The 919,452-nt window shown below is 61.8% G+C and carries 790 protein-coding genes, 23 tRNA genes, 5 rRNA genes, 1 other RNA gene, 14 pseudogenes and 1 riboswitch (2 of these 834 running past the window's edge); of the genes and pseudogenes, 478 read left to right on the forward strand and 355 right to left on the reverse strand.

From position 1 onward, the window contains the following. From VXM67_RS05830 to VXM67_RS05865, 8 genes are all read left to right on the forward strand, one after another. A 23S ribosomal RNA gene (locus VXM67_RS05830) occupies window positions 1-1,979 on the forward strand; it begins 912 nt to the left of the window's first position. A gap of 130 nt (window positions 1,980-2,109) precedes the next feature. Then, a 5S ribosomal RNA gene (rrf, locus tag VXM67_RS05835) occupies window positions 2,110-2,225 on the forward strand. Window positions 2,226-2,413: 188 nt separating this feature from the next. Next, window positions 2,414-5,893 (forward strand): exodeoxyribonuclease V subunit gamma, encoded by a 3,480-nt coding sequence (gene recC, locus VXM67_RS05840; protein WP_367237555.1) that lies wholly within the window; start codon window positions 2,414-2,416, stop codon window positions 5,891-5,893. Continuing rightward, window positions 5,890-9,564, forward strand: coding sequence for an exodeoxyribonuclease V subunit beta (gene recB / locus VXM67_RS05845; RefSeq protein ID WP_104882175.1), 3,675 nt, complete (start codon window positions 5,890-5,892; stop codon window positions 9,562-9,564). Before recC ends, recB begins: the two co-directional genes overlap by 4 nt. Continuing rightward, window positions 9,561-11,636 carry an exodeoxyribonuclease V subunit alpha gene (gene recD, locus VXM67_RS05850; protein WP_023378668.1) on the forward strand — a complete coding sequence of 692 codons (2,076 nt, stop codon included), beginning with the start codon at window positions 9,561-9,563 and terminating at the stop codon, window positions 11,634-11,636. The genes recB and recD overlap by 4 nt, the downstream gene beginning before the upstream one ends. A gap of 67 nt (window positions 11,637-11,703) precedes the next feature. Next, the gene (locus tag VXM67_RS05855; RefSeq protein ID WP_027907831.1) at window positions 11,704-12,270 is read left to right on the forward strand and encodes a YfiR family protein; all 567 of its coding nucleotides are present in this window, start codon (window positions 11,704-11,706) and stop codon (window positions 12,268-12,270) included. Further along, window positions 12,267-13,508: a diguanylate cyclase gene (locus VXM67_RS05860; protein ID WP_023378670.1), complete on the forward strand. Its 1,242-nt coding sequence runs from the start codon at window positions 12,267-12,269 to the stop codon at window positions 13,506-13,508. Before VXM67_RS05855 ends, VXM67_RS05860 begins: the two co-directional genes overlap by 4 nt. 33 nt (window positions 13,509-13,541) lie before the next feature. Beyond that, complete coding sequence (locus VXM67_RS05865; RefSeq protein WP_186599200.1) at window positions 13,542-14,033, forward strand: OmpA family protein; 492 nt, start codon at window positions 13,542-13,544, stop codon at window positions 14,031-14,033. Between the two features lie 59 nt (window positions 14,034-14,092). On the opposite strand, the gene VXM67_RS05870 is transcribed toward VXM67_RS05865, so the two are convergent. Continuing rightward, entirely contained in the window at window positions 14,093-15,043 is a 951-nt protein-coding gene (locus VXM67_RS05870; protein WP_027907828.1) for a LysR family transcriptional regulator, read from the reverse strand. A gap of 140 nt (window positions 15,044-15,183) precedes the next feature. Between VXM67_RS05870 and VXM67_RS05875 the strand changes: the two genes are divergently transcribed. Together VXM67_RS05875 and mmsB are read left to right on the forward strand one after the other, a co-directional pair. Then, complete coding sequence (locus VXM67_RS05875; RefSeq protein WP_023378674.1) at window positions 15,184-16,710, forward strand: CoA-acylating methylmalonate-semialdehyde dehydrogenase; 1,527 nt, start codon at window positions 15,184-15,186, stop codon at window positions 16,708-16,710. Window positions 16,711-16,720: 10 nt separating this feature from the next. Beyond that, the gene (gene mmsB / locus VXM67_RS05880; RefSeq protein ID WP_023378675.1) at window positions 16,721-17,611 is read left to right on the forward strand and encodes a 3-hydroxyisobutyrate dehydrogenase; all 891 of its coding nucleotides are present in this window, start codon (window positions 16,721-16,723) and stop codon (window positions 17,609-17,611) included. A 1,161-nt stretch (window positions 17,612-18,772) separates the two neighbouring features. Here mmsB and VXM67_RS05885 read toward each other — a convergent pair. From VXM67_RS05885 to VXM67_RS05920, 8 genes are all read right to left on the reverse strand, one after another. Further along, the gene (locus VXM67_RS05885) at window positions 18,773-19,117 is read right to left on the reverse strand and encodes a cupin domain-containing protein (RefSeq protein ID WP_003258412.1); all 345 of its coding nucleotides are present in this window, start codon (window positions 19,115-19,117) and stop codon (window positions 18,773-18,775) included. Between the two features lie 126 nt (window positions 19,118-19,243). Then, complete coding sequence (locus VXM67_RS05890; protein WP_367237556.1) at window positions 19,244-20,176, reverse strand: phosphatidate cytidylyltransferase; 933 nt, start codon at window positions 20,174-20,176, stop codon at window positions 19,244-19,246. 1 nt (window position 20,177) lies between these two features. Beyond that, window positions 20,178-20,801, reverse strand: a complete 624-nt coding sequence (locus VXM67_RS05895; protein ID WP_027908032.1) for a lysophospholipid acyltransferase family protein — start codon at window positions 20,799-20,801, stop codon at window positions 20,178-20,180. 10 nt (window positions 20,802-20,811) lie between these two features. Beyond that, the gene (locus VXM67_RS05900; protein ID WP_023378679.1) at window positions 20,812-21,243 is read right to left on the reverse strand and encodes a hypothetical protein; all 432 of its coding nucleotides are present in this window, start codon (window positions 21,241-21,243) and stop codon (window positions 20,812-20,814) included. Next, a complete protein-coding gene (locus VXM67_RS05905; RefSeq protein ID WP_287169559.1) occupies window positions 21,240-22,553 on the reverse strand; it encodes a phosphatase PAP2/dual specificity phosphatase family protein in 1,314 nt (437 codons plus the stop codon). Before VXM67_RS05905 ends, VXM67_RS05900 begins: the two co-directional genes overlap by 4 nt. After that, entirely contained in the window at window positions 22,550-24,307 is a 1,758-nt protein-coding gene (locus VXM67_RS05910; protein ID WP_367237557.1) for a bifunctional alpha/beta hydrolase/class I SAM-dependent methyltransferase, read from the reverse strand. The genes VXM67_RS05905 and VXM67_RS05910 overlap by 4 nt, the downstream gene beginning before the upstream one ends. Window positions 24,308-24,337: 30 nt before the next feature. Further along, window positions 24,338-24,943, reverse strand: a complete 606-nt coding sequence (locus VXM67_RS05915; protein ID WP_027908035.1) for a CDP-alcohol phosphatidyltransferase family protein — start codon at window positions 24,941-24,943, stop codon at window positions 24,338-24,340. Between the two features lie 195 nt (window positions 24,944-25,138). Next, window positions 25,139-26,056 (reverse strand): LysR family transcriptional regulator, encoded by a 918-nt coding sequence (locus VXM67_RS05920; protein WP_367237558.1) that lies wholly within the window; start codon window positions 26,054-26,056, stop codon window positions 25,139-25,141. 77 nt (window positions 26,057-26,133) lie between these two features. Between VXM67_RS05920 and VXM67_RS05925 the strand changes: the two genes are divergently transcribed. Then, the gene (locus tag VXM67_RS05925) at window positions 26,134-26,898 is read left to right on the forward strand and encodes a sulfite exporter TauE/SafE family protein (protein ID WP_023378685.1); all 765 of its coding nucleotides are present in this window, start codon (window positions 26,134-26,136) and stop codon (window positions 26,896-26,898) included. Here the strand turns inward: VXM67_RS05925 and VXM67_RS05930 are convergent. Both VXM67_RS05930 and VXM67_RS05935 read right to left on the reverse strand, forming a co-directional pair. Continuing rightward, window positions 26,888-27,202 carry a putative quinol monooxygenase gene (locus VXM67_RS05930; protein ID WP_023378686.1) on the reverse strand — a complete coding sequence of 105 codons (315 nt, stop codon included), beginning with the start codon at window positions 27,200-27,202 and terminating at the stop codon, window positions 26,888-26,890. The genes VXM67_RS05925 and VXM67_RS05930 overlap by 11 nt on opposite strands. Continuing rightward, on the reverse strand, window positions 27,156-27,401 hold the full coding sequence (locus VXM67_RS05935) for a hypothetical protein (protein WP_158491094.1): 246 nt from the start codon (window positions 27,399-27,401) through the stop codon (window positions 27,156-27,158). The genes VXM67_RS05930 and VXM67_RS05935 overlap by 47 nt, the downstream gene beginning before the upstream one ends. Between VXM67_RS05935 and VXM67_RS05940 the strand changes: the two genes are divergently transcribed. The 3 genes from VXM67_RS05940 to ggt all read left to right on the forward strand — a co-directional run bounded on the left by VXM67_RS05940 (window position 27,400) and on the right by ggt (window position 30,883). Then, window positions 27,400-27,990, forward strand: coding sequence for an NAD(P)H-dependent oxidoreductase (locus tag VXM67_RS05940; protein ID WP_287169565.1), 591 nt, complete (start codon window positions 27,400-27,402; stop codon window positions 27,988-27,990). The two genes, VXM67_RS05935 and VXM67_RS05940, sit on opposite strands and share 2 nt — an antisense overlap. 125 nt (window positions 27,991-28,115) lie before the next feature. Further along, window positions 28,116-29,012, forward strand: a complete 897-nt coding sequence (locus tag VXM67_RS05945) for a LysR family transcriptional regulator (protein WP_104882167.1) — start codon at window positions 28,116-28,118, stop codon at window positions 29,010-29,012. A gap of 203 nt (window positions 29,013-29,215) precedes the next feature. Continuing rightward, entirely contained in the window at window positions 29,216-30,883 is a 1,668-nt protein-coding gene (gene ggt, locus VXM67_RS05950; protein ID WP_023378689.1) for a gamma-glutamyltransferase, read from the forward strand. A 108-nt stretch (window positions 30,884-30,991) separates the two neighbouring features. Here the strand turns inward: ggt and VXM67_RS05955 are convergent, their stop codons facing one another. Further along, window positions 30,992-32,911, reverse strand: coding sequence for a methyl-accepting chemotaxis protein (locus VXM67_RS05955; protein WP_023378690.1), 1,920 nt, complete (start codon window positions 32,909-32,911; stop codon window positions 30,992-30,994). 192 nt (window positions 32,912-33,103) lie between these two features. Beyond that, complete coding sequence (locus VXM67_RS05960) at window positions 33,104-33,988, reverse strand: neutral zinc metallopeptidase (RefSeq protein ID WP_023378691.1); 885 nt, start codon at window positions 33,986-33,988, stop codon at window positions 33,104-33,106. Window positions 33,989-34,189: 201 nt separating this feature from the next. Here VXM67_RS05960 and pcaH point away from each other — a divergent pair, with 201 nt between their 5' ends. Continuing rightward, window positions 34,190-34,909, forward strand: coding sequence for a protocatechuate 3,4-dioxygenase subunit beta (gene pcaH, locus VXM67_RS05965; protein ID WP_023378692.1), 720 nt, complete (start codon window positions 34,190-34,192; stop codon window positions 34,907-34,909). A gap of 10 nt (window positions 34,910-34,919) precedes the next feature. Then, the gene (pcaG, locus tag VXM67_RS05970; RefSeq protein ID WP_023378693.1) at window positions 34,920-35,525 is read left to right on the forward strand and encodes a protocatechuate 3,4-dioxygenase subunit alpha; all 606 of its coding nucleotides are present in this window, start codon (window positions 34,920-34,922) and stop codon (window positions 35,523-35,525) included. A gap of 102 nt (window positions 35,526-35,627) precedes the next feature. Here pcaG and trmA read toward each other — a convergent pair whose 3' ends face one another. From trmA to VXM67_RS05985, 3 genes are all read right to left on the reverse strand, one after another. After that, complete coding sequence (gene trmA / locus VXM67_RS05975; RefSeq protein ID WP_023378694.1) at window positions 35,628-36,713, reverse strand: tRNA (uridine(54)-C5)-methyltransferase TrmA; 1,086 nt, start codon at window positions 36,711-36,713, stop codon at window positions 35,628-35,630. After that, entirely contained in the window at window positions 36,710-38,005 is a 1,296-nt protein-coding gene (locus tag VXM67_RS05980; RefSeq protein ID WP_023378695.1) for an NCS2 family permease, read from the reverse strand. Before VXM67_RS05980 ends, trmA begins: the two co-directional genes overlap by 4 nt. A gap of 213 nt (window positions 38,006-38,218) precedes the next feature. After that, window positions 38,219-39,439 (reverse strand): MFS transporter, encoded by a 1,221-nt coding sequence (locus VXM67_RS05985; RefSeq protein WP_023378696.1) that lies wholly within the window; start codon window positions 39,437-39,439, stop codon window positions 38,219-38,221. Between the two features lie 358 nt (window positions 39,440-39,797). Between VXM67_RS05985 and VXM67_RS05990 the strand changes: the two genes are divergently transcribed. Genes VXM67_RS05990 through VXM67_RS06000 form a run of 3 tightly spaced genes read left to right on the forward strand, consistent with a single transcriptional unit; the run spans window position 39,798 to window position 42,410 of the window. Then, complete coding sequence (locus VXM67_RS05990; protein ID WP_023378697.1) at window positions 39,798-41,234, forward strand: cytochrome ubiquinol oxidase subunit I; 1,437 nt, start codon at window positions 39,798-39,800, stop codon at window positions 41,232-41,234. Window positions 41,235-41,237: 3 nt separating this feature from the next. Continuing rightward, entirely contained in the window at window positions 41,238-42,245 is a 1,008-nt protein-coding gene (gene cydB / locus VXM67_RS05995; protein ID WP_023378698.1) for a cytochrome d ubiquinol oxidase subunit II, read from the forward strand. Between the two features lie 12 nt (window positions 42,246-42,257). After that, window positions 42,258-42,410: a DUF2474 domain-containing protein gene (locus tag VXM67_RS06000; protein ID WP_023378699.1), complete on the forward strand. Its 153-nt coding sequence runs from the start codon at window positions 42,258-42,260 to the stop codon at window positions 42,408-42,410. Window positions 42,411-42,472: 62 nt separating this feature from the next. Here VXM67_RS06000 and VXM67_RS06005 read toward each other — a convergent pair whose 3' ends face one another. Both VXM67_RS06005 and VXM67_RS06010 read right to left on the reverse strand, forming a co-directional pair. Beyond that, the gene (locus tag VXM67_RS06005; RefSeq protein WP_023378700.1) at window positions 42,473-43,597 is read right to left on the reverse strand and encodes a methyltransferase; all 1,125 of its coding nucleotides are present in this window, start codon (window positions 43,595-43,597) and stop codon (window positions 42,473-42,475) included. A 95-nt stretch (window positions 43,598-43,692) separates the two neighbouring features. Continuing rightward, complete coding sequence (locus tag VXM67_RS06010; protein WP_027908037.1) at window positions 43,693-44,400, reverse strand: autoinducer binding domain-containing protein; 708 nt, start codon at window positions 44,398-44,400, stop codon at window positions 43,693-43,695. Between the two features lie 220 nt (window positions 44,401-44,620). Between VXM67_RS06010 and VXM67_RS06015 the strand changes: the two genes are divergently transcribed. Further along, a complete protein-coding gene (locus VXM67_RS06015) occupies window positions 44,621-45,397 on the forward strand; it encodes a ferredoxin--NADP reductase (protein ID WP_023378702.1) in 777 nt (258 codons plus the stop codon). A 73-nt stretch (window positions 45,398-45,470) separates the two neighbouring features. Here the strand turns inward: VXM67_RS06015 and mscL are convergent, their stop codons facing one another. Beyond that, complete coding sequence (gene mscL, locus VXM67_RS06020) at window positions 45,471-45,890, reverse strand: large-conductance mechanosensitive channel protein MscL (protein ID WP_023378703.1); 420 nt, start codon at window positions 45,888-45,890, stop codon at window positions 45,471-45,473. Window positions 45,891-46,066: 176 nt separating this feature from the next. Between mscL and radA the strand changes: the two genes are divergently transcribed. Beyond that, a complete protein-coding gene (gene radA, locus VXM67_RS06025) occupies window positions 46,067-47,434 on the forward strand; it encodes a DNA repair protein RadA (RefSeq protein WP_023378705.1) in 1,368 nt (455 codons plus the stop codon). Between the two features lie 131 nt (window positions 47,435-47,565). Here the strand turns inward: radA and VXM67_RS06030 are convergent, their stop codons facing one another. Next, the gene (locus VXM67_RS06030) at window positions 47,566-49,086 is read right to left on the reverse strand and encodes a nucleobase:cation symporter-2 family protein (protein ID WP_367237559.1); all 1,521 of its coding nucleotides are present in this window, start codon (window positions 49,084-49,086) and stop codon (window positions 47,566-47,568) included. A gap of 260 nt (window positions 49,087-49,346) precedes the next feature. Continuing rightward, on the reverse strand, window positions 49,347-49,712 hold the full coding sequence (locus tag VXM67_RS06035; protein ID WP_023378708.1) for a PilZ domain-containing protein: 366 nt from the start codon (window positions 49,710-49,712) through the stop codon (window positions 49,347-49,349). A 166-nt stretch (window positions 49,713-49,878) separates the two neighbouring features. On the opposite strand from VXM67_RS06035, the gene VXM67_RS06040 reads away from it, so the two are divergent. The 3 genes from VXM67_RS06040 (at window position 49,879) to yjiA (ending at window position 53,288) form a co-directional block, all read left to right on the forward strand. Further along, on the forward strand, window positions 49,879-51,945 hold the full coding sequence (locus tag VXM67_RS06040) for a carbon starvation CstA family protein (RefSeq protein WP_023378709.1): 2,067 nt from the start codon (window positions 49,879-49,881) through the stop codon (window positions 51,943-51,945). A gap of 18 nt (window positions 51,946-51,963) precedes the next feature. Then, window positions 51,964-52,161 (forward strand): YbdD/YjiX family protein, encoded by a 198-nt coding sequence (locus VXM67_RS06045; protein ID WP_013974210.1) that lies wholly within the window; start codon window positions 51,964-51,966, stop codon window positions 52,159-52,161. 149 nt (window positions 52,162-52,310) lie between these two features. Then, a complete protein-coding gene (yjiA, locus tag VXM67_RS06050; protein WP_027908039.1) occupies window positions 52,311-53,288 on the forward strand; it encodes a GTPase in 978 nt (325 codons plus the stop codon). Here the strand turns inward: yjiA and VXM67_RS06055 are convergent. Next, window positions 53,248-54,735 carry a methylenetetrahydrofolate reductase C-terminal domain-containing protein gene (locus tag VXM67_RS06055; RefSeq protein ID WP_367237560.1) on the reverse strand — a complete coding sequence of 496 codons (1,488 nt, stop codon included), beginning with the start codon at window positions 54,733-54,735 and terminating at the stop codon, window positions 53,248-53,250. The genes yjiA and VXM67_RS06055 overlap by 41 nt on opposite strands. Window positions 54,736-54,990: 255 nt before the next feature. Here VXM67_RS06055 and metE point away from each other — a divergent pair, with 255 nt between their 5' ends. Further along, window positions 54,991-57,279, forward strand: a complete 2,289-nt coding sequence (gene metE, locus VXM67_RS06060; RefSeq protein ID WP_023378712.1) for a 5-methyltetrahydropteroyltriglutamate--homocysteine S-methyltransferase — start codon at window positions 54,991-54,993, stop codon at window positions 57,277-57,279. Between the two features lie 73 nt (window positions 57,280-57,352). Here the strand turns inward: metE and VXM67_RS06065 are convergent, their stop codons facing one another. Then, complete coding sequence (locus tag VXM67_RS06065; RefSeq protein WP_023378713.1) at window positions 57,353-58,531, reverse strand: acetyl-CoA C-acetyltransferase; 1,179 nt, start codon at window positions 58,529-58,531, stop codon at window positions 57,353-57,355. Window positions 58,532-58,845: 314 nt separating this feature from the next. On the opposite strand from VXM67_RS06065, the gene fabV reads away from it, so the two are divergent. Next, window positions 58,846-60,057, forward strand: a complete 1,212-nt coding sequence (gene fabV, locus VXM67_RS06070) for an enoyl-ACP reductase FabV (RefSeq protein WP_023378714.1) — start codon at window positions 58,846-58,848, stop codon at window positions 60,055-60,057. 139 nt (window positions 60,058-60,196) lie between these two features. Then, on the forward strand, window positions 60,197-61,108 hold the full coding sequence (locus VXM67_RS06075; protein ID WP_023378715.1) for an alpha/beta fold hydrolase: 912 nt from the start codon (window positions 60,197-60,199) through the stop codon (window positions 61,106-61,108). 68 nt (window positions 61,109-61,176) lie between these two features. On the opposite strand, the gene VXM67_RS06080 is transcribed toward VXM67_RS06075, so the two are convergent. The 4 genes from VXM67_RS06080 to VXM67_RS06095 all read right to left on the reverse strand — a co-directional run bounded on the left by VXM67_RS06080 (window position 61,177) and on the right by VXM67_RS06095 (window position 63,147). Then, entirely contained in the window at window positions 61,177-61,518 is a 342-nt protein-coding gene (locus VXM67_RS06080; protein WP_027908042.1) for a HopJ type III effector protein, read from the reverse strand. Continuing rightward, the gene (locus VXM67_RS06085; protein WP_023378717.1) at window positions 61,511-61,807 is read right to left on the reverse strand and encodes a DUF1244 domain-containing protein; all 297 of its coding nucleotides are present in this window, start codon (window positions 61,805-61,807) and stop codon (window positions 61,511-61,513) included. The genes VXM67_RS06080 and VXM67_RS06085 overlap by 8 nt, the downstream gene beginning before the upstream one ends. A 9-nt stretch (window positions 61,808-61,816) precedes the next feature. Beyond that, window positions 61,817-62,509, reverse strand: coding sequence for a dihydromonapterin reductase (folM, locus tag VXM67_RS06090; protein WP_027908043.1), 693 nt, complete (start codon window positions 62,507-62,509; stop codon window positions 61,817-61,819). A 77-nt stretch (window positions 62,510-62,586) separates the two neighbouring features. Then, window positions 62,587-63,147 carry a hypothetical protein gene (locus tag VXM67_RS06095; RefSeq protein ID WP_023378719.1) on the reverse strand — a complete coding sequence of 187 codons (561 nt, stop codon included), beginning with the start codon at window positions 63,145-63,147 and terminating at the stop codon, window positions 62,587-62,589. Between the two features lie 218 nt (window positions 63,148-63,365). On the opposite strand from VXM67_RS06095, the gene VXM67_RS06100 reads away from it, so the two are divergent. Further along, on the forward strand, window positions 63,366-64,295 hold the full coding sequence (locus VXM67_RS06100; RefSeq protein WP_041925436.1) for a MerR family transcriptional regulator: 930 nt from the start codon (window positions 63,366-63,368) through the stop codon (window positions 64,293-64,295). Here VXM67_RS06100 and VXM67_RS06105 read toward each other — a convergent pair. After that, on the reverse strand, window positions 64,280-64,897 hold the full coding sequence (locus VXM67_RS06105; protein WP_023378721.1) for a hypothetical protein: 618 nt from the start codon (window positions 64,895-64,897) through the stop codon (window positions 64,280-64,282). The two genes, VXM67_RS06100 and VXM67_RS06105, sit on opposite strands and share 16 nt — an antisense overlap. A gap of 56 nt (window positions 64,898-64,953) precedes the next feature. Further along, window positions 64,954-65,382, reverse strand: coding sequence for a PAS domain S-box protein (locus VXM67_RS06110; RefSeq protein WP_023378722.1), 429 nt, complete (start codon window positions 65,380-65,382; stop codon window positions 64,954-64,956). Window positions 65,383-65,487: 105 nt separating this feature from the next. Between VXM67_RS06110 and VXM67_RS06115 the strand changes: the two genes are divergently transcribed. Further along, the gene (locus VXM67_RS06115) at window positions 65,488-65,943 is read left to right on the forward strand and encodes a flavodoxin (RefSeq protein WP_023378723.1); all 456 of its coding nucleotides are present in this window, start codon (window positions 65,488-65,490) and stop codon (window positions 65,941-65,943) included. Between the two features lie 75 nt (window positions 65,944-66,018). On the opposite strand, the gene VXM67_RS06120 is transcribed toward VXM67_RS06115, so the two are convergent. Then, on the reverse strand, window positions 66,019-66,897 hold the full coding sequence (locus VXM67_RS06120) for a LysR family transcriptional regulator (protein WP_023378724.1): 879 nt from the start codon (window positions 66,895-66,897) through the stop codon (window positions 66,019-66,021). 96 nt (window positions 66,898-66,993) lie between these two features. On the opposite strand from VXM67_RS06120, the gene VXM67_RS06125 reads away from it, so the two are divergent. From VXM67_RS06125 to VXM67_RS06140, 4 genes are all read left to right on the forward strand, one after another. Next, a complete protein-coding gene (locus VXM67_RS06125) occupies window positions 66,994-67,380 on the forward strand; it encodes a CidA/LrgA family protein (RefSeq protein WP_023378725.1) in 387 nt (128 codons plus the stop codon). Next, window positions 67,370-68,056, forward strand: coding sequence for an LrgB family protein (locus VXM67_RS06130; protein ID WP_027908047.1), 687 nt, complete (start codon window positions 67,370-67,372; stop codon window positions 68,054-68,056). The genes VXM67_RS06125 and VXM67_RS06130 overlap by 11 nt, the downstream gene beginning before the upstream one ends. Window positions 68,057-68,232: 176 nt before the next feature. Beyond that, window positions 68,233-69,138, forward strand: a complete 906-nt coding sequence (locus tag VXM67_RS06135) for an alpha/beta hydrolase (protein ID WP_104882160.1) — start codon at window positions 68,233-68,235, stop codon at window positions 69,136-69,138. A gap of 115 nt (window positions 69,139-69,253) precedes the next feature. Beyond that, entirely contained in the window at window positions 69,254-70,168 is a 915-nt protein-coding gene (locus tag VXM67_RS06140; RefSeq protein ID WP_104882159.1) for an SDR family oxidoreductase, read from the forward strand. Window positions 70,169-70,434: 266 nt separating this feature from the next. Here the strand turns inward: VXM67_RS06140 and VXM67_RS06145 are convergent, their stop codons facing one another. After that, window positions 70,435-71,220, reverse strand: a complete 786-nt coding sequence (locus VXM67_RS06145) for an IclR family transcriptional regulator (protein ID WP_023378730.1) — start codon at window positions 71,218-71,220, stop codon at window positions 70,435-70,437. 165 nt (window positions 71,221-71,385) lie between these two features. Here VXM67_RS06145 and hmgA point away from each other — a divergent pair, with 165 nt between their 5' ends. From hmgA to maiA, 3 genes are read left to right on the forward strand one after another with little or no spacing between them, the layout of a single operon-like run. After that, window positions 71,386-72,687: a homogentisate 1,2-dioxygenase gene (gene hmgA / locus VXM67_RS06150; protein WP_104882938.1), complete on the forward strand. Its 1,302-nt coding sequence runs from the start codon at window positions 71,386-71,388 to the stop codon at window positions 72,685-72,687. 3 nt (window positions 72,688-72,690) lie between these two features. After that, window positions 72,691-73,983, forward strand: a complete 1,293-nt coding sequence (gene fahA, locus VXM67_RS06155; protein ID WP_023378732.1) for a fumarylacetoacetase — start codon at window positions 72,691-72,693, stop codon at window positions 73,981-73,983. Between the two features lie 14 nt (window positions 73,984-73,997). Then, window positions 73,998-74,630 carry a maleylacetoacetate isomerase gene (gene maiA, locus VXM67_RS06160; protein WP_367237561.1) on the forward strand — a complete coding sequence of 211 codons (633 nt, stop codon included), beginning with the start codon at window positions 73,998-74,000 and terminating at the stop codon, window positions 74,628-74,630. On the opposite strand, the gene VXM67_RS06165 is transcribed toward maiA, so the two are convergent. Further along, window positions 74,624-75,430, reverse strand: coding sequence for a tetratricopeptide repeat protein (locus tag VXM67_RS06165; RefSeq protein ID WP_104882935.1), 807 nt, complete (start codon window positions 75,428-75,430; stop codon window positions 74,624-74,626). The two genes, maiA and VXM67_RS06165, sit on opposite strands and share 7 nt — an antisense overlap. 124 nt (window positions 75,431-75,554) lie before the next feature. Here VXM67_RS06165 and VXM67_RS06170 point away from each other — a divergent pair, with 124 nt between their 5' ends. Continuing rightward, window positions 75,555-76,574: a Glu/Leu/Phe/Val dehydrogenase dimerization domain-containing protein gene (locus tag VXM67_RS06170; RefSeq protein WP_023378735.1), complete on the forward strand. Its 1,020-nt coding sequence runs from the start codon at window positions 75,555-75,557 to the stop codon at window positions 76,572-76,574. Between the two features lie 42 nt (window positions 76,575-76,616). On the opposite strand, the gene VXM67_RS06175 is transcribed toward VXM67_RS06170, so the two are convergent. Beyond that, window positions 76,617-76,874 carry a YebG family protein gene (locus tag VXM67_RS06175; RefSeq protein WP_023378736.1) on the reverse strand — a complete coding sequence of 86 codons (258 nt, stop codon included), beginning with the start codon at window positions 76,872-76,874 and terminating at the stop codon, window positions 76,617-76,619. 257 nt (window positions 76,875-77,131) lie between these two features. On the opposite strand from VXM67_RS06175, the gene VXM67_RS06180 reads away from it, so the two are divergent. Next, complete coding sequence (locus VXM67_RS06180) at window positions 77,132-77,602, forward strand: phosphate-starvation-inducible PsiE family protein (protein WP_023378737.1); 471 nt, start codon at window positions 77,132-77,134, stop codon at window positions 77,600-77,602. Window positions 77,603-77,716: 114 nt separating this feature from the next. Continuing rightward, on the forward strand, window positions 77,717-78,019 hold the full coding sequence (locus VXM67_RS06185; protein WP_023378738.1) for a hypothetical protein: 303 nt from the start codon (window positions 77,717-77,719) through the stop codon (window positions 78,017-78,019). A 15-nt stretch (window positions 78,020-78,034) separates the two neighbouring features. Here the strand turns inward: VXM67_RS06185 and VXM67_RS06190 are convergent, their stop codons facing one another. Next, window positions 78,035-78,337 carry a DUF3509 domain-containing protein gene (locus VXM67_RS06190; protein ID WP_027908054.1) on the reverse strand — a complete coding sequence of 101 codons (303 nt, stop codon included), beginning with the start codon at window positions 78,335-78,337 and terminating at the stop codon, window positions 78,035-78,037. A gap of 125 nt (window positions 78,338-78,462) precedes the next feature. Beyond that, window positions 78,463-78,810 carry an HPF/RaiA family ribosome-associated protein gene (locus VXM67_RS06195; RefSeq protein WP_023378740.1) on the reverse strand — a complete coding sequence of 116 codons (348 nt, stop codon included), beginning with the start codon at window positions 78,808-78,810 and terminating at the stop codon, window positions 78,463-78,465. Between the two features lie 335 nt (window positions 78,811-79,145). Here VXM67_RS06195 and VXM67_RS06200 point away from each other — a divergent pair, with 335 nt between their 5' ends. The 3 genes from VXM67_RS06200 to VXM67_RS06210 all read left to right on the forward strand — a co-directional run bounded on the left by VXM67_RS06200 (window position 79,146) and on the right by VXM67_RS06210 (window position 83,231). After that, entirely contained in the window at window positions 79,146-79,703 is a 558-nt protein-coding gene (locus VXM67_RS06200; RefSeq protein ID WP_023378741.1) for an RNA polymerase sigma factor, read from the forward strand. Further along, window positions 79,700-80,686 carry a FecR domain-containing protein gene (locus VXM67_RS06205; RefSeq protein ID WP_367237562.1) on the forward strand — a complete coding sequence of 329 codons (987 nt, stop codon included), beginning with the start codon at window positions 79,700-79,702 and terminating at the stop codon, window positions 80,684-80,686. Before VXM67_RS06200 ends, VXM67_RS06205 begins: the two co-directional genes overlap by 4 nt. A gap of 154 nt (window positions 80,687-80,840) precedes the next feature. Further along, on the forward strand, window positions 80,841-83,231 hold the full coding sequence (locus VXM67_RS06210; protein WP_367237563.1) for a TonB-dependent siderophore receptor: 2,391 nt from the start codon (window positions 80,841-80,843) through the stop codon (window positions 83,229-83,231). Between the two features lie 29 nt (window positions 83,232-83,260). On the opposite strand, the gene VXM67_RS06215 is transcribed toward VXM67_RS06210, so the two are convergent. Further along, window positions 83,261-84,136: an AraC family transcriptional regulator gene (locus tag VXM67_RS06215; RefSeq protein ID WP_027908057.1), complete on the reverse strand. Its 876-nt coding sequence runs from the start codon at window positions 84,134-84,136 to the stop codon at window positions 83,261-83,263. A gap of 214 nt (window positions 84,137-84,350) precedes the next feature. On the opposite strand from VXM67_RS06215, the gene VXM67_RS06220 reads away from it, so the two are divergent. Next, on the forward strand, window positions 84,351-85,253 hold the full coding sequence (locus tag VXM67_RS06220) for a DMT family transporter (protein WP_287169596.1): 903 nt from the start codon (window positions 84,351-84,353) through the stop codon (window positions 85,251-85,253). 92 nt (window positions 85,254-85,345) lie between these two features. On the opposite strand, the gene VXM67_RS06225 is transcribed toward VXM67_RS06220, so the two are convergent. Next, window positions 85,346-86,320 carry a D-glycerate dehydrogenase gene (locus VXM67_RS06225; protein WP_023378746.1) on the reverse strand — a complete coding sequence of 325 codons (975 nt, stop codon included), beginning with the start codon at window positions 86,318-86,320 and terminating at the stop codon, window positions 85,346-85,348. A gap of 125 nt (window positions 86,321-86,445) precedes the next feature. Next, entirely contained in the window at window positions 86,446-87,393 is a 948-nt protein-coding gene (locus tag VXM67_RS06230) for a LysR family transcriptional regulator (RefSeq protein WP_023378747.1), read from the reverse strand. Between the two features lie 180 nt (window positions 87,394-87,573). On the opposite strand from VXM67_RS06230, the gene VXM67_RS06235 reads away from it, so the two are divergent. The 4 genes from VXM67_RS06235 to VXM67_RS06250 are packed head-to-tail and all read left to right on the forward strand — an operon-like array spanning window position 87,574 to window position 92,335. Continuing rightward, the gene (locus tag VXM67_RS06235) at window positions 87,574-89,100 is read left to right on the forward strand and encodes an efflux transporter outer membrane subunit (RefSeq protein WP_023378748.1); all 1,527 of its coding nucleotides are present in this window, start codon (window positions 87,574-87,576) and stop codon (window positions 89,098-89,100) included. After that, window positions 89,097-91,274 (forward strand): FUSC family protein, encoded by a 2,178-nt coding sequence (locus tag VXM67_RS06240; protein WP_186598923.1) that lies wholly within the window; start codon window positions 89,097-89,099, stop codon window positions 91,272-91,274. The genes VXM67_RS06235 and VXM67_RS06240 overlap by 4 nt, the downstream gene beginning before the upstream one ends. Further along, window positions 91,264-91,464, forward strand: a complete 201-nt coding sequence (locus VXM67_RS06245; RefSeq protein ID WP_023378750.1) for a DUF1656 domain-containing protein — start codon at window positions 91,264-91,266, stop codon at window positions 91,462-91,464. The genes VXM67_RS06240 and VXM67_RS06245 overlap by 11 nt, the downstream gene beginning before the upstream one ends. Window positions 91,465-91,474: 10 nt before the next feature. Further along, window positions 91,475-92,335 (forward strand): HlyD family secretion protein, encoded by an 861-nt coding sequence (locus VXM67_RS06250; protein WP_023378752.1) that lies wholly within the window; start codon window positions 91,475-91,477, stop codon window positions 92,333-92,335. Between the two features lie 258 nt (window positions 92,336-92,593). Here VXM67_RS06250 and VXM67_RS06255 read toward each other — a convergent pair whose 3' ends face one another. Beyond that, window positions 92,594-93,052 (reverse strand): universal stress protein, encoded by a 459-nt coding sequence (locus VXM67_RS06255; RefSeq protein ID WP_027908058.1) that lies wholly within the window; start codon window positions 93,050-93,052, stop codon window positions 92,594-92,596. Window positions 93,053-93,229: 177 nt separating this feature from the next. Between VXM67_RS06255 and VXM67_RS06260 the strand changes: the two genes are divergently transcribed. The 4 genes from VXM67_RS06260 (at window position 93,230) to VXM67_RS06275 (ending at window position 98,374) form a co-directional block, all read left to right on the forward strand. Next, on the forward strand, window positions 93,230-94,138 hold the full coding sequence (locus tag VXM67_RS06260) for a LysR family transcriptional regulator (protein ID WP_023378754.1): 909 nt from the start codon (window positions 93,230-93,232) through the stop codon (window positions 94,136-94,138). 159 nt (window positions 94,139-94,297) lie between these two features. After that, window positions 94,298-95,839, forward strand: a complete 1,542-nt coding sequence (locus VXM67_RS06265; protein ID WP_023378755.1) for an MFS transporter — start codon at window positions 94,298-94,300, stop codon at window positions 95,837-95,839. 28 nt (window positions 95,840-95,867) lie between these two features. Continuing rightward, window positions 95,868-96,929 carry an HlyD family secretion protein gene (locus tag VXM67_RS06270; protein ID WP_367237564.1) on the forward strand — a complete coding sequence of 354 codons (1,062 nt, stop codon included), beginning with the start codon at window positions 95,868-95,870 and terminating at the stop codon, window positions 96,927-96,929. Next, window positions 96,926-98,374, forward strand: a complete 1,449-nt coding sequence (locus VXM67_RS06275) for an efflux transporter outer membrane subunit (RefSeq protein WP_023378757.1) — start codon at window positions 96,926-96,928, stop codon at window positions 98,372-98,374. The genes VXM67_RS06270 and VXM67_RS06275 overlap by 4 nt, the downstream gene beginning before the upstream one ends. A gap of 81 nt (window positions 98,375-98,455) precedes the next feature. On the opposite strand, the gene VXM67_RS06280 is transcribed toward VXM67_RS06275, so the two are convergent. Together VXM67_RS06280 and VXM67_RS06285 are read right to left on the reverse strand one after the other, a co-directional pair. Then, a complete protein-coding gene (locus tag VXM67_RS06280; RefSeq protein WP_027908061.1) occupies window positions 98,456-99,280 on the reverse strand; it encodes an SDR family oxidoreductase in 825 nt (274 codons plus the stop codon). An 87-nt stretch (window positions 99,281-99,367) separates the two neighbouring features. Next, window positions 99,368-99,832 carry a hypothetical protein gene (locus VXM67_RS06285; RefSeq protein WP_023378759.1) on the reverse strand — a complete coding sequence of 155 codons (465 nt, stop codon included), beginning with the start codon at window positions 99,830-99,832 and terminating at the stop codon, window positions 99,368-99,370. A 203-nt stretch (window positions 99,833-100,035) separates the two neighbouring features. On the opposite strand from VXM67_RS06285, the gene VXM67_RS06290 reads away from it, so the two are divergent. Beyond that, window positions 100,036-100,827, forward strand: a complete 792-nt coding sequence (locus VXM67_RS06290) for a hypothetical protein (protein ID WP_155950815.1) — start codon at window positions 100,036-100,038, stop codon at window positions 100,825-100,827. Between the two features lie 61 nt (window positions 100,828-100,888). Here the strand turns inward: VXM67_RS06290 and VXM67_RS06295 are convergent, their stop codons facing one another. The 12 genes from VXM67_RS06295 to VXM67_RS06350 form a co-directional block, all read right to left on the reverse strand. Continuing rightward, window positions 100,889-102,343 (reverse strand): mannose-1-phosphate guanylyltransferase/mannose-6-phosphate isomerase, encoded by a 1,455-nt coding sequence (locus VXM67_RS06295; RefSeq protein WP_027908063.1) that lies wholly within the window; start codon window positions 102,341-102,343, stop codon window positions 100,889-100,891. 35 nt (window positions 102,344-102,378) lie between these two features. Next, the gene (locus tag VXM67_RS06300; protein WP_027908064.1) at window positions 102,379-103,026 is read right to left on the reverse strand and encodes an alginate O-acetyltransferase AlgF; all 648 of its coding nucleotides are present in this window, start codon (window positions 103,024-103,026) and stop codon (window positions 102,379-102,381) included. A 17-nt stretch (window positions 103,027-103,043) separates the two neighbouring features. Then, entirely contained in the window at window positions 103,044-104,201 is a 1,158-nt protein-coding gene (locus tag VXM67_RS06305; RefSeq protein ID WP_367237565.1) for an alginate O-acetyltransferase, read from the reverse strand. A gap of 11 nt (window positions 104,202-104,212) precedes the next feature. Further along, entirely contained in the window at window positions 104,213-105,670 is a 1,458-nt protein-coding gene (locus tag VXM67_RS06310) for an MBOAT family protein (RefSeq protein WP_023378764.1), read from the reverse strand. A gap of 182 nt (window positions 105,671-105,852) precedes the next feature. Continuing rightward, window positions 105,853-106,956: a mannuronate-specific alginate lyase gene (locus VXM67_RS06315; protein WP_186598921.1), complete on the reverse strand. Its 1,104-nt coding sequence runs from the start codon at window positions 106,954-106,956 to the stop codon at window positions 105,853-105,855. A gap of 7 nt (window positions 106,957-106,963) precedes the next feature. Further along, entirely contained in the window at window positions 106,964-108,403 is a 1,440-nt protein-coding gene (locus VXM67_RS06320; protein ID WP_023378766.1) for an alginate O-acetyltransferase, read from the reverse strand. Window positions 108,404-108,415: 12 nt separating this feature from the next. Then, window positions 108,416-109,975: a mannuronan 5-epimerase AlgG gene (gene algG / locus VXM67_RS06325; RefSeq protein ID WP_023378767.1), complete on the reverse strand. Its 1,560-nt coding sequence runs from the start codon at window positions 109,973-109,975 to the stop codon at window positions 108,416-108,418. Between the two features lie 17 nt (window positions 109,976-109,992). Then, window positions 109,993-111,471, reverse strand: coding sequence for an alginate export family protein (locus VXM67_RS06330; RefSeq protein WP_023378768.1), 1,479 nt, complete (start codon window positions 111,469-111,471; stop codon window positions 109,993-109,995). Next, window positions 111,468-112,970, reverse strand: coding sequence for an alginate biosynthesis TPR repeat lipoprotein AlgK (algK, locus tag VXM67_RS06335; protein ID WP_023378770.1), 1,503 nt, complete (start codon window positions 112,968-112,970; stop codon window positions 111,468-111,470). Before algK ends, VXM67_RS06330 begins: the two co-directional genes overlap by 4 nt. Window positions 112,971-112,983: 13 nt before the next feature. Beyond that, a complete protein-coding gene (locus VXM67_RS06340; protein ID WP_027908067.1) occupies window positions 112,984-114,150 on the reverse strand; it encodes an alginate biosynthesis protein Alg44 in 1,167 nt (388 codons plus the stop codon). A 36-nt stretch (window positions 114,151-114,186) separates the two neighbouring features. Continuing rightward, window positions 114,187-115,668, reverse strand: coding sequence for a mannuronan synthase (alg8, locus tag VXM67_RS06345; RefSeq protein ID WP_023378773.1), 1,482 nt, complete (start codon window positions 115,666-115,668; stop codon window positions 114,187-114,189). A gap of 75 nt (window positions 115,669-115,743) precedes the next feature. Next, entirely contained in the window at window positions 115,744-117,060 is a 1,317-nt protein-coding gene (locus VXM67_RS06350) for a nucleotide sugar dehydrogenase (protein WP_023378775.1), read from the reverse strand. A 920-nt stretch (window positions 117,061-117,980) separates the two neighbouring features. Here VXM67_RS06350 and VXM67_RS06355 point away from each other — a divergent pair. The 6 genes from VXM67_RS06355 (at window position 117,981) to VXM67_RS06380 (ending at window position 123,797) form a co-directional block, all read left to right on the forward strand. Continuing rightward, window positions 117,981-118,421 (forward strand): hypothetical protein, encoded by a 441-nt coding sequence (locus VXM67_RS06355; protein WP_027908069.1) that lies wholly within the window; start codon window positions 117,981-117,983, stop codon window positions 118,419-118,421. Between the two features lie 94 nt (window positions 118,422-118,515). Then, on the forward strand, window positions 118,516-119,316 hold the full coding sequence (locus VXM67_RS06360; RefSeq protein ID WP_023378778.1) for a hypothetical protein: 801 nt from the start codon (window positions 118,516-118,518) through the stop codon (window positions 119,314-119,316). Next, the gene (locus VXM67_RS06365) at window positions 119,313-119,978 is read left to right on the forward strand and encodes an ABC transporter ATP-binding protein (protein ID WP_023378780.1); all 666 of its coding nucleotides are present in this window, start codon (window positions 119,313-119,315) and stop codon (window positions 119,976-119,978) included. Before VXM67_RS06360 ends, VXM67_RS06365 begins: the two co-directional genes overlap by 4 nt. Beyond that, window positions 119,971-121,125, forward strand: coding sequence for an ABC transporter permease (locus VXM67_RS06370; RefSeq protein WP_202962684.1), 1,155 nt, complete (start codon window positions 119,971-119,973; stop codon window positions 121,123-121,125). The genes VXM67_RS06365 and VXM67_RS06370 overlap by 8 nt, the downstream gene beginning before the upstream one ends. Further along, complete coding sequence (locus VXM67_RS06375; RefSeq protein WP_027908072.1) at window positions 121,118-122,581, forward strand: TolC family protein; 1,464 nt, start codon at window positions 121,118-121,120, stop codon at window positions 122,579-122,581. The genes VXM67_RS06370 and VXM67_RS06375 overlap by 8 nt, the downstream gene beginning before the upstream one ends. A gap of 46 nt (window positions 122,582-122,627) precedes the next feature. Further along, complete coding sequence (locus VXM67_RS06380) at window positions 122,628-123,797, forward strand: HlyD family secretion protein (protein WP_367237566.1); 1,170 nt, start codon at window positions 122,628-122,630, stop codon at window positions 123,795-123,797. A gap of 239 nt (window positions 123,798-124,036) precedes the next feature. Here VXM67_RS06380 and yaaA read toward each other — a convergent pair whose 3' ends face one another. Continuing rightward, window positions 124,037-124,816, reverse strand: a complete 780-nt coding sequence (gene yaaA, locus VXM67_RS06385) for a peroxide stress protein YaaA (RefSeq protein ID WP_023378784.1) — start codon at window positions 124,814-124,816, stop codon at window positions 124,037-124,039. A gap of 136 nt (window positions 124,817-124,952) precedes the next feature. On the opposite strand from yaaA, the gene VXM67_RS06390 reads away from it, so the two are divergent. The 5 genes from VXM67_RS06390 (at window position 124,953) to moaE (ending at window position 129,108) form a co-directional block, all read left to right on the forward strand. Then, on the forward strand, window positions 124,953-126,089 hold the full coding sequence (locus VXM67_RS06390) for a polysaccharide deacetylase family protein (protein WP_027908073.1): 1,137 nt from the start codon (window positions 124,953-124,955) through the stop codon (window positions 126,087-126,089). A 272-nt stretch (window positions 126,090-126,361) separates the two neighbouring features. Beyond that, window positions 126,362-127,756: a PhoH family protein gene (locus VXM67_RS06395; RefSeq protein WP_023378786.1), complete on the forward strand. Its 1,395-nt coding sequence runs from the start codon at window positions 126,362-126,364 to the stop codon at window positions 127,754-127,756. Between the two features lie 187 nt (window positions 127,757-127,943). Further along, entirely contained in the window at window positions 127,944-128,414 is a 471-nt protein-coding gene (gene moaC, locus VXM67_RS06400) for a cyclic pyranopterin monophosphate synthase MoaC (protein WP_023378787.1), read from the forward strand. Next, window positions 128,414-128,659 carry a molybdopterin converting factor subunit 1 gene (moaD, locus tag VXM67_RS06405; protein WP_023378788.1) on the forward strand — a complete coding sequence of 82 codons (246 nt, stop codon included), beginning with the start codon at window positions 128,414-128,416 and terminating at the stop codon, window positions 128,657-128,659. Before moaC ends, moaD begins: the two co-directional genes overlap by 1 nt. A 2-nt stretch (window positions 128,660-128,661) precedes the next feature. Beyond that, on the forward strand, window positions 128,662-129,108 hold the full coding sequence (gene moaE / locus VXM67_RS06410) for a molybdopterin synthase catalytic subunit MoaE (RefSeq protein WP_023378789.1): 447 nt from the start codon (window positions 128,662-128,664) through the stop codon (window positions 129,106-129,108). Between the two features lie 108 nt (window positions 129,109-129,216). Here moaE and rhlB read toward each other — a convergent pair whose 3' ends face one another. Together rhlB and VXM67_RS06420 are read right to left on the reverse strand one after the other, a co-directional pair. Beyond that, window positions 129,217-130,650: an ATP-dependent RNA helicase RhlB gene (rhlB, locus tag VXM67_RS06415; RefSeq protein ID WP_023378790.1), complete on the reverse strand. Its 1,434-nt coding sequence runs from the start codon at window positions 130,648-130,650 to the stop codon at window positions 129,217-129,219. 97 nt (window positions 130,651-130,747) lie between these two features. Continuing rightward, entirely contained in the window at window positions 130,748-131,404 is a 657-nt protein-coding gene (locus tag VXM67_RS06420) for an alpha/beta fold hydrolase (protein ID WP_023378792.1), read from the reverse strand. A 333-nt stretch (window positions 131,405-131,737) separates the two neighbouring features. On the opposite strand from VXM67_RS06420, the gene VXM67_RS06425 reads away from it, so the two are divergent. From VXM67_RS06425 to VXM67_RS06440, 4 genes are all read left to right on the forward strand, one after another. Then, window positions 131,738-132,766 carry an amino acid ABC transporter substrate-binding protein gene (locus tag VXM67_RS06425; RefSeq protein ID WP_023378793.1) on the forward strand — a complete coding sequence of 343 codons (1,029 nt, stop codon included), beginning with the start codon at window positions 131,738-131,740 and terminating at the stop codon, window positions 132,764-132,766. Between the two features lie 67 nt (window positions 132,767-132,833). Then, window positions 132,834-134,012 carry an amino acid ABC transporter permease gene (locus tag VXM67_RS06430; protein ID WP_023378795.1) on the forward strand — a complete coding sequence of 393 codons (1,179 nt, stop codon included), beginning with the start codon at window positions 132,834-132,836 and terminating at the stop codon, window positions 134,010-134,012. 10 nt (window positions 134,013-134,022) lie between these two features. Continuing rightward, entirely contained in the window at window positions 134,023-135,120 is a 1,098-nt protein-coding gene (locus VXM67_RS06435; RefSeq protein ID WP_027908075.1) for an amino acid ABC transporter permease, read from the forward strand. Between the two features lie 10 nt (window positions 135,121-135,130). Then, a complete protein-coding gene (locus tag VXM67_RS06440; RefSeq protein WP_003251792.1) occupies window positions 135,131-135,895 on the forward strand; it encodes an amino acid ABC transporter ATP-binding protein in 765 nt (254 codons plus the stop codon). A gap of 56 nt (window positions 135,896-135,951) precedes the next feature. On the opposite strand, the gene algW is transcribed toward VXM67_RS06440, so the two are convergent. Then, window positions 135,952-137,112 carry a Do family serine endopeptidase AlgW gene (gene algW, locus VXM67_RS06445; RefSeq protein WP_023378797.1) on the reverse strand — a complete coding sequence of 387 codons (1,161 nt, stop codon included), beginning with the start codon at window positions 137,110-137,112 and terminating at the stop codon, window positions 135,952-135,954. Window positions 137,113-137,417: 305 nt separating this feature from the next. Here algW and VXM67_RS06450 point away from each other — a divergent pair, with 305 nt between their 5' ends. The 3 genes from VXM67_RS06450 to cysN all read left to right on the forward strand — a co-directional run bounded on the left by VXM67_RS06450 (window position 137,418) and on the right by cysN (window position 141,229). Beyond that, window positions 137,418-138,176 carry a Nif3-like dinuclear metal center hexameric protein gene (locus VXM67_RS06450; protein ID WP_367237567.1) on the forward strand — a complete coding sequence of 253 codons (759 nt, stop codon included), beginning with the start codon at window positions 137,418-137,420 and terminating at the stop codon, window positions 138,174-138,176. A gap of 218 nt (window positions 138,177-138,394) precedes the next feature. Beyond that, window positions 138,395-139,312 (forward strand): sulfate adenylyltransferase subunit CysD, encoded by a 918-nt coding sequence (gene cysD, locus VXM67_RS06455; RefSeq protein ID WP_023378799.1) that lies wholly within the window; start codon window positions 138,395-138,397, stop codon window positions 139,310-139,312. 15 nt (window positions 139,313-139,327) lie between these two features. Then, entirely contained in the window at window positions 139,328-141,229 is a 1,902-nt protein-coding gene (gene cysN, locus VXM67_RS06460; protein WP_023378800.1) for a sulfate adenylyltransferase subunit CysN, read from the forward strand. Window positions 141,230-141,664: 435 nt separating this feature from the next. On the opposite strand, the gene VXM67_RS06465 is transcribed toward cysN, so the two are convergent. Beyond that, window positions 141,665-142,144 (reverse strand): Lrp/AsnC family transcriptional regulator, encoded by a 480-nt coding sequence (locus VXM67_RS06465; protein ID WP_023378801.1) that lies wholly within the window; start codon window positions 142,142-142,144, stop codon window positions 141,665-141,667. A gap of 127 nt (window positions 142,145-142,271) precedes the next feature. Here VXM67_RS06465 and VXM67_RS06470 point away from each other — a divergent pair, with 127 nt between their 5' ends. After that, window positions 142,272-143,468: a methionine gamma-lyase gene (locus tag VXM67_RS06470; RefSeq protein ID WP_023378802.1), complete on the forward strand. Its 1,197-nt coding sequence runs from the start codon at window positions 142,272-142,274 to the stop codon at window positions 143,466-143,468. Between the two features lie 150 nt (window positions 143,469-143,618). Beyond that, window positions 143,619-144,002: a tail fiber domain-containing protein gene (locus VXM67_RS06475; RefSeq protein ID WP_023378803.1), complete on the forward strand. Its 384-nt coding sequence runs from the start codon at window positions 143,619-143,621 to the stop codon at window positions 144,000-144,002. Window positions 144,003-144,072: 70 nt separating this feature from the next. Here VXM67_RS06475 and VXM67_RS06480 read toward each other — a convergent pair whose 3' ends face one another. After that, complete coding sequence (locus VXM67_RS06480; protein ID WP_023378804.1) at window positions 144,073-144,510, reverse strand: DUF1043 family protein; 438 nt, start codon at window positions 144,508-144,510, stop codon at window positions 144,073-144,075. A 135-nt stretch (window positions 144,511-144,645) separates the two neighbouring features. Here VXM67_RS06480 and VXM67_RS06485 point away from each other — a divergent pair, with 135 nt between their 5' ends. The 3 genes from VXM67_RS06485 to zapE all read left to right on the forward strand — a co-directional run bounded on the left by VXM67_RS06485 (window position 144,646) and on the right by zapE (window position 147,927). Then, window positions 144,646-145,281 (forward strand): alpha/beta fold hydrolase, encoded by a 636-nt coding sequence (locus VXM67_RS06485; protein WP_023378805.1) that lies wholly within the window; start codon window positions 144,646-144,648, stop codon window positions 145,279-145,281. A gap of 25 nt (window positions 145,282-145,306) precedes the next feature. Further along, window positions 145,307-146,650 carry a tryptophan--tRNA ligase gene (locus VXM67_RS06490; RefSeq protein WP_023378806.1) on the forward strand — a complete coding sequence of 448 codons (1,344 nt, stop codon included), beginning with the start codon at window positions 145,307-145,309 and terminating at the stop codon, window positions 146,648-146,650. 182 nt (window positions 146,651-146,832) lie between these two features. After that, complete coding sequence (gene zapE / locus VXM67_RS06495; protein WP_023378807.1) at window positions 146,833-147,927, forward strand: cell division protein ZapE; 1,095 nt, start codon at window positions 146,833-146,835, stop codon at window positions 147,925-147,927. A gap of 38 nt (window positions 147,928-147,965) precedes the next feature. Here the strand turns inward: zapE and VXM67_RS06500 are convergent, their stop codons facing one another. Together VXM67_RS06500 and VXM67_RS06505 are read right to left on the reverse strand one after the other, a co-directional pair. After that, a complete protein-coding gene (locus tag VXM67_RS06500; RefSeq protein WP_167332805.1) occupies window positions 147,966-148,862 on the reverse strand; it encodes a GlxA family transcriptional regulator in 897 nt (298 codons plus the stop codon). Window positions 148,863-149,143: 281 nt separating this feature from the next. Next, window positions 149,144-150,184 (reverse strand): NADP(H)-dependent aldo-keto reductase, encoded by a 1,041-nt coding sequence (locus VXM67_RS06505; protein WP_027908078.1) that lies wholly within the window; start codon window positions 150,182-150,184, stop codon window positions 149,144-149,146. Between the two features lie 257 nt (window positions 150,185-150,441). On the opposite strand from VXM67_RS06505, the gene rplM reads away from it, so the two are divergent. The 7 genes from rplM to VXM67_RS06540 all read left to right on the forward strand — a co-directional run bounded on the left by rplM (window position 150,442) and on the right by VXM67_RS06540 (window position 155,314). Then, complete coding sequence (rplM, locus tag VXM67_RS06510) at window positions 150,442-150,870, forward strand: 50S ribosomal protein L13 (protein WP_023378810.1); 429 nt, start codon at window positions 150,442-150,444, stop codon at window positions 150,868-150,870. A 15-nt stretch (window positions 150,871-150,885) separates the two neighbouring features. Then, window positions 150,886-151,278, forward strand: coding sequence for a 30S ribosomal protein S9 (gene rpsI, locus VXM67_RS06515; RefSeq protein ID WP_003260797.1), 393 nt, complete (start codon window positions 150,886-150,888; stop codon window positions 151,276-151,278). Between the two features lie 263 nt (window positions 151,279-151,541). Next, entirely contained in the window at window positions 151,542-152,135 is a 594-nt protein-coding gene (gene petA, locus VXM67_RS06520; protein ID WP_023378811.1) for a ubiquinol-cytochrome c reductase iron-sulfur subunit, read from the forward strand. After that, a complete protein-coding gene (locus VXM67_RS06525) occupies window positions 152,135-153,346 on the forward strand; it encodes a cytochrome bc complex cytochrome b subunit (protein WP_023378812.1) in 1,212 nt (403 codons plus the stop codon). Before petA ends, VXM67_RS06525 begins: the two co-directional genes overlap by 1 nt. Further along, window positions 153,346-154,125: a cytochrome c1 gene (locus VXM67_RS06530; protein WP_023378814.1), complete on the forward strand. Its 780-nt coding sequence runs from the start codon at window positions 153,346-153,348 to the stop codon at window positions 154,123-154,125. The genes VXM67_RS06525 and VXM67_RS06530 overlap by 1 nt, the downstream gene beginning before the upstream one ends. A 120-nt stretch (window positions 154,126-154,245) precedes the next feature. Beyond that, entirely contained in the window at window positions 154,246-154,869 is a 624-nt protein-coding gene (locus tag VXM67_RS06535; RefSeq protein WP_027908079.1) for a glutathione S-transferase N-terminal domain-containing protein, read from the forward strand. A 10-nt stretch (window positions 154,870-154,879) separates the two neighbouring features. Further along, window positions 154,880-155,314 (forward strand): ClpXP protease specificity-enhancing factor, encoded by a 435-nt coding sequence (locus tag VXM67_RS06540; protein WP_023378817.1) that lies wholly within the window; start codon window positions 154,880-154,882, stop codon window positions 155,312-155,314. 53 nt (window positions 155,315-155,367) lie between these two features. Here VXM67_RS06540 and VXM67_RS06545 read toward each other — a convergent pair whose 3' ends face one another. From VXM67_RS06545 to VXM67_RS06565, 5 genes are all read right to left on the reverse strand, one after another. Further along, window positions 155,368-155,586, reverse strand: a complete 219-nt coding sequence (locus VXM67_RS06545) for a YgdI/YgdR family lipoprotein (RefSeq protein WP_023378819.1) — start codon at window positions 155,584-155,586, stop codon at window positions 155,368-155,370. Between the two features lie 122 nt (window positions 155,587-155,708). Further along, window positions 155,709-156,287, reverse strand: coding sequence for a BON domain-containing protein (locus tag VXM67_RS06550; protein WP_023378820.1), 579 nt, complete (start codon window positions 156,285-156,287; stop codon window positions 155,709-155,711). Beyond that, on the reverse strand, window positions 156,284-156,877 hold the full coding sequence (locus VXM67_RS06555) for a phosphoheptose isomerase (protein WP_012274070.1): 594 nt from the start codon (window positions 156,875-156,877) through the stop codon (window positions 156,284-156,286). The genes VXM67_RS06550 and VXM67_RS06555 overlap by 4 nt, the downstream gene beginning before the upstream one ends. Before the next feature lie 86 nt (window positions 156,878-156,963). After that, entirely contained in the window at window positions 156,964-157,335 is a 372-nt protein-coding gene (locus VXM67_RS06560) for a YraN family protein (RefSeq protein WP_023378821.1), read from the reverse strand. Next, window positions 157,335-159,152: a penicillin-binding protein activator gene (locus tag VXM67_RS06565; protein ID WP_186598810.1), complete on the reverse strand. Its 1,818-nt coding sequence runs from the start codon at window positions 159,150-159,152 to the stop codon at window positions 157,335-157,337. Before VXM67_RS06565 ends, VXM67_RS06560 begins: the two co-directional genes overlap by 1 nt. Window positions 159,153-159,339: 187 nt before the next feature. Between VXM67_RS06565 and rsmI the strand changes: the two genes are divergently transcribed. The 18 genes and pseudogenes from rsmI (at window position 159,340) to lpxC (ending at window position 178,769) form a co-directional block, all read left to right on the forward strand. After that, the gene (rsmI, locus tag VXM67_RS06570) at window positions 159,340-160,215 is read left to right on the forward strand and encodes a 16S rRNA (cytidine(1402)-2'-O)-methyltransferase (RefSeq protein WP_027908082.1); all 876 of its coding nucleotides are present in this window, start codon (window positions 159,340-159,342) and stop codon (window positions 160,213-160,215) included. Window positions 160,216-160,282: 67 nt separating this feature from the next. Next, window positions 160,283-160,656, forward strand: an RNA gene (gene rnpB, locus VXM67_RS06575) — RNase P RNA component class A. Window positions 160,657-160,963: 307 nt separating this feature from the next. After that, window positions 160,964-161,419 (forward strand): division/cell wall cluster transcriptional repressor MraZ, encoded by a 456-nt coding sequence (gene mraZ / locus VXM67_RS06580; protein ID WP_016395508.1) that lies wholly within the window; start codon window positions 160,964-160,966, stop codon window positions 161,417-161,419. Between the two features lie 2 nt (window positions 161,420-161,421). After that, window positions 161,422-162,363: a 16S rRNA (cytosine(1402)-N(4))-methyltransferase RsmH gene (gene rsmH / locus VXM67_RS06585; RefSeq protein WP_177325256.1), complete on the forward strand. Its 942-nt coding sequence runs from the start codon at window positions 161,422-161,424 to the stop codon at window positions 162,361-162,363. After that, window positions 162,360-162,653: a cell division protein FtsL gene (ftsL, locus tag VXM67_RS06590; RefSeq protein ID WP_023378826.1), complete on the forward strand. Its 294-nt coding sequence runs from the start codon at window positions 162,360-162,362 to the stop codon at window positions 162,651-162,653. The genes rsmH and ftsL overlap by 4 nt, the downstream gene beginning before the upstream one ends. Next, window positions 162,653-164,392 (forward strand): penicillin-binding protein 2, encoded by a 1,740-nt coding sequence (locus VXM67_RS06595; RefSeq protein WP_162144468.1) that lies wholly within the window; start codon window positions 162,653-162,655, stop codon window positions 164,390-164,392. The genes ftsL and VXM67_RS06595 overlap by 1 nt, the downstream gene beginning before the upstream one ends. After that, entirely contained in the window at window positions 164,389-165,879 is a 1,491-nt protein-coding gene (locus VXM67_RS06600; RefSeq protein WP_027908083.1) for a UDP-N-acetylmuramoyl-L-alanyl-D-glutamate--2,6-diaminopimelate ligase, read from the forward strand. Before VXM67_RS06595 ends, VXM67_RS06600 begins: the two co-directional genes overlap by 4 nt. Then, a complete protein-coding gene (gene murF, locus VXM67_RS06605) occupies window positions 165,872-167,239 on the forward strand; it encodes a UDP-N-acetylmuramoyl-tripeptide--D-alanyl-D-alanine ligase (protein ID WP_023378829.1) in 1,368 nt (455 codons plus the stop codon). The genes VXM67_RS06600 and murF overlap by 8 nt, the downstream gene beginning before the upstream one ends. Next, on the forward strand, window positions 167,239-168,321 hold the full coding sequence (mraY, locus tag VXM67_RS06610) for a phospho-N-acetylmuramoyl-pentapeptide-transferase (protein ID WP_023378830.1): 1,083 nt from the start codon (window positions 167,239-167,241) through the stop codon (window positions 168,319-168,321). The genes murF and mraY overlap by 1 nt, the downstream gene beginning before the upstream one ends. A 6-nt stretch (window positions 168,322-168,327) precedes the next feature. Continuing rightward, a complete protein-coding gene (murD, locus tag VXM67_RS06615; RefSeq protein ID WP_023378831.1) occupies window positions 168,328-169,674 on the forward strand; it encodes a UDP-N-acetylmuramoyl-L-alanine--D-glutamate ligase in 1,347 nt (448 codons plus the stop codon). Next, on the forward strand, window positions 169,674-170,885 hold the full coding sequence (gene ftsW / locus VXM67_RS06620; RefSeq protein WP_177325257.1) for a putative lipid II flippase FtsW: 1,212 nt from the start codon (window positions 169,674-169,676) through the stop codon (window positions 170,883-170,885). The genes murD and ftsW overlap by 1 nt, the downstream gene beginning before the upstream one ends. Then, window positions 170,875-171,953, forward strand: a pseudogene (murG, locus tag VXM67_RS06625) (undecaprenyldiphospho-muramoylpentapeptide beta-N-acetylglucosaminyltransferase). The gene ftsW and the pseudogene murG overlap by 11 nt, the downstream one beginning before the upstream one ends. Continuing rightward, window positions 171,946-173,394: a UDP-N-acetylmuramate--L-alanine ligase gene (murC, locus tag VXM67_RS06630; protein WP_023378834.1), complete on the forward strand. Its 1,449-nt coding sequence runs from the start codon at window positions 171,946-171,948 to the stop codon at window positions 173,392-173,394. Before murG ends, murC begins: the two are co-directional and overlap by 8 nt. Next, entirely contained in the window at window positions 173,391-174,347 is a 957-nt protein-coding gene (locus VXM67_RS06635) for a D-alanine--D-alanine ligase (protein ID WP_023378835.1), read from the forward strand. Before murC ends, VXM67_RS06635 begins: the two co-directional genes overlap by 4 nt. Before the next feature lie 5 nt (window positions 174,348-174,352). Next, a complete protein-coding gene (locus tag VXM67_RS06640; protein WP_023378836.1) occupies window positions 174,353-175,222 on the forward strand; it encodes a cell division protein FtsQ/DivIB in 870 nt (289 codons plus the stop codon). Window positions 175,223-175,236: 14 nt separating this feature from the next. Further along, window positions 175,237-176,493 (forward strand): cell division protein FtsA, encoded by a 1,257-nt coding sequence (gene ftsA / locus VXM67_RS06645; protein ID WP_023378837.1) that lies wholly within the window; start codon window positions 175,237-175,239, stop codon window positions 176,491-176,493. Window positions 176,494-176,548: 55 nt separating this feature from the next. Beyond that, the gene (gene ftsZ, locus VXM67_RS06650) at window positions 176,549-177,745 is read left to right on the forward strand and encodes a cell division protein FtsZ (protein WP_023378838.1); all 1,197 of its coding nucleotides are present in this window, start codon (window positions 176,549-176,551) and stop codon (window positions 177,743-177,745) included. Between the two features lie 112 nt (window positions 177,746-177,857). Then, the gene (gene lpxC / locus VXM67_RS06655; RefSeq protein WP_023378839.1) at window positions 177,858-178,769 is read left to right on the forward strand and encodes a UDP-3-O-acyl-N-acetylglucosamine deacetylase; all 912 of its coding nucleotides are present in this window, start codon (window positions 177,858-177,860) and stop codon (window positions 178,767-178,769) included. A 199-nt stretch (window positions 178,770-178,968) separates the two neighbouring features. On the opposite strand, the gene VXM67_RS06660 is transcribed toward lpxC, so the two are convergent. Continuing rightward, entirely contained in the window at window positions 178,969-179,421 is a 453-nt protein-coding gene (locus tag VXM67_RS06660) for a DUF721 domain-containing protein (RefSeq protein ID WP_023378840.1), read from the reverse strand. Window positions 179,422-179,748: 327 nt separating this feature from the next. Here VXM67_RS06660 and secA point away from each other — a divergent pair, with 327 nt between their 5' ends. From secA to VXM67_RS06680, 4 genes and pseudogenes are all read left to right on the forward strand, one after another. After that, a complete protein-coding gene (gene secA / locus VXM67_RS06665; protein WP_027908084.1) occupies window positions 179,749-182,484 on the forward strand; it encodes a preprotein translocase subunit SecA in 2,736 nt (911 codons plus the stop codon). Window positions 182,485-182,660: 176 nt separating this feature from the next. After that, window positions 182,661-183,877 (forward strand): annotated as a pseudogene (argJ, locus tag VXM67_RS06670) (bifunctional glutamate N-acetyltransferase/amino-acid acetyltransferase ArgJ). A gap of 133 nt (window positions 183,878-184,010) precedes the next feature. Further along, the gene (locus tag VXM67_RS06675) at window positions 184,011-184,643 is read left to right on the forward strand and encodes a glutathione S-transferase family protein (protein ID WP_023378843.1); all 633 of its coding nucleotides are present in this window, start codon (window positions 184,011-184,013) and stop codon (window positions 184,641-184,643) included. Further along, window positions 184,640-185,584: a Nudix family hydrolase gene (locus tag VXM67_RS06680; protein WP_023378844.1), complete on the forward strand. Its 945-nt coding sequence runs from the start codon at window positions 184,640-184,642 to the stop codon at window positions 185,582-185,584. The genes VXM67_RS06675 and VXM67_RS06680 overlap by 4 nt, the downstream gene beginning before the upstream one ends. A gap of 45 nt (window positions 185,585-185,629) precedes the next feature. On the opposite strand, the gene VXM67_RS06685 is transcribed toward VXM67_RS06680, so the two are convergent. Genes VXM67_RS06685 through VXM67_RS06695 form a run of 3 tightly spaced genes read right to left on the reverse strand, consistent with a single transcriptional unit; the run spans window position 185,630 to window position 189,184 of the window. Then, window positions 185,630-186,196, reverse strand: coding sequence for a cob(I)yrinic acid a,c-diamide adenosyltransferase (locus tag VXM67_RS06685; protein ID WP_027908086.1), 567 nt, complete (start codon window positions 186,194-186,196; stop codon window positions 185,630-185,632). 1 nt (window position 186,197) lies between these two features. Further along, complete coding sequence (locus tag VXM67_RS06690; RefSeq protein ID WP_367237703.1) at window positions 186,198-188,228, reverse strand: ATP-binding protein; 2,031 nt, start codon at window positions 188,226-188,228, stop codon at window positions 186,198-186,200. A 38-nt stretch (window positions 188,229-188,266) separates the two neighbouring features. Next, entirely contained in the window at window positions 188,267-189,184 is a 918-nt protein-coding gene (locus tag VXM67_RS06695) for a putative 2-dehydropantoate 2-reductase (protein WP_023378847.1), read from the reverse strand. Between the two features lie 98 nt (window positions 189,185-189,282). Between VXM67_RS06695 and VXM67_RS06700 the strand changes: the two genes are divergently transcribed. The 3 genes from VXM67_RS06700 (at window position 189,283) to VXM67_RS06710 (ending at window position 192,149) form a co-directional block, all read left to right on the forward strand. Beyond that, entirely contained in the window at window positions 189,283-189,768 is a 486-nt protein-coding gene (locus VXM67_RS06700) for a YajQ family cyclic di-GMP-binding protein (protein WP_023378848.1), read from the forward strand. A 114-nt stretch (window positions 189,769-189,882) separates the two neighbouring features. Further along, entirely contained in the window at window positions 189,883-190,722 is an 840-nt protein-coding gene (locus tag VXM67_RS06705) for a mechanosensitive ion channel family protein (RefSeq protein ID WP_023378849.1), read from the forward strand. A 182-nt stretch (window positions 190,723-190,904) separates the two neighbouring features. After that, window positions 190,905-192,149 (forward strand): MFS transporter, encoded by a 1,245-nt coding sequence (locus VXM67_RS06710; RefSeq protein WP_367237568.1) that lies wholly within the window; start codon window positions 190,905-190,907, stop codon window positions 192,147-192,149. 83 nt (window positions 192,150-192,232) lie between these two features. Here the strand turns inward: VXM67_RS06710 and VXM67_RS06715 are convergent, their stop codons facing one another. Both VXM67_RS06715 and VXM67_RS06720 read right to left on the reverse strand, forming a co-directional pair. Beyond that, a complete protein-coding gene (locus VXM67_RS06715; protein WP_023378851.1) occupies window positions 192,233-193,780 on the reverse strand; it encodes an AmpG family muropeptide MFS transporter in 1,548 nt (515 codons plus the stop codon). 43 nt (window positions 193,781-193,823) lie between these two features. Beyond that, a complete protein-coding gene (locus tag VXM67_RS06720; protein WP_367237569.1) occupies window positions 193,824-194,177 on the reverse strand; it encodes an MGMT family protein in 354 nt (117 codons plus the stop codon). Window positions 194,178-194,330: 153 nt separating this feature from the next. Between VXM67_RS06720 and VXM67_RS06725 the strand changes: the two genes are divergently transcribed. The 5 genes from VXM67_RS06725 to groL all read left to right on the forward strand — a co-directional run bounded on the left by VXM67_RS06725 (window position 194,331) and on the right by groL (window position 198,998). Next, window positions 194,331-195,341, forward strand: a complete 1,011-nt coding sequence (locus VXM67_RS06725) for a DUF481 domain-containing protein (protein WP_202675896.1) — start codon at window positions 194,331-194,333, stop codon at window positions 195,339-195,341. 89 nt (window positions 195,342-195,430) lie between these two features. Further along, the gene (locus VXM67_RS06730; RefSeq protein WP_023378854.1) at window positions 195,431-196,162 is read left to right on the forward strand and encodes a DUF2470 domain-containing protein; all 732 of its coding nucleotides are present in this window, start codon (window positions 195,431-195,433) and stop codon (window positions 196,160-196,162) included. Window positions 196,163-196,228: 66 nt separating this feature from the next. After that, window positions 196,229-196,690 (forward strand): FxsA family protein, encoded by a 462-nt coding sequence (locus VXM67_RS06735; protein WP_023378855.1) that lies wholly within the window; start codon window positions 196,229-196,231, stop codon window positions 196,688-196,690. Between the two features lie 325 nt (window positions 196,691-197,015). Beyond that, window positions 197,016-197,309 carry a co-chaperone GroES gene (locus tag VXM67_RS06740; protein ID WP_009395550.1) on the forward strand — a complete coding sequence of 98 codons (294 nt, stop codon included), beginning with the start codon at window positions 197,016-197,018 and terminating at the stop codon, window positions 197,307-197,309. Window positions 197,310-197,357: 48 nt separating this feature from the next. After that, window positions 197,358-198,998, forward strand: a complete 1,641-nt coding sequence (gene groL / locus VXM67_RS06745) for a chaperonin GroEL (RefSeq protein WP_023378856.1) — start codon at window positions 197,358-197,360, stop codon at window positions 198,996-198,998. A gap of 107 nt (window positions 198,999-199,105) precedes the next feature. On the opposite strand, the gene VXM67_RS06750 is transcribed toward groL, so the two are convergent. Next, complete coding sequence (locus tag VXM67_RS06750) at window positions 199,106-199,834, reverse strand: phosphatase PAP2 family protein (RefSeq protein ID WP_023378857.1); 729 nt, start codon at window positions 199,832-199,834, stop codon at window positions 199,106-199,108. 178 nt (window positions 199,835-200,012) lie between these two features. Between VXM67_RS06750 and colR the strand changes: the two genes are divergently transcribed. From colR to VXM67_RS06775, 5 genes are all read left to right on the forward strand, one after another. Then, window positions 200,013-200,696 carry a two-component system response regulator ColR gene (gene colR, locus VXM67_RS06755; RefSeq protein ID WP_003255215.1) on the forward strand — a complete coding sequence of 228 codons (684 nt, stop codon included), beginning with the start codon at window positions 200,013-200,015 and terminating at the stop codon, window positions 200,694-200,696. Further along, window positions 200,686-201,996, forward strand: a complete 1,311-nt coding sequence (locus VXM67_RS06760) for a HAMP domain-containing sensor histidine kinase (protein ID WP_023378858.1) — start codon at window positions 200,686-200,688, stop codon at window positions 201,994-201,996. The genes colR and VXM67_RS06760 overlap by 11 nt, the downstream gene beginning before the upstream one ends. 107 nt (window positions 201,997-202,103) lie before the next feature. Continuing rightward, window positions 202,104-202,784: a class I SAM-dependent methyltransferase gene (locus tag VXM67_RS06765; RefSeq protein WP_023378859.1), complete on the forward strand. Its 681-nt coding sequence runs from the start codon at window positions 202,104-202,106 to the stop codon at window positions 202,782-202,784. 6 nt (window positions 202,785-202,790) lie between these two features. Then, a complete protein-coding gene (locus VXM67_RS06770) occupies window positions 202,791-203,492 on the forward strand; it encodes a lipopolysaccharide kinase InaA family protein (RefSeq protein ID WP_023378860.1) in 702 nt (233 codons plus the stop codon). Beyond that, a complete protein-coding gene (locus tag VXM67_RS06775; RefSeq protein ID WP_023378861.1) occupies window positions 203,489-203,722 on the forward strand; it encodes a hypothetical protein in 234 nt (77 codons plus the stop codon). The genes VXM67_RS06770 and VXM67_RS06775 overlap by 4 nt, the downstream gene beginning before the upstream one ends. An 80-nt stretch (window positions 203,723-203,802) precedes the next feature. Here VXM67_RS06775 and VXM67_RS06780 read toward each other — a convergent pair whose 3' ends face one another. The 12 genes from VXM67_RS06780 to VXM67_RS06835 all read right to left on the reverse strand — a co-directional run bounded on the left by VXM67_RS06780 (window position 203,803) and on the right by VXM67_RS06835 (window position 221,141). Next, window positions 203,803-204,990, reverse strand: a complete 1,188-nt coding sequence (locus VXM67_RS06780) for a Bcr/CflA family efflux MFS transporter (protein WP_023378862.1) — start codon at window positions 204,988-204,990, stop codon at window positions 203,803-203,805. 232 nt (window positions 204,991-205,222) lie between these two features. Then, window positions 205,223-205,912: a diiron oxygenase gene (locus VXM67_RS06785; RefSeq protein WP_081669749.1), complete on the reverse strand. Its 690-nt coding sequence runs from the start codon at window positions 205,910-205,912 to the stop codon at window positions 205,223-205,225. 22 nt (window positions 205,913-205,934) lie between these two features. Then, a complete protein-coding gene (locus VXM67_RS06790) occupies window positions 205,935-206,741 on the reverse strand; it encodes a SagB family peptide dehydrogenase (protein ID WP_209439670.1) in 807 nt (268 codons plus the stop codon). Window positions 206,742-207,497: 756 nt separating this feature from the next. Next, window positions 207,498-210,542, reverse strand: a complete 3,045-nt coding sequence (locus VXM67_RS06795; RefSeq protein WP_023378865.1) for a multidrug efflux RND transporter permease subunit — start codon at window positions 210,540-210,542, stop codon at window positions 207,498-207,500. Between the two features lie 13 nt (window positions 210,543-210,555). Further along, window positions 210,556-211,704: an efflux RND transporter periplasmic adaptor subunit gene (locus VXM67_RS06800; protein WP_186598805.1), complete on the reverse strand. Its 1,149-nt coding sequence runs from the start codon at window positions 211,702-211,704 to the stop codon at window positions 210,556-210,558. Between the two features lie 187 nt (window positions 211,705-211,891). Continuing rightward, window positions 211,892-212,989, reverse strand: a complete 1,098-nt coding sequence (locus tag VXM67_RS06805) for a DUF1513 domain-containing protein (RefSeq protein ID WP_104882134.1) — start codon at window positions 212,987-212,989, stop codon at window positions 211,892-211,894. Between the two features lie 2 nt (window positions 212,990-212,991). Further along, on the reverse strand, window positions 212,992-214,056 hold the full coding sequence (locus tag VXM67_RS06810) for an imelysin family protein (RefSeq protein ID WP_023378868.1): 1,065 nt from the start codon (window positions 214,054-214,056) through the stop codon (window positions 212,992-212,994). 16 nt (window positions 214,057-214,072) lie between these two features. Beyond that, window positions 214,073-215,500, reverse strand: a complete 1,428-nt coding sequence (locus VXM67_RS06815; RefSeq protein WP_104882133.1) for a di-heme oxidoredictase family protein — start codon at window positions 215,498-215,500, stop codon at window positions 214,073-214,075. 150 nt (window positions 215,501-215,650) lie between these two features. Next, window positions 215,651-216,988 (reverse strand): imelysin family protein, encoded by a 1,338-nt coding sequence (locus VXM67_RS06820; RefSeq protein WP_104882132.1) that lies wholly within the window; start codon window positions 216,986-216,988, stop codon window positions 215,651-215,653. A gap of 159 nt (window positions 216,989-217,147) precedes the next feature. Beyond that, window positions 217,148-219,199 (reverse strand): bifunctional diguanylate cyclase/phosphodiesterase, encoded by a 2,052-nt coding sequence (locus tag VXM67_RS06825; RefSeq protein ID WP_023378871.1) that lies wholly within the window; start codon window positions 219,197-219,199, stop codon window positions 217,148-217,150. A gap of 526 nt (window positions 219,200-219,725) precedes the next feature. Further along, window positions 219,726-220,322 carry a superoxide dismutase gene (locus VXM67_RS06830; protein ID WP_367237570.1) on the reverse strand — a complete coding sequence of 199 codons (597 nt, stop codon included), beginning with the start codon at window positions 220,320-220,322 and terminating at the stop codon, window positions 219,726-219,728. A gap of 219 nt (window positions 220,323-220,541) precedes the next feature. Further along, window positions 220,542-221,141 carry a LysE/ArgO family amino acid transporter gene (locus VXM67_RS06835; protein WP_367237571.1) on the reverse strand — a complete coding sequence of 200 codons (600 nt, stop codon included), beginning with the start codon at window positions 221,139-221,141 and terminating at the stop codon, window positions 220,542-220,544. 127 nt (window positions 221,142-221,268) lie between these two features. On the opposite strand from VXM67_RS06835, the gene VXM67_RS06840 reads away from it, so the two are divergent. From VXM67_RS06840 to VXM67_RS06850, 3 genes are all read left to right on the forward strand, one after another. Then, a complete protein-coding gene (locus VXM67_RS06840) occupies window positions 221,269-222,159 on the forward strand; it encodes a LysR family transcriptional regulator ArgP (protein ID WP_367237572.1) in 891 nt (296 codons plus the stop codon). A gap of 49 nt (window positions 222,160-222,208) precedes the next feature. Continuing rightward, window positions 222,209-223,204, forward strand: coding sequence for an NAD(P)-dependent oxidoreductase (locus VXM67_RS06845; RefSeq protein ID WP_023378874.1), 996 nt, complete (start codon window positions 222,209-222,211; stop codon window positions 223,202-223,204). Between the two features lie 87 nt (window positions 223,205-223,291). Beyond that, window positions 223,292-224,116, forward strand: coding sequence for an ATPase (locus VXM67_RS06850; protein ID WP_104882916.1), 825 nt, complete (start codon window positions 223,292-223,294; stop codon window positions 224,114-224,116). A gap of 48 nt (window positions 224,117-224,164) precedes the next feature. Here the strand turns inward: VXM67_RS06850 and VXM67_RS06855 are convergent, their stop codons facing one another. Then, complete coding sequence (locus tag VXM67_RS06855; protein WP_027908094.1) at window positions 224,165-225,214, reverse strand: alkene reductase; 1,050 nt, start codon at window positions 225,212-225,214, stop codon at window positions 224,165-224,167. A gap of 13 nt (window positions 225,215-225,227) precedes the next feature. Then, window positions 225,228-225,530 (reverse strand): helix-turn-helix transcriptional regulator, encoded by a 303-nt coding sequence (locus VXM67_RS06860; RefSeq protein WP_023378877.1) that lies wholly within the window; start codon window positions 225,528-225,530, stop codon window positions 225,228-225,230. A 150-nt stretch (window positions 225,531-225,680) separates the two neighbouring features. On the opposite strand from VXM67_RS06860, the gene VXM67_RS06865 reads away from it, so the two are divergent. Continuing rightward, entirely contained in the window at window positions 225,681-226,256 is a 576-nt protein-coding gene (locus VXM67_RS06865; protein ID WP_023378878.1) for an ACP phosphodiesterase, read from the forward strand. A 23-nt stretch (window positions 226,257-226,279) separates the two neighbouring features. On the opposite strand, the gene VXM67_RS06870 is transcribed toward VXM67_RS06865, so the two are convergent. Further along, window positions 226,280-227,068, reverse strand: coding sequence for a lysophospholipid acyltransferase family protein (locus VXM67_RS06870; protein ID WP_367237573.1), 789 nt, complete (start codon window positions 227,066-227,068; stop codon window positions 226,280-226,282). Then, window positions 227,068-227,823 (reverse strand): L-ornithine N(alpha)-acyltransferase, encoded by a 756-nt coding sequence (olsB, locus tag VXM67_RS06875; RefSeq protein WP_023378880.1) that lies wholly within the window; start codon window positions 227,821-227,823, stop codon window positions 227,068-227,070. The genes VXM67_RS06870 and olsB overlap by 1 nt, the downstream gene beginning before the upstream one ends. Before the next feature lie 135 nt (window positions 227,824-227,958). On the opposite strand from olsB, the gene VXM67_RS06880 reads away from it, so the two are divergent. The 6 genes from VXM67_RS06880 (at window position 227,959) to VXM67_RS06905 (ending at window position 232,775) form a co-directional block, all read left to right on the forward strand. Beyond that, window positions 227,959-228,846, forward strand: coding sequence for a hypothetical protein (locus VXM67_RS06880; RefSeq protein ID WP_023378881.1), 888 nt, complete (start codon window positions 227,959-227,961; stop codon window positions 228,844-228,846). A 103-nt stretch (window positions 228,847-228,949) separates the two neighbouring features. Beyond that, window positions 228,950-230,038 carry a serine hydrolase gene (locus VXM67_RS06885; protein WP_023378882.1) on the forward strand — a complete coding sequence of 363 codons (1,089 nt, stop codon included), beginning with the start codon at window positions 228,950-228,952 and terminating at the stop codon, window positions 230,036-230,038. Continuing rightward, on the forward strand, window positions 230,035-230,331 hold the full coding sequence (locus tag VXM67_RS06890) for a hypothetical protein (RefSeq protein WP_023378883.1): 297 nt from the start codon (window positions 230,035-230,037) through the stop codon (window positions 230,329-230,331). Before VXM67_RS06885 ends, VXM67_RS06890 begins: the two co-directional genes overlap by 4 nt. Before the next feature lie 44 nt (window positions 230,332-230,375). Next, on the forward strand, window positions 230,376-230,957 hold the full coding sequence (locus tag VXM67_RS06895) for a YceI family protein (protein WP_023378884.1): 582 nt from the start codon (window positions 230,376-230,378) through the stop codon (window positions 230,955-230,957). A gap of 1 nt (window position 230,958) precedes the next feature. Continuing rightward, complete coding sequence (locus tag VXM67_RS06900) at window positions 230,959-232,116, forward strand: phosphatidylserine/phosphatidylglycerophosphate/cardiolipin synthase family protein (protein ID WP_027908096.1); 1,158 nt, start codon at window positions 230,959-230,961, stop codon at window positions 232,114-232,116. 80 nt (window positions 232,117-232,196) lie between these two features. Beyond that, complete coding sequence (locus tag VXM67_RS06905; protein ID WP_023378886.1) at window positions 232,197-232,775, forward strand: DJ-1/PfpI family protein; 579 nt, start codon at window positions 232,197-232,199, stop codon at window positions 232,773-232,775. A gap of 78 nt (window positions 232,776-232,853) precedes the next feature. Here VXM67_RS06905 and VXM67_RS06910 read toward each other — a convergent pair whose 3' ends face one another. Continuing rightward, on the reverse strand, window positions 232,854-233,252 hold the full coding sequence (locus tag VXM67_RS06910) for a nuclear transport factor 2 family protein (protein ID WP_023378887.1): 399 nt from the start codon (window positions 233,250-233,252) through the stop codon (window positions 232,854-232,856). Window positions 233,253-233,367: 115 nt separating this feature from the next. On the opposite strand from VXM67_RS06910, the gene VXM67_RS06915 reads away from it, so the two are divergent. Beyond that, entirely contained in the window at window positions 233,368-233,958 is a 591-nt protein-coding gene (locus VXM67_RS06915; RefSeq protein ID WP_023378888.1) for a GNAT family N-acetyltransferase, read from the forward strand. Next, window positions 233,955-234,827, forward strand: coding sequence for a carbon-nitrogen hydrolase family protein (locus tag VXM67_RS06920; protein ID WP_277686870.1), 873 nt, complete (start codon window positions 233,955-233,957; stop codon window positions 234,825-234,827). The genes VXM67_RS06915 and VXM67_RS06920 overlap by 4 nt, the downstream gene beginning before the upstream one ends. Window positions 234,828-234,899: 72 nt before the next feature. Here the strand turns inward: VXM67_RS06920 and VXM67_RS06925 are convergent, their stop codons facing one another. Continuing rightward, window positions 234,900-236,423 carry a fumarate hydratase gene (locus VXM67_RS06925; protein ID WP_023378890.1) on the reverse strand — a complete coding sequence of 508 codons (1,524 nt, stop codon included), beginning with the start codon at window positions 236,421-236,423 and terminating at the stop codon, window positions 234,900-234,902. Between the two features lie 249 nt (window positions 236,424-236,672). On the opposite strand from VXM67_RS06925, the gene VXM67_RS06930 reads away from it, so the two are divergent. Then, entirely contained in the window at window positions 236,673-237,593 is a 921-nt protein-coding gene (locus VXM67_RS06930) for an iron-sulfur-binding ferredoxin reductase (RefSeq protein WP_104882125.1), read from the forward strand. Window positions 237,594-237,673: 80 nt separating this feature from the next. On the opposite strand, the gene pyk is transcribed toward VXM67_RS06930, so the two are convergent. Continuing rightward, the gene (gene pyk, locus VXM67_RS06935; protein WP_023378892.1) at window positions 237,674-239,128 is read right to left on the reverse strand and encodes a pyruvate kinase; all 1,455 of its coding nucleotides are present in this window, start codon (window positions 239,126-239,128) and stop codon (window positions 237,674-237,676) included. Window positions 239,129-239,308: 180 nt separating this feature from the next. Here pyk and VXM67_RS06940 point away from each other — a divergent pair, with 180 nt between their 5' ends. The 3 genes from VXM67_RS06940 to sbcB all read left to right on the forward strand — a co-directional run bounded on the left by VXM67_RS06940 (window position 239,309) and on the right by sbcB (window position 241,662). Beyond that, a complete protein-coding gene (locus VXM67_RS06940; protein ID WP_023378893.1) occupies window positions 239,309-239,695 on the forward strand; it encodes a hypothetical protein in 387 nt (128 codons plus the stop codon). A 124-nt stretch (window positions 239,696-239,819) separates the two neighbouring features. Further along, on the forward strand, window positions 239,820-240,179 hold the full coding sequence (locus tag VXM67_RS06945; RefSeq protein WP_027908098.1) for a PilZ domain-containing protein: 360 nt from the start codon (window positions 239,820-239,822) through the stop codon (window positions 240,177-240,179). Window positions 240,180-240,225: 46 nt separating this feature from the next. After that, entirely contained in the window at window positions 240,226-241,662 is a 1,437-nt protein-coding gene (gene sbcB / locus VXM67_RS06950) for an exodeoxyribonuclease I (RefSeq protein WP_023378895.1), read from the forward strand. A gap of 70 nt (window positions 241,663-241,732) precedes the next feature. Here sbcB and mvaT read toward each other — a convergent pair whose 3' ends face one another. Next, window positions 241,733-242,110 carry a histone-like nucleoid-structuring protein MvaT gene (gene mvaT, locus VXM67_RS06955; protein ID WP_023378896.1) on the reverse strand — a complete coding sequence of 126 codons (378 nt, stop codon included), beginning with the start codon at window positions 242,108-242,110 and terminating at the stop codon, window positions 241,733-241,735. 278 nt (window positions 242,111-242,388) lie between these two features. Between mvaT and purU the strand changes: the two genes are divergently transcribed. Together purU and VXM67_RS06965 are read left to right on the forward strand one after the other, a co-directional pair. After that, window positions 242,389-243,240: a formyltetrahydrofolate deformylase gene (gene purU / locus VXM67_RS06960; protein WP_023378897.1), complete on the forward strand. Its 852-nt coding sequence runs from the start codon at window positions 242,389-242,391 to the stop codon at window positions 243,238-243,240. Between the two features lie 14 nt (window positions 243,241-243,254). Further along, entirely contained in the window at window positions 243,255-243,488 is a 234-nt protein-coding gene (locus VXM67_RS06965; protein ID WP_081669750.1) for a hypothetical protein, read from the forward strand. Here VXM67_RS06965 and VXM67_RS06970 read toward each other — a convergent pair. From VXM67_RS06970 to VXM67_RS06985, 4 genes are all read right to left on the reverse strand, one after another. Next, the gene (locus VXM67_RS06970) at window positions 243,394-244,386 is read right to left on the reverse strand and encodes a lysylphosphatidylglycerol synthase transmembrane domain-containing protein (protein WP_186598803.1); all 993 of its coding nucleotides are present in this window, start codon (window positions 244,384-244,386) and stop codon (window positions 243,394-243,396) included. The two genes, VXM67_RS06965 and VXM67_RS06970, sit on opposite strands and share 95 nt — an antisense overlap. Then, entirely contained in the window at window positions 244,383-245,147 is a 765-nt protein-coding gene (locus VXM67_RS06975) for a DUF2334 domain-containing protein (RefSeq protein ID WP_023378900.1), read from the reverse strand. Before VXM67_RS06975 ends, VXM67_RS06970 begins: the two co-directional genes overlap by 4 nt. Then, window positions 245,140-246,261 carry a glycosyltransferase family 1 protein gene (locus VXM67_RS06980; protein WP_023378901.1) on the reverse strand — a complete coding sequence of 374 codons (1,122 nt, stop codon included), beginning with the start codon at window positions 246,259-246,261 and terminating at the stop codon, window positions 245,140-245,142. The genes VXM67_RS06975 and VXM67_RS06980 overlap by 8 nt, the downstream gene beginning before the upstream one ends. 171 nt (window positions 246,262-246,432) lie before the next feature. Beyond that, window positions 246,433-248,307 (reverse strand): methyl-accepting chemotaxis protein, encoded by a 1,875-nt coding sequence (locus VXM67_RS06985; RefSeq protein WP_023378902.1) that lies wholly within the window; start codon window positions 248,305-248,307, stop codon window positions 246,433-246,435. A 168-nt stretch (window positions 248,308-248,475) separates the two neighbouring features. On the opposite strand from VXM67_RS06985, the gene VXM67_RS06990 reads away from it, so the two are divergent. Then, window positions 248,476-249,951 (forward strand): helicase HerA-like domain-containing protein, encoded by a 1,476-nt coding sequence (locus VXM67_RS06990; RefSeq protein ID WP_023378903.1) that lies wholly within the window; start codon window positions 248,476-248,478, stop codon window positions 249,949-249,951. A gap of 109 nt (window positions 249,952-250,060) precedes the next feature. Here the strand turns inward: VXM67_RS06990 and VXM67_RS06995 are convergent, their stop codons facing one another. Together VXM67_RS06995 and VXM67_RS07000 are read right to left on the reverse strand one after the other, a co-directional pair. After that, window positions 250,061-251,533, reverse strand: coding sequence for an inorganic phosphate transporter (locus tag VXM67_RS06995; RefSeq protein WP_023378904.1), 1,473 nt, complete (start codon window positions 251,531-251,533; stop codon window positions 250,061-250,063). A gap of 313 nt (window positions 251,534-251,846) precedes the next feature. Continuing rightward, window positions 251,847-252,047 (reverse strand): hypothetical protein, encoded by a 201-nt coding sequence (locus tag VXM67_RS07000; RefSeq protein ID WP_023378905.1) that lies wholly within the window; start codon window positions 252,045-252,047, stop codon window positions 251,847-251,849. A gap of 536 nt (window positions 252,048-252,583) precedes the next feature. Between VXM67_RS07000 and pcaR the strand changes: the two genes are divergently transcribed. The 9 genes from pcaR to pcaC all read left to right on the forward strand — a co-directional run bounded on the left by pcaR (window position 252,584) and on the right by pcaC (window position 262,183). Further along, window positions 252,584-253,459, forward strand: coding sequence for a pca regulon transcriptional regulator PcaR (gene pcaR / locus VXM67_RS07005; protein ID WP_023378907.1), 876 nt, complete (start codon window positions 252,584-252,586; stop codon window positions 253,457-253,459). A 294-nt stretch (window positions 253,460-253,753) separates the two neighbouring features. Further along, a complete protein-coding gene (locus VXM67_RS07010; RefSeq protein WP_023378908.1) occupies window positions 253,754-255,097 on the forward strand; it encodes an MFS transporter in 1,344 nt (447 codons plus the stop codon). Window positions 255,098-255,299: 202 nt separating this feature from the next. After that, complete coding sequence (locus tag VXM67_RS07015) at window positions 255,300-256,160, forward strand: CoA transferase subunit A (protein WP_027908101.1); 861 nt, start codon at window positions 255,300-255,302, stop codon at window positions 256,158-256,160. Further along, window positions 256,157-256,936: a CoA-transferase subunit beta gene (locus tag VXM67_RS07020; protein WP_023378910.1), complete on the forward strand. Its 780-nt coding sequence runs from the start codon at window positions 256,157-256,159 to the stop codon at window positions 256,934-256,936. Before VXM67_RS07015 ends, VXM67_RS07020 begins: the two co-directional genes overlap by 4 nt. Next, window positions 256,933-258,138, forward strand: coding sequence for a 3-oxoadipyl-CoA thiolase (pcaF, locus tag VXM67_RS07025; RefSeq protein ID WP_177325259.1), 1,206 nt, complete (start codon window positions 256,933-256,935; stop codon window positions 258,136-258,138). The genes VXM67_RS07020 and pcaF overlap by 4 nt, the downstream gene beginning before the upstream one ends. Before the next feature lie 184 nt (window positions 258,139-258,322). Beyond that, window positions 258,323-259,612, forward strand: a complete 1,290-nt coding sequence (locus VXM67_RS07030; protein WP_023378912.1) for an MFS family transporter — start codon at window positions 258,323-258,325, stop codon at window positions 259,610-259,612. A gap of 9 nt (window positions 259,613-259,621) precedes the next feature. Beyond that, window positions 259,622-260,974 (forward strand): 3-carboxy-cis,cis-muconate cycloisomerase, encoded by a 1,353-nt coding sequence (locus VXM67_RS07035; protein WP_023378913.1) that lies wholly within the window; start codon window positions 259,622-259,624, stop codon window positions 260,972-260,974. A gap of 11 nt (window positions 260,975-260,985) precedes the next feature. Then, the gene (gene pcaD / locus VXM67_RS07040) at window positions 260,986-261,777 is read left to right on the forward strand and encodes a 3-oxoadipate enol-lactonase (RefSeq protein WP_023378914.1); all 792 of its coding nucleotides are present in this window, start codon (window positions 260,986-260,988) and stop codon (window positions 261,775-261,777) included. Between the two features lie 10 nt (window positions 261,778-261,787). After that, the gene (gene pcaC, locus VXM67_RS07045; RefSeq protein ID WP_027908103.1) at window positions 261,788-262,183 is read left to right on the forward strand and encodes a 4-carboxymuconolactone decarboxylase; all 396 of its coding nucleotides are present in this window, start codon (window positions 261,788-261,790) and stop codon (window positions 262,181-262,183) included. 78 nt (window positions 262,184-262,261) lie between these two features. On the opposite strand, the gene VXM67_RS07050 is transcribed toward pcaC, so the two are convergent. From VXM67_RS07050 to ttgA, 5 genes are all read right to left on the reverse strand, one after another. Further along, entirely contained in the window at window positions 262,262-262,786 is a 525-nt protein-coding gene (locus VXM67_RS07050) for a DUF962 domain-containing protein (RefSeq protein ID WP_023378916.1), read from the reverse strand. A 211-nt stretch (window positions 262,787-262,997) separates the two neighbouring features. After that, window positions 262,998-264,251: an OprD family porin gene (locus VXM67_RS07055; RefSeq protein ID WP_023378917.1), complete on the reverse strand. Its 1,254-nt coding sequence runs from the start codon at window positions 264,249-264,251 to the stop codon at window positions 262,998-263,000. Window positions 264,252-264,523: 272 nt separating this feature from the next. Further along, a complete protein-coding gene (locus VXM67_RS07060; RefSeq protein ID WP_027908105.1) occupies window positions 264,524-265,978 on the reverse strand; it encodes an AdeC/AdeK/OprM family multidrug efflux complex outer membrane factor in 1,455 nt (484 codons plus the stop codon). After that, complete coding sequence (ttgB, locus tag VXM67_RS07065; protein WP_023378920.1) at window positions 265,975-269,127, reverse strand: multidrug efflux RND transporter permease subunit TtgB; 3,153 nt, start codon at window positions 269,125-269,127, stop codon at window positions 265,975-265,977. The genes VXM67_RS07060 and ttgB overlap by 4 nt, the downstream gene beginning before the upstream one ends. A 3-nt stretch (window positions 269,128-269,130) precedes the next feature. Then, window positions 269,131-270,285, reverse strand: coding sequence for a toluene efflux RND transporter periplasmic adaptor subunit TtgA (ttgA, locus tag VXM67_RS07070; protein ID WP_023378921.1), 1,155 nt, complete (start codon window positions 270,283-270,285; stop codon window positions 269,131-269,133). A gap of 256 nt (window positions 270,286-270,541) precedes the next feature. On the opposite strand from ttgA, the gene ttgR reads away from it, so the two are divergent. Beyond that, window positions 270,542-271,174 carry an efflux transport transcriptional regulator TtgR gene (ttgR, locus tag VXM67_RS07075; RefSeq protein WP_023378922.1) on the forward strand — a complete coding sequence of 211 codons (633 nt, stop codon included), beginning with the start codon at window positions 270,542-270,544 and terminating at the stop codon, window positions 271,172-271,174. Between the two features lie 70 nt (window positions 271,175-271,244). Here ttgR and VXM67_RS07080 read toward each other — a convergent pair whose 3' ends face one another. Further along, entirely contained in the window at window positions 271,245-272,696 is a 1,452-nt protein-coding gene (locus tag VXM67_RS07080) for an MDR family MFS transporter (RefSeq protein ID WP_023378923.1), read from the reverse strand. Between the two features lie 438 nt (window positions 272,697-273,134). Between VXM67_RS07080 and VXM67_RS07085 the strand changes: the two genes are divergently transcribed. After that, a complete protein-coding gene (locus VXM67_RS07085) occupies window positions 273,135-274,004 on the forward strand; it encodes an oxaloacetate decarboxylase (protein WP_023378924.1) in 870 nt (289 codons plus the stop codon). 257 nt (window positions 274,005-274,261) lie between these two features. Here VXM67_RS07085 and VXM67_RS07090 read toward each other — a convergent pair whose 3' ends face one another. Continuing rightward, window positions 274,262-275,170, reverse strand: a complete 909-nt coding sequence (locus VXM67_RS07090; protein ID WP_027908106.1) for a LysR family transcriptional regulator — start codon at window positions 275,168-275,170, stop codon at window positions 274,262-274,264. Window positions 275,171-275,310: 140 nt separating this feature from the next. Between VXM67_RS07090 and VXM67_RS07095 the strand changes: the two genes are divergently transcribed. Then, window positions 275,311-275,925 (forward strand): NAD(P)-dependent oxidoreductase, encoded by a 615-nt coding sequence (locus VXM67_RS07095; RefSeq protein WP_023378926.1) that lies wholly within the window; start codon window positions 275,311-275,313, stop codon window positions 275,923-275,925. 45 nt (window positions 275,926-275,970) lie between these two features. On the opposite strand, the gene VXM67_RS07100 is transcribed toward VXM67_RS07095, so the two are convergent. Further along, the gene (locus VXM67_RS07100; RefSeq protein ID WP_367237574.1) at window positions 275,971-276,846 is read right to left on the reverse strand and encodes a LysR substrate-binding domain-containing protein; all 876 of its coding nucleotides are present in this window, start codon (window positions 276,844-276,846) and stop codon (window positions 275,971-275,973) included. A gap of 114 nt (window positions 276,847-276,960) precedes the next feature. Between VXM67_RS07100 and VXM67_RS07105 the strand changes: the two genes are divergently transcribed. After that, a complete protein-coding gene (locus tag VXM67_RS07105) occupies window positions 276,961-278,598 on the forward strand; it encodes a 5-guanidino-2-oxopentanoate decarboxylase (RefSeq protein WP_023378928.1) in 1,638 nt (545 codons plus the stop codon). A gap of 34 nt (window positions 278,599-278,632) precedes the next feature. Here VXM67_RS07105 and VXM67_RS07110 read toward each other — a convergent pair whose 3' ends face one another. Then, window positions 278,633-279,553, reverse strand: a complete 921-nt coding sequence (locus VXM67_RS07110) for an AraC family transcriptional regulator (RefSeq protein WP_023378929.1) — start codon at window positions 279,551-279,553, stop codon at window positions 278,633-278,635. 202 nt (window positions 279,554-279,755) lie between these two features. Between VXM67_RS07110 and VXM67_RS07115 the strand changes: the two genes are divergently transcribed. Next, window positions 279,756-280,049: an antibiotic biosynthesis monooxygenase family protein gene (locus VXM67_RS07115; RefSeq protein ID WP_023378930.1), complete on the forward strand. Its 294-nt coding sequence runs from the start codon at window positions 279,756-279,758 to the stop codon at window positions 280,047-280,049. 128 nt (window positions 280,050-280,177) lie between these two features. Further along, a complete protein-coding gene (locus VXM67_RS07120; protein WP_027908108.1) occupies window positions 280,178-280,411 on the forward strand; it encodes a hypothetical protein in 234 nt (77 codons plus the stop codon). On the opposite strand, the gene VXM67_RS07125 is transcribed toward VXM67_RS07120, so the two are convergent. Further along, window positions 280,412-281,023 (reverse strand): flavin reductase family protein, encoded by a 612-nt coding sequence (locus VXM67_RS07125; RefSeq protein WP_023378932.1) that lies wholly within the window; start codon window positions 281,021-281,023, stop codon window positions 280,412-280,414. Window positions 281,024-281,142: 119 nt separating this feature from the next. Continuing rightward, the gene (locus VXM67_RS07130) at window positions 281,143-281,508 is read right to left on the reverse strand and encodes a heme utilization protein (RefSeq protein WP_186617348.1); all 366 of its coding nucleotides are present in this window, start codon (window positions 281,506-281,508) and stop codon (window positions 281,143-281,145) included. A gap of 352 nt (window positions 281,509-281,860) precedes the next feature. Between VXM67_RS07130 and VXM67_RS07135 the strand changes: the two genes are divergently transcribed. Then, a complete protein-coding gene (locus VXM67_RS07135) occupies window positions 281,861-282,613 on the forward strand; it encodes a hypothetical protein (RefSeq protein ID WP_023378934.1) in 753 nt (250 codons plus the stop codon). A gap of 95 nt (window positions 282,614-282,708) precedes the next feature. On the opposite strand, the gene VXM67_RS07140 is transcribed toward VXM67_RS07135, so the two are convergent. From VXM67_RS07140 to bglX, 4 genes and pseudogenes are all read right to left on the reverse strand, one after another. Further along, the gene (locus tag VXM67_RS07140; RefSeq protein WP_023378935.1) at window positions 282,709-284,028 is read right to left on the reverse strand and encodes an MFS transporter; all 1,320 of its coding nucleotides are present in this window, start codon (window positions 284,026-284,028) and stop codon (window positions 282,709-282,711) included. A gap of 266 nt (window positions 284,029-284,294) precedes the next feature. Continuing rightward, window positions 284,295-285,623, reverse strand: coding sequence for a sigma-54 dependent transcriptional regulator (locus tag VXM67_RS07145; protein ID WP_023378936.1), 1,329 nt, complete (start codon window positions 285,621-285,623; stop codon window positions 284,295-284,297). Then, window positions 285,617-287,374, reverse strand: a complete 1,758-nt coding sequence (locus VXM67_RS07150) for an ATP-binding protein (RefSeq protein WP_023378937.1) — start codon at window positions 287,372-287,374, stop codon at window positions 285,617-285,619. Before VXM67_RS07150 ends, VXM67_RS07145 begins: the two co-directional genes overlap by 7 nt. Before the next feature lie 109 nt (window positions 287,375-287,483). Beyond that, a pseudogene (bglX, locus tag VXM67_RS07155) lies at window positions 287,484-289,774 on the reverse strand (beta-glucosidase BglX). Between the two features lie 189 nt (window positions 289,775-289,963). Between bglX and VXM67_RS07160 the strand changes: the two are divergent. After that, window positions 289,964-290,581 carry a TPM domain-containing protein gene (locus tag VXM67_RS07160; RefSeq protein ID WP_367237575.1) on the forward strand — a complete coding sequence of 206 codons (618 nt, stop codon included), beginning with the start codon at window positions 289,964-289,966 and terminating at the stop codon, window positions 290,579-290,581. An 83-nt stretch (window positions 290,582-290,664) separates the two neighbouring features. Then, entirely contained in the window at window positions 290,665-291,885 is a 1,221-nt protein-coding gene (locus VXM67_RS07165) for an SAM-dependent methyltransferase (RefSeq protein ID WP_023378940.1), read from the forward strand. A 4-nt stretch (window positions 291,886-291,889) separates the two neighbouring features. On the opposite strand, the gene VXM67_RS07170 is transcribed toward VXM67_RS07165, so the two are convergent. The 7 genes from VXM67_RS07170 to VXM67_RS07200 all read right to left on the reverse strand — a co-directional run bounded on the left by VXM67_RS07170 (window position 291,890) and on the right by VXM67_RS07200 (window position 298,882). Beyond that, window positions 291,890-292,900 carry a DUF4917 family protein gene (locus VXM67_RS07170; RefSeq protein WP_023378941.1) on the reverse strand — a complete coding sequence of 337 codons (1,011 nt, stop codon included), beginning with the start codon at window positions 292,898-292,900 and terminating at the stop codon, window positions 291,890-291,892. 159 nt (window positions 292,901-293,059) lie between these two features. Further along, window positions 293,060-294,769 (reverse strand): SulP family inorganic anion transporter, encoded by a 1,710-nt coding sequence (locus VXM67_RS07175; RefSeq protein ID WP_202675911.1) that lies wholly within the window; start codon window positions 294,767-294,769, stop codon window positions 293,060-293,062. A gap of 210 nt (window positions 294,770-294,979) precedes the next feature. Continuing rightward, window positions 294,980-295,053 (reverse strand) — tRNA-Gly (locus VXM67_RS07180). A gap of 111 nt (window positions 295,054-295,164) precedes the next feature. Then, a complete protein-coding gene (locus VXM67_RS07185; RefSeq protein WP_023378943.1) occupies window positions 295,165-296,049 on the reverse strand; it encodes an alpha/beta fold hydrolase in 885 nt (294 codons plus the stop codon). 402 nt (window positions 296,050-296,451) lie between these two features. After that, complete coding sequence (locus tag VXM67_RS07190; protein ID WP_023378944.1) at window positions 296,452-297,144, reverse strand: pseudouridine synthase; 693 nt, start codon at window positions 297,142-297,144, stop codon at window positions 296,452-296,454. A gap of 33 nt (window positions 297,145-297,177) precedes the next feature. Then, the gene (locus VXM67_RS07195; protein ID WP_023378945.1) at window positions 297,178-297,399 is read right to left on the reverse strand and encodes a cysteine-rich CWC family protein; all 222 of its coding nucleotides are present in this window, start codon (window positions 297,397-297,399) and stop codon (window positions 297,178-297,180) included. Continuing rightward, window positions 297,392-298,882, reverse strand: a complete 1,491-nt coding sequence (locus VXM67_RS07200) for a sensor domain-containing diguanylate cyclase (RefSeq protein ID WP_023378946.1) — start codon at window positions 298,880-298,882, stop codon at window positions 297,392-297,394. Before VXM67_RS07200 ends, VXM67_RS07195 begins: the two co-directional genes overlap by 8 nt. Window positions 298,883-299,093: 211 nt before the next feature. Between VXM67_RS07200 and VXM67_RS07205 the strand changes: the two genes are divergently transcribed. Continuing rightward, on the forward strand, window positions 299,094-299,534 hold the full coding sequence (locus VXM67_RS07205) for a hypothetical protein (protein ID WP_023378947.1): 441 nt from the start codon (window positions 299,094-299,096) through the stop codon (window positions 299,532-299,534). A 54-nt stretch (window positions 299,535-299,588) separates the two neighbouring features. On the opposite strand, the gene VXM67_RS07210 is transcribed toward VXM67_RS07205, so the two are convergent. Then, window positions 299,589-300,695, reverse strand: coding sequence for an enoyl-CoA hydratase/isomerase family protein (locus VXM67_RS07210; RefSeq protein WP_023378948.1), 1,107 nt, complete (start codon window positions 300,693-300,695; stop codon window positions 299,589-299,591). Between the two features lie 126 nt (window positions 300,696-300,821). Here VXM67_RS07210 and ung point away from each other — a divergent pair, with 126 nt between their 5' ends. Beyond that, the gene (gene ung, locus VXM67_RS07215) at window positions 300,822-301,514 is read left to right on the forward strand and encodes a uracil-DNA glycosylase (RefSeq protein WP_023378949.1); all 693 of its coding nucleotides are present in this window, start codon (window positions 300,822-300,824) and stop codon (window positions 301,512-301,514) included. 79 nt (window positions 301,515-301,593) lie between these two features. Here ung and VXM67_RS07220 read toward each other — a convergent pair whose 3' ends face one another. The 5 genes from VXM67_RS07220 to VXM67_RS07240 all read right to left on the reverse strand — a co-directional run bounded on the left by VXM67_RS07220 (window position 301,594) and on the right by VXM67_RS07240 (window position 306,967). Next, the gene (locus tag VXM67_RS07220; protein ID WP_023378950.1) at window positions 301,594-302,616 is read right to left on the reverse strand and encodes an AbrB family transcriptional regulator; all 1,023 of its coding nucleotides are present in this window, start codon (window positions 302,614-302,616) and stop codon (window positions 301,594-301,596) included. Next, window positions 302,609-304,123: a tripartite tricarboxylate transporter permease gene (locus VXM67_RS07225; RefSeq protein WP_023378951.1), complete on the reverse strand. Its 1,515-nt coding sequence runs from the start codon at window positions 304,121-304,123 to the stop codon at window positions 302,609-302,611. The genes VXM67_RS07220 and VXM67_RS07225 overlap by 8 nt, the downstream gene beginning before the upstream one ends. Before the next feature lie 3 nt (window positions 304,124-304,126). Then, window positions 304,127-304,585, reverse strand: a complete 459-nt coding sequence (locus tag VXM67_RS07230) for a tripartite tricarboxylate transporter TctB family protein (protein WP_023378952.1) — start codon at window positions 304,583-304,585, stop codon at window positions 304,127-304,129. Between the two features lie 80 nt (window positions 304,586-304,665). Next, on the reverse strand, window positions 304,666-305,646 hold the full coding sequence (locus VXM67_RS07235; RefSeq protein ID WP_023378953.1) for a tripartite tricarboxylate transporter substrate binding protein: 981 nt from the start codon (window positions 305,644-305,646) through the stop codon (window positions 304,666-304,668). Window positions 305,647-305,677: 31 nt separating this feature from the next. Beyond that, a complete protein-coding gene (locus VXM67_RS07240; RefSeq protein ID WP_023378954.1) occupies window positions 305,678-306,967 on the reverse strand; it encodes an OprD family porin in 1,290 nt (429 codons plus the stop codon). Between the two features lie 200 nt (window positions 306,968-307,167). Between VXM67_RS07240 and VXM67_RS07245 the strand changes: the two genes are divergently transcribed. Continuing rightward, window positions 307,168-307,839: a response regulator gene (locus VXM67_RS07245; RefSeq protein ID WP_027908113.1), complete on the forward strand. Its 672-nt coding sequence runs from the start codon at window positions 307,168-307,170 to the stop codon at window positions 307,837-307,839. Continuing rightward, window positions 307,832-309,211, forward strand: coding sequence for a sensor histidine kinase (locus VXM67_RS07250; protein ID WP_023378958.1), 1,380 nt, complete (start codon window positions 307,832-307,834; stop codon window positions 309,209-309,211). Before VXM67_RS07245 ends, VXM67_RS07250 begins: the two co-directional genes overlap by 8 nt. 153 nt (window positions 309,212-309,364) lie before the next feature. Here the strand turns inward: VXM67_RS07250 and VXM67_RS07255 are convergent, their stop codons facing one another. Both VXM67_RS07255 and VXM67_RS07260 read right to left on the reverse strand, forming a co-directional pair. After that, complete coding sequence (locus VXM67_RS07255) at window positions 309,365-310,171, reverse strand: HDOD domain-containing protein (RefSeq protein WP_023378959.1); 807 nt, start codon at window positions 310,169-310,171, stop codon at window positions 309,365-309,367. 55 nt (window positions 310,172-310,226) lie between these two features. Continuing rightward, window positions 310,227-311,168 carry a folate-binding protein YgfZ gene (locus VXM67_RS07260; protein WP_027908114.1) on the reverse strand — a complete coding sequence of 314 codons (942 nt, stop codon included), beginning with the start codon at window positions 311,166-311,168 and terminating at the stop codon, window positions 310,227-310,229. A gap of 133 nt (window positions 311,169-311,301) precedes the next feature. On the opposite strand from VXM67_RS07260, the gene VXM67_RS07265 reads away from it, so the two are divergent. Together VXM67_RS07265 and VXM67_RS07270 are read left to right on the forward strand one after the other, a co-directional pair. After that, window positions 311,302-311,556, forward strand: a complete 255-nt coding sequence (locus VXM67_RS07265) for a succinate dehydrogenase assembly factor 2 (RefSeq protein WP_008094993.1) — start codon at window positions 311,302-311,304, stop codon at window positions 311,554-311,556. Next, window positions 311,540-311,998 (forward strand): protein YgfX, encoded by a 459-nt coding sequence (locus VXM67_RS07270; RefSeq protein WP_023378962.1) that lies wholly within the window; start codon window positions 311,540-311,542, stop codon window positions 311,996-311,998. Before VXM67_RS07265 ends, VXM67_RS07270 begins: the two co-directional genes overlap by 17 nt. An 83-nt stretch (window positions 311,999-312,081) precedes the next feature. On the opposite strand, the gene nadB is transcribed toward VXM67_RS07270, so the two are convergent. Next, window positions 312,082-313,704 (reverse strand): L-aspartate oxidase, encoded by a 1,623-nt coding sequence (gene nadB, locus VXM67_RS07275; RefSeq protein ID WP_023378964.1) that lies wholly within the window; start codon window positions 313,702-313,704, stop codon window positions 312,082-312,084. Between the two features lie 435 nt (window positions 313,705-314,139). Here nadB and rpoE point away from each other — a divergent pair, with 435 nt between their 5' ends. The 13 genes from rpoE to VXM67_RS07340 all read left to right on the forward strand — a co-directional run bounded on the left by rpoE (window position 314,140) and on the right by VXM67_RS07340 (window position 327,776). Beyond that, complete coding sequence (gene rpoE, locus VXM67_RS07280; RefSeq protein ID WP_003252049.1) at window positions 314,140-314,721, forward strand: RNA polymerase sigma factor RpoE; 582 nt, start codon at window positions 314,140-314,142, stop codon at window positions 314,719-314,721. Window positions 314,722-314,752: 31 nt separating this feature from the next. Further along, entirely contained in the window at window positions 314,753-315,343 is a 591-nt protein-coding gene (locus VXM67_RS07285; protein WP_023378965.1) for an RseA family anti-sigma factor, read from the forward strand. 12 nt (window positions 315,344-315,355) lie between these two features. Next, window positions 315,356-316,306: a MucB/RseB C-terminal domain-containing protein gene (locus VXM67_RS07290; RefSeq protein ID WP_023378967.1), complete on the forward strand. Its 951-nt coding sequence runs from the start codon at window positions 315,356-315,358 to the stop codon at window positions 316,304-316,306. A 178-nt stretch (window positions 316,307-316,484) separates the two neighbouring features. Then, a complete protein-coding gene (locus tag VXM67_RS07295; protein ID WP_023378969.1) occupies window positions 316,485-317,918 on the forward strand; it encodes a DegQ family serine endoprotease in 1,434 nt (477 codons plus the stop codon). A 226-nt stretch (window positions 317,919-318,144) separates the two neighbouring features. Next, a complete protein-coding gene (lepA, locus tag VXM67_RS07300; protein WP_027908115.1) occupies window positions 318,145-319,944 on the forward strand; it encodes a translation elongation factor 4 in 1,800 nt (599 codons plus the stop codon). Window positions 319,945-319,949: 5 nt separating this feature from the next. Beyond that, complete coding sequence (gene lepB, locus VXM67_RS07305; RefSeq protein WP_023378972.1) at window positions 319,950-320,804, forward strand: signal peptidase I; 855 nt, start codon at window positions 319,950-319,952, stop codon at window positions 320,802-320,804. 161 nt (window positions 320,805-320,965) lie between these two features. Then, on the forward strand, window positions 320,966-321,655 hold the full coding sequence (gene rnc, locus VXM67_RS07310) for a ribonuclease III (protein WP_023378974.1): 690 nt from the start codon (window positions 320,966-320,968) through the stop codon (window positions 321,653-321,655). After that, complete coding sequence (gene era / locus VXM67_RS07315) at window positions 321,648-322,550, forward strand: GTPase Era (RefSeq protein WP_023378976.1); 903 nt, start codon at window positions 321,648-321,650, stop codon at window positions 322,548-322,550. The genes rnc and era overlap by 8 nt, the downstream gene beginning before the upstream one ends. Before the next feature lie 124 nt (window positions 322,551-322,674). After that, window positions 322,675-323,358 (forward strand): DNA repair protein RecO, encoded by a 684-nt coding sequence (gene recO / locus VXM67_RS07320; protein ID WP_023378978.1) that lies wholly within the window; start codon window positions 322,675-322,677, stop codon window positions 323,356-323,358. Between the two features lie 43 nt (window positions 323,359-323,401). Next, the gene (pdxJ, locus tag VXM67_RS07325) at window positions 323,402-324,142 is read left to right on the forward strand and encodes a pyridoxine 5'-phosphate synthase (RefSeq protein WP_023378980.1); all 741 of its coding nucleotides are present in this window, start codon (window positions 323,402-323,404) and stop codon (window positions 324,140-324,142) included. Between the two features lie 260 nt (window positions 324,143-324,402). Beyond that, window positions 324,403-325,557, forward strand: coding sequence for an alpha-xenorhabdolysin family binary toxin subunit A (locus VXM67_RS07330; protein WP_023378981.1), 1,155 nt, complete (start codon window positions 324,403-324,405; stop codon window positions 325,555-325,557). 12 nt (window positions 325,558-325,569) lie between these two features. Then, window positions 325,570-326,565: an alpha-xenorhabdolysin family binary toxin subunit B gene (locus VXM67_RS07335; protein ID WP_023378982.1), complete on the forward strand. Its 996-nt coding sequence runs from the start codon at window positions 325,570-325,572 to the stop codon at window positions 326,563-326,565. Window positions 326,566-326,666: 101 nt separating this feature from the next. Continuing rightward, window positions 326,667-327,776 (forward strand): alpha-xenorhabdolysin family binary toxin subunit A, encoded by a 1,110-nt coding sequence (locus VXM67_RS07340; protein WP_049818847.1) that lies wholly within the window; start codon window positions 326,667-326,669, stop codon window positions 327,774-327,776. Window positions 327,777-327,811: 35 nt separating this feature from the next. On the opposite strand, the gene cmoB is transcribed toward VXM67_RS07340, so the two are convergent. The 7 genes from cmoB to VXM67_RS07375 all read right to left on the reverse strand — a co-directional run bounded on the left by cmoB (window position 327,812) and on the right by VXM67_RS07375 (window position 338,794). Then, window positions 327,812-328,768, reverse strand: a complete 957-nt coding sequence (gene cmoB, locus VXM67_RS07345; protein WP_023378984.1) for a tRNA 5-methoxyuridine(34)/uridine 5-oxyacetic acid(34) synthase CmoB — start codon at window positions 328,766-328,768, stop codon at window positions 327,812-327,814. Next, a complete protein-coding gene (cmoA, locus tag VXM67_RS07350) occupies window positions 328,765-329,508 on the reverse strand; it encodes a carboxy-S-adenosyl-L-methionine synthase CmoA (protein WP_023378985.1) in 744 nt (247 codons plus the stop codon). The genes cmoB and cmoA overlap by 4 nt, the downstream gene beginning before the upstream one ends. A gap of 88 nt (window positions 329,509-329,596) precedes the next feature. Further along, a complete protein-coding gene (locus tag VXM67_RS07355; protein WP_023378986.1) occupies window positions 329,597-329,989 on the reverse strand; it encodes a protease inhibitor I42 family protein in 393 nt (130 codons plus the stop codon). Between the two features lie 109 nt (window positions 329,990-330,098). Further along, window positions 330,099-332,519, reverse strand: a complete 2,421-nt coding sequence (lon, locus tag VXM67_RS07360) for an endopeptidase La (RefSeq protein WP_027908117.1) — start codon at window positions 332,517-332,519, stop codon at window positions 330,099-330,101. A 202-nt stretch (window positions 332,520-332,721) separates the two neighbouring features. Next, window positions 332,722-335,133, reverse strand: a complete 2,412-nt coding sequence (locus VXM67_RS07365) for a glucose/quinate/shikimate family membrane-bound PQQ-dependent dehydrogenase (RefSeq protein ID WP_023378988.1) — start codon at window positions 335,131-335,133, stop codon at window positions 332,722-332,724. Between the two features lie 43 nt (window positions 335,134-335,176). Further along, window positions 335,177-336,511: a carbohydrate porin gene (locus tag VXM67_RS07370; RefSeq protein WP_027908118.1), complete on the reverse strand. Its 1,335-nt coding sequence runs from the start codon at window positions 336,509-336,511 to the stop codon at window positions 335,177-335,179. Between the two features lie 240 nt (window positions 336,512-336,751). Continuing rightward, complete coding sequence (locus VXM67_RS07375; protein ID WP_367237576.1) at window positions 336,752-338,794, reverse strand: TonB-dependent receptor; 2,043 nt, start codon at window positions 338,792-338,794, stop codon at window positions 336,752-336,754. A gap of 155 nt (window positions 338,795-338,949) precedes the next feature. Here VXM67_RS07375 and VXM67_RS07380 point away from each other — a divergent pair, with 155 nt between their 5' ends. Both VXM67_RS07380 and VXM67_RS07385 read left to right on the forward strand, forming a co-directional pair. Then, the gene (locus VXM67_RS07380; protein WP_023378991.1) at window positions 338,950-339,171 is read left to right on the forward strand and encodes a VF530 family DNA-binding protein; all 222 of its coding nucleotides are present in this window, start codon (window positions 338,950-338,952) and stop codon (window positions 339,169-339,171) included. Between the two features lies 1 nt (window position 339,172). Then, complete coding sequence (locus VXM67_RS07385) at window positions 339,173-339,814, forward strand: Pr6Pr family membrane protein (RefSeq protein WP_186598794.1); 642 nt, start codon at window positions 339,173-339,175, stop codon at window positions 339,812-339,814. Between the two features lie 69 nt (window positions 339,815-339,883). Here VXM67_RS07385 and VXM67_RS07390 read toward each other — a convergent pair whose 3' ends face one another. From VXM67_RS07390 to VXM67_RS07400, 3 genes are all read right to left on the reverse strand, one after another. Then, window positions 339,884-340,642, reverse strand: coding sequence for a siderophore-interacting protein (locus VXM67_RS07390; RefSeq protein ID WP_023378993.1), 759 nt, complete (start codon window positions 340,640-340,642; stop codon window positions 339,884-339,886). Next, window positions 340,639-341,181, reverse strand: coding sequence for a PadR family transcriptional regulator (locus VXM67_RS07395; RefSeq protein WP_023378994.1), 543 nt, complete (start codon window positions 341,179-341,181; stop codon window positions 340,639-340,641). The genes VXM67_RS07390 and VXM67_RS07395 overlap by 4 nt, the downstream gene beginning before the upstream one ends. Window positions 341,182-341,300: 119 nt before the next feature. Continuing rightward, entirely contained in the window at window positions 341,301-344,426 is a 3,126-nt protein-coding gene (locus VXM67_RS07400; RefSeq protein WP_367237577.1) for a transglycosylase domain-containing protein, read from the reverse strand. A gap of 392 nt (window positions 344,427-344,818) precedes the next feature. Here VXM67_RS07400 and VXM67_RS07405 point away from each other — a divergent pair, with 392 nt between their 5' ends. Then, the gene (locus tag VXM67_RS07405; RefSeq protein WP_023378996.1) at window positions 344,819-346,237 is read left to right on the forward strand and encodes an amino acid permease; all 1,419 of its coding nucleotides are present in this window, start codon (window positions 344,819-344,821) and stop codon (window positions 346,235-346,237) included. A gap of 52 nt (window positions 346,238-346,289) precedes the next feature. On the opposite strand, the pseudogene VXM67_RS07410 reads toward VXM67_RS07405, so the two are convergent. From VXM67_RS07410 to VXM67_RS07430, 5 genes and pseudogenes are all read right to left on the reverse strand, one after another. Beyond that, window positions 346,290-346,624: pseudogene (locus VXM67_RS07410) on the reverse strand (FMN-binding glutamate synthase family protein); the annotation flags it as partial. A gap of 48 nt (window positions 346,625-346,672) precedes the next feature. After that, window positions 346,673-346,762: pseudogene (locus VXM67_RS07415) on the reverse strand (RHS domain-containing protein); the annotation flags it as partial. Window positions 346,763-347,329: 567 nt separating this feature from the next. Beyond that, a complete protein-coding gene (locus VXM67_RS07420) occupies window positions 347,330-347,590 on the reverse strand; it encodes a hypothetical protein (RefSeq protein ID WP_023378997.1) in 261 nt (86 codons plus the stop codon). Window positions 347,591-347,937: 347 nt separating this feature from the next. Next, window positions 347,938-348,540, reverse strand: a pseudogene (locus tag VXM67_RS07425) (RHS repeat-associated core domain-containing protein); the annotation flags it as partial. A 1,123-nt stretch (window positions 348,541-349,663) separates the two neighbouring features. Beyond that, window positions 349,664-353,949 (reverse strand): annotated as a pseudogene (locus tag VXM67_RS07430) (DEAD/DEAH box helicase). A gap of 160 nt (window positions 353,950-354,109) precedes the next feature. Between VXM67_RS07430 and VXM67_RS07435 the strand changes: the two are divergent. Next, window positions 354,110-354,523, forward strand: coding sequence for an NUDIX domain-containing protein (locus tag VXM67_RS07435; RefSeq protein WP_023379001.1), 414 nt, complete (start codon window positions 354,110-354,112; stop codon window positions 354,521-354,523). Here the strand turns inward: VXM67_RS07435 and metR are convergent. After that, complete coding sequence (metR, locus tag VXM67_RS07440) at window positions 354,507-355,424, reverse strand: transcriptional regulator MetR (protein WP_023379002.1); 918 nt, start codon at window positions 355,422-355,424, stop codon at window positions 354,507-354,509. The two genes, VXM67_RS07435 and metR, sit on opposite strands and share 17 nt — an antisense overlap. A gap of 197 nt (window positions 355,425-355,621) precedes the next feature. Here metR and VXM67_RS07445 point away from each other — a divergent pair, with 197 nt between their 5' ends. Further along, window positions 355,622-356,617 carry an alpha/beta hydrolase gene (locus tag VXM67_RS07445; RefSeq protein WP_023379003.1) on the forward strand — a complete coding sequence of 332 codons (996 nt, stop codon included), beginning with the start codon at window positions 355,622-355,624 and terminating at the stop codon, window positions 356,615-356,617. A gap of 21 nt (window positions 356,618-356,638) precedes the next feature. Here the strand turns inward: VXM67_RS07445 and VXM67_RS07450 are convergent, their stop codons facing one another. From VXM67_RS07450 to VXM67_RS07480, 7 genes are all read right to left on the reverse strand, one after another. Beyond that, window positions 356,639-356,974, reverse strand: a complete 336-nt coding sequence (locus VXM67_RS07450) for a GlpM family protein (RefSeq protein ID WP_023379004.1) — start codon at window positions 356,972-356,974, stop codon at window positions 356,639-356,641. A 25-nt stretch (window positions 356,975-356,999) separates the two neighbouring features. Then, entirely contained in the window at window positions 357,000-358,328 is a 1,329-nt protein-coding gene (locus tag VXM67_RS07455; RefSeq protein WP_023379005.1) for a sigma-54 dependent transcriptional regulator, read from the reverse strand. Further along, window positions 358,325-360,229, reverse strand: a complete 1,905-nt coding sequence (locus VXM67_RS07460; RefSeq protein ID WP_023379006.1) for an ATP-binding protein — start codon at window positions 360,227-360,229, stop codon at window positions 358,325-358,327. The genes VXM67_RS07455 and VXM67_RS07460 overlap by 4 nt, the downstream gene beginning before the upstream one ends. 72 nt (window positions 360,230-360,301) lie before the next feature. Further along, on the reverse strand, window positions 360,302-361,036 hold the full coding sequence (locus VXM67_RS07465; protein WP_023379007.1) for an amino acid ABC transporter ATP-binding protein: 735 nt from the start codon (window positions 361,034-361,036) through the stop codon (window positions 360,302-360,304). Beyond that, complete coding sequence (locus VXM67_RS07470; RefSeq protein WP_023379008.1) at window positions 361,033-361,704, reverse strand: ABC transporter permease subunit; 672 nt, start codon at window positions 361,702-361,704, stop codon at window positions 361,033-361,035. The genes VXM67_RS07465 and VXM67_RS07470 overlap by 4 nt, the downstream gene beginning before the upstream one ends. Beyond that, window positions 361,705-362,451, reverse strand: a complete 747-nt coding sequence (locus VXM67_RS07475) for an amino acid ABC transporter permease (RefSeq protein ID WP_023379010.1) — start codon at window positions 362,449-362,451, stop codon at window positions 361,705-361,707. Between the two features lie 132 nt (window positions 362,452-362,583). Then, window positions 362,584-363,501 carry a glutamate/aspartate ABC transporter substrate-binding protein gene (locus VXM67_RS07480; protein ID WP_023379012.1) on the reverse strand — a complete coding sequence of 306 codons (918 nt, stop codon included), beginning with the start codon at window positions 363,499-363,501 and terminating at the stop codon, window positions 362,584-362,586. 335 nt (window positions 363,502-363,836) lie between these two features. Between VXM67_RS07480 and VXM67_RS07485 the strand changes: the two genes are divergently transcribed. Beyond that, complete coding sequence (locus VXM67_RS07485; RefSeq protein WP_367237578.1) at window positions 363,837-368,228, forward strand: NEL-type E3 ubiquitin ligase domain-containing protein; 4,392 nt, start codon at window positions 363,837-363,839, stop codon at window positions 368,226-368,228. 54 nt (window positions 368,229-368,282) lie between these two features. Here the strand turns inward: VXM67_RS07485 and glpD are convergent, their stop codons facing one another. The 4 genes from glpD to VXM67_RS07505 form a co-directional block, all read right to left on the reverse strand. Beyond that, window positions 368,283-369,818: a glycerol-3-phosphate dehydrogenase gene (gene glpD / locus VXM67_RS07490; protein WP_367237579.1), complete on the reverse strand. Its 1,536-nt coding sequence runs from the start codon at window positions 369,816-369,818 to the stop codon at window positions 368,283-368,285. A 172-nt stretch (window positions 369,819-369,990) separates the two neighbouring features. Next, complete coding sequence (gene glpR, locus VXM67_RS07495) at window positions 369,991-370,746, reverse strand: DNA-binding transcriptional repressor GlpR (protein WP_023379017.1); 756 nt, start codon at window positions 370,744-370,746, stop codon at window positions 369,991-369,993. 177 nt (window positions 370,747-370,923) lie between these two features. Continuing rightward, window positions 370,924-372,423: a glycerol kinase GlpK gene (gene glpK, locus VXM67_RS07500; RefSeq protein ID WP_023379018.1), complete on the reverse strand. Its 1,500-nt coding sequence runs from the start codon at window positions 372,421-372,423 to the stop codon at window positions 370,924-370,926. A 64-nt stretch (window positions 372,424-372,487) separates the two neighbouring features. Continuing rightward, window positions 372,488-373,339 (reverse strand): MIP/aquaporin family protein, encoded by an 852-nt coding sequence (locus VXM67_RS07505; RefSeq protein WP_023379019.1) that lies wholly within the window; start codon window positions 373,337-373,339, stop codon window positions 372,488-372,490. A 303-nt stretch (window positions 373,340-373,642) separates the two neighbouring features. On the opposite strand from VXM67_RS07505, the gene ybaK reads away from it, so the two are divergent. Next, window positions 373,643-374,113: a Cys-tRNA(Pro) deacylase gene (ybaK, locus tag VXM67_RS07510; protein WP_023379020.1), complete on the forward strand. Its 471-nt coding sequence runs from the start codon at window positions 373,643-373,645 to the stop codon at window positions 374,111-374,113. A gap of 96 nt (window positions 374,114-374,209) precedes the next feature. Here the strand turns inward: ybaK and VXM67_RS07515 are convergent, their stop codons facing one another. Both VXM67_RS07515 and argF read right to left on the reverse strand, forming a co-directional pair. Beyond that, window positions 374,210-375,319, reverse strand: a complete 1,110-nt coding sequence (locus VXM67_RS07515; RefSeq protein WP_104882106.1) for an ABC transporter ATP-binding protein — start codon at window positions 375,317-375,319, stop codon at window positions 374,210-374,212. Beyond that, a complete protein-coding gene (gene argF / locus VXM67_RS07520) occupies window positions 375,316-376,236 on the reverse strand; it encodes an ornithine carbamoyltransferase (protein ID WP_023379022.1) in 921 nt (306 codons plus the stop codon). The genes VXM67_RS07515 and argF overlap by 4 nt, the downstream gene beginning before the upstream one ends. A 362-nt stretch (window positions 376,237-376,598) precedes the next feature. On the opposite strand from argF, the pseudogene VXM67_RS07525 reads away from it, so the two are divergent. Then, window positions 376,599-378,705: pseudogene (locus VXM67_RS07525) on the forward strand (molybdopterin oxidoreductase family protein). 91 nt (window positions 378,706-378,796) lie between these two features. Beyond that, on the forward strand, window positions 378,797-379,132 hold the full coding sequence (gene grxD, locus VXM67_RS07530) for a Grx4 family monothiol glutaredoxin (RefSeq protein WP_010952251.1): 336 nt from the start codon (window positions 378,797-378,799) through the stop codon (window positions 379,130-379,132). A 57-nt stretch (window positions 379,133-379,189) separates the two neighbouring features. On the opposite strand, the gene bfr is transcribed toward grxD, so the two are convergent. Together bfr and VXM67_RS07540 are read right to left on the reverse strand one after the other, a co-directional pair. Then, window positions 379,190-379,663 (reverse strand): bacterioferritin, encoded by a 474-nt coding sequence (bfr, locus tag VXM67_RS07535; RefSeq protein ID WP_023379024.1) that lies wholly within the window; start codon window positions 379,661-379,663, stop codon window positions 379,190-379,192. A gap of 201 nt (window positions 379,664-379,864) precedes the next feature. Beyond that, window positions 379,865-380,086, reverse strand: a complete 222-nt coding sequence (locus VXM67_RS07540; RefSeq protein ID WP_023379025.1) for a bacterioferritin-associated ferredoxin — start codon at window positions 380,084-380,086, stop codon at window positions 379,865-379,867. A gap of 213 nt (window positions 380,087-380,299) precedes the next feature. Here VXM67_RS07540 and VXM67_RS07545 point away from each other — a divergent pair, with 213 nt between their 5' ends. Next, complete coding sequence (locus VXM67_RS07545) at window positions 380,300-380,902, forward strand: peroxiredoxin (RefSeq protein ID WP_023379026.1); 603 nt, start codon at window positions 380,300-380,302, stop codon at window positions 380,900-380,902. Between the two features lie 126 nt (window positions 380,903-381,028). Here the strand turns inward: VXM67_RS07545 and rnt are convergent, their stop codons facing one another. Both rnt and pyrC read right to left on the reverse strand, forming a co-directional pair. Continuing rightward, a complete protein-coding gene (gene rnt, locus VXM67_RS07550; protein WP_027907471.1) occupies window positions 381,029-381,703 on the reverse strand; it encodes a ribonuclease T in 675 nt (224 codons plus the stop codon). Next, window positions 381,700-382,746: a dihydroorotase gene (gene pyrC / locus VXM67_RS07555; protein WP_027907472.1), complete on the reverse strand. Its 1,047-nt coding sequence runs from the start codon at window positions 382,744-382,746 to the stop codon at window positions 381,700-381,702. Before pyrC ends, rnt begins: the two co-directional genes overlap by 4 nt. A gap of 130 nt (window positions 382,747-382,876) precedes the next feature. Between pyrC and VXM67_RS07560 the strand changes: the two genes are divergently transcribed. Both VXM67_RS07560 and VXM67_RS07565 read left to right on the forward strand, forming a co-directional pair. Continuing rightward, the gene (locus tag VXM67_RS07560; protein ID WP_027907473.1) at window positions 382,877-383,842 is read left to right on the forward strand and encodes an OmpA family protein; all 966 of its coding nucleotides are present in this window, start codon (window positions 382,877-382,879) and stop codon (window positions 383,840-383,842) included. A gap of 132 nt (window positions 383,843-383,974) precedes the next feature. Further along, the gene (locus VXM67_RS07565; protein WP_023379030.1) at window positions 383,975-385,192 is read left to right on the forward strand and encodes an argininosuccinate synthase; all 1,218 of its coding nucleotides are present in this window, start codon (window positions 383,975-383,977) and stop codon (window positions 385,190-385,192) included. Window positions 385,193-385,265: 73 nt separating this feature from the next. Here VXM67_RS07565 and VXM67_RS07570 read toward each other — a convergent pair whose 3' ends face one another. After that, window positions 385,266-385,724: a hypothetical protein gene (locus VXM67_RS07570; RefSeq protein ID WP_186599066.1), complete on the reverse strand. Its 459-nt coding sequence runs from the start codon at window positions 385,722-385,724 to the stop codon at window positions 385,266-385,268. A 356-nt stretch (window positions 385,725-386,080) separates the two neighbouring features. On the opposite strand from VXM67_RS07570, the gene VXM67_RS07575 reads away from it, so the two are divergent. Then, on the forward strand, window positions 386,081-386,707 hold the full coding sequence (locus VXM67_RS07575; protein ID WP_023379032.1) for a response regulator transcription factor: 627 nt from the start codon (window positions 386,081-386,083) through the stop codon (window positions 386,705-386,707). 45 nt (window positions 386,708-386,752) lie between these two features. On the opposite strand, the gene VXM67_RS07580 is transcribed toward VXM67_RS07575, so the two are convergent. The 8 genes and pseudogenes from VXM67_RS07580 to metG all read right to left on the reverse strand — a co-directional run bounded on the left by VXM67_RS07580 (window position 386,753) and on the right by metG (window position 393,247). Further along, on the reverse strand, window positions 386,753-386,932 hold the full coding sequence (locus VXM67_RS07580) for a PA3496 family putative envelope integrity protein (protein WP_023379033.1): 180 nt from the start codon (window positions 386,930-386,932) through the stop codon (window positions 386,753-386,755). Between the two features lie 105 nt (window positions 386,933-387,037). After that, on the reverse strand, window positions 387,038-387,676 hold the full coding sequence (nth, locus tag VXM67_RS07585; protein WP_023379034.1) for an endonuclease III: 639 nt from the start codon (window positions 387,674-387,676) through the stop codon (window positions 387,038-387,040). After that, complete coding sequence (locus tag VXM67_RS07590; RefSeq protein ID WP_023379035.1) at window positions 387,673-388,200, reverse strand: Rnf-Nqr domain containing protein; 528 nt, start codon at window positions 388,198-388,200, stop codon at window positions 387,673-387,675. Before VXM67_RS07590 ends, nth begins: the two co-directional genes overlap by 4 nt. After that, on the reverse strand, window positions 388,193-388,795 hold the full coding sequence (locus VXM67_RS07595) for an RnfABCDGE type electron transport complex subunit G (RefSeq protein WP_367237580.1): 603 nt from the start codon (window positions 388,793-388,795) through the stop codon (window positions 388,193-388,195). Before VXM67_RS07595 ends, VXM67_RS07590 begins: the two co-directional genes overlap by 8 nt. After that, window positions 388,792-389,760 carry an RnfABCDGE type electron transport complex subunit D gene (locus VXM67_RS07600; RefSeq protein ID WP_367237704.1) on the reverse strand — a complete coding sequence of 323 codons (969 nt, stop codon included), beginning with the start codon at window positions 389,758-389,760 and terminating at the stop codon, window positions 388,792-388,794. The genes VXM67_RS07595 and VXM67_RS07600 overlap by 4 nt, the downstream gene beginning before the upstream one ends. Before the next feature lie 10 nt (window positions 389,761-389,770). Next, window positions 389,771-390,592, reverse strand: a pseudogene (gene rsxB, locus VXM67_RS07605) (electron transport complex subunit RsxB); the annotation flags it as partial. Next, window positions 390,589-391,137 carry an Rnf-Nqr domain containing protein gene (locus VXM67_RS07610; protein ID WP_027907477.1) on the reverse strand — a complete coding sequence of 183 codons (549 nt, stop codon included), beginning with the start codon at window positions 391,135-391,137 and terminating at the stop codon, window positions 390,589-390,591. The gene VXM67_RS07610 and the pseudogene rsxB, both read right to left, overlap by 4 nt. Window positions 391,138-391,207: 70 nt before the next feature. Then, on the reverse strand, window positions 391,208-393,247 hold the full coding sequence (gene metG / locus VXM67_RS07615) for a methionine--tRNA ligase (RefSeq protein ID WP_027907478.1): 2,040 nt from the start codon (window positions 393,245-393,247) through the stop codon (window positions 391,208-391,210). A 155-nt stretch (window positions 393,248-393,402) separates the two neighbouring features. On the opposite strand from metG, the gene apbC reads away from it, so the two are divergent. Beyond that, window positions 393,403-394,497 carry an iron-sulfur cluster carrier protein ApbC gene (gene apbC / locus VXM67_RS07620; protein WP_023379041.1) on the forward strand — a complete coding sequence of 365 codons (1,095 nt, stop codon included), beginning with the start codon at window positions 393,403-393,405 and terminating at the stop codon, window positions 394,495-394,497. 189 nt (window positions 394,498-394,686) lie between these two features. Here apbC and VXM67_RS07625 read toward each other — a convergent pair whose 3' ends face one another. After that, the gene (locus VXM67_RS07625; RefSeq protein ID WP_003254922.1) at window positions 394,687-394,896 is read right to left on the reverse strand and encodes a cold-shock protein; all 210 of its coding nucleotides are present in this window, start codon (window positions 394,894-394,896) and stop codon (window positions 394,687-394,689) included. Window positions 394,897-395,225: 329 nt separating this feature from the next. On the opposite strand from VXM67_RS07625, the gene dcd reads away from it, so the two are divergent. Beyond that, complete coding sequence (dcd, locus tag VXM67_RS07630) at window positions 395,226-395,792, forward strand: dCTP deaminase (protein WP_008096785.1); 567 nt, start codon at window positions 395,226-395,228, stop codon at window positions 395,790-395,792. A gap of 97 nt (window positions 395,793-395,889) precedes the next feature. Continuing rightward, complete coding sequence (locus VXM67_RS07635) at window positions 395,890-396,117, forward strand: hypothetical protein (protein WP_023379042.1); 228 nt, start codon at window positions 395,890-395,892, stop codon at window positions 396,115-396,117. Window positions 396,118-396,138: 21 nt separating this feature from the next. Here the strand turns inward: VXM67_RS07635 and VXM67_RS07640 are convergent, their stop codons facing one another. From VXM67_RS07640 to VXM67_RS07665, 6 genes are all read right to left on the reverse strand, one after another. Then, window positions 396,139-397,254, reverse strand: a complete 1,116-nt coding sequence (locus VXM67_RS07640; protein WP_367237581.1) for a succinylglutamate desuccinylase/aspartoacylase family protein — start codon at window positions 397,252-397,254, stop codon at window positions 396,139-396,141. A 107-nt stretch (window positions 397,255-397,361) separates the two neighbouring features. Continuing rightward, window positions 397,362-399,803 (reverse strand): penicillin acylase family protein, encoded by a 2,442-nt coding sequence (locus VXM67_RS07645; RefSeq protein WP_367237582.1) that lies wholly within the window; start codon window positions 399,801-399,803, stop codon window positions 397,362-397,364. 231 nt (window positions 399,804-400,034) lie between these two features. Then, complete coding sequence (locus VXM67_RS07650) at window positions 400,035-400,235, reverse strand: SEC-C metal-binding domain-containing protein (protein ID WP_023379046.1); 201 nt, start codon at window positions 400,233-400,235, stop codon at window positions 400,035-400,037. Between the two features lie 7 nt (window positions 400,236-400,242). After that, entirely contained in the window at window positions 400,243-400,719 is a 477-nt protein-coding gene (locus VXM67_RS07655) for an LEA type 2 family protein (protein WP_023379047.1), read from the reverse strand. A 2-nt stretch (window positions 400,720-400,721) separates the two neighbouring features. Next, on the reverse strand, window positions 400,722-401,198 hold the full coding sequence (locus VXM67_RS07660) for a YchJ family protein (RefSeq protein ID WP_027907481.1): 477 nt from the start codon (window positions 401,196-401,198) through the stop codon (window positions 400,722-400,724). Between the two features lie 2 nt (window positions 401,199-401,200). Then, window positions 401,201-401,695 (reverse strand): DUF6231 family protein, encoded by a 495-nt coding sequence (locus VXM67_RS07665; RefSeq protein ID WP_027907482.1) that lies wholly within the window; start codon window positions 401,693-401,695, stop codon window positions 401,201-401,203. 159 nt (window positions 401,696-401,854) lie between these two features. On the opposite strand from VXM67_RS07665, the gene VXM67_RS07670 reads away from it, so the two are divergent. The 4 genes from VXM67_RS07670 (at window position 401,855) to VXM67_RS07685 (ending at window position 404,485) form a co-directional block, all read left to right on the forward strand. After that, window positions 401,855-402,547: an OmpA family protein gene (locus VXM67_RS07670; protein WP_023379059.1), complete on the forward strand. Its 693-nt coding sequence runs from the start codon at window positions 401,855-401,857 to the stop codon at window positions 402,545-402,547. An 88-nt stretch (window positions 402,548-402,635) separates the two neighbouring features. Next, window positions 402,636-403,355: an OmpA family protein gene (locus VXM67_RS07675; RefSeq protein ID WP_027907483.1), complete on the forward strand. Its 720-nt coding sequence runs from the start codon at window positions 402,636-402,638 to the stop codon at window positions 403,353-403,355. Window positions 403,356-403,452: 97 nt separating this feature from the next. Further along, window positions 403,453-403,728, forward strand: a complete 276-nt coding sequence (locus VXM67_RS07680; RefSeq protein ID WP_023379061.1) for a DUF1145 domain-containing protein — start codon at window positions 403,453-403,455, stop codon at window positions 403,726-403,728. After that, window positions 403,721-404,485: a collagen-like protein gene (locus VXM67_RS07685; protein ID WP_186599062.1), complete on the forward strand. Its 765-nt coding sequence runs from the start codon at window positions 403,721-403,723 to the stop codon at window positions 404,483-404,485. The genes VXM67_RS07680 and VXM67_RS07685 overlap by 8 nt, the downstream gene beginning before the upstream one ends. 59 nt (window positions 404,486-404,544) lie before the next feature. On the opposite strand, the gene VXM67_RS07690 is transcribed toward VXM67_RS07685, so the two are convergent. Then, the gene (locus tag VXM67_RS07690; RefSeq protein WP_027907484.1) at window positions 404,545-405,009 is read right to left on the reverse strand and encodes a CopD family protein; all 465 of its coding nucleotides are present in this window, start codon (window positions 405,007-405,009) and stop codon (window positions 404,545-404,547) included. Window positions 405,010-405,107: 98 nt separating this feature from the next. On the opposite strand from VXM67_RS07690, the gene dinG reads away from it, so the two are divergent. From dinG to pdxH, 5 genes are all read left to right on the forward strand, one after another. Further along, a complete protein-coding gene (gene dinG / locus VXM67_RS07695) occupies window positions 405,108-407,252 on the forward strand; it encodes an ATP-dependent DNA helicase DinG (RefSeq protein ID WP_023379064.1) in 2,145 nt (714 codons plus the stop codon). Between the two features lie 81 nt (window positions 407,253-407,333). After that, window positions 407,334-409,586 (forward strand): beta-galactosidase, encoded by a 2,253-nt coding sequence (locus VXM67_RS07700; protein ID WP_027907485.1) that lies wholly within the window; start codon window positions 407,334-407,336, stop codon window positions 409,584-409,586. A 72-nt stretch (window positions 409,587-409,658) separates the two neighbouring features. Then, on the forward strand, window positions 409,659-410,804 hold the full coding sequence (locus tag VXM67_RS07705; RefSeq protein ID WP_023379067.1) for an EstA family serine hydrolase: 1,146 nt from the start codon (window positions 409,659-409,661) through the stop codon (window positions 410,802-410,804). Between the two features lie 99 nt (window positions 410,805-410,903). Beyond that, the gene (locus VXM67_RS07710; RefSeq protein ID WP_023379069.1) at window positions 410,904-411,893 is read left to right on the forward strand and encodes an OmpA family protein; all 990 of its coding nucleotides are present in this window, start codon (window positions 410,904-410,906) and stop codon (window positions 411,891-411,893) included. Window positions 411,894-411,912: 19 nt separating this feature from the next. Beyond that, window positions 411,913-412,560: a pyridoxamine 5'-phosphate oxidase gene (gene pdxH, locus VXM67_RS07715; protein ID WP_023379070.1), complete on the forward strand. Its 648-nt coding sequence runs from the start codon at window positions 411,913-411,915 to the stop codon at window positions 412,558-412,560. A gap of 99 nt (window positions 412,561-412,659) precedes the next feature. Here pdxH and VXM67_RS07720 read toward each other — a convergent pair whose 3' ends face one another. After that, the gene (locus VXM67_RS07720) at window positions 412,660-412,896 is read right to left on the reverse strand and encodes a hypothetical protein (RefSeq protein ID WP_023379072.1); all 237 of its coding nucleotides are present in this window, start codon (window positions 412,894-412,896) and stop codon (window positions 412,660-412,662) included. Between the two features lie 148 nt (window positions 412,897-413,044). On the opposite strand from VXM67_RS07720, the gene VXM67_RS07725 reads away from it, so the two are divergent. Then, window positions 413,045-413,509 (forward strand): glycine zipper 2TM domain-containing protein, encoded by a 465-nt coding sequence (locus VXM67_RS07725; RefSeq protein WP_023379073.1) that lies wholly within the window; start codon window positions 413,045-413,047, stop codon window positions 413,507-413,509. 92 nt (window positions 413,510-413,601) lie between these two features. On the opposite strand, the gene VXM67_RS07730 is transcribed toward VXM67_RS07725, so the two are convergent. The 7 genes from VXM67_RS07730 to VXM67_RS07760 form a co-directional block, all read right to left on the reverse strand. Further along, window positions 413,602-415,209: an NAD(P)/FAD-dependent oxidoreductase gene (locus tag VXM67_RS07730; RefSeq protein WP_023379075.1), complete on the reverse strand. Its 1,608-nt coding sequence runs from the start codon at window positions 415,207-415,209 to the stop codon at window positions 413,602-413,604. A gap of 102 nt (window positions 415,210-415,311) precedes the next feature. Then, window positions 415,312-415,986 (reverse strand): COG3650 family protein, encoded by a 675-nt coding sequence (locus VXM67_RS07735; protein WP_023379077.1) that lies wholly within the window; start codon window positions 415,984-415,986, stop codon window positions 415,312-415,314. 189 nt (window positions 415,987-416,175) lie between these two features. After that, entirely contained in the window at window positions 416,176-416,877 is a 702-nt protein-coding gene (locus VXM67_RS07740) for an ABC transporter ATP-binding protein (protein WP_023379078.1), read from the reverse strand. Continuing rightward, complete coding sequence (livG, locus tag VXM67_RS07745; RefSeq protein WP_013973920.1) at window positions 416,878-417,645, reverse strand: high-affinity branched-chain amino acid ABC transporter ATP-binding protein LivG; 768 nt, start codon at window positions 417,643-417,645, stop codon at window positions 416,878-416,880. Then, window positions 417,642-418,898 carry a high-affinity branched-chain amino acid ABC transporter permease LivM gene (locus VXM67_RS07750; protein ID WP_023379079.1) on the reverse strand — a complete coding sequence of 419 codons (1,257 nt, stop codon included), beginning with the start codon at window positions 418,896-418,898 and terminating at the stop codon, window positions 417,642-417,644. The genes livG and VXM67_RS07750 overlap by 4 nt, the downstream gene beginning before the upstream one ends. Beyond that, entirely contained in the window at window positions 418,895-419,818 is a 924-nt protein-coding gene (livH, locus tag VXM67_RS07755) for a high-affinity branched-chain amino acid ABC transporter permease LivH (protein WP_023379080.1), read from the reverse strand. The genes VXM67_RS07750 and livH overlap by 4 nt, the downstream gene beginning before the upstream one ends. Before the next feature lie 186 nt (window positions 419,819-420,004). After that, window positions 420,005-421,120 (reverse strand): branched-chain amino acid ABC transporter substrate-binding protein, encoded by a 1,116-nt coding sequence (locus tag VXM67_RS07760; protein WP_023379081.1) that lies wholly within the window; start codon window positions 421,118-421,120, stop codon window positions 420,005-420,007. Between the two features lie 360 nt (window positions 421,121-421,480). On the opposite strand from VXM67_RS07760, the gene VXM67_RS07765 reads away from it, so the two are divergent. Continuing rightward, window positions 421,481-421,786 carry a DUF2288 domain-containing protein gene (locus tag VXM67_RS07765; protein ID WP_023379083.1) on the forward strand — a complete coding sequence of 102 codons (306 nt, stop codon included), beginning with the start codon at window positions 421,481-421,483 and terminating at the stop codon, window positions 421,784-421,786. 191 nt (window positions 421,787-421,977) lie between these two features. Here VXM67_RS07765 and VXM67_RS07770 read toward each other — a convergent pair whose 3' ends face one another. Next, a complete protein-coding gene (locus VXM67_RS07770) occupies window positions 421,978-424,161 on the reverse strand; it encodes a hypothetical protein (RefSeq protein WP_027907487.1) in 2,184 nt (727 codons plus the stop codon). Between the two features lie 199 nt (window positions 424,162-424,360). On the opposite strand from VXM67_RS07770, the gene VXM67_RS07775 reads away from it, so the two are divergent. Then, window positions 424,361-425,248 carry an NAD(P)-dependent oxidoreductase gene (locus VXM67_RS07775; protein WP_023379085.1) on the forward strand — a complete coding sequence of 296 codons (888 nt, stop codon included), beginning with the start codon at window positions 424,361-424,363 and terminating at the stop codon, window positions 425,246-425,248. Here the strand turns inward: VXM67_RS07775 and VXM67_RS07780 are convergent. Continuing rightward, window positions 425,148-427,412, reverse strand: a complete 2,265-nt coding sequence (locus VXM67_RS07780; protein WP_027907488.1) for an EAL domain-containing protein — start codon at window positions 427,410-427,412, stop codon at window positions 425,148-425,150. The two genes, VXM67_RS07775 and VXM67_RS07780, sit on opposite strands and share 101 nt — an antisense overlap. A 316-nt stretch (window positions 427,413-427,728) precedes the next feature. Next, window positions 427,729-430,575, reverse strand: a complete 2,847-nt coding sequence (rapA, locus tag VXM67_RS07785; protein ID WP_023379087.1) for an RNA polymerase-associated protein RapA — start codon at window positions 430,573-430,575, stop codon at window positions 427,729-427,731. Between the two features lie 129 nt (window positions 430,576-430,704). Here rapA and VXM67_RS07790 point away from each other — a divergent pair, with 129 nt between their 5' ends. From VXM67_RS07790 to VXM67_RS07820, 7 genes are all read left to right on the forward strand, one after another. Further along, a complete protein-coding gene (locus VXM67_RS07790) occupies window positions 430,705-431,400 on the forward strand; it encodes a M949_RS01915 family surface polysaccharide biosynthesis protein (protein ID WP_023379088.1) in 696 nt (231 codons plus the stop codon). Window positions 431,401-431,508: 108 nt separating this feature from the next. After that, window positions 431,509-431,835, forward strand: coding sequence for a hypothetical protein (locus VXM67_RS07795; protein ID WP_023379089.1), 327 nt, complete (start codon window positions 431,509-431,511; stop codon window positions 431,833-431,835). Window positions 431,836-431,902: 67 nt separating this feature from the next. Next, window positions 431,903-432,064 carry a hypothetical protein gene (locus VXM67_RS07800; RefSeq protein ID WP_023379090.1) on the forward strand — a complete coding sequence of 54 codons (162 nt, stop codon included), beginning with the start codon at window positions 431,903-431,905 and terminating at the stop codon, window positions 432,062-432,064. A gap of 134 nt (window positions 432,065-432,198) precedes the next feature. Then, on the forward strand, window positions 432,199-432,315 hold the full coding sequence (gene ccoM, locus VXM67_RS07805; protein WP_023379091.1) for a cytochrome c oxidase subunit CcoM: 117 nt from the start codon (window positions 432,199-432,201) through the stop codon (window positions 432,313-432,315). Between the two features lie 192 nt (window positions 432,316-432,507). After that, on the forward strand, window positions 432,508-434,496 hold the full coding sequence (locus VXM67_RS07810; protein WP_027907489.1) for an FUSC family protein: 1,989 nt from the start codon (window positions 432,508-432,510) through the stop codon (window positions 434,494-434,496). After that, complete coding sequence (locus VXM67_RS07815; RefSeq protein ID WP_023379093.1) at window positions 434,483-434,689, forward strand: DUF1656 domain-containing protein; 207 nt, start codon at window positions 434,483-434,485, stop codon at window positions 434,687-434,689. Before VXM67_RS07810 ends, VXM67_RS07815 begins: the two co-directional genes overlap by 14 nt. A 12-nt stretch (window positions 434,690-434,701) precedes the next feature. Continuing rightward, window positions 434,702-435,568 (forward strand): HlyD family secretion protein, encoded by an 867-nt coding sequence (locus VXM67_RS07820; protein ID WP_023379094.1) that lies wholly within the window; start codon window positions 434,702-434,704, stop codon window positions 435,566-435,568. Between the two features lie 27 nt (window positions 435,569-435,595). On the opposite strand, the gene VXM67_RS07825 is transcribed toward VXM67_RS07820, so the two are convergent. Beyond that, complete coding sequence (locus VXM67_RS07825; RefSeq protein ID WP_023379095.1) at window positions 435,596-436,354, reverse strand: SDR family oxidoreductase; 759 nt, start codon at window positions 436,352-436,354, stop codon at window positions 435,596-435,598. Between the two features lie 113 nt (window positions 436,355-436,467). On the opposite strand from VXM67_RS07825, the gene VXM67_RS07830 reads away from it, so the two are divergent. After that, entirely contained in the window at window positions 436,468-437,379 is a 912-nt protein-coding gene (locus VXM67_RS07830) for a LysR family transcriptional regulator (RefSeq protein WP_023379096.1), read from the forward strand. Between the two features lie 117 nt (window positions 437,380-437,496). After that, window positions 437,497-437,817, forward strand: a complete 321-nt coding sequence (locus VXM67_RS07835) for a DUF2025 family protein (protein WP_023379097.1) — start codon at window positions 437,497-437,499, stop codon at window positions 437,815-437,817. Between the two features lie 5 nt (window positions 437,818-437,822). Here VXM67_RS07835 and VXM67_RS07840 read toward each other — a convergent pair whose 3' ends face one another. Then, window positions 437,823-440,408, reverse strand: a complete 2,586-nt coding sequence (locus VXM67_RS07840) for an EAL domain-containing protein (RefSeq protein WP_023379098.1) — start codon at window positions 440,406-440,408, stop codon at window positions 437,823-437,825. A gap of 221 nt (window positions 440,409-440,629) precedes the next feature. On the opposite strand from VXM67_RS07840, the gene VXM67_RS07845 reads away from it, so the two are divergent. Next, the gene (locus VXM67_RS07845; RefSeq protein ID WP_027907491.1) at window positions 440,630-441,724 is read left to right on the forward strand and encodes an MBL fold metallo-hydrolase; all 1,095 of its coding nucleotides are present in this window, start codon (window positions 440,630-440,632) and stop codon (window positions 441,722-441,724) included. A gap of 3 nt (window positions 441,725-441,727) precedes the next feature. Here VXM67_RS07845 and VXM67_RS07850 read toward each other — a convergent pair whose 3' ends face one another. Further along, window positions 441,728-442,618 carry a formate/nitrite transporter family protein gene (locus tag VXM67_RS07850; protein ID WP_027907492.1) on the reverse strand — a complete coding sequence of 297 codons (891 nt, stop codon included), beginning with the start codon at window positions 442,616-442,618 and terminating at the stop codon, window positions 441,728-441,730. Window positions 442,619-443,076: 458 nt separating this feature from the next. Here VXM67_RS07850 and VXM67_RS07855 point away from each other — a divergent pair. From VXM67_RS07855 to VXM67_RS07900, 10 genes are all read left to right on the forward strand, one after another. Next, window positions 443,077-444,613: ribosomal RNA gene (locus tag VXM67_RS07855) — 16S ribosomal RNA — on the forward strand. An 86-nt stretch (window positions 444,614-444,699) separates the two neighbouring features. Continuing rightward, window positions 444,700-444,776: transfer RNA gene (locus tag VXM67_RS07860), tRNA-Ile, on the forward strand. Window positions 444,777-444,802: 26 nt separating this feature from the next. After that, a tRNA-Ala gene (locus tag VXM67_RS07865) sits at window positions 444,803-444,878 on the forward strand. Window positions 444,879-445,120: 242 nt separating this feature from the next. Then, window positions 445,121-448,012, forward strand: a 23S ribosomal RNA gene (locus VXM67_RS07870). A 130-nt stretch (window positions 448,013-448,142) separates the two neighbouring features. Next, a 5S ribosomal RNA gene (gene rrf, locus VXM67_RS07875) occupies window positions 448,143-448,258 on the forward strand. Together the 16S, 23S and 5S rRNA genes with 2 tRNA genes alongside form the textbook arrangement of a ribosomal RNA operon. 300 nt (window positions 448,259-448,558) lie before the next feature. Continuing rightward, on the forward strand, window positions 448,559-450,202 hold the full coding sequence (locus tag VXM67_RS07880) for an acetolactate synthase large subunit (protein ID WP_023379102.1): 1,644 nt from the start codon (window positions 448,559-448,561) through the stop codon (window positions 450,200-450,202). Between the two features lie 143 nt (window positions 450,203-450,345). After that, on the forward strand, window positions 450,346-450,900 hold the full coding sequence (locus VXM67_RS07885; protein WP_023379103.1) for a UPF0149 family protein: 555 nt from the start codon (window positions 450,346-450,348) through the stop codon (window positions 450,898-450,900). A gap of 167 nt (window positions 450,901-451,067) precedes the next feature. Next, window positions 451,068-451,697, forward strand: a complete 630-nt coding sequence (locus tag VXM67_RS07890; RefSeq protein ID WP_104882096.1) for a glutathione S-transferase family protein — start codon at window positions 451,068-451,070, stop codon at window positions 451,695-451,697. 19 nt (window positions 451,698-451,716) lie between these two features. Next, entirely contained in the window at window positions 451,717-453,732 is a 2,016-nt protein-coding gene (locus tag VXM67_RS07895) for a pyridoxamine 5'-phosphate oxidase family protein (protein ID WP_023379105.1), read from the forward strand. Window positions 453,733-453,821: 89 nt separating this feature from the next. After that, window positions 453,822-454,718, forward strand: a complete 897-nt coding sequence (locus VXM67_RS07900) for a LysR family transcriptional regulator (protein WP_023379106.1) — start codon at window positions 453,822-453,824, stop codon at window positions 454,716-454,718. Between the two features lie 25 nt (window positions 454,719-454,743). On the opposite strand, the gene VXM67_RS07905 is transcribed toward VXM67_RS07900, so the two are convergent. The 11 genes from VXM67_RS07905 to VXM67_RS07955 all read right to left on the reverse strand — a co-directional run bounded on the left by VXM67_RS07905 (window position 454,744) and on the right by VXM67_RS07955 (window position 468,331). Continuing rightward, window positions 454,744-455,613, reverse strand: coding sequence for an aldose 1-epimerase (locus VXM67_RS07905; RefSeq protein WP_367237583.1), 870 nt, complete (start codon window positions 455,611-455,613; stop codon window positions 454,744-454,746). Window positions 455,614-455,637: 24 nt separating this feature from the next. Next, window positions 455,638-456,561: an EamA family transporter gene (locus VXM67_RS07910; protein WP_027906911.1), complete on the reverse strand. Its 924-nt coding sequence runs from the start codon at window positions 456,559-456,561 to the stop codon at window positions 455,638-455,640. A gap of 134 nt (window positions 456,562-456,695) precedes the next feature. Further along, entirely contained in the window at window positions 456,696-457,976 is a 1,281-nt protein-coding gene (locus VXM67_RS07915; protein WP_023379109.1) for a TRAP transporter large permease, read from the reverse strand. Further along, a complete protein-coding gene (locus VXM67_RS07920) occupies window positions 457,977-458,504 on the reverse strand; it encodes a TRAP transporter small permease (RefSeq protein WP_023379110.1) in 528 nt (175 codons plus the stop codon). It lies immediately after the preceding gene. 67 nt (window positions 458,505-458,571) lie between these two features. After that, the gene (locus tag VXM67_RS07925; RefSeq protein ID WP_023379111.1) at window positions 458,572-459,543 is read right to left on the reverse strand and encodes a TRAP transporter substrate-binding protein; all 972 of its coding nucleotides are present in this window, start codon (window positions 459,541-459,543) and stop codon (window positions 458,572-458,574) included. A gap of 66 nt (window positions 459,544-459,609) precedes the next feature. Continuing rightward, window positions 459,610-460,488 (reverse strand): SMP-30/gluconolactonase/LRE family protein, encoded by an 879-nt coding sequence (locus VXM67_RS07930; protein ID WP_367237584.1) that lies wholly within the window; start codon window positions 460,486-460,488, stop codon window positions 459,610-459,612. Between the two features lie 26 nt (window positions 460,489-460,514). After that, on the reverse strand, window positions 460,515-461,321 hold the full coding sequence (locus VXM67_RS07935; protein ID WP_023379113.1) for an NAD(P)-dependent oxidoreductase: 807 nt from the start codon (window positions 461,319-461,321) through the stop codon (window positions 460,515-460,517). Window positions 461,322-461,429: 108 nt separating this feature from the next. After that, window positions 461,430-462,671: an OprD family porin gene (locus VXM67_RS07940; RefSeq protein ID WP_023379114.1), complete on the reverse strand. Its 1,242-nt coding sequence runs from the start codon at window positions 462,669-462,671 to the stop codon at window positions 461,430-461,432. A gap of 740 nt (window positions 462,672-463,411) precedes the next feature. Beyond that, window positions 463,412-464,659, reverse strand: a complete 1,248-nt coding sequence (locus VXM67_RS07945; RefSeq protein WP_023379115.1) for a ribonucleotide-diphosphate reductase subunit beta — start codon at window positions 464,657-464,659, stop codon at window positions 463,412-463,414. A gap of 523 nt (window positions 464,660-465,182) precedes the next feature. Continuing rightward, entirely contained in the window at window positions 465,183-465,314 is a 132-nt protein-coding gene (locus VXM67_RS07950) for a hypothetical protein (protein WP_256583383.1), read from the reverse strand. A 137-nt stretch (window positions 465,315-465,451) separates the two neighbouring features. Next, on the reverse strand, window positions 465,452-468,331 hold the full coding sequence (locus VXM67_RS07955; RefSeq protein WP_023379116.1) for a ribonucleoside-diphosphate reductase subunit alpha: 2,880 nt from the start codon (window positions 468,329-468,331) through the stop codon (window positions 465,452-465,454). 754 nt (window positions 468,332-469,085) lie between these two features. Here VXM67_RS07955 and VXM67_RS07960 point away from each other — a divergent pair. After that, window positions 469,086-469,784, forward strand: coding sequence for a response regulator transcription factor (locus VXM67_RS07960; RefSeq protein WP_023379117.1), 699 nt, complete (start codon window positions 469,086-469,088; stop codon window positions 469,782-469,784). Continuing rightward, complete coding sequence (locus tag VXM67_RS07965) at window positions 469,781-471,388, forward strand: ATP-binding protein (RefSeq protein WP_027906909.1); 1,608 nt, start codon at window positions 469,781-469,783, stop codon at window positions 471,386-471,388. The genes VXM67_RS07960 and VXM67_RS07965 overlap by 4 nt, the downstream gene beginning before the upstream one ends. Before the next feature lie 3 nt (window positions 471,389-471,391). On the opposite strand, the gene VXM67_RS07970 is transcribed toward VXM67_RS07965, so the two are convergent. Continuing rightward, entirely contained in the window at window positions 471,392-472,093 is a 702-nt protein-coding gene (locus VXM67_RS07970) for a 4'-phosphopantetheinyl transferase (protein ID WP_023379119.1), read from the reverse strand. Between the two features lie 232 nt (window positions 472,094-472,325). Between VXM67_RS07970 and VXM67_RS07975 the strand changes: the two genes are divergently transcribed. After that, the gene (locus tag VXM67_RS07975) at window positions 472,326-472,811 is read left to right on the forward strand and encodes an Hcp family type VI secretion system effector (protein ID WP_104882091.1); all 486 of its coding nucleotides are present in this window, start codon (window positions 472,326-472,328) and stop codon (window positions 472,809-472,811) included. Beyond that, the gene (locus tag VXM67_RS07980) at window positions 472,808-473,521 is read left to right on the forward strand and encodes a DUF4225 domain-containing protein (protein WP_023379121.1); all 714 of its coding nucleotides are present in this window, start codon (window positions 472,808-472,810) and stop codon (window positions 473,519-473,521) included. The genes VXM67_RS07975 and VXM67_RS07980 overlap by 4 nt, the downstream gene beginning before the upstream one ends. A gap of 319 nt (window positions 473,522-473,840) precedes the next feature. Here the strand turns inward: VXM67_RS07980 and VXM67_RS07985 are convergent, their stop codons facing one another. Next, complete coding sequence (locus VXM67_RS07985) at window positions 473,841-474,632, reverse strand: dienelactone hydrolase family protein (protein ID WP_023379123.1); 792 nt, start codon at window positions 474,630-474,632, stop codon at window positions 473,841-473,843. A 129-nt stretch (window positions 474,633-474,761) separates the two neighbouring features. On the opposite strand from VXM67_RS07985, the gene VXM67_RS07990 reads away from it, so the two are divergent. From VXM67_RS07990 to VXM67_RS08010, 5 genes are all read left to right on the forward strand, one after another. Further along, window positions 474,762-475,367 carry an outer membrane beta-barrel protein gene (locus VXM67_RS07990; protein WP_023379125.1) on the forward strand — a complete coding sequence of 202 codons (606 nt, stop codon included), beginning with the start codon at window positions 474,762-474,764 and terminating at the stop codon, window positions 475,365-475,367. A gap of 144 nt (window positions 475,368-475,511) precedes the next feature. Further along, on the forward strand, window positions 475,512-476,189 hold the full coding sequence (locus VXM67_RS07995) for a response regulator (protein ID WP_023379127.1): 678 nt from the start codon (window positions 475,512-475,514) through the stop codon (window positions 476,187-476,189). Further along, a complete protein-coding gene (locus VXM67_RS08000) occupies window positions 476,186-477,532 on the forward strand; it encodes an ATP-binding protein (protein ID WP_023379129.1) in 1,347 nt (448 codons plus the stop codon). Before VXM67_RS07995 ends, VXM67_RS08000 begins: the two co-directional genes overlap by 4 nt. Before the next feature lie 316 nt (window positions 477,533-477,848). Continuing rightward, complete coding sequence (locus VXM67_RS08005) at window positions 477,849-479,171, forward strand: dicarboxylate/amino acid:cation symporter (RefSeq protein WP_023379130.1); 1,323 nt, start codon at window positions 477,849-477,851, stop codon at window positions 479,169-479,171. Between the two features lie 229 nt (window positions 479,172-479,400). Beyond that, a complete protein-coding gene (locus VXM67_RS08010; RefSeq protein WP_023379131.1) occupies window positions 479,401-480,018 on the forward strand; it encodes a calcium-binding protein in 618 nt (205 codons plus the stop codon). Window positions 480,019-480,065: 47 nt separating this feature from the next. Here the strand turns inward: VXM67_RS08010 and VXM67_RS08015 are convergent, their stop codons facing one another. Together VXM67_RS08015 and VXM67_RS08020 are read right to left on the reverse strand one after the other, a co-directional pair. Further along, window positions 480,066-480,560 carry a SprT family zinc-dependent metalloprotease gene (locus VXM67_RS08015; protein WP_023379132.1) on the reverse strand — a complete coding sequence of 165 codons (495 nt, stop codon included), beginning with the start codon at window positions 480,558-480,560 and terminating at the stop codon, window positions 480,066-480,068. Window positions 480,561-480,687: 127 nt separating this feature from the next. Then, entirely contained in the window at window positions 480,688-481,287 is a 600-nt protein-coding gene (locus tag VXM67_RS08020) for a Yip1 family protein (protein ID WP_023379133.1), read from the reverse strand. Between the two features lie 284 nt (window positions 481,288-481,571). Between VXM67_RS08020 and ttcA the strand changes: the two genes are divergently transcribed. Together ttcA and VXM67_RS08030 are read left to right on the forward strand one after the other, a co-directional pair. Further along, window positions 481,572-482,396, forward strand: a complete 825-nt coding sequence (gene ttcA, locus VXM67_RS08025) for a tRNA 2-thiocytidine(32) synthetase TtcA (protein ID WP_023379134.1) — start codon at window positions 481,572-481,574, stop codon at window positions 482,394-482,396. 4 nt (window positions 482,397-482,400) lie between these two features. Further along, window positions 482,401-483,072 carry a DNA-3-methyladenine glycosylase I gene (locus VXM67_RS08030; RefSeq protein WP_023379136.1) on the forward strand — a complete coding sequence of 224 codons (672 nt, stop codon included), beginning with the start codon at window positions 482,401-482,403 and terminating at the stop codon, window positions 483,070-483,072. Between the two features lie 32 nt (window positions 483,073-483,104). Here the strand turns inward: VXM67_RS08030 and VXM67_RS08035 are convergent, their stop codons facing one another. From VXM67_RS08035 to arsC, 3 genes are read right to left on the reverse strand one after another with little or no spacing between them, the layout of a single operon-like run. Beyond that, on the reverse strand, window positions 483,105-483,518 hold the full coding sequence (locus VXM67_RS08035; protein ID WP_023379138.1) for a DUF2069 domain-containing protein: 414 nt from the start codon (window positions 483,516-483,518) through the stop codon (window positions 483,105-483,107). Next, the gene (wrbA, locus tag VXM67_RS08040) at window positions 483,511-484,116 is read right to left on the reverse strand and encodes an NAD(P)H:quinone oxidoreductase (RefSeq protein ID WP_023379139.1); all 606 of its coding nucleotides are present in this window, start codon (window positions 484,114-484,116) and stop codon (window positions 483,511-483,513) included. The genes VXM67_RS08035 and wrbA overlap by 8 nt, the downstream gene beginning before the upstream one ends. Beyond that, window positions 484,113-484,466, reverse strand: coding sequence for an arsenate reductase (glutaredoxin) (gene arsC / locus VXM67_RS08045; protein WP_023379141.1), 354 nt, complete (start codon window positions 484,464-484,466; stop codon window positions 484,113-484,115). Before arsC ends, wrbA begins: the two co-directional genes overlap by 4 nt. Before the next feature lie 85 nt (window positions 484,467-484,551). Here arsC and VXM67_RS08050 point away from each other — a divergent pair, with 85 nt between their 5' ends. Next, window positions 484,552-485,016, forward strand: a complete 465-nt coding sequence (locus VXM67_RS08050; RefSeq protein WP_023379143.1) for a TlpA disulfide reductase family protein — start codon at window positions 484,552-484,554, stop codon at window positions 485,014-485,016. Between the two features lie 56 nt (window positions 485,017-485,072). Here VXM67_RS08050 and VXM67_RS08055 read toward each other — a convergent pair whose 3' ends face one another. The 4 genes from VXM67_RS08055 to VXM67_RS08070 form a co-directional block, all read right to left on the reverse strand. After that, window positions 485,073-485,477, reverse strand: a complete 405-nt coding sequence (locus tag VXM67_RS08055; protein ID WP_023379145.1) for an META domain-containing protein — start codon at window positions 485,475-485,477, stop codon at window positions 485,073-485,075. Continuing rightward, window positions 485,474-485,911 (reverse strand): hypothetical protein, encoded by a 438-nt coding sequence (locus VXM67_RS08060; RefSeq protein WP_023379147.1) that lies wholly within the window; start codon window positions 485,909-485,911, stop codon window positions 485,474-485,476. The genes VXM67_RS08055 and VXM67_RS08060 overlap by 4 nt, the downstream gene beginning before the upstream one ends. A 31-nt stretch (window positions 485,912-485,942) precedes the next feature. Further along, complete coding sequence (locus VXM67_RS08065; protein WP_367237585.1) at window positions 485,943-486,932, reverse strand: 2-hydroxyacid dehydrogenase; 990 nt, start codon at window positions 486,930-486,932, stop codon at window positions 485,943-485,945. Between the two features lie 299 nt (window positions 486,933-487,231). Further along, the gene (locus tag VXM67_RS08070; protein WP_041925442.1) at window positions 487,232-489,988 is read right to left on the reverse strand and encodes a response regulator; all 2,757 of its coding nucleotides are present in this window, start codon (window positions 489,986-489,988) and stop codon (window positions 487,232-487,234) included. Between the two features lie 196 nt (window positions 489,989-490,184). Here VXM67_RS08070 and VXM67_RS08075 point away from each other — a divergent pair, with 196 nt between their 5' ends. From VXM67_RS08075 to VXM67_RS08105, 7 genes are all read left to right on the forward strand, one after another. Further along, the gene (locus tag VXM67_RS08075) at window positions 490,185-490,901 is read left to right on the forward strand and encodes a response regulator transcription factor (RefSeq protein ID WP_023379152.1); all 717 of its coding nucleotides are present in this window, start codon (window positions 490,185-490,187) and stop codon (window positions 490,899-490,901) included. Between the two features lie 3 nt (window positions 490,902-490,904). Next, a complete protein-coding gene (locus tag VXM67_RS08080) occupies window positions 490,905-492,281 on the forward strand; it encodes a histidine kinase sensor domain-containing protein (RefSeq protein ID WP_367237586.1) in 1,377 nt (458 codons plus the stop codon). Window positions 492,282-492,520: 239 nt separating this feature from the next. Then, on the forward strand, window positions 492,521-493,420 hold the full coding sequence (cysM, locus tag VXM67_RS08085; protein ID WP_027906902.1) for a cysteine synthase CysM: 900 nt from the start codon (window positions 492,521-492,523) through the stop codon (window positions 493,418-493,420). Next, the gene (gene rlmD / locus VXM67_RS08090; RefSeq protein WP_027906901.1) at window positions 493,420-494,778 is read left to right on the forward strand and encodes a 23S rRNA (uracil(1939)-C(5))-methyltransferase RlmD; all 1,359 of its coding nucleotides are present in this window, start codon (window positions 493,420-493,422) and stop codon (window positions 494,776-494,778) included. Before cysM ends, rlmD begins: the two co-directional genes overlap by 1 nt. Before the next feature lie 97 nt (window positions 494,779-494,875). Beyond that, window positions 494,876-497,113 carry a GTP diphosphokinase gene (gene relA, locus VXM67_RS08095; protein WP_023379156.1) on the forward strand — a complete coding sequence of 746 codons (2,238 nt, stop codon included), beginning with the start codon at window positions 494,876-494,878 and terminating at the stop codon, window positions 497,111-497,113. Between the two features lie 124 nt (window positions 497,114-497,237). Then, entirely contained in the window at window positions 497,238-498,071 is an 834-nt protein-coding gene (gene mazG, locus VXM67_RS08100) for a nucleoside triphosphate pyrophosphohydrolase (protein WP_023379157.1), read from the forward strand. 26 nt (window positions 498,072-498,097) lie between these two features. Further along, the gene (locus VXM67_RS08105; RefSeq protein WP_023379158.1) at window positions 498,098-498,637 is read left to right on the forward strand and encodes a DUF2058 domain-containing protein; all 540 of its coding nucleotides are present in this window, start codon (window positions 498,098-498,100) and stop codon (window positions 498,635-498,637) included. Window positions 498,638-498,680: 43 nt separating this feature from the next. Here the strand turns inward: VXM67_RS08105 and VXM67_RS08110 are convergent, their stop codons facing one another. The 4 genes from VXM67_RS08110 to purM all read right to left on the reverse strand — a co-directional run bounded on the left by VXM67_RS08110 (window position 498,681) and on the right by purM (window position 501,476). Beyond that, window positions 498,681-498,863 carry a hypothetical protein gene (locus VXM67_RS08110; protein WP_023379159.1) on the reverse strand — a complete coding sequence of 61 codons (183 nt, stop codon included), beginning with the start codon at window positions 498,861-498,863 and terminating at the stop codon, window positions 498,681-498,683. Window positions 498,864-499,045: 182 nt separating this feature from the next. Beyond that, the gene (locus VXM67_RS08115; RefSeq protein ID WP_023379160.1) at window positions 499,046-499,756 is read right to left on the reverse strand and encodes a DUF3108 domain-containing protein; all 711 of its coding nucleotides are present in this window, start codon (window positions 499,754-499,756) and stop codon (window positions 499,046-499,048) included. Between the two features lie 8 nt (window positions 499,757-499,764). Then, window positions 499,765-500,418 carry a phosphoribosylglycinamide formyltransferase gene (purN, locus tag VXM67_RS08120; protein ID WP_027906900.1) on the reverse strand — a complete coding sequence of 218 codons (654 nt, stop codon included), beginning with the start codon at window positions 500,416-500,418 and terminating at the stop codon, window positions 499,765-499,767. Further along, a complete protein-coding gene (gene purM, locus VXM67_RS08125; protein WP_023379162.1) occupies window positions 500,418-501,476 on the reverse strand; it encodes a phosphoribosylformylglycinamidine cyclo-ligase in 1,059 nt (352 codons plus the stop codon). Before purM ends, purN begins: the two co-directional genes overlap by 1 nt. A 349-nt stretch (window positions 501,477-501,825) precedes the next feature. Between purM and VXM67_RS08130 the strand changes: the two genes are divergently transcribed. The 19 genes from VXM67_RS08130 (at window position 501,826) to VXM67_RS08220 (ending at window position 518,025) form a co-directional block, all read left to right on the forward strand. Then, window positions 501,826-502,881 (forward strand): DUF2066 domain-containing protein, encoded by a 1,056-nt coding sequence (locus VXM67_RS08130; RefSeq protein WP_367237587.1) that lies wholly within the window; start codon window positions 501,826-501,828, stop codon window positions 502,879-502,881. A gap of 12 nt (window positions 502,882-502,893) precedes the next feature. Then, a complete protein-coding gene (locus VXM67_RS08135) occupies window positions 502,894-503,967 on the forward strand; it encodes an AI-2E family transporter (protein WP_023379164.1) in 1,074 nt (357 codons plus the stop codon). Window positions 503,968-504,163: 196 nt separating this feature from the next. Further along, window positions 504,164-504,868 (forward strand): DnaA regulatory inactivator Hda, encoded by a 705-nt coding sequence (gene hda / locus VXM67_RS08140; RefSeq protein WP_023379165.1) that lies wholly within the window; start codon window positions 504,164-504,166, stop codon window positions 504,866-504,868. A gap of 126 nt (window positions 504,869-504,994) precedes the next feature. Further along, window positions 504,995-505,630, forward strand: coding sequence for an NlpC/P60 family protein (locus tag VXM67_RS08145; protein WP_023379166.1), 636 nt, complete (start codon window positions 504,995-504,997; stop codon window positions 505,628-505,630). Window positions 505,631-505,765: 135 nt separating this feature from the next. Further along, window positions 505,766-506,299 (forward strand): C40 family peptidase, encoded by a 534-nt coding sequence (locus VXM67_RS08150; RefSeq protein ID WP_023379167.1) that lies wholly within the window; start codon window positions 505,766-505,768, stop codon window positions 506,297-506,299. Between the two features lie 143 nt (window positions 506,300-506,442). Continuing rightward, a riboswitch (cobalamin riboswitch) is annotated at window positions 506,443-506,661 on the forward strand. A gap of 122 nt (window positions 506,662-506,783) precedes the next feature. Further along, on the forward strand, window positions 506,784-507,395 hold the full coding sequence (gene cobO / locus VXM67_RS08155; RefSeq protein WP_023379168.1) for a cob(I)yrinic acid a,c-diamide adenosyltransferase: 612 nt from the start codon (window positions 506,784-506,786) through the stop codon (window positions 507,393-507,395). After that, on the forward strand, window positions 507,392-508,687 hold the full coding sequence (locus VXM67_RS08160) for a cobyrinate a,c-diamide synthase (protein ID WP_367237588.1): 1,296 nt from the start codon (window positions 507,392-507,394) through the stop codon (window positions 508,685-508,687). Before cobO ends, VXM67_RS08160 begins: the two co-directional genes overlap by 4 nt. Continuing rightward, window positions 508,684-509,331 carry a 5,6-dimethylbenzimidazole synthase gene (gene bluB / locus VXM67_RS08165; RefSeq protein WP_023379170.1) on the forward strand — a complete coding sequence of 216 codons (648 nt, stop codon included), beginning with the start codon at window positions 508,684-508,686 and terminating at the stop codon, window positions 509,329-509,331. The genes VXM67_RS08160 and bluB overlap by 4 nt, the downstream gene beginning before the upstream one ends. Next, entirely contained in the window at window positions 509,331-510,239 is a 909-nt protein-coding gene (gene cbiB / locus VXM67_RS08170) for an adenosylcobinamide-phosphate synthase CbiB (RefSeq protein ID WP_023379171.1), read from the forward strand. Before bluB ends, cbiB begins: the two co-directional genes overlap by 1 nt. Further along, a complete protein-coding gene (gene cobD, locus VXM67_RS08175; RefSeq protein ID WP_023379172.1) occupies window positions 510,232-511,224 on the forward strand; it encodes a threonine-phosphate decarboxylase CobD in 993 nt (330 codons plus the stop codon). Before cbiB ends, cobD begins: the two co-directional genes overlap by 8 nt. Continuing rightward, complete coding sequence (locus tag VXM67_RS08180; RefSeq protein WP_023379173.1) at window positions 511,221-512,675, forward strand: cobyric acid synthase; 1,455 nt, start codon at window positions 511,221-511,223, stop codon at window positions 512,673-512,675. The genes cobD and VXM67_RS08180 overlap by 4 nt, the downstream gene beginning before the upstream one ends. 1 nt (window position 512,676) lies before the next feature. Then, the gene (gene cobU / locus VXM67_RS08185) at window positions 512,677-513,198 is read left to right on the forward strand and encodes a bifunctional adenosylcobinamide kinase/adenosylcobinamide-phosphate guanylyltransferase (RefSeq protein WP_104882868.1); all 522 of its coding nucleotides are present in this window, start codon (window positions 512,677-512,679) and stop codon (window positions 513,196-513,198) included. Further along, a complete protein-coding gene (gene cobT, locus VXM67_RS08190) occupies window positions 513,195-514,250 on the forward strand; it encodes a nicotinate-nucleotide--dimethylbenzimidazole phosphoribosyltransferase (RefSeq protein WP_023379175.1) in 1,056 nt (351 codons plus the stop codon). The genes cobU and cobT overlap by 4 nt, the downstream gene beginning before the upstream one ends. Further along, entirely contained in the window at window positions 514,247-514,813 is a 567-nt protein-coding gene (locus VXM67_RS08195) for a histidine phosphatase family protein (protein ID WP_023379176.1), read from the forward strand. Before cobT ends, VXM67_RS08195 begins: the two co-directional genes overlap by 4 nt. 1 nt (window position 514,814) lies before the next feature. Further along, the gene (locus VXM67_RS08200; protein WP_023379177.1) at window positions 514,815-515,549 is read left to right on the forward strand and encodes an adenosylcobinamide-GDP ribazoletransferase; all 735 of its coding nucleotides are present in this window, start codon (window positions 514,815-514,817) and stop codon (window positions 515,547-515,549) included. An 88-nt stretch (window positions 515,550-515,637) separates the two neighbouring features. Beyond that, window positions 515,638-516,042 carry a MarR family transcriptional regulator gene (locus tag VXM67_RS08205; protein ID WP_023379178.1) on the forward strand — a complete coding sequence of 135 codons (405 nt, stop codon included), beginning with the start codon at window positions 515,638-515,640 and terminating at the stop codon, window positions 516,040-516,042. Window positions 516,043-516,114: 72 nt separating this feature from the next. Continuing rightward, complete coding sequence (locus VXM67_RS08210; protein ID WP_162144438.1) at window positions 516,115-517,308, forward strand: MFS transporter; 1,194 nt, start codon at window positions 516,115-516,117, stop codon at window positions 517,306-517,308. Next, window positions 517,305-517,427 carry a hypothetical protein gene (locus tag VXM67_RS08215; RefSeq protein WP_023379182.1) on the forward strand — a complete coding sequence of 41 codons (123 nt, stop codon included), beginning with the start codon at window positions 517,305-517,307 and terminating at the stop codon, window positions 517,425-517,427. Before VXM67_RS08210 ends, VXM67_RS08215 begins: the two co-directional genes overlap by 4 nt. A 46-nt stretch (window positions 517,428-517,473) precedes the next feature. After that, the gene (locus VXM67_RS08220; RefSeq protein ID WP_023379183.1) at window positions 517,474-518,025 is read left to right on the forward strand and encodes a glutathione peroxidase; all 552 of its coding nucleotides are present in this window, start codon (window positions 517,474-517,476) and stop codon (window positions 518,023-518,025) included. Window positions 518,026-518,177: 152 nt separating this feature from the next. Here the strand turns inward: VXM67_RS08220 and VXM67_RS08225 are convergent, their stop codons facing one another. Continuing rightward, entirely contained in the window at window positions 518,178-518,438 is a 261-nt protein-coding gene (locus VXM67_RS08225) for a DUF2798 domain-containing protein (RefSeq protein ID WP_027906895.1), read from the reverse strand. Window positions 518,439-518,555: 117 nt separating this feature from the next. Here VXM67_RS08225 and VXM67_RS08230 point away from each other — a divergent pair, with 117 nt between their 5' ends. Then, on the forward strand, window positions 518,556-519,485 hold the full coding sequence (locus VXM67_RS08230; protein WP_023379187.1) for a LysR family transcriptional regulator: 930 nt from the start codon (window positions 518,556-518,558) through the stop codon (window positions 519,483-519,485). Between the two features lie 45 nt (window positions 519,486-519,530). Here the strand turns inward: VXM67_RS08230 and VXM67_RS08235 are convergent, their stop codons facing one another. From VXM67_RS08235 to VXM67_RS08245, 3 genes are all read right to left on the reverse strand, one after another. Beyond that, the gene (locus tag VXM67_RS08235; RefSeq protein WP_023379188.1) at window positions 519,531-520,811 is read right to left on the reverse strand and encodes an OmpP1/FadL family transporter; all 1,281 of its coding nucleotides are present in this window, start codon (window positions 520,809-520,811) and stop codon (window positions 519,531-519,533) included. A 146-nt stretch (window positions 520,812-520,957) separates the two neighbouring features. After that, a complete protein-coding gene (locus VXM67_RS08240; protein WP_023379189.1) occupies window positions 520,958-521,440 on the reverse strand; it encodes a hypothetical protein in 483 nt (160 codons plus the stop codon). Between the two features lie 248 nt (window positions 521,441-521,688). Beyond that, entirely contained in the window at window positions 521,689-521,913 is a 225-nt protein-coding gene (locus tag VXM67_RS08245) for a hypothetical protein (protein ID WP_023379190.1), read from the reverse strand. 948 nt (window positions 521,914-522,861) lie between these two features. On the opposite strand from VXM67_RS08245, the gene VXM67_RS08250 reads away from it, so the two are divergent. Both VXM67_RS08250 and rmuC read left to right on the forward strand, forming a co-directional pair. Then, on the forward strand, window positions 522,862-523,281 hold the full coding sequence (locus VXM67_RS08250; protein ID WP_023379191.1) for a tetratricopeptide repeat protein: 420 nt from the start codon (window positions 522,862-522,864) through the stop codon (window positions 523,279-523,281). 184 nt (window positions 523,282-523,465) lie between these two features. After that, window positions 523,466-524,851 carry a DNA recombination protein RmuC gene (rmuC, locus tag VXM67_RS08255; RefSeq protein ID WP_162144437.1) on the forward strand — a complete coding sequence of 462 codons (1,386 nt, stop codon included), beginning with the start codon at window positions 523,466-523,468 and terminating at the stop codon, window positions 524,849-524,851. On the opposite strand, the gene VXM67_RS08260 is transcribed toward rmuC, so the two are convergent. After that, window positions 524,823-528,299, reverse strand: a complete 3,477-nt coding sequence (locus VXM67_RS08260) for a PAS domain-containing hybrid sensor histidine kinase/response regulator (RefSeq protein ID WP_023379193.1) — start codon at window positions 528,297-528,299, stop codon at window positions 524,823-524,825. The genes rmuC and VXM67_RS08260 overlap by 29 nt on opposite strands. Window positions 528,300-528,447: 148 nt before the next feature. Further along, window positions 528,448-529,626, reverse strand: coding sequence for an MFS transporter (locus VXM67_RS08265; protein ID WP_367237589.1), 1,179 nt, complete (start codon window positions 529,624-529,626; stop codon window positions 528,448-528,450). 222 nt (window positions 529,627-529,848) lie between these two features. On the opposite strand from VXM67_RS08265, the gene VXM67_RS08270 reads away from it, so the two are divergent. From VXM67_RS08270 to VXM67_RS08280, 3 genes are all read left to right on the forward strand, one after another. Continuing rightward, entirely contained in the window at window positions 529,849-530,580 is a 732-nt protein-coding gene (locus VXM67_RS08270) for a GntR family transcriptional regulator (RefSeq protein WP_023379195.1), read from the forward strand. Window positions 530,581-530,708: 128 nt separating this feature from the next. Then, window positions 530,709-531,983, forward strand: coding sequence for an MFS transporter (locus VXM67_RS08275; RefSeq protein ID WP_367237590.1), 1,275 nt, complete (start codon window positions 530,709-530,711; stop codon window positions 531,981-531,983). Between the two features lie 28 nt (window positions 531,984-532,011). Further along, entirely contained in the window at window positions 532,012-532,845 is an 834-nt protein-coding gene (locus VXM67_RS08280) for an amidohydrolase (protein ID WP_367237591.1), read from the forward strand. Between the two features lie 63 nt (window positions 532,846-532,908). Here VXM67_RS08280 and VXM67_RS08285 read toward each other — a convergent pair whose 3' ends face one another. Beyond that, the gene (locus VXM67_RS08285; protein WP_023379198.1) at window positions 532,909-534,828 is read right to left on the reverse strand and encodes a methyl-accepting chemotaxis protein; all 1,920 of its coding nucleotides are present in this window, start codon (window positions 534,826-534,828) and stop codon (window positions 532,909-532,911) included. Window positions 534,829-535,094: 266 nt separating this feature from the next. Between VXM67_RS08285 and VXM67_RS08290 the strand changes: the two genes are divergently transcribed. Then, the gene (locus VXM67_RS08290) at window positions 535,095-536,972 is read left to right on the forward strand and encodes a 1-acyl-sn-glycerol-3-phosphate acyltransferase (RefSeq protein WP_367237592.1); all 1,878 of its coding nucleotides are present in this window, start codon (window positions 535,095-535,097) and stop codon (window positions 536,970-536,972) included. Between the two features lie 15 nt (window positions 536,973-536,987). Here VXM67_RS08290 and sugE read toward each other — a convergent pair whose 3' ends face one another. The 3 genes from sugE to rdgC form a co-directional block, all read right to left on the reverse strand. Beyond that, the gene (gene sugE, locus VXM67_RS08295; RefSeq protein WP_023379200.1) at window positions 536,988-537,305 is read right to left on the reverse strand and encodes a quaternary ammonium compound efflux SMR transporter SugE; all 318 of its coding nucleotides are present in this window, start codon (window positions 537,303-537,305) and stop codon (window positions 536,988-536,990) included. 205 nt (window positions 537,306-537,510) lie between these two features. Further along, a complete protein-coding gene (locus VXM67_RS08300) occupies window positions 537,511-538,476 on the reverse strand; it encodes a bile acid:sodium symporter family protein (RefSeq protein ID WP_023379201.1) in 966 nt (321 codons plus the stop codon). A gap of 161 nt (window positions 538,477-538,637) precedes the next feature. After that, a complete protein-coding gene (rdgC, locus tag VXM67_RS08305) occupies window positions 538,638-539,558 on the reverse strand; it encodes a recombination-associated protein RdgC (protein ID WP_027906891.1) in 921 nt (306 codons plus the stop codon). A gap of 217 nt (window positions 539,559-539,775) precedes the next feature. Here rdgC and VXM67_RS08310 point away from each other — a divergent pair. Both VXM67_RS08310 and VXM67_RS08315 read left to right on the forward strand, forming a co-directional pair. Continuing rightward, window positions 539,776-539,851 (forward strand) — tRNA-Val (locus VXM67_RS08310). 13 nt (window positions 539,852-539,864) lie between these two features. Then, window positions 539,865-539,941 (forward strand) — tRNA-Asp (locus VXM67_RS08315). A gap of 156 nt (window positions 539,942-540,097) precedes the next feature. On the opposite strand, the gene map is transcribed toward VXM67_RS08315, so the two are convergent. Further along, window positions 540,098-540,874: a type I methionyl aminopeptidase gene (map, locus tag VXM67_RS08320; RefSeq protein WP_104882077.1), complete on the reverse strand. Its 777-nt coding sequence runs from the start codon at window positions 540,872-540,874 to the stop codon at window positions 540,098-540,100. A 316-nt stretch (window positions 540,875-541,190) separates the two neighbouring features. On the opposite strand from map, the pseudogene VXM67_RS08325 reads away from it, so the two are divergent. The 8 genes and pseudogenes from VXM67_RS08325 to VXM67_RS08360 all read left to right on the forward strand — a co-directional run. Then, window positions 541,191-545,174 (forward strand): annotated as a pseudogene (locus VXM67_RS08325) (molybdopterin-dependent oxidoreductase); the annotation flags it as partial. Window positions 545,175-545,476: 302 nt separating this feature from the next. Beyond that, the gene (gene nirB, locus VXM67_RS08330) at window positions 545,477-548,029 is read left to right on the forward strand and encodes a nitrite reductase large subunit NirB (protein WP_367237593.1); all 2,553 of its coding nucleotides are present in this window, start codon (window positions 545,477-545,479) and stop codon (window positions 548,027-548,029) included. Then, window positions 548,029-548,391 (forward strand): nitrite reductase small subunit NirD, encoded by a 363-nt coding sequence (nirD, locus tag VXM67_RS08335; protein WP_104882863.1) that lies wholly within the window; start codon window positions 548,029-548,031, stop codon window positions 548,389-548,391. The genes nirB and nirD overlap by 1 nt, the downstream gene beginning before the upstream one ends. Window positions 548,392-548,460: 69 nt before the next feature. After that, window positions 548,461-549,393 (forward strand): pca operon transcription factor PcaQ, encoded by a 933-nt coding sequence (gene pcaQ, locus VXM67_RS08340; protein ID WP_104882075.1) that lies wholly within the window; start codon window positions 548,461-548,463, stop codon window positions 549,391-549,393. A 344-nt stretch (window positions 549,394-549,737) separates the two neighbouring features. Beyond that, entirely contained in the window at window positions 549,738-550,484 is a 747-nt protein-coding gene (locus VXM67_RS08345; RefSeq protein ID WP_023379209.1) for an FKBP-type peptidyl-prolyl cis-trans isomerase, read from the forward strand. A gap of 273 nt (window positions 550,485-550,757) precedes the next feature. After that, a complete protein-coding gene (locus VXM67_RS08350) occupies window positions 550,758-551,198 on the forward strand; it encodes a YkvA family protein (protein WP_023379210.1) in 441 nt (146 codons plus the stop codon). Window positions 551,199-551,298: 100 nt separating this feature from the next. Then, window positions 551,299-551,637: a helix-turn-helix transcriptional regulator gene (locus tag VXM67_RS08355; protein WP_023379211.1), complete on the forward strand. Its 339-nt coding sequence runs from the start codon at window positions 551,299-551,301 to the stop codon at window positions 551,635-551,637. Beyond that, on the forward strand, window positions 551,634-552,002 hold the full coding sequence (locus VXM67_RS08360) for a hypothetical protein (protein ID WP_023379212.1): 369 nt from the start codon (window positions 551,634-551,636) through the stop codon (window positions 552,000-552,002). The genes VXM67_RS08355 and VXM67_RS08360 overlap by 4 nt, the downstream gene beginning before the upstream one ends. Here the strand turns inward: VXM67_RS08360 and VXM67_RS08365 are convergent. Together VXM67_RS08365 and VXM67_RS08370 are read right to left on the reverse strand one after the other, a co-directional pair. Then, entirely contained in the window at window positions 551,984-552,940 is a 957-nt protein-coding gene (locus tag VXM67_RS08365) for an EAL domain-containing protein (RefSeq protein WP_027906888.1), read from the reverse strand. The genes VXM67_RS08360 and VXM67_RS08365 overlap by 19 nt on opposite strands. A 118-nt stretch (window positions 552,941-553,058) precedes the next feature. Then, window positions 553,059-555,140 (reverse strand): carboxy terminal-processing peptidase, encoded by a 2,082-nt coding sequence (locus VXM67_RS08370; RefSeq protein WP_023379217.1) that lies wholly within the window; start codon window positions 555,138-555,140, stop codon window positions 553,059-553,061. Window positions 555,141-555,283: 143 nt separating this feature from the next. Here VXM67_RS08370 and VXM67_RS08375 point away from each other — a divergent pair, with 143 nt between their 5' ends. Then, on the forward strand, window positions 555,284-556,246 hold the full coding sequence (locus VXM67_RS08375; RefSeq protein ID WP_023379218.1) for an NAD(P)H-quinone oxidoreductase: 963 nt from the start codon (window positions 555,284-555,286) through the stop codon (window positions 556,244-556,246). 105 nt (window positions 556,247-556,351) lie between these two features. Here the strand turns inward: VXM67_RS08375 and VXM67_RS08380 are convergent, their stop codons facing one another. From VXM67_RS08380 to VXM67_RS08405, 6 genes are all read right to left on the reverse strand, one after another. Continuing rightward, complete coding sequence (locus tag VXM67_RS08380) at window positions 556,352-557,005, reverse strand: HAD family phosphatase (RefSeq protein WP_023379219.1); 654 nt, start codon at window positions 557,003-557,005, stop codon at window positions 556,352-556,354. Between the two features lie 12 nt (window positions 557,006-557,017). Next, window positions 557,018-558,007 carry an ABC transporter ATP-binding protein gene (locus tag VXM67_RS08385; RefSeq protein WP_023379220.1) on the reverse strand — a complete coding sequence of 330 codons (990 nt, stop codon included), beginning with the start codon at window positions 558,005-558,007 and terminating at the stop codon, window positions 557,018-557,020. 1 nt (window position 558,008) lies between these two features. Further along, window positions 558,009-558,803, reverse strand: a complete 795-nt coding sequence (locus VXM67_RS08390) for an ABC transporter permease (RefSeq protein WP_367237594.1) — start codon at window positions 558,801-558,803, stop codon at window positions 558,009-558,011. Next, a complete protein-coding gene (locus VXM67_RS08395; RefSeq protein ID WP_277686917.1) occupies window positions 558,793-559,632 on the reverse strand; it encodes an ABC transporter permease subunit in 840 nt (279 codons plus the stop codon). Before VXM67_RS08395 ends, VXM67_RS08390 begins: the two co-directional genes overlap by 11 nt. After that, the gene (locus VXM67_RS08400) at window positions 559,629-560,435 is read right to left on the reverse strand and encodes an alkaline phosphatase family protein (RefSeq protein WP_023379224.1); all 807 of its coding nucleotides are present in this window, start codon (window positions 560,433-560,435) and stop codon (window positions 559,629-559,631) included. The genes VXM67_RS08395 and VXM67_RS08400 overlap by 4 nt, the downstream gene beginning before the upstream one ends. A gap of 149 nt (window positions 560,436-560,584) precedes the next feature. Beyond that, a complete protein-coding gene (locus VXM67_RS08405) occupies window positions 560,585-561,643 on the reverse strand; it encodes an ABC transporter substrate-binding protein (RefSeq protein ID WP_367237595.1) in 1,059 nt (352 codons plus the stop codon). 328 nt (window positions 561,644-561,971) lie between these two features. Between VXM67_RS08405 and VXM67_RS08410 the strand changes: the two genes are divergently transcribed. Next, window positions 561,972-562,685 carry a UTRA domain-containing protein gene (locus VXM67_RS08410; protein WP_202675940.1) on the forward strand — a complete coding sequence of 238 codons (714 nt, stop codon included), beginning with the start codon at window positions 561,972-561,974 and terminating at the stop codon, window positions 562,683-562,685. Window positions 562,686-562,722: 37 nt separating this feature from the next. Here the strand turns inward: VXM67_RS08410 and VXM67_RS08415 are convergent, their stop codons facing one another. The 7 genes from VXM67_RS08415 to minC all read right to left on the reverse strand — a co-directional run bounded on the left by VXM67_RS08415 (window position 562,723) and on the right by minC (window position 569,386). Then, window positions 562,723-564,876, reverse strand: a complete 2,154-nt coding sequence (locus tag VXM67_RS08415; protein ID WP_023379227.1) for a mechanosensitive ion channel domain-containing protein — start codon at window positions 564,874-564,876, stop codon at window positions 562,723-562,725. A 44-nt stretch (window positions 564,877-564,920) separates the two neighbouring features. Continuing rightward, a complete protein-coding gene (locus VXM67_RS08420) occupies window positions 564,921-565,088 on the reverse strand; it encodes a hypothetical protein (RefSeq protein ID WP_023379228.1) in 168 nt (55 codons plus the stop codon). 138 nt (window positions 565,089-565,226) lie between these two features. Further along, complete coding sequence (locus tag VXM67_RS08425; RefSeq protein ID WP_023379229.1) at window positions 565,227-566,516, reverse strand: M18 family aminopeptidase; 1,290 nt, start codon at window positions 566,514-566,516, stop codon at window positions 565,227-565,229. A gap of 159 nt (window positions 566,517-566,675) precedes the next feature. Then, on the reverse strand, window positions 566,676-567,311 hold the full coding sequence (locus VXM67_RS08430; protein ID WP_019472567.1) for an RluA family pseudouridine synthase: 636 nt from the start codon (window positions 567,309-567,311) through the stop codon (window positions 566,676-566,678). Window positions 567,312-567,458: 147 nt separating this feature from the next. Further along, a complete protein-coding gene (gene minE, locus VXM67_RS08435; RefSeq protein ID WP_003252572.1) occupies window positions 567,459-567,713 on the reverse strand; it encodes a cell division topological specificity factor MinE in 255 nt (84 codons plus the stop codon). A gap of 3 nt (window positions 567,714-567,716) precedes the next feature. Then, window positions 567,717-568,529 (reverse strand): septum site-determining protein MinD, encoded by an 813-nt coding sequence (gene minD / locus VXM67_RS08440; RefSeq protein WP_023379230.1) that lies wholly within the window; start codon window positions 568,527-568,529, stop codon window positions 567,717-567,719. Between the two features lie 98 nt (window positions 568,530-568,627). Beyond that, window positions 568,628-569,386: a septum site-determining protein MinC gene (minC, locus tag VXM67_RS08445; protein WP_027906883.1), complete on the reverse strand. Its 759-nt coding sequence runs from the start codon at window positions 569,384-569,386 to the stop codon at window positions 568,628-568,630. A 111-nt stretch (window positions 569,387-569,497) separates the two neighbouring features. On the opposite strand from minC, the gene VXM67_RS08450 reads away from it, so the two are divergent. Both VXM67_RS08450 and VXM67_RS08455 read left to right on the forward strand, forming a co-directional pair. Next, window positions 569,498-570,433: a lipid A biosynthesis lauroyl acyltransferase gene (locus tag VXM67_RS08450; protein ID WP_023379232.1), complete on the forward strand. Its 936-nt coding sequence runs from the start codon at window positions 569,498-569,500 to the stop codon at window positions 570,431-570,433. A 53-nt stretch (window positions 570,434-570,486) separates the two neighbouring features. Continuing rightward, window positions 570,487-571,629 (forward strand): patatin-like phospholipase family protein, encoded by a 1,143-nt coding sequence (locus tag VXM67_RS08455; protein ID WP_023379233.1) that lies wholly within the window; start codon window positions 570,487-570,489, stop codon window positions 571,627-571,629. A 51-nt stretch (window positions 571,630-571,680) separates the two neighbouring features. On the opposite strand, the gene VXM67_RS08460 is transcribed toward VXM67_RS08455, so the two are convergent. Further along, the gene (locus tag VXM67_RS08460) at window positions 571,681-572,490 is read right to left on the reverse strand and encodes a VacJ family lipoprotein (protein ID WP_023379234.1); all 810 of its coding nucleotides are present in this window, start codon (window positions 572,488-572,490) and stop codon (window positions 571,681-571,683) included. Next, window positions 572,483-573,781, reverse strand: coding sequence for a serine protein kinase PrkA (locus VXM67_RS08465; RefSeq protein ID WP_023379235.1), 1,299 nt, complete (start codon window positions 573,779-573,781; stop codon window positions 572,483-572,485). Before VXM67_RS08465 ends, VXM67_RS08460 begins: the two co-directional genes overlap by 8 nt. A 208-nt stretch (window positions 573,782-573,989) precedes the next feature. Between VXM67_RS08465 and VXM67_RS08470 the strand changes: the two genes are divergently transcribed. Then, a complete protein-coding gene (locus tag VXM67_RS08470; RefSeq protein ID WP_023379236.1) occupies window positions 573,990-574,355 on the forward strand; it encodes a hypothetical protein in 366 nt (121 codons plus the stop codon). 37 nt (window positions 574,356-574,392) lie between these two features. Here the strand turns inward: VXM67_RS08470 and VXM67_RS08475 are convergent, their stop codons facing one another. Then, entirely contained in the window at window positions 574,393-575,958 is a 1,566-nt protein-coding gene (locus VXM67_RS08475) for a glycoside hydrolase (protein ID WP_023379237.1), read from the reverse strand. A 197-nt stretch (window positions 575,959-576,155) separates the two neighbouring features. On the opposite strand from VXM67_RS08475, the gene VXM67_RS08480 reads away from it, so the two are divergent. From VXM67_RS08480 to VXM67_RS08490, 3 genes are all read left to right on the forward strand, one after another. Then, complete coding sequence (locus VXM67_RS08480) at window positions 576,156-577,016, forward strand: glycine betaine ABC transporter substrate-binding protein (protein WP_027906882.1); 861 nt, start codon at window positions 576,156-576,158, stop codon at window positions 577,014-577,016. Window positions 577,017-577,384: 368 nt separating this feature from the next. Next, on the forward strand, window positions 577,385-577,696 hold the full coding sequence (locus VXM67_RS08485; protein ID WP_023379239.1) for a DUF485 domain-containing protein: 312 nt from the start codon (window positions 577,385-577,387) through the stop codon (window positions 577,694-577,696). Continuing rightward, window positions 577,693-579,357: a cation acetate symporter gene (locus VXM67_RS08490; RefSeq protein ID WP_023379240.1), complete on the forward strand. Its 1,665-nt coding sequence runs from the start codon at window positions 577,693-577,695 to the stop codon at window positions 579,355-579,357. The genes VXM67_RS08485 and VXM67_RS08490 overlap by 4 nt, the downstream gene beginning before the upstream one ends. 67 nt (window positions 579,358-579,424) lie before the next feature. On the opposite strand, the gene VXM67_RS08495 is transcribed toward VXM67_RS08490, so the two are convergent. After that, window positions 579,425-579,577, reverse strand: a complete 153-nt coding sequence (locus tag VXM67_RS08495; RefSeq protein WP_003252624.1) for a DUF3309 family protein — start codon at window positions 579,575-579,577, stop codon at window positions 579,425-579,427. Window positions 579,578-579,813: 236 nt separating this feature from the next. Here VXM67_RS08495 and VXM67_RS08500 point away from each other — a divergent pair, with 236 nt between their 5' ends. After that, entirely contained in the window at window positions 579,814-580,623 is an 810-nt protein-coding gene (locus VXM67_RS08500; protein WP_367237596.1) for an SDR family oxidoreductase, read from the forward strand. A 128-nt stretch (window positions 580,624-580,751) separates the two neighbouring features. Next, a complete protein-coding gene (gene csrA / locus VXM67_RS08505; RefSeq protein WP_023379242.1) occupies window positions 580,752-580,940 on the forward strand; it encodes a carbon storage regulator CsrA in 189 nt (62 codons plus the stop codon). Window positions 580,941-580,943: 3 nt separating this feature from the next. Here the strand turns inward: csrA and VXM67_RS08510 are convergent, their stop codons facing one another. The 5 genes from VXM67_RS08510 to mnmC form a co-directional block, all read right to left on the reverse strand. Then, on the reverse strand, window positions 580,944-581,171 hold the full coding sequence (locus VXM67_RS08510; protein WP_023379243.1) for a YheU family protein: 228 nt from the start codon (window positions 581,169-581,171) through the stop codon (window positions 580,944-580,946). A gap of 100 nt (window positions 581,172-581,271) precedes the next feature. After that, window positions 581,272-582,444 carry an osmoprotectant NAGGN system M42 family peptidase gene (locus VXM67_RS08515; RefSeq protein ID WP_023379244.1) on the reverse strand — a complete coding sequence of 391 codons (1,173 nt, stop codon included), beginning with the start codon at window positions 582,442-582,444 and terminating at the stop codon, window positions 581,272-581,274. A 250-nt stretch (window positions 582,445-582,694) separates the two neighbouring features. Beyond that, window positions 582,695-584,446 carry an N-acetylglutaminylglutamine synthetase gene (gene ngg, locus VXM67_RS08520; RefSeq protein WP_104882069.1) on the reverse strand — a complete coding sequence of 584 codons (1,752 nt, stop codon included), beginning with the start codon at window positions 584,444-584,446 and terminating at the stop codon, window positions 582,695-582,697. Between the two features lie 3 nt (window positions 584,447-584,449). Next, window positions 584,450-586,237, reverse strand: coding sequence for an N-acetylglutaminylglutamine amidotransferase (locus tag VXM67_RS08525; RefSeq protein WP_023379246.1), 1,788 nt, complete (start codon window positions 586,235-586,237; stop codon window positions 584,450-584,452). Between the two features lie 213 nt (window positions 586,238-586,450). Then, window positions 586,451-588,418, reverse strand: coding sequence for a bifunctional tRNA (5-methylaminomethyl-2-thiouridine)(34)-methyltransferase MnmD/FAD-dependent 5-carboxymethylaminomethyl-2-thiouridine(34) oxidoreductase MnmC (gene mnmC / locus VXM67_RS08530; protein WP_023379247.1), 1,968 nt, complete (start codon window positions 588,416-588,418; stop codon window positions 586,451-586,453). Between the two features lie 147 nt (window positions 588,419-588,565). Here mnmC and pap point away from each other — a divergent pair, with 147 nt between their 5' ends. Continuing rightward, entirely contained in the window at window positions 588,566-590,059 is a 1,494-nt protein-coding gene (gene pap / locus VXM67_RS08535) for a polyphosphate:AMP phosphotransferase (protein ID WP_023379249.1), read from the forward strand. A gap of 199 nt (window positions 590,060-590,258) precedes the next feature. Beyond that, a complete protein-coding gene (locus VXM67_RS08540; RefSeq protein ID WP_023379250.1) occupies window positions 590,259-591,221 on the forward strand; it encodes a DMT family transporter in 963 nt (320 codons plus the stop codon). A gap of 123 nt (window positions 591,222-591,344) precedes the next feature. Here the strand turns inward: VXM67_RS08540 and VXM67_RS08545 are convergent, their stop codons facing one another. Beyond that, window positions 591,345-592,739 (reverse strand): class II fumarate hydratase, encoded by a 1,395-nt coding sequence (locus VXM67_RS08545; protein ID WP_023379251.1) that lies wholly within the window; start codon window positions 592,737-592,739, stop codon window positions 591,345-591,347. Window positions 592,740-592,892: 153 nt separating this feature from the next. Between VXM67_RS08545 and VXM67_RS08550 the strand changes: the two genes are divergently transcribed. From VXM67_RS08550 to VXM67_RS08580, 7 genes are all read left to right on the forward strand, one after another. Then, window positions 592,893-593,417, forward strand: coding sequence for a DUF2059 domain-containing protein (locus VXM67_RS08550; protein ID WP_023379252.1), 525 nt, complete (start codon window positions 592,893-592,895; stop codon window positions 593,415-593,417). A gap of 10 nt (window positions 593,418-593,427) precedes the next feature. Beyond that, complete coding sequence (locus VXM67_RS08555) at window positions 593,428-593,727, forward strand: BolA family transcriptional regulator (RefSeq protein ID WP_023379253.1); 300 nt, start codon at window positions 593,428-593,430, stop codon at window positions 593,725-593,727. Window positions 593,728-593,914: 187 nt separating this feature from the next. After that, complete coding sequence (locus VXM67_RS08560; RefSeq protein WP_023379254.1) at window positions 593,915-594,847, forward strand: rhodanese-related sulfurtransferase; 933 nt, start codon at window positions 593,915-593,917, stop codon at window positions 594,845-594,847. A gap of 3 nt (window positions 594,848-594,850) precedes the next feature. Next, entirely contained in the window at window positions 594,851-595,483 is a 633-nt protein-coding gene (locus VXM67_RS08565; RefSeq protein WP_023379255.1) for a DsbA family protein, read from the forward strand. Continuing rightward, window positions 595,476-597,308 (forward strand): ABC transporter ATP-binding protein, encoded by a 1,833-nt coding sequence (locus VXM67_RS08570; protein ID WP_027906878.1) that lies wholly within the window; start codon window positions 595,476-595,478, stop codon window positions 597,306-597,308. The genes VXM67_RS08565 and VXM67_RS08570 overlap by 8 nt, the downstream gene beginning before the upstream one ends. 149 nt (window positions 597,309-597,457) lie before the next feature. Beyond that, the gene (locus tag VXM67_RS08575) at window positions 597,458-599,914 is read left to right on the forward strand and encodes an EAL domain-containing protein (protein WP_027906877.1); all 2,457 of its coding nucleotides are present in this window, start codon (window positions 597,458-597,460) and stop codon (window positions 599,912-599,914) included. 36 nt (window positions 599,915-599,950) lie between these two features. After that, the gene (locus tag VXM67_RS08580; protein ID WP_023379258.1) at window positions 599,951-600,736 is read left to right on the forward strand and encodes a TenA family transcriptional regulator; all 786 of its coding nucleotides are present in this window, start codon (window positions 599,951-599,953) and stop codon (window positions 600,734-600,736) included. A 47-nt stretch (window positions 600,737-600,783) separates the two neighbouring features. Here VXM67_RS08580 and VXM67_RS08585 read toward each other — a convergent pair whose 3' ends face one another. The 3 genes from VXM67_RS08585 to ubiG form a co-directional block, all read right to left on the reverse strand. Then, window positions 600,784-601,524, reverse strand: coding sequence for a YciK family oxidoreductase (locus VXM67_RS08585; RefSeq protein ID WP_023379259.1), 741 nt, complete (start codon window positions 601,522-601,524; stop codon window positions 600,784-600,786). Between the two features lie 156 nt (window positions 601,525-601,680). Next, window positions 601,681-602,352, reverse strand: a complete 672-nt coding sequence (gene mupP, locus VXM67_RS08590; protein WP_023379260.1) for an N-acetylmuramic acid 6-phosphate phosphatase MupP — start codon at window positions 602,350-602,352, stop codon at window positions 601,681-601,683. Window positions 602,353-602,354: 2 nt separating this feature from the next. Continuing rightward, window positions 602,355-603,053: a bifunctional 2-polyprenyl-6-hydroxyphenol methylase/3-demethylubiquinol 3-O-methyltransferase UbiG gene (gene ubiG / locus VXM67_RS08595; protein ID WP_027906876.1), complete on the reverse strand. Its 699-nt coding sequence runs from the start codon at window positions 603,051-603,053 to the stop codon at window positions 602,355-602,357. A gap of 111 nt (window positions 603,054-603,164) precedes the next feature. On the opposite strand from ubiG, the gene mtnA reads away from it, so the two are divergent. The 7 genes from mtnA to rpsA all read left to right on the forward strand — a co-directional run bounded on the left by mtnA (window position 603,165) and on the right by rpsA (window position 614,557). Further along, window positions 603,165-604,241, forward strand: a complete 1,077-nt coding sequence (gene mtnA / locus VXM67_RS08600; protein ID WP_027906875.1) for an S-methyl-5-thioribose-1-phosphate isomerase — start codon at window positions 603,165-603,167, stop codon at window positions 604,239-604,241. Window positions 604,242-604,645: 404 nt separating this feature from the next. Then, a complete protein-coding gene (gene gyrA, locus VXM67_RS08605) occupies window positions 604,646-607,417 on the forward strand; it encodes a DNA gyrase subunit A (protein ID WP_023379263.1) in 2,772 nt (923 codons plus the stop codon). Between the two features lie 156 nt (window positions 607,418-607,573). Further along, window positions 607,574-608,659: a 3-phosphoserine/phosphohydroxythreonine transaminase gene (serC, locus tag VXM67_RS08610; RefSeq protein ID WP_186598671.1), complete on the forward strand. Its 1,086-nt coding sequence runs from the start codon at window positions 607,574-607,576 to the stop codon at window positions 608,657-608,659. Further along, the gene (pheA, locus tag VXM67_RS08615) at window positions 608,659-609,753 is read left to right on the forward strand and encodes a prephenate dehydratase (protein WP_023379266.1); all 1,095 of its coding nucleotides are present in this window, start codon (window positions 608,659-608,661) and stop codon (window positions 609,751-609,753) included. Before serC ends, pheA begins: the two co-directional genes overlap by 1 nt. Before the next feature lie 76 nt (window positions 609,754-609,829). Further along, window positions 609,830-612,070 carry a bifunctional prephenate dehydrogenase/3-phosphoshikimate 1-carboxyvinyltransferase gene (locus tag VXM67_RS08620; protein ID WP_027906874.1) on the forward strand — a complete coding sequence of 747 codons (2,241 nt, stop codon included), beginning with the start codon at window positions 609,830-609,832 and terminating at the stop codon, window positions 612,068-612,070. Then, window positions 612,067-612,753 (forward strand): (d)CMP kinase, encoded by a 687-nt coding sequence (gene cmk, locus VXM67_RS08625; RefSeq protein WP_023379270.1) that lies wholly within the window; start codon window positions 612,067-612,069, stop codon window positions 612,751-612,753. The genes VXM67_RS08620 and cmk overlap by 4 nt, the downstream gene beginning before the upstream one ends. Window positions 612,754-612,877: 124 nt before the next feature. Further along, window positions 612,878-614,557: a 30S ribosomal protein S1 gene (gene rpsA, locus VXM67_RS08630; protein ID WP_023379271.1), complete on the forward strand. Its 1,680-nt coding sequence runs from the start codon at window positions 612,878-612,880 to the stop codon at window positions 614,555-614,557. Between the two features lie 330 nt (window positions 614,558-614,887). On the opposite strand, the gene VXM67_RS08635 is transcribed toward rpsA, so the two are convergent. After that, a complete protein-coding gene (locus tag VXM67_RS08635) occupies window positions 614,888-615,322 on the reverse strand; it encodes a transposase (protein WP_081669640.1) in 435 nt (144 codons plus the stop codon). Between the two features lie 800 nt (window positions 615,323-616,122). Between VXM67_RS08635 and ihfB the strand changes: the two genes are divergently transcribed. The 21 genes from ihfB (at window position 616,123) to VXM67_RS08740 (ending at window position 639,383) form a co-directional block, all read left to right on the forward strand. Further along, window positions 616,123-616,419 carry an integration host factor subunit beta gene (ihfB, locus tag VXM67_RS08640; protein WP_023379273.1) on the forward strand — a complete coding sequence of 99 codons (297 nt, stop codon included), beginning with the start codon at window positions 616,123-616,125 and terminating at the stop codon, window positions 616,417-616,419. Between the two features lie 19 nt (window positions 616,420-616,438). Then, a complete protein-coding gene (locus VXM67_RS08645) occupies window positions 616,439-616,702 on the forward strand; it encodes a lipopolysaccharide assembly protein LapA domain-containing protein (protein WP_023379274.1) in 264 nt (87 codons plus the stop codon). A 102-nt stretch (window positions 616,703-616,804) separates the two neighbouring features. After that, complete coding sequence (locus tag VXM67_RS08650; protein ID WP_367237597.1) at window positions 616,805-618,232, forward strand: MBL fold metallo-hydrolase RNA specificity domain-containing protein; 1,428 nt, start codon at window positions 616,805-616,807, stop codon at window positions 618,230-618,232. A 223-nt stretch (window positions 618,233-618,455) separates the two neighbouring features. Next, window positions 618,456-619,505, forward strand: coding sequence for an LPS O-antigen chain length determinant protein WzzB (locus VXM67_RS08655; protein ID WP_367237598.1), 1,050 nt, complete (start codon window positions 618,456-618,458; stop codon window positions 619,503-619,505). Between the two features lie 168 nt (window positions 619,506-619,673). Continuing rightward, window positions 619,674-621,026 carry a Wzz/FepE/Etk N-terminal domain-containing protein gene (locus VXM67_RS08660; protein ID WP_367237599.1) on the forward strand — a complete coding sequence of 451 codons (1,353 nt, stop codon included), beginning with the start codon at window positions 619,674-619,676 and terminating at the stop codon, window positions 621,024-621,026. A 798-nt stretch (window positions 621,027-621,824) separates the two neighbouring features. Continuing rightward, window positions 621,825-623,075 (forward strand): lipopolysaccharide biosynthesis protein, encoded by a 1,251-nt coding sequence (locus VXM67_RS08665; protein ID WP_367237600.1) that lies wholly within the window; start codon window positions 621,825-621,827, stop codon window positions 623,073-623,075. Window positions 623,076-623,092: 17 nt separating this feature from the next. Then, window positions 623,093-624,073 (forward strand): NAD-dependent 4,6-dehydratase LegB, encoded by a 981-nt coding sequence (locus VXM67_RS08670; protein WP_367237601.1) that lies wholly within the window; start codon window positions 623,093-623,095, stop codon window positions 624,071-624,073. A 9-nt stretch (window positions 624,074-624,082) separates the two neighbouring features. Continuing rightward, window positions 624,083-625,228 carry a LegC family aminotransferase gene (locus VXM67_RS08675; RefSeq protein ID WP_367237602.1) on the forward strand — a complete coding sequence of 382 codons (1,146 nt, stop codon included), beginning with the start codon at window positions 624,083-624,085 and terminating at the stop codon, window positions 625,226-625,228. Then, window positions 625,228-626,382: a UDP-N-acetylglucosamine 2-epimerase gene (neuC, locus tag VXM67_RS08680; protein WP_367237603.1), complete on the forward strand. Its 1,155-nt coding sequence runs from the start codon at window positions 625,228-625,230 to the stop codon at window positions 626,380-626,382. Before VXM67_RS08675 ends, neuC begins: the two co-directional genes overlap by 1 nt. Window positions 626,383-626,385: 3 nt before the next feature. Further along, window positions 626,386-627,471: an N-acetylneuraminate synthase gene (gene neuB / locus VXM67_RS08685; RefSeq protein ID WP_367237604.1), complete on the forward strand. Its 1,086-nt coding sequence runs from the start codon at window positions 626,386-626,388 to the stop codon at window positions 627,469-627,471. Then, complete coding sequence (locus tag VXM67_RS08690) at window positions 627,468-628,124, forward strand: acetyltransferase (protein ID WP_367237605.1); 657 nt, start codon at window positions 627,468-627,470, stop codon at window positions 628,122-628,124. Before neuB ends, VXM67_RS08690 begins: the two co-directional genes overlap by 4 nt. Before the next feature lie 23 nt (window positions 628,125-628,147). Then, window positions 628,148-629,194: a nucleotidyltransferase family protein gene (locus tag VXM67_RS08695; protein ID WP_367237606.1), complete on the forward strand. Its 1,047-nt coding sequence runs from the start codon at window positions 628,148-628,150 to the stop codon at window positions 629,192-629,194. Next, window positions 629,191-630,204, forward strand: a complete 1,014-nt coding sequence (locus VXM67_RS08700) for a Gfo/Idh/MocA family protein (RefSeq protein WP_367237607.1) — start codon at window positions 629,191-629,193, stop codon at window positions 630,202-630,204. The genes VXM67_RS08695 and VXM67_RS08700 overlap by 4 nt, the downstream gene beginning before the upstream one ends. After that, the gene (locus VXM67_RS08705; RefSeq protein ID WP_367237608.1) at window positions 630,201-630,884 is read left to right on the forward strand and encodes an acylneuraminate cytidylyltransferase family protein; all 684 of its coding nucleotides are present in this window, start codon (window positions 630,201-630,203) and stop codon (window positions 630,882-630,884) included. The genes VXM67_RS08700 and VXM67_RS08705 overlap by 4 nt, the downstream gene beginning before the upstream one ends. Further along, window positions 630,884-631,648, forward strand: coding sequence for an oxidoreductase (locus VXM67_RS08710; protein ID WP_367237609.1), 765 nt, complete (start codon window positions 630,884-630,886; stop codon window positions 631,646-631,648). Before VXM67_RS08705 ends, VXM67_RS08710 begins: the two co-directional genes overlap by 1 nt. Window positions 631,649-631,729: 81 nt before the next feature. Then, window positions 631,730-632,995 (forward strand): hypothetical protein, encoded by a 1,266-nt coding sequence (locus VXM67_RS08715; RefSeq protein ID WP_367237610.1) that lies wholly within the window; start codon window positions 631,730-631,732, stop codon window positions 632,993-632,995. Between the two features lie 65 nt (window positions 632,996-633,060). Further along, on the forward strand, window positions 633,061-634,557 hold the full coding sequence (locus VXM67_RS08720; protein WP_367237611.1) for a hypothetical protein: 1,497 nt from the start codon (window positions 633,061-633,063) through the stop codon (window positions 634,555-634,557). Between the two features lie 31 nt (window positions 634,558-634,588). Continuing rightward, on the forward strand, window positions 634,589-635,344 hold the full coding sequence (locus VXM67_RS08725; RefSeq protein ID WP_367237612.1) for a glycosyltransferase family 2 protein: 756 nt from the start codon (window positions 634,589-634,591) through the stop codon (window positions 635,342-635,344). A 36-nt stretch (window positions 635,345-635,380) separates the two neighbouring features. Beyond that, entirely contained in the window at window positions 635,381-636,331 is a 951-nt protein-coding gene (locus VXM67_RS08730) for a UDP-glucose 4-epimerase family protein (protein WP_367237613.1), read from the forward strand. 24 nt (window positions 636,332-636,355) lie between these two features. After that, window positions 636,356-636,907: a sugar transferase gene (locus VXM67_RS08735; protein ID WP_367237614.1), complete on the forward strand. Its 552-nt coding sequence runs from the start codon at window positions 636,356-636,358 to the stop codon at window positions 636,905-636,907. Window positions 636,908-637,388: 481 nt separating this feature from the next. Then, complete coding sequence (locus tag VXM67_RS08740) at window positions 637,389-639,383, forward strand: polysaccharide biosynthesis protein (protein WP_367237615.1); 1,995 nt, start codon at window positions 637,389-637,391, stop codon at window positions 639,381-639,383. A gap of 65 nt (window positions 639,384-639,448) precedes the next feature. On the opposite strand, the gene VXM67_RS08745 is transcribed toward VXM67_RS08740, so the two are convergent. Then, the gene (locus tag VXM67_RS08745; RefSeq protein WP_367237705.1) at window positions 639,449-640,168 is read right to left on the reverse strand and encodes a metallophosphoesterase; all 720 of its coding nucleotides are present in this window, start codon (window positions 640,166-640,168) and stop codon (window positions 639,449-639,451) included. A gap of 493 nt (window positions 640,169-640,661) precedes the next feature. On the opposite strand from VXM67_RS08745, the gene rfbB reads away from it, so the two are divergent. From rfbB to VXM67_RS08770, 5 genes are all read left to right on the forward strand, one after another. Then, window positions 640,662-641,765: a dTDP-glucose 4,6-dehydratase gene (gene rfbB / locus VXM67_RS08750; protein WP_367237616.1), complete on the forward strand. Its 1,104-nt coding sequence runs from the start codon at window positions 640,662-640,664 to the stop codon at window positions 641,763-641,765. Then, window positions 641,762-642,664, forward strand: coding sequence for a dTDP-4-dehydrorhamnose reductase (gene rfbD / locus VXM67_RS08755; RefSeq protein WP_367237617.1), 903 nt, complete (start codon window positions 641,762-641,764; stop codon window positions 642,662-642,664). The genes rfbB and rfbD overlap by 4 nt, the downstream gene beginning before the upstream one ends. Window positions 642,665-642,675: 11 nt before the next feature. Then, window positions 642,676-643,557 carry a glucose-1-phosphate thymidylyltransferase RfbA gene (gene rfbA, locus VXM67_RS08760; protein WP_367237618.1) on the forward strand — a complete coding sequence of 294 codons (882 nt, stop codon included), beginning with the start codon at window positions 642,676-642,678 and terminating at the stop codon, window positions 643,555-643,557. Further along, on the forward strand, window positions 643,557-644,105 hold the full coding sequence (gene rfbC, locus VXM67_RS08765) for a dTDP-4-dehydrorhamnose 3,5-epimerase (RefSeq protein WP_027907237.1): 549 nt from the start codon (window positions 643,557-643,559) through the stop codon (window positions 644,103-644,105). Before rfbA ends, rfbC begins: the two co-directional genes overlap by 1 nt. 231 nt (window positions 644,106-644,336) lie before the next feature. Continuing rightward, a complete protein-coding gene (locus VXM67_RS08770) occupies window positions 644,337-644,669 on the forward strand; it encodes a helix-hairpin-helix domain-containing protein (RefSeq protein ID WP_186598682.1) in 333 nt (110 codons plus the stop codon). A 145-nt stretch (window positions 644,670-644,814) separates the two neighbouring features. Here the strand turns inward: VXM67_RS08770 and VXM67_RS08775 are convergent, their stop codons facing one another. After that, window positions 644,815-644,982 carry a DUF2897 family protein gene (locus tag VXM67_RS08775; protein WP_010952850.1) on the reverse strand — a complete coding sequence of 56 codons (168 nt, stop codon included), beginning with the start codon at window positions 644,980-644,982 and terminating at the stop codon, window positions 644,815-644,817. A gap of 183 nt (window positions 644,983-645,165) precedes the next feature. On the opposite strand from VXM67_RS08775, the gene pyrF reads away from it, so the two are divergent. Both pyrF and VXM67_RS08785 read left to right on the forward strand, forming a co-directional pair. Further along, window positions 645,166-645,867, forward strand: coding sequence for an orotidine-5'-phosphate decarboxylase (gene pyrF, locus VXM67_RS08780; RefSeq protein ID WP_023379299.1), 702 nt, complete (start codon window positions 645,166-645,168; stop codon window positions 645,865-645,867). A gap of 83 nt (window positions 645,868-645,950) precedes the next feature. Further along, complete coding sequence (locus tag VXM67_RS08785; protein ID WP_104882835.1) at window positions 645,951-647,147, forward strand: O-antigen ligase; 1,197 nt, start codon at window positions 645,951-645,953, stop codon at window positions 647,145-647,147. Here the strand turns inward: VXM67_RS08785 and VXM67_RS08790 are convergent. Both VXM67_RS08790 and VXM67_RS08795 read right to left on the reverse strand, forming a co-directional pair. Beyond that, complete coding sequence (locus VXM67_RS08790) at window positions 647,144-648,034, reverse strand: glycosyltransferase (RefSeq protein WP_367237619.1); 891 nt, start codon at window positions 648,032-648,034, stop codon at window positions 647,144-647,146. The two genes, VXM67_RS08785 and VXM67_RS08790, sit on opposite strands and share 4 nt — an antisense overlap. A 298-nt stretch (window positions 648,035-648,332) precedes the next feature. After that, the gene (locus VXM67_RS08795) at window positions 648,333-649,334 is read right to left on the reverse strand and encodes an NADP-dependent oxidoreductase (RefSeq protein ID WP_367237620.1); all 1,002 of its coding nucleotides are present in this window, start codon (window positions 649,332-649,334) and stop codon (window positions 648,333-648,335) included. A gap of 243 nt (window positions 649,335-649,577) precedes the next feature. Between VXM67_RS08795 and VXM67_RS08800 the strand changes: the two genes are divergently transcribed. Beyond that, window positions 649,578-650,339 carry an SDR family oxidoreductase gene (locus VXM67_RS08800; protein ID WP_202675965.1) on the forward strand — a complete coding sequence of 254 codons (762 nt, stop codon included), beginning with the start codon at window positions 649,578-649,580 and terminating at the stop codon, window positions 650,337-650,339. Here VXM67_RS08800 and VXM67_RS08805 read toward each other — a convergent pair. After that, a complete protein-coding gene (locus VXM67_RS08805; protein WP_023379310.1) occupies window positions 650,336-651,502 on the reverse strand; it encodes an MFS transporter in 1,167 nt (388 codons plus the stop codon). The two genes, VXM67_RS08800 and VXM67_RS08805, sit on opposite strands and share 4 nt — an antisense overlap. Window positions 651,503-651,915: 413 nt before the next feature. Between VXM67_RS08805 and VXM67_RS08810 the strand changes: the two genes are divergently transcribed. Continuing rightward, window positions 651,916-653,313: a PLP-dependent aminotransferase family protein gene (locus VXM67_RS08810; protein ID WP_023379312.1), complete on the forward strand. Its 1,398-nt coding sequence runs from the start codon at window positions 651,916-651,918 to the stop codon at window positions 653,311-653,313. Between the two features lie 117 nt (window positions 653,314-653,430). Then, on the forward strand, window positions 653,431-655,371 hold the full coding sequence (locus VXM67_RS08815; protein WP_027907243.1) for a methyl-accepting chemotaxis protein: 1,941 nt from the start codon (window positions 653,431-653,433) through the stop codon (window positions 655,369-655,371). Between the two features lie 314 nt (window positions 655,372-655,685). On the opposite strand, the gene VXM67_RS08820 is transcribed toward VXM67_RS08815, so the two are convergent. Further along, complete coding sequence (locus tag VXM67_RS08820) at window positions 655,686-656,882, reverse strand: benzoate/H(+) symporter BenE family transporter (protein ID WP_027907244.1); 1,197 nt, start codon at window positions 656,880-656,882, stop codon at window positions 655,686-655,688. A gap of 144 nt (window positions 656,883-657,026) precedes the next feature. Between VXM67_RS08820 and VXM67_RS08825 the strand changes: the two genes are divergently transcribed. Beyond that, on the forward strand, window positions 657,027-657,629 hold the full coding sequence (locus VXM67_RS08825; RefSeq protein ID WP_023379317.1) for a glutathione S-transferase family protein: 603 nt from the start codon (window positions 657,027-657,029) through the stop codon (window positions 657,627-657,629). Window positions 657,630-657,689: 60 nt separating this feature from the next. Here VXM67_RS08825 and VXM67_RS08830 read toward each other — a convergent pair whose 3' ends face one another. The 5 genes from VXM67_RS08830 to VXM67_RS08850 form a co-directional block, all read right to left on the reverse strand. Then, window positions 657,690-658,055: a glutaredoxin gene (locus tag VXM67_RS08830; protein WP_023379319.1), complete on the reverse strand. Its 366-nt coding sequence runs from the start codon at window positions 658,053-658,055 to the stop codon at window positions 657,690-657,692. A 59-nt stretch (window positions 658,056-658,114) separates the two neighbouring features. Then, window positions 658,115-658,660 (reverse strand): GTP cyclohydrolase I FolE, encoded by a 546-nt coding sequence (gene folE / locus VXM67_RS08835; protein ID WP_023379320.1) that lies wholly within the window; start codon window positions 658,658-658,660, stop codon window positions 658,115-658,117. A 71-nt stretch (window positions 658,661-658,731) separates the two neighbouring features. Continuing rightward, window positions 658,732-659,292 (reverse strand): Smr/MutS family protein, encoded by a 561-nt coding sequence (locus VXM67_RS08840; protein WP_367237621.1) that lies wholly within the window; start codon window positions 659,290-659,292, stop codon window positions 658,732-658,734. Window positions 659,293-659,384: 92 nt separating this feature from the next. Continuing rightward, window positions 659,385-659,705: a hypothetical protein gene (locus tag VXM67_RS08845; protein ID WP_367237622.1), complete on the reverse strand. Its 321-nt coding sequence runs from the start codon at window positions 659,703-659,705 to the stop codon at window positions 659,385-659,387. Between the two features lie 87 nt (window positions 659,706-659,792). Beyond that, on the reverse strand, window positions 659,793-660,383 hold the full coding sequence (locus VXM67_RS08850; RefSeq protein ID WP_023379325.1) for a cysteine hydrolase family protein: 591 nt from the start codon (window positions 660,381-660,383) through the stop codon (window positions 659,793-659,795). 179 nt (window positions 660,384-660,562) lie between these two features. Here VXM67_RS08850 and prmB point away from each other — a divergent pair, with 179 nt between their 5' ends. Then, window positions 660,563-661,471, forward strand: a complete 909-nt coding sequence (gene prmB / locus VXM67_RS08855; protein ID WP_367237623.1) for a 50S ribosomal protein L3 N(5)-glutamine methyltransferase — start codon at window positions 660,563-660,565, stop codon at window positions 661,469-661,471. 125 nt (window positions 661,472-661,596) lie between these two features. Here the strand turns inward: prmB and VXM67_RS08860 are convergent, their stop codons facing one another. Both VXM67_RS08860 and VXM67_RS08865 read right to left on the reverse strand, forming a co-directional pair. Then, window positions 661,597-662,385: a hypothetical protein gene (locus VXM67_RS08860; RefSeq protein WP_023379329.1), complete on the reverse strand. Its 789-nt coding sequence runs from the start codon at window positions 662,383-662,385 to the stop codon at window positions 661,597-661,599. 105 nt (window positions 662,386-662,490) lie between these two features. Beyond that, window positions 662,491-663,453: an alpha/beta hydrolase gene (locus VXM67_RS08865; RefSeq protein ID WP_367237624.1), complete on the reverse strand. Its 963-nt coding sequence runs from the start codon at window positions 663,451-663,453 to the stop codon at window positions 662,491-662,493. 140 nt (window positions 663,454-663,593) lie between these two features. On the opposite strand from VXM67_RS08865, the gene aroC reads away from it, so the two are divergent. The 3 genes from aroC (at window position 663,594) to VXM67_RS08880 (ending at window position 666,493) form a co-directional block, all read left to right on the forward strand. Next, window positions 663,594-664,685 (forward strand): chorismate synthase, encoded by a 1,092-nt coding sequence (gene aroC, locus VXM67_RS08870; RefSeq protein WP_023379332.1) that lies wholly within the window; start codon window positions 663,594-663,596, stop codon window positions 664,683-664,685. Window positions 664,686-664,802: 117 nt separating this feature from the next. Continuing rightward, window positions 664,803-665,957: an MFS transporter gene (locus VXM67_RS08875; protein WP_023379334.1), complete on the forward strand. Its 1,155-nt coding sequence runs from the start codon at window positions 664,803-664,805 to the stop codon at window positions 665,955-665,957. Next, entirely contained in the window at window positions 665,957-666,493 is a 537-nt protein-coding gene (locus VXM67_RS08880; protein ID WP_023379335.1) for an oxidase, read from the forward strand. The genes VXM67_RS08875 and VXM67_RS08880 overlap by 1 nt, the downstream gene beginning before the upstream one ends. A 75-nt stretch (window positions 666,494-666,568) precedes the next feature. Here VXM67_RS08880 and VXM67_RS08885 read toward each other — a convergent pair whose 3' ends face one another. Next, a complete protein-coding gene (locus VXM67_RS08885) occupies window positions 666,569-666,841 on the reverse strand; it encodes a DUF3509 domain-containing protein (RefSeq protein WP_023379336.1) in 273 nt (90 codons plus the stop codon). Between the two features lie 247 nt (window positions 666,842-667,088). Between VXM67_RS08885 and VXM67_RS08890 the strand changes: the two genes are divergently transcribed. Further along, complete coding sequence (locus VXM67_RS08890; protein ID WP_023379337.1) at window positions 667,089-667,619, forward strand: hypothetical protein; 531 nt, start codon at window positions 667,089-667,091, stop codon at window positions 667,617-667,619. A 116-nt stretch (window positions 667,620-667,735) separates the two neighbouring features. Here VXM67_RS08890 and VXM67_RS08895 read toward each other — a convergent pair whose 3' ends face one another. Next, window positions 667,736-668,674, reverse strand: a complete 939-nt coding sequence (locus VXM67_RS08895; RefSeq protein WP_027907247.1) for a ZIP family metal transporter — start codon at window positions 668,672-668,674, stop codon at window positions 667,736-667,738. Between the two features lie 127 nt (window positions 668,675-668,801). On the opposite strand from VXM67_RS08895, the gene VXM67_RS08900 reads away from it, so the two are divergent. The 4 genes from VXM67_RS08900 to VXM67_RS08915 all read left to right on the forward strand — a co-directional run bounded on the left by VXM67_RS08900 (window position 668,802) and on the right by VXM67_RS08915 (window position 672,128). Then, a complete protein-coding gene (locus VXM67_RS08900) occupies window positions 668,802-668,993 on the forward strand; it encodes a PLDc N-terminal domain-containing protein (protein ID WP_023379339.1) in 192 nt (63 codons plus the stop codon). 167 nt (window positions 668,994-669,160) lie between these two features. Next, complete coding sequence (locus VXM67_RS08905; RefSeq protein ID WP_023379340.1) at window positions 669,161-671,236, forward strand: LTA synthase family protein; 2,076 nt, start codon at window positions 669,161-669,163, stop codon at window positions 671,234-671,236. Between the two features lie 148 nt (window positions 671,237-671,384). Further along, window positions 671,385-671,621: a hypothetical protein gene (locus VXM67_RS08910; RefSeq protein WP_023379341.1), complete on the forward strand. Its 237-nt coding sequence runs from the start codon at window positions 671,385-671,387 to the stop codon at window positions 671,619-671,621. 174 nt (window positions 671,622-671,795) lie between these two features. Further along, a complete protein-coding gene (locus VXM67_RS08915; protein WP_023379342.1) occupies window positions 671,796-672,128 on the forward strand; it encodes a ribonuclease E inhibitor RraB in 333 nt (110 codons plus the stop codon). A gap of 27 nt (window positions 672,129-672,155) precedes the next feature. Here the strand turns inward: VXM67_RS08915 and VXM67_RS08920 are convergent, their stop codons facing one another. Further along, entirely contained in the window at window positions 672,156-672,956 is an 801-nt protein-coding gene (locus VXM67_RS08920; RefSeq protein ID WP_367237625.1) for a cytochrome c, read from the reverse strand. Between the two features lie 527 nt (window positions 672,957-673,483). Between VXM67_RS08920 and VXM67_RS08925 the strand changes: the two genes are divergently transcribed. After that, on the forward strand, window positions 673,484-674,218 hold the full coding sequence (locus tag VXM67_RS08925) for an amidotransferase (protein WP_023379344.1): 735 nt from the start codon (window positions 673,484-673,486) through the stop codon (window positions 674,216-674,218). Between the two features lie 64 nt (window positions 674,219-674,282). On the opposite strand, the gene VXM67_RS08930 is transcribed toward VXM67_RS08925, so the two are convergent. From VXM67_RS08930 to VXM67_RS08940, 3 genes are all read right to left on the reverse strand, one after another. Then, entirely contained in the window at window positions 674,283-675,254 is a 972-nt protein-coding gene (locus VXM67_RS08930; protein ID WP_023379345.1) for a magnesium and cobalt transport protein CorA, read from the reverse strand. An 81-nt stretch (window positions 675,255-675,335) separates the two neighbouring features. Further along, window positions 675,336-676,055, reverse strand: coding sequence for a lysophospholipid acyltransferase family protein (locus tag VXM67_RS08935; protein ID WP_367237626.1), 720 nt, complete (start codon window positions 676,053-676,055; stop codon window positions 675,336-675,338). 153 nt (window positions 676,056-676,208) lie between these two features. After that, window positions 676,209-676,898 (reverse strand): crotonase/enoyl-CoA hydratase family protein, encoded by a 690-nt coding sequence (locus VXM67_RS08940; protein ID WP_023379347.1) that lies wholly within the window; start codon window positions 676,896-676,898, stop codon window positions 676,209-676,211. A 290-nt stretch (window positions 676,899-677,188) separates the two neighbouring features. Between VXM67_RS08940 and VXM67_RS08945 the strand changes: the two genes are divergently transcribed. Continuing rightward, window positions 677,189-677,278: transfer RNA gene (locus tag VXM67_RS08945), tRNA-Ser, on the forward strand. Between the two features lie 241 nt (window positions 677,279-677,519). On the opposite strand, the gene VXM67_RS08950 is transcribed toward VXM67_RS08945, so the two are convergent. Together VXM67_RS08950 and VXM67_RS08955 are read right to left on the reverse strand one after the other, a co-directional pair. After that, window positions 677,520-677,900 (reverse strand): hypothetical protein, encoded by a 381-nt coding sequence (locus VXM67_RS08950; protein WP_023379348.1) that lies wholly within the window; start codon window positions 677,898-677,900, stop codon window positions 677,520-677,522. 123 nt (window positions 677,901-678,023) lie between these two features. Then, entirely contained in the window at window positions 678,024-679,211 is a 1,188-nt protein-coding gene (locus VXM67_RS08955; RefSeq protein ID WP_023379349.1) for an MFS transporter, read from the reverse strand. A gap of 108 nt (window positions 679,212-679,319) precedes the next feature. Between VXM67_RS08955 and VXM67_RS08960 the strand changes: the two genes are divergently transcribed. Continuing rightward, window positions 679,320-680,204: a LysR family transcriptional regulator gene (locus VXM67_RS08960; protein ID WP_023379350.1), complete on the forward strand. Its 885-nt coding sequence runs from the start codon at window positions 679,320-679,322 to the stop codon at window positions 680,202-680,204. A 75-nt stretch (window positions 680,205-680,279) separates the two neighbouring features. On the opposite strand, the gene VXM67_RS08965 is transcribed toward VXM67_RS08960, so the two are convergent. Next, window positions 680,280-681,029, reverse strand: a complete 750-nt coding sequence (locus VXM67_RS08965) for a 3-oxoacyl-ACP reductase family protein (protein ID WP_023379351.1) — start codon at window positions 681,027-681,029, stop codon at window positions 680,280-680,282. A gap of 117 nt (window positions 681,030-681,146) precedes the next feature. Here VXM67_RS08965 and VXM67_RS08970 point away from each other — a divergent pair, with 117 nt between their 5' ends. Next, a complete protein-coding gene (locus VXM67_RS08970; RefSeq protein ID WP_027907249.1) occupies window positions 681,147-682,085 on the forward strand; it encodes a LysR family transcriptional regulator in 939 nt (312 codons plus the stop codon). Window positions 682,086-682,117: 32 nt separating this feature from the next. On the opposite strand, the gene VXM67_RS08975 is transcribed toward VXM67_RS08970, so the two are convergent. Both VXM67_RS08975 and VXM67_RS08980 read right to left on the reverse strand, forming a co-directional pair. Next, window positions 682,118-682,588 (reverse strand): GreA/GreB family elongation factor, encoded by a 471-nt coding sequence (locus VXM67_RS08975; protein WP_023379353.1) that lies wholly within the window; start codon window positions 682,586-682,588, stop codon window positions 682,118-682,120. 2 nt (window positions 682,589-682,590) lie between these two features. After that, entirely contained in the window at window positions 682,591-682,983 is a 393-nt protein-coding gene (locus tag VXM67_RS08980) for a hypothetical protein (RefSeq protein WP_023379354.1), read from the reverse strand. A gap of 133 nt (window positions 682,984-683,116) precedes the next feature. Between VXM67_RS08980 and earP the strand changes: the two genes are divergently transcribed. Next, window positions 683,117-684,244: an elongation factor P maturation arginine rhamnosyltransferase EarP gene (gene earP / locus VXM67_RS08985; protein ID WP_023379355.1), complete on the forward strand. Its 1,128-nt coding sequence runs from the start codon at window positions 683,117-683,119 to the stop codon at window positions 684,242-684,244. A gap of 48 nt (window positions 684,245-684,292) precedes the next feature. Then, window positions 684,293-684,862 (forward strand): elongation factor P, encoded by a 570-nt coding sequence (efp, locus tag VXM67_RS08990; protein ID WP_023379356.1) that lies wholly within the window; start codon window positions 684,293-684,295, stop codon window positions 684,860-684,862. A gap of 133 nt (window positions 684,863-684,995) precedes the next feature. On the opposite strand, the gene VXM67_RS08995 is transcribed toward efp, so the two are convergent. The 3 genes from VXM67_RS08995 to VXM67_RS09005 all read right to left on the reverse strand — a co-directional run bounded on the left by VXM67_RS08995 (window position 684,996) and on the right by VXM67_RS09005 (window position 687,022). After that, entirely contained in the window at window positions 684,996-685,424 is a 429-nt protein-coding gene (locus VXM67_RS08995; protein WP_023379357.1) for an organic hydroperoxide resistance protein, read from the reverse strand. Window positions 685,425-685,554: 130 nt separating this feature from the next. Then, window positions 685,555-686,010 (reverse strand): MarR family winged helix-turn-helix transcriptional regulator, encoded by a 456-nt coding sequence (locus VXM67_RS09000; RefSeq protein WP_023379358.1) that lies wholly within the window; start codon window positions 686,008-686,010, stop codon window positions 685,555-685,557. A gap of 58 nt (window positions 686,011-686,068) precedes the next feature. Continuing rightward, entirely contained in the window at window positions 686,069-687,022 is a 954-nt protein-coding gene (locus VXM67_RS09005; RefSeq protein WP_027907250.1) for a LysR family transcriptional regulator, read from the reverse strand. Between the two features lie 112 nt (window positions 687,023-687,134). On the opposite strand from VXM67_RS09005, the gene VXM67_RS09010 reads away from it, so the two are divergent. Further along, window positions 687,135-687,884: a sulfite exporter TauE/SafE family protein gene (locus tag VXM67_RS09010; protein WP_027907251.1), complete on the forward strand. Its 750-nt coding sequence runs from the start codon at window positions 687,135-687,137 to the stop codon at window positions 687,882-687,884. A gap of 20 nt (window positions 687,885-687,904) precedes the next feature. On the opposite strand, the gene VXM67_RS09015 is transcribed toward VXM67_RS09010, so the two are convergent. Then, entirely contained in the window at window positions 687,905-688,756 is an 852-nt protein-coding gene (locus tag VXM67_RS09015) for a LysR substrate-binding domain-containing protein (RefSeq protein WP_023379361.1), read from the reverse strand. A gap of 96 nt (window positions 688,757-688,852) precedes the next feature. Here VXM67_RS09015 and VXM67_RS09020 point away from each other — a divergent pair, with 96 nt between their 5' ends. Next, on the forward strand, window positions 688,853-689,071 hold the full coding sequence (locus VXM67_RS09020) for a DUF1127 domain-containing protein (RefSeq protein ID WP_023379362.1): 219 nt from the start codon (window positions 688,853-688,855) through the stop codon (window positions 689,069-689,071). A 115-nt stretch (window positions 689,072-689,186) separates the two neighbouring features. On the opposite strand, the gene VXM67_RS09025 is transcribed toward VXM67_RS09020, so the two are convergent. Next, complete coding sequence (locus VXM67_RS09025; protein ID WP_023379363.1) at window positions 689,187-690,533, reverse strand: class II 3-deoxy-7-phosphoheptulonate synthase; 1,347 nt, start codon at window positions 690,531-690,533, stop codon at window positions 689,187-689,189. A 116-nt stretch (window positions 690,534-690,649) separates the two neighbouring features. Between VXM67_RS09025 and VXM67_RS09030 the strand changes: the two genes are divergently transcribed. Next, window positions 690,650-691,405: a spermidine synthase gene (locus VXM67_RS09030; protein WP_027907252.1), complete on the forward strand. Its 756-nt coding sequence runs from the start codon at window positions 690,650-690,652 to the stop codon at window positions 691,403-691,405. Between the two features lie 377 nt (window positions 691,406-691,782). Next, window positions 691,783-693,505, forward strand: a pseudogene (locus tag VXM67_RS09035) (DEAD/DEAH box helicase). A 99-nt stretch (window positions 693,506-693,604) separates the two neighbouring features. Here VXM67_RS09035 and VXM67_RS09040 read toward each other — a convergent pair. After that, complete coding sequence (locus VXM67_RS09040; protein WP_367237627.1) at window positions 693,605-694,372, reverse strand: class III extradiol ring-cleavage dioxygenase; 768 nt, start codon at window positions 694,370-694,372, stop codon at window positions 693,605-693,607. 101 nt (window positions 694,373-694,473) lie between these two features. Here VXM67_RS09040 and VXM67_RS09045 point away from each other — a divergent pair, with 101 nt between their 5' ends. Beyond that, window positions 694,474-695,124: a thiopurine S-methyltransferase gene (locus tag VXM67_RS09045; protein ID WP_023379367.1), complete on the forward strand. Its 651-nt coding sequence runs from the start codon at window positions 694,474-694,476 to the stop codon at window positions 695,122-695,124. A 117-nt stretch (window positions 695,125-695,241) separates the two neighbouring features. On the opposite strand, the gene htpX is transcribed toward VXM67_RS09045, so the two are convergent. Together htpX and VXM67_RS09055 are read right to left on the reverse strand one after the other, a co-directional pair. Beyond that, window positions 695,242-696,129, reverse strand: coding sequence for a protease HtpX (gene htpX, locus VXM67_RS09050; RefSeq protein WP_023379368.1), 888 nt, complete (start codon window positions 696,127-696,129; stop codon window positions 695,242-695,244). 285 nt (window positions 696,130-696,414) lie between these two features. Further along, entirely contained in the window at window positions 696,415-697,626 is a 1,212-nt protein-coding gene (locus VXM67_RS09055; protein WP_023379369.1) for a pyridoxal phosphate-dependent aminotransferase, read from the reverse strand. 167 nt (window positions 697,627-697,793) lie between these two features. Between VXM67_RS09055 and msrB the strand changes: the two genes are divergently transcribed. Beyond that, window positions 697,794-698,189: a peptide-methionine (R)-S-oxide reductase MsrB gene (gene msrB, locus VXM67_RS09060; protein WP_023379370.1), complete on the forward strand. Its 396-nt coding sequence runs from the start codon at window positions 697,794-697,796 to the stop codon at window positions 698,187-698,189. A gap of 12 nt (window positions 698,190-698,201) precedes the next feature. Then, window positions 698,202-698,690: a glutathione peroxidase gene (locus VXM67_RS09065; protein ID WP_027907254.1), complete on the forward strand. Its 489-nt coding sequence runs from the start codon at window positions 698,202-698,204 to the stop codon at window positions 698,688-698,690. Here the strand turns inward: VXM67_RS09065 and VXM67_RS09070 are convergent. After that, the gene (locus VXM67_RS09070) at window positions 698,680-701,034 is read right to left on the reverse strand and encodes a response regulator (protein WP_277686940.1); all 2,355 of its coding nucleotides are present in this window, start codon (window positions 701,032-701,034) and stop codon (window positions 698,680-698,682) included. The genes VXM67_RS09065 and VXM67_RS09070 overlap by 11 nt on opposite strands. A gap of 182 nt (window positions 701,035-701,216) precedes the next feature. Between VXM67_RS09070 and VXM67_RS09075 the strand changes: the two genes are divergently transcribed. After that, window positions 701,217-702,104, forward strand: coding sequence for an ATP-binding protein (locus tag VXM67_RS09075; protein ID WP_023379373.1), 888 nt, complete (start codon window positions 701,217-701,219; stop codon window positions 702,102-702,104). Beyond that, the gene (locus VXM67_RS09080; RefSeq protein WP_023379374.1) at window positions 702,105-702,587 is read left to right on the forward strand and encodes a GAF domain-containing protein; all 483 of its coding nucleotides are present in this window, start codon (window positions 702,105-702,107) and stop codon (window positions 702,585-702,587) included. Between the two features lie 86 nt (window positions 702,588-702,673). Here the strand turns inward: VXM67_RS09080 and VXM67_RS09085 are convergent, their stop codons facing one another. Continuing rightward, window positions 702,674-703,441: a hypothetical protein gene (locus VXM67_RS09085; RefSeq protein WP_023379375.1), complete on the reverse strand. Its 768-nt coding sequence runs from the start codon at window positions 703,439-703,441 to the stop codon at window positions 702,674-702,676. Between the two features lie 334 nt (window positions 703,442-703,775). Here VXM67_RS09085 and VXM67_RS09090 point away from each other — a divergent pair. From VXM67_RS09090 to VXM67_RS09110, 5 genes are all read left to right on the forward strand, one after another. Beyond that, window positions 703,776-703,851, forward strand: a tRNA-Glu gene (locus VXM67_RS09090). A 2-nt stretch (window positions 703,852-703,853) separates the two neighbouring features. Beyond that, window positions 703,854-703,929: transfer RNA gene (locus VXM67_RS09095), tRNA-Gly, on the forward strand. Window positions 703,930-704,019: 90 nt separating this feature from the next. Further along, window positions 704,020-704,095, forward strand: a tRNA-Glu gene (locus VXM67_RS09100). Window positions 704,096-704,098: 3 nt separating this feature from the next. Then, window positions 704,099-704,174, forward strand: a tRNA-Gly gene (locus VXM67_RS09105). A gap of 86 nt (window positions 704,175-704,260) precedes the next feature. Next, window positions 704,261-704,336: transfer RNA gene (locus VXM67_RS09110), tRNA-Gly, on the forward strand. A 138-nt stretch (window positions 704,337-704,474) separates the two neighbouring features. Here VXM67_RS09110 and VXM67_RS09115 read toward each other — a convergent pair. From VXM67_RS09115 to VXM67_RS09125, 3 genes are all read right to left on the reverse strand, one after another. Next, on the reverse strand, window positions 704,475-705,557 hold the full coding sequence (locus VXM67_RS09115; protein ID WP_023379376.1) for a fimbrial protein: 1,083 nt from the start codon (window positions 705,555-705,557) through the stop codon (window positions 704,475-704,477). After that, window positions 705,557-708,130: a fimbria/pilus outer membrane usher protein gene (locus tag VXM67_RS09120; protein ID WP_027907255.1), complete on the reverse strand. Its 2,574-nt coding sequence runs from the start codon at window positions 708,128-708,130 to the stop codon at window positions 705,557-705,559. The genes VXM67_RS09115 and VXM67_RS09120 overlap by 1 nt, the downstream gene beginning before the upstream one ends. A gap of 307 nt (window positions 708,131-708,437) precedes the next feature. Beyond that, complete coding sequence (locus VXM67_RS09125) at window positions 708,438-713,540, reverse strand: RHS repeat-associated core domain-containing protein (RefSeq protein ID WP_049818752.1); 5,103 nt, start codon at window positions 713,538-713,540, stop codon at window positions 708,438-708,440. 413 nt (window positions 713,541-713,953) lie between these two features. Between VXM67_RS09125 and VXM67_RS09130 the strand changes: the two genes are divergently transcribed. From VXM67_RS09130 to VXM67_RS09165, 8 genes are all read left to right on the forward strand, one after another. Continuing rightward, window positions 713,954-715,765: a hypothetical protein gene (locus VXM67_RS09130; protein ID WP_367237628.1), complete on the forward strand. Its 1,812-nt coding sequence runs from the start codon at window positions 713,954-713,956 to the stop codon at window positions 715,763-715,765. A 72-nt stretch (window positions 715,766-715,837) separates the two neighbouring features. Then, window positions 715,838-718,330, forward strand: a complete 2,493-nt coding sequence (locus tag VXM67_RS09135; RefSeq protein WP_367237629.1) for a hypothetical protein — start codon at window positions 715,838-715,840, stop codon at window positions 718,328-718,330. 2 nt (window positions 718,331-718,332) lie between these two features. Then, on the forward strand, window positions 718,333-719,985 hold the full coding sequence (locus VXM67_RS09140; protein WP_367237630.1) for a hypothetical protein: 1,653 nt from the start codon (window positions 718,333-718,335) through the stop codon (window positions 719,983-719,985). Between the two features lie 97 nt (window positions 719,986-720,082). After that, window positions 720,083-721,285, forward strand: a complete 1,203-nt coding sequence (locus tag VXM67_RS09145; RefSeq protein WP_367237631.1) for a hypothetical protein — start codon at window positions 720,083-720,085, stop codon at window positions 721,283-721,285. A gap of 51 nt (window positions 721,286-721,336) precedes the next feature. Continuing rightward, window positions 721,337-725,167, forward strand: coding sequence for an RHS repeat domain-containing protein (locus VXM67_RS09150; protein ID WP_367237632.1), 3,831 nt, complete (start codon window positions 721,337-721,339; stop codon window positions 725,165-725,167). 199 nt (window positions 725,168-725,366) lie between these two features. After that, entirely contained in the window at window positions 725,367-727,373 is a 2,007-nt protein-coding gene (locus VXM67_RS09155) for a hypothetical protein (RefSeq protein ID WP_367237633.1), read from the forward strand. A gap of 199 nt (window positions 727,374-727,572) precedes the next feature. Continuing rightward, window positions 727,573-729,711 carry an autotransporter outer membrane beta-barrel domain-containing protein gene (locus tag VXM67_RS09160; RefSeq protein WP_252189431.1) on the forward strand — a complete coding sequence of 713 codons (2,139 nt, stop codon included), beginning with the start codon at window positions 727,573-727,575 and terminating at the stop codon, window positions 729,709-729,711. A 63-nt stretch (window positions 729,712-729,774) separates the two neighbouring features. Further along, entirely contained in the window at window positions 729,775-731,271 is a 1,497-nt protein-coding gene (locus VXM67_RS09165; protein ID WP_049818807.1) for a hypothetical protein, read from the forward strand. 6 nt (window positions 731,272-731,277) lie between these two features. Here VXM67_RS09165 and VXM67_RS09170 read toward each other — a convergent pair whose 3' ends face one another. The 3 genes from VXM67_RS09170 to VXM67_RS09180 form a co-directional block, all read right to left on the reverse strand. After that, complete coding sequence (locus tag VXM67_RS09170) at window positions 731,278-732,018, reverse strand: molecular chaperone (protein ID WP_186598692.1); 741 nt, start codon at window positions 732,016-732,018, stop codon at window positions 731,278-731,280. Between the two features lie 71 nt (window positions 732,019-732,089). Next, on the reverse strand, window positions 732,090-732,623 hold the full coding sequence (locus VXM67_RS09175) for a fimbrial protein (RefSeq protein WP_023379384.1): 534 nt from the start codon (window positions 732,621-732,623) through the stop codon (window positions 732,090-732,092). 181 nt (window positions 732,624-732,804) lie between these two features. Beyond that, window positions 732,805-733,215: a PA2817 family protein gene (locus tag VXM67_RS09180; RefSeq protein WP_027907738.1), complete on the reverse strand. Its 411-nt coding sequence runs from the start codon at window positions 733,213-733,215 to the stop codon at window positions 732,805-732,807. Window positions 733,216-733,452: 237 nt separating this feature from the next. Between VXM67_RS09180 and VXM67_RS09185 the strand changes: the two genes are divergently transcribed. Further along, the gene (locus tag VXM67_RS09185) at window positions 733,453-733,887 is read left to right on the forward strand and encodes a hypothetical protein (RefSeq protein ID WP_049818810.1); all 435 of its coding nucleotides are present in this window, start codon (window positions 733,453-733,455) and stop codon (window positions 733,885-733,887) included. A gap of 122 nt (window positions 733,888-734,009) precedes the next feature. On the opposite strand, the gene VXM67_RS09190 is transcribed toward VXM67_RS09185, so the two are convergent. Then, entirely contained in the window at window positions 734,010-736,457 is a 2,448-nt protein-coding gene (locus VXM67_RS09190; RefSeq protein WP_027907740.1) for an acyl-CoA dehydrogenase, read from the reverse strand. Window positions 736,458-736,739: 282 nt separating this feature from the next. Here VXM67_RS09190 and VXM67_RS09195 point away from each other — a divergent pair, with 282 nt between their 5' ends. The 3 genes from VXM67_RS09195 to VXM67_RS09205 all read left to right on the forward strand — a co-directional run bounded on the left by VXM67_RS09195 (window position 736,740) and on the right by VXM67_RS09205 (window position 739,204). After that, the gene (locus VXM67_RS09195; RefSeq protein WP_027907741.1) at window positions 736,740-737,363 is read left to right on the forward strand and encodes a glutathione S-transferase; all 624 of its coding nucleotides are present in this window, start codon (window positions 736,740-736,742) and stop codon (window positions 737,361-737,363) included. Window positions 737,364-737,495: 132 nt separating this feature from the next. Continuing rightward, a complete protein-coding gene (locus VXM67_RS09200) occupies window positions 737,496-738,428 on the forward strand; it encodes an ABC transporter ATP-binding protein (protein ID WP_023379389.1) in 933 nt (310 codons plus the stop codon). Beyond that, window positions 738,425-739,204 carry an ABC transporter permease gene (locus tag VXM67_RS09205; protein WP_027907742.1) on the forward strand — a complete coding sequence of 260 codons (780 nt, stop codon included), beginning with the start codon at window positions 738,425-738,427 and terminating at the stop codon, window positions 739,202-739,204. Before VXM67_RS09200 ends, VXM67_RS09205 begins: the two co-directional genes overlap by 4 nt. Here VXM67_RS09205 and VXM67_RS09210 read toward each other — a convergent pair. Continuing rightward, a complete protein-coding gene (locus VXM67_RS09210; RefSeq protein WP_155950794.1) occupies window positions 739,088-739,720 on the reverse strand; it encodes a DUF2062 domain-containing protein in 633 nt (210 codons plus the stop codon). The genes VXM67_RS09205 and VXM67_RS09210 overlap by 117 nt on opposite strands. Window positions 739,721-739,862: 142 nt before the next feature. On the opposite strand from VXM67_RS09210, the gene VXM67_RS09215 reads away from it, so the two are divergent. From VXM67_RS09215 to murB, 8 genes are all read left to right on the forward strand, one after another. After that, window positions 739,863-742,100, forward strand: a complete 2,238-nt coding sequence (locus VXM67_RS09215) for a DNA internalization-related competence protein ComEC/Rec2 (RefSeq protein WP_367237634.1) — start codon at window positions 739,863-739,865, stop codon at window positions 742,098-742,100. Between the two features lie 126 nt (window positions 742,101-742,226). After that, window positions 742,227-742,862 (forward strand): MotA/TolQ/ExbB proton channel family protein, encoded by a 636-nt coding sequence (locus VXM67_RS09220; RefSeq protein WP_023379394.1) that lies wholly within the window; start codon window positions 742,227-742,229, stop codon window positions 742,860-742,862. Then, entirely contained in the window at window positions 742,859-743,293 is a 435-nt protein-coding gene (locus tag VXM67_RS09225) for a biopolymer transporter ExbD (RefSeq protein ID WP_023379395.1), read from the forward strand. Before VXM67_RS09220 ends, VXM67_RS09225 begins: the two co-directional genes overlap by 4 nt. Beyond that, a complete protein-coding gene (lpxK, locus tag VXM67_RS09230) occupies window positions 743,293-744,294 on the forward strand; it encodes a tetraacyldisaccharide 4'-kinase (RefSeq protein ID WP_023379396.1) in 1,002 nt (333 codons plus the stop codon). Before VXM67_RS09225 ends, lpxK begins: the two co-directional genes overlap by 1 nt. Window positions 744,295-744,338: 44 nt before the next feature. Then, window positions 744,339-744,524: a Trm112 family protein gene (locus tag VXM67_RS09235; protein ID WP_003247142.1), complete on the forward strand. Its 186-nt coding sequence runs from the start codon at window positions 744,339-744,341 to the stop codon at window positions 744,522-744,524. Beyond that, window positions 744,521-745,285 (forward strand): 3-deoxy-manno-octulosonate cytidylyltransferase, encoded by a 765-nt coding sequence (kdsB, locus tag VXM67_RS09240; protein WP_027907743.1) that lies wholly within the window; start codon window positions 744,521-744,523, stop codon window positions 745,283-745,285. The genes VXM67_RS09235 and kdsB overlap by 4 nt, the downstream gene beginning before the upstream one ends. Continuing rightward, on the forward strand, window positions 745,285-745,749 hold the full coding sequence (locus VXM67_RS09245) for a low molecular weight protein-tyrosine-phosphatase (RefSeq protein WP_023379398.1): 465 nt from the start codon (window positions 745,285-745,287) through the stop codon (window positions 745,747-745,749). The genes kdsB and VXM67_RS09245 overlap by 1 nt, the downstream gene beginning before the upstream one ends. Then, window positions 745,746-746,765 carry a UDP-N-acetylmuramate dehydrogenase gene (gene murB / locus VXM67_RS09250; RefSeq protein WP_027907744.1) on the forward strand — a complete coding sequence of 340 codons (1,020 nt, stop codon included), beginning with the start codon at window positions 745,746-745,748 and terminating at the stop codon, window positions 746,763-746,765. Before VXM67_RS09245 ends, murB begins: the two co-directional genes overlap by 4 nt. A 368-nt stretch (window positions 746,766-747,133) precedes the next feature. On the opposite strand, the gene rne is transcribed toward murB, so the two are convergent. Further along, window positions 747,134-750,316 (reverse strand): ribonuclease E, encoded by a 3,183-nt coding sequence (rne, locus tag VXM67_RS09255; RefSeq protein WP_027907745.1) that lies wholly within the window; start codon window positions 750,314-750,316, stop codon window positions 747,134-747,136. A 782-nt stretch (window positions 750,317-751,098) separates the two neighbouring features. Here rne and rluC point away from each other — a divergent pair. The 3 genes from rluC to VXM67_RS09270 are packed head-to-tail and all read left to right on the forward strand — an operon-like array spanning window position 751,099 to window position 753,728. Then, complete coding sequence (gene rluC, locus VXM67_RS09260; RefSeq protein WP_023379401.1) at window positions 751,099-752,055, forward strand: 23S rRNA pseudouridine(955/2504/2580) synthase RluC; 957 nt, start codon at window positions 751,099-751,101, stop codon at window positions 752,053-752,055. 3 nt (window positions 752,056-752,058) lie between these two features. After that, a complete protein-coding gene (locus VXM67_RS09265) occupies window positions 752,059-752,739 on the forward strand; it encodes an HAD family hydrolase (protein WP_186617775.1) in 681 nt (226 codons plus the stop codon). 2 nt (window positions 752,740-752,741) lie between these two features. Then, window positions 752,742-753,728 carry a S49 family peptidase gene (locus tag VXM67_RS09270; RefSeq protein ID WP_023379403.1) on the forward strand — a complete coding sequence of 329 codons (987 nt, stop codon included), beginning with the start codon at window positions 752,742-752,744 and terminating at the stop codon, window positions 753,726-753,728. A 282-nt stretch (window positions 753,729-754,010) separates the two neighbouring features. Here VXM67_RS09270 and VXM67_RS09275 read toward each other — a convergent pair whose 3' ends face one another. After that, window positions 754,011-754,589, reverse strand: coding sequence for a nucleoside triphosphate pyrophosphatase (locus tag VXM67_RS09275; protein WP_027907749.1), 579 nt, complete (start codon window positions 754,587-754,589; stop codon window positions 754,011-754,013). Window positions 754,590-754,685: 96 nt separating this feature from the next. Between VXM67_RS09275 and VXM67_RS09280 the strand changes: the two genes are divergently transcribed. The 12 genes and pseudogenes from VXM67_RS09280 (at window position 754,686) to VXM67_RS09335 (ending at window position 764,648) form a co-directional block, all read left to right on the forward strand. Next, window positions 754,686-755,213 carry a YceD family protein gene (locus tag VXM67_RS09280; RefSeq protein ID WP_023379405.1) on the forward strand — a complete coding sequence of 176 codons (528 nt, stop codon included), beginning with the start codon at window positions 754,686-754,688 and terminating at the stop codon, window positions 755,211-755,213. Window positions 755,214-755,226: 13 nt separating this feature from the next. Then, window positions 755,227-755,409, forward strand: a complete 183-nt coding sequence (gene rpmF / locus VXM67_RS09285) for a 50S ribosomal protein L32 (protein WP_010223221.1) — start codon at window positions 755,227-755,229, stop codon at window positions 755,407-755,409. Window positions 755,410-755,412: 3 nt separating this feature from the next. After that, window positions 755,413-756,423 carry a phosphate acyltransferase PlsX gene (plsX, locus tag VXM67_RS09290; RefSeq protein ID WP_081669717.1) on the forward strand — a complete coding sequence of 337 codons (1,011 nt, stop codon included), beginning with the start codon at window positions 755,413-755,415 and terminating at the stop codon, window positions 756,421-756,423. Window positions 756,424-756,663: 240 nt separating this feature from the next. Beyond that, entirely contained in the window at window positions 756,664-757,602 is a 939-nt protein-coding gene (fabD, locus tag VXM67_RS09295; RefSeq protein ID WP_367237635.1) for an ACP S-malonyltransferase, read from the forward strand. Window positions 757,603-757,617: 15 nt separating this feature from the next. Further along, on the forward strand, window positions 757,618-758,358 hold the full coding sequence (fabG, locus tag VXM67_RS09300; protein ID WP_023379408.1) for a 3-oxoacyl-ACP reductase FabG: 741 nt from the start codon (window positions 757,618-757,620) through the stop codon (window positions 758,356-758,358). 202 nt (window positions 758,359-758,560) lie between these two features. After that, the gene (gene acpP / locus VXM67_RS09305; protein WP_009685065.1) at window positions 758,561-758,797 is read left to right on the forward strand and encodes an acyl carrier protein; all 237 of its coding nucleotides are present in this window, start codon (window positions 758,561-758,563) and stop codon (window positions 758,795-758,797) included. A gap of 174 nt (window positions 758,798-758,971) precedes the next feature. Continuing rightward, window positions 758,972-760,216, forward strand: coding sequence for a beta-ketoacyl-ACP synthase II (gene fabF / locus VXM67_RS09310; protein ID WP_023379409.1), 1,245 nt, complete (start codon window positions 758,972-758,974; stop codon window positions 760,214-760,216). After that, window positions 760,216-761,031 carry an aminodeoxychorismate lyase gene (gene pabC / locus VXM67_RS09315; RefSeq protein WP_023379410.1) on the forward strand — a complete coding sequence of 272 codons (816 nt, stop codon included), beginning with the start codon at window positions 760,216-760,218 and terminating at the stop codon, window positions 761,029-761,031. The genes fabF and pabC overlap by 1 nt, the downstream gene beginning before the upstream one ends. Window positions 761,032-761,035: 4 nt before the next feature. Next, window positions 761,036-762,211 (forward strand): endolytic transglycosylase MltG, encoded by a 1,176-nt coding sequence (gene mltG / locus VXM67_RS09320; protein ID WP_023379411.1) that lies wholly within the window; start codon window positions 761,036-761,038, stop codon window positions 762,209-762,211. Between the two features lie 9 nt (window positions 762,212-762,220). Then, window positions 762,221-762,852: pseudogene (gene tmk / locus VXM67_RS09325) on the forward strand (dTMP kinase). Then, complete coding sequence (locus tag VXM67_RS09330; protein WP_367237636.1) at window positions 762,845-763,831, forward strand: DNA polymerase III subunit delta'; 987 nt, start codon at window positions 762,845-762,847, stop codon at window positions 763,829-763,831. The pseudogene tmk and the gene VXM67_RS09330 overlap by 8 nt, the downstream one beginning before the upstream one ends. A 34-nt stretch (window positions 763,832-763,865) precedes the next feature. Next, window positions 763,866-764,648 (forward strand): TatD family hydrolase, encoded by a 783-nt coding sequence (locus tag VXM67_RS09335; RefSeq protein WP_027907751.1) that lies wholly within the window; start codon window positions 763,866-763,868, stop codon window positions 764,646-764,648. Window positions 764,649-764,904: 256 nt separating this feature from the next. Here the strand turns inward: VXM67_RS09335 and VXM67_RS09340 are convergent, their stop codons facing one another. Further along, window positions 764,905-766,038, reverse strand: coding sequence for an aminotransferase class V-fold PLP-dependent enzyme (locus tag VXM67_RS09340; protein WP_027907752.1), 1,134 nt, complete (start codon window positions 766,036-766,038; stop codon window positions 764,905-764,907). 72 nt (window positions 766,039-766,110) lie between these two features. Here VXM67_RS09340 and VXM67_RS09345 point away from each other — a divergent pair, with 72 nt between their 5' ends. From VXM67_RS09345 to VXM67_RS09365, 5 genes are all read left to right on the forward strand, one after another. Next, a complete protein-coding gene (locus VXM67_RS09345) occupies window positions 766,111-766,746 on the forward strand; it encodes a TetR/AcrR family transcriptional regulator (RefSeq protein ID WP_023379417.1) in 636 nt (211 codons plus the stop codon). A 185-nt stretch (window positions 766,747-766,931) separates the two neighbouring features. After that, window positions 766,932-767,900, forward strand: a complete 969-nt coding sequence (locus VXM67_RS09350) for a GTP 3',8-cyclase MoaA (RefSeq protein WP_367237637.1) — start codon at window positions 766,932-766,934, stop codon at window positions 767,898-767,900. A 66-nt stretch (window positions 767,901-767,966) separates the two neighbouring features. Next, a complete protein-coding gene (locus VXM67_RS09355; protein WP_023379421.1) occupies window positions 767,967-768,572 on the forward strand; it encodes a DUF4823 domain-containing protein in 606 nt (201 codons plus the stop codon). Window positions 768,573-768,582: 10 nt separating this feature from the next. Next, window positions 768,583-769,143, forward strand: coding sequence for a DUF1285 domain-containing protein (locus VXM67_RS09360; RefSeq protein WP_023379422.1), 561 nt, complete (start codon window positions 768,583-768,585; stop codon window positions 769,141-769,143). Between the two features lie 151 nt (window positions 769,144-769,294). Beyond that, window positions 769,295-769,711 carry a cupin domain-containing protein gene (locus tag VXM67_RS09365; RefSeq protein ID WP_023379423.1) on the forward strand — a complete coding sequence of 139 codons (417 nt, stop codon included), beginning with the start codon at window positions 769,295-769,297 and terminating at the stop codon, window positions 769,709-769,711. Between the two features lie 58 nt (window positions 769,712-769,769). Here the strand turns inward: VXM67_RS09365 and VXM67_RS09370 are convergent. Together VXM67_RS09370 and VXM67_RS09375 are read right to left on the reverse strand one after the other, a co-directional pair. Further along, a tRNA-Asn gene (locus tag VXM67_RS09370) sits at window positions 769,770-769,845 on the reverse strand. Between the two features lie 62 nt (window positions 769,846-769,907). Continuing rightward, window positions 769,908-771,104, reverse strand: a complete 1,197-nt coding sequence (locus tag VXM67_RS09375; RefSeq protein ID WP_023379424.1) for an amino acid aminotransferase — start codon at window positions 771,102-771,104, stop codon at window positions 769,908-769,910. A gap of 286 nt (window positions 771,105-771,390) precedes the next feature. Between VXM67_RS09375 and uvrB the strand changes: the two genes are divergently transcribed. Beyond that, window positions 771,391-773,406, forward strand: a complete 2,016-nt coding sequence (gene uvrB / locus VXM67_RS09380; RefSeq protein WP_023379425.1) for an excinuclease ABC subunit UvrB — start codon at window positions 771,391-771,393, stop codon at window positions 773,404-773,406. A 1,548-nt stretch (window positions 773,407-774,954) separates the two neighbouring features. On the opposite strand, the gene VXM67_RS09385 is transcribed toward uvrB, so the two are convergent. Both VXM67_RS09385 and VXM67_RS09390 read right to left on the reverse strand, forming a co-directional pair. Next, the gene (locus VXM67_RS09385) at window positions 774,955-776,445 is read right to left on the reverse strand and encodes an MDR family MFS transporter (protein ID WP_177325260.1); all 1,491 of its coding nucleotides are present in this window, start codon (window positions 776,443-776,445) and stop codon (window positions 774,955-774,957) included. Window positions 776,446-776,494: 49 nt separating this feature from the next. After that, window positions 776,495-777,550, reverse strand: a complete 1,056-nt coding sequence (locus VXM67_RS09390) for an HlyD family secretion protein (RefSeq protein ID WP_023379428.1) — start codon at window positions 777,548-777,550, stop codon at window positions 776,495-776,497. A gap of 143 nt (window positions 777,551-777,693) precedes the next feature. On the opposite strand from VXM67_RS09390, the gene gltX reads away from it, so the two are divergent. The 12 genes from gltX (at window position 777,694) to VXM67_RS09450 (ending at window position 783,981) form a co-directional block, all read left to right on the forward strand. After that, a complete protein-coding gene (gene gltX / locus VXM67_RS09395; RefSeq protein WP_023379429.1) occupies window positions 777,694-779,175 on the forward strand; it encodes a glutamate--tRNA ligase in 1,482 nt (493 codons plus the stop codon). Between the two features lie 341 nt (window positions 779,176-779,516). Beyond that, window positions 779,517-779,592 (forward strand) — tRNA-Ala (locus tag VXM67_RS09400). A 72-nt stretch (window positions 779,593-779,664) separates the two neighbouring features. After that, window positions 779,665-779,740 (forward strand) — tRNA-Glu (locus VXM67_RS09405). Window positions 779,741-779,793: 53 nt separating this feature from the next. After that, window positions 779,794-779,869, forward strand: a tRNA-Ala gene (locus tag VXM67_RS09410). A gap of 41 nt (window positions 779,870-779,910) precedes the next feature. Then, window positions 779,911-779,986, forward strand: a tRNA-Glu gene (locus VXM67_RS09415). Between the two features lie 66 nt (window positions 779,987-780,052). Continuing rightward, window positions 780,053-780,128 (forward strand) — tRNA-Ala (locus VXM67_RS09420). 42 nt (window positions 780,129-780,170) lie between these two features. Then, window positions 780,171-780,246, forward strand: a tRNA-Glu gene (locus tag VXM67_RS09425). A 168-nt stretch (window positions 780,247-780,414) separates the two neighbouring features. Then, entirely contained in the window at window positions 780,415-780,954 is a 540-nt protein-coding gene (locus VXM67_RS09430) for a TetR/AcrR family transcriptional regulator (protein ID WP_023379430.1), read from the forward strand. A 24-nt stretch (window positions 780,955-780,978) separates the two neighbouring features. After that, window positions 780,979-781,812: an alpha/beta hydrolase gene (locus tag VXM67_RS09435; protein WP_367237638.1), complete on the forward strand. Its 834-nt coding sequence runs from the start codon at window positions 780,979-780,981 to the stop codon at window positions 781,810-781,812. A gap of 103 nt (window positions 781,813-781,915) precedes the next feature. Further along, window positions 781,916-782,350, forward strand: coding sequence for a thioesterase family protein (locus VXM67_RS09440; protein WP_023379432.1), 435 nt, complete (start codon window positions 781,916-781,918; stop codon window positions 782,348-782,350). A gap of 51 nt (window positions 782,351-782,401) precedes the next feature. Next, complete coding sequence (locus tag VXM67_RS09445) at window positions 782,402-783,373, forward strand: tRNA-dihydrouridine synthase (RefSeq protein WP_023379433.1); 972 nt, start codon at window positions 782,402-782,404, stop codon at window positions 783,371-783,373. Between the two features lie 164 nt (window positions 783,374-783,537). After that, the gene (locus VXM67_RS09450) at window positions 783,538-783,981 is read left to right on the forward strand and encodes an Hsp20 family protein (RefSeq protein WP_023379434.1); all 444 of its coding nucleotides are present in this window, start codon (window positions 783,538-783,540) and stop codon (window positions 783,979-783,981) included. A gap of 51 nt (window positions 783,982-784,032) precedes the next feature. Here the strand turns inward: VXM67_RS09450 and VXM67_RS09455 are convergent, their stop codons facing one another. Beyond that, on the reverse strand, window positions 784,033-787,329 hold the full coding sequence (locus tag VXM67_RS09455; RefSeq protein WP_023379435.1) for a PAS domain S-box protein: 3,297 nt from the start codon (window positions 787,327-787,329) through the stop codon (window positions 784,033-784,035). A gap of 62 nt (window positions 787,330-787,391) precedes the next feature. After that, complete coding sequence (locus VXM67_RS09460) at window positions 787,392-788,270, reverse strand: LysR family transcriptional regulator (RefSeq protein WP_023379436.1); 879 nt, start codon at window positions 788,268-788,270, stop codon at window positions 787,392-787,394. A gap of 127 nt (window positions 788,271-788,397) precedes the next feature. Between VXM67_RS09460 and leuC the strand changes: the two genes are divergently transcribed. From leuC to VXM67_RS09565, 21 genes are all read left to right on the forward strand, one after another. After that, window positions 788,398-789,831, forward strand: a complete 1,434-nt coding sequence (gene leuC / locus VXM67_RS09465) for a 3-isopropylmalate dehydratase large subunit (RefSeq protein WP_023379437.1) — start codon at window positions 788,398-788,400, stop codon at window positions 789,829-789,831. Then, a complete protein-coding gene (gene leuD / locus VXM67_RS09470; protein ID WP_104882809.1) occupies window positions 789,828-790,472 on the forward strand; it encodes a 3-isopropylmalate dehydratase small subunit in 645 nt (214 codons plus the stop codon). The genes leuC and leuD overlap by 4 nt, the downstream gene beginning before the upstream one ends. An 87-nt stretch (window positions 790,473-790,559) precedes the next feature. Further along, window positions 790,560-791,324, forward strand: coding sequence for a class I SAM-dependent methyltransferase (locus tag VXM67_RS09475; RefSeq protein ID WP_027907532.1), 765 nt, complete (start codon window positions 790,560-790,562; stop codon window positions 791,322-791,324). A 54-nt stretch (window positions 791,325-791,378) separates the two neighbouring features. After that, window positions 791,379-792,461, forward strand: a complete 1,083-nt coding sequence (gene leuB / locus VXM67_RS09480) for a 3-isopropylmalate dehydrogenase (protein ID WP_023379440.1) — start codon at window positions 791,379-791,381, stop codon at window positions 792,459-792,461. A 63-nt stretch (window positions 792,462-792,524) separates the two neighbouring features. Further along, window positions 792,525-793,637 (forward strand): aspartate-semialdehyde dehydrogenase, encoded by a 1,113-nt coding sequence (gene asd, locus VXM67_RS09485; protein ID WP_023379441.1) that lies wholly within the window; start codon window positions 792,525-792,527, stop codon window positions 793,635-793,637. A gap of 164 nt (window positions 793,638-793,801) precedes the next feature. Continuing rightward, window positions 793,802-794,806: an aspartate-semialdehyde dehydrogenase gene (locus VXM67_RS09490; protein ID WP_023379442.1), complete on the forward strand. Its 1,005-nt coding sequence runs from the start codon at window positions 793,802-793,804 to the stop codon at window positions 794,804-794,806. 70 nt (window positions 794,807-794,876) lie between these two features. Continuing rightward, entirely contained in the window at window positions 794,877-797,588 is a 2,712-nt protein-coding gene (locus VXM67_RS09495) for a FimV/HubP family polar landmark protein (RefSeq protein WP_367237639.1), read from the forward strand. 151 nt (window positions 797,589-797,739) lie between these two features. After that, a complete protein-coding gene (gene truA, locus VXM67_RS09500; RefSeq protein WP_202675988.1) occupies window positions 797,740-798,594 on the forward strand; it encodes a tRNA pseudouridine(38-40) synthase TruA in 855 nt (284 codons plus the stop codon). Between the two features lie 60 nt (window positions 798,595-798,654). Continuing rightward, the gene (locus VXM67_RS09505; RefSeq protein ID WP_023379445.1) at window positions 798,655-799,275 is read left to right on the forward strand and encodes a phosphoribosylanthranilate isomerase; all 621 of its coding nucleotides are present in this window, start codon (window positions 798,655-798,657) and stop codon (window positions 799,273-799,275) included. A gap of 220 nt (window positions 799,276-799,495) precedes the next feature. Next, a complete protein-coding gene (gene accD, locus VXM67_RS09510) occupies window positions 799,496-800,389 on the forward strand; it encodes an acetyl-CoA carboxylase, carboxyltransferase subunit beta (RefSeq protein ID WP_023379447.1) in 894 nt (297 codons plus the stop codon). Then, a complete protein-coding gene (gene folC / locus VXM67_RS09515; RefSeq protein ID WP_027907529.1) occupies window positions 800,389-801,675 on the forward strand; it encodes a bifunctional tetrahydrofolate synthase/dihydrofolate synthase in 1,287 nt (428 codons plus the stop codon). The genes accD and folC overlap by 1 nt, the downstream gene beginning before the upstream one ends. Before the next feature lie 4 nt (window positions 801,676-801,679). Continuing rightward, entirely contained in the window at window positions 801,680-802,351 is a 672-nt protein-coding gene (locus VXM67_RS09520) for an SPOR domain-containing protein (protein WP_023379450.1), read from the forward strand. 127 nt (window positions 802,352-802,478) lie between these two features. After that, complete coding sequence (locus VXM67_RS09525) at window positions 802,479-803,036, forward strand: CvpA family protein (protein WP_023379452.1); 558 nt, start codon at window positions 802,479-802,481, stop codon at window positions 803,034-803,036. Window positions 803,037-803,078: 42 nt separating this feature from the next. Further along, window positions 803,079-804,584: an amidophosphoribosyltransferase gene (gene purF / locus VXM67_RS09530; protein WP_023379454.1), complete on the forward strand. Its 1,506-nt coding sequence runs from the start codon at window positions 803,079-803,081 to the stop codon at window positions 804,582-804,584. 15 nt (window positions 804,585-804,599) lie between these two features. Next, window positions 804,600-805,811: an O-succinylhomoserine sulfhydrylase gene (locus VXM67_RS09535; RefSeq protein ID WP_023379456.1), complete on the forward strand. Its 1,212-nt coding sequence runs from the start codon at window positions 804,600-804,602 to the stop codon at window positions 805,809-805,811. Beyond that, on the forward strand, window positions 805,808-806,581 hold the full coding sequence (locus tag VXM67_RS09540) for an SDR family oxidoreductase (protein WP_023379457.1): 774 nt from the start codon (window positions 805,808-805,810) through the stop codon (window positions 806,579-806,581). The genes VXM67_RS09535 and VXM67_RS09540 overlap by 4 nt, the downstream gene beginning before the upstream one ends. 235 nt (window positions 806,582-806,816) lie before the next feature. Continuing rightward, window positions 806,817-806,892: transfer RNA gene (locus VXM67_RS09545), tRNA-Val, on the forward strand. Between the two features lie 80 nt (window positions 806,893-806,972). Beyond that, window positions 806,973-807,049, forward strand: a tRNA-Asp gene (locus VXM67_RS09550). Between the two features lie 99 nt (window positions 807,050-807,148). Next, window positions 807,149-807,225 (forward strand) — tRNA-Asp (locus VXM67_RS09555). A 137-nt stretch (window positions 807,226-807,362) separates the two neighbouring features. After that, window positions 807,363-807,439 (forward strand) — tRNA-Asp (locus VXM67_RS09560). 205 nt (window positions 807,440-807,644) lie between these two features. Next, window positions 807,645-808,529 (forward strand): DUF2242 domain-containing protein, encoded by an 885-nt coding sequence (locus tag VXM67_RS09565; protein ID WP_023379469.1) that lies wholly within the window; start codon window positions 807,645-807,647, stop codon window positions 808,527-808,529. 200 nt (window positions 808,530-808,729) lie between these two features. On the opposite strand, the gene VXM67_RS09570 is transcribed toward VXM67_RS09565, so the two are convergent. The 12 genes from VXM67_RS09570 to VXM67_RS09625 form a co-directional block, all read right to left on the reverse strand. Beyond that, window positions 808,730-809,770, reverse strand: a complete 1,041-nt coding sequence (locus VXM67_RS09570; RefSeq protein WP_023379470.1) for an AraC family transcriptional regulator — start codon at window positions 809,768-809,770, stop codon at window positions 808,730-808,732. A gap of 4 nt (window positions 809,771-809,774) precedes the next feature. After that, entirely contained in the window at window positions 809,775-810,893 is a 1,119-nt protein-coding gene (locus VXM67_RS09575; RefSeq protein ID WP_023379471.1) for a nitrilase-related carbon-nitrogen hydrolase, read from the reverse strand. A gap of 190 nt (window positions 810,894-811,083) precedes the next feature. Continuing rightward, on the reverse strand, window positions 811,084-812,442 hold the full coding sequence (nhaA, locus tag VXM67_RS09580) for a Na+/H+ antiporter NhaA (protein ID WP_104882020.1): 1,359 nt from the start codon (window positions 812,440-812,442) through the stop codon (window positions 811,084-811,086). A gap of 260 nt (window positions 812,443-812,702) precedes the next feature. Beyond that, complete coding sequence (locus tag VXM67_RS09585) at window positions 812,703-815,258, reverse strand: fimbria/pilus outer membrane usher protein (RefSeq protein ID WP_023379473.1); 2,556 nt, start codon at window positions 815,256-815,258, stop codon at window positions 812,703-812,705. Window positions 815,259-815,344: 86 nt separating this feature from the next. Continuing rightward, window positions 815,345-816,097, reverse strand: coding sequence for a molecular chaperone (locus tag VXM67_RS09590; RefSeq protein ID WP_023379474.1), 753 nt, complete (start codon window positions 816,095-816,097; stop codon window positions 815,345-815,347). A 70-nt stretch (window positions 816,098-816,167) separates the two neighbouring features. Further along, complete coding sequence (locus VXM67_RS09595) at window positions 816,168-816,767, reverse strand: fimbrial protein (protein ID WP_023379475.1); 600 nt, start codon at window positions 816,765-816,767, stop codon at window positions 816,168-816,170. Window positions 816,768-816,884: 117 nt separating this feature from the next. After that, window positions 816,885-817,532, reverse strand: coding sequence for a response regulator (locus tag VXM67_RS09600; RefSeq protein WP_023379477.1), 648 nt, complete (start codon window positions 817,530-817,532; stop codon window positions 816,885-816,887). A gap of 69 nt (window positions 817,533-817,601) precedes the next feature. Then, the gene (locus VXM67_RS09605) at window positions 817,602-820,814 is read right to left on the reverse strand and encodes a hybrid sensor histidine kinase/response regulator (protein WP_186599116.1); all 3,213 of its coding nucleotides are present in this window, start codon (window positions 820,812-820,814) and stop codon (window positions 817,602-817,604) included. An 84-nt stretch (window positions 820,815-820,898) separates the two neighbouring features. Continuing rightward, on the reverse strand, window positions 820,899-822,092 hold the full coding sequence (locus tag VXM67_RS09610) for an EAL domain-containing protein (protein ID WP_287167697.1): 1,194 nt from the start codon (window positions 822,090-822,092) through the stop codon (window positions 820,899-820,901). Then, on the reverse strand, window positions 822,079-824,895 hold the full coding sequence (locus VXM67_RS09615) for an ATP-binding protein (RefSeq protein WP_104882018.1): 2,817 nt from the start codon (window positions 824,893-824,895) through the stop codon (window positions 822,079-822,081). The genes VXM67_RS09610 and VXM67_RS09615 overlap by 14 nt, the downstream gene beginning before the upstream one ends. 68 nt (window positions 824,896-824,963) lie before the next feature. After that, window positions 824,964-825,953 carry a fimbrial protein gene (locus tag VXM67_RS09620; protein ID WP_104882803.1) on the reverse strand — a complete coding sequence of 330 codons (990 nt, stop codon included), beginning with the start codon at window positions 825,951-825,953 and terminating at the stop codon, window positions 824,964-824,966. Between the two features lie 26 nt (window positions 825,954-825,979). Continuing rightward, window positions 825,980-826,687 (reverse strand): molecular chaperone, encoded by a 708-nt coding sequence (locus VXM67_RS09625; RefSeq protein WP_023379482.1) that lies wholly within the window; start codon window positions 826,685-826,687, stop codon window positions 825,980-825,982. A 188-nt stretch (window positions 826,688-826,875) separates the two neighbouring features. On the opposite strand from VXM67_RS09625, the gene VXM67_RS09630 reads away from it, so the two are divergent. From VXM67_RS09630 to VXM67_RS09640, 3 genes are all read left to right on the forward strand, one after another. Then, window positions 826,876-827,220, forward strand: a complete 345-nt coding sequence (locus VXM67_RS09630) for a hypothetical protein (protein WP_023379483.1) — start codon at window positions 826,876-826,878, stop codon at window positions 827,218-827,220. A gap of 245 nt (window positions 827,221-827,465) precedes the next feature. Further along, the gene (locus VXM67_RS09635) at window positions 827,466-829,502 is read left to right on the forward strand and encodes an NADPH-dependent 2,4-dienoyl-CoA reductase (RefSeq protein WP_023379484.1); all 2,037 of its coding nucleotides are present in this window, start codon (window positions 827,466-827,468) and stop codon (window positions 829,500-829,502) included. A gap of 672 nt (window positions 829,503-830,174) precedes the next feature. Next, a complete protein-coding gene (locus tag VXM67_RS09640) occupies window positions 830,175-831,074 on the forward strand; it encodes a 1-aminocyclopropane-1-carboxylate deaminase/D-cysteine desulfhydrase (RefSeq protein ID WP_023379485.1) in 900 nt (299 codons plus the stop codon). On the opposite strand, the gene VXM67_RS09645 is transcribed toward VXM67_RS09640, so the two are convergent. Continuing rightward, on the reverse strand, window positions 831,065-831,610 hold the full coding sequence (locus VXM67_RS09645; RefSeq protein ID WP_023379486.1) for a cytochrome b: 546 nt from the start codon (window positions 831,608-831,610) through the stop codon (window positions 831,065-831,067). The two genes, VXM67_RS09640 and VXM67_RS09645, sit on opposite strands and share 10 nt — an antisense overlap. Before the next feature lie 197 nt (window positions 831,611-831,807). Here VXM67_RS09645 and VXM67_RS09650 point away from each other — a divergent pair, with 197 nt between their 5' ends. After that, a complete protein-coding gene (locus tag VXM67_RS09650) occupies window positions 831,808-833,415 on the forward strand; it encodes a WG repeat-containing protein (protein ID WP_041925450.1) in 1,608 nt (535 codons plus the stop codon). Window positions 833,416-833,427: 12 nt separating this feature from the next. Here the strand turns inward: VXM67_RS09650 and VXM67_RS09655 are convergent, their stop codons facing one another. Further along, window positions 833,428-834,405, reverse strand: a complete 978-nt coding sequence (locus VXM67_RS09655) for a DUF1853 family protein (protein WP_367237640.1) — start codon at window positions 834,403-834,405, stop codon at window positions 833,428-833,430. Between the two features lie 43 nt (window positions 834,406-834,448). Here VXM67_RS09655 and VXM67_RS09660 point away from each other — a divergent pair, with 43 nt between their 5' ends. The 11 genes and pseudogenes from VXM67_RS09660 to VXM67_RS09710 all read left to right on the forward strand — a co-directional run bounded on the left by VXM67_RS09660 (window position 834,449) and on the right by VXM67_RS09710 (window position 846,594). Beyond that, complete coding sequence (locus VXM67_RS09660; RefSeq protein WP_023379489.1) at window positions 834,449-835,339, forward strand: NAD(+) kinase; 891 nt, start codon at window positions 834,449-834,451, stop codon at window positions 835,337-835,339. After that, window positions 835,339-836,310, forward strand: coding sequence for a metallophosphoesterase (locus tag VXM67_RS09665; protein ID WP_023379490.1), 972 nt, complete (start codon window positions 835,339-835,341; stop codon window positions 836,308-836,310). The genes VXM67_RS09660 and VXM67_RS09665 overlap by 1 nt, the downstream gene beginning before the upstream one ends. Then, the gene (locus tag VXM67_RS09670) at window positions 836,307-837,194 is read left to right on the forward strand and encodes a rhomboid family intramembrane serine protease (protein ID WP_023379491.1); all 888 of its coding nucleotides are present in this window, start codon (window positions 836,307-836,309) and stop codon (window positions 837,192-837,194) included. Before VXM67_RS09665 ends, VXM67_RS09670 begins: the two co-directional genes overlap by 4 nt. Before the next feature lie 156 nt (window positions 837,195-837,350). Next, the gene (locus VXM67_RS09675) at window positions 837,351-837,611 is read left to right on the forward strand and encodes a DUF1315 family protein (RefSeq protein WP_023379492.1); all 261 of its coding nucleotides are present in this window, start codon (window positions 837,351-837,353) and stop codon (window positions 837,609-837,611) included. Continuing rightward, the gene (locus tag VXM67_RS09680; protein WP_023379493.1) at window positions 837,608-838,438 is read left to right on the forward strand and encodes a DUF2797 domain-containing protein; all 831 of its coding nucleotides are present in this window, start codon (window positions 837,608-837,610) and stop codon (window positions 838,436-838,438) included. Before VXM67_RS09675 ends, VXM67_RS09680 begins: the two co-directional genes overlap by 4 nt. 12 nt (window positions 838,439-838,450) lie before the next feature. Then, window positions 838,451-841,107: pseudogene (gene pepN, locus VXM67_RS09685) on the forward strand (aminopeptidase N). Window positions 841,108-841,362: 255 nt separating this feature from the next. Beyond that, complete coding sequence (locus VXM67_RS09690) at window positions 841,363-842,403, forward strand: YCF48-related protein (RefSeq protein WP_027907517.1); 1,041 nt, start codon at window positions 841,363-841,365, stop codon at window positions 842,401-842,403. Between the two features lie 20 nt (window positions 842,404-842,423). Then, complete coding sequence (locus VXM67_RS09695; protein ID WP_041925608.1) at window positions 842,424-844,799, forward strand: RND family transporter; 2,376 nt, start codon at window positions 842,424-842,426, stop codon at window positions 844,797-844,799. A gap of 105 nt (window positions 844,800-844,904) precedes the next feature. After that, window positions 844,905-845,195, forward strand: a complete 291-nt coding sequence (locus VXM67_RS09700; RefSeq protein ID WP_027907515.1) for a DUF5629 family protein — start codon at window positions 844,905-844,907, stop codon at window positions 845,193-845,195. Next, entirely contained in the window at window positions 845,149-846,291 is a 1,143-nt protein-coding gene (locus VXM67_RS09705; protein ID WP_367237641.1) for a lactonase family protein, read from the forward strand. The genes VXM67_RS09700 and VXM67_RS09705 overlap by 47 nt, the downstream gene beginning before the upstream one ends. Window positions 846,292-846,414: 123 nt before the next feature. Continuing rightward, a complete protein-coding gene (locus tag VXM67_RS09710) occupies window positions 846,415-846,594 on the forward strand; it encodes a hypothetical protein (protein ID WP_023379501.1) in 180 nt (59 codons plus the stop codon). Window positions 846,595-846,689: 95 nt separating this feature from the next. On the opposite strand, the gene VXM67_RS09715 is transcribed toward VXM67_RS09710, so the two are convergent. The 9 genes from VXM67_RS09715 to VXM67_RS09755 all read right to left on the reverse strand — a co-directional run bounded on the left by VXM67_RS09715 (window position 846,690) and on the right by VXM67_RS09755 (window position 859,131). Then, window positions 846,690-847,283: a glutathione S-transferase gene (locus VXM67_RS09715; protein ID WP_027907513.1), complete on the reverse strand. Its 594-nt coding sequence runs from the start codon at window positions 847,281-847,283 to the stop codon at window positions 846,690-846,692. Further along, window positions 847,280-850,924: an AAA family ATPase gene (locus tag VXM67_RS09720; RefSeq protein ID WP_367237642.1), complete on the reverse strand. Its 3,645-nt coding sequence runs from the start codon at window positions 850,922-850,924 to the stop codon at window positions 847,280-847,282. The genes VXM67_RS09715 and VXM67_RS09720 overlap by 4 nt, the downstream gene beginning before the upstream one ends. Further along, a complete protein-coding gene (locus VXM67_RS09725; protein WP_023379504.1) occupies window positions 850,921-852,159 on the reverse strand; it encodes an exonuclease SbcCD subunit D C-terminal domain-containing protein in 1,239 nt (412 codons plus the stop codon). Before VXM67_RS09725 ends, VXM67_RS09720 begins: the two co-directional genes overlap by 4 nt. Before the next feature lie 169 nt (window positions 852,160-852,328). Continuing rightward, window positions 852,329-853,954: a BatD family protein gene (locus tag VXM67_RS09730; RefSeq protein ID WP_023379506.1), complete on the reverse strand. Its 1,626-nt coding sequence runs from the start codon at window positions 853,952-853,954 to the stop codon at window positions 852,329-852,331. Then, a complete protein-coding gene (locus VXM67_RS09735; protein ID WP_023379507.1) occupies window positions 853,951-855,666 on the reverse strand; it encodes a tetratricopeptide repeat protein in 1,716 nt (571 codons plus the stop codon). The genes VXM67_RS09730 and VXM67_RS09735 overlap by 4 nt, the downstream gene beginning before the upstream one ends. Beyond that, window positions 855,663-856,739 carry a VWA domain-containing protein gene (locus VXM67_RS09740; protein WP_023379508.1) on the reverse strand — a complete coding sequence of 359 codons (1,077 nt, stop codon included), beginning with the start codon at window positions 856,737-856,739 and terminating at the stop codon, window positions 855,663-855,665. The genes VXM67_RS09735 and VXM67_RS09740 overlap by 4 nt, the downstream gene beginning before the upstream one ends. Next, window positions 856,732-857,226, reverse strand: a complete 495-nt coding sequence (locus VXM67_RS09745; RefSeq protein WP_023379509.1) for a DUF4381 domain-containing protein — start codon at window positions 857,224-857,226, stop codon at window positions 856,732-856,734. Before VXM67_RS09745 ends, VXM67_RS09740 begins: the two co-directional genes overlap by 8 nt. Then, window positions 857,223-858,167 carry a DUF58 domain-containing protein gene (locus VXM67_RS09750; RefSeq protein WP_023379510.1) on the reverse strand — a complete coding sequence of 315 codons (945 nt, stop codon included), beginning with the start codon at window positions 858,165-858,167 and terminating at the stop codon, window positions 857,223-857,225. The genes VXM67_RS09745 and VXM67_RS09750 overlap by 4 nt, the downstream gene beginning before the upstream one ends. A 4-nt stretch (window positions 858,168-858,171) precedes the next feature. Continuing rightward, window positions 858,172-859,131 (reverse strand): MoxR family ATPase, encoded by a 960-nt coding sequence (locus VXM67_RS09755; protein WP_023379511.1) that lies wholly within the window; start codon window positions 859,129-859,131, stop codon window positions 858,172-858,174. A 2,110-nt stretch (window positions 859,132-861,241) separates the two neighbouring features. Here VXM67_RS09755 and VXM67_RS09760 point away from each other — a divergent pair. Further along, a complete protein-coding gene (locus tag VXM67_RS09760; RefSeq protein ID WP_049818816.1) occupies window positions 861,242-862,567 on the forward strand; it encodes a DUF2235 domain-containing protein in 1,326 nt (441 codons plus the stop codon). Here VXM67_RS09760 and VXM67_RS09765 read toward each other — a convergent pair. Further along, a pseudogene (locus VXM67_RS09765) lies at window positions 862,542-862,841 on the reverse strand (L-2-hydroxyglutarate oxidase); the annotation flags it as partial. The gene VXM67_RS09760 and the pseudogene VXM67_RS09765 sit on opposite strands and share 26 nt — an antisense overlap. A 46-nt stretch (window positions 862,842-862,887) precedes the next feature. After that, complete coding sequence (locus VXM67_RS09770) at window positions 862,888-863,241, reverse strand: hypothetical protein (protein WP_023379514.1); 354 nt, start codon at window positions 863,239-863,241, stop codon at window positions 862,888-862,890. Between the two features lie 274 nt (window positions 863,242-863,515). On the opposite strand from VXM67_RS09770, the gene VXM67_RS09775 reads away from it, so the two are divergent. Next, the gene (locus tag VXM67_RS09775) at window positions 863,516-868,381 is read left to right on the forward strand and encodes an NAD-glutamate dehydrogenase (RefSeq protein WP_023379515.1); all 4,866 of its coding nucleotides are present in this window, start codon (window positions 863,516-863,518) and stop codon (window positions 868,379-868,381) included. A 273-nt stretch (window positions 868,382-868,654) separates the two neighbouring features. Here VXM67_RS09775 and VXM67_RS09780 read toward each other — a convergent pair whose 3' ends face one another. Beyond that, window positions 868,655-869,479 carry a pyruvate, water dikinase regulatory protein gene (locus VXM67_RS09780; RefSeq protein ID WP_177325243.1) on the reverse strand — a complete coding sequence of 275 codons (825 nt, stop codon included), beginning with the start codon at window positions 869,477-869,479 and terminating at the stop codon, window positions 868,655-868,657. Between the two features lie 171 nt (window positions 869,480-869,650). Between VXM67_RS09780 and ppsA the strand changes: the two genes are divergently transcribed. From ppsA to VXM67_RS09820, 8 genes are all read left to right on the forward strand, one after another. After that, window positions 869,651-872,026, forward strand: a complete 2,376-nt coding sequence (gene ppsA, locus VXM67_RS09785) for a phosphoenolpyruvate synthase (protein ID WP_023379517.1) — start codon at window positions 869,651-869,653, stop codon at window positions 872,024-872,026. 102 nt (window positions 872,027-872,128) lie between these two features. Beyond that, window positions 872,129-873,121 (forward strand): alpha/beta fold hydrolase, encoded by a 993-nt coding sequence (locus tag VXM67_RS09790; RefSeq protein WP_023379518.1) that lies wholly within the window; start codon window positions 872,129-872,131, stop codon window positions 873,119-873,121. Window positions 873,122-873,305: 184 nt separating this feature from the next. Next, a complete protein-coding gene (gene rraA, locus VXM67_RS09795) occupies window positions 873,306-873,797 on the forward strand; it encodes a ribonuclease E activity regulator RraA (RefSeq protein WP_023379519.1) in 492 nt (163 codons plus the stop codon). A gap of 27 nt (window positions 873,798-873,824) precedes the next feature. Then, on the forward strand, window positions 873,825-874,820 hold the full coding sequence (locus VXM67_RS09800) for a CorA family divalent cation transporter (RefSeq protein ID WP_367237643.1): 996 nt from the start codon (window positions 873,825-873,827) through the stop codon (window positions 874,818-874,820). A 141-nt stretch (window positions 874,821-874,961) separates the two neighbouring features. Beyond that, window positions 874,962-875,225 carry a hypothetical protein gene (locus VXM67_RS09805; RefSeq protein WP_023379521.1) on the forward strand — a complete coding sequence of 88 codons (264 nt, stop codon included), beginning with the start codon at window positions 874,962-874,964 and terminating at the stop codon, window positions 875,223-875,225. A 2-nt stretch (window positions 875,226-875,227) separates the two neighbouring features. After that, window positions 875,228-876,052 carry a mechanosensitive ion channel domain-containing protein gene (locus tag VXM67_RS09810; protein WP_023379522.1) on the forward strand — a complete coding sequence of 275 codons (825 nt, stop codon included), beginning with the start codon at window positions 875,228-875,230 and terminating at the stop codon, window positions 876,050-876,052. Between the two features lie 113 nt (window positions 876,053-876,165). Further along, window positions 876,166-876,732: an RNA polymerase sigma factor SigX gene (gene sigX, locus VXM67_RS09815; protein WP_023379523.1), complete on the forward strand. Its 567-nt coding sequence runs from the start codon at window positions 876,166-876,168 to the stop codon at window positions 876,730-876,732. 110 nt (window positions 876,733-876,842) lie between these two features. Continuing rightward, window positions 876,843-877,880: an OmpA family protein gene (locus VXM67_RS09820; protein ID WP_023379524.1), complete on the forward strand. Its 1,038-nt coding sequence runs from the start codon at window positions 876,843-876,845 to the stop codon at window positions 877,878-877,880. Between the two features lie 88 nt (window positions 877,881-877,968). Here the strand turns inward: VXM67_RS09820 and cobA are convergent, their stop codons facing one another. The 5 genes from cobA to VXM67_RS09845 all read right to left on the reverse strand — a co-directional run bounded on the left by cobA (window position 877,969) and on the right by VXM67_RS09845 (window position 883,643). Further along, complete coding sequence (gene cobA, locus VXM67_RS09825) at window positions 877,969-878,709, reverse strand: uroporphyrinogen-III C-methyltransferase (protein ID WP_023379525.1); 741 nt, start codon at window positions 878,707-878,709, stop codon at window positions 877,969-877,971. Between the two features lie 25 nt (window positions 878,710-878,734). After that, window positions 878,735-880,405 carry a bifunctional protein-serine/threonine kinase/phosphatase gene (locus VXM67_RS09830; protein ID WP_027907806.1) on the reverse strand — a complete coding sequence of 557 codons (1,671 nt, stop codon included), beginning with the start codon at window positions 880,403-880,405 and terminating at the stop codon, window positions 878,735-878,737. Window positions 880,406-880,412: 7 nt separating this feature from the next. Beyond that, entirely contained in the window at window positions 880,413-881,624 is a 1,212-nt protein-coding gene (locus VXM67_RS09835; protein WP_023379527.1) for a NarK/NasA family nitrate transporter, read from the reverse strand. A 217-nt stretch (window positions 881,625-881,841) separates the two neighbouring features. Further along, entirely contained in the window at window positions 881,842-882,417 is a 576-nt protein-coding gene (locus VXM67_RS09840) for an ANTAR domain-containing response regulator (protein WP_023379528.1), read from the reverse strand. A gap of 11 nt (window positions 882,418-882,428) precedes the next feature. Continuing rightward, window positions 882,429-883,643: a CmpA/NrtA family ABC transporter substrate-binding protein gene (locus VXM67_RS09845; RefSeq protein ID WP_186599183.1), complete on the reverse strand. Its 1,215-nt coding sequence runs from the start codon at window positions 883,641-883,643 to the stop codon at window positions 882,429-882,431. Window positions 883,644-883,770: 127 nt separating this feature from the next. Here VXM67_RS09845 and VXM67_RS09850 point away from each other — a divergent pair, with 127 nt between their 5' ends. Continuing rightward, window positions 883,771-884,796 (forward strand): quinone-dependent dihydroorotate dehydrogenase, encoded by a 1,026-nt coding sequence (locus tag VXM67_RS09850; RefSeq protein WP_023379530.1) that lies wholly within the window; start codon window positions 883,771-883,773, stop codon window positions 884,794-884,796. Window positions 884,797-884,896: 100 nt separating this feature from the next. Here the strand turns inward: VXM67_RS09850 and VXM67_RS09855 are convergent, their stop codons facing one another. Continuing rightward, window positions 884,897-885,112: a ribosome modulation factor gene (locus VXM67_RS09855; RefSeq protein ID WP_003248687.1), complete on the reverse strand. Its 216-nt coding sequence runs from the start codon at window positions 885,110-885,112 to the stop codon at window positions 884,897-884,899. A 560-nt stretch (window positions 885,113-885,672) separates the two neighbouring features. Between VXM67_RS09855 and rlmKL the strand changes: the two genes are divergently transcribed. Next, entirely contained in the window at window positions 885,673-887,865 is a 2,193-nt protein-coding gene (rlmKL, locus tag VXM67_RS09860) for a bifunctional 23S rRNA (guanine(2069)-N(7))-methyltransferase RlmK/23S rRNA (guanine(2445)-N(2))-methyltransferase RlmL (RefSeq protein WP_367237644.1), read from the forward strand. Window positions 887,866-887,959: 94 nt separating this feature from the next. Next, window positions 887,960-890,353, forward strand: coding sequence for a diguanylate cyclase (locus VXM67_RS09865; protein WP_367237645.1), 2,394 nt, complete (start codon window positions 887,960-887,962; stop codon window positions 890,351-890,353). Window positions 890,354-890,520: 167 nt separating this feature from the next. Here the strand turns inward: VXM67_RS09865 and dacB are convergent, their stop codons facing one another. Then, window positions 890,521-891,984, reverse strand: coding sequence for a D-alanyl-D-alanine carboxypeptidase/D-alanyl-D-alanine-endopeptidase (gene dacB / locus VXM67_RS09870; protein ID WP_023379533.1), 1,464 nt, complete (start codon window positions 891,982-891,984; stop codon window positions 890,521-890,523). Window positions 891,985-892,172: 188 nt separating this feature from the next. On the opposite strand from dacB, the gene VXM67_RS09875 reads away from it, so the two are divergent. Then, window positions 892,173-892,517, forward strand: a complete 345-nt coding sequence (locus tag VXM67_RS09875) for a YggL family protein (RefSeq protein ID WP_023379534.1) — start codon at window positions 892,173-892,175, stop codon at window positions 892,515-892,517. Between the two features lie 36 nt (window positions 892,518-892,553). Here VXM67_RS09875 and VXM67_RS09880 read toward each other — a convergent pair whose 3' ends face one another. The 6 genes from VXM67_RS09880 to VXM67_RS09905 form a co-directional block, all read right to left on the reverse strand. Next, window positions 892,554-896,168, reverse strand: a complete 3,615-nt coding sequence (locus VXM67_RS09880; RefSeq protein WP_104882005.1) for a transporter substrate-binding domain-containing protein — start codon at window positions 896,166-896,168, stop codon at window positions 892,554-892,556. Window positions 896,169-896,176: 8 nt separating this feature from the next. Then, entirely contained in the window at window positions 896,177-896,797 is a 621-nt protein-coding gene (locus tag VXM67_RS09885; protein WP_023379536.1) for a response regulator transcription factor, read from the reverse strand. Window positions 896,798-897,074: 277 nt separating this feature from the next. Next, window positions 897,075-898,406 (reverse strand): deoxyguanosinetriphosphate triphosphohydrolase, encoded by a 1,332-nt coding sequence (locus VXM67_RS09890; protein WP_023379537.1) that lies wholly within the window; start codon window positions 898,404-898,406, stop codon window positions 897,075-897,077. Between the two features lie 81 nt (window positions 898,407-898,487). Next, complete coding sequence (locus tag VXM67_RS09895) at window positions 898,488-898,814, reverse strand: hypothetical protein (RefSeq protein ID WP_023379538.1); 327 nt, start codon at window positions 898,812-898,814, stop codon at window positions 898,488-898,490. After that, window positions 898,811-899,185, reverse strand: coding sequence for a phage holin family protein (locus tag VXM67_RS09900; protein ID WP_023379540.1), 375 nt, complete (start codon window positions 899,183-899,185; stop codon window positions 898,811-898,813). The genes VXM67_RS09895 and VXM67_RS09900 overlap by 4 nt, the downstream gene beginning before the upstream one ends. A 9-nt stretch (window positions 899,186-899,194) precedes the next feature. Beyond that, window positions 899,195-899,509 (reverse strand): YqjD family protein, encoded by a 315-nt coding sequence (locus VXM67_RS09905; RefSeq protein ID WP_023379542.1) that lies wholly within the window; start codon window positions 899,507-899,509, stop codon window positions 899,195-899,197. Between the two features lie 313 nt (window positions 899,510-899,822). On the opposite strand from VXM67_RS09905, the gene VXM67_RS09910 reads away from it, so the two are divergent. The 4 genes from VXM67_RS09910 (at window position 899,823) to VXM67_RS09925 (ending at window position 902,665) form a co-directional block, all read left to right on the forward strand. Further along, window positions 899,823-901,031 carry an ammonium transporter gene (locus VXM67_RS09910; protein WP_023379544.1) on the forward strand — a complete coding sequence of 403 codons (1,209 nt, stop codon included), beginning with the start codon at window positions 899,823-899,825 and terminating at the stop codon, window positions 901,029-901,031. A gap of 72 nt (window positions 901,032-901,103) precedes the next feature. Further along, complete coding sequence (locus VXM67_RS09915; RefSeq protein WP_023379545.1) at window positions 901,104-901,340, forward strand: glutaredoxin family protein; 237 nt, start codon at window positions 901,104-901,106, stop codon at window positions 901,338-901,340. Window positions 901,341-901,420: 80 nt separating this feature from the next. Then, the gene (locus VXM67_RS09920; protein ID WP_023379546.1) at window positions 901,421-901,729 is read left to right on the forward strand and encodes a hypothetical protein; all 309 of its coding nucleotides are present in this window, start codon (window positions 901,421-901,423) and stop codon (window positions 901,727-901,729) included. Between the two features lie 51 nt (window positions 901,730-901,780). Next, window positions 901,781-902,665, forward strand: coding sequence for a pseudouridine synthase (locus VXM67_RS09925; protein ID WP_367237646.1), 885 nt, complete (start codon window positions 901,781-901,783; stop codon window positions 902,663-902,665). 134 nt (window positions 902,666-902,799) lie between these two features. Here VXM67_RS09925 and VXM67_RS09930 read toward each other — a convergent pair whose 3' ends face one another. Further along, on the reverse strand, window positions 902,800-904,365 hold the full coding sequence (locus VXM67_RS09930) for a PAS domain-containing methyl-accepting chemotaxis protein (RefSeq protein ID WP_023379548.1): 1,566 nt from the start codon (window positions 904,363-904,365) through the stop codon (window positions 902,800-902,802). A gap of 2,085 nt (window positions 904,366-906,450) precedes the next feature. After that, window positions 906,451-909,192, reverse strand: coding sequence for an aconitate hydratase AcnA (acnA, locus tag VXM67_RS09935; RefSeq protein ID WP_367237647.1), 2,742 nt, complete (start codon window positions 909,190-909,192; stop codon window positions 906,451-906,453). Between the two features lie 223 nt (window positions 909,193-909,415). Between acnA and rlmM the strand changes: the two genes are divergently transcribed. The 3 genes from rlmM (at window position 909,416) to pdxB (ending at window position 912,003) form a co-directional block, all read left to right on the forward strand. Continuing rightward, window positions 909,416-910,480 carry a 23S rRNA (cytidine(2498)-2'-O)-methyltransferase RlmM gene (gene rlmM, locus VXM67_RS09940; RefSeq protein WP_023379550.1) on the forward strand — a complete coding sequence of 355 codons (1,065 nt, stop codon included), beginning with the start codon at window positions 909,416-909,418 and terminating at the stop codon, window positions 910,478-910,480. 77 nt (window positions 910,481-910,557) lie between these two features. After that, window positions 910,558-910,800: a sulfurtransferase TusA gene (tusA, locus tag VXM67_RS09945; RefSeq protein WP_023379551.1), complete on the forward strand. Its 243-nt coding sequence runs from the start codon at window positions 910,558-910,560 to the stop codon at window positions 910,798-910,800. A 60-nt stretch (window positions 910,801-910,860) separates the two neighbouring features. Then, entirely contained in the window at window positions 910,861-912,003 is a 1,143-nt protein-coding gene (pdxB, locus tag VXM67_RS09950) for a 4-phosphoerythronate dehydrogenase PdxB (protein ID WP_023379552.1), read from the forward strand. A 102-nt stretch (window positions 912,004-912,105) separates the two neighbouring features. On the opposite strand, the gene VXM67_RS09955 is transcribed toward pdxB, so the two are convergent. Next, complete coding sequence (locus VXM67_RS09955; protein ID WP_023379553.1) at window positions 912,106-912,279, reverse strand: PA1571 family protein; 174 nt, start codon at window positions 912,277-912,279, stop codon at window positions 912,106-912,108. Window positions 912,280-912,547: 268 nt separating this feature from the next. On the opposite strand from VXM67_RS09955, the gene VXM67_RS09960 reads away from it, so the two are divergent. The 3 genes from VXM67_RS09960 (at window position 912,548) to mqo (ending at window position 917,899) form a co-directional block, all read left to right on the forward strand. Beyond that, entirely contained in the window at window positions 912,548-914,311 is a 1,764-nt protein-coding gene (locus VXM67_RS09960; protein WP_023379554.1) for an ABC transporter transmembrane domain-containing protein, read from the forward strand. Between the two features lie 188 nt (window positions 914,312-914,499). Further along, on the forward strand, window positions 914,500-916,116 hold the full coding sequence (locus VXM67_RS09965; protein ID WP_023379555.1) for a methyl-accepting chemotaxis protein: 1,617 nt from the start codon (window positions 914,500-914,502) through the stop codon (window positions 916,114-916,116). 196 nt (window positions 916,117-916,312) lie between these two features. Then, on the forward strand, window positions 916,313-917,899 hold the full coding sequence (mqo, locus tag VXM67_RS09970; protein WP_023379556.1) for a malate dehydrogenase (quinone): 1,587 nt from the start codon (window positions 916,313-916,315) through the stop codon (window positions 917,897-917,899). A gap of 99 nt (window positions 917,900-917,998) precedes the next feature. Here the strand turns inward: mqo and VXM67_RS09975 are convergent. Next, a tRNA-Pro gene (locus VXM67_RS09975) sits at window positions 917,999-918,075 on the reverse strand. A gap of 80 nt (window positions 918,076-918,155) precedes the next feature. Further along, complete coding sequence (locus VXM67_RS09980) at window positions 918,156-918,377, reverse strand: YgdI/YgdR family lipoprotein (protein ID WP_023379557.1); 222 nt, start codon at window positions 918,375-918,377, stop codon at window positions 918,156-918,158. Window positions 918,378-918,554: 177 nt separating this feature from the next. Here VXM67_RS09980 and moaB point away from each other — a divergent pair, with 177 nt between their 5' ends. Next, complete coding sequence (moaB, locus tag VXM67_RS09985) at window positions 918,555-919,094, forward strand: molybdenum cofactor biosynthesis protein B (RefSeq protein ID WP_023379558.1); 540 nt, start codon at window positions 918,555-918,557, stop codon at window positions 919,092-919,094. After that, window positions 919,078-919,452, forward strand: partial view of a gephyrin-like molybdotransferase Glp gene (gene glp / locus VXM67_RS09990; protein ID WP_023379559.1) — the 5' portion only. 852 nt of this gene lie beyond the right edge of the window; 375 of the gene's 1,227 nt are visible here — the first part of the coding sequence; it begins with the start codon at window positions 919,078-919,080; the stop codon falls past the right edge of the window. Before moaB ends, glp begins: the two co-directional genes overlap by 17 nt.

Consider the following 919,452-nt stretch of genomic DNA (forward strand, 5'->3'; position numbering starts at 1 on the left):
GGAAGTGCCGAGCATGGGAGACACACGGCGGGTGCTAACGTCCGTCGTGAAAAGGGAAACAACCCAGACCGTCAGCTAAGGTCCCAAAGTCATGGTTAAGTGGGAAACGATGTGGGAAGGCTTAGACAGCTAGGAGGTTGGCTTAGAAGCAGCCATCCTTTAAAGAAAGCGTAATAGCTCACTAGTCGAGTCGGCCTGCGCGGAAGATGTAACGGGGCTCAAACCATGCACCGAAGCTACGGGTGTCATCTTTGATGACGCGGTAGAGGAGCGTTCTGTAAGCCTGTGAAGGTGAGTTGAGAAGCTTGCTGGAGGTATCAGAAGTGCGAATGCTGACATGAGTAACGACAATGGGAGTGAAAAACTCCCACGCCGAAAGACCAAGGTTTCCTGCGCAACGTTAATCGACGCAGGGTTAGTCGGTCCCTAAGGCGAGGCTGAAAAGCGTAGTCGATGGAAAACAGGTTAATATTCCTGTACTTCCAGTTATTGCGATGGAGGGACGGAGAAGGCTAGGCCAGCTTGGCGTTGGTTGTCCAAGTTTAAGGTGGTAGGCTGAGATCTTAGGCAAATCCGGGATCTCAAGGCCGAGAGCTGATGACGAGTTGCCTTTAGGCGACGAAGTGGTTGATGCCATGCTTCCAAGAAAAGCTCCTAAGCTTCAGATAACTGGGAACCGTACCCCAAACCGACACAGGTGGTCGGGTAGAGAATACCAAGGCGCTTGAGAGAACTCGGGTGAAGGAACTAGGCAAAATGGCACCGTAACTTCGGGAGAAGGTGCGCCGACGAGGGTGAAGGACTTGCTCCGTAAGCCCATGTCGGTCGAAGATACCAGGCCGCTGCGACTGTTTATTAAAAACACAGCACTCTGCAAACACGAAAGTGGACGTATAGGGTGTGACGCCTGCCCGGTGCCGGAAGGTTAATTGATGGGGTTAGCGCAAGCGAAGCTCTTGATCGAAGCCCCGGTAAACGGCGGCCGTAACTATAACGGTCCTAAGGTAGCGAAATTCCTTGTCGGGTAAGTTCCGACCTGCACGAATGGCGTAACGATGGCGGCGCTGTCTCCACCCGAGACTCAGTGAAATTGAAATCGCTGTGAAGATGCAGTGTATCCGCGGCTAGACGGAAAGACCCCGTGAACCTTTACTATAGCTTTGCACTGGACTTTGAATTTGCTTGTGTAGGATAGGTGGGAGGCTTTGAAGTGGGGACGCCAGTTCTCATGGAGCCATTCTTGAAATACCACCCTGGCAACTTTGAGGTTCTAACTCAGGTCCGTTATCCGGATCGAGGACAGTGTATGGTGGGTAGTTTGACTGGGGCGGTCTCCTCCCAAAGAGTAACGGAGGAGTACGAAGGTGCGCTCAGACCGGTCGGAAATCGGTCGCAGAGTATAAAGGCAAAAGCGCGCTTGACTGCGAGACAAACACGTCGAGCAGGTACGAAAGTAGGTCTTAGTGATCCGGTGGTTCTGTATGGAAGGGCCATCGCTCAACGGATAAAAGGTACTCCGGGGATAACAGGCTGATACCGCCCAAGAGTTCATATCGACGGCGGTGTTTGGCACCTCGATGTCGGCTCATCACATCCTGGGGCTGAAGCCGGTCCCAAGGGTATGGCTGTTCGCCATTTAAAGTGGTACGCGAGCTGGGTTTAGAACGTCGTGAGACAGTTCGGTCCCTATCTGCCGTGGACGTTTGAGATTTGAGAGGGGCTGCTCCTAGTACGAGAGGACCGGAGTGGACGAACCTCTGGTGTTCCGGTTGTCACGCCAGTGGCATTGCCGGGTAGCTATGTTCGGAAGAGATAACCGCTGAAAGCATCTAAGCGGGAAACTTGCCTCAAGATGAGATCTCACTGGAACCTTGAGTTCCCTAAAGGGCCGTCGAAGACTACGACGTTGATAGGTTGGGTGTGTAAGCGCTGTGAGGCGTTGAGCTAACCAATACTAATTGCCCGTGAGGCTTGACCATATAACACCCAAGCAATTTGCTGACGCAGATTGCGGTGGTGAAGACGAAACGACCGAAAGTTCGCAAGACCACAAATTCACATATCCGAATTGGCCAAGAGTGTTTACACGACATTCTGGCAACAGAATTTCTTGACGACCATAGAGCATTGGAACCACCTGATCCCATCCCGAACTCAGTAGTGAAACGATGCATCGCCGATGGTAGTGTGGGGTTTCCCCATGTGAGAGTAGGTCATCGTCAAGATTCATTTCGCAAAACCCCTATCTGCGCGAGCAGGTAGGGGTTTTGTCTTTCTGGCGCAGAACACTACTGCTCTGGCGCACCGCGCCCCCCAGTTCAAGGGCTGTCGCACAACCGACTGCGACACATTTCGGTGTCTGCCCCGTGATATGGTTCCGCACCAGAACCGACCAGTTACCAGAGAACGCTCAATGGCTAACAGCACCCCACTTCATCCCGGCTTCATGATCGTCCACGGCAACCGACTGGATGACCTGCGAAGCCTGGTGGTGAGCTGGATGCGGCGCTACCCGCTGGCGCCACTGGAAAACGAAATCGCCCTCGTGCAAAGCAACGGCATCGCGCAGTGGCTCAAGCTGGCCCTGGCTGAGGACCCGCAGGACGACGATCAAGGAGGTTGTGGCATCGCGGCCGCCATTGACGTGCAACTACCTGGCAGTTTCATGTGGCAGTTGTACCGGGCCATACTGGGGCGCGAAGAAATCCCCGAGGTATCCCTGCTCGACAAGGCCCCGCTGACCTGGCGCCTGATGCGCTTGCTTCCCGCCTTGATCGAACGTCCCCATTTCGAGCCGCTGCGCCGTTTCCTCACCGACGACAGCGACCTGCGTAAGCGTTATCAGTTGGCGGAACGCCTTGCCGACCTGTTCGACCAATACCAGGTCTACCGCGCCGATTGGCTGAAGGACTGGGCTGCCGGTGAGCATGTACTCAACACCGCCCGTGGCGAACGCAAACCGTTGGCCCCCGGTAATCGTTGGCAAGCCGAGCTGTGGCGAGCGCTGTTGGAAGATGTCGGCGAGCAAGGCATGGCCCAGAGCCGTGCCGGAGTGCACCAACGCTTCATCGAGCGTATCAACCAACTTCAAGACGCACCGGCGGGCCTGCCTTCACGGGTAATCGTGTTCGGTATCTCGTCCTTGCCTGCCCAGGCACTGGAGGCGTTGGCCGGCCTGGCCCGTTTCAGTCAGGTCTTGCTTTGTGTGCACAACCCATGTCGTCACCACTGGGCCGATATCGTCGCCGACAAGGACCTGCTGCGTCATCAGTACAAGCGCCAGCAGCGCAAGCAGGGCATGCCCTTGCAACTGGATGATGAATCGCTGCATCAGCATGCCCATCCCCTGCTTGCCGCTTGGGGCAAGCAGGGCCGCGACTACATCAACCTGCTCGACAGCTACGACGACCCTGGCAGCTACCGGGGCGTGTTCAGCGATGGGCGTATCGACCTGTTCAGCGACGGCGCGCCCACTACATTGCTCAACCAGTTGCAGGACGACATTCTCGAACTTCGTCCGCTCGCGGAAACCCGCGAGCGGTGGCCACAAGTCGACCCTGGCAAGGATCGTTCGGTGCGTTTCCACGTGGCCCATAGCCCCCAGCGTGAGGTCGAGATCCTCCATGACCAGTTGCTTGCCCGGTTCAGCGCCGACCCTACCCTGAGGCCACGTGACGTCATCGTCATGCTCCCGGCAATCGACACCTATGCCCCGCACATTCGCGCTGTGTTCGGTCAACTGCAGCGTAACGATCCCCGCTACATCCCCTACAGCCTCACCGATCAGGGGCAGCGTGGTCGTGACCCACTGCTGATCGCCCTCGAATACCTGCTCAAGCTCCCCGACAGCCGCTTCGCCGTCAGTGAAGTACTCGATCTGTTGGATGTCCCGACCGTGCGCGCCCGTTTCGGCATCCGTGAGAGCGACCTGCCGACACTGCATCGCTGGATCGAGGGTGCCGGTATTCGTTGGGGTTTGAGTGCCGAGCAAAGGGCCTCGCTGGGGTTGCCGGAAGGCCTGGAGCAGAACAGCTGGCGATTTGGTTTGCGCCGCATGCTGCTGGGCTATGCCGTCGGCGTGGGTGAGAGCTGCGACGGCATCGAGCCCTACGATGAGATCGGCGGCCTCGACGCTGCCTTGATCGGCCCATTGGTGGCGCTGCTGGAGGCCTTGGACGTGGCCTGCGAAGCCTTGCGCCAACCCGCTACCGCCGCGCAGTGGGGCGAGCGTCTGCACGCGCTGTTGCAGGTATTCTTCCTGGCAGAGGAAGAACACGATGAATTCCTCTTGATGCAATTGCAGGAGCTGCGCGACAGCTGGCTCGAAGTCTGCGAAACCGTGGGGCTGCAGGATTTGCTGCCGCTTACCGTCGTGCGCGAGGCCTGGCTGTCCGGTCTCGACCAGGGCAAGCTGTCTCAGCGTTTTCTCGCCGGGTCGGTGAACTTCTGCACCTTGATGCCCATGCGCGCCATTCCTTTCCGTGTAGTCTGTCTGCTGGGCATGAACGATGGCGATTACCCGCGCGCCCAGCCACCCCTGGACTTCGACCTGATGGCCAGCGATTACCGTCCAGGTGACCGCTCCCGCCGTGAAGACGACCGCTACCTACTGCTCGAAGCCGTGCTTTCGGCTCAGGACCAGCTGTATGTCAGTTGGGTCGGTCGCAGCATTCGCGACAACAGCGAGCGGCCAGCCTCGGTGTTGATTGGCCAGTTGCGTGACCACCTTGCGGCCGGTTGGCGCCTGCTCGGTGCCCAGGATGGCGAACAGCAAGACCCCGGCCAGCAACTGTTGCATGCCCTGACCCAGGAGCATCCATTGCAGCCGTTCAGCTGGCGTTATTTCCAGAAGGGCAGTGCATTGTTCAGCTATGCCCATGAGTGGCAGGTGCTGCATCAGGCAGTCGAACAGGTGCCACTCAGCGACGCACTGGCGCCCTATGACAATGAGGAGGCCCTGACGCTGATGCAACTGCAGGACTTCTTGCGTCACCCGGTCCGGCATTTCTTCAGCCAACGGTTGAAAGTGTTTTTCGAGGCGTTGGAAGCACCAACCCCAGATGAGGAACCGTTCGTGCTCGACACCCTGCAACGCTACAGCGCCAGCGAAAGCTTGCTGGGCGCCGCGCTGGCCGATCCCGACCACGCCGAGCAGGCCTTGCACGCCCAGGCCCGTCGTCTGCAGGCCTGTGGGGCGCTGCCTCTGGCGGGCTTCGGTGAACTGCTGCAGGCCGACTTGGTCGAGCCCTTGCCTGATCTTTTGCAACGTCACCGACAACTGTTGCAACGCTGGCCAACCTTGGTTGAGGGGGCGCTACCAATTCATTTCGAGCAGGGTAAGCATCGCCTCGAGGGTTGGTTGGGACGCGTCTACCAGGCCGATGACCAGAGCCTACTTAGCGTCACCACGGTACCCAATACCATCAGTGCCGGGCGCAACAACTTCAAGTGGCACCGCCTCACGGCAAGCTGGGTGATGCACCTGGCAGCCTGCGCTGCCGGTTATCCGCTCAACAGTGCCGTGGTGGCCAGTGACCTGACCCTGCTGCTGCCGCCCCTGCCACAGGCGGATGCCGCCAATCTGCTTGGCCACCTGCTCGTGGCACGCCAGGCGGCGATGAACTCACCGCTGCCGGTGGCCGCTAAGACAGCGTTCGCCTGGCTCGCCCAGGAAGACCCGGAGAAGGCCCTGGCCGCCGCTGAGCGTGCCTATGAAGGGGATGGCCGAACCAGCTTTGGCGAACGCAGCGAAAGCCTCGCCCTGGCGCGCCAGTTCCGCGACTTTGCCGCACTCATGGCCGACGAGACCTTCGAGGGCTGGTGCGAGACCCTGTACCGACCGTTATTTACCGCACCCTGGCAAACCCTGGGTAACCCGGAGAGTGGCGCATGACCCAGGTTCGACCTCTGGCATTGAGTTTTCCCCTGCATGGCAGCCAGCTGATCGAGGCCAGTGCCGGTACGGGCAAGACGTTCACCATTTCCGCACTGTACCTGCGCCTGATCCTCGGCCACGGCGGCGAACAAGGCTTTGGTCGCGAACTGCTGCCACCGCAAATTCTCGTGGTGACCTTCACCGATGCCGCCACCAAGGAGTTGCGCGAGCGCATTCGTGCCCGCCTGGCCGAGGCTGCACGCTTCTTCCGGGGCGAACTGGCCGCCGCCGATCCGCTGCTGCAGCAGCTGCGTGACGACTACCCCGAGCACGACTGGCCGCGCTGCGCCAGCCGTCTGGAAATCGCCGTTCAGTGGATGGATGAAGCCGCGGTATCGACCATTCACGGCTGGTGCCAGCGCATGTTGCGCGAGCATGCCTTCGACAGTGGAAGCTTGTTCACGCAGAGCCTGGAGACCGACCACAGCGAGCTGCTGGGCCAAGTGATGCGCGACTACTGGCGACGCTTCTGCTACGCCATGCAGGGCGAAGCACTGGCCTGGGTGCGCGACCACTGGGGCAGCCCGGACGCGCTGCTTCCCCGTATTCGTCCGCTGTTCGGGCGAGTGGCCATCGACCTGGACGGGCCAGAGCCACAAGCGTTGATCGAGGCTGCGCTGCGCCAGCGCGGTGAACAGCTGCGCCAACTCAAGGCGCCCTGGGCGCAATGGGCCGACGAACTACAGCAGCTCTGCCAGGATGCCGTCGCTGCCAAGCAGGTCGACGGACGTAAACTACAGGCGCGTTTTTTCGTCCCATGGTTCGACAAGCTGCGTGCCTGGGCCAGCGACGATCAGCTCGCGGAGCTGGAACTGGGCACCGGTTTCACACGCCTCACCCCAGACGGCATGGCCGAGATCTGGAAGTCGGGCGCGCCTCCGGCGCATCCCGGACTGGATGCCATGCAGTCGCTTGAGCAGCAATTGCAGGCCCTGGCCAGTCCCGACGCACGCTTGCTGGAACAGGCTGCGGGCTGGGTATCGGCACGCTTTGAAGTGGAGAAGCGCCGCCGTGCGGAGATGGGCTTCGACGACATGCTGACGCGATTGCAGCAGGCATTGACGAGCGAGGCTGGTGAGCGCTTGGCGGGACTGATACGCGAGCAGTTCCCCGTGGCGCTGATCGACGAGTTCCAGGACACCGACCCGGTGCAGTACGGCATCTTCGAGTGCATCTACCGGATTACCGAGAATCGCCGGGAAACCGGTCTATTCATGATCGGCGACCCCAAGCAGGCGATCTACGCTTTCCGCGGCGCCGACATCCATACCTACCTGACTGCCCGACGTGCCACCGCCGACCGACTGCATAGCCTGGACACCAACTACCGGTCCAGCCAGGCCATGGTCGCGGCAGTCAACCAAGTGTTCCTCCAGGCAGAAGGCCGGACGCAGGGGCGAGGGGCGTTCCTGTTCCGCGAGGCGCATGACAACCCATTGCCCTTCGTAGAGGTGAAGGCCAAAGGTCGAAGCGAGCAATTGCTCGTCGATGGCCAGCCATGCGCGGCACTGCATTGCTGGCGACTGGAGCGTGACGAACCGATCTCCAGTACGCTCTACCGGCAGCAACTTGCGGCCAGCTGCGCCAGCCACATCGTGACCCTGCTCAACGGCGGCCAGCAGGGCACGATCGGCTTCGGTAAGGGGGATGGCGACTGGCGTCCCTGCCTGCCTTCGGATATCGCCATCCTCGTGCGCGACGGCAACGAAGCGCAGTTGATTCGCAGCGAACTGGCGGCGCGCAGCGTGCGCAGTGTGTACCTGTCCGACAAGGACTCGGTGTTCGCCGCCCAGGAAGCCCATGACCTGCTGGCCTGGCTCAAGGCCTGCGCCGAGCCGGACTCCGAGCGCCTGCTCAAGGCTGCCCTGGCCAGCCTCACCCTCGACCTGCCGCTGGCCAGGCTGGACCAGCTCAACCAGGATGAGCGGGTCTGGGAAGACTGGGTGATGCGTTTTCGTCACTACCGCGAACTCTGGCAGCGCCAGGGCGTGCTGCCGATGCTGCGCCACTTGTTGCACGACTTCGAGCTGCCCCGAACCTTGCTTGGCCGCACCGACGGCGAGCGTGTACTGACCAACCTGCTGCACCTGGCCGAGCTGCTGCAACAGGCCGCCACCGAACTGGATGGCGAGCAGGCGCTGATCCGTCACCTGGCCGAGCACCTGGCCAACTCGGGCCAGGCCGGCGAGGAGCAAATTCTGCGTCTGGAAAGCGATGAGCAGTTGGTCAAGGTAGTCACGATTCACAAGTCCAAGGGCCTGGAGTATCCGCTTGTCTATCTGCCGTTCATCTGCACCAGCAAACCGGTGGATGGCTCACGACTGCCGCTGGCCTGGCACGACGGCGCGGGCAACGCCCACCTGACCTTGACGCCCACCCCAGAACAGATAGCTCAGGCCGACGACGAACGCCTCGCCGAGGACCTGCGTCTGCTCTACGTGGCCCTCACCCGCGCCCAGCATGCCTGCTGGCTGGGTATTGCCGATCTCAAGCGTGGCAACCAGAAAAGCTCGCAGTTGCACCGTTCGGCGCTGGGTTACTTGCTCGGCGGCGGGCTGGCGCTTCCCACCTCTGAACTGTTGGCGGACTGGTTACAGGCATTGGCGTCGGCTTGCCGCCATATCGTCTGCTCCAGCCCTCCTGAAGTCGATGAAACGCTGTACAGCGCACCGCGCAGCGAGCAAGAAATGGTGCCGGCGCGCAAACCGCGTCGGGCCGCGGCCGAGCATTGGTGGATAGCTTCCTACAGTGCGCTGCGGGTTGGCGAACAAACCCTGGGGGCAGATAGCTCCCTGGCTCAGCAACTGCTCGATGATGAAGCCGTCGATGCCCAACGGGTGCGTGAAGTGCCAGCCGAAGGGGGGGATATCCACCGCTTCCCCCGCGGACCGAACCCCGGCACCTTCCTCCATGGCCTACTCGAATGGGCCGGTCGCGAGGGCTTTGCCGAGGTCAGCGCCAACCCCAGGTTGCTCGAACGCACGGTGGGCCAACGCTGCAATCGGCGAGACTGGACCGGCTGGATTCCGGCCTTGAGCCAGTGGTTGCAGCGGCTGCTGACCGAGCCGCTGTCGATCGACGGTGGCGATGCGACGCTGTCACTCGCCCAGTTGCGGCACTACCAGATCGAGATGGAGTTCTGGTTCGCGAGCCACCAGGTCGACGCCGAGCAGCTTGACCGCCTGGTGGCACGCTACACGCACCCCGGTGCTGGCCGTCCGGCTGCCCAGCCGACGCTGCTCAATGGCATGTTCAAAGGATTCATCGACCTGGCCTTCGAGCTCGATGGCCGCTATTACGTGGCGGACTACAAGTCCAATTGGCTCGGTCCCGACATCCAGGCCTATGACGGCATGGCCATGGAAAAAGCCATCCTGGAGCACCGTTATGACCTGCAATACGTGCTGTACCTGCTGGCCCTGCATCGCCAGTTGCGCGCACGACTGCCTGACTACGACTACGACCGCGATGTCGGCGGTGCACTGTTCATTTTCCTGCGGGGAGCCAGCAGCGGCCACGGCGTGTACTTCGCCAAACCTCCCCGAGTGCTGATCGACGCGCTGGATGCCCTGTTCCGTGGCGTTCACCAACCCGAACAGCAGGACCTGTTTGCCGGAGTCGCGCCATGAGCCGAAGCCTTGACGATCTTTTGCCCACGCCGCTGGATGCCGAGCACCTGCAGGCACTGGCGCCGCAACGTGACAGCAACGACCTGTTGCAATTGCTCGACCGTTGGGTAGAGCGGGGCTGGCTACGCGCCCTGGACCGCGCGTTCGTGTCGTTTCTCGAAGAGCGGGCGCCGGGCAGTGATCCTTTGTTGCTGCTGGCGGCGGCGCTGGCCAGTCATCAGCTGGGCCATGGCCATGTCTGTCTGGACTTGCAGCAGACCTTGGCCGAACCGGACTTCGCCCTGTCACTGCCGCCCGAAGGCGATGCCTTGGCCGGTCCGCTGATGCTACCCTCGCAACTGCTGGCGAATCTGGACCTCTCTACCTGGCGCCAACGTATCGCCGCCAGCCTACTGGTGGCCGCCGGCGATAGTCATGAGCAGCGTTCGCGTCCATTGGTACTCAGTGGCGAGCGCCTTTACCTGCGCCGGTACTGGAGCTACGAACGGCAGATCGACCAGACGCTGCGCCAACGCCTGGGCCGCGGCGAGGTACCGCCCGATGAACTGCCCGAACGTCTGGCCCAGTTGTTCGATGGTGGCTCACCGGCAGGCCAGGTGGACTGGCAGAAGCTCGCGTGTGCCCTGGCCACGCGGGCAGGCTTCAGCATCATCACTGGCGGCCCCGGCACCGGCAAGACCACCACGGTGGTGCGCCTGCTGGCGCTGCTGCAGGCTCCGGCGGTCGAGCAGGGCCGGCCTCTGCGCATCCGCCTGGCCGCGCCGACCGGCAAAGCCGCTGCTCGCCTGACCGAGTCCATTGGCCAGCAGGTCGAGCGGCTGCAGGTCAGCGCCGAGGTACGCGGGCAGATTCCCACCGACGTGAGTACGGTGCACCGCTTGCTGGGCAGTCGCCCAGGGTCTCGGCATTTCCGTCATCACAGCGCCAATCCGTTGCCGTTGGATGTACTGGTGGTCGATGAAGCCTCGATGATCGACCTGGAGATGATGGCTAACCTGCTCGATGCCCTGCCGCCAAGGGCCCGCCTGATTCTGCTGGGCGACAAGGACCAGCTGGCCTCGGTCGAGGCCGGTGCCGTGCTGGGTGACCTGTGCCGGGACGCGGAGGAGGGCTGCTATTCGCCTGAAACCCGAGCCTGGCTTGAGCAGGTGGGCGGCCAATCGCTGGCCAACAGCGGTCTCAAGGCCGGTGATGCACAGCGCAACCCACTCGCCCAGCAGGTGGTGATGCTGCGTTTCTCCCGCCGCTTCGGCGAGGGCAGTGGTATCGGCCAACTGGCTCGTCTGGTCAACCGCCAGGAGGCGCAAGCTGCGCGCGACTTGTTGACCTTGCCACCGGCGGACGTGTTTGGCCTTGCCCTGCGCGGTGAACAGGATCGTGCCTTCGACCGCCTGTTGCTCGATGGACTGAACCGGGGCGAGGAGGGGCCACACGGTTACCGTCACTACCTGCGTGCCATCGGGCGTTTTCGCCCCGCGCCAGGCACCGCCTTCGACGACCCACGCTGGCAGCAATGGGCGAGCAAGGTGCTGCAGCATTTCGAGGACTTCCAGCTGCTGTGCGCGGTGCGCAAGGGCGCCTGGGGGGTGGAAGGGCTGAACGAGCGGGTGACTCGCGTGCTGCACAATGCAGGCCTGATCAATAGCCAGCAGCCCTGGTACGAGGGGCGTCCAGTCCTGGTGACGCGAAACGACTACGGCCTGGGGCTGATGAATGGCGACATCGGGATCGCCCTGTACCTGCCGGATGAACAGGGCCAGCCCCTGTTGCGCGTGGCCTTCCCACGTAACGACGGCAGTGGCGGTGTGCGTTTCGTCCTGCCCAGCCGCCTTAACGAAGTGGAGACGGTGTTCGCCATGACGGTGCACAAGTCCCAGGGCTCGGAGTTCAGCCATACCGCCCTGGTACTGCCCGATGCCCTGAACCCGGTGCTGACCAAGGAGCTGGTGTACACCGGCATCACGCGCGCCAAGCACTGCTTCAGCCTGATCGAGCCGCGCCAGGGTATTTTCGAAGAGGCGGTGATGCGTAAGGTCCGGCGTATCTCGGGGTTGATGCTGGAGCAGGTCTAGCCGCCTGTGGGGCGGCGTTATGCTATCGTTGCGAAATAATTTGAAAGGGATGTGAGAGATTTCCCACATGACAGGGGCTGGGGGACGGTTGTCGCGCTGCGCGCTTTCGCTGCTTCTGGCTGCTCTGTCGCTATTGGCAGGCCCTGTGCGCGCCGACGCCACGGCGACGGCCGAGCAGGCGCAACAGCGGGCCAAGGCCGTCACTCAGGTAGTGCTGGGGATCTTCAGCTATGCCCGTTGGCCGGTGCCACCTTCGCCGTTGCGCTTGTGCCTGGTCGGGCCTACCGAATATGCCGACGACCTGATCAAAGGCAATGTCCAGAACGCCGGCCAGCCGCTTCAGGTGCGCCGCCTGTTGGCCGACGATGCCCAGCTCGCCCAGTCCTGCGATGCGCTGTACATCGGCAGGCTTGACCCCGGCCAGCGTGACCGCCTCTTCCAGTCGGTCAGCGGCCACCCGGTGTTGAGCATCAGCGAGGCTGACGACCCCTGCACGGTGGGCAGCCTGTTTTGCCTGCGGGTCACTGACCAGCAGGTCGCCTTCGAGGTGAACCTCGACTCCGTGGCGCGCTCAGGCGTTCGTATTCACCCTAGCGTGCTGCAATTGTCGCGGCGTCGAGCGGTGCAGCCATGAAGCCTGGCAAGCAGCGTAATGCACGCCCGACCCTGCGCTCGGTGCTGAGCCGTGGCCACCTCAGCGTGGCGTTGCTGGCAGTGGGGCTGGCCGGTATATCCCTGACCCTGCTCGGGGTGCTTGCCCTGCAAGCTTATGCCAATCACAACCTGCACTTGATTGCCCGCTCGATCAACTACACCGTCGAAGCCGCCGTGGTGTTCGACGACAGTGCCGCGGCCAATGAGGCGTTGGCGCTGATCGCCAGCACCGAAGAGGTGGCCGAGGCCAAAGTCTTCAACAACGATGGCGATCAGCTTGCGCACTGGCAACGCCGCGATGACAGCATGCTTGCCCATCTGGAAGCCCGGGTGGCAACTGCCTTGCTGGACGAACCGATCAACCTGCCGATTTTTCATCAGCAGCAGAAGGTGGGGCATATGGAGCTGGTTGGCCAGGGCCGCAGCCTGTTGTTATTCCTGCTCAGCGGATTGGGCGGCATTCTGTGCTGCACTCTGTTGAGCGCGGTGGTTGCCCTTTACCTGTCGCAACGCATGCTGGGCGACATTGTCCGCCCGCTGCGCGGCCTGGCCAGCGTCGCCCATGCCGCGCGCCGTGAGCGCAGTTTCGACCGTCGCGTGCCGGAAGCACCCATTGCCGAGCTCAACGAACTGGGTAACGACTTCAATGCCTTGCTCGATGAACTGGAGGTCTGGCACAGCCACCTGCAGAACGAGAACCAGACCCTGGCCCATCAAGCCAGCCACGACAGCCTCACCGGCTTGCCCAACCGCGCGTTCTTCGAAGGCCGTCTGAACCGCACGGTGCGCAATGCGGCCCGTCAGGGCGATCACCTGGCACTGTTGTTCCTCGATAGCGACCATTTCAAGCAGATCAACGACAGCCTCGGCCATGCCGTGGGCGACGAAGTGCTGATCTGTGTTGCCGAGCGCGTTCGCGCCCAGTTGCGCGAACACGACTTGGTGGCGCGCCTTGGCGGTGATGAATTCGCCGTGATCCTGACACCGATGCAGTCGCGCGAAGATGCCGAGCGCATTGCCGAGAAGATCGTTGCCAGCATGAAGCTGCCCATCCAACTGGACAGCGGCAGCAGCATCAGCACGTCGGTGAGCGTGGGCATCGCTTACTACCCGCAAGATGGCACCGACCCTGCCAGCCTCCTCAATGCCGCCGATGCGGCGATGTACCAGGCCAAGCGCAGGCGTCGGGGTCATTGGCAAGCGGCGCAGACGGAGTAGTCCGCCGTAGAAATAAAAAACAGGAGTTGAACCGTGATACTGCGTTTACGTTTTCCCTTCGTTGCGTTGTTGCTGGCCCTGCTGGCGCTGGGTGGTTGCCAGAGTGCGCCACCCAAAGGACTGAGTGCCGAACAGATCGCTGTCCTCAAGCGTGAAGGGTTTGCTCCGACTGAGGAGGGTTGGGCTTATGACCTGTCGGGCAAGGTGCTGTTCGGCAGCGACCTGGACAGCCTCAACGGCCAGAGCGAGGCGATAGTCGAGCGGATCGGCAAGGCGTTGTTGAGCGTGGGTATCCAAGGTGTGCGGGTCGACGGCCATGCCGATGCCTCGGGCAAGGCTGCCTACAACCAACAGCTTTCCGAGCGCCGGGCACAGAGTGTGGCCAGGGCTCTGATTGGCATCGGCATGCCGGCACAGAACATTCAGACCCGAGGTCTGGGCAGCAGTCAGCCGGTTGCAGACAACCGCAGCAGCGCTGGGCGCATGGAAAATCGCCGTGTGTCGATCGTGGTGGCGTCGTACTGAATCTTGCGCGATCACGGTAGAAGCCAACACGCCGGCTCCTACCGTGGCCTTGTGGCCTCTCAGGTCTGAACGAACCGCATCTTGCGCGTTTCACCCATCAACAGCGGTGCATTCGCCTCGGTCACCTCACGTATGTAATCCCACAGCAAGGTAATCCGCTTCAACTTGCGCAAGTCCTCCCGGCAATACATCCAGAACTGCCGCGTCACTTCGATCTCCTCCGGCAGCACCGTCACCAGCCGCGGATCCTGCGCCGCCAGGAAGCACGGCAGAATCGCCAGTCCTCGACCCTGCAGCGCGGCGGTGAACTGGGCGATCACGCTGGTGCTGCGCAGGTGCGCACTGGCATTGGGAATCAGGTTGGCCAGGTACAGCAGCTCCGAGCTGAACGCCAGGTCATCCACATAGCTGATGAACGGATGCTCGACCAGATCGCTCACCTGGCGAATCGGCGCGTGGCTGTCCAGGTACTCCTGGGTGGCATACAACCGCAGGCGGTAGTCGCACAGCTTGCAGCACACGTACGGCCCATGCTCCGGACGTTCCAGGGCAATCACGATATCCGCCTCGCGCTTGGACAGGCTGATGAAGTGCGGCAGCGGCAGGATATCCACCGAAATGGCCGGCCAGGCATCGACGAAATGGCTCAATTGCGGGGTGACGAAGAAGCTGCCGAAACCCTCGGTGCAGCCCATGCGTACATGCCCCGACAACGCTACCCCAGAACCGGAAACCTGTTCGCAGGCCATGTGCAGGGTGCTTTCGATCGACTCGGCATAGCCCAGCAAGCGCTGGCCCTCGGCCGTGAGCACGAAGCCGTTGGTGCGTGATTTTTCGAATAGTAAGGTGCCCAGGGCGCCCTCCAGCGAGCTGATGCGCCGCGATACCGTGGTGTAGTCGACGCTCAGACGCTTGGCGGCGCTGCTGGCCTTGCGGGTGCGTGCCACTTCGAGGAAGAACTTGAGATCGTCCCAGTTCAGCGCGCTCAATGAGGTGAGGTCTTTTTGCATGATGATCCGGTTTTTTTGTGCGTTCTTGTTGGATGTTTGCACATCTATACTCGAAAAAAGCCCCAAGACCCAAGCGCCACCTCGCGTTTGCCCCCGGCGCTGGCGATCTCGTCCTGACAATAATTCCAAGGAGAACGCAGATGAACGCACCGCAATCCCCCGACCAGACCAAGGTCGAACAGGTCAAGCTGCTGATCGATGGCCAATGGGTCGAATCGAAGACCAGCGAATGGCGTGACATCGTCAACCCGGCCACCCAGCAGGTGTTGGCGCGAGTTCCCTTCGCCACTGTCGAGGAAGTGGATGCTGCTGTGGCCGCCGCCCAGCGCGCCTTCCTGACCTGGCGCGACACCCCGATCGGCGCACGCATGCGCATCATGCTCAAGCTGCAGGCGTTGATCCGCGAGCACACCAAGCGCATCGCCCAGACCCTCAGCGCCGAGCAGGGCAAGACCCTGGCCGATGCCGAAGGCGATATCTTCCGTGGCCTTGAAGTGGTCGAGCACGCAGCGTCCATCGGTACCCTGCAGATGGGCGAGTTCGCAGAGAACGTCGCCGGTGGTGTCGACACCTACACCCTGCGCCAGCCCATCGGCGTGTGTGCAGGCATCACCCCGTTCAACTTCCCGGCGATGATCCCGCTGTGGATGTTCCCCATGGCCATCGTTTGCGGCAACACCTTCGTTCTCAAGCCATCCGAGCAGGACCCGCTGTCGACCATGATGCTGGTCGAGCTGGCGCTGGAAGCCGGCGTGCCGGCGGGTGTTCTGAACGTGGTGCATGGTGGCAAGCAAGTGGTCGATGCGATCTGTACCCACAAGGACATCAAGGCCATCTCCTTCGTCGGCTCCACCGAAGTCGGCACCCACGTCTACAACCTGGGCAGCCAGCACGGTAAGCGCGTGCAGTCGATGATGGGCGCCAAGAACCATGCCGTGGTACTGCCCGATGCCAACCGCACGCAAACCGTCAATGCTCTGGTCGGCGCCGCTTTCGGCGCAGCCGGCCAGCGCTGCATGGCCACGTCGGTGGCGGTGCTGGTGGGCAAGGCCCGTGAGTGGCTGCCGGACATCAAGGCGGCGGCGAGCAAGCTCAAGGTCAATGCTGGTTGTGAACCAGGCACCGATGTGGGCCCGGTGGTATCCAAGCGCGCCAAGGAGCGTGTTCTGGGCTTGATCGAAAGCGGTATCAAGGAAGGCGCCAAGCTTGAACTGGATGGGCGCGATGTGAAGGTCCCAGGCTACGAGCAGGGCAACTTCGTTGGCCCGACCCTGTTCTCTGGGGTGAAAACCGACATGCAGATCTACACCCAGGAGATCTTCGGCCCGGTGCTGGTGACCCTGGAAGTCGACACCCTCGATGAAGCCATCGCCCTGGTCAACGCCAACCCGTTCGGCAACGGCACCGGCCTGTTCACCCAGAGTGGCGCGGCGGCGCGCAAGTTCCAGAGCGAGATCGACATCGGCCAGGTCGGTATCAACATCCCGATCCCAGTGCCGGTTCCGTTCTTCAGCTTCACCGGTTCGCGCGGCTCGAAGCTGGGCGACCTGGGCCCGTACGGCAAGCAAGTGGTGCAGTTCTACACTCAGACCAAGACCGTCACCGCCCGCTGGTTCGATGACGACAGCGTCAATGACGGCGTGAACACCACCATCAGCCTGCGCTAAGGAGATCGCCATGCGTATCGCATTCATCGGCCTGGGCAACATGGGTGCCCCCATGGCCCGCAACTTGATCAAGGCCGGGCACTCGTTGAACCTGTTCGACCTGAACAAGACCGTGTTGGCCGAGCTTGCCGAGCTCGGGGGGCAGGTCAGCGCCTCGCCCAAGGACGCGGCTGCTGGCAGCGAACTGGTCATCACCATGTTGCCGGCTGCGGCCCATGTGCGCGCCGTGTACCTCAACGAAGAAGATGGCGTACTGGCGGGCATCCGCCCCGGTACGCCGACGGTGGATTGCAGCACCATCGACCCGCAGACCGCCCGCGATGTATCCAAGGCCGCCGCGGCCAAGGGGGTGGACATGGGCGATGCTCCGGTGTCTGGCGGCACCGGCGGCGCGGCGGCTGGCACATTGACGTTCATGGTCGGCGCCAGTGCCGAGCTGTTCGCCACCCTCAAGCCAGTGCTGGAGCAGATGGGCCGCAACATCGTGCATTGCGGTGAGGTCGGGACCGGGCAGATCGCCAAGATCTGCAACAACCTGCTGCTGGGCATCTCCATGATCGGAGTGTCCGAAGCCATGGCCCTGGGCAATGCGCTGGGCATCGATACCAAGGTGCTGGCCGGCATCATCAATAGCTCGACCGGGCGTTGCTGGAGTTCCGACACCTACAACCCATGGCCGGGCGTCATCGAGACCGCCCCGGCGTCACGGGGCTACACCGGAGGTTTTGGTGCCGAGTTGATGCTCAAGGACCTGGGGTTGGCCACTGAGGCTGCGCGGCAGGCGCACCAACCGGTGATTCTCGGCGCCGTCGCCCAGCAGTTGTACCAGGCGATGAGCCTGCGGGGGGACGGTGGCAAGGACTTCTCGGCGATTGTCGAGGGGTATCGCAAGAAGGATTGACGAGCGAGGCTTGATCGCGGGTTGGGTGCTTTTCCCTCTGTAACTGCGCACCAGAAGGAGGGACACCTGGCCCGCGATTTTTTTTGCCTGTCGTAAGGTTTTTGGCGTTTGCAAGATTGAGCGCCGCCCGCGCGGCGCATCGCGAGCAAGGCTCGCTCCTACGCGTGGCGAGGGGTATCGCAAGAAGGATTGACGAGCGAGGCTTGATCGCGGGTTGGGTGCTTTTCCCTCTGTAACTGCGCACCAGAAGGAGGGACACCTGGCCCGCGATTTTTTTTGCCTGTCGTAAGGTTTTGGCGTTTGCAAGATCGAGCGCCGCCCGCGCGGTGCATCGCGAGCAAGGCTCGCTCCTACGCGTGGCGAGGGGTATCGCAAGAAGGATTGACGAGCGAGGCTTGATCGCGGGTTGGGTGCTTCTCCCTCTGTAACTGCGCACCAGAGGGAGGGGCACCTGGCCCGCGATTTTTTTTGCCTGTTGTAAGGTTTTTGCGTTTGCAAGATCGAGCGCCGTCCGCGCGGCGCATCGCGAGCAAGGCTCGCTCCTACGCGTGGCGAGGGGTATCGCAAGAAGGATTGACGAGCGAGGCTTGATCGCGGGTTGGGTGCTTCTCCCTCTGTAACTGCGCACCAGAGGGAGGGGCACCTGGCCCGCGATTTTTTTTGCCTGTCGTAAGGTTTTGGCGTTTGCAAGATCGAGCGCCGTCCGCGCGGCGCATCGCGAGCAAGGCTCGCTCCTACGCGTGGCGAGGGGTATCGCAAGAAGGATTGACGAGCGAGGCTTGATCGCGGGTTGGGTGCTTCTCCCTCTGTAACTGCGCACCAGAGGGAGGGGCACCTGGCCCGCGATTTTTTTTGCCTGTCGTAAGGTTTTGGCGTTTGCAAGATCGAGCGCCGCCCGCGCGGCGCATCGCGAGCAAGGCTCGCTCCTACGTTTGTTTACGGCCAATAACGCCTGTGACAGACGCGCGCGACCGCCTTGTTTGTACGGCGCGATATCGAGCCATGCGCCAACGCGTTCGCGCACGAATCTCGCAGGAATAATTGGCCCGAAACAAACGTGGGAGCGAGCCTTGCTCGCGATGCGCCGCGCGGGCGGCGCTCGATATACGCATCACCGCTAAACCATGACTGCCACCTAGCATCCCCAACCCATATCAAGAATCAGGCGAAGACGAAATACTTGCGCACGGTCTCGACCACTTCCCAGGTGCCCTTCATTCCCGGTTCGATCACGAACACATCACCGGCTTTGAGGTGCTTGGGCTCTTCACCTTCCGGGGTGATGATGCAATAGCCATCGAGGAAGTGGCAGAACTCCCACTTTTCGTAATTCACCTCGAACTTGCCTGGCGTGCAGATCCAGGTACCCATGATCTTGCTGCCGTCGGCAGACAAGTAGGCGTTGAGGTTGACGGTGTGCGGATCGCCGCCGATGCGCTTCCACTTGGTGGCGTCCACGACCGGCGTCGGGCAGGTCTCGCGCAGGACGGTGATGAAATCGGACATGGCACAACTCCTGGTGACTGGCTGAATGACGTATCACCATAGGGCCATTGGCCGAGCGCCAGTTGCCTGGGCTCGACGTCCAGCTGCCTGACCGCGCTATGCCGTCGACCCGTGCAGCGCCACGGCTCACGCCCACCAGTAGCGCACAAAGTGAAAGAACACCGGCGCAGCGAAGCACACTGAATCCATCCGATCGAGCATGCCTCCGTGGCCCTCGATCATGTGCCCCCAGTCCTTGACCCCACGGTCGCGTTTGATCGCCGACATCACCAGCCCACCGAAAAAGCCCATGGCATTGACCGTCAAGGCCATCAATGCAGCCTGCCAGAAGCTGAACGGGGTGATCCAGCACAGTAGGGCGCCGACCAAGGTCGCCAGTGCCACACCGCCGGCCAGGCCTTCGATGGTCTTCGACGGTGACAGGTTGGGCGCCACCTTGTGCTTGCCGAACAACTTGCCGCACACGTACTGCAGCACGTCGCTGATCTGCACCACCAGAATCAGCCAGGCGATCAACAACAGGTTGCGGCCTTCGTAACCGGGTATATCGAGGGTCAGCAGGGCGGGTACCGAAGACAGGCAGTAAACCGCGATCATCAGGCCCCACTGTACCTTCGAGGCCCGTTCCAGAAAGCGCGTGGTGTCACCGCCGAAGCTGGCCAGAATCGGCAACAGCAGGAACAGGTACACCGGGATGAAGATGCTGAACAACCCGTACCAGTCCATGGCAATCAGCAAATATTGCACCGGCAGCGCCACGTAGAAGGCGGCCACGAGCGCCGGGTAGTCGCTGCGTCGGGTCGGGGTGAGGGTCATGAACTCGCGCAAGGCGTAGAACGAAACGCCGTAGAACAACACGATCACACCGTACTTGCCTAACAGGAAGGCGATGCCGATCACCAGTACCATCACCCACCAGGCATTGATGCGGGCGTTGAGGTTGTCGATTACCGCATGAGGGGCAGGGCCTGCACGCCATTTGAGCAAGCGACCGATCACACTGGCGAGCAATAGGAGCGCGCCAATACCGGCGAACAGCAGAAGGGTGTTGTCGTCCATGTCAGGCATCCTTTGGTGCCAGATTCAGCAGGGCCTGACTGGCCCGCTCTAGAAAGTCCTGCTTGCCCTCGTCGGCCTGCAGGTGAATGGGCTCACCAAAACTCAAGGTGCACAACAGCGGCAGCGGTAGGGCCCGGCCCTTGGGCATCACACGGTTGAGGTTGGCGATCCAGACGGGCACCAATTGCATGCCGGGATTGGCGGCGGCCAAATGGAACAATCCACTTTTGAAGGGCATCAGCGGCTCATCGCCCAGGTTGCGGGTGCCCTCCGGGAAGAAGATCAGGGAATCGCCCTGGGCCAGGGCGTCGAAGATCGGTTGCAGTGGGTTGCCCTGGCCTTCGACCCGGTGCCGGTCGATCAGCACCCCGTTGAACACTTTGCGGATCAGAAAGTCGCGCAGCCCAGGCTTGGCCCAGTAATCGGCGCCTGCCACGGGCCGGGTATGCCTGCGCAGCGGCGCAGGCAGTGAGGCCCAGATCAGCACGAAATCGCCGTGGCTGCTGTGGTTGGCGAAATACAGGCGTTGCACCGGTTGCGGTGCGCAGCCTAGCCACAGGGCGCGGGCGCCGGTGATCAGGCGCGCTGCGCTGGTGATGATGAAGGCAGTCAGGGCGGCAAGCATGGCTCGGTGATCATCCAATGAAAGGCACTGTCAGCAGGGTAGCCAACGTCAGCAGCGCCTGCAGGCCAAGGCACAGGGTCTGACGGCGCAACAGCGCCAGTGCCGCCTGGCTTCGGGCAGACCAGTCGCGGGCGTCTTCGGGCTGGGTTTTCAAATGCAGGTCGAACAGGGCATGGTCCAGAGCCTGGGTATCGGCCGCCAAATCGGTGCTGGCGCCAAGTCGGGCGAACAGGTCGGCGTCCAGCGCGACACGTACCGCCCAGTATTTGTGCAACACACCGAGGGCGAGCAGGGCAGCGCACAGCAGGCTGGCTGATGGCGTCAGCGCTGCACCCAGCAGCGGCGCCAGGCCATAGGCCAAGGCCAGCAGGCTGATGCCATCGGACAGACGCTCCAGCTGCGCGCCACGACCGAGCAGGCTGGCGACCACCATCAGCTTCATGGCGGGCTGCCCAGCCGTTGCAGCGCCAGGCGATGGGCGGGCGACAGCACCACGCCCTGGCGAGCCTTGCGGATCAGTACCTGTGCCTGGGCGATGTCGCTGCATCGACCAGTCAATAGCAGCCAGGCGGCGACCGCGCTGGCACTGCGCGAGTAGCCCAACGCGCAGCAGACCAGCAAAGGGCCTTGGTGGCGCGACCGCTCGATCGCCGAGGCGGCTTGCTGCAGCAACTGGCTGTTCGGCGCGATCAGGTCGAGCGTGGCCAGCACGTGGTAATCGACCCCCTGGGTCATCGGGCAAGGCAGTTCCGCACAGAGGTCGACGATTGCGGCATAGCTCGAAGCTTCAACTTGGCCTGGAATACGCCCCAGGAAAACCCCGTCGCAGACTGCGTCGGCATTGGGGTGACGCCATGTCCACAGTCGCGAATTGATCCATGCCGCCAGCGTGTAGGGGGCAAGCAGCGCGCTGGCGGCAATCGACAAGCGTCCGTCATCACCTTTCTGAAAACCCTGTGCGCCCAACGCCGCGTAGTTCAGCGCTACCAGCAGCAGCGCCACGGCCGGCCAAAGCAGCCATAACCCGGCACCACCCACCAGCAGCGCAATTACCACGCTGCCCATCGCCCCGGCCCCATAGCGCAGCGCCAGGCGCCAGCGATACGGTTCGCGAGCCAGGTGGGCATGCTGCCAGGGCAACTGGCCCTTAGGCGGCCAGAGCCAGAGGCAGGCGAATCCGGACAATGCTCCGGTGGGCAGGTCGATGAAGTGATGCTGCCAAGTGGTGAGCACGGACACCCCGATCAGCGCCATCCACCCATGCATGACCCAACGCCAGAGCGGGCGGTGCAGATGCCGGGCGAACATCGTCCAGATGATGACCAAGAGTGCGATGTGCAGCGAGGGGGCCTGGTTGAATGGCTTGTCGAACCCCATCAGCACCTCGAACAGCCAGCCGAACAGACCATCCATTGCCGGCCGTTCGAAGGTGAAACGCAGGGGCCAGAGCAGAAAGCAGCTGACACTGATCACCTGCGCGGTGAGCAGGGCCAGGGCATGGCGGTCCATTTCGCGGCGTGTACGCGGCAGCAGGAAGGACAGGCCATAAAGGAGGTCGATCGACCAGTACGGCAGGATGGTCCAGGGCCAGAGCGGTATGTGCCGTTCCCAGGCGAACACCAGGCTGCCGACATCGTCGCGGCCCTCGGTGTGACTGTTGGCCAGGCCATAGCTGAGGAAGAAGACTGGCCCGAGCAGCAACAGCCACAGCACGCCTCGCCGGATAAGCCCAGGCTCACGCATCGGCTTCACTCACGAACTCGCTGCGCCAGGCTCACGCTGAAGATGCCCCATTCATCGATGCGCTGGGCCAGCTTGCGAAAACCCGCGGCTTCCACCAGTTGGTCCATCTCTGCCTGGCTGCGTCGCCGCATCACCCAGGCCTCGCCACCACGATGGCTGGTAAGGGCGCGGGCGATCATCTCAAGCTGCGGGTGCCAGGGTTGGCCGGTGTAGACCAGGTAACCGCCACTCTCCACGGCCTCGGCAAGGCCAGCCAGCGAGTTGCCAACCAGGGTGTTGCTGGCGAACAGTTCATACAGGCCGGACACCACGGCCAGGGTCGGGCGTGGCTCCAGCGCAGCCAGGCCCTGTCGGTCGAATGCATCGGCCTGTACGAAGCGAGCGATGTTGGCCAAACCCTTTTCTTCGATCAGGGCACTGCCCTGTTGCACGTTCAGTTCGCTGTAGTCGCGCAGCAAAATCGAGTCCGGCTGCCGATCATGTGCCTGCAAAGCTTCGAGAATGTAGCGGCCATGGCCTGCCGCGATATCGACGATATGCACGGGTCGCTGTTGCTCGCGCAGGCGATCGATGGCCAGTCGCAGCAATTCCTCGACGTGCAGCTTGCGTTGGCGGATGCCTCGCCAGCCTATGGCGTTCAGGTAGTTCTGGTCGATCAGACGGCCCAGTGACCCCTTGCCCGAGGGCTGGTTGCGGTAGACGTAGTCGAGTGTGCTGCCAGAGTCGAAGCCGGTGTCGAAGCCCAGCCTCACGCCTTCGGAGAAGCCCCTGCCCAGGCGCAGCCCTGCGCGGGTGGCGCGCCAGTAAAGCTCGCGGGGCGAGTTGCGGGGTAGCGGCGCGGCGAGGCTTTCGGCTTCGGCGCAGCTGGCGCCGGTCTTGTCCGCATCGAGCAAGCTGGGCGCTGCCACGGGGTTGTCGAAGCTGTGCTCGACGAAGCGCTCGATGCGCCTGAGTACATGGCCGCGGTCGCGTTCGCCCAGGGTGTCGTGGAAGAAGCCGGGAAGCACATGCATTTCCTTGCGCAGGCACCCAAGGCGCTCGAAGAAGCGCTCCTGCGGTGCGCGCTCGACCACCAGGTCGGCCCCCGACACCAGCAGTTGGGTCGGCACCTGGATCGCCTGGGCATCGGCGACCACGCGGTCGGCTGCCTCGTACAAGCCCAGCAGCATGGTTACCGAAATGGGCCGGCTGATCAGCGGGTCGGCGATATACGACATGACCCGCTCCGGGTCGTGGGTCAGCAGGCGCGGCTTGACATAGCTGTTGACGAAGAAGTTGCCGCGCAGGGCCTTGAGCAACTTCAGGCCTGGGCGGGCGAAGGGCACGTACAGCTTCACCTTGAAGGCCGGCGAGGCAAGCACCAGGCAGCGCACCTTGGGGGCGTAGTCATGGGCCCAGGTGGCGATCAGAACCGCGCCGACGCTCTGGGCAAGCACCACGATGTCTGGCTCGGCAATACCGTGGCGCGCCTGGATGTGCTCGATGAAGGTCTGCACATCACGCACGCTGGTGGCAAACCCTGGGCTATCGCCGCGAGCACCGGGCGACTGGCCATGGCCACGCGCATCCCAGGCGAAGAAGTCGTAGCCAGGCATGTCCAGCTCGTCGGCCAGATGAGCCATGCGCCCGCCGTGCTCATGGCCTCGGTGGAACATCACCACCGCCCGTCGTGGCTGATGTTCGTTTCGGGTGGCGGGCCAATGACGGTAATGCAGTTCGACACCATCATGGGTAGGGAAATACAGCGATTGCGCTTGGCGCATGGCGAAGGTCCTTGTCCGGCGACACTAGGCTCAGCGGGTTTCTACCAGACCCTGGCGAACCCGGTTGTAGAGGGTATAGAGCGAGAGGGCGAGGATGACCAGCAGCAGGCCGTCGATCCACGCCGGGCTCAGGAGGTGGAACGCCACGCCCGCGCCCAGCAGGCCGAAGGCGAAGGCCCGGTCGCTTTTGCCCATGGGGCCGTCATAGCGCCGCGAAGCACCCACCAGCGGCCCCATGACCCCGGCGTATTCGCTGATCAGCGCACTGATCACCACCAGTACCACCAGCAGTGGCGTCACCCCAGGCAAGCATGCGAATGGCAGGTAGAGCGCGGTGTCCGCGATCACGTCGCACAGCTCGTTCAGGTAAGCCCCCAGTTTCGATTGCTGGCCGAATTCACGGGCCAGCATGCCATCGACCGCATTGAGCGCCATGCGCAGCAACATCCATATGGGGATCAGGATGAACAGCCATGTGACAGGGCTCAACCACGCCAACAGCAAACCCAGCAATACCGACACCAGTGCCGCTGCGACCGTGACCTGGTTGGCCGTGACGCCACGGCCGTGGAGACGGTCTACCGCAGGGCGCAACAGGGCCTGGAAGTGTGGTTTCAATTGGTAGATCGATAGCACATCAGGCTCCCATTGCAGTTCGGTATTGCAGGACGACTGGAGCAAGTGGCCTCGAGCCTGAGGGCTACGGCTCGATGAGCTGCCTCAGGTAGCCTCTTGCCAGAGCAATGGTAGTCAATGGTTGGAGGATCGCGGGTGGGTTCGTTGTGAAACGGCGCACTATGTGATCTTTCTGACGTATGAAGCAGACGAGTCCTACATCGGCTGCGTGAGGGGCCGCTTGTCACCTTTGGCGTGTAGCAAGCTGCTGACCAAGCCAGCCGTATAACCTGGCAGCGCGGCGAAGTCCCGCGCACAGAGCAGCAGTTGCCGCTTGGCCCAATCCTCCTGCAGTCTTCGCCAATGCAACGCGAGTGTCGCTTCCCAACGGCGTACCGAGGCCAGCGGCACGATGCCGATACCGGCGCCCCCGGCCACCATACGGATCAACCCATCGAAACCCTCCGCCCGTACCCGCACCTGCATGCGTCGCCCCTGTCGCAGCGCTTGTTCTTCAAGGTGCAGCGCCAATGCACTGCTCGCATCCAGGCCCACATGGCCATGGGCGAGGCTGGCGTTGAAACTGACATCTTCAAGGCTTGCCAGCGGGTGGTCAGGGGACATCACCAGCACCAATGGATCTTCGCGAAACGGGAGAGTCTGCAAATGATCACTGGGCACGGCGGTGGAGATGATGCCAAGGTCGGCCATGCCCTGGGTGATCGACTGGACGATGCGCAGGCTCGGCAGCTCTTGTACATCGATGCTGACGCCCGGTTGCTCGGCCAGGTAACGGGCCAGCAGCTCCGGCAGGTATTCGGTCAGTGCCGCCGTGTTGCACAGCAGGCGTACCTGGCCTTGCTGCCCCTGGGCATATTGCGCCAGGTCGAACTGCAACCGCTCGACCTGCTGCCCGATCATCCGGGCATGCTGCAACAGCGCCTGGCCAGCAGGCGTCGGCTGCACGCCCCGGCGATTACGGGCCAGCAGCGCAATCCCGAGCGAGCCCTCCATCGCACGGATACGCGCACTGGCCGCGGGCAGGGACAGGTGGCTGCGCTGGGCACCTGCCGTGATACTGCCGCACTCCAGCACATGCTGGAACAGGTTCAGGTCGATCAAGTCGAAGTGCATGTGCCTCTGTCCTGGCAAGAGTCAGGCTGAGTATATGGCAGATGTTCAAACCAGCGGATACTGCCCATCATGGGCGCATGAACACACTGATCGCTTTCTATCAAGACATAGGACCGGCGCTGTCGTTGCTGGTGGTGATGACCTTCCTGCTGGCCGGTACGGTCAAGGGTGTCATCGGCCTGGGCCTGCCGACCATCGCCATGGGGCTGTTGGGTCTGGCTATGACGCCGGCACAGGCTGCGGCGTTGTTGATCGTTCCGTCGACGTTGACCAACCTGTGGCAATTGGGTGCTGGCGGGCACCTGCTGGCGTTGTTGCGCCGTCTGGGCCCCCTGTTGCTGATGATCGTCGTTGGCACCCTGCTTGGCAGCGCCTGGTTGGGTATCGACAGCGGACCGTGGGCCGTTCATGCGCTGGGCGCAGCGTTGCTCGCCTACGCGCTGTACGGCCTGGTCGGCCGTGGTTTTCAGCTATCGCCAGCGCAGGAAAGATGGCTAGGCCCCCTGTGCGGACTGGTGACCGGCGTGGTGACGGCGGGAACCGGCGTGTTCGTGATGCCGGCGGTACCTTTTCTGCAGGGCCTTGGGCTGAACCGTGACGAAATGATCCAGGCCTTGGGCCTATCGTTCACGGTGTCTACGCTGGCCCTGGCCATTGGCCTGGCCAGGCAGGATGCCCTTGGCGGTCAAGCCTTGGGCGCATCGCTGCTGATGCTGGCGCCAGCATTGCTGGGCATGCTGGCCGGCCAGTGGTTGCGCCAACGCATCAGCGCGGTAGGGTTCAAGCGTTGCTTCTTCGTGGGCCTGGCCGCGTTGGGCGGCCACCTGCTGGTCAACGGCTAGCGGATGAAGGGCTGAGCATCTCGATGAGCTGGATATCGAAATCGCGCTCCAGGTAGTCCATGCGCTTTTCAAAGAATTCGCGCATGTGCGGCAAGGCCGAGTGCTCATCCAGGGCGGCCTTGCTGGCCCAGACTTCGTAGAACACGAACAGGGTCGGGTCTTGCTTGTCGCGCAGCATGTGGTATTCGACGCAGCCCGGTTCCTGGCGGCTCGGTTCTACGTACGCCCGGAACAGGGTTTCAAAGGCTTCGGACTTTTCAGGACGGGTTTTGGCCTTGAGGATGAAGGCGTGCTGCTCGCTCATGGGGGGTGCCTCTAAGGTTGAATGACTGAAACGATTCTAAGGCAACAATGGCCGAACCATTGATGATTTCAAGGCAAAAGTATTTTGCCCCAAGGCCGCTTTTTCTCAGCTTGCCCGCTCCGTAACCTGCCGCCATCCCATTCGGCTCGATCGGCAGGCGCAGCGCCTCGGATCGACACCCACGTTCGAGGTTACCCATGAAAAAGATCCTGTTGCTCAACGGCGGCAAGCAGTTCGCCCATTCCGACGGTCGTCTGAACCAGACCCTGCACGATGCGGCGGTTGCCTACCTGGACCGCGCCGGTTTCGATGTGCGGGAAACGTTCATCGATGGCGGCTACGACGTCGCTGAAGAAGTGCAGAAGTACCTGTGGGCCGATGTGGTCATCTACCAGATGCCAGGTTGGTGGATGGGCGCGCCGTGGACCGTGAAGAAGTACATCGACGAAGTCTTTACCGCAGGCCATGGCAGCCTCTACGCCAACGATGGTCGCACCCGGTCGGATGCCTCGCAGAAGTACGGCAGCGGCGGACTCGTGCAGGGCAAGCAGTACATGATTTCGGCGACCTGGAATGCTCCTGAGCAAGCCTTCGACGACCCGACCGACTTCTTCGAAGGTAAAGGTGTGGATGCGGTGTACTTCCCGTTCCACAAGGCCAATCAGTTCCTCGGCATGACTGGTTTGCCGACGTTCCTGGCGGTGGATGTGATGAAGCGGCCTGACGTACCGGCGGCGGTGGCAGCGTATGAGGCGCACCTGGGAGAGGTGTTCGGCAAGCAAGGGTAACGGTTTCGCGGTGCCTGTGCCGGCCTCATCGTCGGCGAGCCGGCGCCTGCAGGCACTGTGCTTGACTTGCGCAGTGCCCGGCGACCCGCTATCAATCACAGCACTTTTCGATACAGGCCTGCCACGTGAAAACCCGATCCGAAGAACTCCAGGTTTTCGTCGCCGTTATCGACAGCGGCTCCATTTCCGCCGCTGCCGAGCAACTGGGCCAGACGCCGTCTGCTGTCAGCCGCACCCTGTCGCGTCTGGAGGCCAAACTCGATACCACGCTGGTCAACCGTACCACCCGACGCATGGACCTGACCGAAGAAGGCCGCTTCTTCCTTGAGCGCTCGCGGCTCGTCCTCGAACAGATGGATGAAATGGAAGAGCGTCTGTCGATGAACCGCCAGACCCCCTCCGGCCGCCTGCGTATCAACGCCGCTGCCCCGTTCATGCTCCATGCCATCCTGCCGTGGATTGGCGAGTTCCGGCGCCTGTACCCCGGCATCGAGCTGGAGCTGAACACCGACGACCTGATCATCGACCTTCTGGAGCAAAGCACCGACGTGGCCATTCGCATCGGTGAACTGGCCGATTCGAGCCTGCATGCGCGTTCGCTGGGGTGCAGCCCCGTGCAGGTGCTGGCCAGCCCGGCCTACCTGGAGCGGCACGGCGCGCCGCAGCGAGTGGAAGACCTCGACGACCACTGCTTGCTCGGCTTCAGCCAACCCGAGGTGCTCAATCAATGGCCGCTGCGCCATGCGCACGGCGATCGCTGGACGATTCGTCCGGCACTCATCGCTTCGAGCGGCGAAACCCTGCGCCAGTTGGCCTTGGCGGGAGAGGGCATCGTCAGCCTCTCGCACTTCATGACCCACGAGGACATTCGTACCGGTCGTCTTCAGGTCGTGCTGGGCGATGCCCACAATGGCTACCGGCAGCCGATCAACGCGGTGTACTACCGCAACACGCAATTGGCCCTGCGTATCCAGTGCTTCCTGGATTTCATCCAGAACAAATTGGCGATGTACGCCTGCTGAGTTGCCTGGGGGCGACAATTGCTGTCCAAGGGCGGCGAAAGCTCCTAGGCTCTGTACGAAAAGCGTTGATACTCGGTGATGCTGCGTTGAAAACAGCCTGACCTTCGTCTCAAGACTTTTCACACAGAGTCTAAGGTTGTTTGCACGGTCGGTAAGTTCCGGTATTACTGACCGATCAACAAAAACAACACCAAGGAAGTGTTATGCGTAACGTCCTGTTCACGTCCATGGCTCTCGGAGCCGCGATTCTGAGCTGTTCTTCGGCTTACGCCGTAACCCTTGAGGGCGCAGCGGTGGCTGCACCTGATCAATATGGTGCGCAGGTGGCCGCCGATATCCTGAAGAAAGGCGGCAACGCAGTGGACGCCGCAGTGGCCACTGCCTTCACCCTGGCGGTGACCTACCCTGAGGCAGGCAACATCGGCGGTGGTGGTTTCATGACCCTGTTCGTCGACGGCAAGCCCTATTTCCTCGACTACCGCGAAGTGGCGCCCAAAGCTGCAACGCGCAACATGTACCTGGACGAAAAAGGCGAGGTGATCGAGAACCTCAGCCTGGTCGGCGCCCGCGCAGCAGGCGTGCCTGGCACTGTCATGGGCTTGTGGGAAGCGCACCAGAAGTTCGGCAAGTTGCCCTGGAGCGAACTGCTGACCCCCGCCATCGGCTATGCCAAGAATGGCTTCAAGGTCGCGCAGAAACAGTACCAGTACCGTGACGACGCCCAGGGCCTGTTCAAGGCGGGCACCAACTTCAACGACTACTTTTCCAGCATGAAGGTCGGCGAGCTGTTCAAGCAGCCGGAAATGGCGCAAACCCTCGAGCGCATCGCCGACAAAGGTGCCAGCGAGTTTTACCAGGGCAAGACCGCCGATTTGCTGGTGGCGCAGATGCAAGCCGACAAAGGCCTGATCACCAAGGAAGACCTCAAGGACTACAAGGCCATCTGGCGCCAACCGATGGCAATCGACTGGCGTGGCAATGTGGTCTACACCGCTCCGCCGCCCAGCTCGGGAGGCGTTGCCCTGGCGCAATTGCTGGGCATCAAGGCCAACCGCGAAGCTGACTTCAAGGGCGTGGAGCACAACTCGGCGCGCTACATCCACTTGTTGGCCGAAATCGAAAAGCGGGTGTTCGCCGACCGTGCCGACTACCTGGGCGACCCGGCCTTCACCCAGGTGCCGGTGGACAAGCTGATTGCCAAGGACTATCTGGCCAAGCGCGCAGCCCAGGTCAACCCGAATGCCATCTCCGATACCGATGGCGTCAAGCCGGGGCTGGAGTCGCACCAGACCACGCACTTCTCCATCGTCGACAAGCAGGGCAACGCCGTCAGTAACACCTACACCCTGAACCTCGACTACGGCAGCGGCGTAGTGGTCAAGGGGGCGGGCTTCCTGCTCAACGATGAGATGGACGACTTCAGTGCCAAGCCTGGCGCAGCCAATGCCTTCGGTGTGGTGGGAGGCGCGGCCAATGCCATCGAACCTGGCAAACGCATGCTCTCGTCCATGAGCCCGAGCCTGATGACGCGCGATGGCAAGGTGGTGCTGGTGATCGGTACGCCAGGCGGCTCGCGGATCTTCACCTCGATCTTCCAGGTGATGAACAACTTGTACGACTATGGCATGCCGCTTGAGAAGGCAGTCGCGGCCCAGCGCGTGCACCATCAGTTGTTGCCCAAGGACACCCTCTACTATGACAGTTATGCACCGCTCACCGGGCCAGTGGCGGATGAGCTGAGGAAGATGGGTTATGTGCTGGAAGACCAGGGCTGGGAGATGGGTGATATCCAGGCGATCCGGGTGACGGGAGAAAAGCTTGAGACGGCCTCTGACCCGCGTGGACGTGGGGTAGGGATGATCGTCAAGTGATACTGGACTGACCGTGCTGACGCATTCGCGGGTGAACCCGCCCCCACCGGTACGGCGCCTTGCGCCGATTCCGTGGGAGCGGTTCTACCCGCCAAGGCCATCTCTCGGTCAAACGCGGAACTGACTGACCAGCATCTGCAGGTGCCCACCCAGGCGAGCCAGCTCCACGCTGGAGGCCGCCGTCTCGTCACTGGCCGCCGCGGTCTGCTCCGACACATCCCGGACATTGAGGATGCTACGGCTGATTTCCTCGGCCACGGCGCTCTGCTGCTCGGCCGCTGCCGCGATCTGCTGGTTCATCGACTGGATGTTCGACACCGTACTGGTGATGCTTTCCAGCGATGCACCGGCCTTGCGCGCCAGCTCGACGCTGCTGTCGGTCAGGGTGCGGCTACCTTGCATGGCGTTGGCCACCTGCTGGGTGCCACTTTGCAGGCTGGCCACCAGCTCTTCGATCTCTTCGGTGGATTTCTGCGTACGCTGGGCCAAACCGCGCACCTCGTCGGCGACCACCGCGAAACCACGGCCGGCCTCGCCAGCACGGGCCGCTTCGATGGCGGCGTTCAGGGCCAGCAGGTTGGTCTGCTCGGCGACCGACTTGATCACGTCCATGACGCTGCCTATCTTCTGGCTCTCCTGCTGCAGCAGGTTCATGGCCTCGGTAGAACGGTGTACTTCCTCGGCCAGGCGCTCGATCTGGCTGATCGCTTCACCGACCACGCGATCACCGGCCCGGGCTTCGCCGTCGGCACCGGTGGCGGCATGGGAAGCGTGTTCGGCATTGCGCGCCACTTCCTGAACCGTGGCGGCCATTTCATGCATGGCCGTGGCGACCTGGTCGGTTTCGACTTTCTGGCTGTTGGCGCCGGCGCTGGTCTGCTCGGTGACGGCCGAAAGCTCCTCGGCGGCGCTGGCGATTTGGGTAACCCCGTCGCGAATGCCGGAGATCAGTTCGCGCAGGGTGGTGCCCATGCGGGCGATGCCCTGCTGCAGCACACCGATTTCGTCGCGGCGGGTCACCCGCAGATCGTGGGTGAGGTCGCCGCCAGCGATCCGTTCCACCGCGTGCAAGGTTTCGCGCAGCGGGCGGGTGATCTGGCGGGTGATGATGACCGCCGCCAGCACACCTACCAGCAGTGCCAGCAGGGTGGCGATGGTCTGCAGGCTGCGGGCCTGGGTGCTTTCCGCGTCACGACGCTCAAGTTGGATCTTGTACAGCGCATCGCTGCGCTTGACGATGTCCGCGCCCTGTACGGTCATTTCCGCGCGTGCAGTGGTGATACCGGCGACGGCATCGCGGAACTGACGCACGGCATCCCGGTAGGCCTGCACCGACTGCTCGAACTGCTGCAGGCGGTTGGCGTCGCCAGGCAGTTGGCGCTTGAGGGTTTCGACTTCAGCCAGCGCCGCGTCGAGCTGGCGCAATGCGGCCTGTTCGTTGGCAGCAGTGTTGTCGGCAATGTAGCCGCGTACATCGATGCGCACCTGCAACAATTGCTGGCGGGTCTTGCTGATCAGTTGGTACTGGGCCAGACGCACGCTGTCGGTCTCTGGGCGGGCCATGACCTCCTCGCTGAGGGTGTCCATGGCTTGGTCAGCCTTGATGGCCGAGCTGTTCATGGCTTCGCGGGCCGCCAGGGAGTTCTTGTAACCGGCGCGCATCTTGTTCAGCGACACCTTGTACTCGCTGATGGTCTGGCCCAGTTCATTGAGCAGCTTGACGTTCTCTGGGCTCTTGAAGGTATTGGCCAGGTATTGCTGCTGCTTGCTGAAGGCATCGAGCTTGGCCTGGGTATTGGCTGCCGCTGCGTCATCGCCGTTGGCGATCATGTATTGCAGGCGCGCGACCCGAAGGTCGGTCAGGTCTTTGTTGAGCTGACCGATGTCGCCCATCCAATTGCTACGGTCGATCAGGCTGCCCAGACTGGTCCAGCCAGTCAGGGCCAGCAGGCCGGTCAGGACAAGGACCAGGCCAAAGCCCAGGCCCAGCTTGAGGTTTACGCTGATGTTGGCGAACCAGCTGTTCATGCACGCTCTCCAGAAAAATGATTTCGCTCGCTTGATCTTCGATCGCTAGGCGTTGTTCTTCTGGGTGCCTGCTGATTCGTGCAGCAGTTATCGGCAAGAAAAACGGAAGCTGAAACGCTTTTTCAGCTGATTTGTAACCTTATGAAAACGTTTGCGTTTTCATAAGGCCGTGGGTGGACTTACCCGTGAATCTCAAAGATTCCGCGCACTGAAGGTATCGCAGCTGTTCACATCCCCCTGGGCGAAACCGGTCTTGAACCAACGCACCCGTTGTTGCGAAGTGCCATGGGTGAACGAATCGGGCACCACGCGCCCTTGGCCCTGCTGTTGCAGGCGGTCGTCACCGATGGCATTGGCGGCATTGAGCGCTTCTTCGACATCACCCGGCTCAAGCCAGTTGAGCCGCTGCTGCGCCTGATAAGCCCAGACGCCGGCCAGGCAGTCGGCCTGCAGTTCCTGGCGTACCAGCAGGCCATTGTCGCCCTCCATGCGCTGGCCGTTGCGCCGCGCGGCATCGACCTTGGCCGACACGCCGAGCAGGGTCTGCACGTGGTGACCGATCTCATGGGCGATGACATAGGCTTGGGCGAAGTCGCCTGCGGCAGCGAAACGGGTTTCCATTTCACGGAAGAAGGTCATGTCCAGGTACACCCGTTGGTCCGCCGGGCAGTAGAACGGGCCCACCGCCGCCGAGGCAAAGCCGCAGGCCGAGTTGACCTGGCCGCTGAACAGCACGAGCTTGGGGTCGCGGTATTGCTTGCCGGCCTGGGAGAACAGAGCCTTCCAGGTATCTTCGGTGTCGCCGAGGATCGAGGCGACGAACTCGGCCTGCTCGTCGTTGGCCGGCGGCGCCTTGCCGCCAGCCCCACTGGGGACTTGTTGCTGCTGTTCCATCTGCCCGGCGAGCTGGCCAAGGATCTGCAGAGGGTCCTGTCCGGTGAGCCAGCCAATGCCGACGATCAGTAGGATTGCACCCAGCCCCAGCCCCTTGCCGCCGCCAAAGCGCATGCCGCCGCCACCACCTTCGCCTCGGGCATCGACCACATTGTCGCTGCGTCGGCCTTTTCGCCATTCCATGAAGTGCGCTCCAGAGCGTGAAACATGAAGACATAGGTTAGTTCAGTGCAGCGCAACCTGTTAGCCCTGGGTAGAGATGCATAACCATTTGGTTATGTAATTGGCGCGTGTTTTCAATATTCATCCCGCGCGACTTATCTGAAACTGCAAGTCCGCCTGTCATCCACAGGCGTTCTGATAATTCCAAGAGAGGAAATCGGCATGCCCGCTCAGGACAACAGCCGCTTCGTGATCCGTGATCGCAACTGGCACCCCAAGGCCCTCACGCCCGACTACAAGACGTCCGTTGCCCGCTCTCCGCGCCAGGCTCTGGTCAGTATTCCGCAGTCGATCAGCGAAACCACCGGTCCGGACTTTTCCCACCTGGGCTTTGGCCCGCACGACCATGACCTGCTGCTGAACTTCAACAATGGTGGCCTGCCGATCGGCGAGCGCATCATCGTGTCCGGCCGCGTCGTCGACCAGTACGGCAAGCCTGTGCCGAACACCCTGGTCGAGATGTGGCAAGCCAACGCCGGTGGTCGCTACCGGCACAAGAACGACCGTTACCTGGCGCCGCTGGACCCGAACTTCGGTGGTGTCGGCCGCTGCCTGACCGACCGTGACGGCTACTACAGCTTCCGCACCATCAAGCCCGGTCCGTACCCATGGCGCAACGGCCCGAACGACTGGCGTCCGGCGCACATCCACTTCTCCATCAGCGGCCCGTCGATTGCCACCAAACTGATCACCCAGCTGTACTTCGAAGGTGATCCGTTGATTCCGATGTGCCCGATCGTCAAGTCGATCGCCAACCCCGAAGCCGTGCAGCAGTTGATCGCCAAGCTCGACATGAGCAACGCCAACCCCATGGACTGCCTGGCGTACCGCTTCGACATCGTGCTGCGTGGCCAGCGCAAGACCCACTTCGAGAACTGCTGAGGACCCCGACATGCCCATCGAACTGCTGCCGGAAACCCCTTCGCAAACCGCCGGCCCATACGTACACATCGGCCTGGCCCTGGAAGCGGCCGGCAACCCGACCCGTGCTCAGGAAATCTGGAACTGCCTGGCCAAGCCAGACGCCCCAGGCGAACACATCCTGTTGATCGGCCATGTATATGACGGCAACGGCCACCTGGTGCGGGATTCGTTCCTGGAAGTGTGGCAGGCGGATGCCAACGGCCAGTACCAGGATGCCTTCAACCTGGAAAATGCCTTCAACAGCTTCGGTCGCACCGCCACCACCTTCGATGCGGGTGAGTGGACCTTGCAGACGGTCAAGCCGGGTGTCGTGAAGAACGCTGCGGGCGTGCCCATGGCGCCGCACATCAACATCAGCCTGTTTGCCCGAGGCATCAACATTCATCTGCACACGCGGGTGTATTTCGATGACGAGGCAGATGCCAACGCCAAGTGCCCGGTGCTCAACCTGATCGAGCAGCCGCAGCGCCGCGAGACGCTGATTGCCAAGCGTTGCGAGGTGGATGGGAAGACGGCGTACCGTTTCGATATCCGTATTCAGGGGGAAGGGGAGACAGTCTTCTTCGACTTCTGATTCAAGCCTGGGGCTGCCTTGCAGCCCCTTCGCGACCCAAGGCCGCTGCCACGGATATTGCGATAGCGCGATATTCGTGGCAGCGGCTTCGTCGTTGAGCCGTCAGCGCCGGACCAGCAACACCCCACTCTCCATGTGGTGGGTATAGGGGAACTGGTCGAACAACGCACAGCGCTCGATCTGGTGCGTGTCCTGCAACTGGGCAATGTTGGCCGCCAATGTTTCCGGATTGCACGAGATGTACAGGATCCGCTCGAAACGCCGGGTCAGCTCGCAGGTGTCCGGGTCCATGCCGGCCCGTGGCGGGTCGACGAACACCGTGCCGAACTCATAGCGCTTGAGGTCGATGCCTTCCAGGCGGCGGAACGGGCGAACGTCGTTCAAGGCCTGGGTCAGTTCCTCGGCCGACAGGCGCACCAAGCGCACGTTATCCACCGCGTTCTCGTCGAGGTTGCTCAGTGCGGCATTGACCGAGGTCTTGCTGATTTCGGTGGCCAGCACCTTGCGCACGCGGGTGGCCAGCGGCAGGGTGAAGTTGCCGTTGCCGCAATACAGCTCCAGCAGGTCGTCGTCGCGCTCGCCAATGGCGTCGTAGGCCCAGTTCAGCATCTTCTGGTTCACCGCGCCATTGGGCTGGGTGAACGCACCTTCCGGCTGGCGGTAGCTGAACACGCGGCCCGCCACGTCGAGCTTTTCCACTGCATAGTCACGCCCGACCACCAGCCGCTTGCCCTTGGAACGACCGATGACGCTCACCCCAAGGTCGCTGGCCAGTTGGCGCGCAGCCACTTCCCACGCCTCGTCCAGCGGGCGGTGGTAGCACATCGTGACCATCGCATCGCCGGCCAGGGTGGTGAGGAACTCCACCTGGAACAGGCGGTTTCCCAGTGCCTCGCTGGCCTGCCAGGCCGCTTTCAGGCGCGGCATCAGCGCGTTGATGCGCTCGCTGGCGATGGGGAAATCGTCGATCAGGATCGCCTTGTGTTTCTCCCCGGGGGCGAACATCGCATAGTGACGCTGGCCGTCCTCGCGCCACAGGCGGAACTCGGCCCGCAGGCGGTAGTGTTCGCGGGGCGACTCGAAAACAACCGGCTCCGGCGCGCCGAAGGGCGCCAGCAGCTCTCGCAGCCGGGCTACCTTGGCGTCCAGCTGCGTGGCGTAGGAGGAGGGGTCGAAGACAGCACTCATGCGTTGAACCAGCCCAACTTGATGACGAACAGGATGGAGAGGATCACCAGTGCCGGGTTCAGGTCGCGGTGGCGGCCGGAGATCAGCTTGACGGCGGTCCAGGCGATGAAGCCGAAGGCAATGCCGTTGGCGATCGAGTAGGTCAGCGGCATGGCCAGGGCAGTGACCACCACGGGGGCCGCTTCGGTGACATCGTCCCAGTTTATTTCCGCCAGGCCCGAGGCCATCAGCACCGCGACGAACAGCAGCGCCGGGGCAGTGGCGAAGGCCGGTACGCTACCGGCCAGCGGGGCGAAGAACAGCGCCAGCAGGAACAGCACGGCAACCACGATGGCGGTCAGGCCTGTGCGGCCACCGGCACTCACGCCCGCAGCCGATTCGATGTAGCTGGTGGTGGTCGAGGTGCCCAACAGCGAGCCGGCCATGGCCGCGGTGCTGTCGGCGATCAGGGCGCGGCCCATCTTCGGCATGTGGCCGTCCTTGCCCATCAGGCCGGCGCGCTTGGCCACACCGATCAGGGTACCGGAGTTGTCGAACAGGTCGACGAACAGGAAGGCGAAGATCACGCTGACCAGGCCAATGTCCAGGGCGCCTTTGATGTCCAGCTGCAGGAAGGTCGGTGCCAGCGATGGCGGCATCGAGACCACACCACCGAACGGGGTCACACCCATCAGGATGGAGGCAAGCGTGACCGCCAGGATACCGATCAGGACCGCACCGCGGACCTTGAGCGACTCAAGGCCAACGATCAGGAAGAAGCCCAGGGTGGCGAGAATCGGAGCGGGTTGCTTGAGGTCCCCCAAACCCACCAGGGTGGCAGGGTTATCGACGACGATGCCGGCATTGTGCAAGGCGATCAGCGCCAGGAACAGGCCGATGCCGGCGGCGATCGCCGAGCGCAGCGGCAGCGGGATGCTGTTCACGATCCATTCGCGGATGCGGAAGATCGACAGCAGGAAGAAGCACACCGCCGAGATGAACACTGCACCCAGCGCCACCTGCCAGGTGTGCCCCATATGCAGGACCACGGTGTAGGTGAAGAACGCGTTCAGGCCCATGCCCGGTGCCAGGGCGATCGGGTAGTTGGCGATCAGGCCCATGGTCGTCGAGCCGATGGCCGCGGCCAGGCAGGTGGCGACGAAGATCGCCCCTTTGTCCATGCCGGTCTCGCCGAGGATACTCGGGTTGACGAACAGGATGTAGGCCATGGCCAGGAAGGTGGTGACGCCCGCGAGAATCTCGGTGCGCACATTGGTGTTGTGTGCTCTTAGTTGAAACAGCCTTTCCAGCATGCCCGCTCCCCAAGGCGCCCCCGGCGCCGTGAATGTATCGACCCCATCAGCAAAGCACACGTCGTGGCGAACGGTGGTTTATGTGGGGCGGAAAAAAGCCGCGCATCATACCAGCATGGGGGGCCGGGGAGTATGGCCGTCGGGAGGGCTGTTCGGCCCTATCGCCGGCCAAAGGTACCTCGGCGACGTGCAGGCACCGGTGCAGGCCACGCTTCAGCTGTTGTGAAGCCGATCCCGCTTGGCCAACGTCGGGAACAGTTTTATCCACACCCCAGTCACCACCAGCGTCCCCACGCCACCCAGCACGACCGCCGGCACCGTGCCGAACCAGTGCGCCGTGACTCCGGATTCGAACTCTCCGAGTTGGTTCGAGGCACCGATGAACAACCCGTTCACCGCGCTCACCCGCCCGCGCATTTCGTCCGGTGTCTCCAGCTGTACGAAGGCGCCACGGATCACCATGCTGATCATGTCGGCCGCGCCCAGCACCACCAGTACCGCCAGCGAGAACCAGAAAGAGGTGGACAAGCCAAAGGCGATGGTCGCCACGCCGAACACGCCGACAGCGGTGAACATGGTCCGGCCCACTTTGCGCTCCACCGGGAAGCGTGCAAGCCATAGCGACATGAGCAGCGCTCCCACTGCAGGCGCCGAGCGCAGCAGACCAAGGCCCCAGGGGCCGGTGAGCAGGATGTCCTTGGCGAACACTGGCAGCAGCGCGGTGGCTCCGCCCAGCAGCACCGCGAACAAGTCGAGCGATATCGCCCCGAGAATATCGGGGCGGCTGCGGATGAAGCGGATCCCAGCCATCAGCGATTCCAGGCTGGCGCGGCCACGCTGAGTCACCTGCTGGCGGGATTCGAGGCTGAGCATTAGCAGGCAGGCGGTGGCATACAGGGCCACGGTTGGGCCGTATACCCAGATGCTGCCGAAGGCGTACAGGAACCCCCCCACGGCTGGAGCGATGATGGTCGCCGCCTGAGTCGCCGAGGCCGAGGCCGCCACCGCCCGCGGGAACAGTCCAGGCGGCACGACATTGGGCAGCAGGGCCTGGGTGGCCGGCATCTCGAACGAGCGGGTCGCCCCCAGGAGGAAGGCCAGCGCGAAGATTAGCTCGCGGGTGACGTTGTCGGTCAGGCTGCCCACGGCCAAGGCCAGTGCGATCAGCCCCTGGAGGCTTTGGCAGAGCGCGGCGACCTTGCGCCGGTCATAGCGGTCGGCGACATGCCCGGTGTGCAGCATGAACAGCACGCGGGGAGCGAACTCCACCAGACCGACCAGGCCCAGGTCGAGGACATTTCCGGTGAGCTGGTAGAGGTGCCAGCCGATGGCCACGGTGAGCATCTGGAAGCCGCTGGCGGTGAACACCCGGGCGAGCCAGAAGGCCAGGAACGGACGGTGGTGACGCAACAACTGCGGTGCGGAATCGGACATCGGAAACCTGTGGGCCTCGGCGCAGTAGAGGGGGCGGCAGGTTATCATCTGTTTGTAACAAGCGGTTACTGTTTGCCCAAATCGGCACTTTTTCACACCCTGGTAAAGTGGGTGGGGCAACCGGTCACGCGGCAATCCACCACACCGCCCAACGGTCCAATCGGGACTATGCTTCCAGAAAATTGTTGACTTGGATCAATCGTTGCGGTTGCAACGATACCGTCAGCGATTTTGGCCTTTTGGCCGGATTCCCTGCAGTCGAACAGAACAATTCCAACGCGCCGCACTCGACTACCGTGGGGGCAGTGGGTGATTGGGCCACACGCCCGGTCGCCGGATTATCTGAAGAGGAAGCACCATGTTCGGCTTAGAAGCCCTTGAGCTCGCCCGAATCCAGTTTGCCTTTACCGTGTCCTTTCACATCTTGTTCCCAGCCATCACCATCGGGCTGGCGAGCTACCTCGCGGTCCTCGAAGGCCTTTGGCTCAAGACCCACAACGATGTCTACCGCGACCTCTACCACTTCTGGTCGAAGATCTTCGCCGTCAACTTCGGCATGGGTGTGGTGTCCGGCCTGGTCATGGCCTATCAGTTCGGCACCAACTGGAGTCGATTCTCCGATTTTGCCGGTGCCGTTACCGGGCCATTGCTGACCTACGAGGTGCTCACGGCGTTCTTCCTCGAAGCCGGTTTCCTGGGTGTCATGCTGTTTGGCTGGAACCGTGTCGGTCGCGGCCTGCACTTCTTCGCCACGGTCATGGTGGCGCTCGGGACCCTGGTCTCGACCTTCTGGATCCTGGCGTCCAACAGCTGGATGCAAACACCCCAGGGCCACGAAATCATCGATGGCCGGGTGGTACCGGTGGACTGGCTGGCGGTGGTGTTCAACCCATCGTTCCCCTACCGCCTGATGCACATGGCCACCGCCGCCTTCGTCGCCACCGCCTTCTTCGTTGGCGCCTCGGCGGCCTGGCACCTGCTGCGCGGCCGGGATAACCCGGCGGTGCGCAAGATGCTGTCGATGGCCATGTGGATGGCCTTGATCGTGGCACCGGTGCAGGCAGTGATCGGTGACTTCCACGGCCTGAACACCCTCAAGCACCAGCCAGTGAAGATCGCCGCCATCGAAGGGCATTGGGAGAACGTGCCCGGCGAGCCGACCCCGCTGATTCTGTTCGGCATCCCTGACATGAAAGCCGAGACCACCCGCTTCAAGATCGAGATTCCCGCACTCGGCAGCCTGATCCTGACCCATAGCCTGGACAAGCAGGTTCCGGCGATGAAAGAGTTCCCGCCTGAGGACCGCCCCAACTCGACCATCGTGTTCTGGTCGTTCCGGGTCATGGTGGGCCTGGGCTTGCTGATGATCTTCGTCGGCCTGTGGAGCCTGTGGCTGCGCAAGCGCGGCACGCTGTACAGCAACCGCCCCTTCCTTTACCTCACCTTGTGGATGGGGCCATCCGGGCTGATCGCCATCCTTGCCGGTTGGTTCACCACTGAAATCGGCCGTCAGCCGTGGGTGGTGTATGGCTTGATGCGCACCTCCGAAGGGGTTTCCAACCATAGCTACTCCCAGCTTGGCTTCACCCTGGTGGCGTTCGTGGTGGTGTACTTCGCCCTGTTCGGTACCGGTCTTGGCTACATGATGCGCCTGGTACGCAAAGGGCCTAAGACAGGTGAGGGCGACGAGCACACGCCCGGGGGGCCTGGCCAGAAACGCACACCGGCGCGGCCGTTGTCCGCCGCCGATGATGGCAAAGAAGCCAACACCGTCAGCCTGAGCAAGGGGAACTGAGCCATGGGTATCGACCTTCCGCTGATCTGGGCGGTGATCATCATCTTCGGCGTCATGATGTATGTCGTGATGGATGGTTTCGACCTGGGAATCGGCATGCTCTTCCCCTTCGTCAAGGGCGAGCGTGACCGCGATGTGATGATGAATACCGTTGCGCCCGTATGGGACGGCAACGAGACTTGGCTGGTCCTGGGCGGGGCAGGACTGTTCGGTGCCTTCCCGATGGCCTATTCGGTGGTGCTCGAAGCGCTGTACCTGCCGCTGATCCTCATGCTGATCGGCCTGATCTTCCGGGGAGTGGCGTTCGAGTTTCGCTTCAAGGCCAAGGCCGACAAGCGCCACATCTGGGACAAGGCCTTCATCTGGGGTTCGCTGGTCGCGACGTTCTTCCAGGGCGTTGCGTTGGGCGCTTTCATCGAGGGCTTCAAGGTCGTCGATCGGCATTTTGCCGGTGGCACCCTCGACTGGTTGACCCCGTTCAGCCTGTTCAGCGGTCTGGGCCTGATCGTCGCCTACACACTGCTCGGCTGCACGTGGTTGATCATGAAGACCGAAGGGGCGCTGCAGCAGCAGATGCATGACCTGGCCAAGCCCTTGGCGCTGGTGCTGCTGGTGGTGATCGGTATCGTCAGCCTGTGGACGCCGATTGCCTATCCGCAAATCGCCGACCGCTGGTTCAGCATGCCCAACCTGGTCTGGTTCATGCCGGTGCCGATCCTGGTGCTGGTGACCTTCTACGGGTTGCTCAAGGCGGTGGCGCGCAATGCCCACTACACCCCGTTCCTGTTGACCCTGGTGCTGATTTTCCTCGGCTACAGCGGATTGGGTATCAGCCTGTGGCCGAACATCATCCCGCCGTCGATCTCGATCTGGGATGCCGCGGCACCGCCGCAGAGCCAGGGCTTCATGCTGGTGGGCACCTTGTTCATCCTGCCGTTCATCCTGGGGTATACCTTCTGGAGCTACTACGTGTTCCGCGGCAAGGTGACCCCTGACGACGGCTATCACTAGGAGGGCCGCACGATGACCGGTAAACATGGCCTGGAAGAGAAAAAGCCACTGTGGCAGCGACTGGGTTGGCTGGTGTTGATCTGGGCGTTGAGTGTCGCGGCACTGGGCGTGGCGGCTTACGTGATGCGCCTGTTCATGGGGGCGGCGGGTTTGACCACCCACTGAGCCTTTTGGCCTGATCGCCGGCAAGCCGGCTTGCCGGCGATCAAGCCCTGGACCTTAGCGACTCACTTGCGGGCTTTGAGAATCACGAACTTCGGTGTCGCCGCCACTTGCTCCACACCCCGGAACAGCCGCGACAGCTTGCTGTGGTAACCCAGGTGCCGGTTACCGACGATGTACAGCGCGCCGCCCACCACCAATGCCTCACGGGCCTGCTGGAACATGCGCCAGGCAAGAAAGTCGCCTACTACTTGCTGTTGGTGGAACGGCGGGTTGCACAGCACGACGTCCAGCGATTGTCTTTCCTGTCCTGCCAGCCCGTCGCCCGGCATGACGGTCACCGCGCGGTCGCCCAGCGCGGCTTGCCAGTTTTCCCGGGCCGATTGCACGGCCATGTATGATTCATCGACCAGCGTGTAAAGGGCGTCCGGGTTTTCCAGAGCGCTGGCGATCGCCAGCACGCCATTGCCGCAACCCAGGTCCGCCACGCGGGCCTGGCCCAGATGACGCGGCAGATGTGGGAGGAAGGCGCGGGTGCCGATATCCAGCCCTTCGCGGCAGAACACGTTGGCATGGTTGACCAGTTCGAGCGTCGGGGAGTCCAGGCGGTAGCGTGTCGGGTAGGGCGAGGTGGCGACTGTGCGCTCGGCGACCGTGGCCGTCAGCAGCCGTGCTTTTTTCTGAGCCAGTGACGCCTGTACCGGGCCGATGTACTTTTCCATCAGGTCGCCCGCAGCGCGCGGCAGGTGCTTGATCATGGCGCCGGCAATCACCTGGGCCCCGGGCGTCAGGTGACCTTGCAGACGGATCAGCTGCTCTTCGAGCAGGGCCAGGGTCTTGGGTACGCGCACCAGCACACGGTCGAAGGGGCCTTGCCAGTGTTCGCTGGCCGGGACGAAGGGCACGCTGTCATAGGCCTGGCCATTACGCGCAAGGTTCTTTTCCAGGGCCAGGCGGGCCAGGTGCGAGTCGCCGCTGCTGACCACCTGGAAGTGGCCGGCCAGACTGACGGCCAGGGCGCCGAAACTGTCATTGAGCACCAGTACTCGGCAGCCTGCGTCGTTCGCCTGAGCGTGCAAGTGCTCGAGCAGATACTCATCGGCGGCATCGAAAGCCTGCAGCGGGTCGTTGGCCTGCTCCGGCTGGCGGATCAGGTCGAGTTCGGCGTAGGGGGTGTTCAACAGGGGCATGGCGTCTGGCTCGGGTACGGATCTGCCCAAGGCGGATCGCCTCGGACTTTGCTGCGGATTCTACAGGGCTTTGCCGAAGGTCGCAGGAAAGGCTGTCAGATCCACCCGCGCAATGCGGCAATGGCAATGGCGCCTGCCTTGTTGGCGGCATTGGTCTTGGTGATGACGCTGCGGATGTGAAAGTTCACCGTGCTTTGCGACAGGGACAGGATGCAGGCAACGTCGGCGGCGGTCTTGCCGGCGGCCGACCACTTCAGCACTTCCAGTTCTCGCTCGCTCATCTTCGGTTGCGGGGGGCACAGTTCACTCAGGTGGTATTCGCCAATCACCGCGTGCAACGTTTGGCACAGCCACAGGACGCTCGCGCCTTTCTCATAGAGCTCTTGAATAACTATCGGGTTGCACGGTCTGGACACACTCAACTGGCTTTCGTTGTGCTGTAAATCGTGCACCGATTGGGTCCAGCCGTGACGCAGGCCGTGCAGGCAGGCGGCTTCACGAAACTGCGGCGCTTCACGATACAGCTCGTCCGACCAGAGCACCGGCATGGTTGAGTGGTGACTCATTTGCGCGGCCGCGTCTTGCTTGTGAAAGTCATCGCACTGACAGCGTGTGATCCATTCGTTCGGGTAGTTGCTATAGAGATAAAGCTTGGGCGTCTGCGTGGCGATCTGGATGCGAAGCTTCAGGCCGACGTATTCCATGCCGAGGTCCTGGGCCAGATGCACCGCCAGGTCGAACAAGCGAGAGGGGTCGCGCTCGGTGGCAAGCTCATGTAGATGCTCGGGCTTCCAGTGAAGCATCGGGTCACACTCCCTTAAGGCTCTTGAAGAATCCAATTCATTTGCACACAGCGATTGATTGTAGGAAAAGTCCGACTATTAAGTTGGGATTTTTTTGTTATAGCGATCAAGTTTTTCTGTGAATTTGACGTGATAATCCGACTTTGGCCCTACAATCCGACGGTTTTTATCCAGGCTGCTTTGCGCGACACTGGGGGCACGCCCACCATGGAAGCCCGTCATGACCGCCAGCGCCGAGAAGTTCACCCGTCAGACCCTGCTCGATGTTCAGCCGCTGACCCCCAGCCTGTTCAGCTTGCGCGTCACCCGTGACCCGGGCTTCCGTTTCCGCGCGGGTCAGTTCGCGCGGCTGGGCGTGACCAAGGCTGATGGCAGTGTGGTATGGCGTGCCTACTCCATGGTCAGCGCACCCCATGACGAATTTCTCGACTTCTTCTCCATCGTGGTACCCGGCGGCGAATTCACTAGTGAGCTGAGCCGGCTGAAAGAGGGCGATTCACTGCTGATCGATCGCCAGGCTTTCGGCTATCTGACCCTGGACCGCTTCGTCGGTGGGCGTGATCTGTGGCTGTTGGCAACCGGCACAGGTATCGCGCCATTCATGTCGATCTTGCAGGACTTCGAGGCCTGGGAGCGCTTCGACAACATCAAGCTGGTGTATTCCGTGCGCGAGGCCAGGGAGCTGGCGTATGTGGATGAGATCGCCGGGTTGGAGCTGCGTGACTACCTGGCGGAGTACGCGGGCAAATTGCAGTTCATGCCAGTGGTCACCCGCGAAAGGCACCCAGGCGCGTTGAATGCGCGTATCACCACGCTGATCGAAAACGGCGAGCTGGAAAAAGCGGCGGGGCTGGAACTGTCGCCTGAACATTCGCGGATCATGCTGTGCGGTAACCCGCAAATGATCGACGAGACACGCAAGGTGCTCAAGGCACGGGATCTGCACTTGAGCCTGAGTAAGCGCCCGGGCCAGGTGGCGGTGGAAAACTACTGGTAAGCGTCTGAAACGGTGCCGGTTCCGTAGCGGCCGGCTGGTCGGCGATGGGGGGCGCAAGGCGCCCCCAGCCATGTCACGGCAAGCGATTCTGGTTCTGCGTCTTGAGTAGATCGCGAATCTCGGTGAGCAGCGTTTCCTCGGCGCTCGGCACTGGTGGAGCGGAGGGCGCCACGGCTTCTTCACGCTTCAGGCGGTTGATCGCCTTCACGCCCATGAAGATGGCGAAGGCAACGATCAGGAAGTCGATGACGGTCTGGATGAACTTGCCGTAGGCCAGCACCACCGCCGGGACATCGCCCTCTGCGGCCTTCAGGGTCACGGCGAGGTCGCTGAAGTCGACACCACCGATGATAAGGCCCAGTGGCGGCATGATCACATCGCCCACGAAGGACGAGACGATCTTGCCGAAGGCGGCGCCGATGATGATACCTACCGCCATATCGACGACATTTCCCTTGACCGCGAAGGCCTTGAACTCACTGAGCATGCCCATGCTGGACTCCTTGTAACAAATGGTTAGGTAAACGCAGTGTAAGCCAACAAATCGCTTTATGCGTTGCATTCAGGCTTACCGACTGCGGCTGCAACGAATAGTTTTGTCGCATCCCGGGGCGTTCGAGACACGTCCCGCTCGGCTATCATGGCGGTTTTTTCCAGGAGACCGAGTCCATGGCCAAGGCCAAGCGCTTGTATGGCTGCACCGAGTGCGGCGCGACCTTCCCCAAATGGGCCGGCCAGTGCGGTGAGTGTGGGGCCTGGAACACCCTGGTCGAAACCATGATCGAAAGCGGCGGTGCAGCTGCACCGAGTGGCCGTACGGGATGGGCTGGGCAGCAGGCTCAGATCAAGACCCTGGCCGAAGTCAGCGTCGAGGAAATCCCGCGTTTCACCACCAGCAGCGCTGAGCTTGACCGCGTACTGGGTGGCGGTCTGGTGGACGGCTCGGTGGTGCTGATCGGGGGCGATCCGGGTATCGGCAAGTCGACCATCCTGCTGCAGACCCTGTGCAACATTGCCACGTCCATGCCTGCTCTATACGTCACGGGCGAAGAGTCCCAGCAACAGGTGGCCATGCGCTCGCGACGCCTGGGCTTGCCGCAGGACCAGCTCAAGGTGATGACCGAGACGTGCATCGAGACCATCATCGCCACTGCGCGCGTGGAAAAGCCTCGGGTGATGGTGATCGACTCGATCCAGACCATTTTCACCGAGCAATTGCAGTCGGCCCCCGGTGGCGTGGCTCAGGTGCGCGAGAGTGCGGCGTTGCTGGTGCGCTATGCCAAGCAGAGTGGAACCGCGATTTTCCTGGTCGGGCACGTCACCAAGGAAGGTTCGCTGGCTGGCCCACGGGTACTGGAGCACATGGTCGACACCGTGCTGTATTTCGAGGGTGAGTCCGATGGCCGACTGCGTTTGTTGCGGGCGGTGAAGAATCGCTTCGGCGCGGTCAACGAACTGGGCGTGTTCGGCATGACCGACCGTGGCCTGAAGGAAGTCTCCAACCCGTCGGCGATTTTCCTCAACCGCGCCCAGGAAGAAGTGCCGGGCAGTGTGGTCATGGCTACCTGGGAAGGCACCCGGCCGATGCTGGTGGAAGTGCAGGCATTGGTCGACGACAGCCACCTGGCCAACCCGCGCCGGGTCACCCTGGGCCTGGACCAGAACCGCCTGGCGATGTTGCTGGCAGTGTTGCATCGTCATGGCGGTATCCCTACGCACGATCAGGATGTGTTCCTTAACGTGGTGGGTGGGGTCAAGGTGCTGGAGACAGCCTCCGACCTGGCCTTGTTGGCGGCGGTGATGTCCAGCTTGCGCAATCGCCCGCTTGCCCATGGCTTGCTGGTATTCGGTGAAATCGGCCTGTCCGGCGAGGTTCGCCCGGTGCCCAGTGGCCAGGAACGCCTGAAAGAGGCGGCCAAGCATGGCTTCAAGCGCGCCATCGTGCCCAAGGGCAATGCGCCGAAGGAGGCGCCGGCAGGATTGCAGATAATTGCAGTGACACGCCTGGAACAGGCACTGGACGCACTTTTCGAGTAGCGTTTAACCCGTTGCGGCCCTTTGGCGGGTACTGCGCTGCGTTGAGCACCTACGGCGAGGGGGCCAAGGCAGGCCAATGAAAAAGGGGCCGACGATGCGCATCGGCCCCCACCTTACCGCTCAGTCAGCGGTCAATGCTCGGCAACCGGCGTTCGTCTGGGAGCTGCGTTGCCATGCTCGTCGAGCTCCATCACGGGCACTTCAGTCCCCTCGGCATCGAATAGCTTGCCGTCCTTGAAGTAGTCGCCATCACGCAACGCCGAGATATCCGAGTACTGGATGGTGCGCTCATAGGCTACGGCAAACACCGACTGCTGGTCCGAGTTACCCGCAGTGAAGTGGTTGAAGATCAGGTTGAGCAGAATCGCCATGATCGCCGCCGAGCTGATGCCCGAGTGGAAGATGGTCTCGAACCAGTTCGGGAAGTGATGGTAGAAGGTCGGTGCCGCGATCGGGATCATGCCAAAGCCCAGCGAAGCGGCGACGATGATCAGGTTCACGTTGTTCTTGTAATTGACCTTCGACAGGGTACGAATCCCGCTGGCCGCCACGGTGCCGAACAGCACGATGCCGGCACCGCCCAGTACAGGCGTGGGTACCGCGGCAATCACGCGTCCCATGATCGGCAGCAGCCCGAGTACCACCAGGATCACGCCACCGGTGGCCACCACATAACGGCTCTTGACCCCGGTCACCGCGACCAGGCCGACGTTCTGGGCGAAGGCGCTCTGGGTGAACGAGCCGAAGATCGGTGCCAGGATGCTCGATGCCATATCGGCGCGCAGGCCGTTACCCAGGCGCTTGGAATCGACCTTGGTGTCGATGATCTCGCCGACGGCGAGGATATCGGCCGAGGTTTCCACCAGGGTCACCATGATCACGATGCACATCGACAGGATCGCGGCGATGTGGAAGGTCGGCATGCCGAAGTGGAACGGGCTTGGGAAGGCGAACAGCGGGCCTTCGGTGACCTTGCTGAAATCGGTCATGCCCAGCGCCCAGGCAATCAGGGTACCGACCACCATGGCCAGCAGGATCGACAGGCGCGAGATGGTCGCGCTGCCCAGCTTGCTCAGCAGCAGGACGATGGCGAAGGTCAGCGCCGCCAGGCCAATGTTGGCCACACTGCCGAATTCCGGTGAGGCGCTGTTGCCCCCCATTACCCAGCGTGCGGCCACGGGCATCAGGGTCAGGCCGATGGTGGTGATGACGATACCGGTGACCAGTGGTGGAAAGAACTTGGTGATGCGCGAGAACACCGGGGTGATCAGGAAGCCGATGAACGACGCCGCCATGACCGCGCCTAGCACGCCTGGCAAACCGCCGCCTCCCTCACTGCTGAGAATCGCGCCCATGGTCGCCACGCCGGCGAACGACACCCCTTGCACCAGTGGCAACTGGCAACCGAAGAACGGCAGGCCAAGGGTTTGCAATAACGTGGCCAGCCCCCCGGCGAACAGCGACGCTGCGATCAGCAGGCCGATCTCGGCGGGGTTCAGGCCGGCAGCCTGCCCGAGGATCAGGGGGACCGCGACGATCCCGCCATACATGGTCAACACATGTTGCAGACCATAGGCCAGGTTGGCACCAAGACCGAGGTTTTCGTCCTCGGGGCGCTTGGCGGGAGACGTGCTAGGGGACGACGTAGTCATGGAGCAGGCTCTCTGTTTATTGTTGTGCGACTACTGTAGACATTTCCTACAAATCATTGCCACAACAATTGTATACAATATTTTGATTAGAGCAGGAACACAGATGCCCGCAAGGGGCGTTTTGCGTGAATGCAGAATGCGTTCCAACTTGTGAAAAGCTGTATCAGAGGGGTGTGTACAAAGCGCCGGTAACCCGGAAGAAAGCTGTCTGGGTAGACAAGAAACGTGATGTGGGAACTACGTTAGCTAGCTAAGAGATTTCATTCTTCGATGAGTTGGCGCAGTTCGCGCATCATTTCGGTGCTGTCGGCCACGTTCAATTCCACAAGACGGTGCAAATGCGTCATGGACTCGATGTCGATGTATAGGCAAGTGAAGCCGAGGCGGTGAGGTTCCTCATGGCGCAGTTCCACCTGCATCTTCACGCGGTTCTGTGGGTCGAGTTCGATGATCGCGTCGAAATCCTGGGTCAGGTCGGCATCCCAGGGTTGAGGGCATTCGACCAGCAAGCCCTTGAGCGACAGATCGAGCAGTTTCACCGGCCAGCGGCGATTGCCCTGGCGCAGTTCGGTGGGGGCATCGAAGGGGATGCGCTGAAAGCGGCGGCGTTCGTCGTGTGCGCTCATGTGAAAGCCCTCGTGGGTTCTTCCTGACTATAGTTATTGCTGTAGATGAATCAGGTACTCGAATCTGGCCGCAGAGGCTCTAGGCCAAAGCAGGTATGGCAATGCGCGATGACACGCCCTAGACTCGATGGGCGGTCTTTTCCAATCCACCAGCTGGAAGCAAACCATGAACAACAATAATAGCCTGCTACGCCACATTCCGTGGTTGGCGCTGGCAGTCATAGGCGCCTGTGCGCTGGGTGTGGTCGCCCTGCGCCGCGGCGAGGCGATCAACGCCTTGTGGATCGTGGTCGCGGCAGTGGCCATCTACCTGGTCGCCTATCGTTACTACAGCCTTTTCATCGCCACCAAGGTGATGCAGCTCGACCCTCGGCGGGCAACCCCGGCGGTACTCAACAATGATGGTCTGGACTATGTCCCGACCAACAAGCACATCCTCTTCGGTCACCACTTCGCTGCCATCGCAGGCGCTGGCCCCTTGGTCGGTCCGGTTCTGGCCGCGCAGATGGGCTACCTGCCCGGCACGCTCTGGCTGATTGCCGGTGTGGTGCTGGCCGGTGCTGTGCAGGACTTCATGGTCCTGTTCCTGTCTACCCGCCGCAATGGCCGCTCGCTGGGCGACATGGTGCGCGAGGAAATGGGGCGTATCCCAGGGACCATCGCCCTGTTCGGCTGCTTCCTGATCATGATCATCATCCTGGCGGTGTTGGCGCTGATCGTGGTCAAGGCCCTGGCCGAGAGCCCATGGGGTATGTTCACGGTCATGGCGACGATCCCGATCGCGATGTTCATGGGCATCTACATGCGCTACATCCGTCCGGGCCACATCGGCGAGATTTCGGTCATCGGCGTGGTCTTGCTGCTGGCGTCGATCTGGCTGGGGGGCCAGATCGCCGCGGATCCAGTCTGGGGCCCGGCGTTCACCTTTACCGGCGTGCAGATCACCTGGATGCTGGTGGGCTACGGCTTCGTCGCTGCCGTGCTGCCGGTATGGCTGGTGCTGGCGCCGCGTGACTACCTGTCGACCTTCCTCAAGATCGGTACCATCGTTGGCCTGGCCATCGGTATCCTGATCATCGCCCCTGAGCTGAAGATGCCGGCGCTGACCCAGTTCACCGACGGCACTGGCCCGGTGTGGAAGGGCACCCTGTTCCCGTTCCTGTTCATCACCATCGCCTGCGGTGCGGTGTCCGGCTTCCACGCGCTGATCTCCTCGGGGACCACGCCCAAGCTGCTGGATAATGAAACCAATGCCCGTTACATCGGCTACGGCGGCATGCTGATGGAATCGTTCGTCGCCATCATGGCCATGGTTGCCGCGTCGGTGATCGAGCCGGGCGTGTACTTCGCCATGAACAGCCCGGCCGCAGTGGTCGGTGCCGACGTCGCTTCGGTGGCGCAAACGGTCAGCAGCTGGGGCTTCATGATTACCCCAGAGCAGTTGGAAGCCACTGCCCGCGACATTGGCGAACACACCATCCTGGCCCGTGCCGGTGGTGCGCCGACCTTGGCGGTAGGTATCGCGCAGATCCTGCACCAGGTGCTGCCGGGTGAGAACACCATGGCCTTCTGGTACCACTTCGCGATTCTGTTCGAGGCCCTGTTCATCCTGACCGCGGTGGATGCCGGTACCCGTGCTGGCCGCTTCATGCTGCAGGACCTGCTGGGCAGCTTCGTGCCCGCCCTCAAGCGCACCGAGTCGTGGACCGCCAACCTGATCGGTACCGCAGGATGCGTGGCGCTGTGGGGTTACCTGCTGTACCAGGGCGTGATCGATCCGCTGGGTGGCATCAACACCCTGTGGCCGCTGTTCGGTATCTCCAACCAGATGCTGGCCGGTATCGCCTTGATGCTCGGCACTGTGGTACTGATCAAGATGAAGCGCCAGCGCTATGTCTGGGTCACCCTGCTGCCAGCGGTGTGGCTGCTGATCTGCACCACCACGGCGGGCCTGATCAAGCTGTTCGACCCGAACCCGGCGGTCGGTTTCCTGGCCCTGGCCAAGAAATACAGCACCGCACTGGACGCCGGCCAGGTACTGGCCCCGGCCAAGGACATCGGTCAGATGCAGCATGTGATCTTCAATGCCTACACCAACGCCGGCCTGACCGTGCTGTTCTTGTTGGTGGTGTTCAGCGTGCTGTTCTTCGCCATCAAGGTTGGCTTCGCCGCCCTGGGTCGCAAGGAGCGCACCGACAAGGAAACCCCGTTCCAGGCGCTGCCTGACGCGTAACCCAAGAGGAATACCGAGATGTTCAACGACCTGGGTCGACTGGGGAAGTACCTGGGGCAGGCAGCCCGCCTGATGGTCGGCATGCCCGACTACGACAACTATGTCGAGCACATGCAGACCAAGCACCCGGACAAGCCGGTGATGACGTACGAGGAGTTCTTCCGGGAACGCCAGGAAGCGCGTTACGGTGGCAAGTCCGGACCCAAGTGCTGTTGAACATCGACCTCTGCTAGCTTGTCCCGGCCTCATCGCCGGCAAGCTGGCTGCTACAGGAACCCAACAGGCCTCAGGGCGCGTTCGGTTGTAGTAGTAGCCAGCTCGCTGGAGATGGGGCCGCTGTCTTTTCCGCCAAGGAGATTTTCTGCGTGCAGACGCCTATTCCCGTTACTGTTCTCACCGGCTTCCTCGGGGCTGGCAAGACCACGCTGCTCAAGCACATGCTCAAGGCCGAGCACGGCCTGAAAATCGCCGTGATCGAAAACGAATTCAGCGAGGCCGGCATCGACAGCCAGTTGCTGGGTGACGAGCCGGTTCAGGTGATGACCCTGGCCAATGGCTGCGTGTGCTGCAGCATCCATGGTGACCTGACCCGCGCGCTCTACCTGCTGCTCGAACGCCTGGATGCTGGCGAAATTGCCTTCGATCGCCTGGTGATCGAGTGCACCGGCCTGGCCGATCCGGCACCCGTGGCCCAGACCTTCTTCGTCGATGAGGAGCTGCGTGATCGCTACATCCTCGACGGCATCATCACCCTGGTCGACGCCGCCCATGCCGACGTGCACCTGACCCAGACCATTGCCCAGGCACAGGTCGGTTTTGCCGACCGCCTGTTGTTGAGCAAGACCGACCTGGTCGAACCGGCAACCGTGGAGGCACTGCGCGAGCGCCTGGCGCGTATCAATGGCCGGGCGGCCATTCGTGTGGTGGAGCACGGACGTATCGATCTTGCCGAGCTTCTGGATGTTCGCGGTTTCAACCTCAATCCGGACTTGGGCACGAACCTCAAGCCATTCTTGCGCCCGGTACTCAAGCCGGCCACGCCGGACCGCATCAGCACCCTGGTGTTGCGTACCGAAACGGCGCTGGACATCGACCGCCTCAGCGCCTTCATGAACGAGCTGCTGGAAAACCACGGCAAGCAATTGCTGCGCTACAAGGGCGTGTTGAACATTGCCGGGGAGGACCGCAAGCTGGTGTTCCAGGGCGTGCTCAAGCTCTATGGATTCGACTGGGATGCCGAATGGGCCGAGGATGAAGTGCGTGAAAGCGTGATGGTGTTCATCGCCGACGAGCTGCCCGAAGTCAAGATTCGGGCTGGGTTCGAGGCGCTGGCCGAGGGTTGAGCCGGGTGGGCGCCTGGGCCTCGAACCACTGTGGCCATGAGCTGCGGTGGCGTGTCTGGACTTCGATGCACGGGATCAGCCGCTCGCTGAGCACCGCGGTCTGCCGCACCGCCTTGGCGGTGCGATACTTGACGCTGTGGATGCATTCGCGGTCGCCGAACTCGCAGCGATTCAGCGCGGTGCCGCCGCAGGGCCCGTTGGCCAGCCCCTTGGGGCAGGTTTCCGGACAGATATAGAGCGTGTCTTCGAGGCGGCAGTGGCCGCATGTGTCGCAACCCACCAACGGACGCTTCACGCCACGTTCCAGCGTGTGCAGCACACGGGCGCCAAGGCGTGTTGTCCACAGCGGTTGTCGCACCGCCCAGCCAAAGGCCTTGCTCAGCCAATTGCGGCGGCTGAACAGCAGTCGGTGCATCCCGTGCATCACGTGATAGCGCAGCTTCTCTCTACCCGAGGCAGCGACCCGCGACTCACCCTGGCGCCAACCGGCCTGAGGAGGATGGAACACTACCGCAGGCAGCCCCGGCATCTGCCAGCTGGCCTGCCAGGCGGGTGCCCATTGCTGCAACGAGTGGATTTGCCCTTGCCAGTGCTCGATCCGTGCCTCCAGGGCCAGCAGTTGCTTGAGCGCGTGAATACCTGACAGGTGCACGCCGGCGTAGCCCATCAACCGGGTGCCAATGATCTGCAGCGCCAGCCGATCGATGCTGCGGGCCTGGGCGAAGGCCTTGGACTGTGCGGCTTCCGCTTCAAGGATGTCGCGCATGGAGGGCGTGACGGTGACGCCGGCCACATGGTCGAGCATCGCCGCGCGCCCATGGGTGAGGCTCATCAGGCAGGCTAGCATCGGCTTGGGCGTGGCCTGGCGGCTCATCCAGCGGATGGCTTCCTGATGTTTGTCAGCGTCGAAGCCCAGTTGAAGGGTGAAGAAATCGGCGCCTGCTGCCAGTTTTTTCTCGGCCTTGAAGTACTGGGCACCGCCTTCTTCCTCGCGGTACTTGAATGGATTGAGCGCGGCACCGAGCAGCCAATGGGGGCAGGCTTGTCGCGCGATCTGCAAGGCTGCTACCGATTCCAGGTAACGTATCGAATGTTGTCCGGGTTCATGGCCTGGCAGGCGGTCGCCAGTGAGCAGCAGCAATTGATCGAGGCCGGCGGCGTCCATGCGTTGCAACTGGGCAAGCAGATGATGGCGCTCGCGGTCCTTGCCAGAAAAATGCGGCAAGGCAGGCAGCGGTTTGCCGAAAGAGGCGAGGGCGTCCAGGGGTGACATGTCCAGCGGGCTGCCGACACGGTCGCCGATGGCCACGGTCATCGGCCAGCCACACAGATGCGCACGGGCCATGATCGCTTCCATGGCGGCGAAGCGTTCCGCGGAGGGTTTGGGGACGAACTCCATGACGCAGACGAAGGTATTTTCGCGAAGCGCCGTTTTCAGCAGGCTCATGGGGGTACCTGGTTGGGGCAGGGGAGCATTGTGCGGCAGGTTGTGAAGAGGGTCATGTCTGATAGCGTATGGAATTGCTTTGAAAGAGACATTCATCCTCATGCCGCGGGTGTAATCCGCTTTGTCGGCAAAAAAGAAGCGCGAACCCAATCATGAGTAAATCTTGTGTTCATCTCAAATTTAATGAGTTTGTCTCAAGATTACCCGTGCCTGACAATTCCCTCATTCATTTTCTGCATTCTGAGGGACAAGAACATGGCACTGGCACACAACCTCGGCTTTCCGCGTATCGGCCGCGATCGCGAGCTGAAAAAGGCCCAGGAAGCGTTCTGGAAGGGCGAGCTTGACGAAGCCGGACTGCGAGAGGTCGGCCGTGCGCTGCGTGCCAGTCACTGGCAGTTGCAAAAGGACGCGGGTATCGACTTGCTGCCAGTGGGCGATTTTGCCTGGTATGACCAGGTACTGACCCACTCCCTGACGTTTGGCGTGATCCCTGAGCGATTCCGTGGCCAGGACGGCGCCAGACCTACCCTGCAGACGCTGTTCGCCATGGCACGTGGCGTCAGTGCCAACTGCTGTGGCGGTGCTCACGCTCAGGAAATGACCAAGTGGTTCGACACCAACTACCACTACCTGGTCCCGGAGTTCACCGCAGACCAGCTGTTCAGCCTGAGCTGGGAACAGCTGTTCGAGGAAGTAGACGAAGCCAAGGCCCTGGGGCATGGGGTCAAGCCGGTGGTGATCGGCCCCTTGACCTACCTGTGGCTAGGCAAGACCAAGGGATCGGACTTCGACAAGCTCGACTTGCTCGATCGCCTGCTGCCGCTCTACGACCAGATCCTCAATCGTCTGGCTATCCAAGGCGTGGAGTGGGTGCAGATCGATGAGCCGATTCTGGCCCTGGACCTGCCACAAGATTGGAAAAACGCGTTCGAGCGTGCCTACAACATCCTTCAGCGTGCACCGCTGAAGAAGCTGGTCGCCACTTATTTTGGCGGCCTTGAAGACAACCTGGGCCTGGCTGCCAACCTGCCCGTCGATGGTTTGCACATCGACCTAGTACGTGCGCCGGAACAGTACCCGACCATCCTCGACCGTCTGCCGGCCTACAAGGTGTTGTCGCTGGGGCTGGTCAACGGTCGGAACGTCTGGCGCTGCGACCTGGAAAAAGCCCTGCAAGTGGCGCGTAATGCCCATGACCGCCTGGGTGATCGCCTGTGGGTCGCACCGTCCTGCTCGCTGCTGCACAGCCCAGTGGATCTGGCCCGTGAAGACCAGCTCGATACCGAGCTCAAAAGCTGGTTGGCTTTCGCTGTACAGAAGTGCGAAGAGGTGGCGGTGCTGGCCCAGGCGCTCAATCAGCCGCAAGCGGCCGAAGTGGCGGTGGCCCTGGAGCGTAGCCGAGCGGTGCAGGCCAGCCGCGCTGCTTCGCCGCGTATCCACAAGCCCGCGGTGCAGGCGCGTCTGGCGGCCATCAGGCCCGCCGACAGCCAGCGCCAATCGGCCTTCGAACAGCGTATTGTCAAGCAACGCGCAGGCCTGGCCCTACCAGCGTTTCCGACCACCACCATTGGCTCGTTCCCGCAGACCTCGGCTATTCGCCTGGCGCGCCAGTCGTTCAAGCAGGGCAAACTGACCGAGGCCGACTATGTCGAAGCCATGCACAGCGAGATCCGTCACGCTGTCGAGATCCAGGAAAGCCTGGGCCTGGATGTGCTGGTGCACGGTGAAGCCGAGCGCAATGACATGGTCGAATACTTTGCTGAACAACTCGATGGCTATGTGTTCACCCGTTTCGGCTGGGTCCAGAGCTACGGTTCACGCTGCGTGAAGCCTGCGGTGATCTACGGTGACCTGAGCCGTCCCAAGCCCATGACCGTGGGTTGGATCAGCTACGCCCAGAGCCTCACCAGCAAGGTGATGAAGGGCATGCTGACCGGGCCGGTGACCATGCTGATGTGGTCGTTCCCACGCGAGGATGTGAGCCGGGAAACCCAGGCCCGCCAGCTGGCGCTGGCGATTCGCGACGAAGTGGTCGACCTGGAAGCAGCGGGCATCAGGATCGTACAGATCGACGAAGCAGCGTTCCGCGAGGGCTTGCCTCTGCGCCGCAGTGCATGGGCGGCGTACCTGGAATGGGCGACCGAGGCCTTCCGACTGTGTGCGTCGGGCGTGCGTGACGAAACCCAGATCCACACCCACATGTGCTACAGCGAGTTCAATGACGTGATCGAGTCGATCGCCGCCATGGACGCGGATGTGATCACCATCGAGACCTCGCGTTCGGACATGGAGTTGCTGGAAGCCTTCGAGCAGTTCGACTACCCCAACGAGATCGGTCCAGGCGTATACGACATCCACTCGCCGCGAGTGCCGAGTCGTGAAGAGATGGTCAAGTTGCTGCGCAAGGCGGCTCAGCGTATTCCAGCCGCGCGCTTGTGGGTGAATCCGGATTGCGGGCTGAAGACCCGTGGCTGGCCGGAAACCGAAGCGGCGTTGGTCAACATGGTCGCTGCGGCACGCGAGCTGCGCGCCACGGCGTGATGACCTTATCGCCGGCAAGCTGGCTCCTACAGGTGCGACGTAGGCGGCAGGCGTGCCGGCGATGAGCCACGAATCAGCGCTCGATGGCCAGGGCAACGCCCTGCCCACCACCAATGCACAGGGTAGCCAGCCCTTTCTTCGCATCGCGTTTGATCATTTCGTGCAGCAGCGTCACCAGTACGCGGCATCCGGAAGCCCCGATCGGGTGGCCCAGGGCAATGGCTCCACCATTGACATTGACCTTGTCGGTATCCCATTCCAGCGCCTTGCCCACGGCCAGGGCTTGTGCTGCGAAGGCTTCGTTCGCTTCGATCAGGTCCAGGTCGGCCAGCTGCCAGCCGGCCTTGTCCAGGCAACGCTGGCTGGCGGATACCGGGCCGATGCCCATGATCGCCGGGTCTACCCCCGCGCTGGCGTAGGCGGCAATCCTCGCCAGCACCGGCAAGCCCAGGGCTTGGGCCTTGCTGGCGCTCATCAGCAGCACGGCCGCAGCGCCGTCGTTGAGGCTGGAGGCATTGCCTGCGGTCACGCTGCCATCCTTCTTGAATGCCGGGCGCAGTTTGGCCAGGGATTGTGCAGTCGTGTCGGGGCGAGGTTGCTCGTCACGGTCGAAGACCTTGGGGTCGCCTTTTTTCTGCGCCAGCACGATCGGGGTGATCTCGTCCTTGAAGCGCCCGGACTCGATGGCAGCCACGGCCTTGCGTTGGGACTCGGCGGCAAAGGCATCCTGCTGCTCACGGCTCAGGCCGTACTTGTCCACCAGGTTCTCGGCGGTGATGCCCATGTGGTAGTCGTTGAACGCGTCCCACAGGCCGTCGGTGATCATGCTGTCGATCAGTTGGCCATGGCCCATGCGCTGGCCGGTGCGGGCCGACGGCATGACATAAGGCGACAAGCTCATGTTCTCCTGGCCGCCGGCAATCACCACCTCGGCGTCGCCGCAGCGAATAGCCTGGGCCGCCAGGTGCAGGGCCTTGAGGCCCGAACCGCAAACCTTGTTCAGGGTCAGCGCTGGCACACTGTAGGGCAGGCCGGCCTTGATCGCCGCTTGGCGCGCAGGGTTCTGGCCGGCTCCCGCGGTGAGTACCTGGCCAAGGATCACTTCGTCGACCTGGGCCGGGTCCAGTCGGGTTTGCTCCAGCAGATGCTTGATCACGGCCGCGCCGAGCTCTACGGCAGGCACGTTGGCCAAGGCACCCTGGAAGCTGCCGATGGCGGTGCGGGTTGCGGCGACGATCACCACGTCGTTCATTTTGTTGTTCTCCGGGCAAGGGGGCGCCGCGCGGGCGCATTACCGCCAGCATCGGTCGGTTGGGTTCATTTGTTAAGTTTGTTTTTCTTTGGCATTGATATGAAAAACAAATAAGTGCCTGGCCTCGCCGCTCTTCGCGCGGATACTTCAACCTGGTCTCACCGGATGGGCGCCAGAACGCCTCGCGCGGTTTGAATCCCCCCAATCACCCCGTAATATGTGTCGGATAACCGGTGGGGGTAGTCTCACCCTCTAGATCAATCGGAATCGCCCGTGGCGGCGCTTCCTGGCATAAACCTGACGAGGTACAGACATTGGCCATCATTCATCCTAAGGTCCGCGGTTTCATCTGCACCACGACCCACCCGAAGGGCTGCGAGCTCAACGTCCGTGACCAGATCGAAGCCACCCGCAAGCTGGGCGTGCGCGAGGATGGTCCGAAGAAGGTCCTGGTCATTGGTGCCTCCAGTGGCTACGGCCTGGCTGCTCGCATCACCGCAGCCTTTGGCTTCAAGGCCGATACCCTGGGTGTGTTCTTCGAAAAACCGGGCACCGAGACCAAGGCGGGTACCGCCGGCTGGTACAACGCCGCTGCCTTCGACAAGTTCGCCAAAGCCGAAGGCCTGTACAGCAAGTCGATCAACGGTGATGCCTTCTCGGACGAAGCCCGCGCCAAGGTCATCGAACTGATCAAGAACGAAATGGGCGGCCAGGTCGACTTGGTGATCTACTCGCTGGCTTCGCCTGTGCGTAAGCTGCCACAGACCGGTGAGCTGGTTCGTTCCTCGCTCAAGCCGATCGGTCAGCCGTACAAGTCGACCGCTATCGACACCAACAAGGACACCATCATCGAGGCCAGCATCGAGCCGGCCACCGAGCAGGAAATCGCCGATACCGTCACCGTCATGGGTGGCCAGGACTGGCAACTGTGGATCGACGCCCTGGCAGGCGCCAACGTGCTCGCCGAAGGCGCACGCACCGTTGCCTTCAGCTACATCGGCACCGAAATCACCTGGCCGATCTACTGGCATGGTGCCCTGGGCAAGGCCAAGCAGGACCTGGACGAAACCGCCCTGCGCCTGGACAAGAAACTGGCCGGTGAGATCAAGGGCGGCGCCAACGTGGCAGTGCTCAAATCGGTGGTCACCCAGGCCAGCTCGGCCATTCCGGTGATGCCGCTGTACCTGTCGATGGTGTTCAAGATCATGCAGGAAAAGGGCGTCCACGAGGGCACCCAGGACCAGCTGGACCGTATGTTCCGCGACCGCATGTACCGTGCCGATGGCCAGCCGGCCGACGTCGATGAAAAGGGCCGTCTGCGCCTGGACGATTGGGAGCTGCGCGACGACGTACAGGACGCCTGCAAGGCGCTGTGGCCGCAAGTGACCACCGAGAACCTGTTCGAGCTGACCGACTATGCCGGTTACAAGAAGCAGTTCCTCAACCTGTTCGGTTTCGAGCGTGCTGACGTCAACTACGACGAAGATGTGGCTACCGACGTGAAGTTCGACTGCATCGAGCTGTAATCGGGTCCGGCCCGTACTGCCCCTAATCGCCGACAAGTCGGCTCCTGCAAATCCTGTAGGGGTCGGCGTGCCGGCGATAGGGCCGGTACAGACATGCCATTTTTTGCTAGCGTTGGCGCACAACAACAGGACGCGCGCCATGAGCAGCCTTACCCAGCCCGCCACTGCTTTTCGTCACGCCACCGCCGACGGCTACAGCCTCGGAGGTTTCCTCTGGCGTCACGCCGAACCCGACGCCCAGCGTCCCCTGGTGATCATCAACGCCGCCACTTCGGTGCGTTGCCGCTACTACTCGCGTTTTGCCGACTACCTGTTCGCCCACGGCTGGGATGTGCTGACCTACGACTACCGTGGCATCGGCGAGTCACGCCCGAATTCGCTACGCGGGTTCAAGGCGTCCTGGAGTGACTGGGGGCAGTTGGATTTCGAAGCCATGCTGACCTATGCCGCACAGCAGTTTCCAGGGCAGCCCGTGGATGTGGTCGGGCACAGCTTCGGCGGTTGCGCAGTAGGACTGGCGCCGTCGGCCGGGCAGGTGCGGCGAGTGGTGATGGTAGGGGCGCAATTCGCCTATTGGCGTGACTATGCGGCGGACCAGCGTTGGCGGCTGTTGGGTAAATGGCATGTGGTGATGCCGTTGTTGACGCGGGTTTTCGGGTATTTCCCCGGCAAGCGTCTGGGCTGGATGGAAGATACACCGGCGGGGGTGGTACAGGACTGGACGGCGCGCACTCCACGTTACGAGCAGCGCCCCAGCGGGAGGCAGCTGCAAGGCTTGCCCTTTGCCCAGGTGCGCGCTGCGACGCTGGCGATCAGCCTGACCGACGACCCGTTTGGCACGGTGGCGGCGACAGAGCGCCTGCTGGGGTACTTGAAGCATGCACAGCGGTTGCACCTGCGCCTGGCGCCTGTGGATATCTCAGTCCGAGAGATCGGCCATTTCGCATTCTTCCACGACCGCTTCCGCGAGCCGCTGTGGCCGATTGCGCTTGCCTGGTTGCAGCGGGGGGAGGTTTCGGCCGAGTGGGCGGGGCAGATCTTTTCGGCCTGATTGCCGGCAAGCCGGCCCCTGCAGCGGTCTTGCAGGACCCGGCTTGCCGGCGATGAATCACGCGGGGCTCACGCCAGGCGCGAGAGTGGCTGCTCGGCGAACTTCACGCCAGCCAAACCCTGCTTGATCAGTGCACGGATATTGCCGTGGTCGCTGCCTTCAGGGGTCGCCAGCACGCTGCGGTAGTGCTCGCCGAATGCCAGCAGTGCTTCCTCATCGCTCAGGCCTTCCAGCAGGGCCAGGCCCAAGGTCTTGCACGAGCCTTCGTTCTGGCCGGCGGCGTTCTCGACACCGCCGTTGTTGAAGGCCTGCGGCTGGTAGCTGTAGTGGGCGGCAATGAACGCCAGGGTGTCGGCAAAGACGTGTTCGCCGCTGGTCAGGCTGGCGCGCAGGGAATTCAGATCAGTCACGAGGTTTTCCTTTTTCAAACGCCGCTTGCTGCTCGGCGCTGGCTTCTTTCTGGTATTGGGCTTTCCACTCGGCGTAGGGCATGCCGTACACCGCTTCGCGCGCATCATCCATGCTCAGTTCGACCTGGCGCTCGTCGGCGGCGGCCTTGTACCACTTCGACAGGCAGTTTCGGCAGAAGCCGGAGAGGTTCATCAGGTCGATGTTCTGAACATCGGTGCGTTTTTGCAGGTGTTCGACCAGGCGCCGGAATGCGGCGGCCTCGAGTTCGAGTTGCTGTTGAGGCGTCATGGGGTTCTCTCAGGTCATGCGATTCTTCAGGTGACGGCCGCCATTGATGACCACCTGGCTGCCGGTGCTGTACTGGCTGGCAAGCAGGTATTTGACCGTCTCGATCAGTGGGCCGGCGCCGGGTTCGAATTCCAGCAGGGCCTTTTTCAGCGTCTGCTGGCGGTACGCTTCATCGCCGCCTTCCTTGAGGATCAACAGGCCCGGGAGGATACCGTTGACATGCACCTTGGGCGCATATTTTTCGGCGAATGACAGCACCATGTTCTGCAATGCGGCCTTGGTGGCGGCATAGCCGATGTGGCTCTTGCTGCCGCGCGAGGAGGTCTCGTCGCAGATGTGAATGATATCGGCCTTGTCCACCTTGGACAGCAGGCCGCCCAGTGCCAGGTTCAGGTGGTAGGGCGCTTCGACGTGAAGGCGGAACATGGTCTCGAGGTTGTCGAGGCCGTCATCCAGCCACAGCGAAGCGTTGTGGATGATCGCTCGCAATCCGTCGTAATGACTGTGCAGGAAGTCGATCAATGCCTGGCGATCGGCCTGCTGGCAGAGGTCGGCCTTGAACGGGACGATATTCGGGTGCGCAGGTTGCGGCTGGAGGCTGCGGCTGGCACTGATCACCGTATGGCCGGCCTGTGCCAGTTCGAGGGCCAGAGCCAGCCCGACACGCTGGCTGGCTCCGGTAACGAGGATTGGGCTGTTCATGTTCGGGCGGTCAACTTGTCTGTCCTTTCATTGCTGACCAGCATACCCGAACTGTTTCCCTCTTGCGTGGCCTGGCCTCAACGGCTGCGTAGCGCCGCGCCGGTGTGTGGCGTGGCATTAAGCCAGTTGGCCAGCAGGCGGGTGGAGAGAGGAATGAAGACATAGACCATCACGGGGGTCAGCATCAGTGTGCTGAGCATCACCCGGGGTACCAGGTCCAAGGCCGCCAGCCAATGGCCGAACAGCAGATTGAACAGCAGCGAAACCGGGAAGAAGGCGAGCCAGATAGCAACGGCTTGCTTCCAACGCGGCGGTTTTTGCACCATATTAGTGCCGAACCAGTCGTCAATGCCGGTTACGCGCCTCTCTTTGGGGCGCTCGAACAGGCCGTTGCCCCGCTGCAACCAGGCTCGGCGCGAGGCGGAATGTTCCCAAGCGTGCAGGGTGGGTTCGTCGCTGAAGCGGAAGATGATCTGAAATTCATCGCCATCGTGGGGCGGTGCGAGGATGCCCGAACCAAGATAGCCGGGAAAATCGGTGGCCAGTTGCTCGCCTTCGTGTAGCCAGGCCAGCAAGTCCTGGTAGCGGCCATGGGCGGCGCGACGTGACACCATCAGGGTGACGGGTGGCGTAGACATCGTGTATCTCCTGACGACGGGGCTGGCGGGTAGCTGGCCCCTTGGCTGTGTCGCCCGGGGTGGTGGGCGACGCAGGCGAACATGCAAGAATCGGGCACGGATTATCGCGACTGTTGAGCGCCAGGCAAGTCTCAGGCGGCGAACGGTCACAGACCGATAATCTATTCTGTCGTAGTAGTATGCGCGTTCAATCAAAGCGCACAGGGTGCTTAGTGCAGATGAACAAAACGGCAATGGAGGCCGGCCTGGAACACCAGGACCTGTTTCCAATCCGCGAAGTTTCCCGCCTCACGGGCGTCAACCCGGTGACCCTGCGTGCCTGGGAGAGGCGCTACGGGCTGATCCAACCGACCCGAACCGACAGTGGCCATCGTCTTTATTCCCAAGCCGATATCGACGACATTCGCCTGATCTTGGGCTGGCTCGAGCGTGGTGTCGCGGTGAGCAAGGTCGGTGGCATTCTTGCCCGAGGCCAGGCCGTGGCGCGCGAAGCCCGTCCCGCCGTCACAGCCAATGCCCAGGGGCCGTGCCAGGCCCGGTTACGCGAGGCCTTGCGCACCTTCGACAGCGCGATTCTGGGGCAGTTGTTCGACCAGGCATTGGCCCATGGCACCCTACAGAACGCTTTCACGGAGCTGTTTCTGCCGGTCTGGCACGATCTGGCGGCAGGGCATGGGATGTTTGGGCAGACCAGCGAATGGCTGTTCCTTGATCAGTTCTTGCGAGGACGCGTGCTGTCGCTGCTGCAGTCTTCGCGCAAGAGCGGTACTCAGCGAGTGCTGATGGCGGCTCTGCCCGGGCCTTGCCAAGAGCTGGAGTTGCTGGTGGCCGGCCTGCTCTTGAGCAGTGATGACGTGGCGGTGACCTTGCTGGCCCCAGGGCAACCGCTTGAAGAGCTCACGCTGGTCTGCGAGCGGTTGCGTCCCGCTGCCTTGGTGATGTTCTCCAATCACCAATTGACGCTGGACCTTGGCAAACGTTTGGTGCGCCTGGTGGTGGGGCTGGAGTGCCCACTACTCTTGGCTGGAGAAGCCGCGGAGCTGGCCCAGGACAGTCTGGCAGGAAGCCCGGTGGCGTGTCTGGGCGCTGAGGCGGGGTTGATGCGGCGGCGCTTGCGGCAGTTTCTGGCCGGTCAGCTCGATACCTGAGCGTACAGTTCAGGGTGGGCCTGGCGATGTGCCTGGAGAATGTACTCGCGCAGCCGCTCGATTTCTTCAGCCGGGCTTTGGCTCAGGTCATAGGCAGCCAGATCTGGACCAATGCGCCGGCCCAGAGTCCCCTGCAACTCGATCGGTGTGATTCCACCTGGGGCGAAATACAGCTCGAAATGCGCTGGGGCATGCTTGAGGTCACGAACTTCCAGCAGCGCCCCTTTGAAGGAGATTTCGCGCACCCACAGTCCGCTGACCTTGTCGTGAGCATCGAGCAACGCGCTCGGCTGGTCCAGCGTCAGGCGCCAGGGACGCAGCATCGGGCCGTCCTCGTAGATTTCCGGTGAGCCCAGTTGCAGGTGCAGGGCGTGGAACTCGTCTTCGACCAGTTGCAGCGGGAAGCTGATCTGCTGGTTGTTGAATTGGGCCTGCAACGTCACCTGCTCATTGGCCACCAGGCGGGTGAGCAAGGTCTGGATGCGGCGGTCGCCATTGACCAGCAGGCTCGACATGGGGTCGGCCAGGTTCAGCTGCGGCGTGTGCTGCATGCCCTGTATGAAGTCCAGCTCGTCCTGGGTCAGGAGCGCGTTTGCTTGCATGATCGAACTCGGAGGCGATTTCTTCAACGGGATGGACAATGCTCCTGGGGCTTGGTTCAGGTACGTTCGTCGGAATTCAGGCGGGCATTGAGTTCGGCCAGCTCGCGCTCCAGCTCGACCTGCCGGCTGACATCCTTCTGGATGCCGATGAAATAGGTTCGTTGCTCGGCGTCGTTCTTGACCGGTGTGATGGACAACTCGTTCCAGAAAGCCGTGCCGTCCTTGCGGTAGTTGCGTAGCACTTCTCGGCACGGGCGGCCTTCGGCGAGGGCTTTGCGGATGCGCGCACGGCCGAGTTGATCGCGATCGTCGGCCTGCAGGAAACGGCAGTCCTGGTAGAGAATCTCGTCCCGGCTGTATCCGGTCAGGCGTTCGAACGCCGCGTTCACGTAGATCAGGATGGTGTCTTCGCCCTCCTGTTCGGCAACCACGATACCGTCGTTGGACGCATCGACCATGGATTGCAGCAATTGCGCGTTGATCATGTCCGGGCCATCAATTGAAAAGGAGGACTATGGTAGAGGCGGCCTTTTGCCAGCGCCGGATGTTAGTATCCTATGTTTTCACTCAGTTTCGGAATCCTCTCCCCGATGAAAGTCGCCATTATTTCCGGGTCGGTGTATGGCACCGCCGAAGAAGTCGCCCGTCACGCCGAGTCCTTGCTCAAGGCAGCAGGTTTCGACGCCTGGCACGCTGCGCGGGCTACGTTGCAGGATTTGCAGGGCTTCGCGCCAGAGGCCTTGCTGGCGGTCACCTCGACCACCGGCATGGGTGAGCTGCCGGACAACATCATGCCGCTGTACTGCACCATTCGTGACACCTTGCCCGCTGCCTGGCGTGGCCTGCCGGGCGCGGTGATCGCCCTGGGCGACTCCAGCTACGGTGATACCTTCTGCGGTGGCGGCGAGCAAATGCGCGAGCTGTTCGCCGAACTGGGCGTGCGTGAAGTGCAGCCGATGCTGCGTCTGGATGCGAGCGAGACGGTAACCCCGGAGGCCGATGCCGAGCCTTGGCTGGCCGAGCTGGCCCAGGCGCTCAAAGGCTGATTCCAGCGGCTCCTGCCAGGTCCGCTGCGGACCTCGCAGGAGCCGGCTTGGCGGCGATGAGGTCGGTCAAGACGCTCAAGGCGCCTGCCGCACCAATTGCAACCATGCCTGCGCCGCCCGCGACAGATAGGCCCCGCGCCGCCAGATAAAGGCGATGTCCCAGCGCAGCTCCGTGGGCGCGCGCAGTGCCAGGCGCACCACTCCGGGGCGCTCCAGCGCTTTTGCCACCACCCGGGGCAGCAGCACCACGCCTTGGCCCGCTGCCACCAGCGCAGCCAGAAAGTCAGCCTGGCCGCTGCGTCCACCTTCCTTCGGCGTGAATCCCTGCTGCTGACAAGCCTTGAGCAAGCGGTCGTTCAGTACGAAGCTGCGCTGGTACAGCAGAAACGGTGTCTCGGCCAACTGATGTAGATCGATCTGGCCCAGGCCCGCCAATGCATGCCCAGCCGGCAACAGCACATCCAAAGGCTCGTTACAGAACGGTTGGTACGCGAAGGCCGGGTCACTGGGCGTCAGGCTGCCGCCAAGTTCCAGTTCGCCGGTTCTCACCGCTTGTTCCATGCTGTGGCTGCCGCCTTCGAGCAGTTGGATCGAGATATTCGGGTAGCGCCGTCGATACTCGGCGAACAGCCCCGCGAACAAGGCATCGCTGCCTAACAGCGGCAGGCCAAGGCGCAGTTCACCCCGGCCCATCTGGTTCAGGTCGTCGAGTTCTTCGAGTAGCGCCTGGCGTTGGCGCAGCAAGGCTTCGCCACGCTCAAGGACGATGCGCCCGGCAGCGGTCAGGTGCAGCTGCGAAGCCTGGCGCTCCAGCAGGGGCTGGCCTACATCTTGCTCAAGTTGAGCGACCTGTTTGCTGACCGCGGACTGGCTGATGTGCAGGGTGTGCGCGGCTTGCGTGAACCCCCCGCGGTTGACCACTTCGATGAAGCTACGCAGTTGTTTGAATTCCATGGCCTGAATTCCAAAATGGAATGCCGTGCAGTCTAACAATTCGCTTCTGGCCTAGGCAGGCAAATTTTAAGATGAGGGCCTGTCGAGGACTCCCCCATGAAACCCGCGTTACTGAAAAAGATCCTGCGTCTGCTTGGCGAGCTGGCGGTGCTGTTGGCGTTGTTCCTGCTCGGCGGCCAATTGGCCGCCTGGTTGGGCTGGCCCATCCCGGGCGGTGTGATGGGGCTTGCGCTGCTGTTGCTGCTGTTTGCCAGCGGCGTGATCAAACCCGCCACCTTGCAACTGGGCGCCGGCTGGCTGATGGCTGAGATGCTGCTGTTCTTCATTCCGGCACTGATGAGCCTGCTCGACTACGGCGCCTTGATGCGCCACGAAGGCTGGCGAATATTGCTGGTGATCGCCGTGAGCACACTGATGGTGATGGTGGTCACTGCCGTGACCGTCGAGTGGGTGTGTCGCTGGAGGCTGCGCCATGAGTCTTGAGCCCATGCCGCTATTCTGGTTGGCCCTGACCCTGGCCGCCTACCTGGGCAGCCGCTGGCTGTACCGGCGTAGCGGTCGCTACCTGCTGTCGCCGTTGATACTGGTGCCAACGCTGCTGTTGGCGGTCGCCATTCCGCTGCACACGGCCTACGCCGAGTACGCACGCAACACCCATTGGCTGATGAGTGTCCTTGGGCCGGTGACCGTGGCATTCGCGGTACCTATCTGGCAGCAGCGGGCCCTGTTGGCCCGGCACTGGCCAGCATTGTTGATCGGCATGGTGGCTGGCAGCGCGGCTTCCATTGCCAGCTCCTGGGGGCTGGCGCACCTGTTGGCGCTGGACAATGCGATCAGCCTGTCGCTGGTGCCTCGCTCGATCACCACGCCCTTCGCCATGCCGCTGGCCCACGACTTGGGTGGCGTCCCGGAGCTGACGGCCGTGTTCGTGATGTTCACCGGCGTGCTGGGGGCGATGTTCGGTGGTGTGCTGCTGCGTTGGTTGCCCTTGCGCACGCCTTTGGCCAGAGGGGCCCTGTTCGGGGTTGGGGCTCATGGCGCTGGGGTCAGTCGGGCGCAGGAAGTGGGCCGCGAAGAAGGTTCCGTGGCCGGCCTGGTCATGGTCCTGACGGGGCTGCTGAACCTGTTTGCGGCGCCGCTTCTGGCCATGCTGTTGTGACCGTTCGTGCCACTGACTCGCTGAGTCATCAAGCTGGCTGTCAACGCAAGTTTCTCTGCTTCGGCGGCTGGCTAGACTGAGGTTCGATGTAGAGAGCACATGTAAGTGCCGAGGTGACATGCAATGACCGCAGCCTTGCCCTATTCCACCAACCCTTATCCGACGGGACGATTCTGATGCCTTTGGCCGAGATTCCATTGTGCGTCTGGCGTACCCGGGGACAGCATTTCTCATTCCGGAGCCAGAGCATCCGCTACTGGACCGCAGGGCAAGGAGAGCCCCTGCTACTGTTGCACGGATTTCCCACCGCGAGTTGGGATTGGCACTACCTGTGGGCGCCGCTGGCTCAGCGCTTCCGGGTCATTGCCTGCGACATGCTGGGTTTTGGCGACTCTGCCAAACCGCTCAAACACACCTACAGCTTGATGGAGCAAGCCGACTTGCAGCAGGCTTTGCTTGCCCATCTGCAGGTCGACCAGCCGGTGCACCTGCTGGCGCATGGCTATGGTGGCAGCGTCGCCCAGGAGTTGCTGGCGCGACACCACGAACAGCGCGCGGACATCGCCAGTTGCGTGTTCCTCAACAGCGGATTGTTCCCCGAGCGCTGCCAGGTGTTGCTGATTCAAAAGCTCCTGCTCAGCCGGCTGGGTTGGCTGGTGGGCCGTTCGTTCGGGCGGGACGACCTGGTGCGCAGCGTCACCCAGATCTATGGCCCATGCACACATCCCAGCGAGAGCGCGCTGGACGATTGCTGGAGTCTGATCGCGGCCAACCGGGGTACACGCATTCTGCACAAGCTGGTGGGCTATGTACCCGAACGCAGGCTGCACCGCGAGCGCTGGGTCGCGGCAATGCAGCGCGCAGGGGTGCCGATGCGCTTGATCAACGGTGTGGTCGACCCGATCTCGGGCATCCGCATGGTCGAGCGCTACCGGGAACTGGTACCCGAGCCGGACACCGTGCAGCTACAAGGCATTGGCCATTACCCGCATACCGAGGCACCCGTGCAGGTGCTGCGTCACTACCTGGCGTTTCGCGAACAACCGTTGAGTGTCCTGCCGCTGAAGGTCGCCTGGTCCTGACCAGGCGATCATCGCCCTGCGTTATCGCCCGGCATTCAGCCTGAGTGAGCTTGATTGTTCGCCCTGCGGGGCTGGCGGACACTCGCTGCATCCAACCTGACCAGGAGCCACGAACATGAGCGAGCCGGTGCAACTGCAAGACCGAGTGGTGATCGTCACGGGAGCCGGGGGTGGCTTGGGCCGCGCCCATGCATTGTTGTTTGCCGAGCGTGGCGCCAAAGTCGTGGTCAACGATCTGGGCGGCTCGACCCACGGTGAAGGTGCCAGTGCTTCGGCGGCTGATCGCGTGGTGGCCGAGATCCGCGCTGCAGGGGGAACGGCGGTGGCCAACCATGACTCGGTCGCCGACGGCGCCCGTATCGTCGAGCAGGCCCTGGACAGCTTTGGTCGGGTCGATGTACTGGTGAACAATGCCGGCATCCTGCGTGACAAGACGTTCCACAAGATGGAAGACAGCGACTGGGATCAGGTCTATCAGGTGCATGTCGAAGGCGCCTACAAAGTGACCCATGCAGCCTGGCCGCACCTGCGCGCGCAGAACTGGGGACGCGTGATCTTCACCGCCTCGACGTCCGGCATCTACGGCAATTTCGGCCAGGCCAACTACGGGATGGCCAAGCTCGGCCTCTACGGCCTGACCCGTACACTGGCCATCGAAGGACGCAAGCATGGCGTTCTGGTCAATGCCATAGCGCCGACGGGGGGGACCCGAATGACCGAGGGGTTGATTCCGCCGCAAGTGTTCGACCGGCTCAAACCTGAGCTGATCAGCCCGCTGGTGGTGTACCTGGGTAGCGAGCAGTGCCAGGACACAGGTCAGCTATTCGAGGTCGGCGGTGGCTGGATTGGCAAAGTGCGCTGGGAGCGTAGTCTGGGCGTCGGCTTTGACCCACGGGAAGGTTTCACCCCCGAGCAGGTGGCGCAAAGCTGGGAACAAATCGGCGATTTCCAGGGTGCGGTACACCCAGAGGACAGCCTGCAGGCATTGCAGCAGATGATGGCGAATCTGCAGAAATATCCGCTGGGTTGATTGTGGCAAGCCAAAAAAAAAGACCGCTGCAAAGGCAGCGGCCAATCGAGACGTATGATCAAGGAGCTTCAAAATCAACGTCGGTGAACCCTGTTCGGCGCGAAAGGCGGGGGGGAGAGCCCTTCGTGCCAGCCAGTGAGACAAGAATAAGCGCTTGATCCTGGGGGAAAAATAGTCGCTGGTGACATTCACCTTTACGTTTCGGGTAAAAGTGCCCGTAGCGCAATTCCTGTCTCTTTTCAGGTTTTCACCTCCGCCCTGCAGGCTTACTCAACCCTCGGCGAATAGCCCATCCGCCAACTGACCTCTTGAGCCGCCGCTAACAGCTGCCGTGCCGCCGGGCCAGATTCGTCGGCATGGAAGATCGAGGTTGGCCCCACCACGGTCATCACGGCGGCAATCTGGCCCATGGCATTGAATACGGGTGCCGACAGCGCATCGACCCCCGGCATCAGCAGGCCATGCACATGGTGCAGGCCGCGCGCGCGGATACCGGCCAGCACGGGTTCATAATCCGCAGGCGTTTGCCCCAGCGAAGCCAGCTCGCGGTCACGCAATTCTCGCGTTTCGCGTTCGGGCAGGTAGGCGGCGAAGACCAGTCCGGTCGAGGAACTCAGCAACGGCAATACCGAGCCGATCTGGGTCACCACGGTCACCGCACGCACCGCCGGCTCGATGCTCACCACGGTCGCTCCCTGGTTGCCCCACACCGCGATGAAGCAGCTTTCGTTGAGTTCGTCGCGCAACTGCGACAGCGGCAAGGCCGAGATTTTCAGCACATCGATGCTACCTAACGCGGCTAGCCCCACCCGCAAGGCCTCGCGTCCCAACCCATAGTGGTTGGTGGCTGCATCCTGCTCAGCGAAGCCGCTGGCGATCAGCGCCTGCAAATAGCGGTGCACCTTGCTTGCGGGCATCTGCACATGCTCGGCCAGACGCGACAACGACGTGGAAGGGGAGAGCTCGGCCAGAGCCTTGAGGATGTCGGTGCCGACTTCTGCCGAGCGGACCTTCTGCTTGCCGTTGTCGGCGGGGGGGCTGGCTTTGGCCATGGACTGGGGCTTCCGGAGTCTTCGAGTGGCGTCTTTATAGCTTGACGCCTTTCGGGGAGCAAATTACGTTATACGTAATCTGATTACGATAAAAACAATGCAGACGCGCTGCCTTCTCCCGCAGCCAGCTGCCAACAACGGCTCTGCACGAGCCCGGAGGCATCGATGAACAGTGACACGTCCCCCGACCTTCACTACTTGAGCGGCTTTGGCAACGAGTTTGCCAGTGAAGCGTTGCCTGGCGCATTGCCGGTGGGGCAGAACTCGCCGCAGAAAGCCCCTTACGGCCTGTACGCCGAACTGCTTTCCGGCACCGCCTTCACCATGGCCCGCAGCGAACTGCGTCGCACTTGGTTGTATCGCATTCGTCCCTCGGCACTGCACCCGCGCTTCGAGCGCCTCGAGCGCCAGCCACTGAACGGCCCGCTTGGTGCGAGCACTCCCAACCGCCTGCGTTGGAACCCACAGCCAATCCCCACCGAGGCCACCGATTTCATCGAAGGCTGGCTGCCAATGGTGGCCAACGCGTCGGCGGACAAACCCGCTGGCGTCAGCATCTATATCTACAGCGCCAACCGTTCCATGGAACGGGTGTTCTTCAATGCCGACGGCGAACTGCTGCTGGTGCCGGAGCAGGGACGGTTGCGCATCGCCACCGAGCTTGGGGTCATGGAAGTCGAGCCGCTGGAAATCGCGGTGATCCCGCGGGGCATGAAGTTCCGTGTCGAACTCCTCGACGGCCACGCCCGTGGTTACCTGGCAGAGAACCATGGGGCGCCGCTGCGCATTCCGGAGCTGGGGCCAATCGGTAGCAATGGCCTGGCCAACCCGCGTGATTTCTTGACGCCGGTCGCCCATTACGAAGAGTCCACCGGGCCGGTACAACTGGTGCAGAAGTTCCTCGGCGAGCACTGGGCCTGCGAGCTGCAGCACTCGCCGTTGGATGTGGTCGCCTGGCACGGCAGTCATGTGCCCTACAAGTATGACCTGCGCCGTTTCAATACCTTGGGCACGGTCAGCTTCGACCACCCGGACCCATCCATTTTCACCGTGCTGACATCACCGACCAGCGTCCACGGCATGGCCAACATGGACTTCGTGATCTTCCCGCCACGCTGGATGGTGGCCGAGAACACCTTCCGACCCCCATGGTTCCACCGCAACCTGATGAATGAGTTCATGGGCCTGATCCAAGGCGCCTACGACGCCAAGGCCGAAGGTTTCCTGCCTGGCGGCGCTTCGCTGCATGGCGTGATGAGCGCCCACGGGCCGGATGCCGAAACCTGCGAGAAAGCCATCGCCGCAGACCTTGCGCCGCACAAGATCGACAACACCATGGCTTTCATGTTCGAGACCAGCCAGGTGCTGCGCCCAAGCCGCCATGCCCTCGAATGCCCCCAATTGCAGGCCGACTACGATAGTTGCTGGGCAACCCTGCCGAGCACCTTCAACCCGAACCGGAGATAACCGATGAACCAGACCGCCATTGCCCGCAGCTGGGTAGAGCACGCCAACGGGCATAGCGACTTCCCATTGCAGAACCTGCCATTGGGAATCTTCAGTCGTCCTGGTGAGGCACAGCGATGTGGCGTCGCCATTGGCGATGCCATCCTCGACCTAGAGGCGGTACTGGCCGCCGGCCTGTTCGAAGGGCAGGCCAAGACTGCGGTCGAGGCTACTCGGGGTGGGCAACTGAATGCCTTCTTCGCGCTGGGCCGCAGCGCCCGTGTCGCCCTGCGCGAGCGCCTGTTGGTGCTGCTGGGGGAGCACAGCGAGCATCAGGCTGCCCTCAAGGCCGCGCTGTATCCGGCCGGTGACTGCCAGCTGCACCTGCCAGCCAAAGTCGGCGATTACACCGATTTCTACGTCGGTATCGAGCACGCCAAAAATGTCGGCAAACTGTTCCGTCCCGACAACCCGTTGCTGCCCAACTACAAGTATGTGCCGATCGGCTATCACGGCCGGGCATCGACCCTGCGCCCCTCCGGTACCGAGGTGCGTCGTCCCAAGGGCCAGACGCTGCCGGCCGGGCAGAGCGAGCCGACCTTCGGCCCCTGCGCGCGGTTGGACTACGAGCTGGAGCTGGGCATCTGGATTGGCCAGGGCAATGACCTGGGCCAGGCGATCCCAGTGGGGGATGCCGCCGAGCATGTGGCCGGCTACTGCCTGCTCAACGACTGGTCGGCGCGTGATATCCAGGCCTGGGAGTACCAGCCGCTGGGCCCGTTCCTGTCCAAGAGCTTCATCACCAGCATTTCGCCCTGGGTGGTGACCGCCGAGGCGTTGGAGCCTTTCCGTTGCGCCCAGCCAGCACGCCCTGAAGGCGACCCGCAACCGCTCTCGTACCTGCTGGACAAACGTGACCAGGCCAATGGCGCACTGGACATCGAGTTGGAGGTGCTGCTGCTCACCGAAGGCCTGCGCGAGCAAGGCCTGCCGGCCCACCGCCTGACCTTGAGCAACACCCGCAGCATGTACTGGACCGTGGCGCAGATGGTGGCTCATCACAGCGTCAACGGCTGCCAGCTACAACCGGGCGACTTGTTTGGCTCCGGGACGCTGTCCGGGGCCACGCCTGGCTCCTACGGCAGCCTGCTGGAGATCACCGAAGGTGGCAAGCAGCCGGTAGCCCTGGCCAGTGGCGAAGTGCGCAAGTTTCTCGAAGACGGCGACGAAATCATCCTGCGTGCCCGCTGCACGCGCGAGGGCTTCGCCAGCATCGGTTTCGGTGAATGCCGCGGCAAGATCGTAGCGGCCAATTGAGCGAGGGTCGGCACATGGAGCTGTATACCTACTACCGTTCCACCTCTTCCTTTCGGGTGCGTATCGCCCTGGCGCTCAAGGGCCTGGACTACCTGGCCCTGCCGGTGAACCTGCTCAAGGGTGAGCAGCTCGGTGCAGGTTATGCCGCCATCAACCCACAGGGCCGTGTGCCGGCCCTGCGCACCGATGGCGGTGATGTGCTGGTGCAGTCCCCTGCGATCATCGAGTACCTCGAAGAGGCGTATCCACAGCCTGCACTGCTGCCTGCGGGTACCGAGGACAGGGCCAGGGTGCGAGCTGTAGCGGCGATCATCGCCTGCGATGTCCATCCATTGCACAACGTCAGCGTGCTCAACCAGCTGCGGCAGCTGGGGCATGACGAGTCGCAGGTCAACCAGTGGATCGGCCACTGGATTGGCCAGGGGTTGGCGGCGATCGAACAACTGATCGGTGACGAGGGCTTCTGTTTCGGCGCTTCGCCAGGGTTGGCGGATGTGTACTTGATTCCACAGCTGTACGCGGCCGAGCGGTTCACTGTCGACCTGGGTGCCTACCCGCGTATCCGCCGAGTCGCGGCCCTTGCGCAGCGACACCCCGCCTTCGTGACGGCTCACTCATCCCGCCAGCCGGACACACCGGCTCAGTGAATCGACCGGTTTACCGCCGGTAGCTGGCCGATGCGCTCGGTCAGCTTCAGGCGCTGGATCGGATCGTCGGTCAGCAGCAAGGCATGCTCCAGGTCGAAGCGTTCGGCCTGGGGGCAATCCAGATGCTGGTAAAGCGAGGCCCGGGCCGTGTAGTCACTGGCCTGGACTGGCCCCAGTTGCATGACCCGCTCAGCATCGATCAACGCGGCCAGGTGGTTATCGTTGCTGATGTGCAATTGACGCAGGTTGCGCGACAGTCGCTGCAGCATCTGCGTCGGGCTTGCCACCCGCAGATGCTCGGCGGTCAGTGGCACATGCGGGCCGAACTGGCGGGCCAGCAGTTCGCGGCAATCCGCCGGGTACAGGCGCCGGCCGCCGCAGGGGTCGAGCAGGTGATCGGCACCGGGAACGCGCAGCAGGAAGTGCCCGGGAAAACCAACGCCCTCAAGGGGGATGGACAGCCGTTGCGCAAGCTCCAGGGCCAGTATGGCAAGGGTCAACGGTTGCCCGCGACGACGTTGCAGCACCTTGTCCATCAAGGCTGCCTGTGGGCGTAGCGGGTGGTATTCGTCCTGCTGGAAGCCAAGGGCATTGAGCTGACGCAACAGTGGCTGGGCCAGTTCACATAACGGCAGCATCGGCAGGTTGGCGCTGATCTCACGCTGCAGGTTGTGCACCGTGACAAGGCACGCGGCCGGGTCGACATTTCGGTCGTGCTCGGCGGCGATCCAGAGGGCGGCTTCCAGCAGGGCGACCGGCTGGCGCTCCAGGCAGGTCTGGCAGGCTTGACGTGGGTTCATCGCGCTTCTCCACATACGCTTAACTATTAGCTTTGACGCCCTCGTTCGTCCAGTGGTCCGCCAAAGTGCCTTGGATGGGCTGCCTGCCTATACTCAAAGGAGCACCTCTTGGGGGAGCCAGTTGATGTTCGCGCTGATGCAAAGCACCCGCACCCAGTCAATGCACCTGTGGATCGACCCGACCACAGGGTTGAAGGCTGTGGTGGCGATTCACAGCGAACACCTGGGGCCGGCCATGGGGGGCTGTCGCTACCTGCCGTACGCCGATGACGAAAGCGCCATGACCGATGCCATTCGCCTGGCTCAAGGCATGAGCTACAAAGCGGCGCTGGCTGGCTTGTCGTTCGGTGGCGGCAAAGCGGTGATCATGCGCAACCCGCATGTGGAAAACCGAGCGGCGTTGTTCGAGGCCTTTGGCCGTTTTGTCGACACCTTGCAAGGTCGCTTCATAACCGCCGTGGACAGTGGCACCTCGACCCTGGACATGGACTGCATAGCCCAGAGCACGCCCCACGTCACCAGCACCACCGCCTCGGGTGACCCATCGCCGCATGCTGCGATGGGCGTGTTCGCCGGTATTCGCGCCACGTCCCAGGCTCGCCTGGGCAGTGGCAATCTGGAGGGCTTGCGGGTAGCGGTTCAGGGGTTGGGCAATGTGGGCTATGCCTTGGCCGAGCAACTGCATGCGGCCGGTGCGGAGTTGCTGGTGAGTGACCTGGACCCTGGCCGCGTACGCCTGGCGGTTGAGCAGTTCAACGCCCACCCGGTGACCAACGACGCCTTGATCAGCACCCCCTGCGACATCTTCGCTCCGTGCGGCGTGGGGCCGGTTCTCACCGGCCAGAGCGTGATGCAGCTGCGCTGCGCGGCGGTAGCGGGATCGGCGAACAACCAGCTCACCACATTGCAGGTGGCGGACCAGTTGGAGGCCCGCGGAATTCTTTATGCGCCCGACTACGTCATCAATGCTGGCGGGTTGATCTATGTGGCCCTCAAGCACCGTGGTGAAGACCTGACCACCATCACCGCGCATCTTGCGCGGATCCCCTCGCGCTTGACCGAGGTATTCGCCCACGCCCAGGCAGAAAAGCGCTCGCCAGCGCGGGTGGCGCAGATGCTGGCGGAACGGCTGTTGTACGGTTGAGAGGCGAAGGCTCATGCTCCTTCGCCTGCTGCGCGCCAGCCGCTATTCGCTCGGCTGAACCAGTTCGCCCAGGGCCGACGCGTTGCTCTTGAACGCAGTAGCGAACACTGCGCGGTTCTTGGCCATGAAGATGCCTGCGTCTTCGGCCTGTTTTTCACTCAGGTTGGCGACATTCTTCAGCAACACTTCGGTGAGCGCCTCGGCGAGTTCGAGCATTTGGTCATGCGCATCGGCGAGTTTGCGGTCCACGAAAAGGGTCTCCAGGTCTCGAGAGCTGCGGTAAAGGGTTTCAACAGCCATTGTTTGGCCTCTTCAGCGAAGGAGAAGGGAAGGTGCTAGGTGATATCTGTATATTCATACAGTATCGACGCTAATGCAATCCTGCATGCTGGCGAACTGGCATTTTTATAGCCCAGTTTGGCGTCGGCGGCCTCTCTCAGGTGTCTTGCGGCGTTCGGTCGCCTTCCAAGAGAGGGGGCCTGGCCCTTTAACTGCATGGCACAAGCGTCACAGGCGTGATGCATCATCCTTCATGTCGTATCGGGGAATGGACAATCGTGAACATCAAATGGGCTGAAAAACTGCGCAAGGGCCTGCACGGCTCGGCCGACTCGCTGGGCAATCTGTGCGTCGAAGCGTTCCACTACTTGGCGCTGTTCGGCATCGGCGCTATCACCGCCTATGCGGCAGTGATGACCTTCCTGGACATGCTGGGCAAAGGCGGCATCAGCGTGGATGACATCCTGCTGCTGTTCATCTACCTGGAGCTCGGGGCGATGGTGGGGATCTACTTCAAGACCAACCACATGCCGATCCGCTTCTTGCTGTATGTCGCCATCACCGCGTTGACCCGCTTGCTGATCGGTGACGTATCGCACCACAAGGCGCCGGACGAAGGGCTGCTGTACCTGTGCGGCGGTATCCTGTTGCTGGCGTTCTCGATTCTGGTGGTGCGCTACGCGTCGTACCGCTACCCGTCGACCAAGGTGCTGGACGCTAACGGCAAAGAATTGGAAGAGGGCAAATGAGGGGCTAGATAGTTAGCGCGGGTGTTAACGTCCCCGGCGGTTCAATGATGTCCGGCGTCGAGTCCTTGATCGCGACACAGGGTCGCGAGCTGCGTACGCCGAATGGAGAACCCCATGACGATTGAAGCTGAAAGCGTCCGCGCTTACCTGACCGAGGCCTTCCTGCCGCTGGGAATCGACCTGGATACGGTGTATGTCACCGAAATTGCCGATGTGATCGATTGCGATGTGGTCGTCTCGCGCAACCTGGTCGATGAAGTCTTGCACCATCTGCGTCGGGGTGAGGAGCCTACCTACGATCAGGGGTTGTTTGGCCTGTTCCACCAACCTGCCACTTTCGACCTTCGTTACCGTGTGCGCGGCCTGCATTTGCTGGACCTCGAAAAAGAGATCGGCAACATGCTGGGTTTTGGCTGACAGCCCACCCCTGCTTCAGTTAGCGACGCCCACGGCGGAGAAATTGCGCGGTTCGGGACGTGGGTCGCGGGTTAGCGCAGCAAGCACCTGCAACGGGTTCTGTCCCAACTCGATGGCCAGGCCCAGGCGAATGCTGTCGATGACACGCTGCAAGCGCACCGGGTCGTTGCGCTGGGCCTGGCTGATCAGGCGCTTGACGACCATGCCGCTATCGTCCGAAAGCGTCAGCATGATACTGCCGTCCAGGCGTTCGATGCTCAGGTTGACCCGGTAGTCGGGGGCGAAGGCGGCGCTGATCTGCTCGAAAGGGTTGTTCATGGTCAGGCTCTGCACGTGATGATTGCAGAAGTTGACCGGCAATCGCTGGCTTGGTTCAGGCGCGATGGCCGACGGAAACGAAAACGCCCGGCGCAAGGCCGGGCGTTGTTGTACATAGGGCTTGATCAGGCGTCAGGATCACTCAGTTCCAGTGCCCCGCGCTTGCTGCGTAATTTGCCGTAGAAGTGCTCCAGCGCATTGTTCAGCTTGCTGGCGGCGCCATCGACGGCCTGGTCCAGCGAGGTGGCGGTGTGGGTCACGGAAATCGGCTGATGGCCTTTCGGGCGAGCCTCCATCTGGCAGCGTTTGTCATGCGGTCCGGGCTTGGCGCCGTTCTCGTCGCGCAGGTGCACCTCGATGCGGGTGAGGTCGTCCTCGTAACGTTCGAGAGTGCTCTGCAGTGTGCTGCGGACCCACTCATTGAGCCGGATGTTGCCTTCGATATGGTTGCTGCTGTTGACCTGGATTTGCATGATTCAATCCTTATTCAGCTTGCTCGCATGGAGGCGTGCCTAGGCCATTGAGGCCCTTGGAATTTCTTCGCCTCTTGACCCTAAGGTCAGGCAACGGCGCGACGATTACAACCCCTTTTTGAAAATAAATTTCCTGTTGCAATTAGCCTGTTGCGGCTACTGCGCAAACAGACTTGCGGCAGTCAGGTCAGGAAAACCGCATTCCCGGCCTTTGCTTATGAGAATTGAAATCATTATTATTGAATGCGGCCTGGCCAGCTATGGCGGCAACTTCACGGCTATCTCAATGACCTGTTTCTGCCGCCCGGGGCGGGTGGCGCTGGCCCTATGAACCCATGAACGAATCAGACTCCGACAGCACAGGCGGGCGTGCACGTTTTCTGCAGGTATTCCTGGCCCAGCGCGCCCGTATGGAAGCGCTGGTCAGCCGGCGGATCGGTTGCCGCGCAACAGCCGCGGACCTGGTCCAGGAACTGTTCCTGCGCTTCTGGCGTCGGCCCGAGGTCAAGGTCGAGGCGCTCGACACTTATCTGCTGCGCTGCGCTGGCAACCTGGCCATCGACCATCTGCGCAGCGAAGGCAGCCGCGAGCGCGTTGCCGAAGCCTCGCTGCCGTTGGACGAAACGCCTGTCGCCCAGGCACCAGAGCAGGCGCTGGAGGTCGAGCACGACCTGCAATGCATCGAAGCTGCGCTGCGGGCGCTGCCCGAACGCACACGGCAGATCTTTCTGCTCAACCGCATTCATGGCTGCAAGTACGGTGAGATCGCCCAAGCCATGCAACTGTCCCAGAGCGCCGTTGAAAAGCATATGATGCGCGCCCTTGAAGCGTGCAAGGCGAGCGTCGCCGAGCCCGTGTCGTCCACACGCAGGCCAGGGAGCGCCCGTCGATGAGCCGCCGTCCGAATTCGATTTCCGCCGCCCAGTCCCAGGCAGCGTTGCACTGGCTCAGCCGCATCAATGAACGGCCAGAGGAAGCGAACGGCGCGGCGTTCAAGCGCTGGCTGCTGGCCGACCCCGCACACCGTGATGCCTATGCCGATGCCCAGGAACTCTGGCGGCTGAGCGCCGCACCGGCTGCCCGACTGGCGCAGGAGGAGCGTGCAGGCTTGCAGCAGTACCTGGACGCGATGGTAGCGACCCCGCGCAGGCGCCGCTGGTCGCGAATGGCAGGGCCCCTGGCTGCAGCGGCATGCCTGGTGTTGGCCTTGGGCACTGCCGGTGGTTGGCATCCAGGCAACTGGCAGCAAGACCTGCAGGCCGACTACAGCAGCACCGGGCGAGTGCGCCAGGTCAGCCTCGCCGACCAGTCGCAGGTCGTGCTGGATGCCGACAGTGCGATTGCCGTCGACTTCAGTCAGGGGGAGCGTCGCGTACGGCTGTTGCGCGGGGCCGCGTACTTCCAGGTGACCCACACCGGCGAGCCGTTCCTGGTAGAGGCGGCAGGTGGTGAAGTGCGCGTGCTGGGAACCCAGTTCGAAGTGCGCGAGCAGGGCGCCGGTGCCCAGGTCACCGTGCGCAGCGGTCGCGTGGCGGTGACGCCGGCTCAGGGCCGGGCTGCTCGTGAGTTGACTGCCAATCAGCAACTGCTCTATGCCGAGGGACGGCCAGGCGAGACCTTGAGTGTGGACAGCGAAACCCGCTTGGCTTGGCGCCAGGGCTGGCTCAATTACTACCAGGTGCCGTTGGCGCAAGTGGTCGAGGATCTGGGGCGTTATTACCCAGGCCGTATCCTGCTGCTCGATGAGCAGTTGGCTCAACGCAAGGTCAGTGGCAGTTTCCCGGTCCAGGACCCTTTGTTGGCGCTGGACTCACTGGGCAAGGTGCTGGGCTTCTCGCGTCAGACGGTCCTTGGGCGTCTGACTGTTGTTCGGTAAGTGTGCAAGCCCAGGGAGGAGCCGGCCTGACGGCGATGCGGCCGACACAGGTAAAAAATGTTCAAAACAAGGTGAGGTAACGGAACCTGGCGTACGTGTAATGAGTGGAAGTGCGATTCATTCGCAGTAATAACCCTCTCACAGGTCAGCGTCCATGAAGTTCACCCCGCGTTGCATTCCTCTCTGCTTCGGCCTCGCGGCGCTTGGCGCCGTGCCCGTCGCCCCGCTGGTGCAGGCCGCCGAGCAGGTTCAGTTGTATGCCTTCGCTCAGCCCAGCCAACCTTTGGCTCAGGCAATCAACGCTTTCAGTCGCGCCACTGGCCAGAGCGTGGTTTATACCCTTGAACTGCCTGTCATTCAGGCGCCGGCACTCAACGGCAGCTTCAGTGCCGAGCAGGCATTGCAGCAGTTGCTAGGTAATTCCGGCCTGACCTGGCGGCGTGTCGATGCCCGTACCTTGACCCTCGAACCTATGGACACCTCGGGCGCGCTGAACCTGCAAGCCACCACGGTGACCTCGCAGATGGACACCCACAGCTACCAGCCACCAGCGGTAGCATCAATCATGCGTGGGCAAGGACCGACGCAGGACATACCCCAGGCCATCAACGTGGTTCCGGCGCAGGTCATTCGCGACCAGGCCCCACGCAACCTCGACGATGCGCTGACCAACGTCAGCGGCATCACCCAGGGCAACAATTTCGGCGGCACCGCCGACACCGTGATGAAGCGCGGCTTTGGCGACAACCGTGACGGTTCGATCATGCGCGATGGCATGCCCATCGTGCAGGGCCGAAGCCTCAATGCCAGCACCGAGCGGATCGAGGTGCTCAAAGGTCCGGCCTCGCTGCTGTATGGAATCCAGGACCCAGGTGGCGTCATCAACGTGGTCAGCAAGCGGCCACAATTGGAGCAGTACAACGCGCTGACCGTTCGAGGCTCCACCTATGGGAGCGGCAAGAACGGCAGTGGTGGCGGGTTCGACAGCACCGGCGCGTTGGGTGACAGTCAATTCGCCTACCGCCTGATCGTCGATCATGAAGACGAAGACTACTGGCGCAATTACGGCGTGCATCGCGAGTCTTTGGTCGCGCCGTCGCTGGCCTGGCTGGGCGAAGACACCCAAGTGGTACTGGCCTATGAGCACCGCGAGTTTCTCTACCCCTTCGACCGCGGCACCGCCTTCGGCAGCGATGGCCATCCGTTGAACATCCCGGCCACCCGGCGCCTGGACGAGCCGTTCAACGACATGCAAGGGCGCTCTGATCTCTACCGTCTGGAGGTCGACCACCAGCTGGCCGATGACTGGAAACTGCACGTCGGCTACAGCTTCAACCGCGAGACCTACGATGCCAGCCAAGTTCGCGTGACCGGCGTGAACGAAGCCAATGGCACCCTCAAACGCAGCATCGATGGCACCCACAACGCCATGAGCCGCGACCAGTTCGTCACGGTCAGCCTCAACGGCAATGTCGAACTGGCGGGCATGCAGCATGACCTGTTGCTCGGTGCCGACCACGAGGACCGCAAGATCTTTCGCGGCGACCTGATTCGCCAGAGCAGCCAGTCGACCTTCAGCTACCTCAACCCAGTCTATGGCCAGGAAGTGGAGGGCAGCACCGTACGGGCCAGCGACAGCGACCAGACCGACAAGCTGCGTACCGATGCGCTGTTCTTCCAGGACGCGCTGCACCTGGACGACCATTGGATCCTGGTGGCCGGCGCGCGTTTCCAGCAGTACGACCAGTACGCCGGACGCGGTCGCCCGTTCAAGGCCAACACCGACACCAGCGGCCAGGCCTGGGTGCCGCATGCAGGCATCGTGTACAAAGTGGACGAGCAATTGTCGTTCTACGGCAGCTACAGCGAGTCGTTCAAGCCTAACTCGAGCATTGCCCCGTTGACCGGCGGGCTGGTACTGGACTCGTCCATTGCGCCGGAGGAGGGCAAGTCCTGGGAGATTGGCGCCAAGCTCGATGTGCCTGGCAAGCTCACCGGTACCCTGGCGCTGTTCGACATCACCAAGCGCAACGTGCTGGTGGCCAACTTCGATACCAGCAGTGGCGAAACCGTGTACAGCAACGCCGGCGAAGTCGGTTCGCGAGGCGTCGAACTCGATCTCACCGGCCAGTTGAGCGAGCGCTGGAGCCTGATCGGCAGCTATGCCTACACCGATGCAGAAGTCACCAAGGACCCGGAGCTCAAGGGCAATCGCCTGCAGAACGTGGCCAAGCACAGCGGCTCGTTGTCGGCGGTGTACGACTTCGGCAGTCTGTTCGGCGGCGACAACCTGCGCCTGGGGACAGGAGTGCGTTATGTGGGGGAGCGGGCAGGCAACGCGACCAACACCTTCGACTTGCCGTCCTACACCGTGGCCGATGCGTTCGCCAGTTACGAAACCAAGCTGGACGAGCACAAGGTACGCCTTCAGTTGAACGTGAAGAACCTGTTCGACAAGGTGTACTACAGCTCGGCCGTGAATCAGTACTTTGTCGCGATAGGCGATGCGCGGCAGGTGAGCTTGTCCAGCACGCTTGAGTTCTAGGAATGTGGGGCTGCAGTGCGGCCCCGATTTCACGTGTCGAAAGCCAAGCGGTATTCGCCGGGTGTTGCACCGAACGCCTGCTTGAACCGATTACTGAAATGGCTGGCACTGGCAAAACCGCACGACAAGGCAATCTCCCCGAGCGCCATCTCGCCCCGCCGCAACAGCTGGCAAGCCCGGTTCAGGCGCCGGGCCAGCAGGTACTGGTGCGGCGGTAGCCCGAAGCTGGTGCGGAACATGCGTGCAAAGTGATATTCGGAAAGGTTGCAGTACAGCGCCAGCTCGCCCAGGGTAATCGGCTGGTCCAGATGCGCTTCGATGTAGTCGGCCAGTTGCCGGCGCGCACTGGGCGCCAGCCCACCTTTCAAGCGCAACCCTTCGCGCAGGCCAACCTGACCGAGCACTGCATGGTCGACGATCTCATGGGCCAGGCTGCTGGCCAGCAGTCGTTCGCTGGGTTCGTCCCAGTTCAGGGTGATCAACTGGCGAAAGCGCCCGGCCTGCTGCGGGTCGTCCAGGAACGTCGCTTCCCGTAACTGCAGTTCGCGAGGTTCGCGGTCGAGCAGACGTATGCAGCCGAGGGCGAACTGCGTTTCGCTGACGTACAGGTGCGCCAGGCGTATCGAGCCATTGACCACCCAGTTCGACTCGTGGCCGGCGGGCATGATGCACAGCTTGTTCGGCGCGCCTTTGTCGTCCGGGCGCTGGCGCCGGAAAGTCCCTGTGCCGTCGGCGATGTAGCACGACAGCGTGTGGTGGCTCGGCGCCTGGTAGTCGCGGGCATCGTCGCGGTTGCTCCACAGCGCCGCTGCCAGCCCATCGCCCAGGTGCGCGCTCAGCTCCAGCCTGGCGTTGGGCGAGGCGTGCATGGCGTTGAAGACTTGCAGCTGGGACAGTGGGGTCATGGGCGTTTCCTCTGGCAGCCATCGTACTGCGGTTGCAAGGCCGTGGCAGCTACCGGCGAAGCAAAAGCGCAAGTTTGTGCAAGCGCCAAAGGTCGACAGAAACAACACTGGTGTCTCATCCCCGGCAATACCGGGCTTCTCCAGGAGCCAGCTTGCCGGCGATAGGCCGCCAAGCGGCCTTGGCAAGCATGGACGAATACCCAAGGAGCCACCCATGAACCTGTCCTTGTATTTACTCACTGTGCTCATCTGGGGCACCACCTGGATCGCTCTCAAACTGCAGTTGGGCGTGGTCGCCATCCCGGTATCGATCGTCTACCGTTTCGCCTTGGCCGGCCTGATCCTGTTCGCCATCCTGCTGTTCACGCGCCGGCTGCAGCCGATGAACCGGCGTGGCCATCTGGTTTGCCTGGCGCAGGGTTTGTGCCTGTTCTGCGTCAACTTCATGTGCTTTCTCACGGCCAGCCAATGGGTCGCCAGTGGCCTGATTGCGGTGGTGTTCTCCACCGCCACCCTATGGAATGCGCTTAATGCACGGATCTTCTTTGGCCAGAAAATCGCCACTAATGTGCTGGCTGGCGGGGCGACGGGCTTACTCGGCCTGGGCCTTCTGTTCTGGCCTGAACTGTCCAGCCACACGGCCAGCCGCGAGACCTTGTATGGACTGGGCCTGGCCCTATTGGGCACCCTGTGCTTCTCGGCCGGCAACATGCTTTCCAGCCTGCAGCAGAAAGCGGGGCTCAAACCCATGACCACCAACGCCTGGGGCATGGTCTATGGCGCGTCGATGCTGGCGCTGTATTGCCTGGTCAGCGGTATTCCCTTCGCGATGGAATGGAACCTGCGCTACATCGGTTCGTTGCTGTACCTGGTGATTCCAGGTTCGGTGATCGGCTTCACCGCCTACCTGACCCTGGTAGGTCGCATGGGGCCTGAGCGAGCGGCCTATTGCACGGTGCTGTTCCCACTGGTGGCATTGAATGTGTCGGCGTTCGCGGAGGGGTATCAGTGGACGGCACCCGCCCTGTTGGGGCTGGTGGCGGTGATGGCGGGGAATGTGCTGGTGTTTCGTAAGCCCAGGGCACGTGACGTGGCTGGGGCGGTGGCAGTCAGGTAGCGCCCATCGCCGGCAGGCCGACTCCTACGGAGGACAGCACGGTAGGAGCCGGCTTGCCGGCGACAAGGCTGGAAGAACTCAACAACGATACATCAATGCTTCCAGACCTGCGGGTTCACCAGGTCCCGTGGACGCTCACCCAGCAGCGCCGCGCGCAGGTTGTCGATCGCTCGGTTGGCCATGGCTTCACGGGTCTCGGCGGTGGCCGAGCCAACGTGTGGCAGGGTCAGGGCGTTCGGCAGCTTGAACAGCGGCGAGTCGCTCAGCGGTTCTTTCTCGTACACATCCAGGCCGGCGCCGCGAATGGTTCCGGCTTGCAGCGCCTCGACCAGCGCTGCCTCGTCCACCACCGGGCCACGGGCGATGTTGATCAGGAACGCACTTGGTTTCATCAGTTTGAGCTCCCGTGCACTGATCAGCTTGCGGGTGGCATCGGACAGCGGCACCACGATGCAGACGAAATCGGATTCGGCCAGCAGTTGATCCAGGCTGCGGAACTGAGCGCCGAGTTCCTGCTCCAGCGCGGTCTTTCGGCTATTGCCGGCATACAGAATCGACATGTTGAAGCCGAAGCGACCACGACGGGCCACGGCCGCGCCGATGTTGCCCAGACCGACGATACCCAGCGTCTTGCCGTGCACATCGGTGCCGAAGTGGGCCGGGCCGACGGTGGCCTGCCACTGGCCAGCCTTGGTCCAGGCGTCGAGTTCGGCGGTGCGGCGGGCGCAGCCCATGATCAGCGAGAAACCCAGGTCGGCGGTGCTTTCGGTCAGCACATCCGGGGTATTGGTCAGGGCGATGCCGCGCTCGTTGAAGTAATCCAGGTCATAGTTGTCGTAGCCGACCGACACGCTGGAGACCACTTCCAGCTTGGCCGCGCCTTCAAGCTGGGCGCGGCCAAGCTTGCGACCGACGCCGATCAGACCATGGGCCCCGGGCAGGGCTTCGTTGAACTGGGCAGCGATGTCGCCGAGCTTAGGGTTCGGCTGGATCACGTTGAAGTCTTGCTGCAGGCGCTCGGCCATGGCCGGGGTGATACGGCTGAAGGCCAGGACGGTCTTTTTCATCGGGCTACTTCTCTGCAAGGCGGTAGGACAGTGGTGGCGGCTTCGCGGATGAACCGGATCGTTGCGAAGAGGCCGGTATTGGTTAGCAACCTACCATTGTCCACCGCCTTGGCGCAGCAGCTTTTTCAGTTGGCGATCTGCAGCTCGTGGGTTTTCAGGTCCGCTTCGTGGGCCGCGAGAATCTCTGGCAGGGAGTTACGCAAGTACTCCACCCAGGTCTTGATCTTCGCATCCAGGTACTGGCGAGAGGGGTAGATGGCATACAGGTTCAGCTCCTGCAGCCGGTACTCGGGCATCACCCGCACCAGGCTTCCGTCGCGCAGGCCGTCGATTGCCGAATAGATCGGCAACACGCCCATGCCCATGCCGCTGCGAATCGCGGTTTTCATCGCATCGGCCGAGTTCACCTGGAACGGCGAGGTGGAGATGTTGACCAGTTCCTGGCCTTCCGGACCATCGAACAGCCACTTTTCCAAGGGAATCACCGGGCTGACCATGCGCAGGCAGGCGTGCTTGAGCAGGTCGACCGGTTTGTGCGCGAAACCCTGCTTGGCCACGTATTCAGGCGAAGCACAGACAATGCTGTAGGTGATCCCCAGGCGCTGGGAAACGAACCCCGAGTCGGGCAGTTCGCTGGCCAGCACGATGGACACGTCGTAGCCCTCGTCGAGCAGGTCCGGTACGCGGTTGGCCATGGTCAGGTCGAAGGTGACGTCCGGGTGCGATTCGCGGTAGCGGGCAATGGCGTCGACCACGAAGTGCTGACCGACACCGGTCATGGAATGCACTTTCAGTTGCCCGGCCGGACGGGCGTGGGCATCGCTGGCTTCGGCTTCGGCTTCCTCCACGTAGGTGAGGATCTGTTCGCAGCGCATCAGGTAACGCTTGCCCGCCTCGGTCAGGGCGATACGCCGGGTGGTGCGGTTCAGCAGCCGGGTTTGCAGATGGGCTTCCAGATTGGATACCGCCCGCGAAACGTTCGCGGTGGTCGTATCGAGCTGCGCGGCGGCAGCCGTAAAGCTGCCCAGCTGAGCTACGCAACTGAAAGCACGCATGTTTTGCAGGGTGTCCATGGGTCACTCTCGATGTAGAGGACAAAATTGTGACACGAAGTAACGAAAATGTTCCTTCGACCAAAGCCGGATTATCGCCGTTTTGGTAACAAAGATTCGCAGGAATGTGCGCTTATCGCCAGTGCGGCTGCCCCCTAGAATTGCCCGGCCTCTCCACTTCTTCCTCGGGAAATCGCAGCTGTGCCGCGTCGCATCATCGGAACGCTCCAGGCGTTCAGCGTCTGTGCCCTTAGTCTCGCCTTGAGCGGCTGTATTGGAACCTGGGGCATAGCCCCGAAAAGCAAAACCCTGCAAGCCAACACCCTGATCACCGATGCGGCCATTCGCGAAGCCGCAACCGATGCCCATTGGCCTGATCAACAGTGGTGGCACGCCTACCACGACCCGCAACTGGACCGTTGGGTCGCCCTGGCAGTGGCCGGCAGCCCGAGCATGGCCATGGCCGCCGCGCGAGTGCGTCAAGCCAAATCCATGGCGGGCGTGGTCGAGTCCGCAGAAAAGCTGCAGGCCAACGGCCAGGCGACGCTCAAGCGCCACAACTGGCCCGAGGACCAGTTCTACGGCCCCGGCGCGTTGTCGGGTGCCAACACCTGGGACAACAATGCCGCCATTGGCTTCAGCTACGCCCTCGATCTGTGGGGGCGCGAGCGCAATGCCACCGAGCAGGCCGTGGACCAGGCGCACATGAGCGTGGCCGAGGCGCGTCAGGCGCAGCTCGAGCTACAGAACAATGTGGTACGTGCCTATATTCAACTGAGCCTGCATTTCGCCCAGCGCGATATCGTCAAGGCCGAACTCGATCAGCAGGAGCAGATTCTGGCCCTGGCCCAGCGTCGTCTGGACGCCGGCATCGGTACCCATTTCGAAGTCAGCCAGGCCGAAGCGCCCCTGCCTGAAACGCACCGCCAGCTCGACAGCCTCAACGAAGAAATCGCCCTGACCCGCAACCAGTTGGCGGCATTGGCCGGCAAAGGCCCAGGGGAGGGTGCCAGCATCGAGCGACCCACCCTGACCCTGGGGGCCGACCTCAAGCTGCCATCGGCCTTGCCTGCCGAGCTGGTCGGGCAGCGCCCCGACGTGGTTGCCAGCCGCTGGCAAGTGGCGGCTCAGGCGCGGGGCATCGACGTCGCCCATGCCGGGTTCTTCCCCAATGTGGACCTGGTCGGTAGCCTCGGCTTCATGGCCACCGGCGGCGGCCCGCTGGAGTTTCTCACGGGACGCAAGTTCAACTACAACGTAGGCCCGGCCATCAGCCTGCCGATTTTCGACGGTGGTCGCCTGCGCTCCGAGCTGGGCGTCGCCTCGGCCGGTTACGACGTGGCCGTGGCGCGCTACAACCAGACGGTGATCGGCGCGCTGAAGAACATCTCCGACCAGTTGATCCGCCGCGAGTCGATGAAAGAGCAGTCGCACTTCGCCGCCGAGTCCGTGGCCGCCGCGCAGAAGACCTATGACATCGCCATGGTTGCCTTTCAGCGTGGCTTGACCGATTACCTCAACGTGCTCAACGCCCAGACCCTGCTGTTCCGTCAGCAACAGGTGCAACAGCAGGTGCAGGCTGCACGACTGGCCGCCCACGCCGAGCTGGTCACCGCGTTGGGCGGCGGCCTTGGGGCCGGTGAAGACGTACCGGACCAGGCGCGTCAGGCCGCGCCGAAAACCCCCGCCACGCTGGCCATCTTCGACAAGCCGGAACACGCTGAATGAGCACATCGAGCTTGCCCCTGCGCTGGCTGCAAAGCCTTGAGTGGCGTCGGGGTTTCTTTGCCTGGGCGCGTACCGATGGGGTGACCTGGGTCTACATCTTCAAGATCATCGCGGCTGCGCTCATCACCCTGTGGTTGGCCATGCGGTTGGAGTTGCCGCAACCGCGCACGGCAATGATCACTGTGTTCATCGTCATGCAGCCGCAGAGCGGTCATGTATTCGCCAAGAGCTTCTACCGGGTGCTCGGCACCTTGGCCGGCTCGGCGATGATGATCGCGCTCATTGCCCTGTTCCCACAGAACACCGAGTTGTTCCTGCCTTGCCTGGCGGTGTGGGTCGGCCTGTGCTCTGCCGGTGCCATGCGCTACCGGACCTTCCGCGCCTATGGGTTCGTGCTCGCCGGCTATACCGCGGCGATGATTGGCCTGCCGGTGCTCGAGCACCCAGACCAGGCCTTCATGGCCGCCGTGTGGCGGGTGCTGGAAATTTCGCTGGGCATCTTGGTGTCGACGCTGGTCAGTGCCGCCGTGTTGCCACAATCGGCCAGTGCTGCCATGCGTAACGCTCTCTACCAGCGCTTTGGCGTGTTCGCCGGGGTCGTGGTCGAGGCGCTGCGCGGCGAAAGTCAGCGTGACCGCTTCGAAGCCAGCAACGTGCGCTTCGTCGCCGAGGCCGTGGGCCTGGAAAGCCTGCGCAACGTCACCGCGTTCGAAGACCCGCACATGCGACGTCGCAGTGGCCGGCTGGTACGCATGAACAGCGAGTTCATGGCCATCACCACGCGCTTCAATGCCCTCAATCGCCTGCTCGAACGCTTGCGTGCACGCGGGCCGCTGCAGATCGTCAGTGCTATCGAACCCGGTATCGAGACCTTGGCCAAACTGCTCGACCCGTATGTGGGCCGGGCCTTGACCGATGCCGATGCCCTGCGCCTGGCCTTGGAGTTGGCGGCCTACAAGGAAGGTCTGCAGGCCCAGGTGCGCAGCCTGCGCGCCGACTACCTGCGAACCGAGCCCAGCGAGTCGGACCTGCTGGACTTCCACACCGCGTTCGAGTTGCTGTACCGGTTCGTCGACGAGATGTTCAGCTACGCCGAAACCCATGCCTCGCTGGCGGCCCACAACCATGCGCGTGAGCAGTGGGACGAGCCTTACGTGTCGCGCACTAACTGGCTGGTGTCGCTGGCCGCGGGCGTGCGTGCCTCGGCGGTGTTGCTGCTGTTGGGCAGCTATTGGTTGCTCAGTGACTGGCCTAGCGGCGCCATGATGACCTTGGTCGCCACGGTGACGGTGGGCCTGTCGGCGGCCTCGCCAAACCCTAAGCGCATGTCGTTCCAGATGGCCTGCGGCACGATGCTTGGGGCTTTCATCGGCTTCTACGAAACCTTCTTCGTCTTCCCCTGGATCGACGGCTTCCCGTTGCTGTGCGTGGTCCTGGCACCGGTCTTCGTGCTAGGCGCGTTCCTCGCATCGCGCCCGGCCTATGCCGGGTATGGACTGGGGCTGCTGGTGTTCTTCTCCATCGGGTCGGTGCCCAACAACCTCACCACCTACAACCCTTACAGCTTCATCAACGACTACATCGGCATGGTCATCGGTATGCTGGCCTGTGCGGCTGCGGGGGCGATCATCCTGCCGCCGAACAGCCGCTGGCTGTGGAGCCGCCTGGAGCAAGATTTGCGCGCGCAGGTGCTGTTCGCCATCGGCGGACGCCTGCGCGGTTTGGGCAGCGCCTTCGAAAGCCGAACCCGCGACCTGTTGCACCAGGCCTACGGCCTTGCCGCTGGCAAGCCCGAGGTGCAAAGCCAATTGATGCGCTGGATGTTCGTGGTACTGGAAATCGGCCACGCCATCATCGAACTGCGCAAGGAACAGGCCCGTGCTCCGGTGCATCCGGCCTATGCCGAATCGCAGCCTTGGCGCCAGGCTATCCGCGTGATGGGCCGTGCCCTGGCCCGGTTGTTCCTGCAACCTAGCGCCAGCAATCACGAACGTGCCCTGGTGGCGGTGGACCATGCCATCAGCCGTGTGCAGGCCACCGACGAACCCTTTGCCCGGCACTTCGACACTTCGGTGCTGCGCCGGGTGCAGAGCTATTTGCATTTCATCCGTACTTCCCTGCTCGACCCACAGTCGCCACTGGCCCCGGCGAAAGGATTGCACCATGCCCCGTGAGATCGCCTTCCATGGCGTTTACATGCCCACCATGACCCTGATGTTCCTGCTCGCCCTGGGCCTGGCCTGGGGTCTGGACCGGTTCATCGCCAGCCATGATGGCTATCGTTTTTTCTGGCATCCGGCGCTGCTGCGCCTGAGCCTGTTCGTCTGCTTGTTCGGCGCCATGGCGCTGTCTCTCTACTGGTGAGAATCCTCCGATGAAAAAGTTCTTCAGCTTGATCGCCACTCTGCTGGTGCTGGCCGCCGCCGTGGTGATCGGCCACCAGTTGTGGAAGCACTACATGACAACGCCGTGGACCCGTGACGGACGCGTGCGTGCCGACATCATCAACGTCGCCGCCGACGTGCCCGGCTATGTAGTGGAGGTGCCGGTCAAGGACAACCAGCGGGTCAGGAAGGGAGACCTGTTGATCCAGATCGACCCTGAGCACTACCAACTGGCGGTCGACCAGGCCAAGGCCCTAGTCGCCTCGCGTAAGGCCACTTGGGAAATGCGCAAGGTCAACGCCAAGCGCCGTGCCGACATGGACAACCTGGTGATCTCCAAAGAGAACCGCGACGACGCCAGCAACATCGCCAATTCCGCGCTGGCCGACTACCAGCAGGCCCAGGCACAGTTGGCGGCCGCCGAACTGAACCTGAAGCGTACGCGCATCGTTGCGACGGTGGACGGGTATGTCACCAACCTGAACATTCACCGGGGCGACTATGCACGTACCGGAGAAGCGGTGATGGCAGTGGTCGATGAGAACTCGTTCTGGGTCTATGGCTTCTTCGAGGAGACCAAGCTGCCGCATGTGAAGGTTGGTGACCAGGCCGAGCTGGAGATGATGAGCGGCGAGCGCATCAAAGGGCATGTGGAGAGCATCGCCCGCGGTATCTACGACCGCGACAACCCACAAAGCCGCGAGCTGATCGCCGATGTGAATCCGACCTTCAACTGGGTGCGCCTGGCGCAGCGGGTGCCGGTGCGGATTCATATCGATGAAGTGCCGCAGGGGTATCTGCTGGCGGCGGGGACCACTTGTACGGTGGTGGTGAAGCCTGGGGAGAGGTGAGATGTTCTGGGGCCAGGCATGGGATTTGTGGCGGGTTTGAGATCGAGCGCCGCCCGCGCGGCGCATCGCGAGCAAGGCTCGCTCCTACGTCTGTTTAGGGCCAATTATGCGTGAGTGCATGGTGCGATACCGTGTCGTACAAACAAGGCGGTCGCGCGCGCCTGCCACTGGCGTTACTGGCCAGAAACAAACGTAGGAGCGAGCCTTGCTCGCGATGCGCCGCGCGGGCGGCGCTCGATCTCACTGACGCTACAACACTCACGGCGAGCCCTCCGCAGCCCCCACCAAAACAGGCACCTGCACCCGATCAATCACCTTCGCGCTGATCGACGGATCCAGCAACCGACCCAGCCGGGACAGGTGCCGGTGCCCCATGATGATCAATTCGCACTCCAATTCCTGGGTCTTGGCGACAATCGCCTCGACAGGCTGCCCGGCAACCATGCAGCCCCGGGCAGCAAAACCAGCTCCTTGCAAAGCCTCTACAGCCTCGGCCACCGCGCGGTCGCCCAAGCGCTGCTCTTCACAGGCAGCGGGGTATTGCTCCAGTTCTTCGGCGGTGTAAGGCGCGGGTGTGTCGTGCACGGCGAAAGTGGAGTCGATGGCCAGCAGGATATGCAGTTCATGTTCGCCTGGGCGGCAGTAGCGTTGGGCCAGGGCGAGCAGCCCGGTGGAAGCGGGGGAAGCGTCGATGGCGATGAGTACGGGGCTGGGCATGTGCGATCCTTGTGGGGGTGATGTGTTGCCGGCGATGGCGCCGGTACAGCCACTGCATTCCTTATGGCCCATCCGCACGCCGAGATAAATGCCCCATCATGCATGGCCGCATTGCGTCTGGTGCAATCGTCCGACCTGTTAACATGATGGCCCCCACAGCTGTCACGGAAAACGGTCATGCAACTCCCGGACATGAACCTGCTCGTCGCCCTCGACGCCCTGCTTGATGAAGGCAGCGTGGTCGGCGCGGCGCAACGCATGAACCTGAGCCCGGCGGCGATGAGCCGGACCCTGGGGCGGATTCGTGATGCGCTGGGCGATCCGATCCTGGTGCGTGCCGGCCGTGGTCTGGTGCCGACGCCCCGGGCACTGGCCCTGCGCGAGCAGGTCAGCCAGCTGGTGGAACAGGCCGGGCAGGTGTTTCGCAATGGCGACGATGTCGACCTGCCAAGCCTCGACCGGGCCTTCAACATTCGCACCAATGACCTGTTCATCGCTCTGTATGGCGCCCGTCTGCTGCACAAGATGCACGAGCAGGCGCCGCGCACCGTCTTGCGTTTCGTTCCGGAAAGCCCCGGGGGCGATGACGACAGCGTGCTACGTGATGGGCGCACTGACCTGATCATCAGCTCGACCGTGGACTTGGGTCCGGAAATCAAGGTACAGAGTCTGTTTCATACGCATTACGTTGGGCTGGCGCGCAGCGACCACCCGATTTTCCAGCAACCGATCACGCCGCTGAGCTTTGCCAGTTATCCACAGATCAGCGTGTCGCGGCGTGGCCGTGCCAATGGGCCGATCGACGTCGAACTGGCCAACTTCAAGGTGGAGCGGCGGGTGGCATTGATCACCCCCAGTTTCCACTCGGCACTGTTCTCGCTGCCGGACTCGAACCTGATCCTGCCGATGCCGGCCAATATTCTCAGCAGTGTGGAGAGGCTGGGGTTGCCCCTGCGCTCGTTCGAAATTCCAGTGCCGCTGGAGCGGGTGAACGTGATGCAGGCGTGGCATCCGCGGTTTCACAACGACCCGGCGCACCGCTGGTTGCGGCAAACCCTCAAGGCTTGCTGCAACATCGACCCTTGATGCTCACGTCGCTCGCTTCGCAGGTAGCTCCGCGAAAGTACGCACTGCTCCAACGATTGCGTCTGACGCAACATAAAACTGCCAATAAGTCGATTTTCGTCAGCATTCGACTTTCATAGACTTCTCCAGCCCGAAATTTGTTGCTGGAGATGTCACCCCGTGAGTTCCCTGTCTGCGCCCGCCACCGCGATAGTCGCCGCCCCAGCGCCGGCCGCGCCCGTGCAGACGGCGTTCGGCCTGCGGGTGGTGGTTGGCCTGTTCGGTGTACTGCTGGCGGTGCTGTGTGCCGGTCTGAACGAGTCGGTGACCAAGATTTCCCTGGCCGATATTCGTGGCGCGATGGGCATCGGTGCCGACGAGGGCGCCTGGTTGCTGGCGGTCTACAGCGCGGCATCGGTTTCGGCCATGGCCTTCGCGCCGTGGTTGGCCACCACCTTCTCCTTGCGCCGCTTCACCATGACCGCGGTCGGCCTGTTCGCCGTGCTCGGTCTGCTCCAGCCGTTCGCCCCGAACCTGCACAGCCTGATGCTGTTGCGCATACTCCAGGGCTTCGCTTCCGGCGCGTTGCCACCGATGCTGATGAGCGTGGCGCTTCGCTTCCTGCCGCCGGGCATCAAGGTCTATGGTCTGGCGTGCTACGCACTGACCGCCACCTTCGGGCCCAATCTCGGCACGCCGCTGGCCGGGCTGTGGACCGAATATGTCGGTTGGCAGTGGGCGTTCTGGCAGATCATCCTGCCCTCGGCCGTGGCAATGTTCTGCGTCGGCTGGGGCCTGCCGCAGGACCCGCTGCGCCTGGAACGCTTCAAACAGTTCGACTGGCGTGGCGTGGTGCTGGGCTTGCCGGCGATCAGTTGCATCGTGCTGGGGCTGTCGTTGGGCGACCGTTGGGGGTGGTTCGATTCCCCGTTGATCTGCTGGCTGCTGGGCGGCGGCCTGCTGTTGCTGGTGCTGTTCATGTACAACGAATGGTCCGAGCCACTGCCGTTCTTCCAGTTGCGCATGTTGCAGCGGCGCAACCTGAGCTTCGCCCTGTTGACCCTGGCGGGTGTGCTGATCGTGCTCTCTGGTGTGGGCAGCATTCCATCGGCCTACCTTGCGCAGATCCAGGGTTATCGCCCTGCGCAGACCAGCCCGCTGATGATGCTGGTGGCCATGCCGCAACTGATCGCCCTGCCGCTGACGGCAGCGCTGTGCAATATCCGTGCGGTCGATTGTCGCTGGGTGCTGGGCATTGGATTGGCCATGCTGGCGATGTCCTGTGTCGGCAGTAGCCTGCTGACCTCCGAATGGATTCGCGGCGATTTCTACCCCTACTACCTGCTGCAGGTGTTCGGCCAGCCGATGGCGGTACTGCCGTTGCTGATGTTGTCCACCAACGGCATGACCCCGCAGGAAGGCCCCTTCGCCTCGAGCTGGTTCAACACCGTCAAAGGCCTCGCCGCCGTGATCGCCACAGGCCTGCTGGATGCGCTTGGCACCCTGCGTCGACATTTCCATTCCAACCACCTGGTGGACAGCCTGGGCAATGCCCCGCTGATCGACGACAACACCGCAGGCCTGGCCGGGCGCATTCACGAGCAGGCGCAGGTGCTGACCTGCGCTGACCTTTACCTGGTCATGGCCTGTATCGCCGTGGCGCTGATCTGCCTGATTCCTTTCGTGCCTACCCGGGTCTATCCACCGCGTGCGGTGGCCTGAACCCTGGATGAATTCGAGAACGCTGAAAATGAGCAACAACCGCAAGACTATCGTGATCGGCTCGGTGCTGGCCGTGGCTGTGCTGGCCGGCGTCGTCGGCCCCTGGATGCTGGGCAGCGATCATCGTCAGAGCACCAATGACGCCTATGTGACCGCCGACTACACCGTGGTCGCCCCCAAGGTCGCAGGGTTCATCAAGGACGTACGGGTGGAAGACAACCAGCAGGTTCACGCTGGCCAACTGTTGGCGACCATCGATGACCGCGATTATCGAGCCGCACTCGATGCCGCCCAGGCGCAGTTGTTGGTGGCCAAGGCGCAGAGCGCCGATGCCCGCGCAACGCTCGATCGGCAGGCGGCCCTGATCGCTCAGGCTGAAGCGGCTGTCAAGGCCGCCCAGGCCGAGGCTGCTTTCGCCGACCATGAAGTCAATCGCTACAGTCGCCTCGCCGAACAGGGCGCCGGAACCGTGCAGAACGCCCAGCAGGCGCGCAGCCGGGTCGACCAGGCCCGTGCTCGCCTGGCCAATGCCCAGGCTGCGCTGGTGGCCACGCGCAAGCAGGTCGATGTTCTCACCGCCCAGGTCGCCAGTGCCGATGGCCAGCTCAAACGCGCCGAGGCAGGTCTGGAAAAAGCCCAGCTGGATCTCTCCTACACCCGTATCACCGCCCCCGTCGACGGCATGGTGGGCGAGCGCGCGGTGCGGGTTGGCGCTTACGTCAATCCAGGCGCGCGGCTGCTGTCGGTGGTGCCGCTGGAGCGCGCCTACGTCGTGGGCAACTTCCAGGAGACCCAGCTGACCCATGTGCAGCCAGGGCAGCCGGTGAGCATCAGCGTCGATACCTTTTCCGGTGAAACCCTCAAAGGCCACGTCCAGAGCATTGCCCCGGCCACAGGCGTGACTTTCGCCGCTGTGAAACCTGACAACGCCACTGGCAACTTCACCAAGGTCGTGCAGCGTATTCCGGTGAAGATTGTGTTCGAAGATGGCCAGCCGCTGCTTGCCCGCCTGCGCGTGGGCATGTCGGTGGAGGCGACCATCGACACCCATGGCGACAAGTTCGAAGGCAAAGAGGTCAGTGCGCGATGAAACCGGCCTTGCGTTTGAGCCCCGTGTTGCTGGCTGTGGTGCTGGCCGGCTGCACCCTCGGGCCGGATTTCCAGCGTCCGGATAGCCAGGCGCCACAGAACTGGGCGTCATTGCAGGGTGACGCTGCTCCCAGCCAGCCGCAGGCCGAACCTATGGAATTACGCTGGTGGGATAGCTTTAACGACGCCCGCCTGAGTGCCTTGATCCAGAAAGTCGCCGAGCGCAACCTCGACCTGCAGATGGCCAGTGCTCGCCTTGTGCAAAGCCGTGCGCTGCGCAGTACGGTGGCCGCCGATGAAGCACCGTCTGTGGACGTCGACGCAGGCTACAGCCGCGCCCGTAACAGCGCCGAGGGGCTGAGCGACCCGTCCGGCAACGCCGGCAAGTCTGCGTTCAACCTGTGGCAGGGCGATTTGGTCGCGGGTTGGGAACTGGACCTGTGGGGTCGCGTACGCCGCCAGGTGGAGGCTGCCGATGCCACAGTCGAGGTGGCCGAGAACGACCGTCGCGCTGTGCTGCTGGCCCTGCTGTCCGAAACGGCCGGCAACTACATCCAGCTACGTGCCGTGCAGCACACGTTGGCGGTGACCCAGGACAACCTGGAGGTGGCACGGCACAGCCTGAAACTGTCCGAGGACCGCCAGGCCGAAGGGGTGGCCACCCGACTCGACGTCGCCCAGGCCAGCGCCCAGGTGGCTTCGATCGAGGCACGCCTGCCTAGCCTCCAAGCCAGGCGCGATGACCTGATCAACGCCCTCAGCTTGCTGGCCGCCGAACCGCCACGCAGCTTGCAGGCCGAGTTGCTGGAGGGAGGTGAGCTGCCGACGCCGCGACAGAGGTTTGCCATTGGCCTGCCGTCAGAGTTGGCCGAGCGACGCCCGGATATCCGGCTTGCCGAAGCCCGCCTGCATGCCGCCACGGCCAGCATCGGTGTGGCCAAGGCCGACTTCTACCCGAGCATACGGCTGTCGGGCAGCATGGGTTTTCAGGCCATGCAACTGTCGGACTTCGGTAGTTGGGATTCGCGGCGTTTCGCCTTTGGTCCGCAATTGTCGCTGCCGATCTTCGAAGGCGGCAGGCTCAAGGGCACCTTGGAATTGCGCGAGGCGCAGCAACAGGAGGCCGCGCTGAACTACCGCAAGGTCGTGCTCGGTGCCTGGCATGAAATCGACGATGTACTGCGTCTGTACAACGCCAGCCAGTTGCGTCGCGACCACCTGGCCGAAGCGGTGCGGCAGAACCGCATCGCCCTGGAGACTGCCCAGCGTCAGTACGTGGAAGGGGCGGTGGACTTTCTCAATGTGTTGAGCGTGCAGGGTGCCCTGTTAGCCAGTGAAGAGCAGTGGATCGACAGTTCGGCTGCGGTTTCCCAAGCGTTGGTTGGCCTATACAAAGCCCTGGGTGGAGGGTGGCAGGCATTCGATATGCAGCCGCATAAAGCATGAGGATTGGCGCCGCCGCTGCTTTGAGGGAGGGGCCCTGTGTCTTGGAAGGGCTGCACAGCAGCCCCCCATGACGGCATGGGCTCAAAGCGGACGCAAAAGCCCAAAGCGCTTGCGCAACACCCAGTCCAGCATGCGGCGCGGCAGCAGCCGGGCCATCAACGGTAGTGCCGTGCTGCCATTGCCCAATCGCACAACGGCGGGCACCTTGCGCTTGCCCGTCGCTGCTAGCACCCCTTTGGCGAACACCGCCGCAGGCGTTGGGCGGTCCTGCGATGCCCGGGCCCGTGCCTGAACCTGTTCGCGCAAAGGCCACCACGCCGAGTCCGCTGCCAGCACCTGATCGGCCTGGCGTTGGGCATTGCTGGCGAACTGCGAGGCAATCGCCCCTGGCTGCACCTCCATCACCTGAATGCCAAAGGGCGCCAACTCAAGGCGCAAGGCATCGCTCAGCGCGTTCACCGCGGCTTTCGAGGCGCAGTAGGCTCCCGCAAACGGGGTCACCAGCACGCCTGACACGCTGCCGATGTTCACCACCAGACCACGGGCGCGGCGTAGCAGCGGGAACAGCGCGCGCGTCACGCCGATCACCGCGAAGACATTGGTTTCGAATTGCTGGCGCAGGGCATCAACCCCACCGTCGAGCAGCGGCCCCATGGCGCCGTAGCCGGCATTGTTGATCAGCATGTCCAGTCGGCCATGACGGTCCTCCAACTCGTCAGCCAGTCGCTTCAGGGCCTCGCTGTCATTCACATCCAGCTCACGTGCGGCGAAACCGGCTGCGGCCAGCACCGCGACGTCTTCGGGCTTGCGGGCGGTGGCCCAGACTTCATAGCCAGCATCGCGGAAGGTATCGGCCAGGGCGCGGCCGATGCCGCTGGAACAACCGGTGATCAGGACGGTGGGCATGCTTGGGACCTGTTGTCAGTGAGTGGGTTATTTCCCGTGCCGCGTCTTCGCGGGTTACCCCGCCGAAGGGCCGGTAGAGGCGACGCATCAGTTGGCAAATGTACCTTGCAGGTGCTCGGCCCGGAATTCCAGGGTCTGTGGCCGGTACCCCGAGCGCAGCGGCGGAAGTGGCAAGCAGTCTTGCCACTGTGCCCCCGGCTGCAATTCGCCCGGTCCGCGGTAACGCGGTGCATTGTAGGTATTCTCGGCAAGGTTCACCGTATCGCCAGGGGCGTAGGCTGCCACGCGCCAACGCAGTTCGGTCAGCGGGACATCGTTGCCGTTTTTCATGGTCACCCGCAGTGCGCGGTCGGCGGGGCATTCTTGCGGTGCGTAGGTCAGGCGCAGGTCCAGGCGTGCCAACTGCGAGGTTTCACGGTTGTCCTGCCAGGCCACCCACAATGCCACCAGACCCAAGCCGCACACGGCGGCCATGGAAATCGGCAAGGCCTTGGCCGGGTAGCGCAGCAGCAGGACAAGCCAAGTGAGTATCAGAGCGGCGCCGATAAGCATCAGTCAGTGACCTTCAATGCACAGGTTCATCCATCCTAGCGGTAAATCGATCCAGCTTGAAGGACGCGACGCTGTCTACGGCACACCTGGCATTTCTGCCAGTTTCGAATGCCTCTCTGCGCTCGTAGCCTTTCTCCAAGGCGGCACGTTCTCACATGCAGCATCTACTTCATAACGCTTGCGCCGCCGCAGGAGACAAGAAAGTGAATTCAAGCAAGGAAAAAGTGGGGCAGTTGGTTGGACAAATGACTGCCGTGATCAGTGGGCGCGATGCAAGGTTCAAGGCCAGCACGATCAACTATCTGCCAGGCAATGCGGTGTTCGCGATCGACGATGAAGCCATCGATAACGAGCCATTCATTTATATTCACCTGCCCGAAACGCCAGAGGTGAAAACCTACGATATCGAGCCTCTGGAAGCTGGCAAGGTTTGGGCGCACCTTGGCATCGAAGGCGCCGGTTACGCGCAGACCGGCAGGCTGGCCATCGAGGTGTTGGGAAGCTCGGGCGAGCCGAAGCAGGCAAGCTTCGACTTCAAGGGCGGCAACAGCTCGTTTTCGGTGAGCGATGGTCACTTTGAAATCGACAGTCAGGTGAGAACCCTGGCAGCGAAGGCTTCCGGGACCGCCACGGCACAGGTAAGCCCGGTCCTTGAAAGCAATGGTGGGTTCACGGCTGATCAAATCCGGCCACTCTACAACTCGGCAGGTGAACTGTCGGGCGTTCTGGTTAGCCAGCGAGAGGGGCTCAAGGGTGGCCTGGAGGATTTTGGCGCGTTTTTCCTGTTCACTGCTGACAGCGTCACCAATTACTTCGCCGTTGTTGACCGTGGGCTTTATGCGGGGCAGCCAAGCGGTGGCAACCCGCCGATCGGCAAGTTCGAATACAGACAGGGTCAAAGCCTGCTCATCGAATTCGAGTTTGAATTCACCAGGTCCGGCAAGAAGTACGTGCTGAACAGCGGGCGAGTCGAGCTCGATCTGCGTCCCAAGTAACGCCGCATTGAAAAAGCCCCGTGGTCGTCCAAGGCCACGGGGCTTTCTTTACGTCCGCTATTTACTGCGCGATGGTCTTCACCGAAATGCCGCGCTCGATGGGTGTGGATGTACGCCCATACACGTCTTCGAATCGCTCGATGTCATCCTCGCCCAGGTAGCTGCCAGACTGAACCTCGATGATCTCCAGTGGGATCTTGCCCGGGTTGCGCAGGCGGTGGACCGAGGCGATCGGGATGTAGGTCGATTGGTTCTCGGTAAGCAGGAACACATTCTCGTCACACGTCACTTCGGCGGTGCCGGACACCACGATCCAGTGCTCGGCGCGGTGGTGGTGCATCTGCAGCGACAGGCTGGCGCCCGGCTTGACGGTGATGTGCTTGACCTGGAATCGCCCGCCCATGTCCACCGAGTCGTACGAGCCCCACGGGCGATACACTTCCAGGTGGTTCTGGGTTTCGCTGCGGCCTTGCTCGTCGAGCGTCTTGACCATCTGCTTGACGCCCTGGACCTTGTCCTTGTGGGCGATCATCATCGCGTCCTTGGTCTCGACCACCACGATGTTCTCCAGGCCAATCACCGACACCAGCTTGCCGTTGCCATGGATCATGCAGTTGCGGCTGTCCTGCACCACCACATCACCCTTGGTGACGTTGCCGTCGGCGTCCTTTTCGTGCACGTCCCACAGCGACGACCAGCAGCCCACATCGCTCCAACCGGCGGACATCGGCACCACGCAGGCGCGCTGGGTCTTTTCCATCACGGCGTAGTCGATGGAGTTGTCCGGGCAGCAGGCGAAGGTGGCTTCGTCGATGGTCAACACGTCGCCGTCTTCAGCGCTGCGCTCCAGGGCCAGTACGCAGGTGTCGTAGATGTCGGCGTCATGTTTCTTCAGCTCTTCGAGGAAGCGGCTGGCGCGGAACAGGAACATCCCGCTGTTCCAGAAGTAACCACCGGCCTGAACGAATTCGGCGGCGCGTTTTTCATCGGGCTTTTCGACGAACTGCGCAACCCGCGCCACGCCCTCAGGCAGCAGGGCATCCTGGCTGGAGCGGATGTAGCCGTAGCCGGTTTCAGGCTTGGTGGCCGGCACGCCGAACAGCACCATCTCGCCACGTTCAGCAGCCACGGTGGCCAGGGCCAGGGCGCGTTGCAGTGCCTTCTGGTCCTCGATCACATGGTCGGCCGGCAGCACCAGCATCAGCTCGTCGCGGCCTTCGTTGACCAGCTTCATGGCCGCCATGGCTACCGCTGGGGCGGTGTTGCGACCGAACGGCTCCATCAGGATGCCTTGGGTCTGCAGCTTCAGCGCGGCGAGTTGTTCCTGAACGATGAACTTGTGGTCCTTGTTGCAGACCACGATAGGCGCGTCCATGCCTTCGAACACCAGGCGCTCCAGGGTTTGCTGGAACAGGGTGTGTTCACCGGTCAGGGCCAGGAACTGCTTGGGGAACTGCTTGCGCGACAGAGGCCACAGACGGGAACCGCTACCACCAGAAAGAATTACCGGGATCATCATGTTTCTCCAATAGTCGTTTAGAGGCAGGGGGATCAGTTGCTAGCCACGGGGCGAGTTACCCACACCGGCGACAAGTTGTTGCCGGAACCCGTTACGTACAGCACTGCGGCTTCGCCGCGCTCCAGAGCGACCGGCTTGAGGTCGCTGACTTTCTTGTCGCCTTCGAACAAGGCCAGGTTGACCTTGACCGGATTGATTTCACGTTCGCCACGGCCCTTGGCGGTTACCGAATCCACCACGGCAGTCTTGCCATCGGCGGTTTTCAGGGTCAGGGTCTGGTCGCTGAGGTTCTGGACCCGGACAAGTGCTTTCTGCTTGTTCTTGAACGGCGGTTCTTCGATCAACTGCGGGTTGCCGCCGGCGTTGTTGACCAGGGTGTAGTACTTGTCGGCGGCCAGTTTGACCGGGACGCTCTTGCCGCCGACCTGGGCGGTGTAGTCACCCCCCGGCAGGAAGCTGAAGTCGCTGCTGGCCTGGGCGCCGACCTGCTTGATCTGGGTGTTGCCGACAGTGGCGGCGGTGGGTGCGCTGGAGGCATTGTACAGGCGCACGAAGGTCGAACCCTTCGGTGCGGTTGGGCCGTACAGCGCAGCGTCGGCGCCGGCGAAGGCTTGCATCGAAGCCAGGGAAAGGCCTGCCGCGAGGGTGAGGGCTTTGGCAATGGAAGTCTTGGTAGTCATGTGCGTGTTCCTCTCTATCAGTGGTTCGTCCGGGAGGACGACAAGGCCAGGTTTTCTTCGGATTTACGTGCGCTCTTGAGCTGTGCGATCCAGTTCGGGTCGAAGCTGCTGAGGTCGTTCTTCATTGGCAGATATCGTTCTGGGAATTCCCACACCACCACTTGTGGCGCGGCATTTTTGAAGGCACCGCTTTGCAGGTACTTGAGCATCGGCAACACCGGGCCATGGCCGTCTTCGGCGTAGTTGGCCACGTCGCTGCGCAGGGCTTGCTGCAGGGCACCGAGGAAGTTCCAATGCGGGTTTGCGCTGTAGCTGGTCCCCACCAGGGCCACTGGAATCCGGGTGTCGGCGAACAGTGCGTCGTCGGCCTCGCCCTCGGTTTGCGCAGGGCGCGTGGTGCGCTGCTGCAGGTTGTCGGGGGTCGGCAGCAGGTTGCTGAAGAGTGGGTCCAGCGGCAGGAAGTTGGTCAGGTCGCCCTTGTACGGTGCGCTGTTGCCAGCCTCGGTGATGAACGTCTGCGGCTCGCCATTGAGCAGGTTCTGACGGCCAACGGCTTCGGCCAGGGCCTGTGCGACGACTTCGGCGCCCATGGGCGTCCAATGGGTGTCGGTACGCAGGAACACCTGGCCACGGGCCTTGGCCTGTTCCAGGGCCGCCTGCAGGTCGGGAGCGAACACGTTGGCCTGGCGGGCCTGGGCATGGAAGCGGTTGTACAGGTCATCGTGCAGGCTGGCCGGTTGTTCCTTGCCCAGGTACTCCGAGTAGATCCGCGCCTTGGCTGGGACGATTGCCAACACCAGTTGCACGTTGTGGCGCTTGAGGGTTTCGCTCACGCCACGGATGAGGGCGAGGTTTTCCTGCATCAACTGTTCGGCGCCGGCAGTCGGCTTGAACTCTTCGTCACTGAACAGCCACTGGTCGCGCCCCAGGACCACGCCCGGGCGGCCTTCGTTGAACAACTTGAAGTCCAGCGCCGCCCAGACGTTGGTGCCCAGGCGCTTGATCGGGAACTGCTCGTCGTAATGGGTCTCGGCAGCCTTGGCCAGCTTGCCGTCGAGCATGGTCATCTGCTCGGTGCGCTGGAAGCTTTGCAGGCCACCGGTGGACCACACGCCCATGCCCACCAGCAGACCGAGGAACGACAGGGAGTAAGTGATGCGTAATGTCCGGGTCATGGTCATCAGCCTCAGAACTGGAAGTAGAGGAACGGCGAGTAGCTCTGCGCCGAGAGCTTGAGGATCGAAGCCACGAACAGCAGCAGGATCAGGGCGCGGGACATTACACGGGTCCAGTCCAGGCCGATCGAGCCATCGGCATTGACCTGCACCGGGCTTGCCACGGGGCTCGGCTTGGCATTGCGGTAGAAGTCGCGCAGGCCGAAGAACGCCAGGGTGATGTAGGCGATGACCAGCGTGGCCACCTGCAGGCCAGTGAGCTGGGCGCGATTGAGTTCGGACAGCTGCCACTGGCCGAAGCTGAACATGGCGCCATACATGCGACCGGCCACTTCCAGGTTCTCGGCGCGGAAGATCACCCAGCCGACCACTACCAGCAGGAAGGTGAAGGCCCATTTGACCGGGTTGAAGCGTTGCGGATTGGTGTCGATGCCCAATGCACGCTCGATGGCCAGCCACATGCCGTGCCAGGCGCCCCAGATGATGTAGGTGAAGTTGGCGCCGTGCCACAGGCCGCCCAGCAGCATGGTCAGGAACAGGTTGCGGTAGGTATTGAAGGTGCCTTTGCGGTTACCGCCCAGGGTGATGTACAGGTAGTCCCGCAGCCAGGTCGATAGGCTGATGTGCCAGCGGCGCCAGAACTCGGTGATCGACTGGCTGATGTAGGGCTGCTTGAAGTTTTCCATGAAGCGGAAGCCCATCATCAGACCCAGGCCGATGGCCATGTCGCTGTAGCCGGAGAAGTCGAAGTACAGCTGCGCGGTATAGGCCAGGGCGCCGAGCCAGGCGTCGCCAGTGGTGGGGTTCTGCAGGGCGAAGCAGTGATCGGCGACCACCGCGAGGGTGTCGGCGATGAACACTTTCTTGATGAAGCCCTGCATGAAGCGGGTGCAGCCTTCGGAGAACTTGTCCAGTGTGTGGGTGCGGTTATTGAACTGGTCGACCAGATCCTTGAAGCGCAGCACGGGGCCTGCGATCAGGTGCGGGAAGATGGCCACGAACGCCGCGAAATCGATCAGGTTGCGGGTGGCCGGGGTGTCGCCGCGATACACGTCGATGATGTAGCTGATCGACTCGAAGATATAGAACGAGATACCGATCGGCAGCAGCACGTGGGTGAGGATGAACGGCTCCAGGCCAAACGAGGTGATGATCGCGTTCAGGCTGTCGACGCCGAAATTGGCGTACTTGAAGTAGCCCAGGATCGCCAGGTCCACGCCTACGCCAAGCAGCAGCCAACGTTGGGCCGGCTTGGTGCGCACGCCCGCGGCACCGACTTTCAGGCCGATCCAGTAGTTCCACAGGGTGACCCCGGCGAACAGGGCGAGGAAGTCCACCCGCCACCAGGCGTAGAAGATGTAGCTGGCAACCAGCAGCAGCAGGTTGCGATAGCGTTGCCCGCTCAAGTAGTACAAGCCGAGGAAGACCGGCAAGAACAGGAACAGGAACACGTTGGACGAGAAGACCATCCCGGTTCTCCTTTTTGTTCACAGCATCCAGGGCAAAGCGCCCCCCAAACCCCCCACTCGAAAAGTGGGAGATACCTAGTCCCTTGCAGGAGCGGATTCATCCGCGATTGCGATGGTCATGGCTGCGGTTGTGAGCCTGCCGACGCCAGCGCGGATGAATCCGCTCCTGCAGGGCCTTTGCGTTACTTCTTGCGCGCTGCGCTCGGGTCGTAGACCCGGGTCAGGTTGCCACCCAGCCGGAAGCTGTCGAATGGCTGCATGTCGCGCTTGCGCTCAAGGGTGTCGGCGTTGCACGAATACAGCTGGCACCAGGGCTCCAGCCAGGCGTACTTGCTGTCGATCTTGAGGTCGTCCATGTCCTGCTTCTCGCCATTGCGGGTCTTGAACGCACTCGGATCCCTGGCCCCGGCCAGCACTTTCTGCCCCAGGCGCTGCAGGGCGTTGTTGTTCTCGCCACGCAGGTCCACGCCATTGGCCTGGGCGAAGCTGGCGATCATCGCCAGGGGGGGCAGGGCATAGTTGTGGTAGGCCAGGGCGCGCTGCTTGCGCTTGAGCTCGTTTGGCAGGAAGCCCTGGGCATCGACCTGGTTGGCGCCGACCTTGTATTCCTTCACCGCCCAGTCGAACAGGTCACGGCGGTCGGTGGCCACGGCGGTAGCCATGACCGACCAGGCCGCCCAATAGCTGTGGTTGTTGATCTTCTGCAGGGGCAAGTTGCTCCAGTCGCGTACGGTCTGCTCGGCCAGGCGGGCGAACCACTTCTCGATCAGTTCGGCCTGGGCCTGGTGCGCCGCCAGTGGTTGCGAGTTAGAGAACTTAAGGCGCAGCCAAGACCCGCTCATGCTGCCCAGTGCCCATTTGCGCATGGACTTGCCGGTGTGGTTGTAGTTGGTCGACATCAGGGCATCGGCCCGTGCCCAGGTGCTCAGCCAGTTCAGCGTGCAGTCGAGCTGCGCGGGCCGACCGTCTCGCATGTACTGGTTGACCATCTTGGCCACGCCACGCTCCAGGGTGGTGATTTCCTTGGTGGAGTCGCGGAAGGCCTGTTCCGAGTCCAGGTTCAAGGTTGCCCGGGCACTGTCCGAGCCCTCGTACTTGCTGCGAAACTGCAACGCGCCGGTATAGGGTCTGGGCGGTGCCGCGCAACGGAAATTGCCGTCGCTGGTCTTGAGTTTCTCGATGCCTTCGTAATAGCCCTGGGGCGGTACCAGCGCGGCATGCGCGGCGCCGCCGAACAGCGCCAGGGCAAGAAGTGCGGGTGCGGTGGTTCTGCTGAGCTTGGTCATGTTCGCCTCACTGGCCAGCTTGCGCGGTGTGCATAGGGCTGGCGAAGTTGTTGCGTTTGCAAAGCTTGGCTTCGACTTTGCGGGTGCCGTCCTCAGGCCCCTGGACCTCGACGGCCAACAGGTTCTGGCTGGCCCAGTCTTCGTCTTCGCGCATCTGGAAAACGAAGCGACCGTCGGTTTCGGAGGTGTCCGGCTTCTCGATCTTGATGTCTTCGTGGCGGCCATTGAGGTACCACAGGGTGGCCTGCAGGGTCTTGACCGAGGTGTCCTCGAACTTGAAGTCCATCTGCAGGTTGCGGTTGATCAGGTCTTTGATCACGCCGCCCTTGCCGTTGACCATCAGCTCGTTCTTGCCGGGCTTGAGTTCGGCGCTGGCGCTCATCAGCGCAGGACGCGCGTCGCAACCATCGTCGAGCAAGGCGAGGATCTGGCGCCAGATGGTTTCCTGGTCGAGGCGATACAGCGGAGAGAACTCCCAGATCAGGATCTTCGGCGGGTGCTTCTGGAACTCTTCGCTGCCCAGGTACTGGATCATCGAGCCTTCCAAACCGCCGCCTGGGAAGGCGACGTTGAGCACATCGGCGCCGATGTACTGTTGCAGGAACCCGGAGAAGTTGTAGTTCTTGCCGCTGTGGCTGGTGCCGACCAGGGTGATCTGGGCATTACCGCTGTCACCGAACAGGTCGTCGCCGCCGCTCGAACCCTTCGGTTCGGTGGCGAACTGGTCCATGTACTGCACGGCGTAGCTGGTGCCACAAAGCTGGCCGGCAACGTTATGCAGCGTACCGGTCTTACCCATGCGGCCCGACTTGTGGGTTTCGAATTCCTTGCGTGGAATGCCTTCGAACGCCGGCATCTTGTGCACGGTCTCGGCCACGATCTTCGCTGCGCGCTCGGCGCCGTAGGGCGTCCAGTGCTGGTCGCCGCGGAAGTAGAAGTCCTTGCCCTGGTCGGCTGCGGCCAACTGCTCGTTGGTTAGCGGCGAGAGGTCGGGTACGTTGTAGCCCATCTTGGCAAAGCGCTGCAGCATGGCCTGGTAGTTGCTCAGGGCCTTCTGATAGTTGAAGGCGGCTTTTTCTTCAGGCTTGAGCATGTTGCGGTTCACCAGGCCGCGGGTCGGCTGGTACACCACGACCAACTCCACGCCGCGCTTCTTGAAGGCGTCGTGCACTTGCTGAAGGCGTTTGTAGCCAGACGGTGTGGTGTCGAACTCGGTACGCAGGTCTTCGCGGGTCCGGAACAGCCAGTCGCCCTGGGCTTGCACCAGGGTGGTGAAGTTCTGCTGGTAACGCGTGGTGTAGCGGCTGGGGTCATGCGCCTCGGGGCACAGTTGGCAGCACGGCTCGGCGGTGAAGGTCGGTGCCTTCACGTCGTCGGCGCGCACGCCCTGGCTGATGGCCAGGAGGGCAGCGGACAGACCGAGCAGTTTCATCAGGTGTGGGGTCATGGTCGGGCTTCCTTAGTCGATCATTTCGGTCTGGCGTTCGACCGGGTCGATCAGCACAGCCTTCTGCTGGCGCACCAGCAGGTCGAGGATTTCGTCCTGGCGCTCGCCGAGGATGCCGTTGAGGCTGATGCCGTTGGCCTTGCGCGGGGCGAGCATCGAGACCTTGTACAACTCCACCGAAAGGGGCGAGTCGATCGACAGCGGCCCCGAGCCGTTGGCCGCCAGCTCACCGCCGACCACGATCAGCGAGACCTTGGTGTCGAACGGGTCGAGGGCGATGTCACGGTCGGTATCCGACAGATCCTTGATGTGCCCGTAGACGCCCACCAGGCCGTTGGCCATGGCGACGTTTTCGTACAGACGAATGTTCACGCTGTTGCGCACGCGGATGCCGTGGCGACGGTTGTTGATCAGCTTGTTGCCCCAGATCAGGTTGTCGCCGCTTTCGTACAGGGTGATGCCGTCGGTGTGGTTGCGGTAGATCTCGTTGTAGGCGATCAGGTTGTTGACGCTGTTACGGTCGATCACCACACCCGAGAGCTTGTTGTCGTAGCTCTTGTTGTTGATGATCCAGCTGTCGTTGACCTCACGCGAGACGATGATCCCGTGCTTTTTCTTGGTGCCGTAGACAGTGTTGCCGGCGATGATCAGGCGGTGCGAACGGTCGTGCGGGTCGATGCCGTAGACGATGTTGTCGCGGTAGACGCTGTCCTTGACCACGAAGTCCTGGGTTTCGTAGCAGTAGAAGCCGTACCACATGTCGCTGAACTCCGAACCGATGATCCAGCCGGTCGGTTCAGGGCGGCCCATGCGCTTGGCCATGTTCGGGGTGTACTGCGAGATGCTCACACCGTAGGACTTGGACTTGGCATAGCCGAAGCTGGCCATCTTGGTGTTGACGATGTAGGTCTCGGTGCCGCCCCAGGACAGCAGGAACGGGCGGAATTCGCTGGGCGAGCGGAAACTGGCCGGGCCGTTGTCCTTTTCGCGCCAGCCGGTCACCTGGGTGTCGGTGACGAACAGCTTGCCGTCGTTGACCAGGAACGAACCGCCTTCCTGGGACAGGCGCAACTGCTTGACCTTGCCGTCGATCTCGAGGATGCCCTTCTGCCCGACCACGATCGGCAAGCGTGCCAGGTACACACCAGGCTCGACCTCGCTCAGGTACTGCTTGGGTACTTTCTTGCTCAGTTCGACCAGGTCGACATGGCCGTTGTCGACGAAGATCGCCTGGGGAATGCCATGCTGGCGCTGCACCCACTCGGCGGCTTTGTTGTCACCGCCGATGAACTCCTTGAGCGATTCTTCCTGCAGCATGCGGCGTACGCTGACGGTGCCCTTGTGGCTGCGGTCGATCTTCTTCTGCACGGCCTCTGCGGTGTAGCCGGACAGGTCGGGCAGCTTGGGTGGGTCCATGTGCAGTGGCTCGACCGGTGCACTGGACACGGTGTAGGTCTTGGCCTGCTGCAGTTCCTTGGCCTTGTTGGCGGGGTTGTCCGCGAACGCAAGGCCCGAGGCCAGCAGCAAAGCGCTGGCCAGGAGGCTGTGGCGAAGGTTCGGGTGAAGGGTCATGTGGTTCCTCTCCCGGCTCAATAGCGCCAGATCACGTCGACGAAGGCGCGGTGCATGTACGAGTCCGCTTCCTGGCCATAGGCGTCGCCCGGCTTGAACACACCGGCACGCAGACGTACCAGGGCCGAAGGTTCGTCGATGGCCTGGCTCATCGACGCCGGCAGCAGGCCTTGCTTGAAGTACTTGGTGACGACCACGTCCATCTCCTGGCCCAGGTCTTTCTCGCCATTGACCAGTGGGCGGTTCACGCCGTTGTCGTTGACCACGGCGTTGATGCCGCTGGAGCCGATGTTCTGTTGGTCATCGACACGCCAGAACTTGTGGTAGATGAAGCTTGCGTCGTAGTCGTCGCGCAGTTGCCAGGAGGCGAACAGGGTGGCCGCCTGCAGGTTGCCCAGCTCGCCACGGAACGCCTCGCCGAAGCGGTGGACGCGCGAACGGGTGCCGGTGAAGTTGGACCGGTTGCTTTCAAGGCCGGTCTGCTCGAAGTTGTTCGAGCCGTCGCTGCCGCCACCGCCGCTGCCACGGGCATAGGCCGCGCCGACTTGCCAGTTGGGGTCCAGGCGCAGGCGGATGCCGAGGTCGGTGCCCCAGGCGTTGACGTCACCGCTCTGCTTGCCGGTTGCCACCTGCTCGTTGCCCACCTGTTGGCTGCTCAGGGTGTCGCGGTCGCCCGTCAGCCAGGTGACGCTGCCCCAGTAGTTGACGGTGTGGTCATTGCGCCAGTTGTAGGCATCGCTGTTGGCTTCCAGGCCCAGCCAGGTGAGGTCGCCAGTGCGGGTCTTGTCCAGTGCGTCGACGGTTTCGCCTGGGTTTTTCAGGCTGCCGCTGTCGTGGCTGTGGTGAGCGCGCAGGCCGACCCAGTGGCCAGGGGTCCACTGTGTGGCGACATTGCCGTAGACATGGGTGCGGTCCTTGTCTTCCGGCGCCAGTTCGGTGAGGTCGGTGCGGTATTCGCTGAAGCGCTGGGCCACGCCCAGGTCAGCCTTGAGCAGGGTGGTGTCGAAGGTCCAGTTCAGGGCTTCGATATTGGTGTCGCGCCACATGCCATCATCGCTGCGCAGGCGCTGGCGACCCAGGCGAAGCTGCTCGCCGGGGTAGGCGGTGAGGCCGCTGTAGCCGACCCAGAACTCGCGCAGGGCCAGGTAGCTCTTGTCTGGCGTGCGGCTGTCCTCGCCAGTGTCGGTGGTGGTGCCGTCGTCGTTCTGGCGCAGGGTGTCGGTTTCGATGGTGTCGGTAGCGGTCACGGCCTGGCCCATGGCGTAGGCACTCCAGTTACCGCGTTCGCCGTACACCCATGGGCGCAGGTCCAGGCCCAGGCCATTGACGTCGCCGCCGGAGCGGGTGCCCAGGTCACGGTCGTCCTCGGACTGACCAGTGATTTTCACGTCTAGACCAAAGTTCTTCTCGGCGGTCATGTCCGCCAGGGTCGGGCACGACCACAGCAGGGCGAAGCTCAGGCCGATGCCGGCCTTCACGAAGGGATTGAGCGTCATAGCATGTCCTCACCGTCTACTTCTTTTTCATCGTCTTGCAGCGCTTCGATGGCCAGTGTGCTGGTGGCACCCCGGCCCATGCTGCCGCGTGCCTGCTTCTCCTGGGCCAGCAGTTGCTGGGCCTGGCTGCGTTGTTCAGGCGTGAGTTGCTGATCGAGCTGTGCAAGCAGTTCAGCCGACTGCGGCGTCGGGTTGGCCTGGGACAGCTGGGCGAACACCCAGGCGTTGGCCGGGTTGCTGCGGATACCATGGCCCTCGCTGAACAGCTGGGCCAGGGCGTAGTCGGCGCTGTTCTGGCCACCACGGGCGGCATTGAGCAAGTGGTCGACCGCTTTCTGCGGCTCGACATCGCCCAGGTATCCACGGCGGTACAGTTGGCCCAGGTAGTAGTCGGCACTGACTTCGCCGGCGTTGGCCGCCGCTTGCAGGTGTTGTTCGGCCTTCACGGCATCGGCCGGTACGCTCTTGCCTTCGTAGTAGAGACGGCCAAGCAGCAGTTCAGCACGGGGCTGTTGCGCTTCGCGACCTTTGTCGATGTAAGCCATCAACTGGTCGGTGTCGCCCAGCTCGGGGAAGTCGTACACCAGTTGCGCGAGGCTGACCCAGGATGCCGGATTAGATGGCGCGATCTGTTCGAGCAGGTCCTTGGCGGTTTTCTCATCGGTCTGGCCGAGGTTGCGGTCGGCCAGGACGCGGGCGACGCTGTCGACGCGGCTGGCCGGCACCGAGCCGCGGGCGTAGGCCGACTTGAGCTGTTGCAGCAGGGCAGCCTGCTGGTCGGTCTGGCCCCGCTTCTGGTAGACGGTCGCCAATTCGGCATAGCAGACGTCCAGGGTGTTCAGGGCTTCCTTGCAGAGCGCCTCGACCTTGTCCAGATTCTGGTCATAGGTGCCTTGGGTGCGGTACAGCAGCACCTGGGCCAGGCCGGCTTCCGGATAGCCAGCCGCGCGCCACTGGTCGATCTGCTGCTGGGCGTTGACCTTGGGGAAGCTCTGCGGGTACAGCAGGTAAAGCATCGCCAGTGGGATCAGGGTCTTGTTTTCGCCCTGCGCCGAAGCCTGCTTGAGCAGCCGTTCAGCTTCCTCGCGCTCGGCCTGGGTGCTGTCGGGTTTGGCCACCAACAAGCGGCCAAGGCGCGCCTGGGCACGCGGCGAGGTTGCTGCCGCGGCGCGGTAGGTCGCTTCGGCTTCCTTGAACTGCGCAGGGTCGCCACTGGTGACCTTGATGTCGGCCAGGCCCACCTGCGCGTCGCTGTAGCCCAGGTCGGCCAGCGCTTTGTAGTTGCGCTCGGCCAGGGCAGTGTCGCCACGCTTGAGCGCTTCGTTGGCCAGGCGCTGGTCGGGCAGACCGGCGCAACCGGCCAGGCTGACGGCCAGCGCCAGTGCACACCATGCAGATGGGCGAGCGCTGCGCGCTCCAGTGGACGACGCAGGCCCTGTGGCTGTGGCCTTGAGTCGCGATGGAGGGCAGAGCCCTCGCAACGGCGTCATGCAATTCATCAGCTCGATCCTCTTAAAGCCCACGGGCAACGGCTTTGTCGATCAACCAGTCCAGCGATGGACCACGGTCGCTGGTGACCGAGGCCGGGCGGCCGGCCAATTCGGCCGGCAAGGCGCCGTCAGGCTTGATTTGAACGCGGATATCGGAGGCCAGGTCTTCGCTGTTGAGGCTGGTGCTGCTGACGATATGGCCGGTGCGCACGTCGTCTTCGCCGGCGATCTGGAAGTTGACACGGGTGCCTGGTTGGACCTTGTCGAACTGGCGGTAGCTGAAGCGCGCCTCGATCAGCGGGTTGCTGGTACGCGGGATCAGCTGGAAGATCGGCTGGCCCTTGGCGGCGTACTGGCCGTCGTCCACCAGCTGGCGGGCGACCACGCAATCGCAGGGACTGGTGAGAGTCCCGGAGAGTTGCTTGCCGAACAATTCCTCGACCTTGGCCGGCTCCAGCTGCGAGTCGTCCAGATGGCCCTTGAGCATGTCCAGCATGCTGGTGCTGAAGCTGGCCAGCGGGGCGCCTTTGGCGATCAGGCCACCGCTTTCGACCAGGCTGCTCACCGTACCGTCGCGGGGCATGGTGACGTTGGTGGTCGGCACTGCCACCACGCCGGCTTCGGCATGGCTCACGAAATACATGCCATACAGCGACTTGGCCACGAAGCCGAAGGCGGCAATGCCCACCACGAACACGCCCAGGGTCACGGTCACCGCTTTCAGGCGGCCGAAGGCCGACAGGCCGGTACCTGAATCCTTCTGCTTGCGGGCCTTGGTGAAGTTGTCGCGCTGCAGGGTGCTCAGTACATCGCCGATGCTGATCAGCTCACCGGACAGGTGGCTGGTGATGATGTGGCGCAAGGTGGCGATGTCGCGTGGTTCCAGGTTCTGGAACTGCGCGCCGGTACGGCCGGTGTCGGCGAGGTAGGAGCGCACCTGGAATTCGATGTCCATCGACAGGCCAAGGTTGTCGACCACGAACTGCAAGCGCCCGCGCAGCACATCGCCAACCTTCAGTGGCTGCTTGGTGTGGAAGCTCAGGCCACCGGCGGAAAGGTCGTCGACCTTCACATCATGGGGCTGGCGCTGGGCATCCAGGAAGCGCAGCTTGGCGGGGATGCGCACCCGGGCGTGTTGGCGCTGGGCTTCGGACTCATGCACGACGTTGACATTCACGGCGGTATTCATGGTGGTTTGTTCCTTTAGTTCCGATCCGGGTTGGGCTCACACGACCATGAACAGCACAGCAACGAAGATGCTGGCAGCCGAGAAGGTCATGGTCCGCGAGGACCAGGTGTTGAACCATTGTTGAAAACTGGCGAGGTCGCGCTTCAGGGCAGTGGGCTGACGGGTCCAGGACTGCTTGTCGAGGCGGAAGAACACGTAGATCTTCATCAGCGCGCCGACGATCTGGTTGTAATAGAGAATCAGCGGGTAGGCCGGACCCACGTTGTGGCCGGAGCACAGCAGCATCACCGTCAGGATCAGGCGGGTGATGCCGATCCACAGCAGGTAAACCAGCAGGAAAGCCATGCCGAACTTGAGGCTGGCGATCACCGCCACGGTAAGGCCCAGCAGGCTGGTCCACATCGACACGCGTTGGTCGAACAGCACGATGCTGGTGAACAGCCCCAGGCGACGAACACCCAGTCCCAGGGCGCGGGAATTTTGCCGCAGGTTGTTGCCGTACCAGCGGTACATCAGCTTGCGACTGGCCTTCAGGAAGCTCTTCTCGGGCGGATGTTCGACCGTGTTGATGGCGGCATCGGGCACGTAGAAGGTGTCGTAACCCAGGCGCATCAGGCTGAACCAGCTGGACTTGTCGTCACCGGTGAGGAACTTGAACCGGCCCAGGCGCCAGTGCATCAGCGAGTCGCTTTCGACGTCGGCGATGAACTCGGGGTTGGTCACCACGCTGGCGCGGAACATCGACATGCGCCCGGTCATGGTCAGCACGCGCTTGCTCAGTGCCATCGAGCACATGTTGATGTGACGCTGAGCGAAGCGCAGCTTGTGCCACTCGCTCATGATGTAGCCGCCGCGCACTTCGCAGAATTCGTTGGTGGTCAGGCCGCCAACGTTGGGGTAGAGCTTGAACCAGGGCACGGTCTTGTTCACCACGCCATCGGCCAGCACGGTATCGCCGTCGATGACCGCGACCACGGCGTTCTCGTCCGGCAGCATGCGCGAGATGGCGCGAAAGCCATAGGCCAGGCCGTCGCGCTTGCCGGTGCCGGCGATGCGCACGATGTCGAGTTTCACATGTGCTGGCGGGTTGTACTTGGCCCACAGGCTTTTCACCAGCAGCTCGTCGGACATCTCCACCAGTGAGCACACCACGGTCGTCGGGTAGCCGCAGTTGATCGCTTCACGGATCACCGAGCTGTACACCTGGGCCGTGGTCAGTGCGTCGATGCGGAAGCTGGTCACCATCAGGTAGACATGCGACGGGTCAGCCGCCTTGCCCAGTTTCTGCACCTTGCGGCGCAGGTAGGGGTAGACCAGGTACAGGAAGATCATGCCGCGGATGAAATGGGTGGCGCCCATGGAGTAGCGCCAGATGCCGACTGCGCCGACCAGGAAGATGAAGTGCTTCGACTGCGAGTCGAAGATATCGCTGGGCAGGGCCAGGGCGATCAGCATGAGCAGGCTCATGTAGAGCAGCCACCCGGCGCACTGCAACAGCACTGTCTGGAGCCTTTGCATGTTCAGCATCCGTCGCGAAATCAGAAAAAGGGAGGGCAGCGGCGGTGGGGAGGCCACCGCTGCCCGGCCAAGGGCTTACCAGCAGATACCTTCGGTACGGCTGGCAGCGCAGGTGCCTTTGCTCATGAAACCGACCAGGTCGATCACTTGCTTGCCGGCCGGCGCTTGCTCGGCAAGGGCGCGGAACTGCTCGTCACGGTTGCCCAGGACGATGATGTCGGCGTTGTCGATGACCTTTTGGAAGTTGGCGTTGAGCAGCGACGAGACATGCGGAATCTTCGACTCGATGTACTCTTTGTTCGCCCCGTGAACGCGGGCGTACTCGACGTTCTCGTCGTAGATATCCAGTTGATAGCCCTTGCCGATCAGGCGCTCGGCCAGTTCCACCAGCGGGCTTTCACGCAGGTCGTCGGTGCCGGCCTTGAAGCTCAGGCCAAGCAGGGCGACCTTGCGCTTTTCATGGGCTTCGATCAGCTCGAAGGCGTTCTGGACCTGCGATTCGTTGCTGCGCATCAGCGAGTCGAGCAGGGGAGCGCGTACATCGAGGCTGGCGGCACGATAGGTGAGGGCGCGTACGTCCTTGGGCAGGCAGGAACCACCGAAGGCGAAGCCTGGGCGCATGTAGTACTGCGAAAGGTTCAGCACTTTGTCCTGGCAGACCACGTCCATCACATCGCGGCCATCGACACCCACCGCCTTGGCGATGTTGCCGATTTCGTTGGCGAAGGTGACCTTGGTGGCGTGCCAGACGTTGCAGGTGTACTTGATCATCTCGGCCACTTCGATCGGCTTGCGGATGATCGGAGCGTCGAGCTCTTCGTACAGGCTTTGCAGGATGTCGCCGCTGGCGCTGTCCAGTTCGCCAATGACGGTCATCGGTGGGTGGTCGTAATCCTTGATCGCGGTGCTTTCGCGCAGGAACTCAGGGTTGACCGCGACGCCGAAGTCGACCCCGGCCTTCTTGCCCGAGCAGTCCTCGAGAATTGGGATGACCACGTTCTTGACGGTACCAGGCAGCACGGTGCTGCGTACCACGATGGTGTGACGACGGGTGGTGTCGCGCAGCACATAGCCGATTTCGCGGCACACCGACTCGATGTACTCAAGGCCCAGGTCGCCGTTTTTCTTGCTCGGGGTGCCGACGCAGATCATCGATACATCGCTGGCACGGATGGCCTCGGCGAAGTCGGTGGTGCCACGCAGGCGGCCGTTGGCGATGCCTTGCTGCAGCAGTGCTTCCAGGCCTGGTTCGACGATGGGCGACTTACCCTGATTGATCAGGTCGATCTTGGTGCTGGAAACGTCCACACCAATCACGTCATGGCCACGTGCCGTCAGGCAACCTGCACAGACTGCACCCACATAACCCAAACCAAAGATGCTGATACGCATCGCTATCACCTCATGTGTTTATCACGCCAGCTCCTCCGGGAAGAGCCGGACTGGGTTGATTAACAACAGTTTTCGGGCGCACGGATCCATGGCGAAAGCACACTTCGCCGAGCGCAGGCATGAATGAATCCAGAGCGCACGAAGTTGTGCACTCAAAGTTGGCAGTCAAAAGCCAATAATTAAAAGGCGTGCCCTGAAATGCAGCCGTCTTTATTGCAAGGCGCTACTTGGCGCGATGCTGTGCTTGTTCTTTCAAGTGAAAAAATCCTTTGAAATCAACCACTAGGACGATTTGTTAGGGGCGCGTCTCTCCTGTAAAGACAGGGTTCTCGGGCTTTCCGTAGCCACTGTCGAAGTTTCCATGGCGGGTATGGATACCTGCCGTTGTCATCTGTAAGTCATCTCTCACACCCACGGCGCAAGATATTCGTTACGGCACTATGAGCGATGGGTCGTAGCAGAAGTTCCGAGGTGGGTTCCGCTCGGATGAAAGATTTCTAAATATTTTTTCAGTGGCTAATACTTTCATTCTGATAGCACGTCCCGGTTTCGTACCTATATACAAAGGGCGAAGTCGGGGTGGGATGTTCTTGTGCCAGCATCCAAAAAATTTTTTCAAAAATCGTCAAAAAACTACGGGCGGTCTTATGGCGTTTGGCGATAAGGGGGTTGCTGCTGGATTTTTGGCGCTGGAAAAATGGCGCTTTGCCGAATGAAGCCTGCGCTGCCGTGGTGCAGGGTCACATTCAGACATATTCAAAGCCCATAAAAAGTCTAAGGCTTTCTCGATGGCTGCCGTTAAGCCCTATGGACGCCCTTCGGGAGCTGTCCACGTACGAAGGAACGTCTTGGACATGCTTGGGACCACCTAAGGGCGCCTCATCCATCAACACACGGAAGAGTCGAGAGAGCGCCAACGTATGAAGAAGACATCGCTGTCACTGTTTGCCACGGCTTCGCTGATTTTTGCCGGAGGGGTGCAGGCGGGGCCGCCTGTAGAGGTAACGTTCAAGAATCTGGGAACACAGCCAGCTGTGTTGAAGCTAGTGACATCCAACGAGAGCAGTACTTACCAGATAGCCAATCCCAAACCTGACCAGACCGTTGAGCCTGGATCGGCGACCTACATGCGCGTTCAGCGCATTATCAGCCCGGACGTGAATGCCGCAATGGTGCGTTACACCATTGGTAGCAAAGCCTGTGCCTTCGGCACAACGTACCAACTGCGAACACTCCCAGGTGGAATCCAGAAGCCCGAATGGACAAAGGCTGCAACGCCGAGTGGTGGGGCCACTTGCCAGGCAACCATTATCAGGACGGCTGCTGATTATTCGTGGGTCGTTGAGTTCACCATGAAATAGCACACGGTAATAGCCTGGCCATGAAGGCACCTCATTGGCGAAGTGATGAGGTGCCGCTATTTCAAGATGCAATGGATATGTTGAGGTGCAATTAATGGATTCCATAAAACGGGATTTACTATCCAGTAGTGTACGGGCTGTTGTCACTCATGTGAAACGCTTGGATGAAAGTTCGGGCAAGTCAGTCATTGCTGTCGATCCCACGGAGGATGCTGGAAAAGAAGTAGAACTGTCAGCGTTCGCACAGCAACTAGGTGCTGCTGCCGAGCGTGCTGCAGCCCGAGACAGCCAGCTTTCACGCAAAGAGCTCGCCGCATTCGCAGCCAGGATCCTAGATAGCATAGGAGGGGCTGGGTACTTGCTTGCGAAAGACTTCTATGACAGCCAGCTCCCCGACACCGATGATCCTGAACTCATTGAACGTGCCAAAAAGGCAAACGCATTTGCCATGGGGACAGGTGATAATCCCTTCAAAGGGCTCAGTCGCGATCAGTTGAGTCTGATTATTTACGATGAGAGTGGGGCATTCACCATCAGTGAACGGCGTGCCGCATTGAGTGAAAGAACTGAGCAGCACAATGCGTGGGCTCGGCATATTATCGACAAGATGAATTCGGAGTATCGGAAAACGGGGCGTATTGATAACGGATTGCAGGAGACTCTCGATTACTACAAATCGCTCCCCCCTGTAGAGGTGGCGCAGTACGGTAACTACGAAGCCGGAATCATGATGCAGATGGGCTTGCAAGAAGTTGAGAGGCCCGAATTCAACATCTCTCTAATGGACCTGATGGCCAACGAATGGAAGCTCGCTACCGAAAGCGACCCATCGTCAAAGGACCCAGAGGCCGCCCTTCCAGCGACTGACACTGACGAGGAGGGAGCACGCGGATGAGCCCAATCCTTTCCCTGGATGGCGTTACCCGTTTTCTGGGCAATCAGCCCATCCTGCACGATGTCTCGCTGTCGATCCCTTCTGCCCAGACCTGTGCCATCGTCGGCCCTTCCGGTTCAGGCAAGAGCACCTTGCTTAATTTGATGGGCCTGCTGGATCAACCCTGCCAAGGCCGTGTGCTATTGGCCGGCCGCGACATGACAGCCGCGAACGCCGACCAACGCGCGATCCTGCGCAACCGCATGATCGGCTTCGTCTTCCAGAGTTTCAACCTGATACCGCGCCTCACGGCGCTGGACAACGTTGCCTTGCCGCTCTGTTATCGGGGTGTTCGGCAAGCAGCGGCACGCCGGGCGGCGCAGGTGCAATTGGAGGCGGTCGGGCTTGGGCTGCGGGTCCGGCATCGCCCCGCAGACCTCTCGGGTGGCCAGCGCCAGCGGGTGGCCATGGCCCGAGCCTTGGTGACAGAACCTCGATTGCTGCTAGCCGACGAGCCGACAGGCAACCTGGATGCGGCTACGTCCAACGAGGTGCTGGAATTGTTGTTGGCGCTGAACCGGGAACGGGGCGTGACCTTGGTCATGGTCACTCATGACGCCACCCTGGCCCGTCGTATGGAGCGGTGCCTGCAGGTGCAGGATGGAGGTGTCGCGAGTGCCTGAGGCCTACGGCCCTGATTGGCGGCATCGCGTGGGTGAGGCGTTGGCCAGTTTGCGTTTGCTGGGGCGCCGTGCCTGGCTGGCGTTGCTAGGTATCGCGGTAGGCTGCGCTGCCGTGGTGGCTTTGCTCAATATTGGCCACAGTGCGGCGCAGCATGCCAGGCAACTGTTTCAGGGCCTGGGCAGCGAGCTCATGCTCATCGACCTGACACCCGCAGGCCGTTTCCCTGGATTTTCCGGGCTGCCGGCGGAAATCAACGCGATCGCGCCGTTGGCAATGGCGGTGGTCACTGTGCAGTCGCGTGGACAACAGCGAGAAGTGCTGGTTGCCGGCAGTACTCCACATTTGGTGCAGGTCCTCGGCTTGACCGCTGGCGAGGGGCGTCTGTTGTCGATGTATGACGATTCCAGCCCCCACGTGCTTTTGGGTGCGACATTGGCTCAGACCCTCGATGTCAACGTAGGAGATCGGCTGGCGCTGGGCGCCTACCTGTTCAATGTCGTGGGGATACTCGCGCCGCTGGGCTACAACCCGATGCTACCGGTGCAGCTGGACGATGCCGTGCTCATGCCGTTGCAGGGCATGAGGCGCCTATTGGCCTCCCCTGAGATCGGCACACTGCTGGCGTTGGGGCGTGATACTGCAGTCATGTCGCAGGCTGCCATTGCCCTGAAGGACTACCTGAATGCTCGGCTTGCGGGGCATGAAGTCGAGGTACGTCTTCCGCAGCAACTGATCGAAGGCATGGCCGACCAGTCGAGCCTGTTCCGTTGGTTGCTTGGCGGGTTCGCGGGCATTGCGTTGTTGCTGGGTGGCGTTGGGGTAATGAACGTGATGGTGATGAATGTCGCTGAACGACGCCGAGAGATCGGTGTGCGTTTGGCGTTGGGCGCACGGGCTCGGGATATCGCCTGGCTGTTCCTGCTCGAAGCCATTTTGTTGGCCGGTGCGGGTGCATCAACGGGAGCGCTGGTCGGGCTTGTAGGCGCTTGGCGCTTTGCAGTCGCATCGGGGTGGCGTTTTACCGTGGACGGCTCGTCGTTGCCTTTGGGGGTTGGCAGTTCGCTGATTGTGGGCGTGTTCTTCGGGTTGCAGCCCGCGCTCGCCGCTGCGCGTTTGCAACCGGTGGTGGCGTTGCGTGATGACTAGGTGGCTGGCGATCGCCTGTGGGTTGTTGATGCCTTTGCAAGGGGTTGCCGGTGACCGCTTGCAACTGTCTCGGCCAACGCAAATCCACGCGGTATCGGCCAAAGCCTTCGCGGTCGATGTCGGGGAGGAACTGGCCCTGGAACTGGTGGATGCCATCGCCTTGGCCCTGCGTGACAATCGGGCGATTCGCAGCGCCTACCTCGAGCGTATCGCTCAGAAGTTCGACTTGCGTGTGGCACGTGATCACTTTGCCCCGCAACTAACGCTCAAGGCGCGTTTTCTGGGCAGTCGTAACCAGGACGATCGCTATCGCGAGGCAGAGGTGACGCCGTCGGCCAGCCTGCTGACGCCCTATGGCACTCGCTTGAGCCTTGACTGGGCCTATGGCCAAACGCGTGCCGAGGAAGCGGGTAATCGCTACCGTGATGGCGCCAACCTCATGGTGGTCCAACCCCTGTTGCGTGGTGCCGGGCGAGCGGTGGCAAGCGCACCGTTGCGCCAGGCGCGGTTGACCGAGCAGACCAACCGGCTGGCGCTCAAGGACAGTGTGGCGCAGGTGATCACTGACACGATCAAGGTCTACCGTGACCTGCTGCAAGCCCAGGAACAACTGCGCATCGCTCGCGATAGCCTGGCCAGGGCGCGGCAACTGGTGGAGGTCAACCAGGCGTTGATCGCTGCTGGGCGCATGGCAGCGTTCGAAATTGTCCAGGCTGAAGCAGAAGTTGCCAATCAGGAACTGGCATTGCAAGGCAGTCTCAATCAACTGCATGCCCGCCGCCTGGCACTCGCTCAAACCCTTGGCATAGCGCTTTCCACACCGCTACGGGCGACGGAAAAGCCAGTGGTACGGCCGCTGCAGGTGGATGGCCAACAGGCGATAGGCAAGGCCGAAGCGATGCAGCCTGCGTACCTGATGCAACTGATTGCCGGCGAGCAGGCCGCGATCGATTTGCAGGTGGCGCGCAATGACCAGCGGTGGGACCTGTCGCTGGTCAGCGGTGCCACTCAGGCACGAGCGCGCCCTGGCAAGGACAAGGCGTGGGAACACTACGTTGGGTTGGAACTGGACATTCCCATCGGTGACTTGAGTCGTCGTCAGAAGGAAGTCCGGGCGCAGGTCGCCTTAGAAAACCATCAAGTGAGCCTGGCGGAGTCCCATCAGCAACTGCAGCGCGATGTCGCCAATGCGGTTCGGGACATCAATGTCCGTTGGCGTCAGTTAGAGATCGCTGGGCGTGCGTTGGCACTGTCACGTCGAAAGCTGCAGATCGAGCAGGAAAAACTGGCCGTGGGGCGTTCGAGCAATTTTCAGGTGCTCAGTTTTGAAAACGACCTGCGCACTGCCCAGAGCATTCACCTGGATGCCACGATCGCTTACCTCAATGCTCAAGCCGAACTGGACCAGACATTGGGTACCACGCTCGATAGCTGGGATGTGACGCTCAATGACTAGGCGACACCTGTTGGCGTGCGCGTTCGTGACGCTTGCTGGAGCCTTTATGGTGTTCTGGCTATCGCGACCTGTGTCGACAGTGCAGGGCGGTGTCGAGCGCTGGCAGCGCGTGGAGCCGCACCTGCTGGAGAGTCAGTTGGGTCTTGTCGGGCGGATTCACGCCGGTCGCCAGCTCATCCTGGCCGCGCCTTTCGATGGCTCGATTGCCGCATTGTTCGTCGAGGATGGGCAACAGGTGCAGGCTGGCGAGACGTTGATGATGCTGGATACCGAGGGTCTGGAAATCCAGTTGCGCGAAGCGCAAGCGCAAGTGCTCAAGGCCGGTGAGGCGCTGCGGCAGATGCAGGGTTGGCAGGACGGGCCAGAGGTGGCGCAGGCCCGACGTGCGCAGGACCGCGCCCGTGGCGCATTGGCTGTGAGTCAGGCGGAGCTTGACGATACCCGACGTTTGTTCGATCGCGGCATCGTTGCGCGAATGGAGGTCGATAACCTCATTCAGCAGGTACGGGTCCAGCAACAGGGCGTGCTGGAGGCAGAACATGCGTTACGGCTGACCCGCGCGCGTGGTCAAGGCAATGACCTGCGCATTGCGCAGATGGAGATGACCAATGCCCAGGCGCGTTGGCAGGCATTGGCGCGCATGTGCGAGCAACGGGTGATCAAGGCGCCTTTCCCGGCATTGGTGGCGCGGGCAAGCCATGCTGTTGCAAGACCGCAGCGGCACCTTCAGGTGGGGCAACAGGTTGCTCAGGGGCAGCCTTTGCTGGCCTTGGTCGATGTGGGGCGGTTAGAGGTGTTGGCGAAAGTGGAGGAGGGGGACCTGGGCAAACTGCGCGAAGGCATGTCGGTTGAGGTCAGGGTGGCCGGCCAGCAGCTTGCAGGGCGGGTGCAGCGCATCGCACTTCAGGCCAGGGAGGACGGAGGTGACGGTGCCTGGTATGACCTGGTGGTATCGCTCGATACACCGTCCCAACCGTGGGCGTTGGGTTTGCGGCTAGGCATGAGCGCGCAGTTGAAGGTGGTCGTGCATCGCAGCGAGCGGGGGATTGCCGTGGCGCCTGAGTCGTTGCGTGTGGATGAATCAGGACGAACCTATGTGGTCTACCGCGAGGCGGAAGGCCAACCCGAGCGCAATGTCTTCGTCGAGATTGGCGCAACCGTGGCCGAGGGCGTTGAGGTGCAGGGGCTGGGAGCGGGGGATGTGCGGATGCCTTAGGCGTAGGTCGATAGCGTTGTTGTGGTCTTGAGATCGAGCGCCGCCCGCGCGGCGCATCGCGAGCAAGGCTCGCTCCTACGTTTGTTTCGGGCCAGTGGGTTCTGTGGGATTTGCGCGCGACCGCTTTGGTGAAGGCCTCATTGGCCGTAAACGACCGTAGGAGCGAGCCTTGCTCGCGATGCGCCGCGTGGGCGGCGCTCGATTTCAAAACCACACGCCAACCAAAACAGGGCCGACACTCATTCCCCCGGATGATCCCGCAAGAACACGAGGTGATCCGCCTTCGACTGCTCCGCGCTGTAGTAATACCCCTGCACATCGAACTGCTTGAGCTGTGCCGGGTCGTTGACCTGCTCCTGGATCACGAAGCGGCTCATCATCCCGCGGGCCTTCTTGGCATAGAAGCTGATGATCTTGTACTGGCCGTTCTTCAGGTCCTTGAAGTCCACGTCGATCACCCGCGCCTTGAGCGCCGAGCGCTTCACCGCGCTGAAGTACTCGTTACTGGCCAGGTTCAGCAGCAGGTCATCGCCTTGGTCGGCCAGGGCCTGGTTCAGCCATTCGCTGATACGTGTCCCCCAGAAGGCATACAGGTCCTTGCCCCGGGCGTTGGCCAGTTTGGTGCCCATTTCCAGGCGGTAGGGCTGCATCAGGTCCAACGGGCGCAGCAGACCGTACAGGCCGGAGAGCATGCGCAGGTGATCCTGGGCATAGCTGAAGTCGTCCTCGCTGAGGGTCTGGGCATCCAGGCCGGTGTAGACGTCGCCCTTGAAGGCCAACAGCGCCTGCTTGGCGTTGGCGGGGGTGAAGTCCGGGGTCCAGCTGCCGAAGCGGGCGGCATTGAGACCGGCAAGCTTGTCGGAAAGGTGCATCAGTTCGCTGATCTGGGCTGGCGACAGGTCGCGCAGTTGCTGGATCAGCACCTGGGAGTCGTCCAGATACTGGGGCAGGGTGAACCGCTCGGTCACCGGCGGGGTTTCGTAGTCGAGGGTCTTGGCGGGGGAAATCACCGTCAGCATCGGTTCGGCTCCTGGAATCGTTGCCGCGAATTCTACGGATAGATGGAGTTAAGTCCAAACTATGGCGACGATAGCCACAGACCATCGCCTCATCAGGCGCTATAGTGCGCGTTTCGCCGCTGCGGAGAGTCTGAACGTGCGCATCGCTGGTGCCTTCCTGGTCATGCTGTTAAGCCTGGCTACCCAGGCCGCCCCCCTTCCACCGGCCAGCCTGGACCGCCGCGTGTGGCCAGAAGCGCTGAACAGTCCGGCGCTGTTCGATGTCGCTTCGCGCGCCGAGATTCTCTCGTTTGCCCAGGTGCTGCACGAGAGCGAGCTGCTGGACGACGCGGCACTGGCCAAGCGCCTGGGCCTGCGCCAGATCAACCTGCAAAAGATTCGCGCGGTGCGGGCACGCATGTGGCAACGCGTGTTCCAGGGTTACCAGCAAGCCCAACGCAGTTGCGAGCAGGACGCCTCGTTCTGCTATCCGGTCGACTCGATGGCCGACTTACGTGCTCAAGCGGCGACGTTCGCAGGCGATGTTGGCACGTTCTACACCGGTTGGATCGAGCCGAGCCACCAGTTCCATGTGCTGTACCTGGATGAGCAGTTGCGCAAGGCGGCGCTGTTGCCGCAGACCACCAGCGAGGTCGAGCGTCTGTCGAGTCGTGAGCGCAATGGCGATGAGCTCAATGACCGTATGTTCCTGCTCACCTTCGTGGGCGGCCCGGGGCCGGAGGAGGGCAGCACCGATGCATTGAGCCGTTACCTACGTAGGCAGAAGATGCAAGGCACGTTCTTCGTGCTGGGTAACCGGCTGCAACAACGGCGCGACGGCGGCAAGGCCAATGCGCTGGCCGAGCTTTATCGGGGTCAATGCGTGGGTATCCAGGGCTGGGAGTACCGTTCCCATGCCCAGTGGCAGGACTGGCAGGATTCGCTCAAGCGCAGCCAGGCCAGGGTGCAGGCCGACCTGCCAGAGCAGTATGTGCCCCTGTTCCGTCCACCTTACGGCCAGCGGCGGGCCGATGGCGAGGCGTTCATGGCCCGTCAGCAGTTGCAGGTTTCGCTATGGGATATCGATGCCCAGGACGCTAGCGCCCTGAGCGCCGAGGCCTCGGCACAGCGTGTGCTGACCTTGATGTTGCTTTGGCGCAAGGGTGTGATCCAGCTGCATGACAGCCTGCCCAAGGCGCAGCCGGTAGTGGAGTGGCTGTTGCACAACACGGCGCAGAGCGGAATCGGCTGGGAAGGCTGCCGCGATTACGGGTATCGCGAAACGGGGGTATGACTTTTGACTGTAGTCCTCGCGAGCCTGGTCGCCAACCCCTGTTCGTCAATCGGAAAAATAAACTTCATTGACGCGTAAAAATACTTTTTTTAGTCATGGTTTTTGCGGTATGAAGAAACCAGACAGCCGATTCCTGCAGCACAGGTGGCGTCATCCAGGCCCTCCTTGCCAGGTGCGCTCCCCGCCCGTAACAACGCGGATACGGGGAGAACGGCAGTCACTCTGCGGCGCAGCGGTACGCGTCGTGTGGCTTTCACATAAGGTGACCGAGTATGGATGACCAAGGACGCAACCCTTCCTCCAACCAGCCTATCCTGTATGTGCTCGATACCAACGTCCTGATTCACGACCCCAATGCTTTGCTGAACTTCGAGGAGCACCACGTCGCGATCCCGATGACCGTGCTGGAGGAACTCGACAAGCTCAAGACAGGCAAACATACCATCGCCGCCGAATGCCGCCAGGCCATCCGCCTCATCGACCAGACCCTCGCAGACGCATCCCCCAGCGATGTCGAGCAGGGTGTGCCGATCCAGCGTGGCAAGAGCGGTCCCAAAGGGTTCCTGTCGATCCTGATGAGCCCACGCAGTGAACCCAACCGGCTGTTGCCGGAGAACCTGGCCGACAACATCATCATCAACCAACTGCTGGAGCTGCGTTCACGCCGCGCCGACCTGGACGTGGTGCTGGTGACCAAGGACATCAACATGCGGCTGAAGGCGCGTGCCTGTGGCATTGCCGCCGAGGATTACAGCACCGACCAGTTGGTCGACGACGTGTCGTTGCTGTCCAAGGGTTACCATTCGGTCACTGGTTCGTTCTGGGACCGGGTCAGCAAGGTCGATACCCGCCAGGAGCGCGGCCGCACCTGGCATCGGGTGCAATTGATCGACAACCTGCCCGCTGTGCACGTCAATGAATTCATCATCGACGAGCAAGGCTTCGTTGGCTGGATCAAGGGCATTCGCAACGATGAACTGCTGCTGCTCGACCTGCACCAGGAGCCGCTGCTGCATCAGGAGGCCTGGGGCCTGAAGCCACGTGACATCCATCAGAGCCTGGCGTTGTTCGCATTGCTCGACCCCGATATCCACCTGGTCAACCTGACGGGGGCCGCCGGCTCCGGCAAGACCATCCTGGCGCTGGCCGCAGCCATCGAGCAAACCATGGTCAGCAAGCGTTACCGGCGCATCATCGCTACCCGCAGCGTGCAGGGGCTGGACCAGGAGATCGGCTTCCTGCCGGGCACCGAGGCCGAGAAAATGGAGCCTTGGCTGGGTGCCATCACCGACAACCTCGAAGCCTTGCACATGGATGACGAAAGCACCCATGGCAGCGTCGAGTACATCCTCGAGCGGGTTCCGTTGCAGTTCAAGTCGCTGAACTACATCCGTGGTCGCAGCTTCCAGCAGAGTCTGATCCTGATCGACGAGTGCCAGAACCTGACGCCGCACCAGATGAAAACCATCATCACCCGTGCCGGCTCGGGGTCCAAGGTGGTCTGCCTGGGCAACCTGGCGCAGATCGACACCCCCTACCTGTCCGCGACCAGCTCGGGCCTGACCTACCTGACCGAGCGCTTCAAGGACTTCCCTCATGGTGTGCACATCACCCTGCAAGGGGTACCGCGGTCGGTGCTGGCCGAGTACGCCGAGTCCCATCTGTAACCTTTGCAGCCGGGCGGCCCGCCGCCCGGCTTTTTTGCCGCCACACAGACCTGTCACTGGATTGAGTGCCGGGGGTGCCTGCATGGGAGTAGGTTGACCGCGACGAGGCCAGGGCTGGCGATACATTGCACTGCTCAAACCTGACCCACAGGTTTACACTCTTCGTTCCCTTCCCAGGAGCAGAGCAGTGCTGACTCATCTCGATTCCCAGGGACGCGCCAACATGGTCGACGTCACTGAAAAAGCCGTAACCGAGCGCGAAGCCACCGCCGAGGCGCGGGTGCGCATGTTGCCGCAGACCTTGCAGATGATCGTCGATGGCGAGCATCCCAAGGGCGATGTATTCGCCGTGGCGCGTATCGCCGGGATACAGGCGGCGAAAAAGACCAGCGACCTGATTCCACTGTGCCACCCGCTGATGCTGACCAGCGTCAAGGTCGAGCTCAGCACTGACGGTCAAGACGCCGTGCGTATCGTCGCCCGCTGCAAGCTGGCCGGGCAGACTGGCGTGGAGATGGAGGCGCTGACCGCTGCCAGCGTTGCTGCCCTGACCCTCTACGACATGTGCAAGGCTGTGGACAAAGGCATGGTCATCGAGCAGGTACGCCTGCTGGAGAAGCTCGGCGGCAAGAGCGGCCACTACAAGGCGGAGGCGTGATGAAGGTCAAGGTGATGTATTTCGCCCGTTACCGTGAGCGGCTGGGCGTGGATGCCGAGCGCCTTGAAGGTGAATTCAAGGTGCTCGACGACGTGCGCCAGGCCCTGTTGGCCAAGGGCGGGCGGTATGAGGTGCTGGCCGAACAGAACCTGATGTGCGCGCGTAATGAAGAGCTCTGTCGGCTTGACGAGCCGCTGGAAGAGGGCGACGACGTGGCGTTCTTCCCACCGGTGACTGGAGGCTGAACATGGCGGTGCGAGTGCAGGAAGGTGCTTTCGACCCCGGGGCCGAGGTCAATGCCATGCATGCCGCGAATGTCGGTGTGGGAGCGGTGGTCGGCTTCGTCGGCTATGTGCGCGACTTCAACGATGGCCGGGAAGTGGCCGGGATGTTCCTTGAGCACTACCCGGGCATGACCGAGAAGGCCTTGGCCAAGATTGTGGTCGACGCCGAACAGCGCTGGCCGTTGCTCAAGGTGGAGGTGTTGCACCGTATCGGTGCCCTGGAGCCGGGGGAGCCGATCGTGTTCGTGGGCGTGGCCAGTGCCCATCGGCAGGCAGCGTTCGATGCCTGCAATTTCATCATGGATTATCTGAAGACGCGGGCACCGTTCTGGAAGAAGGAAAATACCCAGGAAGGGCCGCGGTGGGTCGAAGGGAAGCAGAGTGACCAGGAGGCGGCGGGGCGCTGGTAGGTGTGTGGTGGATGACCGGGGCTTTGCCCCGATTCCTGGGTAAACCCGCTCTCACAGGGTGGCGCTGGCCTGTGGGAGCGGGTTTACCCGCGAAAAGGTCACCACCGATCAATGATGCTTGCGCGGCACCGGCTTGAGCAGTTCATCCGGTGGCATCTCGCATTTGATCTTGCGCCCCAGTAGCGCCTCGATAGCTGGTAGCTGGTAGGAGTCATCCTCGCCGGCGAAGCTGATCGACACACCACTGGTGCCCGCCCGTCCGGTACGACCGATGCGGTGCACATAGTCATCCGGGTCTTCCGGCAGGGTGAAGTTGATCACATGGCTGATGCCGTCGATGTGAATGCCGCGCCCCGCCACGTCGGTGGCCACCAGCACGGTGATGCGCCCTTCGCGGAAGTTCTCGAGGGTGCGAATCCGCTTGTGCTGTGGCACGTCGCCGGAAAGTTGGGCGGCATTGATGCCATCGCGCACCAGCTTCTCTTCGATGCGCCGCACTTCGTCCTTGCGGTTGGCGAACACCATCACCCGTTCCCACTTGTTCTGGGTCACCAGGTTGTACAGCAGCTTGTACTTGTCGCTGCCCGCGACTGCATAGACATGCTGCTCGACCGTCTCGCTGGCCACGTTCTCCGGTTCGATCTCGACGATTTCCGGGTTGGTGGTCCACTGCTTGGCCAGATTCATCACATCGTCGGTGAAGGTGGCGGAGAACAGCAGGGTCTGGCGCTCGCTCTTGGGCGGTGTCTGGCGAATGATCTGGCGGACCTGCGGGATGAAGCCCATGTCCAGCATGCGGTCGGCCTCATCCAGCACCAACACTTCGACCATGTCCAGGTGCACTTCGCCGCGCTGATTGAAGTCCAGCAAGCGGCCCGGTGTAGCGACGAGAATGTCGCAGTGGCGCGCTTCCAGGCTCTTGAGCTGCTTGTCGAAGTCCATGCCGCCGACGAAGCTCATCACGTTCAGGCCACTGTACTTGGTCAGGGCCATCGCGTCCTTGGCGATCTGCACCACCAGCTCGCGGGTCGGGGCGATGATCAGCGCGCGAGGCTCGCCCATGTAGCGTTCCTTGGGCGGTGGTGTCTGCTGCAGCTGCGAGATGATCGAGATCAGGAACGCTGCGGTCTTGCCGGTACCGGTCTGGGCCCGGCCGATGGCGTCCTTGCCGCGCAGGGTATGGCCGAGCACCTGGGCCTGGATCGGCGTGCAGTATGGGAAGCCCAGGTCGTGGATGGCATGCATCAGCTCGTTGGAGAGCTTGAAGTCATGGAAGCGTGTCTTGCCTTCCTGTGGCTCGACCACGAAGTCTTCAGGTTTCCACAGGCTGGCTTGTGGTTTGGGTTTGCGCTCGCGGCGCGGTTTGTCTTTGGCCGGTTTGTCGGCGGCGGCAGGGGCTGTGGGTTGGGTGCTGGCCTCGACCGGAGCGGCTTCGGGTTGCACGGTAGGCGCCGGCGCGGACTTGTTCACCGGCGCTGCGGGTTCGACGGCCTGAGGCGCGGCGTCTCCCTTGCCGAATATTTTCTTGAGTGCCTTGAGCACGATCGTCTCATCAATTGGTTAAGGAATGTACGCCGGGCAGTGTAATGCAAGATTCAGGCGCGGCGTAGTGGAATGCGCAGGCAGCTACACGCTTGGCCTATTGCAGTTGCTGGCTCAACCAGTCGTGGATGTCGCCCAGTTCTTCGACCATCACTTCATGTTCCATGGGGTATTCCTGCCAGCGGGCGGCAACGCCCCAAGTATTGAGGAATTCGAAGGCCGTACGGCCCATCGAAGGGATCACCACCGAATCGTGCACACCATGCAGGCACAGGGCTGGCGTGCGTTGCTGGCACGCGCTGAGCTGATGACTGTCGGTAAAGGTTGGAGCGTAGGTGGACAGCGCGATTACCCCTCCCAGCGCCTCCTGCCACTTTATATAAGCGGTGTGCAGCACCACGGCGCCGCCCTGGGAGAAACCGGCGAGGAAGATTCGCGACAGGCTGATGCCCTTGGCCTGCTCGGCCTTGATCAAGGCGATGACCTGCTGCGCCGACTCTTCCAATTGCCCTTCGTCGATGGCGCGGGCCGGGGTCATGGCCTTGATGTCGTACCAGCTTGGCATGGAATAGCCGCCGTTGATGGTAACCGGACGGGTGGGCGCCTGCGGCATCACGAAGCGGGTAGTGAGCAGCCGTTCCTGCAGAAATTCGGCCACCGGTAGGAAGTCGTAACGGTCGGCACCCAGGCCGTGCAACCAGATCACACAGGCGTCTGCGGTTTTCTGTGGTTCGAGAATCAGCGGGTTGGTCATGACTGCTCCGAAAGTGTGCATGCCTGGTAAGAACGTGCGTGAAAAGAAGGCCTGGCTATTGATTGTCAGAAAAAGAATGTCGCAACGATACAACTTTCCCTACTTGACTAGCGCTTAAACGCTTAAGCCGCCAACTGTGGTACGCGCTTTGCTATGGATCCGTTGAGGCAAAGGGACTATCCGCGACGGTAACACCCTTTGCACGCGAAGGCTGTCACAGAACAGCTCATTGCGCCAATTGACCCAATAACAAGCCAACAAGGGTCGGATGCGCCTCATAAGGGTGCGGTGCAATTCCGGCTCGGTACAACAAGAGCGATTTGGAGGTTGTGAATGAAGATGTTGAAAACCACCCTGGCAGTCCTGACCGCTGCCGCCGCGCTGGGAGCCACCAGCTTCGCACAGGCCGGCGCCACTCTCGATGCGGTCAAGAAGAAGGGCTTCGTCCAGTGTGGCGTGAGCGACGGTCTTCCAGGCTTCTCGGTCCCCGATGCTAAGGGCAAGATCATCGGTATCGACGCCGATGTATGCCGCGCTGTCGCCGCTGCGGTGTTCGGTGATGCCACCAAGGTCAAATTCAGCCAACTCAACGCCAAGGAGCGCTTCACCGCCCTGCAGTCGGGCGAAGTCGACGTGCTGTCGCGTAATACTACCTGGACCAGCTCGCGCGATGCCGGCATGGGCCTGGTGTTCGCCGGTGTCACCTACTATGACGGCGTGGGCTTCCTGGTCAACAAGAAGCTGGGTGTTTCCAGTGCCAAGGAGCTCGATGGCGCGACCATCTGCATCCAGGCCGGTACCACCACCGAACTGAACGTATCCGACTTCTTCCGCGCCAATAATCTCAAGTACACCCCGATCACCTTCGATACTTCCGATGAGAGCGCCAAGTCGTTGGAGTCCGGCCGTTGCGACGTGCTCACCTCGGACAAGTCGCAACTGTTCGCCCAACGCTCCAAGCTGGCTGCACCGACCGACTACGTGGTGCTGCCGGAAACCATCTCCAAGGAGCCTCTGGGCCCGGTGGTGCGTAAAGGCGACGAGGAGTGGTTCAGCATCGTCAAGTGGACCCTGTTCGCGATGCTCAACGCCGAAGAGGCCGGCATCACCTCGAAGAACGTCGAGGCCGAAGCCAAGTCCACCAAGAACCCGGACGTCGCCCGTCTGCTGGGTGCCGACGGTGAATACGGCAAGGACCTCAAGCTGCCCAAGGACTGGGTAGTGCAGATCGTCAAGCAAGTCGGCAACTATGGTGAAGTGTTCGAAAAGAACCTTGGTCAGAGCACCGACCTCAAGATCGACCGTGGCATGAACGCCCTGTGGAACAACGGCGGCATCCAGTACGCGCCACCTGTGCGCTGATGGCTGCACCCTGCGGCGGCATCCCGCCGTCGCAGGTTGTTCGGATCCCTTTTTTTCGGGGCACTTCATGCAAAATCAAATCGGCGCACCCAAGGGGTTATCCCTGAGCGATCCACGTGTGCGCGCGTGGCTGTTCCAGATCCTCACGATCGTTTTCGTGGTCGGTCTGGGCTGGTATCTGTTCCACAACACCCAAACCAACCTGCAACACCGGGGCATCACCTCCGGCTTCGACTTCCTGGACCGCAGTGCCGGGTTCGGCATCGCCCAGCATCTGATTCCTTATGTGGAATCCGACAGCTATGCGCGAGTGTTCGTCATCGGCCTGCTCAACACCCTGTTGGTGACGTTCATCGGTGTCATTCTGGCGACGATTCTGGGCTTCATCATCGGTGTGGCTCGTTTGTCACCGAACTGGATGATCAACAAGCTGGCGACCGTGTATGTGGAGACCTTCCGCAACATTCCGCCGCTGCTGCAGATTCTGTTCTGGTACTTCGCGGTGTTTCTGACCCTGCCGGGACCGCGGGGTAGCATCAACATCGACGACACGTTCTTCATCAGCAACCGTGGCCTGAACATGCCGGGTGCCTCGATGGCCGAGGGCTTCTGGCCGTTCTTCGTCGCGCTGGGACTGGCGATCGTGGCCATCGTGTTCATGGTGCGCTACGCCAACAAGCGGTTCGATGAAACTGGCGAGCCTTTCCACAAGTTCTGGGTCGGCCTGGCCTTGTTCATCGTCATTCCTGGCGCCAGCGCCTTGCTGTTCGGCAGCCCCGTGCACTGGGAAGTGCCGCAGCTCAAGGGCTTCAACTTCGTCGGTGGCTGGGTGCTGATTCCCGAACTGCTGGCCCTGACGCTGGCGCTGACCATCTACACCGCGGCGTTCATCGCCGAGATCGTGCGCTCTGGCATCCGTTCGGTCAGCCATGGCCAGACCGAGGCTGCGCGCTCGCTGGGGCTGCGTGAGGGGCCGACCCTGCGCAAGGTGATCATCCCCCAGGCACTGCGGGTGATCATTCCGCCGCTGACCAGCCAGTACCTGAACCTGGCGAAGAACTCGTCCCTGGCGGCCGGTATCGGCTATCCGGAGATGGTCTCGCTGTTCGCCGGTACCGTGCTCAACCAGACCGGCCAGGCCATCGAGGTGATTGCCATCACCATGAGTGTCTATCTCGCCATCAGCATCAGCATTTCGCTGCTGATGAACTGGTACAACAAGCGCATTGCGCTGATCGAGCGGTGAGGATACGCCCGTGAATGCCCATGTTTTCAAACCCGACATGCCGCCGCCGGTGAAAACCGTCGGCGTGCTCGCATGGATGCGTGCCAACCTGTTCTCCAGCTGGCTCAATACCTTGCTGACCCTGTTCGCCCTGTACCTGATCTGGCTGATCGTGCCGCCTCTGGTGCAATGGGCGCTGATCGACGCCAACTGGGTAGGCACCACCCGCGCCGATTGCACCAAGGAAGGTGCCTGCTGGGTGTTCGTCCAGCAGCGTTTCGGCCAGTTCATGTATGGCTACTACCCGACCGAACTGCGCTGGCGCGTGGACCTGACCGTCTGGCTTGCCGTGCTCGGTGCCGCACCGCTGTTCATCAAGCGCTTTGCGCGCAAGGCGTTCTACGGCCTGGGCTTCCTGGTGCTGTATCCGATCCTGGCCTACACCCTGCTGCACGGCGGCTACCTGGGGCTGGATACCGTGCCGACCAGCCAATGGGGCGGCCTGATGCTGACGCTGGTGATCGCCACCGTGGGCATCGTCGGCGCCTTGCCGCTGGGCATCCTGCTGGCGCTGGGCCGACGGTCGCGCATGCCGGCGGTGAAGGTGGTATGCGTCACCTTCATCGAGTTCTGGCGTGGCGTGCCGCTGATCACCGTGCTGTTCATGTCCTCGGTGATGCTGCCGTTGTTCCTGCCCGAGGGCATGAGCTTCGACAAACTGCTGCGGGCGATGATCGGCGTGATCCTGTTCCAGTCGGCGTATATCGCCGAAGTGGTGCGCGGCGGCCTGCAGGCCATTCCCAAGGGGCAGTACGAGGCGGCCGCGGCCATGGGCCTGGGCTACTGGCGCTCGATGGGGCTGGTGATTCTGCCCCAGGCGCTCAAGCTGGTGATCCCAGGCATCGTCAACACCTTCATTGCTCTGTTCAAGGACACCAGCCTGGTGATCATCATCGGCCTGTTCGACCTGCTCAACAGTGTCAAGCAGGCGGCTGCCGATCCGGCCTGGCTGGGCATGGCCACTGAGGGCTATGTGTTCGCCGCCCTGGTGTTCTGGATTTTCTGTTTCGGTATGTCCCGCTACTCCATGCATCTGGAGCGCAAGCTGGACACTGGCCACAAGCGTTAGGAGTTTCGAAATGAGTGAAGCGATCAAGCAGCCTGCCGGCCCCGAAGGCATCATCCAGATGCAGGGCGTCAACAAGTGGTACGGCCAGTTCCATGTGCTCAAGGACATCAACCTGAACGTACGCCAGGGCGAGCGTATCGTGCTGTGCGGGCCGTCTGGCTCGGGCAAGTCCACCACCATCCGCTGCCTCAACCGCCTGGAAGAGCACCAGCAGGGGCGCATCGTCGTCGATGGCGTAGAGCTGACCAACGACCTCAAGCAGATTGAGGCGATCCGCCGCGAGGTGGGCATGGTATTCCAGCACTTCAACCTGTTCCCGCACCTCAGCATCCTCGAGAACTGCACCCTGGCACCAATGTGGGTGCGCAAGATGCCGCGGCGCAAGGCCGAGGAAATCGCCATGCACTACTTGGAGCGGGTACGCATCCCGGAGCAGGCGCACAAGTACCCCGGGCAGTTGTCCGGTGGTCAGCAGCAGCGCGTGGCGATTGCCCGGGCCCTGTGCATGAAGCCCAAGATCATGCTGTTCGACGAGCCGACTTCGGCGCTTGACCCGGAAATGGTAAAAGAGGTGCTTGATACCATGGTAGGTCTGGCCGAGGATGGCATGACCATGCTCTGCGTCACCCACGAGATGGGCTTTGCCCGCACCGTGGCGAACCGAGTGATCTTCATGGACAAAGGTGAGATCGTCGAGCAGGCAGCGCCGGATGACTTCTTCGACCGGCCGCGCAGTGACCGGACCAAGCTGTTCTTGAGCCAGATTCTGCATTGATGTGACGGGGGGCGCCTTGCGGCCCTTTCGCGCTGCAAGGCCGCCCCAGCATCAACTTACTTCTCTTCTTTGGCAGCCACCGGTGCAGGTGGCGGTCGCAGCCCCACCTCGGCAACCAGTTTCAGTTGCTGCCCGTTGCGCACCACCTCGATGGTGATCTTCTCGTTGGGCTTGATCCGCGCAACTTGGTTCATCGACTTGCGTCCGTCTCCCGCAGGTTCGCCATTGATGCTCAGGATCACGTCACCCAGCTGCAACCCGGCCTTTTGCGCCGGCCCATCGCGGAAGATCCCCGCCACGACGATGCCTGGGCGGCCCTGCATACCGAACGATTCCGCCAGTTCCTGGCTCAATGGCTGCACTTCGATGCCCAGCCAGCCGCGAATCACCTGGCCATGCTCGACGATCGACTTCATCACCTCCAGCGCCAGCTTGACCGGGATGGCGAAGCCGATGCCCTGGGAACCACCAGACTTGGAGAAGATCGCGGTATTGATGCCGATCAGGTTGCCATTGGCATCGACCAGCGCACCACCGGAGTTGCCTGGGTTGATGGCCGCGTCGGTCTGGATGAAATCTTCGTAGTTGTTCAGGCCCAGTTGGTTACGTCCGGTGGCGCTGATGATGCCCATGGTCACGGTCTGGCCGACCCCGAACGGGTTACCGATGGCCAGGGAGACATCGCCGATGTGGATGTTGTCGGAACGGCCGATGGTGATCGCCGGCAGGTTCTTGAGGTCGATCTTCAGTACCGCGAGGTCGGTTTCCGGGTCGCTGCCCACGACGCGCGCCAGGGTCTCACGGCCGTCCTTGAGCGCCACCACGATCTGGTCGGCGCCGCTGGTAACGTGGTTGTTGGTCAGCAGGTAGCCCTCGGGGCTCATGATCACGGCCGAACCCAGGCTGGACTCCCAGCGCCGCTGCTTGGGCAGGTTGTCACCGAAGAAGCGGCGGAACTGCGGGTCTTCGAACAAGGGATGGGCGCTCTTGTTCACCACTTTGGTGGTGTACAGGTTCACCACCGCTGGGGCGGCGAGGGTCACGGCGTCGGCATAGGACACCGGCCCCTGCATGATCCGGGTGGTCTGCGGAGCCTGCTGCAGGTTGACGTCCTGGCTGGGCAGGCCGACCCATTCAGGGAAACGCTGGATGACCAGCATGGCGATCAGCACGCCAGTAATCAGGGGCCAGCCAAAATAACGCAGAGCCTTGAGCATGAACGAATCCTGGGAGTAGGGCGGGGGCCAATTGGCAGCGCAGCGGGGCGCGAGCGCGCGCGATCATACACAGGTACAGAGCGATCGGCGATGTGCAAACCGATTTACCTGCTTCGCGGTTGAGTCCATGTCCTCCAGGGACCACGCTGGCCCCTGGGGGAGCGGGTCTGCCCGCGAATGCTGGCGCCTCGGTCTTGCCCCCATGCGACTGCCGCCGGTTTCCCCGAAGCCGGCGACGGCCCATAATGGCCGCCATTATACGGGCGTTGTGCCCGTCGAAAGCGCAGATTTCGAGGAGATTTTCCATGGCCGTCGCACTGAACACCCTGGTCGAGGAGGCCGAGCGCTACCTGGGTAGCGCGAAGATCCAGGATTACTGCCCCAACGGCCTGCAAGTCGAAGGGCGACCGCAGGTCAGTCGCATCGTCAGTGGCGTGACCGCCAGCCAGGCGTTGCTCGACGCGGCGGTCGAGGCCGATGCCGACTTGGTGCTGGTTCACCATGGTTATTTCTGGAAGGGCGAGAATCCGTGTGTCACCGGCATCAAGCAACGCCGCTTGAAAACCTTGCTCAAGCACGACATGAGCCTGCTGGCCTTCCACCTGCCGCTGGATGTGCATCCCGAAGTGGGCAATAACGTGCAATTGGCTCGTCAGCTGGACATTACCGTCGAGGGGCCGCTGGACCCGGAGAACCCAAAGGTCGTGGGGCTGGTTGGGTCGCTGGCCGAGCCAATGACGCCGCGGGATTTCGCCCGGCGCGTGCAGGAGGTGATGGGACGTGAGCCGCTGCTGGTGGAAGGCGATGTCATGGTTCGCCGGATCGGCTGGTGCACCGGAGGCGGCCAAGGCTACATCGATACCGCGATCGCCGCCGGAGTCGACCTGTACATCAGTGGCGAGGCGTCCGAGCAGACCTTTCATAGCGCGCGCGAGAACGGCGTGAGCTTCATCGCCGCAGGCCACCATGCCACCGAGCGTTATGGCGTGCAGGCGCTGGGGGATTACCTGGCGCGTCGGTTTGCCCTGGAGCACCTGTTCATCGACTGCCCAAACCCGATCTGACCTTTGGGGCCTCATCGCCGGCAAGCCGGTTCCTGCTGGCGCGCTCGTCTCAGGCGCTGGCCTGTCGGCGATGCGTTGCTCGAGCCCCAAACCCCCAGTCATATCGTTAGATTGTTTCGATCTAGTGCGGCTCCTAAATAGAATCAGCCGCTGTGATAAAGTGGCTCGCTCGAACACGGCCCGCAGGCCGTCCATAAGATCGTTTTTCGTGAGTAGCCATGGTCGACAAACTGACGCACTTGAAACAGCTGGAGGCGGAGAGCATCCACATCATCCGCGAGGTGGCCGCCGAGTTCGATAACCCGGTGATGCTGTACTCGATCGGCAAGGACTCCGCCGTGATGCTGCACCTGGCGCGCAAAGCCTTCTTCCCAGGCAAGCTGCCGTTCCCGGTGATGCACGTCGACACCCAGTGGAAATTCCAGGAGATGTACCGCTTCCGCGACAAGATGGTCGAGGAAATGGGTCTGGAGCTGATCACCCACGTCAACCCCGAAGGTGTGGCCCAGGGCATCAACCCGTTCACCCATGGCAGCTCCAAGCACACCGACATCATGAAGACCCAGGGCCTGAAGCAGGCGCTGGACAAGCATGGTTTCGACGCCGCCTTTGGTGGCGCCCGCCGCGACGAAGAGAAGTCCCGGGCCAAAGAGCGCGTTTACTCGTTCCGCGACAGCAAGCACCGCTGGGACCCGAAGAACCAGCGCCCCGAGCTGTGGAACGTGTACAACGGCAAGGTCAACAAGGGCGAGTCGATCCGTGTGTTCCCGCTGTCCAACTGGACCGAGCTGGACATCTGGCAGTACATCTACCTCGAAGGCATCCCGATCGTGCCGCTGTACTTCGCCGCCGAGCGGGAAGTGATCGAGAAGAACGGCACCCTGATCATGATCGACGACGAGCGCATCCTCGAGCACCTCACCGACGAGGAAAAAGCCCGTATCGTCAAGAAGAAAGTGCGGTTCCGTACCCTTGGCTGCTACCCGTTGACGGGTGCCGTCGAGTCGGAGGCCGAGACCCTGACGGACATCATCCAGGAAATGCTCCTGACCCGTACGTCCGAACGCCAGGGCCGAGTCATCGACCATGATGGCGCAGGCTCGATGGAAGACAAAAAACGCCAAGGCTACTTCTAATTTCAGGGTTTCATCATGTCGCACCAATCCGATTTGATCAGCGAAGACATCCTCGCTTATCTGGCTCAGCACGAGCGCAAAGAACTGCTGCGTTTCCTCACCTGCGGTAACGTGGATGACGGCAAGAGCACCCTGATCGGGCGCCTGCTGCACGACTCGAAGATGATCTACGAAGACCACCTCGAGGCCATCACCCGCGATTCGAAGAAAGTCGGCACCACCGGCGAAGAAGTCGACCTGGCATTGCTAGTCGATGGCCTGCAGGCCGAGCGCGAGCAGGGCATCACCATCGATGTTGCCTACCGCTACTTCTCCACCGCCAAGCGCAAGTTCATCATCGCCGACACCCCGGGCCACGAGCAGTACACCCGCAACATGGCGACCGGCGCCTCGACCTGCGACCTGGCGATCATCCTGGTTGATGCCCGTTACGGCGTGCAGACCCAGACCCGCCGTCACAGCTACATTGCCTCGTTGCTGGGCATCAAGCACATCGTGGTCGCGGTCAATAAGATGGACCTCAAGGGCTTCGATGAGCAGGTCTTCGAGTCGATCAAGGCCGATTACCTGAAGTTTGCCGAAGCGATCAACCTGAAGCCGTCGAGCCTGCACTTCGTGCCGATGTCGGCGCTCAAGGGCGACAACGTGGTCAATCACAGCGAGCAATCGCCGTGGTACGCCGGCCCGACGCTGATGGAAATCCTCGAAACCGTGGAAGTGTCGGCCGACCGCAACGTCACCGACCTGCGTTTCCCGGTGCAGTACGTCAACCGTCCGAACCTGAACTTCCGCGGCTTCGCCGGCACCATCGCCAGCGGCGTGGTACACAAGGGTGACGAAATCGTCGTGCTGCCTTCGGGCAAGAGCAGCCGGGTCAAGTCCATCGTCACCTACGAAGGTGAACTGGAGAACGCCGGCCCCGGCCAGGCCGTGACCCTGACCATGGAAGACGAGATCGACATCTCCCGTGGCGACTTGCTGGTGCATGCCGACAACGTTCCGCCGGTGACCGACCAGTTCGACGCCATGCTGGTGTGGATGGCCGAAGAACCGATGCTGCCGGGCAAGAAATATGACATCAAGCGCGCCACCAGCTACGTGCCGGGCTCGATTGCCAGCATCACCCACAAGGTGGATGTGAATACCCTGGAGCAAGGCGCTGCCAGTGCACTGCAACTGAACGAGATCGGTCGCGTCAAGGTGTCCCTGGATGCCGCGATCGCCCTGGACGGTTACGACAGCAACCGCACCACCGGCGCGTTCATCGTCATCGACCGCCTGACCAACGGCACTGTCGGTGCCGGCATGATCATCGCCCCGCCAGTCCTGCCGCATGGCACCACAGGTCAGCATGGCAAGTTGGCTCACGTGTCCACTGAAGAGCGCGCGCTGCGCTTCGGTCAGCAACCGGCTACCGTGCTGTTCAGCGGCCTGTCCGGCGCTGGCAAGAGCACCCTGGCCTATGCCGTCGAGCGCAAGCTGTTCGACATGGGCCGTGCGGTCTACGTGCTCGATGGCCAGAACCTGCGTCACGACCTGAACAAGGGCCTGCCGCAGGATCGCGCGGGCCGCACCGAGAACTGGCGCCGCGCCGCCCATGTGGCGCGTCAGTTCAACGAAGCTGGCCTGCTGACCCTGGCCGCCTTCGTTGCGCCTGATGCCGAGGGCCGTGAACAGGCCAAGGCCTTGATCGGCAAGGAGCGCCTGGTAACCGTTTACGTGCAGGCATCGCCAATTGCCTGCCGCGAGCGTGATCCTCAGGGCCTGTATGCCGCTGGCGGTGACAACATCCCGGGTGAAAGCTTCCCGTACGATGTGCCGCTGGATGCCGACCTGGTGATCGACACCCAGACCACCAGCGTGGACGAGGGCGTGAAGCAGGTGCTGGATGTGCTGCGTCAGCGCGGCGCGATTTAAGCGTTAGTGCTGTATGAGAAACCCCGCTTCGGCGGGGTTTTTTTGTATTGGGGATTGGCGTCGGGGCTGTTGGGTGCTTGGCGTGAGAGGTGCGGTGCCTGTGAGATCGAGCGCCGCCCGCGCGGCGCATCGCGAGCAAGGCTCGCTCCTACGTTTGTTTCGGGCCAATTATTTCTGTGAGATTCGCGCGCGAACGCTTTGGCGCTTGGCGCGATATCGCGTCGTACAAACAAGGCGGTCGCGCGCGTCTATCACTGGCGTTACTGGCCCGAAACAAACGTAGGAGCGAGCCTTGCTCGCGATGCGCCGCGCGGGCGGCGCTCGATTTGCGCACCACCTCAAAGCTCAAGTCAGGCCGTCCTCCCCAGAAAGAACCTCAACTTGTTTCCGCGATGCAATACCGCTCCTTCAGGTGTCGATCGTGGCAGATCTGTCTCAGATATGCTTTTCCGATACAGGAATCACGCGCTTTTCCTTAACCGCCTTATACGAAAAGCTCGAATATATCTCCTTCACCCCCGGCAACCGCTGCAACACCTCACGGGTGAATTCCCCAAACGACTCCAGATCCCGCGCCAGAATCTCGAGCAAGAAGTCATACCGCCCGGAAACATTGTGGCAGGCAATGATCTCTGGAATTTCCATCAGCCGCTTTTCGAACGCCAGCGCCATGTCCTTGGTGTGCGAGTCCATCATGATGCTGACGAACGCGGTCACACCAAACCCCAGCGCCTTGGGCGAAAGAATGGCCTGATAACCGGTGATGTAGCCGTTGTCCTCCAGCAACTTGACCCGGCGCCAGCAGGGCGAGGTGGTTAACGCGACTTGGTCGGCAAGCTCGGAGACGGTGAGGCGGGCGTTGCCCTGCAAGGCTGCGAGCAGGGCGCGGTCGGTGCGGTCGAGGGTCGAAGGCATATTTTGCCCTCCTGGTCTGTCATGTGTTGTTTTTGTTCCAAAACTAGCCATTTCGCGTAGGAGATTTTGGAAAAAATCAGGCGGCTTGGTGGCATAAGCTTATAACAAACCACCAGAGGTTGTTGCCATGCGCGACTCCCATAACAACAGCGGTTTTTCCACGCGGGCCATCCATCACGGGTACGACCCGCTCAGCCATGGCGGCGCCCTGGTGCCGCCGGTCTACCAGACCGCTACCTACGCTTTTCCTTCCGTCGAATACGGTGCTGCCTGTTTTGCAGGCGAAGAACCCGGGCACTTCTACAGCCGTATCTCCAACCCGACCCTGGCCTTGCTGGAACAGCGCATGGCCTCGCTGGAAGGGGGCGAGGCAGGCTTGGCCCTGGCCTCGGGCATGGGGGCCATCACTTCGACGATCTGGACGTTGCTGCGCCCTGGGGATGAACTGATCGTGGGGCGCACACTGTATGGCTGCACCTTCGCCTACCTGCACCATGGGATTGGCGAGTTCGGAGTCAAGATCCGTCACGTCGACCTCAATGACATCAAGGCGCTGAAGGCGGCGATCACCAGTAAGACGCGAATGATCTACTTCGAAACCCCAGCCAACCCGAACATGCAGTTGGTCGATATCGCTGCCGTGGCCGAAGCGGCGCAGGGGCATGACCTGCACATCGTGGTCGACAACACCTATTGCACGCCGTATCTGCAGCGGCCGTTGGAGCTGGGTGCCGATCTGGTCGTGCACTCGGCTACCAAGTACCTCAGCGGCCATGGCGATATCACCGCCGGGCTGGTGGTCGGGCGCAAGGCGCTGGTCGACCGGATTCGCCTGGTAGGGCTCAAGGACATGACTGGCGCGGTGCTGTCGCCGCATGATGCCGCGCTGCTGATGCGTGGTATCAAGACATTGGCCCTGCGCATGGACCGCCACTGCGCCAATGCACAGCAGGTGGCTGAGTTCCTGGCGGAGCAGCCTCAGGTCGAGCTGATCCATTACCCGGGCCTGTCGTCATTCGGGCAGTACGCGCTGGCACAGCGGCAAATGCGCATGCCGGGCGGGATGATCGCTTTTGAGCTCAAGGGCGGGATCGAGGCCGGCCGACGCTTCATGAATGCCTTGCAGCTGTTCGCACGTGCGGTCAGCCTGGGAGATGCCGAGTCGCTAGCGCAGCATCCAGCGAGCATGACCCATTCCAGCTATACGGCGAAGGAGCGGGCGCATCACGGGATATCGGAAGGGTTGGTGAGGCTGTCGGTGGGGTTGGAGGATGTAGAGGACTTGCTTGCCGATATCGAACAGGCGCTCAAGCACTGTGTATGAGGTTGGCTGCAAACTTCCTACTTATCGATGCCGGTTTTCGACAGCGATATCAAGAAACGTCGGATAGAGCCTGTTGAGGTGGTCACTTAGTTTGGGTGTTCGCACGGAATCTGTTCCGTGCCTAGTCCATTCACCTGAACAGGCATGAGTATGAAATTCAAGAGTGTACTTTCGCACGCCGCCCTGGCGCTTGCGGTGGTTACTGCCAGTGGGGTCGCTTTGGCAGGCGATGTGGGCCAGCCATGCTGCCCTTTCAGCGATAAAAGCCTGAAGACGTCGCCAGAGGCGCTGTCGGGTTCCACTCAGCAGTTGTTGAAACTGCAAGGTATGAAGTTCACCTGGAAAGAAACGGGGCGCAAGGATATTGGGCTGATGGCGCAGGATGTCCAGGCCGTGTACCCGGAACTGGTTCATGAGAAGAACGAAAAGCTGACGGTGGACTACCAAAAATTGGTCGCACCACTGATTGAGTCGATACGTGAACTGAATCAGCGGATCGATACACTGGAGAAGGCTCAGGCCAAGACGATGTAACGCGGGTTGTTGCCGTGTTCTTCACGCAATAAGAAAGGCCTCTTCCGAGGCCTTTTTGCATTTCACCCGCTTAACGCTTGAGCCCGTAGCTCTCGTCCAGCATGCCTGGCGAGTTCGGCGCCTTCGGCGCATAGTCGCGAGGCACTTCGGCGGTGTCCTTCGGCGGGGTCAGGCGGTCACGTGGGGCCTGGGCGGCCTCGGAGTGCAGGGCGGCCAGCAGGCGCTGACGGGTAACCTCGTCCAGCGCCAGGGCATTGGCGCCTTCGGCCAGGTGGTCCTGGACATCCTGGTAGCTCTGGGTCAGCTTTTTGACCAGCACGGCAGTGCTGTTGAAGTGGGTGACCACTTCGTTCTGGTAGGTGTCGAAGCGTTGCTGGATATCGTCCAGCTGGCGCTGTGTGCTGCTCGGCGCGGCATTGGGCAGCAGGCGCGCGACGACGAAACCGACCACGACGCCGACGACCAGGGCCAGGGTCGGCAACAACCAAACAAGGAGCGAGTGTTCCACGAGTCCTTCCTCTATAAACGGCTTTGCTTTACGTTAACGGCTCAGACCTGCGCTGTATACCGCGAGCGATCGCAAATCAGAACAGAATTCCTCAGCTAGACGAATCGACCCCTCCCGAGGTCACGGAGTAGTGCCTTGCTTGTCCGCGAAACCCCCTTGTTCATCGATGGCCCCGTTGGCCAGCTGGAAGCCTTGTACCTGGACGTGGCCGATGCCCGCGGTGCGGTGCTGATCTGCCACCCCAACCCGGTTCAGGGCGGCACCATGCTCAACAAGGTGGTTTCGACGTTGCAGCGTACCGCCCGCGATGCAGGCTACGTGACCCTGCGCTTCAACTACCGTGGTGTGGGCCAGAGCGCCGGCAGCCATGACATGGGCGCAGGCGAGGTAGCGGATGCCGAGGCCGCTGCTGGCTGGCTGCGCGAAAAGCACCCCGATCTGCCCTTGGTGCTGATGGGTTTCTCTTTCGGTGGTTTCGTCGCTACCAGCCTGGCCGGGCGGCTGGAGGCTTCTGGCGTGGCCTTGCAGCAGTTGTTCATGATTGCCCCGGCGGTGATGCGTCTGACGGCCGATTTCCCGCTGCCGCAGCATTGCCCGATCACCGTGGTGCAGCCGGAGAGCGACGAAGTCGTCGATCCGCAGCTGGTTTACGACTGGTCCGACAGCCTGTCGCGCCCCCATGAGCTGCTGAAAGTGGCAGAATGCGGACACTTCTTCCATGGCAAGCTGACCGATCTGAAGGATCTGCTGCTGCCGCGCCTTTCGAACTGAGCCAAGCCTGAATAAGCGAACACCCATGACCACGCGCATTCTCACCGGTATCACCACCACCGGCACCCCGCACCTGGGCAACTACGCCGGAGCTATCCGCCCGGCCATTCTCGCCAGCCAGCAGCCCGGTGCCGACTCGTTCTACTTCCTGGCCGACTATCACGCCCTGATCAAGTGCGACGATCCGCTGCGCATCCAGCGCTCGCGCCTGGAAATCGCCGCCACCTGGCTGGCCGGTGGCCTGGATCCGGACAAGGTGACCTTCTACCGTCAGTCAGATATTCCCGAGATTCCTGAGCTGACCTGGCTGCTGACCTGCGTTGCCGCCAAGGGCCTGCTCAACCGCGCCCACGCCTACAAGGCTTCGGTGGACAAGAACGTCGAAGCCGGTGAAGACCCGGATGCCGGTGTGACCATGGGGCTGTTCAGCTACCCGGTGCTGATGGCGGCGGACATCCTGATGTTCAACGCGCACAAGGTGCCGGTCGGCCGTGACCAGATCCAGCACGTGGAGATGGCCCGTGATATCGGCCAGCGCTTCAACCACCTGTTCGGTCAGGGCAAGGACTTCTTCGCCCTGCCAGAAGCTGTGATCGAAGAAAGCGTGGCGACGCTGCCAGGGCTGGACGGTCGCAAGATGTCCAAGAGCTACGACAACACCATTCCGCTGTTCACCAGCGCGAAGGACATGAAGGACGCAATTTCGCGCATCGTCACTGACTCCCGTGCCCCAGGCGAGGCCAAGGACCCGGACAACTCGCACCTGTTCACTCTGTTCCAGGCCTTCTCCACACCAGCCCAGTGCGCTGAATTCCGTGAAGAACTGCTGCAGGGCTTGGGCTGGGGTGATGCCAAGCAGCGTCTGTTCCAGCTGCTCGACAGCCAGCTCTCCGAGAAGCGTGAGCACTACCACCAACTGATCTCGCGACCGTCGGACCTGGAAGACATTCTTCTGGCCGGTGCCGCCAAGGCACGCAAGATCGCCACCCCGTTCCTCGAACAACTGCGCGAGGCCGTAGGCCTGCGCTCGTTCCGCAGCAGCGTCCAGGCAACTGCCGAAGTGAAGAAGAAAGCCGCCAAAAGCGCCCGTTTCGTCAGCTTCCGTGACGAAGACGGCAGCTTCCGCTTCCGCCTGCTTGCCGCCGATGGCGAGCAATTGCTGCTCTCGCGCAGCTTCGCCGATGGCAAGAGCGCCGGTGCGGTAAGCAAGCAGCTGCAGCAGGGCGGTGAGGCTGATGTGCGAGTCGAAGGCCTGGGCTTCAGTCTGTGGCTGAACGGCGAGCAGGTGGCCGACGGGCCGCAGTTCGACAGCGCCGAAGCCCGCGATTCGGCTATCGAAAGCCTGCGTGTAGCGCTGCAGCCCCTGTAGGAGCGGATTTATCCGCGAACACCGGCATAACCGGTGCCAGGCACCGCGTTGTCTGTTTTGCGGGTAGGCCTTCGCCCTCAGGAATGCATACCGCCTGAGGCATTTCGCCGCAAGTCTGATTGCCATTAAGCGGGCCTGTCGCTACAGTGACGGCCCGTTTTTTGTTGCCTCGCTAACGAATCATGACGCCCCTAGAACGATATCAAGCAGATCTGAAACGTCCCGACTTCTTCCATGACGCGGCGCAGGAGACTGCTGTGCGTCACTTGCAGCGTCTATACGACGATCTGGTCGCTGCGCACAACAGCAAGCCAGGTGTATTCGGCAAGTTGTTCGGCAAGAAGGAGCAGACCCCGGTCAAGGGCCTGTACTTCTGGGGCGGTGTGGGCCGAGGCAAGACCTACCTGGTGGATACCTTCTTCGAGGCGCTGCCATTCAAAGAGAAGATGCGTACTCACTTCCACCGCTTCATGAAGCGTGTGCACGAAGAGATGAAGACCCTCAAGGGCGAGAAGAACCCCTTGACCATCATCGCCAAGCGCTTCTCCCAGGAAGCCAAGGTCATCTGCTTCGACGAATTCTTCGTTTCCGACATCACCGATGCCATGATCCTGGGCACGCTGATGGAGGAACTGTTCAAGAATGGCGTTTCCCTGGTCGCGACCTCCAACATCGTGCCGGACGGCTTGTACAAGGACGGCCTGCAGCGGGCGCGCTTCCTGCCGGCCATCGCGATGATCAAGCAGAACACCGACGTGGTGAACGTCGACAGCGGGGTCGATTACCGCCTGCGTCACCTGGAGCAGGCCGAGCTGTACCACTACCCGCTCGATGATGCGGCGCACCAGAGCCTGCGCGCCAGCTTCAAGGCACTGACCCCTGAGTGCACCCAGGCGGTCGAGAATGACGTGCTGATGATCGAGAATCGTCCGATCAATGCCTTGCTCACCTGCGACGATGTGGCCTGGTTCGACTTCCGCGCCCTGTGCGACGGGCCTCGCAGCCAGAACGACTACATCGAGCTGGGCAAGATCTTCCACGCCGTGCTGCTGAGCAACGTGGAGCAGATGGGTGTGGCTACCGATGACATCGCCCGTCGTTTCATCAACATGGTGGACGAGTTCTACGACCGTAACGTCAAGCTGATCATCTCGGCCGAGGTGGAGCTGAAGGACCTGTACACCGGTGGCCGCTTGAGCTTCGAATTCCAGCGTACCCTGAGCCGCCTGCTGGAGATGCAGTCGCACGAGTTCCTGGCGCGCGCGCACAAGCCATAAGCCTCGGAGTTCGGGGCCGCTTGCCGGCCCCGCTCATCTCAAGCTTCTTGCATGAACTGCTGCCGATACTGGTTCGGGGACAGCTCAGTGTGCTGCCGGAACAGTCGGGCAAAGAAGCTGGCATCGTCGTAGCCAACCTCGTAGCTGATGGTCTTGATGCTCTTGCGCGTGCTCGACAGCAACCCCTTGGCCGTCTCGATGCGTAGCCGTTGCAGGTAGTGCAATGGTTTGTCGCCAGTCGCGCCCTGGAAGCGACGCATGAAGTTGCGAATGCTCATGCCGTGGTTGCGGGCCACGTCCTCGAAGCGGAACTTGTCGGCGAAGTGTTCTTCAAGCCAGTGCTGGATCTGCAGGATGATCAGGTCCTGGTGCAGCTTCTGCCCACCAAAGCCCATGCGTCCAGGGGTGTAGTTGCGCTGCACCTCGTAGAGGATGTCGCGTGCCACGGCGCGAGCCACGTTGGCGCCGCAGAAGCGCTCGATCAGGTAGATGTACAGATCACAGGCCGAAGTGGTGCCGCCGGCACAGTACAGATTGTCGGCGTCGGTAAGGTGCTTGTCCTGGTTCAGCCTGATCTTGGGGAAGCGCTCGGCGAAGCTGTTGAAGAAGCGCCAGTAGGTAGTCGCTTCCTTGCCGTCGAGCAGCCCGGCCTCGGCCAGCCAGAAGACCCCGCTTGCCTCGGCGCACAGTACGGCGCCGCGGGCATGTTGCTCGCGTAGCCACGGCAGCACCTGAGGGTAGCGCTGCAGCAGGTTGTCGAAGTCGTCCCAGAAGGCTGGGAGGATGATCACATCGGCATCGTCCAGGCCGCCGTCGACCGGCAACTGTACGCCGCTGAAGCTGTCCACGGGCTGCCCGTCGGGACTGACCAGGTGGATTTCGAACATGGGCTGCAAGCCCAGGCCCAGTTGCTTGCTATAGCGCAGGCTGGCCAGGTGGAAGAAATCCTTGGCCTGCATCAGGGTCGAGGCGAACACCTTGTCAATGGCCAGGATGCTGACGCGCCGCAACGACGCGGAGGGTTGGGTAAACATCATTGTCATTGTTCTTATAGGGTAGAGTGGTCAATCACCGGCTGGATCGTCTTATTTTTTGGCGATTGTGTCTACCCCGCAGATTCGCGCTACCTGCTTCGCGGGTAAACCCACGCCCACGAGGGCTGCGCGTAGCCCTACGGGAGCGGGCTCACCCGCGAAGCAGGCAATTGTGGTTCGGGTCAAGGCGCCGGATTGGGCTGCTGCTGATGAATCGCCTCGATCCCCGCCAGCAGCTCATCGCTGAGGTTCAGTGCCAGGCTATTGAGGTTGCTCTTGAGCTGATCCAGGTCGGTCGCTCCGATGATATTGCTGGTCACGAACGGTTGCCGAGTCACGAACGCCAAGGCCATTTGCGCCGGGTCCAGGCCATGATCGCGGGCCAGTTGCACGTAGCGGCTGCAGGCTGCGACTGTCTGTGGGTTGGAGTAGCGGGCGAAGCGGCTGAACAGGGTCAAGCGTGCCTTTGCAGGGCAGGCGCCATTCTCGTATTTGCCCGAGAGCATGCCGAACGCCAGTGGCGAGTAGGCCAGCAGGCCGCATTGTTCGCGAATCGCCACTTCCGCCAGGCCCACCTCGAAGCTGCGGTTGAGCAGGTTGTACGGGTTCTGGATCGACACCGCGCGCGGCCAGCCACGGGCCTCGGCCAGTTGCAGGAACTTCATGGTGCCCCACGGCGTTTCGTTGGACAGGCCTACATGGCGGATCTTGCCGGCGCGAACCTGCTCATCGAGCACTTCGAGGGTTTCCTCCAGCGGGGTGAAGTGGTCCTGCGGCAGGTGTTGGTAGCCCAGTTTGCCGAAGAAGTTGGTGCTGCGTTCGGGCCAGTGCAGTTGGTACAGGTCGATGCGGTCGGTCTGCAGGCGCTTGAGGCTTTCGTCCAGCGCCGCGACGATGTGCTGGCGGTTGTGCTTGAGCTGGCCGTCGCGGATATGGCTGATACCGTTGCCAGGGCCCGCGACCTTGCTGGCGAGGATCCAGTCGTCACGATCACCGTGCTCGCTGAACCACTTTCCGATGATCCGCTCGGTGGCGGCATAGGTCTCGGGGCGGGGTGGCACCGGGTACATTTCGGCGGTGTCGATGAAGTTGATCCCGGCCTGCTTGGCCAGGGCGATCTGTTCGAAGGCCTCTTCCTGGGTGTTCTGCTCGCCCCAGGTCATGGTGCCCAGGCACAGGGCGCTGACGTGGAGGTCGGTACGGCCGAGCTTGCGGTATTCCATCGGAAAGACTCTCCTTGGCAAAGATGCCCATAAAAGCAGGTTGAATTTTCTGGCGCAATCTGGATAATTCGGCCCCTCTCCGTGTGGCGGAAGTGATGCACCACCATGCAGGAAGAACCCCGTCGAACATTGGCGTGCCCGACCCGAGCCCCCAAAAGCGTCAGCGTTCGGCTGCGCGCTTGCCCTTGGCAAGTTGTGCACTATCCAGTAAGATTCGCCGTCTATTTTTCGCTGGGCGGCCTCTGAGGCTTTAGAGAATGAAAACTTTTACTGCTAAACCGGAAACAGTAAAGCGCGAGTGGTTCGTAGTCGACGCCGCTGGCCAGACCCTGGGTCGTCTGGCTACCGAAATCGCTAGCCGTCTGCGTGGCAAGCACAAACCAGAATACACCCCTCACGTTGACACCGGCGACTACATCGTCGTTATCAACGCCGAGCAGGTTCGTGTGACTGGTGCCAAGTCTTCCGACAAAATGTACTACTCCCACTCCGGTTTCCCAGGCGGCATCAAGGAAATCAGCTTCGAGAAGCTGATCGACAAAGCCCCTGAGCGTGTTATCGAAACCGCGGTCAAAGGCATGCTGCCTAAGAACCCGCTGGGTCGCGACATGTACCGCAAGCTGAAAGTGTACGCGGGTGCAACTCACCCACACACTGCTCAGCAGCCTCAAGAACTGAAGATCTAACGGGAAAAGTTCATTATGTCGGCGACTCAAAATTACGGCACTGGCCGTCGCAAGACCGCAACCGCTCGCGTTTTCCTGCGTCCGGGCACTGGCAACATCTCCATCAACAACCGTTCTCTGGACGTGTTCTTCGGTCGCGAAACCGCTCGCATGGTTGTTCGCCAGCCGCTGGAGCTGACCGAGACCGTTGAGAAGTTCGACATCTATGTCACCGTTTCCGGTGGTGGTGTCAGCGGTCAAGCCGGTGCGATCCGTCACGGTATCACCCGCGCTCTGATGGAATACGACGAAACCCTGCGTGGCGCTCTGCGTCGTGCTGGCTACGTCACCCGAGACGCTCGTGAAGTTGAGCGTAAGAAAGTGGGTCTGCGTAAAGCGCGTAAGCGTCCTCAGTACTCCAAGCGTTAATACCGCTTCGGCAGTCAAAGAAGCCCGGTTCCTTTGGAACCGGGCTTTTTTTATGTCTTGAACTAACCTGTCAGCATGTCGGTGACAACTGGCCGCATAGACGCAGATCAAGCAAAGCGAGGGTTGTAGCCCGTTGCAGGGGTAATCACCTTGTCAGTGTGTGGTTTTGTTTCTTACCATGGCGGCCAATTTTTAGTGCCACAGACATTACCTAAGTACAGGCCTGATTCAACAGGCCAAGCAAGCTGATGGGAGAGGACTGAATGAGCAATGACGGCGTCAACGCAGGCCGGCGCCGCTTCCTCGTAGCCGCGACATCCGTGGTCGGGGCGGCGGGGGCAGTGGGGGCTGCGGTACCGTTCGTAGGGTCATGGTTTCCCAGTGCCAAGGCGAAGGCCGCAGGTGCACCGGTGAAGGTCAACATCGCCAAGGTCGAACCCGGGCAGCAGATGGTGGCCGAGTGGCGCGGCCAGCCTGTATTCATCGTCAGGCGAACGGAAGAGATCCTCGGGAATCTCAAGAAGATCGCCGGTGAGCTGTCCGACCCTGAATCGAAGGCATCGGTGCAGCCGGCCTATGTCGATCCCCAGGTGCGTTCGATCAAGCCGGAGATCCTCATTCTCGTCGGTCTGTGCACCCACCTTGGGTGTTCCCCGACGTTCCGTCCGGAAGTGGCGCCGGCCGACCTTGGTCCTAAATGGGTGGGTGGCTACTTCTGCCCTTGCCATGGCTCCCACTACGATCTGGCCGGGCGGGTTTACAAGGCCCAGCCTGCACCTCTCAACCTGCCAGTGCCGCCTCACTCTTACGAGTCGGACGACATCATTGTCATCGGCGTCGATCAGGAGAACGCATGATGAGCAAGTTCATGGACTGGATTGATGCTCGCTTCCCCGCTACCAAGATGTGGGAAGACCACCTGAGCAAGTATTACGCGCCCAAGAACTTCAACTTCCTGTACTTCTTCGGCTCCCTGGCCCTGTTGGTATTGGTCAACCAGATCGTCACGGGTGTGTGGCTGACCATGAGCTTCACGCCGTCGGCGGAAGAGGCCTTTGCCTCGGTCGAATACATCATGCGTGACGTGGAATACGGCTGGATCCTGCGTTACCTGCACTCCACGGGGGCGTCGGCATTCTTCATCGTGGTCTACCTGCACATGTTCCGCGGATTGCTCTACGGCTCCTACCAGAAGCCCCGTGAGCTGGTGTGGTTGTTCGGCATGCTGATCTACCTGGCGCTGATGGCCGAGGCCTTCATGGGCTATCTGCTGCCTTGGGGGCAAATGTCCTATTGGGGCGCCCAGGTGATCATTTCGCTGTTCGGTGCCATTCCGGTGATCGGCGATGACCTCACTCAGTGGATTCGTGGTGACTACCTGATCTCCGGCATCACCTTGAACCGCTTCTTCGCCCTGCATGTCGTGGCCTTGCCGATCGTCATCCTGGGCCTGGTCGTGCTGCACATCCTCGCGTTGCACGAAGTAGGTTCGAACAACCCCGATGGCGTCGATATCAAGAAGAAGAAGGACGAAAACGGCATACCGCTGGACGGCATTCCGTTCCACCCGTACTACACCGTCAAGGATATCGTCGGCGTGGTGGTCTTCCTCTTCGTATTCTGTGCCGTGGTGTTCTTCTTCCCGGAAATGGGTGGCTATTTCCTGGAAAAACCGAACTTCGAGCAGGCAAATGCCTTCAAGACGCCAGAGCATATCGCCCCGGTGTGGTACTTCACGCCGTTCTACGCAATCCTTCGGGCGGTTCCTGACAAGCTGTTCGGGGTGATCGCCATGGGGGCGGCCATTGCCGTGCTGTTCGTGTTGCCCTGGCTTGACCGCAGTCCTGTGCGCTCGATGCGCTACAAAGGCTGGTTGAGCAAGATCTTCCTGCTGGTGTTCTGCGTGGCCTTCGTGATCCTCGGTGTGCTGGGCGTTCTGGCGCCGACACCAGGGCGCACCTTGCTGTCGCAGGTGTGCACGGTGTTGTACTTCGCCTACTTCCTGCTGATGCCGTTCTACACAAGGCTTGAGAAGACCAAACCGGTTCCGGAAAGGGTGACTGGCTGATGAAAAAGTTGATTGCAGTATTTTTGCTGGCAGTGATGCCTGCCTTTTCCTACGCTGCCGAAACTGGCCTGACGTTGGACAAGGTCGATATCGACCTCGCCGACAAAGCGGCCATGCAGGATGGTGCTCGTACCTTCGCCAACTATTGCATGGGCTGTCACAGTGCGAAGTTCCAACGCTATGAGCGTGTGGCCGATGACTTGGGCATTCCACACGAGCTGATGCTCGAGAAACTGGTGTTCACCGGTGCCAAGATCGGCGACCACATGAAGATCGGCATGCAGCCAAGTGATGCCAAGACCTGGTTCGGCGCGGCGCCACCTGACCTGACGCTGGTTGCCCGGGTGCGCGGTACCGACTGGTTGTACACCTACCTGCGCAGCTTCTATGAAGACAAGTCGCGTCCTTATGGTGTCAACAACAAGGTGTTCCCGAACGTCGGCATGCCCAACGTGCTGGTGGGACTGCAGGGTAACCAGGTCATCGGCTGCAAGCAGGTGCAGACCGTGGTCGACGGCAAGAAGCAATTCGACCCATTGACAGGTAGTCCGCTGACCCATGAGGCTTGTGACCAGCTGACCATTACGCCGAATTCCGGTACCCTGACCACCGAGCAGTTCGACGAGAAGGTCAAGAACCTGGTGACCTTCCTGGCCTATTCGGCCAACCCGGTCAAACTGGAAAGCCAGCGTATCGGTACTTATGTGTTGCTGTACCTGGCTTTCTTCTTCGTATTCGCCTATTTGCTCAAGCGCGAATACTGGAAGGACGTGCACTGATCACGCAGTAGTTTCTGGTAGTTGAACGCGCCCTGGGCGCTCCACCGCTGACGCGGAGGGGTCTCCAGGGCGCGTTTGCATTTGCAGTTTCATAAGCATCCCCATGCGAGGAGGCGCTACATGGGCGCAACCAACAGGTTAGCCTGCTATTCCGACCCCGCTGATCACTATTCCCATCGCGTGCGCCTGGTGCTCGCGGAGAAAGGCGTCAGCGTGCAGATCATCGATGTGGATCGCGGTCGTCTGCCACCCAAGCTGGTTGAAGTGAACCCCTATGGGAGCGTGCCGACCCTGGTCGACCGTGACCTGGCGTTGTATGAATCGACCGTGGTGATGGAGTACCTTGAGGAGCGGTACCCGCATCCGCCACTGATGCCAGTATACCCGGTGGCACGTGGCAACAGCCGTCTGCTGATACATCGTATCCAGCGCGACTGGTGTGCGCTGGCCGATACCATCCTCGATGCGCGCAGCGCCGATGCCGCGCGTACAGAGGCGCGCAAGGCGTTGCGCGAGAGCTTGACCGGCGTGTCGCCGCTGTTTGCCGAGTTCGCTTGCTTCATGAGCGAGGAGCAAAGCCTGGTCGACTGTTGTCTACTGCCCATACTCTGGCGTTTGCCGGTATTGGGTATCGAATTGCCGCGGCAGGCCAAGCCGCTGCTGGATTACATGGAGCGACAGTTTGCCCGTGAGCCATTCCTGGCAAGCCTGTCCTCCGTTGAACGTGAAATGCGCAAGCTTTAAGGAGCCGTTGATGAACTCCAGTCGCCCCTATCTGGTTCGAGCGCTGTACGAGTGGATCGTCGACAACGATTGCACCCCTCATATGCTGGTCAATGCCGAATATCCGGCGGTCCAGGTGCCGCAAGGCTTCGCCAGTGACGGTCAGATCGTCCTGAATATTTCCCCCAGCGCGGTACGCAGCCTGCACATGGACAACGAAGCGGTGAGCTTCGAAGGCCGGTTCGGCGGTGTGGCGCATTCGCTGTTCGTGCCAGTTGGCGCGATCCTCGGTATCTATGCCCGCGAAAACGGCCAGGGTATGGTCTTCGAGCTGGAGCCTCCACTGATGGATGGCGACGACGACATCGAAGATGAAGGTGTCGAGCCGGATGACGATGGCCCGCCTGAGGGAGGTGGCCAGCCGCCGCGTCCGAGTGGGCGGCCAAGCCTGAAGGTGGTCAAGTAAACAAAAAAGGCGATCCATGCGGGATCGCCTTTTTTATGGCTGCGGGCCAGGACTTACAGGTCGCTGATGCTGCGCACCTGGTCCTTGTTGACGCGGGTGCGTTTGCCGTCGAGCTGCTGGAATTCGTAGAAGCCAGCGTCCTGGTCGAACTGCGGCTCATCGACGGTCTGGAACTCGCGGCCGTCGTTGAGGGTGATCAGGCTTGGAGTGGAGCAGCCGGCCAGGGTGGCGAAGGCGCCGATCAGCAGGGCGGGCAGCAGAAGCTTTTTCATGCGGTGTTTCCTGGGTTTCTGTAGGGGTGGTGCGGAGGGAGGCCCATGCCGGCTCCGTACAGGTCGTTTCCACCTGCAGGAGCCGGTCGCCGGCGATCATTCCGGTGCGGGCAATCAAGGAATCAGTCGATGTACTCGTACAGCTTGACGATTTTCTGCACGCCCGACACGCCCTGTACCACGGCGGTGGCTGCGTTGGCCTCGCCTTGGGTGACCAGGCCGAGCAGATAGACGATACCGTTTTCGGTGATCACCTTGATGCGCGAGCTGGGTACGTTGGCGTCAGCCAGCATCTGGGTCTTGATCTTGGTGGTCAGCCAGGCGTCGTTGTTGCGCGCAAGGATGGAGGAGGGCTGCATCACTTGCAGCTCGTTGTGTACTTTCTTGACCCGCTGGACCTGGCTGGCGGTCTGTTCCGCCAGGCTCTTGAGGTCGGCGCGAGGTGTCTGGCCGGCAAGCAGCACGATGCCGTTATAGCTGCTGACGACAATGTGCGAACCTTTGTCCAGGTCCGGGCTGGCCTTGGCGATGTTTACCGCAGCCTTGGTTTCGATCAGCGAATCGTCGATCTTGCTACCGATGGTGCGAGTGCCGCGATCATCCTCGATCGGCGAGTTGCGGGTCGAGGTCAGTACCGAGCTGCAGCCGGTGACGCTCAGGCACAGGGTCAGGGCCATCAGGCCGAGGCGCTTGGGGATCATTCTTCACTCCCGAACAGTTGGCTGTCGATCAGATCGCACAGGCAATGGATCGCCAGCAGGTGGACTTCCTGGATGCGTGCAGTGACCGTCGAGGGCACGCGAATCTCGACGTCCTCGGGCAGCAGCAGTGAAGCCATGCCGCCGCCGTCACGACCGGTCAATGCTACGACAATCATTTCACGATCATGTGCGGCCTGGATGGCCTGAATGACGTTCGCCGAATTGCCGCTGGTGGAAATGGCCAGCAGAACGTCGCCCGGTTGGCCCAGGGCGCGGATCTGCTTGGAAAAGACCTCGTTGTAGCTGTAGTCGTTGGCAATCGAGGTCAGGGTCGAGCTATCGGTGGTCAGGGCAATGGCCGGCAGACTCGGGCGCTCGCGTTCGAAGCGGTTGAGCAGCTCCGATGAAAAATGCTGGGCATCGCCGGCCGAGCCGCCGTTGCCACAGGCGAGCATCTTGCCCTCGTTGAGCAGTGCGTTGACCATGACCAGACTGGCCTGCTCGATGTGCGGTGCCAGGATGTCCATTGCCTGTTGCTTGGTGTCGATGCTGGCCTGGAACAGCCGGCGAATTCGGGATTGCATGTCCATCGGGTGACCTTAAGTGGGGCGGTGGCCGGCGCGGCGCGCAACAGAGACCAGCCCGCGAAACATAGAGCAAAAAAAATGAAGTGGGTTCAGCATTCGAAGGCGTTTTTCAGCCATTGAAGCGGTCGGCCTGCATGCTGGCTGCCCTGCAGGGCGACAACGTCGAAGCGGCAGGGTTGGTTGGCCCAACGGGACTCCTTCTGCAAGAACAGGCTGGCGGCAAGCGCCAGTCTTTTCTGCTTGCGCCCGTCGATACTGCCGAGGGCGCCACCGAAATCCGCATGCAAGCGGTAGCGGACTTCGACGAATACTACTGTATCGGCGTCGAGCATGACCAGATCAAGCTCGCCGCCTTTACATCGCCAATTGCGAGCCAGCAGTTGCAGGCCTTGCCCCTGAAGGTATTCAAGGGCTTGGTTTTCTGCGGTTTGGCCGGCACGGGTCGGCGATGCGTCCGGCATCAGCGCGCAGTGTCCGGCAGGCGCTTGATCTGGCCGCCCGAGAACTCGGCCCACGGCAGCTGACGCTCCACGCGCTGGTTGGCGTTCATGGTCAGGCTTCCGGAGAGGCCTTGCACGCGGTTATCCGGCAGTGCCTTGAGTTGGCCCAGGCGAGGCGCCAGGCTGTAGGCGTCAACGCCCATGGCGTACAGGCGGCCAAGGCTGCCGGCGGCTTGCGGCCACTGTTGGACCACTTGTTGACGCAAATTGTTGGTGGTGTCGAGCAGCCACGGGGTTTCGCAGAAGCGAATGCCGTTCATGTCGTTGTACTGGTTGACGTCACCGCTGGCGCTGTAGAGGTTCGAGGTGGCGTATACCGGTACGTCGCCCGCGTACTGGAAGTTCAGCGTCGGCTTGATCTGTTGCGCCTGTTGCGGGGTCGAGGCGAGGAAGATGAAGTCGATGTCCTGGCGACGCGAAGGCTGTGCGGCAATGTTGCCACCTACCGTGCTTTGCAAGCTCTGGGCGCGACCTTCGCTCTGGCGAAGTTGGAACAGGTCGGCGATTTGCTGGGCCAGGGCTACTGGCTGGGCGATGCGCTCGGCGGCCAGCAGGGTGCCGCCGTTGCTCTCCCAGTCCTTGCGGAAGGCGGCAAGCACGCGGTCACCCCATTCGCCGCTCGGCACCAGGGCAACGGCGCGGACCATGCCGTCGGCACGGGCGCGGCGAGACACTTCGCGAGCTTCGTCCTCGGCGGCCAGGCCGAACTGGAACAGTTGCGGTGGGGTGGCTTGCCCGGCGTCCGCGTAGTTCAGCGCCAGGGTGGTGATTGGCAGTTGCGGGTAGGCCGCGAGCTTTTTCACCAGTGGTTTTTCCAGTGGGCCGACCACCAGCTGTACGCCTGCGGCCTGCGCCTGGCGGTAGAAGTCGTCGAGGGAGGTGATGCGCGAGCTATCGAAGACCTGAACGGCGGGCGCCGGCTGGCCGGCCTGCTGGGCCTGGAAGTGCGCAGCCATGAAGCCATCACGCAGGGCGCGGGCGACACCGGCCAGTGGGCCCTCCTGAGGCAGCAGCAGGGCGATCTTGGTCAGTGGCTGGCTGGCCAGTTCCTTGAGCTTGGTCAGCGCCAGCGGCAGTTGCTGTGCTGCAGGGTGGTCAGGGTGCTGCTTGCGCCAGGTTTCGATGGCCGCTTGCTGCTGCTCAAGGGTGCCGGCGCTCTTCACTGCAAGGGCCAGGCTGGTCCAGCCGCCCAGGGTTACGTTGCCTGCTGGCTGCTGCAGCTGTTCGGCCGGCAGTGATGCCACCAGCGCCCAGATCGAATCGTTGTTGCTGCTGGCGGCCTGGCCACTGAGCAGGGGTGCCAGCAGAACGCGCTGCTGGGCTGCGGCAAGCGCCTGGCCGTCGGCTTCGAGGGCGGCGGCATGCACATTGTAGGTGCGGGCCTGTTGTTCTTCCGGCAGCTCGGCAACGCGTTGCAGGCTCGGGTGCGACAAGGCGGCCAGCGCCGCCTTGGGCTGCTTGCGGCTCATCGCCAGTTCTGCGGCGAGGGTGCTGGCGAACACCTGCTGCGCAGGCTTGAGCGTGTCCAGTGGTACTTGTTCGAGAATGCGCGCGGCGCGCGGGAAGTCCTTCTGCTTGTAGGCCAGGTCGGCGGCGCTCAGGCGCAGCAGTGCGGCATCTTCCGCAGATTTGCTGGTGGAGGCTTTTTCGAGCAGTTGCTCGATGCTGGCGTCCGGGGTGCGTGGCAGTTCGCCCAGGCTGGATGAGGGCGAGCTGGCGCAGGCTGCCAGCAAGGTAGCGAGGCAGAGGGCTGTGAGCAGCCGCAGGCAAGCGATCATGTAAAGGTCCTGTTACTCGATCAAGTTGGCCGGCAATTGTACCCAAGCGCTGGCCGGGGCGCGATGTCGCCGATGCGGAACCTTCACTATAGGTGGCTCACCATTGGTCGTATGCGAAGTTCTTTGCGCTCTGTAACAAGCGCTCGGGCTACAATGGCGCCTTTGATCCGAAAGACAGGTGTGCGCAGTGACTGATGTGGCAGGGGCTTCCAAAACCACCGTGGGTACGCTGTACGTCGTGGCAACGCCCATTGGCAACCTTGACGACATGAGCGCCAGGGCGCTGAAGGTACTGGCCAATGTCGCCCTGATAGCGGCCGAGGACACCCGGCACTCGATCCGCTTGCTGCAGCACTTTGGCATCGATACGCCGCTGGCTGCCTGCCATGAACACAATGAACGCGACGAAGGCGGTCGGTTCCTGGGCAAGCTGTTGGCCGGCGACGATGTGGCGTTGGTCTCCGATGCTGGTACGCCGCTGATTTCCGATCCTGGCTACCACTTGGTGCGTCAGGCGCGAGCGGCAGGCGTCAATGTGGTCCCGGTGCCAGGTGCGTGCGCGTTGATCGCCGCACTGTCGGCAGCGGGCCTGCCGTCCGACCGGTTCATCTTCGAAGGCTTCCTGCCTGCGAAGGCTGCCGGTCGCCGTGCCCGGCTCGAGCAGGTAAAGGAAGAGCCTCGTACGTTGATCTTCTACGAGGCGCCTCACCGTATCCTCGAGTGCCTGGAAGACATGGAGGCTGTGTTCGGGGCCGAGCGACCGGCACTGCTTGCACGTGAACTGACCAAGACCTTCGAGACGCTCAAGGGCTTGCCCTTGGGTGAGCTGAGAGCTTTTGTCGCCAGCGATGCCAACCAGCAGCGCGGTGAGTGCGTGGTGTTGGTGGGCGGCTGGAGTGCGCCGGAGGGCGACCAGGCCATCAGCGCCGAGGCCCAGCGGGTGCTGGATCTGTTGCTGGCGGAATTGCCGCTCAAGCGCGCGGCGGCATTGGCTGCGGAAATCACCGGTGTGCGCAAGAATCTGTTGTATCAGGCCGCACTGGAAAAGCAGAAAGCCCAGTAGTGGCCTTATGCTATTCTTTGCGGTATGGCTTGTTCTTGGGCGCGCCTACCGTTAACCTTGGCGGCGGAGAGTCGATCGGACAGTCGCTGCCTGCTTTTGTTCCGCAACTTTTGTTGCGTGACGGCAGGGGGAGGAAAGTCCGGGCTCCATAGGGCAGGGTGCCAGGTAACGCCTGGGAGGCGCGAGCCTACGGAAAGTGCCACAGAAAACAACCGCCTAAGCACTTCGGTGCCGGTAAGGGTGAAAAGGTGCGGTAAGAGCGCACCGCACGGCTGGCAACAGTCCGTGGCTAGGTAAACCCCACTCGGAGCAAGACCAAATAGGGTTCCATTAGGCGTGGCCCGCGTCGGAACCGGGTAGGTTGCTAGAGGCGTCCAGTGATGGCCGTCGTAGAGGAATGACTGTCCTCGACAAAACCCGGCTTACAGATCGACTCTCCACCTTCCTCTCCTGCTTGAATCGATAGCAGATCCCTCTTGGTAATACCGAAAAATTCTTACTCTTAATAAATCACTTTAACTTCAAACTCTATCCGTCTGGGAGCGTTTGATTTTCCCCGTCTTTTTTTCTTTCCGGCAGTGCTTCCTTCTTCCCTTGTTGCGCTAAATCTCGGTCCTGTAAGGGTTTTCCTTATGAACGTGCCTTGACGGTGCAGCGGGCGGATTCCTATAGTGTGCGCAAGTGGCAGAAAGTGGGATGAAGTGGGTTTTCTGGCACAAAAAAGCTAACATTGTGGGGAATCGCAGCCGTGTTCCGCGGAGCCAACGCCGTCAGCCTCGATGCAAAGGGCCGTCTCGCAATGCCGAGCCGGTACCGTGACGAGCTCGATTCGCGTTGCAATGGCCAGCTGATCGTGACCATCGATGCCGTTGATCCCTGCTTGTGCGTATACCCCCTCGATGAGTGGGAACAGATAGAAGCCAAGTTGCGTGCCTTGCCGTCGTTGCGTGAGGAAAACCGCCGCCTGCAGCGTCTGCTGATCGGCAATGCGGTTGACCTGGAGCTCGATGGCAGCGGGCGTTTCCTGGTACCGCCCCGTTTGCGCGAATACGCCAAGCTCGACAAGAAGGCGATGCTGGTGGGGCAACTGAACAAATTCCAGTTGTGGGATGAGGATGCCTGGAACGTGGTTTCGGCAGCCGACCTCGCAGCTATTCAACAACCGGGCGCCATGCCCGACGATTTGCGTGACCTGATCCTGTGACCATAGATAGCGGCTTCAACCACATTACCGTATTGCTCGACGAAGCTGTCGAGGCATTGGCCCTGCGCGCCGACGGTTGCTATCTGGACGGCACCTTTGGCCGTGGCGGACACAGTCGGCTGATTCTCAGCAAGCTCGGGCCGCAAGGTCGCTTGCTGGGCTTCGACAAAGATCCACAGGCGATTGCAACCGGGCAAGCGCTGGCGGCCGAAGACGGCCGCTTTGTCATTGTGCAGCGCAGCTTTGCCGAGCTGGGCTCGGAGGTGGCCGCGCGCGGGCTGGATGGCAAGATCAGCGGCATCCTGCTCGACCTGGGCGTGTCTTCGCCGCAGCTGGACGACCCCGAGCGCGGTTTCAGCTTCCTCAATGATGGCCCCCTGGACATGCGCATGAACCCGGACCAGGGCATCAGTGCCGCCGAGTTCATCGCCACCGCTGCCGAGGAAGAGATCGCCCGCGTCTTCAAGGAATACGGCGAAGAGCGTTTCGCCAAGCGCATGGCCCGTGCCGTGGTGCAGCGTCGCGAACAACAGCCGTTCACCCGCACCGCCGATCTCGCCGAAGTGCTCAAGGTGGCCAACCCTGCCTGGGAAAAGGGCAAGAACCCAGCGACCCGGGCATTCCAGGGCCTGCGCATTCACGTCAATAACGAGCTGGGCGACCTCGAAGCCGGCCTGGAGGCTGCAATCGATGCGCTTGAGGTCGGTGGCCGCCTTGCCGTCATCAGCTTCCACTCACTCGAAGACCGTATCGTCAAACTGTTCATGCGCAAGCTGGCCAAAGGCGAGGCGGACAATCTGCCGCGCAACCTGCCGGTGCAGCACAAAGCCTTCGAACCGAAAATCCGCCTGATCGGCAAGGCGCAATTCGCCTCCGAAGCAGAGCTCAAAGCCAACCCGCGGGCACGCAGTGCCGTCATGCGGGTGGCGGAGAAACTGCGGTGAGCCGGCTTTTTGCCAAGCCTCTTCCAGGTGGGAGCTTCCTGATGCTTCTGCTGTTCGTCGCTGTCCTGATTTCGGCCATCGCGGTGTCCTACAGCGCCCACTGGAACCGTCAGTTGCTCAACACGTTGTACGGTGAGTTGAACGAGCGCGACAAAGCCCAGGCCGAATGGGGGCGCCTGATCCTCGAACAAAGTACCTGGACTGCTGCCAGCCGTATCGAGAGCCTGGCTTCCGAGCAGCTCAAGATGCGCGTTCCTGCGGCTGACGAAGTGCGAATGGTGGCGCCATGATGAAGCTCGAAGGCGCACTCTACCCCTGGCGCTTCCGGGTCGTGATCGGCTTGCTGGCTTTGATGGTCGGTGCCATCTGTTGGCGTATCATCGACCTGCAGGTGGTCGATCGTGACTTCCTCAAGGGCCAGGGCGACGCACGCAGCCTGCGCCACATCCCGATTCCAGCACACCGTGGTCTGATCACCGACCGCAACGGTGAGCCGCTCGCCGTCAGTACGCCGGTCACCACCTTGTGGGCCAACCCCAAGGAGATGCAGGCATCCAAGGACCGCTGGCCTCAACTGGCTGCTGCGCTTGGGCAGAGTGCCCAGCAATTGACCGAGCGTCTGACCCAGCAGGCGAACAAGGAATTCATCTACTTGGTGCGCGGCCTGACCCCGGAGCAGGGCCAGCATGTGCTCGACCTCAAGGTGCCGGGTGTCTACGGCCTGGAGGAGTTCCGCCGCTTCTATCCAGCTGGCGATGTCACCGCGCACATGGTCGGTTTCACCGACCTGGACGACCACGGTCGCGAAGGGGTCGAACTGGCCTACGACGAATGGCTGGCCGGAGTGCCCGGCAAGCGGCAAGTGATCAAGGACCGGCGTGGCCGGCTGATCAAGGACATTCAGGTAACCAAGAACGCCAAGGCCGGAAAGACCTTGGCGTTGTCGATAGACCTGCGCCTGCAGTACCTGGCGACCCGCGAACTGCGCAACGCCATCGCCGAGCAGGACGCCAAGGCCGGCAGCCTGGTGATCATGGACGTCAAGACCGGCGAAGTCCTGGCGATGGTCAACCAGCCGACCTACAACCCGAACAATCGCCGTAGCATGTTCCCGGCCGCGATGCGCAACCGGGCGATCATCGACGTGTTCGAGCCGGGCTCGACCGTCAAGCCGATCTCCATGAGTGCGGCACTGGAAAGCGGTCGCTGGAAGCCTACCGACAAGGTCGAGGTGTATCCGGGCAGCCTGCAGATCGGCCGCTACACCATCAAGGACGTGTCCAAGAGCGAAGGCCCGATCCTCGACCTGACCGGCATCCTGATCAACTCCAGTAACGTGGGCATGAGCAAGATCGCCTTCGACATTGGTGGCGAGGCGATTTATCGGGTCATGTCCCAGGTTGGCCTGGGCCAATACACCGGCCTGGGCTTCCCGGGCGAGCGCGTCGGCAACCTGCCGAACCACCGTGAGTGGCGCAAGGCCGAAACCGCGACCCTTTCCTATGGCTACGGCGTTTCGGTCACCGCCTTGCAGTTGGTGCACGCCTACGCGGCGCTGGCCAACGACGGCAAGATGGTGCCGCTGTCGATCCTCAAGGTCGACAAGGCGCCTGAAGCCGTGCAGGCGATTCCCAAGGAAACCGCCGAAACCATCCAGGGCATGCTGCAGCAGGTCATCGAAGCGCCGCGCGGCGTGTTCCGTGCCCAGGTGCCGTTCTATCACGTCGGTGGCAAGTCCGGTACGGCGCGTAAGGCCACGGTTGGCTCCAAGGGCTACACCGAGAACGCCTACCGTTCGTTGTTCGCCGGCTTCGGGCCGATGAGCGACCCGCGTTACGCCATCGTCGTGGTCATCGACGAGCCGAGCAAGGGCGGTTACTTCGGCGGTCTGGTTTCGGCGCCGGTATTCAGCAAGGTCATGTCGGGCACCCTGCGCCTGATGAACGTGCCGCCAGACAACCTGCCGCCCCCAGCACCCGTTGAAACATCGCAAGTCAATGCAGCAGCCGCCAAGGGAGGGCGTGGATGATGACAATGCCATTGAGCAAGCTTTTCGCCCATGCCAGCCGCGATCCGCTGATTCGTGAGCTGACCCTGGACAGCCGCCATGTGCGCCCTGGTGACCTGTTCCTGGCTGTGCCAGGCGCGAAGGTCGATGGTCGTGATCATATTGCCGATGCCTTGGCCCGTGGCGCTGCCGCAGTGGCTTATGAAGAGCGTGGCGCCAATGTGCTGCCGCTGACCGACGTGCCGCTGATCCCGGTCAAGGGCCTGGTTGCCCAGTTGTCCAAGATTGCTGGGCACTTCTATGGTGAACCCAGCCGCCAGTTGAACCTGGTGGGTGTTACCGGCACCAACGGCAAGACCAGTGTCACCCAATTGGTGGCCCAGGCGCTCGATCTGCTTGGCCAGCGTTGCGGCCTGATAGGCACCCTGGGTACTGGTTTCTATGGCGAGTTGCAGAGCGGTCGGCTGACCACGCCAGATCCGATTGCCGTGCAGTCGACCCTTAACGATCTCAAGAAGGGTGGCGCCAAGGCCGTGGCCATGGAGGTGTCCTCCCATGCGTTGGAGCAGGGGCGTGTCGCTGCGCTGGAATTCGACATCGCGGTCATGACCAACCTGTCCCGCGACCATCTGGATTACCACGGCAGCATGGAGGCATACGAGGCCGCCAAGGCCAAGTTGTTCGCATGGCCCAGCCTGCGTTGCCAGGTGGTCAATCTGGATGATGATTTCGGTCGACGCCTGGCCGAAGACTATGCCCGCCGCCCGAGTGTCGACCATGTCGAGACCCGGCTGCTCAGTTACAGCCTGGAAAACCCGGACGCTTCGCTGTTCTGCCGCGAAGCGCATTTCGATGATGATGGCGTGCGCGCCACACTGGTCACTGCCCAGGGCGAACGTATCCTGCGCAGCCAGCTGCTGGGCCGCTTCAACCTGAGCAACATGCTCGCCGCTGTTGCCACGCTGTTGGCGCTCGAGTACTCGCTTGACGAGATTCTCAAGGTCACCCCTGACTTGCACGGGCCGGTCGGTCGCATGCAGCGCCTGGGTGGCGGTGACAAGCCGCTGGTGGTGGTCGATTACGCCCACACCCCGGATGCGCTGGAGAAGGTCCTCGAGGCCCTGCGTCCGCATGCTCACGGCAAGCTGCTATGCCTGTTCGGTTGTGGTGGCGACCGTGATCGCGGTAAGCGCCCGTTGATGGCCGACGTGGCCGAGCGCCTGGCCGACCGCGTGCTGGTCACTGACGACAACCCGCGTACCGAAGACCCCCTGCGCATCTTCGACGATATTCGCCCCGGTTTCAGCAAGCCGGACGCCGCCGAATTCGTCGCCGGTCGCGGTGAAGCCATCGCGCACCTGATCGCAACTGCCGCCGCCGATGACGTGATCGTCCTGGCCGGCAAGGGGCACGAGGACTACCAGGAGATCAACGGCCAGCGCCACGATTTCTCCGACCTGGTCGAAGCCGAGAAGGCACTTGCAGCCTGGGAGGCTCCGCATGCTTAAACCCATGATACTCAGCCACCTGACCACTGCACTGAATGCGCGGTTGGTGGGTACCGATGCCAGCTTCAACGGTGTCAGCATCGACAGCCGCAGCGTCAGCGCCGGCCAACTGTTCGTTGCCTTGACGGGGCCGCGTTTCGACGGCCACGACTACCTGGCTGATGTAAAAGCCAAGGGCGCGGTTGCTGCCTTGGTCGAGCGCGAAATCGCCGATGTCGAACTCCCCCAACTGGTCGTGGCCGATGCCCGGCTGGCCCTGGGACAGTTGGGTGCATTGAACCGCGCCGAGTTCGACAAGCCGGTCGTGGCGATCACCGGTTCCAGTGGCAAGACCACGGTCAAGGAAATGCTGGCGGCTATCCTGCGTACGCGTGGGGTAGTACATGCGACCCGTGGCAACCTGAACAACGACTTGGGCGCGCCGCTGACACTGCTGGAAATCGCCCCCGAGCACAGCGCCGCCGTCATCGAGCTGGGCGCGTCGCGCATTGGCGAAATCCGTTACACCGTGGGCCTCACCCAGCCACAGGTGGTCATCATCAACAATGCCGGTACTGCCCACGTGGGTGAGTTCGGTGGGCCGGAGAAAATCGTCGAGGCCAAGGGTGAAATCCTCGAAGGGCTGGGCGAGGGCGGCACCGCCATCCTCAACCTGGCAGACAAGGCCTTCGAGATCTGGCGCAAGCGTGCCGGCACTCATCGGGTCCTGAGCTTCGCCCTGGACAACCCGCAGGCGGACTTCCATGCCAGGGATATCGGGCGTGATGCCCGGGGTTGCCCGTCCTTCACCCTGGTGGGGCCAGATGGCAGCGTGCCAGTGCAGCTCAACCTGCTCGGCACACACAACGTCAGCAACGCCCTCGCGGCCGCGGCCGCGGCCCATGCCGTTGGTCTGAGCCTGCACGGCATCGCCGTCGGGCTGGGCGCCGTGCAGCCGGTCAAGGGCCGGACTGTGGCGCAGATTGCGCCGAACGGCGTGCGCGTCATCGACGATAGCTACAACGCAAATCCCACCTCCATGTGCGCGGCCATTGATATACTCGCCGGCTTTTCCGGGCGCACCGTTCTGGTGCTTGGGGATATCGGCGAATTGGGCCAATGGGCCGAGGAAGGTCACCGTCAGGTGGGCGACTACGCGCGCGGCAAGGTCGATGCCTTGTATGCGGTGGGAACCAACATGACACACGCGGTCAAAGCGTTCGGCGCCAATGGCCGTCACTTCGCAACGCAAGCTGAGCTGATCGACGCCGTTCGCGGCGAGACGGCCAGCGACACCACAATCTTGATCAAGGGCTCGCGCAGCGCTGCGATGGAAAACGTCGTGGCGGCTTTGTGCGGTGCCAGCGGGGAGAAACATTAATGCTGCTGCTGTTGGCTGAGTATCTGCAACAGTTCCACAAAGGCTTCGCAGTCTTTCAGTACTTGTCCCTGCGCGGGATTCTCGGTGTACTGACCGCGTTGTCCCTGGCGCTGTGGCTGGGTCCGTGGATGATCCGCACCTTGCAGATTCGCCAGATCGGTCAGGCTGTCCGTAACGACGGCCCGCAATCGCACCTGTCCAAGTCCGGCACCCCGACCATGGGCGGTGCCTTGATCCTGTCCGCCATCGGCGTCAGCACCCTGTTGTGGGCCGACTTGAGCAATCGTTATGTGTGGGTCGTGCTGATCGTCACCCTGCTGTTCGGTGCCATCGGTTGGGTCGACGACTACCGCAAGGTGATCGAGAAGAACTCCCGCGGCTTGCCGAGTCGCTGGAAGTATTTCTGGCAGTCGGTGTTCGGCCTGGGAGCCGCGGTCTTCTTGTACAAGACCGCTCCGACCAGCATCGAGACCACCCTTATCGTGCCATTCCTCAAGGATGTCACCATCCCGCTGGGTATCGGCTTCGTCGTGCTGACGTACTTCGTGATCGTCGGCTCCAGCAACGCGGTCAACCTGACCGACGGCCTGGATGGCCTGGCCATCATGCCGACCGTGATGGTGGGCGGTGCCCTGGGTATCTTCTGCTACCTGTCGGGTAACGTGAAATTCGCCGAATACCTGTTGATCCCGTACGTGCCGGGCTCGGGCGAGCTGATCGTGTTCTGCGGCGCGCTGATCGGTGCGGGCCTGGGCTTCCTTTGGTTCAACACGTATCCGGCCCAGGTCTTCATGGGCGACGTTGGCGCACTGGCACTGGGGGCCGCGCTGGGTACCATCGCCGTGATCGTGCGTCAGGAAATCGTGCTGTTCATCATGGGCGGCGTGTTTGTCATGGAGACCTTGTCGGTGGTGATTCAGGTCGCCTCCTTCAAGCTCACGGGCAAGCGCGTGTTCCGCATGGCACCGATCCACCACCACTTTGAACTCAAGGGTTGGCCCGAACCGCGGGTGATCGTCCGTTTCTGGATCATCACCGTGATTCTGGTGCTGATCGGCCTTGCAACCCTGAAACTGAGGTAGATGAGCGTGTCACTGATCGCTTCCGACCAATTCCGCATCGTTGTCGGCCTCGGCAAGAGCGGCATGTCCCTGGTTCGCTTCCTGGCGAACCAGGGCATTGCCTTTGCGGTCGCCGACACCCGCGAGCAACCACCGGAACTGGAAACCCTGCGCCGTGAGTACCCGCAGGTGGAAGTGCGCTGTGGCGAGCTGGACGTGGACTTCCTGTGCCGCGCCAACGAGTTGTATGTGAGCCCAGGTCTTGCGCTGTCGACCCCGGCGCTGCAGCAGGCGGCCGCGCGTGGCGTGAAATTGTCGGGTGACATCGAGCTGTTCGCTCGCCACGCCAAGGCGCCGATCGTCGCGATCAGTGGTTCCAACGCCAAGAGCACCGTGACTACCCTGGTCGGCGAGATGGCGGCCAAGGCAGGAAAGCGAGTGGCAGTAGGCGGCAACCTCGGCACGCCGGCGCTGGATCTGCTCGCTGATGATGTCGAGCTGTACGTCCTGGAGTTGTCGAGCTTCCAGCTGGAAACCACCGACCAGCTCAACGCCGAAGTGGCCACGGTACTGAACATCAGCGAAGACCACATGGACCGCTACAGCGGGCTGCCGGCCTATCACTTGGCCAAGCACCGTATTTTCCGCGGCGCCCGTCAGGTCGTGGTAAACCGCCAGGATGCGCTGAGCCGCCCGCTGCCGATCGAAGGTCGCCCCTGCTGGACGTTCGGTCTCAATGCGCCTGACTTCAAGGCATTTGGCCTGCGCGAAGTCGACGGCGAGAAATACCTGGCCTTCGAGTTCCAGGCCTTGATGCCGGTGCGCGAGCTGAAGGTCCGTGGATCGCACAACCAGAGCAATGCCCTGGCTGCCCTGGCCCTTGGCCATGCTGCTGGCCTGCCGTTCGAGCCCATGCTCGAAGCCCTGCGTGAATTTGGTGGCCTGGCCCACCGCTGCCAATGGGTACGCGAGCGCAACGGGGTGAACTGGTACGACGATTCCAAGGCCACGAACGTGGGGGCGGCCCTGGCGGCCATCGAGGGCCTGGGGGCCGACATCGACGGCAAGCTGGTGCTGATCGCGGGTGGCGACGGCAAGGGTGCCGATTTCTCTGCCCTGCGCGAACCGGTAGCGCAGTACTGCCGCGCCGTGGTGCTGCTGGGCCGTGATGCCGAGCGCTTGGCCGAGGCTTTGGGTGATGGCGTGCAGTTGGTGCGGGTCAAGACGCTGGACGAGGCCGTGCACCAATGTGCCGAACTGGCCCGGTCCGGTGACGCCGTCTTGCTGTCGCCTGCCTGCGCCAGCCTCGATATGTTCAAGAACTTCGAAGAACGCGGGCGCCTGTTCGCCCAGGCGGCGGGAGGGCTTGCATGATCTTCGGCATCCTCAAGCCATACCCGTCGCCGCTGATCAGCGGACGTGGCATCGACCTCGATTTCCCGCTGCTGGCCGGGTGCCTGGCGCTGCTCGGCCTGGGCCTGGTGATGATCACCTCGGCTTCCTCGGAAGTGGCTGCGGTGCAGTCCGGCAATCCGCTTTATCACATGTTCCGCCACCTGGTTTACGTGGTCCTGGGTCTGGTGGCGTGTGGGGCGACCATGATGGTGCCTATCGCTACCTGGCAACGCATGGGCTTCATGATGCTGCTTGGCGCCTTCGGCCTGCTGGTACTGGTGCTGGTGCCAGGTATCGGTCGCGAAGTGAACGGTTCCATGCGCTGGATCGGCTTCAGTTTCTTCAACGTCCAGCCTTCGGAAATCGCCAAGGTGTTCGTGGTCATCTACCTGGCCGGCTACCTGGTAAGGCGGCAGACCGAGGTGCGCGAGACCTGGATGGGCTTCTTCAAGCCCTTCATCGTCCTGCTGCCCATGGCCGCGTTGCTGCTGATGGAGCCGGACTTCGGCGCCACCGTGGTCATGATGGGCGCAGCGGCGGCCATGCTGTTCCTCGGCGGGGTGGGGCTGTTCCGTTTCAGCTTGATGGTGGTGCTGGCGGTAGTGGCGGTGTTCGTGCTGGTGCAGGCACAGCCGTACCGGATGGCCCGTCTGATCACCTTCACCGATCCGTGGTCCGATCAGTTCGGTTCCGGCTACCAGTTGACCCAGGCGCTGATCGCCTTCGGCCGTGGCGAGTGGCTGGGCGTGGGGCTGGGCAACAGCGTGCAGAAGCAGTTCTACCTGCCCGAAGCGCATACCGACTTCGTGTTCTCGGTCCTGGCCGAGGAGCTGGGCGTCGTCGGTTCGCTGGCGACCATCGCTCTGTTCGTGTTCGTCACCGTGCGCGCCCTCTACATCGGCTTGTGGGCCGAGAAAGCCAAGCAGTTCTTCGCCGCCTACATGGCGTTCGGTCTGGCCTTCCTGTGGATCGGCCAGTTCCTGATCAATATCGGGGTGAACGTCGGTCTGTTGCCGACCAAGGGCCTCACCTTGCCGTTCCTCAGCTACGGAGGCAGCTCGCTGGTGATCTGCTGCGCCTGCGTGGGGTTGTTGCTGCGCATCGAGTGGGAAAGCCGCACGCACCTGGGTAGCGAGGAACATGAATTCAAGGAAAGCGATTTTGCCGAGGAGACCAGCCATGGCCGCTAACGGCAAAAACGTACTGATCATGGCGGGTGGCACCGGCGGGCATGTATTCCCGGCCCTGGCCTGCGCCCGTGAATTCCAGGCTCGCGGTTACAGCGTGCACTGGCTGGGCACGCCGCGCGGCATCGAAAACGAACTGGTGCCACAGGCCGGTCTGCCACTGCACCTGATCCAGGTCAGCGGCCTGCGCGGCAAGGGCAAGCTGTCGTTGCTCAAGGCACCGTTCACGTTGATCAAGGCTGTGCTTCAGGCACGCCGTATCATTCGGCAGCTCAAGCCGGTATGCGTGCTGGGCTTCGGTGGCTACGTGACCGGCCCGGGCGGTGTCGCTGCGCGTCTGTGCGGCATACCGTTGGTCATTCACGAGCAGAACGCCCGCGCCGGCACTGCCAACCGCCTGCTGGTACCGCTGTCGGCACGCGTTTGCGAAGCGTTTCCGAACACCTTCGAGGCCAGCGACAAACGTCGCACCACGGGTAACCCCGTGCGCCCTGAGCTGTTCATGGACGCTCAGCGTGCGCCTTTGGCCGAGCGCCGGGCCCGCCTGTTGGTCATGGGGGGCAGCCTGGGTGCGGAACCCTTGAACAAATTGTTGCCTAAGGCCCTGTCCGAGGTGCCCGCGAACCTGCGGCCCGAGGTATTCCACCAGGCCGGCAAGCAGCACGCGCCGATCACCGCCGAGCGTTACCGCGAGGCTGGGGTCCAGGCTCAGGTCGAACCGTTCATCAAGGACATGGCCCAAGCCTATGCCTGGGCCGATATCGTGGTCTGCCGGGCCGGTGCCCTGACCGTCAGCGAACTCGCGGCGGCTGGCCTGCCTTCGATGCTGGTGCCCTTGCCCCATGCCATCGACGATCACCAGACCCATAACGCCCAATACCTGTCTCGGGAAGGCGCGGCCTTCCTGATGCCACAAGCGACAACTGGCGCAGCGCAGCTCGCTGAACGCCTGAACGAGGTGCTGATGCAACCCGAGAAACTCAACACCATGGCCAGCACCGCACGGAGCCTGGCCAACCTGCTGCAACCAGCACCGTGGTCGACATCTGCCTGGAGGTGGCACATGGTTGAAAGCCAGAAAGCCATGCCCCAGCCGAAAATGGGTCGGATCAACCGTATTCACTTCGTCGGTATCGGCGGTGTGGGCATGTGCGGTATTGCCGAAGTGCTGCTCAACCTGGGCTACCAGGTGTCCGGTTCCGACCTGAAGGCCTCGCCAGTTACCGAGCGCCTGGAATCGTTCGGTGCCCAGATCTTCGTCGGCCACCGTGCCGAGAACGCCGCCAATGCCGACGTGCTGGTCGTGTCCAGCGCCATCAATCCGGCCAACCCGGAAGTCGCCACCGCACTGGAGCGCCGCATTCCAGTGGTGCCGCGCGCTGAGATGCTTGCCGAGCTGATGCGCTATCGCCACGGCGTAGCGGTTGCCGGTACCCACGGCAAGACCACCACCACCAGTCTGCTGGCCTCGGTGTTCGCCGCGGGTGGCCTGGACCCGACCTTCGTCATCGGCGGGCGCCTGACGGCGGCCGGGACCAACGCGCAGTTGGGCACCAGCCGTTACCTGATCGCCGAAGCCGATGAAAGCGATGCCAGCTTCCTGCACCTGCAGCCGATGGTCGCGGTAGTCACCAACATCGACGCCGACCACATGGCCACCTATGAAGGCGACTTCAACAAGCTGAAGAAAACCTTCGTGGAGTTCCTGCACAACCTGCCGTTCTACGGCCTGGCCGTGATGTGCCTGGACGACCCGGTAGTGCGCGAGATCCTGCCGCAGGTCAAGCGCCCGACGGTCACCTACGGTTTCAGCGAAGAGGCCGACGTGCGCGCCATCAACGTGCGCCAGCAGGGCATGCAGACCCACTTCACCGTGCTGCGCCGCGACCGCGAGCCGCTGGATGTGTCGGTGAACATGCCCGGTAACCACAACGTGTTGAACGCCTTGGCCACCATCGCCATCGCCACTGACGAAGGCATCAGCGACGAAGCCATCGTCCAGGGCTTGTCCGGCTTCCAGGGCGTGGGGCGGCGCTTCCAGGTCTACGGCGAGCTGCCAGTCGAAGGCGGCAGCGTGATGCTGGTCGACGACTACGGTCACCACCCGACCGAAGTGGCTGCGGTCATCAAGGCCGTACGTGGCGGCTGGCCAAGCCGTCGACTGGTGATCGTCTACCAGCCGCACCGCTACAGCCGTACCCGTGACCTGTACGACGACTTCGTGCAGGTGCTCGGCGACGCCAACGTGCTGCTGTTGATGGAAGTCTACCCGGCCGGCGAAGAGCCGATTCCGGGTGCCGACAGCCGTCAGCTCTGCCACAGCATCCGTCAGCGCGGCAAGCTCGACCCCATCTATATCGAACGTGGCGTGGAACTCGCGCCGTTGGTCCAGCCGCTGCTGCGCGCCGGCGACATCCTGCTGTGCCAGGGTGCCGGTGATGTCGGCGGTCTGGCCCCGCAATTGATGAAAAGCCCGCTGTTCGCTGGCGCCAAGCAGGAGAAGTCGAAATGACCAGCGCCTACGACAAGCTGCATTCCACCCTCGACGTCAAGGCATTCGGTCGTGTCGCCGTGCTGTACGGCGGCAAGAGCGCCGAGCGCGAGGTGTCGCTGAAGTCTGGCGCCGCCGTGATCGATGCGCTGACCACTGCCGGTGTGGACGTGGTAGGCATCGATGTGGGTGATGACCTGCTGGCCCGCCTGCAGAGCGAGAAGATCGACCGCGCCTTCATCATTCTCCACGGCCGTGGCGGTGAAGACGGCAGCATGCAAGGCCTGCTCGAGTGCCTGGGCATCCCTTACACCGGTAGCGGGATCCTGGCGTCTGCCCTGGCCATGGACAAGCTGCGCACCAAGCAGGTGTGGCAGAGCCTGGGCATTCCGACCCCGCGCCACGCCGTGCTGGCCAGCGAGAGCGATTGTGTTGCCGCCGGTGCGGAACTGGGCTTCCCGTTGATCGTCAAACCGGCCCATGAAGGTTCAAGTATCGGCATGGCGAAGGTGAACAGCGTGCAAGAGCTGGTCGCCGCCTGGAAGGACGCCGCCAAGTACGATTCGCAAGTTCTGGTCGAGCAATGGATTCACGGCCCGGAGTTCACCATCGCAGTGTTGCGCGGCCAGGTGCTGCCTCCGATTGCGCTGGGCACCCCGCACGTGTTCTACGACTACGACGCCAAGTACATTGCCAATGACACCCAGTACCGCATTCCGTGCGGCCTGGACAGTGCCAAGGAAAAGGAACTGATCGACCTGACCGCGCGCGCCTGCGATGCCATCGGCATCGAAGGCTGGGGGCGGCTGGACGTGATGCAGGACGAGCAGGGCCGGTTCTGGCTGCTCGAAGTCAACACCGCACCCGGCATGACCGACCATAGCCTGGTGCCCATGGCGGCGCGCGCGGCCGGCCTGGACTTCCAGCAACTGGTGCTGGCGATCCTGGCTGAAAGCGTCGTGACGCGAGGTTAAGAGCCATGCAAGGCGCGATGATACGTCAGCAGCAACCCGTTACCGGCCGTAGCAAGCCGGTGCCGCGTGGTGCCAGCCGACTGGTGGCCGACGAGCCCGTATCGGCGCGCCTGCCTCGGCCAAGCCTCGGTGGTCTCAAGCGCCTGCTGTGGCCCGTGCTGCTGGTGGCGGCGGGCTTTGGTGCCTACGAAGGCGCCATTCGCCTCATGCCTTACGCCGACCGGCCGATCACCAAGATCGCCGTACAAGGCGACCTGAGCTACATCAGCCAGCAGGCGGTGCAGCAACGGATCGCGCCGTACGTGGCGTCGAGCTTCTTCAGCGTCGACCTAACGGCGATGCGCGCAGAGCTCGAGCAGATGCCATGGATCGCCCATGCCGAGGTTCGCCGGGTATGGCCGGACGAGGTGGTGATTCGCCTTGAGGAACAGTTGCCGGTTGCGCGCTGGGGGGACGAAGCCTTGCTCAACAACCAAGGTCAGGCCTTCACCCCGCGCGAGTTGGCCAACTACGAGCACCTGCCGCAGCTGTTCGGGCCGCAGCGCGCTCAGCAACAAGTCATGCAGCAGTATCAGGTATTGAGCCAGATGCTGCGCCCCCTGGGCTTTTCCATCGCTCGCCTGGAGCTGCGCGAGCGGGGCAGCTGGTTCCTGACCACAGGCGCGGGTAGCGCCGGGTCGGGTGTCGAGCTGCTGTTGGGGCGCGATCACCTGGTGGAGAAGATGCGCCGTTTCATTGCCATTTACGACAAGACACTCAAAGAGCAGATCACCAACATCGCCCGCATTGATCTGCGTTATTCCAACGGACTTGCCGTTGGTTGGCGGGAACCGATTGCACCGACGACGGCCCAACCCGCCGTTGCGAAGAATTAGAGAGAGGCAGGACCATGGCAAACGCGCATAGCGGCAAAATGATCGTCGGGCTGGACATCGGCACCTCCAAGGTGGTGGCGCTGGTGGGTGAAGTGGCCGAAGACGGCACCCTGGAAATCGTGGGTATCGGCACCCATCCGTCCCGTGGCCTGAAGAAAGGCGTGGTGGTGAACATCGAGTCCACCGTGCAGTCGATCCAGCGCGCGGTGGAAGAAGCGCAGCTGATGGCCGGTTGCCGCATCCACTCCGCATTCGTCGGCGTGGCCGGCAACCATATCCGCAGCCTGAACTCCCACGGTATCGTCGCCATTCGCGATCGCGAAGTGAGTCTCGCCGACCTTGAGCGGGTACTCGACGCTGCCCAGGCCGTGGCCATTCCGGCCGATCAGCGTGTGCTGCACACCCTGCCGCAGGACTACGTGATCGATAACCAGGAAGGCGTGCGCGAGCCGCTGGGCATGTCCGGCGTTCGTCTGGAAGCCAAGGTCCACGTGGTCACCTGCGCAGTCAATGCGGCACAGAACATCGAGAAGTGCGTGCGCCGCTGTGGCCTGGAAATTGACGACATCATCCTCGAGCAACTGGCCTCGGCCTACTCGGTGCTGACCGACGACGAGAAAGAGCTGGGCGTGTGCCTGGTAGACATCGGTGGTGGCACGACCGATATCGCCATCTTCACCGAAGGCGCCATCCGCCACACCGCGGTGATCCCGATCGCGGGCGACCAGGTGACCAACGACATCGCCATGGCCCTGCGCACGCCCACCCAGTACGCCGAGGAAATCAAGATCCGTTACGCCTGCGCCCTGGCCAAGCTGGCCGGCGCTGGCGAGACCATCAAGGTGCCAAGCGTGGGCGACCGTCCTCCGCGCGAGCTGTCGCGTCAGGCCCTGGCCGAGGTGGTGGAGCCGCGTTACGACGAGCTCTTCACCCTGATCCAGGCCGAGCTGCGTCGCAGCGGCTACGAGGACCTGGTGCCAGCCGGCATCGTCCTTACCGGTGGCACCGCGAAGATGGAAGGTGCCGTGGAACTGGCCGAAGAAATCTTCCACATGCCGGTACGCCTTGGCGTACCGCACAGCGTTCGGGGACTGAGCGACGTGGTGCGCAACCCGATCTATTCCACTGGCGTGGGCTTGCTCACCTATGGCCTGCAGAAGCAGACCGAGGACTTGCCCCTGACCGGTAACAGCAGCAGCAACAGCTATGGCGATGAACCGAAGGCCCCAGTGCTTGAGCGCTTCAAGCGGTGGGTCCAGGGCAACTTCTAAGTTTCAAAGCAGTAGTGGTAGGCGCGACAACTAGAGAACTGTAAGGAGAGGGAAAATGTTCGAGCTCGTAGACAACGTCCCGCAAAGTCCGGTCATCAAGGTGATCGGCGTTGGCGGTGGCGGCGGCAACGCCGTCAACCACATGGTGAAGAGCAACATCGAAGGCGTCGAGTTCATCTGCGCCAACACCGATGCTCAAGCGCTGAAAAACATCGGCGCGCGCACCATCCTGCAACTGGGTACCGGTGTGACCAAAGGCCTGGGTGCCGGTGCCAATCCGGAAGTCGGTCGTCAGGCCGCGCTGGAAGACCGTGAGCGTATCGCCGAGGTGCTGCAGGGCACCAACATGGTGTTCATCACCACTGGCATGGGGGGTGGTACCGGTACCGGTGCGGCGCCGATCATCGCCGAAGTGGCCAAGGAAATGGGCATTCTCACCGTTGCCGTGGTGACCCGTCCGTTCCCGTTCGAGGGCCGCAAGCGCATGCAGATCGCCGATGAAGGCATCCGTATGCTGGCGGAAAGCGTTGACTCGCTGATCACCATCCCTAACGAAAAACTGCTGACCATCCTGGGCAAGGATGCCAGCCTGCTGTCTGCCTTCGCCAAGGCAGACGACGTGCTGGCCGGCGCCGTTCGCGGTATTTCCGACATCATCAAGCGTCCGGGCATGATCAACGTCGACTTCGCCGACGTGCGTACCGTGATGGGCGAGATGGGCATGGCGATGATGGGCACTGGCTGCGCCAGCGGTCCGAACCGTGCTCGCGAGGCGACCGAGGCAGCCATCCGCAACCCGCTGCTCGAAGACGTCAACCTGCAGGGCGCTCGCGGTATCCTGGTCAACATCACCGCAGGTCCCGACCTGTCGCTGGGCGAGTACTCCGATGTGGGTAGCATCATCGAAGCCTTCGCCTCCGACCACGCGATGGTCAAGGTCGGTACCGTTATCGACCCGGACATGCGCGACGAGCTGCACGTCACCGTGGTCGCCACTGGCCTGGGCGCTCGTATCGAGAAGCCGGTCAAGGTGGTGGACAACACCCTGCAGACCGCCCAGCAGGTATACGAGTCGTCCAACCCTGCGCCTGCGCGTCAGGAGCAGCCAGCGGTCAACTACCGTGACCTGGAGCGTCCGACCGTGATGCGCAACCAGGCCCATGCAGGTGCCGCCGCGGCAGCTAAACTCAACCCACAGGATGATCTGGACTACCTTGATATTCCGGCATTCCTGCGTCGTCAGGCTGATTAATGGAATTTATCAGGGGTATAGGGGTGATTGGTGTTCAGCAAAGGCCGGGTCTGTTATCATCCCCAGCCTTTGTTGATACCTGTTCGCAATTTGCGCTGAAGCGGCCAATGCCATGATTAAACAACGCACCCTGAAGAATACCATCCGTGCCACAGGTGTCGGTCTGCACTCCGGGGAGAAGGTCTACCTGACCCTCAAGCCTGCGCCTGTTGACACCGGCATCGTCTTCCGTCGCGCCGACCTCGACCCTGTGGTCGAAATCCCGGCGCGCGCGGCCAACGTCGGTGAGACAACCATGTCGACGACGCTGGTCAACGGTGACGTCAAGGTCGATACGGTCGAGCACCTGCTCTCCGCCATGGCGGGCCTGGGCATCGATAACGCCTACGTCGAGCTCTCCGCCTCGGAAGTGCCGATCATGGATGGCAGCGCCGGTCCCTTCGTATTCCTGATTCAGTCTGCTGGCCTGGAAGAACAGGACGCAGCCAAGAAGTTCATCCGTATCCTGCGCGAAGTGACAGTGGAGGAGGGCGACAAGCGCGCTACCTTCCTGCCGTTCGACGGGTTCAAGGTGAGCTTCGAGATCGACTTCGACCACCCGGTGCTGCGCAACCGGACCCAAAGTGCCAGCGTCGACTTCTCCAGCACGTCGTTCGTGAAGGAAGTCAGCCGCGCCCGTACCTTTGGTTTCATGCGTGACATCGAGTACCTGCGCAAGCACAACCTCGCGTTGGGCGGCAGTGTCGAGAACGCCATCGTTGTCGACGAAGACGGCGTGCTGAACGAAGACGGCCTTCGCTATGAAGACGAATTCGTCAAGCACAAGATCCTCGATGCCATCGGCGACCTTTACCTGCTGGGCAACAGCCTGATCGGCGAGTTCAAGGGCTTCAAGTCCGGACACGCGCTGAACAACCAGCTGCTGCGCAAGCTCATTGCTGAAAAAGATGCCTGGGAAGTGGTCACTTTCGAAGATGCCAGTACGGCACCGATCTCGTACATGCGCCCTGTTGCGGCCGTGTAAGTTCGAACACTCTCTAGTTCATTGAGGCCACCTTCGGGTGGCCTTTTTATTGCCTGGATCGTGTGGTGTCGGGAGGAAGGGCTCCCACCTCTGTTTCGGGCCAGTCATGCCTGCGGGATGCGCGCGCGACCGCTTCGGCGCCTGGCACGTTATCGCGCGCATCTTCGGTAGAAGCGAGCCTTGCTCGCGATGCGCCTGGCTACTTCTCTCGGGCGTGCGCGGCCAGTCGTTCCAGTGCGGCGCGCAACTTGGGGTCAGCAATGCCCTCGGCGGTGTCACGCAAGCTCTCGGCCGCCGTGCTCGACAGCTCGATGGCATGTCCGCCACGCTTGGCAGGCACCAGCGGCGGCTGCACCTTGAACAGGATACGGGAGAGGTTGCCGAACGCTTCCATGGCCTGTAGCTGGCGCATCAGGCGCTTTTGCTGATAGCGCAGGCGTGTAGCCCAATGACCGTCGGTCACCACCAGTAACAGCGTGCCGTCGCGCCACGATGCCACATGGCAGTGCTCGCGGGCGGCTGGTTGCAGCTGGCTTTCCAGTAGGCGCTGCAAGTGCTCCAGGCGCTCGGCCTGGTTCAGTAACAAGCGCAGCGGGCGGTTCTGGCGCAACAGGGCAGAGGGCGGCTGGGCGGGAGTGGGTTTGTAGGCCATGGGGTACGCACGCGGTTACAAGATCGGCAGTCTAACATTTCCGGCACCCTGGCTGGCCTCATCGCCGGCTGGCCGGCAATACGTCGGTGCAGACCCTGCGGGATACGAGTCATTCGCGATACGTTTCATGAACACAAGGGTTGAACTCAGTGAAAATGACCCTATCTTAGAAACGCCCCCGCCAAAGCGCTGTGCCAGCATCGTGGAAATCCACCACTTTCCTCACCATCGTTTCCGGGTAGAATGCTCGTTCGCATGCGGCCTCAGGGCTGCACGGGCGACTCATGGGGCCGCCCTCCATCCCTACGTGTGGAAGATCCTGCCGATATGTTTGCGCCTTTGTTAAAGAAACTTTTTGGAAGCAAGAACGAGCGTGAAGTCAAACGCATGCTCAAGACGGTGAACATCGTCAATGCTCTCGAAGAGAAGATGGTGGCCCTCTCCGACGAGCAGCTGCGGGGCAAGACCGCAGAGTTCAAGGAGCGCCTGGCCAAAGGCGAGACACTGGACCAATTGCTGCCCGAGGCCTTCGCCGTTGCCCGTGAGGCCGGCAAGCGAGTCATGGGCATGCGTCACTTCGATGTGCAGCTGATCGGCGGCATGACCCTGCACGAGGGTATGATCGCAGAAATGCGCACCGGCGAAGGCAAGACCTTGGTCGGTACCCTGGCCGTCTATCTCAATGCATTGTCCGGCAAGGGCGTGCATGTCGTGACCGTCAACGACTACCTGGCCCGCCGTGACGCCAACTGGATGCGTCCGCTGTACGAATTCCTCGGCCTGACCGTTGGCATCGTATCGGCCTTCCAGCCGCCGGAAGAGAAGCGCGCCGCCTACGCCGCCGACATCACCTACGGCACCAACAACGAATTCGGTTTCGACTACCTGCGCGACAACATGGCCTTCAGCCAGGAAGAGAAGTTCCAGCGTGAACTGAACTTCGCCGTGATCGACGAAGTCGACTCGATCCTCATCGACGAAGCCCGTACCCCGCTGATCATCTCTGGCCAGGCCGAAGACAGCTCGAAGCTGTACATCGAGATCAACCGCCTGATCCCGCGCTTGAAGCAGCACATCGAAGAGGTCGAAGGTCAGGTCACCCAGGAAGGCCACTTCACCATCGACGAGAAGAGCCGCCAGGTCGAACTCAACGAGGCCGGTCACCAGTACATCGAAGAGATGCTGACCCAGGCCGGTCTGCTGGCCGAGGGCGAAAGCCTCTACTCGGCGCACAACCTGGGCCTGCTGACCCACGTCTACGCCGGCCTGCGTGCGCACAAGCTGTTCCACCGCAACGTCGAGTACATCGTCCAGGACGGCCAGGTCCTGCTGATCGACGAGCACACCGGCCGTACCATGCCAGGCCGCCGTCTGTCCGAGGGCCTGCACCAGGCCATCGAGGCGAAGGAAAACCTGAACATCCAGGCCGAAAGCCAGACGCTGGCTTCGACCACCTTCCAGAACTACTTCCGTCTCTACACCAAGCTGTCCGGCATGACCGGTACCGCCGATACCGAAGCGTTCGAATTCGCCCAGATCTACGCCCTCAACGTGATGGTCATTCCGCCTAACAAGCCGCTGGCGCGCAAGGACTTCAACGACCTGGTCTACCTGACCGCGGACGAAAAATATGCCGCGATCATCGCTGACATCAAAGAGAGCCTGAGTCATGGCCGTCCGGTACTGGTAGGTACCGCGACCATCGAAACGTCCGAGCACATGTCGAACCTTCTGAAGAAGGAAGGTATCGACCACAAGGTACTGAACGCCAAGTACCACGAGAAGGAAGCCGAGATCATCGCCCAGGCCGGCGCGCCAGGTGCGCTGACCATCGCCACCAACATGGCCGGTCGCGGTACCGACATCCTGCTGGGCGGCAACTGGGAGGCCGAAGTGGCGGCCTTGGAGAACCCGACCGCCGAGCAGATCGCCCAGATCAAGGCGGATTGGCAGAAACGTCACCAGCAAGTGATCGAGGCTGGCGGCCTGCACGTCATCGCTTCCGAGCGTCACGAATCCCGCCGTATCGACAACCAGCTGCGCGGCCGTTCCGGTCGTCAGGGCGACCCGGGTTCGAGCCGCTTCTACCTGTCGCTGGAAGACAGCCTGATGCGTATCTTCGCCTCCGACCGGGTGAAGAACTTCATGAAGGCCCTGGGCATGCAGTCCGGCGAGGCTATCGAACACCGCATGGTGACCAACGCCATCGAGAAAGCCCAGCGCAAGGTCGAAGGCCGCAACTTCGACATCCGCAAGCAGTTGCTCGAATACGACGACGTGGCCAACGAGCAGCGCAAGGTGATCTACCACATGCGCAACAGCCTGCTGGCCGCCGAGAACATTGGCGATACCATCGAAGAGTTCCGCAAGGAAGTCCTGGATGCCACCATCAGCCAGCACATTCCACCGCAGTCGCTGCCTGAGCAGTGGGACGTGGCTGGTCTGGAAGCGTCGCTGGCCAGCGATTTCGCCATGAAGCTGCCGATCCAGCAGTGGCTCGACGAGGACGATCACCTCTACGAGGAGACCCTGCGCGAGAAGCTGCTGAACGAGATCACCCGCGCCTACACCGAGAAGGAAGACCAGGCCGGCATCGAGGCCCTGCGCACCTTCGAGAAGCAGATCCTGCTGCGCGTGCTGGACGACCTGTGGAAAGACCACCTGTCGACCATGGACCACCTGCGTCACGGTATTCACCTGCGTGGTTACGCGCAAAAGAACCCGAAGCAGGAGTACAAGCGCGAATCGTTCACCCTGTTCCAGGAACTGCTCGAGTCGATCAAGCGCGACACCATTCGTGTGCTGTCCCACGTTCAGGTGCGTCGCGAAGATCCAGCCGAAGAGGAAGCCCGTCTGCGTCGCGAGGCCGAGGAGCTGGCCAGCCGCATGCAGTTCCAGCACGCCGCTGCCCCTGGTCTTGAAGCCGAGCAGCAGAGCGAGGAGGGCGCCGAAGTGGCCGTGGCTGCCGCGCCGGTGCGCAACGAGCAGAAGCTGGGCCGCAACGAGCCGTGCTGGTGTGGTTCGGGCAAGAAGTTCAAGCATTGCCATGGTCAGATCGAGTGATCTGACCTGAGGGGCCGCTCTGCGGCCCTATCGCGACACAAGGCCGCTCCCACAGGTACTGCGCCCAGCTCATCGGCGGCGTGGTATCCGGTGGGAGCGGCTTTGTGTCACGAAGGGGGCGCCAAGCGGCCCCGCTCTAAACATTGTTCTCAAACCCTATTTCTAGGAGCGCTCTAATGGCTGTTGGTCTTGGTCCTTTGCCCACCTTGCACCCGGTTCCGGGTTTCGAACTCGGTATTGCATCCGCGGGCATCAAGCGTCCCGGGCGCAAGGATGTGGTGGTCATGCGCTGTGCCGAAGGCTCCAGCGTCGCAGGTGTGTTCACCCTCAATGCCTTCTGCGCAGCGCCGGTGATCCTGTCCAAGCAGCGTGTGCAGGGCACCGTGCGCTACTTGCTGACCAACACCGGCAACGCCAACGCCGGTACCGGCGCTCCTGTCTGGCCGCTGCCGAGCGTACCTGCGCCAAGCTGGCGGAACTGGCCGGCGTACCTGCCGAATCGGTACTGCCGTTCTCTACCGGTGTCATCGGTGAGCCGCTGCCGGTAGAGAAGATCGAAGGCGCCCTGCAGGCCGCCCTGGACAACCTGTCGGAAAACAACTGGGCTGAAGCCGCCACCGGCATCATGACCACCGACACCCTGCCCAAAGGCGCCAGCCGTCAGTTCCAGCACGATGGCGTGACCGTCACCGTGACCGGCATCAGCAAGGGCGCGGGCATGATCCGTCCGAACATGGCCACCATGCTCGGTTATATCGCCACCGACGCCAAGGTCGCACCGGCGGTGCTCAAGGACCTGATGCTCGATGGCGCCAACAAGTCGTTCAACCGCATCACCATCGACGGCGACACCTCGACCAACGATTGCTGCATGCTCATCGCCACCGGCAAGGCCAACCTGCCGGAGGTCACCCAAGCCAGCGGTGCGCTGTTCGAAGCCCTGAAAAAGGCGGTGTTCGAGGTGTGCATGGAAGTGGCTCAGGCCATCGTCCGTGATGGCGAAGGCGCTACCAAGTTCGTCACCGTTCAGGTCAATGGCGGCGGCAACCACCAGGAGTGTCTGGACGTCGGTTACGCCGTGGCCCACTCGCCGCTGATCAAGACCGCGCTGTTCGCGTCCGACCCGAACTGGGGCCGTATTCTGGCTGCAGTGGGCCGCGCCGGTGTGCCGGAACTGGATGTCAGCCTGATCGACGTGTACCTGGACAACGTCTGCATTGCCAGCAAAGGCGGCCGCAGCCCAAGTTACACCGAAGACCAGGGTGCCAAGGTGATGGCCCAGGAGGAAATCACCATTCGCATCGAGCTGGGCCGTGGCCAGTGCAGCGAAACCATCTGGACCACCGACCTGTCCCACGAGTACGTGAAGATCAACGCCGAATACCGTACCTGATACAAGGTCCTGTTCGCCGGTAAGTCAGCTCCTGCAGGTGCAATGTCCACAGGAGCCGGCTTGCCGTGGTGCCGAACCGCGGCGATAGCCTGCCAGGCAGCCGCCACTCACCCGCATTCAATGGAGCCGACCCATGAGCTATCACCTGATCATCGGCGACAAACGCTATTCTTCGTGGTCGCTACGTGGCGCCCTGGCCCTCGAGTTGGCTGGCGCGGACTATGAAGAAACGCTGATCAAACTCAACCAGCCAGACACCCGCCAGCGCATCCTTCAGTACTCCGCTACCGGCAAGGTGCCATTGCTCAAGACCGAGCACGGCGTGATCGCCGATTCCCTGGCGATTGCCGAATACCTCAACGAACGCCACCCCGCTGCCCAGCTATGGCCTGCAGATATCGCAGCGCGTGCGCAGGCCCGCTCGGCCTGCGCTCAGATGCACAGCGGGTTCACCGCCTTGCGCAGTGCCATGCCTTTCGACTTGTCCCGAGACGCCGCCCTGGAGAGCATCCCGCTGGAGGTGCAAGTGGACATCGATCGTATCGTCGCGTTGTGGTCGGAGTGCCGCCTGGTGGCCAAGGACAGTGGCCCGTTCCTGTTCGGCAAGCCGACCCTGGCCGATGCCTTCTTCGCGCCGGTCGCCGTACGCCTGCGTACCTATCGAGTCGATGTGCCGGCGCATGCGGCGGCCTACATCGAAACCCTCTACCAGTGGCCGGCCTTCCAGGCCTGGCAGAAAGCAGGACTCGCGGAGCGTGAAGGGTGAAACGGATTCATGTCGTAGCAGCGGTCATTCGCGGTGGTGACGGCCGGATCCTTATCGCCCGGCGTGCCGATAGCCAGCATCAGGGTGGCCTGTGGGAGTTCCCTGGGGGCAAGGTGGAGGAGGGCGAAGGCGTCGAGTCGGCGCTGGTCCGCGAGTTGCGCGAGGAGTTGGGCATCGAGGTGACCCGTTCGCGACCGCTGATCAAGGTCAGCCATGACTACCCGGACAAGCAGGTGTTGCTGGATGTCCATGAAGTCGACGCCTTCACCGGCGAACCTCATGGTGCCGAAGGGCAGCCGCTGGCCTGGGTAGCCCCGCGTGATCTTGGGCAGTACGCGTTCCCGGAAGCCAACAAGCCGATCGTCGCTGCCGCGCGGTTGCCGGATCAGTATCTGATTACCCCGGACGGGCTTGAGGTACCCGAGATGCTCAAGGGCATCCAGAAGGCCGTCGCCTCGGGTATCCGTCTGATCCAGCTGCGGGCACCGGACATGTACGACCCCAAGTACCGGGATGTGGCGGTGGACGCGGTTGGCCTTTGTGCTGGCAAGGCGCAACTGATGCTCAAGGGGCCGCTGGAGTGGCTGGGCGACTTCCCCGCGGCTGGTTGGCACCTCACCGCCGCGCAGTTGCGTAAGTATGCGGCCAAGGGCCGACCGTTCCCGACGGCGCGTTGGCTGGCGGCGTCCTGCCATAATGCAGAGGAACTGGCGTTGGCCGAACGGATGGGCGTGGACTTCGTCACCCTGTCGCCGGTTCAGCCGACCCAGACCCATCCAGAGGCGGCGCCACTGGGCTGGGATGCAGCGCGGCAGATGATTGCCGGTTTCAACCAACCGGTATTCTTGCTGGGTGGGGTTGGACCCAGTGAGCGCGAGCGTGCCTGGGACGTCGGGGCACAGGGCGTTGCGGGGATCCGGGCCTTCTGGCCTGAGGTCTGAACGGCGGGGCCGCTGAGCGGCCCTTGCGCGACACAAGGTCCACCGTCAGTCTGGCGTCTTCCCTGCAGGCTGCCACAAGACCTCAGCGATTCCTTGGCGGCGCCCAATGATGCGGGCCGCCACGAACAGCAGATCGGAAAGCCGGTTGATGTAGGCCAGGCCCACGCCTTCGAGCGGTTCTACGGCGTTCAACTGCTGACACCGGCGTTCCGCAGTGCGGGCCAGGCTCCGACACACATGGGCCTGGGCCACCAGAGCAGAGCCGCTGGGCAGAATGAAGTTCTTCAACGGCCCCAGCTCTTCGTTCCACACGTCGATGGCGGCTTCCAGTCGCTCCACCTCGGCCTGGTCCAGCGCCTGGTAACTTGGCATTGCCAGCTCACCACCCAGGTCGAACAACCGATGCTGGCACGGCGCAAGCACCTCGCTCACTTCATCCAGCCCTTGTTCGGCCAGGCCGGCCAGCAGTAGCCCAAGCTGGCTGTTAAGACTGTCCACTTCGCCGATCGCCTCGATCCGTGGATGGTCCTTGGGGACGCGACGACCGTCGCCCAGGCCGGTTTCGCCTTTGTCGCCGGTGCGTGTGTAGATCTTTGAAAGGCGGTAGCCCATGTCATGCCTCCGTTGTGCCTGGCGCCGCCGTGGTCGGCTGGCCGAGGGGCAGGCGCAGAGTGAAGCAGGTGCCGTGGCCCGGCGTGGACTGCACCTCCATCTGCCCTTTGTGGTTGTTGGTGATGATGAAATAAGAGACCGACAACCCAAGGCCTGTACCCTGGCCCACTTCCTTGGTGGTGAAGAAGGGCTCGAACATGCGCTTGCGCACTGTTTCGGGCATGCCGATGCCGTTGTCTTCCACTTGGATTTCCGCCCAAGGCGGATTGAGCCGGGTACGCAGCGTGATGCGTCCGGGTTCGCAAGGTTGCGGGCGCTGGTGAATCGCCTGGGCGGCGTTCTTCAGCAGGTTGAGCAGTACCTGTTCGAGCTCGTTGGCGGTGCAAGGGACCGGCCCCAGCTCAGGGTCGAACTGGCGGACGATGGCTTGTCCTTTGAAGTCGAAACCGATGGTGAGGTCGAAGTCGTTGCTGGCGATGTCCACTGCCTGATCGATCAAGGCGGGCAGGTCGCACGGCGCCAGTTGCCGATTGCTGCGGCGACTGAAGCTGAGCATGTGGGTAACGATCTTCGCCGCACGCGTGCCGGCCTGCTGGATGCCGTCGAGTAACTGAGGAACGTCGCGGCTCTCCAGATAGCGATTGACGTTGGACAGGTCGATGCCCAGCTCGCTGGCTTGCTCCTGGTTACGGGGCAGCTCTGGCGACAGGCGCCGTCGGATGTTCTGCACGTTGTGCAAGATGGCGCCCAACGGGTTGTTGATCTCATGGGCCATGCCTGCGGCCAGGCCGCCGACCGACAGCATCTTCTCCGACTGCACCATCATTTCTTCCAGTGACAGGCGTTGAGTGATGTCGTCGATGCGGATCACCACGCCGCGGCCGCCGCCGCCCATCAACGGGTAGAACGTCAACGCGTAATGGCGCAGGTCGTCCCCCTTGGGCCAGGTGACCCGCTCTATCTTGGCTACGCGGTGCTTCTCGACGCTTTCCTTGAGCTGCGGCAGGAAGGGCTTGAGCGGCTCGAAGGCGATGAAGATCGGCTGGTTCAGCGCTTCGTCCAGGGGCGTGCCGGAGAGCACCGTGGCCTCATGGTTCCATTGGGTGACGTAGAGCTGCTCGTCCAGGGCGATCAGGGCCGATGGCATCGAGTCAATGATGCTGTTGAGGTAGTTCTGGAAGCCGGTGAGCTTTTTCTCGATCTTGCTGCGTACCTGAACTTCCAGTTCCAGTTTACGGTTGGTGTGGCGGGTTTCCTCGGCAAGACCCTGGGCCTGGTCATAGGCCGTCTGGAATTCATCTCGGGCGCGCTTGAGTTGCTGCTCTCGCGCCTCGATGCGCGACAACATGGTGTTAAAGGCTTCGGCCAGACTGCCGATCTCGTCCTCGTTGCCACGCTTGGCACGCAGGGCGTAGCTCTCTTCGCGGGTGACCTGGCGGCTGAGTTCCTCGAGCTGGTTGATCGGCTGTGTGATCAGCCGCTTGATCTGTCTGGCGATGACCACCCACAACAGGATACTGAATATCAGGATGGCCAGGCTGGCGCTGAGCGTGCCGGTGTAGAAAGCGGTCGGTAGCTCGCTGCTGGCCACCAGCAGCAGGTGGGCTGGCGGACTGGCGTCCCGGGGGATACGGATCAGTTGCGTACTGCGAAACTCCATCAGCCGCCAACCGTCGATATTGCGGTAGCGCTTGGGCAAGGTCAGTGGGTCGCCATGCTGGAGCTGCGCGAGCATGCGGCCGTCACCGCCGTAGATCGCGGCGGCGCGCAGAGGGGTGTAGCTGTCCAGTTCCTTGAGCAGGGCGCTGGCCGACTCCGGGCTATCGCCCGCGCGGGTCGACAGCTGGGGGTTGGCCACCAGCCGGCCGATGGTCTGCAGTGCCTGGGGCGCCATGCTCTCCTGGGTGATCCAGTAGGCGGCGCTGATGAACGTCAGGTTGGCCACCAGCAAAATGGTGACCAGCAGTACCAGCAGGGCAGCCAGCAGTTTCTGACCTACCGGGAGGTTTTCCAGGCGTTGGCGCAGGGTCATGGGCAAGGCAATGTCCGTATCGGGTTCAATGGCCAGCGTCAGGCGCTGGGCAAGCCGCGGGCCTGCAGGTTATCGACCAGGCGCTGGTGCAACTGTTCCAGCTGCGGCAGGGCTACGCCATGACGGGTGGCGACCCGGCATGCATGGCCGAGCAGGTAATGCACCTCGGTACGTCGGCCGGCCCGCACATCCTGATACATGGAAGAGTAGTTGGCGGCGGTGGCGAGGATCACCCGCTGTACTTCTTCATCGAGGTTTTCCGCTGCCTGGGGCTGACCGCAATGGCACAGCAGCGCGCCCAGCTCGGCGCAAACGGCGTCGACTTCCGGCAGATGCCCCAGCAACCCGCCGTTGTGACAATCATGCAGCACGGTCAGCGGGTTGATGGCGCAGTTCAGCGCGAGTTTGCGCCACAGCCGGGTAAGGATATCCACCGTCCATTCGGCGGGAATCCCCGCCTCATGCAGGTCATCGAACCATTCCGGCGTGCTGGGGTTGACCGGGTCGCCCAGCCAGTTGAAACCATGGCCGGCAAAGCGGACCCGCCAATCATCCTCACGGAACGCGCCTTCGGTGCTCGAGGCGAAGATGCACCGGGCATGGGGGACCTGGTCGGCCACCTCATCCTGGCTACCCAGGCCATTTTGCAGCAGCACGATTTCTGCGCCTTCGGCCAGCCTGGGCGCCAGGTGAGCGACGGCTGGCGCGGCGTCATACGCCTTGCAGGCGACCAGCAGGCGGTGGATCGGCCCGTGGGCCGCAGCGGTTTCGGCGGGTATCGCGTAACGGTTCGAGAGGTCCTGCTCGAGCAGGGTCAGCCCTCCGGCTTGCTGATAAGCCTTCAGGCGACGCTCATCGCGCAGGATCAACCGTACTGCCTTGCCTGCCCGTGCCAGGCGGCAGGCCCACAGGCTGCCGAGGCTGCCGGCGCCGAGAATATGCCAGGTGCTGCTCATCTGCGTTTCGCAACCCGTTATAATGAGCTCGCATTTTAACCGTCAAACCCCGCGCGCTCCATCTTCACGCCGAGCGCGCTTTTATTTTGGAGAACAACATGCCTTCGTTCGACGTGGTATCGGAACTGGACAAGCACGAAGTGCAGAACGCTGTCGACAACGCCATCAAGGAACTGGACCGTCGCTACGACCTCAAGGGCAAGGGCAGCTTCGAGTTCAAGGAAAAGGAGCAGACCGTGCTTTTGACCGCCGAAGCCGAGTTCCAGCTTGAGGCGATGGTCGAGATCCTGCGCCTGGCCCTGGTCAAGCGCAAGATCGACGTAAAGTGCCTGGAAGTGAAGGACGCTTATCCTTCGGGCAAGGAAATGAAGCAGGAAACCAAGTTCCGCGAAGGTATCGACAAAGACTTGGCCAAGAAGATCGTCGCTACCATCAAGGACGGCAAGCTGAAGGTCCAGGCCGCCATCCAGGGCGAGCAGGTACGCGTCACCGGCAAGAAGCGTGACGACCTGCAGGAAGCGATCGCCCTGCTGCGCACCAAGGAATTCGACATGCCGCTGCAGTTCAACAACTTCCGCGATTGATCTGTCCGGCGCAGGAACCTTGGTGGCGTATTGATGTCCACCGGTTCCTGCGGCCGCTGAACGCCCCGCGGACCGTTTTACTGTGCAATTGCCGCTCGGCATCAGGAGATGAATATGGATTTGAACGCTGAAGTCGATCAGCTGGTCCGCCAATCGCAGACCTGGATTCCCTTGATCATGGAGTACGGCAGCCGCCTCTTGCTGGCGCTGTTGACCCTGGCCATCGGCTGGTGGTTGATCAACAAGCTCAGTGCGCGGCTGGGCAAACTGGTGGGGCTGCGGGCCGATGTGGCGCTGCAAAGCTTCATCAGCACCTTGGCCAACATCGTACTCAAGGTGCTGCTGGTCGTCAGCGTGGCGTCGATGATCGGCATCGAGACCACCTCGTTCGTTGCGGCTATCGGTGCCGCTGGCCTGGCCATTGGCCTGGCCTTGCAAGGTAGCCTGGCGAACTTCGCCGGCGGCGTGCTGATTCTGATGTTCCGCCCATTCCGAATTGGCGACTGGATCGAAGCTCAGGGTGTCAGTGGCACCGTCGACAGCATCCAGATCTTCCACACCGTGCTGCGTACCGGTGACAACAAGACCGTGATCATGCCCAACGGCAGCCTGTCCAATGGCATCATCACCAACACCAACCGTCAGCCTACCCGCAAGGTGGTGTTCGATGTCGGCGTGGACTACGAGGCCGACCTGCAGAAGGCGCGTAATGTGCTGCTGGAGCTGGCGCAAGACCCTCGCGTGCTGCCCGACCCTGCGCCGCAGGCGGTAGTTGCGACGCTGGGTGACAGCTCGATCACGGTGTCCCTGCGTCTGTGGACCAAGACCGCCGATTACTGGGACGTGATGTTCATGCTCAACGAGCATGCCCGTGACCGGTTGAAGGCTGAGGGTATCGACATTCCGTTCCCGCAGCGCGTCATTCGCGTGGTGCAGGAGACGGTGGCGTCGTAAGCTACCAGTGCAAGGGGCTGCTGTGCAGCCCACTCGCGACACGAGGCCGCTCCGACGGGTACAGCGTATGGCTGCTACCTGCGGGGCGGTTTCTGTTTTTCCACCGTTACACTTGTTCACAGCCAAAGCTCGCCGTTTCTGGCATATAGGCTGGCCCAAGCTATTTCCACCCGATACCCACCATGAAGCCATTGTTGTACATCACCCCCCTCAGGGCCCTGCTGTTCGGCCTGACCCTTGCCCTGTTCGAGCTGCTGACTTACCTGGCCAGCGATGCGGTCATGCCTGCCATGCCGGTGGTGGTCGATCATTTGAACGCCAGCCCCGAATACATACCTCACGCCCTGAACCTCTACCTGCTCGGTGGTGTGGTCCTGCAGTGGCTGATCGGTCCATTGGCCGACCGCTACGGGCGTCGCCCCCTGCTGTTGGCCGGTTGCGCCTTCTTCGGCGTGGCTTGCCTGGCGACCTTCTGGGTGAACGACATTGGCCTGTTCAACCTGCTACGCCTGTTGCAGGGCATCGGCCTTGGCTTCGTGGTCACGGTCAGTTATCCAGCCCTGAACGAAGCCTTTAGCGAAGCGGATGCGGTGCGGATGATGGCCCTGTTGGCCAATATCGCCCTGCTGTCGCCATTGCTCGGCCCGCTGGTGGGCACGCTGCTGTTGCAATGGCTGGACTGGCGTTACCTGTTCGTCGCCTTCGCGGTTGGTGCGGTGCTGACGTGGGTGCTGTTGCACCGGTTGATGCCGGAAACCCTGGGCGTCGAGCGTCGCGATGGCTCGCGCCTGGCGTTCACGCCGATCCACTTGCTGCCGTTGCTGGCGGGCTACGCCCAACTACTGAGTAACCGCCGCTTCGTCGCTGGTAGTGCCGCGCTTGGCCTTGTAGGCCTGCCTCTGATCGGCTGGATTGGCCTGTCGCCGGTGTTGCTGATCCACGACGAAGGGCTGAGCACGATGGCGTATGCCCTGTGGCAGTTGCCGGTGTTTGGCGGTTTGATCCTGGGTAACCTGATCATCAACCGCATCGCCGACCGCTACCCGCTGCCAGCACTGGTGCGGGGCGCGCTATGGCCTTACCTGGCCGGTCTGTGCCTGATGGCCGTGGCGACCTGGTACTGGCCTACCGTGACCAGCGTGGTCGCAGGCATGTCCTTGTATGCGCTGGGGCTGGGGGTGGCCAATGCGGTGCTGTATCGCATGACGTTGTTCGCCAGCGAGCACAGCAAAGGGCTGGTGTCGGCGATGCTGGGGATGATCACCATCGCTTTACTGGGACTGGGCGGGGCGGTATTGGCGATGATCGGGGCGGGCGCCAGCCTGCTGCACTTTGCCCTGGCCGCGGGTGCAGCCGGGGCGCTGGCGCTTTGGCCGCTGTGGTTCGTGGTGGGTGGACGGCCTGGGGAAGGGGCGGTCGCTCAGTAATACTCATGCCCCTATCGCCAGCCAGGTGGTCACCGGCAGGAGCCGGCTTGCCGGCGATAGGATCCGTTGAATCGGTACCCGCCTCAGGGCCGTTCGGCCGCTGAATTCTCCGCCGGCACCTGCTTGCCACGCCCCACTTCCTGATGCCACTGCAGCGCGATCAGAATCAGCGTCGGCACCCCAAGCAAGGCAGTGATCAGGAAGAAGTCGTGGTAGCCGAACTTCTCCACCATCACGCCGGAATACCCGCCAATCAGGCGTGGCAGCAACAGCATGATCGAGCTCAGCAGGGCGTACTGGGTGGCCGAGAACTTGAGGTTGGTCAGGCTCGACAGGTAGGCGACGAATGCCGAAGTCGCCATGCCGGAGCTGAAGTTGTCCAGCGAGATGGTGACCACCAGCATTTCGAGGTTCGGCCCCATGTCCGCCAGCATCAGGAACAGGATGTTGGTTGCCGCCGAGGCCACGCCACCGATGAACAGGATCGGCAGGATGCCGAATCGCACGATCAGCAAGCCGCCGATCCCCGCGCCCACCAGGGTCATGATCAGGCCGAAGATCTTGCTGACACTGGCGATCTGGTCCTTTGTGAAGCCCATGTCGATGTAGAACACGTTGGCCATCACCCCCATGACCGTGTCCGACATGCGGTAGGTTGCGATCAGGCCAAGCAGCAACAGGGCCTGCCAGCGATAACGGGCGATGAAGTCGTTGACCGGCGTGAGCACTGGCGCCAGGCCTCGGCGGCCCAGGGACGACAGGCAGGCCCAGGTCAGCAGCACGTAGAGAATCAGGCGCAGGAAGGCACGGTCTTCCAGCAGCAGGTCGAGCGGGGTGGCATCACCGAAGATCACGCTGGCCCAGTCGGTGTTGAACAGCTGGGTGAAACTGGCGGGTACCGACACCAGCAGGATGATCAGCACGAACACCGACGCCAGCTGGTGAACCAGCCCGTAGCGTGCCGCAGACAGCTGGGTGCGCAGGGGGACTGGAGGTTCGCGCATCACCAGGGTGGTGAACACTGCCGGAAGCATCATCACGCCGAACAGGATGTAGGTCCCAGCCCAGGCCTTGTGCAGGTAGCTGAAGCCCGTGGAGCCGAACCATTCGGCGAAGAACAGCGCGCCCGCGGTGGCCAGCAGCGCTGCGACGCGGTAACCCGCCATGTAGCTGGCGGCCAGGGCAGCCTGACGTTGGTCGTCGGCGATTTCCAGACGATAGGCGTCGACGGCGATGTCCTGGGTGGCGGAGGCGAATGCCACCAGCACCGCCAGTGCAATCAGCCACGACAGGTGCTGCTGTGGGTCGCACAGGCTCATGCCCACCAGGCCGATGACCACCAGGCTCTGCGACAGCAACAGCCATGAGCGGCGGCGGCCAAGGCCACCGAGCAACGGCAGGCGCCATTGGTCGAGCAGCGGCGACCAGACCCACTTGAAGGCATAGGCCAGGCCGATCAGGCTGGCGTAACCAATGGTCTCGCGGGCCACACCCGCTTCGCGCAACCACACCGACAGCGTCGAGAACACCAGCATGTAGGGCAGACCGGCGGCGAAGCCGAGCAGCAAAAGCACCAAGGTTGACGGGCTGGCATAGGCAGCGAGCGCAGCGCGCCAGGTTTTACGGGGCATGGGCCAACATCTGCCTCAAAATTGCGAAAACAAAGCGCGCACTCTAACCGCTGTGCTCCATCGGGCGCCAGCCATGGCGCGTCATATCCACACGATTATTGGTCACATTCACACCTTCCGCGCGCAGTCGGGCGCGCTGTTCATCGCCCGAAGGCGTGCCCAGCGCCAGGCTCAGGCGGCCGCCCGAACCCAAGACACGGTGCCATGGCAGGCGAGTGTCGGCGGGCAGTTGCCCCAATGTGCGTCCGACCCAACGCGCTGCGCGTCCCAGTCCTGCCAGCTCGGCCAGTTGGCCGTAGCTTACGACCTTGCCGGCAGGCACCTGTCCCAGCACCGAATAGAGTGCCGTTCGTCGGGCGTCTGGGCTGTCCTGGATAGGCGCGTTTTCGCCAGACATCAGGGCTGCCCTGCGCTACGGATGAAACCGGATGAGTGGTCGGGGTAAATGAGAGTTGAACTCATCGGCATGGTCTGTGTCTGTCCTTGCTCTGGTCGTGGGTATCTGGATAATGCCCGGCTTTTTTCGTCAAATCGAACCCATAGTCCGCTTATGCATTCTAGATTCGTGTTGTGCCTGCTTGCCGTTTCCCTGTGCGCCGCTCCTGCGTTCGCCGATACCGTGTGGATGAAGAACGGCGACCGGCTCAGTGGCAAGATCAAGGTGTTCGACGGCGGCAAGCTGCTGCTCGAAACGCCATACGGCGGCTCCATTGCCCTGGACTGGAAACAGGTCCAGACCCTCGAAAGTGATCAGGAGCTGCTGGTCAAGCAAGACGCCTACACCGGTGAAAAGGCCAAGTCGCTCAAGGCTGCCGAGCCTGGCAAGGTCACCCTGGCCAATGGCGAAGCACCCAAGACCGTCGACCTGGCCAGCATCGAGCAGATCATGAAGCCCAAGCCGGTGGTCGAGGACCTTCTGTGGAAAGGCAACATCGACGTCGCCATGGACTACAAGCGCGCTGAGTCCGACAGCGACGATTATGACGTCAGCTTCAAGACCACCGGTCGCCATGGCCGTTGGCGGCACAATGCCGAAGGCGAGTACAACCGCGAGACCAAGGACGACGTCACCACCACCAACAACTGGAGTGCCGAATACGCACTGGACCGCTTCATCACCGAGAAGTGGTTCTGGAAGGGGCGTTTGGAATACAAACGCGACCATATCGAAGACCTGGCTCGCCAGCGGACCGTGGGTACGGGCCCGGGTTACCAGTTCTGGGACGACGAGTTGGGTGCATTCTCCTTGAGCACCCTGGTCAACCGCACCGATTTCGAATACCGCGACGGCGGCAAGGACAACTTCTATTCCACGACGGTGAAGTGGGACTACAACCGCTACCTGATCGGCAAGCGGGTCGAGTTGTTCACCAACGGTGAGGTCGGCAAGCCCCTGGGGGGCGTGGCCAACTACTCGCTGGATGCCGAACTGGGGCTTCGTTACAAGGTGACCGAATGGGCCTCGCTCAACCTCAAGGCGGAAAAGGACGTCATCAGCGGCACGCGTGAAAGTGACCTGGACAAGACCCGCTACACCGCAGGCTTCGGCGTCGCCTGGTAGGCTGCGGCGTTCCTTCGCCTGATTGTGGCACCCGGCTTCGATAGTGCTTATCTTGTCCCCCATCCCTATCACCGCCAGGAGTGCCCTTCGTGAGTACCAACGCCATTCGTCCCGCCCGCGAACTGCTGCTCAAGGAATACCGCGGCGTGCTCTCGACCCATTCCAAGTCCATGCCGGGCTATCCCTTTGGCTCGGTGGTACCGTACTGCCTGGACGCCCAGGGCAATCCGTTGATCCTCATCAGTCGCATCGCCCAGCACACCCACAACCTGCAGAAAGACCCCAAGTGCTCGCTGCTGGTCGGTGAACGCGATGCCGAGGACGTGCAGGCCGTTGGGCGCCTGACGGTCATGGCCCAGGCCCACAAGCTGGTGGCTGAGGCCGAGATCGAGGCTGCGGCCGAGCGCTACTACCGCTACTTCCCCGAAGCCGCCAATTACCATAAAGCCCACGATTTCGACTTCTGGGTGTTGCAGCCTGTGCGCCATCGCTACATCGGCGGCTTCGGCGCCATCCATTGGCTGGACCAGATAACCCTGGCCAACCCGTTCGTGGGCAAGGCCGAGGCCAGCATGATCGCGCACATGAACAGCGATCATGCCAACGCCATCGCCCACTATGTCGAGCTCAGCGGCCTGCCGCGCAGCGCGACGCCGGAAATGGTCGGCATCGACAGCGAAGGCATGCACTTGCGCATCGGGCAGGGTGTTCACTGGTTGCCTTTCCCCAGCACTTGCAACACCCCGACACAAGTCCGCGAAGCCTTGGTGTTGCTGGCTCGCGCCGACCAATGGCCGGTCGCGACAGAAATCGAGGGTTGAAAAGGCGAGCAAACGCATCCATTTGAGGTTCTTACTGGGAGATTGTCTTCCGTCGAGGAACACTTGATGCGTGCTTTTCTACTGCTGTTTCTGATTTTTCCCGTGCTGGAGCTGTTCGTCTTCGTCAAGGTCAGCGCGGCGATCGGTTTCTTCCCGGCGTTGCTGTTGATCATCGCCGGTTCTGCACTGGGTGTGCTGGTCATTCGCGTGGCCGGTCTGGCCACCGCCTTGCGTGCCCGTGAAAGCCTGCAGCGCGGCGAACTGCCCGCTGAGGACATGTTCCAGGGCCTGATGCTGGCCGTCGGTGGTGGCCTGCTGTTGCTGCCTGGCTTCATCAGCGACGTGCTGGGCCTTTTGTGCCTGCTGCCTTTCACCCGCCACCTGGCCGCGCGCAAGATGCGCGAGCGGGCCGAGGCCCAGGCCATGCGCCAGCGAGCCTTCCAGGATGACCCGTTCCAGGCTCGACCCAACGATGCAGGCCATCGCCCCAATGTGATCGAGGGTGAGTACGAGCGCCGCGACAAATAAGATCCAGGGTCGCTGTTGGCCCCCTCCACGACACCAGGGCCGCTCCGGCAATCGTCCGCAGGAGCGGCCTTGTGTCGTGAAAGGGGCACCGCAGCGGCGCCGGTTTCTGGGTCACCTGGTGGTCTGATAAAAAATTTTCCATGGCAAACCTTGTAATTGAATATGACGGCCTCATGTATGTGGTCACCGCAAGGTTTCTGGTGGTGACACCAGACATTACACAGGTGGTTCGCTCCAAGCGGGCCACTCCCGGCTACGCCGGATCGTATCAACCCGCCGGTGTCGACACCGGCCGATGAAAACCACAATTTGGGAGAGATCGACAATGAAGCTTCGTCCTCTGCATGACCGCGTAGTCATCCGTCGCAGCGAAGAAGAATCGAAAACCGCTGGCGGTATCGTCCTGCCGGGTTCGGCCGCTGAAAAACCAAACCGCGGCGAAGTTGTCGCCGTGGGCACCGGTCGCATCCTGGACAACGGCGAAGTACGTGCACTGGCCGTCAAAGTGGGTGACAAAGTGGTTTTCGGCCCTTACTCGGGCAGCAACACCGTGAAAGTCGATGGCGAAGACCTGCTGGTGATGAGCGAGAACGAAATCCTCGCCGTCGTTGAAGGCTAATTTCCCCGACTTCCCGTTACTCCAAAGAATTTCAAGGATTAAACGATCATGGCTGCTAAAGACGTAAAATTCGGCGATTCCGCCCGTAAGAAAATGCTGGTTGGCGTCAACGTTCTGGCTGACGCGGTAAAAGCGACCCTGGGCCCGAAAGGCCGTAACGTTGTCCTGGCCAAGAGCTTCGGCGCTCCGACCATCACCAAAGACGGTGTTTCGGTTGCCAAGGAAATCGAACTGAAAGACGCCTTCGAAAACATGGGCGCCCAGTTGGTCAAAGAAGTGGCTTCCAAGGCCAACGACGCTGCCGGTGACGGCACCACCACCGCCACCGTTCTGGCTCAGGCCATCGTCAACGAAGGCCTGAAGGCCGTCGCTGCCGGCATGAACCCGATGGACCTCAAGCGCGGCATCGACAAGGCCACCGCTGCCATCGTCGCCGAGCTGAAGAACCTGTCCAAGCCATGCGCTGACTCCAAGGCCATCGCCCAGGTAGGTACCATCTCCGCCAACTCCGACACCTCCATCGGTGAAATCATCGCCGAAGCCATGGAAAAAGTCGGCAAAGAAGGCGTGATCACCGTTGAAGAAGGCTCGGGCCTGGAAAACGAACTGTCCGTCGTAGAAGGCATGCAGTTCGACCGTGGCTACCTGTCGCCGTACTTCGTCAACAAGCCAGACACCATGGTTGCCGAGCTGGAAGGCCCGCTGCTGCTGCTGGTCGACAAGAAGATCTCCAACATCCGCGAGCTGCTGCCAGTTCTGGAAGCCGTTGCCAAGGCCGGCCGTCCTCTGCTGATCGTTGCCGAAGACGTCGAAGGCGAAGCCCTGGCTACCCTGGTGGTCAACAACATGCGCGGTATCGTCAAGGTTGCTGCGGTCAAGGCACCTGGCTTCGGCGACCGCCGCAAGGCCATGCTGCAGGACATCGCCACCCTGACTGGCGGCCAGGTCATCTCCGAGGAAATCGGTCTGACCCTGGAAACCACTACCCTGGAGCACCTGGGTAACGCCAAGCGCGTCATCCTGTCCAAGGAAAACACCACCATCATCGACGGCGCTGGCGCCGACGCTGACATCGAAGCACGCGTCAAGCAGATCCGTGCCCAGATCGAAGAAACCTCTTCGGACTACGACCGTGAGAAGCTGCAAGAGCGTCTGGCCAAACTGGCTGGCGGTGTTGCCGTGATCAAGGTCGGTGCTGGCACCGAAGTTGAAATGAAAGAGAAGAAAGCCCGCGTCGAAGACGCCCTGCACGCTACCCGTGCAGCCGTCGAAGAAGGCGTAGTGCCTGGCGGTGGTGTTGCGCTGGTTCGCGCCCTGCAAGCCGTTGCCGACCTCAAGGGCGACAACGAAGACCAGAACGTCGGTATCGCGCTGCTGCGCCGTTCGGTCGAAGCGCCGCTGCGCCAGATCACTGCCAACGCCGGCGACGAGCCAAGCGTTGTCGCTGACAAGGTTAAGCAAGGTTCGGGCAACTACGGCTACAACGCTGCTACTGGCGAATACGGCGACATGATCGAGATGGGTATCCTGGACCCAGCCAAGGTCACCCGTTCGGCTCTGCAAGCTGCAGCTTCGATCGGCGGTCTGATGATCACCACCGAAGCCATGGTTGCTGACCTGCCGGAAGACAAGCCAGCTGCTGGCATGCCTGACATGGGCGGCATGGGTGGCATGGGCGGCATGATGTAAGCCAGCCTTACCCCCTGCACCATGAAAAAGCCCCGGCTCGCGAGAGTCGGGGCTTTTTCATGGGCGTTCGCAAGCGGCGTGGCGGCTATCGCCGGCACGCCGGCTCCCTACACGGTTTTCGGTGCGACCGCGGGCACCACTGCCATCCCCCGTCGGTACAGGACCAGGTAATACGATCCCAAGCCGATCAGCCAGCAGAACACGGCTGTCCACACGTTGTGCGACAGGAAGTGCGCACCTTGCATCATCCGGCCAATCGACAGCACCGACCCGGCGACGAAGGCCACCGCCAAGGCCACCCGAGCCAGCCGAGGGCGACGGTCGCGCAGCATGAAGAACAGGCCGAACAGGCAGAAACCAGTCGCGGCGTGGCCACCGGGCCAGCACAGCCCAGGCTTGTCGGTGGCCGGTCGCGTTTCCAGCAGCTTGCTGTAGGTTTCCTTGCCGCCAAACTGGGTCAGGCTCCATGGGCACTGCACCTGGGTCACTTTTTTCAGTGGCGTGACGAACGCCGTGGAAAGGCCCAGCGCCAGCACCAGACAGCCCAACTCACGGCGCCAGCCGAAAAGCCGCTTCCAGAAGAAACTCAAGGCGAAGGTCACCAGCGCCAGTACACCTAGCAGGATCACACCCTGCTTGACCCTGTCATGCAGAATGTTTTCCAGCAGATAGCTATGGCGGCCGATGAACTGACCGGCCGCCGGGTCGAAGAACAGGTTGGCCACATCCATGTCGAGCGAGGTCAATTCGAGCAGGATCAGCGCCAGCGCGGTGGCCAACGGAATGCCCAGGTACAACCAGAAATTGATCGGACGGGGAGGGGTAGCTTGCTGCATGACAACTCCAGGCACACAAAAGAGCAGCCATTCTGGGCTGCCCGCTATCCTGTGTTCGTGAAGGAACGGTGAAAAATCCGTCAGCCGGGCCGATATTTTCCCAAAGCTGGCGCCAGGCCAGCGATGGCCTTAAGCTGCGCCTGCCGCGCACAGCGAAAGCGCCGCACAGGAGACCTCGATGCGCATTCTTTTGGTTGAAGACAACCGCGATATCCTCGCCAACCTCGCCGACTACCTCGGCATGAAAGGCTACACCGTCGACTGCGCCCAGGACGGCCTCTCCGGGCTGCATCTGGCTGCTACCGAACATTACGATCTGATCGTGCTCGACATCATGCTGCCAGGCATCGATGGCTACACCCTGTGCAAACGCCTGCGTGAAGATGCGCGGCGCGATACCCCGGTGATCATGCTCACCGCCCGCGACCAACTGGACGACCGCCTGCAGGGCTTCCGCTCCGGTGCCGACGACTACCTGCTCAAACCCTTCGCCTTGTCGGAACTGGCCGCGCGCATCGAGGCGGTGCTGCGCCGGGCCCAGGGCGGCGGGCGACGCACCCTGCAAGTCGCCGACTTGAGTTACGACCTCGACACCCTGGAAGTCACCCGCCAAGGGCGCCTGCTCAAGCTCAACCCAGTCGGTCTCAAGCTGTTGGCGGTGCTGATGCAGAAGAGCCCGCACGTGCTGCGCCGCGAAGTGCTGGAAGAAGCCTTGTGGGGCGACGACTGCCCGGACAGCGACAGCCTGCGCAGCCATGTCCACCAGTTGCGCCAGGTCATCGACAAGCCTTTCGAAAAGCCGTTGCTGCATACCGTCCATGGCGTCGGCTATCGCCTCGCCGAGGGCCGCGATGGAGTTTAAGCAAAGCCTTGCCCAACGCATCATCATCGCTTTTGCGCTGATGAGTGCGCTGGTGGCCGGCGCTTTCGCGTTCGGCATCGTCGCCACCGTGCACCTGGTGGAAGAGCGTTTGATCTCCTCGGTCCTCGGGGGCGACCTGCAACGGTTGCTGCGTATGGACAGTGTCAGCGACTGGAGCCACAGGCCGCGCCCCGACCAGCTGTTCTACTTCAGCGGTGGCCGAGACGATTTCGAACTGCCCAAGGACTTGCGTCACCTCGACGTGGGCTTCCACGAGGTGTTCCGAGACCAGCTGTCCTACCATGCGATGGTCGAGATCGTCGACGGACGGCGTTACGTGCTGCTGCAGGACCAGAGCGATTTCGAGGAACGCGAGCGAGTGCTGTTCGCCGTGGTCGTGGTTGGTTTCGTGCTCAGCCTGGTGCTGGCGGTGGTGCTTGGCTGGCTGGTCGCCCGGCGGGTGATGGCCCCGGTTATCCGCCTGGCGCGCCAGGTTCGTCACCGCGACCAGTTGCTGGGCCTTGCCCCCCCGCTGGCGCCAGATTACGCGGCGGATGAGGTCGGCCAGTTGGCCGTGGCCTTCGATGATACCTTGGGCCGGCTGCGTGACGCATTGACCCGAGAACGTCTGTTCACCAGCGACGTCAGCCATGAACTGCGCACCCCGCTGATGGTGCTGGCCACTTCCTGTGAATTGTTGATGGAAAACCCTGCGCTCGACAGCCGGTCGCGTAGCCAGGTAGAGCGTATTGCCCGCGCCACCGAAGAGATGCGTGAGCTGGTCAAGACCTTCCTCATGCTCGCCCGCGCCCAGCGCGACGAGGGCGCGGTGGCGTCGCAGGCGACTTTGCGTGAAGTGGCCGATGACCTGATTGGCGTCTGGCGGGACACCATCGAGCAGAAAGGCCTGACCTTGTACTTCGATGGCCGCGTCAGTGCCAGTTCCGTGTTGTACAACGCCACCTTCCTGCAATCGGTGATGGGCAACCTGCTGCGCAACGCTGCCCATTACACCGACAGCGGTTATATCCGCCTGAGCCTGGAACCCAATGGCTTCAGCGTGGAGGACAGCGGTGTGGGGATCCCGGAAGAGCAGCGCGAGGCCATGTTCCGACCCTTCGTACGCGGGGACGAGCGTCGCGGTGAGGGCCTCGGACTGGGCCTGTCGCTGGTTCAGCGCATCTGCGACGACCAGGGCTGGAGGGTTACCCTCACGGCGACCTCGCCCCACGGTTGCCGCTTCCAGGTGGACCTGAGCAAGACTGCGGAAAAAGCCAACAATCTGGCTATAGCCGAGTAATGTTTAGAAACAGCCCGCATGGCGGCTAACGTATTTTTCACATCCGCATAACCTGATTCCAACGCTTCCTTACCTAAGGTGGGCGCACTGGAGTCAGGAGATGCCCCATGCGCAGCCCCATCAAACTAGAATTTTCCGAGAAGTACGACCAGCAACATGCACAAGAGTACTTCTTGAAGCACCAGGATGGACTGGCTCGCCGCCTTTCTCACCAGCGTGACGAGCAACTGGCTCGCCGCGCCCTGGCCTTGGCTGGCGAGCCAGGGTTGGTGCTTGACCTACCCTGCGGCGCAGGCCGTTTCTGGCCGTTGCTGGCTGAGAAGCCCAACCGCGTAATCATCGGTGCCGACAACTCCGAGGCGATGATCGAGACAGCCTGTGCCTCGCAACCGCCAGAAGTGGTAGCCCGGGTACGACCTTTGCAGACCTCGGCTTTTGCAATCGATCTGCCGGATAATTCCGTGGACAGCATCTTTTGCATGCGGCTGTTCCACCATATCGGCGAGGCGGCCCACCGGAAAACAATTCTTTCGGAATTTCAAAGGGTTAGCCGTGACAGCGTAATCCTGTCATTGTGGGTGGACGGTAATTTCAAGGCGTGGCGGCGGAAAAAGCTCGAGCAGCGCCGTAGCGCCAAGGCGAACAAAGACAGTTACCAGAACCGTTTCGTGTTACCGGCGACCACGGTTGAGGATGAATTCGAAGCTGCCGGCTTCAGGATTCAGGAACGTTTGGACTTCCTGCCGTTCTATGCGATGTGGCGAGTCTATGTATTGCGCAAGGGGTAGTGGTTAATGGCAGTCGGCCAAAGTCAGGCATCGAAGTTCGATTTCTACTGGCACCAGCAAGGTGAATGGGTCGAGGAGCCCAACCAGCGGCGTGGCGGTGAAAGTGGAGTACAGCGGTTGAGCGATGCCAATGGGCAAGTGTTGTACGCCAAGCGTCAGGTCGGGCACATCTATCGAAGCCTGCTGCATCCGTTCGGCAGGCCGACCGTGCTACGCGAGCTCGACGCATTGAACAGCTTCGAGCAACTGGGGGTGCGCGTGCCCCGCATCGTCTTTTGCGGTGCCGAACGCGATGACGACCATCAATGGCGTGCTTTGCTGGTCAGCGAGGCGCTCGATGGGTTCGTCGATCTGGACACCTGGCATGCCGAAGGCGCGCGCGAGCGCTACCCGCAAGTCGTGCACCAGCGCATGATTCAGGACTTGGCCGATAATCTGGCGCGCATGCACCTGGGGCATTGGCAGCACGGTTGCCTGTATGGCAAGCACGTATTCGTCAAGGTGATTGGTGACGGCGAGCAAGCCCGTGTGGAAGTGGCGTTGCTGGACTTGGAAAAGTGCCGGCGGCGGATCAGTTGCCAGCGTGCGGCAGCCAATGACCTTCGCCAATTGCGCCGCCATTCGTCGTTCACCGACGCAGAATGGCAATCGCTGCTCTATGTTTACAAGATGGCGTTTGGCAGCGCTGTCAAAGGGTTAGAGCAATGAAACTAGAAATCGCTCGAGCTTTGTTCCTGGTAGCTGGCCTGGCGGTGACCACGGTAGCGGCGGCGGCCTGGGAAGAGCCGAAGCCCACGGTGTTCAGCAAGGCCGAGTTGAGCGAGCAGTGTGCACTGCCGCGGGAAGTCAAACAGCAATCCCAGGCCCAGACCCAACCGGATCAGGACCTGCTGCTATTGCTGTTCGGCTTGCGCCAGGGGTTGAGGCCATTTGGTTGAACCCTGCGTTAGCTAGAAAAGCCAGAGGCCTCGCGATTGCGGGGCCTCTGGCATTTTTGTGTCTGTCTTTCCGGCAAAAGTCAGCAATGCTGCGTGCTATCGACCTTGAGGCACATAAGCAGCAGGCAACCGCTAAGCGCGCTGCTCAAGAATAGAATTCCTAAGCTCATTGGAAGTAGGTGTTCGGCTGACGCGACCAAAGTGCCTGCAAGTCCACCGCCGGCAAATAGCAATGTAGTACTGAGGGACGCGGCTGCCCCTGCCTGCTGCGGATAACGGGCCAACGCCTGCGAAGTCGAGGCGGGTCGTACCATCGTTGTTCCTGCCGTGCATAAGATCATCGGTATCATGAGACCAGCTACCGATAGCACTGCTGCCCACTGCCAAATCAATAAAGTGACCCCTGCGGTACCTATAAGCAGGAATCCCGTGCAAATTTGAGCCTGCACACTGACGCGATTGTTCAGGAAGGTCGCGGTTGCACCACCGACGACATACGCCAGCCCATAGGCGATGAATACAACGGAAAACTGATACGGCGTGAGGCCAAGTTGGTCCATCAGTACCAATGGTGCAATGACGATGAAGGCAAAATGGCAGGCGAACGCGAAAGTGGCCTGCAGGGAATAGGCTATATAGAGCGTGTCACGCAGCATGGGAAGATAGCTTCGAATGCCCGCATTACTGCTGTATGACGCAGGTTCTTCATGCGATAGCACCCAGGTAAGAAACATGACAAAAGTAGCGATCAAAATAAATGCCGTAAAGCTGCCTTCCCAGCCGAATAATTGTTGGAGCGCAGCGCCCGCGATCGGTGAAATTGATATGAATAAACCACTTGCACTCGTTATTACGATGCGCATGGTGTTGCGCTGCTTTCCGCTATAGAGGTCCTGTATCAACGCCTGGCCCAGAACCAGACTTCCACAGCCGGCAGCCTGTAGCAACCGGAATGCCATAAAGGTCTCATAGTCAGATGAAAGTAGGCAGCCGGTAGCCCCGGCAATGGATACAGCCAATCCACCGAGTAGCAACCGATTACGACCAATTCGATCTGACAGGGGGCCAATCACCAATTGCGCCACCGCTACGCCAAAGGCGAAGAAACTTACGGAGTAAGCTATTTGCTTTGGTTGTACTTGAAAGGCTTCTGCAAGCGCTGGGAATGAAGGGAGAATGACGTCCAGAGGGAAAACGCCTAGTAGGCATAAAAGAATCAGTAACAATGGGCGAAGAATGGTGCTTTTTAAAGTTTTGGCCTGGTTCATGCTGGCAGTCCTGCTGCCCTGAATTGAATCGCATAGCGCTCATCTTTAAGTAGCTTGGTGCGCTTAATCGCCTGAAGCGTTATTTTGGAAATTGCGGGTAATCGAAGCGTCCAGTTGGATGTTATGTCGTTGATAATGACTTTTGCAATGGATGGGTGCTTTTTGAAAATTGACTGTAAGAATGGCTCGTCGGGTTGGCAGAAAGCGCGGAGCGCTTTCAGTAAAGTAGGAATTAGATAATCCTTCTGAGAGATTGATAGCTGATGCCAGAGTTGTGCGAAACAGTCCGAGAAAAAATGGCATGGCGCCCTTCATCATGAAGGTGGTCAATCAGCATGTTTGCCACAGGCGTGACAAGTGAATCGCGAGTCAAATTGTACAGTTCGTTGGTTATTATTGTTTCAGAAACAAAGGCGATGCAAAAGCGGGTAATCCCGTTGAGCGATTGGGGGCTATTTTGTAATAATTGGTCAAGGCTATTAATGCGCGCAGAATTTATTCGTTCAAGGCAAAAATGGTTCGCTACTGGGTCCGCAATTTCTTTAGAAAAAAGCGCGTGATACGCCTCGTCGGTATAAAGTTTTAACGCATTAAGTTGCACGTCTTTATCAAAGAAATGTTTTAAGTCGCCAGAAATGATGCAGTGCACGGTTTCATTGATGTGACCCATTTCAAGTCGTGTCGTGTAGTCCATGAAGTGGATGAGGTGGTAGGCGTGCAGTACTAGCAAATCTTTTTTTGAAAGCTGTTTGGCTGAATCATGAGCCAACGCTGGACTTAACGCCCTAGGAAACCACAGGTCGGGTTCGGACTGTGTAAAATCTTCTACGGAAAAATGGTAGGCATAAGGGCGCGAGCGTACAGCACTCGTGATGTGCCAGCTTTTAAATACAGTACTGCTACGGGTTGTAATTTTTTCCATGCGTGTGTCTCGCGCCAGTACTTTACGATATCAGAGCCCTTAAGGAACGAGGTGTCGCATTTCCGTTGCTATAGCCACATGCGACGAAAAAAAGGACGTGTTCACTTGGGTTGTCGAACATGAGTAGAGGCTCGATGCTCGTTTCGTTTAATGCGCCGGTGAGCCAAGTATTCATGCCTCTGTCGGTTGCGGCGAGTTGGAAGGTCTGTGCGGCATGACCAACTTCTATTAGTGCCATTCGATAGGCGCGCGAATGCTCGTATTTCCACCACAATTTGTCGAATCTGGAGCTCAAGAACAATCCAGCGGGTATGTCATTGGCGAAGTGCTGGCCCGATAATAAATCACCCAGGGCACAAGGCAGTGGGCTTCGCCAATGAAGCTCATGTCGCCGTGGGTCGTAGTAATAAATTCCGGCTTCCAGGCTGTCTACGTTGTTTACATATACATAGCCTTCAGTAGCGTTCAGCCCGCCTATTGAGGGGGTGGCGCGGCGTCTTGAGTATTCATTTTCTTCCTCTTTGACGTAATTAATGGTTCTGCTTCCAATAAAGCCTAAGGTATGGTGTAAAATTTCGGCAAGATCAGCTAAGGAGATCGGTATTCGCTGGAAGTCTCTAACGGTTGCTCGGTTTTTGAATGCCTTGTCAACTGCAAATGTACTTCTTGGTATAGGCAGTGAAATGCCGCTTTCGCTGGTGCGGGAATTATCAGGCTGTATATTCTTGTTTAGTACGGAGTTGCAGTGTTCAAGGTGCTGCAGTGCCCACTCCTCCTCGCTTGAAGGGTGATTTTCTATAGGGATGTCTTTAGTGCCGTAATGGAATATTCTTGAGAGTACATCCCAGCCCTAGTCAGAATTGTCGTCGGCATCGTCCATGAAAGCGTTGCAGCATTTCAGATCGGCGGTTAGATCGTCATTTAACTATTTGTGATCTTTCTCGTAAATGAGATGGATTAACCGGTTTGCGTGGTCTCTGGATAACTGGTACTGTTTGTGGTTTTTGAAATCCCAGCAAATCAGGGAGTTATTCATGGCGATAAAGAAGCAATTTTTACTTATCATGCTCCCTCCTTTAACAACTGAAGGGCAGGCCGGCACTGCTCTTCAGTATTTATGGGTTAAGGCTTATTTGGTTTTTTTGACCAAGTGCGCCATGTTCGCCAATTTGGTGCATTCCATCTTAATGGTTTTCATATTGTTCTCTCCATTTTGGTGTCGCGTCATTGTGACGTTTTTGATAATAGCGGTAAGTTCAAGATGTACAAGTCGAAGAGGGTGGCGAAAATTCTGATGTGGTTGTAGGAATTGTTGCCATGGCCACGTTAAAGAGCGGATTTGTTTCTCTGTAAGGCGTCTAGAATGCGGATGCCCTAGCATCTCCATGCTGACTGTTATCATGCGAATTAGATGCAGGAATTGCTCTGTCTTTCACTGATAACCAGCAAGATCAGGCGTGAATGGATGATGTGAGAGCTTGGGAGCGGTAATTTTCAGATTGTGTTGCGGAGCAGCGCTTTTCTATTGGGGATTTTGTATCTGGCTTTTCGGCCTCTTCGCGGGCGAGCCTGCGAAGAGGCCGGATCAGGTTAATGCGGGCTCGTTGGCCTTCGCCTTGTGCGCCAACAAGGTGTAGATACAAGGCAACACAAACAAGGTAAACAGCGTGCCAATCGACATCCCGGTGGCAATCACCGTACCGATGTCAAAACGGCTCACCGCCCCGGCCCCGGTCGCCAGAATCAGCGGCACCATGCCGAACACCATCGCCGCCGTGGTCATCAGCACCGGCCGCAGTCGAATGGCCGCCGCTTCCTCGATGGCCTCACGCACGCTCAAGCCGCGTTCCTCACGCAACTGGTTGGCGAATTCGACGATCAGGATGCCGTGTTTGCTGATCAGCCCGATCAAGGTCACCAGCCCGACCTGGGTGTAGATGTTCATGCTCGAAATACCCAGGAATAGCGGCAGCAACGCCCCGCAGATCGATAACGGTACCGTTACCAGGATCACCAGCGGGTCGCGGAAACTCTCGAACTGTGCAGCCAACACCAGGAAGATGATTGCCAGCGCCAAGCCAAAGGTAACCCATAGTGCGCTGCCTTCCTGGACGAACTGCCTGGCCTGCCCGGCGTAGTCGAAGGCGAAACCGTCCGGTGCCTCTTCACGGGCGATATCCTGCATCGTCTTGAGCGCTTCCCCCATGCTGACCATCGGGACGCCCTGAATGATCGCCGAGTTCAACTGCTGGAACTGGTTGAGCTGGCGTGGGCGGGCGCGGTCGCTCAGGGTGATCAAGGTCGACAGCGGCAGCATCTGGCCCTGTTCGTTCTTTACGTAGTAACTGTTCAACCAGCCAAGGTTGTCGCGGTAGGGCCGCTCGACCTGGGCGATCACCTTGTAGCTGCGGCCTTCGAGGGTGAATCGATTGATTTCCGCCTCACCCAGCAGGGTCGCCAGGGTACCGCCGAGGGTCTCCATGGAAACACCCATTTGAGCCGCCTTCGCCCGGTCGATGTCGACCAGCACTTCAGGCTTGTCGAAGGCCAGGTCGATATCGAGGAAGGCGAATTTTCCCGAGGCCTGAGCGCGAGTCTTGACCCGTTCGGCAACCTCCAGCAGGGCAGGGTAGTCACCGGCTGTGTTGATCACGAACTGGAACGGCAAGCCTTCGCCGGTGCCGGGCAGCGACGGCAGGTTGAAGCCGAAGATCTGCAAGCCACCAATCTCTTCGAGCTTGGCTTGTACCAGCGGCAGCAACTCCATCTGGGTGCGCTCGCGTTCGTTCCAGGGTTTGAGCAGGAAGCCGCCGATGCCGGTCTGCACGCCGTTGAAGCCATTGATCTGGAATGACGAGTAATACTCGGGAAAGGTCTTGAAGATCGGCGTGAAACTATCGGTGTACGCATTGAGGTAGTCGAGGTTGGCCGGTTGCGGCGAGCTGCTCATCATGAATATCACCCCCTGGTCCTCGTTGGGGGCCAGTTCGCTTTGGGTGAATTTGAGCAGCACCGGAATCAGGCACAGGATGATCACCGCGAACACCAGTACCACGGGCCGACTGTCGAGGGTGGCATGCAACATTCGCTGGTAGCGGACTTTCAGACGCTCGAACAGGACGTCCAGCCGGTGGGCCAGGCCGCTGGGGTTTGCATCGGCGCGCAGCAGCAGCGCGCACATCATCGGTGACAGGGTCAGGGCGACGATGCCCGAGATGATCACCGCACCGGCCAGGGTCAGGGCGAACTCCTTGAACAGTGCCCCGGTCAGCCCGGTCAGAAAGCCGATGGGGGCATAGACGGCAGCCAGGGTGATGGTCATCGACACCACCGGCAGGGCGATCTCGCGTGCGCCTTCTATCGCCGCATTGAACGGTGACTTGCCTTCCTCGATGTGTCGGTGGATGTTTTCCACCACGACGATGGCATCGTCCACCACCAGTCCGATGGCCAGCACCATCGCCAGCAGGGTCAGCAGGTTGAGCGAGTAGCCCATCATCTGCATGAAGAACAGTACGCCGATCATCGACAGTGGGATGGTCACCACGGGGATCAGCACCGAGCGCAAGGCACCGAGGAACAGGAACACCACCACGATGACGATCAGCACTGCCTCGCCAAGGGTCTTGATCACTTCGTCGATCGAGGCCTGGATGAACAGCGTGGCGTCGTAGGCAATCGACACTTTCAACGCCGAAGGTAACTGGCTCTCCAGCTCGGGCATGATGCGACGCACTTCCTTGATCACGTCCAACGGGTTGGCAGCGGGGGTGGCCTTGATACCGATGTACACCGACGGGGTGCCGTCGAACGAGCTGACCGTATCGTAGTTTTCCGCACCCATCTCGACCCGCGCCACATCCCCCAGCAGCACCCGGCTGTCGCCGTTGGTCTTCACCGGCAGGGCGGCGAACGCCTCGGCCGACTTCAACTCGGTGCTGGCGTTGATGCTGGTGACCACGTATTCGCCCTTCACTTCGCCGGCAGCGGAGAGGAAGTTGTAGCGGCGCACGGCGTCGGTCACGTCAGTGGCCGACAGGCCGAAACCGGCAAGCTTCACAGGGTCGAGCCAGATTCGCATGGCAAACACCTGGTTACCGAGGATCTCCGCTTCGGCCATGCCTGGCAGGGTGGCGAGCTTGGGCTGGATGACCCGTGACAGGTAGTCGGTGATCTGCGGGTTGCTCATCTCCTTGCTGTAGAAGCTGATGTACATCAGCGCGGAAGCATCGGCGGCTTCCTTGCTCAGCACCGGGTCTTCGGCGTCTTGTGGCAGTTTGTTGCGCACTTCGTTGGCTTTGGCCAGCAACTCGGTGAACAAGCGGTCGCTGTCGGCACCAATGCGCGCGTAGATGGAGATGACCGAAAAATTCTGCCGGCTGACCGAGGTCATGTAATCGATGCCCTCGGCACTGGCGAGGCTCTGCTGCAGGGGCTGGGTGATGTAGCCCTGGATGGTTTCGGCGTTGGCCCCGGGGTAGGCGGTGGTCACCGTGATCAGGGCATTCTCCATTTGAGGATACTGGCGGATCTGCAGTTTGCTCCAGGCCTGGAAACCCAACAGCAGAATTAGCAGGCTGACCACGCAGGCCAGTACCGGGCGGCGGATGAACGGGTCGGTGAATGCCATGCCTGACTCCTGTTCAGTCCGCGGGCGGGGCGCTTTGGGCGGGACGCAGCGCGGTGTCCTGGCCGATGCGGATGGCCGCACCAGGCGTGAGCTTGAGCTGCCCGGCGGTGACCACCTGCTCCCCGGCCGCAAGGCCTTTGCTGACCACCACCACGCCGTCGCGACGCTCGCCGGTTTGCACGGTGCGTTGCTCGGCAGTCAGTTGCGGGTGGCCTTGGGCATCGTGCTCGATCTTGCCGTCCTTGTCCTTCTTCGGGGTGGCTACATACACCGAGTTGCCGTAGAGGGTGTAGGTGATGGCGCTTTCAGGCACCACTACCTGGAGTTGTGGGTTGGGCAACAACACCAGCAGGTTGGCGAACATGCCCGGTAGCAGCTTGCCGTCCGGGTTGGCCATGGTGGCGCGCACCAGCAGGTTGCGGGTGTCCTCATCGACCTTGGGGTTGATCGCGCTTAGGCTGGCGGGGAAGGTCTGGCCTGGGTACGCCGCCACCTGTACCAGCACCTGCTGGCCCAGGCTCAGTTGCGGTAAAGCTTGCTCGGGCACGTTGAAGTCGACGTAGAGGCTGCTCAGGTCTTGCAGGGTAGCGATCACCGTGCCGCTGGCCAGGTAGTCACCGACATCGACCTGGCGAATGCCGATGGTGCCACTGAAGGGGGCGTTGATGCTCTTTTTCGCCAGGGAGGCCTTGAGTTGGTCGACCACTGCCTGGTTGCGCCGGTACTGGGCCGTCAGGCGGTCGAACTCGCCCCGAGAGATGGCTGAGTCGCCCACCAGCTGGCTGCCGCGTCCGTAATCAACCTTGGCCAGGGCCAGGTCAGCCTGAGCCGTGCCCAGCAGAGCGGCTTCCTGGTCGCTGTCCAGTTGCAGCAGGAGTTGCCCTGCCTTGACCTGCTGGCCGGAGTCGAAGTGCAAGGCCTTGACCGTACCGGACTGCTCCAGGCTCAGCTCGACTCCCTGCCATGCCTTGAGGCTGCCCACAGCAGGCAGGCGTGTCTGCCACTGGCGCTCTTCCGCCAGGGTGGCAGCCACGGTGATCGGTGGCCTGGGCGCAGAGAACACCTGGATCTGTTGATAGATCGAGTACGCCTTGATGCCCCCCAAGGCCAGCACGATCAGCACAACGACGGCCAACATGATAAGCATGCGGCGGCGCAGCATAGGTCCACTTCCTTGGATAGGTGGTTGTTATTCGCTTTGACACGACAACGGGCGATCCTGCCCACGTGCGATGGGGGAAGTATTGACTGTTTTCGACGGGCGGGGAAGGGGAGTGTCGTGGCTGTGCTGCCCCCATCGCCACGGTGGGTCTTGGCGACCAACCGTGGCGATGGGGGCAGCACAGGTATCAAGCCAGGTGCAGATGGTTGTCCCAGAAGCCCGAAGGCAGGTTCATCGGCTGCCCGATCAGTTCCGCTTTGCGGCAATCATAGAACCTGCAACGGCCCTGTCCGGAGGTCACGACGAAACCGTCCTGCACCGCACCCACACCGGCGCAATCGGGCATCGGCGCATCGAGCTTGACCGCGCCGCTGTCCAGGTCCCAGATGAACAGCCGGTTGGCCCGAGGCGCGGTCAGCGCCACCAGGCGCAGGTCGCTATGGATGGCCACGCTGGCGGTGTATTGGGCCATTGACTGGAGTTGGCGTTCCGGCACCGGGAAGGCCTTGAACGGCTCGCCCGGACGCTTGATCGCCAGCAGCTCGGCGGTCTCGGTGGCATCGCCCATGAACTGTTGGCAGGCGGCAATGGTACCGTCGCTGCCCACCGCCAGGTGGCGCACGCTGTTCATCTGTTGGGCGAGGGTTTCCTTGCTCAGCAGGGTGCCGTCACGCTGCATCAGCACCAGGCTGGGCTCCATGGCATCAAGGTTCATCTCGACCCGGCTCTCGGCTTCGGTGCGGATGCCGCCGTTGGCCACGACCAGGGTTTCGCCATCTGGCAGCCAGGCCACCTCATGCGGGCCGATGCCATGGGTCGGGATCTCGCCGGTATGCACTAGGCGCTCGCCCTCGAAGCGATAGATACCCAGCACGCCCCGACCTGGGTCGGTGGTGTCGTTTTCCGTCGCGTACAACCATTGGCCATCCTTGTGAATGACTGCATGGCCATAGAAGTGACGGTTCGGCTGTGAGGTGACGGTCTGCAACAGGCGCCCGTCGCGCAGGTCGACCAGGTAGCTTTCGGTACCAGGACGCCGGGCGACGAAAAGCGCTATCGGCAACTCGGGGTGGTTGATGATGGCATGGCAACGCTGGGCGACCTGGGTGCTGAACACCTGGGTGCCATCCAGGCGAAACCCGACGGCATAGTGCTTGCCGTCGCCATCGTCACGCGCCGAGAGCAGCAGGGGCTCGCTGCCTTTGTTGCGCAGCAGGCTCCAACCGCCCAGGGTAAGGGCGCTGAGCAATACGCTACCGAGTTTGAGTGCCTGGCGTCGCAGCATGATCAGTCACCGTCGTTGGCATTGAAGCCAAGCTGGATGTTCAACGCCTTGGCCAGCTCGCCTTCGTGCAGGCGGTGGACGACGTTGAGGCTGTCGTAGATCTGGTTGAGGGTCTGTTGGCCAGCTTCGTCGGCAAGCAGCTCACCCAGTGTCTTGTGATTGTCGGCCAGCAATTTGAGCGACGTCGCGTAGGCGTCGTCGATCTTTTCCACCAGCGCTTTCTGATCGCTGCCCAGCAGACCGCGCAGGCCCTGGTTGTCGACCCCGACCCAGACCGCTTGGGCAGCTTTCAGGCTGGCTTCCAGGCTCTTGAGCGAGGAGTGGCTACGCCAGGCTTCGGCTTGCAACGGCTGGGCGATACCCTTGCTCTGACGGCCCATCGGTGCGCCGAGCTTTTTCTTCAGAGTGTCCAGGGCGGTGACCTGGGCGCGCAGCAGGTCGGCGATGGCCTCGTGGGAGTCGGCATAGCGCTGGTTGGGGAACTTGGTCATCTGCGACAGCATGCCGTCGGTGCTGTTCCAGGTCTTGAGGATCTCCTCGGCCAACACCTTCTGGTGTTCGCCGATGGCCACCAGCAGTGGGCAGTAGCGGGCTTTCTGCTCGGCCGTGGCGATGTCCGGCTTGCTGTCGAACAGAATGTATTCGTAAGCCGACAGGCCACGGACCACGACGCTGGCCTTGCTCAGGGCTTCGGCGTCGACCGGCTTGTCGCCACTGAGCAATTGCTCGACCTGGCGACCGACCAGGTTCTTCTTGTCTGGCCAGAACTGCACTTGCCAGGCCCGGTTGCCCTCGGCCAGCGGGCCGACGAGCAGCGGCTGCAGTTCGGCCCATGCCTTCTGCGCATTGAGGAAGTCGGCGCGGGCGGCCTCCAGGGACTGCTTGCCTTCGCAATAGGCCAGGGCGCTGGCAGCCAGCTGGCGGTCGGCTTCGACCCAGCGGCTGTAGGTGGGCAGGATCACTTGCTTGGCGATCGCGGCGGAGGTGATTGCCTGCGGATCCTGCGGCGAGCAGGCGCCCAGGGCGAGTGCGGCGAGGCTGGTGAACAACAGTTTGGGTCGGAACATGCCGGGTCCTTACGCGTTAAAGTGAATTCAGGAAAGCCAACAGCGCAGCGCGCTGTTCGGCATTGAAGGTGAGCACTTGGTTGCGTGCCGCCTCGGCTTCGCCACCGTGCCAGAGCACGGCCTCGAGCAGGTTTCGGGCACGACCATCGTGCAGGAACTGGGTGTGGCCGCTGACCGTTTCGGTCAGGCCGATGCCCCAGAGCGGCGGCGTGCGCCAATCCTGGCCGTTAGCGGCGAACTCGGTGCGCTCGTCGGCAAGGCCGGGGCCCATGTCGTGTAGCAGCAGGTCGCTGTAGGGGCGGATGACCTGGCCCGACAGTTCCGGCTCGGCAGCATTGGTGGCTGTGGTGAACTGAGGGGTGTGGCAGCCTTGGCAACCGGCTTGGAAGAACAGGTTCTTGCCGGCCAGTACCTGCGGCGCATCCACGTTGCGTCGGGCTGGCACGCCGAGGTTGCGGGTATAGAACGTGACCAGTCGCAGAATGTTGTCGCTGACTTCCTTTTCGCCATTGGCGCCGTCGCCATTGGGCGCAGACAAGCAGGCGGTTTGCGCCGAGGTACAGTCGTCCTTCGGTTGCAAGGTGCTGGTCAGGCCCATGTCGCCAGCAAAGGCGTGCACATTTTGCTGGTTGACGTTGGGCTGGCCGGCTTTCCAGCCGAAACGGCCAAGCACCGGTTTGCCCTGTGCGTCGTCCCAGACCCGGTTGGCGCGGCCACGGATGCCGTCGCGGTTGCGGTCATCGGGGTCTTCATTGGCCAGGATGTCGGCTTCGGGGATGGCTTCGAGCAGGCCGAGGCCGATCATGGGCGGCGCTACACGGGCGGAGAAGCGTGTATCGGGGTGCATCGGCCCATAACCAAGCTGGGTGATCTGCAAGGTCGGCTTGCGCAGTTCGACCTGGTGGCCGTCCTCGAAGGTCACGGTCTGGCGGTCGTAGCTCACGCGCACCTTGCCTTCTGGTGCCACGCCGGGGATGGCCATGTCCTGCAACTGGGTGCCATAGACTGGCTCGGGCACCACGCCCAGGCGTTCGATTTCCTTGGCCAGGTAGGGTTGGTCGGGAATCGACAGGCGCACGAGCATCGACACCGCATTGCTGTCATCCGGGCCGGGCGGGTGGCCGCGTCCGTCACGGACATGGCAGTTCTGGCAGGCATTGGTGTTGAACAGCGGGCCCAAACCATCACGTGCGGTGGTGGTGGAGGGAGCGATCACCCAGGGGTTGCGGAAGAAACTGTTGCCGACGCTGAAGTCCAGGCGCCGCTCGGGCGACAGGTTTGCCGACGGCATCGAAAAGGCGTTGCGGTCGCTACGCTGCACGGTCGCTTGACCCGCGGACAGCGCTTCGCCGGGCTCGGCCTGGGTAAAGCGCGGGGCGTCGTCACAGGCGGTGAGCGCGAAGGCCAGCAGCAGAGGGGAAAGTCGGGACAGCGACAAGGACATCGAGAATCCTGGGCGTGAGCGAAAAACCGGCGTGCAAGCTTAGCAAACCAGGGAAGTTTGAATAAGAGCAATTTGCAATTGCCAGATGAAATGGGTGTGAACGAAAAAGGCGACCCAAAGGCCGCCTCTTCCCACATTGCCACTGCTGAATCAGAACTCGTGATCAGCGGTATCCGGGTTCAGGTTGGCAATACCCAGCTTGCCAGCGGCCTGTTCGATCGCACCGGTCTGCTTGACCAGCGAGGCGATGGCGTCGCGCACGATCTGGTTGCCGGCAGCATTGTCGGCGGCGATCAGTTGGTCGTAGTGCTCGCCTTTGAGGGCGTGGTCGACGATGACCTGAATCTTCGCCTCGGTGGCCTCCAGATCGGCCTTGAGGGTGGCGTCGGCAGCCGGATCGACCTTGGCCACCAGTTCCGACAGGCTTGGGCCGGTCAGCTTGGTGCCGTCGGGACGGGTGTACTCGCCCAGGTAGACGTTGCGGATGCCCTTGGCGTCATAGAAGTGCGAGTAGTGGGTGTTGTCGCTGAAGCAGTCCTGCTCGTCTTCAGGGGAGTTGGCTTCCAGGGAAACCTTCATGCGCTCGCCCGCCAGTTCACCCAGCGACAGGCTGCCCATGCCGAACAGCATCTTGCGCAGACCGTCGTTGACAGGCTCGGCTTCCAGCTTGGCGCGGTAGTTGTCGGCGACGTTCGGCGCCCAGTTGCCGACCATCTCTTCGAGGTCTTTGACCAGCAGTTCGGTGACGGCCTTCAGGTAGGCGCGGCGACGCTCGTTATGGCCGCCAGTGGCGCCTTTGCCTTCCAGGTAGTCGGAGGCTGGACGGTTGCCAGCGCCTGGGCCGGTGCCGTTGAGGTCCTGGCCCCAGAGCAGGAATTCGATGGCGTGGTAGCCAGTGGCGACGTTGGCTTCGGAGCCGCCCAGCTCATTCAGGCTGGCCAGTTTCTCCGGGGTGATGTCCTTGACGTCGACCTTCTCTTCGCCCACCTGGATCTGGGTGTTGGCGATGATGTTGGCGCTGGCGGCCGGGTTGCCCAGGGCGTGTTCGTAGCTCTTGTCGACATAGTCGATCAGGCCTTCGTCCAGGGGCCAGGCGTTAACCTGGCCTTCCCAGTCGTCGATGATGGTGTTGCCGAAGCGGAAGGCTTCGCTCTGCAGGTACGGAACGCGCGCGGCGGCCCAGGCAGCCTTGGCGGCTTTGAGGGTTTCGTCGTTGGGCTTGGCCAGGAATGCATCGACGGCGGTCTGCAGGGCCTTGGCGGTGCTCAACGAGTCGCTGTACACGGCGTAGACCATCTCGGTGTAATGCTTGACCACGGCCTTGCCGGCCGCTTCGTCGACAGCCCCCGGCGCTGCTGCAGCGGTGCTGGCGGCAGCAGGTGCCTGAGCTTGCGGAGCGGCAGCCTTGTCATCCTTGCCTTCACCGCAACCGGCGAGAGCGATGGCGATGGCCAGCAGACTGGCGGAGGCCAGAGGCATTCGAATCATTGTTGGTTTCCTGCGTCGTGGAGTTGGACCATGGGTTAGGCCGTGTGCCGTGGCACGCGAAAGCGTAACATCATGCGAAAGATTTGCATTTGCTGTAAAGAGGCCAGCATGCAATTCATGTAAATGCAGGTCACGGCCTGTAACCAGAGGGGAGCGGTGTTACAGCGCCGATACGTGGTTGCGCTGCGCCTGCTTGAGGAAACTCACCAGTTCACGCGCGGACAGCGGTTTGCTGTAGTGGTAGCCCTGGCCCTCATGGCAGCCCTGGGCAATGATGTAACTTTCCTGCTCGGCGGTTTCCACGCCTTCGGCAATCACCTGCATGCCCAGGCTCTTGCCCAACTGGATGATGGCGCGAACGATGGTGGCATCGTCGTCATCGTCCAGCAGGTCCTGGACGAAGCTCTTGTCGATCTTGATCTTGTCCAGCGGTAGCGACTTCAGATAGCTGAGCGAGGAGTAGCCGGTGCCGAAATCGTCGATGGCGATCATCGCGCCGGAACGACGCAGGCTCAGCAGGTGCTGGGCAGCGGTGCTGATGTCTTCCATCAGGCCGGTCTCGGTGACTTCCAGCTCCAGGCTGCGCGGCGGCAGGCGGTAGGCCTGCAGCAGGTTGTTGACCACCCGTGGCAGTTCATTGTGGTGCAGTTGCACGGTGGACAGGTTCACCGCCATGCGCAGATCGCTGAAGCCCATGTCGTGCCATTCGCGTAATTGGCGACAGGCCTGGTCGAGCACCCATTCGCCGATGGCGATGATGTTGCCGTTCTGCTCGGCCAAGGGGATGAACTGGTCCGGTGGGACCATGCCCAGCTCGGGGTGATGCCAGCGCAGCAGCGCTTCCACACCCACCACCCGGTTGTCGCGGTAGCTGATCTGCGGCTGGTACACCAGGTACAGCTGGTTACGCGACAGGGCCTCGCGCAGGTCTTTTTCCAGTTCGCGGCGTCGGCGCATCTCGCTGTCGACGCTGGCGATGTAGAACTGGTAACGGTTGCGCGAGCGTGCCTTGGCCAGGGTCATGGTCTGTTCGGCTTTTTGCAGCAGTTTTTCGGTGCTGTCGCCATCCTCAGGGAACAGAGTGATGCCAATGGTGGCGCGCAGGCGGATTTCCTGATGGTCGAGGGCGAACGGCACTTCCAGGTCGTCGAGGATGCTCTGCGCCAGCTCGGCCGCCTCATAGGGCTGCTCGATATTGGCCTGGACCAGGGCGAACTGGTCGCCGCCCAAGCGCGCCAGGGCACCGAGACGGCCGCTATGGGCGCGCAGACGGTCGGCCAGGGCCAGCAGCAGTTGGTCGCCCGCCTGGTAGCTGAATTGCTCGTTGATGCCCTTGAAGTCATCCAGTCCCACGCACAGTACCGCTACGCGGTGCTGCAGGCGGCCGCCGTCGACGAGGATCTTGTCCAGCTGTTCCTGTAGTTGCTGGCGGTTGGGCAGGCCGGTGAGGAAGTCGTACTGGGCCATGCGCTGCAGGCTGTTCTCGGCTTCATGGCGCAGGTGGGTATTGCGCTCGATGGAGGCCAGCAGCTGGTTGGCAGTGTTGACCCAGATGCCCAGTTCGTTCTTTTCGTGGCCCTTGAGCAGCGGTATCTGGTGCTGGCTGGGGCGGTCGGGGTTGATCTGGGTCAGGTGGTCGATGATCTTCGACAATGGCTTGGTGAGCAGCCAGTGGTAGACCAGGTACAGTACCAGGCCCATGGCCAGGGCGCGCAGTACGCCGGAAATGAAGATGATCACCGCATTGATCAGGAAGTCTTCGCCGTAGGCGGCGGTGTCGAGGGTGATGCTCAGGTCGCCGTAGTACTCGCTGTAGGGGCCGCGGCCAACCAGTTGGGTGGTGTAGGTGCGTTCCTGGCCGAGGATCAGGTCGGTCAGCCAGCGCATCGACATGTCGCGCAGTGGGCGGGATTTTTCGGCCAGCATGGTTTCGTTGGGGTGGCCGATCGAGGCCATGCGCACCGACTCGTCCTGGAACAACCCCTCCATGACCTGCATGCCCATTTCCCGGTCGAGGCTGTACACCGCCTGGGTCGATGGATCGCGGAACATGTCGAGGATCCGCTGGGCATCGCTGTTCACGGCCTGGCGGGTCTTGTAGGTGTCGTAGACGATCTGCGCGCAGCTGAGAACCACGCCGACCGCCAACGCCGACAGCAGCACGACCCTGAGCAACTTGACCGACAAGCTGTTCCGCAATTCCAGCTTCAATGGGGTTTCCTTAATCCATGCGCATGGCATCATTTTGCCATCAACGTTGGCAATACACTATCGGCCGGTTGCCACGGGCAGTTCGCGAGTCGCGGCGGCTCATTGCGGGTTCCGTCCTGAGCAGTGTATCGGTTGCGCTGCCATGCGACTTGAGTGCGCTGCATCAACATTCCAGACGTTTGATGTTAGCGCGCTATGCGAGGGGAGCAAGAGGGGGAGGCATCTATTCGGACATGAGGGAAAATGCGGGCGGTTATGAGATCGAGCGCCGCCCGCGCGATGCGTCGCGTAAGCGGCGCTCGATCCTGCACCGGCCCCATATCGGCGAACAAAAAAGCATCGCGAGCAAGGCTCGCTCCTACCTTGATTGGCGTGAAACAACCGTAGGAGCGAGCCTTGCTCGCGATGCACCGCGCGGGCGGTGCTCGATCTGACATGCCCCGCACCACTCACGGCATGCATCGAAGTCAACGCTGAGCTCAATAAAAAACCCGGCGCTGGGCCGGGTTTTTCGGACAAGCCTGAATCAGGCCTTGAAGGTCTTGCCTTCGAACTGCTCGGCAACGAAGGCCCAGTTGACCAGGTTCCAGAACGCCTCGACGTACTTCGGACGCAGGTTGCGGTAGTCGATGTAGTAGGCGTGCTCCCAGACGTCGCAGGTCAGCAGCGGGGTGTCGCCGCTGGTCAGCGGGCAGCCAGCGCCGATGGTGCTGGCCAGGGCCAGGGAGCCGTCGGCCTTCTTCACCAGCCAGCCCCAACCGGAACCGAAGGTGCCGACGGAAGTCTTGGTGAACTCTTCCTTGAACTTGTCGAAGGAACCGAAGGCGGCGTTGATGGCGTCAGCCAGGGCGCCGGTCGGTTGGCCACCGCCGTTTGGCGACAGGCAGTTCCAGTAGAAGGTGTGGTTCCAGACTTGAGCGGCGTTGTTGAAGATGCCGCCCGAAGAGCTCTTGACGATCTCTTCCAGGGTCTTGTCTTCAAATTCGGTGCCTGGGACCAGGTTGTTCAGGTTCACGACATAGGTGTTGTGGTGCTTGTCGTGGTGATACTCCAGGGTTTCCTTGGAGATGTGCGGCTGCAGGGCATCATGGGCGTACGGCAGCGGCGGCAATTCAAAAGCCATGGTGGATCTCCTGATTCAGGTCTAGTTCGCGGTTTGCGCAAGGCCGATCACGGGCGGCCCGGTAGGCGTCAGCGAGTATGTACTCTTTGCGACGCGAGGGCAGGATCATAGCACCAGCCCCCGCGCATAACCACGCGACAAAGATAGGGAATAGAGGTTCCAGAGCGGTTGCCAGCACCGGCCTCATCACTGGCACGCCAGGTCCTGCAGGCGCTGGGCTCAGTTGAAGATCAACTGCGCCGCCACCGCGAACATCATCACCGCTACCATCAGGTCTAGCAGGCGCCAGGTTGTTGGGCGTGCCAGCCAGGGGGCCAGCCAGGCCGCGCCCAGGGCCAGGGTCGAGAACCACACCAGTGAAGCACTGGCCGCGCCGGCCACGTAGGCGCCTGGCACAGTTTGCTGGGCACCGAGCGAACCGATCAGCAGTACGGTGTCAAGGTACACGTGTGGGTTGAGCAGCGTTACCGCCAAGGCACTGAGCAACACCGCTCGGCGCGAGCGCATACCCTGGCCTTCCTGATGTTGCAGGCTCTGCTTCGAGCAGGCGCTGCGCAGCGCCTTGGCGCCATACCAGATCAGGAACAGCGCGCCACCCCAGCGGGCAATCGCCAGCAGCGTCGGATTGTGCGCCAGCACCGTGGCCAGGCCGAACACACCGGCGGCGACCAGGATCGCATCGCACACGATGCACAGCGCCGCCACCGGCAGGTGATGCTCCCGGCGCAGGCTCTGGGCCAGGACGAACGCATTCTGCGCGCCGATGGCCATGATCAGGCCGAAGGCCACCAACATACCGTTCAAATAGCTTTGCCACATGGCGGGAACACTCCACTGACACCCACGAAGCCGTGGGTGCTGATGACTGAAAGAAGTTGCTGGCCATTGTGGGGAACAGCGCTGTATAAGAAAAACAAATAACGCTGATCCGTCATTAGGGAAATTGATGTTCGACTACAAATTGCTCTCTGCGCTCGCCGCCGTGATCGAGCAAGGCGGCTTCGAACGGGCGGCACAGGCGCTGGGGTTGTCGCAATCGGCGATATCGCAACGCATCAAGTTGCTTGAGGCGCGAGTCGGCCAACCGGTGCTGGTGCGGGCTGCACCACCGAGTCCGACCGAGGTCGGTCGGCAGTTGCTCAACCATGTGCAGCAGGTGCGTCTGCTTGAGCGCGACTTGCAGCGCCAGGTACCGGCGCTGGACGAGGAGGGCTTGCCCGAGCGCTTGCGCATCGCGCTTAACGCCGACAGCCTGGCGACCTGGTGGGCGCGCGCGGTGGGGGCGTTCTGTGCCGAGCAACAAGTGCTGACCGACCTGGTGGTGGAAGACCAGGAGGTTGGCCTCAAACGCATGCGCGCCGGTGAAGTGGCGGCCTGCCTGTGCGGCAGCGAACGGCCGGTGGCCGGTGCGCGCAGCCTGGCGCTGGGGGCGATGCGCTACCGGGCGCTGGCCAGTCCGGCATTCATGGCGCGTTATTTCCCCAAGGGTTTCGATGCCAAGCGGCTGGTGCGCTCCCCGGCCATCGTCTACGGGCCGGACGATTTCCTCCAGCACCGCTACCTGGCATCACTCGGCATACAGGACGGCTTCCTGCACCACCTTTGCCCATCGTCTGAGGGTTTTCTGCGCATGACCGAAGCCGGCCTGGGCTGGGGACTGGTTCCCGAATTGCAGGCCCGCGAGCAACTGGCCAACGGTCAGTTGGTGGAAATCTGCGTAGATACTCCTATCGATGTCCCGTTGTACTGGCATCATTGGCGCAATGGCGGGCACCTGCTCGCGCAACTGACCGATCACTTGCGGCACAGCGCACGGCAATGGCTGGTGCCCTTGTAGTCGCGGCTGGCGTCAGTTGCATCTGAAATCTGGCAAGACGGGGTCTTACATGCGAATTCTGGTCACCGGCGCGAGTGGCTTCATCGGCGGACGCTTTGCGCGTTTCGCCCTGGAGCAAGGCCTGGACGTGCGGGTCAGCGGTCGGCGTGCCGAAGGTGTCGAGCATCTGGTCAAGCGCGGTGCGCAGTTCATCCCGGGCGACCTGGGCGATGCCGAGCTGGCGCGTCGTCTGTGCCAAGGGGTCGAGGCGGTGGTGCACTGCGCCGGAGCTGTGGGCAACTGGGGGCGTTACCAGGATTTCCACCAAGGCAATGTGGTGGTCACCGAGAACGTCGTAGAGGGCTGCCTGAAAGAGCATGTGCGGCGCCTGGTGCACTTGTCGTCGCCGTCGATCTACTTCAATGGCCGCTCGCGTCTGGACGTTCGTGAAGACCAGATACCCCGGCGTTTCCACGACCACTACGCGCAGACCAAGTACCTGGCCGAACAGAAGGTCTTCGGCGCCCAGGAGTTCGGCCTGGAAGTGTTGGCCCTGCGCCCACGGTTCGTCACGGGCGCAGGGGATGCCAGCATTTTCCCGCGCTTGATGAACATGCAGCGCAAGGGCCGGGTAGCCATCATTGGCAATGGCCTGAACAAGGTCGACTTCACCAGTGTGCACAACCTCAACGAGGCGCTGCTCAGTGCCCTGTTCGCCGAAGACCGTGCCCTTGGCCAGGCCTACAACATCAGTAACGGGCACCCGCTGCCGTTGTGGGACGTGGTCAACTATGTGATGCGCCAGATGCAGTTGCCGCAAGTCACCCGCTACCGCTCCTATGGGCTGGCCTACAGTCTCGCGGCCATCAACGAGGCGGCCTGCCTGCTCTGGCCCGGTCGACCGCAGCCAACGTTGTCACGCCTGGGGATGCAGGTGATGAGCCGCGATTTCACCCTGGATATCAGCCGCGCGCGGCACTACTTGGACTACCAGCCCAAGGTGAGCCTGTGGACGGCGCTGGATGAATTCTGTGCGTGGTGGAAGCACTTGCCGGCTGGCCAGTGAACCTGGCGTGCCGATGATGGTCATCAGTGCGCCGCGCGAGCGGTTTATAATCATGCCTCTTTGCTACTACTGCGGTTGAATGCACCCATGCGTAACGATTCCCACGACGACTTCGATGACGGGCCGACCCTGCGGGCCGGCACCCCTGATGATGACGAACTGCTGCCCGCGCACGTGGCGCGCAGCCGGCACAAGGCTGCTCGCCCGGCCAGCACCGGCCCGCTGTGGGCCTTGCTCGGGGCTTCGGTCATCGCGCTGGCAGGCCTCGGTTGGTGGAGCTTCCAGCAGATCACGCTGATGGAGCAGCAACTGGTAGCTACCCAGGAAAGCTTCGCCCGCATCAGCGAGGAAGCTGCTGGGCGACTGCAGGCGATCAGCGGCAAAGTGGCGGCCACGGAGTCCACTGCCAACACCGGGAGCGAGGCTTTGAAGCTGCAGATTCGTCAGTTGCAGGCCAGTCTGGCCGAGCAGGGCAAGCAGCAACAGGGTGTGGCCGGGCAGGCGGGAGACTTGGGCAAGCGTCTGGAGCAAGTGCTGGCTGACACCCGCGAACAGCAGAAGGCGGTCACCGAGCTGCAAAGCCAGCTGCAGGCGCAGTTGAAGGCAGTGAACGCTGAACTGGCGGCACTGAAGTCGGGGCAGGTGGACGGTGGCAAGCTCGATGGCCAGCTGAAGAACCTGAGCGAAGAAGTGGCAGCGCTGAAAAAGCAGGGCAACCCCAACGCCGCGATCGAGAGCCTGGAGCAAGATGTGCTGGTATTGAAGAGCCAGGCGGACAACCGACCGGCAGCGGCCTCTGGTGGGGCTTCGGTCCAGGAGTTCGATGCGTTTCGTGGGCAGACCACTCGTAGCATCAATACCCTGCAAAGTCAGATCCAGAACCTGCAACAGCAGATCAACGCGCGGCCCTGAGAACCGTTGCACCCCTGATCGCCGGGTTGCCGGCGACCAGGGCTGCGATTACATCCGCGGATAGTCGATGTAGCCGACCGGCCCCTTGGCGTAGAAGGTTTCAGGGTGCGCCTGGTTCAGCGGCGCATCCGCAGCCAGGCGTGCAGGCAAGTCAGGGTTGGCGATGAATGGCACACCAAAGGCCACTGCATCCGCCCTGCCACTGGCCAGTGCCGCGTTCGCGCTGGTCTTGTCGAAACGTTCGTTGACGATGTAAGGGCCTGCGAACGCTTCCTTGATCAGCGGGCCGATGCTGTCATCGGCTTCCTTCTCGCGCGAGCAGATGAACGCAATGCCGCGCTTGCCCAGTTCACGGGCGACATAGGTGAACGTTTCGGCACGATTGTCGTCGCCCATGTCATGGGAGTCGGCACGTGGCGCCAGGTGAACGCCGACGCGGCCAGGGCCCCATACTTCGATTGCCGCATCGGTCACTTCCAGCAGCAGACGCGCACGGTTTTCCAGCGAGCCACCATAACGGTCGGTGCGCTGGTTGGTGCTGCTCTGCAAGAACTGGTCAAGCAGGTAGCCGTTGGCGCCGTGAATCTCGACGCCGTCGAAACCGGCGGCCTTGGCATTTTCCGCACCTACTCGATAAGCCTCGACGATGTCGGCAATCTCTTCGGTCTCCAGGGCACGCGGGGTAGGGTAGTCGGCAAGGGGCCGCACCAGGCTCACGTGGCCCTTGGGCTTGATCGCGCTCGGTGCTACCGGCAATTCACCATTGAGGTAGCTGGGGTGCGAGATACGGCCAACGTGCCACAACTGCAGGAACATGCGACCGCCTGCGGCGTGCACTGCCTTGGTCACGTTGTTCCAGCCGCGTACCTGGTCGTCGGACCAGATGCCGGGGGTGTCGGGGTAGCCGACGCCCATGGGCGTCACTGAAGTCGCCTCGCTCAGGATCAGCCCGGCGCTAGCACGCTGCACGTAGTACTCGGCCATCAGTGCATTGGGCACGCGGCCTTCGTCGGCTCGGCAGCGGGTGAGAGGGGCCATGATGATGCGGTTGGGCAATTGCAGGTCGCCCAGGGTGATCGGATCGAAAAGGGTGGTCATGTCGTGGTCCTTGTCAGAGCTCTTGGCTCATCTGCGCGAGGAACGCCTTGATGGTGTCCTCGTTACGTTTGAAAAAATGCCACTGGCCGATCTTCTGGCTGCTGATGAGGCCGGCGCGTTGCAAGGTGGCCAGGTGGGCGGAGACCGTCGACTGCGACAGGCCGCAGCGTTGGTCGATCTGCCCGGCACAGACGCCGTGCTCGGTGCTGTGGTACTGGTCAGGGAATTGCGCTGCCGGGTCCTTCAGCCAGGTGAGGATTTCTCGCCGGACCGGATGGGCCAAGGCTTTGATGATTTCGTCGAGATCGAGAGGCATGGTTAGGCTCGTGGTGTAGCGGTATATCGCGATGAAGCGAAATGTAGATCGTTAGTTCGCGATATACAAATATGAAGTCGTTCTGAGCTGAGCACGAATCGCTATATCGCGTTATAACGATATGCCCGGGGACGGTGCTAGACTGCGTCCATGAACTATCTCGCGCATCTGCACTTGGGGGGGCCGGCGCCACAGCAACTGCTGGGCAGTCTCTACGGCGACTTCGTCAAAGGCGCCTTGGAAGGGCGCTTCCCGCCAGCCCTTGAGGCTGCCATTCGGCTGCACCGTCACATTGACAGCTACACCGACCGCCATCCCCTGGTGTTGGCCGCGTTGGCGCGTTTTCCCCAGGAGCGGCGGCGTTATGCCGGGATCATCCTGGACGTGTTCTTCGACCATTGCCTGGCACGTCATTGGGGCGACTACGCCGATCAACCACTGGCGGCGTTCACGCAGGACTTCTATCGCGTGCTGCTGGCCGAGCCCGAGCTGCCAGGGCGACTGGCGCATATCGCGCCGTTCATGGCTGCGGATGACTGGCTTGGGGCCTATGGCGATTTCGCGACCCTGGAGCAGGTATTCAGGGGTATTGGCCGGCGGTTGTCGCGCCCTGAGGGAATGGCCGGTGTCATGGACGAGCTGGAGCGGTTGTACGAGCCATTGCTGGCGGATTTTCGTGCGTTCTATCCGCAGTTGCAGGCATTCGCCGCAGCGGGGCGTGTTTGAACCAGGGATCCCCCGCGAAAGCTTCAGGCCGCCCGAGGCTGCCGACGGGTTACCACCTCGTCCTCCCTGACCCCGAACAGCGTCAGGTGGATCGCCTGCTGCGCCTGAAATGCCAGGGCCGCTCGCTCTTTTTCCACGCTGCAGATAGGCGCCAGCAAGTGGATGTGCACCTCGCCTGGCGGCTGACCAAACAATCGCATCAAATGCGATACGAGGTCGTCCTCGCCAATGAACGGTGCAAAGAGGTCGGTTTCGCCTTCACGCAGGTACTGGATGGCCACCGGTTGCACCGGTATGCCGCGATCGATGGCGCCCGCCAGCAAGCGGCCGTGGAAGGTGCGCAGTTGCCGGCCATCGGTGGTAGTGCCTTCCGGGAAGATCAGCAGCGGCTGCGCCTGGCCCAACCGCTCGCTGATCTGCTCGCGCAGGCGCTGGGCGTCGCCACCGCCACGGCGAATGAACAGCGTGCCGGCCTTCTCTGCCAGCCAGCCGGCCAGCGGCCAATGGCGCACTTCGGCTTTGGACAGAAACGACAACGGCATCAGCATGCCCAGCAGTGGAATATCGGTCCAGGACACGTGGTTGCTGACCCACAGCATCGGTTTTGGCGGCAGCTCGCCGAATACCCGGATCTCGAAGGGCAAGGCGGCGACCAGCCGTTTCATGAACAGGCAAGTCCAGCGCTGGCGGCGTTCGGAGGACGTCTTCAACCCCAGGCGTTCGCCGAGGGCGATGACGCTGGCCATCAGCACGCCTAGCAGCAATACCAGCATCAGTCGTGTCAGGCGGGCCAGTACCCGCACTTTCGGCATCAGACTGCCGCCTTGAAGTGGCGGGCGTACCGGGGGCAGAGGTCGTCCCGCTTGAGCAGGATGAACACGTCGGCAACCTGGAAGTCTTCGTCCCAGCATGGCTCGCCGCAGATTTTCGCCCCCAGGCGCATGTAGGCCTTGAGCAGGGGCGGCAGCTGGGCAATGACGTTGTTCGGCAGCGGCAGGCTCGGCAGGGGGTTCTTCGGTTCGGCACGCAGGTGTTCGGTGCACAGGTAGCGTTCGCGCAGGCGCTGCATGATGGCGTGGGCCTGGACGCCGCCGTCCTGCATCGGAATGCTGGCGCAGCCCATCAGGTAGCTGTAGCGGCCTTCGTTGAGCACTTCGGCCAGTTCGCCCCAGAGCACGGCGATGGTGCCGCCATTGCGGTAGGCGGGGTCGACGCAGGTGCGCCCCAATTCCAGGAGCGGCCCTTGCAATTGCAGCAGACCGTGCAGGCTGAATTCTTCTTCGCTGTAGAAACGACCCAGGCTACTGGCAGCCTGGTGATCGAGCAGGCGTGTGGTGGCTACCAGTTCGCCGGTGCTCAGGTCGCGCACGCCGATATGACGGCAGTGCACGTCGTAGTCGTCCATGTCCAGACCCTGTTCGGCACCTTTGAGCTTGGCCTTGAATTCTGCGCTGAACACTTTGTAGCGCAAGGCCTGGGCTTCCTGCAGGGCCGTGGCGCCGACCAGGCGTTCGGCTTGCAGACGGCGTTCAGTGCTATTGTCGCCAGAGCGAGCGATCCGAGTCATACGAGTCTCCATAAGCCAGCCATGAAGGGTTGCGGCCGGTCGGCTTTGTTGTGCAAAGTCAGCCTAGGTAGGTGCGGTGTCACCCCCGTGAATCTTTAGTGATGCTTGCGTGACAACCCCTCGGAGGAGCCTGTGATGCCCTGGTTGCAACGACTCAACGACCCCTATCGCCAGCCGCTGGCGGGCACCCTGGGCGAGGTATACACCGCACAGCTGGAGCGCCTGGGTGCGGCTGCTCCGTTCGAGCTGGCCGTGCTCGGGGGGCGTGCCATGGCCACGCCGGGCCTGGCATTTCTGATCGGTTACCAGGCGGCGCTGCGCGTGCTCTGGCCCAGCGCGCCTGCCAGCCTTGGCGCCTTGTGCGCGACCGAACGGCGTAGCGTGCGGCCGGCGGACATGCATACACGGCTGGACGGGCTGCGCCTGAGTGGTAGCAAGGACTTCGTCACCGCCGGGCTCGATGCCGAGTGGCTGCTGGTGGCTGCGCGCAGCGAAGCGCCAGGTGAGGCGCCGAGGTTGCAACTGGCGGTGGTGTATCCAGGCGAGCCGGGCGTGACGCTGGAAGCGTTACCAACCTTGCCGCTGATGCCGGAGGTCGGCCATGGCCGTTTGGTATTGCAGCAGGCTGCCTGCGAGTTGTTGGCGGGGGATGGCTGGGATGCCTACGTCAAGCCGTTCCGTTCGCTGGAAGACCTTTATGTGCTCGCGGCGCTGACGGCATGGCTGTATGGCGTCGGTCAGGAATGCGCTTGGCCGCAGGAATTGCGCTTGCGGCTCCTGGGGGTGCTGGCGGGTTGCGCCGAGGGCAGTCGTCAATGTGCCGACAGCGTGGGTTGTCATCTGCTGCTGGGCGGACTGTTCGCCCAGTTCCAGGCATTGCGGGGGGATATCGACAAGGCCCTGAAAGCTGGGCCGGCGCATTGGGCGCAATTGTGGCAACGGGATCAGGGCGTCCTGGCGCTGGCAGCTGCGGCGCGGGATAAACGCCTGGCCAAAGCCTGGGAGACAGCGGGATTGTCATGAACGTCAGGCAGGCTTCGGAGATCTGACGAGCCTTGGGGCCGCTTTGCGGCCCTTTCGCGACGCAGGGCCGTAGCCCCCAGGACCGCACTGATCGTTGAATCCCATGACCCTTCTCAGGCAATTGCTGCTCGTGTCCGGTATGACGTTAGCCACAGCCTGGGCCGAGGAGTGGCCCGAGCCGGATTGGCGGCTCGAAAACACCCCTGTCGACTGGCACTCCGTCGACACTTACGCCTTCGCCGAACGCAGCCCCACCGAGCGCAGCGGCGTGCGCACCGATGCGCTGTTGATCATCCACGATGGGCGCATCATCCACGAGCGTTACGCAGCCCCCACCACGGCCAGCACGGCGCACCTGACCTGGTCGGTCAGCAAAAGCGTGCTGGCCACGCTGCTGGGGGTGGCCCACGGCGAAGGACGTTTTCAACTTCAGGACCCGGTGGCCCGCTTCTACCCGCCCATGCAGGCACACCCGGACGTGCGCCTGGCCGATCTGCTGCACTGGGCCAGCGGGCTGGACTGGCAGGAAGACTATGAATACGCGCCGTTGAAGTCTTCCGTGGTGGCCATGCTGTATACCCGTGGGCGTAACGACATGGCCGCCTATACCGCCTCGCGTGGCGCCAGCGAGCGGCCAGGCCAGCGCTTTTTCTACTCCAGCGGCGACAGCAATGTGCTGGCGGCAGCCCTGCACGGTATGGTCGAGCCGGAGACGTACGCCGACTATCCCTGGCAGGCGTTGTTCACTCCTCTGGGCATCGAAAGCGCAGTCTGGGAGCGTGATGGCGCAGGCACCTACGTCGGCTCTTCCTATCTGTACCTCAGCGCCCGGGACCTCGCGCGTATCGGCCTGCTGATGCTGCGCGAAGGCCGCTGGCGTGAGCGGCAACTGCTGCCTGCGCAGTGGGTCAGCTTCAACCGTACGCTGTTCGACGAGGCCCAGGCCGTACCCGGCGAAGCCAACCCAGGCGGCCATTGGTGGCTCAACCAGCCACTGCCCGGCCATGCCCCGCCGTGGCCGGATGTACCGCCACAGGCCTATGCCGCGCTTGGCCACTGGGGCCAGGCACTGTATGTGCTGCCGGCGCAGAAACTGGTGGTCGTCCGCTACGCCGATGACCGTGACGGCCGCTACAGCCACAACGAGTTGCTCAAGCGAGTGTTGGCGGCCGTGGTCAAGGAGGGGGGATGAAACCCGTGCTGTTGCTGGTGTTGGTGATACTGCTGGCCTGGGCGTGGCAGGAGCGTCAGGCGCTGGCGGATTTTCCCGCGATACTGTCAGCGTATTCTGCCAAGGAGTATTGCTCTTGCCGGTTCGTCATGGGCTTCGACCGGGCCTATTGCCGCGGTTACGTGAAGCAATACCTGCCGTTGAGCCTGCTACAAGAGGACCCCATGCAACGCCTGGTCACCGCCGAAGGCCTGGGCCAGCGCAACCAGGCGCTCTGGCAGGGCGAGCGCGAGGGCTGCCGCTTGCTGCCTTGAAAGCGGGCGGGTAAGGTTGGCGGTCAAGTTTCACGAGATCTGTCATGTTCAAGCTGCCCCGTCTTCTACCCGCATTGCTCCTGGCCATGTGCCTGCCCGCCCACGCCAACTGGCACCTCGATGGCGAGTCTTCGCGCCTCTCGTTCGTCACTGGCAAGAACGGCGACACGGCCGAGATCCATCGCTTTCTGGTCTTGCATGGCACAGTCGACCGCAAAGGTGCAGCGGCACTGCGTATCGAGATGGATTCGGTGAGCAGCGGTATTCCGTTGCGTGACGAGCGCATGCGTGAAGACTTGTTCGACGTCGACCAATTCGCCGAAGCGACGGTCAAAGCGCAGATCGACCTGCGGCCCATCAACGACCTGGCCAACGGAGCGCAAATTGAACTGCGCTTGCCGCTCACCGTTACCCTGCACGGTCGCTCCCACAGCTACAACGCCTTGCTGTTGGCCACTCGGCTGGATGAGCGGCGGTTTCAGGTAGTAACGCTCGAACCCCTGATTCTGCGCGCCGAGGACTATGGTCTGCTGCCTGGCCTGCAGCGTCTGCGCAAGTTCGCCAAGCTCAAGTCCATCAACCCTACGGTGCCGGTTAATGCGGTGCTGATCTTCAACGCCCGCTGACATGCCGGGGCCGGTATTCCCTTGGAGGGATGGCAATCAGTTCGAGCTGCTGATCGACGGCCCTGAGTTCTTTCCGCGCATGCTGCAGGCCATTGCGCGGGCCGAGCTCCAAGTCGATCTGGAGTTGTACCTGGTCGAAGCGGGCGCCTGTGCCGAGGCGGTGGTCGAGGCGCTGGAGCAGGCCGCCGGGCGCGGCGTGCGGGTACGCTGCCTGTTCGATGACTACGGCTCGCTCGCCTTTACGTCCGTTTTGCGCCAACGCTTGCTGGACGCCGGGGTGTACCTGCGCTGGTACAACCGCCTGCGCTGGCGTCGGGGGCTGCGAAACCTCTACCGCGATCACCGTAAGTTGCTGTTGGTGGACGAAAGCTGGGCAGCGGTCGGCGGTACGGGCGTCACCGACGAGTTCTGGACACCGGGCCACGAAACCAGCGAATGGCATGAGGTCATGGTGCAGATGAGCGGGGCTGTGGTGTCCGACTGGCAAATGCTTTTCGATCGCCAATGGCAGGCCAACAACCGGCGCACGGCCTGGCGTCCTGCCGAGGGCTTTGGCCTGCCGCGCCTGCCCAAGGTTCCGGTGCAAGGGCAAGGCATGGGCAGGGTGGCATACGCGGACGCCCGTCAGCATCAGGATATCCTGCACTCGCTGGTACGCGCGCTGAACAGCGGGCAGAAGCGCATATGGCTGGCGACGCCATACTTCCTGCCGACCTGGAGTGTGCGCCGGTCGTTGCGACGGGCGGCCGGCAAAGGGGTCGATGTCCGCCTTCTGCTGACCGGACCACGCACGGATCACCCCTCGGTGCGTTATGCCGGGCATCGGTATTACCCCCGTCTGCTGCGCGCCGGTGTACGGATCTATGAATACCAGCCTTGCTTCCTGCACCTGAAAATGGCGTTGGTGGATGACTGGGTCAGCATTGGCTCGTGCAACTTCGACCATTGGAACTTGCGCTTCAATCTCGAAGCCAACGTCGAAGCCCTGGATCCCTCGCTCACGGCCGCTGTGGCGGCAAGCTTCGAGCGTGATTTTGCCCTGAGCGAAGTCGTCGACCTCGACCATTGGAATGCCAGGCCACTCTGGCGGCGGGTGAAGCAGCGGGTGTGGGGTTGGCTCGATCGACTGGTGGTGAACTTCCTCGACCGCCGCGATTGAGACTGGCGGCGCATATCCAGAGGCGCATAACCCGTCTATCGTGCAGTGACTGTTCCCCTACAACGGAAGGAGTGGATGCGATGACGGCGAAGAAGATTCTCATGCTGGTGGGCGACTACGTCGAAGATTACGAAGCGATGGTGCCATTCCAGGCCCTGCGCATGGTCGGTCATACCGTGCATGCGGTGTGCCCGGAAAAGGTCGCCGGGCAGACCGTGCGCACGGCGATTCACGATTTCGAGGGCGAGCAGACCTACAGCGAAAAGCCTGGGCACAACTTTGCGCTGAACTACGACTTCGTGCAGGTCCGCGCTGAGCGCTATGATGCGCTGCTGATTCCAGGAGGGCGCGCACCGGAGTATCTGCGCCTGAATGAAAAGGTACTGGCGCTGGTCAAGGCATTCGATGACGCAGGTAAACCCATTGCAGCTGTGTGTCATGGCGCGCAGTTGCTGGCGGCGGCCGGGGTGCTCGAGGGGCGCGAGTGCAGTGCCTATCCGGCGTGCGCACCCGAGGTGCGACTGGCGGGTGGTAAATTCATCGATATTGCAGTGGACCAGGCGCATGTGGAGGGCAACCTGGTGACTGCGCCTGCCTGGCCGGCGCATCCGGCGTGGCTGGCGGCATTTCTGAAGGTACTGGGCACGCGTATCGCCTGACCGGGGCACGATCGCCAGCAAGCCGGCTCCTGCAGAATCGGTGGAGGAGCCGGCTTGCCGGTGATAGCGCGATTCGCTTCAGGCCACCTGCTCAACCCAGTCATTGAGGTTGTAGTAGTTGGTCACTCGGGCGATCTTGCCGCAATGAATATAGAAGAACGCCCCGGCCGGCAGCACATAGGTCTGTCCATTGGCCGGCGGCAAGCCCTCGTCATCGGCCAGATACGCCCCATGCACGGTGAACTCCGCTGCAGCCCGGCTGCCGTCGGCGTTCTGCATTACCACGATATCGGCCAGGCGCTCGCGGTAGCAACGGTTCATCTTGTCCATGAACGCGGCAAAGGCCGCCTTGCCCATCTGCCGCTCGCCCTGGTTGATGTCGTGGATCACATCTTCGCTGAGCAAGGCGAGAAAGGCCGGCATGTCGCCGGCATTGAAGGCGGCGTAGTAGGCGTTGACGAGTTCGGTAGCGGTCATGGCAATGTTCCTGTCGTGTACGGGAAAGGGATCGACGTTGGCCCGATGATAGGGTTTCCCCTCAAGCCCGGCTTAGCCGAGCACGTCATCCACATCGACAAAACGACCGCCAAGCATGGAAATCCGCCTGTTGCACGGCGCCGCCAGCGCGCCTTACATCGATGACCTCGCTCGCCTACGCCTTACAGTGTTCCGCGAGTTTCCCTACCTCTACGACGGCGACATGGAATACGAAGCCGATTACCTCGACACCTACGCGCGTTCCGGACGTAGCCTGGTCGTGCTGGCGCTCGATGACGGCAAGGTGGTCGGTGCCTCGACCGGCCTGCCGTTGGTCGATGTGGCCACGCAGTTCCAGCAGCCGTTCCTGGCCCAGGGGCGCGACCCTGCCAGCGTCTATTATTTTGGCGAGTCCGTGGTGCTTCCGGCTTATCGGGGGCGAGGCCTGGGTGTGCGATTCTTCATTGAACGTGAGTCCTACGCGCACAAACTGGCTGAGTTCGATCACTGTGCATTCTGTGCGGTCGAGCGCCCAGGCGCGCACCCGCGCAGGCCCGCCGACTACAAGCCCCTGCACGGCTTTTGGCGAAACCGCGGGTTCCTGCATGACCCCTCGCTGCGGACCACCTATGCCTGGCGCGACCTGGATGAGCAGGAGGAATCTGCCAAGCTGATGTCGTTCTGGGTCAAGGAACTGCCGATATGATTCGCCTGGCGGCTTGCCAGTACGCCATCGAGTTGCATGAAACCTGGGAAGCCTATGCCGGGCACTTACAGAGGCTGTGTGCGGCAGCGGTGGCCGAGGGCGCTCAATTGCTGCTGTTGCCGGAATACGCAGGGCTGGTACTGAGCGGGCAGTTACCGACGGAGCAGCGTGGCGACCTGAGAGCGTCCATCGCTGGCATCCAGCCCCTGGTGGAGCGTTGGCTGGCGTTGTGTGAAGGCATCGCTCGGCAATGGGGCGTTTACCTGCAGCCCGGCAGCTTGCCGGTGCTCGACAGTGATGGGCAGTACCGCAACCGCGCCTGGTTGTTCGGCCCGCAGGGGATGATGGGTTATCAGGACAAGCTGATGATGACCCGTTTCGAACGTGAGCAATGGAACATCGCAGCGGGGCAGGGGTTGCAGGTATTCGACACCCCTTGGGGGCGACTGGGCATTCTGATCTGTTATGACAATGAGTTTCCGATATTGGCCAGGCGTTTGGCGGAGCAAGGGGCCGACCTGATTCTGGCACCTAGCTGCACCGATACCGAAGCGGGTTTTCATCGGGTACGCATCGGCGCTCAGGCGCGAGCCCTGGAGAACCAGATCGCCGTTTTGCAAAGCCCTACGGTGGGCCTGGCGCCTTGGTCACCGGCCTTGGACGAAAACATTGGGCGGGCAGGGCTGTTCGTGCCACCCGATTTCGGGATGCCCAGCGATGGTGTGATTGCCCAGAGCGAGCAACTGAATCCGGCGAGCAGCCAGTGGTTGGTGTGCGAGGTGGACCTGGAGACCGTGCGACGGGTGAGGCGAGAAGGGCAGGTGTTTACCCGTAGGGACTGGCCGGAGCAGTTCGAGAGGGTCGGCTAGGCTCGTACGGACCCATTGTCGGCAAGCCGGCACCTACAGGTTTTGTAGGGGCCGGCGCCGGTTACTACAGCCTTACTTCACTTCAACCGCCAGGCTTTCGGCGATTTTGCTCTGCCACAGGGCTGGGCCAGTGATGTGGACCGATTCGCCTTGGCTGTCCACGGCGACGGTCACTGGCATGTCCTTGACCTCGAACTCGTAGATCGCTTCCATGCCCAGCTCGGCGAAGGCCAGAACCTTCGACTTGCGAATCGCCTGGGCCACCAGGTAGGCGGCGCCGCCGACGGCCATCAGGTAGACGGCTTTGTTGTCCTTGATCGCTTCGATGGCAGCAGGGCCGCGCTCGGATTTACCGATCATGCCCAAAAGGCCGGTCTGCTCGAGGATCTGGCGGGTGAACTTGTCCATGCGGGTGGCGGTGGTCGGGCCGGCTGGGCCTACCACTTCGTCACCGACCGGGTCGACCGGGCCGACGTAGTAGATGAAGCGGCCTTTGAGGTCGACCGGCAGCTCTTCACCACGGTTGAGCATCTCGACCATGCGCTTGTGCGCAGCGTCGCGGCCGGTCAGCATCTTGCCGTTGAGCAGGATGGTCTCGCCCGGTTTCCAGCTGGCGACTTCTTCCGGCGTGATGTCGTCGAGGTTGACGCGACGGGCGCTCGGGCCGGCTTCCCAGACGATTTCTGGGTAGGCGTCCAGCGATGGCGCTTCCAGCTCGGCCGGGCCGGAGCCATCGAGCACGAAGTGCGCGTGACGGGTGGCGGCGCAGTTCGGGATCATGCACACCGGCAAGGAGGCGGCGTGGGTCGGGTAATCCATGATCTTGACGTCGAGCACGGTGGTCAGGCCGCCCAGGCCCTGGGCGCCGATGCCCAGTTGGTTGACCTTCTCGAACAGCTCCAGGCGGATCTCTTCGAGGCGGTTCTGTGGGCCGCGTGCTTTCAGTTCATGAATGTCGATGGACTCCATCAACACTTCCTTGGCCATGACCGCGGCTTTCTCGGCGGTGCCGCCGATGCCGATGCCGAGCATGCCAGGCGGGCACCAGCCTGCGCCCATGGTCGGGACGGTCTTCAGGACCCAGTCGACGATCGAGTCGGACGGGTTGAGCATGGCCATCTTCGACTTGTTCTCGGAGCCGCCGCCCTTGGCCGCGACATCGACTTCGACCTTGTCGCCAGGGACGATCGAGTAGTGGATGACAGCCGGGGTGTTGTCCTTGGTGTTCTTGCGGGCACCGGCCGGGTCGGCCAGGATCGAGGCGCGCAGGACGTTCTCAGGCAGGTTGTAGGCGCGACGCACACCTTCGTTGATCATGTCGTCGACGCTCATGGTGGCGCCGTCCCAGCGCACGTCCATGCCCACGCGGATGAACACGGTGACGATACCGGTGTCCTGGCAGATCGGGCGGTGGCCGGTGGCGCACATGCGCGAGTTGATCAGGATCTGGGCGATGGAGTCGCGCGCAGCAGGCGACTCTTCACGCAGGTAGGCCTCGTGCATCGCCTGGATGAAATCGACGGGGTGGTAGTACGAGATGAATTGCAGGGCGTCGGCGACGCTCTGAATCAGGTCGTCTTGCTTGATCACGGTCATGCAGCGCGCTCCTCTTAAAGACGGGAACATTCAAAAAGACGCTCGACGGTGCCGACCAGCGTGTCGAAGCGCCTTGCAAGGCGCCGGCTGGTCAGGCCGACGGAAAAAGGCGCGGCAGTATAGCGCGCCTGTGGCGATGAAACACCTGCGACTGGTCTGGACCATGGTCGGCAGCGCTTGGGCATCTTTTTTGCTGCCGTTGCGCCCTTGACTTACAGTGCAAGCGTGACTTTTGGAGAAACACCCACCATGCCCGAACTTTGCGTGGGCGAGCACCGCTGGGCGGTGCCGACCGGCAGTAACTTGCTCGATGCCCTCAACGAGGCAGGGTTCAACGTGCCTTTCAGTTGCCGGGCAGGCAGTTGCCATGCCTGCCTGGTGCATTGCCTGGATGGGCAGCCGGTGGATGCCTTGCCCGAGGCATTGGCGCTGGAAAAGCACGCCCAGGGTTGGCGCCTGGCCTGTCAGTGCCGCGTGGTCGAGGATTTGCGCGTGGCGGTATTCGATCCGCTGCACGATGGCATCGCCGCGCAGGTCTGCGCGGTGGACTGGTTTGGCGAAGTGCTGCGTCTTCGTCTGCGGCCGGAGCGGACGTTGCGTTACCAGGCCGGGCAGCATGTGGTGCTGTGGAACGGCTCGCTGGCGCGGCCTTACTCCGTGGCAAGCCTGCCCGGCGAAGATGACTTTCTTGAGTTTCATATCGACTGCCAACGGCCAGGCGCCTTTTGCGACAAGGCGCGCGTGCTGCAGGTCGGTGACGTGCTGCGCGTGGGGGAGATTCGAGGCGGAGCGTTGCATTACGACCCAGATTGGCAAGCGCGACCGCTCTGGTTGCTGGCAGCGGGTACGGGGCTGGCGCCATTGTGGGGCATTTTGCGCGAGGCGTTACGGCAGGGGCACCAAGGGGAAATCAGGGTGGTGCATGTCACGCGCGATGACCTTGGGCACTACTTGGCGGGTCCGTTGCGGGAAATGGAGGGTGTTCAGGCCGAGCTGGTGCTGGCGGAGCATATGGAGGAGGCGCTGGCAGGGTTGCGGCCGTCATCGCGGCAGACCGTCGCGCTGGTGTGCGGGGCGCCGGGGAGCGTCGAGCGGTTCGCGCGGCGGTTGTTCATAGCCGGCGTGCCGAGGAATCAGGTGTTTGCCGACGTGTTCGTCGAGCATGCATGAGGCAGTTGCGACTGATCGCCAGTCAAGCCGGCTCCTGCAATCCTGTAGGAGCCGGCCTGCCGGCGATTGGGCCGGGGCTATCAGCCGACCAGCGGATCACCAACGTGCAGGATCTTCATGCCGTTGGTGCCACCGATGGTGTGGTAGCTGTCGCCCTTGGTCAGGATCACCCAGTCACCTTGCTCTACCAGGCCGCGCTTGAGCAGCTCGTCGACGGCCGCCTGGCTGACCTTGTCGGCTGGCAATGCCGCCGGGTCGAAGGCGATCGGGTAGACGCCGCGGAACATCGAGGCGCGAGCCTGGGTAGCGCGGTGTGGCGACAGGGCGAAGATCGGCACGTGCGAACGCAGACGCGACATGATCAGCGGGGTGTAGCCACTTTCGGTCAGCGCGATGATCGCCTTGACGCCTGGGAAGTGGTTGGCGGTGTACATGGCCGCCAGGGCGATGCTCTCGTCGCAGCGCTCGAACGTGGTGTGCAGGCGGTGGCTGGACTTCTGGCTGGTCGGGTGCTTCTCGGCGCCCAGGCAGATGCGGGCCATGGCCTGAACCGCTTCGATCGGGTAGGCACCGGCGGCGCTTTCGGCCGACAGCATCACCGCGTCGGTGTTGTCCAGCACGGCGTTGGCCACGTCCGACACTTCGGCACGGGTCGGCATCGGGTTCTGGATCATCGACTCCATCATCTGGGTCGCCACGATCACCGCCTTGTTGTTGCGGCGGGCGTGCTGGATGATCTTCTTCTGGATGGCGATCAGCTCGGCGTCGCCGATTTCCACGCCCAGGTCGCCACGGGCAACCATCACCGCGTCGGAAGCGGCGATCAGGCCGTCGAGGGTTTCATCGTCGGCCACTGCCTCGGCGCGCTCGATCTTGGCCACCAGCCAGGCGCTGCCACCCGCTTCGTCACGTAGCTTGCGGGCGTATTCCATATCTTTGGCGTCGCGTGGGAAGGACACGGCCAGGTAGTCCAGGTCCATTTCCGCGGCCAGCTTGATGTCTGCCTTGTCTTTTTCGGTCAGGGCTGGAGCGGTAAGGCCGCCACCTTTGCGATTGATGCCTTTGTGGTCCGACAGCGGGCCACCGACGATCACCACGCAGTGCAGGGCGTCTGCAGTGGCGGTTTCGACCCGCATCACCACGCGACCGTCGTCGAGCAGCAGTTCGTCACCGACGCCGCAGTCCTTGACCAGATCGGGGTAATCGATACCGACGATGTCCTGGTTGCCTTCGGTCAGCGGGTGGGCGGTGGAGAAAGTGAATTTGTCACCGACTTTCAGTTCGATGCGCTTGTTGCTGAATTTGGCGATGCGGATCTTCGGACCCTGCAGGTCGCCCAGCAGTGCGACATGGCGGCCGTTCTTGGCGGCGATGTCACGGATCAGGCGGGCGCGCGCCTTGTGCTCGTCCGGGGTGCCGTGGGAGAAGTTCAGGCGTGCCACGTCCAGGCCGGCGAGGATCAGCTGTTCGATCACTTCCGGCGAATTGCTGGCGGGGCCAAGGGTGGCGACGATTTTGGTACGGCGGATGGTCATGCACAGACTCCTATAGTGAAGCGCAGCGAAAGGCTACTCCTGAATCTCGCTGTAGTCATTGTTCCGTTGCACTACCTGCAACCAAGGCAGGGTGGCATTTGAACGGGCGGGGTATCCTTGCAAAAGGGTGTGAAGATTTGCGTGCAAAGGCCGATAATCTGGCATCAAAGGAGATTCCCCATGCGAGCCCTGATCGTTTTAGCCCTGGCGGCCAGCACCGTCGGTTGCACCCGCTGGTCCATGGACCATCATTTGAACAATGCCTACCGTGCCTATGACCGTGGCGATTGCCAGCGGGTCATGCTCGAACTGTCGCAGGTTGACCGAACCAGCCGTGCCCGGCCGTTCATCCATCCCGAAGTGTCCCTGCTGCGCGGCCAGTGCCTGGAGCGCCAGAAGCTGTTCGTCGATGCGGCGCAGACCTACGAGTACCTGATCCAGCAGTATCCAGGCAACGAGTACGCCTATCGCGCTAAGGCACGCCTGCAAACGCTGGAGAAGACCGGTCATTATCGGGTGGGAGACACGGCAGTGGCGAACCCGGTCAACACCACTCCTTGGCGTTAACACCAACGTGTCAACTAATTCACGGGATTTGCCGCGAGTGTTGAGCTAACCTGTTAATTGGATGTAACAACCACTCGCCAGTCTCTTGCATTCCTGGCATCGGGTACGGACTGCAATAGCCATCATGTACAACCAACGCCATATCGAACGCCATCAGCTGCCTTGTGTGCTCAAGGTCTACAACCGCTTCACCGAGCAGCAGATCGGCTTTCTGGGTAATGCCTCGGAAGATGGCTTGATGTTGATCAGCCAGCTGCCGGTGCTGGTCGGCCCGGATTTCGAGTTGCAGCTGCGCCTGCCACTGGCCGGTGGCGGCTTGCAGTTCATCAACGTGACAGCCAGCTGCCTGTGGTGCCGTGAGGACCAGACCCCCGGCCACTACGATTCTGGTTTCATGCTCTTGCAAGCCCCCCGCGAGTACGACGATTTCGTCCGTTCATTGCGAGACTATTTCAGTTTTAACCCTGCCAACGCTTCCGCCTGAAGCTCGGTCCGCTAGAATCGGGACGACCTCGATACAGGACGACCCCGTGAGCTCCAGCATTTTCTGGCACGACTACGAAACCACCGGCATCAACCCACGCTGCGACCGACCGCTGCAGGTTGCCGGTGTGCGTACCGACCTCGATCTGAATGAGATCGAAGCGCCTATCAACCTCTATTGCCGCCCCTCCGACGACATCCTGCCGCACCCGGCCGCGTGCCTGGTAACCGGTATCACGCCCGAACAGTTGGCGACCCAGGGCCTATGCGAAGCCGAATTCATGACCCGGGTTCACGAGCAGCTTGCGCGCCCGGGAACCTGTGGCGCGGGCTACAACACCTTGCGTTTCGATGACGAGGTCACGCGTTACAGCCTGTATCGCAACTTCTTCGACCCCTATGCCCGTGAGTGGCAGGGCGGTAACAGTCGTTGGGACCTGATCGACGTCGTGCGCACGGCTTACGCGCTACGCCCTGAGGGCATCGTCTGGCCCCAGCAGGAGGGCCGTACCAGCTTGCGCCTGGAGTTGCTCAGCCAGGCCAATGGCATTGTCCATGGGCATGCCCATGAAGCACTTTCCGACGTGCGGGCGACCATTGGGTTGGCCCGTCTGATTCGCCAGAAACAACCTAAGTTGTATGACTGGTTGTTCAACCTTCGCAGTAAGCACAAAGTGCTGGAACAGATTCGCTTGTTGCAGCCGCTGGTGCACATATCAGGACGTTTCTCGGCCGCGCGTCATTATCTGGGCGTGGTGTTGCCACTGGCCTGGCACCCGCGCAATCGCAATGCACTGATTGTGTGCGACCTGCATCAGGAAACCCTACCGTTATTAAGGGAAAGTGCCGAAGTCCTGCGAGCGCGCTTGTACACTCGGCATGAACATTTATCTGAGGGGCAACTACCGGTACCGCTGAAGTTGGTGCAAATCAACCGCTGCCCGGTAGTGGCTCCGCTATCGGTATTGCGCCCTGCAGATCAACAACGCCTTGGGCTGGACATGGCATTGTTGCAATCGCGCGGTGAGGCCTTGGCCACGCAACAGTCGGTTTGGCAAGACAAGCTTGAACACATCTATGGCACGGAAGATTTCACCCCCAGCGAAGACCCTGAACAGCAGTTGTATGACGGTTTCCTGGGAGAGCGTGACCGTCGTCTATGTGAACAAGTGCGTACCCTGGAACCAGCGCAATTAGGGCATGGCCACTGGATGTTCGATGACCCACGAATGCCTGAGTTGCTGTTCCGGTATCGTGCGCGAAACTTCCCCGAGACCTTGAACCCCCAGGAGCGTCAGCGCTGGTTCGCGTTCTGCCAGCAGCGTTTGAGCGACCCTTTGCACGGCGCCCCGAACACGCTGGCGGGCTTCGAGCAGGCCCGGCAGGGGGCTTGGGCCGATGCCGATGAAGCGGGGCGCAAGGTGCTGGACGCCTGGCAGGCCCATGCCGGGCAATTACAGGCACGGTTCGAATTGCACCCGTGAATGAGCCAACAAAAACGCCGGCATTAAGCCGGCGTTCGTGTTTGCAAAAGCGAGGAAACAGTGCGGACTATCAGTCCAGCAGAGTCGCCCAGCCTTCAACCACATCACCACCCCACTTGGCTTTCCATTCTTTCAGGGTCTTGTGGTTACCGCCTTTGGTTTCGATCACTTCACCGTTGTGCGGGTTTTTGTATTGCTTGACTTTGCGTGCACGCTTGGTGGTAGTGGTTTTAGCCACGGCGCGCGGGCCTTTGCTCAGTTTCGACTCTGGGTCGAGCAGGGCGATCACGTCGCGCAGCGACTTGGAGTATTCACCCATCAGTGCGCGCAGTTTGCCTTCGAACTCCAGTTCTTGTTTCAGCTTGTCATCCTGCGACAGGTTGGCCAGGCGGGCCTGAAGTTCCTTGATGGCTTCTTCGGTAGCGCGGTACTCGTTGATCAGGGACATGGAGTGTTCCTTAGTGCGTGTTCAGAAATGTGTGTGCCAATAATAGACAGGCGATACTCTCAAGTAAACATATAAATAAGCAATAAACTGTTAATTAGGTTGCGACAACATATTTCTTCGGTTAAGAAAAATTCACAAAACTCTCGATCCCGAGGTGGTAGTGCCAGGGACAGTGGCATAAGGCTGGCGCTGGCGGTGCGGGCGCACACGATCAATACTGCGTTTTTGCTGGTGTGCCGCTAGAATGAGCGCCTTTGCGAAGTTTTGGAGTCTTATTCATGCGCACCTATCGTCTGGTGATCGCCTGCCCCGACCGTGTAGGCATCGTGGCGAAAGTCAGTAATTTCCTGGCCTTGTACAACGGCTGGATCAACGAGGCCAGCCACCACTCCGACGAGCAAAGTGGCTGGTTCTTCATGCGCCATGAAATCCGTGCCGAGTCGCTGCCGTTCGGTATCGAAGCCTTCCGCGAGGCGTTCGCGCCCATCGCCGAAGAGTTCTCCATGACCTGGCGCATCACCGACTCTGCGCAGAAGAAGCGCGTGGTGTTGATGGCCAGCCGCGAATCCCATTGCCTGGCCGATCTGCTGCACCGCTGGCACACCGACGAGCTGGACTGTGAGATTCCTTGCGTGATTTCCAACCACAACGACCTGCGCAGCATGGTCGAGTGGCACGGGATCCCGTTCTTCCATGTGCCGGTGGACCCCAAGGACAAGGCCCCGGCCTTTGCCGAAGTGTCGCGCCTGGTTCAGGAGCATGCGGCCGACGTGGTGGTGCTGGCCCGCTACATGCAGATCCTGCCGCCGCAACTGTGCCAGGACTACGCTGAAAAAGTGATCAACATCCACCACAGCTTCCTGCCCTCGTTCGTTGGCGCCAAGCCTTACCACCAGGCTGCGCTGCGTGGCGTGAAGCTGATCGGCGCAACTTGCCACTACGTGACCGAAGAGCTCGATGCCGGCCCGATCATCGAACAGGACGTGGTCCGCGTGAGCCACGCCGACAGCATCGAAGATATGGTTCGCTTCGGCCGTGACGTCGAGAAGATGGTGTTGGCCCGTGGTCTGCGCTATCACTTGGAAGACCGTGTACTGGTCCACGGCAACAAAACGGTGGTCTTCGACTGATAGCGAGGTGGCCTGTGGCAGATCCGCGTGACAAGGCGGGTGCCTCGGCACCTGCGACCCTCGGCGAGGGCTGCCTGGCCCGCTTCGATCCCGAAGCGCTGAGCGACGACGACGGCACCGAGTTTTCCGGTGCCGCCGAACTCTGGCAGCAGCTCAATGCGCCTGACCCCGCCAGCGCGCCAGCAACGGACGCGCCAGCAGGCACACGAACACCGGCCCTCCGGCAAGCAGATAGAAGTAGTAAGTGACTGCCCGCCAGATCAGCACTGCCGCCGCTGCGGTCGAGCTGCCGACCAAGGGGGTCAGCAAGCTCGCCGACGTCAGTTCTGCGGCGCCTGCACCACCTGGCAGCAAGCTGAACTGACCGGCGCTCAGCGAAAGCATCTGCACCAGAAAGCTCGGTACCCACGAAAGCTCCACACCCAATCCCCGCAGTACCAGGAACAACACGCTGTAGCGTAGGCTCCAGTGCGCGCAGGTGAGGGTGAATACCAGCGCCAGCGTGCGTTTGGGCAGGCGCCAGGTTTGCGCCAGGGCATGGATGAAGTGCAGCAGCTTGCGAGCCCAGCGTTGTCGACGTTGCCGGGCAACGCCAAGGCGCCTTAGCAGCCGCCCGATGAACCGCATCACCCGGCGTCGGTAGCGTAGTAAACCAACCACCAGCGCCAGCGCCACGCACAGCAGCGATGCGCTGCCCAGCAGCATGCTTTCCTGGCTTTGCCCGAGGCTGTGAAACGCGGCATAGCCGGCGATAGCCAGCAGGGCACAGAAGAAAAACACCAAGTCGTTCAGTTGGTCCATGGCAAACACCGCCCCGCTGCGCGCTGGGCCGATGCGATCATGGGCCAGCAGCGCCATCAAGGTCAGCGGTCCGCCGCTACCCCCCGGGGTGGTGCAGATTGCGAACTCGGTGGCCATCACCACGCCCAGGCTGCGTACCCGGCTAATCTTCTGCGCCTGCTGGCCGAGCAGCAGGCGCAGGCGAACGGCGTTGATGACCCAGCACAGCATGATCATCCCCAGCAGCGACATCATCAGTGTCGGTGCGAAGGCGCGTAGCCTGGGTAGCAGTTCGCTGCCGCCCAGCAGCGTCGGCACCAACACCGCCAAGAGCAAGGCCAGGACCAGCCAGCCCAGGCGGCTCATGCGATCACCTGGCGCTCCAGCCAGCTTGACTTGGTCAAGGGCTCGCGGCCTTCTGCCAGTAGGGTCTGGAGGGTGCGCAACCAGTACTGTCGTGAGTCGCGATGACGCATGTCCACCGGGTGCAGCCCCAGGCGCAGTGTCTCTGCCTCGCGCCAACGTCGGCATTGCCAGTCACAGAGCAGCCGAGACAGTCCCCGACGCCAGGCACTGCGGGCGCTCCATACCAAACCAGGGGCTGGGATGGCGGTGAACTCGGGCAGGCGGTACAGGTGCTGGGCTGTGCTGGTGTAGCGCAAGGGCAGATGGCGCAGCGCCTGTCGGGTGCCTTCGCTCATCAACCAGGCCGGTGCGACGAAGCCTGCTACCGGCCAGCCTTGCCGCTCGAATAGCGCCAGGCCGCTTTCCAGGCGTTGCAGGGCTTGCTGGCGGTCCAGCCGGTAGAATTCGCCTTCATGGGTCAAGACACGGCGCATGAAGTATTCGCCAGGGCTGCGTGGTGGCGGCTCGTCATCGGCATGGTAGAAGCCATGCAAGGCAAGTTCGTCTCCCCGCGCCAAACGGTGTTCGAGCATGCGGCAGAAGGTGGGCGAGCGTGACAGCAGGTTGCGGTGATGGAAGTCCGGCACCACCAACCAGGTCATCGGCACATTGCCCAGTTGGTCGACGGCCTCGACGAACGGCTGGTAGTCGGGCCAGGTTTCGGGCGCGATGTCGTGCAGCACCAGCATCAGGCTGCGCGGCTTGCCGCTGTTTTCAACCATGGGCACGTACCTGCGGTGTGTGGCCGAGCACGGCCTGATAGTGCCCCAGCAAGCCGCTTACCACGCTGTCCCACGAGTAGTGTTGCTCTGCCTGGCAACGGGCTTGGACGCCTAGGTCGTGAATGCCTTCTTCGAACACCTCACGCACGGCGGTGGCCATGGCCTGGCCATCGTTGGGGCGGCACAGGCGCCCGCACCGGTCGTTGATGATCTCGCTGAACGCCCCGGCCCGCACCGCGACCACCGGGGTTGCGCTGGCCATCGCTTCGAGGATGACCAGGCCGAAGGTTTCCTGGTCGCCTGCGTGAACCAGCAGGTCGGCACTGGCCATCAGCCTGGCGACCTCATCGGGTGGGCAGAATCGATCGATCACGGTGACGTTGGCTGGCACATTGGCTGGCATGTTCGAGCCAACCAGCAACAGGTGATACGGTCGGCCCAGGCGCTCTATGCAGTCAAGCAGAACGGGCAGGTTCTTTTCCCGCGAACCGCGACCTGCGTAGATCAGCAGGCGGCTGGTGTCGGGAATCCCCAGTCTGGCTTTCAGATGCGGATCGCGGTGCCCAGGGTGGAAGGTCGACAGGTCGACGCCCAGAGGCTGCACATGAACTTGTTTAACCCCCAGGCGGCGCAGTTTGTCGGCCATGACTTGGCTGGGAGCCAGCACCCGGTCGAAGTTGCCATACAGCTTGCTGACATAGGCTTCGACATTGGGGGTGAACCAGTTGCCCATCCGATTGCTGACCAGCAAGGGGAGATCGGAATGATAGAAACCGATCACCGGCACGTTGAGCTTGCGCCGCGCTTCCAGGGCTGCCCAGGCGGTCAGGTAGGGGTCGCCCACCTCGATCAGGTCGGGCTTGAGGCGGCGAAGCACGTTGCACCAAGGGGCCAGGCGCACCGGGAAGCGGTAGCCGTTGCCAAACGGCAGGGGAGGAGCGGGCACCTGATAGATGCCGTTGTCGTGGCTGGCGCTGGCGCCGGGGATCAAGAGACTGTGGCGCACGCCTGCAATGGCGTCGAGTCGATGGTGTTTGGCATCAAGATAGGTACGTACGCCGCCGCTGGCCGGGGCGTAGAACATGGTGATGTCAGCAATGTGCACGATCAGCATCCCTCCGGGATCGTCTTCGGGTCTGTCATCCGGCTGCAACGGGCCGGCGATGACGCGCCTAAAGGTTGACCTTCCTGAAGAATAGTTTGTTCGATCGGGGTAGGGGGCTTGGCGGGATAGCTTCGAACGACAGGAGCAGGCAGGCGGACTGCCTGCTCCTGTGGCGTGCGGTCAGATGCGGAACGTGCCGACCAGATGCTTGAGGCGGCTCGCTTGCTGCTCCAGGTCAGAGCATGCACGCAGGGTGGCCTGGAGGTTTTCGACGCCTTCCTGGTTGAGCATGTTGATTTCGTTGATGTCCATGTTGATCGAATCGACCACGGCAGTCTGTTCCTCGGTGGCGGTGGCCACCGACTGGTTCATGCCGTCGATCTCGCCGATGCGCACGGTCACGCTGTCCAGACGCTCGCCGGCCTGGTTGGCGATCTCCATGCTGTCCTGGCTGTGGCGCTGGCTTTGGCCCATGGTCTCCACCGATTCGCGGGCACCGATCTGCAGTTCCTCGATCATGGTCTGGACCTGCTGCGCCGATTCCTGCGTGCGGTGGGCCAGGTTGCGCACTTCATCGGCTACCACGGCAAAGCCTCGGCCAGCCTCGCCGGCGCGGGCAGCCTCGATCGCGGCGTTGAGTGCCAGCAGGTTGGTCTGCTGGGAGATACTGGTGATGACTTCGAGAATCTGGCCGATGTTGACGGTCTTGCTGTTGAGGGTCTCGATGTGCGCGCTGGAGCTGACGATCAGGTCGGACAGGCGGTTCATCGCCTCGATGTTGCGCTCCACTACTTGCTGGCCTTCCTCGGCCAGCAGGCGAGCCGAGCTGGCGTGTTGCGAGGCTTGGGCCGCATTGCCAGCGATCTCCTGGGCGGCAGCACCCAGTTCGTTGATGGCGGCGGCGACGCTGTTGGTGCGGTTGGACTGTTCGTCGGAGTTGGCCATCGACGAGTTCGATGCGCTGATGACCCGAAGGGCTACTTCATTGACCTGCTCGGTGGCCGAGGACACTTCGCGGATCGAGCTGTGGATACGCTCGACGAAGCGGTTGAAGGCGGTACCCAGAATACCGAACTCGTCGTGGCTGTGGATTTTCAGCCGCTTGGTCAGGTCGCCTTCGCCTTCGGCGATGTCTTCCATCGCTCGGGTCATGGTGTGCAGCGGCTGCATGAGTGCGCGGATCAGCAGGCCGAGCAGACCGATGATGATCACCACGGCAACGACCGTGGCGATGACCGCCGAGGTGCGGAAAGTGCTCAGCATGGCGAAGGCTTTTTGCTTGTCCACCGACAGGCCGATGTACCAGTTGGCCGATGGCAGGCCTTTGATCGGCGTGAAGGTCAGCAAGCGCGCCTGACCGTCGGTATCGACTTCGGTCAGTTCACCGGACAGCTTGGGGGTCTTTTGCGGGAACAGGTCCGACAGCGACTTCATCACCAGCTCTTTGTCCGGGTGAACCAGGATCTTGCCTTGATCGTTGACCAGGAAGGCATAACCCATGCCGCCGAAGTTCAGCGAGTTGACGATCCGTACCAGGCCATCGAGGTCCAGGTCGCCGCCGACCACGCCGACGGAGCCGGAAACCTTGTTGATGATGCCGATGACCATCTTGTTGGTGGCCATGTCGATGTACGGTTCGGTAAGCGTCACGCCGGAGGCGTTCATGCCGTCCTTATACCAAGGGCGGGTACGTGGATCGTAGCCATCGGGCATCTTGGTGTCGGGGCGGACACTGAAACCACCATCGACCTTGCCCAGGTACACGGTCAGGAAGCTGGAGGTCAGGGCATTCTGGCCCATCAAGGTCTCAGCCTTGGCGGGTTCCTGGGCAATGTTCTGTGCCAGATTCTCCACCAGTTTTATGCGACCTTCGAACAGGTTGCGAATGTTGGTCGAAGTGGATTCGCCCATTTCAGCCAGATAATTCTCCAGATTTTCCCGGATCGCATTACGCTGGAGGTAATCGTTGTAGAGGGTGAACAAACTGAAGGCGAGTATCACGATCAGTGAGGCTGCCAATAGGATCTTATGGCTGAAACGAAGGCTTTTGTTCATGGCGTAATCGGTTCCGCTAAGGTTTTTATCGGGCGTTCGCACGAATACAGCAGTCAAACAGTGCAACATCCCGGAAAGTCCTTTTTCGGTTGTTCCTGCTTTGAAGGCGAATATCACATGGGTGTATCGGCCGATTCAGGGTGAAGCTTGAGTAGAGGAAGAGAGAACATGTCGGATTCTTCGCAATTAGTTGTCGGCGCAGGTTTGGATGGCCAGCCCGTCACCCAAGCCATGCGCCTGGCCAACCGTCATGGTTTGGTCGCCGGGGCCACGGGGACGGGTAAAACCGTCACACTTCAGCATCTTGCGGAAGCTTTCAGCGATGCGGGGGTGGCGGTATTCGCGGCCGATGTCAAAGGTGACCTGTGTGGCCTGGGGGCGATGGGGGCCCCGCAAGGCAAGGTAGCCGAGCGGATTGCCGGCATGCCCTGGTTGGGACACACGCCACAGGCTTATCCGACCAGCCTCTGGGATATCGCTGGCCAGTCCGGTCACCCGCTGCGTACCACCCTCAGCGAAATGGGGCCGCTGTTGCTGGGCAACTTGCTTGAACTGACCGACAGCCAACAGGCCGCGCTGTATGCCGCGTTCAAGGTGGCGGACCGCGAAGGCCTGTTGCTGCTGGATCTGAAGGACCTCAAGGCTCTGCTAGGGCATTTGAAGGACAACCCACAATTGCTCGGCGAAGACAGCGCTCTGATGACTGGCGCCTCGACCCAGGCACTGTTGCGTCGGCTGGCCACCTTGGAGCAGCAAGGCGCCGAGGCCCTGTTCGGCGAGCCAGCCTTGCAGCTCGAAGATCTGCTGCGCCCTGACCACGACGGGCGTGGGCGCATTCACCTGCTCGATGCCAGCCGCCTGGTGCATGAGGCGCCGAAGGTGTATGCGACCTTCCTGCTATGGCTGCTGGCTGAGCTGTTCGAGCAACTGCCGGAGCGTGGGGATGCCGACAAGCCGGTGCTGGCGCTGTTCTTCGATGAAGCCCACTTGTTGTTCAACGATACGCCCAAGGCTTTGCAGGACCGGCTGGAGCAGGTGGTGCGGCTGATCCGCTCAAAAGGAGTGGGGGTTTATTTCGTCACTCAGTCACCGGGCGATCTGCCGGATGCCGTGCTGGCTCAACTGGGATTGCGCATCCAGCATGGTCTGCGGGCATTCACCGCCAAGGAGCAGAAGTCGCTACGGGCGGTGGCTGATGGTTTTCGGCCGAATCCTGCGTTCGATACCTTGGCTGTGCTGACCGAGCTGGGTATCGGCGAGGCCTTGGTGGGAACACTGGAGGAGAAGGGCACGCCAGCGATGGTCCAGCGCGTGCTGATCGCCCCGCCGCAGTCGCGGATCGGGCCGCTCACGGCAGCCGAGCGAAGTGCCTTGATCGCCGGCTCACCGTTGCTAGGACGCTATGACAAGCCGGTCGACCGCGAGTCGGCGTACGAGATGTTGAGTCAACGCAAAGGTGAGCCGGTGGAGCCTGCGCCGGTGCCTAAGGTGGATGAAGACAGTTTTGCCGACAAGGCCGGGGAGTTCTTGCAGAGTGCGGCAGGGCAGGCAATCAAGTCGGCGGTGCGGCAAGCGGCCAACCAGTTGGGGCGCCAGCTGGTGCGGGGGTTGATGGGGTCGTTGTTGGGAGGCAGGAAGCGGTAGTGAACCTGCGCCGACCCTTGCGCGGGTAATCCCGCTCTTACTAAGCAGGGGCGGGGAGCAGATATGAAAAGGGCGCCCGAAGGCGCCCCTTTCACATGTGCGGTATCACTTAGCCAATGGCTTTCGACGCCAGCCAGAACAGGCCGGCCGCGAGGCCCATCGAGGCCGGCAGGGTCAGGACCCAGGCCAGCAGGATGGTTTTCACGGTACCGCCCTGCAGGCCGCTCTTGTTGGCGACCATGGTACCGGCGACGCCGGATGACAGGACGTGGGTGGTCGACACCGGCAGGCTGAACACGTTGGCCATACCAATGGCGCAGGCTGCGGTGATCTGTGCCGACATGCCTTGGGCGTAGGTCATGCCCTGTTTGCCGATTTTCTCGCCAACGGTCAGTACCACGCGTTTCCAGCCGACCATGGTGCCCAGGCCCAATGCCAGCGCAACGGCAACGATCACCCAGAACGGAGCGTACTCGGTGGTGGCGGTGAGGTCCTTGCGCAGTTTTTCCAGGTCGGCCTTCTCACGGGCTTCCAGGCCTGGCAGCTTGCCGACCTTCTTGGCCGTGTCATCCAGGCAGAGCAGGTAGCGACGTACTTCCACGCGTTTTTCCGCGCTCAGGTCGCGGTAGTCGGTCACGCCTTGCAGCGAGGTCTGCAGTGCCGCGATGGTGGGTTCGGTCTGCTGGGGGTTGCAGCTGAACTGTTCCGGCAGGTCGCTGGCCTTGGCCTTGCCCAGCGCCAGGAATTCGCCCAGGGTCGCGGCGTTGCGCTGGTAGAACTGGCTCATGTGCAGGGTGGCGTCGCGGGTACGCTCGATCTGGTAGGTCGTGCTGTTCAGGTCGAGGACGAATTTGGCCGGGACGATACCGATCAGGACCAGCATGATCAGGCCAATGCCTTTCTGGCCGTCGTTGGAACCGTGCACGAAGCTCACGCCCATGGCCGAAATAACCAGCACCAGGCGGTTCCAGAAGGGGGGGTGTTTCTTGTCGTCGAGCTTGCGACGCTGCTCGGGCGTCTTGTGCATCTTCGACAGCGGGCGCCACCATTTCAGTCCGATCAGGACCAGGGCTGCCACGGCGAAGCCCGCCATGGGCGAGACCACCAGGGACATGGCGATGTCGATCGCCTTCTGCCAGTTGACGCCGTCACCCAGCGGAATGTCGTTGATCAAGGCATTGGCCAGGCCCACACCGAGGATCGAGCCGATCAGCGTGTGCGAGCTGGAGGCGGGGATGCCGAAATACCAGGTGCCGAGGTTCCAGGTGATGGCCGCAGCCAACAGCGAGAAAACCATGGCCAGGCCATGCCCGGTGTTCACATTGATCAGCAATTCGACTGGCAGCAGGTGCACGATGGCATAGGCCACCCCGACTCCGCCGAGCAAAACGCCGAGGAAGTTGAACACGCCGGAGAAGAATACGGCGAGGTGCGGCGGCATGGCTTTGGTATAGATGACGGTGGCTACCGCGTTGGCGGTGTCATGAAAGCCATTGATGAACTCGAATGCGAGCACGAATGTCAGCGCGAGCAGCAAGCTCACCAACACCCAGGCATCCAGTCCGCTGAATAAATCGATCATGAAGGTTGTCTGGCGGTCAAAGGGGGCGCGATTATGCCAGAAAACCTTGGCAATCGATGCACCTGCTGCTGACCGATGGCAGTCATTCTCGACCTGGGTTCGGACGCCGAAGCCGTATTCCAGGCAGATTAATGGCGCCTAAAAGTCGTGAAAACCCTGTAATTTCGGCAAATTATCAAAAAAAGCAGTGCGGCCTCCCGGTTCAAACGGTCGTATGAAATTTGTGTAATTCCATTTCATCCCCGATCTCCCGGTAAAGATCGCCCGCGCCCTGGCCTTTCAGCCTGCGGCGCGGATGCCAAGGATCGGACGCTCAGGATTTCTCGCTGCGCAGTTCCTTTTCCATCTTTTCCAGTTCATGGCTGAAGGCTTGGTCTTGCACGGTGGCTCGTTTACGCCAGGGTTTGCGTTCCGGATCCGGTTGGGCGGCGTAGGTTGTAACTTCCCCGCCGTAAACTTCCTTGTAACGTTCAGCCTGGCGCTCGAGTTCCGCGCGCAGTTCATCTTTCGTCACAGTAATACCTGAATGAGTTGGTTACCTGTTTGTTGTTTGCCAGGTGCGTTGCGTCCACGCGGGTATCGCCTGTCGACGCTCTGGGTATTCGCCGAAAGCGCATGGAACAGCGGAAGGCGTGAATCAGCAGCCTGAGTGCTGGCGATTGGATAAGCATGACCCCGGTGAAGTCCATGACCGCGTCTCGATCCGGGCCAGCAGAATCGATTATAGCAACCGTTAATTCGTCGAACAGGGTTATTTACCCAATACTGACATCGCCTACGCAAGTTGTTGTCGCGTTCGCCACGAAGTGCCGGGGTTCGATGTTGGAACAACAGAAGCGGAAGTCGGTGTTGCAAGAGGATAATGAAAAACGGCCTCGCGCGAGGCGAGGCCGTTGCCTGGGGACTTCTACGGTGGGTACCTGACCAGTCTCTCCAAAGAAGCCACATGTGGCAGGAGAAAGGTATAAGCAAAAGTGTCAGCGGTCAATTGCGATTATCGGCCGTTCGTTCGATAATCGCACGAGCGAGCGATTTTTTTAGAGGTGTGCGATGAGCGATGAAACCCTGGTCAATGAGTCTGCCCACGCAGAGCCGGTGCGTGGTGCCGCTCCCTCGTTGGCACCACCGATCGTGGCTTCACCGGCCAAGCGGATCCAGGCGTTCACGGGCGACCCTGACTTCATGACCTCACTGGCGCGGGGACTTGCAGTGATCCAGGCGTTCCAGGAGCGCAAGCGCCACCTGACCATCGCCCAGATCAGCCACCGTACCGAGATTCCACGGGCTGCCGTTCGGCGTTGCCTGCATACCTTGATCAAGCTGGGGTATGCGACCACCGACGGGCGCACGTATTCATTGCTGCCCAAAGTGCTCACCCTTGGGCATGCCTACCTGTCTTCGACGCCGCTGGCCGTTTCGGCGCAGCCTTATCTGGACCGCATCAGTGACCAGCTGCATGAGGCGGCCAACATGGCCACGCTCGAAGGTGACGACATTCTTTATATCGCGCGTTCGGCAACGGTCGAGCGGCTGATCTCGGTCGATCTGTCGGTAGGTGGGCGGTTGCCGGCCTATTGCACGTCGATGGGCCGCATCCTGCTGGCTGCGCTGGACGATGCCAGCCTCAGGGAGTACCTGGAACGGGCGGACCTCAAGGCGCGTACCAGTCGCACATTGCATGACCCCGATTCATTGTTCGCCTGCATCCAGCAAGTGCGTGCCCAGGGCTGGTGTGTGGTGGATCAGGAGCTGGAACAAGGGCTGCGATCGATTGCAGTACCCATCTATGACGCATCGGGTCAGGTGCTGGCTGCCTTGAATGTCAGCACCCACGTGGGCCGCGTCAGTCGCAGCGAGCTGGAGCAGCGGTTCCTGCCGATTCTGTTGTCCGCCAGCCAAGACCTGTGCCACCAGCTTTTTGGCTGAGGCGAGGCGTGGCAGCGTTTCCTGTTCGATAAACGCACAGTGTCGTTGCTGGTCAATTGCGCAGTCCCAAGGCGCTGATTAATGTCTCTCGCAACGGTCGGCTTTGCCGACCGAACAAAAACAACACGAGAGATACCTTGATCATGAACACTGTCGCTTCGCTGCTGCGGCCGCACCCGCACGCAGTGCCCTCGTATCCAGGCTGATTCCAGCCGCACTCCACCGACTTTCGAATACGTTGCTCGTGCCTCGCGTGCAGTGGTTTGTCCGTGCCCATCATTCTGGATAACAACAATGAATCAACCGCAATCTGTCGGGAACAGCCTCGACGTCCAGTCGTTCATCAATGAACAGCCTCTGTCCCGCTTTCAGTGGCGGGTGGTGATCCTCTGCTTCCTTATTGTCTTCCTTGACGGCCTGGATACAGCCGCCATGGGTTTCATCGCGCCGGCCTTGTCCCAGGAGTGGGGCATCGACCGCGCCAGCCTTGGCCCGGTGATGAGTGCGGCGCTTATCGGCATGGTGTTCGGGGCCCTCGGCTCGGGGCCTTTGGCTGACCGCTTCGGTCGTAAAGGTGTACTGGTGGGGGCCGTGCTGGTGTTCGGCGGCTTCAGCCTGGCTTCGGCCTACGCCACCAATGTCGATCAGTTGCTGGTGCTGCGCTTCCTGACCGGCCTGGGTCTGGGGGCAGGCATGCCCAACGCCACCACCTTGCTGTCCGAGTACACCCCCGAGCGCCTGAAGTCGCTGCTGGTGACCAGCATGTTCTGTGGCTTCAACCTGGGCATGGCGGGTGGTGGTTTCATTTCCGCCAAGATGATCCCGGCCTACGGTTGGCACAGTCTGCTGGTGGTGGGTGGTGTGCTGCCTCTGCTGCTGGCCTTGGTGCTGATGATCTGGCTGCCGGAGTCGGCGCGTTTTCTGGTGGTGCGCAACCGGGGCACCGACAAAGTGCGCAAGACCCTGGCACCGATCGCCCCTGCGGTGATCGCTCAGGCGGCCAGCTTCAGTGTGCCCGAACAAAAAGCGGTAGCTGCTCGCAACGTGTTTGCAGTGATCTTCTCCGGTACCTATGGCGTCGGCACTTTGCTGCTGTGGCTGACCTATTTCATGGGCCTGGTGATCGTGTACCTGCTGACCAGCTGGCTGCCCACACTGATGCGTGACAGCGGTGCCAGCATGGAACAGGCGGCCTTCATTGGTGCTTTGTTCCAGTTCGGCGGCGTGCTCAGTGCGGTCGGGGTGGGTTGGGCCATGGACCGCTTCAACCCGCACAAGGTCATTGGCATCTTCTACCTGCTGGCCGGCGTGTTTGCCTACGCAGTGGGGCAGAGCCTGGGCAACATTACCTTGCTGGCCACACTGGTGCTGATCGCAGGTATGTGCGTGAACGGTGCGCAGTCGGCGATGCCCTCGCTGGCGGCGCGCTTCTACCCGACCCAAGGCCGTGCCACCGGGGTTTCGTGGATGCTGGGCATCGGCCGTTTCGGCGCGATTCTGGGTGCCTGGAGCGGTGCGACCCTGCTGGGCCTGGGCTGGAGCTTCGAGCAGGTACTGACTGCCTTGCTGGTGCCCGCAGCGCTGGCGACGGTGGGTGTAATCGTCAAAGGGTGGGTAAGCCACGCGGACGCGACCTGATCCTGGCCGGCAAGCGGGTGTCTGCGGGGCGTTGCAAGCCCCGCGTGAGCCCGGCTTGCTGGCGATGAGGTCTTGAGAGACAGAAGGTTAGCCTGGCAACAAATTGTTCGATAACCGCACAAATAGTCGATTATCGGATTGTGGCCACCCACCAGTCTCCTTAATCTGAGTTCAACGTAGCACCCTGACCAGGAGTCTCCCCATGGCTGCAATCCTCCCGCTTCACGAAGCTGTGAAGCAGTTCATTCAAGACGGCGATACCGTCGCGCTCGAAGGCTTCACCCACCTGATCCCGACCGCCGCTGGCCACGAGATCATCCGTCAGGGCAAGCGCGACCTTACCCTCGTGCGCATGACCCCGGACCTGATCTACGACCAGCTGATCGGCGCCGGCTGCGCCAAGAAGATCATCTTCTCGTGGGGCGGCAACCCAGGTGTCGGTTCGCTGCACCGTCTGCGTGACGCGGTCGAGAAGCAGTGGCCGCACGCGATCGAAATCGAAGAGCACAGCCACGCCGACCTCGCCAACGCTTACGTCGCTGGTGCTTCCGGCCTGCCATTCGCGGTGCTGCGTGCCTACGCCGGTTCCGACCTGCCGAAGGTCAACCCGCTGATCAAGAGCGTTACCTGCCCGTTCACCGGCGAAGTCCTCGCCGCGGTACCGTCGGTGCGTCCGGACGTCACCGTGATTCACGCGCAGAAGGCCGACCGTAAAGGTAACGTGTTGCTGTGGGGCATCCTCGGCGTCCAGAAAGAAGCCGCCCTGGCCGCCAAGCGTTGCATCGTCACCGTCGAAGAAATCGTCGATGACCTGCAGGCACCGATGAACGCCTGTGTCCTGCCGACTTGGGCGCTGAGCGCAGTCTGCCTGGTACCGGGTGGCGCACACCCGTCCTATGCCCATGGTTACTACGAGCGTGACAACCGCTTCTACCAGGATTGGGACCCGATTGCGCGCAACCGTGAGTCGTTCAGCGCCTGGATCGACACTTATATCCGTGGCACCGCTGACTTCAACGAATACAAGGCCAAGCTGGCCAGCTCCTCGGAGGCTGCACAATGAGCTACTCCACCTCTGAAATGATGACCGTCGCCGCTGCCCGTCGCCTGCGCAACGGCGCTGTCTGCTTCGTCGGCATTGGCCTGCCATCCAAGGCTGCCAACCTGGCTCGGCTGACCTCCTCGCCAGACGTGGTGCTGATCTACGAGTCTGGCCCGATCGGTGCCAAACCGAGCGTACTGCCGCTGTCGATCGGTGACGGCGAGCTGGCCGAAACCGCCGATACCGTGGTGCCGACCGGCGAGATCTTCCGCTACTGGCTGCAAGGTGGTCGTATCGACGTGGGCTTCCTCGGTGCCGCCCAGGTCGACCGCTTCGGCAACATCAACACCACCGTGGTGGGTGACTACCATGCACCCAAGACCCGTCTGCCGGGTGCGGGTGGCGCGCCGGAAATTGCAGGCTCCGCCAAGCAAGTACTGATCATCCTCAAGCAGTCGACCCGTGCCTTCGTCGACAAGCTGGACTTCATCACCTCGGTCGGTCACGGCGAGGGTGGCGATTCGCGCAAGCGCCTGGGCCTGCCAGGTGACGGCCCTGTCGGGATCATCACCGACCTGTGCATCATGGAGCCTGAAGCTGGCACCAACGAGTTCGTGGTCACCTCGATTCACCCTGGCGTCACTCGCGAGCAGATCGTTGCCGCCACCGGCTGGGCGATCCGTTTCGCCGACGATGTGCAGACCACCAGCGCACCGACCGAAGTCGAACTGACCGCTCTGCGCGACCTTGAAGCCCGTACCGCCGTGGCCCATGGCCAGGTGGCAGGAGAAGCCTGATGCGTGACGTATTCATCTGTGACGCCATCCGCACCCCGATCGGCCGCTTCGGCGGTGCCCTGGCCGGTGTGCGTGCCGACGACCTCGCCGCAGTGCCGCTCAAGGCGCTGATCGAGCGCAACCCGTCGGTGCAGTGGGACCAGGTCGATGAGGTGTTCTTCGGCTGCGCCAACCAGGCTGGCGAAGACAACCGCAACGTGGCGCGCATGGCGCTGCTGCTCGCGGGCCTGCCCGAGAGCATTCCCGGCGTCACCCTCAACCGTCTGTGTGCTTCGGGCATGGACGCTATCGGCACGGCCTTCCGCGCCATCGCCAGCGGCGAAATGGAGCTGGCTATTGCTGGCGGCGTCGAGTCGATGTCGCGTGCCCCGTTCGTCATGGGTAAGGCCGAGAGCGCTTACTCGCGCAACATGAAGCTCGAAGACACCACCATCGGCTGGCGTTTCATCAACCCGCTGATGAAGAGCCAGTACGGCGTGGACTCGATGCCCGAGACCGCCGACAACGTCGCCGACGACTACCAGGTATCGCGTGCCGACCAGGATGCGTTTGCCTTGCGTAGCCAGCAGAAGGCCGCAGCGGCCCAGGCTGCCGGCTTCTTCGCCGAGGAAATCGTCCCCGTCCGCATCACCCACAAGAAGGGTGAGACCCTGGTCGAGCAGGATGAACATCTGCGTCCGGAGACCACCTTGGAAGCGCTGACCAAGCTCAAACCGGTCAATGGCCCGGACAAGACCGTCACCGCTGGCAACGCGTCGGGTGTCAACGACGGCGCCGCAGCCCTGATCCTGGCGTCGGCCGAGGCAGTGAAGAAACATGGCCTGACCCCACGTGCTCGAGTGCTCGGCATGGCCAGCGCCGGTGTGGCGCCCCGTGTCATGGGCATTGGCCCGGTACCGGCAGTGCGCAAGCTCACCGAGCGTCTGGGTGTGGCGGTTGGCGACTTCGATGTCATCGAGCTCAATGAAGCGTTCGCCAGCCAAGGCCTGGCGGTGCTGCGCGAGCTGGGTGTGGCCGATGACGCGCCGCAGGTCAACCCCAATGGCGGCGCCATCGCCCTGGGCCACCCGCTGGGCATGAGTGGTGCGCGTCTGGTCCTGACTGCGCTTCACCAGTTGGAGAAGAGCGGTGGGCGTAAAGGCCTGGCGACCATGTGCGTGGGTGTAGGCCAAGGTCTCGCCCTGGCCATCGAACGGGTCTGACCCGTACCGGCGCTATTGCCGGCAAGTCGGCTCCTGCAGGGAACCACGCAATCCTTGTGGGTGCCGGCCTGCCGGCAATAGGGCCGGTAGCTACGACACAAGGCCAATTGCCAGCCTCCGTGCGGAACGAGTGTGTTACTAGGTATGTCTAGAATACCTATGACCCTCCAGGAGTAAACACACCATGACCTCAGCCTATTACACCGGCGAAGAGCGCAGTAAACGCATCTTTGCCATTGTCGGTGCCTCTTCGGGCAACCTGGTGGAGTGGTTCGACTTTTACGTCTACGCCTTCTGCGCGATCTACTTCGCGCCGGCTTTCTTTCCCTCCGATGACCCCACCGTGCAGCTGCTGAACACCGCTGGCGTGTTCGCTGCCGGCTTTTTGATGCGGCCCATCGGTGGCTGGATCTTCGGCCGCCTGGCCGATCGTCATGGCCGCAAGAACTCCCTGATGATTTCGGTGCTGATGATGTGCGCCGGTTCGTTGATGATCGCCTGCCTGCCCACATACGCCAGCATCGGCACCTGGGCGCCGGCGCTGCTGTTGCTCGCGCGCCTGATCCAGGGCCTGTCGGTGGGTGGCGAATACGGCACCACTGCCACCTACATGAGTGAAGTGGCGCTACGAGGCCAGCGTGGTTTCTTCGCCTCGTTCCAATACGTAACGCTGATTGGTGGCCAACTGCTGGCGGTGCTGGTAGTGGTCATCCTGCAGCAACTGCTGAGCGAGGATGAACTGCGTGCGTGGGGCTGGCGCATTCCGTTCGTGGTCGGTGCCATTGCCGCCCTGGTCTCGCTGATGTTGCGCCGTTCGCTGGAGGAAACCAGCAGCGCCGAAACCCGCAAGGACAAAGACGCCGGTACCATCGCTGGGTTGTTCCGCAACCACACCGCAGCGTTCATCACCGTGCTGGGCTACACCGCCGGTGGTTCGCTGATCTTCTATACCTTCACCACGTACATGCAGAAATACCTGGTCAACACGGCGGGGATGAACGCCAAGAGCGCAAGCTTCGTGATGACCGGCGCGTTGTTCCTGTTCATGATCCTACAGCCGTTCTTCGGCATGCTCTCCGACCGAATCGGTCGACGTAACTCGATGCTGCTGTTCGGCGCTTTGGGCACCCTGTTCACCGTCCCGCTGCTGATGGCGCTCAAGACCGTGACCAGCCCGTTCGTGGCCTTCGTGCTGGTGACGCTGGCCCTGTGCATCGTCAGTTTCTACACCTCGATCAGCGGCCTGGTGAAGGCCGAAATGTTCCCGCCGCAGGTGCGTGCGCTGGGTGTGGGCCTGGCCTATGCGGTGGCCAACGCCATGTTCGGCGGTTCCGCCGAATACGTTGCCCTGGGCTTGAAAACCATGGGCATGGAGAACACCTTCTACTGGTACGTGACGGCCATGATGGCAGTTGCCTTCCTGTTCAGCCTACGACTGCCGAAGCAGGCAGCGTACCTGCATCACGATCATTAAGGACGTTGCATGAGCAATCTGCTGTTCGACGCTTATTTCACCGCACCGGCCATGCGTGAGATTTTCTCCGACCGTGGCCGGCTGCAGGGCATGCTCGATTTCGAAGCCGCCTTGGCCCGTGCCGAAGCCAGCGCCGGGCTGGTACCGCACAGTGCGGTGGCCGCCATCGAGGCGGCCTGCCACGCCGAGCGCTACGATGCCCGCGCCTTGGCCGATGCCATCGCCACTGCCGGCAACTCGGCTATCCCCTTGGTGAAGGCGTTGGGCAAGGTCATCGCCAGTGGTGTGCCTGAAGCCGAGCGCTATGTGCACCTGGGCGCCACCAGCCAGGATGCCATGGACACGGGTTTGGTCCTGCAACTTCGCGATGCGCTCGACATGATCGAAGCGGACCTCGGCAAGCTTGCCGAGACCCTGGCGCACCAGGCTTTGCAGCACGCCGACACCCCGCTGGTGGGCCGCACCTGGCTGCAGCACGCCACGCCGGTGACCCTGGGCATGAAGCTGGCCGGCGTACTCGGTGCTCTGACCCGTCACCGCCAGCGCCTCAAGGAGCTGCGTCCGCGTCTGCTGGTGCTGCAGTTCGGTGGCGCGTCCGGCAGCCTCGCGGCCTTGGGCAATAAAGCGATGCCGGTCGCAGAGGCCCTGGCTGAACAACTCAAGTTGACCTTGCCTGAGCAACCCTGGCACACCCAGCGTGATCGCCTGGTGGAATTCGCCTCGGTGCTGGGCCTCATCGCTGGCAGCCTGGGCAAGTTCGGGCGGGATATCAGCCTGTTGATGCAGACCGAGGCGGGGGAAGTGTTCGAGCCTTCCGCGCCGGGCAAGGGCGGCTCTTCGACCATGCCGCACAAGCGTAATCCGGTGGGCGCGGCGGTACTGATCGGTGCTGCCACTCGTGTGCCGGGCCTGCTGGCGACCATGTTCGCGGCCATGCCTCAAGAGCACGAGCGCAGCCTTGGCCTGTGGCATGCCGAATGGGAGACCCTGCCAGACATCTGCTGCCTGGTCTCTGGCGCGCTGCGCCAGGCCCAGGTGATTGCCGAGGGGATGGAAGTCGATGGTGAACGCATGCGCCGCAACCTCGACCTGACCCAAGGCCTGGTGCTGGCCGAAGCCGTGAGTATCGTGCTTGCCCAACGCCTGGGCCGTGACCATGCCCACCACCTGCTGGAGCAATGCTGCCAGCGTGCCGTGGCCGAGCAGCGCCACCTGCGCGCCGTGCTCGGTGACGAGCCGCAGGTCAGCGCCGAGCTGTCCGCCGAAGAGCTGGACCGCCTGCTCGATCCTGCCCATTACCTTGGCCAAGCCCGCGTCTGGGTGGCGCGTGCCGTGGCCGAACATCAACGTTTCACTGCCTGAAGGAGACCGCTGTGGCGCAATTGCAACTGGCCGATGGCGTATTGAACTACCAACTCGACGGCCCGCAAGACGCACCGGTGCTGGTGCTGTCCAACTCGCTCGGCACCGACCTGGGCATGTGGGACAGCCAGATTCCGCTGTGGAGCGAGCACTTCCGGGTGCTGCGCTACGACACCCGTGGCCATGGCGGGTCGCTGGTTACCGAAGGCCCTTACAGCATCGAACAGCTGGGGCGTGACGTGCTGGCGCTGCTCGATGGTCTGGATATCGAGCACGCGCATTTCGTGGGCCTGTCGATGGGCGGCCTGATCGGCCAGTGGCTGGGTATCAATGCCGGTGCACGCCTGCACAGCCTGACGCTGTGCAATACCGCCGCCAAGATCGCCAATGACGAGGTGTGGAACACCCGCATCGACACCGTGCTCAAAGGTGGCCAGCAGGCCATGGCTGACCTGCGTGACGCCTCCATCGCCCGCTGGTTCACCCCAGGCTTCGCCCAGTCGCAGCCTGAGCAGGCCCAGCGTATCTGCCAGATGCTCGCAACGACTTCCGCGCAAGGTTACGCAGCCAACTGCGCCGCGGTCCGCGATGCCGATTTCCGTGAGCAACTGGGTCGTATCCAGGTGCCGACGCTGATCGTGGCGGGTACCGAAGATGTGGTGACCACCCCGGAGCATGGCCATTTCATGCAGGCTGGAATCATTGGTGCCACCTACGCCGAGTTCCCTGCGGCACACCTGTCCAACGTCGAAATCGGCGAAGCGTTCAGCCGCCGCGTGCTCGACTTCCTGCTGGCTCGCTGAGGGTAGCGCAATGGATGAGAAACAACGTTACGAGGCCGGCATGCAAGTGCGCCGGGCGGTGCTTGGCGACGCCCATGTCGACCGCAGCCTGGAAAAGCTCAATGACTTCAACAGCGAGTTCCAGAACATGATCACCCGGCATGCCTGGGGTGATATCTGGACTCGCCCCGGCCTGCCGCGCCATACCCGCAGCCTGATCACCATCGCCATGCTGATCGGCATGAACCGCAACGATGAGCTGAAATTGCACCTGCGCGCCGCGGCCAACAATGGTGTGACCCGCGACGAGATCAAGGAAGTACTGATGCAGAGTGCGATCTACTGCGGTATTCCGGCGGCCAACGCCACCTTCCACCTGGCGGAGTCGGTGTGGGATGAGCTGGGGGTCGAGTCGCGCCAGGCTTGAGTGTGCAGTCGCTGCCGCCTCTGGCACCGGCACGTCAGCCCCCGCAGGTTGGGGGCTGGCGTTACCGGCAATGTCCCATCAAACGGTCGCTTTCTTCTGCTGGATAGCCACCGGGCCGGCCTTGGCCTCCACCGCCTGCTTCAGCGTCGGACACAGTCCCAGCATGAATGCAGCTTCTGCCACCACGAACAAGGGCCCGATGATCAGCCCGCTGATGTCGTCGACGAATGCTGGCTTGCGGCCTTCGTAGTAATGGCCGACGAACTGAATGATCCAGCCCACCACGAAGGCACCGATTCCTGCTGTGAGCCACAGCGCGGTGCTTTGCATCGCCAGCACCTGGCCTACCCACAGGCACAGCCCCAGCAACAGCCCCATCACCAGGCCCAGGCGCAGGTCAAGGCGCAGGTAGAACCATACCGATGCCGCCGCCGCCAGCATGGCCGGGGACAGCCATGCGCCTGCAATGTCCCAGCCGGGGCGTGACAGCAGGATGGTCACGGCCACGACGATCATCGGGATTCCGATGAAATGAGTGGCGATGTTGCGTGGGTCGCGGTGGTAGCTGGCGTATTGGCTCAGGTGGTCGACGAGGTTTTTCATTGTTGTTCCTCCCTGGGGGGCCTGTTCTGCTCCCGATATAACTGAGGATAGCCCGCAACCGACAGCATCATCAGTTCAGCGAATGGCGGTAGCGTACGCCGGCGTATTCAGGTCGATCGCGGTGCGCAGGGGAGGTGGCGGGGGCCGTAGGAGCGCAAGTGAGGAAGGGTGCTGTAGTGGCCTCATCGCCGGGCGATGAGGCCAGGCCAGCTTACAACAGGTTCAGCGGATAGCTGACGATCAACCGATTCTCATCGAAGGCGTTGGTGCTGAAATCGCGGCGCATGGTGGAGTTGCGCCATTTGACCGACAAGTCCTTGAAGGTGCCGGACTGCACCACATAAGCCAGCTCGGTCTCCCGTGCCCATTCCTTGCCATCGTCGACGCTGCTGGTGTGAACGTTGTCGCCCTTGATGTAGCGGTTCATCAAGGTGAGACCCGGCACGCCGACAGTGGCGAAGCTGAAATCATGACGTACCTGCCACGAGCGTTCCTTGGCATTGTCGAAGCTGGAGTTGTAGCTGTCGTTGGCCAGGGTGCCACCACTGGTGCCGTTGACCCGCATCCAGGCGTCGTCACCGCTGACCTTCTGCAAGCCGACGTAGAAGGTATGCCCCTTATAGCGGGCCGAGAGCATGGCCGACGCGGTGCGGTTGTCGAGTTCGCCTGCGCGCTCGGCGCCGTCTTCCTTGCCGATGAAGTAGCCGAGGTTGGCGCCCAGGGTCCAGTCACCCAGTGGCTGGCTGTGCACCAGGTTGATGTATTGCTGGCGGTAGATGTCCTTGAGCTGGGCATCCCACAAGCCAATCATCGTGCGCTTGTCGTTGAAGGTGTACTCACCCCCGCCGAAATTGAAGCGATCCGAGGTGAAGGCGGCGCGGCCGTTGAGCGACATGTCTTCCATGCTGGCGTCGTTGCGTGGGCTGTTGCCACGGAACTGGCCGGCATACAGGGTCAGGCCGTCGATTTCCTTGGAGGTGATCTGGCCGCCGCGGAAGGTTTGCGGCAGCGAACGGCCATCGTCCGAACGCAGGATCGGCAGCACCGGCATCCACTCGCCGACCTTCAGTTCGGTTTGCGAAAGCTTGGCTTTGAGCGCCACGCCCAGACGGCCGAAATCATCGGCAGGGCGACCATCGTCATGAACCGGGAGCAGGTGGGTGTTGGTGGTGCCTTTGCCGCCATCGAGCTTGACCGAGTACAGGCCTAATACATCGACGCCAAAGCCTACGGTGCCCTGGGTGAAACCGGAACGGGCGTCGAGGATGAAGCTTTGCGTCCACTCTTCGGCCTTCGCTTGTGGGTGGGCCGAGTCGACGAAATTGCGATTGATGTAGAAGTTACGCAGGTTAAGTGTGGCCTTGGCATCCTCCACGAAACCGCCTTCGGCGGCCAGAACAGGGAAGGCGCAGGACATGGCCAACAGGCCGGGCAGCAGCTGGCGTGCGGGGTACGAAGTGCTCATCTGTTGTCAATCTCTTGTTTTTATGGGGCGAACCGGCGCGCTGCAGGGACACGTGTGCAGGGGCGGGTCTTTTTTCTGATGAACGTGTGCAGCGTTTCGGGGCAGATGGTGCTGAATCGGGGGAGGGTGGGGCAATTGGTCGCAAACGGAAGCGGGCGATAATCGAACGGAATGTTCCAGCTGGTTAATTGTCCGCAGTCGATGGGGTCGATACGGCCAGGTCGCAACAAAAAGCCCACCGCGAAGGTGGGCTTGATGTTTTAGCTGTCGACTCAGCTTTTCGGTGTTTCCACCGAAGCTTGCTGGTTGGCTTGTCCGGTCTGCTCGTACCAGCCCCCACCCAGAGCCTTGTACAGGTTGACCTCGCTGGTCAGCTGCGAGAGGCGGTCGCTGATCAGGGCTTGCTGGGCGCTGAACAGGTTGCGCTGGGCATCGAGGAAGGTCAGGTTGCTGTCGATACCGATACGGTAGCGACGCTCGGCCAGGCGGTAGTAATCCTGGTTCGCCTGCACCAGGTCACGCTGTGCCTGCAACTGCTCTTCGAAGGTCTTGCGCGCCGCCAGGCCATCGGAGACTTCCTGGAAGGCGGTCTGGATGGTCTTTTCGTACTTGGCGACGTTGATGTCCTTCTGGATCTTGGAGTAGTCCAGGCTGGCCTTCAGGCTGCCGGCGTTGAAGATCGGCAGGTTGATCTGCGGCTGGAACAGCCAGGTGCCTTGGCCGCCCGAGAACAGGTGACCCATGTCCGGGCTTAGGCTGCCTGCGTTGGCGGTCAGGCTGATACTCGGGAAGAACGCGGCCCGAGCCGCGCCGATGTTGGCGTTGGCGGCCTTGAGCAGGTGCTCGGCTTCCTGGATGTCCGGACGGCGCTGGAGGATGTCCGATGGCAGGCCGGCCGGTACCTCGGCCAGCTGGTCGGCATTGAGCTCCAGCGGCTTAGGCAGGTCGGCCGGAATGCTGGTGCCGAGCAGCACCGCCAGGCTGTTGACGTCCTGGGCGACCAGGCGCTGGTACTGCGAGTACTTGACCCGGGCGCCTTCCACGGCGGTGCGTGCCTGGCTGACATCGAGCGCGGAAGCCACACCGACTTCGTTGCTGCGGCGAGTCAGGTTGTAGCTTTCCTCGTAGGTCTTGAGGGTCTCTTCGGTGAGCTTGAGTAGCGCCTGGTCGGCCTGCCAGGTGTAGTAGGCATTGGCCACGCTGGCCACCAGGGCGATCTGCGTGGAGCGACGTGCCTGCTCGCTGGACAGGTAGGTTTCCAGGGCCTGCTCGGTCAGGCTGCGCACTCGACCGAACAGGTCCAGTTCGTAGGCGCTGACACCCAGCGTAGCCGAGTACTGGCTGTTGATCCCGGCTTCACCGGTGGTCGACATGTTCGCCGGCACCCGCTGGCGGCTGCCGCTGCCAGTGGCCGAAACCGCTGGGAACAGGTCGGCCCGCTGGATGCGGTATTGCGCGCGGTAGGCGTCGATGTTCAGCGCCGCCACGCGCAGGTCGCGGTTGTTCTCCAGGGAGGTCTGGATCAATCGCTGCAGTGCCGGGTCGTGGAAGAACTGGCGCCAGCCCTGCTCGGCGGCGGCTACCTCGGCCGATTGGGTAGGCGAGTACGCAGGGCCTTGCGGCCACTGCGCTGCCACCGGAGATTCCGGGGGCTGGTAGTCAGGGATCAGCGAGCAGCCGCCGAGAATGAAAGCGGTTACCGCCAGGGTCAATAAAGACTTGGTCATTGCCCAGCCTCATAACGTGGAGTTTCAGGGGTGGCGTCTTGTTTCGGTTCTTTGCTGCCGAACAGCGACGACACTGCGACGAAGAATAGCGGTACCCAGAAGATGGCCAGTACGGTCGCACTGATCATGCCGCCGATCACGCCCGTGCCGATGGCGTGCTGGCTGCCGGCGCCCGCGCCGCTGGCGATGGTCAACGGTACCACGCCGAGGATGAACGCCAGCGAGGTCATGATGATCGGACGCAGACGCATACGGCACGCCTCGATCGCCGCATCGTATAGGCTGCGGCCCTGCTCGTGCAGTTCCTTGGCGAACTCGACGATCAGGATCGCGTTCTTCGCCGCCAGGCCGATGGTGGTCAACAGGCCCACGAGGAAGTACACGTCGTTCGACAAGCCGCGCAGACTGGTGGCGATCAGCGCACCGATGATACCCAGCGGTACGACCAACACGACGGCGATCGGGATCGACCAGCTTTCGTACAGCGCTGCCAGGCACAGGAACACGAACAGAACCGAGAGGGCGAACAGTGCTGGCATCTGCGAGCCGGAGAGTTTTTCCTCGTAGGACATGCCGGTCCACGAGTAACCGATACCGGACGGCAGTTCGCCAACGATGCGCTCGACCTCGGCCATGGCTTCACCGGTACTGTAGCCCGGCGCCGGGGCACCGAGGATCTCGACCGCTTCCACGCCGTTGTAGCGCGACAGCTTCGGCGAACCGTAGCTCCATTCGCCTTTGGCGAAGGACGAGAACGGCACCATCTCGCCTGCAGCGTTGCGCACGTACCACTTCTGCAGGTCTTCCGGGCTCATCCGCGAGCTTGGCTCGCCCTGGATGTAGACCTTCTTGACCCGGCCACGGTCGATGAAGTCGTTGACGTAGCTGGCACCCAGGGCGATCGACAGGGTGCTGTTGATGTCGGCGATGGTCACGCCCAGCGCGCTGGCACGTTCGTCATCGACTGTCAGCAGGTACTGCGGCTCGTCGTTCAGGCCGTTCGGGCGTACCGCGCTGAGGATCTTGCTTTGCGCGGCCTTGGCCAGGAACTGGTTGCGCGCCTCCATCAGCTTGGTATGGCCGACGCCGGCGCGGTCCTGCAGGAACACGTCGAAGCCGGTGGCGTTACCCAGTTCGAGCACCGCGGGCGGTGCGAAGGCGAACACCATGGCATCGCGGAAGCTGAAGAAGTGCTGCTGGGCGCGTTGTGCCAGGGCAAACACGCTGTTCTCCTTCGAGCGCTCGTCCCACGGCTTGAGCATGATGAATGCCATGCCCGAACTCTGGCCACGACCGGCGAAGTTGAAGCCGTTCACGGTAAAGACCGAGGCAACGGTTTCGGACTCGTCCTTGAGCAGGTATTCACGCATCTGGTCGATCACAACCTGGGTGCGCTCGGCGCTGGAACCTGCTGGCGTCTGCACCTGGGCGAACAGTACACCCTGGTCTTCCTCAGGCAGGAATGCCGTTGGAATGCGGGCGAACAGCCAGATCATGCCGACCACGATCAGGGCGTAGGCGAGCAAAAACGGCAGTTTGTTGCGCAGGATGGCACCGACGCTGCGCTCGTAGCCTTGTACGCTGCGGTCGAAGTTGCGGTTGAACCAGCCGAAGAAGCCGCGCTTGGCCACATGGTGTTCGCCTTTCTTCAGCGGCTTGAGCATGGTGGCGCACAGGGCCGGGGTGAAGATCAGGGCTACCAGCACCGACAGGCCCATGGCCGAGACGATGGTGATGGAGAACTGGCGGTAGATCACACCGGTGGAGCCGCCGAAGAAGGCCATCGGTAGCAGTACAGCCGACAGCACCAGGGCGATACCCACCAGGGCACCCTGGATCTGTTGCATGGAACGCTTGGTCGCTTCCTTGGGCGGCAGGCCCTCCTCGGACATTACCCGCTCGACGTTTTCCACTACGACGATGGCATCATCCACCAACAGGCCGATGGCCAGTACCATGGCGAACATGGTCAGGGTGTTGATGCTGAAGCCTGCGGCGGCCAGGATACCGAAGGTACCCAGCAACACCACCGGCACGGTCATGGTGGTGATGACGGTGGCGCGGAAGTTCTGCAGGAACAGGTACATCACCAGGAACACCAGGACCACCGCTTCGATCAGGGTATGGATAACCCCGCTGATCGACTCGGTCACCACTGGGGTGGTGTCATACGGGAACACAGCCTTCACGCCCGGCGGGAAGAACGGCTCCAGGTCGCTGATGGTCTTGCGCAGGGCCTTGGCAGTGTCCAGGGCGTTGGCGCCGGTGGCCAGCTTGACCGCCAGACCCGACGCCGGCTTGCCGTTGAACTGGGCGCTGACGGCGTAGTTTTCGCCGCCGAGGCCAACGGTCGCCACATCGCCCAGGCGGACCTGGGAACCGTCGCTGTTGACCTTGAGCAGAATCTTCTCGAACTGTTCGGCGGTCTGCAGGCGGGTCTTGCCGATGATGGTGGCGTTGAGCTGGTTGCCAGGCAGGGCAGGCAGGCCACCGAGCTGGCCGGAGGATACCTGGATGTTCTGCGCGCTGACGGCGGTCTTCACATCGACCGGAGTCAGCTGGAACTTGTTGAGCTTGGCCGGATCGAGCCAGATACGCATGGCGTACTGGGCACCGAACACCTGGAAGTCACCTACACCGGCAGTCCGAGAGATCGGGTCCTGCATGTTGGAGACGATGTAGTTGGCCAGGTCGTCCTTGGTCATGCTGCCGTCTTCGGACACCAGACCGATCACCAACAGGAAGTTTTTCACTGCCTTGGTAACGCGGATGCCCTGTTGCTGCACTTCTTGCGGCAGCAGCGGGGTGGCCAGGTTCAGCTTGTTCTGTACCTGGACCTGCGCGGTGTCGGGGTTGGTGCCCTGCTCGAAGGTAGCGGTAATGGTCATGCTGCCGTCGGAGTTACTTTCCGACGACACATAACGCAGGTTGTCGATACCGTTGAGCTGCTGCTCGATGACCTGCACCACGGTGTCCTGCACGGTCTGCGCCGAAGCGCCCGGGTAGGTCACGGCGATGGCGATGGCCGGCGGCGCGATGCTGGGATACTGGTTGATCGGCAGCTTCAGGATCGACAAGGCGCCGACCAGCATGATCACCAAGGCGATCACCCAGGCGAAGATCGGGCGATCGATAAAGAACTTCGACATGGTTTACTCCGCTTTGGCGTCTGCTTTGGCCGTGCTGGCCTGGGCTTGGCCGGCCGGCTTCTTGACGTTGGTGGCTTCGCTGACCTTGACCTCGACACCCGGACGCACATACTGCAGCCCTTCGGTGATCAGGCGGTCGCCAGGGTTCAAACCTTCCTCGATCAGCCAGTCGCTACCCAGGGTCCGGCTGGCCTTGAGCTGGCGCAGCTCGACTTTGTTTTCCTGATTGACCACCAGTGCGGTCGGCGCACCCTTGAGGTCGCGGGTCACACCCTGCTGCGGGGCCAGGATGGCGTTGCTGTTGACCCCGGCCTGCAAGCGGGCATGTACGAACATGCCTGGCAGCAAGGTGTGTTCAGGGTTGGGGAAAATGGCGCGCAGGGTGACCGAACCGGTGGTCTCGTCGACCGCGACTTCGGAGAACTCCAGGCGACCTTCCTGCTTGAACAGGCTGCCGTCCTCCAGCACCAGTTGCACCTTGGCGGCATTGTTGCCGGCCTTCTGCAGCTGGCCGCTCTCCAGGTCACGGCGCAGCTTGAGCAGCTCGGCAGTGGACTGGGTGACATCGACGTAGATCGGGTCGAGTTGCTGGATCGTCGCCATGGCATTGCTCTGGCCATTGCTCACCAGGGCGCCTTCGGTCACCGAGGAGCGACCGATACGGCCGCTGATCGGCGCCAGTACCTTGGTGTAGCGCAGGTCGATCTGGGCGCTCTTGAGGGAAGCCTCGGCCTGCAATCGTTTGGCATTGGCATCGTCGTATTCCTGCTTGGAGACAGCCTGTTCGTCGATCAGCTGCTTGTAGCGCTCGGCCAGCGAGCGGGTCGCCTGCAGGTTGGCCTGGGCATTGGCCAGGTTGGCTTCGTAGACGGCCGGGTCGATCTGGTAGAGCTGCTGGCCTTCCTTGACGTCGCTGCCTTCCTTGAACAGGCGTTTGAGAATGATGCCATTGACCTGCGGACGCACTTCGGCGACCCGATAGGCACTGGTACGCCCCGGCAGTTCCGAGGTGAGGGTGAAGGCTTGTGGCTGGATGGTTACGACGCCGACCAGAGGAGCCTGCGCTGCGGGCGCTGCTTCTTCTTTCTTACAGCCACTGAGCAGGGTTGCCAGGGCGACGGCGGAAACCAGAGCGGTAACGGCTGGCTTGAATTGCATGAGGATCCTCGGGTCGCTAGAGCAGGGAGACGCTCAAGAGTAATGGAAGAGTCTTGTCAGAAAAAAATCTATCCGGTGGATAAATAGCTTACTAACGAATATACTTACATTCACGGTTGTTTGTAAATACCGCTGGGTGGTACTCGGCTACTGCCACAGCCCTTGATTAGCCTGTACGGAAGGTGCCCTGCAGAGGCAGCTCCGGTGGTTTCCCCGTCCGCGACACGCGTTCGGGCCCAAATGAGGTTGTACTGCCATGGTCCGTCGAACCAAAGAAGAAGCCCAGGAAACCCGCGCCCAGATTATCGAAGCCGCGGAAAAGGCCTTCTACAAGCGCGGAGTTGCGCGAACCACCCTGGCCGACATCGCTGAACTGGCGGGCGTAACCCGGGGGGCGATCTACTGGCATTTCAATAATAAGGCCGAGCTGGTTCAGGCGCTGCTGGACAGCCTGCACGAAACCCATGACCACTTGGCGCGTGCCAGTGAAAGCGAGGACGAAGTAGACCCGCTCGGCTGCATGCGCAAGCTGCTGCTGCAAGTGTTCAACCAGCTGGTGCTCGACGCCAGAACCCGGCGTATCAATGAAATCCTGCATCACAAGTGCGAGTTCACCGATGACATGTGTGAAATTCGCCAGCAGCGCCAGGGCGCGGTGCTGGACTGCCACGAGGGCATTACCTTGGCACTGGCCAATGCAGTGCGCCGGGGCCAGTTGCCTGCCGAACTGGATGCAGAACGCGCTGCCATCGCACTGTTCGCCTATGTCGATGGCTTGATCGGGCGCTGGCTTTTGCTGCCGGACAGTTTCGACCTGCTGCGCGATGCCGAACAATGGGTCGACACCGGGCTGGATATGCTGCGCTTGAGCCCGGCGCTGCGCAAATGACACTTTGTTAAGGATTGTGATGAAGTGTTTCCCCCATGTATTAAGGGGGGATTAACTGGGCGAGCCTGGCTTACCGTCCCCGCAACTGCCGATCAGGCAACGCAATCGCCGCCAGCAACCCTAACACCGCGGCCAGCGCACTTCCCATCAATAGCTGGCGGAACGTCTCAAGCAATCGCGCCTGGGTCTGCGCGTCTGCCTCCCCGGCCTGCAGGCTCCCCAGCAGCGGGTTGCCCAATAATTCGAAGCCGCCCTGGTGCAGCAAGGCCAGCAGGAAACTGGACATGCACGCCACGCCCATGGCTCCGCCGAGCGAGCGGAACAGGTTGGTGGTGCTGGTGGCTACACCGATATCCTTGATGTTCACCGCGCTCTGCGTGCCCACCAGCGAGGTTGGGAACTGCAACCCGCAAGCGATCCCGGTCAGCAGCATGAAGAGGCCACTGAGCAGGCTGGATTGTGGCGGAGTGATGGCCATGGCGAAGATCGCTACCGGCATCAGCAGCGCACCGGCCAGGATCTGTGGTTTGTAGCGGCCGGTGAAGCTGGTCAAGCGCCCGCCGGTGAAGGCGCCCACGGGCAGCCCCATGGCGAGTGGCAACAGGTGCAGTGCGGCGCTGTCGGCGCCGGCACCGGTGATGCCCTGGAAACGCAGCGGCATGAGCATGGTCAGCGAGATCGACTGGAAACTGGCGAAGAAAATCACGCACCAACACAGCACCGCGACGCGATTACCGAACAGGTCCATGGGCAGCAGTGGTTCGCGGCAGCGCCGCTCGTGCGCCACGAACAGGGCCAAGCCGAGGGCGGCGCTGGCCAAAAGGGCCAGTACCGGAGCGGCTGTCCAGCCCTCGCCCTGGCCGACCAGTGTGATGCCCAGCAACAGGCTGCCCAGGCCAAGAATCAACAGCACCGCGCCCAGATAATCGACCCGCGCCTCGCGACGCCTGACCGGCATGTCGCGCAGGGCGCGGTGGATCGCCCATAGCGCGAAAAGGCCCAGCGGCAGGTTGATCCAGAACACCCAGCGCCAGGACAGGTATTCGGTGAGCCAGCCGCCGACCACGGGCCCGGCCACGCTGGCCAGGGCATACATGCTGCTGAAATACCCCTGGTAGCGACCTCGCTCCCGAGGGGGCACGAAGTCGCCGATGATGGCCTGGCTCACCGATACCATGCCGCCGGCGCCGATCCCTTGCAGCACCCGGGCGAGCACCAGTTGCTGCATGTCCTGGGCCAGGGCACAGGCGACCGAGGCCAGGGTGAACAGGCCGATACCGGTCAGAATCATGCGGCGGCGCCCATACAGGTCGCCGAGCTTGCCGTAGATCGGTACGGCCACGGTCATGGCCACCATGTAGCCGGAGATGACCCACGCCAACAGGCCGACGTCGTTGAACTGTGCCGAGATGGCAGGCAGTGAGATGGCAACGATGGTCTGGTCGAGGGCGCCGAGGAAGATGGCCAGCATCAACGCGGTGAGTACGTTGCGCAAAACGGCGGGGGGCAGGGCGGCGGTCACGGGGCTTACCTTGTCTTGGCTTTGGGCAGTGGCTCTATCTCGGTGACAGGGCGCCGTCGTCAGCGAAAGCGGCGTGTTTCCTGTGAGAGCGGAGTTGCCCGCGATGGGCGGGTGCGAATTCCCGGATTGTAACCCGAGTTAGGTAGCTCCCTATGTACTATCTGCATCCCCTATGCAAGATCGGCATTGGCGCATTCATCCAGAGCTGCATGGCTGCGTGCTATCTTGGCTGAGCCGCAGAGGCTGAAATCCGGGGCTTGCCCCAGCTTGGTGCGAACTGCAAATGCCGGATTTTCTCGTCGCTGTATCCCATACCTTTTATTCCTCTGCCTGCATGTCGAGCATGACCGCCCAGATGGCGACGGTTGGAACAGGTCAGGTAGACCCGATTCAGGGGTCGGTAGCAACCGTTCAATTTCACGTTATTGCGGAGTGATCATGCCCAAGGCTTCCCATAAAGATCTGCGTATTGCCTTCCGCGAGCTGCTCGCTTCAGGTTCCTGCTATCACACCGCGTCCGTGTTCGACCCGATGTCGGCGCGCATTGCCGCTGACCTGGGCTTCGAAGTGGGCATTCTCGGTGGCTCGGTGGCCTCGCTCCAGGTGCTGGCCGCCCCGGACTTCGCCCTGATCACCCTGAGCGAATTCGCCGAGCAAGCTACCCGTATTGGCCGTGTGGCCCAGTTACCGGTGCTTGCCGATGCCGACCATGGCTACGGCAACGCGCTCAATGTCATGCGTACGGTCATCGAACTGGAGCGCGCCGGTGTCGCCGGCCTGACCATCGAAGACACCTTGCTGCCGGCCCAGTTCAGCCGCAAGTCCACCGACCTGATCTCGGTCGAGGAAGGTGTCGGCAAGATCCGTGCGGCCCTTGAGGCCCGAGTCGATTCGTCGATGGCGATCATTGCCCGTACCAACGCAGGGGTGCTGAGCACCGAAGAAATCATCGTGCGCACCCAGAGCTACCAGAAGGCCGGTGCCGACGGCATTTGCATGGTGGGCGTGAAGGACTTCGAGCAGCTCGAGCAGATTGGCGAGCACCTGAACGTGCCGATGATGCTGGTGACCTACGGCAACCCGAACCTGCGCGACGACGAGCGCCTGGCCCGCCTGGGCGTGCGTGTGGTGGTCGATGGCCATGCCGCCTACTTTGCCGCGATCAAGGCCACCTACGACTGCCTGCGCCTGCAACGGGGCCAACAGAACAAGTCGGAGAACCTCAGTGCGACCGAGCTCTCGCACACTTACACCCAGCCCGAGGACTACATCCGCTGGGCCAAGGAGTACATGAGCGTCGAGGAGTGACCGGCGCGTGGCGCCGAGGTCAACGCACGGCGCTCAAGGTTGCACTCTGAGGCACGCAGTGCTCATGCTGGCAACTGGCTGCTGAGTGGGGTTGGCTGCGAAGCAGCTCTACCCGCCAGCAAGCCGAGCCGTAAACACCCGCTACGGCCAGCAGCATTACCACAAGGGCGATTCTTCTGGTTTTGATGCCCATGATGCTCACCTCCAGTCCCGGCAACAGGTGATACACCTGAGCATAGGTCAGTCGGGACGGCTTGTCAGGGCCAGCCCTGGTCCCATTCTGGTTCCGCCTGAAAACGTTGAGACAGAAAATCCAGCATGCTGCGCAAGGTTGCCGGCATGTGCTTGCGCGAGGTGTACACCGCGTTCAGGCTCAGCGCTTGCGGTTGTGCCTCTGGTAGCACGCGAACCAACTCTCCACTGCGCAGCGCCGCGGCAGCCAGGTAGCTTGGCAACATTGCGATACCCGCGTTGGCCAGCGTCGCCGTCTGCAGGGTCATGGCCTCGTTGGCGGTGATATTGCCTGCGACGGGGACCGCGATCTGTTGGCCCTGCACATCGAATTGCCACAGGTCGTGCCCGAAGTAGGCGTGGGTCAGGCAGTTGTGCCGGCTCAAATCCTCGACCCGCTGTGGCGTTCCGTGCTGGCGCAAGTAGGCTGGTGAAGCGCACACCACCGAACGGCACACGGTCAAGCGTCGGGCGATCAGGTTCGGGTCAAGGTCGTTACTGGTACGAATCGCCAGGTCGATGCGTTCATCGACCAGATTCACAGTGCGGTCCAGTACCTGCAGGTCAACCTTCACCCCTGGGTAGCGCTGCACGTAATCGGCGATCGCGGCCACCAGTTGTGCCTGTGCGAACGACGTGCTGACGCTGATGCGCAGCTCACCACGCGGTGCATCATCCGGCTGGCGCACGGCTGTTTCCAGCTCGCCGGCCAACTCCAGCAATTGGCGACAGCGGGGCAGGGTTTGCTGGCCGGCGGCGGTCAGGCTCAGCTTGCGTGTGGTGCGTTGCATGAGGCGCGCGCCGACCCAGTCCTCCAGCGCTGCCAGATACCGCGAAACCACCGGTCGCGATAATTGCAGCTGATCCGCCGCCGCCGATTGGCTTCCCAGGTCGACGACGGTGACGAAGACGCGCATGGCGTTCAGACGGTCCATGATTTGCTCGATTTCAGAAACAAACTATGTCCCAGCATCGCATTTTTCGTAATGAAGCGGGCAACTAAGCTGATGAGCATGTTGTCGCCGCTGCCTTGGCGATCGAAGTGGTAAACACCTTAACGAAGGGAGTGTTGTTCATGAGCAAGATCGCAATCATCGGTGCCACCGGCCGGGCTGGCGGCCAGTTGCTGGAGGAAGCCCTGCGCCGTGGTCATAGCGTCGTCGCGATTGCCCGCGACCCCTCGCGCTTGCAAGGGCGTGCAGGTGTCACGGTCAAGGCGTTGGATGCCAAGGACAGCGCAGCCTTGCAGGCGGCCGTTGCGGACGTGGACGCAGTGCTGAGTGCTGCGCACTTCTCGACCCTCGAACCGCAGGCGGTTATCGAGCCGGTCAAGCGCGCTGGGGTAAAGCGACTGCTGGTGGTAGGCGGCGCCGGCAGTCTGCTGCTACCGTCCGGCCAGCGGGTGATCGACAGTCCTGACTTCCCCGAGGCGTACAAGGCCGAGGCCAGTGCAGGGGTTCGTTTCCTGGATGCGTTGCGCCAGGAACAAGCGCTGGACTGGACCTTCCTGTCGCCTTCGGCGGAATTCGTCGAAGGAGAGCGCACGGGTCATTACACGCTTGGCAAGGATCATCTGTTGATCGGCAAAGACGGCAAGAGCTGGATCACTTTCGCTGATTTCGCCATCGCCCTGATCGATGAATTGGAAAAACCAGCGCATTCGCGGCAGCGGTTCACCGTTGGCTATTGAGTCGGCTTCGAGTTCCGACAAGCCGGCCTCTATAGGGGGGCTGGTTCACTGATGGGCGCGTTGCTCCAGCCAGTCCAGCAATTCGATCAAGCCCGCTGGCAGGCTCTTGGCCTGGCTGACCAGATAGTAGCCTTTGCCGGTCGTGACCTTGACCCCGAATGGCATGCACAGGCGTCCGCTGCGCAGGTCGTCGCCAATCAGCGCCCAATCGCCAATGGCCACGCCGGTGCCCTGGGAGGCCATGGCCATCGCCATGTCCAGCGTCTCGAAATGTTGTTTCGGGCCTTGTGGGTCGAAGGTTGCCCCGGCAGCCTGCAGCCATAGCCGCCAGTCATGCTCGTCGCGCGAAGGGTGCAGCAGCATGTGACGCGCCAGGTCTTCGATCTGGCGCAGCGGCACGGGCCCTTCCAGTAGCGATGGCGCGCAGACCGGGGTCAGTTGCTCGTCGAACAGCTTGCGCACCCGCAGCCCATGGTTCGTCAGACTGCCGTAGACCACGGCGGCGTCAAAGCCTTCGCGACGGAAATCCACCCCGTGTTGCACGGTCGTGGTCAACTCCACCGGTATGTCGGGGCGCAAGGCCTGCCATTCCATCAGGCGCGGCAGTAGCCAGCGCATCACGCAGGTCGGTGCCTTGAGCTGCAACGTGGCATTGCGCCCGCTCACTTCGCGCACGCCTTGCTCGATCAGGGCGAATACCTGCTGCACCCGTGGCAGCCAGTCCTGGCCTTCACGGGTCAGGCTCAGCCCCCGGGCCTGGCGCTGGAACAGGGTATAGCCCAGATGTTCCTCGAGCCCGGCAATCTGCCGGCTTACGGCACCTTGGGTGATGTGCAACTGTTGCGCCGCACGGGTGAAGTTGCAGTGCTGCGCTGTCACCAGGAACGTGTGCAGGGCGGACAGGGGCGGAAGGCGTTTCATCGCGGCGAGCCATGATTAAAGGACATGGCTAGTATGTGTTTTTTTGCCTTGTGGCGATAGCCATGGCTTGGGTCCAATGGGCACAGATACCCAACAAGATCGAAGGTGAATTCCATGGCAACCTGCGGCGAAGTACTGGTCAAACTCCTTGAAGGCTATGGTGTGGACCATGTCTTCGGCATACCCGGCGTCCACACCGTGGAGCTTTACCGGGGCTTGGCGGGCTCCACCATCCGGCATGTCACCCCGCGGCACGAGCAAGGTGCTGGGTTCATGGCTGATGGCTATGCCCGTACTCGCGGCAAGCCAGGGGTGTGTTTCATCATCACCGGCCCGGGCATGACCAACATCACCACCGCGATGGGCCAGGCCTATGCCGACTCGATCCCGATGCTGGTGATTTCCAGCGTGCAATCGCGCGATCAACTGGGCGGCGGGCGCGGCAAGTTGCATGAGTTGCCGAACCAGGCAGCATTGGTGGGGGGCGTGGCGGCCTTCTCGCACACGCTGATGAGCGCCGATGACCTGCCGCACGTGCTGGCCCGAGCGTTTGCCGTGTTCGACAGCGGGCGTCCGCGTCCCGTGCATATCGAGATTCCCCTGGACGTTCTGGTCGAGCCGGCCGATCACTTGCTGCCCGCACGCGTGGTACGCAGTCATCGGGCCGGCGCCGCTGCGCAAGCCGTGGCGGCGATGGCCGAACGCCTGGCCAATGCACGCCGGCCGCTGATTCTGGCCGGTGGTGGCGCCTTGGCTGCGGGTGCGGTTCTGGTGCGTCTGGCCGAGCATCTGCAGGCTCCGGTGGCGCTGACCATCAATGCCAAGGGCCTGTTGCCGTCAGACCATCCGCTGCAAATGGGTTCGACCCAGTCGCTTGTGGCGACGCGCGCCCTGGTGGCAGAGGCCGACGTGGTGCTGGCCATTGGTACTGAGCTGGCCGAAACCGACTACGACGTGACGTTCAAGGGTGGTTTCGAAATCCCTGGCTGCCTGCTGCGCATCGATATCGACCCCGACCAGACCGTGCGCAATTATCTGCCGGCGCTGGCGCTGGTGGCCGATGCAGAGCTGGCGGCCCATGATCTGCTCAACGCCTTGCAAGCACAACCGCAGCCGGCGCGTGCCGAGGACTGGGGTGTGGCGCGGGTAGCGCGCCTGCGCCAAACGCTGTCGGCCGGCTGGGACCAACCGACTTTGAGCCAGACCCGGCTGCTGCGTAGCATCCTGGACCGGCTGCCCAACGCCATTCTGGTTGGGGATTCGACCCAGCCGGTGTACACCGGCAACCTGACCCTGGACATGGACCAGCCACGTCGCTGGTTCAACGCCTCGACCGGCTATGGCACCCTCGGTTACGCCCTGCCGGCCGCCATGGGCGCATGGCTGGGTAGCGCCGAAGCGGTGGCTGAGCGCGCCCCGGCGGTGTGCCTGATCGGCGATGGTGGGCTGCAGTTCACCTTGCCGGAACTGGCCAGCGCGGTGGAGGCCCAGGTCCCGCTGATTGTCCTGCTGTGGAACAATCAGGGCTACGAGGAAATCAAGAAGTACATGGTCAACCGTGCCATCGAACCGGTCGGCGTGGACATCCACACCCCGGATTTCCTGGGTGTGGCTCGGGCATTGGGCGCTGCGGCGGAGCATGTGGCCGATGTCGCCCAACTGCAGGAGGCATTGGGGCATGCCGTGGAGCGCCAGGGGCCGACGTTGATCCAGGTGGATCAGAACCAGTGGCAGTCGGCGGTTCGCGGCTGAGTTTTATACAGCCACGGCGCCTGTGGAGCGGCAATCAACCGGCACTGGCACGCAGCCGGGCCACATCGCGGATCGGTGGCGCGCCATACAGGCGGCTGTATTCCCGGCTGAACTGGGATGGGCTTTCATAGCCCACCCGGTACCCCGCCACCGCCGCCTCCAGGCCATCGTTGAGCATCAGCCTTCGTGCCTCCTGCAGGCGCAGTTGCTTCTGATACTGCAAGGGGCTCATGGAGGTCACGGCCTTGAACCGGTGGTGCAGGGTCGAAGTGCTGAGGTTGACCTCTCGGGCCAGATCCTCGATGCGCAGCGGCAACTGGAAGTTCTGGTTGAGCCAGGTGATCGCCTGGCAGACCCGATGGGTCTGGCTGTTCGCCAGCGCAATCTCGTACAGCCGATAGCCCTGTGGCCCTCGCAGCAGGCGGTAGAGAATCTCGCGGCGGATCAAGGGGGCCAGCATGGCAATGTCTCGCGGTGTGTCCAGCAGTCGGACCAGCCGCAGCAAGGCATCGAGCAACTGCGCATCGGTCCTTTCCACATACAGGCCGCGGCCCGAAGGCAGGTTGGGCACCAGCATCGGTCCGCTTTCGGCAATCAGCTGGCTGATCTCGGCCGGGTCAAGGTCAAGGCGCAACCCCAGGCTAGGGTTCTCCGGGCTCGCATCGAGCTTGACGCCACTGATCGGCAAGGTCACCGACACCACCATGTAATGCAGAGGGTCGTAGGCATACTGCTCGTCACCCAGAAACAGGCTCTTGCTGCCCTGCGCCAGAATGCACAACGCTGGTTGTGCCAACGTGGGCACGGAGCGGATGTTTTCCCGATAACTGACCAGGTACAGGTCATCGATGGCCGAGGCCGGCCCATATGGGTCGCCGGCGTGGCGGCGGATCAGATCGGCCAGTTCCTGACGTTGCAGTTCCAAGGTCGGGTCGATGGACGTGGCGGTGGTCATGGTGGCTTTCCTCTGCTGACCGACGCAGCATAGGTTTGGGCAATGACGGGCGCTAGTCGAAACCTGCACATCGATTGCCTGATCCTGCCGCGCTGCAGGATCAGGCAATCGATGTGCAGTAATGGCCTAACGTGACGCGTGTGCGACGCCCTAACCTTGGCAGCCTGGCTTTTTTGTCTGTCCGCTTCAAGGAGATCGTGCAATGACCCTACGACAACCGGTCACCCATTTGGCTTTCATCCGTGCAAGCAGTGGTCGTTCGGCAGAGCTGGGCGCCCGTCTGCGTGATCTGCTCGAGCCTTCGCTGCGCGCACCTGGCTGCTTGAGCTTCACCGTGCAGCGTTCGCAGGCCGATGGCGACCTGTGGCTGCTCAGCGGCAGTTGGCGGGACCAACAAGCGATGACTGGGTATTTTGCCTCGCCTACCTTGGAATTGTTCGGCGAACTGGTGCAGGCCCAGGTGGTCAGCAGCCTGGATTTGCATACGTTCGATTGATCGTGCGCGGGCTGATCGTCGGTAAACCACCTTGTGCAGGGTGTGTGCAGCCGGCGGAGGGCGACAGGGCTCAAGTGGGCAAGCTTGAGGTAAGATGCCGGCCTTCGATCAACGACGCGGATTGCAACATGGCACGTAGAGAGTTCCCGCATTTCGAAGCGGTTTCGGCAATGGTCCCGGTGCAAGGCGGTGGCTACAACGCCGCCATCGCCATCAAGGCCCTGGGCATGGGCGGTGCCCCACGTTTTCATAAGGTGCTGGACGGCGAGGTGTTCAAGAGCGCCGTGGCGGCCGATGAGGCCGCCTGCGCCGAGCTGGCGCGCCTGCAGGGTGTCAGCGAAGAAGGCGAACTGATCTGGTGATCAGCCGTTTGCCTGGGGCCTGACCATCTTGAACAGGTTGCCCAGCTCGAAGTAGTCCGCCGGGCCACCGCCACGCAGGATCGGTTCGGCGGCAGCGGTATCGTAGATGCCATCCTTGAGCAAATGCTCGGCGATATGCACCGCCACCACTTCGCCAAGAATCAACCAGCTGGGCACCCGTTCCTGGTCAGCTCGTTTGAGCTGGACGATCTGGCTGACCTTGCACTCGAAAGCCACGGGGCTTTCGCCTACCCGGGGCACGTTGACGATGCGCGATGGCGCTGCTGTGAGGTTGCTCAATTCGAACTCGTTCACTTGCGCGGGCACCGCGGCGCAGCTCTGGTTCATGGCTTCGGCCAGGGGGCGGGTGGCGAGGTTCCAGACGAATTCCCCGGTCTGCTCGATGTTGTTCAGGCTGTCTTTGCGCCCGACACTGCAGAAACCGATGATTGGCGGAATGTAGTTGAAGGCGTTGAAGAAACTATAGGGCGCCAGGTTCAGCTGACCTTCGCTGTCTTGCGAGGAAATCCAGCCGATGGGGCGGGGGCCGACGATGGCGTTGAACGGGTCGTGGGGCAGGCCGTGGCCTTTGCTAGGTTCGTAGTAATACATCTGTAGTGGGCTTGCTGGCCCTACCTCTGGGGGGACGAGAGTCCTAGTGTGCCAATCCTTTGCTCCCCTGAAAATGTTCAAGCCCGGCCGAAGCCGGGCTGGTTGGCTCACATCAGGTATCAGCTGATGCGGTTAGCGTTGGTGCGGTCGTAACCGTCTTCGGCGAAGCGTTGGCCGTTGGTGCGGTCGAAGCCGTCTTCGGCGAAGCGTTGGCCGTTGGTGCGGTCGAAGCCGTCTTCGGCGAAGCGTTGGCCGTTGGTGCGGTCGAAGCCATCTTCGGCGAAGCGTTGGCCGTTGGTGCGGTCAAAGCCGTCTTCGGCGAAGCGTTGCGCGTTGGTGCGGTCGTAACCGTCTTCGGCATAAGTAGCCGACTGGCTCTGTACTGCGGCGAAGGTGTGGCTGTTGGTGCGGTCGTAGCCATCTTCGGCGAAGGCGCCTGCTGCGAAAACGCTGAGGGCCAGGGTCAGGATGATTTTGTTTTTCATGATCGTTGCTCCGTGGGTTTTGAGAGGTTGTTTGTTTCTATGGGTTTAATGCTACTCCGATTAATTTGATTAAAAAGCGCAAAAAATAGCGTATAAAAATCGAATTAATAGATGTATTGGTGCGCCTAAGTGACCGCCCCAATGCAAAGTCTCAGCATTCAGATATGGGGAATTCCTCGGGCGTCTGAGGCTTTTCGCGCTATGGAAAGCATGGGGGAGTGAAATTAATGGGGGGTTAAGACAGAAAAAATTCCGCTCCATCGCCTGGCCAACGTTTTTTTCATACGTCGCCAACCGATTTTTCAGGCTTTGCTCATCACCATCGCCGCACCCCAATCTGGAGCGGTAAACAATGAATAAACTTCCGCAAATCACCTTGGCCTTCTGGGTCATGAAGATCTGCGCCACCACCCTTGGCGAGACCGCTGGCGACCTGCTGTCGATGACTCTGAACATCGGCTACGCGCTCAGCTCGGTGTTGCTGATCTGCGTGTTCCTGCTGACCCTGTCGGGCCAGTTGTTCTCGCGCCGCTACCACCCGATGCTGTACTGGTTGGTGATCCTCTCCACCAGCACCGCTGGCACCACCCTGTCCGACTTCATGGACCGTACTCTGGGTCTGGGGTATGCCGCCGGCTCAGCGTTGTTGATCGGCATTCTGCTGTTGACCTTCCTGGCCTGGCGTTTGAGCGGAAACCCGCTGGACGTTACCCGCATCAGGAATCGTGCTGGCGAGCTGTTCTATTGGGTGGCGATCCTGTTTTCCAACACCTTGGGCACCGCGTTGGGTGATTACCTGGCCGATGATTCGGGGTTGGGCTTTGCAGGGGGGGCTCTGTTGATTGGCACTACCATCGGCCTGGTGGTGCTGGCGCGCTACTGGACGCGTATCCCGGGCGTGGTGCTGTTCTGGGTCGCTTTCGTCCTGACTCGACCGTTCGGCGCGACCCTTGGCGACTTCCTGACCAAACCTTACGAGAAGGGTGGGCTGGACTTTGGCACCATTGGCTCTTCGGCTGTGCTGGGCGGTTTGCTGCTGGTGCTGGTGCTGATGGCGACCTATTACCAGCGTCGTGAGCCGCGTCAGGTGTTGGAGATGTCCTGAACGGTCTGTTATCCCGCAATTGCAGTGTCGATCGCAATGAAGAAGGGGCGCTCCGTGCAACGGAGCGCCCCTTTCTCAACGGCGCAAACTCAGGATCAGTCAGTGGTGATGCGCGAGTGCTTGCGGGTGTCCTTCATGGTTGCGTACACCAGCAGTGAGCATGCGATGCAGCCGGTGACATACCAGTAGAAGCCGGTTTCCATGCCCACGCTCTTGAACCACAGGGCGACATATTCGGCGGTACCGCCGAATACCGATACGGTCAGGGCGTAGGGCAGGCCGACACCCAGGGCACGGATTTCGGTTGGGAACAGCTCTGCCTTGACCACCGCGTTGATCGAGGTGTAGCCGCTGACGATGATCAGCGCGGCCATGATCAGGAAGAACGCGCCCCACCAAGTCTGGATGGTGTGCAAGGTGCTGAGGATCGGCACGGTGAACAGGGTGCCGAGGACACCGAAGGCGATCAGGATCGGACGACGGCCGATCTTGTCGGACAGGCCCCCGATCACCGGTTGCAGGCACATGAACAGGAACAGGGTGGCCGCCGAGATGGTGGTCGAATCACTGATGCTCATGCCCACGGTGTTGACCAGGTACTTCTGCATGTAGGTGGTATAGGTGTAGAAGGCCAGGGTGCCGCCCATGGTCAGGCCGACCACGGTCATCAGTTCCTTGGGGTGGCGCATCAGGGTGCGCATCAGGCTTTCCTTGGACTTTTCCTTCTTGCTGAAAGAGGCGGTTTCTTCCATGCCACGGCGCAGCCACAGCGCGACCACCGCGCACAGCGCCCCGATCACGAACGGTACGCGCCAGCCCCAGGCATACAGCTGCTCGGTCGTCAGGGTCTGTTGCAGGACGATCAGCACCGCCAGGGCAATCAGCTGGCCGGAAATCAGCGTCACGTATTGGAAGCTGGAGAAGAAGCCACGGCGGTCCTTGCTGGCCATCTCGCTGAGGTAGGTGGCCGAGGTGCCGTATTCACCACCGACCGACAGGCCTTGCATGAGGCGGGCGATCACCAGCAGGATCGGTGCAGCGACGCCGATGGTTTCGTAGCCGGGGGTCAGGGCGATGACCAGGGAGCCGGCGCACATCAGCAGCACCGAGGCCATCAGCGCGGCCTTGCGGCCTTTGCGGTCTGCATACAGCCCCATCAGCCAGCCGCCGATCGGGCGCATGAGGAAGCCCACGGCGAAGATCGCAGCGGTATTGAGCAATTGAGCGGTGGAGTCGCCAGCAGGGAAGAAGGCTTTGGCGAAGTACAGCGAGAATGCAGCGTAGACGTACCAGTCGTACCATTCGACCATGTTGCCGATGGATCCACTGAAGATCGACTTCAGGCGGCTGGCGGTGGTTTTTTCCGCGGCGGGCGCAATGGCCGCCCCGGCGGGCAGGGAGGTGGCGTTATCCATCAGGGATACCTTCTCGTTGTTTTTGTGGAGCGCGCCAAAGCGCAGCTTGAGAAGGGTTTTGCAGAAGGTGTGCCAAATGAGTGCGGGACGATCCATTCGAGGGCGCCGCATGCCTGTCATCTACCGGCCAGCCCTTGCGCAGACTGGCCTTGCCGCAATCCCAGCAGGCGCTGGCGTGCCGGCGATGGGCTGCAAAGCTGAGCAGTCCGGACATGCCGATAAGCGGATTTCCGCCTATCTCTAGCGCTGGTTAGGCAAGTTTCCGCCTATTGCAGAAAGTCCTCGCGCACCAACCCATGCCGCTGCATCTTCTCGTTCAGCGTTCGCCGTGGCAGTTGCAAGGCCTCCATCACCGCCTTGATTTCGCCCTTGTGCTGGCGCAACGCTGCGCGCAGGCACTGTGCCTCGAAAGCCTCCATCTGCTCGACCAGCGACTGTCCGGCAGGACTCACTTCGATGTTCGCTGAACCCAACCCCAGGGCATGGCGTTCTGCTGCGTTGGCCAGTTCGCGCACGTTGCCCGGCCAGTCATGGGACAGTAACTGCGCCAACTGAGGCCCCGACAACGGCGGCACGGTCCGTCCCAATTTTTCAGCGGCCGCACGGGCGAAATGCTCGAACAGCAGCGGTAGGTCTTCACGCCGTTCACGCAACGGCGCCAGACGCAGTTCAGCCACATTCAGGCGGTAGGCGAGGTCTTCGCGAAAACGGCCGGCGCGGGCTTCTTCGAGCAGGTCGGGCTTGGTCGCGGCGACGATGCGCAGGTCGACATCGATGCTCTTGTTCGCTCCCAGGCGTTCCAGCTTCTGCTCTTGGATCACCCGCAGCAGTTTGGCTTGCTGGGCCAACGGCATGCTTTCGATTTCGTCGAGGAATACCGTGCCGCCGTTGGCGTATTCCAGTTTGCCGATGCGTTTGCCTTGGGCCCCGGTGAAGGCGCCGCTCTCATGGCCGAACAGCTCCGCTTCGAACAGCGACTCCGGAATCGCCGCGCAGTTGAGCGCGACGAATGGTTTGTCCGCTCGCGGACCGAAGTCATGCAGGCAGCGCGCCACGCGCTCCTTGCCGCTGCCGGTTTCGCCGCGAATCAACACATTGACCGGGAGACTCGCCAAGTCGAGCACTTGCCGACGTAACTGCTGCAGACCCTGGGACATGCCCAGCAACGTGGACTCAAGGCGCAACTTCAGGTCAGCCTGTAGGTGCAGATGGCGGTTTTCCAGAACCAGCTGACGTTTTTCCAGGGCCCGGCGCAGGCTGCCCAGCAGGTGTTGCGGGGTGAAGGGTTTTTCCAGGAAGTCGTAGGCACCGTTGCGCATGGCCTCCACGGCCATGGGCACATCTCCATGGCCAGTCAGCAGGATTACCGGCAGGTCGGGGTCTTGCGCGTGCAGATTGCCAAGCAACTGCAGGCCATCCATGCCAGGCATGCGCACATCGCTGATGATCACGCCGGGAAAGTGCGCTGGCAGCTGGGCCAGGCAGTCTTCGGCGCGGGCGAACAGCTGCACGGTGAAGCCGGACAGGCTGAGCCATTGCTCTACCGCCGTGCGAATGCTGGCTTCATCATCGACGACGATCACTGAATTCAACATACAGGTTCCAGGTCGCGGGGCAGGGTGAGGCTGAGACGGGCACCGCCAGGCAGGTTCTGGGCCTGCAACTGGCCACCGGCCTCATGCACGATACCGTAGGAAATCGCCAGGCCAAGGCCCAGCCCTTCACCGACCGGTTTGGTGGTGAAGAAGGGATCGAAGACTTTGCCAAGGTCAGCCTCTGCGATGCCGCCTCCAGAGTCCAGAACGCTCAGGCGCCACTGCTCGTCATCGGCTTCGATGCGGATCTCCAGGCGTTTGTAGCGCTTGTCGGCCATGGCGTCCAGGGCGTTGTGCAACAGGTTGATCAGCACCTGCTCCAGGCGGATGGCATCGCCCCGTACCCAGGCCGGGCGCGCCAGGTACAAGGCGACTTCGACCCCTTCGTTGCGGATGCGGGTGTCGAGCAGGTGCAGCGCCTGGTCGACCACATTGGCCAGGTCCAGGCGCTCGCGCAGCCCGACCGGGCTGTTGCGGGCAAAGGTCTTGAGGTGGCTGGTCAACGCCGCCATGCGAGTGAGCATCTGTTCCAGCGGCTCCAGCGCCTTGCGGGCATCGTCGTAGCGGCCATGGTCGAGCAGCAGGCGCAGGGTTTCCAGTTGCATGCGCTGGGTGGTCAGCGGCTGGTTGATCTCGTGGGCCAGGGCCGCCGACATCTGTCCCAGGGCGGCGAGCTTGGCCGACTGCACCAAGCCTTCCTGGGCCGTGCGCAGTTCACGGGTGCGCTCCTCGACCAGGCGCTTTAGCTCTTCGCGGCTGCGCTGGCGCAGGCGTGCCAGGCGCAAGCGCTGGCTGACGAATAAGGCGGCGAACACCAGGCTTAGCCACACCGCCGCGGCGCCCAACGCTGCATTACGGCCGTCGGCGGCGACCTGCGGTTTGCGCAGCAGGTGCAAGGTCCAGTCCTCGCTCTGCAGCGGCAGGCTTTCCCACAGGTAGTCGGCCGGACCGTCCGGGCCTTGTACACGGGTCAGGTGGCTATTGCTGGCGAAACGGGTGAGAACATGGTGCTGCAAGGGCACCAGGGGCTGCTTGTCGTACTGGCGGGTTTCGGCGAGCTCCGCACGGTCGGCGGCACTGAGCGGTTGCAGCTCGCGGTAGCGCCAGCCGTCCTGGTTGGCGATGAACGTGATGCCACGGGCGTCGCTGACCAGCAGCACGTCGCTGCCCTGGCGCCATTCGCGTTCCAGCTCGGGGAATTCGAGCTTGACCACCATGGCGCCGAGGAAGCGCCCGTGTTCGTCGGTCACCGCGCTGGCAAGAAAGTACCCGGGTACGCCGCTGGTCACCCCAACGGCGTAGAAGCGGCCGCTGCCTTCGCTGCGGGTCTGTTTGAAGTAGGGCCGAAAGGCATAGTTGGAGCCGACATAGGTGGTTGGCAGGCGCCAGTTGCTGGCTGCGATGGCCAGGCCGGTTCGGTCCAGCAATTCCAGTGTCGAAGAGTTGGCTGCGCCGTTTATTCGCTCAAGCTTGCGGCTCAGGGCGTTTTGCTTCGCCTCGTCGACCGGGCCGCGCAAGGCCTCGACGAACTCCGGGTCCAGCGCCAGTACCGCGGGCAGGGCGCGATAGCGCTCGATCAGGGTGTGCAGGGCATTGGCGTAGAGCCCCAACTGTTGGCTGGCGCGGCGGGCATCGTCCTCCATTGCCTGGCGCTTGGCCTGGTGCATGGCCCAGCCTGCGCTGAGCGAGGTGCCCACCAGAATCAGCAGGATGATCAGCCCCAGACGCAGGGCGCGAAAGGAAAATGGCATGGGGCGGTCCGGTGAACGATGGTTGAGGCCTTCTCGCCGGCAAAGCCGGCTCCTACAGGGATTATCATGTCCTTGTAGGAGCCGGTTTACCGGCGATAGGGCAAGCTGCTTACAGCAATTCGAAACGCTTCTGTTGCACCGCCTCGGAATCGAGCCCGACCTGGACGTTGAATTCCCCTGGCTCGGCGACCCGCTGCAGTTGGCCATTGTAGAACTTCAGGTCGTCTTCACTGATGCGGAAGGTGAGCGTTCGCGACTCACCAGCCTTGAGCATCAGTTTCTGGAAGTTCTTCAGCTCCTTGACCGGCCGGCTCATGGACGCCGAAACATCCTGCAGGTACAGCTGCACGACCGTTTCGCCGTCGCGCTTGCCGGTGTTCTTCACGGTCACCTTGGCTTCCAGCGTGTCGCCGCGCTTGAGGTCTTTCTTCGACAGGGTAAAGCCGGACAGCTCGAAGCTGCTGTAGCTCAGACCGTAGCCGAAGGGGTACAGCGGGCCATTGGGTTCCTCGAAGTACTGCGAGGTGTAGTTGCCCGGTTTGCCCGGCGTGAACGGCCGGCCAATGCGGGTGTGGTTGTAGTGCATCGGAATCTGCCCGACCGAACGCGGGAAGGTAATGGCCAGCTTGCCCGACGGGTTGTAGTCGCCGAACAGCACATCAGCGATGGCGTTGCCGCCTTCGGTTCCGGCGAACCAGGTTTCCAGAATGGCGTCGGCCTGTTCGCGTTCCCACCCAATCGACAGCGGACGACCGTTCATCAGCACCAGCACCAGCGGTTTGCCGGTGGCCTTGAGCGCCTTGATCAGCTCACGCTGGCTGGCGGGGATTTCAAGGGTGGTGCGGCTCGACGATTCGTGGGACATCCCGCGGGATTCGCCGACCACCGCAACCACTACATCGGACTGCTGGGCGGCCTTGACGGCCTCATCGATCAGCACGGCGGCAGGGCGTGGGTCGTCGACGATCTCTGGCGCATCGAAGTTGAGGAAGTTCAGGTAGTCGAAGATCGCCTTGTCGCCGGTGACGTTGGAACCTTTGGCATAGACCAGTTTGGCCTTGCCCTCCACGGCGCGGCGCAAGCCCTCGCGTACGGTCACCGAGTGCACCGGTTTGCCGTCGGCGGCCCAGCTGCCCATCATGTCGATCGGGGCGTCGGCCAACGGCCCGACCAGGGCGATGGTGCCGGACTTTTTCAGCGGCAGGGTCTGGTGGCGGTTTTCCAGCAATACCAGGCTGCGGCGTGCGACATCCCGGGCCGCCTCGCGATGCAGACGCGCATCGGCGTAGGGTTCCTTGGGATCGTTCTCTGCCTTGCCGATCCGCACGTACGGGTCCTTGAACAGGCCCATGTCGTACTTCGCCCCGAGCACTTCGCGAACCGCCTGGTCCAGTTCGGCCTGGGTCACTTCACCCGTCTTGAGCAGCCTGGGCAGCTCCTGGCCATACAGCGTGTCGTTCATGCTCATGTCGATGCCGGCCTTGATCGCCAGTTTCGCCGCCTCGCGGCCATCGCGGGCCACGCCATGGCGGATCAACTCCTGAATGGCACCGTGGTCGCTGATGGTCACGCCCTTGAAGCCCCACTCCTTGCGCAACAGGTCATTCATCAACCAGGTGTTGGAAGTGGCTGGCACGCCGTTGATCGAGTTCAGCGCCACCATCACCCCGCCCGCGCCGGCATCCAGTGCCGCACGGTAGGGGGGCAGGTAGTCGTTGTACATCTTCGGCAGGCTCATATCGACCGTGTTGTAGTCGCGTCCGCCTTCCACTGCACCGTACAGGGCGAAGTGCTTGACGATGGCCATGATGCTGTCGGGGTTGGCCGGGCTGTTGCCCTGGAAGGACTGGACCATTACCTGGCCGATCCGCGAGGTCAGGTAGGTGTCTTCACCAAAGCCCTCGCTGGTGCGTCCCCAGCGTGGGTCGCGGGCGATATCGACCATTGGGGCGAAGGTCATGTCCAGGGCGTCCGCCGAGGCTTCGATGGCCGAAGTGCGGCCGACCTTGGCTATGGCGTCCATGTCCCAGGTCGCGGCCATGCCCAGGCCGATCGGGAAGATGGTGCGGTTGCCATGAATGACGTCGTAGGCGAAGAACATCGGGATCTTCAGGCGGCTGCGCATGGCCGCGTCCTGCATCGGGCGGTTCTCGGCGCCGGTACGGGAGTTGAAGGTACCGCCGATACGGCCGGCGGCGATCTCCTCGCGGATCTTGTCGCGGGGCATTTCCGGGCCGATGCTGATCAGGCGCAGCTGGCCGATCTTTTCGGCTTCGGTCATCTGGCTGATCAGATGGTTGATGAACGCCTGCTTGTCCTCGAGGGGGGAGCGGTGGGGGCGGCGAGGGCCGCCTGACTGGCAAGGCCCAAGGCCAGGCCCAGCAAAGACAGTTTCATCATCAATTCCATTGTCGAGGCCTCTGCCGTATCCAGGGGGCGATACGCGCGCGGCCGAAGTTTTCAGGCGGCTATTGTTGTACAGTTTGCAAGGATCACGTCCAGCGGCGAATTATGCCTGAATATGCAAGCCGCGGATGAGCACCTGTGTGCCGGGACGACAACTATAAGAACGATCGAGAGCGCCAAGGCATGACCCTCCTCAACGAATATGACCGGCGCCGAATCGCCGAGGCCATCGCCCGTGCCGAAAAGCGCACCGATGCCGAACTGGTCACCGTGCTGGCGCGCCGCGCCGATGACTACGCTTATCTACCGCTATTCTGGGCCGCCGTGCTGGCATTGGCCGTGCCCGGCCTGCTGCAATGGTTGTCTGGCTGGCCGGGCATGCGCGGGCTCCTGGTCGCCAATGTGTTGCTCTTCGTCGGCTTGTGCCTGCTCTTGCGCAGCCCACGCCTGGCGGGATGGTTGATTCCACAGGCGCTGCGCCGCTGGCGGGCGTCGCGCCTGGCTCGCCAGCAGTTTCGCGAGCAGAACCTGCAACGCACGGCGGGCGGCACTGGTGTGCTGATTTTCGTCAGCGAGGCCGAGCAGCATGTCGAAATACTGGTCGATCGAGGCGTCAGCCAGTATCTGGACGCTGCTGCCAGAGCTGCCATCATCGCCCGCTTTGCCGAACACGTACGCCAGGGGCATACCTTGCAAGGCTTCGTCGAGTGCATCGAGGCTTGTGGCGAATTGCTGAGCGAACACCTGCCATCGACCCACGCCCGCAACGAGCTGCCCAACCGCTTGGTGGTCCTCGACTGATCGGCTCCCACTGGGTTGTCGTGGCACGGTAGAATGCGCGCATTGCGCTGCGCGCTTCCCGCTATTCGAGGCACCCGTTTTCCATGTCTGCTCGTACTTTCGCTTCACCCGCGCCGGATGCGCGTGCCCAGTTCCTTGAGCTGCTGGGCGCTGCCATGCACGGCAATACCCTGGTCAAGCTGGTGCTGGCCCGCCATGTGGGGGCCGACCAGACCTTGCAGCGGATCATGGCCAAGCCAGTGCAAGTCAAAGGGCAGCCCAACCTGTCGCTGGTGTACCGCCACCAGACCCGCGATATCACCCGCAACCTGTCATTGGACCAGGCCCTGACGCTGGTCGCCGAGCTGCTGCCGGAGAGTTTTCGCAATGCCCATCTGTTCGACGCTGACGGCGAAGTGCAGCTGACCTTCAGCAAGAAGGGCAAGCCAATGTTGCAGCGCCATGGCGCCCAAGCCCTCCGCGAAACGTCAGTGAGCACGGGGCACGACCGCGAGAAGAAGCGTTACCTGGAGCTGTCCCGGCCGTTTCTGCGTGATCTGGGGGTAACTGATGCACAGGGTGCGCTGATCCCTTCCATGTCGCGCAAATGGAAGCAGATCAACAAGTTCATCGAAGTTTTCGACCATGCGCTGGCCAATGCCCCGGTGCCGGCCGAGCAAGTGCTGCGGGTGGCCGACTTCGGTTCGGGGAAGGGCTACCTGACCTTCGCCATGCATGATTACCTGCGCAACACGCTTGGCCGTGAAGCCCAGGTGACGGGCGTCGAGTTGCGTCAGGACATGGTCGACCTGTGCAATGCAGCGGCTTCGCGCCTGGAGCATCCTGGCCTTGAGTTCCAGTGTGGTGATGTTCGCAGTGTGGTGCCAGAGGCCATCGAAGTAATGATTGCCCTGCATGCTTGCGACATCGCCACTGACTACGCCATCCACACCGGTATTCGCTGCAACGCCGCGATCATCATGTGCTCGCCATGCTGCCACAAGCAGATCCGCCCACAGTTGCACAGTCCAGGGCTGCTACAGCCGATGCTGCAATACGGCCTGCACCTGGGGCAGCAGGCCGAGATGCTGACCGACAGCCTGCGCGCGCTGTACCTGGAAGCCTGCGGCTATGAAACCAAGGTGTTCGAATTCATTTCGCTGGAGCACACCAACAAGAACAAGATGATTCTGGCGGTCAAGCGTCGACAGCCGGTGGACAATGGCGCATTGCTGGAGAAAATCTCGCAGCTCAAGGCGTTCTATGGGGTGCAGGAGCATTGCCTGGAGACGTTGCTCGCCGCCGACGGCCTGATCGCTCGCTGACCCCTCAACTGCGCCCGCTCGGTACCTCGATGGCCAACTCCGCCAGCCCCAACGGGTGGCTGCTCGCATCGAAGAAGTGCACTCCCGTTCCAGGTAAGTCACCGAACCTGTCCATGAAGTGTTGCTTCTGGTTGATTACCGAAGCGTCACTCAATGGTCGGATGGCGATCGCCAGGTAGGCCGGTCGGGCATGGCGAATGGCTTCGAGCAAATGCCCGTCTGTGCTGTCCAGGTGTTGTCCGAACAGGCACAGGCCCTGGCTTTCCTGCGCCAGCTGCGTCAGGCACCAGCCGAGGTAGTCGGAGTTGCGGATGGCGCGCAGTTTTTCGTCGCTGCGTTCTTCATTGACGAACAGTGGCACCTCCCCCGGAATGTTCACGGCGAAGCCATCGAGCAGTTCAGCGCATTCGGCACTGCGCTGGCGGGTGGAGCCGTCAGGCAGCTTGAGCAGGTGCATCCCGCCGTGCAGGTGCATGACCCGGGTGCCTTCGCAGCGGGTGCGGCGCAGGTCGAAGAAGCCTTGTTCGTCGAACAGCGTGGCGAATCCCTGTGGGGCGTGCTGCAGAGCCCACGGCAGAATCAGGTCGTAGTTGCTGGTATAGACGCTGCGGTACTGTCGCAAGGCCTGGTTGATGGTTGTCAATGTGCTCGCCGGCATCAGCGACCAGGGCAGGTGCACGGTGCGCACGGCGTGGATCAGTGCTTCCTTGATCGAGTAATAGCGGTTCAGGGGGGCAGTGGAGTTGATCGCCAACGCAGCATTGGCACGTACGGTATGGTTGAGGGTGCTGAGTACCGTCTCGAACATCTCCGTGCCCAGGGACTTGAACAGGGCTTGGTCGCTGACAGCAAGGCCTTTCTTGCGTCCGGCACGCTGGGCTTGTTCGAACAGCGAAAAGTAGCCGAACGGTTTCCACAGTGCACGGCTGGCACCATTGCCCAGCAGCAGGGCGTCGCAGCGGTGGCGTTGGTGGAGGTCGGGCCAGGTGGCGAGGTGGGCGTCGAGTGCAGGCATGCGAAGGTCCATTCGGTGGAGCGGGGCGGGGCGACTTTAGCATGTCGGGCAAGGCGAGGGTGGCTGGCTACCCAAAGGGCACACGCCACACAGCTTGCTCGCCCTCTGGACGCCGCCCCAGCCATGAAGTAGCGACCCCCGCCTGTGGCCTGCTGGCAATCACTCGGGAGCAGGGTTCCGTTGCGGGTTCCGGCTCCTGTTGCGCCATAACCGATACGCCCTTATCCCCGCGCGAACCGAGCCGAACAGCAGCTTGTCTTCCATTTCCCGCGCCATACCGGAGCGCACCAGCATGCGCAGGAACGTGCCACGGGCACGGGCGATGGCGAAGTGGATGCCCTGGGCCGAGAGGGTATCGCGCACTTCGCGCAGGGCGGCGATGCCGCTGACATCGATACGGGTCACCGCTTCGGCGTCGAACAGTACGGCCTTGGGCTCGGCCTGGCTTTGCACCGCTTCGAGCAGGCGCATCTTGAAGTAGTCGGCGTTGAAGAACAGGATCGCGTCATCGAAACGGTACACCACCAGGCCCGGCACGGTGCGGGCTTCCTTGTGGAGGCGGATGTCGACCTGGCCTTCTGTTCCTGGCAGCCAGCCCAGCACGGCGTCGGTGGGTTGGTAGATGCTGTACAGCAAGCGCAGGATCGCAAGGGTCACTGCGAAGACGATGCCTGGCAGTACGCCCAGGCTCAGTACGCCGACGGTGGTCAACAAACACAACCAGAACTCGAAGCGGCTCAGGCGTTTGATATGCTCAAGGGACTTGATGTCGATCAGCCCCCAGCCGGCCATCAGCAGCACGGCTCCGAGCGCGGCCTGTGGAATCCAGGCCATGGGGGCGGTGAAAAACAGCAGTATCAGCGCAATCACCAGGGCGGCGATGATGCCCACCAGTTGGCTCTTGCCACCGACCATGTCATTGACCGCCGTACGCGAGTCCGCGCCGCTGATGGCAAAGCCTTGGGAAATACCAGCGGCCAGGTTGCTCACGCCAAGGGCCACGAACTCATGGTTGGCGTTGATCGCGTAGCCGTGGCGTGCGGCGAAACTGCGTGCGGTGAGCATGGCGCTGCAGAAGCTGACGGTGGCGATACCCAGGGCGTCGCGCAGCAAGCTTTTGGTTTCCGCCAGGTTGCTCTGTGGCCAGGCCAACTGGGGAATGCCGGCCGGCACCGGACCGAGGATGGCCACCCCGAAGCGGTCCAGACCGAACAGGCCGACCACCAAGGTGAACAGTGCAACGGTGACCAGTGCCGCCGGTAGGCGCGGGTGGCGTCTTGGCAGCCACACCAACAGGCCCAAGGCGGCGATGCCAATGATCAGCGTCAGCCAATGGATCTCGCCCAAGCGCTGGGCAAAGTTGATCAGGCTGAGAATGAAACCGTCACCTTCGATCTTGAAGCCAACCACCTTCGACATTTGCCCAGCGATCAGGCTCAGGCCGATGCCGTTGAGGTAGCCGATCAGAATGGGCCGGGAGAAGAAGCTGGCGATGAATCCGGCCCGGGCAAGCCCTGCGCCGATCAGCATGACCCCCACCAGCACCGTAACGATCACCGAAAGTTCGGCGATGCGTTGCGGATCACCCATCGCCAACGGCGCCACGGCGCCTGCGATCATTGCGCAGGTGGCAGCATCGGGGCCGACCATCAGTTGGCGCGAGCTGCCGACCAGGGCATAGACCATCATTGGCAGTACGCAGGCATACAGACCGTATTGGGGGGGCAGGCCGACGATTTGCGCGTAGGCAATGGCGATGGGAATCTGGATCGCCGCCACGGACAGGCCTGCCTGCAGGTCGGCGTGGAACCAGTCACGGCGGTAATGCAGCAGGTTGGCCAGGCCCGGCAACCAGCGGGAAAGAAACATACGCGGTCCTTTCGAAATGTTTCACGAGTCCATGGAACATATGCCTGGCAAATTGCTTTGCCGGCAAGTGAATAGTGCGGCGGGAATTCAAGCCGAATGGGTGGCACATGGCCATAGGGCCAGATCAAGGAAAAGGCAGAAACGAAAAAAGGAGCCGAGGCTCCTTCTGACAGCGATGACGTTGCTGGAACGTCATGCGGGAATGCGATGTGGAGCGGGTAGAGGGAATCGAACCCTCGTCGGAAGCTTGGGAAGCTACTGTTCTACCATTAAACTATACCCGCGTAGACGGTCGACTTTTTACCAGAACCCTCCTTCCTTGAGAAGCCCAAGTTATAAAAAAGCTGTCGGCGACCCATAGCCTGCGGGTGAACGGCTACGGGACGCCGATGCGCTCAGATGGCCAGTGCATGTTGCCCCGGGACGAAGTTGAAGCGTTGACGGGTTTCACGCACGGTTGGCTTGAGGAAGCCCAGCACGACATCACGGGTTTCCTCGCAGGCGGCCTTGTGCTCCATGTCGAGGAAGTGGCCAGCATCGCGGATCACGCTGAAGTGGCTCTTGCCAACGTGCTGGCTGAAGTGCCGGGCATCCTCGGCGGTGGTGTACTCGTCGCGATCACCGTTGATGAACAGCACCGGAATGTCGATGTTGACCGCAGCTTTCAGTGCACGCTCCAGGTCGTGTTGCAGCACTTGATTGATGTGGAAGTGCATCTGTGCGTACTCGTGGCTGTCCAGGCTGCTGACATGCCGGTAGTTGAAGCGCTTGAACAGCGACGGCAGGTGCTTGCCAATGGTGTCGTTGACCAGGTTGCCCACCTGGTAGCGGTCGCAGGCAGCCAGGTACTGGCATCCGCGCTCCAGGTAGTCGCGCATCGCTTCGTTGATGATTGGCGAGAACGAGCTGACCACCGCTTTCTTCACCAGTCGCGGCTGGTGCGCCAGCGCCAGCAGGGTACAGGCGCCACCCCAGGAGAACGACATTACGTGGTCGGCACGGAAGTGCTCGATCAGCTCAAGAAGAATGTGCGCTTCGGTCTCCTTGGTGATCAGGCGCTCCTGGCGGTTGTGGGGCTTGGACTTGCCTGCATAGGGCTGGTCGTACAGCACCACGTTGAATTGCGGGTGCAGGTTGCGCACCGTCTGGGCGAACGAGGCCGTAGTGGCCAGCGACCCGTTGATCAGGATGATCGTTTTTTCGGCCGCTTCCGCGCGATAGAACTCCGTGTAAACCCGATACTGACCTTGAATATCAAGTACAGCAATTTCTGGCCTCATGTCTTCGACTCCTGGCGCAAAAAGGGTATTCGCGTCACCTAGGGTGCACGTTCTTTATGACAGGTAGGCATACGCCTGAAGAGAAACCGGGGGCCCTGTGTCGATCCTTGGCACGTGTGTCGACGGTATTGTTTTTCGCGGGCGATTCGCCGTGCCCCAAGGCATCGAGGCCCTGGGTGGCCGGCAAAAGGCGTCTTGGACTGCGTGTGTGACTAGCAAGTCACATGCAGACTGACGATTTGGATTCAAGCAGCAGGTGCGGGATCCCGCAAGTGCCGTTCAGGGAAAAATGTGACGTTGGCCGCTGGACGGTCGTGTGTCGATCATCTGCCGCCTGCCGGGGGGCCTTGGTCGGCACGCCGGCTCCCGCCTTCGCCGCTTTTCGTGGCCCTGGAAGGTGAGCTAGACCGAGGCGATTTCCTCGGCTGTCAGCGCCCTGAACGCCCCTGGCTCAAGGGCTGGGTCCAGTTGAATCGGGCCCATGCTTTCCCGGTGCAGCCCCACGACCTTGTTGTCGAAGTGCCCGAACATGCGCTTGACCTGGTGGTAACGTCCTTCGACGATTGCCAGCCGGGCCTGCCGCGGGCCGAGGATGTCCAGTTGGGCAGGCAGGGTGGTGAGGTTTTCGAAGGCGAAGTAGAAGCCTTCCCGGAACCTGGCGACATAGTGGTCGCCGATCTCGTCCTCGGTCTCGACCAGGTAGCGTTTGGGCAGTTTGGTCCTGGGCTGGGTGAGTCGTCTCGACCATTGGCCGTCATTGGTCAGGATCATCAGGCCGGTGGTGTTGTAGTCCAGGCGTCCGGCGATGTGCAGGCCGTCTCGCTGCTCGGCGGGTAGCAGGTCCAGCACCGTGCGGTGCCGAGGGTCCTGTGTGGCGCTGACGCAACCGGTGGGCTTGTGCAGCATCAGGTAGCGAGCCGGGTAGCCTGCCTGAAGCAACTTGTCGTCCACTTCGATGCGGCTGAAGTCGTTCACTTCCAGCAGTGGGTCATGCGCCACCTCGCCATTCACTCGCACACGTCGTTGTGCCAGCAGTCGTCGCACCTGCTGACGGTTGTAGTCGGGGAGATTGGCGAGGAAACGGTCAAGTCGCATGAGGCACGGCAGGGATAACAGCGGGGGGGCAGTCTAGCGCGTTGGCGAGTCGGGCGCTGCTTCGAGTTGTGCCAGAACACCGGCACAGCGTGGACACAGGCAGGCCTTGTCGCGCAGCTCGGCGGGCAGGGCCTGGAGCACGGCGGGGTCGATGGCCACGCCAAAGCACCAGCAAGCCTGGGTGGCGCTGCGTGGATCGGCCAAGGTGCACTGGTTGGGGGCGCCACAGGCGGGGCAGTGCTGCTTGTCATTCATGGTCGGATCCGGGGATTTCAGTGCAGACGCGGTTGCGACCGGCCTGCTTGGCACGGTAAAGCGCTCGGTCGGCGCGGGTCAGCAGGGTATGGACGGTGTCGCCCGGCTGAAGGTTGCCCAGGCCGATACTGGTGGTCAGGCGTAGCGGTTGGTCTTCGTAGGTGAACGTCAATTGTTCGGTGCGTCGGCGGATCTTCTCGGCCACTTCGATGGCTTGGCGACCGTTGGCCTCGCGCAGCAACACGATGAACTCCTCACCGCCCCAGCGGCAGATTATATCCGACTGGCGCAGGCTGCCTTGCAGCACCTGGGCGAACTGGCGCAACACTTCGTCGCCTGCCAGGTGGCCGTGGGTGTCGTTGAGCGCCTTGAAGTGGTCCAGGTCGATCAGCAGCGCCACCAGTGGCGCCCGGTCACGCTGGGCTTCCAGCAATGCCTGGGCGGCCAGTAGGTCGAAACTGCGTCGATTGGGCAGGCCGGTAAGGCTGTCGAGCGTGGCCAACGCGGTCGTGCTGGCCTGGTGCCGCTGGAGCATTGCATTGAGCAACGACAGCACCACCAGGGTGATCATCGCGCAGATCGCCAAATTCAGGTAAAGAGCATGGCGGACGCGGTCCAGCGTGCCGGTCTCGCGCTTGTCCACCAGGAGGTACCAGTCCAGCTCAGGCAGTTTGCGCACGTTGAGGAAGTGACTGTGTCCAGCGCCATCCTGATATTCGTGGCTGCCTTCGTCAGGCACCGCGGCTTGCGCCAGCAGCGCGGCGAAGTCGCCGCTGTCGCCGAGCATCTGTCCGACGCGCAAGCCATGAGGACCGCCATCGGAGCCGGTCAGCAGGATCTTGCCTTGGGCATCGGTGAAGAACACCGAGCGCTGATAGCGCCGTTGGTAGTTGTCGATCAGCTTGACCACCGACGCCACGCTGAGCCCCACACCTGCCGCGCCGATGAAGCGTTGCTGGTAGTCCAGCACGCGATAGTTGATGAACACCGTCAGGCTGTCCTGGTTGGCCATGTCCAGGTCGACGTTGATCTCGTAAGGGGCCTTGAGCTCGCGCAGGCGGAAATACCATTCATCGCGCCAGGTGCCGGGCTGGACTTGCTTGAGTACGCCTTTGGCCTGGTAGTAAGTGAGGCTGCGGTCGGAGACGAAGAACGAGGTGCAGGTGTCCTGCTTGCCCATGACTTCGCCCAGGTAACGGGTGATGCGCCGGGTGTCCTGTTCGCCGGCCAGCACCCAGTCGCGCAGGAAGGTGTCCTGGGCCATCATCGAGGCGATCAGTACAGGGCGAATGAGGTCTTTCTGGATTTCCGAGTAGACCGTGTCGGACGTCAGCGGCAGTTCGGTATGGACGATTCCGTCATGGATGGCGCTACGCGAGGAGTAGTAGCTGAGCAGCGAGGTGGCCAGGAAGCCGCAGGCCAGCAGCACCAGCAGGGTGAGGATCAGCGAGCGCTGTGAAAACAGGGCGGAGCGTGGAGGCATGATCGTCCCGTGATGTGTGCCGAGCTGCCCATTCTAGTGAGATGCCCGAGAAATGACTGCATCTTTTTTGGGGGTACTCGGACCTGTTTCAATTTGTTGCGAAAATGGCACTGCACCCCGACTGGACGGTCTTATTGGTTGTCGACGATCGCTTCTCGTCGACGCTCGCCAGCGCCGCTGTTCGGGCACCCCTGCGGTCCAGGAGGCCGCCATGTCCTATCGAATTCTGCTGATCGCCCTGCTGGGCCTGATGACGTCCGCCTGCGTGCCCTACTACGAGAGTGGGGGCTATTACCGCTCGGATTACTACTCCTCCGATCGCTACGTGTCGCCGGGGTACTACCGTTATGACCGCTACTATGTAACGCCACAACCGCGCTACTACTATCAGCCAGCGCCACGCTATTACCGGCCAGCGCCTGCACCGTACTACAGGCCTCATCCCCGTCCGGGTGTGAACCAGTGGCATGGTAACCCTCGCTTCGACTATGGCCATCGCCAGCGCTATGACGATGGGCGTGACCGCGATCGTCACGACTACCGCAATGACAGCAAGCGTTACCAGAACGAGCGGTGGCATTCGAACGGACACGGTGACCGTGACCGGCGGCCGGACCGTGGCCGCGGAGGGGACCGCAACTGGCAACGGTGATTCAGCTCCATCGCTTGCTGCAGGGGCTGCACTGCAGCCCCGAACACCAGGGTGCTAGGCCAGGTCGGCCAATGGATGCCGGCCTTCCCACACTTTGGCGAAATGTGCCTCGACCACCGCCAAGGGCACCTGTGCGATGTCTGGCCAGTGCCAGTGTGGCTGGTTGTCCTTGTCCAGCAGACGGGCACGTACGCCTTCGCTGAACTCTGGGTGCCGGCAGCAGTTGAGGCTCATGGTGTATTCCATCTGGAAAACCTGGGCCAAGGAAAGATGCCGCGCGCGCCGAATTTGTTCCCACACCAGATGCGCGGTCAGCGGGCAGCCTTCGTGCAGGCGTTGGCCTGCTTCGGCCAGCAGTGGGTCCGAATGCTGTTTCAGACCCTCAAGCGCACGCCAGGCACTCGCGGGGTCGGCCACGTCGAGCAACTCGTCGATCATTCGTCGGCGCGGCAACCACTGGGCCTCGGGTAACTCGGCACAGGCTCGATGCTGTTCGGCCTTGAGCAGACTGTTCAGTTGCAGTTCGGTCTGTTCCTGCCAATTCAGTTGCAGCAGCTCCTCGATCAAGGCTTCTTGCTGGTGTTCGCCCAAGAAGCGGTCGGCCAACCCCAGGTCAATCGCGTCGCGGGCGTTGATCGGTGCGCCGGTCAGCCCCAGGAACAGCCCCAACCTGCCCGGCAGACGGGCGAGGAACCAGCTGGCGCCGACATCCGGATAAAGCCCGATGCTGATTTCCGGCATCGCCAGGCGGCTGCTGGGTGTCACGATACGTACCCCGGCGCCCTGCAGCAGCCCCATGCCGCCGCCGAGCACATGGCCGTGGCCCCAGCACAGCAGGGGTTTGGGGTAGGTGTGCAGCATGTAGTCGAGGCTGTACTCGGCGGCGAAGAAGGTCGCTGCCAGTGGTGGGACGCTGCCTGGGTGTTCGCGGCAGGCTTGGGCCAGCGCCCGCACGTCGCCTCCTGCGCAGAACGCCTTGGGCCCGCTGCCGCGCAGCAATACGCAGACTACGCCAGGGTCGTGGGCCCAGGCATGCAGGTGTTCAGCCAACACCTCGATCATCGGTAGATTGAGGGCATTGAGCGCCTTGGGGGCATCCAGCGTGGCAATGCCGATACGGGCGCCGTCGGCGCCGGTGAGTACCTCGCAATGAATGGACATGTGCTACCTCGTACAGGTCATCGCACAAGTATGGCTTGCCTTGCCGATCATGCCGGTCGCCGGTCGGACTGATTGACAAGGGGGGGCGGCTTACCTAGTGTCGCGCCATTGTTTACGGATGGCCCCATGACTGACGACGATCGCATCAAACTCGAACCCAGCTGGAAAGCCGCATTGCGTGGCGAATTCGACCAGCCCTACATGCACCAGCTGCGCGAGTTCCTGCGCCAGGAGTACGCGGCCGGCAAGGAAATCTACCCACCGGGGCCGCTGATCTTCAATGCGCTCAACTCCACCCCGCTGGAGCAGGTCAAAGTGGTCATTCTCGGCCAGGATCCTTACCACGGCCCAGGCCAGGCCCATGGTCTGTGTTTCTCGGTGCAGCCGGGCGTGCCGACACCACCGTCACTGGTCAACATCTACAAGGAACTGCAACGCGACCTGAACATCGCCATCCCTGATCACGGCTATCTGCAAAGCTGGGCCGAGCAGGGCGTGCTGCTGCTCAACACCACCATGACCGTGGAGCGTGCGAACGCGGCTTCGCATGCCAAGAAAGGCTGGGAGTTCTTCACCGACCGCATCATTCAGGTGGTGAGCGAGCAGTGCCCGAATGTGGTGTTCCTGCTGTGGGGCGCGCATGCCCAGAGCAAGCAGAAGCTGATCGACGGTACCAAGCATCTGGTGCTCAAGTCGGTGCATCCGTCGCCGTTGTCGGCCTATCGCGGTTTCTTTGGGTGTGGGCATTTCAGTCGGGCCAACAGCTTCCTTGAGCAGCGAGGGTTGGTGCCGATCAACTGGGCATTGCCGCCACTTTGAACAGGGTCATCGCCGGCTGCTCCAGAGGCGACGCGCTCCGCACAGGAGCCGGCTTGCCGGCGATGAGGCCCGGGCGCGCTCAAGTCTTCCACAATCTGAACAACGGCTCTGCCAGGAACAGCACCATCAGCAGGCGCATCACCTGCAAGGCCGTCACCAGTGGCACCGACAGCTGCAAGGTCTCGGCCGTCAAGCTCATCTCGGCAATCCCACCGGGCATCATCCCCAGCGTCAATGACCGCAAATCCAGCCCGGTCATCACGCTCAAGGCCCACGCCGCACTTCCGGCAATAAGCATGCACAGCGCCGTGGCAATCAATGTGCGTCCGAGAAACGACGGTGCCCGGCGGAAGAACGCACGGTTGAAGTGGCAAGCCAGGCCGCTGCCGATCAGCCATTGGCCGATCTGACTGGCGCCGTTGGGCAGGGCGATTTGCAGATTGCCCGCCAGGCTGACTGTTGCCGCGACCAACAATGGCCCGAACAACCAGGGGTTAGGTTGACGTAAGCGCTGCCAGGCCAGGCCTGCCAAGATGCTCAGCGGCACGATCAGGGCCAGCCAACTCCAGCTCACGCTGCCGGTATGATTGAGCGGTATGCCATCCCCCAGAAGGAACTTGAACAGCGCCGGCACCACCAGCACCACGGCCAGCACCCGCAGGCTCTGCGCCGCAGCGACCTGGCTGAGCACGGCTCCGTTGCGTGCGCCGAGGTTGACCATTTCCCCGGAGCCGCCCGGCATACTGGCGAAGAACGCCGTCGCCCGGTCCTCGCCGGTGCGGCGCAGCATCCAGACCCCAATCACGCTGGACAGCGTGGTGAGCAGTGCGCCGAAGAAGATCAAGGCAAAATGGCTGCTGACCTGCTCGACCACCGCCGGCGTGAAGTGCAGGCCGATGCCGATGCCGATGATGCATTGCCCGCCCTTGCGGCCATTAGGGATTTCCGCGAGCTGCCAGGGCGTCAGGCAGCGCACCAGGATGATCGCCAGCAACGAGCCGACCATCCATGGCAAAGGCCAGCCGATCGTGCTGGCGAGAAAGCCACCAGCCAGCCCGACCAGCCCGGTTGCCCAGAACAGAGGGAACTGCCGATCAGGCATCGGCCATGGCCCGACGCTGCAGGCTGCGTTTACGCCAGATGCGCACCAGCGGCAGGGCCAACATGCACACCACCAGTACCCACACACCCATGCTGATGGGGCTCGACCAGAGGATGCCCAGTTCACCGTTGGAGATCGACAGCGCGCGGCGCAGGTTTTGCTCCATCAGGCCGCCGAGGATGAACCCGAGCAGGATCGGCGAAAGCGGGAAGTCCAGCTTGCGCAGGATGTAGCCCATGATGCCGATGCCGACCATCAGGAACAGGTCGAAGGTGGTGGCGTGCACGGCGTATACGCCGATCGCGGTGATGATCGCGATCACCGGCACCAGTGCCCAGTTCGGTACTGCGAGGATGCGGGTGAAGAGGCGGATCATCGGGATGTTCAGGATCACCAGCATGATGTTGGCGACGAACAGCGAGGCGATCAGACCCCAGACGATGTCCGGTTGTTGCTCGAACAGCAGCGGGCCCGGTGTGATGTTGTACAGGGTCAGTGCGCCGATCATCACCGCCGTGGTTCCCGAGCCCGGTACGCCGAGGGTCAGCATGGGCACCAGCGCGCCACAGCACGAAGCGCCGATGGCGGTTTCCGGGGCTGCCAGGCCTCGGGCATCGCCCTTGCCGAACTTGCCCGAGCTACCCGCGATGCGTTTTTCGGTCATGTAGGCCACCGCGCTGGCCAGGGTTGCCCCCGCACCTGGCAGCACGCCCATGATGAAGCCAAGCAGTCCGCAGCGGATGTTGACCACGAACACCGAGGCGGCTTCCTTGAAGTTGAACAGCATGCGCCCGGTGGCCTTGACCGCGGCGTGGCCGTGGTGGGTCTTCTCCAGCAGCAGGAGAATCTCGCTGATCGAGAACAGCCCCAGCACCAGGACCACGAACTGAATGCCATCGGCCAGGTGCACGCTGTCGCCGGTGAAGCGGTATACACCGCTGTTGGCGTCGATGCCCACTGCCGACAGGAACAAGCCGATAAGTGCCGCGATGAAGGTCTTCAGCGGTTTGTCACCGGCCATGCCGCCGAGGGCGACGATGGCGAACACCATCAGCACGAAATACTCGGCCGGCCCGAAGGCGATTGCCCATTTCGCCAGCAACGGCGCGAACAGCACCATGCCGCAGGTGGCGATCAAGGCGCCGATGAACGAACTCCACGCCGACAGCGACAGGGCCACGCCAGCCAAGCCCTGGCGGGCCATCGGGTAGCCGTCGAGGGTGGTCATGACGGTGGAGGCTTCGCCCGGAATATTCAGCAGGATCGAACTGATCCGGCCGCCGTACTCGCAGCCCAGGTAGACCGCGGCCAGTAGAATCAGGGCCGACTCCGGCGGCAGGCCGAGGGCGAAGGCGATGGGAATCAGCAGGGCCACGCCGTTGATCGGACCCAGGCCCGGCAACAGGCCGACCACCGTGCCGATCAGGGTACCGGTGAGGGCGGTCACCAGGTTGTAAGGGCTCAGGGCCACGCCGAAGCCCTGGCCCAGGTAGCTCAAGGTATCCATGTGTCAGTTCTCCAGTACGTCGAGCAGGCCGAGGGGCAAGGGCACATCCATCACACGGTCGAACAGCCAGTAGAGGAACAGGCTCATGCCCACCACCACGATGGCGCTGTGCAGCCAGCGGCCGCCGTACAGGCGGGCCATGGGGATGCCGACCAGGATGGCGCTGAGGATGAAGCCCAAGGCCTCGAAGGTGCTGGCGAAGACCAGCAACAGGCCAATGCACAAGCCGATCTTGGTGAGGGTTTCGCGGTCCAGTTCGGGTTCGTCGTCCTTGCGCACGATGGGCGTTGGGCGGATAGCCAGGTACAGCAGGCCGACGCTCATCAGGCCGAGCATCAGCAAGGGGTAGGCGCGCGGGCCCACCGGTTCATAGGAAAATGCAGCCTGGTAAGGCCAGGCCATCACGGCCAGGGCGGCGCACACCGCCAGCAGGACCAAGGCGAAGAGGCGTTGCAGGATCATCAGGGAGTCCTCGTAGAACGCGGCCGCTGTGGGAGTGGATCAGGTCCGCTCCCACAGGTGGGTGAAACAGCGTTGATGAGTTACTGAATCAGGCCGAATTCCCTGGCCAGCGACTTGTAATCAGCCACCTGCTTCTTCACGTAAACGTCCAGCTCTTCACCGGTCATGGCGAACGGGAACAGCTCGCGCTGGTCACGCAGCTTGGCGAAATCCTCGGACGCCAGCATCTTGTCGAACGAGGCTTTCCACCAGGCGTAGTCTTCGTCGCTGACCTTCGGGCCGAGGTAGAAGCCGCGCACCACTGGCCAGACGATGTCGTAGCCCTGTTCCTTGGCGGTAGGGATGTTCTTCATCTCGGGCTCGTCCAGGCGGTTTTCGGCGAATACCGCGAGGATGCGCATGTCACCGCTCTGGATATGCGGCATGGAGTCGGAAATGTCGGTGGAACCGACCTGGATATGCCCGCCCAGCAGCGCGGTGGCAATTTCGCCACCCCCTTCCAGGGCCACGTAACGCAGATCGCGGGGGTTGATGCCGGCCGCCTTGGCGATCAACGCGGTCTGCATCCAGTCCTGGCTACCCACGGTACCGCCAGAGCCGATCACCACCTTGCTTGGATCTTTCTTCAGGGCCGCGACCAGGTCATCGAGGGTCTTGTAGGGCGAATCGCTCTTCACCGCGATGGCGCCATAGCTGGTGCCGACCGCCGCCAGCCACTTCACGGCGTTCTCGTCGAAGCGGCCGAACTTGCCCTGGGCCAGGTTCAGCAGCGAGCCGCTGGACCAGGCCACCAAGGTGCCGGCGTCGGCCGGGCGCTGGGCGACCACGGCGTTGTAGGCCACTGCGCCGACGCCACCTGGCATGTAGGTCACGCGCATGGGCTTGCTGAGGATTTTCTCCTCGACCAGCGCGCTCTGCACCAGCTTGCAGGTCAGGTCGAAACCACCGCCGGGCGAGGCCGGGGCGATGCATTCAGGGCGTTTGGGTTCGGCGGCCAGGGCGTTGCCGGCCAACAGCAGGCAGCCGGTTGCCAGGACGAGGTGGCGCATTGAAAAGGTCATCGTCGATCTCCGTGAGCGTTGTTGTTATGGATTACCACAGGGCTACGCTGTAGCTCACCAGCAGCCGCACTTCGTCGGCATCGCGCGCGAAGTTGGAGCGGAAGGTGGCGTTGCGCAGGCGCACGGCGACGTTCTTCAACGGGCCGCTTTGTACCACGTACTTGAATTCGGTGTTGCGCTCCCACTCCTTGCCCTCGCTGCCATCGGCGCGGCTGACGTTGTCGCCATTGATGTAGCGGGTCATGAAGGTCAGGCCGGGAATGCCGAGCGCGGCGAAGTTGTAGTCGTAGCGCACCTGCCAGGAGCGCTCGTCGGCACCGGCGAAGTCGTTGATCTGGACGAAGTTGACCAGGTACGGGTCAGCGCCGTCGACGTAAGGAAAGGCGCTGTCGCCGGACAGATGCTGGTAAGCCGCGCTGACCTTGTGCCCGCCCAGGGCATAGCTGAGCATGCCGTTGACGGTGGTGTTGTCGATGTTGCCGGCCTTGGCTGCGCCTTGGTCGTCACTCACCGCCAGGCGCAGGTCGGCGCCCAAGGTGCCTGGGCCCCATGGCTGAGTGGCGACCATCCCAAGGAAGTGCTGACGGTAGATGTCGTCCAGCTGGGCGTAGTGGTAGCTGCCGGTGATGCGGTCGGTGAACTGGTAGTCGAGTCCGGCGAGGTCGAAGTTGTCGGCGGAGAAGGTACCGCCGAAGCGACCGTTCTTGTTGTTGAGGGCGAGGTCTTCCCAGTTGGTGTCGTTACGGTCCTTGGCCTTTTCCAGGCGCCCGCCGGTGAAGGTCAGGTGGTTGATCTCTTTGGAAGTCAGCAGCCCGCCTTCGAAGGTCTGCGGCAGGATCCGCCCGTCATTGGGCTGCAGGGTAGGCAGTTCGGGAATCAGGGTACCGACCTTCAGTTCGGTCTTGGAGACCTTGATCTTGCCGGTGAGGCCGAGCTTGGAGTACTCATCGGCGGCCTTGCCATCGTCGTGGGTGGGCAGCAGGCCGGTGTCGGTGCGATCAGGGCTGGAGTCGAGCTTGACGCCGAGCATGCCCAAGGCATCCAGGCCGAAGCCTACGGTGCCTTCGGTGTAGCCGGACTCGAAATTGAGCATGAAACCCTGGGCCCATTCGTCGCGCTTGGATTGTTGCGCGCTGGTGCCATCGCGAAAATCGCGATTGAAGTACATGTTGCGGGTTTCGAAGGTGGCCGTGCTGTCTTCGAAGAAAGCGGCCTGGCTCATCGGTGCGACACCGGCAAGGGCAAGAGCGCTGGCGATGGCGCTTGGACGTGCGGACAGGTAACGGGTAGGCGCGAACGCCTGCGGCTGCGATGACAGCATCGAGGATGACTCCGTTTATTGTTCTTATCGGCTGCACCTTGCTGGTGCTTTTTTCGGCGCGTGGGGCGACCGTGGTGCGATGCTAGGCAACGAACCTTTCGCTAACCTTTCAGCGTGAAAGGTTTGTGAATGGGGGCTACACAGGTCGTGCGACGGCGTTACACTCCGCGCCACCGTCAAACCCGAGCAGGGAGAATCCGATGCGTGTGCTGCTGGTCGAAGACCACCTGCAACTGGCCGAAAGCGTGGCTCAAGCGCTGAAAAGCCAAGGCCTGACCGTGGACGTTCTGCATGATGGCGTAGCCGCCGACCTGGCCCTGGCCAGCGAGGAATACGCCGTTGCGGTGCTGGATGTCGGCCTGCCGCGCATGGATGGCTTCGAGGTGCTGGCGCGCTTGCGAAGCCGAGGCAAGACCTTGCCCGTGCTGATGCTTACCGCCCGCAGCGATGTCAAGGACCGGGTCCACGGATTGAACCTGGGCGCCGACGATTACCTGGCCAAGCCGTTCGAACTGACCGAACTGGAGGCGCGGGTCAAGGCGTTGCTGCGCCGCAGTGTGCTCGGCGGTGAGCGTCAGCAGCGTTGCGGGCCTTTGGTCTACGACCTGGACACTCGGCGCTTCACCTTGGGTGAGGACAACCTGACCCTGACCTCGCGAGAGCAGGGCGTGCTGGAAGCGCTGATCGCCCGCCCGGGTCGCGTGATGAGCAAGGAGCAGTTGGCGGCCCAGGTCTTCGGCCTGGACGAGGAGGCCAGCCCAGACGCCATCGAGATCTACGTCCACCGCTTGCGCAAGAAGCTCGATGGCCATCCGGTGGCGATCGTGACCTTCCGTGGCCTTGGTTACCTGCTCGAGCACCGCGATGCGTGACAATGGCAGCCTGCGTGGCCGGCTGTTGGGCAACCTGGCCTTGCTGCTGGTGGTGCTGATGCTGGCCAGCGGCCTGAGCGCCTACTGGAACGGCCGTGAAGCTGCCGACACCGCCTACGACCGCACCCTGCTGGCTTCGGCGCGGACCATTGCCGCAGGTCTGTCACAGCGTGATGGTTCGTTGAGTGCCGACGTGCCTTACGTTGCCTTGGATACCTTCGCCTACGACAGCGCCGGGCGCATCTACTACCAGGTATTGGATATCCAGCAGCGGCTGATCTCGGGGTACGAGAACCTGCCGCCGCCACCACCGGGTACGCCGCGAACCGACGACTATCCGGCATTGGCCCGCTTCTACGATGCGACCTACCTGGGCCAGGACGTGCGTGTGGTCAGCCTGCTAAAGGCGGTCAGCGAGCCGAACATGAACGGTATGGCCGAGATCCGCGTGGCCGAGACCGAAGAAGCGCGGGTCCGTATGGCCCGCGGGTTGATGGCCGACACTTTGCTGCGCCTGGGCATGCTGGCCTTGGGGGCCCTGGTGATGGTCTGGTTCGCCGTGAGTGCCGCCCTGCGCCCGCTGGAGCGCTTGCGCACAGCGGTCGAAGAGCGTCAGCCGGATGACCTGCGCGCGTTGCCGGTGGTGCAGGTGCAGCGAGAGCTGGGCCCTCTGGTGCGGGCGTTGAACCACTTCACCGAACGCTTGCGCGGGCAGTTCGAACGCCAGGCGCAGTTCATCGCCGACGCGGCCCATGAACTGCGGACCCCGTTGGCCGCGCTCAAGGCTCGTGTCGAACTGGGCTTGCGCTCGTCGCAGCCAGAGGTGTGGCGCCAGACCCTGGAAAGCGCAGCCCAAGGCACCGATCGCCTGACCCATCTGGCCAACCAGCTGCTATCGCTGGCCAGGGTGGAAAATGGCGCCAGGGCGATCGCCGAAGGGGGCGCACAGCGTCTGGACCTGAGTCAGCTGGCCCGAGAGCTGGGCATGGCCATGGCGCCGCTGGCGCACAACCGTGGAGTGGCGTTGGCGCTGGAAGCCGAGGCGCCGGTATGGCTCAAGGGCGAGCCGACCCTGCTCAACGAGCTGCTGAGTAATCTGGTGGACAACGCCCTGGCCCATACCCCGGCGGGCGGTAATGTCATTTTGCGGGTATTGGCGCCAGCGGTCCTTGAGGTCGAGGATGACGGACCGGGAATTCCCGAGGCTGAACGCGAACGGGTGTTCGAGCGGTTCTATCGGCGTAGTGCCCAGGGCAGTGGCTTGGGGCTGGCGATTGTCGGAGAGATTTGCCGCGCCCATCTGGCGCAGATCAGCCTGCATGATGGGGCGAACGGTGGGCTGAAGGTGCGGGTGAGTTTTATCGCGGATTGAGGCGGGTATTGGGCAGGCTTGTTCGCGGACAAACCACGGTTTGGACTGCCCCCACGAAGTTGAACAAAAATCCAATCCGTTGGGGCAGTTCAGCTCACCCAGCGCATCCGTGGGCACAGGGCGCCCGCGAAAAGCCCAGGCGGCGCCGCCACCTCAGCGCAACATGCTTCGGGCTTCGAGCAACTCACCGATCTCAAGCTCTGTCCCATGGGGCAGATTCAGGTGCCGGTAAGCCGGCAGTGCGGTCAGTGGCAGGTTGCGACCACGGTGGCTCAGGGCGCGGGCTATCTGCACGATGTCGATGTAGTCGATCTTGTCGGTCTCGCGTTCCAGGTTCTGAACCTGGCTTGGCAGATTGACCAGTTGCTCGGGAAACTCCCACGAAGTCAGAATCTTGTCGCCCAGAGCCGGCTGGATCTCCTCGATCACATAGTGCAGGCACACCGGGTCGGACAACAGTTCGTTGTGCTCCTCGGCGTAGATCAATACCGGCAGGGCACCGATCTGGTGAACCAGCCCGCCCAAGGTGGCCTGGTCAGCCTTCAATTGTGTGTAACGGCGGCACAGTTCATAGCTGATGCCTGCCACTTCCAGGCTGTTGGCCCAGATATCCCGTAATTTCTGCTCTACGGCAGGCGAGCGGGCATGGAAGATCTGTTCGATCACCAGGCCGATGGCCAGGTTGCAGCTGTAGTTGATGCCCAGGCGGGTGATGGCGGTATGCAGGTCGGTGACTTCGACCGCTGCACGCAGCAGCGGGCTGTTGACCACTTTGATCAAGCGCGCCGAAAGCGCGGCATCGCGGCCGATCACCTTGCTCAGGGCGGCAACACTGATCTCGCTGTCCTCGGCCGCTTCGCGGATGCTCAAGGCAACCTCGGGCAAGGTCGGCAGGACCAGGTCATCATTGTCGATGGCATCGAGCAGTTGTGCTTGAACCATCTCGGCCAGCTTGTTCATGGGCTTTTCTACCGCAGTGGTGGTGCGGCCCCGCCGACAGGGCGGGGCGGGCTGGTCAGCGTTGGATTTCCCGGTCGCGGTCCAGTGTGTAAGGCAGGTCGAGCAGGGTAAGGCGAGGGCCTTCCGGGCTACCCAGGTGCAGGTTGTCGTCCTCGACCGCCTCGGCGCTCAGCACGGCGAGCAGTTCGCAGCCCGGGCCGTCGCTGGCGGCGATAACGACTTCACCGACCGACGAGCCATGGGTGGGCGAGAAGATTTCGGTGCCGGGTGCGGGAACCGCCTGCTCGTCGAGCGCCAGCCGGTACTGGCGACGTTTGAGCTTGCCCAGGTACTGCATGCGGGCAACGATTTCCTGGCCGGTATAGCAGCCTTTCTTGAAGCTCACGCCATCCACGGCCTGCAGGTTGATCATCTGCGGTATGAACAATTCACGGGTCGGGCCCGTCACCTGGCCGATACCGGCGCGGATCTGACCCAGCAGCCAGTCGTTGAGGCTGCCTTCGGGCAGACTGGCAGCCAGGACCTCGCGCACGGCGTCAGCTTGTTCACCAGGCACCCAGAGTTCGATGCGATCTGCGCTGACGCAGAGGGCGATCAGGCCCTGGTGGCGGACTGTGGCGCCGATCGAGGTTGGCGCTGTCAGGCCCAGCGCTGCCAGCGCTGCGTTGCCGCCTTGCAGGCCGAAGCGCGCCCATGCGGCGCTTTCGTCGGTCAGCGTCGCCTTGGAGAACACAGCGTACTTTTTCAGGTCGGCCATCTGCGCTTCGAGAAGTTCGCTGGCCATGGCCAGCAGGTAACCGTTGCCTTCGGGAAGGATACGGAAGCTCGACTGCATGCGCCCCTTGACCATGCAGCGGGCACCCAGACTGGCGTACTCGAGGCTCAGGTAGTTGATGTTGCAGGTCAGTTGACCCTGCAGGAACTTGCCGGCATCGGAGCCGCGGACGGCGAGGATGCCTTCGTGGGACAGGGGACTGAAGAAAGCGGAATCGGCCATGGGTCATCGAGGTGGCTAAAGACTGGCGGCCATCATAGAACGCCGGTAACAAAATAGGTAGGTGACTAGACCAACGCCCGGTGCCGCATCGTTGCGGGCGCTGTATACTGGCCGGCCATTCGAGGAGGGCCCCATGGTCGAACAAACTGAACTCAACCGGCTTTTCTGGCACAGTCGCCGCGGCATGCTGGAACTGGACGTACTGCTGGTGCCATTCACCCAGGAGGTCTATCCGACCCTGAGCGAAGCCGATCGCGAGCTCTATGTTCGCCTGCTCAGCTGCGAAGACCAGGACATGTTCGGCTGGTTCATGGAGCGTACCGAGTCCGAGGATCCTGAACTGCAGCGCATGGTCCGCATCATTCTGGATCGTGTCCAGCCCAAGTGAGTCCTTCGAGTGCCGTTGGCAGGGCTCGCCGCTGCTGCTGACGGCCTACCTGTTCTGTCAGGTGTTGGCGTGGTTCGTCTTATGGGTCATCGCGCTGCCCTGGTGGTTTTCCGTCCTGGCCGTTGTCGCCTGCCTTGCTCATGCTGGCTGGGTAATTCCCCGACGTATCCTGTTGACCCATGATCACGCCGTTGTCGGCGTGCGCCGTGATGCACTTGGCTGGCGAGTGTTCAGCCGTGCGCGCGGTTGGCAGCCGGTGCGGCTGTGCCGCGATAGCGTGGCATTGCCTGGCGTGGTGGTGTTGAGATTCGTACGCGAAGGCGGCTGGCTGGGCGAAGGCCAATGCGTGCTATGGGATGCCGTGGGTGCTGATCAGCATCGGCGTCTGCGGGTTCGGCTGAAGTTCAGCCGTCGCCGGTGGGGTGAGGTGTCGGCGCGGTAGGCAGATGACGCGTCGTCGCTACCGCCTGCGAGCCGGCTCCTGCAAGGATGGCGCTGGGCGTGCAGGAGCCGGCTTGCCGGCGATCAGGATGAGGCCGAGTCACAGGCCGGGCTCAGGATCGTATCCTTCGCCTCATCCAGCATTCCCGGATAATCCAGGGTGTAATGCAGCCCACGACTCTCCTTGCGCTGCATCGCTGAGCGAATCATCAGCTCCGCGACCTGGGCCAGGTTGCGCAATTCGATCAGGTCGCGGCTGACCTTGTAGTTGCTGTAGAACTCGTCGATTTCGTCCAGCAGCATGCGCACCCGGTGCTGGGCGCGCTGCAGACGCTTGCTGGTTCGTACGATGCCGACGTAGTCCCACATGAAACGCCGTAGCTCGTCCCAGTTGTGCGCAATGATGACGTCCTCGTCCGAGTCGGTGACCTGGCTGGCATCCCAGCAGGGCAGGGCCTTGGGCATTGCCACTTCATCGAGGTGCGCCTGGATGTCGGCAGCGGCCGAACGGCCGTACACGAAGCATTCGAGCAGTGAGTTGCTGGCCATGCGGTTGGCGCCGTGCAGGCCGGTGAAGCTGGTCTCGCCGATGGCGTAAAGACCCGGCACATCGGTGTGGCCGCGGTCGTCGACCATCACTCCGCCGCACGTGTAGTGCGCCGCCGGCACCACCGGAATCGGCTGGCGCGTGATGTCGATGCCGAAGGTCAGGCAGCGTTCGTAGACGGTGGGGAAATGGCTCTTGATGAAGTCGGCAGGCTTGTGGGTGATGTCCAGGTACACGCAGTCCACGCCCAGGCGCTTCATTTCATGGTCGATAGCGCGGGCCACGATGTCCCGTGGAGCCAGTTCTTCGCGGGGGTCGAAGCGTGGCATGAAGCGCTCGCCATTGGGCAGGCGCAACAGCGCACCCTCACCGCGCAGGGCTTCGGTAATCAGGAAGCTCTTGGCCTGCGGGTGGTACAGGCACGTGGGGTGGAACTGGTTGAACTCCAGATTCGCTACCCGGCAGCCGGCGCGCCAGGCCATGGCAATGCCATCGCCGCACGCCCCGTCGGGATTGCTGGTGTAGAGGTAGACCTTCGCCGCTCCGCCGGTGGCCAGCACCGTGAAACGCGCACCGAAGGTGTCGACTTCGCCGGTATTGCGGTTCAGCACGTAGGCGCCCAGACAACGATCTCCCGGCAGCCCGAGGCGGCGTTCGGTGATCAGGTCGACTGCCACGCGCTGTTCCAGCAACTCGATGTTCGGGCGCTGACGGGCCTGGCCCAGCAGCGTCGTGAAAATGGCCGCACCGGTGGCGTCCGCGGCGTGGATGATACGCCGATGGCTGTGGCCGCCTTCGCGGGTCAGGTGAAACTCGAAGCCACCGTCGTCGACACTGTAGTGTTCGTCTCGGGTGAACGGCACGCCCTGTTCGATCAGCCATTGGATGGCTTCGCGGCTGTGTTCGACGGTGAAGCGCACGGCTTCTTCATTGCACAGGCCACCGCCGGCATTGAGGGTATCCTCGACATGGGACTGCACGGTATCGGTATCGTCGAGCACCGCCGCGACGCCCCCCTGGGCCCAGAAGGTCGAGCCGTTGGCCAGGTCGCCCTTGCTCAGTACCGCGATGCGCAGGTGGCCAGGGAGGTTGAGCGCCAAGCTGAGACCGGCGGCACCGCTGCCGATCACCAAGACATCATGTTGGAATTGTTGGCTCATGTCGGGACACTAGTAATCTTTGGAAGGGGCGCGGCACAATAGTCAGGCACAGATGGCATTGTGAAACTATCGTGAAACGCAGCCGGGCTGCCTTTATAGCAGCCCCCGGTGGCCAATTTCCATGCCACTTGTGCGGTGCGTTCAGCTTTTGTGGGAACTTTCCGACACGGCAGGAAATCCTATGAAGGCTGCCCGCACGCCATAATATGTCGCGGCGACGCAGGGCGGTGGCTCTATCCGGGCTGACCTCTGCGTATTCGAAACCCGATTATCGTCGCAGCCGGCCGTGACCGCGCTGCGTCTTTCGTGCGAGCCGACCAAGGGCCGCAGGAAACTTGCTTGGAGGGGAGAACTTTTGCGTAAAGCCCGAGTCTATGGTTGCAAGCCTGAACGAAGGTTGTTGCAACGCTCCTTCGAGTTCACTGAGGAGTGTTCATGCTAACCCAGGAAGAGGATCAGCAGCTTGTCGAGCGCGTGCAGCGTGGAGACAGGCGAGCGTTCGATCTGTTGGTGCTGAAGTATCAGCACAAGATTCTCGGGTTGATCGTGCGGTTTGTCCATGACACCCACGAAGCCCAGGATGTGGCGCAGGAGGCCTTTATCAAGGCTTACCGAGCGCTTGGTAATTTTCGCGGTGACAGTGCGTTTTATACCTGGCTGTACCGCATCGCCATCAACACGGCGAAGAACTACCTGGTGTCCCGTGGAAGACGGCCGCCAGACAGTGATGTGAGCTCCGAGGATGCGGAGTTTTACGACGGCGATCATGGCCTCAAGGATCTCGAGTCCCCAGAGCGCTCGTTGTTGCGGGATGAAATCGAAGGCACTGTCCATCGCACCATCCAGCAACTGCCCGAAGACCTGCGTACGGCACTGACCCTGCGCGAGTTCGACGGGTTGAGTTACGAGGACATTGCCAGCGTCATGCAGTGTCCGGTGGGTACCGTGCGCTCTCGGATCTTCCGCGCTCGGGAGGCCATAGACAAAGCCCTGCAGCCGTTGTTGCAGGAAACCTGAGACAGCGGCGACAGCCAAGAGAGGAACCGCCATGAGTCGTGAAGCTTTGCAGGAATCGCTGTCCGCGGTAATGGACAACGAAGCGGACGAACTGGAACTGCGTCGGGTATTGAATGCCGTTGACGATGCTGAAACCCGTGCCACCTGGTCGCGTTACCAGGTCGCTCGCGCAGCCATGCACAAAGAACTGCTGCTGCCCAAGCTTGATATCGCCTCGGCGGTGTCCGCCGCACTGGCTGACGAGGCCGTGCCGGCCAAGGTCAAGCAAGGCCCTTGGCGCAGCATCGGTCGCCTGGCGGTTGCCGCTTCGGTGACCTTGGCGGTGCTGGCTGGGGTGCGCCTGTACAACCAGGACGAGATCACCGGTGCCGAGCTTGCGGCCCAACAACCTGCGCAGCAGGGGCTGGCCATGCCACAAAGCCAGGGTCCGGCCGTTTTGGCAGGCTATAGTGAAAGCAGTGAGCAACCGACCGGGCCGATGGCCAACGGTGTGCTGCAGAACCAGGCCGGCTGGGATCAGCGTCTGCCAGGTTACCTGCGCCAGCATGCCCAGGAATCTGCGCTCAAGGGCACTGAGACCGCTTTGCCCTACGCACGGGCCGCCAGCCTGGAAAACCGCTAAGTAAGGAGGATCATGCGCGCGCTACCTCTCCTGTCGCTGCTGATAGGCAGCTGCGTGACGGTGCCAGCATTGGCGGCCAACTCTTCGCCTCAGGCGAGCGAGTGGTTGAGCAAGCTGGCCCAGGCCGAGCAGAAACAGAGTTACCAGGGCTCCTTCGTCTACGAACGTAACGGCAGCTTTTCTTCCCACGACATCTGGCATCGGGTCCAGGACGGCAAGGTCAGCGAGCGGCTGCTGCAGCTCGATGGCGCCGCCCAGGAAGTCGTGCGCGTGGATGGCAAGGTGCAGTGCGTCAGTGGTTCCCTGGTCAGTGGCGTCGGTACGCCGCCCGACTCAACACCGCGTGTGCTTGATCCTTTGAAGCTGATGAGCTGGTACAACCTGGGCTTGGCGGGCACGTCGCGGGTCGCCGGGCGCGATGCCGTGATCGTGACTCTCACGCCACGCGACCAGCATCGTTACGCCTTCGAGCTTCATCTTGATCGCCAGACCGGCCTTCCGCTTCGTTCGTTGATGATCAACGACAAGGGGCAACTGCTCGAGCGTTTCCAGATGACACGTCTTGAAACCCACCTGCCGAGCGACGACGACCTGCGTCCCAGTGCTGCCTGCAAGCCGGTCGAGCGGGTCGCCAGTACCGATGGCGAAGCCGTTGCCGGGTGGCGTTCGGACTGGCTGCCGGCGGGCTTCGAATTGATCAACAGCTCGGTCCGTCGCGACCCTGAGCGCAACAGTGCGGTCAGCAGCCTGATGTATGACGACGGCTTGGCGCGTTTCTCCGTATTCCTCGAACCGGTGACCGACGATGCCGGCCCTGACACCCGTGCCCAGCTCGGGCCTACCGTGGCGGTATCACGCCGTCTGAATACGCCCAAAGGCAAGGTCATGGTCACGGTGGTTGGCGAAATTCCGCTGGGTACCGCCGAGCGTATCGCACTGTCGATGCGCCCCCAGGACAGCTAGGCGTGCCAGTGACGACGGGCCGTGCGCAGGCTCCGGGAGTCCGCGGCTGAAATGAAATTAAAGCATTGTCATTTGCAATCCATCGGTAAATTTTCTATAGGTCAGGCTTCTTGGAGCCTGGCCTTTGCTGCTTCTGCAGATGGTCTAACTAACTTACGCTCGTTGTGACGGGAGCCGTATGTCAATACCACGCTTGAAATCCTACCTAACGATGTTCGCCGCCGTGCTCATGCTCGGTCAGGTGCTCACCGCCCAGGCCGAGGAAGCCCTGCCGGACTTCACGACCCTGGTCGAGCAGGCCTCGCCGGCCGTGGTCAACATCAGTACCAAGCAGAAACTGCCGGACCGCCGCGTGGCTGCCGGGCAGATGCCCGATCTCGAAGGCCTGCCGCCGATGTTCCGCGAGTTCTTCGAGCGCAACATGCCGCAACAACCGCGCGCGCCCCGGGGCGACCGCCAGCGAGAGGCCATGTCGCTGGGCTCGGGCTTCATCATCTCCAGCGATGGCTACGTGCTCACCAACAACCACGTGGTCGCCGATGCGGACGAGATCATCGTCCGCCTGTCGGACCGCAGCGAGCTGCAGGCCAAGTTGATCGGCACCGACCCGCGTACCGACGTGGCGCTGCTGAAGGTCGAAGGCAAGAACCTGCCGACCGTGAAGCTGGGCGATTCGGAAAAACTGAAAGTCGGTGAGTGGGTCCTGGCCATCGGCTCGCCGTTCGGCTTCGATCACTCGGTGACCAAAGGTATCGTCAGCGCCAAGGGGCGTACCCTGCCTAACGACACCTACGTGCCGTTCATCCAGACCGACGTGGCCATCAACCCGGGCAACTCGGGTGGCCCGCTGTTCAACATGAAAGGTGAAGTCGTGGGTATCAACTCGCAGATCTTTACCCGATCCGGCGGCTTCATGGGCTTGTCCTTCGCCATCCCGATCGACGTCGCGCTGGATGTTTCCAACCAGCTGAAGAAAGACGGCAAGGTCAGCCGCGGCTGGCTGGGTGTGGTGATCCAGGAGGTCAACAAGGACCTGGCTGAATCCTTCGGCCTCGACAAGCCCGCCGGCGCCCTGGTGGCCCAGGTACTGGAAGGCGGTCCTGCAGCCAAGGGTGGCCTGCAGGTGGGCGATGTGATCCTGAGCATGAACGGTCAGCCGATCGTCATGTCGGCCGATCTGCCGCACCTGGTGGGTGGCCTGAAAGACGGCGAGAAGGCCAAGCTGGAGATCATTCGCAATGGCAAGCGCCAGAACCTGGACATCACCATCGGCGCGATGCCCGATGACGATGCCGATATCGAAGCCAGTGCCCAGGGCGGCGCAGAGCGCAGCAGCAACCGCCTGGGTGTCTCCGTGGCGGACCTGACCGACGAGCAGAAGAAAACCCTGGAGCTCAAGGGCGGCGTGGTCATCAAGGAAATCCAGGATGGCCCGGCTGCCTTGATCGGTCTGCGTCCAGGTGACGTCATCAGCCACCTGAACAACCAGGCGATCAGCTCGGCCAAGCAATTCACTGAAATTGCCAAGGACCTGCCGAAGAATCGTTCGGTCTCCATGCGCGTGCTGCGTCAGGGGCGTGCGAGCTTCATTACCTTCAAGCTGGCTGAATAAGCCGGGTTCGACGTGGAAAGGGCAGCTCAGGCTGCCCTTTTTCATGAGATTTCATCCTCGTCTGTGTCGGCCGGCGACAGGGCCGGGGTAGGCCACCCAGGCTATTTGCATTTTTGCGCAACAATGTCAGCCGATCAGGAATCTCCCATATCCCTGCGGCTTGAGGTACAATTCCCGGCTATTTTTCGGCGGGCGTCCGGCTCGCAGCCTTTTCGAGTGTTGACCCGTGAGTGATTTGAGTCATATCCGCAATTTCTCCATCATCGCCCACATCGACCATGGCAAGTCGACGCTGGCAGACCGTTTCATCCAGATGTGCGGTGGCCTGTCGGCACGCGAAATGGAAGCCCAGGTCCTCGATTCGATGGACCTCGAGCGCGAACGCGGGATCACCATCAAGGCCCACAGCGTCACGCTCAACTACAAGGCGCAGGACGGTAAGGTCTACCAGCTCAATTTCATCGACACCCCCGGTCACGTCGACTTCACCTATGAAGTCTCCCGTTCGCTGGCCGCGTGCGAAGGTGCGCTGCTGGTGGTGGATGCCGGCCAGGGCGTCGAGGCCCAGTCCGTGGCCAACTGCTACACCGCCATCGAGCAGGGCCTCGAGGTCATGCCGGTGCTGAACAAGATGGACCTGCCCCAGGCCGACCCTGACCGCGTCAAGGACGAGATCGAGAAGATCATCGGCATCGACGCCACCGACGCCGTGGCTTGCAGTGCCAAGAGCGGCATGGGCGTCGACGAGGTGCTCGAACGCCTGGTCCAGACCATTCCCGCGCCGGAGGGCGATATCGACGCGCCGCTGCAGGCGCTGATCATCGACTCCTGGTTCGACAACTACCTGGGCGTGGTTTCCCTGGTGCGTGTGCGCCATGGCCGTGTCAAGAAAGGCGACAAGATCCTGGTCAAGTCCACCGGCAAGGTGCACTTGGTCGACAGCGTGGGCGTATTCACCCCAAAACACACCCAGACCGCTGATCTCAAGGCCGGTGAAGTGGGCTTCATCATCGCCAGCATCAAGGACATTCACGGGGCACCGGTCGGTGACACCCTGACCCTGTCCACGACCCCCGAGGTCGAAGTGCTGCCAGGCTTCAAGAAGATCCAGCCACAAGTTTACGCCGGTCTGTTCCCGGTCAGTTCCGATGACTTCGAAGACTTCCGCGACGCGCTGCAAAAGCTCACGCTCAACGACTCTTCGCTGCAGTACATGCCAGAAAGCTCCGACGCACTGGGCTTCGGCTTCCGTTGCGGCTTCCTCGGCATGCTGCACATGGAGATCATCCAGGAGCGCCTGGAGCGTGAATACGACCTGGACCTGATCACCACGGCGCCAAGCGTAATCTACGAGCTCGAACTCAAGACCGGTGAGACCATCACCGTCGACAACCCGTCGAAGCTGCCAGACGTCTCGGCCGTGGCTGATTTCCGCGAGCCGATCGTCACCGCGACCATCCTGGTTCCGCAAGAGCACCTGGGTAACGTCATTACCCTGTGCATCGAAAAACGCGGTGTCCAGCGCGACATGCAGTTCCTCGGCAGTCAAGTCCAGGTGCGTTACGACTTGCCGATGAACGAAGTGGTGCTGGACTTCTTCGACCGCCTGAAGTCGACCAGCCGTGGCTACGCGTCGCTGGACTATCATTTCGACCGCTACCAGTCGGCCAACCTGGTCAAACTGGACGTGCTGATCAACGGTGACAAGGTCGATGCCCTGGCACTGATCGTGCACCGTGACAACGCGGCCTACAAAGGCCGTGCGTTGACCGAGAAAATGAAGGAGCTGATTCCTCGGCAGATGTTCGACGTGGCGATCCAGGCAGCCATTGGTGGCCAGATCATCGCGCGTACTACCGTCAAGGCACTCAGAAAGAACGTACTGGCCAAGTGCTACGGTGGTGACGTCAGCCGTAAGAAAAAGCTGCTGGAGAAGCAGAAGGCTGGTAAGAAACGCATGAAACAGGTCGGTAACGTGGAGATTCCACAGGAAGCCTTCCTCGCCGTGCTCAGGTTGGATAGCTAGGTCCTATGTCGCTAAATTTCCCGCTGTTGCTAGTGATTGCCGTTGTCGTCTGCGGCCTCTTGGGCTTGATCGACCTGCTGTTCCTGGCCCCGCGCCGGCGGGCAGCGGTCGCCAACTACCAGGGCAGTGTCAGCCAGCCTGAAATGGCCGTGGTCGAACGACTGAACAAGGAGCCGTTGCTGGTCGAGTACGGCAAGTCGTTCTTCCCGGTGCTGTTCATCGTGCTGGTGCTGCGCTCGTTCCTGGTCGAGCCGTTCCAGATTCCTTCGGGGTCGATGAAACCCACGCTGGAAGTGGGTGATTTCATCCTGGTGAACAAGTTCTCCTACGGCATCCGCCTGCCGGTGATCGACAAGAAAGTGATCGAGGTAGGTGACCCGCAGCGTGGTGATGTCATGGTGTTCCGCTATCCAAGCGACCCGAACGTCAACTACATCAAGCGAGTGGTTGGCCTGCCGGGCGACCAGATCCGCTACACCAACGACAAGCGGCTGTTCGTCAACGGCCAGCTGGTTGCCGAACAGTTGGTCGGCACCGAGCCAGGCACCTTGGGCAGTGCGCAACTGTACAAGGAGAAGCTGGGCGAGGCCGAACACCTGATCCGCAAGGAGATGAGCCGTTATCGCATGCCGCCGGACCAGCAATGGACCGTACCGGCTGGCCATTACTTCATGATGGGCGACAACCGCGACAATTCTAATGACAGCCGTTACTGGGACGATCCGAACATTCCGAGGGAACTGCACGGCATGGTTCCGGACCGGAACATCGTCGGCAAGGCCTTCGCGGTCTGGATGAGCTGGCCGGAGCCCAAGCTGAGCCACTTGCCCAACCTTTCGCGGGTCGGCTTGATCCATTGATACCCATCGGCGCTGTCCAGCAGACAGCGCCGAATGCATTTCTGACATAGGCTGTGTTCTCAGGGATGGAGAGATTCGCCGTTCATGGCGACGGACCACAGCCAAACAGTCTTTCAGGATGTTGATTTGAACAACGCGTTTAACAACGAGCGGGTGGCTGCATGAGTGCTTCCCTTACCCGTCTGGAGCGAAAGCTCGGATACACCTTCAAGAACCAGGAGCAGATGCTGCTGGCCCTGACCCATCGCAGCTATGCCGGGCGCAACAACGAGCGCCTGGAGTTCCTCGGCGACGCCATTCTCAACTTCGTGGTGGGCGAGGCGCTGTTCGAGCGCTTCCCCCAGGCCCGCGAAGGCCAGCTGTCGCGCCTGCGAGCCCGCCTGGTCAAGGGTGAGACCCTGGCCCGCCTGGCCCGAGGCTTCGACCTGGGTGAATACCTGCGCCTGGGGTCGGGTGAGCTCAAAAGTGGCGGTTTCCGCCGTGAGTCGATCCTGGCCGATGCCCTGGAAGCGCTGATTGGCGCGATCTACCTGGATGCGGACATGCAGACCGCCCGTGAGCGCATTCTCGACTGGCTCACCGACGAGTTCGATGGCTTGACCCTGGTCGATACCAACAAGGACCCCAAGACCCGCCTGCAGGAATTCCTGCAGTCGCGTGCCTGCGAGCTGCCGCGTTACGAAGTGGTGGACATCCAGGGCGAACCGCACTGCCGCACGTTCTTCGTCGAATGCGAAGTGGTGCTGCTGAATAACAAGAGCCGCGGCCAGGGCGTGAGTCGGCGTATCGCCGAACAGGTCGCCGCCGCCTCTGCATTGATCGCCCTGGGCGTGGAGAATGGCAATGACTGATAACAACCCGACCCGTTGCGGCTATGTCGCCATCGTTGGCCGCCCAAACGTGGGCAAGTCGACCCTGCTCAACCACATCCTCGGCCAGAAGCTGGCGATCACCTCGCGCAAGCCGCAGACCACCCGCCACAACATGCTCGGTATCAAGACCGAGGGTGACGTACAGGCGATCTACGTCGACACGCCTGGCATGCACAAGGCCAACGACAAGGCCTTGAACCGCTACATGAACCGCAACGCGTCGGCAGCCCTGAAAGACGTCGATGTGGTCATTTTCGTGGTTGACCGTACCCGTTGGACCGACGAGGACCAGCTGGTGCTCGAGCGCGTGCAGTACGTCACCGGCCCGGTCATCCTGGCGGTCAACAAAACCGACCGGATGGACGAGAAGGCCGAACTGATTCCGCACCTGCAATGGCTGCAGCAGCAGCTGCCGAATGCCGAGATCGTGCCCATCTCCGCTCAGCAGGGGCACAACCTGGAGTCGCTGGAAGCACTGATCGCCAAGCATCTTCCAGAAAACGAACACTTCTTCCCGGAAGACCAGATCACCGACCGCAGCAGCCGCTTCCTGGCCGCCGAACTGGTCCGCGAGAAGATCATGCGCCAGCTGGGCGCGGAGCTTCCGTACCAGATCACCGTCGAGATCGAAGAGTTCAAGCAGCAAGGGCATGTGCTGCACATTCACGCGCTGATCCTGGTCGAGCGTGATGGGCAGAAGAAGATCATCATTGGTGACAAGGGCGAGCGCATCAAACGCATCGGTTCCGATGCCCGCAAGGACATGGAAGTGCTGTTCGATGCCAAGGTGATGCTCAACCTCTGGGTCAAGGTCAAGGGCGGATGGTCGGACGACGAGCGTGCTCTGCGCTCGTTGGGTTACGGCGACCTGTAATCCCTTCAGGCGGCCAGCACCTCTCTGTGGGAGCGGGTTCACCCGCGAAAGCGTCAGTGAATCCACTGCAGCGTTCGCGGGCGAACCCGTTCCCACAGGCACATCTGGCCTTTAGAGAGTTCTGATGGAACAACCTGCCGCCCAGCCGGCCTACGTGCTGCACAGCCGCGCTTACAAGGAAACCAGCGCACTGGTCGACTTCTTCACGCCGCAAGGGCGTGTACGTGCCGTGCTGCGCCGTGCACGCGGCAAGGGTGGCAGCCTGGTGCGCCCATTCGTGCCGTTGGAAGTGGAATTGCGCGGACGCGGCGAGCTGAAGAACGTTGGGCGCCTTGATACAGTCGGGATTGCCGCCTGGTTGCATGGCGATGCGCTGTTCAGTGGCCTGTATCTGAACGAGCTACTGATGCGCCTTTTGCCTGCCGAAGCCCCTCAGCCCGAGTTGTTCGAGCATTACGCCTTGACCTTGCAGGCACTGGCGGCCGGGCGTCCGCTCGAGCCCTTGCTGCGTTCGTTCGAATGGCGGCTGCTCGAAGACCTCGGTTATGCCTTCGCACTGGACCACGATGTCAACGACCAACCCATCGTTGCGCAAGGTTTCTACCGCCTCCAGGTCGAGGCTGGCCTGGAACGGGTTTATCTGGTGCAGCCTGGGTTGTTCAACGGCAACGAGCTGCTGGCCCTGGCTCAAGCCGACTGGGACGCACCGGGTGCGCTGCTGGCGGCCAAGCGCCTGATGCGCCAAGCGCTGGCGGTGCACCTGGGGTCAAAGCCATTGGTTAGCCGGGAACTGTTTCGCAAGCGCTGAGCACGTCGTATGCTGTGGGGCTACATCTTCAGGAGAGCCTTTCGTGACTCACAGCAACCGCATGCTTCTCGGCGTCAATATCGACCATGTGGCGACCCTGCGCCAGGCCCGGGGCACGCGCTATCCCGACCCGGTCAAGGCCGCGCTGGACGCCGAAGAGGCGGGCGCCGACGGCATCACCGTTCATCTGCGCGAAGACCGCCGGCATATCCAGGAGCGTGATGTCGTGCTGCTCAAGGATGTGCTGCAGACCCGCATGAACTTCGAGATGGGCGTCACGGAAGAGATGATGGCCTTCGCCGAGAAGATTCGCCCGGCGCATATCTGCCTGGTACCGGAAACCCGTCAGGAGCTGACCACCGAAGGTGGCCTGGATGTGGCCGGCCAAGAGGCGCGGATCAAGGCAGCAGTCGAGCGCCTGTCGCGCACCGGTGCCGAAGTGTCGCTGTTCATCGATGCCGACGAGCGGCAGATCGAAGCCTCGCGTCGCGTTGGTGCACCGGCCATCGAGTTGCACACCGGTCGTTATGCCGATGCCGAAACACCGACCGAAGTGGCAGACGAGCTCAAGCGCATCGTCGATGGCGTCGCCTTCGGCGTTGGCCAAGGGCTGATCGTCAACGCTGGCCATGGCTTGCATTACCACAACGTCGAGGCGGTGGCGGCAATCAAAGGCATCAACGAACTCAATATCGGCCACGCCTTGGTCGCGCATGCATTGTTCGTCGGCTTCAAGGCCGCTGTAGCAGAGATGAAGGCGCTGATCGTGGCGGCTTCGCGCTGATTCTTCCTTCTCATCGCCGGTAGTCCGAACCTCTAGAGACAGGTTGACCGGCGATGGCACCCCGCGATTGAAACGGGTCCGGCCCTTCGGGCCAGCGGCCCACCGCTGCCTTCCTTCATGCAGCGGCATGATCACCGTCCCCCTCGTTAGCCACCAGCCCCTGTCGGATCAGGAAAGCCTGCCCGCTGCTGTGGTGCATGACGATTGCCGTACTTTGCCCTGACCGAGCCAATGTAGGGCTCGTATACAGGGGCGAAATCATGAATGAACAATGGGCTGACTATGAGCTGCTTCAACAGAAAGCTGCTAAATACCCGCAAGCTGTAGTGAACGGCTTGGCCTCGCTCGATGGTGAGGGCCAAGGCGGCCTGACGCTCAGTCGCGAACACATCCTCACGCTCAATCGCTATGCCAATTTTGTCTTCGCGTTGCCCTCCAGCCGCGACAACCTGGAGCGTTGGTTGGGCTACAAGCAAATCGAAGAGCCCGAACTTACGCCCGAGTCCATGGACGAGCTGTTCGAGAGCCTGCGCACTCATGCCCGTACATGGGCGCCGCTGTCGGACAGGAGCAAGAAACTGGCAGCCGGGCTTTCTTCCACCGCTGCTTCGATCAACGCGGCCGGTGAAGGCATCCTCGAAGAATCCCGGCGTGCGGTGGGCGAGGTCAAGCACTGGGAGAAGCTCCTGCTAAGCACTCCGGTGAAACTGGACGGCCCAGGCAGGCAGTCAGTTTCGCTACTCGTCGTTTACATGGGCATTCTCAAGGAGGATGTGCAGTGGTATGCGCAGCAGGTGGAAAGCGTAAGGCTCGAAACCGAGAGCTTCCGGGACATCGCGCGTTTCGAGCTGATTCCCGCGGTTAAGCAAAAAGGCCATGCAGTCGAGCGAAAGCAGGGTGACAACCAGGTAGAGAACCTGCGCGAGCAGCTGAAGGTGCTCGACCAGGACATCACTGCACTCAGCACTGAGTACGATCAATACGTGAAGCTGGCGTTGGGTGGCCTGGCCGTTGGCCCCATCGGAGCGGCAATCACCGGGGGAATATACGGCAGCAAAGCGGAGAAAGTGCGCAAAGAGCGCAAGAAGCAGCAGGAGGAGCGCCGTAAAGTCAGCGATCAGTTGCGTCTGCGGGTGAATCTTGAGGGCCGCATGGAAGAGTTGGCGACGTTTGTCGGCGAACTCGACACCCGACTGCAAGACGTGGTCACCGCTGCTTCCCACCTGCAAACGGCGTGGGACACCGTAGGTTCCTATATCGATGCGTCGATCGAAAAGCTCGAAAGCATTTCCGACAACAAGCAGTTGATCAGGTTTTCTTTGTATTTCCGCCAGTTCCTCGCGCAATGGAAACATATCCAGGAAAAATCCCTGCAATTAACCCAAATCTTCGACGATGCAGCCTCGGCCCAATAAGGTGAAACGACCATGAACGACAACGTCCACGTCCTGCCCATGACTGCCGATGCGCCCGAGCTCGGCAAAGTGCTCGCGGCAACACGAAGCTACACCGAGGTGTGGCAGAAGGGTCAATTGAAGTTTTCGACACCGCTCCAGGAAAACCTGGAGCGACACATGAGGCTGTTCACCCATTGCATCGATCAAACGGTGCGTAAGGCCCAAAGGCTGACTGCCGAGCTGGATAACGAAGCGTTGAGCGATATGCTCGCCAGCCTCGGTAGTGGTCACGACAGTGACGTTCTCGCCATAGCCGCAGAAGAGCGGGATACGGTGAAATCGCGACTGGCTGATCAAATATCCCATTTGGGCAGAGAGATCCAGGCGCTCGCTACGTTGCCTTTGCTGGTCGGTACAGCCGATCAGGAGCGATTGAACAAGCAGCAGCAAAACCTGGTCAGGACCCACGCCCAGTTGGTGGAAGAGCATGATCGGGAGCAGCAGAACAAGGAGACGGTCGAGAAGGCCATTGCCACCTTGGAAGCCAATGGACTGCAGACGCGATTCGGTGGTGTGGTCCCTTCACTCGACGATCTCGGCAAACTGGCCGTTCCGGGTGGTGAAACGGTCGTCACCGTCGAGGCTGTCTCCAAAGCCGTCGAACAGCTTCAAACCCTGCTGGGCGATGTCGTCGAAGGTATGCGCTACACCCAACTGCAGCAGGAGCGCCGCAACATCGGTGAGCGCGTGCGCAAGCTAGCCGTTCAGGTCAGAGAACTCGTACAGCGCCAGGCAACGGTGACGCAGAGGCTTGCTGCACTGGAAATGCTGCCGATGCTGCAGGAGCAACGCACGGATTGGGCATCTGGCATGACGGTCGTCAGGCAGGCTCTGGGCAATTTCCACACCCATTTGGAGCGCGCTCCGATCGGTGACGGCGAGCAATTGCGAGTACTCAATGGGCTCTTCAAGCAATTGCTGACCTACCAGCGCCAGCTGTTGGAGCAACACCGTCGCGCGCTTTGAGGGCGCCCATCATGTCGCGCTCTGCGGAGCGCGATTTCTTTGCTATCGACGTCAATTGAAGACTCATGAATCCACGTACGTTGCCTTTCGAAGAGCAGCAGATGAAAGCGATCGTCCTGCCGGGTGAACTGATCCAGGCCATGGATAATCGAGATGGGCAGGGTTCTGCGGGTTTGATCCTTACGGCCGAATCGCGGTCGACGATCAGAAACTACAGCGAACGCATGCGCGTATTGCCGTCCACGCTGGCGCAGACCATCGCGTGGCTGGGGTACGACAGAATCACCGAGCCAGAATTGGCTCCCGAACGGATGTTGGGCCTGTTCAAACACTTGGCGTTGCATGCCCGTACATGGTCGATCCTCGACACGCAGTGCCTGGCTGTCACCACCGCCCTTGCAGAGCATGCCAGGCAGGTCGAAGCGCTCGGTGCCCAGGTGCTGGACCTTGCTGCACGCACACGGGCAATGGGCATCGATCGCGCATCCTGGGCCACGTTGCTTTCAGCGCCGGAAATGGACCTTGGCCCTCGGGACCTGCAATTGCTCCGGTCAATGGCTGACCAGTTGATGTGGCTGCACGGGCAAATCGACGATTTTGATCAACAAGTCGATGGGGTTCGCCTGGGACTCGAGAATTTTCGCGACCAGGCGCGCTTCACACTCAGGCCAGCGGTGTTCGAAAAGTGCCGTGCGGCCAAACGATTCTCGCTGGCGCCGGACGCTGAAGACCTCGAGTGGGAGTTGAGTCGCTTGGACGGTGAGATTCTAGACGTCCGTCATGATTACAGATCCTTCTCCAAGCAGTCGACATTGGGCTGGCTAGGTGGACCGTTCGGAGCCATTATCAGCAACTCGATCTATGGTGCAAAGGCCAGAAAGGCCCGCGCCCAGCTGCATGAGCTGGAGCTGCGGCACCGTCAGCTCAGCCAACGGCTGGCGGAGATCCAGCGGGTGAGCGGTCGCGTCAATGAGCTCAATGCATGCATGGGCGAATTGGAGATCGACTTATGGGACGTGGTGCTGGCGTCGGGGCATCTGCACACGACCTGGCAGACCATCGAGGCCTACCTGGAAAGTTCCGTGGTCCGGCTCGGCAGGATGAACACCCGTCAGGAACTGGTGGTGTTCATCCTGCACTTCCGCCAGTTCCTGGCACAGTGGAGCGGAATCGGCAGGCATGCGGGGCAGATGAGGAATATCTTCGCGTAGGCCAAAAAAACCGCGACGACCACGGGGGTTGCGTTTTACTTGCGGGCCACCAAGGTTGCCCGACGCGGGGCTGGCAGGCCTTCGATGGTCAGGCTGTGGTCGTGGGGATCGAGAAAATCGCTCAGCGACTGATAACGCATCCACTCGGTGCTGCGCTGCTCTTCGATGGTGGTCACGCTGACATCGACACAGCGTACGTCACTGAAGCCCGCCCGGCGCAGCCAGCGCGCGAGCGCAGGCACCGAGGGCAGGAACCAGACATTGCGCATTTGCGCGTAGCGGTCCTCAGGCACCAGCACCTGTTGTTCATCGCCTTCCACGACCAACGTTTCCAGCACCAGCTCGCCCCCTTTGACCAGGCAATCCTTGAGAGCCAGCAAGTGCTCGATCGGCGAGCGGCGGTGGTAGAACACGCCCATGGAGAACACCGTATCGAAGCCTTCCAGGTTGGCTGGCAGGTCTTCGAGGGCGAAGGGTAGGTGCCAGGCCGGCAGTGCTGGAAGGAATCGCTGCACCGCCTGGAATTGGCAGAAGAACAGCCAGTTGGGGTCGACGCCGATCACCATGTCGGCGCCAGCGCCGAGCATGCGCCACTGGTAGTAACCATTGCCACAACCCACGTCGAGCACGCGCTTGCCCTTGAGGTCCAGGTGCGGGCTGACACGCGACCATTTCCAGTCCGAGCGCCATTCGGTATCCACATGAACGCCGAACAGGTTGAACGGCCCCTTGCGCCAGGGCGACAAGCCCATCAGCGCCTGGCGCACCTGGGCGCGGGTCGCGTCGTCGCAGGCGCAGTCCAGACGCAGGCCGTCGACCAGGTCGATTTCGCTAGGCTGCAGGACGGGCAAGGCATCGAGGGCGCCGCGCCAGCGGTCGAGGTCGCCGTGGCCTTTTTCCAGCTTGGCATCCAGCTGTGCTTGCAGGCCCTGGGACCAGGTAGCGAGGGGCGTACCCGCCAAGCGGCGGACCAGAGGGGAAAGATCGATCATGGCAGGGCTATCAGTGAGGCGAAGTTGAGGCATTGGAACCAAGGCACGACCTTGGAGAAACCAGCGGCGTGCAGACGTTCCTGGTGGGCCTGGAGGGTATCGGGCTTCATCACGTTTTCGATGGCACTGCGTTTCTGGGCGATCTCCAGTTCGCTGTAGCCATTGGCACGTTTGAAGTCCAGGTGCAGCTCATTGAGCAGGGTTTGCTCCTCGTCATCGGCGAACCGCAGTTTCTCCGACAGGATCAGCGCGCCGCCCGGCAGCAGGGCCTGGCGGATACGGCCGAGCAACACCAAGCGTTGGTCAGGGGCGATGAACTGCAGGGTGAAATTCATCGCCACCACCGAGGCCGGCTCGAAGGGCAGGGCCAGGATATCGGCTTCCAGCACCTGTACCGGCAGCAGTTCCTGGAACATCGAGTCCTGAGCGGTAAGGTATTGGCGGCAGCGCTCGACCATGGCCGCCGAGTTGTCCACGGCGATGACTCGGCAGCCATCGCTGCGCACGTGACGGCGCAGGGACTGGGTCACAGCGCCCAGCGATGCGCCCAGATCGTACAGCGCGGTATTGGGCTGGGCGAAGCGCGCGGCCAGCACGCCGAGGTTCTCGACGATGGTCGGGTAGCCGGGCACCGAACGCTTGATCATGTCCGGGAATACCCGCACCACGTCTTCGTTGAAGACGAAGTCGGGCACCTGCTCCAGAGGCTGGGCGAATAGGCGGTCGGGTTCTTTGCTCACGGTGGATCCAGGCGCTGGCGATAGACAGGGCCGGCATTCTAGCCAAACCGCGGCGAGGATGCATGGTTGGCTGACCAGCGCTGTGCGATCACTTTACCCGAATGGCGCAATCGAAGGTCTGGACAGGCCTTACTTCGGGAGCCCAGGGTTGTTGGTAGACCAGGACCAGGTGGCCTTCGCCAGCTGACTTGGCCTGGAAGCGCCAGGTCGACAGGCCGGAACTGCCGACGATGCCAGCGTCCTCAGGGTCGCTGTAAACCTCGGGGCCGAGGCTGCGCAGGATGTCCGACGCTGGGTTCTGCACCAGCCAGCGGTAGCCGGTGGTGGGGTTGCTGGGCAGGGTGAGGGTGAGGGATTGACCGACCTGAAGGCGCTTGGGGCATTCGCTTTCAGCGTCCAGTTCGACGGTTTGTCTGGGCTGCTGGGCGCAGGCGGTGAGCAGGGCAAGGCTCAGGGGAACGAGTAGACGAGGGACGGTCATGGTGGCTCCGGAGGCTGGCGTTGGCCTGAGGATAACCGATGATCGCGCGGTTTTGTGCCACCTGTGCCGGCCTCTTCGCGGGCTTGACCCGCGAAGGGCGCACTATCGGTCAGAACAACACTTTGGCGACATCGGCGAAGCGTTTGGCGAAATGCACGGTCAGCCCTTCACGCAGGTAGTCCGGCAGCTCCTCGAAGTCTCCACGGTTGGGCTCCGGCAGAATCAGCTCGAAGATCTTCTGCCGCCGCGCCGCGATCACCTTCTCGCGCACCCCGCCGATAGGCAGGACCTGGCCAGTGAGGGTCAACTCGCCAGTCATGGCCACGCCTTTCTTCGGTGCCTGGTCGCGAGCCAGCGACAACAAGGCGCTGGCCATGGTGATACCCGCACTTGGACCGTCCTTGGGCGTGGCCCCTTCCGGCACGTGCAGGTGGATGAACGCTTCGTTGAAGAACGCTGGATCACCACCAAACTGCTTGAGGTTCGAGCTGACGTAGCTGTAGGCAATTTCGGCGGACTCTTTCATCACATCGCCCAGCTTGCCGGTCAGCTTGAAGCCGCGGTTCAGGGTGTGGATGCGGGTGGCCTCGATCGGCAAGGTCGCACCGCCCATGCTGGTCCAGGCAAGCCCGGTTATCACGCCCTTGCCGGCCAAAACCTGTTCGCTGCGAAACACCGGCATGCCCAGGGCAGGCTCAAGGTCTTTGTTGCCGATCTTCAGCTTGGCGTCAGGGTCATCCAGCAACTTGACCACCGACTTGCGCACCAACTTGCCCAGTTGCTTCTCCAACTGCCGTACACCGGCCTCACGGGCGTAGCCTTCGATCACGGTGCGCAGGGCGCTGTCGCTGATGCTCAGGCTGGCCTTGGCGACGCCGGCTTTTTCCAGTTGCTTGGGCCACAAGTGGCGCTTGGCGATGGCCAGTTTTTCCTCGGTGATGTAGCCAGACAGGCGGATCACTTCCATCCGGTCGAGCAGCGGGCCGGGGATCGAGTCCAGCGTGTTGGCGGTGCACACGAACAGCACCTTGGACAAGTCCAGGCGCAGGTCCAGGTAGTGATCGAGGAAGTCGACATTCTGCTCCGGGTCGAGGGTCTCAAGCAGTGCCGAGGCCGGGTCACCCTGGTAGCTTTGACCCATCTTGTCGATTTCGTCGAGCATGATCACCGGGTTCATCACCTCGACCTCTTTCAACGCCTGCACCAGTTTGCCTGGCTGGGCGCCGATGTAGGTGCGGCGGTGACCCTTGATCTCGGCCTCATCGCGCATGCCGCCGACGCTGAAGCGGTAGAACGGCCGCCCCAAGGATTCGGCGATGGACTTGCCGATGCTGGTCTTGCCCACGCCAGGCGGGCCTACCAGCAGCACGATGGAGCCGCTGATCTCGCCTTTCCAGGCACCGACGGCGAGGAATTCGAGGATGCGTTCCTTGATGTCATCGAGGCCGGCATGGTGCTGGTCCAAGACCTTGCGGGCGTGCTTGAGGTCGAGCTTGTCCTTGCCGTACAGGCCCCAGGGCAGGGCGGTGGCCCATTCCAGGTAATTGCGGGTGACGGCGTACTCGGGCGAGCCGGTCTCCAGAATCGCCAGCTTGCCCATTTCTTCGTCGATGCGTTTTTTCGCCTGCTCCGGCAGGGTCTTGCCTTCCAGGCGCTGTTCGAACTGCTCCAGGTCGGCGCTGCGATCGTCCTTGGTCAGGCCCAGCTCCTGCTGGATGACCTTGAGTTGCTCCTTGAGGAAGAACTCACGCTGGTGCTCGCCGATCTGCCGGTTGACCTCGGCGGAGATCTCGTTTTGCAGGCGTGCGACCTCGACTTCCTTGCGCAGCATGGGCAGGACTTTTTCCATGCGTTTGAGCATGGGCACGCAGTCCAGCACTTCTTGCAGCTGATTGCCGGTGGCGGAGGTGAGCGCTGCGGCGAAATCGGTCAGCGGCGACGGGTCGTTGGGGCTGAAGCGGTTGAGGTAGTTCTTCAGCTCCTCGCTGTACAGCGGATTGAGCGGTAGCAGTTCCTTGATCGCATTGATCAGGGCCATGCCGTAGGCCTTCACCTCATCGGTAGGCTCGGTCGGTTGGCGCGGATAATCGACCTCGACCAGATACGGTGGGCGGTGGTGCTTGAGCCAGGTGCGAATGCGCACCCGGGTCAGGCCCTGGGCGACGAACTGCAGCTTGCCGTTCTCGCGGCTGGCGTGGTGCACCTTGACCAGCGTGCCGTACTGCGGCAGGGCGGAGGTATCGAAGTGGCGATGGTCTTCGGGTGGCGTGTCCATGAAGAACAGTGCCAGGGAGTGGTGCGGTGTCTTGGCCACCAGGTCGAGCGTTTCTGCCCAAGGCTCTTCATTGACGATGACCGGCAGGACTTGGGCCGGGAAGAACGGGCGGTTGTGAATCGGGATCACATAGACCTTGTCCGGTAACTGCTGGCCGGGCAAGGCGAGGGCGTGGCCAGTGTTGGCCTGGGACTGAAGGTGTTCGACTTCGCTGTGTTCGTCGGGTTGTTCCGGGAAATCCTGCTGGTCGCTCATGGGGCACCTGCGTAAATGACTATGGTGCTTAGATGGGGCGGGGGGGAATGGGTTTCAATGGTGTAGGAGCGCCCTTGTGTCGCGCAAGGCTCGTTTAGCAGCCCCAGTTCCCCGGCCGGTAGCGTGACCTCGGGGTTGCTGGGCAGCCCTTTCGCGACACAAGGCCGCTCCCACAGGCGTGGACCTGGGGGAGCGGTGGTGCTTACTCCGAGAGTTTGTAAGCGATGATGTAATCGCCCATCTTGGTGCCCAGCGAGCCATGGCCGCCAGCCGTGACCAGCACATACTGCTTGCCGTCCTTGCCGGTGTAGGTCATGGGGGTGGCCTGGCCACCTGCTGGCAGGCGGGACTTCCACAGTTCCTTGCCGTTGTGGGTGTCGTAGGCGCGCAGGTACTGGTCCAGCGTGCCGCTGAGGAAGCCGACGCCGCCAGCGGTGACGATCGACCCGCCCATGCTCGGCACACCTACCGGCAGGCCGATCGGAATTGGCGTGCTGTCACGGGTGGTGCCGTTCTTGTGCTTCCACACGACCTTGTTGGTGAACAGGTCGATGGCGGCTACATAACCCCAGGCAGGCGCCTGGCACGGAACGCCCAGTGGCGACATGAACGGGTGCATGATCACGGCATACGGAGCGCCGGTGTTCGGCTGCACGCCGCTGGTCTCGCTTTCGCGCTTGCTACCAGCGGCAACTTGCTCGCGTGGCACCATCTTCGAGACGAAGGCCATGTAGTTCGGCGAAGTGAACAGCAGCTGGCGCACCGGGTCGACGGAAACGCTGCCCCAGTTGAACACACCGACGTTACCCGGATAGACCAGCGAACCCTGCTCGGACGGTGGGGTGTACTGGCCCTCGTAGCGCAGCTCACGGAACTGGATACGGCACAGCATCTGGTCGAACGGGGTGGCGCCCCACATGGCCTGTTCGGTCAGCTCGGGGCCGAGGAGGTTGAGGTCCGAACGCGCCTGGGTCGGTGCCGTGTGGTCGCCCTTGACTGCGCCTTGCGGCACCGGGATCTCGCGGATCGGCACGATCGGGGTGCCGTCGCGGCGGTCCAGGACGTACAGGCTGCCCTGCTTGGTCGGCACGATAACCGCAGGCTTCACGCCTTCCTTGGTTTTAAGGTGAACCAGGGTCGGCTGGCTGCCCACGTCCATGTCCCACAGGTCGTGGTGGGTGAACTGGTAGTTCCAGCGAGCCTTGCCGGTGGCCAGGTCCAGGGCGACGATACCGGCGCTGTACTTCTCGGCGCCTGGGGTACGGTTGGCGCCCCATTGGTCAGGCGTCTGGTTGCCCAGCGGCAGGTAGATCATGCCCAGGTCTTCATCGACGCTGGCGATCGACCACATGTTGGCCGAGTTGCGGCTGTAGGTCTTGCCAGGAGCCAATGGCTTGGTGTCGTCCGGGTTGTTGCTGTCCCAGTTCCACACCAGGTGGCCGTCGTGCACGTCGTAGGCGCGAATCACACCGGAAGGCTCGTTGGTCGACTCGTTGTCGGTCACGTGGCCGCCGATGATCACCAGGTCACGGGTGATGGCTGCAGGCGACGTGGAGTAGTAGCCGCCAGCGGTGAACGGACCGATGCCGGTGGTCAGGTCGATCACGCCCTGGTTGGCGAAGCCTTCGCAGACTTTGCCGTTGTCGGCGTTGATGGCGATCAGACGCGCGTCGGCGGTCGGCAGGTAGAGGCGGCGTGGGCACGCCTGGGCAACAGCCTGGCCGGCATCCGAGATTTTCGGCGCAGGGCTGCCGTCGCGGCTGACGTAGCGGTTTTCGTCATAGTACGAAACGCCACGGCAGGTCATGTGGGCAAAGCCCTTGAAGGTGCCTACCGGGCTTTTCACCTGAGGGTCGAAACGCCAGATTTCCGCGCCAGTGTCCGGGTCCAAGGCCAGGACCTTGCTGTGAGCGGTGCAGGCATAGAGCATGCCATTGACCTTCAGCGGCGTGTTCTGGTTGGTCAGCTCAACAGGGTCATTTTCCGTCGGCAGGTCGCCGGTACGGATACGCCAGGCCTCCTCCAGGCGATAGACGTTCTGCGGGGTGATCTGGCGCAGGGGCGAGTAGCGGTCGCCATGCTCGGTGCGGCCATAGGCCTGCCATTCACCGTCAGGCATGTCCGGTGCGGCGCTGGCCATTTCGCTGCTCTCGCGGCCCAATTCGCCGAACACTTCGCCAGGGTGGGTAAACTGGCTGGCCAGGGCGCAGGCACCAGAGGCCACGACCGCGACGCTGAGCAGGGCGGTATTGGCTTTCGAAGCTGGGCCGGTCAAGGGGCGGCGGGCCCACGGCAGCAGCAGAAGCACGCCAATGGCGAACCAGATGGCCAGGCGTGGTACCAGTTGCCACCAGTCCAGGCCGACTTCCAGCAGGGCCCACACCGTGCTGCCGAGCAGCACCAGGCCGTATAGCCCCAGGGCGATGCGCCGTTTGGCCAGCAGCAGGATGCCGGACAAGGCGAAGCCGATACCGGCGATCAGGTAATAGAGCGATCCCCCCAGCTGGCTCAGCTTGATGCCGCCTGCCAGCAGGGCCAGGCCCATCAGCAATAGCAGCACGCCCAGAAGGCGCGGCAGCCAGCGGGTTCCGTTCTTGGCACCGTCAGTGCTCATCGTAGGTTCTCCGTTAGGTCAAAAAGTGATGCAAATGCGTCGATCAGAAACTGCTTTGGATCTTCAGGCCGCCAATCAGGGCGTCCTCGACCTGCGACACCCCGCCCGGATGGCGGATGTACTGCAGGTTCGGGCGCACCGTGAGCCAATCGGCCAGGTGGATGCCGTAGTAGAGTTCGGCGCTGTACTCGGTGTCCTGTACAGGCAGGAAATTCGGGTTGTCATAGTCATCGAGGCCGGCGGCCTGGTTGGCCAGGCGGGCGTTCTTGCGGTAGCCGGGATTGACGTGCACGCGGGCGAGGGCGAAACCGATGTCGTCCTTGGCGCGGGCGTCGAATGGGCCCTTGTAAACCAGTCCTGCCTGAACATAGTTGTCGATGGCATTGGTCTTCTTGTCGTGCATGGTGGCGTTGGCGAACAGGCTCAGGCCACGTGACTGGTCGGACGCCAGCGATGTCACCTGCTGTTGAGCGCCAAGCCAGAAGCCATGCTTGCTCGAACGGCTGCGGTAGGCGGCGCCGCTCAGGGCTGCCGGCTGGCCGTTGCTGTCCTTGAGAACGTCCTGAGCCTTGGCATTACTGTAGTAGTACCCGGCGCGATATTCCCCTTTAAAGCCATTGAGTCTTGGGGTCCACACCAGTTCCACCGGCATCACCGCACCTTGGGTGCCGCTTCCGCTGAGCTTGAAGCCGTTGCCGGATTCGAGGTTGGAAGGGTTCTGCTCGAACACCCCGACCTGCGCGTACAGCTCGCTGTTGAGGTTGTAGCGCACACGCAGCGCCCACTGGCTGACTGGCCAGTTGTACCAGATGCCGCCCACCCAGTTGCCCACCTGCGAGCCGCAGAACGCCAGGTTCTGGAAGTCGCACGGGAAGCTGTTGAAGTCTTCGCCTTCGCCGAAGCGGCCGAATTTCACATCCAGAGCACCGTCGAAGTATTTCTGCTTGATCCACAGTTGGGTCAGCCGCCAGGTTTCGCCTCGACCCCAGACTTCCTGGGCAGAAGTGAAGCCGCCGACCCGTGGGTCGTTGATACGGTCGTTGCTGATGTTGTCGCCGTGGCGTTCGGTGAGGGTCAGTTGCAACTCGGTGTCTTGCCAGCCGAGGATTTTTTCCAGGTTCATATGGCTGGCGAAGGTGAACTGGTCGCTGTAGCGTGCGGTGCGGTCGTGGTCGTAACCACCGTGCAGGTTGCTGCCCATCTCGCCGGTGTAGCCGAGGGTGAAGTCGTAGCCTTTTTCCAGCAGTTCGCTGCGGGTGCCCCCCCAGTCACCGAGCATCCAGGGAGAGTCGCTGGCGAACATGTCGTTGGCGCAGGCGTTGCTCGCGAGTGCAGTGAGGGCAAGGCCGATGTAACAGTTTTTGGGCAGTTGGAGCATGAGATAGCGCTATCTTTTGATTATTGAAAAAACGGCAAGCGCACCAAAGGGCGGGCCCTTCGATGAGGATGGAGACAGGGTTCGGCAGATGAAGCGATTCAGCTTGCGGTGTGGAGGATATAGAGGAAGTTGTAAGAAAAAAAGACAAATTGTCGCAGTTGATTGTTGTCGAGTTTGCAACAGTCCGGCCCTGCCGGAGCGGGCTTACCGGCGATAGGGGCGCAAAGCGCCCCCGCGACCTCAGAACGAAGTGCGTAATCCGACTTCCACGCTGCGCCCAGGGGCCGGTGCGATATCGCGCAGGATCGAACTGGCGTAGCGCACCGTCTGGTCCGTCAGGTTCTCGCCCCGGACGAATGCCAGCCACTGACTCTGCCCGATATCGAACCGGTAGCCGACGCTCGCGCCCAAGGTGGTGTAGCCATCGGTGCGGGTTTCATTGGCTGGCTTGCGATGTTGCGCTGCCGCATGTTGTACATCCACCCTTGCTTGCCAGCGGTCCAGTTCCCACACCAGGCCGCTGTTCAGTCGCAGTGGTGCGATGCGGGGCAGGGGTTCGCCACTGTCGAGGTTCTTGGCTCGGGTGTAGTCGCCGGACAATTCCAGGGCCAAATTGCCGTAGCGGTTCTCGGCCAGTTGCCAACGATCCTGGGCTTCGATGCCGTAGAACCGCGCTCGTACCCCTTGGTACTGGTACTCGGGCAAGCCTTCGTCGTGGTCATGGTCATGATCATCGTCGCCATGGTCGTGATCATGGCCTTCACGCAGATTGCCCGTGCCGATCAGGCCGATGTAGTTGCGGAAGTGGCTGTAGAACACCCCCACGCTGCCTTTGTGGGTGCCATTGTCGAAGCGCAAGGCCAGGTCGGCGGAAATGGCTTTTTCCTTGTTCAGATTGGCGTCGCCGACTTCGAAGGCGCCGGTGGCCACATGGGCGCCATTGGCGTACAGCTCGTAGAAGGTCGGAGCGCGTTCGGTGTAGCCAAGGTTCGCGGCCAGCGACCAGTAGGGGTCGAGCTGGTACACCGCACCCGACGATAGGCTCCAGGCATTGAACGTGCTGGCGCTGTCGGCGTTGGCGAAGTTGTCGTTGCCTTTGGCATCCGGCTCGACTCGTGTGTGCTCGAGGCGTGCGCCGAGGCTCAGGTTCAGACGCTCGCTGGCCTGCCATTGTTCGAGCAGGAACAGTGCCAGGCTGTCAGTATCGGTATGTGGGACGAAGGCTTCCTCGCCCAGTGCGGAGAATTCATTGCGGTTGACTTGCGCGCCGATCACGCCTTCGACCGGGCCGATAGGCTGGTGGCGGGCCTCGACCCGCGCTTCGTAGCCTTTGTTCTTGAAGGTGGTGTGCACCTCGCCTCCTTCAATCTCGCTGTGTTCGTAGTCGGTGTAGCCGGCATCGACCTTGATCGAGCTGAAGGGGCCTTCCAGATCACGGACTTCGGTTTCGAAACCGTAGTGATCCTGTTTCATGTCCAGGCGCACGCCGGACTCGGCCACCGAACCGTAATTGCTGTCGTAACGGCTGTAGGACATGCCGGTGTAACCGTGGTCCCAATGGTAGGCGCCTCCGAGGGCGCCGCCGTCCTGGCGCCCATCGCTGTTTTCCAGGCGGTGGCGGCTGCCGGGGTCGTCGCTGTCACGGACTTTGGAGCTACGTGCATAACCGGGTATGCGCAAGTCGTTGAACTGTCGGCTGCTGGCATCCAGATGCAAGGCGAAGGTCCCGTCGCCGGCCTCGAGCTTGCCGGCGCTGCTGCGAGTGGTATCGGCGCCGCCGTAGCGCAGTTCACCCGCGCCATGAATGCCTTCGATGGGGGTAGCGGGGATGCGGTTGTCGAAGGTGTTGACCACGCCGCCGATGGCATTGCCGCCGTACAGCAAGGCAGCGGGGCCGCGGACGATTTCGATGCGGTCGACGTTCACCGGATCCAGCGGTACGGCGTGGTCGTAGGACAGCGACGAGGCATCCAGGGCGCCTACGCCATTACGCAGGATGCGGATGCGGTCACCATCGAGGCCGCGAATGACTGGGCGGCTGGCACCAGGGCCGAACCAGGTGGAGGCGACCCCAGGTTGTTTGTTGAGCGTTTCACCGAGGCTGCCGTGCTGCTGTTGCAGCAGTTCGTCACCTTCAAGGATGGTGCTAGGGGCTGCCATCTGTGGGTTGCCCAGTGGGTTGGCGGTGATGACCTGGGGTTCGAGTTCAACGGCATGGCTGCTGGTTGAAACCAGCCAGAGCGTGGCGGCGAGGGGGGGTAGGCGTAAAGGTGAGCACAGCATGGGGATGTGACGGTCCTTGGCAGATAACGTTACTGTTATAATATAACGTTTCTATTTGATCATGCAGTGGCCTGTTCTGGCTAGCGTTATGTGCGGGCTGCTCTGGCCACTACACTCGTGTAAGGTGCGCATCTTTCCCACGCTGGAGCACTGGCATGAGCACGGCCCAACACAACGCGCTGCACGGCAAGACCTTGGAGCAGATCCTCACCGAGCTGGTGGCGCACTACCAATGGCAGGGGCTGGCCGAGCGCGTGGATGTGCGCTGTTTCAAAAGCAACCCGAGCATCAAGTCGAGCCTGACCTTCCTGCGCAAGACGCCCTGGGCGCGAGAAAAGGTCGAACAGTTGTACGTGAAATTGCAGCGCCAGGCCTGACATGCCGTGTCGTCCCTGGTTGACCTTGGCGGCGGTGCTGGGCTGGGTGGGCCTGTCGGTTCAGGTACATCTGGTACTGCTGGCGCGCTGGCAGGAGCAGGCCAGCCTGATCGGCGGCCTGGTCAATGTATTTGGCTATTTCACGGTGCTGACCAACACCTTGGTGGCGACGGTGCTCAGCTATGCAGCCTTTGGCCGTGATTCAGGTGCCAAGCGTTTCTTTCTGTCACCCTCGGTAAGTTCCGCGGTGGCGGCCAGTATCGTGCTGGTGGCGATCGCCTACAGCCTGCTACTGCGCCATCTGTGGCAGCCCGAGGGTTGGCAATGGTTGGCGGACGAGTTGCTGCACGACGTCATGCCGCTGCTGTTCGTCCTGTATTGGTGGTGCGAGGTGCCCAAGGGGCGCTTGCGGCTTCGGCATCTGGCGGCCTGGGCACTGTACCCGGCAGCCTACTTCGCCTATGCCTTGTGGCGGGGCAATGAAATCGGCGTCTACCCCTATCCATTCATCGACGTGGCCAGCTTGGGTTACAGGCAGGTCATGTTGAATGCGTTGGGAGTGTTGGCAGGATTCTGGGGCATTGGCCTGGTGCTGCTCGGCCTGGACCGATGGCGGGGGCGGCGAGTGCCTGCGTCGGTGTAGGGCCTCATCGCCAGCAAGCTGGCTCCGGCAGGTACCGCGTGGCACCCGCAGGAGCTGGCTCGATACTCATCACTCGTCGTCGGCAGTTCCATCGGCACGCCAGTAGGCGGCGGCCTTCAATGCACTTTCCTTGACGCCTTTTTCCAGCAACAACGCCTTGACCTGGCGGGTCAGCGATTTCTCCAATGCGACCCAGCTGTACAAGTCGCCCTCAGGCAAGCCCAGTGCTTCGATTCGGGCGAGCAGATCTTCATTTCGGTGCACCCAGATTATTTCCAGCTGGGCCTTGCTCTCCAGGGGCTGGCGCTCCTGATCGTCTTCGATCTGGACGACCGCCAGCACTTTGCGACCCGCTGGCAGTTCTTCCAATCGGCGGCCTATGGCGGGAATGGCAGTTTCATCGCCGATCAGCAGGTAGCTGTCGAAGATGTCTGGTACCACCATCGAGGCACGTGGGCCGGCGATGTCCAGTGTCTGTCCTGGGGCTGCCTGTGCGGCCCAGGTCGAGGCAGGACCATCGCCATGCAGGACGAAGTCGATGTCCAGTTCGTTGTTGACCAGGTCGATGCGTCGTGGCGTGTACTCGCGCATGGTAGGCCTGACGCCCCCGTCCCGCCCGAGATTGCGAGCGTCGATGGCCTGCTGCTGTTCGGCGGTTTCGGCGAACAGCAACTTGATATGGTCATCGCTGCCGAGGCTGGTGAAACCTTGCAACTCCTGGCCGCCGAGGGTGATTCGGCGCATGCGTGGGGTCAGGTCGGCCACCCGCAGCACGTGCAGGCGGCGCTGGCGAATCTGGTGGTTGACGCGGTGAATGGTGTCACTCATGGATGGTTCTCCGTAACGGGGTCGGCTGGCCCCGAGGCGATGGCCTTGGCCGTGTCGTTGAGCAGGTTGCGCACGCGTTCGATCTCTTCGGCAGTCCAGCGGCCACTGTGCATGTGCAGGGCATGACGCAGGTTGCCGACGGCTTCGTGAATCTCGGGTGGACGGTCATGCCCGCGCAGGGCGCGCTTGCTGACTTCGATGCGCATGCGCACGCCGTCCAGGGCAATGGCCTGCTCGCTCAGGGCGTTGCGGCCCGCTTCGGTGATGACGTACAGGCGTTTGCTGCCTTCGACCTGGCCGCTGATCAGCTCGGCTTCTTCAAGGAAGTTGAGGGTGGGGTAGATCACGCCTGGGCTAGGGGTGTAGTTGCCGTCGAACAGGCTTTCGATCTGGCGGATGAGGTCATACCCGTGGCCAGGCTGCTCGGCCAGCATCGACAGCATCAGCAGTTTGAGATCACCGGGCGCGAACACCCGAGGGCCGCGTTCGCCCCGGCCGGGGCGGCGCTCGAAAGGGTCATGGGCAGCAGGGTCGCGCATGGAAGGTGGCTCCGTCTGTTTAGATATATCGCAAGATATTACTCAAGATATATCTAAAGACAAGACGAAAAATGCGGATGATTATCATCTAAAGCTTCGATCAATCCGCTACAACACCCTCAGTTTTGGCCCTGCATCGCCACTTGTGGCGGTTTGCACTCGTTCGGGTTACCTGGCTCCAGGTAGGGCATGAGAATTGGTGCCATGCCCTTGAGCACCTGTACCGGCAAGGCCGAGGTGAATTTGAATGCTTCCGCCGAACGCCCCGGCACGAAGGCGGTGAGCGTGCCGAAGTGGTTATCGCCAAGGAAGAACACGAAGGTCGCGGTTCTGTTCAACGAACGGGAACCGATCAGCCGACCACCCGCGCCGAAGCTCTCGATCCGGTTGTCGCCGGTGCCGGTCTTGCCCCCCATCACCAGCGGGGTGCCGTCATGCAGTTTGAAACTGCCGGAGATACGCCGCGCGGTACCGGCGTCCACTACCTGGGACATGGCCCCTTTGAGTGCACGCGCAACCTCGACTGGCAAGATCCGCTGCCCCCGGTCCGGGTCGCTGATCAGCTTGGTTTCATAGGGCGTGTTGGCGGCGAAGTGCAGGGTATCGATACGCAAGGTCGGCAGCCGCACGCCATCGTTCTGGATGATGCCGACCAGCTCCGAGAGCGCCGCAGGACGGTCGCCGGAGCTGCCGATGGCGGTGGCCAGCGACGGGACGAGGTGATCGAACGGGTAACCCACGCGTTTCCAGCGTTGATGAATGTCGAGGAAGGCCTCGATTTCGACCATGGTGCGAATGCGGCTGTCGCGGGCGCCCTGATGACGGCTCTTGAACAGCCAGCCATACACTTCCTGGCGCTCGAAACGGCTGGCATTGGCCATTTCGGTGGGCGTTGCGCTGGGGTTCTTCAGCAGGTAACCCAGTAGCCACAGGTCCAGTGGGTGGACCTTGGCAATAAAGCCTTGGTCGGGCAGATCGTACTTGCCGGGGCCGTAGGCCTCGTACATCTCCACCAGGCGACTGTCGGTGAGCTTGGCGAGGGCTTTCTTGTCTTCCTTGCTGTGAGCGCGGACGAAGGCATTGAAGGTTTCCTGGCCGGCTTCAGGGAACAGGTAGCGATGCACCGCGGCCAGGCGCTGAGGGGTGATACGCATGCTGTCGAGGAAGGTGTCCAGGCGTTGTTGCGAGGTCTTGCGCTGGTATTTCTTCCAGAAACGCATCAGGTAGTTGGTGCCTTCCTTGTCGGCGAAGCGGGCCAGGTATTCCTGGCGCCGTGGGTCGGCGTCATCCTTGAGCAGCGCCACGCGGTTGAACGGCTGCTGATAGGTCACGTACCGCACCAGGTCGCGCATCAGGCGGATGAACGGCAGGTTGATCGATTCGCGCAGCGCTTCCTTGAGGGTGGGGTTGCGGCTGTTGTCTTCCTTGCGGAAGTTGTTGAACACATGCATGCCGCCGCCGGTGAAGAACGCTTCGCCGGTGTTGGCCGAATACTTGCGCTCAAGCGCTGCGTCGAGCATGGCATCGAGGCTCTGGTTCTTGGCGTTGAGCATCAGCCATTCCAGCGACCACTGGGTGATGCGGTCGAGCTCCGCGACCTCGACTTTCTTCAGCTCGGCGGCAGGTTTGCCGGCGTATTTGTCGTGCAGTTCGGCGATGATTTCCAGATAGGTAGTGAGCACACGAAGCTTGGCTGTGGAGCCCAGTTCCAGCTTGCTGCCCTCGTTGATATCGAACGGCTGGTCGGTGCTGTCGGTCTGCACCCGAACCCGCGATCCGTCGGCTGTGCGTTCGAACAGCGTGAAGCTGTAGCGCACTTGGTCGGTGGTCTTGGAGGTCAGCAGGCGCTCGCCGATCAGGCCGATCTGCGCGGCGAATTCAGGGTCGGAGAGATTCTTCAGGTACTGACTGGCTTGCATCTGCAGGTCGGCCTGCAGCGTGCTGGTGGCCGACAGGTCGAGGCGGTCCAGATCATACAGCGGCCGGTTGAGCATGGCTGCGAGGCGGTTGCGTGCCAGGCTGATACCCTTGTTGGTGATGATCGGCACGATGGTCGGTTGCGCCACCCAGTCGCGGTACACAGCCTTGCTGGCCAGTGCGGCATCGGCGGTCTTTTTGTCGACCACGCCGTTGGCCGCCAGCAGGCGAATGTGGGAGTCGGTCAGTTCGGCCAGTTCGACCCGACCCTTGGACAGGTAATGGGACGGACGGCGCTGGGCGATCATCAACGACAGCACCTGGCGCAGGGCCAGGCCGCGCGCGGCCATGCTGTCCGGGTCACTTGCCGTAGCGCTCAGGGCCTGGTTCACCTGGTCGAAATCGGCGCCGTACCAAACCCGCAGGCCCTCCGCCATGCCGTGGACCTCGCCATGGCCAGGGACCGCCGACAGCGGCACGCTGTTGAGGTAGTCGCGCACGATGCGCTGGCGGGCCTCGGTGGTGTCCGGGCCGCCTTGGTAGGCCCGCACGCTGGCGGAAATCATCTGGCGGATTTTCTCGGCGCCGGAGACGGTCAGGCCATCGGGGGAGTGCCTGTATTTTTCCAACTGGGTCGCCAGGGTACTGCCACCGGCCGACTGCCCTGGCAGGGCCAGGTACTTGGCCACCTGGCTGTAGGCCGCCTTGGCGAAGCGTGGCCAGTCCACTGCTGGGTTGTTGCGAGGGTCCTTGGCATCGAGCAGGTCGCGGTTCTCGATGAACAGCAGGCTGTTGACGATGACCGGAGGGATCGAACTGAAGTCCGGGTACAGGTGTTGCGGGTAGTTGTACTGGTACAGCGTGTCGCCGCGACAGTCGGTGATCGACAGGCCCGCCTGGATCTTCTCGATATAGGGCGCGAACAAGCCATGATCGACATAGTTCATCAGCGCCGGCGAGAACCGTACTTGCTCGCTGATCAGGTAGTCGCGCTTGAGCAGGCGTGGCAGGAACTCGCCCAGCGCGCTATAGCCCAGGCGTTTGTCGAACGGGCCTTCACCGGGATAGACGATGGCGTCACTGGGCCCCGGTTGCAGCGAGTAGGTAAGTGTGGTGGCCAGCTTGCTGAACTCCCGGGACTGCAAGTTCGAGGTGCGGAACTCGTCATAGGCGGCGAAGCCGATGGCCACGAGCGCCACCAGCAGGATCAGCAGGATCAACCGCCACCACAGCCGACGCTGACGTGGGGGCTTGGGCTGTGGCGTCTCGGCCAGAGGTGTCTCGGGTGCTTCCGTTCTGGTTGGTTCCGATTGCCACAGTGCGCCCATAGTCTTCAATCCGGCCAGGTTTTTTCGTATTGCTTGCCTGAAGCTTAGACGTTGGCCGAGTCAGGTGAAAAATTTGTAGGAAGAACATAAAGCTGACGTGGGAATGCGGCTTTGGTGGCGCATTCGTTCAAGGCCGATATTGCTATGGTAGCCGTGCGAGAGGGCCCACTGGCACCTGCCAGCGACGGAAGTTTTCCCCAAATCTTCCGTTTTTATAGTGAAAAGCCCTACGACAGCCTTCCTATACTGCTCGGCCCCTTCGCCTTGCCGACCGCTCTATTCCGGCATGCGGGCCCTCCCACAAGGCTAGCCCGACAAGCAACGCCACGCCTATCGGCATGGCTGAGGCTGCACGAAGGTCAAATCCAATAACAAAATGAGGTTGTATTGCTATGCCAGTCGGCAACCACCCTGCCCACGGCGAGACCGTCCAAGGCGGCCCGCTCAAGCGTGAACTGGGCGAACGGCACATTCGTCTGATGGCGCTGGGCGCCTGTATCGGTGTCGGTCTTTTCCTCGGTTCGGCCAAAGCCATCGAAATGGCCGGCCCTGCCATCATGCTTTCCTACATCATTGGCGGCCTGGCGATTCTGGTGATCATGCGCGCGCTGGGCGAGATGGCCGTGCACAATCCCGTCGCCGGTTCCTTCAGTCGCTACGCCCAGGATTACCTCGGCCCATTGGCGGGCTTTCTTACCGGTTGGAACTACTGGTTCCTGTGGCTGGTGACTTGCGTTGCGGAAATCACCGCCGTGGCCATCTACATGGGCATCTGGTTCCCGGACGTGCCTCGCTGGATCTGGGCCTTGGCCGCCTTGGGCAGCATGGGCGCCATCAACCTGATCGCGGTCAAGGCATTCGGTGAGTTCGAATTCTGGTTTGCCCTGATCAAGATCGTCACGATCATCGCCATGGTGCTCGGTGGCATCGGCATCATTGCCTTCGGCTTCGGCAACGACGGTGTGGCCGTGGGTATCTCCAACCTGTGGAGCAACGGCGGCTTCATGCCCAATGGCGTGACCGGTGTGCTGATGTCGCTGCAGATGGTGATGTTCGCCTATCTGGGCGTGGAAATGATCGGCCTGACCGCCGGTGAAGCGCGCAACCCGCAAAAGACCATTCCACAGGCCATCGGCTCGGTGTTTTGGCGCATCCTGCTGTTCTATGTCGGCGCGCTGTTCGTCATCCTGTCGATTTACCCCTGGAGCGAGATCGGTAGCCAGGGCAGCCCGTTCGTGATGACCTTCGAGCGCCTGGGCATCAAGACCGCCGCTGGCATCATCAACTTTGTGGTCATCACCGCAGCGCTGTCGTCGTGCAATGGTGGCATCTTCAGCACCGGGCGCATGCTCTACAGCCTGGCGCAGAATGGCCAGGCCCCAGCGGCTTTTGCCAAGACCTCCAGCAACGGCGTGCCGCGCAATGCCTTGCTGTTGTCGATCGGTGCGCTGCTGCTGGGTGTGCTGGCCAACTACCTGGTGCCTGAGAAGGTGTTCGTCTGGGTGACCTCGATTGCCACCTTCGGTGCGATCTGGACTTGGGTGATGATCCTGCTGGCCCAGATCAAGTTCCGCGCCGGGCTGTCCACGGCTGAGCAGAAGGGCCTGAAGTACCGCATGTGGCTGTGGCCGCTGAGCTCTTACCTGGCGCTGGCGTTCCTGGTGCTGGTGGTGGGGCTGATGGCGTACTTCGAGGATACCCGGGTGGCGTTGTACGTCGGTCCGGCGTTCCTGGTGCTGCTGACGGTGCTGTACTACACGCTGCGCTTGGCACCGAAAGAGGAGCAGGGCGCGGTCGGCACGGCGTCTTGATCTGAGATTCTCGGGGCCGCTTCCATTGGGGGCGGTCTCGATTCGCAAGCGCTCAAGCCACCGTTTCACCCTGCGGCTCGAAGCTGTCTGCCCGTGCCATTTGCCACATACTCGAGTAGAACTGGCCATCCACCTCACCGGTAAGCCGCTCCCCCGGCTTGAGGAATACTGCATCTGCGAGAACAGCTTGATCTCGGTGGCCGACACGCGCCGCACCAGGTGCTTGGCTTCCAGTTGGGCCGGATGCTCCAACCCCGCCGCCGCCAGCATTTCGGCCAGGGCGCGCAGTGTGTTGTGATGGAAGTTCAGCACCTGCTGGGCCTTGTCCGGCACCACCAGGGCGCGTTGGCGCAATGAATCCTGGGTTGCCACGCCGGTCGGGCATTCTTCCCGCACCGCCCCCCACGCCTTGTACTGCCCCGCCCACGCAACGTTGCCGTGCTGATCGGTCAGCTCCATCGGCGTGCCCAGGTGATCGCAGTGGTACCAGGCAATTGCATGGAACGCCTGCGGCGGCATCGTCATTTGCCACAACGGATCCTGATCGAAGTCGTACTCGCGCTGACGCCAATCCGGCTGCCTGTGCAGCACGATCGGGCGCTTGCGCAGGGCCTGTGCCACCGGCACGAAGCTGCCCGGTTCATACAGGTAATGCACAGTACGCCCGGTATTGCCATCGTCCCGCTTCCGGCCGGTCCCAGTAGTGCGCTACCGAATACTTATGCAGCCGGCCGCCAAAAGTCGCGGTGCGAACAGTACGGAAAAGTGCTTCCCAGATATGTCAGACGCAGTTCGACACGACTCGTAGGATGCGGACTACATCAGGCGGGATGAGTAAACGTGGCCTTTAAAGGTGCGAGATTCGTGGGCAGCCTGGCTGGGGAAGATCGCTGGGCTTGCCCGCGTGTGGGGATACTTAGGGAGACACTGCATAAATAGCCAGCCGCCCCGGCGAGTCTGCTTTTTCTTGCCGGTGTATTCGAGTTCGGAGAAGGTCTTTTGCATGCGCGTAACAAAGCTCACGGAGGAGGCTGGTTGAGGGGGCTCAGTGTGCCAAGGGTAGGGGCGGCTGGCTATTTATGCAGTGTCTCCCTAAGGGATATCTTCAGTTTTTATGCTATTTAACCAGTGATTTAAATCTTCTTCGGTGTATAGATACTCCCTGTCTACACCATGAAGATCTAAAGCGCCCAGCAATTCTAAATACTTAAGTACAACCTTGTCCGCTATCCTTAAATCGTCATCCTCGTAGATGGCGAAAGCCCATCTCGCCACTTCGCTGCGTGATTCGACCCCATCAATCACAAGTTTTATTTTATTTATCATGTCGCTGCGAGTTGGTTCAATATTCAAGTCTACCTCCTGCCGATATACTTACCGCTTGCTTCAAATATGTGGTGATTTTTTTCGTGCGTTATCGGCTTCGGCGCAACGCTTCGTATATTGTTGTAGTGATCTACCGTTTCATACCAGGTTCTTCGTTCATCGGTGTTAGGATCCCATTCTCGTACCAATCTAGCACCTTTCATTTCGCCTGGAGTCCTAGGCGACTTCAACTCTCCATAAAAACGATAACGCCCATTCTCTAACTCTTTTGCTCCAGCACTGCCGTATTTCTCATACTGAGTGTAGTATCGATTCAGTCTTTGTTGATTGATCACGCTAGTGGAAGTTTCAGTCAGTTTGCAAACGCATCCAGACAAACCCAGCGGATCAATCCATTGTGTAGAGCTTGGAACATAAACATATAAATTCAGTCCACCGCTCAACCCTATTGGATCTTGGCTTGTAAAGCGAGAGCCCTTTGAGTCATAGTACCGATAACGGTTGTAATGCAGCCCGGTCTCATGATCGTGGTACTGCCCCTGGAAGCGAATCGGGTTACTCAGGCCATGCTGCTTGGCCCACTCCGAACGCTCCTCCCGCACCTCTCCCCACGCCTTGTACTGCCCTGCCCAGGCAACGTTACCGTGCGGATCGGTCAGCTCCATCGGCGTGCCGAGGTGATCACAGTGGTACCAGGCAATCGCATCGAACGCCTGCGGTGGCATCGTCGTTTGCCACAACGGATCCTGATCGAAGTCGTATTCCCGCTGACGCCAATCCGGCTGCCTGTGCAGCACGATCGGGCGCTTGCGCAGGGCCTGGGCCACCGGCACGAAACTGCCCGGTTCATACAGATAATGCACGGTACGCCCGGTATCGCCATCGTCCCTTGGCGGTGAGCTTTCCCAGGCCAGGGTGTCGCCGTCCCAGCCGAACAGGGTGAAGCCACAGCCGAGATCACGTTGGCGCTTGGCCTGGCCCAGCGTGTCGAGGAAGCGCGGAACACGGGCGGCCAGGCGCTCAAGGGTATCGATCAGGGGCTGCAACAGTTTCGGCAAGGCTTCGTCGAACTGTCGCGCAACGCCGTTGTAGGCGCTCTTGAGCAGGCCTTCTCCAGCATTGGCGAGGGCCGCGGCGGCCAGGGTCCAGGCGTCGACTTCGAACAGGGAGTCGTACAGCGCCACCTGGGCCAGCTGTTGGCGGGCCTGGGCACGGTTGGCCTTGGCGTCGAGGTTGCCGCTAGCGGCGTCCTTGAGCAGCCCGGCCAGCCCACCGAACAGTTGGCTGGCGGTCTGGCCGGCGGCTTCGAGCATGGCAGGCAGTTGCTCGAGGGCGCCGTCGACGTAGTGCTCCAGCTTACCGCGAAGGTTGGCGTGCAGGTGGCCTTCGAGGATTTCCAGGAACACCGCGCCCAAGTTGGCCCGGGGGTTGCGCCGCAGCTTCTGTCGGGTCAGGTGCAGCACCGGCCGCAGCACCATGCGCGCCCGTGCCAGGCCGAGCGGAACCGGAACCACGCCAATCAGGTTGATGCCCAGGCTGACCCATTGCAGCGGATCGTTGCTGGGATTTCGTACCAGCTCGGCGATATCGAGCAGCGCATCCACCAGGGCGAAGGCGTTGGCCACAACCGGCACCGAAGCTTCGAGGTGATAACGCACCGATTGCAGGTCGAGCAGACCGCAGCTGATGTCCTGAAGCCACTGGTCGACGGCGGCGGCAGCGGCACCGAGGTCTTCGCGCAGCAGGGTTTCCAGCGGGGCGATGGCGATCTGGACCTCGCGCTCGGACAGCGCGGACCCGGGGGAACCTTAGGGCATTTGGCAGGCCTTCCTGGTCGGGAAATCCGAGAAGGCCAAAGGGTATGAGTGGGGTTACCTGACTAGGTGCCAGGCAAATTCGACCCGTACTGTAGGAAAGATCGACTTGCACCCATCAGTGCGTGTGTATCAATCTCGGCGGTCGCGCGCGTCTGCCACTGACGTGACTGGCCAAAAACAAACGTAGGAGCGAGCCTTGCTCGCGATGCGCCGCGCGGGCGGCGCTCGATCTCCTAGGCGCAGAAACCTCATCCTGGTGCCCGTAGCCCCCCCTGAATCCCAGTCAACCCCCACCCATGTCACGCAACAGCTTCTGCTTCCAAACCGCCTGCTCCCCTGCTACCCCCTCCACCAGGTAGCTATAACGCCCAGCCACCCGCGCCGCCACCGGCACGCCATCGCGATAAAGTAGACGGTTACCCGCGACCGCGGGCACTTTCACCCCAGGAAGCAACGTCCCGATCAGGTTCAGCGGGTCGCTGGCGCTGATGACGATCAGCGACCCATCCAGTGCTCTACGCCTTACCTGGCGCAGCAAACCGATCGCTTCCGGCAAGGCGAATTGCTCACCCGCCAGCCCGGCAATGAAGCGTCCCCCCGAATCTCCCCTCGCGCCTCCAGCCGGTGATAGCAACGCAGCAGTTCACGCCAGGGCGGCAGCACATCGCTTTCCCGCTCCAGCAGCCGCCAGCAGATCACCCCATAGCGGCGCAGCAGCGCGCGGGCGACGTGTTCTGTACGCTGGCCTTCGTCCACCGGGCCACTGCCTCTGCGCAGCAACGCCCAACGTCCGGCATGGGCCATGCTGCTGGATAGCGGTGAGTGGCCGCGGCGGCTGTTGCGCGATGCGCGTTTCGCCGCCGGAGTGATAAGGCTGCGCAACCCGGTGAAGCTGTCGGCGCTTACCAGTCCGGCTCCCACCAGCTCCTGCAAGGCAGCTTCCAGCTCGCTGGGCAGCAGATGGGCCTCCACGACCAGTTCGTCGAAGAACAGTGCACCCTGCGCGCGCAGCGCCTCCAAGACCCGTTGCGCCCGCCCGCCCAGTGCTTGCGCTGCAGGCTCGGGGGCCAAGCTGCGCCACAGGTTCATGTGCTCGCGTGGCAGCAGGACCAATGGCGTACTGGACAAGGTGTTGCTCGCCGTTGTCGTGGCCAGTCGGCTCCAGGCGAACTGCCCGCTGCGACAGGCATCGTCGAGCCAGTGCGGGCTGTAGTCCTTGATCCGTGCAGGTAGCAGCTCTGCTTCCCATGCCCCGGCAGCGCTTGGGAAACCTTGCAGTTGGGCCAGCACATGGGCCACGGCCTGCGGGCCGCGCAGGCGTTCATCCGCTGCCAGGTGCTGCCAGTCGAACAGAAAACGCATGAAGTCCTGCAAACTGACCGGCTCGATCTCCCGACGCAGGCGTTTGACCGTGTAACGATGGATGCGCGCAAGCAGGTGCCGCTCACACCACTGCGGTTCGTCCACCCCAGGAGTGAAGTGGCCGCGCAATACGTAGCCCTCTCTTTCCAGGCGGGCTAGCGCCTGCTCGACGTCAACAGGGCGCTGGCCCAGCGGCGCGGCGATCTGGGCCACGGTCTGAGGCCCGTAGCCACTCAGGCGGGCACGTAGCAGCTCGCTCAATGCGTTGTCCGGGTCGATGCCCTGGTCGAAGCCCGGCAGCACGTCCAGCGCCGGCTCCAGGGGGGATGCCGGATAGAGCGCCCGCAACAGGCTCAGGCGCTCACGCGCCAGCCAGAGTTTCGCTGCGGTCAGGCGCATGGCTCGTCCGGCCTTGGCGAGCTGGCGCAGCAGCAAATCCCAGCTGGGGTTGGCCTGGACCTCTTCCTGGCCGATGGCGCCCAGGCTCATCAAGGCTTCATGCATCTCGTCGGCATTGCCCGGTCGTGGCCATGCCTCGTCCTGTACGCTGACGATCGCATCGGCGTCCAGCGCGCCGAGGTCATCGCGGCTGTTCACCGCGTTCCAGCGCCGGTTGAGCACCGCCTGGGTGCGCCGCTCTTCCAGCGGGGCATCGTCGAGGAAGGCATACGGCCTGGCATTGAGAATCGCCGAGGCCAGCGGCGAGGGGGTCGGCAGGTCACGGCTGAGCAAGCGTACCTCGCCGCTTTCGATGCGTCGCAGCAAGGCCAACCAACCTTCGCTGTCCATGGCCTCATGCAGGCAATCGTCGAGGGTTTGCTCTACCAGCGGGTGATCGGGTATCTGCCGCTCGCCGACGATGTTCTCCAGGCAAGCGATCTGGTCGGGAAACACCGAGGCAATCAGGTCTTCACTTTTCATCCGCTGGATCTGAGGGGCTACTTTGCGGCCGCCGACAAAGCGCGGCAGGGCCAGGGCCACCGATGCTGTCCAGCGCCAGCGCACGCCGAATAAAGGGGCATCGAGCAAAGCCTGGACCAGCATGTGTTCGGCGCTGCGGCTGGACAGGTAACGCCATACGTCGTCGAGCTCGAAGCTGTGGCTGGTGGACAGCGACAGCACGATAGCGTCTTCGCTGGCCGCTGCCTGCAACTCGAAATTGAAGGTGCGGCAGAAACGCTTGCGCAGGGCCAGGCCCCAGGCGCGGTTGATCCGGCTCCCGTAAGGCGCGTGGATGATCAATTGGGTGCCGCCCGACTCGTCGAAGAAACGCTCCATCACCAGGGTCTGCTGCGAAGGCAGGGCGCCCAGCACCTGACGGGTACGGCCCAGGTAGTCGAGTAGCTGGCTGGCGCAGGCTTCGTCCAGTTCGAAGGTGGACTGCAGCCATTGCAGCACTGGCGGGAAATCGCCACCACTCATTGCCAGGCGTTCGTCGACCCGGGCTTGCAGGCGGGCAACCGCGGCAGACAACTCATCGCTGCGGCCCGGCGCCTCGCCGAGCCAGAATGGAATGGTCGGTGGCAGGCCATGGGCGTCTTCGACACGTACTCGCCCAGGTTCGACCCGCAGAATGCGGTAAGAGGCATTGCCTAACTGGAAGATGTCGCCAGCGATGCTCTCGACGGCGAAGTCTTCGTTGACGCTACCGATGTTCAGCGCCTGAGGTTCGAGCAGCACCGCATAGTCGGCGGTTTCGGGGATGGTGCCGCCACTGGTCAGCGCGGTGAGCTGGCTGCCCCGGCGCCCGCGCACCGTGCCACTGACCGCGTCGCGGTGCAGATAGGCGCTGCGCACGCCCTGTCGGCCGTTGTAGCCATCGGCGAGCATGCGCAACAGTGCTTGGTAATGGCCCTCGTCGAGTTCGGCGTAGGGCGTGGCTTTGCGCAGCATGTCGAACAGCGCGGACTCCGCCCAGGGCTGGTTGCTCACTTCCGCGACGATCTGCTGGGCGAGTACGTCCAGGGGCGCTTTGGGGACTCGCAGTTCATCCAGGTCTCCCCGGCGCACGCCGTCGAGCAGGGCCACGCACTCGATCAGCTCGTCCCGTGACGTGGGAAACAGCCGCCCCTTGGGCACGCCATCGACCTGGTGCCCGGATCGGCCGACGCGCTGCAGGAAGGCGGCGATCGAGCCGGGTGAGGCGATCTGGCACACCAGATCGACGTCGCCGATGTCGATGCCCAGCTCCAGCGAGGCGGTGGCCACCAGCACTTGCAGATCGCCGGCCTTGAGCCGTTGTTCGGCGGCCAGGCGATACTCCTTGGCCAGGCTACCGTGGTGCGCGGCCACCGCATCGTTGCCCAGGCGCTCGCCGAGGTGACGGGTCAGGCGCTCGGCCAGGCGCCGTGTGTTGACGAAGATCAGCGTGGTGCGGTGTTCGCGGGCCAGTTTGGCGAGACGATCGTAGACCAGGCCCCAGGCATCGGTGGACATCACCGCCTCCAGGGGAACCGGTGGTACCTCCAGTGCCAGGTCACGCTGGCGTACGTGGCCGACATCGACGATCGCACAGGGGCGCCCATGCCCGACCAGAAACTGCGCCACCCGCTCGACCGGTCGCTGGGTCGCCGACAAGCCGATCCGCCGCAGCGGTCGCCCGGCCAGCGCCTCCAGTCGCTCCAACGTCAATGCCAGGTGGCTGCCGCGCTTGTTGTCGGCCAAGGCGTGGATTTCATCGACGATCACCGTGTGCACACTGGCCAGGCCTGCGCGGCCCGAGGCCGAGCCCATCAGAACGTACAGCGACTCGGGTGTAGTCACCAGGATGTGCGGCGCCAGCTTGCGCATGGCGGTGCGTTCTTTCTGCGGGGTATCGCCGGTGCGCACGGCGGTGGTGATACGCGGTGCCTTCAGGCCTTGCTCTTCCAGGACTTTGGCGATGCCTTCGAGCGGTGCCTGCAGGTTCAGCTGGATGTCATTGGACAGGGCCTTGAGTGGCGAGACGTAGACGATCTGGGTGTGAGCGGGCAGCGCGCCATCTCGGTCAAGGCCGTCGCGAAAAAGCTCGTCGAGTACGGCCAGGAAGGCACTCAAGGTCTTGCCCGAGCCGGTCGGTGCGGCGAGCAACATCGACCGTCCGGCATGAATCAGCGGCCAGGCTTGAGCCTGGGCATCGGTGACCGTGGCGAAACGGCGGCGGAACCAGGTGCCGACGGCGAGATGGAACAGCTTGAGCACCGGGTGCTGGTGGGCTGGCAGGTTCATGTGTTGGTTATGGAGGGTTAGCGTCGGGTTGGCAAGGGGCCGTTCGTCGTTGATCTTCTGTAGACTGTAGCGCCCCAATCGTCGGCAAGCTGGCTCCTGCGGGTTTGGCAGGGGCTGGCGATCAGGCCCTCCTATGCATTTATTTTCAGCGAGCCCTTCAATGTCCAACACCATCCGCATCGCCGCCGCCCTGCTGATCGACCCGCAAGGCCGTACCCTGTTGGTACGCAAACGGGGAACCCAGGCCTTCATGCAGCCTGGCGGCAAGATCGACGCGGGCGAGTCGCCGGCCCAAGCCCTGGTGCGCGAGCTGCATGAAGAGCTGGGCCTGCGCGTCGATCCCGACGCCGCTGTGCACCTGGGCCGCTTCAGCGCTCCGGCTGCCAACGAGCCTGGATTCGAAGTGCAGGCCGAACTGTTCCGCGTCGACTGCGCCGAGGCTGTGGCCCCGGCGGCGGAAATCGAAGAAGTGATTTGGCTCTCGGCAGAGGAGGCCACGGCGCTTGACCTGGCTCCGTTGACCCGCGACCTGATCCTGCCGCTGTGGCGCGACGGCCTCAACGCACCGCGCTGACCCCATCGAGGGTGGCGAACGAAGTGTCCTTGGCGGTCAGCAGGAAATCGCGCATGTACGGCGCATCGAGCATGTCGGTGCGCACCGCTGCGTAGAGCGTGGCGAACAGGCCTTTCTCGCCCAGGCGCTTGCCCTTCACATAGCCCCGCGAACTGTATTCGTGCAGCGCCCAGTGGGGCATGCCGCACACCCCACGGCCGCTGGCCACCAACTGCATCATCATGACCGTCAGCTCGGACGTGCGAACAGCCGCCGGCTCGATGTCGGCCGGTTCGAGGAAGCGGGTGAAGATGTCCAGGCGGTCGCGCTCGACCGGGTAGGTGATCAGCGTCTGGTCGATCAAGTCCTGGGGCACGATGTACGGCTTGCTGGCCAGCGGATGCTGGTTGGCCACGGCGAGCATGGCCTCGTAGGTAAACAGCGGTACGTAGGTGATACCGGCCAGGTCCACCGGGTCGGATGTCACCACCAGGTCCAGGTCGCCACGGGCCAGTGCCGGCAAAGGGGCAAAGGCAAAGCCCGAGGCCAGGTCCAGCTCCACCTCCGGCCAAGCGTCGCGGAACTGGTCGATGGTCGGCATCAGCCACTGGAAGCAGCTGTGGCATTCGATGGCCATGTGCAGGCGCCCAGCGGTACCGCCGGCCAGGCGGGCGATATCGCGTTCGGCGCCGCGCAGCAAGGGTAGGGTGGCGTCGGCCAGTTGCAGCAGGCGCAGACCGGCGCTGGTGAAGCGAATGGGTTTGGTCTTGCGCACGAACAGCGGCATGCCCAGGCGCTCCTCCAGTTCCTTGAACTGGTGCGACAGCGCCGATTGGGTCAGGTGGAGGCGTTCGGCGGCCTCCACCAGGCTATCGGCCTCGCGCAGGGCATGAAGGGTTTTCAGGTGGCGGATCTCCAGCACGGCTGACTCCGAGGGTGAAACTGGGTTGAGAAGGGATTCAGTTGAGTTTCCCTCATGTTGCCCCTGGCTGTCGACTGGCCTTTGGTACTGACCGCTCAGCAGGGTTCATCAAACTGTCACCGAACTGTGGCAGCGCGCCCGAACAGATTTCATCAGACTCACGCTCTACTGGGGATATGCATTCTGGTGTTTCTTTCATGCGGGCCTTCTTGTTCTTTTTGTGCTTCGTTTTCAGCGTACCGACTACCTTTGCCACCGGGCGCTGCGATGCCCAGGTACCGGTGCAACGGGCTGAGATCGGTGAGTTGAGCCTGGTGTACCAGAGCGTCGGCGCGCCCAGGGACCCGGCTTTGCTGCTGGTGATGGGCCTAGGTGGGCAGTTGATTCATTGGCCCGACGATGTGGTGCAAGCGTTGTGTCGCCAAGGGTTTCGGGTCATTCGCTACGACAACCGCGATGTTGGCCTGTCGCGCTGGAACCAGTTGCCACCCTCGGCCAACCTGACGGTCGAGTTGCTGCGTTACAAGTTTGGCTTGCCGGTGGCCGCGCCTTACACCCTGACCGACATGGCGCGTGATGGCTTGCGGCTGATGGATACACTGGGGATAGGGGATTTCCATGTGCTGGGGGTGAGCATGGGCGGCATGATCGCCCAGCACATGGCGGCCATGGCGCCAGAGCGGGTTCGTAGCCTGACACTGGTGATGTCCAGCTCCGGTGCCGCAGGCTTGCCGGCACCGAACCCTGCCTTGGTCCAGCTGCTGGCCCGTCGCAGTGCGCCGAACCGGCAAGTGGCCATCGAGCAGCAGGCGGACTTGCTGGCTGCGCTGGGCAGCCCCGAAGTCCAGGATGATCGGGCGGTGTTGTTGCAGCAGGCCGCGGCCGCCTATGACCGGGCGTTCAATCCTGAAGGGGCGAAGCGCCAGATCATGGCGATTCTCGCTGAGCCAAGTCGGGTCGAGTTGCTCAACCAACTGCGGGTGCCAACGCTGGTGGTGCATGGCACCGCCGACCCGCTGTTGCCGGTGATGCATGGTGTGCATCTGGCAGCGCACATTCAGGGCAGCCAGTTACGGCTGATACCGGGGTTGGCGCATCGGTTCCAGGAGCCGTTCAAGGCGCCGTTGCTGGGGGCGGTTCTACCCTACCTGCAGTCGCAACGCGAAGGTGTCACGCACATTGCCGGGCTTTGAACCGCAGGCACGCGGGTTCCCTCAGTGCATCCGCACCCAAACCGTCACCAGCACCGTTGCCGCCATCAACCAGGCCACAGTCGCCAGCGCCAGCGATGCTTCAAGGCGCATCCGGTCTACCAGTACGTACAAGGCCGCCAGGTAGACGAAGTAGGGAATGATCGACCACATTCCGAACAGGATCGTGGTCTTCAGGTCCTCGACACCACGCCCTTTGCCCACGATGTAGTGGGCGATCAGGGCGAAGGTGGGAAACAACGGCACCAGCCCGGCGATGTAGTAGTTGCGGGTCTTTGAAAGAATGGCCAGCAGAACGACGACCCCAGCGCCCAGGGCCGCTTTGAATACCAAGTCCACGTCGTATATCCAGATCAGGTTGAATTCAGCCGAGGCCGTACTTTTTCACTTTGTCGAACAGTGTCGTCTTGGCCATGCCCAGTTCCTGGCTGGCCTGGCTGAGGTTGCCGCCAGTGCGCTGAAGGGCATCGCTGAGCAGGTTGCGCTCGAATGCCTCGACGGCCTCGGAGAACCCCAGGCCCTGGGCGGCGCCACCACTGCTGCTTTTCTTGAACGCTGGCAGGCCCAGCGCATAGCGCTCGGCAACGTTGCGTAGCTCACGCACGTTGCCTGGCCAGTCATGGGCCATCAGGCGCGAGAGGGTCTGGCTGTCGAGCGTGGGGACGTCGCGGTCGAAGCGTAATGCAGACTGCTGCAGGAAGTGTTCGAACAACTGCAGGATGTCTTCGCGACGCTCACGCAGTGGCGGCAGTTCCAGGGTGACCACGTTCAAGCGGTAATACAGGTCGCTGCGGAATTGGCCGCTCTGACCCAGCGCGTCGAGGTCGGACTTGGTCGCGGCGATCACCCGACAGTCTACCGGGATGCTCTGGTTCGAGCCCAGGCGTTCCAGTGTGCGTTCCTGCAGGACACGCAGCAGTTTTATCTGCAGGTTGATCGGCATGCTTTCGACTTCGTCAAGGAACAGCGTGCCGCCATTGGCATGCTCGATCTTGCCGATGCGGCGCTTGCCGGCGCCGGTGAAGGCATTGGCTTCGTGGCCGAAAATCTCGCTTTCGAAGAGGTTTTCCGGAAGGCCGCCGCAGTTCAAGGCAACGAATGGTTGGCCGTGGCGGCGGCTGAAATCGTGCAGGCAACGGGCGACCAGCTCCTTGCCGGTACCGGTCTCGCCTTCGATCAGCACGTTGGCCGAAGTGTCGGCGACATTGGCGATCAGCTCGCGCAGGTGCTCCATGGCCGGTGAACGGCCGATGATGCGTCCCTCCAGGCTACTTTGACTCGCCAACTGGCGGCGCAGGGCCACTACCTCGCGCGACAGGCCGCGTTGCTCCAGGGCCCGGCGTACCACATCGACCAATCGTTCTGGCGAGAAGGGCTTTTCCATGAAGTCGTAGGCACCGTTGCGCATTGCGCCCACCGCCATGTCGATGTCGCCGTGGCCAGTGATCAGCACCACGGGCAGGCTGCGGTCGCGGGCCTTGAGCCGGTTCAGCAATTCCAGGCCGTCGATGCCCGGCAGGCGGATATCGCTGACGACGATGCCAGCGAAGTCATCGCCAATACGTTCCAGTGCTTGTTCGGCACTGCCGACGCCTTCGCAGGCGATATCTTCCAGGGCCAGTGCCTGTTGGCAGCCGAGCAGCACATGCGGGTCGTCTTCGACGATCAGGACAGTGAGAGGTGCTTGGTTCATGGGTGCTCTGCCGATTCGCTAGGGGGCGTGGCCAGGGGCAGGGCCAGCACGAAGGCAGTCCCGCCGCTGGCGGGGTGCTCGACGCTCAGGGTGCCCTTGGCGGCGGCGGCAAGGCTCGCCGACAGGGTCAACCCCAGGCCCAGGCCATGTTCGCCCGGTTTTGTGGTGAAGAAAGGTTCGAACAGGTGCTTGCGTGTTTCGGGGTCAATGCCATGGCCATTATCGCGTACTCGCAGCCGGTACTTGTCGTCCTGCAGTTCGCCTTCCAACCAGAGTTCCGGATGCGGTTGGCTGGCCATGGCATCAAGGGCGTTGCCGATCAGGTTGACCAGAATCTGCTCGAGACGGGTCTGGTCGATGGCCAACTGCTGGTCATCGAACTGGCTGTGCAGTCGCAGCTGGCAGCCGGCGATGCGGTTGCCCAGCACCTGCAGGCAGGCTTCCACGGCCTTGGCCAGCGAAGCCTGGCCGCGGTCGTCGCCACGGCGGGCGAACGAGCGCAGGCTGGCGGTGATGCGGCCCATGCGGTCGATCAGGTCGTTCATGGTACGCAAATTGGTGCTGGCGGTCTCCAGCGCACCGCGTTCGAGGAAGCGCACGGTATTGCCTGACAACGTGCGCAGTGCCGCCAGCGGCTGATTCAGTTCGTGGGCGATGCTGGTCGACATTTGCCCGATGGCCGCCAGCTTGCCGGCCTGGACCAGTTCGTCCTGGGCATGGCGAAGCGTCTGTTCCGCGTGGCGACGTTCGCGGATCTGTCCTTTGAGCCGCTCGTTGCTGGCCCGCAGGTCGGCGGTACGGTCGGCGATGCGCCGCTCAAGCTGGCTGTTGGCCTCTTCCAGGGCTTCACGGGCAGCCAGACGGGTGGCGATCACCTTGCGCCGCTCGTTCCAGGCGATCCCCAGAATCGCCAGCAGGGCGAAAGCCACCGCCACCAGGACGCCTTGCACCATGGACTCACGGCGCAGGTCCTGCAGCGGGGTCAGCAGGGTGAAGTGCCAGGGCGTGTCGACCAGTCGGCGGGTCTGGGCCAGGTAGGCCACTTCGTGGACTTTGCCGTGGGCGGTTTCGCTGTTGGCCGGGAAGGTCAGTTTCTCCACGCCATCGGCCAGTGTTTCGCGGGCCAGGGGTTGCAGCTCGTTAAGCGGCCACCAGTAGTACTGCAGACTGCGCGCCAGGCGCTCCTTGATTTGTGGCGTCAGCGGACGAACCGACTTCAGCCGCCGGGCCGGATCGCTGGACAGGATGATGATGCCGTTCTCATCGCTGACGAAGGCTTCGAGTCGCGCGCGCTGCCAGCGCTCTTCGAGGGTATCCAGGCGCACCTTGATGACGGCCACGCCTATGATCTTGCCGTGCTCTTCCAGGCCATGGGCCAGGTAGTAGCCGGCTTCCCCAGTCGTGCTGCCGATGCCGTAGAAGCGCCCCGGTTCACCGCGCACGGCATCCTGGAAATACGCCCGGAACGACAGGTCTTCGCCGAGGAACGAATCGGCATCGCGCCAGTTGCTGGTAGCCTGCACCCGGCCATTGGTGTCGAGCACGAAGATCGCCCGGCTGCGGCTGCGTCGGTTCAGGCCTTCAAGGTATTCGTTGACGGTCTGACGGTATTCGCCATCCGGGTCGGTGAGCAGCTTCGAGACGCTGTCTTCCAGTTCGAGCAGGCTCGGTAGGTAGGTGTACTTGCTGATTTCGCTCTCTACTGTGCGCGCATGCAGTTCCAGCTGACGCTCGCCATTTTCGCTGAGGCTACGGATGCCGTTGCTCTCGCTGATCAGATAGCCAGCCAGGCCCAGGCCGATCATCAGCAGGATGACCAGGGGTGGCAGCAGCAGTTGGCGGATCAGGCGGGATTTCACGGCAGGTTTGGCAGGGAGAAGAAGCGAAGGATCGCATTTCATCACAGTGGCCTTGTCACGACCAGCACCCGCTGCCCGGAGGCAGCGGTGCAGGCCGGCTTGTTTGGCGCAGGATCAGTGTTGCAGGATCTTGCTGAGGAAGTGCTGAGTCCGTTCGTGGCGGGCGCCTGGGTCGCCGAAGAAGTCTTCCTTCTGGCAGTCCTCGATGATGCTGCCCTTGTCCATGAAGATCACCCGGTTGGCTACCTTGCGAGCGAAGCCCATTTCGTGGGTGACGCACATCATGGTCATGCCTTCGTGAGCCAGTTCGACCATGACGTCGAGCACTTCGTTGACCATTTCAGGGTCCAGTGCCGAGGTCGGTTCGTCGAACAGCATGACGATCGGGTCCATCGACAGCGCACGGGCGATCGCCACACGCTGCTGCTGGCCACCGGACAACTGGCCAGGGTGCTTCTTGGCGTGTGCGCCCAGACCTACTCGGTCGAGCAGCGCCAGGCCTTTCTTGGTGGCTTCGGCTTCGCTGCGGCCAAGCACCTTGCGCTGGGCGATGGTCAGGTTCTCGGTGATGGTCAGATGCGGGAACAGCTCGAAGTGCTGGAACACCATGCCCACCCGCGAGCGCAGTTTCGGCAGGTTGGTTTTCGGGTCGGCGATGGAGGTGCCGTCGACCACGATGTCTCCTTTCTGGAACGGCTCAAGGGCGTTGACGCACTTGATCAGGGTGGATTTGCCCGAGCCCGACGGGCCGCAGACCACCACCACTTCACCTTTCTTGACCTCGGTGCTGCAGTCGGTCAGCACCTGGAAGTCCCCGTACCACTTGTTGACGTTCTTGATGGAAATCATACGGTGATCCTTTTTTGCAGGCGCTTGACCAGCCACGAAGCGGAGAAGCTGATGAGGAAGTACACGACACCGGCGAAGATCAGGAACTCATGGGAGCGCCCGATGATGTCGCCGTTGGAGCGTGCCGAGTTGAGGAAGTCGACCAGACCCACGGTGTACACAAGCGAGGTGTCCTGGAACAGGATGATGCTCTGTTGCAGCAGCAGCGGGGTCATCTTGCGAAACGCCTGGGGCAGGATGATCAGGCGCATGGTCTGGCCATAGGTCATGCCCAATGCTTGCGCGGCGCCCATCTGGCCCTTGGAGATCGACTGCACGCCGGCCCGCACGATCTCGCAGAAATAGGCGGCCTCGAACATCATGAACGCGACCACGCAGGAGGTGAAGGCACCCACCGGGGTGTCCTCGCCGGTGATCCAGCGCAGCACGAACGGTACCGCCAGGTAGAACCAGGTGATCACCAGCAGCAGCGGGATCGAGCGGAAGTAGTTGACGTAGGCGCCAGCCAGGTTCGAGAGCAGCTTGTTCGACGACAGGCGCATCAAGGCCAGGATGGTACCGAGCACGATACCGCCGACCACGCCCATGACCATCAGCTTGAGGGTCATCAGCATGCCTTCCCAGAGGGCAGGCAGGGCCGGGATGATTTCGCTGAAATCCATGTCCATTTACTTGCCTCCCACGGAAATCAGGCCAGGCACCGCGACTTTCTTCTCGACCATGCGCATCAGCAGCATCAAGCCCATGTTCAAGGTGAAGTAGATCAGGGTGGCCAGGGTGAACGCCTCGAACAGGTTGGCGGAAAACTCGGCGGTCTGCTTGGTCTGCGCCAGCAGCTCCATCAGGCCGATCAGCGATGCCACCGACGAGTTCTTGAATACGTTGAGGAACTCGGAGGTGAGCGGCGGAATGATGATCCGGTAAGCCTGGGGCAGCAGCACGTTGTTGTAGATCTGCGGCAGGCTGAAGCCCATGGCGCGAGCGGCGGCCTCCTGGCCACGCGGCAGCGCCTGGATGCCGGTACGTACCTGCTCGCAGACACGCGCGGCGGTGAACAGGCCCAGGCAGATGACCACGCTGATCAGCGCCGAAGTGGTCGGGTTGAGGTCTTGCTTGAACCATTCCTGCAGGCCTTCAGGCAGCAGGTCCGGTACCAGGAAGTACCAGATGAACAGCTGCACCAGCAGCGGCACGTTGCGGAACAGCTCCACATAGGCGGTGGCGATGCCGGATACCAGGCGGTTCGGCACGGTACGCATGACGCCGAGCACCGAGCCCAGCAGCAATGCGATGATCCAGGCGGAGATGGCGATGGCGATGGTCCAGCCCAGGCCGGTGATGTACCAGTCCAGATAGGTTTCGCTGCCCACGCCGGTGGACTTGAAGAATACGCCCCAGTCCCAGTTGTAATTCATCGGGATTTCCCCTCAGACGGTTGTTTCACGGGCACCTTCGAGCATCCAAGGGCGTTGAACGCCCTCGGATGAAAGGGTAGACACTTAACGGTGGCCCGCACGGCAAAAGTGCGGCGGGCCACTAACCGGGGATCAGGACTTCTTCTCGTCCGCCGCCTTGTCGGTCGGCTCGGCGATCAGTTTCTTCAGCTCGTCGCTCATCGGGAACTGCAGGTTCAGGCCTTTTGGCGGGATCGGCTGCTGGAACCACTTGTCGTAGCTCTTGTTGACTTCGCCCGACTTGAAGTAAGCCACGATGGCATCGTCGACCGCTTTCTTGAACGCGGCGTCATCCTTGCGCACCATGCAGCCGTAGATTTCGAACGACTGTGGCGTGCCGGTGATGACCCAGTCGGTCGGCTTGCGAGCCTTGGCCATTTCACCGGCCAGCAGAGCGTCGTCCATCATGAAGGCCACGGCGCGGCCGCTTTCGAGCATGTTGAAGGCTTCACCGTGGTCCTTGGCGGAAATCACGTTCATCTTCATCTGCTTGTCGGCGTTCATCGCCTTGAGGAGGCGTTCGGAGGTAGTACCGGCGGTGGTCACCACGTTCTTGCCGGCCAGGTCAGGGAAGTCCTTGTATGCCGGTTGACCGTCCTTGACCTTGGTCAGAAGGCGAGTGCCGACTTCGAAGATGCCCACCGAGAAGCCAACTTGCTGCTGGCGCTCGACGTTGTTGGTGGTGGAACCGCACTCCAGGTCGACGGTGCCGTTCTGCACCAGCGGGATACGGGTTTGGGAAGTGACGAGGTTGTAGCGGACCTTGATGTCGGTGCCCAGCTGTTTTTTCAGGGCCTCGACGACAGCCAGTTGGATGTCGTGGGAGTAACCCACGGGTTCCGGCTTGCCAGCCAGGTAGGAAAACGGAATCGACGAGTCGCGGTGACCCAGGGTGATGGTGCCCGAGTCCTTGATCTTCTTCAGGGTGCCGGTCAGCTCCTCGGCCATGACAGGCGAAGCGATGACTGCAGCCGCGATGGCGGCGCCCAGCAATTGACGAACGATACGCATCAAATTTTCCTCGACGTGTTTGTTTTTTTTATGGAGCCGTTGGCGGACTCTTCGTTCAACGAATACATCATCAAGTTGGTGTGCATTCGGCTACCAAGTGTAGAGCATGACTCGTGCCAAGCTGTTGTTCTTGTGTACAAGCCCCGAAAATTCAAGCCATTGCACGTTTCGGGGCCTGTTGCAGGAACGCCAATGTACGGACTTCCGAACGCGCGGCGAATTAGTGTTCGGTAATCCGAACGTGCGTTTAGCCTCAGGTGACTAGAACTAACTAATTAACACCTTGGGTATGACGGACGGGGGTTTCTTGTTTCCTTTTAACCGAGGAAGCAGACATGACCCCCTTGATAGAAGATGAAGGAGCGTCCCACTCCATCGATACCCTGATTGCCGCGCAGTTGCCGGCCTGGGCGAAGAATGCCTCCGTCGAGGCGCTGCGATCCCTGCGAGCGGCCTTGATCAGTGAGCAGCATAGCGCCGAACAGGTCAGGCTTTTGTTGGGCCGTGTTCCTGACCTGGCGGATTTCTGCGCGCCCCTGCTGGAGAAGGCCATTCTCAGGAAGCATGGCGTGCGGGTTAACGCCAGAACCGCGAAACTGTCCACGGTCGTACGCAAGACGGTGGCTTTCGTATTTCCCCACGTTCCGGTGGAAAGGGTCGTAAGGATGGGCTCGCTGCCTTTACTGGCTGCGGCGCTGCATAATTTTGCCGAGGACGAATTGCAGCACCGGTCTCGCATTCGACGAAGGCTGGAAACTCACACTGGCGCTGCGTTGCCTATTTCGTTCGTGCAGTTCGCCAGGCTGTGCCGTGAGCTGGATCTGGGCGGTCGCTATCAAGCTGCCCTGCGTGAGCTGCTGTTGCCCGCGGATGCTGAAGGTGATGCTTCGGGGCAAGCTCGACAGGCGGTTGAGCGTGTGCTGGAAGAGGCCCAGCGGACAGCCATGGAAGCAGCCGTGCGGCTTGCCACCCTCCAGGGGCAGCTCGACGAGCGCAGCTATCTGCAGATGCTCAGGGTGTTTTCGCCCAAGGCAATCGTACCGGCCGATACCCGCGTGCTCGGGATGCGTCAGCTGCTGTTGCTAGGCAAACGGGTACGAGGTGTGGTCGTCGTCGAAGCGCGGGATAGCGACGGCGGCGCCCTGAGAAACCTCATCGTCTGGGTACCGGGCGATCCTGTCAGGGCTGTGCAGTCATGCCGAAACTGGGAAGCGGTATACCAGCTCTTTGGACTGCGCTTGCGCGAGTCGAGCTATGCGCAGTTTTTCATGCGATTCATCACGGAACGCGATCGCATGGTGTTCTCGGCGAGCCTACGCCGTCTGCATGCCGATACCGCAAAAGGTGTCGCGCTGCAGTTGGATGGCCGGAACCTGCCAATCGACCAGCCCATCTTTGCCTATCTACGCGCCCAGCGCATCGAAAAGATTCTCGACGATGCCAGAGTCCTCGCGGTTCCCACCGGCGATGAAGACGCCGCGACGCGAAGCGCTCGGCTGGCCGCCTACGAGAGTACCGGCCTGACCCTTCTGGGTCTGGCTGGCCTGTTCGTACCGGTGCTGGGAGAGGTCATGCTGGGCGTTGCGGCTGTACAGATGGCCGATGAAGTGTACGAAGGCTACCAGGACTGGAAGTTGGGTGACCGTGAAGCGGCCATGGGGCATCTGTTCGCAGTGGCGGAAAACCTGGTGGTCGGCGCAGCGATTGGTGTTGGCGTCTCGGCAGCGGCTCAGGTGGTCAAACGCGTGGCTTTCGTCGATGAATTGGTGCCGGTCTGGTCGGGTGCCAAGCGCCTGAAACTCTGCTCGGGCGACATGCAGCCCTACCGGGTCGAGGCAAAGCAAGCGCACCTCGCCGGTCAGCCACCGGAGCCGTTGCCCTGGCCAGAGCACGCCTTTGAACTTGCGCATGCCGAGGATAAACAGGGTCTGGTGATCAAGCATCCGACGCGTGCCAGCGCCTATCGGCCGCAGATCGAACGCAATGGCAGTGGGGGCTGGCGCCATTCCCTGGAGCAGCCTCAGGAATGGGCCGGTGAAGTGCACCTGTTGCGAAGGTTGGCCGCTAACTTCATCGACTTGAGCGACGAACAAGCAAGGGCGCTGATCGACTGCACCGGCTTCGATGAGGCGCAGCTGCGCCGCTTGCATGTGGAAAACGCGCCTGCACCTGCGCGGCTTCAGGATGCGCTGGAACGCCACCGGTTGCACACCTTGTATCCGAAGGTGGCGGACGAAGTGTTCGAGTTACTGATTGCCCAGGCCCAGGACGCAGAGGAGGTGGAGGACCGGGTATTGCGTCGAGACTTTCCCGGGTTGTCGGTGCGAGGCGCGAAGGAAATTCGCCGGCAAGCCGATGGACAGGATCTGGAGCAGCTTGCATCGACCGGGCGTGTGCCTTTGGCCGTGGCGGAAAGGGTACGCTGGTTCATCCGCGACAGCCGCCTTGATCGAGCCTGTGCCGGGCTCCGACAACCCCAGGCCCTCAACGCCGACAGCGAAAAACTGGCGCTTGGCTTGGTCCATGAACTGGCGCCATGGCCTGCGTCGCTCCGTGTCGAGTTGCGGGCATTCTTTTCCGAAGGACCACTGCTGAGCCACGTGGGTGCCGATACGGCAGAGGACGTCATCAGCATCATCAGCGACGAAAACGGTTACAGCGTGCAGGATCGGTCCCTCCATCCGCACGTTGCCGGATCAAGCACCGACAGCTTCATGCACGCATTGTTGCTGAGCATGGATGAAAGCCAGAAAAGCGTGTTGGGCGATGCCTCGCTCAACGAACAGCAACTGGTCGACATTCTGGCAGGCTGCGCCCGGGAGCGCCGCGACCTGGCTGCCAAGCTCATCGGGCTGGCGGATATCAGTGCCGGAGTCAGGCCGCCCGTTCGCTTCGCCGACGGTCGCCTCGGCTACCAGCTCAGCGGTCGCGGTGGGAGTCGCGGCCAGGCCAGCAGGCGCGGCATTAGGCAGATATTTCCGACCATCGACGACGTGGAGTTGCAGCAATACCTGCTGGGTCTGATTTCCGATGGCGTCGACCCCTGGACCCACTATCAGTCGTTGCACGGCCAGTGGACGGCTCTGCGCCAGGCGCTGGTCAATTGGCGAGCCGAGTATGGTTCGATGCTCGACTTGTTGCGACGCAGCAGGGTGGCCAACACGATTCGGCGCTGCTGGCGTCGTAAACTGGGGCGGCGAGGCGATGGTACTTATGCATTGGAAGTCCGGGGCGAGCGGTTGAGCGAGTTGCCTGAATTGCCCCTTGGGATCATGTTCGAGCATGTTTCACGCCTGGCGCTGCGAAACATGGAGCTGACGGAAGTCGGCGCTGACTTCCTCGGTCACTTCCCCAATCTCAGGGAGCTCGACCTGCGCCACAATCGCTTGCTCGCGGTTCCGGCAGGTATCGAGCGGTTGACCGAGCTCCGCCTGTTGCGCCTGGACCATAATCATATCGTCCTGACGCCGGCAGACAGTCAGCGCCTGAACGCCTTGCTCAACCTGGAGCGGTTGGAAATCGGTTTCAATCCGCTGGGCAGCGTGCCTGAGGTCCGGCGGTTGCTGAATGTTCGCCAAGTAGGGCTGCGTGCTGCCCAGATAGCCGATGTGCCGGCGCAGATTCAGCAACTGCCTTGGCAGGGGATTGTCGACCTGCGGGAGAACCAGATCCGCCAGGTGCGTCAGGAGGTGCATGGAATGCGCATGCGTGTGCAGCAAATGGCGCTGCACGACAACCCGCTTGATGCCCCCAGCGAACGTTACCTGAATGAGTTGCGCACCCCTGCCTCTCCAGAACAAGTCGTCGCGCACAATCCTTATTACCGGCACCATCTGGTTCGTCAGGCCGAGTTGTCCGAATGGTTGGTTGGTTCGGCCGGTGCGCAACGAACCGAGCGCGAGGTGCTGTGGAGCAACCTTCGCAACGAGCCGGGGGCGGATGATTTCTTCAACTTCCTGGGCGATTTCTCGCGTTCGCCGGACTACCTCAAGCACCCCGCGTATTATCGGGCGCGGGCTTGGAACATTATCGAGGCCTGCGAGCAGGACAGCGAGCTGCGGGAAGTGTTGTTTGAGCAGGCCGGTGGCGTGGCGACCTGCGAAGATCGCTTGCTGTGGCTGTTCAGTGAAATGGAAGTACGCGTCCTGGTGCATCGGCAGACGGCGGGACTGTCGCAGATTCAGAGTGAGTCGGCCCTGATCAAACTGGGGCGTTCACTGTTCAGGCTGCAGGAAGTCAACAGAATTGCCGCCCGTAAGCTCGAGCGACTGCGCCTTACGTACGCAAACGAACCGGACGTCCTGGAACGCATCGACGATATCGAAACCTATCTTGCGTACCGAACTCGCTTGGCAGGCCCGCTCCAGCTACCGGGACAGCCTGTCCGTATGCACTATGAGTCCGAATCATTAGTGACCGCCGAGGACATCAACGTCGCCAGGGCTGAAGTGCTTTCGCTGGAAAACAACGAGACGCTGTCGCGCGCCTTGGCCGATCAGTCGTTTTGGCAAGAATTCCTGCGCGCCACCTATTACCGCAGTTTCAGGGAGCAGGTGGATGCCAGGCGGGCGGCGCTAGAGCTATTGGAGACGCAGGTGGAAAGCGGTGCGATCGACGAGCAAACTTACCTGGAACGCTGCGAAGAGCTCAAGGTCGACCTGCAAGTGCAAGAGCGGGTGCTTGTCCAACGCCTGACAGAGCAGGCCATTGCACGTTGGCCTGTTTGATGTGCCTGTGAAGCCCCCTTGCAGCGCTCGGCGCTGACAAGGGGGCGCTGGGGTTCATGCCGCTTGGGTAGCGTCTGGACGTTCAGTCTTGCGTAGGTAGTCGGCGAGCGCGTGTTGCTCGGCCTGCGTGGTGAACAGGCCAAGTTTGGTTCGACGCCACAGAATGTCCTCGGCGTCCACAGCCCATTCCTGGCTGCGCAGGTAATCGACTTCTCGACCGAACAACCCGCCGCCGATCGCCTGGCCCAGGTCATCCGGCCCTGTTACCCCTTCCAGCAATTGCCAGGTGCGGCTGCCATAGGTCACTGCCCAGCGTTTGGCGATATCCACTGGCAACCAGCCATGGCGGGCGAGTAGGGCATCGACCAGTGCTTGCACGCTGGTCATCTGCTCGCCACCAGGCAACGGCCCGCTGGCGGTCCAGCTGCCGCGCATCTGGCTGAAGAATGGCTTGAGTTCGGCCATGGCCGACTCGGCCAGCTTGCGGTAAGTGGTCAGCTTGCCGCCGAACACCGACAGCAGTGGCGCCTGGCCTTCGGCGCAGGACAATGCCAGGGTGTAGTCGCGGGTGACCGCCGACGGATTGTCCGATTCATCGTTGCACAGCGGGCGCACGCCCGAGTAGGTATGCAGGATGTCGGCGCGGCTAAGCTGATGATTGAAGTGCTGGTTGACCACATTGAGCAGGTAGTCGGTTTCCTGCTCGGTAATGGCAACCTTGGCCGGGTCGCCGCTGTACTCGCGGTCGGTGGTGCCGATCAGGGTAAAGCGGTCGAGATAAGGGATGCAGAACACGATGCGCTGATCTTCGTTCTGCAGGATGTAGGCATGTTCACCTTCGTACAGCCGCGGCACGATCAGATGGCTGCCCTGGATCAGGCGGATGCCGTACGGGGCATCCAGCTTGAGGTCATTCTTGATGAAACTGGCTACCCACGGCCCGGCGGCGTTGACCAGGGCGCGAGCGCGGAGGGTCTGCTGGCTGCCGTCGGCGTGTTGCAGCTCGACTTCCCACACGCCGTCGATACGCTCGGCGCGCAGGCAGCGGGTGCGGGTGCGGATGTGTGCGCCGTTCTCGCGCGCAGTCATGGCGTTGAGCACCACCAGGCGAGCGTCGTCCACGGCGCAATCGGCGTATTCGAAACCACGGGTGATGGAGGGTTTGAGCGGGTAGCCAGGTCCGAAGCGCAGGCTGCGCGAGGCGCCCAGGCGCTTGCGTTTGCCCAGGTGGTCATACAGGAACAGGCCGGCGCGGATCATCCAGGCCGGGCGCAGGTGCGGACGGTGGGGCAGCACGAAGCGCATTGGTTTGACGATGTGTGGGGCCTTGGCCAGCAGGACCTCGCGTTCGGCCAGTGCCTCACGCACCAGCCGGAACTCGTAGTGTTCCAGGTAGCGCAGGCCGCCGTGAATCAGCTTGCTGCTAGCCGAGGAGGTGTGTTGGGCCAAGTCGTCCTTCTCGCAAAGGAACACCTTGAGGCCGCGCCCGGCGGCGTCGGCAGCAATGCCTACGCCATTGATGCCGCCGCCGATCACGGCGAGGTCATAGCAGTCGGCGAGTGCGGGCTGGGACGGAACGGGTTGGGACACGGGCAAGGCCTCCTGAAGCTGCTCACATCGAATATGAACATTAATGTTCGTTTCCGAAAATACTAGCGCAACACAACGCCGGTCGCCAGTCAGTCTTTATAGAAAAAACTGATCAGATGACAGTAAGTGAACAATTTCGAAAATGCAGGGCCGCTGGGCGACCCTGCACGGCTCAGACCACGTCTAGGCGAATCTTGTATTGGTTGAGCAGTTGGGTCAGCGCGGGGGAGGGCGCCTGGTCGGTCACCAGGCAATCGACCAGGCTTATCGAGCCCAGGCGAACCATGGCATTGCGCCCGAACTTGCTGGAGTCGGCGGCGAGGATGACTTGGCGGGCGTTGGCGATTATCGCCTGCGAGACGCGCACTTCCTGGTAGTCGAAGTCCAGCAGGCTGCCGTCTTCATCGATGCCGCTGATACCGACCAGAGCAAAGTCGACCTTGAACTGGTTGATGAAATCGACGCTGGCCTGGCCCACCACGCCGCCATCGCGACGCACCGTACCGCCGGCGACCAGCACCTCGAAATCGTCCTTGGCAGCCAGGATTGCCGCCACATGCAGGTTGTTGGTGATCACCTTCAGGTGATTGTGGTTCAGCAGTGCCCGGGCGATGGATTCGGTCGTGGTGCCGATGTTGATGAACAAGGACGCATGGTCGGGAATCTGCCGCGCCACAGCTTCGGCGATGCGTTGCTTCTCGTCGCGCATCTGGTCGGCGCGCATGGCGTAGGCGGTGTTCTCGACGCTCGAATCGTAGGCCGCTCCACCGTGATAGCGGCGCAGCAGGTTGAGCTCGGCGAGCTGGTTGATGTCGCGACGGATGGTTTGCGGGGTCACGACGTACAACTGCGCCATTTCCTCGATGCTGACATAGCCACGTTCGCGTACCAGCTCGAGAATTTGTTGTTGGCGAGGGGGCAGATTCATGGGCGGTCCTTATGGGCTGCCGGACAAATTCTGCAATGATGCCGTAGGAAGGGGATGACGGCCAGTGGCTGCACGTTACGGCTCATCGACGGTAAGCCGACGTCTACAGGCGTGCGTGCGTTTTCTGTAGGCGTCGGCTTGCCGGCGATGGCTGCGCTGCAGCGTTCTCTGCTGCGATCAGGCGTCGTGGTCTTCCCAGTCACGGGTGCGCTCGACCGCTTTTTTCCACCCTGCGTACAGCGTCTCTTTCTGCGTCTCGTCAAGCTGAGGGCTGAACTCGCGCTCGATGATGGCCTTGTCGCGCAACTCGTCCAGACCACTCCAGAAACCACATGCCAGCCCTGCTAGGTAGGCAGCGCCGAGCGCGGTGGTTTCGCGCATTTTCGGACGTTCGACGCAGGTGCCGAGGATGTCTGCCTGGAACTGCATCAGGAAGTTGTTGGCCACTGCACCGCCGTCCACGCGCAGCTCGGAAAGGCGCTGGCCGCAATCCTGCTGCATGGCGTCGAGCACATCGCGGGTCTGGTACGCGATCGACTCGAGTGCGGCACGAATGATGTGGTCGACTTTCACGCCACGGGTCAGGCCGAACAGCGCGCCGCGGGCGTAAGGGTCCCAGTACGGGGCGCCCAGGCCTGTGAATGCGGGTACCAGGTAAACGCCGTTGCTGTCCTTGACCTTGCTGGCGAAGTACTCGGTATCCAGCGCATCGTTGACGATCTTCAACTCGTCACGCAGCCACTGCACGGTGGAGCCGCCATTGAACACGGCGCCCTCCAGCGCGTAGGCCACTTCACCTTTCGGCCCACAGGCGATGGTGGTCAGCAGGCCATGGGACGACTTGACGGCCTGGCTGCCAGTGTTCATCAGCAGGAAGCAACCGGTGCCATAGGTATTCTTCGCTTGGCCCGGCTCCACGCACATCTGGCCGAACAGCGCCGATTGCTGGTCACCGGCGATACCGGCGATGGCGATACCGCTCTTGGTCTGGCCGTAGACCTCCGAAGAAGGACGTACCTCAGGCAGCATTTGGCGCGGGATGCCGAGAATATCCAGCAGTTTGTCGTCCCACTGCAGCGTGTGGATGTTGAACATCAGGGTGCGCGAGGCGTTGGTGTAGTCGGTGACGTGCACCTTGCCACCGGAGAATTTCCAGATCAGCCAGGTGTCGACGGTACCGAACAACAGTTCGCCACGCTCGGCCCGTTCGCGGACGCCTTCGACATTGTCCAGAATCCACTTCAGTTTAGTGCCGGAGAAGTACGGGTCGGTCACCAGGCCTGTGGTGTCGCGAATGTACGTTTCATGGCCATCACGCTTGAGCTGGGCACAGATTTCAGTGCTGCGGCGGCACTGCCAGACGATGGCGTTGTAAACCGGGCGACCGGTTTCCTTGTCCCAGACCACCGTGGTTTCACGCTGGTTGGTGATGCCCAGTGCGGCGACCTGCGCATGGCTGATTCCAGCCTGTGCCAGTGCCTCGACCATGGTCGCGCTCTGGGTGGCGAAGATTTCCATGGGGTCGTGCTCGACCCACCCGGCTTGCGGGTAGTGTTGGGCGAACTCTCGCTGTGAGGTGCCGACCACGTTGGCATCGCGGTCGAAAATGATAGCCCGCGAACTGGTAGTGCCCTGGTCCAGGGCGATGATGTAGTTCTTATCCTGGGTGTCTGTCATGGTCGTAGGCCTTGCAAATGGGTTAGGTCAGGGCTCGGGCGGGCGAAATCGCGCGGCGCCGGTATCAGTTGACTTGAGTATCGCCCTGGGGATTGTCGTTTGTCTCCGAGGTCACGGTTTGCGCCGCTGGCAGGTTGCGGGCGATCAGGCCACGGTACAGCGCAGCGCCCAGGCAAGCACCGAAGATCGGGGCGAATACCGGAACCAGGAAATAAGGGATGTCACGTCCGCCAGTGAAGGCGATTTCGCCCCAGCCGGCCAGGAAGGTCATCAGCTTGGGCCCGAAATCACGGGCTGGGTTCATCGCGAAACCGGTCAGTGGGCCCATGGCACTGCCGATCACGGCAATCAGCAGGCCGATCAGCAGTGGGGCCATGGCGCCACGGGGCAGGCCGTTGTTGTCGTCGGTCAGGGCCATGATCACGGCCATCAGGATGGCGGTGATCACCACTTCGACCAGAAAGGCCTGGCCGATGGACAGCGAAGGATGCGGGTAGGTCGAGAACACCGACGCCAGTTCAAGACTGGCCTGGCTGCCACGCAACATTGCGTGAGCCTGTTCGAAATCGAAGAACAGGTTGCTGTAGAGGGTATACACCAGCGCCGCACCACAGAACGCGCCGCACACCTGGGCGAGCATGTAGAACGGCAACTTGCGTTTGTCGAAGGCGGCGAACAGGGTGAGGGCGATGCTCACGGCCGGGTTCAGGTGCGCACCGGAAATACCGGCGGTGAGGTAGATCGCCATGCTCACGCCGACGCCCCAGATGATGCTGATTTCCCAGAGCCCGAAGCTGGCGCCCGCGACTTTCAGGGCTGCAACGCAGCCAGTGCCGAAGAAGATGAGTAGCGCCGTTCCGAGGAATTCGGCCAGGCATTGGCTGGACAGTGTGGGTTCGCGAAGAGCAGTCGTCATGTATGACCTCGTTTTTTTTGTTGTGAGGCGCTTGGCGCTCGACAGCAAAGCCCGGCGTCTATCCCCATTGACGACGGGCGGGTACAGGAAAATGCACCTTATAAGTGCACCATTTATTCACAAACGAAAAAATATAGACAAGAAACGCTGATGTCAAAGGTCGAAAGTGAACGGTCAGTCACGAATTGGCCGACTATTACAGGCGTGACTCCGCATGCTAGAGAGGCGCGTCCGCTCTGCGCTGGCTGGCTTGTGGGATTTATCCTAAAGTAGCCGCCGACCTGTCCCAGACCGGAGTGCTGCATGACCCCCGCCCTCGACTTGCTTAAAAAAGTGCGTGCCGAACATCGTGTGCACAGTTATGAACATGACCCCAAATCAGCCTCTTACGGGCTTGAAGCCGCCGAGAAGCTGGGGCTCGACCCGCAGCAGGTGTTCAAGACCCTATTGGCCAGCAGTGAGAAGGGGGAATTGCTGGTGGCCGTGGTGCCGGTGGTCGGTACCCTGGACTTGAAGGCCCTGGCCCAAGCGGCGGGGGTGAAGAAGTGCGAGATGGCCGACCCGGCGGTGGCCCAGCGCGCTACCGGCTACCTGGTCGGCGGTATCAGCCCTCTCGGGCAGAAGAAGCGGTTGCGCACATTCATCGACGAATCCGCGCAGCAGTTCCCAAGCATTCATGTCAGCGCCGGGCGGCGGGGGCTCGAGGTGGAGTTGGCGGCGGCAGTGTTGGCCGAGCATACCCAGGGCAAGTTCGCTGGGATTGGTCGAGGCTGAAGCTGGGCTGGTTCCCTGGCGGGCGGCGTGGTCCGCTCGGGCGTGCCGGAGGATCGCAGGTGATGGGCCGCAAGGCGGCCCTTCCAGGCTGTGAAATCAGGTTGCGGAACTGTACCGGCGAACCCCGTTTTCCTGACGCAGCAGCTGCGCCGCCACGCTACCAGGTACCGCGAAGAGCACCAGGTGGTCTGCCTTCACGGCAATGCCGACATCCTGGCCGACCTGATGATCGATATGGCTGGGGAAGATCGCCTCGAGCTGGCTGCCCGTGGGCAGTTGCAGACGGTACAGGGTCGAAGCGCCCAGGAAACTCTTGCCGACGATATTGGCGCGCAGCTCGCTGTCCGGGTCCGGCACGATATCGTCAGGACGCAGCAGCACGTCTACCGAGCTGCCTACGGCCATGGTGTAGGCCCGATTGCCACGCAGCTCGCCCAATTCGGTGTTGACCGACTCATGGCTACTCATCTGGCCACGGATGAAATAGCCCTGGCCAATGAAGCTGGCCACGAACGGGGTCTGCGGTTCGTGGTAAAGGTTGTACGGTGTATCCCACTGCTCCAGGCGGCCTTCCTTGAACACGCCTACGTGGTCACTGACGGCAAAGGCTTCTTCCTGGTCGTGGGTGACCAGAATGGCGCTGGTACCACGGCTCTTGAGAATGTCACGGACCTCGTGGCTCAACCGGCGACGCAATTCCACGTCGAGGTTGGAGAAAGGTTCGTCGAGCAGCAATAGCTGAGGCTCGGGTGCCAGGGCGCGCGCCAAGGCTACACGCTGTTGCTGGCCACCGGACAGCTCATGGGGGTAACGACCGCCCAGGCCGCCCAGCTTGACCAGATCGAGCATCTCCTCGATCACGTCGCCCTGGCGCGGGTGCTTGGCAATGCCGAAAGCGATGTTCTGCGCCACGGTCAGGTGTGGGAACAGGGCGTAGTCCTGGAACACCATGCCAATGCGGCGTTTCTCGGGTGCCAGGGTGAACCCAGCACGGGATATGACCTCGCCAGCCAACTGGATCTCGCCTTCATGGACCGGCTCGAAGCCGGCGATGGCGCGCAAGGTGGTGGTCTTGCCGCAACCGGATGAACCCAGCAGGCAACCGATGTCGCCTGCGTTCAGGTGCAGGTTGAGGTTTTGAACGATGCGCTGCTCGCCATAGCCGCAGGCGAGGTCGCGCAGGTTGAGCAGTAGGGGTTGACTCATGCGTGGTGGTAAGCCGGTTCTACAAGGAATTCGAGAAGCGCCTTCTGTGCATGCAGCCGGTTTTCAGCTTCGTCCCAGGCGACCGAACGAGGGTCGTCGAGCAGGTCCTGGCTGATTTCCTCGCCACGGTGGGCAGGCAGGCAGTGCATGAAGAGGACATCGGGTGCCGCCAGGTCGAGCAGTTCGCGGGTGACCTGGTAAGGCGCGAAATGCGCCAGGCGCCGTGCAGTTTCCTCCTCCTGCCCCATGGAAGTCCAGACATCGGTGGTCACCAGGTGCGCGCCACGCACCGCTTCCTTCGGATCGCGGACGATCTGTATGCGGTCGCCGCCCAGGTCGAGGAAACGCTGCTCGGGCTCGTAGCCTTCCGGGCAGGCGATACGCAGTTGGAAATCGAACTGCACTGCAGCCTCGATGTAGGAGTTGCACATGTTGAAACCATCGCCGACCCAGGCCACGGTCTTACCCTGGATCGCGCCACGGTGCTCAAGGAAAGTTTGCATGTCGGCCAGCAGCTGGCACGGGTGCGATTCATCTGACAGACCGTTGATCACCGGAACACGGGAGTTGGCGGCGAACTCGGTGAGGGTGCTGTGGGCATGGGTACGGATCATCACCGCATCGAGCATGCGCGACATGACGATGGCGCTGTCGGCGATCGGTTCGCCACGGCCCAGCTGGGTATCACGCGGCGACAGGAAGATGGCCTGGCCGCCAAGCTGGATCATGCCGGCTTCGAACGACAGGCGGGTACGGGTCGAGGACTTCTCGAAGATCATCCCCAGCACGCGGTTTTTCAGCGGTTCGAACAGCACGCCTCGGTTACGCAGGTCCTTCAGCTCGATGCCTCGACGGATCACGCCGAGCAATTCGTCAGCTGTGAAATCCATCAGGGAGAGAAAGTGCCTAGCGCTCATGATTGACTACCTTATCTGCAACGGTATGCAGGTCGACCGTATGGTTTTTTTGACAACGGGAGTGACCTGCGGCGTAAGCCGCACGGGGCGGACGAAATAGGGAAAGGCGCAATACTATAATTAAATGTCGCCTGAAACCAAGAGGGAGAACAGCAGCTCTGTTGCAAAGGGTGTCGTAACCCGCTGAGCCTGTGCTGTTTTTTATTTGCTACACAGGTTGTACACGGCTTGCTGGCAATTTGGCAAATGGATGTCGCGAATCGTGCGCTTGATGTCGGGGGATTCATGGGACGAAGCGCGCTGGCCGCCGGCTCGGGCTGGGCGCATAGTCGTGCCTGGACAACTACAAGGCAGAGGCGGCCATGACCAAGACCCTGCATCACCGTGCCTGTCACCTGTGCGAGGCCATTTGCGGCCTGAGCATCGAAATTAGCCATGAGGCCGACGGGCGGGCGCGAATCAGTTCGATCAAGGGCGACGCCCAAGACCCATTCAGCCGGGGTCATATCTGCCCCAAGGCGGTGGCGCTGCAGGACATCCAGGACGACCCCGACCGGTTGCGCGTGCCTCATCGGCGCATCGGCGACCGTTGGCAGCCGATCAGTTGGCAGGAGGCCTTCGCCCTTGCCGCGGACAAGCTCTGGTCGGTGCAGCAGGCCCATGGTCGTAACGCCGTGGCGGTCTACCAAGGCAACCCCAGCGTGCACAACTATGGGTTGATGACCCACAGCAACTACTTCCTGGGCTTGCTCAAGACCCGCAACCGCTATTCCGCCACCTCGGTGGACCAGCTTCCACAGCACCTCACCAGCCACTTGATGTACGGCCACGGCTTGCTCCTGCCGATCCCGGACATCGACCACACAGACTTCATGCTGATCCTGGGTGGCAACCCGTTGGCATCGAACGGCAGCATCATGACCGTGCCGGATGTGGAAAAACGTCTGAAGACGCTGCGCGCCAGGGGGAAGGCTGGTGGTGGTCGACCCTCGGCGTAGCGAGACGGCCGCCATGGCGGATCGTCATCTGTTCGTGCGCCCCGGTGGCGACGCCGCGTTGTTGTGCGGCTTGCTCAACACTTTGTTCGATGAAGGGTTGGCCCGGGGCTCGCATCTGCCGGTCAATGGTTTGGAACAGGTCATTGAAGCGATCTCACCCTTCACCGCAGAGAAGATGAGCGCCGTCTGTGGCATCCCTGCCACTGACATCCGCCAACTGGCGCGTGATTTCGCCGCTGCGGACACGGCCGTGTGCTATGGCCGCATGGGCGTATCGACCCAGGCCTTCGGCAGTCTCTGCCATTGGCTGGTGCAATTGATCAACCTGGTCACCGGCAACCTCGACCGTGTCGGAGGGGCGTTGTGTACCGAGCCTGCGGTCGATCTGGTGGCCAGCACCTCGGGCGGTCACTTCAATGCATGGCAGAGTCGCGTATCGGGCCTGCCTGAGTATGGCGGAGAGTTGCCGGTGGCGGCGTTGGCCGAGGAAATGCTCACGCCTGGGGAGGGACAGATCCGGGCGTTGATAACCGTAGCTGGCAACCCGGTGCTGTCCACGCCCAATGGCCGACAGCTGGATTCGGCGCTGGACAGGCTCGAGTTCATGCTTAGCATCGACCTTTACATCAACGAGACCACCCGCCATGCCGATCTGATCCTGCCATCGACCTCGGCGCTGGAAAATGATCACTACGACACCACCTTCAACCTACTGGCAGTGCGCAACGTCACCCGCTTCAACCGGGCGATCCTGCCCAAGCCAGAGGGGGCGCTGCATGACTGGGAGATTTTTGTCGGCCTGGCTCGCGCCTTCGCCGAACGCGCAGGCCTGGAGCTCAAGCCGACCCTTGCCCCGGCGCAGATGATCGACATGGCGCTGCGCAAAGGGCGCTATGGCGAGGCGTCGTCCTGGGGGCTTTCTTTGGACGCGCTTTTGGAGTACCCCCATGGCCTGGACCTGGGGCCGCTGCGGGCCAACCTTGGGACGCGCCTGCGCACCGAGAGCCAGGCCGTCGAGGCGGCGCCCCAGGTGTTGCTGGACGATTTGCACCGGCTTGCCTTGCAAGCGCCGCCACCGGCGGGGGAGCTGCTGCTGATCGGGCGGCGCCATGTCCGCAGCAACAACTCGTGGATGCACAATTACCAGCGCCTGGTCAAAGGCAAGCCACGCCATCATTTGCTGATGCACCCAGAGGACCTGCAGCAGCGGCAGTTGGAGAGTGGGCAGCGTGTGCGTATCCGATCGCGCACCGGCACGCTCGAAGTCGAAGTACTGGCCTGCGAGGACATGATGCCGGGCGTCGTCAGCCTGCCCCATGGCTATGGCCATGGCCGCCAGGGCGTGCAACTGCAGATCGCCCATGGACAACCCGGGGTCAGCGCCAACGACCTGACCGACGAGCATTTGCGCGATCAGGTTTCGGGTAACGCAGCTCTCAATGGCGTGCCGGTACAAGTGGAGGCCGCTTGAGCAATGGTAAGGCCGAGCACGCCGCTCGGCTTTCCGTTACAATGCGTCACCGTGCCGACGACCGTGTCGGAAAGTTCAGCCGAGGTGCTACATGGATATCATCGAAACGATCAAAGAGCAGATTGCCAACAACACCATTCTGCTTTACATGAAAGGCTCGCCGAATGCCCCGCAGTGTGGCTTCTCTGCGCGTGCCTCGCAGGCTGTGATGGGTTGCGGCGAGAAGTTCGCCTACGTCGACATCCTGCAGAACCCGGAAATCCGCGCCAACCTGCCTAAATACGCCAACTGGCCAACCTTCCCGCAACTGTGGGTGGCCGGCGAGCTGGTCGGCGGTAGCGACATCATGCTGGAAATGTTCGAAAAGGGTGAGCTGCAGACCCTGATCAAGGACGCGGCTGCCAAGGCCAAGGCTTCCGAAGCCTGATTGCTCCCAGGCATAAAAAAACCCGCTTGATGCGGGTTTTTTTATGGGGGTAGAAATTTATTCTTCGCCCATCTGCGATTGCAGGTAGTTCTCGATGCCGATCTTGTCGATCAGGCCCAGCTGAGTTTCCAGCCAGTCGATGTGTTCTTCCTCGGCTTCGAGGATGTCTTCAAGCAGATCGCGCGAACCGAAGTCGCCGGCCGTTTCGCAATGAGCGATGGCTGCCTTCAGGTCGATAAGACCTTTCTGCTCGATCTTCAGGTCGCACTCGAGCATTTCCTTGGTGTGTTCGCCGATCAGCAGCTTGCCGAGGTCCTGGACGTTGGGGATGCCTTCGAGGAAGAGAATCCGCTTGATCAGCTTGTCTGCATGCTTCATCTCGTCGATGGATTCTTTGTACTCGTGCTTGCCGAGCTTGTTCAGACCCCAATCTTCGTACATGCGCGCGTGCAGGAAGTACTGGTTGATTGCGACCAGCTCGTTTCCGAGGATCTTGTTGAGATGCTGGATGACGCTTACGTCGCCTTTCATGTCGGGTTCCTGCCCTGTAGAAGTGTGCCAATACTGCGAAGTTTGAGCCTGATGCCGGGGGCTGTCAAACCTAAGTTATTGAATAATAAATAAAAATTAATAGGAATAAGAATGTTTGTGAACCGCGTTAGAGCGCTAACTTATTGAATTGCGGGCATAAAAAAACCGGACGCAAGGTCCGGTTCTTCGAATTCGGGCAAATCAGGCAGCGGTAAATTCAACGGGGTAGGGCAGGGCGGCGTGTTGGCTTGCCTGGATTTCGGTCAGGGTCTCACGGACGACCTGTTTGGCTAGGCAAGCGCATTTGCCACATTGGCTGGCGACGTTGGTCGCGGTTCGCACTTCCTTGTAGCTGCAGCATCCTTCATAGATCGCATCGCGGATCTGTCCGTCGGTAACGCCGACACAAAGACACACATACATAGAGGCTGACCATCGCTGGTTGGGTCGATGGGGGGAGCTTAATGTTAATGAGAATGCTTGTCAAAGGACTTTCGGAAAGGTGCGCGCTTGAGCGACCGGCGGTTGGATTCGGACTGTCACCGCAAGCCGTGTATGATGGACGGCCTTTGTTGGATGTCGGGCAAGCCAGCCTTGCACCGGCAAACGATTCTTCACCCTCATCAGGAGATAGCAATGAGCGTACTCGTTGGTAAAAAAGCCCCCGACTTCACCGTCCCCGCCGTACTGGGCAACGGCGAGATCGTCGACAGCTTCAACCTGGCTTCGGCCATCAAGGGCAAGTACGGCCTGGTGTTCTTCTACCCGCTGGACTTCACCTTCGTCTGCCCGTCCGAGCTGATCGCCCTGGACAACCGCATTCCTGACTTCCAGGCACGTAACGTTGAAGTGATCGGCGTGTCGATCGACTCGCACTTCACCCACAACGCCTGGCGTAACACCCCGGTGAACAGCGGCGGTATCGGTCAAGTCAAGTACACCCTGGCCGCTGACATCACTCACGAAATCTGCAAAGCCTACGACGTCGAGTCCGAAGGCGGCGTGGCCTTCCGTGGCGCCTTCCTGATCGACACCAACGGTGTGGTTCGTTCGCAGATCGTCAACGACCTGCCACTGGGCCGCAACATGGACGAACTGCTGCGTCTGGTCGACGCTCTGCAATTCCACGAAGAGCACGGCGAAGTCTGCCCTGCCAACTGGAAAAAAGGCGACCAGGGCATGACCGCTTCGCCGGAAGGCGTTGCTGCCTACCTGAGCGAGAACGCTGGCAAGCTGTAATTGCCGCGTGCATGAAAAAACCGGCCTAAGTGGCCGGTTTTTTTTGCTGCACTTTTCGGGAGTGCCGTGCGCTCGCGACACAAGGTCGCTCCCACACTGGGTGTGGAAACGACCCTGGCATTCGACTCAATCGTTGAAATCCCGCCAGCCGCCCATTTCCTTCCAGCGGTTGACGATGCCGCAGAACAGCTCGGCCGTCTTCTCGGTGTCGTAACGCGCCGAGTGCGCTTCACGGCCGTCGAAGTCGATGTCAGCGCTCTGGCAGGCACGTGCCAGCACGGTCTGACCATAGGCCAGGCCCGCCAGGGTGGCCGTGTCGAAGCTGGAGAACGGGTGGAATGGATTGCGCTTGATGTCGTTGCGCGCCACGGCAGCGTTGAGGAAGCCCAGGTCGAAGCTGCTGTTGTGCCCGACCAGGATCGCCCGTTTGCAGCCGTTAGCCTTGAGCGCCTTGCGCACGCCTCGGAAAATGTCCGTCAGCGCGCTGTCCTCGCTGACCGCCATGCGCAGCGGGTGGTCCAGCTTGATGCCAGTGAACTCCAGGGCCGCCGGCTCGATGTTGGCGCCTTCAAAGGGCTCCACGCGGTGAAAATAGGTGTGCTCGGGGAAGAGGAAGCCTTTCTCGTCCATGCCGATGGTGACAGCGGCGATTTCCAGCAACGCGTCGGTGGCGCTGTTGAAGCCACCGGTCTCGACATCCACCACCACGGGCAGGTAGCCACGGAAGCGTTCGGCCATCGGATGACGTGGGCCGCCGCTGACCTGACCGTCCTGGTCGTCTTCGTAGAGGTCTTCGCTCACGCGTTGTCCTCCAGCAGGCGCCAGCGCAGCTTTTCACCGGCGCGCAGCGGAACCACGGTCTGCTCGCCAAAAGGCAGGCTGTCCGGGGCGGTCCATTCCTCACGGACCAGGGTAATGGTGTCGGTATTCGCTGGCAGCCCATAGAAGGCCGGGCCATGCAGGCTGGCGAAGCCTTCCAGCTTGTCGAGCGCGTTACGCTGCTCGAAAGCCTCGGCGTACATCTCGATGGCCGCATAGGCGGTGTAGCAACCGGCGCAGCCGCAGGCAGCTTCCTTGGCATGCTTGGCATGAGGTGCCGAGTCGGTGCCGAGGAAGAACTTCGGATTGCCGCTGGTGGCGGCGTCCAGCAAGGCGACCTGGTGGGTGTTGCGCTTGAGGATCGGCAGGCAGTAGAAGTGCGGGCGAATACCGCCGACCAGCATGTGGTTACGGTTGTACAGCAGGTGCTGCGCGGTGATGGTGGCGCCGACGTTGGCCGGAGCCTCGGTGACGAACTGCGCGGCATCGCTGGTGGTGATGTGTTCGAACACCACCTTCAGGGTCGGGAAACGTTCGACGACGCGGCGCATGTGCTCGTCGATGAAGCGCTTCTCGCGGTCGAATACATCGATCTCGCTACGGGTCACCTCACCGTGTACCAGCAGAGGCATGCCAACTTCAGCCAGCGCCTCGATGGCGGGGAAGATGTTGTCGATGCTGGTCACGCCGGAATCGGAGTTGGTGGTCGCGCCAGCGGGGTATAGCTTGGCGGCGTAAACGAAGCCGCTGGCCTTGGCCGCGCGGATGTCCTCGGGGCTGGTGCGGTCGGTGAGGTACAGCACCATCAGTGGCTCGAAGCGGCTGCCGGCCGGACGTGCGGCCAGGATGCGCTCACGGTAGGCGCCCGCCTCGACGGCGTTGCGTACCGGCGGAACCAGGTTGGGCATGATGATAGCGCGGGCGAAAGTGCGCGCCACGTCGCCAACGGTATGGGGCAGGACGGCACCATCGCGCAGATGGATGTGCCAGTCGTCGGGGCGCAGGAGGGTCAGGCGATCGGACATTGGGGATTCCAGGCGGGTCGAACTCAAGCCCCAATGCTACCGGAAAACCCAGGGACGAGCACGGCTATCAAGTTTTCCGGTCGGCGCCCGATAGCCTCAAGGTAAGCCGTCAGAAATAGTGGAGCCGCCCGTGCGCCAGCGTTACCTAGCCCTGTTGACCCTGTTCGCCAGCCTGCCGGCTGGTGCGCTGACCTTCCAGACCCGCATGGAGAACATCGCCTGGAAAGTCGAGGGTGATCAGTTCGAATGCCGTCTTGTCCAGCCGATCGACGGTTTTGGCAGCGGTGAGTTCGTGCGCCGGGCTGGCGAGCAACCGGTCTTCAGGTTGCGTTCGGACACCAATGCCCTGGGCGCAGGTTCCGCGACGCTGCTGGCAGCGGCGGCGCCATGGCAGCCTGGACGGGCCGACATCAACCTGGGGGCGGTCCGTATGGCGCGCACCGGCGTGCTGTTCAGTTCTTCCCAGGGCCAAGCCAGCCGCTTGATCAACGGTCTGCTCGACGGACGTAGCACGGTGGTGCGCGCATACACGGGCGAGGGCGGGCGAGCCATGGAGGTGCGTGTGCTGCCGGTGAGCTTTGCCAAAGCCTACGGCGACTACCAGGCGTGTGCGGGCAAGCTGTTGGCAATGAACTTCGATCAGGTCCGCCAGACCCAGGTGGGTTTCCCAGGGGGTGGCATCGAGCTGGATGCCTCGGCCAAGGCACGTCTGGATGTGATTCTCGAGTATCTGAAGGCCGATCCGACGGTCAACCATATCGAGCTCAACGGCCACTCCGACAACAGCGGCAACCGCCTGACCAATCGTGACAGCTCGCGCCGCCGGGCGCTGGCCGTGGCCGACTACCTCAAGGCCAACGGTATACCGGAGGAGCAGATCGTCGTGCGCTTCCACGGCGAACGCTACCCGCTGGTGAAAAACAACACCCCTGCCAACCGTGCGCGCAACCGCCGGGTCAATATCGAACTGGACCGCGTCGCGGCAGTCGAGAAGCCTGTGGAGGCGCCCGTCGAGCAGCCGGCCGCGCAACCTGCCGCGGCACCGGCCGCCACAGCACCGGCCCCGGCCGCCCGGGCACCCGCGGCAAAATCCTGATTCCCCGCGACAGGGAGTCGCGCTATCGACAGTTCCTGTCGCTTTGTCATCACAAGCTGTCGCCCCACTGTAAATTTGGCCACAACACCGTTAGAATCGGTGGCTTTCCGTACAACCCCGTGGAGTGATGGCATGGCGGACGTAAAAAAGGTCGTACTGGCGTATTCCGGCGGCCTTGATACTTCGGTGATTCTCAAGTGGCTGCAGGACACCTACAACTGCGAAGTGGTGACCTTCACCGCTGACCTCGGTCAGGGCGAAGAGGTCGAACCGGCTCGTGCCAAGGCCCAGGCAATGGGCGTTAAAGAGATCTACATCGACGATCTGCGCGAAGAGTTCGTGCGTGATTTCGTCTTCCCGATGTTCCGCGCCAACACCGTCTATGAAGGCGAGTACCTGCTGGGTACTTCCATCGCCCGTCCGCTGATCGCCAAGCGTTTGATCGAAATCGCCAACGAAACTGGCGCCGATGCCATTTCCCATGGCGCGACCGGCAAGGGTAACGACCAGGTTCGTTTCGAGCTGGGTGCCTACGCACTCAAGCCGGGCGTCAAGGTCATCGCCCCGTGGCGCGAATGGGACCTGCTGTCCCGCGAAAAACTGATGGACTACGCCGAGAAGCACGGTATTCCGATCGAGCGTCACGGCAAGAAGAAATCGCCGTACTCGATGGATGCCAACCTGCTGCACATCTCCTATGAAGGCGGCGTACTGGAAGATACCTGGACCGAGCACGAAGAAGACATGTGGCGTTGGAGCGTCTCTCCGGAGAAAGCCCCCGACACCCCGACCTACATCGAGCTGACCTACCGCAACGGTGACATCGTCGCCATCGACGGCGTCGAGAAGTCCCCGGCCACCGTCCTGGCAGACCTGAACCGCATCGGCGGCGCCAACGGTATCGGCCGTCTGGACATCGTCGAGAACCGTTACGTCGGCATGAAGTCCCGTGGCTGCTACGAGACCCCGGGCGGCACCATCATGCTCAAGGCTCACCGCGCCATCGAGTCGATCACCCTGGACCGCGAAGTTGCCCACCTCAAAGACGAGCTGATGCCGAAGTATGCCAGCCTGATCTACACCGGCTACTGGTGGAGCCCGGAGCGTCTGATGCTGCAGCAGATGATCGACGCTTCCCAGGTCAACGTGAACGGCGTCGTACGCCTGAAACTGTACAAGGGCAACGTCATCGTTGTCGGCCGCAAGTCGGATGACTCGCTGTTCGATGCCAACATCGCGACCTTCGAGGAAGATGGCGGCGCCTACAACCAGGCCGATGCTGCGGGCTTCATCAAGCTCAATGCGCTGCGCATGCGCATTGCTGCCAACAAAGGCCGTTCGATGCTTTAACTGCTGCCTTGAGCTGCACCAAAACCTCGGCTTCGGCCGGGGTTTTTTTTTGCGTTAATCGCGCCGCAGCACTTCAAGGCGCAAGTGCCGCCGTGTGCTTAGGAAGTGGTCCTAGAGTCAGGTTGATGGACTGATGTTTTTCCAGGTCCAGAAACAACCAGCTGCGCTCGGTGTCGTTGGGATACTCCAGCGCTTCGAGCACTTGCTGGCGTAGCATCGACTGCGCATGGGGTCCATGGAACATCACTGTTACTGGAGTGGGCGTGAAAACCTGGCTCGGGCTCAGTGGGCTCATCGCATGAGTGGCTGTTTCGCCAAGGGCGGTGTCGGGCACGTAGAAGGACTTGTAGTTGAAGTTCAACGTGAGAAAGAACAACGCGGTGAGGAAGAACGGAAAGGCGACGAGGAACCAGGTGTACAGGGTTTGACTGTCCTCGCTGAGGAAGGGCAGGGTGGCCAGCGCGGAGGCTTCGATGATGCCCGCGAAGACAGCGATTATGGTCAGCGGCGCGACAGGTTGAGCGTTGGGCATGAGGGTGGTCTCCTGCTGTTTTCTTCTCAATACCGCACTAAGTCAATCAACTAAAGAGTGGGGCTTTCCACGCTTGAAGCCACCTGCCGTTCAACCTGACGACGATAAGTTTTCGCTTGCATCCGCGCAGCGAAGTTTCACTCAAGTCGTGCGGATAGTTTCAACTGTTCAATTCCGAAGCAGCGCAGGTAATTTGTGATACGAAGAAGTTGAGTGAAAGTACAACCAACTTGTAGGAAATTTCTCCAATTGCTGTAAGTTCCATCTATTCGCGTATTCGAGCGGAAAATCGTAACGCAAGAGTTGTTCTGCTCGGTTATCTTGGCGCGTCAACGAAAATAATGAATGGATTTCGCATGAATAAAGTGCTTATCGTGGATGACCATCCGGTCATACGTTTGGCCGTACGCATGCTGATGGAGCGGCACGGCTACGATGTGGTCGCCGAAACCGATAACGGCGTGGCCGCCTTGCAACTGACGCGAGAACACCTACCGGACATCGTGGTGCTGGATATCGGTATCCCGAAACTCGATGGGCTCGAGGTGATCGCCCGCATGGCCTCGGCCAGTCCGGGAAGCCGAGTTCTGGTGCTGACCTCACAGGCACCAGGCCACTTCTCGATGCGTTGCATGCAGGCGGGGGCTTCGGGGTACGTGTGCAAACAGCAGGAGCTCACCGAGTTGCTCAGTGCGATCAAGGCCGTGCTGTCGGGTTACAGTTATTTCCCGAACCAAGCGTTGCACCCGTCGCGAGGAAGGGGAGGCGGCGCGACCGAGAGCGAAATGGTCGAGCGTTTATCCGCCCGGGAAATGATGGTGCTGCAGCAACTGACACGCGGCAAGTCAAACAAGGAGATTGCCGAAAGCATGTTCCTCAGCAACAAGACGGTCAGTACCTACAAGACTCGATTGTTGCTCAAGCTCAATGCCCGGTCGTTGGTTGACCTGATCGAACTTGCCCAACGGCATGGCTTGACCTGAGTGCCATGAAGCGGAAGGCCTCCACCAGGGAGGCCTTCCGGGGGACTACAGGTCGTAGTCGAAATCGGCCAACTGCTTTTGCAGGCGTCGCTCTTCCAGCAGGTTGTCAATGGTGCGGCGTTTGCTCAGGTTGGTCTTCGCGGTTTCTACCTGAGGTTCCGCTTCGTCGTCGGCGGTAGCAAATTCATCTTCGATGGACAGGTCGTCGTCTTTATCGGTGCTCATTGAGTCGCTCCAAGCCAAAGGGCCATTGGCGGTCCTTATAACGAGAAAGCTGAGCCCGGTAAAAAAGATTTTTTCAATCGTCAGCCCCCGTTTTTTGCTATCGACTCAATCGTCCGAAGTCTTGTGCTTGTACTCGCAAAGGTCTTCGATCCGACAGCTTCCGCAACGCGGCTTGCGCGCCTGACACACATAGCGCCCATGCAGAATGAGCCAGTGGTGGGCATCGAGCAGGTAATCCTTGGGCACGAACTTGATCAGTTTCTTTTCCACTTCCAGCACTGTCTTGCCGGGCGCGATGCCGGTGCGGTTGCTGACCCGGAAAATATGCGTATCGACCGCCATGGTGGGTTGCCGGAAGGCAGTATTGAGGACCACGTTGGCTGTCTTGCGGCCCACACCCGGCAGGGCTTCCAGGGCCTCGCGCGTTTCCGGGACCTGGCTGCCGTGGCGCTCGATCAACAGGCGGCAGGCTTCGATGACGTTCTTGGCCTTGCTGTTGTAGAGCCCGATGGTCTTGATGTATTCGCTCAGCCCCTCAACGCCCAGGGCATAGATGGCTTCTGGCGTGTTGGCCACGGGAAATAGCCGCGCCGTGGCCTTGTTGACGCCAACGTCGGTGGCTTGAGCCGAGAGGGTCACGGCTACCAGCAGTTCGAACGGTGTGGTGTAGGCCAGCTCGGTCTTCGGGTCCGGATTGTCTTCGTGCAGCCTGCGGAAGATTTCCAGGCGTTTTGCGGCATTCATGGGGCGACGCTTTCCTTCGGCGTTAAGGGCAGGGTTGGGCGAAGGCGATTGTACAAGGCCAACAGCATGCCGAGTATCAGCAGGGCGCCTGGGGCAAGGCTGGCCAGATGCAGGTTCAGGCCTTCACTCAGCCATTGGCGGGTGGCGCCCAAGAGTGTGCAGATCATAACCATACCGCTCAGTTGCCATACCCACTGTCGCCAACGCCCCTCCATTGGCAACAAGTTGTCCCACGCGATGCACGCAAGGCACAACAGCACCGGGTAGAAGCCCAGCGACTGGGCAATCGGCAAGGCCCAGGCACGCAGGCCAAGCTGCAGGCAACTGGTAAGGGCAGCGATCAGTAGCAGGCTTGCCAGCTGGTACGCCGCTGCGCTGAGCCGGCAGCGCAGAGGCGCCAGCAATGCCTGGTGAGCGAGCGTCAAGCCCAGCATACACAGCGCGATGCAGGCGCCTTGGGTCAACGTGCGGGTAGCCCCGAGCACGGGGAGCAGGCTGGCAGCCAGCCAGAAATAGTTATTCATGAACAGCGTCCTCGAGCAGCGTTTGCCGATGCTTGTCGAAGTAACTTAAGGCGTCCTGCAACGCTGCGATCACTGCCCGCGAGGTGACCGTGGCGCCCGCCAACTGGTCGAAATCTCCGTGGTCGCGCTTGAGCGCCCAGCGGTCCTTCAACTGCCGGTTGGCAAACTGTGCCAGCCAATCCACTTGCGGGTCGATGATTCGCGCGCCCAGTCCAGGGCTTTCCTGTTGTTCGAGTACCTGGCTGCCAATCAAGCGCCCGCCGGGGGCGATGGCGATGCTCAGCTGGATGACGCCGGAATAGCCTTGGGTCTCGCTGAGCAAGATGATAGCCGTCAACCTCGTGCCGAGCGTCGCCCGGTAGGCCGCGATGATACGGCTGTGCGGCTGCTCGGCTTCGGGTACCTGCAACGCGGCGGCCAGCGGACGGTTGTCATAGCTGCCTGCGGGCAGGATGACGAGCAGTTGACGTTCCTTCAATGCTTGCTCGGCTTGGGTGATCGCGGGTTGAGTCCAGTGGTGCCAGGCCAGTGTGGCTGACACGGCCAGTCCCCCAATGGCGATCAGCCAGGCTGTCGAGGCGATGAGGCGGTTCACGGCGAGGCCTGCGTGCGTCGCAAGCCAAGACGCTCAAGGCAGGGGACGGCAAGGTTCATCAGCAGGATGGCAAAGGCGGTGCCATCAGGGTAACTGCCCCACGTGCGGATAAGGTAGATCAACAGGCCCGCACCGAACCCGAACAGCAACTTGGCCAAGTCGCTCTTGGGGCCGGAGACAGGTTCGGTGGCAATGAAGAAAGCCGCCAGCATGGTCGACCCGGAGAACAGGTGAAGCAAGGGTGAGCCATGGGAGGCCGAGCCCGAGCCGTTCCAGCCCAGCAAGCTGAACAGCGCAAGCCCCGCGAGCAACCCCGTCGGCGTCTGCCAGCCGAACACCTTGCGCTGCATGAGCACGAGGCCTGTGAGCAGGAACGTCAGGTTGACCCACTCGATGCCGCGCCCGCCAAGGGTGCCGAAACCTGGATGTTGGGCGAACAGTTCGTCGATGGTCAGGCTGCGGTTGTGGCGCAGGCCGTCGAGGATGGTCGGTTGTGCCCAGGCATCGATGGGCTCGTTGGCCAACACCTGTTGCAGGCTGTCCAGAAGGCCGGGCGACTGCCCCGGCCAATGGTTCATGTGCAGCGGGAAGCACAGCAGTACCAAGGCGTAGCCGACCATGGCCGGGTTGAACAGATTGCGGCCCACACCCCCAAAGGCTTGCTTGCCAATACCAATGGCGGCGCTGGCGGCGATCACCGGAATCCACCAGGGCGCGTGGGTCGGCAGGGCGGCAGTCAGCAGCACTGCGGTCACCAGTGCACTGCCATCGGCCAGCGTCTCGGCGACGGGCTGGCCGCGCAATGCCAGCAGCGATGCTTCACAGGCCAGGGCTGCGCCGCAGCACAACAGCAAGCTCAACAATAGGCCCCAGCCGTGCAGCCAGAACAGTGCCAACAGGCCAGGCACGCAGGCCAGCAGCACCAGCCCCATGGCGTTGCGCATTCGCGGCTCAGGCGCTGCCATTTTCAGGGCCTGCCTGAAGCGCATCGAGGTGTTGCTGGGCCTGGTCAGCGGCAGCTTGCAACGTTTGCAGTTGAGCGAGCTGGTCGTCGCTGGGCGTTGCGCCAAGCGCGGTTCGGGCCTTGCTCAGCTGCGCCCGGCTCATGGCTGCGGCAATCTTGGCCTGTTTGAGTGCCGCATCATTGTTGGAGGCTTGCTGGGCTTGTACCCGTTCCATGGCCGCCTTGATCGGGTCGGACGCCCTTAGTGTGCTGTCAGGTGCGCTCGCGGCTTTGGCTGTATGGCGTGCCGCACGCTGGGCTTCGCGGCGGGCTTCATCGCGCAGCAGGCGGATCGCGCGCTGTTCATGGCGATGACGCGCCTGATCGCGACGCCGCTGGCGGTCCTGCAACTGCCTGGGGGTATGGGCCAAGCCACCGACTACCGGTACGACATCGGGCGGTACGGGGAGCATGTCGATGCAGTCGACCGGGCACGGGGCCAGGCACAGGTCGCAGCCGGTGCACTCGGCTGCGATCACGGTGTGCATCAGCTTGGCCGCCCCGACTATGGCATCGACTGGACAGGCCTGGATGCACTTGGTGCAGCCGATGCACTCCGCTTCGCGTATGAACGCCACCTGCGGTGGTGCGCTGCCACGCTGTGGGTCAGGCGCGATCACCGGGAGGTCCAGCAAGGAGGCCAGGGCCTGGATGGTTTCGCTGCCGCCTGGCGGACATTTATTGATCGCTTCGCCCGCGGCAAGACCTTCGGCATAGGGCCGACAGCCTGGGTGGCCGCATTTACCGCATTGGGTTTGCGGTAGCAGGGCGTCGATGCGTTGTATCAGACTCATTGTGTGAATAATCCGTTCAGGCCGGAGAACGCCATCGCCATGATCCCGGCGCCGAGCAAGTCGATGGGCAAGCCCCGCAGGCTGACCGGGATGTCGGCCTGTTCGGTGCGCTGGCGCAGGTCGTTGAACAGCGCCAGTGCCAGCCAGAAGCCAAGGCCAGTCAGTAGCGCACTGGTGGTGACCACCAGTGCGCCCTGGCCTTCGGCCGTCGCTTGTACCGACAAGCCTAGCAGTGGAGCCCCGGCTGGCATGAGCGCCGTTAGCGCGGTAACAGGCCAGTCTGGCCGTAACTTTGCCAGTACCCATTGCACCGCCCAACTCACCAGCGCGAGCCATGGAAGTAGCAGCAACAGTTGCAGATCCTGCAGTTGCCAGGGCACCAGCAGTACGCGCACCAGCAATTGCCCGCCAGTCACTCCCAGTAAGATCGCCAATGCGCACGCCATGCCAAGCACATGCACGTGCAGCCGCGAAGCGGGCTGGCGTTGAAGGGTCAGGAAGCTGATCAGTGCAGCGCTGACCAGAACCAGCATGTAGTCGTTCATGGGATGACGATAGCCGGGAAATGTCGGCCGTGGATGCAAATGCCCCGGCGGTTGAGCCGGGGCTGGGGCGTTACTTGATGCGTTGGCCTGGCTTGGCACCACTGTCGGGGCTGAGCAGGTAGATTTCTTCACCACCAGGGCCTGCCGCCATGACCATGCCTTCGGAAACGCCGAAGCGCATTTTGCGCGGCTTGAGGTTGGCAACCATCATGGTCAGGCGGCCTTCCAGCTTCGATGGGTCAGGGTAGGCCGACTTGATGCCCGAGAACACGTTGCGTTGTTCGTCACCGATGTCCAGTGTCAGGCGCAGCAGCTTGTCTGCGCCTTCAACCGATTCGGCCTTGACGATCAGCGCCACGCGCAGGTCGACGGCGGCGAAGGTGTCGAACTCGATTTCGGCCGACAGTGGGTCCTTGGCCAGTTCGCCGTTGCCAGCAGGGGCCTTGGCTTCGGCGGCCAGCAGGTCTTCCTTGCTGGCGGCGACCATGGCTTCGACCTTGGCAGGTTCGATGCGGCTCATCAGCGCCTTGAATGGGTTGAGCTTGTGATTTTCCAGGCGCAACAGGTGGTCATTCCAGGACAGCGGCGCGACGTTGAGGAACGCCTCGGCATCGGCGGCCAGTACCGGCAGTACCGGTTTGAGGAAGATCACCAACTGACGGAACAGGTTGATGCCCTGGGCGCAGATAGCCTGGACTTCATCCTGCTTGCCTTCCTGCTTGGCCAGCGACCACGGCGCCTTGTCGGCGATCCAGGCGTTGGCGCGGTCGGCCAGTGCCATGATTTCGCGCATGGCCCGACCAAAGTCGCGACCTTCGTAGGCTTCGGCGATCGATGGCGCCGCCGCCAGGAACGCTTCGGTCAGCTCGGGTGCGGCGTCGCCGGCAACCATCACGCCGTCATTGCCCTTGTGAATGAAGCCTGCGCAACGGCTGGCGATGTTGACCACCTTGCCGACCAGGTCGGAGTTGACCTTCTGCACGAAGTCTTCGAGGTTCAGGTCCAGGTCGTCGACGCCACGTCCCAGCTTGGAGGCATAGTAGTAGCGCAGGTATTCGGGCTGCAGGTGGTCCAGATAGGTGCGCGCCTTGATGAAGGTGCCGCGCGACTTGGACATTTTCGCGCCGTTGACGGTCAGGTAGCCGTGCACGTTGATGCCGGTTGGCTTGCGGAACCCCGAACCTTCGAGCATCGCTGGCCAGAACAGGGCGTGGAAGTTGACGATGTCCTTGCCGATGAAGTGGTACAGCTCGGCCTTGGAGTCTTCTTTCCAGAATGCGTCGAAGTCAAGCTCCGGACGGCGTGCGCAGAGGTTCTTGAAGCTGGCCATGTAGCCGATCGGCGCGTCCAGCCAGACATAGAAGTACTTGCCCGGCTCGCCTGGGATCTCGAAGCCGAAGTACGGCGCATCACGGGAGATGTCCCACTCCTGCAGGCCGGCGTCCAGCCATTCGGCGAGCTTGTTGGCCACTGCGTCCTGCAAGGTGCCGCTGCGGGTCCACTGCTGCAGCATGGCCTGGAAGTCGGGGAGCTTGAAGAAGAAGTGCTGCGAGTCGCGCAAGACCGGGGTCGCCCCCGAGATGGCCGACTTGGGGTTCTTCAACTCGGTCGGCGCGTAGGTGGCACCGCACTTCTCGCAGTTGTCACCGTACTGATCTTCGGCCGCGCACTTGGGGCAGGTGCCCTTGATGAAGCGGTCAGCCAGGAACATGCCCTTCTCTGGGTCGAAGTACTGGGTGACCGAACGGGTGGCAATGTGTCCGGCATCACGCAGGCGCGTGTAGATCATGCTGGACAGCTCGCGGTTTTCTTCGCAGTGGGTGGAGTGGAAGTTATCGAAGTCCACCAGGAAATCGGCGAAGTCGCTGCTGTGTTCGGCCTGGACGTTGGCGATCAGTTGCTCAGGCGTGATGCCTTCCTTCTCGGCGCGCAACATGATGGCCGAGCCGTGGGCGTCGTCGGCGCAGACATAGATGCACTGGTTGCCACGCAGTTTCTGGAAGCGAACCCACATGTCCGTCTGGATGTACTCGAGCATATGGCCAAGGTGGATGGATCCATTGGCATAGGGCAGGGCGCTGGTGACGAGAATCTGGCGTGGCTCGGACATGTTGGCTCGGCTACTTATCTGGCTCGGGTAAAAACAAGGGTGATCGGCAACTATAAAGGGCTGGGAAATATATTTCACCCTAAGGACGCATCTACTGACGATTGACGGGTTAGGATAAGCGCCTGTTTCACTTTCGTTTGCCAATGGGAGCCTCCATGAGTGCCGTCACCCGTGCCGCCGTCGAAGGCGTGCTTCGCCAGTACACCGACCCGTATCTGAACCTGGACCCCGTGAGCGCCGGCTGCGTGCGGGCCATCGACATCCAGGGCGGCCAGGTCAGCGTGCAGTTGCAGTTGGGGTATGCCGCTGGCCTGTTCAAGAATGGCTGGGCCCAGGTGCTGCAGACAGCGATTGAGAACCTCGACGGCGTCACCTCGGCCCAAGTGTCGATCGACTGCGTGGTGGCTGCGCACAAAGCCCAGGCCCAGGTGCCGGCCATGGCCAATGTCAAGAACATCATCGCCGTGGCGTCCGGCAAGGGCGGGGTAGGCAAGTCGACCACCGCGGCCAACCTGGCCCTGGCACTGGCCCGTGAAGGCGCCCGAGTGGGCATTCTGGATGCCGACATCTATGGCCCGAGCCAAGGTGTGATGTTCGGTATCGCCGAAGGTACGCGCCCGCAGATCCGCGAGCAGAAGTGGTTCGTACCGATCAAGGCCCATGGTGTGGAAGTCATGTCCATGGCGTTCCTGACCGACGACAACACACCGATGGTCTGGCGTGGCCCGATGGTCTCCGGCGCGCTGTTGCAACTGGTGACCCAGACCGCCTGGGACGACCTTGACTACCTGGTGATCGACATGCCGCCCGGCACGGGCGACATCCAGCTGACCCTGGCTCAGAAGGTGCCGGTGGCCGGTTCAGTGATCGTCACCACACCTCAGGACCTGGCGTTGCTGGACGCCAGGAAAGGCGTGGAAATGTTCCGCAAGGTGAACATCCCGGTATTGGGTGTGGTGGAAAACATGGCCGTGCACATTTGCTCGAACTGCGGCCACGCCGAGCACCTGTTCGGTGAGGGCGGCGGTGAGAAACTGGCTGCGCAGTACGGTGTCGACCTGCTGGCCTCGTTGCCGTTGTCGATGCTGATTCGCGAACAGGCAGACAACGGCAAGCCGACGGCCATCGCCGAGCCGGAAAGCCAGATCGCCATGGTTTATCAAGAGCTGGCTCGCCAGGTGGGCGCGCGGATCGTGCTGCAGGAAGCGGCTGCACCGGCGATGCCGAGCATCACCATCAGCGAAGACTGAGGTTCGCTCAGGAGGCTGCGCGGCAGGCGCCGGTTTGCCGGCGATCACCGACGCGGCCACCACCAAGCAGCGCGCCAGCGCCTGCAAGCACCGCGACGATTTTCCGATCACTGCAGTAGCAGTGTGATCCAGGCATAAAAAAACCCGCCAGATGGCGGGTTTTTTTGAAAGCGAGGAAGCGAGATCGACTTAGGCGATCTGAACTTCTTCAGCCTGCATGCCTTTCTGGCCGCGGGTAGCGACGAAAGTAACAGCCTGGCCTTCTTTCAGGGTTTTGAAGCCGTCAGCTTGGATGGCTTTGAAGTGCACGAACAGGTCGTCGCCCGACTGAGGGGTGATGAAGCCGTAGCCCTTCTCATCGTTGAACCACTTAACAACACCGGATTGACGGTTGGACATGTTTCTGTCTCCTTGGACAAAGTTGATTACGGTCAGGAAAAACCCTGGCCGGGACTGAGCGCAAAGAGAGCAGAAAATTCAGCGATGGGTCGATAGGAATCGTGCATCAAACTAGAGATTCTCGGTGTCACGTGCAGCACAGTGGCGTCACCTTAACCCACTTTCCACGACCTGCCAATCACCAAGATGGCCTTTGTCGAAATTCAGATCGACGGCCACCGTAGGCCCCGTCTGGCGCGGGGTGCGGCATGGAACTTTAACCTGAGCGCGTGGACCGGTAAGATGCGCATCTCGATTTTCACCTCGCAACCCTTCAGGACACCCCCGCCATGAGCATCAAATCGGACAAGTGGATTCGCCGCATGGCGCAGGAACACGGCATGATCGAACCGTTCGTCGAGCGCCAGGTGCGCGGCGAGCAGGACAGCCGGGTGATTTCCTTCGGCGTCTCCAGCTACGGCTACGACGTGCGCTGTGCCGACGAATTCAAGGTGTTCACCAACATCAACTCGGCCACGGTCGACCCGAAGAACTTCGATGCCGGTAGCTTCGTCGACGTCAAGAGCGATGTCTGCATCATCCCGCCAAACTCCTTTGCCCTGGCGCGCACGGTCGAGTATTTCCGTATTCCACGCAACGTACTGACCATCTGCCTGGGTAAAAGCACCTATGCCCGTTGCGGCATCATCGTCAACGTCACCCCGCTCGAGCCTGAGTGGGAAGGGCACGTGACCCTGGAATTCTCCAACACCACTACCCTGCCGGCGAAAATCTATGCCAACGAGGGTGTGGCGCAGATGCTGTTCCTCGAGTCCGACGAAGAATGTGAAGTGTCCTACAAGGACCGCGGCGGCAAATACCAAGGTCAGCGCGGCGTCACCCTGCCGCGTACCTGAGTCGACGAGCGCGGGGAATTCCTTGCGCCTTTGGCACTCCAACGAGGTAACCGTGCCGATGCGCGTGAGGCGCATCGGCTCTGCTCAGGAGCTGTCAATGAAACTCCATCCCGCGATCAGTGCGAAGCTGGCTGTGCTTGAGCCTAATCAGATCGGCCTGCTGGCGTGGTCATTGCTGGCGCACCCGCTGCCGATGCAGGCGGGCGGTGTGCCGCATCAGCCCGACCCTGATACTCCGCAGCCGCCCGACCCTGGTGAAGGCCAACCCATGGAGCCCGGCGAGCCAACCTTGCCCGACGAGCCACCGCCTTCCCCCGTGGCCTGACACCCGGCTGCCTGAGCGTGCTCAGTTGGCCAGCATGTAGCCGCTGCGCACCACCTGTTCCCCCGCGACATGGGCGATAACCATGCCGGCGGTTGCCATACGCCGCACACTGCGGGCGTACAGCAGCCCCGGCTGACTGTTGCGGATCGGCGTGACCCGGTCATTGAGCGGGTCGATGACTTCTGCGATCAATTGGCCCGCTTGCACATGCTCTCCCGGTTTGGCGTGGTACACCAGTAGCCCGCCCAGCGGGGTGTGTACCGGTTCAACGGCCGCCAGGGGAGTGGCCGGGCGGGGCAAGGCCGGCAGCGGCGCGCAGGCACCTTCGACAACCCCTTTGTAGGTCAGGTAGTCGAGAATGGCCTGGCAATCCTTGCTGGCCAGTTCATGGCTGACGTCGGCTTGCCCGCGCAATTCGACGGTGACCGAGCAATTGCCCAGTGGAATCGGATAGCGCTTGCCGAAGCGTTGTTGCAATTGCCACCAGACCAGGCTGAAGCATTCATCGAATGACTGGCCCCCGGAGTCGGTTGCCAGCAGGCTGGCCTGCGCTCCCAGGTAACGGGCCAGAGGCTCGACCTGCGGCCAGGCTTCCGGGGTGGTGTACAAATGTTCGACCGCTTCGAAGTCGCAATGCAGGTCCAGCACCAGATCGGCATCGCAGGCCAGGCGCTGCAGGGTCAGACGCAATGACTGCAGGGGCGTTTGCGCCGGATGTGCGTCCAAACCCCGGCGCAGGTATTCGCGGATCAGCGCGACATTGTGCGCAGGATCCTGGCTCAGGTGTTGTTCGACCTGGTCGCCGATGCTGTCCGACAGGTCGACGAACTTGCGGTTGAAATTCTCGCCACTTTGCAGCTCGAAGCGCCCCAGCGGGGCGTCCAGCAGCACCTGTTCCAGGCCGACCGGGTTGGCCACCGGCACCAGAATGATCTCGCTGCGCAGGCGGCCTTGCTGTTCCAGTTCGGCCAGCCGACGCTTGAGGTGCCAGGCCACCAACATGCCCGGCAGCTCGTCGGCATGCAGCGAGGCCTGGATATACACCTTGGTGCCACCGCGGGGACCGAAGTGGAAACTGTGCAACTGGCGAGTGATCCCCGGCACCGGGGAAAGCAGGTCATGGGTCGAGTGGTGCATGGTGGTCCTGGCTACGTGGCGAAAACGGTCTGCGACACGGGTCGGCACAAAAATAGAAGCATAAACTGCGCGGTTGCGCCTGTCCTGGACGCCACCGCGTGATCCATCTACTTGCCAGGGACCAGCGTCAGACGTTGGTTGCCGTACACCCGGGCGAAGTTCTGCGGTTGCATTGGCAGGCTGGTGAATCGACCTTTGAACCAAGCGTCCAGGCCGTCACTGTAATGCCTGCTGGCCGGGTTGCCGGATTGCCCATTGCTGGTCAGCACCTGCAGCGGTTCGGCCTGGCCAAAGTCGACGATCAGGCGGGCAGACGCCGGAAGCCGGGTATCGAAGTCGTTACCCCAGGCGTAAGGCGTCAGCGCCAAGGTGCTGAAGTCGCCTCCGGCGGCCAGCGGCGGGCGGCTGAGAGCATCGCCCAGGCCATGGTAGGCCGTGCCTGGCCAGCGATACTGGTGCAGTTTGCCCCACTGCCAGGCGCGACGGTCCGCACCCAGTTGCGCTATACCGGCATCCACCGCCGCCGCCAGGCTGCGCGCGAGAATGGCCGGTTTGTCTTCTTTTTGCGGGGTGTTGCGATCGTCCCAGAACGGGCTGTCTTCGCGTCCCAAGAGGTGATCGGCCTGGGCCGAGTAAGACAACCGCGCATTGCCGACGAAGGCGTGCCAGACGGCGCTGGATTCCGGGCCGAGGTCGTCGAGGAAGGTCTGCCGGGCAGCTTCCTGAAGGAACAGTTCATACAGCGCCGCATCGGCCGATACCGGGCTCAGGCGGCCATCGAATGCCTTGAGCCGCGCCAGGGCATCGCGGGCTTTCTCGCGCTGACCAGCGGGCAGGGCGTCGATGGCCTGCTTGAGTGGTTGGGCCATGCCTGGCGCGTCGAACATCTGCTTGAGCTTGTCGGCCAGCAGCGTGACTTGGTCGTTTTGCAGCGCCATCAGGCTGCGGCTGTCATGGCGACCATTGCCGGCCAGCTGAGCGAGGCGTTCGGCGCGCTCTGGGTAATACCAGGTGTTGGACAGTTGCATGCCATAACCGCGTGGCTGACTGCGCTGGTTGGCGTGGCCAAGCCAGCCGGCGGGTGGGTCCTGGTCGTAGGGGTGCAGCATCGGATCGGCGAAGCCGTCCCAGTCGTAGCGTCCGTCCCAGCCGGGCGATGGCAGCAGGCCCTGACCTTCGCGGCGGTTCGGGTATCGACCGCTGACCTGCCAGCCGATGTGCTCCGCTTCGGCGAAGACGAAGTTCAGAGCGACGGCTGTGACCTCGCGGGTGTTGTCGAAGGCGCGTTCCACCGAAGGCGCGCGGGTCAGGTCGAACAGCGCGTCGAGACTGCGGTCGCCCTTGAGCTGTGGCAGATTCAATGCCAAGCCCAGCGTAGCGTTGCCAGGTTGGGCGAGCAGGGTACCGTGGCGGGTGTCATACATGATTTCGCGCAGCGGGCGTTGGCCACGGACGAAGAAGGTTTCGCTGCGCGCGCGGGCAGCTTGCCACTTGCCATCGGCCAGGTAGTTCAGTTGGTTGCCCTGGCGGCGCAGCTGCTCTATGTACAGGTCCTGGTTGTCGGCCATGACCGCGCTGCTGCTCCAGGCCAGTTTGCCGTTGTAGCCTGCCAGCACGATGGGCAGGCCGGGCAGCGACAGGCCGGCGACTTGATACTTGCCAGTGTGGATCTGCACTGGGGTCAATGCCCAGGCTGCGCGGCTATCGCTGGCCAGCAGGCTCTTGCCACTGCGGCTGCGTTGCGGCCCCAGGGCCAGGTTGGCCGAGCCTGGGCTGCCGAGCAAGTCAAGGTCGGCAAGCTTTTGACTGGCCGCGGTCAGGGGCGCCAGGCCCGGTAGCTGACTGGAAATGTTCAGGCCTTTGAGCTTGTCGAGTTCGGCCTCGGCCAATGGTTCGTCCGCAGCGCCAGGCAACAGCCAGTGCAGCTTGTCGTTGCCGACCTTCTGCGCCAGGGTCAGGGCGCTCAGTTCTTCCTGCAGGTTTACGGACTGGCTGAAGGCGTACAGGCTGAAGATCAGGGCTGAGTCTTCGGGTTTCCAGTACTCCGGCCGGTAGCCGCTGTTGGCCAGGTTGGCAGGAAGTTTGTCGCGGTAGCGGAAAAGATAGGCATTGACCCCGCGTGCATAGACTTCGAAGAAGCGTTTCAGACGTGGTGAGGCGTCTGCATACAGTTGGGCTGAGCTTTGCTTGAGGTTGGAGGCCCGCATCAGGCGGTCGATGTCCAGCGCATCGCTGCCGGCCAGTTCGGCAAGGCGGCCTTGGGCGAGCAGGCGCATGGCCAGCATCTGTTCGATGCGATCGCCAGCGTGAAGGTAGCCCAGGCTGAACAGTGCGTCGTGGAAGTTGCTGCTTTCGATCAGTGGCGCGCCCATGGCGTTGCGTCGAACCGTGACATTCTGTGCCAAGCCTTTGAGCGGCTGGACGCCAGTGGTCGGTGGGACACTGTCTTGGTAGCCGCCCATCTGGCAACCGGCGAGTCCGAGCATGCCGAGCAGGGTGGCAGCCATCGTGAGCCGCGGGCGGAAGGGTGGAAAGGCGGGGGCGGCCATGACAAGGCTCCTGCTAGGTATGGCGGGGGGTTGGAAGGCGCTTAAGGTAGCATGCCGGTAGATTTTTCAGCGGGTTCGAGATCGAAAGGTGCCGGCGCGACGCATCGCGAGCAAGGCGCGCTCCTACAATCCCTTCGCACCTCGTTCACGGTCGAATGACTGTAGTGCGCGCCTCGCTCGCGATGCCGCCGTTCTAGGCGGCGCTAGAAAACCCAAGACCTGCTTGGTACTTCACGCACCGTGGCACTTCTTGAACTTCTTCTGGCTACCGCATGGGCATGGGTCGTTGCGACCGACGTCCTTGAGCGCATTGCGCACCGGCTCCTGGTGGCCATGGTTGCAGTGCGGACCGTGTACATGGCCGTGATCGTGGTCATGATGATCGTGACCGTGGTTGCAGTCCGGGCCATGAACATGGGGTTGTTGAGTCATTGCAGGGTTACTCCGGTTTGAGATCGCCGGGCATTATCTCACCACTGCGCGACAAGTGCAGGCTTCGGAAGATGAGCAGCCCGGTATTGAGCTCGCCCTGCAGGGTGTAATGCAGCGGCTCACCACTCTTGAGCAGCTTGGACAAGGGTTTGAGGTGTTCCCACAGGTTGGTGCGAGCCGTGATCTTGAAGGTCCGCCGGGCATGGCCGCCGACGCTGCGCCACAAACTGGCCTCATCTTCGACCAGCAGCAAGTTGTTGAGCCGCACCGAGTAATCGAGGTTGCGGATGAACAGGCGGCTGTCATTCGGGTTGTCGATGCGCACATGCAGCACGAACTCCTGTTGAAGCAACCTGGCCTTCACGGTCTCGACCTTGACCAGATGCACTTGAGGATCGCGCCAATCGCTGCGCCACCAGCCGGCACAGCCCGCCAGCAACATCAGCAACGCACTGAGTACGGACAGGCGGGCCAGGGCGAGCATGTTCAGCTACCCACGTAACTGGCGCAGCATTTCTTGAATTTCTGCCCGCTGGCGCAGGGGCAGGGGTCGTTGCGTCCGGCCTTGAGCCCGACGGTCGGGTCGATGAAGTACCACCGTCCGTCATGCTGTACGAACGCCGAACGCTCGCGATGCTGGTGGTCACCCTCCTGGTCATGCCAGCGCGCCGTGAAGGTGACGAAGCCGTGCTCGGGCTGGCCACCCAATACCTCGGCACTTTCCACCTCCAGACCCAGCCAGGTGCTCTGGGCGCTCCAGGCAGCCATGGCCGTGCGGTCCAGGCCCGCCTGCTGGGCAGGCAGGGTGGTGGCCACCAGGTAGTCGATCAGGCCCAGCACATAGGCGCTGTAGCGCGAACGCATCAGCGTCTGTGCATCCGGCGCCGGGGTGCCGGCATGGTAATGCCCGCAGCAGGCATCGAGCAGGTTGCCGCTGCCGCAAGGGCAAACCGAGACACTCATCATCACCACCAGTACTTGCCAAAGTTTTCAGGGTTGGCCCAGAACTTGGCGTTGAGCCAGTCGGGGACCTGCTTGTAGTCATGTAGATCATAGGTGAACAGGCTCAATACCTGTTCATCGCGGCGGAATTTCTCGCTTGCCGACAGCGCCAAGGCAAAGAAGTCGGTGTCTTGCCAGCCACATACCGACAGGTCGGCCAGCACTGCCACTCGACTGGCATTGAGGTTGCGAATACCGCCCAGCAACTCCAGACCGACACGCTTGGGCAGGTGCTCCAGGCAGTCCACCAGCACAGCCAGGTCGAAACGTTGGGCCGCAAGTTCGGCAGGTAGCGGGCCGGCGGCAGCGGTTTCTATCCGTACCTGGGGATGCGCCTGGGCAAAGGCCTCCAAGGCCGGGAAACGCGTGCCGACCAGCAGCAGACGTTGCGGGGTGAAGCGCTCTAGCAGGGCCGCCAGGGCTTGTTGCGGGGTGCGTTGGGAAAAACCGTCGGTCATTGCCAATCCTCATTCTGGTCGTCCAAGACTAGCGGGCTGTCGGCTGTGGGCAAAGAGGCATGTGGCCGCGTCGTGGCTTATCGCTGGCAGGGATGGATTGCGCGGTCTTTACTCCCAAGGATCGGCCATATGCCGATTCCCCCTAGGAGACGCAACAAAATGAGCATAGTACGCACAGCGATACCCCTGGTACTGCTCACCAGTGTGTTGACTGGTTGTGCAGGTTTGCAGAAAACCGACTGGCCGAAGTGTGCTGCCGTCGGGGGCGTGGGCGGCGCCGCTTTGGGCGCCATAGAAAGCTCCAGCTGGGCTGGCTGGGGCGCGTTGGTGGGCGGTACCATGGCGGCCGGCTATTGCTGGGTTCATGGCGATGGTGACGAAGATGGCGATGGTGTGCCGGATAGCCGCGACAAATGTCCAGGCACGCCGCGCGGCGTGCAGGTCGATGCCAATGGTTGCCCACCTGAACCGGCTCCGGTGGTGCAGGAGGCCGTGGTCCAGAAAGAAGAAGTCATCGTCATTCGCGATGTACGCTTCGAGTTCGACTCCGCTCGCCTGACGACAGCGGACAAAGAGCGACTCAATACCATCGCCGCGCGGCTGAAGCAGGAAGCGCCGAGCGCTCGGCTGAGTGTCACTGGCCACACCGACAGCGTAGGCTCGGACAGCTACAACCAGAAATTGTCCGAGCGTCGTGCTCACTCGGTGACGGATTACCTGGTCGAGCAAGGCGTACCGCGCAGCAGCTTCGTCTCTGTGGTTGGTGCCGGCGAGACCCAGCCGGTGGCCGATAATGCCACGGCCGATGGCCGCGCCATGAACCGTCGCACTGAGATCAAGATCCAGCGTTGACAGCCAGCGCCCGCGTCTTGAGAAGTGGCGCGGGCGCGTCTTTACTCCTGTGTAGCCGGTTGCGGCCAATGACACAGGAGCATTCACCATGAGTGTTATGTCGAAGGCGGCACTGCCGCTGTTGCTGGCATCGAGCCTGCTCGCAGGCTGCGCTACGCACAGTGATGGCAGTGCGCCGCTCAATCAAAGGACTTGGCCTGTCTGCAGCCTGCTGGGTGGCTTGGCAGGCGGTGGTCTGGGGGCGATCGAGAGCTCTGGCTGGGCCGCGGGAGGTGGAGCCTTGGGCGCAATCGCCGGAGGCCTGATCTGCTATGCCCAGGATGGCGACGAGGATGAAGACGGCGTGTTCGATCGCCGCGACCGCTGCCCCGATACCCCGGCGAACACGCCCGTCAACCACATGGGTTGCCCATTACCGCAGTATCCAGCGTCCGCACCGGCCAGCGAAGCTGCGCCCACGCCCGAGGTGATCACCCTGGATGATCAGGGGCAGGTCATGTTCGCTTTCGACTCCGCCGAGCTCACCAGCGCCGCCCAACAGCGCCTGCAAAGCCTGGTGCCCCGGCTCATCGAACCGGCGGTGAACCGCATCAAGGTGGTTGGCCATACCGACAGCGTGGGTGCGGACAGCTACAACCAGGCATTGTCCGAGCGCCGCGCCAGCAGCGTGGCCGAATACCTGATTGGCCAGGGTGTTGCACCCGCCAAGGTCACCAGCCAGGGCAGTGGAGAAAGTGAACCGGTGACTGAGAACGACACCGAGGAGGGACGCGCGCTCAACAGACGGGTGGAACTGCACCTCAATTGATGCCGCTGGCGCAAACCTTGGCATTGACGCTACTGTTAGCTGCGCAGCCCGCTCGAACGGGATGCGACGGCATAACAATAAATAAGTAGGGGCGGGTATGAAATTCATCCTGGGCCTTGGCAAGGCCCTGACGGTCCTTTTCTGGTGGGTGGTGTTGTTCAATCTGTTGAAGCCGCAACCGCTGCCACTCAATTTGCTGATCAACGCAGTCGGCATCACGTTGCTGACCCTGCATTTCCTTGAAATGCTGTTCTTCAATGGCAGCCTGCGCGGGCGTAGCCATCGCTGGTTCGACCGTCTGCAGATTCTGCTGACGGGTATCTTCCATGTCATGTCCATTCCGCGTCCGCAGGAGGCACCGCGCCATGCATAAGCATAAATTGATGTTGCTGGCCGCATTGGTCGCTCCCCTGGCCCAGGCCGAAAGCCTGCAAGTCGCTGCCAACTCCATGTTGCGTCTGCCAAACAAGTCGGCAACCGTGCACCTGGAGCGCCTGCAACTGGCCAACTCGGCCACCTTGATGCTGCCCGCGTCGCTGAAGGCATTGAACATCGATCAATTGGAACTGGGGCGCGATGCCCGGATCGCCATCGCCCCATCGGAAAGCCCACTGCTGATTCAGGCGCGCGCCGCTCGATTGGAGGAAGGCAGCGAATTCAGCGCTACAGGGGCGGCCGGCACCTATGAACGGGCCGCCCGCGCCGGTCGCAACCTGGATTTGAGACTCGATGCGATCACGGCTGAACGTCTGGCCATCGACGCCCGAGGCGGTGCTGGTGCGCCGGGGTACGTCGGCTTGGATGGCGCCAATGGTCAGGCTGGTGGCTGCACTTGGGGGCAGGCCACCCGGGGGGGCAATGGCGATGACGGCGGCAATGGCCATGACGGCGCACCGGGAGGGCGAATCCGCCTGAGCGTCCCGCAGAGCTTCCCGCAGGAGCGCATCGTGGTCCGCCTCGATGGCGGCGCACCCGGTAAACCCGGGGCTGCCGGCAAGGCCGGCAAAGGCGGGGCGAGCAAGGGCTGCCTGGTCTACCGCACCGATGCCGGGGCCAATGGTCGTCCAGGGCAGCCAGGGCAACCTGGCCTGGCAGGGGCCACTGGTGAGCTGATTCTGCAGCCGCTGTGATCTAGGCTCTCAGGACGTTTCATGCAGGCCCTAACGGCATGGCCGTGGCCGCTCTGCGTCTACAGCACCAGACGCGAGCTGGCCACCGCCACCACCGCCAGGCCCAGCAGCAGGTTGATACCCACCATCCGGCGAACCCGCGCCAGTACCGCAGCGCCTGTCGACCAATCCTCGTCCTGCACGGCAGTCCTGAGCTCTGGCAGCAGCAGCGCCTGGATACGCATGAACAAGGCGAACATGGCAATGCCACCGCCGATCATCACATGCACGTAGCGCGGTGCGGTTTCGAAACCGTTGAAGCGCATGTGCAACATGCCGATACCACTTATCGCCAAAATGGCTACGGCCAGCCAGACCCATCCGAAGAAACGTCGGAAAACTTCCACCCACAAGCGCAGGCGGGCAGGCCCTTCAAGGGTCGCAACCGTGGCCGGGCGGAGCACCAGCCAGGCGAAGAACATGCCACCGACCCAGACCAGGGCCGCTAGAACGTGCAGTGTGTAGGGCAAGGCAAAGGCTAGCATCCGGATCTCCATGCGGCACAAAGGGCAATAGCGGGGTATGATAGCCGCCCCATGCGAAACACTGAAAATATATCCAGCCCTCCGGGCGCTTGCAGACCATGATCAGCAACGAACTCAAAGCCACCATCCAGGGCGCCTACTCGCGTTTTCTCGAAGCCAAGAGCCTGAAGCCGCGCTATGGCCAGCGTCTGATGATTGCCGAAGTGGCCAAAGTGCTCGGCGATATCGCCTGCGACGACGAAGGCCGTCGGGCGGGCGAGCCTGCCGTGGTGGCGGTGGAGGCCGGTACCGGTACTGGCAAGACGGTGGCCTACAGCCTGGCGGCGATTCCGGCAGCCAAGGCGGCCGGCAAACGCCTGGTGATCGCCACCGCAACGGTTGCACTGCAGGAGCAGATCGTGTTCAAGGACCTGCCCGACCTGATGCGCAGCAGCGGCCTGAACTTCAGCTTCGCCCTGGCCAAGGGGCGAGGCCGCTACCTGTGCCTGTCCAAGCTCGATGTACTGCTGCAGGAGGGCCATGCGCAATCGGCCACTGCCCAGTTGTTCGAGGAGGAGGGTTTTCATATCGAGGTCGACGAGCGTAGCCAGAAGCTGTTCAACAGCATGATCGAAAAGCTCGCCGGCAACCGCTGGGACGGCGATCGCGACAGTTGGCCCGAGGCACTGGAGGACCAGGACTGGGCCCGCCTGACCACCGATCACAGCCAGTGCACCGGTCGTCATTGTCCGAACTTCCAGCAGTGCGTGTTCTACAAGGCGCGGGAAGGCATGGGCAAGGTCGATGTCATCGTCACCAACCACGACATGGTCCTGGCTGACCTGGCTTTGGGCGGCGGTGCGGTGTTGCCCGACCCTCGCGACACCGTCTACGTCTTCGATGAAGGCCACCATCTTCCGGACAAGGCCATCGGCCACTTCGCCCATTATTCGCGGTTGCGCTCGACCGCCGACTGGCTGGAGCAGACGGCCAAGAACCTGACCAAGCTGCTGGCTCAACACCCGCTGCCGGGCGATCTGGGTAAGCTGATCGAGCAGGTGCCAGAGCTGGCGCGGGAAATCCGCACGCAACAGCAGTTCATGTTCACCCTGTGCGAGCAGGTCGCCGACTTCCGTCCCAGCGAGGACACGGAGGGCCGCGAACGCCCACGTTATCGGTTCGAAGGTGGCGTGGTTCCCGAGGCGATCCGCGAAGCGGGAATCGAGCTGAAAAAAGGGTTCGCCCGCCTCAACGACCTGTTCACACGCCTGGCCGACTTGCTCAAGGAAGGCATGGACGGCGAGGTCAACATCGGTATCGCCAGCCATCAGGCCGAAGAGTGGTACCCCTTGTTCGGCAGCCTGGTGACCCGCGCCCAAGGCAACTGGGAGCTGTGGACCGCCTTTACCGCCGAAGACCCTGAAGACAGCCCGCCGATGGCCCGCTGGCTGACCTTGGCCGAAAGTGGTGCGCTATTCGACATCGAGGTCAATGCCAGCCCCATCCTGGCCGCCGAGATGCTGCGCCGCAGCCTTTGGAACGTGGCCCACGGCGCCCTGGTGACCTCCGCAACCCTCACGGCCCTTGGCAAGTTCGACCGCTTCCGCATGCGCTCGGGGTTGCCCCGCGATGCCGTGACCTGCGTCGTGCCCAGCCCGTTCGTGCACGGTGATGCCGGCTTGCTGCGGGTGCCGGACCTGGGCGCCGACCCGCGTGACGCCACGGCACACACGGCGGCGATCATCCGCGAACTGCCGGGCATCGTCGAGGATGCCCGCGGCGCCCTGGTGTTGTTCTCCTCGCGCAAGCAGATGCAAGACGTATTCGATGGCCTGGACCGTGACTGGCGCAAGCTGGTGCTGATCCAGGGCAACTTGTCCAAGCAGGAAACCCTCAACAAACACAAGGCGCGGGTCGACGATGGCCAGCACAGCGTGCTCTTCGGCCTCGCCAGTTTCGCCGAGGGCGTCGACCTGCCCGGTGCCTACTGCGAGCATGTGGTTATCGCCAAGATCCCCTTCGCGGTGCCCGACGATCCGGTCGAGGCGGCATTGGCCGAGTGGATCGAAGCCCGTGGCGGTAATCCCTTCATGGAAATCGCCGTGCCCGATGCTTCATTGCGCCTCATCCAGGCCTGCGGTCGCTTGTTGCGTACAGAGCAGGATCGCGGCGTCATCACCTTGCTTGACCGGCGTCTGGTCACCCAGCGCTACGGCAAGGCTATTCTCAATGCGCTGCCGCCATTCCGGCGGGAGATTTCGTAACGGCCGGAGCACGATGCACCGGCTCGTTGTCCATTACCCGGACGTGGGCTCATGAGGGCCCTGAAGGAGAGCCCCAGCCCTATGATCCGCCACACCCTGCCCGCCATTCTCACCCTGTTGTTCAGCACGCCGCTGCTGGCCGGACAACAGACGCTTTTCAGCTTCGTGCGCCCGGCCTCGGTGGTCAACGTGGTGACCGACGATGCCAGCATGCCCCAGTACAACGCGGAGCAAACGGCCGAAGGCGAAGTCTTGCGGCGGGTGGTGTTCAACCCGGTGGCGCGCCCGACGCTGCGCCTGAGCCCACAAAGCGGTGTCTGGGACTGGTCCGCCGGTCGGTTCCTGACCCTGCGCCTGCAAAGCGCAATGGACTGGGCGCTGACCGTGGATGTCACCGTACAGGGCGCTGATGGCCGCACGTTGACCAGCCGTATCGACCTGCCTGCCGGGCCGGCGCAGACCGTCATGATGCCGCTGAAGGCGAGCTCGCCCCTGAACCAGGGCATGCGTGCCGGCCCGCCAATGCCTTGGACCCATGAAGGGCAGCGTCTGCTGCTGGCCAGCAGTGCCGGGGAAGTCGACCTCAAGCAGGTGGTGTCGGTCAGCCTGAGCATTCCCGGCCCCAAGGTTGCGCAGAACTTGCTGATCGAGAAAGTCGGCCTGCAGGATGACGACAAGGCGTACCAGGCCGCTTATCGCGAGCTGATCGATGCGTATGGCCAATCCACCCGGGCTCGCTGGCCGGAGAAAATCGTCGATGACGAACAGCTCAAGGTGGCCGATCAGCGGGAGCGGCAGCAGCTCAAAGGGTGGCTGGCCGAGCGCCAGAAGCAGCCATTGGACAACTACGGCGGTTTGCTGGCCGGTCCGGCCTTCGAAGCCAAGGGGTTCTTCCGCACCGAGAAACGAGCCGGACGCTGGTACCTGGTGACTCCCGATGGCCACCCGTTCTTCTCGCTGGGCGTCAATACGGTGGCTGCCGATGGCGGGCGCACCTATGTCGCGGGGCGCGAAACCATGTTCAAGGCATTACCGGCCGAGGGCGAGCCCCTGGCGGCTTTTTATGGCGAAGGGAACAATGACGATGGCAATGCCTCGTCGCAAGGTCGCGGCTTCAAGAAGGGGCGCTGGTTCGACTTCTATGCCGCCAACCTGCAGCGCACCTACGGCCAGCCGTGCGGTGCCGGTGCAGCCGACCAGCCCCCGGTGGGCTGCCCGCAGCCAGTGCTGGATGCCGCGCGCTGGCAGGCCCATACGCTGGACCGGTTGCAGGCCTGGGGTTTCAACACGCTGGGCAACTGGAGCGACCCTGCGCTGGCCCAGGTCAAGCGCATGCCTTACACCCTGCCGCTGTCGATCATCGGCGACTACGCCAGCATCAGTACCGGCATGGACTGGTGGGGGCGCATGCCCGACCCCTTCGACCCGCGCTTTGCCATGGCCACCGAGCGCGCCGTGGCCATTGCCGCCCGAGACCATCGTGACGACCCTTGGCTGATTGGCTATTTCGCCGATAACGAGCTCGCCTGGGCTGCCCCGGGAGACGATCCCAAAGCCCGTTACGGTCTGGCCTACGGTACCCTGCGGCTGACCACCGACGTGCCGGCCAAGCGTGCTTTCCTCAAGCAATTGCGGGACAAGTACCGCAACCAGGAAGGGCTGTCAAAGGCCTGGGGCATTGACTTGCAAGCCTGGGAGCTGATGGAAGACCCAGGTTTCGAGGCGCCATTGCCCAGCCCTGAGTACCCTGAAATCGAGCGCGATTACCAGCACTTCCAGCAGGTATTCGCCGATACCTACTTCAAGACCATTTCCGATGCCTTGAAATGGCACGCGCCCAATCACCTGCTGCTGGGCGGGCGCTATGCCGTGAGCACGCCAGAGGCAGTCAAGGCATGCGTCGAGTTCTGCGATGTGCTGAGCTTCAACTTCTATACCCTCAAGCCTGAAGATGGCTATGACTTCGCCCGCCTGGCCGAATTGGACAAGCCTGTGTTGGTATCTGAGTTCCAGTTCGGCTCCCGCGACCGCGGCCCCTTCTGGCCGGGGCCGGTGGAAGTGGCGCGTGAAGAGGACCGTGGACCGGCCTATGGCACCTTCCTCAAGGCGGCGATGGCACAACCGATGATCGTCGGTGCGCATTGGTTCCAGTACCTCGACCAGCCGGCCAGTGGTCGACTGCTCGATGGCGAGAACGGGCATCTGGGGCTGGTCGCGATCACCGACGTGCCTTATTTGTCGTTCGTCGAGTCGGTGCGCCAGAGCAATTGGCAGGTTCTTGGGCAGTTTCGCAGCGGGCTGGAGAAGCCTGTATCGGCGACCACCGGGCCATAGCCAGTTTGCAAAACCTCCAACTACTGAAACAATGCACGCCTTTGACAGCAAGGTCGTACGGAGAACAGGCGGGTGCAGATCCAGGGTCACTATGAGCTGAAGTTCGAGGCAGTGCGGGAAGCATTCGCCGCGTTGTTCGATGATCCCCAGGAGCGCGGCGCTGCCCTGTGCATCCAGGTGGGCGGGGAAACCGTGGTCGACCTGTGGGCGGGCAGCGCCGACAAGGACGGCCAGCAGGCCTGGCATAGCGACACCATTGCCAACCTGTTCTCCTGCACCAAGACCTTCACCGCGGTCACCGCATTGCAGTTGGTGGGGGAGGGCAAGCTTGCCCTGGATGCTCCGGTTTGCCGTTATTGGCCTGAATTCGCCCAGGCGGGCAAGGAATCCGTCACCCTGCGTCAGTTGCTCAGCCACCGTGCTGGTTTGCCGGCCATCCGCGAGCTGCTGCCTGCCGAGGCCCTGTACGACTGGCAAACCATGGTGGATGCCCTGGCAGCAGAGGCACCCTGGTGGACACCGGGCACCGAGCATGGTTACGCCGCCATTACCTTTGGTTGGCTGATCGGCGAGCTCATTCGTCGGGCCGACGGCCGTGGTCCAGGCGAGTCGATCGTTGCCCGCACCGCCCGGCCGCTGGGGCTTGATTTCCATGTCGGCCTGGCCGACGAAGAGTTTCATCGCGTGGCGCATATTGCCCGTGGCAAAGGCAACGCCGGTGACGCCGCCGCCCAACGCTTGCTGCAGGTCACCCTGCGTGAACCAGAAGCGCTGAGCACCCGCGCATTCACCAACCCGCCTGCGATCCTCACCAGCACCAACAAGCCCGAATGGCGGCGCATGCAGCAGCCTGCGGCCAATGGCCATGGCAATGCACGGAGCCTGGCGGGTTTCTATGCCGGCCTGCTGGACGGCAGCCTGCTCGAATCCGAACTGCTCGATGAGCTGACCCGCGAACACAGTTTCGGCCAGGATCGCACCCTGTTGACCCAGACGCGGTTCGGCCTTGGCTGCATGCTCGACCAGCCCGACGTTGCCAATGCCACCTTCGGGCTCGGGGCGCGTGCTTTTGGGCACCCGGGAGCCGGCGGTTCCGTCGGATTTGCCGACCCGGAACATGACGTTGCGTTCGGTTTCGTGGTCAATACCCTGGGTCCATACGTGCTGATGGACCCCCGTGCGCAGAAGTTGGTCAGGGTGCTCGGCAGTTGCCTTTGATCGGGTTGTGCGGGTATTGCACGGTCCCTTTGACTATCCTGAATGCCAACGCCTGAAACGCGTGAGCAAAATTTCTTTTAATTTCATGGTGTATCGCTGATGTCTTCACATAAAACCTTAGCACTCGCCCTGTGCCTGACCGCTGTCACGGGCTGTGCCAGCCATTCCCAGGACGCCTCGAAGGACAGTGGCCATAGCTGGTGGCCCTTCGGTTCGGACAAGGTGGCCGAGCAGGAAGTGAAGGCAGCCGTCACCGATAAAGTGGCCAAGGCCGACGCCAAGTCCGAAAGTGCCAGCCGCTGGTGGTGGCCATTCGGTGGTGACGACAAGCAAGCCAAGGCGTCCGCCGTACCGAAGATCGATCAGAAGGCTACCCAGGCCTGGCTGGACGAGTACGAGCCGAAGGTGCGTGAAGCGATCAAGGGTAGCAAGCTGGAACTGGAGCGCCGTGAGGATGTGCTGGCTGTGACCATTCCGGTGGATGGTTCCTACAACCCTGACCGACCTAACATGTTGCTGCCAATCACCTTGGGCCCTATCACCCGGGTGGCCAAGACGGTCGAGGGCGATACCAAGTCGGCCGTGCTGGTACTGGGTCATGCCGACAACAGTGGTGCAGCCGCTGCCAACCAGAAGCTCAGCCTGGAGCGCGCTGCCTCGGTGTCGGCGATCTTCCGCCTCAGCGGCCTGCAGCGTGACCGCCTGACCCTCAAGGGCATGGGGTCGGTCATGCCGCGCGCCGCCAACGACAGTGCCGAAGGCCGCGCCCTCAACCGCCGTGTGGAAATGCTGCTGACGCCACAGAACACCATGGTTGCGCTGTTGGCCAAGTACCAGCAAGCCGCCCCGGCACAGAGCCCGGCGTCCCTGGTCGCTGTGCAGGACGCCAAGCCAGCCGCTGCCAAGGCCACTGACACCAAACCTGCTGCCAAGACCGCGGCGAAAAAGCCGGCGGCCAAGGCCAAGGCACCTGCAAAGGCACCCGCCAAGGCTACTGCCAAGAAGAAAGCCGCGCCGGCCAAGCCCGTCGCCAAGAAAACCACGGTCGACAAGAAAGTCGCCGCCAACAGCCCTGCGAAGACCAACTGATCGTCAAGGAAACGCAGCCATGACCCAATCCCTGGCCGATATGCGTCGCGACTACACCCGTGATGGCCTGGCCGAAGCCCAGGCACCGGCTGAGCCGTTCGCCCTGTTCCACCAGTGGTTTGCCGACGCGGTGAAGACCGAGCAGCCGCCAGTGGAGGCCAATGCCCTGACTCTGGCCACCGTCGATGGCGAGGGGCGGCCTCATTGCCGCGTTTTGCTGCTCAAGGGCCTCGATGAGCGCGGTTTCACCTTCTTCACCAACTACGACAGCGCCAAGGGCCAGCAACTGCTGGCCAATCCCTTCGCCGCCATGACGTTCTTCTGGCCGGCGCTGGAGCGTCAGGTGCGCATCGAAGGTCGGGTCGAGAAGGTCACGGCCAAGGAGTCGGACGACTACTTCCAAGTGCGTCCGCTGGGCAGCCGCCTGGGAGCGTGGGCTTCCCCGCAGAGTCGGGTGATTGCCGGGCGTGAAGAGTTGGAGGGCCTGGTCAAGGCGACCGAGGCACGGTTCTCCGACACCCAGCCACATTGCCCGGAGCACTGGGGGGGGTATCGCCTGTTGCCGGAGCGCATTGAATTCTGGCAGGGCCGTGCGAGCCGGTTGCACGATCGCCTGAACTACCGTCTGGTCGATGGCCAGTGGCTGCGCGAGCGCCTGGCTCCCTGATAGCGTAGGGGCCGCTGCACGGCCCTTTCGCGTCACGAGGCTGCTCCTGCATGTACCCTGCAGATCGTGTGGGGGCTGGCTTGCCGGCGACGATGCCAGTCAGTTCCCTCGATATTCTTGCGCCTCGCGCGCCAACCAGGCCGCCAACGCCTTGCCCTTGAGCTTCTGCGCCTGGGCCCGTTCGAGGCTCCGCAGCATGAATTCACGCTTTTTTGGGTCCGTTCCCGCCAGTGCCAACGCCAGGTCCCGGTCCATCCAGCGGTGCATGCGTACATACAGCCAGCCGTGGAAGTACAGCCCCGCGAGCGTGGTTACAACGACGATGAAGTAATCCATGGCTATCCTTGGTCTGACTTCAAAAGCCTGCAAAACAGCCGGTTGTGGCTGTACCAGAGCTGAATAAAAGCAATTTTGTTACCTATGTATCGTGACAGCCGTCAAGGCACAGCGTCTAATGGACACCTGACTTATGGAGACTGTACCCATGCGTAAATCTGTTTTGCTGGTGGCGACCTTCACCACCATGTCGCTGTTGCTCGGTGGCTGTGCCTCGAGCCTGACAGGCGACAGCTATTCCCGTGATGAAGCCCGTCGCGTGCAGACCGTGCGCATGGGTACCATCGAATCCCTGCGTCCGGTGAAAATCGAAGGCACCAAGACCCCGATCGGCGGCGGCGCTGGCGCCATCGTCGGTGGTGTCGCCGGTAGTGCCGTTGGTGGTGGCCGTGGCAGCATCGTCGCTGCCGTCATCGGTGCGGTCGCTGGTGGTTTGGCAGGTTCGGCCGCTGAAGAAGGCCTCACCCGTACCCAAGGTGTGGAAATCACCGTACGCGAGGACGACGGCAGCATGCGTGCTTATGTCCAGGCCGTGCAACAGAACGAAATCTTCCGCGTCGGTGATCGCGTGCGCATCATGACCGTCGACGGTACCAGCCGCGTCACCCACTGATCGTAGACGCGACACGAAAAACCCCGAACGGGCATGGCCGGTTCGGGGTTTTTTGTTGGGCGGCGCTAGCGCTATCGCCGGCAAGCCGGCTCTTACAGGCCGAGCATATCCCGGGCCACTGCCTCGGCGATGCGAATGCCATCGACACCCGCCGACAGGATGCCCCCCGCGTAGCCGGCACCTTCGCCTGCCGGGAACAGCCCCTTTAGGTTCAGGCTCTGGTAATCCGCGCCACGCGTGATGCGCAATGGCGACGAGGTGCGGGTCTCGATACCGGTCAGCACTGCATCGTGCAGGTTGTACCCCTTGATCTGGCGGTCGAACGCGGGCAGGGCTTCGCGGATGGCCTCGATGGCGAAGTCTGGCAGGCTAGGGGCCAGATCGCCGAGGGTGACACCCGGCTTGTAGGATGGCTCGACGCTGCCCAGCGCAGTGGAAGGACGCCCTGCAACGAAGTCGCCCACCAGCTGTGCCGGGGCCTGGTAATTGCTGCCGCCCATCACGTAGGCATGGGCTTCCAGGCGTTCTTGCAACTCGATACCCGCCAGCGGGCCGCCCGGATAGTCGCGCTCCGGGTCAATGCCGACGACAATGCCGGAGTTGGCGTTGCGCTCGTTACGCGAGTACTGGCTCATGCCGTTGGTGACCACACGTCCCGGTTCGCTGGTCGCGGCAACCACGGTGCCGCCCGGGCACATGCAGAAGCTGTAGACCGAGCGACCGTTCTTGGCGTGGTGCACCAGCTTGTAGTCGGCTGCGCCCAGTTTCGGGTGGCCGGCGTACTTGCCCAGCCGCGCTTTGTCGATCAGCGTCTGCGGGTGCTCGATGCGGAAACCAATGGAGAATGGCTTGGCTTCCATGTACACGCCCTTGGCGTGCAGCATCCGGAAGGTGTCGCGGGCACTGTGTCCCAGTGCCAGCACCACATGCCGTGAGTGCAGCTGTTCGCCGTTTTCCAGCACCACACCTGTCAGTTGGCCATCCTCGATCAGCAGGTCGGTGACTTTCTGCTGGAAACGCACCTCGGCACCCAGGGCGATCATGTCCTGGCGCATCTGCTCGACCATGCCGGTCAGGCGGAAGGTACCGATGTGTGGCTTGTTGATGTAGAGGATCTCTTCCGGTGCGCCAGCCTTGACGAACTCTTCCAGCACCTTGCGGCCGTGGTGGTTCGGGTCCTTGATCTGGCTGTACAGCTTGCCGTCGGAGAAGGTGCCGGCGCCGCCTTCGCCGAACTGCACATTGGACTCTGGGTTGAGCACGCTTTTGCGCCACAGGCCCCAGGTGTCCTTGGTACGCTGACGTACTTCCTTGCCGCGTTCGAGGATGATCGGCTTGAAGCCCATCTGCGCCAGCAGCAGGCCGGCAAAGATACCGCACGGGCCGAAACCGACCACGATGGGGCGCTCCTGGAGGCCGGTCGGGGCCTGGCCGACGAACTTGTAGGTAACGTCGGGGGCTACGCCGATGTTGTGGTCGTCGGCGAACTTGCTGAGCAGTTCGGCTTCGTTGCTGGTTTCCAGGTCGATGGTGTAGATGAACAGCATTTCGCTGTTCTTCTTGCGCGCATCGTAGCTGCGTTTGAACAGGGTGAAACCGAGCAGTTGCTCGTCCTCGATGCCCAGGCGCTGGACGATGGCCTCGCGCAGGGCTTCGTCGGGGTGGTCCAGGGGCAGCTTAAGTTCGGTGATTCGTAGCATGGCAGGGTCCAGTATCCCGGCCATGGCGGCCGGCGGCTTTACACAAACCGCCAAGTATAAGCTGTTAGCCGCCCTGACTGGCAGGATAAAAGTGCCCGGCGATCAGTTGTCCCGTGCACCGCCATAGTAGCCGCAGCCTTTGAGGGTCTGGCCGTCGATGTGCAATTCGGCGCGCAAGTGCTGCACGGCGCCGGTGGCCGTATCGACGCAGCGCTGTGGGGCAACCCACAACTCGACGTGCTTGCCGTTGGCTTCGCTGGTCAGGGTCAGGCCGCCGCCGGGCACTTCCTCTTCAAGGAAAGGCAGTGGCAGTGGGTCCTGGCCGACACGGTTGAGCACCATGCCCTTGCCGCTGGCTTTGATGTCCCAGCCCGGCTCGTGGCCGCTGGCACGCAGGGTCAGTTGCTTGAAGTTGGGGTCTTCGCAGGCGCGGGTGGAACCTTCCAGGCGGTACAGTCGGCGTACTTCGAGTTGGCCGTCGTTGTTCGCCTGCTTGCTGCCGGTCAGGCGGCCACGCACATCGGCGAAGAGTTTGTCGTTGGCATCGTCGGCCAGGTTGGCGGCTTCCTGCAGGATACCGGTACCGCCGACGTCGCTGATCACGAAGCGACGGCTCTCACCGCAAGGCTTGAAGAACAACTGGCCGCCACCGGCGCTCAGCTCGCCCTGCATGCGCGTGGTACCGATGTTCGGGTCGCTTGGTTGATGGGCCATGAGCTGGCAGCCGGCGAACAAAGGCAGCAGGCTGGCAAGCAGCAGGGTGGGGGTTATGCGCATGGGGCTGGCTCCGGGAATCTTGCATCAAGAGCTGGCCACGGTACTCAGGCCAAGGGATGTGCACAAGGGGGCTGTGCGATCGCGCTAGCGCTTTAGCAGCCGGCTTGCCGGCGCAAGGCATGCCATGGCGGACTCATCCTATTAGACAGAAAAAAGGGCCCGAAGGCCCTTTCCCGAAGCGGACGTCGATCAGCCTCCAAGGTACGCGTCACGTACCTTAGGGTCGGTCAACAGCGCTTCGCCGGTCCCTTGCATCACGACCCGACCGTTTTCCAGGACGTAGGCTCGGTCAGCAATCTTCAGCGCCTGGTTGGCGTTCTGCTCCACCAGGAACACCGTCACGCCGTCACGGCGCAACTGCTCGATGATGTCGAAGATCTGTTGGATGATGATCGGTGCCAGGCCCAGCGACGGTTCGTCGAGCAGCAGCAACTTGGGCTTGCTCATCAGTGCGCGGCCGATGGCCAGCATCTGCTGCTCACCGCCGGACATGGTGCCGCCACGCTGGATGTAGCGCTCCTTCAGGCGAGGGAACAATTGCAAGACCTTGTCCAATTGCTCCTGATAATCGCCCTTGTTGGTGAAGAAACCGCCCATGGCCAGGTTTTCCTCGACGGTCAGGCGGGCGAACACGCGGCGGCCTTCAGGGACCACGGCGATGCTCTTGCGCATGATGTGCGAGGAGGGCTGCCCGACCAGCTCTTCACCCAGGTACTTGATGCTGCCGCTGTGGGCCTGGGGCGAACCGCACAGGGTCATCAGCAACGTCGACTTGCCGGCGCCGTTGGCACCGATCAGGGTGACGATCTCGCCTTGGTTGATTTCCACGTTGACGCTGTGCAGCGCCTGGATCTTGCCGTAGAAGGTGGAAACGTTTTCGAACTTCAGCATTTACGCTTCCCCCAGGTAGGCTTTGATCACGTCAGGGTTATCGCGGATCTCCTCCGGCGTACCGTGCGCCAGGGGCGTGCCCTGGTTGATCACCACGATATGGTCGGAGATGCTCATCACCAGCTTCATGTCATGCTCGATCAGCAACACGGTGACGTTGTGCGATTCCCGCAGGTAGGCGATCAACGCCTTCAGGTCCTCGGTTTCCTTTGGGTTCAGACCGGCCGCGGGTTCGTCGAGCATGATGATCCGGGGTTGGGTCATCATGCAGCGGGCGATTTCCAGGCGACGCTGCTGGCCGTAGGCGAGGGTTCCGGCGGTACGGTTGGCGAATTCGGTCAGGTTGACCTTTTCCAGCCAGTACTGGGCGCGCTCCATGGCCTCTTTTTCGCTGCGGCGGAAGCTCGGGGTCTTGAACAGGCCGGCGAAGAAGTTGGTGTTGAGGTGGCGGTGCTGGGCGATCAGCAGGTTTTCCAGGGCGGTCATTTCCTTGAACAGACGCACGTTCTGGAAGGTTCGCACCACGCCCTTGCGGGCGATCTGGTGGCCGGCCAGGCCTTGGATCGGCTGTCCATCGAGCAGGATGGTGCCGCCACTTGGCTTATAGAAACCGGTCAGGCAGTTGAACACGGTGGTCTTGCCGGCGCCGTTCGGGCCGATCAGCGCCACCACCTGTTTTTCCTTGACGGTCAGGCCCACGCCGTTGACCGCCAACAAGCCGCCGAAGCGCATGCTCAGGCCGCTGACTTGCAGAATTTCGCGGCTCATCGACGCAGCTCCATATGTGGACGTTGCATAGGCAGCAAGCCTTGCGGACGCCAGATCATCATCAACACCATCAGCGCACCGAACATCAGCATCCGGTATTCGCTGAACTCTCGCATCAGCTCGGGCAGCAGGATCATCACGATGGCCGCGAGGATCACGCCCAGTTGCGAGCCCATGCCGCCGAGCACGACGATGGCGAGGATGATCGCCGATTCGATGAAGGTGAACGACTCAGGCGTCACCAGGCCTTGGCGCGCGGCGAAGAAACTGCCGGCGAAACCTGCGAAGCAGGCGCCCAAGGTAAAGGCCGAGAGCTTGATCACGGTCGGGTTCAGACCCAGGGCACGGCAAGCGATCTCGTCTTCACGCAGCGCTTCCCAGGCACGACCGATCGGCATGCGCAGCAAGCGGTTGATGACGAACAGCGCCAGCAGGGCCAGCAGCAGGGCCACCAGGTACAGGAAGATGACCTTGTTGATCGAGTTGTATTCCAGCCCGAAGAACTCGTGGAAGGTCTGCATTCCTTCGGCGGCACGACGTTCGAAGGTCAGGCCGAAGAACTCCGGCTTGGGGATGTTGCTGATGCCATTCGGGCCGCCGGTCCAGTCGGTGAGGTTACGCAGGAACAGACGGATGATCTCGCCGAAGCCCAGGGTCACGATCGCCAGGTAGTCGCCGCGCAGGCGCAGCACCGGGAAGCCGAGCAGGAAGCCGAAGGTGGCGGCCATCAGGCCGGCGATCGGCAGGCACACCCAGAAGCTCCAGCCCAGGTAGTGCGAGAGCATGGCATAGCTGTATGCGCCAACCGCATAGAAGCCCACGTAGCCCAGGTCGAGCAGGCCTGCCAGACCGACCACGATGTTCAGGCCCAGGCCCAGCAACACGTAGATCAGGATCAGCGTGGCAATGTCGACCGCGCCGCGCGAGCCGAAGAACGGCCACACCAAGGCGGCGACGATCAGGCCCATGATCACGTAGCGCTGGGTCTTGGGCAGGGTCAGGTAGTTGCTGACCGCTGGCGGGATCAAGGCGCGATCCGAGCGACGGCCCATCACAGCATTCCACTGCTTGTCGAACAGCACGCGCAGGAACATCAGCACCGAACACACAGCGATGATGCCGATGGTGAACGAGCCTTGGCTGTGCACCACCAGGCTGATGCCGTCGATGCTCAGTTTCAGGCCAAGCACCGGGAAGGCCACGGCCCATACCAGCAAGGCGCTGAAGAACGCCTGTTTGAGATTTCTGTTCATACTTTTTCAACCTCCGGACGGCCCAGGATGCCGGTCGGCCGGAACAGCAGGACAAGAACCAAAAGGCCGAATGCAACCACGTCCTTGTACTGGTCGCCGAAGATGTCGGCGCCGAACGCTTCGGCCACGCCCAGCACCAGCCCGCCGAGCATGGCGCCCGGAATGCTGCCGATGCCACCCAGTACCGCCGCGGTGAAGGCCTTCAAGCCCACCAGGAAGCCGGCGTTGGGGTTGATAACCCCGTACTGCATGCTCAGCAGCACGGCCGCCACCGCCGCCAGTGCGGCGCCGATGACGAAGGTCAGGGCAATGATGTTGTTGGTGTTGATGCCCAGCAGGTTGGCCATCTTGATGTCCTCGGCGCAGGCGCGGCAGGCGCGGCCCAGGCGGGAGCGGGAGATGAACAGGGTCAGGCAGGTCATGGCCACCAGGGTGACCACGAACACCAGGATCTGCATGTAGGACACCAGGACTTCTTCCGCACCGCCTGGCCCGAAGGAGAAGCTTCCTGGGATCAGGTTAGGGATGGATTTGTCCTTGGAGTCCTGCGAGAGCAAGACAGTGTTCTGCAGGAAAATCGACATGCCGATGGCAGAAATCAGCGGGATCAGACGGTTGCTGTTCCGCAGCGGGCGGTAGGCGACCCGTTCGATGCTGTAGCCATAGGCACTGGTGACGAAGATCGTCGCGACGAAGGCGACGGTCATCAGGATCGGCAGGGAGTGGATACCCATCATGGCCAGACCCGCAAGCGCGATGAAGGCCACGTAGGAACCGATCATGTACACCTCGCCGTGGGCGAAGTTGATCATGCCAATGATGCCGTACACCATCGTGTAACCGATGGCGATCAAGGCATAGGTGCTGCCGATGGTCAATCCATTAACCAGTTGTTGGAAGAAATGGTAGATCTCAGGCATTACAGCGCTCCTAAAAACCTGATTTGCATTTCGCCGGCCGGGTGACAGCCAGGAAACCGCGGGTGACGGTTTTAAGATTTTCAGGTGAACCCGCTGCCGGATCGCGGCAATCAGGCCCATGAACCTCGTAAAACAAAGCCCACTGCTCGCACAGTGGGCTTCTACGGTCAGCTATTAGTCACGCAGTTACTGAGGGGAGACTTCGGTCTTCGGCTTGCCGAAGTGCCATTCGTAGACCACGAATTTGAAGTCTTTCAGGTCGCCTTTCTCGTCGAACGACAGGTCGCCGGTCGGGGTCTTGAAGGTGCCGTTGTGGATGGCAGCAGCCACCTTGTCGGTGTCTTCGGACTTGGCCGCCTTGATGCCTTCGGCGATCAGCTCGACGGCCGAGTAGGCCGGGAACACGAACGGGCCGCTTGGGTCTTTGCCGTCGGCCTTGATAGCGTCGACGATGGCCTTGTTCGCCGGGTCGGCATCGAACGATTTCGGCAGGGTGACCAGCAGGCCTTCGGAGGCGTTCTGGGCGATCTGCGAGATCGAGTCATTACCCACGCCCTCTGGACCCATGAACTTGGCTTTCAGGCCTTTTTCCTGGGCTTGACGCAGGATCAGGCCGAGCTCTGGGTGGTAGCCGCCGTAGTAGACGAAGTCGACGTTGTTCTGCTTGAGCTTCTGGATGATCGAGGAGAAGTCCTTGTCACCGGCGTTCAGGCCTTCGAAGACGGCAACCTTGGTGCCTTTCTTCTCCAGCGTCTGCTTGACCGCGGTGGCGATGCCTTCACCGTACTGCTGCTTGTCGTGCAGTACCGCAACCACTTTTGGCTTGACGTGGTCGGCGATGTAGTTGCCGGCAGCCGGGCCCTGGGCACTGTCCAGACCGATGGTGCGGAAGATCAGCTTGTAGCCACGGGCGGTGATTTCCGGCGAAGTGGCGGCCGGGGTGATCATGATCACGCCTTCGTCTTCGTAGATGTCGGACGCAGGCTGGGTGGAGCTGGAGCACAGGTGGCCGATGACGAACTTGACGCCGTCGTTGACCACTTTGTTGGCGACCGCAACGGCCTGTTTAGGGTCGCACGCGTCGTCGTATTCCTTGGCTTCGAGCATCTTGCCATCCACGCCACCCTTGGCGTTGATGTCTTTGATGGCTTGTTTGGCGCCGATGAACTGCATATCGCCGTACTGAGTGACCGGACCGGTCTTGGGGCCAGCGATACCGATCTTGATGGTATCGGCGGCAAACGAATGGCTGGCAACCCCGGCCAGAACCATTGCGGCGAACAGCTTGGAAATCTTGATCATAGTGCTCCACTCATTCTGTTGTAATTCTTATAGTCCTGGCGGCCAGGGCTACAGACCGGGCGGGATTTGCGGTATGGCCACGCCATACTGCATGCCCACCTTCCCCCGGAACATGTCCCGGAACTGTACCGGTACAGTGTAGAGCGCCGTTCGAGCGCTTGAAAAGCGGGCGAATTGCGCCTGTCTCAGGGGTTGTCGCTTGATCGACAGAAAGATATAGAAAAGCGCCATCACTTTGCCTTTATCCCTGGCCCCACCCCACAACTTCGGGGCCAATCGACCAAATTACGTATTTGAAACCGGGTTTTTCTGCAAAAATAGCGGCCTTTTTTATTGGCCGATTGATGCGTGTACAAACCCATGACTGATCAAACAAGCACCCTCTATGCCAAATTGCTCGGCGAGACCGCGACCATCGAGTGGAAAGCCTTGGAGCGTTTTTGGGCCAAGGGTGACCTGATTTGGGTCGATCCCTCCCTGGACCTGATCGCCGTTGCCGAAGCGATGGCCGAGAATCGCAGCGAGATCTTCGCCAAGTGGCGTAGTGATGGCACTGTGGGGCCAGTCACCGCAGAGCAGGCGATGGACCTGCAAAGCCGCGATCCAGAGATCTGGGCGGTAGTGGTTTCGCCGTTCATCGTCATCCAGGTCAAGCAGGCTGAGTAGCTATGCGCTTTTTTGGTGCGTGAAAATGCGCAGCCGTGTCACAACGGTGCGCATTGACGCTCACGTAAGGTGGAAGTTGGTAACAGTGTCGTGTTGATTCGGCGGGGCGGTAACAGTTTACGGGATGCGTAATGTCCCGCCGCCGACCAGCCGGCTCCTACCGGGTGCTGTAGGAGCCAGCACGACCGATGTCAGTAATCGACCCGGCCGGTGTGGCTGTTGAGCGAGATCACCCGGGTCTTGCCGATGCGGTGGCGGAAGATCTCGCGCAGGTACTTCACCGCCTTCTTCACGCATTCGCGCGACAGCCTAATGTCATTGATCGACACGAACCGGCTCTTGTCGTTGATCAATTCCCGGTATTTCTTCTCGTACATCGGCTTGATCGCATACCAGTTGGTATCGAGGATCTTCGCCGGGTTCTCGAACTCGTTCAGTAGGTCGTCGATGCGGTCTTCATCGAAGTGCTCGCTGGTGATGAACTCCAGGATGGCGTTGTCCAGGGTGTCGTCGAAACGGTACGGCGTGCGGGCGAAGCAGCGTTTGATGAACGCCACGATCAGGGTCAGGAAGTCATCCGACAGGCACGGGCTCTTGGCGATCAGTGTGGTCAGCGACAGGTTGGCCGAGGCGCCGATGACCAGCGCATAACGCTTGAGCGTGGTGTTGGGGAACAGGCTGTTGAGGTGGGTCTTGAGCCGATTCAGGTCCATGTACGACAGCTTGTAGTCCTTGGGCAGCGACACGATCGACACCACCGACGAGCAGTTCTTGAAGAAGTGCAGGTCGTGCAGGGCCGCGGCGTCGTAGCCCGAAGCCTGGTATTGCTCCAAGGCTGCCCGGTAGCGACGCGACTCGATCGGCAACAGGCTGATGCCTTCGATTGCCTGGGTCTGCTTGTTGAAGTGCGGCAGGTCGATCGAGCGGAAGAACAGGTCGTCGATGTCCAGGCGCGGCGTTTCGCGCTCGAAGACCTTGAACTTGTCCGAACCCTGGACCGGAATTTCCGGCACCACCGATTCTGCGTAGGCAATGGCCACTGGGCCGGCCAGGCTCATGAACAGGTCGTTGGCGTCCAGGCGGATGGTTTCGCCGATGTCGATGCCGGCGCGACGGAAGTAGTTCTGGTCGTAGTCGGTAGTGACCGCCTGGGCCGTGAGGATGTTGAAGATTTGCTGGGAGATGTACTGGTTGGCGTGCTTCTCCATGGCGTTGACGTCGATGTTGTGGATCGTGCCGTCGTCGCTTTCTTCGGCGTAGCGCATGATGTCGTTCGAGATCAGCATCATTGCGTTCCAGGGGCGAATGCGGCCCATGACGCTGGCTTCGCTGCTGTCCTCGTTGTCGAAGTTGTACGAGAAGTCCCATTCTTCGGACAGGTATTTGCACAGCAGCCGGCCGGCGTTGATGTGCAGCGCTTCGGACATTTCGCTGCGGTGGTCCGAAATGTTTGGCAGCACGCAGATGCCGCTGGTGAAGATCGGCTCGAAGACGAACGAGTGTCCGCTCTTGCCGTCGTTCTCGTCCGCCTGCTTGGTGTCGAAGGTCTTGTTCATGTACGAATACTGCTGGGCCAGGCCGAACTCCGAGGCCATGCCTGAGCCGGTACCGCCGCCAGCGCTGAAGATGTAGAAGTACAGGCGCGACTGGTTGGCCTTGATGCCGCAGGAGTCGATCAGGTACGAGTGGATCAGTTTCCAGTCGGCGCTGGAAAAGCGCTGGGTGTCCTTGTTGAGGATGATCTTGGCCAGGTACTGGCCGAGGATTGGGGCATTACCGGCCCCCCCTGCGTGGACCTCGGACAGGTCCATGATCTTCATCTTGCTGTAGTCGCGCAGGAACTCGCCACGCTCGCCCTTGCGCGAGAAACGAATGCGCCCGGCGATGTCTTTGTCCAGGTCGCCCAGCATCACCAGCGGTTCGACCAGAAACACGGGTTTCGCGCCTTTGTTTTGCACCAGGCGCAGGTTCTGACGAATCCAGCGCGCCGGGCTGTAGCCCGATTCGCCCTTGTTACGGTCCTCGTTGTTGAATTCGTTGAGGAAGAAGGTGCGGGCGTTGTACACCAGTTCGGCAACATCAAGAGCAATGTTCGAGCCGCAGCGGCCCAGGCCGATCAGGCAGACCGAGGGAAACTGCTGTTCCAGGCGCAGCTGGCTTTCGTCTTCGATGTGCAGGTTCTGCGGGAACACCAGGTCGCGCAGGCCGTCGAGGTTGTCGAGGATGCGCTGAATATCCTGCTCGGTGAAGTACAGGTACTGCTGTGCTGGCGCGCTGCGCACTGGCAGAGCTTCTCGAGCACCGCTGGCGGTCAGCGAAGTGGAGTGTGTCGTCGACTCGGGGACCGCATTGGCAGAAGTGTTCGTAGAAGTCATAGTGCGCCATTTACCTGAGGTGGTGGGCCCCTGGGTGGGCATGTCATCTAGCCATCACCAGGGTTTCGGCGACTGTAGCAGTGCGCCTTTTTCGGATGCGATAGGGGTTTGCCTTACAGCTTCTAAGGATTTTTTCTATCGCTCCGGCACTGCATCGTCCGATTGTCATGCTTCTTTAATCTTCTGCCAGGAGTCGTTCATGAGTACTGCACTGCCTTCGCTGGGATTCGCCGGAATTGGCCTGATGGGACTGCCAATGTGCCGGCGCCTGCTGGCTGCGGGTTACCCCCTGACCGTGTGGAATCGCAGCCCGGAGAAGTGTGCCGAGCTGGTTGCCGCCGGGGCGAAGCTGGCACATAGCCCAGCAGAACTGAGCCGTGGCAGCGACATGGTGCTGCTTTGCCTGGCCGATACGGCAGTGGTGCGTGAAGTGGTGTTCGGCGAGCAAGGCGTCGTTCACGGAGGGCGCAGCGGGCAATTGCTGATCGACTTCTCCAGTCTTGAACCGACGGCCACTCGCGAAATGGCTGCTGAAGTGGCCGCCCTGTGTGGCATGGCCTGGCTGGATGCGCCGGTATCGGGGGGGACGCCTGGCGCGGAAGCGGGGACCCTGGCGATCATGGTCGGCGGGGAGCCGAGTGATCTTGAGCGCGCTCGACCCATTCTGCTGACCCTGGGCCAGCGAGTCACGCACATGGGGGCAGTGGGAGCGGGGCAGGTGACCAAGGCCTGCAATCAGATGATCGTGGCGTGCAATGCCTTGGTGATTGCCGAAGTGGTGGCCCTGGCGGAGCGGTCAGGGGTTGACGCGACCTTGATCGCCGAAGCGCTGGCAGGGGGCTTCGCCGACTCCAAGCCCCTGCAGATCCTGGCGCCGCAAATGGCCGAAAGCCGCTTCGAACCGATCAAGTGGCATGTGCGCACGCTGCTCAAGGACCTCGATGGCGCCGTCAAGTTTTCCCGCGAGCAGGGCTCGGCAACACCCGTTACCGCCCTCGCCGCGCAACTGATGCGCTTGCACGGTAGCCAAGGGAATCTGCAAAAAGATCCGGCGACCCTGGTAGAACTGTATCGTAACAAGGAGTGAGGCGGCTTTCCTGGCGGTCGAGCCGCTCCAGGATCGGCCGCAGGTCCGCCAGCGGCACTGGTCGGCTCAGCAGGTACCCTTGCAGGTAGTCGCAGCCGTGGGTGGCGAGGAATTCGTGTTGTTCGATGGTCTCGACACCCTCGCAGACCACCTGCAGGTGGAGGGTGTGGGCCATGACGATGATCGCCTGGACGATTTCCCGGTCCTTCTGGTTGCCGGGCACGTCCTGGAGAAAACTGCGGTCGATCTTCAGCACATCCAGCGGCAAGCGCTTGAGGTAAGCCAGCGACGAATAGCCGGTGCCGAAGTCATCGATCGACAGGGCAACGCCCTGGGCGCGGATACGCTTGAAAAGCCCTGCAGTGCGCTGGACATCACCCATCAGGGCATTTTCGGTCACCTCGAGTTCCAGTTGGCGCGGCGCAAGCCCAGCTTCCAGCAAGGCCATTTCTACCTCATTGGCCAGCTCTTCGCGGCCTAGGGTCACGGCCGAACAGTTCACCGTAACCTTCAGGCTGGTGTAGCCGTGGCGGTTGAGCTGGGCCAGGTCCTTGCAGGCGTGGTGCAGCACCCACAGGTCAAGGTCGACGATCAGCCCGTTGGCTTCGGCGATGCCGATGAAACGATCGGGGCTTAGCAGGCCGTGTTGCGGGTGTTGCCAGCGTACCAGCGCTTCGAGTTTGGCCACCTGGCCCGTGCGCAGGTCGAAGATGGGCTGGTAATGCACGCACAGTCCGCACTCCTCGAGCAGGGCGATGCGCAGTTCCTCTTCCAGTTGCAGTTCAAGGGTCGCCCGGTTCTTCAGTCCGCTGTTGAAGAAGTGCAGGCTATTGCGTCCGCAGCCTTTGGATTGATAAAGGGCCAGGTCGGCATGCTTGAGCAGTTCTTCAGCGGTTTGGCCATCTTCCGGGAATATGCTGATGCCAATACTGGTGGTCATCACCATGCGCCGGCCGCCCAGGTCGATGGGGTCTTTCATGCGTTGCATGATGCGTTGGGCCAGGTGGCGAGCCTCATCGGGGTTGTTCAGGCTGGTGACCACGCAGAACTCGTCGCCCCCCAGCCGTGCCACCAGGTCCTGACTGCGGGTGGCGGCCTTGATATGGTCGGCGATGACCTTCAGTAGCTCATCGCCCGCATCGTGACCAAGGCTGTCATTGATGCGCTTGAAATGGTCGATGTCGAGGAACATCACCGCCAGGCGACTCTGGCGGTCCTGATGCTCGGCCAGGCGTTCGGCGAACACTTCGTTGAAACCTCGGCGGTTGACCAGATTGGTCAAGGCATCGTAGTGAGCGGCTTGCTGCAGGGAGGCGCGGGCCTGATCGAGCTGGTTGAGCAGGACGCTGTAGCGGCGCAGGTCGTGTTCCTGACGTTGCAGCTTCTTGTCGGCCAGCGCGGCGCTGATGCTGCTGCCACTGATCAGCAGGGTGATCACGGCGATGGTCAGGCCCAGTTGCAGGCTGTTATCACCCGAAGGCAAGCTCAAGGCCGTGTCGGCTGGTATGACCAAGGTCATCGCGGCCATGGCGGTGAAATGCGTGGCGACGATACCGCCCGCCATGACCAGGCTGGCGCCGTATTTCATGGCCAAATGCCAAGTGCCGCTACCGTTGCGGAAGTACCGCGCCAGCAGCAGGGCGGTGAGGCTGGTGAGAAAGGCGATGGCGGTACAGGCCAGCAACAGGTCGGTACGGTAATACTGCTGGGCGCCGGTCTGCAGCGCAGCCATGCCGACGAAGTGCATGAGGATGATGCCCGCGCCAATGAGCAGGGCGCTTTGCAAATAGTTGTGCGCAAGCATTTGTACACGGTTGAGGCTGTACATCGCCAGCCAGGCAACCACCAATGCAATCAAGAGCGAAAGGCCGGTAAGAGAGACGTCATAGTGGACTTCCAGCGGTGCCTGGAAGGCGAGCATGCTGATGAAGTGCATGGCCCAGATACCGCCAGCCAGGCAGAAGGCGCCAAGTGCCCGCCATTGTCGTTGGGCTTTGGCATTTTCGCAGTGACATTGGCGTTCTGCCATGTCCAGGGTGGCGAAACACCCGGCACAGGCCACGGCATAAGCGAGCAGGATCAGTAGCGGCTCATGCCGGCAGTCAATGACAATCTGCCCGTTGATAGGAAGCTCGGAGAACAATTGCAGTCCCAGCCATTCCATAGCATGCCTCTTCGTCGAGTTTTCACTCGTCTCCAAAATGCGGGGTGGAGACTGACCAGACGAAAGTATAGGAACAGCTATTCAGGCCTTCATGACTAATGGCACTTTGAAAGCAATGATTTCGGCATCGGGCTGATAGCGGAGGGATATAACGACCTCGCGAACGAAAACTTGCGGGACTTACCCATGTGGTAGCGGATCGCTGTGGGAGCGGTCTTGCGTCGCGATAGGGCCGCATCGCGGCCCCCCAGGCTTCCCGCGCAGCGGAGCGCGGCCCGTCTCGACAGCAAGAGGCTCCCACAGAGCCGGCGGATAATCAGCCTGCGACCAGCACTCGAATCGCCTCCAGTCGCAAGGCTGCCTTATCCAGCATTGCCAAGCCTTCTTCACGCTGCTTGCGCAGGGCGTCGATTTCGCTGTCACGCACGCTTGGATTGACGGCCTTGAGCGCGGTCAGACGCGCCAGCTCTTCATCCGCCTCGGCGGCCAGTCGGCGCTGGGCCTCGGCCACGCGCTCGATGTGGGTCGGCATGACCTTGGCTTCGCCACCGCTGATCCGTTTGGCCAGCACGTCGCGCTGGGCCTGGACGAACTTGTTGGCGCTGGCGCGAGGTACGCTTTCGAGTTGGTCGTTGAGGGTTTCGAAGGCGACGCGCGCCGCCAGGTCATTACCGTTGGCGTCCAGCAGGCAGCGCAGTGCAGCAGGTGGCAGGTAGCGGCCCAACTGCAGGCTGCGCGGTGCCACCACTTCGCTCACGAACAGCAATTCCAGCAGCACCGTGCCGGGCTTGAGCGCCTTGTTCTTGATCAGGGCTACGGCGGTATTGCCCATCGAGCCGGACAGCACCAGGTCCATGCCGCCTTGCACCATCGGATGTTCCCAGGTCAGGAACTGCATGTCTTCGCGCGACAGCGCCTGGGTGCGGTCGTAGGTGATGGTCACGCCTTCGTCGTCTCCGAGCGGGAAGCTGGCATCGAGCATCTTCTCGCTTGGCTTGAGGATCAGCGCGTTCTCGGAGTGGTCTTCGCTGTCGATACCGAAGGCGTCGAACAGGGTTTCCATATAGATAGGCAGGGCGAACTGGTCGTCCTGCTCGAGAATCGCCTCGACCAGCGCCTGGCCTTCGCCAGCACCGCCGGAGTTGAGTTCCAGCAAGCGGTCACGGCCGCTGTGCAGTTCGGCTTCAAGACGCTCGCGCTCGGCGCGGGCTTCGGCCACCAGCCCATCCCATGCCTTGGCGTCGCCACCTTCGAGCATCGGCAGCAGGCGTGGGCCAAACTGGTGTTGCAGGGCGTTGCCGGTTGGGCAGGTGTTGAGGAAGGCGTTGAGGCCCTGGTGGTACCACTGGAACAGACGCTCCTGCGGGCTGTCCTGCAGGTAGGGAATGTGCAGCTCGATGGTGTGTTTCTGACCGATTCGGTCGAGGCGGCCGATCCGCTGTTCGAGCAGGTCCGGGTGGGCCGGCAGGTCGAACATCACCAGGTGATGGGCGAACTGGAAGTTGCGGCCCTCACTGCCGATTTCGGAGCAGATCAGCACCTGGGCGCCGAACTCCTCGTCGGCGAAGTAGGCCGCGGCGCGGTCGCGCTCGAGGATACTCAGGCCTTCATGGAACACCGTGGCTGGAATGCCGGAGCGCACGCGCAGGGCGTCTTCCAGGTCCATGGCAGTCTCGGCGTGGGCGCAAATCACCAGCACCTTGGTGCGTTTGAGCATCTTCAGGGTGTCGATCAGCCAGTCGACCCGTGGGTCGAAACGCCACCAGCGTTCGTCATCGCTGACCTCGCCCTGGGCCTGGAAGGCCACTTCCGGGTAAAGCTCCGCGTGCTCGCCAGCGGGCAAATCGCGGTACTGCTCCGGATTGGCCAGCGGGTAAGGGTGCAATTGGCGCTCGGGAAAGCCCTGGATCGCCGCCCGGGTGTTACGGAACAGCACGCGGCCGGTACCGTGACGGTCCAGCAGCTCACGGATCAGGCGCGCGCTGGCCTCGGTGTCGCCATCGCTCACGGCTGCCAGCAGGGCTTCGCCCTCGGCACCGAGGAAGTTGAGGATGGTGGCGTGGGCCTTGGGTGACAGGCGACCTTCGTCAAGCAGCTCCTGGACAGCCTCGGCAACCGGGCGATAGTGCTCGCTTTCGGCGCGAAAGGCGGCCAGGTCGTGGAAGCGGTTCGGGTCCAGCAGGCGCAGGCGGGCGAAGTGGCTGTCCTGACCGAGCTGTTCAGGCGTCGCGGTGAGCAACAGCACGCCCGGGATCACCTGGGCGAGCTGTTCCACCAGGCCGTATTCGGCGCTGACCTGGTCTTCGTGCCACACCAGGTGGTGCGCTTCGTCGACCACCATCAGGTCCCAACCGGCAGCGAACAGGGCATCCTGGGCCTTTTCGTCGTCCACCAGCCATTCCAGCGCGACCAGCGCCAGCTGGGCATCTTCGAATGGGTTGCTGGCATCGCTTTCGATGAAGCGTTCGGCATCGAACAGGGCGACTTGCAGGTTGAAGCGCCGACGCATTTCCACCAGCCACTGGTGCTGAAGGTTTTCCGGGACCAGGATCAGCACTCGGCTGGCACGCCCGGACAGCAACTGGCGATGGATCACCAGGCCAGCCTCGATGGTCTTGCCCAGGCCGACTTCGTCGGCCAGCAGAACACGAGGCGCGCTACGGTCTGCCACTTCGCGGGCAATATGCAGCTGGTGGGCGATGGGTTGCGCACGGCATCCGCCCAGGCCCCATAGCGAGGACAGCATCTGCTTGCTGGTGTGCTGCAGGGTGTTGTAGCGCAGGGAGAACCACGACAGTGGGTCGATCTGGCCGGCGAACAGGCGGTCACTGGCCAGACGGAACTGAATGAAGTTCGACAGCTGGGTTTCCGGCAGGGTGCGCGGCTGATTGTTGCCATCCAGGCCGTGGTAGACCATCAGGCCATCGGCATCCTCGACTTCGCGTACGGTCAGCTTCCAACCTTCGAAGTGTGTGATTTGGTCACCGGGCGAGAAGCGCACACGGGTCAGCGGCGCATTGCGCAGGGAATACTGACGTGTGTCGCCAGTGGCCGGGTAGAGCACGGTCAACAGGCGGCCATCCTGCGCCAGGATGGTACCCAGGCCGAGCTCGGCTTCGCTGTCACTGATCCAGCGTTGCCCCGGTTGATACTGCTGCGCCATACTGCCTGAACTCCCGCGTTGAAAAGCCGGCTATGTTAACGGATAGGCCGGTCAGACCAAAGAGTGAAGACCAAGAGTCTAGCTGTTTCATCGACGAACACCGTCCTGCCGACGAGGGTCCGAACCGATATGCCTGTGAAGCACCCCTGGTTGAGCGCCTCAATGGCCATCAGTAGCGTTTTGCTGCTGGCCGCCTGTGAACAGAAGAATTTCGAGACCCTGCCTGCGATCCCGGTCGATCAGCTCGAGGTGCTGGGGGTGCAGACGCCGATCAAGAGCGTCCACTTCCGTGACCGCGATGGCGAGGGCCTGTTGGTACTGAGCCGCGTCGATGGCCAGGCCACCGACCCTGACACCGAGCAGGAAGTGGACAAGGTGCAGCTCAAGGCCACCCTGTATGGGCGTGCCGCAGAGCGCGACGCATTCAAGCCGCGCTGGCAGATCGAACAGGAGACCAGTTGCCCGGGGCTGGACCTGGATGTGGACTTCTACACCGATGTCAGTGACGTCAGCGACTTGAACAAGGACGGTGTCGCCGAGGTCACAGTGGCAAGCCATGCCTTCTGCGGCGGTGGCATCGATCCGCACGATATCTCCATCGAGCTACGTGAGGGGCAGGCAAGCTACACGATTACCGGGCAGTCGCTGATAACGCCCGCGGGCGAGGAGCCGATCGGTGGCGAGCGCGACGACAGTGCATCGCTGAAGAACGCGCCCCAGGTCCTGCGTGAGCACATGGATGCGGTCTGGCAGCAGGTTTACAAGCGCCCCTGGAGCGAAACCAGCCCGCCGGTCGATGACGACCCCGAGGACGACACCGAGTAAGCGTCGTCCTCATCGGCGGCCACTGACCGTGACACACCACAGGTTTATACCCACCAGGATTCAAGGCGGATTCTGGCCGGCCGATACAGTGGCTACAGGAGAACTCCCATGCTGCCGCCGCTCATCCCGCTCAGTGCTGTCCCGGTCACCTCGCAACTGGACCCGGTCAAACCGACGCCCGACATCAAGCCGGTGGTGCCCGCGCAGCCATCCTCCAGCGAAAGCGCCATCGACCTCAAGCAGCACCGTGATCCCGAGGAGCAGGCCGTGCTGTTGCGCGACGAGCAGCGGCGTCAGCAGCGTCGCAAGAAGGGCGATGATGAGCGCTACACTGCGCTGCCTGGTGACGAGGTGAATGCAGACAACACCGTGCCGGTCGCGCCACTGATGGGCGAACAGCCGCGCCAAGGGCTGCTGGTGGACATCGAAGTCTGACCAGGGACTGGTCATGACCGGCTCCTGGCTTCATCATGCAAGACTCTGCTGACCGTCGAGCCCACCCATGAGCCAAGACAACCTCATCGACTTCGATGCTGAACGCGCCAAGCGCATTCACGACCTCAAGGAAAAGCGCCTGAACGAAGTGCGTCAGGCCTTCGAGCAAGCCATGCCGCTGGCTGGCGCGAAGAAAAAGAAGCCCAAGGGCAAGCCCAAGAAGCGCTGAAACTTGACGCAGGTCAACCCTGTACCCGCCTCGCGTGCCCGCTCCAGGGCACCATTGACACCGATCAATTATTCACTCCCCTCGATTAGATACCTTGCACCCATCGGACAACGGCAAACGAATGGGAGGCCGACATGTTCTTCGACAATGTGGTCATCGCTGGCGTGGTAACAGTCGGGTTGATGTTTGCATTCTTTGCCGGTCTAGGACTTTTCATCTGGAAGGATTCGAACAAGCGCAAGCCGCGCTGACCTTCCAGATTCACGTGCACGCAAGGCATTTAGGGCGACTTCGGTCGCCCATTTTTTTGCCCGCGATTTGCTAAATCCAGGCCAGGTATCGCCTGACTTGAATAGATTGATAGCTAGCTAATTAATCGGCTCCGCATTATCCTTCTCCGTGTTGTCTATCTTTTCTGTAACCAGCCCCGCAAGGTCCGATTCGTGCCCATCACTTTCCAGGCCCTGTTCGCTCCCAGCAGCCTCGCCATCAAGTTCGCCATCAAGACCGTGCTCGGCGGTGGTCTGGCGCTCTGGCTGGCCATGCGCTGGGGGTTGGAGCAGCCGTCTTGGGCGTTGATGACCGCGTTCATCGTGGCTCAACCGCTATCGGGGATGGTGGTGCAGAAAGGCCTGGCTCGATTGGCCGGGACCTTGGTCGGTACCATCATGTCGGTGGTGTTCATGGCGTTGTTCGCCCAGACACCCTGGTTGTTCCTGATCACCTTGGCGCTGTGGCTGGCGTTGTGCACAGCGGCCTCGACCCAGCTGCGCAGCGCCTGGGCCTATGCCTTCGTTCTGGCTGGCTACACGGTGGCGATCATTGCCCTGCCGGCAGTCAATCACCCGCTGCAGGTGTTCGACCAGGCCGTGGCCCGCTGCACCGAAATCTGCCTGGGGATCTGCTGCGCTACCGCCACCAGCGCGTTGCTCTGGCCAATGCGGGTCGAGCAGCAACTGAGCGGCCAGGCGCGTCAGGCCTGGCAGACCGGGCTGCAAGCGGCCGCCGCCATGCTCGGCGGGGAGGACGAAGCGCGTAAAGGATTGCTGGAGATTCTTGGACGCATCGTGGCCATCGATTCCCAGCGTGAACACGCCTGGTTCGAAGGTAATCGTGGGCGGCAGCGCGCCAGCGCCATCCGCGGGCTTAGCCAGAAACTGATGGTGCTGTTGCGCATCTCGCGCTCGGTGCGTCGGCAATGGCGCCAGCTCGATGAGCAGGAAGCCGGTCATATCGCGCCCTGGCTGGAGGAGGTGCGGGCGCTGCTGATCCAGCCTGACAAGCCAAGCTTGCTGGTTTTGCGCCAGCGTATCTGGGATGCGGCCCACGATGAACATATCAGCTCGGCAGAACACTATTGTCTGGCGCGCATGACGCTGTTGATCGACGTTGCCATGGCCGCGACCCAGGCGGTGGAGGATGTCGAGGCCGGCAGGGCGCCGAAGGATGCCGCGCCGGGCCTTGCCGTGCACCGTGACCTGCCGCTGGCCCTGCTGTTCGGCGCCCGCAGTGCGTTGGCGTTTCTGGTCATGAGCAGTTTCTGGCTGGCTACCGCCTGGCCGTCGGCGCCAGGCGGCCTGGTGTTGACTTGCGTTGTCTGCAGCCTGTTTGCCAGCCGTGAGAATGGCGCACAGATAGGCCTGAGCTTCCTGCGTGGGATCTTGCTGGCGTTTCCGGTGGCATTTCTGGTCGGAGAAATTCTCCTGCCCCAATGGAGCAGCTTCGCCATGCTTTGCCTGGGCATGGGCGTGCCGTTGTTCTTCGGCGCTCTGTGCATGGCCAACCCTCGCACGGCGGGTACGGCCACGTCCTATTGCCTGCACTTCATCGTCTTGGTGTCGCCGCTCAATACCATGAAATTCGATGTGGCGAACATGCTCAACAGCGCGCAGGCCATGTTGATCGGGGTCGGAGCGGCCGTGCTGGCGTTCCGTCTGGTGGTGTTGCGCCACCCAGCCTGGCTTGGCCGACGCCTGCGGGCCGCTACCCAGAGCGACCTGGTGCGCCTGACCCGACGTGATTTGCGGGGTGCCGACAGCTGGTTCGGCGGACGGATGGCCGACCGCCTGATGAAGCTTGCCCATCACGCCAGCGAACTCCCCGAGGCTGAGCGCAAACGATGGGACGATGGCCTGCATGGCCTGGATATCGGTGATGAACTCGTTCACCTGCGCATGTGCCTGGCGGTGGCGAACGTGCCGATTGGCAGCTTCGAGCGCGAATACCTGCAGCAAGTGGAGCACGTGTTGGCCAATGGGCCGGCAGCCGGGCGTGGGGAGCAGCTGGATGCTGCCAGCGAGCGCTTCATCGAGGTCTTGCGTCGTCAGCCACCCAGCGATCCGCTGCGATTGGCCGAAGGTGCGGTGCTGCAATTGCAGAAAAGCTGGCGTAAATGGTGTCGCTGGCAGGAGGAAGCCCATGGGTTTGCGTGAGTGGGCGGTGGGCGGCGTGCTGCTCAGCCCTTTTCTGATCTACGTCTTGATGGCATTGGTGGTGACTGGCGTATTGCGTCTGGTGGTCCAGGCCACGCCCCTGGGGCGCTGGATCTGGCACGAAGCGTTGTTCGACGCGGCGTTGTTCGTCTGCGTGCTGTACCTGGTGGTGCGTTCGTTGGGACCTTTGTAAGGAGTTGAGTCGATGCGTACAGTCGTACGTACCTTGGTGACCCTCTGCGTGGTGGCACTTGCCGTGCTCGCAGGTTTCAAGCTTTGGCAGTACTACATGCTCACCCCCTGGACCCGTGACGCGCGTGTGCGTGCGGATGTGGTGGTGATCGCCCCCGACGTCTCCGGTTGGGTCCGCGGGCTGAACGTTCATGACAACCAGCAGGTCAAGGCCGGTGATTTGCTCATGAGCATCGACCGCGAGCGCTTCGAGGCTGCGGTGGAGCAAGCCAGCGCCGTGGCCGAGACCCGTCGTCAACAGGTTCGCCTGCGTGAGCGCGAAGCGGCGCGGCGCACGGCGCTGGGGCCGGACGCGATCAGCGCGGAGCTACGCGAGAATGCCCAGATCAACGCCGCCATCGCGCGTGGCGAGTTGCGCGAGGCAGAAGCCCAGTTGCAGGTCGCCAAGATCAACCTGGCCCGCAGCGAGGTGCGGGCGCCTCGAAGTGGGCATATCACCAACCTGCGCCTGGCCGAAGGCAACTATGTGAATACTGGGCAAGCGGTGATGGCCCTGGTCGACGATTCGACGTTCTACATCCAGGCCTATTTCGAGGAGACCAAGCTGCCAAGCATCCGCGAGGGCGATACCGTGAAGGTCTGGCTGATGGGCGCGGGCGAGGCGATGCAGGGGCATGTACAAAGCATCGGCCGGGGGATTACCGACAGCAACAGCAACCCGGACAGCCAGCTGTTGCCGGAGGTAGAGCCGACGTTCAACTGGGTGCGGCTGGCCCAGCGGATTCCCGTGCGTATCCGACTCGACGAGATTCCCGAGGGCGTGCACCTGAGTGCAGGGATGACTGCCAGCGTGCAAGTGCACGACGACCCGCAACCGTGAGGGCCGCAAAGCGGCCCCGGCAGACCTTCAGAGGAACATACCGCCCGAGACCTCCAGCCGTTGCCCGGTGATCCAGCCATTGCCCTCCGCGAGCAGCAGGGCAATCGCCGCGCCGATGTCGTCGGGCAAGCCGACTCGTCCCAGCGCTGTATTGCTGGCAATGAAGTCATTGACCTGGCGGTTGTCGCGCACCACACCGCCGCCAAAATCGGTCTCGATCGCGCCGGGGGCAAGGATGTTGACCCGGATACCCCGCGCGCCTAGTTCCTTGGCCTGATACCGCGTCAACACCTCCATCGCACCTTTCATCGCGGCATAGGCGGCGTAGCCTGGCAGTACGAAGCGCGCCAAGCCGGATGAAATGTTGACGATGCGGCCACCGTCGGCCAGCACAGGCAGCAGCTGCTGGGTGAGGAAGAACGGTCCCTTGAGCTGGATGTTCAGCAACTGGTCGAACTGTGCTTCGGTGGTTTGCGCGAACGGCACGTTCAGGCCGATTCCGGCGTTGTTCACCAGAAAATCCAACTTCTCGCGCGCGAATCGCTCCCGCAGTGTGGTGCTCAGGCGTTCGGCGAAGGCCTTGAAACTGCTGCTGTCGCTGACGTCGAGTTGCAGCATGGCAGCCTTGACTCCTGTCTGCTCCAGGGCGCTGGCCACTGCTTGGGCGTCGTCCACCTTGCTGTGGTAGGTGCCGATGATATCGATGCCACGTGCGGCCAGATGTTCGGCTGTGTTCCTGCCCAAGCCGCGGCTGGCACCTGTGATCAGGGCAATCTTGCGGGTCATGTCGATTTCCTCATGGGATGGCGATGAGGAAAGGTTATTGGTCGTCCTTGTGCTGTTAAATCCCGCGAAACCGGAAATACTGTTCGGCATGTCCGAATAATCAGAGGGTCCGTATGAACAAGCTGGCGTTACTGCGCACTTTCGTCCGGGTGACCGAGGTCAACAGTTTTACGCTGGCCGCCGAAAGTCTGGGTCTGCCGCGCTCGACGGTTTCCGAGCAGATCAGGGCCCTTGAGCGGTTGCTCGGCACCCGGCTGTTCAACCGCACAACCCGACGGATGCAGGCCACGCAGGATGGTGCGCTGCTTTATGCGCGCAGCAAGGACTTGCTGTCGGGCATGGATGAGATCGAGAGCCTGTTCCGTGCCGATGACGCCGAGTTGGCTGGGCGCCTGCGCGTCGATTTGCCGACCATGATGGCCAGACGGGTGATCATTCCGGCATTGCCGGCGTTTCTGGCGCGTTTTCCGCGGCTGGAGGTGGAAATCAGCTGCACCGACCGGCAAGTCGATTTGCTGCGAGAGGGGTTCGATTGCGTGATGCGTATCGGCGCCTTGAGCGACCTGGATGTGGTGGCGCGGGCGATCGGCCAACTGAGCATGTGCAATTGCGCGAGCCCTGACTACTTGGCCCGCCACGGCGTGCCGAGCCGCCTCGAAGACTTGGCCGGACATCAGTTGGTGCATTATGTCCGAAACCTCGGTGCGCGCAGTCCAGGGTTTGAGTACGAGCGGGACGGCGAACTGCATTACCAAGCCATGGCCGGCGTGGTCACGGTCAACAATGCTGAAGCCTATTCGGCCGCCTGCCTGGCCGGCCTGGGGTTGATCCAGGTCCCCGCGGTTGGGGTTTCCGAGCATCTGGCGCAGGGCAATCTGGTGACAGTGCTTCACCCTTGGCAGGCACGCGCCATGCCGGTGTCACTGTTGTACGCCCGGCAACAACATGTACCGCGTCGGGTCCAGGCGTTCATGAACTGGCTGACGGTGCTGTTGGCGTCGCAGGTCGACCCTTCGCGAAACTGAAATTTCTTGGCAAATGCCTGGCCAGTTACGCTAGGCTGGCCGCTGCGCGTTGCCCGTCAGAGGCAACCGTTCCCCGCCAGGCGTGCGTTACTTCCCATTATTTTGCGAGGTTACGACATGGCCATTTCCTCCCAGGACATCTGCAACGCCGCCGACCAGCTCAAAGGGTTCGTGGGTTTCCACGGCAAGCGCGGGGTTCATATCGTGCGTTTTTCCGAAGACTCGTTCGGCATGGATGTGGCCGACGACAGCATCACGCCATGCAGCGAATTCGTCTGGCGGCCCGAGCCGGGACAGCGCATGGCGTTGTGCCGGACGCGGCTTGCCCTGTTGCTCGCGCAACACGTGGATGACCGCTTGAATATCGGCGAGCCATTGCGCATTTACCTGCGGCGTAGCGACCTGCCGGAAATCCTGGCCGAGCGCCGTTTGCGCTAACACGCTCAGGAGGCATCGAGCGAGCGGCCGGGCGCTTGCTGCAGCAACGCCTCGAACCCTGCCTTGTCCAGCGGCCGGCTGAGGAAAAAGCCTTGCACCTCGTGGCAGCGGTCGTTCTCCAGGGCCTTGAGCTGTTGGGCGGTTTCAACGCCCTCGGCAGTGACTGTCAGCCCCATGGCTTGCCCCAGGTTGATGATTGCCTGGACCACCGCACGATCGCTGGCGCTGGGGTTGTTCAGGCCTGCGATGAAGCGCTTGTCGATCTTGATGCTGTCGAATGGATAGGTGCGCAGGTAACCCAACGAGGAGTAACCGGTTCCAAAGTCGTCCATGTTCAGGCGCACGCCCAGTTCCTTGAGCGCCTGCAGGGTGGCCAGGGCGCCCTCGATATCATTGAGCATCACGTTTTCGGTGATCTCCAGCTCCAGGCGCTGAGCCGGGAAGCCAGTCTCCAGCAGGATCTGGCGCACATCGGCCACCACATTGCTGCGCAAGAACTGTGCGGGCGACAGGTTGACGGAGATCAGCAGGTTGTCCGGCCAGCTGTAGGCGGTATTGCAGGCCTCGCGCAGTACCCACCGGCCAAGGGCGTTTATCAGGTCGCTTTGTTCGGCCAACGGGATGAAGGTATCGGGACCCAGCAGCCCCTCCTGAGGATGCTGCCAGCGCACCAGCGCTTCGACCGAGACGATGCGCAGGTCGTCGAGGTTGTAGCGTGGTTGGTAGTACAGCAGCAGCTCGTCGTTGCGCAGGGCTCGACGCAGATCGTTTTCGAGCTGGCGACGGTACTGGATCTGCTGGTTCATTTCCGGGGCGAAATAGCGCCAGGTGCTCTTGCCTTCTGCCTTGGCCTGATACAGCGCAATATCCGCACAGCGGATCAGTTCACCGGCATCACAGCCTTGCGTGCGGGTCTGGGCGATGCCCATGCTGACGCCGATATGCACGGGCTGTTCTTCGAACAGGATCGGCTGCTTGAGCAGTTCGACCAGGCGCGCGCATAGCCGGTCGACTTCATTGCGGTTGTCGATGCCATCCAGCACCACGACGAACTCGTCGCCGCCCAGTCGGGCCACCAGGTCCACATCACGAGTGGTATCACGCAGGCGGGTGGCCACCTCTTGCAGCACCGCGTCACCCGCCGCGTGGCCGAGGGAATCATTGATCGGCTTGAAATTGTCCAGGTCCAGCAACAGCAAGGTCAGCGAACAGGCATCGCCTCCTTGCAGCAACGCCTGTTCAAGGTGCCGGGACAGCTTGTTGCGATTGGCCAGCCCGGTCAGCGGGTCGTGCAAGGACAAATGCTGGATGCGCGCATGGGCCGCGACCTCGTCGGTGATGTCGCTGGCGGTACCGCGAAATCCGAAGGGTTTGCCATCGTAGATGATCGCCCTTGCCGAGATCCGGCAGTAGCGGTTCTGTCCGGTACTGTCGCGGTAGGCACAGCGCAGGTTGGCCAGTTGCTGTGGGTCGGCCTCGGCCTGGGCATCGAGCCAGGTCGACAGGGGCGTGGTATCGCAGGCCAGCAGCAGGTTGATAGGTTGCCCCAGCCAGCTGTCGACCGGGTAGCCTGTGACGCTGACGAAGCGCTGGGACAGATACGTCAGGCGCTGCTGGCGGTCGGTTTCCCAGATCCAGTCGGAAGCGGCTTCGGCGACGGCCCTGAAACGCTGTTCGCTGGCCTCGAGGGCGCGATTGCTCTGTTGCAGGCGCTCAAGACTCAGGTCGATGGCGCGGGCGCTGCGCAGGGCATGGCGGAACAGATACAGCATTACCAGGCTCAATACCAGTAGCGCGCACAGCAGCGGGGGCAGTACCGCCCAGAGCAATTGGCGCCCTGGCGATGGGCTGTCCCAGGCCAGGTGGTAACCGGTTTCACCCAGGGCAATACGCTGGGTCGTCCGTGAGCCGGGTGTGTCTCTTTCGATGTGCATGTTCGCAAGGCCTGCGCCAGCGCCGAGCCGGGCCAGCTTGTCTTCGGTCAACTGGTCGACGAACAGCATGACCGGCGCTTCCCGCACTTCGCTGTCCTGCACGTCCCTGTCCGGACGCACCGCAGCGGCGCTCAACACGGCGGGCCAGCCGTTGAACAGCACGAAGCGGGTGACTTGCTCCCGTGCACTGGCAGCACGGCGGGCTTGGGCGACGATGTCGGCCAGCGGCGCGTCGATGTAACTACTGGCCGCAGCTTCGGTGGGCTTGCCCTTGAACAGGGCGTAGCCGGTGCGCTGGTCATCGACCACGAACACCCCTTCGTAACCACTGGCGCTGTAAAGCGACTCGCCGACGTTTTTCTCTTCATACGCCCACTGCCAGTCCACTACCTTGGCCAGGTGCTCGTAGGCGGCGTCCCAAACCGCGTAGCTGGAGAGAAATTGTCGCGATGCCTGCAAGCGCTGCTCCAAGGCCTGTGTGGCATGGAAAGTACTGCTTTGCTGCTCCTGTCGATCGAGGGTGGCGGCGATGTTGAACAGTGCCCCAAGGGTCACTAGGCACGCGAGGCCGAATACTGCGCAGAAGCCGGCGACCAGACGGCCCATCGGTAGGGACGGGGAGGGGGTGTCGAGAGGAAGGGTGGCGGTCCTGGCCATGGGCGAACGACTCCTTCGTGAACTCCGAGCTCCCGCAGGTCAACCCCTCGGAAGGTTCACTCAGGATAGGCCAGCTTGAGTGTCGTGGCCTTGTGGAGAGCGAAATTGACCGATGACAGCGTTCATCGCATCGATCGCACCGACATGAGTGAACAGCGCTTGATCGCGGAAAAATGCCCTTAAAAGCCATTTCACGGTTGATGCGAGCGCTGTGGGGTAACATGAAGGCTTTCCTCATGCTTGGAGTCCTGCAGCTCATGGTCCAGATGGCTACCCCTGCCAGCGAGCTGGCGCCACGGCGCGACGGGCGCTTTCACAACCAGGTGCTTCTGCCACAGGACGGCATGTTGAAGAAACTGCGTATTGGCCTGAAGTACCTGTTCATCCGCAAACCGCCTGAAACCCGACCCGCAGCGGCCATCAGTCTCCAGGCGATGACCCGGCAGCAGGTGCTCGATGCGCCAGATCACAGCCTCTGGCGGTTGGGCCACTCCACGGTGTTGATCAAGTTGCGTGGACGGTTTTTCATGACCGACCCCGTATTCGCCGAGCGTGCCTCGCCGGTGCAATGGGCCGGCCCGCTGCGCTTCCATGCGCCACCGATGGGGCTGGACGACTTGCCGCGGCTGGCAGCGGTGGTGCTGTCCCATGACCATTACGACCACCTCGACGAGCAGGCCATTCGCCGCCTCGCCCCCAAAACCGAACGTTTTCTAGCGCCGCTGGGGGTGGGAGACCTGCTGATTGGATGGGGTGTGCCGGCGCACAAGGTCGCCCAATTGGACTGGTGGCAGGAGACCGAAGTCGATGGCGTACGTTTCGTGGCTACACCCGCCCAGCATTTCTCCGGGCGCGGGTTGTTCGACAGCAATCGCACCTTATGGGCGTCCTGGGTGGTGATCGACGAACAGATGAAGCTGTTCTTCAGTGGCGACACCGGCTATTTCGACGGTTTTCGCCAGATCGGCGAGCGCTTTGGTCCCTTCGATCTGACCCTGATAGAGACCGGTGCCTATAACGTAGCCTGGCCGAACGTGCACATGCAGCCCGAGCAAAGTCTGCAGGCCCACCTCGACCTGCGTGGGCGCTGGCTGCTGCCGATTCACAATGGCACGTTCGACCTGTCCATTCATGGGTGGCAGGAGCCCTTCGAACGAATACTCGAATTGACCTCCGCCGCGCAGGTTCGCCTGTGCACCCCGCAGATGGGCGAGCGTGTCAGTATCGACTCGCCTCACGAGGGGCAGAACTGGTGGCAGCCACGGCCCGTGCCAGAGCAGGGCAGCGTGCCTGAACGTGCCGTGGCCAGCCGCTGAGGGCTATTGGCCATCCGGTCCACGGAAAGATCGTTTCTCGTCCTTCAATAGCTGCGACGGGGGCTTGCCGCTGTCGCTGCGTACCTGGGCATGGCTGATCAAGGCAAATATGAAACTGCCCCCGATGATGTTGCCGGCCAGTGTCGGCAGCGCGAATGCCAGCCAGAAATTCTGCCAGGTCTGCTCCCCGGCCCAGACCAGGTAGGAGACCTCCACAGACCCCACGACGATATGGGTAAAGTCGCCCAGCGCCATCAGATACGTGATCATCAGGATGATCCAGATCTTGGCATGTTCCATCGACGGGATCATCCACACCATGGTGGCGATCATCCAGCCAGAGACGATGCCTTTGGCGAACATCTGGCTGATGTCGTTCTTCATGACCTTGCGCCCCACTTCCAGGAAGGCGACGTCGGTCTTGGTGTCGAAAATCGGCAGTTCGAGCATGACCCAGGCGACCAACAGCGTACCGGCCAGGTTGCCCAGCAGCACGACGCCCCACAGGCGCAGCAGTCGCCCGAAATTGGCCAGGGTCGGAGTGGTCATCACGGGCAATACGGCGGTGAGGGTGTTTTCGGTGAACAACTGCTGGCGCGCCAGGATGACCGCCAGAAAGCCTGCGCTGTAGCCGATGCTGGCGACCACCTGGGCGCTCTCGCCCTCGGGCAGCCGGGCATAGAACAGACCCATGGCCATGAGTGACAGGCCCATGCTCAGCCCGGCAGCCAGCGCGGACCACCACAAGGCGGCCAATGTACGTTCCAGCTCCTGGTCACCCTGAAAGCGGATGATCTCGTGCAAGACCGCCGCCCTGGGCGGTTGATTCTGGCTGACCTCCTGCTCTTCGTCTGCTGACAGGCCGGGGGTCTTGTCGTTCTGTTCCTCGCGCATGGCCGTTTCGCTCCATAGGGTGTTCCTCTACAGATCCAGCACGCCTTCATTAGTTGCGCAGGAGGCGAGGAACGGCAGGGGAAAGTTTTTTCAGATCAAGGTGTTGACTCTGATTTCAAACCGCGTATTATTCGCCACCTCGCAGCGACAAACGCAGCGAGGCAAGCGGTAAGTTGTTGAAGTTGAACGCTTTTGCAAGAAAGCAGCTTCGCAAAAACTTCAAAATAAACGCTTGACAGCAAATGAGGAAAGCGTAGAATGCGCGCCTCGGTTGAGACGAAGCGCTCTTAGCCAAACGCTCTTTAACAAATCGAATCAAGCAATTCGTGTGGGTGCTTGTGAGTACGGACTGATAGTCACAAAGATTATCAGCATCACAAGTGGTCATGCGAGAAATCACATAGTCATTTGAGATTGCTGAGCCAAGTTTAGGGTTTCTTAAAAACCCAAGCAGTATTGAACTGAAGAGTTTGATCATGGCTCAGATTGAACGCTGGCGGCAGGCCTAACACATGCAAGTCGAGCGGATGACGGGAGCTTGCTCCTTGATTCAGCGGCGGACGGGTGAGTAATGCCTAGGAATCTGCCTGGTAGTGGGGGACAACGTTTCGAAAGGAACGCTAATACCGCATACGTCCTACGGGAGAAAGCAGGGGACCTTCGGGCCTTGCGCTATCAGATGAGCCTAGGTCGGATTAGCTAGTTGGTGAGGTAATGGCTCACCAAGGCGACGATCCGTAACTGGTCTGAGAGGATGATCAGTCACACTGGAACTGAGACACGGTCCAGACTCCTACGGGAGGCAGCAGTGGGGAATATTGGACAATGGGCGAAAGCCTGATCCAGCCATGCCGCGTGTGTGAAGAAGGTCTTCGGATTGTAAAGCACTTTAAGTTGGGAGGAAGGGCAGTAAGTTAATACCTTGCTGTTTTGACGTTACCGACAGAATAAGCACCGGCTAACTCTGTGCCAGCAGCCGCGGTAATACAGAGGGTGCAAGCGTTAATCGGAATTACTGGGCGTAAAGCGCGCGTAGGTGGTTCGTTAAGTTGGATGTGAAAGCCCCGGGCTCAACCTGGGAACTGCATCCAAAACTGGCGAGCTAGAGTACGGTAGAGGGTGGTGGAATTTCCTGTGTAGCGGTGAAATGCGTAGATATAGGAAGGAACACCAGTGGCGAAGGCGACCACCTGGACTGATACTGACACTGAGGTGCGAAAGCGTGGGGAGCAAACAGGATTAGATACCCTGGTAGTCCACGCCGTAAACGATGTCAACTAGCCGTTGGAATCCTTGAGATTTTAGTGGCGCAGCTAACGCATTAAGTTGACCGCCTGGGGAGTACGGCCGCAAGGTTAAAACTCAAATGAATTGACGGGGGCCCGCACAAGCGGTGGAGCATGTGGTTTAATTCGAAGCAACGCGAAGAACCTTACCAGGCCTTGACATGCAGAGAACTTTCCAGAGATGGATTGGTGCCTTCGGGAACTCTGACACAGGTGCTGCATGGCTGTCGTCAGCTCGTGTCGTGAGATGTTGGGTTAAGTCCCGTAACGAGCGCAACCCTTGTCCTTAGTTACCAGCACGTTATGGTGGGCACTCTAAGGAGACTGCCGGTGACAAACCGGAGGAAGGTGGGGATGACGTCAAGTCATCATGGCCCTTACGGCCTGGGCTACACACGTGCTACAATGGTCGGTACAGAGGGTTGCCAAGCCGCGAGGTGGAGCTAATCTCACAAAACCGATCGTAGTCCGGATCGCAGTCTGCAACTCGACTGCGTGAAGTCGGAATCGCTAGTAATCGCGAATCAGAATGTCGCGGTGAATACGTTCCCGGGCCTTGTACACACCGCCCGTCACACCATGGGAGTGGGTTGCACCAGAAGTAGCTAGTCTAACCTTCGGGAGGACGGTTACCACGGTGTGATTCATGACTGGGGTGAAGTCGTAACAAGGTAGCCGTAGGGGAACCTGCGGCTGGATCACCTCCTTAATCGACGACATCAGCCTGCTGATGAGCTCCCACACGAATTGCTTGATTCTTTGTATAAAGACGATGCTGTAACGCGACCCTGTTATAGGTCTGTAGCTCAGTTGGTTAGAGCGCACCCCTGATAAGGGTGAGGTCGGCAGTTCAAATCTGCCCAGACCTACCAATTACTTGGTGCGGCCTAGAACACACGGGGCCATAGCTCAGCTGGGAGAGCGCCTGCCTTGCACGCAGGAGGTCAGCGGTTCGATCCCGCTTGGCTCCACCACTCTTTCAGGTTGTACAGCTGCTCAGAACTTAGAAATGAACATTCAGATCGAATGTTGATTTCTGACTTTTGTCAGATCGTTCTTTAAAAATTCGGATATGTGATAGATAGACTGACACGCACTTTCACTGGTGTGATGTCAGGCTAAGGTAAAATTTGTGAGTTCAGCTCTTAATTGAGCAACATGCGAATTTTCGGCGAATGTCGTCTTCACAGTATAACCAGATTGCTTGGGGTTATATGGTCAAGTGAAGAAGCGCATACGGTGGATGCCTTGGCAGTCAGAGGCGATGAAAGACGTGGTAGCCTGCGATAAGCTTTGGGGAGTCGGCAAACAGACTGTGATCCAGAGATCTCTGAATGGGGGAACCCAGCCAGCACAAGCTGGTTATCTTGTACTGAATACATAGGTGCAAGAGGCGAACCAGGGGAACTGAAACATCTAAGTACCCTGAGGAAAAGAAATCAACCGAGATTCCCTTAGTAGTGGCGAGCGAACGGGGACCAGCCCTTAAGTTGATTTGAGATTAGTGGAACGCTCTGGAAAGTGCGGCCATAGTGGGTGATAGCCCCGTACACGAAAATCTCTTATCAATGAAATCGAGTAGGACGGAGCACGAGAAACTTTGTCTGAACATGGGGGGACCATCCTCCAAGGCTAAATACTACTGACTGACCGATAGTGAACCAGTACCGTGAGGGAAAGGCGAAAAGAACCCCGGAGAGGGGAGTGAAATAGAACCTGAAACCGTATGCGTACAAGCAGTGGGAGCCTACTTTGTTAGGTGACTGCGTACCTTTTGTATAATGGGTCAGCGACTTATATTCAGTGGCGAGCTTAACCGAATAGGGGAGGCGTAGCGAAAGCGAGTCTTAATAGGGCGTTTAGTCGCTGGGTATAGACCCGAAACCGGGCGATCTATCCATGGGCAGGTTGAAGGTTAGGTAACACTGACTGGAGGACCGAACCGACTACCGTTGAAAAGTTAGCGGATGACCTGTGGATCGGAGTGAAAGGCTAATCAAGCTCGGAGATAGCTGGTTCTCCTCGAAAGCTATTTAGGTAGCGCCTCATGTATCACTCCAGGGGGTAGAGCACTGTTTCGGCTAGGGGGTCATCCCGACTTACCAAACCGATGCAAACTCCGAATACCTGGAAGTGCCGAGCATGGGAGACACACGGCGGGTGCTAACGTCCGTCGTGAAAAGGGAAACAACCCAGACCGTCAGCTAAGGTCCCAAAGTCATGGTTAAGTGGGAAACGATGTGGGAAGGCTTAGACAGCTAGGAGGTTGGCTTAGAAGCAGCCATCCTTTAAAGAAAGCGTAATAGCTCACTAGTCGAGTCGGCCTGCGCGGAAGATGTAACGGGGCTCAAACCATGCACCGAAGCTACGGGTGTCATCTTTGATGACGCGGTAGAGGAGCGTTCTGTAAGCCTGTGAAGGTGAGTTGAGAAGCTTGCTGGAGGTATCAGAAGTGCGAATGCTGACATGAGTAACGACAATGGGAGTGAAAAACTCCCACGCCGAAAGACCAAGGTTTCCTGCGCAACGTTAATCGACGCAGGGTTAGTCGGTCCCTAAGGCGAGGCTGAAAAGCGTAGTCGATGGAAAACAGGTTAATATTCCTGTACTTCCAGTTATTGCGATGGAGGGACGGAGAAGGCTAGGCCAGCTTGGCGTTGGTTGTCCAAGTTTAAGGTGGTAGGCTGAGATCTTAGGCAAATCCGGGATCTCAAGGCCGAGAGCTGATGACGAGTTGCCTTTAGGCGACGAAGTGGTTGATGCCATGCTTCCAAGAAAAGCTCCTAAGCTTCAGATAACTGGGAACCGTACCCCAAACCGACACAGGTGGTCGGGTAGAGAATACCAAGGCGCTTGAGAGAACTCGGGTGAAGGAACTAGGCAAAATGGCACCGTAACTTCGGGAGAAGGTGCGCCGACGAGGGTGAAGGACTTGCTCCGTAAGCCCATGTCGGTCGAAGATACCAGGCCGCTGCGACTGTTTATTAAAAACACAGCACTCTGCAAACACGAAAGTGGACGTATAGGGTGTGACGCCTGCCCGGTGCCGGAAGGTTAATTGATGGGGTTAGCGCAAGCGAAGCTCTTGATCGAAGCCCCGGTAAACGGCGGCCGTAACTATAACGGTCCTAAGGTAGCGAAATTCCTTGTCGGGTAAGTTCCGACCTGCACGAATGGCGTAACGATGGCGGCGCTGTCTCCACCCGAGACTCAGTGAAATTGAAATCGCTGTGAAGATGCAGTGTATCCGCGGCTAGACGGAAAGACCCCGTGAACCTTTACTATAGCTTTGCACTGGACTTTGAATTTGCTTGTGTAGGATAGGTGGGAGGCTTTGAAGTGGGGACGCCAGTTCTCATGGAGCCATTCTTGAAATACCACCCTGGCAACTTTGAGGTTCTAACTCAGGTCCGTTATCCGGATCGAGGACAGTGTATGGTGGGTAGTTTGACTGGGGCGGTCTCCTCCCAAAGAGTAACGGAGGAGTACGAAGGTGCGCTCAGACCGGTCGGAAATCGGTCGCAGAGTATAAAGGCAAAAGCGCGCTTGACTGCGAGACAAACACGTCGAGCAGGTACGAAAGTAGGTCTTAGTGATCCGGTGGTTCTGTATGGAAGGGCCATCGCTCAACGGATAAAAGGTACTCCGGGGATAACAGGCTGATACCGCCCAAGAGTTCATATCGACGGCGGTGTTTGGCACCTCGATGTCGGCTCATCACATCCTGGGGCTGAAGCCGGTCCCAAGGGTATGGCTGTTCGCCATTTAAAGTGGTACGCGAGCTGGGTTTAGAACGTCGTGAGACAGTTCGGTCCCTATCTGCCGTGGACGTTTGAGATTTGAGAGGGGCTGCTCCTAGTACGAGAGGACCGGAGTGGACGAACCTCTGGTGTTCCGGTTGTCACGCCAGTGGCATTGCCGGGTAGCTATGTTCGGAAGAGATAACCGCTGAAAGCATCTAAGCGGGAAACTTGCCTCAAGATGAGATCTCACTGGAACCTTGAGTTCCCTAAAGGGCCGTCGAAGACTACGACGTTGATAGGTTGGGTGTGTAAGCGCTGTGAGGCGTTGAGCTAACCAATACTAATTGCCCGTGAGGCTTGACCATATAACACCCAAGCAATTTGCTGACGCAGATTGCGGTGGTGAAGACGAAACGACCGAAAGTTCGCAAGACCACAAATTCACATATCCGAATTGGCCAAGAGTGTTTACACGACATTCTGGCAACAGAATTTCTTGACGACCATAGAGCATTGGAACCACCTGATCCCATCCCGAACTCAGCAGTGAAACGATGCATCGCCGATGGTAGTGTGGGGTTTCCCCATGTGAGAGTAGGTCATCGTCAAGATTCATTTCGCAAAACCCCTATCTGCGTGAGCAGGTAGGGGTTTTGTCTTTCTGGCGCATCATCACCCCCCGGGCCCGTTCGGCGCATAGACCTCCGTCTAATTGCTGTTAGTCCATTATTGCTGTTCATAAATCTCAAGGTGCGACATTATTAACCATCCAGTGACGTGACTTTCCCGCGCCTTGCCTACGTCAAGGCTTAGGTTCGGGGCACTCCTGGCCCCCGGATAGAGCGATGCCAGCGTACCGTGCTGCGCATTTCTGGACTTTCACCGTCCTATCACTTGAGGTTACAAGCAAGATGGCCAAGGCCGCCGATGTCGTTGTGCAATGCCTGGAAAACGAAGGTGTCGAGTATGTGTTCGGCATTCCCGGTGAGGAAAACCTCGACCTGCTGGAATCCCTGCGCAAGTCGAAGATCAAGCTGGTACTGACCCGCCACGAGCAGTCCGCGGGTTTCATGGCCGCCACCTATGGCCGCCTGACCGGCAAGACCGGCGTCAGCCTGTCGACCCTGGGCCCTGGTGCGACCAACCTGGTAACCGCCAGTGCGTACGCCTACCTGGGCGGCATGCCGATGATGATGATTACCGGCCAGAAGCCGATCAAGAAGTCCAAGCAGGGCCGCTTCCAGATCATCGACGTGTGCGGGATGATGGACCCCATCACTAAGTACACCCACCAGTTCGCCTCGGCCGACAACATCCCGGCGCGCATGCGAGAAGCTTTCCGTCTGGCCGAGGAAGAGAAGCCGGGCGCGGTGCACCTGGAACTGCCGGAAGACATCGCCGCCGAGCAGACCGATGCCCTGCCGATCCCGCGCAGCCTGCACCGTCGCCCGCTGGCCGAGCACGTGGCCATTGAAGCTGCCGTGGAGAAACTGCAGAAGGCCCGTAGCCCGATCCTGGTGATCGGCGCCGGCGCCAACCGCAAGATGACCGCCAAGGTCCTCAAGCAATTGATCGACAAGACCGGCATCCCATTCATCACCACCCAGATGGGTAAAGGTGTGGTCGACGAGCGCCACCCACGCTTCCTCGGCAACGCCGCGCTGTCGTCTGGTGACTTCGTTCACCGCGCCATCGAAGCCGCTGACCTGATCATCAACATCGGTCATGACGTCATCGAGAAGCCACCATTCTTCATGGTTCGTGGGGGTACCGAAGTCATCCACATCAGCTTCCGCTCCGCCGAAGTCGATGCCGTGTACTTCCCGCAAGTAGAAGTGATCGGCGACATCGCCAACGCGGTATGGCAGATCAGCGAAGCACTGAATGACACGTCGCACTGGGACTTCACCCGCCTGATGACCATCCGCGAAGCGAACGAATCGCAGATCGCCGAAGGCGCCGACGATAACCGCTTCCCGGTTTACCCGCAGCGCCTGGTCGCCGACATCCGTCGCGTGCTGCCGTCCGAAGGCATCGTTGCCCTGGACAACGGCATCTACAAGATCTGGTTCGCCCGCAACTACAAGGCGCACAAGCCCAACACCGTGCTGCTGGACAACGCCCTGGCGACCATGGGCGCTGGCCTGCCATCGGCCATGGCTTCGCACCTTGTGTACCCAGACCGTCCGGTGATTTCCGTGTGCGGCGACGGCGGCTTCATGATGAACAGCCAGGAGCTGGAAACCGCAGTACGTCTGGGCATGCACATCACCGTGGTGATCCTGCGTGACGACGGCTACGGCATGATCCGCTGGAAGCAGGCCAACATGGGCTTCACCGATTTCGGCCTGGATTATGGCAACCCGGACTTCGTCAAGTACGCCGAAGCCTACGGCGCCACCGGCCACCGCGTGGAAAGCGCCGAAGGCTTGCTGCCGCTGCTCGAGCACTGCATCAAGACCCCGGGTGTACACGTGATCGACTGCCCGGTCGATTACAGCGAGAACGACCGCATCCTCAACAGCGAGCTGCGTGAGCGCGCGCTGGCGGTCTAAGCTGTAACGCCCTCCATCGCCGGCAAGCCGGCTCCTGCCGGTACCCTGTGGTACCGACGGGGGTCGACTTGCCGGCGATTGCTTTTGAAGGGATACCCCATGTGCTAGGGTGCACGCAATTCGACTCCCCAGGACGTCCGCACATGCTTGCCCCGCTCAGCGACAAAGAACTCGCCCGCCTCGAAGACTTTTTGTACACCTACGGCAACGATTACTCGGTGCTGAACCTCGCCGAACTCAACGGCGTCCTCACTGCATTGGCCAGTTCTCCAGTCACGGTCACCCCCGAACAATGGTTGCCTGCCGTCGCCGGCGGCAAGGTGCCGAAATTCAAGAGCTCAGCCCTTGAAGAGGCGTACACCGCGCTGATGCTGCGTTATGCCCATCAGATAGCACAAGCCTTGGCTGACGACCTCGATCACTTCGAGCCATTGTTCGAAGAGCGCGAAGGCGAGCAGGGGCCCGGGGTCGACATGGAAGAGTGGTGCTTTGGCTATATGCGAGGTACCCAGGTCGCCGAATGGAGCGCACTGCCCCCCGAACAGGACCAGTTGCTCAAGGCCATCTCTCTGCATGGTTTGGAAGACGACTTCGAATTGCTCGACTCGATGAGCTTCGATGAGCGGCAGGCCTGCGTTCCAGGTGTCGTCCAGGCCGTGCGCGGACTGTATCGGTATCAGAAGCAGCAACGGCATTGAGGTCACCCATCCTGTCGTCAGCTTGCTGGCGACAGAATCGTGGATGCCGCGCGATTGTTTCGCAGCGCGAAATTATGGTTTCCCCACCACGCTGATTCTGCTGTCAGCCGAATCAGCGCAGCATGTGCTCCACCAGCCCATCCCGGTGCTGACCTGGAGCCATGCCAATGTCTACCCCGATCAAGCTCTACAACTTTCCCAAGTCCGGCCATGCCCACCGTATCGAACTGATGCTGTCCCTGCTCCAGCTCCCCACGGAGCTGGTGTTCGTCGATCTGGCCAAGGGGGCGCATAAGCAACCGGACTTCCTGGCCCTCAACCCCTTCGGCCAGGTGCCTGTGATCGAGGACAACGGCACGGTCATTGCCGATTCCAATGCCATCCTGGTGTACTTGGCCAAGGCCTATGGCGGCGAGCGCTGGCTGCCGGACGATCCGATCGGCGCAGCCCGTGTGCAGCGCTGGCTGTCGGTCGCTGCCGGGCCAGTGGCCTTTGGTCCAGCCGCGGCGCGCCTGGTGACGGTATTCGGCGCTTCGTTCAACACCGACGAAGTCATAGGCCGTGCCCACACCCTGCTCAAGGTGGTCGACGCCGAACTGGCCAAGTCGCCATTCCTGGTGGGTGATCACCCGACCATCGCAGACATCGCCAACTACTCTTACATCGCTCATGCCCCCGAGGGCAACGTCTCGCTTGAACCCTACCCGAACGTACGCGCCTGGCTTGCTCGCGTCGAGGCACTGCCGGGCTTCGTGCCGATGCCACGTACGGCCATAGGCCTTCAAACCACCGTCTGAACCTTTGAGGAATGCCGCCATGCAAGAACGCACCGGATCGCCCTGGCACGCAGGTGAAAAGCGACTGCAGGAGCACGTTGGCGTTGCAGAACGCATGGAGGTATTCGGACAGAAGGTCATTCGAGACTACATGCCCGATCAACACCGCGCCTTTTACCAGCAACTGCCGTTCATGGTAATTGGAGCGGTGGACCCACAGGGCAACCCCTGGGCGACACTGCTCGAAGGCGCGGAAGGCTTCGTCAGTTCGCCCGACCCTCGGACATTGCTGATCAGCACGCCACCGGCCAGCGACGATCCAGCAGCGCCAGGCCTGGCCACAGGCGACGCCGTCGGCCTGCTTGGCATCGAACTGCATACCCGTCGACGCAACCGCATGAACGGGCTGATCCGCCAGGCTTCGGCCGAGCAACTGGAGGTGAGCGTCGAGCAGTCGTTCGGCAACTGCCCGCAGTACATCCAGCTGCGCAATTACGTACGCGTCGATGAGCCCGCCCAGCAACGCCGAGACTCGGCCGGGCTGGATGAGACGACCCGTGCCATGATCGAGAACGCCGACACCTTCTTTGTCGCCAGCTTCATCGATCATGAGGATGGGCGTCGCTCAGTGGATGTGTCCCATCGCGGTGGTCGTCCCGGCTTCGTTCGGGTCGAAGGCAATCGCCTGACCGTTCCCGACTACGCCGGCAACCTGCATTTCAACACCCTTGGCAATCTGGTCGAGAACCCGGTGGCGGGCCTGTTGTTCGTCGATTTCACCACGGGCAATGTGTTGCAGGTGTCCGGGCGCGCCGAAGTGATCCTGCAAAGCCCTTTGATCACGGCATTCGAAGGCGCCGAGCGCATCTGGACCCTGGAGGTGACGCATGTGGTGCTGCGGCCAGCGGCGTTGTCGCTACGTTGGGCATTTCAGGAATATGCGCCCACGAGCCTTGCGACTGGCACCTGGACCGAGGCCGAGCAGCGCATGCAACAGGTACAGCGCCAACGGCAATGGTTGAGCTGGCGAGTGGTCCGGATGGAGCAGGAAAGCCGCGACATTCGCTCGTTCTACCTTGCTCCTGGTGAGCCGGTGCCATTCGCGCCAGGGCAACACCTGCCCGTGCGTATCCCGCAGGGGGACGCTGCGCCATTGGTTCGTACCTACAGCTTGTCCTGCGCGCCCTCTGATGGTTTCGTGCGTATCAGTGTCAAAGCCCAGGGCCCGGCTTCCCGCCACCTGCATGAGCGAATCGCCGTCGGCGACCTGCTTGAGGTGCGTCTGCCGATGGGCAACTTTATCTTGAACAGCGAAAGTCAGCGGCCGATCGTGCTGGTTGCGGCAGGTGTGGGGATCACCCCGTTGATCGCCATGTTGCGTGCGCAGCTGGCCAGTCCCATGCCCCGGCGCATTCATCTGTTCCACGGCGCGCGCAGCCTTGCCGACCTGCCTTTCCAGCAGGAACTGGCCGGCTTGCGCCAGCAGGCAGGAGAGCTGCTGAGCGTGCATCGATCCCTGAGCCAGCCGGAGGCAGACGCCGTAGCAGGGCGCGACTACGAACATACCGGCCGCCTTGGCATCGAGCAGATCAAGGCAACGCTGGCGCTGGACGACTATGACTTCTACCTGTGTGGCCCAGCCAGTTTCACCCAGGACATCTACGACGGACTGCGCACGGTGAATGTGCCCGATGGCCGCATCCACGCAGAGGCCTTCGGTCCCTCGACGTTGCGTCGTCACACCGATGGCGATCGACCGGTGCTGCAACAACCGCCGGCAGCCAGTGAGCCGGTGCCGGTGTATTTCGCTGCGTCGGCCAAGGAGGCACGATGGACGCCGGGCGCTGGCAGCTTGCTGGAACTTGCCGAAGCACGAGGCTTGTCGCCTGATTTCAGTTGCCGAGGAGGCTCATGCGGGACCTGCAAGACCCGGCTGGTGAGTGGCCAGGTGCATTACCCGAACCCGCCAGCCGAAATGCCGGAAAGCGGTACGGTGCTGATCTGCTGTGCAGTACCGGCCCAGGCGCAGGAGCGCGGATTGGTTCTGGACCTTTGATACGAAGATGAGCGAACGTTGCAGGCGTTGGCTTGTCGGCGACCGGGCCGGTGCGGACAATACACAACCCACGATACTCAGGAGCCGGCATGGATCAGATTCACCTGATGAAGGTGTTCGTAGCCGTTGGCGAGCTGGAAAGCTTTGCCGCCGCGGCCCGTCATCTGGACATCTCGCCAGCGGCAGTCACCCGGGCTGTCAGTGCCCTGGAAGAACAGCTTGGGGTCAAGCTGTTGCTGCGCACTACCCGCAGCGTACGCCTTACCGAGGCCGGTAGCCGTTACCTGGAGGACACCCGGCACATCCTGGCCAGCATTCACGAAGCCAACGAAGCGGCAGCCGGCATCAACGCCACGCCCAGGGGCGAACTGGCGGTGACGGCGCCGATCCTGTTCGGCAAGAAGTTCGTCATGCCGTGCATCGTCCGCTACTTGCAGCAGTATCCCGAGGTGGATGTATCTGCGTACTTCCTGGACCGAATCGTGAACATGGTGGAGGAGGGCATGGATGTGGCGGTGCGCATCGGGCCACTGCCCGACTCCGGACTCAAGGCCCTGCGCGTCGGCAGGGTGCGCCGGATGCTGTGTGCATCGCCCGACTACCTGGCCCGGCATGGTGTGCCCCTGCACCCGTCGGATCTGCTGGAGCATTCCGTGATCGCCACCACCACCCTGTCGCCGAAGGCCGGCTGGCGTTTCGGCCTGACCGACGAGCCGACCATGGTGCGGATGAAGCCCCGACTGACGGTGACCAGCAACGATGGCGCGATTGCCGCGGCTGTCGGCGGTTTGGGTATCGCGCGGCTGTTGTCGTACCAGGTGGTCGAAGAAGTCGCCAGCGGAAAGTTGCAGGTGATTCTGGCCGAGTACGAAGAGGCGCCCTGGCCCATCCATGTGCTGCACCGCGAGAGCAAGTACGGCTCCTCGAAGGTCAGGACCTTCATCGACATGCTGGCGCAAACATTACGGGCGCAACACCTGGACTGAGACCACATGGCAAGGGAGGCGTCGTCTAAGACCCTCGGTAGCGCAAGCTGAAACCCAGACTCATCGCTTGCCCTTGCTGCAACAACCGCAACCCCGGCCGCCCCGGCAAGTGATGGGCATTGATCGGATGGCTGACCGGCTCGAAGCAGAAGAACGCCTGTCCCGGCGGGCAGTACAACAGAAAATGCTCGGTGCCACGGGCCCTGCATTCCAAACGATACCCCGCACCCGGCTGCTCGATGATGCAGTCTCCCGTCCATCCACTGAACGCATGATCGACCAGCGTCTCCGGCAGCAGTCCGGGGGCTTCAAAGTTCCAGTCCGGAGGTATTTCAGCCTGATACGACGGCAGCCGATCTGGCTCGGCCAGCCACACATGGCGCGCGGCAGCCTGTATCTGGGTGTCGGGATAGCGCGGGAAGTAGGGGTGCAGCCCCAACCCATACCAGGTAGCGACCTGGTCCAGGTGCGTCACGCGCAAGTCGAGTTTCAGGCACCCTTCGAGCAGATGTACATCCAGTGTCGCCCGGTACGCGAATGGCTGTTCACTGACGAGCGTCAGCCTTGCGTGGTGCTCGCGGTGAAGGTCCACATGCCAGGCCTGTTGCCAGGCGCTGCCATGAATTGGGTAGGGGTCATGGGCGGTGTTGGGGGCCAGCGCCTGCCACCCGTCGGGCCGTGCGAAACCGCCTTCGGCAATCCGGTTGGACCAGGGCGCCAGCGGATAGCACGCCAGTTGCCGTGGTGTTCCGCTGGCCAGCGCGGTCGGGTCGGAGTGACGCAGCAGCGCCTGTCCGGTGGACTTGGCCACCCAGTTGATCAGGCTGGCGCCCAGGTCGGGCGTGAGGCTCAGCCGGGTCAGGCGGTCCTGCAGGTGCAGCTCGGTTACAGCCATCAACGACTCCTTCAAGCGTGGAGATCAGCTTGCCTTGCGGTAGGTCAGCAACACGATCCCGCACACCACCACGGCACCGCCGACCAGTTGCAGCGCGCTTAGGCGCTGGTCGAGCAAGGCCCAGCCCAGCAGCAAGGTAGCGATCGGCTCTACGTTCATCACGGGTGCGTTCTGGGCCATGTTCAGCCGTGGCACACAGACGAACAGCAGGCTGAAGGCCAAGCCGTAAAGCACCACCAGGCTGGCCAGGGCCACCCAGCCGCCGATACTGCCCGGGAGCGACAACCCCGATGGCATCACACCGCTCACACCAGCGACCAGCATGCTGGAGAACACCACCAGCAAGGTCAGCAGGCTGCGTACTGGCCCGCGTACGCCGGCCAGTTTGTGATCGGTGATCCACAAACCGCAGGCGAAGGCGCATGCGGCGCAGAAGGCAAGGCCAACGCCCAGGGCCCAGTGCGGATTGGCATCGCTGCTGTCGTCCATTCGCGCGGGTACGTCCAGTGCCAATACCAGGCCGCATAGAATCAGCCCCATGAACAACACCGTTCGGCCGGTCGGGCGTGGGCCGCCCAGTGCCCAGGTGAGCAGTGCCAGTAACATCGGGAAGGTGTTGCCCACCAGTAACGCCAGGGCCACCGGAATACGTGCCACCGCCGAATACAGGCACAGGCTCTGGGTGGCGATCAGCAAACCGAGCAGCAACTGCCAGCCCCGCGTGCCAGCCGGCAGGCTCAGCCCTTGGCGTTGCCACACCAGCAGGCAGGCCAGTACCAGGAAGGTAATGCCGGAGCGGCAAAGGATTGCCAGCAACACACCGGTGCCGTCATCGAAAGCGATGCGCGCGGCGACGTGGTTGGCGGCGAACGAGCAGGCCAGCAACGCCAGCAGAGCGATCGCCAGCTTGCGGGGAAACAGGGTAGCAGCGCAGGAGGGGAAAGCCATGTGCAGGATCCATTTGCAAAGACGGGCTGTCTTGCGGTTTATCGCCGGCAAGCTGGCTCCTGCAGGTTCCACACTCACCCTGCAGACGCCGACTTACCGGCGATGGGCCACATCGTGGCCCCAAACAAGGCCACCTAAAGCACGACGCTAGGCAGCCATAATGAGATAGCCGGGATGTAAGTCACCGCTATCAGCACCAGGAACAGCGCCAGGTAGAACGGCAGCAACGCCTTCACCGTGGCCTCGATACTGACCTTGCCGATGGCCGACCCTACGAACAGCACGGCCCCCACTGGCGGCGTGATCAGGCCTATGCCTAGGTTCACCAGCATGATCATGCCGAAGTGCACCGGGTCCACACCGATACCCGTGATCACCGGCAGCAGGATCGGGGTGAGGATCAGGATCAGCGGTGCCATGTCCATCACGGTGCCCAACAGCAGCAGCATGAAGTTGATGCACATCAGGATCACATAGCGGTTGTCCGACAGGGTCAGGAACGCGGTGGTGATCTTCGACGGGATCTGCATCAGGGTCATCACGTAGCCGAAGCTGGCCGCGAAGCCGATCAGGATCATCACGATGGAGATGGTGCGTACCGTGCGATGCATCAGCTTGGGCAGGTCGCGCCACTTGTAGTCGCGGTAGATGAACATAGTCACGAAGAACGACCACACCACCGCCACGGCGGCCGATTCGGTTGCGGTGAACACCCCCGACAGGATGCCGCCGAGGATGATCACCATGGCCATCAGGCCCCAGAGCGCCTCACCGGCGATCTTCAGCGCCTGGCGCAGCGGAATCACCTCGCCCTTTGGGTAGTTGCGCTTCTTGGCGAAGATCAGGCACAGGCCCATCATCACTGCGCTCAGCAGCAACCCAGGCATGACGCCGGCCATGAACAGCGAGGCGATCGATACCGTGCCGCCGGCCGCCAGCGAGTACAGCACCGAGTTGTGGCTTGGCGGGGTCAGCAATGCCTGTACCGAGCCACTGACCGTGACGGCGGTGGAGAACTCGCGTGGGTAGCCCTTGCGTTCCATCTCCGGGATCAGCACCGAACCGACCGACGCGGTGTCGGCCACCGATGAGCCGGAGATGGCGCCGAAGAAGGTCGAGGCCGTGATGTTGACCAGTGACAGGCCACCGCGTACGAAGCCCACCAGCACCCCGGCGAAAGCCACCAGCCGGCGTGACATGCCACCCTCGGCCATGATCGCGCCGGCCAGCACGAAGAAGGGAATGGCCAGTAGCGAGAACTTGTTAACCCCGCTGGCGACCTGGATCATCATCGCTTGCAACGGGATGTCGATCCACCACGCACCGATCAGTGCCGCCATGCCTAGCGCGTAGGCCACCGGCATGCCCAGCAGAATCAGCAGGATGAAGCTGCCCAACAGAATGAACGCATCCATTTACACCGCTCCTTCGCTTTCTTCCACCAGGTCGAAGCGCACGACCTTGCGGTTGCTCTGATCGCCCAGCATGAGTTTTTCCAGCACGAAGATCAGGGTCAGCACACCTCCAACCGGGATCGGTGCATAGCTCATGCCTACCCGCACCGCAGGCAGAGAAGCCATGTACTGGTTCCAGGTGGTGATGCACAGCTGGGTGCCGTACCAGGTCATGAAGATGCACACCACGACCATCAGCAGCTGCACCAGTACGGCCACCGAGCGACGGGTTGGTGCGGGCAGACGGTCGGTGACCATTGCTACGGCCATGTGTGCGCCGGCCCGGTAACTGGCGGCGGCACCGACGAAGGTGAACAACACCATCAGCAGAATGGCCACAGGCTCCGGCCAACTGGAACCAGTGCCCAGGACGTAACGGGCGAAGATGCCCCAAGGGATGATCAGCGACATGGCCAGTACCGCCAGGCCCGCGATCCAGATGCAACTGCTGTACAACCTGTCATTCACACGCAGGAAAAGGTTTTTCATTGGCATCACCGAAGCTGCAGGGCGGCGAAAACCGCACTGCAGGGGTCATCTGGGAACGGAGCCGGCGTCACTGGACGTCGGCGATACGCTTCATCAGGTCGGCGTATTGCGCGCCGTACTTCTCGCGCACCGCAGCGGTGGCATCGTAGAACGGCTTCTTGTCGACGGCGATGAACTCGACACCGGCGGCCTTGAGCTTCTCTTCGCTGGCAATGGACTTGGCGTCCCATAGCGCACGCTCTTCCATTTGCGCTTCACGGGCGACCTTCTTGACCAGCGCCTGCTGCTCGGGGGTCAGCTTGTTCCAGGTGGTCTTGGACATCACCACCGGTTCCGGAAGGATCAGATGCCCGGTCAGGGTGTAGTACTTGGCGTTCTGGAAATGGTTGTGCTCAAGCAGGGTCGGCGGGTTGTTCTCGGCCCCGTCGATGACGCCCGTCTGCAAGGCGCTGAAGATTTCGCCGGTGTCCATCGCGATGCCATTGCCGCCCATGGCGTTCATCATATCGATGAACACCGGGTTGCCTTGCACGCGAATCTTCATGCCCTTGAGATCGTCGATGCTGCGCACCGGGTGCTTGGTGTAGAGGTTACGGGTCCCGCCGTCCATCCAGGCCAGGGCCACCAGGTTGAATTCGGAGTTGGTGATCTTGTCGAGAATCTCCTGGCCGATTTCGCCGTCGATGACTTTGCGCATGTGGTCGTGGTCGCGGAATACGAATGGCATGTTGAACACGTTCACGTCAGGCACTACCGGGCCGACGATCCCCAAGCTCACGCGGGTCATTTGCACGGCACCAATCTGTGCTTGCTCGATGACTTCCTTCTCGGAGCCCAGCACGCCGCCGGCGAACATCTTGAAGGTGATATCGCCATTGCTGGCCGCCTCGAGTTTCTTGCCCATGTTCTGTTCGGCGACCACGGTCGGGTAGCCGGCGGGGTGAATCTCGGCGAACTTGATGTCCAGCGCCGAAGCGGTGGAGGACAGGGTGAAAGTGAACGGGAGTACGGCAAGAAGCAGCTTGCGTTTGAACGTCATGATGAAACTCCGTGTTTTTTATTATCTGGTTTCGTACGTGTCGGTGTAGGTGCGGCAGGTGGCGGTTCAGCCCCGGTAGGCAGGTTCCTCCAGGCCTTGGACGCCAGGGTTCAAGGCAAACACTCCCCCAGCCAATGGCTGGTCGGAGAGGTCGATGCCCGGGGGGCGAATCGACGTGACGAACAGGGTGTCGAGGTAGGCCCCCCCGAAGGCGCACATCGCCGGTTTTTTCACCGGCACGCTCAATGAGCGGTCGAGACGGCCGTCAGGGCTGAAACGGTGGATCTGGCCGGCGTCGTTACCGCAGATCCAATAGCAGCCGTCTGCGTCGACAGCGGCGCCGTCGGGCCGACCGGGGTAGGCGCGCATGTCGACGAACAGACGCTGGTTGTGTGGGGTGCCGCTGTCGATGTCGTAGTCGAAGGCCCAGATCTTCTGCACGTTGGGGTGCGAGTCGGATAAGTACATGCGTGTGCCATCGGGGCTGAATGCCAGGCCGTTGGGCACGATCATGTCCTTGAGATGCACGTGCATCTGGCCTTCGCCATCATGGCGGTACAGGGCGCCGACATGGGCGCCTTGCTGCATGTCCATGAGCATGGTGCCGGCCCAGAAGCGGCCTTGGCGGTCGCAACGGCCATCGTTGAAGCGCATGCCTGCCTGGGCATGTTCGACGGCGCTCAGCAGGCGGCTGTCGAGGGTACCGTCCGACCTGCTTCGAAGCTGGAAGATGCCGGTCTGCATGCCAGCGATCCAACCCTGCTCGCCACGGGCGATGCAGGCGAGCATTTCCTCGCCTTGCCAGACGTCGTGGCTGCCGTCTCCCTGCCAGCGATGCAGCTGGCGGGCGGGAATGTCGACCCAGTACAGGGCTTGTTCGAGGGGGTGCCACACGGGGCTTTCGCCGGTGCCGTTGCGGGCGTCGACGATCAGTTCGCAGTTCATGGCCGTACCTCCTGGCGCGCCGTGGATCAGTTGAACGGTCCGGCCACGGTGAACGCACCGCCCTGGTAGACCATGCTTGGATCATCGGCGGCGGGCGCCGGCTCGGCTTCAACGGCTTCGCGAAAGACCTCGGAGGTATCCTTGGGCGCATAGCCCAGATGCGCGGCATGACGGTTGTCCCACCACACCGTGCGGTTGTTCGAAGCGCCATAGACGACGGTATGGCCGACGTCGGGAGTGGACAGGCCGCGCGCTATCAACTGGACCAGATCGTCGTAACTGAGCCAGGTGCAGAGCATCCGGCGGTTCTGCGGCTGCGGGAAGGACGAGCCGATACGAATGCTCACCGTTTCGATGCCATAACGGTCGAAGTAGAAGCTGGCGACGTCCTCGCCATAGCATTTGGATAGCCCATAGTAGCTGTCGGGGCGGCGCGGGGAGAGAGCGTCGATGCGCTCGTCCTGACGGTAGAACCCTATGGTGTGGTTTGAGCTGGCGAAGACGATGCGCTTGACCCCGTGCTTGCGCGCCGCTTCGTAGATATGGAATACCCCGCAGATGTTGGGGCCGAGGATGTCCTCGAAAGAATGTTCGGTGGACACGCCGCCGAAGTGGATGATCGCATCCACGCCTTCGACCAGCGCATGAACGGCGGCCTTGTCGGCCAGATCGCAGGTCACCACTTCTTCATGGGGGCCCGCGGGGGGAGCCATTGGCTCGATGTCGGAAAGGCGCAGGACCTCGGCGTAGCCTTGCAGGCGTTCGCGAAGGACCTTGCCCAGGCCGCCTGCCGCTCCGGTGAGCAGCAGGCGATTGAGGGGAGTAGGGGTCATGGCCGGCTCTTGTTGTTAGTTGTTGTAAGTTGTCGTATGACTTTGTTGATTATCGGTAGTGGTTTCCGCGGTTGTCAATGCTGCTGTGCGGCTCCCACTGCAATTGCGTCAAAGGAGCGACAATGGGTAGTTGAAGATCAACCGGTTCTCATCGAACTCGTTGTTGCTGTAGTCACGACGAATGCTTGAGTTACGCCATTTCACGCTCAAGTCCTTCAGAACCCCGCTCTGAATCACATACGCCAGTTCCGTCTCCCGTACCCATTCCTTGCCATCGGTCACGGCCCCGCTGTGCACGTCGCGCCCGCTGATGTACCGGTTCATCAGGGTCAAGCCAGGCACCCCGACGGTGACGAAGTTGAAGTCATGACGCAGCTGCCACGACCGCTCGTTGGCGTTATCGAAGCTGGAGTTGTAGCTGTCGTTGGCCAAGGTTCCGCCGCTGGTGCCATTGACCCGCATCCAGGTGTCGCCATCGACCTTCTGCAGACCGACCCAGAAGGTGTTGCCGCCATATTTGGCCGACAGCATCGCCGAGTAGGTATCGTTGTCCAGTTTCCCGGCGCGTTCTGAGCCGTCCTCGCCGCCGTGGAAGTAACCCAGGTTGGCACCTAGGGTCCAGTTGCCCACCGGCTGGCTGTGGCTCAGCTGCAGGTACTGCTGCTCGTAAACGTCCTTCAGCACCGCGTTCCACAGTCCTACCAGCGTACGGTCTTGGTTGAACTTGTATTCGCCACCGACGAAGTTGAAGCGGTCCGACACCCCGCCGCCGTAGCTCATGTCCTCCATGCTCGCATCGTTGCGCGGGCTGTTGCCGCGGAACTGGCCACCATAGAGTGTCAGCCCGGCGATTTCATTGGAGGTTACCTGGCCACCACGGAAGGTTTGCGGCAGCGAGCGGCCATCGTCCGAACGCAGAATAGGCAGTACTGGCATCCATTCACCGATCTTCAGTTCGGTCTTCGAGATACGCGCCTTGCCCGCCACTGCCAGACGCCCGAAATCATCTGCCGGCCGTCCGTCGTCATGGCGCGGCAGCAGTGCGGTGCCGTAGGTGCCGCCACCGCCATCGAGCTTCACCGACCACAGCCCCAGCACATCCACACCGAACCCTATTGGCCCTTCGGTGAACCCGGAGCGTGCGTCGAGGATGAAGCTCTGGGTCCATTCCTCGGCCTTGCTTTGCGGGTTGCTGGGGTTGGTGAAGTTGCGATTGATGTAGAAGTTGCGCAGGCCCAGGGTGGCCTTGGCGTCCTCAACGAAGCCTTCGGCCAGGCTGATACCGGGCAGGCTGGCCAGCAGGCCGGCGCCAAACAGGGCGAAGGGGAGGGTTCTTTGGCAGATTTTCATTGTTGTTGTGCTCCACAAAAGGGTGCGGCAGCCCGTCCACCGCACGCGCGCGAGCGGCCTACGGGGGGGAAGATATGCAGGTGCGACGATGCCGGGGCGCTAGGTGCCCGTGGCCTGAGTACAGGGGAGGTATGAAATGCGAGGGTGGGGTGCAATGGGTGTCGACATGGGATCGTCCACAGATTGTTGTTTTTGTTATGTGTTGTCGTACAACTATGGCGATTATTAGCAAGCACGGACGGGTGTGTCAACGCTTCGCGATGGCCGTATTGCTGGGGATTTCGCTCTGATTTCGAGTGCCTGTGCGAGCAATGGCTCTAGCACGCTAATCCGATGACATCCTACGACTAAAGTGTGGTTTATCCATCACCCACCCACTTTCGGGTCCGGGTCGAGCTAGCGGGTGTAATGCCCGTCGAAGAAGCGCCCGGTCATCCGACCGAGTTCGTGGGCGCAAAAGCACACTTAGGATTCGAACCCGAGTGCCTGGAGGGGACGGTTGTGACGGGTGAAGAGGAGGGCTGGTGGAGATCAGTCTTGGCTGGCCTCCGGGCTCTCCATGGTTTGGAGCAGACGGGGCGCATGTGCCAAAGGCCTGCGAACGCTGGTTTCGTTAGGGCTGGGTGTCGGGAGCTATGGGGAGTTGGGTTTAAACAATCAGAAGCTCGCCAGAAAACAAGTGCGGAAGAGCGTTTCTCCAATTCGATAAAAAGGCTGCCCGAAGGCAGCCTTTGGGGGCATCAATCCCAGCTCAACGCACCACCCGTCTGGTACTCGATCACACGGGTTTCGAAGAAGTTCTTCTCTTTCTTCAAGTCCATGATCTCGCTCATCCAAGGGAACGGGTTGGTAGTCCCAGGATACTCTTCCTTCAGGCCAATCTGGGTCAGGCGACGGTTTGCGATGAACTTGAGGTAGTCCTCCATCATCGCGGCGTTCATGCCCAGTACGCCGCGTGGCATGGTGTCACGGGCGTATTCGATCTCCAGCTGGGTCCCTTGCAGGATCATCTGGGTGGCTTCTTCCTTCATCGCCGCATCCCACAGGTGCGGGTTCTCGATCTTGATCTGGTTGATCACGTCGATACCGAAGTTCAGGTGCATCGACTCGTCACGCAGGATGTACTGGAACTGCTCGGCAACGCCGGTCATCTTGTTGCGGCGGCCCATCGACAGGATCTGGGTGAAGCCGCAGTAGAAGAAGATGCCTTCCAGCACGCAGTAGTAGGCGATCAGGTTGCGCAGCAGCTCTTTGTCGGTTTCGACGGTACCGGTGTTGAATTCCGGATCGGAGATGGCGCGGGTGTACTTCAGGCCCCAGGCGGCTTTTTTAGCGACCGACGGGATCTCGTGGTACATGTTGAAGATCTCGCCTTCATCCATGCCCAGTGACTCGATGCAGTACTGGTAGGCGTGGGTGTGGATCGCCTCTTCGAACGCCTGGCGCAGGATGTACTGGCGGCACTCGGGGTTGGTGATCAGGCGGTACACGGCCAGGGCCAGGTTGTTGGCCACCAGCGAGTCAGCGGTGGAGAAGAAGCCGAGGTTGCGCATCACGATGCGGCGCTCGTCTTCAGTCAGGCCGTCCATGCTCTTCCACAGGGCGATGTCGGCGGTCATGTTGACCTCTTGCGGCATCCAGTGGTTGGCGCAGCCATCGAGGTACTTCTGCCAGGCCCAGTCGTACTTGAACGGAACCAGCTGGTTGAGGTCGGCGCGGCAGTTGATCATGCGCTTTTCGTCAACGCGAACGCGGGCGCTGGAGCCTTCCAGCTCGGCCAGGCCTTCGGCGATGTCGAGGTCGTTCAGGGCGGCCTTGGCGCGCTTGACTGCGTCGGAGTCGTCGGCGGTGGCTACTCGGGCTTCCTGGGCGGCGGCATCGCCGGCGCTGTCGAGCTTGTCCAGGGTGGCGGCAGCGGCCTGCGCAGGGGTGTTGCCTTTTGCGGCGACTTCGCCGTCTTCCTTGTCGAATTCGTCCCAGCTCAGCATGGTTTGGCTCCTGCTTGAGGGTCGCCCTCGGGCAACCGGTTGGATAGTAAGAATGTGATGCCTGACGCAAGGCCGTTACGGCGAATGGACAGCTCGAGAGGCTGACTCTCGTTACATCTGAGTGTGTTCTGGCTTGTACCTGGCCAGTCCTCGCAGAGGGGCCAGGACAATAGAATGGGCCCTTTTCAGAGGGGGCGCAGTATACCGGATTTCGCCTTCGATCGGGGTGCGTGTCGCGCGGGCGAGGGTAACTTTTTCGACCGGTTTTACGCGCATCCGTTCACGAAGCTCGTGTCGTTTTCTACGGTGAAAGAGTGTAGCGGCAAAAACAAACAAGCACTACATATTGTGCCTTATTATTTTTTTCTGCACAGGATATTGGGTTGGCGCCACCGCTTGTAGAAGCGGCTTCATGTCGCGGAAGGGCTTGCTAAGCGGGCCCCCAATCGCATTGATGACGCCGAGATCAGGGGCGCGCCTCGCGACCCTTTCGCGATACAAGGCCGCTACCAAGAACACCGAGTCAACTGCGCTGCTTATGCAGCGTTTCGACGATATGCGTCTTGGGATGCCTGCGTGCTTCTTCGACCGACGTGAAGCGGCCGGTTTCAGCGTTGCGACCGATCTTGCGTATTGCCACTTGTTTCCGCGCCATGAGGATGTCCTTCTTGGAGAGGGGTCTGTCCCTTTTACCGAAGCGCCAGAGCGCAGGGCAAAGGGTGAGGTTTCTCCGTGACGCGGATACAAAAATGCCGCAAGGGGCACCCAAAGGCACCCCTGCGGCACTGAGCCTTACTGGCAGGCTTCGCAGTCAGGCTCGTCGATCGCGCAGGCCTTCGGCACTGGCGCAGGGCCGGCAGCCTGGACCGGGGTGCTGTCGCCACCGCTGGAAACGGCGTTGAGTTTGCCGGTGTTGATGGTCGACTTCTCGGTGCTGGTCGCGGCCAGGGCACGGAGGTAGTAGGTGGTTTTCAGACCACGGTACCAGGCCATGCGGTAGGTCACGTCCAGCTTCTTGCCCGAGGCGCCGGCGATGTACAGGTTCAGCGACTGAGCCTGGTCGATCCACTTCTGGCGACGCGAGGCGGCGTCGACGATCCACTTGGTCTCGACTTCGAACGCGGTGGCATAGAGGTCCTTGAGCTCCTGCGGGATACGCTCGATCTGCTGCACCGAACCGTCGTAGTACTTCAGGTCGTTGATCATGACCGAGTCCCACAGGCCGCGGGCCTTCAGGTCGCGCACCAGGTACGGGTTGATCACGGTGAATTCGCCCGACAGGTTCGATTTCACGTACAGGTTCTGGTAAGTCGGCTCGATCGACTGCGAAACGCCGGTGATGTTGGCGATGGTCGCGGTCGGCGCGATGGCCATGATGTTCGAGTTGCGAATACCTTTCTTGACGCGCTCACGCACCGGCGCCCAATCCAGCGACTCTTCCAGGTTGACGTCGATGTACTTGGCACCACGGGCCTCGATCAGGATCTGTTGCGAGTCCAGTGGCAGGATGCCTTTGGACCACAGCGAGCCCTGGAAGGTCTCGTAGGCACCGCGCTCGTCGGCCAGGTCGCAGGATGCTTGGATGGCGTAGTAGCTGACCGCTTCCATCGACTTGTCGGCGAACTCGACGGCAGCGTCCGAGCCGTAAGGAATGTGCTGCAGGTACAGCGCATCCTGGAAGCCCATGATGCCCAGGCCGACCGGACGGTGCTTGAAGTTCGAATTGCGCGCTTGCGGCACCGAGTAGTAGTTGATGTCGATCACGTTGTCGAGCATGCGCACGGCGGTCTTGACGGTACGCGCCAGTTTCGCGGTGTCCAGCTTGCCATCGACGATGTGGTTCGGCAGGTTGATCGAACCCAGGTTGCACACGGCGATTTCATCGGCGTTGGTGTTCAGGGTGATCTCGGTGCACAGGTTCGAGCTGTGGACCACGCCCACGTGCTGCTGCGGCGAACGCAGGTTGCACGGGTCTTTGAAGGTCAGCCACGGATGGCCGGTCTCGAACAGCATCGACAGCATCTTGCGCCACAGGTCTTTGGCCTGGATGGTCTTGAATACCTTGATCTTGTTGTACTCGGTCAGGGCTTCGTAGTACTCGTAACGCTCTTCGAAGGCCTTGCCGGTCAGGTCGTGCAGATCAGGCACTTCCGATGGCGAGAACAGGGTCCACTTGCCGTCGTCGAAGACGCGCTTCATGAACAGGTCGGGGATCCAGTTCGCGGTGTTCATGTCGTGGGTACGACGACGATCGTCACCGGTGTTCTTGCGCAGTTCGAGGAATTCCTCGATGTCCAGGTGCCAGGTTTCCAGGTAGGCACACACGGCACCCTTGCGCTTGCCGCCCTGGTTGACGGCAACGGCGGTGTCGTTGACCACTTTCAGGAACGGCACGACGCCCTGGGATTTGCCGTTGGTGCCTTTAATGTAGGAGCCCAGTGCCCGTACCGGAGTCCAGTCGTTGCCCAGGCCACCGGCGAATTTCGACAGCATGGCGTTGTCGTGGATCGCGTGGTAGATGCCCGACAGGTCGTCCGGGACGGTGGTCAGGTAGCAGCTGGACAGCTGCGGACGCAGGGTGCCGGCGTTGAACAGGGTCGGGGTCGAAGCCATGTAGTCGAACGACGAGAGCAGGTTGTAGAACTCGATCGCACGGGCTTCCTTGTCTTTCTCTTCCAGCGCCAGGCCCATGGCCACACGCATGAAGAACACCTGCGGCAGCTCGAAGCGCACGCCATCCTTGTGGATGAAGTAGCGGTCGTACAGGGTCTGCAGGCCCAGGTAGGTGAATTGCTGGTCACGCTCGTGGTCGATGGCCTTGCCCAGACGCTCCAGGTCATAGCCTTTCAGGGCCGGGTCCAGCAGCTCGAACTCGACGCCTTTCTCGACATAGGCCGGCAGGGCTTTGGCATACAGCTCGGCCATTTCGTGGTGGGTGGCGCTGTCGGCCACGCCCAGGAAGCCCAGGCCTTCGGCACGCAGGGTGTCCATCAACAGGCGGGCGGTGACGAACGAGTAGTTCGGCTCGCGCTCGACCAGGGTACGGGCGGTCATCACCAGGGCGGTGTTGACGTCCTTGATGGCCACGCCGTCGTACAGGTTCTTCAGGGTGTCGCGCTGGATCAGCTCACCATCGACTTCGGCCAGGCCTTCGCAGGCTTCGCTGATGATGGTGTTCAGACGGGCCATGTCCAGCGGTGCCAGGCTGCCATCGGCCAGGGTGATGCGGATGGACGGGTGCGGCTCGACCACGGCGTCGGTGTGGGCGCGGGTGGCACGCTCCTTGGCGCGTTGCTCGCGATAGATCACGTAGTCACGGGCAACTTTCTGCTCGCCAGCACGCATCAGGGCCAGTTCGACCTGGTCCTGGATTTCTTCGATGTGGATGGTGCCACCCGATGGCATGCGACGCTTGAACGTGGCGGTGACCTGCTCGGTCAGGCGCGCGACGGTGTCGTGGATGCGCGACGAGGCAGCGGCGGTGCCGCCTTCAACTGCGAGGAACGCCTTGGTGATGGCCACGGTGATCTTGTCGTCGGTGTAGGGGACGACAGTGCCGTTGCGCTTGATCACGCGCAGTTGGCCAGGGGCGGTGGCAGCCAGATCCTGGTTGGAATCGGCGGCCTGCGGCGCCTGGGCCTGCGGGTTCTCGCGAGTTGTCTCGGTTTGCATGGGTGGGTGTCTCCACAGTTTCTATATTGTTCAGGCGCCTTTTGGGCGCCCACCGTTCCGTCCGCTTGCTCGATGGCCCAGGGGGATGCGACGTGCACGCGCATCCGCCCGCTCGGGCGTACCGACTTCGGGACAGACTCAGGAATAAGGGGCAATAACCTGCCGCTCCCTGGCCGAAGTCAAAGGTTCTGGGCGTTGCCCAAAATCTGTTGCTGATGGATGTCAGGCTTGGCCTGCAACACCCATGCCCGAACAATGCCCTGCATGGGCTTGCCTCGGACGCCTCCGCAGGAGCGGTTTGGCTGCTGAAATCACCTGAAGTTCAGCCAGAAATTTCGCTTGAAATCCTGCGCCGACTTGTGTTTGTGATTTTGCGCGAACCCCAATATCTAGTGGTTCGCTGCGATGGGGATACAAGATAATGCGGTATCGGGGCCTTTGCAAGGATGGCGACTGTGGATAACTTGTGCGTACTTTGTGAGTGAATAGTGGGTATGCGCTGTAGGCCTTGTACCAAGAGGTTTGCACTATTTTTCTGCGTCTCGCTGCCCCCGGGCAGAATTTTGCGGGCGCGAACCCTATCACAAAAATCGGTTCAGTCGAGGGCCATTTCGGGTGAGGCTGGCAGTGTCGTGGAGCGGGCCGTAGTATCCGCAGCAAATGTGTCAGTTGTGCAGGCCTTTTCGCGGGTCAACCCGCACCCACAGGTCAAGCGCAGGCAGTCAATAAAGAACAACAACCAAGAGACCCGGCCATGGACCAGCCACCGAACCGCATCCTCATCGTCGAGGATGACCAGCGTCTTGCCGAGCTTACCGCCGAATACCTGCAGGCCAACGGCTTCGAGGTGGCGGTGGAGGGCGACGGCGGGCGCGCCGTGCGGCGTATCGTCGACAGCCAGCCAGACCTGGTGATTCTTGACCTGATGCTGCCAGGTGAGGATGGCCTGAGCATCTGCCGCCGGGTGCGCGGTCAGTATGCCGGTCCGATCCTCATGCTCACCGCCCGCAGCGACGAGCTCGACCAGGTCCAGGGCCTGGACCTGGGCGCTGACGATTATGTGTGCAAGCCGGTACGCCCACGCCTGTTGCTGGCGCGGATCCAGGCCCTGTTGCGGCGCAGCGAAGCGCCAGACAGCAAGCGTCCGGACCTGGCCTTCGGCGGGTTACGAATCGACAACCGACTGCGCGAAGCCTGGCTCAACGATCAACTGATCGACCTGACCGGCGCTGAATTCGATTTGCTCTGGTTGCTCGCCAGCAATGCCGGCCGGGTACTGTCCCGCGAACAGATCTCCACGTCCTTGCGTGGTGTCGGCTATGACGGTCAGGACCGCTCCATCGATGTGCGCATTTCCAAGATACGCCCCAAGATCGGTGACGACCCCATCCACCCGCGATTGATCAAGACCCTTCGCAGCAAGGGCTATCTGTTCGTCGGCGAGGGCCCATGAACAACTCGATCTTCCTGCGTATCTATGGCGGCATGCTTGCCGTGCTCGTGCTGGTGGCGGTGCTTGGTGTGCTTAGCCTGCACCTGGTCAACCAGGTGCGCGCCAGTCAGCACCGTGAGAACCTTGCCCAAGGTACCTTCAGCCTGATGGCCGATAACCTGGCCCAGCAGTCCGAGGTCGAGCGCAAGCGTTCGATAGTGATGTGGGAGCGTTTGCTGGGGGTGCCATTGTCGCTGCAACCGATGTCGGCGCGCACCTTGGATGGCGGCCAGCGGGCGCGCCTGTACCGTGGTCTGGTGGTGGTGGAGAAGACAGGGCCGCATGCCGCCCAGGTGTTGCGCAAGGTGGGTGGCGAAGAGCTGCTGCTGGTGGCGCAGGTCAGCCAGGTCAGCGAGCAATTGGCGCGGGCCACCCTGTACCTGCTGGCCGACGAGCTGGTGCGTTACCCGGTGACCGAGCAGCAACGGCGCCTGGCCGAAATCAAACAGAGCAAGGGGTTCGGCTTCGACATCGCCCTGCAGCGCCTGGAGCGGGTCGGACTGGACGACGACCAGCGGCGGCGGGTGGAGGAGGGCGATACGGTCATGGCGCTGGGCAAGGACGGCGACTCGATCCGGGTGTTCGCCGGCTTGGCGGGTTCGCCCTGGGTACTGGAGATTGGCCCGCTGTACCAGCTCAACCCCTACCCGCCACAGCTGCTGATCCTGATCACTTTCCTGGGCTTGTGCCTGATTGGCCTGGTGGTTTATCTGCTGGTACGACAGCTGGAGCGGCGCGTTTCAGGGCTGGAGATCGCCGCCACGCGCATCGCCCAAGGCAGCCTGGATACCCGCGTGCCGGCAGGTGACGCCGACTCGGTGGGGCGTCTGGCCGCTGCGTTCAACGGCATGGCCGAGCACCTGCAACGCTCGTTGAGCATGCAGCGAGAGCTGGTGCGGGCAGTCTCCCATGAGCTTCGCACCCCGGTGGCGCGCTTGCGTTTCGGCCTTGAGATGATCGAAAGCGCCAGCACCGAACAGGCCCGCGCCAAGCACCTGGCTGGCATGGACAGTGATATCCAGGACCTGGATAAACTGGTCGATGAGATGCTGACCTACGCCCGACTGGAGCAGGGCGCGCCAGCGCTGAAGTTCCAGCGGGTCGACCTGGATGCCTTGCTCGATCGGGTCATCGAAGAGTTGGCGCCGTTGCGCGCGGACGTGAGCGTAGTGCGCGGGGAGTGCCAGTGCGATGCCGAGCAACAGGCGTGGGTCGAGGCCGAGCCCCGCTACCTGCACCGTGCCTTGCAGAACCTGGTGGGCAATGCCCTGCGTCATGCCGGCTCGCAGGTGCACGTGAGCTACCAACTGGGTCAGCAGCGCTGCCGTATCGATGTGGAAGACGATGGGCCTGGCATTCCCGAAGGTTACTGGGACCGCATCTTCACCCCGTTCACCCGCCTGGACGACAGCCGCACCCGTGCCTCGGGCGGGCATGGCCTGGGGCTGTCGATCGTGCGGCGGATCATCTACTGGCATGGCGGACGAGCAACGGTAGGGCGCAGTGAAGCACTGGGCGGCGCATGCTTCAGCTTGAACTGGCCCCGCGAGCAAGCGCCGCTGTAGGCCTCAGACGCTGATCAGGCTGAGCAAGTGGCCTTCGTGCTGGCAGAACTGGCCCTCCAGCTCGATACCGTGGCGCCACTGGGCGGAGAGGTCGGTGAGCAGGCGCAGGCGGGCCGAGCCCTCCGAGGACCACTCCAGCAGTTCGGCGTGTTCGAAGTAGAAGCGCTGTCCGGTCAGGGGGTACAGGGCCTTGAACAGACTTTCCTTGAGCGAGAACGTCAGGGTGACGGTCAGGCTTAGCTGGCGCCGGTCCAGGCGCTCGAGCTCTGCTGGGGTCAGGATTTCGCCCATCAGGCGTTCGGCGCGCTCGTCGTCGAGCAGGCTCTCCTGATCCAGCCCCAGTCCCTGGCAACTGCCATCGGCAGCGACCACGGCGGCAGCCCAGCCCTTGCCGTGGGTGATCGAGCCGTGGATACCCGGGGGCCAGATCGGCGAGCGATCCTCGTGGGTGCCGGGCACATAGTCACGACCATCCAGGCGTTGCAGCGCGGCCCGGGCGCATACGCGTCCCGCCAGGTATTCGGCCTGGCGCTTGGCGACCGAGCGCTGAAGGCTGGCGCTTTGCGCGATGCCGGCACGCTGGAAGTCGTCGGCGGCCAGGCGCGCGGGGTCGAAGGCGCAACTGACCAGCACCGCGCCGGGGAGCGGGCTGGGGAGGGGCCAGTGGTACTGGAGCGGGGCGCAGCAGTTTGGAAGTGTGTTCATGGCGGTATTGTGCCAGTGCCGAAGGCTCTTCGGGAGTCGCCCAATCGCCCTGTGGCTGGCCATAACCTCTGAGACGCCGGCGAACCTGCCGTAGGGAAGTAGAGACTGTGCGCTCGAATGCACGGGTGAACTTTGCGTTTAAAACAACTGGAACGAAATTCAGACGCAGCCGACATACGGTCGGCTCTCGGTTACGTAGGCTTTGGTCATTCACCTGCCGGGAGATTCGTCCATGGCTGTCAACGGATACATGAGCATCGTCGGTGAACGACAAGGCCTGATTTCGGCAGGTTGCAATTCGCAGCCGTCCATTGGTAACAAATGCCAGTCTTTGCATCAGGATGAAATCTTGGTGCTGGCTTACAGTCACGAGCTTGCCAATCCAGGCAGTACACAACGTGCCATCCATCGTCCAGTGATGATCACCAAGCTGGTTGACAAGGCCAGTCCCTTGTTGGCCCAAGCCGTGGACAGCCGCGAAGTGGTCCGCTGTGACATACACCTTTATCGCTTTCATCCAGCGGGTCATCAGGAAAGGTACTTTTCGGTAAAGCTGGAGGGCGCCGTGATCGTCGCCCAGAGTTTTGATGTCCCACACGCGATATTGATGTCCGATCAGGAGGCCGAAGAGCGGCTGCTCATCAGTTATCGCTCGATCAGTTGGATTCATCATACGGCTGGGACGACGGGGCATGCTGCCTGGGAAGAAACGCCATGAGTCGCCAGGACGATTTTGGCGAGCGTCTGGATCAAGCGTTTTGGGAGCTCAACACAGCTGCCTCCGGGCTGGTTGGCTACGGCTGCAGCGTCAGTGCGCGTTACCTGCAAGATCGCGGATTGCGTATGCAATTCAATCGGGAGTTGGCGTATTACGCGCGGCGGGTCCTGGACGATGTCATCCAGCGGCGCATCAGCCCGGAGGAGGGGCTTGAGCGCATTCAGGCGGAACAAAAGAGTTTGTTCTCGGAGGCCCATCGTGTTTTCACGCAGGTTGGTGGCATAGCCGGTGGTGTTTCGCAGGTAGCCACAGGTCTGACGAGTTGTATAGGCAGCCTCGGTGCAGCGTGCGTGTTCCATGGAGGGCCCTTGATCGCACATGGCGGAAACAATGTCTATGAGAATGCCTTGGGGTTGTATGAAGGGCGCACTGATGTAGTGGGGCCTGTCCGAGAAATATATCAGGATGCCGCCAAGTCAATGGGGTATGGCGAGCGCGAGGGGAACATTGCTTATTACAGTGCTGATCTCATTTTTTCTGGGCGGGCTTTGTGGCACAAGGTTCCTAGGAAAGGCGCTTGGCGTCTTTATAAATATTTGGATACCGACAAGGAGCGAAAGTACAGGCAGCTAGGAATCAAGGGGCTTTCACTTGAAATTGGCGCGTCTGTATTGACGTTTAAGCAACTCATGGAGGAGTACAGTAAATGAAGTTGGTTGGTTTTCTGGTCTTTGTCGTATGCGATGTGATTCTGAGGTTGATACTGAATAGGTCATTTTTCAGAGAGCTGGTCAGTGGATGGAAGGTGTTTTTTGCACTTGCTTATTGCTCAATCATGGGGTGTGTTTATAGGGAAGTGATGGGGGGGAAGGGGTGTTTGGGTTTTCCCAAGAATCCCCTCACCCCGTCGAAGCTTGGACTGTCATTATCCTCTGCGGTGTCATGGTATTTTTCCATATATGGGCGTTCACTTCGAAATTGGACGATTAGGGGCCGCCCCCTGATGCGCTGGTTCGGCCCCAACAATCCTCAATCAAACGCCTTCTTGAAAAACGCCTGCATGTCCGCCCACGAGCTTTCGTCCGCCGCCTTGTTGTAGCCGATGTCCGGCCCGCCATGCTCACCATGGCTCATGCGGTCTGCGTCGGGGTTGGTGAAGCCGTGCTTGGCGCCTTGGATGGTGACGAATTCGTAACTGACCCCGGCCCTGTCCATTTCCTCCTTGAACGCCGTGACCTGTTGCTCGGTGACGATGCTGTCGGCCGCGCCGTGCTCGACCAGGATCTTGGCCCTGACCACGCCGGGCTTGGCTGGTGTCTGGGTGGCCAGCGGACCATGGAAACTCACCACCCCATCGAGTTTCTCCCCACGCCGTGCGGCGTCGAGCACCACCTTGCCGCCGAAGCAGTAGCCGATGGCGGCCAATTGGTGCTTGTTGGTGTTCGGCTGAATCTTCAGCAGTTCCAGACCCGCGTCGAAGCGCTTGATGGCACCCTCGGGGTCCTTCATCGCGGCCTCGAGGAAGGCCTTGGCCTCATCCGGATGCTCGGTGTGCTTGCCATCGCCATACATGTCGATGGCCAGCGCGTTGTAGCCCAAGGCAGCCAGGTCACGAGCCCGGCGCTTGGCGTAATCGTTCAGCCCCCACCACTCGTGCACCACCAGAATACCCGGGCGCTTGCCTTCGACGGCATCGTCATAGGCGTAGTAGCCAATCAGGCGATTGCCGTCGGTATCCTGGTAGGGGATCTCACGGGTCTGTACCGCCGCCTGGGCCACGGCGGCGCTGCACAACAGGGTCAAAGCCAGCAGGGCACGCATGCTCAGTACTCCTTGTTCAGCAAACGGTTCGTTCAGCCCTGGTTCAGCCAGGGTTCAGCCGCGGTTCAGGGCGCTCTGCTTACTCTAGCTTCCAGACAGAAACAGCGCACCCAACTGGAGTACGAATCCATGAAAACGCTCAATTCCCTGATTGCCGCCATGGCCGTTTGCGCCGCAGGTTTCACCGTGACCGCCCAGGCCGACGACAACTTCGCCAGCCTGACCTATGGCCAGACCAGCGACAAGGTCCGCAAGTCCGGCCTGCTGCAAAGCAACACCGACCACCTCAATGCCGACGGCATCATCGGCAAGGACGACACCTGGGGCGTGCGCCTGGGGCGGATCAACGACCAGGGCCGCTACTACATGACCTACGACAACGTCTCGGGTGACCACAGCGGTTACAAGCTTCGCCAGGAAAACCTGCTCGGCAGCTACGACCTGTTCCTCCCGGTGGGAGATACCACCAAGTTGTTCGGTGGCGCCAGCGCGGGCATGACCAAGCTCACGCAGGACTCCCCGGGTGCCCGTCGTGACACGGACTACGGCTACGCGGTCGGCTTGCAGGCCGGTGTGATCCAGGAGCTGACCGATAGGGCTTCGGTTGAACTGGGCTACCGTTATCTGCGCAGCAATGCCAGCACCGAAGTCGGCGACCATGGTGGGCCTAAGGATGGCACCCTGCGCCTGACCAGTAGCGCCCAGACGTACCTGTCGGCCAACTACAAGTTCTGAAGACCGTTGCATGTCGCATCACTGGTAATCTGTAGCAGCCTGATCGCCGGCAAGCCGGCTCCTGCAGGGACAGCACCGCCCTGGTAGGAGCCGGCTTGCCGGCGATAGGGGCGCTACAAGCAGCAAATGACAAGGAGAACCCCCATGAAACTGCTGGTGGTCGAGGACGAAGCGCTGCTGCGCCATCACCTGCACACCCGCCTGGGCGAGAGCGGCCATGTGGTCCAGGCCGTGGCCGATGCCGAAGAGGCGCTGTACCAAGCCGGGCAATACCACTTCGACCTGGCCATCGTCGACCTGGGCTTGCCGGGCATGAGCGGGCTTGAGTTGATCGGCCGGTTGCGCGGCCAGGACAAGACCTTCCCCATTCTCATCCTCACCGCGCGCGGCAACTGGCAGGACAAGGTCGAAGGCCTGGCCGCCGGTGCCGACGACTATCTGGTCAAGCCGTTTCAGTTCGAAGAGCTGGAGGCACGCCTGAACGCCTTGTTGCGTCGCTCCAGTGGTTTCACCCAATCCACCATTGCCGCCGGGCCGCTGGTGCTGGATCTCAACCGCAAGCAGGCCACCCTGGACGACAACCCCTTGAGCCTGACGGCCTACGAGTACCGTATTCTCGAGTACCTCATGCGCCATCATCAGCAGGTGGTGGCCAAGGATCGGCTGATGGAGCAGCTCTACCCGGATGACGAAGAGCGCGACCCGAACGTTATAGAAGTGCTGGTCGGTCGCCTGCGTCGCAAGCTCGAGGGGGATCGTGGGTTCAAACCGATCGATACGGTACGCGGGCTGGGCTACCTGTTCACCGAGCGCTGCCGATGATTCGTTCACTGCGGGTGCGCCTGATGCTGGCAGCGGCATTGCTGGCACTGCTGTTCATGCTGGCGTTGCTACCGGCGCTGCAGAAGGCGTTCAGCCTGGCGCTGCAGGAATCCATCGAGCAGCGTCTGGCGTCGGATGTGACCACGCTGATTTCCGCGGCTCGCATCGAGCACGGCCAATTGCAGATGCCGACGCTGTTGCCGGACGAGCGCTACAACCTGCCGTACACCGGATTGCTGGGCTACATCTTCGACCGGAGCGGCCAGTTGGTCTGGCGCTCGCGCGCCACGGCCGACCAGAACATCAATTACCAACCGCGCTATGACGGGCGTGGCAACGAATTCGCGCGTATTCGCCAGCGCGATGGCGAGGAGTTTTTCGTCTACGACGTGGAAATCAAGTTGCTCGGCGGCCAGAGCGCGGCCTACAGCATTGTCGCCTTGCAGCCAGTGCGCGAGTACCAGCACACCCTCGATGGCCTACGCGAAAAGCTCTACCTGGGCTTCGGTGCGGCCTTGCTGGCCTTGCTCGGGTTGCTCTGGGCGGGTTTGACCTGGGGCCTGCGCTCGTTGCGCAGGCTCAGTCACGAGCTGGATGAGGTGGAGGCGGGCACGCGTGACGGGCTCAGCGCTGAGCATCCCCGCGAGCTGTTGCGCCTGACCGGGTCGCTCAACCGCTTGCTGCGCAGCGAGCGTGAGCAGCGCCAGCGCTACCGCGACTCACTGGGCGACCTGGCGCACAGCCTCAAGACTCCGCTGGCAGTCTTGCAAGGGGTGGGCGAAAGCCTTGGGCAGGGCAGTGGCGAGCGCGAGCAGGGGCGGGTCTTGCAAAGCCAGATCGAGCGCATGAGCCAGCAGATCGACTACCAGCTGCAACGCGCCAGCCTGCGCAAGAGTGGCCTGGTGCGCCACAAGGTCCTGCTGCGGCCGGTGCTCGACAGCCTGTGCAGCACGTTGGACAAGGTCTATCGGGACAAGCGTGTGCACGTTGACCTGGACCTTGCCGAGCAGGCGTTCGTGCCGATGGAACAGGGTGCCTTGCTGGAGTTGCTCGGTAACCTCTTGGAGAACGCCTACCGGCTATGCCTGGGCAACGTCCGCGTAAGCCTTCGGGAAGCCCCAGGGCAATTGGTGCTGTGCGTCGAGGACGATGGGCCCGGCGTACCGGCAGATCAGCACCAGCGCATTCTGCAGCGCGGAGAGCGGTTGGACCGCCAGCATCCGGGGCAAGGTATCGGGTTGGCGGTGGCCAAGGACATCATCGACAGCTATGACGCGCAGCTGAGCCTGGAGGCGTCGGCGCTGGGGGGCGCAGCGTTCCTGATCATCTTCCGGCTTGATTGAGCCGCTGGCAGTGCCGGCCCCATCGCCGGTGCGGGCGGATTCCCGCCAACCACCCTGTTCAAATTCCGCCATCGGGCGGAAATCCGCCAGGCCTTCCGGATTTTTCTGCCCTGCTCTTGGGCGTTTTCACCTCGTGAATACAGGGTTTGCACCCATCATGGGCATTTTGGCATCGCCCTTGCTATTGGACTTGTCAGAGGCCTGCCCAGGCAGCTCGAACACAACGACAAATCCCTCCGGGTGCAGGAGGGTTAGCGATTCAGGTGCCCCGACACCCTGGGAAGGGTGAAGCCGGCACACTTGAGGAAAATTAGCCATGACGACACGTCAGCCGCTGTACAAGTCCCTGTATGTCCAGGTGATCGTTGCCATCACCATCGGCATCCTGCTCGGCCATTTCTACCCCGAAACCGGCGTCGCCCTTAAGCCTTTGGGTGATGGTTTCGTCAAACTGATCAAGATGGTCATCGCGCCCATCATCTTCTGCACCGTGGTCAGCGGTATCGCCGGCATGCAGAGCATGAAGTCGGTCGGCAAGACCGGCGGCTACGCGCTGCTGTACTTTGAAATCGTTTCCACCATCGCCCTGATCATCGGCCTGGTAGTCGTCAACGTAGTCAAGCCGGGCGCAGGCATGCACGTCGACGTCAGCACCTTGAATGCCAGCAGCGTGGCCGCCTATGCCGCCGCCGGCGCGCAGCAGACGACGGTCGGCTTCTTGCTGAACATCATTCCGAACACCATCGTCGGCGCCTTCGCCAACGGCGATATTCTGCAAGTGCTGATGTTCTCGGTGCTGTTCGGCTTCGCCCTGCACCGCCTGGGCAGCTACGGCAAGCCGGTGCTGGACCTGATCGACCGCTTCGCCCATGTCATGTTCAACATCATCAACATGATCATGAAGCTGGCGCCGGTCGGTGCATTCGGCGCCATGGCCTTCACCATCGGTCAATACGGTGTGGGTTCGCTGGTACAGCTGGGCTACCTGATGGCCTGCTTCTACATCACCTGCCTGCTGTTCATCCTCATCGTGCTGGGCGGCATCTGCCGTGCCCACGGCTTCAGCATCCTCAAGCTGATTCGCTACATCCGTGAAGAGCTGCTGATCGTACTGGGTACTTCCTCTTCGGAGTCGGCCCTGCCACGCATGCTGGCCAAGATGGAGCGTCTGGGCGCCAAGAAGTCGGTAGTCGGCTTGGTCATCCCGACCGGTTATTCGTTCAACCTCGATGGCACCTCCATCTACTTGACCATGGCTGCGGTGTTCATCGCCCAGGCTACTGACACCACCATGGATATCACCCATCAGATCACCTTGCTGCTGGTGCTGCTGGTGGCTTCGAAAGGTGCCGCGGGCGTAACCGGATCGGGCTTCATCGTCCTGGCGGCCACCCTGTCGGCTGTTGGCCACCTGCCAGTTGCCGGCCTGGCGCTGATCCTCGGTATCGACCGCTTCATGTCCGAAGCCCGCGCCCTGACCAACCTGATCGGCAACGCCGTCGCCACCGTGGTCGTGGCAAAATGGGTCAAGGAAATGGACAACGACACCCTGGCCGCCGAACTGGCATCCGGCGGTGCGCCGCTGATCGACACTCGTCCGACCGACGACTTGGGTGTGGCTGAAGGCCCGGCCCGTTGATCGAGCGCTTGTAGTGTTGAAAAGCCCATCTTCGGATGGGCTTTTTTTGTTCTGTTTTTAGGGGGGAAATGTCCTACCCGAGAAGTGTGTTTTTCGCGCCTGTACGTCCGATTGGTTACCTGATGTCTGTCAGCCGTTGTTGCTAGATTCGACCTCACTGCAATGGCAACGCGAACGTTGTTTCGCATTACAGCAGGTTAAATTTTCGGCTTTACAGGAATTCAAGGTAATGACTCAATCCAATGATCTGAATAACCACACCGACAGTGTACTTGTCGGTGGCAAGGGCAATGACCGTCTGGTGGGCGGAGATGACGCCGACGTCATCCTCGGTAAAGGTGGCGACGATGAGCTGGAAGGTGGCGACGGTCCTGACGTCCTGCGTGGCGGCAAGGGTAGCGACGTGATCGACGGCGGCAAGGGCCACGATTACCTGCATGGCGGCAAGGATGACGATGTCCTGATCGGCGACACTGGCAACGATGTCATCTTCGGCGGCCAGGGCGATGATGCGATCGAAGGTGGGCCTGGCACCGATATTCTCAGTGGTGGCAGGGGGGCTGATCTGTTCGTGTTCGCCAAGCTGGTGGACATGGGCGTTGGCCAGAAGCGCGATATCATCACCGACTTCAACGGTGCCGAGGGTGATCGCGTCGATCTGCGAGGCTTGGCGCAATCCTCGGGGCTGGAGTCCCTGACCTACATTGGCAGCGAAGCGTTCACCGACAAAGGTCAGATCCGTTTCGAAAACGAAATACTGTCGGGCAGCATCCATGGCCCCCAGGTAGATTTCGAGATTCAATTGGTCGGTGTGAAGACCTTCACCGCTGACGATCTGCTGCTCTGATCGCAAGCCCCACGGCAACTGGACGAGACGTTTCGCTGCCGCCGGGGTCACTCGACGCGGGTTTCCCCGCTGTAGACCAGGATTTCCCGGCACCGCCGGCACAGATAACGCCGACCCTGGCGCACCAGCTTGTGCCGCTGGGCGGTGAACGGGAAATCACTCCCCGGGCACGGGCACCGATAGATGTACCGTGTCGCCACCCGCCGCTGCACTTCATAGTTATGGCACCGATGAGGGGGCAGTTCATACACCCCGCGCATGATCAACTGCCATTCCTCGCCATGGGCCTGGATCCGGTCCCCGAACAATTGATGAGCGACCAGGTGCGCCACTTCGTGCGCCACGGTCTGGCGCAGGAAGTCTTCCTGGTTCTCACGGTACAGTTGAAGGTTGAAGCGCAGCAGGTTCTCGTGCAGGTGGGCGACGCCAGCTTTCTGCCCGCGCAGCTTGAAACTGACTTCGGGGCGTGCAAAGGGGCGTTTGAAGAAGGCTTCGGCTTGCTGGTAACAGGTTTCGACGCGTTGTTTGAGCAGCTCTGGCATGGCGGGGTGGTTCTCCTGACCGGGCATTATGCCGCAAGCAAAAGCGGCTTGCCGAGCCGCCGGTCAGCAGACAGCCAAAGGCCGCCTTGCGGCGGCCCTTGGTTTGATGCCCCAGTGTTGGTTGGATCTAGTTGGTGTAAACGGGCCCCACGCCCAAGCCCCAGATGATGACCGTGGCGGCCATGATAGCCACCAGGACCACCAGCCCCACTGCCAATACCGAACTCGAGAACAGGAAGCCCTCGTCGGGCGGTATGTTCATGAAGGTCGGCAAGCCGACATACAACAAGTAGACGGTGTAGCAGATGGCCGCGGTGCCGATCAGCATGCCCAGCCACAGGTGCGGGTAGAGTGCCGCCAGGCCGCCGAGGAACAGGGGGGTCGCGGTGTAGGTGGCAAAGGCGATGCATTGCGCCATGGAAGGGTTGGCGTCGTAGGTGCGGGCCATCCAGTGAATGAAGGCGCCCATCACCGCCACCCCGGCGAGCATCGCCAGGTAGGACATGATGCTCATCCACAGCGCGCTTTCCATGGTCAGCATCACCGCCGGCCTGTCGCCGATGACCCAACCGACCTGGGTAGTGCCGATGAATGCCGATACGGCAGGGATCGCTGCCAGGATCAAAGTGTGTGTCAGGTACATGTGGCTGATGCTTTCTTCCTCGCCACGAATTTCCCGCCATTCCTGGTCGGGATGAGTAAACAGCCCAACAACGTGATGAATCATGCCGGTCACTCCTCTCAATGTTGCCAACCGCCCCCCAAATGGAGCGCAAGCGGCCTGAGGCCTGAACACCGATGCAAGCGGTAATGTGGCCTTAAGTCGCAGTATAGGAAGCCGTTCCACGCACAAAACCGACTTTTTAGAGCAAATTGCGCTGTCAAGACGGGTGTTGATTACCTTGGGGCCTTTATCGGAATTGCATGTCTTTCACTGGCTAAGCCCTACGCCCAGGCTCGGTTTGTGCGTAAAATAGCCGGCTTTTGTCACACCTCGCGGATCCAAGCGCTATGGGCACCCTCTCGGTCAACCAGAACAAACTGCAAAAACGCCTGCGTCGCCTCGCTGGCGAAGCCATCACCGACTACAACATGATCGAGGATGGCGACAAGGTCATGGTCTGCCTGTCCGGCGGCAAGGACAGCTACACCATGCTCGACGTTCTGTTGCACCTGCAGAAGGTGGCGCCGATCAAGTTCGAGATCGTCGCGGTGAACATGGACCAGAAGCAGCCAGGCTTCCCGGAGCACGTGTTGCCGGCCTACCTGAAGGCGCTGGGCGTCGAGTACCACATCGTCGAGAAGGACACCTACTCGGTGGTCAAGGAGTTGGTGCCAGAGGGCAAGACCACCTGCTCCCTGTGCTCGCGCCTGCGCCGTGGCACCCTGTACACCTTCGCTGACGAGATCGGCGCGACCAAGATGGCCCTGGGCCATCATCGCGACGATATCGTCGAAACCTTCTTCCTCAACATGTTCTTCAACGGCGCCCTCAAGGGCATGCCGCCCAAGCTGCGTGCCGACGATGGCCGCAATGTGGTGATACGCCCATTGGCCTATTGCAGCGAGAAGGACATCCAGGCCTACTCCGACATGAAGGCGTTCCCGATCATCCCGTGCAACCTGTGTGGTTCGCAGGAAAACCTGCAACGCCAGGTGGTCAAGGACATGCTGGTGGAATGGGAGCGCAAGCACCCTGGTCGTACCGAGAGCATCTTCCGTGCATTGCAGAACGTGGCGCCCTCGCAGCTGGCCGACCGCAACCTGTTCGACTTCACCAGCCTGAAGATCGACGAGAACGCCACCCCGCGCTTCCTCGACGTGCTGAACATCTGAGCCCATGCGCGACTACCAGTGGCTGCACACATACTGCCTGAACCGCTTCGGCTCGGCCCAGGCGCTGGAGACGTTCCTGCCACAGCCCAAGTCGCCGGAGCAGTTGCGTGACATCAGCGATGACCGCTACCTGTCGACCCTGGCCCTGCGGGTGTTCCGTGCTGGACTGAAGCACAGCCTGGTGGATGCCAAGTGGCCGGCTTTCGAGCAGGTGTTCTTTGGCTTCGACCCAGAGAAGGTCGTGCTGATGGGGGCCGAGCACTTGGAGCGGTTGATGCAGGACGAGCGCATCATCCGCCACCTGGGCAAGCTCAAGAGCGTGCCACGCAATGCGCAGATGATCCTGGACGTGCAGAAGGACAAGGGCAGCTTCGGTGCGTTCATCGCCGACTGGCCGGTAACCGACATCGTTGGTTTGTGGAAGTACCTGGCCAAGCATGGCAATCAGTTGGGCGGCCTTTCGGCGCCGCGTTTTCTGCGGATGGTGGGCAAGGATACGTTCATCCCCACCGAGGATATGTCAGCGGCATTGATTGCCCAGGGCATCATCGACAAGGCGCCGACCAGTCAGCGAGACCTGGCGTTGGTGCAGCAAGCGTTCAACCAGTGGCACGAAGAGAGCGGGCGGCCATTGTGCCAGCTGTCGGTGATGCTGGCGCATACCGTGAATCATTGAGGCTTTCGGGGCCGCACGGCGGCCCCTGAAATTCAGCTCCCTTCGCCAGCAAGGCGCCGCTCATGCTGGAACTTCCAGCGTACAAACAGCAGGCCGCTGACGAACAACCCCAGGCTCACCAGCACCTCGACCCAGCCAAACAGCGCTCGGGCTGGGTCGAACGCTGCCAGCACCCCTTTGATGAAATAGAGGTTCACCACGAAGCAGGTCCAGGCATGCGCCCGGGCACTGCCCTTCAGCATGCCCGGCAGCAGCAACAGCAGGGGAACCAGTTCGATGGCCAGAATCACCCCGACCCGCGCCCCGTGCAGGTTGGCGAAGAACAAATTGTTCACCGCCAACAGCGTGATCAGGCCAAGGAAAAACGCCAGGCTCAGCGCCCGCGTCAAGCGCAGGCGAGGCTCCAGCCAGGCCAGTGGCGGCAGAACCTTGGGTTTTTTAGCCACGCGCGGCCTCCAGGGCCTTGGCAGTGGTCGCCAGGCGTTGGCCAAGGGCTCGGCACAGGGCGATCTCGTGCTCGTCCAGTTCGCGCTTGCCATCGGCACCGGCATGGTGGCTGGCGCCATATGGCGTGCCGCCTCCGCGGGTCTCGAGCAGCGCCGACTCACTGTAGGGCAGGCCCATCACCAGCATGCCGTGGTGCATCAGCGGCAGCATCATCGACAACAGTGTGGTTTCCTGGCCGCCATGCAGGCTGGCGGTGGAGGTGAACACGCCGGCCGGTTTGCCGACCAGTTCTCCGCCCAGCCACAGGCTGCTGGTGCCGTCGAGGAAGTACTTCAGCGGTGCGGCCATGTTGCCGAAACGGGTCGGGCTGCCCAGCACCAGGCCGGCGCAATGGCGCAGATCGTCCAGGGTGGCGTACAGTGCGCCGCTGGCCGGGATGTCTGGGGCCACAGCCTCGCATTCGGTGGAGATCGCCGGTACGGTGCGCAGGCGCGCCTCCATGCCGGCCATTTCGACACCGCGCGCGACATGTCGGGCCATCTCGCTGGTCGAGCCATGACGGCTGTAATACAGCACCAGAACGTAGGGTTCACTCACGGCAGAATCTCCAGGACTTTCTCGGGTGGCCGGCCGACCACGGCTTTGTCACCGGCGACCAGAATCGGGCGCTCGATCAATTTCGGGTGCTGGACCATCGCGTCGATCAACTGGGCATCGGTGAGTGCCTGGTTGGCCAGGTCAAGGGCCTTGTACTCCTCCTCGCCAGTACGCAGCAATTGGCGCGGGGCGATGCCCAGCTTGCCCAGCAGTGCCTTGAGGGTAGCGGCATCCGGCGGTGTTTCCAGGTAGCGAACGATGGTTGGCGCGAAGCCTCGTGCTTCGAGCAGTTCCAAGGCGCCGCGGGATTTTGAGCAGCGCGGGTTATGATAGAGCGTCAAGTCAGTCATGTTGGTTCGCATCCAGCGGGGTGTGGCAGCTATTCTAACCGCAGCGACTGACCCATTTGCTTGAAACTTCGAGAAGGATTGACCCATGGCAAGGCGTTTGGCAGCAGTACTGGCCATCACCGCGAGCCTGTTGCTCGGTGGTTGCGGTGCCGACTACGGCGTGGACCAAAATGGCAAGATGGTGAAGGCCGAGCAGATCGACGGGCACTGGGTGGTGCTCAATTACTGGGCGGAGTGGTGTGGTCCGTGCCGGACCGAAATTCCAGAGCTCAACGCCGCGGCCAAGCAATGGGCGAGCGAGGGTATCAAGGTGGTGGGCGTCAACTTCGATGGCTTGCAGGGGCAGGACCTGAAGCAGGCCGCCGAGACGCTCGGCATCGCTTTCACCGTGCTGGCCCAGGACCCAGCCGAACGTTATGACCTGCCGCGTAGCGAGGCGTTGCCGGTGACCTACATCATCGACGACAAGGGCAAGGTGCGTGAGCAATTGATGGGCGAGCAGACCCTCGAAGGGTTGCAGGCCAAGATCAAGGCGCTCAAGGGCGCTTGATGCAGGCCAGTGCCCGCCCTATCGCCGGTTGGCTGGCGATAGGGCGGGTGTTGCCATCAACCTTCCTCAGGCCAGAAACGCAGCGGCTTGCCCTCGGCCGGCCAGAAACGCATCTGTTCGATGGGCGATACATCCCAGCGTTGCACCGTCTCCAGAGCCTGCAGGAAACGTTTTTCCTGCTCCATCAATGCGGGCGCGCATAGTTTGCGGGTCTTGCCGACCTTGCCAAAGCGCAGTTGCTGGCCATCGAGGGTATAGGGTGCGAACCAGTGGTTGCAGCCTGCGTTGCCATAGGCACGGCCGTCGCTGGCCAAGGTCAGGGTCAGGTGGCTGTAGTCGATCAGCGGGCGTTCACCGATCCACTCCAGCACATAACTGCGCTCCTGCTGCAGCTGCGAAGGTTCGGTGGCACAGCCGAGCAGGCCGGTGGCAATCAGCGCGCCGGTCAGCAGATTCTTCACTCGGCGCTCTCCTGGCAACGCGGGCACAGGTGCTTGTCGCCACGGCTGGCCCAACCCAGCTCTGCGATGCGGGCGCTGGCCGCCGGTTGACGGGCTTTCTTGCCCAGCTTGGCGTCCACGGCGAACTCGAAGTCCAGCACGGCGTCGCAGTGATCGCAGGCGACCTGCCAAGTGAGGATCTCCAGCTCATTGAACACCGGGCCGCTGGCCACGGCGACCCATTGGCCGCGCGGATTGATCAGGTGGCGCACGCTTTCCACGGTCAGGCGCATGGACAGGTCCTTGCTGCCTTTGAGGGTGACCAGCAGAACGTCATCCTTGTGCATCGAACCGCCGTTGCCAGTGACCTGGTAACGGCCCGGCACCAGGGCGCGGCATTCGATCAGGGTGTGTTGCGGATTGAAAAGGGTGTAGCGGAAATCGTGTTCGACCATGGGTCCTCCAGAAATGCCGCGTATCCTAGCATCAACCCGAGACCAGATTCTGCGGATTGCCTGCCGCCCAGCGGATGATATTTTCCAGGGTGGTCGCGGCGATGGCGTCCAGCGCTTCGCGGGTCAGAAACGCCTGGTGCGCGGTGACGATCACGTTAGGGAAGGTCAGCAAGCGTGCCAGCACATCGTCCTGCAGCGGCTGGTCGGAACGGTCTTCGAAGAACAGCTGTGCTTCCTCTTCATAGACATCAAGCCCCAGGTAGCCAAGCTGGCCGCGCTTGAGTGCGTCGATCAGCGCAGGGGTGTCGACCAGGGCGCCGCGACCGGTGTTGATCAGCATCGCGCCGGGTTGCAGTTGGGCGAGGCTTTGGGCATTGATCAGGTGTTTGGTTTGCTCCGTCAGCGGGCAGTGAAGGCTGATGATTCGCGCTTGTTTCAACAGATCGGGCAGCGCCATGTAGCGTGCGCCCAGAGCCTGCAGTTCGGGATTGGGGAAAGGGTCGTAGGCCAGCAGTTGGCAACCGAACCCGGCCATGATGCGGGCAAAGGCGGTGCCGATCTGTCCGGTGCCCACCACGCCGACGGTCTTGCCGTACAGGTCGAAGCCAGTCAGGCCATGCAGGGTGAAATCGCCTTCGCGGGTGCGGTTGTAGGCCCGGTGCAGGCGGCGGTTGAGCGCCAATACCAGGGCCACGGCATGCTCGGCCACGGCGTGTGGTGAATAGGCCGGTACCCTCACCACGGTCAGGCCCAGGCGTTGGGCGGCGGTCAGGTCGACATGGTTGTAGCCAGCCGAACGCAGGGCGATCAGGCGGGTGCCGCCAGCGGCCAGGCGCTCCAGTACCCGCGCGTCGAGTTCGTCGTTGATGAAGGCACAGACCACTTCGAAACCTTGTGCGAGCGGGGCGGTGTCGAGGGTCAGTCGGGCAGATCGGAAGTTCAGGTCCAGGGCCGTTTCAGCGGCGGCCTGGGTGAAGCTTTCCTGGTCGTAGTGCTGGCTGCTGAACAACAGTGCGCGCATGGTTGGCGTCCTTTGTGAGCGTTTGCTTGGTTTCTCGGGTGTTGGGTAGATTGAGCGCCGCCCACGCGGCGCATCGCGAGCAAGGCTCGCTCCTACGTTTGTTTAGGGCCAATTATGTCTGTGCCGGACGCGCGCGACCGCCTGGTTTGTACAATCCGAAAACGGTCGCGCGCAAAGCCCACAGGATTCATTGGCCTGAAACAAACGTAGGAGCGAGCCTTGCTCGCGATGCGCCGCGTGGGCGGCGCTCGCTCTCAAAAACGCCACAACCCCGTCGCCAAACCCCATCCCCGAACCACTCAGGCGCTGAGCCGCGCCTGGGCCGCCAGGCGGATGATCGCCCCATCCAGCTCGTCCAATGCCTGCTCCGCCTGTGGGTGGTCCTGCTTGAGCAGGGTCTCGCTGCGCTGGCACGCCGCCCGCAACTGCGGCACCCCGCAATAGCGCGAGGCGCCGTTGAGCCGGTGCACCTGTTCGATCAGCGCCAACTGATCCTCGGCCTCTCGCGCCGCGCGGATCGCTTCGCGGTCGTCTTCCAGCGAGGCTAGCAACATTGCCAGCATGTCGGCGGCAAGGTCGGGCTTGCCAGCCGCCAGGCGCAAACCTTCCTCGGGGTCCAGCACCGGCAGCTCCCGGTTCTCGTCCTGTGGCTCGTCCGGCCGCTCCCGCGGTGGTGTGCCCAGGCTCATGCCGGTCCACTTCATCACCACCTGGGCCAATTGGCGTTCGCTGATCGGCTTGGTCAGGTAGTCGTCCATGCCGCTGTGCAACAGGGCGCGCTTTTCGTTGGCCATGGCGTGGGCGGTGAGGGCGACGATGGGCAGCGGGTTGCCGCTCTGGGTGTTTTCCCACAGGCGGATCTGTTCGGTACAGGCGCGACCGTCCATGCCAGGCATCTGCACGTCCATCAGCACCAGGTCGAACGGTTCGGTCTGCACGGCCTGCACCGCGGTATAACCGTTGTCCACCGCCAGCACCTCGGCCCCAAGGCCTTCGAGCAGGGTTTTCACCAACAGCAGGTTGGCTGCGTTGTCGTCGACGCACAGGATTTTCGGCTGGCGATGGCCATTGCCCGCTGCTGTTTCACTCTGCGGGCGACGTGGCTGCACCAGCTCCAGCAGCAGCCGTCGCAGCTTGCGCGTGCAGGTTGGCTTGGACAGCAACTGGCCGTGGCCATTGGGCAGGTACGGGTGGTACAGCGCCTGCTCGGTGGTGGGGCACAGCACAACGCACTGGCACTGACAGCGCTCGAACGCTTGATGGTAATGGCCCAACTGCTCTGGCGAGAGGTTGCCCAGGTTGGCACCCAGCACGGCGAACTCGAATGGCTGGCCCGCCTGGTGGGCGGCCTGTACACCTTGCAACAACTGGTCGTAGGTGGCGAACAGGCTGACGCTCAATCCGCAATCTTCCAACTGGTGCTCAAGCGCCTGGCGGGCCAGTTCGTGGCTGTCGACAATGGCGGCCCGGCGTCCCAGCAGCGGTTGCAGCGGCCGCTCTTCCATGTCGTCGTGGGCCTTGGGCAGGCTCAGGCTGATCCAGAATTGCGAGCCCTCGCCCGGAGTGCTGTCGACACCGATCTCGCCGCCCATCTGCTCGATCAGGCGCTTGGAAATCACCAGCCCAAGGCCGGTGCCTCCGGGTTGGCGTGCCAACGAGTTGTCGGCCTGGCTGAAGGCCTGGAACAGCGTGCGCACATCTTGCGGTGACAGGCCGATGCCGGTGTCCTGCACGCTGATGCGCAGTTGCGCGCTGTCCTCGTGCTCGTCCTCAAGCATGGCGCGTACGACGATGGTACCTTCGCGGGTGAACTTGATCGCATTGCTTACCAGATTGGTCAGAATCTGCTTGAGCCGCAGCGGGTCGCCGATCAGTGAGGTGGGCGTATCGCGGTAGATTAGGCTGAGCAGTTCGAGCTGCTTGGCATGGGCCGCCGGAGCGAGGATGGTCAACGTGTCCTGGACCAGGTCGCGCAGGTTGAAAGGAATGCTGTCGAGCACCAGCTTGCCAGCCTCGATCTTGGAGAAGTCGAGGATCTCGTTGATGATACCCAGCAGGTTGTCGGCTGATTTTTCGATGGTGCCCAGGTAATCCAGCTGGCGCGGGGACAGTTCACTCTTTTGCAACAGGTGGGTGAAACCGAGGATACCGTTGAGCGGCGTGCGGATTTCGTGGCTCATGTTGGCCAGGAACTCGGACTTGATGCGGCTGGCTTCGAGTGCTTCCTTGCGGGCCATGTCCAGCTCGATGTTCTGGATCTCGATGGTCTCGAGGTTCTGGCGCACGTCTTCGGTGGCCTGGTCGATGCTGTGCTGCAGTTCTTCGTGGGCGCTGTGCAGGGTCTCGGCCATGCGGTTGATGCCGTGCGCCAGCTCGTCCAGCTCGTGGCTGCCCATCGCCGGCAGGCGTTCGTCCAGGTGGCCGTCCTTGAGTTGGTTGACCGCATGCTTGATGCGCTCGATCGGGTTGTTGATGGTGCGGCTCATGCGCATCGCCAGCAGGCCGCTCAGGGCCAGGCAGGCGAGGATCAACAGCAGGCTGGTGAACAGGTTACGATAGCCGCGCAACAGGGTGCCGTCATGGGACAGCTCGATCTCGACCCAGCCCAGCAGGCGCTCGGCTTCGGCGGGCACGGCATCGGTGGCCAGGTCGCGGTGATGGCCGAATACTGGCATCAGGTAGCGGGTGGCGTCATTGCCGCTGCGTTGCAACAACTGGGTGCCAGTGCCACCGCTGGGCGCCTGATTGAGCATGCTTGGCCCAGCATGAGCCAGGCGCGTGCGGTCCGGAGCCAGGAACGCCACGGCGCGTACATCGGCTTGTTCCAGTGTCTGGGCAGCGATCCGTTCCAGTTGCGCAGGCGTGTCTCTGGCCAACGCTGGCGCGGCCAGCGGTGCCAGTTGTTCGGCGATCATCTTGCCGCGCTGGAGCAACTGGGAGCGCAACTCACTTTGCTGCAGCCAGGTGAAATAACTGCCCAGCACCAGGGCCATCAGGCTGGCGGGCAACAAGGCCAGCAGCAAGACCCGGCTTCTGATTCCCAAACGATCGAGCACACTTGCCTCCTGTCATGTGCCTGCATGCCGTCCCCAGAGGGACGGACCAAGGCGAAAAGTTACTCTGCCTGCCCGATGAATGCACTCATTAGCTTGGCTTTTCGTGCGCCGGCGCAGCGCGTTGGTCGTTGTTCGGTTGCCTTGCGGGGAGTCGATGCTCAATAATCGTCTAATTGAGAATGCATGACAGTTGCCAATGAATCCCGAAGCTATTCAATCATCCAGCATCCTCGCCATCGAGGATGACCCGGTATTAGGCGCCTACCTGCATGAAGAGCTGCAGCGCGGCGGCTTTCAGGTGACCTGGTGCCGTAACGGGCTGGAAGGTCTGGAAACTGCGGGTCGCCAGGCCTTCGACGTGGTGCTGATGGACATCCTGCTACCTGGGCTCAACGGTCTGGAAGCCTTGGCCCAGTTGCGCCGGCGCAGCACCACGCCGGTCATCCTGATGTCGGCACTGGGGGCCGAAGCCGACCGCATCAGCGGTTTTCAGCGCGGTGCCGACGACTACCTGCCCAAACCCTTCAGCATGGCCGAGCTACAGGTGCGCATCGAGGCGATCCTGCGCCGCGTGGCCCTGGAGCGTCGTCACCCGCCGCGCCAGGAGATGGCCGGAAGCGGGCTGCAGTTCGACGATAGCCGTAGCGATGTCAGCCTGGGCGGTCAGTGGGCCGGGCTTACCCCAAGTGAATACCGCCTGCTCGACCTGCTCAATCGCAACCAGGACGAGGTGCTCAGCAAGCCTTTCCTTTATCAGCAAGTGCTGCAGCGCGGTTACTCGCGCCATGACCGCAGCCTGGACATGCACGTGAGCCAGATCCGCCGCAAGCTCAAGGGCATTGGTTACCTGGAACGGCAAATTCGCACGGTCTGGGGCAAGGGATACGTGCTCAGCGTCGGTGAGATGGACTGAGCCATGCTCGACCGCCATTCGCTGTTCTGGAAGCTGGTCATCCTGTTGGTGGGTTTCTGTTTGCTGATGATTGGCCTGAGCTACACCTGGGGCCGTCACATGGAAACCCAGAACGCGTTTCTCTCAGAGCCCGCCCGCCAAACGCTGCGTGGCTATGCGTCGGAAGCCGAGCAGGCCTGGCGAAGCGCAGGCCGTGCCGGGCTGGACCTTTGGGTGGCGCAGATGCGGCAACGTGAGCAAGGTTGGATTGGCGTGCTCGACACGCGCCTGCAACCGCTGGACAGCGCCACCCTGACCCCCGATATCATGCAGCGCCTGACCCGCTTGCGCGGCGTCGACTGGCCCATGAGCCGGCGCAGTGTCGACCAGCCCTGGTTGCGCATCCCATTCCCCGGCGCGCCCGAGCAGGGCATGCTGGTGATCGAGCTGCCGGAGCGGCTGAACCCTGGCAAGTACCGCTTGCTGTGGCAGGTCGTGACCAACGGCATCATGCCTGGTCTGTTCACCCTGCTGTTGTGCGTGGGGCTTTATCGCATGCTGATCGTGCCGTTGAACCAGCTGCGCGAGCAGGCCAATGCCTGGCGCGCGGACCAGCTTGCGGCACGCCTGGACCCCCGCACCATCGCCCGTCACGATGAACTGGGCGAGCTGGCCCGTGCGTTCGACCAGATGGCCGAGCGCCTGCAAGGCACGGTGGCCTTGCAGCAACAGTTGCTGCGCGACCTGTCCCATGAAATGCGCACGCCACTGAGCCGCTTGCGGGTGGCTTGCGACGGTGAAACCGACCTGCAGCGCCTGCGGGAACGATTGGGGCGCGAAGTGGACTGCATGCAGCAGCTGGTCGAGGACACCCTGCAATTGGCCTGGCAGGACGCCGAGCGTGCCCCGATGAACCTGGAGCCGATCGAGGTTCAGGCACTGTGGGACCTGCTGGTGGAAAACGCTTGCTATGAAAGCGGTTGGGCCGCCGCCCGGATGCATTGCGAACTGCCCCGCAGTTGCTGGGTTAAGGGCAACCTCAATCATTTGGCCCAGGCCCTGGAAAACATGCTGCGCAATGCCATCCGCCACTCGCCGGAAAACGGCCAGGTGCGCCTGGGTGGCCAGCGCGAAGGCGGTCATTGGCGGCTGTGGCTGGAAGACGACGGCGGTGGTGTTGCCGAACAGGATCTGGAGCGGATCTTCGCGCCGTTTTCCCGGCTCGAGGGTTCCCGGCCCGGCGATGGCGGGTTCGGCCTGGGGTTGAGCATCGCCCGCAGTGCGATCCAGCGCCAGGGCGGCACTTTGTGGGCCGAGAACGGCAAGCGCGGGCTCAGGCTGTGCATGCGTTTGCCGGTGCAGGCGACAACCCCATCCCGACGGCTGGCGGAGTCGCATTGACCTCAATCCTCGTGCAGGGGCCGGCTTGCCGGCGATGAGGTCGAAACCGTCAGATGACCGTTGTTCCCACGGTGATCATGCTGACAGGTATAGAATGCCCCTACGGGTGAGCGGGTTCACCCGCGAAGCAATGCTGGGGTTATAGCTTGTAGCTATACCGACTACAGATTGCGTGATATGGCCAAGCCGGGTTTGCCGGTATGATAGGCGCCCCTGCCGTCCGGACTGTGAAATACGCCATGACCTTGCAGTACCCAACCATCGCCGATTGCGTCGGCAATACGCCTCTGGTTCGCCTGCAGCGCATCGCTGGCGAAACCAGCAATACCCTCCTGCTCAAGCTCGAAGGCAACAATCCCGCTGGCTCGGTCAAGGACCGTCCGGCCCTGTCGATGATCACCCGCGCCGAACTGCGCGGCCAGATCAAGCCAGGCGACACGCTGATCGAGGCGACCTCGGGCAACACCGGTATCGCCCTGGCCATGGCGGCAGCCATCAAGGGTTACAAGATGATCCTGATCATGCCGGACAATTCCACCGCCGAGCGCAAGGCCGCGATGACCGCCTATGGCGCCGAGCTGATCCTGGTGAGCAAGGAGGAGGGCATGGAAGGTGCCCGCGACCTCGCCGAGAAATTGCAGGCCGAAGGCCGCGGCCTGGTCCTGGACCAATTCGCCAACGGCGACAACCCTATCGCCCACTACACCAGCACCGGTCCGGAAATCTGGCAGCAGACCCAAGGCACCATCACCCATTTCGTCAGTTCGATGGGCACCACCGGTACCATCATGGGCTGCTCGCAGTACCTCAAGGAACAGAATCCGGCGGTGCAGATCATCGGTCTGCAACCGATGGAAGGTTCCGCCATTCCAGGCATTCGCCGCTGGCCTGAGGAGTACCTGCCGAAGATCTTCGATGCGACCCGCGTCGACCGTGTGGTGGACATGTCCCAGCAAGAAGCCGAGGAAACCACCCGCCGCCTTGCCCGTGAAGAGGGCATTTTCTGCGGCGTGTCATCCGGTGGTGCGGTCGCGGCCATGCTGCGCCTGTCCCGTGAGCTGGAAAACGCGGTGATGGTGGCGATCATCTGTGACCGCGGTGACCGTTACCTGTCCACCGGCCTGTTCGACGCAACCTGATGTCCAAGAAAAAAAGCAACAGCGGCCTGCGCTTCCAGCCGGCCGGCGGCAACCGTACCCCACAGGTTCCCGTGGGCAAGAAGCAGCGTCTGGACATCGAGCGCCTGGCCGGTGACGGCCGTGGCATCGCTTTCCATGACGGGCGGACCTGGTTCGTCAGTGGCGCCCTGGCCGGGGAAGCGGTCGAAGCGCGGGTACTCAATGCCCGCGGCAAGGTGGTCGAAGCACGTCTTGAACGTGTGCTGCAGGCCAGCCCGGAACGCCGGCAGGCGCCGTGCCGCCATTACGCACGCTGCGGTGGCTGCAACCTGCAACACCTGCCCCATGAGGCGCAGTTGGCGCTCAAGCAGCGCACCCTGGCCGAACAACTGCAACGGGTGGCCGGCGTGCAGCCCGAGCAATGGGCCGCGCCGCTGAGCGGACCGGAATTCGGCTACCGCCGTCGTGCGCGGGTGGCCGTGCGCTGGGACGTCAAGACGCGCCAGCTGGAAGTCGGATTCCGCGCCGAAGCCAGCCAGGACATCGTCGCCATCGACGACTGTGCGGTGCTGGTACAGCCTTTGCAGTCCATTGTGCGCCACCTGCCGACCGTACTGCGGTCGTTGAGCAAACCCCAGGCCATTGGCCATGTGGAGTTGTTCAGTGGCACCGCCGAGGCGCTGCTGGTACGCCATGTGGCACCGTTGCCAGCCGACGACCTGAGCCGTTTGCAGGCGTTCTGCGATGAGGCCAAGGCGCAGCTGTGGCTGCAGGGCGAAGGCGAGCCGGCGCCGGTGCAGGCCGCTACGACACTGGGGTTCGTCCTTGAGCCATGGCAGCTCGAGCTTGCCTGGCGGCCGGGGGACTTCGTGCAGGTCAATGCCCAGGTCAATACGGCGATGATCGAGCAGGCACTGGCCTGGCTGGCGCCGCAAGCTGACGAGCGGGTGCTTGACCTGTTCTGTGGCCTGGGCAACTTCGCCTTGCCACTGGCTCGGCAGGCGCGGGAAGTGGTGGCAGTGGAAGGTGTACAGGCCATGGTCGATCGGGCCGAGGCCAATGCCCGGAACAACAATGTGCATAACGCACGGTTTTTTCAGGCCGATTTATCGCAGCCTTTGGCAGGCGCCGGATGGGCCGCCGAAGGCTTTTCTGCGGTACTCTTGGATCCACCGCGTGACGGTGCCTACGAGGTCGTGCAAGACATCGCACGCCTCAAGGCACGGCGGCTGGTCTATGTTTCGTGCAATCCGGCCACGTTGGCGCGAGACGCCCAGGTGCTGGTCGGCCAGGGGTACCGGTTAAAAAGGGCCGGGATTCTCGACATGTTTCCTCAGACGGCGCATGTCGAGGCCATGGCGTTATTCGAAGTGGGTTAGCCAAGCTGGCCCCTTGGTGCGGCTTCCATGGAGTGGAAGGCGTACGGTGATAGCCAGTGCACCCGCGAGGTGCGCTGTATGGAAAGGTAGAAAAAAGATGGTACAGGTGAGAGTGCACCAGCCGGTCAACACTGACGGCAGTATCAATCTCGAAGCATGGCTGGATCATGTGGTGAGCGTCGATTCGGCGTTGGATCGCGTGGCGCTCAAGGAGGCCTGCGAGTTCGCCCAGGAAATCGAGAAGAAGGGCAACCCGGCCAAGCATTCCTGGGCCGACGGTACGTCCAGCTTCCAGGCCGGCCTGGAAATTGCCGAAATCCTTGCGGACCTCAAACTCGACCAGGACTCCCTGGTGGCGGCGGTCATCTACCGCTCGGTGCGTGAAGGCAAGGTTACCTTGGCCGAAGTCGGCCAGCGTTTTGGCCCGGTGGTGTCCAAGCTGATCGACGGTGTGTTGCGCATGGCGGCCATCAGCGCCAGCCTCAGCCCGCGCCAGTCGCTGGTGCTCGGCTCCCAGGCGCAGGTCGAGAACCTGCGCAAGATGCTGGTGGCCATGGTCGATGATGTGCGCGTGGCCCTGATCAAGCTGGCCGAGCGTACGTGCGCCATTCGTGCGGTGAAGTCCGCCGACGACGAAAAACGCCTGCGCGTGGCGCGTGAGGTGTTCGACATCTACGCGCCGCTGGCACATCGCCTGGGTATCGGTCACATCAAATGGGAGCTGGAGGACCTATCCTTCCGTTACCTCGAGCCCGACCAGTACAAGCAGATTGCCAAGCTCCTGCACGAGCGCCGGCTGGACCGCGAGCGCTTCATCAGCGACGTGATGAACCAACTGCAGAACGAGCTGCTCGCCACCGGCGTGAAGGCCGACATCAGCGGCCGGGCAAAACACATCTATTCGATCTGGCGCAAGATGCAGCGCAAGGGTCTGGAGTTCAGCCAGATCTACGACGTGCGCGCCGTGCGGGTGCTGGTACCGGAAGTTCGCGACTGCTACACCGCGCTGGGTATCGTCCATACCTTGTGGCGGCATATTCCCAAAGAGTTCGACGATTACATCGCCAACCCCAAGGAGAACGGCTACCGCTCGTTGCACACGGCGGTGATCGGCCCAGAAGGCAAGGTGCTGGAGGTACAGATCCGTACCCACGGCATGCACGAAGAAGCCGAGCTTGGGGTCTGCGCCCACTGGCGGTACAAGGGCACTGACGTCAAGTCCAGCTCCAACCATTACGAGGAGAAGATTTCTTGGCTGCGCCAGGTGCTCGAGTGGCATGAGGAGCTGGGCGACATCGGCGGCCTGGCCGAACAGCTGCGTGTCGACATCGAACCCGACCGGGTCTATGTATTCACCCCCGACGGCCACGCCATCGACCTGCCCAAGGGCGCCACGCCGCTGGACTTCGCCTACCGGGTGCACACCGAGATCGGTCATAACTGCCGTGGCGCCAAGATCAACGGCCGCATCGTGCCGCTCAACTACAGCCTGCAAACCGGCGAGCAGGTCGAGATCATCACCAGCAAGCATGGCAACCCAAGCCGTGACTGGTTGAACTCCAACCTGGGTTATGTGACCACTTCGCGGGCGCGGGCCAAGATCGTGCACTGGTTCAAGCTCCAGGCGCGGGACCAGAACGTGGCGGCGGGCAAGACCTTGCTCGAACGCGAGCTCAGTCGTCTGGGGCTGCCTCAGGTGGATTTCGAGCGCCTGGCCGAGAAGACCAACGTCAAGACTGCCGAAGACATGTTTGCCGCCCTTGGGGCCGGCGACCTGCGTCTGGCCCATTTGGTCAACGCTGCCCAGCAGTTGCTCGAACCCGAGCGCATCGAACAGATCGACCTGGTTTCGCGCAAGCCCGCTACCCGCAGTGGCAAGCGTGGCGACATCCAGATCCAGGGTGTCGGCAACCTGCTCACGCAGATGGCCGGGTGCTGCCAACCGCTGCCGGGCGATGCCATTGTCGGCTACATCACCCAGGGGCGTGGTGTGACCATCCACCGTCAGGACTGCGCGTCGGTGCTGCAGCTGGCCGGCCGTGAGCCGGAGCGGATGATCCAGGTCAGCTGGGGACCGATACCGGTGCAGACCTACCCGGTCGATATCGTCATCCGTGCCTACGACCGTCCGGGCCTGCTGCGGGATGTGTCGCAGGTGCTGCTCAACGAGAAGATCAACGTACTGGCGGTCAACACCCGCTCGAACAAGGAAGACAACACCGCATTGATGTCGCTGACCATCGAGATTCCTGGGTTGGATGCCCTGGGTCGCCTGTTGGGGCGGATCTCGCAGTTGCCGAACATCATCGAAACGCGGCGTAATCGAACCCCGTGAGACTCGAAGCAGGGGCCGCCATGCGGTCCCTTGCCGGCGACACGGCGCCTGCAGCCTTGGCGCTGCAGTTGTAGGCGCTGGCTTGCCAGCGATCGGGGCTTCGCCTGCGGCCAGGAAAACACCAATGACCTATACCCTCGACGACCTGCTGCACCTCATGGCCCGCCTGCGCGATCCGCAATACGGCTGCCCGTGGGACCTGAAGCAGAACTACGCCAGTATCGTCCCGCACACCCTCGAAGAGGCCTATGAAGTCGCCGACACCATCGAGCGAGGCGATTTCGAGCACCTGCAGGGTGAGCTGGGCGACCTGCTGTTCCAGGTGGTCTATTACAGCCAGCTGGCACGGGAGGAGGGGCGTTTCGAGTTCGATGGCGTGGTCGATGCCATCACCCGTAAGCTGATCCGCCGCCACCCCCACGTATTTCCCACCGGTGAGCTGTATGCGCCACTGGACACTCCCAGCCTGAGCGAGGCCCAGGTCAAGTCGCGCTGGGAGGAGATAAAGGCCGAGGAGCGCGCTGAAAAGAGCGAGCCGGAACAGTTGTCGTTGCTCGACGATGTGCCGGCTGCATTGCCAGCGTTGTCGCGGGCCGCCAAACTGCAGAAGCGTGCGGCCACCGTCGGTTTCGACTGGCCTGACGCCTTGCCGGTGCTGGACAAGGTCCGCGAGGAGCTGGATGAAGTCTTGCAGGCGATGGCTGACGGCGATGGCCAGGCCCTGGAGGACGAAGTCGGCGACCTGTTGTTCGCTGCCGTCAACCTGGCGCGCCACCTCAAGCAAGACCCGGAGAATGCCCTGCGTCGTGCCAACCGCAAGTTCGAGCGGCGTTTTCGCTTCATCGAGCAGGCATTGCGCGACAGTGGCCGGCCGATCGAAGATTGTAACCTTGATGAGTTGGACGCCCTGTGGGGCGAGGCCAAACGTCAGGAAAAGAACCTGCCCAGCTGCGGCTGAGCGGCTGCATAAGTGAGTGAACATCCATGAGTCTTTCCCTTCGCGATCAATTGCTCAAGGCCGGTCTGGTCAACCAGAAACAGGTCTCGCAGGCCAACAAGGCCGAAAAGAAACAAAAACGCCTGGAGCACAAGGGCCAGGTCGAAGTCGATGACAGCCAGCAGCGCATGGCCAAGGAAGCGATGGCCGAAAAAGCCAAGCGTGACCAGGAGCTGAACCGTCAACAGCAGGAAAAGGCCGAGCAAAAAGCCCGGGCCGCGCAGATCAAGCAGTTGATCGAAGCCACGCGCCTGCCCAAGCTCAACAGCGAGGACTACTACAACTTCGTCGACGATAAGAAGGTCAAGCGCATTGCCGTCAACGCCTTGATGCGCAGCAAGCTGAGCAATGGCTCGCTGGCGATCGTGTCGTTCGGCGGTGGTTACGAGGTGATCCCGCGGGAAGCGGCGGTGAAGATTCAGGAGCGCGATCCTGGCCGCATCCTGTTGCTGAACACCCACGTCGAGGAAGCGGACGAAGACGATCCGTACGCCGCCTACAAGATCCCTGACGATCTGATGTGGTAAACGAGAAACCCCGCCTTGGCGGGGTTTCTTTTTGAAGACCCTGTCATTGTGTGGGACGCTGGTTCTCGAGGTTTTCCAGTTCTGCACGATATTGATGGGCTTCGTGTTCATGGTGGAACATGCCAACCAGTTGGCCTTGCTGATACACGTCCCAGATCCGCACACCGGCGGCCAGGCCTTCGTGGGACATTTTCGATTCGTCGCGTTCGGTTACTTGGACTGTCATCGGTAAACTCCACTCTTCAGTTAGCTGCGGCACTGTGTCGCAGGCCTTCTTTATAGAGTTTGTTAGCAGGCTAAGTAAATAAAACGGGCGTGAAACAAGTTTCATGTAGCACGAAGGATCCCCGCACGCATGAAAAAGCCCCGCACGCAGGCGGGGCTTGAGGTGCTGCTCGCGATGGTGAATCAGTTACCCTTCACCGACTTGCCATCGACCGTGCCATCTTGCAGCACGATCACGTACTCCTTGCCATCGGTCTCGACTTGACGCAGTTGTACCAACAGGTAGTCCCAGTCCTTGGCGAACCACAGCTCGGTGATGCGCTTGCTCTGGCTCGGGTCGCGCACGCGCTCGACTTTCACCGCCTCGACCTGGCCGGTCTTGGTGGTGACTTTCTCGGTGCCCAGGACGCGGAAGTCGTAGGTGTCGATCTCGTCACCATCGACCACCTGGTAGGTCATGCTTTTCTTGCCGGCAGCCACATCATGCTGCAGGGCCAGCTGATAGGACGATTTGTCCAGCACGCCGCGGTTGAGCGGCAGGCTGATCGCATCGCCACGGTCGCTACCGGTGACTTTCTTGCTGTTCCAGTCGAACGTCAGGTCGACTTTCTTGGCCTTGCCCAGGCCGCCGCGTTCGAAGTGGTACTTCTGTGGTAGCAGGGTGTCGTTTTCCTGGCGCAGGGTGCTTTGCTCGGTCAGGCTGGCGATCATCATGGAGGCCTTGAAGTTAAGGTCCCAGGTACCGTTGGCATTCTTGACCAGACTGCGCTCGGCGGTGCCGCTCATAGGCAGTTGTTTCCAGTCTGCGGTGTAGCTTGCCGAGAACGGCTTCAGATCAGCTGCCTGGAGGGGCAGGGCGAGCACGGCGAGAGCCAAGAGCAGGGCGCGACGCATAAAATCTCCTAGGGTCGAATCAAGTGACCGCTGGCCGGCAGCGGCTGGCCATCCAGTAACGCACCCTGATCGCCCAGGCGCAAGCGACCTTCGGCGAACCAGTGCACCGCTAGCGGGTAGATCTGGTGTTCCTGGTGGTGAACCCGTTGGGCCAACGTCTCGACGGAGTCGTCGGAGGCAACCGGGACCACAGCCTGTACGACCAGAGGGCCGCCATCGAGTTCCTCGGTGACGAAGTGTACGCTGCAGCCATGCTCCGCGTCGCCTGCCTCCAGCGCCCGTTGGTGAGTGTGCAAGCCCTTGTACTTGGGCAGCAACGACGGGTGGATGTTGAGCAGGCGTCCCTGGTAGTGGCGCACGAAATCACCACTGAGGATGCGCATGAAGCCGGCCAGAACCACCAGGTCGGGTGCAAAGCTGTCGATGCGCGCCATCAGCGCCGCATCGAAGGCTTCACGGCCGTCGAAGCCCTTGTGGTCCAGTACCGCGGTGTCGATGCCAGCCGCCGCTGCGCGTTGCAGGCCGTAGGCATCGGCACGGTTGGAAATCACCGCGCCGATGCGTACCGGGCTGCCGTCGATGCGGCTGCTGTCGATCAGGGCTTGCAGGTTGCTGCCGGAGCCCGACAGCAGTACCACGACATTGCAGGTCTTGCTCGGCATCAGTGTGCCTTGAGGTTCTGCAGCTCGACCTGGGCAGCGCCTTCGGCGGCTTCGGCGATTTTGCCGATTACCCAAGGTTGCTCGCCGGCCTTGCGCAGGACGTTCAGGGCATTCTCGACCTGGTCCTGAGCCACGCAGATGACCATGCCGACGCCGCAGTTCAGCACGCGGTGCATTTCGTGCTCATCGACGTTGCCTTTTTCCTGCAGGAAGTCGAACACTGCCGGACGCTGCCAGCTGGCCACGTCGATCACGGCCTGGGCGTTAGCCGGCAGTACGCGTGGGATGTTGTCCAGCAGGCCGCCGCCGGTGATGTGGGCCATGGCCTTGACCGCGCCGGTTTCCTTGATCAGCTGCAGCAGCGGCTTGACGTAGATGCGGGTCGGGGCCATCAGCAGGTCGGCCAGTGGCTTGCCGTCGAGCTGGGTGTTTTCGATGTCGGTGCCGGAGACTTCGAGGATCTTGCGGATCAGCGAGTAGCCGTTGGAGTGCGGGCCGGAGGACGGCAGGGCGATCAGCGCATCGCCAGTGGCGACCTTGGAGCCGTCGATGATTTCGGCTTTTTCCACCACGCCCACGCAGAAGCCGGCCAGGTCGTAGTCTTCGCCTTCGTACATGCCGGGCATTTCAGCGGTTTCGCCGCCGACCAGCGAGCAGCCGGCCAGTTCGCAGCCGGCACCGATGCCGGTGACCACGGTGGCGGCCACGTCGACGTTGAGCTTGCCGGTGGCATAGTAGTCGAGGAAGAACAGCGGTTCGGCGCCGCAGACCACCAGGTCGTTCACGCACATGGCGACCAGGTCCTGGCCGATGCTGTCGTGCTTGTTCAGGTTCAGCGCCAGGCGCAGTTTGGTGCCGACGCCATCGGTGCCGGAGACCAGAACCGGTTGCTTGTAACCGGCCGGGATCTCGCAGAGGGCGCCGAAGCCGCCCAGGCCACCCATGACTTCAGGACGTGCGGTGCGCTTGGCGACGCCCTTGATGCGTTCGACCAGTGCTTCGCCGGCGTCGATGTCTACACCGGCGTCTTTGTAGCTCAGGGAGGGTTGCTTGCTCATTGATCCAGGCCTTTAGGAGGGAGGGATTCTTAAAAACGACCGTGACGGCCAAGGCCGGCGAGCGTGCGGCGGCTACCTGAAACGTCAGTGGTCTGTGAAGGCGCGCGATTTTATCAGGGTTGCCCGGCAGCGGCCATCCTCAGGCCGACGGGCAGGGCCCTAATCCATGAAAAAACATCCTTTCATGGTCTGCGACTGGTTGCCAGGCGGGGCGCTGTATAAGGTATAGAAACGCCGTCGAGGTGAAACGGGCCGCACAGAGGGAGCATTTGTCGCCCTGTCGCGGTCACAGCCAGCACCCAAACTGACCCGGTGCCCCGTCATCTGGTCTTCTGGACAGGAATCCTCCATGCGTTCTTTCAATTTTCTGGCAGCCGGTTGCCTTGCATTGGCCAGCGCCATCGTGCAGGCCGAGACCGTTTCCGGGCTTTACCAGGTGCGTGAGCCCATCGAAGGGCAGGGCGCCGAAGCCCGCGCCCAGGCCACCGGCAAAGCCTTGGACACCCTGGTATTGCGCCTGACCGGCGACCCCAAGGCCGCGCAGAGTCCGGCGCTGGCCGGACTGCGCAAAGACCCGCAGCAAATCATCAACCAGGTCGCTACCGAGGCTGGCCCGCCCGAGTCGGTGCTGGTCGAGTTCGACCCCGGCAGTACCGAGCGCGCCCTGCGTCAGGCAGGTCTGGCCTTGTGGGGCAACAATCGCCCGTCGATCCTCGGTTGGTGGCTGAACGAAAGTGCCGAGGGCAGTAGTCTGGTCGGCGATGGCCAGTCCAGCGCGCAGCCTTTGCGTCGAGCTGCCCAGCACCGCGGGCTGCCGCTGCGCCTGCCGTTGGCCGACTTGCAGGAGCAACTGGTGGCCAACGGCAAGCAGTTGGAGGGCAAGGACCCGGCGCCCCTGCGCGAGGTCTCCGAGCGTTACGGCGCCGATGCCTTGCTGGCGGTGCACGCCCAGGAGGCCGACGGCAAGTGGCAGGGCAAATGGCAGCTATGGCTGGGTGACAAGCGCGAGCAAGGCAACGCCGAAGGCGCCGATCAGGCGGCCTTGGCCGATGCGGTCATGCTTGCAGTGAGCAACCGGTTGGCGCCGCGTTACGTGACCCGGCCGGGTGCCAGCGGTGCCTTGCAGGTCCAGGTGCAGGGCATGAACCTGCAGCGCTACGCTGAACTCAGTCGCGTGCTCGAGCCGTTCGGCCCGCGTCTGCAACTGGCTGATGGCAAGACGCTCACCTACCAGGTCACCGGCAACCCGGATCAACTGCGCGCCCAGCTGGGCTTGGCCAAGCTGCAGGAAGTGCCGGCCGACCCCGTACCGGCCACCCCCACAGCACCCGCGCCAGGGGCTGCCCCGGCGGCTGAGCAACCTGCAGCCCCCAAGCCGTTCGAGGGCTTGCGTTTTCGTTGGTAAGGAGACCCGATTTTGACCGATGTACGCCGTTGGATCTGGCTGGGCATCGCCCTGCTGATCGCCGTGCTGCTGTATAGCCTGCACAACATTCTTTCACCGTTTCTGGTCGGCATACTGCTGGCCTACCTGGCCGACCCACTGGTCGACCGCCTGGAGCGCCTGGGGCTGTCGCGAACCTGGGGCGTGGTCGTGGTGTTCAGCCTGTTCACCCTCATTCTGCTGGCGCTGTTGCTGGTGCTGATACCGATGTTGGCCAAGCAGTTGGTGCGCCTTTACGAGTTGGCGCCGCAGATGCTCGATTGGTTGCAGCACGTGGCGTTGCCGTGGGTGCAAAGCCGTCTGGGCCTGGCCGAAGGGTTCTGGAAGTTCGACAAGATCAAGGCCGCCGTCAGCGCGCACATGGGCCAGACCACCGATATCGTCGGCATGCTGCTGTCCCAGGCCACGGCCTCCAGCCTGGCGTTGGTCGCCTGGCTGGCCAATCTGGTTCTGATTCCCGTGGTGGGCTTCTACTTGCTGCGCGACTGGGACCTGATGATGGCCAAGCTGCGCGGCCTGCTGCCGCGCCACCGGGAATCGCAGGTGGTAGGACTTGCGGGTGAGTGCCACGAAGTCCTGGGCGCTTTCGTCCGTGGCCAGTTGATGGTGATGCTGGCGCTGGGGGTGATCTACTCGGCCGGCCTGATGCTGGTGGGGCTGGAACTGGGCCTGCTGATCGGCATGCTGGCAGGGCTGGCGGCCATCGTGCCATACATGGGGTTCATCATCGGTATCGGCGCTGCGCTGGTGGCCGGGTTGTTCCAGTTCGGCGGCGACCTTTATCCGATGCTGGGCATCGTGGCGGTGTTCATGGTCGGGCAGGCGCTCGAAGGCATGGTATTGACCCCGTTGCTGGTAGGGGACCGGATCGGCCTGCACCCGGTGGCGGTGATCTTCGCCATCCTGGCGGGCGGCGAGCTGTTCGGTTTCACCGGTGTGTTGCTGGCCTTGCCAGTCGCCGCCGTGATCATGGTGCTGCTGCGCCATGTGCACGATCTGTATAAAGAGTCGGACATGTATGCCGGGGATGTCGACCCAAAGCTGTGATCCTTTCGAGCGGCAAGCGCGGGCATGGCAGGAGCCGGCTTGCCGGCGATAAAACGGGAAGCGTTGCTTTTGTAGCGCAACTCGTTGATTTTGCTTGGGCAATCCTGCTCGGTCATTGTGCCGCCCGCAAGGCGGGTATAGACTTTGCACACTGTTCACCAAAGGCCCCCTGTGGTCCTCTCGACCGCCCGCCAGCATGAAACCGATCCAGTTGCCCCTGGGTGTGCGTCTGCGCGATGACGCCACCTTCATCAACTACTATCCGGGCGCCAATGCCGCGGCGTTGGGCTATGTCGAGCGTCTGTGCGAAGCCGACGCCGGCTGGACCGAAAGCCTCATCTACCTGTGGGGCAAGCAAGGTGTGGGTCGCAGCCACCTGCTGCAGGCGGCCACCCATCGCTTCCAGCAGCGCGGTGAGCCCGCGGTCTACCTGCCCTTGGCGCAACTGCTCGACCGAGGCGTGGAACTGCTGGATTACCTGGCGCAGTACGAGCTGGTCTGCATCGACGACCTGCACGTTATCGCCGGCAAGGCGGACTGGGAAGAGTCCATGTTCCACCTGTTCAATCGGCTGCGCGATAGCGGTCGGCGCCTGTTGCTGGCGGCCTCCAGCTCACCGCGTGAGCTGCCTATCAAGTTGCCCGACCTCAAGTCGCGCCTGACATTGGCGCTGATCTTCCAGATGCGTGGGTTGTCCGACGAAGACAAGCTGCGAGCCCTGCAATTGCGGGCCTCGCGACGGGGGCTGCACCTGACCGACGAAGTTGGCCACTTCATCCTGACCCGTGGCACCCGAAGCATGAGCGCGCTGTTCGACCTGCTCGAACGTCTCGACCAAGCGTCGCTGCAAGCGCAGCGCAAACTGACCATTCCTTTCCTCAAGGAAACCCTCGGCTGGTAAGCCCCGAAATACGGGGCTTGCAGCAGCGTCACGGAAAAGTCACATCTTTTTCGATAAAATTTGCAAATGGTCCCGATAGAAGGCATAGTTTCCACCTTCTAAAGGATTACAGACACGGTCGTGCCCATGCTGAAGCGCTTCGCACCCCTCGTGCCACTCGCACTCGTGACCCTGCTTTTTGGCTGCGCGGCTCATGGCCCGGTTTCCCAGCCTCAGGATCACACCCCGGTCGCCTCGACGTCGGCGATCAACGCCAAGACTTCCACTTCGTCGGTATTCAGCGAAGAGGACCTGGCCACCGAAGATGACCTGGAGGCTTTCTCCAGCGGCAAGCCTTACCAATTGCCGGCCCTGGCCGACAGTATTCTCGAACGTGGCATGTCGTTGATCGGCACGCGCTACCGTTTCGGCGGTACCTCGGAGAAGTCGGGCTTCGACTGCAGCGGTTTCATCGGCTACCTGTTCCGCGAAGAGGCGGGTGTGACCTTGCCGCGCTCTACCCGCGAGATGATCAACGTCGACGCACCGAAAGTGGCGCGCAACAAGCTCAAGCCGGGCGATTTGCTGTTCTTCAGCACCAATGGCCGTGGTCGTGTCAGCCATGCTGGCATCTACCTGGGTGACAACCAGTTCATCCACTCCAGCAGCCGCCGCAGCGGTGGTGTGCGCATCGACAGCCTCGGTGATCGCTACTGGAGCAAGACCTTCATCGAAGCCAAGCGAGCCTTGGCGATGGCGCCGACCAATATCGCGCGCAACTGATGGCAAAATGATGTACCCTGCCGCGGCGGCGATGCTGAAAAGCTCGCCGCCGTGCGCATTTATAGAAAGCGTCTAATCTAATTTCTCAACTCTTTTGGGCTGCGGCCCTACGGTCTCAGACAGGAAGTTCTGGCCATGGCGATGATGGCGCGCTTCGCATTCCTTTCCCTGGTGGCTCTGCTTGCCGCCTGTTCCAGCCATGCTCCGGCACCGGCCCCTGTGGTTCAGCCACAGATCCCGTACGCCCAGCCTGACATTTCGCCGATTGCCGACGATGTGCTCATACGCGCCATCGGCCTGGTCGGTACCCCCTATCGCTGGGGTGGTAACACGCCGGATTCCGGCTTCGATTGCAGTGGCCTGATCGGCTATGTCTACCGCGATGCAGCGGGCATCAGCCTGCCGCGATCGACCCGCGAAATGATCGTCATGCGTGCGCCAACGGTGGACCTCAATGCGCTGCAGTCCGGGGACTTGGTGTTCTTCGCCACCGGTGGCGGCTCGCAAGTGAGCCATGCCGGGATCTACGTGGGCGAAGGCCGCTTCGTGCATGCGCCTTCCACAGGCGGCACGGTGCGCCTGGACTACCTGTCCAACAGCTACTGGGCCAAGGCCTACCTGCAGGCCAAGCGAGTCATTCCCCAAGGCCACCTGGCGCAGAACCGCTGATCAGCTGATCGCATCCCCGGCGAGCGCTGGCGCTTGCGGCGGTCACCGAGGTAAGTCGCCAGGCCACCGCCGCGCCGCGTCCTGGAGAATGACCCCGCTCGTCGAACGAGCGCTTCGATTGACGCTCCCGGCCCAACCCTCTAACCTTCGCGCGTGTTTCAGGTGTCCTGCCAGCCTCGACTGGGCAGGGTGAAACTGGGAAGCCGGTGGGCGTCGGAAGACGCGAGCCCGGCGCTGCCCCCGCAACGGTAGGTGAGACGCGGCCGCGCAGGGCCACTGGGTGAACGCCCGGGAAGGCGCGCAGGCCAGGGCCACAGGCCCGCTCACGAGCCCGGAGACCGGCCTGATACTGCCAACGGCATCACGGAGGGTGATGCGCGGTGCACCGTGACCAGAGCGGGTCATGGCCCCTGCGCGTCCTCCGTCTGCCTGCCTATCGACCTGCCGCCGCTTCTCGCGTGGCGTCAGCCTGCGGAGAACCCTCATGAGCGAAACCACCGAACGCGACGAACGTCATCTGGCGCGTATGCAGCGCAAGAAGGCGATCATCGACGAGCGCATCGCCAATTCCCCCAACGAATGCGGCCTGCTGCTGGTGCTGACCGGCAACGGCAAGGGCAAGAGCAGTTCGGCGTTCGGCATGCTCGCCCGTGCGTTGGGCCATGGCATGCAGTGTGGTGTGGTGCAGTTCATCAAGGGCCGCAACAGCACGGGAGAAGAGCTGTTCTTCCGCCGCTTCCCCGAGCAGGTGCGCTACCACGTCATGGGCGAGGGCTTCACTTGGGAAACCCAGGACCGTCAGCGCGATATCGCTGCTGCCGAAGCGGCCTGGGCGGTGTCGCGGCAGTTGCTGCAGGACCCTTCGGTGCAGTTCGTGGTGCTCGACGAACTGAACATCGCCCTCAAGCATGGCTATCTCGATCTCGACCAGGTGCTGGCCGATATCCAGGCTCGCCCGCCAATGCAGCATGTGATCGTCACCGGCCGCGCAGCCAAGCCCGAAATGATCGAGATGGCTGACACGGTTACCGAAATGGGCATGCTCAAGCATGCGTTCCAGGCCGGTATCCGTGCGCAGAAGGGCGTGGAACTGTGAACCAAGCGCGCCAATGCCCTGCGGTGTTGATCGCCGCACCTGCATCCGGACAAGGCAAGACCACCGTCACCGCTGCGCTGGCACGGCTGCATCGCAACCTTGGGCGCAAGGTACGAGTGTTCAAGTGTGGGCCGGACTTTCTCGACCCGATGATCCTCGAGCGGGCCAGTGGTGCGCCGGTCTACCAATTGGACCTGTGGATGATCGGTGCGCAGGAGAGCCGTCGCTTGCTATGGGAAGCCGCTGCCGAAGCCGACCTGATCCTGATCGAGGGCGTCATGGGCCTGTTCGATGGCACCCCTTCGAGCGCCGATCTGGCGCGTCATTTTGGTGTGCCGGTGTTGGCGGTGATCGACGGCACGGCTATGGCCCAGACCTTTGGAGCATTGGCCCTGGGCCTGGCGCGCTACCAGGCCGACCTGCCGTTCGCCGGCGTGCTGGCCAACCGCGTCGGCAGCCTGCGTCACGCCCAATTGCTCGAAGGCAGCCTGACCGAAGGCCTGCGCTGGTATGGCGGTTTGTCCCGCGAGCGTGGCATCGAGCTGCCCAGTCGTCACCTGGGGCTTGTCCAAGCCAGTGAACTGAATGACCTCGACGCCCGCCTGGATGCAGCTGCCGAAGCCTTGGGCGCCAGTTGCGACGCAAGCCTGCCACCGGCGGTCACTTTCGCCACACCGGAGCCGCGTCAGCTGTCGTCGTCGTTGGCTGGCGTGCGCATCGGGGTGGCCCGGGACGAAGCGTTCGCCTTCACCTATGGTGCCAACCTCGACGTGCTGCGAAGCCTGGGCGCGCAGCTTGAGTTCTTCTCGCCCCTGCATGACCGTGAAATGCCCCTGGTCGATAGCCTGTACCTGCCGGGAGGCTACCCCGAACTGCACCACCATGCATTGGCTGCCAACACCTCGATGCTCGACGCCCTGCGTGCCCACCACGCGCAAGGCAAGCCCCTGCTGGCGGAGTGTGGCGGCATGCTGTACCTGCTCGACGCGTTGACCGACGTGGCGGGCGAGCGGGCCGAGTTGCTTGGCCTGCTGCCTGGCGAAGCGATCATGCAGAAACGCCTTGCCGCCTTGGCCTTGCAGGCTGTGGAACTGCCAGAGGGCACCTTGCGTGGGCACACATACCACCATTCCCTGACCATGACCGAGCTTGAGCCGATCGCCCGAGGACTCAGCCCCAATGGCGGGCGGGGCAATGAAGCGGTCTATCGCCTGGGGCGCCTGACGGCGTCCTACGTGCACTTCTACTTCCCCTCCAACCCCGAAGCGGCGGCGGCGCTGCTGCAGCCATGAGCGAACACGCCTACAGCGACGCAGAACGCGCCGCCATCTACCGGGTCATCGGCGAGCGTCGCGACATGCGCCATTTCGCCGGTGGCGACATAGCCCCCGAGGTACTTGGTCGGTTGTTGGCGGCCGCGCATCAGGCACCCAGCGTCGGCCTGATGCAGCCCTGGCGGTTCATCCGCATCAGCCAGCGCGAGCTGCGTGGTCGTATCCAGGCCCTGGTTGAACAGGAGCGAGTGCGCACCGCCGAGGCCCTTGGCGAACGCTCCGACGACTTCATGAAGCTCAAGGTCGAAGGGATCAGCGACTGTGCCGAGGTGTTGGTGGCGGCCTTGATGGACAACCGCGAGCCGCACATTTTCGGCCGACGCACCCTCCCGGAAATGGACCTGGCGTCTCTGGCCTGCGCCATTCAGAACCTGTGGCTGGCCGCACGTGCCGAAGGGCTGGGTATGGGCTGGGTATCGTTGTTCGAGCCGCAGGCCCTGGCAGACCTGCTGGGGATGCCGGCGGGCGCCAAGCCGGTGGCGGTGCTGTGCCTGGGACCGGTCACCGAGTTCTACCCGGCGCCGATGCTGGTGCTGGAAAACTGGGCCGAACAACGGCCCTTGAGCGAGATGCTGTACGAAAACCACTGGGGAGAGCGTTGATGAGCGTGGCCTTGCTGACCGTGGCCGGAGTGGCCCTGGACGCGTTGCTGGGCGAGCCGCGCCGGCGCCATCCACTGGTCGGCTTCGGCAAACTGGCGTCGCGTCTCGAGCAGCGGATGAATGCCGGTGGGCGTGGCTGGCGCAGTCACGGCGTGAGTGCCTGGTTCCTGGCTGTGGTGCCGCTGACATTGCTGGCATTGCTGCTGTCATGGCTGCCCTGCATCGGCTGGCTGGTGGACGTGCTGGCGCTGTATTGCGCCGTGGGGCTGCGCAGCCTTGGCGAGCACGTGCTCCCGGTGGCCAATGCCCTGCGCCACGGCGACCTTGAAGAAGCGCGGCGCCGTGTCGGCTACCTGGTCAGCCGCGAAACCCGTGAGCTGGATGAGCCCGCCGTGGCGCGGGCGGCTACCGAGTCGGTGCTGGAGAACGGCAGCGATGCGGTGTTTGCCGCGCTGTTCTGGTTCGTCGTGGCGGGCGCTCCCGGTGTGGTGCTGTATCGCCTGAGCAACACGCTCGACGCCATGTGGGGCTATCGCAACGAGCGTTTCGAACGCTTCGGCTGGGCGGCGGCGCGCATCGACGATGCACTGAACTATATTCCCGCAAGGCTGGTGGCGCTGACCTACGCGCTGCTTGGCAAGACCCGCCTGGCGTGGGCCTGCTGGCGCAACCAGGGGCCCTTGTGGGACAGCCCCAATGCCGGGCCGGTGATGGCGGCGGGCGCCGGTGCGCTGGGCGTCGAGCTTGGTGGCCCGGCGGTGTACCACGGCGAACTGCACGAGCGACCTCGGCTGGGCGAAGGGCCGATGGCCGATGCCGAGGCCATCGAGCGCGGCTGGAGCCTGGTACAGCGGGGTGTATGGCTGTGGCTGTTGGTAATCTGCCTGGGAGCTTACTTGAATGCTTGAACACGGTGGCCGTCTGCTGCGCGCGGTGCGGCAATACGGGATTGCCCGCGAGCAATGGCTCGACTTGTCCAGCGGCATCGCCCCGTGGCCGTACCCGATCCCGCCGATTCCCGTGGACGCCTGGGCCCGTCTGCCTGAGGTCGAAGATGGCCTGGAAGCAGCAGCGCGAGCCTATTACGGCGCCAGCCAGTTGCTGGCCGTGGCAGGTTCCCAGGCGGCGATCCAGGCCTTGCCACTGCTGCGGCCATCGGGGCGGGTAGGGGTGTTGGCGCCATGTTACGCCGAGCACCCGCACGCCTGGCGACGGGCCGGGCATACGCTGGTCGAGCTGGATGCGTCCAGCGTCGAGTCCACGCTCGACAGCCTGGACGTGCTGGTGCTGGTCAACCCCAACAACCCCACGGGTCAGCGGATCAGTCGCGAGCGTTTGCTGGCGTGGCACGCCCGGCTGGCCAGGCGAGGCGGCTGGTTGCTGGTCGACGAAGCCTTCATGGACAACACGCCCGCATTCAGCGTGGTCGATTGCGCCGAGCGCGAAGGCCTGATCGTTCTACGCTCGTTCGGCAAGTTCTTCGGTCTGGCCGGCGTGCGCTTGGGCTTCGTGGCGGCCGAGCCGGTATTGCTGGCGCTGCTGGCAGACAGGCTTGGCCCCTGGACCGTCAGCGGGCCGACTCGGGTATTGGCACAGACCAGTTACGCCGACCACGCAGCGCATCAGGCCCAGATCGCCCGCTGCGCCGCTGCCAGCCAACGCCTTGCGGCGGTGCTAGAAGGCGTGGGCCTGGCGCCCAGCGGTGGCTGTGACCTGTTCCAGTACGTACGCTGCGAGCAGGCGGCGCAGTTGCATGAGTTTCTCGCCCGGCGCGGCATTCTGGTGCGTCTGTTCGACCAGCCGCCAGCCGTGCGCCTAGGCCTGCCCGCCACTGCGGCGGACGAGCAGCGTCTCGCCTTGGCCCTGGCGGACTACCACAAGGAAATGGCATGACCACCCTCATGGTGCAAGGCACCACCTCCGACGCTGGCAAAAGTACCCTGGTGACCGCCCTGTGCCGCTGGCTGCTGCGCCAGGGTATCGGTGTGGTGCCCTTCAAGCCACAGAACATGGCCCTCAACAGTGCGGTGACCGCCGACGGGGGGGAAATCGGCCGGGCCCAGGCGGTCCAGGCCCAAGCGTGCCGACTGGCGCCGCACACCGACATGAACCCGGTCCTGCTCAAGCCCAACAGCGATACCGGAGCCCAGGTGATCATCCACGGTCGAGCGGTCGCCAGCATGAATGCAGTGGCCTACCACGACTATAAGGCCATCGCCATGCAGGCGGTGCTGGCCTCTCACCAGCGCCTTAGCGCCACGTATCCCGTGGTGATGGTGGAGGGGGCTGGGTCGCCGGCAGAGATCAACCTGCGGGCTGGCGACATCGCCAACATGGGCTTCGCCGAAGCGGTCGACTGCCCGGTGATTCTGGTGGCCGATATCAACCGGGGCGGCGTGTTCGCCCACCTGGTCGGCACTCTGGAGCTGCTCTCTCCCAGCGAGCAGGCGCGGGTCAAAGGCTTCGTCATCAACCGTTTCCGCGGCGACATCGCCTTGTTACAGCCAGGGCTGGACTGGCTGCAAGCGCGCACCGGCAAACCGGTGCTGGGTGTACTGCCGTATGTCACCGACCTGCACCTGGAGGCCGAGGACGCGATCGACATGCGCCAGGCCGTGAAGGGCGAGCGCGTGCTCAAGGTGATCGTCCCGGTGCTGCCCCGTATCAGCAATCACACCGATTTCGACCCGCTGCGTCTGCACCCCCAGGTCGACCTGCAGTTCATTGGCCCAGGCCAGCCGATTCCTGCCGCCGACCTGATCATCCTGCCTGGCTCAAAGAGTGTTCGCGCTGATCTGGCGCAGTTGCGCGCACGCGGTTGGGACAGCGCCATCGCTCGTCACCTGCGTTATGGCGGCAAGCTGATCGGTATCTGTGGCGGTCTGCAGATGCTTGGCCGTGAGGTGCACGACCCGCTCGGCCTGGAGGGGCCGGCAGGCTCCAGCCCAGGGCTGGGGTTGCTGGACTACGCCACGGTGCTCGAAGCGGACAAACAACTGCGCAACGTCGCCGGTACCCTGAATCTGGAACAATCCGCGGTGGCCGGCTACGAAATCCATGCCGGTGTCACCCATGGCCCTGCGTTGGAGCATCCTGCCGTGCAACTGGCCGATGGCCGCAGCGATGGCGCGATCAGCGCCGACGGGCAGGTCCTCGCCACCTACCTGCACGGTCTGTTCGAAGGTAGTCAGTCGTGCGCTGCCTTACTGCGCTGGGCCGGTTTGCAGGACGTGCAGACCATCGACTACGAAGCCTTGCGCGAACGCGACATCGAGCGCCTGGCCGATCTGGTGGAAAAGCACCTCGATACCGCGCGTCTGCGCGGGCTGTGTGGAGTCGCCTGACATGCTCAACCTGATCCTCGGTGGCGCCCGCTCCGGCAAGAGTCGCCTGGCCGAACAGCTGGCCACCAACAGTGGCTTGCCAGTGACCTACATTGCCACCAGCCAGCCGCTGGATGGCGAGATGAGCGAACGGGTGCGTCTGCACCGCCAACGTCGGCCCGCCGAGTGGGGGCTAATTGAAGAACCTGTGGCGCTGGCCAGTGTGCTACGCGCCCACGCCAGGGAAGGGCATTGCCTGTTGGTCGATTGCCTGACCTTGTGGCTCACCAACTTGCTGATGCTTGAAAACGACCAACGCCTGGCCGAGGAGCGCGATGCCCTGCTCGAATGCCTTGAACAGTTACCAGGCATGGTCATCCTGGTCAGTAACGAAACCGGCCTGGGCGTGGTGCCCATGGGTGAATTGACCCGGCGTTACGTCGACCTGGCCGGCTGGCTGCACCAGGCCGTCGCCCAGCGTTGTCAGCGCGTGGTGCTGACCGTGGCAGGCCTGCCCCTCATGCTTAAAGGACCCGCACTATGAACCAGCAATGGTGGCGTGAAGCCTGCCAACCTCTTGATAACGCTGCCATGGACCAGGCCCGCGCACGCCAGCAGCAGCTGACCAAGCCTGCCGGCTCGCTCGGGCAGCTGGAAAGCTTGGCCATCCAACTGGCCGGCCTGCAGGGCCAGGAGCGCCCGACTCTGGAGCGGGTTGCGATCACGATCTTTGCCGGCGACCACGGTGTGGTCGAGGAAGGCATCTCGGCCTATCCGCAGGCCGTGACCGGGCAGATGCTGCGCAATTTCGTCGGTGGCGGCGCGGCGATCAGCGTGTTGGCGCGCCAACTGCAGGCCAGCTTGGAGGTAATCGACCTCGGCACTGTCGACACCCGGCTGGAACTACCGGGTGTGCGCCACCTGCGCCTGGGCGCGGGCACCGCGAACTTCGCCCGCCAGCCCTCGATGAGCGAAGAGCAGTTGCTGGCTGCGCTGCAAGCCGGACGAGACAGCGCCAAGCGGGCAGCCGACCAAGGCGCCCAGCTGTTCATCGGTGGCGAGATGGGCATTGGCAACACCACGGCTGCGGCTGCCCTGGCCAGCCATCTGCTGGACTGTCCGGCCCGCGAGCTCAGCGGCCCGGGCACTGGCCTGGACAGTGCCGGGGTGAGGCGCAAGGCCGAGGTGATCGAGCGCGCGCTGGCGCTGCATGGCCTGCGTGCCGACGACCCGTTGCAAGCGTTGGGTTGTGTGGGGGGATTCGAAATTGCCGCCCTGACCGGGGCGTACCTGGCCTGTGCTCAACACGGTATCGCGGTACTGGTCGACGGCTTCATCTGCAGCGTCGCTGCACTGGTCGCCGTGCGCTTGAACCCGCACTGCCGGCCATGGCTGTTGTTCGCCCATCAGGGCGCCGAGCCTGGTCACCTAGCGCTGATCGAAGCGCTGGAGGCCGAGCCATTGCTCGCCCTGGGCCTGCGTCTGGGTGAGGGCAGTGGTGCTGCTTTGGCCGTTCCGCTGCTGCGCCTGGCCTGCGCACTGCATGGGCAGATGGCCACCTTCGCCGAAGCTGCGGTGGCGGACCGTCCGGCATGATCCTCGACCTGCTGCGTCATGGTGAGACCGAACAGGGTGGCCTGCGCGGCAGCCTGGACGATGCCCTGACCGAAAAAGGCTGGGTGCAGATGAGCGCGGCCGTAGAGGCAGGTGGGCCGTGGCAGGTGCTGGTCAGCTCGCCCTTGCAACGTTGCGCCCGCTTCGCCGACGCATTGGGCGAGCGGCTGGGCTTGTCGGTACAGCGTGAAGCCGATTTGCGAGAGCTGCACTTCGGCGACTGGGAGGGACGCACCGCGGCGCAAATCATGCAGACCCAAGCCGATGAGCTTGGGCGTTTCTGGTCTGATCCCTATGCCTACACACCGCCTGGCGGGGAGCCGGTCGGCGCATTCGCCGAGCGGGTGGTCACGGCCATGGAGCGGCTGACGCGGCAGCATGCTGGCAAACGCGTGCTGCTGGTGACCCACGGCGGCGTGATGCGCCTGTTGCTGGCGCGAGCCCGTGGATTGCCCCGTGAGCAGTTATTGCAGGTCGAAGTTGGGCACGGCGCCATGGTGCGGTTGGTGTTGAATGAGGATGGTGTGTTGAGCGAGGCTGATTGAGATGGTGCCATTCTGGATCGCCTTGCAGTTTCTGAGCAGCTTGCCTGTACGGTTGCCGGGTATGCCGGCACCGCGAGACGTTGGTCGTTCGCTGCTGTGGTATCCGGTGGTAGGGGTGTTGTTTGGCCTGCTGTTGTGGTTGGCCAGCCATCTGTTGAGTGGCACGCCTGCGCACCTGCATGCCGCATTGTTGCTGACGCTTTGGGTGCTGCTCAGCGGTGCCTTGCACCTGGATGGCCTGGCCGACAGCGCCGATGCCTGGCTGGGTGGCTTCGGTGACCGTGAGCGCACCCTGCACATCATGAAGGATCCGCGCAGCGGACCGATTGCCGTCGTCACCCTGGTGCTGGTGCTGTTGTTGAAGTTCTGTGCGCTTTGGGTGCTGGTCGAGCGAGGCGCCGGCGCGGTGCTGGTGTTGGCGCCTTTGGTGGGCCGTAGCGCCATGCTCGGGTTGTTTCTGTCCACCCCTTACGTTCGGCCGGGAGGGCTTGGCCAGGCATTGGCCGAGCATCTGCCGCGTCGCGCCGGGGCCTGGGTATTGTCGGGTAGCTTGGTGCTGGGCCTGGCTCTGGTCGGCAGGTCGGCGATCTGGCCCTTGGTGGGCGCGTTGGCAGGCTTCTGGTGGTTGCGCCAGCTGATGTGTCGTCGATTGGGTGGGACCACCGGGGATACTGCCGGGGCGATGCTGGAATTGCTTGAGTTGGTGGTGTTGCTGGTCCTCGCGCTGACGAGGTGAATGCGTCATCGCCAGCATGCCGTCACCCGCAGCGGTCGGGTGCTGAAATTTCTTGCAACACGCTATAAGCGGGTATATACACGTAACCATGTTGACCAGTGAATGCATCTGCACGCACCTGCGCCGAGCCGCTCGCGGGGTGAGCCGACACTATGACGAGGCCCTTGCCGGCTTCGGCATCAATGTCGCCCAGTTTTCCCTACTGCGCCACCTTCAGCGGCTGGATCGTCCGAGTATCACCACGTTGGCCGAGGCCATGGGCCTTGAACGCAGTACCTTGGGTCGCAACCTGCGGGTGCTCGAGGCCGAAGGGTTGGTGGCCTTGGCTGACGGCGACGACCAGCGTAACCGTGTGGTGCTGTTGACCGACGAGGGTACGGCGCGGTTGCAGCTGGCCTATCCGGCCTGGCAGCAGGCGCAGCGACAGTTGGTGGAGCAACTGGGTGAGGGCGCGCGGGATGAGTTGGTACGTCTGCTGGAGCGGCTTGCCTGATCAACTACGATTTCAAGCGGGTATATACCCGTAAAACCTTGCGATGGGCTGGAGAAGAACAAAATGACTTCGTTGTGGCGAACCAGCGGGTGGGTATTGGGGGGCGCGGCGTTGATCCTCGCGCTGTCCTTGGGCGTGCGGCATGGTTTTGGCCTGTTCCTGGCGCCGATGAGTGCCGAATTCGGCTGGGGGCGTGAAGTATTCGCTTTCGCCATTGCCCTGCAGAACCTGATCTGGGGCTTGGCACAGCCGTTTGCCGGCGCTTTGGCCGATCGCTTGGGCGCGGCACGGGTGGTGTTGATAGGGGGCTTGCTCTATACCGCAGGGCTGATCCTGATGGGCATGGCCGACTCGCCCTGGTCGTTGTCGCTGAGTGCAGGCCTGCTGATCGGCATCGGCCTCTCCGGCACGTCGTTCTCGGTCATCCTGGGGGTGGTGGGGCGTGCCGTGCCGGCGGAAAAGCGCAGCATGGCCATGGGTATCGCCAGCGCGGCCGGCTCGTTCGGTCAGTTCGCCATGCTGCCTGGCACCCTAGGCCTGATCGAGTGGCTGGGCTGGTCTGCGGCCCTGCTGGTACTAGGGTTGCTAGTCGCACTGATCGTGCCGTTCGTTGGCTTGCTGAAGGACAAACCGTTGCCCAGCCATGGTGCCGAGCAGACCTTGGGCCAGGCCCTGCATGAAGCCTGCTCGCATTCCGGCTTCTGGTTGTTGGCGCTGGGCTTTTTCGTGTGTGGCTTCCAGGTGGTGTTCATCGGTGTCCACCTGCCAGCGTATCTGGTCGACCAGCACTTGGCGGCTACCACCGGTACCACGGTGCTGGCCCTGGTCGGGCTGTTCAATATCGTCGGTACCTATACCGCTGGGTGGCTGGGCGGACGCATGTCCAAGCCGCGTTTGCTCACTGGACTGTACTTGCTGCGTGCAGTGGTGATCGTGCTGTTCCTGTGGGCCCCGGTGACCCAGTTCAGCGCCTATCTGTTCGGCATCGCCATGGGCTTGCTGTGGCTGTCGACGGTGCCGCTGACCAACGGCACCGTTGCCACAGTGTTCGGGGTACGGAATCTGTCCATGCTTGGTGGCATCGTGTTCCTGTTCCACCAGTTGGGTGCCTTCCTGGGCGGTTGGCTGGGCGGCGTAGTGTACGACCGTACGGGTAGTTACGATCTGGTCTGGCAGATTTCCATCTTGCTCAGCCTGCTGGCCGCCGCACTCAACTGGCCAGTGCGTGAGCGACCGGTGGCCCGGTTGCAGGCGCAAGCGATATGAACGGCACCCTGCGCCGCGTGCTGCTGGCGGCGGCTGCGCTGCTGGTGCTGGCCTTGGTCTGGTGGGGTTGGCAGCAGGGGGGGCTGGCATTGATGCAGTTGGGCATGAGCCTGTGTTAAGCGCTACCCTGCAAGTTCAAGGACTGTCTTGCCGGAGAACGACATCATGCGCGTACCTTGGTTGACCCTGCCATTGTTGGCCCTGTTGGCCGCCACTCCCACTTGGGCCGCTGACTGCCCGGCGCTGTTGCAGGGCACTTTGCCCGAGCTGCGCGGTAAAGAGCAGGTCGACCTGTGCCAGCGCTTCGCCGGCAAACCCCTGGTGGTGGTGAACACCGCCAGCTACTGTGGTTTCGCCCCGCAATTCGAAGGGCTCGAAGCCGCCTACAAGGAGTACCACGAGCAGGGCCTGGAAATGCTCGGCGTGCCGTCCAACGACTTCAAACAGGAAGCCGGTGACAGCGAAGAGACTGCCAAGGTGTGCTACGCCAACTATGGCGTGACGTTCACCATGACCAAGGCCCAGCCGGTGCGTGGCGAGGACGCGATCCCGCTGTTCGCCGAACTGGCCAGCCAAAGCAGCGCGCCGAAATGGAATTTCTACAAGTACGTGGTCGACCGCAAGGGTAAGGTGATCGGCAATTTCTCCAGCTTGACCAAGCCTGACGACCCAGCCTTCAGGGCCGCGATCGAAAAGGCCATCGCATCGCAGCCCTGATCTCGGGCGCTAGGGTCTGTATGAAACGTCTTGAGGCGAAGGTCAGGCAAGGCGAAAACAGCCTAGAAAGCGATGTTTACGGGTTGTAAATGAGCATTCCGAGGCTGTTTTCAGCGCAGCATCACCGAGTATCAAGGCTTTTCGTATAGAGCCTAGTGCGCGTGCACGGTGAGAGCCACCAGTCGCATCACCACCGGCCGGACCATCAACACGCAGACGAAGGCCACCGGCATGGCCAGCTGGTAGGCCTTCAGTACATTGTCCAGGTACTGCGGGTTAAAGCCAGTCGTGGCGGCGGTGATCACGAAGCACATCAGCAACGCCATGATCGACGACATGTAGAACGCAAAGGCATAGGGGGTTGCGCGTGGGTGCAGCTTCCTTCGGCTGCGCGGTTGGATCAGGTCGTTCATGCGAACTCCTTTCGATGAGAGTGGAGGCACAGGTTAACAACTGCCCAAGGGCAGGCTGTAGACTTGCCTTGCTGAGTTCTTTATAAAGAGATTCTTACGAATCAGCAGAGCCCACACATGGATTTGCTCAACGCCATCCGTAGCTTCATCAAGGTGGTCGAGGCGGGCAGCATCGCCGCCGGCGCGCGTAACCTGGGCATCAGCCCGGCGGCGGTCAGCCAGAACCTGGCGCGGTTGGAGCAGCACCTGCAGGTGCGATTGTTGAGTCGTACCACGCGCAGCATGGCACTGACCCCCGCGGGCAGTTTGTATTTCGAGCGGGTCAGGCATGTCGCACGCGATCTGGCGCTGGCTGAGTTGGCGGTGACGACGCCGGACAGCGAGCCGCAGGGGCGCTTGTGCATCGCCTCGACTTCGGCCTTCGGTCGTCATGTACTGGCGCCCCTGATTCCTGCCTTCAGTGCGCGCTATCCGCGGCTTTCGATAGAGTTGGTAACGACTGATCGGCGCGTGAACCATGCGCAAGAGGGTGTGGACGTGAGCGTGCGTATCGCCCCGCAACTGGAAGACCATTTGCTGGCACGGCATATCGCCCGGGTCCCGTTCATCTGTTGTGCCTCGCCTGGGTATCTGCAGCGCGCGGGGTTACCTTCAACGCCAGAGTCGTTGCGGGAACATCGGTGCCTGGTATTTCGCTACCCGGTCGATGGGCGCTTCTTGCGTTGGGGGTTCATCCGTGACGGGCTTCGTTTCGAGGCCGAATTCGGCACCGTGTTGATCAGCGACGATATCGATGCCCTGACCCAAATGGCCCTGAACGATGGTGGGATCACCCGGCTCGCCGAGTTCATCGTGCGGCCACACTTGGACGCTGGGGCGTTGGTTCCGCTGTTCGAGCAGGGGGAAGCGGGCCGGGCGTATGCCCAGACAGAGCCGATGGATGTCTATGTCTGCCTGGCTGACCGCTTTGCCATGACGCCCAAGGTGCGTGCGTTCATGGATTACCTGCAGGAGTGCCTGGGGGCTGACTGGCAGGTGAGTGCTTGAAGATCGGGGCTGCATAGCAGCCCCGATTCATGCAGCCGATGCGACTCAGAAGCGGTAGGTGAGGGAGGCACCGATACCGTGAGCGCTGTTCTCGTACTTAGCCTGGTAGCTGCCCTTCAAGGCACCTTCCGTCAGCGAGCTTGGTTGGTTGTTCACCTTGGTGTCCTCTTCCCACAGGTAGGAGTAGGCCACGTCGATGGTCATGTCGTCGGTCGGACTCCAGCCGGCACCAAGGCTGAAGACTTTGCGGTCGCCAGTCGGGATGCGCGGGGAGCGGTCATGATTGTTGGTAGGGGACTGGTCGACGGAGAAGCCTGCGCGCAGGGTCCATTCCTTGTTCACCTTGTAAGCAGCGCCAATGGCATGAGCCCAGGTGTCATGCCAATTCTGCTCTTCGGTGATGGTCTGGAGCGGGTACCCAGCAGGTGCGTCGTTCTTGACCGTGATGTTTTCCAGTCGGCTCCAGCGCGTCCAAGTGCTACCCGCGTACAGCGTCCAGTGGTCATCCAGTTCATGGGTGATCGAGAAGTCCACGGATTCTGGCGTCTTGATTTTCAGGCTGGCGTCGAACTTGCCGCTGAGGCCGAGCGCTGGAATTGGATAGGAAACACGGGTATCGCCTTCGAGCTTGTAGTCGACCATCGAGTGATAGGTCAGACCCAGGCGGGTGCGGTCGGTAGCCTGCACAAGCACGCCGATGTTGTAGCCGACGGCAGTGTCGTCGCCCTTGATCTTGACCTCGCCATCGGTGCCGGCTGGGCCCAGGAAGGCTTTACTGCTCAGGTTCGAGCCCAGTTCACCCTTGATGCGGTTGATGGTCGGGCCGAAACCAACCGACACCTTGTCATTGAACGCATAGCTGACGGTTGGCTGGAAGGTGATCACCTCGACGTGGCTTTTCTTGCCCCAGTAGCGCGCAGCATCGTCGCTACCGTAGTCGGTGACCAGGCCAAACGGTACATAGACACCGAAGCCGACGCTCCAGTGGTCATCGATTGGCTTTACGTAATACCCCATCGGTACGCCAACCACAGGCACCATGTCGCCATCGGTTTCCCCCCCGTAGCTGCTACCTGGCCCTGAGATGTCGGTTTTTGCGATGACGGCGGCACCGCCCACGGTGATCTGCTCGCGTTTCAGGCGTGACATGCCGGCAGGGTTGCCGAACACGGTGCTGGCATCTTCGGCAGAAGAAGAGCGGCCAGCGAAACCTGTACCCATGCCACTGACGCTTTGTTCGTTGAGGGCAAAGCCGCTGGCGAACAGTTGGCTGGAAGCGAGAGCAACGGCTACGCCGAGGGAGGTTTTGAGCATTGCTTTTTTCATTATTAGAAACTCCTTGGTATCTCCGGGGCGGAAAGCTACCAACAATTCACGCGCCGCGCTATAGCCTCAATCACGGGAGATAGAGCGGTTTTGTAGGACAATCCGACCAAAATTCCGTTTTTTCCGGTAAATCTGTAAGGCCTTTCTCAGGAGGCTTGAGGCAATCTCTGATCTATGCAGGTGTGCCAAGCGTGAGTGAAGTCGCGCAGGCGACCTTGGGGGTGGAATATCTGCCGCCAGATGCGCGCCAACCCGAGCAGATCGTCAGCGGCTGGCAACGGCGTTGCCTGCTCTTCGATCAGCATCCAGGCGATGGCAGTGGAGTAACGCAGGTTGACCGTGAGTTCCAGGTGCGGACCACCCAGGAAGGCATGCTGGCTGGCCAGACCCCGTACCAGGCTGGCCAGTTCAGGATCACGCGCCAGGAACTGGTCCCAAAGGGCTTGGTGGCGGCTTTCGCCGATTCGGTACAGACCATGACCGCGTCGGTCATGCAGCGCCGAACCGAGCGCCGACTGGCTGGCGGCTATGCCCAGCAGCAAAGCCTCGGCACTGGCGCAATGACGGTTGAGGTAGACCAAGGTTGGTCGGATCACATACTGACACAATTCATTCGCCGCGATACCCATGATGCCCTCGAGCAATTAAGGGCCGACGGGCGCTGGAGCTTGGCAGCTGGTGGATGATCAGGCCCGCCGGAAGCGGCAAGTACCGCTCGAGTTGAAGTGTAGTGTGATAATCGTGGCGTAAAAGGCTGTTTTTAAATCGTTTGCTGCCTGAGGTCCTTTGCCATATGCCCTGTGGCAATTACAGCAAGAACGATCAGGCAGGCAAATGTCGCAATCATCGATGGGGTGAATACCGCAGTATTCGCCGCTCACGCGGTGAGCGATTGACGGGTCCGGGCGATTACCGCTTGCAGCGGTTCCGACGCGCTGTACTGCTCGGGGTACAGGCGCTCGGTGTGGCAGGCGACGCCATGTTCGTCCACCAGGGTGAAGCTGAAGCTGCCCTTGCGGGGGGCAACGATAAGGCACTTCAACGGCGAGAAGGCCTGGGAAAGGGTGCCAATGGCAGCCTGAATTTGAGGATGAGTATGCATATTGTTGGATGTTCCTGCTTTAAACACGGAAGTTAGGATCCGTGCATGATAGAAACGTTCCAGTGACGCCTTTATTAACGGACGAATGAACCTGACTGGAACAGGGCAGCCAGAGGGGCGCGATCAAAGGTTTGCGCTTGGGCTGACTGGTAGGTACTTCAGAAGGCAGGCAGCACACCGGGGCCAAGGTTCGAGGCCATCGGAGTGGAATCCTGATCAATCTGTCGCGTGATTCGTGCTTGGGCAGCCTTGGCTGGCGAGTGAATCATCGAGGGGGCCGGTCCTGGTTTCAGCAGCGATCACTCGGGAGAGGAAAGGCTGCAAGGACATTTTGGCCAGAATTGACTTTCAGCTTGGTACTAACGAGGCGCACCTTAACGTAAACGAGCACGCTTGGCAAGCGTTGCTGCTTTTCATCAGGCGAGCCGCACAGTATGGCGTTTCTTTTCCAGGCTGTGAAGGGGGGGAAAGTGCCAGCAATCTCCCCGGATGTCCTAATTTCGTGCAGGTCACTGCTGGTTTACGGTGCACTTGTTCACAATTGAGGCAGGCCTTGTAACAGCGTACTAACACCCCGGGAAGGCTTCGCCAATGCCTTGACTGACCCCTTAAGTCAATGAAAAAAAACACTAATTTTTGCTGGTGAAAAAATCGTCAGTTTGTTCGAAAGCCCCATTTCATAGGGGTTTGCGGGGTCTGTAATAGGGTTGTCCACCGAGTTATCCACAGGAATTGTGGATTGTCCCGAGCGCTTGCTCTAGGACGGGCGTGCCAGCAGTTTGTGGAACTGTCCGACAATTGTCGGGCAGTGAACGACCCACGGGTCACTTCTTCGAAACGTCAAGAAAAGAACACCGAAATTTTTTTTCAATACTCCATGAATCGACAGGTCATGGGGCAAAAAAAGAGTAGAGTGGCGCGCCTTTCGAGCTGCCTTCTCCATGGGTCATGAAGTTTCGCGGTAAACACCTCGCCAGCACCGCTGACGCCACGTCAGTGCCTTCCCCAAAACGCTTTTCCCTGAAAGTGGCCCTCTGGCTGCTGGACAGCCCACGCCTGGGGCACAAGCCACAGGTCAAGCACCTGGCCGGACGCCTGCTCAAGCAACCGGCGCGCCAGGGCGTGGTCGTGGCGCAGAGCCGTCTGGGGCAGATGCTCTGCCGCGACTGCGGCAATGCCCGCGATCGGCGCATCGGCCATGAGTTGCTGCGCCAGGCGGCCCGGGCGGGCGACCGCCGTGCCCAACTGGAGTACGCCCGCTTGTGCCAGGCGAACGAGCCGGATCAGGCCCGGTACTGGTTGGAGCTCGCAGCAGGGCAGGGCTCGCAAGAGGCCCGTCGCCTGCTTCGGCAGTGGTTCCCGGATTGAGCCTGGCAGACGCTATGTTCAGCAGGCTGATAAGCTGCGCAGTAAGTGCACAAGACGGATCGGGGAAACCATGGCAGTGGATCTGACCAGCATTCTGCTGGGGTTGGTGTTGGGGGCGGTGCCGTGCCTGGGGTGGGTGATGCAACTGCAGCGGCGTCAGGGGGCCCGCCAGGGCGAGCAGGCCTTGCTGGAGGAACGCCTTGCCAGTGCGCGGCTAGCCCAGGAAGGTTTGCAGGCCCAGCTCGATGCCAGCCGTGACGAAATCAGCGATCTCAGCGAAGCCAACACCCTCAAGCAAACCCAGTTGGCCGCCCAGGGCCGTGAGCTCGAATTGCTGCAGATCGAGCGCGACAATGCCCGCGATGCGGCCCATGCCTGGAGCCTTGAGCGTGCCAATCGCGAAGCCGAGCTGCGCCGTCTGGAATCGCAGACGGCACGGCTGGAGGCCGAGCTGCGTGAGCAACAGGAAAGCCATCAGCAGCGTCTTGATGACCTGCAGGAAGCTCGCGATACCCTGCGGGCTCAGTTCGCCGACCTTGCCACCAAGATCTTCGACGAGCGTGAGCAGCGCTTCGCCCAGACCAGCCAGCAGCATCTGGGGCAGTTGCTCGACCCACTGAAAGAACGCATCCAGGCCTTCGAGAAACGTGTCGAGGAAAGCTACCAGCAGGAAGCCCGCGAGCGTTTCTCCCTGGGCAAGGAACTGGAGCGCTTGCAACAGCTCAACCTGCGCCTGTCCGACGAAGCCACCAACCTGACCCAGGCACTCAAAGGCCAGAAGACCCAGGGTAACTGGGGCGAGCTGATCCTGGAGCGGGTACTGGAGCACGCCGGCCTGGAGAAGGGACGCGAGTACCAGACCCAGGTCAGTCTGCGCAGTGCCGATGGCGAGCGTTTCCAGCCCGATGTGTTGATCATGCTGCCCGGCGATAAGCAGGTAGTGGTCGACGCAAAGGTCAGCCTCACGGCTTACCAGCAATTCGTCAGCGATACCGACAGCGAACGTGCCCAGGCCGCGCTCAAGCAGCACGTACAGTCGCTGCGTAGCCATGTAAAAGGCCTGTCGAGCAAGGATTACAACCGCCTCGAAGGCTTGCACAGCCTGGACTTCGTGCTGCTGTTCGTGCCGATCGAAGCAGCATTCTCGGCGGCCTTGCAGGCTGAGCCGAACCTGTTCCAGGAAGCCTTCGACCGGCAGATCGTGATCGTCAGCCCGACTACCTTGCTCGCCACGCTACGGGTGATCGACAGCCTGTGGAAGCAGGAACGCCAGGGCCAGAACGCTCGTGAAATCGCCGAGCGCGCCGGCTGGCTGTACGACAAGTTCGTGTTGTTCATCCAGGATCTGGACGAATTGGGCAACCGCCTGCAGCAGGTCGACAAAGCCTACGCGTCGGCGCGCAACAAACTCTGCGAAGGACGCGGCAACCTGGTCAGCCGTAGCGAACAGCTCAAGCTGCTCGGCGCCCGGGCCAGCAAGAGCCTGCCCGCCGATCTCCTTGAGCGAGCGCTGTCCGACGAAGCCCTGGCGGACGAGGTGCTTACTGAACCTGGCTCAGATGGCGGTTGAGCAGGGCTCGTAGTGCTGCCGGCTTGACCGGCTTGGCCAGGTAGTCGAGGCCGGCGGCATGCACTTGGGCGATGGTTTCGTTGCGCCCGTCGGCGCTGATCACGACCCCCGGCACTGGCTCGCCCAAGTGGGCGCGTAGCCAGCCCATCAGTTCGGTACCGGTTTCGCCATCGTCCAGGTGGTAGTCCACCAGCGCCAGGTGCGGGCGCATGCCCTTTGCCAGCAGCGCTTCGCATTCGGCGCGGTTGCGTGCCGTCCACACCTGGCAGCCCCAGCGGCTGAGCAGGCTGTTCATGCCGATCAGGATGCTGTCTTCGTTGTCGACGCACAGCACCTGCAACCCGGCCAGCGGCTGGCTGGCCTGTTCCGCAGGGGCCACGGGGGCCGCCACGGCCTGACGGGCGATCGGTACGCTGACACGAAACACCGTGCCCTTGCCAGGCCACGAGCGCACTTGCAGCGTGTGCCCGAGGACTCGACACAAGCCATCGGCGATCGCAAGCCCCAGTCCCAGACCCTTTTCGGCACGGGTCTGATGGCTGTCCAGGCGTTTGAACTCTTGGAAGATCACCTGCAACTTGTCGTCGGCGATACCCGGGCCGCGGTCCCAGACTTCCAGCCACAGGCGCTCGCCCTGACGCCTGACACCCAGCAGGATCGGGCTCTTGCCATAGCGCAGGGCGTTGGTCAGGAAGTTCTGCAGCACCCGGCGCAGCAGCCGCATGTCGCTGTCGACCCGCAGGCGGCTGCCGCGCAGGCGGAATTCCAACCCTTTTTCCGCGGCCAGTACCTTGAACTCGGCACCCAGTGTGTCGAACAACTCGCTCAGGTAGAACGGCTTGGGGTCCGGGGTGATCTTGCCGTTTTCCAGGCGCGAGATGTCCAGCAGGTCGCTGATCAGCTCTTCGGCCGAGCGCAGCGAGCTGTCCATGTGCTGCACCAGTTGCTGTGCTTCTTCGTTCATGCCCTCGGCCTGCTGCGACAGGGCGGCGGAGAACAGTCGCGCGGCGTTGAGCGGTTGCATCAGGTCATGGCTGACCGCGGCCAGGAAGCGTGTTTTCGACTGGCTGACCGCTTCGGCCTGGCTCTTGGCTTCGCTCAGTGCCTGGTTCAGTTTGGAGAGTTCCTGGGTGCGCTCGGCGACCCGTTGCTCCAGCCCTTCGTTGGAATCGCGCAACGCCTGTTCGGCCTCGCGGAACGGGGTGATGTCGGTGAAGCTCATGACGAACCCGCCGCCGGGCATCGGGTTGCCAATCAGTTCGATCACCCGGCCGTTGGGGAACAATCGCTCCGAGGAGTGCGCTCGGCCCTGGCGCATCCAGTGCAGACGCCGGGCTACATGCACCTGTGCCTCACCCGGGCCGCACAGGCCACGTTCGGCGTTGTAGCGGATGATGTCGGCGATCGGCCGACCCACGCTGATCAGCCCGTCGGGGTAGTTGAACAGTTCCAGGTATCGGCGGTTCCAGGCCACCAGATGCAGGTTCTGGTCGACCACGCTGATGCCCTGGTTGATGTTTTCGATAGCCCCTTGCAGCAGAGCGCGGTTGAATTGCAACACCTCGCTGGCTTCGTCGGCGATGCGCACGACGTCCTCGAGTTGCATGTCACGGCCTTCGATGGCGGCCTTGACCACCGCCCGGGTCGAGGAGGTGCCCAGCACACCCGCCAACAGGCGTTCGGTGTGCTCGATCCAGTCACCGTCGGCGTTTTGGTTGGGGTTGAAGCCCTTGCCCTGGCGGTACGCGAAGCGGATGAAACTCTGCCGTGCACGCTCCTCGCCAACGAAGCGCGAGGCAAGGTTGAGCAGGTCGTCGATCTGCACCGCCAGCAGCGGCTTGCTGCTGGGGCGGGCGCTGGTCTGCTGGCCAATGAAGCGGCCGGCCTGCCAGTGTTCCGAGACTCGGGTGCGCGACAGCATCGACACCCAGACGAACAATGTGAAGTTGCCCGCCAGTGACAGCACTACGCCTTGGGTCAGCGGGGTGATCGGCAGGTTCAGCGGGTTGCCATGCAGCCAGGCCAGGCCTGGGAACAGCTCCAGCGACCAGCCGACGCTGTGAGCGGCAATGGGCAGTACCAGGGTGTAGAACCACAGGAAGATGCCTGCGGCCAGGCCGGCGAACACGCCACGGCGGTTGGCCTGCTTCCAGTACAGCGCGCCGAGCATGGCGGGGGTCAACTGGGTGACGGCGGCGAAGGCAATCTGGCCGATGGTCGCCAGGCTCGCCGTTGAGCCCAGCAAGCGGTAGCTGACATAGGCCAGCAGCAGGATGACCACGATGGTCACCCGGCGTACCGACAGCATCCAATGGCGGAACGCCTCGAACGGCCGCTCGGCGTTGGTGCGGCGCAGCAGCCAGGGCAGCAGCATGTCGTTGGAGACCATGGTCGACAGTGCCACGGCTTCGACGATGACCATGCCGGTAGCGGCCGATGCGCCACCGATGAACGCCAGCAGGGCCAGGCTCGGGTGGGCTTCGGCCAGTGGCAGGCTGATGACGAAGGAGTCGGAAATCACCGTGCCCGGCAGCAGCATCTGCCCGGCCAGTGCAATCGGCACCACGAACAGCGCCGCCAACGCCAGGTACATTGGGAACACCCACCGCGCCAGGCGCATGTCCTGGGGCTCGATGTTCTCCACCACGGTCACATGGAACTGTCGCGGCAGGCAGATGATCGCCATCATCGCCACGGCGGTCTGCACCACCATGGACGGCCAGTTGATGGTCTCCTGCCAGTAGTCGCTCAGGTGTACCGACTCGCGCGCCTGGCTGAACAGGTCGTCGAAACCGTCGTACAGGTTGAACACCACGAACACGCCGACGGCGAGAAATGCCAGCAACTTGACCAGCGACTCGAAGGCAATCGCCAGCACCATGCCACGGTGGTGCTCGGTCACATCCAGACTGCGGGTACCGAAGACGATGGCGAACAGCGCCAGCACCAGCGATACCACCAGCGCGGTGTCCTGGACGCGGGTGCCGGTGGCGTCGGCGTTGGCGCCGATCAGCAGGTTGACGCCCAGCACGATGCCTTTGAGCTGCAGCGCGATATAGGGCAGCACGCCAACCAGGCAGATCAGCGCCACCACGACCGCCAGGCTCTGGGACTTGCCGTAGCGTGCGGCGATGAAGTCGGCGATCGAGGTGATGTTCTGCTGCTTGCTGATCAGCACCATCTTCTGCAGCACCCAGGGCGCGAAGATCAGCAGCAGCACCGGCCCCAGGTAGATCGGCAGGAACGCCCAGAGCTGCTCGGCGGCCTGGCCGACTGCGCCGAAGAAGGTCCAACTGGTGCAGTAGACGGCCAGCGACAAGCTGTACACCCACGCACGCAGCCGCGGCGGCAACGGTGTGCTGCGGCGGTCGCCATAGAAGGCGATAGCGAACATGATGGCCATGTAGGCCAGGGCGACCACAGCGATCAGCCCGCTGGACAACGACATGAAAACTCCAGAGCGAAAAAGGTAACGCAGTCCCGATCAACCAGTTTGGCACGCAGGTGCAGCTTCGTCAGTGCAGACGATGGTCGCAGCCCAGCATGATATCCCTGCAGGAGCGGGGTCGCTCGCGAGTGGGCCAGTCCAGCCAACATCAATGACGGCGGGTACCCAACCCGTAGAACACCCCCGCCAGTATCACCGACAACACCAGCAGGTAGAAGATCGCCCCCGGCCACAGATGCGTCAGGGCAAACCCCACCATTACAGGCCCCAGCGCCGCCCCCAGGTTCGACAGGTTCTGCGCGCCGTAATAGACCCCGCGCAGATGTTCGGGAGCGATCAGGTCGATGAACATGTACTCGGCCGGTATCACGATGATCTCGCCTAAAGTGAACACCAGCATCGCCAGGCACCAGGCCAGCACCGAGCCGGCCAGCGCGAACCCCAGCAGCCCAGCGACGAACAGCGCCATGCCGGCCAGCAGCCACGACATCAGGTTCTGGCGGCTGATGCGCCGACCGATCAGGTACTGCAGGGCGATCACCGTCACGGCGTTGGTGGTCACCAGGTAGCCAACCAGGCGTGCGGCCTGCTCAGCGCTCGTGGTCACCACCAGATACTGTGACAGGTAGGCGGTGAACTGGCCGAACACCACGGCGCTGAGCACGCCCCCCAAGGTGAAGTACACCAGGCGGCGGTCGCGTGCCAGGCCCATGGCTACCTGGGCGAACCCGCTGCGCTCCGGGCTTGGGTCTCGGGTCTGCAATACACGGTCGCCCAGCTGCCAGTAGGCCAGGCTCATGCCCAGGCCAATCAGCGCCGAGGCCAGGAACGGCAGGTGATCGTCGAATTCCAGCAAGGCTACGCCGAGCAGCGGTCCTGCAGCGTAGCCCACATTGCTCAAGGTGTACTTGATGGCGAACACCTCGGCCCGCTCGTCCACCGGTAGCAGGGCACAGAAGCCAGCCTTGGCGGCGATGTCGACCACCGCCAAGGCTAGGTTGATCAGCACCAGGCACAGGAAGAACAGTGCGCTCGAGCGGCTGGCGATGGCGCCGATGAAGGCGAGGGCGAATACCAGGGTGCTGGCGGTGACTACCGTATGGTTGCGCAGGATATCGACCAGGTGCCCGCCGTAGAGGCTCAGCAGCGAAGCGACGATCAGCGCGCCACCGATCAGCAGGCCGATATGGCTGATCGACAGGTGGAAGGTGTGCGCCAGGTAGACCACCAGGTAGGGCAGGGTGAGGGCGCGGGCCACGGTCAGGGTGAAGGTGGTGCTGAGTAGCAGGCGTACGGCAGTGGGGTAGCGCTTGAGGGCGGCGAGCATTGCCACGTCCTTGTCAGGGTGAAGTTGCCGGTGCCTGAGCATAAGGGAGCCCAGGCGCTTGTGTCGCCTGTGTCTGCTGTTTCGTCGCCAGTTCACCTTCGCTGAGCAACGCTTCGGACTCGGGCCAGAGCTGACCGGTGGAGGATTGACATGCCAGCACCCACCGGGAATACTCTCGGAAAAATTCATATATATGTTTATATAACAACACGAGAGCGACCCATGCACCCACTGTCCGGTGATGCTCGACTTCCCCGCTATCAACTGCTGCGCGACCACCTCGTGGAGCAGATCGCCAACAACCGCTGGCGTCCAGGCGAGGCTATTCCCACCGAAGCGGCGTTGTCGGCCGAGTTCGACATGTCTGTCGGCACCGTGCGCAAAGCCGTCGATGCGCTGGTGGCCGAAGGCGTGCTGGAACGCCAGCAGGGCCGGGGTACCTTCATCCGCCGCCCACAGTTCCAGTCCTCGCTGTTCCGATTCTTCCGCTTCGAAACCGTCAGTGGCGAACGGGTGATGCCGGAAAGCCGAATTCTGTCCATCGAGCCGGTCCTGGCGCCTTCCGCTGTGGCCCAAGCGCTTGGACTGCCGACCGAGGCCGAAGTCATCCGTATCATCCGTACCCGTCTGCTGGGGGCCCAGCCGGTGCTGGCCGAAGAAATCTGGTTGCCGCGCCAGACCTTCCAGCCCTTGCTGGAGGTCGACCTCAACCAGAAGGGCCCGCTGCTTTACCCCATCTATGAAGCGCTATGCGGCCAGGTCGTCGCCTCCGCTGAAGAGACCCTGACCGCCGAAGCGGTCGATGCGGTGCATGCGCGCGTGCTGCAACTGCCGGTCGACAGCCCGGTAGTGGTGATCGAGCGCCTGGCCCGTGATTACGCCGGCAAACCTCTGGAGTGGCGCCGTTCACGCGGCCATGCGCAGCACTTCCGCTACCGCATCGACATTCGCTAAGCCGGTTTCATCCCGTTACCCGTCTGTGCCCTGGCGTCAGGGCGCAGTGGCTTCGCCTGCCCGGTCGACGCGTGCCAAGCGCTTCGGCGCGCCCGACCGTCACACACACGACTAGAAGGATAACAATCATGTTCAGCTGGTATCGCCAGATCACTTCACGGGAACGCAAGACGTTCTGGGCCTGTTTCGGTGGCTGGTCGCTCGATGCGCTGGAAGTGCAGATGTTCGGCCTGGCGATTCCCGCCCTGATCGCCGCGTTTTCCCTGACCAAGGGCGATGCCGGCCTGATCAGCGGCCTGACCCTGGTCACTTCGGCAATCGGTGGTTGGCTGGGCGGTACCCTGTCGGACCGCTATGGCCGCGTGCGTACCCTGCAGTGGATGATCCTCTGGTTCTCCTTCTTCACCTTCCTCTCGGCCTTCGTTACCGGCTTCTACCCGCTGCTGTTCGTCAAGGCCATGCAAGGCTTTGGCATTGGCGGTGAGTGGGCTGCCGGCGCGGTGCTGATGGCCGAGACCATCAACCCGAAATACCGCGGCAAGGTCATGGGCACCGTGCAAAGCGCCTGGGCCGTGGGCTGGGGGCTGGCGGTGGCGCTGTTCGCGCTGATCTATTCGCTGGTGCCGCAGGAATTCGCCTGGCGGGTGATGTTCTTCGTCGGGTTGCTGCCGTCGCTGCTGATCATTTGGGTGCGCCGCAACGTGCAAGAGACGGACAGTTTCCAGCGCTTGCAGAAAGAGAAGGCCATCCCCGGCAGCTTCTTCACGTCCATGGCCGGTATCTTCCGCCCGGAACTGCTGCGCGTGACGCTGTTGGGTGGCCTGCTGGGCCTGGGTGCCCATGGTGGTTACCATGCCGTCATGACATGGCTGCCGACCTTCCTGAAGACCGAGCGCAACCTCTCGGTGCTGAACTCCGGCGGCTACCTGGCCGTGATCATCTTCGCCTTCTGGTGTGGCTGCGTCGTGAGTGGCCAGTTGATCGACCGTATTGGCCGTCGCAAGAACATCCTGCTGTTCGCGCTGTGCTGCGTACTGACCGTGCAGGCCTATGTGTTCTTCCCGCTGACCAATACCCAGATGCTGTTCCTCGGTTTCCCGCTGGGCTTCTTCGCAGCGGGTATTCCGGCCAGTCTGGGGTCGTTCTTCAACGAGCTGTACCCAGCTGATGTGCGCGGTGCCGGGGTGGGCTTCTGCTACAACTTCGGGCGTGTGCTGTCGGCGGTGTTCCCGTTCCTGGTCGGCCATATGAGCGAGTCCATGTCCTTGGGGTCGGCCATCGGTATCGATGCGGGCATCGCCTATGGCGTTGCCGTGATCGCCGCGCTGTGCCTGCCGGAAACCCGTGGCCGCACCCTCGAAGCCGAACCGGCACCGGCGCTGTCTGGCGCTGTGACCAAGTAATTTCGATCAACCCGTTTCGATGAGAGCCATGCCCGACGTTCCCGCTCCAACCCTGACCGCCATCGACAGCCATGCCCACGTGTTCAGCCGTGGGCTGAACCTGGCCAGCGAGCGGCGTTATGCGCCCAGTTATGACGCCCCCCTGGGCGATTACCTGAGCCAGCTTCAGCACTATGGTTTCAGCCATGGTGTGCTGGTCCAGCCCAGCTTCCTGGGCACCGACAACCGCTACCTGCTGAGCGCCCTGCAGACCGTCCCGGGGCAATTGCGAGGCGTGGTGATGCTTGACCGGGACGTCGAGCGCCAGACGCTCGATGACATGACTCGCCAGGGCGTGAGGGGTGTTCGCCTGAACCTGATGGGCCAGGCTCTGCCAGACCTGACGGATGCGCAATGGCGCCCGATGCTGGAACGCATTGGCGAGCAGGGCTGGCATCTGGAGCTACACCGGCCTGTGGCGGACCTGCCCAGGCTGGTCCGCGCCCTGGAGCCCTATGGCCTGGATATCGTCATCGATCACTTTGGTCGGCCCGATGCCCGTGGCGGTTTGGGCCAGCCAGGTTTCGCCGAGATGCTGACCCTGGGCGGCAAAGGCAAGGTCTGGGTGAAAGTGTCCGGTGTCTATCGGCTGGAAGGTTCGCCCGAGCAGAACCTGGCGTTCGCCCGCCGGGCGCTGGTTGCGCTTGAAGCGCACTATGGCGCCGAGCGTCTGATGTGGGGCAGTGACTGGCCGCATACCCAGCATGAGTCGGCGGTGAGCTTTACCACGGTGATAGAGCAGTTCGAGGCGCTGGGTTGTTCGACCGAGTTGCGTCGGGCGTTGTTGGTGGATACCGCTCGATCGCTGTTCGGGTTTGCGTGACCGGTGGGCTGTACTGGCCTTCGCGGGTTCACCCGCGAAGAGGCCAGAAGCCTTACACCCGCATCACAGCCGGAACCGGCTGATCATCTCCTGCAATTGCCCGCCCAACCGCGCCAACTCGACACTGGATGCCGATGTCTGCTGACTCGCTTCTGCCGTTTGCTCTGAAATGTCCCTTACCGTCACCACGCTACGGCTGATTTCTTCAGCCACTGCGCTCTGCTGCTCCGATGCCGCAGCAATCTGCTGGTTCATCGACTGGATTCCGGAAACCCGCTGGGTGATCCCTTCCAGCGCCAGACCTGCTTCGCGCACCAGTGCAACGCTGCTCGCGGTCAAGCTCTGGCTCTCTTGCATCAGCTCACTGACCGAGCGAGTGCCTTGCTCCAGGCTGCCGATCGCCGATTCGATCTCTTCGGTGGACGCCTGGGTGCGCTGGGCCAGGCTGCGCACTTCATCCGCCACAACCGCGAAGCCACGGCCAGCTTCACCAGCGCGGGCGGCCTCGATGGCGGCGTTGAGCGCCAGCAGGTTGGTCTGCTCGGCCACCGCCTTGATCACGTCCATCACCTTGCCGATGCGCTGGCTTTCGCTGCGCAGCGCATCCATGGCTTCACCGGTGGCCGCCACTTGGCTGGCCAGGCGATCTATCTGCACAACCGCGCGGCTCACTACGTGGTCGCCCTCACGGGCTTCCTGGTCGGTGGCGCTGGCGGCTTGCGAGGCTTCACCGGCATTGCGCGCCACTTCATGAACAGTGGCTGCCATTTCCTGCATGGCGGTGGCCACCTGGTCCGTTTCCACTTTCTGGTGAGTGGCGCCAGCGCTGGTTTGCTCGGTAATGGCCGACAATTGCTCGGTGGAACTGGCGATCTGCGAGATGCCGTCACGAACACGGGCAATGAGTTGGCGCAGGTTCCCGGTCATGGTCTTCAGGCTGTTCTGCAACTGGCCCAGTTCATCGCGGCGCTGGCTGGCCGGTTGCTCGCTGAGATCGCCCGCAGCCACTTGCTCCATGGCGCGCAGCACACGCTGCAGCGGCTGGCTGATCTGACGGGCGATGATGACCGCCGCCAAAGCACCCAACAGCAGGGCGAGGGCGGTGGTGACCAACTGCAAGGTCCTGGCGAACTGGCTGTCGTCTCTCACCGACGCCGCCTGGGCATCGAGCAGTTGGCCAATCACGCTGTTCAGGGTTTCGACGTTCTGGCCCATGGCGTTGCGGTAGTCCACCAGTTTGCTTACCTCGCCCCGGAAGGCTTCCACGGCCGCGGCGTAGGCATGTACCTGGCCGTTCAACTGTTCGAACTGCGGGCCAAAGCTGCCGTTGAACTTCGCCACCAGCCCTGGCAGATCATTCACGGTGGTAGCGATCTGCGCGTTCATCAACTGTTCGGTGTCGGCATTGGTGTTACCGGTATAGCCACGCACGTGGTAGCGCAGCAGGATCAGGTTTTCGCGGATCTGGTTGATCGCTTCGCTGCGCTCGAAACGCTGTTCGGCATCCGGCAGCGCACGCACCTGCTGGCGGATTTCTTCGATGCTGGCGAATGAGCGCGTGGCCAGCGCGCCCATTTCCTTCTGCGCTTCGCGCATCTTCTGATAGGACTGGAAGCTCAGCGACTGGTTGTGCGCATAGGCCTGCAAGGTTTGCTCGGCATCGTGCAGCCGCGAGAGATTGTCGCTCTTGACCAGGACGGCCCGCAATTTCGCCATCGGCGCCTGGAAAGCCTCCAGCGCGGCCTGCAACGCCTTGGCCTGGCTTTCCTCGCCATTGGCCATGGCATGGCGCAGGCGGGCCTCGCGCAAGTCGCCGAGCACATCGTTCAGGCGTGAGACATCGTTGACCACCTCGCTGCGGCGCACCAGGCTGCCGAGTCCGTTCCAGCTGATCAATGACTGGGCAAGGGTCAGGCACAGCACCAGGCCAAAACCAAGGAAGAGTTTACTGGCGATCTTCAGGTCGCCGAACCCGATAAACATAAACTGCTGCGCTCCTTTTCTTATGTGTTGGAGGAGACCGGAGGTCCATTCCCGCTACGAGATGTAGTCATCTATATGAATTATCGTCATATGTATCAAAATCTGAACCAGGAATGCATTAAATTTGCTGTCACATGGCCATCATTCTGTGATGAAGCGCCCAAATTCACGGCCTGGCTTGCCAACCCGAGGCTTTCCCGTGCAGATTTGTGGCCTGCCGCGTTGAACGTGCCTCCAATGACAAAAGCACTTCAGGAACATGGACGATGAGTCACCCCTCGCAATTCACCTTGCTCGGCAAACGGCGCTTCCTGCCGTTTTTCGTCACCCAGTTGCTGGGTGCTTTCAACGACAACCTGTTCAAGCAGTCATTGATCCTGGCGATCCTGTTCAAGCTCAGCCTCGGGGACGACGACCGCTCGATCTGGGTCAACCTGTGCGCGTTGCTGTTCATCCTGCCGTTCTTCCTGTTCTCGGCACTGGGCGGTCAGTTTGGCGAGAAATTCGCCAAGGACGCGTTGATCCGCGCGATCAAGCTGGCCGAGATCGGCATCATGGCGATCGGTGCGGTCGGCTTCGTCACCGATCACCTGGTGCTGATGTTGGTGGCGTTGTTCGGCATGGGGACCCACTCGGCGCTGTTCGGCCCGGTAAAGTATTCGATCCTGCCCCAGGCCCTGCGTGAAGAAGAGCTGGTGGGCGGTAACGGGCTGGTGGAGATGGGCACATTCCTGGCGATCCTCGCCGGCACCATCGGCGCTGGGGTGATGATGTCGACCGACAGCTATGCCGCGGTGGTGGCGGGCGGCGTGGTCGGTACCGCGGTGTTGGGTTACCTGGCCAGCCGCTGGATTCCGCGCGCCGCTGCCGCCTCCCCGCAGATGCCGCTGGACTGGAACATCTTCAAGCAGTCCTGGGCGATCCTGCGCATGGGCCTGGGGCAGACGCCGGCGGTATCGCGCTCGATCGTCGGCAACTCCTGGTTCTGGTTCGTCGGCGCCATCTACCTGACCCAGATCCCGGCCTACGCCAAAGACTGGCTGCACGGAGACGGCACGGTCGTGACCCTGGTGCTGACCTTGTTCTCGGTGGGCATCGCCCTGGGTTCACTGCTGTGCGAGCGCCTCAGTGGGCGCAAGGTGGAGATCGGCCTGGTGCCGTTCGGCTCGTTCGGCCTGACCCTGTTCGGCCTGCTCTGGTGGTGGCATTCAGGGGATGTACCAGCCGCAGCCACCCCCCACGACTGGTTGACCTTGCTGGGCATGAGCCAAGCCTGGTGGATCATGCTGTCGATCGTCGGGCTTGGTGTGTTCGGTGGTTTCTACATCGTGCCGCTGTACGCATTGATCCAGGCCCGCACGGCCGAAGACCAGCGCGCTCGGGTCATCGCCGCCAACAACATCCTCAACGCCTTGTTCATGGTGGTTTCGGCGATTCTCACCATCCTCCTGCTGGGGCTGGCGGAGCTGACCATCCCGCAGCTGTTCCTGGTGGTGTCGTTGCTCAATGTCCTGGTGAACGCCTACATCTTCCGCATCGTGCCGGAATTCACCATGCGCTTCCTGATCTGGTTGCTCAGCCATTCCATGTACCGGGTGGAGCACCGTGACCTTGAGCGTATTCCTGACGAGGGCGCGGCGCTGTTGGTGTGCAACCATGTCTCGTTCGTCGACGCCTTGCTGCTGGGTGGGGCCATTCGCCGGCCAATACGGTTCGTCATGTACTACAAGATCTTCAACCTACCGGTGCTCAACTTCGTGTTCCGCACCGCAGGCGCCATTCCCATTGCCGGGCGCGGCGAGGACGAGGTGATCTACGAGCGTGCCTTTGCCCGCATTGCCGAGTACCTGAAGGCGGGCGAGGTGGTGTGCATCTTCCCCGAGGGCAAGCTGACCGGTGACGGGGAGATCGACGTATTCAAAGGTGGCGTCAGCCGTATTCTCGATGAAACCCCGGTGCCGGTGATTCCCCTGGCACTGCAAGGGTTGTGGGGCAGCTTCTTCAGCCGTGATCCGGCCAAGGGCTTCTTCAAGCGCCTGTGGTCACGCGTGACCATCGTGGCTGGCGCCGCCATCCCGGTGGAGGCGGCGCAGCCTGAAGCCCTGCGTGAGCAGGTCAGTCGCTTGCGAGGGGAGGTTCGCTGAGGTGCAGGGGGAAGGTCAGCTGGCGCTGACCTTCAGGCCGACCAGGCCGGTGACGATCAGTGCCACGCTGGCCAGTCGCACCAGAGCCATGGATTCGCCGAACAGGATGATGCCAGCGATCACCGTGCCGACTGCGCCGACACCGGTCCAGATGGCGTAGGCGGTGCCCAGGGGCAGTTCCTTCATCGCAAGCCCCAGCAGACCGAGGCTGATGGCCATGGCCGCGACGGTGAGCACGGTGGGCAAGGGTTTGCTGAAGCCGTCGGTGTACTTGAGGCCGACCGCCCAGCCGACTTCGAACAAGCCGGCGAAGAACAGAATGATCCAGGACATGAGTGTGTCTCCATCGTTTGAAAGATGGGGCCGTCCCCGGAATGGTCACGCGGTGCGTCGTGAGGCCGTCCTCACAGTGGGCACTATAGTGCACATTTGCGCGGTTCCGGGCAAGCCTGTGCCGACGTGATCGCCCCCTGTCCGACTGCAGCAGACAACCTGTGTGAACGGGTTTACCCGCGAAGAGGTCGGCACAGGCACGCTGTCAATTCCCGGCCGGTTCAATGTCTCCAACCGCAGGCTTCGGCGCTTCCAGGCGGCGGAACCAGGTGGACAGCAACGCCCCGGAAATATTGTGCCAAACGCTGAACAACGCACTCGGCACTGCCGCCAGCGGGGAGAAGTGCGCCGCAGCCAACGCCGCGCCAAGCCCCGAGTTCTGCATGCCCACCTCCAGCGCCAGCGACTTGCGCTGGGCCAGTGGCAGTTTGCACAGCTTGCCGGTGAGGTAACCCAGCAGGTAGCCGAAGCTGTTGTGCAGTACCACCACCGCCATGATCAGCAGGCCGGACTCGGCAATCTTCGCCTGGCTGGCTGCCACCACGGCGCAGACGATCATCACGATGCTGATCACCGACACCAGCGGCAGTACCTGTACCGCCACTTGGACCCGCGCACCGAGCAGGCGCTGGGCCAGCACGCCGAGCACGATCGGCAGCATCACCAGCTGCAGAATCGACCAGAACATGTCCATGAAGGACACTGGCAACCAGGCCGAAGCCAAGAACCAGATCAGCGCCGGGGTGAGCAGTGGCGCGAGCAGGGTGGTTACCGCTGCGATCGCCACCGCCAAGGCAAGGTCGCCCTTGGACAGCCACACCATCACGTTCGAAGCCGTGCCACTGGGGCAGCAGCCAACCAGGATCACACCCACCGCGATTTCGGCGGGCAGGTGGAATAGCTGGCAAAGCAACCAGGCCATGCCTGGCATGATCACGAAATGCGCCACCACCCCGAGGGCAACGCGCCACGGCTGGCGAGCGAGGGCGGCGAAGTCGTCGAGCTTGAGCGTAAGGCCCATGCCGAACATCACCACACCCAGGAGCGGCACGATGGCCACTTTCAGCGCGATGAACCATTGTGGTTGCAGGAAGGCCAGGCAGGCGAACACCAGTACCCACAGGGCGAAGGTGTTGCCGACGAAGCGGCTGAGGGCGGCGAGTGCACGCATGGGCAGGTCCTTGTTCTGTTAAACGCTGTTTTTTGCAGGCCCTATCGCCGGCAAGCCGGCTCCTGCAGGTGTTGCGAACCCCTGCAGGAGCCGGCTTGCCGGCGATAGGGCCGCTACTGACCCAGACTGAATTCCCGGCCAGCACCGCCAGTCGATGCGACTCAGACCCCTTGTGGGATCTCCTCGCCACCCAGTGCCTCGAACAGCGCCGGCAAGAACTCGGTGAAGGTCATCATCATCAACGTGAAGCTGGCATCGAACTGTTGCTGGGCTTCGTCGCCACCGTCCTGTTCGGCCTGCTCTTGCAGCAACTCCTCGAACTTCAGGCGCTTGATCACCATCTTGTCGTCGAGCACGAACGACAATTTGTCCTGCCAGGCCAGGGCCAGTTGGGTAACCACCTTGCCGGTGCTCAGGTGCAGCTGGATTTCCTCACCGGTCAGGTCCTGACGCTTGCAGCGCACGATGCCACCGTCTTCGGCGGTGTCGCGCAGCTCGCACTCGTCCAGCACATAGAAGCCTTCGGCCGCCTGTTGCGACTTGACCCAGTCGGTCATCGTCGCGGTCGGCGCGATCTTCACGGTCGCCGGGCGAACCGGCAGCGAGCCCATGACTTCACGCAGGGTCGACAACAGGTCTTCGGCGCGCTTGGCACTGGCCGAGTTGACCAGAATCATGCCCAGGCGCGGGGCGATGGCGGCGAAGATCATCGAGCGACGGATGAACGCGCGTGGCAGGAACGCCTGGATGATGTCGTCCTTGATCTGGTCGCGCTCCTTTTTATAGACCTTGCGCATTTGCTCGGTCTCGATCTCTTCGACCTTTTCCTTCACCGCATCGTTGACCACGCTGCTAGGCAGGATGCGCTCTTCCTTGCGCGCGGCAATCAGCAGGAATTCGCCGCTGACGTGCACCAGCGGGGCATCCTCGCCCTTGCCGAACGGCGCGACGAAACCATAGGTGGTCAGCTCCTGGCTGGCGCAGGGGCGGGCCGGCTTGCTGGCCAGGGCAGCTTCCAGCGCTTCGGGCTCGAACGGGACATCCTGGGTCAAGCGGTAGGTCAGCAGGTTCTTGAACCACATGAGGGGGAATCTCTCCTTAGTGCATAAGGCGGGCATTATTCTCCGAGGGGTGGTCCCAGGCCAACCCTGTCATAGGGCCAGTAGCTATATAGAGAGAAGGAAAAGCCAGCTGCTGCTAGGTCTTTGAAAGGCCTGAAAATTTTTTTTAAAAAAGTCGAAAAAAGTGCTTGCCAGGGTGGGAGGTCATCCGTAGAATGCGCGCCACACCGAGACGAAAGGGTGATTAGCTCAGCCGGGAGAGCATCTGCCTTACAAGCAGAGGGTCGGCGGTTCGATCCCGTCATCACCCACCACTCGATGTATAGCGCAGCGGTAGTTCAGTCGGTTAGAATACCGGCCTGTCACGCCGGGGGTCGCGGGTTCGAGTCCCGTCCGCTGCGCCATATTCCAGCTTCCAGGGCCCACTGAACACCCGGAAGCCACAAAGAAGAAAGCGACCTTAGGGTCGCTTTTTTTGTTTCTGCGCCGGCTGAATCGGCGTGGCGGAAGGTGTCGCCGCCGATTTGCCCCTATTGGACGGCATCGCCACCTCGCCAGTCTCAACGATTGCGCTCTTCCTCCCGTAGCGTCAGTACCTCGACGCCGTTTTCAGTCACCGCCACGGTATGCTCCCACTGCGCCGACAGCGTGTGGTCGCGGGTAATCACTGTCCAGCCATCGCGCAGCGTTCGTGTTCCCCGCCCGCCCTGGTTGATCATCGGCTCGATGGTGAACACCATCCCCGGTTGCAACTTCATGCCCATGCCGCGTTGGCCGTAGTGCAGCACTTCGGGCGCCTCATGCATCTGCTTGCCGATACCGTGCCCGCAATACTCGCGCACCACGCTGTAGCCCGCCGCCTCGGCGTGGGCCTGGATGGCGTGACCGACATCGCCCAGGGTGGCCCCGGGGCGTACCTGCCCGATGCCTTTCCACAATGCCTCATAGGTGGTGTCGACCAGGCGGCGGGCCTCGTCGCTTATGGCCCCGATGCTGTACATCTTCGATGAATCAGCGATGTAGCCACCCTGTTCGAGGGTGATATCGACATTGATGATCGAGCCTTCCTGGAGCACCTCCTCCGCCTTGGGCATGCCATGACACACCACATGGTCCACCGAGGTGTTGAGCGAGTAGGGGAAGCCGTACTGGCCTTTGCTGGCCGGGCGTGCCTTGAGGGTCTGGGTGATGAAGGCCTCGGCACGGTCGTTGATCTGCATCGTGGTAATGCCGGGGCGAATAAAACAGTCGAGGTCGGCGAACACCTGCGCCAACAGTTGGCCTGCGTTGCGCATCAGGTCGAGTTGGGCGGGCGTCTTGAGGATCACCTTGGACATGGGACAGGAAGCGGCTCTTGATGAAAAGTGCCCCAGCATAGCGCTGCGGGGCTTGATCACGCCACCGCGTGGTGCGCTGCCTGGCCGATACCGGCAGGCGCCGGCTTGCCGGCGATGGTGCCGGTCCAGCTGGCCCAAAACTTGCTCAGCCACTGCCTAGAGGGCCATCAACGTCGATGCCCCCCGACATTCCACGACAAAGGCGCCGTGTTGCCCCCCGCTTGCCAAGCAAGCTCGGGGCAGCCGGCGCCTTTTTCGTTTCTGCCTACAGGAGACTACCCATGACCCGCAGCGAAGTACGCAGTGTCTGCCCGTATTGCGGCGTCGGCTGCGGCATTGTGTTGAGCGTGGCCAATGGCAAGGTCGGTAAGGTCAGTGGCGACAAGCTGCACCCCAGCAATTTCGGTCGTCTGTGCACCAAGGGCCTCACCGCCCATGTGCCGCTGAACGCTGCCGGGCGTATGGAGGAGGCCTTCGTGCGCCAGCAGCGCAACCAGGAGCCAGCCCGCACCTCTCTGGACCTCGCCATCGAACAAGCCGCCGGGCGTTTGCGTGGCATCATCGACCAGCACGGCGCCGATGCCGTGGCACTGTACGTCTCTGGGCAAATGTCGCTGGAAGCCCAGTACCTGGCCAATAAATTGGCCAAGGGTTTCATCCGCACCCGCCATATCGAATCAAACTCGCGCCTGTGCATGGCCAGCGCCGGCAGCGGCTACAAGCTTTCGCTCGGCGCCGATGGCCCGCCCGGCAGTTACCAGGATTTCGAGCATGCCGAAGTGTTCCTGGTGATCGGCGCGAACATGGCCGACTGCCACCCGATTCTGTTCCTGCGCCTGCTTGACCGCGTCAAGGCCGGGGCCAAGCTGATCGTGGTCGACCCACGCCGCACGGCCACTGCCGACAAGGCCGACCTGTTCCTGCAAGTGCGTCCCGGCAGCGACATGGCGCTGCTCAATGGCCTGCTGCATCTGCTGCACCGCAATGGTCATACCGACCCGGATTTCATCGCCCGCCATACCGAGGGTTGGGACGAAATGCCCGATTTCCTCGAGGACTACAGCCCCGAGCGCGTTGCCGCCATCACCGGATTGGCGCAAGCCGATATTCGTCAGGCCGCCGAGTGGATCGGCTCGGCCGGGGAATGGATGAGTTGCTGGACCATGGGCCTGAACCAGAGTGTCCACGGCACCTGGCACAGCAATGCCCTGTGCAATCTGCACCTGGCCACTGGCGCCATCTGTCGTCCAGGCAGCGGGCCGTTCTCCTTGACCGGGCAGCCCAATGCCATGGGGGGCCGCGAGATGGGCTACATGGGGCCGGGCCTGCCGGGGCAGCGCTCGGCACTGGTGGATGCGGATCGGGCCTTTGTCGAGCACCAGTGGGGCCTGGCCCAGGCAGCCTGCGCAGCGAAGGTGCAGAGGGCACGGTGGCATTGTTCGAGCAGATGAAGGCTGGCGAGGTGAAAGCCTGCTGGATCATCTGCAGTAACCCCGTGGCCAGTGTCGCCAATCGCCAGCAAGTCATCGAGGGCCTGCGCCAGGCTGAACTGGTCATCAGCCAGGATGCCTTTCTCGACACCGAGACCAACCGCTACGCCGACATTCTCCTGCCTGCCGCGCTCTGGGCCGAAGGCGAGGGTGTGATGATCAACAGCGAGCGCAACCTTACCCTCATGCCTCGCGCTGTCGAGCCGCCGGGGCAGAGCTTGCCCGACTGGCAACTCATCGCCCGGGTGGCCTGCGCCATGGGGTATGCCCATGCCTTCGACTACCGCGACGCCGAGTCGGTATACGAGGAGATCCGCCAGTTCTGGAACCCCACCACAGGCTACGACCTGCGGGGTATCGGCTACCCCGAACTGCGCCATAGCCCCCGCCAGTGGCCCTGCGCGCCAGGCGACGAGGGCGATCGCAGCCCAGTGCGCTACCTCAATGACGGTCGCAGCCAGCACCTGGTGAGCGACGCCGAAGGCCTGCGCCCCGCACTGGCTTTTCCTACCCCCAGCGGCAAGGCGCGTTTCTTCGCCAGGCCGTGGCTGCCGGCACCAGAGCTGCCGGATGCCGATTATCCCCTGGTGCTCAACACCGGGCGCGTGCAGCACCAGTGGCACACGCTGACCAAGACCGGCAAGGTGCCGGCGCTGAACAAGCTGGAGCCCGGCCCCTTCGTCGAGCTGCATCCGGAAGATGCCGAGCGCCTGGGCATTCGCGACAAGGACCCAGTGGCGATCCGCTCGCGCCGTGGCCAGGCCGTGTTGCCCGCACGGGTCAGTGACCGGGTCATGCCTGGCAATTGTTTCGCGCCATTCCACTGGAACGATGTGTTCGGCGAGCACTTGGCAATCAATGCCGTGACCTGTGATGCGGTCGACCCCCTGTCGCTGCAGCCGGCCTTCAAGCATTGCGCGGTGGCCCTGGAGCGGGTCGCCGGTGAACGCATCGACGCCCTCGACCTGGGCGCCGCCACCCGCACTTCGGAGCCCGCCACCATGCCGACCGCCACGCTGTCCCGTCTGCTTGGCCTGGATGCGCTGCCTGCCCCGGTTCTGGCCGACGATGAGCGCCACTACTTGCAAGGTTTCCTGCTCGGCCTGGACCAGGCGCGCATTGAAGGGGTGCCGTGCCTGCCAGCCAACGCGCCGCTGGCGGCGGCCCAACGTCTGTTCGTCGATGGGCTGCTGGCGGGGCTTTACGCCCAGTCGGCGCCTGCGCAGGTCGATGTCCCCCGGCACCAAGTGCTGTGGGCATCGCAGACCGGCAATGGTGAAGCCCTGGCCGAGCGTTGCGCTGGGCACTTGCGCAGCGCCGGCCTGGCGGTGCAGTTGAACTGCATGGAGGCGGTCACCCCACGGCAGTTGCAGGGCGCTGCGAGCGTTGTGCTGATTGCCAGCACGTTCGGCGACGGTGATGCGCCTGATACCGGTACTGCGTTCTGGAATGCGTTGCAAGGCGAAGAGGGGGGGCATTGCGCCGATCTGCCCTATGCCGTGCTGGCCCTTGGAGACTCGAGCTACGACCAGTTCTGCGGGTTTGGCCGCAAGCTCGATCAGCGCCTTGCCGAGCTGGGCGGCCGACGCCTGTTGCCGCGTGTCGACTGCGAGCCGGATTTCGACGAAACCTTCGCCAACTGGCTCCAAGCCCTGCTGCCCGAGCTCGGGCCTGCCACCACGCTCGAACCAGCCAGGGAAGCCGTGCCGGCGCCGCTCTACAGCAAGCAACGACCATGGTCGGCGACCCTACTCGAAAACCGCGTGCTCAATGCCCCAGGAGCCAGCAAGGAAACCCGTCAGCTGGTATTCGACCTCGCTGGCAGTGGCTTCACCTATGAGGCCGGTGATGCCCTTGGGGTGTGGCCACGCAACTGCCCGGCATTGGTCGAAGAGCTCTTGGCGTTGATGCACCTCGATGGCCAGGCGTTGGTCGAACTCAACGGGAAGCCCGCCATGCCCTTGGTTGAGGCCCTGGCGCAGCACCTGGAGATCGCGCGGGTCACGCCGCAGCAGTTGCAGGTATTCGGTCGCCACCAGCCAGCCTTGCAGCGTCTGTTGCAACCGGAGCACAAGGCCGAATTGCAGGAGTGGCTGTGGGGCCGGCAGTTGGCCGATGTGCTGCGCGAGTATCCTCAGGACTTACCGCTGGCCAGCTGGCTTGAGTTGCTCAAACCACTGCAACCGCGCCTGTATTCGATCAGTTCAAGCCCGTCCGCTCACCCCGATCAGGTGCACCTGACCGTCTCGACCGTACGCTATGGTCAGCGCAAGGGCGTTTGCTCGGCTTTTCTCGCCGACCGCGCGGACACCTTGAAGGTGGCGATTTTCCCGCAGGTATCGAAGCACTTTCGCCTGCCGGAGGACGACAACGCGCCTGTGATCATGGTCGGCCCCGGTACCGGCATCGCACCGTTCCGGGCGTTTCTGGAAGAGCGTGAGGCTCGCGGTGCCTGTGGCGAAAACTGGCTGTTCTTCGGCGAGCAGTACGCCGCCAGTGATTTCTATTACAAGGAGCAACTGCTGGCCTGGGTGGCAGCCGGGCATCTGCGTCTGGACACCGCGTTCTCCCGCGACCAGGCCGAAAAGATCTACGTGCAACAGCGTCTGCGTGAGCAAGGCGCGCAGGTGTGGCGCTGGCTTGAATCAGGGGCGTACTTCTATGTGTGTGGCGATGCCCAGCGTATGGCCAAGGATGTGGACGGCGCCCTGCGCGAGGTCGTGGCGGTGCATGGCCAGATGAGCAACGAGGCGGCGGAGGCTTACGTTGAAGCGTTGAGCAAGGCCAAGCGCTACCGGCGAGATGTGTATTGATTGCACCGGGATGGTGAGGGATGCACTTCGGTGGTGCGGTTTTCAATGCCTTATGGCCGGCAAGCCGGCGCCTGCGAAGACCGCACCGAACCTGTGGGCGCCGGCTTGACGGCGATGAATCCAGCGCAGTCACCCCATCGGCAGTGGTCCAGCAGCATTTGGCACACTCCCTGCTACATCCGTTTCACAACATGCCCCACTGATCAACGGCGATCAATCAGGGGCCCACCGTGATGAGTACAGGCAAAGGCGCCTGGAGCTTCGGCTCCAGGCGCTTTTTTTTTGATCGAGGATCGGCTATGAACGCAACAGCGAACGGCGGGCAACGAGAGCGAGTGGTGATTGTCGGCAACGGCATGGTCGGCCATCACTGCGTCGAGCAACTGATCGAACGTGGCGCCCTGGCGCGCTTCGAGGTGCGGGTGTTCGGCGAAGAGCGCCAGCGTGCATACGACCGTGTGCACCTGTCCGAGTACTTCGGCGGCAGCTGTGCCGAAACCCTGGCCCTGTGCGAACACGGGTTCTACGGCGACAACGGTGTGCACCTGCATCTGGGCGAGGCGGTGCTGCAGATCGACCGCGAACGCTGCGAAGTGGTCACCGCCGAAGGCCGTTACGGCTACGACCACCTGGTCCTGGCCACGGGCTCGTATCCCTTCGTGCCACCGATCGAAGGTTCCAGCGGCAATGCTCGACTGGTCTATCGCACCCTCGACGACCTGGACGCCATTCGAGCCGCCGCCAGCGGTGCCCGTCGTGGCGTGGTGGTGGGGGGCGGCCTGCTTGGCCTGGAAGCGGCCAATGCACTCAAGTCACTGGGCCTGGAAGCCCATGTTGTCGAGTTCGCCCCACGGTTGATGCCGGTGCAACTGGACGGCGAGGGCGGTGCTGCGCTCAAGGCACGGATCGAAGCGTTGGGCGTGGGCGTGCACCTGTCCCGTGCCACCCAGTCGATCAGCGCCGGCGAGGCTTATCGCTACCGGATGAACTTCGATGGTGGGGAGCACCTGGAAACCGACCTGATCGTATTTTCTGCTGGTATCCGCCCGCAAGATGCCCTGGGGCGGGCCTGTGGCCTCGAGATCGCCCCACGCGGTGGGGTAGTGATCGACAGCCACTGCCGCACCAGCGACCCGCGCATCTTCGCCATCGGCGAGTGCGCTTCGTGGAATGGCAGCATCTTCGGTCTGGTTGCCCCCGGTTACAGCATGGCCCGTAATCTGGCGGCGCTGCTCACCGGTGAGGCGGCCGCCGAGTTCGGCGGTGCCGATATGTCGACCAAGCTCAAGCTGCTGGGGGTCGATGTCGGCTCCATCGGCGATGCCCAAGGCGCCACCCCAGGGTCGCGCAGCTACCGCTTCATCGACGAGGCCACCGCCGCCTACCGCCGTCTGGTGGTCGATGCCAGTGGCAAGCGCGTGCTCGGCGCGGTGCTGGTTGGCGACAACAGTTACTACGACACCCTGTTGCAATACGCCCAGAACGGCATTGCCCTGCCAGCGGACCCCGCGGGCTTGATCCTGCCGCAAAGTGCCGGCGCCCCAGCGCTTGGGGCCGACGCCTTGCCTGACAGCGCGACGATCTGTTCCTGCCACAATGTCAGCAAGGGCGCGGTCTGCGCAGCCATCGACAGCGGCTGTAGCGACCTGGCTGCCCTCAAGGGTTGCACCAAGGCTGCGACCGGTTGTGGCGGCTGCGCGGCCCTGCTCAAGCAGGTCTTCGAGCATGAGTTGACTGCCCGTGGCGTCACCGTCGACAAGCGTCTGTGCGAGCACTTCGCCTACACCCGCCAGGAGCTTTACGGTCTGGTCCGCGTCGAAGGTATCCGCACCTTCAATGAGTTGCTCGAACGCCATGGCAAGGGCCATGTCGGCTGCGACATCTGCAAGCCGACGGTGGGCTCGATTCTCGCTTCCTGCTGGAACCAGCCGATCATGGACCCGGCCCTGGTGCCGCTGCAGGACACCAACGACACCTTCATGGCCAACATGCAGAAGAACGGCACCTACTCGGTGGTACCGCGCATCCCGGGCGGCGAGATCACCCCCGACAAGCTGATCGTGATTGGCCAGGTGGCGAAGAAATACGACCTCTACACCAAGATCACCGGCGGCCAGCGTATCGACCTGTTCGGTGCCCAGTTGCACGAACTGCCGCTGATCTGGGGCGAGCTGATCGACGCCGGCTTCGAGACCGGCCATGCCTACGGCAAGTCGACCCGTACGGTGAAGTCGTGCGTCGGCAGCACCTGGTGCCGGTATGGCGTGCAGGACAGTGTGGGCATGGCGCTGCGCCTGGAAGACCGCTACAAAGGCCTGCGATCGCCGCACAAGCTCAAGTTCGCAGTGTCCGGCTGCACCCGCGAATGCGCCGAAGCGCAGAGCAAGGACATCGGCGTGATCGCCACCGACAAGGGCTGGAACCTATACATCTGCGGCAACGGCGGCATGCGACCACGCCATGCCGAGCTGTTCGCCACCGACCTCGACGACGAGACATTGGTGCGCCTGATCGACCGCGTGCTGATGTTCTACATTCGGACCGCCGACAAGTTGCAGCGCACTTCGGTGTGGCGCGAAAGTCTGGAAGGCGGCCTGGACTACCTCAAGCAGGTGATTCTCGACGACAGCCTGGGGCTGGCCGCCGAGCTGGAGGCGCAGATGCAGCATGTGGTCGACCAGTATGAGTGCGAATGGGCCAACGCCCTGAACGACCCCGAAAAGCTCAAGCGCTTCCGTACCTTCGTCAACGACCAGCGGCCCGACCCGGACGTGCATTTCGTTCGTGAACGCGATCAGCGCCGGCCTGCCGCACCGTTGCATCTGATCCCCACCGCCGAGGAGGCTGTCTGATGAACCTGTCCAATGCTGCTGTCGCCAAGCAACCGAACTGGCAAACGGTCTGCCAGGCCAATGACCTGGTCGCCGATTCCGGCGTTGTGGTGTGGTTCGACGGAGCCCAGGTGGCGCTGTTCTATCTGCCAGGCCAGGCACAGACGTTGTACGCTGTGGACAACCGCGACCCACGTTCCGGGGCCAACATCATCGGCCGCGGACTGGTGGGTAGCCTGCAGGGGGAGTTGGTGGTGGCGGCACCGTTGTACAAGCAGCATTTCAGCTTGAAAAGCGGTAGATGCCTGGAAGACGACGACCAGCGGTTGCGGGTATGGCCGGTACGCTTGAACGGTGAGGCGGTGGAGTTGGCGGTGGCCTGACGGTCGATTGCTGGCTGCGCTGGGGCGTTCGCGGGTTATCTACGTTCGTCAATGCGGTAAGCTTGCCGCATGAACCTCGATACCCGCATCAAGTACCGCCACCTGCTGTGTTTCCTGGAGATTGCCCGTCAAGGCAGCCTGGCTAGGGCTGCCGACATTCTGGCCATCAGTCAGCCGGCGATCTCCAAAACCCTCAAGGAGCTCGAAGACCTGCTTGAAACGCGGTTGTTCGAACGTAGCCGCCAGGGCGTCGAACTGACACCGGCCGGCGCACGCTTCATGCGTTACGCAGGCCCCAGCGTGCAGGCGTTGCGCGATGGGGTTAGCAGCCTTCGCGGTGAGGCGCGGGCACCTTCGCAGGTGCGCATCGGCGTCTTGTCCACGGTCGAAGGGCTGTTGATGCCCGAAGTGCTGTGCCGGTTGCATCAGCGGCACGAGGCGCTGGTGATCAGCGTGGTTACCGGGGTCAGCGCGCAATTGCTGGGGCAATTGCACCTGGGCGAGCTGGAACTGGTGGTCGGACGCATGACCGACAGCCCGCAGATCCAGGGCTTGTCGTTCGAGCATCTGTACAGCGAGTCGATGAGCCTGGTGGTGCGGCCCGGCCATCCGCTATTGGCTACAGCCCCGCTGGAGCGCTCGCAGGTCGGGCGTTATCCCTTGGTGTTGCCGCCGGCAGGCACGACCATCCGCCAGCACGCCGACAGCCTGTTCGTGCAATGCGGCATCCAGATGCCGGCCCAGCGCCTGGAAGCCCTGTCGCTGGCGCTGAGTCGGCGTTATCTGCTGGGTAGCGATGCGGTCTGGGTGGCACCGCGCGATGCGGTATTGCTTGACCTGCGCCGTGGCGAACTGGTCGAACTCGACCTGGGCGTGCGCGAGCCGGGCGGCTCGGTGGGCATCTGCCGTAATGCCGCCTTGCCGCAGAGCCTGCCGGGGCAGTGGGTATGCGAGGTGTTGCGAGAGGTGGCGGGGCAGTATCGGGAGGGTGAGTATCCCTGAGGCTTGCCGGGAGGTATTGAGCGTCATTGAGATCGAGCGCCGCCGGGGCGGCGCATCGCGAGCAACGCTCGCTCCTACGGTTATCCGGATGCACCAAACCCTCTTACAGATCCGATGACGAGCACTCTCGGAAACCCTGGAAACATATCGCCATAAAAATCCGGCAGAACCGGTGCAACGGGTCAATACTGGCCATTTACCGCACCCCCATGATGAAGATGTTTTTAATCACTGAACTTCCAAGGCCAAACCCGCTCTTATGCCGGTAGCCATTGGTCATGGCCGCCTGCTAAGCTCGCGGCTTTACCCTGATTGCCCTCATGGCGCATGAACAAGGAAATAGCATGAAACAACATCGTCTGGCGGCTGCGGTTGCCCTGGTAGGCCTGGTACTGGCTGGCTGCGACCAGCAGGCCAGCACGCCCGAGCTGAAGACTCCGGCACAAAAAGCCTCCTACGGTATCGGCCTGAACATGGGCAAGAGCCTGGCTCAGGAAGGCATGGAAGACCTTGATTCGAAAGCCGTTGCCCTCGGCATCGAAGACGCCGTCGGCAAGAAAGAGCAGCGCATCAAGGACGAAGAGCTGGTAGAAGCCTTCACCGCGCTGCAGAAGCGCGCCGAAGAGCGCCTGGCCAAGGCCAGTGAAGAAGCTGCCTCCGCTGGCAAGAAATTCCTCGAAGAGAACGGCAAGAAGCCAGGCGTAATCACCACCGCTTCCGGCCTGCAGTACGAAGTGGTCAAGAAAGCCGATGGCCCGCAGCCCAAGCCGACCGATGTGGTTACTGTCCACTACGAAGGCAAGCTGATCGACGGCAAGGTGTTCGACAGCTCCGTCGAGCGTGGCAGCCCCATCGATCTGCCGGTCAGCGGCGTGATCCCAGGTTGGGTCGAAGGCTTGCAGCTGATGCACGTCGGCGAGAAGTACAAGCTGTTCATCCCGGCTGAGCTGGCTTACGGCGCACAGAGCCCGAGCCCGCTGATCCCGGCCAACTCGGTGCTGGTGTTCGACCTCGAACTGCTCGGCATCAAGGACCAGAACCAGCCGCAAGGCGAGGCTCCGGAAGCTCCGGCTGAAGAGCCTGCCAAGTAAGAGCCTTCGCGCTACGAACAACGCCCCGTCCTGACGGGGCGTTTTCGTTTGAGTGGGGGCGAACCTCGTGCCGGGTGAACGGTCCGAGCAAAGGCGAGGGAACGAAGTGGGATGCGTCTGACGCAAATCGTTTGCGGATCTGAAACGACTGTGTAAAAAACGCCCGATCTGAGTGCCGCCCTTGCCTCATGGGCACCTGACGTCGGAAACTTCGCCCTGTTCACAAGGTTATCCACAATAAATGTGGATAACCCATTCGCTGTTGGAGGCTCCATGAGCGCACCTTGGAATTTCGCCCGTTTCCTGCCCCTGGCCGAGCGCCTGCTCAGCCGTGGCCGGTTACCTGCGCTGCTGTTCGCCGTGGCCCGGAAGGGGCCGCGCCTGGGGCAATTGCGTGAGGACGTCAAACTCTTGCAGTCGCTGTGCCTGGCCTGGTGGCGCGGCGAGTATCGCGCTATCAGTCCCAGGGCTTTGGTCACGGTGGTGGCGGGGCTGCTGTACTTCGTCAGCCCTATCGATGCCATTCCGGACTGGCTGCTGGGCGTGGGTTTTCTCGACGACATCGCCGTGCTGGGCTGGGTGCTCAAGACCGTGGCCGATGAGCTGGCACGCTTCAAGGCCTGGCGTGACAGCCAGTCACCCGAGCGCCTGAGGGTGCTCGAACGCTTGCCAGATACCCCGCAAGCGCTGCGCCTAGAACGGAATAAGCACTGAAATCAACCTGATCTGCACAGACTCCCAAGCTTGGTAATATAATTGGCATAAGGATTATGCCTACGGATTACATGCCGTAATCCTACGTGAGGGGGTTGTAATGGGTATTCAGGTTATCAGCCGGGACGGTCAGCCCGAGTACGCAGTCGTTCCATGGGAGCAGTATCAGGCGCTGCTCAAGGCCGCCGGGCAGGCGCCAGCGGTCGCCAGCGTCGCAGCCAGCGAGGACGACAAACCGAGCGCCAGGCTGCCGGATTTCAGTGAGGTTGCCCAGTTGCGCCAGGCCAAGGGCCTGGCACCTGAGCAGTTGGCCCGTAATGTCGGCGTCAGTCCGGCGTATCTGGCCATGATCGAGTCGGGAGAGCGCCAGCCAGACGCTGCGATTCGCCGCGCTCTGGCCTGGCATCTGGGGGTGGCCGGCTGGAGCGAGCCATCATGAGTCAGGTCAGGATCAGCCGCCAGAATTGGGATCACCTGCTGAGCGAGCTTGACCTGGCCCGACGACAGCGCCACTTGCTCACCTACCGCGCCCTGATCGAGCGCCTGCAATTGCCCAGCCCGGCCATGCAGACACTGACCGCCGCGCTCGAGTACCTGGCCGTGCTGGATGCTCGCGCCGAGCAGCCGCTGCGCAGCTCGCTGGTGATCAGCCAGGGTGCCAGCCGACTGCCGCGTACCGGGTTCTTCGAATGCGTCGAGCGCCTGGGGCGGTTTTCCGGACCGGTAGATGGGATGGAGGCAGCCTCCTGGCATGCCTCGGAGGTGGTTCGGGTGTTCGAGTACGCTTACCCCGAAGAGGCGTGAGGTATCGGTACTGGCGCTATCGTCGGTACCGACATCACACTGCGATGAATCTGGCCGCAGGGTTTGCCATCCCCATCGAGCACCGCCAGTGTTTCAAGGTGGGCATGGCGGCGGAACGCATCGAGCATCTGCCCAACCGTCGCATTCAGGCTCACGCTGGGGCGTTCGCTCGGGCGCGTGTGCAAGGGCACCGGCAGGTTGTCCTTCATCCCAAACTCCAGCGGTCTCCCCAACAGATACCCCTGCACCAGGTCCACCCCCATCTCCATCAACACCGCCAGCTCTTCGGCCAGTTCTATACCCTCGGCGATCACCTGCGCCTTCGAGGCGCGGGCGATTTGCAGAATCGAACCGACGAATTCGCGCTTTAGCGGGTCGCAGTGGATACCGTCGATGAAATGGCGGTCGATCTTGACGTAGTCCGGGCGCAGTTCCGACCACAACCGCAGGCTCGAATAACCGGCCCCGAGGTCGTCCAGGGCAATGGAAAAGCCCATGTCGCGGTAATGGTGCAGTGCATTGAACAGCAGCTGGAAGTCATCGGTGGGCGTTTGCTCGGTCAACTCGATCACGACCCGGCTGGGCGACAGCCCCAGCTGTTCCAGCAGCTTGAGGGTACGGCCGGACGGGTAGTGCGGTTCAAGCAGTGACTCCGGCGAGATGTTCAGGAACAACTTGCCTTCAAGGTTCTGCTCGCTGAAGCGGCGGCAGGCGCTTTCCCGGCAGGTGGCTTCCAACTCGGTCAGGCGGCCTGCCTGGCGGGCGATGGTGAACAGGTTAAGGGGCGAATGCAGCGGGCTGTTGGACGGGCCACGGCTCAAGGCCTCGTGACCGAAAATGCGTCCATCGTTGGGGCTGATGATCGGCTGGAACAGGCTGTGAATACTGCGATGAGCCAAGATGGCGCTCAAGGCACTGAGCTGTTCGGCGACGGTCATGACGGTTTCCTGAAAGTGAAAGGGCCGGACGTTTTCACGCCCGGCCCTCTTATTTCACGACAACCCGATGACTGTTTAATGACAGGTCGCATTATTCTGCCATTACCGCATCGTTCCCTCAGTGCTTGGCCACCGCCGAGCTCAGGCTCAGGTAGTCGAGCAGGATGCGACCGGTTTCGGACAGGTAGGCGTCATCCTCCGGCTTGGTGTTCTCCTCCTCGGCCGGCAGGGCGTCTTCATCCTCTTTCTTCAGCTCCTTGAGCGGTTCCTCACCCTTGGCCTTGCGGCGGATGTTCTCCAGCGCCAGTTGCTTGCCCTCGATCTCGTCGTGGCGGGCACGGCGTGTCTGCTCGTTGAGGCTGACGGTTTTCTCGTTCATCAGCTTCTGGGTCAGCGCCAGGCGGTCACGGATATAGGTGAACTCCGCATCCTTGGCGCTGCGTGCTTCATGCTGCGCCTTGAGCTGGGACAGGAACGGCTTGAACGGGTCGGCAGCAGGCCTGACCACCGGACGGATGGTGTCCCACGGCATAGCCTCGGGCAGGGCGCTCTCGCCGATTTCCTTGGTGTCGATGATCGACGGGTAGTCGATGTCCGGCAGCACGCCCTGGTGCTGGGTGCTCTGCCCGGAAACCCGGTAGAACTTGGCCAGGGTCAGCTTGAGCTCGCCATGGTTGAGCGGCTGGATGGTCTGTACGGTGCCTTTGCCGAAGGTCTGGCCGCCGATGATCAGCGCACGGTGGTAGTCCTGCATGGCGCCGGCGAAAATCTCCGAGGCCGAGGCCGACAGCCGGTTGACCAGCAGCGCCAGCGGGCCTTTGTAGAAGGCACCTGGGTTCTCGTCCTCGAGCACATCGACGCGGCCGTCACTGTTACGCACCAGCACGGTCGGGCCTTTCTCGATGAACAGGCTGGTCAGCTCGGTGGCTTCCTGCAACGAGCCACCGCCGTTGTTGCGCAGGTCGATGACCACGCCGTCGACTTTCTCTTTCTGCAGTTCGGTGAGCAGTTTCTTCACGTCGCGCGTGGTGCTCTTGTACTCGGGGTCGCCTGCGCGGTAGGCCTTGAAGTCCAGGTAGAACGCTGGGATCTCGATGATGCCCAGTTTGTACTCACGACCGTCCTGCTTGAGCTTGAGCACCGACTTCTTCGCCGCCTGCTCCTCGAGCTTGACCGCCTCGCGGGTGATCGAAACGATCTTGCTGGTCTGGTCGTTAGGCGCGTTGCTGGCCGGGATGATCTCCAGGCGCACCACCGAGCCTTTCGGGCCACGGATCAGCTTGACCACTTCGTCCAGGCGCCAGCCGACCACGTCGACCATTTCCTTGTTGCCCTGTGCTACGCCGATGATCTTGTCGGCCGGGGCCACCTGCTTGGTCTTGGCCGCGGGGCCAGCCGGTACCAGGCGCACGATCTTGACCTGGTCGTTGTCGCTTTGCAGTACCGCACCGATGCCTTCGAGCGACAGGCTCATGTTGATGTCGAAGTTCTCCGCGTTGTCCGGCGACAGGTAGTTGGTATGCGGGTCGTAGGACTGGGCGAACGTATTGATGTAGGCCTGGAAGATATCTTCGGCACGGGTCTGATCCAGACGCGCCAACTGGTTCTTGTAACGCTTGGTCAAGGTTTCCTGGATCTGCTTGGGATCCTTGCCGGCGATTTTCTGGCGCAGCACTTCGTCTTTCACGCGCTTGCGCCACAGGTCATCGAGCTCGGCCTGGTTCTTCAGCCACGGTGCATCCTTGCGATCGACCAGCAAGGATTCGTTGGCAGTGAAGTCCATCTTGTCGACACCTTTGGCCAGTTCGGCCAGGGCGAAGTCCAGACGCTGTTTCACGCGGTCCAGGTAACGCTTGTAGATGGTGAAGCCTGGGTCGAGGTTGCCGCTCTTGAGGAAATCGTCGAATTGCGTTTTCCATTTGTCGAATTCGGCAATATCGGCCGCGGTGAAGTAGCTGCGCGCAGGGTCCAGCAGCTTGATGTAGCTGTCATAGATGATGACCGAGCGGGCATCGTCCAGTGGCGGTTTGCTGTAATGGTGCCGCTTGAGCAGCTCCACCACGTTGAGGCTGGCGACGATTTCGTCGCGGTCCGGCTGCAGGCTGTCCCACTTGTTGGCGGCCGCCGCATTGCCGCCGAGCGTAAGGCTACCCAGGCCAATCATCAGGGCCAGGGCGGTGCTTGGAAGGAAATGCTTCATGCTGATTCGACGTGGAGGCAATTGATCACGCATAGTAGGCCGTCTTTTCCGTTCGCCGGTTCCATCAGAGCCGGACGCATACTGCAAAAAGCCTGGGAAATGCTTGCCCAGGCTCAGTCATATGATTCAACTATGGAGGCACTGTGAAGGCATTGCAAGGCGTTGACGGACATGTGGCCTGGGTCGAGGCGCAGCGCCCGACCTGTGACGCCGGTCAGGTACGTATTCGCGTGGCCGCTGCGGGGCTGAATCGAGCCGATTTGCTGCAAATGAAAGGTCTTTACCCGCCACCGCCAGGCGCCAGCCCCTACATGGGCCTGGAGTGCTCGGGTGTGATCGAGGAAGTGGGTGCCGGCGCCGACTGGCGCATCGGTGACCGGGTCTGCGCGCTGTTGGCCAGTGGTGCGATGGCCGAGGAAGTGGTGGTCGATGCCCGCCATGTGCTGCCGGTACCCGAGGGCCTGAGCCTGCATGAGGCGGCGGCCCTACCCGAGGTGTACGCCACGGCCTGGCTGAACATCTTCCAGCTCGGTGCGGCCAAGGCCGGTGAGAAGGTGCTGGTGCACGCCGGGGCCAGTGGTGTGGGTTCGGCGGCAATCCAGTTGGGCAAGGCGTTCGGCAACCCTGTCTGGGTCAGCGTTGGCTCCCAGGACCGCCTGGCCTATTGCCAGGCGCTGGGCGCTGCAGGTGGCGTCGTGCGCAACGCGAACCTGGAAGACCTGGAAGGCTTCGGGCCGTTCGATGTGATCCTCGACCCGGTGGGCGCCAGCTATGGGGAGTTGAACCAGAAGCTGCTGGCCCGCGATGGTCGATGGGTGATCATTGGCCTGATGGGCGGGCGCAAGGTCGAGTTCGACCTGGCATTGGTGCTGGGCAAGCGTCTGCAGATCACCGGTTCCACGCTGCGTAACCGGGACGATGGCTTCAAGGCCGAGCTGCTGCGTGAGCTGCAACAGCAGGTGTGGCCGCTGTTTGCCGAAAAACGGTTGTCGCCGCAACTGGTCGACACCTACCCCGTGGAGTTTGCCCAGGCGGCCTATGCCGAGCTTGAGAGCAACCAGGTATCGGGCAAGCTGGTCATGGTGATCGACCCAAGCCTGGCCTAAGCAGGCTCTGCCCTTTCGTGGGTAAGCCCGCTCCCACAGGATAAACTGCGGTCCCTGTGGGAGCGGGTTCCACCGCGAGGAAGCTGGTACAGCTCACCTGGCGCTTCAGGCCCAGCTCAGTACCGGCCAGCCATTGGTCTGGGCATGCTCCCGCAATACCGAGTCCGGGTTCACCACGTGCGGGTAGTCCACCTTCAGCAGCAGCGGCAAATCGTTGCGCGAGTCTGAATAGAACGTCGCTCCTTCAAGATTCTCCTGCTCCTGGTCCAGCCACTCCAGCAGCCGCGTGATCTTGCCCTCGCGGTAGGTCAGCACCCCATGGGTCTTGCCGGTATACACCCCGTTCACCGCCTCCAGTTCGATCGCCAGGTATTCGTCTACCCCCAGCCGCGCCGCAATCGGCCCGACCAGATGGGTGCCCGAGGCGGAGATGATGAGAATACGGTCGCCACGCTTGCGGTGCTCGGCAATGCAGCGGCACGCATCGCCGAAGATGATCGGCTCGATCACGTCCTCGACCCAAGGCTCGACCAGGTGCTCGACCTCTTCCAGGGTGCGTCCGGCAATCGGCTCCAGGCTGAAGGCCATGTAGTCCTCCATCGCCAGGTGGCCTTTGCCGTAAGCCTCCATCAGTTCATGGTCGCGCTTGAGGAACGACGTGCCGTCGACCCAGCCGAGGCGGGCCATCTGCTCGCTCCATAGCGACGCACAGTCGCCGTGGATGAGGGTTTCGTCCAGATCGAAAATTGCCAATGCCATAGCGGTAATCTCCTAGGCCACTTCGCGCAGCGCCGTGGGGTCGATCGACAGCGAAACACGCTGGCCGTCGGCATGCAGATCCGCCGACGAACGATTGAGCACGTCCACCACCAGCTCCACATCGCGTACCTGGACCCGGTAGCGGATCACATTGCCGAGCAGGCTGTGGCTGCGTACCTCGCCGTCCAGATCGCCATCTGTGCCCAGGGTGATGGACTCCGGACGGATCGCCAGGCGGCTGTTCACCGGGCGCTGCAGCAGGCGGCTGGCGCTGTCGGCGTCCAGCAGGTTGTAATTGCCAATGAAGCCGGCGGCGAACAGGTCCACCGGCGCGGTGTAGAGGGTCTCGGCATCGCCGCTCTGGACGATGCGCCCCTGGTTCATCAGGAAGATGCGGTCAGACATCGTCAACGCTTCCTCCTGGTCGTGAGTGACGAAAATCGTCGTCAGCCCCAGTTCACGCTGGATGGCGCGGATCTGCTCGCGCAGGTGCTTGCGGATGCGCGCATCGAGCGCCGACAGCGGTTCGTCCAGCAGCAACAGGCGCGGCCGGGTCACCAGCGAGCGGGCCAGGGCCACACGCTGGCACTGACCACCGGAAAGCTGGTGCGGGTAGCGCCCGGCGAAACTGCCCAGCTCCACCAGCTCCAGGGCTTCGCGCACCCGAGCCTGGCTTTCTTCGGCGCGGACCTTCTGGATACGCAGGCCGAAGGCGACATTCTGCTCCACGGTCATGTTGGGGAACAACGCATAGCTCTGGAACACCATGCCGATCCCGCGCTTCTGCGGGCTCAAGGGCACCAGGTCCTGGCCATCGAGCAGGATCTTGCCGCTGTCCACCGGGGTCAGCCCGGCAATGCAGCGCAGCAGGGTGGACTTACCGCATCCGGACGGACCGAGCAGGGTGACGAACTCGCCACGTTCGATCTGGCAGTCGATGTCGTGGAACACCGGGCTGCCGGCGTAGCTTTTGTGCAGTTTCTGTACGCTGACGAAGCTCATGTCAGGTTTTGTCCTTGTTCAGTCGGTTGGCGACCCAAGTCAGTACCAGCACGAAGGCGAAGTACGAGATCACCAGCGCGCTGTTGAAATGGCCGCTGCTGTTGCGCATGTTGTTCAGGTATACCTGCAAGGTCTCGTAGCGCGTGCCCACCAGCAGGTTGGCGAACACGAATTCGCCGAACAGGAACGAAAACGACAGCAGCAGCGCCACCATCAGGCCTTTGCGCAGGTTCGGCAGTACTACCAGGAACGCCGCCTGCCAGGTACTGGCACCCAGCAGTTGCGCGGCGTCCATCAGGTCGCGCAGGTTGATGGCCTGCAGGTTGTTGGTGATGGCCCGGTACATGAAGGGCAGGGCGATGGTGAAGTAGCAACCGATCAGGATCCACGGCGTGCCGACCATCGCCATCGGCCCGCTGCCATACAGCTGCAGCAGCCCCACCGAAGACACCACCGGCGGCACCGCGAACGGCAGCAGGATGAGGATGTTCATCAGCGCGTCGAGCTTGGGGAAGTGGTAATGCACCACGAACAGCAGCGGCAGGATCAGCACCACCGACAGCACCAGCGCACCGATGCACACCAGCAGCGACTGGCCGAAGGCGGCCAGGAAACGCGGTTCGCTCCACAGCGCTACGTACCACTTCAAGGTCAGGCCACTGGGCAGCAGGCTGGCCGACCAGCTGGTGGCCAGCGAGTAGAGCAGGGTGCCGGCCAGCGGCAGCAGCAGGATGAGAAACAGCAGGTACACCACGACGCGGTGGTAGAGGCTGCCGCGGGCAGATTCATCGCGCATGGTAGCTCCTTTTCAGCAGCCATTGATGGACCACGGTCACAAGGGTCATCAGCCCCACCAGCACCATCGCCAGGGCACTGGCCAGGTTCGGGTCGAGGGTGATGTCACCGGCCACCAGCGCCGCGATGCGGATCGGCAGCACGTTGAAGTTGCCGGTGGTCAGGGCGTAGACCGTGGCGTAGGCGCCCAGGGCGTTGGCCAGCAGAATGACGAAGGTGCCCAGCAGTGCCGGGGTCAGCACTGGCAGGCCGATGTGTCGCCAGTACTGCCAGTGGCTGGCGCCGAGCAACGCGGCCGATTCGCGCCAGTCCTCGCGCAGGGCGTCGAAGGCGGGGTAGAGCAGCAATACGCCCAGCGGGATCTGGAAGTAGGTGTACACCAGGATCAGGCCGCTCTTGGAATAGATGCTGAAGTCCTCGAGCAACCCGACCTGCTTGAGCAGCAGTGTCAGCGCACCGTTGAAGCCGAGCAGGATGATGAAGGCGAAGGCCAGGGGTACCCCGGCGAAGTTGCTGGTCATGTTGGCGAACGCGCTGACGAAGTCGCGCAGGCGCGAGTCCACCTGGCGCAGCGAGTAGGCACCGAGTGTAGCGACAACGATGCCGAACAGGCTCGACCAGAAGCTGATTTCCAGGCTGCGCTGCAATGCTTGCAGGTAGAACTTCGACGCGAACACTTTGCTGAAATTCTCCAGCCCCCAGCCGGCTTCCGATTGCACGCTGTTGAGGGCGACCCAGCCCAGCGGGGCGATCTGGAACACGATGAAGAACACGGCGAACGGCAGTAGGCAGAGCAGGGCCAGGTAACGGCCGCGATGGCTGGCATTCACTTGAGAAGCTCCCGGCACACGGGTTTGTCGTGGGGGGCACCCAACAGTTCGCAGAGGGTTCCGCACAGCTCGGTCTGCAGCGGCTTGGCCGCCGGGTCGAGGCTGAAGGCTTCGCCGAAGACGAACAGCGGCACTTCGCGTTCCTCGGCCAGCAGGCCATTGTGCGAGCGGTCGTTGTTCATGCCGTGGTCGGCGGTGACCACGACCTGGTAGCCCTCTTCGAGCCAGCGTGGCAAGTAGTCGGCGAGCAGGATATCGGCCGAGCGGGCAGCGTTACGGTACTGGCTGCTGTCCAGGCCATGGCGGTGGCCGGCGTCGTCGATGTTCATCGGGTGCACCAGCAGGAAGTTGGGCGCATGGCGGCGGCGCAGGTACTCGGCGTCGGCCAGCAGGTGCGAGTCAGGGTAATGGTCGGCCCAGTAGAACAGGCCGTGCTGGATCGGCAGCTTCGGCGCATGGGTGTGGCGGTCGCGCAGCGGGTCGAACGGCGAACGGTTGTACAGCTCGCTTATCCAGTGGTAGGCCGCCGCCGCCGTGCCCAGTCCCGCCTCGCGGGCATAGTGGAACACACTGCGCTGGTTGGACAGCCGGTTGACATTGTTGTGCACGATGCCGCTCTCGATGGGCGGAACACCGGTGAGGATGCACTCGTACAACGGCCGCGACAGCGAGGGCAACTCGCATTCCACGCGGTACAGCGCGGCGCGGTCGGCTTCGACGTAGGCATGCAGGTGACCCATGGCATGGTAGGCCACCTGATGGTTGAGGCCGTCGAGCAAGACCAGTATGACGTTGTGGTTCATTCAACACTCCAGGCAAGGGACCGGGGAGGACCATGCCCTCCGATCGCCGCTCCCACAGGCTTCCCGTCGTCCGCTGGGGCGACGCAACGACCTGTGGGCGCGGCCGTGCGTCGCGACGGGCCGCATAGCGGCCCCAGACAGCGAGTGCCTCACTCCATCTCGATGATCACTTGTTCCTGCCACATCTGCGGCAGTTTCTTTGAAGTCGCCTCCCAGGCCTCGGCGTTCTTGATTGGCTGGGCCGCCTTGTACTGCTCGTTCGGCAGCAACTTGGCCTGCACATCTTCCGGCAGCTTCAGGTGCTCGGCACGGATCGGCCGTGCATGGCCCTTGGCCAGGTTGATCTGCCCGGCATCGCTGAAGATGTATTCACGCGCCAGCTTGGCGGCGTTGGGGTGCTTGGCGTACTTGTTGATGATCGTGGTGTAGCCGGAAATCACCGAGCCATCGGACGGGATCAGCACTTCGAAACGCTTGGGGTCGATCTGCTCGCGGTAGCTCAGACCATTGAAGTCCCATACCACGCCCACTTCCACCTCGCCCTTCTCCAGGGTCTGGATGGTCGGGTTGGCCAGCGACAGGCGTTTCTGCTGGGCCAGCTTGGTGAACAGTTGCAGGCCCGGGGCCAGATTGCTCTCGTCGCCTTTGAAGGCAATCGCCGCAGCCAGCACGCCGTTGGCCGCTTGGGCCGCGGTACCGACGTCGCCGATGGCGACCTTGTACTTGCCTTTTTCCAGGTCATGCCAGGAGGTTGGGCGTTCGCCTTCCTTCACCAGGTCCTTGTTGATGATGAACGCGATGGTGCCGGTATAGGCCAGGGCCCAGTGGCCGTCCTTGTCCTTGGCCCACTCCGGTACCTGGTCCCAGGTGCTTGGTTTGTAGGGTTGGGTTACGCCCTTGGTGGCGGCGATGGGGCCGAAGGCGGCCCCGACGTCACCAATGTCGGCGCTGGCGTTGTCCTTTTCGGCTTCGAACTTGGCGATTTCCTGGGCCGAGCTCATGTCGGTGTCGCTGTGCTTGAGACCGTACTTGCTGGCCAGGTCTTCCCAGGTGCCTTTCCAGTTGGCCCAGGCATCGGGCATGCCCACGCTGTTGACGGTGCCTTCCTTGCGGGCGGCCTCTTCCAGGGCCTTGAGGTCCGCGGCCATGGCCGAGGTGCAAAACGCGATGGCCGAACCGAGCAGTGACGCCATGAAGAACTTTTTCATCCGAAGCTCCTTGGGTGAGTGCCTAATCGATCGTTGTTATGAGTGAAACCTGTGCTTGAGGACCGTTGGTCTAGGTCAGCAAACCTTGAGCCAAGGTAGGCTGCTTGCGTGACAGTTTGATGTTGGGGAAGGCCGGTTTGGGCTGGCGTGGCTTCCTGGAACTACAGCGTAGACCAGATGGCGGCCCTGAATTTGCTGGCTTGGCCCGGATCTGGCAACGCGCTGTCAAAGCCTTTGTCACAGGATGTTCATCAGCCCTGCCTAGGCTTGCACTATTCTCCAGATGCCCTGTTATGGGGCTGGACTAGTCCAGATAGGTAACCATTTGATGCAGTCGACGCCACCGCGTGCGGTAACAGCCATCTGTCACGCCCTGCAGGAGCAGATCGAGCACGGCCTGCTGGCGCCGGGTGGCAAGCTGCCGGCGGAACGCAAGCTCAGCGAGGTGTTTGCCACCACCCGCATCACCCTGCGCGAGGCCTTGGTGCAGCTCGAAGCCCAGGGGCTGATCTACCGGGAAGAGCGGCGCGGCTGGTTCGTCGCCCCGGAACGACTGACCTACGACCTGATCGAACGCAGCCACTTCCACGCCATGGTGCGGGAGCAGGGCAGAGAGCCGCGAACCCAGTTGTTGTCGGCACGCTTGCAGCCCGCATCGGCCGCCATCTGCGCCCGCTTGCGCTTGCCAGCGTTGTCCAGTGTGGTGCGCATCTGCCGTTTGCGGCGCATCGATGGGCGTGCGGTGCTGTATGCCGAGCATTACCTCAACCCCAAGTACTTCCCCGATATCCTCGAGCAGGACCTGGCCCAGTCGCTCACTGAAATCTACGGGCGGGTATACGGGATCCGCTATGGGCAGGTCTGCTTCGAGATCTTGCCAACGGCCTTGCCAGTGGATGCGGCCAGCGCGCTGAAAGTGTCCGCGGGCAGCCCGGGGCTGCACATCACCCGGGTCAACAGTGACCAGCATGGGCACCTGATCGACTGTGACCTGGAGTATTGGCGCCACGATGCGATTCGCATTCGGGCGCAGGCGGGGTAGGCAGTGGCCCTTTCGCGGGTTTACCCGCGAACAGGCCCTAACTGGAAGCGCTGGCCTCGCTGACGCCACCCCCGCCTGCCGTCACCACCTGTACCGACAGCCGCGGCGTCGCCAGGTCCAGCCCCGCCTCGTCCAGTTGCCGTTTCAACGCCAGGTTGAATGCCCGCGACACTTCCCACTGCTTGATCGGCGCGGTCTTGAACCGCGCCCGCAGAATCGCCGAGCCAGACTCGAAGCTCTCGACACCCTGCAACTCCAGCGGCGACCAGATGTTACGGCGCATCAGCGGGTCGTTGCGCAGCTTCTGGCCTACCTCGCGGATCAAGCTGATGGCCTGGTCGATGTTCATGCTGTGGGGAATGGCCACACGGAAAATCGCATAGCCGAACTCCCGCGAGTAGTTCTTGATGCTCTTGATCTCACTGAAGGGAATGGTGTGCACGATGCCGTCGATGTCCCGTAGGCGCACGGTGCGGATGGTCAGGCCTTCCACGGTGCCCAGGTGCCCGCCGACGTCCACGTAGTCATCGATGGCCAGCGAGTCCTCGATGATGATGAACAACCCGGTGATCAGGTCGGCCACCAGCGATTGGGCGCCAAAACCGATGGCCAGGCCAATCACACCGGCACCGGCCAGCAGCGGGGTGACGTTCATGCCCATGTTGGCCAGGGCCACGATCACCGCGATGATGAAAATGGCCACGAACATCACGTTGCGGATCAGTGGCATCATGGTTTGTGCACGGGCGTTGGCCATGCCCCGGCGCGAGCGTACCAGCGCGTGGTGCACGGCGGTATCGGCCAGGATCCAGACCAGCCAGGCGGCAATCAGCGTACCGGCCAGGCCCAGCAAGCGCAGGCTGACCTCGTGGCCCTCGCCCTCGGCGAACCCGATCATCGACAGGCCCCACACCCGAAGGCCCAGCTCGATGAACAGCAGCCAGATGAACAGATGCACCAGGGCATAGCCGAAATTGCGCAGTCGCTCGGTGTAGACGGCCTGGCGTTTGTTGGCGCGTTTCGGGTTGGCCGCGTGGCGGCGCACCAGGCCGTTGAGCACCATGCATACCACCACCAGTACGGTGCACATCAGCGACTGGCGCAAGGCAGTGCTGGTGTCGCCGGCCGAGACGAAGGTGGCGAACAGCGAAATGGCCACCAGGATCAGCGCCGGGATGAACCAGAAGCTGCCGAGGATCTCGATGGTATCGCTGAGGGTGCGCCGGGTCAGGCGCCGGGACAGCGGTTGGTTACGGATCAGGTGGGCGATCGGGCGTCGGAAGCGCAGGATGAACAGCCCGGTGCACAATGCCGCGATCACGTTGGCCAAGGTCGCCAGGGCGTGGGCCAGGTGGCTGCCCAGGGCGGCGGTCAGGCGAGGGTCGCTCATCGCCTCGCCGAACGCGGCGAAACTGCCGATCAGCCACAGCGGGCGGAAGGCCTGGTGACGCAGGATGTGCAGCGCGCGGTGGCGGTGCGGGCCGTCGAGCAGCGAAAAGGCGATGACGCAGATGGCCGAGAAACAGGTGCCTACCACCAGTGCGTAGGCCAGGACCATGGCCATCGACTTGCCCAGCGAGGGGGGCAGGGCAAAGCTCAGGTAGACGGTGAAGATCAACGCGACCAGCCAAGGTCCGAGTTTGCGCAAGGCAAAACGCACCAGGTCCCAGGTGCGCGGGTGGTGGGGCAGTTCCTCGGTCAGGCCAAAGCGCACGCGCACGCGGTGGCCAATCCAGTTGAAGGCATAGGCCAGCAGGCTCCACACCGCGATGACGGCGGCAAAGCCAAACAGGATGGCGGGCCACTGGTGCACCGGCACCATCAGTGCCGTCAGCTCGGCCTGGGCCTGGTCGATCTCCTGGGACCAGCGATTGAACGGGCTGGCATCGCCGCTGAACTGCTTTTCCAGATCGTGCAGCGCACCGCCAATCAGCCCCAGCACGCCTTGTTCCACGGTGGGTTGCGACTGTTTCGTGGCATCGCGCAGTTTTTTCAGGTCGGCCAGCAGTTTGGCCCGCTGCTGGTCGTTCTCCAGGTTCTTGATGACCTCGTCCAGCGACTTGGCCAAAGGTTCGCTGGCTTCGGGTTGCGCGCTCGCGCTCGAACCCAGCAGGCCGGGAAGCCCAGCGGCCTGGACCGGGGTGATGAACAGAAACAGCAGGAAGGTCAGGCAACGCAGGAGGGCAGGCACCGGTAAATCTACCTCAGGTCAAACGATTGACCGAGTGTAGAGGTTTATGACGGCAGTTGCTCCAGGATCTTCCAGCAGGTGAGGCCGAAGATGCCAAGGGTGCCGATCCACATCATCAGTACACCGATGTTGCGCTCGCGCAGGCTGAAGCCGATGGTCAGCAGCATCAGGAACAGGAAGACAGGGACGAACAGGGACAGGAAGGGGGACATGGACAGCAATCCTTGTGCTTTGGGGCATGTCTTAAGCATAGCGGTTCAAGCGGGTTGGGGCTTGATCTTGAGCAGGTCCGGGCTGATCGCCGACAAGCCTCGTCCTGTGGGATCGTGCTTGCCGGCGATGTGTCTGGCTCAGGGCAATTCGCGGCTGCGGTAGAACGCCGTCAGTACCTTCACCAGGTGCGCCAGGTCATGGCTGCCGCACAGCTCGCGGATCGAGTGCATGGCGAAGGTCGGCAGGCCGATGTCGACCGTGCGTACACCCAGATGGCTGGCGGTGATGGGGCCGATGGTCGAACCACAACCCATGTCGCTGCGTACCACGAAACTTTGTACCGGTACTTCCTCGGCCATGCACAGGTGGCGGAAGAAGCCGGCGGTTTCGCTGTTGGTGGCGTAGCGCTGGTTGTTGTTGACCTTGATCACAGGGCCGGCATTGAGTTTCGGGCCATGGTTGCCATCGTGCTTGTCGGCATAGTTGGGGTGTACGCCATGGGCATTGTCGGCCGAGACCATCAGCGAGCGCTGGAGGGTGCGCACATAGTCGTCACCGTCGGGCAGCAGGCGCTGCAGGGTCTGCTCCAGCATCGGGCCGTCAGCGCCGCAGGCCGAGCACGAGCCAACTTCCTCGTGGTCGTTGCACACCAGTACGCAGGTTTCGTCGCTGTCGGCGGCCAGCAGGGCCTGCAGGCCGGCGTAGCACGACAGCAGGTTGTCCAGGCGGGCACCGGCGATGAAGTCGCCGTTCAGGCCGACCAGTGCGGCGTCCTGGGTGTCGTAGAAGCTCAGTTCGTAATCCAGCACCACGTCGGCATTGAGGTCGTGCTCGCGGGCCAGCTGCTCGGTGAGTACGGCGCGGAAGTCGATACGCTCGTCGCCCGCCACCTGAGCCAGGATCGGCGGCAGTTCGTTCTGCGGGTTGATCGCCCAGCCCTCGTTGGCGGTGCGGTTCAGGTGGATCGCCAGGTTGGGGATGATCGCGATCGGCAACTTGAAGTCGATCAGTTGGCTTTCGACCTTGCCGTCGCGGCGGAAGGTGACCCGCCCAGCCAGCGACAGGTCGCGGTCGAACCACGGGGCCAGCAGGGCGCCGCCGTACACTTCGACGCCCAGTTGCAGGAAGCCCTGGCGCTGCAGCTCGGGCTGCGGCTTGACCCGCAGGCAAGGGCTGTCGGTATGGGCGCCAACCATGCGGATACCGCCCAGCAGGGGCGATTGCTTGCCCAGCTTGACGGCGATGATCGATGAGTCGTTGCGGGTTACGTAGTAGCGCCCACCAGGCACGGTGGCCCAGCTGTCGCGTTCGTCCAAGCGCTGGTAGCCGGCCGCCTCGAGGCGCTGGGCCAGGCTGGCGGTGGCGTGGAAGGGCGTCGGGGAGGCCTTGAGGAATTCGATCAGGCCGGCATTCAGGGAATCGCGCATAACTCACTCCAGACAGCAGTGGCGCGAGTTTAGCGCAGTTGGTCGGGAAAATGTGCCGGCCTCTTCGCGGGCAAGCCCACACAAGTTGACCTATGCCCTCAAGGCCAGTGGTGTTCCTGTGGGAGCGGGTTTACCCGCGAAGAACCCAGCACCGATGGATCAGAACGGCGCCGGACACTCGAACTTCAGGCGCTCGCCGGACACCGGGTGGGTAAAGCTCAGCATCGACGCATGCAGGCACAGCCGCTCATGGGCTGCCAGCGCCTCGGGGTTGGCGTACAGCCGATCCCCCAGCAGCGGATGGCCGATCGACAGCATGTGCACACGCAGCTGGTGCGAGCGCCCGGTGATCGGCGTCAGCTCGACCCGGCAATGATCACCGCAGCGCTCGACGATGCGCCAGAAGGTCAGGGCATGCTTGCCCTGCTCATGGTCGACCACGTGGCGCGGCTTGGTGGGCGGGTCGTAGCGCAGCGGCAGGTCGATGCTGCCGCTGTCCAGCGCCGGCTGGCCCCAGCACAGTGCGGTGTAGGCCTTCTCCGTCTCGCGGTCGTGAAACTGGCGAGACAACTCGCGATGGCTGTCGGCGTCGCGGGCGAGCAGGATGATGCCGGAAGTTTCCCAGTCCAGGCGATGAACGATCAGTGCATCCGGGTAGCCGTTTTCCTGCAGGCGGGTGATCAGGCAGTCCTTGTTGTCCTCGGCACGGCCTGGCACCGACAGCAGCAGGGTCGGTTTGTTGATGACCAGGATGGCGGCGTCTTCGTGAAGGATCTGGATGTTCGACAGCGGCATTGCGGGGTCTCTGTGAAAGCGGGGTAAACCATTGGGGCCACCTTGCGGCCCATCGCCAGCAAGCCGGCTCCTACCGGTTGGGTGTAGGAGCCGGCTTGCCGGCGATGGGCTGCAAAGCAGCCCCAATGATCACAACCCGATGCCGAATCAGCGATCCGGCAGGGTGATGTTCAGTTCCAGAATCGAGCAGCTACCCTGGTTTTCCAGCTCGATGTGCACATCGTCGTTGCCGATGTTCACATACTTGCGGATCACTTCGAGCAGTTCTTTCTGCAGGGCCGGCAGGTAATCCGGCTCGCTGCGCTGGCCGCGCTCATGCGCCACGATGATCTGTAGACGCTCTTTCGCTACCGACGCGCTGGTCTGTTTCTGTCTGCCACGAAAGAAGTCAAAAAGGTTCATGGTTTACTTGCCTCCAAACAGGCGCGCGAAGAATCCTTGCTTCGGCACTTCGATGAACCGCAGGGGCTTTTCTTTGCCCAGCAGACGGTCGACGGTATCGCTATAAGCCTGGCCGGCATCGCTCTGGTCATCGAGGATGACCGGGATACCCTGGTTGGAAGCCTTGAGCACCGCCTGGGACTCGGGGATTACACCCTTGAGTTTGATCGCCAGGATCTCTTCGACGTCGGCGATGCTCAGCATTTCGCCTTTTTCCACGCGCTCGGGGTGATAGCGGGTGATCAGCAGGTGTTCCTTGATCGGCTCTTCACCGTTCTCGGAGCGGCGCGACTTGCTCGACAGGATGCCCAGCATGCGGTCGGAGTCACGTACCGAGGAAACCTCTGGGTTGGTCACCACGATGGCTTCGTCGGCGAAGTACATGGCCAGGTGCGCGCCTTTCTCGATACCGGCAGGCGAGTCGCAGATGACGAAGTCGAACTGCTCCTTGAGCTCCATCAGCACCTTTTCCACGCCTTCCTGGGTCAGCGCGTCCTTGTCACGGGTCTGGCTGGCGGCCAGCACGTACAGGTTCTCCAGGCGCTTGTCCTTGATCAGGGCCTGCTGCAGGTTGGCTTCGCCGTTGACCACGTTGACGAAGTCGTACACCACGCGGCGTTCGCAGCCCATGATCAGGTCGAGGTTACGCAGGCCCACGTCGAAGTCGACGATGACAGTCTTGTGGCCACGCAGTGCGAGGCCGGTACCGATGGCGGCGCTGGTAGTGGTCTTGCCCACTCCCCCCTTGCCGGAAGTAACCACGAGAATCTTGGCCAAGGTGTTTCACCCCTAAATTAAGTCGGGACGCGGGTCCCTGCAAAATACAAAAAACGGCAACGCACAAAATGTTGCCTAAAAATGTCGGCAAGTATCCGTTAAAGACGGGTGATGTTCAACACGTCGCCAGACAGGCTGACCTGCACACCCGAGCCCCACAGCGGGTCGCGGCGCAGGTCTTCGCAAACCTTGTATTGGCCAGCGATCGAGACCATTTCGGCGGTCATTTGCTGGCAGAAGATACGCGCCTTGGTGTTGCCCTTGATACCTGCCAGGGCACGGCCGCGCATGGCGCCGTACACATGGATGTTGCCATCGGCGAGAAGTTCCGCACCTGGGCTGACCGAACCTGTGACCACCAGGTCGCCGCCCTGGGCGTAGATCTGCTGGCCGCCACGCACCGGCGAGGTGACGATGCGGGTCGGGCGCACCTCTGGCTCGGGCGGTGGCGGCGGGGCAGGGGCCGGCTCGGGCTTCTTCACTTCGGGCTCGGGCTCGAGCGGTCGCTCGCGGGCCCCGGACGGCGGCAGCACCGGCAGGTCGATGGCGATCGCCGCGGCGATGTCCTCGATACGGCTGGCACGAATCGCCAGGGTACGCAGGCCATGGTGGCGACAGATGCGCATCAACCCAGGCAGGTCGATCGCCCCTTCGTCGGCCGGCAGCTTGTCCAGCGCCAGCACCAGCGGCGTGTTGCTGAAGAAATTCGGGGCCTGAGCCACTTTCGCCGCCAGCTGGCGATCGAGGGCTTCGAGGTCGTTGCGCCCCAGTTCCAGCACAGTGATGGCGAGCATGCTGCCCTTGAGCTGGAACACGGTGGGGGTGTCGGGTGTGTGGTTTGGGCTCATGGTCTGCATAGACGGCTTGTTGCGAAAAAAGTGCCCTGACTTATAACGATAAGACCGGTTGGCCGCAACCGGCGGCGAACCGATGTAGAATGCGCGCTCTTTGTCTTGCCGGAAGCTTCAATGGAACGCCCGCGTTTTCGACCCTATTTCCTTCACCCGCGATTCTGGGGCCTGTGGCTGGGCCTGGGCCTGCTGTGGCTGGTGGTGCAGCTGCCCTACCGTGCCCTGTTGTGGCTTGGCAGTGCCCTGGGCGCGCTGATGTACCGGGTGGCCGGTGAGCGCCGGCGCATTGCCGCACGCAATCTGGAGCTGTGTTTCCCGGAGTTGTCGGACGACGAACGGCGGCGTCTGCTCAAGGCCAACTTCGCCTCCACCGGCATCGCATTCTTCGAAATGGCCATGAGTTGGTGGTGGCCGAAGGCCAGGCTGGCTCGCCTGGCGCACATCGAGGGGATCGAGCACTTGCAGGCAGCCCAGCAGGCGGGCCAGGGCGCGATCCTGATGGCCGTGCACTTCACCACCCTGGAAATCGGCGCCGCATTGCTCGGCCAGGCGCACACCATTGACGGCATGTACCGCGAGCACGGCAACCCGCTGTTCGACTATATCCAGCGTCGCGGTCGCGAGCGTCACAACCTCGATTCGCTGGCCGTGGAGCGTGAGGATGTGCGCGGGATGCTCAAGTTGCTGCGTTCGGGCCGGGCGATCTGGTACGCACCGGATCAGGACTACGGCGCCAAGCAGAGCCTGTTCGTGCCGCTGTTCGGCATTCCGGCGGCAACCGTGACCGCCACCACCAAGTTCGCCCGCCTGGGCAAGGCGCAGGTCATTCCCTTCACCCAGAAGCGTCTGGAAGATGGCAGCGGCTATCGTCTGGTGGTGCATCCACCGCTGGCCGATTTCCCTGGTGAAAGCGAAGAGGCGGATTGCCTGCGTATCAACCAGTGGGTCGAAAGCGTGCTGCGCGAGTGCCCCGAGCAGTACCTGTGGGCGCACCGACGCTTCAAGTCGCGCCCTGAAGGTGCGCCACGGCTGTACGACAAGAAAAAGCGCTGACCTCCCGTGTGGCCAGTTCCGGCGATTAAAGTCAGAACAGACAGGATGAATCGATGACCTCAACCACAGGCCTGATCCTTTCCGGCGGCGGTGCCCGTGCTGCCTATCAGGTCGGTGTGCTGGCCGGCATCGCCGAGCTGCTGCCACCCGGTGCGCCCAATCCGTTCCCGGTCATCGTCGGCACCTCGGCCGGCGCCATCAACGCCGTGACCTTGGCCAGTGGCGCCACCCGCTTCACCGAGGCGGTGCACCGGCTCACCGCATTCTGGCAGAACCTGCGCAGCCACCTGGTGCTGCGCAGCGACTGGCCTGGCGTCATCCGTCAGGCCAGCCGTTTTGTCGCGCACAACCTGATGGGGCTGGGAGGGCCGGTGCCGGTCGCGCTCCTGGACAACCGACCCCTGCATCGCCTGTTGCAGTCGCACTTGGACCTGGATGGCATCGGCCATGCCCTGGCCAGCGAACAGCTGCGCGCCGTGGCGGTCACCGCTTTCGGCTACGAGTCAGGGCAGGCGGTGACCTTCTACCAGGCCCGTAGCACCATCGAGTCGTGGTTGCGTCATCGACGCATCGGTGTGCCCACGCCCCTGACCATTGAGCATCTGCTCGCCAGCGCGTCTATCCCGTTGCTGTTCGCGCCGGTAAGGCTGGGGGACGAATACTTCGGTGATGGAGCGGTACGTCAGTCCGCCCCTATCAGCCCGGCCCTGCACCTGGGCGCCAGCCGGGTGCTGGTGGTGGGGGTCAGCGGCAACCCCCAGCGGCCGGCACCGCCCCTGCCGACCCAGCGCGTGTTCAGTGGCCAGCAGCCCAGCTTGGCGCAGATCGGCGGGCACATGCTCAACAGCACGTTCATCGACAGCCTGGAAGACGATATCGAGCTGCTCCAGCGCCTCAATTACCTGAGCCGCCTGTTGCCGGCCCACCTGGACGCGCGGCGCCTGGGCCTGGCGCCGATCGATGTGCTGGTGGTGGCGCCCAGCCAGCCGCTGGACGAGATCGCAGCGCGGCATCGGCGTGAACTGCCTGCGGCTTTGCGGCTGTTCCTGCGCGGGCCGGGCGCCACCCGGACCAGCGGAGCGGGGGTGTTGAGTTATCTGCTGTTCGAGGCCAGTTACTGCAGTGAATTGATCGAACTCGGGCGGCGGGATGCGCTGGCCAAGAGCAAGGAACTGCGCCAGTTCCTCAACCTCTGAGCCATCGCGGCCGGCTTGCCGGCGATCGGGCCGCACGCGGCCCCTGCTCTGTCACTCCGCTATCTGCAGCTTGCGCGCCTGGGTATACACATACCGCACCTTTTCGTACTCGAACGGCGAGTTCAGCTGGCCATAGCGGAATTGGGTGGTGTAGCGCTTGTCCACCACACGCAGTGCCAGGATTTCCGGGTGGTCCGTACTGGCCTCGGCAACGTTCAGGTAGTTGGCCGCCTGCTCGCCAACGTAGTCCACCACCTGCCCCGTGGTGTCGCGCAGGTTCGAAGGCCCGAGGATCGGCAGCATGATGTAAGGCCCGTCAGGCACGCCATAGAACCCCAGGGTCTGGCCGAAGTCTTCGCTCTGACGCGGCAGGCCCATCTTGGTTGCCGGGTCCCACAGCCCGCCGACGCCGATGATGGTGTTGAACATCAGCCGCGCGGTGATCTGCGCCGAGCGCTTGACCTTCAGCTGCAGCACGCTGTTGGCCAGGTTCGGCACATCACCCAGGTTGTTGAAAAAGTTGCTCACGCCGGTACGCACGAAGCTTGGGGTGACGTAGCGGTACCCGTCGACCAGCGGCAACAGCACCCATTGGTCGAAGCGGTAGTTGAAGTGGTAGATGCGCCGGTTGATCGACTCCAGCGGGTCATAGATGTTCAAGGCTTCCAGGGTCGAGCGCTCGAATTCGCGCTGATCGAGCCCAGGGTTGAATTTCAGTTCGCGCAGCGGGTCGAGGAAACCATCGGACTCGGGGGTCACGACCGGGTCGGCCTCGATCACGCTGGCTCGCGGCGCGCGCTCTGCCGCCAGGGTGTTGCCAGCAGCGAGGAGGGCGCAGACAAGCAGCAATTTCTTAACCACGGAAGAACTCCAGCATGGCGTCGCTGTTGACGCGGTAGTTGAGGTTGCCGCAATGGCCGCCATGGGGGTAAAGGGTCAGGCGATCACCGAACACCCTGCGCAGGAAACCGATATCGCCTGGGCCGAGGATGACATCGTCGGCATTGTGCATCACCGCGATCTTATCGTTGTTGCGCAGGTAGTCTTCCAGGGCATAGAGGCTGGCCTGGTCGATCAGTTGCAGGATGCTGCCGCCGTCGGTGCGTGCCCGCCACATGGGAATGACCTGCTCGGTCAGGTAGCAGTCGAAGTCGCATTGCAAGGCGCGCTTGAAGAACGGCGTCAGGCTGCTGCCCTCGGTGATCGGGAACTTCGGCGGAATGATCAGGCCACGGCGGTTGATCAGGTCGGAGGTGAAGGCGATGTCGGCTGCCGAGAAACGGAACGAGGTGCCGATCAGCATGGCCATCTGTTCGTTGGACAAGTGCTGGCGTGACTGCTGGAAGTCGTACAGCAGGGCATCGTTGAGGTCGATGTAGCCTTTTTCCTGGAAGTAGCGGGTGAGCTTTTTCAGCATCAGTTCATAGAATGTGGTGCTGCGGTTGATGCCTTTGACCTGGGTCTGCACCAGTTTGTCCAGGTTGTTGATCGAGGTATACAAGTTGACCGGCGGGTTGAGCAGCAGCACGCGCTTGAAGTTGAAGCTGCGGCGGGTTTCGTCGAGGTGGCTGACGAACGCTGCGTCCAGTGCACCGAGGCTGTAGCCGGTGAGGTAGAAGTCCTTCACTGGCAGGCGCGGGTGCTGCGCACGTACCGCCTGCATGACCCGGTACATGTCCTCGGCGTCCTCCTGGCTGACGCCCGGTGTGGCGAAGCGCGAGGCGGCGCTCATGAAGTCCCAGCTGGTGGGCGACGACAGTTGCACCACATGGAAGCCGGCTTGGTAGAACAACTTCTTCAAGTACTCGTTGATGCTGCTGGAGTAGGGCGCGCCGGTGCCGGCGATGATGAAGATCAGCGGCGCTTCGCGGTCCTGGCGGGCCAGGCGGTACTTGAGTTTCTTCACCGACCAGAAGTTGTCGGGCAAGGTGAATTCGCGCTCGGGGCGCAGGTTCAGGCTGTAATCGGCCTGGTTGATGTCATCGTCGCTGGGCAAGGCCGGGCGCTGCTCGGGCGGCGTGGTGGCGATGGTGGCCTCGAACGGGTTGGTCAAGGGGTAGCCGTAGCTCGCGGCGTCAATATCACGCGCCGACGCGGCCACAGCCATGAGCAGGCCGCAGAGCAGGGCGGCAAGGCGCAAAGGTCGAAGCATGTGTTCCCCCAGAAAAGCGCAAGGTAATTCGGTACGCAGGCTAGGACCACGTTATCCGGGGCAAAGTTGCCCGGTGCGGTGGTCTTTGTCGCCCCAGATGTTATGGCGATGCAGGTTCTGTGCACCTTAGCTGTCGGGATGTGATTTTGCCTTAGTCCTAGGCCTGGGCGATCATGAAGACCCTCGATTACCGCTATTGGAGAACTGGATGTCTCGTTCGTTGCCGGCCATTGTGCTGCTCACGGCGCTGGCCTTGTGGCTGGCTGCAAGCTACGGCGTGCGCTATGGGTTGATGGAAGACAGCCAATGGGTCGGGCTGTGCACGGCGCCTGGCGAGTACTGGCAGTGCCAGGCGCGCGCGTTGCTGGGGTTGGGGATCCATTACCAGCTACTGGCCTGGGCCGGGCTGGGCCTGGCGTTGCTCGCCCAGGTGGTGCCGGGCAGGGCGGGCTGGTGGTTGGCGGTGCTGGCACTGCTGTTCGGCATTCCGGCTTTGGTGTTGTATACCGCCAGCATGGCGGTGTTCGCCGTGGTTTTGGCCGGGTTGCGGTTGGTACGGCGGGGTAGGGATTGAGATGCGCAAGGGTTGAATGCCAAGGTGGGCTGCAGTTTCACGCCTTCCTAAGCCGCAGGCTGCGCCACAACGCGCCCACCATCAGCACACTCACCACCGCCCAGCTCCAGGCCTGCTGGTTTTCAAGCCCTTCCCTGAACAGCTGCGGCGCCACGCCAGCACCCACGATCAACGCCAGCAAGGCCGCTTCCGCCCGCGCCGTTGCCACTGGCCGCAGCAGGTACACCACCGCCGGCAAAGCCAGCGCGGCGGTGGGGAAACTGCGGTAGCGTGGGTCGAACACCATCGCCAGCATGCTGACCGCCGCTGCGAAACCTCCAGCGAGCAACAGCCATCCGGCGCGCGCCTGCAACCAGGCGAACAGCCGCGCTCGCCAGCCTTCGTGGCGCGTCAGCGCCAGCACACCGTGCACCAGCACCAGCAGGTTCAGCGCAGCCAGCAGTAAAGCCCACACCCATTCACCGGCAAACCGAGCATGGGTGCGCATCAGCTCGCCCCACAGCCCCAGGCAGGCTGCACCAAACGCAGCCAGTAGCGGCAGCAGAAAAGCCGCCTCAGGCGTCGCAGGGCGCCCGGCCAGCAGTAGCAGGGCCGCCATCAGCATCCCGCAAGCCAATAGCCACTGCGGCCAATAGGGCAGGTTGCTCACGGGCCCTTCCAGCACGCCTTTGTCCTGCCGGTCGGCGTCGTAAAGCCCCCAGTAACCTCCCACCGCGCCCTCGCTGGCGCGCTTCCAGGGCTGGTCGAAGGCCTCGATGAGGTTGTAATCCCAGCCGTTTGCCTCAGCCATGGCGACGAAACCGCGGATGAAGCGTGCTTCGTTGACCCGGCTGGGCACGGCGGTTTCCCGTTGGCGGCCTTCGCTGGGCCAGCCGGTTTCGCCTATCAGGATGTTCTTGGGGGCGAAGCGGTTGCCGAACACGCGGCGTACCTCGGCAACATGGGCCAGGGCATCGTCTATGCCGCGTGGGTCATCTTCCCAATAGGGCAGCAGGTGAATGGTCAGGAAGTCCACTGCAGGTGCCACCTGTGGATGCTGTAGCCAGAACTCCCAGACATCGGCGTAGGTCACCGGCACCTTGACCTGGGCCTTGACCTTGGCGATCAACCCCGCAAGCCGTTCACCGGTGACCTCCTTGCGCAGCAGCGCCTCGTTGCCGACGATCACCGCGCTGACCACATCGGGGTTGGCGTTGGCCGCCGCGATGAGCAAGTCCACCTCCTTTTCGGTGTCCACCGGATTGGCGTTGACCCAGGCCCCAAGCATCACCTTCAGGCCGTGTTTGCGGGCCAGTGCAGGAATGGCTTCAAGACCGGTCATGGAATAGGTGCGGATGCACTTGAATCGTTCAGCCAGCAGCGCCAGGTCGGCGTCCATCCGCGCCGGGCGCAGGCGAAATGGCTGGTCGAAAGGGGACTGGTCCTTGTCGAAAGGGGTGTACGAGGCGCACTGCAGCTTGTGCGTGGGGCTCGCCGCATCGGCCAGGTGCACCGGCTTGCCAAGCCCGTACCAGAGCGCCCCAAGCCCGATGAGGGCCAGCAGGCAGGCAAGCAGGTATACAGGCAGCGTCCAGCGGGCAGCAGTGGGCATCAGGCGGTCCATCGTCAGGCACAAAAGGATAGATAGTAGCCTGGCGCCAATGCTTTGGCATGCAAGGATCGCGCAGAGCGGAGCAGAGATATGGCGCTAATGGCGAAGTGCTGTCGCATATGGTTCGGGTAAAGGTCGCAGATGGAGCAGGGGTGCCTGTGTGGCAGGCAGATGATGCAATCTCCAAGACCTGACGAGGGAATGCTTTGATGGCTACTTTTACAAAAATGCGTCGTTTCCTGGGTGTGGGCACCGCCATGGTATTGGCCATGAGCGCGGCTCAGGCAATGGCCAAAGAAGTCAGCATCGGTTACGTGGATGGGTGGGCCGACAGCGTGGCTACAACCAACGTGGCCGCCGAAGTAATCAAGCAAAAACTCGGCTATGACGTGAAGCTACAGGCCGTGGCCACTGGCATCATGTGGCAGGGCGTGGCCACCGGTAAGCTCGATGCCATGCTGTCGGCCTGGTTGCCGGTGACCCATGGCGAATACTGGGCCAAGAACAAGGACAACGTGGTCGACTATGGCCCGAACTTCAAGGATGCCAAGATCGGCCTGATCGTCCCCGAGTACGTCAAGGCGGTGAGCATTGGCGACCTCAAGACCGATACTTCCTTCAAGCAGAAAATCGTCGGCATCGACGCCGGCTCCGGTGTGATGCTCAAGACCGACCAGGCCATCAAGGACTACGACCTGACCGGTTACAAGTTGCAGGCCAGTTCGGGCGCGGCGATGACCGCGGAACTGGGCCGTGCCTATGCCAAGCAGCAGTCCATCGCCGTGACTGGTTGGGTGCCGCACTGGATGTTCGCCAAGTGGAAGCTGAAGTTCCTTGAAGATCCGAAAGGCGTCTACGGCGCTGCCGAGACCGTCAACAGCATTGGCAGCAAGGAACTGGCCACCAAGGCACCGGAAGTGGCGGAGTTCCTGAAGAAGTTCAGCTGGCAGTCCAAGGACGAGATCGGCGAGGTGATGCTGGCGATCCAGGAAGGGGCCAAGCCTGAGGCAGCGGCCAAGGATTGGGTCGCCAAGCACCCAGAGCGGGTCAAGGAGTGGACTGGCAAGTAATCACGGGTAGGGGGAGGTGCTTGCCGTTGATCCTTGAGCGCCTGTGAGATCGAGCGCCGCCCGCGCGGCGCATCGCGAGCAAAGCTCGCTCCTGCGTTTGTTTCGGGCCAATCGCTCGTGTGGGTCTGCGCGCAATGACAGACCTCCCTGGCCGTGAACCCACGTAGGAGCGAGCCTTGCTGGCGATGCGCCGCGCGGGCGGCGCTCTATCTACGTGCCTGTGCAAGACCCAAGACCAGCACAGCTTTTTTACGGATTCTGTAAAACACCGTTGCATCTAAGACTAAGGTCGTCTGGTTGGTGTCCAAAGGCAGCATAAAGTAAGGGTGTGGGTTCCATCCCCTATCTGTGCTGCTAGGACAAAAACAATGAACGACAGCATTTACCTCTCGATACAAAACAGCCCGCGGTTCAAGGAGCTGGTCACCAAACGCGAACGGTTTGCCTGGGTTCTCTCGGCAATCATGCTCGGCCTGTACTGCGCTTTCATCCTTCTGATCGCCTACGGTCCTCAGATTCTGGGCGCCAAGCTCAGCCCTGAGTCGTCGATCACCTGGGGCATTCCCCTGGGCGTCGGTCTGATCGTCTCGGCATTCGTCCTCACCGCCATCTACGTTCGCCGCGCCAACGGCGAGTTCGATGAGCTGAACAAGGCCATCCTGAAGGAGGCGCAACAATGATTCGCCACGCCAAAGCCTTGGCCGTACTGGCCTGCGGTGCTTTCGCACCCGCCGTGTGGGCTGCCGATGCCCTGACCGGCGAGGTGCAGAAACAGCCGCTGAACGTGTCGGCGATCGCCATGTTCGTGGCCTTCGTCGCTTTCACCCTGGGCATCACCTACTGGGCCTCCAAACGCAACAAGTCGGCGGCGGACTACTACGCTGCCGGCGGCAAGATCACAGGCTTCCAGAACGGCCTGGCGATCGCCGGCGACTACATGTCGGCAGCCTCGTTCCTGGGTATTTCCGCGCTGGTGTTCACCTCTGGCTACGATGGCCTGATCTACTCGATCGGTTTCCTCGTCGGCTGGCCGATCATCCTGTTCCTGATCGCCGAGCGGCTGCGTAACTTGGGCAAGTACACCTTTGCCGACGTGGCTTCTTACCGCCTCGGGCAGAAGGAGATCCGCACCCTGTCGGCATCCGGTTCGCTGGTGGTGGTGGCGTTCTACCTGATTGCGCAGATGGTCGGCGCGGGCAAGCTGATCGAGCTGCTGTTCGGCCTGGACTACCACGTCGCGGTCATCCTGGTGGGTATCCTGATGTGCCTGTACGTGCTGTTCGGCGGCATGCTGGCCACCACTTGGGTACAGATCATCAAGGCCGTGCTGCTGCTGTCCGGTGCCAGCTTCATGGCGCTGATGGTGATGAAGCACGTGGGCTTCGACTTCAACACCCTGTTCTCCGAAGCGATCAAGGTGCACAGCAAAGGCGAGGCGATCATGAGCCCTGGCGGCCTGGTCAAGGACCCGATCTCGGCGTTCTCCCTGGGCCTGGCGCTGATGTTCGGTACCGCTGGCCTGCCGCATATCCTGATGCGCTTCTTTACCGTCAGTGACGCCAAGGAAGCTCGCAAGAGCGTGCTGTATGCCACTGGCTTCATCGGTTACTTCTACATCCTGACCTTCATCATCGGCTTCGGCGCGATCCTGCTGGTCAGCACCAACCCAGACTTCAAGGACGCCGCTGGCGCCCTGATCGGCGGCAACAACATGGCGGCGGTGCACCTGGCCGATGCCGTGGGTGGCAGTGTGTTCCTCGGCTTCATCTCGGCGGTGGCCTTCGCCACCATCCTGGCGGTGGTCGCCGGCCTGACCCTGGCCGGTGCCTCGGCGGTGTCCCATGACCTTTACGCCAGCGTCTGGCGCAAGGGCAAGGCCAACGACAAGGACGAGATCCGCGTGTCGAAGATCACCACCATCGCCCTGGGCGTGCTGGCGATCGGTCTGGGTATTCTGTTCGAGAAGCAGAACATCGCCTTCATGGTCGGCCTGGCCTTCTCCATCGCCGCCAGCTGCAACTTCCCAGTGCTGCTGCTCTCGATGTACTGGAAGAAGCTGACCACCCGTGGCGCCATGATCGGCGGCTGGCTGGGGCTGGTCAGCGCGGTGACGCTGATGATCCTCGGCCCTACCATCTGGGTGCAGATCCTCGGCCACGAAAAACCGGTCTACCCGTACGAGTACCCGGCGCTGTTCTCGATGCTGATCGCCTTCGTCGGTATCTGGTTCTTCTCGGTCACCGACAAGTCCAAGGCCGCCGAAGACGAGCGTGCGCTGTTCTTCCCGCAGTTCGTTCGTTCGCAAACGGGCCTGGGGGCTTCTGGCGCTGTGTCCCACTAAACACTGAAGATGTAAAAAAACCGCGATGCGGGGCGACCCGTATCGCGGTTTTTTCGTACCAGGCCGGCTAGATCATGCCCAGTAGCAATAGCACCAGCAGAATCACCAGCACCACGCCGATGATGCCGGAAGGGCCATAGCCCCAACTGCGCGAGTGTGGAAAGACCGGTAAGCCACCAATCAAGAGCAGGATCAGGATGATGATGAGGATCGTGGTCATAACGGAGTCCTTGGGTAGTTGAAGGGCAAGGGCCTCGGACTGCTGGCCTCTTGCTAATTCGGACTGGTGGGCGAGGGGAAAGATTCCATTTTTGTGTGTTCGGCCCCACGCACCCATCGTCGGCAGGCTGACTGCTGCGGGCGATGGGCCCCCATTCACTACCCTGATTAACCCTGCCTGCCACCCACGCCTTGATTAGACTCGTCTCATCACCTGTCAGAACAAGGCCTGCCACCATGCAAAACCGCATCATGATCACCGGCGCCGGTTCCGGCCTCGGCCGCGAGATCGCCCTGCGCTGGGCGCGCGAGGGCTGGCGCCTGGCGCTGGCCGACGTCAACGAAGCCGGCCTGCGCGAAACCCTCGAACTGTGCCGCGCGGTCGGTGGCGACGGCTTCGTGCAACGTTGCGACGTGCGCGACTACAGCCAGCTCACCGCCCTGGCCCAGGCTTGCGACGAGAAACTCGGCGGTATCGATGTCATCGTCAACAATGCCGGTGTCGCCTCGGGTGGCTTCTTCGCCGAGCTGTCGCTGGAGGACTGGGACTGGCAGATCGCGGTCAACCTGATGGGCGTGGTCAAGGGGTGCAAGGCATTCCTGCCGCTGCTCGAACGCAGCAGGGGGCGCATCATCAACATCGCCTCCATGGCTGCGTTGATGCAGGGGCCGGGCATGAGCAACTACAACGTGGCCAAGGCCGGTGTGTTAGCGCTTTCGGAGAGTCTGCTGGTCGAACTGCGCCAGGTCGAGGTGGCGGTTCATGTGGTATGTCCGTCGTTCTTCCAGACCAACCTGCTCGATTCTTTCCGTGGGCCGGACCCGGCCATGAAGGCCCAGGTCGGCAAGCTGCTGGAAGGCTCGCCGATCAGCGCCGCCCAGATTGCCGAGCATATCCATCGGCAGGTGGCAGCCGGGGAATTCCTGATCCTGCCTGACGAAGCGGGCCGCCAGGCCTGGCAACTCAAACGCCAGGCCCCGGAGCGGCTGTATGACGAGATGGCGGAAATGGCGGTGAAGATGCGAGCCAAGGCTCAAAGCCGCTGACCGTGAGGGTTGTCTGTAGGGCGATTTACCACATCGTGTAGGGTTGTTCTGAATTTCGGTCAAGGCGTTGAGTAGCCTAATGTGCCCGATGCAGTCTCCAGTTTTCCCTGTCGCTGGAGGATCGGAGCATGTTGGTCATTACGCGTGAAATCGGCGAGGTCATCACCATCGGTGACGACATTCGGATCAAGGTGGTGGAGGTACGGGACCACGTGGTGCGCATGGGCGTGGATGCACCGCGTGAAGTGGCGGTGCACCGCAGTGAGGTCTATAAGCGCATCAAGGCCGGCGAGCAACCCAAGCTGCACACGCTTTGACGGTCAGTCGAGCAATTCCCGCGGCACATCGTGGCGGGCCAGCAGCTGGCACTGCTGGCTCTCGGGATCGAAGAGAATGAACGCCTGCCCTTTGGCCAGCGCTTGGCGCACCCGCAGCACGCGGGTTTCCAGCGGGGTATCGTCACCGTTGTCGGTGCCGTCGCGGGTCACGAAGTCTTCGATCAGGCGGGTCAGTGTGTCGGCTTGCAGTTGGTCGTAGGGGATCAGCATGTCAGGTGCGTTTCCTGGAGCGTAGGTACGGGCATGCTACGCGAAACCTCAGGAAGTGGGGGCCGCGGTGCGGCCCATCGCGACGCAAGGCCGCCCCACTTCAACCTTTGTTGCCGATCAGGCTGTCCACCGCGGGCACCCGGGTGTCGCTCTCCATTTGCGCATCGTGCTCCAGTTGGTGGCTGAAGCGCTCGAGCGAGGTATTGGCCGGCTGCGAGTCGCTGGCGAACACCGGCGGACTGAGCAGGTAGCCCGACAACAAGCGGCTGAGCGCGGCCAGGCTGTCGATATGGGTGCGCTCATAGCCGTGGGTGGCGTCACAGCCGAAGGCCACCAGCGCGGTGCGGATATCATGCCCGGCGGTGACTGCCGAATGGGCGTCGCTGAAGTAGTAGCGGAACACATCGCGCCGCACCGGCAGGCATTGGTCTCCGGCCAGTTTCAGCAGGTGGCGCGACAGATGGTAGTCGTAGGGACCGGAGGAGTCCTGCATGGCCACGCTTACCGCATGCTCGCTCGATGCCTGGCCGGGCGCGACTGGCGCGATGTCGATGCCGACGAATTCGCTCACGTCCCAGGGCAGGGCGGCGGCGGCGCCGGAGCCGGTTTCCTCAGTGATGGTGAACAGCGGATGGCAGTCGATCAGCGGCTGTCGTCCACTGTCGACCACCGCCTTGAGGGCGGTCAGCAAGGCCGCCACGCCGGCCTTGTCATCCAGGTGGCGGGCGCTGATATGGCCACTTTCGGTAAACTCCGGCAGTGGGTCGAAGGCAACGAAATCACCGATGGCCAGGCCCAGCGCCTCGCAGTCGGCCCGTGTGGCGCAATAGGCATCCAGGCGCACCTCGACGTGTTCCCAGCTCACGGGCATCTGGTCGATGGCGGTGTTGAAGGCGTGACCGCTGGCCATCAGCGGCAGCACGCTGCCGCGGTAGACACCGGTGTCGGTGAACACACTGACCCGGCTGCCTTCGGCGAACCGGCTGGACCAGCAACCCACGGGCGCCAAGGCCAGGCGGCCGTTGTCCTGCAGTTGCCGCACGCTGGCGCCGATGGTGTCCAGATGCGCCGAGACGGCGCGGTCGGGGGAGTTCTGCCGGCCCTTGAGGGTGGCACGGATGGTGCCGCGTCGGGTCAGCTCGTAGGGGATGCCCAGTTCATCCAGGCGTTCGGCCACGTAGCGCACGATGGTGTCGGTGAATCCGGTGGGGCTGGGGATGGCAAGCATCTCCAGCAGCACGCGCTTGAGGTAGTCCAGATCGGGTTCGGGCATGTGCACTCCTCTGATCGTTGTATGGGCCATGCCGGCTTCTTCACCGGTAAACCCGCTCCCACAGGTTCAGGGCAGGAGCGGAGAGGCCGGCACAGGCGCTGAAATTCATCCACTCAGGCTAGGCTCTGTACGAACACCCTTGATACTCGGTGATGCTGCGTTGAAAACAGCCTCGCAATGCTCATTTACAACCCGTAAACGCCGCTTCCTCGGCTGTTTTCGCCTTGCCTGACCTTCGTCTCGAGACGTTTCATGAAGACCCTAATGGCCGGCTATGCGGAAACAGCAAGTCGACGAAGCGTTCGGCAGTGGGTTGCGGTTCATGGTTGGCCAGGCCAACCCGCTCGTTGGCCTCGATGATCACGTAGTCCGGCTGCGCGGCATCGCGCACCATAAGGTCAAGGCCAACCACCGGAATCTCCAGCGCGCGGGCAGCCCGCACGGCCGCATCGGCCAGCACCGGGTGCAGGCGTTCGGTCACATCCTCCAGGGTGCCGCCTGTGTGCAGGTTGGCGGTGCGACGCACAGCCAGGCGCTGGCCGGCAGGCAGCACGCTGGCGTAGTCCAGGCCTGCGTCGCGCAAGGTGCGCTCGGTTTCATCGTCCATGGGAATACGGCTTTCGCCACCGGTAGCGGCCTGGCGACGGCGGCTCTGGGCGTCGATCAGCTGCTTGACGCTGTGCTTGCCGTCGCCGATCACCTGGGCCGGATGACGAATGGCCGCCGCGACCACTTCATGGCCAATCACTACGATGCGCAGGTCGTGGCCGGGGTGGAAGCTTTCCAGCAGCACGCGGCTGTCGAAGCGGCGGGCTTGGTCTACAGCCTGGCAAACCTCGTCGTAGGTGGTCAGGTTGACCGCCACCCCTTGGCCTTGCTCGCCATCGACCGGCTTGACCACCACCGCCCCATGCTCTTCGAGAAACGCCAGGTTGTCGTCGGCGTTGCCAGCCAGCTGCTGCACCGGCACCTGCAATCCGGCAGCGTGCAGCGCCTGGCGGGTGAGGCACTTGTCCTGGCAGAGGGTCATGCTCAGCGCGCTGGTGAGGTCGCTCAGCGACTCGCGACAACGCACCCGCCGCCCGCCCAGGCTAAGGGTGAACAGCCCATGGGCGGCATCGTCCACCTGCACCTCGATGCCGCGTCGGTAGGCTTCATCGACGATGATCCGGGCATAGGGGTTGAGCTCGGCCTCGGGGCCGGGGCCCAGGAACAGTTGCTGGTTGATGCCGTTCTTGCGTTTGACCGCGAAGGTTGGCAGGTTGCGGAACCCAAGCTTCTGGTAAAGGCGCTTGGCCTGACGGTTGTCGTGCAACACCGACAGGTCAAGGTAGGCCAGGCCACGGCTCATGAAGTGCTCGATCAGGTGACGCACCAGGACTTCGCCGACGCCTGGACGGCTGCACTGCGGGTCAACCGCCAGGCACCACAGGCTGCTGCCCAATTCCGGGTCGTCGAAGGCCTTGGCATGGTTCAGGCCCATCACGCTGCCAATCACCGCACCACTGTCTTCATCTTCGGCCAGCCAGTAGACCGGCCCGCCCAGGTGGCGCGGCGTCAGTCGCGCGGCCTGGATCGGCAGCATGCCTCGCGCCTGGTACAGGCCGTTGATGGCCTGCCAGTCAGTTTCGCTTTGCGCCCGGCGGATACGAAACCCGCGGAATACCCGCTGTGCCGGACGGTAGTCGGTAAACCACAGACGCAGGGTGTCGGAAGGGTCGAGGAACAGATGCTGCGGCGCCTGGGCCAGCACTTGCTGGGGCGCGGCCACGTACAAGGCGATATCGCGTTCGCCGGGGCGCTCCTCCTGCAGAGCCTCGGCAAGGCTCGCGGCATCCGGGAAGGTGTGGCCGATCAGCAGGCGGCCCCAGCCGCAGTGCAGTGCCCGGGGCTGGTCGTGGGGTTCGCTGCCGTCACCGGCCAGGCGCGCCTGCAGGCGCTCATAGGACGGCGACTGGCCACGCAGCAGGCGCTGACCGTAAGCGATTTCGTGAGCTTTCATCGGTCAGATTCCTTGTTCGCTGAGCCACAGGTTCAGGGCTGCCAGTTGCCACAGCTTGGAGCCACGCAGCGGGGTCAGTTGGCCGTGAGGGTTACTCAGCAGGCGGTCGAGCATGGCAGGGTTGAACAGTCCACGGTCCTGGCTGGGGTCAGTCAGCAGTTCGCGCACCCAGTCCAAGGTCGCGCCTTGCAAATGCTTGAGGCCCGGTACGGGAAAGTAACCTTTCTTGCGGTCGATCACCTCATGGGGGATAACTCGCCGCGCGGCATGCTTGAGCACGTGCTTGCCGCCATCGGGCAGCTTGAAACGGGCCGGAATGCGCGCCGAAAGCTCGACCAGACGGTAATCCAGGAACGGCGTTCGGGCTTCCAGGCCCCAGGCCATGGTCATGTTGTCGACGCGCTTGACCGGGTCGTCCACCAGCATCACCGTGCTGTCCAGGCGCAGGGCCTTGTCGACGGCATCGGCGGCACCCGGCCGGGCGAAGTGTTCACGCACGTAGTCGCCGGCAACGTCGGTTTCCAGCAACCAGGGGGCCTGTACCGTGTCGCGATACTCGGCATGGCTGCGATCGAAGAACGCGTCGCGGTAGGCGCTGTAAGGATCCTGGGCGCCCTCCAGCTGCGGGTACCAATGGTAGCCGGCGAACAGCTCGTCGGCGCCCTGGCCGCTCTGCACGCCCTTGCAGTGCTTGGCCACTTCGCGCGACAGCAGGTAGAAAGCGATGCAGTCGTGGCTGACCATCGGTTCGCTCATGGCACGGAAGGCGGCCGGCAACTGCTCGATGATTTCCTGTTCGGCGATGCGCAGCTTGTGGTGTCGGGTGCCGTAGTGCTTGGCAATCAGGTCGGAGTACTGGAACTCGTCGCCGCGCTCGCCGCCTGCGTCCTCGAAACCGATGGAGAAGGTCGACAGGTCGTCCACGCCGACTTCACGCAGCAGGCCGACCAGCAGGCTGGAGTCGACCCCACCGGAAAGCAGCACTCCGACATCCACCGCGGCGCGTTGGCGAATGGCCACCGCCTCGCGGGTGGCATCGAGCACCCGGGTGGTCCAGCCTTCAAGGTCGAGCTCCCGCTCATTCAGGTTCGGCCCATAGTGCAGCTGCCACCAGGTCTGGCGCTCGACTTCGCCATGGCGGTCGATACGCATCCAGGTGCCCGGTTCCAGTTTCTGCACGTTGGCCAGCAGTGTGCGTGGCGCCGGCACCACGGCGTGGAAGTTCAGGTAGTGGTTGAGGGCGACCGGGTCGATCATCGGATCGATGTCGCCGCCCTTGAGCAGCGCAGGCAGCGTCGACGCGAAGCGCAGGCGCTCACCGTTGCGAGACAGGTACAGCGGCTTGACGCCCAGGCGGTCGCGGGCCAGGAACAGGCGCTGCTGATCGCGCTCCCAGATAGCCAGGGCGAACATCCCGTTGAGCTTGGGCAGCAAGGCGGCGCCCCAGGCGTGATAGCCCTTGAGCAGCACCTCGGTGTCGCCGTCGGACCAGAAGGTGTAGCCCAGGTCCTGCAGCTCTTGGCGCAACTCGGGGAAGTTGTAGATGGCGCCGTTGAACGCCAGCGACAGCCCCAGGGTGTTGTCGACCATGGGCTGGGCCGAGCCATCGGACAGGTCCATGATCTTCAGCCGACGGTGGCCGAGGGCGATCGGGCCTTGGCTATGGAAACCCCAGGCATCGGGGCCTCGGGGCGCCAGGTGATGAGTGATGCGCTCTACCGCGGCCAGGTCGGCCGGGCGAGGGGCTTGGTCGAGGGGGGTGAAACGTAACTCTCCTGCTAATCCGCACATAGGTCCTTACCGGTTTTTCCGTTGGGGAATCAGTGCCCTGTGAAGGGCGTGTACCAGAAACTGACCGGAGGGGATTGTGAGAGTTTTAGAACGATCTGTTATATGCAGCCCGCTGCGCTTACACACCGCGCCAGGAGCGAGCCGTGCTCGCGATACGCCGCGCGGGTCGCGCCCGATCCCACAGACGCACCCCATCGATCGGCAACCCGCCCATCACGTTCCCCGAATCAACCGGCGCAACGCGAACCGATTCGGATGACAGGCCTGTGCCACTGCCTGTGGCACTGGCAATGGCTCACCGCTTGCCCAAGCCGCCACCAGTTCCCCGCAAAGCGGCGCGGTAATCAGCCCGCGCGACCCATGCCCGCTGTTCACGTACAGCCCTTCGACCCACGGACACGGCACGTCCGGCACCTGCCGCGCATCCTTGCCCAGCACCGCGTAGGCCTCGTTGAACGCCTGCGGCTCGGCCACAGGCCCGACGATCGGCAGGTAATCCGGGCTGGTACAGCGGAACGCGGCTCGCCCCTGCAGCTGCGCGGGGTCGAGGTCGGCGGTAGCCAGACGTTGGGCCAGATCCACGGAGATCTCATCCAACAGCGCCAGGTTGCCTTGGTGCTCGGCCAGGGTCGGCGCCAGGTCCTGGTTATGGAAATCGAAACTGGCGCCCAAGGTGTGTTCGTCGCCACGCGGCGGTGCCACGTAGCCCTCGGCACACACGACCGTGCGCAGCGCACGGCTGCTGTCGGTCGCCGGCAGGCGGGTGATCTGCCCCCTGATACGCTTGAGCGGCAGCCCGGCGCAGGGCTCGAAGCGACGCACGTCAGCAGCACCGGCCAACACCACCACTGGCGCGCTGGCCAGCAGGCGTTCGCCATTCCAGGCCTGCCACAGGCCATTGGTCTTGCGCAGCTCGATCACCTCATGATGCGTCAACACGCGAATGCCGGGGTGCTGCAACTGTGCCTGGCACAGCGCGGGGGGGTGTACCCAACCGCCTTCCGGATAGAACAACCCGCCCGCTGGCAGCGCGACGCCGGCAACCGCCTCGGCTTCGGCGCGCTCAAGGCTGTGCAGCAGGCTGCTGTCGAAGGCGTCGGCGAGTTTCTGCTGGCGCTCGGCCTCCTTGGCGTCGAACGCCAATTGCAAAACCCCACAGCTGTCCCACGCCTCGCCGCGTTGCAGGCGCTCCAGTTGTCGCCGGGTGTAACCGAAGCCAGAGAGGATCATCTGCGACAGGGCGGTGCCGTGGGCGGACAGTTTCAGGTACAGCACCCCTTGGGGGTTTCCGGAAGCTTCCCGGGCCGCGGCATCGTGGCGTTCCAGCACCGTGACCTGCCAGCCGCGGGCGGCGAGGCTGGCGGCGCTGGCACTGCCGGCCAGCCCCGCGCCGATCACCAGCGCCTCGCGCGGGCCGTCGATAGCCGGTGGTCGGGCATACCAGGGTGGGGTTTGCGTGCTTGCCGCGAGGCCGCCGAATTCGCCGCTCATCACTTCCCATTTCTTGCCGATGCCGGGCACCTTCTTCATGGCGAAGCCCGCTTCCACCAGCCCACGGCGTACCCAGCCGGTGGTGGTGAAGGTGCCCAGCGTGGTACCTGGGTACGACAGCCGGGCCAGTTGCGCGAACAGCTCAGGGGTCCACATGTCGGGGTTCTTCGCCGGGGCGAAGCCATCCAGGAACCACACATCGACCTTGGCATCGAGCTGCGGCAGTTGCTCCAGCACGTCGCCGATCAACAAGGTGAGGGTGACACGGCCATCGTCGAAGGTGAACGGCTGAAACCCCTGGTGCACCGCCACGTACTGCTTCAGGAACGGCTCGGTGCAGGCCGCCAGCTCCGGCCACAGGCGTACCGCGCGGGCCATGTCGGCAGGGGCGAGCGGGTACTTTTCGACACTGACGAAATGCAGGCGCGCCGTGACGGGGGCGTGCTGCCTGAACAACTGCCAGGCGCAGAAGAAATTCAGGCCGGTACCGAACCCCGTCTCACCGATCACCAGGCAGGCTTGAGGTTCCAGGTTGGCGAAGCGCTGACGCAGACGGTTCTGTTCGATGAACACGTGCACGGTTTCCTCGATGCCTTCGTTCTTCGAGAAATACACATCGTCGTACTGCCGCGAATGGGGGCGGCCCTGGTCGTCCCAGTCGATCTGGGCGTGCTGGAGGAGGGTGGACATGGTGGGCTCGGGTTGTCGCGAAGGGGGGGGATTTTATGCCATCTGCCGGCGTTGCGCAGTCCTCGCCGGCAAGCACCTCGATAGAGCCAGTGCAGGTGGCGCAAATCCGCTAGTCTTGTCTATCCAATGCAAGGAGCCAGCGCAGCCATGTTCGAATCCGCGGAAATCGGTCACAGCATCGACAAGGAAACCTTCGAGGCCGAGGTACCGGCCCTGCGTGAAGCCTTGCTCGAAGCCCAGTACGAGCTCAAGCAGCAGGCGCGCTTTCCGGTGATCGTGCTGATCAACGGCATCGAAGGCGCCGGCAAGGGCGAGACGGTGAAGCTGCTGAACGAGTGGATGGACCCGCGCCTGATCGACGTGCTGACCTTCGACCAGCAGACCGACGAAGAGCTGGCCCGTCCACCGGCCTGGCGCTACTGGCGCGCCTTGCCGCCCAAGGGACGCATGGGCGTTTTCTTCGGCAACTGGTACAGCCAGATGCTTCAGGGGCGGGTCCATGGCTTGTTCAAGGATGCCGTGCTCGACCAGGCGATCACGGGTGCCGAGCGCCTGGAGCAGATGCTCTGCGATGAAGGCGCGCTGATCATCAAGTTCTGGTTCCACCTGTCCAAGAAACAGATGAAGGCCCGGCTCAAGGCGCTCAAGGACGACCCGCTGCACAGTTGGCGCATCAGCCCGCTGGACTGGCAGCAGTCGGAGACCTATGACCGCTTCGTTCGCTTTGGCGAGCGTGTGCTGCGCCGCACCAGCCGCGACTATGCGCCCTGGCATGTCATCGAAGGCGTCGACCCCTACTACCGCAGCCTGGCGGTGGGGCGCATCCTGCTCGACAGCCTGCAAGCGGCGCTGGCCATCAACCCCAAGGGCAAGCACCAGGGCAACGTGGCGCCGCTGGGGCGTAGCATCGACCAGCGCAGCCTGATCGGCGCCCTGGACCTGACCCGGCGGCTGGACAAGAGCGACTACCAGGAACAGCTGGTCACCGAGCAGGCACGCCTGGCCGGCCTGCTGCGGGACAAGCGCATGCGCCGGCATGCCCTGGTCGCGGTGTTCGAAGGAAACGATGCCGCCGGCAAGGGCGGGGCCATACGCCGCGTGGCTGCCGCGCTCGACCCCCGTCAGTACCGCATCGTGCCGATCGCCGCGCCCACCGAAGAAGAGCGCGCCCAGCCGTACCTGTGGCGCTTCTGGCGGCACATTCCGGCACGGGGGAAGTTCACCATCTTCGACCGGTCGTGGTATGGACGCGTGCTGGTGGAAAGGGTCGAAGGGTTCTGCACACCGGCCGACTGGATGCGCGCCTATGGCGAGATCAACGATTTCGAAGAGCAACTGGTCAATGCCGGCGTGGTGTTGGTCAAGTTCTGGCTGGCCATCGACCAGCAGACCCAGCTGGAGCGCTTCGAGGAGCGCGAGCAGATTCCGTTCAAGCGCTACAAAATCACCGAGGAGGACTGGCGCAACCGCGAGAAGTGGGGCGTCTACAGCGAAGCAGTGGGCGACATGGTCGACCGTACCAGCAGCGAGATCGCGCCGTGGACACTGGTGGAAGCCAATGACAAGCGCTGGGCACGAGTGAAGGTGTTGCGCACCCTCAATGACGCGTTGGAAGCTGCGTTCGCCAAAGACAAGAAATAGCGGAAAGGGGAGGTTGGCTGGGCGGGCCTCCTCGTGCAACCTGCTTCCTCAGGCGTCGCGGGGCATGGCTGGCCCATCCATCAAGCCATGCCTTGCAAGAATGACCTGATGAATTCTTTTCTCGCCACACGCCGCAGACTCAGGCCTGTAAACCCGTAGAATCCTACCTACCCCCACCACGGGCTCGTTCGAGGACACTATGCACACCACTTCCGGCCGCTGGGGCTATGGACTGTTCCTGGCCCTGTTGACGGCGCTGCTCTGGGGCATATTGCCGATCAAGTTGAAGCAGGTGCTGCAAGTGGTCGATCCGGTCACCGTCACCTGGTACCGCCTGCTGGTGTCGGGCGGGCTACTGTTCGCCTGGCTGTCGGCCCAGCGGCGGCTACCCTCGTTCGGCAAGCTGGGGCGCAAGGGCAAGGGCCTGGTGGTGGTTGCCATCGGTGGCTTGATGGGCAACTACGTGCTCTACCTGATCGGCCTCAAGTTGCTCAGCCCCGGCACTGCGCAACTGGTGGTGCAGCTTGGGCCAGTGCTGTTGCTGGTGGCCAGCGTGTTCGTGTTCAAGGAGCGGTTCAGCCTGGGGCAGGGCATTGGTTTGCTGATTCTGCTGGCAGGCTTTGGCCTGTTCTTCAACCAGCGGCTGGAAGAGCTGCTGACCTCGCTGGGTGTCTACACCACTGGCGTACTGACCATCATCCTGGCCACCAGCATCTGGGTGTTCTATGCCTTGAGCCAGAAGCAGCTGCTGACGGTGTGGAATTCGCAGCAGGTGATGATGGTGATCTATCTGGGTTGCGCGGCGTTGCTCACCCCCTGGGTACACCCGCTGGAGGCGCTTGCGCTTTCGCCGGTGCAAGGCTGGCTGCTGCTGGCCTGCTGCCTGAATACCCTGGTGGCCTATGGCGCCTTTGCCGAGGCCTTGGCCCATTGGGAAGCGTCGAAGGTCAGTGCCACGCTGGCGCTGACTCCGTTGGTAACCTTCGTGGCGGTTGCGGCGGCGGCCTGGGTATGGCCGGACCATGTCCACGCCGAGGAGATCAATGGCCTGGGCTATGTGGGGGCGGTGACGGTGGTGATCGGTTCGGCGCTGGTGGCGTTGGGGCCGTCGCTGGTGGCCGGGTGGCGGGCAAGGAATGCACGCCTGGCTCAAGTTCGCTGAACATCGCCGCCCAGTCGGATTTTACAGTGCATTTCACGGCCCATGTGGCCCATGGGGAGTGGCCTTGCGTCGTGAAAGGGCCGCAGCGCGGCCCCGGCTTGCTCGACTGCGACGCACCCTGGGTTAGCCCTTGCCTCCGGGCGCCAACATGTTCTGCGGCCTGACCCATTCATCGAACTGTTCGTTGGTCAGGTACTTCAACTCCAGTGCCGCCTCACGCAAGGTCTTGCCCTCGGCGTAGGCCTTCTTGGCAATTTCCGCGGCCTTGTCATAGCCGATATGCGGGTTCAGCGCGGTCACCAGCATCAACCCTCGCTCCAGATGCGCGGCCATTTGCTCGGCATCCGGCTCGATCCCGGCCACGCAATGCGCCTGGAAGTTGCGACATCCGTCGGCCAGCAGTTCGATGGACTGCAGCAGGTTGTGGATGATCACCGGCTTGAACACGTTCAACTGCAGGTGACCTTGGCTGGCGGCGAAGCCGATGGCGGCATCATTGCCCAGCACCTGACAGGCCAGCATCGACAGCGCCTCGCACTGGGTCGGGTTGACCTTGCCAGGCATGATCGAACTCCCAGGCTCGTTGGCCGGCAGGCGCACTTCGGCCAGCCCTGCGCGCGGCCCGGAGCCCAGCAGGCGCAGGTCGTTGGCGATTTTCATCAGTGCCACCGCCAGGGTCTTGAGGGCGCCGGCCAGGCTGGTCAGGGGTTCGTGGCCGGCGAGGGCGGCGAACTTGTTCGGCGCGGTGACGAAGGGCAGGCCGGACAGTGCGGCCAGCTCGGCAGCCACGGCCTCGGCGAACCCGTGTGGGGCGTTCAGGCCTGTACCGACGGCCGTGCCGCCCTGGGCCAGTTCGCACACTGCCGGCAGCGTGGCGCGGATGGCGCGCTGGGCATAGTCGAGCTGGGCGACGAACGCCGACACTTCCTGGCCGAACGTGATCGGGGTGGCATCCATCATGTGCGTGCGGCCGGTCTTGACCAGCTTGTGGTGGCGCGCCGAGAGCTCGGCAAGGCCCGACGACAGTTCGGCAATCGCTGGCAGCAGGCGCTCCTGCACCGCTTGGGCGGCGGCGATGTGCATGGCAGTGGGGAAGCAGTCGTTGGAACTCTGTGAACGGTTGACGTGATCGTTGGGGTGGACCGGCGCCTTGCCGCCACGGCCCTTGCCGGCCAGCTCGTTGGCGCGCCCGGCGATCACTTCGTTGACGTTCATGTTGCTTTGCGTGCCGCTACCGGTCTGCCAGACGACGAGTGGAAACTGGTCGTCGTGCTGGCCTGCGAGCACTTCGTCGGCGGCCTGCTCGATCAGGCGGGCGATGTCGGCGGGCAAGTCGCCGTTGCGGTCGTTGACCCGTGCCGCGGCTTTCTTGATCAGCGCCAGGGCGTGCAGCACCGCGAGCGGCATGCGTTCCTTGCCAATGGCAAAGTTGATCAGCGAGCGCTGGGTCTGCGCGCCCCAGTAGGCGTCGTCCGGAACTTCGACCGGGCCCAGGCTGTCTGTCTCGATACGGCTCATGCTGCGCTCACTCCTTTGTAGTCTGAAATCGCAGTTTAGGCCCTCATTCGGCAGAGCGGTTCCATCGCTCGTCGTGCCACTTGAGCACTTCGCCACCACAGCGCAGAATGCTCTACTCTGAGGTACCCGCCTCCCTTTCTTGAAGGAAATGCAATGACCCGTCTCCGTGTCCTCTGTGCCGCCGTTGCCCTGGCCTGCGCCAGCGGCCAGGTGCTCGCTGCCACCGCCAGCCACAACGCTGCCGCCGAGAAATTCCTGACCCTGGCCAACGCCGACAAGCTGGGCACTCCGGTGTACATGCAGGTCCAGCAGATGTTCGCCCAGCGCTTCGCCCAGACCAAGGCGCCTGCCTCCAAGCAGTCGGTGCTGGAAAGCTACCAGGCCAAGGCCAACGCCGCCCTGGACAGCGCCATTGGTTGGAACAAGCTCAAGCCGAAGATGGTCGACCTGTACACCCAGACCTTCACCGAGCAGGAGCTCAAGGACCTGGTCAAGTTCTACGAGTCGCCGCTTGGCAAGAAAGTGCTGCGCGAAATGCCCAAAGTCACCCAGCAGTCGGCCCAGTTGACCCAGCAGAGCCTGGAGCCTGCCGTGCCGGTGGTGAACAAGCTGCTCGACGACATGACCAAGGAACTGGACCCGAACGCTGGCAAGGCCGCGGCGCCGGCGAAGAAGTGAGTAACACCCGATGACCATGCAGGAACGTATCCACCAGCAACTGACAGCGCTGGCGCCGCAACACCTTGAAGTGCTCAACGAAAGCCACATGCACAGCCGTGGCCAGGAGACCCACTACAAGGCAGTCATCGTCAGCGAGCAGTTCGCCGGCCTGAACAGCGTCAAGCGCCACCAGAAGGTGTACGCCACCATGGGCGAGCTGATGAGCCAGATCCATGCACTGGCGATTCACACCTACACCGCCGAGGAATGGACCCAGGTTGGCGCCGCACCGGCCTCGCCAGTGTGCGCCGGTGGCGGCAAGCACTGATTCCTTTTTTTTGTTCTGGTAGAATCCGCGTCATCCCAAGGGGGCCGCTGCGCGGCCCATCGCTAGCAAGCCCGCGCCTACAGCCTGTAGGCGTCGGCTTGCCAGCGATGGGCTGCACGGCAGCCCCTTTGCTTTTGTAGAACCCGGTCCGCCCCTTACGAGGGCAACCACCTGGAGATTCAGATTCATGTCCCAAGCTATCGTCGTGGCGGCGCTGTACAAGTTCGTCACCCTGGAAGACTACGTCGAACTGCGCGAGCCGCTGCTAAAGACCATGCTCGACAACGGCGTGAAAGGTACCCTGCTGCTGGCCCACGAGGGCATCAACGGTACCGTTTCCGCCACCCGCGAAGGCATCGACGCGCTGCTCGCCTGGCTGCGCAACGACCCGCGCCTGGTCGATGTCGACCACAAAGAGTCCTACTGCGACGAGCAACCGTTCTACCGCACCAAGGTCAAGCTCAAGAAAGAGATCGTCACCCTCGGCGTGCCGGGCGTGGACCCCAACCAGAAGGTCGGCACCTACGTCGATCCGAAGGACTGGAACGCCCTGATCAGCGACCCGGAGGTGCTGCTGATCGACACCCGCAACGACTACGAAGTGGCCATCGGCACCTTCAAGGGCGCCATCGATCCGAAGACCGAAACCTTCCGCGAGTTCCCCGAGTACATCAAGGCCAACTTCGACCCGAGCAAGCACAAGAAGGTGGCGATGTTCTGCACCGGTGGCATCCGTTGCGAAAAAGCCTCCAGCTACATGCTCGGTGAAGGCTTCGAGGAGGTCTATCATCTTAAGGGCGGCATTCTGAAATACTTCGAGGAAGTGCCTCAGGAAGAAAGCCTCTGGGACGGCGACTGCTTCGTCTTCGACAACCGGGTCACGGTGCGCCATGACCTGAGTGAAGGCGAGTACGACCAGTGCCATGCCTGCCGCCACCCAATCAATGTGGAGGACCGTGCGTCCGAGCATTACTCGCCTGGTGTCAGCTGCCCACACTGCTGGGACACCCTGAGTGAGAAGACCCGGCGCAGCGCCATCGACCGGCAGAAGCAGATCGAGCTCGCCAAGGCGCGCAACCTGCCACATCCGATCGGTTACAACTACAAAGCCGAGGCTTGATACATGTCCGCACGCCTGCTCTATGTGATGGACCCGATGTGCTCCTGGTGCTGGGGCTTCGCACCCGTTGCTGAGGCCCTGATCGCCCAGGCGCGTGAGGCCGGTGTACCGACGCGTGTGGTGCCGGGCGGGTTGCGTACCGGCGGCAGTGCCTTGGACGCATCCACGCGTAAGTACATCCTCGAGCATTGGCAGGCGGTGGCGGATGCCACCGGGCAACCGTTTCGTTTCGACGGGGCGATGCCCGACGGTTTCGTCTATGACACCGAGCCGGCATGCCGCGCCCTGGTAACCGCCCGCGAGCTGGACGCCGAGCGCGTCTGGCCGCTGCTGGCGCTGATCCAGCGTTCTTTCTACGAGCAGGGTGTGGATGTCACCCGTGCCCCGCAACTGGTCGAGCTGGCCGAACAAGTGGGCTTCGACCGCGAGCGGTTTGCCCAGCACTTCGCCAGCCACGACGTCCGCGCCGCCACGGCAGCCGACTTCAGCTGGGTGCAGGATTTGGGTATCGCCGGTTTTCCGACCCTGCTGGCCGAGCGTAATGGGCAGTTGGCCTTGCTGACCAATGGCTACCAGCCGCTGGATCGCCTGCAACCCTTGCTTGGCCGCTGGCTAGGGCAGGCCGCCTGTGCTTGATCTGCCAGGGTCACCCGACCCTGTGCCGGGGAAACCCTCTTCCGTGGCCGATCGTCTGAGCTGGGCGGAAATTCGCCGCCTGGCCCTGCATCACAAGAAACAGCTGTGGTCCGCCAACCTGGTCGCCGTGTTGGCCGCGTGCTGCAGCGTGCCCATTCCGCTGCTGCTGCCATTGCTGGTGGACGAGGTGCTGCTCGGCCACGGTGATGCTGCATTGAAGTGGATGAACCACCTGCTGCCGACCGGCTGGCAAGTGGCCGCGGGCTACATCGGCCTGATGCTGGTGGCCACGCTGTGCCTGCGCCTGGCGGCTCTGGCGTTCAACGTTATCCAGGCCAAGCTGTTCGCCGGTTTGGCGAAGGATATCGTCTACCGCCTGCGCATCCGCCTGATCGAGCGCCTCAAGCGCATTTCCTTGAAAGAGTACGAAAGCCTCGGCAGCGGCACGGTGACCACTCACCTGGTCACCGACCTGGATACCCTCGACAAATTCGTCGGCGAGACCCTTAGCCGGTTCCTGGTCGCCATGCTCACCCTGACCGGCACCGCCGCCATCCTCATCTGGATGCACTGGAAGCTGGCCTTGCTGATTCTGTTGTTCAACCCGCTGGTGATCTACTTCACCGTGCAGTTGGGCAAGCGCGTCAAGCACCTGAAGAAGCTCGAAAACGACAGCACCTCGCGCTTTACCCAGGCCTTGGCCGAAACCCTCGACGCCATCCAGGAGATACGCGCCGGCAACCGCCAGGGCTACTTCCTGGGGCGCCTTGGCCTGCGGGCCCGGGAGGTGCGGGACTACGCCGTGGAGTCGCAATGGAAGAGCGATGCCAGTGGCCGTGCCAGTGGCCTGCTGTTCCAGTTCGGTATCGATATCTTCCGTGCCGCGGCCATGCTCACGGTGCTGTTCTCGGACTTGTCCATCGGCCAGATGCTGGCCGTGTTCAGCTACTTGTGGTTCATGATCGGGCCGGTGGAACAACTGCTGAACCTGCAGTACGCCTATTATGCGGCCGGTGGTGCGCTGAGCCGTGTCAACGAGCTGCTGGCACGTGACGACGAGCCGCAGTACCCGGCGGCCTGCGACCCGTTCGCCGGGCGCGAGACGGTGGGCATCGAAGTGCGAGACCTGCGCTTCGCCTACGCCGACGAGCCGGTGCTGGAACACCTCGACCTGGCCATTGCGCCGGGGGAGAAGGTGGCCATCGTGGGCGCCAGTGGCGGAGGCAAGAGCACGCTGGTGCAACTGCTGCTGGGGCTGTACAGCGCCCAGGCCGGCACCATTCGCTTCGGTGGCGCCAGCTTGCAGGAAATTGGCCTGGAAACCCTGCGCGAGAACGTTGCGGTGGTGCTGCAGCATCCGTCGCTGTTCAACGACACCGTACGCGCCAACCTGACCATGGGCCGCGAATGTACCGACGAGGCCTGCTGGCAGGCCCTGCGCGTGGCCCAGCTGGATGCGACCATCGCTGCTTTGCCGCAAGGCCTGGACAGCGTGGTCGGCCGTTCCGGGGTGCGCCTTTCCGGTGGCCAGCGTCAGCGCCTGGCCATCGCCCGTATGGTACTGGCCGAGCCCAAGGTGGTGATTCTCGACGAGGCCACCTCGGCCCTGGACGCTGCCACTGAATACAACTTGCACCAAGCCTTGTCGCACTTCCTGCGGGGCCGCACCACGTTGATCATCGCCCACCGCCTTTCGGCAGTGAAGCAGGCGGATCGGGTGCTGGTGTTCGATGGCGGGCACGTGGCCGAAGATGGCGGGCACCAGCAGTTGATCGCCGAAGGCGGCCTGTACGCCAAGCTTTACGGGCATTTGCAGCAGACTTGACGAGCCGGTCGCCGGCTCGTCGGTCCGCCCGGAACCGCAAAATTTTCCCGATTACCGCCCTTAAAAACCCCGTCGTGCAGATGGCAAATGGCCTACGCTGTGCTTGTCTGGGTTGATCGACGCCTCATCTGCTCTGCGACAGGGATTACATGAAGGGAAAACGGACTCTCGAAGCGCCAAAGCTACTCGGTATCATTTGGCCCTTCATTGCTGTTGTGGTCTTCCAGGTGTTGCTGGGCAGTCTCAGCCTTTATGCGCTGTCGGCTGTGCGCGCCTACGTGGCTGGTGAAAGCCTGTGGTCCAAGGCCCAGAAAGACGCCATCTACTACCTCAACCTTTATGCCGACAACCGCGATGCGCAAACCTTCGAGCGCTACCGCGAGGCGATCAAGGTGCCCCAGGGCGATCACGAACTGCGCGTGGTGCTCGACCAGCCCAACCCGGACCTGGACGCGGCGCGCCGGGCTATCTTGCAGGGCGGCAACCATCCCGATGATGTCGACCGCATCATCTGGTTCTACCGCAACTTTCGCCAGATCAGCTACATGCAGCGGGCAATCGCCTACTGGGATATCGGCGATGCCCACCTGAACCAGCTGGATGTGCTGGCCACGGAGATGCGCGAAGGCTTCGCGTCGGCCAGGGTCAATGCGCGGCAGTTGGGCGAGTGGAAGGCACGCATCGTTGCCATCAATGAAGGCGTGACCCCAGCGGCCAAGGCATTCAGCGATGCCCTGGGCGAAGGCTCGCGCATGCTGTTGCGGGTGCTACTGATCACCAACCTGCTGACCGCGCTGTTCCTCATCAGCTTTGCCTGGCGCCGTTCGAGCAAGCTGTTGGCCCAGCGCCAGGCCTTCGCCAGCGCCCTGCAGGAAGAGAAAGAGCGGGCGCAGACTACCCTGCAGGCCATCGGCGATGCGGTGATCACCACCGATGTCGAGGGTTGCATTGGCTACATGAACCCCGCCGCCGAGCAACTGACCCACTGGCAGGCCGGCCAGGCCCATGGCTTGCCATTGTCGGCGCTGTTCAGCCTGGTGGACGAACAGGACGACCAGGAAAGCGCCTCCCTGGTCGAACAGGTGATCAGCGGCAACCTCAAGGGTGGCTCCGACCATTCCAGGCTGATCCAACGCCTGGATGGCAGCACGGTGTCCATCAACCTGGTCGGCTCACCCATCATCAACGAAGGGCAGGTGGCCGGCATCGTGCTGGTGCTGCACGACATGACCCAGGAGCGCCAGTACATCGCCAACCTGTCCTGGCAGGCGACCCACGATGCCCTGACGGGGCTGGCCAACCGCCGTGAATTCGAATATCGCCTGGAGCAGGTGCTCAACGACCTGGCGCGGCAGAATGGCCGGCACTCGCTGATGTTCCTCGACCTCGATCAGTTCAAGCTGGTCAACGACACCTGCGGCCACGCTGCCGGCGATGAGCTGCTGCGGCATATCTGTGCAGTGCTGCAGGCCTGCCTGCGCGAAAGCGATACCCTGGCTCGCCTGGGGGGCGACGAGTTCGGCGTGCTCTTGGAGAACTGTCCGGCCGAGCAGGCCGAGCGCATCGCCGAGCACCTGCGCCAAAGTGTGCAGAGCCTGCATTTTGTCTGGAAGGGGCGGCCTTTCGTCACCACCGTCAGCATTGGCCTGGTGCACATGGCCCAGGCCCCTGGCACCCTCGAGGCATCGCTGCGGGCTGCCGACATGGCCTGCTACATGGCCAAGGAAAAAGGCCGTAACCGGGTTCAGGTGTACCACGTCGATGACAGCGAACTGTCCATGCGGTTTGGCGAGATGGCCTGGATCCAGCGCCTGCATGTGGCCCTGGAGGAAAACCGCTTTTGCCTCTATGCCCAGGAAATCGCCGCGCTCAAGACCCTCGAAGGCCCGGGCCACATCGAGATCCTGTTGCGCCTGCACGATGAAGGCGGCCGTACCATCTTGCCTGACAGCTTCATCCCTGCGGCTGAACGCTATGGCTTGATGACCGCCCTGGACCGTTGGGTGGTGCGCAACGTGTTCCAGGTGATTCGCCAGTGCCTGGACGAAGGTCGCGAAGGGCCGTTGTCGATGTGCGCGATCAACCTTTCAGGCTCCAGCATCGGTGACGACAAGTTCCTGGAGTATTTGCAGAGGCTGTTCGCCGAGTATTCGATTCCTCCCCGGTTAATCTGTTTTGAAATAACCGAGACCAGCGCTATCGCCAATTTGGGTAGCGCTATTCGCTTCATCAATGAATTGAAAGGATTGGGCTGCAAATTCTCCCTCGACGACTTCTGCGCCGGAATGTCGTCATTCGCCTATTTGAAGCATTTGCCTGTAGACTTCCTGAAGATCGACGGAAGTTTCGTAAAAGATATGCTCGACGATCCGGTCAATCGTGCCATGGTCGAGGTGATCAACCACATTGGCCATGTGATGGGCAAACGCACCATTGCCGAGTTCGTCGAAACCCCGTTGATCGAACAGGCCTTGCAGGAGATCGGCGTGGATTACGCCCAGGGCTATTTGATCGAACGTCCGCAGGTATTCACCTGCGACAGTCTGCAACGCCAACGGATTGCCGCGAGACCCCTTTTGCACAGGGCGCCGGGAACGTTTCGCTGAAATGTCCCGATAATCACATGGATCAAGGAGCTGAACGTGATTGACTCATTCATACGTATCGGGCCACTGATGGACCCGGCCAGTTACCCGCAATGGGCTCAGCAACTGATTGAAGAGTGTCGTGAAAGCAAGCGCCGGGTGGTCGAGCATGAGTTCTATGAGCGCCTGCGCGATAACCAACTACGACCTGCCACGATTCGCCAGTACCTGATCGGTGGCTGGCCGGTGGTCGAGCAGTTTTCCCTGTACATGGCCCATAACCTCACCAAGACCCGCTATGCCCGCCATCCCGGCGAAGACATGGCGCGGCGTTGGCTGATGCGCAACATCCGGGTCGAGCTGCACCATGCCGACTATTGGGTGAATTGGTGCCAGGCCCATGGCATTCACCTGCACGAGTTGCAGGCACAGGAAGTGCCGCCAGAGCTGAATGGCCTGAATGACTGGTGCTGGCGTGTGTGTACCACCGAATCGCTGGCCATTGCCATGGCTGCGACCAACTACGCCATCGAAGGGGCGACCGGAGAATGGTCGGCGGTGGTCTGCTCGACCGACACCTATGCCGAGGGCTTCCCGCCAGAGCAGCGCAAGCGCGCCATGAAATGGCTGAAAATGCATGCTCAGTACGACGATGCCCACCCTTGGGAGGCGCTGGAGATCATCTGTACCCTGGCGGGTGAAAACCCGACATTGGGTCTGCGCACCGAGCTGCGCAGGGCGATCTGCAAGAGCTACGACTGCATGTACCTGTTCCTTGAGCGGTGCATGCAGCTCGAAGGGCGCCAGCAGGGGCGTCTGCGCCCGGCGTTGGTGGCCGGTTGAGTCTTGCGGATGGGGCCGTAAAGCGGCCCCATCCGTGACGAACGGGCTTACTGGGCGTCGAACGCCTGCCCATTGACCCCGGAGCTGTCCGGCCCCATCAGGTACAGGTACACCGGCATGATTTCTTCAGGCAGCGGGTTGTTCTGTGGGTTCTCGCTCGGGTACGCCTGCGCCCGCATCGCGGTGCGGGTAGCCCCAGGGTTGATGCTGTTGGAGCGCACCGGGGCAACGCCGTCGAGCTCGTCGGCCAGGGTTTGCATCAGCCCTTCGGTGGCGAACTTCGAAACACCATAGGCGCCCCAGTATGCCCGGCCCTTGCGCCCGACGCTGCTGGAGGTGAACACCACCGACGCGTCCTCGGACAGCTTGAGCAGCGGCAGCAGGGTGCTGGTGAGCATGAAGGTCGCGTTGACGTTGATGTGCATCACGCGCATGAAATTGTCACCCGACAGCTGCTCCAGCGGCGTGCGCGGGCCGATGATCGAGGCGTTGTTCAGCAAACCATCGAGGCGGCCGAACTGTTCCTCGATCATTGCCGCCAGCTCGTCGTACTGGTGGGGCAGGGCGGTTTCCAGGTTGAACGGGATCACCACCGGTTGCGGGTGGCCGGCCGCTTCGATCTGGTCATAGACCTCGTTGAGGTTGGCCTCGGTCTTGCCCAGCAGCAGCACGGTGGCGCCCAGGGCGGCATAGGCCTTGGCGGCAGCGGCGCCGATGCCGCGACCGGCACCCGTGACCAGAATGATACGGCCCTTGAGCAGGTCGGGGCGGGCGGTGTAGTCGAACATTGTTCTGTCCTTCGAGTTCGTGCGGGCGACCCGGCCCCCTTGTGGGGGCGGGTTTACCCGCGAATGCGTACGTTCAGGCGCCGTGGTCGTCCGGGCTGGCGCATTCGCGGGTAAACCCGCTCCTACAGGGACGGCGCCCGGCGCATCAGTCGGGTTTCAGCAACCGCACAGCGCGCTGTCGATCACTTTGCGCAGTTCCAGCGGGTGGTCCACCACCACGTCGGCACCCCAGTTGTTCGGGTTGTCTTCTGGATGAATATAGCCATAGCGAACTGCCGCCGTGCGGGTGCCGGCATCGCGGCCGGACTCGATGTCCCGCAAGTCGTCGCCGACGAACAGTACGCTGGCCGGGTCAAGGTTCAGCGTGGTGCAGGCCAGGATCAGCGGCTCGGGGTCGGGCTTGCTGTTTTTCACGTGGTCCGGGCAGATCAGCAAGGCCGAACGCTCGGCCAGGCCCAGCCGCTGCATGATCGGCTCGGCGAAACGCACCGGTTTGTTGGTGACCACGCCCCACAGCAGGTTGCCTTTCTCGATGTCGGCCAGCAGTTCGCCCATGCCGTCGAACAGCCTGCTGTGCACTGCGCAGTCGCGCTGGTAGCGCTCCAGGAATTCCAGGCGCAGGGCCTCGAAGCCCTCGGCGTCGGGGTCCATCGCAAAGGTGGCGGCGACCATGGCGCGGGCGCCACCGGAAATCACGTCACGGATGCGCTTGTCGTCGATGGCCGGCAGGTTACGCTCGGCCAGCATGGCCTGGCAGATGGCGATGAAGTCCGGCGCCGTGTCGAGCAGGGTGCCGTCCATGTCGAAGAGTACCGCTCGCAAACGCATGCTCATTCCTCGCGCAGGGTCTGGATCATGTAGTTGACGTCTACATCGCTGCTGAGCTTGTAATGCTTGGTCAGCGGGTTGTAGGTCAGGCCGATGATGTCCTTGACTTCAAGGCCGGCGGTGCGGCTCCAGGCGCCCAGTTCCGAAGGGCGGATGAATTTCTTGAAGTCGTGGGTGCCGCGCGGCAGCATCTTGAGGATGTACTCGGCGCCGACGATGGCCAGCAGGTATGCCTTCGGGTTGCGGTTGATGGTGGAGAAGAACACCTGGCCGCCGGGTTTGACCATGCGGTAGCAGGCGCGAATCACCGAGGAGGGGTCCGGCACGTGTTCGAGCATCTCCAGGCAGGTGACCACGTCGAATTGCCCGGGCATCTCTTCGGCCAGGGCTTCGGCGGTGATCTGCCGGTATTCGACCTGCACGCCGGATTCGAGCTGGTGCAGTTGGGCGACCGCCAGCGGGGCTTCGCCCATGTCGATGCCGGTGACGGTGGCGCCGCGCAGGGCCATCGCCTCGCTGAGGATGCCGCCGCCACAGCCCACGTCGAGCACTTTCTTGCCGGCCAGGCTGACGCGCTCGTCGATCCAGTTGACCCGCAGCGGGTTGATGTCGTGCAGCGGCTTGAACTCGCTTTCGCGGTCCCACCAGCGGTGCGCCAAGGCTTCAAACTTGGCGATTTCGGCGTGGTCGACGTTGCTCATGTGAACAGTCCTCTGAAACTTCGCTAGATTGCGCGGGAGTATACCCGAGCGCCCAGGGCTGAGGGTCGCTATAATCGCCCGCTTTTGACATCCGAACGACGGGGAGAGGCGATGCGCGAGCGACTTTTGGCGGCGGAGAAGGTGACCGGGATCCGCTGGCAGGACGGCGCCCTGCACCTGCTCGACCAGCGTTTGCTGCCATCGCAAGAGCGCTGGCTGGCCTGCGACAATGTCTCACAGGTGGTGGAAGCGATTCGGGATATGACCGTGCGCGGCGCTGCCGCCATCGGCATTGCCGCGGCTTTCGGCCTGGTTCTGGCGCTGCGCGAGCGCCTGGCGGCGGGCGGCGACTGGGAAACCGACCTGGAAGAGGATTTCCTCAACCTGGCCGAGGCGCGCCCGACCGCCGCCAACCTGTTCTGGTCGCTCAACCGCATGCGCGAGCGCCTGCTGCGCTTGCGCCCCGAAGAAGACGTGCTGGCGGCGCTGGAGGCCGAGGCGGTGGCCATTCACGAGAGTGATCGCGAGGCCAACCTGACCATGGCCCAGCACGGCATCGAGCTGATCCGTCGTCATCAGGGCAACGAGCAGACACTGCTCACCTACGGTAATGCCGGCGCCCTGGCCAGTGGCGGCTTCGGTACCGCGCTGGGGGTGATCCGCGCAGGGTTCCTGGAGGGTATGGTCGAGCGGGTCTACGCCGGCGAGACCCGCCCGTGGTTGCAGGGCTCGCGGCTGACCGCCTGGGAGCTGGCCCGCGAGAGTATTCCCGTCACCCTGTGCGCCGATTCGGCCTTGGCCCACCTGATGAAAAGCAAGGGCATTACCTGGGTAGTGGTCGGTGCCGACTGCATCGCTGCCAACGGTGACGTGGCCAGCAAGATCGGCACTTATCAGCTGGCAGTCAGCGCCATGCACCATGGTGTGCGCTTCATGGTGGTGGCACCGAGCACCAGCATCGACCTGAACCTGGCGACCGGCGAGGACATTCCGCTGGAAGAGCGTGATGCCGACGAGTTGCTGGATTACGCCGGTACCCGGGTCGCGCCGGATGTGGAAGTGTTCAATCCGGTGTTCGATGTGACTCCAGCGGATCTGATCGATGTAATCGTGACCGAGAAAGGTGTCGTCGAACGACCGGACACCGCCAAGCTGGCGCAATTGATGTGTCGCAAGCGTTTGCACTGACCGGGGTGTAGGGCGGGGGCGTCTTTGGGGTCGAGCGCTGCCCGCGCGGGGCATCGCGAGCAAGGCTCGCTCCTACGGTTGTTTCGAGGCAATGAGTTACTGGCCTGAAACAGGTGTAGGAGCGAGCCTTGCTCGCGATGCCCCGCGCGGGCGGCGCTCGATCGCCCAGGCGATACACCGCTCACGTCAGGCCACCTGCCACATCTCCCCACTGCCACTGCCTTTGTGGTAACATCCGGCAGTTTCCAAGACCGCCCATGACGGCGGCCTTCATTGCGCAAGTCCATGGCTCAACTCATTGATTTGTCGTAAGTCGTCGCACCCTTATGCGCTGCGGCGGCGAGCTTCGTTCGGCCCTTGAAGGAGGCTGCGAAGTTTCACCAGAAAAAGGAATCAGGCTTCTCATGGGCGAACTGGCCAAAGAAATCCTCCCGGTCAATATCGAAGACGAACTGAGACAGTCTTACCTCGACTACGCGATGAGCGTGATTGTCGGGCGAGCGCTGCCCGATGCGCGTGACGGCTTGAAGCCCGTGCATCGCCGCGTTCTCTTTGCGATGAGCGAGCTGGGCAACGACTGGAACAAGCCGTACAAGAAATCCGCCCGTGTGGTCGGTGACGTGATCGGTAAGTACCACCCGCACGGCGATACCGCGGTCTACGACACAATCGTGCGTATGGCCCAGCCATTCTCGCTGCGCTACCTGCTGGTCGACGGCCAGGGCAACTTCGGTTCGGTGGACGGCGACAACGCCGCGGCCATGCGATACACCGAAGTGCGCATGGCCAAGCTGGCCCACGAGCTGCTGGCCGACCTGCACAAGGAAACCGTCGACTGGGTGCCCAACTACGACGGCACCGAGCAGATCCCGGCGGTCATGCCTACCCGTATTCCCAACCTGCTGGTCAACGGTTCCAGCGGTATTGCCGTGGGCATGGCGACCAACATCCCGCCGCACAACCTGGGTGAGGTCATCGACGGCTGCCTGGCGCTGATCGACAACCCGGACGTCACCGTCGACGAGCTGATGCAGTACATCCCGGGCCCCGACTTCCCCACTGCCGGCCTGATCAACGGTCGTCAGGGCATCATCGAGGCCTACCGCACCGGCCGTGGCCGCATCTACATGCGCGCCCGCTCCGAGATCGAAGACATCGACAAGGTCGGTGGTCGCCAGCAGATCGTGATCACCGAGCTGCCTTACCAGCTGAACAAGGCGCGCCTGATCGAGAAGATCGCCGAGCTGGTCAAAGAGAAGAAGATCGAGGGCATCACCGAGTTGCGCGACGAGTCCGACAAGGACGGCATGCGCATCGTCATCGAGCTGCGTCGCGGCGAGGTGCCGGAGGTGGTGCTGAACAATCTGTATCAGCAGACCCAGCTGCAGGCCGTATTCGGCATCAACGTCGTTGCGTTGGTCGATGGCCGTCCACGCCTGCTCAACCTCAAGGACCTGCTCGAAGCTTTCGTCCGTCACCGCCGTGAAGTGGTGACCCGTCGTACCGTGTTCGAGCTGCGCAAGGCCCGTGAGCGCGGCCACATCCTCGAAGGCCAGGCGGTCGCGCTGTCCAACATCGACCCGGTCATCGCCCTGATCAAGGCTTCGCCGACGCCGTCGGAAGCCAAGGAAGCGCTGATTTCCAAGGCTTGGGAATCCAGCGCCGTCCAACTGATGGTCGAGCGCGCGGGAGCCGACTCCTGCCGTCCAGAAGACCTGCCGGAGCAATACGGCCTGCGTGACGGCAAGTATTACCTGTCGCCGGAGCAGGCCCAGGCCATCCTGGACCTGCGTCTGCACCGCCTGACCGGCCTGGAACACGAGAAGCTGCTGGCTGAGTACCAGGAGATCCTGGAACAGATCGGCGAGCTGATCCGTATCCTCAACAGCGCCCAGCGCCTGATGGAAGTGATCCGCGAAGAGCTCGAAGCCATCCGCGCCGAATACGGCGATGCCCGTCGCACCGAAATCCTCGATGCCCGCCACGACCTCAACTACGGCGACATGATCCCGGAAGAAGAGCGCGTGGTGACCATTTCCCACGGCGGCTACGCCAAGACTCAGCCGCTGTCGGCCTACCAGGCCCAGCGCCGTGGTGGCAAGGGCAAGTCGGCCACCGGCGTGAAGGACGAGGACTACATCGAGCACCTGCTGGTCGCCAACAGCCATGCCACGCTGCTGCTGTTCTCCAGCAAGGGCAAGGTCTACTGGCTCAAGACCTACGACATCCCAGAGGCGTCCCGTGCCGCCCGCGGCCGTCCGCTGGTCAACCTGCTGCCGCTGGAAGAGGGTGAGCGCATCACCGCCATGCTGCAGATCGACCTGGAAGCACTGCAGCAGAGCGCTGGCGCCGAGGAAGAGCTGGAGGACGGGGAAGACACCGTGCTCGAAGGCGAAGTGATCGAGGCCGAGGAAGTCGACGAAGAAGACGGCGACACCCCGGAATGGGTCGCCGAACCGACCGGCGCCTACATCTTCATGGCTACCGCTTCCGGTACCGTCAAAAAGACCCCGCTGGTGCAGTTCGCCCGTCCGCGCTCCAACGGCCTGATCGCCTTGAAGCTCAAGGAAGGTGACACCCTGATCGCTGCGGCCATCACCGACGGCGCCAAGGAAGTCATGATGTTCTCCGACGCGGGCAAGGTGATCCGCTTCGCCGAAAGCGTGGTGCGTGAAATGGGCCGTAACGCCCGTGGTGTACGCGGCATGAAGCTGGGCAAGGGGCAGCGGATCATCTCCATGCTGATTCCTGAGTCCGGCGCCCAGATTCTCACCGCTTCCGAGCGTGGCTTCGGCAAGCGCACCCCGCTGTCCAAGTTCCCGCGTCGCGGCCGTGGTGGCCAGGGTGTCATCGCCATGGGGACCAAAGGCCGCAATGGCCTGCTGATCGGCGCCATCCAGGTGCAGGAAGGCGAAGAGATCATGCTGATCTCCGACCAGGGCACGCTGGTGCGCACACGGGTTGGCGAAGTCTCCAGCCTGGGTCGTAACACCCAGGGCGTGACGTTGATCAAGCTGGCCAACGACGAGACGCTGGTGGGCCTGGAACGGATCCAGGAACCGTCCGAGGAAGAAGTCGATGAGATCATCGAGTCGGACGAGGAGGGTGTCGAAGCGGCTGTGCCGGATGCGGCAGACGATGACACTGCGGGTGCCGAAGAGGCACCGCAGGAATAAGCAAGCGCAAAACCCGAGCGGGGCGACCAAGGTCGCCCCGTTTGACTGATTAAGCTGGGCAATTGGGGCGCAGAGCAGCCCTGATACAGGCGTCACAATGTCGACTGGTCGGCATCGAATTACGATTTTGTTCTATTTGGCAGAGCGAGAGTGGATGTGAGCAAACGAGCCTTTAACTTCTGCGCAGGCCCTGCCGCGCTTCCGGACGCGGTCCTGCAGCGCGCCCAGGCTGAAATGCTGGACTGGAATGGCAAGGGCCTGTCGGTGATGGAGATGAGCCATCGCAGCGACGACTACGTGGCCATCGCCGAAAAGGCCGAGCAGGACCTGCGTGACCTGCTGTCCGTCCCCTCCAACTACAAGGTGCTGTTCCTGCAGGGCGGTGCGAGCCAGCAGTTCGCCGAGATCCCGCTGAACCTGCTGCCGGAAAGCGGTACCGCCGACTACATCGAAACCGGCATCTGGTCGAAAAAGGCCATCGAGGAAGCCCGTCGCTTCGGTAACGTCAACGTGGCTGCCAGCGCCAAGCCCTACGATTACCTGGCCATTCCTGGTCAGAACGAGTGGAAGCTGACCAAGAACGCGGCCTACGTCCACTACGCGTCCAACGAGACCATCGGCGGCCTGCAGTTCGACTGGGTGCCCGAGGCGGGCGACGTCCCGCTGGTGGTCGACATGTCGTCCGACATCCTCTCCCGCCCGATCGACGTCTCGCAGTACGGCCTGATCTACGCCGGCGCGCAGAAAAACATCGGCCCGAGCGGCCTGGTCGTGGTCATCGTCCGTGAAGACCTGCTGGGCCATGCCCGTAGCATTTGCCCGACCATGCTCGACTACAAGATCGCGGCCGACAACGGCTCGATGTACAACACCCCGGCCACCTACTCCTGGTACCTCTCGGGCCTGGTCTTCGAGTGGCTCAAGGAGCAGGGCGGCGTCGAGGCCATGGAGCAGCGCAACCGCGCGAAGAAAGACCGCCTGTACGGCTTCATCGACGCGAGCGAGTTCTACACCAACCCGATCAGCCACAACGCCCGTTCGTGGATGAACGTGCCGTTCCGCCTGGCCGACGAGCGCCTGGACAAAGCCTTCCTGGCCGGTGCAGACGCCCGTGGCCTGCTCAACCTCAAGGGCCACCGTTCGGTGGGCGGCATGCGCGCCTCGATCTACAACGCCCTGGGCCTGGAGGCGGTAGAAGCGCTGGTGACCTACATGGCCGAATTCGAGAAGGAGCACGGCTGATGTCCGATCAAGAGCTCAAGGCGCTGCGGGTACGCATCGACAGCCTCGACGAGAAGATCCTCGAGCTGATCAGCGAGCGTGCCCGGTGCGCCCAGGAAGTGGCCAAGGTCAAGACCGCCTCGCTTGCCGAAGGCGAAAAGCCAGTGTTCTATCGCCCCGAGCGTGAGGCCGCCGTGCTCAAGCGCGTGATGGAGCGCAACAAGGGCCCACTGGACAACGAAGAGATGGCGCGCCTGTTCCGCGAAATCATGTCGTCCTGCCTGGCCCTGGAAGAGCCTCTGAAGGTCGCCTACCTGGGCCCTGAGGGTACCTTCACCCAGGCTGCGGCGATGAAGCACTTCGGTCATGCCGTGGTCAGTCGCCCGATGGCGGCCATCGACGAAGTCTTCCGCGAGGTGGCGGCCGGTGCCGTCAACTTCGGCGTGGTGCCGGTGGAGAACTCTACCGAAGGTGCAGTCAGCCACACCCTGGACAGCTTCCTCGAGCACGACATGGTGATCTGCGGTGAAGTCGAGCTGCGTATCCACCACCACTTGCTGGTGGGCGAGAACACCAAGACCGACAGCATCACCCGCATCTACTCCCATGCCCAATCGCTGGCCCAGTGCCGCAAGTGGCTCGATGCGCATTACCCGAATGTCGAGCGCGTGGCGGTGTCCAGCAACGCCGAGGCCGCCAAGCGAGTCAAGGGTGAGTGGAATTCCGCGGCCATCGCCGGCGACATGGCGGCGAACCTGTACGGTTTGACCCGCCTGGCCGAGAAGATCGAAGACCGTCCGGACAACTCCACGCGCTTCTTGATGATCGGCAACCAGGAAGTGCCGCCGACCGGCGACGACAAGACCTCGATCATCGTCTCGATGAGCAACAAGCCGGGTGCGCTGCACGAGCTGCTGGTGCCATTCCACGAGAACGGCATCGACCTGACCCGCATCGAGACCCGTCCCTCGCGCAGCGGCAAGTGGACCTACGTGTTCTTCATCGACTTCGTTGGCCACCACCGCGACCCGCTGATCAAGGCGGTGCTGGAGAAAATCAGCCAGGAGGCCGTTGCGCTCAAGGTCCTGGGGTCGTATCCGAAGGCGGTGCTTTGATCGAAGATTGCCGGGGCTGCAAAGCAGCCCCTGCGGTCTCACAGACTGTCCTGATTTCTGAACAGGGTTCGCACCAGTGGTAAAAGCAGTAACAACCAAACCCGCGCCAATCATCAACCGCCTGGTCGTGGTCGGCCTCGGCCTGATCGGCGGCTCCTTCGCCAAGGGCCTGCGTGAGAGCGGCCTGTGCCGCGAAGTGGTCGGCGTCGACCTGGATGCCCCGTCGCGCAAGCAGGCCGTGGCCCTGGGCGTGGTCGACCGTTGCGAAGAAGACCTCGCCGCCGCCTGTGTCGGCGCCGATGTCATCCAACTGGCCGTGCCGATCCTGGCCATGGAAAAACTACTCGCCCGCCTGGCTCAGCTCGACCTGGGCAAAGCGGTCATCACTGATGTCGGCAGCGCCAAAGGCAATGTCGTACGGGCTGCCCGTGCCGTCTTCGGTGAGCGCCTGGCGAACTTCGTGCCGGGCCATCCGATCGCCGGTTCCGAGCAAAGCGGGGTAGAGGCCTCCAACGCGGCCTTGTTCCGCCGGCACAAAGTCATCCTCACGCCATTGCCGGAAACCGACCCTGCCGCCCTGGCGCTGGTCGATCGCCTGTGGCGTGCGCTGGACGCCGATGTCGAGCACATGCAGGTCGAGCGCCACGACGAAGTCCTGGCCGCCACCAGTCATTTGCCGCACCTGCTGGCCTTCGGCCTGGTCGATTCCCTGGCCAAGCGCAATGAAAACCTTGAGATCTTCCGGTACGCTGCGGGTGGTTTCCGCGATTTCACGAGAATCGCCGGAAGCGACCCGACCATGTGGCACGACATCTTCCTCGCCAACCGCGAAGCCGTCCTGCGCACCCTGGATACTTTTCGCAGCGACCTCGACGCCTTGCGCGACGCGGTCGATGCTGGGGACGGGCACCAGCTGCTGGGTGTGTTCACCCGCGCACGCGTTGCCCGCGAGCATTTCAGTAAAATCCTGGCCCGCCGGGCCTATGTGGACGCTATGAACGCCAACGATCTGATTTTCCTGGCCCAACCTGGTGGCCGCCTGTCCGGACGGATCCGCGTTCCGGGCGACAAGTCGATTTCCCACCGTTCGATCATGCTCGGTTCGCTGGCCGAGGGCACGACCGAGGTCGAAGGCTTCCTCGAAGGCGAGGACGCGCTGGCGACCCTGCAGGCCTTCCGTGACATGGGTGTGGTCATCGAAGGCCCGAACCATGGTCGTGTGACCATTCATGGTGTCGGCCTGCACGGCCTCAAGCCGCCACCTGGCCCGCTGTATGTCGGCAACTCCGGCACGTCGATGCGCCTGCTGTCCGGCCTGCTGGCGGCGCAGCCATTCGACACCACCATGACCGGCGATGCCTCGCTGTCCAAGCGCCCGATGAACCGCGTGGCCAATCCGCTGCGCGAAATGGGTGCGGTGGTCGAGACCGGTCCTGAAGGGCGTCCGCCGCTGACCATCCGTGGTGGCCACAAGCTCAAGGCCCTGACCTATACCCTGCCGATGGCCAGTGCCCAGGTTAAATCCTGCCTGCTGCTGGCGGGCCTGTACGCCGAAGGCAAGACCACCGTCACCGAGCCTGCGCCGACCCGTGACCATACCGAACGCATGCTGCGCGGCTTCGGCTACTCAGTGGAAAGCAATGGCCCGGTCGCGTCCTTGCAGTCCGGTGGCAAGCTCACCGCGACGCGCATCGAAGTGCCGGCAGACATTTCCTCCGCAGCCTTCTTCCTGGTGGCCGCCTCGATCGCCGAAGGCTCCGAGCTGGTGCTCGAACACGTCGGCATCAACCCGACCCGCACGGGCGTCATCGACATCCTGCGGCTGATGGGCGGCGACATCACCCTGGAAAACCAGCGTGAAGTTGGCGGTGAGCCGGTGGCCGACCTGCGCGTGCGCGGCGCCAAGCTCAAGGGCATCGACATTCCCGAAGAACTGGTGCCGCTGGCCATCGACGAGTTCCCCGTGCTGTTCGTCGCCGCGGCCTGTGCCGAAGGCCGTACCGTGCTGCGTGGCGCCGAAGAGCTGCGGGTGAAGGAGTCCGACCGCATCCAGGTGATGGCCGATGGCCTGATCACCCTGGGCATCCAGTGCGAACCGACCCCGGACGGCATCATCATCGATGGCGGCCAGCTCGGCGGCGGCGAAGTCCACGGTCACGGCGACCACCGCATCGCCATGGCATTCAGCGTCGCCTCGCTGCGAGCCAGCGCGCCGATCCGCATCCACGACTGTGCCAACGTCGCCACCTCGTTCCCCAACTTCCTGGCGCTGTGCGCCGAAGTCGGTATTCGCGTTGCCGAAGAGGGTAAGTCGTGAGTTCGCTGGCACCGGTCATCACCATCGACGGGCCAAGCGGCTCGGGCAAGGGCACGGTGGCTGGCTTGCTGGCCCGTGAGCTGGGTTGGAGGCTGCTGGACTCCGGCGCGCTGTACCGCTTGCTGGCATTCAATGCCACCAACCATGGTGTCGACCTCACCAACGAAGAGCTGCTCAAGGCCTTGGCCGCCCATCTGGATGTGCAGTTCATCGCTGCCGAGCCCGGTAAGCTACAACAGATCATTCTCGAAGGTGAGGACGTCAGTCACGTCATCCGCACCGAGACGGTCGGCGCCGGCGCCTCCATGGTCGCTTCGCTGCCAGCGGTGCGCGAGGCGCTGTTGCAGCGCCAGCGCGCGTTCCGTGAAGCACCGGGGTTGATCGCCGACGGTCGCGACATGGGCACGGTGGTGTTTCCAGATGCGCCGCTCAAGGTCTTCCTCACTGCCAGCGCGGAGGAGCGCGCACGCCGCCGCTACCTGCAGTTGAAGGCTAAGAATGAAGATGTTAGTCTGTCGAGTCTGCTAGATGAGATACGTGCGCGTGATGAGCGTGACACCCAGCGCGCAGTGGCCCCGCTGAAGCCAGCGGCCGATGCCATACAGCTGGACTCTACCGAGTTGTCCATCGAGCAGGTGTTGCAACGTATCAGGAGCGAGATCGCCCAGCGCGACCTTCTCTGATCGCCAGGAAGGCAGGCAGGGGCACCAGTCAACGTCCTGCCCGCTTTCCTTTACTTAAACGAAACCCACATTGTCTGGAATGTGGCTCTGGGCGTATGTTTCGCCCGAATCTACAGGAATTAAAATGAGCGAAAGCTTTGCAGAACTCTTTGAAGAAAGCCTGAAAACCCTCAATCTTCAGCCGGGTGCCATCATCTCCGGTATCGTTGTCGACATCGACGGCGACTGGGTTACCGTACACGCTGGTCTGAAGTCCGAGGGCGTCATCCCGCTCGAGCAGTTCTACAACGAAGCTGGCGAGCTGACCATCAAGGTCGGTGACGAAGTTCACGTTGCGCTGGACGCGGTCGAAGACGGCTTTGGCGAAACCAAACTGTCCCGTGAAAAAGCCAAGCGCGCCGAGTGCTGGATTGTTCTGGAAGCAGCTTTCGCCGCCGAAGAAGTGGTCAAGGGCGTTATCAACGGTAAGGTTAAGGGCGGCTTCACTGTCGACGTTAACGGCATCCGTGCGTTCCTGCCGGGCTCCCTGGTTGATGTCCGCCCTGTGCGCGACACCACCCACCTGGAAGGCAAAGAGCTGGAATTCAAGGTCATCAAACTGGACCAGAAGCGCAACAACGTTGTTGTTTCGCGTCGCAGCGTCCTGGAAGCCGAGAACAGCGCCGAGCGCGAAGCCCTGCTGGAGACCCTGCAGGAAGGCCAACAGGTCAAGGGTATCGTCAAGAACCTCACCGACTACGGCGCCTTCGTGGACCTGGGCGGTATCGATGGCCTGCTGCACATCACCGACATGGCTTGGAAGCGTATCAAGCACCCGTCGGAAATCGTCAACGTTGGTGACGAAGTCGACGTTCGCGTCCTGAAGTTCGACCGTGAGCGCAACCGCGTTTCGCTGGGTCTGAAGCAAATGGGCGAAGATCCGTGGGTAGCTATCACCGCTCGTTACCCAGAAGGTACTCGCGTAACTGCTCGCGTTACCAACCTGACCGACTACGGCTGCTTCGCTGAGCTGGAAGAAGGCGTTGAAGGTCTGGTACACGTTTCCGAAATGGACTGGACCAACAAGAACATCCACCCGTCGAAAGTCGTTCAGGTTGGCGACGAAGTGGAAGTCATGGTTCTGGACATCGACGAAGAGCGTCGTCGTATCTCCCTGGGCATCAAGCAGTGCAAATCGAACCCATGGGAAGATTTCTCCGGCCAGTTCAACAAGGGTGACAAGATCACCGGTACCATCAAGTCGATCACTGACTTCGGTATCTTCATCGGTCTGGAAGGCGGCATCGACGGTCTGGTTCACCTGTCCGACATCTCCTGGAACGAAACTGGCGAAGAAGCCGTGCGTCGTTTCAAGAAGGGCGACGAGCTGGAAACCGTCATCCTGTCGGTTGACCCAGAGCGTGAGCGCATCTCCCTGGGCATCAAGCAGCTGGAAGACGATCCGTTCTCCAACTTCGTTGCTGTCAACGACAAGGGCGCTATCGTCAAGGGCATCGTGAAAGAAGTTGACGCCAAAGGCGCCATCGTCACCCTGGCCGACGACATCGAAGCTACTCTGAAGGCTTCCGAAATCAGCCGTGACCGCGTTGAAGACGCGCGTAACGTTCTGAAGGAAGGCGAAGAGATCGAAGCCAAGATCATCAGCGTTGACCGCAAGTCCCGCGTCATCAGCCTGTCCATCAAGTCGAAGGACGACGCTGAAGAGCGCGAAGCTATCCAGAGCCTGAAAAACACCGCTCCGGAAGCTGCTGCCGACACCACCATGGCTGCGCTGCTGCGCGAAGCTATGGCCAAGCAGAACTAAGTTCTGTTTGATCGGTAAAAAAGGGGTGGCCTTCAGGTCGCCCTTTTTTTTCGCTTGAGTTTTGTGGTGTGGCGTAAATCGAGCGCCGCCCGCGCGGCGCATCGCGAGCAAGGCTCGCTCCCACGTTTGTTTTCGGCCAATTATGCCTGTGGCATACGCGCGCGACCGCTTTGGCGCACGGCACGATATCGAGTCGGACAAACAAGGCGGTCGCGCGCGCCTTTCACAGGCGTTACTGGCCGAAAACAAACGTAGGAGTGAGCCTTGCTCGCGATGCGCCGCGCGGGCGGCGCTCGATCTACCAGGCGCTGCATCCCGGCAGCCATGCACTCATAACCACACCGCATCCCAATGTGGATAATCGCCGACCCTGGCAACCAATCCAGCCCTGATCGGATTGGCGACGATATACCTGGCTATCTTCAAGACATCGTCATCACGACGCAGGGCTCGGTCGTGATATCCCGCTTGCCAGACCGGCGTGGCCTTTAACCCTGCCTTGCGCAATGCGTGACTGGTTCGGGATTTGAAGCGTTGCATCAGTGCGCTAAGCGTCACATCCCTTAACTCAAGCAACCAATGCACATGGTCAGGCATCACGACCCAGGCTAGCGATCGACAATATTGCTTATGTTCGACATGGCGAAGGTTGTGAATGACCAGGCGCGCAAAACGGAAGTTGAAGAACAGCGGGTGACGTTGATGCGTGACGGTGGTCAGCATATAGAGCCTGCCTGGCTCAGAGTGTCTTGCTCGGCGAAGCATGCAGCCATGAGGTTTGGGCACTGGTTTCTTCCTTGAACGATTTTGTGCCCGTTGAGCGTAGCCAAGCGCATTTAACCCCGGAATGGTTAAAGATTCTCAGTATGTTAAATACTGGTACTGGGTGCAGGGGGGCGTGAGTGCCGTGGTCGCAATGTTTGAATTTTGTGGTGGGGCGTAAATCGAGCGCCGCCCGCGCGGCGCATCGCGAGCAAGGCTCGCTCCTACGTTTGTTTTTGGCCAATAATGCCTGTGGCACACGCGCGCGACCGCCTTGTTCGTACGGCTGGATATCGCGTCGAGCACCAGGGCGAGGGCGGTCGCGCGCATTTCTCACTGGCATAACTGGCCCGTAACAAACGTAGGAGCGAGCCTTGCTCGCGATGCGCCACCCGGGCAAGGTGCTCAATCTCTCGTCGATACGACTCCGATCACCAACGTCCGCCAGCCACAACAGTCCCGCAACACCCGTAGGAGCGAGCCTTGCTCGCGATGCGCCGCCCGGGCAAGGTGCTCAATCTCTCGTCGATACGACTCCGATCACCAACGTCCCCCAGCCACAACAGTCCCGCAACACCCGTAGGAGCGAGCCTTGCTCGCGATGCGCCACCCGGCGGCACTCGATCTCCTGCCCCGCACGACCCCTCAAGCCAAGCGCCTCCCTGCCAATCTGCGGTCCATTTCCTCGCACACCCATTCTTGAATTTTTTTATTAAGTCAAGAACCACCCTGTTCAAATCCCTCCCAGCGTGCTACAAACTGATTAAGCAATGATCTAGCTGCTTGATAACGAAGGGAAAAATATGACGAAGTCGGAGCTGATCGAACGTATTGTCACCCATCAAGGGCTGCTCTCGTCCAAGGACGTCGAGCTGGCAATCAAGACCATGCTTGAACAGATGTCCCAATGCCTGGCCACTGGCGATCGCATCGAGATCCGTGGTTTTGGCAGTTTTTCCTTGCACTATCGCGCCCCCCGGGTAGGTCGTAATCCCAAGACCGGTCAGTCGGTGGAGCTCGAAGGCAAGTTCGTTCCGCATTTCAAACCGGGCAAGGAGCTGCGTGATCGGGTCAATGAAGAAGACCACGCACACACCTGAATGATCAAGGAGCAGTCTGATGCGTAACCTCAAGCGCGCCGTGGCGGCGTTGTTCGTGCTGCTGTTGGCGGCTGTGGTGCTGTTCTTCGTGCTGGAGAACCAGCAGACCGTCTCCCTCGTGCTGTTCGGGTGGTCGGCACCCGCGATGCCGGTTGCGGTGCTGGTGCTGGCAGCCTTGGTGGTCGGCCTGGCGGTCGGCCCGTTGCTCGGCGCTTACGGCGTGATGCGCAGCAAGCGCAAGATTCGCGCATCGGCCCGGCAAGCCGCCTTGAACGGTAATTGAGGATTTTTCCGACCCCAAATCCGCCACCACCCTCTGTCAGCGCGCCTCACGACATGAAGTAATACGCCACTTCATTTTTGATTCAGGCGAGTGTGAAGCAGCATGGAATTCCCCGTTCTTTCTCACCACGGTGGTGCCCGAGGCGTAACCGGTTCCTGTCATCAGCTGCATCTCGACGCGACGACCAGCCTTTTGGTCGATTGCGGCCTGGAGCAAGGCGCCGATGCATCACCTGGTGCTGAGGCGGCGGCACTCGCCTTCGACATCCAGGGTATTCAGGCCCTGGTCATCACCCACGTTCATCTCGATCACGTAGGTCGCATTCCTGCCTTGCTCGCCGCAGGTTTTCGCGGCCCCATCCTGTGCAGCGAGCCCTCGGCCAAGTTGCTGCCACTGGTGCTGGAAGACGCCTACAAGTTGAGCATCAGCAGCCAGCCTGCCCATGTCGCGCGTTACCTGGAGTTTCTTGAACGCCTGATCGTCCCGGTGCCCTTCGGCCAGTGGCACGTAATCGTCGATCAACCGGACCTCAGTTGCCGCATTCGCCTGCAGCGCGCTGGGCATCTGCTGGGGTCTGCTTATGTCGAATGCGACATCGAAAGGCAAGGGATCAACACCCGTGTGGTCTTCTCCGGTGACCTGGGTGCGCCATGTAACCCGCTGCTACGCCCAGTCGAGCCGCCCGAGCGTGCGGACATGCTGATACTGGAAAGCACCTATGGCGACCGCCTGCATCCCGGGCGCAGTGATCGACTGCAGCAGTTGGAGGCTGCCATCGACCGCGCCCTGGCGGACAACGGCACGATTCTGATCCCGGCATTCAGCCTTGGTCGTACGCAAGAGCTGCTGTACGAAATCGAAGATATTCTGCACCGCAAGGCATTGCTGTCTGGCCCGCACAAGCGTGAGGGGCACGACCCGCTCGACTGGTCGCAGCTGCCGATCATCCTCGACTCGCCCTTGGCGCAGCGCATCACCAAAGCCTATCGGCAGTTGCATGAGTACTGGAATGCCGACGCCCGCGCGCGCTTGGGCGAGGGGCGTGATCCATTGGGGTTCAACCAGTTGATCAGTGTCGATACCCATGCCCGGCACCAGCAGGTGGTCAACTACCTCAAGAGCACCGGCCGCCCTGCGGTAGTCATTGCCGGCAACGGCATGTGCTCTGGCGGGCGGATCGTCAACTACCTCAAGGCCATGCTCGGTGATCCGCGGCATGAAGTGATGTTCGTCGGGTACCAGGCCAAAGGTACGCCGGGGGCGGTGATTCAGGCCAGTGAAGGGGCAGAGGGGTTTGTCCAGATTGATCTGGATGGAGATATGTACGACATCCGCGCCAAAGTCATTACGTTGAGTGGCTATTCGGGGCATGCCGATCAGGCGGGTCTAGTGGCGTTCGCATCGGGGTGCTCAGCGCGGCGGGTGGCATTGGTGCATGGGGAGCAGCAGGCCAAGCAGGTGCTTGCCGGGGTTTTGCGGGAGCAGTTCGCAAAGCTGGAAAAAGAGGTGTGCGTCACAATTGCGCGATGACCATTGGGCGGGTAGCGGGGTGTCCGTCGGCTGCTGAGGAACTTCTGCGGGTGAGGTCCCTCTATTACTGATTGATGTTTAAGGTGAAGAGCGTGGTGAGCATGTTGGCAAAATGCCGCTACGCTTGCTCTGAGAGGTCGCAGTGGCGGTTTGCGGTTTGCGGGCTGAGGGGCGGCTTCGAGAGATGAATGCAGTCAGACGGACCCAAGGAAAAATAGAATAAATGCGCAGTGAACGTGAGCGCCTGAGTGGTAGTGACGAGATTGATCTGGTTGAGGTTGTCCAAGGGGTTTGGCGGCAGAGGCTGTGGGTCGTACTGGTTTCGGTGCCGGTGATTTTGCTGGGGCTGGCTTATGTGATGTTGGTTACGCCTGTTTATGAGGCGAAGCTCTACGTTCAACCACCTTCCCAGAATGAGATTGCGCAGCTTAACTATGGCCGTGGTGGGGATACGGGATTGGCAGTGTTGACCGCCAAGGATGTCTACGAGATCTATCTTAAAGCCCTGCAATCTGAAGCGGTACGCAACAAGTTTTTCCGTAGTGTGTTTCTTCCGATGCTGACTGAGCAGGAGCGTACGGGGTCGCGGGACGCCCTGTACGGACGGTTCAACGGGATGCTCAAGATCACCCAAGCTGGTAAAAGTATGCCTAATCGCTACGTGATCACTGCCAATCTTGATGATCCACGTCAGGCAGCCACCTGGGTTTCGAGTTATGCAGAGATGGCGTCAGAGCGGGCGAAGTTGGAGCTGCTCGGCGGGACGCAAAGTGATATCTCGATTATGGCGGATAATCTTGAGCGACAGATTCGAGCTGCTCAGGCAAGTGCCAACAATCAGCGGGCGGACCAAATAGCCCAGTTGAAGGAGGCGCTTCGTGTTGCCAAGTCCATTGGTTTGGAGAAACCTCCAATTATCTCTGACAACCTGACGTCCGAGGTCTCCGCCGGTATGGGGGGGGCCTTGACTTACATGCGTGGGGCCAAGGCTCTAGAGGCCGAGATTGCTAACCTTGAGCAGCGGCCTTCGGACGATCCGTTCATTGTCGGGTTGCGCGAGAAGCAAGAGCAACTCAGTTTTCTTCGTTCCTTTAAGATTGACCCTTCAGCCGTTGGTATGTATCAGCAGGATGGTGGTGTTGAACAGCCAGACGAACCGATCAAGCCGCGAAAGGCCGTTATCATGACGCTTACTGTTGTTATGGGGGGGCTTTTAGGGCTCCTAGCGGCTGTCTGTCGAGACATGTGGGCTAGGCGCGGGATAGCTCGCTAAGGGAACTTTACGCGTAGATCAAGGTCGTCAGCCGTTGTTGAAGACCACGGAAGGTGCAACAATGCTCGCTTCGTAGCCGATGACATGGAAAGCTGGGGGAGCGAGCACAACGCACTAATCAGTTTTGCCTGTCTAGGTTAATTAACCGATTCCTTGCAGGCAAGTAATGTGAATAGTATTGCGCGTGTGTCCTCTTTGAGTGATCCTGGTGAAATTGATCTTTTCAATCTAGTTCGTAGTGTATGGCGGCGGCGGGCTCTTGTTTTGGGTGTTGCCGGTTTATCTGCCTTTATTGGAATAAGCTACGCTTACCTCGTCACACCTATTTTTGAAGTTTCTAGTACTTTGCGCCCAGTTGCACTTAATCAATTGGATGCATTAAATCGTTCAGGAATCTATAATCTTCCACCTGATCAGGCCTTAAAAAGAGTCGGTGCAACTTTAGACTCCTATAATGCTCGTCTCGATTTTTTTCGTTCACGACCAGATCTTGTTGACGCCTTTCAAGATTATGGCGAAAGCCTTGAGCAGGCTTTTGAAAATTTCAATAAGAACACTCTAACTTTAGTGCAGCCAGACCCTAAAAAGGCGGATTTGCTCAGCGCATATATTGGTTTGAAAATGCGCTATGAGAAGGGGGTTGATGGTGCGGGAATACTTAATGATTTTGTGAGTTATGCGATAGAAAGAGAGAGAGTTCGGTTGTCCAAAGATGTGCAGGCAATTCTGGATAATCGTTTGGTTGAAATAGATACCAAATTGAACTCAGCGGTTTCAGAATATCAGGCCGCGAAAGAGAGTAATATTGCGCGTCTTGAAGAGGAGGACGCGATTAAACGTGCGGAACTTAATGACGAACTGAAGGCGCTGCGGGTCCAGTTGAGGTTGCGTCGCGAGGCTCGTTTGGCGCAACTTGAAGAAGCTATTAGCATCGCAAAGAGCCTAGGCTTGAAAAAGCCCTCCACACCTTCATTGATGGCTGATGAAGTTGTTAGTTCGGGTAGCGTTATACGCACCGAGGTTAACAGTCAGCAGGCGCCGCTCTATTTTCTAGGGAGTGAAGTGCTAGAGGCTGAACGAAATGCTCTGCGCAAACGTGTTTCGGATGATTTCGCCGAACCTCGAATTGCTCAGATTCGAAAAGAACTCATCATGCTTTCCACTAATCGCAAGGTGCAGGTATTAAAGGCGAGGGAAAACGAGGCAGCCTTTTTGGAAGGTATTGAAGATCTTAGGGTTGAGCGGGCCCGGTTGCTGGGGATAGATACAAAGTTTGATGGGCTAGAGCTAGTAAGCGTGGATCAGAGAGCAGTCGCAAGTAATAAAGCTGTAAGGCCTAATAAGGTGCTCGTCGTGCTATTCGCATTTGTCGGTGGCCTGGTTGTTGGTGTTCTCATAGCGTTGTTGCGTGGCGTGTTTAAGGATCGGTTGCGACAGTTGAAAATTCTCCAGATTGAAGGATCGTCAACTCAGGTGGCAGTGGTAGAGGTTGCGCCGGAAATTGGGGGGCGTCCTGCGTGAGGTGCACTCCTAGGGTGGATATTTGATACTCTGGCATGCTTGGTGGTTCTTATATCGCTGATGTATAAAAAAGTTGCCGCGTATGAGACATATTCAACTAAGTTTGCGCTGACATGAGCAGGCAGTCGACGATAAGCTGTCGGGTTGATATGGTAAGGTGCATGTTTAGCTCGGCCTGTGAGGTTTGCATCATGTGGGTCGCAACTCCATACGCGTCAACCACTGGTTGCGACTCTTGTAACCTGGTTGGATTAGTCATTAGGCTAAAAGGCGACGAGCACTTATTAAGTCTGTTATCCGAGCTCCAAAAAATAAAAGCTCGACCTCAGTTTGTGATATTTAGTTATAAGGCTTCTTTTAAACCCTTCATTTTCCGAGTTTCACCTTGCATGTTCAAGGGGGAGCTCTGTCGCCTAATTGGAAAGCATCGAAAAATTTCGGGAGCCTAATGAGAATGCATCCTGCGTGACGCTTCGTGGGGGCTAGGTTTTTCGTGTTTTTGAAGAATAGGCTCCTGGGTAGCTGAAATCATATGGATGTTTGGGTGGGCGGGGTGTCGGGTGACACAGGGAGCAAGGTCAATGCTTTGTGGAGCAGACCAGCATGGGGAGGAGGGGGAAGATAAAGGTGCGAGCCTAAGGTTTTGCCTCTGCCGATCGTGATAAACTCTGTGCTTAGGGGGGCGAGAGCGAAGGCGCAACAGTTCGTGAGTTTAATTAATGCGTAGCGAAGGGACAAAGCTCACTGCTTAAGATTAGCTTGTTTAATTAATTTGGTTACAGTGCGAATCGAATGTTGATGACTAAAGATATTTATTTAAGGCTTGTTAATGTCTCTCTCAGAAGTGGGACGTTAGTCTGTAAATTTGTTTTGATTTTTTTTCTAGCAAAGTATCTGCCTCCTGCGGAGGTTGGAACTTATGGTTTGTTGGTTGCAACCATCGGTTATGCCTTTTTTATTGTTGGTATTGAATTTTATACTTATTCTAGCCGCGAGTTGATTGGGGTTTCTTCGGACGGCTGGTTGCCGATAATAAGGGATCAATGGGTTTTCTTTTTTATAAGTTATGCGTGCTTCATACCGCTTGCGTATTGTTTTTTTTATGCTGGGTTTTTGCCAATAAAATATTTTGGTTGGTTTTTGATTCTGTTTTTGTTGGAGCATACCGCTCAAGAGCTCAACAGGTTGTTTGTTGCGATGGGAGAGCAGCTTTTAGCAAGTTCTATACTGTTTCTGAGAAGCGGTATATGGGTGTTTTTTGTGGTGCTGGCGATGTGGCGGTATCCGGAAAGTAGAACGCTTGAGTTTGTTTTTAAGGCTTGGGCTGCAGGGGCAAGTCTTGCGTGTCTGATCGGGTTATTGCGTCTTGCTATGCTGGATAGAAGAAAGTTAAGTTCTCGTCTTAATTGGTTGTGGATTCTTCGAGGGATTAAAGTATCGATCCCGCTCTTGTTTGCGAGCTTAGCAATACGTGGTCTATTTACTTTTGATAGGTATTGGGTAGAGGCGGTTGCGGGAATGGAGGTGCTTGGGATATATGTTTTGTTCGCAGGTATTGCCTTTTCGATTATTTCTTTTATTGATGCGGGTGTCATTGTTTTTTTATATCCTAGAGTGGTTGCTGCTGCGAAGGAAAATAATGACAAGAAATTTAGAGCTCAGATGAAGGAGTTGGCAAGAAACGTGGTGGTGGCGACGATGGTGATGTCGATTTCTGCTCTATTTATAAGTCCATATGTCCTGGAGTGGATTGGAAAGCCAGTCTATCAGGAGTCAATTTATTTGTTGCGTTGGCTGCTGTTGGCAGTCTCGTTATACTCCTTGAGCATGGTTCCACACGTGGGGCTGTATGCGCGACATAAAGATAGCGCAATTCTACATAGCCAGTTAGCAGGATTGCTGGTGTTTGTTATTGGATGCGCTTTCGGTGTCTCTCGTTATGGGGAGGTTGCCGTTGTGCTTTCAATGTGTATTGCTTTTATGGTTGTTTTGGTTTGGAAATGCTTGGTGTATAAATCAATGCATAGCCTTCAAGCTTCTCCAGCATAAAATAAGGTTGAATTAATATGAAAAAGGTTTTGGTTACCGGCGCTGACGGCTTTATCGGCTCGCATCTCACTGAGTTGCTCGTGCGAGAAGGTTATCAGGTAAAGGCACTATCACAGTACAATTCATTTAATTACTGGGGATGGCTTGAGGATATCGATTGCGCCGCCGATGTAGAGGTTTTGAGTGGTGATGTTCGTGACCCACATTACTGCAAGCATATAACAAAAGATGTAGATACGGTATTTCATTTGGCTGCTTTGATAGCAATACCGTACTCTTACGTGGCCCCTGATAGCTATGTGGATACCAATGTCAAGGGTACGTTAAATATTTGTCAGGCGGCTCTGGAAAACAATGTTAAGCGTGTGATTCATACTTCGACAAGCGAAGTTTATGGTACCGCTCAGTATGTTCCGATTGATGAAAAGCACCCTTTACAACCCCAGTCTCCATACAGTGCATCAAAAATTGGTGCGGACGCAATGGCGATGAGTTTCTTTAATTCGTTTGACTTGCCATTGACGATTGCTCGACCTTTTAATACCTATGGTCCGCGCCAATCTGCTAGGGCGGTGATTCCAACTATTATCACCCAAATTGCAAGTGGTAAGAAAGAGATAAAGCTAGGTGATGTCTCCCCGACTCGGGATTTCAATTACGTTGCTGACACCTGCCGCGGCTTCTTGGAACTTGCTCGTTGTGAGCAGGCGATAGGTGAGACAGTCAACATTGGCTCAAATTTCGAGATATCCGTAGGTGATACTCTTGAACTGATTCGAGAATTGATGGGGAGTGATGTCAAGTTCTTGACCGACGAGCAACGAATTCGTCCTGGTAAGTCCGAGGTTTTCCGCCTTTGGTGCGATAATACTAAGATACAGGGATTGACTGGCTTTAATCCAGAGTACTCCATTCGAGAGGGACTTCAGGAAACGATCAATTGGTTGACTCGTCCGGAAAATTTGGCGAAATACAAAGCTGATATTTACAACGTCTGAGGTCTTGGTATGTTTGACTCTCTCGTCGAGTTTGTACGCGATCAATACCGCACAACGGATTTCATACCGCTTCATGCCCCGGTATTCTCAGGGCATGAGCGCAATTATGTGCTTGAAACAATTGAGTCAACTTTCGTTTCAAGCGTTGGTTCCTTTGTTGATCGCTTCGAGCATGATATGGCTGCCTATACAGGTAGCAGAAGGGCTGTAGCCACAGTCAATGGAACAGCAGCGTTGCATGCAGCTTTGGTGCTGGCAGGGGTGCAATCTGGCGACCTGGTTTTGACTCAACCGCTCACATTTGTGGCTACTTGCAATGCTATTGCCTATTGTGGAGCGTCACCTGTTTTCATTGATGTTGATCGCCACACTCTAGGGCTTTCGCCTGTTGCTCTTGAAGAGTGGCTTAAAGAATACGCTGTGACGACCGACGACGGGTGTCGAACTAAAAGCGATGGGAGAGTAATAAAGGCTTGTCTGCCTATGCACACCTTCGGCCACCCCGTCGAGCTAGACAAACTGGTTGACGTTTGCGAGCGTTGGGGACTCATTCTTGTCGAAGACGCTGCTGAATCTCTGGGAAGCTTCTATAAGGGACGGCACACTGGAACTTTTGGGCGCTTGGGAATTTTGAGTTTTAATGGAAATAAGATTATCACCACCGGTGGTGGTGGCATGATCTTGGCGGATGATGAACTGGGAGTTCGCGCTAAGCATATTACAACAACAGCAAAAAAACCGCATCCTTATGAATACGTTCATGATGAGGTAGGATTTAATTATAGGCTGCCAAATTTGAATGCGGCGCTCGGTTGTGCGCAATTGGAGCAGCTGGAAAAATTTATTTCCTCCAAGCGAGCCTTGGCGCTGCAGTACGCGCAGTTCTTTAAAGGGAGTGAGCTTCAGTTTTTTGAAGAACCCGCCGATTGCCGTTCTAATTACTGGCTCAATGCAGTTGTCTGTGATAGTCGTGAGCAGCGTGATGCATTGTTGAAGGCCACTAATGACTCTGGAGTAATGACCCGGCCTATCTGGAAGCTTATGAGTCATTTGCCGAGCTACGCTAAATGTTTGCGAGGAGATTTAGCGAATTCAGAGTGGTTAGAAGAACGGATCGTAAATTTGCCGAGTAGCGTTCTGCCGGAGTCAAAGTAGTGAATCGCAAAGTAGCTGTTTTCACTGGGACGAGGGCCGAGTACGGCCTGCTCTACTGGCTGATGAAGTCTATCCAGGCCAGTGAGACTTTGGATTTGCAGGTCATTGTAAGTGGTATGCATCTTTCCCCGGAGTTTGGGGAGACGTGGAAGGAAGTTGAAAGGGATGGGTTTGTTATCGATGCAAAGGTTGAGATTTTACTTTCATCGGACACCCCGGTTGGTGTCGTTAAGTCCATGGGGCTCGGCACCTTAGGGTTTGCTGATGCCCTAGACAGGTTGCGTCCTGATGTCCTAGTGGTTCTTGGTGATCGCTTTGAAGCATTGGCTATCGTTCAAGCTGCGTTGATAATGCGTATTCCAGTTGCCCATTTACATGGTGGTGAAATCACAGAAGGGGCTTACGACGACGCTATTCGACATGCAATAAGCAAAATGGCGCACTTGCATTTTGTCGCATCAGAGGTCTATCGGCGTCGTGTAATTCAAATGGGGGAAGCGCCAGAAAGGGTATTCAATGTGGGTGCTATCGGCCTCGATCATCACTCTCGAAGTGAAAGAATGAGCCTCGCGGAACTCTCTGAAAGTCTTGGGTTTAGATTGAAGTCCCCATATTTTGTGGTAACTTATCATCCGGTAACAAATGCGGAAGAAAGTCCAGAAAACAGTTTTTCTGCAATTTTGTCCGCATTAGATAAATTCCCAAATTATCAAGTGGTCCTGACTTATCCCAATGCTGACAATGGCGGTAGGGCGATTATACCTCTACTCGAAAATTATGCGGAAGCGCAACCCGAAAGGGTTTTGGCTATCCCTTCTTTAGGCTTCAAACGGTACCTAAGTGCGATTTCTAATGCGGCTGCCGTAATTGGAAATTCTTCAAGTGGAATAATAGAGGTCCCTTCCTTCGGTATTCCTTCTATAAATATCGGAGTGCGACAGTTAGGGCGTTTGGCTGCAGATTCCGTTTTGCATTGCAAGCCTTATATAGTCGATATAGAAAACGCCCTGAATAAAGCTCTGTCTAAAGATTTTTCAAGTAAAAGTAAACAGGCAATCAATCCTTATGGTCAAGGGAACGCATCCGGCGCCATAGTAAAGGTCCTGGAGAATTTTGACGGGGCTACTCATAAATCATTTTACGATTTGGGTTGATCTATGAAGCATATAAAAGACTCCGTTTATATAATTGCAGAGGCAGGGGTGAACCATAATGGGGATCGGGACCTGGCTTTTTCGTTGGTGGACGCCGCCGCAGCCGCTGGCGTGGACGCAGTTAAGTTTCAAACTTTTGATGCTGAACGTTTAGCTTCGAAAAAGGCACCTAAAGCAGCCTATCAAAAACAGAGTGGTGATGAGTCAGAAAGCCAACTGGAAATGCTCAAAAAATTGGAGCTACCCAAGGCTTGGCATCAAGAGTTACAAACGCACGCACGACTGAAGGGCATCGAGTTCTTGTCTACAGCGTTTGATTCAGAGAGCTTAGTTTTTTTATCAACACTGGACATGCCGCTATTCAAAGTCCCGTCCGGCGAGCTAACCAATGGCCCGCTGCTATGGCACTTCGCGAAAACTGGTAAAAGACTGATTCTCTCAACCGGCATGGCTACACTTTCTGAGGTTGAGCAAGGCCTGGCTATTGTCGCTCACGCACTTGAGTATTCTCATGAGCCGCAAGACATGGATGAAGTTTGGCGAAATTGGGGATGCCAAAATGTTCGCCAACGGTTGAGAGGGCATGTCACGCTTCTGCATTGCACGTCACAATACCCAACACCCTCGAACGAAGTAAATCTAAGGGCTATGGATACATTGGCCACTGCGTTTGGTTTAGAGGTTGGTTATTCGGATCATACGGAAGGCTGCTTGATTCCGATCGCAGCAGTTGCTCGAGGCGCAAAGGTGATTGAGAAGCACTTTACGCTCGATCGCGCATTACCTGGCCCTGACCATAAAGCCTCGTTGGAGCCCAATGAACTGCGTCAAATGGTTGCAGATATCCGCTCCCTTGAGCTTGCGCTGGGTGATGGCCATAAGTCTCCACAGGTAAGTGAGTGGGATACTCGTAAGGCTGCGCGTCAGCAGGTGGTCGCAGCTCGACCTATTTCTGCTGGTGCGGTTTTTTCGCGCGAAGATCTTACAACCGCCCGTAGTGGTCATGGTATCCCTCCCACCGCATTGTGGGGCTTGGTGGGCAAGCATGCCAAGCGTGGCTATGGCACCGGTGAGACGATAGAATTATGAGTACTTTGCCTGGCAAAGAGCTACCACTGGTCATGTTGGGAGCAGGAGGGCATGCCAAAGTACTGCTTTCCTTAGCTCAAGCCTCTGGGCTTGAGGTCGTCGGGATATGCGACCTCGAGCTATCACAACATAAGGGTATGCAATGGCGAGGTATTCAAGTTTTAGGTGGCGATGATGCGCTTGACGCTTTTGAACCAGGCTCCATCGGGTTGATCAACGGTATTGGTCAGACAGTAGGAGGTGAAGGTCGCCGCCGGCTGTTTGAACGTCTCAGCGGCAAGGGATTTGTCTTCCCTGCACTGGTGCATCCATCTGCTTGGGTGGATGCTAGCGCAACGCTCGGTGAAGGCGTACAAGTGATGGCTGGAGCGGTGATTCAAGCGGATGTGGTCGTGAGCTGTAATTCGATCATCAACACCTGTGCAAGCGTGGATCATGACTGCCGGTTAGGCGAGCATGTACACGTCGCGCCTGGGGCGACCCTATGCGGCAACGTTAAGGTCGGCGATCTAGCCTTCATAGGGAGCGGTGCCACCGTGATTCAGGGGGTTTCGGTTGGTGAGTGCGCCATTGTTGGAGCTGCTGCAGTGCTGGTGCGCGATCTGCCTGCTGGCCACACGCTAATTGGTACAGCTGCGCGTCGCCAGTACTAGTTGAGAACATAGGAAGGTTTTTAATGAAACAATGGGAATCTACACTTATCGGTCCGGATGCCTCTTTGGAAGAAGCTATCTCAACACTAGACAAAGAAGCATTGCGGATTGTCATGGTGGTTGATGGCCAGAACAAACTGTTGGGCACATTGACTGATGGCGATGTGCGCCGAGCGTTGCTGAAGCACTTACCGCTCGATACAAAAGTCAGTAGTGTAATGTGCAGTACTCCACGTGCGGCAGCTAGGGATTGGAGCAGAGAGCGTATACTTGCGGAGATGGAGAAACATCAGCTTCTTCAACTGCCGGTTCTCAATCAAAGCGGCCAGGTTATAGGCTTAGAGAATTTACAAGATCTGCTGCAGAAAAAGCAGTATGATAACCCCGTTTTTCTGATGGCAGGTGGTTTTGGTACTCGGCTCAGACCGCTGACTCATAATTGTCCGAAGCCACTTCTCAAAGTAGGCGATAAACCCATTCTGGAGCTGATTCTAGAACGATTCATTGCCGCGGGTTTTCATCGATTCTTTATTTCAACCCACTATATGCCGGAAATGCTGCATGAACATTTTGGAGACGGCAGTAATTGGGGTGTAAGTATCCGATATGTGCACGAAGAGGAGCCTTTGGGTACCGGCGGTGCGTTGGGGTTGTTGCCCCATGAAGAAATAGATCTTCCCATCTTTATGATGAACGGGGATCTCCTAACTACCTTGGACTTTCAAAGTTTGCTCGAATTTCACCAAGAACACAGAGGTGTCGCGACCATGTGTGTGCGGGAATACGAGCACTGCGTACCCTACGGTGTGATCCAAAGCGAGGGACATAAAATTCGCTCGATGGTTGAGAAACCTTCCTATCGTTTCTTTATAAATGCCGGTATCTACTTACTCGATCCTGAATTAGTTAAGAGTGTTGATCCTGGTACGCGGATTGACATGCCTACACTGTTGGAACAGGAAATAGCAAATAATAAGGATGTTAATATGTTTCCGGTCCATGAATATTGGCTCGACATTGGTAGGATGGAAGATTTTCAGCGAGCCCAGCAAGAGTTTGGAAGTCTATGAGGGCGCCCAAGAAGTATCTCGTTATAGGCTCTGGCAGTATTGCTCGGCGGCATATAGCGAACATCAAGTCGCTCTATGACGATGCGCGGGTTTTCTGCATATCTGCCTCTGGGCGAGCGGTTAGTGCAGAGGAGGTCGGCGCTGATGCTGTTTACACTGATATCGAGCAAGCGATTACTGCGAAACCGGATTTAGCCGTTGTGGCATCACCCGCACCATTTCATGCAGAACAAGCCGCAACGTTATTAAAGGCCGGAATTCCTACGTTAGTAGAAAAGCCGCTGTCTGACTCTTTGGGAGCGCTCTCTACGTTTAAAGGGGTTCTTGAAGCTAATAAAGATAAGATCGAAGTTGCATATAACCTTAGGTACATGCCGTCGGCGATTAAGCTCAAAGAACTATTGGGTGACAGCATTTTGGGGCGTGTCCTTAGGGTCACGATTGATGTTGGTCAGTATTTGCCGGATTGGAGGCCGTCAACTGACTATAGGCTTAACGTTTCCGCGCAAAAGCGTTTGGGTGGGGGCGTGATTTTAGAGTTGAGTCATGAACTCGACTACCTAATTTGGTTCTTTGGATCTTTTGATTCTGCTTATTGCGTAACTTCAAACTCTGGAATTCTTGAGGTCGATGTAGAAGATGGTGCTTATGCGATATTGAGCCGTGAAGATGGACTAGTAGCTATAATTCAGATGGACTTCCTTCAGCGTAAGCCTGCTAGAACTTGTAAAATTGTTGGAGAGCTTGGTACTCTAATTTGGGATGTCATGTGTAACTCCATTGTGCTCCGTGGTGCTTCCGGTGAAGAGCAGGTGCTTTTTAGTGGACCTGATTACGATCGAAACACTATGTACTTGGATGAGATCTCCCACTTTTCAAAAGTGGCTGATGGCCTGTTGAGTCCGGCGGTAGATATCTATCAGGCCATGAGTGTGATGGAATTGGTAGAGGCATTAAAAAACTCGTCTTCAAGTCGGAAAGTTGTAAAAGTTGGTGGGGAGCATCCATGAGTGTCTACGCATTTATTTTTGCGCGGGGTGGATCAAAAGGTCTACCAGGTAAGAATGTTAAGCTACTGGGCGGTGTGCCTCTGGTCGGGCATTCCATACAGGTAGCGCGACAGTTGATGTCCGTAGAGAAAATTTTCGTATCTACGGATTGTGATGAGATTGCAAAAATCGCTGAGAGTTTTTCAGCAGAAGTAATTAGAAGGCCGCAAGAGCTAGCCAGCGATACAGCCTCAGAATGGCTGGCTTGGCAGCACGCTATAAATTGTCTACGCGAGCGTGGAGACAGTTTTGATGTGTTCTTGAGCTTGCCAGCCACCAGTCCCTTAAGAGCTAAAGATGACGTTGAGCGCTGCCTTGCGGAGCTTGACGAAAGTACGGATGTAGTTGTCACAGTTACCCCGGCGGCGCGTAGTCCATATTTCAATATGCTCCTCCGCGATGAATCAGGTCATAGCACGGTGATGCTCAGAAGCGATGCCATTCGCCGTAGACAAGATGCACCAGTTGCCTATGACATGACCACTGTTGCATACGTCTCTCGTCCGGATTTTATTTTACAGAATTCTAGCCTCTTTGCAGGTAGTGTTAAGTCAGTAGTAGTGCCGAAAGAGCGTGCTGTAGATATTGATGATGAGTTTGATTTTATAGTGGCGAAAGCACTTTTTTCTGAGAGAAAGTAATGGAACTTAATAATAAAACGATTATTGTTATTGGTGCTGCAGGGCGTTTGGGAAGGGAAATAGTCTCCGAAGTGTTAAAAGGTGGCGCGAATGTAGTTGCAGTTGATTGCAACGAAAAAAGTCTGCGTTGCATCAAGGAAGAGTACGGTAATAATAAGCTCGTCATTATGGAAGGTGATATTGCCGATGTTTTTTCTATTCAGGCAATAATTGCTGTGGCGTTAGAGCGTTTTGGTTCTGTAGATGGTGCGGTTAACACTGCGTATCCGCGCAATTCAAGTTACGGTAGTAAGTTCTTCGATGTAACGTATGAGAATTTTTGTGAGAACGTATCTCTTCATCTTGGTGGGTACTTCCTGTTTATGCAGCAATGTGCAAAGTACTCTGTAGAGTCGCAGAAAGAGTTCTCGCTTGTTAATATGTCCTCTATCTATGGCGTCATGCCTCCACGTTTTGATGTTTATGCTAACACGGAAATGACTATGCCTGTTGAGTATGCAGCCATTAAGTCTGCACTACAGCATCTTGTGGGTTATGTTACTGCATTTACAAAAGGGTCTCGATTTCGAGTGAACTGTGTTAGTCCTGGAGGTATTTTGGCGGGTCAAGATAACGCTTTTTTGGACAGATACAATAGCTATTGTAGAGGTAAAGGTATGCTTGACTCCTCTGATATTGTAGGAGCGGTAACGTTTTTGCTCTCGGAGCATTCAAAGTATATCTGTGGCCAAAATTTGGTCGTTGATGACGCCTTTAGTTTCTAATGCGGTGTGAGTTTTGGGGGTTGTCGGGTGATGGCGTAAGCTATTTTAGGTTATGTGTATTTTAATGCTCGTGGGGCTGACATGGTAAGTTGTTATGATATATATTTAAAACCGGTGTTGGTTTGCTGCTCGTTTATTTTTGTTTATGCTTTGGCTGCTATTCTTTTCCCGTTCTCAGGCCCGGAAGGTGTTGCGTATGGGGTGGTTCTATTGCTTCTATTCATTGGTTCTTTTTTAATTTTTACTTTTGGATTTTTTGGCGTCGGTTCAAGGCTTCTTGGTGGGAAATTTTTAAGTGTAGAGTCAAGAGGTGGGAGCTTTTTGCCTTTTGTATTGTCTGTTATTGGTATTGTTCTCATAATTATTGATCGTGTTTACTTTCGTGGCGTTGATTTTCTTGTCATGTCGCCTGCAGAGATAAGAAACAAAGTTACTGCTGAAAGTGCAGGGGGAGTATCTTCGGTTTTTAGTCTTCTTGGGAATGTCTTGCAGTGCTTTGTTGTAATCTCTGCGCTTAATTCTATTTTCAATGATACAGGTCTTAGGCTTTTTCTTAAGCAGGCAGTTTTCATAATGGTGGTTTTTGCATCGTCCTATCTTCTAGGTGGGCGAACTCCTTTGATGACATATATAGTAATTGTCTTTTCTATCTATGTCGCTTCTGGGCGTGCTATATCGGTCTTTTCGGCGTTGAAGTTTATTTTTCCCGCCTCCTTGTTTGCTTTGATTTTCGCGTTGTCGATATTTTCACTGAGGGCAAGAGCTGTTGGGATTGACTCAGCAGAATATCTATCCGCAATTTTAGTGCATTTAGGTGCTGAGGAACCAAGTACGAGTTTATCAAGTGGTGAATGGGGGGCGGATGTTTTAAACTTTTTCTATGTAGTACTTGCATACCTGTTGCACCCGTTTTGGGTTGCCAGTGAGATTGTCATTGATCCAGAACGCGGTGGTAATATTAGTTTTTATGCGATTTTGTTTTTGTTTTCTAAGTTTTTGCCGATCGATCTTGAGGGGGCGAAACACGTGTACTATGAGCTATTTTCCTCTCTTCCTGGAGGGTTGTATTATGATTACGGATTGTCGGGGTTATTGGCGTACTCGTTTGTTTTGGCTGGCATAGGTTTTTCGGGGTTAATGATGCTGCTCGCATCAAAAGGTGCTTCAAAAATAGGGTTCGTAATTATCGTTTTTTGTTTAGGTACTCTGCTTTTGGCGCCTTTGTTGCATTCTTTGAATTTTGTGTTTTTTATATTTTATATGGCGTCATTGTTCTGTTATGCAGCGGTTAAGGATTTTCGTAGAGTCCTTTCGTATGGTGTATTTAGTAAGAGAGTAGTGAAATGAGGGTTGGGTTCGTTAACGTATATCCTTATCGTCCGCACGCACATCATGCAAAGTATCTCGAGGGGATGGCTAAATCTCTTGGTTGGGAAACTTACGCATTGGTATGCGATGCTAATGCTGCGCAGTGTTATCTTCGAGAACTGAAGGGGACCGGACGTGCTGAATGTGTTAAATGCATCGTAGGAGGGCTTCGCTCCTTTTCCTTTGATCACACCGACAGTGCTTGGCGCTATTGGGGGAGTTGTGAGCCTAAAACAGAGCACGAGGTTTTTGTCGAGTCAAGTTCATACACGTTAACGCGTGTGGAGTCGTGGGAGCAGCGGAAATCTAAACTGGTTGATGACAAGAAAAATCATCTCCTCCCTAGCGCGGTAAACTTTTACTATGCAGCATTAAAATGGATTGAGCATAGGCAGTTAGATGCGGTTATTGCTTTCAATGGTAGAATGGACCTGACTCGCGCAGTTATTGAGGCTTGCAAAACTGCCAATATTCCATTTGTTACGCACGAGCGCCCGTTATTTGGTCATGGTCTCATTTTAAATAAGAATGCTAACTGCTCTTCGTTAGAAAGTATCCATAAAATTAACAAAGTGTTCTCCACTAAGGCTTTGACAGAAAACCAGTGTAAAGTTGCTGCGAAACTAGCTGCAGAGCGACTTACTGGTGGAAATCCGCTGGAGTGGAAGAGATATAATAGTGATGCAGTGAAAACTCGTAAATGGCCGGTCAGTTCCAGTGGTCCTAAAGTATTGGTTTGTCCAAGTAGCAAGAATGAACTGCTCGGTCATCCAGATTGGGCGACTGCCTGGAAGGATAATACTGATGCGTTGGATATTGCTGTAAGCCATGGTTGGTTTAGTTATCGCGATATGCTTGTCAGGTTCCACCCGTCCTGGAGTGTAAGCTTTGGTAAAATATCTGCGCATTTGTGTGAGCAGCATTACCGGCAATGGTGCAAGGATCGGGGAGTTGCCTTCATTGAGAGTTCAAGCAAAACGAGCACTCAGGACTTGATTCGTTTGTCGGATGTCGTGGTTCTTAATGGTAGCAATACCATTTTTGAGGCTGGGGTTCTAGGGAAGCCCGTGGTTTGTTTAGGGCCGTCTCCATATAGCCATGCGCAGGCTTCTTTCGATATATTGACTCCTGATGATTTTAGTAGTGTCTGTTTCAATGACGTTCTTAATTGTCCTGAGGCGAGAATAATAGAAAAGACACTTCGTTATTTCTACTCAAAAGCAGCTCGGGAACCTATCTTCACCCAATTTGTGCGATCGGCAACTGTCACGGAGTGCTCGTTTTACCAAGGGGCTGATCCTGCTATTTTAGAAACGTTGCTTACTGGTGATCATCATGTGATTGATGATTCGGATCATTCTGAATGCACTGCGGATGAGAAACGGTATATTCAATTGTTCCAGTCTGGCGACGAGGTTGCGATGATTGACGCGGCATCTTACGACTGGGTTGGCGCTGATAGTGAAAAGTATAATGTTTCTAGGCGCTTTCCTTTTGCTTTAGTGGATCGGATTAGAGGTCTTTCACCCAAAGGGGTTTAGCGCCTACTTTATATTATTAAAAGGAGGGTGTGTGTCGCATTCAGTCGAAGTTAGCGTTGTAATGCCTCTGTACAATGCGGCGCCCTACTTTCGTAATAGTGTCGAATCAGTTCTCAGGCAGACTTATAAAAATTGGGAACTGATAGTTGTGGATGACTGCTCTACGGACGGTAGTGGCGAGGAAGCGTTGGAGCTTTCTAAACGGGACCCTCGGATACATTATTTGCGTAATGCAGTCAATTCGGGCGTCGCATTTTCTCGTAATGTTGCTTTAGAGAGAGCAGTGGGTAGATTCGTAGCTTTTCTCGATAGTGACGACGAATGGCTCGAAGACAAATTGGAACGGCAACTTGATTTTGCTGTCCGGAAATCTTCCGCCATTACGTATTGCTCTTATTTTCGTGTTTCGGAGGCGGGCAATGAGTTGGGAGTGGTGCGTCCCAAGAAAAGGGTTTTTTACAAAGATATGCTGTTTAGAAATCATATCGGTAACCTTACAGCGATGTATGATCGAGCGAGGCTGCCATCGCTCAGGTTTAAATCGGTAGGCCATGAGGACTATCTGTTCTGGGTTGAAGCTATAGCTGAGGTTGGTTTTGCGGAGCTTGTTCCAAGCGAGGCGCCGCTGGCGAGATATCTGGTTAGAAGAGCCTCTTTGTCTGGCAACAAGTTAAAGGCAGCCAAATGGCAATGGTTAAATTATCGGAAAAATATCGGGCTTGGCTATCTGCAGTCAATGTTTTATTTTTGCTGTTATGCGCTTGGGTCTGTATTAAGAAAGCTGTGATGGGTGTGATTTTTTGTGTTATGGGAGCATTCGTAGATGCTAGATAAACCTTGTAAGGTCATGGTTACTGGCGCGAGTGGTTTTGTTGGTGGTTACTTATTGAAATATCTGCAGAGCCAAAATGATTTTACCACTGTAGCATGTGTTCGGCGCTGGCCTGTAAAAGGTCCTGTAATGGAAAACTCGGTGCTGATTGGTGAAGTGGATGGACAAACAAACTGGGAGGAAGCTCTCGCCGGCGTGGATGTAGTGATTCATGTTGCTGCTCGTGCGCACATCGTCAGGGAGGATGCTTCTGATTCGCTGGATCTTTATCGTCAGGTCAATGTGGCTGGTACATTAAATTTGGCAAGGCAGGCGGCTGGGGCTGGCGTTAAACGTTTTATATTCATAAGCTCAATTGGTGTTAATGGTAACGGTAATTCTCGTCCCTATTTATTCAGCGATCCTCCCAACCCTTGTGAACCCTATGCGTTGTCTAAGTGGGAAGCTGAGCAGGGATTGTGGTCAGTTCAGAAGGATTCAGGGATAGAGGTGGTTATCATCCGACCTCCTTTGGTCTACGGGCGAGGGGCGCCCGGCAATTTTGGTAGGTTGGTCGGTTTGATTGGGAAGGGGGTCCCACTGCCGCTTGGTGCAGTTCGTAATAGGCGGACTATGATAGGGGTGGATAATCTTGTTGACTTAATTGTTCGTTGTATTGAACATCCTGCGGCGGCGAATCAGGTTTTACTGGCCGGTGACGACGAAGATCTGTCCACCACCGATCTGTTGCGTGAGGTGGCCATCGCGATGAAAAAGCCTCTGATCTTAGTTCCTCTGCCTCAACAAATCTTGCGGTTCCTTTTTGTTGTGTTGGGGAAGAGGTCGATGGCTCAGCGGTTGCTTGGCTCTTTACAGGTTGATATAAGTAGGACATGTGAGTTACTTGACTGGAGGCCGCCTTATTCTGTGAAGGAAAGCCTAAGGCGTTGCTTTTTTGATTAGTATTACATTCGTTGGGGTGGAGTTTTGATTCGAGCATTAGATTTCATTTTGTCTGTGGTTGGCTTGCTGGTAGGTTTGCCTGTGCTGCTTGTTCTGACTGTCATAGGTTATTTTGATACCGGGTCGCCTATTTTTTGTCAGGTTCGGGTTGGGCGCTATCAAAAACCATTTACTCTTGTGAAGTTTCGTACTATGAAGCTTGATACAGAATCGGTTGCTACACATTTGGCGAGCAGTGCCTCGATTACTCCGTTCGGGCGTTTTCTGCGTAAAACTAAACTAGATGAGTTACCTCAGTTGTGGAACGTTTTAAAGGGTGAGATGAGCCTCGTAGGGCCGCGCCCTGGTTTATTTAACCAAGATGAGCTCACGTCTGAGCGTGCTAGGCGTGGGGTGTATCAGGTGCGCCCGGGTATTACTGGGTTGGCGCAGGTGAGCGACATTGATATGTCGACGCCAGCTTTGCTTGCGGAGACTGACCAAAAGATGATTCGAAACCTAACTCTGTTTTCCTATTTCAAATATATATTCATGACCGTGGCTGGTAGAGGGGCTGGAGATCGAGTTCGTAAATGAGGTGTGCCTAAGAATATTGTCCAGTCGCGGCACTGGTGCTGCTGCAGAACTTAAAGCTTGGTCTGCTTTGCAGGCCCGTGTCGCATGCATTTTGGGCGAAAGAATTCTTATTTTGCGGTGTTCAAAGGTGCGCCTCAGATGTGCGATTGTTGACCAACGCTGTATGCCAAGCGCATTGTAAGCAGCAGTGCAGCCTGCTTTGCCAAAGGTAGATCCTCCCTGCCTTCTCAGGCTGCTGATCCCTCTGGAGTTGAGTTGTATGTGTCGCCAGCATGGCAGGCGGCCGTTTCACGTAAACCCTGCTCAGGCAGTGCCTTGTTTCAATGCAACAGCGGTAGCATGAGCAGAAGTGTGTTGCGCTAATGTAGAATGTAGTCCCATGATAGCTTTCGCAGATGTAGCGCTTAGCTTGGATTGGGCGATTGCGGGGCAATGGGCGACACGGTGCGGTAGTATGCTGAGAGGAGGTTATTTCTAGGGTATGGATAGATTGAGAAAGCTCATGCTTGAGCTTCCGCGGCGCTACAAGCGCGGGCTACAGGTCGCGACGGATTTGGTCTTGGTTTGGCTCGCACTCTGGTTGGCTTTCGTCGTTCGACTAGGCTGGGACGAGTTGAAGAACCCGTTGGAAGGGCATCTTTGGCTTTTCGGTTCTGCTTCCGTGGTCGCTATACCGATTTTTGTCCGATTTGGTATGTACCGTGCGGTAATGCGATACTTTGGTACTGATGCTCTTATTGCTATTTTTAAAGCTGTAAGTCTATCGGCATTAATCTTGGCTTTAATCGTGTATTGGTACAGCAACCATAAAACAGTGGTCCCGCGCTCTATCATTTTTAACTATTGGTGGCTCAGTCTCGTCATGATTGGCGGGTTGCGTCTTCTAATGCGCCAATATTTTTTAGGTGACTGGTATGCGGCAAAACAACATGTGCCGTTCACTAGTCGTGACAACGGTCAACCCAGAGTCGCTATTTATGGCGCCGGCGCAGCAGGCAACCAACTACTCGCAGCTCTACGGATGGGTAGAGTTATGCGTCCTGTTGCCTTCATTGATGATGATGAGTCTATTGCCGATCGTGCAATTTCTGGATTGCAAGTATTCAGCGGGAAAAATATCCAACGTATGATAGATGTTACGGGTGCGGAAGAGGTTCTGTTAGCTATTCCTTCTGCTACCCGAGCTCGGCGGCGGGAGGTACTCTCGGCACTAGAGATGTTTCCTTTGCATGTTCGAAGTGTGCCGAGTGTAATGGATTTGGCCAGTGGGCGAGTGAAAGTTGATGATATTCAAGAGGTAGATATTGCCGACTTGCTTGGTCGAGACACAGTGCCTGCGGAGAGTAATCTGTTAGCCCACTGCGTTACGGGAAAAGTTGTGATGGTAACTGGTGCTGGCGGCTCTATTGGCTCTGAGCTTTGTCGTCAGATTTTACTGCTAAAGCCCAAAACATTATTGCTGTTTGAGCATAGCGAGTTCAATCTTTATAGTATTCATGCGGAGTTAGAGCAACGTATTCAGCGGGAGGCGCTTCTAGTTCGACTTGTTCCATTTTTGGGGTCGATACGTGATCAAGGGCGGCTGTTGGAGACAATGTCAATGTGGCATGTTGATACCGTTTATCATGCCGCTGCTTATAAGCATGTTCCGATGGTTGAGCATAATATAGCTGAGGGCGTGTTCAATAATGTTGTCGGTACTCTGAGTACTGCGCAGGCGGCGCTACAAGCTAATGTAGCTAATTTTGTTCTTATCTCAACAGATAAAGCGGTGCGTCCGACTAACGTAATGGGAAGTACCAAGCGGTTAGCGGAGATGGTATTGCAAGCCCTAAGCAGGGAGGTTGCTCCGATTTTGTTTGGCGACTCCACCAATGTTGCGCGTGTTAACAAAACTCGTTTCACCATGGTCCGTTTTGGTAATGTCTTAGGATCGTCCGGATCTGTAATTCCGCTATTTCATAAGCAAATCAAGGCAGGTGGTCCGCTCACTGTTACGCATCCCAAAATCACGCGCTATTTCATGACCATTCCTGAAGCTGCTCAACTAGTTATCCAGGCAGGGTCTATGGGGCAGGGTGGTGATGTATTTGTATTAGACATGGGTGAGCCAGTAAGGATTGCCCACTTGGCTGAAAAAATGATTAATCTCTCGGGGCTAAGTGTTCGGTCCGATGAAAATCCGTATGGTGATATCGCCATCGAGTTCACCGGCTTACGTCCAGGAGAGAAATTGTATGAAGAACTTTTGATTGGGGATAATGTTTCTGCCACTCAGCATCCGATGATTATGAAGGCAAATGAAGACTATTTGGATTGGGATTCGCTAAAAAACAGCATTTCTATTTTGTTGGAGGCAATTCGAGTCGAGGATTTTGTTCGTGTTCGTCAAATTCTAAGGGGACTGGTCAGTGGTTACTCCCCTGAGGGTGAGATTGTCGATTGGGTGTACCAGCAACGGCGTCGTGAGTTTTGATGTCGATATGTAATTGATTTTTGACCCAGCGCAGGTTATTTGTGCTGGGTTATTGTGGTGATTTTTCAGGCTGAGTATTGGGTCCCAGTTTGTAGGTCTATGAGTGTGAGTCGCCCATCAGAGAAAGAGCAACCTGTGTCAAGATAAATTACATTGCCCAAGCGCAATACCTCGGAGACAGTTGAGTGCCCTACGTACAGGAAGTCAAGGCCATTAATGCTTGATGTGTTTTTGTTGTTTATTCGGCTCCGTGCATAAAGAGCTTGTGTTAACGCGATTTGTCGTTTCGTCTCGTCATCTGATTCAAGTCGCTTGAGGCCTTGCTGCCAGCTTAACCCTTTGTCCCAGTCCGGAAGTTCGGCGTGAATGATTCCAATGGTTTTACCATTTCTTAGTGTTAGTTGGATTGCGATCGGCAGACGCTGAAATCGTGCGGCAATTTCATTTTGAATGTTTTCGAGGCATTGATAAAACCAGGCGCCCCCATTGCGAGAGTGCCGTAACTTGTCGCCTCCTCCGTAGTAGGCGTCTATTGCCATTTGTTCGTGATTGCCTCGGACTGTGTGTAACCAGGGTTGATCTAGCCAGTGTATAACCTGATTTGATAGAGGGCCCCGGTCTATAATGTCGCCAGTCGCGAAAACGCGGTCTGTTAAATAGTTGAAGTTAACGCGTCCTAGTAAGGTCTCTAGTGATTCGAAGTGTCCATGAATGTCGCCTACTATAAAATCTCTTCCCTGATTATTCGCTTCGAATATACTAAACGTTGTGCCACGATGGGGCATGTGGATGGTATTTTTCACGTCGTAAGTCAATGCTTGATGAATTTTGAGAAGAATTTTACCAGTAAGATTTTCCTGTAGAAAGGCGTGTTACATATTTTTTGGGTTGACCCACGACGTTTCAGAATGTGTCATTCGCTTAACCTCGAGAGGATGTCTATTGGCTTAGGATTACTGTCCTGTTGCCCTTGAGCATCGTCCCAGGTGGCGGCGTTACGTCTTGCCACGAAGGGGAGGTGTTCCATTTGTCTAATCCTGCGGGATTCGCAAAGAAGAAGGTTGCTCGCTGTGTCCGTTAGGTTGCTGTTTGGTTTCGAATTTTCAGTGTCACTGAGCGAGTGGAGCAATCACGCATTAACGGGCGAACTGCCACGTCGGATCAGGGGCCCTTATGGCTGCATAGGTTTTCGTTGAGCGACAACAACACACCCGCTGCGATTCCGTCTAAAATCGTGCAATCATCCTCAACCGATAGATATTTGAGACCTTGCTCCCTATGACAATCTTGGTAACTGGCGGTGCCGGCTTCATCGGTGCGAACTTCGTACTGAACTGGGTAAGCCAAATGGACGAAATGATCGTCAATCTGGACAAGCTTACGTATGCAGGGAATTTGCAGAGTTTGTCAAGCTTAAAGGGCGATCCCAAGCATGTATTCGTACACGGCGATATTGGCGACCGCCCAGCGGTGCAGAAGCTGCTGGCCGAGTATCGACCGCGTGCAGTGCTGAACTTTGCGGCTGAGTCCCATGTCGACCGCTCAATCCATGGACCGCAGGGTTTCGTCGACACCAACATCGTTGGCACATTCCAACTATTAGAGGCCGTGCGTGGTTACTGGCAGGGGTTGGAGGAGCCAGGTCGGATGGAATTTCGGTTCCTACACGTGTCCACCGATGAGGTTTATGGGTCCTTGAAAACTGACGAACCGGCGTTTACTGAGGGGCATCAGTACCAACCCAACAGTCCTTACTCTGCCACCAAGGCTGCAAGTGATCACTTGGTGCGTGCATATCACCATACTTATGGGCTGCCAGTGTTGACCACCAACTGCTCGAACAACTACGGCCCATTCCACTTCCCGGAAAAACTGATCCCCCTGATTATCGTCAATGCCTTGGCTGGTAAGGCACTACCGGTATACGGAGACGGTCAGCAGATCCGCGACTGGTTGTTTGTCGAGGACCACTGCTCGGGCATCCGCCGGGTACTGGAAGCCGGGACTTGCGGCGAAACTTACAACATCGGAGGCTGGAACGAAAAGGCCAACATCGACATCGTGCGCACCCTATGCGGCCTGCTAGATGAACTGGCTCCCGCAATTACACGCAACGTGATCAATCAGGCCACCGGCAAGCCAGTCGAGCACTATGCTGAGCTCATCACCTACGTAGCTGACCGTCCCGGTCACGACCGCCGATATGCAATAGACGCTCGTAAGATCGAGCGCGAGCTCGGTTGGAAGCCTGCCGAAACTTTCGAGTCCGGCATCCGTAAAACGGTTAATTGGTACTTGGCCAACCAGGAATGGGTTAAGGGAGTCATGGATGGCAGCTACCGGGACTGGGTTGCGCTGCAATACGGGGCGAGTAACGCGTGAAAATTCTGCTTCTGGGCAAAAACGGGCAAGTCGGTTGGGAGTTGCAGCGTTCGCTTGCGCCGCTAGGTGAGGTGATCGCGCTCGATCGCGCTGGCTATGCTGGTTTTTGCGGAGACCTCAATGACCTTGATGGCTTGGCGGCAACGGTGCGCTCGGTCGCTCCAGACGTGATCGTCAACGCAGCTGCCTACACGGCAGTAGACAAAGCCGAAAGCGAGCCAGCTCTCGCGGCCAAGATCAACGCCGAAGCGCCAGGTGTGCTCGCGCGCGAGGCGGCAAAACTGGGCGCATGGCTCATTCACTACTCGACAGACTACGTCTTTGATGGCAGCGGCCAGGCTCAATGGCAGGAAGACGCCCCCACCGGACCATTGTCCGTGTACGGTCGTACCAAGCTTGACGGTGAGCGGGCCATTCAAGGCAGCGGCGCCAGCGCCGTGGTCTTGCGCACCAGTTGGGTATATGCTGCGCGCGGTCATAACTTCGCCAAGACAATGCTGCGTCTGGCGGCTGAGCGAGATTCGCTGAACGTGGTCGCGGACCAGTTCGGCGCTCCGACTGGTGCTGAGCTGATCGCCGATGTCACCGCCCATATACTGCGGCAGATTTTTCGCGAGCAGAATGCAAACCATTTGGCTGGCACATACCATCTTGCCGCCGCTGGTGAAACCAACTGGCATGCCTATGCTCAGTTCGTATTGGCGCATGCCAGCCGCAACGGCGCTGTCTTGAAGGTTTGCGCCGAGCAGATTGGTGCAATCAGTACCGAGGCGTATCCGGTTCCAGCCCCGCGCCCGCGAAATTCTCGGCTGGCATTGGCTAAACTCGAAGAGACCTTCAATCTCAAAATGCCTCCTTGGCAACAAGGTGTGCAACGGATGCTGGACGAGATCCAGTAACAGGAATTCCTATGGCACGCAAAGGACTCATTCTGGCGGGTGGCTCGGGCACTCGCCTGCACCCCGCGACACTGTCGGTATCCAAGCAGTTGTTGCCTGTGTACGACAAGCCGATGATCTATTACCCGCTGAGCACGCTGTTGCTGGCGGGCATTCGTGACATCCTGATCATTTCAACACCGCAGGACACTCCGCGCTTTGAGCAGTTGCTCGGCGATGGTAGTAAGTGGGGTATCAACCTCACTTACGCCGTGCAGCCTAGTCCAGATGGTTTGGCACAGGCCTTCACCATTGGGGCTGACTTCATCGGCAACGCTTCGTCGGCTCTCGTACTAGGCGACAACATTTTCTACGGCCATGACTTCCAGTCGCTGTTACTCAGTGCCGATAAGCAAGAGAGCGGCGCATCGGTCTTTGCGTATCACGTTCAGGATCCCGAACGTTACGGTGTCGCGGAGTTCGACGAAACAGGGCGCGTATTGTCGATTGAAGAGAAGCCGAAAGTCCCGAAATCCAACTACGCCGTAACCGGGCTCTATTTCTACGATAACCAGGTGGTAGACCTGGCCAAGCAACTGAAACCGTCTGCACGGGGTGAGCTTGAGATCACGGACCTGAACAACCTGTACCTGCAACAGCAGCAACTGCAAGTCGAGATCATGGGCCGTGGTTATGCCTGGCTGGATACCGGTACCCACGACAGCCTGCTAGACGCGAGCCAATTCATCGCCACCATGGAGCGCCGCCAAGGCCTCAAGGTGGCCTGCCCGGAAGAAATTTGCTACCGCGCTGGATGGATCGACGCCGAACAGCTGACGCGCCTGGCACAGCCGCTGCTGAAGAACGGCTACGGGAAGTACTTGCAAAACCTGCTTGAAGTGAAGGTATTTTGATGCACGCTATTCCAATGGCCATCCCTGAAGTCATCCTGTTCACTCCCAAGGTATTCGGCGATGAGCGTGGCTTTTTCTACGAGAGTTTCAATGCTCGAGTGTTCAACGAAGTCACTGGCCTGCAGCCGGACTTCGTTCAAGACAACCATTCCCGCTCTGTGAAGGGCGTGCTGCGCGGCTTGCATTATCAGTTGCCGCCTCACGCCCAGGGTAAGCTGGTTCGTGTGGTTCAGGGCGAGGTGTTCGATGTGGCGGTGGATATCCGTCGCGGTTCGCCCACCTTCGGCAAGTGGGTAGGTGCCGTGCTGTCATCGCAGAATCATCACCAGCTGTGGATTCCCCCTGGGTTTGCCCATGGTTTCGTGACCTTGAGCGAGACCGCTGAGTTTGTTTACAAGACCACGGACTTCTATTCGGCCAAGAGCGAACGTTGCATTGCCTGGGATGACCCTCAGATCGCTATCGAATGGCCGATTGACTTTGCACCTACGTTGTCTGCCAAGGACCAAGTAGGTAAGGCACTGGAAGACGCTGACGTGTTTGAGTGAATCAGCACTTCGGGAGTCGCCGTGTTTGCCTGCCAGGTGTGCTCAATCTTACTGCCAGGAAGGCGTTGTACCCGCTTGATGTAGGAAGTTGTACCGCAACAAGTTGTGACGTCTAATCCAGTCACAAATCCCACTGCAATCAAGCTGGTGGTATTGCGCGTGAGTCGCTAGGTTGAAGGGGCAGCGATGGAAACAGCTGCACACCCAATCAACTCAAAGGAGTGACTACTCATGCGCAATACCGTCCTCAATTACCTGCTGCTGCCGTTGTTCGCCGGCCTGTCCTTTTCGTTGAGCGCTGCACCGGCTGAAATCGGTGCCATGAAAGAGCCTGTGCCGCTGGTAAGCCAGATGGAGGCGCCAGCCGGGCGGCTGGACTTGAACAAGGCCGATGCGGCCACCTTGCAGAAAGCACTCAATGGTATCGGCAAGGCCAAGGCTGACGCCATTGTGGCCTATCGGGAGGCTAATGGGCCTTTCACGTCGGTGGATGAGTTGCTGGAAATCAAAGGGATTGGCAATGCGTTGCTCGAGAGGAACCGGGGCAAGTTAATGGTCGAGTAAGCCTGGAGGTAGCGCCGAACGATTGTTGGCGCTGTTCTCTCAGGGCGTGCTCTGCCGGTAATAGGGCCGTTTTGCAGCCCTGTTACCGGCAAGCCGGCGATAGGGCCTCCAGATAAGCGCCGTTTGCAGCCCGGTCGTGCATCTTTCACCTATCCTGCGCATCCTTGGCATCTGCTTCAGCGTTGCGCTCATGCACTTTCCTAAGCTGCTCCTCCGTCAAAGGCAGCTTCTTCGCCGTATCTCGCAGCAACATCAGCCCACCGACAATCGAGCCGAGGGCTATGATGAGTATCAGCCAGGCATACCAGGGCATCTGTTGTTCTCCTGTTATCATCAATGCAATCGCTTGTACAAATTTTGAGCGATTGCTGTCTCCGTTGGTTCAATTATAGGAGCCGGTCCCCGTTGGGCCAATTCTGCTGCCCCATGGCCACCCAAGCCTGTGCCACATCGTTTACAATGCGCGCCGTTTTCGAATTGCCAAGAGACCCAGACCATGTCCGCCTGCCAGACGCCCCTGATCGTTGCCCTGGATTTCCCGACCCGCGAGGCCGCCCTGAAGCTGGCTGACCAGCTTGACCCCGCCCTGTGCCGGGTAAAGGTTGGCAAGGAACTGTTCACCAGCAGTGCCTCGGGCATCGTCGAGACCCTCTGCGCCAAGGGTTTCGAAGTGTTCCTCGACCTCAAGTTCCATGACATCCCCAACACCACGGCCATGGCAGTGAAGGCGGCAGCCGAGATGGGTGTGTGGATGGTCAACGTTCATTGCTCTGGTGGCCTGCGCATGATGTCGGCTTGCCGTGAAGAGCTGGCCAAGCGCAGCGGGCCGCAGCCTCTGCTGATTGGCGTGACCGTGCTCACCAGCATGGAGCGTGAAGACTTGGCAGGCATCGGTCTGGATGTCGACCCGCAAGTGCAGGTTCTGCGCCTGGCCGCTCTGGCAGAGAAGGCCGGTATGGACGGTTTGGTGTGCTCGGCACTTGAGGCTCCGGCGCTGAAGGCGGCACATCCTTCGTTGCAACTGGTCACTCCAGGCATTCGCCCGGCGGGCAGTGCCCAGGACGACCAGCGTCGCATTCTGACCCCGCGCCAGGCACTGGATGCGGGGTCGGACTACCTCGTGATTGGACGCCCGATCAGCCAGGCAGCAGACCCGGCCAAAGCCTTGGCTGCGGTCGTGGCAGAGATTCGCGGCTGAGCCAAACGCAATCACTGAAGTTCAGAAACCGAAATCGTATAGGACATACGATTTCGATGTCCTAGTTTGTCAGAGAACGCTAAATGTCAGTTGATGTTGCAGTTGAATCGCCAGTTCAGCGCTTGGGTAGCCTGATCAATAGCTACGTTTTGCCGGTAGGGTGGGTGGTCATCCTCACAGGGATGTTCTGGGCTTGGGACCGTGCTGCGTTCCATAAACTGTTTTATATCTTTCTGGCGGTTCCCACGCTGCTGATGCTGGTCAAGCAGCGGGATCTGTTCAGGCCTATGGTCATGAACCCGTTGTTTCTGGCTTTCCTGGCGTTCAGTGCGTACACACTGTTGACCATTGCCTGGTCAGACACTGAAAACTCTACAGGCAGTCTGGTCAAGCGGCCCCTGTACATTGCCATGCTGCTGTTTGCTGCGGGTATCATCAGCCTGCGTTCCCCTACGCAACTGGACCAGTGCACACGGTTCGCGGCGATCTTTGCTGCGATGGCAGCGGGTTTGTCGCTGGCTTACTACCTGTACAGCACTCCAGTGCTAGCCGGTCGGCGGTTGAATGGATACGGTGCGCTCTACAATCCTCTGCTCACCGCTCACGTATTTGGGGCATTCGCGGCCTACTGGTTGGCGTCCTGGTTCCAAGCGCGCAGCCCGTTCAGCCCGCTGCCATTGCTCTCTCTCGCAGTACTGGGGCTGGCAGTGCTGGCAACGGGTTCGCGTACACCATTGGTTGGCTTGGCTGCCGCTTTAGGCTGGCTTCTGATAGTAGGAGATCGTCGACGTGGTCTGCTGGCCATTGCGGCGGTCGCAATCGCAGCCATCTGCGTGGTACTGGCTTACCCTGAGGCTGTTATCCAGCGTGGTATGTCATACCGTCCGGCTATTTGGATGGAAGCCCTGCGTCAGATCGGTGAGCATCCCTGGCTTGGCCATGGTTTCGACGCTCCGATGACGGTGATCATTCCCGGCTTGACCAAAACCTTGGCCGACCCGCATAACATCGAATTGGGTGTGTTGTACGCGGGTGGCATCGTAGGGCTAGTGCTGTGGATGACGCTTTACGGATTGGCGATGCACTTCAGCTGGCTTTATCGCAAGCACCCCGGCGTTACAATTGCAGCCACTTGGCTGATCTTCGGCTTCGCCTCGGGCCTGACAGAAGGCAGCGCTTTCATGTCACGCCCTAAGGAGCATTGGTTCCTGATCTGGATCCCCATGGCGCTCGTCTATGGCCAATCGCTGATCCACTGGAAGCGCGGTCGGTCTGCTTAAGAACAGACCAGTCGCCACATGCCGCGCAAGGTCTTCCGGTTCCAGTACCTGACCGGGATTTCCGAAAGGATTTCCCGGCTCAGCGCCTTGTCTCGGTTGGCGTACTTCAACACCATCGAGTTACGGAAGTTCATGCACACCTGCTCATACTGTGGGTGGTCCTGGAACACCGCGTAGGTTTGCAAGACATTGTCGACCATGAAGCGGCCGTTCTTGAAGGTATTGCTCGGGTGGTCGCGGTATTGCGCCAGCACCTCGCCCAGCACATCGATGTAGTAGCCGGCACGGGTAATCGCCAACTCGATGTACACATCCTCCAACCGAATGCTGTCATGGAAGCCACCCACCTTTTCCAGTGCTTCACGGCGTAGCATCAGAGTTGCCGCCATGGGGCCTGGCTTGCGGTCCAGGAACAGGTCGTCGAAGTCCAGGCGGCGGAAAGGCAGGTTACGGTTGCGCTGCTCACGCGGGCCCATAACGTTGCCGTCCTGGTCGATGGTTTCGATGTTGGCCGAGCAGATCCCCACTTCAGGCTTGCCGTTGATGTATTGCACTTGGGTGGCTATACGGTGGGGCAGCATGATGTCGTCGGAGCCGAAGGGGACGATCAGGTCGCCCTTGGCGCGTGCGATCGCGTCGTTGAGTGTGCGCGCCAGGCCTTTGTTGGCTTGGAAGCGCAGATCGAACCCGTGCTTTTCCTGCAAGCGCTTGAGTACTTCCGGGCTATCGTCCTTGGAACCGTCGTCAATTACCAGGAGCTCGATATTTTCATAGGTCTGGTTGATGACGCTGTTAATGCTTGCTTCGATGTAACGCGCGTGGTTGTACGACGCGATGATCACCGTTACCAACGGTGTGTCAGTAACGCCGTGACTTTCAAAACGCATGTGAAACCCCTAGCTTTAATCCATTTCGTGTGTAGCTTCTGTGCAGGTAGATTTGCTTGCTGCTCTGAAGTGATAGCAATTCAGTATCTTTGGCAAGCTTTGCGCATTCTAATGGAAGGGAGGGCTCAGGGATACGTTAGCCATGTTGCAGGCTGATTCGGCGGGTGAGCCACCCAACGGGTGGATCAGTCTTCGATGCGATCGATGAGCATAGCATCATCAGGTCGATGTGCGGCGCGACGATGGAAAAGGCCCATACCCATGGGTGTACAGGCCTTTGGGGACTGTCAAATCTGGCTCAAACCTTCAACACCAACTTCCCAAAATTCTCCCCACTGAACAGCTTCAACAACGTCTCCGGAAACGTCTCCAACCCTTCCACCACATCCTCTTTGCTCTTCACCTGCCCGCTGGCCAGCCACCCGGCAATCTCCTGAGCGGCCTTGCCATACTCCTTGGCATGGTCCATCACCACGAAGCCTTCCATGCGCGCCCGGTTCACCAGTAGCGCCAGGTAGTTGGCCGGCCCTTTGACCGCTTCCTTGTTGTTGTACTGGCTGATGGCGCCACAAATGACGATGCGTGCCTTGAAGTTGATGCGGGTCAGCACGGCATCGAGGATCTCGCCGCCAACGTTGTCGAAGTACACGTCCACGCCTTTCGGGCACTCACGCTTGAGGCCGGCGAGCACGTCTTCGGCCTTGTAGTCGATCACGCCATCAAAGCCCAGTTCGTCCTTCAGGTACTGGCACTTCTGTGCGCCGCCGGCAATACCGACCACACGGCAACCTTTGATCTTGGCGATCTGCCCGACGAGGCTGCCCACCGCGCCCGCAGCGCCAGAGATCACCACCGTCTCCCCAGCCTTGGGTTGACCGACGTCGAGCAGGGCGAAGTAGGCGGTCATGCCGGTCATGCCCAGTGCAGAAAGGTAACGGGGCAGGGGGGCGAGGCGTGGGTCGATCTTGTGCAGGCCCTGGGGCTCGCCGGTGAAATAGTCCTGTACGCCGAGGGCACCGCTGACGTGGTCGCCCGGCTTGTAGTCGGGGTGGCGGGAGCTGATCACTTCGCCCACGCCCAAGGCCCGCATCACCTCGCCCAGGCCAACGGGCGGGATGTAGGACTTGCCTTCGTTCATCCAGCCGCGCATGGCCGGGTCCAGCGATAGGTAGAGGTTGCGCACCAGAACCTGGCCGTCGCCCGGCTCGGCGGCAGGCACCGCCTCGAAGGTGAAGTCGTCGCGGCGCACGGCACCGACCGGGCGTTTGGCAAGCAGGAAGCGGCGATTGGTGTGGGTCATGACAGGTCCTTTAGGCAGGTGGATGGCTCAATTTACCTTGCTGATGCAGGTGGGTCAGTAACATCACTGACAAGCATGTTAGCCCAACTGCTGCCTTGATGATGCTGCCCAGCCTAAAGGCGGTCTGACTAGACTCTGCTCGATATCCGAGGAGCCTTCATCGCCGGCCAGCCGGCTCCTGCAACGGCCTCGGAACCCTGTAGGCGCCGGTGAGGCCGGAGCATCCAACCCAAGGAGCGAGCTATGAGCATGACCTTTTCCGGCCAGGTAGCCCTGGTCACCGGCGGCGCGGCGGGCATTGGCCGGGCGACGGCGCTGGCCTTCGCCCGGGAAGGCCTCAAGGTGGTGGTGGCCGACCTGGACGAGGCGGGTGGCGAGGTGACCGCCATGCGGATTCGCGAGGCGGGTGGCGAAGCATTGTTCGTGGCCTGTGACGTGACCCAGGACGCGCAGGTGCGCCACCTGCATGCAAGGACCATCGAGGCCTTCGGGCGACTGGACTACGCCTACAACAATGCCGGCATCGAGATCGAGCAGGGGCGCCTGGCCGAGGGTAGCGAGGCAGAGTTCGACGCCATCATGGGCGTCAACGTCAAGGGTGTCTGGCTGTGCATGAAGTACCAACTGCCGCTGCTGCTGGCCCAGGGCGGCGGGGCGATCGTCAACACGGCGTCGGTGGCGGGCTTGGGGGCAGCGCCGAAGATGAGCATTTACAGCGCATCCAAGCATGCGGTGATCGGCCTGACCAAGTCGGCGGCCATCGAGTATGCGAAGAAGGGCATTCGGGTGAATGCGGTGTGCCCCGCCGTGATCGACACCGATATGTTCCGCCGCGCCTACGAGGCCGACCCGCGCAAGGCGGAGTTTGCAGCGGCGATGCACCCGGTTGGGCGCATCGGCAAGGTAGAGGAAATCGCCAGTGCGGTGTTGTACCTGTGCAGTGATGGCGCGGCGTTTACCACTGGGCACTGCCTGACGGTCGACGGCGGCGCGACGGCCATCTAGGACGACGCCTGGGCTGCCAGCTGTGCCGGGCGTGCGCCGCGTACCAGAGCCACGGCCACACTTGCGCAGCCCAGTAGCAATGCCAGCCCGAACACCACCAGTGCCAGCCGCGGCCCGAGCCGGTCGCTCAGCAACCCGGTGAAGATCACCGGCAGGCTGAAGCCGAAGTAGGCCAGCAGAAAGAACCCGGCGCTGGCGCGGGTCTTTTCTGTGCCGGCCAGGTGGTTCACTGCCGCTAATCCACCCAGGTAGATGAACCCGTAACACGCACTGCTGGCGGCGACTGCACCCAACAGCACTGCCGCCAACTGCCCGTGGTCGGCTCCCCAGGCCAGCAAGGCGTAGCTGCACGGTAAAATCGCAAGTCCCAGCAGAGTCGCTTTGCTGCTGGCCATGCGGCGTGCCATGGGCTGGAACGCCAACCCGCAAGTGATCACGCAAAACGTCGAGACCCCCGACCATTCACTCAGGCCGTGCTGGCGCAAAATGCCTGGCAACAGCGCAATCACCAGCCCCGAGCAGGCCCAGGCCAGCAGAATCGCAAAGCCATAGGCAACGCTGCCTCGGGGGTAGAAGGGCAGGCGCAGCATGGCGCCGCGTTGCGCCTGGCGTGGGTCGGGCAGGCGCCACACCAGCAGCACGGCCAAGGCCGCAAGTAGCAGTTGCAAGTGGAAACTGCCGGGTGTGAGGCTGGCTTCGTGCAACAGGAACAGGCTGGTCAGCGCCGCCCCCAGGCCAAAGCCCAGGGAGGTGCTGGCGGTCACCCAGGTGGCGGCGCGTGCGCTGTGGTCGGCGCCCATCAGTTCGCCCATGTAGGCGGTCGCCGTGGCGGTGGCGAGGCCAGTGCCAAGGCCCAGGCACAGGCGCGCCAAGGCGAGGGTGTGCAAGCCGGGGGCCAGCAGCATGAGTGAGGTCGCGATCATCGACAGCAACAGCGCGGCAATGATCAGTGGTCGTCGCCCGATGCGGTCGGCGAGGCCGCCCAGGGCCAGCAGCACGGGAATGACGCCCACCACGTAGGCGGAGAACGCCACGGCAGTGGCGGCGGCGCCTTGGCCGGAGAGGTCGGCGTAGGCGATGTACAGTGGGGCTGGCAGGTTCACCGCAAGGGTGATCAGGCACAGGGCGAAGGCCAGCAGGGCGGGGGTGGGGTGCGGGGGCATGGTGTTCAGGTCCTGAGTTTATTGGGTTTGCCACAACTTTTTTGGGTGCCTAGCAGATCGAGCGCCGCCCGCGCGGCGCATCGCGAGCAAGGCTCGCTCCTACGTTTGTTTCGGGCCAGTTATGCCTGTGGGATATGCGCGCGACCGCTTTGGCGCATCGTTCGATATCGAGTCGTACCAACAAGGCGGTCGCGCGCGCCTGTCACAGGCGTTATTGGCCCGAAACAAACGTAGGAGCGAGCCTTGCTCGCGATGCGCCGCGCGGCGCTCGATTTTCGTGGCACCTCAAAGCTCAAGTCAGGCCTCTTCTCCAGAATTCCGGTTAGGGTGTCAGTGCGCCCATGCCCCTCACAAGACACACCCCGCATCGATTTATGCTTAACTGTTCGCCAAAAAACAGCGAACACTTGCCCATGCACATCCCCCTGGACCGCGACAGCGCCACCCCTCTGGTGCAGCAACTCACCCAGCACCTCCAAACCTGGATCACCCAGCAGCGCCTGCGCCCAGGCGCGCGCCTGCCGTCGATCCGCACCCTGGCCCGCGACCAGTGCGTCAGCGCGTCCTGCGTGATCGAGGCGTACGACCGCCTGGTCGCCAGCGGCTGGCTGGAGGCGCGCCACGGTACTGGCTTCTTCGTCGCCGAGCGCAAGCCGGGCCTGGCTCTGGACGATGAGCCGACCTGGGGCGAGGCGGGAGATGGCAGCTGGCGCCAGTTTCGCGAAGGCCACGAAGAACTGCTGAAACTGGGATGCGGCTGGTTACCTATCGCCTGGCGCGCGCACGAGGAGCTGGCCCAGGCCATCCGCCAGGTCAGCCGTGGCAACCCGCAGGACCTGTTCGACTATTGCCCGCCGCTGGGGCTGGCCAGTCTGCGCCAGCAACTGCACAAGCGTCTGGCGCGCCTGGACATTGCCGCCGGGCCTGAGCGCATCCTCACCACCCAAGGCGCCAGCCATGCCCTCGACCTGCTGGTGCGCACCTTGCTGCGCCCCGGCGATACGGTGCTGGTGGAAAACCCTGGCTACTACAACCTCTACAACCTGCTGCGCCAGCACCAGGTGCGTATGTTGCCGGTGCCGCGTACCGTTGAAGGCCCTTGCCTGGCCACCCTCGAGCAGATGCTGGCTGAACACCGTCCGCGTTGCCTGTTCGTCAACAGCCTGTACCACAACCCCACCGGCACCAGCCTCACCCCCAAGGTCGCCTACCGTTTGCTGGAGCTGGCCCGCGAGCATGACCTGCGTATCGTCGAAGACGATATCTACGCCGATTTTCAGGAGGGGCCGGCCACGCGGCTGGCGACCCTCGACAGCGAACAGCGGGTCATCTACCTGGCCAGTTTCTCCAAGACCCTGAGCAGTTCGTTGCGGGTGGGCTACCTGGTGGCCGATGCGCCGCTGTTGGCGCGCCTGGCCGAGCTGAAGATGGTGACTGGCATCGGTAACTCGCGCTTTGCCGAGCAGGTGGTCGGGCAGATGCTTGCCAATGGCAGCTATCGCAAGAGCACCCAGCGCCTGCGGCTGCGCCTGGGGCAGCATATGGCCAGGCTGCAGGGGCAATTGGAGCAGTTCGGTTGGGAGGTGATGTGCGAACCCTATGGCGGCATGTTCGTCTGGGCGCGGGTGCCGGGGCTGGGCTATGCCCGACTGGAGCAGCTGGCGCTGGAGCATGCTGTGCTACTCACCCCAGGCAGCGCATTCGACTACCAGGGGGCGCCCAGTGAATGGCTGCGGATCAATGTCGCTTACGGGCAGGACTCTCGCGCCCAGGCCTTCTTCCAGCACGCAGGACGACCTTCAGCACGCTGAAAACGACACGTTCATAGCTATTTGACACTATTCTGACGTCAAGCCCTTGTGAGCAGGCCAGCGGCATTGCCACTCTTGGCTTTCGGCAAAACCTGACAGGGTGAGGGGAGATCGGCAATGGGCGCGACCAGGCACGGTATTCTGGCCAATCTGGGCATGGCCCGCAAAATGGGCCTTGGTTTTGCCTTGGTGCTGTCGTTGACAGTCGCGGTGGCGGGCATCGGTGTCGTGGCGTTGCACGGTGTCGGCCAACGGTTCGATGGCCTGCGCCAACTGGCCCAGTTCAACACCGATTTATTGCGCTTGCGCCAGCATGAACAAGCTTTTGCGCTGCGCTCCGATATCAAGGAGGCCGAAGCCTTGCGTGCAGGCCTGAAGGACCTCACCGAGCGTGCGCGCAGTTTGCCGGCATTGAGCGGTGCACCCGCTGAGCTCGACGCCTACGGCCAGTCCTTCGAGGCTTTCGTCGAAGTGGTGCAGGCCAAGGAGCTTGCGTTGGACATGGCCAGTTGGGCGGTGTCCAGCGTGGCCAACAACCTCGACGTGCTGCAGTCAGGCCTGGCCGACGATGGTACCTATACCCTGAAGCAATCCCAGGGCCAGCAGGGCGGCGAATTCCTTGAGCAGGCGACCCAGGTGGCGCAGGTGTCGCGATTGATGCTGCAGGCCATGGACGAAGCCCGGGTGCGCCTGGATAAAAGCCGCAAGGGCGAGGAGCAAGGCAGCCAGGAGCGTATCGCCCAGACCGTCGAGGCTGCCAGCTTGGTCGATCAGCTCAAGGGTACCATTAGCGATGCCGGCTATCAGAGCGTGCTGGGTGAAGTGGCCGGGCACATCGGCAGTTTCTCCGACAAGCTCAACGAATACACCGACCTGCTGGGCAAGGAGCAGGGCATCAAGGCCCAGTTGCAGGCGCGCGCGGCCCATGTCACTGACTTGGTCGACCAGGCCTACGTAGGCCAGGAAAAGGCCATGCAGGGTGAACTCTCCCGAAACGCCCTGGCCATCGCCCTGGCCACAGGCCTGGCCTTGCTGGTCGGGATAGTGGCAGGCTGGCTGATTACCCGTGCCGTGGTCGGCCCGCTCAAGCGCGTGATTGGCCGCGCCCAGCGCATCGCCGCGGGCGAGCTGAGCCTGGAGGAGGAAGCACCTCGTCGTGATGAGGTGGGGCAACTGATGCAGGCCATGCAGCAGATGGCTGCCGGTTTGTCAGGCGTGGTCAGCGGCCTGCAGCAGGGGATCGAGCAATTGGCCGGCAGCGCCCAGGCGTTGTCGGCGGTCACCGAGCAGACCAACCGCGAGGTGGGTAGCCAGAAAGAAGAAACCGAGCAGGTGGCCACTGCCATGCAGCAGATGACCGCCACCGTGCACGATGTGGCGCGCAACGCCGAAGAGGCGGCTCAGGCGGCGCAGTCGGCCGACGACAAGGTTGGCTCCGGGCAGCAGGTGGTGCGCCAGAGCATGCAGCGTATCGAGCAGTTGGCCGCTGCGGCGGAGACCGCCAGCGCCGGTATCGACAGCCTCAGCGCAGAGATCCACACCATCGGTGATGTGCTGGCGGTGATCAAGAGCGTGGCCGAGCAGACCAACCTGCTGGCGCTCAATGCCGCCATCGAGGCGGCGCGGGCAGGGGAGCAGGGGCGTGGCTTCGCGGTGGTGGCCGACGAAGTGCGGGCCTTGGCCCGGCGTACCCGGCAATCCACCGATGAGATCGAACGCCTTGTCGCCAGCCTGCGCGGCAATGCCCAGCAATCGGTCGAGCAGATCCGTGGCAGTACCGAGCTGGTGCGCCTGGCGGTGGCCGATGCACTGCAGACCGAAAGCGCCTTGGGCAGCATTGCGGTGGCGGTGTCATTGATCCAGCAGATGAATCAGCAGATTGCCGCGGCGGCCGAGGAGCAGAGTTCGGTGGCCGAGGAGATCAGCCGCAGCGTCACGCAGATTCGTGGGAGTGCCGATCAGGCGGCATTGGCCATGCAGGACAATGCCCGGTCCAGTATCGAGTTGGCGCAGTTGGGCAGTGACCTGAAGGGGATGGTGGGGCATTTCAGGTTGTAGGGGATGGGGGGGGGTGGGATTGGCGGGGTTGGCGGGGTTGGCGCGGTTGGCGGAAGATTTTTGGTGTTTTTGAGATCGAGCGCCGCCCGCGCGGCGCATCGCGAGCAAGGCTCGCTCCTACGTCTGTTTCGGGCCGGTAACGTCAGTGACAGGCGCGCGCGACCGCCTTGTTTGTACGACCCCAATATTGCGCCGTGCACCAAAGCGTTCGCGCCCAAATCTCACAGGCATAACTGGCCCGAAACAGACGTAGGAGCGAGCCTTGCTCGCGATGCGCCGCGCGGGCGGCGCTCGATCTCAACCGCGACCAATCCCTACCGCCGTACCTCCCGCGGATTCAGGATCATCAACGTAATCACCCCCGCCACGATCCCCCAGAACGCCGAACCGATCGAGAACAACGTCAGCCCCGACGCGGTCACCATGAAGGTGATCAACGCCGCCTCACGCTCCCGCGCCTCGCTCATGGCCACGTTCAACCCGTTCATGATCGAGCCGAACAACGCCAAGGCCGCAATCGACAACACCAGCTCTTTCGGCAACGCCGCGAACAGCGCCGCCAGGGTCGCGCCGAACACCCCCGCAATCCCGTAGAAAATCCCGCACCATACAGCTGCGGTGTAGCGCTTGCTGGGGTCTTCATGGGCATGCGGCCCGGTGCAGATAGCGGCGCTGATCGCCGCCAGGTTCACCCCGTGGGAACCAAACGGCGCCAGCAGCAACGAGGCGAAGCCGGTGGCCGAGATCAACGGCGAGGCCGGCACCTGGTAGCCATCGGCACGCAGTACCGCCACGCCAGGCATGTTCTGCGACGTCATCGCCACCACGAACAGCGGGATACCGATGCTGATGGTCGCCGCCAGCGAGAAGCTCGGGGTGGTCCACACCGGTATGGCGACCTCCAGCGTGAAGCCGCTGAAGTCCAGCAAGCCCAGGGCCCCGGACAACGCTGTGCCCACCAGTAATGCCGCCAGCACGCAGTAACGCGGCGACAGACGCTTGACCAGCAGATAACTGAAGAACATCCCCAGCACCAGCAGGGTGCGATGTTGGGCTGCGACGAAAATTTCACTGCCGATCTTGAACAGAATGCCCGCCAGCAGGGCCGAGGCCAGGGACGCCGGGATGCGTTTGACCAGGCGCTCGAAGCTGCCGGTCAGGCCGCAGACCAGCACCAGCACCGCGCAAGTGATGTAGGCGCCGATGGCTTCGCTGTAGCTCACCCCGCCAAGGCTGGTGATCAGCAGCGCCGCGCCTGGCGTGGACCAGGCCACGGTAATGGGCGTGCGGTAACGCAGCGATAGGCCGATGCTGCAGATCGCCATGCCGATCGACAGCGCCCAGATCCACGACGAGATCTGCGCGCTGGTCAGTCCGGCTGCCTGGCCGGCCTGGAACATCAGCACCAGCGAGCTGGTATAGCCGGTGAGCATGGCGATGAAGCCGGCGACCACCGCCGAAGGGGAGCTGTCTGCCAGGGGCCGCAGGCGTGCGGATGTGGCGTGGGGCATGGGTAAGTCCTTGTACGTGGATTAGCCGTTTTTTGCAGACTAACGCGAGCGCGACCGATGCTTGCGATACAGCAGGCATTGCAATTAGCCGTACAGTCGCGAACTATTGGGCACAATTGCGCAACTGCACGGGAGAAATGGGCGATGTACAAGGTTTACGGGGATTACCAGTCGGGTAACTGCTACAAGATCAAGCTGATGCTGAGCCTGCTCGACCTGCCGTATGAATGGCACTCGGTGGATATCCTCAAAGGAGAGACCCAAACGCCCGAATTCCTGGCGATGAACCCCAACGGCAAGGTCCCGGTGCTCGAGCTCGAGGATGGCACCTGCCTGTGGGAATCGAACGCCATCCTCAACTACCTGGCCGATGGCACTGAGTTCCTGCCCAGCGAGCCACGTTTGCGTACCCAGGCGCTGCAATGGCAGTTCTTCGAGCAGTACAGCCATGAGCCGTACATTGCCGTGGCGCGTTTCATCCAGTTTTACCTGGGCCTGCCGGATGAGCGTGTGGAGGAGTACCGCAAGCTGCACAAGGGCGGCTACAAGGCGCTCAAGGTGATGGAGCGCCAATTGCAGATGACGCCGTACCTGGTGGGGGATCAATATTCGATCGCCGATGTGGCGCTGTATGCCTACACCCACGTGGCGCATCAGGGCGGCTTCGATCTGGCCGATTACCCGGCAGTGCGTGACTGGTTGGCCAGGGTGGCCAGCCATCCGCGTCATGTGCCGATGAGCGAGTGAACCTGGCCTCGCCTCTTCGCCGGTTTACCTCCGCGAAGAGGCGAGCGGTCGCTATCAGGCTTACGCGAACCGCTTGTCCAGGTAGGCAATGATGTCCTTGGACTCGTACATCCAGGTCACCTTGCCCGCTTCTTCGATACGCAGGCATGGCACCTTCACCCGGCCCCCGCCTTCCAGCAGTGCCTGACGGTGCACAGGGTCGTTCTTCGCGTCGCGCAGCGCCACCGGCACGTTCAAGCGGTGCAGGGTGCGGCGTGTCTTGACGCAGAACGGGCAGGCATGGAACTGATACAGCGCAAGGCCACTGGCCTGCTGCTCGACAAGCGTCTGGGCGGCGGCATCGCGTTTGCGCTTGGCCGGGCGGCTGATCCAGTCGCCGAACACGATAAGCTGGCCGAGGCCGACCCGCAGGGCTTTGACGATCATGGGCAACTCCTGAAAATGCAAAAGCCGACCCATGGGGTCGGCTCGAGGTTACGTGCCGATCACTTGATCAGGCTGAGGAACTCGCTACGGGTGGAGGCGTTTTCGCGGAATTCGCCCAGCATCACCGACGTGAGCATGGTCGAGTTCTGCTTTTCCACACCGCGCATCATCATGCACATGTGCTTGGCTTCGATCACCACCGCCACGCCAGCAGCGCCGGTCACCTGCTGCACGGCCTCGGCGATCTGGCGGCTGAGGTTTTCCTGGATCTGCAGGCGACGGGCGAACATGTCGACGATACGGGCAACCTTCGACAGGCCCAGCACCTTGCCCTTGGGCAGGTAGGCCACATGGGCCTTGCCGATGAACGGCAGCATGTGGTGTTCGCACATCGAATACAGCTCGATGTCGCGTACCAGCACCATCTCGCTGTTGTCGGAGCTGAACAGCGCGCCGTTGGTGACTTCTTCCAGCGTCTGCTCGTAACCGCGGCAAAGGTATTTCATCGCCTTTGCAGCCCGCTTGGGCGTGTCGAGCAGGCCCTCACGGGAGACGTCCTCGCCGAGTTGGCTGAGGATCTCGGTGTAGTTCTGTTCCAGGGACATGGATCTACCTGTGGGTAAAAAATCGCAAAAACGAAGGGTACGGCGGCAAAGGCGGCGCTGCAAGCGCGGCGTTATTCGTCGCGGCCTTCCATCATGGTTCGCTTGAGCATTACATACACGGCACCAGTACCGCCGTGGCGGGCCTGGCAGGAGGTGAAGCCGAGCACTTGCGGGTGCTGGCGCAACCAGGTGTTGACGTGGCTCTTGAGCATCGGGCGCTTGCCATCGAGGCGCGCGGCCTTGCCGTGGGTGACGCGCACGCAGCGCACTTCCAGCTTCGTGGCTTCGGCGATGAAGGCCCACAAGGTTTCACGGGCTTTTTCCACGGTCATGCCATGCAGGTCGAGGCTGCCCTCGAAGGCGATCTGGCCAAGCTTGAGCTTGCGGATCTGGCTTTCCTGAACGCCGTCACGGCGCCACATCAACTCATCCTCGGCACCCACGTCGATCACGAACTGGTCGGACAAACCGTCGATGACCAGCGCCTGATCGCTGCGCACGGTCGCCGCTTGGCGCAGGCCAGCCAGTTGCTTGCGATCGGCCTTGGGCTTGCCGACGTCGGCGCGGTCGTGCTTGATCGGCTTGACGCCGCGGACCTCGGCGTGGAACAGGGAAAAGTCGTCGTCTTGCATGATGCCTCCACGTGGGCGGCGTAGTTTACGCGACTGCGGGCCGCTGTGCAGCCTTGTGTCGCCAGTGCTGGCCTGTCGCCGGCGCAGCTCACTCAGTCATGCTTCTTCATCAGGTGCGGTGCCAGGTTCAACTCGCGCCCGCGACGCAAGCGAATGCGGCTGCGCCGCCAGAAGCGCACGCCCAGGTACAGCATGGACAGCCCGGCCACGGTCAGGATGGCGGACAGCGGGCGGTTGGCGTTGAGCTCGGCCAGGGCAGGGTAGTTGCCCAGCAGGCCGGCGACGCCAGCCATGGCCAGCAGCACGCCAAGTGTCGCCAGCAGGGCCGAAAGGCCAGCAGCCAGGCGAGCGCCCCAGTTACGCGGCTCTCGCGTACGCAGGTGTTTGGCATCGAAACTGCCTTTGAGCTTCATTCCGAGTTCCTCTGTAGGTAGCCGGAATTGGACCTGGCGCCCGCCCTTGGGTTCCGCCCGTGTGCCGGGCGGTCATGCCGGCCGGGGTCAGATCAGGCTGGCGGTCGGAGCGACACAAGCGAAGTTGTCGGCCATCACGGCCATTTCGCACTGGTGGATCTGTGCAGCCGGAATCACGCTGTCCTTGAACGCCAGGTCGCGTGTCGCCGAGGCGTCTTCCACCAGCGTGCAACGGTAACCATAGTCCTTGGCGCGGCGCACGGTGGTGCTGACGCTGGAATGGCTCATGAACCCGCAGACGATCAGGTCCAGGTGCCCCAGCTCCTGCAGGGTCTCGTGCAGTTTGGTGTTCTTGAAGGCGTTGGGCATGCGTTTTTCGATGACGATTTCACCCTCGCGCGGCTCCAGGCCCGGAATGAACTGGCCGGCAGGCCCCTGCGGGTCGAAGCGGCCGCCGACGGTACCGAGGTGGCGGACGTGGATGATCGGACGGCCAGCCTTGCGGGCGGCGTCGAGCAACCTGGCGATGTTGGCCACGGCCTCGTCCATGCCCGACAGCATGAGAGGACCGCTCAGGTACTCTTTTTGTGCATCGATGACGATCAGGCTGGCTTGGCTCAGCTTGGCCGGCGGATAGTCGCGGCCAGTGAGGCGGAACATCGTGGTTGGAACGGACATCAAGGGCTCCTTGGGTAGGGCTTTTGTATACCTATTCTCCCTTGCCTTGGCGCCAATGGGAATGGTTGACATCGCAGGCAGCATGGTTACTGGCCTGTGGCGGATCGCCGGTGACGCGCAAGGAACATTTGTGGCGGTTGGGCTGTTAGACTTTTGTCATGTCTGAATAGGAGTACCCCGTGATCACATCCCGTCTGCGCACGCTGCGCGACCATATCCGCTGGGCGGTCAGCCGCTTCCATGAGCACGAGCTGTTCTTCGGCCACGGTGCCGACAATGCCTGGGACGAAGCCCGCCTGCTGGTGCTGGGCGCCGTGCACCTGCCCTGGGAGGTGGCCGACAGCTACCTGGATTGCCAACTCGAGGACGATGAGCGGGTTCGCCTGCAGCACCTGCTCAAGCGCCGTATCGAAGAACGCGTACCCACCGCTTACCTGCTTGGCGAGGCCTGGTTCTGCGGCATGTCGTTCCTGGTCGACGAGCGCGTGCTGGTGCCGCGTTCGCCCATCGGCGAACTGATCGAAAAACGCTTCGAGCCTTGGCTGGCTGCCGAACCTGCGCGCATCCTCGACCTGTGCACCGGCTCGGGCTGCATCGGCATCGTGGCCGCCGATGTGTTCCCCGATGCCGAGGTCGTGCTGGCCGACCTGTCATTCCAGGCCCTCGAAGTGGCCAACCAGAACATCGAGCGCCATGGCCTGGACGGGCGGGTGTACACGGTTCAGGGCGATGGTTTCGACGGTCTGCCGGGGCAGCGTTTTGACCTGATCCTGTCCAATCCGCCGTATGTCGATGCCGAGGACTTCGGCGACATGCCGGCCGAGTATCACCATGAACCAGAAATGGGCCTGGCCTGTGGCAACGACGGACTCGACCTGGTGCGGCGGATGCTCGCCGAAGCGGCTGATCACCTGACCGAAAAGGGCCTGATGATCGTGGAGGTGGGCAACAGCCAGGTGCATGTCGAGGCGTTGTACCCCGAGGTCGATTTCGCCTGGCTGGAGTTCGAGCGGGGCGGGCATGGCGTGTTCATGCTGACGGCCGAGCAGTGCCGCCAGCATCAGGCGTTGTTCAAGGCCAGGGCTTGAGGTGATCCCCTCGCAAGCGAGGCTCGCTCCTACGGTCACCCTGCTGTGTAGGAGCGCGCCTTGCTCGCGATGCACCGCGCGGGCGGCGCTCGGTCTCACAGGCGCCAGAAAGCTCTAGCCAGCCCTCAGCGTGTAGCAATCCAGATCAACAACCCCGCCTGGAACACTGCAAACGCCACCAGGCAAGTGATGGTAAAGCGCAATCCGCTGTCTTCGCGACGGTACTTGGCCACCCGCTCATCACGCTCGCGCAGCTGCGCTTCCTTTTCCTGCAACTGCTGCTCGGCACTCTGCAGCATGTTCGCCGCATCGAGGATCTCGACCCGCTGCACCTTCTCGCTGTTCCAGCCCACCTTCAGCTGGCCCACCGTGGCTTCGACGGTGCGACCTTTCATGTGCTGAGGGTCGGCGTACTCCACCTCAAGGCCAGTGGCGCGCAGGAACTGGTCGCGGCGCAGGCGTGAATCTTCGTTCAGCGCATCCTTGCTGGGCAGGGTGAAGCCTTCGACCCGGTAGTGCGACCACTTGCGCTGCAGCCATTGCACCGCCTGGGACAACATGAAGCGGCCGAGGCCACGGTTGAGCGGTTCCAGTTGCAAACCGTTGCTGTCACCGATCGTCACCCGGCGCTCGGCGTGGTCCACACGCACATCCAGCTGGTTCTGTTCCTTGCGCACTTTCTGCCCTGGCAGGCGGATTTCCATGCGCAGCAGGCTGTGGTCCTTGTCGTGGCGTTCGGCATAGCCGAACTGCACGAAACGCTGCGGCCGTGCACCGCTGTTGCGGTCAGTGGGCAAGGCAGCCAGGCGCAGCAACTGGAAGTGCTCGACGGCCAGGTCGGTCCAGGGCAGCGGGGCGCTTTCCGGGGCTTGCGGCTCTTCGGTCGCGTCTACGGAGGCGGGGGCATCGGTCATTACGGCAGTCCTCATCAGTGCAGCCAGGCTGGGCGCAATGGCGACGCCAGCATCCGGTTATCGGCCGATCCGCCCAGGACGTGAGCGCAATCTATGCCGATACCTTCAGGCCGACGGCAGATGATGGATGAACGTGACGACCCGCTCGCCCAGTTCGCGGGCCAGCGGCAGTTCAGGGTTGAGGTAGCTGTCGCGCTGCTCGCTCATGGCCTTGGGGCTGATGCGCAGCATGTGGTTCATGCCGTCGATCAGCACCAGTTGCGCGTCCGGTTTGGCTGCCTTCAGGCGCTCGGCGTCGGCCACGTCGACCTGCACATCGTTGCGGCCCTGGACGATCAGGGCTGGCATGGGCAGTTGAGCGAAGGCGACGGCCGGATTCTGCCGCAGCAGCGTGATCAGGTAAGGCTGCACGCTGGGGCGGAATACCTGGCGCAGGGGGGCGGGTACATCCAGGCTGGTCTGTCCTGCCTGCAAGCGGTCGAGCAGCGCGCTGCCGCGGGCGAGTTGGGCAGGCGGCAGGCGCTTGGCCAGTTGCTCGCGCAGCACTTCGGCCAGGGGGCGACCGCTGCCGGCCAGGGTGATCACGGCGCTTGCGCCGGCCTGTTCGGCGGCCAGGCTGGCGATCAGCGCACCTTCGCTATGGCCGATCAGGATCAGTGGGCCAAAACGCGGGTCGGCCTTGAGCTTGCGGCTCCAGGCCACGACATCGGCGACGTAGCGCTCGACGCTGAGGTCGCGCTCGTCCGGTGTGGCCGGTTGGCTGGCGGCGACGCCGCGCTTGTCGTAGCGCACACTGGCGATGTGTTCGTTGGCCAACAGCAGGGCGAGGCGCTTGAGGTTGTCGACCCGTCCGGCGGCAGGGTTGTTGCCGTCACGGTCGGTAGGGCCGGAGCCGGCGATGATCAGCACCACCGGTGGCGGTGTGTCCTGTTGCGGCAGCAGCAGGCTGCCATGCAGCACGCCCTGGCCGGTGTCCAGGTCGATGGGGCGTTGCAGCACAGTAGGGGCGGCGGCCTGGGCCAGGCCGGAGCACAGCAGCAAGAACAAAGCGACCAGGCGCGACATCATGCGGTACTACATAGGGAGGTGTCGGTTGGACCCCTCATTCACGGGAAGGTTCGGCGGGTTGGCGATAGCCCCCTCACACATAGCCAATCCTCTGTATACTGCCCGCTTTCGATCACCTCAGGCAGACTCGCGGAGCGTCCATGTCCGGTAATACCTACGGCAAGCTGTTCACTGTCACCACCGCTGGCGAAAGCCATGGCCCGGCGTTGGTCGCCATTGTCGATGGATGCCCACCGGGCCTTGAGATCTCCCTGGCCGACCTGCAGCACGATCTCGATCGTCGCAAGCCTGGCACCAGCCGTCACACCACCCAGCGCCAGGAGCCCGATGAAGTCGAGATTCTCTCGGGTGTGTTCGAAGGCCGAACCACCGGTTGCTCGATCGGTTTGCTGATTCGCAACACCGACCAGAAGTCCAAGGATTACTCGGCGATCAAGGACCTGTTCCGCCCGGCCCATGCCGACTACACCTACCACCACAAGTACGGCATCCGCGACTACCGCGGCGGTGGCCGCAGCTCGGCCCGCGAAACTGCGATGCGCGTGGCTGCCGGCGCCATCGCCAAGAAGTACCTGGCCACCCAGGGCATCCGTGTGCGTGGCTACATGAGCCAGCTGGGCCCGATCGAAATTCCGTTTCAGACCTGGGACTCGGTGGAAGAGAATGCCTTCTTCAGCCCCAACCCGGCCAAGGTGCCTGAGCTGGAGGCCTACATGGACCAGCTGCGCCGCGACCAAGACTCGGTCGGTGCCAAGATCACCGTGGTCGCAGAGGGCGTGATGCCTGGCTTGGGCGAGCCGATTTTCGACCGCCTCGACGCGGAACTGGCCCACGCCCTGATGAGCATCAACGCGGTCAAGGGCGTGGAAATCGGCGCAGGCTTCGCCAGCGTTGCCCAACGGGGCACCGAGCACCGCGACGAGCTGACCCCGGAAGGTTTCCTCAGCAACAACGCTGGCGGCATCCTGGGCGGTATCTCGTCGGGTCAGCCGATCGTCGCGCACCTGGCGCTGAAGCCGACGTCGAGCATCACCACTCCTGGCCGCTCCATCGATGTGGACGGTAACCCGGTAGAGGTGGTGACCAAGGGCCGTCACGACCCGTGCGTCGGCATCCGCGCCACACCGATCGCCGAAGCGATGATGGCCATTGTGCTGATGGATCACCTGCTGCGCCACCGCGCGCAGAACGCCGACGTCAAGGTCGCCACACCGGTGCTGGGCCAGCGCTGATGCTTCAGTTGGCTCGGTGTTGATCGTACCGAACCTATCGCCGTCCAGTCGGCTCCCGCAAGCACACGGCTGTGGGGGCTGGCTTGCCAGGTATTAATGCACTACCGGCCTGCCCCCATGCCCCCGATTCCCTACTGGCGCCTGTCCAGCTTCTACCTGTTCTACTTCGCCCTGCTCGGTTCCACCGCCCCGTTCCTGGCGCTGTACTTCGACCACCTGGGTTTCTCCCCGGCGCGCATCGGCGAGTTGGTCGCCATCCCCATGCTGATGCGCTGCATCGCTCCGAACCTGTGGGGCTGGCTGGGTGACCGCAGTGGCCAGCGCCTGCTGATCGTGCGCCTGGGGGCGTTGTCGACGCTGGCGACCTTCTCGTTGATCTTCTTCGGCAAGAGCTACGCCTGGCTGGCGCTGGTCATGGCCTTGCACGCGTTCTTCTGGCACGCAGTACTGCCCCAGTTCGAAGTCATCACGTTGGCCCACCTGCATGGCCAGACCTCGCGTTACAGCCAAGTGAGGCTGTGGGGCTCGATCGGTTTCATCCTAACGGTGGTCGGGCTGGGTCGGTTGTTCGAGTGGTTGAGCCTGGATATCTACCCGGTCGCCCTGGTGACCATCATGGCCGGTATCGTCCTGGCCAGCCTGTGGGTACCCAACGCCCAGCCGGTGGAGCAGGGCGAGCGCAGCACGGCCGGGGGCTTTGTGCGCCAGTTGATGGCGCCAGGCGTGATGGCGTTCTATCTCTGCGTGGCGTTGATGCAGCTCAGCCATGGGCCTTACTACACCTTCCTGACCCTGCACCTGGAGCATCTGGGTTACAGCCGTGGGGCCATTGGCCTGCTGTGGGCGCTGGGCGTGGTCGCCGAAGTGCTGGTGTTCATGTTCATGAGCCGGATCTTTGCGCGGTTCTGCGTGCAGCGGGTGCTGCTGGCCAGTTTCCTGTTGGCGGCGTTGCGCTGGCTGCTCTTGGGCAACCTGGCGGGTGAGCCTGCAGTGCTGGTTTTCGCCCAGGTGCTGCACGCGGCCACCTTCGGCTGCTTCCACGCCGCCGCCATCGCGTTCGTGCAATCGAGCTTCGGCGCGCGCCAGCAAGGCCAGGGGCAGGCGCTGTATGCGGCGCTCTCGGGAACCGGTGGTGCGCTGGGCGCTCTCTACTCAGGCTACAGCTGGAAATTGCTGGGGCCGACCTTCACCTTTGGTATGGCCAGCGCCGCAGCCCTGGCGGCAGCCGTTATCATTGCCCTACGTTCGAAACCGACCAGGACACGTCACTGATGAGCATCCTCAGCGTTTTTCACCCGTCCAGCCCGGACCTGCCGAACAAGGTGCTGACCCACCACGATGACATCGCCGCCACCTTGGCCGAGCAGGGCGTGCGCATCGTTCATCGCCCCCATGCCCTTCGTGTGCGGCCCGGCAGTCATCCGGACGAAGTGCTGGAGGCTTGCCGCGAGCACCTCGACCAATTGATGACCGCCCATGGCTGCCAGGCCTTCGCCGTGCTCAACCGCGACGGTGCCGACCTGGCCCAGACCGATCTGCGTGACGAGCATGTGCAGGATGCCGATGAGGTGTTCGCCGTGGTGTCCGGACGTGCCCAGGTTGGCATGCGTTTGGGGGACTACGTCTATGCGGTGCTGTGCGAGAAGGGGGACGAGCTGGTGATCCCGGCAGGCGTCCGGCGTTGGATCGACCTGGGTGACAACCCGTTCTGCGTGGCATTGCGATTGTTCGCCAATGAGCAGGGGCGACAGGCGCGGTTCACTGGCGATGAGACGGCGCGACAGTTCGCCGGGTTTGACGAGCTGTGAATCAGTGCTTCATCGCTGGCAAGCCGGCTTACCACAGGTAGGTGCAGGCTTGCCGGCGATGAGGCCCGTCAACGTTCAACGGTAGGTTGGCAGTGCGAACCGCTGTTGGCTCTGCAGCATCGAAATCACTGGCAATTCACTGGCTTGTTCCGCCAGATCGCGACGGATGGCACTGATCGCCCAGGACAGCTGCTCAGCGCTGTGCAACTGCGCGTAGCTCAGCACGCGTCGAGTCACCTTGCCGTCGGCAGCCCGCAAGGTCAGCAGGACGCCGCCGTCGGGTCGAGGCTGGGTGGTGACCTGATAGGCCGAAAACACCGAGACGAACTTTTCCTGGATGAGGTCCATATCAACTCCTGACTGTAGGTGGCAGACGTGAGTGGATATTTGCAGTGACCGTGCCAGTCGCAGTCTTGAATAAAATCCTTTTAAATCAATAAGTTAAATCGTTTCTGTAGTGTGAATATCGTGCAGGATGCAAGGTCGTGCATTTTGCACAGTGCATTTTGCACGGTCGCCGCCATGGCGGGCGGTTAACGGTCAACCGGCGTTTGCGGCTATCCTTGGCGACTTTTCACCCGTTGCAGGCTCCCCCATGAAAAACCAGTTGCTCGAACTCATCAGCCTCATCAGCGCCGGATGCATGCGCGAGGAAGACATCGAGCGCATCGCCGACGAGGCTGCCCAAGCCTACGCCGACCCTGCCGCCTTCCTGGCCGCCAACCCGGACATCAACTACGACGACACTTTTCCCATTCCGCTCGGCGAGTGGGTGGTGCTCGGCAGCTTGCCGGATACCGTGGTGTTCCAGGCAGACACCTATCAGGACCTGTTCCAGCAAATCAGCGACTCGTTCGACAAGAGCGTGCCGTTCACCCTCAAACCCAAGCAATTGGCGCGTGCCGAACCGCTGACCGCACTCAATCGCATCCAGGTGCAGATGGGGGCGCTGAACAAGGAAGCCGGCGGCTACGTGCTGTTGAATTTCAGTCAGTTGCTCGATGATGAGTTGCAGATGGTGATGGTGGGCCAGAACGATCTGGCGCGGGTACTGGAACTGGGCGAGGCGGTTGGCATCAAGGTCGAGCCAGCGCTGGAAGCCCTGAAAGTGGCGGTGCACGTCTGACGTCATCGGCGACTGGCTGATGACAGGGCCCTCACAGGGCAGGTTCCTCCAGCCGTCCAGCACCTGTGGTGCAGCCTTGCCTTGGGACAGGGGCGCACAGCGCCCCTCCTTCAGCGTCAACCCAGCGCCGTGTCCAGGAACATCATGACCCCAAAGCCACCCATCAACCCCAGGGTTGCCGCCGTCTGGTGGCCATTGCGGTGGGTTTCGGGAATCACCTCGTGGGAGACCACGAAAATCATCGCCCCTGCCGCCAGCCCCATGCTGATGGGGTAGGCCAGGGCAAAGCCGGTGGAAATCCCCAGCCCGATCACCGCACCCAAGGGCTCCATCAGCCCTGAACCGATCGCCACCAGAGCCGCCTTGAAGTTCGACAACCCCGTGGCGCGCAACGCCAGGGCGACCGCCAGGCCTTCGGGAATATCCTGAATGGCGATGGCGCTGGTCAGCGGCAAGCCGATGGCCATGTCACCGTTCGCGAAGCTCACGCCAATGGCCATGCCCTCTGGCAGGTTGTGCAAGGTGATCGCCAGTACGAACAGCCACACGCGGCTGACCCGCTCGGCGTCCGGCCCGCATGGGCCAGTGCTTTCATGTTCGTGCGGGGTGAAGCGGTCCAGGCCCAGCATCAGCAGGACGCCAAGGCCCATGCCCAGCACCACGGTGAAAGCGGCAGCAGGGCCATTGCCGGTGATCTCGCGGGCTGCATCCAAGCCCGGCAGAATCAGAGAGAAGGAACTGGCCGCAAGCATCATGCCGGCGGCAAAGCCGAGCATCACATCCTGGCTGCGAGCGCTCACATCGCGCATCACCACCGCCAGCACCGCCCCCAACGCGGTAGCGCCGAAACCGGACAACCCGCCCAGCAGCGCCAGGTGCAGGTTGTTGGCATGGTCGCCATTCACCGCGTTCCATAGGCTCGCCGCCAGCAGTATCAGGATCGCCAGCAGGCTTAGCCCCAGGCCTGCGCTCAGCCAGGGCGTGTTCAGGGCTTGTTGCCGCCAGGCGTTCAACCAAGAATGCGCCGTGGCTGTCGGGGAGTGGGCTGGGGGCATGTGAACCTCGATTCAGTCGATACAGGCAGTCTAACCAGTGACCCGCGCGCCAGGCCAAGGATTCCCTTCTATCAGGGCGATAGCCTGACTATGCTCACCCCGACAGTCTTTCAACAGGAGCGTATACATGGGTTCCACATTCAACAGCCTGGTGGGCCTGATCATTCTGGCCCTGGATATCTGGGCGATTCTCAACGTGATCAAAAGTGGCCGCGAAGTCGGCGTCAAGGTCCTGTGGATCCTGCTGATCGCCTTGCTGCCGGTGGTCGGCCTGATCATCTGGGCGATCGCCGGGCCCCGGGGCAACATCCGCTTCTGATCGCCAGCCAAGGGCTGCACCGGTAGCGGGCCGGTGCAGACACCGTTGCAAATGACCCGTGACAAAATTTTCACATTGGTTTAAACACAATCCGCAGCCGCACTTGCTGCGTTGGACTATGCTCAGCACCCTCTTCGCAAACCTGCATTCCTAGGACCTCCCCATTCATGGCTAACCTGGACGCCTTGAAGCAACGAGGCGCGCAAGCGTCATTCGCGCCCACATTGAAATCTCACCTGGCCTATACGCTGCTCAGCGGGCTGGTGATCATGTTGATGCTCAGCCTGGTGCGCGTTGCGCTGTTGGCCTATAACAGCGACATGGTGGGCGATACGCCTGCTGCGACGGTCGCCGAAGGCTTCCTCAATGGCTTGCGCTTCGACCTTCGGGTGGTGGTGTACATCAGCATTCCGTTGCTGTTGGCCATCCTCAGCCCATGGGCCATGGCACGCCGTGGCGTGTTCCGCTTCTGGCTGACGATCGCCTCCAGTGTGGTGATGTTCCTCGGCCTGATGGAGATGGACTTCTACCGCGAATTCCACCAGCGCTTGAACGGCCTGGTCTTCCAGTACATCCAGGAAGACCCCAAGACCGTCCTGAGCATGCTCTGGTACGGTTTCCCGGTGGTGCGCTACCTGCTGGCCTGGCTGTTCGGCACCTGGCTGCTGAGCCTGCTGTTCAAAGGTATCGACCGTCTGACCCGCAGCAGCGCGGCCGTGACGCTCGCCAGCCCCCGCCGTGGTACGCCGTGGTACAACCGCCTGGCGGTGTTCATGGTGGTCCTGCTGGTGGCCGTGGTCGCTGCCCGTGGCACTCTGCGCCAAGGTCCGCCCATGCGCTGGGGCGATGCCTTCACCACCGATTCCAACTTCGTCAACCAGCTGGGCCTGAACGGCACCCTGACGCTGATCGACGCCGCCAAGAGCCGCTACGGTGAAGACCGCGCCAACATCTGGAAGCCGGTGCTCGAGCAGGGCATGGCCACCCAGAGCGTGCGGGAGCAGCTGCTGACCCCGCACGACACCCTGGTGGACGCCGACGAGGCGGCCATCCGCCGTGACTTCGTGCCGCCGGCCGAGCGTACCTTGCCGGTCAAGAACGTCGTGGTGATCCTCATGGAAAGCTTCGCCGGCCATTCGGTTGGCGCGCTGGGCAGCCCGAACAACATCACCCCGAACTTCGACAAGCTGGCCAAGGAGGGTCTGCTGTTCGACCGCTTCTTCTCCAACGGCACCCATACCCACCAGGGTATGTTCGCCACCATGGCCTGCTTCCCCAACCTGCCAGGCTTCGAATACCTGATGCAGACCCCGGAAGGCGGTCACAAGCTGTCGGGCCTGCCCGCGCTGCTCAGTGCTCGTGACTATGACGATGTCTACGTCTATAACGGCGACTTCGCCTGGGACAACCAGTCCGGGTTCTTCGGCAACCAGGGCATGACCACCTTCATTGGCCGTAACGACTTCGTCAATCCGGTGTTCTCCGACCCGACCTGGGGCGTGTCCGACCAGGACATGTTCGACCGTGGCGCCGAAGAGCTGGCCAAGCATGATGGCAAGAAGCCGATCTACGCACTGCTGCAGACGCTGTCCAACCACACCCCTTATGCGCTGCCGAAGGACTTGCCGGTGGAGCCGGTGACCGGCCAGGGCCGACTGGACGAGCACCTGACCGCGATGCGCTACTCCGACTGGGCCTTGGGCCAGTTCTTCGAGAAGGCGCGCAAGGAGCCGTACTTCAAGGACACCCTGTTCGTCATCGTCGGCGACCACGGTTTTGGCAACAGCCAGCAGGTGACCGAGCTCGACCTGGGGCGTTTCAACGTACCGCTGCTGTTGATCGCCCCGGGTATCCAGGAAAAGTTCGGCGCGGTCAATCACACCGTGGGTACCCAGGTCGACATCGTGCCGACCATCATGGGCCGCCTGGGTGGCCAGACCCGTCACCAGTGCTGGGGGCGCGACCTGCTCAACCTGCCTGAGGGTGACCAGGGCATGGGCATGATCAAGCCGTCGGGCAGCGAGCAGATCGTCGGCCTGGTGCAGGGTGATCGTATCCTCATCGAGTCCAAGGACATGAGCCCACGCATGTACCGCTACCAGCTGGGCCGTGAGTTCAAGGCCGAACTGATCGAGAGCCCGGACCAGCCAGACATGGTCAAGCGCCTGGAAGCCTACATCCAGACCGCGACCAAGAGCCTGATGGACAATACCGCCGGCGTCGTGCACGGCGTACCGAAGTAAGTCCCGCATCACCGGCGAGCCGTCTCCAGCAGGGGTCGGCTTGCCGCTGATCGCCGCGCTGCACATCCCCCCTGACTGAACAAATCTCCCCGCCGACGGTCAAGCAATTACAGGTTGCACATCCCCTGTATTCCTTGAGGGCATTTCAATGAAAGAGTGGGAAGTCATTTTTGCCGACCAGAAAGGTGAGCCGACCTCGCTGCTACTGCACAGCGACCAATGCCCCAGTGAGGAGGACGCTGCGCGGGCCATTCGTTCGCATCTGTTCCCGGTCATGGACGAACTGGACCTCAACGACTTCCAGGATCGCACCCATTCCCCTACTGCCCGCTGGCTCAAGGAGCATAGCGGCGTGACCATCACCCGAATCTGTCCCGCCCCCTGAAGGCGCCTGGCTGGCGCGCTGCCGTGGCAGGCACTACGCTGGTGTGAGGTGCCGGCCGTTCAGCAGGTCGGCACCCCCTTGGTTCGCGTCTCGCATCAGCTCGATCTGACCGGTTCTGCCGGCAGGTGCGTAGTGCACGGAAAGTCTATCCATTGCTTTGCAGGAGGACGTTTCATGAGCAGCCAGAACGACGATATCAGCAGCAATGTCCTGCGCCAGATGAAAGCAGGCGGTTTCGACTTCACCCGCATCCATCCCATTGAGTTCTATGCCGTATTCCCCGACGAAGCCGGTGCGCGACGAGCCGCCGGACAGTTTCGCGGCGAGTCCATCAACGCCCAGGTGCGTGAGCTGGACGACGGCGTCTGGCACCTGGAACTCAGCAAGGTCATGTACGCCACTTACTGCGGCATTGGTGCATTCGAGGAAGCCTTCGAGGCCGTGATCTCGCCCTTGGGCGGAGAGCTCGAAGGGTGGGGCGTCAAACAGGAACGGCCCATCGCCTAGCGATGGGCGCGGCCTTGCCTCAGGCCCTCAGGGCTTGCGCAAGGCCATATGCCCCAAGTAAGCCAGCAACGCGTCCAGCGCCTGATCACTCAACACATTTTCGGCAAAACCCGGCATCCTGGCCTGTGGCCAGTGCCGCAGGCTTTGCGGGTCGCGAATGTACTGGCGCAGGAACGCCGGCTGGAAATACTCGGTGGGGTTGTGCGGCAGGTTCAGGTCCGGACCGAACTGCGCATCGCCAGCGCCATTGAGCCGGTGGCACGCCAGGCAGTTCTGTTGGAACAGCGCAAAACCCTCGCGTACCGGGTCATTGGCCGGTAAGCGCGGGTCGGGCATCAGGGCTGGGAAACGCTGTTCCACGGGCGCCAGGCGGCGCAGGGTGGTGATCTGGAACGGCCATTGTTCCGGGCGAATCCCGCTCGCCTGCGGTTGGGTCCAGACCAGGTAGAACGGCCCGGCACTGGGCTTGCCGTCACCCAGCGCCGGCCAAGGGGCAGCCGGGTCCTCGACCGCCAGCCAGGCTTGTGCCGGGCCATGCTGCAGCAGTGGCCCTGCTGGCATTTCGGCGGCAAAGCCATCCAGCGCCACGGCTTGCAGATGGTCGTTGTCGCTCACCCCGTCCAGCAGTGCGGCCAGAGGCACCGCGCGGTAATGCATGGGGCGCTTGTACGAGACATCCTGCTCGATGCTGATGTCTTGCGCCTTGGGGTGGTCGAGCAGGTCGCGGCTGCTTAACTGACGCGGCGTATCGCCCAGTTCAAGGTGCAGTTGCGCCGCCTTGAGGGGCAGGCTGAGAAGGAGGGCTAGCAGAGCAAGGCAGACGCGCATGGGAGGTCTCCAACCATCAAGGTTGGCAGGTTACCTGTGCATTGCCTGAAAAGGCCACAGCCACCATCATCCGAACAAGCGGGTAAGGTTCGGGAGAATCAGCAGCAAAGTCGTGGCGAAGAGAATGAGCCCAGCTTGGCGAATTTTCGATTGTCTGAACATGGCTGACCGCCTTCTTGTTGTTATTCCTGAATACCCGTTGGCTTCCTTGTCGCGCTTCGGGTCGATCACAGTGGCGCGCCTGGCGCCCACTCTGTTTGCCTCTTGTTACTGCATATACAACCAAAGGTAGGGGTTACGTCATCCATACCAGAGAACCCTTTGTTCTAAAAGATGAGCAAATTGCTGAAATACGGTTATGAGGCCAAAGGCCAGCTTGCTGGCATCCTCTGGCTAGACCGCTGCGTACCCGGGACCAGGACGCCGACGAAATGTGACCGTTCGTCAGTGCAGCCTACTTGCTTGTACGTGCCTTTCGCGTCAGTCTCTACAGCAGATTCCCACCCATGTCGTTCAGGACTATCCCTATGTCGTTACGCATCTGCATCCTTGAAACCGATGTCCTGCGACCTGAGCTGGTCGCGCAGTACCAGGGCTACGGAAGGATGTTCGAGCAGCTGTTCTCGCGTCAGCCCATTGCCGCCGAATTCGACGTGTACAACGTCATGAACGGTGACTACCCACCCGATGGCGATAAGTTCGATGCCTACCTGGTCACAGGCAGCAAGGCTGACTCGTTCGGTGATGACCCCTGGATCCAGACCCTCAAGGCCTACCTGCTCAAGCTTTATGAGCGTGGCGAGAAGCTTCTGGGCGTGTGCTTCGGCCACCAGCTCCTGGCGTTGACCCTCGGTGGCAAGGCTGAACGTGCCGACAAGGGTTGGGGGGTGGGCATCCACCGTTATTCGCTGGCAGCCCATGCGCCATGGATGGACCCGGAAGTGTCAGAACTGACCCTGCTGATCAGCCACCAGGACCAGGTGACCGAGTTGCCCGAAGGCGCCACGGTGATCGCCTCCAGCGATTTCTGCCCGAATGCTGCCTATCACATTCGTGACCAGGTGCTGTGCTTCCAGGGCCACCCAGAGTTCGTTCACGACTACTCCCGGGCACTGCTCGACGCGCGCAAGGACTTCCTGGGGCATGAGGTGTACCAGAAGGCCGTTGCCAGCCTGGCCTCGGAGCACCAGGGCGACCTGGTCGGGGAATGGATGATGCGCTTCGTTGGGCAGACGGCGAAGGCCGGCGATAACGCCGCGTGATCGCCAGCCAGCCGGGTCCTGAGGTAGGAGCCGGCTGGCCGTCGACGGGGCTGCGCGACAGCCTCTACAACCACCCCGACCGCTTGAAACTGGCATACAGCGCCGTACACCCCACGCCAATCAACCCCAGCACGCCAAAGTAGCCATAGTGCCAGCCCAGTTCCGGCATGTTCTGGAAGTTCATCCCGTAGATGCCGGCAATCGCCGTGGGGAAGGCGAGAATCGCCGCCCAGGCGGCGAACTTGCGCTGCACGATGCTCTGCCGTGACGACTCCAGCAGCATGCCGATCTCGATGGTCTGGCTGGCGATGTCACGAATGCCGGCCAAATCCTCCATCTGCCGGGTGACATGGATCTGCACGTCGCGAAAGTACGGGCGCATGTTCTTGTCGATGAACGGGAAACTCAGGCGCTGCAGTTCCTCGCTCACTTCCACCATCGGTGCCACGTAGCGGCGCAGGCGCAGGATGTCGCGGCGCAGGCTGTGCAGGCGCTGGATGTCTTCTTCCTTCAGCGAGCCGCTGAGCACGCTTTGCTCCAGCTCCTCGATTTCGCCATGAATGGCTTCGCTGACGGGCTGGTAGTTCTCGGTGACGAAGTCGAGCAGCGCGTACAGCACGAAGTCTTCGCCATGTTCCAGCAGCAGGGGGCGCGCCTCGCAGCGTTGACGCACCAGGGCATAGGATTTCGAGTGGCCGTTACGGCACGTGATGATGTACCCGTTGCCAGCGAAGATATGGGTTTCGATGAATTCCAGCTTGCCTTCATGTCGGACGGGGGAGTAGGTGACGATGAACAGGGCGTCGCCGAAGGTTTCCAGCTTGGGGCGGCTGTGCTTTTCCAGGGCATCTTCGATAGCCAGTTCGTGCAGGTTGAACTGGCACTGCAGGTTGGCCAGCTCCTCGGCGTTGGGCTCTTCCAGGCCGATCCAGACGAAGTGCCCTGGCTTGCGTGCCCACTCGCTGCCTTCGTCGATGCTGATGTTGGTGACTTTTCTGCCGGCGCTGTACACCGCCGATGCCACGACTCGCCCCATGGTTGTCCGCTTTTGTCGGTTGAACACGTCCTACAGCTTGGGCCGTGAAGGGCGCGAGAGCAACCTGTCGGTTAGGCGAAGTCAGGCATGGGGCAGTTCGTTTTCCATGTGGTCGATGCACTGCTGCATTTGCGTGCGGCAGTGTTCGATCAGGGCCGGCAGGTCTTGCTGGGTCATGCCGGTGGTGGCGATGGGTGGCAGCGACCGCACGATCACCGTGCGCTGGCGCCAGCTGTTAAGACTCAGGCGTCGGGCGTAGCGGCTGACGCACACCGGCACGATTGGCACACCGGCTTCGACGGCAATGTGAAAGGCGCCTTTCTTGAACGCCAGCAGCTTCGCTTCGGGGTTGCGCGTGCCCTCCGGGAAAATCCAGATCGAGGTGTCGTTGCGCAGGGTACGGGTGGTCTGCTGCATGGCTTTGCGCGCCTGGTAGGCGTTCTGGCGGTCGACCAGCACGTTGCCGCCAAGCCAGAACAACTGGCCGAACAGCGGAATCCAGCCCAGGCTTTTCTTGCCGATGGCCACGGTCCGCTGCGGTACCACATGGCCAAGGATGAACAGGTCGAAGTTGGACTGGTGGTTGGCGACGATCACGCAACCGGGGGGCTGGTCCCACAGCGGGCCCACTTCGGACTTGACCTTGATGCGCATCATCCAGGTGGCCGGCAGGCTGTACAGTCGGGCAAAGATACGGCTGTTGTCGGGGTTGAAAGGGCGGCACAGGCCAATGACCAGGCCGACGGCACCCACCAGCAGAAAGTGCAGCCCCAGCAGGAGCATGCGAAGGGAATAAAGCATGGTACGACTCACACCAGACAGTCGCGGCGCAGTGTACGGCTGTGCACTGTTTGGGGCAAACCTTGGGTGAGCGCCTGTGAAGGTCTCATTGTCGTGGGAGCAGCCTTGCGTCGCGACAGGGCGCTCCCACAGGGGCGGCATCCTTGGTGGGGCTCAACCCATAGGGTTCTGGTCCGCCAGGATTGCTTCATCCAGGGCATCCAACAGCCCTTTGCGCACTTTCAGCTTGGTGTTCTTGTGGGCCAGCATGTTGAGTTTCTTCAGCTCACGCGCCGCCGCCAGGGCGGCTTCCTGCAGCTGCTCGGCAGGCACTACCTTGTCGAGGAAGCCAGCGTCCACGGCCGCCTGCGGGGTGAATACCTCGGCATTGTTGACCGCACGCTGGAACGCGGCGCGGCTCAACCGGTCCCGTGCCAGCTCGATGCCGGCATGGTGCATGGTCATGCCGATCTGCACTTCGTTCAGGCAAATCTTGTAAGGCCCTTCGACGCCGATGCGGTAGTCGGCCGACAGCAACAGGAAGGCACCCTTGGCCACGGCATTGCCCGGGCAGGCGACGATGATCGGGAACGGGTGCGAGAGCAAACGGCGGGTCAGGGTCGAGCCTGCGGTCACCAGGCCGATGGCTTCCTTGGGGCCCGCGGTCATCACCTTGAGGTCGTAGCCCCCGGAAAGAATGCCCGGCTGGCCGGTGATGATCACCACTGCTCGTTCCTGTGCTGCGCGATCCAGGGCTGCGTTGAAGGCCACGATGACATCCGGCGAGATGGCGTTGACCTTGCCGTTGTTCAGGGTCAGGGTGACGATGCCGTCTTCGGCGTGGTAGGTAATCAGCTCGCTCATGGCAGAGTCCTTTGGGTAACGTGGCAACGACGTTACCCAGCACCGCCAGCCAGGTAAAGCAGTAAGGCTGACCAGTCAGTCAGCGTTTGCGCGCCATGCCTTGCCGTGTCGGGGGAGGGCGTCAGGAGAGGGTAAAAGCGCAAGCGAGATTGGCAGCATTGCCCTGCCAAGCGAGGTTTTTCGGAGAATTTGCTTAAGCGCATGAAAATTCTGAAAAAAATGCTTGCCAAAGGAAAAGCCTTCTACTAAATTAGCGCGCCTCGACAGGCTGAATAGCTTGAAGAGAAAACGGTGAAGTGTCCGAGTGGTCGAAGGAGCACGCCTGGAAAGTGTGTATACGAGAAATCGTATCAAGGGTTCAAATCCCTTCTTCACCGCCACATTCTGCGAAAAGCCCCCGAACTGAAAGGTTCGGGGGCTTTTTGTTTTGGGGCTCACAGGGGTTCATCGGGAGATCTTTTCGGCTGTGAGATCGAGCGCCGCCCGCGCGGCGCATCGCGAGCAAGGCTCGCTCCTACGTTTTTTCGGACCACTGAGTCCTGCGGGATTTGCGCGCGACCGTTTTGGGTGACCGGCGCGTAGGAGCGAGCCTTGCTCGCGATAGCGGCATCACCGCAATACTCAGTCGTTAGAGGCCGGATGCCGATGGCGACGCCAACTGTCATCGATCTTCGACCAGGTCTTGCCGTCGGTGATGGCCATCAACTTGCGACCATCCTTGAAGGTGGCGAGGAAGGTCGCTTCCTCTTCCTTGCCGCCGAGCCACAGCCCGGCCAGCAAGCCGACCGGGCCTGCCACCAAGGCACCCGCCACGCCCCAGCCGATCGCGGTACCCAGGCTGCGGCTGGACTCAAGGCTGGCGAGCCTGAGGTCGGTGATTCGTGTGAGAGAAATCCGCTCGCCGGGCGAGGGGCTGCGCGGGGTCTTGAGAGTGAGCGCTCCATTGCGGTACTCGCCTTCACCTTGCAAGAAATCGCCGGATTGAACCGTGAGCCTTGTCATTGAGTCGTCCTGTCGGGAAAGGGTCTTGACCAACACCTACTGAGCCCCTCCTTGGCCGGCAAGTCAACGATCGGGCGACGGAGGGACGTGGCGGTTGGTCGCGGTCCTGCCGGCAGGCGTGGCTCAGGTAAGTTGTAGCGCACGCTTGCGTTTGCGCTCGGCCATTGCCCAGACCAACAGTGCCAGCGCCCCAATGGCAAGGCCGGCCGTGACGATGCCCATCCAGCCGTGGTGCTGGAACAATTGCGTTCCCAGCAGCGAGCCCAAAGCGCCGCCAATGAAGTAGCACGTGATGTACCCGGCATTGAGCCGTGTGCGGGCTTCTGGACGAAGGGCAATCACCGCGTTCTGGTTGCTCACATGCACCAGCTGCACCGCCAGGTCGAGTACCAGCACGCCCAGTAGCAGCGCCAGCAGGGACTGCTCGGCAAAGCCCAGAGGCACCCACGACAGCATCAGTGCGACCAGGCCGACGGTGGTGCCCAGTGAGCCCTTGCCGCGGTCGGCCAAACGACCTGCCCAGTTCGCCGACAGCGCTCCCGCCGCGCCAGCCAGGCCGAACAGCCCGATCACGGCATCCGAATAGTGGTAGGGCTCACTGGCCAGGAGGAAGGCCAGTGGCGTCCAGAACAGCGCGAACAGGCTGAATGCCAGCAGGCCAAGCAAAGAACGCAGGCGCAGCACCGGTTCTTGCACGAACAGGCGGAACACCGAACCGATCAGTGCCGGGTACTTCAGCCCGGCATGGCTGTTGTGCTGCGGCAAACTGCGATAGAGGGCGATGGCGGATACCGCCATGAGGACGGCCGCGAGCACGTAGATACTGCGCCACCCGCCGAGTTCTGCCATGAATCCTGCAGCCGTGCGGGCCAGCAGAATACCCAGCAACAGGCCGCTCATCAGCGTACCCACCGCACGGCCCCGCTGGTCTGGCGCGCTCAGGGCCGCGGCCATGGGCACCAGAATCTGCGCCACCACCGAGAACAGCCCGGTCAGTGCCGTGCCCAGCAGCAACCAGGGCAGGCTCGGCGCGCAAGCGCTGATTACCAGGCCCAAGGTCGAGATGGCCGTCATCACCACGATCAGTCGGCGCTGTTCGAACAGGTCGCCCAGCGGTGCCAGCAGCAGCAGGCCCGCGCCATAACTGAGCTGGGCGGCAATGACGATGCTACCGGCACTGGCGGTGCTCAGGCCGAACTGTTCGGCGATGCTGTGCAGCAGTGGCTGGGCGTAGTAGTTGCTGGCCACGGCCAGGCCAGTGGCGGTGGCCATCAGCAGGATGAGGGCGCGACTGAGGGTAGGGGTGTTCATGAGCATCTCGTAGCGGGCAGAAATCAGTGGGCGTCAGTATCGGGAAGTCTTGAGAATGACACCAATGTATAGTTTTCAGCTTGTCCATCTAAAAAGCAGATTGATTCGATGAACCTCAAGCAGCTTGAGTACGCCCTGGCCGTCGCCGACACCGGCAGTTTCACCCGTGCCGCCGAGCGCTGCCACGTGGTGCAATCGGCGCTCAGTCATCAGGTTGCGCGCCTGGAGGCGCAGTTGGGCGTGAGCCTGTTCGAGCGCAGTTCGCGGCGGGTGCGCCTGACCCACGCAGGCGAAGCATTCGTTCTCAGTGCGCGTCCGGCCGTGCAAGCTGCCCGACGGATTGCCGATGACGTCGCGGCGGCCTGTGGCCAGGTGAGGGGGCGTCTGTCGATTGGCGAGATCAGTTCGCTCACGGCGTTGGACCTGGTTGATCTGCTGGCGGTGTTCCACAGGCGCCATCCGGATGTGGACGTACGCTGGTTGACCGCCAAGAGCGAGCTGCTGGTGGCCGATGTGTGCGAGCGGCGCCTGGACGTTGGGTTCATCGGTCTGTGGCAGGGCGAGGAGCCGCAAGGGGTGCGCCACCGTCTGTTGGCACGGGAGGAGTTGGTGGCGTTGTTGCCACCCACGCACATCCTGGCTGGCCGTGGTCAACTGGCGCTGGCTGACCTGGCGAACGAGGTCTTGGTGGACTTCCCCGAAGGCACGGGGGCGCGGCGCCAGACCGACGAGGCGTTCCTGGCGGTGGGCGTGCAGCGGCGGGTGCAGTTCGAGATCGGCCATATTCGTCTGGTCGAGAAGTTCGTGCAACGCGGTATGGCTGTGGGGCTGGTGCCGGAGCGACTGGCCGAAGGCATGCCGGGTGTGGCGGTGGCGCGCCTGGGAGATGCGCCGGTGCGTCATTTGTACGCGGTGTGGTCGCAGAGCCCGACGCCGGCGGCGCGGGCGTTTCTCGAAGTCATGGAGCAGCACCTGCTGGCGGATCGGGCCTGATCGCTGGCTAGCCAGCTCCCACGGTGGGGCTATCTGTAGGAGCCAGCTTGCCGGTGATAAAGCCCCAGCCGAATCTCAGGCCGCAAACCCACCATCTGCCGTCAGGCTGGCCCCGGTGATGTAGCCAGCCTCCGGTCCTGCCAGGTAGGCGACGAAGCTGGCGATTTCATCCGCCTGCCCGTAACGCCCGATGGCCATCAATGGAATGAGGCTTTCCGCAAACTCCCCGCTGGCCGGGTTCATGTCGGTGTCCACCGGGCCAGGTTGCACGTTGTTCACCGTGATGCCCCTTGGCCCCAGGTCGCGAGCCATGCCGCGGGTCAGGCCGACCAGGGCGGATTTGCTCATGGCATAGGGGGCACCACCGGCGAAGGGCATGCGTTCGGCGTTGGTACTGCCGATGGTGATGATCCGCCCACCTTCGCTCATGTAGCGTGCTGCCGCCTGGCTGGCGACGAACACGCTGCGCACGTTGACTGCCAGCATGCGGTCGAATTCGGCGAGGTCGAACTCGGTGATTGGCGCCACCGCCAGCACGCCGGCGTTATTGACCAGGATATCGAGGCGGCCGAGCTGTTTTACCGTGTCATCCACAGCCATTTGCACGGCGGCTGCATCGGCACTGTCGGCGCGCAGCGCCAGTGCCTGGCCGCCTTGCGCGTTGATTTCCCGGGCCAGCTCTTCGGCGGGGCCGGCGGAGCTGACATAGGTGAAGGCGACCTTGGCGCCCTCACGGGCCAGACGCCGCACGATCGCTGCGCCGATACCGCGCGAGCCGCCCTGGACCAGGGCGACCTTGCCTTCGAGTGTGAGTTGCTTGGACATAGTGATCTCCAGTGGAAAGCCAGGCCGTATGCCGTGGATGGACGCAGTATCAGTCGTCGATTAGGTGCTGATAAGATGGCAATCACTATCAGCTGAGTAAACTTTTGGTTGCCAATCATGGCCATGGAATCGTTCAGCGCCATCGAGTGTTTTATCCGTAGCGCCGAGGTGGGTAGCTTCGCCGAGGCGGCCCGCCGGTTGAGCCTCACGCCTGCCGCAGTGGGCAAGCATGTCGCCCAGTTGGAGGCGCGCCTGGGTGTGCGTCTGTTCCAGCGTAGTACGCGCAAGCTGACCCTGACCGAAGCCGGCCAGCGCTTTCTGGGCGAGGTCAGCGACAGTTTTCGCACCATCCAGCACGCCATAGCCAACCTGGCCAGTGCCGAGGGCCAGCCTGCCGGGCTGCTGAGGGTGAGCATGGGCACGGTGTTCGGGCGCTTGTACGTGGTGCCGCTGTTGGGCGAATTTCTGCGGCAATACCCAGCGATCACTCCGGACTGGCATTTCGATAACCGTCAGGTCGACCTGATCGGCCAGGGTTTCGATGCGGCCATTGGTGGCGGCTTCGATCTGCCCCTGGGCGTGGTGGCGCGCAAGCTCACCCCGGCCCATCGGGTTCTGGTGGCGGCACCTGAGTACCTGCTGCGCCATGCGCCGATAGACGGTCCGCCGTCATTGCAGCGTCACGATGGCATTTTCATCCGTTCGCCGCAGACCGGTCGGGTGCGTTCCTGGCCGTTGACCAGCCGCTGGCAAGACCAGCAGCCGTTGCTGATGCGACAGGCCATGACCATGAGCGACTCAGATGCCGCTTGCGCCGTGGCGCAGCAGGGGCTGGGGGTTGCCCTGGTCAGCCTGCCGTTCGCCGTGCCCTACCTGGAGGCCGGAAGGCTGCAGCGGGTGCTGCCGGATTGGTACGTGGACGACGGGCACATCTGCCTGTACTACGCCGGGCACAAATTGCTGCCGGGCAAAACGCGGGCGTTCATCGATTTCGTGGCGCAGCAGTTCGCCGCGCAGGGGTTGGCGACGCGGTTCGATGCCTTGCAGGCGACGTGAAGGAATCGCTGCTTGCCGGCGGTAAAGTACTGTCAGTCGACCTCGACGATAAACAGCGCCTGGTTGCCCAGGATGATTTCATCCTCGACCCGCTTGCCAACCAGTTGCTGGCCCAAAGGCGACCGAGGGGTAATGACGGTTACCCGTTCATCCCCCTCGCCGATCTTCAGCCCGGCGGCTTCCGGCCCGAGGAACAGCACCCGACGTGCGCCATCTTCATCCTCCAGCGTCACCAGGTTGCTCACCTGTACCCCGCGCGACGGGTCGTAGTCGCGCAGCACCAACTGCTGGTAGGTCAGCAATGCCTGACGAATCTCGGCCGTGCGCCGGGCCTGGCCGGTGGCCAGGTACGAGGCCTCGAGGCCCAGGGTGTCGTACTTGTTCTCGGCGATATTCTCTTCAGCCGTGGCGGTTTCGTAGGCGCTTTGGGCAGCGCGACGCAACACGTCCATGTCGTGTTCCAGGGTGGCGACGATCTGGGCAAGGAGGGCGGCTTTGTTCATGGTCAGTAGCAGAACTCCAGGACATTGGCCTGGCTCTTGTCGGTTGGCGCGGTGCGGTTCTGTTGCAGCCAGAACTGGCACTTGGGGCTGTTGAGATTGCGTGGGTTGCCTTGGGCAGCTTCGGCGGCCTGTTGCATTTCCTGCTTTTGCAGGATGTCTTTGTAGCGTTCGAACATCTCGCTTTGCGCATCGGCTGGTTGCACAGGTGGTGCAGCGGGGTGCGCGTAGGTGGGGGCGACGGCCTGGGCCACCGGCTGCACCTGGTCGGGCCAATACTGCAAGGCCAGCCATAGGCTCAGGGCGATGGCCACGGCGCCCAGCCACAGGCCGAAAGCCACGCACAGGATCAATTGCAGTGGCTTCAGGGTGATTTTCAGTTCACGGTGGCGGGGCATGGTGGCCTCCTGGCAAGGCGGGACGAGCGGGTATTGTCGCATGGCACCGAGGGTTTTTTCAGCGTCGGTGCTTTTGTCGGCGACAATTTATGCGCAGAATCCGCTGCTTTTCCGTACGACGAGGGTAGGGCACATGAAGGCCACCTGGGACATTTTCTGCACCGTCGTCGACAACTATGGCGACATCGGCGTGACCTGGCGCCTGGCCCGGCAACTGGTGGCCGAGCACGGCCTGGCGGTGCGCCTGTGGGTGGATGACCTGCAGGCCTTCGTGCGCCTGTGCCCTGGCGCCGACCCTGCGGCCGACCAGCAGTGGCAGCAAGGCGTCGACGTGCGCCGCTGGCCGACCGACTGGCAGCCAGTGAACGCCCCTGAGGTCGTGATCGGTGCCTTTGGCTGCCGCTTGCCGCCGGCCTACATCGACGGGTTGAAGCCCACTTCGACGTTATGGCTGAACCTGGAATACCTCAGCGCCGAGGACTGGGTGGAAGGTTGCCATGGCTTGCCTTCGCCGCAGCCCAGCGGCCTGCGCACGGTGTTTTTCTTTCCCGGTTTCAGCGACAAGACCGGCGGCTTGCTGCGCGAAGCCTCCTTGCTTGTGCAACGAGAGGCCTTCGAGGCCAGCCCCGGGCTACGCGAGGCGTTCCTTAACCGGCTGGGAGTGCACCCCCAGGCCGATGCCCGCTTGGTTTCGCTGTTCGCCTACGAGAACTCGCAGCTGAGTGGTTGGCTCGATGCCATGGCCGAGGCAGAGCGGCCCACCCACTTGCTGGTGCCGGAGGGGCGTATCCTGGGTGACCTGCAAGGTTGGCTGGGGGAGGCATCGTTGGCCCCGGGCGACCTGCGCCGCAAAGGCGCGTTGACAGTGCAGGTGCTGCCTTTCGTCAGCCAGGACGACTACGACCGCGTGCTCTGGTGCTGTGACTTCAATGCCGTGCGGGGCGAAGACTCCTTCGTCCGCGCCCAGTGGGCAGGGCGGCCGCTGCTGTGGCACATCTATGTGCAGGACGAGAACGCTCACTGGGAAAAACTTGAAGCGTTCTTGGCGATTTATCGACATGGGTTGTCGGAAGAAGCCGGTGAAGCACTGGTCGAGCTCTGGCGTGCCTGGAACATGCATCGCGACATGGGCGCCCCGTGGCGCGGGGTGCTGGCCCACTGGGACGAGCTGCAGGCGCATGCCCGCCATTGGTGCACCAAACAGGCCGCTCAGCCGGACCTTGCCATGACGCTGGTACAGTTTTACCGAAATTGGCTATGATACGCGGCCTCGATTTTTATAAATCCATCCAGATTCGGATACTTTGTAATGAAAACTGGTAAAGAACTGAAACCCGGTACCGTACTGCGGATCGACAACGACCCGTGGCTGGTACAGAAAGCCGAATTCACCAAGTCCGGTCGCAACAGCGCGATCATGAAGACCAAGCTGAAGAACCTGCTGACCGGCTACAAGACTGAAACCGTCTACTTCGCCGACGACAAGCTGGACGACGTGATCCTCGATCGCAAGGAAGTGACTCTGTCGTTCATCAGCGGTGACGCCTACACCTTCATGGACACCACCGACTACACCATGTACGAACTGAACGCCGAAGACATCGACGCCGTTCTGCCGTACATCGAAGAAGGCATGCAGGACATCTGCGCCCTGACCATGTACGAAGAGAAAGTGGTATCGGTTGAACTGCCGACCACCATCAGCCGTCAGGTCGTCTACACCGAGAACGCTGCCCGCGGCGACACCTCGGGCAAGGTCATGAAGCCTGCCAAGCTGGCCAACGGTACCGAAGTACAGGTTGCCGACTTCATCGAAATCGACGAGTGGATCGATATCGATACCCGCGACGGCAGCTTCAAGGGCCGTTCCAAGAAGTAAGACTTCTTGCGATACGCAGAAAACCCGGCCTTGGCCGGGTTTTTTTTGCTTGCGAGAATCTCGCCCGCTGGCGGATCTTCGCTTTTGCAGGGACCGCGCAAGCCTCTGTTGTGTCAGAGGCTGCGCGCATCCATCACACCGTCACATGCAGCCGCACATCCACGTTACCGCGAGTGGCGTTGGAATACGGGCAAACCTTGTGCGCCTTCTCGACCAAACCTTCGGCATCGGCCTGCGCCAGACCTGGCAGGTTGATGTGCAGGTCGATGTCCAGGCCAAAGCCACCTGGGATCTGGCCGATGCCCACGTTCGCGGTGATCGAGGCATCGGCTGGCAGGGCTTTCTTTTCCTGACCTGCGACGAATTTCAGGGCGCCGATGAAGCAGGCCGAATAACCGGCAGCGAACAGTTGCTCGGGGTTGGTGCCGTCACCGCCCGCGCCGCCCAGCTCCTTCGGGGTGCTCAGCTTGACTTCCAGCTTGCCGTCGCTGGAGCGGGATTTACCGTCGCGCCCGCCAGTGGAGGTGGCTTCGGCGATGTACAGCGGAGTGACCTTTTGCATGTTGAGCCTCGCTTGAGTGATGTGCGCCGGGGCGCTGAGTGGGTACGGGATTTAAATTAGCGCGCAATTAGTTAGTGCGCAAGATAAATCTTTGACCATTCATCCGAACGGCCACCTCAGAGCATAGTCCTCAGAGGTTCTTCTGCAGGTTGTCGCGTAGTTCCAGCAGTTCGGCTTGCAGCTGCTGCAAGCGTTCCAGGCTATGGCCGCTGGCCTTGAGGATGCACTGGGGCACGCTGCGCGCTTGCTGGTGGAGGGCACGGCCCTTGTCGGTCAGTTGCACCAGGACGACGCGTTCGTCTTCGCGACTGCGGGTGCGCTTGAGCAAACCTTCGCTTTCCAGGCGTTTGAGCAGGGGGGTAAGCGAGCCGGGGTCGGTGAGCAGGCGTTGGCTGATTTCGCCCACGGTCAGGCCGTCCTGCTCCCAGAGCACGAGCATGGCCAGGTACTGCGGGTAGGTCAGCCCCAACGCCTGCAGCAGCGGCTTGTAGACCTTGGTCATCAGCAACGAGGTGGAGTGCAGGGCGAAGCAGACCTGGTTATCCAACAGCAGCTCGTCACAGGGGGCTTTGGGGTCGGCGTTCATGCAGATCCTTGAAATTGATCAATGTGAAAATCTAGCACGCTGATGATTGGCGCGCTCATTACCAGCGCAATTCGCTTCGCAAGGCCAAGTCCCAAGGTGGAACCGGGCTGAAGCGGCTCTTGAGAAATTCGAGCAGTAAACGGCTGCGAGAGTTCGTTTCATGTTCAAGGCGCAGTGCGTAGATGCCGCTGGACTCAGGCTCGGGCAGGCCGCCTTCGCAGAACAGCGGTATCAGTTCACCGCGCAGCAGGTAGTCGCTGATCAGCCAGGTGGGCAGGTGCGCGACACCCAAGCCTGCCAGTGCGCCGAACAGCAGCGTTTCGGCGTTGTTGGCGGCCATGCGCATGCGCTGCGGGCGATACAGGCGGGTTTGTCCCGCGACCGTGAAGCGCCAGGCGAACGGCGGCGCGAGCCCGTCCCAGTCCAGGCCGTCGTGGTCAGGTAGCTCGCTGGGGCAAGCCGGTACGCCACGGTTGGCCAGGTAGGCGGGGCTGGCGCAGGCGATACGCACCATGTAGGCCAGCGGTGTGGCGACCAGTCGGGTGTCGGCCAGGGGGCCGGCGCGCAGCACCAAATCCACCTCGCCCAAGTGGCTGCCATGCAGGTCGACGAAACTGTCGATCAGGCGCAGTTGTACATCCAGGCCAGGGTAGGCCACCAGGAAATCGGCGATGGCCGGCGCCAGGTGACGACGGCCGAATGCCGCCGGGGCGTCGATGCGAATCAAGCCTTCCGGGGCATTGCTCAACGACACTGCCTCGGCACGGGCCAGGCGCAGCTCTTCGATGATGCGCCGGGCGCGCTCGGCGAAGGCATTGCCAGCGGGGGTGGCACGCACGGCATGGGTGCTGCGCACGAACAGTCGGCTACCGACGGCCGCTTCCAGGTTGTCGATGCGCCGCGCCACCGCCGAGGGCGTCAGCGGGTGACGGCGGGCGGCGGCCGAGAAGCTGCTGGTTTCCAGCACATCGAGAAACAGGCTCAGTTGTTCGGTCAGGGTGTCGGGGCTCATGGCGACTCTGCTTTGCGAAACACGCATAGCCATTGTGCGTTGCTGTGCGTTTCCCCGCCAGCCCTGACTGGGTAGCATGCTTGAATTCCAAATACAGGCGGATGAGGCCCTGATGATCGAGTGGTTGATGTATGTCGCGCTGGGCGCAGCCCTGGGTACCCTGGGTGGGCTGTTCGGCATTGGTGGAGGGTTGATCGCGATCCCGGCGTTGGGTGTGTTGTTCAGCCTCGATCAGCAATTGGCGCAGGGCACCGCGCTGGTGATGGTGGTCCCTAACGTGTTGCTGGCGCTGTGGCGTTATCACCAGCGCAATCGCATCGAGCTGCGCCATGCATTGCCGCTGTCACTGTGCAGCCTGCTGTTCGCCTGGTTAGGGTCGATCTGGGCAGTGGGGATCGACGCGCAGTCGATGCGCCTGGGCTTCGTCGGCTTTCTGGTGGCCCTGGCCATCTGGAACGTGGCGCGGATGTTCCTCAAGGTGGCGCCACCCTCCGCCGAGCTGCGCTACCCCTGGCCGTGGCTGGGTGTGCTGGGCAGCTTCTCGGGCGCCATGGGGGGATTGTTCGGGGTAGGCGGGGCCGTGGTCGCAACGCCGATCCTCACCAGTGTATTCGGTACCACCCAGGTGGTAGCCCAAGGGCTGTCCCTGGCCTTGGCGGCGCCGAGCACGGCGGTGACCTTGCTGACCTACGGTGTGCACCACAGCGTGAGCTGGAGCGTGGGCATACCACTGGCGGTGGGGGGCTTGCTCAGCATCAGTTGGGGTGTGCGGCTGGCCCATGCACTGCCCGAGAAAGTGCTACGGGCGTTGTTCTGCGTGTTTCTGGTGGTGTGCGCGGCGATGCTTGGGTTCGAGCTATAGCCGACAGTGGTGGCCCGCGGTCATTTGAACCCTTCCACGATGTAGTCGGCCATGCAGTCGGTAATCGGTGACTGGCTCTGCGAATTGCGCAGCAGCATCACATTGGCCAGCGGCAACTGCGGCAAACCGCTCTGTTCGCCAAGAATGCGCACATTACCGCCAATCAGGCTCTGCAGCTGCGCTGTCACCGCCAACCCAGCGGTGACGATGGCGAAGATCGCCGCCAGGCTGGGGCTTGTGTAGGCAATGCGGTAGTCGATGCCCTGGGCCTCCAGGGCATTGCAGGTCCAGGCGCGGCAGAAGCAATCGGTGTTGAACAACGCCAATGGCACGGGCCGCTGCTCGTGTGGGCAGAAGCCTTCGGCAGCGGCCCAGACCAGCCGCTCCTGGCGCAGCAGCTGGCCGACTTCGTTACCCGGCTCGCGGGTGACGATGGTCAGGTCCAAGTCCTGGCGCAGCATCAGTTGCTTGGACGAGTCGCAGTGCACTTCCACCTGCACCAGCGGGTAAGCCTGGGCGAAACTCGACAGGATCGTCGGCAGAAAACGCATCGCATAATCGTCCGGCGTGCCGATACGCACCACGCCGACCATGTGTGGCATGCGCAGGGTGTTGAACACCTCGCCGTGCAGCTTGAGGATGCGCCGGGCATAACCCAGCAACACTTGCCCTTCGGCGGTCAGGCGCACCTGGCGGCCGTCGCGCTCGAAAAGCTGGCGTTGGAGGATGTCTTCTTCCAGGCGCTTCATCTGCATGCTGACTGCCGACTGCGTGCGGTTGACCACCTCGCCGGCGCGGGTGAAGCCGCCTTGTTCGGCAATGGCGACGAAGGTGCGCAGCACATCGGCATCGAGACTCTGATAGTGGGACATTGCATCAATCTCCGAGATGCATGGCATCAGAAACATTCGTTGGATTGATCTTAAGCCTGGGATGAGACTGGAGCCATCAACACGGAGGGCCTCACGATGAAAGGTCATGTCAGCAGCATCGAGCACACCACCTTTTCCCTGAACCACCTGTGGCATGTGGCGATCGAGCGTTTGGCGCGCTGGCTGCAGTTGTATCGCCAGCGTCAGGAGTTGGCTCGCCTCAGTGACGCGACATTGCAGGACTTGGGGTTGAGCCGGGCCGATATCCAGCAAGAGGCGGATCGGCATTTCTGGGACGATCCGCTGCGTAAATGAGGGTAAGAGCCTGTGCTGGCCGGAAACAAACGTAGGAGCGAGCCTTGCTCGCGATGCACCGCGCGGGCGGCGCTCGCTCTCACGAACGCCCCCGCTTTCAGCCAACCGCTCCCGCTCAGCGCCGCACTTGCTTGAGCGTCTCGGCGATCAGGAACGCCAGCTCCAGTGACTGGTCGGCATTCATGCGTGGGTCGCAATGGGTGTGATAGCGGTCTGAGAGCGCGTCTTCGGTGATCGGCCGGGCGCCGCCGATGCATTCGGTGACGTTCTGTCCGGTCATCTCGATATGAATCCCGCCCGCATGGCTGCCTTCGGCCTGGTGCACCTGGAAGAACTGTTTCACCTCGTCCAGGATCTGCGCAAAGTCACGGGTCTTGTAGCCGCTGCTGGCCTTGATGGTGTTGCCGTGCATCGGGTCGGAGCTCCACAGCACCTTGCGCCCCTCGCGCTCGACGGTGCGGATCAACCCCGGCAGGTGGTCACCCACCTTGCCGGCGCCCATGCGCACGATCAGGTTCAGCCGGCCCGGGTCGTTGTCCGGGTTGAGGATGTCGATCAGGCGGATCAGTTCTTCAGGGTTCATGCTCGGCCCGACCTTCACCCCGATCGGATTGTGCACGCCGCGCAGGAACTCGACATGGGCACCATCCAACTGGCGGGTACGGTCGCCGATCCACAGCATGTGCGCCGAACAATCGTAGTGGTCACCGGTCAGGCTGTCCTGACGCACGAAGGCCTCTTCGTAGTTGAGCAGCAGCGCTTCATGGGCGGTGAAGAAACTGGTTTCGCGCAGTTGTGGGGCGCTGTCCAGGCCGCAGGCGCGCATGAAGGCCAGGGTCTCGTCGATGCGGTTGGCCAACTGGTGGTACTTGTCGGCCAGCGCCGAGTTGGCGATGAAGTCCAGGTTCCACTTGTGCACCTGATGCAGGTCGGCGAAACCGCCCTGGGCGAAGGCGCGCAGCAGGTTGAGGGTGGCGGTGGCCTGGTGGTACGCCTGCAGCAGGCGCTCCGGGTCCGGCACGCGGCTTTTCTCGTCGAACCCGATGCCGTTGACGATGTCGCCGCGGTAGGCGGGCAGGGTGACGTTGCCGATGGTTTCATCGCCTGCGGAGCGAGGCTTGGCGAACTGCCCGGCCATGCGCCCGACCTTGACCACCGGGCAGCCGGCGGCGAAGGTCATGACAATGGCCATCTGTAGCAGCACCTTGAAGGTGTCGCGGATCTTCGCGGCCGAAAACTCGGCGAAGCTTTCGGCGCAGTCGCCACCTTGCAACAGGAAGGCCCGGCCTTCGGTGACCTCGGCGAACTGTCGACGCAGCTCGCGCGCTTCGCCTGCGAACACCAGCGGCGGGTAGCTGGCCAGGGTCTGCTCGACCTTCAGCAGGTGCGCGGCGTCGGGGTAGGTCGGTTGCTGCTGGATCGGCAGGGCACGCCAGCTGTCAGGGCTCCACGGTTGGTTCATCACAGGCTCGGTCTTGTCGGTTGTAGGCTGTTCGTCATGGTAACAGTTGGCGGTGCGCTTGTTGCGTTGCAGGTGTTGACGGACAATGCGCGTTTTTGTGTGGGCAGGTGGCAGTGATGGCGACGGAGCGGGAAGAGCGGCTACTGGCCCGGGTCGAAGATGCCTTTGGCGTGATCAGCGTGTACGAGGTGGACGACTACCGTTTTCTCGAGTTCGGCGATGCGATCGAGCAAAGCTGCGTGTTCACCGCCGACCCCAGCTGGCTGGAGTACGACTACACCCGTGCCATGCTGGTGGGGGCGCTGTGCCACGCACAGCCAGAGAGTGCGCTGTTCCTGGGGTTGGGGGCCGGTACCCTGACCCAGGCCTGCATGAAATTCCTGCCGCTGGAGGACATCGAAGCCATCGAACTGCGCCCGGATGTGCCGCGCCTGGCCATGGAGTACCTCGGGCTGGACGATGATCCGCGGCTTTACGTGCGTATCGGCGATGCCCTCGAGTTGCTGCCGAGCGCGGAAAAAGCCGACCTGATCTTCGTTGACCTGTACACCGATCACGGGCCGGGTGTCGGGCACCTGGCCTGGCGGTTCCTGGAAAACTGTCAGCAGCAACTCAACCCCGGCGGTTGGCTGGTGATCAACCAGTGGGCCAACGACGATGGCCGGCCGCTGGGTGCGGCGTTGCTGCGCGGCCTCTACCATCGGCATTACTGGGAGTTGCCGGTGAAGGAGGGCAACGTCATCCTGCTGGTGCCGTCGGACCTCGAGCAGGCGTTGGACCTGGACGAGGTGCGGGCACGCGCCGAAGCGCTGGCGCCACGCCTGGGGTATAGCCTGGAGAGCCTGATCCAGGAGATTCGGCCAGCGACCTGAAACCGTGTTGCGCTCTTCGCGGGTAAACCCGCTCCTACGGGGACTGCGCCGTGCTCCAGGGCAGTGGGCTCTTCGGAAGCGGGGCAGGAAGGGGGCTGCTGGAGAAAAACGTTTCAGCCGGTATCGATTGATGGCCTGATACTGGCTACCCAAACTGAAAAATTTCCTCACTGTCCCCTTCAATTCGGGTATAGTACGCGCCGGTCTTTTAGCGGACCTCAAAATCAGGTGGTGCAAATCCTCCGAGTCCAGCTTCGGCTGCGCGTCCGCTAGGCGGACCTTCCCACGTATTCATTTTCAATCGTTTTCGCAAATCCCCGCCGCCAAAGCTGCCTGGGTGACCGTTTGGTCTTTCAAGGCATGTGCAGCTTTGGAGCATGGGTCTTTGCGGATGCACCTAGAGGCAGACCCATGACCCAGGAAACCGGCGGATTCGCCGCTCTCGAACTCAATCCGAACATTGTTGCTGCCGTACTGGCTACCGGCTACGAAGAGCCGTCCGCCATTCAGCAACAGTCGATCCCGATCATCCTCGCCGGTCACGACATGATCGGCCAGGCGCAGACTGGCACCGGCAAGACCGCTGCCTTCGCCCTGCCGATCCTCAACAAGATCGACGTGAGCAAGCGCGAACCGCAAGCCCTGATCCTTGCGCCAACCCGTGAGTTGGCGCTGCAAGTAGCTACCGCATTCGAAACCTACGCCAAGCAGATGCCGGGCGTTAACGTCGTGGCCGTGTACGGTGGTGCCCCGATGGGCCCACAACTGCGTGCCATCCGTAACGGCGCGCAAATCGTCGTCGCTACCCCTGGCCGCCTGTGCGACCACCTGCGCCGCGACGAGAAAGTCCTGTCCACCGTTCAGTACCTGGTACTGGACGAAGCGGACGAGATGCTCAAGCTGGGCTTCATGGACGACCTCGAAGTGATCTTCGACGCCATCCCTGAATCGCGCCAGACCGTGCTGTTCTCCGCCACCCTGCCGTCTTCGATCCGCAGCATCGCCGAGCGCCACCTGCGCGAGCCGAAGCACGTCAAGATCCAGAGCAAGACCCAGACCGTCACCGCGATCGATCAGGCCCACCTGATGGTCCACGCCGACCAGAAGATCCCGGCTGTGCTGCGTCTGCTGGAAGTGGAAGAATTCGATGCGCTGATCGCCTTCGTACGCACCAAGCAAGCCACCCTGGACCTGGCCTCCGCCCTGGAAGCCAAGGGCTACAAGGCTGCCGCGCTGAACGGCGACATCGCCCAGAACCAGCGTGAGCGCGTCATCGACTCGCTCAAGGATGGCCGTCTGGACATCGTCGTCGCCACCGACGTCGCGGCCCGTGGTCTGGATGTTCCGCGCATCACCCACGTATTCAACGTGGACATGCCGTACGACCCAGAGTCCTACGTTCACCGTATCGGTCGTACCGGCCGTGCTGGCCGCGATGGCCGTGCGCTGCTGCTGGTTACCCCGCGTGAGCGTCGCATGCTCCAGGTGATCGAACGTGTAACCGGTCAGAAAGTGGCCGAGGCCCGTCTGCCGAACGCGCAGGCCGTACTGGATGCCCGCATCAAGAAGCTGACTTCGAGCCTGGCGCCGCTGGTGGCCGAAGCGGAAGCCACCCATGGCGAACTGTTCGACCGTCTGACCGCCGACCTCGGCTGCAGCCCACGCGCACTGGCCTCGGCCCTGCTGCGCAAGGCCACCAATGGCCAGGCTCTGGATCTGGCGGCTGTCGAGCGTGAGCAGCCGCTGGTGCCAAGCTTCACCCCGCGTGAGCGCAGTGGTGAGCGTGGCGACCGTGGTGAGCGCAGTGAGCGCAGTGAGCGTGGTGACCGCGAGCGTCGCGCGCCGATGCCGCTGGCTGAAGGTCGCGTTCGTTGCCGTACCGCGTTGGGTGCCCGTGACGGTATCGCCGCCAAGAACCTGCTGGGTGCGATCCTCAATGAGGGCGGCTTGGCTCGCGACGCCATCGGCCGGATCCAGGTTCGTGACAGCTTCAGCCTGATCGAACTGCCGGAAGACGGCCTGGAGCGTCTGCTGTCCAAGCTCAAGGACACCCGTGTGGCGGGCAAGCAGCTGAAGCTGCGCCGCTACCGCGAGGACTGATCCTGGCGCCATGAAAAAATCCCCGGCCTAGGTCGGGGATTTTTTTGCCTGCACGCTCAGCTTTACCGGCAGGCGGCGGCCTGCCGGCAAGAGGTCCCTTCAGTCGAATCGATAAATGTCCATCCCCAGGGCCCCCAAGGTGAACCCCTGGTGCACCACGGCAAACCGCTTTCCGGCCCCCAGGGCAAAGAACAGCGGCAGCAAATGCTCATCGCTGGGATGGTTGCGCACCGCAAACGGCGCCTGGTGCCGGTAATCCAGCAATGCAGCTTGGTCATCCTCGGCCAGGCGCGCCACCACCCAGTCCCTGAAGGCCAACGCCCAAGGCTCGATCACATCCGGCCCGGCGTGCCAGTCCAACTCGCCCAGGTTGTGGGTGATGCTGCCCGAACCGATCAGCAACACATCTTCCTCTCGCAGCCCCGCCAACGCTTGGCCGACCTTGATCTGCAGCGCCGGGCCCATGTGGCTGGGCAGTGAAACCTGAATTACCGGAATGCCCGCATCCGGGTACATGAGCGACAGCGGTACCCAAGCACCATGGTCGAACGGTCGCTGCGGGTCCAGGCGGGCAGGCCGGCCGGCCTTGGTCAACCGTTCGCTGACCTGGCCGGCCAGGCCAGGTTCGCCCGGCGCCGGGTACTGCACCGCATACAGCGCGGCGGGGAAGCCATGGAAGTCATGCCAGGTCCCTGGTTGCGCACTGCCGGTCACCCGCAGTTCGCGGCTTTCCCAGTGCGCCGACACCACCACGATCGCCTTTGGCCGTGGCAAGGCGTTGGCCAGACCAGCCAGGGCCGGACCGCTGGCGCCGGGTTGCAGGGCGAGCATGGGGGAGCCGTGGGAAATGAACAGGCTGGGCAGCATGGTGGTGTCCTGGCGGTTAAGATGCTGACATCTTCGATCAGATACAGATCGAATTCCAATATAAGATTTTAGCGTTATCTATCGAATAACCAGGAGGAAAGATGGACGCGGCGTTCTGGCATCGCAAGTGGGCCGACAACCAGATCGGTTTTCACCAGGCCCAGGTCAACCCCTATCTGCAGCGGTATTGGCCAGCGTTGGGGTTGGCACCCGGTAGTCGGGTATTGGTGCCGCTGTGTGGCAAGAGCCTGGACCTGGCGTGGCTGGCAGGGCAGGGGCACCGGGTGTTGGGGGTGGAGTTGTCGCGGCGGGCGGTGGAAGACTTCTTCCGCGAGCAGGGGTTGTCGGCCGAGGTATCGCAGCAGGGCGTATTCGAGCTCTGGCAGGCCGGCGCGGTGCAAGTGTTGTGCGGGGATGTCTTCGCCTTGCAGGCCGAGGATGTCGTCGACTGTGTCGGGCTCTACGACCGGGCCGCGCTGATTGCCTTGCCCCCTGAGATGCGGGAGCGGTACATGGCGATGCTGTCGAATATCCTGCCTTCTGGTGGTCGAGGGCTGCTGGTGACACTGGACTATGACCAGGCCAAGCTGGAGGGGCCGCCGTTTTCGGTGGGGGATGAAGAGGTGCGGCGCGGCTTTTGCGCTTGGAAGGTGGAGGCGTTGGAGGCCGTCGAGGTGATCGAGGAAAGTCCGAAGTTTCGCCAGGCTGGAATCGCGAGCTTGCTGGAGCGCGCCTATCGGCTAGGGTTTTGATCGATAGCGCGCAGGTCCCGGACGCTTTGCGGGTAAGCCCGTCCCCACAGGTGTTGGTGGGGAGAGGTAGGTGTAAAAAAAGGGCGACCTGAGTCGCCCTTGTCATACCTCGACCCATCAACCGCGGCGACGCAGCGCCTCGATGCGGTCTTCCAGTGGCGGGTGGCTCATCAGCAAGCCAGCGAGGCCATGCTTCAGGCCGCCGTTGATGCCGAAGGCACGCATGGTGTCAGGCATGTGCACCGGCAGGCCTTGCTCCACGCGCAGGCGCTGCAGGGCGCCGATCATGGCGTTGGTACCGGCCAGTTGTGCGCCAGCTTCGTCAGCGCGGTATTCGCGGCGACGCGAGAACCACATCACGATCATGCTGGCCAGAATGCCCAGCACCAGCTCGGCGACGATGGTGGCCACGTAATAGGCGATACCCTGGCCTTCCTCGTTCTTGAAGATGACCTTGTCGACGAAGTTGCCGATGATCCGGGCGAAGAACATCACGAAGGTGTTTACCACGCCTTGCACCAGCGCCAGGGTCACCATGTCGCCATTGGCCACGTGGCCGATTTCGTGGGCCAGCACGGCACGCACTTCATCGGGCGAGAAGCGCTCCAGCAGGCCTTGGGATACGGCGACCAGCGCGTCGTTGCGGTTCCAGCCGGTGGCGAAGGCGTTTGCCTCGTAAGCTGGGAAGATACCCACCTCGGGCATCTTGATGCCGGCCTCGCGGGACAGCTCCTCGACAGTCTGCAACAGCCACTGTTCGTGACGGGTGCGCGGCTGGGTGATGATCTGGGTGCCGGTGGTCATCTTCGCCATCCACTTGGAGATGAACAGCGAAACGAGCGAACCGGCGAAGCCGAACACGGCGCAGAAGACCAGCAGGCTGCTGAGGTTGAGGTCAACCCCATTGGCGGCCATGAACCCGTTGAAACCGAACAGGCTCAGGGTAATGCTTGCAACCAGCACCACCGCAAGGTTGGTGGCTACAAACAACAGAATGCGCATCATGGTTGTTACGTTCTCCTGACGGATGAGTTCGTTGCGTATGCGGGGTATATAAGGGGCCTGTCGCGCCGATTCAATCGGGCGACTATTTCAAACTGTGTACGGCGGAGTATGGCAGAGGATATCGCGGGGGCTGTGAGCTAGAGCGTTGCAGGATGTAAGAAACATGCTGAGAGAGCTGTCGGACGTTGTTTCATGGCCCTAAGCAAGCGTAGGAGCGAGCCATGCTCGCGATGCGCCGCGCGGGCGGCGCTCGATCCACGCGCCGCCACGAACCCCAAGCCGACCCTACTGCGAATACCCCTTCAGGAAATTACCGATGCGGCCAATCGCCTGCTCCAGGTCATCCACACGTGGCAAGGTCACCACGCGGAAGTGGTCCGGCCACGGCCAGTTGAACGCGGTGCCCTGAACGATCAGTAGCTTTTCCGACAGCAGCAGGTCGAGCACGAACTTCTCGTCGTTGTGGATTGGGCACACTTTCGGGTCGATCTTCGGGAACGCGTACAGCGCGCCCATGGGCTTGACGCAGCTCACGCCTGGGATGGCATTGAGCAACTCGTAGGTGCGGTTGCGCTGCTCCAGCAGGCGCCCTGGTGGCAGCACCAGGTCGTTGATGCTTTGGTAGCCGCCCAGGGCGGTCTGGATGGCATGCTGGGCGGGCACGTTGGCGCACAGGCGCATGTTGGCCAGCATGTCGATACCTTCGATGTAGCTCTGGGCATGCTGCTTGGGCCCGGAGATGATCAGCCAGCCGGAGCGGAAGCCAGCGACCCGGTACGATTTGGACAGGCCGTTGAAGGTCAGGCACAGCAAGTCCGGGGCCAGCGAGGCGGTGCTGATGTGCACGGCCTCGTCGTAGAGGATCTTGTCGTAGATTTCGTCCGAGAACACCACCAGGTTGTGCTGGCGCGCCAGTTCCAGCATGCCCAGCAGCAGTTCCTTGGAGTACACCGCGCCGGTCGGGTTGTTCGGGTTGATGATCACCAGGGCCTTGGTGTTCGGCGTGATCTTGGCCTTGATGTCTTCCAGGTCCGGGAACCAGTCGGCCTGCTCGTCGCACAGGTAGTGGACCGGTTTGCCGCCGGCCAGGCTGACCGCAGCGGTCCACAACGGGTAGTCGGGCGCTGGGATCAGCACTTCGTCGCCGTTGTTGAGCAGGGCCTGCATCGACATCACGATCAGCTCGGACACACCGTTGCCGAGGTAGATGTCCTCGATACCGACGCCTTCGATCTGCTTCTGCTGGCAGTACTGCATCACCGCCTTGCGCGCGCTGAACAGGCCCTTGGAGTCGCTGTAGCCCTGGGCGGTGGGCAGATTGCGGATCACATCCTGGAGGATTTCGTCCGGTGCCTCGAAGCCAAACGGCGCCGGGTTGCCGATGTTCAGCTTGAGGATGCGATGGCCTTCCTCTTCCAGGCGCTTGGCGTGCTTGAGCACTGGGCCGCGAATGTCGTAGCAGACATTGGCGAGCTTGTTCGATTTGCTGAACTGCATGATGTGATCCCGATTGAGAAGTCGCAGGCGCCGCCGTCGAAAGGTTTGAAAGGGCGGGGCGCGGGTGCCAGACTTGGAGCCTTGCACACGAAGCCGACTAATATACGTGCCACCCGCGCCCTGGAAAAGACGGCGCAGCGTGAAATTCAGCCTGCCGAGGTCACCTTATGCAAAAGATCGACAAAACCCTTGAAGAATGGCGTGCCATGCTCGACCCGGCCCAGTACCAGGTGTGCCGTCTCAAGGGCACTGAGCGGCCGTTCAGCGGCAAGTACAACAGCGAACGGCGCGACGGCATCTACCATTGCATCTGCTGCGACCTGCCATTGTTCGACGCACAGGCCAAGTTCGATTCCGGCTGTGGCTGGCCCAGCTTCTACCAGCCGATCGAAGACAGCGCGATGATCGAAATCCGCGACACCTCCCACGGCATGATTCGCACCGAGGTCACGTGCGCCCGCTGCGATGCCCACCTGGGCCATGTGTTCCCCGACGGCCCGCCACCGACCGGGCTGCGCTACTGTATCAATTCGGTGTGCCTGGACCTCAAGCCGCGTGACTGAACGGAGCTGAACATGGCTGGATCGATACTCGACATTCCCTGCGTGACCCTGGGCGGTGAGCACAAGGTGCTGGGCGACTTCGCCGGCAAGGCACTGCTGGTGGTCAACACCGCCAGCCAATGCGGCTTCACCCCGCAGTACAAGGGCCTGGAGCAGCTATGGCAGCAGTACCGTGATCGTGGGCTGGTGGTGCTGGGCTTCCCGTGCAACCAGTTCGGCCAGCAGGAACCGGGCGATTCGCGGGAAATCGCGCAGTTCTGCGAGCGCAATTTCGGCGTGAGCTTCCCACTGTTTCGCAAGATCGACGTCAACGGCCCTGGCGCCCACCCGCTGTTCGTCGAGCTCAAGCAGCGCGCCCCAGGCCTGCTGGGCACCCAGAAGATCAAGTGGAATTTCACCAAGTTCCTGTTCGACCCGGCCAGCGGCAAGGTCAAGCGCTACGGGCCAACCACCAAGCCCCAGGCCCTGGAGGCAGACATCGAGCGTTTGCTCAGCCGTTGACCGGTACCCAATGGTCGATCAGCGCCAACAGCTCCTCGCGGCGGAACGGCTTGGCCAGATAGTCGTTCATGCCCGCCGCGCGGCAGCGCTCGCGCTCCTCGGGCATGGCATTGGCAGTCAGCGCGACGATGGGCAGCTCGGGCCAGCGACCGCTCTGACGAATCCGCCGGCTGGCTTCGTAGCCGTCCATCACCGGCATGTTGCAGTCCATCAGCACCATGTCGAACTGATTTTCCTCGAGCATCTCCAGCGCCTCGGCGCCTTGGGTGGCGAGCTGCACCTGGCAACCGAGCTTGGCCAGCATGCCCTTGGCCACCAGTTGGTTCACCGGATTGTCCTCCACTAACAGAATGCGCGCGCGGCCTTCCTCAAGTGTGGCGCTGGGGTTGGCCAGTGGATGTTCGGGGGCCTGTCCTTGAAGGGTGCGGCGCAGCATCTGGTACAGCGGGTTGCGCGCCAGCGGACGGGCCAGTTGATGTAACGGGGCGAGCAGGCTGGACTGTTCGCTGGGCAGGAAATTGCCATAGGCGGTCACCAGCAGAATCGGCGCCTTGAAGGCTGGGCGCAGGTCCTGCAGGTGGTCCAGGTCATCGGTGATCAGCACGTCGACGGCTTTCATCCGCACGTTGCTGGCATCGTCATGACGGCTGTAGTGCAGGCCCCAGGCGGGCAACAGGCTCTGCAGCAGTTCGCCCAGGCCGCTGCCGGCGCGGGTCAGGGCCACCACCTGGCCGTGCAGCGGAGCTGGCGCGATGGCTTCGGTGTGCGCGGCCAGTGGCAGGTCGGCGCTGAAGCGGCTGCCGAAGCCCGCCTCGGACTGGATGTGCAGGTGCCCTTGCATGGCTTTGCACAGGTTGCGGGTCAGCGCCAGGCCCAGGCCGGTGCCGCCGTACTGGCGGGTAATGCCGGCGCCTGCCTGGATGAAGGGCTGGAAGATGCGCGCCTGGGCTTCCTCGGGAATGCCGATGCCGGTGTCGTGCACTTCCAGGCGCACACCGCCGACGATGACGCTCAGGCGCACGTCGACGCGGCCGAAACGGGTGAACTTCAGCGCGTTGGACAACAGGTTACTGACGATCTGCCGTACGCGTGTCGGGTCGCCGAGTACCATGCTGGGGAAGTCGTTGGCGATCAGGCAGGTCAGTTCGACGCTTTGCGCGGCATTCTGCGACAGCAGGTTGGCGGTGTCCTCGATCATCGCGGCCATGTCGAACGGAATGCGCTCTAGCTCCAGCTGGCCGGCATCGAACTTGGACAGGTCGAGGATATCGTTGAGCAGCTCGACCAGTACCTTGCCCGAGTCGTGGGCGATCGACAGCTGCTGGCGCTGCTCGCCGGCCAGCGGGCTGTCCAGGGCCAGGGCGATCATGCCGAGCATGCCGTTGAGCGGGGTGCGGATCTCGTGGCTCATGTTGGCCAGGAAGGCGGCGCGGGCCTGGGCCATGTCCAGGGCACGCTGGCGGGCTTCTTCCAGTTCCTGGTTGGACTGGCTCAGGCGACTGTTGCTGGCCTTCAGCTCAGTGGTGCGCGACGAGACGATGTCTTCCAGTTCATTGAGGTACTGGGTGAGGCGGTTCTCGGCACTGCGCCGCTGCTGGATTTCGGTGGCCATGCTGACGAACTGCTGGTTAGCGACCTTCACCAATACGCCGATCTCGTCTTTTTCGTGACCGTGCGGGCAGTCCACCCGGGTTTGCCTGCGTTGGCCCGCGTCGTTGCTGAGCGCGCCGATGACGGTCACCAGGGGTTTGGTCAGCATGAAGTAGAACAGGGCCAGGAGGATGCCGGTAAGCACCAGGCTGCGGGCGAAACCGTTGACCAGGGTGACGCCGGCGCGGTCGAGGAAGCGGCTGCCGAAGGCGTAGGTGTCCACGTCCAGGTAGAGGGTGCCCAGGTACTCGTTGGGCATGTGGGTCAGGAACAGGCGGTCCTGGAACTGGCGCTGTTCGCCGAACAGGAAGTCACTCAGCGGCCGGTAGCGGTCCTCCAGGCGCGAGCGTTGCACGTCGGCCAGTACGGTGTCGTTGTTGTCGATCAGCCGCGCGCGGATGACGGCTGGCGATTGCAGCAGGCCACGGGTCAGCTCCAGGGCCAGTTCGGCGTCGATGTTGTAGGCGATGCGCGAGGCCGGGTTGTGGCTGATCTGTAGCAACGCCTGCACTTCGCGGTTGATGGACGCGTCTTCACTGGCATAATCAATGCCGATCTGGATGAGACTGAGCAATGTTCCCAGGATGAAGCCGACCAGGACTGTCAACCGGGCTTGCTTGTATGACAGGCGATTGGTGAACTTGATATCCATGGGTCCCGAGCCGGTTTCATGTCCCTTGCGCTGCGCAAGCATAGCCGATCAGCCCCGGCTGCTGGCGGGTCTGTCAAACATTCAAACTTGATTGTTGTTGGTTGTACCGGTGTCTTCGCGGGTAGACCCGCTTATACAGGCCGTAGCCACCTTTCAGGGGGCTGGATTGTTCGCGACAGGGCCGGTACCGCCGTAAAACTCATGTTGTCTTGCTAGGAGTCGTCATGGACGCCCGCTTGTATGCTTTCCTGGAACGCGCCGAATCGGTACTGGCGCGTCTTGAACCCCTGTTGCCAGCACCACGCCCGGACATCGACTGGCATACCACCCTGGCCGCCCGCTGGCAGCGCGACGGCCGCACCGGTTACCTGATGCCGCTGGAGGTCAGCCTCGACATCCGCCTGAGCGACCTGATCGGCGTCGACCAGCAGCGCGACCAGCTGGGCCGCAACACCCATCAGTTCATCAACGGTCTGCCGGCCAACCATGCCTTGCTGTGGGGCTCGCGCGGTACTGGCAAGTCGTCGCTGGTGCGTGCGCTGCTGGCCGAACATGCCGGTGCCGGTCTGCGCCTTATCGAAATCGAGCGCGATCACCTGGCCGACCTGCCGCGTGTGGTCGAACAACTGCAGACGCTGCCGCAGCGCTTCATCCTGTTCTGCGACGATCTGTCGTTCGAAGCTGGGGAGGGCGACTACCGGGTGCTCAAGAGCGTGCTCGACGGCTCGCTGGAGCAAGCCCCGGACAACGTGCTGCTGTACGCCACCTCGAACCGCCGCCACCTGGTCCCGGAAAAAGAGAGCGACAACGAAAACTGGAAGCGCGTCGATGGCGAGCTGCACCCCAGTGAAGCGGTGGAGGACAAGATCGCGTTGTCCGACCGTTTTGGCCTGTGGCTGTCGTTCTACCCCTTCACCCAGGACCACTTCCTCAATGTGGTGGAACATTGGATCGGCCAGTTGGCCGCCAAGGCCGGGTTGCGCTGGCAGCGTGACGAAGCCCTGGATATTCTCGCCGTGCGCTGGGCAACCGGGCGCGGCAACCGTAATGGCCGTTGTGCCTATCAGTTCGCCCGCTATTGGGTCGGGCTGCAATTGTTGGAGCAGAAATAAATGATCGACCTCAACGCCAGTGGCACTGGCCTCGATGGCTATGACCTGCTGGCTGCGCAAGTGCAGGCGCTGTTCGCCGACGAGCGCGACTTCATCGCCAATGCCGCGCAGTTTTCCGCGTTTCTCTACCACCAGGTGGATGACCTGAACTGGGCGGGGTTCTACCTCAATCGCAACGAACAACTGGTGCTCGGCCCGTTCCAGGGTCAGGTGGCCTGCGTGCGCATCCCGTTCGACAAGGGCGTGTGCGGGGCGGCGGCGGCAACGCGTCAGACCCAGCGCGTGGAGGACGTGCACGCATTCCCAGGGCATATCGCCTGTGACAGTGCGTCAAACAGTGAGTTGGTGATTCCGCTGGTCAAGGAGGGCAGGCTGATTGGCGTGCTGGACCTGGACAGCCCGAAGCTTGCGCGTTTCAGTGAGGCGGATCAGGTGGGGCTGGAGCGTTTGGCAGCGATTTTTCTCGACTTGACCGACTGCTGAGACCGCAGCGTCGGGGTATTCACCAGAATGACTGAAGCTGGCGAGCTGCCTTTTCGCGCCCCAAGGCTGCTCACCAGCTTCCGCGCTCAGTCGTAGATGACGCGCTTCTTCCAGGTCTCTTCTTCATCGGTCTTGAGCCCTTGGGTCAGCGCGTTCTCGTCATTCTCGGCCGGCTCCATCTTGTCCAGCACCTGGGCATTGGCCCGCGCCAACAGTTTTTCCAGATAAGTCAGCTGCTCTTCGTAGAGCTTCGGCTCAGGCTGCTTGCGCAGGTACTGCACGCCCCGTTCGAACGCCAGGCGTGCCTGGCCGGGTTGTTCCTGTTGCAGGGCCTGCTGGCCGAGGTTGTTGAAGAACTCGATATGCAGCAGCACCAGGATATGGCGGATTTCCTTTACCCAATACTTGCCCTCGTTGGTTTGCAGGACGTTTTCCTGGGTGGCGCGGACGATCTGGGTGTGCAGTGCCTCAAGCAGAAACCGCACGTCCTTGGCCTTGACCTCGGTCTGGATCGGGCTTGGCGGGTTGTTCACCGGAATCTGCTCGCCCTTTGCGACCAGGCCTTCGAGCTCGGCGATGCGCGCTTTCAGGTCGCCGTTGTGCTTGTCCAGTGCCAACTGGCGCTGGTTGAGGTTGAGCTCGAGCCGGGCGAGCATCAGCTTCAGCGCTGGCGTCATGAACTGGCCTGGGAAGGTTTCGGTGATTTCGCCACAGCGGCGTACACGGTCGGCCAGCTCGACCTTCAACCGGGCGCGTTCGAGCTTGCTGTTTTCGACCACGTTGTTGAGGTAGCCGATCACGATCAGCAACGCGATGCCCGCCACGATGAGCAGAGTGATCAGAAGTGGTGTCACCTTTAACGCCTCATCAAGAAGTTTTGCTTTATTGAGTGTAGTGAGTTCGCCGAGGGGCGAACAGCGCAGCCTGGCGGACGACTCTGTGTCGGCTCGGGCTGCGTTATCTAAAGCCTGATGGCACTTTGCTTGGGCTGCGTCAGAAAATCAACGCCAATCCTCGGACGCCCCTTGCCGTGGCCGGCCCGAAGGGTGGAAGTCATTGATTTAAATAAATTTCTACAAAGGGGTTGACGACCTGCCAAGGCATCCATAGAATGCGCGCCACTTGCAGCGTAAAGCACACAGCGAAACGCAGCAGGGAGTGAAAGCAGCATGTGAATGCTTGCAGCGTGTCCCCTTCGTCTAGTGGCCTAGGACACCGCCCTTTCACGGCGGTAACAGGGGTTCGAGTCCCCTAGGGGACGCCAATGCGGGAATAGCTCAGTTGGTAGAGCACGACCTTGCCAAGGTCGGGGTCGCGAGTTCGAGTCTCGTTTCCCGCTCCAGTTTCTCCGGCAACGCCTTGTGGCGCGGCAGGAAAAGAAAATCCAGGCTGAATCGTGAGGTTCATGTACTGGTGCACTGAAAAGTGTTGTGTCCCCTTCGTCTAGTGGCCTAGGACACCGCCCTTTCACGGCGGTAACAGGGGTTCGAGTCCCCTAGGGGACGCCAAATGCGGGAATAGCTCAGTTGGTAGAGCACGACCTTGCCAAGGTCGGGGTCGCGAGTTCGAGTCTCGTTTCCCGCTCCAGTTTAGATACTGTGGCGTCTATGCGGTGCAGTGGTGGTGAAGGTCGTAAAGGCGCTTCACGCCGATTGGCGGTAAAGTTTCACAATGCGGGAATAGCTCAGTTGGTAGAGCACGACCTTGCCAAGGTCGGGGTCGCGAGTTCGAGTCTCGTTTCCCGCTCCAAATACAGGTATGCAAGGCTGAATCCAACCTTGCAAACCTTCAAAAAAAGACGCTTAGGCGTCTTTTTTCGTTTCTGACCATTTATTCTTATCGTGACAAAGGCCGCAGGGTATTCGCCCTGTGGCCTTTTTTTGCGTGTTATTTGTAGCTTACGGTAAAGGTCAAGCCTCCTTCGGCCAAGCCTGGCGTTACCACCGGTGCGCTCTGGTAATAGCGTGCCTGAAAGTCCAGCTGGGTGATGCCAATACTGACTGGCTTGACCAGCTCGTCGGATTGCAGTGGCATGGGCGTTCCATCGCTGCGCAGTAGTTGAATTTCAACCCCGGCGGCATCGGAAGCGGCACCCAGGCTGAAGCGCCCCTCGGCCGGAACGGTCGGTACCGAGCCGTTGGCGCCATCCAGTTCGATGTACACATTCGCGGCCGCTGGATTGGGGGCGCTGGCGTCTTCGCAATCACTGAGCGTGATATGGAACGGGACGGACGCGGTCGTGGTACCTACCCCTGTGAAGTCAGCAAGGGTGTGATCACCCAGTTTCACGGGGTCGGCGCTTACGGCATTGGATTTCAGGGAGCACTGTGCCTGGTTCACCGTCGCGCTCAAGCGGTATTCCATGACCTTGCCCAGATTATGCAAGAATCCATGAAACATCTCGCCGTTGACACGTTGGGGGCCGGGTGCAATTGGCCCGGTCTTGATGAACCAGGCATTGCCGCGCATGACCGACACCAGTACGTTGAAGGGCTGGTCTCGCAGGGTCCCCGAGTAGGGGATAACCGCAGAGGTGCCAGGATCAGGGATAAAGGAGTTGTTGGCTGCGCCGTCAAAAGGTGAACCAAGCTCCATGTACACGCCGATGCCGGGAATGTTGGTTTCCATGACATGCCCATTGATGTCCTTGCCACCCAGCGGGGGCAGGGTGCCCGTGAAGATTGGCGCGGTGTTGGGCAGCCTTGCCTGGGGCGGGCTGGCGGAGTCCCAAAGGCACGAGGCCCTCGCGCCTTCGTTGTTGCTTCTGGTAAGCGAGCTGGTACCGATCACGGTACCGATTGCGGCATCGCGGGGTACCCAGAATGTCCCCATGTCACGCTCGAAGGTCATGTAGTTGCTGGCTGTCTGGAACGAACAGCTGGCGTAAGCGTTGCCAGAGAACAGGCCTAGGGTCAGGCAGCAGGCGGTCAGCCGCAAGCTGCGGTCGATGTTGAAGGTCAATGCGGTCATCAAAGCATTTCCTGGGTATTGTCGCCGGGCAGAAGAGGCTGGCCGCTGGCCACGGGCCGTGCGCAGCGCAGGGTTTGCAGGCGGTAGCCACCTTCTTGTGCAAGTGCCTGCGGATCTATGTTGAGTGTGCAGTCCGTATCGCTGGCCTCGCCCCACATCACGCCTATCGCCTGCGGGCCTGTGGTGCGGGTGGACACTAGTGCTTGGCCGGCCTGCCCGACCACGCCCAAGCTCTGGCCATCGGCATCGAGCACCTGGGCGCCAAATGGCACGGGTTGCCCATTGGCTTGCAGCAGGGTCAGCACCAGGCGGGCCACATGCTCGGCCTCGTAGCTGGCCTTGACCACGGCGCCGCGGCGCGGAACCACTTGCTGGCTGGCATTGGCAATCACCACTTCCGGCGAAAGGTCGTCGGTTTGCAGCACCAATGCATTGAGCCGATAGGGGCGCAGGTACGGCACTAGCGCGTAGCCATGGGAATTGGTGCGCGCCGAGGGTGTATTCTGCACGCCGACACCTGGCACGTCGGGCACATGCACCAGGGCCATGGTTTCTCCCAAGTGGCTGCCAAATGCCACGCCGTCTCCATGCAGCATGACGGCACCGCTGGCGTTCACCGACATGCTGCGGTAATCGTTGCCTTCGTTGTAGCCCATGCCGACACTGGCCTGGCTGCCCTGATAGTTGATGGACAGCCCGCCACTACTGCGACCTTGACTGTCGTTGGTCAGCGAGGTGCTGTAGGTCAGCTGGTTGTCCAGCAAGCCGCCGCTCAGGCTGGCGCGTTCGCTGGCGCGGCCATTGTCGTTGCGCAGGTCGAAGCTGGCCTGTTGCTGCCGGCCGAAGTCTAGCGGCACGCTCAAGCTCAAGCCGAACAGGCGGCTATCGTCGTTTTTCGAGTCCAGCGCCTGAGAGGCAAACAGATTGATCGCGACCTTGCCCACGCGGGTGGTGTATTGCAGTTGGTACTGGCGGCGCTGGAGGCTGGTTTGCCAGTAGGTGTCCTGGGAAAAGGTCAGGTTTAGCGCGCTGCGTTCGCTCACGCGCTGGTACACCGATGCTTCCAGGCGGCTGCGGCGGTTGCCCAGGTAGCGGCTGGCATTGCTGCGTTGCTGCACGGCTTCGTCGAAGTCGCGGTAGCCCTGGGTCGAGTAGCGATAACCGGCAAAGCGCAGGTTGGTGCGGGTTTGGAAGCTTTTGCCATAGCGCAAGGCAAAACTGTGGCCCTGGGTCTCACCCAGCGTGTTGCCCAGGTCGCTGGAGGAACGGGTGACATCGAACGATAGCGCGCCCAGATGGCCGACGTCGCGGGCCATGCCCAGCACACTGGCGTTGTAGTACTCACTGGAAAGCAGGCCGCCGTAGAGGGTGGTATCCCAGGCCCCGCCACGGGCCAGGGTGGCTTGCCAGAACAGTGGGTCGTCAAGCTGCTCGGCGCCGTCGTAACGGCCCACGGTCGCGCTGTAGCGCCATACGCCTTCGCGCAGCAGGCTGCCCATGCTCGAATAGGGTTGGGTAAAGCGACGCACCTGGCCGTCAGCCTCGGTGATCACCACTTCCAGCTCGCCGTGGCCGGAGCCCACGCTGAGGTCATCGATGGCATAGGGCCCGGGGGCCACGTAGCTGGAGTAGATGGGGTAGCCGTTGTGCAGGATCTCGACCTTGGCGCGGCTCTGGGCCACCCCGCGGATCACCGGGGCGTAATGCTGCATCGCGTCGGGCAGCATGCCGATGTCCGAGGCCACCTGTGCGCCGGTAAAGCGTACGCTGCGGAACATGTCGCTGTTGGTGAAGGTTTCACCCAGGGTGAAGTTGGCCTGTAGGCCTGGCAGGTCGCGCTGTGCGTAGGTGTCGCTGCGGGTCCAGCGGCGCGCCCCGTTGGCCTCCTCGCGCAGCGCCTGCTTGCTGCGTAGCCGCCAGGCACCCAGGTTGAGGCCGCTGTTGAGGTACAGGTCCTGGCTGCTGCGGTTGCCGCCGCCGTGTTGGCTGCTGTGCTGGGCCGAGGCCTGGTAGCTGATGAAGGCGGCGTTGATGCCGTTGCTCCATCTGGCCTCGGGGACGCTGCCTGAACGGTCCTGGCGCAGGGCGATTTGCGGGATCGACAGGGACAAGTGCAACTGCGCAGGGTCGAACATGACGCTGGCGTGCGGCACCAGTTGCATCAGGTTCACGCAGCTGTCGTCGTCTGGCAGTGGCGTTTCCAGGGCCTGTTCGCGCAGGTCGAGGGTGCGTAAAACCTCGGCCGTCAGGCAGGGCTGCAGCCCTTTACCATTTCGGGCCTCGAAGAAGTTGATGTCTTGCTCGGGCTGAGGGCTGAGGTTGAGCGAGACCCGCACCCGGTAGCGTCCTGGCGGCAGGTGTGCCTGCGCGGCCAGGTTTTGCAGCGCCAGGGCACCGGCCTCGGAAGACTGGCCGGGGGGCTGGCGCATGAAACCGGGTAGGAAGGCAATGCCGGCTTGGTCTGCCAAGGCGGCGGGGGCGAGGGCCAACGCCAGGCAGCCGCCGAGCAGGGGCGGCAGCGGGGCGAAGCGCGGGCGCAACGGCAATAGCCTGCGCCATTCGAGCTGGAGCATGAGCGTGTCCTGGGCGGCGCCTACGGACGATGCTCAGGTGGGCTCGTGGTGGGCGCCTGAAGCTGGAAATGAGGGGTGAAGGCAGGTGGTGCTGCCGGGTCACGGTTTTCAGGCGGGGACAGGGTAGGTGGGAGGGGGAGGTTTGAAATGTAGGAAAAGCCAGTAGCTGGAAGGGGATGATTCGACGAAGTAAGTGTTGGGAGGCCTTCGGGATCTTGCCCGCCACCTTTCGGCAGCGGGCTTCGAGATTGACTGGCGGCGCGCGTCGTCCATGCAGGCGCCGTGGGGTTGTGCAGGGTCGGTGTGGTCACCAGTACCCGGGCAGCGTTGGCGGGGCCACCCGTGACGAGTCTATCCTGCCGCCCCTAAGACTACTGGGTTTAAATACCCCGCCTTTGTATTTGCCAACAATGAAAACTCCCCATTGGTTGCCATTCGGCGCCGCCGGTGCACCGTTTTGCATTGGTAGTGCCATACCTCCGTTTTGTGGAGCGGCTACGGAGCGGGTCGCTTGTGCAGACCCGGTAGCATTGCTGCTTGCGGCAGGGGCAGGCGTAGATGCCGAGCTTGGTCCCGGAGCTGACGAAGGGCGTTCGGTCAATGACCGTAAACTCGCGCGAGGTCGCCGAATAATACCTCTTGATGATCTACTCGAGTAGGAAATGTGAGTTGTATAATTGTTCGTGATGTTCTGAATGGTCTTCCCACCCGCATTCGCCGTCACAGGCGCCGCGTGCGTTCCATTCGCCCCCTCTCTGAGTGCTTTCACCGCCCCTCTGGTCGCCGCAGCCCCATACCCTGACGCGAACATACCGATGACGGAAAACACGATCGCAAAGTTCTGCAGCAGGCCCGACACTTCCGGGTTGCTGTAAGTCATCGCCGTCGCCACCCCTTGCATGACCAAGGCGATGCCGTTGGCTGCCACACCGATCACGCCGACGACATAACTGGTGGTCACGCCGATGATGGCCGGTGCTGTCCATGGCATTGCTATCGCCGATGCCACGAAAATGGCGGCGGCGGCAGCCACGCCAATCCAGGCATACCAAGGCACCTTGGGCTTTTCCTCTTCGATGCGTTCCAGTGGTGCCTCGCGGCCGCGGGTTACGGGCACGTTGCGGTGGCCGCTCGGGTCTTGCCAGTAAACGGGGTTGCCCAGGGCGTAGACGTACGGGTTGATGCCGGCCTCTTCGGGCGGCAGCGAATCAGGGCTGTGGAAGCGCATCAAGACCGGGTTGTAGGCCCGGTAGCCGCTGCCCAGCAGATACCAGCCAAAAGCACGCTCGCGCGCCTCGCCGTTGAAGGCCAGCAGGCTGCGCATTTGCTTTTCAGTATCCTCAGGCAGTTGCTCACCATAGGGGGCATAGTGGGCATGGCGCGTGCCGTCTGCATCGTGCTCGGTGTTCACGCTGCCTGCATGGTCGGTCAGCAGCAATATGGCGCTGCCTGCTTGCTGCTGGCCCTGGGCTTGGCCGCCGGCATACAAGTACTCTGTGAGCAGGCCGTCTTCCAGAATGCTGTCCAGGGTATGCCCCTGATAGCGCCGCTGCGACTTGCGCTCATCGGTGCCCGAGTAAAGCAACTGATCATGCCCGTCGTAGCCGTACTGTGCCGCTACCTTGTTGTTGGCATCCTGCACCCGGTGCAGGCGACCGAGGCTGTCGTAGTACAGGGCATTGCCGCATTCATCATTGAGCATGTTGCCCAACTCATCGTATTGGAACGACTGTTCTGCCGGGCACCCTTCAGGAGGCAGGGTATGGGTGACCTTCTGTAACCGGAACCTGTCTTGAGATGAGTAGGTAAAGTTCGCGTCGTCCCGGTCTCCATTGTTGAACGTTGTGCGGCAACGCTCGATGTTGTCTACCGCGTCGAACCTGAACAGTTGGGTTGTTATCTGCTGGCCGCCGGCGGTTTCGACGGGGCAATCGTACCTGATCAGGCGGCCAAGGTCGTCATACTCGAACATCTCCTCACGCAGCTTTTGCTCGCCTTGCCAAAGTGTTCGCGAATGCAGCATGTCGTTGTCCAGCCACACTTGCACCAACGTGCGCACGTGGGTGCCGGCGCTCAACGTGCGGCGGGTCTCCCTGCCCAGGGTGTCGTAGTGCAGGGTGCACAGGGTGACGGGCTGTTTTTTCAGGTCGGGGTTGGTCGTGTCGCGCGTCTCTGTGCTTTCCAGCAGCCCGGTGTCTTTGGAGTAGCTCAGCGTCGACTGGAGTTTGCCCTGTGTCACCGTTTTCAGCCGGCCCAACTCATCATAGGCGTAGTCACAGGCCTGGCCATCGCTGTGCTTGCGTCGCGTGGGCAGCCCTTGCCAGGAGTGCTGGTAAGTGGCGCTGTACGATGTGCCGTCAGTGTCGGTCAAGTGCTCTTCGCTAAGGTCGCCCTGGTCGTTGTACACATATCGGCGTTTACCCAACGCGTTGTTGGCATGGATAATTTCCGAGCTCTCACCGTCATAGTCGAAGTCTGCTGCCTGCTGGCCTTCTTGTGTCGCACGCCCGTGTTCATCTTCCCGTGTTGCAACGAGCTTGCTGGGTTGCTCGGTCAGCTCCGGCTTGTATTCATAGGCGATGACCCGCTTGCGGACGCCCTTGCCTGTTGCTTCGCGGCTAAATGATGTGCGCGTGTCGACCAGGTGGGTCATGCCCTGATAGGTGTATTCTTCTACCCGCGCACCCACACTCATGTGGACAAGGCGGCCAAGCCCGTCGAACTTGCGCTCGTAGAGCATTTGCTCAGGTGAACTGCTGTCCACTTTCAAATGCAGTTCCGTGACCAGCTCGCCCATGCTGTGGTTGGCGAACGTGCGCGACAGGGTGCTGTTGTCAGGCCGCTGGTGGGTGGTCATGCGCCCGAGGGCGTCGTAGGTAAACCTGCTGGTGAATGTTCTGAGTTCCGGAACGTTGAGTGTTTCGGTTCGGCTCAGGCAGCGACCAAGGCCGTCGTAGGTAGAGTCAGTGCGACCGGCCACGCGTGAAACCCATTTCGCACCGCTTTCAGGGGCTTCGGGGTCATCCACTGCTTCTTCTACCAGGCGGTACTCATAAACGGGTTTGTTGAAGCGATTGAGCTTGCTTACGGTCTGCTGCAGCCTGCGCCCAGGCGCATCCGGGCTCTCGATCCAGCGGGTGACCAGCGGGCCACCGGGTTCGAGCGGCGATGTGTCAACGCATTCCTTGATGCCATCGGGGCGCACGGTTTCACACAGTTGGCCCCAGCCATCATAGGCGTAGCGTGACTCCAGCTCGAGAACGTGCGGCTCTGGCGCCCCGTCCTTGCCCGGTAGATAGTCATAGGTGGTTTCGCTCTGCAAGCGGCCGGCCGAGTCATAATGCTGCTCGGCCATCGTGCGCTTGACGACCACCCCGGTCACGGCATCCTTGGCTTCGCGCTCCTCCCGGATCGGGCGGTGACTGCCATCGAAAACGATCCGTGTGATTACACCTTTGCTGTCGGTGGCTTCTTCGCAAGCGCGTTTGCGGCGGTTGTCGTCGATCAGCTTATAGACGGTGGTACGTGTGGTGGCAAAGTCAGTACCGGGGCTTGCGATCGTCGCAGTGACGCGGCCAAGTACATCATGGTGGTAACGGGTGAACACATCGTTGGCATCGTGTTCCAGCACCACCTGGCCGTCGTACATGGAATAGGTGGTGGCCGTTTTTTTCACAAGCGTATGGGTGTGGTCGGTAAAGGTTTCGGTACTGCGGCTCCAGGTGAGTTCGCCGTTGTCGTCCTTGACCTTTTCGTACTTCCACTCGCTGGTGGTTGTCTTGTCGTTGATCGTCAGCGATTGTTGATCGAGTCGCCCATGCAGGAACGGCGTGTCCATTTTGTCCAGGTAGCGGCGATGCTTGCTGTTCAGTAGTTTGCGTTCTTTACCGAGGCCTTCGAATGTGTCTTCCTGTTCCAGTGACAACCATGCTGGCAGGTCCAGGTCAGGATCCGTTTGTGGCAGTGCGGCCAGGCGGGTATAGACGTATTCGCTACTGATGGTCTGGGCCTGTGGTTCTCCCGGGCTGGATGGGGCGGCAGGGTGGATGACGACGGACTTGAGGTTGCGTTCAAAGCCTTCCGGGTCATCCGCACCAGGGTAATAGGTGCGTTCCATGCGCGAGCCGTCAGCTTTGAGCTCCGTCAACAAGTTGCCATGGTCATCGTAGGTGGTTTGCGTCTGCTCGTAGTCGCCCACCGTCGGATCGCCCACCTTACCCCAGGACTTCGTCACGCTGGCTGGCAGCTGGAAATACGTAGGTTGATCTTTGAACTGTACGTTTGCTCTTTCGTGATACACCGTTTTGATGGTCTCGATACAGCCGTTATCCGTGGTCGCCTGAGACGTCATCAAGTGGAACCGGTTGAACGTGCTTTCGACCGTTCGGTAGATTTTATTGTCGCGGTAGTGCTCGGCGGTAGATCCGTATTCAAAGGTATGACCTGTAAACTTGTAGAGTTGGTCCGTTCCATCCTCAGTGCCATACACCAGCCCTGTGCCGTTACCTAAGAAGTTATTGCTGGAATAAGTGTATTTCGTGAGGATATGCGTGCTGCTGTCACGCTCATCGGGTTTGACCCAGTGCTCATTGACGGAGGGTAAGTACCGGTCGATGCCTGGATATTTATGGCCAGCAGTCCCCTCGTGATAACTGATCGTTTCCAGGCCTTTGTCGGGGTTTTCGACACTGACGAGGAAGGGCAGTTGATCGTAATGTTTGTATTTCAGTTCCCAGTATTCGTCGGCCGATGTGGGCAGGGTTAATTTTCTAAGTTCGTTGTTCTCCAGGTCCAACGTGTACTTGGCCGGGCGGCGCGTTGTGGGGTTGACGATCACCTCTGCCTGGATGTCGGAGGGGTATTTTATCTCCAGCAGTGTACGACCCGTGTCATCTTTGATGAGCTGCAGACGTGCCTTGGACTTACGGGTGTCGTAACTCAGGTTGATGCCATGGCCAGAGGCTCCCATGACACGGACAGGCACGGCAATGGTCGCGTCGTTTACCTGAGGCTCGAGTATCTCCACCAGGCCGCCTTTATGGGCAACGCGAAGGCGTTTCCGATTGCCTTTACTGATGTTGCTGAAGCGAAAGCTGTCCAGTTTCTTTTCTACGATAACAGGCGGATTGCCCGGTCCGTTGTCGGCGACGTTAAACGATTCGCCGGTGTGCAGGGCGAGCATGCCGGTGCTGATATTGAACGTGCTTAGTTTAAGGCTCCAGCCCATGCCAAACCCGTTGTTATCGTTGCTCATTGGGTTGAAGTTCAATTGCAAGGGCAGGTCTGGGCCGCACTGATCGTTGGCATTCAAAGCGGGAAGGGCAATGGACAACGTGTAGAGGCCAGTACGAGGGTCGACGCTGCTCTGCATGAAACTTGAGAAATTGAATGCATTCGATGTGGTTGCCATGATGCAGGTTCCTGGGGGTGCGGTATGCGTTGAATGGCCTGTGTTCAGCGATGGGCCCACTACCAGAATTTTTCCGCTGGGGCGGATACGCCCTCGTCATAACTGCGGTGCGGTAGTCAGGGATCGCATTCGAGACAAGCTGTCTACCCCGAAGGCTAAGAAAAAAGCCAACTACATGCACCTGGCAAAACTGCTAGGTCTGTGCGCTTCCCCGCGTTTCGGGCCGTGCGCGGTCAACCTGTTATTTTTGCTAGTTGTGGGGCAGGCGAGGTCGGACTAAAACTGTCCGGGCAAGCAACCGAGCCGGGTGACAGGCATTGTAAGAATGCCGTTTTCGCGCTGTTTATTTAGCTAATTGATGGATGCGCACCTGAGCGAAGTGCAGGTGTTCGCCCTTTTATGGAAGTTTCGATATGAATGAGCAGCTTGATAAAGACGAGGCTTTGGAGGCGCCCGCGATTGAGGGCTTGACTGCATTCGGTGAAATTGATCTGGATGAACTCGGCAACAAGCCTCTGAAGACCTTGATCAAATACACAGGTATGAAGATTGACGATCTGGTGCGGGTGCGCTGGCTGGGCCGTAGTGTTGCCGGCGAAGCGTATGACTTCGCAGCGGACTATCCCGTCCAGGACGAACATCTGGACGACGGACTCCAAATAGAGATCGCGAATGCTTATATCGCAAATGCCGCAGGCGGTGAGGCATTTTATTCCTATACCCGTCTGGCTGATGGCCCGGTGCCTGACGCTGAGTCGTTACGAACGTTTTGCTATATCGGCGTGAGGCCGCGCGGACAAGTTGAAACACCGTCTGTACTGCACGCTATTCATTCCCATGGATTGATCATTCAACCCGATAAGCTGCCAGGCGCAGGTATGACCGTTGTGGTGCCCCGCTACCAGTCAATGCAGGAGGGAGACAAGGTCACTCTAACGGTCGAGTGCTATGAGCCGGACGGGACGCGCGATGACACCTGGAAAAAGGTGGTCACGGTCGGTAAAACCCACCTCGATCAAAATACCATTAGTGATGGCGTGCCCAGAAGTTACTTCGATTGGATCGACCCAGGCTATGTGTTGGCCTACTACGAGATTGAATTCGCCGTGGGTGGGCGCCTGAAGTCACCGGTGCAACGCTTGGAGGTCGAATCGAGAAGCGGCAGTTTGCCTGGCTATCTCGACAAGCCGGCCATCGAAGGCCACAGCGAAGGCGACCCGCTGGACCCGAACAAATACCCCGATGGTTTGCTGATCAAGTTGCCCAAGTATCCAGGCATTGCAGATTCGGACCACCTCATCCTGATCTGGTCTATCCCGGGGGGAGCGCAATACCTGCCATCGCGTGTGGACCCCAGCACGCGGGCTGCCGATTCGATCGTGTTCCAGATCAGCCCAGAGCTCTTGGCCATCAGCCGGGGTAGCACTGTGAATGTTTCGTACTTGTATGGCCGCGAGGGTGCGGCGTTGAGCTCGCAAGTGCTGCAAGTCGATGTGCAACTTGTACGTTCCCTGGGGGGGCCTAGGGTAGAAGGCGCCGATCAGGATGGCGCGGGTGATCGTGGCCATATACTGGCTGATAGCGCCAACCCTGGTGGTGTCTACATTAATGTGCCTGCCGGTATCGTATTGCCGGATGAGGTGCTGCATGTGCATTGGAGTGGCTATGGGCCGCTTGGCGAGTATGTCGCCGAAGCACCGTTCTCAGCAGAGAAGCCGTTGCGCTTCCACATCCCGGCAAAATATGTTCCTGCCAATATGGGCCGCACTCCGGTGGACACCAGTTTCCGATTCGACGTGTTCTATAGATTGTCGAAAGCGCCAGGCGATTATATCGATTCACTGCCTTACAAATTGCGTGTCAAACCATTGGACAGTGGACTTCCGACGGTTGACCTACCGCCTGGACCAGTCTCTCTCAGCGCGATGCCTGAGGCGGGAGTCAAACTGTCCATGGGGACTTGGCCGTTCATTGCGCCAGGCCAACTACTGACGATAGTGATGGAAGGGGTGAGTGGGCAGAACGCGCCGGTAGAGGTCATTGTTCGGGACCAACAGGCGGTGACGGAGTCCGAGAGCCTGCGGGGTGTGAGTGTAATGCTTGCAAAATCAGAGTTTCGAAAGTTGCAGGTAGGGGAAAGCTTTACCTTGTATGGCAGGGTTGGCTTCAATGGTGGTGAGTTCTATTTGAAATGCCCTTCGCAGTCGTCGAAGTTGAACCCGTAATTTAAGAAATTCATTACTTTTGTGCATGCAGGCTCCACGGTGATCGTGCGGGTGTCTGCTAGGGAGAATAGTATGGCCAGGCTGAACTTGGATCAATACAGCAAATACATGCGGGCGGCGCCCCGCACCCGGGGGTTCGGGGCCTTTCTGGTCTATGATCGCCAAAAGGCCAACTTATTGTTGATGCAGGAGCATATCTTGCGGGCCGATAAACAGGCCTGGATAGAACCGGTGTCGGGTGAAAAGCAAACTGAAAACGGTAAGTTTTCAAGGTTGTCGGATTTTGCCTTTGGTGCACCGGTAGTGTCGTTTGAAAATTCCAACATCAGCAGTTCGAGGGCTGCGCTGAGCATACCGGTTGTGGGTGGCAAGCTGACCGAATGGAGCCGAGAGCCAGGAGCGGAGCTGCCAACGCTGGTGGGTATCACGCACATGGACCCGCTGACCGCACCACGCGTCAAGATGAACATCAAACTCAGTGAAGGTGCAGGTGGTGTGGTTGATGAAGACGGTCGCGTGTATCTGGACTTGTCGGAAAGCAGCGGTTACTCCTTTGAAGTGAGCCAATGGGAAGAACTGAATACCAAACTGGGTGAGTTGATCGAAGAGAAGTTCAAGGACCCCGAGAGGGGGGAGCAGATCTGGGAACTGAATAAGCTCGCGCCGGTTGAAGGGAGTTTAAACCCGACTTCATTCAGAGTGCGCACACACTCGCTGGCCAAGGCAGGGAGCACGGTCGCCAGTACGAATCAGGCGGATCTGGAAGAAGGCGCGGTCATTGTGGGGCTGGAGTTCAATGGGGGTAGGGATGGCAGTTTCCCTGATGAGGATGGGGATATGCCGTTTCTGCTCCCTGAGCGGGACGCGGGTGAACCCTACACAATGAATATCATCTTAGGGGACGAGGTTTGGATAAAGGCCGTACTGCAGAAGCTTTGGGCTAATGCTCCCGATTTTATTGAGGGGGAGTTTGAGTGGGAAAAAGATTCGAAAAATTTTGTAGTTGGAGGCGTGGGAGGCCGAATATCGCTGCGTGCAGAAGCGTTTCGAGAAACTGGAGATTACGGGGTGTATGTGGGGTTCAGTCATTATACTGGCGGCGCGTGTTACCTCAGGAGGTCTGAAGAGAATCTGGAGGTGGGCTGGCGTCTGCAGGAGGCAAGTAGCGACTTGGTGGTGGTGTCTTTTTGGCTTGAGGGGCAACTTTACAAAGTAAACGTCCCCGCGACGGTCAACGCTTTGGTTAAGTGCCCAATGAAGATGGAAGTTGAGGGGGGCACTATTAGTGTGTCCAAGGGTACCGCCACTGTGTCTTTTGATTTTCACGTGGATTATGAAAATGATCAAGTCTTGAAAGCTGTCTCGGACATGAAGGGTGAAATCACTTCCAAGATTAAGCAGCAACTTGAAGCTGCCTTCGAATCTATGGTTGGGAAAATAGAGATCGTCGACCTCTTGCGCTTCAATGGCCTTCTTTTCCGCAACGGTCAGCGCTCCACAGCTGAGAGAGTAGAAGCCCCTGGCGATATCTCGATGCTAGGTGAACTCGCCCCCACCCTTACGGCCTTCGCGATCGACCCAATTGAAAAAAGGCTTATCGCCGGCGGCACGCAACAGCTCACGCTTACGCCTAAACCTCAGCCTGGCGAGACGGTCACCTGGGAGGTGAAGGCGCTGCCCGATGACCCCGAAGCACCCGTAGGACCCGAAAAACTGGGGGAAGTCGTCAACGAGGTGTACAAGGCGCCCAAGGCCGAAACGATCGCCGGCAGATTCCGCCAGGTCATCATTACCGCAACGGTGGGTGACAGCAGCAGCAGCGCCCTGTTCACCATCGTACCCAAAGCCGTGGCGGTAAGGCCGAACTTGCAAAATGCGCTCTTCTCCCTTCCCGGTGTGCCCCAGCGCTACGTGTTGGAAGGTGGCAGCGTCGAATCGGTACTGGACTGGACAACCGGTACCGGTTTCAAGGGAGAACTGCGTGATCCACTCCCTAGCGAATTCGACGAATTGAATATTCCAAGGGACAAGAACACCAAAGTCTACGTCGCACCCGCAAAAGATCCTGACTTTGGGGAGGTGCTGGGTGCGCTCATGCACCTGGACCAGGTGCACGTCACAGGTGCTGGCCGTACCGAGACCATCGATATCACGGTGCTCTGGCATGCGACTACCGCCACCCTGAAGGTCGAGGCGCAAGGTGACGCACTGAAGCTGGTGCTGGCTGTTCAGTCGTGGGGCGGTGGTCCGGTGGATCTGCCACCTGACCAGACAATATGGTTCGTGGCCAAGGGCAAAGGCACCCTCGACGAAACCGTTGGTACCTATAAGCCAGCGGCGGATGAAGGTGACTACGTGATCATCGCCGGTGTGGGCCGGGCTTCGGGGCAGTGGAACTACGCTGTGCTGCCGATGCCGTACACCGCCGATGAGGCCAAGATCTTCCATGAGGTGAACAACGCCATCAAAGGCACGAACACCAGGGTTGCGCACACCGCCGAGCAACTCCAAGCCATGGAGGAAGTGAAAAAGATCTTCGGCAGCCAGAGTGTGACAAGGACCTGATCATGACTACCAATACCAAGGAAACACTCCTCGAAGAACTGGCAAAAGGCGACAGCATGCGGCGTTGGGGCGCGGTACTGGCGCTTGGTCGCGATGCTGTCAACGATGCCTTGCAGGCCAATTTCGTCGAACAGTTCGATCAGCGCGGTGGGTTGCCTGCCATCAACGGGGAGTATTTCATCGACCCTGCCACCAGAACCGAAAGGGTGGCGTTCCAGAACCTTACGCTGGGCGCGCCACAGGTGTCTTTCAAAGGCGCCGTGGGCGTTTCGACGCAGGTGAGGGTGAGCATGGAGTTGCTCACCGGGCAGTGCGTTTCGTCGACGGTCATGTCTGGCAATGTAGAGCAGTTCAGACGAAGCCACCTGTTGGAAATGGGCATGGGCTATCGATTCGAAGCCTACGGGCAACTGAAGGCTCAACCACACCCGTATCTCGAGAAGTATCAAGTGGTGCTCGACTTCAGCGGTGCCAGCGAGCCCAGTTGTACACTGGGCGGCAATGGCTCCGCTGCGGTGAAGATGGGCGAGTTCATCCTGGAGCAACTCAAGTACGAATGGGTGCTCAACAGCCCATTGCCGGTGCTGGAGTTTGATATTTTCGGGCACAGTGGCCTGTCAACGCGTCGTATCGATGTGGTTGCGCAGCAAGCACCCGCCGGAGGTGGCGGTGGTGCATCACCGGAAGACGATGGAGCGTTGTTGGTGCTGATGCAACTGGTTGGAGGCGAAGAGGTTGGGCAGACGACCAGCTCCATCCCGTATTTGTTGCCGCGCAAGAATAACACTGCCAACTATCCAAGTGCGCTGTTGATCAGCCGGGAACGTGCGCCAATTGCCAAGGAGCGACCCAGTGTAACGCTGGAGCAACTGGTATTGCCCGACGCCTACGAAGTGGTGCTGGAGCAGCAGGAGTACAACCCGCACGACATGATCGTCTTTGGCGATGTCAGGGCTACTGCATCCTCCCGTCGACCCGTGCCACGAATTGCCAAAGCATCGGCAGGTAAGAGCGCACAGTTCTCGGTCGCCAATCAGTCCGTTGACTTCTGGACGGCACGTGACGTGGTTACCCCACGCGACTCGGGTGAAATCGAAGCTGGCAAGTACACCGCGCCCGGGGCCAGAACGTTCCCGCTTCGCCAGCGCCTGGTGAACGTCAAGGCAAACTTTGCGGAGATTCAGCAAGGGGCGAGCAAGTCGGCATTGGTGGTGGCTTCCAGCGAGCCGCTGGTCATTTCACCGCGGGTGGTGATCTGGACCAAGGGGGATGGCCCCGTGCGGCTGACCGCATCGCAGGGTGGTCGGTTGGAGTGGGAGCCTGATGGCGACACGTTTGGCACCATCGTGCGGGACCCTGAGGGCGACAGTGAAACACCGCATGCTCTATATACACCGGAGGAGCCCACCTTCAGCCCGCCCGTTCGACTGCAGCGAATCAAGGTCACCAACTGGGGCGGGGACAGTGGCTACGCGACGGTGGTGATCCTGGCTTCGCGTGCGGCCCTGCAACTGCAGCCATTCCACGTGCCGAACATGCCTGCGTCAGGCTCGCAGCGGTTTGACCTGAACCCAGTGTTCGCCGAACAGCCCGCGCATGACACATGGGGGGGGGCGCCCGGCGGTGCAAAGTACAACGTGGGAGCTGTACGGTGAGGGCGAACTTGTAGATGGGAAGTACACCGCGCCAGCCACGAGTTCAGGTCCAGCCAGTGTAGCGGTGGGTGTATTTGGCGGTCAGGCTGGCATTGCAGTGATTGAACACAATGATAATGCCGGCCCGCGTAATACCATTGGTTTGCAGCGCTGGATGGCGCTGAGTGAGTTCAAGTTGTTGCTCAATGACACATCGCGAAAAAAAGTATGGGCAAACGGCAGGCAACAAGTGGGTATCGATATCCACATCAAAACCACGGCACTCAAAGATGAAGATGGCAATAATATTTACGATCCGGTAAGCGATGCAGAGTTGGCGACGCTGCAGCTCACTCATCGCGATGGCACCCCGATCGAGTGGTTGCCGGCTGACACTGAGGCAATGAGGGCGGACGGGAGAAATTGGGCAGCTAGCAAGTTTCGCAACCGCTTTGATTATTTACCCGCCGGCGAAGGATTGGTGTCTGAGCAAGAGGCAAAACAACCGCAGGCGAGGAAGGAGCAGTCCCAGGCCGTGGCGGTAAAGGGGGCGGAGGAGGCACTACGCATCGTCACGGTTTACCTTCAAACCACGGAAGCCGAAGTGCGTTGGATTCGGGCCAAGTTCCAGAGCCATCGCAACACCTGGCATTACTCTATTGTACAGCATCCCAGTGGAGAGGGGGAGGTGGAACTGGGTGGGCTGGTACCCAGAAAGCTGGATGTAGCAGACCTCGAACCGTTTACGGGAAAACGCGTGGCCCAGGCATCAGGGTTTGATGTGGTCGATGAACGCGGAAGAGTTGTCGACGGCCACAATTACTGGCACTACACCACGGACTATTGGGTCTTGCGCGCCAGGGGGCAGCGCCGCTTTGTCGATGTGCGCTTCGATCATGTTTCCATACTGAAGTACGAAAGCGAGTTGTTGGATGAAGCGTTCAGCAGTTACGTCGGCGTTGCCTATGTTCCGCGTGTGCTGCCGGGGCGCACCGTGGATCGACGGATTGAATATCAGGCAGAGCTGGAACTGATGGCCTTGAATCGGGCGGGCACCCCACTGAATCGCGAGTTCGCAAACAATGAGCACTTGTCCTCAGGCACATTGCTGGTTTCGCTCGAGCGGGTTTCAGATATGAAGTTCTGGTATGCCGGTCCGGGTGATCATTGGCCCAAGCGTCTGGACGGCCCCTTGAAATTAATCGTGATCGATAACTATGGGACGGACCACGCACTTTATATCAACTGGGGATTGCAGTTGGACGATGGTTCTATAAGCCCTATTGATTCACGCAACTATCTGCACTGGAAGCTCCAGTGATGGCGCCTGCCCCTGCGGGGGCAGCACGTACTTCGAATGAGGGAATAACACATGACAACGAATTCGCTGGTGCATTCCAATGCATTCAACTTTATGAGTTTCGTTCAAGGCGGCGTTGACCCACGAACGGGTCAATATAATGTGTCGCTTGAGTTGCCGGCGTTGGTCGCCAACCGTTTGAACGGTCCCCACTTGCCCCTGCGCATTGGCTTCAACCCCATGAATCCCGAGGATTCTGGCTTTGGCGCGGGTTGGCGTTTGAACCTGAGCGAATATGACCCGGAAAGCCAGATGCTCAGCCTGCACAGCGGTGAGCGGTTCAAGGTGTTCGACAACGGCCCGGGCAACGAGCCCGTGATACCGGAACGCAAGATCGAGAGTTTCCACTTCGAGAATATTTCTGATGACAAGGCCACCCTTTATCGTGTGGCACACAAGTCGGAGATGATCGAAGTGCTGGGGTTGCACGACATGGCCGAGCAAGGCAAACCCACCCGGCAAGTGGCGCTGCCGGTGCGCGTGCTGACGCCGACCGGGCATGGGATTTCCTTGACCTACAAACAGGTGGATGTGCGCTCACCACAGCCGGGTGTTCCAGCCAAGCGCGTGCCCTGCCTTGAGCGGGTGGAAGACGACAGTAAACGTAGGCTGCTGGAAATCGATTACTCGAACCTGAATCGAGTGTTGATCACCCTCAACCCAGGTTCGGTGGCCCAGGCTGTCTATACACTGGAGTGTAACAACAGTGAGCTGGTCAAGGTCACGTTGCCGACTGCGGATAAAGGCCGCTGGGCGTTCAGGTACAGGCTATTCGGCACGGTACGTTGCATTGAGGAGCTGTGGACTCCTGTCAATGGCCGTGAAGAAATTATCTACAAAGAACGCGGGCATGCGCTGCCCGGCGGTGAGCGCAGGACGCTGCCTCATGTAGAGCGGCATGTGGTCAACCCGGGTTCAAACCAGCCGCCACTGCGCACTGACTATGCATTCAGCTCCAATAACTTCCTGGGTAACAATACAGGTATTACCTGGGGCGATGACGGCGAAGACAACCTTTACAAGGCCACGGGTGCGGACTACCGCTATGACGGCACGGCCACGCATTACAAGGGCGACCAGCCGGTGTATACGGTCAAGTCGACATTCAACCGTTTCCATTTGATGGTCGAGCAGGTCACCACGCAGAACGATTGCATCGAAACCCAGACCCTTGTCTACCCGGAAATTGCCAACCGGCAGTTCAAGGACCAGCCTAACAACTTCCAGCTGGCAGAAACCACCACCACGTCCTGGCGCAAGGGCTTGGCCGGGGCGCCCCGAGAAGAGACGTTAACCACCCGTTACGACGAGCATGGCAACCTGGTGGAGAAAATCGAAGCCACCGGCAAGCGCACGCTGATGTCGTACTACCCGGCTGCGGACGACCCGGAAAGTTTCGTGCGTTCGCTCGAGACCGAAGAGGTTGTTCCGGGGCCTGGCGAAGCGGGCGCCGAAGCTTTGCGCAACGAGTACCGCTATCAGCGGGTTTCTTCCCTGGATAACGACGGGCATGCACGCGGAGCCCTATTGCGTAGCCAGGAGCAACAGCTGCGCGTGCGTGACGGGGTGTTGTTGTCGCAGGTGGATACCCTCTATCACGATGCGCCGCTTGACTCTCTCAAGCATGGTCGTCTCGCTGAACAGAAGCTGACGCTCAATGGCAAGGTCACCAAAACCGACTACGCATACAGTGAGGTTTCGGTAGAGGGGCACGCGGCGGTCCAGACAGTAGAAACCTTGACCGGCTTCGATCACGGTCTACCCCTGCAGCCGCGCGAGGTGAAGTATGCCAAGGGGAAAGTTGCGCGGCATGCCCAGAAAGTCAATACGCTGCAGCATTCCATACTGATTGGCGAACCGTTGCTCAACTATGACGACAATCAGGTACAGATTGCCTACACGTATGACGAACTGCGTCGCGTAACGAGCGAGACAGTCGACCCCAAGGGCAAGTACAAGGCAACGCGCGAGTATCAGTACTACCTGTCGTCCGATGGTCAACAGGCGTGGCAGATGCAAAAGGATGTGAAAGGCGTCAAAACCTGGAGCTTTGTGGACGGGCTCAACCGCGCCGTACGTGTAACGCGCCAGGACCCGGACTTTGGCCCCACCCGAAAAGCCAGGGAAGAGGGGCGTCTCAGCTATTCTGCCCGCTATGACGCACTGGGCAATCTGGTGGAAGAGGTCGAGTATGACTGGCTGGCACTGAAGAACCTGCCGCTGCGAACTCTGTATGAGTACGACGACTGGCGCCAGCGCAGCAGTGAAATGGGCCCGGACAAAGTGCGCATCTGCACGCAGACCGACCCGGTGGGGTTGCCGGACTGCCTTGGGCCGGTACGCAAGGAGTGGCGCGAGTCCATTCAGCGCAAGCTGTTCACCGGCACCACCATTACCCGGCTGAACCTGTTCGAGCAACCTGTGGATGTCGAGCGCATCGACAACCAAGGCAAGCGGGTGAGTTTGCACCAGTACTTCTACGACGGCCTGGGACGCACCGTGCGCGAAGTGGATGCGCGCGGTTATGAAACGGCCACCGCCTATGATGAGTTTGACAGGCAAGTGGACCAGAAGCTGCCTGATGGTTCGGTGGTGCACCGCGACTATGCCTTGCACAGCAAGGATGATTTGCCGGTCCTGATCAAGGTGCTCGACAGCACCGATGGCATCGATCACGTGCTGGGTACACAAACCTTCGATGGCCTTGACCGTATGATTGAGTCGGTCACGGGTGGGCGCGTGCGTACCATGTTGTATGGCGTCGGGCAGCGTCAGCCTGAGGCGGTGATCACGCCTGCAGAAAACCGCATTGACTATGAATATGTCCCGCAGTTGGGCGAGGAACCACTGAGTCGCAAGACGCTGGGAAAAAATGCGGACTACACCTATGACGCGCAGAATGCCCGCCTGCTGCATTGCACCGAGAACGATGAGACGCTAGAGCGCGAGTATTTCAGTACCGGTGAATTGAAGGTTGAAAGACGCCAGCGCAGTGACGAAGCACAACCGCACGAAATGGTGTATGTGCACAGCCTGAAAGGCCGCATCGTGAGTTATACCGATGTGCTGGGTAAAACCCAGTCTTATGAATACAACCCGTTTGGACAACTGCAACAAACCAGCCTGGAGAATGTCACCAGCACCTTCCGTTATGATGAATTGGGCAGGACCTCCAGTATTCTCACTGAAACCGAGGACGAGGACGGGACCCTGCGCAGCCTGAAGACTGAACTGTTCTACGACGAGTTTGATCGCGAAATCCGCCGTCGCTTCGACTTTGGCGATGCGGTGCAGACATTGGCGCAAACGTATAACGAAGTCGATGGCATCGACAGCAAGACGCTGACAGAGGGTGAGGAAGAGGGGCGGAAGCTGCGCCATGAAACCTTCGACTACGATAATCGGGCGAGGTTGTCGAAGTATACGTGTGAGGGTGCAAACGACTATGTGCCTGTCGACCCATATGGTAACAAGATAGCCAGCCAGTTGTTCCGCTTCGATGGCCGGGACAACATTACCCGGGTCAGGACCGACTTCGAGGGCGGCAGGCTCAATGCCACCTACCAGTTCACCAATGAAAAGGATCCAGTGCAACTGATGGGCATTGAAATGGAGTGGGCAACCGTGGTCAAAACGCAGGGCGGCGACCAAGAAGCGCCTTACGAAAAGGAAACTATCGAACTGCATTATGACCCTGACGGCAACCTGGAACTGGATGAGAAAAAACGCCAGTTAACCTATGACCCGCTGGGGCGCCTGGTGAGTGTATCTGTGCCTTCGCAAGGTATTACTGCCAACTACGGTTATGACCCGTTGGACCGTTTGGCGTCGCAGGAGGCTTGAGCAAACAGTTTTAGGGTTTGATTGATTATCGGCAAAGGCCAGGGCCTGCACGCGTGCAGGCCTTTTTTATTTTAATTCAGGAGCCGTATTGTCAACTGATAAAAATGCCAGTTTTGGGGGTGGTCAATCAGTGATTAAATGCATGCTCGGCTATGGGTGCTGTATTTAATGACTGGCGTCGACCATGACAGGTGAGACCATGAGCAAAGAAAGCGGAATCTACTTAGCGGCTGAGAAAGTGCGTCAAGAAGTCAGGCAGGGCAGGGCAAAAAAGCGCACGGTTGCCACGCTTGCAAAGCCCGGCATTGACCGGGCACTGTTGGCGGACGAGACAGATGGCACGGTGTTTAGCGCAATTTTGACTGACCCTTCGAAGTCTCTTGCTATTACCGTTGACGCCTGGCCTATGCTAGGGTCGGTGCCAGCGGGTTATTACGATACGCTTGAAATCTACCACACAAGTATAAATGGTACAGAGACGTTGTTGTCGAGTGAGCAGTACACGGGATCAGATGTCACCTCGTTTCCTGTGACGTTTGTGATCACTAAAGACAATATCGAAAACTGGGTAGATGGTAGGCAAACCTTCAGTTACAAGGTCGCTCCGTTCAATGCTACGAATCCGACAGCCTCTGAACCGTTGGAGTTGATATTTGACCGTACCCCTCCCTATGGCAATGCCACGCCTGCGGCCATGCCTGCGTTGGGCTATGATGTCACGGATAGTAATATTGATAACGTTGTTATCACGTTGCCTGAATATGACACTCATGCTGCAGGTGATACGGTCTACGTTTACTGGTTAAACTATGTGCCGGATGATCCTGCTTTGGTGGCGCCGGTTGTTACTGAAAAGGTCGATACGTTACCGAAACCATTGACGGTGCCAAAGGCTGCAGTCGAAGCAATCGGTGACGGTGGCGTTTATGTGCTTTATGTACTGGTCGACAAGGCTGGTAATATCAGCCGACTCTCGATGCCTTTACCTGTGGGTGTGGCTATAGGCCCTTTGCCCAGTGGGCTCAAGGACCCTGAGGTACCTTTGGCGGATGACGACGGACTGATTGATCAGGAAGATGCCTGGACGGGTGTGGCAGTCGAGATTCCACTGTTTGGCAATTGGAAACCCACGGACTGGGTGCAAGTTACCTGGGGCGGGCTGGAGCTGGGCTGGCGGGAAATTGGTAGTGCCCCGAAATGGCCATTGGAATTTACACTGTCGGGTGGGCAGTTATGGGATCAGTATGGCGCCACCACCACGGGTGAAAAAGTAACCAATGTCAGTTATGCGTTGCGTCGGGGGACGGTCGCGCAGGGCCGCAAGGCTATTGATGTACAGGTCAACTTGGAAGTTGTGGGGCCTGTGGACCCAATTGTCGACCCTGAATGGCCAGATCCGGTTAACCCAAGGTTGCCCAAGGTTAAAGTGTTAGGAAAGAATTCAAATGTCGACAACCATTTGGCTCCCGCTGATGAGGGTGAGGATGGCATTGTCAAAGTGGTCGTTGATGCAAGTTTGAGAGAAAATGATGTCATAAAGTTTTATTGGGAAGGCGTTCATATTCCAGAGGCCGATCATACGATTATAACTGCGGAAGTGGGGGCGGAAATAACGGAGGCCATTCCCTGGTCCTACATTGAGGTGCGGAATAACGGGCAAATACCCGTGCATTACGTGGTCGAACGCCCAGGCGTACCTAATCGCGCCAAGTCCACCGCAACCATTGTAAATGTTGAAGCGATTATCTTGCGCCCGGAGGCTCCAGAATTCCTCGGCGGGAACACGGAAGTTCCCGTAGGTTGGCTAACTTGTAATGCCTTGTATGACGATGCCAATCCAAACCCACTGGACCCGGCCATCCGGGTTTTGGTGAAAGACCTGCGTGGTTACGGCTTGAAGGCCGGGGATACCGTGACGTTTCATTGGTATGCAGTACATGGTATGACCGGCGAAGAAAAAATCGAAGAGACCGTATTCGATGACCCCGTCGAGCTTAAAGAAGCCGATCTCGACGAATTTGTATGGCGTGTGCAGCCCTACACAGACTACATCCTTCCAATCTTTGACTACAGCGCCACGCTTCATCTGGGGCGCGGGCGTGTTACTTACAGTTTTGATCTGGACGGCAAGCCAATTGTGTCAAAACAAGTGGAAGAAATTGTTGCCATGCATGACGCGGTAACTAGCTGCCCGCTCAGGCCTTGAGCGAAACCTCATGGCCGTGGGGTAATTTGCGAGCGGTTGAGATCTTCATGTGCTGTTTGAGGGGTTTTCCTACAGGAATTTGGGAAATCCCTCGGTAGCCTTGTCGGTGATTGTTTGATATTTCGACATGAATGAGGTCATGAGTTAGATGGGGAAAATACGAAATTGCTTTCTGAGTCCTATGGCACATGCTGTTCGCATGGCACCGTTACTATTGCTGGCCAGCCCTTTTGCCGCAGCAGTGACTGTTGTTGAGGGTACGTATGACATCGACAGTACTACCCCGCTCGACAGCTACCGTCTGAGCGCCAATGCCCGTCTCAATGCGACAGGTGCATCCCTGCGTGAGGTCAATGTTGGTGCAGGTGCTCAACTGAACATGCAGGCGAGCACGGTTGAGGCATCGAGGGCTGATGGCGTTGCCCTGGTAGCGGGGGCGTCCGCCAATGTAGCGGGTAATTCACGAGTGGTCAGCGATCGTTTTGGCTTGCGTTTGCAGCGTAATGACACCGAAGGCGCTTCGGCTGTTGTGACTGATAGCTATGTCGAGGGGGGCAATGCCGGGGCGCTGGTGTCTGCCGCTTCACGTTTGACGTTGCAACGCAGCACCTTGGTAGGCAGTGGCACGGCAACGGCAGCCCAACTGTTTGGTAATGCCGAGTTGATCGCGCAAGACAGCACGATAGTGGGAGGCAGCGATGGCTTGCGCGTGCTGGCGGACTCCGCCTTTACCGGGCCTGCCAAGGTTAATTTGGTGGGCTCCACAGTTGAGGGCAAGGACGGCTCGGCAATTGTGGTGGGCAATCCGCTGATCGGCCCGGCAAAGGCAGACATCATCGTTGCTGGCGGTACCAGCCTGGTGGCGAGCAATGGCGTCCTGCTTGATGTGGTCGGCGGGTCGGACGCCAACATGACCGTAGACAACAGCCACTTGGTGGGGGACGTACGAGTCGAAGCGGGTTCTACGGCCTCGTTGATGCTGGACAACCAGGCCAGCCTGACCGGCAGGCTGGAGAACGTGGCTGGGTTGAGCTTGAGCAACCAGGCACGTTGGAACATGGTGGAGGACAGCCAGGTCGGCAGCCTGGCGCTCGACGGTGGTGTAGTCAATTTTGGCGAACCTGGGCAATTTCAGCGGCTCACACTCGGCACGCTGGCCGGTAACGGTACTTTTGTCATGGATGCCGATTTCAGCACGGGTGAGTCCGACTTCCTCGATGTAGGTAACGCCAGCGGCACCCATAGCCTGCTTGTGAGCAGCAGTGGTGCGGACCCGCTGACTGAAAACCGGATTCACTTGGTGCATACCGCAGCTGGCGATGCCAGTTTCTCCCTGCTCGGCGGGGTGGTGGATCTGGGGGCCTTCTCATACGAACTGTTGCAGCAAGGGGGTGATTGGTACCTTGACGGTTCGCGCAAGATCATCAGCCCTGGTACCGCATCGGCGTTGGCGCTGTTCAATACTGCACCCACCGTATGGTACGGCGAGTTGACGACGCTGCGCAGCCGCATGGGCGAGTTGCGCCTGGATGAACGTAAATCGGGCGCCTGGATGCGCGCCTACGGCAACAAGTACAACGTATCGGACAGTGCCGGCAGCCCCTATAGCCAAGTTCAGCGCGGCTTTTCGATCGGTGCCGATGCGCCGCTGCCGGTTGGCGATGGCCAGTGGCTGGTCGGGGTGATGGCGGGTCACAGTTCGTCGGACCTGGACCTGATCCGTGGGAGTTCTGCCGAGGTCAAAAGTTATTACGTCGGGCTCTATACCACTTGGCTGGATGCCCAGAGCGGTTACTACTTCGACGGCGTGGTGAAAGCCAACCGCTTCGATAACAGCGCCAAGGTCGAAATGAGCGACGGCAAGCGCAGCAAGGGCGATTTCAACAACGTGGGCGTGGGTGCCTCTGCTGAATTCGGGCGCAATATCGACCTGGGCCAAGGCTACTTCGTGGAGCCCTATACCCAGTGGTCGGTGGTATCGATCCAGGGAAAGGACTATCACCTGGACAATGGGCTGCAAGCGCGTGGTGATGATGCGCGGTCGGTGCTGGGCAAGGCGGGGGCAACTGTCGGGCGTACTCTGCAGCTTGGTAATGGCCAGCAGGTCCAGCCTTATGTACGGCTTGCCTACGTGCATGAGTTCATTCGCAACAATGAAGTGAAGGTGAATGACCATCGGTTCGACAACGACTTGTCAGGGTCACGGGCAGAACTGGGAATGGGCGTCGCCATCAATCTGAATGATCGCATGCAGCTGCATGCCGACTTCGACTACTCCAACGGGGAGAAGATCGAACAGCCGTGGGGGGCGAATGTAGGGCTCCATTACAGCTGGTAAGTATCAAGACGAAGGAAGGCCTGGGCCTTCCTTTTTTGTGGCTGGCAAAAAGAGGGTGGTGTAATGCGCATGATTCTAAAGCGGGCGCTGGGTTGGCTGAGCGCACTGTGGCCTGGCTTTTTCCAGACCAAGTTGCTTGCCCCGCCAGACGCGCCAGATGCGTTGGAGGATATTCCTGACGGCGAGCCAAACCTGCTGCCGCTTTCAATCCTGGGTCAGCCCTTGAAGATTACAGTGCCCATGTGGCCGATCTCCAACCCGACACCGGCCACCCCGGAAATGCTTCGGCTGTACTGGAACGATGCGCTGGTTGATGAAAAGCGATGGGAGGCTCCGATTGCCGAAGCGGACCTGTTCGTTGAGGCCCCGGTTTCCGTACTGCAGCATGGCCGGGCAGAAGTATCGTACGAGGTGCAGGGTTTCAATAGTGTCATTACACCTTCCCAAGTGTTGATAGTGACGATAGACAAAGTGCCGCCAGTGCTCGGCAGTGCTGAGGGACTTCTGCTTTTCGATGAGGCGGTCCTGCGCGAAGGGTTAACGGCGCGCTATCTGGAGCAGCACGAGGATGTTGTACTTGCTGAGTTGCCCCCTTACGATGCGCCCGCTGTGGGTGATGTCATCACCTTGTATTGGGATGATAAGCCGTTCGCCAATGATCGGCTAAGTGAGCGCATTGTCACCAGGCAAGACCTTGACAAGACGATTTACCTGTCGATACCAGGGGATGATGTCAGGGCCCGCGGCGATGGGCAGCGCTATGTTCATTACCAGATTCGCGACCGTGCGGGTAACCTCAGTGCGCGCTCCAGGCCGGCAGTGCTGGAGGTGGATGCCACGCCCATTCCCAGAAGCCTGCCGTGGATCGAGGTGCCCCAGGCCGTTGGTGCCGAGGGCGACCTTTCCATGAGGTTGGATGATTATGCCGACCCGTTGGTGGTCATCGTACCGGCAGATGCGGTGATCTATCCGGACGAGCGGATCACCGTGCAGTGGGGGGCGCCGGGTGACCATGGTTACTACACCTCGTCCGAGCCGCAACCGGGAACGAATGACCGGTTTTTGATTCCAGAGCCTAATGTATTGGCGTACAGCAAGCGCACGCTGGAAGTCAGATATGTGGTGAACGATGGAAAACAAGATTTCGCAAGTGTGCCATGCAGCCTGAAAGTGATCGAATTTGCTACGGGGGGATTGCCCAGAGTCGCGCTCGAAGGGGCCAATTCCAGCGGCTTCAGCCTCGGCTCAGCGCCACAGCAGGTGCCTGTCAGCCTGGGGACATGGAGGGGGATTGCCGTAGGGCAGCGGGTCAACATCACGGTGACCGGGGTGCTTCAGAGTGGGGCGGATGCGCGCCCCTACAATGTCCTGACCGCCCATGCAGTCACGCAGGCGCAAGTAAGGCAGGGCATTGGCGCGAACAAGGAAGTGACCCTGCCCAGGGCCTATCTTGAAACGCTGCGCAGAGGCGAGGCGTTCACCTTCCATGTCCAGGTCAGTTTTGACGGCGGTACCACATGGGTCGACTTCCCACTCTACAGCCCCAAGCTGATCCCTTGAGTGCATTCACAGGCGCCCCACTGGGCGCGACAATTCGGGCGTGAGGCCGCCGTAGTCATTGATGGTTGTGAACTGGACCTTCAGGCCGTCCTGCACGGTTGCAGCTTTGAGTGGGTAGGTTTGTCTGCCCATGGGGATAGCCATCTTCCTGGCATCGATTTTTTCGCTGCCCTTGGCGCTGTGCAAGGTGAGCTGGTTGAAGGTGAAGTAGTACGGAGATGGGTTGTCGACCACCAGGTGAGGCTTGCCGTCCAGCGTTTGCACCGACCAGGCCAGGCTTTGCAGGTAGTCTTGTGGACGGCCCTTGAGTTGGGTGGGGCGGTAGAAGACCTTGATGCGGGTCCGCAGGGCGATGGTCAGGCTATTGCTCGGCTTATCGTCTGCCTGCGGAATTTCCTGCAGATTGAAGTAGAACACCGACTCACGGTCGTTGGGCAGATCATTGGGCAGGCGGTTGAGCTGAACCGTCTGTTCGCCGGTCGGATCGATGCGGAACAGGGCAGGTGAAGCGATCAGGGGTACTGCGGTGGTGCTGTCGTCGGCCTCGGTATTGATCCAGGCCTGGGCCGCGTAAGGGCGTTGGCTGGGGTTGGCGACCACGATGCTGGTGCTTTGACGGTCGCTGGGCTGGATCACTCGGGTAGAGCTGATGGTCAGGGCAGCGTGGGCGCTGGCTTGGACGAGCAAGGCAAAGCAGGTGCCGATTACCATGGCAAGCCTGGAGGCAAAGGAGTTGGGGCGGGGCATGGGCATGTCTCTCTGCTGCATTTCGCAGGGGACTCCAGGTGCATTCGCGGACGCGCCTGGAGTGCAACGGATTACTTGATGTCCACGAGGAAGGTGACTTCCGATGCCGCGTCGCCTTCAGTTACGGTAGCTGCGGTGGACTGATACATGGCGTAGAACAGCATGTCGGTGGGTTTTGCAACATCGAGCAGGTAGGCGACCGATTCCTTGTCCGGGGCCAGGTTGGTCAGGCTCTTGTCCTGAATGGCCAGTGCCAGCCCGCTGGTGCCGCCTGGGCGCAGTGCGTAGAGGTCGGTGCCTTCGGGGCCGTAGATCGCCGAGAAGGTGACATAGCCCTGTTCGCCAGCGGCGATGGTGCAAGTACCAGGGGTAAGGCGCAGGGCGAACGGAATAGGGCGTGTTTGCTTGCCGACCTTGTCGAAGAAACTTGGGTGATAGCTACCGATCACGACGCGAGGCAGACCACCGCCAGTGCCCGGTTCGACCACTTCGATAGGGCAGGTACCGCCTGGGGTGATGGTGCCGTGGAAGTTGATATTGCCAGTGTTTGCAAATGCTGCAGTGCTCGCCAGGCTCATGGCGAGAGCGATAAGGGTCCGTTTCATTGTTTATATCCTGGTGTTGGGAGGCGTTCGAACATGCATCTGAATGTTCGGTCGGCAGGATATTCAGGCGAGGCGGGTCGAGGCTGTAGGGCAATTCAACAATGGATGCAGGAGCGATGGACAAAAACCGGGACGGCGCAGCGAACCACGCCGGTCGGTCGACGTGGCTAGATGCACAGACTCAGTGTTGGAGGTTCCCGCCAGCTTGGCTCAGCAACTGCTTATGCTGGTTCCAGTCAAAGGCTTCGCCGTTCTGTTCAGCCTCGTAACGGCGTTCTTCCAGCTGTTGGTAAAGCTCCAGCTCTGGGTCAGGCATGAAGTGCAGGCAGTCGCCGCCGAAGAACCACAACAGGTCGCGCGGAACCAGGTGAGCAATTTGCGGGTAGCGCTGTATCACCTGGCAGATCAGGTCCTGGCCCAGGTACTGGCTTTGCAACGGGTCTGTCGGCAGCAGGGTCAGCAGTTCGTCGAAGCGTTCGAGGAACAGGCCGTGGCTTTCCTCCGGTACCTGCTCGGCCTCACCCAGTGCCACCAAGATGGTGCGCAGGTGATGCAGCAGTTGCAGGTGGTATTCCAGGTGGGGGTTGGCCATCGTGTGATCCTTGAGGGTAATTCAAACAAGGCAGAAGTATACGCCGGTTGTGGGTCTATTGTGGAACGTCCGCCGGACCAGCCGCCTGTCTGCCCATGATGTGTGCCGACCTATCATTTCTGCCAGGTGCGTGCCTGTCGCCGCTGATTTAGATTCAAGCCTGAGTCAACGATGCGGTCCTTCAACAGGTGATGGCCGGTGTCGAGGGCATACAATTTTCTGCGCGAGATCAGCACCATGGCAAACGACAACACCCTAAAGCAGAGCGGTTCTATCATCTTCTGGAATGGCAGCAACGATAGCGTTGGACTCAACTTGCCGGCAGAAGGAAGCGGCGAAAGCGTCAGCAAGACAATTGTCGCCAACTACAGCAAAATCGAGATGAGTGACATCCCTTCTGCCACGACCATCACGTTGGTCTACAGACCAGCCCCAGACGACTGGACTGTCCTATCCTCCATTACACTGCGTACCACTCACAGACCCGCGTCGCTTAACCGTACCGAATACAGCTATCTCTTGAACACCTATGCCGTTGGCGATTTCATCAGTGAGGCGCTAGGTGTGGAGGTGATTGCAAAAAAGGCCGGACCTTCCCGTCAGGCTGATGTCCTGGCGGACCATCAAGTCGATTGTCACGTCAAACTTTCCAGCTCGCCGCCCAGCGCCTGAACGGATCTCACCCCGGCATATGAGTATCGGTGATTGCAAGGTGCGGGGGCGTGCCGGGGAGGCACGCGGATGACGCTGCCTCTTGGCCAAGCGCCGCCCTGGCACCTGAATGGGGTTATCGCCTAGCGCACCTTACCCGCTTGCGGTAGCAACTGCCCCTTGTCGAAAGCGTCCACATCAATCACTGCGCGGCAGGCTTGCTCTGCTTCGCGCAGCCGTTGTGCCGAGCCGGGTTGAAGCACGCCGCATTCGACTGCCGCGTCGATCACCGATTGACCGAGCGCCGTTTGCACCTTTCCCTCCTTGATTGCCTGATGCAGCACCTTGCGCAATGGCCCTACTTCATCAAGTAGATCACAGGCCCGCTGCAGTGTTGCCACAGGGTCGTCTTTGGCGTGTGGTCGGAAGCAGCCGGCCAACAACGCTTCCAGCGCCGGGTCGCCTTTGCTGCGCCCGATCAGTGCCGCCACTTCGGCATCCAATTCATCGCTCGGCCCTGTATGACGGCGGCCGAACGGGAACACCAGCACGCGCAGCGCGCAGCCGACAAACCGGTTAGGGAAGTTGTCGAGCAACTGATCCAGGGCTTCTTCGGCCTGGCCCAGGCTTTCTTCCATGGCCCAGCGCAGCAAGGGCTGCATGTGTCCTGGCGAACCCAGGTCGTGGTAGCGCTTGAGTGCGGCGCTGGACAGATACAGGTAGCTCAGCACATCGCCCAGGCGTGCACTCAGGCGTTCGCGGCGCTTGAGCGCACCGCCAAGCAGCATCATCGACAGGTCCGCCAGTAGAGCAAAGGCGGCAGCCTGGCGATTGAGGGCGCGGAAGTAGCCCTGGCTCAACGTATCGCCCGGTACTTTCTCCAGGCGCCCTAGCCCCAGCCCGAGTATCAGCGTACTGGCGGCGTTGCCGGCGGCGAACAGGATGTGTTTCATCAGCAGGTCGTCGAATTCCTTCAGTGCCTGGTCACTGTCTTCCCGGCCGGCCAGGGCCATCTCCTTGAGCACGAACGGGTGGCAGCGAATGGCGCCCTGACCGAAGATCATCAGGTTGCGCGAAAGGATGTTGGCGCCTTCGACGGTGATGAAGATCGGCGCCCCTTGCCAGTTGCGGCCCAGGTAATTGTTCGGCCCCATGATGATGCCCTTGCCACCGTGCACGTCCATGGCGTGCTGGATGCATTCGCGGCCACGCTCGGTCAGGTGGTACTTGAGGATCGCCGACAGCACCGAGGGTTTTTCCCCCAGGTCCACGGCCTTTGCTGTCAGCAGTCGGGCACTGTCCATCAGCCAGGCGTTGCCGCCAATGCGCGCCAGCGACGCCTGAATGCCCTCGAAGGCTGCCAATGGCACGTTGAACTGTTCGCGAATGTTGGCGTACTGGCCGGTGACCAGGCTGGTGTACTTGGCCGCACCGGTGCCAACGGCCGGCAGCGAGATCGAGCGGCCCACCGACAGGCAGTTCATCAGCATCATCCAGCCCTTGCCGAGCATGGCCTGGCCGCCGATCAGGAAGTCCAGCGGTACGAACACATCCTTGCCGCTATTGGGGCCGTTCATGAAGGCAGCGCCCAGAGGCAGGTGGCGTCTGCCGATTTCGACCCCAGCGGTGTCGGTGGGGATCAGGGCCAGGCTGATGCCCAGTGCTGTCTCTTCACCCAATAGATGGTCCGGGTCATAGGCCTTGAATGCCAGCCCAAGCAACGTCGCGACGGGGCCGAGGGTGATGTAGCGCTTCTCCCAGTTCAGGCGCAGGCCGAGCACTTCTTCGCCGTTCCACTGGCCTTTGCAGATGATGCCGGTGTCGGGCATCGCGCCGGCATCGGAGCCGGCCAGCGGGCCGGTGAGGGCGAAGCATGGGATCTCGTCGCCGCGTGCCAGGCGCGGCAGGTAGTGGTTGCGTTGCTCGTCGGTGCCGTAATGCAGCAGCAGTTCGGCGGGGCCCAGCGAGTTGGGCACCATCACCGTCGAGGCCAGGTCGCCGCTGCGGGTGGCGAGCTTCATGGCTACCTGCGAGTGGGCGTAGGCCGAGAAGCCTTTGCCGCCGTATTCCTTGGGGATGATCAGGGCGAAGAAGCCCTGTTCCTTGATGTACTGCCAGGCTTGGGGCGGCAGGTCCATGTCCTGACCGATCTGCCAGTCGCTGACCATGGCGCAAAGCGTTTCGGCAGGGCCATCGATGAATGCCTGTTCTTCTTCGGTCAACCTGGGCGCTGGGTAGGCAAGCAGGGTGCCCCAGTCGGGGCGGCCGCTGAACAGTTCGCCGTCCCACCAGACGGTGCCGGCTTCGATGGCTTCGCGTTCGGTCTGCGACATCGGCGGCAGGGTCCGTTTGAACCATTTGAACACCGGGCCGGTGAATACCTTGCGCCGCCATTCCGGCAGTGCAACCAGGGCAGTCTTCAGGGCCAGCACGATCCACAGTAGCGCCAGCAGCCAGCCAGGTGCGCTGCTGAAAATGCTCATCAGCAGCACATAGGCCGCCATGGTGCCGAGAATCTGCAAGGGCGCCAAGCGCCGATGCGTGAGGTACGCTGCGCCGATCACCAGCACCACCAACCACAACAGCAACATAATCGGTCCTCCTTGGAACCAGGGGCTTGAGCCGTCCCAGATAGCTTAGACGCATCGCTGTGAACGACAGGTTCACAACAGTGACAGGGTGTGGCGGTGGGAGTTTCAGTTGTTTGTTTGCCTGTGCCGGCTCTTTCGCGGGTAAACCCGCTCCTAGAGGAATATCGATGGCCTGAAGGTTGGGGCGATCCTGTAGGAGCGGGTTTACCCGCAAAAGGGCCGGTACAGGCGGCGAAGGTCTGGAGTAGACTGTGCCCCTCCCGCATTCATAAGGACGTTGCCATGCTGAAGATCTGGGGCCGCAAGAATTCGAGCAATGTGCGCAAGGCGCTGTGGATCGCCCATGAGCTGGGCCTTGATTTCGAGTCCATCGATGCCGGCGGTGCCTTCGGCGTGGTCAACGAGCCGCACTACCGGGCTCGCAACCCCAATGGCCTGGTGCCCCTGCTGGAAGACGGCGACCTGACCCTGTGGGAATCCAACGCCATCGTCCGCTACCTGTGCGCAGAATACGGTGCAGAGCAGGGCTGGTACCTGGACGACCCGCGCCAGCGCGCCCTGGCGGACAAATGGATGGACTGGACCACCTCATCCTTCGCCGGCCCGTTCCGCCCATTGTTCTGGGGCCTGCTTCGCACCCCCGAAGACCAGCGCGACTGGGTGGCGATCAATGCGGCGCACAAGCAATGTGCCGAACTGCTGTCGATCGCCGACCAGACCCTGGCCCACCAGCCATACCTGTCCGGTGACCAGATCGGCATGGGCGACATCCCACTGGGTTGCTTCATCTATGCCTGGTTCGAAATGCCTATCGAGCGCCCGGAAATGCGCCATCTGGAGGCTTGGTACGCGCGCCTGAAACAGCGGCCCGCCTACCAGGCAGCGGTGATGACTGCGCTGACTTGATGCCGCTTCGATAGTCACTATCAATAGACATGACTGTACTTGTGCGGCCAGGCCTTGCACCATGGCCGCACTCACTGCGCCAGTGACCTGCCCTGGCGTGTCCTGACCTTTTCACTCGGTACGTGACCCGCTATGAGTTCCGCCCTGTCCATCCGACAGCTGACCAAGACCTACGGCAACGGCTTTCAGGCCCTCAAGGGCATCGACCTTGACGTCGCCGAAGGTGACTTTTTCGCCTTGCTTGGCCCCAACGGTGCTGGCAAGTCCACCACCATTGGCATCCTCTCGACCCTGGTCAACAAGACCAGCGGCACGGTGAGCGTGTTCGGCCATGACCTGGACCGCGAGCCAGCGGCGCTCAAGCGCTGCCTGGGCGTGGTCCCCCAGGAATTCAACTTCAACCAGTTCGAAAAGACCTTCGACATTGTCGTGACCCAGGCCGGTTACTACGGCATCCCGCCCAAGGTGGCCAAGGAGCGCGCCGAAAAGTACCTGACCCAACTGGGGTTGTGGGACAAGCGTGACGTGCAGTCGCGTTCGCTGTCCGGCGGCATGAAGCGCCGTCTGATGATCGCCCGCGCGTTGATCCATGAGCCGCGTCTGCTGATTCTCGACGAGCCGACCGCAGGTGTGGACATCGAGCTGCGCCGCTCGATGTGGAGCTTTCTCACCGAGCTCAACCAGAAGGGCATCACCATCATCCTGACCACTCACTACCTCGAAGAAGCCGAGCAGCTGTGCCGCAACATCGGCATCATCGACCACGGCACCATCGTCGAGAACACCAGCATGCGCCAGCTGCTGGGCAAGCTGCACGTCGAGACCTTCGTGCTGGACCTCAAGCAAGACCTGGCCAGCGCACCGACATTGCAAGGATACCCCTGCCGCTTGCTGACCCCGCACACCCTGGAGGTGCAGGTGGACAAAGATATTGGCATCACCGCGCTGTTCGGCCAGCTGGCGCTGCAGAACATCGAGGTGCAGAGCCTGCGCAACAAGACCAACCGACTCGAGGAGCTGTTCGTGTCCCTGGTGGAAAAGAACCTGTCGAAGGTGGCCGTATGAGTGTGGAGCTGCGCACCAACTGGGTCGCCCTGAACACCATCGTCTACCGCGAAGTACGGCGCTTCCTGCGCATCTGGCCGCAGACCCTGCTGCCGCCTGCGATCACCATGGTCCTGTACTTCGTTATCTTCGGTAACCTGATCGGTCGGCAGATCGGCGACATGGGCGGGTTCACCTACATGGAGTACATCGTCCCGGGCTTGATCATGATGTCGGTGATCACCAACTCCTACGGCAACGTGGTGTCGAGCTTCTTCGGCAGCAAGTTCCAGCGTTCCATCGAAGAGCTGATGGTGTCGCCGGTTTCGCCGCACACCATTCTGGTCGGCTACGTGCTGGGTGGCGTGCTGCGGGGCCTGGCAGTGGGTGTGATCGTGACCATCCTGTCGTTGTTCTTCACCCATTTGCAGGTCCATCACTTGGGGGTGACGGTGGTGGTGGTGTTGCTGACCGCGACCATCTTCTCGCTGCTGGGCTTCGTCAATGCGGTGTTTGCGCGCAACTTCGACGATATCTCGATCATCCCGACCTTCGTGCTGACGCCGCTGACCTACCTGGGTGGGGTGTTCTACTCCATCAACCTGCTACCGCCGTTCTGGCAGACCGTGTCGCTGGCCAACCCGGTGCTGCACATGGTCAACTCGTTCCGCTACGGCATCCTAGGGGTGTCGGACATCAGCATTGGCACGGCGATCACCTTCATGCTGGTCGCCACCGCAGTGCTCTACGGGGTGTGCGTTCGCCTGCTGGTCAGCGGCCGCGGCATGCGCGCCTGAGGCCTTGCACCGGCATTGGCGGCGGCGCCACTGCCGGCCCACCCACCAGCGCCAGTAGGCCATGGTGGTGAAGTAGGCAAGGATGCCGAGGACGATTCCGCATACCACCGAACCCAGCAGGAAGGGCTGCCAGAGGGTCGACAGCTGGTCGGTGATCCATTCGAAGGTCAGGTCGTCGGGCAGCGTGCGTGCCGGTGTCTGCAGCAACCAGGCACCGGTCATGTAGGTGACGAAGAACACCGGTGGCATGGTCAGCGGGTTGGTCAGCCACACCAGGCTGACCGCGATCGGCAGGTTGCCGCGCACCGGAATGGCCAGGCTGGCTGCCAGCAGCATTTGCATGGGAATGGGAATGAGCGCCGCGAACAGGCCAACCCCCATGGCCCGCGCCACCGAGTGGCGGTTCAGGTGCCAGAGGTTCGGGTCATGCAGCAGCTTGCCGAAAAAGCGTAAGGACTTGTGTTCCCGAATGCTGGTCGGGTCCGGCATGTAGCGTTTGAAAAGTCGGCGCGGCATGTAGGCTCCCGGGGCGTTGATGAAGGCAGTATGCCCTGATTCCATCTCTGCCTCGTTCAGAGTTTGTGACAATTGTTGAGCAAGCTCAGGCGCCAATTCGTCTATGCCTCAGAAGGTATTCTCGCTTCTGGAGCTCTATCTCATGCGCAAAGGGATGCTTGCGCTCGCCATTGGGCTGTTGTGCCTGGGGTTTCTGCCGGCCTTGCCGTCGGTCGGCTGGCTATTGCTGTTGCTGTGCTGTGGCTTGGGCTGCCTGTGTGTTCGGTGGTGGCCGGTCGCCTGTTTTCTGCTGGGCGTGTGCTGGGCCTGCTGGTCGGCCCAGCAGGCCCTGGATGATCGGTTGGCGCCGCAGCTCGATGGCCGTACGTTATGGCTGGAGGGCAGGGTGGTCGGGTTGCCGACTCGCACCGCGCAAGGCGTGCGTTTTGAGTTGTCGCAGCCACTCTCGCGCCGAGCCGAGTTACCGACCCGTCTGCAACTGAGCTGGTTCGACGGTCCGCCGCTGCGCGCGGGCGAACACTGGCGTCTGGCCGTCACCTTGCAGCGCCCGACAGGCTTGCTCAACCCCCATGGTCCGGACCGCGAGGCAAGCCTGTTGGCCCGACGGATCGGCGCAACCGGCACGGTCAAGGCCGGCGAGAAGCTGTCGTCCGTAGCGGGCAGTTGGCGCGACCAACTGCGTCAGCGGCTGCTCGCGGTCCAGGCACAGGGCCGTGAAGCCGCGCTGGTTGCCTTGGTGTTGGGCGATGGAGCGGCATTGGCCCGGGACGATTGGCAAACCCTGCAGGCCACGGGCACGGTGCACTTGCTGGTCATCTCCGGGCAACACATCGGTCTGGTGGCCGGCCTGCTGTACGGGTTGGTCGCCGGGCTGGCGCGCTGGGGGCTCTGGCCTCATCGCCAGCCTTGGCTGCCGTGGGCCTGTGGCCTGGCCATGGCGGCGGCGCTGGGGTATGGCGGGCTGGCGGGGTGGGGCGTGCCGGTGCAGCGAGCCTGTTTGATGTTGGCCGTGGTACTGGCCTGGCGCCTGCGCTTCCGCCACATCGGTTCCGGGATACCCTTGCTGTTGGCGCTCATCGCGGTGCTGTTGTTCGAGCCATTGGCTGCGTTGTTGCCCGGGTTCTGGTTGTCTTTCGCCGCGGTGGCCGTACTCATTTACTGCTTCAGCGCACGTCTGGGTGGCTGGCGACCCTGGCAAGCCTGGACCCGTGCGCAGTGGGTAATCGCCATTGGCCTGCTGCCAGTGTTGCTCGCCACAGGGCTGCCGGTCAGCCTGAGTGCGCCCCTGGCCAACCTCTTTGCAGTGCCCTTGATCAGCCTGACGGTGTTGCCGCTGGCGTTGCTCGGCACGCTGCTGCTGCCATTGGGCAGTGTGGGCGAGGGCTTGCTGTGGCTGGCGGGTGGCTTGTTGGAGCTGCTCTTCTGGCTTTTGGGCAAGGTGGCGGGTTGGCGTTCTGCCTGGATGCCCGCTGCATTGCCCCTGTGGGCATGGCTGTTGGTGGCGGGCGGGGCACTGCTGGTGTTGTTGCCCAGAGGCGTGCCACTGCGTGGCTTGGGTGGGTTGATGCTGCTGGCCTTGTGGGTACCGCCAGAGCAGGTGCCGCAGGGGCAGGTGGAGGTCTGGCAATTGGATGTCGGCCAAGGGTTGGCGGTACTGCTGCGAACCCGAACCCACAGCCTTCTGTACGATGCAGGGCCGGCACGCGGTGACAGCGACCTAGGTGAATGGGTGGTGCTGCCGACCCTGCGCAAGCTGGGGGTGAGCCGCCTGGACATGATGCTGATCAGCCATGCCCATGCCGACCACGCCGGTGGCGCGCAGGCTGTGGCGCGCGGGTTGCCCATCGGGCGCCTGCTGGCGGGAGAGGCACAGGCGCTGTCTGGAGCGCAGCCCTGCGTCAGCGATGAGCGCTGGGAATGGGATGGCGTGCGCTTTTCGCTGTGGCGATGGCCCGAGGCGCAAGGCAGCAATGACCGCTCTTGCGTGCTACTGGTCGAGGCGCAAGGCGAGCGGCTGCTTTTGGCGGGTGACATGGAGGCGGGTGCCGAGCGTGCCTGGCTGGCCGCCAGCGAGCAGCCCGACATCGACTGGTTGCAATCGCCCCATCACGGTAGTCGCACGTCGTCCACCGAGGCTTTCATCAAGGCCACCAAGCCGCGTGGCGTGTTGATTTCGCGAGGGCGCAACAATGGGTTTGGCCATCCGCACCCGCAGGTGATCGAACGCTACCGGCGCCATGGCGTGGTGATTCATGATACGGCGGTGGAGGGGGCATTGCGCTTGCGCCTGGGGCATCGCGGTGGGGTAGAGGGCCTGCGTGCGCAGCGGCGTTTCTGGCGTGCGGCAGCCCCCTCGCCATCCAGCCAGGTAAAGCGCTGATGCCTGTGGGAGCCGGCTTCGCGGCGATAGGGCCAGTGCCGTCGGCACAATTCCCTGACCTTCGGCAGATGAGCCCCCTCCGGTCCTATGGTAGAGTGGCGGCCTTTTTCCGAAGGGGCGTTTACTGTGTGGGAATTGGTCAAGTCCGGCGGTTGGATGATGCTGCCGATCATTCTGAGCTCCATCGCCGCCATGGCTATCGTCGTCGAGCGCCTGTGGACCCTGCGCGCCAGCCGTGTCACTCCGCCGCACCTGTTGGGCCAGGTGTGGATCTGGATCAAGGACAAACAGCTTACCAGTGACAAGCTCAAGGCCTTGCGCGCCGACTCGCCGCTGGGTGAAATCCTCGCCGCAGGCCTGGCCAACTCCCGCCATGGCCGCGAAATCATGAAAGAGTGCATCGAGGAAGCCGCCTCGCGCGTCATCCACGAACTGGAGCGCTACATCAGCACCTTGGGCACCATCGCCGCCATGGCTCCGCTGCTCGGCCTGCTGGGCACCGTGTTGGGCATGATCGACATCTTCAGTGCCTTCATGGGCTCGCAGATGACCGCCAATGCTGCCGTGTTGGCCGGGGGGATCTCCAAGGCCCTGGTCACCACCGCTGCGGGCCTGATGGTCGGTATTCCGGCAGTGTTCTTCCATCGCTTCCTGCTGCGCCGCATCGATGAACTGGTGGTCGGCATGGAGCAGGAAGCGATCAAGCTGGTGGAAGTGATCCAGGGCGACCGCGAAGTGGAAGTGGCTGGAGGCAAGGCGTGAAGTTCCGGCGCAATCGCCAGCGGGAGAACGTCGACATCAACCTCGCGTCGCTGATCGACGTGGTGTTCGTGCTGCTGCTGTTCTTCGTCGTCACCACCACCTTCACCCGCGAAACCCAGTTGCGGGTCGAACTGCCCGAGGCCGCCAGTGCAGAGCAGCCACCAGCCGACCAGGACAAACTGGTGGAAATCACCATCAGTGCCGATGGCGTGTACTCGGTGAACAACCACCTGCTGCCCAAGAGCGACCTGGCCACCCTGACCGAGGCCATCGAGCGCGAATCCGGTGGTGACACTACGTTGCCACTGGCCATTAGCGCCGATGGCAAAACCCCGCACCAGGCCGTGGTCACTGCGATGGATGCTGCCGGCAAGCTCGGTTTCAGCCACCTGCGCATGACCACTGTCGAGGCTGCCCAGGGGACGCCTTGATGGCCTTCGCCGACCGTCTGCTCGCGGCCTGGTATGCCGGGCACCCGGCCCTGGCCCTGCTGCGCCCGCTCGAAGCCTTGTACCGGCGTGTGGTGGTGGGCAAGCGCGCGCGATTTCTCAGCGGCGAAAGCCCTAGCTACCGTGCGCCGGTGCCGGTCATCGTGGTGGGCAACATCACCGTCGGCGGTACCGGTAAGACACCGATGATTCTGTGGTTGATCGACCACTGCCGCCAGCGCGGGCTCAAGGTCGGCGTGGTCAGCCGTGGCTATGGCGCCAAGCCGCCGCAGTTGCCGTGGCGCGTCAGCGCCGAGCACAGTGCCGAACAGGCCGGCGACGAGCCGTTGCTGATCGTCCAGCGCACAGGCGTGCCGTTGATGATCGACCCAGACCGCTCCCGCGCCGTGCAGGCGCTGCTGGCCAGCGAACCACTGGACCTGATCCTGTGCGACGACGGCATGCAGCACTACCGCCTTGCCCGCGACCTGGAACTGGTGCTGATCGACGCCGCCCGTGGCCTGGGCAATGGCCGCTGCTTGCCGGCTGGGCCCTTGCGCGAGCCAGCCGAGCGCCTGCAGGCGGCCGATGCGGTACTGCTCAACGGCGCCAGCGCTGACCGCGAGGGTGGTTTCGCCTTCAGCCTGCAGCCCTCTGCGCTGGTCAACCTGCGCAGTGGCGAGCGTCGTGCGCTGGACCATTTCCCTGCCGGCCAGGCACTGCACGCCGTGGCGGGCATCGGCAACCCCCAACGTTTCTTCAACACCCTCCTAGGGCTAAACTGGCAGCCGGTGCCGCATCCTTTCGCTGACCACGCGCAGTTCAGCGCTGAAAGCCTGGCCTTCAGCCCGCCGTTGCCGCTGGTCATGACCGAGAAAGATGCGGTCAAATGCCGGGCCTTCGCAGCGGATGACTGGTGGTACCTCACCGTCGAGGCGCAGCCCTCGCCAGCGTTCGTCGGCTGGTTCGACGGCCAGCTGCAGCGCTTGCTGCCCCAGCCCTGAGCCCTTATTCAACACACGGCCACCTGGCCTCAAGGACGCTTTCCATGGACACCAAACTGCTCGACATCCTGGCCTGCCCGATCACCAAGGGCCCGCTCAAGCTCAGCGCCGACAAGACCGAGCTGATCAGCAAAGGTGCAGGCCTTGCCTACCCGATCCGCGATGGCATCCCGGTTATGCTGGAGAGCGAGGCTCGCACCCTGACCGACGACGAGCGTCTGGACAAATGAACCTGAACTTCACCGTGGTCATTCCGGCCCGCCTGCGCTCCACGCGCCTTCCGGGCAAACCGCTGTTGCCGATCGCCGGCAAGCCGATGATCCAGCACGTCTGGGAACAGGCCCGCAAGAGCGGTGCCAACCGCGTGGTGATCGCCACCGACGACAGCAGTATCGTCGAAGCCTGCCAGGCATTCGGCGCCGAAGTGCTGATGACCCGTGCCGACCACGAGTCCGGCACCGACCGTCTGGCCGAAGTGGCGGCCCACCTGGGACTGCCTGCCGATGCCATCGTGGTCAACGTGCAAGGCGACGAGCCGCTGATTCCCCCGGTGATCATCGACCAGGTGGCGGCTAACCTGGCGGCCCACCCGGAAGCGGGCATTGCCACCCTGGCAGAGCCGATCCACGAGCCGCAGGCGGTGTTCAATCCCAACGCGGTCAAGGTGGTCAGCGACAAGAACGGGCTGGCCCTCACGTTCAGCCGCGCGCCACTGCCGTGGGCTCGCGATGCTTTCGCCAAGGACCGCGATCGACTGCCCGAGAGCGTGCCTTACCGCCGCCATATTGGCATGTACGCCTACCGCGTGGGCTTCCTCCAGGACTTCGTCAGCTGGGGCCCATGCTGGCTCGAGCAGACCGAGGCACTGGAACAGCTGCGCGCCCTGTGGCATGGCGTGCGTATTCACGTCGAAGATGCGATCGAAGCGCCAGCGGTGGGTGTGGATACCCCTGAAGACCTGGAGCGCGTCCGGCGCTTGCTGGAGGCCTGATGCGCGTTCTGTTCGTCTGCCTGGGCAACATCTGCCGTTCGCCGACCGCCGAAGGGGTGCTACGCCATCAACTGCGGGCCGCTGGCCTGGCCGACCAGGTGCACGTGGCCTCGGCCGGCACGGCTGAATGGCATGTGGGCAAAGCCCCTGACAGCCGCACCAGCAAGGCGGCGCTGGCGCGTGGCTACGACCTGTCGCAGCAACGTGCGCAGCAGGTGAAGGCGGCGCATTTCACCGAGTACGACCTGATTCTGGCCATGGATGAAAGCAACCTCAGCCACCTGCGCGCCCTACGTCCGCATACGGCAAAAGGCGAGCTGGACCTGTTCCTGCGCCGCTACGGTGCTGAGCTCGACGAAGTGCCAGACCCTTACTACGGTGGGGCAGAAGGTTTCGAGCGCGTGCTGGACCTGATCGAAGCGGCATGCCGCGAGCTGGTCGTGGAAATCAAGGGGCGGTTATGACGGCGCATTGGCAGGAGCAGGTATCGCTCAAGGCCTACAACACCTTCGGCATCGACGTGAAGGCACGATATTTTTTCCAGGCCCACAGCGATGCCGAAGTGCGCGCGGCGTTGGCCGAGGCGCAGCAGTGTAACGTGCCGGTGTTCGTTCTGGGGGGAGGCAGTAACCTGCTGCTGACCCGCGACATCGACGCACTGGTGCTGCACATGGCCAGTCGCGGCCAGCGGGTGTTGCTGGACGATGGCAGTCGCGTGGTGGTCGAGGCCGAGGCCGGTGAGCCCTGGCATCCTTTCGTGCAATCGACGTTGGCGAAGGGTTTCAGTGGTCTTGAGAACTTGAGCTTGATCCCCGGCACTGTTGGCGCGGCGCCAATGCAGAACGTGGGTGCCTATGGCGTAGAGATCAAGGACGTGTTCGCTGGGTTGACCGCGCTCGACCGGGAAACCGGCGAGGTGCGGGATTTTGCCCTGGAAGAATGCGCGTTCGGCTACCGTGACAGCGTATTCAAGCGCAACCCAGGCCGCTGGCTGATCTTGCGCGTGCGCTTTGCCCTGAGCCGAGCCTTGCAGGCGCATCTGGATTACGGCCCGGTGCGCCAGCGTCTGGTGGAGCAAGGCATCGAACAGCCGACTGCGCAAGCGATAAGCGACGCGATCTGCAGCATTCGTCGCGAGAAATTGCCTGATCCGGCCGAGCTTGGCAATGCCGGGAGCTTCTTCAAGAACCCGGTGGTACCCGCAGCGGTGGCTGAGCGAATTCGTGCACAGCATCCAGGCGTGGTGGCGTATGCCCAGGCCGATGGCCAGGTCAAGCTGGCGGCGGGTTGGTTGATCGAACAGGCGGGCTGGAAGGGCTACCGTGATGGGGATGCCGGCGTGCATCGGTTGCAGGCGCTGGTGCTGGTCAATCATGGCCAGGCAAGTGGGGCGCAGTTGCATGATCTGGCGCGACGGATTCAAGCGGATATTTACGAACGGTTTGGGGTTGAGTTGGAGATGGAGCCCAACCTCTACTGAGGGCTGGGGTTGCCTTGCGCTTGTCTTGGGTTTAGAGGTGGTGGGTAAATCGAGCGCCGCCCGCGCGGCGCATCGCGAGCAAGGCTCGCTCCTACGCTTGTTTACGGCCAAACATGTCTGTGACAGGCGCACGTGACCGCTTTCTTGCGTCGTGTGACAGAGCGCTCGCGCGCAAATCCCGCAGGACTCATTGGCCCGAAACAAGCGTAGGAGCGAGCCTTGCTCGCGATGCGCCGCGCGGGCGGCGCTCGATCTCAAAGCCGCTGAAAAACCTCCGACAAGCGCATCCATCCTCAAATCAAAACGCTCCCCAAGAAAAAGCCCCGCCCAGTTTGCACTGGCGGGGCTTTTTCACTCAGGCGATGGCATCAACCGTGGTGTGGCTTCTGCTCGTCAGCGGTTTCCAGCGCTGGCTCTCCAGCCGACGCAGCCGCTTCTTGCGCAGCCTTGGCCGCTGCTTCGGCTTCGAGGCGGCGGCGGCGCACTTCACGTGGGTCGTTCGGTGCACGGCCGTTTGGCAGCATCACGGTAGCAGGTGCTTCAGCCGCTGCTGGCTCGGAAACCACAGGGGCGGGCTCGGCCGCTACTTCGGGCTGGGCTCCGACCGCCGGGGCCTCGACCACGGGCTCGGCAACCGGGGCCGCTTCAACGACCACAGGTGCCTGCTCGACTTCGACGGCAGGTGCTTCAACGGCGGCTACTTCCGCCGGCGCTTCGACAACCACCGCAGAGGCTTCTTCTACCGCAGGCTGTGGCGCGACTTCCACTGCCGGCTCGACACTGGCTTCAACCGGAGCGACCGGCTCGCTGACTGGCTGTTCGACCGCAGGGGCAATCGCCACTTCTTCAGCCTGTTCAGCCTTGACGCTTGCTTCAACCTGCTCGGCAGCCTGAGGCGCTTCGACGGTTTCAGTGCTGGCGACTTCAGCGGTGGCACGCTCTGCCTGCTGATTGGCTTCGGCCTCGGCGGTGGCGCTGATGTTGCTGGTGGCGACCGCGGCGGTGACGGCCAGGCCGGCTGCCAGTTCGGCACCCAGCTCGGTGGCCTGGTGCTGTTGTGGCTGCTCTTCGCTGCCTTCTTCCTCGCTGCCTTCGATCAGCTCGCCGTTGGCATTGCGCTGGCGCTCACGGCGGTTGCTGCGACGACGCTGACCGCGCGAACGGCGGCGTGGGCGCTCGCCATCGGCACCTTCCAGCTCGTCCTGCAGTTGCTCTTCGTTCGGCAGTTGCTCTTCGGCCTGCTCCGCAGCCTGTTCGCTAGCGCGAGGCTGGCGCTCCTCACGCGGTGGGCGCGGCGCACGCTCCTCACGGGGGGCGCGTTCTTCGCGTGGGGCGCGTTCTTCACGCGGAGCCCGCTCTTCGCGTGGTGCTCGTTCTTCACGCGGAGCGCGCTCTTCACGTGGCGCGCGTTCCTCACGCGGTGCACGTTCTTCGCGAGGCGCACGCTCTTCACGCGGTGCGCGTTCTTCTCGGGGCTGACGTTCTTCACGCGCGGTCGGTGCGGCGTCCAGCGGTTCGCGCAGTTCGCGTACCCGCTCTTCACGGTTGGCACGGCGATCTTCGCGGGGTTGGCGTGGTTGACGCTCCTCGCGTGGGGCGCGCTCTTCGCGGGCGACACGCTCCTCGCGCGGTGCACGTTCCTCACGCGGCTGGCGCTCTTCGCGGGGGGCGCGCTCGGCACGCTCTTCACGCGGCTTGCGTTCGTCGTCGCGACGGCCGTTTCGGTTGCGGCTCTGCTGGCGACCGTTACGACGCTCTTCGTTGCGTTGAGGGCGTTCGGTAGCGGGCTTCTCGGCGGCGACCGCTGGCGCTGCGGCAGGCTCTTCCTTGCCGGCGAACAGGCTGACCAGCGACTTCACCAGGCCTTTGAACAGGCTTGGTTCTGGTGCGCTCGGGGCCGGGGCCGGGGCGGGTGTTGCGGCAGGCTGTTCTTCAGCGCTCGGGACCGGTGCGTTGGCGCGGGCCGGGGCGGTCTTGACAGCGGCTTCCTGACGAACCAGGGTGCGGGTGGCGGTCGGCTGCGGCGCTTCTTCGGTCTCGGCGGCGGCGATTTCGTAGCTGGACTGGTTGTTCAGCACGTCCGGGTTGTCGTCGCGCAGGCGCTGGACTTCGAAGTGCGGTGTCTCCAGGTGATCGTTCGGCAGGATGATGATGCGCGCACGGGTACGCAGTTCGATCTTGGTGATCGAGTTGCGTTTCTCGTTGAGCAGGAAGGCCGCGACTGGGATCGGCACTTGGGCGCGAACCTCGGCGGTGCGGTCTTTCAGCGCTTCTTCTTCGATCAGGCGCAGAATCGCCAGCGACAGCGACTCGACGTCACGGATGATGCCGGTGCCGGAGCAGCGTGGGCAGACGATACCGCTGCTTTCGCCCAGCGACGGACGCAGGCGCTGACGGGACATTTCCAGCAGGCCGAAACGCGAAATGCGGCCAACCTGGACACGGGCGCGGTCGGCTTCGAGGCATTCGCGCACGCGTTCTTCGACGGCACGCTGGTTCTTGGCCGGGGTCATGTCGATGAAGTCGATGACGATCAGGCCGCCGATGTCGCGCAGGCGCAGTTGGCGGGCGATTTCCTCGGCCGCTTCCAGGTTGGTCTGCAGGGCGGTTTCCTCGATGTCGCTACCTTTAGTGGCGCGCGCCGAGTTGATGTCGATGGACACCAGGGCTTCGGTCGGGTCGATCACGATCGAGCCGCCGGACGGCAGGTCGACGACGCGCTGGAAGGCGGTCTCGATCTGGCTTTCGATCTGGAAACGGTTGAACAGCGGCACGCTGTCTTCGTACAGCTTGACCTTGCTGGCGTACTGCGGCATGACCTGGCGAATGAAGGTCAGGGCTTCTTCCTGGGCGTCGATGCTGTCGATCAGCACTTCGCCGATGTCCTGGCGCAGGTAGTCGCGGATGGCGCGGATGATGACATTGCTTTCCTGGTATATCAGGAAAGGCGCGGCGCGATCCTGGGACGCTTCCTTGATGGCGGTCCACAGCTGCAGCAGGTAGTCGAGGTCCCACTGCATTTCTTCGCTGCTGCGGCCCAGGCCGGCGGTGCGCACGATCAGGCCCATGTCGCCGGGAACGGTGAGGCCGTTCAGGGCTTCGCGCAGCTCGTTGCGCTCTTCGCCTTCGATGCGGCGGGAGATGCCACCGGCGCGCGGGTTGTTGGGCATCAATACCAGGTAGCGACCAGCCAGGCTGATGAAGGTGGTCAGGGCGGCGCCTTTGTTGCCGCGCTCTTCCTTCTCGACCTGGACGATGACCTCCTGGCCTTCGCTGAGGACTTCCTTGATGTTGACGCGGCCTTCAGGGGCTTTCTTGAAGTATTCGCGGGAGATTTCTTTCAGCGGCAGGAAGCCGTGACGTTCGGAGCCGAAGTCGACGAAGGCGGCTTCGAGGCTAGGTTCGATCCGGGTGATCTTGCCTTTGTAGATGTTGGCCTTTTTCTGCTCGCGGGCCCCGGACTCGATGTCCAGGTCGTAGAGACGTTGGCCGTCCACCAGGGCTACACGCAACTCTTCGGGTTGAGTCGCGTTAATCAGCATTCTTTTCATGTTGTACCGTCGGTTTCCGGGCTGCCGGAAACGGCGTTCGGCACACACGACTTCTCATGGTCGGTGCCAAGGTGCGCAAAGGGTGGTAAGGCCACCCCCGTGTCTGGCGACGTTCGGCACCAGCCGGTTGCCCAGCCTGCCGTTGTCGCGACGACGCGTCCTGTTTGCTGCGGTGTCATGAAGCCTGTGGTATCCGAATCAACCAAGCAGGCCTCGTGCACTCAGTCAGGAGGAGGAATCAACCGTCAGCCGTGGACGCCCGGAGGCATCTGTTCAGGACCTTATCCGCTCGCCGGCCATTCAGTGGGCCGGTGGCCGGACGCGGTGCTACACGGTCCGAGGGCTGTGCATCTCCACCCTGCACGTATCCCTGATAATTCGGGTGCTGCCGCGCGCTGAATCCGCAACGGGTTGCATTTTTCGCCAGCGCATGTTCTGGGCTGGCGCCATTCATGTCCGAGGCAGGTATTTCCGAAGCATTCGCCAAACGTTGCGTGGAAGCGACGGGCGGGCAGAGGTGCAGCGAAAAGAATCGGGTAAGCAGGTGAAACACCGCACTTGTCGTTTTTTTTCGGTCTTCTCTACACAGCGCTGGTGGCGATTCCAGGCAATTCGGTAAACTGGCGAAAACCCCGTCGGACGGCCTCGCGTCCTCGAGAATTGCGTTGGTCAGGGCCGGCGAAGAGCCTGGTGCCGCTGGCCTGCCGCTTTTGGCGGCGTTCGCGACTATAGCAGTAATGATTAAGTGCTTCAATTCCATAAAAAATTGTTATGATCCCGCCATGACGACCAATACCCCTCCGACTTCCGGCGTTCAGCTGATCGAAGTCGCGCCGGAACTTGCCGGCCAACGCATCGACAATTTTCTCATTACGGCCCTCAAGGGCGTGCCCAAGACACTTGTGTACCGCATCCTGCGCAAGGGTGAGGTGCGGGTGAACAAGGGGCGGGTCAAGCCTGAATACAAGATTCAGGCTGGCGACATCGTCCGTGTACCGCCTGTCCGGCTGCCTGAGCGCGACGAGCCAGCGCCGGTCGCCCAGGGCTTGTTGCAGCGGTTGGAGGCGGCCATCGTCTACGAAGACAAGGCGCTGATCGTGATGAACAAGCCGGCTGGCATCGCCGTGCATGGCGGTAGCGGCCTGAGCTTTGGTGTGATCGAAGCGCTGCGTCAATTGCGTCCGGAAGCCAAGGAGCTGGAGTTGGTGCACCGCCTGGACCGCGACACCTCTGGCCTGCTGATGATTGCCAAGAAGCGCAGCATGTTGCGCCACCTGCATGCCGCGTTGCGCGGTGATGGCGTCGACAAGCGCTACATGGCGCTGGTGCGCGGACATTGGCCGACGTCCAAGAAGCAGGTGAGTGCGCCCTTGCAGAAGAGCAACCTGCGCTCCGGTGAGCGTATGGTCGAGGTGGATGAAGAGGGCAAGGAGGCGTTGACGCTGTTCCGCGTCCTGCGCCGTTTCGGTGAGTTCGCGACCATCGTCGAGGCGCGTCCGATCACCGGTCGTACCCATCAGATACGCGTGCACACCTTGCATGCCGGTCACATGATTGCCGGCGACAGCAAGTATGGTGACGAAGATTTCTCCCGCGAGATCCGCGAGCTGGGTGGCAAGCGCCTGTTCCTGCATGCCTATGCCCTGACCGTGCCGCTGCCGGATGGTGGTGAGCTCAAGCTCGAAGCGCCCGTGGATGAAATGTGGGCCAAGACCATTGAACGCTTGAGTGCGAGCTGATCCATGCGAAGCCGTTACGAGCTGTTGATCTTCGACTGGGACGGCACTCTGGCCGATTCCATTGGTCGCATCGTTCATGCCATGAACGTCGCTGCCGAGCGCGCTGGCGAGTTGCCAAGTGATGATGAGGCGGTGAAAGGGATCATCGGCCTGGCGCTAGATGAGGCCATTGCCACGCTGTATCCGCATCTCGATGCTGTGCAGGTTGAACGTTTCCGTCAGCACTATGCCGATATTTACGTGGCTCTGGATCAACAGCCTTCGCCGTTGTTCGACGGCGTGGTGGAGTCGCTGGAAGCGTTTCGTGCCGAGGGCTACCGCTTGGCGGTGGCCACTGGCAAGGCCCGTCGAGGCCTGGATCGGGTGCTCAAGGCCAATGGCTGGGAGCACTTTTTCGATATTACGCGTGCGGCGGATGAGTCGCGCGGCAAGCCGCACCCGCTGATGCTCGAGCAGATTCTCGGCCACTGCCGGGTCGATGCCGGGCGTGCGTTGATGGTGGGGGATTCGGCATTCGACCTGCAAATGGCCAGCAATGCCGGCATGCACTCGGTTGCAGTGGGTTATGGCGCCATGTCGCTGCACGCGTTGGCCGAATTTGGCCCGCAAGTGTGCATCGATCATTTTTCTCAGTTGCGCGACTGGCTGTCCGGTTCCGCGCACGTTCAATTCCAAGGTAGGTGAGCATGGCTGACGAATGGAAGGCGCCCGAGCCCGAAGGTGACGGCGAAGAGCGCAAGAGCTGGAAGTTGCTGGAGAAGACTCTGCTGGCGGGTGTTCAGGAGCAGCGCCGCGCGCGCCGCTGGGGGATTTTCTTCAAGCTGCTGACCTTTCTCTACCTGTTCGGCATCTTGTTCCTGTTCATGCCGATGATGGATGTGGACAAGGCGGCTTCGCGCAGTGCCAGTCACACCGCGCTGGTCGAGGTGCGTGGGGTGATTGCCGACCAGGAAGCAGCCAGCGCCGACAATATCGTCAAGGGGCTGCGCGAGGCGTTCAGGGATGCCAAGACCAAGGCCGTGGTGATGCGCATCAACAGTCCGGGGGGCAGTCCGGTTCAGGCGGGTTACGTGTATGACGAGATCCGGCGTCTGCGGGCCGAATACCCGGCTATCAAGCTCTATGCGGTGATCAGCGATCTGGGGGCTTCCGGTGCCTACTACATTGCCAGCGCCGCTGACGAAATCTATGCCGACAAGGCTAGCTTGGTGGGTTCTATCGGGGTTACCGCGGCGGGTTATGGCTTCGTTGGCTCGATGGAGAAGCTCGGTGTCGAGCGTCGCACCTATACGGCAGGCGAGCACAAGGCCTTCCTTGATCCGTTCTCGCCTGAGAAGCCTGAGGAGAGGGCGTTCTGGCAGGGTGTGCTGAACACCACGCATCAGCAGTTCATCGCCATGGTCAAGCAGGGGCGGGGCGATCGTTTGAAGGACAAGGAGCATCCGGAGCTGTTCAGTGGCCTGATCTGGTCCGGTGAGCAGGCCAAGGCGCTGGGGTTGGTGGATGGCCTGGGCAGTGCCAGCTATGTGGCGCGTGAGGTCGTTGGCGAGAAAACACTGGTGGACTTCACTGTGGAAGAGTCGCCGTTCGATCGGTTCTCCAAGCGCATTGGTGCCAGTGTGGCGGAGCACCTGGCGATGTGGATGGGGTTCCAGGGGGTTCAGTTGCGTTGAGTGATCGTCGCGCGCGCTGAGGTGGGTGTGAGATCGAGCGCCGCCCGCGCGGCGCATCGCGAGCAAGGCTCGCTCCTACGTTTGTTTCGGGCCAGTAACCCCAGCAATAGGCGCGCGCGACCGCCTTGTTTGTACGGCTCAATATCGCGCCCAGCACCAAAGCGGTCGCGCGCAGATCCCACAGGCATAATTGGCCCGAAACAGACGTAGGAGCGAGCCTTGCTCGCGATGCGCCGCGCGGGCGGCGCTCGATCTCACTCGCGCCGAAGCCCCCAGGCCGTACTAGGGCACTGCCACCCCCTCAACCTTCAACATATCCACCAGCCGAATCAACGGCAGCCCGATCAGGCTGGTCGCATCGCACCCATGGGTGCTCTTGAACAAACTCACGCCCAACCCTTCTGCCTTGAAGCTGCCCGCGCAATCGAGTGGTCGTTCCGCTTCCACGTAACGCTCCACGCGCGCTCGATCCAGCTCTCGCATCGTCACCGTGAACGGCACGCAATCGACCTGGCATTGCCCTGTGGCGCTGTTCAGTAGCGCCAGGCCGGTCAGGAAGGTCACTTGCTGTCCGCTGGCCTCCAGCAGTTGCTCGCAGGCCCGTTCGAACGTATGGGGCTTGCCGAGGATCTGTTCGCCGAGCACCGCTACCTGGTCGGAGCCGATAATCAGGTGGTCCGGGTAGCTGACCGCCAGTGCTTGCGCCTTCTGTCTGGCAAGACGTCGAACCAGCTCCGTAGCCGGCTCGTCATCAAGCCTGCGCTCGTCTACGTCGGGGCTTGCCCAGATAAAGGGCAGGCGCAGGCGCTCAAGCAGTTCGCGCCGATAGGGAGAGCTGGAAGCCAGTAACAAGGGAAGCATGATAGACTCCTGATCGTTTGAACCGAATTCTAACATGTGAGATGCCGCCGAATTTCCTTTGACAGGGGCGGGGGGCATCCCTAGAATGCTGCGCCTATGTTGAATGACCCGATTCCACCTCACGTTGACCCGCGCAAATTAGCCGATCGTGGCGTAACCATTAATGGTTCGCTGCTACTCGCTGATTTGGAAAGACTCTGCGACCCGCTTTCCGACGATGTCGGTACGGTGCAGGCGAAGTTCGATTTTGAACGAGATGAACAGCACGTGGTGGTTATCCACAGCGAGCTGGATGTCGAAGTCAAAATGGTTTGCCAGCGTTGTCTTGAGCTGGTCACCCTGCCGATTCACAGCGAATGTACATACGCTGTGGTGAAGGAGGGTGCGAATACCCAGTCGTTGCCGAAAGGCTATGACGTGCTGGAACTGGGCGAAGATCCTTTGGATCTGCAGGCATTGATCGAGGAAGAGCTTCTGCTCGCCTTGCCAATCGTGCCTGCTCATCATCCGGAAGAATGCCAGCAGCCGGCGGGCGCAGACGAGCCCGAATCGAGCAAGGACGAGGTATCGCGGTCCAACCCGTTCAGTGTTTTGGCGCAGTTAAAGCGTGACCCAAACGTTTAGGAGTTAATCAATTATGGCTGTTCAGCAGAACAAAAAATCCCGCTCTGCCCGTGACATGCGCCGTTCCCACGACGCCCTGTCGGAAAACGCGCTGTCGGTAGAGAAAACCACCGGTGAAGTACACCTGCGTCACCACGTGTCGCCAGAAGGCGTATACCGTGGTCGCAAAGTGATCGACAAGGGCGCTGACGAGTAATCCTTGTCCGCTCAGATCATCGCGATCGACGCAATGGGCGGGGACTTCGGTCCCCGCAGCATTGTCCAGGCAAGCATTGCCTGCCTTTCGGCTACTCCCTCGCTACACCTGACCCTCGTCGGTCAACCCTCCCTCCTCGAAGAGCTTGTCAGCGGCCTACCGGCTGCGGATCGCGCGCGCCTGCAGATTGTTGCGGCCAGTGAGGTGGTCGGCATGGACGAGCGGCCCTCCCAGGCGTTGAGGGGCAAGCCGGATTCGTCGATGCGCATTGCCCTTGAACTGGTGCGTGATGGCAAGGCCCAGGCCTGCGTGAGCGCTGGCAACACCGGGGCGTTGATGGCGCTGTCGCGCTTCGTGCTCAAGACCTTGCCCGGCATCGATCGGCCGGCCATGGTGGCGGCGATCCCTACCCAGACGGGCTACTGCCAGTTGCTCGACCTGGGCGCCAATGTCGACTGCAGCGCCGAAAACCTCTACCAGTTCGCCGTGATGGGTTCGGTGGCCGCACAGGCGTTGGGTATTCATCGCCCGCGCGTGGCGCTGTTGAATATCGGCACCGAGGACATCAAGGGCAACCAGCAGGTCAAGCTGGCGGCCACCTTGCTGCAGAATGCCCGGGGCCTCAACTACGTCGGTTTCGTCGAAGGTGACGGCCTGTACCGCGGCGAAGCGGATGTGGTGGTGTGCGACGGTTTCGTCGGCAATATCCTGCTCAAGTCCAGTGAGGGCCTGGCGACCATGATCGGTGCGCGCATCGAGAAGCTGTTCAAGGGTGGTGTGCTATCGCGTGCCGCCGGTGCCTTGGCCATGCCTTTGCTCAAGCGTCTGCAGGACGACCTTGCGCCTGCACGGCACAATGGTGCCAGCTTCCTGGGGTTGCAGGGTATCGTCATCAAGAGCCATGGCTCGGCGGGCGTGCAGGGTTTCCAGAGTGCGATCCAGCGAGCGTTGATCGAGATTCAGGAGAACCTGCCGCAGCGCCTGCATGGTCGGCTTGAAGACCTGTTGCCTTAGTTTGCCGGCATTGGCCGCTTCGCAGGCAAGCCGGCTTCTGCATGGCGCGCACGCTTGCGGTGTGCGCCTTCCTGTTGGTGATGAGGTCGCGGCTGACACGACAAAGGCCTTAGGCATATCGCCGATGAAGTGCTTAAATGTGACCGCTTGGTCTGCGTCTTCATCCAAGCTTTCAGATTCCGCGTCCGGCCCAAGGCCCGACGCACCCTATCCGACGACAAGATCATAAGGGCTTGTTCAATGTCTGCATCCCTCGCATTCGTCTTTCCCGGTCAAGGTTCCCAGTCGCTGGGCATGCTTGCCGAGCTCGGCGCCGAGAAGCCGGTGATCATCGAGACCTTCAAAGAGGCCTCTGACGCTCTGGGTTACGACCTGTGGAAACTGGTCCAGGAAGGCCCGGAAGAACAACTCAACCAAACCGACAAAACCCAGCCGGCCATCCTTACCGCCTCCATCGCGTTGTGGCGCCTGTGGCTGGAAGAGGGCGGCGCGCAGCCAGCCTTCGTTTCTGGCCATAGCCTGGGTGAGTACAGCGCGCTGGTCGCCGCTGGCAGTCTGTCGCTGAAGGACGCCGTTCGCCTGGTCGAACGGCGCGGTCAGCTGATGCAAGAGGCCGTGCCTGCTGGTCACGGCGCCATGGCAGCGATCCTTGGCCTGGATGACGCCGTGGTCGTGGAAATTTGTGCAGAAGCGGCTGAAGACGAAGTGGTCAGTGCGGTCAACTTCAACTCGCCGGGCCAGGTGGTCATCGCCGGTAACAAGGCTGCGGTCGACCGTGCCATCGAGCTGTGCAAGGCCAAGGGTGCCAAGCGCGCCCTGCCGCTGGCGGTCAGCGTGCCGTCGCACTGCGCCCTGATGAAGCCTGCCGCCGAGCGTTTCGCCGAATCGGTCAACGCCATCGAATGGAAGGCCCCGCAGATTCCGGTCGTGCAGAACGTCACCGCCGCTATCGCCGCCGACCTCGATTCACTCAAGCAGGACCTGCTGGCGCAGTTGTACCAGCCGGTACGCTGGGTCGAGTGCGTGCAGACCCTGGCGGCCAATGGCGCCGTCAACCTGGTCGAATGCGGCCCTGGCAAGGTTCTGGCAGGCCTGAACAAGCGTTGCGCGGATGGCGTGACCACTTACAACCTCAATACCCCTGATGCCGTCGCTGCCACCCGTGCGGCGCTGGCCTGATTTGGAGAAGCTTGCATGAGCCTGCAAGGTAAAGTTGCACTGGTCACCGGCGCCAGCCGTGGTATCGGCCAGGCCATCGCCCTCGAGCTGGGCCGCCAGGGCGCGACCGTGATCGGTACCGCCACTTCGGCTTCCGGCGCCGAGCGCATCGCTGCCACCCTGAAAGAGCACGGTATTGCCGGCACCGGCATGGAACTGAACGTTACCAGCGCCGAATCCGTCGACGCCGTGCTGTCCGCCATTGCCGAGCAGTTCGGCGCTCCGGCTATCTTGGTCAACAACGCTGGCATCACCCGCGACAACCTCATGCTGCGCATGAAGGACGACGAGTGGTTCGACGTCATCGACACCAACCTGAACAGCCTCTACCGTCTGTCCAAGGGCGTGCTGCGCGGCATGACCAAGGCGCGTTGGGGTCGTATCATCAGCATCGGCTCGGTGGTCGGTGCCATGGGTAACGCAGGTCAGGCCAACTATGCCGCCGCCAAGGCCGGTCTGGAAGGCTTCAGCCGCGCCCTGGCCCGCGAAGTCGGCTCGCGTGGCATCACCGTCAACTCGGTGACCCCAGGCTTCATCGACACTGACATGACCCGTGAACTGCCAGAAGCGCAGCGCGAGGCTCTGCAGAAGGAAATTCCGCTGGGCCGCCTGGGCCAGGCCGAGGAAATCGCCAAGGTGGTTTCCTTCCTGGCATCCGACGGCGCAGCCTATGTCACCGGCGCTACTGTGCCGGTGAACGGCGGGATGTACATGTAAACTGCAACTCAATGTGACGGATTGCTTAAAAAAAGAGTCATACTCCGAGCCTAAAATCCGTTATAAAGCTGCAACCAGATTCCAGGCAGAGGCTTGGTCGAGTCATACGAAGGTGTGTTCCGCTTGAAAAGCGAACGTCTTTCTATAAACTTGGACACCGGCCAGCTGCCTGACATATGTCCATTAGGAGTGAAAACTAGGTATGAGCACCATCGAAGAACGCGTCAAGAAAATCGTCGCCGAGCAACTGGGCGTCAAGGAAGAAGAAGTGACTGCTGAGAAGTCCTTCGTCGATGACCTGGGTGCCGATTCGCTTGACACCGTTGAGCTGGTGATGGCTCTGGAAGAGGAATTCGAGACCGAAATCCCTGACGAAGAAGCCGAGAAGATCACTACCGTTCAAGCTGCTATCGACTACGTCAAAAACCACCAGGCTTAAGACGTTTTAGTCGACGCTTCTTGTCGGGAAAAACCGCACTGCCTTTGCCGGCGTGCGGTTTTTTCTTTGCGAGGCGCCTGCGTCGCGCAACGAGCATCGAGAGCTTGTTGCCATTTCATTCCGTTGCCTTGAATGCAATGGCAAGAAACTCTGTTATTAGAAAAGGAGAGTACTGTGTCGCGTAGACGCGTCGTGGTCACCGGTATGGGTATGCTGTCGCCACTGGGTACCGATGTACCGAGCACCTGGCAGGGCATTCTGGCTGGCCGCAGTGGCATCGGTCCGATCGAACACACGGACCTGTCTGCCTACTCCACCCGTTTTGGCGGCTCGGTGAAGGGCTTCGAGGTCGAGCAATACCTGTCGGCCAAAGAGGCTCGCAAACTTGACCTGTTCATCCAGTACGGCCTGGCGGCCGGCTTCCAGGCAGTGCGTAACGCCGGTCTGGAAGTGACCGATGCCAACCGTGAACGCATTGGCGTGGCCATGGGCTCGGGGATCGGCGGTCTGACCAACATCGAGGACACTAGCCGCACCCTGCACGAGCAGGGGCCGCGCCGTATTTCGCCGTTCTTCGTGCCGGGTTCGATCATCAACATGATCTCGGGTTTCCTGTCGATCCACCTGGGTCTGCAGGGGCCGAACTACGCCATTGCCACCGCGTGTACCACGGGTACCCATTGCATCGGCATGGCTGCGCGCAATATCGCCTACGGCGAAGCCGACGTGATGATTGCCGGCGGCGCCGAAATGGCCGCTTGCGGCCTGGGCATGGGCGGCTTCGGCGCCTCCCGCGCGCTGTCTACGCGCAATGACGAGCCGACCCGCGCCAGCCGTCCCTGGGACAAAGGCCGTGATGGCTTCGTGCTGTCCGATGGTGCCGGTGCCCTGGTACTCGAAGAGCTGGAACACGCCAAGGCCCGTGGCGCCACCATCTATGCCGAGCTGGTTGGTTTCGGCATGAGCGGCGACGCGTACCACATGACCTCGCCGCCCGACTCCGGTGAAGGCGCTGCCCGCTGCATGGCCAATGCCCTGCGCGATGCCGGTATCCAGCCTGAGGAAGTGAGCTACATCAACGCCCACGGTACGTCTACCCCCGCCGGTGATGTCGCCGAAGTGGCCGCGATCAAGCGCGTGTTCGGCGAACATGCCTACAAGCTGGCCGTGAGCTCCACCAAGTCGATGACCGGTCACCTGCTGGGTGCCGCCGGTGCGGTGGAGGCGATTTTCAGCGTCCTGGCCATCAACAGCCAGATGGCGCCGCCTACCATCAACCTGGACGAGCCGGATGAAGGCTGCGACCTCGACTTCGTGCCCCACGAAGCACGTAGCATGAATATCGACGTTGTACTGTCCAACTCCTTCGGCTTTGGCGGCACCAACGGTTCGCTGGTGTTCCGCCGGTTCGCCGGTTGATGCACAGCTGGATCGACGGCCAGCCTGCGACTGCGGTCAATCTGCAGAATCGCGGCCTGGCCTACGGCGATGGCCTGTTCGAGACCCTCGCCGTGCGCAGTGGGCGGCCCAGCTTGCTGGAGGGCCACTTCGCCCGCCTGGCGCTGGGTTGCCAGCGTCTGGGCATCGACGCCGACCTGGCCCTGGTCCGCGATGAAGTCCTGCGTTATGCCAGTCAGCTCGGCGACGGTGTCGCCAAGCTGATCCTCACCCGAGGCGATAGTCAGCGCGGCTACGCTCCGGCTCCCGGCGCTGCCCCCCGGCGCATCCTGCAAGCCAGCCCGCTGCCCAGCTATCCTGAGCAGCATGCCGAACTTGGCGTGCGCTTGTTCGAGTGTCAAACCCGCCTCGGGGAACAACCGCTGCTGGCCGGCCTCAAACACCTCAACCGCCTGGAGCAGGTGCTGGCCCGCGCCGAATGGCAGGACAGCGAACATGCCGAAGGCCTGATGCGAGATGGGCAGGGCAGGGTGATCGAAGGGGTCTACAGCAACCTGTTCATGGTGCGTGACGGCGTGTTGCTCACCGCCGATCTGCGTCGTTGCGGCGTGGCTGGCGTGATGCGTGGGGCCTTGCTCGAACAGGCACAGGCGCTGGCAATCCCGGTGCAGGTCCGTGACCTGGCCTTCGGCGAGCTGCAGCAGGCGGACGAGGTGTTTGTCTGCAACAGCGTCTATGGCATCTGGCCGGTGCGGGCATTGGCTGCGCTGAACTGGTCGCCGGGGCCGCTCACTCGTAAACTGCAGGCCGTTGCCCGTACGTTACTGGAAACCTGAATTCGTGAGACGCAAATTCCTGCTGCTGCTGGAAATGGGGTTGATCCTGGCTGGCCTGGCATTTGGCTGGTCGGCCTGGAAAGTCAACTCGGTGCTGGAGCAGCCTCTGCAAGTGGCCCAAGAGCGCTTGCTCGATGTGCCCAATGGCACCACCCCGAACCGCATGTTCTACCGCATGCAGAACGAGGGGCTGCTCGACGATGCCCTGTGGTTGCGCCTGTATTGGCGCTTCAACATGGCTGGCACCCCTTTGCACACCGGCGAATATCGCCTGACCCCCGGCATGACCGTGGGTGAATTGTTCGACGCCTGGCGCCGCGCTGACGTGGTGCAGTACAACCTGACCCTGGTGGAAGGCTGGACCTTCCGCCAGGTGCGTTCGGCCGTGGCCAAGCACGAGAAGATCAAGCACACCCTGGACGGACTTTCGGATTCGGAAGTAATGGACAGGCTCGGCCATACCGGCGTATTCCCCGAGGGGCGCTTCTTCCCTGACACCTATCGCTTCGTACGCGGCATGACCGATGTCGAGCTGTTGCAGCAGGCGTACATGCGTCTGGAAGAAGTGCTCGCCAAGGAGTGGGCCGAGCGCACGACCGACTTGCCCTACCGTGACCCTTACCAGGCGCTGATCATGGCCTCGCTGGTGGAAAAGGAAACCGGCATTCCTCAGGAGCGTGGCCAGATCGCGGGTGTGTTCGTGCGCCGCTTGCGCCTGGGCATGATGCTGCAGACCGACCCCACGGTGATCTACGGCATGGGCGAGCGTTACAACGGCAAGATCACCCGTGCCGACCTGCGCGAGCCGACCCCTTACAATACCTACACCATGACCGGCCTGCCGCCGACGCCGATCGCCATGGTCGGACGCGAAGCGATCCATGCCGCGCTCAACCCGTCCGATGGTTCCAGCCTGTACTTCGTCGCCCGCGGCGACGGCAGCCACGTGTTTTCCGATGATCTGGACGACCACAATTCGGCCGTGCGAGAGTTCCAGCTCAAGCGCCGCGCCGATTACCGCTCCAGCCCGGCACCGCAAGGCCAGCCTGGCGCCAGCGAGACGACGCTGGCACCGGATGCGCAGTCCGAACCCGAACCAGGCGAGTCGCAAGAGCAGGCGCCATCTTCTGAAAGCGAAGCGGCGCCGGCCAATGAGCCAACGCCCGACGAACAACACTAAGGACTGCCTGTGAGCGGCTTGTTTATTACCCTTGAAGGCCCCGAAGGCGCGGGCAAGAGCACCAATCGCGACTACCTGGCGGCGCGTCTGCGTGAGCAGGGGCTGGATGTGGTGCTGACCCGTGAGCCCGGTGGTACACCGTTGGCCGAGCGAGTGCGTGAGTTGCTGCTGGCGCCCAGCGATGAAGTGATGGCCGCCGACACCGAGCTGCTGCTGGTGTTCGCTGCGCGTGCCCAGCACTTGGCCGAAGTGATTCGACCTGCGCTGGCCCGGGGTGCGGTGGTCCTGTGCGACCGTTTCACCGATGCCACCTACGCCTATCAGGGGGGGGGCGTGGCTTGTCCGTCGAGCGTATCGCCCAACTGGAACAGTTCGTCCAGGGCGACCTGCGCCCGGACCTGACCCTGGTCTTCGATCTGCCGGTCGAAGTCGGGTTGGCCAGAGCTGCCGCAAGGGGCCGTCTGGATCGCTTCGAACAGGAGGGCCAGGCCTTCTTCGAAGCTGTTCGCCAAGCCTACCTGCAGCGTGCCCAGCGGGCGCCGCAACGCTATACCTTGCTTGATGCCGCACAACCGCTGGACGCGGTACAGCGCGCCATCGATGGGTTGCTGCCAGGCATCCTGGAGCGCTGCCGTGGCTGAGGCCTACCCCTGGCAGCAGGCAATCTGGCAACAGCTGGCAGGCCGTAGCCAGCACGCCCACGCTTACCTGCTGCACGGGCCGCAAGGCATCGGCAAGCGAGCCCTGGCCGAGCGTCTGATGGCTCGCCTGCTGTGCCAGCACCCTCAAGGGCTGGATGCCTGCGGTCAGTGCAAGTCCTGCTTGTTGCTCAAGGCCGGCAGCCACCCAGACAATTTCGTGCTGGAGCCGGAAGAGGCCGACAAGCCCATCAAGATCGACCAGGTGCGCGAACTCGTCACCTTCGTCGTGCAGACCGCGCAACTGGGCGGGCGCAAGGTGGTGCTGATCGAGCCGGTGGAGGCGATGAACGTCAATGCTTCCAACGCCTTGCTCAAAAGCCTTGAAGAGCCTTCCGGCGACACGGTGCTGCTGCTGGTCAGCCATCAGCCCAGCCGCTTGCTACCGACCATCAAGAGCCGTTGTCAGCAGGTAGCCTGCCCGCAACCGAGCTTCGCCCAGAGCCAGGCCTGGCTGGCCACGGCACTGGCTGAGAGTGACGAGTCGGAGCGTGACGAGCTGTTGACCCTTGCCGCTGGTTCGCCGTTGCTGGCGGTCAGCCTGCAGGCCCAGGGGGTGCGCGAACAGCGCGCGCTGGTAACCGATGGCGTCAAGAAGTTACTCAAGCAACAGCTGTCACCGAGCCAGTTGGCCGAGGCCTGGAACGGTGTGCCGCTGCTGCTGCTGTTCGACTGGTTCTGCGATTGGTCGCACCTGATCCTGCGCTACCAGTTGACCCAGGACGAAGAGGGTTTAGGCTTGGCCGATATGCGTAAGGTGGTGCAGTATCTGGCCCAGAAGAGCCGGCAGGCCAAGGTCCTCGAAGTTCAGGCGTGGATTCTCGAGCAGCGTCAGAAGGTGCTGGGCAAGGCCAACCTCAACCGCGCCCTGTTGCTGGAAGCGTTGCTGGCCCATTGGCAGCAACTGCCGGTTTCCCGCTGACTTTCAATCGTTCTTCCATGTGTGCCTACTTCCCATGCTTGTAGATTCCCATTGCCACCTCGACCGTCTTGACCTGAGCGCCCATCAGGGCTCCCTCGATGCCGCCCTGCAGGCGGCCCGCGAACGTGGGGTCGGGCATTTTCTGTGCATTGGTGTCAGTGCCGAGAACGCCGGGGCGGTCAAGGCCTTGAGCGAGCAGTATGCCGATGTCGATTGTTCGGTGGGCGTGCACCCGCTGGACCTGGCGCCGGACGAAACCCCAGCGCTTGAGTGGTTGCTGCGCGAACTGGCCCACCCCCATGTGGTGGCCATTGGCGAGACGGGGCTGGATTATCACTACGAGCCGGAAGCTGCGCAGTTGCAGCAGGCCTCGTTCCGTCTGCACCTGGAGGCCTCGCGTCAGACCGGCAAACCGGTGATCGTGCACACCCGCGCAGCGCGGGCCGATACCTTGGCGTTGCTGCGCGAGGCAAACCTACCGCAGGCCGGTGTGCTGCACTGCTTCACCGAGGACTGGGACATGGCCAAGGCGGCGCTGGATCTGGGCTATTACATCTCCCTGTCCGGGATCGTCACGTTCCGCAATGCCGACGCCCTGCGCGAAGTGGCCCGGCAGGTGCCGGTCGACCGCTTGCTGGTGGAGACCGACTCGCCGTACCTTGCGCCCATTCCGCACCGGGGCAAACCCAACCTGCCGCAATACGTGCGAGAAGTGGCTGAGTACGTGGCATCGCTGCGCGGGGTCAGCTTCGACCAGTTGGCCGAGCAGACCACCGCCAACTTCAAGCGCTTGTTCCCCTTGGCTCGCGTAGCCTGAGCGCGCAAGACCGGTTGGTCGCTGAGGCCGAGGTCGGCGCACGGGCAAAAAAAACCCGGGTTCTGGGGGGGAATCCGGGTTAAGACCATTAGGAGTAAAACAAAGGTACGCGGTCCCTGAGCACCTTTATCGGCGCGCCACTTGGGGGGGATGCGCCGCGCCAACACTTCAAGTATTGGTCAGGTTTGGCGCAGTGCCAGTGTCTGTTGGTCGTTTTTTAAACAGATTTGGAATACGCCGGGGATCCATTCCTTCCTCAACGCATGGCCAGTCGCCGTACTTGTTGGATAGTCTCGTCGATAAGGCGCTCATCGGTGTAGAAATGGGGTGAAAAACGCACTCCACCACCGCGCAGGGCACAGATCGTCCTTTCGGCGCTCAGCGCCTGATACAGCTCGGTACTGGGGCGTCCCTTGAGGCTGATGGTGACGATGCCGGCCCGTCTCTGCGAGGCCGCAGGCGTATGCAGGCAGACGCCGGGTATGGCGGCGAGGCCCTGGTACAACTGATCGACCCGTTGCCCGAGCAGTCGCGCTACTTTTTCCATTCCCACGTCTTCCAATAGCGAAAGGCTTGCCTCCAGCGCGCAAGCACCCAGCATGTTGGGGCTGCCGCATTCGAAGCGGCGGGCGCTGCGGGCCGGTTGCCACTGGCGGCGCTCGAAGTCGCCCAGGTGTTCCAGCATGTGCCATCCGTAGGCATTGAGGCGCAGCTGCGGGCGCAAGGCGGCGCGGCAGTAGAACACGCCAAGCCCTTCGGGCCCGAGCATCCACTTGTGGCCGTCGGCCATGGCGAAATCGCACTGGTACGCCTGCACGTCGAAGGGCAAGGCGCCGATCTGTTGGATGGCATCGATGCAGAACAGCACCTGGCGCGCCTGGCAGCCTTCGCCAAGGCGCTCGAGGTCCAGGCGCAGGCCGCTGCCGAACTGCACGGCGCTTATCGCCAGCAAACGCGTATGGCGGCCACAAGCATTGAGCAGTGCCGCTTCGGGGTCGGCGCCTGCAAGGCTTACCTGAACCACTTCGACCCCTTGATCGGCCAAGGCTTCCCACACCACGCGATTGGAGGGAAATTCCTCGTCGCTGATCACCACCTGGTCGCCGGGTTGCCAGTCGAGGCCGAAAGCAACCAGCGAGAGCGCTTCCGACGTGTTCTTCACCAAGGCAATGTCGCCTCGGGAGGGCGCGTTGAGCAGGCGGGCCAGGCGTTCGCGCAGGCGCCGCTCGGTGGCGAGCCAGGCCGGATAGTCGCTGGCGCCCTGCGCAACGTTCTCCTGGGCGAAGCGAGCTACGGCGTGGCTGGCGCGTCTTGGCCAGGGGGCGACCGCGGCATGGTTCAGGTAGCGCAAGCCCGGGGACTGGTCGAACTCATCATGAAACATAGACATGGTTGGAAGATCCGTGCAATTTGCCGCCAGTTAGGCATAATAAACCGCTTCGATTGTCATCCAGTCCTTCCTATGCAGAAAGAACCTCGTAAGGTCCGTGAGTTTCGCCGTCGCGAACAGGAAATCCTCGACACGGCGCTCAAGCTGTTTCTCGAACAAGGTGAAGACAGCGTCACCGTCGAGATGATCGCCGACGCCGTGGGCATCGGCAAAGGCACGATCTACAAGCACTTCAAATCCAAGGCGGAGATCTACCTGCGCCTTATGCTCGATTACGAGCGCGATTTGAACGGGTTGTTGCATTCGGCCGATGTGGACCGTGACAAGGAAGCACTGTCACGGGCCTACTTCGAATTCCGTATGCGTGACCCGCAGCGCTACCGGTTGTTCGACCGCCTGGAAGAAAAGGTGGTCAAGGGTAACCAGGTGCCGGAAATGGTCGAGCAGCTGCACAGCATTCGTGCCTCCAACTTCGACCGCCTGACCCAGCTGATCAAGGGCCGTATCAGCGAAGGCAAGCTCGAAGACGTGCCGCCCTATTTCCATTACTGTGCAGCCTGGGCGCTGGTGCATGGCGCCGTGGCCCTGTATCACTCGCCGTTCTGGAGCAATGTCCTGGAAGATCAGGAAGGCTTCTTCCAGTTCCTGATGGATATAGGCGTGCGCATGGGCAACAAGCGCAAGCGCGACCCGGAAACCGCGAACTGAAGCCTTCCGTCCATAGGTCCAGCGCCAGATCGTGATATTGGCGTTGTCCCGGTGAGGCGGGGTAACCGCGAAGGAGCGCGCAGCGGCTCCGTTCAATTGTGCCCGGCATGGAACAAGGGGCTTGCAAAAACCTGATTTATGAGTCAGGTTTTGCCAGCCCCGATTCATCCATGCCGGAGTTTTTCATGATCGTCGATCGTCAAGGCAGGCGTTTTCGTAACCTGCGTGTCAGCCTCACGGCTGCCTGCAACTACGCCTGCACGTATTGCGTACCGGACGGCAAGCGTCTGGTCGCGGCACAGGACGAACTGTCGGCAGAGGCACTGGCGCGGGGTGTGGCCTACTTGGTCGAGGCCGCAGGTATCGAGCGTCTACGCATAACGGGCGGTGAGCCACTGATCAGTCCTCGCCTGGACGCATTCCTGGCGACGGTCGCCCGGCTCGGTCTGGAAGACATCACGCTGACCACGAATGGTCAGTTGCTCGCGCGCAAGTTGCCACAGTTGCAGGCAGCTGGCGTTCGCCGCCTTAACGTATCCCTCGATACTCTCGATCCACAGGCGTTCCGGCGCATTGCCCGCGGCGGCGACTTGGCGACCGTGTTGGCTGGCATGGAGCAGGCCAGTGCGATGGGCATGCAGATCAAGGTCAACATGGTGCCGATGCGCGGGCAGAACCTGGACCAAGTCCTGCCGCTGCTTGACTATTGCCTGGCGCGAGGCTTCGAATTGCGCTTCATCGAATTGATGCGCATGGGCCATCTGGCCCGAGACCCCAATGCTTTCCTGCAGCATTTCGTCGGCCTGGAGCAGTTACTCGACCTGATCGGTCGCGAGCACGCCCACCACCCGGTCGATGCGCCAACGGATGCCACCGCGCTGCGCTACCAGATCCCGGGTAAAGGTGTTTTTGGTGTGATCGCCAACGAAAGCGTGCCGTTCTGTCGGAGTTGTTCGCGGCTGCGCCTGTCATCCACCGGTTGGCTGCACGGTTGCCTATCTTCCAGCAACCGTCACTTTATCGGCGACTTGCTGGAACAGCCCCGTCACCAAGCGCTGCCTGCCCTGCAACGGTTGCTGGTCAAGGCCCTGGCCGATAAGCAGGCACTGGCTTTTTCCGGGGGCGTGACAGTGATGAAGGTGATTGGCGGCTGACTCTGGCGCAAAAGCTGCATCCGCTGGCTATTCGCCGGTTTTTCGTCGCCGGCCATTGGAGGAAAGATGCGTAGCCTGGTCTTGCTGCTGGCGCTGATGGCGCTGGGCGGCTGCATGAATGTCAGCGATATGGGCGAGGGCGTCCGTTACCACATGAGCGATGCCGGGTTGTTGGACCACAGTGACACGCGCCGCTCGCTGTCGATACGGCTGCAACCCGATTCGTTCATCTTCATCGGTCAGGGGGCATTCATGCCACCCGGCAAGGGGCCATTGCCGCGGCAGAACGTGGTGGCCGAACAGGCGTTCAAGAGTTTCGTCGAATACTTCCCACTGGTACGCCGTGCCCAGGGGCCGCTGGGCCTGGAAGAAGCGATCGCGCAGGCGCGCTCGGTGGGCGCCGACTATGTGCTGTATACCCGCTTCGCCCGTACCGACGATCGTATCGGCAATGGCGACGAGTGGTACGACGAGCAAGCCGTCGACCGTCTGGGGTGGGACACTGGCGTCGTGCAGATGATGCTCATCGAAACCAACAGCCGGTATTTGATCGATACCGTGCGCATCAAGAGCCGTGGCGGTTTGTTGACGTTCCACGACAACACCCCGGAGGATTTGCTAGCTGCGCCAATGCGCGAGTACGCTCGTAGCCTTCTGGGTATGAGCGAGTGAGGGCAGGGTGATGACGGATTCCGGCAAGGCCAACGATCTTCTGGCGCAGATTCCCAAGCACAAGGGATTGCCGCCCGTGCATCTGTGGAACCCGGATTTCTGTGGCGATATCGACATGCGCATTGCCCGTGACGGTACTTGGTACTACTTGGGTACGCCCATCGGGCGCAAGCCAATGGTGCGGCTGTTCTCCACCATCATGCGTCGCGACGGCGATGACTACTTCCTAGTAACGCCGGTGGAAAAGGTCGGCATTCGCGTCGACGATGCGCCATTCGTCGCCGTGGCGCTGGACGTGGAAGGTTCGGGTGAGCAGCAGGTGCTGCGCTTTACCAGTAATGTCGATGACCTGGCTGAAGCTGGCCCGGAGCATCCCCTGCGGGTCGAGATAGACCCGGTTACGCAAGAACCTGCCCCGTACGTGCTGATGCGCAGCAACCTCGAGGCGCTGATTCACCGCAATGTGTTTTATCAGTTGGTGGATCTGGCGGTGCCACGTGTCATCGACGGCGAAGAGTGGCTTGGGGTCTGGAGTCGCGGCGAGTTCTATCCCATCGGGCTCAATGGCTGACGTTTCCTGGGGCTCATCGGCGGCAAGCCGGCTCCCGCAGGAGGCGGTCTAGGCCGCGACTGATCGGCCTCCTGGTTTTCCTCTGAATTGGCCGTTTGCCGCGTGCACGCCTGGGCCTAACCTGCTGGCAAATACCCATCAGGAGACGCCCATGAAACCCGCTCATCTTTCAATTGCCTTGTTCATCGCCGCGGGCCTGCTCGCCGGCCAAACGTCCGCGTGGGCGCATGGCGAAGCCGTCGACCAGGTCAAGGTGCTGCAGGAAAAACGGCCCTCCAATGCTCCCGGCAAGAAAGCCGTCATGCTCACCGTCAGCTACGCGCCTGGGCAGGCGTCGCCCGCACATCAGCATCCGGGCGCGGTGATGGCTTATGTACTGGAAGGGGCGGTGGTCTCGAAGCTCAACGATGAGCCGGAGAAAACCTACAAGGCTGGCGAGTACTGGTACGAGGCTCCAGGCACCGTGCACAGCGTGTCGCGCAATGCCAGCAGCGGTCAAGCGGCCAAGTTGCTGGTGTGGAGCCTGGTGGACGAGGGCAAGCCCGTGACCGAACCAGTGGGCAAGTAACGAGCGCAGAAACGAAAAAGCCTCCAGTGCTTGCGCAACTGGAGGCTTTCTCAGTGTTTGGCTCCGCGACCTGGACTCGAACCAGGGACCCAATGATTAACAGTCATTTGCTCTACCGACTGAGCTATCGCGGAATCTGCGGGTATGATACCGGCTACCAAGGGGAAGTCAAGCTACCCCTTGGTAAATCAAGCAGTTACAGCACTTCCACGATGGCCTTTGTAACCACGTGAATGTTGCTTTGGTTCAGCGCGGCGACGGCGATACGGCCGGTGTCCAACGCATAGATGCCGAACTCTTCCTTCAGGCGCTTGACCTGGTCGACGGTCAGGCCCGAGTACGAGAACATGCCCGCCTGGCGGCCCACGAAGCTGAAGTCACGCTTGGCGCCGTATTGGGCCAGCAGCTCGACCATTTGCTTGCGCATGCCATGGATGCGCTCGCGCATCTCGGCCAGCTCGTCTTCCCACATCTGACGCAGCTCGGCGCTGTTGAGCACGGTGGCGACGATGGTGGCGCCGTGGGTCGGCGGGTTGGAGTAGGTGGTGCGGATCACGCGTTTGACCTGGGACAGCACGCGGGTGCTCTCGTCCTTGGAGCCGGTGACGATCGACAGCGCGCCGACACGCTCGCCGTAGAGCGAGAACGACTTGGAGAACGAGCTGGAGACGAAGAACTCAAGGCCCGACTCGGCGAACAGGCGCACGGCGAAGGCGTCTTCGGCGATGCCGGCACCAAAGCCCTGGTAGGCCATGTCGAGGAACGGTACATGGCCCTTGGCCTTGACCACGTCCAGGACGTTTTTCCAGTCTTCGAGTTTCAGGTCGACGCCCGTCGGGTTGTGGCAGCAGGCGTGCAGGACAACGATCGAGCCCGATGGCAGGTTTTTCAGGTCCTCGAGCATGCCGGCGCGGTTGACGTCGTTGCTCGGGGCATCGTAATAGCGGTAGTTCTGTACCGGGAAACCTGCGCTTTCGAACAGGGCGCGGTGGTTTTCCCAGCTTGGGTCGCTGATGGCGACGACGGCGTCAGGCGACAGGCGCTTGAGGAAGTCGGCGCCAATCTTCAGAGCGCCGGTACCGCCAACGGCCTGCACGGTGACCACGCGACCGGCGGCCAGCAGTGGCGATTCGGCGCCGAAGATGAGCTTTTGCACGGCCTGGTCGTAAGTCGCGATGCCGTCGATCGGCAGGTAGCCGCGGGAGGCGTGCTGGGCGGCACGCTGGGTCTCGGCTTCGATCACAGCGCGCAGCAGCGGGATGCGGCCTTCCTCATTGCAGTAAACGCCTACGCCCAGATTGACCTTGTCGGTACGTGGGTCGGCGTTGAATGCTTCGTTGAGGCCCAGAATAGGGTCGCGGGGTGCCAGCTCGACAGCGGAAAACAGGCTCATTGTTACCTTGGCTCTGAATGGAGTGTGATAGGGCGTACACGCTCCAGCCGAATGCACTGAAGCGGTGCACAAACGGGGAGTCAGTATAGTGATACCCGCCGGTCACTGCGACAGTCTGGCACAGCTTTTCAGGCGATTTGGGCAATTATTTTTCGACCATTGGTCGAAATGCCCGGTCCACATTATGGGTTGCCCACTCCAGGGTCGCGAAACCGACGCCACGCGGCCACATTTGGGTATAGACTACTGGCTAAATTTACAGTTGCTGCGTTGCGCGAGGCCTATCATGTCCGAGTTCCAGCTCGTTACCCGTTTTCAGCCGGCCGGCGACCAGCCCGAGGCCATTCGTCAGATGGTCGAGGGCATCGAGGCCGGGCTATCGCACCAGACGCTGCTTGGGGTGACCGGTTCGGGCAAGACCTTCAGTATCGCCAACGTCATCCAGCAGGTGCAGCGCCCGACGCTGGTGCTGGCGCCGAACAAAACCCTGGCTGCGCAGTTGTACGGAGAGTTCAAGGCGTTCTTCCCGAACAATGCGGTGGAGTATTTCGTTTCCTACTACGACTACTACCAGCCGGAGGCCTATGTACCGTCGTCGGACACCTTCATCGAGAAGGATGCCTCGATCAACGACCATATCGAGCAGATGCGCCTGTCGGCGACCAAGGCGCTGTTGGAGCGGCGCGATGCGATCATCGTGACCACCGTCTCGTGCATCTACGGTCTGGGCAGCCCCGAGACTTACCTGAAAATGGTCCTTCACGTGGACCGTGGCGACAAGCTCGACCAGCGTGCACTGCTGCGGCGTCTTGCCGACCTGCAATACACCCGCAATGAAATGGATTTCGCCCGTGCCACGTTCCGGGTGCGTGGGGATGTGATCGACATCTTCCCGGCCGAATCGGACCTGGAAGCCATCCGTATCGAGCTGTTCGATGACGAGGTGGAGAACATCGCCGCCTTTGACCCGTTGACTGGCGAAGTCTTCCGTAAGTTGCCGCGTTTTACCTTCTACCCCAAGAGCCACTACGTCACCCCGCGTGAAACCCTGTTGGACGCGGTGGAGGGCATCAAGGAGGAGCTAAAGGACCGGCTTGAGTACCTGCAGAAGGCCAACAAGCTGGTGGAGGCACAGCGTCTCGAGCAGCGCACCCGCTTCGACTTGGAGATGATTCTCGAACTTGGCTACTGCAATGGCATCGAGAACTACTCGCGTTATCTCTCCGGCCGTCCGGCCGGCGCGCCGCCACCCACGCTTTACGACTACCTGCCGCCAGATTCCTTGCTGGTGATCGACGAGTCCCATGTCAGCGTGCCGCAGGTGGGCGCCATGTACAAAGGTGACCGCTCCCGTAAGGAAACCCTGGTCGAATACGGTTTCCGTCTGCCCTCGGCGCTGGACAACCGGCCGATGCGGTTCGATGAGTGGGAGGCGGTGAGTCCGCAGACCATTTTCGTTTCGGCCACGCCCGGCCCTTATGAAGCCGAGCATGCTGGGCGTGTGGTCGAGCAGGTGGTACGGCCGACTGGTCTGGTCGACCCGCAGGTGGAGGTACGTCCGGCGCTTACTCAGGTTGACGACTTGCTGTCGGAGATCCGCAAGCGCGTGGACGTTGGCGAGCGGGTGTTGGCGACGACCTTGACCAAGCGTATGGCTGAAGACCTGACCGATTACCTGGCGGACCATGATGTGCGGGTGCGTTACCTGCACTCGGACATCGACACCGTCGAGCGGGTGGAGATCATTCGTGACTTGCGTCTGGGTACGTTCGACGTGCTGGTGGGCATCAACCTGCTGCGTGAGGGGTTGGATATGCCGGAGGTATCGTTGGTGGCGATTCTCGATGCTGACAAGGAGGGATTCCTGCGTTCCGAGCGTTCATTGATTCAGACCATCGGGCGTGCGGCTCGTAACCTCAATGGCCGGGCGATTCTGTATGCCGATCAGGTGACGGGGTCGATGCAGCGTGCCATCGACGAGACTGAGCGGCGTCGGGAGAAGCAGATAGCCTTCAACCAGGCGCATGGGATCGTGCCCAAGGGGGTGGTCAAAGACATCACCGATATTATGGAAGGCGCTACGGTGCCGGGTGCGCGTAGCAAGAAGCGCAAGGGGATGGCCAAGGCGGCGGAGGAGAGTGCTCGGTACGAGGCGGAATTGCGGACGCCGGCGGAGATCACCAAACGCATCAAGCAGTTGGAAGAGAAGATGATGCAGTTTGCGAGGGATCTGGAGTTTGAGGCTGCCGCGCAGTTGAGGGATGAAATTACTCAGCTTCGTGAGCGTTTGATAGCCAGCTGATAAGCCCAGTCCCGCAAGTCAGCGTTGTTTTTGCTCTGCTTTTGCTCTGCTTTTGCTCTGTTTTTGCTTCTAGTGCGCGGCAGTTCAGGCGCTGCCAATTGCGACGTCAGTAGGCCGAGCGTAGGTTTTGCGGAGGGAGGTGACGGGCATGGATGCCCGTCAAGCGCTGCGGCCCAGGAGGGGCCGTTCAGCGCGGTCCACCCGGGAGCAAGACCGTAGCGAGGGGACCCCGAAGCGAAGCGTAGGGGCCGGATGATAGGAGCCAGCGGTTTTTGCCTACTTTTGCCCAAGAGCAAAAGTAGGTCGCCGTAAAGGCGAAAAGGTGAATGAGCGCCTCCATGGTGAATGGATATTCACGCTATCTGAATGCCGCCCTTAAATCTGTGCTTTGAAGTTTGAGGTTTTGGTTTCTGGATGCGTGAGCATATCCATTTGCCAAGGTGACGCTCAGTCACCTTTCCGCTCTTACAGCGGGTCACTTTTTGGCAGACGCCCCAAAAAGTAACCAAAAAAGTCTGGCTCCTATCATCCGGCCCCTGCGCTTCGCTTCGGGGTTCCCTCGCTCCGGGCTTGCTCCGGGAGGACCGCGCTGAACGGCCCCTCCTGGGCCGCAGCGCTTGACGGGCATCCATGCCCGTCACCTCCCTGCGCAAGCCCTGCGCTCGGCCTCCTGAAGTCGCATGAGGTGGCGCCTGAACTACCGCGCGCTAGAAGCAAGAGCAAAGCGAAGCAAAAGAAAGTCCGTCTCGCATTTTGTAGTTTGAATATTTAATGTGCGACTGGTTTAGCTGTTGTTGTTGTTGTTCGGACTTGGTATTTCATGCTCCGCTTTTGCTTTTAATGCGCGATATCCCAGACGCTGCAAATTGCGACGTCAGTAGGCCGAGCGTAGGGCTTGCGGAGGGAGGTGACGGGCATGGATGCCCGTCAAGCGCTGCGGCCCAGGATGGGCCGTTCAGCGCGGTCCTCCCGGGAGCAAGCCCGTAGCGAGGGAACCCCGAAGCGCAGCGTAGGGGCCGGATGATAGGAGCCAGCGGTTTTTGCCTACTTTTGCCCAAGAGCAAAAGTAGGTCGCCGTAAAGGCGAAAAGGTGAATGAGCGCCTCCATGGCGAATGGATATTCACGCGATTTGAATGCCAGCGCCAAGTATTCGCTTTGAAGTTTGAAGTTTGAGGTTTTGGTATTTAGATTTATGAGCATATCCATTTGCCAAGGCGACGCTCAATCACCTTTCCGCTCTTACAGCGGGTCACTTTTTGGCAGACGCCCCAAAAAGTAACCAAAAAAGTCTGGCTCCTATCATCCGGCCCCTACGCTGCGCTCCGGGGTTCCCTCACTCCGGCCTTGCTCCGGGAGGACCGCGCTGAACGACCCCTCCTGGGCCGCAGCGCTTGACGGGCATCCATGCCCGTCACCTCCCTGCGCAAGGCCTGCGTTCGGCCTCCTGACGTCGCGATTCGTGGTGTCTGGACTATCGCGCACTAGGGGCAAGAGCAAAAGCAAAAGCAAAAAAGGGTTTGCGGCACTTGAATTTGTGAAAACCAATCTTAGTGCGCCTCACCTGCCTTCAACCCCGCCGGCAACTTCTTAGTCAACAATACCGCCACCATGCTCACCGCCAACCCAATCCCGACAAAATGAAACGCATCGTTATAAGCCATGATCAACGCCTGCTGATGGGTAATCTCACTTAACTTGCCAAGCGCAGCGCTATCGCTCCCCAGCCTCTCGGCCAAAAGCGAAAGACGCTCCGCCACCTGCGGGTTGCTCGGCACCAGCGCCTCACGCAGATAATCGAAATACACCTTGCTCCGCGCATCCAGCAAGGTCGCCAGCAAGGCGATACCAATCGCCCCCCCAAGGTTACGCAGAATATTGAACAGGCTCGAAGCCGACCCCGCATCCTGCGGTAGGATGTAAGCCGTCGCGATCAGCGAAATGGTGACCATGATCATCGGCTGTCCAAGCGCCCGAATAACCTGGATCTGATTGAACTGCGGCCCGGCAAAATCCGGATTGAGCACCCCAGAACCAAAGCTGGCGATGCCGAACAGACAGAACCCCAAGGCACACAGTACTTTGGGCGAAACCACCTTCATCAATTGCGGCACCAACGGAATCAGAAACAACTGCGGAATACCCATCCACATGATCACCTCGCCGATCTGCAAGGCGTTGTAGCCCTGGATCTGCGCCAGGTACAGCGGCAACAGATAGATCGAACCATACAGCCCAACCCCCATCCCCAGACTGGCAATGCTCGACAAGCCAAAATTGCGATTACCCAGAATTCGCAGGTTGATAAGCGGGTGGGGCTTGGAGAACTGCAAGATCACGAATGCGATCAGGCTGATCAAGGCAGTGGTGCCCAGTCCGACGATCAGGCTCGACTCCAGCCAGTCCTTGCGGTGGCCTTCCTCCAGGAATACCTGCAGGCAGCCCAGGCCCAGCCCCAAGGTGACGATACCGGCATAGTCGGTGCTTTTGAGCAGCTCCCAGTGCGCCTCCTTCTTCTCCAGGCCATACAGCAAGCCGGCAATCATCAACAGGCCCGGCGGAATGTTGATGTAGAAGATGTATTCCCAGCCCCAGTTTTCCGTCAGCCAGCCGCCCAAGGTGGGGCCGATGGACGGGGCGAAGGTGGCGGTCATGGCGAACATCGCCATGCCCTTGGCACGGTGGTGTTCAGGCAGCTTGATCAGCGTCAGGGTGAAGGCCAGGGGAATCAACGCCCCCCCGGTGAACCCCTGCAATGCGCGAAACACGATCATGCTCTCCAGGTTCCAGGCCATCGAGCAGAGCAGCGACGACAACAGGAACCCCGTCGATACCCAGACCGCCAGGCGTCGTGCCGAGAGCAACTGCACCAACCAGGCCGTGAGCGGAATCATGATGATCTCGGCCACGAGGTAGGAGGTGGAAATCCATGAACCTTCTTCCAGCGTCGCCGACAGCGCGCCTTGGATATCCTTGAGCGAGGAGTTGGTGATCTGGATATCCAGCACCGCCATGAACGCGCCTAGCATTACGCTCATCACGGCAATCCAGTCGCGTCGGGTCGGCTCCGCCGTCGGTCTCAGCAGCGTGTCACCGGCCATCGCGGGAGCCATGCTCGGGGCGAAGGTCCACGGTTGCCGTCACCGACATACCGGGGCGAATGCGGCCGTGAAGCGGATTGTCGGGGGCAAAGGTCAGCTTCACCGGAATACGCTGCACCACCTTGGTGAAGTTGCCGGTGGCATTGTCCGGCGGCAACAGGCTGAACTGCGCGCCAGAGGCCGCGAACAGGCTATTGACCCGACCCTCGATCGGGGTGTCCGGGTAACTGTCGAACAGCAACTCCACACGTTGGCCCGGCTGCATGCGGCCAATCTGGGTTTCCTTGAAGTTGGCCTGTACCCAGATATCTTCGTCCGGCACGATGGACAGCAGGTAAGCACCCGCTTGCACTACTTGGCCGTTGCGCGCATTGCGCTGACCGATGGTGCCGCTGATCGGCGCGCGGATCTCACAGCGGGTCAGGTTGAGTTCAGCCTGTGCCAGTTCGGCACGGGCGTTGGCGATCTGTGCATCGAGACGCTTGAGCTCAGCGGTCAAGGCGTTTACCTGCTGGCGCTGGCTTTGCAGGTCGGCACGGGCCTTGTCGACTTGAGAACTGGCCACGTGCTTTTCCGCCGACAGCGTCGTGACGCGCTCCTCGGAGACGAACCCAGGTTTGCGCAGCGCCTCGGCGCGGTTCAAGTCCAGGCGCGAACGGTCGAGGGTAGCCTGGTTCGCGGCAACCTGTGCCTGGCCGGCCGCAATCAGGCTGGCTTGCTGGGTCAGGCGACTTTCCGCCTGCGCGCGCTCGGCCTCGCGCGTGGCCAGGGCCGCGTGAGCACGCTCCACGGCCAGCTGGAAGTCGGCGGCCTCCAGGCGTACCAGCAGTTCTCCTTGGCTCACGTGCTGGTTGTCCGCAACCCGCACGTCGTCGATGCGTGCGCCCAACTGGCTGGAGATACGGGTGATCTCGCCTTGAACATAGGCATTGTCGGTACTTTCGAAGAAGCGACCCTTGAAGTACCAGTGAGCCAGGAAGGCGAGGGCGATGAGCGCGACAAGGGTGAGAAAGACCAGCAGGCGGCGTTTGAGTTGGGCGGGCATGAGCACTATCGTTCCAGAAATGTAAACAAATTTAACAGCGACAAACGGCGCAATCACAAGTGACGATCGCGCCATAGCTGGAGCCGAGTGCCCGCTCCCTGCTAACATCCCGCCTTTGTTTCATCTTTCGTTCGAGACTCTCCATGACCACCGTTCGCACGCGTATCGCGCCATCGCCCACTGGCGACCCCCATGTCGGCACCGCCTACATCGCCCTGTTCAACTACTGCTTCGCCAAGCAGCACGGCGGTGAGTTCATCCTGCGTATCGAAGACACCGACCAACTGCGCTCTACCCGCGAGTCGGAGCAGCAGATCTTCGACGCCTTGCGCTGGCTCGGCATCGAATGGAACGAAGGTCCGGACGTGGGGGGGCCACACGGCCCATACCGGCAGAGCGAGCGGGGCGATATCTACGCCAAGTACGCCAAGCAGCTGGTCGACGCTGGCCACGCCTTCTACTGCTTCTGCACTGCCGAAGAGCTCGAGCAGATGCGTGCCGAGCAGATGGCCCGCGGCGAGACCCCGCGCTACGACGGCCGTGCTCTGAAGATGAGCGCCGAGGAAGTCCAGCGCCGCCTGGCGGCGGGCGAGCCGCATGTTATCCGTATGAAGGTGCCGAGCGAAGGCATCTGCGTGGTTCCGGACATGCTGCGTGGCGACGTCGAGATTCCATGGGACCGCATGGACATGCAGGTGCTGATGAAGAACGACGGCCTGCCGACCTACTTCCTGGCCAACGTGGTCGATGACCACCTGATGGGCATCACCCACGTGCTGCGTGGCGAGGAGTGGCTGCCTTCTGCGCCGAAGCTGATCAAGCTTTACGAGTATTTCGGTTGGGAACAGCCCAAGCTGTGCTACATGCCGCTGCTGCGCAACCCCGACAAGAGCAAGCTGTCCAAGCGCAAGAACCCAACCTCGGTGACGTTCTACGAGCGCATGGGCTTCTTGCCTGAAGCGATGCTCAATTACCTGGGGCGCATGGGCTGGTCGATGCCGGACGAGCGTGAGAAGTTCTCGCTGGCCGAGATGGTCGAGCATTTCGACTTGTCGCGTATCTCGCTGGGTGGCCCGATCTTCGACATCGAGAAGCTGTCCTGGCTCAACGGCCAGTGGCTGCGTGAGCTGCCGGTGGAAGAGTTTGCCGCTCGTGTGCAGAAATGGGCATTCAACAGCGACTACATGATGAAGATCGCCCCGCACGTACAAGGCCGAGTTGAAACCTTCAGCCAGATCGCGCCGCTGGGTGGCTTCTTCTTCGAAGGCGCGCTCAAACTCGATGCCAAGCTGTTCGAAAGCAAAAAGCTGTCCACCGACCAGGTTCGCCAGGTGATGCAATTGATCCTGTGGAAGCTCGAAAGCCTGCGTCAGTGGGAAAAAGACCGCATCACCGCCTGCATCCAGGCCGTGGTCGAGGCGCTGGAGCTCAAGTTGCGTGATGCCATGCCACTGATGTTCGCCGCCATCACCGGTCAGGCCAGTTCGGTATCGGTGCTCGACGCCATGGAAATCCTCGGTCCAGACCTGACCCGCTATCGCCTGCGCCAAGCGCTCGACCTGCTGGGCGGGGTGTCGAAGAAAGAAAACAAAGAGTGGGAAAAGTTGCTGGCCAACATCGCCTGACCCTGATCGACAGCTGCAGCGCACGCTGTGGGAGCGGCCTTGTGCCGCGAACGGGCCGCCCTGCGGTCCCAGGGTTTTAGTTGCAACGCAAAATCGCAGGGGTCGCACGCGGCCCTTTCGCGACATAAAGCCCCCCACAGCCTGCCGCGGAAGAGGCGAGGCAACCCGTAGCACTGGGGCAGGGCGGTAAGTGATTGTTATCTCGAAAAAAACTTTTGAATTTTTTCAAAAATTTGTTTGACAGCTCTGCAATCCGATCTTAATATGCGCCCCGTCCACAGCGATGAACTAAAACGAAGCGCCAGGCACCCAGCCGGTGATTCAGTTCAGCGCGACATTGTGGGGCTATAGCTCAGCTGGGAGAGCGCCTGCATGGCATGCAGGAGGTCAGCGGTTCGATCCCGCTTAGCTCCACCAAATTCCGCTTAACGGTGAATGCCGATAAGCAAGACTGGGTCCATCAACCGGGTCTTGAAGGTAAGAAGGTTCGTCCCCTTCGTCTAGTGGCCTAGGACACCGCCCTTTCACGGCGGTAACAGGGGTTCGAGTCCCCTAGGGGACGCCAGTTTCACACAAGCGATGTTTCAGGATGTCGCTGGGCCGAGAGGCTAGAAATCCGGGGCTATAGCTCAGCTGGGAGAGCGCCTGCATGGCATGCAGGAGGTCAGCGGTTCGATCCCGCTTAGCTCCACCAATTTGCCGCGGTTCGTGAAAACGGATCGGCACGAAGGTTACGTCCCCTTCGTCTAGTGGCCTAGGACACCGCCCTTTCACGGCGGTAACAGGGGTTCGAGTCCCCTAGGGGACGCCACTTTTTCCCGCGTTTTGCGGGGCTTAAAGAGGCTCATTCTTAATGTTGGATGAGCCTTTTGTTTTCGGGGCTATAGCTCAGCTGGGAGAGCGCCTGCATGGCATGCAGGAGGTCAGCGGTTCGATCCCGCTTAGCTCCACCAATTCTGCCAGGGTTCGCTAAAGCGAATCTTCGCGAAGGTTACGTCCCCTTCGTCTAGTGGCCTAGGACACCGCCCTTTCACGGCGGTAACAGGGGTTCGAGTCCCCTAGGGGACGCCATTTTTACCCGCGTTTTGCGGGACTTCAAAGGCTCATTCGATTATTGAATGGGCCTTTTGTTTTTTCTCCCCTCCGCCAATGTGCTCGCCCCGTGCCGGGAGTCGTGTTTTTTCGCTTGCCAAAAAATATTATGAGCATAATATGATGCCTATCATATTCGAGGTGCCCATGAGCGATAAAAAGAGCAAGACCCGCGAACGTATCCTGGAAGCCGCCCGCACGGCATTGATCCAGCATGGGCCGGCCGAGCCCAGTGTCAGCCAGGTAATGGGTGCTGCCGGGCTGACGGTGGGGGGCTTCTATGCCCACTTCGACAGCAAGGACGAGCTCATGCTGGAGGCGTTCCGCCAGTTGTTGAACGAGCGTCGCGCGCTGCTTGCCCAGGTCGATCCGAGCCTGGATGGAGCGGGGCGGCGGGCGCTTGCGGCGGCGTTCTACCTGTCGCGCAAGCACCGCGACGCCGAAGTTCAGGCATGCCCGTTGCCCAACTCGCTGGGGGAGATGCAACGGCTGCCCGAGGCCTTTCGCGACGTGTTGGCCGAGCACATCGAGTTGATGACCGCGCAAATGGTCGACAGCCCCGAAGACATCGACAAGGCCCTGGCCGACCTTGCCTTGATGGTGGGCGGCCTGGCCCTGGCTCGGGCATTGGGCACCGATGCGCTATCCGACCGCATCCTGCGCGCCGCCAAGTCGGCGGTGATCTGAACCCCCTACACCTGGAGCAAGGCGATGACTACCCTGAGCTGGATTCGTGGCGTCAATGGCACCCTGGGTCATCTGGCCCCCGAACACATCGCCGGCAAGATGCGCCGCGCCTTCATGACCCCGCGCAACCTGCCGCCCAAACCGTGGGAGTTGCCCTTGCTGGCCAATGCCGAGCGCATCACCCTGCGTTTCGGTTTGTCGGCGTTGCGCTGGGGCAAGGGGCCGACCGTGTTGCTGATGCACGGTTGGGAGGGGCGGCCGACCCAGTTTGCCGCACTCATCGAAACCTTGGTGCAGGCCGGGCATACCGTGGTATCGCTGGAAGGGCCGGCTCATGGGCGTTCGCCCGGCCAGCAGGCCCATGTGGTGTTGTTCGCGCGCGCATTGCTTGAAGCCGCTGCCGAACTGCCCCCTTTGCGCGCGGTGATCGGCCATTCCATGGGCGGAGCCAGTGTGCTGCTGGCATTGCAGATGGGGTTGCGGGCCGAGGCGGCGGTCAGCATCGCCGCACCTGCGCAGTTGCTGGGTGTGTTGCGTGGCTTCGCCCGGCGTCTTGGCCTGCCGGCACGGGCCAGGGCCGCTTTCATTCGCCAGGTCGAGCGGGATGTGGGGATGCAGATTGCCCGCTTGGACGTCAGCGCCTACCAGCTGGAACTGCCAGGGTTGGTGGTGCACGCCGCCGATGATGCGCTGGTGTCCGCCGATGAGGCGCAGATCATTCACAAAGCCTGGTTCGACAGCCGCCTGATGCTGCTAGAGGAAGGAGGGCACCAGCGGGTGCTGGCCGATCCGCGGCTGAGTGAAGCAGTGCTCGAATTGCTGGCCGGCGCCGGCACTCCCGCGCGGCAAAGCGCCTGAGCTTCCGTTACACTGCCCGCTCATCGACCGGCCCTGCTGTCGGGGCCGGCTTGCCGGCGATATGGCCGGTACAGGCAACCCATTCTTTATCAAGGAAAAGGGCATGAGCTGGGACCTGGCAACACCATTCATCATCGACCTGCGCGTCGGCACCGAGGACATCGACGGTCTCGGCCATGCCAATAACGCGGTTTACGTCACCTGGCTGGAGCGCTGCGCCTGGCGCCACTCCCAGCGCCTGGGGTTGGATTTGGCCGAATACCGGCGTCTTGACCGGGCCATGGCGGTCGTTCGGCATGAAATCGACTACCTCGCTGCCGCCTATGAAGACGATGAGCTGCAACTGGCGACCTGGATCATCGACTGGGATCAACGTCTGCGCATGACCCGTCGCTTTCAGCTCAAGCGCCCGCGGGATGGCGTCACCCTGCTCCGCGCCCAGACCACCTTCGCCTGCATCGAGCTGTCCAGCGGCAAGCCCAAGCGCATGCCGGCGGAGTTTCTCGACGGCTACGGCCCGGCGCTGATCGGTGCCTGACCCGGCGGCGTTTTTTGCTAGACTGCGGCCTTTTCCCGCCGAGACCCAGAAATGCAAATTGCCCTGGCCCCCATGGAGGGGCTGGTCGACAACATCCTGCGCGACGTCCTGACCCGAGTGGGCGGCATCGATTGGTGCGTCACCGAGTTCATTCGCGTCTGCGACCGCTTGTTGCCGGCCTCGTCCTTCGACAAGCTGGCCCCGGAGCTGCGCAGCGGCGCTCGCACCGCGGCCGGGGTGCCGATGCGTGTGCAATTGCTGGGGTCCGACCCGGTATGCCTGGCCGAAAACGCTGCGCTGGCCTGCCAGTTGGGGGCGCCAGTGATCGACCTGAACTTCGGTTGCCCGGCCAAGACGGTCAACAAGTCGCGGGGCGGTGCCGTGCTGCTCAAGGAGCCGGAACTGCTCCATGCCATCGTCCGTGAGGTAAGGCGCGCGGTGCCTGCGCACATTCCGGTAACCTCCAAGATGCGTCTGGGTTTCGATAGCCCTGATGGCGCGCTGGAGTGTGCCACGGCCTTGGCCGAAGGTGGTTCGGCGCATCTGGTGGTCCATGCCCGAACCAAGGTCGAGGGCTACAAGCCGCCGGCCCATTGGGAATGGGTGGCCAGGGTGCAGGATGTGGTCGAGGTGCCGGTGTTCGCCAATGGCGAGATCTGGACCGTGGACGATTGGCGACGATGCCGCGAGGTCAGCGGCGCCGAAGACATCATGCTGGGTCGTGGCCTGGTCTCGCGTCCGGACCTGGCGTTGCAGATCGCCGCAGCGCGCGATGGCCGCGAGCTCCAGCCGATGTCCTGGGAGGCGCTGTTGCCGTTGCTGCGCGAATTCTGGCGTCAAGCCCAGGCCAAGTTGTCGCCGCGCTACGCGCCGGGGCGCATGAAGCAATGGTTGGCGATGCTGACCCGTAGTTACCCGGAGGCGGTGGTGTTGTTCGCCGAGCTGCGGCGCGAGGATGATTGCCAGCGGATCAGCCGGTTGCTCGGGGTCGAGGTGCCCGCGTTCGAGGAATGCGTGGCTTGATGCGTCCCTGTCGCCGGCTTGCCGGCGATACTGTTTTCAGCCCCCCTAAAATTTTTTTTGCCTACCCCTTGAAAGCCTTTTCCCCGGACATATTTCTTGAGTACGCGATGCCGAAGTCGGGTCGCGCAATGACTTACTTGCTGAAATCTCAGGAGTTTATGACCATGACTAGCGCTTTCTCTCTTGCACCACTGTTCCGCCATTCCGTTGGTTTCGACCGTTTCAACGACCTGTTCGAATCTGCGGCGCGTAACGAGGCGGGTAGCAGCTACCCTCCCTACAACGTAGAAAAACATGGCGATGACCACTATCGTATCGTGGTTGCAGCGGCCGGTTTCCAGGAGCAGGACCTCGACCTGCAAGTCGAAAAAGGCGTCCTGACCGTCACCGGTGGCAAACGCGAAAACACCGCAGCGGAAGTGACCTACTTGCACCAGGGCATTGCCCAGCGCGCCTTCAAGCTGTCGTTCCGCCTGGCTGACCATATCGAAGTCAAGTCCGCGGGTCTGGCCAACGGCCTGCTCAGCATCGACCTGTTGCGCATCGTGCCGGAAGAAGCCAAGGCCAAGCGCATTCCGATCAATGGCGACACGCCAGCGCTGAACTGAGTGCTGCATACACTCAAGAAAGGGCACCCGTAGCGGTGCCCTTTTTTTGTCTCAGTAATTGGCAGGCGCCTCGAGCAGCAGCTGACGAAACTCAGGCAAGGGCAGCGGCCGGCTGTGCAGGTAGCCTTGATACAGGTGGCACCCCAGCAATTCGAGAAACTCCAGTTGCTCGGTCAGTTCCACGCCTTCGGCGATTACCGCCAGGTCGAGGCTGCGGGCCATGGCCACGATCGCGCGGACGATTTCGGCATCGTTGGGGTCGTCCGGCGCATCGCGCACGAAGGTCTGGTCGATCTTCAGTGCATCCACCGGCAGGCGCTTGAGGTAGGTCAGCGACGAATAGCCCGTTCCGAAATCATCCATGGCAAAGCTCACGCCATAACGCTTCAGCTCGCGCATCTTGCTGATGGTGTCTTCAAGGTTTTGGATGACGATGCCTTCGGTGATCTCCAGCTTGAGCATATGTCGCGGCAGGCGGTAATCGTCCAGGCTGCGTAGCACGCGTTCGACGAAGTCGTTCTGGCGAAACTGCCGGGGGCTGATGTTCACGCAGAGGCTGAAGTCGTCGGGGTCGACCAGGCCATCTTCGAGCATGCGTGCACAGGCATCGCAGGCTTCGTCGAGAATCCAGCTGCCAACTTCAAGAATCAGGCCGCTTTCTTCAAGCACCTGGATAAATTGCGTTGGTGCCTGCTGGCCCAGTTGCGGGTGGTGCCAGCGCAGAAGCACCTCGGCCCCGACGATCCGGTTGTCGCGGGCATCGACCTGGGGTTGGAAGTGCAGGGCGAGTTCGCCACGCGCCAGGGCCAGGCGCAGGTCGTTTTCCATCCGCAACCGCTCGCTGGCGGCTTTCTGCATGGTCGTGTGGAACAGCTGCGTCGTGTTGCGCCCGGAGTCCTTGGCGCGGTACAGGGCAATGTCGGCGCGCTTGAGCAGGTCGGCTGGGGTCGCGCCATGGTCGGGAATCAGCGCTACGCCAATGCTCGGCGTGACCTGCAGCCGTTGGCCGTCCAGCGACATGGGCTCGGCCAGCAGCTCGCGCAGGGTGTCGGCCAATTCACGGACCTTGTGCTCGACCACCTCACGGCTGCCCTCCAGTCCGCTGAGCAGCACCACGAACTCATCGCCTCCCAGGCGCGCCACGGTGTCTTCCAGGCGCACGCTGGCCTCCAGGCGAGCCGTGATGATCTTCAGCACGGTGTCGCCCACCGGGTGGCCGAGGGAGTCATTGATGTGCTTGAAGTGGTCCAGGTCCAGGAACAGCAGTGCCCCGCGCAGGTTGTGGCGCTTGAGCAGGGCGATCTGCTGACTCAGACGGTCCATCAGCAGGGCGCGGTTGGGCAGGTTGGTCAACGGGTCGTGGTAAGCCAGGTGCCGAATCTGCGCCTGGGCATTCTTCAACTGGCTCACGTCGCGCGCGGTCAGCAGCAGGCATTCGACTTCGTTCAGGCTGATCGGCTCGACCGACACTTCCACCGTCAGGATATCACCGCGTTTGTTGCGCCCAAGCATCTCCCGGTGGTGGACCCGGCCACGCTCGCGGAGTTCGCCGAGCAAGGCGCTGCGCTGCTTGTCGTCGGCCCAGATCCCCAGTTCGTGGACGCTGCGGCCAATCACTTCGGCGGCGCTGTAGCCGGTCAATCGGCAGAAGCCGTCGTTCACCTCCAGGTAACGACCGCTATGGCGTTCGGTGATGGTGATGGCATCCGGGCTGGAGTGGAACGCCTTGGCGAACTTCTCTTCACTGGACTTGAGCGCGGCCTCGGCCCGTTGCTGCTGGGTGATGTCGCGCAGCGTCGTGACGCTGCAGGGCTGCCCATCGACGGTGATCAGGCAACTGGAAATCACGCATGTCAGCGCTGAGCCGTTACGGTGGTTGACCACCACGGCCACATTGTTCAGCGCCCGTTCACGGATGACCCTTTCGATGCGCTGGGCGCGCTCGGAGGTCTCGGCCCACAGGCCGATCTGCTCGGCCGTGCGGCCGATCACCTGGTCGGCGTCCCAGCCAAAGGTCTGGGAAAAGGCCCGGTTGACCTCGATGAACTGGCCGGTGTCCTGGCGGGTGACGCAGATCGGGTCCGGGCTTACCTGGAACAGGCTGGCGAATTTTTCTTCCGAAGCGCTCAGGCGCTGTTCGCGTTCGACCTGGTCGGTGATGTCCAACAAGGTACCGGCCATGCGAAACGGGTTGCCCTGTTCGTCGCGATACAGCCGGGCGCGGCTCTCGATGTAGCGTGAGGCGCCGTTTTCCAGCTGTACCCGATAGGTGATCTGGTAGTTGCCCGCCGGACCTTCGCGCAGACTGCGGTAAGCCTGGCGCATGCTGTTGCGTTCCTGCTCCGGTACGCCTTCGAAGAAGGAGTCGAACGATTCGTGGAAGGGGACAGGGTCCAGGCCGTGCAATTGCGCGGCGCGGGCCGAGCCGTAGAGCATGCCGCTGGGAATGTGCCAGTCCCAGGTGCCCAGTTGAGCCGAGTCCAGGGCCAGGTCAAGGCGCTCCTGGCTGTCCTTGAGGGCCTGCTCGGCACGTTTGCGTTCAGTGGTGTCGACGAAGGTGCTGATCAGGTAGGTGACGCCTTCCAGCTCGATGCCCTGGGTGCACAGGATGCCGTCGTGGATCTTGCCGCTGCTGGCGCGAAACTGCACTTCCAAGGTCAACGGGCCGCCATTGGCACGGGTGGCCTCCAGTACCTGGTGGCGTTGCTCTGGGTTTACCCAAAGGCCCAGCTCGAAACTGGTCTTGCCGATCACCTGGCTACCGGGCCAGCCGAACATGTCTTCGAAGTGCTGGTTGACCTCGAAGATCATGCCGTCATGGCGTCGGGTCAGCAAAATTGCGTTGGGGCTGAGGTGGAACAGGGTGGCAAAGCGCTTTTCCGAGTTGATCAGCGCTGTTTCACGGTCGCGCTGGCGCGTGATCTCGCGGATCACCCCGATCATCTGCGGGCGGCCATGGCGGTCGCGGGTCAGGCTGCCATTGATTTCCAGCCAGTGCAGGCTGCCGTCTGGCCAGCGGATGCGGTGGCGCATGGCCTGCTCCACCGGCTCGCCGTTGACCACCGCCTGGAAGGCCTGGCGGGTGCGGGCGCGATCCTCTTCTGGCAGTAGGTCGAGGTAGTCGATGTCGATGGGCAGCGGGCGTTGTGGGTCGAAACCGAACAGCGCCTGGGTTCCGCGCGACCAGCTGACCCTGCCGCTTTCGATATCCCACAGCCAGGCCCCCAGGTGGGCGCCGTTGAGCGCGGCAAGCAGTTGCGGAGCATTTTGCCAGGCCTGTTCCGACTCCTGAGGGTCGGCCGCCGAAATGCGCGGCAGGCGCGGAAAGCGGTTTGCTGATTTGGGCATCGGTACCAGACCTTTGGCGTGTGACGCGTCCTTGAAGTTGGAAGTGCCGGGCTGACGACCGGTCAGGCGGACCCTGCGTGGCTGTCGAGAAGAGCCATGAAGGCCCTGGCCGCGTTCGATAGCGTTCGCTCCGTGTGCAAAATGTAGCCTAGCTGGCGCGACAGCTGTATGCCGGGCAAGGCGATGGGTGCGACCTGTTCATCCAGCATAGTACGGGGCAGCACGCTCCACGCCAGACCAATCGAAACCATCATCTTGATGGTCTCCAGGTAGTTGGTGCTCATGGCGATGTTCGGGGTCAGGCCCTGGCTTTCGAACAGCCGCTGGACGATGTGGTGGGTGAAGGTGTTGCCGCCGGGGAAAACCGCCGGGTGGCGGGCGACGTCGGCCAGACTGACCGCCGTGTCGCGGGCCAGGGGATGCTCCGGCGCCGCCACGAAGTCCAGGGCATCGTCCCAGACCGGTACCGCCTTGATCAGGTGATGCGGCTCGGGTGCCAGGGTGATCACGGCAATCTCGGCGCGCCCATGGAGGATTTCATCGTAGGCCGCTTCCGAATCCAGGAACTGAATATCCAACGCCACCGCCGGGTACTGGCGGGTAAACACCCGTAAAAGCGGAGGCAGACGATGCAGGCCTATGTGGTGACTGGTGGCAAGGGTCAGGCGACCGCTCACCTCGCCGGTCAAATTGGTCAGCGCACGTCGGGTATCATCCAGTACGTTGAGGATCTGGTAGGCGCGTGGCAGCAGGGCCCGCCCGGCCTCGGTCAGGGTCACTTCTCGGCCCAGGCGGTCGAACAGACGCACGTCCAGTTGCTGCTCGAGTCCGGCGATGCGTTTGCTGACGGCCGGCTGAGTCAGGTGCAGGCGTTCGCCAGCCCCCGAAAAGCTGCCGGTCTCGGCGATGGCGATGAAAGCGCTGAGGTTGGCCAGGTCCATTCGAATTCCCGATGGTTATGCGAAGCATGAAAATTATGAATTTGAGTTATTCAATCTATCGCCATAGCATCGTCCGTACAAGCCAAGGGGTCTTTGGCATAGAAAGACGCTGATGAGGAACAGTCTGATGGCTGGCAAAACGCTCTACGACAAACTCTGGGAAGCCCATGAGGTCAAGCGCCGTGATGACGGCTCGTCCTTGATCTACATCGACCGCCACATCATTCACGAAGTGACTTCGCCCCAGGCCTTCGAAGGCCTGCGCCTGGCGAACCGCAAGCCGTGGCGGATCGACGCCAACATCGCCACGCCGGACCACAACGTGCCGACCACGCCAGAGCGCAAGGGCGGCATCGAGGCCATCGTCGACCAGGTTTCGCGCCTTCAGGTGCAGACCCTCGACGAGAACTGTGACGAATACGGCATCGTGGAATTCAAGATGAACGACGAGCGCCAAGGCATCGTCCATGTCATCAGCCCAGAGCAGGGCGCTACCTTGCCAGGCATGACCGTGGTCTGCGGCGACTCGCACACCTCGACCCACGGCGCGTTCGGCGCCCTGGCCCATGGCATCGGTACTTCCGAGGTCGAGCACGTGCTCGCCACCCAGTGCCTGGTCGCCAAGAAGATGAAGAACATGCTGGTGCGCGTCGAGGGCCAATTGCCCGCCGGTGTCACCGCCAAGGACATCGTGCTCGCGGTCATCGGCAAGATCGGCACCGCTGGCGGTAACGGCCATGCCATGGAGTTCGCTGGTAGCGCCATCCGCGACCTGTCCATGGAAGGCCGCATGACCATCTGCAACATGTCCATCGAAGCCGGTGCCCGCGTCGGTCTGGTGGCGGTCGACGAGACGACGGTCGCCTATGTCGAAGGCCGTCCGTACGCGCCCAAGGGCGAGCAATGGAAGCAGGCCGTCCAGGCCTGGAAAGGCCTGGTGTCGGATGCCGATGCCGTGTTCGATACCGTGGTCGAGCTCGACGCCACCCAGATCAAGCCGCAAGTCAGCTGGGGCACTTCGCCCGAGATGGTGCTTGCCGTTGACCAGCGCGTGCCTGATCCGGCCGCAGAGCCGGACCTGATCAAGCGTGGTTCCATCGAGCGTGCCCTCAAGTACATGGGCCTTGCCGCCAACCAGGCGATCACCGACATCAAGTTGGACCGCGTATTCATCGGCTCCTGCACCAACTCGCGCATCGAAGATCTGCGCGCCGCCGCCGAAATCGCCAAGGGGCGCAAGGTCGCTGCCAACGTCAAGCAGGCGCTGGTCGTACCGGGCTCTGGCCTGGTCAAGGCCCAGGCCGAGCGTGAGGGCCTGGACAAGATTTTCATCGAAGCTGGCTTCGAGTGGCGTGAGCCTGGTTGCTCGATGTGCCTGGCGATGAACCCGGACCGCCTGGAAAGCGGCGAGCACTGCGCGTCCACGTCCAACCGCAACTTCGAAGGGCGCCAGGGTGCCGGTGGTCGCACCCACCTGGTAAGCCCGGCCATGGCTGCCGCCGCTGCGGTCACCGGCCACTTCATCGATGTCCGCGAGTTGATCCAAGGGAGCGCAGCATGAAAGCCTTTACCCAGCACACCGGTCTTGTTGCGCCGTTGGATCGCGCCAACGTCGACACCGACCAGATCATCCCCAAGCAGTTCCTGAAGTCGATCAAGCGTACCGGCTTTGGCCCTAACCTGTTCGACGAGTGGCGCTACCTGGATGTAGGGCAGCCTTATCAGGACAACAGCAAACGTCCGCTGAACGAAGAGTTCGTGCTCAACCATGCCCGTTACCAGGGCGCCAGCGTCTTGCTGGCGCGCGAGAACTTCGGTTGCGGTTCGAGCCGCGAGCATGCCCCTTGGGCACTCGATGAGTACGGCTTCCGCAGCATCATCGCGCCGAGCTTCGCCGACATCTTCTTCAACAACAGCTTCAAGAATGGCCTGTTGCCGATCATCCTCAGCGACGAAGAAGTCGACGAACTGTTCAAGCAGGTCGAGGCCCACCCAGGCTATCAGTTGACCATCGACTTGCAGGCCCAGGCCGTTACCCGCCCGGATGGCAAGGTGCTGCACTTCGAGATCGATGCGTTCCGCAAGCACTGCCTGCTCAACGGCTTGGACGATATCGGCCTGACCCTGCAGGACAGCGATGCGATCAAGGCCTTCGAGAGCAAGCATCGTGCGCAACAGCCCTGGTTGTTCCGTGATGCCTGAAGTTTGCAGGTGACCGTGCCGGCCCTTTCGCGGAGACACCCCGCGAAGAGGTCGGGACAGGCAATAAAAGACCAAAAGGATTGAGACATGACCCGCACCCAGCATACCGATGTGGTCCAACGCCAGTTCGGCGAACAGGCCAGTGCCTATCTCAGCAGCGCCGTGCACGCGCAGGGCAGCGAATTCGCCCTGCTGCAGGCGGAGCTGGCGGGGCGGGGCGCTGCCCGAGTGCTGGACCTGGGTTGCGGTGCCGGCCATGTCAGTTTCCAGGTCGCCCCGCAGGTAGCCGAGGTAGTCGCCTACGACCTGTCGCAGTCGATGCTTGATGTTGTGGCCAGTGCCGCCGCCGAGCGCGGCCTGGGCAATATCACCACCGAGCGCGGCGCCGCCGAACACTTGCCGTTCGCCGATGCATCGTTCGACTTCGTCTTCAGCCGGTACTCGGCGCACCACTGGAGCGACCTGGGGCTGGCCTTGCGCGAAGTGCGCCGGGTGCTCAAGCCAGGCGGCGTGGCGGCCTTCATCGATGTCATGTCGCCGGGCAGTCCATTGCTCGACACCTACCTGCAAAGCGTCGAGGTGCTGCGTGATACCAGTCATGTGCGAGACTATTCGGCCGCCGAATGGCAGCAGCAGGTCAGCGAGGCTGGCCTGCACGTGCGCAGCCACACCCGCCAGCGCCTGCGCCTTGAGTTCGGCTCGTGGGTCGAGCGCATGCGCACCCCTGAGCCGCTGCGTGTGGCCATCCGCCAATTGCAGCAGGCCATGGGCGAGGAAGTACGGCAGTATTACCAGATCGAAGCAGACGGCTCGTTCAGCACCGATGTCCTGGTGATGTGGGCCGAGCGCTGAGTTTTTTACGGCGAGGCTGATCGGGCCGCGCCGCTTGAATGGATAGAGGAAAGCATGAGCAAGCAGATTCTGATTCTCCCAGGTGATGGTATCGGCCCGGAAATCATGGCCGAAGCGGTCAAGGTGCTGGAGCTGGCCAACGACAAGTTCCAGCTGGGCATGAGCCTGCAACACGATGTGATCGGTGGCGCGGCCATCGACAAGCACGGCGTGCCGCTGGCCGACGAGACCCTGGAGCGTGCGCGCAGTGCCGATGCCGTGCTGCTGGGTGCCGTTGGTGGCCCGAAATGGGACAAGATCGAGCGTGACATCCGCCCTGAGCGCGGTCTGCTGAAGATCCGTTCGCAACTGGGCCTGTTCGCCAACCTGCGTCCGGCCATCCTCTATCCGCAACTGGCCGATGCCTCTTCGCTCAAGCCCGAAATCGTCGCCGGCCTGGATATCCTCATCGTGCGTGAGTTGACCGGCGGTATCTACTTCGGTGCCCCGCGCGGTCAGCGCGAGCTGGAAGGTGGTGAGCGCCAGGCCTACGACACCCTGCCGTACAGCGAAAGCGAAGTGCGCCGCATCGCCCGTGTCGGCTTCGACATGGCCCGCGTGCGCGGCAAGAAGCTGTGCTCGGTGGACAAGGCCAACGTGCTGGCGTCCAGCCAGCTGTGGCGGGAAGTGGTCGAGGACGTGGCCAAGGACTACCCGGACGTCGAACTGAGCCACATGTACGTCGACAACGCCGCCATGCAACTGGTGCGTGCGCCCAAGCAGTTCGACGTGATGGTCACCGACAACATGTTCGGCGACATCCTGTCGGATGAAGCTTCCATGCTGACCGGTTCCATCGGCATGCTGCCTTCGGCGTCGCTGGATGCCAACAACAAAGGCATGTACGAGCCGTGCCACGGTTCGGCTCCGGACATCGCTGGGCAGGGTATCGCCAACCCACTGGCGACCATCCTGTCGGTGTCGATGATGCTGCGTTACAGCTTCAACGAGCAGGCAGCCGCCGACGCGATCGAGAAGGCGGTGAGCCTGGTGCTGGACCAGGGGCTGCGTACTGGCGACATCTGGTCGGCCGGTTGCAGCAAAGTCGGTACGCAGGAAATGGGCGACGCAGTAGTCGCAGCGCTGCGGAATCTGTAATCTCTCTGGCCCGCCACCGTTTTTGGTCGGTGGCGGCCCACTTTTAGCAAAGGTGTAGTTGCGATGAAACGTGTAGGTCTGATCGGTTGGCGCGGTATGGTCGGTTCCGTGCTCATGCAGCGGATGCTGGAGGAGCAGGATTTCGACCTGATTGAGCCGGTGTTCTTCACCACCTCCAATGTCGGTGGCCAAGGTCCGAACGTGGGCAAGGAAACTGCTCCGCTCAAGGACGCTTATTCGATTGAAGAACTCAAGACCCTCGACGTCATCCTGACCTGCCAGGGCGGCGACTACACCAATGAGGTCTTCCCCAAGCTGCGTGAGGCCGGCTGGCAGGGCTACTGGATCGACGCCGCTTCGTCCCTGCGTATGCAGGATGACGCGGTGATCATCCTCGACCCGGTCAACCGCAAGGTCATCGACCAGCAGCTCGATGCCGGTACCAAGAACTACATCGGTGGCAACTGCACCGTCAGCCTGATGCTGATGGGCCTGGGTGGCCTGTTCGAAGCCGGTCTGGTCGAGTGGATGAGTGCCATGACCTATCAGGCGGCCTCGGGTGCCGGTGCGCAGAACATGCGCGAGCTGATCAAGCAGATGGGCGGTATTCACGCAGCCGTTGCCGATGACCTGGCCAATCCGGCCAGCGCCATTCTCGACATCGACCGCAAGGTTGCCGAAACCATGCGTGGCGAAGCTTTCCCGACCGAGAACTTCGGCGTGCCGCTGGCTGGCAGCCTGATCCCGTGGATCGACAAGGAACTGCCGAACGGACAGAGCCGTGAAGAATGGAAGGCCCAGGCCGAGACCAACAAGATCCTCGGTCGCTTCAAGAGCCCGATCCCGGTCGATGGCATCTGCGTGCGCATCGGAGCCATGCGCTGCCACAGCCAGGCGCTGACCATCAAGCTGAACAAGGACGTGCCGCTGGCCGACATCGAAGGCCTGATCAGCCAGCACAACCCTTGGGTGAAACTGGTGCCCAACCAGCGTGAAATCAGCATGCAGGAGCTGAGCCCGACCAAGGTGACCGGCACCCTGAACATTCCTGTAGGCCGTCTGCGCAAGCTGAACATGGGCTCGCAGTACCTGGGCGCGTTCACCGTGGGCGACCAATTGCTGTGGGGCGCCGCCGAGCCGCTGCGTCGCATGCTGCGGATCCTGCTGGAACGTTGATCGCGCTGGCTCGACCGAAAAACCCGTACTGGAGCCAGTGCGGGTTTTTTTATGGGCGGGCAGGCAGCTTCGTGGCACGGGCCCCACGCAAAGGCCAGCACAGACAAACGCCTGCAATCCAAGTAAAGTGCCGCCCCCGCCGTTTCAGCAAAAGGATTCTCTTCATGACCCACCCCTTGGATATCGCCGTGGTCGGCGCCACCGGTAGCGTCGGTGAAACCCTCGTACAGATCCTCGAAGAGCTGAGTTTTCCGGTAGCGACCCTGCATCTGCTGGCCAGCATGGAATCGGCGGGCAGTAGCGTCATGTTCGCCGGCAAGAAAATCAAAGTCCGTGAAGTCGACAGTTTCGATTTTGCCCAGGTCAAGCTGGCCTTCTTCGCTGCCAGCCCCGCCGTTAGCCGCAGTTTCGCCGACAAGGCGCAGCACGCGGGCTGTACTGTCATCGACCTGTCCGGTGGGCTGGATGATGCGCTGGCGCTGGTGCCCGAAGCCAATGCCGAGCAAATCGCCAAACTGAAGCTGCCGGCTCGCATTTGCAGCCCCAGCACATCGGCTGTCGCGCTGGCGGTGGCATTGGCGCCCCTGAAGGGCTTGGTGGATATCGAGCGGGTGCAGGTCATGGCGTCGTTGGCGGTGTCTGCCCAGGGGCGTGAGGCGGTCAACGAGCTGGCCCGGCAAACCGCCGAGCTGCTCAATGCCCGGCCATTGGAGCCGCACTTCTTCGACCGTCAGGTAGCCTTCAACCTGCTGGCGCAGGTCGGCGCGGCCGATGAGCAGGGTCACACGGCCGTGGAGCGTCGCCTGGTCAGCGAGTTGCGGGTGCTGCTGGGGCAGCCCCAGCTGAAGATTTCCGTGAGCTGTGTTCAAGTCCCGGTATTTTTTGGCGATAGCTTCAGTGTGGCCGTGCAGAGCCGTCGTCCGGTCGATCTGGAGGCAGTCAAGCAGGCGCTCGAGGCCGCTGGCAGTATCGAACTGGTCGAGGATGACGATTATCCCACCCCGGTGGGTGACGCAGTGGGTCAAGACGTGGTCTATGTTGGTCGTGTACGCCATGGTATTGACGAGCCAGAGCAGCTCAACCTGTGGCTGACCACCGACAACCTGCGCAAGGGCGCTGCACTCAACGCCGTGCAGGTGGCGCAATTGTTGATAAAACACATGGCGTAAAAGATACTGGCGAGCACTTTTGTCCTAAACCTGCGCAGGTTTTGGGACGATTCATACAAGGGAAGAGGTCATGCTTCGAATTCGCAAACTGGTTCTGGCCATGGCGGCAGCGTCGGCGCTGTCGTCTGGCATGGCGAACGCGTTGGGTTTGGGAGAGCTGACCCTCAAGTCGGCCCAGAACCAGCCGTTGGACGCCGAGATCGAGCTGCTCGATGTGCGCGACCTCACCGCTGCCGAAGTGGCGCCGAGCCTGGCGCCGCCAGAAGAGTTCAGCAAGGCCGGGGTCGAATACCCAGGCTACCTGGAGGACCTGACTTTCACCCCGGTGATCAACCCCAATGGCAAGAGTGTGCTGCGGGTAACCTCCAGCCAACCGTTGCCAGGCTCGGTGGTGAAGTTCCTGGTGCAGGTGATGTGGCCGCAAGGCCGTCTGCTGCGCGATTACAGCGTTCTGCTCGACCAGGCCAAGGCCCAGGGCGAACAACCGGCAGCGGCCAATGTCGCTCCGGCGGTCAGCAGCGCCAGCCGCTATACCACCAAGCGTCGTGACACCTTGTGGCAAATCGCCGCGCGGCACACCCAGGGCGGTTCGGTGCAGCAAACCATGCTGGCGATCCAGGCGCTGAACCCGGACGCGTTCATTGGCAACAACATCAACCAGTTGAAGGTCGGCCAGGTCCTGCGCCTGCCCGACCAGCAGCAGATCCAAAGCATTCCCCAGGGAGAGGCAATTCGCGACGTGGCCGAGCAGTATGCGGCCTGGCGTGAGGGCCGGCGCCTGGGGCCACGTGCCCGGCAGTTGGATGCCACGCGGCGCGGTGCTGCCGAAGCCACTCCGGCGCGTATCGCCCAGGGTGACAACCTGCGTCTGGTCAGCCCGGGTAGCCAGGCCGGTGCTGGCAGTGCCAAGGCCATCAGCGACAAGTTGGCCGTGGCCCAGGAGAGCCTGGACACCAGCCGTCGGGACAACGAAGAGCTCAAGAGCCGCATGGCTGACCTGCAGAGTCAGTTGGGCAAGCTTGAGCGACTGATTCAGCTGAAGAATGACCAGTTGGCCCGCCTCGAAGCGCAGAATGCCGCCGATGCTGCGGCCCCTGCTGCGTCTCTGCCGGGCGAGCCTGCGCCGGCACAGCCTGCGGCAACGCCGCAAGCGACTCCGGGCCAGCCCGTGGTGGCGCCAGCGCCTGCGGCGGTCGACACCGCGCCTGAGCCAGCGCCTGAAGTGGCGCTCACGCAGGGGGCTCAGCGGGGCGTGCTGGATGATGTGATGGGTAACCCACTGCTGCTGGGGTTGATCGCAGGCTCGGCATTCCTGGTAGTGCTCCTGCTCCTGCTGCTTCTGGCGCGCAAGCGCAAGGCGCAGCAGGAAGCTGAGAAACACCTGCGCATGGCGCGTGCGCTAGCCGAAGAGGGCGAGCGCGGCAAGGACTTCGACCTGCCTTCGAGTAGTTTCGATGAGCTGGAAGTCTCGGCGCCCAGCGTGACGCTGGCGCCTGCCGTGGTGGCCGCATCCGCCGCTGCCGCCGCCGCTGCGGAAAAACCAGCCGCTGCCGTCGTAGTCGAGGCCCAGCAGAACCCGCATGCCAGCCTGCTGGCAGAAGTCGAGCAGTGCATTGGCCTGGGGCGCTTGAACCGCGCCGCCGACCTGCTGGAAGCCGCGATCGCTGCCGAGCCTGCACACGACGATCTGCGTCTGAAGCTGATGGAAGTGTACGCACGTCAGGGCGACCACAGCGCATTCGTCGAGCAGGAGCACAAGCTGCAGGCTAACGAGGCCAACTCCGCTCAGGTCGGTGCTCTCAAGGAGCGCTACCCGGCGATGCTGGGCATGGCTGCCGGGCTCGGGGCCGCCGCCCTGGCCGCCGAACTTGACGAGCAGTACGTGCAGGACCTGCTGCAAGACTCGCCAGAGACCTCCAGCGTCGTCGAAGAAGCGTCGCAGCCTGTTGCCGATGCCGAAGCGTCTCCAGTCGATCCTGAACCTGAGCCTCAAGCGCAGGTAGAGCCTGAAGTCGAAGCCGTCGCGCAAGAGCCGGCCCAGGCTATCCCGGATCCGGACGGTGACTTCGATTTGAGTCTGAGCGATGACCTGCCGCTGGAGGATCCGCTCGAGCCACCCATGCTCGACGAAGCCTCCTTGCTCGATCCGGTGGTCGAAGCTGAGCCTGAGATCACTGCCGACGTTGTCCAGGAAGTGGCTTCGCAGCCTGCCGAGACCGATGCCGATGATGATTTCGAAGCGCTGCTGGCCCAGGCCCAGGCATCGGCCGAGCCGCAAAGTGTCGACGATCTGGCCGACTTCGACCTGGATGTCGGCGAGCCGGCTGTCCCGGCTGCCGAGGAAACGCCCGTGGATGTCGCGGCAGAACTCGCCGCGTTCGACGCCATGCCGGAGTTCGACCCGATCTCCGAGCTGGAGCTGCCTGAAGACTTCGACCTGTCGCTGTCGCTGAACGACGACTCGCCGGCGGCAAAGCGTTTTGCCTCGGAGCTCGATGACGTCAACGCAGAGTTGGACAAGTTGTCGCAGAACCTGGAGTCGCCCTCGCTCGAGCCTCACTTCACGGCCGAAGATGCAGCGGCGGAGCCTGCGCCACTGGATGACCTGGACTTCGATTTCTTCTCAGGCGCCGATGAGGTGGCCACCAAGCTCGACCTGGCGCGCGCTTACATCGACATGGGTGATCACCAGGGAGCCCGCGACATCCTCGACGAAGTGGTCAAGGATGGCGACGATACCCAGCGTCAGGAAGCCGAGGAAATGCTGTCCCGGCTGGTGTGACTCCGCATGCGCAGGCCCCTTCAGGCCCCGGCTCGCAGGCGATAGGGACGGTCCAGGCAACAACTTCCTGTGAACCCAAAACGGCAGCCCAACACGGCTGCCGTTGTCGTTATAATCCCCGCCAATCGTACTACCCACAGGTTTCAGGTTCTTGGACATCATCGATACCGCCGCCTCCGAATCGGCCGCCGAAGGCTTCACCCGCATTGCCCTGGGGGTGGAATACAAGGGCTCGCGTTACCGTGGCTGGCAGCGTCAGGCCAGCGGCGTGCCCAGTGTTCAGCAGGCGCTGGAACAGGCACTGTCGAAGGTCGCCGACGAGCCGATCACAGTGGTCTGCGCCGGGCGTACCGACGCCGGTGTTCATGGTTGCGGCCAGGTCGTTCACTTCGACACCCGCGCCGTGCGCGATGAGCGGGCCTGGACCTTGGGCACCAACTTCAACCTGCCCCATGACATCAGCGTGGTCTGGGCACGGCCAATGCCGGCGGACTTCCATGCCCGTTTCAAGGCCACTGCCCGGCGTTATCGCTACGTCATCTACAACGACCCGATTCGCCCCGCGCACCTGGCGGAGGAAGTGACCTGGAACCACCGCCCGCTGGATGTGCAGCGCATGGCCGAGGCCGCCCAGTGCCTGCTGGGCACCCACGACTTCAGCGCCTTCCGTGCCAGCCAGTGCCAGGCCAAGTCGCCCATCAAGCACATCCATCACCTGCGGGTGACCCGCCATGGGCAGATGATCGTGCTGGATGTGCGCGCCACGGCATTCCTGCATCACATGGTGCGTAACATCGCTGGCGTGCTGATGACCATCGGCGCTGGCGAGCGGCCAGTGAGCTGGGCGCGGGAGGTGCTGGAGGGGCGCAATCGACGCGAAGGTGGTGTCACGGCGCACCCTTATGGGCTGTATCTGGTACAGGTCGAGTACCCGGAGGCGTTCCCGTTGCCGCGACGTTACATCGGTCCACACTTTTTGACCGGCTACGAGGCCTTGGCAGACTGACGGGTGAAAAGTCATTTGCTACCATCTGGCCTTTAACCGATCACTCAGGGTTCGCAGTCCATGAGCAACGTTCGCAGCAAGATATGCGGCATTACCCGCATTGAAGACGCACTTGCGGCCGCCGAGGCTGGCGCCGATGCCATTGGCTTCGTCTTCTATGCCAAGAGCCCGCGTGCCGTGGATGTGCGCCAGGCGCGCGCCATCATTGCCGAACTGCCACCCTTCGTGACCACGGTCGGGTTGTTCGTCAATGCTTCGCGCTGCGAGCTGAACGAGATTCTCGAGGTGGTGCCGCTGGACCTGCTACAGTTCCACGGCGATGAAACACCTGCCGACTGCGAGGGTTACCATCGCCCCTGGATCAAGGCCCTGCGCGTGCGCCCGGGGGATGATCTCGAGGCGGCCTGCCAGCTTTACGCAGGGGCGCGCGGCATCTTGCTGGACACCTACGTGGCCGGCGTCCCTGGTGGTACCGGCGAGGCCTTCGACTGGTCGCTGGTGCCGGCCCGGCTCAGCAAACCGATCATCCTGGCAGGCGGTCTGTCGGCGGAAAACGTCGGCCAGGCCATCGCCCAGGTACGGCCTTATGGGGTGGATGTCAGTGGTGGGGTAGAGCAGGCCAAAGGCATCAAGGATGCCGCGAAAATCGAAGCCTTCATGCGCGCGGTCAAGCAGGCATGAAGGTGGATGTGACGGCAGGCCGAGCGCCATCGTCCATAGCTATCGCAGCCCTGCGGGGCGACCGCCGGAACATCCGCGGTCGAATGACAAATTGAAGGTGGAGCGGTGCGCAGCCAGGCCTGCGACCGGTCCGTCATCGTTTCATAGAAGAATGTGAGCTCAAGGGCAAGGCAAGGCCGGCTTGGCCGGTCATTGCCCGCCGATACTGGAGAAAGAAAGCATGAGCAACTGGTTAGTCGACAAACTGATCCCTTCGATCATGCGTTCCGAGGTGAAGAAGAGCTCGGTGCCTGAAGGCCTGTGGCACAAGTGCCCGGCTTGCGAGGCCGTGCTGTATCGTCCGGAGCTGGAAAAGACCTTGGATGTCTGCCCCAAGTGCAACCACCACATGCGCATCGGCGCTCGCGCCCGCATCGACATCTTCCTCGATCCGGAAGGTCGCGCAGAACTGGGTGCCGAGCTGGAGCCGGTCGACCGCCTGAAGTTCCGTGATGGCAAGAAGTACAAGGACCGCCTGGCGGGCGCGCAGAAGCAGACTGGCGAGAAGGATGCGCTGATTTCCATGAGCGGCACCCTGATGGGCATGCCGATCGTGGTCAGCGCCTTCGAATTCTCCTTCATGGGTGGCTCGATGGGCGCCATCGTCGGCGAGCGTTTCGTCCGTGCGGCCAACTACGCCCTGGAAAACCGTTGCCCGATGGTCTGCTTCTCGGCCTCCGGCGGTGCACGCATGCAAGAAGCACTGATCTCGCTGATGCAGATGGCCAAGACCTCGGCTGTGCTGGCGCGCTTGCGTGAAGAAGGCATTCCGTTCATTTCCGTGTTGACCGACCCGGTCTACGGGGGTGTTTCCGCCAGCCTGGCAATGCTCGGCGATGTCATCGTTGGTGAGCCGAAGGCACTGATCGGCTTCGCCGGTCCGCGCGTCATCGAGCAGACCGTGCGCGAAAAACTGCCGGAAGGCTTCCAGCGCAGCGAGTTCCTCCTGGAGCACGGCGCTATCGACCTGATCATCCCTCGTGGCGAGCTGCGTCCGCGCCTGGCTCGTCTGCTGGCGCAGATGACCGGCCAGGAAACGCCAGCACAGGCGCGTGAGGCGGCTGCGGTCGCGTGATGACAGAGCGCAACCTGGGCGAGTGGCTCGCCTACCTCGAACAGTTGCACCCTACGGCCATCGACATGGGGCTGGAGCGTTCGCAGAAGGTGCTTGCCCGGCTGGCGCTGGGCAAGCTGGCGCCACGCGTGGTGACCGTGACTGGCACCAATGGCAAGGGCTCGACCTGCGCCTTCGTGGCGTCGATGCTGCGTGCCCAAGGGCTGAAGGTGGGCGTGTACAGTTCGCCACACCTACTGCGCTACAACGAACGGGTGCTGATCGACGGCCATGAGGCCAGCGATGAGCAGCTGTGCGACGCCTTCGCCGCTGTCGAGGCGGCGCGGGGCGAGATTTCCCTGACCTATTTCGAGATGGGTACCCTGGCCGCGTTCTGGTTGTTCCAGCGCTCGGCACTGGATGCCGTCGTGCTTGAAGTGGGGCTCGGTGGCCGTCTGGACACCGTGAACGTGGTCGATGCCGATCTGGCGTTGGTGACCAGCATCGGCGTGGATCATGTCGACTACCTGGGCGATACCCGCGAAAAGGTGGCGTTTGAGAAGGCCGGTATCTTCCGCGCTGGCAAACCGGCGCTGTGTGGTGATCTGGACCCGCCGCAACCGCTGTTGGACAAGGCCGTCGAGCTGGCGGCGCCGATGTTCCTGCGTGGCCGCGACTTCGACCTGGCCAGCGCCGATGACGCCTGGCATTGGCGGGGTACCACCGCCGATGGGGCACAGGTAGAGCTGCGCAATCTGCCATTGCTCGATTTGCCGATGGAAAACGCCGCCTTGGCCTTGCAGGCTTACCTGCTGATGGGGTTGCCATGGGATGCCGGGCAGCTTCGCCAGGCGTTGCTCGACACCCGCATCACCGGGCGTCTCGATCGTCGTTCGCTGATCTGGAAGGGTAAGCGCGTCGAGTTGCTGCTGGACGTCGGGCACAACCCTCACGCTGCCGAGTACCTGGCGCAACGTCTGGCGGCTCGCCCGCCGCAAGGACGTCGTCTGGCGGTGTTTGGCCTGCTTGCCGACAAGGACCTGCCGGGTGTTGTCGCGCCGTTGCAGGGCTTGGTCGATGACTGGGCGGTGACGCCGCTGGCGACCCCGCGCAGTCGTCCGGCCGCCGAGTTGCTCGCAGCCTTGACGAACCTCGGCGCGACGGTGAAGTCTTACGCCAGTGTTGCCGATGCCCTGGAAGGGCAGTGCGCGCACGTGACGTCGAATGACCAGATTCTGCTGTTCGGTTCGTTTTTCTGTGTCGCCGAGGCCCTGGAATGGCTGGAGCGGCAGGCCCCGGAGGCTTGATTAGATGGCTGTGCTGGATAAAGGGATGAAACAGCGTATGGTCGGTGCGCTGGTGTTGGTGGCATTGGCAGTGATCTTCCTGCCGATGCTGTTCACCCGCGAGGATGAAATGCGCCAGGTCCAGGTTGAGGCTCCGCAGGCGCCGGCCATGCCGACCTTGCCGCAAGTGCAGGTCGAGCCGGTTGCCGTGCCGGAGCCGCAACCTGTGCCGGAAGAGCCTCAGCCAGCGCCGGTGGTGGTCAATGAGTCCACTGCGCCGGTCACCACCCCAAGCCAGCCGATCACGCCTTCGCCGCAGACCCAGGCCCAGACCAAGGCACAGACGCCAGTGCCGGCGCCTGCGGCTGCACCGGTTGCCAAGGCTGAAACCCGACCGGCGGCTTCTCCCGCCCCGGCACCAGCCGCTTCGGCACCCTCGAAGATCGACGTTAATGGCCTGCCGGTGAGCTGGTCGATCCAATTGGCCAGCCTGTCCAACCGCGCCGGTGCCGAGAGTTTGCAGAAAACCCTGCGCAGTCAGGGCTACAACGCCTACATTCGTTCGGCCGGTGGCATGAACCGGGTGTATGTCGGGCCAATGATCGAGCGTGCGGAGGCCGAGCGCCTGCGTGACACGATCAATCGGCAGCAGAACCTCAAAGGCTTTGTGGTGCGCTTCCAGCCGGAGCGCAGCTGATTTTGCCGGGGCTGCCTTGCAGCCCATCGCCGGCAATGAGTGCATCGCGAATCACCCTGACATTCCGCTTACCCCAAGCCCGCCGCTCTGGTAAAATGCGCCGCCTCAAACGTCTGCAGGCAGCACCGTGGCATTTACCTGGGTTGATTGGGCGATCATTGCGATCATCGCCATTTCCTCACTGATCAGTCTCAAGCGCGGCTTCGTCAAGGAAGCCTTGTCCCTGCTCATCTGGATCATTGCCGGGGCGGTCGCCTGGATGTTCGGTGGGTCGCTCTCGGTGTATCTTGAGAGTTATATCCAGACCCCCTCGATGCGCACGATTGCAGGCTGCGCCATTCTGTTCGTCGCCACCTTGCTGGTGGGGGCCATGATCAACTTCCTCATTGGCGAGCTGATCCGCGTGACCGGGTTGTCCGGCACCGATCGTTTCCTCGGCATGGCGTTCGGCGCCGCGCGCGGGGCCTTGCTGGTGGTGGTGGCCATCGGGCTGCTCAGCCTGGGGCCGGTTCAACAAGATAGCTGGTGGCAGGAATCACGCCTGATACCACAGTTTCTATTGGTCGCTGACTGGTCGAAAAACCTGATCATGGGTTTCACCGGTCAGTGGATGTCCAGTGGTGTGATCAGCGCACCGGCTGATCTTCCGTTCAAGGAACAGTTGCTCGGGCCCACCAAGCCCTGAGTGCTATTCACTCAAGTTTCATCAAAGTAGGGGTTGCGTCGCATGTGTGGCATCGTCGGTATCGTCGGTAAGTCGAACGTCAATCAGGCGCTGTATGACGCGCTAACGGTCCTCCAGCACCGCGGCCAGGACGCTGCCGGTATCGTGACCAGCCATGACGGCCGGTTGTTCCTGCGCAAGGATAATGGCCTGGTGCGCGATGTCTTCCAGCAGCGCCACATGCAGCGCCTGATCGGCCACATGGGTATCGGTCACGTGCGCTACCCGACCGCGGGCAGCTCGACCTCGGCTGAGGCCCAGCCGTTCTACGTCAACTCGCCGTACGGCATCACCCTGGCACACAACGGCAACCTGACCAACGTCGAGCAGCTGGCCAAGGAGATCTACGAGTCCGACCTGCGTCACGTCAACACCAACTCCGACTCGGAAGTGCTGCTGAACGTCTTCGCCCATGAGCTGGCGGTGCGCGGCAAGCTGCAGCCGACCGAAGAGGACGTGTTCGCTGCGGTTTCCCACGTGCACAGCCGTTGCGTGGGTGGCTATGCGGTGGTGGCGATGATCACCGGTTACGGTATCGTCGGCTTCCGTGACCCGAACGGTATTCGCCCGGTGGTCTTTGGCCAGCGTCATACCGACGAGGGCGTGGAATACATGATCGCTTCGGAAAGCGTTGCCCTCGACGTGCTCGGTTTCACCCTGATCCGCGACCTGGCGCCGGGTGAGGCGGTGTACATCACCGAGGAAGGCCAGCTGTACACCAAGCAGTGCGCCACCAATCCGCAACTCAAGCCGTGCATCTTCGAGCACGTTTACCTGGCCCGCCCCGACTCGATCATGGACGGTGTCTCGGTGTACAAGGCGCGCCTGCGCATGGGCGAGAAACTTGCCGAGAAGATCCAGCGCGAGCGCCCGGATCATGACATCGACGTGGTCATCCCGATTCCGGACACCAGCCGCACCGCGGCGTTGGAGCTGGCCAACCACCTGGGCGTCAAGTTCCGCGAAGGTTTCGTCAAGAACCGTTACATTGGCCGTACCTTCATCATGCCTGGCCAGGCTGCGCGCAAGAAATCGGTCCGTCAGAAGCTCAATGCCATCGAGCTGGAGTTCCGTGGCAAGAACGTCATGCTGGTCGACGATTCGATCGTGCGTGGCACCACCTGCAAACAGATCATCCAGATGGCGCGCGAAGCTGGCGCCAAGAACGTCTACTTCTGCTCCGCAGCCCCTGCGGTGCGTTACCCCAACGTCTACGGCATCGACATGCCGAGCGCTCACGAGCTGATCGCCCACAACCGTACCACCGAGCAGGTGGCCGAGTTGATCGGCGCCGACTGGCTGGTCTACCAGGACCTGCCAGACCTGATCGAATCGGTCGGTGGCGGCAAGATCAAGATCGAGCACTTCGATTGCGCGGTGTTCGACGGTGAATACGTCACCGGCGACATCGACGAAGCCTATCTGGACCGTATCGAACAGGCCCGCAACGATGCGGCCAAGGTCAAGAATCAGGCAGTCAGCGCGATCATCGACCTCTACAACAACTGATTTGGGAGCGACGGCATGACGGATCAATGGGATGCCGGACGACTGGACAGTGACCTCGAGGGTGTCGGTTTCGACACCCTGGCGGTGCGCGCCGGTCAGAGTCGTACACCGGAGGCCGAGCACAGCGAAGCGCTGTTCCTGACCTCCAGCTATGTCTTCCGCACGGCTGCCGATGCAGCCGCGCGCTTTGCCGGTGAAACCCCGGGCAACGTCTATTCCCGCTATACCAACCCCACGGTGCGGGCGTTCGAAGAGCGCCTGGCGGCCATGGAAGGCGCTGAGCAGGCCGTGGCGACTTCAACGGGCATGTCGGCGCTGCTGGCGGTGGTCATGTCGCTGTGCAGTGCAGGCGACCACGTGCTGGTCTCGCAGAGCGTATTCGGCTCGACCATCAGCCTGTTCGAAAAGTACTTCAAGCGATTTGGCGTACAGGTGGACTACGTGCCGCTGGCGGACCTAGGCGGTTGGGAGAAGGCCCTCAAGGCCAACACCAAGCTGCTGGTTGTCGAGTCGCCGTCCAACCCTCTCGCCGAGTTGGTGGACATCAGCGCCCTGGCCGAAATTGCCCATGCCCACGGTGCCTTGCTGGTGGTGGACAACTGCTTCAGTACGCCGGCGTTGCAGCAGCCACTGAAACTGGGTGCCGACATCGTCTTCCACTCCGCCACCAAGTTCATCGACGGCCAGGGCCGTTGCATGGGCGGCGTGGTTGCTGGCCGTGCCGAGCAGATGAAGGAGGTGGTGGGCTTCCTGCGCACCGCCGGGCCGACGCTCAGCCCGTTCAACGCCTGGATATTCACCAAAGGCCTGGAAACGCTCAAGTTGCGCATGCGCGCCCACTGCGAGAGTGCCCAGAAGCTGGCCGAATGGCTGGAGCAACAGGATGGCGTGGAAAAGGTGCATTACGCCGGGCTGCCGAGCCACCCGCAGCACGCGCTGGCCAAGCGCCAGATGAGTGGCTTCGGTGCAGTGGTCAGTTTCGAGGTCAAAGGCGGCAAAGAGGGCGCTTGGCGCGTCATCGACGCTACCCGGATGATTTCGATCACCACCAACCTGGGCGACAGCAAAACCACCATCGCCCACCCAGCCACCACCTCCCACGGTCGTCTGACGCCGCAGGAGCGTGAAGCGGCGGGCATCCGCGACAGCCTGATCCGGGTTGCCGTTGGCCTTGAAGACGTGGCTGATCTGCAAGCCGATCTGGCGCGTGGTCTGGCGGCGCTGTGATCGACTGGAAAGGCGGTGGGCCGGGCCATAACGGCCGGGTAGCCCTGGTGACCGGGGCCGCTCGCGGTATCGGCCTGGGCATTGCCGCCTGGTTGATTTGCGAAGGCTGGCAGGTTGTGCTGACCGACCTTGACCGCAAGCGAGGGGCCAAGGTGGCCAAGGCACTTGGGGAAAACGCCTGGTTCATCACCATGGATGTCGCCGACGAGGCCCAGGTGAGTGCCGGGGTGTCCGAAGTGCTGGGTCAGTTTGGCCGCTTGGACGCCCTGGTGTGCAATGCGGCGATTGCCAATCCGCACAATCAGACGCTGGAAAGCCTGAGCCTGGCCCAGTGGAACCGGGTACTGGCGGTCAACCTCAATGGCCCGATGCTGCTGGCCAAGCACTGCGCACCCTATTTGCGTGCGCACGCAGGGGCCATCGTCAACCTGACCTCGACCCGTGCGCGGCAATCGGAGCCAGACACCGAAGCCTATGCCGCCAGTAAAGGCGGTTTGCTGGCCTTGACCCATGCTTTGGCCATGAGCCTGGGACCGGAGATTCGTGTCAACGCGGTAAGCCCTGGCTGGATCGATGCGCGAGACCCTTCGCAGCGCCGTGCCGAGCCGTTGACCGAGGCTGACCATGCCCAGCATCCGGCGGGCAGGGTAGGGACCGTGGAAGATGTCGCGGCGATGGTGGCCTGGCTGCTGTCGCGCCAGGCGGGTTTCGTCACCGGCCAGGAGTTCGTGGTCGATGGTGGCATGACGCGCAAGATGATCTACACCTGAACCGCACTGCGACAGGGAAGGGGACCGAAAGGTCCCCTTTTTTGTTTCTCTAGCGGATCACTGCAGGAGCCGGCTTGCCGAAGATGGGCTCGCAACAGGTAGGCAAAACCCCAGGGACCGGCAAACTGTTTTTTGCCCTTTTTGAAAAAAAATTCAATGGGGGTATTGACTTAGCTTCGGCACCTGCGTAAATTTCGCGGCCTCAGCGAAGCAAACGCAACAAGCAACATCGCGGGGGTGATTAGCTCAGCCGGGAGAGCATCTGCCTTACAAGCAGAGGGTCGGCGGTTCGATCCCGTCATCACCCACCACTTCCTGAGATCGTTCCTGGTGCAGGCCGCTTTGAAAGAAGCGAAACGCCAGAGAGGAACAGGACGCAAGTCCACTATGCGCAGCGGTAGTTCAGTCGGTTAGAATACCGGCCTGTCACGCCGGGGGTCGCGGGTTCGAGTCCCGTCCGCTGCGCCACTTTTTCAACAGATGGGTGCCTTGCACCGGTCTGAAGCCAAAAGGCGAAAATGCCTGAGGCTGATCCAAGTTTCAATCAGGCGAAAGCCTGAACGATACGCAGCGGTAGTTCAGTCGGTTAGAATACCGGCCTGTCACGCCGGGGGTCGCGGGTTCGAGTCCCGTCCGCTGCGCCATCTTCGTTTCGAGGTCCTTGAACGCCTCGAAGCAACAAGGGAAGCGATCATCGTGTCGCTTTTTTTGTGTCTACCGCTGGGTGCCAAGCACCAAGCAGAGTAGATCAGGTTTTACCGGGCGCAAGCCCAAGCGATACGCAGCGGTAGTTCAGTCGGTTAGAATACCGGCCTGTCACGCCGGGGGTCGCGGGTTCGAGTCCCGTCCGCTGCGCCATCTTCGCCTCGAGGTCCTTGAACGCCTCGAAGCAACAAGAAAAGCGACCTCAGGGTCGCTTTTTTTGTTTTTGGCTTTGGCAGTGCTCCGTTGCACCTGCGGCCGAATTTACAAGAAGCTGACACACTCTTCACCGATGAACGGTTTCAGTCACTGCCCAGTGTGTTGCACAATAGACACCTTCTCGACTTACCCGGAATTCGCAATGACCAGATCATCCGTCTTTGGTGCGCTCGGGCTGGCCCTAGTGCTGGCGGGCGTGTCCGGTTGCTCTTCGAAAAAAGCTGCTATCTACGAACACGAGAACTTCGACGACTCGGGAACCTTCTCGCGCAGTTTCCCGGTGAGCGATGCCGGCTCCTGCGAGGCTGCACGGCGTGCCTTGCTCAGCCAGGGCTACATTATCACCAGCAGTGGCGCCAATCAGGTCACGGGCAACAAGAGTTTTCAGCAGAACAGCGAAAACCACCTGCAGATCAGCTTCAACATCACCTGTGCGCCCGATGTGAGTGACGATCAGCGTTCGACCATGTTCGCCAACGCCCTGCAGGACCGCTACAGCCTGAAGAAGTCCAATACCTCCGCCAGCTTGGGTGTCGGTGTGCTGGGCTCGGTTTCCATGCCGATCGGTTCGAGCGACGACTCGATGGTCAAGGTCGCCAGTGAGACGGTGACTGCAGCGCAGTTCTATGATCGCTACTTCGCCTTGGTCGAGAGCTACCTGCCAAAGCCGAAGAAGGTCCAAAAAGCCCAGAAGGCGAAGGTCGAGGCGCCCAAGGAAGAAAAGCCCGCAGCTGACCTTGGCTTGCCGGAGCAGGCGTCCGCCGCCCCAGTGGTTGCCCCGCCGCCCGCCGCCGCCCTTCAGGCTCCCGCTGCGGCGCCGTTGGCTGCACAGGCGCCAGCCTCTGCCAACGTTGCACCTGCCAGTGAAGTCCAGGCGACCCCGGTAGTCGATGACAGTCAGGGCTCGCAGCCGGTCGCGCCGCCCGCGGAACCTGCGCCGATCCAGGCGCAGACTCAGGACGCTGCCAGCGCCACCGAAACAGCCACGTCTGCGGCCACACCCACTGTTACAGAAGAGCAGCGCTAACTTCCTGAACACCTGCTACGTTTACCCTTCATGGGAGTTGTCATCATTCCTTCACCTTTCCTGCTTAGGTTGAAGGCATGACCAACGAAAATGAAAGCATGAAGAGGACGCAGGGCAATGGATGATTATCAGGAAGAGCTACTCGAGTACCAGGCTTACGAACTGGACACCCCAGAGCCGGCGGACGACGCCACCGAGCTTTAACCCGCGTGACGTTGGCTACGCCGGAACGTTCCCGGCGTCATGCCGGTCCATCGCTTGAACGCGCGTTGGAAGGCTTCGGCTGACGCAAATCCCAACAAATAGGCAATCTCGCCGAAGGCCAGTTCCGTGTCGCGGATATAGGTCTCGGCCAGGTCGCGCCTCGTATCGTTGAGCAGGCTGCGAAACCCTGTGCCTTCCTCCGCCAGCTTGCGGCGCAAGGTCCAGCAGGGCAGTTGTAGGTGCAGTGCTACTTCTTCCAGGTCGGGTTCACGGCCACCGTTGAGCAAGGGCCCCAGCAAGTGAGTGATGCGTTCGCCCAGGCTGCGCACTCGCGTGCGCTGCTGCATCTGCGCTTCGCACAGTTGCAGCAGGTGGTGCCAGGTGCTCGGGCAATGGTGCGGGTTGACAAGGTCCAGCGTGGCCTTGTTCAGGCGCAGTTGATTGCTGCTGGCGCCAAACTGCACGGCAGTGCTGCACAGTGGCTGGTAATGGTCTGCGTAGTCAGGCGCCTCGAACTCGATCTCCAGGCGTTCGGCCTGCAGCGGGACGCCAGCCAGCCCCGCAAGTTGAGCTAGCCAGCCGGCCAGCAGTGAATCGACCACGAAACGGTTGTAACCGTTGTAAGGGCTGATGGAATAGAAGCGCAGCCAGGCGCCGTACGGGTCCTCCAGGAAACGGGAATGGCCCCGGTAATTGGCAGCATACAGCGGTTCGAAACGCAGCAAGGTGCGCGCAGCTTCACCCAGGGTGGGTGCCTGCGCGGCCGTGACACCCGCGAGCCCGGCGTGCGAGAGGTGGCTCAGACGGCCCATGTGCAGGCCTAGTGCCGGCTCGCCGGTCAGCTCGATGGCCGCATGGCCCAGATGCATGTAACGCGGGATCGACAATCGCGCATTGGCTTCGCCCAGGCGCGTGGTGTCCAGTCCGTAGCGCAGCAGCAAGGGCGCGGGATCATGGCCCAATTCGCGCAGTGCCTGCGCCAATGGTTGGACGAAGCCTACCGACAGGTCTCCCAGGCGCACACGGGGGCGTGGCATGGCTTCACAACCACAGGTTCAGCAAGCGGGCGCCCTGGCTGGGCGGGCCGGCCAGCAGCGCTCCTGCCTGATGGGCAAAGCCCTGGCCATCGCTGCCTTGTTCCCAGAACTGACCACGCATGAAGACGCTCATGCTGCTCACGCTCGCGTCTGCGGCTTGGGTCAAGCGCTGCCAGGCGGTTTGTTCGCTGACTTCACCGCGTTGCAACGCCAGCGCCGCGGCGGCCTGCTGATGCCGATTGCCGCGCCACGGCGTCTCCCAGCTGCCTTTACCGCTCAGGAATACCGGGTTGGCGATGATCTGCACCGATTGTCGTGCCAGTTGCTGGTGGTTCGAGGGATACCAGCTGTCGCTGCCTACCAGGACGCCAAGGCGTCCGGCGGGTGTCTGCACCACGTGCAAGGGTTGCTGGCGGCCATCGTGAATGTAACGGCGCGTCTCGCTGTCGGGAAATTGCTGGCGCTGGGGCTGGCCCAGCGGCGAGCCATTGGCGGCGAACACGACGCTGCTGTTGAACAGTGGGCCACTTCCGGTGTGCAACACTCCATCCTTGATATACGGGGCCGGCAGCACGATCGAGCCGGCGACCAACGTCACCCCGAACTCCTGGGCCAGGCCGCCGAACAGCAGCTGATAGTCGCTGGCCATCTGCTGCGCTTTCATGCGCAGGTGTGCATCGGTACGGCGGTCATCGCCGCTTGCGCTAAGCATCGCCATCGCATAGCGCAGCGGGTTGCTCAGTTCCAGCCATTGCAAGGCTTCCTGGCTGCGAGTGACTTGGTACAACTCGTTCTTCTCACCCCGTGCCCACAGCCAGGTGCCGATGTGTTCGGGTAGCACCACCACCGTGCGGGGGCCTACCAGGCCTTGGGCGCGCGCCTGTTCCAGGTAGGCCGAAAGCTTGCGGTGCAGGCGTTGCAGGTTCTGGTAGTCGCTGGGGTAGAGCAGGGGCTCCACGCCCAGCAGGTTGCCGTTGTCGCCCGGTACGCCATGGTTCAGCGCCAGCTCGATGCGCAGGTCCGAGAGGTAATGGCCTTCCGGTCGTTGCAAGGTCCAGAAGCCGTAGCCGCTTAGCGCGGCAATCATTACCAGCGCCAGGGCGCTTGCCAGGAGTTTTCGCATGAAGCCTTACTGTTGGTTGAGGGGCGAAATGGTCGTGCAGTGACGCAGAGCATTCGCTGCAGCAGCGTGCAGTTGACAGGAAGGTTAAATGATCGGCGGTCTTGAGGGTAGGGCTGGCGATCGAAACCGGGTCGATGCCCGACCTGCCGCCTGGCAGAGGCGGCAGGTTGGAGGGGTAGAAAATCCAGCGTCAGACGGCTTCGACCTTGGTGCCGGCCGCACCCCGGCGCAGGCTCCAGAAGCCCCAGGTGAGGCCAATGACGGCGGCGATGACCGAACCGGACAACACCCCGAGTTTGGCGGCACCCAAGGCGGCTGGATCGGCGTAGGCGAGGTTGGCGATGAAGATCGACATGGTGAAGCCGATACCCGCCAGCAAGCCGATCAAGGTGATACCTGCCCAGGTCACACCGGCAGGCAATGCGCACCACCCCAACCGGACCATGAGCCAGCTGACACTGACGATGCCCAGCGGCTTGCCGAGTACCAGCGCGACCGCTACGGCAGTCATCACCCAGTAAGGCCCTGGAGCGGACAGGTCGACACCCGAGAGACTGACGCCAGCATTGGCAAGGGCGAACAGCGGCATGATGGCGTAGGCCACCCAGGGGTGCAGGTGACCTTGCATGCGCACCACCGGTGCGACCAGTTCGCGTTGTGCCAGGCGCAGACGCTTGAGGGGGTCCATCAGTTGATGTGGATCCTGCTCCGGGGTCTGCGCGCGGCCCAGCAGTTCACCGGTGAATTGCGAGATCGCCTCCAGCGGGCGCTGACGCATGGGCATTGCAGCAACGGGGGTCATCAAGCCGAGCACGACGCCGGCCAGGGTCGGGTGGGCACCGGTCATCAGGATGCCCAGCCAGGTGATCAAGCCTGGTATGACATAGGCGTATGCCGACCCGACGCCTATCTTCTGCAGCCCCACCACCATCAGCAGGCCAACCGCAGCCAAGGCGAGGCCGCTGTAATCGAGGCCGCCGGAATAGAAGAAGGCGATGATCAGCACGGCGATGATGTCGTCGATGATCGCCAGGGCCAGCAGGAAAACGCGGACATTCGCGGGAATCGACTTGCCCAGCAGCGCCAGGACGCCAACGGCGAAGGCGATATCCGTCGCGGTGGGTACCGCCCACCCTTGTTGCTCGGCTGGCGCATGGCCGAAGCTCAGGTAGATCAGTGCCGGGATCGCTACACCACCGATGGCAGCGGCCATGGGCAGCGTGGCCTGGCGCAGGCTGGACAGGGCGCCTTCATGGATTTCACGGCGAATCTCCATGCCGACGACCAGGAAGAAAATGGTCATCAGGCCGTCGTTGATCCAGAAATGCAGCGACTGCGAGACCACCAGCGAGCCGATCCCGAAGGAAATAGGCGTGTGCCAGAGTGCGTCGTAACTGGCGGCAGCGGGGGAGTTTGCCCAGATCAGGGCGGCGATGGCAGCGACCAGCAGGACCACACCACTGACAGCTTCGATATGCAGGAAGCGTTCGAGGTTGGCGAAGGCATGGGCAGCCAGTTGCTGGGCACGGGTTAGCTTGGTTTTTTGCATAGGCGCAAGAACTCCCGCAAGGCGGCCCGACCTGCGTGTCCATTTAACCTGCGTCACTGCCTCATGCAGCTAGCACCCAGGGCGCATTGTACAGGAGTGCGCCGCCTTCAAGGAAAAAAGAACTCGCCATGAGTTCACGCCAAGGCGTGGTGCGGCCTTGTTCATAGGCTTTGGCAGCCCTGGCCGCACTATTTTTTTACATCGCGTTTCCGATCATCCCCGGGGGCCACGAACGATGGCTTGCGCGCCCGGGTCGCCTGCTACGGCTGGCACACCAGGCGCTGGCGTTCATAATTCACCGCTTTGTCCCGTTCGGGCAGGTGATACGCCGCCACACACTGTCGGTCGCTCCACTTGATGGTCAGGCTGCCCTGATCCTGCTCCAACAGCACCAATGCCTTGCCGCTTGGGTCGGAAATCGCCAGTTGCCTGCCTTCGGTATCTTCGACCGAGGCGCCGAATGGAATCGACTGGTTACGCTCGTCGAACAGCTCGAACTGTACCCGACGCCCGCTCTTGCCCGTGTAGCGGGCAAGCACGACGGCGCCGCGTCGAGGCACCAGTTGCTGCGTGGCGTTGTCGATCTCGATGTCGCCCCCCAGATCGCGGGTATCGAGGCTGATCCAGTTGACCCGGTAGGGCTGGGCATTGGGGATCACCGCGTAGCCATTACGTCCGGTTTCCACACCGCTGTAGCTGCTGATCTTTGCACCCTTCACCCCGGGCACTTCGGCCAGTGCGAAGGTTTCGCTCAGCGTCTGGCCGAGGTTGATGCCACCTTGGTGGGCGACGACGGCCCCGGCGATGTTCAGGTTCTGCGAGTCGTAGCCGCGTCCCTGGCTATAGCCCAGGCTGATGTCGGCGACCGAGGTGCGGGTATTGAGGTTGGCCGATGCCGAGCTGCCGCTGGTGCGGCTGTGCCCGCCCTGGATCGAGTAGAAGGTGTCGCTGGTCTCCGAGAGATAACCGTTGACGCCAGCCTGGGTGGTGTCATTGCCTTTCTGCGTGCTCGTGGTGACGAACGCCCGAGGTGCACGGGCGCGGCTGCCGAGCGGGAACGACACCGATACGTTGAACTGGGTATCTTCCCCAGAAGGGCCTGAAGTTCCCAGTTCCTTGGTGCGGCTGACGTCGATGTTGTAGGAAACTTCGCCCCAGTTGTTGCTGTAGCCTGCGGACAGACTCTGCGAGCCGCCTCGGTTCCAGTAGCGCTGGTCGGTGGCCGTCAGGTACAGGCTGCCGAAGGCGCGGTTGCGGCCCAGACTCTGGTTGATGGTCAGGTCGGTTCGGGTCTTGGAGTTGCCGCTGCGTTTGACCAAATCTGTGCTCATGTCCTCGACATGCTGGGCGAGGGTGCGGTAGCCCTCGGTGGAGTAGCGGTAGGCGGCCAGTGTGAAGTTGGTGTCGGTGCCGGTGAATGTCTTGGCGTACAGCGCCCGCAAGCTGTTGCCCTGGGTGGTCTGGCCCTGGGCCTTGCTCGAGGAGTGGGTGACATCGAGCGAGAATGCGCCCAGCAGCGTGTTCAAACCGCTGCCCACGGCCAGTGCCTTGTAGTTGTCGGTGGCTTGCAGGCCGACGACGCCAGTCAAGGTGTTGGACAGGCCGTAGGCCAGCGTCGTGCTGAGCATCTGCGGCCTGGCCAGGCCCTCGGTATTGCTGTTGTAGCGTCCGGCGGAGAGGCTGTACTTGACCTGGCCATCGCGGACCATGAGCGGCAAGCTGGAGAATGCTTGCGTGCTGACCCGCCGGCGACCGTCGGCCTCGATGATGGTGACCTCCAGGTCGCCATTGGAGCCGCTGGGGTAGATGTCGCTGATTTCGAATGGGCCGGGCGGAACGTTGGTGGTATAGAGCACGTAGTCGTTCTGGCGAATCTCGACCCTGGCACTGGTCTGGGCTACACCCCTGACCACCGGCGCGTAGCCGCGCTCGCTATCGGCGCGCATGCCTTCGTCCGAAGCCAGTTTCAGGCCCCGGTAGCGCACGCTGTCGAACAGGTCGGTGTCGCTGAAGATGTCGCCTGCGCTGAACTGGCCCTTGAGCGCCGTCACGTCATGTTGCATATAGCTGCGGTTGCTCTTGAAAGTGTCCGGCCGACCGGTACCGCTGCTGAAGTTCGACTCGTTGCGCAAGCGCCAGCTGCCGAGGTTGATACCGTTGCGCAGGCTCAGGTTGTTGTTGATGCGGGTCTGGGCATCGCCGGCGCTGCGGCTGGTATTGAATTGATAGTTTACGAACGCTGCGGACACCCCGGCATCCCACAGCTGCGGGTCGACATAGCCGCGCAAGCCACGTTTCATCGCAACCTGCGGAATGCTGGCGGACAGGCGCAGGTGATTGGAGTCGTAGCTCAAGCTGGCCTGGTCGATCAGAGTGGGCAGGTCGTAGCACGCCTGGGCGTCAACCAGACGACCTTGGGCCTTGAGCTTGTCCATGTCGATGCCCAACTGTCCGAGCAGCTCCAGGGTCAGGCAGGGTTCCACGACCCCGGTCTGGGGGTTGCGGTTGAAGTCGATGTCACGCCGGCCCACCAGCACGTCGTTGCTGTAGAGGTCTACCCGATAATTGCCCGGCAGCACGCTGTTGGCCGACAGCAGCAGTTGCAAGTCGACCGCCGATTGCGCGCCCTGCAGGAAGGTGGTGTTGAAGCCTTGCAGGTGCGGGTCATCCTGCGCCGCTGCCAAGCCGGGTAGCGTGGTGCAGATGACCAGTGACAGGGCGTTGAGCTTCCAGGCCGGACGAAACGTGCCGCCATTGAGCGCGCGCACGCCTGCAGCGGCGCCGACTACGGAGCGGGAGGCGATGGACAGAGACATACGAGGAACCTATTTCATGTCCCGGCACGGGCTGGGCACGGGGAGGCCGCACGGGACCAGACGCGTGAGGTGTGGGCGCTACGGTTTCACAGGGCGATGGCGGGTTCGGCAGGCTTTGCGCTACCAGGCTGGGCAGTGTTCAACTGCACGGAATATTCATGTTGGGCGCCATAGTCGTTGATGCTCTTGAACGTGAGCGTCAACGGGCCCTCCACCTGGGAAAGTGCCGAGCTGAATGTCCTGTTTGCACGCGGGGCGATCATGGTCGAGTCGACGCTGAGCACAGTTTGCTTTCCGCGTTTAAGTTCGATATCGGCCATGGACACATGGAACAGGCTGGGGTTGTTTACAGTCAGTTGTGCGTGTCCGCCGCGTTGGGTCAGTTGCCAGACCAATTGCTCCGGTGCCAGCAGTGCATTACCGGGCAGGTCGGCCGGGCGAAAGAAAATTTTGATACGTTGACGCACCGCCAGTTGCAAGGTATTGGCCTTGGTACTGGCTTGCGGGATTTCCTGGACATTGAGCCAGACCACCGATTCGCGATCGGTCGGCAGGCCTTGGCCTTCATAGAGAATACGCAGCAGTTGTTCCTGCTTGGGCATTACCCTGGCCAACGGTGGTGTCACAGCGAACGGCGCGGGCGCTTTGGCGCTGTCGCCGCTGTCTACCCAGGATTGCACCAGGACTTCCTGGTTGCCATTGCGCACGATGACATTGGCTTCCTTGTGAGCACCGTCGAACACGACGCGGGTGGCGCTCAGGGAGATGCTGGCGGTTGCCTGGGCGGCAACGAGCATGCCCAGCAACCCGAGAACGGGATACATAGAACGACGCAACATGGTGGATACCTTGCGGGACGAAGGAGTGGCGAGGCTGATCAGCCTCGCCCAGGGAGCAGCTGCGAAGTGATTACTCGTACTGCAGGATGAACGGCAGGGTGGCGTCACCACGACCGGCAGTGGCGGTGCCCGCTGCGCCGGTGGTCACGTAGGCCGCGGAGAAGCTCAGGGTAGCGTCGCCGCCCTCGGCGCCCGTGCCGTGCACTTCGCTCTGGATCTTGGCGGTGGCGGCCGAGCTCAGGTCGATCAGGTTACCGTTGGGGTCGAGCAGGGCGATGCCGACGTTGGCGGCGGTGCCGGTGCCCTTGGTCAGGGCCAGGACCTTCTTGCCAGTGACCAGGCCCGAGCCGCCGCTGTTGGCATCGAAGACCATCGCCACCTTGGTGCCGACGTTGCAGTTGACGTTGAGGTTGAAGTCCTTGCCGGTCACGCGGCCCGAAGTTGGGTTTTCGGCGGTGCCCATGTCCTTGATCGAAACGGTGCCCATGTCTACGGCAATCATACGGTCGGCGTTGGCGCCATCGACCGAGCAGGCGTCATTGTTGATCACGCCGGTGAAGGAAATCTTGCCGCTGCCACCCTTGACCGGTCCGGTGGGCTCGGCGGCCAGGACGCCGGCCGAAGCGGTGATAAGCGACAGGGTCAGTGCGGCCAGGGAAAATTTTTTCATATTAATGTCCACGTGATAGTGAGTAAGTGCTGCAAGTTAATGCACGCTCACGATAAGTCAGGTGGTTTCCCTGGCACATCAGACGAATCTTAATGGCCCGACAATGACAGTCGTTAATTAGTTGAAGATATGACTCGCCAAGCAGTATTCCAATAACTCCTGGTCGCTGTTTACTTCAAGTTTGCGCATCGCTGAAACTTTCTGCGCACTAATGGTCTTGGTGCTGCGGTGTTGACTGCGGGCAATCTCGCTGACACTTTGGCCGGCAACGAAAAGACGCAGTATTTCGAATTCCTTGGGGGACAGGTTTTCTACCCGTTGGTCGATGGCGGTGGTGCAGGCGAGCACCGAGTGCCTTGCCGGTTCCGGCGCCCGGTAGGTGCTGTTGCGGGCGAGGGCATTGAGCGCCTTTTCAATCTCACCGTGCAATTGGTTCTTCTGGATGACACCGTAGACGCCCAGTTCCTGCAGCCGTGTCAGGATCAGGGGGTTGGAAATCATGGTCAGCACGAGAATGCGGACTGCGGGATAGTGACGTTTGAGGTAGTCGATCAATTTGAGGCCGTCACCATAGGGGGAGTCTGCCGGCATGTTGTAGTCGGAGATGACCATGTCCACCGGGTGGCGTTCGAGCAGTTCGATCAGCCCTTGCGAGCAGACGGCCTCGCCGACCACTTCAAAGCGTGGGTCTCGCTCGACCAGTTCCCGGACGCCGAGCAGCACGATGGGATGATCGTCGGCGATAATGACCTTGAGTTTTTCCATAAAAGACGATCCGTTAGCCGGTGCGGATGGGAGGGTTGTTTGCAGGCGTTGTCAGCGCTGAAATTGATTCTATGCGAGGGTATCTAGCATTGCAGAAAGCCTGTCCAGTACCCCCCGCAGGTTCTCGGTCAGGGCCGCATCGATCGGCGAGTCGACCAGCGCGTTCTCCAGTGCGCAACACTGTTCGGCCAGGGCCTTGGCCTGTACCGCGCCCAGGGCGCCGGCGATGCTGTGCAGGCGTTCGCCAAGGCGCTGGTGGTCACGCTGCTCAAGCGCCAGGCGCAACTGTTGCATGTCCTGGCGCATGGTGCTGACGAACAGTGCGCGCATCGCGGCGGACAGTTGCACGGTCTCGATGGTGGACGGTGCGGGTCGCTCGCTGGAGCTTTGCGCTTGTGCGCGGCTGGAGCTGTCAGCCAGGGTTGGCCGGCACAGGCGGACCAGATGGCTGCGCAAGGTTTGCAGGCTCAGCGGCTTGACCATCCAGGCATTCATCCCCACCTCGATGCAGCGCTGGCCCTCCTCTCGCAGCGCATTGGCAGTGACGCCGATGATCGGTAGCCTTGCGTCATGCTGGCGCAGGGTCCTGGCCAGTTCGTAGCCATTCATCAACGGCATGTTCACGTCGGTGAGGACCACGTCGAAAAGGCCCGGCTGCCAACGTTGCATGGCTTGTTCGCCGTTGGCCGCCACTACCGTTGTGCAGCCCAGCGCTTCGAGTTGCTCCTGGAGAATCGCCTGGTTGATCGGATTGTCCTCGGCCACCAGGATATGCAGGCGCAGGGCGGCGCTTTGCTGCCGCGCCGTGTCCTGGCCCTCGGGTGCGCCGCCCTCGCGGATCCGGGCAACGGCCTGGGCGATGGCACGTATGTCGTGCAGGTCCACCCGCCAGCTACCGTCGCTGAAACTGGCGGGCACCGGGCCGTCGCTGCTGGCGCAGATACGCTGGCCATGCCAGTTGATGGCGTCCGGACAGTCGAGCAGGTCCACCAACAGGGCCTGGTGATTGTCTTTTTCCATGGGCGGAATCGTCAACGTGGCGCTGATACCCAGGCGTTGCAGCCAGTCGACGCCGTGCTGGGCAAGCTCCGGGATCGGTGCGCGCACGTACACCGGGGTCGGGTCGGGCGCGACCAGCGGGCAGTCGCTCAACTCACCCGGGGCCAGTGGCAGGCTTACTTTCAGGGAAAAACTGCTGCCCAGGCCCGGCTCGCTGACGACCTTGATCTGGCCGCCCATCATGTCGGCCAACCAGCCGCAGATCGGCAGACCCAAACCGGCACCGCCCTCGCTGGAAGCGTCGACGACTTGGTAGAAAAGCTCGAAGAGCCTGGCCTGCTGCGCTTGTGAAATGCCGATGCCGGTATCGGCGACCTGCCATTGGAGGCTGACCTGGGTGTCGTCGAGCGCCAGCACGCGCGTGCGCAGCACCACCCGGCCGGTGTCGGTGAACTTGATGGCGTTGCTCAGCAAGTTGTTGAGGATCTGGCGGATGCGTATCGGGTCGCCGACCACCTGGGCTGGCAGTCGGGCATCGTGGCAAGCGTAGAGCAACAGTCCCTTGCGCTCGGCGAAGGCGCGGTAGGTGCGCACGGTATCTTCGAGCATGTCCAGCGGGCAGAACGTGACTGGCTCAAGGGCCATCTGTCCGGATTCGATCTTCGTCACGTCGAGCACGTCGCTGATCAGTTGGAACAGGGTCGCCGAGGAACGTTGGATGGTGTGCAGGTAGCCTTGCTGGCGGGCATCCAGGTGGGTCAGGCCGAGCAACTCGAGGGTGCCCAGCACGCCGTACAGCGGCGTGCGAATCTCGTGGCTCATGGTTGCCAGGAAGAGGGTCTTGGCGGTGTTGGCGGCGTCGGCGGCGCGGCGCGCCTCTTCCAGCGCCTGGGCGTCCTCGACGTGGCGGGTGACGTCGTTGAATGCGTAAAGGCGTACGTCTTCGCCATGGTAACGGGTCGACACGAAGCCGACCTGCAAATGGCGGCCCTCGACCTGCAGGTAGTGTTCGCCGCTGCGGGTACTGCCCAGTGCCGGGGCGAGAGTGCTGACCAATTCGCGGGTGCCTTGCCATTGTTGCGCGCGCTGGTTCTCCAGCAGTACCTCGTTGTCGGCGCTGCGAACCACGCACAGGCCGGTCGGCGCGGTGTCGATGACCACCCGGCTGAAGGCCTCGCTCTCGGCGATGGTCTCGTGTGCTGCGCGCGCAGGCAGGATGACCTGGCGCTGGTACCAGCGGATGGCCACCCGGCCCAATCCGACCAGGACGAGGAAGGTGGCGGCGAGGCTGGCCAGCGACCAGAACGCGTAACGGAAGAAGTGCCGGTAGGTCACGGTGTAGACCGCGCTCCAGCCACCGTTGGCTTGCTCGTGAAGGCGGAAAACCAGGCCTTCGGGCTTGATGTTGAGGCCTTCATGCACCCCCTCAAGAGGCATGGGCGTGCCGACCAGCACCTCTCCGGACGGAGCAATCAGGTTGAAATGGTCATACACGGTCCAGGCCATGATGCGTTCGAAGTCGTCGATCTGTGCCAGGTCGACCAGCGACGCCACTTGCAAATGTTGGCCGCTTGCCTCGGTCGGGCGCAGGGCGATGCTGGCATAGGCCAGTACCCGCGGTGGGGAGTCCTGGTCCGGCTGTTCGACATAGCTGCGCCAGACGATTCCGGCGCCCTGGTCCAGGCCTTGGGGGCGCCGCGCCGCGACCTGCCTGACCACGTCGATGAAAGGCTCGTCCACGTCCTGGGGCTTGCCCCGACTGCGGCCGGCGGCGGGAACCGTGATGTCGTAATGGGCATCCGGCGAGAACAGGAACACCTGGGGCGATCGGTAGGGGGAGGCCGACCAGAACATGCTGTAGAAGCTGGCCAGGTTCGCACCCTGGCTGAAGATGCTTGCCACCTGGTTGCCAGCGAGGCTGTGCGAGTCGAGCTTGAGGCTGAATGGCAGGGAAAATGGAAATGCCTGGCCTTTGTAGATGTCCGGTCCTTGGTCGGGCAGTGGTGTCAGCACCGGTTCGAGCGCACGTGGGTGGTCGAGCAACTCGCCCCTGGCGCTGCGTAGCACGAGGGCCTCGAGGAAGCTTTCCTGTTCCTGGATGTTTTCCATCAGCCGGGCGAAATGGATGCTGACCGTGTCGTTATGCTCGTCGACCAGGCGCTCGATGGACCAGAGGCTGAAGCCGGCCAGCAGCAGCGCCAGGCCAAGCAGAACGGTCATGCCTTTGTTCAGTCGCAGGGAGCTGCGAGCCAGGTTTTCCAGCAGGGCGTTGTATTGTTTCATGAAAGAATCCGGAAGACCTTGGGGGCATCGGTACCCTAGGGATATTACCTCTGATGCCCGGCCGGCGCCGTGAGTTACAACAGTTCAGTAGGCTGACGGCGGACCGTCGCTGTGCAGCAGGCGCTGGAACTGTTCAGCCGAGACGGCATGGGAGATCAGGAAACCCTGAACCTGGTTGCAGTCTACCTTGCGTAGCATCTCGAGCTCCTGGGGCGTTTCGACACCCTCTGCCACCACGGTCAGCCCAAGCTTGCGCCCCAGGGCGACGATGCTGGCCAGGGCCGAAGCCAGGCTCTCGCTTTCATCGCAGCGCTGCACCAGGGCGCGGTCGATCTTGAGCTCGGTGAACGGCGTCGAGACCAGGCTCAGGTACGAGCTGTAGCCTTTGCCGAAGTCGTCCTGGGACAGGCCGAACCCCTTCATGCGCAAGCGGCAGGCGCCTGCATAGAAATTGCTCAGCTCTTCGGGAACTGAACATTCCATCAGCTCGAAGCACAGCTTGCCGGGCACGCCTTGGTGGTGCAGGACGAACTCCAGCAAGCGGTCGGCCAGATCATGGCTGTTGAGCAGGTGGGTCGGCAGGTTGATCGAGACGGGGATGTCATAGCCTCGGTCACGCCACCGTGCCTGGGCATCCATGGCTTGCTTGAGCATCACCCACAGCAGCCTTTCCTCGAGGCCGAAGGCCGTGATCGTCGGTAGGAAGGTGCCTGGCAACAAGACTCCTTGGTCCGGATGCATCCAGCGCACCAGCGCTTCGGCTGCGACGATGCGGCCATTGTGCAAAGACTTCTTGGGCTGGAACCAGGCCTGGAAGGCTCGGTTGTTCAAGGCATCTATCAGTGTCTGGCGATCGAACTCGAGGGCTGTCGGGGCCGCTTGGGCCGGAGCCTGGTGGTGCAGTTGCAACTGGTCGATCAGGCTGCGCAGCGCAGCCGGCTCGACTGGCTTGGAAATCAGCCCAAGCACGTCCACGCCAAGGTTCTTGGCCACCAGGCTTGCAGCCATGAGCATGCGCCGCGAGGCCGCGCTCATGATCGCCAGACCGGGTTTGTGGCGAAGGCCAGCCAGGTGCTGGATAAACTGCACGCCATCCATGCCAGGCATCAGCAGGTCAGTCAGGACCAGGTCGAAGTCGCGCAGTCGCAGGCGCTCCAGCGCTTCCTGGCCATCCCGGGCTGCCTCCAGGTTGAAGGTGCCAAGCTCGCTGAACAGGTGTTGCAGGTACATGTGCTGGAAAGGGTGGTCTTCGACGATCAGGATGTTAAAGGACTTCATGGCGGCTACCTCGATACGGGGCCAGGCAGTTGAACAACACTTGCAGGTTGAAAGGCTTGATCAGGCAGCGGTCCATGCCAGCGGCCAGGCACAGTTCTTCCTCGCCACGCAGTGCGTTGGCGGTGGCGCCGATGATGGGCTGGGCGCAGCCCAGACCGCGCAGGGCTCGGGCCAGTTCGTAGCCGTTGATACCGGGCATGTTGACGTCGGTCAGCACCAGGTCGAAGTGCTCGCGTTTCCAACTTTGCAGGGCCTGCTCGCCATCGCTGGCCAAGCTCACGCTGCAGCCGAGCTCCTCGAGCTGGTCGCGAAGGATCAACTGGTTGATGAGATTGTCCTCGGCAACCAGCACGTGCAGCCCAAGCGGCTCCGGCGCGCGAACGTCGGGTACGGCTTCGTGCCTGGCACTGCGCAGGCCCTGGGCCTGGGCGACGGCATGGTGCAGGGCGCCCAGGTCGTTGAGGTTGACCTGCCAGTGACCGGCTTCGTGGCGGGCTTCCCAGCATCCCTGGGCGCTGGCCAGGATCCGCGGGCCAGGCCATTCTCCGACCAGGCAGCGCTCGACGCTGCCTGGATGCAGTTCGACCAGCAGTTCGCCGGCCAGGGCGCAGCCCGGCGCACCGACCTGGGCACGAGCCCCCCAGCGACATAACCAGCCAGCGATGGCTTCTGCCAGTTCGCGCGCCGGCGATACCACGTGAATGCGCTCTGCCAGAAGATTGAACGGGGCATTGCTGCGGCCGGACGCCACTTCCAAAGGCAGGGTCAGGCTGAAGCTGCTGCCAAGGCCCAACTCGCTTACCAGGCGCAGTTGGCCATTCATCAATTGGGTCAGCCGCTGGCAGATCGGCAGCCCAAGGCCTGTGCCGGGTATGACCTGGGTATGGCCCTCGGTCTGGTAGAAAGGGTCGAAGATGAACGGCTGGTCCTGTTCGGCGATGCCCTTGCCCGTGTCCGAGACTTGCCACAACAGGCAGGAGCGCTCGCCATCGCGGTTGAGCAGCCGGACCCGCAACACCACGCGGCCGCAATCGGTGAACTTGACCGCATTGCTCAGCAGGTTGTTGAGGATCTGGCGGATCCGGTTGACGTCACCGATCAGGTGTTCCGGCAGGCGCGGGTCCAGACAACTGTAGAGCAGCAGCCCCTTGCTCCTGGCCGCCGCGCTGTAGCCCTGGATTACCTCGCGGACCAGCTCCAACGCACTGAACTCGCTGAGTTCGAGGGCCAGTTGACCTGCCTCGATCTTGGACACGTCGAGGACGTCGCAGATCAACTGCAGCAAGGTCGAGGAGGAGCCTTCGATGGCTTGCAGGTAGTCGCGCTGCTGGGCGTCCAGCGCAGTACGCGACAGCAGCTCCAGGGTGCCCAGCACACCGAAGAGCGGCGTGCGGATCTCATGGCTCATGGTCGCCAGGAACTGGGTTTTCGCTTCGTTGGCCGTGTCGGCAGCGCGCCGGGCATCCTCCAGCGCGGCCTCGATCTGCTTGCGCGCGCTGATGTCGCTGAATGCGCACAACAGAACCTGCTCGCCCTTGTAGCGGGTTGGCGAACAACTCAGGTACAGGTGACGCCCTTCGGCGCTCTCGAAATAGTCGCTGTACTGGCCTTCGTCTGGTTCGAAGACTTTCTCTATCCATTGCGCGCTGCGCGCGTCCCGTGCCTGGCCTTGGCCCAACCACTGCTGGGCCAGGTGATTTTCCAGCACGACCTGTCCATCGCTGCGTCGCAGCACGCACAGGGCCACAGGTGCTGTTTCGATGACATCACGGCTGAACATCTCGCTTTCGACCAGTTCGCGGATACGCTCGACCGTTGGGGTGAAGAAGCGCTGGTCGAAACGCTGAATCAGGACTCTTATCAAGGTGATGCTGAGCACGCAGAACAGCAGGGCACCGAGCAGTTGCTGCCACACGCCGGCGAGGATCGCGGACAGGCCGATCGCGTATACCAGTTGCCAGTCCGAGGACATCAGCGGCTTGCTGATGACCAGGTACTCCGGCAGTAGCCCCTGGCCGACAAAGCCGAAGAAGTCCTGACCCACGGGCTTAGGTAGCGAGCGGTTCAATGCCGGGCCCTGACTGTTGGTGAACACCAGCATCCCGTCGGCGTTGAACATCATGAATTCCCCCGCGCTGGCATCCTTGAGCGATGGCGCCACCGCCTGGCTGTCGATTTCCAGGCCCAGCCAGCCGGAGTCCGCGTCGCGTTCGTCCAGGCGCAGGAAGATGAAAAGGCGCGAGCTTTGCGCGCCCTGGTCGGCCAGCCACAGTTCCCGTGGTGCCTTCACCCGTTGCCCTGCATCGCGGAGTCGGTCGAGCAGGGCGCGTGAAGGCTCCGGCGCCTGCGAGTCGACGTTGTACAGCCAGCGCATGGGGGCTTGGGCATCTGCGCCGACATACAGCAGGTTGACATGGCGCGCCTTGAGATAGGCGCACATGCGTCGTGTCAGCCACAGGCTCCAGCGCTTGCCCGGCTGGTTGCCCAGTTGCAGGTGGACCTCTTCGCCCGGTGCCAGGGGCACCGCTTGGACGCCAGGAACGGCCTGGCGCACGGTTGCGAGGCTCAGGCTTTCGAGCAGTGCCTCACGGTTGGTGAAAAAGGTATGCGCCTCGGCGATCGCACTGCTCATGGCGCCGTGGCGCCGGGCAATGTCGGTGTTGAACGTGAAGGACAGGAAATTGTAGGCCGCGCCGAGAATGCCGGCCGAGAGTACGAACGCCAGCAGCCGAAGCAGCCGGCGTGCTGCTTCGGGGTCGGAGAGTAGAGGGTTGATCTGTTGCAGATAGGCTTTGAGTCGCATCCGGCGAATTTAGGCCCGCCGCTGGCAACTAGACATCAGACGATCCTTAAAGGGGCCTGGTCGCGGTGTTACTTGTAGAAAAGGTCCACCAGCGCCATGGCCTCGAACGTACCGGGGACAGGGGCCGAGCGCCAAATCAGGTCGGCACGGAACTCGTTGCGGATCAAGCCCGGTGTAGTGAGGTCCGCCAGCTTGAACCAGGTATCGAAGGGCACCGGTTGGTTGTTGTCCTGCTGGGTCAGGGCGATGCCGACAGAGCTGTTATTGCCGGGCACCAGCAGTTTGTCGATGACACTGGCGCTGCCGGCAACCGGGCTGAAGCGAGCACTGACGGCGTACGGCGTGTCGCAGGTCCTGACCAGGTCGAGGCTGAAATTGGCCGAGCTGGCGACCTGGCCGATTTGTGCCGAGCTGGCGAGGGCGCGGCGGAAATTGACCACCGAAGGTAAGATGGTCAGCTCGGGCGAACAGGGTACGAAGCGCACGTTGTTCATACCGGTGACGACATAGTTGAGGTTGCTGTCAGGCTTGGGGTTGAGTCCGCCCTTGCCGTCCAGCTGGAACACCCGATATTCACTCAGGACGCTGGCTTGTCCATCGGTCGGCGTTTCACCGTATTTTTCGATGAACACGGTGAAGGTCAGGGTGAAGCGGGCCTTGTCCCAGCCCGTGCAGTTCGCCCAGTTGCAACCGTGGAACGAGTTGAAACCGGTGCTGACCGCGCCCGAACTCTGGGTGATGGTCTTGGATCCGTAGCGAATCCCGACCCGTATGCCCTTGCCGATGCTGATTTTCGCAGGGTTGACCCAGAAATAGACGTCTTCCCGTACGCCTGTTTCGTAGTCATCGGCGCAGATGACCGGCACTGAATGTGGCGCAGATTCCCAGATGATCGTGCCGTCCGCCGCGTCGGCCGGCACCGCCAGCGCGGTACCCAGGGCCTCCTTGAACACCGACGCCTTGGAGGGGTCCAGCTTGCATGACAGCGCATAGCTGGTGGCCGGGCAGCTGGCTGCGACGAAGAGCAGGCCCAGCAGGGCTTTTCGAATTGGGATCATGGGGGGGCTATCCTGTAACGGTGTGTTCACGGCAGCGCGACGCGGTGGCGTTTCTGCAGGCCGATATCGGTGAGCTCGCTGAATGCCACACGACTCTGTGCAGGCAGTGTCGAAGGCGCTTCGAGGGTGAGCGATTCCCCTGGGCGCAGGAGGAGGTAGTCCGTAAGTGGGTATGACTGCCCGAGGCTATCGAGTTGGAGATCGATCAGCGAAACATGGAAGGCGCTTGGATTGCTGACTTCGATCGAACGAGGCTCGCGCTTGCGCCATTGCAGGCCGGTGGCCGCTTCGCTGGACGAGCCTGGCAGGCCGGCGGGACGATAGAACAGCTTCAGGCGCTGGCGGATGGCGAACTGCAGGGTATCGGTTTGCGCGGGCTTGCGCGGGATCTCGAGGATGTTCAGCCAGAACAGTGATTCCCGGTCCTTGGGTAGGCCCTTGCCTGCGTACAGTATCCGCAGCGTCTGTTTACCGTTGGGGGGGATCAGCGTCAATGGCTGGACAATGGCGAAGGGGGCATCGTCGTGCTCGTCGGGTGCGCTGACCCAACTTTGCATGACCGTGTCCAGGTCGCTGCGATTGATGACGTTGAGGCTCGCTTCCTTGTTCGTTCCCAGGTAGACAAGACGCGTGCCTTCGATCTTGAGTTGGGCCCAAGCATTGGACGCCAGGCCCGTCATGACGATCGCCGCCATGGCTGGGAGCAAGAGGGTACGAAGCGAGCGCGGCGACATGGTCAGGGAATGGCTCCGGTGATGCGGGTCGGGAGAGTCTCAGCCATCCTAGGCATCGCAGCGGTCGCAGGCTTTGAGACGTTTCTTAAATTGGCTTCTTTGTTTTGTGAACTACCTCACGCCCGCGGCCAGGCTGCCTGACGTTCATCCGATAGGCTCAACATTGGGTTATCGGGAGAGTGAAAATCATGGGCAGCAAGCGATTCGCATTGAGTGTTGCAGTGTGCCTGGGCCTGGTTGGTCAGGCCCAGGCAGACGCCGTCGTTGTCTCGGGCATGCTGCAGTTCACCGGCAGCATCGTCGAGCCGTCGTGCACGACCACCGCCGGCACTGGCGGCTGGCGAATGGAGGCCTGTCCGGCGCTGGCTCGTGACAGCGTCATCGGTATCCAGGGCGTGGACGATCTGGCGGTGCCGGTTCGGGCGTTACGGGTCGACCGAGGGCCTACCGTCGATCAGGCTTACAGGCTGGTCGATGAGCGCGGCGAGCCCCCGACACAAGGTCACTACGTGGTCATCCTGACGTCACCGTAGGCCTTGAATACCGTCGGCGTTCGTTCGAACCGCGTCGAAGGAAAACCTGAAGGTACGTCGGACTGCATTGAATGACCTGACGCTTCGTGTGGCGAAGCGGCTGCGCATTTTGATCAGTAAGTTGTAATTTCCGATCATTGAGCCCATTCAAACGGCTGTTTAATGTCGCAGCAGATAAACGATAGGCCCCGCCAGCGTGCGAGGTGCCTGCATTTCCGTGATCACGCCACATGGGGAACCGTTTCATGGCTGCCGACCGCTATCCGCACTTGCTGGCCCCGCTCGACCTGGGCTTTACCACCTTGCGTAACCGCACCTTGATGGGCTCGATGCACACCGGCCTTGAAGAGCGTCCCGGCGGTTTCGAACGCATGGCGGCCTACTTTGCCGAGCGCGCGCGCGGTGGCGTCGGGCTCATGGTCACGGGGGGTATTGCGCCCAACGATGAAGGGGGCGTTTATTCTGGCGCGGCCAAGCTGAGCACCGAGGAAGAAGCCGACAAGCACCGGATCGTCACCGACGCCGTGCACGCCGCTGGCGGCAAGATCTGCCTGCAGATACTCCACGCCGGGCGCTATGCGTACAGCCCACGCCAAGTCGCGCCCAGCGCCATCCAGGCTCCGATCAACCCCTTCAAGCCCAAGGAGCTGGACGAGGCGGGGATCGAAAAGCAGATCGCCGACTTCGTCAATTGTGCCGTGCTGGCCCAGCGCGCTGGATACGACGGTGTCGAGGTCATGGGGTCGGAAGGGTATTTCATCAACCAGTTCCTGGCCGCCCACACCAACCACCGCACGGACCGCTGGGGTGGCAGCTACGAAAACCGCATGCGCCTGGCGGTCGAGATCGTCCGCCGCGTGCGCGAGGCGGTAGGGCCGGCATTCATCATCATTTTCCGCCTGTCGATGCTCGACCTGGTCGAAGGTGGCAGCAGTTGGAATGAGATCGTGCTGCTGGCCCAGGCCATCGAGCGCGCAGGCGCGACGCTGATCAACACCGGCATCGGATGGCATGAGGCGCGAATTCCGACCATTGCCACCAAAGTGCCGCGCGCGGCATTCACCAAGGTCACCGCCAAGCTGCGCGGTGCGGTCAAGATCCCGCTGATCACCACTAACCGCATCAACACGCCGGAAGTGGCCGAGGCAGTGCTGGCCGAGGGCGATGCCGACATGGTCTCGATGGCCCGGCCGTTCCTGGCGGACCCAGATTTCGTCAATAAGGCCGCCGAAGGCCGTGCCGATGAAATCAACACCTGCATCGGCTGCAACCAGGCCTGCCTGGACCACACGTTCGGTGGCAAGCTGACCAGTTGCCTGGTCAACCCACGGGCCTGTCACGAGACCGAGTTGAATTACCTGCCGGTCACGAAGGTCAAGCGGATCGCCGTGGTCGGCGCCGGCCCTGCCGGTCTGGCGGCCGCGACCGTGGCTGCCGAGCGAGGCCATGAGGTGACCCTGTTCGATGCAGCAGACGAAGTGGGCGGCCAGTTCAACGTCGCCAAGCGGGTGCCGGGCAAGGAAGAGTTCTTCGAGACGCTTCGCTACTTCCGCAACAAAGTGCGCAGCACCGGCGTAGAGCTGCGCTTGAACACCCGTGTCGACGTCGAGGCATTGGTGCAGGGGAAGTTCGACGAAATCATCCTGGCGACCGGCATTGTTCCCCGTACCCCGGCCATTCCAGGGGTCGAGCACAACAAGGTCCTCAGCTACCTGGACGTGCTGCTGGAGCGCAAGCCGGTGGGCAAGAGCGTGGCGGTGATCGGGGCGGGCGGTATCGGTTTCGACGTTTCCGAATACCTGGTGCATCAGGGGGTGGCCAGCAGCCAGGACCGTGACGCGTTCTGGAAGGAGTGGGGCATCGATACGCACCTCGAAGCACGCGGCGGCGTGGCGGGTATCAAAGCCCAGCCGCATGCGCCTGCACGGCAGGTGTACTTGCTACAGCGCAAGAAATCCAAGGTCGGCGACGGCCTCGGCAAGACCACCGGCTGGATCCACCGTACGGGCTTGAAGAACAAGCATGTGCAGATGCTCAACAGCGTCGAGTACCTGAAGATCGACGACGACGGCCTGCACATCCGCGTCGGCGAGGGGGAGCCGCAGGTGTTGGCGGTGGACAATGTGGTGATTTGCGCCGGGCAGGATCCACTTCGTGAGTTGCATGAAGGGTTGGCGGCGGCGGGGCAGTCGGTTCACCTGATCGGTGGGGCCGACGTTGCTGCCGAACTGGACGCCAAGCGGGCGATCAACCAAGGGTCGCGGTTGGCGGCGGAGCTTTGAGCCACTCGCTGTCCAAGTAGTTGCGGTGGTGCTGACCTTTAGGCTTGAAGGCTGGCACCATCGGTTCGGACATGGTTTCTGGCTCAGTGCTAACGAGCGCTTTATGGGAAAGTCGCAATTTCGGTCACGTTGTGCATATCGCACCTAGGCATAAGCGGTTGTTGCGAGAGCAATGTGGGTAGGTAGGAAAGCGCCTGCTCGGTGAGGTCGGGCAGCGAGCCGCAGATCGTGGTGTGCAGGTTTATGGCAAGGCTCTACCCGTATTGCGGCGCACGAGGAGTGGTGGTGAGCAGGGTAACGATATCGCCCAATGCCCCTGACAGCGCCATTGCATTTCCGGCCACCCATAACTTGGCGCTGCAAGTGTGCAACCGTTGCAGGCAGAGGTGACCCTCACTGACATTGGCCAGCCATCGGGTGAATACATCGATGCGCTGAGCCAGATCCTCGGCTTCCAGGGTTTCGGGAGGCGCGATAACGAACGCTGAGGATATGAGAGGCTCGCCTTCCTCAAGAGACAGGCGAGCGACGTTAAAAAATGAATCTCTATCTGTATGCAGGGGGGGCTGGGGCGCTTAGGAAGATTCGTTATCTATTCGTGGAAAGGTGGCTCATGCCCCAGGCCCTGCTGCTTCGCCTGGTAAACTGCAGCACCAACCAAGGTCTCTCGCCATGTCCCCGTGCCTCTCAGAGCTACCCTCCGCGTTCTTGCAAACTTTTCATCTGCCATGGCTGCAAAACGCTGCGATCGAAGCCGCCATCCTGCGCCTGGACCTGATCGACCCGCTGATCAGCGGCAACAAATGGTTCAAGCTGCGCCACCACCTGCAACGCGCACATGAAAAGGGCGCGCCCGGCCTGATAAGCCTTGGCGGCAACCATTCCAATCACCTCCACGCCCTGGCCGCTGCCGGTAAACGCTTTGGTTTCGCCACGGTGGGGCTGCTGCGCGGTCATGCCCAGGACACGCCAACCGTTCGGGACTTGCAGGGCTTTGGCATGGAGCTGCACTGGCTTGGATACGACGGTTACCGTGCGCGCCACGAGCCCGGTTTCTGGGCGCCCTGGCAGGCTCGCTACCCGGGATGGCACTGCATTCCCGAAGGCGGTGGCGGGTTGGCGGGCGCCGAGGGTTGTGCAGCGATCGTCGAGCAGGCACAGGCGCAACTGGGAGCGCTGGGGTGGTCAGCGTACGATGCCTGGTGGTTGGCGGCAGGAACCGGGACCACGCTGGCGGGCCTGGTACTGGCCGAGGCGGGTAGGCACGCCGTTCATGGCGCGTTGGCAGTGCCGTGGGATCATGGTGTGCCGCAGACGGTCAGGGAACTGGTCGGCGCTGACGGTTACCAGCTGCACGAAGCCTGTCGTGGCGGTTTTGCCAAGTTCGATGAGGACCTGCTGGCGTTCGTCGACGCGTGCGAGCGACACAGTGGTGTGCCGCTCGAAGCCGTCTACACCGGCAAGGCCTTGCTGGCCTTGCGCGACCAGGCTGAGGCCGGGCTGTTCGAGCCCGGCACCCGCCTGATCTTTCTGCACACCGGTGGCCTGCAGGGGCGGCGCGGTTACTTGTAGGGCAGCATGCGCAGCAGCGTGTTGTCGCGCTGCACATAGTGGTGGTACAGGCCGGCCAGTGCGTGCAGGCCGATCAGCCAGTAGCCCCAGCTGCCCACGCGCTCATGCCAGCCCTTGATGAACTTGGCTTGATCCGGGTCGGCACCGATCAGGTGTGGCAGTTCCAGGCCATAGAACGGCACCGGCTTGTCGGCGGCGCTCAGAATCAACCAACCGGCCAGCGGCAAACCGATCATCAACAGATACAGCGCCAGGTGCATCAGGTGCGCGAGGCCGGTTTGCCAGGCAGGTGGCTTGGGCACGATGGGGGGTGTCGGTCGAGTCACCCGTACGGCAAGGCGCAACCAGACCAGCACGAATACCGTCAGGCCAAGCATGAAGTGCAGGTCTTTCATCAAGTTGCGTTCGGCGCTGTCCTTGGGGAACAGGCCGCGCAACTCGATGCAGGCGTATACAGCGGCGAGCAACACCAGCATCAGCCAATGCAGGGCGATGGACAGGCGTGCGTAATGAGTCGCGGGGGTGGATGAAGCCATGGTCGGTCCTCGTCATCATGTCGAAAAGAACGCTCTTGGCGGCGCTCGTTCCTAACTGTAACTGGTACGGAAATCTTTTTTTTGCTTTAGATCTGTGAAACTTCGTCGATACAATCCGCTGAGCGATGGCGAATAGCTATTTGCTGTTAGCTCAAGGAAGCAAGTTATACGATTTTCTACACAAGGACTCTGTGTAAATGAAACCTTTCACAGCCGCTTCGAAGGCGGCGCTGCTTTGTGCTTTATCCACTCTCATGCTGGGCGGTTGCCAGCAAACCCCCGAAACCAAACCGCTTGCCAACCTGACCATCCCCCTGTGCGTCAACGACCAATGCGCGGTCATTGACCAGACTGGCAGTTTGCTGGTGGGCCCCGATAACACTTATTCGGGCCTCTACACCGTACCTTTCAGCAATTCCTTCATTTTTGGCGATGGTGATCACTGGAGCCTGGCCAGCCGTGATGGCAAGCAGGTGATCAAAGCCGATATCACCGATGAGCTGTATACCCTGACCCCTGGCTTGTTCGGCTTTGTCCGTGATGGCAAGGTCGGTGTGATGGACGAGCAGGGCAAGGAAGTCCAGCCGGCGCTCTTCGACACCGTATATGTCGGCGGCGAGAATGACTTCATCGTTTATGAAGTGAACGAACTGCGCGGCATTCTCACGGTCAAGGGCGAGAAGGTCAGTGACCCGGTGTTCGATTCGATGTACGTGCGTGGCGCCATGAAAGGTAACTGGGTGCTCGCCAAGCGCGAAGGCGAAAGCTGGGGCTATAACCTGGATACTCGCACGCTGCGCAAGCTCGACTTCGATGACATCGTCGTCGTCGGCGACGGCCACCTGGTGGTCAAGCGCGAAGGTGCCGAAGGCTCGGGTCTGGCCGATGCCGCGGGTAACCTGGTGGTGCCTTTCGGCAAGTTCTGGCTGGGTAACCCAGGGGCTGGATTGGTGGCCTTCAAGGCCACCTACGACGGGATGTGCGGCTATATGGATTACCAAGGCAAGACGGTCATCGAGCCTCGGTATGAAACCTGCGAAGCGTTCGGCAAGACCGGTGCGATGGTGCAACAGCCGCGTACCGAGGCGGGAAGGGGCAAGGCGGGGATGATCGGCCATGACGGCAAGTGGCTGATCGAGCCGAAGTACGACTCCATTGGTGATGCGGGTACCGGCACCGGCATGATCGGTCATCGTCCGGGCTTCAGCCATATTGGCGTGATGCAGAACAGTTTCCTGGCCACCTTTGGCACCGTCGACCTGGATAAAGGCACCGTGTTGATCGAGCCCACTTATGCTGAGGTCGGTGTGCTGGCGCCTGAGCGTTTCGCCTATTCCGAGCTGCAATCGCCGCGCAAGACCGTCAAGGTCTGGGGGATGCCCGATCAGGTGCGCACTGTGGGGATGATGGATGCCAAAGGCACGGTGTTGATCAAGCCGGAGCAGTTCGTCAGGCTCTCGCTGACCGCCGACAAGCAGCACGTGCTTGCCGCCGAGGGTGAGTCCACCGACGCCAATCGCGCCCTCTACGACCTGGACGGCAAGTTGTTGGTGCCGGCCAAATGGCAGGCCATCAAAGTCGACATGGACCGCGGAGTGATCTTTGGTTATCGCGTCGAAGGGTACAACGACGATGCGGTCAGCACCTTGCGGGCCATGTATCGCCTCGATGGCACGGTGGTGTTCGACACCAACCGCTTACCGTGCGGTGCCGAGCAGGTAGTCGATGGCAAGGGCAAGGTGCTCTGGCCGACCGATGCCCAAGCCCACTGCCCCAAGGCTGAACCGGTAGCCGACGCCTCCTGAGGCACGGCGTTCTCAAAGGGGCAGGTGCGGCCAGTCGTCAGCGACCAGGAACAGCCGCTCTGCCTCTTCCCACGCCCCGTCCGCCTGCTCCTCCAGGCGGACCAGCAATTGTGCAGGGGCATGCTCGTCCAGTGCCTGCAACCATTCGCCGATGCCAGCACGCACCAGCAGGTCCTCGGCCTGGAAGCGAGCCGGTGCCAGCCACGCGTGGCGCGGCAAAGGCTGCCAGCACTGCTGTGGTGGCGGTGACCAATCCTTGCGGTGCGACCAGTGCCCACGCAAATGTTGCGGATTGCTCGGCGACGGTGAGTCGGTCTGGCCGGGACAGGGGTAGAACAGGTAGCCGCTCATCCACAAGTGCGCATTGATCTCATCGACACCCAGATCGGCCAGCCTGTCACGTGCCTGTGCACTGCGCGACATGGGCAACTGGTGACCCACGACATGGGCCAGTTTGCTGCCTAGTCGGTCGTGGCAGCCGGGGCCCAGCCAATCGGCCGGGTCGTGGCCGTCAGTCTGCTGGGGGCCGAGGTACAGCTTTATCGCCAGTTCCAGATGATGCACGCCCTCGCGATCGCGCAGGACGATATCCAGTTCGCCCAGCGTTCTACCGCTTTGGCGAATCGCCAGGTTGCCGGCCAGCAACTCGACGCCAGGGGCGTGGCGCAGGGCAAACTGCCAGAGACTTTCGTAGTACAAGCCCAAACGCTGGCTGGTCAGCTGTACCAGCCAGGCGCGCAGCGGCTGGTCGTCGGCATCCAGCGACCGTAGCCACAGCGCCAGGCCTTGTGGATCGTCCGCCCAGGCACTGCCCGTCAGCGGATGGCGCTGGGGGCAGGGCGGGGCACTGAGCAGCGGCGGCGACAGCAGTACCCACGCCAGGTCGCGAACCGCTGGGCGGCGAAGTTGGCGGGGCAGGTCGTGCAGATCGGCAAAAGGCATCATCCTGCGAGCATAGCCGGTTTGCCGCTGCCCGGTCGTTTCGCCCATAATCCCGGCATAGTCACCCGCCGCAGAGCCTCGCAGGAGCCCCATGGAGCAATTTCGCAATATCGGTATCATCGGACGCCTTGGCAGCTCGCAGGTGCTCGACACCATTCGCCGACTGAAGAAATTCCTCCTCGAGCGCCACCTGCACGTGATCCTCGAGGACACCATCGCCGAAGTCCTGCCCGGCCATGGCCTGCAAACCTCCACCCGCAAATTGCTAGGCGAGGTCTGTGACCTGGTCATCGTGGTAGGGGGCGACGGCAGTCTGCTGGGCGCCGCCCGCGCCTTGGCCCGTCACAATATTCCGGTGCTGGGCATCAACCGGGGTAACCTGGGCTTTCTGACCGATATCCGCCCGGACGAGCTGGAAGTGAAAGTCGCCGAGGTGCTCGACGGCCATTACCTGGTGGAAAACCGCTTCCTGCTGCAGGCCGAGGTGCGCCGCCATAACGAGGCCATCGGACAGGGCGATGCGCTCAACGACGTGGTGCTGCACCCTGGCAAGTCGACGCGGATGATCGAGTTCGAGATCTACATCGACGGCCAGTTCGTCTGCAGCCAGAAAGCCGACGGCCTGATCGTCGCCACGCCCACCGGCTCCACCGCCTATGCGCTGTCCGCTGGCGGCCCGATCATGCACCCCAAACTCGACGCCATCGTGATCGTACCGATGTACCCGCATACCCTGTCTGGGCGGCCGATCGTGGTGGACGGCAACAGCGAGCTGAAAATCGTCGTGTCCAAGGACCTGCAGATCTACCCGCAGGTTTCCTGTGATGGCCAGAACCACTTCACCTGCGCCCCTGGCGACACCATCACGGTGAGCAAGAAGCCACAGAAGCTGCGCCTGATCCATCCGCTGGACCACAACTACTACGAGGTCTGCCGCACCAAGCTCGGCTGGGGCAGCCGCCTGGGAGGTAGGGACGACTGATGCTCGATCCGGCGCGAAGTTTCGACATCATCGGCGACGTGCACGGCTGTGCACTGACCCTCGAACGGCTGCTCGACGCCCTCGGCTACAAACGGGTCGGCGGTGTCTGGCGCCACCCTCGGCGCCAGGCGTTGTTCCTGGGTGACATCGTCGATCGCGGGCCGCGCATTCGCGAGGCGCTGCACATCGTCCACGACATGGTCGAAGCCGGCCAGGCGTTCTGCATCATGGGCAACCATGAATACAACGCCCTAGGCTGGGTGACCCCGGCACTGCCGGGCAGTGGCAAGGCCTACGTGCGCGAACATACACCCCGGCATGCCCGGCTGATCGACGAGACCCTGACTCAGTTCGCCCATCATCCAGGCGACTGGCACGACTTCCTGCAGTGGTTCCATGAGCTGCCGCTGTTCGTCGATGCCGGGCGTTTCCGCCTGGTGCACGCCTGCTGGGACGCCCGTCTGATCGAACCGTTGCGCCAGCAATATCCGCAAGGGCGCATCGACGAGCATTTCATCCAGGCATCGGCGGTGTCCGGCAGCTTTGCCGCCACCGTGTGCAATCGCCTGTTGCGCGGCACCGACATGCGCCTGCCGGACGGCCTGACCCTGACCGGTGGCGATGGCCTGACCCGAGCCTTTTTCCGCACCAAGTTCTGGGAGGAAGACCCGCAGACCTACGGCGACATCGTGTTCCAGCCCGATGCCTTGCCGGAGGAAGTGGCCAGGACACCGCTCAGCCACACCGAGAAAAATGCTTTGCTGCGCTATGCCGAGGACGAGCCCATGCTGTTCGTTGGCCATTACTGGCGTAGTGGCCGACCGGCGCCGATTCGCGACAACTTGGCCTGCCTGGACTACAGCGCGGTGCTGTACGGCAAACTGGTGGCCTACCGGCTGGATGACGAAACCCGTATCGACCCGCACAAGTTCGTCTGGGTCGATGTCGACCGACCGCAGGCCAACCAATGAACGTCGTTGAAGTGATACGCCTGCCGCTGACGGTCGACCTCAGCGGCTTCGTCCAGCTGCTGCAGCGCCTGCAGGTGCCGCACCGTGTGATCGTGGAGGGCGAAGCCCAGGTGCTGTGGGCGCCAGAGACAATGGCCGCCGACGTCCTACAGCTTTATCAGCGCTTCCCGGACGGCAACGCCGACGTACCGCTTGCGCAACCCCCTGTGGAAGCCAGTATGCCGGTGAATGCTCCAGCACCACCGTCCCTGGCCGAACAAGCCCGTGCCTGCAAGGTCACCGCCTTCATCCTGTTCCTGTGCCTGGTGGTCGCTGGCCTCACTGGCTTGGGCGAGAACTTCACCACCATAGGTTGGTTCACCTTTCTGGACTTCCGCGTCCAGGGCGAATACCTGTACTTCACCCCCTTGGCGCAAAGCCTGGGCGATGGGCAATGGTGGCGGCTGGTCTCGCCCATGCTGTTGCACTTTGGCGTGCTGCACCTGGCGATGAATGGCCTATGGTACTGGGAGCTGGGCAAACGCATCGAACTGCGCCAGGGCCCATGGATGCTGCTCGGCCTGACCCTGTTATTCAGCCTGGTGTCCAACCTGGCCCAGCATTTCGCGAGCGGGCCGAGCCTGTTCGGCGGCTTGTCCGGCGTGCTGTACGGGTTGCTGGGGCACATCTGGTTGTACCAATGGCTCGCGCCGAACCCGCTGTTCAGCCTGCCCAAGGGGGTACTGGTGATGATGCTGATCTGGCTGGTCATCTGCCTGACCGGTGTGGTCGGCCAGCTCGGGTTTGGTCAGATCGCCAACGCCGCCCATGTCGGTGGGTTGCTCATCGGATGCTTGACGGGCCTCTTGGGTGGGGCCCTTGCCCGGCGTAAACTGTCGGTTTGATTACGGCTTTGTACGAGAAGTGCCTGCCCGACCATCATGCTGCGTTGAAAACAGGCTCGGAATGCGTATTTACAAACAGTAAACTCCGCTTCCTCGCCTGTTTTTGCCTCGCCTGATCGCCGTTCGGCGATTTTCGTCCAAACCCCAGGAGACGCTATGTCCACTTTCGCGCAAATGATCGAAAACATTACCCCTGAAATCTATGCAAGCCTGAAAACGGCCGTGGAAATCGGCAAATGGTCCGACGGCCGCAAGCTCACCCCCGAGCAAAAAGAGCTGTCGCTACAGGCCGTGATCGCCTGGGAGATGAAGAACCTCCCCGAGGAGCAGCGCACCGGCTACATGGGCCCGCAAGAGTGCTCGTCGAAATCTGCGCCAATCCCTAACATTCTGTTCAAGTCGGACTCGGTACATTGATCGAACTCGCTCGTGGCTCTCTGAGCAAGATGGCGGTACGCCTGGAAGCGCCGGTCGTCCAGTACAGCTTCCGCCTGGATGACACGCAGGTGCCGGTGAACCCGCTGATCGGGCAGTCGATCCGCCTGGAATACCTTGGCGCCATTCATTGCACCCACTGTGGCAAACGCACCAAGACCAGCTTCAGCCAGGGCTACTGCTACCCGTGCATGACCAAGCTGGCCCAGTGCGACGTGTGCATCATGGCCCCGGAGAAATGCCACTACGACGCAGGCACTTGCCGCGAACCCGCCTGGGGCGAGCAGTTCTGCATGACTGACCACGTGGTGTACCTGGCCAATTCGTCGGGTATCAAGGTCGGCATTACCCGCGCCACTCAACTGCCCACCCGCTGGCTCGACCAGGGGGCTAGCCAGGCGCTGCCGATCATGCGCGTGGCCACCCGTCAGCAATCGGGTCTGGTCGAAGATGTGCTGCGCAGCCAGGTACCGGACCGCACCAATTGGCGCACGCTGCTCAAGGGCGACGCCGAGGTGCTCGACCTCATGGCCATCCGCGAGCAGATCTTCGACGCCTGCGCCGACGGTATCCGCGGTTTGCAGGAGCGTTTCGGCTTGCAGGCCATCCAGCCGTTGGCGGATGCCGAGGTGGTCGAGATGCGTTACCCGGTGGAGGCTTACCCGAAAAAGATCGTCAGCTTCAACCTCGACAAGGACCCGGTGGTGGAAGGCACGCTGCTGGGCATCAAGGGCCAGTACCTGATTTTTGACACCGGCGTGATCAACATTCGCAAGTACACGGCCTACCAACTGGCCGTGCTTCAGTAAAGGATCGTCACCATGCGCACCGAACAACCGCAAGTGATCTACCTCAAGGATTATCAGGCCCCTGAGTACCTGATCGACGAGACGCACCTGACCTTCGAGCTGTTCGAGGACCACACGCTGGTCCATGCGCAACTGGTCATGCGCCGCAACCCCGAGCGTGGCGCCGGTCTGCCGCCGCTGGTGCTCGATGGCCAGCAACTGGAACTGTTGCGTGCGTCGCTGGACGATCAGGAGTTACAGGCGGGCGACTACCAGCTCGATGGCGACAGCCTGACCGTGCAGCCTGAAGGCGAGCGCTTCACCCTCGATACCAGCGTGAAGATCCACCCGGAATCCAACACAGCCCTCGAAGGCCTTTACAAGTCCGGCAAGATGTTCTGCACCCAGTGCGAGGCAGAAGGTTTCCGCAAGATCACCTATTACCTCGACCGCCCGGACGTGATGAGCACCTTCACCACCACGGTGATCGCCGAGCAGCATCGCTACCCGGTGCTGCTGTCCAACGGCAACCCGGTCGGCAGCGGCCCGGCCGAGGATGGCCGGCACTGGGCGACCTGGAAGACCCGTTCAAGAAGCCGGCCTACCTGTTCGCCCTGGTGGCCGGAGACCTGTGGTGTGTCGAGGACAGCTTCACCCGCCAGTCCGGTCGCGACGTGACCCTGCGCATTTACGTCGAGCCCGAGAACATCGACAAGTGCGACCACGCGATGGTCAGCCTCAAGAACTCCATGCGTTGGGACGAACAGGTCTACGGCCGTGAATACGACCTGGATATCTTCATGATCGTCGCGGTCAACGACTTCAACATGGGCGCCATGGAAAACAAGGGCCTGAACATCTTCAACTCCAGTTGTGTGCTGGCCCGTGCCGAAACCGCCACCGACGCCGCCCACCAGCGCGTCGAAGGCGTGGTTGCCCACGAGTATTTCCACAACTGGTCGGGCAACCGCGTGACCTGCCGCGACTGGTTCCAGCTGTCGCTCAAGGAAGGCTTCACGGTGTTCCGCGATGCCGAATTCAGTGCCGACATGAACTCGCGCACGGTCAAGCGCATCGAGGACGTCGCCTACCTGCGCACCCACCAGTTCGCCGAAGATGCCGGCCCCATGGCCCACCCGGTGCGCCCGGACAGCTTCATCGAGATCTCCAACTTCTACACCCTGACCGTCTACGAGAAGGGCGCCGAGGTGGTGCGCATGGTCCGTACCCTGCTGGGCGCCGAGGGCTTCCGCAAGGGCAGCGACCTGTACTTCGAACGCCACGATGGCCAGGCGGTGACCACCGATGACTTCATCAAGGCCATGGAAGACGCCAACGGTGTCGATTTCACCCAGTTCAAGCGTTGGTACAGCCAGGCCGGCACGCCGCGCCTGGAGGTTAGCGAGTCTTATGACGCGACGGCGCAGACCTACAGCCTGACGTTCCGCCAGAGCTGCCCGGCGACCCCGGACAAGGTCGAGAAGCTGCCGTTCGTGATCCCGGTCGAACTGGGGCTGCTCGATGCTGCAGGCAACGACCTGCCACTGCAGCTGGCCGGTGAAGGCTCGGCAGCAGGTACCACCCGTGTGCTGTCGGTGACCGAAGCCGAACAGACCTTCACCTTCCAGGGCATCGCGGCCAAGCCGCTGCCGTCGCTGCTGCGCGGTTTCAGCGCCCCGGTGAAACTGAGCTTCCCGTACGACCGCGACCAACTGATGTTCCTCATGCAGCATGACAGCGACGGCTTCAACCGCTGGGAAGCGGGCCAGCAGCTGTCGGTGCAGGTGTTGCAGGAGCTGATCGACCAGCATCAGCGCGGCGAAGCGCTGAAGCTCGACCCGCGGCTGATCACCGCCCTGGGCACCGTGCTGGGCAACGCATCGCTCGATGCAGCCATGGTCGCCGAAATGCTGTCGCTACCGGGCGAGGCCTACCTCACCGAGATCAGCCAGGTGGCCGATGTCGATGCGATCCACGCAGCTCGCGAGTTCGCTCGCCAGCAAATCGCCGAGCAGCTGTTCGACGCGCTGTGGGCCCGCTACCAGGCCAACCGTGAGGTATCGCGCAACACCCCCTATGTGGCGCAAGCCGAGCACTTTGCCCGTCGCAGCCTGCAGAACATCGCGCTGTCCTACCTGATGCTGACCGGCAAGCCGCAGGTGCTGGAAGCGACACTTGAGCAGTTCGAGCACTGCGACAACATGACCGAGCGCCTGACCGCCCTGGCCGTGTTGGTCAACGCCTCGTTCGAAGCCGAGCGGGCCAAGGCGCTGGAGGCCTTTGCCGAACACTTCAAGGACAACCCGTTGGTCATGGACCAGTGGTTCAGCGTGCAGGCGGCCAGTGCGTTGCCCGGTGGCCTGGCGCGGGTCAAGGCGCTGATGCAGCACCCGGCCTTCACGTTGAAGAACCCGAACAAGGTGCGTGCGCTGATCGGTGCGTTCGCCGGGCAAAACCTGGTCAACTTCCATGCGGCCGACGGTTCCGGGTACCGCTTCCTGGCTGACCTGGTGATCGAACTGAATGCGCTGAACCCGCAGATCGCTTCGCGTCAGTTGGCACCGCTGACCCGCTGGCGCAAGTACGACGATGCGCGGCAGGCATTGATGAAGGGCGAGCTGGAGCGGATTCTCGCTTCGGGCGCGCTGTCCAGCGATGTGTATGAAGTGGTGAGCAAGAGCCTGGCCTGAGTGCCCGATAAGCTGAACTCGCCTCTTCGCGGGTAAACCCGCTCTTACAGGTACACCACTGCGGTGGGATGACGGTAGGAGCGGGTTTACCCGCGAAGCTTTTGGGGCGGTTAACAAAACATAACGTCCTGCCCGTTGTATTGCCGCGACGTTCCCCGATAGCATGACCCCAAGCTATTGCAGGCCTCTAGATCAGGCTTTTCGCAGTACCTGCAAGGCACAGACCCACCAAGAAAAACACAACAGGGGACGGTCATGAGGGAGCGGTTTTTGACGCAGGCCAGGCGTGGTGCCTGGCCGTTGGCGACCGGTGCGATGCTGGCGCTGGCATTGGGTATGTGGGCGCACACCACGCAAGCGGCCGCCGCCCAGGAGTATTCCACCGAGTCGGCCAAGGCCAGCCAGAGCCTGTTGATCGACGCTGCCCATGCCGGAAAACGGCTGGTGGTGGTGGGGGATCGTGGCCATATCCTGTTCTCCGACGACCAGGGCAAGGCCTGGACCCAGGCACGCGTGCCCACCCGGCAGTTGCTGACCGCTGTCTTCTTTCTCGATGACAAACGCGGCTGGGCGGTCGGTCACGATGCCCAGATCCTCGCCAGCAACGACGGTGGCGCGACCTGGAGCAAACAGTTCGAAGACCTGTCCCGCGAGTCGCCGCTGCTCGATGTCAGCTTCCTCGATGCCCAGCATGGATTTGCTGTCGGTGCCTATGGCGCGTTGCTGGAAACCACCGATGGCGGCCAGCATTGGCAAGATGTGGCCGAGCGCCTCGACAACCCCGATCAACTGCATCTCAACGGTATTGCCCAGGTCAAGGATGCGGGCCTGTTCATCGTCGGCGAGCAGGGCTGCATGTTCCGCTCGGGCGACAACGGCCAGACCTGGTCGAAGGTCGAGGGGCCTTACGAAGGGTCGCTGTTCGGTGTGATCGGCACCTCCCAGCCTCGCACGCTGCTCGCCTATGGCCTGCGCGGCAACCTGTTCCGCTCCACCGATTTCGGCGACACCTGGCAGCCGATCGAACTCAAGGCCACACGTGGCACGCTCGAATTCGGCCTGGCAAGCGCTACGCTTCTCGATGACGGCACCCTGGTGCTGGTCGGCAATGGTGGCAGCGTGCTGCGCAGCCACGATGACGGCCAGACCTTCAGCGTCTATAACCGCGCCGACCGCATCGCCTTGGCCGGAGTCAGTGGCCTGGCCAACGGAGGCTTGTTGCTGGTGGGGCAGGGCGGTGTGCACCTGGCCACAGCCGAAGGTGGCGAGCAAACTACCGGGGAGGTGCGTCCATGACCAGTCGCGAGAGCATTACCATGCATCCTCACCACCAGGACAAGGCCACGTTGCTGGAACGCCTGATCTTCAACAACCGCCCGGTGGTCATCGCTTTGTGCCTGCTGGTGAGCATTTTCCTGTTCTGGCAGGCCACGCAGATCCGCCCGTCCACCAGCTTCGAGAAAATGATCCCACTGCAGCATCCGTTCATCGAGCAGATGATGGAGCACCGCAACGACCTGGCGAACCTCGGCAATACGGTGCGCATCTCGGTCGAAGCAGTCAATGGCGACATCTTCGACAAGGACTACATGGAGACCCTGCGTCAGATCCATGACGAGGTGTTCTACATTCCCGGTGTCGATCGCGCAGGCCTCAAGTCGCTGTGGAGCCCCAGCGTGCGCTGGACCGAAGTCACCGAGGAAGGTTTCTCCGGTGGTGAGGTGATACCCAACACCTACAACGGCTCGGCCGAGAGCCTCGACGCGCTGCGCGACAACGTGCTCAAGTCGGGCCAGGTCGGTCGCCTGGTGGGCAACAACTTCAAGTCCAGCATCATCGATGTGCCGTTGCTCGAGCGTTACCCGGACCCACAGGACCAGGGTAAGCTCATCAAGCTTGACTACCAGCAATTCTCCCACCAGCTGGAAGAGAAGATCCGCGACAAGTTCCAGGCCCAGAATCCCAACGTGAAGATTCACATCGTGGGCTTCGCCAAGAAAGTCGGCGACCTGATCGACGGCCTGGTGATGGTGGCGATGTTCTTCGGTGTGGCGCTGCTCATCACCTGGGCCCTGTTGTACTGGTTCACCTGGTGCATCCGCAGCACCATCGCCGTGCTCATCACCACCCTGGTGGCGGTGGTATGGCAGCTAGGGCTGATGCACGCGGTCGGCTTTGGCCTGGACCCTTACTCCATGCTGGTGCCGTTCCTGATCTTCGCCATCGGTATTTCCCATGGCGTGCAGAAGATCAACGGCATCGCGCTGCAGTCCAGCGACGCCGACAATGCCCTGACTGCCGCGCGGCGTACTTTCCGCCAGCTGTTCCTGCCGGGCATGATCGCCATTCTCGCCGACGCGGTGGGCTTCATCACCTTGTTGATCATCGACATCGGCGTTATCCGCGAACTGGCCATTGGCGCCTCCATCGGTGTCGCGGTGATCGTATTCACCAACCTGATCCTGCTGCCGGTGGCGATTTCCTATGTGGGCATCAGCAAGAAGGCCATCGAGCGCAGCAAGAAGGACGCCACCCGTGAGCATCCGTTCTGGCGCCTGTTGTCCAACTTCGCCAGTGCCAAGGTGGCGCCGGTGTCGATCGCCCTTGCTCTGGTGATGTTCGCTGGCGGGCTCTGGTACAGCCAGAACCTGAAGATCGGCGACCTTGACCAGGGTGCGCCGGAATTGCGCCCGGACTCGCGCTACAACCAGGACAACAATTTCATCATCAGCAACTACTCCACCAGCTCTGATGTGTTGGTGATCATGGTCAAGACGCCGTCCGAGAGCTGCTCGATCCACTCGACCATGGCGCCGATCGACGAGTTGATGTGGACCATGGAGAACACCCCTGGCGTGCAGTCGGCGATCTCTTTGGTGACGGTGTCCAAGCAAGTGATCAAGGGCATGAACGAGGGCAGCCTGAAATGGGAAACCCTGTCGCGCAACCCGGACATCCTCAACAACTCCATCGCCCGCGCCGATGGCCTGTACAACGCCGATTGTTCGCTGGCGCCGGTGCTGGTGTTCCTGAACGACCACAAGGCCGAAACCCTGGAGCGGGTGACTGCTGCGGCCAAGGCCTTTGCCGACAGCCACAACAAAGAGGGGCTGCAGTTCCTGCTCGCGGCCGGTAACGCCGGTATCGAGGCGGCCACCAACGAGGTCATCAAGTCCGCCGAGCTGACCATTCTGATCCTGGTGTACATCTGCGTGGCGGTGATGTGCATGATCACCTTCCGTTCCTTTGCCGCCACCCTGTGCATCGTGCTGCCACTGGTGCTGACTTCGGTGCTGGGTAACGCGCTGATGGCGTTCATGGGCATCGGCGTGAAGGTCGCCACCTTGCCGGTGGTGGCCCTGGGGGTGGGTATTGGCGTTGACTACGGCATCTACATCTACAGCCGCCTGGAGAGCTTCCTGCGCGCAGGCATGCCGTTGCAGGAGGCCTACTACCAGACCCTGCGTTCTACTGGCAAGGCGGTGTTGTTCACCGGGTTGTGCCTGGCCATCGGGGTATGCACCTGGATCTTCTCGGCGATCAAGTTCCAGGCTGACATGGGGCTGATGCTGACCTTCATGCTGCTGTGGAACATGTTCGGTGCGCTGTGGCTGCTGCCGGCGCTGGCGCGGTTCTTGATCAAGCCGCAGAAGCTGGCGGGCAAGGAGGGTGGGTCGATCTTCGCCCATTGACAGCCGTGGGTCTTGATCGCCGGCAAGCCGGTTCCTACCCGGGGGTAGGAACCGGCTTGCCGGCGATAAGGCTATAATGCCGCCTCATTTCCAATGGGTACCCCCATGTCTTCCCTCGCCAACGCTCTCCAGTCTTGCGACATGCTCCTGATCGACGGTCTGCACGCCTTCGATTTCACCTTCGACGCCACTGGCCTCACCGTCGAGTGCATGGACGGCCGTCAGATGCGCCGCTGGAGTTTCACCACCGAACAGGTCGCCGCCGCTGTGGGCTCAGGCGATCAGTGGCAGCTCAACGATGCCCAGGGCGAGCATCGTCTAGTCTGTATGAGTGCCTTTCGTGCCTCGGATGAAGACGAAGATGAATCGGACCTGGAAGAGCCTACTGGTCGCTAGTTGCATGAGCGTTCTGATCGACGCCCACGCCGAGACCTTGTTGGTGGGCAGCTATACCGATGGCGTCAGCCAAGGCATCTACCGTTATCACTTCGACAGCAAGCGCGGTCACATCGACCCCACTCCCTTGCAGGTGGTCGATAGCGTAAGTCCTTCGTGGCTGGTGCTGTCGGCCGATCACCGGCAGTTGTTCGCGGTCAACGAAACCGCGCAAGGCACCGTCAGCAGCTTCAGTCTCAGCAGCAAGGGTGTGATCAAGCCTTTAAACCAGGTGCCGACGCAGGGTGATGAACCCACCCACGCCAGCCTCAGCCATGACCAGCGTTACCTGTTCGTCGCCAACTACGCGGTCGCAGCCGATCCAGGCGGCAGCCTGGTGGTGGTGCCCGTCGCCAAGGACGGCAAGCTCAAGCCAGTGGTGCAGCAGGCCAGGCACAAAGCCAGTGGCGTCAATCCCGAACGCCAGGCCGGTGCGCATGTACATGCACTGGTACTGTCGCCGGATGGGCGGCACCTGTACGCCTGCGACCTGGGCGCCGACAAGGTGTTCATCTATCGCTACGACGGTGCCAGCCCGAGGCATCCGCTGAGCCCGGCGATTCCCGCCTCGGTGGCGTTGCCGCCGGGTAGCGGGCCTAGACATCTGCTGTTCGATGCCAAGGGACGTCATGCCTACCTGACGCTGGAAATGAGCGCAGAAGTGGTCATGTTCGATGTGCAGGATGGTGCGCTGCTGGAGCGACAGCGCTTGCCGCTGACCGAGCGCCAGGAGCCCGAGGCGAAAGCGGCCGGTGGGTTGCATCTGTCGGCCGACGGGCGCTTTCTGTACGTGAGCAACCGAGGCGCGGCCAACGAGATCGTGGCGTTCAGCGTGGCCAAGGACGACGGCCAGTTGAGGTTCTTGCAACGGCGCTCGGTCGAAGGCGACCACCCCCGTGAATTCGCTCTGGATCCAAGCGACAACTTCGTGCTGGTGGCCAATCAGAAGAGCAATCAGATCGTGGTGATGCGCCGCGACCCACGTAGCGGGATGATCGGCGAGACCTTGCAAAAACTGCCACAGGATGCGCCTTCGGACCTGAAGTTTGTCGAGTAACTATCAACCGGCGTGATATTCGCTACTGCCGCAATGAATTTCTGCAGGCGGCTTCAGCGGCGTAAGTTTGACCCAAGGCCCAAACGGGCCAACGTCAAACCACCGCAGTCGAGGTCAGCCCAGATGAACTTCAATCTCTTCCCGGTCATTGCCGCATCCGCCATTTCCGCCTCCGTGGTACTGCCGGCGCATGCCCATGCCGACAGCCGCGCCAAGGCGTCGGCCACCCACAGCTATACCGAGCAGTACCTGCGCCAAAGTGCGCATTTTCATGCGGCACTGAGTGGTAAGCATGCCCATTGAGCATCTGCATTGACCCTATCGCCGGCAAGCCTGCTTCTACTGGGGCCCCCGCCGTATCTGTAGGAGCCGGCTTGCCGGCGATAGGGCCAATAAGCTCAACGGGCCATCACCGCCTTGAACAGGTCCGATGCCAGCCACCCCTCTAGCCAGCTCCGCACTCGCGGATAAGCCGCCTCGGCGAACCACTGAGGTTCGACCCCGGCAAACTGGCGCATCAAGGGTAGTAATGCGGCATCGGCCAGGCTGGGATGGTCGGCGAGCAGGTAGGGGCGTGCTTGCAGCAACTGTTCAAGCTCCGCCAGCCAAGGTTCGGCTTGCTGGCGGTAATGCTGGCGCGAGTGCTGCGGGTGACGCTCGGCGTACTTGTATAGATTGACCTGCGCCTTGAATTCTCGGTCGTTGCGCTCGATCAGCCCTTCGGCCTGCCGGGCTGCCGCGGGGTCGCCCCGCAGTTGCCAATCCTGTGGGTCATGCTGTTGCAACGCCCAGCGCATGATGTCCAGGCTTTCCTCCAGCACTGCACTACCCGTATCGAGCACCGGGACCGTGCCTTTGGGCGACAGGGCCAGCAGCTCGGCCGGCTTGTCCTTCATCGCCACTTCACAGACCTGTACGTCGCAGCCGGCGTAGCGCAGGGCCAAACGCGCGCGCATGGCCCAGGGGCAGCGTCGGAACGAGTAGAGAATCACCCGCACACCTCGACATCGCTCAGGCCGTTGCCTTGGCGACGCACCTGGATCTGCACCGGAATGCGCTCATGCATCTCTTGTACGTGCGAGATCACCGCCACTTTGCGCCCTTGGGCCTGCAAGCCATCGAGGGCATCCATGGCCAGTTGCAGCGACTCGGGGTCCAGGCTGCCAAAGCCTTCGTCGATGAACAGCGACTCGATGCGCAGTGTGCTCGACGCCATCGACGCCAGCCCAAGTGCAAGGGCCAGCGACACCAGGAAGGTTTCGCCACCGGACAACGAGTGCACTGAACGCAGCTCGTCACCCATCTCGGTGTCCATCACCAGCAGGCCCAGTGCACTGCCGCCGCGCTTGAGGCGGTAGCGGCGCGCCAGTTGGCGCAGTTGCGCGTTGGCATGGTGCAGCAGCAGGTCGAGGTTGTAGCCCTGGGCGATCTTGCGGAACACGTCACCCGATGCCGAACCTATCAACGCATTGAGCCGCGCCCAGCGCTGCCATTGCTGGTAGGCCTGCTCGATTTCGCCGGCCAGTGCCTGGTGTGCCTGCTGGCGACGTTGATCATCGGCTTGCTGGGCGCGCAGTTCGGCGCATTGTTGTTCAAAGCTGGTCAGATGCTCGCGAAGTTGGGCCAGGGCCTGGTCCAGCTCTTCGGCTGATGCATCGACCGTGGTGTGCGCCGAGTGCTGCTGCAGGCGTTGCTCGCGTTCCTGAAGTACCACGCGGCCCTGTTCGATGGCCTTTTCCGCACCTTGCAGTTGCTGGCGAAGCTCGATCACCTGCGCATCATCCAGCGCCAGCAGGCGGTCGAGACCTGCATCGTCCAGTTCAGGGTGCTCGGCGCGCCACTGGGCGATCTCACCCCGCAATTGCTGATGCTCTTGTTCGAGTGCCTGGCGGCGGGCCTCGTTGGCCTTCAGTTCGCCTGCCAACTGCAAGGCTTGCGTGCGTGCATCCTGCAGATGCTGCGCGGTCTGGGCTTCGAGCGCGCGGGCCTGCTCCAGTTGCTGCTCAAGAGACTGTTGCCAGGCTTCGGCGCTTGGGTGCACCCCCAACAGCTCAGTCAGTGCGGCGCGAGCCTTGTCCATCTGCTCGGCCAGGCCATCGATTTGCTGTTGCAGCTCTTGCTGGCGTTGCACACGAGTCTGCTGCTGGTCACGCAACCGTTCCAGTTGCTGCAGCCGCTGCTGCTGTTCCTGCTGCTCGTCCTTTTGGTGCTCCAGCTGCTGCAGGCGCTGGGCAATCTGCTGGTCGAGGCTGAGGAAGGCATGCGCCGGTTCGTCGCGCAGGGCTTGGAGAATGTCGGCTGGCAGTAGGCTGGCGAAGTCCGCCAGGGCCTGCTCCAGGCGCTGTTGATCCGCATCCAGCGCCTGGTGTTGCTGGTCCAGGCGCTGCTGTGCCTGCTGCTGTGCTTCGCCGGCGGCTTGCAGTTGCTGATTGAGGCGAGCGGCTTCTTTCTGTACCGCGAGCAGGGTGGCCTGACGACTCTCGTCCCGGCTGATCTCCTGCTCCAGGCGACGCAGCTGGCCATCCAGCCAGGCACCACGGGCCGCTGGGTCATGTGCGCTGAGCGCCGCCCAGAGGGCATGAGCGGCCAGTTGTTCGGCCAACGGCTGCAATTGTTCGCTCAACTGCCCGTGCTGATGCTGGTATTCCTTGATCTGGCCGTTGACCACACCGACCTGGGTGCGCAGCTCGATCAGGCGGGCATTGAGCTGTTCGACCAATGCGACTGCCGCCGCTTCCTCGGCCTGATCGTGTCGGCCAAGGCTATGCAGCAGTGCTTCGGGCTGATGGAACGGGTGCTCGGCACTGCCACACACCGGGCAAGGTTCGCCATCACGCAGTTGGCCACGCAGCTCCTCGACGCTGGTGTTGCGTGCCAGGCGCTGCCGTTCGAGCAACTGGCGGGTCAGGGTCAAGGCTTGTTCGGCGTTTTCCAGCTCGGTCTTGGCGGCGGTGCCTTCGCCGATCAGTTGCTGGCGTTGTTGCAGGGCCTGTTGCTGGCGCTCGCGCAGCGAAGCGATGCCTTGCTGCAGTTCTTGCTCGCGGGTGTGCAGGCGCGACAATTCTTCCACGGCGCGTTGCTGCTTACGGTTTTCCTGCAGCATGCCGCCCAGCAGGTCGAGCTGCTCGGCCAGCGCCTGGGGTTCTGTGCCAGCCTCGCGGAACAGCACCTCGAAGGCGTCGCGCTGTGCTTGCAGCTGGGCATTGGCCTGGCTGGCCTGGGCTTGCAAGCGAGGCAGCTCCTCGCGGCCTTGGCTGAGGCGGTTGCCGATCTGCAGCAGCTGTTGCAGTTGCGGGCGGTAGGCCTGCCAGGCGTTGCTCAGCGTGTGCAGCGAAGCGCTCTCTGCCAGGGCGGCGTCGATCCGTGCCAGTTGCTCCTGGCTTCGTTGCTGCTGCTCATCGAGTTGCTGCACCTGTTGCTGCAACGCGCCGGCGGCCAGGTCGGCCTGCTGGCGCGTTTCGCGCAGCTTGCCCAGCTCTTGCGCCAGACGGGCGAGGGTGTCTTGCTCGGCGAAAGCCTGACGCAGGCGTGGGGCGTTTTCGCTCTGATTGCCTTGGGCTTGGCTCAACGCCTGACGTGAAGTTTCCAGCGCCTGCTCAAGTTCGGTGCAGCGGGTGTTCAGATCGTTGTGCTGGCGCTGCTGCTCGCTGAGGGTGGTGGCCAGCGGTGCCAGTGCCGCCTGCAGCGTCTGCTGGCGATGGAACTGGTGGCGCTGCGGCGCCAGGCGTTCCAGGCGCTGCAGGTCGATGCGTTGTCCGGACAGCTGCTCCCACGCCAGTGCTGCATCCTTGAGCGCCTGCGCAGCCTCGTTGTGCTGGGCCTGCAGCTGCTGTTGTTCGACAAGCCAGGCCCGTTGTTGCTCCAGTTGTCGTTCGCGGGCCTGGTCGGCCTTGAACTGCTGCTGGGCCTGCTCCAGGCGTTGGTCAAGCTCGGCACGGGCTTCGCTGGCCATGGGCAGCAAATGGCTGGCGCGGTCTTTCAAGGCACTGTGGGCTTCGCTGGTTTCCCGCGCCTTGCTGAACGCGCGTTGGCCAAGGCGGGTGTAGATGGCGGTGTTGGTGAGCTTTTCCAGCAGCTCGCTGCGTTCTTTGTCGTCGGCCTTGAGGAAGGCGCCGAACTCACTCTGGGCCAACATCACTGCGCGGGTGAACTGTTCGAAGTTCAAGCCCAGGCGTGCTTCGATCAGTTGCTTGTACTCGTTCTTGCCGCTGCCCAGGAGTTGTTCGCTGTCCAGGTCGTACAGGCTCTGGCGGCTGTTCTGCAGCTTGCCGTTGGCCTTGTCGCGGGCGCGGTTCGATTCCCAGCGCGCCCGGTAGCGGTGGCCATCGATGCCCAGGAAGTCGACTTCGGCAAAGCCGCTACCCGTGCCGCGGCGCAACAGGTTGCGCGGGTCTGAGGTGGGGATTTCGCCGTCGGCGTCTGGCACCTTGGCTTCACGGCCGATGTCTTCGAGCCGTGGCACGCTGCCGAACAGGGCCAGGCATAGCGCGTCCAGCAAGGTGCTCTTGCCGGCGCCAGTAGGGCCAGTGATGGCGAACAGGCCGGCGCTGGCCAGCGGCTCGGCGGTGAAGTCGATGTCGATCGGACCGGCCAGGGACGCCAGGTTCTTGAGGCGAATGGCGAGAATTTTCATGGCAGTTCCTCTTCGAGCTGTACGTCCTGCAGCAACAGGGCGAAGTCGGACAGGGCCTGCTCGTCCACCGGGCTGCCGTAGGCCTGCTCCCAGGCGCGGCTGAACAGGTCTTGCGGCGTCATCTGCGCCAGTTCCACGAAGGCCTGGTCATCGTCCTGCTGTTCGCCACGGCCGGCGTATTCGGCGCTGATGCGCACCAGGCGCACGGCCTTGCCATGCAGGGCCTGCTCGATTTGCTGGCGCAGGTCGGGCTGCGGTTCGTCCAGGCGTACGCGCACTTCCAGCCAGGGCTGGCGGTTGGGGTCTTCGAGCAAGTCGATCATCGGCAAGTCGGCGAGCTGCTGGAGCACTTCACCCAGCGGCGCGGGGCCCAGGCGCTGCAGTGCCACGGCGCGCGGCACCGGGCGCGCTTCGACGCTGATCAGCTCGGTGCCTTCCAGCTCCACCTCCAGTACCTGGTGGGGGTAGTTGATCTCGGCGAACGACAGCGGGATCGGCGAGCCGCTGTAGCGGATGCGGTTCTCGCGGTTGACCTTCTGCGGCTTGTGCAGGTGGCCCAGGGCGACGTAGCTGATGGCTTTGTCGAAGAGCTTGGCCGGCAAGGCTTCGGCATTACCGATGATCAGGCTCCGCTCGGAGTCTTCCGAGACTGAGCCGCCGGCCATGTGTGCATGGCTGATGGCAATCAGCGCCTGGTCTTTCTTGCGTTTTTGCTGCGCTGCGCCGATCAGTTGCTGGTGTACCTGGTGGATACCTTGCAGGTAATCGTCACCCAGCTGCGGGCCAGTGACTTCCGCCGGACGCAGGAAGGGCAGGGCCAGGCACCAAGCGCAGACCTTGCCGCGGGCGTTGGTGAGCGGAATGAGCAGGCGCTCGGCATCCAACTGGCCTTCGTCGAGCCAGTGCACGCGGCCCAGGGCATGGGTGCGCAGGCGCCGCATCAGCGCGGCGGGCAGTTCGATCCGCGAGCCGGAATCGTGGTTGCCGGCGATCATCACGATGTCCAGCTTCGGCAGCTGTTCATGGGCCTGGACGATGAAGTCGTAAAGGCGCTCCTGGGCTTTGACCGGTGGGTTGACCGTGTCGAAGATATCGCCAGCGATCAGCAGCGCATCGGGTTGGCGCAGCCGTAGTTGGCCCAGCAGCCAGTCGAGGAAGCAGGCGTGTTCGAAGTCGCGTTCCTGGCCGTGCAGGCTTTGGCCCAGGTGCCAGTCGGAGGTGTGAAACAGACGCATGGATGACCTGTTGGTGTCGAGTCGGGCAAGCGAGGGAAAGGGCGGTATGGTAACCCAAGCAGGGGGGCGTGGTGTTTGTCGTGCGGTGTTCCGTGTCGGTTGGATCGAGCCCCGCGCGCGGCGCTCGATCTCCAGGACGCCGCGCACTGAAGGCAGGCACCCCAGCCCCTCACTTGGGATACAGTGGCGGCAGGCTTCCTGTCTCTCCAGCGGGTGGCAACACCTGTTCGGCCGGCGGAATGGTGCCGATGGCGCGCCACAATTCATCGCCATGCCAATACTGTCCGCTTTCGCTGTAGAGAGCCCCGTTCAGGCTGTCCAGTGCATCGGACAAGGGCACGAACCGAGCGGCCATGTCGGCCAGGGTTTCCGGTTGCTGGCGTGCCCAGGCATCGAGCGCCTGGCGCGTGGCCTGCGGGTCGTTGGCCTGGCAGGCTCGCTTGATGTCGTCCATCAAGGTGCGGGGGCTCGGACCATTCTGCGCCGCACGCAACACCGCTGGTTGGGAGCGTGCCCGCCACCAGAGGGCGAAGCCCAGTACCGTGGTGAGGGCCAGTATCAAGGTGGCCAGCTGCCAGGGCCAGAGCAGCGTGCTGCCGCTGCGGGTGTCGCCCACCGGTGTTTCGGCGCTCAGTGCCGGGTTGTCCTGCACATCGAGGTTGCGAGCGGGTAGGCTTGAGTGCTCTAGATGGTCTTCGCGGGTGTTCCACCAAGTGACCTCCAGCGCCGGCAGTGCCAGCTGGCCGCTGTGGATTGGGACCAGTGCCTCGCGTTCCTCGCGGTTGGCGGTCATGCCACGTTCGTTGATTTCATTACGCAGCAACGGTTGGTCGGGATAGCGACGCAAGCCGGTGATTTCAGTGGCTGGCAGTGGCGGCAACTGAGTGCTTGAGAGGCCCTCGGCGCGTAGGGTGATGTTGCGGGTCAGCGAGTCGCCGATCTGCACCTTCTGTTGCGCAGGGTCAGGGTTCCAGTGTTCTTCCAGGCTCAGGCTGCGGGCGGGCAGCCAAGGCGTATCGGCAGGCCAGGCGGTGGGAATCGGGCGCACGTTCAGGCGCAGCGGCAGCGAGCTGACCTGCAGCTGGCGGCCGACCCGTGCGCTACCAGCCGGTTGCTGGCCATTGTCGGCGGCGGTGGCGGTGAAGGTCAGCGGTGGAATGTCCACGGTGCCGCTTTGCTGCGGGTACAGAGCGTAACGGGTTTCGATCACGCCATGACGAATGCCGTTGATGTCCTTCTCGTAGGTGCGCGACTCACCCAGTTGCTCGACCTTGGCGCTCTCCAGTTGCAGGGGGCTCAAGCTGCTGTCGTCGTACAGCGATACCGAGTGATAGATGCGCACGGTCAGCACGGCCTGCGCCTGGACGTAGACATCGCTGCTGTCGAGGCTGGCTTCGACGAATACCTGGGCCGCGCTGTCCGTCCGGCTGGCGTCGGCCTGCACCACCTGAAGCTCGATGGTCTGGCTACGTGATTGGCCCAGTTGCAGTTCGGGGATGACCAGGCTGCCGCTGCGGCGTGGCAGCAGTGTGATGATCCAGCGGGTGCTGGCACGGGTTTCGCCGTCGAGGGTGTGCAGGCTGTTCAACTGGCGCGTGCCACGCACTTCGAAATCGCCCTCCAGCGCACGCAGGTCAGGCTTGCCGAACTGGGTCACATCCTGGCTTTCAAGGGTCAGTTCCAGGGTTTCGCCGGCTTCCAGGCGAGTGCGGTCGACGCTGGCCTGCAGGCTGGGTTGGGCCTGGGCCACCAGGGCCCACAGCAGACAAAGGAGAAAGACGCCGAAGCGACTCATCGTGGATTTTCCTGATGCAATTGCTGTTCATACCAGAATTTGCGCCGCAGCAGTTCCGCCGGGTTGTCGGGGATCTCTCGCAGCCATTGTTCCAGGGCCTGGCGTTGCTCTGCGTCAAGGCTGGTCGACACCGGGCGTTGCGGCGCCTGGGTAACGCTGTCGTCGTCACCGCCCTGGGTGCTGGGCGGTGTCTGACCGTTCTGACTACTCTCGCCGGGTGCCTCGGCGGCCTGTTCGCTGTTGCCGGGTGTGCCCTGGGCCGGGTTGCTGGCCGAGCTACTGTTGCCCTCGGTGTCGCTGCCGGGAGTGCCTTGGGCATCGTTGTCGGCTTGTGGTTCCTCGCCCTTGGCTTCGCGTTGCAGCAGCAGTTGCTGGACCAGCGCCTGGTTGTCCAGCGCCGCCTTGAGGTCGGGCTGTCGCTCCAGGGCCTGCTCGTAGGCATCCAGGGCAGCTTCCAGCTCGCCGCTACGGGCCAGGGCATTGCCTCGATTGTAGTGGGCCGCGGCAGTGTTGCTCTGTGCGAAGGCCTGGGCGGCGCCCGCGAAGTCGCCGGCCTGGTAGAGCGCCATGCCACGCCACTGTGGGTCCTGGAAGTGATGCGCGGCCTCGGCCGGGCGGTTTTGTTCGAGCAGGCGTTGACCTTGCTGGTCGGGGCGCAGCCACAGGTCGTTGAACTCGAAGGCCTGGCTGGGCTGCGGCACGGCCAGCAGCAGTGGCAGGCAGAACAGCCAGCCGCGCCGGCCGGCACAGGCTGCCAACAGCAACAGTGGGAGCAACAGCCAGTAACCCTGGTCGGCCCAACTGTCCAGTTGCACGCTTTGACCGTCGTTGCGCAGGGCGCGGGGGTTGTCGAACAAGCCCAGGCCACGCAGGTCCAGATCGTCGATGCGGGCGTGGCGATAGCGCCCGCCGGTACTGCTGATGAAGGCCTTGAGGCTGGCGCTGTCCAGGCGCGGCAGCAGGATGCCGCCCTGATCGTCCTTGAGGAACTCGCCATTGGCCTGGCGCACCGGTGCGCCTTGACTGCTGCCGATGCCCAGCATCAGCAGGCTCGGCCCCTGACGGCCCAAGGCATGAATGATGCCCTGGCGTTCCTGTTCGCTAAGCGCCGAGCCAATCAGCAACAGCCGACCCTGGCCCAGGCCACTTTGAGCCAGCAGCGACAGGCCTTTTTGTACGGCCAGGTCGGCACGCTGGCCTGCCTGCGGCATGATCGACGGGTCGATGGCTTCGAGCAGGTTGCGTGTCGTGCCCAGGTCGTCGGATAGCGGGACCAGCGTGTGCGCGCTGCCGGCGTAGACGACGAGGGCGGTCTGGCTGTCGCGACGGTGTTCGAGCAGGTCGAGCACTTTGCGCCGGGCGTGTTCCAGGCGGTTGGGCGGGCTGTCTTCGGCAAGCATCTGCGGAGTCAGTTCGAGCAGGATCACCAATGGGTCGGCGGGGCGCTGGCGGGTTTCTTCCACGCGCTGCCAGCTGGGCCCGAGCAAGGCCAGCACCACCAGGAACCAGGCCAGCCCCAAGGCCACCCATGGCAGTTTGCTGGTGCTGCCAGTGCCGCCCCCTAGCAGCACTGGATGGAAAGCGGGCGGCAAGATCATCTGCCAGCGCCCGGCGCGTTTGCGTCGGTGCCACAGTTTGAAGATCAGCCAGCCGAGTAGCGGCAGTACCAGCAGCCAGAGGGGGCGCAGCCATTGTGGCCAAAGGTCGATCATCGCCGTCTCCTCAGGCGCAGGCGCTTCAGGCGTTGGCGCCATTCCGGGTGAGGCTGCAGGAACCGAGGCTTGCGCAGCAGGCGCTGCAGTCGGTTGTCCGGCCATTGCACGGCAACCACCAGCAGTACGCTCAGCAACAACGCAAGGGCCAGCGGCCAGGCGTACAAGTCTTTGGCCGTGCGTGCCTGGGTCGGTTGCTGGGCCACGGGCTCCAGTTGATCGAGGGTGTCGCCGATGGCGTCCAGTTCGGCGCCGTCGTGGGCACGGAAGTAGGTGCCGTGAGTGATCTCGGCAATCTCCTTCAGCGAGGCCTCGTCCAGGTCCAGGCTCGGGTTCAGGCCGAGCAGGCCAGGGGTTCCGCTGGCCTCGGGGTTCGCGCCGATACCGATGGTGTAGATGCGTACGCCCTCCTGGGCTGCCAAGCGTGCCGCGGTCAATGGGTGGATCTGCCCGCCGTTGTTGGCACCGTCGGTGATCAGCACCAGGACCCGGCTCTGCGCCGGACGCTCGCGCAGGCGCTTGACCGCCAGGCCAATGGCGTCGCCGATGGCTGTGTTCTTGCCGGCGATGCCGATTTGCGCTTCGTCGAGGAAAGTACGCACCGTGCGCCGATCGAAGGTGAGGGGGGCCTGCAGGTAGGCCTGGCTGCCGAACAGGATCAAGCCGACCCGGTCACCCTCGCGGTCCTGAAGGAAGTCGCCAAGCAGTGCCTTGACCAGGTCCAGGCGGCTGATGTCCTCGTCCTTCCATTGCATGTCGGGGAAGTCCATGGAGCCGGAGACATCCACGGCCACCAGCAGGTCACGACCACTGGCCGCCACCGGCACCGGGTCGCCAAGCCATTGTGGGCGCGCGGCGGCGAACAGTAGCAGGAGCCAGATCACGACATAGGGCGCCTGTTGCCGCCAGGTTGGCAGGTTCAGGCGCGCCCGGCGCCCGGCCAGTCCTTCCAGTTCATCGAGAAAGCCCACCTTCAGCACCGGCTCGCCGCTGTCGGCGGCGGGCAGCAGCAGACGCGCCAACCACGGCAACGGCAGCAGCGTGAAGATCCACGGCCAGGCCAGCTCAAACATGCTTGCGGATCCAGGTTTCGACCGCCTGGCTGAGCCCGGCGATGGCTTTGTCGTCGAGCTTGCACTCGGGTTTGTAGGCGCCTTCGACTAGCACCATCCAGCGGGTAAGGCCTGCGGCTGGGCAGCGGTTGTCGAGGAAAGCCAGCCATTGGCGCCCGTTGAGGGTATGGCTATTGGCGCCGGGGTAGTGGTTGCGGCACAAACGTTTGAGCAGGGCATTGATCTGTTGCAGCCAGGCACCTGCGGGGGCGCCGTCGTAGGGGCGCGGCAGGCGAGCCAGTTCGGCCAGGGCCTCGACACGCACCGGGTCGAGTGGTTGTTCGGCGCGCACGATGGGACGCTTGCCGGGGCGCCAGCGGCGCAGGCGCCAAATGGCCCACGCGAGCAGCGGCAGTATCGCGAGCAACAACCACCAGCCTGGCGCGGGCGGCCACACGCCGATCGCCTGCGGCGCGATCAAAGGCTGCAGTTGGTCCAACGGGTTCATTTGCCGCTCCCAGGGCGCTGAGCATTCAGGTACTCGCGCAACTGTTCGATCATTTCGCTCTGAGTGCTCAGCGGCATCATCAGGACGCGCAATTTTTGCGTCATGAGCTCCCAACGCTCGACTCGGGCTTCGGCTTGCTGTCGGTAGGCCTGGCGCAGGTTGGCGTCGAGGGTGTCGAGTTCCAGCTGAGCGCTGCGCTGGGCGAAGCGCAGGAGCCCGGCGGCGGGCAGGGCGTGGTCGAGCGGATCGGACACTGGAAGCAGCAGCAGGTCGCAATGGCGCGAAAGCATGGCCAGGTGCTGTTCGGCCTGGTCGGTCAGCGAGCGTTCGTCGCAGATGACGATGGCTAGGCTACCGGGACGCAGCACCTCGCGGGCCCGGCGCAGGGCAAGGCCGAGGTTGTCGGCCTGGGGCACGGCTTCGGTGTGCAGGGACTGGTTGACCTTGGCCAGACGGTTGAGCAGTTGCAGCAGGCTTTGCTTGCTGCGTCGGGGTTTGACTTCGTGGTGTTCGTTGTCACCGAACACCAGCCCACCGATGCGGTCGTTATGGCCCAACGCGGCCCAGCCGAACAACGCCGCGGCCTGGGCGGCCAAGACCGATTTGAACATCAGCCCCGAGCCGAAGAACAGCCGCTGGCTTTGTTCGACGAGGATGAAGATTGGCCGTTCGCGTTCTTCATGGAAGAGTTTGGTGTGTGGCTCCTGCGTGCGTGCGGTGACGCGCCAGTCGATGTTGCGCACGTCGTCGCCGGCCTGGTACACGCGCACCTGGTCGAAGTCCACCCCGCGCCCACGCAGTTTGGAGTGGTGCAGGCCGACCAGTGGGCTGCGCTGGCCGGGGCGCGAGAACAGCTGGATCTCGCGTACTCGGTGGCGCATGTCGATCAGCTCGGCTAGGCCAATGCGGATGCCGGGCTCGGCCAGCTGAGTGGTGGGCATGGGGTCAGGCTACGGCAACGACGTCGAGGATGCGCTGGACCACGCGGTCCTGGTCGATGCCTGCCGCTTCGGCCTCGAAGGACAGGATGATGCGGTGGCGCAGCACATCGAACAGGACCGCCTGGATGTCCTCGGGGCTGACGAAGTCGCGCCCGGCCAGCCAGGCATGGGCCCGGGCGCAGCGATCGAGGGCGATGGAGCCGCGGGGGCTGGCACCGTAGGCGATCCAGTCGGCGAGTTCGGCGTCGAACTTGGCCGGGGTGCGGGTGGCCATTACCAGCTGGACCAGGTATTCCTCCACGGCGTCGGCCATGTACAGCCCGAGGATTTCCTTGCGGGCGGCGAAGATTGCTTGCTGGCTGACGCGTCGCTCGGGCTTGGCCTCGCCGCCGAGGGCTTCGCCCCGTGCCTGGGCGAGAATGCGGCGTTCGACGGCGGCGTCGGGGAAGCCGATTTTCACGTGCATCAGGAAGCGGTCGAGTTGGGCTTCGGGCAGTGGGTAGGTGCCTTCCTGCTCGATGGGGTTCTGGGTGGCCATGACCAGGAACAGCGGCGACAGGTCGTAGGTACTGCGGCCGACGCTGACCTGGCGTTCGGCCATGGCTTCTAGCAGTGCGGACTGGACTTTGGCGGGGGCGCGGTTGATTTCGTCGGCCAGGACCAGGTTATGGAAGATCGGGCCTTGCTGGAACACGAAGCTACCGGTTTCTGGGCGGTAGATTTCGGTGCCGGTGATGTCGGCGGGCAGCAGGTCTGGGGTGAACTGGATGCGGTGGAACTGGGCTTCGATGCCTTCGGCGAGTTCTTTGATGGCCTTGGTCTTGGCCAGGCCTGGGGCACCCTCGACGAGCATGTGGCCATCGGCCAGGAGCACGATCAACAGACGTTCGACCAGTTTTTCCTGGCCTAGGATCTGGGAGGAAAGAAATGTGCGCAGCGCGATCAGCGCTTCACGGTGTTCCATCGGCGACGGTTCCTGGGATTGGGCCCGGGCGCGCTGTGAGCGGGTGCCTGGGGCAGGGGGTGATACTTTAATCTATCCGGGGGGGTGGCGACCAATGGCGGTGGGTAAAATTCTCGAAAAGTCAGTCGTGCTCGTTGTGTGTTGCTTTTGCTTCGGGGGTACGCGGTCGTTCAGGTATCGCCAATTGGGTCATTAGGTCGAGCTTGGGTTTTCGGGAGCAAGACATTGGCGAGGTGATCCTGTAGGGGGCGGATATATAGGAGTGGGGCGAAAAGGTGAGTGATCACGTTAGTTGAATGCCGCCCTTAAATCTGTGCTTTGAAGTTTTGGTTTCTGGATGCGTGAGCACTTCCATTTGCCAAGGTGACGCTCAATCACCTTTCCGCTCTTACAGCGGGTCACTTTTTGGCAGACGCCCCAAAAGTAACCAAAAAAGTCTGGCTCCTATCATCCGGCCCCTACGCTGCGCTCCGGGGTTCCCTCACTCCGGCCTTGCTCCGGGAGGACCGCGCTGAACGGCCCCTCCTGGGCCGCAGCGCTTGACGGGCATCCATGCCCGTCACCTCCCTGCGCAAGCCCTGCGCTCGGCCTCCTGAAGTCGCATGAGGTGGCGCCTGAACTACCGCGCGCTAGAAGCAAGAGCAAAGCGAAGCAAAAGAAAGTTCGCCTCGCATTTTGTAATTTTAATAGTTAATGAGCGGCTGATTTAGTTGTTATTGTTATTGTTTTTGTTCGGAGTTGGTATTTGATGCTTCGCTTTTGCTTTTAATGCGCGATATTCCAGGCGCTGCAAAGTGCGACGTCAGTAGGCCGAGCGTAGGGCTTGCGGAGGGAGGTGACGGGCATGGATGCCCGTCAAGCGCTGCGGCCCAGGATGGGCCGTTCAGCGCGGTCCTCCCGGGAGCAAGCCCGTAGCGAGGGAACCCCGAAGCGAAGCGTAGGGGCCGGATGATAGGAGCCAGCGGTTTTTGCCTACTTTTGCCCAAGAGCAAAAGTAGGTCGCCGTAAAGGCGAAAAGGTGAATGAGCGCCTCCATGGCGAATGGATATTCACGCTATCTGAATGCCGCCCTTAAATCTGTGCTTTGAAGTTTGAGGTTTTGGTTTCTGGATGCGTGAGCATATCCATTTGCCAAGGCGACGCTCAATCACCTTTCCGCTCTTACAGCGGGTCACTTTTTGGCAGACGCCCCAAAAAGTAACCAAAAAAGTCTGGCTCCTATCATCCGGCCCCTACGCTGCGCTCCGGGGTTCCCTCGCTCCGGGCTTGCTCCGGGAGGACCGCGCTGAACGGCCCCTCCTGGGCCGCAGCGCTTGACGGGCATCCATGCCCGTCACCTCCCTGCGCAAGCCCTGCGCTCGGCCTCCTGAAGTCGCATGAGGTGGCGCCTGAACTACCGCGCGCTAGAAGCAAGAGCAAAGCGAAGAAAAAGAAAGTCCGCCTCGAATTTATAGTTTTAATGTTGAATGTGCGGCTGGTTTAGCTGTTGTTGTTGTTGTTGTTGTTGTTCGGATTTGGTATTTCATGCGCCGCTTTTGCTTTTCATGCGCGATATCCCAGACGCTGCAAATTGCGACGTCAGTAGGCCGAGCGTAGGGCTTGCGGAGGGAGGTGACGGGCATGGATGCCCGTCAAGCGCTGCGGCCCAGGAGGGGCCGTTCAGCGCGGTCCTCCCGGGAGCAAGCCCGTAGCGAGGGAACCCCGAAGCGAAGCGTAGGGGCCGGATGATAGGAGCCAGCGGTTTTTGCCTACTTTTGCCCAAGAGCAAAAGTAGGTCGCCGTAAAGGCGAAAAGGTGAATGAGCGCCTCCATGGCGAATGGATATTCACGCGATTTGAATGCCACCCCTAAGTTCGCCTCATCACCTCTGCCCCCACTCCTTAAAAACGCCCGAAAAAAGTAACTACGAAATCTAGCGGCTATCGTCCAGCCACAGTGCTAAGCCCCCTGAATTCGCAATAGAGGGCGACTGAACCACCGCCCACTAGAAGCGAAATCAAGTTCCAGGCGGAGAAGGGAAATTTCTGTACTTAGATGTTGAATGTGCGGGTAGGCACCGAGGTTAAGCTGTTGCTTGCTGAACTCACCAAGCCAACCGGAGTTCAGCCAGATGGATGAGTTGAGTAAAAAATTCCCCGTGTTCACCAGCACCAAACCTTATGTCCTGCGCATAGGGATCTTCTTCGACGGCACCGGCAACAACGCCCGCAACGCCGTTACCCCCGACTCCCCCACACAAAAATACACCACCGGCAGTTACGCCAACGCCCCAACCAACATCGCCCTGTTACACACGCTATACCCCACCGGCCAACCGCAGGCCACGCCAAATAAGCACTTCATGAAACTCTACATCGAAGGCATAGGCACCACCGAAGCCAGCCAGGACTCGCCCTTCGCCCAAGCCACCGGACGCGGTCAGACAGGTGTCGAAGCCAGAGTCCAGCAAGCCTTGGCCATGGTCGACCATCACCTGATCGACTGCTTGCACACCCACCCCCACCCCCACCACATCGAGTTCGACCTGTTTGGCTTCAGTCGGGGCGCCGCCGCCGCTCGCCACTTGCTCAACCGGCTACACGACGACACACCCATCTGCTCGCAATATCCACACATCAAGACCAGCGTCAACTTCATCGGCCTGTTCGACACCGTCGCCGCCATCACCGCCCCACTGCACAATCGCCTCACCCAGGGCACCGCCCGATTCGGCAAGCTACGCCTGGGCTTGGCCCAGGGTTGTGCGCGGCATGTGGTGCAACTGGTCGCCAGCGACGAGCGCCGACACAACTTCCCGTTGGTGCGCACCGACCACGACATCCACATGCCCGGCGTCCATTCAAACATCGGTGGCGGCTATCCCCAGGCACAGCAGGAAAGCGTCCTCCTGTGCAAACCCAACGCCAGCCGCGTCGCACTGACCACGCCTCCCGAACGGACTCGCGCGTATGCAATCACCCGCGCCTTGCTGGAGCAGGCGTACAAGGATTTGCCCGCGCCAAAGCCACAGCTGTTGACCTGGGAAGCACCCATCGCCGGAAGCCGGAGCCGCCGCGATGATCCGGAAAAACAGGTATATGCCGCCGTGCAGTGGCAGCGGGAGGTGAAGGGACAGTTGTCCCGCATCTACCTGAGCGTCATGCGGGAACTGGCCGTGCGCGGCGGGGTGCCTTTCGCCAATCTGGGCAATGACCCAGCCCATCAACTGCCGGACGATCTGCATACCATCAGCCGCAAATTGCATGACTTCGCTCTCGGGCACAGCGCAGACCCGGGGTTGACGCAGGAGGAAACTGCCCAGTTGCGAGAGAAATACATCCACACCTCGGCAAACTGGAATGCACTCAAGGGGCTATGCAACAGCACACTGGATCAGCTCTACATCGACAGACCCGCTGAAGCAGGTCGAGTCATGCACTCCAACCCCGTGCAATGAGGGCAGACAGTCCACGCAAATGGAGTTGCGTGGACAGCAAGGTTCCGCGGGTCTTGAGGGGCTTCTCGGCAATCGTCTGGCCTGGGGATGGCCGAGGTCGCAGCCTGCGAAGGGGCGTTGCAGAACAGGGCAGCAGGTCCTCGGCTTCCAGGGACGAGCAGTACGTGCGGCATTGTTCCAGGTCACCGCGTTCGAACAGCGCGTTCTTCAGTTCGGTGGTACCTGAACTGAGTTTGTTCCAGATCGTTAGCCAGAAACAGGGGAGGTGCGCGTACCAGCGCCGGATGTTCGCCGACGATCGAGGCCGGTCCTGTGCGCCCTCAAAGCTCGCTAACGAAGGTACCGGTACCCTCGAGGATATTGCGCAACGTCAGCGCCACCTCTTCCAGGTCAGTTCCTTGCGACGTCAACACAATCTCCAGCGACTCATCGCCTTTCAGCGCATCCCGGTCACTGGCAGCCACTTCGATCAACAAGCGCTGGGCACTCAAGGTCACTTTCAAGCCATCCAGGGTCGAGGGTTCGTCGTCCAGGGTCAGGTCGACCGTGTCCTCGTCCGGGTAGCGGGTCAGCAGGAACATCTGTCCCTTGTCGCTGTGGCAGCACAGGGTCGCCATGTCGTCTTCTTCTTCATCGCAGGGCGTGGCGAAGAGCAGGGCAGTTTTGATTTGCATGGGCGGCTCGGATCAAAGGAAATGAGGGGGAATTCTGACAGCCTTGCACGCATCCATAAACGTAAAGTTACCCCCCCTTGACCGAAATTGTCGCAGCGCTGCAAGCCGTAGTGACCACTCAGTCGTTAAGCTGCGCCGAGCCTATGAACGTGGCCTACACGTTCAACGCCTGGTTTTACCGTCCGCCTTGCCACGGTTTGGCTATCGTTGATCCGTACCAAGGCGCACGCATGCGACGCTTCAACTATTACAAAGCCCAAGCGGAGTACCACAGATGGCGTTCTTCACCGCAGCCAGCAAAGCCGACTTCCAGCACCAACTGCAGGCGGCCCTGGCGCAGCACATCAGCGAACAGTCCCTGCCACAAGTGGCGCTGTTCGCCGAGCAGTTCTTCGGCATCATCTCTCTGGACGAACTCACCCAGCGCAGGCTGTCCGACCTGGCCGGCTGCACGCTGTCTGCCTGGCGCATCATCGAGCGCTTCGACCCTGCACAACCGCAAGTGCGGGTCTACAACCCGGATTATGAGCGCAATGGCTGGCAATCGACCCACACGGTGGTCGAGGTGCTGCACCACGACTTGCCATTTTTGGTCGATTCGGTACGCACCGAGCTGAACCGCCGCGGCTACAGCATCCACACCCTGCAGACCACGGTGCTGAGCGTGCGTCGTGGCGCCAAGGGCGAACTGCTCGAACTGCTGCCCAAGGGCACCCAGGGTGAGGGCGTGCGTCATGAATCGCTGATGTACCTGGAGATCGACCGCTGCGCCAATGCCGCCGAACTGACGGTGCTGACCCGTGAAATCGAGCAGGTCTTGGCCGAAGTGCGGGTGGCAGTTGCCGATTTCGAGCCGATGAAGGCCAAGCTGCGCGAAGTGGTCGCTTTGGTGGAGCAGACGCCGTTCGCACCGGTGCAGCATGAGAAGGCCGAGGTCAAGGCGTTCCTCGAATGGTTGTTGGACAACCATTTCACTTTCTTGGGCTACGAAGAATTCACGGTCCGGGACGACAACGCCGGCGGCCAGATGGTGTACGACGAACAGTCATTCCTCGGCCTGCCACGGCGCCTGCGCGTGGGGCTGAGCGCCGAAGAACTGCGCATCGAAGATTACGCCGTGGCCTACCTCAACGAGCCGCTGCTGCTGTCCTTCGCCAAGGCTGCGCTGCCCAGCCGCGTGCATCGCCCGGCTTATCCGGACTACGTGTCGATTCGCCAGCTCGATGCCGCTGGCAAGGTCATCAAGGAACACCGCTTCATGGGCCTGTACACCTCGTCGGTCTATGGCGAGAGTGTGCATGCCATCCCGTACATCCGCGTCAAGGTCAATGAAGTCGAGCGCCGTTCTGGCTTCGATCCCAAGGCTCACCTGGGCAAGGAACTGGCCCAGGTGCTAGAGGTGTTGCCACGCGACGACCTGTTCCAGACCCCGGTCGACGAGCTGTTCAGCACCGTGATGTCGATCGTGCAGATCCAGGAGCGCAACAAGATTCGCGTATTCCTGCGCAAGGACCCCTACGGCCGCTTCTGCTACTGCCTGGCCTACGTACCGCGTGAGATCTACTCCACCGAGGTGCGCCAGAAGATCCAGCAGGTGCTGATGGAGCGCCTGAAGGCCAGCGACTGCGAGTTCTGGACCTTCTTCTCCGAGTCGGTGCTGGCGCGTGTGCAGCTGATCTTGCGGGTCGACCCGAAGAACCGCATCGACATCGACCCGCAGCAGCTGGAAAACGAAGTGATCCAGGCCTGCCGCTCGTGGCAGGACGACTACTCGGCACTGGTGATCGAGAACTTCGGCGAGGCCCAGGGCACCAACATTCTTGCCGACTTCCCCAAAGGCTTCCCGGCCGGCTACCGTGAGCGCTTCCCTGCGCACTCGGCGGTGGTCGACCTTCAGCACGTGCTGGCACTGTCTGAAAACAAGCCGCTGGCCATGAGTTTCTACCAGCCGCTGACCCGTCTTGGCGAGCGCCTGCTGCACTGCAAGCTGTACCACGCCGATACGCCACTGGCACTGTCCGATGTGCTGCCGATCCTGGAGAACCTTGGCCTGCGCGTGCTGGGTGAGTTCCCGTACCGCTTGCGTCATGCCAGCGGCCGCGAATACTGGATTCACGATTTCGCCTTCACCTACAGCGAAGGCCTGAGCCTGGATATCCAGCAGCTCAACGACATCTTGCAGGATGCCTTCGTCCACATCGTCAAAGGCGATGCCGAGAACGACGCCTTCAACCGCCTGGTCCTGACCGCCGGCCTGCCGTGGCGCGATGTGGCACTGCTGCGCGCGTATGCGCGTTACCTCAAGCAGATTCGCCTGGGCTTCGACCTGGGCTACATCGCCAGCACCCTGAACAACCACACCGACATCGCCCGTGAGCTGACCCGGTTGTTCAAGACCCGTTTCTACCTGGCGCGCAAACTCACCCAGGACGACCTGGACGACAAGCAGCAGCGCCTGGAGCAGGCTATTCTCAGCGCCTTGGACGACGTTCAGGTGCTCAACGAGGACCGTATCCTGCGTCGCTACCTGGACCTGATCAAGGCCACGTTGCGCACCAACTTCTACCAACCGGACGCCCATGGGCACAACAAGTCGTACTTCAGCTTCAAGTTCAACCCCAAGCTGATTCCCGAACTGCCCAAGCCGGTGCCGAAGTTCGAGATCTTCGTCTATTCGCCGCGGGTCGAAGGTGTGCACCTGCGCTTTGGCAACGTCGCCCGTGGCGGCTTGCGTTGGTCGGACCGCGAGGAAGACTTCCGCACCGAGGTGCTGGGCCTGGTGAAAGCCCAGCAAGTGAAGAACTCGGTGATCGTGCCGGTCGGGGCCAAGGGTGGCTTCCTGCCGCGTCGTCTGCCATTGGGTGGCACCCGTGACGAGATCGCCGCCGAGGGCGTAGCGTGCTACCGCATCTTCATCAGTGGACTGCTCGACATCACCGACAACCTCAAGGAGGGCGGCGTGGTGCCGCCAGCCAACGTGGTGCGTCACGACGATGACGATCCGTACCTGGTGGTAGCGGCGGACAAAGGCACAGCGACCTTCTCCGATATCGCCAACGGCATCGCCATCGACTACGGCTTCTGGTTGGGCGATGCCTTCGCCTCGGGTGGTTCGGCTGGCTACGACCACAAGAAGATGGGCATCACCGCCCGCGGTGCCTGGGTGGGTGTTCAGCGCCACTTCCGCGAGCGTGGGATCAACGTGCAGGAAGACCCGATCACTGTGATCGGCATCGGCGACATGGCCGGTGACGTATTCGGTAACGGCCTGCTGATGTCCGACAAGCTGAAACTGGTGGCGGCGTTCAACCACCTGCACATCTTCATCGACCCGAATCCGGATCCGGCCACCAGCTTCGCCGAACGTCAGCGCCTGTTCGATCTGCCACGTTCGGCCTGGAGCGACTACGACACCAGCATCATGTCCGAAGGCGGCGGGATTTTCCCGCGCAGTGCCAAGAGCATTGCCATCAGCCCGCAGATGAAAGAGCGCTTCGCCATCGAGGCTGATCGCCTGACCCCGACCGAGCTGCTCAACGCGCTGCTCAAGGCGCCGGTCGACCTGCTGTGGAACGGCGGTATCGGCACCTACGTCAAAGCCAGCAGCGAAAGCCACGCTGATGTCGGCGACAAGGCCAACGACGCCCTGCGCGTCAATGGCAACGAGCTTCGCTGCAAGGTGGTGGGTGAGGGCGGCAACCTGGGCATGACCCAGCTGGGTCGGGTCGAGTTCGGCCTGCACGGTGGCGCTACCAACACCGACTTCATCGACAACGCCGGTGGTGTGGACTGCTCCGACCATGAGGTCAACATCAAGATCCTGCTCAACGAAGTGGTGCAGGGTGGCGACATGACCGAGAAGCAGCGCAACCAGCTGCTCGGCAGCATGACCGACGAGGTGGCCAGCCTGGTGCTGGGCAACAACTACAAGCAGACCCAGGCGCTGTCGCTGGCGGCCCGTCGTGCCCGCGAGCGGATCGCCGAGTACAAGCGCCTGATGGCTGACCTGGAGGGCCGGGGCAAGCTGGATCGGGCCATCGAGTTCCTGCCGTCCGAGGAGCAGTTGGCCGAGCGCCTGGCCGCAGGCCAGGGCCTGACCCGTGCCGAGCTGTCGGTGCTGATTTCGTACAGCAAGATCGACCTCAAGGAGCAACTGCTCAAGTCGCTGGTGCCGGACGACGACTACCTGACCCGTGACATGGAAACCGCGTTCCCGCCGTCGCTGGTCAGCAAGTTCGCCGACGCCATGCGTCGTCATCGTCTGAAACGTGAGATCGTCAGCACCCAGATCGCCAACGATCTGGTCAACAACATGGGGATCACCTTCGTCCAGCGCCTGAAGGAGTCGACCGGCATGAGCCCGGCCAACGTGGCCGGGGCTTATGTGATCGTGCGCGACATCTTCCACCTGCCGCATTGGTTCCGCCAGATCGAGGCGCTGGATTACCAGGTGCCGGCAGAGGTCCAGCTGACCCTGATGGACGAGCTGATGCGCCTGGGCCGCCGGGCCACCCGCTGGTTCCTGCGTAGCCGTCGCAACGAGCAGGATGCCGGGCGTGACACCGCGCACTTCGGGCCGAAAATCGCCCAACTGGGCCTGAAGCTCGACGAGTTGCTCGAAGGCCCGACCCGTGAGCGTTGGATGGTTCGTTACCAGGGCTTCGTCGATGCTGGTGTGCCGGAGCTGTTGGCGCGCATGGTGGCGGGTACCAGCCACCTGTACACGCTGTTGCCGATCATCGAGGCGGCTGACGTGACCGGGCATGATCCGGCCCAGGTGGCCAAGGCGTTCTTCGCTGTGGGCAGTGCCTTCGACCTGACCTGGTACCTGCAGGAGGTCAGCAACCTGACGGTGGAGAACAACTGGCAGGCACTGGCCCGCGAGTCGTTCCGCGACGACATCGACCTGCAGCAGCGCGCGATCACCATTTCCGTGCTGCAGATGGCGGATGCGCCGCAGGACATGGATGCCCGCGTGGCGCTGTGGGCCGAGCAGCACCGGGTGATGGTCGAGCGCTGGCGCGCCATGCTAGACGACTTGCGCAACGCACCGGGTACTGACTATGCGATGTACGCGGTGGCCAACCGCGAGCTGGTCGACTTGGCGATGAGTGGGCAGGCGACGGTGGTGCCGTCCTGATCATCAAGCTGAAATGAGAAAGCCCCGGCAGTGATGCCGGGGCTTTTTTATGAGGCTTGGCGGGAGTTTTGTGGTGGTACGCAAATCGAGCGCCGCCCACGCGACGCATCGCGAGCAGGGCTCGCCCCTCGTTTTTTCCGGCCAGTAACGCCTGCCCCAGACGCACGCAAATCCCGTAGGAGCGAGCCTCGCTCGCGATGCGCCGCGCGGGCGGCGCCCGATCTTACAGGGAAAAAATCGCCTAAGACTAACCCCTTGCAGCCCACCCTCTGGCTACTTGAACCGCCGCTCCACCCCTTTCTCCACCAGGATCTTCGCCGAAATCTCCTCCACCGAAAAATGCGTGGAGTTGATGTTGGGAATGTTCTCGCGCCGGAACAGGTTTTCCACCTCTCTCACTTCGAACTCGCACTGGGCAAAGCTCGAATAGCGGCTGTTGGGCTTGCGCTCGTGGCGGATGGCAGTCAGGCGGTCGGGGTCGATGGTCAGCCCGAACAGCTTGTGCTGGTGCTTTTTCAGCACCGCGGGCAGCTGCAGGCGCTCCATGTCGTCCTCGGTCAGCGGATAGTTGGCGGCGCGGATACCGAATTGCATGGCCATGTACAGGCAGGTGGGCGTCTTGCCGCACCGCGATACGCCCACCAGGATCAAGTCGGCCTTGTCGTAGTAGTGGGTACGGGCGCCGTCGTCGTTGTCCAAAGCGAAATTGACCGCTTCGATGCGCTCCATGTAGTTGGAGTTGCCACCGATTGAGTGGGATTTACCGACGGAATACGACGAATGGGCAGTCAATTCCTGCTCGAGCGGGGATAAAAACGTCGAAAAGATGTCGATCATGAAGCCATTCGACGTGGCCAGGATCTCGCGGATGTCCTGGTTGACGATGGTGTCGAAGATGATCGGGCGCATGCCGTCCCGCTCCGCCGCGGCATTGATTTGCTGGACCATGGTCCGCGCTTTGTCAGGCGTATCGATGTACGGGCGAGTGAATTTGTTGAACGGAATGCTATCGAATTGAGCGAGCAGGCTTTGGCCCAGGGTCTCGGCGGTGATGCCGGTGCCATCGGAGATGAAGAACGCGGTTCTTTTCATTTGCATCCTGGGCCTTAAGCTGATGACGTTTCTTGGATATGATAAGTTCGGTTTGCCGAATGCGGCTGTCGGCATTCTCACTTATTTTCCAGGTACAGGCCACAAGCGTCCGGCCAAGTCAGAACAGGCAGGCGGGCGCCCTTGAGCTTTTCCAATACAGTTAGTGGAGAGATCACCTTGGTAGAGTACGTAGTTTCCCTCGATAAGCTCGGCGTCCATGATGTGGAGCATGTGGGGGGCAAGAACGCATCCCTGGGCGAGATGATCAGTAACCTCGCAGGTGCCGGCGTTTCGGTGCCGGGCGGCTTTGCCACTACGGCTCAGGCGTACCGCGATTTTCTCGAGCAGAGTGGCCTGAACGACCGCATCCATGCCGCGCTTGATGCGTTGGACGTGGACGACGTCAACGCCTTGGCCAAGACCGGCGCACAGATCCGCCAGTGGGTGATGGAGGCCGAGTTCCCGGCTCGCCTGGATTCGGAAATCCGAACTGCCTTCGCCGAAATGTCCAAGGGCAACGACAACATGGCCGTGGCCGTGCGTTCCTCGGCCACCGCCGAAGACTTGCCGGATGCCTCCTTCGCCGGCCAGCAGGAGACCTTCCTGAACATCCGTGGCGTCGACAACGTGATCCGCGCGGCAAAGGAAGTGTTCGCCTCGCTGTTCAATGACCGCGCCATCGCCTACCGCGTGCACCAAGGCTTCGACCATAAGCTGGTGGCCCTGTCCGCTGGCGTGCAGCGTATGGTCCGTTCGGAAACCGGCACCGCCGGTGTGATGTTCACCCTCGACACCGAGTCGGGCTTCCGCGACGTGGTGTTCATCACCGGCGCCTATGGCCTGGGTGAAACCGTGGTGCAAGGTGCGGTGAACCCGGACGAATTCTACGTCCACAAACAGACGCTGCAGGCTGGCCGCCCGGCGATCCTGCGCCGCAACCTGGGCAGCAAGGCGATCAAGATGGTCTATGGCGACGAAGCCAAGGCCGGACGGTCGGTCAAGACGGTCGAAGTCGACCGCGCCGATCGTGCGCGCTTCTGCCTGAGCGACGACGAAGTCAACGAGTTGGCCAAGCAGGCCATGATCATCGAGCAGCACTACCAGCGCCCGATGGACATCGAGTGGGCCAAGGACGGCGACGACGGCAAGCTGTACATCGTCCAGGCTCGCCCTGAGACCGTGAAGAGCCGCGCCAGCGCCAACGTCATGGAGCGTTACCTGCTCAAGGAAAAAGGCACCGTTCTGGTCGAAGGCCGCGCCATCGGCCAGCGCATCGGTGCCGGCAAGGTCCGCGTTATCAACGACGTGTCCGAAATGGACAAGGTGCAACCAGGCGACGTATTGGTCTCCGACATGACCGACCCGGACTGGGAACCGGTCATGAAGCGCGCGAGCGCCATCGTCACCAACCGTGGTGGCCGTACCTGCCACGCGGCGATCATCGCCCGTGAGCTGGGTATTCCGGCTGTGGTCGGTTGCGGCAATGCCACCCAGATCCTCAAGGATGGCCAGGGCGTCACCGTCTCCTGCGCCGAGGGCGACACCGGCTTCATCTTCGAAGGTGAACTGGGCTTTGACGTCAAGCAGAACTCGGTCGACGCCATGCCGGAGCTGCCGTTCAAGATCATGATGAACGTCGGTAACCCGGACCGCGCCTTCGACTTCGCCCAACTGCCCAACGAAGGTGTTGGCCTGGCGCGCCTGGAATTCATCATCAACCGCATGATCGGCGTGCACCCCAAGGCGTTGCTGAACTATGCCGGCCTGCCGCCAGAGCTGAAAGAGAGCGTCGACAAGCGCATCGCCGGCTACAACGATCCGGTCGGCTTCTACGTCGAGAAGCTGGTCGAGGGTATCAGCACCCTGGCTGCGGCCTTCTACCCGAAAAAGGTCATCGTGCGCCTGTCGGACTTCAAGTCCAACGAGTACGCCAACCTGATCGGCGGCAAGCTGTACGAGCCGGAAGAAGAAAACCCGATGCTGGGCTTCCGCGGTGCTTCGCGCTACATCAGCGAGTCGTTCCGTGACTGCTTCGAGCTCGAATGCCGTGCCCTCAAGCGCGTGCGCAACGAGATGGGCCTGACCAACGTCGAGATCATGGTGCCGTTCGTGCGTACCCTGGGCGAGGCCAGCCAGGTGGTCGACCTGCTCGCCGAAAACGGCCTGGCCCGTGGCGATAACGGCCTACGCGTGATCATGATGTGCGAGCTGCCGTCCAACGCGCTGCTGGCCGACGAGTTCCTCGAGTACTTCGACGGCTTCTCCATCGGCTCCAACGACCTGACCCAGCTCACACTGGGTCTGGACCGCGACTCGGGCATCATTGCCCACCTGTTCGATGAGCGTAACCCCGCGGTGAAGAAGCTGCTGGCCAACGCCATTGCCGCGTGCAACAAGGCTGGCAAGTACATCGGCATCTGCGGCCAAGGCCCGTCGGACCACCCGGACCTGGCCAAATGGCTGATGGAGCAGGGCATCGAAAGCGTGTCGCTGAACCCGGACTCGGTACTCGAGACCTGGTTCTTCCTGGCCGAAGGCCAGGGTGTGGCCTGATGCAGTGAATTGCGGGGGCGCGTCTGGCGCGTCCCCGCCTGGTTTCATCCAGGGCGAGTTCCAGCAATGGATCCCGCCCTTTTTTGTGCACCAAGCAACTTTATGCAAAGCAGCAGCAATCTTTTTCCCGTGGCCCTGCTCAGTGCCGAGCGCCGCGGTGACCTCAGCGAAGATGTATACCGGATCAAGGCTGGCAACAGCCCTGACCCGAGCGTCGAGCTGGCCGTGACCCGCCTGGGCCTGGCAGATCAGAATCGGGCCCAAGGCCTGCCGGTGATCCTGCTGCATGGCAGTTTCTCCAACCGGCGCTTTTGGTATTCGCCCAAGGGCATCGGCCTTGGGGCCTATCTGGCGCGAGCCGGTTTCGATGTGTGGATCCCGGAAATGCGCGGCCATGGGCTGTCGCCGCGCAACCTCAGGTGGAAGCACAACAGCGTCGCCGACTATGCCCGCCACGATCTGCCGTTGATTGCTGCGTTCGTGCGCGAGCAGTCGGGCCAGACGCCTCACTGGATCGGCCATTCGTTGGGCGGGACCACCCTGGTGGCGGCCCTGGGCGGCGGTTTTCTCGAGGCCGAACAGGCGGCCAGCGTGGCGCTGTTCGGTACCCAGGTCAGCCGTGTCTACTGGCCATTGAAGGTGCCGCCGCTGGCTTGGGGGGCGAAGCTGGTGCTCAAGCGCTGGGAACAGATATCCGGGCCGCGTTTCAAGCGTGGGCCGGAGGACGAGCCGATCGGCCTGGCGCTGGAGAGCATGCGCTGGCATGGTCTGTTCGGTCGCTTTGGCGATAAGCAGAGCGACTGGTGGGCGGCGTTGGCCGAGGTGGATGTGCCGCTGCTGGCAGTGGCCGGCGCAGGGGACTTCCAGGACCCGGTATGGGCGTGTCGCAAGCTGTTCGACCAGTTTGGCGGCGAGCGCAAGCAGTTCCTGCGCCTGGGGCGCGAGGAAGGCTTCGATGCCTTCGGGCATGTCGACATGCTGGTGAGCAAGGCAGCGCAGGCCCAGGTGTGGCCTCTGGTGGAGCGCTGGTTGCGAGAGCCGCTGCTGCCGGTGCATGAGTCCACAGTGGTGGCGCAGGCTGTGCCCGCCGGTTGAGGCGTCAGGGCTATCCTCGCCGTCAAACCCGGGGTGGGGCAGTCCATGGGCGCGCCGGCCTGCCGGCGATAAGGTCCGCGCAGACGAAATTCACCTGACTGATCGGTCCCGGATGACTGCAACTGCCTCCCCGGTGTAGCCTTGCGTGATCTACCGCTTTCGTTGTGACTGACAGGAGCTTCCCATGCAGCATTACGTAACGCCCGACCTGTGCGACGCCTACCCGGACCTGGTCCAGGTGCTGGAACCCATGTTCAGCAACTTCGGTGGCCGCGATTCCTTCGGCGGCCAGATCGTCACCATCAAGTGCTTCGAAGACAACTCGCTGGTCAAGGAGCAGGTCGAGCTCGATGGCAAGGGCAAGGTGCTGGTGGTCGATGGCGGCGGTTCGCTGCGCCGTGCACTGCTCGGTGACATGCTGGCCGAGAAAGCCGCCAAGAACGGTTGGGAGGGCCTGGTGATCTATGGCTGCGTGCGAGACGTGGACGTGCTGATCCAGACCGATGTCGGCGTGCAAGCCTTGGCCAGCCACCCGATGAAGACCGACAAGCGTGGCATTGGCGATCTCAATGTGCCGGTGACTTTCGCCGGGGTGACCTTCCGCCCAGGTGAATACGTGTACGCCGACAACAACGGCGTGATCGTTTCGCCAAGCCCGCTGAAAATGCCGGAGTGATGCGCCGCGCGCGCTGATGGAGTGTCGATGTTAGAGGAAGACAACGCGCAGTGGGGGCTGGTGCATGCCCTGGTGCTCGATGGCAAAGGCGGCGCGCGCTCGATCGCCCGTACCGAACTGGACGGGCTGCAGTTGCAGCCGCAGGAAAGCCTCTGGCTGCACTGGGACCGAAGCCATCCGCAGACACGTACCTGGCTGTTGCACGACAGTGGCCTGAGCGAGTTCGCCTGCGACCTGTTGCTGGAAGAGAACACCCGTCCGCGGTTGTTGCCGCTGGCCAGCGAGCAGTTGCTGCTGTTCCTGCGTGGGGTCAACCTCAACCCGGGTGCAGAACCCGAAGACATGGTTTCCGTGCGCATCTTCGCCGAAGCGCAGCGGGTGATTTCCCTGCGCTTGCGGCCTTTGCGCGCCAGCGACGAGATTCTCCAGCACCTGGCCGAGGGCAGGGGGGCCAAGTCGGCGTCCGAACTGTTGCTGTTGATGGGAGAGCTGTTGACGGAAAAGGTTCAGGGGCTGGTCAGCGACCTTTCCGAGTGGGTCGACAACGAAGAAGAAAAGGTCGAGTCCGACGAACGGTACTCGCCCGAACAGGCCAGCCTGCAGCAAATCCGCCGTCGCGCCGCCGCCCTGCGCCGTTTTCTCGCCCCGCAGCGAGACATCTACGCGCAGTTGTCGCGCAGCAAGTGGAGTTGGTTCGCCGACGCCGACGCCGATTACTGGAACGAGTTGAACAACAGCTTGATCCGCTACCTGGAAGAGCTCGAACTGACCCGCGAACGTGCCGCGTTGGTACTCGAAAGCGAGGACAGACGCCGCAGTGAGCGGATGAACCGGACCATGTACCGGTTCGGCATCATCACCTGCATCTTTCTGCCGATGAGCTTCATCACTGGGTTGCTCGGTATCAACGTGGGCGGTATTCCGGGGGCGGAAAACCCCTACGGCTTCCTGTTTGCCTGCATCGTCGTGCTCGGGTTGGCGGTGGGGCAGTGGTGGCTGTTCCGGCGGTTGCGGTGGGTCTAGTCGTGCACGGGGCGTATCGCACCTACAGCGAGGCGCCGGCGATCCGGCCGCTGCGCACTCATTTTGAAACACCCACAGCGCCAGTCAGTGTGACCCATCGTCCTGCGCCCTCGTCTCTGACTGACACTGCGTGAGGTGCCTATGCACGATCCGTTCGAAGAATCCCTGCGTGACCTGCTCAAGGCGTCGCCGTCCGGTAAGGACCGTGACGATGCCGCGTGCCTGGGTCGCGTCCTGAAAACCGCCAACCGTCAGGTGGGCGCGGGTGATCTGTTCAGCCTCCTGGGCCGCTGGAGCCAGGCGTTGATGATTGCCGTGAACAATGGCTCGGCGCATGTCGCGCCTGTTCGTAGAAACTCTACCCGCAACGCTGCCGGTGGCAGCAAAGCAGATAAGGCCGATTGAATATGGAACTCGATCTCTGGACCCAGAGCCTGGTCACTGCGATGACCGCCCTTTGGACCAAGGTGGCGAACTTCATCCCGAACCTGTTCGGTGCCCTGGTCGTCGTGCTGCTTGGTTTCGTCGTGGCCAAGCTGCTCGACACATTGCTGTCCAAGCTACTGGCCAAGTTCGGCCTGGACCGTCTGATGGCCGGTACCGGCCTGACCAAGATGCTCAGTCGCACCGGTATCCAGGTGCCGATCTCGACCCTGATCGGCAAGATCGTGTACTGGTTCGTGCTGTTGATTTTCCTGGTGTCCGCCGCCGAATCCCTGGGGCTCGAGCGGGTTTCGGCTACCCTCGACATGCTCGCGCTGTACCTGCCCAAGGTGTTTGGCGCGGCGCTGGTGCTGCTGGCGGGTGTGCTGCTGGCGCAAGTAGCCAATGGCCTGGTGCGCGGTGCCGCGGAAGGCATCGGGCTGGAATATTCCGCAGGGCTTGGGCGTATCACCCAAGGCCTGGTGATCATCATCAGCATCTCGGTGGCCATCAGTCAGCTGGAGGTGAAAACCGACCTGCTCAACCACGTGATCGTCATCGGGCTGATTACCGTTGGTCTGGCAATCGCGTTGGCGATGGGCCTCGGCAGCCGCGAGATCGCCGGGCAGATTCTGGCCGGGATCTACGTGCGCGAACTCTATCAGGTCGGCCAGCATGTGCGGATTGGAGAGGTCGAAGGGCAGATCGAGGAAATCGGTACGGTCAAGACGACGGTGCTGACCGATGATGGCGAATTGGTGTCGATGTCTAACCGTGAACTACTTGAGCAGCGTGTCAATAGCCGCTAACCGCACAAAAGCTGTTAATGTATGCCGCCGCGAAAATCGGCCCATGGGGCTAAGCGGCGACATTGACCTGACTGTCGGCCAGATCCGTTTTGAATAAAGTTCATTCGCCGCCCATGCGTTATGACCCCCGCGAGCTCACGGACGAGGAGTTGGTGGCGCGTTCGCATGAGGAGCTGTATCACGTAACTCGCGCCTATGAGGAACTCATGCGGCGCTACCAACGGACCCTGTTCAACGTCTGTGCGCGTTACTTGGGGAACGATCGGGATGCCGACGATGTCTGTCAGGAGGTGATGCTGAAGGTGCTGTACGGTTTGAAGAACTTCGAGGGCAAATCCAAGTTCAAGACCTGGCTCTACAGCATTACCTACAACGAGTGCATCACCCAGTACCGCAAGGAGCGCCGCAAGCGTCGGTTGATGGATGCCTTGAGCCTGGACCCTGTTGAAGAGGCGTCCGAAGACAAGGCGCCGAAACCGGAAGAAAAGGGCGGGCTGGACAAGTGGCTCGTGCATGTGAACCCGATCGACCGGGAGATCCTGGTGCTGCGATTTGTCGCAGAACTGGAGTTTCAGGAGATCGCCGATATCATGCACATGGGCTTGAGCGCAACAAAAATGCGGTACAAGCGCGCGCTAGACAAGCTTCGGGAGAAATTTGCCGGGTTGAGTGAAACTTAGCCGTGTACAAATGTCTCTAACGAATCGGCAAATTCTGCTAGACTTGCCGTCGAGTTGTCCCCCGGATGTTGGTGGGACTGCTTAACTATCATCAGATGGGGATTTAACGGATGAAATTGAAAAACACCTTGGGCTTGGCCATTGGCTCGCTCGTAGCTGCTACTTCGTTCGGTGCTCTGGCCCAAGGCCAAGGCGCTGTCGAAATCGAAGGCAACGTCACCAAGCAGTACTACGACAGCGAGCGTAACTTCAAGAACGACGGCACCAATCCTGGTGTTCGCCTGGGTTACTTCCTGACCGACGACGTCTCCCTGGATCTGGGTTACAACGAGACTCACAACGCTCGTGGCGAAGTCTTCAACAAGGACATCAAGGGTTCCAAGACCAAGCTCGACGCTACCTACCACTTCGGTACCGTAGGCGATGCTCTGCGTCCGTACGTCTCTGCCGGTTTCGCTCACGAGAGCCTGGGTCAGGCTACCCGTAGCGGCCGTGACCACTCCACCTTCGCCAACGTTGGCGCTGGCGCCAAGTGGTACATCACCGACATGTTCTTCGCCCGTGCTGGCGTTGAAGCCATGTACAACATCGACAACGGCAACACCGAGTGGGGTCCGACCGTTGGTCTGGGTCTGAACTTCGGTGGTAGCGGTGGCAAGGTTGCCGCAGCGCCTGCTCCAGTTGCCGAAGTCTGCTCCGACAGCGACAACGACGGTGTTTGCGACAACGTCGACAAGTGCCCTGACACCCCGGCCAACGTTACCGTTGACGCCGACGGCTGCCCGGCTGTTGCCGAAGTCGTTCGCGTTGAGCTGGACGTCAAGTTCGACTTCGACAAGTCGGTCGTCAAGCCAAACAGCTACGGCGACATCAAGAACCTGGCTGACTTCATGAAGCAGTACCCACAGACCACCACCGTGGTTGAAGGTCACACTGACTCCGTGGGCCCAGACGCTTACAACCAGAAGCTGTCCGAGCGTCGCGCCAACGCTGTCAAGCAGGTCCTGACCCAGCAGTACGGCGTAGAATCCAGCCGTGTTGACTCGGTTGGCTACGGCGAAACCCGTCCGGTTGCCGACAACGCCACCGAAGAAGGCCGCGCTATCAACCGTCGCGTTGAAGCTCAGGTAGAAGCCCAGGCCAAGTAATTGGTTTGACGTTTCATGAAAAACCCGGCCTCGGCCGGGTTTTTCTTTGCCTGCAATTTCAGTTGCCTCACCGTCGGCACTCGGCACATCAGCCGGCCATGACCCGCAGCGCGCGCGCCACCTGCTCGCCAACGACCTCGCCTATCACCAGAATTGCCGGGCTGCTTAACCCGAACCCTTGTGCGTCCTCCACCATTCTCAGCAGATCGCTGCGACACTCCCGTTGCGTTGGCAGCGAGGCATTCTCGATCATCGCCACCGGCATTGTCGGTGTCATGCCGCCATCTAGCAGCCCGCGGCGGATCTCTGCAAGCCGAGCCACGCCCATGTACACCACCAGTGTCGTTCCGCCCTGTGCCAGTGCTGCCCAATTCAGCTCGCTGTCATCCTGGGTATGGGCGGTTACCAGCGTCACTCCTCGGCTCACGCCACGCGAGGTGAGGGATATGCCGCACTGCGTCGCCCCAGCAAGCCCCGCCGTGATGCCGTTGACTACCTCCACGTCGATGCCGTGCCGCTGCAACCACAAGGCTTCTTCGCCACCTCGGCCGAAAATGCAAGGATCGCCACCCTTGAGTCGTACCACGCAACGACCCTGGCGAGCGTGGCGCAGCATCAGGCGCTGGATGAATGCCTGGGGCGTGGAGCGGCAGCCTCCGCGCTTGCCAACGGCAATGACGCGGGCCTGTGGGCAATACTCCAGTACTGCCGGGTTGACCAGGTCGTCGATCATCACCACCTCGGCCTGGCGCAGTGCGCGTACGGCTTTGAGCGTAAGCAGTTCGGGGTCTCCAGGGCCAGCGCCGACCAGCCAGACTTTCGCATTCATCGGGTGTTCCTCATCGGTAATGGGTTCAGCCCTTGAGCAGGGCGAGCAGCAAGATCAGGTTCAATAGCAAGGACAGTAGCGCCAAGGTTCGCCAGAGCTTGAGGGGTTCCCGCTCCAGGAGCGGTCGATTGCGGCTCGGCAGTTCCTGACGGTCGCCGCGCTCAAGCAGCAGAAGCCACTGTTCGGCGGTCTCGAAGCGTTGTTTCGGATCGGCCGCTACTGCTTGTTGCAGGTTGTGTTGCAGCCATTCCGGCAGATCGGGCCGATATCGCGATGCGTTGATCGCAGTGCCGAAGCGCGGGCGTTGAAAGGCCTCCACTTCACCGTAGGGGTAATGCCCGGTCAGCAACCGATACAGCGTCACACCGACGGCGTAGAGGTCTTGCTGCGGGCTGGGAGGGTGGCCGTCGAACGCTTCGGGTGCGATGAACGAGGGCGTGCCCGGCAAGTCATGGTCTGGTGCTTCGCAGAGGCCCGGGCAGTAGGCCAGGCCGAAGTCCAGAAGACGCAGCTGGCCGTCTTCTCCCAACAGCAGGTTTTCCGGTTTTATATCGCGGTGCAGCAGGTTGCGCCGATGCAGCACGCCGACCGCCTGCAGCAGTTGGCGCGCAACTTCGAGCCACTGCGAGAGCGGCAGGGGGCCTTGTGTTTGCAGCATGCTAGCCAGGCTTTGGCCGCGGTGCTCGCGCATGACGTAGTAAAGGTGCTGGCGCTGGCTGGCCGCATGCACTTCGGGAAAGTGACGCCCGGCGACGCGGCGCAGGAACCATTCCTCCGTGAGCAACCCTTGCGCGGCACCTGGCTCCTGCTCGCGTGCCGCGGGCAAGGTCTTCAGTAGCCACGCCTGGCCCTGGCTATCGCGCACCCGATAGAGCAGGGACTGGCGGCTGTGCGCCAGCAAGGTCTCGACCTGCCAGCCGTCGAGCGACTGGCCTTCGCGCAAGGGGCCAGGCACTGGCCATTGCTGCAACTGGGCCAGGGTGTCACCCAGGTTACTTGCGCCCAGTTGCTCGACGCGCACCAGCAAAGCGCTGGCGTTGTCCTGGCTGCCATTGTGGTGTGCGCTGGCAACCAAGGTTTCGGCGGCCAGCTGCAGGTCGGGTTGCTCGCGCAGCACCGCCAGAATGTGCTGGTCGCCCAGGCTGGCCCAGACACCGTCGCTCAGCAGCAGGAAGCACTCGCCCGCCTGTAACTCGCCTTCCAGGTAATCGACCAGCAGGTGCTGGTCCAGGCCCAGTGCGCGCTTGAGCACATGCTGCATGCCGGGTTGGTCCCAGACGTGGTCTTCGGTCAGGCATTGCAACTGGCCGTTGTACCAACGGTAGGCGCGGCAATCGCCTACGTGGGCGAGGGTGAAACGACGTCCGCGCAGCACCAGCGCGCTCAGGGTGGTCAACAAGGGCTGACCGCGGCCTTGGGCGCGCAGCCAGCGATTCTGTGCCAGCAGCAGACGGTCCAGGGCCTGGGCCACGCCCCAGGTAGCGGGCGTGGCGTAGTAGTCCATCGCCAGCGCCTGCAAACTGGCCCTGGCCGCAAGGCCGCCGTCGGCGCATTGGCTGACACCGTCCGCCAGGGCGAACAGAAAACCCTTGCTGGCGGCCAGTTCCGGGGCCGGGGTTACCAGGCGCAGGGCGTCCTGGTTCTCTTCTCGTGGCCCGGTGGCGCTGGCTTGGGCGAAACGCAGTTGCAGGCTCATCGGGGGCTCAGACCCGCGCCGCAGTCATTGCGGCAGAACCCCAGGTGGTGCGCCAGCGGCGTTTGACGCCGTGCAGGCCGAACCAGGCCAGCAGGCCCAGACTGGCGAACAGCCACAAGCCAAGCTGGTAGTCGCCGGTGTGCTGCTTGATGGTGCCCAACCCGGCAGCGAGCAGGAAGCCGCCGATGCCGCCCGCCATGCCAATCAGCCCGGTCATGACACCGATCTCCTGGCGGAAGCGTTGTGGCACGAGTTGGAAAACCGCACCGTTGCCGGCCCCAAGGCCAAGCATGGCGCTGACGAACAGGGCCAGGGCGGCAGCTGAGCTTGGCAGGTTGAAGCCGACCGCGGCGATGCAGATGGCTGCCACGCTGTACATCGCCAGCAGCGTACGAATACCGCCGAAACGGTCGGCGAAGGCTCCGCCCAGCGGGCGCATCAGGCTGCCGGCGAACACGCAGGCGGCGGTGTAGTAGCCTGCGGTGACCGGGCTCAGGCCATACTGGTCGCTGAAGTAGCCGGGCAGGGTGCTGGCCAGGCCGATGAAGCCGCCGAAGGTGACGCTGTAGAAGAACATGAACCACCAGCTGTCGCGATCACCCAGAGCCTTGAGGTAATCGGCCATGGCTTTGGGCTTTGGCCGTTCTGGTGCGTTGCGGGCCAGGAGGGCGAACAGCACCAGTGTCAGTGCCAGCGGAATCAGGGCGAAACCGAACACGTTGTTCCAGCCGAAACCTGCTGCCAGTGCCGGTGCCAGCAGCGCGGCGAACACGGTGCCGGAGTTGCCGGCACCGGCAATGCCCATGGCTTTGCCTTGGTGCTGGGGTGGATACCATTGCGAGGCCAGGGGCAGCGAGACGGCGAACGAAGCACCGGCAAAGCCCAGGAAAACGCCCAGCAGCAGGGCCTGTTCGTAGCTGCGCACGCCAAGGAACCACGCTCCGGCCAGGGCGGCGATGACCACCACCTGGCCGATCAGGCCAGCGGTCTTGGGCGAAAGGCGGTCGACCAACATGCCCATGGCGAAGCGCAATACCGCCCCAGCCAGAATCGGTGTGGCCACCATCAGGCCTCGTTGCTGGGCGCTCAGTTGCAGGTCGGTGGCAATTTGCACGGCCAGTGGGCCTAGCAGGTACCAAACCATGAAGCTCAGGTCGAAGTACAGGAATGCAGCGAACAGGGTGGGCACGTGCCCGGATTTCCAGAAGCTGGTACTCATTTGAACACCTCACTCGGCAAAGCAACGGAAATGAAAAAGACGCCGCTACCCGTTCCACTGGTCTGTGGAGGGGAGGCGACGTCTTTGTCGGGATTTGTGGGCAACCGCCGTTGGCTACCGGTAGGAATTCTTCAGCAAGAGGCGGGCCAAGTCTGGACGTGGGTTGGTCGCGATGAGGCCGGGGCCAGCAGCGCAGTGCCTTGCCCCAGGCGCCTGACTAACCAAGCATCTCGTGCATGGCAATGATCTGCTCGGCCACCTGGATCAGCTTCTGTTGGCGGCTCATGGCCTGGCGGCGCATCAGCGTGTAGGCCTGTTCCTCGTTGCAGTCCTTCATCTTCATCAGCAGGCCCTTAGCCTGTTCGATGCGCTTGCGTTCGGCCAGCTGCTGGTCACGCGCCAGCAACTGGGCCTTGAGCGCCTGGTCGCTTTCGAAACGGGCCATGGCGACATCTAGAATGGGCTGGAGCCGCGCGGCATGGATGCCTTCGACGATGTAGGCGCTGACCCCGGCCTTGATCGCCTGGCGCATGACGCCGGGGTCATGTTCGTCGGTGAACAGCACGATTGGCCGTGGTTGATCGCGGCTGACCAGCACCACCTGCTCCATGACATCGCGGTCCGGGGAGTCGGTGTCGATCAACACCACGTCCGGGTGCACCGTTTCGACGCAGGCGGGCAGGTCGATGGTCAGCCCTGGGGCTTCGATCACCTCGAAGCCGGCCTCGCTCAGCGCGGCCTTGAGGCGGCCGACTTTTTTTTGCGTGTCGTCGATCAGCAGGATGCGTAGCATGTTCGTCACCCTCACAGACCGATACGGGCGCCGCGGGCATCGCCCAGGGCGTGCAGGCGGAAGCTGCGGGCGTAGGCGTGGGGGTCGCTACCGTCCCAGCGGATTCCGTCGATCAGCAGGCTGCTGCGCATGGCGGGTGCATCGCAGGGCACGCCTATGGCATTCGCGGCGTCCCGATACACGTCTAGTTGCTGCACCTGGCGGGCCACGGCAAGGTAGTCGGGGTCTTCGCGCAGCAGGCCCCAGCGGCGGAACTGGGTCATGAACCACATGCCGTCGGACAGGTAGGGCAAGTTGGCCCGTCCCTCGTCGAACAGGCGCAGGGCGTGTCGGTCCTGCCAGTGGTTGCCAAGGCCATCCTGGTAGTCGCCAAGCAAGCGCGGCTCGATGCGTTCCAGGGGCGTGTCCAGGTACGCGCTGCCGCTGAGCAGTTGCGCGGTGCCATGGCGGTTCTCCTGGCTCTGCTCGATGAAGCGGCTGGCGGCCAACACCGCCTTGACCAGCGCGCGGGCACTGTTGGGGTACTGTTCGACGAAGGCGCGTGCGCAGCCCAGGACTTTCTCGGGGTGGTCCGGCCAGATCGACTGGCTGGTTGCCAGGGTGAAGCCCTGGCCTTTGGCCACGGCGTCGGCCGACCAGGGCTCGCCGACGCAGAACCCGTCGATGCGACCGGCCTGAACGTGCGCGACCATTTGCGCAGGGGGCACCACCACGCTGTTCACGTCGTCCAGCGGATGAATACCCTGGCTTGCCAGCCAGTAGTACAGCCACATGGCATGGGTGCCGGTGGGGAAGGTCTGGGCGAAGGTCAGGCGCGCGCCTTGTTGGTGCACCAGGCGCGCCAATGCTTCAGGGTTGGTCACGCCCTTGCGTTGCAGGGCCGGGGAGAGATTGATGGCCTGGGCGTTCTGGTTCAAGCCCATGAGCACCGCCATGGCGCTGGCCGGTACGCCGCCGATCCCCAGGTGGACTGCATATATCAGGCCGTACAGGCAATGCGCGGCATCCAGCTCGCCGCTGACCAGTTTGTCGCGCAGTCCTGCCCAGGAGCCCTGGCGCTTGAGGTTCAGGGTCAGGCCATGTTGTTGGGCGAAGCCCTGGGTGGCTGCGACCACTACCGATGCGCAGTCGGTCAGGGCCATGAAGCCGATGTTCAGGCTGGGCTTTTCCGGCGCGTCACTGCCGTTCACCCATGCCAAGGGCATTGCCGGGGGTACTGTGTTCACAAGATTCCTCGCCCGTACTGAATAGGCTGTGTCAGGCAATCGAAGCAACCGATGTGCCAAGGCCCTGTCATGCCGGGCGCGCGCTGGCTATAATCGCCACCTCACTCACCGCGAGTCTTGCCCGCCCATGTATACCCTGGCCCGCCAGCTGCTGTTCAAGCTTTCCCCGGAAACCTCCCACGACTTGTCCCTGGACCTGATTGGCGCCGGTGGCCGCCTCGGTCTCAACGGCCTGCTGTGCAAGCAGCCAGCGGCGTTGCCGGTGACCGTCATGGGCTTGAACTTCGCCAACCCGGTGGGCCTGGCCGCCGGCCTGGACAAGAACGGCGCAGCCATCGACGGCTTTGCCCAGTTGGGTTTCGGCTTCGTCGAGATCGGCACCGTGACTCCGCGTCCGCAGCCAGGCAATCCCAAGCCGCGGCTGTTCCGTCTGCCGGAGGCGACGGCGATCATCAACCGCATGGGCTTCAACAACCTGGGGGTCGACCACTTGCTCGAGCGCGTGCGTGCTTCGCGTTACGACGGTGTGCTGGGCATCAACATCGGCAAGAACTTCGATACCCCGGTCGAGCGTGCGGTCGACGACTACCTGATCTGCCTGGAAAAGGTCTACCGCGAGGCCAGCTACATCACGGTCAACGTCAGCTCGCCGAACACCCCCGGCCTGCGCAGCCTGCAGTTCGGCGACTCGCTCAAGCAGTTGCTCGGTACCTTGGCCGAGCGTCGCGAGAAACTCGCGGTCGAGCATGGCAAGCGTGTACCGCTGGCCATCAAGATCGCGCCGGACATGAGCGACGAGGAAACCGCCCAGGTGGCTGGCGCGTTGGTCGAATCGGGTATGGACGCGGTCATCGCCACCAACACCACCCTGGGTCGTGAAGGCGTCGAGGGGTTGCCATACGGTGGTGAAGCCGGTGGTCTGTCGGGGGCGCCAGTGCTGCAAAAGAGCACTCATACGGTGAAGGTGTTGGCAGGGGAGCTGGCCGGCAAGTTGCCGATCATCGCGGCGGGCGGTATTACCGAAGGCCGTCACGCTGCCGAAAAAATCGCCGCGGGCGCAAGCCTGGTGCAAATTTACTCGGGGTTCATCTACAAAGGCCCTGCGCTGATCCGTGAGGCTGTCGACGCCATCGCTGCCATGCCCCGTACATAAAACGCGCGGGCATAAAAAAGGGCCCCTTGAAAGGGGCCCCTGGGCCTTAGCCCGCCGCCCGGATAGGGCGCGCATGGTAAATCGAATTCAGTGTCCTCGTTCAGCCAACGGCGTGATTTTCGTTGAGTCTATGGATGCCAGCGGTGCCAGTCATTCCGTCCCAGTTATCACCGCGACCTTCACGCCAGCCGTTGATCCAGGCTTGGCGAACAGAAGGAAGATTGAAGGGGCAAAGTTCGCGGGATTTGCCGGTGACCCCGTATTGGTAGCCACGTGAATATGCTCTTTCCAACGGATCACGCTTAAGTCTTCTCATAGGGTGTTGCCCTCACTTGTTGACTGTAATGTCCCGTCGGCCTCTCCGAGGCCGGGCAGAGTCTTTCTGCCGGTTTGCGCTCGCTGCCGGCGTGGCGAGCTGAAGATGCCGCCTCGTTGCGAAGCGGCCTGAGACCAGTTCTAACGAAAGCAGGTCACGGTGTGAATGACCGATTTGTCATAAGGACGTAACCTTTCCGAGGGTGAGGGGATAAGTAAATAAATGCGACTCAACCTTATTTGGCTTTGAGGCCGCTATGATCGGTGTTTGCCGATCGTTGACGTCATTTCGCCAGCGCTGCCGCGGGGTGACAGAAATATTCAGTAATGCGACGAAGGGTCACATTTGACTCCCAGGCGCTGGCATTTTTTGTACTGCTTGATGATCTAAGCTGTCCTCGTCACTGGCGAGCGGCCGATCAATCAGGCGGCCCGGCCTTTACCCGCGCATGTAGCGCAAGGGGCGGCCACCCGGACACCTGTTGGAAAGGGGTTCGGGCAAACATCGGCGGGGCGATGCGTCGCACCGTCACCTATTTAGCCCAAGGCTTTGGAATCCACATGTCGGACCGTTTCGAACTTTATCTCACCTGCCCCAAAGGCCTGGAAGGCCTGCTCGCCGATGAGGCCCGCGGCCTCGGCCTCGAAGAGGTGCGCGAGCATACCTCGGCCATTCGCGGCGTCGCCGACATGGAAACCGCCTACCGCCTGTGCATCTGGTCGCGCCTGGCCAACCGCGTGCTGCTGGTGCTCAAGCGCTTCGCCATGAAGAATGCCGACGACCTCTACGATGGCGTGCACGCCGTGGATTGGGCTGACCATCTGGCCGCAGACGGCACTTTGGCGGTCGAGTTCAGCGGCCATGGCTCGGGTATCGACAATACCCACTTCGGTGCGCTCAAGGTCAAGGATGCCATCGTTGACAAACTGCGCAACCGTGAAGGCCTGCGCCCTTCGGTCGAAAAGGTCGACCCTGATGTGCGTGTGCACCTGCGCCTGGACCGCGGCGAAGCGATCCTTTCGCTCGATCTGTCCGGCCACAGCCTTCATCAGCGTGGCTACCGCTTGCAGCAGGGCGCTGCGCCGCTGAAGGAGAACCTGGCGGCGGCCGTGCTGATCCGTGCCGGTTGGCCACGCATTGCCGCCGAAGGCGGCGCCCTGGCCGACCCGATGTGTGGTGTGGGCACCTTCCTGGTGGAAGCGGCCATGATCGCTGCCGATATCGCTCCCAACCTCAAGCGTGAACGCTGGGGTTTCAGCAACTGGCTTGGCCATGTGCCGGCGTTGTGGCGCAAGGTGCAGGAACAGGCGCAGGCCCGCGCCGAGGCGGGTTTGGCCAAGCCCCCACTGTGGATTCGCGGCTACGAAGCCGATCCTCGGTTGATCCAGCCGGGTCGCAACAACGTCGAACGTGCCGGCCTGGGCGACTGGGTAAAGATCTACCAGGGCGAAGTCGCCAGCTTCGAGCCGCGCCCCGACCAGAACCAGAAGGGCCTGGTCATCAGCAACCCGCCCTACGGTGAGCGCCTGGGTGACGAAGCCAGTTTGTTGTACCTCTACCAGAACCTCGGCGAGCGCCTGCGCCAGGCCTGCATGGGCTGGGAAGCGGCGGTATTCACCGGCGCACCTGAGTTGGGCAAGCGCATGGGCATTCGCAGCCACAAGCAGTACGCGTTCTGGAACGGAGCGTTGCCGTGCAAGCTGCTGCTGTTCAAGGTGCAGCCTGACCAGTTCGTCACCGGTGAGCGCCGCGAAGGCCCGGTCGATGGCGCTGAAGGTGGTCACCAGGCTCCGGTGGCCAGTGAGCCTGCGCGGCTGTCGGAAGGCGCGCAGATGTTCGCTAATCGTCTGCAGAAAAACCTGAAGCAGCTGGGCAAGTGGGCGCGTCGCGAGCAGGTGGAATGCTACCGTCTGTACGATGCCGACATGCCTGAGTACGCCCTGGCCGTGGACCTCTACCAGAACTGGGTGCACGTTCAGGAATATGCGGCGCCGCGGTCGGTCGACCCGGAGAAGGCCCAGGCGCGCCTGCTCGATGCCTTGGCAGCCATCCCACAGGCGTTGGGTATCGATCCCCAGCGTGTGGTGCTCAAGCGTCGTGAGCGGCAAAGTGGCACTCGCCAATACGAGCGTCAGGCCACCGAGGGTCGCTTCCAGGAGGTCAACGAAGGTGGCGTCAAGCTGTTGGTCAACCTCACGGACTACCTGGACACTGGCCTGTTCCTCGACCATCGCCCGATGCGCATGCGCATCCAGCGCGAGGCGGCCGGCAAGCGCTTCCTCAACCTGTTCTGCTACACCGCCACGGCGACCGTGCATGCGGCCAAGGGCGGTGCGCGCAGCACCACCAGCGTCGACCTGTCGAAAACCTACCTCGACTGGGCGCGCCGCAACCTGTCGCTCAATGGCTTCTCCGAACGTAACCGCCTGGAACAAGGCGATGTGATGGCGTGGTTGGAGGGCAATCGTGACAGCTTCGACCTCATCTTCATCGACCCGCCGACCTTCTCCAACTCCAAGCGGATGGAAGGGGTGTTCGACGTTCAACGTGACCACGTGCAGTTGCTTGACCTTGCCATGGCCCGTCTGGCACCGGGTGGCGTGTTGTACTTCTCCAACAACTTCCGCAAGTTCCAGCTCGATGAACACCTGGCCACGCGCTATGGGGTGGAGGAGATCACCGCGCAGACACTGGACCCGGATTTTGCCCGTAACAATCGCATTCACCGCGCCTGGCGCCTGCAATTGCGCTGATACGACGAGGAACGTTGCGCGGCTGATGGCCAATAGCTATAAATGAGCGCAGGGCTGGAAAATTCGCAGGACGCTGACGTGACGAGATTGCTTTATGTCCAAGGGTGGCGTGCATGCGAGGATCCTCGCCCTGTGCAGGGAGGTTGTGCCTGCCTGGGCCGTGGCGTTGGTGGCATTGGTGGCAGGCGGCCTGTTGTCGGCCGCCTTGGCGTTGGCCGCGCAGACATTCTATAAACAACAACTGCGCCAGCGTTTCGACCTGCTGGCCAGTGAGCGTTACAGTCGAATTGCCGAGCGTTTCGAAGACCAGCAGCAGCGCCTGGACGGCCTGCGGCGTTTTTTCAGCTTCTCCAGCGAAATAACCCCCCGCGAATTCGATGGCTATGCCCGGCCATTGCTGCTGCGCACGCAAGTCTACTCCTGGGCTCCGCGCGTGGAGGCGGCGCAGCGTGCCGAGTTCGAGCGCCGTGCCAGCGCCTGGCTCGGGCAGCCCTACCAGATCCGTGAACGGGATGCCCAAGGCAATTGGCATCCCGCGCCGCCACGCGATTACTACTTTCCGGTGCTCTATACCCAGGCAGCCAACATGGACGGTCAACCCTATGGGCTGGACCTGCGCAGCCAGCCTGAGCGCGAGGCGACGCTGGCGCGTGCCGTGGTGCCGGGCAGCATGGCGGTATCGTCACCGCTGAACATGATCAATGTCGCGCCGGACTATACCCGGGGGTTGCTGATGGTGGCACCGGTGTTCTCCGATAACGCAGCCGACGGACCTCCGTCCGGTTACGTGATGGCGTTGTTGAGCATGCGCCAGTTGATCACCGAAGGTCTTCCGGCGGTAGCCAACGACAATCTGGTGGTCCGGATCGTCGACCCCACTGGCACCGGTGGCCAGGAAGTGCTGTTCGACTCGCAGAACCCGGTTGCGCCCCTGCCGCTGGGTAGCAGCCAGTTGCTGCACCTGGCCGATCACGACTACCAGATCGATATCCGCCCCAGCATGGCCTTCCTCAAGGCCAACCGCTCCTCGGCGGCGCTCGGGATCGGCCTGCTGGGTGGATTGCTGAGTGTGTTGCTCAGTGCCTTGCTGTACAGCTTGTTCAGTCAGCGGCAACGAGCATTGGCGCTGGTCGAGCAGCGCACCGCCGAACTGCGGGTGAGCGAGCAGACGCTGCGCGGTACCCACAACCAGTTACGCAGCATATTGGATGCGGCGACCCAGGTGGCGATCATCGCCACCAGTCTCAAGGGCGTGATCAGCACGTTCAACGCTGGCGCCGAAAGCATGCTGGGGTACTCGGCCAGCGAGGCGGTCGGCCATCTGCGGCTCGAGGATCTGGTTCTGCCCCAGGAGCTGCACCTGCGTGCCCACGCGCTGAGCGTGCGTTACGGGCGGGATATCGCGGGGGGGCAGGCCATGTTCGCCGAAACGGTGCAGGAGGCGGGTGGAGAACCTGGAGAGTGGACTTTGCGGCGCAAGGATGGCAGCCAGTTGGTGGCCAACATGCTGGTCACTGCGGTGCTTGACGAGCAGGGGCTGTGGGTCGGTTACCTGGCCATCTGCATCGATGTTACCGAAAGGCGGCGCGTGCACGAGGCGCTGGCACTGCGTGACAGGTTGCTGGAGAAGCTCAGTGCCGAAGTGCCAGGTGGGATTTATCAGTACCGCCTCGATGCCGATGGCCGTTCGTGCTTCCCGTATTCCAGTCAGGGGCTGTACGACATTTACGAAGTGGACCTTCAATTGCTGCGCGAAGATGCCTCCAAGGTGTTCGAGCGTATCCATCCCGATGACCTGGAGCGAGTGCGCCGCTCAGTGCTTTATTCGGCCGAGCATCTCACCCCGTGGCGTGAAGAGTATCGTGTCTGTTTGCCGTGCGCGGGGCTGCGCTGGGTGCGGGGCGAGGCGACGCCTGAAATAGGCGAGCAGGGGTGTACGCTGTGGCACGGCTATCTCACGGACATTTCCGACCTCAAGCGTGTGGAGGAGGAGCTCAGAACCTTGTCGGTGACCGATGCCCTCACCGGAATCCATAACCGGCGCTACTTCCAGGAACGGCTCAAGGTGGAGCTGGAGCGTGCCCAGCGCGATAACTCGGACCTGGCCGTGATCATGCTCGACATTGACCATTTCAAACGAATCAATGACCAGTTCGGCCATGCGGTGGGCGACCATGTGCTGCGCAGCCTGTGCCAGCGCATCGGCAACCGCTTGCGGCGTACCGATGTGTTTTGTCGTCTGGGTGGCGAGGAGTTCATGGTGCTGTGCCCGGGAAGCAACGCCGACCAGGCCTACCGTTTGGCGCTTGAACTGTGGCAGGGGGTACGCAATGTGCCGGTGGACGGTGTCGGCAGGGTGACTGCGAGTTTCGGGATTGCCGGATGGCGTTCAGGCGAGGCGGCCGATGCGTTGTTGTTGCGGGCGGATGCCGGGGTGTATGCGGCCAAACAGGCCGGGAGGGACCGGGTCGAGACGGAGCTGCCATGAGCGCCGCTGCTTGCTGCGGCGCCTTCTTGTAGGAGCGGGTTTACCCGCGAACACGGGCTAAGCCCGTGTCATCCACCGGGTTGCCTGATTCGTGGGTAAACCCGCTCTCACAGGCAAAGCGCGAGCGTCTAGGTGCTCCTGCACGGTCCATGCAGGAGCGCCGATGGTCACTGAGCGGTGGATGCCGTGCTGTTGGCGAGCTTGGGCTGGCGATACAGGTCCAGCAGAACCTGGTCCAGCACCTGCGAAGCACCCCATGGCTTTGGATCGTTGAGGATCGCCGCCACCGCCCAGGTATGGCCGTTGCTGTCGCGGCTGAAGCCGGCAATGGCACGTACGGTGTTCAGCGTACCGGTCTTGATGTGGGCCTCGCCGGTCATCGCCGTGCGTTTCAGGCGCTTGCGCATCGTGCCGTCCATACCCACCAGCGGCATCGAACTGATGAATTCGGCGGAGTAGGGGCTTTTCCAGGCGGCCTGAAGCAAGGCCGCCATCTCGCGGGTGCTCACGCGTTCGGCACGGGACAGACCAGAGCCGTTCTCCATGACCAGATGCGGCGCGGTGATGCCTTTTTTCGCCAGCCACTGGCGGACCACGCGTTGGGCTGCGCGGGCATCGTCACCGTCGGCATCGGTACGGAACTGTGCGCCGATGCTCAGGAACAACTGCTGGGCCATGGTGTTATTGCTGTACTTGTTGATGTCGCGGATCACTTCCACCAGGTCGGGGGAGAACGCCCGGGCCAGCAGACGCGCGCTCTTGGGTACGTTTTCGACGCGGTCGCGGCCCTGGATGCTGCCGCCCAGCTCGTTCCAGATCGCCCGCACGGCGCCGGCCGCGTAGGTCGGGTGATCGAGCAGAGACAGGTAGGTTTGCGAGTTGCAGCCGTCGCCGAGTTGGCCGCTGACCACCACGCTCAGGCCGTCGGGCTGGGCTACCGGGTTGTAGCGCACATCGCCGCTGCACTGTTTGGAGGCCACCGCCTTGACCTGGTTGTCGATACGGATGTTGGCAATCGGCGGCTCGACCGCGACGGTCACCTTGCCGCCATCGTTGCGGGCGACGAACCGCAGGGCCTTGAGGTTGACCAGCAGCGAATCGGGTTTGACCAGGAAGGGTTTGTTGACGTCACCGCCGTCATCATCGAACTGTGGCAGGTTCGGCTGGACGAAGTGGCTGCGGTCCAGCACCAGGTCGCCGGTAACCGTGCGCACGCCGTTGGCGCGCAAGTCACGCATCAGCAACCACAGTTTTTCCATGTTCAGCTTGGGGTCGCCGCCGCCCTTGAGGTACAGATTGCCGTTGAGCACGCCATTGCTCAGCGTGCCATCGGTGAAGAATTCGGTCTTCCACTGATAGGTCGGCCCAAGCAGCTCCAGGGCGGCATAGGTGGTGACCAGTTTCATGGTCGAAGCCGGGTTCACCGAAACATCGGCATTGAACACGGTTGGGGTACCGGGCCCATCCAGTGGCAGCATGACCAGCGACAGTGCCGAGTCCTGCAGTTTGTTGGCTTTGAGGGCCTGCTGGACCTTGGGAGGTAGGGTGGTGTTGACGGCTGCGGCCTGGCTGGGCAGTGCCAGAGGCAGAAGCAGGCCGGCGAGAACAAGGGGACGGAGCGTTTTGATCATGTTCGATAAGTACCCTGCGCACGAGGGGAATGATAGCGGGGCTGTAAAAGATGATGGCCCCAGGACGACATACGAGTGCGCATTATGCCCCAAGCGCGATCTACATGGGCTACGGTTCAACGGAAAAGCGCCGCTGGCGCGTGGAAACTGGTAAAGTGCCGCGCGTTATTACTCAAGAGGATTGTTTCATGGCCACCAACCGTTCCCGTCGTCTGCGCAAGAAGCTGTGCGTGGATGAATTCCAGGAGCTGGGTTTCGAACTGAACCTGGATTTCAAGGAAGACCTGTCCGACGAAGCCATCGATGCCTTCCTCGATGCCTTCCTGGCAGAAGCCATGGACGCCAACGGCCTGGACTATGTTGGCGGCGATGACTTCGGCCTGGTCTGCCTGGCCAAGCGTGGCTCGGTCAGCGAAGAACAGCGCGCCACCGTCGAGAGCTGGCTCAAGGGCCGCAGCGAACTGACCAAGATCGAAGTCAGCCCGCTGCTGGACGCCTGGTATCCGGACAAGCCGATCAACCCGGCTTCCTGATCCACAGCTGAGCGGCCGTCCCGCTGACGGACCGCTTCACTGAGCCCTGGCAGGCCCACTCAGGTGCCTGGCCAGGGCTTTTTCAACTCGGCGCATGTGCCGAGCCAACGCCTGTCGCCGGGTCTTCACCATCGAAGTCGGCAGGGCGGTCTCTTCAAGGGCCTCGCAGGCCGCCATCAAGCGCTGTGCTTCGAGCATGCGCGCTGCGCTTAGGATCTTGTGCGCCTGGTCGGAAATCTCCAAGGCGTCTTCAACGGGGTCCATTTGCATCAACACCGTCAGGTCTTGCCGCAAGCTCTCGAGCAACGTGGTCAGGAACCGAGTGCGGGCGCTTGGGTCATTGCCTACGATCGTGCCCAGGCCTTCGAGACAGAAGGGGTGACGCTTGGCGGCGCTGGCTGGTTGACGCGGTTTGATATCGGCCAGGTATTTGCTTAGGGTGCCCAGGCTGATGGGCTTGAGCAGGCAGTCGTCCATGCCGGCGTTCAGGCATTTCTGTGTCACCTCAGGCTGCGCGTTGGCGGTGTAGCCCAGAATTACGCAACGCGCTCGTCCACTGCGTTGTTCTTCGGCACGTACCGCTGTCGCCAGTTGGTAGCCATTCATGTGAGGCATGTTGCAGTCGAGGACCAGCGCATCGAAATTGCCCTCACGCCATTTTTCCAGGCCCTCGGGACCATTGTTGGCGCTCGACTGGCTAAGGCCCAGGTAACTCAGCTGCTGTTCCATCAACAGCAGGTTGGCCGGGTGGTCGTCGATGACCAGGATATTCAGCCTTGGGTCGGGGGTTTGCACGGCGTCGTTCGCCGGCACGGCGCGCGACGGTGGGCCCACCCGCTGCAGCGGCATGACCAGGCGCACCTGGGTGCCAACGCCCTCAAGGCTCTTGATGGTCAGCTTGCCGCCCATCATCTCGCACAGGTTCCGGCAGATGGCCAGTCCGAGTCCGGTACCGGCCCGGGCGCCTTGACTGTGAGGGTTGGCCTGGACGAACGGGCTGAACAATCGGTGCAGATCATCGGCCTGTATACCGATGCCGCTGTCACGCACCTCGAGATCCAGTAGGCCCAGGCCGGTGCCGTCATCATCCTGCACGTCCACACTGATGCGCACCTGGCCATGCTCGGTGAACTTGATGGCATTGCTGGTCAGGTTCGACAGCACCTGTTTGAAACGCAGCGGGTCGAGTAACGCATGGCAGCGTGCGCCAGGGGCGATCAGAACCTCCAGTGACAGGTTTTTCTGGCGGGCCTGGCCGTCGAACACGCGTCCTACCGATTCGATCAGTGCAGCGAGGTTTACAGGCTCCGGCGCCAGTGAAAGGTGGCCCGACTCGATCCGAACGATGTCCAGGATATCGCCGATCAAGCCCAGCAGGTCCTTGGCCGAAAGGTAGGCGACTTCCAGTGCCGAGCGGTCCACCTGCCCTCGGTTCGCCCGTTTGACCGCCAGCTCCAGCATGCCGATGACCGCGTTCATTGGCGTACGGATCTCATGGCTGATGGTTGCCAGGAAGGTGCTTTTGGCACGGTTGGCATCATCGGCCTGCTGCTTGGCCTGGCGTAACTGCTGGACCAGCTTGCGCCGCTCGCTGATGTCGATCCAGCCGCCGATGATCCCCTTGACTTCGCCCATGGAATCCCGGTACGGCAGAATCCAGTGGTAGATGGTCATCTCCTGGCCCTTGACCCGCAGCGGCCGGTCGAGGATCAATGGGGTACCGATGCTCATCACACGGTGGTAGTCGGCCTGGATCTGCCGTGTATGTTCAGGATCGCCGTTCAGGCTGTCTTCCAGGCGCTTGCCAATGACGTCTTCGGCGCTGGCCTGGACGGCCTCCAGGTAGCTGTCGTTGCAGCTTTGCAGGCACCCCTCGCGATCTCGCACGTACATCGGATGTGGAGTGCCGTTGATCAGGGCACGCATGAACGCCAGTTGATCGTTCAGGGCGCGCTCGGCGAGTTGGCGCTGTTTGATCTGGCGCCGCAGGCGCGCATTCCAAAGCAGCGCCAGCAGCAGTAGCAGGCCGGTTCCCAGCAGGACCTGCACCGCCAGGCGCAGAAAACCCTGCCAGGTGTTGTCCTCATGGACGCTGTAGCCGCGCCAGCGGTTGTTGATGACCCCCAGTTCCTCCGGCGAGATGCTCATCAGGGCTTTGTCGAGAATCGAAGCGAGCTCGCTCGACGCACTCGGCATGGCCATGGCGAAGCTGGCAGGCTCGCTGTCGATCGAGCTGCGGATGATCAGGTCGGGGTTGCCGGACACTGCGTGGTTGGCGTCGAGCAAGGTGGTGATGACGGCGTCGACGGCCCCGCTGCGCAACAAGGCCATGGAATAGAAGGCGCTTTCGGTTTCGATCCAGCCAATCAGGGGATAGCGCCTGGAAAGCATCTCGTCCATGGCGCTGTAGCGGGTAATTGCGATGCGATGGCCTTGGAGTTGCTCCAGGGTATCCAGTGGTTGCTCGTTGGCACGGGTAACCAGTACGTAGGCACTTTCAAGGTACGGGCGACTGAGGCGCAAGGCGGCGCCATCGGCGCCGTCGGTGGCGAACGCGGCGATCATGTCGACCCGGCCATCCTTGAGCCGGGTGATCATGTCGGCGATACCGCTGGCGCGCTGCACCTCGAAGCGCAGGCCGGTACGCAGGCGAACCAGTTCCAGCAGGTCGGCGCTGATCCCGCGAAAATGGCCGACACCATCGAAGAACGAGACCGGCGCTGCCGTCTCGTCGATGGCTACCCGCACTGTCGGATGGGTCTGCCGCCATTTTTCCTCGGCGGCCGTCAGTTGCAGTTGGCGATCGGTCAGCAGCGTATCGCTGCCCGCGCTCCAGCGTTTGAAGATACTGGTGCGCACGACGCTGGGCTGGATATCGAGGGTGGCGTTCACCAGTTCCCTGAGGGTGGTATCGTCCTGGCGCATGGCGAAGCCGAAGCCAACCGCCTCGTGCTGGCTGAAGCTGGCCATGCGTAGGCGTGGCAGGTGGCCGCGATTGAGCTGGTAGTGGGTGGAGATCGTGTCTCCGATGAACACGTCGGCTTGGCCAAAGGCTACGGCGGCAAGGGCCTGGGATGATGAGCCGAAGGCCAGCAGCTCGGCCTTGGGGTAGGTGTCATGGACTTTTCGCTCGGGCTGGTAATGATACAGCATGCCCAGGCGCAGCCCATCGAGGTCACGGTCCACCGCACGTTTTTCATATTCGCGTGTGACCAGCACCGGTTGGTCGATGGCATAGGGGCGGGACAGCACCAAGCCGTCGGTTTGTGCTTCGTAGCTGTTGGCGCTGCCGAGCAGGTCGATTTCACCCCGTTTCAGGGCCTCGACCGCTGCTTGTCGGTGAGGGTAGCGCAAAACCCGTATTGGCAGCTTCAGGGCTTTGCCGATCAGGTTGGCGTATTCAGCGGTGAGGCCCTGGTAGTCGCGGCCACCGCTGGTGATGTCGAACGGAGGGTAGTCCGGTGCCGAGGTGCCCAGCACCAGTTCGCGACGATTCTCCAGCCATTGCTGCTGCTCGGGCGTCAGTTGCGGATAGGTCGCGGTCGTACCGGAGCGGGGCAGCAACGCATAGGCGGTGGCTTCATGGTGTGTCGCCTGGGCCGCACTCATCATGATCAAGCCAAGGAACATGCAGACAACGTAGCGTGCCATGCCAGGCCTCAGACCAATGCGTTGCGTTTGGCCATGTCTATCAGGTCGACCAGTGTATTGACCTTGAGCTTTTGCATCAGTCGTTTCTTGTAGGTGCTGACGGTTTTGTTGCTCAGGAACATGCCCTGGGCAATCTCCTTGTTGCTTCTGCCTTGGGCAAATAGTTGCAGCACCATAAGTTCGCGGTCATTAACCTGTCGGAAAAGTTTTAAATCGGCGTCCGACGCTTCCTGGGAATAATTCATTGCCTGGCTGGGGAAATAATTGTATCCAGCAAGTACAGCCTTGATGGCGCTCAGCAGTTCGCTGAGGTCTTCCTGCTTGCACACATAACCGGCCGCCCCCGAATGCATGCAGCGCACCGCAAACAAGGCCGGGGACTGGGCGGTGAGTACCAGCACTTTCAATGGCAAGGCCATGTTCTGGAGGCGTGACAGCATTTCCAGGCCATCGAGCATGGGGATGCTGATGTCGAGAATCACCAGGTCGGGGAGGGCGTCGCGGATCCTCTGCATGGCATCGACACCGTTGTCCGATTCGCCGACGATCTTGTAGTTCTGGTTCTCCAGCAGCATGCGTACAGCCAGGCGGATAACGGGGTGGTCATCGACAATGAATACGGATTGCATGTTCAACTTCCTGCGGATTAGTGGCGAAGGCAGGTGCACCTTAACTCAGTTGGAAGTCAGCGGGCATGCGAGGAACGACTGTTAGCGATATATGGGAAATCGCTTACAAGAAAAAACAAATAAGACTACGAAAATGCCACGTGTTGTTATTCATTTGACTGATTTAGTAACTTTATATTTGCTAAAAACAAGCCGTGTTTAGCCTTGCTCGGCGGTATGTAGGAGTTTTCTTTCAAAAAGGGTGGCGCGGGCAGCCGCCGCGCCACGTGACAGGTACTCATACCGGGCTGGAACGACCTGTCATTTCCCGTGCCATTTCGCTGGCATAGCTGTCGGTCATGCCGGCGATGAAATCGATCATGCGCAGGAAGGCATTGTGCAGTGAACCGTGTGGGTCGGGCGCATTGTTGCCGATCAGGTCGAGCACCCGGCGGCTCTTGAACGACGGTGAGCGGCCGCCATGTTGTTCCAGAGCAGCTCCGCAGAAGGTGTTGAGCAGGATTTCCAGCGTGGTGTAGGCGCCGATCTCGTGCAGGGTCTTGCGTTTGTCCTGGAAGATCTTGTTACGCGCCATGTCCTTGGCCTGCAGAACGCAGCGCTTGGCCGGGCCATGCATGTGCTCCACCAGATCCCCTGGCAGACGGCCGGCCAACAGCGCCTGTTGCTGCTCGACGAAGGCGCGGGCGGCTGCGTTGGTCAGGTGCTCGATGGCCTTGCCGCGCAGGATGGCCAGCTTTCGTCGCCGGGAGTCCGAGGGGCCGAGTTGGCGGTAGGTTTCGGGCAGGTCGTCGCCAACCAGGTCGAGCAGCAGCGCTTCGACCTCCGCGTACTGGAGCAACTCCATTTCCAGACCGTCTTCCAGGTCGATCAGCGCGTAGCAGATGTCGTCGGCCGCCTCCATCAGGTACACCAGCGGGTGACGCGCCCAGCGTTGGTGCTCGAGCAGTGGCAGGCCCAGTTTGCGGGCGATCTGCTCCAACAGCGGCAATTCGCTCTGGTAGCACCCGAATTTATGCTTCTTGTAGCCCAAGGCATCCGCGTGGCGGGCGCTCCAAGGGTATTTGAGGTAGGTGCCCAGCGTGGCGTAGGTCAGTCGGGTACCGCCATCGAACTGGTGGTACTCCAACTGCGTGAGCACACGGAAACCCTGGGCGTTGCCCTCGAAATTGAGGAAGTCGGCCCTTTCGTCATCATTCATGTCGTCCAGCCAGCCACGATCCGCGGCCTGCTGGAACCAGTGACGAATAGCGTCCTCGCCTGAATGGCCGAACGGCGGGTTGCCGATATCGTGGGCCAGGCAGGCGGACTGTACGATCATGCCCAGGTCGCTGGGGGCGCACCAGTCCGGCAAGCTGTCGCGCAGGGTTTCGCCAACCCGCATGCCCAGCGAACGGCCGACGCAGCTGACCTCCAGGGAATGGGTCAGGCGGGTATGGATATGATCGTTGCTGGAGACTGGGTGTACCTGGGTCTTGCGTCCCAGGCGGCGAAAGGCGCCCGAGAAGATGATCCGGTCGTGGTCTTTGTGGAAGGGGCTGCGGCCGAGTTCTTCGGGGCTGTACAGGGCTTTGCCCAGGCGTTCACGGGTCAGCAGGGTTTGCCAGTCCAAGGCTCGATCTCCTGTCGGTCGATGGCCATAGCTTCCCGTGTCGCGGCTGGCGGTGCAAGCGCCAGCCGCTGATCATTCCCCTCAGGGGCGCCGATTCTGCATGAACAGGCGAATCAGTGGCAGCAAGCTACCCCCCAGCCGCACCAGACGGGCCAGGTTGCCGCTGCGCATGCCTTTGCCTGTGAGGAAACCCATCGCTACCACAGCGCCGAGCCCCCACAATGGCGCATGCTTGATGCCCAGGCCGTCCTGCAGCGAATTACCCATGCCGCGCACGCGTCTGAGTGGTTCGAGCAGTTGCGCCGACTCGTGGCGAATTTCCTGACGGTGCATTTCCAGGCGCAGGCGCAACAGTGCCTTGCGCAGTTCCCTTGGGTTTCGAGTATTTGGCAATTCCGGCAGGCTCATGGCAGTAGGCGCTCCCGGTCCTTGGCCAACTCTTCAAGCGTGGCGTTGAAGGGCGACGATTCGTCGAATACCGCGGCCTTGAGGCGCAAGCCGCAATACAGCGCGGCCAGGCTGTAGAACACGCACAGGCCAATGATGCCGGCCAGTCGATAGCTGTCCCACAGCAGTACCAGCAACAGTCCGGACAAGGCTGTCAGCAACAGCAAAGCGAAGACCAGTGCCAGACCCGCGAACAACAGCAGGCTCAGGGTGCGGGCTTTCTGCTCCTGCAGTTCGATGCCGAACAGTTCGATATGGCTGTGCAACAGCCCGAGCAGGGCCGCACTCAGGCGTTTGCCCGAAACGCCGGCGCCGTTGGCGTCGTTCTCCATGGGTACTCCTCAGCGCCGATTGGCCAACAGGCCGATCAGCAGGCCAACGCCCGCAGCGATACCGATCGCGTGCCAGGGCTTTTCCTGCACATACTGCTCGGCGGCACCCAGGGCGGCCTGGCCGCGTTCGCGCACTGAGTCCTGGGTCAGTTGCAGCGTTTCGCGGGCCTGGGTCAGGCGCTCGTGGATCTGCTCGCGCAGTTCGTCGGCCTGGTCGCCTGCCAGGTTGGCGGTGTCGGCAAGCAGTTTCTCGGTGTCTCGCACCAGTGCCTGGAAGTCAGCCATCAATATCTCTTGTGCATTCTTTGCCGATTTGCTGGCCATGGGGCTCTCCCTTGAGTGTTGGTGAAAATTTCGAGTAACGCGGCGTGGCAAAGGTTCACTGCCAACGCTGGTATGGGCCTTGCTAAGTGTTTTGCCACGTCATGGGGCGATGGCATGGACCGTTGCGCCGATTCAGGGCGACACCCCGGCGGATACCAACAAACCTTAACCCAATCCTCGACAAACCCAAGAAAAAACCACGCAGGCTCCAGCCAGGTCACTGAAACAGGGCAGGGGGCTGGCACCGATTAGGTGCACGGATGCAGGTTCTTGAACTGTCCTGGTGCTTTTTTTCAGCAGGTCTGCCTACGTCATGGAAAACATGCACAGCGCGATGGACTCCCTGGTCCATGGCTCCAATACGCTTTTCATCCTCATGGGGGCCATTCTAGTACTGGCCATGCACGCTGGCTTCGCTTTTCTGGAAGTGGGGACCGTGCGACACAAGAATCAGGTCAACGCATTGTCGAAGATCCTCAGCGACTTCGCCATATCGGCCTTGGTGTACTTCTTCATCGGTTACTGGATCGCCTATGGGGTAAGCTTCCTGCACCCGGCGGCGCAGCTGGCGGCCGACCACGGCTATGCACTGGTCAAGTGCTTCTTTCTGCTGACCTTCGCCGCGGCCATCCCGGCCATCATCTCCGGCGGTATCGCCGAGCGGGCGCGATTCGCCCCGCAGCTGTGCGCAACCGCATTGATCGTTGCGTTCATCTACCCGTTCTTCGAAGGCCTGGCATGGAACGGCAACCTGGGTGTGCAGGCATGGCTGCAGGCTACCTTCGGTGCGCCTTTCCATGACTTCGCGGGCTCGGTGGTGGTGCACGCCATGGGCGGCTGGCTGGCCCTGGCGGCAGTGGTACTGCTGGGCGCGCGGCGTGGGCGCTATCGGGAGGGCCGTCTGGTGGCGTTCGCGCCTTCGAGCATTCCATTCCTGGCGCTGGGTTCGTGGATTCTGATCATCGGCTGGTTCGGCTTCAACGTCATGAGTGCCCAGACCCTGCAGGGGGTGAGCGGCCTGGTGGCGATCAACTCGTTGATGGCCATGGTCGGGGGAACGCTGGCGGCCCTGCTGGCCGGGCGCAATGACCCTGGCTTCCTGCATAACGGCCCATTGGCAGGCCTGGTGGCCGTGTGCGCAGGTTCGGACCTGATGCACCCGATTGGCGCTCTGGCCACCGGGCTGGTGGCGGGCGTGCTGTTCGTCTGGAGCTTCACCGCTGCACAGAACCGCTGGAAGATCGACGATGTGCTGGGTGTCTGGCCTCTGCACGGCTTGTGCGGGGTTTGGGGCGGAATCGCCTGTGGCATCTTCGGCCAGGTCGCGTTGGGCGGCATGGGCGGGGTCAGCCTGATCAGCCAGCTTTTGGGCAGCCTGGCTGGTGTGGTGGTGGCGTTGGTGGGCGGTTTCGCGGTGTATGGAACCCTCCGTGCGCTGCATGGCCTGCGTTTGAGCCACGAGCAGGAGTTCCAGGGCGCCGACCTGTCGCTGCACCGCATCGGTGCCACCAGCCAGGATTGAGCCGAGTCAGATGCGCATAGGGCGGGACCGACCTAGAATAGAGGCTCTCCCATTCTCTGACCGGACCTGCCCATGCTGCCTGAATGCCAACTGTTCGGCACCCTCGGTTGCCATCTATGCGAAGTGGCCGAGGCCGTGCTGATGCCTTTCGTCGAGCACGGCCTGCTGGTGGAGCTGGTCGATATCGCCGAAGACGAAGCGTTCTTCGAGCGATACAGCCTGATCATTCCGGTGTTGCGGCGATGCGACAACGGCGCCGAGTTGCGCTGGCCATTCGATGCCGAGCAGGTGGTGACCTTTCTTGGCTGACCTGTGCGAGGGCAGCCTGAATTGACGGAATAGTGAAGCTCTCCGTATGCTGTATATAAATACAGTATCAGGGTGAACTCATGCTCAACGTCGAGCAACTCAAGTACAGCGTCAACCGCATGTCGCCAGACCGGGTATGCGACGCCGTGGTCGAACTGCGTCTTGAAGGCCTGGTGACGGACGACCGCACCCCATTTGGCAAGGTGCATTTCAACACCTGCTTTGCCGAGATCGAGGCCTTGTTCCAACGGGCCGGCTACCACCGGGCGCTCGATGTCGTGGGTTATCAGGGTCTGGTCTATGCGCTCTACGACCCTGGACGTTGGGAGGCGGTGGAGGTGTTGCGTTGGTTGAAAGAGCGTAGCGATGGAGTAGGGCGGGCTGGTTGAGCCGTCGGGCTTGGGGGATAATGCGCGGTCCTGATCGCCCAGAGCTTTGCCATGACCACACCGTTCGACCCCGCTCGCCAGCAGGCCAGCACCGTCTGCCTGCCACCTGGTAACTGGGCGACGGTTCTGGATTGTCTTTGCGACCACTTCAGCGCCATCAGTCGCGACCAGTGGCTTGACCGTTTTGCCCGTGGTCGTGTGCTCGATGCCGAAGGCCAGCCTATTGCAGCTCACCTGCCATATAGGCGGGGCATGCGCCTGCACTATTTTCGCGAAGTGCCCAATGAACGGCCGATCCCGGTGCAGGAAACCATTGTTCACATGGATGAGCACCTGGTGGTGGCTGACAAGCCGCATTTCCTGCCGGTGACGCCGACCGGGGAATACGTCGAACAGACCTTGCTGCGCCGCCTGATCCGCCGCCTGGACAATCCCCACCTGGTGCCGCTGCACCGGATCGACCGGCACACCGCGGGCCTGGTGTTGTTCTCCGCCAACCCTCAGACCCGCAGCGCCTACCAGCGGCTGTTTCCCGAGCGGCGCATCGACAAGCGCTACCAGGCCATTGCTGCGGCGATGCCACAGCATGCATTCCCTTTGGTGCACCGAAGCCGCCTGGTACATGGTGAGCCATTCTTCCGCATGCACGAGGTCGAGGGCCAGAGCAATAGCGAGACCTTGGCCGAGGTGCTGGAAAAGCGAGGCGAGCTTTGGCGCTACGGGCTGTCGCCGGTAACCGGCAAGACTCATCAATTACGTGTTCATATGGCGGCGCTCGGGGCAGGGATCTGCAACGACCCGTTCTACCCGGTTTTGCTCAAGGAAGAAGACGATTACCAGCGACCGTTGAAGTTGCTGGCGCAGAGTTTGCGTTTCGAGGATCCGTTGACGGGGGAGCAGCGGTACTTCGAGAGTGGTTTGACGCTGGGTTGGTGAAGCCGGGCCGCTATGCGGCCCGTTGTTCATGCGGGCTCCTCGCAGGAGCACCCGATTGCTGTTGTCTTGCCGGTTCTATTGCTGGCAAGCCGGTTCCTACAGGCGGTGCGCGACGCCTGCAGGAGCGAGCAAGCTTATCGGTTGAAGCGCTCCACCAGCGAATACTGCGTGCCGGCAGTGGAGGTCAGCTCTTCGCTGAGCAGTGCCGAGTGTTGCGCCTGTTCGGCGGTCTGGTCGGCCAGCTCGGCGATGGTGCTGATGTTGCGGCTGATCTCGTCGGCCACGGCGGTCTGTTCTTCGGTGGCCGCCGCGATCTGGGTGGCCATGTCGGTGATATTGGCTACCGCTTCGCTGATTCCAATCAGCGCCTGGTCGGCCTGCATGACCCGCTCGACACCTTCCTGGGCCTGGCGGTGACCGGTTTCCATGGTGAGTACAGCGTTGCTGGCGGTTTGTTGCAGCTTGGCGATCAGGGTGTGGATTTGTCCGGTCGACTCGGCGGTACGCTGGGCCAGTTGGCGGACCTCGTCGGCGACCACCGCGAAACCACGGCCCATTTCACCGGCGCGGGCGGCTTCGATGGCGGCGTTCAGTGCCAGCAGGTTGGTCTGGTCGGCGATGCCTTTGATCACGTCTACCACACCACCGATTTCATCGCTGTCCTTGGCCAGTTGCGTCACGGTCTGACCGGTTTCGCCCACGGCTGTGGAGAGTCGTTCGATGGCTTCGCGGGTTTCACCGGCGATCTGGCGACCCTGGCTGGTCAGGCGGTTGGCTTCCTGGGTGGCGTCGGCAGTGCGTTGGACGTGGTTGGCCACTTCCTGAGTGGTGCTGGCCATCTGGTTGACGGCGGCGGCGACCTGTTCGGTTTCCACCCGCTGACGCTCCAGCCCCGAGGAGCTCTTGTGGGCCAGGGCATCGGACTGGCGCGCTTGCTCGCTGAGGTGTTCGGCACTGTCCTGCAGACGTGTCAGGCAGGTCTTCATCCGCGCATCCTGGCTGAGCATCGCCATTTCCAGGCGTGCCTGTACGCCGCGGCTGTCGGTGAACATCTGCGCGATCAGCGGGTCGGAGGTGGTCTGCTCGGCCAGGCGCAGCAGGCGTTTGAGGCCGCGTTGCTGCCAGGTCAGGCCAAGCAGGCCCAGCGGTACCGACAGGCCGGCGGCCAGGGCAAAGCCCCAGGAATGGCCGAGCCAGTTGCCGATGAGGAAGCCGATCTGGCTGACGAGAATGAACGGCAGCCAGTCCTGCACCACCGGCAGCCATGTGTCGCGGCGCGGGATGGCGCTCTTGCCTTGGTTGATGCGTTGGTAGAGGGCTTCGGCGCGGCGGATCTGCTCGGCAGTAGGTTTGACGCGGACCGACTCGAAGCCGATGACTTGGTTGTTTTCGAAAATGGGGGTGACGTAGGCATTGACCCAGTAGTGGTCGCCCGATTTGCAGCGGTTCTTGACGATGCCCATCCAGGGCAGGCCCTGCTTCAGGGTCTGCCACATATGCGAGAACACCGCCGACGGAACGTCGGGGTGGCGCACCAGGTTGTGCGGGGCACCGGTCAGTTCTTCGCGGGAGAACCCGCTGATCTCGATGAATGCATCGTTGCAGTAGGTGATCACACCTTTGGCATTGGTGGTGGAGATCAACCGCTGTTGGGCAGGGAAAGTCCGTTCTCTCTGGGTAATCGGCTGGTTGTTACGCATGGGCTGAGTAATCCGCAAGGCTTTCCACAGATATCGGCAAGCCACTGGTTTTATTGAATGAATATTTAATTATGGTTGATCTGGCGCAAGGATTGTGAGGTGGGGCTGCATTAGGGAATCCTAGGTTTTCAGGGAAGATGCTGCCTTTACTCGGAACTTTATGACCATTTTGTGACGCTTGGCGTCTATCATGACCGATTGGCCATCAAAGAGCCATCGCGCGATGCATGCTGCGCTTTTGCTTTCTTTTGCTTTTGCTGTGTTCTGGTTTCCAGTACGCGGTTGTCCAGGCGCCGCTACTTGCGACGTCGGTAGGTCGAGCGTAGGGCTTGCTCCGGGAGGGCCGCGCTGAACGGCCCCTCCTGGGCCGCAGCGCTTGACGGGCATCCATGCCCGTCACCTCCCTGCGCAGTCGCATCAGGTGGCGTCTGAACTACTGCGAGCTAGAAGCAAGAGCAAAGCGAAGCAAAAGAAAATTTGCCTCGCATTTATGGTTTTAATATTGAATGTGCGGCTGGTTCTGTTGTTGTTGTTGTTGTTGTTGTTGTTGTTGTTGTTCGGATTAGGTATTTCAAGCGCCGCTTTTGCTTTTAATGCGCGATATCCCAGACGCTGCAAATTGCGACGTCAGTAGGCCGAGCATAGGGCTTGCGGAGGGAGGTGACGGGCATGGATGCCCGTCAAGCGCTGCGGCCCAGGAGGGGCCGTTCAGCGCGGTCCTCCCGGGAGCAAGCCCGTAGCGAGGGAACCCCGGAGCGAAGCGTAGGGGCCGGATGATAGGAGCCAGCGGTTTTTGCCTACTTTTGCCCAAGAGCAAAAGCAGGTCGCCGTAAAGGCGAAAAGGTGAATGAGCGCCTCCATGGCGAATGGATATGCACGCTATCTGAATGCCGCCCTTAAATCTGTGCTTTGAAGTTTGAGGTTTTGGTTTCTGGATGCGTGAGCATATCCATTTGCCAAGGCGACGCTCAATCACCTTTCCGCTCTTACAGCGGGTCACTTTTTGGCAGACGCCCCAAAAAGTAACCAAAAAAGTCTGGCTCCTATCATCCGGCCCCTGCGCTGCGCTCCGGGGTTCCCTCGCTCCGGGCTTGCTCCGGGAGGACCGCGCTGAACGGCCCCTCCTGGGCCGCAGCGCTTGACGGGCATCCATGCCCGTCACCTCCCTGCGCAAGCCCTGCGCTCGGCCTCCTGAAGTCGCATTAGGTGGCGTCTGAACTACCGCGCGCTAGAAGCAAGAGCAAAGCGAAGCAAAAGAAAATTTGCCTCGCATTTATGGTTTTAATATTGAATGTGCGGCTGGTTTAGCTGTTGTTGTTGTTGTTGTTGTTGTTGTTGTTGTTGTTGTTGTTGTTGTTGTTGTTGTTGTTGTTCGGATTTGGTATTTCATGCTCCGCTTTTGCTTTTAATGCGCGATATCCCAGACGCTGCAAATTGCGACGTCAGTAGGCCGAGCGTAGGGCTTGCGGAGGGAGGTGACGGGCATGGATGCCCGTCAAGCGCTGCGGCCCAGGAGGGGCCGTTCAGCGCGGTCCTCCCGGGAGCAAGCCCGTAGCGAGGGAACCCCGGAGCGAAGCGTAGGGGCCGGATGATAGGAGCCAGCGGTTTTTGCCTACTTTTGCCCAAGAGCAAAAGTAGGTCGCCGTAAAGGCGAAAAGGTGAATGAGCGCCTCCATGGCGAATGGATATTCACGCTATCTGAATGCCGCCCTTAAATCTGTGCTTTGAAGTTTGAAGTTTGAAGTTTTGGTTTCTGGATACGTGAGCATATCCATTTGCCAAGGTGACGCTCAATCACCTTTCCGCTCTTACAGCGGGTCACTTTTTGGCAGACGCCCCAAAAAGTAACCAAAAAAGTCTGGCTCCTATCATCCGGCCCCTGCGCTGCGCTCCGGGGTTCCCTCGCTCCGGGCTTGCTCCGGGAGGACCGCGCTGAACGGCCCCTCCTGGGCCGCAGCGCTTGACGGGCATCCATGCCCGTCACCTCCCTGCGCAAGCCCTGCGCTCGGCCTCCTGAAGTCGCATGAGGTGGCGCCTGAACTACCGCGCGCTGGAAGCAAAAGCAAAAGCAATGATTCATGGTCCTCAACTTGCAATCAATTGCCTCAGCACATAATGCAGAATGCCGCCCGATTTGAAGTACTCCACTTCATTCAAGGTATCGATCCTGCACAACACCTCGATCTTCTCCTGCTCCCCATCCTCACGAGTCATTCGCAACGTTAAACGCATTCCCGGCCGAATAGATGCATTTTCAAGGCCCTCGATATCGATGATCTCCCGGCCCGTCAGCCGCAACTGCTTGCGATCGTTCCCAGCCATGAACTGCAATGGCAATACCCCCATACCAACCAGATTGGAACGGTGGATACGTTCGAAACTCTCCGCCAACACCGCCTTCACACCCAGCAAGTTGGTACCTTTGGCCGCCCAGTCACGGCTCGAACCCGTACCATATTCCTGGCCCGCCACCACCACCAATGGCGTTCCTTCAGCCTGGTAACGCATCGCCGCATCATAGATCGACAGCTTCTCGCCCGAAGGCACATGCACCGTATTGCCGCCTTCCTCACCCCCCAGCATCTCGTTGCGGATTCGAATGTTGGCGAAGGTGCCGCGCATCATCACCTCATGGTTCCCCCGACGCGAACCGTAGGAGTTGAAGTCCCGTGGCTCGACACCCTTCTCGCGCAGGTAACGCCCAGCCGGGCTGTCGGCCTTGATGTTGCCAGCGGGGGAGATGTGATCGGTGGTCACCGAGTCGCCAAGCAACGCCAGGATCCGCGCACCATGGATATCACCGATGTGCGGCAATGGCCCGGCAATGTCATCGAAGAACGGCGGGTGCTGGATGTACGTCGAGTCGTCCTGCCAAACGTAGGTGGCCGCCTGCGGTACCTCGATCGCTTGCCACTGCGCGTCACCGGCGAAAACCTCCGCATACTCCTTGTGGAACATGCCGGTGTCGACTTTGGCCACGGCGTCGGCAATCTCCTTCTGACTCGGCCAGATATCGCGCAGGTACACCGGCTGCCCATCCTTGCCGGCGCCCAGGGCATCTCGTGTCAGGTCCAGGCGCACGCTGCCGGCAAGGGCATAGGCAACCACCAGCGGCGGCGATGCCAGCCAGTTGGTCTTCACCAGCGGGTGCACCCGGCCTTCGAAGTTGCGGTTGCCTGAGAGCACCGAGGCAACCGTGAGGTCAGCGTTGGCAATGGCCTTCTCGATCGCCTCGTCCAACGGCCCCGAGTTGCCGATACAGGTGGTGCAGCCATAACCGACCAGGTCAAAACCCAATTGATCAAGGTAGTGGGTCAAACCGGCTGCCTTGAAGTAGTCGGTGACCACTTTCGAGCCTGGCGCCAGGGAGCTCTTCACCCAAGGCTTGCGTTGCAGGCCCTTTTCCACGGCCTTCTTCGCCACCAGGCCAGCAGCCATCATCACGCTGGGGTTGGAGGTGTTGGTGCAGGAGGTGATGGCCGCGATCACCACCGCGCCGTCGCGCAGGGTGTGGGTTTGCCCATCATGCTGGTAGTCGACTTCGCCAGCTTGATCGGCATTGCCTACCGCCACGCCGCCGCCACCTTCGCTTTCCAGGCGGCCAATCTCCTTGGCCAGTGGTTTGGGCTGCAGTTCGATGAAGTGGTCGAAGGCCTGCTTCACCTGGCCCAGGGCGACGCGGTCCTGAGGGCGTTTCGGGCCAGCCAGGCTGGCCTCCACGTCGTTCATATCGAGCGCCAGGGTATCGCTGAACAGCGGTTCCTGACCCGGCAGGCGCCACAGGCCCTGCGCCTTGCAGTACTGTTCGACCAGCTGCACCGTTTCGTTGGGACGACCGGACAGGCGCAGATACTCCAGTGTCACGTCGTCTACCGGGAAGAAACCACAGGTCGCGCCGTACTCTGGAGCCATGTTGGCCAGCGTCGCCCGGTCGGCCAGGGGCAGGTCCGCCAGGCCATCGCCATAGAATTCGACGAACTTGCCCACTACACCTTTCTTGCGCAGCATCTGTGTCACGGTCAGTACCAGGTCCGTAGCGGTGATGCCCTCACGTAACTTGCCGGTGAGTTTGAAGCCGACCACTTCCGGAATCAGCATCGACACCGGCTGGCCCAGCATGGCGGCCTCTGCCTCGATCCCGCCAACCCCCCAGCCAAGCACGCCGAGGCCGTTGATCATGGTGGTGTGCGAGTCAGTGCCGACCAGCGTGTCCGGGAAGGCGTAGGTGCGGCCGTCTTCTTCACGGGTCCAAACGGTGCGACCGAGGTACTCCAGATTGACCTGGTGGCAGATGCCCGTTCCAGGTGGCACCACCCGGAAGTTGTGAAAGGCACTTTGGCCCCAGCGCAAGAATGCATAGCGCTCGCCGTTGCGCTGCATCTCGATGTCGACGTTCTCGGCGAACGCCTGGGGCGAGGCATAGCGGTCGACCATCACCGAGTGGTCGATCACCAGGTCCACGGGTGACAACGGGTTGATCCGCTGCGGATCGCCGCCGGCCTTGGCCACGGCTGCACGCATGGCAGCCAGGTCGACCACCGCCGGTACACCGGTGAAGTCTTGCATCAGTACCCTGGCTGGGCGGTATTGAATCTCGCGATCCGAACGCCGCTCCTTTAGCCATGAGGCCAGGGCGTGCAAGTCATCGCCGGTGACGGTCTTGCCGTCTTCCCAGCGCAGCAAGTTCTCCAGCAGCACCTTCAGCGACATCGGCAGGCGTTGCAGGTCGCCTAGCTGGCGGGACGCTTCGGCGAGGCTGTAGTAGTGGTAGGTATGGTCGTTTACCTTCAGGGTCTTGAGGGTTTTCAGGCTATCGAGCGAGGGCATTGCCAACTCCTTCTGCGCCGGTGCCTGGCAATCATGGATATTTGCCAGTGGCACCGCTCTGTATCGGCCCGTACGTCACGGGCCTGGCTGAAAGGTCAGGTTAGACCTGTTTGTCATGCATGACCCACTTCTGGACCGGCGGGGCATGTCGCAGGTTCCGATCTTCCTTTATCATCGCCGGCCTGCCGGCGCCGGTTGTGCGCCAGCCGAAGTGGAGTGAGAGATGAATACCCTGTTCATGCATTGCCGGCCCGGTTTCGAGGGCGAGGTGTGCGCAGAAATCAGTGAACACGCCGCCCGCCTTGGCGTTGCCGGTTATGCCAAGGGCAAGCCGCAGAGCGCCTGCGCCGAGTTCGTCTGTGCCGAGGCCGAAGGTGCCGAGCGGTTGATGGGGGAACTGCGCTTCGCTCAGTTGATTTTCCCGCGCCAGTGGGCCCGTGGTGACTTCGTCGAGTTGCCGGAAAGCGACCGTATCAGCGTGTTGCTCGAGCACCTCGGCGCTTACCCGGAGTTCGGCAGCCTATGGCTGGAGGTGCTCGACAGCAACGAAGGCAAGGAGCTGTCGACCTTTTGCCGGAAGTTCGAGGTCCCGCTGCGCAAAGCCTTGGAAAAGGCCGGGCGCCTGGTCGAAGACAGCAATCGCCCGCGTCTGTTGCTGACGTTCATCAGCGGCAGGCGGGTGTTTGTCGGCATGGCGCCACCGAGCAACAGCGCGCTCTGGGCCATGGGTATCCCTCGGCTGAAGTTCCCCCGCGAGGCACCCAGCCGTTCGACCCTCAAGCTCGAGGAAGCCTGGCACCAATTCATTCCCCGCGAGCAGTGGGAGCAGCGTCTGGGTGACGACATGACCGGTGTCGACCTGGGCGCATCGCCTGGTGGTTGGACCTACCAGCTGGTGCGTCGGGGCATGCTGGTCACCGCGATCGACAACGGCCCCATGGCCGAGAGCTTGATGGACACTGGTCTGGTGCAGCACCTGATGGCCGATGGCTTTACCTGGCAGCCAAAGCAGACGGTGGACTGGATGGTCTGCGACATCGTCGAAAAGCCCGCGCGCACCGCTGCCTTGATCGAAACCTGGCTAGGCGAGGGGCTGTGCCGCGAGGCGGTGGTCAACCTCAAGTTGCCGATGAAGCAACGCTATGCCGAGGTGCGGCGTCTGCTGGATCGCATGGAAGCCACCTTCAAGGCGCGCAAGGTCAGGGTTTCGATTGCCTGTAAGCAGCTGTATCACGACCGCGAGGAAGTGACATGTCACCTGCGCCGGCTCGACTTGAAGCCACGCTGAGTGCTTGGGGCCGGCAGCCGGCCCCTTGGACCGAAGCCTGGCATGCGCGACAATAGCGATCATTTGCGGAGTTCCACATGACTGAATTCACCCCCGACGCCATCCTCGATGCCACTGGCCTCAACTGCCCGGAGCCGGTGATGATGCTGCACCAGCACGTGCGCGACCTGGCCGCTGGCGGCCTGCTCAAGGTGATCGCCACCGACCCCTCGACCCGCCGTGATATCCCCAAGTTCTGCAACTTCCTGGGTCATGAGTTGCTGCAACAGCAGGAAGAGGCCGGTACCTTCCTGTACTGGATCCGCAAGAAGACCGACTGAGCCGCGCTGGATCAAGCCGGGCGTAGCGCCTACACTGCGTTCCCCGCACAGGAGAGCGCCATGCTGATAGTTGCCGACGAGAATATCCCGCTGCTCGATGCCTTCTTCGAAGGCTTCGGCGAGATCCGCCGTTACCCCGGCAGAAGCCTTGACGCGGCCAGCGTCAAGGATGCCGACGTACTGCTGGTGCGCTCGGTGACCCGGGTCGACCGGCAACTGCTCGAAGGCAGCCGTGTCCGTTTCGTGGGCACCTGCACCATCGGCACCGATCACCTGGACCTGGACTACTTTGCCGAGGCTGGCATCCGCTGGAGCAGCGCACCTGGGTGCAACGCCCGTGGCGTGGTGGATTACGTGCTGGGTAGCCTCCTGACCCTGGCCGACCTCGACGGTGTGTCACTGCCTGAGCGCGTATACGGCGTGGTGGGCGCAGGTGAGGTGGGCGGCCGCTTGGTGCGGGTACTGCATGGTCTGGGTTGGAAGGTGCTGGTCTGTGATCCGCTGCGTCAGGCTGTAGAAGGGGGCGACTATGTCAGCCTTGATACGGTGCTCGAGCAGTGTGATGTCATCAGCCTGCACACCCCGTTGCAGCATGGCGGCGACCACCCGACCTGGCATTTGCTGGGCGAGGCGCAATTGGCGCGTTTGCGTGCTGGCGCCTGGCTGATCAATGCCAGTCGCGGACCTGTGGTGGACAACCATGCCCTGCGCGAGCTGTTGCTGGACCGCGAGGATGTGCATGCCGTGCTCGATGTATGGGAGGGCGAGCCCCAGGTAAACCTGCAGTTGGCTGACTTGTGTACCTTGGCCACGCCACATATCGCAGGCTATAGCCTGGACGGTCGCCAGCGTGGCACGGCGCAGATCTACCAGGCGCTGTGCCGTTTCCTCGGTCAGCCCGAGCAGGTGCAATTGGCAGACTTGCTGCCCAAGCCACCGCTGGCGCAGATCGAACTGGATGCCAGCGCCGACCTGGCCTGGTCCCTGGCGACGCTGTGTCGCGCCGTGTATGACCCACGCCGTGACGATGCTGACTTCCGTCGTAGCCTGAGCGATGACCCGGCCCAGCAGCGGGCGGCCTTCGATGCCTTGCGCAAGCATTATCCACCGCGGCGTGAGATCGAAGGGCTGGCGGTGCGTATTCGGGGCGAGGCGCCGCAACTGGCACAGATGGTCAGCGCCTTGGGTTGCGCGGCCCTGTAAGAGCCGGCTCGCCGGCGTTCAGGCCGGGCAGTCCAGCGCAAAACCCCATCAGGCGCCCATGAAAAACCCGGCCAAAGGGCCGGGTTGTCAGAAATCTATTGCTCAGCCCTTGCGCACTTTTTCTACCCGACTGTCTTCGAGGTCTTTGCACGCTTGCTGGATCATCTGCTCGGTGATCGGCACCTCGCGACCTTGGGCGTCGATGATCGAGCCGCAGACCTTCGACGGTGGTTGATTCTGTGGCTTTTGGCTATCGCTGCTTCGCTGCAGACTCATCTTTCCTGTCTCCTCATCAGGTTCAAGCTCAGGGTAACCCTGCGCCGTGACCGGCCTGTGACAGCTCTGGTTCTGTTGTCACGACAGGGACAGTCCAACAGAAAGCGCCTCAAAGCTCCAGTGACCGGTTAGAACGAAAAGCTATACTCACCAGGGTGTGCGCACTATTGGACTGCATTACCCAGAATTGGTCCGCGCTCGCCTGCAACCGTTCCCCCTTATCGGATGAATGGTAGTCTCAGGGTTCCCGTCTCCTCTGGACCTCACCATGCCCGAATCGGTTTCACCACGTCAGCGACGGGCCCTGCGCCTCGCCTGGCAGTTCATTCGTCCTTATCGGCGCCAGGCCCTGCTGGCAGTGCTGGCACTGGTGGTCACGGCAGGCATTACCTTGTCCATGGGCCAGGGCATTCGCTTGCTGGTGGACCAAGGTTTCATGACCCGCTCGCCCCACCAGCTCAACCAGACCATCGGCCTGTTCCTGGTGTTGGTCCTGGCGCTGGCCGTGGGCACTTTCAGCCGGTTTTACCTGGTGTCATGGATCGGCGAACGCTGCGTGGCCGATATTCGGCGGGCGGTGTTCGATCACCTGGTGGGACTGCACCCCGGCTTTTTCGAAGACAACCGCAGTTCCGAGATCCAGTCGCGTCTGACTGCCGACACCACCTTGCTCCAGTCGGTCATAGGTTCATCGCTGTCGATGTTTCTGCGCAATGCCTTGATGGTGGTGGGAGGTGTGGTACTGCTCTTCGTCACCAACCCCAAGCTCACCAGCATCGTGGTGGTCGCCTTGCCCCTGGTGCTGGCACCGATACTGTTGTTTGGCAGGCGGGTGCGCAGCCTGTCGCGTCAGAGTCAGGATCGGGTGGCGGACGTGGGCAGTTACGTGGCGGAGACCTTGGGGCAGATCAAGACAGTACAGGCCTATAACCACCAGTCGCGGGACCGGGAGCTGTTCGCCGGTACTGTCGAGGCGGCTTTCGGTGTGGCGCGGCGGCGCATTGCCCAGCGCGCATGGCTTATCACCCTGGTCATCGTGCTGGTGCTGGGGGCCGTTGGCGTGATGCTCTGGGTCGGTGGCATGGATGTGATCGCCGGGCGTATCTCGGGCGGTGAGCTGGCCGCCTTCGTGTTCTATAGCCTGATCGTCGGTAGCGCCTTCGGTACCCTCAGTGAGGTGATCGGGGAGTTGCAGCGCGCGGCAGGCGCGGCCGAACGTATCGACGAGTTGCTGGCAGCGCGCAGTGCAATACTGCTTCCCTCGGTGCCGACGACATTGGTGTACCCACGGGTGTCTGGCAGGATCGAGTTGCAACAGGTCGGGTTTGCCTACCCGTCGCGGCCTTCGGTGTCGGCCATCGACGATCTGAGCCTGGTGGTAGAGCCGGGGCAGACCGTGGCGCTGGTAGGACCGTCCGGTGCCGGCAAGTCGACCCTGTTCGACCTGCTGCTGCGCTTCTACGACCCCCAGCGCGGGCGCATTCTGCTCGACGGGCAACCCATCACAGACCTGGACCCGGCCGACGTACGTCGCCAATTCGCCTTGGTTGCGCAGAGCCCCGCGCTGTTTCGCGGTAGCGTCGAGGCCAACATCCGATACGGTCGGCCCGAGGCGACCTGGGAGGAGGTGGAAGCGGCTGCGCGGGGCGCCCATGCCGACGCGTTCATCCGGCAGTTACCCCAGGGCTATCAGACGATGCTGGGGGAGGGCGGGACCGGCCTTTCGGGAGGGCAGCGCCAACGCCTGGCCATCGCTCGAGCGCTGTTGGTAGACGCACCTATCCTGTTGCTCGACGAAGCCACCAGCGCCCTCGATGCCCAGAGCGAGCACTTGATCCAGCAAGCGCTGCCGAGCCTGATGGCCGGTCGGACCACCCTGGTGATTGCGCACCGCCTGGCCACGGTGCAACACGCCGACCGGATCGCGGTGATCGACAAGGGCCGTTTGGTAGCGGTGGGCAGCCATGCCCAACTGATCGAGCAAAGCCCACTTTACGCGCGATTGGCCTCGCTGCAGTTCAATACGCGTTAGTGCGTGGCCCTATGTAACATTTCTGTAGCAATTGCCTGAGAGTATCTGGATCAGCTGTTGCGTAAGTGCTCGACCTGGCTGCTATCGACCGATGGCAGCTTTTTTTTGGTCTGCGAACGAGGACATGGATGTCTTGATCTGCGCTGCCGGCGCACGCCATTTTCTTCCTCCTGGTTCCCGAGATCCCGATGTTGCGTAAATCCCTCAGAGTACAAATGCTCACCCTGCTGGCCGGTAGTCTGGCGGCGATGCTGTTGATCGCCCTGGTGTGCTTTCAGTTTCTGTCTTCCAGCGTGCGCGGTTATGCCGGGCTGGTGGATGGGCCGTTACGGGCTTCGCAACTGATCGACGAAGCCAATCTGCAGTTCAAGATTCAGGTGCAGGAGTGGAAGAACGTCTTGCTGCGTGGTCGCCAGCCGGCTGATCTGGACAGGTACTGGCAGCAGTTCCAGACGCGTGAGCAGCAGGTTCAACAGTTGCTCGGGCAATTGATCGAGACCACCGATGGCAAGCTCAAGGCGCCCTTGCAACAGTTGCGCGAGAGCCACCGGCAGTTGGGGGTAGCCTACGAAAAGGGGCGTCAGGCGTTCTTGGCCGCAGGCGGCGACCCTGTGGCGGGCGACCAGGCGGTGAAGGGGGTCGACCGCGCTGCCAGCGAGCAAATGAGTGCGCTGGTCGAACAGCTGCGCGCCGATGCCCGCGAACGGGCGTCCCACATCAGCGCCGTCGCCGAGCGCACAGTGTGGTTGGGTGTGTTGGTCATGTTGGTGTCGGCTGCGCTGGTCGGCCTGCTTAGTCTTTGGTTGATCAATCGCAGCCTGATCAAGCCTATCGGCCAGCTGATCGAGTACGTCGCGCAACTGAGTCAGGGCCGCTTTGTCTCGCGGGTGGACAGCCGCCGTGAGGATGAACTCGGTCGCCTGGCCCGGGCAGCCAATACCCTGCGTGACTTCCTCGCCGACACCGTCGGCCGTTTGCAGGACAACGCCCAGGAGCTCGAAGGTGCGAGCGGCCAATTGCGCAGCATCGCCAGTGACATGGCCCGTGGGACCCATGACCAGTTCCAGCGCACCGACCAGGTGGCCACGGCCATGCACCAGATGTCCGCTACCGCCCAGGAAGTGGCACGCCACGCTGCCGAGGCAGCACGCGCGGCGGATGAAGCAGACCAAAGCGCCCAGGCCGGCGAGCAGGTGATGCAGCAGACCATCGACATCATCGCCGTGGTCAACCGTGAAATTGCCGGTACGGCTGCGGTGATTCGCGAACTGGAAAACGACAGCACCCGCATTGGCAAGGTACTCGAGGTGATTCGCGGCATCGCCGAACAGACCAACCTGCTGGCGCTCAACGCTGCCATAGAGGCGGCCCGTGCTGGCGAGGCCGGGCGTGGTTTTGCGGTGGTTGCCGACGAAGTGCGCAGCCTGGCCCAGCGCACGGCGGCTTCCATCGCGGAAATTCATCAGATCATAGAGGCGGTGCAGTCGGGTGCGGTGGACGCGGTGAAGGCCATCGAAAGCGGTCGGCAGCGCAGCGAGGAGGGGGCCGAGCAGGTCCAGCAGGCGGGGCAGATGCTGCAGCGCATTACCCTGTCGGTGGAGGCGATTCGCGACATGAACCGGCAGATTGCCACGGCGGCCGAGGAACAGACCAGCGTGGCCGAAGACATCTCGTGCAACCTGATCGAAATCACCCGCATCGCCACGGCGAACCAGGAGGCCGTGCAGCACACCGAACGAGCCGGGCAGCGCTTGCATGGCCTCTCGGGGCAGTTGGGTGAGGTGACGTCACGCTTGACCGCCTGACGCGCAAGCGCCAGGCGCGGGTTCACCGGCGAAGCATCCGGGGGAAATCCGCCACCCAGGTTGGCGCAATCCGCTGCCCTGTGGCGGATTGTCGCCATGCGACCTACCGCCTCACCCCATGTTGCCTGGTCCAGGGCCTGTTGGCACGCTCCCTGCTCATTGCGGCGCGCGTGTACACAACAACTGGATCACATCAATGAAGAAAATCCTGCTGACGCTCCTCTGCCTGAGCGTCATCGGTTGCTCCAAACCCGAGGCGCCGCAAAAGTCCGTCGATGTCCTGCTGATCGGCGGCGGCATCATGAGTGCCAGCCTCGGCACCTACCTCACCGAGCTTGAGCCGAACTGGAAGGTCGACGTCTACGAACGCATGGACCAGGTCGCCGAAGAGAGCTCCAATGCCTGGAACAACGCCGGTACCGGGCATTCGGCCTTCTGCGAGCTGAACTACACCAGTGAGGGCACGGACGGCAGTATCGACATCAGCAAGGCCGTCGGTGTCAACGAGCAGTTTGAGATCTCCAAGCAGTTCTGGGCCTATCAGGTCGAGCAGGGCGTGCTGAGCAACCCCAAGTCGTTCATCAACAATGTGCCGCACATGAGCTTCGTATGGGGCGACGAGAACGTCGCCTTCCTGCACAAGCGCGTGGCCGCACTGCAGCACAGTTCGCTGTTCCGCGGTATGGAAATTTCCGAGGACCACGAGCAGATCCGCAAATGGGTGCCGCTGGTGATGGAGGGCCGGGACCCAGAGCAGAAAGTGGCTGCCACGCGGATGGCCATCGGCACCGACGTGAACTTTGGCGAGATCACTCGTCAGCTGTTCGCCTCGATGGCGCGCAACCCCAACGTCAAGCTGCACCTGCGCCACGAAGTGCGTGACATCGTGCGCAACGATGACGGCACCTGGAATGTGCTGGTGGCCGACTTGGCCAATGGTGGGGAGCAGACTCGCGTCAACGCCAAGTTCGTGTTCATCGGTGCCGGTGGCGGTGCGCTTAAACTGCTGCAGAAATCGGGCATTCCCGAAGCGCAAGGCTACGCCGGCTTCCCGGTGGGTGGCCAGTTCCTGATGACCGACAACCCGGACATCGTCGCCCGCCACAAGGCCAAGCTTTACGGCAAAGCCTCGGTCGGCGCGCCGCCGATGTCGGTCCCGCACCTGGACACGCGGATGATCGATGGCAAGCAAGTACTGCTTTTCGGCCCGTTCGCGACCTTCTCCACCAAGTACCTCAAGCACGGCTCGCTGCTGGACATGTTCGCGTCGTTGACCAGCCACAACGTGCTGCCGATGGTGCATGCCGGCATCGACAACATCGACCTGAGCACTTACCTGATGGGCCAATTGATGCTCAGCTTCGATGACCGCATGAACGCCCTGCGCGAGTATTTCCCCAATGCCAGGAACGAAGACTGGCAGTTGCTGCAGGCCGGCCAGCGCGTCCAAGTTATCAAGAAGGACCCGGTACACGGTGGCGTTTTGCAGTTCGGTACAGAAGTCGTGGCCGCCCAGGACGGCAGCATCGCCGCGTTGCTTGGCGCTTCCCCAGGGGCTTCTACCGCTGCGCCGATCATGCTGACCGTGCTGGAAAAGACCTTCAAGGACCGCATCCGGACGCCGCAATGGCAAGCCAAGCTCAAGGAAATCGTGCCGACCTATGGGCAAAAGCTGAACAACGATCTGGAGCTGACCAACAAGACCCGTCAGTGGAGCAGCGCGCGCTTGCAGTTGCTTTACATACCGGTGCAGGCAGAACAGGCCGTAGCCGACCTTAAGTGAGTGGAGTGCTGTGCCGGCCTGTTCGCAGCGCCGGTACAGCCTGCCGACATTTTCTGGACGCAACAAAAAGCCCGCACAAGGCGGGCTTTTTGAAGGATTTGGTCGGAGAGACAGGATTCGAACCTGCGGCCTTCTCGTCCCGAACGAGACGCGCTACCTGGCTGCGCTACACTCCGATGAACAAAATCCTACTGTATCGCCTTTTTGAACGCAAGCCCTTGTTGTGTAAAGGCCGTTTGCTCGAAGGCGGGCTCCATCAGAGCTCTTTTACGGTGCGAATCTGGTCCTTGTTCAGGCGCGTGCGCTTGCCGTCGAGTTGCTCGAATTCATAGAACCCGGAGTCCTCGTCGAACGTCGGGGTGTCCACGGCCTGGATCTCGCGACCGTCGTTCAGCGTGATGACGGTTGGCGATGCGCAGCCAGCGAGGGCGCCCAGCCCCAGGGCGAGAATGAAGGCAGGAAGGGTCCGTTGAATCATCGTGTTTCTCCAGTGCGATGGTGCTAGATGACATTAAGACGCAGGGCGTCCATGCAAGTTCCTCTGACAGTGCAGCATAGCGCTAAAGCCCGGACATTGACCGGGAACAACGGCGGCATCGGCCAGGGCCGGCTGTGATATAACTGCGGCCATCACTTGCTACTGCGACGAATGCTCATGAAAGCCAAAGCAGACACCCCCTTCGTGCCGCTGAACATCGCCGTGCTCACGGTCAGCGACACCCGTACCTTCGAAACCGATACCTCCGGCCAACTGTTCGTCGACCGCTTGACCGAGGCCGGACACCAACTGGCGGCGCGGGTATTGCTCAAGGACGACCTATACAAGATCCGCGCCCAGGTTGCGAACTGGATCGCCGACGAGACCGTGCAGGTGGTATTGATCACTGGCGGTACCGGTTTCACTGGCCGTGACAGCACCCCGGAAGCCGTGGCGTGCCTGCTGGACAAGCAGGTGGAAGGATTCGGCGAATTGTTCCGGCAGATCTCCGTTGCCGATATCGGCACTTCCACGGTGCAGTCTCGTGCACTGGCAGGCCTGGCCAATGGCACCTTGGTCTGCTGCCTGCCAGGGTCGACCAATGCCGTGCGTACCGGTTGGGACGGCATCTTGGCCGAGCAGCTCGACGCCCGCCATCGCCCCTGCAACTTCGTGCCGCACCTGAAGCAGGCAACGGCCTGTGACAGCCGTGGTTGAGGCAGTGCAGAAGCAGCCGCTGATGTCGGTCGAAGAAGCGCTGCAGCGCTTGATTGCCCTGGCCGAGGCTGCGCCGATCGAGGCACGCGAGATCGTTCCGCTGGCCGAGGCACAGGGCCGGGTCCTGGCGACCGACCTGGTGGCTACGCTGGACCTGCCGCCCTGGCCGAACAGTGCCATGGACGGCTATGCGCTGCGCCTGGACGACTGGCGAGGCGAGCCGCTGCCGGTCAGCCAGCGCATCTTTGCCGGGCATGCCCCCCAACCTTTGCAGCCTGGAACCTGTGCGCGGATCTTCACCGGCGCGCCGCTGCCCGCGGGCGCCGATTGCGTCGAGATGCAGGAAAACGCCGAGGTG

It is taken from the genome of Pseudomonas sp. Rh2 (assembly GCF_040762985.1).
Taxonomy (GTDB): Bacteria; Pseudomonadota; Gammaproteobacteria; order Pseudomonadales; family Pseudomonadaceae; genus Aquipseudomonas; species Aquipseudomonas taiwanensis.

Bases quoted from the DNA above. Each gene is read 5' to 3' on its own strand.
- recC (WP_367237555.1), top strand. From the start codon at position 2,414: ATGGCTAACAGCACCCCACTTCATCCCGGCTTCATGATCGTCCACGGC.
- recB (WP_104882175.1), top strand. From the start codon at position 5,890: ATGACCCAGGTTCGACCTCTGGCATTGAGTTTTCCCCTGCATGGCAGC.
- recD (WP_023378668.1), top strand. From the start codon at position 9,561: ATGAGCCGAAGCCTTGACGATCTTTTGCCCACGCCGCTGGATGCCGAG.
- VXM67_RS05855 (WP_027907831.1), top strand. From the start codon at position 11,704: ATGACAGGGGCTGGGGGACGGTTGTCGCGCTGCGCGCTTTCGCTGCTT.
- VXM67_RS05860 (WP_023378670.1), top strand. From the start codon at position 12,267: ATGAAGCCTGGCAAGCAGCGTAATGCACGCCCGACCCTGCGCTCGGTG.
- VXM67_RS05870 (WP_027907828.1), bottom strand. From the start codon at position 15,043: ATGCAAAAAGACCTCACCTCATTGAGCGCGCTGAACTGGGACGATCTC.
- VXM67_RS05875 (WP_023378674.1), top strand. From the start codon at position 15,184: ATGAACGCACCGCAATCCCCCGACCAGACCAAGGTCGAACAGGTCAAG.
- mmsB (WP_023378675.1), top strand. From the start codon at position 16,721: ATGCGTATCGCATTCATCGGCCTGGGCAACATGGGTGCCCCCATGGCC.
- VXM67_RS05885 (WP_003258412.1), bottom strand. From the start codon at position 19,117: ATGTCCGATTTCATCACCGTCCTGCGCGAGACCTGCCCGACGCCGGTC.
- VXM67_RS05890 (WP_367237556.1), bottom strand. From the start codon at position 20,176: ATGGACGACAACACCCTTCTGCTGTTCGCCGGTATTGGCGCGCTCCTA.
- VXM67_RS05895 (WP_027908032.1), bottom strand. From the start codon at position 20,801: ATGCTTGCCGCCCTGACTGCCTTCATCATCACCAGCGCAGCGCGCCTG.
- VXM67_RS05900 (WP_023378679.1), bottom strand. From the start codon at position 21,243: ATGAAGCTGATGGTGGTCGCCAGCCTGCTCGGTCGTGGCGCGCAGCTG.
- VXM67_RS05910 (WP_367237557.1), bottom strand. From the start codon at position 24,307: ATGCGCCAAGCGCAATCGCTGTATTTCCCTACCCATGATGGTGTCGAA.
- VXM67_RS05920 (WP_367237558.1), bottom strand. From the start codon at position 26,056: ATGCACTTCGACTTGATCGACCTGAACCTGTTCCAGCATGTGCTGGAG.
- VXM67_RS05925 (WP_023378685.1), top strand. From the start codon at position 26,134: ATGAACACACTGATCGCTTTCTATCAAGACATAGGACCGGCGCTGTCG.
- VXM67_RS05930 (WP_023378686.1), bottom strand. From the start codon at position 27,202: ATGAGCGAGCAGCACGCCTTCATCCTCAAGGCCAAAACCCGTCCTGAA.
- VXM67_RS05940 (WP_287169565.1), top strand. From the start codon at position 27,400: ATGAAAAAGATCCTGTTGCTCAACGGCGGCAAGCAGTTCGCCCATTCC.
- VXM67_RS05935 (WP_158491094.1), bottom strand. From the start codon at position 27,401: ATGGGTAACCTCGAACGTGGGTGTCGATCCGAGGCGCTGCGCCTGCCG.
- ggt (WP_023378689.1), top strand. From the start codon at position 29,216: ATGCGTAACGTCCTGTTCACGTCCATGGCTCTCGGAGCCGCGATTCTG.
- VXM67_RS05955 (WP_023378690.1), bottom strand. From the start codon at position 32,911: ATGAACAGCTGGTTCGCCAACATCAGCGTAAACCTCAAGCTGGGCCTG.
- VXM67_RS05960 (WP_023378691.1), bottom strand. From the start codon at position 33,988: ATGGAATGGCGAAAAGGCCGACGCAGCGACAATGTGGTCGATGCCCGA.
- pcaH (WP_023378692.1), top strand. From the start codon at position 34,190: ATGCCCGCTCAGGACAACAGCCGCTTCGTGATCCGTGATCGCAACTGG.
- pcaG (WP_023378693.1), top strand. From the start codon at position 34,920: ATGCCCATCGAACTGCTGCCGGAAACCCCTTCGCAAACCGCCGGCCCA.
- trmA (WP_023378694.1), bottom strand. From the start codon at position 36,713: ATGAGTGCTGTCTTCGACCCCTCCTCCTACGCCACGCAGCTGGACGCC.
- VXM67_RS05980 (WP_023378695.1), bottom strand. From the start codon at position 38,005: ATGCTGGAAAGGCTGTTTCAACTAAGAGCACACAACACCAATGTGCGC.
- VXM67_RS05985 (WP_023378696.1), bottom strand. From the start codon at position 39,439: ATGTCCGATTCCGCACCGCAGTTGTTGCGTCACCACCGTCCGTTCCTG.
- VXM67_RS05990 (WP_023378697.1), top strand. From the start codon at position 39,798: ATGTTCGGCTTAGAAGCCCTTGAGCTCGCCCGAATCCAGTTTGCCTTT.
- cydB (WP_023378698.1), top strand. From the start codon at position 41,238: ATGGGTATCGACCTTCCGCTGATCTGGGCGGTGATCATCATCTTCGGC.
- VXM67_RS06000 (WP_023378699.1), top strand. From the start codon at position 42,258: ATGACCGGTAAACATGGCCTGGAAGAGAAAAAGCCACTGTGGCAGCGA.
- VXM67_RS06005 (WP_023378700.1), bottom strand. From the start codon at position 43,597: ATGCCCCTGTTGAACACCCCCTACGCCGAACTCGACCTGATCCGCCAG.
- VXM67_RS06010 (WP_027908037.1), bottom strand. From the start codon at position 44,400: ATGCTTCACTGGAAGCCCGAGCATCTACATGAGCTTGCCACCGAGCGC.
- VXM67_RS06015 (WP_023378702.1), top strand. From the start codon at position 44,621: ATGACCGCCAGCGCCGAGAAGTTCACCCGTCAGACCCTGCTCGATGTT.
- mscL (WP_023378703.1), bottom strand. From the start codon at position 45,890: ATGGGCATGCTCAGTGAGTTCAAGGCCTTCGCGGTCAAGGGAAATGTC.
- radA (WP_023378705.1), top strand. From the start codon at position 46,067: ATGGCCAAGGCCAAGCGCTTGTATGGCTGCACCGAGTGCGGCGCGACC.
- VXM67_RS06030 (WP_367237559.1), bottom strand. From the start codon at position 49,086: ATGACTACGTCGTCCCCTAGCACGTCTCCCGCCAAGCGCCCCGAGGAC.
- VXM67_RS06035 (WP_023378708.1), bottom strand. From the start codon at position 49,712: ATGAGCGCACACGACGAACGCCGCCGCTTTCAGCGCATCCCCTTCGAT.
- VXM67_RS06040 (WP_023378709.1), top strand. From the start codon at position 49,879: ATGAACAACAATAATAGCCTGCTACGCCACATTCCGTGGTTGGCGCTG.
- VXM67_RS06045 (WP_013974210.1), top strand. From the start codon at position 51,964: ATGTTCAACGACCTGGGTCGACTGGGGAAGTACCTGGGGCAGGCAGCC.
- VXM67_RS06055 (WP_367237560.1), bottom strand. From the start codon at position 54,735: ATGAGCCTGCTGAAAACGGCGCTTCGCGAAAATACCTTCGTCTGCGTC.
- metE (WP_023378712.1), top strand. From the start codon at position 54,991: ATGGCACTGGCACACAACCTCGGCTTTCCGCGTATCGGCCGCGATCGC.
- VXM67_RS06065 (WP_023378713.1), bottom strand. From the start codon at position 58,531: ATGAACGACGTGGTGATCGTCGCCGCAACCCGCACCGCCATCGGCAGC.
- VXM67_RS06075 (WP_023378715.1), top strand. From the start codon at position 60,197: ATGAGCAGCCTTACCCAGCCCGCCACTGCTTTTCGTCACGCCACCGCC.
- VXM67_RS06085 (WP_023378717.1), bottom strand. From the start codon at position 61,807: ATGACGCCTCAACAGCAACTCGAACTCGAGGCCGCCGCATTCCGGCGC.
- folM (WP_027908043.1), bottom strand. From the start codon at position 62,509: ATGAACAGCCCAATCCTCGTTACCGGAGCCAGCCAGCGTGTCGGGCTG.
- VXM67_RS06095 (WP_023378719.1), bottom strand. From the start codon at position 63,147: ATGTCTACGCCACCCGTCACCCTGATGGTGTCACGTCGCGCCGCCCAT.
- VXM67_RS06100 (WP_041925436.1), top strand. From the start codon at position 63,366: ATGAACAAAACGGCAATGGAGGCCGGCCTGGAACACCAGGACCTGTTT.
- VXM67_RS06105 (WP_023378721.1), bottom strand. From the start codon at position 64,897: ATGCAAGCAAACGCGCTCCTGACCCAGGACGAGCTGGACTTCATACAG.
- VXM67_RS06110 (WP_023378722.1), bottom strand. From the start codon at position 65,382: ATGATCAACGCGCAATTGCTGCAATCCATGGTCGATGCGTCCAACGAC.
- VXM67_RS06115 (WP_023378723.1), top strand. From the start codon at position 65,488: ATGAAAGTCGCCATTATTTCCGGGTCGGTGTATGGCACCGCCGAAGAA.
- VXM67_RS06120 (WP_023378724.1), bottom strand. From the start codon at position 66,897: ATGGAATTCAAACAACTGCGTAGCTTCATCGAAGTGGTCAACCGCGGG.
- VXM67_RS06125 (WP_023378725.1), top strand. From the start codon at position 66,994: ATGAAACCCGCGTTACTGAAAAAGATCCTGCGTCTGCTTGGCGAGCTG.
- VXM67_RS06130 (WP_027908047.1), top strand. From the start codon at position 67,370: ATGAGTCTTGAGCCCATGCCGCTATTCTGGTTGGCCCTGACCCTGGCC.
- VXM67_RS06135 (WP_104882160.1), top strand. From the start codon at position 68,233: ATGCCTTTGGCCGAGATTCCATTGTGCGTCTGGCGTACCCGGGGACAG.
- VXM67_RS06140 (WP_104882159.1), top strand. From the start codon at position 69,254: ATGAGCGAGCCGGTGCAACTGCAAGACCGAGTGGTGATCGTCACGGGA.
- VXM67_RS06145 (WP_023378730.1), bottom strand. From the start codon at position 71,220: ATGGCCAAAGCCAGCCCCCCCGCCGACAACGGCAAGCAGAAGGTCCGC.
- hmgA (WP_104882938.1), top strand. From the start codon at position 71,386: ATGAACAGTGACACGTCCCCCGACCTTCACTACTTGAGCGGCTTTGGC.
- fahA (WP_023378732.1), top strand. From the start codon at position 72,691: ATGAACCAGACCGCCATTGCCCGCAGCTGGGTAGAGCACGCCAACGGG.
- maiA (WP_367237561.1), top strand. From the start codon at position 73,998: ATGGAGCTGTATACCTACTACCGTTCCACCTCTTCCTTTCGGGTGCGT.
- VXM67_RS06165 (WP_104882935.1), bottom strand. From the start codon at position 75,430: ATGAACCCACGTCAAGCCTGCCAGACCTGCCTGGAGCGCCAGCCGGTC.
- VXM67_RS06170 (WP_023378735.1), top strand. From the start codon at position 75,555: ATGTTCGCGCTGATGCAAAGCACCCGCACCCAGTCAATGCACCTGTGG.
- VXM67_RS06175 (WP_023378736.1), bottom strand. From the start codon at position 76,874: ATGGCTGTTGAAACCCTTTACCGCAGCTCTCGAGACCTGGAGACCCTT.
- VXM67_RS06185 (WP_023378738.1), top strand. From the start codon at position 77,717: ATGACGATTGAAGCTGAAAGCGTCCGCGCTTACCTGACCGAGGCCTTC.
- VXM67_RS06190 (WP_027908054.1), bottom strand. From the start codon at position 78,337: ATGAACAACCCTTTCGAGCAGATCAGCGCCGCCTTCGCCCCCGACTAC.
- VXM67_RS06195 (WP_023378740.1), bottom strand. From the start codon at position 78,810: ATGCAAATCCAGGTCAACAGCAGCAACCATATCGAAGGCAACATCCGG.
- VXM67_RS06200 (WP_023378741.1), top strand. From the start codon at position 79,146: ATGAACGAATCAGACTCCGACAGCACAGGCGGGCGTGCACGTTTTCTG.
- VXM67_RS06205 (WP_367237562.1), top strand. From the start codon at position 79,700: ATGAGCCGCCGTCCGAATTCGATTTCCGCCGCCCAGTCCCAGGCAGCG.
- VXM67_RS06210 (WP_367237563.1), top strand. From the start codon at position 80,841: ATGAAGTTCACCCCGCGTTGCATTCCTCTCTGCTTCGGCCTCGCGGCG.
- VXM67_RS06215 (WP_027908057.1), bottom strand. From the start codon at position 84,136: ATGACCCCACTGTCCCAGCTGCAAGTCTTCAACGCCATGCACGCCTCG.
- VXM67_RS06220 (WP_287169596.1), top strand. From the start codon at position 84,351: ATGAACCTGTCCTTGTATTTACTCACTGTGCTCATCTGGGGCACCACC.
- VXM67_RS06225 (WP_023378746.1), bottom strand. From the start codon at position 86,320: ATGAAAAAGACCGTCCTGGCCTTCAGCCGTATCACCCCGGCCATGGCC.
- VXM67_RS06230 (WP_023378747.1), bottom strand. From the start codon at position 87,393: ATGGACACCCTGCAAAACATGCGTGCTTTCAGTTGCGTAGCTCAGCTG.
- VXM67_RS06240 (WP_186598923.1), top strand. From the start codon at position 89,097: ATGAGCACATCGAGCTTGCCCCTGCGCTGGCTGCAAAGCCTTGAGTGG.
- VXM67_RS06245 (WP_023378750.1), top strand. From the start codon at position 91,264: ATGCCCCGTGAGATCGCCTTCCATGGCGTTTACATGCCCACCATGACC.
- VXM67_RS06250 (WP_023378752.1), top strand. From the start codon at position 91,475: ATGAAAAAGTTCTTCAGCTTGATCGCCACTCTGCTGGTGCTGGCCGCC.
- VXM67_RS06255 (WP_027908058.1), bottom strand. From the start codon at position 93,052: ATGCCCAGCCCCGTACTCATCGCCATCGACGCTTCCCCCGCTTCCACC.
- VXM67_RS06260 (WP_023378754.1), top strand. From the start codon at position 93,230: ATGCAACTCCCGGACATGAACCTGCTCGTCGCCCTCGACGCCCTGCTT.
- VXM67_RS06270 (WP_367237564.1), top strand. From the start codon at position 95,868: ATGAGCAACAACCGCAAGACTATCGTGATCGGCTCGGTGCTGGCCGTG.
- VXM67_RS06275 (WP_023378757.1), top strand. From the start codon at position 96,926: ATGAAACCGGCCTTGCGTTTGAGCCCCGTGTTGCTGGCTGTGGTGCTG.
- VXM67_RS06280 (WP_027908061.1), bottom strand. From the start codon at position 99,280: ATGCCCACCGTCCTGATCACCGGTTGTTCCAGCGGCATCGGCCGCGCC.
- VXM67_RS06285 (WP_023378759.1), bottom strand. From the start codon at position 99,832: ATGCTTATCGGCGCCGCTCTGATACTCACTTGGCTTGTCCTGCTGCTG.
- VXM67_RS06295 (WP_027908063.1), bottom strand. From the start codon at position 102,343: ATGATCCCGGTAATTCTTTCTGGTGGTAGCGGTTCCCGTCTGTGGCCT.
- VXM67_RS06300 (WP_027908064.1), bottom strand. From the start codon at position 103,026: ATGACTACCAAGACTTCCATTGCCAAAGCCCTCACCCTCGCGGCAGGC.
- VXM67_RS06305 (WP_367237565.1), bottom strand. From the start codon at position 104,201: ATGACCCGGACATTACGCATCACTTACTCCCTGTCGTTCCTCGGTCTG.
- VXM67_RS06310 (WP_023378764.1), bottom strand. From the start codon at position 105,670: ATGGTCTTCTCGTCCAACGTGTTCCTGTTCCTGTTCTTGCCGGTCTTC.
- VXM67_RS06315 (WP_186598921.1), bottom strand. From the start codon at position 106,956: ATGACCAAGCTCAGCAGAACCACCGCACCCGCACTTCTTGCCCTGGCG.
- VXM67_RS06320 (WP_023378766.1), bottom strand. From the start codon at position 108,403: ATGACCCCACACCTGATGAAACTGCTCGGTCTGTCCGCTGCCCTCCTG.
- algG (WP_023378767.1), bottom strand. From the start codon at position 109,975: ATGACCCTTCACCCGAACCTTCGCCACAGCCTCCTGGCCAGCGCTTTG.
- VXM67_RS06330 (WP_023378768.1), bottom strand. From the start codon at position 111,471: ATGACGCTCAATCCCTTCGTGAAGGCCGGCATCGGCCTGAGCTTCGCC.
- algK (WP_023378770.1), bottom strand. From the start codon at position 112,970: ATGAATTGCATGACGCCGTTGCGAGGGCTCTGCCCTCCATCGCGACTC.
- VXM67_RS06340 (WP_027908067.1), bottom strand. From the start codon at position 114,150: ATGAATACCGCCGTGAATGTCAACGTCGTGCATGAGTCCGAAGCCCAG.
- alg8 (WP_023378773.1), bottom strand. From the start codon at position 115,668: ATGCAAAGGCTCCAGACAGTGCTGTTGCAGTGCGCCGGGTGGCTGCTC.
- VXM67_RS06350 (WP_023378775.1), bottom strand. From the start codon at position 117,060: ATGCGTATCAGCATCTTTGGTTTGGGTTATGTGGGTGCAGTCTGTGCA.
- VXM67_RS06355 (WP_027908069.1), top strand. From the start codon at position 117,981: ATGAAGAAGACATCGCTGTCACTGTTTGCCACGGCTTCGCTGATTTTT.
- VXM67_RS06360 (WP_023378778.1), top strand. From the start codon at position 118,516: ATGGATTCCATAAAACGGGATTTACTATCCAGTAGTGTACGGGCTGTT.
- VXM67_RS06365 (WP_023378780.1), top strand. From the start codon at position 119,313: ATGAGCCCAATCCTTTCCCTGGATGGCGTTACCCGTTTTCTGGGCAAT.
- VXM67_RS06375 (WP_027908072.1), top strand. From the start codon at position 121,118: ATGACTAGGTGGCTGGCGATCGCCTGTGGGTTGTTGATGCCTTTGCAA.
- VXM67_RS06380 (WP_367237566.1), top strand. From the start codon at position 122,628: ATGGTGTTCTGGCTATCGCGACCTGTGTCGACAGTGCAGGGCGGTGTC.
- yaaA (WP_023378784.1), bottom strand. From the start codon at position 124,816: ATGCTGACGGTGATTTCCCCCGCCAAGACCCTCGACTACGAAACCCCG.
- VXM67_RS06395 (WP_023378786.1), top strand. From the start codon at position 126,362: ATGGATGACCAAGGACGCAACCCTTCCTCCAACCAGCCTATCCTGTAT.
- moaD (WP_023378788.1), top strand. From the start codon at position 128,414: ATGAAGGTCAAGGTGATGTATTTCGCCCGTTACCGTGAGCGGCTGGGC.
- moaE (WP_023378789.1), top strand. From the start codon at position 128,662: ATGGCGGTGCGAGTGCAGGAAGGTGCTTTCGACCCCGGGGCCGAGGTC.
- VXM67_RS06420 (WP_023378792.1), bottom strand. From the start codon at position 131,404: ATGACCAACCCGCTGATTCTCGAACCACAGAAAACCGCAGACGCCTGT.
- VXM67_RS06425 (WP_023378793.1), top strand. From the start codon at position 131,738: ATGAAGATGTTGAAAACCACCCTGGCAGTCCTGACCGCTGCCGCCGCG.
- VXM67_RS06430 (WP_023378795.1), top strand. From the start codon at position 132,834: ATGCAAAATCAAATCGGCGCACCCAAGGGGTTATCCCTGAGCGATCCA.
- VXM67_RS06440 (WP_003251792.1), top strand. From the start codon at position 135,131: ATGAGTGAAGCGATCAAGCAGCCTGCCGGCCCCGAAGGCATCATCCAG.
- algW (WP_023378797.1), bottom strand. From the start codon at position 137,112: ATGCTCAAGGCTCTGCGTTATTTTGGCTGGCCCCTGATTACTGGCGTG.
- VXM67_RS06450 (WP_367237567.1), top strand. From the start codon at position 137,418: ATGGCCGTCGCACTGAACACCCTGGTCGAGGAGGCCGAGCGCTACCTG.
- cysD (WP_023378799.1), top strand. From the start codon at position 138,395: ATGGTCGACAAACTGACGCACTTGAAACAGCTGGAGGCGGAGAGCATC.
- cysN (WP_023378800.1), top strand. From the start codon at position 139,328: ATGTCGCACCAATCCGATTTGATCAGCGAAGACATCCTCGCTTATCTG.
- VXM67_RS06465 (WP_023378801.1), bottom strand. From the start codon at position 142,144: ATGCCTTCGACCCTCGACCGCACCGACCGCGCCCTGCTCGCAGCCTTG.
- VXM67_RS06470 (WP_023378802.1), top strand. From the start codon at position 142,272: ATGCGCGACTCCCATAACAACAGCGGTTTTTCCACGCGGGCCATCCAT.
- VXM67_RS06475 (WP_023378803.1), top strand. From the start codon at position 143,619: ATGAAATTCAAGAGTGTACTTTCGCACGCCGCCCTGGCGCTTGCGGTG.
- VXM67_RS06490 (WP_023378806.1), top strand. From the start codon at position 145,307: ATGACCACGCGCATTCTCACCGGTATCACCACCACCGGCACCCCGCAC.
- zapE (WP_023378807.1), top strand. From the start codon at position 146,833: ATGACGCCCCTAGAACGATATCAAGCAGATCTGAAACGTCCCGACTTC.
- VXM67_RS06505 (WP_027908078.1), bottom strand. From the start codon at position 150,184: ATGGAATACCGCAAGCTCGGCCGTACCGACCTCCACGTCAGCGCCCTG.
- rplM (WP_023378810.1), top strand. From the start codon at position 150,442: ATGAAAACTTTTACTGCTAAACCGGAAACAGTAAAGCGCGAGTGGTTC.
- rpsI (WP_003260797.1), top strand. From the start codon at position 150,886: ATGTCGGCGACTCAAAATTACGGCACTGGCCGTCGCAAGACCGCAACC.
- petA (WP_023378811.1), top strand. From the start codon at position 151,542: ATGAGCAATGACGGCGTCAACGCAGGCCGGCGCCGCTTCCTCGTAGCC.
- VXM67_RS06525 (WP_023378812.1), top strand. From the start codon at position 152,135: ATGAGCAAGTTCATGGACTGGATTGATGCTCGCTTCCCCGCTACCAAG.
- VXM67_RS06530 (WP_023378814.1), top strand. From the start codon at position 153,346: ATGAAAAAGTTGATTGCAGTATTTTTGCTGGCAGTGATGCCTGCCTTT.
- VXM67_RS06535 (WP_027908079.1), top strand. From the start codon at position 154,246: ATGGGCGCAACCAACAGGTTAGCCTGCTATTCCGACCCCGCTGATCAC.
- VXM67_RS06540 (WP_023378817.1), top strand. From the start codon at position 154,880: ATGAACTCCAGTCGCCCCTATCTGGTTCGAGCGCTGTACGAGTGGATC.
- VXM67_RS06545 (WP_023378819.1), bottom strand. From the start codon at position 155,586: ATGAAAAAGCTTCTGCTGCCCGCCCTGCTGATCGGCGCCTTCGCCACC.
- VXM67_RS06550 (WP_023378820.1), bottom strand. From the start codon at position 156,287: ATGATCCCCAAGCGCCTCGGCCTGATGGCCCTGACCCTGTGCCTGAGC.
- VXM67_RS06555 (WP_012274070.1), bottom strand. From the start codon at position 156,877: ATGGACATGCAATCCCGAATTCGCCGGCTGTTCCAGGCCAGCATCGAC.
- VXM67_RS06560 (WP_023378821.1), bottom strand. From the start codon at position 157,335: ATGCCGGACGCATCGCCGACCCGTGCCGGCCAAACCGCAGAAAACCAA.
- VXM67_RS06565 (WP_186598810.1), bottom strand. From the start codon at position 159,152: ATGATCGCTTGCCTGCGGCTGCTCACAGCCCTCTGCCTCGCTACCTTG.
- VXM67_RS06595 (WP_162144468.1), top strand. From the start codon at position 162,653: ATGAAGCTCGAAGGCGCACTCTACCCCTGGCGCTTCCGGGTCGTGATC.
- VXM67_RS06600 (WP_027908083.1), top strand. From the start codon at position 164,389: ATGATGACAATGCCATTGAGCAAGCTTTTCGCCCATGCCAGCCGCGAT.
- murF (WP_023378829.1), top strand. From the start codon at position 165,872: ATGCTTAAACCCATGATACTCAGCCACCTGACCACTGCACTGAATGCG.
- mraY (WP_023378830.1), top strand. From the start codon at position 167,239: ATGCTGCTGCTGTTGGCTGAGTATCTGCAACAGTTCCACAAAGGCTTC.
- murC (WP_023378834.1), top strand. From the start codon at position 171,946: ATGGTTGAAAGCCAGAAAGCCATGCCCCAGCCGAAAATGGGTCGGATC.
- VXM67_RS06635 (WP_023378835.1), top strand. From the start codon at position 173,391: ATGACCAGCGCCTACGACAAGCTGCATTCCACCCTCGACGTCAAGGCA.
- VXM67_RS06640 (WP_023378836.1), top strand. From the start codon at position 174,353: ATGCAAGGCGCGATGATACGTCAGCAGCAACCCGTTACCGGCCGTAGC.
- ftsA (WP_023378837.1), top strand. From the start codon at position 175,237: ATGGCAAACGCGCATAGCGGCAAAATGATCGTCGGGCTGGACATCGGC.
- ftsZ (WP_023378838.1), top strand. From the start codon at position 176,549: ATGTTCGAGCTCGTAGACAACGTCCCGCAAAGTCCGGTCATCAAGGTG.
- lpxC (WP_023378839.1), top strand. From the start codon at position 177,858: ATGATTAAACAACGCACCCTGAAGAATACCATCCGTGCCACAGGTGTC.
- VXM67_RS06660 (WP_023378840.1), bottom strand. From the start codon at position 179,421: ATGGCCTACAAACCCACTCCCGCCCAGCCGCCCTCTGCCCTGTTGCGC.
- secA (WP_027908084.1), top strand. From the start codon at position 179,749: ATGTTTGCGCCTTTGTTAAAGAAACTTTTTGGAAGCAAGAACGAGCGT.
- VXM67_RS06675 (WP_023378843.1), top strand. From the start codon at position 184,011: ATGAGCTATCACCTGATCATCGGCGACAAACGCTATTCTTCGTGGTCG.
- VXM67_RS06685 (WP_027908086.1), bottom strand. From the start codon at position 186,196: ATGGGCTACCGCCTTTCAAAGATCTACACACGCACCGGCGACAAAGGC.
- VXM67_RS06690 (WP_367237703.1), bottom strand. From the start codon at position 188,228: ATGACCCTGCGCCAACGCCTGGAAAACCTCCCGGTAGGTCAGAAACTG.
- VXM67_RS06695 (WP_023378847.1), bottom strand. From the start codon at position 189,184: ATGAGCAGCACCTGGCATATTCTCGGCGCCGGCAGCCTCGGCAGCCTG.
- VXM67_RS06700 (WP_023378848.1), top strand. From the start codon at position 189,283: ATGCCTTCGTTCGACGTGGTATCGGAACTGGACAAGCACGAAGTGCAG.
- VXM67_RS06705 (WP_023378849.1), top strand. From the start codon at position 189,883: ATGGATTTGAACGCTGAAGTCGATCAGCTGGTCCGCCAATCGCAGACC.
- VXM67_RS06710 (WP_367237568.1), top strand. From the start codon at position 190,905: ATGAAGCCATTGTTGTACATCACCCCCCTCAGGGCCCTGCTGTTCGGC.
- VXM67_RS06715 (WP_023378851.1), bottom strand. From the start codon at position 193,780: ATGCCCCGTAAAACCTGGCGCGCTGCGCTCGCTGCCTATGCCAGCCCG.
- VXM67_RS06720 (WP_367237569.1), bottom strand. From the start codon at position 194,177: ATGTCTGGCGAAAACGCGCCTATCCAGGACAGCCCAGACGCCCGACGA.
- VXM67_RS06725 (WP_202675896.1), top strand. From the start codon at position 194,331: ATGCATTCTAGATTCGTGTTGTGCCTGCTTGCCGTTTCCCTGTGCGCC.
- VXM67_RS06735 (WP_023378855.1), top strand. From the start codon at position 196,229: ATGCGTGCTTTTCTACTGCTGTTTCTGATTTTTCCCGTGCTGGAGCTG.
- VXM67_RS06740 (WP_009395550.1), top strand. From the start codon at position 197,016: ATGAAGCTTCGTCCTCTGCATGACCGCGTAGTCATCCGTCGCAGCGAA.
- groL (WP_023378856.1), top strand. From the start codon at position 197,358: ATGGCTGCTAAAGACGTAAAATTCGGCGATTCCGCCCGTAAGAAAATG.
- VXM67_RS06750 (WP_023378857.1), bottom strand. From the start codon at position 199,834: ATGCAGCAAGCTACCCCTCCCCGTCCGATCAATTTCTGGTTGTACCTG.
- colR (WP_003255215.1), top strand. From the start codon at position 200,013: ATGCGCATTCTTTTGGTTGAAGACAACCGCGATATCCTCGCCAACCTC.
- VXM67_RS06760 (WP_023378858.1), top strand. From the start codon at position 200,686: ATGGAGTTTAAGCAAAGCCTTGCCCAACGCATCATCATCGCTTTTGCG.
- VXM67_RS06765 (WP_023378859.1), top strand. From the start codon at position 202,104: ATGCGCAGCCCCATCAAACTAGAATTTTCCGAGAAGTACGACCAGCAA.
- VXM67_RS06770 (WP_023378860.1), top strand. From the start codon at position 202,791: ATGGCAGTCGGCCAAAGTCAGGCATCGAAGTTCGATTTCTACTGGCAC.
- VXM67_RS06775 (WP_023378861.1), top strand. From the start codon at position 203,489: ATGAAACTAGAAATCGCTCGAGCTTTGTTCCTGGTAGCTGGCCTGGCG.
- VXM67_RS06780 (WP_023378862.1), bottom strand. From the start codon at position 204,990: ATGAACCAGGCCAAAACTTTAAAAAGCACCATTCTTCGCCCATTGTTA.
- VXM67_RS06785 (WP_081669749.1), bottom strand. From the start codon at position 205,912: ATGGAAAAAATTACAACCCGTAGCAGTACTGTATTTAAAAGCTGGCAC.
- VXM67_RS06795 (WP_023378865.1), bottom strand. From the start codon at position 210,542: ATGGCATTCACCGACCCGTTCATCCGCCGCCCGGTACTGGCCTGCGTG.
- VXM67_RS06800 (WP_186598805.1), bottom strand. From the start codon at position 211,704: ATGCTGCGCCGCCGCATGCTTATCATGTTGGCCGTCGTTGTGCTGATC.
- VXM67_RS06805 (WP_104882134.1), bottom strand. From the start codon at position 212,989: ATGCTGCGACGCCAGGCACTCAAACTCGGTAGCGTATTGCTCAGCGCC.
- VXM67_RS06810 (WP_023378868.1), bottom strand. From the start codon at position 214,056: ATGTTCCGACCCAAACTGTTGTTCACCAGCCTCGCCGCACTCGCCCTG.
- VXM67_RS06815 (WP_104882133.1), bottom strand. From the start codon at position 215,500: ATGTCCTTGTCGCTGTCCCGACTTTCCCCTCTGCTGCTGGCCTTCGCG.
- VXM67_RS06820 (WP_104882132.1), bottom strand. From the start codon at position 216,988: ATGATTCGAATGCCTCTGGCCTCCGCCAGTCTGCTGGCCATCGCCATC.
- VXM67_RS06830 (WP_367237570.1), bottom strand. From the start codon at position 220,322: ATGGCTTTTGAATTGCCGCCGCTGCCGTACGCCCATGATGCCCTGCAG.
- VXM67_RS06835 (WP_367237571.1), bottom strand. From the start codon at position 221,141: ATGTGGCAAAGCTATTTGAACGGTATGTTGGTGGCCTTCGGCCTGATC.
- VXM67_RS06840 (WP_367237572.1), top strand. From the start codon at position 221,269: ATGTTCGACTACAAATTGCTCTCTGCGCTCGCCGCCGTGATCGAGCAA.
- VXM67_RS06845 (WP_023378874.1), top strand. From the start codon at position 222,209: ATGCGAATTCTGGTCACCGGCGCGAGTGGCTTCATCGGCGGACGCTTT.
- VXM67_RS06850 (WP_104882916.1), top strand. From the start codon at position 223,292: ATGCGTAACGATTCCCACGACGACTTCGATGACGGGCCGACCCTGCGG.
- VXM67_RS06855 (WP_027908094.1), bottom strand. From the start codon at position 225,214: ATGACCACCCTTTTCGATCCGATCACCCTGGGCGACCTGCAATTGCCC.
- VXM67_RS06860 (WP_023378877.1), bottom strand. From the start codon at position 225,530: ATGCCTCTCGATCTCGACGAAATCATCAAAGCCTTGGCCCATCCGGTC.
- VXM67_RS06865 (WP_023378878.1), top strand. From the start codon at position 225,681: ATGAACTATCTCGCGCATCTGCACTTGGGGGGGCCGGCGCCACAGCAA.
- VXM67_RS06870 (WP_367237573.1), bottom strand. From the start codon at position 227,068: ATGCCGAAAGTGCGGGTACTGGCCCGCCTGACACGACTGATGCTGGTA.
- olsB (WP_023378880.1), bottom strand. From the start codon at position 227,823: ATGACTCGGATCGCTCGCTCTGGCGACAATAGCACTGAACGCCGTCTG.
- VXM67_RS06880 (WP_023378881.1), top strand. From the start codon at position 227,959: ATGCCCTGGTTGCAACGACTCAACGACCCCTATCGCCAGCCGCTGGCG.
- VXM67_RS06885 (WP_023378882.1), top strand. From the start codon at position 228,950: ATGACCCTTCTCAGGCAATTGCTGCTCGTGTCCGGTATGACGTTAGCC.
- VXM67_RS06890 (WP_023378883.1), top strand. From the start codon at position 230,035: ATGAAACCCGTGCTGTTGCTGGTGTTGGTGATACTGCTGGCCTGGGCG.
- VXM67_RS06895 (WP_023378884.1), top strand. From the start codon at position 230,376: ATGTTCAAGCTGCCCCGTCTTCTACCCGCATTGCTCCTGGCCATGTGC.
- VXM67_RS06900 (WP_027908096.1), top strand. From the start codon at position 230,959: ATGCCGGGGCCGGTATTCCCTTGGAGGGATGGCAATCAGTTCGAGCTG.
- VXM67_RS06905 (WP_023378886.1), top strand. From the start codon at position 232,197: ATGACGGCGAAGAAGATTCTCATGCTGGTGGGCGACTACGTCGAAGAT.
- VXM67_RS06910 (WP_023378887.1), bottom strand. From the start codon at position 233,252: ATGACCGCTACCGAACTCGTCAACGCCTACTACGCCGCCTTCAATGCC.
- VXM67_RS06915 (WP_023378888.1), top strand. From the start codon at position 233,368: ATGGAAATCCGCCTGTTGCACGGCGCCGCCAGCGCGCCTTACATCGAT.
- VXM67_RS06920 (WP_277686870.1), top strand. From the start codon at position 233,955: ATGATTCGCCTGGCGGCTTGCCAGTACGCCATCGAGTTGCATGAAACC.
- VXM67_RS06925 (WP_023378890.1), bottom strand. From the start codon at position 236,423: ATGACCGTGATCAAGCAAGACGACCTGATTCAGAGCGTCGCCGACGCC.
- VXM67_RS06930 (WP_104882125.1), top strand. From the start codon at position 236,673: ATGCCCGAACTTTGCGTGGGCGAGCACCGCTGGGCGGTGCCGACCGGC.
- pyk (WP_023378892.1), bottom strand. From the start codon at position 239,128: ATGACCATCCGCCGTACCAAAATCGTCGCCACCCTTGGCCCCGCCAGC.
- VXM67_RS06940 (WP_023378893.1), top strand. From the start codon at position 239,309: ATGCGAGCCCTGATCGTTTTAGCCCTGGCGGCCAGCACCGTCGGTTGC.
- VXM67_RS06945 (WP_027908098.1), top strand. From the start codon at position 239,820: ATGTACAACCAACGCCATATCGAACGCCATCAGCTGCCTTGTGTGCTC.
- mvaT (WP_023378896.1), bottom strand. From the start codon at position 242,110: ATGTCCCTGATCAACGAGTACCGCGCTACCGAAGAAGCCATCAAGGAA.
- purU (WP_023378897.1), top strand. From the start codon at position 242,389: ATGCGCACCTATCGTCTGGTGATCGCCTGCCCCGACCGTGTAGGCATC.
- VXM67_RS06970 (WP_186598803.1), bottom strand. From the start codon at position 244,386: ATGAGCCGCCTGGGCTGGCTGGTCCTGGCCTTGCTCTTGGCGGTGTTG.
- VXM67_RS06975 (WP_023378900.1), bottom strand. From the start codon at position 245,147: ATGGTTGAAAACAGCGGCAAGCCGCGCAGCCTGATGCTGGTGCTGCAC.
- VXM67_RS06980 (WP_023378901.1), bottom strand. From the start codon at position 246,261: ATGCTGATCGTGCACATTGCTGACATCACCATGTTCTACGCCCCGGCC.
- VXM67_RS06985 (WP_023378902.1), bottom strand. From the start codon at position 248,307: ATGAACAAAAGCCTTCGTTTCAGCCATAAGATCCTATTGGCAGCCTCA.
- VXM67_RS06990 (WP_023378903.1), top strand. From the start codon at position 248,476: ATGTCGGATTCTTCGCAATTAGTTGTCGGCGCAGGTTTGGATGGCCAG.
- VXM67_RS06995 (WP_023378904.1), bottom strand. From the start codon at position 251,533: ATGATCGATTTATTCAGCGGACTGGATGCCTGGGTGTTGGTGAGCTTG.
- pcaR (WP_023378907.1), top strand. From the start codon at position 252,584: ATGAGCGATGAAACCCTGGTCAATGAGTCTGCCCACGCAGAGCCGGTG.
- VXM67_RS07010 (WP_023378908.1), top strand. From the start codon at position 253,754: ATGAATCAACCGCAATCTGTCGGGAACAGCCTCGACGTCCAGTCGTTC.
- VXM67_RS07015 (WP_027908101.1), top strand. From the start codon at position 255,300: ATGGCTGCAATCCTCCCGCTTCACGAAGCTGTGAAGCAGTTCATTCAA.
- VXM67_RS07020 (WP_023378910.1), top strand. From the start codon at position 256,157: ATGAGCTACTCCACCTCTGAAATGATGACCGTCGCCGCTGCCCGTCGC.
- VXM67_RS07030 (WP_023378912.1), top strand. From the start codon at position 258,323: ATGACCTCAGCCTATTACACCGGCGAAGAGCGCAGTAAACGCATCTTT.
- VXM67_RS07035 (WP_023378913.1), top strand. From the start codon at position 259,622: ATGAGCAATCTGCTGTTCGACGCTTATTTCACCGCACCGGCCATGCGT.
- pcaC (WP_027908103.1), top strand. From the start codon at position 261,788: ATGGATGAGAAACAACGTTACGAGGCCGGCATGCAAGTGCGCCGGGCG.
- VXM67_RS07050 (WP_023378916.1), bottom strand. From the start codon at position 262,786: ATGAAAAACCTCGTCGACCACCTGAGCCAATACGCCAGCTACCACCGC.
- VXM67_RS07055 (WP_023378917.1), bottom strand. From the start codon at position 264,251: ATGAGCACTTCGTACCCCGCACGCCAGCTGCTGCCCGGCCTGTTGGCC.
- VXM67_RS07060 (WP_027908105.1), bottom strand. From the start codon at position 265,978: ATGACCAAGTCTTTATTGACCCTGGCGGTAACCGCTTTCATTCTCGGC.
- ttgB (WP_023378920.1), bottom strand. From the start codon at position 269,127: ATGTCGAAGTTCTTTATCGATCGCCCGATCTTCGCCTGGGTGATCGCC.
- ttgA (WP_023378921.1), bottom strand. From the start codon at position 270,285: ATGCAATTCAAGCCAGCCGTTACCGCTCTGGTTTCCGCCGTCGCCCTG.
- ttgR (WP_023378922.1), top strand. From the start codon at position 270,542: ATGGTCCGTCGAACCAAAGAAGAAGCCCAGGAAACCCGCGCCCAGATT.
- VXM67_RS07085 (WP_023378924.1), top strand. From the start codon at position 273,135: ATGCCCAAGGCTTCCCATAAAGATCTGCGTATTGCCTTCCGCGAGCTG.
- VXM67_RS07090 (WP_027908106.1), bottom strand. From the start codon at position 275,170: ATGGACCGTCTGAACGCCATGCGCGTCTTCGTCACCGTCGTCGACCTG.
- VXM67_RS07095 (WP_023378926.1), top strand. From the start codon at position 275,311: ATGAGCAAGATCGCAATCATCGGTGCCACCGGCCGGGCTGGCGGCCAG.
- VXM67_RS07100 (WP_367237574.1), bottom strand. From the start codon at position 276,846: ATGAAACGCCTTCCGCCCCTGTCCGCCCTGCACACGTTCCTGGTGACA.
- VXM67_RS07105 (WP_023378928.1), top strand. From the start codon at position 276,961: ATGGCAACCTGCGGCGAAGTACTGGTCAAACTCCTTGAAGGCTATGGT.
- VXM67_RS07110 (WP_023378929.1), bottom strand. From the start codon at position 279,553: ATGACCACCGCCACGTCCATCGACCCGACCTTGGAACTGCAACGTCAG.
- VXM67_RS07115 (WP_023378930.1), top strand. From the start codon at position 279,756: ATGACCCTACGACAACCGGTCACCCATTTGGCTTTCATCCGTGCAAGC.
- VXM67_RS07120 (WP_027908108.1), top strand. From the start codon at position 280,178: ATGGCACGTAGAGAGTTCCCGCATTTCGAAGCGGTTTCGGCAATGGTC.
- VXM67_RS07125 (WP_023378932.1), bottom strand. From the start codon at position 281,023: ATGTATTACTACGAACCTAGCAAAGGCCACGGCCTGCCCCACGACCCG.
- VXM67_RS07130 (WP_186617348.1), bottom strand. From the start codon at position 281,508: ATGAAAAACAAAATCATCCTGACCCTGGCCCTCAGCGTTTTCGCAGCA.
- VXM67_RS07135 (WP_023378934.1), top strand. From the start codon at position 281,861: ATGAATAAACTTCCGCAAATCACCTTGGCCTTCTGGGTCATGAAGATC.
- VXM67_RS07140 (WP_023378935.1), bottom strand. From the start codon at position 284,028: ATGGATAACGCCACCTCCCTGCCCGCCGGGGCGGCCATTGCGCCCGCC.
- VXM67_RS07145 (WP_023378936.1), bottom strand. From the start codon at position 285,623: ATGTTGAATTCAGTGATCGTCGTCGATGATGAAGCCAGCATTCGCACG.
- VXM67_RS07150 (WP_023378937.1), bottom strand. From the start codon at position 287,374: ATGCCATTTTCCTTTCGCGCCCTGCGTCTGGGGCTGATCATCCTGCTG.
- VXM67_RS07160 (WP_367237575.1), top strand. From the start codon at position 289,964: ATGACCCTCCTCAACGAATATGACCGGCGCCGAATCGCCGAGGCCATC.
- VXM67_RS07165 (WP_023378940.1), top strand. From the start codon at position 290,665: ATGTCTGCTCGTACTTTCGCTTCACCCGCGCCGGATGCGCGTGCCCAG.
- VXM67_RS07170 (WP_023378941.1), bottom strand. From the start codon at position 292,900: ATGCCTGCACTCGACGCCCACCTCGCCACCTGGCCCGACCTCCACCAA.
- VXM67_RS07175 (WP_202675911.1), bottom strand. From the start codon at position 294,769: ATGTTTCTTTCCCGCTGGTTGCCGGGCCTGGCCAACCTGCTGCATTAC.
- VXM67_RS07185 (WP_023378943.1), bottom strand. From the start codon at position 296,049: ATGAGGCCAGAAATTGCTGTACTTGATATTCAAGGTCAGTATCGGGTT.
- VXM67_RS07190 (WP_023378944.1), bottom strand. From the start codon at position 297,144: ATGCGACTTGACCGTTTCCTCGCCAATCTCCCCGACTACAACCGTCAG.
- VXM67_RS07195 (WP_023378945.1), bottom strand. From the start codon at position 297,399: ATGAATGACAAGCAGCACTGCCCCGCCTGTGGCGCCCCCAACCAGTGC.
- VXM67_RS07200 (WP_023378946.1), bottom strand. From the start codon at position 298,882: ATGCCTCCACGCTCCGCCCTGTTTTCACAGCGCTCGCTGATCCTCACC.
- VXM67_RS07205 (WP_023378947.1), top strand. From the start codon at position 299,094: ATGTCCTATCGAATTCTGCTGATCGCCCTGCTGGGCCTGATGACGTCC.
- VXM67_RS07210 (WP_023378948.1), bottom strand. From the start codon at position 300,695: ATGTCCATTCATTGCGAGGTACTCACCGGCGCCGACGGCGCCCGTATC.
- ung (WP_023378949.1), top strand. From the start codon at position 300,822: ATGACTGACGACGATCGCATCAAACTCGAACCCAGCTGGAAAGCCGCA.
- VXM67_RS07220 (WP_023378950.1), bottom strand. From the start codon at position 302,616: ATGCCTGATCGGCAGTTCCCTCTGTTCTGGGCAACCGGGCTGGTCGGG.
- VXM67_RS07225 (WP_023378951.1), bottom strand. From the start codon at position 304,123: ATGGATACCTTGAGCTACCTGGGCCAGGGCTTCGGCGTGGCCCTGAGC.
- VXM67_RS07230 (WP_023378952.1), bottom strand. From the start codon at position 304,585: ATGATCCTGCAACGCCTCTTCGCCTTGGTCCTGCTGGCGGTGTGCGCC.
- VXM67_RS07235 (WP_023378953.1), bottom strand. From the start codon at position 305,646: ATGACCTTTTCAATGCGCCACCTCGTCCTGGCAACCGGCTGCCTGCTG.
- VXM67_RS07240 (WP_023378954.1), bottom strand. From the start codon at position 306,967: ATGCTGTCATCGCAGCCGCAGGCGTTCGCGCCTACCCGTTACCTGTCC.
- VXM67_RS07245 (WP_027908113.1), top strand. From the start codon at position 307,168: ATGCGTGTGCTGCTGGTCGAAGACCACCTGCAACTGGCCGAAAGCGTG.
- VXM67_RS07250 (WP_023378958.1), top strand. From the start codon at position 307,832: ATGCGTGACAATGGCAGCCTGCGTGGCCGGCTGTTGGGCAACCTGGCC.
- VXM67_RS07255 (WP_023378959.1), bottom strand. From the start codon at position 310,171: ATGAACAAGCTGGCCGAGATGGTTCAAGCACAACTGCTCGATGCCATC.
- VXM67_RS07260 (WP_027908114.1), bottom strand. From the start codon at position 311,168: ATGGCCGATTCCGCTTTCTTCAGTCCCCTGTCCCACGAAGGCATCCTC.
- VXM67_RS07265 (WP_008094993.1), top strand. From the start codon at position 311,302: ATGGTCGAACAAACTGAACTCAACCGGCTTTTCTGGCACAGTCGCCGC.
- nadB (WP_023378964.1), bottom strand. From the start codon at position 313,704: ATGAGCCAACAATTCCAACATGATGTCTTGGTGATCGGCAGCGGTGCC.
- rpoE (WP_003252049.1), top strand. From the start codon at position 314,140: ATGCTAACCCAGGAAGAGGATCAGCAGCTTGTCGAGCGCGTGCAGCGT.
- VXM67_RS07285 (WP_023378965.1), top strand. From the start codon at position 314,753: ATGAGTCGTGAAGCTTTGCAGGAATCGCTGTCCGCGGTAATGGACAAC.
- VXM67_RS07290 (WP_023378967.1), top strand. From the start codon at position 315,356: ATGCGCGCGCTACCTCTCCTGTCGCTGCTGATAGGCAGCTGCGTGACG.
- VXM67_RS07295 (WP_023378969.1), top strand. From the start codon at position 316,485: ATGTCAATACCACGCTTGAAATCCTACCTAACGATGTTCGCCGCCGTG.
- lepB (WP_023378972.1), top strand. From the start codon at position 319,950: ATGTCGCTAAATTTCCCGCTGTTGCTAGTGATTGCCGTTGTCGTCTGC.
- rnc (WP_023378974.1), top strand. From the start codon at position 320,966: ATGAGTGCTTCCCTTACCCGTCTGGAGCGAAAGCTCGGATACACCTTC.
- era (WP_023378976.1), top strand. From the start codon at position 321,648: ATGACTGATAACAACCCGACCCGTTGCGGCTATGTCGCCATCGTTGGC.
- recO (WP_023378978.1), top strand. From the start codon at position 322,675: ATGGAACAACCTGCCGCCCAGCCGGCCTACGTGCTGCACAGCCGCGCT.
- VXM67_RS07330 (WP_023378981.1), top strand. From the start codon at position 324,403: ATGAATGAACAATGGGCTGACTATGAGCTGCTTCAACAGAAAGCTGCT.
- VXM67_RS07335 (WP_023378982.1), top strand. From the start codon at position 325,570: ATGAACGACAACGTCCACGTCCTGCCCATGACTGCCGATGCGCCCGAG.
- VXM67_RS07340 (WP_049818847.1), top strand. From the start codon at position 326,667: ATGAAAGCGATCGTCCTGCCGGGTGAACTGATCCAGGCCATGGATAAT.
- cmoB (WP_023378984.1), bottom strand. From the start codon at position 328,768: ATGATCGATCTTTCCCCTCTGGTCCGCCGCTTGGCGGGTACGCCCCTC.
- VXM67_RS07355 (WP_023378986.1), bottom strand. From the start codon at position 329,989: ATGACCGTCCCTCGTCTACTCGTTCCCCTGAGCCTTGCCCTGCTCACC.
- lon (WP_027908117.1), bottom strand. From the start codon at position 332,519: ATGAGCGACCAGCAGGATTTCCCGGAACAACCCGACGAACACAGCGAA.
- VXM67_RS07365 (WP_023378988.1), bottom strand. From the start codon at position 335,133: ATGAGCACTGACGGTGCCAAGAACGGAACCCGCTGGCTGCCGCGCCTT.
- VXM67_RS07370 (WP_027908118.1), bottom strand. From the start codon at position 336,511: ATGCTCCAACTGCCCAAAAACTGTTACATCGGCCTTGCCCTCACTGCA.
- VXM67_RS07375 (WP_367237576.1), bottom strand. From the start codon at position 338,794: ATGCTGTGCTCACCTTTACGCCTACCCCCCCTCGCCGCCACGCTCTGG.
- VXM67_RS07380 (WP_023378991.1), top strand. From the start codon at position 338,950: ATGAGCACGGCCCAACACAACGCGCTGCACGGCAAGACCTTGGAGCAG.
- VXM67_RS07385 (WP_186598794.1), top strand. From the start codon at position 339,173: ATGCCGTGTCGTCCCTGGTTGACCTTGGCGGCGGTGCTGGGCTGGGTG.
- VXM67_RS07390 (WP_023378993.1), bottom strand. From the start codon at position 340,642: ATGAGTGACACCATTCACCGCGTCAACCACCAGATTCGCCAGCGCCGC.
- VXM67_RS07395 (WP_023378994.1), bottom strand. From the start codon at position 341,181: ATGCGCGACCCTGCTGCCCATGACCCTTTCGAGCGCCGCCCCGGCCGG.
- VXM67_RS07400 (WP_367237577.1), bottom strand. From the start codon at position 344,426: ATGGGCGCACTGTGGCAATCGGAACCAACCAGAACGGAAGCACCCGAG.
- VXM67_RS07405 (WP_023378996.1), top strand. From the start codon at position 344,819: ATGCCAGTCGGCAACCACCCTGCCCACGGCGAGACCGTCCAAGGCGGC.
- VXM67_RS07435 (WP_023379001.1), top strand. From the start codon at position 354,110: ATGTCCAACACCATCCGCATCGCCGCCGCCCTGCTGATCGACCCGCAA.
- VXM67_RS07445 (WP_023379003.1), top strand. From the start codon at position 355,622: ATGCGGGCCTTCTTGTTCTTTTTGTGCTTCGTTTTCAGCGTACCGACT.
- VXM67_RS07455 (WP_023379005.1), bottom strand. From the start codon at position 358,328: ATGAACCAAGCACCTCTCACTGTCCTGATCGTCGAAGACGACCCGCAT.
- VXM67_RS07460 (WP_023379006.1), bottom strand. From the start codon at position 360,229: ATGAAATGCGATCCTTCGCTTCTTCTCCCTGCCAAACCTGCCGTGAAA.
- VXM67_RS07465 (WP_023379007.1), bottom strand. From the start codon at position 361,036: ATGATTTCCATCAAGAACGTCAACAAGTGGTACGGGGACTTCCAGGTG.
- VXM67_RS07470 (WP_023379008.1), bottom strand. From the start codon at position 361,704: ATGGACATGGATTTCAGCGAAATCATCCCGGCCCTGCCTGCCCTCTGG.
- VXM67_RS07475 (WP_023379010.1), bottom strand. From the start codon at position 362,451: ATGAATTACAACTGGGACTGGGGCGTATTCTTCAAGTCCACCGGCGTG.
- VXM67_RS07480 (WP_023379012.1), bottom strand. From the start codon at position 363,501: ATGCGTATCGTTCGTCAATTGCTGGGCGCCGCCATCGCGGCTGCAGTC.
- VXM67_RS07485 (WP_367237578.1), top strand. From the start codon at position 363,837: ATGACCCCCTTGATAGAAGATGAAGGAGCGTCCCACTCCATCGATACC.
- glpR (WP_023379017.1), bottom strand. From the start codon at position 370,746: ATGAATCTGCCCCCTCGCCAACAACAAATTCTCGAGCTGGTACGCGAA.
- glpK (WP_023379018.1), bottom strand. From the start codon at position 372,423: ATGACAGACACCCAGGATAAGAACTACATCATCGCCCTGGACCAGGGC.
- VXM67_RS07505 (WP_023379019.1), bottom strand. From the start codon at position 373,339: ATGACGACTGCTCTTCGCGAACCCACACTGTCCAGCCAATGCCTGGCC.
- ybaK (WP_023379020.1), top strand. From the start codon at position 373,643: ATGACCCCCGCCCTCGACTTGCTTAAAAAAGTGCGTGCCGAACATCGT.
- VXM67_RS07515 (WP_104882106.1), bottom strand. From the start codon at position 375,319: ATGAGTCAACCCCTACTGCTCAACCTGCGCGACCTCGCCTGCGGCTAT.
- argF (WP_023379022.1), bottom strand. From the start codon at position 376,236: ATGAGCGCTAGGCACTTTCTCTCCCTGATGGATTTCACAGCTGACGAA.
- grxD (WP_010952251.1), top strand. From the start codon at position 378,797: ATGGATATCATCGAAACGATCAAAGAGCAGATTGCCAACAACACCATT.
- bfr (WP_023379024.1), bottom strand. From the start codon at position 379,663: ATGAAAGGCGACGTAAGCGTCATCCAGCATCTCAACAAGATCCTCGGA.
- VXM67_RS07540 (WP_023379025.1), bottom strand. From the start codon at position 380,086: ATGTATGTGTGTCTTTGTGTCGGCGTTACCGACGGACAGATCCGCGAT.
- VXM67_RS07545 (WP_023379026.1), top strand. From the start codon at position 380,300: ATGAGCGTACTCGTTGGTAAAAAAGCCCCCGACTTCACCGTCCCCGCC.
- pyrC (WP_027907472.1), bottom strand. From the start codon at position 382,746: ATGTCCGATCGCCTGACCCTCCTGCGCCCCGACGACTGGCACATCCAT.
- VXM67_RS07565 (WP_023379030.1), top strand. From the start codon at position 383,975: ATGGCGGACGTAAAAAAGGTCGTACTGGCGTATTCCGGCGGCCTTGAT.
- VXM67_RS07570 (WP_186599066.1), bottom strand. From the start codon at position 385,724: ATGCCCAACGCTCAACCTGTCGCGCCGCTGACCATAATCGCTGTCTTC.
- VXM67_RS07575 (WP_023379032.1), top strand. From the start codon at position 386,081: ATGAATAAAGTGCTTATCGTGGATGACCATCCGGTCATACGTTTGGCC.
- VXM67_RS07580 (WP_023379033.1), bottom strand. From the start codon at position 386,932: ATGAGCACCGATAAAGACGACGACCTGTCCATCGAAGATGAATTTGCT.
- nth (WP_023379034.1), bottom strand. From the start codon at position 387,676: ATGAATGCCGCAAAACGCCTGGAAATCTTCCGCAGGCTGCACGAAGAC.
- VXM67_RS07590 (WP_023379035.1), bottom strand. From the start codon at position 388,200: ATGAATAACTATTTCTGGCTGGCTGCCAGCCTGCTCCCCGTGCTCGGG.
- VXM67_RS07600 (WP_367237704.1), bottom strand. From the start codon at position 389,760: ATGGCAGCGCCTGAGCCGCGAATGCGCAACGCCATGGGGCTGGTGCTG.
- VXM67_RS07610 (WP_027907477.1), bottom strand. From the start codon at position 391,137: ATGAACGACTACATGCTGGTTCTGGTCAGCGCTGCACTGATCAGCTTC.
- metG (WP_027907478.1), bottom strand. From the start codon at position 393,247: ATGTCCGAGCCACGCCAGATTCTCGTCACCAGCGCCCTGCCCTATGCC.
- apbC (WP_023379041.1), top strand. From the start codon at position 393,403: ATGAGTGCCGTCACCCGTGCCGCCGTCGAAGGCGTGCTTCGCCAGTAC.
- VXM67_RS07625 (WP_003254922.1), bottom strand. From the start codon at position 394,896: ATGTCCAACCGTCAATCCGGTGTTGTTAAGTGGTTCAACGATGAGAAG.
- dcd (WP_008096785.1), top strand. From the start codon at position 395,226: ATGAGCATCAAATCGGACAAGTGGATTCGCCGCATGGCGCAGGAACAC.
- VXM67_RS07635 (WP_023379042.1), top strand. From the start codon at position 395,890: ATGAAACTCCATCCCGCGATCAGTGCGAAGCTGGCTGTGCTTGAGCCT.
- VXM67_RS07640 (WP_367237581.1), bottom strand. From the start codon at position 397,254: ATGCACCACTCGACCCATGACCTGCTTTCCCCGGTGCCGGGGATCACT.
- VXM67_RS07645 (WP_367237582.1), bottom strand. From the start codon at position 399,803: ATGGCCGCCCCCGCCTTTCCACCCTTCCGCCCGCGGCTCACGATGGCT.
- VXM67_RS07650 (WP_023379046.1), bottom strand. From the start codon at position 400,235: ATGACTCAACAACCCCATGTTCATGGCCCGGACTGCAACCACGGTCAC.
- VXM67_RS07655 (WP_023379047.1), bottom strand. From the start codon at position 400,719: ATGCTCGCCCTGGCCCGCCTGTCCGTACTCAGTGCGTTGCTGATGTTG.
- VXM67_RS07660 (WP_027907481.1), bottom strand. From the start codon at position 401,198: ATGAGTGTCTCGGTTTGCCCTTGCGGCAGCGGCAACCTGCTCGATGCC.
- VXM67_RS07665 (WP_027907482.1), bottom strand. From the start codon at position 401,695: ATGACCGACGGTTTTTCCCAACGCACCCCGCAACAAGCCCTGGCGGCC.
- VXM67_RS07670 (WP_023379059.1), top strand. From the start codon at position 401,855: ATGAGCATAGTACGCACAGCGATACCCCTGGTACTGCTCACCAGTGTG.
- VXM67_RS07675 (WP_027907483.1), top strand. From the start codon at position 402,636: ATGAGTGTTATGTCGAAGGCGGCACTGCCGCTGTTGCTGGCATCGAGC.
- VXM67_RS07680 (WP_023379061.1), top strand. From the start codon at position 403,453: ATGAAATTCATCCTGGGCCTTGGCAAGGCCCTGACGGTCCTTTTCTGG.
- VXM67_RS07685 (WP_186599062.1), top strand. From the start codon at position 403,721: ATGCATAAGCATAAATTGATGTTGCTGGCCGCATTGGTCGCTCCCCTG.
- VXM67_RS07690 (WP_027907484.1), bottom strand. From the start codon at position 405,009: ATGCTAGCCTTTGCCTTGCCCTACACACTGCACGTTCTAGCGGCCCTG.
- dinG (WP_023379064.1), top strand. From the start codon at position 405,108: ATGATCAGCAACGAACTCAAAGCCACCATCCAGGGCGCCTACTCGCGT.
- VXM67_RS07700 (WP_027907485.1), top strand. From the start codon at position 407,334: ATGATCCGCCACACCCTGCCCGCCATTCTCACCCTGTTGTTCAGCACG.
- VXM67_RS07710 (WP_023379069.1), top strand. From the start codon at position 410,904: ATGTCTTCACATAAAACCTTAGCACTCGCCCTGTGCCTGACCGCTGTC.
- pdxH (WP_023379070.1), top strand. From the start codon at position 411,913: ATGACCCAATCCCTGGCCGATATGCGTCGCGACTACACCCGTGATGGC.
- VXM67_RS07720 (WP_023379072.1), bottom strand. From the start codon at position 412,896: ATGGATTACTTCATCGTCGTTGTAACCACGCTCGCGGGGCTGTACTTC.
- VXM67_RS07725 (WP_023379073.1), top strand. From the start codon at position 413,045: ATGCGTAAATCTGTTTTGCTGGTGGCGACCTTCACCACCATGTCGCTG.
- VXM67_RS07730 (WP_023379075.1), bottom strand. From the start codon at position 415,209: ATGCTACGAATCACCGAACTTAAGCTGCCCCTGGACCACCCCGACGAA.
- VXM67_RS07735 (WP_023379077.1), bottom strand. From the start codon at position 415,986: ATGCGCATAACCCCCACCCTGCTGCTTGCCAGCCTGCTGCCTTTGTTC.
- VXM67_RS07740 (WP_023379078.1), bottom strand. From the start codon at position 416,877: ATGCTGAAGTTCGAAAACGTTTCCACCTTCTACGGCAAGATCCAGGCG.
- livG (WP_013973920.1), bottom strand. From the start codon at position 417,645: ATGAGCCGCGAAATTCTGCAAGTCAGCGGCCTGAGCATGCGCTTCGGC.
- VXM67_RS07750 (WP_023379079.1), bottom strand. From the start codon at position 418,898: ATGAACAGAAATCTCAAACAGGCGTTCTTCAGCGCCTTGCTGGTATGG.
- livH (WP_023379080.1), bottom strand. From the start codon at position 419,818: ATGCCTGAGATCTACCATTTCTTCCAACAACTGGTTAATGGATTGACC.
- VXM67_RS07760 (WP_023379081.1), bottom strand. From the start codon at position 421,120: ATGATCAAGATTTCCAAGCTGTTCGCCGCAATGGTTCTGGCCGGGGTT.
- VXM67_RS07765 (WP_023379083.1), top strand. From the start codon at position 421,481: ATGACTGATCAAACAAGCACCCTCTATGCCAAATTGCTCGGCGAGACC.
- VXM67_RS07770 (WP_027907487.1), bottom strand. From the start codon at position 424,161: ATGACTTCTACGAACACTTCTGCCAATGCGGTCCCCGAGTCGACGACA.
- VXM67_RS07775 (WP_023379085.1), top strand. From the start codon at position 424,361: ATGAGTACTGCACTGCCTTCGCTGGGATTCGCCGGAATTGGCCTGATG.
- VXM67_RS07780 (WP_027907488.1), bottom strand. From the start codon at position 427,412: ATGGAATGGCTGGGACTGCAATTGTTCTCCGAGCTTCCTATCAACGGG.
- rapA (WP_023379087.1), bottom strand. From the start codon at position 430,575: ATGGCGCAGCAGTATCAACCGGGGCAACGCTGGATCAGTGACAGCGAA.
- VXM67_RS07790 (WP_023379088.1), top strand. From the start codon at position 430,705: ATGCCTGTGAAGCACCCCTGGTTGAGCGCCTCAATGGCCATCAGTAGC.
- VXM67_RS07795 (WP_023379089.1), top strand. From the start codon at position 431,509: ATGCTGCCGCCGCTCATCCCGCTCAGTGCTGTCCCGGTCACCTCGCAA.
- VXM67_RS07800 (WP_023379090.1), top strand. From the start codon at position 431,903: ATGAGCCAAGACAACCTCATCGACTTCGATGCTGAACGCGCCAAGCGC.
- ccoM (WP_023379091.1), top strand. From the start codon at position 432,199: ATGTTCTTCGACAATGTGGTCATCGCTGGCGTGGTAACAGTCGGGTTG.
- VXM67_RS07815 (WP_023379093.1), top strand. From the start codon at position 434,483: ATGGGTTTGCGTGAGTGGGCGGTGGGCGGCGTGCTGCTCAGCCCTTTT.
- VXM67_RS07820 (WP_023379094.1), top strand. From the start codon at position 434,702: ATGCGTACAGTCGTACGTACCTTGGTGACCCTCTGCGTGGTGGCACTT.
- VXM67_RS07825 (WP_023379095.1), bottom strand. From the start codon at position 436,354: ATGACCCGCAAGATTGCCCTGATCACAGGTGCCAGCCGCGGCTTGGGC.
- VXM67_RS07830 (WP_023379096.1), top strand. From the start codon at position 436,468: ATGAACAAGCTGGCGTTACTGCGCACTTTCGTCCGGGTGACCGAGGTC.
- VXM67_RS07835 (WP_023379097.1), top strand. From the start codon at position 437,497: ATGGCCATTTCCTCCCAGGACATCTGCAACGCCGCCGACCAGCTCAAA.
- VXM67_RS07840 (WP_023379098.1), bottom strand. From the start codon at position 440,408: ATGGCCAGGACCGCCACCCTTCCTCTCGACACCCCCTCCCCGTCCCTA.
- VXM67_RS07845 (WP_027907491.1), top strand. From the start codon at position 440,630: ATGAAGGCTTTCCTCATGCTTGGAGTCCTGCAGCTCATGGTCCAGATG.
- VXM67_RS07850 (WP_027907492.1), bottom strand. From the start codon at position 442,618: ATGCGCGAGGAACAGAACGACAAGACCCCCGGCCTGTCAGCAGACGAA.
- VXM67_RS07880 (WP_023379102.1), top strand. From the start codon at position 448,559: ATGGCCAAGGCCGCCGATGTCGTTGTGCAATGCCTGGAAAACGAAGGT.
- VXM67_RS07885 (WP_023379103.1), top strand. From the start codon at position 450,346: ATGCTTGCCCCGCTCAGCGACAAAGAACTCGCCCGCCTCGAAGACTTT.
- VXM67_RS07890 (WP_104882096.1), top strand. From the start codon at position 451,068: ATGTCTACCCCGATCAAGCTCTACAACTTTCCCAAGTCCGGCCATGCC.
- VXM67_RS07895 (WP_023379105.1), top strand. From the start codon at position 451,717: ATGCAAGAACGCACCGGATCGCCCTGGCACGCAGGTGAAAAGCGACTG.
- VXM67_RS07900 (WP_023379106.1), top strand. From the start codon at position 453,822: ATGGATCAGATTCACCTGATGAAGGTGTTCGTAGCCGTTGGCGAGCTG.
- VXM67_RS07905 (WP_367237583.1), bottom strand. From the start codon at position 455,613: ATGGCTGTAACCGAGCTGCACCTGCAGGACCGCCTGACCCGGCTGAGC.
- VXM67_RS07910 (WP_027906911.1), bottom strand. From the start codon at position 456,561: ATGGCTTTCCCCTCCTGCGCTGCTACCCTGTTTCCCCGCAAGCTGGCG.
- VXM67_RS07915 (WP_023379109.1), bottom strand. From the start codon at position 457,976: ATGGATGCGTTCATTCTGTTGGGCAGCTTCATCCTGCTGATTCTGCTG.
- VXM67_RS07920 (WP_023379110.1), bottom strand. From the start codon at position 458,504: ATGAAAAACCTTTTCCTGCGTGTGAATGACAGGTTGTACAGCAGTTGC.
- VXM67_RS07925 (WP_023379111.1), bottom strand. From the start codon at position 459,543: ATGACGTTCAAACGCAAGCTGCTTCTTGCCGTACTCCCGTTCACTTTC.
- VXM67_RS07930 (WP_367237584.1), bottom strand. From the start codon at position 460,488: ATGAACTGCGAACTGATCGTCGACGCCCGCAACGGCACCGGCGAAAGC.
- VXM67_RS07935 (WP_023379113.1), bottom strand. From the start codon at position 461,321: ATGACCCCTACTCCCCTCAATCGCCTGCTGCTCACCGGAGCGGCAGGC.
- VXM67_RS07940 (WP_023379114.1), bottom strand. From the start codon at position 462,671: ATGAAAATCTGCCAAAGAACCCTCCCCTTCGCCCTGTTTGGCGCCGGC.
- VXM67_RS07945 (WP_023379115.1), bottom strand. From the start codon at position 464,659: ATGCTGAGCTGGGACGAATTCGACAAGGAAGACGGCGAAGTCGCCGCA.
- VXM67_RS07950 (WP_256583383.1), bottom strand. From the start codon at position 465,314: ATGGCGCGGAAACAAGTGGCAATACGCAAGATCGGTCGCAACGCTGAA.
- VXM67_RS07955 (WP_023379116.1), bottom strand. From the start codon at position 468,331: ATGCAAACCGAGACAACTCGCGAGAACCCGCAGGCCCAGGCGCCGCAG.
- VXM67_RS07960 (WP_023379117.1), top strand. From the start codon at position 469,086: ATGGACCAGCCACCGAACCGCATCCTCATCGTCGAGGATGACCAGCGT.
- VXM67_RS07965 (WP_027906909.1), top strand. From the start codon at position 469,781: ATGAACAACTCGATCTTCCTGCGTATCTATGGCGGCATGCTTGCCGTG.
- VXM67_RS07970 (WP_023379119.1), bottom strand. From the start codon at position 472,093: ATGAACACACTTCCAAACTGCTGCGCCCCGCTCCAGTACCACTGGCCC.
- VXM67_RS07975 (WP_104882091.1), top strand. From the start codon at position 472,326: ATGGCTGTCAACGGATACATGAGCATCGTCGGTGAACGACAAGGCCTG.
- VXM67_RS07980 (WP_023379121.1), top strand. From the start codon at position 472,808: ATGAGTCGCCAGGACGATTTTGGCGAGCGTCTGGATCAAGCGTTTTGG.
- VXM67_RS07985 (WP_023379123.1), bottom strand. From the start codon at position 474,632: ATGCGTGCCCTGCTGGCTTTGACCCTGTTGTGCAGCGCCGCCGTGGCC.
- VXM67_RS07990 (WP_023379125.1), top strand. From the start codon at position 474,762: ATGAAAACGCTCAATTCCCTGATTGCCGCCATGGCCGTTTGCGCCGCA.
- VXM67_RS07995 (WP_023379127.1), top strand. From the start codon at position 475,512: ATGAAACTGCTGGTGGTCGAGGACGAAGCGCTGCTGCGCCATCACCTG.
- VXM67_RS08000 (WP_023379129.1), top strand. From the start codon at position 476,186: ATGATTCGTTCACTGCGGGTGCGCCTGATGCTGGCAGCGGCATTGCTG.
- VXM67_RS08005 (WP_023379130.1), top strand. From the start codon at position 477,849: ATGACGACACGTCAGCCGCTGTACAAGTCCCTGTATGTCCAGGTGATC.
- VXM67_RS08010 (WP_023379131.1), top strand. From the start codon at position 479,401: ATGACTCAATCCAATGATCTGAATAACCACACCGACAGTGTACTTGTC.
- VXM67_RS08015 (WP_023379132.1), bottom strand. From the start codon at position 480,560: ATGCCAGAGCTGCTCAAACAACGCGTCGAAACCTGTTACCAGCAAGCC.
- VXM67_RS08020 (WP_023379133.1), bottom strand. From the start codon at position 481,287: ATGATTCATCACGTTGTTGGGCTGTTTACTCATCCCGACCAGGAATGG.
- ttcA (WP_023379134.1), top strand. From the start codon at position 481,572: ATGGGCACCCTCTCGGTCAACCAGAACAAACTGCAAAAACGCCTGCGT.
- VXM67_RS08030 (WP_023379136.1), top strand. From the start codon at position 482,401: ATGCGCGACTACCAGTGGCTGCACACATACTGCCTGAACCGCTTCGGC.
- arsC (WP_023379141.1), bottom strand. From the start codon at position 484,466: ATGACTGACTTGACGCTCTATCATAACCCGCGCTGCTCAAAATCCCGC.
- VXM67_RS08050 (WP_023379143.1), top strand. From the start codon at position 484,552: ATGGCAAGGCGTTTGGCAGCAGTACTGGCCATCACCGCGAGCCTGTTG.
- VXM67_RS08060 (WP_023379147.1), bottom strand. From the start codon at position 485,911: ATGGTCGAACACGATTTCCGCTACACCCTTTTCAATCCGCAACACACC.
- VXM67_RS08065 (WP_367237585.1), bottom strand. From the start codon at position 486,932: ATGCGCGCACTGTTGTTCAGCAGCCAGCACTACGACCAGGAAAGCTTC.
- VXM67_RS08075 (WP_023379152.1), top strand. From the start codon at position 490,185: ATGAATCCCGAAGCTATTCAATCATCCAGCATCCTCGCCATCGAGGAT.
- VXM67_RS08080 (WP_367237586.1), top strand. From the start codon at position 490,905: ATGCTCGACCGCCATTCGCTGTTCTGGAAGCTGGTCATCCTGTTGGTG.
- cysM (WP_027906902.1), top strand. From the start codon at position 492,521: ATGACCTTGCAGTACCCAACCATCGCCGATTGCGTCGGCAATACGCCT.
- rlmD (WP_027906901.1), top strand. From the start codon at position 493,420: ATGTCCAAGAAAAAAAGCAACAGCGGCCTGCGCTTCCAGCCGGCCGGC.
- relA (WP_023379156.1), top strand. From the start codon at position 494,876: ATGGTACAGGTGAGAGTGCACCAGCCGGTCAACACTGACGGCAGTATC.
- mazG (WP_023379157.1), top strand. From the start codon at position 497,238: ATGACCTATACCCTCGACGACCTGCTGCACCTCATGGCCCGCCTGCGC.
- VXM67_RS08105 (WP_023379158.1), top strand. From the start codon at position 498,098: ATGAGTCTTTCCCTTCGCGATCAATTGCTCAAGGCCGGTCTGGTCAAC.
- VXM67_RS08110 (WP_023379159.1), bottom strand. From the start codon at position 498,863: ATGACAGTCCAAGTAACCGAACGCGACGAATCGAAAATGTCCCACGAA.
- VXM67_RS08115 (WP_023379160.1), bottom strand. From the start codon at position 499,756: ATGCGTCGCGCCCTGCTCTTGGCTCTCGCCGTGCTCGCCCTGCCCCTC.
- purN (WP_027906900.1), bottom strand. From the start codon at position 500,418: ATGCCGAGCAAGACCTGCAATGTCGTGGTACTGCTGTCGGGCTCCGGC.
- purM (WP_023379162.1), bottom strand. From the start codon at position 501,476: ATGAGCAAGCAACCCTCCCTGAGCTACAAAGACGCCGGTGTAGACATC.
- VXM67_RS08130 (WP_367237587.1), top strand. From the start codon at position 501,826: ATGCGTTCTTTCAATTTTCTGGCAGCCGGTTGCCTTGCATTGGCCAGC.
- hda (WP_023379165.1), top strand. From the start codon at position 504,164: ATGAAACCGATCCAGTTGCCCCTGGGTGTGCGTCTGCGCGATGACGCC.
- VXM67_RS08145 (WP_023379166.1), top strand. From the start codon at position 504,995: ATGCTGAAGCGCTTCGCACCCCTCGTGCCACTCGCACTCGTGACCCTG.
- VXM67_RS08150 (WP_023379167.1), top strand. From the start codon at position 505,766: ATGGCGATGATGGCGCGCTTCGCATTCCTTTCCCTGGTGGCTCTGCTT.
- cobO (WP_023379168.1), top strand. From the start codon at position 506,784: ATGAGCGAAACCACCGAACGCGACGAACGTCATCTGGCGCGTATGCAG.
- bluB (WP_023379170.1), top strand. From the start codon at position 508,684: ATGAGCGAACACGCCTACAGCGACGCAGAACGCGCCGCCATCTACCGG.
- cbiB (WP_023379171.1), top strand. From the start codon at position 509,331: ATGAGCGTGGCCTTGCTGACCGTGGCCGGAGTGGCCCTGGACGCGTTG.
- cobD (WP_023379172.1), top strand. From the start codon at position 510,232: ATGCTTGAACACGGTGGCCGTCTGCTGCGCGCGGTGCGGCAATACGGG.
- VXM67_RS08180 (WP_023379173.1), top strand. From the start codon at position 511,221: ATGACCACCCTCATGGTGCAAGGCACCACCTCCGACGCTGGCAAAAGT.
- cobU (WP_104882868.1), top strand. From the start codon at position 512,677: ATGCTCAACCTGATCCTCGGTGGCGCCCGCTCCGGCAAGAGTCGCCTG.
- cobT (WP_023379175.1), top strand. From the start codon at position 513,195: ATGAACCAGCAATGGTGGCGTGAAGCCTGCCAACCTCTTGATAACGCT.
- VXM67_RS08195 (WP_023379176.1), top strand. From the start codon at position 514,247: ATGATCCTCGACCTGCTGCGTCATGGTGAGACCGAACAGGGTGGCCTG.
- VXM67_RS08200 (WP_023379177.1), top strand. From the start codon at position 514,815: ATGGTGCCATTCTGGATCGCCTTGCAGTTTCTGAGCAGCTTGCCTGTA.
- VXM67_RS08205 (WP_023379178.1), top strand. From the start codon at position 515,638: ATGTTGACCAGTGAATGCATCTGCACGCACCTGCGCCGAGCCGCTCGC.
- VXM67_RS08215 (WP_023379182.1), top strand. From the start codon at position 517,305: ATGAACGGCACCCTGCGCCGCGTGCTGCTGGCGGCGGCTGCGCTGCTG.
- VXM67_RS08220 (WP_023379183.1), top strand. From the start codon at position 517,474: ATGCGCGTACCTTGGTTGACCCTGCCATTGTTGGCCCTGTTGGCCGCC.
- VXM67_RS08225 (WP_027906895.1), bottom strand. From the start codon at position 518,438: ATGAACGACCTGATCCAACCGCGCAGCCGAAGGAAGCTGCACCCACGC.
- VXM67_RS08230 (WP_023379187.1), top strand. From the start codon at position 518,556: ATGGATTTGCTCAACGCCATCCGTAGCTTCATCAAGGTGGTCGAGGCG.
- VXM67_RS08235 (WP_023379188.1), bottom strand. From the start codon at position 520,811: ATGAAAAAAGCAATGCTCAAAACCTCCCTCGGCGTAGCCGTTGCTCTC.
- VXM67_RS08240 (WP_023379189.1), bottom strand. From the start codon at position 521,440: ATGGGTATCGCGGCGAATGAATTGTGTCAGTATGTGATCCGACCAACC.
- VXM67_RS08245 (WP_023379190.1), bottom strand. From the start codon at position 521,913: ATGCATACTCATCCTCAAATTCAGGCTGCCATTGGCACCCTTTCCCAG.
- VXM67_RS08250 (WP_023379191.1), top strand. From the start codon at position 522,862: ATGAAGTTTCGCGGTAAACACCTCGCCAGCACCGCTGACGCCACGTCA.
- VXM67_RS08260 (WP_023379193.1), bottom strand. From the start codon at position 528,299: ATGTCGTTGTCCAGCGGGCTGATCGCTGTGGTCGCCCTGGCCTACATG.
- VXM67_RS08265 (WP_367237589.1), bottom strand. From the start codon at position 529,626: ATGCTCGCCGCCCTCAAGCGCTACCCCACTGCCGTACGCCTGCTACTC.
- VXM67_RS08270 (WP_023379195.1), top strand. From the start codon at position 529,849: ATGCACCCACTGTCCGGTGATGCTCGACTTCCCCGCTATCAACTGCTG.
- VXM67_RS08275 (WP_367237590.1), top strand. From the start codon at position 530,709: ATGTTCAGCTGGTATCGCCAGATCACTTCACGGGAACGCAAGACGTTC.
- VXM67_RS08280 (WP_367237591.1), top strand. From the start codon at position 532,012: ATGCCCGACGTTCCCGCTCCAACCCTGACCGCCATCGACAGCCATGCC.
- VXM67_RS08285 (WP_023379198.1), bottom strand. From the start codon at position 534,828: ATGTTTATCGGGTTCGGCGACCTGAAGATCGCCAGTAAACTCTTCCTT.
- VXM67_RS08290 (WP_367237592.1), top strand. From the start codon at position 535,095: ATGAGTCACCCCTCGCAATTCACCTTGCTCGGCAAACGGCGCTTCCTG.
- sugE (WP_023379200.1), bottom strand. From the start codon at position 537,305: ATGTCCTGGATCATTCTGTTCTTCGCCGGCTTGTTCGAAGTCGGCTGG.
- VXM67_RS08300 (WP_023379201.1), bottom strand. From the start codon at position 538,476: ATGCGTGCACTCGCCGCCCTCAGCCGCTTCGTCGGCAACACCTTCGCC.
- rdgC (WP_027906891.1), bottom strand. From the start codon at position 539,558: ATGTGGTTCAAGAACCTGCTGACCTACCGCTTGACCCAGGATGTCCCG.
- map (WP_104882077.1), bottom strand. From the start codon at position 540,874: ATGTCCAAGGTGATCCTCAAGACGCCCGCCCAACTCGACCTGATGCGC.
- nirB (WP_367237593.1), top strand. From the start codon at position 545,477: ATGAACGCAACAGCGAACGGCGGGCAACGAGAGCGAGTGGTGATTGTC.
- nirD (WP_104882863.1), top strand. From the start codon at position 548,029: ATGAACCTGTCCAATGCTGCTGTCGCCAAGCAACCGAACTGGCAAACG.
- pcaQ (WP_104882075.1), top strand. From the start codon at position 548,461: ATGAACCTCGATACCCGCATCAAGTACCGCCACCTGCTGTGTTTCCTG.
- VXM67_RS08345 (WP_023379209.1), top strand. From the start codon at position 549,738: ATGAAACAACATCGTCTGGCGGCTGCGGTTGCCCTGGTAGGCCTGGTA.
- VXM67_RS08350 (WP_023379210.1), top strand. From the start codon at position 550,758: ATGAGCGCACCTTGGAATTTCGCCCGTTTCCTGCCCCTGGCCGAGCGC.
- VXM67_RS08355 (WP_023379211.1), top strand. From the start codon at position 551,299: ATGGGTATTCAGGTTATCAGCCGGGACGGTCAGCCCGAGTACGCAGTC.
- VXM67_RS08360 (WP_023379212.1), top strand. From the start codon at position 551,634: ATGAGTCAGGTCAGGATCAGCCGCCAGAATTGGGATCACCTGCTGAGC.
- VXM67_RS08365 (WP_027906888.1), bottom strand. From the start codon at position 552,940: ATGACCGTCGCCGAACAGCTCAGTGCCTTGAGCGCCATCTTGGCTCAT.
- VXM67_RS08370 (WP_023379217.1), bottom strand. From the start codon at position 555,140: ATGAAGCATTTCCTTCCAAGCACCGCCCTGGCCCTGATGATTGGCCTG.
- VXM67_RS08380 (WP_023379219.1), bottom strand. From the start codon at position 557,005: ATGGCATTGGCAATTTTCGATCTGGACGAAACCCTCATCCACGGCGAC.
- VXM67_RS08385 (WP_023379220.1), bottom strand. From the start codon at position 558,007: ATGAGCTTCGTCAGCGTACAGAAACTGCACAAAAGCTACGCCGGCAGC.
- VXM67_RS08390 (WP_367237594.1), bottom strand. From the start codon at position 558,803: ATGCGCGATGAATCTGCCCGCGGCAGCCTCTACCACCGCGTCGTGGTG.
- VXM67_RS08400 (WP_023379224.1), bottom strand. From the start codon at position 560,435: ATGAACCACAACGTCATACTGGTCTTGCTCGACGGCCTCAACCATCAG.
- VXM67_RS08405 (WP_367237595.1), bottom strand. From the start codon at position 561,643: ATGAAAAAGTTCTTCATGGCGTCACTGCTCGGTTCGGCCATCGCGTTT.
- VXM67_RS08410 (WP_202675940.1), top strand. From the start codon at position 561,972: ATGCAGTCGACGCCACCGCGTGCGGTAACAGCCATCTGTCACGCCCTG.
- VXM67_RS08420 (WP_023379228.1), bottom strand. From the start codon at position 565,088: ATGTCCCCCTTCCTGTCCCTGTTCGTCCCTGTCTTCCTGTTCCTGATG.
- VXM67_RS08425 (WP_023379229.1), bottom strand. From the start codon at position 566,516: ATGCGCGATTCCCTGAATGCCGGCCTGATCGAATTCCTCAAGGCCTCC.
- VXM67_RS08430 (WP_019472567.1), bottom strand. From the start codon at position 567,311: ATGCCGCTGTCGAACATCCAGATCCTTCACGAAGACGCCGCCATCCTG.
- minE (WP_003252572.1), bottom strand. From the start codon at position 567,713: ATGAACCTTTTTGACTTCTTTCGTGGCAGACAGAAACAGACCAGCGCG.
- minC (WP_027906883.1), bottom strand. From the start codon at position 569,386: ATGCAGACCATGAGCCCAAACCACACACCCGACACCCCCACCGTGTTC.
- VXM67_RS08450 (WP_023379232.1), top strand. From the start codon at position 569,498: ATGGAACGCCCGCGTTTTCGACCCTATTTCCTTCACCCGCGATTCTGG.
- VXM67_RS08455 (WP_023379233.1), top strand. From the start codon at position 570,487: ATGACCTCAACCACAGGCCTGATCCTTTCCGGCGGCGGTGCCCGTGCT.
- VXM67_RS08465 (WP_023379235.1), bottom strand. From the start codon at position 573,781: ATGCTTCGACCTTTGCGCCTTGCCGCCCTGCTCTGCGGCCTGCTCATG.
- VXM67_RS08470 (WP_023379236.1), top strand. From the start codon at position 573,990: ATGTCTCGTTCGTTGCCGGCCATTGTGCTGCTCACGGCGCTGGCCTTG.
- VXM67_RS08475 (WP_023379237.1), bottom strand. From the start codon at position 575,958: ATGGACCGCCTGATGCCCACTGCTGCCCGCTGGACGCTGCCTGTATAC.
- VXM67_RS08480 (WP_027906882.1), top strand. From the start codon at position 576,156: ATGGCTACTTTTACAAAAATGCGTCGTTTCCTGGGTGTGGGCACCGCC.
- VXM67_RS08485 (WP_023379239.1), top strand. From the start codon at position 577,385: ATGAACGACAGCATTTACCTCTCGATACAAAACAGCCCGCGGTTCAAG.
- VXM67_RS08490 (WP_023379240.1), top strand. From the start codon at position 577,693: ATGATTCGCCACGCCAAAGCCTTGGCCGTACTGGCCTGCGGTGCTTTC.
- VXM67_RS08495 (WP_003252624.1), bottom strand. From the start codon at position 579,577: ATGACCACGATCCTCATCATCATCCTGATCCTGCTCTTGATTGGTGGC.
- VXM67_RS08500 (WP_367237596.1), top strand. From the start codon at position 579,814: ATGCAAAACCGCATCATGATCACCGGCGCCGGTTCCGGCCTCGGCCGC.
- csrA (WP_023379242.1), top strand. From the start codon at position 580,752: ATGTTGGTCATTACGCGTGAAATCGGCGAGGTCATCACCATCGGTGAC.
- VXM67_RS08510 (WP_023379243.1), bottom strand. From the start codon at position 581,171: ATGCTGATCCCCTACGACCAACTGCAAGCCGACACACTGACCCGCCTG.
- VXM67_RS08515 (WP_023379244.1), bottom strand. From the start codon at position 582,444: ATGCCCGAACCCGATCTGGACTACCTCAAGCGCGTGCTGCTGGAGATG.
- ngg (WP_104882069.1), bottom strand. From the start codon at position 584,446: ATGAAAGCTCACGAAATCGCTTACGGTCAGCGCCTGCTGCGTGGCCAG.
- VXM67_RS08525 (WP_023379246.1), bottom strand. From the start codon at position 586,237: ATGTGCGGATTAGCAGGAGAGTTACGTTTCACCCCCCTCGACCAAGCC.
- mnmC (WP_023379247.1), bottom strand. From the start codon at position 588,418: ATGTCCACCCTCCTCCAGCACGCCCAGATCGACTGGGACGACCAGGGC.
- pap (WP_023379249.1), top strand. From the start codon at position 588,566: ATGTTCGAATCCGCGGAAATCGGTCACAGCATCGACAAGGAAACCTTC.
- VXM67_RS08540 (WP_023379250.1), top strand. From the start codon at position 590,259: ATGCACACCACTTCCGGCCGCTGGGGCTATGGACTGTTCCTGGCCCTG.
- VXM67_RS08545 (WP_023379251.1), bottom strand. From the start codon at position 592,739: ATGAGCCGTATCGAGACAGACAGCCTGGGCCCGGTCGAAGTTCCGGAC.
- VXM67_RS08550 (WP_023379252.1), top strand. From the start codon at position 592,893: ATGACCCGTCTCCGTGTCCTCTGTGCCGCCGTTGCCCTGGCCTGCGCC.
- VXM67_RS08555 (WP_023379253.1), top strand. From the start codon at position 593,428: ATGACCATGCAGGAACGTATCCACCAGCAACTGACAGCGCTGGCGCCG.
- VXM67_RS08560 (WP_023379254.1), top strand. From the start codon at position 593,915: ATGTCCCAAGCTATCGTCGTGGCGGCGCTGTACAAGTTCGTCACCCTG.
- VXM67_RS08565 (WP_023379255.1), top strand. From the start codon at position 594,851: ATGTCCGCACGCCTGCTCTATGTGATGGACCCGATGTGCTCCTGGTGC.
- VXM67_RS08575 (WP_027906877.1), top strand. From the start codon at position 597,458: ATGAAGGGAAAACGGACTCTCGAAGCGCCAAAGCTACTCGGTATCATT.
- VXM67_RS08585 (WP_023379259.1), bottom strand. From the start codon at position 601,524: ATGTTCGACTACACCGCCCGCCCCGACCTGCTCAAGGGCCGTATCATT.
- mupP (WP_023379260.1), bottom strand. From the start codon at position 602,352: ATGCGTTTGCGAGCGGTACTCTTCGACATGGACGGCACCCTGCTCGAC.
- ubiG (WP_027906876.1), bottom strand. From the start codon at position 603,053: ATGAGCAACGTCGACCACGCCGAAATCGCCAAGTTTGAAGCCTTGGCG.
- mtnA (WP_027906875.1), top strand. From the start codon at position 603,165: ATGCGCGAGCGACTTTTGGCGGCGGAGAAGGTGACCGGGATCCGCTGG.
- gyrA (WP_023379263.1), top strand. From the start codon at position 604,646: ATGGGCGAACTGGCCAAAGAAATCCTCCCGGTCAATATCGAAGACGAA.
- pheA (WP_023379266.1), top strand. From the start codon at position 608,659: ATGTCCGATCAAGAGCTCAAGGCGCTGCGGGTACGCATCGACAGCCTC.
- rpsA (WP_023379271.1), top strand. From the start codon at position 612,878: ATGAGCGAAAGCTTTGCAGAACTCTTTGAAGAAAGCCTGAAAACCCTC.
- VXM67_RS08635 (WP_081669640.1), bottom strand. From the start codon at position 615,322: ATGCTTCGCCGAGCAAGACACTCTGAGCCAGGCAGGCTCTATATGCTG.
- ihfB (WP_023379273.1), top strand. From the start codon at position 616,123: ATGACGAAGTCGGAGCTGATCGAACGTATTGTCACCCATCAAGGGCTG.
- VXM67_RS08645 (WP_023379274.1), top strand. From the start codon at position 616,439: ATGCGTAACCTCAAGCGCGCCGTGGCGGCGTTGTTCGTGCTGCTGTTG.
- VXM67_RS08650 (WP_367237597.1), top strand. From the start codon at position 616,805: ATGGAATTCCCCGTTCTTTCTCACCACGGTGGTGCCCGAGGCGTAACC.
- VXM67_RS08655 (WP_367237598.1), top strand. From the start codon at position 618,456: ATGCGCAGTGAACGTGAGCGCCTGAGTGGTAGTGACGAGATTGATCTG.
- VXM67_RS08665 (WP_367237600.1), top strand. From the start codon at position 621,825: ATGACTAAAGATATTTATTTAAGGCTTGTTAATGTCTCTCTCAGAAGT.
- VXM67_RS08670 (WP_367237601.1), top strand. From the start codon at position 623,093: ATGAAAAAGGTTTTGGTTACCGGCGCTGACGGCTTTATCGGCTCGCAT.
- VXM67_RS08675 (WP_367237602.1), top strand. From the start codon at position 624,083: ATGTTTGACTCTCTCGTCGAGTTTGTACGCGATCAATACCGCACAACG.
- neuB (WP_367237604.1), top strand. From the start codon at position 626,386: ATGAAGCATATAAAAGACTCCGTTTATATAATTGCAGAGGCAGGGGTG.
- VXM67_RS08690 (WP_367237605.1), top strand. From the start codon at position 627,468: ATGAGTACTTTGCCTGGCAAAGAGCTACCACTGGTCATGTTGGGAGCA.
- VXM67_RS08695 (WP_367237606.1), top strand. From the start codon at position 628,148: ATGAAACAATGGGAATCTACACTTATCGGTCCGGATGCCTCTTTGGAA.
- VXM67_RS08700 (WP_367237607.1), top strand. From the start codon at position 629,191: ATGAGGGCGCCCAAGAAGTATCTCGTTATAGGCTCTGGCAGTATTGCT.
- VXM67_RS08705 (WP_367237608.1), top strand. From the start codon at position 630,201: ATGAGTGTCTACGCATTTATTTTTGCGCGGGGTGGATCAAAAGGTCTA.
- VXM67_RS08710 (WP_367237609.1), top strand. From the start codon at position 630,884: ATGGAACTTAATAATAAAACGATTATTGTTATTGGTGCTGCAGGGCGT.
- VXM67_RS08715 (WP_367237610.1), top strand. From the start codon at position 631,730: ATGGTAAGTTGTTATGATATATATTTAAAACCGGTGTTGGTTTGCTGC.
- VXM67_RS08720 (WP_367237611.1), top strand. From the start codon at position 633,061: ATGGCTAAATCTCTTGGTTGGGAAACTTACGCATTGGTATGCGATGCT.
- VXM67_RS08730 (WP_367237613.1), top strand. From the start codon at position 635,381: ATGCTAGATAAACCTTGTAAGGTCATGGTTACTGGCGCGAGTGGTTTT.
- VXM67_RS08740 (WP_367237615.1), top strand. From the start codon at position 637,389: ATGGATAGATTGAGAAAGCTCATGCTTGAGCTTCCGCGGCGCTACAAG.
- VXM67_RS08745 (WP_367237705.1), bottom strand. From the start codon at position 640,168: ATGCCCCATCGTGGCACAACGTTTAGTATATTCGAAGCGAATAATCAG.
- rfbB (WP_367237616.1), top strand. From the start codon at position 640,662: ATGACAATCTTGGTAACTGGCGGTGCCGGCTTCATCGGTGCGAACTTC.
- rfbA (WP_367237618.1), top strand. From the start codon at position 642,676: ATGGCACGCAAAGGACTCATTCTGGCGGGTGGCTCGGGCACTCGCCTG.
- rfbC (WP_027907237.1), top strand. From the start codon at position 643,557: ATGCACGCTATTCCAATGGCCATCCCTGAAGTCATCCTGTTCACTCCC.
- VXM67_RS08770 (WP_186598682.1), top strand. From the start codon at position 644,337: ATGCGCAATACCGTCCTCAATTACCTGCTGCTGCCGTTGTTCGCCGGC.
- VXM67_RS08775 (WP_010952850.1), bottom strand. From the start codon at position 644,982: ATGCCCTGGTATGCCTGGCTGATACTCATCATAGCCCTCGGCTCGATT.
- pyrF (WP_023379299.1), top strand. From the start codon at position 645,166: ATGTCCGCCTGCCAGACGCCCCTGATCGTTGCCCTGGATTTCCCGACC.
- VXM67_RS08785 (WP_104882835.1), top strand. From the start codon at position 645,951: ATGTCAGTTGATGTTGCAGTTGAATCGCCAGTTCAGCGCTTGGGTAGC.
- VXM67_RS08790 (WP_367237619.1), bottom strand. From the start codon at position 648,034: ATGCGTTTTGAAAGTCACGGCGTTACTGACACACCGTTGGTAACGGTG.
- VXM67_RS08795 (WP_367237620.1), bottom strand. From the start codon at position 649,334: ATGACCCACACCAATCGCCGCTTCCTGCTTGCCAAACGCCCGGTCGGT.
- VXM67_RS08800 (WP_202675965.1), top strand. From the start codon at position 649,578: ATGAGCATGACCTTTTCCGGCCAGGTAGCCCTGGTCACCGGCGGCGCG.
- VXM67_RS08805 (WP_023379310.1), bottom strand. From the start codon at position 651,502: ATGCCCCCGCACCCCACCCCCGCCCTGCTGGCCTTCGCCCTGTGCCTG.
- VXM67_RS08810 (WP_023379312.1), top strand. From the start codon at position 651,916: ATGCACATCCCCCTGGACCGCGACAGCGCCACCCCTCTGGTGCAGCAA.
- VXM67_RS08815 (WP_027907243.1), top strand. From the start codon at position 653,431: ATGGGCGCGACCAGGCACGGTATTCTGGCCAATCTGGGCATGGCCCGC.
- VXM67_RS08820 (WP_027907244.1), bottom strand. From the start codon at position 656,882: ATGCCCCACGCCACATCCGCACGCCTGCGGCCCCTGGCAGACAGCTCC.
- VXM67_RS08825 (WP_023379317.1), top strand. From the start codon at position 657,027: ATGTACAAGGTTTACGGGGATTACCAGTCGGGTAACTGCTACAAGATC.
- VXM67_RS08830 (WP_023379319.1), bottom strand. From the start codon at position 658,055: ATGATCGTCAAAGCCCTGCGGGTCGGCCTCGGCCAGCTTATCGTGTTC.
- folE (WP_023379320.1), bottom strand. From the start codon at position 658,660: ATGTCCCTGGAACAGAACTACACCGAGATCCTCAGCCAACTCGGCGAG.
- VXM67_RS08840 (WP_367237621.1), bottom strand. From the start codon at position 659,292: ATGCAAGACGACGACTTTTCCCTGTTCCACGCCGAGGTCCGCGGCGTC.
- VXM67_RS08845 (WP_367237622.1), bottom strand. From the start codon at position 659,705: ATGAAGCTCAAAGGCAGTTTCGATGCCAAACACCTGCGTACGCGAGAG.
- VXM67_RS08850 (WP_023379325.1), bottom strand. From the start codon at position 660,383: ATGTCCGTTCCAACCACGATGTTCCGCCTCACTGGCCGCGACTATCCG.
- VXM67_RS08860 (WP_023379329.1), bottom strand. From the start codon at position 662,385: ATGACCGATGCCCCCGCCTCCGTAGACGCGACCGAAGAGCCGCAAGCC.
- VXM67_RS08865 (WP_367237624.1), bottom strand. From the start codon at position 663,453: ATGATGTCGCGCCTGGTCGCTTTGTTCTTGCTGCTGTGCTCCGGCCTG.
- aroC (WP_023379332.1), top strand. From the start codon at position 663,594: ATGTCCGGTAATACCTACGGCAAGCTGTTCACTGTCACCACCGCTGGC.
- VXM67_RS08875 (WP_023379334.1), top strand. From the start codon at position 664,803: ATGCCCCCGATTCCCTACTGGCGCCTGTCCAGCTTCTACCTGTTCTAC.
- VXM67_RS08880 (WP_023379335.1), top strand. From the start codon at position 665,957: ATGAGCATCCTCAGCGTTTTTCACCCGTCCAGCCCGGACCTGCCGAAC.
- VXM67_RS08885 (WP_023379336.1), bottom strand. From the start codon at position 666,841: ATGGACCTCATCCAGGAAAAGTTCGTCTCGGTGTTTTCGGCCTATCAG.
- VXM67_RS08890 (WP_023379337.1), top strand. From the start codon at position 667,089: ATGAAAAACCAGTTGCTCGAACTCATCAGCCTCATCAGCGCCGGATGC.
- VXM67_RS08895 (WP_027907247.1), bottom strand. From the start codon at position 668,674: ATGCCCCCAGCCCACTCCCCGACAGCCACGGCGCATTCTTGGTTGAAC.
- VXM67_RS08900 (WP_023379339.1), top strand. From the start codon at position 668,802: ATGGGTTCCACATTCAACAGCCTGGTGGGCCTGATCATTCTGGCCCTG.
- VXM67_RS08905 (WP_023379340.1), top strand. From the start codon at position 669,161: ATGGCTAACCTGGACGCCTTGAAGCAACGAGGCGCGCAAGCGTCATTC.
- VXM67_RS08910 (WP_023379341.1), top strand. From the start codon at position 671,385: ATGAAAGAGTGGGAAGTCATTTTTGCCGACCAGAAAGGTGAGCCGACC.
- VXM67_RS08915 (WP_023379342.1), top strand. From the start codon at position 671,796: ATGAGCAGCCAGAACGACGATATCAGCAGCAATGTCCTGCGCCAGATG.
- VXM67_RS08920 (WP_367237625.1), bottom strand. From the start codon at position 672,956: ATGCGCGTCTGCCTTGCTCTGCTAGCCCTCCTTCTCAGCCTGCCCCTC.
- VXM67_RS08925 (WP_023379344.1), top strand. From the start codon at position 673,484: ATGTCGTTACGCATCTGCATCCTTGAAACCGATGTCCTGCGACCTGAG.
- VXM67_RS08930 (WP_023379345.1), bottom strand. From the start codon at position 675,254: ATGGGGCGAGTCGTGGCATCGGCGGTGTACAGCGCCGGCAGAAAAGTC.
- VXM67_RS08935 (WP_367237626.1), bottom strand. From the start codon at position 676,055: ATGCTTTATTCCCTTCGCATGCTCCTGCTGGGGCTGCACTTTCTGCTG.
- VXM67_RS08940 (WP_023379347.1), bottom strand. From the start codon at position 676,898: ATGAGCGAGCTGATTACCTACCACGCCGAAGACGGCATCGTCACCCTG.
- VXM67_RS08950 (WP_023379348.1), bottom strand. From the start codon at position 677,900: ATGACAAGGCTCACGGTTCAATCCGGCGATTTCTTGCAAGGTGAAGGC.
- VXM67_RS08955 (WP_023379349.1), bottom strand. From the start codon at position 679,211: ATGAACACCCCTACCCTCAGTCGCGCCCTCATCCTGCTGATGGCCACC.
- VXM67_RS08960 (WP_023379350.1), top strand. From the start codon at position 679,320: ATGAACCTCAAGCAGCTTGAGTACGCCCTGGCCGTCGCCGACACCGGC.
- VXM67_RS08965 (WP_023379351.1), bottom strand. From the start codon at position 681,029: ATGTCCAAGCAACTCACACTCGAAGGCAAGGTCGCCCTGGTCCAGGGC.
- VXM67_RS08970 (WP_027907249.1), top strand. From the start codon at position 681,147: ATGGCCATGGAATCGTTCAGCGCCATCGAGTGTTTTATCCGTAGCGCC.
- VXM67_RS08975 (WP_023379353.1), bottom strand. From the start codon at position 682,588: ATGAACAAAGCCGCCCTCCTTGCCCAGATCGTCGCCACCCTGGAACAC.
- VXM67_RS08980 (WP_023379354.1), bottom strand. From the start codon at position 682,983: ATGCCCCGCCACCGTGAACTGAAAATCACCCTGAAGCCACTGCAATTG.
- earP (WP_023379355.1), top strand. From the start codon at position 683,117: ATGAAGGCCACCTGGGACATTTTCTGCACCGTCGTCGACAACTATGGC.
- efp (WP_023379356.1), top strand. From the start codon at position 684,293: ATGAAAACTGGTAAAGAACTGAAACCCGGTACCGTACTGCGGATCGAC.
- VXM67_RS08995 (WP_023379357.1), bottom strand. From the start codon at position 685,424: ATGCAAAAGGTCACTCCGCTGTACATCGCCGAAGCCACCTCCACTGGC.
- VXM67_RS09000 (WP_023379358.1), bottom strand. From the start codon at position 686,010: ATGAACGCCGACCCCAAAGCCCCCTGTGACGAGCTGCTGTTGGATAAC.
- VXM67_RS09005 (WP_027907250.1), bottom strand. From the start codon at position 687,022: ATGAGCCCCGACACCCTGACCGAACAACTGAGCCTGTTTCTCGATGTG.
- VXM67_RS09010 (WP_027907251.1), top strand. From the start codon at position 687,135: ATGATCGAGTGGTTGATGTATGTCGCGCTGGGCGCAGCCCTGGGTACC.
- VXM67_RS09015 (WP_023379361.1), bottom strand. From the start codon at position 688,756: ATGTCCCACTATCAGAGTCTCGATGCCGATGTGCTGCGCACCTTCGTC.
- VXM67_RS09020 (WP_023379362.1), top strand. From the start codon at position 688,853: ATGAAAGGTCATGTCAGCAGCATCGAGCACACCACCTTTTCCCTGAAC.
- VXM67_RS09025 (WP_023379363.1), bottom strand. From the start codon at position 690,533: ATGAACCAACCGTGGAGCCCTGACAGCTGGCGTGCCCTGCCGATCCAG.
- VXM67_RS09030 (WP_027907252.1), top strand. From the start codon at position 690,650: ATGGCGACGGAGCGGGAAGAGCGGCTACTGGCCCGGGTCGAAGATGCC.
- VXM67_RS09040 (WP_367237627.1), bottom strand. From the start codon at position 694,372: ATGCTGCCCAGCCTGTTCATTTCCCACGGCTCCCCCATGCTCGCCCTG.
- VXM67_RS09045 (WP_023379367.1), top strand. From the start codon at position 694,474: ATGGACGCGGCGTTCTGGCATCGCAAGTGGGCCGACAACCAGATCGGT.
- htpX (WP_023379368.1), bottom strand. From the start codon at position 696,129: ATGATGCGCATTCTGTTGTTTGTAGCCACCAACCTTGCGGTGGTGCTG.
- VXM67_RS09055 (WP_023379369.1), bottom strand. From the start codon at position 697,626: ATGCAGTTCAGCAAATCGAACAAGCTCGCCAATGTCTGCTACGACATT.
- msrB (WP_023379370.1), top strand. From the start codon at position 697,794: ATGCAAAAGATCGACAAAACCCTTGAAGAATGGCGTGCCATGCTCGAC.
- VXM67_RS09065 (WP_027907254.1), top strand. From the start codon at position 698,202: ATGGCTGGATCGATACTCGACATTCCCTGCGTGACCCTGGGCGGTGAG.
- VXM67_RS09070 (WP_277686940.1), bottom strand. From the start codon at position 701,034: ATGCTTGCGCAGCGCAAGGGACATGAAACCGGCTCGGGACCCATGGAT.
- VXM67_RS09075 (WP_023379373.1), top strand. From the start codon at position 701,217: ATGGACGCCCGCTTGTATGCTTTCCTGGAACGCGCCGAATCGGTACTG.
- VXM67_RS09080 (WP_023379374.1), top strand. From the start codon at position 702,105: ATGATCGACCTCAACGCCAGTGGCACTGGCCTCGATGGCTATGACCTG.
- VXM67_RS09115 (WP_023379376.1), bottom strand. From the start codon at position 705,557: ATGACCGCATTGACCTTCAACATCGACCGCAGCTTGCGGCTGACCGCC.
- VXM67_RS09120 (WP_027907255.1), bottom strand. From the start codon at position 708,130: ATGCTCCAGCTCGAATGGCGCAGGCTATTGCCGTTGCGCCCGCGCTTC.
- VXM67_RS09125 (WP_049818752.1), bottom strand. From the start codon at position 713,540: ATGGCAACCACATCGAATGCATTCAATTTCTCAAGTTTCATGCAGAGC.
- VXM67_RS09130 (WP_367237628.1), top strand. From the start codon at position 713,954: ATGAATGAGCAGCTTGATAAAGACGAGGCTTTGGAGGCGCCCGCGATT.
- VXM67_RS09135 (WP_367237629.1), top strand. From the start codon at position 715,838: ATGGCCAGGCTGAACTTGGATCAATACAGCAAATACATGCGGGCGGCG.
- VXM67_RS09140 (WP_367237630.1), top strand. From the start codon at position 718,333: ATGACTACCAATACCAAGGAAACACTCCTCGAAGAACTGGCAAAAGGC.
- VXM67_RS09150 (WP_367237632.1), top strand. From the start codon at position 721,337: ATGACAACGAATTCGCTGGTGCATTCCAATGCATTCAACTTTATGAGT.
- VXM67_RS09155 (WP_367237633.1), top strand. From the start codon at position 725,367: ATGAGCAAAGAAAGCGGAATCTACTTAGCGGCTGAGAAAGTGCGTCAA.
- VXM67_RS09160 (WP_252189431.1), top strand. From the start codon at position 727,573: ATGGCACCGTTACTATTGCTGGCCAGCCCTTTTGCCGCAGCAGTGACT.
- VXM67_RS09165 (WP_049818807.1), top strand. From the start codon at position 729,775: ATGCGCATGATTCTAAAGCGGGCGCTGGGTTGGCTGAGCGCACTGTGG.
- VXM67_RS09170 (WP_186598692.1), bottom strand. From the start codon at position 732,018: ATGCCCCGCCCCAACTCCTTTGCCTCCAGGCTTGCCATGGTAATCGGC.
- VXM67_RS09175 (WP_023379384.1), bottom strand. From the start codon at position 732,623: ATGAAACGGACCCTTATCGCTCTCGCCATGAGCCTGGCGAGCACTGCA.
- VXM67_RS09180 (WP_027907738.1), bottom strand. From the start codon at position 733,215: ATGGCCAACCCCCACCTGGAATACCACCTGCAACTGCTGCATCACCTG.
- VXM67_RS09185 (WP_049818810.1), top strand. From the start codon at position 733,453: ATGGCAAACGACAACACCCTAAAGCAGAGCGGTTCTATCATCTTCTGG.
- VXM67_RS09190 (WP_027907740.1), bottom strand. From the start codon at position 736,457: ATGTTGCTGTTGTGGTTGGTGGTGCTGGTGATCGGCGCAGCGTACCTC.
- VXM67_RS09195 (WP_027907741.1), top strand. From the start codon at position 736,740: ATGCTGAAGATCTGGGGCCGCAAGAATTCGAGCAATGTGCGCAAGGCG.
- VXM67_RS09200 (WP_023379389.1), top strand. From the start codon at position 737,496: ATGAGTTCCGCCCTGTCCATCCGACAGCTGACCAAGACCTACGGCAAC.
- VXM67_RS09205 (WP_027907742.1), top strand. From the start codon at position 738,425: ATGAGTGTGGAGCTGCGCACCAACTGGGTCGCCCTGAACACCATCGTC.
- VXM67_RS09210 (WP_155950794.1), bottom strand. From the start codon at position 739,720: ATGCCGCGCCGACTTTTCAAACGCTACATGCCGGACCCGACCAGCATT.
- VXM67_RS09215 (WP_367237634.1), top strand. From the start codon at position 739,863: ATGCGCAAAGGGATGCTTGCGCTCGCCATTGGGCTGTTGTGCCTGGGG.
- lpxK (WP_023379396.1), top strand. From the start codon at position 743,293: ATGGCCTTCGCCGACCGTCTGCTCGCGGCCTGGTATGCCGGGCACCCG.
- VXM67_RS09235 (WP_003247142.1), top strand. From the start codon at position 744,339: ATGGACACCAAACTGCTCGACATCCTGGCCTGCCCGATCACCAAGGGC.
- kdsB (WP_027907743.1), top strand. From the start codon at position 744,521: ATGAACCTGAACTTCACCGTGGTCATTCCGGCCCGCCTGCGCTCCACG.
- VXM67_RS09245 (WP_023379398.1), top strand. From the start codon at position 745,285: ATGCGCGTTCTGTTCGTCTGCCTGGGCAACATCTGCCGTTCGCCGACC.
- murB (WP_027907744.1), top strand. From the start codon at position 745,746: ATGACGGCGCATTGGCAGGAGCAGGTATCGCTCAAGGCCTACAACACC.
- rne (WP_027907745.1), bottom strand. From the start codon at position 750,316: ATGAAAAGAATGCTGATTAACGCGACTCAACCCGAAGAGTTGCGTGTA.
- rluC (WP_023379401.1), top strand. From the start codon at position 751,099: ATGACGACCAATACCCCTCCGACTTCCGGCGTTCAGCTGATCGAAGTC.
- VXM67_RS09265 (WP_186617775.1), top strand. From the start codon at position 752,059: ATGCGAAGCCGTTACGAGCTGTTGATCTTCGACTGGGACGGCACTCTG.
- VXM67_RS09270 (WP_023379403.1), top strand. From the start codon at position 752,742: ATGGCTGACGAATGGAAGGCGCCCGAGCCCGAAGGTGACGGCGAAGAG.
- VXM67_RS09275 (WP_027907749.1), bottom strand. From the start codon at position 754,589: ATGCTTCCCTTGTTACTGGCTTCCAGCTCTCCCTATCGGCGCGAACTG.
- VXM67_RS09280 (WP_023379405.1), top strand. From the start codon at position 754,686: ATGTTGAATGACCCGATTCCACCTCACGTTGACCCGCGCAAATTAGCC.
- rpmF (WP_010223221.1), top strand. From the start codon at position 755,227: ATGGCTGTTCAGCAGAACAAAAAATCCCGCTCTGCCCGTGACATGCGC.
- fabD (WP_367237635.1), top strand. From the start codon at position 756,664: ATGTCTGCATCCCTCGCATTCGTCTTTCCCGGTCAAGGTTCCCAGTCG.
- fabG (WP_023379408.1), top strand. From the start codon at position 757,618: ATGAGCCTGCAAGGTAAAGTTGCACTGGTCACCGGCGCCAGCCGTGGT.
- acpP (WP_009685065.1), top strand. From the start codon at position 758,561: ATGAGCACCATCGAAGAACGCGTCAAGAAAATCGTCGCCGAGCAACTG.
- pabC (WP_023379410.1), top strand. From the start codon at position 760,216: ATGCACAGCTGGATCGACGGCCAGCCTGCGACTGCGGTCAATCTGCAG.
- VXM67_RS09335 (WP_027907751.1), top strand. From the start codon at position 763,866: ATGCTTGTAGATTCCCATTGCCACCTCGACCGTCTTGACCTGAGCGCC.
- VXM67_RS09340 (WP_027907752.1), bottom strand. From the start codon at position 766,038: ATGTCTATGTTTCATGATGAGTTCGACCAGTCCCCGGGCTTGCGCTAC.
- VXM67_RS09345 (WP_023379417.1), top strand. From the start codon at position 766,111: ATGCAGAAAGAACCTCGTAAGGTCCGTGAGTTTCGCCGTCGCGAACAG.
- VXM67_RS09350 (WP_367237637.1), top strand. From the start codon at position 766,932: ATGATCGTCGATCGTCAAGGCAGGCGTTTTCGTAACCTGCGTGTCAGC.
- VXM67_RS09355 (WP_023379421.1), top strand. From the start codon at position 767,967: ATGCGTAGCCTGGTCTTGCTGCTGGCGCTGATGGCGCTGGGCGGCTGC.
- VXM67_RS09360 (WP_023379422.1), top strand. From the start codon at position 768,583: ATGACGGATTCCGGCAAGGCCAACGATCTTCTGGCGCAGATTCCCAAG.
- VXM67_RS09365 (WP_023379423.1), top strand. From the start codon at position 769,295: ATGAAACCCGCTCATCTTTCAATTGCCTTGTTCATCGCCGCGGGCCTG.
- VXM67_RS09375 (WP_023379424.1), bottom strand. From the start codon at position 771,104: ATGAGCCTGTTTTCCGCTGTCGAGCTGGCACCCCGCGACCCTATTCTG.
- uvrB (WP_023379425.1), top strand. From the start codon at position 771,391: ATGTCCGAGTTCCAGCTCGTTACCCGTTTTCAGCCGGCCGGCGACCAG.
- VXM67_RS09390 (WP_023379428.1), bottom strand. From the start codon at position 777,550: ATGCCCGCCCAACTCAAACGCCGCCTGCTGGTCTTTCTCACCCTTGTC.
- gltX (WP_023379429.1), top strand. From the start codon at position 777,694: ATGACCACCGTTCGCACGCGTATCGCGCCATCGCCCACTGGCGACCCC.
- VXM67_RS09430 (WP_023379430.1), top strand. From the start codon at position 780,415: ATGAGCGATAAAAAGAGCAAGACCCGCGAACGTATCCTGGAAGCCGCC.
- VXM67_RS09435 (WP_367237638.1), top strand. From the start codon at position 780,979: ATGACTACCCTGAGCTGGATTCGTGGCGTCAATGGCACCCTGGGTCAT.
- VXM67_RS09440 (WP_023379432.1), top strand. From the start codon at position 781,916: ATGAGCTGGGACCTGGCAACACCATTCATCATCGACCTGCGCGTCGGC.
- VXM67_RS09445 (WP_023379433.1), top strand. From the start codon at position 782,402: ATGCAAATTGCCCTGGCCCCCATGGAGGGGCTGGTCGACAACATCCTG.
- VXM67_RS09450 (WP_023379434.1), top strand. From the start codon at position 783,538: ATGACTAGCGCTTTCTCTCTTGCACCACTGTTCCGCCATTCCGTTGGT.
- VXM67_RS09455 (WP_023379435.1), bottom strand. From the start codon at position 787,329: ATGCCCAAATCAGCAAACCGCTTTCCGCGCCTGCCGCGCATTTCGGCG.
- VXM67_RS09460 (WP_023379436.1), bottom strand. From the start codon at position 788,270: ATGGACCTGGCCAACCTCAGCGCTTTCATCGCCATCGCCGAGACCGGC.
- leuC (WP_023379437.1), top strand. From the start codon at position 788,398: ATGGCTGGCAAAACGCTCTACGACAAACTCTGGGAAGCCCATGAGGTC.
- leuD (WP_104882809.1), top strand. From the start codon at position 789,828: ATGAAAGCCTTTACCCAGCACACCGGTCTTGTTGCGCCGTTGGATCGC.
- VXM67_RS09475 (WP_027907532.1), top strand. From the start codon at position 790,560: ATGACCCGCACCCAGCATACCGATGTGGTCCAACGCCAGTTCGGCGAA.
- leuB (WP_023379440.1), top strand. From the start codon at position 791,379: ATGAGCAAGCAGATTCTGATTCTCCCAGGTGATGGTATCGGCCCGGAA.
- asd (WP_023379441.1), top strand. From the start codon at position 792,525: ATGAAACGTGTAGGTCTGATCGGTTGGCGCGGTATGGTCGGTTCCGTG.
- VXM67_RS09490 (WP_023379442.1), top strand. From the start codon at position 793,802: ATGACCCACCCCTTGGATATCGCCGTGGTCGGCGCCACCGGTAGCGTC.
- VXM67_RS09495 (WP_367237639.1), top strand. From the start codon at position 794,877: ATGCTTCGAATTCGCAAACTGGTTCTGGCCATGGCGGCAGCGTCGGCG.
- VXM67_RS09505 (WP_023379445.1), top strand. From the start codon at position 798,655: ATGAGCAACGTTCGCAGCAAGATATGCGGCATTACCCGCATTGAAGAC.
- accD (WP_023379447.1), top strand. From the start codon at position 799,496: ATGAGCAACTGGTTAGTCGACAAACTGATCCCTTCGATCATGCGTTCC.
- folC (WP_027907529.1), top strand. From the start codon at position 800,389: ATGACAGAGCGCAACCTGGGCGAGTGGCTCGCCTACCTCGAACAGTTG.
- VXM67_RS09520 (WP_023379450.1), top strand. From the start codon at position 801,680: ATGGCTGTGCTGGATAAAGGGATGAAACAGCGTATGGTCGGTGCGCTG.
- purF (WP_023379454.1), top strand. From the start codon at position 803,079: ATGTGTGGCATCGTCGGTATCGTCGGTAAGTCGAACGTCAATCAGGCG.
- VXM67_RS09535 (WP_023379456.1), top strand. From the start codon at position 804,600: ATGACGGATCAATGGGATGCCGGACGACTGGACAGTGACCTCGAGGGT.
- VXM67_RS09565 (WP_023379469.1), top strand. From the start codon at position 807,645: ATGACCAGATCATCCGTCTTTGGTGCGCTCGGGCTGGCCCTAGTGCTG.
- VXM67_RS09570 (WP_023379470.1), bottom strand. From the start codon at position 809,770: ATGCCACGCCCCCGTGTGCGCCTGGGAGACCTGTCGGTAGGCTTCGTC.
- VXM67_RS09575 (WP_023379471.1), bottom strand. From the start codon at position 810,893: ATGCGAAAACTCCTGGCAAGCGCCCTGGCGCTGGTAATGATTGCCGCG.
- nhaA (WP_104882020.1), bottom strand. From the start codon at position 812,442: ATGCAAAAAACCAAGCTAACCCGTGCCCAGCAACTGGCTGCCCATGCC.
- VXM67_RS09585 (WP_023379473.1), bottom strand. From the start codon at position 815,258: ATGTCTCTGTCCATCGCCTCCCGCTCCGTAGTCGGCGCCGCTGCAGGC.
- VXM67_RS09590 (WP_023379474.1), bottom strand. From the start codon at position 816,097: ATGTTGCGTCGTTCTATGTATCCCGTTCTCGGGTTGCTGGGCATGCTC.
- VXM67_RS09595 (WP_023379475.1), bottom strand. From the start codon at position 816,767: ATGAAAAAATTTTCCCTGGCCGCACTGACCCTGTCGCTTATCACCGCT.
- VXM67_RS09600 (WP_023379477.1), bottom strand. From the start codon at position 817,532: ATGGAAAAACTCAAGGTCATTATCGCCGACGATCATCCCATCGTGCTG.
- VXM67_RS09605 (WP_186599116.1), bottom strand. From the start codon at position 820,814: ATGAAACAATACAACGCCCTGCTGGAAAACCTGGCTCGCAGCTCCCTG.
- VXM67_RS09610 (WP_287167697.1), bottom strand. From the start codon at position 822,092: ATGAAGTCCTTTAACATCCTGATCGTCGAAGACCACCCTTTCCAGCAC.
- VXM67_RS09615 (WP_104882018.1), bottom strand. From the start codon at position 824,895: ATGCGACTCAAAGCCTATCTGCAACAGATCAACCCTCTACTCTCCGAC.
- VXM67_RS09620 (WP_104882803.1), bottom strand. From the start codon at position 825,953: ATGATCCCAATTCGAAAAGCCCTGCTGGGCCTGCTCTTCGTCGCAGCC.
- VXM67_RS09625 (WP_023379482.1), bottom strand. From the start codon at position 826,687: ATGTCGCCGCGCTCGCTTCGTACCCTCTTGCTCCCAGCCATGGCGGCG.
- VXM67_RS09630 (WP_023379483.1), top strand. From the start codon at position 826,876: ATGGGCAGCAAGCGATTCGCATTGAGTGTTGCAGTGTGCCTGGGCCTG.
- VXM67_RS09635 (WP_023379484.1), top strand. From the start codon at position 827,466: ATGGCTGCCGACCGCTATCCGCACTTGCTGGCCCCGCTCGACCTGGGC.
- VXM67_RS09640 (WP_023379485.1), top strand. From the start codon at position 830,175: ATGTCCCCGTGCCTCTCAGAGCTACCCTCCGCGTTCTTGCAAACTTTT.
- VXM67_RS09645 (WP_023379486.1), bottom strand. From the start codon at position 831,610: ATGGCTTCATCCACCCCCGCGACTCATTACGCACGCCTGTCCATCGCC.
- VXM67_RS09650 (WP_041925450.1), top strand. From the start codon at position 831,808: ATGAAACCTTTCACAGCCGCTTCGAAGGCGGCGCTGCTTTGTGCTTTA.
- VXM67_RS09655 (WP_367237640.1), bottom strand. From the start codon at position 834,405: ATGGGCGAAACGACCGGGCAGCGGCAAACCGGCTATGCTCGCAGGATG.
- VXM67_RS09660 (WP_023379489.1), top strand. From the start codon at position 834,449: ATGGAGCAATTTCGCAATATCGGTATCATCGGACGCCTTGGCAGCTCG.
- VXM67_RS09665 (WP_023379490.1), top strand. From the start codon at position 835,339: ATGCTCGATCCGGCGCGAAGTTTCGACATCATCGGCGACGTGCACGGC.
- VXM67_RS09670 (WP_023379491.1), top strand. From the start codon at position 836,307: ATGAACGTCGTTGAAGTGATACGCCTGCCGCTGACGGTCGACCTCAGC.
- VXM67_RS09675 (WP_023379492.1), top strand. From the start codon at position 837,351: ATGTCCACTTTCGCGCAAATGATCGAAAACATTACCCCTGAAATCTAT.
- VXM67_RS09690 (WP_027907517.1), top strand. From the start codon at position 841,363: ATGAGGGAGCGGTTTTTGACGCAGGCCAGGCGTGGTGCCTGGCCGTTG.
- VXM67_RS09695 (WP_041925608.1), top strand. From the start codon at position 842,424: ATGCATCCTCACCACCAGGACAAGGCCACGTTGCTGGAACGCCTGATC.
- VXM67_RS09700 (WP_027907515.1), top strand. From the start codon at position 844,905: ATGTCTTCCCTCGCCAACGCTCTCCAGTCTTGCGACATGCTCCTGATC.
- VXM67_RS09705 (WP_367237641.1), top strand. From the start codon at position 845,149: ATGAAGACGAAGATGAATCGGACCTGGAAGAGCCTACTGGTCGCTAGT.
- VXM67_RS09710 (WP_023379501.1), top strand. From the start codon at position 846,415: ATGAACTTCAATCTCTTCCCGGTCATTGCCGCATCCGCCATTTCCGCC.
- VXM67_RS09720 (WP_367237642.1), bottom strand. From the start codon at position 850,924: ATGAAAATTCTCGCCATTCGCCTCAAGAACCTGGCGTCCCTGGCCGGT.
- VXM67_RS09725 (WP_023379504.1), bottom strand. From the start codon at position 852,159: ATGCGTCTGTTTCACACCTCCGACTGGCACCTGGGCCAAAGCCTGCAC.
- VXM67_RS09730 (WP_023379506.1), bottom strand. From the start codon at position 853,954: ATGAGTCGCTTCGGCGTCTTTCTCCTTTGTCTGCTGTGGGCCCTGGTG.
- VXM67_RS09735 (WP_023379507.1), bottom strand. From the start codon at position 855,666: ATGATCGACCTTTGGCCACAATGGCTGCGCCCCCTCTGGCTGCTGGTA.
- VXM67_RS09740 (WP_023379508.1), bottom strand. From the start codon at position 856,739: ATGTTTGAGCTGGCCTGGCCGTGGATCTTCACGCTGCTGCCGTTGCCG.
- VXM67_RS09745 (WP_023379509.1), bottom strand. From the start codon at position 857,226: ATGAACCCGTTGGACCAACTGCAGCCTTTGATCGCGCCGCAGGCGATC.
- VXM67_RS09750 (WP_023379510.1), bottom strand. From the start codon at position 858,167: ATGCCCACCACTCAGCTGGCCGAGCCCGGCATCCGCATTGGCCTAGCC.
- VXM67_RS09755 (WP_023379511.1), bottom strand. From the start codon at position 859,131: ATGGAACACCGTGAAGCGCTGATCGCGCTGCGCACATTTCTTTCCTCC.
- VXM67_RS09760 (WP_049818816.1), top strand. From the start codon at position 861,242: ATGGATGAGTTGAGTAAAAAATTCCCCGTGTTCACCAGCACCAAACCT.
- VXM67_RS09770 (WP_023379514.1), bottom strand. From the start codon at position 863,241: ATGCAAATCAAAACTGCCCTGCTCTTCGCCACGCCCTGCGATGAAGAA.
- VXM67_RS09775 (WP_023379515.1), top strand. From the start codon at position 863,516: ATGGCGTTCTTCACCGCAGCCAGCAAAGCCGACTTCCAGCACCAACTG.
- VXM67_RS09780 (WP_177325243.1), bottom strand. From the start codon at position 869,479: ATGCAAATGAAAAGAACCGCGTTCTTCATCTCCGATGGCACCGGCATC.
- VXM67_RS09790 (WP_023379518.1), top strand. From the start codon at position 872,129: ATGCAAAGCAGCAGCAATCTTTTTCCCGTGGCCCTGCTCAGTGCCGAG.
- rraA (WP_023379519.1), top strand. From the start codon at position 873,306: ATGCAGCATTACGTAACGCCCGACCTGTGCGACGCCTACCCGGACCTG.
- VXM67_RS09800 (WP_367237643.1), top strand. From the start codon at position 873,825: ATGTTAGAGGAAGACAACGCGCAGTGGGGGCTGGTGCATGCCCTGGTG.
- VXM67_RS09805 (WP_023379521.1), top strand. From the start codon at position 874,962: ATGCACGATCCGTTCGAAGAATCCCTGCGTGACCTGCTCAAGGCGTCG.
- VXM67_RS09810 (WP_023379522.1), top strand. From the start codon at position 875,228: ATGGAACTCGATCTCTGGACCCAGAGCCTGGTCACTGCGATGACCGCC.
- sigX (WP_023379523.1), top strand. From the start codon at position 876,166: ATGCGTTATGACCCCCGCGAGCTCACGGACGAGGAGTTGGTGGCGCGT.
- VXM67_RS09820 (WP_023379524.1), top strand. From the start codon at position 876,843: ATGAAATTGAAAAACACCTTGGGCTTGGCCATTGGCTCGCTCGTAGCT.
- cobA (WP_023379525.1), bottom strand. From the start codon at position 878,709: ATGAATGCGAAAGTCTGGCTGGTCGGCGCTGGCCCTGGAGACCCCGAA.
- VXM67_RS09830 (WP_027907806.1), bottom strand. From the start codon at position 880,405: ATGAGCCTGCAACTGCGTTTCGCCCAAGCCAGCGCCACCGGGCCACGA.
- VXM67_RS09835 (WP_023379527.1), bottom strand. From the start codon at position 881,624: ATGAGTACCAGCTTCTGGAAATCCGGGCACGTGCCCACCCTGTTCGCT.
- VXM67_RS09840 (WP_023379528.1), bottom strand. From the start codon at position 882,417: ATGCTACGCATCCTGCTGATCGACGACACGCAAAAAAAAGTCGGCCGC.
- VXM67_RS09850 (WP_023379530.1), top strand. From the start codon at position 883,771: ATGTATACCCTGGCCCGCCAGCTGCTGTTCAAGCTTTCCCCGGAAACC.
- VXM67_RS09855 (WP_003248687.1), bottom strand. From the start codon at position 885,112: ATGAGAAGACTTAAGCGTGATCCGTTGGAAAGAGCATATTCACGTGGC.
- rlmKL (WP_367237644.1), top strand. From the start codon at position 885,673: ATGTCGGACCGTTTCGAACTTTATCTCACCTGCCCCAAAGGCCTGGAA.
- VXM67_RS09865 (WP_367237645.1), top strand. From the start codon at position 887,960: ATGTCCAAGGGTGGCGTGCATGCGAGGATCCTCGCCCTGTGCAGGGAG.
- dacB (WP_023379533.1), bottom strand. From the start codon at position 891,984: ATGATCAAAACGCTCCGTCCCCTTGTTCTCGCCGGCCTGCTTCTGCCT.
- VXM67_RS09875 (WP_023379534.1), top strand. From the start codon at position 892,173: ATGGCCACCAACCGTTCCCGTCGTCTGCGCAAGAAGCTGTGCGTGGAT.
- VXM67_RS09880 (WP_104882005.1), bottom strand. From the start codon at position 896,168: ATGGCACGCTACGTTGTCTGCATGTTCCTTGGCTTGATCATGATGAGT.
- VXM67_RS09885 (WP_023379536.1), bottom strand. From the start codon at position 896,797: ATGCAATCCGTATTCATTGTCGATGACCACCCCGTTATCCGCCTGGCT.
- VXM67_RS09895 (WP_023379538.1), bottom strand. From the start codon at position 898,814: ATGAGCCTGCCGGAATTGCCAAATACTCGAAACCCAAGGGAACTGCGC.
- VXM67_RS09900 (WP_023379540.1), bottom strand. From the start codon at position 899,185: ATGGAGAACGACGCCAACGGCGCCGGCGTTTCGGGCAAACGCCTGAGT.
- VXM67_RS09905 (WP_023379542.1), bottom strand. From the start codon at position 899,509: ATGGCCAGCAAATCGGCAAAGAATGCACAAGAGATATTGATGGCTGAC.
- VXM67_RS09910 (WP_023379544.1), top strand. From the start codon at position 899,823: ATGGAAAACATGCACAGCGCGATGGACTCCCTGGTCCATGGCTCCAAT.
- VXM67_RS09915 (WP_023379545.1), top strand. From the start codon at position 901,104: ATGCTGCCTGAATGCCAACTGTTCGGCACCCTCGGTTGCCATCTATGC.
- VXM67_RS09920 (WP_023379546.1), top strand. From the start codon at position 901,421: ATGCTCAACGTCGAGCAACTCAAGTACAGCGTCAACCGCATGTCGCCA.
- VXM67_RS09925 (WP_367237646.1), top strand. From the start codon at position 901,781: ATGACCACACCGTTCGACCCCGCTCGCCAGCAGGCCAGCACCGTCTGC.
- VXM67_RS09930 (WP_023379548.1), bottom strand. From the start codon at position 904,365: ATGCGTAACAACCAGCCGATTACCCAGAGAGAACGGACTTTCCCTGCC.
- acnA (WP_367237647.1), bottom strand. From the start codon at position 909,192: ATGCCCTCGCTCGATAGCCTGAAAACCCTCAAGACCCTGAAGGTAAAC.
- rlmM (WP_023379550.1), top strand. From the start codon at position 909,416: ATGAATACCCTGTTCATGCATTGCCGGCCCGGTTTCGAGGGCGAGGTG.
- tusA (WP_023379551.1), top strand. From the start codon at position 910,558: ATGACTGAATTCACCCCCGACGCCATCCTCGATGCCACTGGCCTCAAC.
- pdxB (WP_023379552.1), top strand. From the start codon at position 910,861: ATGCTGATAGTTGCCGACGAGAATATCCCGCTGCTCGATGCCTTCTTC.
- VXM67_RS09955 (WP_023379553.1), bottom strand. From the start codon at position 912,279: ATGAGTCTGCAGCGAAGCAGCGATAGCCAAAAGCCACAGAATCAACCA.
- VXM67_RS09960 (WP_023379554.1), top strand. From the start codon at position 912,548: ATGCCCGAATCGGTTTCACCACGTCAGCGACGGGCCCTGCGCCTCGCC.
- VXM67_RS09965 (WP_023379555.1), top strand. From the start codon at position 914,500: ATGTTGCGTAAATCCCTCAGAGTACAAATGCTCACCCTGCTGGCCGGT.
- mqo (WP_023379556.1), top strand. From the start codon at position 916,313: ATGAAGAAAATCCTGCTGACGCTCCTCTGCCTGAGCGTCATCGGTTGC.
- VXM67_RS09980 (WP_023379557.1), bottom strand. From the start codon at position 918,377: ATGATTCAACGGACCCTTCCTGCCTTCATTCTCGCCCTGGGGCTGGGC.
- moaB (WP_023379558.1), top strand. From the start codon at position 918,555: ATGAAAGCCAAAGCAGACACCCCCTTCGTGCCGCTGAACATCGCCGTG.